Raw genomic sequence first — 903,620 nt, 5'->3', positions numbered from 1 at the left:
GAGGTCCATCCAGGCCATGACGCCGCCTGCCGTCACCAGGTCGGCTTCCGGCACCAGCAGCGCATCGGTATCCAGGGCGAGGTGAGGGTAGTGGGCCCGAAACTGTGCCTCGAGCTGCCAGTGGGTGGTGGCCCGGCGCCCTTCGAGCAGGCCGGCCTGGGCGAGAAGGAAGGCGCCCGCGCAGACGGAGCAGACCACCGTGCCGGCGGCGTGCCACTCACGCAGCGTCCGGCAGAGTTCGGGCTGGGCGCTCAGGTAGGCGTCACCCTCCAGGATCGGCGGCACGATGGCGATCTCGGGGCGCACGGTGGGCGTGCTGTCCGTCGGCAGCAGCTCCACGGCAAAGAGCGCCTCGGGTGCTGACTGCAGCTCCTGCAGGATGCGGTTGGCGGTACCAAACAGGTCCTGCAGCCCATAGAGGGCCGATTGGGCGCTGCCCGGCAGGGTCGGGATCGCGATCCGGATGCGGCGGGGCCGCGTGTCATTTATTGCCTGCATTGTGTCACTCCTGCCACCCGACCCCGTGGCCGGGGCCTGCCATGATGCAGTCTCCATTCCCTGAGGAGAACTCCCCATGAGCCAGACCGCCCTGATGATCGTGGACCTGCAGAACGACTACTTCCCCGCCGGCAAGTGGCCGCTGGTGGGCATCGAGCAGGCTGCCGACAATGCCGCCGGCGTGCTCGCCCACTTCCGCGAGCGGTCGCTGCCCATCGTGCATATCCGCCACGAGTTCCCCTCCGAGGAGGCGCCCTTCTTCGTGCCGGGGAGCGAGGGAGCGCGCATCCACGACGCCATGGCGCCGCAGGAGTCCGGAAGCGAAGCCGTGATCCTCAAGAACAACGTCAACGCCTTCCTGGGCACCTCGCTGCACGAACACCTGCAGGAGCGGGGCATCGAGCAGCTGGTGGTCGTCGGCGCCATGAGCCACATGTGCATCGATGCCGCCACCCGGGCCGCCTCGGATCTCGGCTATTCGGTCACGGTGCTGCAGGACGCCTGCGCGACCCAGGACCAGGAGTTCAACGGCCAGACGGTGCCGGCCGCCCAGGTGCACGCGGCCTTCATGGCCGGGCTCGCCTTTGCCTATGCCGAGGTCACCGACACCAGCGGCTGGCTGAAGCGGCAGGGGTAGGGAGCCCCCGGCTGCCTCACAGCAGCAGCGGCGTGGGCCAGCGCAGCTGCAGTGCCACGCCGAGCCCCCACAGCAGGGCGACCAGGCTGCCGGAGAGGGCGAGGCTCGGCAGCCAGGGGCTCCGGTACTGCCACTTCAGGAAGGCCAGCACATAGAGGCCGGCGGCGGGCAGGGCGCCGATCAGCAGAAAGAGCCCCATGAAGCCTGCCATCCAGGCGAAGAAGAGCAGGCCTCGAGCATAGAAGGCCGGTGTCTCTTCCTCTTCGGCCAGGTCGCTGAAGTCGCTCTCTTCCCGGGCGCCCCGGCGAACAGCCTGGCGGCCGAGCTCCAGCAGGGCGAGGAGAATACCGAGGCCGGCCACCACGCTGGGGAAGAGCCTGGCGCCCAGCGAGAAGCCCTGGCTGATCCAGAGGATCGCCACCAGGCAGGCGAGGATCAGCAGCACAAAGGGGGTCTGCAGGTGCTGGGTCAGGGTGGCGATCAGGCGTGCCTTCATGATTTATCCTCCGCGGCGCTCTGCCCCTCATCCTTGTCGTCGGCGTGCTGCAGGGCCTCGGCGCTGCGCTCGGTGGAACGCTTGAGCATCACGCTGCCCACTACCAGGAAGACCGCCAGGGTGCCGATGGTCAGCACCCCGGGGCGCAGCAGCCACTCCCAGTCGTAGAGGTTGTAGGACATCCACAGGTAGCGCTCGGCGAGCCCCGAGAGGATGAAGCCGATCAGCAGCGGGGGCCGCGGCATGCCGGCGCGCTTCATGATCCAGCCCAGCAAACCGAAGCCGAGCAGGAAGGTAAGGTCGGCCCAGTGACGGGTCTCCTGCCAGGCGCCCACGACCACGATGACGATGATCACCGGGGCGATGAACTGGAAGGGGATGAAGGTGAGCCGCGAGATCGGCTTGGAGAGCAGCAGGCAGATCAGGGTGCCGAAGACGTTGGCCAGCGCCAGCGACCAGATGATCACGAAGACCAGGTCCAGGTCCCGGGTGAGCATCTGGGGGCCGGGCTGCACGCCGAAGATCATCAGCGCGGCCAGCAGCATGGCCATGGCCGAGGAGCCGGGCACGCCGAACAGCAGGGTGGGCATCAATACGCCCCCCTCCTTGGCGTTGTTGGCGCTCTCGGGGGCGATCACCCCGCGCACGTCGCCCTTGCCGAACTGGCTGCGGTCCTTGCTGGTCTGGGCGGCGATGCCGTAGTTGACCCAGTCGATGATCGACGAGCCCATGCCGGGGATCGCACCGATCGCCACGCCGATGATGCTGTGACGCACCACCAGCCACTTGTGGTGGAGGGTGTCCTTCGCCCCCTGCACCCAGCCGTGGCCGAGGCCCCGGGAGCGTTCGGCGATGGCCCCGCCCCGGGCCAGCAGGTCGATGATCTCCGGCAGGGCGAAGAGCCCCAGCGCCACGATCACCAGCGAAAGCCCGTCATAGAAGTAGAGGAAGTCGCCGGCGAAGCGGTACTCGGCGGCCACCGGGGCGCCGCCGATGGTGCCCAGCGCCAGGCCCGCCACCGCGGCCAGCATCCCCTTGAGCGGACGGTTGCCGGAGAGCACCCCGATCATCGAGAGCCCGAGCAGGGTCAGCATGAAGAGCTCCGGTGAGCCGAAGGCCAGGATCAGCGGGCGGGCGAAGGGCACCACCGCAGAGAGGGCCAGCGCGCCGATCAGCCCGCCGATCAGCGAGGCGGTGAAGGCGGCACCCAGCGCCCGGGCCGCCTCCCCGCGCCGCGCCATGGGGTAGCCGTCCATGATGGTGGCCTGGGAACCCGAGGAGCCTGGAATGCCCATCAGCACCGAGGGGAAGGTATCGGCGCTGGGCACCGCCGCGGCGATGCCGATCAGCAGGGCCACGCCGGCGTAGGCATCCATGCCGAACAGGAAGGGCAGCACCAGGGCCATGCCCATCAGGCCGCCGAGGCCGGGCAGGATACCCACGGCGATGCCGATGGCCACGCCGGCAAAGAGCATCATCAGGCGGAAGGGGTCGAGCAGGATCCACAGGGCGTTGATCAGGGCGTCGAGCATGCGGGGGAGTTCTCCGGCTTACAGGTACGCAAACGGCCGCCCGAGGGTGTCGGGCGGCCGAAGGGCAGGGGTGGGGGTCAGTCGAACTCGGTGCCGAAGCGCTCGTTGAGCATGTCGCGCAGGAAGTCGAGGACCTCCGGGGAGGCGGCGTCCATGCTGGCCTTGATCTGGCCGAGGTCGTCGCCCCACATGATGTCGTAGCCCTCCAGGATGTTGCCGGCGGCCGCCTGGAAGTCGGGGTCGTTGACCATGCCCTCGACGCCGATGCGCAGCGCTTCCATGGCCTCCTCGGGAATGTCGCCGTGGGCCCAGACGGTGCCGCGGGTGTTCTGTACCAGCGGCACGGTGACCTTGAAGGCTTCCCAGATGGTGCCGGAGGGCAGCTCACCGTGGATCTGCTCGTAGAGCTCGGGCGCGGTGATCATGTCGGGCACCGCCGGGTCGCGCACCGGGTTGCCGTCGGCATCGATGAAGCCGATGGCGTAGAGCGGCATGGCGCGGCCCTCGTCCACCAGCGGCACCACGCTGTTGAGGTAGGCGGGGGTGGACTGGGTATTGATCATCAGCTCGCCGCGTTCGAAGGCGATGCGGGTGTCGCCGCGGCCGCCGTAGCCGGGCACCGCGCGATACTCGAGGTCGAACATCTCCAGCGCCACCAGGGACTCGAGCAGGCCCACCGGGTCGGTGATGCCCTTGGTCAGGCGGCCGCGGGCCTCCAGCAGCTCACTGGGGTCCTCGATGCCGGCCTGGGTCGAGATGGCGGTGACGTGGCCCATGGGGGCGGCGACCACCGGCTCGAGCTCGTCGAGGTCCAGGCGCAGGCCCTTGAGGCCCAGGAAGGCGCGCAGGTTGAGGTGGCCGGAGGCGGTCATCAGGGTGGTGCCGTCGCGGTCGACCCGCTCGGCGAACTCGTTGCTGCCGAGAAGGCCGCCGGCGCCGGTGACGTTCTCGGCCACGATGGTCGGCTCGCCCGGGATGTGCTTGCCCAGGTACTGGCTGATCAGCCGGCCGAAGGTGTCGGTGCCGCCACCCGGCGAGAAGGGGATGATCATGCGGATGTTCTTGCCGTCGTAGTAGTCGGCGGCCTGGGCGGTGCCGGCGAGGCCAACGGTGGCCAGGGCCAGGCCGGCGGCGAGGGCGGTCAGGGGACGGGTCTTCGGCATGGGCATGGAGTAGCTCCGGTCGATGTTCTTGTTGTGCAATCCTGCAGCGGGTCGGTGACAGCCTCGTGACATCGACCCGCTTCGACACGCCAAGCATAGGAGGGGGAAGCGTTGAGGGCTAGGTGGTTCAGGCCGCAGGGGTAGGAGTGGACGCCTCCACCTTCGCCTGGTCCCTGGCGAGCTCCTCGCGCAGGCTGCGGCGGCGGTAGTAGAAGGTGACGAAGGTGGAGGTGATGACGATGAACAGCGAGTACATCACCGGGATCAGCAGCATCTGCTGCTGGATCTCGCCGGCAAACGAGAGGGTGACGATCAGCACCGCCAGCGGCCCATTCTGGATGCCGGTCTCCAGCGACACGGTGCGCGCCTTCTGCGGGTTGAGCCGCGCCGCGCGGCTGAACCAGTAGCCGATCAGGAAGCCGCACAGGCCCAGCCCCACCGAGGCCAGGTAGACCTCGGCGCCGGTGGTCATCAGCAGCTGCCAGTTGCGCGGCACCCAGGTCGCGATCAGGAAGACGATCACCACCACCCCGAGGATGCCGCCCATCAGCTCGGTGCAGGCGCCCACGTTGGCGTTGCGCCGGCGCAGCCACATGCCGAGCAGGGTGGGCACCAGCAGCACGCCCAGCACCGCCACGATATTGCCCGAGGGGATCCGGAAGGCGGCGTCGATGCCGCTGGTGTAGAAGGTCAGCACCAGGGGCACCATCACCACCGCCAGCAGGGTCGAGCAGACCGTCATCAGGATGGAGAGCCCGAGCAGGCTCTTCGAGAAGTAGGCGAAGATGTTGGAGGTGGTGCCGCCGGGCACGCAGCCCATCAGGATCAGGCTGACCGCCTGGATGGGGGGCAGCTGCAGGGCGCGGCCGATCAGGAAGGCTAGCAGCGGCATGAAGAGGTACTGGGAGGCGAAGCCGATGCCGATCGCCTGGGGGTGGCGCAGGGCGATGCGGAAGTCCTTGAAGGTCAGCGACGACCCCATGCCCAGCATGATCACGGCCATCATGATGGCCAGCAGGGTCTCCTCGAGTGGGCTCAGCATGATGGGCTCCCCTCAGTGGCGGCGTGCGGATGATCCTTGAGGTACTGGGCGCGCAGGTCCTTGCGCAGCACCTTGCCGATGGGGCTCTTGGGCAGCTCGTCGACGAAGGCGATCTGCTTGGGCACCTTGTAGCGGGCCAGCTGCTGCCGGCAGTGGGCCTTCACCGCGTCGCGGTCGAGCTCGCCGCGGGTGACGATATAGGCGCGCACCGCCTCGCCGGTGTCCGGGTCGGGCACGCCGATCACCCCCACCTCGTGCACGGCGTCGAGCAGGGCGATGCAGTCCTCCACCTCGTTGGGGTAGACGTTGAAGCCGCTGACCAGGATCAGGTCCTTCTTGCGGTCGACGATGCGCAGGTAGCCGTCCGCGTCCATGGCGGCCACGTCGCCGGTATGCAGCCAGCCGTCGCGCAGGGCCTCGGCGGTGGCCTCGGGCTGCTGCCAGTAGCCCTGCATCACCTGGGGGCCCCGGGCGGTGAGCTCGCCAGGCTCCCCCTGGGCCACCGGCACACCGGCGTCATCCACCAGGCGGACCTCGGTGCCGGGTACCGGAATGCCGATGCTGCCCGGCTTGCGCGTCCCCACCAGGGGGTTGAAGCTGATCACCGGCGAGCTCTCGGTGAGGCCGTAACCCTCCACCAGCGGGGTGCCGGTGATGGCCTCCCAGCGCTCGGCCACGGCGGCGTGCAGTGCCGTGCCGCCGGCCGCCGCGGCGCGCAGCTTGCGTGGCGGGTAGAGGGTGAACCACTCCTCGTTGAGCAGGGCATTGAAGAGGGTATTCACCCCGCTGATCCAGCTCACGGGGTAGTTCTCGATGGCCCGCTGCAGGTTCTGGATCGGCCGCGGGTTGGGCACCAGGACGTTGTGGGCGCCGTGCTTGAAGAAGGCGAGCAGGTTCACCGAGAAGGCGAAGATATGGTAGAGCGGCAGGGCGGTGAGCACGCACTCCTCGCCGTCGCCGATATGCGAGCCGGCCATGGCCTCGATCTGTGCCACGTTGGCGAGCAGGTTGCCGTGGCTGAGCATGGCCCCCTTGGCGATGCCGGTGGTGCCGCCGGTGTACTGCAGCGCGGCGAGGCTCTCTGGCCCCAGGTCGCGCCAGTAGTCGGCGACGCTGACGCCCTGGGCCTGGCCCAGCCGTCGGCCCTCGGCCAGCGCCTCACCGAGCGGGGTCGCCTTGACAGGGCAGGGCGGAATCACCCGGTTCCAGTAGCGGAGCACCGCCTGCACCACCTGGCGCACCACGGGCGGGAAGAACTGGGCGAGGCTCGTCACCACCACGTGGCGGATGGCGGTGTGGGGCAGCACCTCGGGGAGCTTGTCGACGAACATGTCGACGATCACCAGCGCCTCGGCGCCGCTGTCGCGAAACTGGTGGATCATCTCGCCGGCCGCGTAGAGCGGGTTGGTGTTCACCAGTACGCAGCCGGCCTTGAGAATCCCGAACACCACCACCGGGTAGCTCAGGCAGTTGGGCAGCTGCACCGCGACCCGGCTGCCGGGGGCGAGACCCAGGCCCTCGCGCAGATAGACGGCGAAGGCGTCGGAGGCCGCGTCGACCTGGGCATAGCTGAGCGCGCCGTTCATGCCGTTGGGCATGCAGCTGGTGAAAGCGCGCCGGTCGGCGAAGCGCTCGGCGCTCTCGCTGATCAGCGCCGCCAGGTTGGAGTGTTCCGGGGGCGGCAGCTCGGCCGGTATCGCACCGCCCTGGTTGTCGACGCCGGGACGGCGGACCCTGGGGCGGGGGCCCTGGGCGTGAGAGGTGGCGTCCTGGGGTGGCTCCATGGGGGTCCTCGCTGCGGCTCGGGTATTGTTCTTGTGGTGCCTGGCCTGGGGGTCTTACTGTTTCTAATAGCGCCAATTGGCGGCCATTGCACCCCGTGGCACCGGCTGGCTTCAACGCTACCCGTCCCCGACACACCACCTTGGCGCCTTCAAGGGGAGCGGGCCCCAGGGGCTCATATCAGCTATCTTCGGCGCTTTCCGCTACCCTCGAGGAGGGGGTGGTCACGTCGGCCCCATGATGTCGGCGCCTGATGACCCCCAGGCTGTCGCCAATCGGCTGGCCGCCTATCAGCAGGCTGCGCTCGGCCAGGTCGATGAACTCCGCACAGGGGACCGGCCGCCCCAGCAGGTAGCCTTGACCGGCGTCGCAGCCCATGCGCTGCAGCAGCTCCAGCTCCCCGGCCATCTCGATACCCTCGGCCACGCAGGTCATCTCCAGGGTGTGTGACATCTCGACCAGGCAGGCCACCAGTCGCCGCGACTGCTGCTCGTGATCGATCCTGCAGACGAAGCTGCGGTCCAGCTTGACCTTGCTGAACGGCAGCTCCTGCAGGAAGCGCAGCGAGGTATAGCCGGTGCCGAAATCATCCAGCGCCAGCCCCATGCCGTGGGAGCGCACCAGGCGCATGCTGCCCTGGATAAGCTCAAGATCATCGCAGCTGGCATGCTCGGTCACCTCCAGCTCCAGACAGCTCATCGGCACGCCATGCTCGTGACACAGCGCCTGGAGATGGTGAACCAGCGCAACATTGTAGAAGTGCTGGATGGAGACATTGACGCTGATCCGCAGGGTGCCCAGTAGCGCCTTGGGCACCTCGGCCAGCCGCGCGATCACCTCCGCCAGCACGCGGCGGTCGAGCTGGATGATCTGCCCTGTCATCTCGGCCACCGGAATGAACTCGCCCGGCGAGATCTGGCCAAGCTCAGGGTGTCGCCAGCGAATCAGCGCCTCGCCGCCCAGCAGGCGGCCATCGCTCAGGCGGTAGATCGGCTGCACATGAAGGTCGAAGAAGGGGGGACGCGTCGTGTCGGCCAGCGCCGAGGTCAGCTCCTGCTTGAGCTGCAGTTCACGGGGAGTGAATAACGCCGAAGCCGCATCGGCCTGCTCCGTGTCCCTGGCGGGCTCCTCGTCGCCAGCGTTGACCAGCTGCACCCTGTTCAGCTGGCAGAGTTCGTGGATCAGCAGGCCAATCAGCAGCACTACCAGCGGCAGGGCCGCCAGCACCAGCCACATTGCCGTCGGCAGGTCTGCCAGCAGAGCTATCATGCTTTCCATCCGGACTCTCCCTTGTCTGTTGGTTGCCCCGTCGCCCTGCCGGTTCAAGGCGGAGCGCCGGGGCAGGGAGCAGCTGTGAAGCCGTCAGAAGCGGTAGATCACACCGACCTCGAAGGTCGACTCCTCCGGATCGTACTTCACGCCATCGAAGGTGCGACTGTTGTACCAGGTGCGGGCATACTGGGCGCGCAGATCCAGCTGCGGTGCCACCCGGAAGTCGACGCCGGCACCCAGGCGCAGGCCGTCGAAGTTGGCGTCATCGCTGAACACTCCGAGGCGCTGCTCGAAGCTGGTGCGCTGATAGCCCAGCAGGCCATAGGCAGCTACCTCTTCGCTTACATAGCCGCCGAAGCGCGCCGCGATGCCGTAACTCTCCTCGGCGGAAATCGTTGATTTCAGCGACCCGATCGAAGCGCTGGACTTGGCGCCTCCCTGGGCGATATTGGCCTCGATACCGATCAGGAAGGGGGCCGCCACGTTAAAGGAGTCGTAGCCTATTACCGCCCGAAAGCTGGTGCCGCTCCCGCCGACCCCTTCGGTGCTGAAGGGCCCGTAGCCAATGTCGACGTCGATATCCTGATAGCCCAGGCTGAACCCCGCGTAGGGCCCAGCCGCCTGGGCTGCCCCACCGGCCATGAGCAGTGCAAGCGTTGCCCCCAGCATGATTCCCTTGTTGCTTCTCACTACGGTTCTCCTTGATGGTGATATGGATTGGCGGCGTGATACCGCTGGTGGTCGTTAACCGCTGCTATCGTCTGGTACTGCCAGCTGGATGCTTGAGCGGCCCCGCAACGGGCTCTGGATATCGGGAACTCGGATGCCGAAAACGTTCAGGCTGGGGAGTAGTGCCTCAGTTTCCAGGCATACCCTGAGCAGTCCTTCATCGATTTCATACGCCTTGTCGCCGAAGCAGCCCGTCACGTTAAGCAGGCCACCATGGCGATCGATAACGCTTGCGATACGATGACTGATGGCGCTTTCGCTACCTTCATCGTCCATGACAACTGCGCGAGCTGACTGCGCTGCTTCCGACGCCATACCGTTCAGCACATTGAGCTGAGCAAAGCTGACGCCATAGCTGAGAATGGCGTAAAAAACCGCCAGAAACAGTGGAAACAGCAGTGCGAATTCGATGGTGATGGCACCCCGCTGGCGCTGGATTATCGCTGCCTCCTGCATGCTGAGCATCACCGAGGAATCCTTAGCGTTGCGGTCACGCTGGCGCTGGTTTCACGGGGTAGCTTGACGCCCAGCAGCGAAAGCTGGGGCAGCAACCCCTCCTCGACTTCCAGGCAAACCGATAGCCTGTCGATATCATCATCACTGATATCGGGAGAACCGCTGCACCAGTCTGCGGTTGCCGCTGGCCCGCTGGTCCTGCTGCGCAGTGCCGCCAGCGCCTTGTTTATCTCATCCATATCCAACTGATAACTGCCATCATTTTCCTCATACCACTGCTGGTGAATGATCTGGCCGGCCATCTCGGCGGTCATGCCGTTCAGCCCCTGGTAGGCCCAGAACAGGATGGCGTAGCTGACGGTGGCATAGAGCAGCAGGAGCAGGATCGGGAAGATCAGAATCATCTCGATGGCCGCCCCGCCGCGCTGGCGGGGCGCCATGCCATCCCTAAGCTGCCTGGCGAAAAAGGCCATGACTAGAGCAGCTCCGGGGGGCCAGTGTGGTGGTCGATATGGATGATGCGCACCTCGGCTTCACTGATATTGACGCCCAACTCATCGAGCAACGGATCGATAACTCCAGCTGCCAGTGAGCCGACGACGTTACCTACTACCGCATCTACGATGCCCAGCAAAGGTGCAAGCAGGTTGCTGACACCCAAGTCAACGCCGAAAAGCTCGGCTCTAATGTCAATCGCGCCGGCGAGATTCTCCAGTGCTGTCGCTGTGCCTTCCAGGGACCCATCGCCATCAAAGGTCACAGCTGTTTCGGTGGGCCAGTTCAGGGTATGGGAATGGTGAGAATCCGTGGTGCCATGCTGCTGAGCATCGCTTGAAGCAATCCACTCAGCTAAATCATCATGCCAGCCGGTAGTTTCACCACCGCCTGTTTCCAACTCCTCTTCCAGCGTCGGCGTAGGGTCACAGCCAACAGGGAGGATTAACAGCACCCTTCCACAAACCTGTGTTCCGTCACTTGTGATGTAGCTATGGTAGAGAAGGGAAAGGAGAGCAGAAACTAAGCCTGACACCACATTGATCAAGCCGTTAATAAGGTTTGCTACCAAGCTTGTGGCGAGCCCTAGAGTGTTTTGCAGGAACGATGTAATCTCTCCAATTTTAGAGTAATTTTTGTTTTCTTCATCAAACCATGGGATGTGTGAATCAAGAAGGCTAAGCTGTAGTTCAAGCTCTGCGGTTAACGGTGCCTGAGATGCTGAAATATCAATGTTCCATTCGTGATTAGCATCTTCGGTAGCAGGCCTGGCACTTTCGACCCCTGCTCTTGCCCCAGCAGCCGTCACGCCAAGCTTCAGTCCAAGCTTTGCCAGAAGGGGGATCTCGACGTTAGCACCCACACCAAGTACTAGCTGTGCCGTACGCGCTTCGGTCTTCCAGTTTCCTTCGCAAGGTGGCTTGGCATTATCGACACACCCCACAGGCCCAATGGCAATTTGCGGTGGCTCAATCACTGCCAGCATGGCTTCGATATCCGTTACGCCTGGCACGCTGAGATTCAAGCCAGGCAGGGCAACCGCGTTTTCTTGATTGGCAATCAGCAAGGCTGTACTTAGCAAGTCAAGAGCGCTGACTTCTACGTCAAGCGGGGCGCGTTCCGTGCCGATGTCAAGAAGGTCGCCAACAGTAATAATATTTTCAGTCGAGATAAAGGCCGTCAAGCGGTCATTGAGTGCTTGAAGCGCCAAAAGCTCGGGAGCATCTTCTTCGCTTCCGGAGTCATGGTGGGCTGCTTTTAACCTGGTAATTAAATCAAGCAGCTTCAGTTCGGCGTCAAGCAGCTCCTCAGTAGAGCCTACCGTCAACTCGTCTACGCTAACAAGATCCGCGAGGGAAACGGTTGCATCGGCAATGCCGCCAAAGCCGGCCACGCTAGCATCCGCACCAAGATCTAAAAGGCCCCGCAACACGGGAGCAAGTGCTGACTCGTCGGTATCCACGTTAAGCAGTCGCGAGCCCACCGAAAATACTGCATATGGCTCAGCCTGGGGGCGATAGGCAGCGGCCGTGGCGGAGATGGTGATCTCGTCTGCGCCCAGCAGGCTGCCGAAGAGGCTGCGCGGCACCTCATGGCTGGCGATAACCTGAAGGGCATTGAGCTCCCACTCCGGGCAGGGCAGGGGCGACTCGGGATCATCGAGGGGCCTGTGAAATACTCGGATACTGCCGCCTTCTTCCAGTGCCTCTACGCAGATACCGCCCAGGACCAGGCTCAGTTCGCGCTCCCCTTCGGAAGGATCGTGACCGTTGCGGCTGGCGGCCGCTTCAGCAGCCAGGTCGAGGGCGCTCTTACCGTCTGGGTCCTCCTCCACCTGGCTGATAAGCATCACGGCACCGGCGGCTTCCAGGGCGGCCAGGTCCGCCACGCGCTGCATATGCCGTTGTTCCAGATAGAGCCTGCCTGTATCTATCGCCAGGGCAACGCTGATCACCATCAGCAGCATCAGGCCGACCGCCATCAGGCCAAAGACGCCGCGCTGTCGCGGCGGTAGCGGATAGTCAAAGCGTGGCAGGCGCATGGCGGTCTCCTCACGAGTCCGAGTAGAGGACCGGCTGGATCAGTTGCTGAAGCCGTCGTCGATAAAGCGCTCGGGAATCGGCCGCGAGAAGCTGTTTACATAGCGGCGGTAGACCTCCCGCTGCACGTCGCCGGAGAGCCACTGGTCGTTGGACGAGGCGTAATGGCCGGCGCGCTGCTGCTCCAGCAGGCGACGGGTGGCGTCTCCGGGAGCCGGGGTGCTGCGTGCCGATCTCTCCATCGGCCCGTGCGTCTCGCCTCGGGGCTCGGCGGTGGGGCTCGCCGAGTCATTGGCCAGGGCGGGGGCGGCTCCCAGCAGCATGGCCAGCAGCAGGGCGGGGGGGAGTACATGGCACAGTTCAGGGCGTTTCATCTTGGCTCTCCTGGGCGTGTGAGGTATCACCGGGTGCGGCGGGCAGCGATGCGCTTCGTGCCACCGCTGCCTGCAGGGTGGCGAAGGCGTCTGAATCGAGCCGATAGCGTTGCGCGGCGGCCTCAGCGCGGCGCGGCTGGCCGCTCTGCAGCAGCGCCAACACCAGGTTGCTGGCCGCGTTGCCATGGCTTTCATCCAGCTCCAGGGCGGTCAGGAACTCCTCGATGGCGGCCGAATGATCGCCGCGCAGCATCAGCAGATAGCCCAGGTCGTTGCGGATACGCGCATCCGCCGGGCTTGCCTGGCGCGCCCGACGCATATATTCCAGTGCCACTTCCGGGCGCTGGCGCGAGAAGGCGTTGCGGGCCAGGCCGCGCTGGGCGTCGGCCTCCAGGCAGGTGGAGCGCAGCGCCGCATAGACCTCGCTGCTGCGCTCGAGCTCGCCCACCTGGCGCAGCGCTTCGGCCTCCATCAGGCGTGCCTCCGGGTAGGCGTAGCCCAGCGCCTCCAGGTAGGCCAGCGCCGAGCGGGGGCGCTCCTCGTCCAGCTGCTGTTGCACCATGGAGAGCTCCATGCCCTCTTCGGCGCTGTAGCGTTCGCCGCAGGGGCCAGTTCGGCTGCCCTGGGCAAAGGGCTGCAGGGCCCCGGTAACGTCGCTGCCCAGGTTCTCCCGAGTGGTGGTGCAGCCGCTCAGGCCCGCCAGCAGCAGCCCCACCAGCAGTGCACCTTGCCATCCCGCCATCTTGCGCATCGTGAAACTCCTATGGCGTACCGCCAGAAAGGGACTGAAGGAGTCCTCCCAGATTGATTACCGCCGGCCCCGCCACAATGATTAGCAGCACCGGAAACAGAAAGACCATCATCACCAGCGACATCTTGCCGGACATCTTGGTCACCCTTTCCTGCAGGGTGGTGCGACGCCGGTCGTTGAGCAGCTCGCTCAGCGCCTTCAGCGAGCTGCGCGCCCCGCCACCGGATACCGCCACCTGGGCCAGCAGGTTGAAATAGGCCTCGCTCGCCGGGCTGGGCTGCAGGTCGGCCAGGGCCTCCAGCACCTCGCCGCGCTCCTGGCCCGCCTCGATGCGGGCCAGGGCCACCTGGAGCTCCAGCCGGGAAGCGGTCAGCACCTCGCCCAGGTTGTGGATCAGGCTGCGCAGCACCCCCTCCAGGGTCATGCCGGTCTCCCACAGCATGCGGGTCGTCTGGATCAGCAGCTCGGCCTCCTCGTCGAGCTGCTCCCGGCGGGCGGCGACCTGGCGCCGCAGCCACAGCCACGTCAGCACCGCGCCCACCAGCAATCCCGCCACGCCGTTGCCCAGCGCTCCGGCCAGCCCGCCCGCATCGCGCAGGCCATGCAGTGCGCCTGCCGAGCCCACGCCCAGCACCACCAGCCCCAGGGAGAGCAGCACCGAGACCTGGGCGCGGTTGCCCACGTAGCCGGCCTGGCGCAGCAGCCGCGCGAAATCGGCGATGCGCCGACGCCGCTGGGTCTGGCGCCGCCATAGCTGGCTACCACCGCGGATCAGCCGTGCCTCCAGACGGCGTGAATTGGCGGCATCGGGTTCGGCGGGGCGGGGTGTCTCGAGGGCCAGTTCGGCCAGCGGCCGTTCGGCCATGACCGAGGCGATCAGCAGGGCCGCCGCCACTGCCATCATCACCGCCGAAAGGATCATTAGCGCCGCTGGCGACATTCGCTGTCTCCTAGACCGACTTGAGCATGCGCCACAGCGCTACCGCTCCTGCCACCTGCATGGCCGCCGCCACCGCCAGGGCTACCTGGCCGCCGCTGCTCTCGAGCATCGGTCGCATGAACTCATAGTTGAAGAAAAACATATAGGCTGCCATCAGCAGTGGCATCGCCCCCAGCACCACCGCCGTGACTCTTGTCTCGCCGGTCATGGCGCTCAGCTCGCGGCGCCCGCGCTCCTGCAGGTGAAGCATGGCCACGAAGCTGGCCAGCATGTCGCGCAGGCTGCCGCCGTGGACCTGGCTGATCTGCACGGTGGTGGCCAGCAGCTGCAGTTCGAACAGCTTGAGGAGCCGTGCCTCGCGTACCAGGCCATCGTGGAGCTCCAGGCCCAGGTCGCGGCGGATCAGGATACGCTGCAGCGCATCGCCCAGGGGGGCGGGCACTCGCCGTGCGGCCTGGCGAAACGCCACCTCCAGGTTCTTGCCGCTGCCCAGCTCGCGCATCACGCTCTCCATGAAGGGGGCCAGCTGGCTGCGCGACGTCTCGCGCAGGCGCGCGGCGCGCAGGCGCAGCAGGGCATTGGCGAGCAGCAGGCCGCCGGCGACCAGCAGGGGCCCGAAGCGCGAGCCGGCCAGCGCCAGCGCCAGCATCACCAGCAGCACCAGCACGCCGCCCCCGATGGCAACGGCCCGGGGAGTGATCGAGAGCCCCGCCGATACCAGGTAGTCGTAGAGCCACTCCACCAGGGTCTCCCGGGGGGTCAGGGCGCGGCGGCGCCGCTTGGGCACGTCACCGCCGACCGCCTGTTCGGTCTGGCGCCGGGCGCTGCGCATCAGCAGCCAGACGGCCAGCGCCAGCGCCAGCATGGTCAGCGACCAGAGCTGCCACTCGGTCATGTGCCCTCCTGCAGGTGCTTGTTCCAGTCGATCGCGTCGAGGTCCGGCAGCGCCTTGCCGCGGCGGTAGAGGGGCGCCAGGGTAATGGCGCCCTGGCGCACCCCGGTGACCTGCAGCACCTCGCCCACATGGCGGTGCCCCCGGGTGTCGCGATCCACCTGGATGAGCATGTCCAGGGCGGTGGCAATGATCTGGTTGACCAGGGCGTCGGTGCCCTGGAAGTTGGAGAGGCGCACCATCATCTGCAGGCGCACCAGTGAGTCGCGCGCCGAGTTGGCATGCACCGTGCTCATCGAGCCCAGGTGGCCGGTGTTCATGGCCTGGAGCATGTCCAGCACCTCGTCGCCACGGCTCTCGCCGAGAATGATGCGATCCGGGCGCATGCGCAGCGAGTTCTTCACCAGGTGGCGGGCGGTGATCTCGCCCTCTCCCTCGGTATTGGCGGCGCGGGTCTCCAGGCGCACCACGTGCTGGCTGCCCAGCTGCAGCTCGGCGGAGTCCTCGATGGTCACCACCCGCTCGCCCTGGGGAATCGTCGCGCTGAGCACGTTGAGCAGGGTGGTCTTGCCGGTGCCGGTGCCGCCGCTGATCAGGATATTGCGGCGCTCCACCACCGCCCGCTGCAGGAAGGTCATCAGCGGCTCGGGCACCGAGTCCAGCCGCACCAGCTCCTCGGCGGTGAGGGTGTCCTGGCGGAACTTGCGGATGGAGACGCAGGGGCCGTCCAGGGCCAGGGGAGGAATGATGGCGTTGACCCGGGAGCCGTCGGGCAGGCGTGCATCCACCATGGGGCTGGACTCGTCCAGGCGGCGCCCCAGCGGCGCCAGCATGCGGCGCACCACGCGCAGCAGGTGGCCATCGTTGAGAAAGCGCACCGGCGCCGTCTCCAGCAGGCCGCCGCGCTCGACAAATACATGCTGCGGGCCGTTGATCAGGATGTCGGAGATGGCCGGATCCGCCAGCAGCGACTCCAGCGGGCCATAGCCCACCAGCTCGTTGAGCACCTCGCCGGCCAGGGAGGCCACCTTCTCGGGTGGGGCGGCATGGCCGCTCAGGGTGAGGTACTCCTCTATCATCGCCTCGACCCGCTGGCGCATCCGCGTCGGTGCCTCACCCAGCAGCGCCTGGTCATCCTCCAGGCGGTCGATCAGCGCCCGATGCAGCTTGCCGATGAACTCAGGGTCATCGGTGGGCGCCGGCGACCGGGCAGGTTCGACCTCACGCCGCCGCGAGCGAAATACCATGGCCTCCCCCCTTCAGGTTCGCCATCAGCGCGAGAACCCCACGTTGGTGGTGCGCTCGATGCTCTCCACGTCGAGCGGGTCGAACAGCAGCTCGAGATAGCTGGGGCGATAGCCGCGCAGCGCCTCGCCGGGCAGCTCCGGTTCGCTGCCGGCGGCCATGGGCCATACCAGGTGGGGGGTGACGATCATCACCAGCTCCTTCTCGTCTCGCTCCAGACGCGTGGAGCGGAAGAAGGCGCCGAGCACCGGGATATCGCCCAGGCCGGGAATGCGGTCCACGCTCTGAATCACGTTGTGGCTGACCAGGCCGCTGATGATGAAGCTCTCGCCGTGGCCGAGCTGGATGGTGGTGTCGGTGCGGCGCACGTTGAGGGCCGGCACCGCGACGCCGCCGCTCTGCACGCCCTGGGAGAAGTCCAGCTCGCTCACCTCCGGGGCCACCTTCATCATGATGCGGTTCTCGTCGAGCACCGTGGGGGTGAGCTTCAGGCGCACGCCGAACTCGCGGTAGTCGATGCTGACCTCGCCGTCGCGGTTGCTGCTGGAGGGGAAGGGGAACTCGCCGCCGGCCAGGAAGGTAGCGGTCTGGCCGGAGAGGCTGACCAGGCTGGGCTCGGCCAGGGTATAGGCGAAGCCGTTGCTGTTGAGTGCCGTCAACGCCGACATCACGCCGCTGGTGTTGGCGCGAATGATGGAGAAGCCCTCGCTGCCCGGGGCCACGTTGCTGCCGCCCAGGAAGGCGAGGGCGTTGCTGCGGCTGCCCACCGCAAAGTCGGCGGAGCCGCTGCCGGTGCGGCCGATAAAGAAGCCCGAGGCCTGCAGCTTGCGGCGGTTGACTTCGACCACGCGGATATCGGCCTGCACCTGAACCGCGCCCACCTGGCGGGTGGCGTCGATCACGCCATCGCCGAAGCGCTGGCGCGCCTGGGCGTGACGCTCCAGGGATTCGCTGTCGCCGGAGAGCCGGGGCCGGGCGGAGTCCTGGCTGTAGAGGTACTCCTCCTCCAGCCCCACCGAGCCGTCGGGGAGCACCCGCAGGCGCAGCTCCTGGGGGCGGGAGCGCCCCTCCAGCCAGATGCGCAGGGTGGTCATGCCCGGGGCCTGGCCGGTAATCAGCAGGCTGCGCTCGTCTATGGCCACCACGCTGGCGACGTCGCTGCGGCCGATGGCGGTGCGCTCCATGGCGCCGGGCAGCCCCAGCAGCTCCTGATCGCCCACCACGATCTCGAGGATGCCCTCATCGGCCTCGGCTCGGGGAGCCAGCGCCCCCAGGGCCAGCAGCAGCGCCGCCAGCCAGATCATCCAGGCGCCCTGGAGCGCCCCCTCCCGTCTCTTGCCTGTCATCTTCGCTTCCCCACGCTCTCGGCGCGCCCTGGGTCGGTTGGTAAGTTGAGGATGCTGCCATCGGCAGCCCGCGGGTGCAGAGCCCCGCTCGCCGCTCAGCGAACCGGCAGCTCCACCACCCGGGTCTCGCCGCCCACGTGCTGGATCATGCGCCGCGGCTCGGCCTGCCGGGGTGCCCCGCTGGGCGGGGCGTCGCTCGCGGCGTCCTGCGGCGATAGGGTGGTCAGCTCCTCGACGACCACCGCCGGGCCAAAGGCGGGCAGGGGCGCCGCGGGCGGCGCCTCCTGGGCGTTGGCAGGCGCGAACTGCGGCAGCCCGGCCATGGCCGGGATCACGCCTTCCGGCGTCGCCTCCGGCGAGTCGGCCTCCCGGGCCAGCGCCTCGCGCTCGAGCAGCCCGCGGTGCTCCTCGGCGCCGATCAGCGCCAGGCGCAGCCGCCCGGTGGTCTCGGCCAGCAGCAGGGTCGCCGCCTGCTCGCCGTCCATGGCCAGCACGGCGGTGCGCCCGCTGCGGCGCACCGCGGCCTCGCTCTCCTCCATGCCCTGCAGCGCTTCGCCGTAGCTCACCACCTGGACATTGGCGAACAGTCGCCGCGCCATCTGGGGCTGGCTGCCGCCGGCGGTGCGCTGCTGGGACTGGGCCTGATAGAGCACGTCGACGCGGTCGCCGGGGGCCAGGAATCCGCCGCCGCCGATCACCTCGTCAACGCCCACGGCGATGGCGCGTTTGCCCGGCGGCACGGCCTGGGCCATGACGCCGCCGGCGGCGAAGTGGGCGGGGCGCAGGATATCCCCCTCGGGCACCGGCCGGGTCAGGCGGCGGTCGGCCAGCTCGCCCGGCTCGGCGAAGCTGCCCGGCACCGGCTCGGGATAGGTCACCACCCGCAGGGCCCCGGGCTCCGCCTCGGGGTCCAGGCGCTGGCCCAGAGAAAGATCGCGGGCGGCCACCACCACGGCATGGCCCGAGGCCTGTCTCTCCTCAGGCTCCCGGGGGGCGAGCGCCTCAGGGGCCTGAGGAGAGACAGGCGCCTGGACCACGGGTGCCGGCTCGGGGCGCTGGCTGATGCGCCAGCCGATCACCGCCAGCACGGCGGCCACGATCACCAGCAGCCCGGCCAGCAGGCGCAGCAGGGTAGGGGACATCGAGTGTCTCCATCGGATGGGTTAACCGGGTAATCCGGCCCGATATAGGAATATCGGGCCGGGACAACCATCAGATATGGTTATTACTCAGGGGTGGCGCCACCATCTTCTGCCGCAGTGTTTACGATACTCGTAAGCTGAGTGAAGAAGCTTTCGAAAGCTGATGTAAGAGCACTCTCCTCACCAGTGCCAAATGCTGCCGCAAAAATCGCAAAGGCAATCACCGCGGCGATAATCACATACTCGATGGCGCTGGCCCCGCGCTGGCGGCGGGAGGCGGCGGTATTGATGGTGGCGCTGGCCTCGGCGTGGCCGCGCTGGATCAGCTGGGTCATGCGCTGGATCATGGACATGGTGTAACTCCTTGCTCGGGTGGTGGGCGACCGCCATGGCGGCGGCTTCGCCCTGGTGGGTGCTGCGAGAGTGCGACGACCCCTGGGCCGGGCCGGCAGTGCGTGATTAATTCGTTGAACACATAATAAGGCGTCAGCGGATATTCAGGCATCCGTATTACCGCTTTACCCGATATAGCTCACCCGGGCCTTTCATCGCGGCGATCACAGCAGTACTCGTTACCCGCCATTGGTATTAGTTTTCTCAATTCTCCAAGAATGATACTGCGTCATGCCTCAATACTACAATATGTCACAGTGTCACATTGCTGACGCTGACGCCTGGGCTCTTCCTTGGGGCGCTTCAGGCGCGACGGGCAAACCCGAGAGTTCGCTCCGCTAGCTCACATCCCACCCCGCGGCCCATACAGAGGGCTCCAGGCTCAGCCGGCCCACCACCTTCTCCACCAGGGAGTCGTTGCGGCCGCTGGACATCAGCCGGGCGCTGACCACCACCGCCTGGCGCTCCTCCAGATTCTCGCTCTCCAGGCGCTGCAGCTGCATGGCGTCGCCGAGCAGGCCCTGCAGCATCAGGGCGCGGATATGCGCCTCCTCGCTCTCCCGGCAGGTCACGCTGATCTCGTAGGTCCAGTCCACCTCGTCCGGGCTTGCCTCCAGCGGCTGGCGGTTGATCATCACCGACAGCGGCCGCAGCAGGATATTCACGCCGAGAATGCACAGCGTGACCATGATGGCGGCGGCATAGAAGTCGGCGCCGGCCAGCACGCCGATGGCGGCGGAGCACCAGAGGGTGGCGGCGGTATTGAGGCCGCGAATGTTGGCGCCCTCCTTCATGATCACCCCGGCGCCCAGAAAGCCGATGCCGGAAACCACCTGAGCCGCCATGCGGGTGGGGCTGATCTCGTCGGCCACCATCATCGACATCAGGGTGAAGCTGGCTGCCCCCAGCGAGACCAGGGCGTTGGTGCGCAGGCCCGCCATGCGCTGGCGCCACTGGCGCTCTATGCCCACCAGGGCGCCCAGCACGGCGGCCAGGGCCAGCGGTAGCATCAGCTGAAGCTGCATCATCAGTGTCATCTCGAACTCTCCTGTTCGGCCGGCCCTCAGGCCGGCAGCCCCAGCATGGCCGTGGCCAGGGCAAAATAGAGCACCACGCCGACGATGTCGGCGAGGGAGGTCACCAGCGGGGCCGAGGCGGTGGCGGGGTCCAGGCCTAGTCGCTCGAGCCCGAGCGGCAGCAGCATGCCGATGAGGCTGCCCATCAGCACCACCAGCACCATGCTGATCGCCACCACGCTGGCGATCTCGGGCCCGGCGCGCAGGGTGCCGATCCCCAGGATGCAGAGCGCCATGGTGAGGCCCAGCGCCAGGGCCACGGCGACCTCGCGGCCCAGCAGTCGGGCCCAGTCGCTTCGGCGCACCTCGCCGGTGGCCATGCCGCGGACCATCAGGGTGGCGGCCTGGGCGCCGGCGTTGCCGCTGCTGTCCACCAGCAGGGGCAGGAAGAAGACCAGGGCGATATAGGCCTCGATGGTGGCCTCGAAGTGGGCGATACCGGCGCCGGCGAAGATGTTGGCGAACACCAGCAGCACCAGCCAGCCCACCCGCTTGCGGTAGAGCTCGAAGGGCCTGGCCGTGCGCACCGAGCCCTCCAGCCTGGCGATGGACATGCCCTTGTGCATGTCCTCGGTGGCCTCCTCCTCGGCCACGGTCATGGCGTCGTCGTAGGTGACGATACCCACCAGGCGCCCGTCCGCCTCCACCACCGGCAGGGCCAGCAGGTCGTAGCGCGAGATCATCTCCGCCACGCCTTCCTGGGGCGCGGCGACCTCCACCGTCAGGACGTCGCGGGTCAGGTAGCCGGCGAGGGGGGCGCTTGGCCTGGCGAGGATCAGCTTGCGCAGGGAGATGGTGCCGACCAGCTGCCCCGACTCGTCGAGGGCGTAGACCTGGTAGATGGTCTCGGCCTCATCGGAGTGCTGCTGCAGCACCTCCAGCACCTCCTGAACGGTGGCGGTCTCGGGCACCGCGACGAACTGAGGCGTCATCAGCGCGCCTGCGGTGCCCTCCGGGTAGCTCGCCAGGCGCTCGAGCTCGCGCTGCTCTTCCGCCGTCAGGTAGCGCAGCAGGCCCTGGCGACGCCCCGCCTCGACCTGCTTGAAGAGGTCGGCCCGGGCGCCCGGTGCGAGGCTCTCCAGCAGGTCGCCGAGCTCCTCCTCGGTCATCAGCTCGGCGAGGCGTCGCTGGCGCTCCGGTGGCAGCTCGGTAAAGGTGGCCGCCCGGGCCGTGGCGCCGAGAAAGCTCAGCAGCGCCAGGGCGGCATAGGGCATCTCGTCGCGGCAGACCTCGGCCAGGTCGACGGGATGCAGCTGGCTCACGCAGGCGCGAATGGCCTCGGCATCGCTGGCCCGCATGGCCTGCTGGAGCCGCTCCTGAGGGCTTGCCTTGTGCGTTGTCATGACGGCCTCAGCCCGGCAGGCCCAGCACCGCGGTAGCGATGGCGAAGTAGATCAGCACGCCCACGCCGTCGGCGATGGAGGTCACCAGCGGGGCGGAGGCGGTGGCCGGGTCGAAGCGCAGGCGCTGCAGCAGGAAGGGCAGCAGCATGCCGATCAGGCTGCCCATGATCACGATCAGCACCATGCTCATGGCCACCACCATGGCGATCTCGGTGCCGGCGCGGAAGATCCCCACCACGGAAACGGCCAGCGCCATGGTCAGGCCGAGGCCGATGGCGACCGCTACCTCGCGGCCCAGCAGCTTGGCCCAGTCTCGGGTTCGCACGTCGCCGGTGGCCATGCCGCGTACCATCAGGGTCGCTGCCTGGGAGCCGGCGTTGCCGCCGCTGTCCACCAGCAGGGGCAGGAAGAAGACCAGGGCGATATAGGCCTCGATGGTCTCCTCGAAGTAGGCGATGCCGGCGCCGGAGAAGATGTTGGCGAACACCAGCAGCACCAGCCAGACGATGCGCTTGCGGTAGAGATCGAACAGGCTGGCGTTGCGCAGGCTGCCCTCGATCTTGCCCACTGACACGCCCTTGTGCATGTCCTCGGTGGCCTCCTCCTCGGCCACGTCCATGGCGTCGTCGTAGGTCACGATGCCCACCAGACGGTCGCCGCCGTTGGTTACCGGCAGGGCCATCAGGTCATAGCGCGAGATCAGCTTGGCCACCTCTTCCTGAGGGGTCTCCACCTTGGCCACCACCAGCTCCTCGGTCATCAGGCTCGCCAGGGTGTCCTTGGGGTTGGCCAGGATCATCTCGCGCAGCGACAGGGTGCCCTGCAGGCGGCCCTCGTCGTCCACGCAGTAGATCTGATAGATGGTCTCGGCGTTGGGGCCGGTGCGGCGCACCTTCTCCAGCGCCGTCGCCACGTCCGCCTCGGCGGGCACGGCCACGTACTCGGAGGTCATCAGGGCCCCGGCGGTGCCTTCCTCGTAGCTGGCCAGCTTGCGGATGTCCTCGCGCTCGGCGTGGGCCAGGCGGCGCAGCAGGCCCTGCTGGCGGCCTTCATCGAGCATGTTGAAGAGGTCGGCACGCTCGTCGGCATTCATGAAGTGCATCAGCTCGGCGAGGGTGGCGTCCTCCATCTCGGCGGCAAGCGCACTCTGGGTCTCCTCCTCCAGGTAGCCGAAGGCGCTGGCCCGCTGCTCCATGGGCAGGTAGTCCAGCAGGGAGACGGTGGTGTCCTCCTGCTCGTGCTGGATGAACTCGGCCAGGTCGGCGAGCTGCATCTCGGCGACCAGGTGGCGGATGGCGTCGGTGTCCTGACGCTGAAGGGCGCTGCGCAGGGAGGCAGCGAGAACGGCATAGCTCATGGTATGGCTCCTTGGCGCGCGTCGCTGTGGGCGCGCAGGAGCCACGGCCTAGCGGATAGGCAGGGGCAGGCTCCGGCGCACCACGACGTTCGACGCGGCGCGTTCGATCAGATTATCGGTCGTGTAGTGGCGACTCGGAGGTTCCATTGATTCCTCAAAGGGGTTTCGCTGCCATGCAGCAGCAGGGCGCATATTAGCGGGCGACTTGACCCAGGTAAAGTTTCATGGAGAGCCCTGGCGCGACGGCATCGCCGGTGAGTGACAGCGCGCTTGTCGATCGACCCGCCCAGGGTTCACGGCGCCTCTGGGAAGAGATCCACCGCCACCGGGTCATGGTCCGAGGAGCGGAAGGCGTCGGGCCGGATGAGCCCTGCGGCGCTTTCCGGGCCGTCGTAGCCAAGGAAGGGGGGCTCGTCGGCGTTGATGGGCCAGGGGTGCACCGCCGCCACTGCCGCGGCCAGTTCGGGGCTCGCCAGGGCGTGGTCCAGGTAGCCCGACTCGCCGCGGAAGACGTAGGTGTAGCGCTGCTCCGGCGGCAGCTCCCGGGCGATCAGGTCGACCAGGCCGGTATCGGTCAGGGTGCGGATCGGGTCCTCGGCGCCATAGGCGTTGAGGTCGCCGACCAGCAGCAGCTTCTCGCTTCCCTTGGTGGCGAGCCGCTCGAGGAAGGTCGCCATGGCTTGCGCCTGGGCCACCCGGCGCTCGTTCCAGCAGCCCTGGCCGCGGTCGATATCGCCCCGGGCGGGGCAGCCGGTCTTGGACTTGAAGTGGGCGGTCACCACGCCGAAGGGCTCTCCGCCCTCCTGGCCGCGGAAGAAGGCCGCCAGCGGCGGGCGATGGTGCACCGGGTCATTGTCGGCATGGAGCTCGCTGATGGCCTCTACCCGGTCCGGCCGATAGATGAGGGCGAGCTTGATGGCATCGGAGCCGCGGTCGGCGCTGCCGCCCACCGCCCGGTAGCGCACGCCGGTGCGAAGGCTCAGCTGCTCGACCAGGTCGGCCAGCGCCCCCGGAGTGTTCTGGACCTCCACCAGTGCCAGGATATCGGCACTCAGCCCCGCCACTGCGGCGGCGAGCTTGGCCCGCTGGCGCTCCAGCTCCTCGGCGTTGGCCGCGCCGCGCTGGCCCAGGGTGGTGAAGTAGTTCTCGACGTTGAAGGCCGCCACCCGCAGCCGCTCTCCCGGCTCGTCCAGCGGCGCCGGGCGCGGGTTGGCATCCAAGAAGCGCGGTGTCTCGGTGGGGTGCAGGCGCCAGGCGTTGAAGGCGTGGGTCAGCACCCCGGTCAGCCCCGCGACCCGGCTGCCGACGCGTCGGGTGCCGTCGTCGTTCAGATAGGGAATGGGGCTCGGGAAGGCGCGGTAGCTGCCGTCGTCGAGCATCAGGACGGCGCGCTCCTGGTCATGGTCCGGCGCATTGTTAGGGCGGAAGAGCCGCTCATTGGCGAGCCTCAGGGAGCCATAGCGCCCCAGCTCGTAGTTGCCGGTGACGGTGAGGGGCTCAGAGAAGGCGACCAGCCGCCCCTCCAGCCGGGAGAGCGCCTCCTCGTCCAGGGGCCAGGCCAGCGCCTCGGGCTCCGGCAGTTGGTCGCGGGCGCAGATCTCGACGCGCTCGACCCGCTGCAGCTGAATCTGCCCGCGGTACTCGCCGGTGCGGGCGTGGAGCTGGACGTGCTTGCCCGGCACGAGGCGTTCGGCGTCACGCTCGGTGGCCCCGGGCATGTAGACGAATAGCCCTACCGGGCCCTGCTCGGTGGCCTGCTGCAGGTAGAAACCGTTGAGGCGGTCGCGGCCCAGGAAGGCGCCGGTCACCACGCCCTCGGCCACCACCGACTCGCCCTCGGGCAGGGCCTGGGTGTCGCCTATCCCCTTGATGGTGGCCAGGTCGGCGCTGGAGGGCTCGGGGCAGCTGGCCGCCGCCGGCGCGGCCGAAAGCATCAGGGCCAGCAGGCCGGAGAAGAGGGCTGTCAGGGCGGGGGACTTGGTCATGAGATAACGTCAGCAGGGTGTTGAGGGGGAGAATAGTATGCCTCGTCGCGGCGCCATGGGCACGCCGGTCCCGAATCTTGATATCCAAAGAAGTCGGTTCCTGTCGATTGTACCGAAACGCGTTGACACTCGTTTATTGCGCTGCATATACTGCGCCCGCTTTCCACAGGAAAGCAGACGGAAGCATTTAACAGGCTGGCTCTATTCGAGCTGACTTTTAACAGGCTAAGTTTTCACGAGACCTCAGGGGTACACCATGGAAGATCCCAGTAGTCGATTGTTCGAGCGTGGGGTGCCGAGATCGCTGAAAGCCCCCAAGCTGCCTGCCCGCCTGTGAGCCCCTGCCTGCCTCTTCGGTAGCCCGCTCCCAGGCCATCAGCAGCCTGGAGACGCCTTCATCCTCCTCTTCGCCTCGCGCTCGATAAGCCGCGAGCGTTGCCGTGTCTGACGTTTGCCGCCGGGTGGCACTCTACCGTGCTCCCAGGATGCAGCGTCATGCCGCCCGCAGTGCCGCCCGATACTGTTGCTTCATCCGGTGATTCATTTGAATCGCTGTGGAGTATTATTGTTCTTATATTTCTTTCATGTCAGGAAAGACAATATAAGAGCAAGGATCAAGCTGTGCCTCAAGAATGCTGTTAAAGGGCTTTTCAAGACGGGCTCTTTGATAGCGCTGCGTGAAGTTGGCTTGTAAAGGCTGCCGGTGCTTGCCGGCGCCTGTTAACGAAAGTTGCGCGTAGAAAAACTCTTGAGACAAGTCCCCGGTATGCCGCAGCGCTCCCGGGACCAAGCAAAAGGAATCGTGACATGACCACCCAAGCCATTCATCTGTCTGCCGCCGCTCAGGCGGAGAGGAAGGCCGCACACCCCGTCCGCGACGTCATCTGTCAGCAGTTTCTGCGCGCCAGCGCCGACACCCTGGTGGAGGATGCCCTGAGCATGATTCGCCACTCCTTGCTCTCCGACGAGGTCTCCTCGGCGATGTTCGTTCACGACGCCGAGGGCCGCCATCTGGGCTTTGTGCGCCTCAGCGCCCTGCTGCGTGCGCCAGGCCACCGCACCCTGCGCGATCTGGCCCAGGACCAGGCGCTGCACGCCAACGAGGCGCTGGACCAGGAGGCCGCCGCGCGCCTGCTGCAGAAGCATGACCTGCCGCTGCTGCCGGTGCTGACCGACAGCGGCGTGATGCGCGGCGTGCTGCGCTTCGACACCGCCATGGATATCCTCGACCAGGAGGTGTCCGAAGACATCTACTGGAAGGCGGGTGTGGGCGACGTGACTCACCACCTCGACGCCATTCGCAGCGAGAAACTCACCTCGGGCGGCATCGGCTACCCGGTCAAGGTGCGGGTCATGTTCCTGATGGTCACCCTGGCCGGCGGCATGATGGTGGGCGGCGTGATCGACCACTTCGAGGGGGTGCTGGAGTCGCTGGTGGCGCTGGCCATCTTCATTCCGCTGGTCATGGACATGGGCGGCAACGTCGGCACCCAGTCCACCACCATCTTTGCCCGCGGCCTGGCCCTGGGCCATATCGACCTGAACCGCTTCTTCCGCAACCACCTGCTGCGCGAGGTGCGCGTCGGTCTGGTCATGGGCGTACTGCTGGCAACCCTTGCCGGCATCATCGCCTGGGCCTGGCAGGGCGCGCCCAACGGCATTCCGATGCTCGGCGTGGTGGTCGGCGTGTCGCTGTTCGTTTCCGTGGTGACCGCCAGCGTGCTGGGCTTCCTGCTGCCCTATGTGATGCTGAAGATCGGCGTCGATCACGCCCCGGGCGCCGACCCCTTCATCACCACCATCAAGGACTTCACCGGCCTGGCCGTCTACTTCCTGATGGCTTCCTGGCTGCTCGGCCTCTCCGGCTGAGCACGCTATCCGCTGCCTGCAGCGCCCTGTCGACACCGGCAGGGCGATGCGCTGTCGGGTGACTGCTGGAGGAGGGCTAGGCAGCCCGCGTATCATGGGGCGGCATTCGTCGGCACCTGCCGGTCTGCCTCATGAATCCGATAATACGCCGGGAGCCAAGGTGCACGAGAGCCTGGGAGTCTTCAATCTGCTGCTGGTCGCCGTGGGCGGCGCCCTGGGGGGAATGGGCCGCCTGGCGGTTACCAATGTCTTCAGCCGCCGGCTGGGCGCGCGCTTTCCCTGGGGCACCCTGGCGGTCAATCTGAGCGGCGCGCTGGTGGCGGGCTGGTGGGCCGCACGGCTGGGGATTCCCACCACCCTGGATCTCTCCTCGGCCTGGCTGGCGCTGGTGGTGGGGCTGCTGGGCGGCTACACCACCGTCTCCTCCTTCAGCCTGCAGACCCTGACCCTCTGGCAGAGCGGCCATCCGCGCCGCGCCGTGGCCAACGTGCTGGCCACCTGCCTGGCGGGCCTGGCCATGGCGGCGCTCGGCTGGTGGCTGGCGGGAGGTGGCGCATGAGTCGGCGCTATGCTGCTCTGGTGCCCTACGCGGCGGTGGGGCTCGGCAGCGCGATCGGCAGCCTGCTGCGTTACCTGGTCTCGCTGAGCTCTCTGACGCTTTTCGGCTCGCTCTTCCCCTGGGGAACCCTGGCGGTCAATGTCGTCGGCTCCTGGCTGATCGCCTGGCTGGCCACCCTGGGCGGGCGCTACGCCCACGGTCGCGTGGCGCGCTGGCAGCCCTTCCTGGTGGCCGGCTTCTGCGGCGGTTTCACCACCTTCTCGCTGTTCAGCCTGGAGACCCTGCATCTGCTCACCCTTGGCCGCCCCTGGCTGGCCGCGGCCTACGTGGCCATCAGCCTGCCGCTCTGGTTCGCCGCCGCCTGGCACGGGCAGCGGATGGCTCATCGAATGGCGCGCTAGCGCGGCTTGTACTGGGTGGGGCAGTGGGCCCGCTCCACTCCGGCCGGGCGCAGCGCCCGGTGCTTGGTGGCACGTCCGGTAACGCGCTGACGCCAGCGCCGGAAGGCGGCCGGCTTCAGCGCGCGACGCATGATCGCCACGGTATCGGCCTCGCTCAGGCCGAACTGCGCCTCGATCGCCTCGAAGGGAGTGCGATCCTCCCAGGCCATCTCGATCAGGCGCGAGCGCTCGTCGGCAGGCAGCCGGCGGTAGCGCTCGAGAGCAGGATGGCGCATGGAGACTCCTTGTGCGGTCGGCGTATGGAAAGAAGAGCTGGCGGAGGCTGAGACAGCGCCGGGGAGCAAAGGCTCCCCGGCGGATGGCGTCTCGGAGGCGGCACCGGGCCGCCGGCACTCAAAAGAACTGGCGCACCCCGACAAAGGCGCGGCGCCCCGGCTCGCTGCCCAGCTGATCATCGATGCTGGCGTTGAAGAGGTTGTCGACCCCGCCGAACAGCTCGGTGTTGCCCAGGGTCGGTGGCAGGTAGGTGATGCGTAGATCGCTCAGGGTATAGCCGTCGGCGCGTTCGGCGCCGGCGCTGACGACCTGGCTGCCGACGCGGCGCACGCTGGCGTCGATCTGCCAGGCGTGATCGGGCGTCCAGTTCAGGCTCAGCTCGCCGGCGTGACGCGGTGCCAGGGTCAGGCGCTCCCCCGTCTCCCGGTTTTCGCTGTCGAGCAGGGTCCAGCTCAGGCCTGCCCGGAGCGGCTGCGCCAGCCGGTAGCCGACGGCGGCTTCAAGGCCGTTGATGCGCGCCCGACTGGTGTTGTCGAAGGTCGTGAAGTCGCCGCGGTTGACGCGCTCGATGCGGTCGCTGATGCGCGTCTGGAACAGCGCTAGGTCATAGTCCCAGCCATCGCCTCTGCCGCTCAGCCCCAGCTCGATATTGTCGCTGGTTTCAGGGTCGAGGCTGGCCGCCTGCTTGCCGAGGGCGGCGTCGGCCACATTGGCGCCCACCAGCCGCCCGGCGGGGGTCTCGCGGTTGAGAAACAGCTCCGGTGAGTCCGGCGAGCGGAACCCCTGGGCGAAGTTGAGGCGCAGGTTCAGGGCTTCGCTGGCCCGGTACTGCCCGCCCAGATTGACGCTGGTGGCGTTGCTGGCATTGGACGCCCGGTCGTGACGCACGCCGCCGAGCAGGTCGACGCGCTCGCTCAGCGCCCACTCGTGCTGCATGAAGCCTGCCAGGTAACGGTTGGTGGCGGTTTCAGGGATGTTTTCCGGATTGAAGAAGGGTGTGTCGCGCTCCTCCTCGCGGTATTCGCTGCCCACCAGGGTGCGATGGGCGCCTTCTCCCAGGGTGGCAATCAGTTCGTGGCTGTCGATGGTGACCTTGCCGGTGCCGGAAACGCTGGCGGAGTCCGCCTGGCTGGCATAGCCCATCTCTCGCCACAGCGGCGTGGTAATGGTTTCGTCCTTTTCGTAGTAGGTGCGATAGCTGCGCCAGTCGATCTGCAGGGCTTCCCGAGGCTGCCAGCGGGCATCGATGCCCAGGTTCCAGCGGTCGTTTTCCCAGTCGTTGTTAACCGGGGCGTTGCGCACCGGAAGCGAGCCCCTGGGGCCGCTCACATTGGAAGGGTGCATCATGGCGATGAAGTCGCCGCTGCGCCGTTCGTGGGTATAGTCGAGGTCGGCGCCCAGGCGAAAGGCGGGCGCCAGCTGCTGCTCCAGGCGGCCGCCCAGGTTGATCAGCTCCGTGGGCTCGCGCAGGCTGACTCCCACTGGCTGGCTGTCCGGAAGCTGCTGCAGCTGCGGCGAGGGGTGAGCGGAGGGCGGCACCGGCTGGCCCTGCAGCGGCACTTGGGGGCGAGCGGTGCGGGTTTCGCGCCAGGCTTCCTGCTTGAGCGCCGAGAACCAGCCGCTGAAGCCGGTATCGCCCTGGCGGCCGCGGAGATCGCCCTGGAGCCGATAGCGCGCCGCCTCGCTGCCGCCCACGCTGCCCTCCAGCTGGCCCTCGAGGCCATCCTGGGGCGACTTGGTAATGATGTTGATGATGCCGCCCAGGGCGTCAGAGCCATAGAGCACGCCCATGGGGCCCTTGACGATCTCGATGCGCTCGATGCGGGCCACGCTGATGCGGTCCAGCTCGAAGCCCTGGCCCACCTCGCCGGCCAGGCGGCGACCATCGACCAGCAGCAGGGTGCCGTTGGCGCCGGCGCCGCGAATCGATATATCGCCGCGGCCGGGCGTGGTCAGCACGCCCGGCGTCTGGCGCAGCGCATCGCGCAGGGTGGCGGCGCCCAGGGCCTGAAGGTCGCGCTCGGTGATCACCTCGGTGGCGATGGGAGAGCGCTCGGCGCTGCGCTCGGTGCGCGTGGCCGAGACCACGATATCGTCCAGGGCGCGGACGTCGGCCTGGGCCGTGCCGGCGCCCACGCTGAGGGCCAGCGCGGCGGTGGCGGCGGCCTTGAGCACGCCGGGTGTCGGAGAGATGGTTGTCGATTGCATAAGCCGGTGATCAAGGCCGCTTGAAGGGCGCCTCGGGTCCTCCTGAGGGTGAGTTAAGGTAGGGCATGCCTTGCACGTGCCGGGTGGGTGAGCGCCGAGTCGTGCAAAGCGCAGTGGAAGAGGGCGGGCGCTCAGGCGGACCGGCGCCTGCGCCGTTCCATCAGGTGCCGGATCAGCAGGCCCGCCAGGTAGAGCAGGGCGGCGCAGAGCACGATGGTGGCGCCGGCCGGCAGGTCGCCGGCATAGGCGGTTGCCAGCCCCACGCTCACCGCCAGCAGGGCCGCACCGCAGGCGGCAAGCATCATGGCGGGCAGGCGGGCCGTACCCAGCCGGGCGGTGGCGGCCGGCAGGGTGACCAGCGCCATGACCATCACCAGCCCCACGGTGTGGACCAGCACCACGACCGCCAGCGCCACCACGATCAGAAAGCAGGCGTAGAGCAGGCCGGTGGGCACGCCTCGCAGGGCGGCGAATTCCGGGTCGAACAGGGTGGCCGCCAGCGGTCGATAGCTCAGCCACAGCAGCCCCAGCATGAGCGCGTTGAGGCCCAGCATCAGCATGACCTGGTCGCGGGTGGCCATCAGCAGGCTGCCCAGCAGGTAGCTCATCAGATTGACGCTGTAGCCGGGGGCCTGGGCCAGGGCGATGATGCCGACGGCCATGCCCACCGCCCAGAGGGCGCCGATCAGCATGTCCTCGTTCTCCCGGATGCGCAGGCTGGCAAAGGCGATCAGCAGCGCCGAGGCCACGGCCGCCAGCAGGGCGCCGAGCAGCGGCGGGGCGCCCAGCCAGTGGGCGATGCCCAGGCCACCCAGCACGCTATGGGCAATGCCGCCGGCCATGAAAGCGAGGCGCCGTGAGACCACCAGCGGGCCGACCACGCCGCTGGCCACGGCGCTCGCCAGGCCGGCCAGCATCACGATCTGCAGGAAGGGGTAGTGCCAGAGGGCTTGCAGGAAGGTCATCGGTGGCCGGCCTCCCGGTGCGCGGTCGGATGAGCGGTCGGGTGAATGTCGGGTAGCGTCAAGGAGCGTCGCGACAGGCAGCGCTCCACGTGGAGCAGTTCGCCCAGATAGGGCCAGGCCTGCTCGAGGTCGTGGGTGACCATGAGAATCGGCAGCCGCTGCGCCAGCGCCGCCAGGGTGGCCATCAGGGCGTCGCCGCCGGCTCGGTCCAGGTGGGCGCAGGGCTCGTCGAGCAGCAGCATGTCGGGATTCGCCGCCAGGGCCCGGGCAATCAGCATGCGCTGACGCTGGCCGCCGGAGAGCGAGCGCGGCGTGCGCCCCTGCAGCTCGGTGATCTGCAGGGCGGCGAGCGCCTCATCGATGCGGGCGTGGTCGTTCCTTCCCAGGCGGCGCCACCAGCGCGCATCGAGGCGGCCCTGGGCGACGATGTCGCGCACGCTGAGCGGCGTGTCCGCCTGCAGGGTGGGGTGCTGGGCCACGTAGCCGAGCCGGTGGCGCTGCTGTGACACCGTGCCGCCCAGCAGCTCGATGTTGCCGCGGGAGGGTGTCAGCAGGCCGGCGATCAGGCGCAGCAGGGTGCTCTTGCCGCCGCCGTTGGGGCCGCTGATCGCCACCAGGCGCGGGGCGTCCAGGCAGTAGCTGACGTCGCTGAGTATCGGCGTGCCGTCGGCATAGCCGAAGGCGACCCGCTCCAGGCGCAGCAGCGGCGGGGTTAGAGCCACCTTGCCAGCTCCTCGGCAATATGGCGCATGTTGTCCAGCACGTCCTCGGCCAGGGGGGCGATGGCGACGACTTCCGCGCCCACCGCATCGGCGACCGCTCGCGCCACCTCCTGGTTGAACTGGCGCTGCACGAAGATGACGCGTACCTCCTCGGCGAGGGCCGTCTCGATGGTGGCCTGCAGCGCCCTGGGGCCGGGCTCGCGGCCGTCCACCTCGATGGGAATCTGACGCAGCCCGTAGTCCCGGGCCAGGTAGCCCCAGGCCGGATGAAAGACCATGAAGGCGCGACCTTCGACGCCGCTCAGCGTCTCGGCCATGTCGCGGTCCAGCGCCTCCAGCGCTGCGACATGGCGCGCCGCTCCGGCCCGAAACTGTTCGGCATGTTCCGGCAGCAGCCGAGTCAGGGCGTCACGCACGCTACGGGTCTGTTCGATCATGCGGCGTGGGCTGACCCAGATATGCCGATCCAGGCGCTCCGGGTTCAGCGTCATGCCGTCGGGTACGGCGTGTAGGTGCTGGGCGATCGGCAGCAGCTCGATCCCCTCACGGGTATCTACGAAGGTGACCTGCGGGTGCGCCTGCTTCAGGCGCGGCAGCCAGGTGTCCTCGAAGGGCACGCCGATGGAGAAGTAGGCCAGCGCGTCGTTCAGCCGAGTCATCTGGCGGGGGCCGGGTTCGAAGGTGGCCGGGCTCTGGCCCGGTGGTACCAGCACCTCGACACGGGCCAGGTCGCCGGCCACGGCCTCGACCATGGACTTTTGGGGCAGGATGCTGACGAACAGCGTATGGGGTGCGGCGGCGGCCGGCACGGCGAGTGCCAGCAGGCAAGCGGCCAGCAGCAGGCCGCCCAGGCTGCGCCGTCGAAGCATCGAGGCGCGTTGGAAATGGTGGCGCATGGCGGTGCCCGTCCCTGATGTCGTGGATAATTACATGAGTAATTACGTTATAATATAACGACATTGCGGCGGGAGAGCGGCAGGTTGCCGCAGCGCGCGACGGCGTGCGCTGCGGCTCGGCGAGTCAAGGCGGACGGCCGGGGTTTAGGCGACGTCGTTGCCCAGGGACTTGAGCCTTTCGGGGCTGAGGGCCAGGTCGTCGTTGCGATTGACGCCCACGCCCTGCTCGATGATGCCGCGGGCGATCGCCTGGGCCTCTTCCAGGGAGTGCATCTGATAGGTGCCGCACTGGTGCTCGTTGAGCTCCGGAATGTCCTCCATGCGCTTGACCTCCAGCACGTCGCGCATGGCGGCCAGCCAGGCGTCGGCGACGCTCTGCTCGCTCGGGCTGCCCAGCAGGCTCATGTAGAAGCCGGTGCGGCAGCCCATGGGCGAGATGTCGATGATCTCGACGCTGTCGCCGTTCAGATGCTGGCGCATGAAGCCGGCAAACAGATGCTCCAGGGTATGGATGCCCTTTTCGCCCATCATGTCCTCGTTGGGCTTGTTGAAGCGCAGGTCGAAGACGGTGATGACGTCGCCGGAGGGGGAGCGCATGGTCTTGGCAACGCGTACCGCCGGGGCATTCATGATGGTGTGGTCTACGGTAAAGCTGTCGAGAAGCGGCATGTCGACTCCTGCAGGTCAGGGGGAAGGGCGCGGCGGCACGGGCCGCGCCCGGTGCCTGCATGGTATCTCGCCGCGCCGCCTGTTCGCCAGCGCCGGACGTTTGACGAAGGGCCGGCGCTGGACTATCGTAACGTCATTACATGGAGTTTTGGAATGAAGGCAGCGCAAGGAATGGAGAAAACGCAGGGAATGGAGAGACAGCATGGACACCTGTGACGCCCGCGACCATCGCTCGGCCCCGCCCCGCTCGGTGCCCGACGAGCAGCGCCTGGCCCGCACGGCGGGGCTCTTCAAGGCGCTGGGCGACCCCGCCAGGCTGGCGCTGCTGTACCAGCTTCGAGAGGGCGAACGCTGCGTCGGCGACCTGGTGGCGGAGGGCCAGAAGCTCTCCACCGTGTCCGCCAGACTTCAAACCCTGTTGAATGCCAGGCTGGTGGTCAGGCGTCGCGATGCCAAGCACCTTTTCTATCGCCTGGCGGACCAGCATGTTGTCGAGCTTATCGAGAACGCCCTGGCGCATGCTGACGAGCTGACGTCCGCGGGTTCGGGTCAGGCCCACCAGAGCGACGTCTAGCCCCCGACAGGCGACTATCCCAGGAGGTCACCATGAGCTGCAAGATTCATCACGATCATCCCCATGAGCACGGCCCGGACTGCGGCCATACCCGCATCCTGCACAACGGCCACGTCGACTATCTCCACGATGGCCATCTGCATCACCCCCACGATGACCACGTGGATGAGCATGTCATCGAGGTGTCCGACAAGAACCCCGATGCCTGCACGCCGCACCATCAGTGCCAGGGCCACGACCCCGACCACGTGCACGGCCCGGGATGCGGCCACGAGCCGGTACCGCACGGCGATCACATCGACTATCTGGTTGATGGCCACCTGCACCATCCGCACGGCGACCACTGCGACGATCACGGGCCCATCGACGTCATGCGCTGATCGCCGCTGACGGCTCGCCCCGGTGAGCCGTCAGGCCAGTCACCTCCCGTCAACCCCCGGCGCTTGCGCCGGGGGTTGTCACGTCAAGGGATCTCCAGAAAGGCCATGGGCGCTCCCTGAGGGCGTCCGACCAGCCAGGCGCGCGCCGAGGTCGTCGGTCGAGCTCATGCGGATGCCTCCGCGGCGCTTGCCGAAGCGCGCAGGCGCGCCAGGCGGGCCGCCTGGTCGTGGTGCCGAGCCTCCCGGTCGGGGGCCTGGCACTCGGCCTGAAGCCGGGCGATGGCCTCCTCCACGTCCAGGGTGCCGAGATCGCTGCCGTCCCGGTGGCGCAGGGTCACGCGGCCCTCGGCCGCCTCCCGGCCGCCGACGATCAGCAGGAAGGGAATCCGCTGCAGGGTCTGCTCGCGGATCTTGTAGCCGATCTTCTCGTTGCGCACGTCGGCCTCGGCGCGCAGCCCGGCGCCGCACAGCGCCTCGCAAAGCGCCTCGGCGTAGCCCGCCTGGGCCTCGGTGATCGACATCACCACCGCCTGCTGCGGCGCCAGCCAGGCGGGCAGCTTGCCGGCGTGATGCTCGATCAGGATGCCGAGGAAGCGCTCCAGGGAGCCGAATAGCGCGCGGTGCAGCAGCACGGGGCGCTGGCGCAGGCCCTGTTCGTCCACGTAGTCGAGCCCGAAGCGCTCGGGCAGGTTCATGTCCACCTGCAGGGTGCCGCACTGCCAGTCGCGGCCGATGGCGTCGCGCAGCACGAACTCCAGCTTGGGCCCGTAGAAGGCGCCCTCGCCGGGGTTGAGCTCGTAGGCCAGCTCCATCGTCTCCAGGGCGTCGGTCAAGGCCCCCTCCAGGCGGTCCCAGACGGCCTCGCTGCCCATGCGGTTCTCCGGCCGGGTGGAGAGCTTGAGGCGCACCTCCTCGAAGCCGAACTCCCGGTAGATGTCGAGCACCAGCGCCACCACCCGGCGGCACTCCGCGTTCATCTGCTCCGGCGTGCAGTAGATATGGGCGTCGTCCTGGGTGAAGTGGCGCACCCGCAGCAGGCCGTGCAGGGCGCCGGAGGGCTCGTAGCGGTGGACCTTGCCGAACTCGCCCATGCGGATGGGCAGGTCGCGGTAGCTCTTCAGGCCGTGGCGGTAGAGAAGCACGCTGCCGGGGCAGTTCATCGGCTTGAGCGCCAGGGAGCGACCATCCTCCGTCTGGGTGGTGTACATGTGCTCCTGATAGTTCTGCCAGTGGCCCGAGGTCTCCCAGAGGCCGCGGTCCATGATGTCCGGCGTGTTCACCTCCACGTAGCCGCCGGCGGCCTGACGGCGGCGCATGTAGGCGATCAGGGTCTGCAGCACGGTCCAGCCGCCGGGGTGCCAGAACACCGCGCCGGGGGCCTCCTCCTGGAAGTGAAAGAGCCCCAGCTGGCGCCCCAGGCGGCGGTGGTCGCGCTTCTCCGCCTCCTCCAGGCGCTTGAGGTAGGCCTTGAGGGCCTTGCGGTCGGCCCAGGCGGTGCCGTAGAGGCGCTGCAGCTGGGCGTTGCGGGCATCGCCCCGCCAGTAGGCGCCGGAGAGCTTGGTCAGCCGGAAGTGCTTGAGAAAGCGGGTGTTGGGCACGTGGGGGCCGCGGCACATGTCCACGTACTCCTGGTGAAAGTAGAGCCCCAGGGTGGCTTCGTCGGGCATCTCCTCGATCAGTCGCCGCTTGTAGCTCTCGCCGCGCTCGTGGAAGATCCGCAGGGCCTCTTCCCGGGGCACCCGCCGCTTGATGACGTCGTACTCCTGGGCGATCAGCGCCTTCATGCGCGCCTCGATGGCCGCCTGATCCTCCGGCGTGAAGGGGCGCTCGAAGGCGATATCGTAGTAGAAGCCGTCGTCGATGACCGGGCCGATCACCATCTCGGCATCGGGGTAGAGCTGCTTGACGGCGTGGCCCACCAGGTGGGCGCAGGAGTGGCGGATGATCGCCAGCCCTTCGGGGTCGTCTGGCGTGATCACCTGCACCCGGGTGTCCCGGGTGATGGGGTCGCAGGCGTCCACCAGCTCGCCGTCCACGCGGCCGGCCAGCGCCTGGCGGGCCAGGCCGGGGCCGATGGCGGCGGCGATCTCCGCCACGCTGGTGGGGGACGCCAGCGTCAGCTCGCGCTCGTCCGGCAGGGTGATGGTGAGGGTGTCGCCGGCGGCGGGGGAGGGCGTCTCGGTCATGGCGTCGTTCTCATGGGGTTCTCGGGGAGATGGGGCGCAGGAGATAGGGATCAGGCGCTGCCGGTGGCGAGGGTCAGCGGCGCCCAGCGGGGACCTTCGGGCGTGTCGCGCACCTCGGCACCCAGCTCGGCCAGGGCGTCGCGCAGGGCATCGGCGCGGGCGAAGTCGCGCTGCCGTCGTGCGCTTTCGCGCTCGGCGACCAGCGCCTCGATGCGCGCCACCGGCAGGTCGGAGCGCCGGGGCGACAGCGCCGCCAGGGCCTCGGCGGGGGGCTGCTGCAGCAGGCCCAGCAGCCTGGCCGAGGCCAGCACGGCACCCTTGGCGCGGGCGCGCCCGGCGTCGTCGTCGGCGGCCTTCAGGTCATCCACCAGCCGCTGCAGGCGGGTCAGCGCCTCGGCAACGTTGAGGTCCCGGCGCAGCGCCGCCGTAAGCTCGGCATCCGGCGGCGTCGCGGGGTCCGCCTCGAGCCCCTCCACCTCGGAAAGCGCCCGGTAGTGTTCGATCAGGGTGCGGCGGGCGCGCATCAGGCGCTCGCTGTTCCAGTCCAGGGGGCGGCGGTAGTGGGTGGCGAGCAGGGCCAGGCGCACCGCCTCCCCAGGGGCCTGGTCGAGCAGGTCGCGCACCAGCAGCACGTTGCCCAGCGACTTCGACATCTTCTGGCCGTCCACGGTGACGAAGCTGTTGTGCACCCAGGTATGGCAGTAGCGGGCGCCGTGGGCGCAGGTGCCCTGGGCGATCTCGTTCTCGTGGTGGGGAAAGATCAGGTCCTGGCCGCCGCCGTGGATGTCGATGGTGTGGCCCAGGTGCTCGCCGATCATGGCGGTGCACTCCACGTGCCAGCCGGGCCGTCCGCGCCCCCAGGGGCTCTCCCAGCCCGGCTGCTCGGGCGCGGAGGGCTTCCACAGCACGAAGTCCAGCGGGTCGCGCTTGTAGGGCGCCACCTCCACCCGGGCTCCGGCCAGCATCTCCTCGGGGCGGCGCCCGGAGAGCTGGCCGTACTCGGCGAAGGAGCCGACCTGGAAGAGCACGTGCCCCTCGGCCTCGTAGGCGTGGCCGCGCTCGATCAGGGTCTCGATCAGCGCGATGATCTCGGGCATGTGCTCGGTGACCCTGGGTTCGAGGTCCGGCGGCAGCACGCCCAGCGCCCGCATGTCCTCGTGGTAGGCGTCGATATAGCGTTCGGTGATGGTGCGGATCGGCACCCCGGCGTCGGCCGCCGCGGCGTTGATCTTGTCGTCCACGTCGGTGAAGTTGCGCGCATAGACCACCTGGGCATAGTCCTGGCGCAGCACCCGCGCCAGCAGGTCGAAGACCACCGCCGGGCGGGCGTTGCCGATATGGGCGTAGTTGTAGACGGTGGGGCCGCAGACGTAGAGGGTCACGCGGTCCGGCCGTTCGGTGCGCAGCGTCTCGCGGCGGCGAGTCAGTGTATTGAAGAGTTGCATCGTGCTCCCATGGGCGGCGTTGGCGTTACCGATTCAGCGGCGCGGTGATGACCTCCACCGCGTCGTCGCGAATGGCGTTGTAGAAGCAGTTGGGGCGGCCGGTGTGGCAGGCGGGACCCTGCTGGTCGACCCTGAGCAGCACCGCATCGCCGTCGCAGTCCAGCCGCGCCTCGACCAGTCGCTGGCGGTGCCCGGAGCTCTCGCCCTTGCGCCACAGGGTCTGCCGCGAACGCGACCAGTAGCAGACGCGCCCGGTGGTCAGGGTCTCCAGCAGCGCCTCGCGGTTCATCCAGGCCAGCATCAGCACCTCGCCGCTGTCGTGCTGCTGGGCGATGGCGGTGATCAGGCCGTCGGCGTTCCAGGGAATGGCGGCCAGCACCTCGGCCAGCGCATGGCGCTCGCCGCGCTCGGCCTGCTCCAGCTGCAGCCAGATATCCATCACGCCTCCTGCCAGTTCCACTGGCTGCGCGCCACGGCGTCGTGGGCGTGCAGGCTCTCGGCGTGAACCACGCGCAGGGAGAAGCCCTCGAGGCCGGGCTGGTCGCGCAGGGCGTGGTGCAGGCGCCGGGCGGCATCCTCGCAGAACATCAGGTTCTGGCCGTTGGCCAGGGCGAAGGCCTGCTCGTCCACGCGCTTCACGGCGGTCTGCAGGGCGGTGCCCAGCGCCCGCTCCACGCGGTCGACCAGCGCCAGCAGCGGCAGGGCGTCCCGGCCGGCGTCGAGGCGCACGGCCAGGTGCGCCTGGCTGCGCTGGCTATGGGGCGTGGCCAGCACGCCCTGGTCGCTGCCCAGCCAGGCCCTGACCGACTCGCGGGTCACCGGTATCTCGGTGAAGTCCTCGTCGAAGGCCTGCTGGATCAGCTGGCGGGCCAGGGCCGCCGAGCAGGGGCAGGTGGAGGAGTAGCCCACGCTCAGCTCGAGGATGGCGTGCAGGCCCTGGGCATCACGGCGGCAGCGCAGGGTGAAGGGGTAGGTCTTCCAGCCCGACAGGGGGCTGATCAGCGCCGGGCGGCGCAGCAGCGCTTCCCCCTCCAGGTCGAGAAAGGCGCGCTTGGCGAGCCCCTCGTGGCTCCCCAGAAAGGCGTCGAGCACCGCGGCCACCCGGGGCAGCGAGAGCTCCTGATCTTCCAGCTCGGCCAGCGCCAGGTAGAGGCGCGACATGTGGATGCCGCGGGCGGTGGGATCATCGAGGCTGACGCCCGCCGAGGCGCGGCCGGCGATGGCCTGGCCGGCCACCTTGAGCGGCAGGGCGATGCCCTCCATGCCCACCCAGCTCAGGGTGCCGAGGCGGGTGGAGGGCGAGGCCGCGATATCTTCCAGAGGTTGCTTGTTCATAAAGGGCTCATTCGGTGATTGCAGCTGCAAATGTTATAACATAACATTTTGCGTCGACCGATCACCAGTCAAAGGCCTGCCCGAGGTACACCATGTCGCGTCACGCCAGCTCGCTTCCTTCGTCTGCCGACCCGGCCGGCGGTTTCCACCGGCTGAGAAGTTTCCTGACCCGCCACCGATGGCGGCTGGGCGGCCTGGCGCTGCTGGTCATCGTGGCCGCGCTGCTGATGCAGCTGGGCGTGATGCGCGGCCTGAGCCTGCAGATCCTGGCCTGGCAGCGCGAGCTTCACCGGGCGCTCACCCTGGCGGTGAGCGGCTGGTCCGAGACGCCCAGCTGGGCCACCGCCGGCTGGCTGCTGGCGCTGAGCTTCGGCTACGGGGTCTTCCATGCCGCCGGTCCCGGCCACGGCAAGGCGGTGCTCTCCACCTATCTGGTCTCCCAGGGTGGCGGCCTCAAGCGCGCCCTGGGGCTCTCGTTCAGCGCTGCCCTGCTGCAGGGCATGATGGCCATCGCCATGGTACTGGTGCTGGTGCAGGGCCTGGGCTGGCTGACGCGCCGGGCCGTGGGCAGCGTGGCGAGCCTGGAGCTGGCGAGCTTTCTGATGGTGGCGCTGCTGGGGGCCTGGCTCTGCCTGAGGGCCTGGCGGCTGCTGCGGCGCACGCGGGCCGGCGGCGATCACGGCCAGCATGATCACCGCCACGCCCACCACCACCACGACCACCAGGGGGCTCACGGCCATGCGCACGCTCACCGCCATGCCCATGCCCATGACCACAGCCACGAGCATGACCACAGCCATACGCATGACCATAGCCACGTTCATGGGCACGCTCACGGCCATCAGCACGATGGCTGCGGCTGCGGATCGCGCCACCATATCGCCCCGGAGGAGGTCGGCAACTGGCGCACGGCGCTGGCCACCGTGGTGGTAATCGGCCTGCGCCCCTGCACCGGCGCGGTGCTGATGATGGGGGCGGCCAGCCTGCTGGGCCATGCGGCCCTGGGGGCTGCGGCGGTCATGGTGATGGCGCTGGGCACGGCGATGACGGTCTCGGCCCTGGCGCTGGCCAGCGTGCTGGCCCGGGACTGGGTCATGCGCCACTACGGCCGGTTCGCCGGCGGTGGGGGCGCGGCGCGCCTGGGGCGGCTGAGTGGTTGGCTGGCCATGGGGGGCGGCCTGGCGATTCTGTGGCTCGGGGCCTCGCTGGCCTGGCAGGTCGGCAGCGCGCCGACGGGCGGACTGCCGCTGCTCTCCTGAGGGCGCCGCGTTGACGCCTTTATGACTAATATTGTTATGATATAACGTAATATATAACTAGAGGAAGCAAGCAAGTGATCAAGAAGAACGTCAAGGGAACCCTCGCCGGCCTGACCACGGCCGCTCTGATCATGCCGACGCTGGCAGTGGCAGAGAGCGGCGGAGACCGCGACTGGGACATCGATGTCTCGCTGATTCTGGAGGGCATCTACTTCAACGAGGTCTCCAGCGGCAATCAGACGCCGGCAGGCTTCTCGGACCACGACCATGGTCATGACCACGGTCACGATCACGACCACAGCCTGAGCGATGGTTTCAATCTCGGGCACTCCGAGCTGGTGATCGAGTCGCGCCTCGGTGACCTGCTGGACGGCACCCTGCTGATCGGCTTCGACGAGGACCATATCGAGGTCGAGGAGGCCTACCTGGTCACGCGGGCGCTGCCGGCCGGCTTCCAGCTCAAGGGCGGCAAATTTCTCTCCGACGTGGGGTACATGAACAGCCGGCATCCTCACGACTGGGACTTTGCCGACCGGCCGCTGGTCAATCGCTTCCTGTTCGGCGATCACGGCCTGCTGGAGACCGGGCTGCAGGCCAGCTGGGTGGCGCCGACGCGCACCTTCACGCGCTTCGGCGTAGAGGTGCTGCAGGGCGATAACGGCAGCTTCAACCGCTTTATGGCCGCGGGCGGCGGTCACGATCATGAAAGCGAGCACGGCCACGACCATGGGCATGACCATGACCACGGGCACGACCATGGACATGATCACGGCCATGGGCACGACCATGACCACGGCGGCGCCCCTTACTCTCAGACCAGCGCACCGCGTCTGTTTACGGCCTTCGTCAAGACGGGTCCCGACCTCGGCCCGGACCATGCCCTGCAGCTGGGGGCCTCCACCGGCTATAACCGTCAGGTTTCGCGGGTTGAGGACCACGGCCATCACGCCCATGCCCTGGAGGGTGACACCTGGTTTGCCGGCCTGGACCTGGCCTACCGCTACGACGCCGGCCGCGCCTATGGCCAGGGCGACTGGCGTGTAACCAGCGAATATTTCCACGTCTGGCGCAACCTCGATGAGTACGTCGAGCGCAGCACCGGCTGGGAACAGCGCGACGGGCATCGTGAGCGCCAGGACGGCATGTATCTCGAGGCGGTCTACGGGGTGGCGCCTCGCTGGCAGGCGGGGCTGCGCACCGAGGCGCTGGGCCTGACCAACAAGGTGGTCGACTTCCACCCCACCGAGGTCGAGTCCCTGAGCACTTCTTACCGGCACAGCGCCCAGGTGACCTTCCGCCCGGTGGAGCCGGTGTTCCTGCGCGCCCAGCTGAGCCAGAACGACTTCGCGGCCGCCGGCGGGGAGCGCGATCGCGGGCTGGAGCTGATGTTCCAGGTCAATGTGGCACTTGGCGCTCACGGCGCCCACCGCTTCTAAGGAGTATTAGATGCGATTCATGCGCAATCGCGGCGTCGGGGCCCTGGCCCTGGCGCTCCTGCTGAGCCTGCCGCTGCCGGCCCTGGCGGCGCTGAACATCGTGGCGACCACGGCAAGCCTCGGGATGCTGGCCAACGAGGTGGGGGGTGAGCAGGTGTCGGTCACGGTGCTGGCTGCGCCGGACCGCGATGCCCACTACCTGGACGCGCGCCCGAGCTTCATGGCGGCGCTGCGCCGTGCCGATATGCTGCTGGAGGTCGGCGCCGGGCTGGAGGAGGGGTGGCTGCCCGCCGCCCAGCGCGGCGCCGCCAATCCGGCGGTCAACAGCGGCCGGGAAACGCACTTCGTCGGTGCCAGCATCCTGCCGCTGCGGCGCTCCATCACCATGGATGGCCCGAACGTGGGGCACGTGCATGCCGAAGGCAATCCCCACTTCAACGTGGACCCCCTGCGCATGGCGTCGCTGGGCGAGGCGCTGGCGCGGCGGCTGGCGCGTCTCGACCCGGCCCATGCCGAGGCGTATCACGCGCGTGCCGGCGCCCTGGCGGAGACCCTGCGCGAGCAGGCTCGGCAGCTGGCCGAGGGCGTGGCCGAGCAGCGCATCGTGGTCTACCACGAGGACCTCGACTACCTGGAAGAGTGGCTTCCCGTGGAGGTCGTCGGCTATCTCGAGCCGGCGCCGGGCATTCCGCCCAGCGCCCGCCACCTGGGCGAGCTGGTCGGCAAGCTGCAGGGCACCGAGGGGCGCGTTCTCTATGCCAGCTTCCAGCCTGCCAAGGGGGCGGAGTTCCTGCAGCGTCAGCTGGGCTGGCCGGCGACCAGCGTGGCGCTGGAGCCGCAGACGCCGACGCTTGAGGGCTATCTGGCCCTGATGCGGGACTGGGTCGACGCGCTGGACGCGCGCTGAATGGCCAGCGGCAGCGAGGTCGTGGCGCTGGAGCGTGCCACGCTGGGCGTTGCCCGGGCCCTGGTCGGCCCTCTGAGCCTGAGGGTCTCGGCGGGAGCCCGGCTCGCCATCACCGGCCCCAACGGCAGCGGCAAGTCGCTGCTGCTCAAGGCGATTGCCGGCCAGGCGACGCTGTTTTCGGGTCGCCTGCGCTGCGCTCCGGGGCTGACGCTGATGTTGCTGGCCCAGGAAAGCGCCCGGCGCGAGCCCTGGCCGCTTTCCGGCTGCGATTGGTTCGCCGCCATGGAGGTGGTGCCGCCCGCGCTGCCGCGCCTGGCAGCGCTGCTGCCCAGGCGGCTGGATACCCTCAGCGGCGGGCAGTGGCAGCTGCTGCGGCTGGCGGCGGCGCTGTCGCCGCCGCCCGGCGCGGGAGGGCGGGCGCCCCACCTGGTCATGCTGGACGAGCCGGCCAACCATCTGGATCACGCCGTCAAGGAGGCCGCCGTGGAGCTGATGACGGCGCTGGACCCGGGCGTCACGCTGCTGATGACCGGCCACGACAGCGGCATGATCGAGGCCTGTGGTGCGACCGCCCTGCCTCTGGAGGCCTGCCTGGATGCCGCCTGATCTTCTCTGGCTGCCGCTGCTGGCCGGCACCGGCATGACCCTGCTGCTCGCCCTGGCCGGCGTCGGCCTCTTTCTGAAGGGCTCCGCCTGGCAGGCCCTTGCGCTCAGCCAGTGGGCCGCCGTGGGCGGCGTGGCGGCATCGGCGCTGACCTGGCCGGTGCTGCCTCTGGCGCTGGGAGTGAGCGGGGGTATGATGTGGCTGCTGCGCCTGCAGCGACAGGGCGAGCATGCGGCGCTGGCCAGCTTTCTGGCTGGCCTGGCCCTGGTGACGCTGCTGGCGGCCAACGCTCCCCAGGCGAGCCTGGCAGCGGCCCGCTGGGCCGAGGGTCAGCTCTACTTCGTGGCGCCGGCCGACGCCTGGGCGGTTGTCGGGCTGACGCTGCTCTCCCTGCCGCTGCTCCGGCCCCTCAAGCGCATCTGGCTGCGCTCACAGCTGCTGCCCAACCTGGCCTCCTGGGCGGTGCCAGGCCTGCCCATGCGCCTGGCGGAGGCGGCGTGGCTGGTCGCCGTGATCGTCATGGGCGCCATGGTGTTTGGCGTGCCGGCCGCGCTGTCGACGCTGCTGTTTCCCGCCTGGATCAGCGCGCTGCGGGCGCGCCACCTGCAGCACTGGCTGCTTCACGCCGTGCTGCTGGCGCTGGCCGCCTTTATGCTGGCCTGGTGGCTCAGCCTCTGGCTGGACCAGCCTTTTGCCCCCGTGCTGATCGTGACCCACGCGGCGGCGGGCATCACGCTATGGGCGCTGCGCTCCGTTCCCTCTTCAACTCGACGATCAACCCCATGACATCGACTGTGACAGGCTCCGCTTCCACTCCGTCTCGCGCCACCGCGCCTTCCGCCGATGCCGGCGCCTCGCGCACGGCGTCGCCGATCTTCCGCGCCATCGAAGCCCTTCAGGGCAGCCAGCCCTGGGGCAGCTTTCTCGATGCTGGCACCGGCTACAACTCGCTGCGCTGGGTCTCCTCGCTTGAGACCGAGCGCTGGGCCGCGGTCACCGCCTCGGCCGGCATGGCCCGAACGGCCAGAAAGGCGGCGGGGGAGCGCATGCGCGCTCAGGACCGCGTGCTGGTGGCCAACTGGATCGCCCCCGAGCTGTTCTACGGGGAGTGCTTCGACACGGTGCTGCTGGACTACTTCATCGGCGCCATCGAGGGCTTTGCGCCCTACTGGCAGGAGCAGGTGCTGACGCGCCTGAGGCCCCACGTAAAGGGCAGGCTCTATATCGTGGGCACCGAGCCCTATGTGCTCGACGCCCCCGATACCCGGGAGGGGCGCATCGTTCAGGCCATCGGCAGGCTGCGCGACGCCTGTCTGCTGATGGGCAACGGGCGCCCCTACCGGGAGTATCCGGCCTCCTGGGTGCTGCGCCAGCTCGGCACGGCCGGCTTTCGCGTGCTCGAGGTGCGCCAGTTTCCCATCCGCTACCGGGAGCGCTTCGTCAATTCGCAGCTCGACCTGTGCCTGAAGCAGCTGGATCAGCTGAAGGACCCGGCGCTGGCCGAGGCGCTCCGGGGGCGCATCGAAGCGCTGCGCGCCGAGGCGCTCCCCCTGGCGCGCAGCGAGACGGGGCTGCCCTGCGGCGCCGACTATGTGATCGCCTCCGAGCCGCTGGCCCCCGGGCATCATGCGCTATCCCTGCCGACATATCCCGGTGGCGACCCGGCGACGTCAGCCGACGAGAACGCCTGAAAAGCACCAAGGCAAATGAGAATGCTTCAGTTTTGCATTTTAAATGTTATTTGATAACATCCGCGCGTCAAGCCTGTAAGAACAACAACGCCTCTACCTATGCAGTGGAAGCGATCGTGCCAAGCCGAGGGGGGAGGACAGTCCAATACCGTCCTCCAGAAAGGGAACACACCATGCTGCTTTGCCAGAAAAAAGCGCTCCCCAAGGCGCTAGAGGCGCTCGCCCCGGCGCACTCCAGGTCTTCGTTGGGCCGCGGCGTTGTCGCCGCCGGTGCCTGCATGCTGGCCGCGATGAGCGTCAATGTTCACGCCCAGTCCCAGGACGCGCCGTCGGCGGACCTGGAGACCGTTACCGTCACCGGGTATCGCGGCACCTTCATGGACAGCGTGCGCTACCAGCGCAGCGTTCAGGAAACGCCGCGTATCGTGACGGTGTTGACCAGCGACCTGCTGGAAGATCAGAACGTGACCGAGCTGCGCGATGCGCTGCGCAACGTCTCCGGCATCAGCCTGCAGGCGGGGGAGGGCAATCCCCCCGGCGGCGACCAGCTCAAGATCCGCGGCTTCAACGCCCGCGACGATATCAACGTCAACGGCGCCAGGGATCTGGGCAACTACTTCCGCGATCCGTTCTACGTCGAGCAGATCGAGGTCATCAAGGGGCCCAACTCGGCGTTTTCCGGCCGGGGTTCCGCCGGCGGCACCATCAACTTCGTGACCAAGCAGCCCCTCATGGAGGATCGCAACCGGATCGATACGTCGGTCGGCACGGATAACCTCTTTCGCCTGACCGGGGACTTCAACCGCCGCATCGACGACAACAGCGCCGTGCGGCTGAACCTCATGCACCACACCCAGAACGGCCACGGCCGAGACGTGGTGGAGCAGGACCGCCACGGCGTCTATGCCGCCTACGTCTGGGGGCTGCAGGAAGACACACGGGTCGAGCTGGATTTCCTCCACACGCGCCAGAACAACATCCCCGATCAGGGGATACCCATCGACCGGGAAGGCTTCAGCGGCGACCCGGCGGTGCTCAACGATCGCGGGCGCACCTCGGGCGGTCAGCGTGCTGGCGATGGTTACTACACGGGCCGTCTACCGCCGGGCATCGACTACAGCAGCTATTACGGTCACGTGGATGACTACCAGAAGATCAACGTCGACCAGCTGGGCGTGGCGATCGAGCATTACGTCAATGACGGCCTGAGCGTGCGCAACCAGTTCCGCGTCAGCCGCGTGGAGAACGACTCCATCACCTCCTCGCCGCGTATCAAGGTGCCTGAAGCGGCCTGGGGAAGCGGCGACTTCGACCAGGCGCTGGTGCAGGGCGACCTGAAGCCCCGGGACCAGACCGACACCTCCTTCTTCAACCAGACCGACCTGCTGCTCAGCTTCGATACCGGCCAGGTGGCACACGACCTGATCCTCGGCGCGGAAGTGGGCTATATCGACATCAAGAATGACCGCCGCCCCGACCAGAGTGGCCCCCGGACGTCCCTCTATGACCCCGAGCGTCGCGTCCGGCCGGTGGCCTACTACGACGGCACCCGCCATCGCCTGGAATCCGAGCAGCTGGGGCTCTATGCGCTGAACGTGGCCGCTCTCTCGCCCCAGTGGGACCTGCATACCGGGGTGCGCTGGGACCATGTCAAGTCCACGGCAACCGACACCGGCTATGAGGGGCTTCCCGGCGGAAATCTCGGGCCGGCATCGCGAACGGACAGCGAATGGAGCGGCAACCTGGGGCTGGTCTTCAAGCCGACAGCGAACGGCACCCTCTATGCGTCGGTGGGGACCGCCTTCGACGTGACCGGCACCTTCGACCGGGGCCTGGTACAGCTGGCCGGCGGCGCCGATGCCACCGGCCAGAAGCATGGCGGCGATCGGCAGCGGGAAGACATCATCGATGAATCGGCCTTCGACACTGACCCCGAGCGCACCGTGGCCTATGAGCTCGGTACCAAGTGGAGCCTGGGTGAGAACCTGCTGCTGAGCGCGGCGCTGTTCCGTACCGACAAGACCAACGCCCGGACCCCCGCCCAGGGCGGTGGCGACCTGCTCGACGTGCTGGACGGCAAGCAGCGCGTGGAAGGGTTCGAAGTGGGGGCCATGGGCAGTCTGGCGCCCGGCTGGGACCTCTATGCCAGCTATACCTACATGGACTCCGAGGTGCGCAGCTCCAACAACGAGTGGGAGGTGGGCTCACGGCTTGGCGGCACGCCCCGGCATACCTTCAACCTCTGGTCGGACTATGAGGTGACCCCCCGCTGGAGCGTCGGCGGCGGCATGGAGTATGTGGCCAGCCAGGTCAACAGCGTGGCCTCCGAGCCCGGAGCGCGCCGTCGCCAGGTCGAGATCGACGGCTACTCCGTCTTCCATGCGTCCACGGCCTATCGCTTTACCGACGAGCTCCAGCTGCGTGTGAACGCCTTCAACCTTACCGACAAGGACTACATTTCCCAGCTGGCAGAGGGCGGCGCCCAGGGCATTCCCGGGCCGGGCCGGCACGCCATCGCCACGCTGCGCTATGACTTCTAGAGCCATTCCATGATTGTCAGTTTTGAGAACATTCTGACACCTGACGAGCTGGCGGCCATGCGCCGCCAGCTGCTGGCCGCCGAGTGGGCCCGCGGCATCAGCGCGGGGCCCCAGGCCAGGCAGGTAAAGAAGAATCTGCAGATACCCGAACAGTCGGCGGTGCTCAGGGAGCTGCGCACCCTGGTGATGCGGGCCCTCAACCGTTCGCCCGATGTCATGAGCGCGCTGCTGCCCTTCAAGATCATCCCGCCGAACTTCAACCGCTATACCGTGGAGGATAGCCACTACGGCAAGCATATCGACAGCACGCTGCGCCCCCTGCCGGACGGCAGCTACCTGCGCACCGACGTCTCCGCGACGCTGTTCCTGTCGGATCCGGAGGAGTACGACGGGGGCGAGCTGAAGATCATCGACACCTTCGGCGAGCAGACCGTCAAGCTCGCGGCGGGGAGCCTGGTGACCTATCCGTCGGGCTCGCTGCACGAGGTCACGCCGGTGACGCGCGGCGAGCGGCTGGGGTGCTACATGTTCATGCAGAGCCTGATTCGCGACACGGAGAAGCGCCGCCTGCTCTACGAGATGGACAATTCGCTGCGCCGCCTGAGGGCCGAGCAGGGCGAGGCCCAGGCGGACCTGGTGGCCCTGACGGGCACCTACAACAACCTGGTGAGAATGTGGTCGGAGTGCTGATATGAGCTGAAAACCATTCCTTGAGTCCTTTGTTTCGAACGTATTGGCGCATGAAGGCTGAAAAGCATCATGCGCCTTTTTTGTCGTCCTCCTGGGCGGTTTACGGCGGCGTTGGGCTCTGCTCGGCCTGGGGGGCCTGGAAGTAGTCGAACAGCCGGGTCACGGCCTCGGGCGCCACGCCATTGGTGATAAAGACGAAGCGCGAGACCCCGTCTGGGCAGGCCTCCGTCGGCAGCGTCACCGGTGGGTGGAAGATATTCTGCACGCCGTGCAGCGCCAGCGGCTGCTCGCGCCCGGCAATCTTCACGATGGCCTTTACCCGCAGGATCTTCCCCCCCAGCAGCGACATCAGCAGGTCCAGCCAGTCCTCCAGCACCTCAGGTTCAATGAGGTGCTCGACGGTGAAGCAGAAGGAGCGGATCTGCTCGCCGTGGCGGGTGAGCGTCGGGCTGGAGTCAGGCGTCATCATCGAGATCAGGGCGCCCTGTGTCGGCGGTGAGATGCCCGCGGGTGGTGAGACCTGAGCGTAGGACGCCGCGCGCAGCCAATGGTCGGCGCGCCGCCCCTGTGCAGGCAAGCCGCCGCCGATGACATGCTCGGCCGCCAGCTCGCCATGGCGTACCTGCAGCTGCTCGGCGGCCGGGTTGATCGTCGCCAGCTGGCAGGCCAGCCGTGACAGCTGCTCCTCATCCACCAGGTCCGTCTTGGTCAGCAGCAGCCGGTCGGCAATCGCCGCCTGGCGCTGGGATTCGCGATGGGCGTTCAGGGTCGAGACGCCGTTGGCCGCATCCACCAGGCAGACCACGCCGTCCAGGCGAAAGCGGTGGGCGAGCCAGTGGTCGGTCATCAGGGTGTGCAGGATGGGTGCCGGGTCGGCCAGGCCGGTGGTCTCGATGAGCATCCGCGAGATCGGCCGGCCCCCTTCGCGCTCGATCGCCTCCCAGGCCTGCTGGACGCTGCGGCTCAGGTCGCCGCGGATGGTGCAGCAGAGGCAGCCGCTGCTCATCTCCACCACGCTGTGCTCGTCGCCCTTGGCGACCAGCCGATGGTCTAGCCCGATATCGCCGAACTCGTTGATCACCACCAGCGAATCGCGCATGGCGGGCTGGCGCACCAGGTGGTTGAGCAGGGTGGTCTTGCCGCTGCCGAGAAAGCCGGTCAGCACCGTGACCGGCGTGAGGTCTGCGTCGTGCATGGGTTACTCCCAGGCGGGGAAGGGGTCGGGCAGCGCTTGCCATGCGTCCTTGCCGGCCAGCAGCTCCTCCTCGCTGAGCAGGCAGGCGTCCAGGGCCTGGCGGATGCGGGCCTCGTCGAGGTTCTGGCCGATGAAGACCAGCTCCTGGCGCATGTCGCCGAAGGGCTCCTGCCACTTGTCGAGGATGGCGGCGCGGTAGTCGGGGTCCTCCGGCCAGCGCGACTCGGGTACCGCCTTCCAGAACATGCCGGCAAAGCCGTAGTGGGCGATGCCGCCGGCCTGGCTCCACTGGCCGGCGAACTGCGGTCGGGTGGCCAGCCAGAAGAAGCCCTTGGAGCGCAGCAGCTTGCCGCCGAACCAGTCGCCATGCAGCAGCTCGAAGAACTTCTGCGGGTGGAAGGGGCGCCGGGCGTGGTAGGCGAAACTCGAGATGCCGTACTCCTCGGTCTCCGGCACGTGCTCGCCGCGCAGCTCCTTGAGCCAGCCCGGCGCCTGCTGGGCGCGCTCGAAGCTGAAGCGGCCGGTGTCGAGCACCTTCTCCAGCGGCACCTGGCCGTGGGTGATGGGGATCAGCTCGGCCTCGGGGTTGAGCGAGCGCAGCACGGCGGTGAGCTCGTCGAGCTGGGCCGGCGTGAGCAGGTCGCTCTTGCTGATCAGCAGCACGTCGCAGAACTCGATCTGGTCCACCAGCAGGTCGGCGACGTTGCGCTCGTCCTCTTCGCCCAGGCTCTCGCCCGCCTCGGCCAGGGAGTGCGCCTCGCGGTACTGGGTAAGAAAGTTGGCGCCGTCGACTACGGTGACCATGGTGTCGAGGCGAGCGACATCCGAGAGGCTCTGCCCCTGGTCATCGGCGAAGGTGAAGGTCTCGGCCACCGGCAGCGGTTCGGAGATCCCGGTGGATTCGATCACCAGGGTATCGAAGCGCCCCTCCTCGGCGAGCCGGCGCACCTCGATCAGCAGGTCCTCGCGGAGGGTGCAGCAGATGCAGCCGTTGCTCATCTCCACCAGCCGCTCCTCGGCGCGGTTGAGGGTCACCTCCTCGTCGCCGGGGGTGCCGCGCACCAGGGCGGCATCGATGTTGACCTCGCTCATGTCGTTGACGATGACCGCCACCCGGCGGCCTTCGCGGTTGGCGAGAATATGGTTGAGCAGGGTGGTCTTGCCGGCGCCCAGGAAACCGGAGAGCACGGTCACCGGCAGGGGCGTGTGCAGGGATGTCATCAGCCTTCACCTCGGGTCTTGCGGTAGTGGTTCTCGCACTGTTCCTGGCGCTCCTTGGCCTCCAGGCAGAGCTTGGCGGTGGGGCGCAGCAGCAGCCTGGGGAGACCGATCGGCTCGCCGGTCTCCTCGCAATAGCCGTAGTCGTCCGCGTCGATGCGGCGCAGGGCCGCCTCGATGTTGGCCAGCAGGCGGGTCTCGCGGTCGGCCTGGCGCAGCTGCAGGCGCAGCTCCTCCTCGAAGGCCGCCTGGTCCAGCTCGTCGCTGTCGCGCTCATGGGAGGCCATGGCGGCGCGCACCTCGCGCAGGTGTTCTTCCACCTGCGCCTTCTCCTCGAGCAGTCGCTCGCGAAAAAAGGCCAGCTGCTCGTCGTTCATGTAGTCGTCGTCGGGCATCGCCAGCAGGCGCGCCTCTTCGGGGGTATAGGGCATGGTGGTCTCTTGCTGGCGTCAGGCGGGGTCGATGGTCAGCAGCAGGCGCTTCTGCCCCTCGGTCAGCGCGGGGCTGCGGTGCACCAGGGCGCGCTGTTCGTTGCCCTCCCAGCCGCCCCCCTTGAGCAGGGCCAGGTCGCCCGCCACGAGCCGCTGGATGGCTCCGGGGTCGCGCACGATCTCGGGCTTCTCCGCCGAGGGGGCGCCCAGGCCTTCGCGGTTGACGGCCTCCTCGGGAAGCCATTCGCTGCCCGGGCCGTGATAGGTGGTCACCAGGCGCACCGGCAGGTTGTCGACGTGGAAGCGCGGGCACATGGCGGCGTCCAGCAGGCGCAGGCGGATGCCCACCGTGTCGGTATCGAACAGGTAGGCCATGGCCTCGGCCAGCAGCTGGACGTCCTCCACCAGCGCCTCGGCCGCCTCGGCGGCGGGCAGCCGCTTGAGCAGGTCGGCGCGCAGGTCGTCGCCGGGCTGGCCTAGCCAGGCCAGCTGCCAGGCACGCTCGGCCTGGCACTGGGCCAGAACGCTCTGCTGCAGCGCCGCCGAGAGGCGCCGGCGCATCACGGCGATGTTGATATCGTCCTCGAAGATGCGCGGCAGGACGTCGATCTCGTCACCCAGGGCCAGGTGGCGGGCCAGTTCCGTATCGGAAAGGGGAGCGGAGAGGGCGGGCAACGACATGCAGGATCTCCCGTGGGGTTCTGAGAATGTTATAACATATCTATTGGGGCGGCCGTTGTCATCCCTCTGCCCCCTTATGATGGCCATCAAGACGGGTTAGGCTGTAGGCCGCCGTTGAGTGCCTCGAGGGCCTCGTCGATGTCGGGTGACCGCTCGTCGCCGGAGTGCTCAGGCGAAGTCGGGGTCGCTGGTCCTGACGATCAGGTCGCTCTCCTCGCCGGGCAGGGTGACGGAGAACTCGCCGGCGCCCAGGTAGGTCACCGGGTGTCCCTCGCGGGTGCGCAGGGTGGGCTCGCCGCTGACCGGGCCGGCGCGAGTGAGTTCGCCGAGCTCCTTCACGCTGACCAGGATGTCGATCATCACCTCGCGACCTTGGTCATCGAAGGCCATGATGGTGCGTTCGTGTTCGCTCATGGAGTGGCTCCGGGGGCTGATGGGGCTTCCTCCAGTATCGGCGTTGGCGGCCAGAGTGGCGAGGGTGGCAACGTCGCAGGGTCTGCGGCAAGGCGAGCCCTGCGGGGCGATGCATGCGGGAGTCCGGGTGGCTCAGCGCTCCACCCAGCCGCGGCTGATCAGCGGGGCGAACAGCAGGTGATAGAGCCTTCTTGCCACATGGTGATAGAAGGGCAGGATCAGCCAGCCGCGGCTGATGCCGACCAGCGCGGCCACGCCGGTGGCCAGCAGCAGGGCGCCCAGCATGTCCTGGGGGAAGTGCACACCCAGATAGACCCTCGACCAGGCGACCGGCAGGGCCAGCAGTAGCAGGTAGCGGCCGATGCGCCGGGTGCCGCCGTGAAGCATCAGGCTGAAGGCCATGGTCAGCATGATGGTGGCATGGTTGCTGGGGAAGGCCGCCGTGGGCGCGTGCTCCAGAAAGGTCTGCCCCACCGGTACCATGAAGGGGCGCGGCGTGTGCCAGAGAGCGCCGATCAGCCAGCTGGCTGCCAGAGCCAGCAGGGTAGCGATGAAGGCTTCGAGCAGCGGGCGCTTCAGGCGGTCGCTGCCGCGCAGCCAGCCGATGACCAGCAGGGCGGGCACCAGCCAGATAAGGTAGACGGCGAAGACCTTCGCCATCAGCAGCAGGCGAGGGTCGCTGTCGGGAGCGGCGTTGAGGTAAGCGAACAGGGCGAGGTTCAACGAGTTATTGTCCATGAGGCAGGGGTCTTGTGACAGAAACATGACGGCGTGCCCGGACTCTATCGGGGTTTGCCCCCTGTGCCTACACCGTTGGCCCCGTTTTCTTCGGTGTAAATGCCTCTCCGGCCAGGGTGACCAGGTTGCCGAGGGCCGGGGAGTCGTTGCCTGTGCGCCAGGCCAGCCAGAGCGGCATGTCGCAGCGGGCCAGCTCCTCAATCTCCAGGAAGCGAATTCCCGGCATGGGCAGGCAGGCGCTGGCGGCGGGCACGATGGCGACCCCCAGGCCGGCGGCCACCATGCTGAGGATGGCGGTGTTGTCGGCGCCGAACTGGACGATCCGGGGGTGAAAGTCGAGGCGCTGGAAGTGGGCCATGACCCTGTCATAGTAGACCGGCGAGACGCTGCGAAAGCCCCAGATGAAGTCCGCCTGCTCGAGCTCGTGCAGGCGTTGCGGCGGCGAGCCGGCCCAGCGCGAGGAGGACGGCACTGCCAGGATCAGGTGGTCGTTCTGCAGCTGCCGGGTCTCGAGGCCGTGCTGCTCGGCGCTGTCGAGGTAGAGGATGCCGGCATCCAGGGTGCCTTCGCGCAGCCGCTCGAGCTGGGGGCCGGAGAGCAGCGGAAAGACCTCGAAGCCCACCTGGGGGTAGCGCTGCCGGTAGCGGTGCATAAGCCCGGCCACTTCCGGCATCCAGAGGTGGGTCACCGTGACCCCGAGGCTCAGCTTGCCGGTCATGCCGCTGCCCAGCGCCGAGAGTCGCGCCTTGATCTGGGTGCGGCGGTCCAGCAGCGCTACCGCCTCCTCGTAGAGCGCCTGACCCGCCACCGTCAGGCGCACTCCTCGGGCATGCCGCTCCAGCAGCCGGGTCTCCAGGTCCTCCTCCAATAGTCGTAGCTGGCGGGTCAGTGCGGGCTGGGCCACGTGCACGCGGCGGCTGGCGGCGGAGATCGAACCGGTCTCTGCAATCGCAATGAAATAGCTGAGTTGGCGGAATTCCATGGGGCTCACGGCATCGGGCGGAGAGGGCTGCCACTCTACCCATATCAATTCAGCATGTCAGCCATGCAAAAGCTATATTTTTTCTATCGAAAGGGGCGTTTCATAGTGGGAGAACAACCCATAACAAGCCTCGCCCCGTGCGAGCCGGACGACCCCTGGACCTTCGCGATGACCAAGACCTATCACCTTTTGACGGGACTGCACTTTGCCCTGTGCACCCTGGCCATGATCTGGCCCGGCGCCCTGATCGCCAACCGTATCGAGCCCACTGTGCTGGGGCTCCCCTTCCTGTTCTTCTGGTACATCCTCTGGATGCTGGTGCTCTTTGCCGGCATGTGGGTGGCCTTCGTGGTCCGTCACGGAGGTGGCCGCCATGACTGATTCGCTGATCGTCGTCGGTATCACTCTGACCTATCTCCTCGGTGTGCTCTGGGTCGGCCTGCGCGCCCGGGGCCAGGAGAACTCCAGCCTCGAGGGCTATGTGGCCGGGGGACGCCACGTCGGCGTGGTGATCCTCTTCTTTATCCTCGGCGCCGAGATCTTCTCCGCCTTCGCCTTCCTGGGCGCACCCGGCTGGGCCTATCAGCACGGCGCACCGGCCTTCTATATCCTTGCCTACCTGTCGCTGGTGCCCATCACCATCTGGGCCATGGGGCCGCGGGTGGCCTCCCTGGGGCGCCAGAAGGGCTATCTGACCCAGGGCGACATGATCGCCGACCACTACCAGAGCAAGCCGCTGGGCATCCTGGCCGGGGTCATCGGCGTGCTGGCGCTGGTGCCCTACCTGACCATCCAGATCGCCGGCGCGGGCCTGCTGTTCCAGGCGGCCACCGACGGCCTGATTCCCTTCTGGCTCGGCGCCCTGCTGGCCTTCGTGGTGGTGGCGGCCTATGTCTTCACCAGCGGCCTCAACGGCATCGGCTGGACCAACCTGATCCAGGGCATCATGATGATCGCCATCGCCTGGTTCCTGGGCCTGTCGATCTCCGAGCGCCTCTATGGCGGGGTGGGCGAGATGTTCAGCCAGATCCAGCTGACCATGCCCGAGTCCCTGACCATGCCCGGGGCCACCGGCATGAACTGGGGCTACTTCAGCACCGCCGTGCTGGTCAGCGCCTTCGGCGGCGCCATGTGGCCGCACCTCTTCATGAAGTTCTACTCCGCCGACAGCGGCAGGACCCTGCGCAAGGTCAGCGTCTTCTATCCTCTCTACGCCTACCTGCTGGTGCCGCTGCTGTTCATCGGTTTCGCCGGCATCCTGGTGTTCGCCGATGAGCCCCTGGTGCGCTCCGATACCGTGCTGCTGCGCATGGTCATGGACGTGGCCAACTTCTCGCCCTGGGTCATCGGGCTGATGCTCTCAGGTGCCCTGGCGGCGGCCATGTCCACCGGGGCCAACCTGGCGCATACCGCGGCGATCGTGCTGGTGCGCGATGTGATGAGCCCGACGGTCATGAAGGGGGCGAGCGAGCAGAGCGTCGTCAAGGCGACCCGCTGGAGCGTGCTCGGGCTGTCGCTGATCGCCTACCTCTTCGCCCTGGCCAATCCCGCTTCCCTGGTGCTGCTGCTGCTGGGGGCCTATGGGCTGATCGTCCAGCTCTTCCCCATGGTGCTCGGTGCGCTCTTCCTGCCGCAGCTGCGCCGCGCCAGCGTGATGGCCGGTGCCCTGGTGGGCAGCCTGGCCTACCTGCTGATGGATTTCGTCTGGAGCTCGCCGCTGGGCTGGCACGCCGGCGTCTGGGCCATGCTGCTCAACGTGGCGGTGGTGGGGGCCTGGCAGCTGCTGGGTCGCACGTCTCGGGACGGCCAGGCCCTGGCCGGCAAGAGCGTCTAGGGCAAAGGAGGCCAAGATGACAATGCAACTCGACACGCCCCGCCTTGCACATCCGGATCGCCGGGCCGCCATCGGCGGCCAGGTGGAGGCCGCCTTCGAGAGGGTGCAGGCGCTCTATCGTCAGCTTCACCAGTTTCCGGAGCTGCCCTTCCAGGAGCACGAGACCAGCGCTCGCCTGGCCGAGGCCCTGGAGGCCCTGGGCTATGCGGTGACTCGCGGCGTCGGCGGCACCGGGGTGGTGGCCCTGCTCAGGAACGGCGAGGGTCCCACCGTGATGCTGCGCGGCGACATGGACGCGCTGCCGATCGAGGAGAAGACCGGGCTCGACTATGCCAGCGTGCAGACCGCGGAGAGCAACAGCGGCCAGGTGCCCCTGATGCACGCCTGCGGCCACGACCTGCACAGCAGCTGCATCGTGGGAGCGGCGGCGGTGATGGCCGGGCTTCGGGAGCAGTGGTCCGGTACCCTGATGCTGATCTGCCAGCCCGCCGAGGAGATCTTCGGCGGCGCTCGGGCGATGCTCGACGACGGCCTCTACGAGCGCTTCGCACGGCCCGATGTGATCCTCGGCCAGCACAACATGCCGGCGCTTGCCGGCACCGTCGGGCACATCGCCGGCGGCGCCATGGCCGCCTGCACCAACCTGGCGGTGACCATTCACGGCGCCGGTGGCCACGGCTCCATGCCGGCCCAGGCAGTGGATCCGGTGGTGATCGCCGCCCACGTGGTGACCCGCCTGCAGAGCATCGTCTCCCGGGAGGTGCCGCCGGAGGAGACCGTGGTGGTGACCGTCGGCAAGCTGCATGCCGGCACCCAGGCCAACATCATCCCCCACGCGGCGGAGCTGGAGATCAACGTGCGCAGCTTCGACAACGCCCTGCACGCCCGGGTGGTGGAGAGCATCGAGCGCATCATCCGCGCCGAGTGCGAGGCGGGGCGCTCGCCCAGGCCGCCCGAGTTCCGGGTGCTCAACGAGACCATCGCCCTGCACAACGATGCCTTGGCGGTGGAGCAGGTGCGTCGCGCCCATGCCGAGCAGTTCGGCGAGGCGAACCTCTATGCCATGCCGCGCCTCAACGGCAGCGAAGACTTCCCCCTCTTCGGCAGCGCCGAGGCCGGCGGCTTCGGCGGTGACGATATTCCCTATGTCTACTGGTTTATCGGCGCCACGCCGGCCGAACGCTGGGCCGAGACGCCGGGAGCGAGCGTCACCGAGAAGATGCGCCACCTGGAGATGCCCCATTCGCCCTACTACTTCCCGGGCAACGCAGTGACCCTGCGCACCGGCATGGCGGCCATGGCCGCGGGGGCGCTGGCCTGGCTGGCGCCCTAAGGGACGCCAGGCAGCCACTCGGCTCCGACAACGCAGAAGGCCGCCCCTCGGGGCGGCCTTCCTGCGTCAGGGCTTCGGCACCCTCAGCACTCGATGGCGCTGACGGCCAGGCCCCCCGTGGAGGTCTCCTTGTACTTGGCCTGCATGTCGGCGCCGGTGTCGCGCATGGTGCGGATCACCTTGTCCAGGGAGATGAAGTGCTCACCATCGCCGCGCAGCGCCATCTGGGCGGCGTTGATCGCCTTCACCGAGGCGATGGCGTTGCGCTCGATGCAGGGCACCTGCACCAGGCCGCCCACCGGATCGCAGGTCAGCCCCAGGTTGTGCTCCAGCCCGATCTCGGCGGCGTTCTCCACCTGGTCGATGGTGCCGCCCATCACCTCGGTGAGGCCGGCGGCGGCCATGGCGCAGGCGGAGCCCACCTCGCCCTGACAGCCCACCTCGGCGCCGGAGATCGAAGCGTTCTTCTTGCACAGGATGCCCACGGCGCCGGCAGCGAGCAGGAAGTTCACCACGTCGCGCTCGCAGGCGCCTTTCCGGAACTGCATGTAGTACTGCAGCACCGCCGGGATGATCCCCGCCGCGCCGTTGGTGGGGGCGGTGACCATGCGCCCGCCGGCGGCATTCTCCTCGTTGACGGCGAGCGCATAGAGGTTGACCCAGTCCATGGCCGACATCGTCGAGGCGATCAGCGAGTGGTCGTCCTCGCTGGCCAGCATCCGCTGGTAGAGCGCCCTGGCGCGGCGCTTGACCTTGAGCCCGCCGGGCAGGGTGCCCTCGGCCTCCATGCCCTTGACGATGCACGCCTGCATCGCCGTCCAGATCGTCAGCAGGCCTTCGCGAATCTCGGCTTCGCTGCGCCACGCCTTCTCGTTCTCCAGCATCAGCTCGCTGATGCCGAGGCCGCTCCTGCGACACATGGCCAGCAGCTCGTCGGCGCTCTGGAAGTCGTGGGGCAGGGTGGTGGTGTCGGTATCGAGCTCCCCCGCGGCGGCCTGGGCCTCGTCGATGACGAAGCCGCCCCCCAGCGAGTAGTAGGTGTTGCGATGGAGCTCACCGCCATGGCCGTGGGCGATCAGGCGCATGGCGTTGGGGTGGTGGGGCAGGTTCTCCTCCTGCAGCTGAAGGTCGCGCCCCCAGACGAAGGGCACGCTGTGGCGGCCGTCCAGGCGCAGCGCCTCGGCCTCCTGCAGCTCCTCGATGCAGGGGGCGATGATCGCCGGGTCGATACGATCGGGGCGCTCGCCCATCAGCCCCATCAGCACGGCGCGGTCGGTGCCGTGGCCGATGCCGGTGGCGGAGAGCGAGCCGAACAGCTGCACCTCGACGCGGGCGACTCGCTCGAGCAGGTCACCCGCCTTGAGCTCGCCGATGAAGTCGTGGGCGGCCCGCATGGGGCCGACGGTGTGCGAGCTCGAGGGCCCGATACCGATCTTGAAGAGGTCGAAAACGCTGATAGCCATGGGGCGTCTCCTGCGTACGGCTTGTTGTTGCGGGGCCTGGGCAGGCGGTCGGTGCCGGCGGGCGCGGGAGCGCCCGCCGGGCCGTAGCGTTACTTGCCGCGAAAGTAGCCGGGCGCGACGAAGGGCATCTTGCTGACCGTCATGGGCAGGCGCTTGCCGCGCACCTCGGCATGGACGGAGGTGCCGAGCTCGGCATGGGCCACGTCGACGTAGCCCATGGCCACCGGCTTGCCGACGCTGGGGCCGAAGCCGCCGGAGGTCACCACGCCGATCTCGTTGCCGGCCGCGTCGAAGAGCCTGGCGCCTTCGCGCACCGGGGCGCGGCCTTCGCCGAGCAGGCCGACCCGCTTGCGGCGGTGATCCTTGGCCTCCACCTGGTGCAGGATCGCCTCGGCGCCCGGGAAGCCGCCGGGGCGTTCGCCGCCGCGACGGCGCGGCTTGCCGATGGCCCAGATCAGGCCGGCTTCCACGGGCAGGGTGGTGGTGTCGATATCGTGGCCATAAAGGCAGAGCCCCGCCTCGAGGCGCAGGGAGTCCCGGGCACCGAGGCCGATCGCTTCCACTTCCGGCTCGTCGAGCAGGCGCCTGGCCAGGGCTTCGGTCTGGTCGGCGGCCACCGAGATCTCGAAGCCATCCTCGCCGGTGTAGCCGCTGCGGCTGATCCAGACGGGAATGCCGTCGATCTCGAAGTGGCCGTGCTGCATGAAGACCATCTCGCAGGCGGCGGGGCAGAGGCGCTCCATCACCGCGGCGGTCTGCGGGCCCTGCAGGGCGAGCAGGCCGCGGTCCAGCACCTCGATCTCGTGGCCGGCGGGCAGATTGGCGCGCAGGTGAGCGACGTCCTGCTCCTTGCAGGCGGCGTTGACCACCAGGTAGAGGTGGTCGCCGGCGTTGACCACCATCAGGTCGTCGAGGATGCCGCCGGCCTCGCTGGTGAAGATGGCGTAGCGCTGCCAGCCTTCGGCGAGGCCCAGGATATCCGCCGGCACCAGGGTCTCGAGCGCCTTGGCGGGCTCCGGGCCGCGCAGCAGAAGCTGACCCATATGGGAGACGTCGAAGAGGCCGGAGGCGGTGCGGGTGTGCTCGTGCTCCTTCTTGACGCCTAGCGGATACTGCACCGGCATCTCGTAGCCGGCAAAGGGCACCAGCTTGGCGCCCAGGGCCAGGTGCAGGTCGTGGAGGGGAGTGCGGTTCAGTTCGCTCATGGGGAGTCTCCGGTCACGGCGGGAAGGGGCGGCCTGCCACAAGCATAGCGGTCGGGGCCTGGATGGTGACTAGAGTAGACGAAGTTTCCTATAAGAAACAATGGGGCCGTGAAAACTCGCCGAAAGAGGCGAGAAATGCCGGCTTGCTCGCCCTGTGGTGAGGTTGACGGCCATCGCTCCTGATCGAGCGCGGCGGCGGGTTTTCTCATAGGAAACAGGGCGGGGCGCGGTCGGCGTGCCCTGGGTGCGCCGCGGGAGGGCGCGTGACCGCGCTCAGGGGGCGGGCGCGTTCCGCGCCGGCATCGCCTCTACGCGATTGCGGCCGGCGTGCTTGGCCTGATAGAGGGCGTCGTCGGCGCGCTGGAGCAGGGCGCCGATCGTGTCCCGAGGGCCAAGGGCGGCGACGCCGAAGCTGGCGGTCACGGGCCCCCGATGATCAAAGCGATGCTTCTCGATGGCCTCGCGCAGGCGCTCGGCGCTGGCCAGTCCCTCCGCCAGGTCCGCCTCGGGGAGCAGGACCATGAACTCCTCTCCTCCCCAGCGGGCGTGGATGTCCACCTGGCGAATAGTGTCGTTGATCAGGCTGGCCGTCACCTTGAGCACCTCATCGCCTACCTGGTGGCCATAGGTGTCATTGACGCGCTTGAAGTGGTCCAGGTCGTACATCACCACTGCCATGGGGCGCCCGAAGCGCCTGGCGCGCTGCATCTCGGCGGCCAGGCGGCGGCTGAACTCGCCTCGATTGGCGATACCGGTGAGGGCGTCGGTGGTGGCCAGGCGCTTGATGCGCTCCTGATCCCGCTTGCGCTCGGTGATGTCGCGGCAGTTGCAGAAGATCAGCTTGGCACCGTGGTAGTAGGCCGCATTGGTGGTGACCTCTACCGTGAATTCGCTGCCATCCTTGCGGCGATGGCGAGTCTCGAAGAAGTCTCCGCAGGGCTTGACCGATTTCAGCATCTCCATGAGCACGGAGCGCTCGTATTGGCAATCCCACTCCCAGAGGTAGAGGCGCTCCACCTCCTCTGTCGTATAGCCGAGCATGGAGGCGAAGCGGTTGTTGGCGCAGTAGACGCTGCCATCCTCGCGCAGCATCACGATGCCGTCTCGATTCTGCTCGAAGAAGATGCGCCAGAGCGCGGCCTCGTCATCGGAGCGGTCTGCCGGCATGGAGCTTCCGGCGTCGAGGAGCGCGGTGTCGGGAGTGCCGTGCTTGTCATTCATGAGGGGGCTCCGCGCTGGGTCAGCCTGCCAGCGGCCCGCCGTTGATCGCCGAGAGGGCCTCGTTGGCCTCGAGGAGCTGCGCCTCGATGCCGGTGACTCCCATGCCCTCCAGGCGAGCGGTGTGCATCCGGCAGTAGGCCTCGGCGTCCGCCCGGGTGGCGAAGAGATAGACACCGCCGGCGCGTCCGGCCTGCTGGTCTTCCGTCCAGATCTTCCACAGCAGGCCCGGCTCGTCGTTGATGGAGCGGGCCAGCGGGGTCATGGCCTCGACCATGGCGTCGCCGAAGGGGCCGTCGAAGGGGAAGTGCACCTGAAGAATCGTGGCCATGGGGGCCTCCTTGTCGAGAGTGTCGGGGTCAGCCTGGGCCCAGTATCGGTCTTTCGGAGACGAGAGGCGAGTGCTCCAACGACGCGGGGCCTGCCCAAAGGCAGGCCCCGCTGGCTCGTGCAGCAGCGGACCGGCTAGAGCCGGTTGGCCACGGCGTCGAGGAAGCCGTGCATGTCGACCAGGGTCTCGCTGGCCGGATCCTGGGTCTTGCCCTTGAGGTCGCCGGTGATGATGCCGGCGTCCACGGTATCGATCAGCGCCGCCTTGAGGGCATGGGCGTAGTCGATCAGGGCGTCGTTCTCGTCGCGCTCGCCCAGGGCCTCCAGGGCGTTGGCCACGGCGAAGAGCAGGGCGGAGGAGTTGAAGTGCGCCTCCTGGCCGTCGGTCTCCAGGTACTTCAGGTAGAGGTCGTGGGCGGTGCCGTGGGGCGCCTCGAAGAGCATGGTGCCGTCCTTGCTCTCGATGATCGAGCTGGCGGTGGCCAGGCTGCCCCCCAGGGCGGCGGAGATATCGGAGAAGATGTCGCCGTCCAGGTTCTGGGCCGGGTAGAGGGCGTTGCGGGGCGGGTCGGTGATCATCTTGATGAGCTGGCTGGAGGGCCGCATGATCATGAACGACGGCGGCGGGGTGCCGGTCTCGGCGAGCTCGCGACGCACGTCGGTGATCGCCGTGCTGAAGACCTCGTCATACTCCATGTACTCGCGCTTGAGGCCGAAGTAGACCTCCTTCTCCTTGCGCGAGGCGTCGCGGAAGACCTGCAGCACCCAGTCCTTGATCGCCGCCTGGTCGTTGGACATCAGCAGGATGGGGTCGCCCTTCCTGACCCGGCGGGCGTACTTCTCCTCGCCGTCGACGATCACCTTGAGGATGCCGTCCTCCTCGGCGGGAGCATTGAAGCTGCCGTACTGGTCGCCGCCGCCGGCGCTCATGCGTGAGATGGAGACCTGGGCCTTGCGATCCGGGATGCCGTAGACCTTGAGCTGCTCCACCAGCTTGTAGAGCTTGCGGCCGGTGGTATTGTCCGGCACGCCCCAGATGGCCCGCTCCGGCGGGTTGGCCACCAGGCGCGCCGCCTGGGCGTCGATCAGCTCGTAGAAGTACTTCAGCCCCAGCGACTCGACCTGTTCGCGGTAGTGCCGATCGAAGATGCCCTCGATGGCGGCGCGCATCACGCCGTCATAGCCGGCGATCACGGTGTCCTTGAGGCCCAGATAGATATCGCGCTGCTCGTCGATGGCGCGCTGGAAGAAGCGGTGCGCCCAGGCCTTGACCGCTTCCAGGTCATTGGTGGCCAGCAGCCAGGGATCGCCCTTGTTGACCTCGCGGCGGTGCAGCTCCACCGGGTCGCCGCTTTCGCCCACGAACATCAGCTTGACCACGCCGGTGGCCCGGGAGAGCTCGTTGAAGCTGTCCTTGATGCCGCCGCTCTCCATGGTGTCCACCACGATGTCGCGGCCGATCCACTCCGGGCGCTTCACCTTGAGGTTGCGAAACTCGATGTCTTCCCGGGTGATATTGCCGCCGATGCCCTTGCGGATGGCACCGTTGGGCGACTTGGTGGCCAGCGGATGAAGGCGGCTGCTGTCGACCTCGGGGTGCTTGGCGAGCAGCTCGCCGAGCTGGGTGCGGTTGACCGTCATGCCGGCGTTCTTGATCCCCACGCCGTGCTGCTTGAGCGCCTCGATCGCATCGACGATCACCTGTCCGTTGGTGACCAGGCGGTTCTCTGCCGAAAGGTCGATCTCTACCAGCGGGATCTCCAGCCGGGATGTCACGAAGGTCTCGAGGATCTTCTCGAAGGCCACCTGGGCCATCTCGTCGCCGTGCAGGATGACGAGAGGGGCATCGACATGGATTTTGCGGCTCATCACTCTTCCTTGTTTTCCAGGGATCACTCTGTGGTAATCGGTGCGCTGATCGGCAGTCTCCAAGGGTACGCTCGAGGTGCGTCGGGCGCTACGCGCAGAAAGCAGTAGGGCGAAGGGCTCGAGGCTAGGCTATCTGCGGCGGGGCGAGCGGCGCTCGTCCGGGTGCACCTCGTTGGCGGGCAGCACCGGATCATAGCCCTCGGCGCGCAGCGCCTCGATCACCTCCCGGGTATGTTCGCTGCCCAGGGTCTCGAGCGTCGCCTCCACCTCGGTGGCGCGCAGGGAGATATCGGTGAAGGTGCGCTGATGGGCGATCTGGATCACGTTGGCGCACTGCTCGGCCAGCAGCCGGGTCAGCTCCGCGAGTGCTCCCGGCACGTCGGGTATCGCCACCCGCACGCGCACGATGCGCCCGCTGCGCACCAGGCCGCGCTGAATGACCGAAGAGAGCGCCAGCATGTCGATGTTGCCGCCGCAGAGGATCAGTCCCACCTTGCGCCCCCGGTAGCGCTCCGGGTCGGCGAGCACCGCGGCCAGGCCGGCGGCGCCGGCGCCCTCCACCACCGTCTTTTCGATCTCCAGCAGCAGCAGGATGGCGCGCTCGATCTCGGGCTCGTCCACCAGCACGATGTCGCTGACCCTGTCGCGCACGATGGGCAGGGTCAGCCGGCCGGGCTGCTTGACGGCGATCCCCTCGGCCAGGGTGGCGTGGCCGCAGTGGACCTGCTGGCCGGCCAGGGCCTGCTTCATGGCGGGGAAGCGCTGGGTCTGCACCCCCACCACCTCGATGCCAGGCCTGAGCTCGGTGGCGGCGATGGCGTTGCCCGCGATCAGCCCGCCGCCGCCGATGGGAATCACCAGGGTGTCGAGGTCCGGTGTGTCCTGCAGCATCTCGAGTGCGATGGTGCCCTGGCCCGCGATGATACGCTCGTCGTCGTAGGGGTGGACGAACACCAGGTCGCGCTCCTCGGCCAGGCGTCTGGCGTAGTCGCCGGCCTCGGCAACGCCCTCTCCCTCCAGGTGCACCTCGGCGCCGAGGGCGCGGGTGTTGCTCACCTTGAGGTTCGGGGTGTGACGGGGCATGACGATGGTGGCGCGAATACCCAGCCGGGCGGCGTGGTAGGCCACCGCCTGGGCGTGGTTGCCGGCGGACATGGCGATGACGCCCCGGGCCCGCTCCTCGTCACTGAGGCTCAGCAGGTGGTTCAGCGCGCCGCGCTCCTTGAAGGCGGCGGTGAACTGGTGATTCTCGAACTTGAGGTAGAGCTCGCAGCCGGCGATACGGGACAGCGTCCGGGAGTGCAGGCAGGGGGTGCGCTCCACGCTGCCATGCAGGCGAGTGGCGGCGGTGCGGATATCGTCGAGGGTTACGCTCATCGGTGGCCATCCTGGTGCTTGTTGTTGTAGGGAACCTGGGGATCAGGGGTGAGCGGCCTCGTCGATTGAGTCGACCACGCGCCGTGCCAGGTCGAAGACGTGGGGGTCCTCCACCTCCAGCTCGCGCAGGGCCTCGGCCAGGTTGAGCAGGTAGTCGCGGTTGGGGCCGCTGGGGCCGTGGGCCCGGGCGATCTGCTCGGCGATGGCATCCGGCGGAGCGTCGCCGAGGAAGGCGGGGTTCTCCTCGCCGGCCAGGTAGATCAGCCCCTCGGTGCGGCCACCGGCCGCGTCGTCGAAGCAGAGGCTCACCACCTCGCGCAGGTAGCCATTCTTCTCGCGCACATCCAGGGGTGCCAGCACCTCGGGGGTGATGCGATAGGCCATGCCATGGCAGAGGGCGGCCGGGTCGCGCACCAGGGTGGCCACGCGCCCGGGGGCCTCCGGGGTGCCTCGGTGGTCATGGGAGCCCTGCCAGAAACGGCGCGACCAGCCGTGGATATGGGCCGGGCGCCGCTCGAGATAGGGAAAGTCGGCCTTCCAGATCAGCGAGCCGTAGCCGAACAGCCAGATCTGGTCGTGGCCGTCGAAATGGGTCATCTGGCGATTGAGGGCGGTGGTGTCCAGGGCCATGGTCGTCGTGCAATCGGTGGTGGGCGGAAGGCCCCATGATGCGTCTCGGGGTGGCGAAAGTCTAAGGGGAGAAGGGGCGCGACGCGGCCGTGCGGGTGCGGTAGGCTGACGGCCTGTTCATTTTCTGCTGATGGAGCCCGTCCCATGACCGTGATGATACTCGGCCTGTTGATCTTCCTCGGAGTGCACTCGGTGCGCATCGTCGCCGACGACTGGCGCGCTGCGCAGATCGCGCGCCTGGGGGAGCTGCCCTGGAAAGCGGCCTATTCGGTGGTGTCGATCATCGGCCTGGCCCTGGCGATCTGGGGCTACGGCCAGATGCGCCTCGACCCGGCCTGGGTCTGGTTCCCGCCGGTGGGGCTGCGCCACGCCGTCTCGCTGCTGATGATTCCCGCCTTCATCCTGCTGGTGGCGGCCTATGTGCCGGGCAACCACCTCAAGGCGAAGCTGGGCCACCCCATGATCATCGCCGTGAAGCTGTGGGCCTTCTCCCACCTGCTGGCCAATGGGCGCCTGGGGGATATCGTCTTCTTCGGCGCCTTCCTGCTCTGGGCGGTGTTCGACTTCCGCTCAGCCAGGCGTCGCCCGGCCCCTGCAATGCAGGCGCCCAGCATGGCGCGCACCGCCATCGCCGTGGTGGTCGGCCTGGTGGCCTACTATCTGTTCGCCTTCCACCTGCACGTCTGGGTCACCGGTGTACCGGTGATGTAGGGCGATTCGGCTGGCGCTGCGCCTCAGGACGTGGCGCCACCGAGGGAGGCCAGCAGCGCCTCGTGGTCATTGGCGAAGGGGCCGGCGGTGTAGGACACCGCCGGCCCCTCGTCGTGACAGGGAAAGCCCAGTGCCCGGGCCTGCTCCTGGAGCAGGGCCAGGAAGCGCTCCCCGTCGACGCGGTCATTGGCGGCAGGCCAGCGGCAGCCCAGCAGGAAGTGGGCCAGGGCGAAGGCGAGGCTCTCGCGCACCTCGAGATCCTGGCTGGAGCGAAAGGCGGCCAGGCGGATGCGGGCGTGCGGGTAGAGCAGCAGCAGGTCACGAGCGTGCTGCGGGGTCAGCGCCAGGCCACTGATATCGCTCATGAAGGAAGCGGCCTCGGCGTACTGCCCGGCACTGGGCTCCAGCTCCTTGAGCTCCAGGTAGAAGCGGGCGGCCTCCTGGCGCAGGCGCAGCCGAAAGGCCGCATCGTTGCCGCCGGCGAAGCGCGCGGCCTCGGCGAGGTGCAGCGTGTTGCGCGGGGTGTCGATAAACAGCATGGCCGGCTCCCTGATAGCTGTGTCGCTGGCGAAAGCGCCTCCCGGCAATGATCGGGCGTCTCTGCAAACATGGTCACCAACTTGATTTCGGTCAAGTGAGGTTCTGCGTGGCCGTGCTCACCACACCTGCTCCAGCACCGCCAGGGCCTCGCCGATCACCGGCTCCTCGCCGCGGCGCCGCCGCCAGACGAAGCAGAGCGCGCAGGGCAGCCGCACCCCTTCGACTACCGTCAGGCCGCGCTCCTGACGCTCGGCCATGGCCAGCGCATCCCGGGCCAGGCTCAGCCCCACGCCGGCCCGCACCAGGTCGAGCATGCACGCTTCCTGATCCACCCGAGCCACGCCCCGGGGCGTTACGCCGAAGGGCGCCAGCGCCCCGTTGAGCAGTCGGTGGTGCACGGAGTCCGCCGGCGTGACGATCCAGGGCTGCCGGGCGAGCTGGCGCCAGCCGCTCCCCGACAGTCGGCTGCCCCAGCCGGCGGGGGCGATCACCTGATAGTCGAAATGGGTCAGCTCCCGACAGGCGATCTCGTCGTCGGCCTCGCCGGGGCCCTCCCCGGGCTGGGCCAGATAGAAGCCGACGTCGAGCTCGTCGCGGCGCAGGCGCGCCAGCACGCTGCCGCTCATGCCGTGGGAGAGCTCGGTCTCGAGCTGGGGTGCGCGCTCCACCAGGCGGCGCAGGAAGGCCCCCAGGCGGATGAACTCCGGGTCGACGATGGTGCCGATCCGTAGCCGCCCGCGCAGGGTGCTGTGCAGGGTGCCGGCCTGCTGCTCGAAGGCGGCCATGGCGGCCAGGGCCTTCTCGGCGGCGGGCAGCAGCGCCTGGCCGTCGTCGCTCAACGCGAGCCCCCGGGCATGGCGGTGGAAGAGCCGCAGGTCGAGGCGGGTCTGAAGCTGCTTGAGCTTGAGGCTAACCGCCGGCTGGGTCAGGTGCAGCCGTTCGGCGGCCCGGGAGACGCTGCCCTCTCGGGCCACGGTGACGAAGGTGCGCAGGGTGGGCAGGTCGGTCATGGGGAGATCCGGGTGAAGTGATATCAGGAAAATTTATATCTTGCTTTTGAAACTCTCAATTGATTCTCGCGCCTGCCGCGCTAGTCTCGGAGCTTACTGGCGCCTTCGGTGCGCCCCGATACCCCACTAACAAGATATCGCGAGGTCCCCTCCATGAGCACTGCCAGCATCGCACATTATATCAATGGGCAAATGACCGAAGGCTTCTCCGGCCAGACCTCACCGGTGACCAACCCGGCCACCGGTGAGGTCTCGGGCCGGGTGGCCCTGGCGGGCGGCGCCGACGTGGAGGCCGCCGTGGCCGCCGCCTCCGCGGCCTTTCCGGCCTGGGCCGATACCCCGCCGATCCGTCGCGCCCGGGTGATGTTCCGGTTCCTGGAGCTGCTCAACGCCCACAAGGATGAACTCGCGGAGGCGATCACCCGGGAGCACGGCAAGGTCTTCACCGACGCCCAGGGCGAGGTGGCCCGCGGCATCGATATCGTCGAGTTCGCCTGCGGCATTCCGCAGCTGCTCAAGGGGGACTACACCGAGCAGGTCAGCGGGGGCATCGACAACTGGACCCTACGCCAGCCGCTGGGCGTGGTGGCGGGCATCACACCCTTCAACTTCCCGGCCATGGTGCCCATGTGGATGTTCCCGGTGGCCATCGCCTGCGGCAACACCTTCATCCTCAAGCCGAGCCCGCTGGACCCCAGCGCCTCGCTGCTGATCGCCGATCTGCTCAAGCGGGCCGGGCTGCCCGACGGCGTCTTCAACGTGGTGCAGGGCGACAAGGAGAGCGTCGAGGCGCTGATCGACCACCCCGAGGTGCAGGCGCTCTCCTTCGTGGGCTCCACGCCCATCGCCAACCTGATCTACGAGCGCGGTGCCCGCCACGGCAAGCGCGTCCAGGCACTCGGCGGCGCCAAGAACCACATGGTGGTGATGCCCGACGCCGACCTCGACAAGGCCGTCGATGCCCTGATCGGCGCCGCCTACGGCAGTGCCGGGGAGCGCTGCATGGCGATCAGCGTGGCGGTGCTGGTGGGCGACGTGGCCGACGAGATCGTGCCGCGCCTGGCCGAGCGCGCCCGGGCCCTGAAGGTCAAGAACGGCATGGAGCTCGACGCCGAGATGGGCCCCATCGTCACCGCCCAGGCCCACCAGCGCATCACCGGCTATATCGAGAAGGGCGTTGCCGAGGGCGCCGAGCTCGTCGTGGACGGCCGCAACTTCGATGCGGCGAGCGCCGGGGACGGCTGCGAGGAGGGCTTCTGGATGGGCGGTTCGCTGTTCGACCGCGTCACCCCGGAGATGACCATCTATAAGGAAGAGATCTTCGGCCCGGTGCTGGCCTGCGTGCGGGTGCCCGATATCGCCACCGCCATCCGGCTGATCAACGAGCATGAGTTCGGCAACGGCGTGAGCTGCTTCACCGAGAGCGGCAGCGTGGCCCGGGAATTCGGCCGGCGCATCCAGGTGGGCATGGTGGGCATCAACGTGCCGATCCCGGTGCCCATGGCCTGGCACGGCTTCGGCGGCTGGAAGCGCTCGATGTTCGGCGACACCCACGCCTACGGCGAGGAGGGCGTACGCTTCTACACCAGGCAGAAGTCGATCATGCAGCGCTGGTCCGACTCCATCCGCGGCGGCGCCGAGTTCGCCATGCCGACCCACAAGTAGGAGAGGGAGCGCACGCCATGACACAACAACAATTCGACTATATCGTGGTGGGGGCCGGCACCGCCGGCTGCCTGCTGGCCAACCGCCTGAGCGCCGACCCGGCCAACCGGGTGCTGCTCATCGAGGCGGGCGGGCGCGACAACTACCACTGGATTCATATCCCGGTGGGCTACCTCTACTGCATCGACAACCCCCGCACCGACTGGCGCTTTCGCACCGAGCCCGATGCCGGACTCAACGGCCGCTCGCTGATCTACCCCCGGGGCAAGACCCTGGGCGGCTGCTCCAGCATCAACGGCATGCTCTATATCCGCGGCCAGGCCCGGGACTACGACCACTGGGCCGAGCTCACCGGCGAGGAGGCCTGGCGCTGGGAGAACTGCCTGGCGGACTTCATGAGGCACGAGGACCATCACCGCCTGGACGCCGGCGGCGACGCCGACGCTGGCCACCGCGACTTCCACGGCCACGGCGGCGAGTGGCGGGTGGAGAAGCAGCGCCTGAGCTGGCAGGTGCTCGACGACTTTGCCACCGCGGCGGTGGAGGCGGGCATCCCGCGTACCGAGGACTTCAATCGCGGCGACAACGAAGGGGTGGGCTACTTCGAGGTCAATCAGCGCAAGGGGTGGCGCTGGAACACCGCCAAGGCCTTTCTGCACGGCGTCGAGCCGCGGGATAACCTCACCCTCTGGCACTCCAGCCAGGTGCTGGGACTCGAGGTGGCGCCCGGCGGCGAGGCCGGCGAGCCCCGCTGCACGGGGGTGCGGGTCGAGCGCGACGGCAGCGAGGTCGTGGCCCGCGCGGCACGCGAGGTGATCCTCTCTGCCGGGGCCATCGGCTCGCCCCAGCTGCTGCAGCTCTCCGGCATCGGCCCGGCGGACCTGCTGGCCGAGCATGAGATTCCCGTGGTCGTCGACCTGCCTGGCGTGGGGGAGAACCTCCAGGATCACCTGCAGATCCGCTCGGTCTACAAGGTAAGCGGAGCCAAGACCCTCAACACCATGACCGGCAGCCTGGTGGGCAAGGCGAAGATCGGCCTGGAGTACGCGCTGAAGCGCACGGGGCCCATGAGCATGGCGCCCTCCCAGCTCTGCGCCTTCACTCGCAGCGCCGAGGCCTTCGAGCACCCCAATATCGAGTACCACGTCCAGCCGCTCAGTCTGCCCGCCTTCGGCCAGCCCCTGGACACCTTCCCGGCGATCACGGCCAGCGTCTGCAACCTCAACCCTACCAGCCGCGGCACGGTGCGCATCACCAGCCGCGACCCGCGCCGGGCGCCGGCCATCGCGCCCAACTACCTGAGCACCCCGGAGGATCGCCAGGTGGCGGCGGACTCCCTGCGGGTCACCCGGCGCATTGCCGAGCAGCCGGCCTTTGCCAGGTACCAGCCTGAAGAGGTCAAGCCCGGCGTCGAGTTCCAGAGCGACGAGGAGCTGGCGCGGCTCGCCGGGGATATCGGCACCACCATCTTCCATCCGGTGGGCACCACGAAGATGGGCCGGGCCGACGACCCCATGGCGGTGGTGGACCCGCACCTGCGGGTGCGCGGGGTGGCCGGGCTCAGGGTGGTGGATGCCGGGGTGATGCCCACCATCACCAGCGGCAACACCAACTCGCCGACGCTGATGATCGCCGAGAAGGCCGCGGCCTGGATCCTGGCCGGGGAGTAACTTTCTCGTCATCGACGCAAAATAGTATTTGACCTGCGACCGCGAAGGGCGCAAGCTGTGCGCAGTTGGTTAGCAAGTCGAACATCGCAAGTGGTCATCGAAACGCTCTAGTGTCGATTTCCCGGTGAAAGGTTTCTTGTTCTACCCACTGCAACTCGGGTATTTCCCGGAAAATCAAACGCTATTCGAGGAATTCGATAATGGCTACCGGTACTGTCAAGTGGTTCAACGACACCAAGGGCTTCGGCTTCATTTCTCCGGACGACAACGGTGACGACCTGTTCGCTCACTTCTCCGAGATCCAGGCTGACGGCTTCAAGACTCTGCAAGACGGTCAGAAGGTTTCCTTCGACGTCACCCAGGGCAAGAAAGGCCTCCAGGCTTCCAACATCAAGGTCATCGGCTAATCGCCAGCTGACACTGATGTGACTCCCTCGGGAGTATAAGAGGGCCCGCCATGTGCGGGCCCTCTTGCGTGTGCGCCATTTGGCCGGGGAGGGGGCACCGGGGAGCCGGCTCAGCAAAAATCCGCGTGAACCCTCGCCCACTCGCCCGCTAGGGCGGTGAGCAGTCACGCAGGAAGGTAGGATCGTTATGGCTATTTGTGGAATAAGAGAAGTTCTACAAAGAACTTTTTAGAATAATCGGTGGGCGGCAGAATAGGGGCACTCTCGTTGACCGGATACCTGCCATGCCCCTGGACGCCTGGATCTCCCTCGCCGTCGTGATCGCCGTATTTCCGCTGATGGCCTTCTCGCGGCTCGGGCCGGATATTGTCCTGCTGGGCGCGGTGATCCTGCTGTTGACGCTGGGCATCCTCGAGCCGTCCCAAGCGCTGGGCGGCTTCGCCAGCACCGGGCTCTTCACCGTGGCCTTCATGTATGTGCTGGTCACCGCCATTCGGCAGACCGGCGGCATCGACCTGATCATCCGTCACGTACTCGGCCTGCCGCGCCGCGAGAGCGGCGCGCTGCTGCGTCTGCTGCTGCCGGTGGCGGCCCTGAGCGGCTTTCTCAACAACACCCCGGTGGTGGCCACCTATATCCCCGCGGTGCTGAGCTGGAGTCGCCGCGTGCACGTGCCGGTCCACCGCCTGCTGATGCCGCTCAGCTTCGCCTCGATTCTGGGCGGCACCATCACCCTGTTCGGCACCAGCACCAACCTGGTCGTGCACGGCCTGCTGGTGGACCGTTCGCCCGAGCTTGCCATGGGACTCTTCGATCTCGCCTGGGTGGGCGTGCCGGTGGCGCTGATCGGCCTCGTTTATCTGATCCTGCTGGGGCCGCGGCTGCTGCCGGCGCGTCGCGGTGCCGCGGCGGCCTTCGAGAACCCCCGCGAATTCACCATCGAGATGGAGGTCGACCCGGCGGGCCCCCTGGTCAATCGCACGGTGGAAGAGGCGGGGCTGCGTCACCTCCAGGAGCTGTTCCTGGTGGAGATCGAGCGCGACGGCAACGTGGTCAGCGTGGTGGGGCCCGGCGAACGGCTCAAGGGCGGCGACCGGCTGGTGTTCGCCGGCACCAGCGAGGGGGCGGTGGAGCTGCAGCAGGTGCGCGGCCTGGTGCCCTCTCGTCAGGGTGAGTCGAGCCTGGCGAAGGACTTCAAGGAGCGGCGCCTGGTGGAGGCGGTGGTCTCCAGCCAGTGCCAGTTCGTCGGTCAGCGCATCCGCGATGGCCACTTCCGCACCCTCTACGGCGCCGCCGTGCTGGCGGTGTGTCGCGGCGGTGAGCGAGTGGCAGGCAACCTCGGCCAGGTGCGCCTGCAGCCCGCCGACGTGCTGCTGCTGGAGGCGCGGCCGCCCTTCATCGAGCGCCATCGCCAGTCGCGTGACTTCCTGCTGATCAGCCAGCTCAATGGCGCGGCGCGCCCGATCCACGAGAAGGCCTGGCTGGCCTGGGGCATCCTGGCAGGCGTGGTCGCCCTGGCGAGCCTCGGGGTGATGAGCATGATGAACGCCGCCATGCTGGGGGCGGCGCTGGTGCTGCTGACCGGCTGCTGCACCGTCGAGGCCGCCAAGCGCGGGCTGGATACCCAGGTGCTGCTCACCATCGCCGCCTCTTTCGGCCTGGGCGCGGCGCTGCAGAGCTCCGGGGCCGCCGCTTTCCTGGCGGACGCCGCCCTGGGGCTGGCCGACGGCAATCCCCTGCTGCTGCTGATCGGCACCTATCTGCTGGTGGCGCTGCTGACCGAGCTGGTCACCAACAACGCCGCCGCGGTGATTACCTTTCCGGTGGTGATGGCCAGTGCCGAAAGCCTGGGGGTGAACCCGATGCCCTTCGTGGTGGCGGTGATGTTCGCCGCCTCGGCGAGCTTCCTGACCCCGATCGGCTACCAGACCAACCTGATGGTGCACGGACCCGGCGGCTACCGTTTCGGCGACTTCCTGCGGGTGGGCGGGCTGCTTAACCTGATCACCGCCGCGGTGGCCCTGACGCTGATTCCCCTCATCTGGCCCTTCTGACGGGGCGGGCATCTCGCCGTCAGCATCTCGCCGTCAACCGGGCTTTGCGGTAGGGTGAGGCCTTTTCCCCGCGAGAGAGAGTCCCATGAGCCAACCCGGTGAGCTGATCATCGAGCCCCGAAGCGGCAAGCCCGCCGACGCCTGCGTCTTCATCCTGCACGGCCTGGGCGCCGATGGCAGCGACTTCGAGCCCCTGGTGCCGGCGCTTTCACTGCCCGCCGACGCCAGCGTGCGCTTCATCCTGCCCCATGCGCCGCGCCTGCCGGTGACCATCAACGGCGGCATGGTGATGCCGGCCTGGTACGACATCCTCGAGATGAACCTGGGGCGCCGGGTCGATGAGCCCCAGCTCAAGGCCTCCGCCGAGCGCATCCAGGGCCTGGTCCGCGAGCAGATCGGCCACGGCATCGACAGCCGCCGGATCATCCTGGCCGGCTTCTCCCAGGGCGGGGCGGTGGCCTACCAGGCGGCGCTCTCCTTCGAACAGCCTCTGGGCGGTCTGCTGGCCATGTCCACCTACTTCGCCACCGCCGAGTCCATCGAGCTGGCCGAGGCCAATCGCGGTTTGCCCGTCGAGGTGCACCACGGCAGCTTCGACCCCGTGGTGCCCGAGGCGCTGGGCCGCGCCGGCTTCGACAAGGTGAAGGCGCTGGGCTACCCGGCCAGCTATCGCCAGTACCCCATGGCCCATGCGGTCTGCCCCCAGCAGGTGGGCGATATCGGCAGCTGGCTCGGCGAGCGCCTGGCCCGCTGAGGGCTCTGTCAAGCTCGCTGAGGGCTCTCCCAATGTCGCCTCGACAGCCGCGGGGCGGCTCGGCAAACTGAATGACCGATATTTCCAGCACGCCTGCAGGACACGACACCATGAGCAGATCCCCCTTCGCCAACCTTCCCGACGCCCAGGGCTACTTCGGCCGCTTCGGCGGCCAGCTGATTCCGCCCGAGCTCAAGGTGGTCATGGACGAGATCGACGCCGCCTACGAGGAGATCCGCGTTCGCGATGACTTCCAGCAGGAGCTGGCCAGCCTGTTTGCCGACTATGTGGGGCGGCCCAGCCCGATCTTTCACGCCCGGCGCCTCTCCGAGAAGCTGGGCGGGGCCCAGATCCACCTCAAGCGCGAGGATCTCAACCATACCGGCGCCCACAAGATCAACCACTGCCTGGGCGAGGCGCTGCTGGCCAAGTTCATGGGCAAGACCAAGGTGATCGCCGAGACCGGTGCCGGTCAGCACGGCGTGGCCCTGGCCACCGCCTGTGCCCTGGTGGGCATCCCCTGCGAGATCCACATGGGCCAGGTGGATATCGAGAAGGAGCACCCCAACGTCACCAAGATGAAGATCCTGGGCTGCACCCTGGTTCCGGTCACCCGGGGCACCGCGACCCTCAAGGACGCCGTGGACAGCGCCTTCGAGGAGTACCTCAAGGACCCGCAGAACTTCATCTACGCCATCGGCTCGGTGGTGGGGCCGCACCCCTTCCCGAAGATGGTGCGCGACTTCCAGTCGGTCATCGGCCGCGAGTCCCGCGAGCAGTTCCTGGCGCGCCACGGTCGCCTGCCCGACCACGTCACCGCCTGCGTGGGCGGCGGCTCCAACGCCATGGGCATGTTCACCGCCTTCCTCGAGGATGAGTCCGTGCACCTGGTGGGCGTGGAGCCCGCCGGCGAGGGCCTCGATACCCAGCGCCACTCCGCCACCCTGACCCTGGGCAAGCCCGGTGAGATCCACGGCATGGCCTGCTATGTGCTGGAAGACGAGGCCGGCAACCCCATGCCGGTGCACTCCATCGCCTCGGGGCTCGACTATCCCGGCGTGGGCCCCCAGCACAGCTACCTGAAGGAGATCGGCCGGGTTGACTACCAGAGCGCCAGCGACGACGAGTGCCTCGAGGCCTTCCTGACGCTCTCTCGGGTGGAAGGCATCATCCCTGCCCTGGAGAGCGCCCACGCCGTGGCCTGGGCCATGCGCGAGGCGCCCAAGCTGCCGGCGGACCAGCACATCCTGGTCAACCTCTCCGGCCGCGGCGACAAGGACGCCGATTACGTAGCGAACAAGCTCGGCCTGTGAGGCCCGCAGGTGCCTGGTCGAACATTCTGAGGTAGGGTGGAAGCGGGCCCGCAGAGGCCTTTCCACAGGACGCAGGGAGTGTCGTGGCTTGGGCATGGAGAGAATCAGGCAGGCATGGTGGCGCTGGCGGACCGGGAAGCAGGGCGCTTCTCCCGGCCTGTCGGAACGGCTGCTGGCCTACTATCCGGGAGCGGTGATGCTCCTCGACGAGGAGGGCGTGGTGCTCGAGGTGAATCCCGAATTCGAGCGCCATGCGGGGTATCCCGCCGAACAGCTGCTGCGCCGCCGAGCGGTCATCCTCGATGCCGACCCCCTGCACGGCGGCTTCGCCAGGGCCCTGGAGCACTGCCTCACCTCCCGGCAGCCCTGGCAGGGCGTGCTGCTCTGTCGCCGTGCCGACGGCGCCCTGCGCCATCAGACCACCATGATCCAGCCTATTCAGGCGCCCCCTGACGCTTCCCTGCGGCTGCTGGTGATGCAGTATGACGTGACCGGCATGCGCGAGCGCGAACTCCGTGATCGCCAGCTGCTGGCACGGCTCGAGAGCACGGTCGCCCAGCTGCCCGCGGCCATCTTTCGCCTGCATCAGGCGGCGGAAAAGCTGGAGTTTCTCTATGCCAGCGATGGCATCAGGGCCCTGACCGGCCTGGCAGCGGAGCAGGTCATGGATGACGCCGATAGCCTCTTCGGCCTGCTCGTGGAAGGCGAGCGCCAGGCGCTGGAGGTGGGCCTGGCCCAGTCGGCGGTCGGCCTCTCTCCCTGCCAGCAGGCGCTGTGCCTCGACCTGCCGGCGGGGGAGCGCTGGCTGGAGCTGCGGGCCCGTCCCCAGCGTCGTCGCGACGGCAGCACCCTGTGGGATGGCGTGCTGGTCGATATCACCGAACATAAGCAGCGCGAGCGGCAGGTCGAGCGGCTGGTCGGTACCGACATGCTGACCGGCGCCCTCAATCGGCGGGCCTTCTTCGAGCAGGCGGCCGCGCTCCAGGCCCGTGCGCGCCGCCAGGGTCAGGCCATGCCCCTGGCGATGCTGGACCTGGACCGCTTCAAGGCCCTCAACGATACCTACGGCCATGCCGCCGGCGACCTGGCGCTGCAAGCCTTTGCCGCTACCTGCCGGGAGTGCCTGCGCCCCTACGACCTCTTCGCTCGCATCGGCGGTGAGGAGTTTGCGGCGCTGCTGGTGGACGCTTCCCTAGATGACGCCCGGGCCATCCTGGAGCGCCTTCGCGAGGCGGTGGCGGCCATGGTGCTGGAAGTGGAGGGGGCCGATATCCGCTTCACGGTCAGCCTCGGCCTGGCGGTCCTGGAGCCCGAGGCCAACCTCGAGAGCGTGCTGGGGGATGCCGACCGTGCCCTCTATCGCGCCAAGCGTGAGGGACGCAATCGGATTTGCGGGCCCAAGGGCGGGGAGGCGGGAGCCGGTGGGGGTGACCCTCGGTGAGCCTGTCCCTCGCCTGGAGCCTGACGGGGCTGCTGCTGCTGCTGGCGGCCGCCTGCCTGCTCGACCGCCGGCTGCGCCGCGCCTGCCTGGCCTTCGTGGCCTTCGCCCTGGTGATGTCCATCGCCTGGTGGCAGCTGGGGGCGCCCTGGCTGGCCGCCGCGGAGGCGCTGCTCGGGGCGCTGCTCACCGGCGCCGCCTTGCTCCATGCGCTGGGACGGGCCGGCGACGTGCCGCGCCTGCCACCCCGCGACGAGGCGCCGCCCGCGTCGGGGGGCGCTGCGCTGCGCCTGCTGGGGGTGCTGGCCTGGCTGGCACTGGCCGGCCTGGCGGCCAGCTGGCTGCTGGGCGGACGCGGGCTGGTGCCGCCCCGGGCGGCGCTGGCCTCCCTGGTGCCGGCGGGGCTCGCGGTGATGGCGCTGGGCCTCTGGGCCTTCGCCCGCCACCGCCATCTGCTGCGCCAGCTGCTCGCCTTCAATGTGCTCGGCTCCGGGGTCTTCCTGCTGCTGGCCGGACTCGCCGGCACCGCGCCCGAGGTCCAGGGGCTGATCCTGGTGGGCCTGGTGGTGGCGCTGGTCGGCTCGGTGCTGGGGGCGCTGCTGCTGCGTCGCCTCCACGCCCTGGCGGGGCAGGTGAGCCTCGAATCCGAAGGTGAGCCATGAGCGCCTGGCCCAGTGTGCTGCTCTGGGTGACGCTGCTGGCGCCCCTGCCGCTGGGGCTGCTGGCGCTGCGCCATCCGCCGCGGCAGATGCGCCGGGTGGTGCCGGCGGGGGCCCTGCTGCCGCTGATGACCCTGCTGCTGCTGCCGGGCCTGGGGGAGGGGGCCCAACAGGGTTCGCTGAGCCTGGGGGGGCTGGCGCTGCAGTGGCGCCTGGATCCCCTGGCGGCGCTGCTGCTGCTGCTCACTCAGCTGGTGCTGCTGGCCAGCGCTACCTATGCGGTGGGACACCGCCGCGCGGCGCTGCCGGGGGTCGACGCCCATGCCCGCTTCTGGCCGCTGCTGGGCGGCCTGGCGGTGGCCCTGGGGCTGATCTGGGTCGCCGCCGACCTGCTGCTGCTCTACGTGGGGCTCGAGCTGATGGGGCTCACCGCCGTGGGCATGATGCTGCTGCCCGGCAAGGCGGAGGCGATTCGCGCCGGCCTGCGCTATCTGCTCTTTGCCCTGGTGGGCTCCCTGGCCTGGCTGCTTGGCGTGGCCCTGCTGCTGGGCGCCTGGGGCACGCTCTCCCTGGCCGAGCTCGCCACCGTGGCCGAGCCCGATGCGGTCACCCGCATCGCCATGGCCCTGCTGGCCGCGGGGCTGCTGCTCAAGGCGGCGATCTTCCCCCTTCACGGCTGGCTGGCGCCGGTGCACGCCAGCGCCTGGACCCCGGTCAGCGCGGTGCACGGCGCCCTGGTGGTCAAGGGCTCCTTCTTTATCCTGATCCTGCTGTGGCGCCTGCTGCTGCCCGAGGCGGTGACCGCGGCCTGGGCGCTGGGCCTGCTGGGGGCGGCGGCGGTGCTCTGGGGCGGGCTCAAGGCGTGGCGCGCCGACACCCTCAAGCAGGTGGTGGCCTGGTCCACGGTGGGCCAGCTGGGCTATCTGATGCTGGCCTTTCCGCTGCTGGCCGGTGTGGCGGCGTCGGCGGCGGCCCTGGCCTGGCAGGCCACCTGGCTGCAGCTGGCCGGCCACGCTCTGGCCAAGGCGGCGATGTTCATGGCCGCCGGCAACCTGATGCTCTCCACCGGGGCCAGTCGTCTTGAGGAGCTGGCCGGGACCAGCCGTCGCCTGCCCCTGGCGCTGATGACCTTCGGCGTGGCCGCCGTCACCCTGATGGGGCTGCCGCCCAGCGCCGGCTTTACCGCCAAGTGGCTGCTGCTGCAGGCTTCCCTGGAGGCGGGGCAGTGGCTCTGGGCGGTGGTGCTGGTGCTCGGCACCCTGCTCACCGCCGCCTATGTGTTCCGGGTGCTGCGCTGCTCCTTCGTGGAGGAGGCACCGCGCCACGAGTTCCAGGTGCTGCCTCGGGGCACGGATCTCGTCCCGCTGCTGCTGGCCCTGGCCGCCGTGGGGCTGGGGCTGGTGGCCCAGTGGCCCCTGGCACTGCTGCGTGAGGGAGGGGTGCCATGAGCTCGGCCTTCTTCCCGGTGGCCACCCTGGCCACCTCGCTCGCGGCGGCGGCGATCATCTTCCTGCTGCCGGAGGGGGCCTTTCGCGCCCGCACCGGGCTCAACCTGACCGCCGCCCTGCTCAAGGTCGGCCTGGTGGCCTGGATGGTGCGCGGGCTCAGCCAGGGCCACGCCTACGCCGTGGAGTTCCCGGTGCTGGAGGGGCTGGCCTTCGTGCTGCGGGCCGATGCGCTGGGCATCATGTTCGCCGGGCTCTCCTCGCTGCTCTGGCTCTTCACCACCATCTACGCCATCGGCTACCTGGAGGACTCGCCCAATCGGCGGCGTTTCTTCGGCTTCTTCAGCCTCTGCGTGGCCAGCACCCTGGGGATCAGCCTGGCTGGGAACCTCTTCACCTTCCTGATCTTCTACGAGCTGCTGACACTCTCCACCTATCCGCTGGTGGCCCACCGGGGCAATCCGAAGGCGCTGGCGGCGGCTACCCTCTATCTGCGCTTCACCCTCACCGCGGGACTGGTGCTGATGATCGGCATGGTGGCGCTGCACGCCCTGGCCGGGGATATCCGCTTCGGCCAGCGGGAGATCCTCGCCGAGTTCGGCGCCGAGCAGCGCGGCACCCTGATCGCCATCTTCTGGGTGCTGATCGCCGGCCTCGGGGTCAAGGCGGCCCTGGTGCCGCTGCACGGCTGGCTGCCGCGTGCCATGGTGGCGCCGGCACCGGTCAGCGCCCTGCTGCACGCGGTGGCGGTGGTCAAGGCTGGCGCCTTCGGCATCGTGCGGCTGGTCTATGACGTCTACGGTGCCGAGCTCAGTCACTCCCTGGGTCTGCTCACCGGCCTCGCCGCCGTCGCCACCGTCACCATCCTCTACGGCTCCCTGCGCGCCCTGGCCCAGGTGGAGCTCAAGCCGCGGCTCGCCTTCTCCACGGTGAGCCAGGTGAGCTATGTCGTGCTGGGCATCGGGCTCTTCGGCCCCCTGGGCACCATCGCCGCGCTCTCCCACCTGCTGCATCAGGGGCTGATGAAGATCACCCTGTTCTTCTGCGCCGGCAACTACGCCGAGGAACTCGGTATCCACCGCATCGACGAGCTCGACGGGGCGGGGCGGCGCATGCCGCTGACCAGCGTCGCCTTTACCCTCGGCGCCCTGGGCATGATCGGCGTGCCACCCCTGGTAGGTTTCCTGAGCAAGTGGTACCTGGGCACCGGCGCCGTCCAGGCCAGCATGCCCTGGGTGATCGCGGTGCTGATGGTCAGCAGCCTGCTCAACGCCGCCTACTTCCTGCCGATCCTCTACCGGCTCTGGTTCCGGCCCGGCCCCGACCACGGCGTCGGCACCTGGCCCGCGGAGCGCCATCTGGGCCGCCTCGAGACCAGCACCTGGCTACTGCTGCCGGTGGTGGCCACGGCGCTGTTCAGCGTGCTGGCAGGACTCTTCGCCGGGCTGCCCTACACGCCGCTGGAGTGGGCGACCCGGGTGGCCAACCTGGAGTATCTGCCATGAGCCAGGAGATCTTCGCCGCCCTGATGATCGCTGTGCTGCTCTGGCCGCTGCTGCTGGTGCTGCGCGAACCGCTGATGGCGGCCCTGGTCGGGCGTGGCGAGGTGCGCTTTCCCCTTGACCCGCTATGGGCCACGGCACCGCTGCCGGCCCTGGCCCTGGCCGTGCTGGGCGGCGACGGGAGCCTCACGCTGTCGGCCTGGCTGCTGGGCGGCGTCTGGGTGCTGGACGAGCCGCGCCGGGTGCTGCTGGGCTTTACCGCGCTGCTCTGGCTGCTCGCCGGCTGGTATGCCCGGGGCTATCTGGCCGGCGACGGCGAGCGGGCCGTTGCCGGCAACGACAGGGCGGCGTCTCGCCTGGCCCGCTTTGCGCTGCTCTGGCCGCTGACCCTCACCGGCAACCTGCTGCTGCTGCTGGCGGAGGATATCGCCAGCTTCTACCTGGGCTTCGCGGTGATGACCTTCGCCGCCTATGGCCTGGTGATTCACTCCGGCACCCGAGATGCCCTGACCGGCGGTCGCGCCTACCTGATCATGGCGGTGCTCGGGGAGGGGCTGATCCTGGGAGGGCTGCTGTGGGGCGCCGGCAGCCTGGGCACCCTGACCCTTGGCGGCCTGCGCGAGGGGCTCGTCAACCTGGAGCACGGCGTCTGGATCGGTCTGCTGCTGTGGCTCGGTTTCGGCGTGAAGGCGGGGGTCGCGGGCCTGCACCTCTGGCTGCCCCTGGCCCATCCGGTAGCGCCCACCCCGGCCAGCGCCGTGCTGAGCGGCGCCATGGTCAAGGCCGGGGTGGTGGGCTGGATGGCGACCCTACCGCTGGGGGAGCCGGCGGCGACGCAAGGCTTCGTCGAGCTGGGGCGCGCCATGCTCGCGGTGGGGCTCGTCGGTGCCATGGGCGCGGCCCTGATGGGGGTTTGTCAGCGCCATCCCAAGGCGGTGCTGGCCTACTCCAGCGTCAGCCAGCTCGGCATGCTCGCCGCCCTGGTGGGGGCGGGGCTCACCGCGCCTGGTCTGTGGCCGGCGCTGGCGCCCGCGGTGGTGCTCTTCGCCGCCCACCATGGCCTCACCAAGGGGGCGCTCTTTCTCGGCGTAGGCATCGGCGAGCACCCTCCGCGGCTGCCGGCCTGGGCCCTGGCGCTGCTGCTGGCGCTGCCGGCCCTCTCCCTGGCCGGGGCGCTGGGCTCAGGGCTTGCCACCAAGTGGGCCTTCAAGGAGGCGCTCTACGATGGGGGGCATTCGGGGCTGGTGGCCTGGCTCTCCCTGGCCGCGGTGGGCACTACCCTGCTGATGGCGCGGACCCTCTGGTGCCAGTGGCAGGGGGAGCGTCAGGCACGACACAACGGCCTGATGCCGCTCTCCGCCCCCATGCCACTGGCCTGGCTGCTGCTCCTGGCAAGCGGGCTGCTCCTGCCGGCCTGGCTGCCGCTGCTCGGCGCGGAGGGGGGCTCGCCGCCGCGGGAAGAGCTGGCGGGCCTCTGGTGGCCCCTGCTGGCGGGCCTGGCCCTGGTGCTGCCGGCGATCTGGTTCACTCGGCGGGGCGTGTCGCTGGCCTGGCATCGACCGCCGCCGGGCGATCTCTGGTGGCCGCTCTCCCGGGCAGCGGGGCGCCTGGTGGAGGCGGCCCGGGCCGGGGGCGAGCGGCTGGCCGCGATCAAGGGAGGCTGGGTGGCCTGGTGGATGGGGCTTGAGCGTTCGGGGACCGCGGCGCTGGATGCGCTGGGGGAGGGTGAGAGCTGGCTGCGTCGCCACGCTGCCCTGCTGACCATGGCGGTGGCCATCGGCCTGGCCCTGGTGCTGCTGTTCGGCGCCGCCTGAGGTCCTTGCTCCTCAGATCCCTCGGGCCCCGGGCGAACGCGGGTAGCAGGGTGGCGTTCCGGTCACGTCACAGCAGCTCCTCGCCGGCCAGAGCCAGCCGTGAGCGCTCCACGCTCTTCAGGGTCACATGGCCGGCGTGGGGCCAGTCGCGGAAGCGCTGGACCACCGCCGCCATGCCGCAGGTGTTGGCGGTGAGGTAGGGGGTGTCGATCTGGCCGACGTTGCCCAGGCAGACGATCTTGGTGTTGCGCCCGGCCCGGGTGACCAGGGACTTGAGCTGCTTGGGGGTGAAGTTCTGGGCCTCATCGATGATCAGGAAGGTGTCGTTCAGGGTGCGACCGCGCATGAAGCCCGGGGCGCGGATCTGCACCCGGGAGCCGAGCAGCTGGCGGGTGGCGCCGTTGTCCCAGCTGGAGCCGCCATCCTCGTCGCGCAGCAGGTTGTCCATGTTGTCGTGGAAGGCGCCCATCCAGGGTGACATCTTCTCCTCCTCGGTGCCGGGCAGGAAGCCGATATCTTCGCTCATGGAGATGGGGGCTCGGGTGAAGACGATGCGCTCGAAGCGCTTGCTGTCCAGGGTCTGCTGGAAGGCCGCGGCCAGGGTCATGAAGGTCTTGCCGGTGCCGGCGCTGCCGGCGATGGTGACCAGGTCGATCTGGTCATCCATCAGCAGGTTGAGGGCGAAGTTCTGGCGGCAGTCGCTGGCATGCACCCCCCAGACGCTGGCGCCGTGGCGGTAGTTGGTGAGCAGCGCCAGCTGGGCGCGGCGGGGGCCCACCTCGCGCACCACGGCCTCGAAGCCGGCCTCGCAGTCACCGTCGGCCACCAGCATGCCGGGGTGCCAGTCGGTGGGAATCTCGCCGCCGAGATGGTAGGTCACGCGGCGCTCGTCGCGTTCCACGTTGACCTCCAGCGCCAGGCCGTTCCAGAGCTCGCTGCCGGCGTCCGGGTAGACGCGCACTCCCTCCAGCATGGCGTCGCTGTCATCGAAGACCCGGTCGGTCAGGTAGTCCTCCACCGGCACGCCCAGGGCGGCGGCCTTGACCCTCAGGTTGATGTCCTTGGTGATCAGGATCACCGAGGCATCCTGGCGCTCTCGGCAGAGCCGACAGGTCTCGGCGAGAATGCGGTTGTCGGGGCTGTCGTCGAGACCGGTACGGGGCTCCAGGTCCGTGTAGCAGAGCAGCCGCAGGCGTCCCTCGGGGCCGTTCAGGCGCACAATGGGAATGCCGTCGCGGATCTGTTCGAGTCCGACGTTGGCGGTGAGGTCCGAGAGGGTGCGGCTGACCTGGCGGGCGGTGCGGGCGATCTCGCGAGCGCCATTCTTGTGCTTGTCGAGCTCCTCGAGCACGGTCATGGGGATGACCACCTCGTGCTCATCGAACTGGTAGAGGGCGGCTGGGTCGTGGAGCAGGACGTTGGTGTCCAGCACGTAGAGACGGGTGGCCTTCTTGTCGATGCGTACCATCGCGCAGCTCTCCTTTGGTCGCGAGATGGACGTCATGTGACGTCCCTATGTCGACACTGTCAGCGCACGATGTCAGGAAAGTGACAGGGCCGACGGTGTCGTGCGGCGCTGATCCTCCCTCCTGTTGCCTTGGACAGACGGCGGGGCAGCGAGTGCCCCACCCGTTTCCCGAGCATGGTCCGCGCCCCCGGAGCTGGCAAGATGCGTCTCTCGCGAAGTCTCAACGCAGGCCGCCTATTCGGTATCCCGGTAGACGCTCTCCACCTCCAGGGTGGAGTGGCTGCCCAGCGCTTCGAAGTGCTCGGCGAGCCAGCCTTCGGCGGTGTGTCGCCCCGCGTCGCGCAGGTGGCAGAGGAAAGGCCACTCGGCGTTCATCTTGCTCGAGACCGAGAGCTTGCCCAGGGTCTCGTCGCCGGCGATGCGGTGGAAGAGGGTGCCGGCATAGCAGCCGATATCCACGCCCTGGTCGCCGAGCAGGCGCTGCAGCATGGCGATCATGCGCACCTCCTTGATCAGCGAGGCGTTGAAGGTGATCTCGTTCAGGCGGTTCATGATCGCCGCGGCGCTGGTGGGCAGCTCCTCCCGGTAGATGGGGTTGATCTGCACGATGACGATGTCCCGGGTGCCGCAGTGCTCCATCAACGGCATCAGCGAGGGGTTGCCCATGTAGCCGCCGTCCCAGTAGGCCTCGCCGTCGATCTCCACCGCCTGGAAGACCGTGGGCAGACAGGCCGAGGCCATCACCGCATCCACGCTCATCTCCTCCCGGGTAAAGATGCGCTGCTTGCCGCTGCGCACGTTGGTGGCGGTGACAAACAGCTTGAGGTCTGGGCAGCGGCGCACTCGCTCGAAGTCGACCCGCTCCTCCAGAATGTCGCGCAGCGGATTGAGATTGAAGGGGTTGAACTGATAGGGCGAGACCAGTCGGCTCATCAGGTCCATGGCGATGTAGCCGGGGGAGTGGTCGAGGCTCCAGTTGCCGGTGAGCATGTCCAACGGGGTGCGCCTGATCGGGCTGGTCATGCCGGCGCGGCTCACCGCCTGCCAGAAGTCGTGGAGGGCCTGACGGGCGGTGTCGCGGTCGCCCCGGGTGAGGGCGTCGGCCATCACCACGCCGTTCATGGCCCCGGCGCTGGTGCCGCTGATGCCCTCGATCTCGATGCGTGAGTCCTCCAGCAGGCGGTCCATCACGCCCCAGGTAAAGGCGCCGTGGGCGCCGCCGCCCTGCAGGGCCAGGTCGATCCGTTTGGTGTTGCTCATCTGAGTTCCTCTTCAATCAGTTAGTCCGCCAGGGTCAGAATGCGGCAGTGCAGCATCCCAGCATAACGTTGCGCGGGGCGGGCGGTCATGTCCAGCCGCTGAGCCACTTCACGATACGCACCGCACTCCATTGAATCGAAAGGGAGTCGTTGGCTTTCTGGGCCGCTTTCACCCGCCGAGTGCCTCATGTCCGTGACACTTCCGCTGCCGTTTCGGCATGGCGTCTCGCCTCATGCAGGCTGGAGCCCTCTTGGTGATGCAAGAATTTACTCAATACAACAATGGGTTGCAGAGAGTCTTCGTCTGGGTGGCACGCATTGTGCGTTGTTAAGTGCGCTGCGAGCGGGCATTGGCATTCAAGGGTACGGCTGGATGGCGCTGAATACCTGTTCGCAGTCTTGCCAAGCAAGAACAACACAGTCGGAACAGGATACGGAGAGAAGATCATGAAGAGATATCTGGTAGTGGCAGGCACGCCCCTGTTGGCCCTGGCCTTCGCCATCTCGACGGCGCATGCCAACCCGAGCGCCGGAGTGGCGGACACCGTGGATCAGGAGGTGACCTCCACGGCAACAGCGACAGGCGGCAGCAGCGGCGGTGCCGGCGGCGGAGATGGCTTCGGCCTTGGTGTTGGTGGTGGTGGCGCCGGCGGCAACGCCAACGGCGGCAGCAACGATGACACCTTCTTCGGCGGCGGCGGTGATGGCGGTACCGGCGGTGCGGGCACCGGCGGCTACGGGGCTGGCACCGGCACCGGCGGCGGCGGCGGCAGCGTCGGCCGCGGCGGCGATGCCTGGGCCATGAGCGAGTCCTATAACACCTCCACCAGCGTCATCTCCCTGCAGGAGATGAGCTCCACGGTCAATGGCTCTGGCATCACCATCAACGCCGGCGCGGGTGCTACGGGCGCGAGTGGCGGTGCCGGTGGTGATGCGGGCTCCATCAACCTTGGCGTCGGGACCGGCGGTGACGGCGGTGGTGGCACCGGCGGCGGCGGTGGCGCTGGCGGTGAGGCCGTGGCCAATGCGGGCAACGGCGATGACGGCGGTGATGCCACCGGGACCGGCCTGGGCCTGGGTCTTGGCCTGGCCAATGGCGAAGGGGGAGCGGCTGGCGCTACGGCTACCTCCACGGCCACCTCCACGGCAGGCAACGAGGATGCCGGCGATGGCGGCTTCCTGGCGGCTGGTGGCTCTCAGGATGCCGCCTCCGAGGCAGGCTCCGGTGCCACGGCATCAGGCGGCACCGGCGGTGATGGCACCGGTACCGGCAGCGGTGATGGAAGCGGCACCGGGACTGCCACGGCGGGTGCCGGCGGTAGTGGCGGAGATGCCAGCGCCGTGGCCGGCAACGGCGGCAATGGCGCCAGCGGCGCCGGCGGCGGCGGCGGTGCCGGCAGCGGCTCCACCGGCGATGCCATGGCCTCAGCCGGTAACGGCGGTGCCGGTGGCAACGGCGGAGCCGGTGGCAACGCCAACCTGATGACCGGGGCGGCCAACGTCAACGTGGCGTCCGGGGTGTTCGGTGGCATCAACAACATGAACGTCTCCACCGGGCTCTACAACTCCCAGGTCGCCGGTACCAACGTCGCGGCCCACAGCAGCGTGAGCATCGGCAACTAACCTGTCGGGGCAGATACCCGACCCTGAAAGCGGAAGCCGGCGGCACAGCGCTGCCGGTTTCCGCGGCTCTCGAAACACTCTATCCGAGCACTCTATCCGAGAGAGGCAGACCATGAAGAGACACGACGTCGTGGCAGTGACAGCGGAGCGTCCGGGAGCCAGTCGGCCGGCAGCCGGCATCCTGCTGGCCACCGTGGTACTGGTTGCATCCACGTCCCTGATGGCCGATGGCCGCGAGGCAGGGCCCGACAGGGGGTTTGCTGCGCTGGAGCAGCTGGATCTCGAGTCGATGGCATCGACCCGAGGTCGAGAGGGCACCGTGATGCATTTCAAGACCGCCCAGAGCATTCAGAACATGCAGGCCATCGTCAGCGATACCCAGGTCTCGGTGGTGAACGGCGACATGGTGTCGGGCAACATCCGCTTCGACAACAATGCCATGGGAAACTACAACGGCACGGGAATCTTCAGTGCCGTGACCGGCCACGGCAATGCCATCAATAATGCGGTAGGCATCAGCATCTTTATTTCGGCCGACTAGGCAAGGCCGACAAGGGCTCCTGGAGCAGGACGCCGGGAGCGGGTGACTCTCAGGGGAGATCATCATGTCATCTGGAGTTTTCTTGACCTGGCCCGGGTGTTACCGGGTGCGTCGTCTGTCGGCTGCGCTGCTGCTGCTCGGCAGTGCGCTGGCCGCGGCGCCTGCCGAGGCAGCGAGCCAGGTCACCATTGCCAGCCACTTCGGCACCTTTCAGGTGCCAGCCAGTAGCCTTCAGGAGATCGGCTGGAAGCGGGTGGTGCCGCAGCAGTATGACTTCAGCTGCGGCTCTGCGTCGGTGGCCACCCTCTTGACCTACCACTACGAGCGGCCGACCAGCGAGGCCGAGGTCTTCGAATGGATGATCCGGGCAGGCGACGTTGAGCAGATACAGCAGCATGGCTTCTCGATGCTGGACATGAAGCGCTACCTGGATCACCAGGGGCTCGATTCCGACGGCTTCCGTATCTCCCTGGACGACTTCCTGCGCATCGGGGTGCCCGCCATCACCATGGTCGATACGGCCGGCTATCGACACTTCGTCGTGGTGAAGGGAATCGACAGCCAGCATGTGCTGGTGGGTGACCCGGCCGCCGGGACCCTGGTCGTTCCCCGTGATCATTTCGAGACCCTCTGGAACGGTACCGTGCTGGGTGCCAGGGCCGACCTGGAGGTGGCCCAGCGCCACTTCAACCATGAGCGAGACTGGGCCGTACGCCCGAGCTCCCCCCTGGATCAGGGGGTTCGCCGAGTGGGCATAGGGGCCAGCCTCCTGACGCTACCTGCCAGCAACGAATTGGGGCGCTGAACCATGACCTCCTATCAGAGACAGAATTACCGCGGGAGTCAGCGGCTGGCGTCCTTGCCTGGAGGCGTAGCCAGCTGCCGCTGGAAGGCTGCCGTGCTGCTGTTCGGCTGCTGGACGCTGATGGCGCTGGAGGCGTCGGGCAGCGAGCGCTTCTGGGCCGAGGCGTGGGGCGAGCACGATGTCTACTACCGTGGCGAGGTGCTCGAGGAGGCGGCGCTGGACGAGCTTCGGGGCGGCTTTCGCCTTGGCGGCATGGAGCTCGCCTTCGGGGCTGAGCTGACGACCCTGATCGATAACCAGATCCAGCTGGTCTCGCTGGTCAATATCACCGCCTCCGGTGTCGATCTGGTGTCCCGCACCCTGAGCGACCCGACGGGCCAGGCCACCCTGGTGGGGCCGGGAACCGGCATCCGGATCAATGACCTGACGCCCAATGGCGTGGACCTGACGGGGCTGGCCGGCTTCTCCGGTGTGGCCCTGGAGGATAGTCGGGGCTTCACGGCGGCGCTTCACCAGGTCACCAACCAGGCGATCATGAGCGGTGTGGTGACCAACGCCTCAGGTGCGGCCATCGACCAGCGCGTCGAGATCCAGGTGCAGGTCGGCAATATCGGCAGGCTGCAGATGGCGCGCCAGCGTCAGGCGATCGTCGATGCCTTCCCGGGGCTGCTGCGCTGAAGGAGTGTGAGAGAGGGCCATGGGGTCGCCGGTAGCGTCAGCGCCGGCGAGGATAGAGCAAGGCCGCGGCCAGAGCGCCGCGGCCTCGTCGTTATGGCTCGTCGTTGTGGTGTGGGCTCCCGGCCGGCGAGGAGTCTTAGAACAGGTTCATGCCGAAGGGCACACGCAGGGTCAGGACCGTATCCGGTGCATCATCGGTGATGCCAAACTCCAGGTTCAGGTTGATGGCCGTATCGGGGTTGAGCTGGTAGGACCAGCCCAGCAGCAGGGCGCCCACGTTGAGGGTGTTGGAGCTCTGGGTGGTGGAGCGGCCGGTGGTGGGGTCGAAGTATTCGGTACGGGTCTTGCCGATGAAGTCGTTCTTGTAGCCCAGGGTGAAGGAGGTCCGCGGGTTGATGGCGTAGGCCATGCCGAAGCTGACGCGCACCGCATCGCCCGGGTCGACCTTGCCCACGAAGATCTCGTCGCCGACGGCGCGGTTGACGTTATCGCTGAGGTTGTAGGTGTAGCCGAGGTTGGCGAAGTAGACCGCCGGAGCCGAGGGGAAGAGCACGGTGAGGCTGGGTTCGATGGCCTGGAAGCCAGTACCGGTCGGCAGCTCTCGCGGCGAGCCGGCGCTGTTACGCTCGATATCGAAGGGGCCATCGCCGGTGGTGGACTTGTAGCGCAGGTTGCCGATATAGATGGGGCGCCCCTCTCGAGCCCGGTTGAGCTGGTAGTGGGCGGCGATCTCGATATCGCCCAGGCCATGGTTGGAGAGGGTGCGGTCGATATCGAAGGCGGGATCTACCTCTGCCACGCTGACACGAGAGGTCTCGTCGCGATAGACATAGGGCACCTTCATCTCCAGCTCGAGCCGGTCGGTGACCCCGAGGCGACCGGTCAGGGCGGTCATGTAGCTGTCGCGGTCGACGTCCTGGGCGGTGAAGACGCCGATCAGCAGGGTGCTGAGAATCTCGACGCCCTCGAAGGTCATGCGGTTGATGCTCTCGTGGGTGTACTGGAACTCCGGCTCCAGCATCAACCGCCCCCTGGGCGTCAGCACGCCGCCATACTCCGCCATGGACTGGACGTTGAACTGCACCTCCTCGGGAGGGGGCTCCTGGCCGACCGGCTGTATCTCCTGCTGAGCCAGAAGTGGCGCGGCACCGGCCAAAGAGGCGATGCCCGTCACGCTGATGATGAGACGCTGGTAGGGAGTCATGATGGCATTTCCTGTTCCTGTGTCGAGTTAGGCGCGCTCCTCGAGCGTACGGTGGATATGGTGCTTCTCGATCAGTCGGTAGAGGGTCGCCCGGGACACCCCGAGCTCGCGTGCCGCGTGCAGCACCTGGTGCCTGTTACGCGCCAGGGCGGCGATGACCGCCTCGCGCTCTGCGCTGTCCCGGATCATTTCCAGAGACACCCCCTCTCGTGAGAGGCCATTGCGCCTCTCCAGGCCAAGGGCCGCTGGTGTGATCAGGCGCTGCTCGCACATCACCATGGCCCGTCGGACCCGGTTGATCAGCTCCCGGACGTTGCCCGGCCAGGGGTGCTGGCGCATGGTGATCAGGCTGTCGTGACTGAAGCCACGCAGGCGGCAGGAGGCCTCACTCCGGAACTGCTGAAAGAAGTGGCTGGCCAGCTCCTCGATATCTTCCGGTCGCTCCCGAAGCGGTGGTGTTCTGGCCTGCAGGACGTTGAGTCGATGGTAGAGATCTTCCCGGAAGCGGCCCTCCCGGACGGCAAGCTCCAGGTCGATATGGGTCGCGGCAAGCACCCGGACATCCACCTCGCTCTCACGCTGGGCGCCAAGCCGAAGAAAGCGGTGATCCTCCAGAAAGCGCAGCAGGTTGACCTGAAGCTCGAGGGGGAGATCACCGATCTCGTCGAGGAAGAGGGTGCCCCCCGCGGTCGACTCGATGATCCCGACCTTGCGCCGGTCGGCGCCGGTGAAGGCCCCCTTCTCGTGGCCGAAGAGTTCCGACTGGATCAGCCCGGCGGGCAGTGCGCCGCAGTTGATCGCATTGAAGGGGCCCGCCCGCCGAGACGAGCGCTCGTGGATCATCCTTGCCGTCAGCTCCTTTCCCGTGCCGGACTCCCCCGTGATGAGTACCGGAGCATCCACCATGGCAATCTTCTCGATATCCCGGAGCAGCCTCTGGATAGCGGGAGAGTTGCCGACCAGAGTGACACCCGGTCGGGAGGGCGCTGGCTTGCCAAGTGCGGAAGAGGCACGCTTGAGCAGAGACGCCATGGCAAGCGTGCTCTCCAGCACATGGTTGGCCTGGTCGGGGCGAAGGGGAAGGGGTAAGCAGGCATGACAGTGGCGAGCAATGAACCTGGTGGCTCGCTCGTCCTGGAAACTTCCGGGAGGCAGCAGCGCAACCCAGAGAAGGTCTGGCACCAGGTTGAGCAGCCTCTCCAGCTGATCCAGCTGACGGGGAGGGCGGATATGGGGGCCTTCCAGCAGGATGATTCCCAGAGGCGGCGGGCAGGCGCCCAGGATCCTTTCGGCCTCTGTCAGGCAGCCGGTGCGAAGAAACTGCCATGAGTACTGTGGCATCGACAGCGCCGTAATCCCTGCCGGTCGATGGTCGCCCAGCAGCAGGACCCGGCGTGATATGTCCCTCATCGTCCCTGTTTCCGTCTGTTGTCTCTCGATATGTTGGCCAGGTCCTGTGCCCCGGTGCGGCCGGCAGGGATAATACGCCTGCCGCCGTCATTCAGGGGGAGGGCTTGGCGGCCAACCTCAGGAAGCAAGGGAAGTGTTGTCGGCGCCCCATGAATTGTAAAGCATGAGTTTTGTATGGTTATTTTCAGTAATCAATTCCGGGCCATATCGACGACTGAGCAGAAGAGTTGATAAGTGCACGGCGTGTTTATCATGCTGATAATGGGCAGTCGGAGGATGCTTTTCCTTCTTTATCTGGTGATGAAGATCATGATTTAGCTTGGCTGATTTTCATGCTTTTAAGTGAGGAGCCGGCTGCTGTCGGCCCCTTCTTCCGTTAGCGCCTGTTGTCAGGCCTGGATCCACACCTCGTCGCCCTTGAAGCTCACCTGCCAGGTGCGCAGGGTGACGGCTTCGTCCTCCAGGCACTGGCCGTCTTCCAGGCGGAAGTGCTGCTTGTAGAGCGGCGAGGCGACCACCGGCTGGCCCTTGAGGTCGCCGACGATGCCGCGGGCGATGACGTTGGCGCCGGAGAAGGGGTCGTGGTGGTCGATGGCGAAGAGCTCCTGGGCGTGGCCGGGCAGCTGCGACCTGTTCGGGTCGCTTGGCCGCGACGTGTTCGGGTCGCTTGGAAGGTAGAAGATCGCCACCTGGGCGGGGCCTTCCGGGGTTTCCACCCAGGCGGCGACGCCGGAGTAGGGCACCAGGTCGGCGCGGGGGCAGAGGGGTTGCCAGGTCTGGGTCATGGTGTGGGCGGCGGTAGCGGTGGTCATGAAAAAACTCCTGGTTCGGTCGACAAAGGGCGCCTGACGGCGCCAATCGCCCGGCGGAGCCGGCCTCCCACAGGATTCCCCCACCGCGGTGGGAGAAACGCCTTGTGGGAGGGCGCTTTAGCGCGCGAATGCTGGATTGATCGATCAGGCCGGGCGGAGCTGGCCGCGTTCGGTGGTAGTGATGATGTCCGGGTCCGGGCGGGCGTCGTTGACGAAGCTTCTGAAGCGCTTGAGTTTCTCCGGGTCGCTGATGGCATTGGCCCATTCGCACTCGTAGGCGTCGATGACGGTCTGCATCTGCCGGTCGAGCTCCTCATTGATGCCGAGGCTGTCCTCCAGGATCACCTCCTTGAGGTAGTCCAGGCCGCCTTCCAGGTTCTCGCGCCATACCGAGGTGCGCTGCAGGCGGTCGGCGGTGCGGATGTAGAACATCAGGAAGCGGTCGATGGTGCGGTAGAGCGCTGCGTCGTCGAGGTCGGTGGCGAACAGCTCGGCATGGCGCGGGCGCATGCCGCCGTTGCCGCAGACGTAAAGATTCCAGCCGTTCTCGGTGGCGATCACGCCTATGTCCTTGCTCTGGGCCTCGGCGCACTCGCGGGTGCAGCCGGACACCCCGAACTTGATCTTGTGCGGCGCGCGCAGGCCCTTGTAGCGGTGCTCGAGCCGGATCGCCATGCCCACGCTGTCCTGCACGCCGTAGCGGCACCAGGTGCTGCCCACGCAGGACTTCACCGTGCGCAGCGACTTGCCGTAGGCGTGGCCTGTCTCGAAACCGGCCTCGATCAGCTCGCCCCAGATCGCCGGCAGGTCCTCCAGGCGGGCGCCAAAGAGGTCGATGCGCTGGCCGCCGGTCACCTTGGTGTAGAGGCCATACCTCTGCGCCACCTGGCCCAGCACTACCAGCTTGTCGGGGGTGATCTCGCCGCCCGGCACGCGGGGAACGACGGAGTAGGTGCCGTTCTTCTGCATGTTGGCCATGAAGGTGTCGTTGGTGTCCTGCAGCGGGATATGGGCCGCGTCGGTGATCGGCTCGTTGAAACAGGAGGCGAGTATCGAGGCCACCGCCGGCTTGCAGATATCGCAGCCGAGGCCGTGGGTGTCGGCGTTGCCGTGCTTCTCCATCAGCTCGCTGAAGGTCTTGATGCCCTCCACCCGCACGATGTCGTAGAGCTCCTGGCGAGTATGGGAGAAGTGCTCGCAGATCGACTTGTCGACCTCCACGCCGCGGCTCTCCAGCTCGTGATCCACCAGGGTCTTGAGCAGGGCGGCGCAGCCGCCGCAGCCGGTGCTGGCGCGGGTGGAGCCCTTCACGGCGCCGAGGTCCACGGCGCCGCCGTCGATGGCGGCGCAGACGCCCCCCTTGGTGACGTTGTGGCAGGAGCAGATCATGGCGGTGTCGGGCAGGGCGTCCGGCCCCAGGGCGGGGGCGGCGTCGCCGCCGGCCGGCAGGATCAGCGAGGCCGGGTCCTTGGGCAGCTCGATGCGGTTGGCGTAGTACTGCAGGAGGGTGTCGTAGACGCTGTTGTCGCCCACCAGCATGGCGCCCACCAGGCGCCTGCCGTCGCTGGAGACCACTAGCTTGCGGTACTGCTGCTTGATGGGATCGAGGAAGCGGAACTGGCGCGCGCCGGGGGTGCGGTCGCCGTGGGCGTCGCCGATGGCGCCCACGTCCACGCCCATCAGCTTGAGCTTGGTGCTCATGTCGGCGCCCTTGAAGGGCTCATCGCCCTCCAGCAGGGTAGCGGCGGCGGCCTTGGCCATCTGGTAGCCGGGGGCCACCAGGCCGAAGATGCTGCCCTGCCACAGCGCCACCTCGCCCACGGCGAGAATCGCCGGGTCGCTGGTCAGGCAGCGGTCGTCGATCACCACGCCGCCGCGCTCGCCGAGCGCCAGACCGCTGTCCCGGGCCAGCTCGTCCCGGGGGCGAATGCCGGCGGAGAAGACGATCAGGTCGGTCTCCAGCACCTTGTCGTCCTGGAACACCATGCGGTGGCGGCTGGCCTCGCCGTCGACGATCGCCTGAGTGGCGCGGCCGGTGAGCACCTGTACGCCCATGGCTTCGATCTTCTCGCGCAAAAGCTCGCCGCCTTCGCTGTCCACCTGCATCGGCATCAGGCGCGGAGCGAACTCCACCACGGCGGTGTCGAGGTTGAGCCCGCGCAGGGCGCCCGCCGCCTCCAGGCCGAGCAGGCCGCCGCCCACCACCACGCCGGTGGTGGCGGTCTCGGCGGCCGCGCGGATGGCGTCGAGGTCCTCCAGGGTGCGGTAGACCAGGCAGCCCTCCCGCTCGTTGCCGGGAATCGGCGGCACGAAGGGGGTGGAGCCGGTAGCCAGCACCAGGCGGTCGTAGGGGGTGCGCCCCTGGCCGGTGACCACTTCGCCTTTGTTGCGGTCGATGGCGACCACTGCCTCGGCAAGGCGCAGCTCGATGCCGTGTTCGGCGTAGTAGTCGCGGGTGGAGAGGGCGAGGGAGTCGGCGTCGCGCCCGCTGAAGTACTCGGAGAGGTGCACCCGGTCGTAGGCCAGGTGGCGCTCCTCGCCGAATACGGTGATCCGATAGCGCTCGGTGGCGCCGCGCTTGACCAGCTGCTCGACCAGGTGGTGGCCGACCATGCCGTTGCCGATGATGATCAGTTGCGGTTTAGCGGGCGTGTTCATGCGGCCTCCTTCGCGGGGCTGTGCGGTGAGTCAGTGGCAGTGTCGGCGGCGGCGTCGAGCCGCACCCGGGCGTCGGTGGCGCCGAGCAGCAGCGCGGCGCGCCCGGCGCTGAGGTCGCGCCCGGCCAGGGCCTGCTCGAAGTACCAGGGGCCGGCGGCGGTGTCGCCGTAGAGCACGGCGCCCTCCAGGCGGCCGTCTTTCAGCAGCAGGCGGCGGTAGTCGCCCTGCTGGGGGTCGTGATAGGCGAGCACCTCGTGGCCCGCCTCGGGCTCGGTGGGCCCGAAGGCGTAGAGCGCAACGCCGCTGACCTTGAGCTTGGTGGCGCAGGGGGTGTCGACGTAGCCCGCCACCGTCTCGCCGGCCAGATGGGCGGCGAGCACCTCGACCTGGCGCCAGATGGGCTCCACCAGGCCGAAGGTCTGGCCCTCGAACTCGCAGCACTCGCCCAGGGCGTGAATGGCCGGATCGCTGGTGGTGAGCCAGGCGTCGACCACGATGCCGCGGCTGACTTCGAGCCCGGCCGCGCGGGCAAGCGCCACCTTGGGCAGGATGCCGATGGCCACCACCACGCAGTCGGCGGGCAGCCGGGTGCCGTCCTCCAGGTGCACGGCGCCTACGCGACCGTCGTCCCCGGCCTCCAGGCGCTCGAGCCGGGCGTCGGTGTGGATGTCGAGCCCGCGACCGCGCAGCGCGTTTTCGAGCAGCCGGGCGGCGGTGAGGTCGAGCTGGCGATTCATCAGGCGGCCGTCGCGCTGCAGCAGGCTCACCCGCAGGCCGCCCTGTCCTCGTTTACGTAGCCCCTCGGCGGCCTCCAGGCCCAGCAGGCCGCCGCCGATCACCACGGCGTTGCCGCCCTCGTCGGCCCGATGCTGGCCGAAGCGCAGCAGGGCCTCGGCGTCGCGGAGGTCGCGAAATACCTCCACGCCGGGCAGCTCGAGCCCCGGCACCGGGGGGCGGGCCGGACGGGAACCGGTGGCCAGCACCAGGCGGTCGTAGTCGAGGGTGCGGCCGGCATCGGTGGTCAGGCGCCGTGCGGCGCGGTCGATGTCGGCGACCCGCTCGCCGAGGATCAGCGCGATGCCCTGCTCGGCGTACCAGTCGCCGTCATGCAGGGTCAGGGCCTCGCGTGCCATCTCGCCGGCCAGCAGCGGGGAGAGCAGGATACGGTTGTAGGCCGGCTCCGGCTCGTCGCCGATCACGGTGATGTGCGCCGGGCGGCCCGGCTTGCCAGCCAGGGCCTCCACCAGGCGGTGGCCGGCCATGCCGTTGCCGATGATGACCAGATGGTCCGTCACGGCAGAGTGAGAGGTCGCGGGCATGGCGTTCTCCTCCAGGGACATGAAAACGCAAAGGGCGCCTCGACCGCGTCTGGTGAGAGACGGGTGCGAGGCGCCCTTGCCTGAATGATGGTTGGTCGGCGATCCACGTTGACCGCTGCCATACACCAACTAACAAGAAGCTCGCCAGCTTGCCTGTTATTGGAAAAATAAGACGTTAAATCAGCTGGCTACATACATGTGGGAGTCGGCTGGCTCGGCCGCTGCGCCGTCGGGGGTTCGCCGCGGTGGTGCAGGGCGAGGCCGTTATGCACCGGTTTGCAGCAGCCTCCCCGCCGGTGCGCCATAACCCCTCGCCAATGCGCCATAAAAGGTAGGAGCGTCACCCGGCGCCCGCCACCGCCCAGGGAGCCGCCCGGCTGCAGGGGGAGGCGCCGATCTGCTACAGGCTGCCGGCAGCGCTCTGGCATCCTGATTGCGTAGTTGGCATCTTGGTTGCATGGGCTGATGGCACAGAATGCGCTATCCGCTGCGTCAACAGGCGGATGCCCCGGGGCAACGACGCCCGCCACTTTCCGGTTCGCCGGGGAGTGGCGGGCGTTTGCGTTCAGGGCCAGTGGAAGCTCATGAACACCGGAGACTGTCATGCCTCATATCACCCGCCATATCACCACGACCTGCCCCTACTGCGGCGTTGGCTGCGGCATCAGGGCGACGCTGGAGGGCCAGCGCATCACCGCCGTCGAGGGGGATAGCGGCCACCCCGCCAACTACGGCCGGCTCTGCGTCAAGGGCTCGGCCCTGCACGAGACCCTGGGCGAGCAGGGCCGGCTCACCCGGCCGCGGGTCGACGGCGTGGAGGTGGAGTGGGAGACGGCCCTTGCCACCGTGGCCGAGCGGCTGGCGGCCACCCAAGCGCGCCATGGGCGGGAGAGCGTGGCGGCCTATCTCTCCGGTCAGCTGCTCACCGAGGATTACTACGTCGCCAACAAGCTCTTCAAGGGGTTTCTCGGCACCCCGCACCTGGACACCAACTCGCGGCTCTGCATGGCCTCGGCGGTGGCCGCCTACAAGCGCAGCTTCGGCGCCGACGCCGTGCCCTGCAGCTACGAGGACCTGGAAGAGGCCGAGCTGGTGGTGCTGGTGGGCTCCAACCTGGCCTGGAACCATCCGGTGCTCTACCAGCGCCTCAAGGTGGCCAAGGCCCGCAATCCGCTGATGCGGGTGGTGGTGATCGATCCCAGGGTCACCGACAGCTGCGAGATCGCCGACCTCTACCTGGGCCTTCGCCCCGGCAGCGACGCTCGGCTGTTCAACGGCCTGCTGGCCTGGATGGCCGACAAGGGTCGGCTGGACCGAGTCTATCTGGCGCGCCACACCCTGGGCCTCGAGGAGGCGCTGGCCGCGGCCCGGGAAGACGACGTCTCGGTGGCCGCGGTGGCGGCCGACTGTGACACCGACCCGGAGCGTCTGGAGACCTTCTACTACTGGTTCGCCAGCCAGCTGCACGTGGTGACCCTCTACTCCCAGGGGGTCAACCAGTCGAGCAGCGGCACCGACAAGGGCAATGCCATCATCAACTGCCACCTGGCCGGCGGCAAGCTCGGCCTGCCCGGCGCCGGGCCCTTCTCCATCACCGGCCAGCCCAACGCCATGGGCGGCCGCGAAGTGGGCGGGCTGGCTAACCAGCTGGCCGCTCACATGGACTACGACAGCCCCGGGGCTCGCGATCGAGTCACCCGCTTCTGGTCGACGCCCTCGCTCACGCCGACCCTCCCCGAGGCCCCCGGCCACAAGGCGGTGGCGCTGTTCGAGGCGATCGAGCGCGGCGAGGTGCAGGCGGTGTGGATCATGGCCACCAATCCGACGGTGAGCCTGCCCCGTGCCGACCGGGTGCGGGCGGCGCTCGAGCAGTGCCCGCTGGTGATCGTCTCCGAGTGCGTGACCGATACCGACCTGCTGGCCTATGCCGATATCGTGCTGCCGGCTTCGAGCTGGGCGGAGAAGGATGGCACCGTGACCAACTCCGAGCGGCGCCTCTCTCGCCAGCGGGGTATCCTGCCGCCGCCGGGAGAAGCGCAGCACGACTGGTGGATCATCACTCAGGTGGCCAGGCGCCTGGGCTTCGCCGAGGCCTTTCCCTACGCGCACCCGGCGGAGATCTTCGCCGAGCACGCCCGGCTTTCCGGCTTCGAGAACCTGCCCGGCACCCCGGGGGAGCGACTGTTCGATATCTCCGGGCTGGCCGGGCTCGACCGCGCCGCCTATGACGCCCTGTCGCCCATCCAGTGGCCGGTCAATGCCGCGGCGCCGCACGGCACGGCGCGGCTCTTCGAGGAGGGCCGCTTCGCCACCCCGGACGGCCTGGCCCGGCTGGTGGCGGTGCGCCCGCGAGCCCCCGAGCAGAGGCTCTCCGCGTCGCGGCCGCTGCGCCTCAATACCGGGCGTATCCGCGACCAGTGGCACACCATGACCCGGTCCGCCCGGGCACCGCGGCTGATGAACCACCGCGCCGAGCCCTTTATCGAGGTCCATCCCGACGATGCCGCGAGACTTGGGGTCAGCGACCAGCAGCTGGCGCGGCTGCGTGGCGCCGGGGGCGACTATGTGGGGCGGGTGCGGCTCGCCAAGGGGCAGCGCCGTGGCGAGGTGTTCGCGCCCATGCACTGGAGCGACAGCTTCAGCGCCAATGCCCGGGTGGGGCGCCTGCTGGAGGCCCATCTCGATCCCGTCTCCGGCCAGCCCGAGTCAAAGCATGGCGCCGTGGCCCTGGCGCCGCTGCCGGTGGCCTGGGAGGCGACGCTGCTGGTGGCGCCCGCGCTGGTCGGCGAGGTCGACTGGCGTGCCGATACCGCCTACTGGGCGCGCATCCCCCTGGCCCATGGCCAGCGCTGGCAGCTGGCCGGCGCACCCGAAAGCGCTGACCGCGACTGGCTGGCCTGGGCTCAGCGTGCGCTGCCGGTGGCAGCGGCGCTGTGGCTCGATGACCCCGACGGAGGGCGCCTGCGTGCCGCCGGCATCGAGGGCGGTCGGCTGCGCTGGTGGCTGATGGTGGGGCCGCCCGGCGAGCTGCCGGGGCTCGCCTGGCTCGACGAGCGCTTCGCCGAGGCGGCCCGGGGCGAGGCCCTGTCCGCCGCACGCCGTCGCCGCCTGCTGGCCGGCTGCGACGACGGTGCCGCCGACGCTGGCCCCGTGGTGTGCAGCTGCCACCAGGTGGGCCGCGCCACGATTCTGAGGGCGATCCGCGACGGCGACGACAGCGTCGAGGCCCTGGGGGCGAGGCTGGCCTGTGGCACCCAGTGCGGCAGCTGCGTCCCCGAACTCAAATCCCTGATCGAAGACACCCAGGAGGAGAAGGTCCATGAGCGCCTTGCCCCGCAACCCGACGTTATCGATGTCGCCTGACGCCTCCCGAGCCTCCGGCAGTCTCCTGGCGCGCCTGGCCGAAGGGGCCGGACGCTGGCTTATCGGCATGGCGCGCCGTGACGCTGCGCTACCGAGCGAGAGCGGCCGCCGGCCGGCCCCTGTCTATCTGGTGGGGGCCGGCAGCGGGGATGTGGAGCTGCTTACCCTGAAGGCCGCTCGCCTGCTGCAGGAGGCCGATGCGGTGGTTTACGATCGGCTGGTGGGCGAGGAGGTGCTGGCGCTGATTCCCGCCGGCCGGGAGCGTTACGACGTGGGCAAGGCGCGCGGCCACCACAGCGTGCCCCAGGCCGAGATCGGTGCGTTGCTGGTGCGCCTGGCGGGAGAGGGCAAGTCGGTGGTGCGCCTCAAGGGGGGCGACCCGGGCGTGTTCGGCCGCATGGGCGAGGAGCTCGTCGCCCTGGCCGAGGCCGGCGTGGCGGCCGAGATCGTGCCCGGCATCACCGCGGCCTCGGCGGCCTGTGCTGCCATGGGCATTCCGCTCACCGACAGAGCCCATGCCCAGCAGCTGCGCCTGGTGACTGCCCAGCTCTGTCGCGCCGATGGCGAACCCGACTGGTCCACCCTGGCGCGCCGGGACGAGACGCTGATCATCTATATGGGGCTGGCCAAGGTCGACGCCATCTGCCGCGGCCTGCGAAGGGCCGGCCTTCCCGATGACTGGCCGGTCATGCTGGTGGCCAACGCCAGCCTGCCCGAGCAGGCGTCGCTGGTGGGCACCCTGGCCGACATGCCGGCCAGGCTTGCCGCCGAGCCGCTGCCTTCGCCCTGCCTGGTGGTGGTGGGCAGCGTGGTCTCGATGGGGGAGGCATCGCCTGCCCGGCGCAACGGCTGCGGTAATCTCGCACCGCTATCCTGACACGGGCCCAGGGCCTTGGGTCATGACCCGGGGCCCGGCGCCTTGAGCAGCTCGGCCAGGTCGAGAATGGCCCGCGCCAGGTCGGCCATGCTGCGGCTCTGATCCATGGCCGTCTTGCGCATATAGCGGTAGGCCTGTTCCTCGGTAAGGCGCTGGCTCGCCATGATCACGCCCTTGGCGCGCTCGATCAGTTTGCGCTCGCGCAGCGCCTTGCGGGTGCTCTCGAGCTCATGGCCAAGGCTCTGCAGGCGGTCTGCCTGGGTGCGCACCAGGTCGAGCAGCGAACGGTTGAGGGGAGAGGCGAGAGCGGCGGTAGCGGCCTGGCCGTTAAGCACGTCGGAGGCGGCGAGGGGCGCGGTATCGAGCCTGGCGGCGTCGGAGGGGGCGGGAGGCGAGGGGGGCGGCTGCCGGAGAGTGCTCAGGCGCTCGGCACACAGGGCCATCAGCTCCTCCCCGAGCCGCTTCTCGACCTGGTACATGGCGTCGATGCGCCGGGTGGTCAGCTCGTACCAGACTTCGCCCAGACGTGCGGCGTCGCGGCTCTGGCCTGCCGCTGCCTCGGGGTGCATGGCCAGCCGGCGAAGCTGCGGCAGAGGTCCTTCGTCGTCGTTGGCCAGGAGGCTTGCCCAGTGCTCGCGGGCGTCGGGAGAGGCAAATTCCAGAAAGGTCGTGAAGCAGCCGGCCTGAGCGTCGGCCAGGCGGGTCAGCAGCGCGCGATGGGCGTCATCGAAGTGGCCCGCGGTAAAGCCCTGGGCGCCGCAGGCGCGCTCCTGACCCGCCAGCTCCTTGCCCTTGAGCAGATGGCAGAGCGCCACCATGGCCACCGTGATGCGGGTATCGCCGTGGGCATCGACGGTGTCGAACACCAGGCCCAGCAGGGCGCCGATCAGCCGGTTGTAGGCGGCGGTGGAGGCACCGGGGGCCAGCGCTCGGGCCGCCACGGCGCGCCGCAGCTTCGTGAGCTCCTCCAGCGCGCCCCCGACGTCCGCGGCGCGGTAGAGCAGAGAGGCCGCCGGGCTTGTGGCCCCCTCCGCCTCGGCGAGCAGGGCCAGATGACGCCCCATGCTCGCCTCGGCGGCCTGGCTATCGGCAATGCGCGCCGCGCGGTCCGCCGTGAAGCGACGGCCGTCCGAGGCGAGATAGATGGCGCTGGTGCCGCGCTCGCGCTGCAGGGTGTGGATCAGGCGGCCGGCAGCGACGATCAGCTCGGCGGTGGCGGCGAGCCGCTCCAGGGCGCCGCGCTCGCAGCGCCTTGCGGCCAGCAGAAGTGGATGTGACGGCGTCATGGCAGCCTCCTCCCGATATGCTGACCGCCGCCCGTCGGGGCGGCGGCCATGAGTATAGGACCCTGGTGCTGTGGTGATGCGCAGCCGTCGACCCGCATCAGCGCAGCGACAGAGCGCCGGCACCGGTCTCCTCGCCCACGGCGTCCCGGTAGGCCCTGGCTTCCTCGGCCTCGGTCGCGTCTGAGAAGCGCACCAGCAGGGCGCAGGAGGCCAGCACCAGCACGGTCAGCCCCAGGTAGAAGAGTCCCTGCTGGTAGGTGATCGAATCGCTGCGAAACAGAAAGGCGGCGGCTACCGCGCCGACGTTGCCGCCGGCGCCGACGATACCCGCCACGGCGCCCAGCGCCTTCTTGTTGATGAAGGGCACCACGCCGTAGGTGGCGCCCTCCGCCATCTGCACAAAGAGGCTGAAGACCAGCATGATGCCGATGGCATAGGAGAGCACATGCATCTGCGAGAAGGCCACCAGGGCGATGCCCTCGCAGATCAGGGCGATGAAGAGCCAGCGTACGCGGCCCTTGAGACCGCCGTTTCTGGCGAAGAGATCGGAGAAGACGCCGCCCAGGGTGCGGGCGAAGATGTTCATCAGCCCGAACAGGCCGGCGAGCATCCCGGCGGTGGCCAGGGTCAGGTCGAAATGGTCGAAGAAGTAGATGGCGGCGATGTTGTTGATGGTGAGCTCGACGCCGAAGCAGATGGCATAGACCACGAAAAGGGCCCAGACGCGGATATCCTTGGCGGCGGCCATGAAGCTCTGGCCCGCGCCGTTCTCGCCGCTGGCGGGCGGCAGCTCGCCCCGGGCCCGCAGCTCATCGAAGTTGCCGTCGGGAGCGTCCTGGGTGAACAGCCAGTAGCCGATGCCGGTGATGAACATCACCACGCCGGGCACCACCATGGCCAGCCGCCAGCCGAGGGTCTCGCTGACCCCGAGCATCAGGATCCCGGAGAAGATCAGCGGCATCAGGATCTGGGTGGTGCCGCCGCCCAGGTTGCCCCAGCCGGCGCTGGTGGCGTTGGCGGTGCCCACCACGTTGGGGGCGAACATCATGGTGGTGTGGTACTGGGTGATCACGAAGGCGGCGCCGATGGCACCGATGGCCAGGCGGGCCAGCAGGAAGGTCTCGAAGCTGTTGGCGAAACCGATGCCCATCACCGGGATCGAGCCGAGCAGCAGCAGGCCGGTATAGGTCTTGCGCGGCCCGATTCGGTCGCAGAGCACGCCGATGGCCAGGCGCACGATAACGGTGATCAGCACCGAGGCGATGATGGTGTTGCCGATCTGGGTCTGGGTCAGGCTGAGGTCCTCGCGAACCACCGCCATCAGCGGGGCGATGCCGAACCAGCCGAAGAAGCAGATATGGAAGGCGAACCAGGAGAAGTGGAACGCACGCATCTGGGGAGTACTGAGATCCAACAGGCGGATCCTGTTGGCCTTGCCGCGAATATCCATGGTGGGGGCCTCTCTGACGTCACACTGAAGTGTTCAGGACAAGCCCTTCGCCATTGAAGGAAAGGTTCGACGCACTCGTGCTCCCGGAGCCTGGTCCACGCCCACCTTGTTGCCATGAGCCCTGCAAGCAGGCTGCCAGAATGATGAAAGAGCTGACTGGGCAGGGGGTTGGAGAGGTATGCCGGATTGTACAGAGAGGGGGAGTGAGAAAGATGCCGGCAGAAAAAACGGGGCCGGGCCCCGTCATGGTGCGCGATATCCCCGGCATGCCCGGGGATGGTGCCGAATCAGCGCAGGGCCAGCTGGCGGTCGTCGCGCTCGCAGGCGAGGAAGGCGGAGCTCTCTAGCCACTCCTGGTCCGGGTAGTAGACGAAGAGGTACTGCTCCTCCTTGATGCTGTCGATCAGCGGGTAGGTGACGTCGCGGCTGACCGCGGGGCAGCCGTGGCTGCGGCCCAGGCGTCCGGTCTGCTCGATGAAGGATTCGCTGACGTAGTCGGCGCCGTGGATGACGATGGCGCGCTGGTAGGCCAGGTCGTTGATGCCGTTCTCGAGCCCCTCCAGGCGCAGCGAGTAGCCGTTGCGGCCGTAGTAGGTGTTCATGGTGCGAAAGAGCCCGAGACTCGACTGGTAGCTCTTCGGGATATTCGAGAAGGTGGTGGCCATGGCGTCGCCGGAGCCGCGACCGTGGGAGACCAGCTCCTCGAAGAGCAGCTCGTTACGGGGCAGGTCGAAGACCCAGAGGCGCGGTTCGCTGGAGGGCAGGGAGTAGTCGATCACCGCCAGGCGCTCGGCATCGGGGTCGGCGCAGGCCAGGGCGTTGGCGGCCAGCGAAAGCACCTGGGGGTCGGCGCCCGGAGCCAGGCGGGTCAGCCGCTGATCCAGCGTCTGCCCCTTGAGGACCTCGGGGTGCAGGGCCTGGGCCAGAAAGGTGCCCGCAGGGGCCTGAGTGCTTGCCAGCAGGGCGGCGCCGGCAAGCAGGGAGAGCGTCAATCTTGGCATGGGAAACGGAACCCTCATCGACATGGGAAGTGTTTGAGGGGCGCGCTTCCCTGTGGCCCCGCCTCGGCAGCTATTATGAAGAGTGAAGCAGGGAAAGCCAATTCAGCTTTAAACGATAAAAGGAGTCGAATATGCGGCGATTTGTCGCCATCCTCGCGTTCCTGGCAGTGATGCTCTCGCCGCTTGCCTTCGCCGAGCAGCGCGAGACGGTCCGGCAGGCCCCCCTGGAGGCCGAGATCGCCCGGCAGCTGGCCGATGCGCCGGAGGTGCTGCGCCGCTTCTATGCGACCCGGGCCTATCGCCCCGCATGGGCCGAGCGCCAGCGGGTGGCGGCCTTTGCCGAGGCGCTGCAGACCCTGGAGGGGGATGGTCTCGACCCTCGCGACTATCGCGCCGACGCGCTCGCGGCCGAGCAGCGCCGGCTCAAGGAGGGCGGCGCCGAGGCCGAGGCGCTGGCCCGCTTCGACCTGCAGGCCTCCGAGGCGCTGCTGACGGCGCTGCGCCACCTGCAGCGCGGGCGGCTCGACCCCCGGCAGGTCGATCCGCGCTGGGAGATTCCCCTGGAGGCACCGCCCCTGGACCTCGCCGCCATCTCCCGTGCCGTGGACGGTGAGCGTTTCGACCAGGCCTTCGGCGAGGCGCGGCCACCCTATGCGCCCTACGAACGGCTGCGCAGCGGGCTGGCCCGCTATCGCAATATCGAGCGGCTGGGCGGCTGGCCTGGGCTGCCCGACACGCCTCGGGTGCTGCGGGCAGGAGACGTGGACGACGCCGTAGCGCAGCTGCGCCGGCGGCTGGCCATGGAGGGGGAGCTCGAGGTGATGGCGGCCGACACCGACGCCTTCCCCGGGGCCGAGCTGCAGAGCCCGGACCCGCGGCGCTTCGATACCGCGCTGGAAGCGGCGGTGAAGCGCTTCCAGCGCCGCCACCTGCTGGAGGTAGACGGCGTGGTGGGCCCCCAGACCCGAGCGGCACTGAACGTGCCGGTGGCGGCGCGCATCGACCAGATCCGGGTCAACCTGGAGCGCGCCCGCTGGCTGCTGCACGGCCTGCCCGAGGCCTTCGTGCTGGTGGATATCGCCGGCTATCGGCTCAGCTACTTCCGCCCCAACGGCGAGATCTGGCAATCGCGCATCGTGGTGGGGCAGCCCTATCGGCGTACGCCATCGCTGCGCTCCGAGATCACCCATATGACCGTCAACCCGACCTGGACGGTGCCGCCTACCATCCTGCGCGAGGATGTACTGCCCAGGGTGAGGCGGGATCCAAGCTACCTGCAGAGCCAGAACATGCGCGTGCTGACCCCCTCGGGGCAGCGCCTCGACCCCTGGCAGGTGGACTGGTACAACCCCGGCAACGTGATGATCCGCCAGGATCCGGGGCCCCAGAATGCCCTGGGGCAGGTGGTGATCCGCTTCCCCAACGACCACCTGGTCTATCTGCACGATACGCCTGCCCAGGGGCTCTTTGCCCGGGAGCAGCGCGCCTTCAGCTCCGGCTGCATCCGCGTGGAGGGGGTGCTGGCGTTCGCCCAGCTGCTGTTCGACGATACCGGCAGCGGCCAGGACGTGCGCGCCCTGATCGCCAGCGGCCAGACCCGCAACGTCTCCCTGGGCCGGCCCATGCCGGTGATCCTGCACTACTGGACGGTGCACCCGGACGAGAATGGCCAGCTGGTGTTTCGCCCGGACATCTACGAGCGCGATGACGCCCTGCTGCGGGCGCTCGACCGCCCGCTGGCGCTATAGCGGCGGGTAGCAGGCGTCACTCGTAGCCCTTCGCCTGCAGCCGGAAGAGCCGGGCGTAGCGCCCGTTGGCGGCCATCAGGCTCGCGTGGTCGCCCTGCTCGAGGATCTCGCCGCCGTCGATGACCAGTATCTGGTCGGCGGCGCGCACCGTGGAGAAGCGGTGGGAGATCAGGATGGTCATCTTGTCGCGGCTGTGCTCGCGGAAGTCGGCAAACACCGCCGCCTCGGCGGCGGCGTCCATGGCCGCGGTGGGCTCATCCAGTACCAGGATGTCGGCGCTCTCCCGCATATAGGCCCGCGACAGGGCGATCTTCTGCCACTGGCCGCCGGAGAGCTCCTGGCCCCCCTTGAACCAGCGCCCCAGCTGGGTGTGGTAGCCCCCGGGCATGTCGGCGATGAAGTCGTCGGCCAGCCCTCGGCGCGCCGCCTCCTGCCAGCGCGCCTCGTCCTCGAAGGCCGCCACGTCGCCGGCGCCCAGGTTCTCGCCCACCTTGAGCTGGTAGCGTACGAAGTCCTGGAAGATCACCCCGATGCGCCGGCGCAGGGCGCCGACGTCCCACTCCCGCAGGTCGCTGCCGTCGAGCAGGATGCGGCCCTCGCCGGGCTCGTAGAGCCGGGTGAGCAGCTTGATCAGGGTGGTCTTGCCGGAGCCGTTGGCGCCCACCAGGGCGAGGCTCTGTCCCGGCCTCAGGTGGAGGCCGATGCCCGAAAGCGCGGGCCTGTCGGCGCCGGGGTAGGTGAAGCCGACGTTCTCGAAGCGAATGCCGTCGCTGGGGCGCGCGCCCTCGGTGAGGGTGCCGGCCTGGGGCGCCACCGGCTGCTCCAGATACTCATAGAGGTTGGAGAGGTAGAGGTTGTCCTCGTACATGCCGCTTACCGAGGTGAGGCTCGCCGAGAGCGCTGCCTGGCCCTGCTTGAAGACCATCAGGTACATGGTCATCTCGCCCAGGGTGAGCTGGCCGCCCACCGTCTCCACCACCACCCAGGCGTAGGCGCCGTAGAAGGCCAGGGTGCCCAGCAGGCCGAGGCCGAAGCCCCAGCTCTCGCGGCGAATCGTCAGGCGGCGATCCTCGCCGTAGAGGGTGTCGAAGATCTTCCGGTAGCGGTCGAGCAGCAGCGGTTCCAGGCCGAACAGCTTGACCTCCTTGATGCTGTCCTCCCGGGCCAGCACCGTCTCCAGGTACATCTGCATGCGGGTCTGGGGGGAGCGCCAGCGGAACAGCCGAAAGGCGTCGCCTGAGAACTTGGCCTCGGAGAGGAACACCGGCAGGGCGCCGATCACCAGGATCAGCAGCGCCCAGGGGGAGAACTGCACCAGCAGCACCCCGAAGCTCACCAGGGAGATGCCGTTCTGGGCCAGGCCGAAGGTCTTGTTGACCAGGCCCAGCGGGCGGATCGAGGCCTCGCGGCGGGCCCGGGTCAGCTTGTCATAGAACTCCGAGTCTTCGAACTGGGTCAGGCTCAGGGTGCCGGCCTTCTCGAGGATCATGACGTTGACCTTCTGGCCGAGCAGGGCGCGCAGCAGCGACTGCTGGGCCGAGAGGCCACGCTGGGCCATGGCGATGGCGGCGATCACTCCGGCCTCGGCCAGCACGTAGCGCAGCACCGGCCAGGCGCTCTCGAGGGTGAGGGCCTCGCCGGTCTCGCGGTGATAGGCCATGGCGTCCACCACGGAATCGACGATCAGCTGGCCGATCCAGGCCGCCACCGCAGGCAGCACGCCGGCGATCAGGGTGCAGACCGCCAGGCCGATGGTCAGCGGCCGCGAGGTCTGCCACACCAGTGCCAGGGCGCGGCGGCTGTAGCGGAAGACGCCGAAGAAGGCGGCCAGGCGGCTACTGGGGGGAGGGGCGGGCTGGGCGCGGCGCATATGGGGCGAGGACACCGGGGCTCTCCGTGTCGGACTCTGGGTTCAGGCGGAACAGAACCGCAGCGCCCCGCTCGGGGCGGGGCGCTGCACGGGTGGCGGGGGCGGCGGGATCAGCCTTCGTCGTCGTTGTCGTCGCGACGGCTGGCCACCACCGGGCCGGTCTGACCGCTCTCCAGGGCGGCCAGCAGAGGCTCCGCCTGGCGCTGGAAGGCCATCAGCCTCTCGCCGGTGAGGCTCTTGTTCTCCGGCAGATCCACGGTCATGGCATTGACCTGGGTGTTGTTCACCAGTACCTCGTAGTGCAGGTGGGGGCCGGTGCTGCGCCCGGTGTTGCCGGAAAGTGCGATGCGCTCGCCCATCTCGACCCGGTCGCCACGGCTGACCAGCGGACGCGACAGGTGCAGGTAGCGGGTCTGGTAGCCGTTGTCGTGGCGGATCACCACGTAGCGCCCCGCTACCGGGTGGTTGGCGACCTTCTCCACGCGGCCATCGGCCGGGGCGATGATCGGCGTGCCGATGGGCATGGCGAAGTCGGTGCCGCGATGGGGGCTCACGCGGCCGGTGACCGGATGCCGACGGTTCGGGTTGAAGCCCGAACTGATGCGGTAGTTGCCCTCGAAGGGGTAGCGGGCGAAGGCCGGGTCGAGGCTCTGACCGTCCGGCGTATAGAAGTTGTTGTCGGCGCCGTTGCGCACCAGGGTCAGGTCCAGTCGCTCGCCTTCATAGTGCACGGCGAGCACCCGGGGGTCGAAGCTGGAGCCGTCGATGATGTCGGACTCCACCAGCACCTGGAAACGATCACCGCGCCGAGTGTCGCGGCGAAAGTCGACCCTCTTGCCCAGTACCCGGGTCAGCTCGCTGATCTCGGCGCTGGAGAGGCCGGTGGCCTGGGCGGAGCGAGCGAAGCTGCCGCTGACGGTGCCGGCAAACAGCCGCTGGGTGGACTCCCCGGCGCGTTCGATGGTGGCGACCTCGAAACTCTCGTCGGCGCGCTCGACCAGGAAGCCGTCACGGGCATTGCGCATCATGCGCAGGGCCAGCAGCTTGCCCTCCTCGTCGAGCTGGTACTCGAAGGTGTTGCCGGCACGCCAGTGGGTCAGAGCACGGGGTGAGGGCATTTCGTCAAGCAGGCGCAGCACCTCGCTGTAACCGAGCCCCAGGTGGTTCTGGGCCATCACGGCGAAGGTATCGCCCTGCTGAACGGTGTAGGTCTCCCACTCTGGCACGAAGGGCTCGGTGGCGGCGATCTCCTTCTCGAGAATCACAGGCCCTTTTTCGAACAGTGACAGCTCTTCGTCGGGAATCTCTTCGTAGGAGGTGGCATCGGCTACCAGGGTGCCGTCGTGGTCGAGCATGCCGCTGCCGATGGTGCCCACCACCACCGCCATATGCACGGCGCCCTGGTCGAGCGGCGAGCGAGGGGCGTGCTGCGGGTTGGCCGCAGAGGCCGAGCCGGCGGGGCGGGTCAGCGCCAGGGGTAGGGTGGCATCAGCGGCGGCGCTGGCGCTGTCGATCAGGTCCAGGGCGTCGCCTTCGACGAGCCTGGCCAGAGGAACATGGCTACGGGTGGCATCGAGGGCCTGGCTGGCCATTTCGATGGCATCGCCCACGGGACCGCGTTGGAAACTGAGCGAGGGGAGGCCGGGGGTGGCATCGAGCTCGAGGGGGACAATCACGGTGTCCAGCGTGCGGTGCTCGCGCTGGACATCCTGGTAGGTCGTAACGATCTTCTGTGCGCCCAGCACGGTGACCATGGTGGCAACCGGCAACAGTAACAGCTTGTGCGTGCGGGGCAGCGAATGGAGGATTCGCAGCATGGGGTAAAGGCCAGTGAATAGATGAAAAAGCGAAAAAGGCACCAGAACCTTAACCTATGCCGTATGGTGTGCCTAGCCTGTACATACGCACAGCAGGACCCCACCCTGTCGGTGCAGGGTGGGGTGCAGGTACCAGAACGGCGTTTTCTAACTATCCATTGGGCCCGGGGCTGCAGGAAAAATCAACCCCTGCCAAAGGGCTAGCCGGCGAAGGTGCCGTCGCGGTAGTCCCGCAGCGCCTGCTCGAGCTCTGCCTGGCTGTTCATCACGAAGGGGCCGTAATGGGCAATGGGCTCACCGTGAGGCCTGCCCTGCAGCAGCAGCGCTTCGCCGCCTTCCGCGCTGGCCAGTGCCAGGCGGTCACCGGTGCCGAGCCGCGCCAGGTGGCCCGCCGGCACCAGGGCGTCACCGACCTGCAGTTCGCCGGCAAAGACGTAGGCGAGAAGGGTCGGCGCCTCGCTCTCGAGCTCGAGCCTGCCTCCCGCCGCCAGCCTGGCATGGGCGACGCCGGCGCTGCCGGCCAGGGCGTTGAGGGGACCGTCGACGCGCTCGCCATCGCTGCGGACCCAGGTGCCACCCAGGACGATCAGCTCGGCACCGTCGCCGGCCAGCTGCGGCATTTCACCGCTGCGCACATCCCGATAGTCCGGCTGGCTCATCTTCTCGCTGGCCGCCAGGTTGAGCCACAGCTGGAAGCCGTGGAGGCCCTGGCTGTCGGTGAGCGGCATCTCGGAGTGGATGATGCCGCGGCCGGTGTGCATCCACTGGGCATCGCCGGCACGGATGGTGCTGGAGTGGCCCAGATGGTCCTCGTGGGTCAGCCCGCCGTGTATCACATAGGTCAGGGTCTGGATACCGCGATGGGGGTGGGGCGGGAAGCCGCCCAGATAGTCATCCGGGTGGTCGGAGCCCAGCTCGTCGAGCATCAGGAAGGGGTCCAGGCCGCCGCCGAAGTCATGGATGCGCTGGATCTTGACGCCGTCGCCATCCTGGCTCGGCTGGCTGCGCTGAAGGCGGTCGACCTGGCGAAATGCTGGGCGGGACATGGGCGTCACCTTTTCGAGTCGTGAGGGAATACCTGGCATTCTAGGTCGGTTTTTTCGAAGATTAAGCGCATTCTTTCGCTTTGTTCATTCGAGGAGGTCGAAATGTCCCGCGTCACCCTGGCCCAGTGGCAGATGTTGGCGGCGGTGGTCGATCACGGCGGCTTTGCCCGCGCCGCCGAGGCGATTCACAAGAGCCCCTCCACCCTCAACCATGCGGTACACAAGCTCGAGGAGCTGCTGGGCGTCCAGGTGCTGGAGCCCGTGGGCCGACAGGTGCGCCTGACCGAGGCCGGCGAGCTGCTGCTGCGCCGCGCCCGTCAGCTGATCGAGAGCGCGGCGGCCCTGGAGGACGTGGCCGGGCGTCTGGCCGAGGGGCTCGAGGCCGAGGTGGTGCTGGCCGTGGATCAGGTCTTTCCCACCGATGCCCTCGCCCGCGCCCTGGATGACTTCTCTGAGGCTTACCCCTATGTGCGGGTGCAGCTGCACGAGACGGTGCTCAACGGCGGCATCGAGATGCTCTACGACGGCAGCGCGGATCTCGTGATCTCCGGCCTCTCGGCCCAGGGCTTCCTGGGCGAACCCCTGGTCAGCGTGCGCTTCCTGGCCGTGGCCCACCCCGACCACCCCCTGCATGGCCTGGAGCGCGAGCTGGATCTGCGCGACCTGATCCAGCACCGCCAGCTGGTGGTGCGCGACTCGGCCCTGCGCCAGTCCATGGATGCCGGCTGGCTCAAGGCGGAGCAGCGCTGGACGGTCAGCCACCTGGAAACCTCCGTCGACATGGTGAAGCGGGGCCTGGGCTTCGCCTGGCTGCCGGAGACGCGTATCCAGGCGGCGCTGGCGGCCGGGGAGCTCAGACGGCTGCCCCTGGCGGCCGGCGGTATTCGCGAGATCCCGGTGCAGCTGATCCACCGCGACCGCGACCGCGCCGGCCCCGCCACCCGGGCCCTGGCCGAGGCGCTGATCCGGGAGGCCGCCGGCTGCTCTCGAGATGATTCGGCTGCGTCGAATGGTTGAGCCCAGAATATGCGCTTAACAATCGACGGCTTCGTATTAGGCTAGGGGGAAAGCAAGCAACCGGCGGCAGCGCCGCCCCGCACCAGGAGATTCCCATGGGCCTGTTGATCGACGGCAAGTGGCACGACCAGTGGTATGACACCGACAAGCACGGCGGCGAGTTCGTGCGCGAATCCGCCCAGCTGCGCGACTGGGTGACCCGGGACGGCGGCGCGGGGCCGGCAGGCCAGCCGGGGCTGCCCGCCGAGGCGGGGCGCTACCACCTCTATGTCTCCCTGGCCTGCCCCTGGGCCCATCGCACCATGATCCTGCGCAAGCTCAAGGGGCTCGAGGGTCTGGTGGGCAGCTCCCACGTCAGCCCGCTGATGCTCGACCAGGGGTGGACCTATCACGTGGGCGAGGGCGCCAGCGGCGACCCGGTCAACGGCGTCGAATACCACCATCAGCTCTATACCCTGACCGACCCGCGCTACACCGGTCGTGTCACGGTGCCGGCGCTGTGGGACAAGGCCCAGGGGCGCATCGTCAACAACGAGTCCGCCGACCTGCTGCGGATGTTCAACGACGCCTTCGATGAGCTGACCGGCAACCGCCTGGACTTCTACCCCGAGCCCCTGCGCGAGACCATCGACGCGGTCAACGCCGACGTCTACGACCATATCAACAACGGGGTCTACAAGTCGGGCTTCGCCACCGACCAGAAGGTGTATGAAAAGCACGTGTTGGCGCTCTTCGAGGCGCTGGATCGCATGGAGGCGCGGCTGGCCGAGCACCGCTACCTGGCCGGCGAGTGGCTCACCGAGGCGGACATCCGCCTCTTCACCACCCTGGTGCGCTTCGACGCCGTCTACCATGGCCACTTCAAGTGCAACCTGCGCCGCATCGAGGACTACCCGAACCTCTCGCACTACCTGCGCGAGCTCTACCAGTGGCCGGGCATTGCCGAGACGGTCAACCTCGACCATATCAAGCGCCACTACTACTACAGCCACGACACCATCAACCCGACCCGCATCGTGCCCCACGGCCCGCTGCTGGAGCTCGAGCGCCCCCACGACCGCGAGCGCCTGCCCGGCTGGGGCATCCGCGAGAAGGGTTAAGGGTTCTTCGCCAGCCAGCGGTCCAGAGCGTTGGCGAACTCGCGGCGGTCGCCATCGGAGTAGCCCTTGGGTCCGCCGGTGTGTTCGCCGCTGGAGCGCATCGTCTCCATAAAGTCCCTCATCTGTACCCGCGCCTTGATATTGCCCTTGTCGAGCATCTCACCGCGGGTGGTCATGACCGCGGCGCCTTTTTCGATGGCCTCCAGGGCCAGCGGCAGGTCGGAGGTGATCAGCAGGTCCCCCGGCTGGAGGCGCTCGACGATCTCGTTATCGGCGGCATCGAAGCCATGGCTTACCGCAAGCCCCTTGACCCAGCGCGAAGGCGGCAGCGGCACCGCGTGGTTGGCCACGAACCAGGCGGCGGTCGAGGTACGTTCGGCGGCGCGCACGATGATGTCGCGGGCCACCCTGGGGCAGGCGTCGGCGTCGACCCAAAGCGTCGGCATGGGGAGTCTCCGGCAGGCGGTGGTGTAAGGGACGCGGCGAAACCGCTGGCCACGGCAGGGGGAGGATGGTAGCATGCGCTCTCCTCGCATGTGTTGACCCCACCATCATGTACGACGCCACCGCCGCCGGTCCTCGACCGAAATGAAGGCGGATGGGCGCCACAACGCCAGCCCCAGCGACACTGCTGCTGCGCTGACCGCGTTCGAAGTGTGTAGATGGCGCGCCACCGAGATCCCGCCAGCCTGGCGAGATCGGCGCAAACGGTCGCCACAGAGGTCCATGACGCCATCGGTGATGGCATGGGCCTGATGCCAGGTGCGACCGGCGTCCCCGACTCCGATGTCCCGTGCTGCTGCCCCTGAAGGGCGCTGCGCGCCTGACCGTTTTGCTGCGTCAGGGACGCCAATGAATTTTTGCCGGTGACCCCGGCCTACCAAGGTGTGATTGATGACCCCGACTTCTGTCGCCTCGCCGAGCTTCGGCGACCTCGCTCTGCTGCCCGCCGTTCTTTCTGCCGTCGAGACCCTGGGCTACGAGACGCCCTCTCCGATCCAGATCCAGACCATTCCGGCCCTGCTGGAAGGGCGTGACATGCTGGGCCAGGCCCAGACCGGCACCGGCAAGACCGCTGCCTTCGCCCTGCCGCTGCTCTCCCGGCTCGAGCTGAGCCGCCGCGAGGCCCAGGTGCTGGTGATGGCGCCGACCCGCGAGCTGGCCCAGCAGGTGGCCGTCTCCTTCAGCAAGTACGGCCAGAACCTCCAGGGCCTGGAAGTGGCGGTCCTGTGCGGCGGCCAGGAGTATCGCGAGCAGCTGGGTGCCCTGAAGCGCGGCGCCCAGGTGGTGGTGGGCACCCCGGGCCGGATCATCGATCACCTGGATCGCGGCAGCCTCAAGCTCGACGGGCTCTCCGCCCTGGTGCTGGACGAGGCCGACGAGATGCTGCGCATGGGCTTCATCGACGACGTCAAGCGCGTCGTTGCCGATACCCCCAAGGAAGCCCAGCGGGTCTTCTTCTCGGCGACCCTGCCGACCGAGATCGAGCGCATCGTCAACCGCTACCTGGTGGACCCGGTGAAGGTGGCCATCGAGTCGCGTACCACCACCGGCGAGAATATCGAGCAGCGCCTGGTGCGCGTCGATGGCGGTGCCAAGCTGGAGGCGCTGTCGCGCATCCTCGAGGTCGAGCCGGTAGATGCCGCCATCGTCTTCGTGCGCACCCGGGCCGCCTGTACCACCCTGATGGAGCAGCTCTCCGCCCGCGGCGTCAACGTGGCCAGCCTCTCCGGCGACCTGGACCAGAGCCTGCGTGAGCGCACCATCCAGCGCCTGAAGCGCGGCAAGGTCGACGTGCTGATCGCCACCGACGTGGCCGCCCGCGGCCTCGACGTGCCGCGCATCACCCACGTCTTCAACTACGACCTGCCCCAGGACTCCGAGGCCTATACCCACCGCATCGGCCGTACCGGCCGGGCCGGGCGTACCGGCATCTCGATCACCTTCGTGGGCTTCCGCGAAGGCCGCAAGGTGGGCTGGATCGAGCAGGCCACCGGCCAGAAGATGAGCGAGATGGAGGTGCCCGACGAGGCCGCCATCCGCGCCCATCGCGACGAGGTCTTCCACCAGAAGGTGATCGCCGCCCTGACCGCCGGTGCCGAGGAGCAGCGTGCCCTGGTCGGCCGCCTGGTCGAGGAGGGCTACGACCCCATCGAGCTGGCCTGCGCCTTCGCCCGCCTGGCTCGCGCCGACGAGGCCCCCATCGGCCGCATGCAGGCACCGCGCAAGGAGGCCCGCAACGACCGCGCCTCCCGCGACGGCAAGCCGCCGCGCCGCGAGCGGGGCCCGAGCGAGGGCATGACCCGCTACCGCGTCTCCGTGGGCCACAAGGATGGCGTCAAGCCCGGCCAGCTGGTCGGGGCGCTGGCCAACGAGGGTGGCATCGAGGGCTCGCGCATCGGCCGCATCGATATCCGCCCCTCCTTCTCCGTGGTGGAGCTGCCGAGCTCGCTGCCGGCCAGCATCCTGGCCAAGATGGCCCGCGCCCGCGTTGCCGGCCGTCCCCTGGAGATCAGTGAGGACCGCGGTGCCCCCGAGCGTGCGCCCCGTCGTCGTCGCGACGACGGCGACGCGCCGGTTCGCCGCCCCTCCCGCGCCTGAGGCGCCGGCTGCCGCCCGCCGGGCGGCGCCAACCCCCACCGACAGGTCGGAGCTCTGCTCCGGCCTGTTGTCGTTGGGGCCCCTGAAGCGGGCCCCTGAAGTGCTGTCGGCAAGGAGGAAGTGTGATGTGGAAGCGGCTGCCGTTTCGCCTGCGCGGCTACCTGATCACCGTGACCGGGGTGCTGCTGCTCTCACCGGATGCGCTGCTGGTCAAGGACACCACGGTGGACGTGGCCACCTTCATGTTCTGGCGTGGCCTGCTGCTGGGAGCGGTGCTGCTGCTGATCGCCGCGCTGCGCTATCGGGAGCGTCTGCCCCAGGCCATTCGTGCCTGCGGCCCGGCGGCGCTGTGGTGCCCGTTGGCCTTCGCCGCCAGCGCCTGGGCCTTCGTGGGCGCCACGCGGCTGACCACCGCCGGCAACGTGCTGGTGATGCTCAACCTGGCGCCCCTGGCGGCAGGGCTGATCGGCATGCTGCTGTTCGGCCAGCGGCTGCGCCGCCAGACCTGGGTAGTGATCGCGGTCTGCGTGGTCGGGGCGAGCCTGATGGCCGCCGGCGAGGTGGGGCAGGGCAGCCTGCTGGGCCTGGCCGTGGCGCTGATCATTCCGATCGCCATCGCCGTGAACACCACGGTGGCCAGCGCCCAGCGCGGCAGCGGTACCCGGGGGCTCGACACTACGGTGGTGCTGCCCCTGGGCTGCCTGGCCATGCTGGTGCCGGCGGCGCTGATGGGCGGCGCCCAGCTGCCCGATCCCGAGGACCTGCAGCGCCTGGCCCTGATGGGGATGATCCTGCCGCTGGCCTATTTCCTGATCCAGACCGGCGCGCGCTATCTGCCCGGTGCCGAGGTCAGTCTGGTGATGCTGGTCGAGACCCTGGCCGGCACCCTGCTGGTGTGGTGGTGGGTCGGCGAGGTGCCGGCGGCGCTCGCCTTCCTGGGGGGCGGCATGATCGTCGTCGCCATGCTGGCGAGCTCCCTGCGCGACCTCTATCGGCAGCGCCGCAAGGCCGCCGAGGGCGCCCCGGACGCCCGCCGCCTGCGCGACGAAGCGGCGGAAGCGAGCATCGAGCGCGGCGAACCCGCCCCGCCGGTGGGCGAACGCCACTGATCCTGGGGATAGCTCAGCTCGGCGAGTCGCTTGCCACCGCCGCGGCGAAGCGCACCAGCAGCGAGCTCGCCTCGGGGGTGGCGGTGACGCCGGCGAGCAGCGCCTCCGGGTCCTGGCCCTGGTCGCGCAGCTTGTCGACCTGGTGGGCCAGGTAGGCGCGCATCACCTCTGCGGTGAACTCCGGGTGGAACTGCACGCTCCACTGGCGCGGGCCGTAGCGCAGGGCCTGGTAGGCATCGTGGGCGTTGTGAGCCAGCACCACGGCGCCTGGCGGGGCCTCGAGCACCGATTGGGCGTGGGTCAGCTGGGCGGGGAAGCGCTCGGGCAGCTGGCCGAGCAGGACATCCTCGCGGCCGGCCCGGGTGAGCGTGACCTCATGGGTGCCGGACTCGCGCCCCGCAGGATGGTAATCGCTGACCCCGCCCAGGGCCGCCGCCATCAGCTGGTGGCCGTAGCAGACTCCTAGGATCGCCAGGTTGCGCTCCATCGCCTCCCGCAGCCAGGGCTTCAAGGCCTCGCTCCAGGGCTCGGCGTCGCTGACCATGGCGTGGGAGCCGGTGATATAGAGGCCGTCGATCTCCTCGAGGGAGGGCAGCGGCTCGATGCGGGCGTCGAACACCGCGGCCTCGAAGCCGGCGGCGGCCAGGGCCTTCTGGAACAGCGTCTCGAAGTCGCCGTGGGCTTCCACCACGTCGGGGAAGGCGTCGCCGGTCTTGACGATCAGCAGTCTGGGCATGGAGATATCCTCTTCCTGGATCAGGCGCGGCGCAGCCGCTCGCCGAGAGCGACCATGAAGCGGGCGCCGGCCTCGAGCTGCTCGATGTCGATGTATTCGTCGGGCTGGTGGGCCTGGGCGATGCTGCCGGGTCCGCAGATCACCGTGGGCAGCCCCCGGCGCTGGAACTGGCCCGCCTCGGTGGCGTAGGCCACGGCCCCGGCGGGGCGCTCGCCCAGCAGCGCATGGCAGAGCGCCAGCACCTCGGCGTTGTTGTCGTCGGCCAGCGCCGGCACCGTCTCGTTGAGCGCCTCGGTGACGATGGAGGCCTCCGGGGCGCGGTCGCGCATCTCGGCCTCGAGCTCGGCGGCCCGGGCGTTGACTCGGCCTACCAGCTCCTCGAAGCGGTCCGACGGCAGATGGCGGATCTCCCACTCGAAGGTGCACTCCCGGGCCATGATGTTGATCGCCGTGCCGCCCTGGATCTTCCCCACGTGCAGGCTGGAGTGCACCACGTTGAAGGCCTCGTCCACGCGCCCCTCGGCGCGCAGCTCGGCCATCACCTCCTCGATATAGGTGACCAGCTTGGCTGCCACATGGATCGCCGAGACTCCCTGATTGACCTGGCTGGAGTGGCTGGCACGGCCGGTGACGGTGGTGCGCAGGTTGGTGGCCCCCTTGTGGGCCACCACCGGGTGCATCAGGGTCGGCTCGCCGACGATCACCGCGGCGGGCAGCGGGTGGTCGGCCATGAGCCGCTCGATCATGCGCGGCGCGCCGATGCAGCCCACCTCCTCGTCGTAGGAGAGCGCTAGCCAGATCGGCTTCTCCAGGTCGAGCGCCACCCAGCGCGGCACCTCGGCAAGGGCGCAGGCGATGAAGCCCTTCATGTCGCAGGTGCCGCGGCCGTAGAGGCGGCCGTCGCCCTTGTCCACCAGGGTGAAGGGGTCGCTGGACCAGGGCTGGCCGTCCACCGGCACCACGTCGGTATGGCCGGAGAGCACCACGCCGCCGGCCAGGTCCGGGCCGATGCGCGCCAGCAGGTTGGCCTTCCTGCCATCGTCGCTCTCCACCCGCCAGTGGGGCACGCCGTGCTCATCGAGCAAGCCCTCCACGAAGGCGATCAGGTCGAGGTTGGAATCCCGGGAAACGGTAGGAAAGCCCACCAGGCGTTCAAGCATCTCGGCGGCGGTCATGGCGCGCTCCTTGGTATCTTTGGGGGAAATCCTATCACGCCTGCGCGTCAGGCCGATGGTGTCCGTGTCATAGCCCCAGGCTATCTGGCCGATGCGTCCGCTTTTCTGACAGCAGTCATTAACAGGCTTACGATGTCGGGTATCGGCGGCCATGTGCAGGTCGTCATATGGACATTCACTTCTCAGCAGGAGGCGTCTCGATGCCGGATACATCCTTCCCCAACCCCGGGCTCTTCACCCCGCTACAGCTGGGCAGCCTCAGCCTGCCGAACCGCGTGATCATGGCGCCGCTGACCCGCGCACGCACGCCGGACAGCGTGCCCGGCAAATTGCAGCAGGTGTACTACGGCCAGCGGGCCAGCGCCGGGCTGATCATCAGCGAGGCTACCAATATTTCGCCCACCGCCCGCGGCTATGTCTACACGCCGGGGATCTGGAGCGACGAGCAGGAGGCCGGCTGGAAGGGCGTCGTGGAGGCGGTGCACGCCAAGGGGGGGCGCATCGCCCTGCAGCTGTGGCACGTGGGGCGCGTCTCCCACGAGATGGTGCAGCCCGACGGCCAGCCGCCCGTGGCGCCCAGCGCCCTCAAGGGCGAGGGCGCCATGTGCTTCGTCGAGTTCGAGGACGGCACCGCTGGCCAGCACCCCACCAGCACCCCGCGGGCGCTCGAGACCGAGGAGCTCCCCGGCATCGTCGAGGACTATCGCCAGGCCGCCGTGCGCGCCAGGCGGGCGGGCTTCGACATGGTCGAGGTGCACGCGGCCAACGCCTACCTGCTCAACCAGTTCCTCGCCACCGGCAGCAACAAGCGCACCGACCAGTACGGTGGCTCCCTGGAGAACCGTGCCCGCCTGGTGCTGGAGGTGGTCGATGCGGTGGCCGAGGTGTTCGGCCCCGAGCGGGTCGGCATCCGCCTGACCCCCTTCATCGAGCTCTTCGGCCTCACCGATGACGAGCCCGAGGAGATGGCCTGCTACCTGGCCGATGAGCTCAGCCGCCGCGGCCTGGCCTATCTCCACTTCAACGAGCCCAACTGGGCCGGCGGCGATATCACCTTCCCCGAAGGTTTCCGCGACAAGATGCGACAGCGCTTCAAGGGCCGCCTGATCTACTGCGGCAACTACGACGCCGAGCGCGCCCAGGCCCGCCTGGATGACGACACCGCCGATGCCGTGGCCTTCGGGCGCCCCTTTATCGCCAACCCCGACCTGCCCGAGCGCTTCCGCGTGGGTGCGGCGCTCAACGAGCCCGACCCCGGCACCTTCTACGGCGGTGCCGAGCAGGGCTACACCGACTATCCCCTCCTCGACAACGGCCACGACCGGCTCGGCTGAGTCGGCGTCTGCCCTGGAAGCCACAAGCCCGGTCGGCGAGCCGGGCTTTTTGTCGGCAGGGAGGAGCATCGTCATGCTCACGGCATCGACATATCCCCGAGACATGTTCAAGAAACGCGATTTTTTCGACACGTCCGGCCGACATGTCGATGGCATCGACATGTCCCGAGGACATGTTTAAGAAAGACGATTTTTTCGACACGTTCTCTGGATATGTTGATGCCATCGACATAAGCTGACGACGTGTCGATTCTTCAGGAATAAGTGAACATGAGCTGGCGCCCCGACCACCCCTACAACGGCCTGCCGCCGCTGCCCCCTGCAGAAGAGCTCGAGACGCCGGCTGTGCTCAAGGCCTGCATTCCGGCTCGGGCGGCACTGGCGGAGCTGAAGCAGGCCGGTGAGCTGCTGCCCAACCAGGGACTGCTCATCAACCTGCTGCCTCTGCTGGAAGCCCGCGACAGTTCCGAGATCGAGAACATCGTCACCACCACCGACAGACTCTTTCAGTTTGCCCAGGAAGATACCCACGCCGACCCTGCCACCAAGGAGGCGCTGCGCTATCGCACGGCGCTGAGCCATGGCTACCGAGAGCTGGCCAGGCGACCTCTGTGTACCAACACGGCGGTGGAGATCTGCAGCACCATCAAGGGCGTTGATATGGAGATTCGTCGGGTGCCGGGCACCACCCTGGCCAACCAGGCGACCGGCGAGGTGATCTATACCCCGCCAATGGGGGAGGGGACGCTGCGTGAGCTGCTGGCGAACTGGGAGCGTTATCTCCATGAGGAGGATGGTGTCGACCCCCTGATCAAGATGGCTGTGTCTCACTACCAGTTCGAGGCGATCCACCCTTTCACCGACGGCAATGGGCGTACGGGTCGGGTGCTGAACATCCTTTACCTGATCGAGCAGCGGCTGCTGTCGCTGCCCATCCTCTACCTCAGTCGCTATATCGTGCTTCACAAGCCCGACTACTACCGTCTGCTACTGGCAGTGACCCGTGAAGGGGAGTGGCAGGAGTGGCTGCTTTATATGCTCAAGGCAGTCGAGTACACCGCCCGCTGGACTACCGACAAGATTGCGGCGACCCGCACCCTGATCGAGGATACGGCCCGCCATATCCAGCAGCAGCTGCCTAGGGTCTACAGCCACGAGCTGGTGCAGGTGATCTTCGAGCAGCCCTACTGTCGCATCAACAACCTGGTGGAACGGGACATAGCCAAGCGGCAGACCGCCTCCAGCTATCTGCAGCAGCTGTGCGAGGTCAATGTGCTTGAGGAGATCCGCGCCGGGCGCGAAAAGCTCTTCGTTCATCCCAAGCTGGTTCGCCTGATGACCGAAGACAGTAACGAGACGACCCCGTACGCACAGGATCCTCTATGACCCAGAACGACATCGTCCAGAAGCTGTGGAACCTCGGCGATGTGCTGCGCGAAGACGGCGGGGCGAGCCTTGGAGATAGAAAATCTGCGTGAATGGTGAGGAGACACCAATGCTGAATCGATCAGCGCTATTACTGCGCTACAAGGCTCCGGCTGTGCAGTGGATCAACGACGCCGACCCCTCTCCGGGTGGCACGTCGATCACCGAGGAGGAGGTCAATCGCGACCGCACCGTCTATCTGGTCAGCGATGCAGTCGCGGAGTCGCCTTCGGAGGTGAGGCGGTGGGTCAAGGCCAACTGGCGCAACCTCTTCGAGTCGGAGCTGGAAGGCTGGTACACCGAGCCATCGCTATGGCCGAAGCGCACCCTGAAGCGCTTCGATGAGTGGTTCGAGGTCGAATGCCACAGCGTGATGATCGATACGCTGGGCACGCCCATCGAGGATGATGAGGCGTCAGACTGATCGGGAGGCCCCATGAAGCCCTTCTCCATCCTGATGATCCGGCTGCTGGGTCTCTATCTCTTCCTGAAGACCTTGTTCTCGGTGCTGCCGGCGCTGCTGGGCCCGAATGTCGGGGAGTTCTGGTCAGCCGAGCTGCTGCCGATGCTGCTGGCCACCGTAGGCGTGCCCTTGGTGGGCGGCGTATTGCTGTGGTGCTTCGCCGGCCGCCTGGCGGAGCGGCTGCATGGCGCTGGAGGGGTAGATGAAAAGGCCGACGTTCGGGTCGGGGATGATGACCTGGTGCGTGCCGGCACCTTCCTGATCGGTACCTATCTGGTGGTGCGGCATATCGGCATGCTGGTGGGGGTGTACTCGTCCTCGGGTGCCGTGGCCTACGACGCACTGGTTGTCGTGGTGGCGGGCCTTTGCATGATGCTGGGTGGAGGCTCTCTTGCCGCGTTCTACCGCAGGGCCAAGCATCTGGGGGTGGGCCGGTAGGCCGGCCATGGTGAAGCCCGCTGGCCTGGTCAGATGCCCGTCACCAGGAAATCGACGGCGGCGATGATCTGGTCACGATAGAGGCCGAGATCATGTACCGCCTTACCGAGTCGCTTCCTTGGCGTGGAACTGCGCCATCAGAATGTCCGCTCGCCGTCACCGAAGGTGCCGTTTTCCTCCGCGAACTGGTTGTAGGCGCGGATGGCGTCGGTGTTCTCCCGCTGCCACCGTTCGCGCTGCTCCGCACGTACCTTGTCCGACAGCGCGCTCTCGAAAGTGGCAGAAAGGTTGATGCCCAGGCGCCGGGCCTGCTGGAGCAGGTCGCTGTTGATGCTGACGTTGGTGGCCTTCTTGGGGGCTTGAGTGTCGTAGGGCTGGGTCATGTCAATGGCCTCGCAGCAGGCATGCGCATAGTGTGTGCGCACCAGGCGTGTTCGGTAAGTGTGTCGGGGCCTCACGCCCCGCGCTGGTGCAGCCGTCGGCTCAGGCGCGCCAGAATGGAGACCTCGCCGCGCAGCCAGGGGCCGAGCAGGCGCATGGAGAGCGGGATGAACAGGAACACCATCACCGGGGTGAGCGCGAGGGTGCTGACCAGCACCTTGGGCAGCATCGGCAGCCCCGCCAGCAGGCCACCGAACAGCGCCTGAAACAGCAGCGATACCGGGAAGAAGGCGAGCCAGATGGCGATGGCCTGCTTCCAGCGCGGCGGCGTCTGGCCGGTGGCGTCCTGGAACCAGCCGTCCAGGCCGGTGGCGCGGTGCTCCTGGGGAGCGACGAAGAGCCCCTCGCCTCGGGCCAGCCAGGCGCGGCGCGAGGCGGAGTGTTCCCAGGCCGCCAGGGTGTCGGCATCGCGGAAGCGGAAGATGATCTGGTACTCGTCGTCACCAGGCGGCGGGGCCAGCACGCCGGAGCCCAGGTAGCCGCTGAAGTCGGCAGCCAGCGCGCGGCCCTCCTCCAGCCAGGCGGTGAAATCGGCGTAGCGGCCGCGGGAGACGCGTCGGGCCACCATCAGGGTCAGGGGGGCAGGGGACATCGTGTATCTCCTTGTTCAGGGCGCCAGGGTAGGGCGCCGGAGTCATGCGGGCCGGGTAGGCCCTCGCCATGAACTAAGCAACAAGTATACCAGCAGGCGGCGTGGCGTAGCGGCTCGTGCTGAGGCAGGCTGGGTTGGGTCCGTGCGGGTGCCAGGTCGAGTTGGAGCCGCGGTCAGCGGATGGCATGCTTAGGCCCCGCCGATCAAGGCCTGCTTCGGCAGCGGGCCCCGGCTATTCGGGGCGGTACAGATGGATCTCTGGACAGGTAACAATGCCCATGAAAGAAAAGGAAGTCGCTCAGCTCCCCGGTCTCCGGCAATGGCTGCGCTACTGGCGCAACTCGCTGGCCGATGCCGAGAGCGGGCGAGGCGCCCTGACGCGTCGAGAGCTGGAGCAGAGCCTCCCGGTCGGCAGGGAAGCCTACCGGCAGGGCCGGCTGGCGCCGGAGGTAGTGGGGCGGCTGTTTTCCGGTGAGGCGGAGTCGGTCGAACTGCTGCGGGTAGTGCTGCGCCCGGCCGTCTACATGGCGCTGCTGGAGCATGGCCAGGGGCGGCGGGCGCTGTTTCCGGAGGTCATGACGCCGCTGATCTGCGTGCTCTGGGTCACCCGTGAAGGCCGCCTCATTCCGGCGGAGCCTCCGGTGATTCCCCGTGACCTCCTGGGCCCCCAGGCGGATGATCGCTTCACGCTGAACGACGTCGTCGAGCAGGATCGCTTCCTGACCCTGGAAATGCCGCGGGTCTGGTCGGCACAGGAGGCGCAGGGGCTGCTGGAAGAGCCGGAGGAGACCTGGGCTCCGCTCTGGCAGGGCTACTACGAGGTATCGCGCCGCCTTTTCGAGCAGCTGGTGCCGCCGGAGCGGCTGAAGGCGCATTTCGTCAGCGCCGACCAGGCCCGGCTGCTCAAGGTCGAAGAGTCGGTGACCGGGGCGAGCCAGCATATCCTCAACCTCTACGATTGGCTCGATGGCGCGAACCCGGCGCTGCCGCTGCTGGAAACCTATGCGCTGTCATCTCGGCAGAACCACCGCCCCTGCGTCGATGCGCTGGCGACGCTGGACGCTCGCCTGGGCCACGCCAACTCCGCCTATCCTACCGCGGTGGCGCAGCGGGACGCCCTTGCCCAGGCGATGGCCATGGAGGAGGGCGAGATCCTGGCGGTCAATGGCCCGCCCGGCACCGGCAAGACCACTTTCGTGCTGGATGTGGTGGCCTCGCTATGGGTTCAGGCCGCGCTGGCGGAGGGGGAGCCGCCGCTGATCATCGCGGCTTCCACCAACAACCAGGCGGTGACCAATATCCTGACGGCCTTTGCCAAGGACTTCGAGGAGACCGACCATCCCTTGAGCGGTCGCTGGCTGCCCGACATCCATAGCTACGGCGGCTACTATTCCGCTCCCAGCCGTGAGGCCGAGGCAGCCAGGCACTATCAGACGCCGGCTTTCTATCGCGATAGCGAGCGCCCCGAGTCGACCGAGCATGCCGAAAGCGAATTTCTGCGGATGGCTCGCCGGGCTCTCGAGGAGGACAGCCTGGAGAGCGTCAGAGCGGTACGTCAGCGTCTGCATGCCGAGCTGTCTCGTGTGCACGCCCGGCTGGTCGACATCCACTCGCAGTGGCAGCGCCTGCAAGACCTGGAAGAGGCGCTGGGCCCCGATGCCGAGGCCGATCAGCGGCAGGATCAACAGTCGCTTGAAGCGCTGCAGGCCGCGCTGGCAGAGGTCCAGGAGGATGCGCGGCGCTGGAAGGATTTCCGTGCCGAGGAGCCGCTGTGGCTCTCGATGCTGAGCCTGCTGCCACCGATAGCGCGCAAGCGACGCCTGCGTCGCGAACTGTTCATCGAGGCGTCGCTGAGTGCCCGGAGCCATGACATCCTCGGGGCCGCCACGGGCGATGCCCCCGAGCGGGCGCTGGCGAGGTGGTTGGCTAGCCAGCAGCAGGAGGTGGCGCGCTGTCAGGCGCGGCTCGACGAGCGTCTGGCGCAGCTGGAGGCTCGGGACCTTGCAGCAGAGGCGCTGCGCGCCGAGCTTCCCGACCCGGCGGCGAGCGACAGCCTGGAGGCCATCGACCGCTCGCTGGACACCACGCTGCGTTTTCGGCTGTTTCAACTGGCGGTTCACTACTGGGAGGCGCGCTGGCTGGAGGCGTGTCGCGAGCAGGGCAAGGAGCTGGCCGAGCAGGCGGCCAGCGGCAGGGAACGAAGGGGGCTTGCCACGGTGCGGCCACGCTGGCGGCGGCGCATGATGCTGACGCCCTGCATCGTCTCTACCCTGCACTCGCTGCCGTCTCATATGACCCACAGCGTCTTCGAGGGAGAAGGGCAGTTTCGCACCGAGTATCTGGTCAACGAGATCGACCTGTTGATCATCGACGAGGCGGGGCAGGTGTCGCCGGAGGTGGCCGGTGCCTCCCTGGCGCTGGCCAGGCGCGCGCTGGTGATCGGTGATGTGCATCAGATTCCGCCGGTAGCGACCCAGCTCAAGTCGGTGGATGTCGGCAACCTGTCGCACCAGGGCCTGCTGACCTCGCTCTCCGACTATGATGCCCTGCGCGAGACCGGGCGTAGCGTGGTGGATGGCAGCGCCATGCGTATCGCACAGGTGGCCAGCCGCTACCGCTATCTGGAGGAGGCCGAGCCGGGCATGTTCCTGCGTGAACACCGGCGCTGTCTGAGCGAGATCATCGCCTACTGCAACGACCTCTGCTATGCAGGGCTGCTGCTGCCGAAGCGCACCACCCCGGCCACGGACCCCGAGCTGCCGCCCTTCGCCTACGTCCACGTGGATGGTCGCGTCGAGACGGCGCCATCGGGAAGCCGCTGCAACCGGCTGGAAGCCGAGACCCTGGCCGAGTGGCTGGCCGTTCAGCGCAGGACGCTAGAGGCTCGCCATGGCCTGCCGCTCGGCCAGGTCGTGGGCGTGATTACCCCCTTCAAGGCCCAGGTGGAGCAGATCCAGCAGGCGTGTCGCGAGCGGGGCATTCCGGTGGGCCAGGAAGAGAACGCCGTGACGGTGGGGACCGTCCATGCCCTGCAGGGAGCCGAGCGCCCAGTGGTGTTGTTCTCTGCCGTCTACTCGCGGCATGAGGATGGCGGATTCATCGATCGTGATCCTGCGATGCTCAACGTGGCAGTCTCGCGGGCCAAGGACAGCTTTCTGGTCTTTGCGGACATGGACGTCGTCGCCTCGGCCCCGCCGGGCTCGCCACGTCGCCTGCTGAGCCGCTATCTGCTGGCGCGCGAGGCGAATGCGCTGGCTTTCGCCATCGACAGGGCCAGGCCGGACCTGCTGGTCCAGTGTCGCGAGCCCCAGGTGCTTACCGACGCGGAACAGCACGATGCCTGCCTTCACCGTCTGCTGGAGGAGGCCCGAGCTCGGGTGGTGCTGGTCTCGCCCTGGGTATCGCTCAACCGGCTGGAGGAGAGCGGCCTCCTGCAACAGCTCGGTGCCGCTGCCGGCCGCGGCGTCGAGGTGGCTCTCTACACCGACCACCACTTCAATACCACCGTCAACAACCGCCCCTGCCCGGACAGAACCGCCCGTTTTGCGACCTGTCGCGAGGCGCTGGAGGCACATGGCGTGGCGGTCAAGGTCGTGCATCGCGTACACAGCAAGCTGGTCATGACCGATGATCGTTTCATCTGCGTCGGCTCCTACAACTGGGGCAGTGCCGTGCGCCAGGGGAAATATCGCAACATGGAAACGTCCATCCTCTACAGCGGTCAGCTCAGCGATGAGATTCGCCTGCAGCGCGAGGCCCTGGAGGGGCGCCTGCATCCCAAGTATCCCATCAAGGCGGATACGGCTACCTCTTGATGGTTTCAAGGCTCGGCTCGCCGTCGCGTCGAGCCGAGCCGCGGCAGACCATCTATATGCCGATGCGCATAAATGGCAGAATGATCATCCAGGTAAATGCCCGTTAGCCGACAAAACCCTTGAGACTAAAGGCTAATTCCCTGATATTAATTTCTGAAAATAGAAAAAATCCCCGATAATCAACTGTGTTTCCTATCGTATACTCCCTCGCATCCTGGCAGGTGGGTGGCCCTCTGCTGCTCATCCGCCGCTGTTCTGCACCGCGGCAGCTCACAACGCTGACCTGAAACAGTTCATGGCTTCCGATCGCCCCTGGGCGCCGGGGCCTGTTGCATTGCGAGGTATCGAGACCATGAGTAAACAGCCCTTCCTGATCGCCATGACCTTCATGTCGATCATCATCGGCGGCGGCTTCGCCTCCGGTCAGGAGGTCCTGCAGTTCTTCACCGGCTACGGCCTGATCGGCGTGGCCGGCACCCTGGTCAGCGGGCTGCTGTTCGCCTTCCTGGGCATGCAGATCGCGCGCATGAGCTCGAGCCTGCAGGCGCGCTCTCACAAGGAGGTGCTGGCGGCGCTCTTCGGTCGTCGGGCGGGGCTTGCCATCGACCTGGTGCTCTCCTTCTTCCTGTTCGGCGTGGGCGTGGTGATGCTGGCCGGCAGCGGCTCCATCTTCGCCCAGCAGTACGGCATGCCGCCGCTGTTCGGCGGCGTGCTGCTCAGCGTGCTGGTGGTCGCCACCCTCTGCCTGCGGGTGCGCGGCATCATCAACCTGATCAGCGCCATCATGCCGGTACTGCTGCTGCTGGTGATGACCATCACCGTCTACTCCTTCTTCGCCAGCGACGCCTCCCTGGAGTCGCTGAACACCGCCTCGGGCGAGTTCGCCACCATCAGCGACGGCTGGCCGGTGTCGCACTGGTTCATCGGCGCGCTGCTCTACGCCTCCTTCAATATCGCCGTGGGCTTCCCCATGCTGTCGGTGATCGGCGGGCTGACCTCGGACACCCGCCAGGCGGCGCTGGGCGGCATCCTCGGCGGCGTGGGCCTGGGCGTGCTGATCTTCCTGCTCAATATTGGCCTCTTTGCCAACCTCGACCGCCTGGTGGGCGTCGAGATGCCGTCGCTGATGCTGGCCAGTGCGCTCTCGCCGGCGGTGGCCCTGGCCATGTCCCTGGCGCTGATCTGCATGATCTACAGCACCGCCGTGGGCATGTTCTTCGCCTTTACCGCCCGCTTCGCCACCCCCGAGACCTCGCGCTTCAAGGTGCTGAGCGTGATCTTCACCGCGGTGGGCCTGCTGCTCAGCCAGTTCGGCTTCAGCGCGCTGATCGGTACCGTCTACCCGATGCTGGGCGTGGTGGGCCTGATCCTGATCCTTGCCCTGGGTTACCGCTGGCACACCGCCCGTCGCGAGGCCAGGATGCGTCTGGCGCGCTCCAGCTACTGAGCGCGTGGCGGCCGGGGGACTAAGCTGAAAGGGACCTCTCACGGCGGAGTCCCCCCATGCTGGAGCTCTATCTGCTGCGCCATGCCAAGGCGAAACGCGAAGGTGAGAAGCTGCCCGACGCCGAACGGCCCCTGAGCCAGCGAGGCCGGTGCCAGGCGGCGGCCATGGCGCCGGCGCTGATGCGCTGGTGGGCGTTGGAAGGCGAGGTGGTCTCGAGCCCCGCCCGGCGCACCCGGGAGACCCTCGAGGCGATGGCCGAGGCGCTGCCCGAGGGCACCCCGGCCCCGGTGGCCCACTTCGACGAGGCGCTCTACACCTTCGACGGCGAGGCGCTGCGCGCCTGGCTGCAGGGGCTACCCGAGGGCAGCCGGCGGCTGCTGGTGGTGGGGCACAACCCGGCGCTGCTGGAGCTGGCCCGCTGGCTCAGCCCCGTGGCGCCCGATTCCCTGCCCACCGGCGGACTGCTGCATCTCCGCCTGCCCGGCGAGTCCTGGCAGGCGCTGAAAAAGCACGCCGCCGAGGGTCTGGCGTGCCTGATTCCTGAGCAGGCCAGCCATGCGCTCTTCCTGCGCCGGGCGCCGGCGCCCCCGGAGCTGCGCAAGGCCGACCTGGCCGGCCGCCTCCACGGGCAGCTCGGCCATCTCTATCGGCTGGTTCGGGCCCTGGAGCCCGGCGTGATGGCCGGCATCGATCCCGAGTTCCTGCACCAGTACCGCGTCAACCTGCGCCGCAGCCGGGCGATCGGCGAGGCCGTGCTGGCCACCGTCCGGCAAGCCGGGAACGGGAAGGCGCCCGGGCTGAAGAAGCGGCTGAAGGCGCTCAAGCAGCGTGCCCAGGCCACCAGTGACCTGCGCGACCTCGATGTCTTCCTGGAAAGCCTGGCGCAGGCGCCACCGCCGCTTCAGGCGAGCACTCGGCGAGCGCTTCACGACTGGCTGAACGAGCGGGCCCGGGAGCAGCACGAGTGCCTCTGTCGGCAGCTGGGCCAGCCCGACTACGCCGAGCAGATGCAGGCCTGGCAGGCGTTCCTCGACGGCGACGGCTTTTGGCAGGCGCTTGCCCGGCTCTCTGCGCCGCGGGCCGAGGCGGTGCTGGACGAACGCATCGCAGGCCACGATAGCGACCTGGCCGCCCTCACGCCTGACGCCCCGGATGAGGCCTTCCACGACCTGCGCAAGGCGGTGAAGCGCATCCGTTACCTGGCCGAGCTGGATCCGAAGCGCCACCGCCGTTTCCTCAAGGGGCTCAAGCAGCGCCAGACCCTGCTCGGCGATTTCCAGGACCTCTGCACCCGTCAGGCCTGGATCGCGGCCTTCGCTGCCGGTTCGCCCAAGGCCCCGCGGCGCCGGCAGGAGTGTGACGCCTGGTGCGACGCGCTGGAGGCGCAGAAGCGAGCCCTGCGGGAGCAGATCATGGCGCTGGCACCGCTACGCGAGCCGGGCCCCGCCGCCCGCTGATTCACCCCCTGGCGTCACCTGTGCGGCGTGGCTTCTGGGCTATTCCCGCTCGTCCCGGGTCGAGCGCAGCAGCACCCGGTCCATGCCCCGGGTGCTCAGCACCCGCTTCAGGGCGGCGAAGAGATGAGTGGGCAGGGTGACCGCATAGCGGGGCCTGGGGCGCGGATGCTCCAGGGCGTGGATCAGCTTGGCCACCACCGCCTCCGGGCCCAGGGTGAAGGCGGCCTTGCCCTCGGTGCTGGCCAGCCGCGCCTCCACCTTGCGATAGGTCTCGGCATGGGCGCTGCGCTCGGTATCGATATGGGCCCGGAAGGCGCGGTGGGCGTTCGCGCGAAAGCGGCTGGTGATGGGGCCGGGCTGGATCAGGCTGACGTGGATGCCGCTTCCCGAAAGCTCCTGGCGCAGGGTATCGGTGAGCCCCTCCAAGGCGAACTTGGAGCAGATGTAGGCGCCGCGGTAGGGCAGGGCGGCGAACCCCAGCACCGAGCTGTTCTGCACGATGCGCCCGTGCCCCTGGGCGCGCATCATCGGCAGCACCCGAGCGGTGAGCTCGTGGGTGCCGAGCAGGTTGGTCTCGAGCTGCTGCCTCAGCGTCTCCCGGGAGAGATCCTCCACCGCCCCGGGCTGGCCGTAGGCGCCGTTGTTGAAGAGCGCGGTCAGCCGCCCATCGGTGCGTTCCGCGACCTCGGCCACCGCCGCCTCGATGGAGGCGCTGCTGTCCAGGTCCAGCGCCAGGGCCTCCAGGCCCTCTTCCTTCAGCCGGGCCACGTCTGCCTCCTTTCTGGCGGTGGCAAAGACCCGCCAGCCTCGCGCCGCCATGGCGTGGGCCGCGGCGTGGCCGATCCCGCTGGAGCAGCCGGTGATCAGCAGGCTACGCGTCGCACCTGGGCGTACATCCGTCATTCGTCTCTCCTGGTGATCTTGGCAACTCTGTGTCTTGGCGTTGGAGGGCGGGCGTTACGGGCCGCCCTGCAGCATCTCCCGCGTCGCCTCCATCACCCGGCCATCCACGGTGCGCTGGACCTTGTCCTCGATCTCGCCGAGCAGCGCCTCCACCTTGGGGCCCTCGTTGGCCACCGCCACGAAGGTCCATTCGCTCGCCTCCAGCCGGTCGTGTTCGCCGCTCTCGCAGACCGCCACCGCCGGGTTGCGCCCGAAGCGCTCGTGCAGGCCGCCCATGCGCTGGCGCTTCTCCTTCAGCGACCGGCAGCCGGGCAGCGAGATATGCAGCGTGAGAATCCCCATATGCATCCTGACCCCTCCTTCGCTCTTTTCCTGACCTGGATCATTTCCCCGTCTCGCCCGGGTGTCTACCCTTCTCTGGCACAACATATGGTGCCTGATAGAAGAAAAAGCACCATATATGGTTAATCGGCCAGTGAGGGAACACCCATGCAACGCCAGCCGACCGGCGCCGTCAACGTCGCCTCGACGGTCAACGAATACCTGCAGCGCGCCGACTGGCGCGTCAACGCCAACGCCAACCAGGGCTACTCCCTGGGCGGGCTGATCCTCAACGCCTCGGGCAAGCTGATCGCCAACTACTGGCTGGATGAAGTCTATCCCGCCGCGGTAGGCGAGGCCCACCGGGAGGGCGATCTGCATATCCACGACCTGGACATGCTGAGCGGCTACTGCGCTGGCTGGTCGCTGCGCCAGCTGCTGATCGAGGGCTTCAACGGCGTGCCGGGCCGGGCGGAGAGCGCGCCGCCCCGGCACCTCACCAGTGCCCTGGGGCAGATGGTCAACTTCCTCGGCACCCTGCAGAACGAGTGGGCCGGCGCCCAGGCGTTCAGCTCCTTCGATACCTACCTGGCCCCCTTCGTGCGCCGCGACGCCCTCGACTACCCGGCGGTGAAGCAGGCGGTGCAGGAGTTCATCTACAACCTCAACGTGCCGTCGCGCTGGGGCAGCCAGACCCCCTTCACCAACCTCACCTTCGACTGGACCTGCCCGGCGGACCTGCGCGACCAGGTGCCGATCATCGGCGGCGCGGAGCAGCCCTTCACCTACGGCGAGCTGCAGGCCGAGATGGACCTGCTCAACCGCGCCTACCTGGAGGTGATGGAGGAGGGCGACTGCCAGGGGCGGGTGTTCACCTTCCCTATCCCCACCTACAACATCACCCCGGACTTCCCCTGGGAGAGCGACAACGCCGAGCGGCTCTTCGCGCTCACCGCCAAGTACGGGCTGCCCTACTTCCAGAACTTCCTCAACTCGGACCTGGAGCCGCACATGGTGCGCTCCATGTGCTGCCGGCTGCAGCTCGATCTCAGCGAGCTGCTCAAGCGCGGCAACGGCCTGTTCGGCAGCGCCGAGCAGACCGGCTCGCTGGGCGTGGTGACCATCAACTGCGCGCGCCTGGGCTACCGCTTCGCCGGCGACCGCACGGGGCTCTTCCAGGAGCTGGACCGGCTGCTCGCGCTCGGCCGCGACAGCCTGGAGATCAAGCGCGGCTGCATCCAGCAATGGATGGATGACGGCCTCTACCCCTACAGCCGCCGCTACCTGGGCACCCTGCGCAACCACTTCTCCACCCTGGGGGTGAACGGCCTCAACGAGATGGTGCGCAACTTCTTCGAGGACCGCTTCGATATCGCCAACCCCGAGGGGCAGCAGCTGGCCATCGAGCTGCTGGAGCAGATGCGCGAGCGGATGCGCGAGTTCCAGGCGGCCACCGGTCACCTCTACAACCTGGAGGCGACCCCGGCGGAGGGCACCACCTACCGCTTCGCCAAGGAAGACCAGAAGCGTTACCCCGGCATCCTCCAGGCGGGCACTCCGGATTCTCCTTACTACACCAACTCCAGCCAGCTGCCGGTGGGCTATACCGACGACCCCTTCGAGGCGCTGCTGCACCAGGACCCGCTGCAGACCCGCTACACCGGCGGCACCGTGCTGCACCTCTACATGGGGGAGCGGCTCTCCTCACCGGCGGCCTGCCGCAAGCTGGTGCAGACCGCGCTCTCCCGCTTCCGCCTGCCCTATCTCACCGTGACGCCGACCTTCTCGATCTGCCCGGTGCACGGCTACCTGGCCGGCGAACACGAGTTCTGCCCGAAGTGCGATGACGCCCTTCTGGCAAAGCATGCTCGGGCCGATGCCACGGCCTGAGGCCTTTCCCCGCAATATCACCAACCCGAAAAGGAGCATCCCATGCGTCATAGCGTCGAGAGCCTGCCCACCGAAGTGCGCCAGCGCTGCGAGGTCTGGACCCGGGTGATGGGCTATCACCGCCCCGTCAGCCAGTTCAACCGCGGCAAGCAGTCCGAGCACCGCGAGCGGCGCCACTTCAGCGAGCAGGCCGCCACCCCCTGACCCACCGTCACACAGAGCGCCCTCCATGCCAGAGCGACAGGGGGCGCTCGGCCGGATGACCGCCATGCCCCATCCTGAAACTAACCGGCCACGACTGCCCGTGGCCGGCCTCACCCCCATGACCACCCTGGACTACCCGGACCACCTGGCCTGCGTGGTGTTTCTGCAGGGCTGCCCGCTGCGCTGCGGCTACTGCCACAACCCCGGGATGCTCGAACCACGCCGCGCCGAACCCGGCGAGTGGGCCGAGGTGGAAGCCTTCCTGACCAGGCGCCAGGGGCTGCTCGACGGCATCGTCTTCAGCGGCGGCGAGCCGACCCTGCATGCCGACCTGCCCGTCGCCGCCGCCCGGGCGCAAGCGCTCGGCTTCAAGGTGGGGCTGCATACCGCCGGGGTCTACCCGCGGCGCCTGGCCGAGACGCTGCCGCACCTGGCGTGGGTGGGGCTCGATGTGAAGGGTCCGGCGGCGCGCTTCGATGTCATCGTCGGCCGCCCCGGCCTTGCCGCCGCCCACGCCGAGAGCCTCGAGCTGCTCTTGAGAAGCGGCATCGCCTTCGAGTGCCGCACCACCGTTCACTGGCGGGATTTCGACCTCGAGAGCCTGCGTCGCCTGGCCCTCGACCTCGCCGAAAGGGGCGTGACCCGCTACGCCCTGCAGGTGGCCCGCCCCGGCCGCTGCCTCGACCCCGCCTATGGCCGGCCGGTGCCCGGCGCCCCGACGCTCGGCGAACTGGACGCGCTGGTCGAGACCCTGGCACCGGCCTTCGAGCGTCTTGAACTGAGGGCGTAAGCCAAAGACGACACTGCCTTGTAAGCCTTTGCCCACTGGTGCTCAGGGCACTTTGGTGCCAGGCTGCTAGGTTACAGATTGTTGCCGGCATGGCGCCGCCCAAAGAGCGGTAGGCCAGAGCAGCCAGGTTCAAGATACGCGGGTAACTACCGATGATACTCAAGGAAAAGGATGCCTACAGCGGCACCGATGAGCGCGGCTACTATGGCCACAAGCAGGAGCAGGACGTGGCCTTTCACCTGCGCCGAGAGTTCGGCGACAGCCAGCAGGTTCGCATCATCCACGATCTGGTGATCGAGCACGGCGGCGAGCGCGCCCAGATCGACCACCTGGTGATTCACCCCTACGGCTTCATCATCATTGAGTCCAAGAGCATCGTTGGCGAGGTGCAGGTCAACGCCGAAGGGGAGTGGTCTCGCAGCTACAAGAGCAACTGGACCGGCATGCCCTCGCCGATTCGCCAGGCAGAGCTGCAGCAGGACCTGCTCAAGGCCCTGCTGCGTGACCATGTGGGACAACTGCTGGGCAAGCTTCTGGGCATCCAGACGCAGATTGGCGGCCGTGAATGGCGCACGCTCTGTGCTGTTTCCAGCACCGCCATCCTGCATCGCAAGCAGATGCCGAAGGACGTGGCCGACAAGGTGGTCAAGACCGAGTTTGTGGCCAAGAAAGCGAAGGAACTCATTGGCAGTTTGAGAGGTGGCCTGCTCAAGGGGCGGCCCTGGTTCTCGATGCAAGAGCTCGAGAATATCGGCACCTTCCTCCTGACGCATACCGCAACGGTGCAGGCAGAATCCGAGAAGCCGGCGCAGGTGACAGCGCTTAACGAGCCGATTCCCAGTGCCGCCCCCGTCAGTGAGCCGGCTCCGAGGAGCTATGTGGTGACTGATGCCGAGCGTCTTGCCGCAGAGTCACCTGCAGACACTGCCGTTCCCACCGAAAAGCTGCTGACCTGCAAGCAATGCGGCGAAGCCGACAACCTGGTGGGCATGTATGGCCAGTACGGCTATTACGTGAAGTGCGGCAGCTGCAATACCAATACCTCGATGAAGCAGCCCTCATGCCCTGCCTGCGGCTGGAAGAACGTCAGAGTCTCGAAGGATGGCCCGAGCTACACGGCCGCCTGCCGGAAATGCGACCATCAATATTTGGTCTATCGCCAGGTAGAGGGGAGTACGTAATGGCAGATCACGACCAAGGCTTTTTGCTCATCTCCATGCTTACTGTAGGAGCCCGATTTATCGGGCGAATAGCCGCTATCGACCCAAAGCGGACATGCCGGCAAAGTCAGCGAGCACGTTCATTGGGGATATGCGGCATGTGCGATGATTGGTATTATGTGGCCGAGCTACACTTAGTTTCCAGTATCTTCAATAAGATAAGAGGCGGGCGAGCGCGCAGCATAACATTCTTGAACGCGCGTGCGCGTTCAAGTGGAATATCAAGCGTGCGGTCTAATACCTGTTACACCAAGGAGTAGTTTGTGACTGATGACGTAAGTTTAGAAGAGCGGGAAAAACCTAAATCTCTATCTCTAACCCCAGCAATATCCGCTCTTATTATGCCAACTGCTGAATGCCTTGGTACTGAGTTAAGAGATTTGGTCAAAGATTCCGTCGAAGGCTGGAAGCGTGAAAGAAGAGAGAAGAATCTCAACGCCCACATACACGCCGTTAGAGAACAGCTGAGTGATCAGCCACCGCCAGAGACTGCAAGTACCCCGTCCTTGAAGCAGTTGTCTTTTTTCGAGGAATGGATGTCCGGGGTACAAGATGTAGATCCGGAAGATGAGGAGCTCAGCTCGATTTGGCGAGATCTTCTCGCAAAAGCGGCTAGGGGACAGTCATGTTCTTCCGAAGTGATCGAGGCGCTAAAATCTTTGACGCCTTTGGAAGCCAAATTCTTAGTAGAAATGCGTTCCCGGACTCCTACACTTCCTCTCTTGGGGGGGGCAATCCACTCTGAAGACAGGTTCCTCGCAAAAAGTTTAGAAAGCAGGAATATTTTAGAGAAAGACTATGCTTTCGCTGGGGTTTTTGCATCCAGCCTCGGGCTGTCAGTTGTTTTCCTTTACTACTTTGCCGAAAAATTTGGGATGCCCACAGAGCTACCGATCGTTGGAGTCTTCTTTGCGACGCTTGTCGCAGCAAGCGCCATTTCCCTTCGCTCAGGTCTGGCCCGATGGAGATTAACCTGGCTAGGAAAGCAGTTGGTTTCCACTTCCAAGCCTGCGCGCAATGAGTCGTGAGCACCATGGGTGTAACAAAACGCGTAAGGCGGACGCCCCTGTCGGGCCGCCGCTTCGCGTTCAATGAGGAGGTAGCATGAAGGATTTGTTCCCAGGTCACTTTAAAGAGAGTGAAGGAAAGGTTCGGGAGGTTTGGGATACCTCACTATTTGTTTTTGATGCCAACATCCTTCTAAATCTGTATCGATACTCCGACACTACTCGCAAAGAATTTTTACGTATTCTTGATAAGATTAAAGATCGAGTTTGGATTCCCCATAGAGCTGCTGAAGAGTACTTAAACAATCGACTTTCCGTTATAGATCAGCAAGAAAGATCTTACGATGATACAAAGAAGTCGATCCAGTCTTTACGCAGCGATCTTGAGAATGCTCGCCAACACCCTTTTGTCAGCAGCAGAACTATGGCTAAAGTAAGTAAGGTATTTGATGACCTTTGCGAGGAACTAGACAAAAACCGGTCGGTTCATACCAACAGAATTTCAAATGATGAAATAAAATCGTCGGTTTCGGAAATATTCAAGAATAGAGTCGGACAGCCATATGACAAGGAAAAACTTGTCGAATTAATTGCTGAGGGAGAAGAAAGATATAAGCAAAAAGTACCACCTGGCTTCAAAGATGGAGCTAAGTCAGGTGACAGCGATATATTCACAGAGAAGTGCAGGAAGTACGGCGATTTAATTGTTTGGACGCAAGTCATTGATCAAGCGATAAATTCTGAAAAAGGCATAGTTTTAGTCACTGATGACAAGAAAGAAGACTGGTGGGAAAAGTTTAAAGGGAAGACCGTTGGGCCACGCCCTGAATTGGTAAAAGAGTTCAAAGATCGTACGAATAAGACTTTTCACATGTATCAAGCGGATCGCTTTCTAGAGTTGGCTAGAGAAAACCTAGATGAGCAAGTAAGTGACGAGATAGTTGAGGAGATTCGAGAAGTTAGGAGAAGGGATAAAATAGCTCAAAAACGGATGAGGGAAATGGAATACCTAAAACGGCGAAAAAGTGAGATGAGTCATTTATTCCAAGAACTAGAGCGAAGTAAGAATAAGATGATGGCATACGAAGAAGAACGTCATATGTTGCAGCAGCGTATGCAAGAGTTGGAGTCAGTAAGAAGCGATATGCGGCACCATCAAGAGCATCTACTGAGAGAGGGCATAGATAACCCTGAATTCGAACCGTTTATGGATCATTATGCAACTCTATCCGAGGAGTACTCGAGAGTTAGAAAGAACCTTGAAAACTCATCCATGAAGTATAAAGAAATGCAAATCCATATGATGGAGCTAGAAAAAGAAGTTGCCCATCGGATGAATGTCATTGAACAAGACAATTCAGCGGACTCGTGAACTCGCCGCTGATTTTTGCGTTAGCTTAAAACCAAGGAATCTGATGGAAAACTTCGGAGATACGGCAACAAAGCTATCAAAAAATCCGCTTGGCATAATCGCATTATTTATCGTGCTTGTTTATGGGATAGCTGGCCTAGTTCTTGGTGTTTCAGGTGAATCTTTACTTGAGAGCCACAAAACGGTTCTTGTCTGGTTCCTGGAAATTTTCCCTTTTTCTGTGCTGGGTGCTTTCACTTGGCTGGTAAGTAAGCACCATGCAAAGCTATATTCACCTTCAGATTTCAGGAATGATGAAGGCTTCATAAGGATTCTTTCGCCAGAGGAGCAAAAAAGAAGAATAGAGTCTGAGGTGCAACAAATTAGAGAAAATGAGAGTGATATAGCGAAAACAAATCCACCTAAGTCTGGCCCTAAAAACAATAATCAGTTAATGCAGTCTATTCTTTTGGCAGAAGAGCTTGCCTTTAGAGAGCTTGAAACACTCTACAATGTATCAATCAATCGTCATGTGAGTATTGGGCCAGGGTGCGATACAGGTATTGATGGAATGTTCGTGTCGGCGAATCAGGCTTACGTTGTTGAAATAAAATACGTAAGAAGTCGGATAAACATTTTGACTTTCGATAAGGGATTAAAGGCAATTGCCGAAAGGCTGAAGAGGTTCAACTGGAAGAATTTTCAGATTATTTTTGCCATTGTAATGGAAGATGAGAGCCTGTTAACAAAAGACCAAATGAGTGAAATTTCTAAAAAGTTTTCAGCTACTGGAAGCCAGCTAGGGGTCACGGTGACGCCTAAGGTCTTTCTCTTAGCGGAGCTCAAAGAAAAATTTGGCTATTCGAGCAGCTAACAAGGGCAGGCAGGGGACGCTCCTGACGTCGCGCCCCTGCTGCCAGTGTTGGGTAGAAACTGCAGATCGATTGAGTTTATTGCGCTGCATAGGACGGTTAAATGCTTGAAGCTTTCACAAAGATGAGATCGCACGAATACTTTCTCGAAAGCATCGTGCTGATCCTAATAATTTCTGGCCTGCTGTTTCTCTTTTTTAAGATAGTAATCCCAAATATGGGTGTTAAAGCTGTTCCTGCGAGCTGGCTCACGGCTTTTGGCGCAACTTTAATTCTCGCGTACACGATATTCTATGATCTCAAAGCCGAAATTGGTGAGAAGGATATTAGCACCAGGGTGATATATTCGTTGAACTGGGAGCCGATCAATTGCCTGGTTGATCATGAGCGCGCTTTCATGAGTCTATGCACTGGATTGATGGAGGCTAAAAGAGACGGGTTAATAAAGCTAAACGAAATTCGTACGGCTGACCGTCGAGAAAGACTCTCCATTGCGCCGAGTGAGTTAGTAATTTTGAATGTCGTGGATCATCTTACGTCGACTGTTAGAGATTGGCGAATTACGGGAGTGTCAATCCCACTGGGTTCGCAGGTGAACTTTCGTCAGCCAGCTGGTGCTCAGGGTGAAAGGGTATTTGTGCGCGATGAAATACTGAAAAATGAATGCCAATTCAAGACGATAGATGTTCGGGGTGTTTCTAAAAAGGATAACATGGAAGATTGGTTGGATGGTTATGCGATTTGGCCGAAATTCAGCAGTATTGATGTGAAAGAAAATAAGGTTGTCGTTAATAATCCCAACTTTATCTTCGAAGTGCATGTCTTTCCCGGGAATGGCGCTACTTGTGTTGACGATATTGGCCATTATACGACAGTAAGTGATTCAGAAAGTGGATGCTGGCTAACGAGTCAGCAAGTTACCATTCGATACGCTCTTAAAAAATCTAGAGCTGGACATTGGATGCGGGGCGAATACAAGAGCTTTTGTGAATGGCTCAGTGAAAGTCTTGCGAGTCGCTTGGAAGCACCTCCAGAGAAGTGGCCGAGAGTTATCGAACATGTCGACAATACCCAACAAAGCCATGCAGCAGACGGTCGTTCCTCCCGCAGCTGATGGTGAACGATACATAAGCCCGCCTTATTCATGAGGCCGGCCTGAAAACGAAGATAGCGGATGGCATTCTCTTGTAAAATCAGTGTGTTCCGCCAAGAACCTGATCCAAGAGAGCCATCCGCTATGGGTGAAAGCGTATCTCCCTGGATTCCGTCCTGCAACGGGTCCATCCGCGTTGAGCTCGACGGCCAACGCACCACCAGCGACAGCGGCGCGCTGCTGCTGCGGGAAGCCCTCGACAGCAGCGGCGTGATCGAGGCGCTCGACGACAACCTGGTCGATCCGCGCCATCCGCTGCGCATTCGCCACTCGCTGGCCAGCCAGATACGCACCTTGGTGCTACAGCGGGCGATGGGCTGGATCGATCTCAGCGATACCGACACGCTGCGACGTGATCCGCTCTGGCAGCTGGCCTGCAGTGATGCGCGTGGGCTGACGCCCCTGGCCCAAGACCGGCCCTCTCAAGCCACGCTGTCCAGGCTGCTCACCTGCCTGGGCCGCAACGACAACATCGATGCCGTGCACGAGGGCCTGCTGCGGCTGGTGGTCTGGCGCCTGACCGCGCTGAAGAACGGCGAGCGTCCCAAGCAGCTGACGCTGGACATCGACGGCCTGCCGATCGAGGTTCACGGCCACCAGGGCGGTTCGGCCTATCATGGCCTGTACGGCACCCGGATCTATTCGCCGCTGGTGGCCTCGCTGGCCGAGACCGGTGATATGGTGGGCGGCCTGCTGCGAGAGGGCAACGCCGGTCCGGCCGAGAACGCCGACACCTGGATCCCCCATCTGGTGAAGCGGCTCAACGAGAGCACCGGCGCCCAGGTTCGGGTGCGCACCGATGCCGGATTTACCGACAATGACACCTTGGAGGCCCTGGAAACGCGCGACATCGAGTATCTGGGCCGGTTGCGCAGCCACAAGGGCCTGCAGACACTGGCGGCGCCCTACCTGAAGCGGCCCCGCGGCCGACCGCCCGAACAGCCTCGCGAATGGTGCTATGACCTTGAATACCAAGCCGGTTCCTGGCCAGCGCCACGACGCGTGGTGTTGGTGGTGCAGGAGCGCCCCGATGACTTGCTGCTGCATGCCTTCTTCCTGGTCACCAACCTCGGCAAGTTCGACTGGCCGCCGGAAAAGGTCTTGGCGCTCTATCGCAAGCGCGGCAGCGCCGAGGCCCACATGGGCGAGGTGAAATCGGCGCTGGACGTGCACCTGTCGTCGACGGATCGCGGTGCCTCCACGGTCCAGGACGTCATGGCCCGCAACGAGGTGAGCCTGCTACTGAGCCTCTACGCCTATCAGGTCCTGCATGGCCTGCGCTGCTTGCTGGTGCGTCAGACCCGGCAGGGCTGGAGTCTGAGCCGGATGCGCGAGCAGGTGCTCAAGGTAGCGGCGACGCTCTCGCTTCACGCTCGGCGCATCACCATTCACCTCGGTGATGCGGCTGACAAATGGTGGCCTGCCTTGCTGAAGGGGCTGCCAAAGCTGACCGCGCTGGACTGACTCGTCGGCGATACCACCACCGATCCATGCGTACAGCAGCCCCACCTCGGCTGATGATGACGGCTGCATGAATGACGGCAGTCCATTCCTGTAGGCTATAAACATAACGGAAAGATGCGCTGTTTTTGCATATGGCAGCGGATTCTCATGCTGCCAACGCAGTGCCGATGGTTCGGTATTGGCAGCGAGGGCTGATAATCCACTCAGCCCGCGCTCTCATGAATAAGGCGGGATAAGAATATCTTCAATGGCCGCTCCTGGCCGTAAGCGGCTGTCTATTGCCCTGGCTTCGTCACCCTCCAGCACCCTTCCTGGCAATCATACTCCCCGTGACGCTCGTACTGCTCGATCTCTTACCGATGCTTCTAGCGATGCCCCGTGCGGCGGGGCTGTAGCCACGGGCCTTGAGGAAGGCCGGGAAGCCTGGTGGAGACCCTGGTGCCGGCCTTCGAGCGCATTGAACTTAGGGTGTGAGGTCCGCCACCCTTCACACAAGGCGAGCACCTTGATGTAGGGCGTGAAGGCGTACATTCTGGTTGATAACTGGACAGGCAAGGGGTGCCCCATGACCTGCATCACCGCAACCGAGGCCCGCAGCAACCTGTATCGGTTGATTGACGAGACCGCCGAGTCCCACCAGCCAATCGTCATCATGGGCAAGCGGAACCGGGCGGTCCTGGTCTCCGAGGAAGATTGGGCGGCCATCCAGGAAACGCTTTATCTGCTCTCTGTGCCCGGCATGCGCGAGTCGATTCGCGAAGGGATGGCCACCCCTGTGGAGGAATGTGATGAGGGCTGGACTGGTGACTCTGATTGCAAACACCCCACACCGCAGGCCGCCACCGTTTGAAAAGCTGGTCGGCGATCTTGCGGGGGCCTACTCGCGTCGCATCAATATCCAGCATCGTCTGGTGTATCACGAAAAGCGAGTCGTGAAAGTGCTCCGGCTCTGGAGCCACTACGAGTGATGCACAGGCCGAGGCTGTTATCGGTCAGTGTCCACGACGGCTTGTGGCGTCGAAAGGGTGCAAGGCCCGATGTTCTTTCCGTGCCCTCTGGAAGTCCTCTCCAGCTCGTCAGCGACTGACCTTCGTCATTCTCGATCGACCTTCCTGGCGATATAGAACCCATAGCCGAAATACTCGCCATACCGTTCGTACAGTTCGATCTCCTGCTGCTGCTCCTCGACGATGGTCCGGGCGGCGGAGCTGTTGCCATGGGCCTCGAGGAAGGCCGGGAAGCGCTCCTGCAGCGGGCGGTAGTAGTGCTCTCGCCAGCAGTGCGGCGGTAGCACGAAGTAGCCGAGTGGGGAGTAGCCGTGGCGCTCCAGCACGGCCAGCTTGGCCGAGGCGGTGTCCACTTCGGGGTACTGGGCGCGCCAGAAGGCGTCGAGCTCGGCCGGACGCTGCTCGGTCAGCCAGGTTAGCTCGGAGACCGCCAGGATGCCGCCGGGCTTGAGAAAGCGGCGCCACTCACGCACGCCGCGCTCAAAGCCGAGGCTGTAGATCGCCCCCTCGGACCAGATGGCATCCAGCGATTTCGGCGCGAAGTCGAGTGCCTCCATGGAGGCGTGGCGGGGGGTAATGCGCTCGGCCAGGCCGGCCTCTAGGGCGCGGGCCTTCAAGACGTCGAGAAACGGTTCGAGGAAATCCACCGCCAAGATCTCGGCATCGAGCGCCTCGGCGAGCACCAGGGTCGAGGCGCCGGTGCCGCAGCCCAGATCGGCGATGGCGAGGTCGCGCCGCCCGCAGAGCCCGGCGAGCTGGAGCGCGAGCCGGGTTTCGGCCTGGCCTCCGGGGCCTTGGCGTTCGTTGTGGCGGTGCAGGTCGGCCAACAGCTCCAGTTCGTTCATGGCGGGCTCGCTCCTCGGGTGGCGGCACTACAGAGTCTCTTCCAGCAGCATGGCCAGCCGCCGGTGGTACAGGGCGTCGGCGGCGGGAATGTCGAGGGCGCGAGACATGGGCGGGCTCCGAGTGGCAGTGGGGGAGGCGTCAGGGATGCGGGCGCGGCCGCCAGCCGCCCTGGCGAATGGGCTCGCAGCCGGTCACCTCGGGGTTGTAGAGATAGAGCCAGGCGGGCCCGAAGGCGGTGGGGTGGACGGCGCGGTCGTAGAGCCCCAGGTGGGGCTGGCGCGGCCGGTAGTCCTCCAGCCGGTCGAGGTCAGCCAGCAGCCGGGCGTCCACCTCGAAGACCTCGATCTCCACCCCGCGGGAGGGCTCGAGCTTGGCCCCGGGGAAGGGGCCCAGGTCGTAGAGGGTCACGTCGGCCAGGCGGTCGCTGCCCAGGAACTCGGCGCCGTCGAGCCAGTGGTGATTGCGCAGGCCGCGCTTGAGGGTGCCGTAGACGGCGACCAGCGGTGTGCGGGTGATGGCGAAGACAGGCGCGGTCATGGTGGCGGATCTCCACGGGGCAGAGCTGGGGTCCATGGTAGCCGTTCTCCGCTGGCGTATCACCGCCGGGGCGATGCCCGCCTCAAGGCCGGTTCCTGATCGCATGCCGTTCGTTGCGCGGCTGGCCCATCGCGCTGGCCAGCCGCCGCTGGGCGGCAGACCCTACGCATCCGGCTGCCGCCTAGCCCTGACCGGCCCCTGCTGGCAGGGGGACTCCGAGGCTCCTGCAGGAGGCGGCGACAGGCCGCAAGGTGCTCGCTGCCGGCGTCCGTCAGCGACAGGCGCCGGGTGGTGCGATGGAGCAGTTTGATGCCCAGGCGGGCCTCCATGGCGTCCATATGCTTGGTGGCCATGGCCGGCGACATCTCAAGCGCCCGGGCGGCCGCCGAGAGGCTGCCGCGGGTCGCGGCCTCGACGAAGACGCGCATGCCGGTGAAGCTATAGTGATTCTCACTCCCCGTCACTGGCCACAGGCCTTGGAGCAAGATCATGCAAGACGTTCACGCTTCCGCCGCCCAGCCGGTCCTGTTCATTCCCCACGGCGCCGGGCCCTGCTTCTTCATGGAGTGGAGCCCGCCCGGCACCTGGAGCGGCATGGCCGACTTCCTCGAGGGTGTGGCGGCCACCCTGCCGAGCCGTCCGAAGGCGATCCTGATGGTCTCGGCCCACTGGCTCGCCGAGGACTTCAGCATCACCTCCGGCGAGCGGCCGGAGCTCATCTACGACTACTACGGCTTTCCCGATCACACCTATCGGCTCGACTATCCCGCCCCCGGCTCGCCGGCACTCGCCGAGCGCGTCGAGTCGCTGCTCTCCGCCGCCGGCCTGGCGAGCCATCGGGAGCCACGGGGCTTCGACCACGGCATGTTCATTCCGCTGAAGCTGATGTTCCCCGAGGCGGACATTCCGGTGGTGCAGCTGTCGCTGCGCCAGGATCTCGACCCCGCGGCCCACCTCGCCGCCGGCGAGGCGCTCGCGGCGCTGCGCGATGAGGGCGTGCTGATCGTCGGCAGCGGCATGAGCTTTCACAACATGCGCGGCTATGGCGACCCCAACTTCACCGCTCCTTCGGAAGCCTTCGATGCCTGGCTGACCGAGGCGGTCGAGGCCGCGCCGGCCAAGCGTCAGGCGGCGCTGGGGGACTGGGCCCAGGGGCCCCATGCGCACCGCTGCCACCCGCCCGGCCACGAGGAGCACCTGATTCCGCTGATGGTCGCCGCGGGTGCGGCGGGGCAGGAGGCCGGGCAGAAGGTCTATTCGGAGCGGGTGCTCGAGACACAGCTGTCGGCCTTCCGCTTCGGCTGATTATGGCAACCCGAGCGCGGCACTGGCGGAGAGCTGCTGGCGTCGCCGGCACCAGGGTGGGCTATGGTGAGGCCTGAAGATCACGAACCCGAGGAGCGCTCCATGAGCAACCAGATCAAGGACGCCACGGCGTCATCGTCGCTGGACTGCCCGGTGGTGGAGGGCCGCCGCCAGGTGCAGCATGTGCCGGCCCGCGCGGCCGAGGTGGGCGGCATCCCCATCCATCGGGTGCTGCCGTCGCGGCAGCGCCGCCTGGTGGGGGCCTGGTGCTTCCTCGACCATGCGGGGCCTGCGGTGTTCAAGGGCGACAGCCGCGGCATGCAGGTGGGGCCGCACCCCCATATCGGCCTGCAGACCTTCACCTGGATGATCGCCGGCGAGGTGCTGCACCGCGACAGCCGGGGCAGCGAGCAGGTGATCCGCCCGGGCCAGGTCAACCTGATGACCGCCGGGCGCGGCATCAGCCACACCGAGCAGTCGTTGCCGGATGACCCGCAGCTCCATGCGGCCCAGCTGTGGATCGCCCTGCCGAACGTCCATCGCGATACCGCGCCGCGCTTCGACCACTACCCCGAGCTGCCGACCTGGCAGGAGGAGGGCGTCACCCTGACGCTGCTGGTGGGCGAACTTGCCGGCCGTGAGGCGCCCACGCTCACCTTCTCGCCCCTGGTAGGGCTGGACCTCGCCGCCGAGCTCGAGGCAACGCTGACCCTGCCGCTGCGGCCCGAGTTCGAGTACGCCCTGCTGCCCCTGGAGGGGGCGCCGAGCCTGGAAGGGGAGGCGCTCGCCGTGGACGAGCTGGCCTACCTGGGCCGCGGGCGCGACGCGATGACCCTGGCCCTGCCGGCAGGCGCCCGGGTGCTGCTGATCGGCGGCGAGCCGCTGGGCGAGGAGGTGCTGATCTGGTGGAACTTCGTCGGCCACAGCAAGGCGGAGATCGCCGAGGCCCAGCGCGAATGGGAGGCCGGCGGTGAGCGCTTTGGCCGGGTGGCCGGCTTCAACGACAACGAACGGTTGATGCCGCCGCCGCTGCCCTGGAAGGGGTAGTTCCCCAGGTTCTGCTTGGCCAGAGAGGTAGCAGGCATTGCGCTATATACGTGGCGAAGGTGGCCATCACCGCCAGCACGGCGGTGTCATCGCTAGCCTGACGGGCGGCCCCATGCCAGAATCGGGGGCTGATCTGGACACCGAGCCGCTCGGCACAGGGCGGCCGCAAAGAGAAGAGGACACCATGCCCGAGTACCGTTCCCGCACCACCACCGCCGGCCGCAACATGGCCGGCGCCCGCGCCCTGTGGCGCGCCACCGGCATGAAGGATGACGACTTCCACAAGCCGATCATCGCCGTGGCCAACTCCTTCACCCAGTTCGTGCCCGGCCACGTGCACCTGAAGGACATGGGGCAGCTGGTGGCCCGCGAGATCGAGAAGGCCGGCGGGGTGGCCAAGGAGTTCAACACCATCGCCGTGGATGACGGCATCGCCATGGGCCACGACGGCATGCTCTATTCGCTGCCGAGCCGCGACCTGATCGCCGACAGCGTCGAATACATGGTCAACGCCCACTGCGCCGACGCCCTGGTCTGCATCTCCAACTGCGACAAGATCACCCCCGGCATGCTCAACGCCGCCATGCGCCTGAACATTCCGGTGATCTTCGTCTCCGGCGGGCCCATGGAGGCGGGCAAGACCAAGCTGCTCGACCACGGCCTCGACCTGGTGGACGCCATGGTGATGGCCGCCGACGACAGCGTCGACGACGAGACCCTGGCCGAGGTGGAGCGCAGCGCCTGCCCCACCTGCGGCAGCTGCTCCGGCATGTTCACCGCCAACTCCATGAACTGCCTGATGGAAGCCCTGGGCCTGGCGCTGCCGGGCAACGGAACCGTGGTGGCCACCCATGCCGATCGCCGCCGTCTCTTCGAGAATGCCGGCCATCGCATCGTCGAGCTGGCCAAGCGCGTCTACGAGGGCGACGAGGCGCATCTGCTGCCCCGGGCCATCGGCTCCAAGGCGGCCTTCAAGAACGCCATGACCCTGGATATCGCCATGGGCGGTTCCACCAACACCATCCTGCACCTGCTGGCCGCCGCCCAGGAGGCCGAGGTCGACTTCACCATGGAGGATATCGACCGTCTGTCGCGGGAGGTGCCGCAGCTCTGCAAGGTGGCCCCGAATACCCAGAAGTACCACATCGAGGACGTGCATCGCGCCGGCGGCATCATGGCGATTCTCGGCGAGCTCGATCGCGCCGGGGTGCTGGATACCCGGGTGCCCACCGTCTACGGCGACTCCCTGAAGGCCGCTCTGGATGAGTGGGACATCATGCGCAACCCCAGCCCCGAGGTGATGGAGTTCTACAAGGCGGGCCCCGGCGGCGTGCCCACCCAGGTGGCCTTCTCCCAGGCGGCTCGCTGGCCGAGCCTCGACGGCGATCGCGCCACCGGCTGCATCCGCGACCTGGAGCATGCCTTCTCCCGGGAGGGAGGCCTGGCCGTGCTCAAGGGCAATATCGCCCTGGACGGCTGCGTGGTGAAGACCGCCGGCGTCGACGACTCCATCCTGGTCTTCGAGGGTACCGCCCACGTGGTGGAGTCCCAGGACCAGGCGGTGGCCGACATCCTCGAGGGCAAGGTGAAGGAGGGCGACGTCGTCGTCATCCGCTACGAAGGGCCCAAGGGCGGGCCGGGCATGCAGGAGATGCTCTACCCGACCTCCTACCTGAAGTCCAAGGGGCTCGGCAAGGCGTGTGCGCTGCTCACCGACGGGCGCTTCTCCGGTGGCACCTCCGGGCTCTCCATCGGCCACGTCTCCCCCGAGGCGGCCGCCGGCGGCGCCATCGGCCTGGTGGAGCAGGGGGACATCATCCAGATCGATATCCCCAACCGCACCATCAACGTCAAGCTCAGCGACGAGACGCTCGCCGAGCGCCGCGCGGCCATGGAGGCGAAAGGCGCAGACGCCTGGAAGCCCGCCGCGCCGCGGCCGCGCAAGGTGACGCCGGCGCTCAAGGCCTACGCCATGCTCGCCACCTCCGCCGACAAGGGCGCGGTGCGCGACCTCTCCAAGCTCGACTGAGTCCCCTGCGAACCCCGGCCCGGTGCCGGGGTTCGCCGCTTTTCCCCTTCCAGCACCGCGAGGCGCTTATGCGAATTCAGACCCTTGGCGTGGGCCTGATCGGCTACGGCACCGCTGGCCGTGGCCTGCACGCACCGCTGATTCAGGCGACGCCGGGCATGGAGCTGCTCGCCGTGGCCAGCGGCCAGCCCGAACGGGTGCAGGCCGATCTGCCCGACGTCGAAGCGCTGCCCAGGGCCACGCAGCTGCTTGCCCGGTCCGATATCGACCTGGTGGTGATCGCCACTCCCAACGACACTCACTATCCCCTGGCCAAGGCGGCGCTGGCCGCCGGCAAGCATGTGGTGGTGGAGAAGCCCTTCACGGTGTCGCTCTCGGAGGCGCGGATGCTCAGGGCCCAGGCCGAGGGCGCCGAGCGGCTGCTCAGCGTCTTCCATAACCGGCGCTGGGACAGCGATTTTCTCACCCTGCAGGCGCTGCTCGAAGGCGGCACACTGGGGCGCGTGGTGGCGCTGGAGTCGCGCCTGGACCGCTTCCGGCCCGGGGTGACCGACCGCTGGCGGGAGCAGCACAAGCCGGGCGGCGGTATCTGGTTCGACCTGGGTCCGCATCTGCTCGACCAGGTGCGCCTGCTGTTCGGTATGCCCAAGGCGATTCTGCTGGAGCTGGCCACGGTGCGGGACGGTGCCGAGGTGGACGACGACTTTCTCTGCCTGCTGGAGTATGACGGCCTGCGCGTTACCCTCCAGGCAAGCTCACTGGTAGCCGAGCCCACGCCCCGTTTCCGGGTGCACGGCAGCGGCGGCAGCTATCTGGCCTTCGGGATTGACCCCCAGGAGCAGCGGCTGCGGGCCGGAGAGGCCGTCGTGGGGGCGGATGCGGCGAGCCATCGAGCGCCCCCGGGGCAGCTGACCCGACTGGAGCAGGAGGGGGAGGCGCCGGTGGTGCGGGAGCACCCCAGCCTGCCGGGCGACTGGTCCCGCTACCATGCGGGCATCGTGGAGACCTTGCTGCACCGGTCGCCGCCGCCGGTCAGCCTCGACGAGGCGATGGAGGTGATGACGCTGCTGGAGGCCGGCCTCGACAGCTATCGCCAGGGGCGCTGGCTGCGCCTCCGGGAGGGCAACGGCCTGCGCCAGCGCCTGCATGCCCGGAGGCGTTGAGACCTACCAGAAGCCGGTGCCGCTGTCGCGCTGGGCGAGCAGCTTGTCCCGGGCGATAAAGAGCGCGGCGATGGCCCGGGCCTCGTGGAAGTCCTCCCGGGCGAGCAGGGCGGGCAGTTCGAAGAGCCCGTGGGTCTCGACGATCAGCGGTTCGGGCTCGTCGCCGGGCAGGCGCCTGGGGTAGAGGTCGGTGGCCAGCAGCACCTGCATGCGGTGGCGCATGTAGTTGGGGGCCAGCGACAGCTCCACCAGCGGTTCGATGCTGTGGGCGCCGAAGCCGCACTCCTCCATCAGCTCGCGGTTGGCGGCGGTGACGATATCCTCGCCGGGATCCACCAGCCCCTTGGGCAGGGTCAGCACATAGTCCTCGAAGCCCGCCGCATATTCTCGGATCAGCAGCACATGCTCAGGGTCGGGCATGGCGACGATCATCACCGCGCCGCTGTCGCTGCCGGTCAGCCGTTCGAAGGTGCGCTCTTCGCCGTTGGAGAAGCGCAGGTCCAGGGACTCGACGTGAAACAGGCGGCTTCTGGCCACCGACTGGCGGGCCAGGACCTCGGGCTTCTGCGGCCAGTGCGAATCGGGCCTCGGGGGGGTAGACATGGTCGCTCCGTTTCTGGGGGTGAGGGCGCCTGCTACAATACCACCCCCTGCAAGCCACCACCCGGGAATCCCGATGATCGACTGGCGCGCCATCGATACCGTCCTGCTCGACATGGACGGCACCCTGCTGGATCTGCACTTCGACAGCCACTTCTGGCTGGAGCACCTGCCCCGGCGCTATGTGGAGCTGCACCAGCTCGACGAGGCCACCCAGGAGGTGGTGCGTTCCAAGGTGCTCCACGAGCAGGGCACCCTCAACTGGTACAGCCTGGCCTACTGGAGCCGGGAGCTCGACCTGGATATCGTCGCCCTCAAGCGCGAGGTGCAGCACCTGATCGGCTTGCGCAGCGACGCCCTCGACTTCCTCAAGTGGCTCCGGCAGGCCCACCCGCGGGTGGTGCTGGCCACCAACGCCGACCGGGAGAGCCTCGAGCTCAAGCTGCCGCTGACCGGCCTCGAGGAGTACCTGGACGCCATCGTCTCCTCGGCGGATCTCGGCGTGCCCAAGGAGGTCCAGGCGTTCTGGCCCGCCCTCCAGGCGGTGGAGCCCTTCGACCCGGCCCGGACCCTCTTCATCGATGACAACCCTCGGGTGCTCGCCAGCGCTCGGGAGTTCGGCATCCGCCATCTGCTGGGGATCAAGCAGCCCGACAGCACCCGCCCCGAGCGGGAGCTCGAGGAGTTCGTGGCCCTGGATCGCTTCGCGGCCATCCTGCCCGGCAACCTGCCGCCGGGGCAGGGGCCCGGGGCGCCGAACAAGGGCACCCAGGGAAGTGGTCATGGCCAGGGAGGTGGTCATGGATAGCGTCAGGCTCGACAAGTGGCTCTGGGCGGCGCGCTTCTTCAAGACCCGGGGCCTGGCCAAGAAGGCCATCGAGGGCGGCAAGGTGCACTACAACGGCGCCCGGGCCAAGACCAGCAAGACCGTCGAGCTTGGGGCACTGATTCGCGTGCCCCAGGGGTGGGACATCCTCGAGGTGGAGGTGGTGGCGCTCTCCGATCAGCGCCGCGGCGCCCCCGAGGCCCGTGCCCTCTACCGGGAAACCGAGGAGAGCGCGGCGCGCCGCGAGCGCGAGGCCGAGGCGAGGCGCCTCACCAATCAGGCCATGCAGCACCCCCTCAAGCGCCCCGACAAGAAGCAGCGACGGGATATCCAGCGTTTCCAGCGTCGGCAGTCCGACGACTAGCCTGCCTGCCGACGACCAACAGAGAGTGATGATGAGCGATCAGATCCAGCGTTTTCTCTTCGACAACACCAACGTGCGCGGCGAGCTCGTGACCCTCGAGCGGGCCTATGCCGAGGTGCTCGACCGCCATGACTATCCGCCGGTGGTCAATCGCCTGCTGGGCGAGCTGCTCGCCGCGGTGGCGCTGCTCACCGATACGGTCAAGCTCGACGGCACCCTGAGCATCGAGGTGCGCGGCAGCGGCGCCCTGTCGCTGCTGATGGCCGAGTCCAATCCCGGCGGCGAGCTGCGCGCCATCGCCCGCCTGGCCGAGGACGCCCCCATGCCGGCCGACGATGCGGGTTTCCTCGAGCTGCTCGGCGAGGGGCGGATCATGATCACCCTGGACCCCCGGGAGGGGCACCGCTACCAGGGCATCGTGGCCCTAGACCACGACACCCTGGCCGGCTGCCTGGCCGCCTACTTCGTGCAGTCCGAGCAGCTGCCGACCCGGCTGTGGCTGGCCGCTGACGGGGTGCGTGCCGGCGGCCTGCTGCTGCAGCGCATGCCCGACGAGTCCCAGAACCAGGACCACGACGCCTGGGATCGCACCGTGGTCCTGGCCGAGACGGTCAAGGAGGAGGAGCTGCTGGCGCTCGGGCCCGAGGCGCTGCTGCACCGCCTCTACCACGAGGAGACGGTACGGATCTTCGACCCCAAGGCGCTGCGCTTCGGCTGCACCTGCTCCCGGGAGCGCATCGCCGGCTCCCTGGTCACCCTGGGGGAGGCCGAACTGCGCCAGGTGCTGGCCGAGCACGGCAGCATCGATACCCAGTGCCACTTCTGCCACACCTGCTACCACTTCACAGAGGCCGATGTGGAGGCGCTGCTGGCCGGTGACGATACCCCGCCCCCGGTCCTGCACTGAAACAGACGCTTGATTTGCTGCGCCGCACCATCAACGTGTAGTGAACGGTCTTCATGTTGTAGAAAAACTACATGATTTTCGCCTAAAAACGGCGTTCCCCGCGGCGGCGCTTTTTGACATAATGGCGCCGCTTTTTTCGGCTCGATCGCCTCGCCAGAAGACGGGATACCCGCAGCGGCGATCGATGGCAGGCATCCGCTGCGTCGCTAACGGCGCCCGGCACACGAGAGAGAATCGGCCGCAAGGCCCAGGAACCGACATGACCACAACCCAAGCTCCCAAAGCCCACGTCAACCTCAGCAGCGCCGAGCTCATCGAGCGTGCGGTGGCCACCGGCGAGGGCCGCCTGGCTGCCAACGGGGCCCTGGTGGTGAACACCGGTGAGCGTACCGGCCGTTCTCCCAAGGACCGCTTCATCGTCGATGAGCCGTCCACCAGCGGCCAGATCGACTGGGGCAGCGTGAACCGCCCCTTCGACGCCGAGAAGTTCAGCGCCCTCTGGGACCGCGTCGAGGATTACCTGCTGGGTCGTGAGCACTATGTGTCGGAGCTCCACGTGGGCAGCGACCCGACCTACTACCTGCCGGTGCGCGTGCAGACCGAGACCGCCTGGCAGAACCTGTTCGGCCGCACCATGTTCGTTCGCCCGGAGGCCTACAACCCCTCCGCCAAGGATGAGTGGACCATCATCAACGCCGCCGGCTTCCAGTGCGACCCGGCCCGCGATGGCACCAACTCCGACGGCACCGTGATCATCAACTTCGCCGAGCGCAAGGTGCTGATCGCCGGCATGCGTTACGCCGGCGAGATGAAGAAGGCGATGTTCTCCGTCCAGAACTTCCTGCTGCCCGCCGCCGACGTGCTGCCCATGCACTGCTCCGCCAACGTGGGCGAGGATGGCGAGACCTGCCTCTTCTTCGGCCTCTCCGGCACCGGCAAGACCACTCTCTCCGCCGACCAGGCCCGCTACCTCATCGGTGACGACGAGCACGCCTGGGGCCCGGGCACCGTCTTCAACATCGAGGGCGGCTGCTACGCCAAGTGCATCGACCTCTCCGAGAAGAACGAGCCGGTCATCTGGAACGCCATCAAGTTCGGCACCGTTCTCGAGAACGTGGTCCTCGACGACCGTCGCGAGCCGGATTACGCCGACGACAGCCTGACCCAGAACTCCCGTGCCGCCTACCCGCTGGAGCACGTCGAGAAGCGCGTCCCCGAGAACCGCGCCGGTGAGCCCAACGCCATCGTCTTCCTGACCTGCGACATGAGCGGCGTGCTGCCCCCGGTCTCCGTGCTCTCCAAGGAGGCCGCGGCCTACCACTTCCTCTCCGGCTATACCGCCAAGGTGGGCTCCACCGAGATGGGCTCCGCCGAGGGTCTCTCCTCCACCTTCTCCACCTGCTTCGGCGCTCCCTTCTTCCCGCGCCCGGCCCGCGAGTACGCGGACCTGCTGATCAAGCGCGTGGCCGAGAAGGACGCCCAGGTCTACCTGGTCAACACCGGCTGGACCGGCGGTTCCTACGGTGAAGGCGGCTCGCGCTTCTCCATCCCGACCACCCGCGCCATCATCAGCGCCATCCAGACCGGCGTGCTGCGCGAAGTCGAGACCAAGCGCATCGACGGCCTCAACCTGGAAGTGCCGGTGGCCGTGCCGGGCGTGGACTCCAGCCTGCTCGACCCGCGCGAGACCTGGGAAGACAAGGACGCCTACGACCGCAAGCGCCAGGACCTGGCCGAGCAGTTCGTCGACAACTTCAAGAAGTTCGACGGCGTCAATGAAGCGATCGTCAAGGCGGGCCCCAGCCTGACCTGATCGCGCCGCCCGGGCCCCTGCGGGGCCCTCGGCTCGCATGAAAGAACCCGGTACCCTCAAGGTGCCGGGTTCTTTCGTATGCCGGGTGGCCTGAAACCTCCATGTAGGAGCCGGATTCATCCGGCGATCGGGCTCACGACATCGCCGACGTGTCGGACCACCGATAAATCGGGCTCCTACGAGGTGGGTGGTCCGCAATCATTTCCGGCGATTGGGGGCTCACCCCTTCAGGTCGGGGAAGTCCTCCTCCCGAAACTCCAGCGCCCCGCGCTCGTCGCTGGCCTTCTGCGCCTCGGCCTGGCGCAGCTCCACCCGGCGGATCTTGCCCGAGATGGTCTTGGGCAGGTCGGCGAACTCCAGGCGGCGGATGCGCTTGTAAGGGGCCAGCCGCTCCCGGGCAAAGGCGAGGATGTCCCGGGCGAGCTCGGCGCTGGGCTCATGGCCGGCGGCGGGGATGACATAGGCCTTGGGCACCGAGGTGCGCACCGGATCGGGGCTCGGCACGATGGCCGCCTCGCCCACCGCAGGATGCTCGATCAGCACGCTCTCCAGCTCGAAGGGGCTGATGCGGTAGTCGGAGGCCTTGAAGACATCGTCGGCCCGGCCCACGTAGGTGATATAGCCCTGCTCATCCACGCTGGCCACGTCGCCGGTGCGGTAGTAGCCCCCCTGCATGGCCGCCGCGGTGCGCTCCGGGTCGTTGGCATAGCCCACCATCAGGCCGGCCGGTCGCGCCTCGCCCAGGGCCAGGGCCACTTCCCCTTCGCTTGCCGGCTGGTCCTCGGCGTTAAGCATCACCACCCGGTAGCCGGGCAGGGGACGTCCCATGGAGCCCGCTTTGAGGGGCTGGCCCGGGGAGTTGCCGATCTGGGCGGTGGTCTCGGTCTGGCCGAAGCCGTCCCGGATAGTGAGGCCCCAGGCCCGGCGCACCTGCTCGATCACCTCGGGGTTGAGGGGCTCGCCGGCGGCCACCGCCTCACGCAGGGCGACCCGGTGGGCGGCGAGATCCTGCTGGATCAGCAGTCGCCACACCGTGGGCGGCGCGCAGAGGGTGGTGATCGCGTAGTCCGTCAGCACCTTCAGCAGGGCGGCGGCGTCGAAGCGCGCATAGTTGTAGAGGAAGACGCAGGCGCCGGCGTTCCAGGGGGCGAAGAAGCAGCTCCAGGCGTGCTTGGCCCAGCCCGGCGAGCTGATATTGAGGTGGCGATCCCCCTTCTGCAGGCCGATCCAGTAGAGGGTGGAGAGGTGGCCCACCGGGTAGGACTGGTGGGTATGGGTGACCAGCTTGGGGCGGGAGGTGGTGCCCGAGGTGAAGTAGAGCAGCATGGGGTCGTCGGCGGGGGTCGGCCCGTCCGGAGTGAAGGCGTCGCTTTCGCCGTGGGAGTCGGCGAAGTCGTGCCACCCCTCGGCGGCGCCGCCCACGGCGATGCGCGTCAGGGCGTCTTCGCGGCCGGCAAACTTCTCCAGGTGCTCATGGCCGATCACCAGGTGCTTGACCTGGCCGCGGCTGATGCGGTCCTCGAGGTCTTCGGGGGTCAGCAGGGTGGTGGCGGGAATGATCACCGCGCCCAGCTTGATGGCGGCGAGCATCACCTCCCACAGGGGCACCTCGTTGCCCAGCATCAGCAGCACCCGGTCGCCGCGGGCCACGCCCAGGGAGCGCAGCCAGTTGGCGGCCTGGTTGGAGCGCCGGGACATCTCGGCGAAGCTGAGCTTCGCCTCCCGGCCATCCTCCTCGACGATCCACAGCGCCGGGGCGTCGTTGTCCTGGGCCATGACGTCGAAGTAGTCCAGCGCCCAGTTGAACTCGGTAAAGGTGGGCCAGCGGAAGTCGCGGTAGGCGGTGTCGTAGTCTTCGCGGTTGGCCTGCAGGAAGTCCCGGGCGGCGAGGAAGCGCTCCAGCGCCGGTGAGCTCGACGGTGTTGGCATGTTCCATCCCTTCTTGTTGTTGGTTGGCGGTGCGAAAGGTGATGAGGGTGAAACTCTAGCCAGATTCAGACTCGCCTGTCCAAGACCCGAGCAAGCGCTTGGACTAAAGTTGCCTGCCGCCTGAGGCCCCTCTGCGGGGGCCGCCGCGCGTGGCTCGCCCCGGCGTTTGTGATACCTTGTCGCGATCGTTTTTCGAGCATCAGTGAAGGGGTTACATGGACGCCACCAACCGCATCATCTCGCGCCTCGCCGAGGAGCTTTCCGTACGTCCGGAGCAGGTCACGGCCACGGTGGAGCTGCTCGACGGCGGGGCCACCGTGCCCTTCATCGCCCGCTACCGCAAGGAGGTGACCGGCGGCCTCGATGACACCCAGCTGCGAGCGCTCCACGAGCGCCTGGGCTACCTGCGCGAGCTGGAGGAGCGCCGCGCCGCGGTGCTCGCCGCCATCGAGGAGCAGGGCAAGCTCACCGCCGAGCTCGAGGGGCTGATCCGGGCTGCCGACACCAAGCAGCGCCTGGAAGACCTCTACCTGCCCTACAAGAAGAAGCGCCGCACCAAGGCCCAGATCGCCCGGGAGGCGGGCCTCGAGCCCCTGGCCGACGCCCTGCTGGCCGACCCGACCCTGGACCCGGAAACCGAGGCGGCCCGCTATCTTCGTCCCGCGGAAGGTGACATCCCCGCGGTGGAGGACGCCAAGGCGGCCCTGGACGGCGCCCGCCAGATCCTGATGGAGCGCTTCGCCGAGGACGCCGAGCTGGTGGGCAGCCTGCGCGAGCGGCTCTGGCAGGAGGGCGAGCTCAGCGCCCGGGTGATTCCCGGCAAGGAGGGGGAGGGCGCCAAGTTCTCCGACTACTTCGAGCACGACGAGAAGCTCGCCAGGACGCCGTCGCACCGGGCGCTCGCCATGTTCCGCGGCCGCAACGAAGGGGTGCTGACCCTGGCCATCAAGCTGCCCGGCGAGGACGAGGCACCGCTCCATCCGGCCCAGGTGGCCATCGCCCGCCACTTTTCGATCCGCGACGAGGGCCGCGCGGCGGACAAGTGGCTGCGCGACGTGGTGCGCTGGACCTGGCGGGTCAAGCTCTACACCCACCTGGAGACCGAGCTGCTGGGCCGCCTGCGCGAGTCCGCGGAGCTCGCCGCCATCGAGGTGTTCGCCGCCAACCTCAAGGACCTGCTGCTGGCCGCCCCGGCGGGGCAGAAGGCGACGCTCGCCATCGACCCGGGCCTGCGCACCGGCTGCAAGGTGGCGGTGGTAGATGCCACCGGCCAGTTCCTGGCCCACGCCACCATCTACCCCCATGCGCCCCGCAACGCCTGGGACGCCTCGCTGGCCGAGCTCGCCCGCCTCGTCGAGGCGCACGACGTGGCGCTGATCGCCGTGGGCAACGGCACCGCCAGCCGCGAGACCGACCGCCTGGCCGGCGACCTGGTCAAGGCCTTTGCGGGTAAACGTCAGCTCGCCAAGGTGATGGTCAGCGAGGCGGGGGCCTCGGTCTACTCCGCCTCCGAATACGCCTCCCGGGAGCTGCCGGACCTCGACGTCACCATCCGCGGCGCCGTCTCCATCGCCCGGCGCCTGCAGGACCCGCTGGCCGAGCTGGTCAAGATCGAGCCCAAGTCCATCGGCGTGGGCCAGTACCAGCACGACGTCTCCCAGGTGCAGCTCTCGAGAAGCCTGGAGGCGGTGATCGAGGACTGCGTGAACGCCGTGGGGGTGGATCTCAACACCGCCTCGAGCGCCCTGCTCTCTCGGGTGGCCGGGCTCTCCCCGGCGCTGGCCGAGGCGGTCGTCGCGCGGCGCAACGCCCAGGGGCCCTTCGCCAGCCGCAAGGAGCTGCTGGAGGTGAGCCGGCTAGGCCCCAAGACCTTCGAGCAGTGCGCCGGCTTCCTGCGCATCATGAACGGCGCCAACCCCCTGGACGCCAGCGCCGTCCACCCCGAGGCCTACCCCCTGGTGGAGCGTATCGCCGAGAGGAGCGGGCGTCCGCTGGCCAGCCTGATCGACGACAGCGCCACCCTGAAGGCGCTCAGGCCCGCCGATTTCGCCGACGAGCGCTTCGGGGTGCCCACCGTCACCGATATTCTCAAGGAGCTGGACAAGCCGGGCCGCGACCCGCGCCCGGAGTTCAAGGCCGCCGAGTTCCGCGAGGGGGTCGAGACCCTCAAGGATCTCGAGCCCGGCATGGTGCTGGAGGGCAGCGTCACCAACGTCACCCACTTCGGCGCCTTCGTGGATATCGGCGTCCACCAGGATGGCCTGGTGCATATCTCGGCGCTCTCCCACACCTTCGTCGAGGACCCGCGCAGCGTGGTCAAGGCCGGCGATATCGTCAAGGTCAAGGTGATGAGCGTCGATATTCCCCGGGCGCGCATCGGCCTCTCCATGCGTCTGGACGACCAGCCGGGGGAGGAGGGCGAGGCGCCCCGCCGCGGCGGCGAGCGCCAGGCCCGGGGTGGCAAGCCCCCCCGCAAGGGTGGCGGCCAGGGCAGTGGTCAGCGTGGCGCAGGCGGCCAGGAAGCGCCCATGGGCGCGCTGGGCGCGGCTCTGCTCAAGGCCAAGAAGGGGCGCTGATGCTCTTCGACCTTTGAATAAGTGCTCTCGGGCACCATAATCTGCTTCTTTTACGGGCGCCTCGGGCGCCCCTATCACCGAGCGAGGCGCCGGCGGCGTCTTCCACCACAAGGGGTGTTACCTTGTCCGACTCACTCGCCACCCTCATCACGCGCCTCGAAGGCGCCGCCCGTCAGGGGCAGTTCAGCCGCCTGCGCCGCGGCCTCGAGAAGGAGGGGCTGCGCGTCGACGGCGCGGGGCGCATCGCCCAGACCCCACACCCGGCGGCGCTGGGCTCCAAGCTGACCCACCCGCATATCACCACCGACTACTCCGAGGCGCTGCTGGAGTACATCACGCCGGTCTACTGCCGGCCCGCCGATGCCATGGCGTTTCTCGGCGACCTGCACCGCTTCACCTACCGCTATCTGGGCGACGAGCTGATCTGGCCGGCCAGCATGCCCTCAAGGCTTGCCGGTAACGACAGCATCCCCATCGCCGACTACGGCCCCTCCAACGTGGGCACCATGAAGCGGGTCTACCGCCAGGGCCTGGACGTGCGCTACGGGCGGATCATGCAGGCCATCGCCGGGGTGCACTACAACGTCTCGCTGCCCGACGATCTCTGGGCGCTGCTGCGCCAGATCGACGGCGCCGAAGCGACGCCGATGAACGACTACCGCTCGGCGCGCTACTTCGGCCTGATCCGCAACTTCCGCCGCCACAGCTGGCTGCTGCTCTATCTCTTCGGCGCCTCCCCAGCCCTGGATCGTAGCTTCCTGCCGGATGGCCGGGTGCCCGACAAGCTCGAGCCCCACGGCGAGGAGACCCTGGTCTCCCGCTACGCTACCAGCCTGCGCATGTCGGACCTGGGCTACCAGAACAAGGTGCAGGAGCAGCTCAAGATCTGCTTCAACTCCCTCTCCAACTATGTGAATACGCTGCGTCACGCCATCTCCACCCCCTGGCCCGCCTACCAGGCGAAGGGCGTGCAGGAAGGCGGCGAGTGGCGCCAGCTCAACGCCAATATCCTGCAGATCGAGAACGAGTACTACAGCGATATTCGCCCCAAGCGGGTCGCCCGCCACGACGAGACGCCGAGCCAGGCCCTGGAGGCCCGGGGAGTGGAGTACATCGAGGTGCGCTGCCTTGACCTCAACCCGCTGCTCCCCTTCGGCGTGGACGAGACCCAGATCCGCTTTGTGGACGCCTTCGTGATGTGGTGCCTGCTCAGCGAGAGCCCCTGGATCCCCGACGCTGAGTGCGAGAGCCTCGACGACAACCGTCGCCGGGTGGTGGAGCGCGGCCGGGACCCCGAGCTCAGGCTCTGCGACGGCAACCGCGGGCGCAGCGTAGCGGACTGGGGCGGCGAGATCCTGGCCGAGATGGGCCGGGTGGCCGAGCTCCTCGACCGCCTGGAGGAGGGCGCGCCCCACGCCGACGCCGTGGCCGCCATGGCCCCGCGCCTGGCGGATCCCGCCCTGACCCCCTCCGGTCAGCTGCTGGCCCGGCTCGAGGAGAGCGGCGAGGAGTTCAGCGACGTCATGCTGGCCATCGCTCGGGAGCAGGCGGAGCGGCTGCGCGCCGAGCCCATGGACCCGGCCCGGGAGGCGCTCTTCCACGAGCTGGTGGCGACCTCGCAGCGCCAGCAGGCGGAGATCGAGGCCGGCGACGGCTGCTCCTTCGACGACTTCCTGGCCGACTACTTCGAGCGCGCCCGGGAGTCGCGTCTCGCCGGCCTCGCCGCGGCGGAGCGGGCGCCATGAGGACGCATCTCTCTCGCCTCAGAGTGCGCCACTGGAGCCTTGCAGGCCTCGCCTTCTGCGTGCTGATGATGGCCGTGGCCCTGGGGCTCGAGCATATCGCCGGCCTCGAGCCCTGCCCGCTCTGCATCTTCCAGCGGGTGGCGGTGCTTTCGGCCGCCGCGGTCTTCGCGGTGGCGGCGATCCACAACCCCGAAGGGCGAGTCGGGGCGGGCCTCTACGGGGTTCTGGGCCTGGCCGCGGTGGCCGGCGGCATCGGGGTGGCAGGCCGACACCTCTGGCTGCAGTCGCTGCCCCCGGAGGAGGTGCCGAGCTGCGGCCCGGGGCTCGACTACATGATGGAGCTGCTGCCCTGGCGTGACGTGGTGGCCATGGTGCTCTCCGGCTCCGGCGAGTGCGCCGAGATCGATTTCCTGTTCCTAGGCATCTCCCTGCCGGGCTGGACCCTGATCGGCTTTGTGGTGCTGGCACTCGCGCCGCTGGGCATCCTGCTCTCGGCCTTTCGCGAGCGGGGCTGAAGGCTCCTCCCCCGGGGATTGACACCGTCGGCGCCAGGGGCGAGTCTGGTCTCCCGGCCGGGGCGTCCTGAGCGCCTGGCCCTGGATAACGAGCTCTGGATCGCGAGCTCTGAAAAGCAAGGGAGGCCCCCATGCTGGAAGATTGCAAGAGCGCCCTGGAGCGCTGGGGCGGCGTGCACAAGCTGATCGACCGCTGGCTCGACGAGCGCCGCGAGCTGCTGGTTCACTTCGTGGAGCTCAAGGAGGCCTGCGACGCCGAGCTCGAGGCGGTGAGCAAGGCGCAGATCGACCGCTTCAGCGAGCTTTTGATGGACTACATCAGCGCCGGCCACTTCGAGATCTACCCCCAGCTGCGCGAGGAGGCCAAGGCCTTCGAGGACGAGGCCGCCCTGGAGCTCGCCGACCGCCTGCTGGCGCGGCTGGAGATGTCCACGGAGCTGGTGCTCTCCTTCGATGCCGAATACGAGAGCCCCGGCCGGGTGCGCCAGAATCTCGGCCGCCTGCCCACCTGGCTCGAGCGCCTGGCCCACGGCCTCACCGAGCGCTTCTCCCTCGAGGACCAGCTGATCGGTCGCGTCCACGCCGCCCACGCCCCCGATGCCGCCCGGCAAGAGGCCGCCGCCCGCTCAGGTGTCTGAACCGCGGCGCTCGAAGAGTCCCCCCAGCACCAGCAGGCAGGGCGTAAGCAGCAGCGTCAGGCCGGTGGCGAAGGTCAATCCGCCGGCGATGGCGCTGGAGAGCTGGGTCCACCACTGGGCCGAGGGGGCGCCCAGCCCCAGGCTCGGCGCGAAGAGGTTGACGTTCACCCCGAGCACCATGGGCGCAAGGCCCAGCACCGTGGTGATGGCCGTCAGCAGCACCGGGCGCAGGCGCAGGCCGCCCGCCTCCAGGGCCGCCTCATCGGGGGAGAGCCCCTCCCGGCGCAGCTGGTTGTAGGTGTCGATCAGCACGATATTGTTGTTCACCACGATGCCCGCCAGGGCGATGACCCCCATCCCCACCATGACGATGCCGAAGGGCTGGCCGTTGACCAGCAGACCCAGCAGCACGCCGGCGGTGGAGAGCACGATGGCCGAGAGCACCAGCCCCGCCTGGTAGAGGCTGTTGAACTGGGTCACGAGTATCAGCGCCATCAGCGCCACGGCGACCAGGAAGGCGGTGGTCAGAAAGCGGCTCGCCTCCTGCTGGTCCTGCTGTTCGCCGGCTACCTTGACCATCACCCCCTCCGGCGGCGCCCCCGCCGTCTCCAGCAGGGCGTGCAGCCGCTCGTCGGCCCGGTAGCCCTCCGCCACGTCGGCCTCCAGGGTCACCGCGCGGCGCCCGTCGATGCGGTGCAGGGTGCCCACCTTGGGCGCCGGTAGCAGCTCCACGAAGTGGGCGATCGGCACCTGGCCCCGGGGCGTATTGAGGGTCAGCCGGCCCAGCTGCTCCAGGGAGCGGTACCCTTCGGGCAGGCGCACCCGGATATCCACCTCGTCGCTCACCTCGGCGGGGCGGTAGCTCGCCACCTGCAGGCCGGTGGTCAGCAGCTGCACGGCGCTGCCCACGGACGCCACGTCGGCGCCGAAGCGCGCCGCCGCCTCGCGGTCCACCATCACCCGCCACTCCACCCCGGGCAGGCTGCGGTCATCTTCGATATCGCGAAAGCCGCCCAGCTCTCCCATCCGTGCGCGCAGCGCCTCCACGACGTCATCGGCGGCGGCGGGGTCATGGGCGCTGATCTCCAGCACGATGGGCTTGCCTTCGCCGGGGCCCATCTCCTGCTCCCGGAACTCCAGGGCCAGGCCGGGCAGGTCGGCGGCTCGCTCGCGCATCTCGGTGAAGATCTCGGCCACCGGGCGGCGCCGGTGCCAGTCGATCAGCTGGAACTGCAGCACGCCGATCACGTCGCTGCCGAGCTGCTGGTTGGGCACCGCGAAGGAGCGCGCATAGAGCGCCTCCACCTCGCTCATGCCGGCCAGGCGCGCCTCCACCCGCCGCACCACGGCATCCTTCTCGGCGGCGGAGAAGTCCCCCCGGGCCCGCACCAGCACCTGGGCGCTGTCCGGCTCCACGGCGGGGAAGAACTCCACTCCGTGGTTGAAGCGGGCGTAGGCGGTGTAGATCAGCGCCAGCAGCAGCAGGGCGAAGAGCAGGGTCAGCCCGGGCCAGGCCAGCAGCCGGGCGAGCAGGGCGCGATAGAGCCGCCCGCCGGCGGTGATGTGGTTCTGGTCGACCTCGCGGCGCGAGGCGCGCACCCCGAAGACGCCGCCCAGGGTGGGCAGGAAGACCAGCGCCATGGCCAGCGACGCCAGCAGGCAGAGGATCACCGTGGCCGGCAGGTACTTCATGAATTCGCCTACCACCCCGGGCCAGAACAGCAGCGGCACGAACACCGCCAGGGTGGTGGCGGTGGAGGCGATCACCGGCCAGCTCATGCGCGCGGCGGCGTTGACCCAGGCCTCCCGCGGCTCCTGCCCTTCGCGGAGGTGGCGGTCGGCCAGCTCCGAGACCACGATGGCGCCGTCCACCAGCATGCCGGCGACGAGAATCAGCGCGAAGAGCACTACGATATTGAGGGTGTAGCCCAGGCTCCAGATCAGCAGGATGCCGGTGAGAAAGGCCCCGGGGATGGTCAGCCCCACCATCAGGGCGCTGCGCACCCCCATGGCGGCGAGTATCACCACCAGCACCATCACCACGGCGGTGAGCACGTTGTTGAGCAGCTCGTCGAGCATCTCCTCCACCATCTGGGACTGGTCGGTGATGGTGGTCACCTCCAGCCCCTCGGGGAACAGCCCTCGGGCCTCCTCGAGCAGCCCCTGGACCTGCTCGATGGTGGCGATGATATTGGCCCCGGCGCGCTTGGAGATCTCCAACACCAGGGCCGGCTGGCCGTCGATGCGGGCGAAGCCCTCCGGGTCCTTGAAGCCGGGACGAATCCAGGCCACGTCGCCGAAGGTGACGACGCGGTCGCCGTCCACCTTCACCGGCATGGCCATTACATCCTCCAGGCGCTCGATCACCCCGGGTACCTTGAGCGCCAGGCGCCCGGCGCCGGTGTCCAGGCTGCCCGCCGCCACCAGGCGGTTGTTGCGGGTGACCAGGTCGAAGAGTCGGTCGAAGTCGACCCCGTAGCTGTCCAGCACCAGGGGGTCGACGACGATCTCGAGGAGCTCCTCGCGGTCGCCGCCGATATCCACCTCCAGCACCTCGCCGATGCCCTCGATCTCCTCCTTGAGCCGGCGGGCCACGGCCAGCCGCTGGCGCTCCTCCAGGGGGCCGGAGAGGCCGACGGTCAGCACCGGGAAGAGCCCCACGTTGACCTCCATCACCCGCGGCTCGTCGGCCTCCTGGGGCAGCTCGGCCCGGGCGATATCGACCTTCTCGCGCACGTCGCTGAGGGCCTGGTCCGGATCGAAGCCGGCGTCGAACTCCAGGGTCACGGCGGCGTGGCCTTCGCTTGCCTGGGAGGTCAGCTTGCGCACCCCCTCGATGCTGCGCAGCTCCTGCTCCATGGGGCGCACCAGCAGCCGCTCGCCATCCTCGGGGCTGACTCCCTCCAGGGAGAGCGAGACATAGATGATGGGGATGGTAACGTCGGGGTTGGCCTCCTTGGGGATCGCCTGCCAGGCGGCGGCGCCGGCCAGCAGCAGGGCGGCCAGCAGCAGCAGGGTGGTGCGGGAGCGATCCAGGGCGGCCGCGATCAGGGTGCGCATCTCAGGGGGACCCCTCGGCGCTGGTCGCGGCGACGGGGGTGACCCGCTCCCCCGGGGCCACCAGGCCGCCGCCCAGGGTGATCAGGCGCACCCGCTCGGGCAGCCCCGCGACCCGCGCCTCCTGGGGGGTGCTGTCCACCAGGGTGACCGCCGTGAGCACCACCCGGTCCTCGTCGTCCAGGTGCTTTACCGCCAGGCGGCCGTCGTCGTCCAGCTCCAGCAGGGCGGGGGAGAGCCGCTGCACCTCCCGCTCCGGCAGGGTGATCACCAGGGTGGCGCTGGCGCCGGCGAGGCGCCGCCCCTCGGGGTTGGCGACCCTTGCCTCCACCGGGAAGCTGCGGGTCTGATCCTCGGCGCGGCGGCCCACCAGGCTGACCTCTCCCTCGAGCCGCGAGCCGTCCAGCAGGCGCAGCTCCGCGGGCAGGCCGGCCTCGAGCGCGTGGGCGTCGCGCTGGGGCGCCCAGGCCCTGGCCACCAGATGGCGGTCATCCACCAGCCGGCCGAAGGTCTCGCCGGCCTGGAGCAGCTCGCCGAGCTCCACGTCCAGGTGGTCGAGCACGCCTTCGAAGGGGGCGGTGGGGCGGGTGTCGTCGAGCTGGCGGCGCAGGCTCGCCACCTCGGCGGCCGCCCTGGCGGCGCCGCTCTGCAGGCGCAGGTAGTCGGTGTTGGAGAGCAGCTCCCGGCGGCGCAGGTCGTCGGCGCCGGCGAGCTCGGCTCGGGCCAGGGTCAGCTCCGCCTCGGCCTGCTCGAGCCTGGCCGGCAGCTCGTCCCGGGCCAGGGCCAGCAGCACCGTGCCCGCCTCGATGCGTTCCCCCTCCGCCACCGGCAGCGCCTCCACGCGGCCCGCCTGGCGGGCGCGCAGGGTCAGCTCCCGGTCGGCGGTGAGGTGGCCCTGGAGCACCAGTCGCGGGCGGTGGGGCTCGGCCTGGCGCTCGCTCACCTCCACCCTGGCGGGCTCAGGCTCGGCGGCGGGTTCGCTCTCGGGGGGCGCCTCCTGAAAACGCTGCAGATCGCCCAGGGCCAGCCAGGCGGCCAGGGTCAGGGTAATGGCGATGGCGAGCAGCGGGGGCAGGGGAGGGAGGCGTCGACGGGGCATGCGGTGTGATCCATCAGCGGGCATGAGACGCCAGCATAGCATCCGGCCCTCGTCCTACGTCGCATTGAGTTTTGCCCCGGTCAGGCATACCATCTTGCCGGTTTGATTTCAGGCCCGGCGGTTCGCCCGGCGGGTCCGTCCTCACGGCGACACCCCGTGCGTTGACAACCAAGGAGCATCCATGAAACAGCCCGTCCGTATTGCCATCACCGGCGCTGCCGGCCAGATCAGCTACTCCCTCGCCTTCCGCATCGCCTCCGGCGACATGCTGGGCAAGGACCAGCCGGTCATCCTGCAGCTGCTCGAGATCACCCCGGCCATGGAAGCCCTCAAGGGTGTGGTGATGGAGCTGAACGACTGTGCCTTCCCGCTGGTGCAGGACATCGTCGCCACCGACGATGCCAACGTCGCCTTCAAGGACGCCGACTTCGCCCTGCTGGTCGGCGCGCGTCCGCGCGGCCCGGGCATGGAGCGCAAGGACCTGCTGGAAGCCAACGCGGCCATCTTCTCCGTGCAGGGCAAGGCCCTGAACGACAACGCCAGCCGCGACGTCAAGGTGCTGGTGGTGGGCAACCCGGCCAACACCAACGCCCTGATCGCCTCCTGCAACGCGCCGGACCTGGATCCCAAGCAGTTCACCGCCATGACTCGCCTGGACCACAACCGCGCCCTGACCCAGCTGGCCCAGAAGACCGGCAAGCACGTCACCGACGTCGAGAGCATGATCATCTGGGGCAACCACAGCGCCACCCAGTACCCCGACATCGCCCACTGCAAGGTCGACGGCAAGCCCGCCGCCGAGCTGGTCGAGCGTGACTGGTACGAGAACACCTTCATTCCGGACTTGCAGCAGCGCGGTGCCGCCATCATCAAGGCCCGCGGCGCCTCCTCCGCGGCCTCTGCGGCCTCTTCCGCCATCGATCACATGCGCGACTGGGCGCTGGGCACCAACGGCCAGATCGTCAGCATGGCGATCCCCTCCGACGGCAGCTACGGCGTCGAGCCAGGCATCATCTACTCCTACCCGGTCACCTGCGAAGGCGGCAAGTACGAGATCGTGCAGGGTCTGGAAGTCGACGAGTTCAGCCGTGGCAAGATGAAGGCCACCGAAGACGAGCTGCGCGAAGAGCGCGCCGCCGTCGAGCATCTGCTGGGCTGATCGGGCCTTCGGCCTCCATCGCGCAGAATCTGCGCTCCTACAGGTGGCACCTTCACCTGTAGGAGCTCGATTTATCGAGCGAATCGCCGCGTAGCGGCGGCCAGATACGAAAAACCCCGCCAGGTCATGCCTGAGCGGGGTTTTTACATCATCCATCGCCGATAAATCGGGCTCCTACGGGGCGCGGCGGGCGGGGAGTGTCAATCTCGCAGGCTGATGATCCGCCAGCCACGGGCCTCGGCCACCTCGCGCAGGGTGGGGTCGGGGTCCACCGCCACCGGGTGGTCGACCTTCTCCAGCAGCGGCAGGTCGTTGTGGGAGTCGCTGTAGAACCAGGCGTCGTCCAGGGTCAGCTCCTTGTCGGCCAGCCACTCCTCCAGGCGCTGCACCTTGCCCTCCTGGAAGCTCGGGATGCCCTTCACCCGGCCGGTGTAGCGGCCGTCCACCACCTCGGGCTCCACGGCGATCAGGTCGTCGATGCCCAGCCGCTCGGCGATGGGGCCGGTGATGAAGCGGTTGGTGGCGGTGATGATCAGCAGGGTATCGCCGCGGCTGCGGTGGCGGGCCACCAGCTCCTCGCCCCTGGGCAGGATATGCGGCTCGATCTTGCTGGCCATGAACTGCTGGTGCCAGGCGGCCAGCTGCTCGGGGCTGTTCTCGGCCAGCGGCTTCAGGGCGATGGCGAGGTAGGCGAGGATATCCAGGGTGCCGGCCTCGTAGGCGGCCATATGCTGGTCATTGGCCTCGCGGTAGGCCACCGGGTCCACGGCGCCCTGCTCGAGCAGGAACTCCCCCCAGGCGTGATCGCTGTCGGTCGACAGCAGCGTGTTGTCCAGGTCGAAGATGGCCAGGCTCACGATGACTCCCATGGGTTAGAAAAATGAGATGTGCACGTCGGGTCGAAAGCCGGCGATTATCGCAGAAGCCGACGCCGGCTGCGACCCGGGCCGGCGGCTTGGCCGCAAGGCGTATTGATGCGCTTCATCGGCTTGTGGAAGAATGTCGCCAATACTGGTTTCTACAAGGTGAAGTCCGTGATCGACGCTGACGGCTTTCGCCCCAACGTTGGCATCATCATCGCCAACGAGCAGGGGCAGCTGCTCTGGGCGCGTCGTGTAGGGCAGAATGCGTGGCAGTTTCCCCAGGGAGGCATCAAGGCGAACGAGACACCGAAACAGGCACTTTTTCGCGAACTGTTCGAGGAGATCGGCCTGACCGCCGACGACGTCGAGATTCTTGCCTGCACCCGGGGTTGGCTACGCTACCGCCTGCCGCGACGCATGATTCGTACCAACTCGAGGCCGGTCTGTATCGGCCAGAAGCAGAAGTGGTTCCTGCTGCGCATACGCTGCCAGGAGAGCCAGATCTGCATGGATGGCACCCCCAAGCCGGAGTTCGACGGCTGGCGCTGGGTCAGCTACTGGTACCCCCTGGGTCAGGTGGTACCCTTCAAGCGTGAGGTCTACCGGCGTGCGCTCAGGGAGCTCTCGCCCCAGGCCCAGCGGCTGGCCCTGGGGCACGGCTGAACGACCGGGGCCGAGCACCAGGGCCGGCGGCGAGGAACCTCGCGCCGGCCAGGCAGTCACGATAATAATTCACCAGAATGGAAGACGGCACGCCCATGCTCGAGGTCCTGCGCCGCATCACACAGGAAGTTACCGGGGCCCGCAGCCTGGACGCGGCGCTTGCCACCATGGTGCGGCGCATCCGCAAGGCCATGGAGACCGACGTCTGCTCCTTCTACCTCTACGACGAGGAGATCGAGCGGCTGGTGCTGATGGAGACCATCGGCCTGCGCACCCAGGCGGTGGGCCGCGTGGCGCTGCCGGTGGGCGAGGGGCTGGTGGGCCTGGTGGCCAGCCGTGAGGAGCCCCTCAACCTCGAAGATGCCCAGGCGCATCCGCAGTTCCGCTACTTCGAAGCGACCGGCGAGGAGCGCTACTCCAGTTTCCTTGGCGTGCCCATCATCCATCAGCGCCGCATGCTCGGCGTGCTGGTGGTGCAGCAGGCCGAGAAGCGCCGCTACGGCGAGGAGGACGAGGCCTTCCTGGTTACCATGGCGGCTCAGCTTGCCGGCGTGCTGGCCCATGCGCTGGCCACCGGCAACCTGACCCGCCCGAGCCTGCAGGGGCAGGTGCAGTTCAAGGGGGTGGCCGCCTCCCCGGGCATGGCCATCGGCGAGGCGGTGGTGATCGCCCCGCCCGCCGACCTGGATAGCGTCCCCGACCTGATTCCCACCGACGTCGACTACGAGATCACCCGCCTCAAGGAGGCGATCGGCCGCGTGCGCGAGGAGCTGCGTGCCGCCGCCGAGCGCCTGGCCAACCGGGTCTCGGCCCAGGAGCTGGCGCTCTTCGAGGTCTACCAGCAGATGCTCAGCGAGGCGGCGCTCTCCCAGGAGGTGGAGAAGCGCATCCGCGAGGGGCAGTGGGCGCCCGGCGCCCTGGCCGACGTGGTCAAGCGCCACGTCCAGTACCTGGAGCGGGTCGACGACGACTACCTGCGCGAGCGCTCCGCCGACGTGCGTGACCTGGGGCGCCGCGTGCTGGCGCACCTGCAGGAGGAGACCCCCCAGACCCCGGAGGTCTTCCCCGAGAGCACCATCCTGGTCGGCGACGAGATCAGCGTGGCGCTGCTCGGCGAGGTGCCCCGGGAGAAGCTGGCCGGCCTGGTCTCGGTGCGCGGCTCCAGTACCTCCCACGTTGCGATTCTCGCCCGCGCCATGGGCATTCCCACGGTGCTCGGCATGGTCGACCTGCCGCTGCCGCGGCTCTCCGGCGCCCGGGTGATCCTGGATGGCCACCGCGGGCGGCTCTTCGTGCGCCCCGGCGAGGAGCGGCTCACCCACTACCAGGCCATGATCGACGAGGAGCGGGCCCTGGCCGAGGTGCTCGAGCACGAGCAGGACCTGCCCAGCCGCACCCCGGACGGCCACGACATGCCGCTGATGGTCAACACCGGCCTTGCCGTGGATGCCGTGGCTTCCCTCAAGAATCGTGTCAGCGGAGTGGGGCTCTACCGCACCGAGGTGCCCTTCATGGTCACCGAGCGCTTCCCCGGGGAGCAGGAGCAGACCCGGCTCTACCGGGACCAGCTCGAGAGCTTCGCGCCGCTGCCGGTGGTAATGCGCACCCTGGATATCGGCGGCGACAAGGACCTGCCCTACTTCCCCATCGAGGAGGCCAACCCCTTCCTCGGCTGGCGGGGTATCCGCGTGACCCTCGACCACCCCGAGGTGCTGATGGTGCAGCTGCGCGCCATGCTGCGCGCCTCCCAGGGCATGGGCAATCTCCAGGTGCTGCTGCCCATGATCACCAACGTCGACGAGGTCGACGACGCCCTCAAGCTGCTCGATCGCGCCATCGTCGAGCTCGACGAGGAGGGGGTGAGGGTCTCGCGTCCGCGGGTCGGGGTGATGATCGAGGTGCCGGCGACCCTCTACCAGCTGGATGCCCTAGCCCGGCGCGCCGACTTCTTCTCGGTGGGCAGCAACGACCTGACCCAGTACCTGCTGGCGGTGGATCGCAACAACCCCCGGGTCGCCGACCTCTACGACGCCTGCCATCCGGCGGTGCTCTCCGCCATGGCGACCCTGGCGCGAGAGTCGCGACGGCTCAAGATGCCGATCTCGGTGTGTGGCGAGCTGGCAGGCGACCCGGCCGGTGCCCTGCTGCTGATGGGCATGGGCTTCGACGCCCTCTCCATGAACGCCCCCAGCCTGCCCAAGGTGCGCGCCGCCATTCGCCGCGTGCCGCTGCAGAGCGCCCGGGAGCTGGTGGAGGAGACCCTGCGTCTCGATACCCCCGGCGAGGTTCGCCGTCATCTGGGCAACCGCCTGGACGGCTGGGACCTGGCCCACCTGCTGCCGCCGCGGGATTGACGGCGACAGTGTAGGAGCCCGATTTATCGGCGATTGGCCTATCGGGCGATCCTGACCCGATGGCTGCTCTCCCCCAGCGCCACTCCCCGCGGCCCGAAGCGTCGCTCGCCGATCTCGATATGCCCGCTGGCATGCCAGCTCACCCAGGTCATGGCCCGGGTGCCGTAGTGCTCTCCCAGGATAAAGGCGGAGGAGAGCATGCGCTCCATCTCCACTCCCACTCCGGTCTGTGGCAGCTGTTCGTCATCGGCCCGGCGCGGGTCGGCCATGGCCGCCAGGGCATCCTCGGGCCAGCGGCCGTGGCGCAGGCTGGCGGCGAGCCCCTGGCGCACCTCGATCAGCTTCGGCCAGGGGGTATTGAGGCTGGCATTGGAGAGGCCGTGTAGGCCCGGCGAGACCTCCCGCAGGGTGACGCCGTCGAGCCCACGGTGCAGATGCCAGAGCCGTTCGCCGTCGCCGGCCAGCAGGTTGAAGCCGGCGTAGCGCTCGGCCTCGCCCATGGCCAGGCGGTCGAGCCAGGCGGGCAGGTCGGGGCAGGTGAGGGCGTGGTGGACCAGCTCCCCGCGGCTGGGGGCGCCGTCGGGCACCCGGAGGCGCGGCTCGCGGACGTTGGTCACCGCGGCGAGGCGGCCCCGGCGATGCACGGCCAGCCAGCTGCCACCGGCCTCCAGGTCGCGGCCGCCCAGGATATCGGGGGAGGCGTCCCAGGGAGCCAGGGGGGCAGCAGGGCGGGCGTGGAACTCGTCGCGGTTGGCGACCAGTCGCAGCGGCCATTCGCTGCCGGGGCGATGGTCAAAGGTGATCAGGCACATGGCGGCAGCTTAGCGGCTTCCCCGAAGCCGGGGAAGCGTCCGGGGGCCGGGACGCCGCGCCACGGCCTTTGCGCCGCGCTGCGCCATGACAGGCGCGCGCGCCCGGCGTACACTCGTGCGTCAATCTCGTGACTTGGCCAGGGATGACGATGCGAGTCGATAACGGCCGCCAGCGGCGGCTTCCCGTTCCACTGCGCTGGGCGCTGCTGATCCAGCTAGCCTTGCTGCTGGCCGGCCTCGCCCTGCTGGCGCTGGGCGCCGGCCCCGGCTGGCTGCTGCTGCTGCTGGCGCTGTCGCTTGGCAGTGTCGCCGTGGCGGCCTGGGCTCTCCCGGCCGAGCCTCCGGTGCCCCTGACGCCCGCCATCGGCCCGCGGTTGCCGACGCCGGCCGCGGCGCCGCCCGCGCCTACCGGAAGCGGCGATGAGCAGCTGCGCCGCCGCCTGCAGAGCCTGGAAGAGGACCTGGTCCGCTGCGACCAGCGCGTCGGCCGCCTGGCCGCCGGGCGGGCCCGCGCCCGTGAGGAGTCGCGGCTCAAGTCCGACTACCTGACCCTGCTGGGCCGGGAGCTGAGCCCCCTACGGGAGCAGGTGGAGGCGCTGCTGCAGGAGCCCGCCGATGCCGCGCCCGGCAGCCGGCGCGCCACTCTCGAGGAGCTGCGCGACCGCCTGGGGGATCTCGAGGTGTTGCTCGAGGGGATCGCCGGTTCGGAGCCGCCCCCCGCCGCTGCTGCCCCCGCCGCTGCTCCGACGCCGCCCGTGCGGCGGGGCAGGCGCCTGCTGATCGTCGACGACGGCCCCGTCAACCTGATGCTGGCCCGGCAGGTGCTGGAGCGCGAGGGTTACGAGGTGCGAACCGCCACTTCCGGCGCCGAGGCGCTGGCCTGCCTGGAGCAGGTGCCCTTCGACCTGGTGCTGATGGATATCTTCATGCCCGGCATGGATGGCGTGGAGACCAGCCGCCGCTGGCGCGACGTGGAGATCGAACGCTACCCCGGCAAGCGCAGCGTCCTGGTGGCCCTGACCGCCAACGCCAGCGCTGAGGACCGCAAGCGCTTCGTCGCCGCGGGCCTCGACGACTACCTGGCCAAGCCCTACCGCCCCCAGCAGCTGATCGACCTGGTCAACCGCTGGCTGCCCCCGTCCCGTGAGGAAGTCCCCCACCCATGAGCATGCTGCCCATCCTTCTTGGCTACCTGGCGCTGGGCGCCGCCGCCGGCACCATGGCCGGCCTGTTCGGCGTCGGCGGTGGCCTGATCATCGTCCCCGCCCTGGTGTTTGCCTTCGGCCTGCAGGGCGTGGCCCCGGAGGTCACCATGCACCTGGCGGTGGGCACGTCCCTTGCCACCATCGTGGTGACCGGCGCCTCCTCCGCCTGGGCGCACTACCAGAAGGGCAGCATCCATCGCGAGTGGTTCCTGGCCCTGCTGCCCGGGCTGCTGCTGGGCGCCATCGGCGGTGTCTTCGTGGCGGGAGCGCTCTCCGGCGGCGTGCTGGGCACCCTGTTCGGCCTCTTCGTGCTGGCGGTGGCCGTGCGCATGGTGCTCGACCGCGGCCCGGTGCCCGGCAGCGTGGCGCCTGGCCGCGGCGGCATGGCGGTTGCCGGCGGCGTGATCGGCGGTGTCTCGGCGCTGTTCGGCATCGGCGGCGGCACCCTCTGCGTGCCCTGGCTGACCCGCTGCGGCGCCGAGATGACCCGGGCCGTGGGCACCTCTGCCGCCTGCGGCATTCCCATCGCCCTGTTCGGCGCCGCCACCTTCGCCGTGGTCGGCTGGGGCAATGCCCAGCTGCCCGCCGGCGCCACCGGCTTCGTGATGTGGCCCGCCTTCCTCGGCATCGTGCTGGCCAGCGTGCCCTTTGCCCGCCTGGGCGCGCGCCTGGCCCACCGTCTGCCTGCCCGGGTGCTCAAGCTCGCCTTCGCCGCGCTGCTGACCCTGGTCGGCCTGCGTTTTCTTCTGTAGGAGCCCCCATGCTGAACTACCCCGACATCGACCCGGTTGCCATTTCCCTGGGTCCCTTCCAGGTCCACTGGTATGGCCTGATGTACGTGATCGGCTTCGTGGCCGCCTGGTTCCTGGGGCGCCGCCGCGCCGCCCGCATCGGCCTCACCCATGACGACATCGGCGACCTGCTCTTCTACTGCGCCATTGGCGTCGTGGTGGGCGGCCGGCTCGGCTATGCGCTCTTCTACGGCCTGGGCCAGTGGGCCGGCGATCCGCTGTGGATCCTGCGGGTCTGGGACGGCGGCATGAGCTTCCACGGCGGCCTCGCCGGCGTGCTGCTCGCCTCCTGGTGGTTCGCCCGCAAGAAGGGGCTGGCCTACTTTACCCTGACCGACTTCGTCGCCCCCCTGGTGCCCATCGGCCTCGGCGCCGGGCGCATCGGCAACTTCATCAACCGCGAGCTGCCGGGCCGCGTCACCGAGCTGCCCTGGGGCATGCCGTTCCCGGGCCTCGGGCCCGAGCCGCGCCACCCCTCGGCGCTCTATGAGGCGGTGCTGGAAGGGGCGGTGCTCTTCGTGGTGCTCTGGTTCGTCTCCGCGAAACCCCGCGCCCGCGGCCTGGTCTCAGGGCTCTTCCTCACCCTCTATGGGGTCTTCCGCTTCGCGGTGGAGTTCGTACGCCTGCCCGACGCCCATATCGGCTTTATCGCCTTCGGCTGGGTGACCATGGGCATGCTCCTGACCCTGCCGATGATCATCGCCGGCCTGGCGCTTATCGCCTGGTCGCGCAGCCAGCCGGTGGATGCAAAAGGATCAAACACGTGACCGACCCGACCCTTCCCGCCCTCGAACAGCCCTATCTCGACCTGATGCGCCAGGTGCTCGACCACGGCGTGGAGCGCTCCGACCGCACCGGAGTGGGCACCCGCTCGATCTTCGGCCACCAGATGCGTTTCGACCTGGCCCGCGGCTTTCCGCTCGTGACCACCAAGAAGCTGCACACCCGCTCGATCTTCCACGAGCTGCTGTGGTTCCTGGCCGGCGATACCAACATCGCCTACCTCAAGGAGAACGGCGTCAGCATCTGGGACGAGTGGGCCGACGAGAAGGGCGATCTCGGCCCCGTCTACGGCTACCAGTGGCGCAGCTGGCCCGACCCCCGCGGCGGCCACGTCGACCAGATCGCCGGGCTGATGAAGCAGATCCGCGAGAACCCCCAGTCCCGGCGGCTGATCGTTTCCGCCTGGAACCCGGCGCTGGTGGATGAGATGGCCCTGCCGCCCTGCCACTGCCTGTTCCAGTTCTACGTGGCCGAGGGACGACTCTCCTGCCAGCTCTATCAGCGCAGCGCCGACATCTTCCTGGGCGTGCCTTTCAATATCGCCAGCTACGCCCTGCTGACCCGGATGATCGCCCAGGTGGCGGGCCTCGAGCCGGGGGAGTTCATCCACACCCTGGGGGATGCTCACCTCTACCTGAACCACCTGGAGCAGGCCGAGCTGCAGCTCTCCCGCACCCCGCGCCCCGCGCCGCGCCTGGTGCTCGACCCCGAGGTGAAGGATCTCTTCGACTTCCGCTTCGAGCATATCGCCATCGAGGGCTACGACCCCCACCCCCATATCAAGGCCGCCGTGGCGGTGTAAGCAGAGAGAGGCCCAATGAACGAGACTCTGATCCCCGTGGCGATGATCGCCGCCATGGACCGCAACCGGGTGATCGGCGTGGACAACCAGCTGCCCTGGTACCTGCCCGAGGACCTCAAGTTCTTCAAGCGCATGACCCAGGCCAAGCCCCTGGTGATGGGGCGCAAGACCTTCCAGTCCATCGGTCGCCCGCTGCCCGGGCGGCTCAATATCGTGGTGACCCGCGACTCTAATTTTAACCGTGGGGACTTTCACCACGACGGCATTCGCGTCTGCCACGACCTTCCCTCCGCCCTGGCCCTGGCCGACCAGCAGGCCACCATCGATGGCGTCGAGGAGATCATGGTGATGGGCGGCGCCGAGATCTATGCTCAGGCCCTGGAGCACGCCAGCCGTCTCTACCTCACCGAGGTGGATATCGAGGTGGAGGGTGACGCCCGCTTCCCCGAACTCGACATGGACGAGTGGGAAGAGGTGCAGCGCGTGCCGGGAACCCCGAGCGAAGGCCAGCCCGCCTACGACTTCGTGGAGTATCGTCGCCGCTAGACGACATTTGTCATGGGGCAGCATCTGGCACAGACTGGCCGGCACGGCCTCGCTGTCTGGCTCACGCGTGGAGGAGAACGGTTTGATCGAGGAACGCTCAATTCGCCTGCTGGATGCCCTGGAGGGGCGCACCGATACCCTGCTTGGCCTGCTGCAGCGGGAGCGCGACGCGCGCCTGAGCCTGGAGCAGCGCCTGGCCGAGCTGGAGGCCGCCCACCGCGAGCTCGGCGAGAAGCATCTCGAGCTGGTTGAGGAGCGCCGCGAGCTTGTAGAAGAAAACCGCGAACTCGACGCGCAGAATCGTGAGCTGGAAGAGCACAATCGCCGCCTTCACGAACGCCTGAACCATCAGGCAGAAGGGCAGGGCGCAGGCTTCCCGCGTCCCGCCCGCCGCTCCCAGGGTCTCTCCGCGCTGATCGGCCGGCCAGCCACCGCTGCTGCCACCGCCGACGCCGACGGCAATATCCAATCGCCGATGTGTCGGACCACAGATACATCCGCCTCACACCAGGCAGCTGGCACCGACACCGATGTAGGAGCCCGATTTATCGGCGATCATGAGAAAGCCCCGGATCGTGCAGAAGCCCCATCCCCTCATGCGCTCCTCGCCGAGTGGTACCAGCGCTATCCCGGCGCCTTCTTCAAGGGCCACACCCGCCCGCTCAAGGTGGGCATCCACGAGGCCCTGGCCGAGCAGGAGCCCTGGCCCGAGAAGCTGGTGCGCCGGGCGCTGGCCTGCTACGTGAACCTGCCGCGCTATCTCAAGGCGGTGCGCGAGGGGGCCGAGCGCATCGGTCTGGACGGCAAGCCCGCCGGCCAGGTGGATGCCAAGGCCGCCGAGCACGCCAGAAAGAAGCTGGAGCGCCTTCAGGCCGAAGGGCGCGGCAAGGGGAGGGCTGCGCCGGTCCAGCCAAGGCGGGCCGACGGCAAGGGCAAGCCCGGCCGTGGCAAGACATCAGGCCGGGGGGCGGTGGGCAAGGGGCCCTCAGGCAAGCGCCCGGCCAGAGAGGGTGCCGCGGGTACAGCACCTACCGCCACCCAGGCGGCACCCGGCGCCGAGGGCGGCCAGCCCGCTCGGTCGGCCTCCGCCACCATGGAAGAGAAGCTGGCGGCGCTGGTCGCCAAGCACCGCCAGCGCTGAGCCTCGGCCCGCTTGTGTTCCAGGCCCCCGGCCGGCATGATGTGCTCGGCCGCTGGGGAGCGCGGGAGACCCTCGGCGCAGGGTAAAGTTCCAGCGAAAGGGTGCACCTCGAAGGGAAACAGTGTTTTTTCTTGTTGCGTTCCCCTTTCTCCCGGTATAGAGTTTCTCCTGCGAGCATTGGACTATAACAAGGCTTCGCCTAGGCATGCCGCCGAGCAGCCGTCTCCCGGGAAGGGAGTCGGTCAGCCAGAGAAGAGTACGCCAGGCAAGCCGGCTGCAGCGACCGCCCCGCGGTCCGCAGGTAAACGATCGAAACAGACTGCTAGTCAAAGGAACCAATGATGAAAAAGACTCTGTTAGCGACTGCTATCGCCGGCGCCCTGGGCGTCTCCGCTGCCGCCCAGGCCGCTACCGTCTACGACCAGGACGGCACCCGTCTGGACCTCTACGGCCGCATCGCGCTGGGCGTTCAGGGCGGTGGCCAGGACGAAGCTATCGTAAATGACGCCGGTGAGCAGGTTGGTCAGCGTAAGACCAGCGGCTCCGAGTTTGTCGACGTCCTCTCCCGCTTCGGCCTGCGCGGCAGCCAGCAGCTCTCCTCCGACCTGACCGCCTTCGGTAACTTCGAGCTTCGCCCGCAGCTGGACGAGGTCAACACCGACGGTCAGCAGGTGCGTAACAGCTACCTGGGCCTGCGCAGCAACACCTTCGGTACCGTTCAGGCGGGTAACTTCGACAACTTCTACCTGGACACCGTTGCTGCCCCGTTTGATGTTTACATCAACCAGGGCCTCGAGCTGACCGGCGGTGGCTTCCAGGGTCGCGGCGACTCCCTGGGCTACATCTCCCCGAACCTGGAAGGCTTCCAGGTCTACCTGATGGGCAAGCACTACTCCGGTAACGGCGCTGTAGTTGGCTCCGAGGGCAGCAACTCCTCCACCATCAACACCGCCGGTGGCGCCGTCTACGAAGTCGACGCCCTGCGCCTGGCCCTGGGTTACACTCAGGACCGCGAGAGCGCCGGTGGCAGCGGTGAGAACGTCTACGGCGGCTCCGCCTCCTTCGAGTTCGTCCCGGGCTTCTCCGGTCGTCTGGCCTACGAGTACCAGTCCGAGCGTGAAGACAAGATCGGCGTTGGCATGACCTACGCCATCAACGAGTGGTCCTTCAACCTGGACTACTACCGCATCGAGTCCCAGGGCGACCTGAAGGCTGCTCAGCAGGATCGTGGCGACAGCACCAGCCGCAACGCCTGGGCCGCCGGTGCCTACTACGCGGTCTCCAGCAACTTCGACCTCTTCGCCGAAGTCTACGAGGCCGATCAGGACACCATCGTTGATCGCGACAGCTCCCTGAGCGATGTTGGTGATAACCTGCGCGACGTCCGCGACAACGTCTACTGGCTGGTCGGCGCTCGCTACCACTTCTAATTGGCGACAAGCCTTTAGAAGCAGCGAAACGATACCGCAGTACACAGAAGCCGGCCCCAAGGGGCCGGCTTTCTTGTGTGCGGGCATGCAGTAAAGCCAGCTGCCGGCTGCCGGCCCTCTTGTCCCCTTTTTCCTGAGTTCCCTTCTCCCGGGCGCTCCTCTCCGGCCGATATCCTGCCAGGCTTTCTCCTGCCGGGTTGACCATCATCAAAAGCCCCGGCGCTGGGCCGGGGCGAAGAAAGCGCAACGTGGCGGCGGGTGAACCGCTCAGAAGTCGTAACGCACCATGCCCTGCAGGCGCAGGGCGTCGCCGTCGCGGCCGTCGGCCACCTTGCGGGTGTGGTAGCCGGCCTCCACGCCGTAGCTGACCCGCTCCATGGGCGACCAGATATAGTTGAGGTGCACCGCCTCGAAGCGTTCGTTGGCGCCCGCCACGCCGTCAATGTTTGCCTCCAGGGCGTCGTCCAGGTCGGCCCTGGAGATGCCGTAGCCGAGGTTGATGGCGCCGGGGCCGGCGGTCAGGCTCATGCCGACGTTGGCGCCCCAGGCCTCGATGGTCTCGATGCGCTCACCGTCCCAGTAGCCGGGCGCTGAGGGGTTGTTCTGCAGGTATTCGCCGATGCCGTCGCCCCAGGTGAGGGCGCCGCGCAGGGTCAGGCGGTCGGTGGCCGGGTAGCGGGCGGCGACATTGAAGCCATAGCCGGTAGCCGTGTCGTTCATGCCCTCGCCGTCGTCCACCTCCAGCTGGCGCAGCATGGCGGCGGCGGAGTAGTGCAGGCCGGCGGCCTGGCTCTGGTAGCGCAGGGTCAGGTCGGGCAGGCCGGTCTTCGCATTCTCCTGGGCGACATAGCCGCCGCGCGCGGGGTTGAAGCGTCCGGCCACGGTGTCGGTGTAGTCCTCTGGATCCGGGTTCTCCAGGGCGAGGTGCCAGTTCTGCCAGGAGTAGCGCAGCTGCGCCTTGCGGCCGATCTTGCTCTGGCCGGGCTGGGGGGCGAGATCCACGGTGGGGGTCATGCCCAGCAGGCTGCCGAAGTTGGTCCAGGTCTTGCCCGCCAGGATGCCGTTCCAGCTGCCGAAGGCGTGGCGCAGGCGCAGGTCGCCGCCGTCAGGCGCGTTGTCGAACCAGTCCACCTCGATCTGGGTGCGCAGCTGGCTGCCACCGGCCGGCGTCACCGTCCTGAAGCCGATACGGCTCTCGTAGGCGTGCATGGTGGTGTGCCCGTCGCTGCCCTGCTGGCCGTCGATCAGGATGCGCGGCCGAGCGGCCAGCCCGCCCAGGTCATTGTCGACGTCATAGATCAGGTCGAGCTTGGCAAAGCCGTAGATCGTGGCCGTGGTGTCGCCCACCTCGAACTCGAAGGCGTGGGACGCCGAGGCTACGGCGAGCGCCAGGGCGCTGGTGGAGAGGAGCAGGGCGTGCTTGACGCTGGGTCGGGCTTTCATGGGGCATCTTCCTTCTGCGGGTTCGCCTCTGGATGGGCTGGTCTCAAGCCAGTGGAAATATGCTATCCAGTTGCCGCTGATGAACCCATGGCTCATAGCTGATAAATGCTTGATGCATATCAAGATGCGGAGGAATTTGTCATCAAGTCATTAATTCTCGGGTAACCATGCTGCCGTATGAATTATGGCTGGATTAATGCCCTGATGCGGGTCATTCGGGTGTCGTATTTACTCGCCCCCAACCAACAAAAAGCCCCGGCGCTGGGCCGGGGCGAAGAGATCGAATTTCTGCTTGTACTGGAACCGCTTGAAAGGGTGGCGGCGCTTCCCGCGCCGCCACGGGCCGGGCTCAGAAGTTGTACTGGACCATGCCCTGGAGGCGCACGGCGTCGCCCTTGTCCCCATCGACCTGCTTGCGGCTGTGGTAGCCGGCCTCCACGCCGTAGGTGACGTTGCGAATCGGCGACCAGATGTAGTTGAGGAAGACGCCTTCGAACTTCTCGTTGGCAGTGGCGGCCATGGCGCCATCGGCCACAGCGTCGTCCAGGTCCACGGTGGAGATGCCGTAGCCGAGGCTGACGTTGCCGGGGCCTGCAGCCACGCTCACGCCGGCGGTGCCGCCGGTGCCTTTGATGGTCTCCAGGTTACCGCTGCCGTCCACGTAGGCGGGGGTGCCGACCGGAGCGAGGTACTGGTAGGCGCCGATGCCGTCACCATGGACGATGGAGCCGCGCAGGGTGACATCCGGGGTGACCTTGGCGCTGGCTTCAAGCGCCAGGCCCCAGCCTGTAGTGCTGTCCTTCTGGGAGGCGACGACGTCGTCGAACTCCAGGTAGCGCAGCACGCCGGAGGCGGCGTAGCTAAAGTCGCCGGCGCCACCCTGGAAGCGCAGGGTCAGGTCGGGAAGGCGTGACTTGGAAGCGGCCGAGTCTACTGAGCCGCCAAGGTTTTCGGGATCCTCGAGGGCCACGGAGAAACCTTCAACGGTATAGCGCAGCTGGGCCTGGCGTGCCACGTTGGCCTGGCCCGGCTGGCCGTTGAAGTCGATGGTGGGATTCATGCCCAGGAAGCCACCGAAGTTGGTCCAGGTCTGGCCGGCCAGCAGGCCGTTCCACTCGCCGTAGGCGTGGCGCAGACGAAACTCGCCGCCACCGCTGCCGTAGAAGTCGCCCTCGATCATGGTCTTGATTTCGCTGCCGCCCGCCGGAGTGGCGGTGGTAAAGCCCAGGCGGCTCTGAAAGGCATGCAGGTCGGTGTGACCATCGGAGCCCGGCTCACCATCAAGGCGAATGGCGTTACGATTGATGGCATTGCCCAGCTTGTCATCGACGTCATAGATCAGGTCGAGCTTGGCGTAGCCGTAGATATTGGCGGTGGTGTCCCCTGCCTCGATGGTATAGGCCTGAGCGGCGCCGGAAACGGCCAGGGCCAGGGCGGAGGCGGTGAAGATCGATGCGTTCTTTTTGATTGACACGTGCTGTTCCTTGTTATGCGTATGGCGCCATTCAAGGGCGCTCTATTGTGGTTATTGGTGCTTTCTCGCAGATACGCTTACGTAAACGTCATCACCCGGTCGGCGTAGGAGATGGCTTACGCACCATAGGAAATTATCCAGCCCTACCGTTGATGACAATCACGCGACGGCCAAATTGGACGAAAGGAGTAGAGCTCAGGAGGAACTTTTCCCGGGCCTGCTCGGAGGCAGGGCGTCGATCTTGCCCCTGCCGAGGCAGGATGGGCTACGCTGACTCAGATCAACAAAGCCATCACAAGATGCCAAGGATGCGCGCATGACGACCATCCCCCAACCCTACCGCCGGCCGGGTGAGCTTTACTGCCAGGGCTGCTCGCTTCACTCGGCGTGCATGACCCGCGCGCTCTCCCAGGGGGCCCTGGAGGCCTTCGACGAGATCATCCAGCAGCCGCAGCCGCTCAAGCGCGGCCAGGCGCTGGTGCAGCAGGGGCAGCCCTTTCGCAGCCTCTACCTGGTGCGCACCGGCAGCTTCAAGCAGGTGGTGCGCCAGGCCGGGCGCCAGGACGAGCAGGTGGTGCACTTCTTCCTGCCCAGCGAGGCGGTGGGGCTCGAGGCGATCGGCGAGACGCACTGTCCCGCCTCGGTGGTGGCCCTCGAGACTTCCTTCGTCTGCGAGCTGCCCTTCGAGGCGTTCGAGGCCCTGGCCCAGCGCCACGAGTCGCTGCGCGGCGAGCTGATGCGCAGCATGAGCCGGGAGCTGCGCGGCGATCAGCGCCAGTTCTGCCTGCTCTCCGGGCGCACCGCCGAACAGCGCCTGGCGGGCTTCCTGCTGGGGCTCTCTCAGCGCTTCCACCTCCGGGGCTACTCCCGCTACCGCTTCCAGCTGGCCATGTCCCGGGCCGATATCGGCAGCCATCTGGGCCTGGCCCTGGAGACGGTGAGCCGGGTGATGGGGCGCTTCCAGCGTCAGGGGCTGATCAGGGTGGCCGGGCGTGAGCTGACCATCCGCTCCCTGGAGGGCCTTGAGGCCCTGGGGGAGGACCCTTAGCCACGCTGCGTGATGGCAGGGTTGAAGACGCCCTGGCAGAGGCTGCGGCATAATGCGCCCATGATCCCGCCCCCTCCTGGAGGCTTCTTGGCCGGCTGGTTGAACCTTTCTCTTCGCCTTCGACTGCTTATCGGTATCGGCCTTGGCTGGCTGGTGCTGGTGGTGGCGCTGCTTGGCTATAGCCACCTGAGCGGGAGCTCACTTACCCGCCAGGAAAACCTGGTGCATCTGGAGTACGAGGCGCAGCTGGTGGCGGATCAGCTCTCTCGGGAGCTCGTCGATCGTAAGCAGATACTCGAGAGCCTGGCCGAGGGGCTGGCCATCGACGACCCCGAACTCGAGTCGCGGCTGCGTGAGCAGCGGCCGCTGCTGGCGCTGTTCGACCGCCTGATGGTCTTCGATGCCGAGGGGCACTCCGTGGCTAACTGGCCTCCCTTTCCCGAGAGCGGGCCCGATATCGGGGGCCGAGCCTACTTCCAGCACGTAAAGGCGTTCCGCCGCCCCTGGGTCAGCGAGCCCTACCGTGGCCTAGCCACGGGCATCGACCAGGTCATGGTGATCCAGCCGCTGCTCGGCGAGCAGGGGGAGTTTCTTGGCATCCTCGGCGCCAATACCAGCCTGCGCGACGGCCAGGCCTACCTCAATCTGCGTGGCCGGCGCCTGGGCGAGGCGGGCCATGTGCTGCTGGCGACCGCCGAAGGCCAGGTCATCAGCCACCCCGATGAGAGCCGGCTGATGCAGGCGCTGCCCGGCTCCGAGCCCCATCCGCTGATCGACCAGGCGCTGCTGGGCTGGGAGGGCAGCGGGGAGGGAGCCACCCTCGATGGCCGACCGGCGCTGGCCGCCTTTCGGCAGGTGTGGCCGGCCAACTGGGTGGTCGGCGTCTTCCTGCCGATGGAGCAGGTTCAGGCGCCGATCCGCCGCTACGCCCGGGAGCTTCGCTGGGTCGGCATCGGCAGCGTGGCGCTGATGCTGCCGCTGCTCTGGTGGCTGCTGGGGCTGGGACTGCGTCCGCTGCATCGGCTCGAGCGGCAGATCGCCCAGGTAGGGCAGGGCAAGGCGCAGCGGCTGGAGCTGAGGACCGGCATGGTGGAGCTGCGTCAGGTTGCCGATGCCTTCAATCGGCTGGAGACGAGCCGGCGCGAGGCGATCGAGTCCCTGGAGTCCCGAGAGGCCTTCCTCAAGGCGGTGCTGGCCTCCTCTCCGGTTGGCATGTTCCTCACCGACCCCCAGGGGCAGGTTACCTACATCAACCCCGCTCTCACTCGACTCACCGGCATCGGCCTGGTGGAGTACAGCCCGCTGACCTGGCTGCGCCGGATGCATCCTGAAGACCGCAGCGCCTATCTCGCCGGCTGGCGGGAGGCCCTGCGTCAGGGGGGCAGCCTCTCCGAGAGCTATCGCCTGCGCGGTGCCGATGGCGGCTGGCACTGGCTGGAAGTGCACGCCAGCCCCGTGAGCGGCGGCGGCGGGGTGCTCGGCTACGTGGGCCTGACGCAGGACGTTACCGAGCGCCAGGAGCGCGAACGGCGCCAGCGCTGGGAGGCCGAGCACGATGCCCTGACGCGCTGCCTCAATCGGCGCGGCTTTGGGCGGCGGCTGGAGACGGCCTGTGAGTTCTCCCGGCGTCGGACGGACCATTCGCTGGCGCTGGTGCTGCTCGACCTCGACCACTTCAAGGAGGTCAACGACAGCGCCGGCCATGCGCTGGGTGATGAGCTGCTGCAGCGCGTTGCCGAGCTGCTGGAAGAAGCGGTGCGGGATGAAGATGCCGTGGCGCGCCTGGGCGGCGACGAGTTCGCGCTGCTGCTGGGCGATGCGTCTGACGCCGTGGCCCTGGAGGTGGCCGAGCGGGTGCGGGCGCGGCTGGCCGCCCTCGACTTCTCCCACGACGGCCGGCGCTTCCGGGTCAGCGCCAGTATCGGGGTAGCGATGTTCCAGAGTGATGATGATGACAGAACCCTGATGGCCCGGGCCGACAAGGCCAGCTATGCGGCGAAGCAGGGCGGGCGCAACCGAGTGGTGATGGCCCGCGGCGCACCGGCTGACCTGGCCGAGAGCTGAGGCCTCGAGTGAGCCTCAGCGTCCCGTGGGGAGTCGTCTAAGCGGTGATCAGCACGCCGCCACCGGCCAGCAGTGCCACCACCGCCCAGGCCGGCAGCTTCCAGACGCTGAGCAGCAGGAAGCCGGTCAGCGCCAGGGCAAACTCCCGGGGGCCGAGGATGGCACTGGTCCACACCGGGTGGTAGAGGGCCGCGCCCAGGATGCCCACCACGGCGGCGTTGGCGCCGCGCATCAGCGCCTGGGCGCTGTCCCAGCGGCGAAAGCGCGCCCAGTGGGGCAGCACCGCGACCAGCAGCAGTAGCCCCGGCAGGAAGATCATCGCCAGCGCCAGGGCGGCGCCGAAGATGCCGCCACCCAGCGGCCCCATCACTGCGCCCAGGTAGGCGGCAAAGGTGAAGAGCGGGCCGGGTACGGCCTGGGCGGCGCCGTAGCCCGCCAGGAAGTCGTCGGGGCTGACCCAGCCGGACTGCACCACCTCCGCCTCGAGAAGCGGCAGCACCACGTGGCCGCCGCCGAACACCAGGGCACCGGCGCGGTAGAAGGCGTCCATCACCGCCAGCGTCGTCGAGGGGGTGGCCCAGGCCAGCAGCGGCAGGCCGATCAGCAGGGCCGCGAAGGCCGCGCCCGCCAGGTACCCGGCTCGGGGGGAAACCGGCAGCGTCAGCGGCGCCGTCTCGGTCTCGGCGTGGGCGCGGCAGAGCGCCATGCCGGCCAGGGCGCCGATGACGATGGCCGCCACCTGGCCCAGGGGGCCGCTTACCAGCACCACGGTGAAGACCGCGGCCAGGGCGATGCCGGCGCGCTGCCGGTCGGGGCAGAGGCTTTTCGCCATGCCCCACACCGCGTGGGCGACGATGGCCACGGCGGTGACCTTGAGCCCGTGGATGATGCCCTGGCTGACCGGGCCCTCGAGCAGGGCGGCGCCCAGGGCGAAGAGCACCAGCACGATGGCCGAGGGGAGGGTGAAGGCCGCCCAGGCCGCCAGCGCCCCCCAGGGGCCGCCGCGCATCAGCCCCAGGGCGAAGCCCACCTGGCTGCTGGCGGGGCCGGGGAGAAACTGGCAGAGCGCCACCAGGTCGGCGTAGGCCTTCTCGGTGAGCCAGCGGCGGCGCTCCACGAACTCGGTGCGAAAGTAGCCGAGGTGGGCGATGGGGCCGCCGAAGGAGGTCAGGCCGAGCAGCAGGAAGGCGCGAAAGACCTCCCGGACGCGGCCCCGGGTGGCGGGGGTGTCGGACATGAGGTGGGCTCCTGAAACCGTCGTGCAGGGCTGCCACCCTGAGCAAGAGAGATGACAGCGTCATGACAGCGGAGCATAGCGGAACGGGAGGCCGTGCCGAAGGGGGCGCGATCACTGCGCAGGGTTGAGCCGCGGGTGGGTCTCCTCGCCCCAGACCATGACCAGGGCGCCCGAGAGGAACATGGCGACGGCCACGAACCAGAAGCCGGCGGTGACGGCGCCGGTAAGGTGGGCCACCAGGCCGAAGGCCAGGGCGCCGATGCCGTAGCCCAGGTCGCGCCAGAAGCGGTAGATGCCGATGGCGGAGCTGCGCCAGCTGGGGTGGGAGATATCCGCCACCGCCGCGCTCAGGTTGGGGTAGAGCAGCGCCATGCCAAAGCCGGTGACGGCGGCCGAGAAGGACCACCAGACCACGCCGCTGCCCAGCAGCGTCAGGGCCACGCCGCCGCCGCAGAGCCACATGCCCCAGACGATGGGCCGGAGGCGGCCGATATTGTCCGAGAGCCGCCCGGTCACGAACTGGGAACCGCCCCATGTGAAGCCGTAGATCCCCACGATCCAGCCTATGGCACCGAGCCCGAGCCCCTGCTGGTAGAGGAACACCGGATAGAAGACCCACACCAGGGCGTCGACGAACTTCTCTACCAGACCCGCCTGGCAGAAGGCCGCCATGCGCCGATCCCTCCAGCTCATCAGCGCGAACATCTCGCCGGTGGTGGGGGTGTCCGAGACCAGACGCGAGATCCTGGCCCTCGGCCCATTGTGGTGGCCGCTGGCGTGGCGTGCGCTCTCAGCCCTGGCCCAGGCGTGGGTCTCGCGGATCGAGGTCAGGGTCAGCGCGATGGCGAGTGCGATCACCGCGGCACCGAACACGAAGAGCCCTAGCCGCGGACCGAGCCCCATGGCCAGATAGCCGGTGACGATCCCTGCCACGGCCACCCCCACATAGCCCGAAAACTCGTTCATGCCCATGGTGAAGCCGCGCTCGTCGGCCCGGGTGATATCCATCTTGGCGGTCTGGGTCATCGACCAGCAGAGCCCCTGGTTGATGCCCAGCAGCACGGTGGCGGCGACGATCCAGCTCCAGGAGGGGGCGTACAGCACCATGAATGGGATCGGGATGGCCGATAGCCAGCCGAATAGTAGTACCTGCTTGCGCCCGATGCGTTCAGAGAGCCGCCCCGCTACGAAGTTCAGGGAGCCCTTCACGAAGCCGAAAGCCACCACGAAGGCGGTGAGCATCATGAAGGAGCCCTCGGCGACGCCGAACTCGGATTCCGCCAGTGCCGGCACCACGGTGCGCAGCATGCCGATGGTCAGGCCGACCAGAAAGACCTGGCCCAGCTGGTGGCTGAACTGATGCAGGTTCTCGCGGATACCGTGGCGGTAGTGCTCATGGGACGGAGCGGGGGATGTCATCGGGCCCTCGTATAATTATCATTCAATAGATTGATTGAATGATGGTAATGGAAGCCGCACCCTGTCAAGGGGCACAATGGGCGCCTGGCAGGCAGGAGAGCGTAGATGACCGATCAACAGCAGCTACTGGATATCCTGGCTCAGGTCGCCCGCGCCCTGGGCAACGGCCACCGCCTGGCACTGCTCGAGCGCCTGGCCCAGGGCGAGGCGCCGGTGGAGACCCTGGCCGCTACCGCCGGGCTCACGGTGGGCAACGCCTCCCAGCACCTGCAGCAGCTGCGCCGTGCGGGGCTTGTTACCGCGACCCGGGCCGGCAAGCAGATGATCTACCGGCTCACCGACGAGCGGATCGTCACCCTGATGGGGCTGCTTCGGGAGGTGGCCGAGACTAATCTGGCGGAGATGGAACGCCTGGTGGGCCGGCTCTTCGCCGATGACGATGCGGACGGGGCCCTGGAGGCGGTCTCCCGGGAGGCGCTGCTGGCAGGGCTTGCAGAGGGCCGGGTGGCGCTTCTGGACGTGCGGCCCGAGGACGAGTTCGCCGCCGGCCACCTGCCCGAGGCGATCAACATCCCCTTGGCGCAGCTGGATGCGATGCTGGAGCGGCTGCCACGGGACCGGGAGATCGTCGCCTACTGCCGCGGGCCCTACTGTGCGCTCTCCCACGAGGCGGTGCAGCGGCTGCGGCAGCTGGGCTACCCGGTGCGCCGCTTCGAAGAGGGCTTTCCGGAGTGGAAGGCGGCGGGGCTGCCGGTGGTATAGGGGGTGGCTTTGCCAACGAGAACGGCCACCGCGGCAACAAGTTGCCGGGTGGCCGTCATGGAGTCGGTGGCGCCCCCTTCAGGATTCGAACCTGAGACCTTCCCCTTAGGAGGGGGACGCTCTATCCAGCTGAGCTAAGGGGGCAGCGCGGGGCGCATTATAGGGAAAGTCGGCGCTGAGATAAACCGCAGGCGTCGAGGAGCGGGGCTGCGTAACCTTGCCGCACCGTTGGCCTCGGCCGTTCGTTGCCAGCCCCGGCAAGCGTATAGTAGGCCCCGCTTCATTTTCCTGTCCCGGACCTCCCCATGCTCAAGCGCCTGCTTCCCCTGTTGATTCTCGCCCTCGGCATCGCCGGTTTCATGGCCCTGCGCCTGACCCGCCCCGAGCCGCCCCCGGCCCAGCCCGAGGAGCGCAGTTGGCGTGTGGAGGCCATGGCGGTGGCCCCCGCCGAGCGGGTGCCGGTGCTGCCGCTCTTCGGCGAGCTGGTGGCACCGGAGCGGGTGCGCCTGGTGGCGCCTGTCGCCGCCCGGGTCGCCGAGCGCCCGGTGCGCGATGGCCAGCGGGTGGAGGCGGGCGAGCTGCTGGTGGCCCTGGATGACGCCGACCTGCTGCCGCCGCTCCATCAGGCCGAGGCGGAGGTGGCCGACCTGGAGGCCCAGGTGGAGAACGAGCGCATCCGCCACGCCAACGACCGCACCGCCCTGGCCCGGGAAAGGGAGATCCTGGCCAGTGCCAACCGCCAGCTGGAGCGCAACAGCTCCCTGGCCCAGCGCAACCTGGCCTCCCAGACCGACCTGGATAACGCCCGGGACGCGGTGGCCCGGGCCCAGCTCAGCGTGACCACCAGGGAGAGCGCGGTGGCCGAGCATCCGTCGCGGCTGGCCAGCCTGGAGGCGCGGCTGGCCCGCGCCCGTGCCGCCCTGGCCAGCGCCCGGCGTGACGCCGAGCGGGGCCGGGTGGTGGCGCCCTTCGACGGGGTGGTCAGCGAGGTGCAGGTGGCGCCGGGGGACCAGGTGGCGGCCCGGGCGGCGCTGCTTTCGCTCTACCCGGTGGAGGGGCTGGAGCTGCGCGCCCGGGTGCCGAGCCGCTTCCAGAACGAGCTCGCCGAGAGCCTGGCCCGGGGCGAGGCCCTGTCAGCCGTGGCCGAGGAGGGGGGGCAGCGCTTCTTGCTGTCGCGGCTGGCCGGCGACAGCGACCCTTCCGGCACCGAGGCGATCCTGACCCTTGAGGGGGAGGCCGGCGGGCTGCGCCCCGGGGCCCTGGTGGCGGTGCTGCTCAGGCGCCCCACGGTGGCCGATGCCCTGGCGGTGCCCTTCAGCGCCCTGCACGGCAGCGACCTGCTCTATCGCATCGATGAGGCGTCGCGGCTGGAGCGAGCGCGGGTGGAGCGGCTGGGCGAGACCCTGGGGCCCGACGGCGAGCGCTGGCTGCTGGTGCGTGCGCCGGGCCTCGCCGAGGGGGATAGGGTGATCGCCACTCACCTGCCCAACGCCATGCAGGGGCTCAGAGTCGAGGTCGCTGAAGAGATGGCCGAGGAGCCGACCCCATGAGGCGGCGCGGCGGGGTGATCGGCTTCTTCGTCCACCACAAGGTGGCCGCCAACCTGGTGATGCTGGTGATGCTGCTGGCGGGGGCGCTTGGCATCGCGCGCATGAACATCCAGTTCTTCCCCACCTTCGCCCTGGACGTGGTCAGCGTGCGGGTGGTGTGGTCCGGGGCCTCCGCGGAGGATATCGAGCAGGGCATCACCAACCCCCTGGAGCAGCGCCTGCGCAGCCTCGACGGCCTCAAGCGCATGACCTCCACCTCCGCCCAGGGCATCGCCAATATCACCCTGGAGTTCCAGGAGGGCTCGGACCCGGTGCTGGCCCTGGACGACGTGCGCCAGCAGGTGGACAGCTTTACCAACCTGCCGGCGGACGCCGAGGCCCCGGAGGTGTCGCGGCTGGCCCGCTACGAGCCGGTGGCCCGGCTGCTGGTCCACGGCGACCTGGCCCCGGCGGAGCTGCGCCAGCTGGCCCAGCGGTTCGAGGACGAGCTGCTGCTGGCCGGCATCGACCGGGTGGAGATCACCGGTCTGCCGGCCCAGCAGATCAGCATCGAGGTGCCGGCGGAGCGCCTCCAGGGCCTGGGGCTCTCCCTCGGCGATATCGCCGCCCGGGTGGAGGGGATGTCCCGTGACCTGCCGGCGGGGCTGCTGGGCCAGCGCGATAGCGCCCGGGAGCTGCGCTCCCTCGAGCAGCGTCGCGATGCGCTGGGCTTCGAGAGCCTGCCGATCCTCAGCGGCGACCGGGTGCAGCTGCGCCTGGGCGATATCGCGGTGATCCGCCAGGAGCCCCGGGAGGGGCAGGTGGAGCTCGCCTACCGCGGCCAGCCGGCGGCGGAGCTGATCCTGCAGCGCGCCGAGGCGGGTAACTCCCTGGCCGCGGCCCGGGTGCTGGCGGGCTGGGTGGAGGAGACCCGGCCGACCCTGCCGCCGGGGGTGGAGATGGAGGTCTACGACGAGTCCTGGCAGCTGATCGACGACCGCATCTCGCTGCTGCTGGTCAACGGCGCCAGCGGCCTGCTGCTGGTGGTGATCCTGCTCTACTTCTTCCTGCCGGCCCGGGTGGCGCTGTGGGTGGCCATCGGCATTCCCACCGCCTTCATGGCGGCCCTGGGCGTGTTCTGGGGCATCGGTGGCTCCATCAACATGATGTCGCTGTTCGCGCTGATCATGGCGCTGGGGGTGATCGTCGATGACGCCATCGTGGTGGGGGAGGACGCCGACGCCCACTACCGGGCCGGGGAAGCGCCGCGCCACGCCTCGGCGGGGGCGGCCCGACGCATGCTGTGGCCGGTGGTGGCCTCGTCGCTGACCACGGTGGCGGCCTTCATGCCGCTCCTGATGGTGGGTGGGGTGATCGGCAACATCCTCGGCGATATCCCGGTGATCATGATCTGCGTGCTGATCGCCTCGCTGCTGGAGTGCTTCGTGGTGCTGCCGGCCCACCTGCGCAACGCCTTCGTGCCGAGCGGGAAGGGGAAGTCCGGCCAGGAGCAGGCGCAGCGCCCGCGCGGCATCTCCCGGCTGCGTGAGGGCTTCGAGGCGCGCTTCGATGCCTTCCGTCAGGGCCCCTTCCGGCGCTTCTCGGCGCTGACCCTGCGCCATCGCGGCGCCACCGTGGCCGCGGCCCTGGCCGTGACCCTGGTCACTGCGGGGCTGCTGGCCGGCGGGCGCATGGGCTTCAACTTCTTCCCGGCGCCGGAGTCCAGCGTGGTCTACGCCAACGCCGGCTTCGTGGCCGGCACCGACCGCGCCCGGGTGGCCGACTTCATCGACCACCTGCAGGCGACCCTGGAGGAGACCGACGAGGCGCTGGGGGGCGGCCTGGTCCGGGTGGCGGTATCGCGCTACGGCACCACCCTGGAGGGGGGCTCCCCCGGGCGCACCGCCGATGACGTGGGCTCGCTGATGATCGAACTGATCTCGCCGGATCACCGGGAGGTGCGCAACGCCGCCTTTATCCGCGCCTGGCGGGAGCGAATCCGGGAGCCGGCGGGGCTGGAGTCGCTCAATATCAACGAGCGCGCCGCCGGCCCGCCCGGGCGCGACGTCAACGTGCGCCTGACCGGAGAGGATGCGCTGTCGCTGCGCCTGGCCGCCGATACCCTGGCCCAGGCCATGGCGGGGCTGCCCGGAGTGCTCGATACCGAGGATGACATGCCCTGGGGTCGCGAGCAGCTGGTCTATCGGGTCAACGCCTATGGCGAGGCCCTGGGCCTGACCACCGCCGAGCTGGGGCGCCAGCTGCGCACCGCCTTCGACGGCCAGATCGTGCAGATTCACCAGGCCGGGGCCGACGAGATCGAGGTGCGGGTGCAGCTGCCCCGGGCGCAGCGCGAGCGGCTGGCCACCCTGGAGTCTCTGGCGGTGAGCCTCCCCGATGGCCGCCAGGTGCCGCTGGCCCAGGTGATGGCCCTGGACCACCGCCAGGGCTTCGAGGCGCTGCGCCACGCCGATGGCCAGCTGGCGGTGGAGGTCACCGCCGAGCTCGACACCTCGGTGACCTCGGCGGAGCAGGTGCTGGAGAGCCTCTCTGCCGAGCTGCTGCCCTCCCTGGCCCGGGAGCACCACCTGCACTACAGCTTCGAGGGGCGCGCCGCCGACCAGCGCGAGACCCTGGCCGACATGCGCCTGGGCCTGATGGTGGGGGTGGCGCTGATGTACGGGGTGCTGACCTGGGTGTTCGCTTCCTGGAGCCTGCCGCTGATCGTCATGGCGATCATCCCCTTCTCCCTGGTGGGAGCGCTGCTGGGCCACTGGGCCCTGGGCATCGACCTGACGATTCTCTCGCTGTTCGGCCTCTTCGGGCTCTCCGGCATCGTGGTCAACAACGCTATCATCCTGGTGAGCTTCTATCGGGAGCAGCGTGAGCGAGGACTCGCCATCGACGAGGCGCTCAACGAGGCGGTGGTGCAGCGGGTGAGGGCGGTGCTGCTCACCTCCCTGACCACCATCGGCGGGCTTCTGCCGCTGCTCTTCGAGACCTCTCTGCAGGCGCAGTTCCTGATTCCCATGGCCACCTCCATCGCCTTTGGCCTCGGCGGCTCCACCTTCCTGGTGCTGCTGGTCACCCCGGCGCTGCTCTCCTGGCTGGAGCACGGCCGGGAGCGGCTGGCTCGGCGGCGGGCCGTGACAGCCTCGGGTGCGGAGGGCTAGGCTGGAGCCTCGGCCAGCCAAGCGCAGGAGAGGAGGCAGACCATGGACGTTGGCGACTATCGGGCCCATGACGCCCTGGGTCTGGCGGCGCTGATTCGCGCCGGCGAGGTGAGCCGGGAAGAGGTGTTTGCTGCCGCCTGCGCGGCGATCGAGGCGGATAACCCCGCCCTCGGGGCGGTGGTGCGCACCCGCTTCGAGCGCGCCGCCGAGGAGGCGCGCGCCCTGGACGCCGGCGCCCCCTTCGCCGGGGTGCCCACCCTGACCAAGGACCTGCTGATGGCCATCGGCGGCGAGCCGCTGGCCTTCGGCAGCGCGGCAATGGCCGAGTGGCGTGCCCCCGAGGACTCGAGCCTGGTCCGGCGCGTTCGCGAGGCCGGCTTCGCGATTCTCGGCCAGACCGCCACCCCGGAGCTGGGGCTGATGGGCATCACCGAGCCGAAGGCCTTTCCCCATCCGGTCAACCCCTGGGCGCCGACCCACTCCCCGGGGGGCTCCAGCGGCGGGTCGGCCGCGGCGGTGGCCGGAGGCCTGGTGCCCCTGGCCCTGGCCGGCGACGGCGGCGGCTCCATCCGCATCCCCGCGAGCCACTGCGGCCTCTTCGGCCTCAAGCCCTCCCGGGGCAGGGTGCCCCTGGGCCCCATGTTCGGCGAGGTATGGCAGGGGGCGGTGGTGGAGCACGCCCTGACCCGCAGCGTGCGCGACAGCGCCGCCCTGCTCGACGTCACCAACGGCATGGACGAGGGGAGCCCCTGGCCGCTGCCCCGGGAGGCGGGCTTCCTGGCGGCGCTGGAGCGCCCGCCCGAGGGGCTGCGGGTGGCGGTCTCCCTGGGCGAGCCCCTGGGGGCGCCCCTGGGCACCCGCCTGGACCCCGAGGTGCGCCGCGCCGTGGAGCAGGCCGCCGCGCGCCTGGAGGGGCTGGGCCATCATGTGGAGTGGGCCGACCCGCCGGTAGACGGCGAGGCCCTGGCCGACAGCTACCTCACCCTCTACCTCGGCCACCTGGCGGCGGATCTCGCCTGGATCAGCGAGCAGACCGGCGTGCCGGTCTCCCGGCTCGCCCTGGAGCCCTCTACGCGCGCCATCGGCCGCCTAGGGCGCTGCCTGCCGGCCCGGGACTACGAGAGCGCCAAGCGCTACTGGAACCGGGCGGCCCGGGAGATGGCGGCCTTCCATCGCCGCTTCGATATGCTCCTGATGCCGGTGGCCGCCACCCCGGCCCCCCGACGCGGTGAGCTCTACCCCTCGGCGGCTCGGGAGCGGCTGATGTCTCTGCTGGCCATTCCCGGCAGCGCCCACCTGGCGCTCAGGGCGGGGATGCTCAAGCGCCTGGCGGCGGACTCGCTGCGCCGCACTCCCTACACCCAGCTGGCAAACCTCACCGGCCAGCCGGCCATGTCGCTGCCGCTGCATATCACCCCCGAGGGGCTGCCGGTGGGCGTCCAGATGCTCGGCCCCATGGGCGACGAGAAGCGCCTGCTGGCCCTGGCCGCCCGGCTCGAGGCCGAGGTGGCCTGGGGCCGCCATCTGCCCCGGGTGTAAGACTCGCGCCCCGAGCCACGGCCCTGAATCTCAAGAAGCCTGCTGGAAGAAGGCCTGATTGGCGCGCAGCAGCCGGGCGGTGTGCCGGCTCTGGCGGGCCAGCGCCACCTGCTGGCGGTATGCCAGGGTGCGGGCCAGCCGCTCCAGGGCGGCGGCGGCCTCCTGCGGGCTCTGACGCAGCCGCCCCAGCCGCCGCAGGCTGGCCGCCAGGCGGCGGCGGGTAGCCGCGTCGGCCTGCTCGCCATGGTGCTGCAGTGCCTGCAGGGTCTCCCCCAGGGTCAGTGCGGCCAGGCTGCCGTCCACCACGCGCTGGGTGGCGTCCCCCCGGCGGTGGGACCAGTGCACCAGCTGCATCACCCGGTGGTAGAGGCGCGCCTCCCAGACGGCGGCCCGCTCGGGGGTTCCCTGGCGGGCCAGGGCCTCCAGCTCGTTGAGCATCATCGCCTCGAGGCGGCGCTGGCGGTGCCGGGCGCTGGTGGGAAAGATCAGCCGGAAGGCGATCAGGGCGAGCAGGGGGCCGGCCACCACGGCCAGGGCCACCGCGAGGGAGTGGGAGAAGGTGCCCACCAGGGGCAGGGTGGGCTGGGAGAGCAGCAGCAGGACCATCACATAGTCCACGGTGCCGTTCTGGGTTCGCCGGTGGGCGAAGGGGATCACCGTGACCAGGATGAAGGGCGCCAGCAGGGCGATCAGCTGCCACTCCGCGTCGGCCAGGGGCCACAAGAGCCAGCGTACCGTCAGGGCCAGCAGGGCGGCGATGGCCTGCCAGAGCAGCACATGGCGCATCATCCAGGCCGGGTTCTCCAGGGTGGAGAAGAGGGTCACCATCACCGCGGTGCCGAGCATGACGTAGGCGCCGGCGGGCCAGCCGGTGGCCGCCCAGGTGAGGCCCACCACCAGCAGCACGCCGGTGGTGCGCAGCATGGCATGGCGGGCGTGTACCCAGTCGCGATGGCGCAGCAGGCCCGGGCGGTTGCCCTGGCGCCGGGCGCGTCCGGTGTCGCGAAAGCGCTGGCGCGCCAGGAGGGCGTCGCCCAGGCGCTCGAGCACCTGGGCCAGCGCCGGGTCGTCGGGGCCGGCCAGGGCCTGGGCCCGCTGCAGGTGTCCGGCGACCTCGGGCAGGGGCGCGGCGCGATCCATGGCCAGGGCCGCGGCATGGACGGCCCGCTCCACGGCGGGGGAGATCGTGAGGCCCTTGCCGCGGCGCCGCATCCAGAGCAGAGCTGCGGTGAGGGCCGCGAGGATGGTGCGCTGAGTGCGCGCCGAGTGACGGGCCCGACGGGAGCCGGCGGCGCTGGGCTCCAGCTGCGCTTCCAGCAGGGCGATGTCCACCAGCAGATCGCTGGGCGCCTGGGCGCCCGGGTGGCGGCGGCTGCCCAGCTGTGCTGCCAGCTGGTGCAGCACTCGGGTGGTGCAGCGCCGCCCCTGCTCCTCGAGCTCGCTGCGTCTGGCCCCGGGGGTGAACAGCAGCCCCACCAGCAGCGCCATGACCACTCCCACCAGCACGGTGAGCAGGCGGTCGGCGCCCAGGGCCAGGGTGCCCAGGGAGTCGGCGCTGCCGAGCAGGGCCACCATGGCGGCAGAGTAGCCGGAGAGCAGGGCGCCGTAGGAGAGCAGGCTGTAGAGGGCGTTGCCGGCCCCGGCGCAGAGCCCCACCCAGAGGGCCAGGCCGATGACCAGCCACGGCAGGCTGTCGCTGGCGACCATCAGCAGCAGGAGTCCGACCGCCGTGCCCACCAGGGTGCCGGCCATGCGGTAGAGGCTCTTCTCGACCATCAGCTCCCGCACCGGCTGGGAGGCGGCCCAGACGGTCATGGCCGACCACTGGGGGTGCTCGAGCCCCAGCGACCAGGCGACGACCAGCGCCAGACAGGAGGCCAGGGCGGTGCGCAGCCCGAAGCGCAGCCGCTCGATATCGAAGCCCTTGCCGGCAAGCCAGGCGGTGGTCAGCATGCAGAAACCTCGGAAGGGAAGACAGTTAGCCGGCTAGTCTATGGGGCGCCGCCACTCCTGGCCATGAGCTGTATGCCGCTTCCGGGTAGAATGGTGCCACTTTTTCTTCAGGCAGCCCCCATGACCGCACCCGCTTCTTCGCTCTCCGCCCACGGCGATCGCCACTTCGACGGCCTGGCCGACAAGTTCGCCGCCAGCCTCTACGGCGGCGTGCGGGGTGAGCTGCGCCTGGCGCTGCTCGACCAGCTGCTGCCGGAGATGCTCGAGCTTCACGGCCAGCCGCTGCTCGACGTGGGCGGCGGCCTGGGGCAGCTGGCGGGCTGGTTCGCCGAGCGCGGCCACGTCGTGACCCTGGCCGAGCCCTCCGGCGAGATGCTGGCCCGGGCTGGAGAGTTCCTGGCGGGGCAAGAGGTCCGCCTGATCCAGGCCCCGCTTCAGGCGCTGCCCGAGCAGGCGCCGGGCCCCTGGTCGCTGATCGCCTGCCATGCGGTGCTGGAGTGGCTGGGCGATCCGCGCGCGGCCCTCGCTACCCTGGCGGGCCTGCTGGCCCCCGGCGGGCAGCTCTCGCTGATGGTCTTCAACCGCGACGCCCTGCGCTTCTCCAACGTGGTGAAGGGCAACCTGGAAAAGGCCCTGGCCGATCGTCTGGAGGGCAGGGGTGAGCGCCTGCGCCTGACGCCGATCTCGCCGCTGACCCATGCCCAGGTCGAGGCCTGGAGCGCCGAGTGCGGGCTTGCGATCCGCGGGGTGGCCGGCATCCGCATCTTCAACGACTACCTGCGCCAGCCGCCGCAGAGCGACGCCGACCGCGAGGCGCTGCTGGCCCTGGAGCGCCGCTACTGCCGGGTCGACCCCCACTGGCGCCTGGGGCGCTACCTGCTCTACACCCTGGTGCGCCCCGCCACCTCTCCCGAGACCCGGCCCCCTTTGCCAGACACAGACAAGGAGTCCCAAGCGTGACCCACGAGACTTCGGCGCCCGCTCCAGGCGCTGCCCAGACGCCCACCTGCCAGCTGCTGGCACGCCAGGCGGCCGACTACCGCGGCTGGTGGTGGGTGGCCCCGCCCCGGGACCCCTGGCTGGAGTCGGGGCAGGGCGTGGCCATCAGCGCCGATCTGGCGGTGCGCGCGGCCTGGCAGGCCGCCGGGCGTCCCGCGCACTCTCCCTTCGAACCTCTGCCCCTCGACCCCCAGCCGGCCGGCGATGAAGAGGCGCCGAAGGGGGCCGTGCTGTTCTGGCCCAAGAGCCATGCCCTGGGGGAGTGGTGGCTGCTGTGGCTCTGCGCGACCCTGCCCGAGGGCACGCCGCTGCAGCTGGTGGGGGAGAATCAGGGGGGCATCAAACGGGTGCTCAAGGTGCTGGCGGCGCTGGGGCTCGGCTGTCGCAAGCTCGACAGCGCCCGGCGCTGCTCGCTCTTCGAAACGCGGCTGGGCCCCGTGGGGATCGACCCGGACGCGGCCTGGACGGCCTTCGAAGTCGAGCCGGACGGCGTGCGCCTGCTTCTGGCCAGCCATCCCGGGGTCTTCGGCCACGGCAAGCTCGACGATGGCACCCGGCTGCTGCTGGAGACCCTGCGCGGGGCGCTGCCGCCGGGTGAGGGGAGGGCGTCGGGCGATGGTCCTGGTGAAGGTCTCGGCGCTGTTTTCGGCGATGTTTTAGATATGGGCTGCGGCGACGGCATCCTGGCCGCCTGGCTGGCGCGCCGCGGGGCGGCGGTCACGGCGGTGGACGTCAACGCCTTCGCGGTGGAGGCGACCCGGCGGACCCTGGCGGCCAACGGCTTGGCCGGCGAGGCTTTGTCTGGAGAAGTCCTGTCTGGAGAAACGCTGGAAAGCGACGTCTACTCGGCGCTGGCGGGGCGCACCTTTGATACCATCGTCAGCAACCCGCCCTTCCACCAGGAGCGGGCCATCGACTATGGCCCCGCGGCGCGGCTGATCCTCGAGGCGCCGGCGCACCTCAGGCCCGGCGGCCAGCTGCTCCTGGTGGCCAACGCCTTCCTGCCCTATCCGGATCTGCTGGAGCGCGCTTTCGGCGGCTTCGAGATCCTCGCCGACGACCGCCGCTTCCGGGTCTACCGGGCTATTTCCCCGGATTGCGATAGTCGATCTCGGTGATCACGTAGGTGGTCTCCCCGCCCGGTGCGGCCACCGTCACCTCCTCGTCCAGGGGCTTGCCGAGCAGCGCCTTGGCCAGGGGCGAGTCGACGCTGACCCAGTGCTTCGTCGGCTCGATCTCGTCGTGTCCGACGATGCGTATTCTCATCTCCTCGCCGTCCTCGTCCTCCAGGGTCACGAAGGCGCCGAAGTATACCTTTCCGGTGTCCGCCGGCAGGCGATCCACCACCGTCAGCTCGTCGAGCCTCTTGGTCAGGTATCGGATCCGGGCGATCACCCGGTTGAGCTCCTTCTTGTTGTAGGTGTAGTCGGCGTTCTCCGAACGGTCGCCCAGGGCGGCGGCCTCGCCCACCTTGGCGGAGAGCGCCGGGCGCTTGACCCGGGTGAGGTGGTCGAGGATGCCGCGCAGCCGCTCGGCGCCCTCGGCGGTGATCAGGTGGCTCTTGGGTTCCTGGCGCGGGTCCTTGGCCGGGTCGCGCCAGCGGGTCATGTTGCGGCCTTTCATGCTGTCTCCGGTGTAGAAGGCAAGAGTGAAAACTTGCTCGATACTGCCCTGACTTTCGAATGAGGAAATTTTATTTCTTCGTTTGATTATCGTTTAACCAGGTGTGGTTTGTCTTCCGGTTGGCTGTGCCCAAGCAAATTAAGCATCTTGTTTCCATCATTTTTTCTGGGTGTGGATTGAGCTAAGTCATATTGACTAGGAAAGGGTGACGAAATAGCCTACCCCATATAAAAACTTGAGTACTTCTATCAGCCTTTCTGCTGAGAGGCGCGTAGTGCGTAACCATTATGCGCACTACAGAGGTTGGTATGGGTAAGGTTGGTATGGGTAAGCCGGGAAACAAGGAGGGGGTATGCGTTCCAAAAGGTTTGGATCCCTGATCAGCTGGATGATCGGGGCCTATGCGGTTGTGGCACTGCCCGCGGTGGCGGGGGATGGTCGTGGGCTCAGCTTTCCGGATATTGTGGTACAGCCAGCCGAGCTGAGTACTACTTACCTGCGCACAGGGCAGGATCAGCCCCTGCAGAACCTGCGTAGTGTCACTCCCGGCTCGCCAATGGAAGAGGTGATCGGCCTTCTGGGGCAGCCCTACCAGCGCACCATCCAGGGTGAAACGCGCTACTGGGACTACAACGTCAACTTCCCGATTGCCAATGACGACAGCCTGCTGGTTTGCCAGTACAAGGTGGTGATCGGCGGGGATGGCAAGGTCGCTTCTACCCACTGGCGCCGCCATACCTGTGAAGGCATGTACCAGGCGGCCATCGCCGCACTACCCGAGCAGAAGGTCGAGGTACTGACCCTATCAGCCGACGTGCTGTTCGCCTTCGACGAGCATGAGCTTACGGCCGAGGGGCGACAGAGTCTGAATCGCGTGGCTCAGCAGCTCGGGGCCTCCTACCAGAATCCGGTGATCACCCTGGTAGGGCATACCGATCGTATTGGCCCTTCCGACTACAACATGACGCTCTCCCGGCAGCGAGCCGATGCTGTGCGCCATTATTTCACTGAGCTTGGCTTGCCAAGCGCCTCCATGGTGGCCGAGGGGCGCGGTGATACTGAGCCGGTTGTCTTCTGCCAGGAAGCCGGTAGCAGCGAGCTTGTGAAATGTCTGCAGCCCAACCGGCGGGTGGACATCGAGGTTTTCGAGCGACTGGAACAGCCCCATCGCATGTAAATGACAAGGACAGGCGCCGTGTCCCGCGAGGTCATGGCGCCTTGTGTTGCATGACCGATTCGCAACGGAAGAGTTTCCTGGAGGAAGGCAATGCGTAACCTGGCAACCGTGCTGGTAACAGACAAGGAAAGTGGGCAGAGCGCCGAGGTGCAGCTGGACGAGCTCACCAACCTGACCAACAGCGTCGTCATGCTGTCGGTCGGGCCCGATGAAATTGCCTCTATCGAGGCTCAGTCGGGAGACCTGCTGATCACCCTGAACAGCGGTGAGGCCATTATCATTGCCGGTTTCTTCGATACCCCGGAGGGGGAGCGCAATGAGCTTGTGCTCGAAGATGCCAACGGCATCCTGTGGTGGGGCCAATACGACTCACCCTGGAGCGAATTCTCCTTTGCCGAGATCAACCTGCTGGATGAGGCGGCAAAGGATCAGGAGATCGGCTGGTGGCTGATTGCCGCCGGCCTGGGCGGTGCTGCCGCCATCGCCGCCGCTGCCGGCGGTGGCGGCTCTTCCTCCAGTAGCCCCTCCCGGCCGGAAGAGGATACGACGCCTCCCGATGCCCCGAGCGCCTGGTTCAACGAGACCGGCGATGCCGTAAGTGGCGAGGCCGAGCCGGGCAGCACCGTGATCGTGCGCGACGAAGACGGCAACGAGCTGGGCCGCACTACCGCCGACGAGGACGGCAGCTACACCGTCGAGCTGGACGAGCCGCTGACCAACGGTGAGGAAGTCGAGGTCACTGCCACTGACGAGGCCGGCAACGAATCCGAGCCGACCACCGCTACCGCTCCGGACACCACCGCCCCGGACGCCCCGACGGCGGAGTTCAATGACACCGGCGATGCCGTAAGTGGCGAGGCCGAGCCGGGCAGCACCGTGATCGTGCGTGATGAAGACGGCAACGAGCTGGGCCGCACCACCGCCGACGAGGACGGCAGCTACACCGTCGAGCTGGACGAGCCGCTGACCAACGGTGAGGAAGTCGAGGTCACTGCCACCGACGAGGCCGGCAACGAATCCGAGCCGACCACCGCTACCGCTCCGGACACCACCGCCCCGGACGCCCCGGTCATAACGGGTGCCGTGGATGATGTGGAGCCGGCCGGCGATCTGGCCGACGGTGATGTCACCAACGACAGCACGCCGACCCTGGAAGGTACCGCCGAGGCGGACAGCACCGTGACCCTGTTCCAGGACGGTACCGAGATCGGCACCACCACGGCCGATGGCGATGGCAACTGGAGCTTCGAGGTGCCGGCGCTGACGGATGATACCTTTGTCTTTACCGCCACGGCCACCGATGCGGCCGGCAACATCTCCGCGGACAGCGCCGGCTTTACGCTGACCATCGACACTCTCGCCCCGGACGCCCCGACGCTGGAACTGGCCAACGACACCGGTGACGTCGACGGCGTGACCAGCGACGGCACCGTCAATGTGGGCGGCCTGGAAGAGAACGCCACCTGGGAATACTCCACCGACGGCGGTGCCAGCTGGACCGAGGGCACAGGCGACAGCTTCGTGCTGCCGGAAGGCGACTACGCCGCTGGTGACGTCCTGGCCCGCCAGACCGACGAAGCCGGTAACACCAGTGACAACGGTGAGCTGGGCGCGGTGAGCGTGGACACCACCAGCCCCGGCGGCGAAGACGGCACCGATGCCCCGGTGCTGGCCATCGCCGAAGCCGATAACGGCTTTATCAACGCCGAGGAGCTGGCAGACGGCATCCAGGCGGTGGTGACCCTGACCGAGGGCACCCAGGAGGGTGACACCGTCACCGTGACCCTGAGCGATGCCGAGGGCGTTGAGCACACCTTCGAACACAGCGTCACCGCGGGCGAGGTGACCGCGGGTGAGGTCGAGATGGACCTGACCGGTCCCTTCGCCGAGGGTGATGCCAGCGCCGTGGCGGTGATCACCGACGAGGCGGGTAACCGCTCCGCCGACTCCAACGAAGTGACCTTCGAGATCGACACCCTGGCCCCGGACGCCCCGACCCTGGAGCTGGCCAACGACACCGGTGACGTCGACGGCGTGACCAGCGACGGCACCGTCAATGTGGGCGGCCTGGAAGAGAACGCCACCTGGGAATACTCCACCGATGGCGGTGCCAGCTGGACCGAGGGCACAGGCGACAGCTTTGTGCTGCCGGAAGGTGACTACGCCGACGGCGACGTCCTGGCCCGCCAGACCGACGAAGCCGGTAACACCAGTGACAACGGCGAGCTGGGTGCGGTGAGCGTGGACACCACCAGCCCCGGCGGCGAAGACGGCACCGATGCCCCGGTGCTGGCCATCGCCGAAGCCGATAACGGCTTTATCAACGCCGAGGAGCTGGCAGACGGCATCCAGGCGGTGGTGACCCTGACCGAGGGCACCCAGGAGGGTGACACCGTCACCGTGACCCTGAGCGATGCCGAGGGCGTTGAGCACACCTTCGAACACAGCGTCACCGCGGGCGAGGTGACCGCGGGTGAGGTCGAGATGGACCTGACCGGTCCCTTCGCCGAGGGTGATGCCAGCGCCGTGGCGGTGATCACCGACGAGGCGGGTAACCGCTCCGCCGACTCCAACGAAGTGACCTTCGAGATCGACACCCTGGCCCCGGACGCCCCGACCCTGGAACTGGCCAACGACACCGGTGACGTCGACGGCGTGACCAGCGACGGCACCGTCAACGTGGGCGGCCTGGAAGAGAACGCCACCTGGGAATACTCCACCGATGGCGGTGCCAGCTGGACCGAGGGCACAGGCGACAGCTTCGTGCTGCCGGAAGGCGACTACGCCGAGGGTGACGTCCTGGCCCGCCAGACCGACGAAGCCGGCAACACCAGTGACAACGGTGAGCTGGGCGCCGTGAGCGTGGACACCACCGCGCCGGACTCCGAGGCCAACAGCATCGCCTTCGTTGATCCCAATGAGGACGGCTGGATCAATGCAGCCGAGGTAGAGAGCGTTGAGCTGGAGGGCCAGCTGGACGCTGACGATGACGTGACCATCACCAGCATCGTGATCACCGATGACGTCGGCGGCAGCGTTGTAGTGGACGCGGCGGATATCACCGTCACGGACGGTGTCATCAGCGTGGCCGGCCAGGACCTGAGCGGACTGGCCGACGGCGAGCTGACCGTGACCATGACGGTGACCGATGTCGCAGGCAACGCGATTGAGGTGACCGATACCATCGCTTTGGATGCCACCGCCCCGGACGCCCCGACCCTGGAGCTGGCCAACGACACCGGTGACGTCGACGGCGTGACCAGCGACGGCACCGTCAACGTGGGCGGCCTGGAAGAGAACGCCACCTGGGAATACTCCACCGATGGCGGTGGTACCTGGCTACCGGGCAGCGGTGACAGCTTCGTGCTGCTGGACGGTGACTACGGCGAGGGGGATGTGTTGGCTCGCCAGACCGATGAGGCTGGCAACATCAGTGACGAGGGCATCCTGGAAATGGATGTCACCGTAGATGGCAGCACGCCGACCATCACGATCGACACCATTGCCGGCGATGATGTCCTTAACCTGGCGGAATCCCAGGAGGAGCTGACCATTACCGGCACCACCACCGGGGTGGAGGACGGCCAGGTCGTCACCGTCACGCTGGATGGTGAAACCTACACCGGCGCGGTGACCGGCAATGCCTGGAGCGTTACGGTGCCGAGCGAGGATCTACAGGCGCTCGGTGATGGGCAGACCTACACGGTCACCGCCGATGTGGATAACGCCGCGGGTAACTCGGCGGAGCAAGCCACCCGCGAGATTGGCACCGACTTCACCAGCCCCGGCGGCGAAGACGGCACCGATGCCCCGGTGCTGGCCATCGCCGAAGCCGATAACGGCTTTATCAACGCCGAGGAGCTGGCAGACGGCATCCAGGCGGTGGTGACCCTGACCGAGGGCACCCAGGAGGGTGACACCGTCACCGTGACCCTGAGCGATGCCGAGGGCGTTGAGCACACCTTCGAACACAGCGTCACCGCGGGCGAGGTGACCGCGGGTGAGGTCGAGATGGACCTGACCGGTCCCTTCGCCGAGGGTGATGCCAGCGCCGTGGCGGTGATCACCGACGAGGCGGGTAACCGCTCCGCCGACTCCAACGAAGTGACCTTCGAGATCGACACCCTGGCCCCGGACGCCCCGACCCTGGCGCTGGCCAACGACACCGGTGACGTCGACGGCGTGACCAGCGATGGCACCGTCAACGTGGGCGGCCTGGAAGAGAACGCCACCTGGGAATACTCCACCGACGGCGGTGCCAGCTGGACCGAGGGCACAGGCGACAGCTTCGTGCTGCCGGAAGGCGACTACGCCGAGGGTGACGTCCTGGCCCGCCAGACCGACGAAGCCGGTAACACCAGTGACAACGGCGAGCTGGGTGCGGTGAGCGTGGACACCACCGCCCCGGACGCTCCGACGGCGGCGTTCAATGACGCCGGCGATGCCGTGAGTGGCGAGGCCGAGCCGGGCAGCACCGTGATCGTGCGTGATGACGACGGCAACGAGCTGGGCCGTACTACGGCCGATGAAGACGGTAGCTACACCATCGAGCTGGACGAGCCGCTGACCGATGGGGAAGAGGTGACCGTTACCGCCACCGACGAAGCGGGCAACGAGTCGGCGCCCACGGAGGCCACTGCGCCCCAGGCCCCCCCGGTACTCTCCCTGGCGCTGGCCAACGATACCGGTATCGATGGCGATGGCATCACCAGCGATGGCACCGTCAATGTGGGCGGCCTGGAAGAGAACGCCACCTGGGAATACTCCACCGACGGCGGTGCCAGCTGGACCGAGGGCACAGGCGACAGCTTCGAGCTTTCCGCTGACGAATATGCCGACGGCGCCGTGATCGCCCGTCAGACAGTGGGTGAGCTGACCAGCCCGCCGGGCTCGCTGGGCGCCGTCACGATCGTCGAGCTGAATGCCGTCGACGATGCCGCCGCGCTGGATCTGGGCGAGCAGTCCGTCACCGTCTACCCCTCTGAAACCGAGGAAAACGTTCAGGTGCTGGGTGTCGCCGAGGGCGAAGGTGGCGAACTCTCCGGCACCACCTTTACCGTGGCAGAAGGGCAGACCGGCGAGGTGGCACTGCAGGTCCAGCAGACGGCGCTGGTGGCAGTGGCCGATGCCTTCCGGGTGGAGGTCTATGACGAAGGTGGCAACCTGGTCTATGTGGGGGGCACCGAAGACTCGCTGGTGGGGGATGTCGGTGGTCTGGAAATCCTCGGCCTGACCGGTGATGACACCCTGACCGCGGTACTGACCGACCTGGCGCCGGGCGAGTACAGCGTGGTCGTGCGCAATGAGGAGAGTAAGCTTGCAGGGCTGCTCGGGGAGGGGCTAACGCTCGAAGAACTGGGTGAGGCTGGTGTCGTGCTGGGCCCTGATAATCAGGAGGCGGTGCTAGATGCTGTCGAAGATGCGCTCAATGCCGACCTGCTAATCCCTGGGCTTGATCTCGGACTGGGCACCTTTGTTAGAAACATACTGGAACCGCTGCTTGATGGCACCACGGAGCTTGGCGCCGGCGAGTTGGTCGGTATCTTGACCGGGCCACTGGATGGGCTGGGCATAACGGGTGTGCTCGATACGGTTGTCGATGCTATTGCCGAGGCACTGCTTAGCAATACGCTGACGGCCTTCCAGTTCACCGACATCACCACCACGCTGACCGAGTACAGTTTCGCTGCCAATCAGCCGGTCGAGGGCAATGTGATCACCGGAGAAGGTGAGGGCAATGCAGCCGACCAGCTGGTGCCGGGAAGCGAGATCTCCCAGGTTCAGCTCCTGGATGCCGAGGGCAACCCCTCCGGCGATCCGGTCATGATGCCAGAAGGCGGCTCGGTGGAGATCGCCGGCCTCTACGGTGTGCTGACCATTGCCGCCGACGGCAGCTACAGCTACGCCGCCAACGGCGATCGCGCCTCCCTGGGCGAGTCCGATACCTTTACCTATACGGTATCCGACGGCCTCAACGAGGCGACCGCCAACCTGACCATCGCGATCGACGGCGAGGCGCTGCCGGAGCTTGATGCTCAGCCGGATAGCGTCGCACTGGATATGGGCAATCAGTCCGCTGTGGTCAATGAGCCGCAGACAGAGAGCAACGTCCAGGTGCTGGGCCTGCTGGAGGGCGACTCCGGCGAGATCAGCGGCGTGCCCTTCACGGTCAGCGAGGATCAGCTGGGCGAGATGACCATCCAGGTCAGCCAGACGGCGCTGGTGGCGGTGGCCGATGCCTTCGTGATCGAGGTGGTCGACGCCGCGGGCAACGTGGTCTTTACCGCGGCCACGCCCGACAACCCGCTGGTAGGGGATGTAGCAGGAATCAACCTGCTGGGCCTGACCGGAGACAATACGCTGACCGCTACCGCCACAGGGCTGGAGCCGGGCGACTATACCGTGGTGGTGCGCAATGACCAGGGGGCGCTCGCCGACCTGCTCACCGGCCTCTCCGTACAGGAGCTGGGCGAGGCCGGCGTGATCCTGGGGCCGGAGAATCAGGAGCTGGTGCTCGACGCCGTCGATACTGCCCTGGGTGGCAATCTGCTCTCCGGCACGGTGCGCAGCATTCTCGAGCTGACGCTCAATACCCTGAACGGCCTGGGCGTGGACCGCCTGGTTGATGTGCTGACTGATACCCTGACGGTGCTGGGCCTTGGCGATCTCGTCGATGGTGTGCTCAATGCGGTCGCCGGAGCGTTGGTCAGCAACACCCTGACCCTGCTGCAGTCCACCGAGGTGACTACCACCCTGACCGAGTACGCCTTCGATGGCGATCTCGAGTTCAGCGGCAATGTGATCACCGGCGAAGGTGACGGAAACGTCGCGGACGGTATCGCTCAGGGTAGCGTGGTCACCCGGGTCGAGAACGCCAACGGCGAGGTGGTCGAGGTGTTGGGCAGCGGTAGCGAGGGGGTCACCATTGCCGGTCTCTACGGCGTGCTGACGATCTTCGAGGACGGCAGCTACACCTACGACGCCACCGGCGCCCGCGCCGGCCTGGGCCAGGAGGAGGTGTTTACCTATACGGTGACCGACGGCAGCTTCAACCCTGACGGCTCACGCGTGACCGGGCAGGCGACCCTGACCATCAATATCGATGGCCAGGGCACGGCGGGCGATATCGCCTTTGCTGGAGTGGAGTATGACTTCGCCACCGCAGACGGCGTCGACTGGGATAACGAAATTGGCTTCAGCTGGCTGCTGGGGGCGCTAGGGATTACTGTCTGGACGCGACAGGATCCCACAAGCCGCACCATCGAGGTGGAGGAGAACACCACTCAGGATCTGACCATCAGTGTGACGGGTGGTGACCTGCTCAGTGTGGGGGGGAATACCTCCATTGCACTGGAGAAGCGAGTCGATGGCTCCTGGGAGGTGGAGCGTAGCTTCAACAATGACCAGCTGATTGGCCTGCTGGGGCTTGGCAGCGGTGGGGAGTTTGTAGTCTCTGGCCTCACAGCCGGTGAGTATCGCGTCACCATGGAGGTGGGAACCGGTCTGCTTGGCTTGCCGGGCAGCATTCGTGCGGATATCAGCTCCACCGTGACCCTGCTGGATGAGTTCGAGGTCGATAATGTGGCCACCGCCGAGGGCAATCTGCTCGAGAACGACGTGCTGCGCGGCAGCGACTTCGAGCTGAGTGTCTCAATCGATGGCGAGACCTTCGAAAGCACTGTGGACGGCCCGGTCACCCTGGATGGCGAATACGGTACCTTGGTGGTCCAGGACGACGGCAGCTACACCTATACGCCACGGGAGGACCTGGAAAACTTCGTTGATACGCTTTCCGACTCCTTTACCTATCAGGTGGCCTACGAGGGTGGCCCGACCGAGACGGCCGAGCTGACGGTCTTTGTCAGGTCGACTAACCCTGCCAATGAGCTGTTTGTTATCGAAAGCAATGAGTTCGACCCGATCGATGGTGAGGGCGGCTTCGACGTGCTGCTGCTGGACGGCGAGTTCGACCTGGACTTCACCGATCCGGACACGGCGACCGTTGCCAATATCGAGCGCATCGATCTCGGAGAAGCCGACGGGGAGAACACCCTGACACTGGCGGGCGATGATCTGATCGCTCTCACCGATGACAATGATGTGCTGCAGATTGCCGGGGATGAAGAGGATGCCGTGGTCCTGAGTGGCGATGGCTGGACGAAAGGTGAAGACCAGGTGATCAACGGCGTGACCTATACCGAGTACACCTTCGGCGACGATGCCACCCTGCTGGTTCAGGATGGCGTTAACGTGGAGGGTGCATGATCGGAGCGCATCGCCCCGGCCCTGCACGGGCCGGGGGGCTGCTGCTGGCTCTGCTGTTGCTTTCGGTCTCCGCGCCGGTCCTGGCCATCGGCCTTACCGAGGCGGTGGAGCAGGGGCTTTCGATTCACCCAAGCGTCGCGGCCGCCCGTGAAGAGGCCGAGGCGGCGGGGGCCGATGTGGCTATCGCCCGGGATGGCTACTGGCCGACGCTGCAGGCCTCGGCGGGCCCGGAGAACTCGCTCTGGGGCGAGGTCGGCTACGACATCACCGCCAGTCAGATGCTCTACGACTGGGGACGAGTCAGCTCCCGGGTGGAGGGGGCGTCGGCAGTGGAGCGCCAGTACCTGGAGGCCTACAAGGCTACCAGCGACGAGGCGGCGCTGGATATCGTCGAGACCTACCTGGACGTGCTGCTCTTCGCGTCGCGCCTGGCGGCGGTGGAGCGCTATATAGAACGCCTGGAAGCACTGGCAGAACTCAGCCGGGACCGCAGCGGCCTTGGCTATGTGGATCGCGGGGAGGCGGAGCGCGCCGAGCTGGAGCTGGCCCGCGCCCGGGAGCAGCTCTCGGTGGAGCGCGGGTCGCTGATGGATGCCCGGCGGCAGTTCCGGGAGCTGCTCGACCGGGACCCCGATGGCCTGGAGCCGCCGGCACCGCCGCGCCTGACCGAGCGGCTGCGAGACCCCGCCGCCCTCGAGGCGGCGGTGGTCGAGGCGCCGCTGTTTCGTCAGGCCAGCCAGGAGGTGGAGGCCGCCCGCGCCGAGCGCGAGGAGTCCCGGGCCTCCCTGAAGCCCCAGCTCAATCTGGAGGGTTCGCTGCAGCGTCGCGAGATCGGGGGGCGCATGGAGGAGGATGCGGTGATTGCCCTTCGCCTGCGCATGGAGGCCTTCCAAGGCCTCTCCAACTTCCGCCGGGTGGAAGCCGCGGGACGGCGGATCGAGGCGGCTCGCTGGAGTCAGCGGGCCACGCGCCGAGATCTGCGCCGTGCACTCACCACGCTGATCGAGCAGGATGAAATGCTGGGCTGGCGTCTCGAGTCCCTGGAAGCGCAGCTTGCCAACGCCGCCGAGGTGGCGGATGCCTACCAGGAGCAGTTCGAGGTCGGACTGCGGGATATCGATGACCTGCTGCCGATTCAGCGCGATCTCTTCGAAGCCGAGCGCCAGCGTCTCGAGCTGGAGAGCCAACAGACCCGCCTTCAGTATCGTGCCGCCACCCACCTGGGTGAGCTCGGCACCTTGCTGAACATGAACCCCAGCTTGGAGGAGGGGCGCAACGCCTCGACATGATGGAGCAAGTATCCCTGCCTGATCACCACGACCCTCTGCGCGAGGGTCTGGTGCTTTTATGCCGTCGGCTTGGACGGACCACGTCGGTCGCCGAGCTGGGCGATGGCCTGGCCCTGGAGCAGGGGCGCCTGCCTCTGGACCTGGTGGGCCGTGCACTGCGCCGGGTCGAGGTCGAAGCCCGAGCGCTGGCGATGCCCCTTGAGAAGCTGGGGGAGCGCCTGCTGCCGGCGCTGCTGTTGCTCGACGATGGCAGCGTGCGGCTGCTGGTGGAGTGGCGCGACGGCGAGGCGGTGCTGCTGCTGCCGGAGAGCGGGGGAGGCCAGGAGTGCCTGTCCCGCGAGGCCCTGGCGGCGTGCTATACGGGCACTGCCGTGGTGGCGCGGCTGGCCTACCGGCCCGACGAGCGCGCCGGCGACTTCGCCCGGGAGCGCAAGGAGCACTGGCTGAAGGGGCCGCTCAAGCGGCGCTGGAAGACCTGGGGGGAGGTCGGCGTGGCGGCGCTGATGGCCAACGTGCTGGCCATCTCCACCGCCATCTTCGCCATGCAGGTCTATGACCGCGTGGTGCCGACCTCCGCCTACGACACCCTCTGGATTCTCGCCAGCGGCGTGGTGATCGCCGTGGTCATGGAGTTCCTGCTGCGTACGCTGCGGGCCCACCTGCTCGATGTGACCGGCAAGGGGCTGGATCTCCAGCTCTCTTCGCTGCTGTTCGAGCGGGTGATGCAGCTGCGTCTGGCGGCCAAGCCCGGTTCCACCGGGGCCTTCAGCTCGCAGATCCGCGAGTTCGAGTCGGTGCGCGAGTTCTTCACCTCCTCCACCATCGGTGCCATCAGCGATATGCCCTTCGTGGTGCTCTTTCTGGGGGTGATCGCCTATATCGGTGGGCCGGTGGCCCTGGTGCCGCTGACCGCCGTGGTGCTGATGGTGCTGCCGGGCATTCTGGCCCAGGGCTACCTGGCGCGGCTGTCGCGGCAGAACCTGCGCGAGGGCGCGGTACGCCAGGGCGTGCTGCTGGAGTCCATCGAGAACCTGGAGACGGTCAAGGCGACCCGGGCCGAAGGGCGCAACCTGCGGCTGTGGGAACACCTGTCGGCGGACCTGGCCGAGGTGGGGGTGCGGGTGCGTCGGCTCTCCTCGATGCTGGGCTATGGCGCCAGCATGGTGCAGCAGCTCTGCTATGTGGGGGTGGTGGTGGTCGGTGTCTATCGCATCGGCGCCGGCGAGATGACCATCGGTGCCCTGATCGCCTGTACCATCCTGGCGTCGCGCACCGTGTCGCCGATGACCCAGGTGGCGGGGCTGCTCGCGCGCTGGCAGCACGTCAAGGTCGCCATGGAGGGGCTCGATGAGCTGATGCAGGCGCCGGTGGAGCGCCCGGCAGGCCGCACCTTCGCCCGCAAGCCTTCGCTGCTGGGCCACTATCAGCTGGAGGAGGTCTCGCTGCGCTACCAGGACGACGGCCCGGCGGCCCTCGACCTCAAGGCACTGGAGGTGCGCGCCGGGGAGCGCGTGGCCCTGCTTGGCGGCAACGGTTCCGGCAAGTCCTCGCTGCTGCGGCTGATGGCCGGGCTGGGCGACGCTACCCGGGGGCGGGTGGTGTTGGATGACGTCAATCTCTCCCAGATCGAGCCGGCGGATCGCCGTCGCGCCATCGGCTATCTGCCCCAGGACATCGCCCTGTTCTACGGCACGCTGCGGGAAAACCTCCTGCTCGACGGCGCGGCCCATGACGATGCGGCGCTGATGGAGGCCCTGGAAGCGGTGGGCCTGGGGAACTTCGTGCGCCGCCATCCGCTGGGGCTCGACCTGCCCATTCAGGGCAGCGGCAGTGTCTCCGGCGGTCAGCGTCAGGCGATCGGCCTGGCCCGGCTGCTGCTGCAGGACCCTCGCATCGTGCTGATGGATGAACCGACGTCGGCCTTCGACCAGACCAACGAGAAGCGGGTGATCGATTTCATGAAGCACTGGATAGGCGGACGCACCCTGGTGGTATCGACCCACAAGACCAGCCTGCTGAGCCTGGTCGAGCGCGCCGTGGTGCTGCGTGACGGCCGGCTGGTCATGGACGGGCCGGTGGAGAGCGTGGTCAGTGGCAACCAGGTGAAGGCGCCGCGGCGGCGGCCGGCAACCGGCAAGGGAGAGCGCAGCGATGGCTGACCGGGGCATCGAGCAGACGCGCATCCTGCGCGAGCTGGGTGACCAGCGGCTCAGTCATCATCACCGCGCCAGCCACCCCATCCTCTGGGTCAGCCTGCTGGTGATCCTGGTCTTCATCGCCTGGGCGGCCTGGGCCGAGATCGACGAGGTGACCCGCGGGGAGGGGCGGGTCGTGCCGCTGACCCGGATGCAGACCATTCAGAGCCTCGAGGGAGGGATTCTCGCCGAGCTGCTGGTGCGTCGCGGCGATCGCGTGGAGGCCGGGCAACCGCTGCTGCGCCTGGACGATACCCGCTTTCGCAGCGCCTACCTGGAGACCGTCAGCCAGATCGCCGTGCTGCGGGCGTCCATCGCCCGCCTGGAGGCGGAGGTGCTGGAGCTTGAAGAGATCGACTTCCCGGCGGAGCTGGACCCCGAAGGGGAGCTGGTGCGTTCGGAGCGGGCGCTGTTTCATGCCCGGCGGGATCGCCTGCGGGAGGCGGAGCGCTCGATCAACGAGGAGATGCGCCTGGCGCGCCGCCAGCTCGAACTGGTAGAGCCGCTGGTTCAGCGCCGTTCCGTCAGCGAGATGGAGGCGCTCAAGCTGGGGCAGAGTATCGCCAGCCTGGCGGGCCGCCTGGCGGAGCTGCGCAACACCTATGTGCAGGATGCCTATGCGGAACTCTCCACCAAGCAGGCCGAGCTGAGCACCCTGGAGCAGACCGTGCTGCAGCGCAGCGACCAGCTGCAGCGCACCGAGATCCACTCGCCGGTGCGGGGGCGGGTCAACGATATTCTGGTCAATACCCAGGGCGGGGTGATCCAGTCCGGTGAGCCGATCATGGAGATCACTCCCATCGAGGACCAGCTGCTGATCGAGGCCCGGGTGCGGCCCCAGGACGTGGCCTTCGTGGCGCCGGGCATGCCGGCCAGCGTCAAGATCACCGCCTACGACTACACCATCTATGGCGACCTCAAGGGCGAGGTGGAGCAGATCAGCGAAGATACCATCGAGGAGGAGACCCCGCGGGGCAAGGAGGCCTTCTATGAGGTGCTGATCCGCACCGAGACCGCCTATCTCGAACGCAACGGTGAGGTGCTGCCGATCCGGCCCGGCATGGTGGCCCAGGTGGATATCCAGACCGGCAAGCGGACGTTGCTGAGCTACCTGCTGAAGCCGATCATCAAGGCGAGGCTCTACTGAGGCGGCGACTGGCGAATCATTCAAACGTTCGTTACATTGCGGAGTGGGCGTACCCAACAACCACACAAGATCCCGCAAGGAGTTTCGCCATGTTTCGACGTCGTCTGCTGAGCACTGCCAAGGGCTTGAGCCTGAGCCTGGGGCTGAGTCTTGGCCTCGCCGCCCTGCCGCTGGCCGCGGCTCACGCCTGGGAAAACCGGGTCGAGGGCATGAAGAACCAGTGGGAGCGCCTGATCACCGAGCAGGCGGAGGGCCAGCGCAGCGGCGGCCTGAGGTCGCTTGCCGGCCAGGCCGAACGGCTGGTGGCCGAGCACCCCGACCAGGCCATGCCGCTGGTGTGGCAGGGCATCATCGAGGCCTCCTATGCCCGGGAGCGCAGCGGCCTGGGGGCACTCTCCAGCGCGCGCAGCGCCCGTGATGCCCTGGAGCGCGCCATCGAGCTCGACCCCGACGGTGCCAACGGCTCCGCCTACGTGACCCTGGGTGCCCTCTACGACCGCGCGCCGGGCCGCCCGGTGGGCTTCGGCAACAGCGAAACCGCCGAGCGCATGTTCCAGCGCGCGCTCTCCATTCGTCCCGACGGTATCGACGTCAACTTCTACTACGCCGCCTTCCTGGAGGACGAGGGGCGCATCGACGAGGCCCGGGGGCACGCCCGCCGCGCCGTGGAAGGGGAAGCCCGCCCCGACCGCGAAGCCTCCGACGAGGCCCTGCGCGAGGAGGCCCGGGAGCTCTTCGAACGGCTCTAGTGCGCGCCCAGGTAGGCCTCACTCCTCTTTGGGGTCAGACACTTAAGCCAATTTAGGGGCTGACCCCAAAGCAGGGTAAGGGGGCGCAGCTTGGCATCCGCGCTTCCGGTCACGATAATGGGATCTTTTACGCGACCGGAGAGCGCCATGAGTGACTCCCCCGAGGCCCCGAGCCTCGCCGCGGCGCCCTTTACCCGCGCCGACGTGGAGCTGGTGGAGCGCCGCTGCCTGCATCAGGGCTTCTTCCGCCTGGAGGCGCTGCAGCTTCGCCACCGCCTCTTCGAGGGAGGCTGGAGCGGCACCATGACCCGCGAGGTGCATCGTCGTCACGACGCCGTGGGCGTGCTGCTCTACGACGTGGAGCGCGATGCCGTGGTGCTGGTGGAGCAGTTCCGCGCCGGCGCCCTGGAGGATCCCGCTTCCCCCTGGAAGCTCGAGGTGGTGGCGGGCCTGGTGGAGGAGGGCGAGTCCCCCGCCGAGGTGGCCCGTCGCGAGGCCATGGAGGAGGCGGGCGCCCGGGTGGAGACGCTGATTCCGCTGCATGCCTACTACCCGAGCCCCGGCGCCTGCGACGAGCGGGTCAGCCTCTTCTGCGGCCTGCTGGACAGCGAGGGACTCGGCGGCGTGCACGGCCTGGACGAGGAGCACGAAGATATCCGCGTGCATGTGCTACCGTTTGCCAGGGCCTGGGAACTCCTGCAGGCCGGAAGACTCGACAATGCCATGTGTCTGATCGCCCTCTACTGGCTGGCGGGTGAGCGGGCATCACTGAGAGCGAGGAGATAGTTTGGGGAGCGAGAGCGTGCGCAGAGACGGTGTGCAGCGAAATGCCTATGTGACCGACCTGAGAAGCCTGCAGAGCGAGTGCAGCATCAACTACCTGCGCCTGCTTCGCCTGCTGGGTGACATGGAGGCCGGCGAGAGCCGGGAGGTCGAGCTGATCAGCGACGGCCGCTGGCTGGGCGTGCTGCGCCTGGAGCTGCTGGAGCGGGCGCCCTATACCAGCATGGTGCGGGTCACCCAGAGCGGCGTGCTCGACTCGCTGATCGAGGCCCCGCGCATGCGGGTCCACCTCTATCACGATGTGCGCATGGCCGAGGTCACCGACTTCCAGCGCCAGCGCCACTTCGACGGCCGCTACCGCTACCCCAATGCGCGCATGCATCAGCCCGACGAGAAGCTGCAGCTCAACCGCTTCCTCGGCGAGTGGCTGGAGCACGGCCTGGCCCACGGCCACTCCCTCGACCACCCCCTCGACTCTCCCGTGATCCGCTGACCCCGAGGCCCCTTTGCGATGATGCGACTGATCCAGATCAGTGACTGCCACCTGCACGCCGACCCCGCCGCCCGGGCCCGGGCGGGTTTCCCGCTGCGCCAGCTGGAGGCGGTGGTGGCCGCGGTCAACGGCGAGCGCCCCGATATGGTGCTGGTGACCGGCGATATCAGCAACGACGAGACCCCGGCCTCCTACCAGCTGGCGGCCCGCACCCTGAACCGCCTCGCGGCCCCCTGGTTCTGGCTGCCGGGCAACCACGACGATCCGGCGCTGATGGCGGAGACCCGGGAGCTCCTCGAGGAGCTCGATATCGGCGCCTGGCGCATCCTGATGCTGGATACCACGGTGAGCGGTCAGCCCCACGGCGAGCTTGGGGCCGAGCGCCTGGCGGCGCTGGCGGCCTGCCTGGAGGAGGACGACCGGCCGACCTTGCTGGCCATGCACCATCCGCCGCTGCCGGTGGGCTCGGCCTGGATCGATGCGCTCGGGCTCAAGGATCGCGAGGCCTTCTGGCAGGCGCTCTCCGCCTACGGCCAGGTGCGAGGCATCCTCTGCGGCCATATCCATCAGGCCTTCGCCAGCCATCAGCGCCTCGAGCAGGGGGAAGTTGCGGTGTTCGGCTGCCCCTCCACCACCGACCAATTCCTGGCCGGCGCCGAGACCTTCGCCATCGACGAGGCCTCGCGTCCCGGCTACCGGGTGCTCGACCTGCGCGAAGGCGACTTCACGACCTGGGTCGAGCGCGTCGATCTGTGATGATTGAGAATAGACGGTCTTTGGGTATAAAAAGAGTCCCATTAATTCTTTTGGGTTATTAATAATCCGGCGTTAATCTGGTCCGCATGATTTCCATGCCACCGTCATGCGAGGTAGCCGGGCCATGACCACTCTTCATGCCGCCACCGCTGTGTCCTCCCCCGGGGCCGCCGAGCGCCCCGCGTTGTCGCCGCAGCGGCTGACCCATCTGCAGCAGCTCGAAGCCGAGTCGATTCATATCATCCGCGAGGTCGTCGCCGAGTTCGACAACCCGGTGATGCTCTACTCCATCGGCAAGGACTCCGCGGTCATGCTGCACCTGGCGCGCAAGGCCTTCTATCCCGGGCCGCCGCCCTTTCCGCTGCTCCACGTGGACACCACCTGGAAGTTTCGCGAGATGATCGCCTTTCGCGACCGCATGGCCGAAGAGGCGGGCATGGAGCTGCTCGTGCATACCAACGAGGAGGGGCGGGCCGCCGGCATCAACCCCTTCGACCACGGCTCCAGCGGCTACACCGACGTGATGAAGACCCAGGCCCTCAAGCAGGCCCTGGACAAGTACGGCTTCGATGCCGCCTTCGGCGGGGCGCGCCGCGACGAGGAGGCGAGCCGCGCCAAGGAGCGCGTCTTCTCCTTCCGCGACCGCTATCACCGCTGGGACCCCAAGAACCAGCGCCCGGAGCTCTGGAACCTCTACAACGCCCGGGTCAGCAAGGGCGAGTCGATCCGCGCCTTTCCGCTCTCCAACTGGACCGAGCTGGATATCTGGCAGTACATCTATCTGGAGTCCATTCCCATCGTGCCCCTCTACTTCAGCGCCCTGCGCCCGGTGGTGGAGCGCGACGGCATGCTGGTGATGGTCGACGACGAGCGCCTGCCCCTGGCCGAGGGGGAGGTCCCCGAGGAGCGCTCGGTGCGCTTCCGCACCCTGGGCTGCTACCCGCTCACCGGGGCGGTGGAGTCCACCGCCGCCACCCTGCCCGAGATCATCCAGGAGATGCTGCTGACCCGCACCAGCGAGCGCAGCGGCCGCGCCATCGACCACGACCAGGCCGGCTCCATGGAGAAGAAGAAGCGCGAGGGGTATTTCTGATGTCACACCAATCGACTCTGATCGCCGACAATATCGAGCAGTACCTGCACGAGCACGAGAACAAGGACCTGCTGCGTTTCATCACCTGCGGCAGCGTCGACGACGGCAAGTCGACCCTGATCGGGCGGCTGCTGCACGACTCCAAGATGATCTTCGACGACCAGCTCGCCGCCATCACTCGTGATTCGAAGAAGGTGGGCACCACCGGCGAGGAGGTGGATCTCGCCCTGCTGGTGGACGGCCTGCAGTCGGAGCGGGAGCAGGGGATCACCATCGACGTGGCCTACCGCTTCTTCTCCACCGACAGGCGCAAGTTCATCATCGCCGACACCCCCGGCCACGAGCAGTACACCCGCAACATGGCCACCGGGGCCTCCACGGCGAGCCTCGCCATCATCCTGGTCGATGCCCGCCACGGTGTGCAGACCCAGACCCGGCGCCACAGCTTCATCGCCGACCTGCTGGGCATCCAGCACCTGGTGGTGGCGGTCAACAAGATGGACCTCGTCGACTACTCCCAGGCGCGCTTCGACGAGATCGTCGAGGAGTACCAGGCCATCGCCGACAGGCTCCAGGCCCGGGACATCCGCTTCGTGCCGCTCTCGGCGCTCAAGGGCGATAACGTGGTCAATCGGAGCGAGGCCCTCGACTGGTATCGGGTGGAGGGACAGCCCGGCCCGACCCTGCTGGAGCTGCTCGAGAGCGTCGAGGTGAGCCGCGACCGCAACCTGACCGACCTGCGCCTGCCGGTGCAGATCGTCAACCGTCCCAACCTCGACTTCCGAGGCTATGCCGGGACTCTTGAGGCGGGCGTGCTGCGCCCGGGCCAGGCGGTCAAGGTGCTGCCCTCGGGCAGCCGCTCCAGCATTGAGCGCATCGTGACCTGGGACGGCAACCTGGAGGAGGCCTGGCCGGGCCAGGCGATCACCGTGACCCTGAGTGATGAGATCGATATCTCCCGGGGCGACTGGATCGTGGCGGCGGACGCCGAGGTGGCCATGAGCCACGCCTTCGAGGCGGATATCGTCTGGATGCATGAAAAGCCTCTCGAGCCGGGCCGTCAGGTCGATATCCGCCTGGCCGGGCGCTCGGTGGCGGGGCAGGTGGAGGAGATCCTGTACCAGGTGGACGTCAACACCCTGGAGCGCCACCCGGCCGAGCGCCTCGCGCTCAACGCCATCGCCCGCTGCCGGGTGGGGCTCACCGCCGAGGTCCCCCTGGACGAGTATGCGAAGAGCCCCGGTACCGGCAGCTTCATCGTCATCGATCGGCTGACCAACGTCACCCTGGGGGCGGGCATGATCCGCGCCGTGGTGGAAGGCGATTCGCCGAGCGCGACCGAGGTGGACTGGGCCGGCTTCGAGCTGGAGCTCAACGCCCTGGTGCGCAGGTACTTCCCCCACTGGGAAGCGAAGGATATTCGCAAGCTTCTCTGACGCCGCCGCGCTGCTCCCTGAGACGCCTCGACCCCGGACCATGCCCGGGGTCGAGGCGTTCTGGAGCGGCGCGGGGCGTCAGCGCGCCAGCACCAGGGCGGGGGGCTCGCCATCCGCCACCCTGGCCTCATGGAGCTCGGCGCCGAAGACCCGGGCCAGGCGGCCTGCGCCCAGCACCTCCCCCGGCGGGCCGGCGGCGATCCGTCGGCCCTGCTGCATCAGCCATACCCGGTGGGCGTAGCGCGCCGCCAGATTGAGGTCGTGAAGGACGCAGACCACGGCGAGGCCGCGCTGGTCGGCGAGGCGCCGGAGCAGGCGCATCAGACGCTGCTGCTGGCCGATATCCAGGGCGCTGGTGGGCTCGTCGAGCAGCAGCAGGCTGCCGGAGTCGCCGCCGTCGAGCTGGCAGAGTGCCCGGGCCACCATGCAGCGCTGGGCCTCGCCGCCCGACAGGCCGGTGAGGGTGCGCTCGGCAAGGGCGGTGAGGTCGAGCTCGGCCAGGCTCTCGGCTACCTGGGCAGGCCCCGCCTCGCTGCCCAGCGCCACCAGCTCCCGCACGGTCCAATCGAAGCTGGGCCGCACCTGCTGAGCCACCAGGGCGCGCCGCCGCGCCAGCGCCTCCGGCAGCCAGTCGGCGAGGGGGCGCGCGTCGAGGCAGACGCGTCCCTGCTCCGGCGGGCGAAAGCCGGAGAGCAGGCCGAGCAGGGTGCTCTTGCCCGCGCCGTTGGGTCCCACGATGGCCACCAGCTCGCCGGGCGCCAGGGCGTCGCTCAGGGGGGCGAGCGCCGGGACGGTGGTGAAGCCGGCACCTTCCAGGGTCAGCATGAGCGCCTCCGCTGCATCAGCAGCCACAGGAAATAGGGGCCGCCCAGCAGGCTGGTCAGCAGGCCCACCGGGATCTCGGCGGGGCTTGCCAGGGTGCGAGCCAGGGTGTCGGCCACCAGCAGCAGCAGGGCGCCGCCCAGCATGGAGGCGGGTAGCAGCAGGCGGTGGCCGGGGCCCAGCCAGAGCCGCAGGCAGTGCGGCACCAGCAGGCCGAGAAAGCCGATGATGCCGGCCAGCGCCACGCAGACGCCTACCCCCAGGGTGGTGGCCAGCACCACCCGGTGCTTGAGCGCCGGCGCGTCGAGGCCGGCGCCGTGGGCGGTCAGCTCGCCGAGCTGCAGCAGGTCGAGCCCCCGGGCGCAGCGGCAGAGCCACCAGAGCGCCGGTGGAATGCAGAGCAGCGCGCCGAGGGCCGCGGGCCACAGGGCATGGGCCAGGCTGCCCATGCCCCACAGGCTGAGCTGGCGCAGCTGTTCGTCGCTGGCCAAGAAGGCGAGCAGTCCACCGAAGGCGCCGGCCAGGGTGTTGATGGCGAGCCCCGCCAGTAGCAGGGTGAAGAGGGCCTCCTGGCCCGGGCCGCCGCGCCCCAGGCGAAACACCACCAGGCAGACCGCCAGGGCGCCGAGAAAGCCGGCGGCGAACTGGCCGTAGAGCCCCAGGGGCCCCGAGGCGTCGAAGAGCACGATCCACAGCGCCACGGCGAGGCCCGCACCGCTGGCCAGCCCCAGCAGGCTGGGGTCGGCCAGGGGGTTGCGAAAGAGTCCCTGCATGGCCGCGCCGCTGCCGGCCAGCATGGCGCCTACCAGGGTGGCCAGCAGCAGCCGCGGCAGGCGCAGCTGCCACCACACCTGCCAGTCCAGAGGCGTGGGCCAGTCGCCCAGCAGCAGGCGGGGCGAGAGGCCGAGGCTGCCGCTGAAGGCGGCCAGCAGCCAGGCGGCCAGCAGCGCGAGCACAAGCCCGTTCAGCGCCTGCCGGTCGGGGAAACCGGAGTGACGGCCGATCATCGGTCACTCCTCCCTGTCGCCAGGGCCAGCGGTTCAAGGGCGTCGTAGAGGGCCAGCAGGGTCGCCGGGGTGCGCGGGCCGAAGCCGAGCAGCGCCTGGTCATCGAAGACCACCAGGCGCCGCGCCTGGCCCGCCGGGGTCATGGCTAGCCCCGGCAGGCGCCACAGGGCCGGTTCGCCGCCGAGCCCCTCCAGGCCGCCGCGGGTGGCGATCACCACCTCCGGGGCCTGGCGAATCAGCGCCTCGGCGCCCACCGGCTTGTAGCCCGACATCTCGGCGAAGGCGTTGGTGACCCCCACGGCGTCCATCATCGCCTGGGCCGCGGTGTCGCGTCCGGCGACCCGGGGCGTCATGCCGCCGTGACCGAGCAGGAAGAGGGCGCGCAGGGGCGGCAGGGGCGGCAGCGCCGCCAGCTCGGCGACCTCTGCCTGAAGTGCCTCGGCCAGGGCGCTGCCCCGGTCGATGATGGCCGGGTCGTCGCCCAGCGCCGCGGCCACCTGGCGCACCTTGGCGGGAATGGCCTCCAGGCGCGGCGGCGCGTCGATGCGTGACACCGCAACGCCGCTGGCTTCGAGCTGCGCCAGCACTTCCCGGGGACCGGCGGCACGCGCCACCAGCAGATGCGCTGGGCGCAGGGAGAGCACCCCTTCGGCGGCCAGCTGGCGCAGATAGCCCACCGAGGGCAGCGCCTCCAGGCGCTCGGGGTAGGTGCTGGTGTCGTCGCGCCCCACCAGGCGCTCAGCGGCGCCGAGCGCAGCGGTGATCTCGGCCACGTCGCCGCCGATCACCACCGTGCGCGGCGGGTCGGCGATGCCGGTCAGCGGCCAGGCGGCCAGCAGCAGCCCCAGCAGCACGGCCTTCATGCGGCTACCTCCCGGCCGACGAGCTCCTCCAGCAGGCAGCGCCAGTCGGCGCGCTCCGGCTCCCCCTCCCGGCGCCGGGCGTAGAGCTGCAGCAGCAGCTCGCCATCGGCGTCGAAGGCCTCGAGGCTGGTGACGCCGCCGTCCCGGTTGGGCTTGCGTACCACCCAGGCGTCGGCGATGGCGTCATCCTTGAGGTGCAGGGTGAAGTCGCTGCCGAAGAGATTGAGCCAGCCGCCGCGGCGCTCGGGAGCGGGCAGGGTGCCGCTGCGGATCTGCACCCCGCCTGGGCTGGCCACGAACAGCATCAGCGGCAGCCGCCGCTCGGCGGCGCGCATCAGGGCCGCCTCGATCATGCCGGCGGGCAGGCGGTGGGTAAAGCGCCCCTCCATCAGGGCGTTGGCTTCGTGGCGCTCCAGGCCGTGCCGGCGCAGCAGGGTGAAGAACTGGTGAACGTCGCGCATCCTGCCCCAGTCGTGGGCCAGGCCCGGGGCCTCGGGCAGCGGACGCGAGGCGGCGGGGGAGAGACCGGTGAAGCAGGGCGCCCGGGTGTCGGCGCCGGCCGCCAGGGCGTGCCAGCCGTCGGGCAGTTCGGGCGTCAGGGAGAACGCCTTGTGGAGCGCTCGACCGTGGCGGTCGAAGACCTGCAGGCTGTGGCGCCGGGCCGGGGTGCCGTCGGCGCCCGGCAGCTCGTCCTGGATCAGGCAGGCCCAGTGCCAGCGCTGCAGGTGCAGGCGCAGATCCAGGCCGCCCGGGTCCAGCAGCAGCCCCGCGCTGGCCTCGCCGGCGACGGGATAGCGGCCGCTCTGTTCGAGCACGGCGGCGCTGGAGCGGGTCAGGGCCTTGACGCGCCCCAGGGTATGCAGGCGGCCGGCCAGTTCGGCGGGGGGCAGCGGCAGCGTGACGACGTCGCGGCCCAGCCGTGCGGCCTGCAGCTCCCCTTCGCTGATTCCCAGGCGCTGGGCGATCTCGATGGCCGGCAGCCGGGGCGAAGCGCGGCGGGCGGCGTCGAAGGCGTCGAGGATGGAGCGGACGGTGGCGGATAGCGGGGTAGCAGATACGGTCATGTGAGGCTCCTTTTCAGTGGGGCGGCCCGGGTCACCACTGCAGGCTGACGTTGGCCATTACGCTGCGGCCGTCGCCGAGGCTGCCGTCCGGCCGGTACCAGGTCTTGTCGGCGACGTTGCCAAGGCGCAGCGACGTGGAGAGAGACGGCGTGGCCTGCCAGGCCAGCTGCAGGTCATGCAGGCCATAGCCGGGCTGTTGGCCGTCGTCGCCCTTGGCGTAGGCGTCGGCAAAGCGGCCGCGCCAGCCGAGGGTCAGATCGCCCTGGGCGAGGTGCAGGTCGGCGCCGGCCAGGGCCTCGAGGGGCGTCAGGCGGCCCAGGGCGTCACCGCTCTCGCGGTCGCGGCCGCTCACCTCGGAGAGTCCCAGGAAGGCGTCGATGGGCAGGCTCCCGGGGCGCCACGCCAGACGGGCGTCATAGCCCCAGAGGTGGGCGCTGCTGACGTTGGCGGCGCGGGTGGTGCCGGCCATGAGGTCCACTTCGGTGTCGATGAAGTCGTCGGCACGGGTGTCGTAGTAGCTGGCGCGCAGCTCCCAGTCGCCCAGGCGCCAGGCCAGGCCGCTCTCCCAGGTGCGGCTGGTCTCGGGGGCCAGATCGGGGTTGGGCACCCAGAAATTGTCCGGGGCGCAGAAGAAGGGGCCGGCGCAGAAGCCGGCGAAGTGACGCTCGTCGGCGTAGAGCTCGGAGAGGGTGGGCGCCCGGAAGGCCTCGGCGTAGCCGCTGTAGAGCATCAGGTGGCGGCTCGGCAGCCAGCTCAGCCGCAGCCGCGGGGAGACGCGCCCCTTGTCACTGCGCCGCCCCTGGCTGTCTTCCGCGCGATAGTGGTCGTAGCGGGCGCCGAGGCCCAGTTCGAAGCGCCCGGGGCCTCCCGCGGCCAGGTGCTCACCGGCGCCCAGGGTGCTGTCCAGGTAGAGGGCGGCGGTATCGATATCGGCCCGGGGGAAGCCGGAGGCGCTGCCCGATGGGCGCTGCTGGGCGCGGTTGGCCTCGGCGCCCAGCGCCAGGGTGTGATCGAACCCGCCGTGATCGAACCGACGATAGCCGTCGCTCTGCACGCCCAGGCGCTGCAGGCGGCGCCCGGCGTCGCTGTCGGTACCCGTGTCGTCGATCTGCTGGCGGCTCAGCGTCAGGCGGCTGTCCAGCCGGGTGACGGGGTCGGGCGTCCAGGCATGGCCCAGCTGCAGGTTGTCGCTGCGGGTGGTGCGGTCGCGCAGCGCGTCGTCCGCGGCGCCGAGCTGCTGGGGGTTGGCGGGCTGAGTGCTTGCCTCCCGATAGTGCTGCCAGCTGGCGAAGAGGCGCTGGTCGGGAGCGAAGGCCCAGCTCCCCTTGGCCAGCAGGCTGTCGAGGCTGGCGTCGTCCGGGGCCGTCTCGCCGCCGGCGCGGCGGATATCGCCGGATTCGCTGCGGCCGATGGCGACCAGGCCGTCGACGTCGCCCCGCTCGGTGTCGCGCCTGCCGAACAGGCTGAGGGTGGCGCCGAGCTCGTCGCTGGCGCTGGCGCCGCGCAGGGAGAGGCGCCCTCCGGCGCTCTCGCCCGGCGCCAGCAGATCCGCGGCCTCCACCGTCTCGAAGCTGACGACCCCGCCCATGGCATTGCTGCCATAGAGGCTGGAGAGGGCGCCGCGGGCGATCTGGACCTCGTTGAGCAGCGCCGGGTCGAGAAAGACGTTGCCCAGGTGGCCGGTGTTAATGTCCTGGCGCACGCCGTCGAGACGCACCAGCACGCCCTGGCGGCCGAATCCCCGCAGGCTGAGGGTCTGGCCGTTGCGCCTGCCCTGGCCGGCGACGCCGAGCCCGGGCTGGCTGCCCAGCAGGTCCTCGAGCCGGGTAGCGGTCGCCAGGGTGGGGTCCCGACGGTCGAGCACGTCGATGATCATGGGCGCGCGGAAGGTGTCGGTGGGCAGGCGAGCGTCGGTGATCGCCATGGGCGTCAGCGCCTGGGCGCTGCGGTCGGCCGCTTCCTGCCCGAAGGCGGTCGCGACGGGGGAGGCGTCGAGGGGAGAGAAGGAGAGCAGCGCCAGGGCGCCGCTGCAGCACAGTGCTCGCTTCATGTCCTGAGAGTTCCTGTATCAGGCGATGGGCGGCTGGCTGGGTGGCGTGGGCTACCTGGCTGGCGCTATGTGATGATCGTGAGGGTGTTAACCGGTAAGAATCAGCTTGCCGTTGCGGGTCTCGCGCAGCTGATAGAGGCGGCCTCTGTGTTCGATCAGCAGCTGACCCTCCGAGCCGAGCAGCCTGCGGCTGTCGACGCTGGCGGGTGACGGGGGCTCGGGCGCCGGACGTACGCGGGTTCGGTGAGTGGCTTGGGACGTCATGCTGGGTACGCTCGGGTAATGTGATTGTTTATTAAACGCGAATAATTATTGTTTATATCCTGCGTCGGGTCAAGTCGGGGGAGCGCGGAGCGCCTTCGGATGTCAAAATGCCACCGAAACCGAGGAGGTGAACCGACGTGCTGATACTGCTGATCGCCCTGCTGCTGGCCATCTTCCTGCTGCCCAACGTCTGGGCCCAGTGGGTCATCAAGCGTCACGCCCGCGGGCGCGATGACTACCCGGGCACCGGGGCGGAGCTGGCCGACCACCTGCTGCGCCGGCTGGGCATCGAGGGGGTCAAGGTGGAGCCCACCGACCACGGCGACCACTACGACCCCGAGGCGCGTCGGGTGCGGCTCTCGCCGGAGGTCTACGGCGGGCGCTCGCTTACCGCGGTGACGGTGGCGGCCCACGAGGTGGGCCACGCCATCCAGCACCACCAGGGCTATGCGCCGCTGCTGGCCCGCTCGCGGCTGGTGGCGGTGGCTCAGAAGGCCGAGAAGCTCGGCGCCGTGCTGATGATGGCCGCTCCCTTCCTGTTCGTGCTCACTCGCCTGCCCGGGGGCCTCGCCATCGTGGTGGCCGCGGCGGTGATCAGCTTCGGCACCGCGGCGCTGGTGCACCTGGTGACCCTGCCGGTGGAGTTCGACGCCAGTTTCCAGCGGGCCCTGCCGCTGCTCAAGGAGTACATTCCCCCCTACGACATGCCCGGCGCCCGCCACGTGCTGACCGCCTGCGCCTTCACCTATGTGGCGGCCTCACTGGCCAGCATCCTCAACCTGGGGCGCTGGCTGGTGATCCTGCGGCGTTGACATCCGGATGCTCGGGTGTAATAACTATGTTATTACTTCATGATGTCTGTCAGGAGGCGCGTTGTCGGGGGTAGCTTTGCTGGGAGGCGCTTTGTCGGAAGGAGGCGTGACGTGAGGACACATCTTAGAAAGATCGGAAACTCGAAAGGAATACTGATTCCGGCTGCCATGCTGGCCGAGCTGGAGATCAGCGATGAAGTCGAGATTTATCTGGAGGGGCAGCGGCTGGTGGTGGAGCCGGTCAAGCAGCCGCGTCGTCACTGGTTCGACGGTTATGATGCCAGCCGCGACGATGCGGTCTGGGGCGAGCTGGTCGAAGCAGAAGCCGATGAGGATGAGTGGCAGTGGTAGGCCGCGATATCCACCGCGGGGAGGTCTACTGGGTCAACCTCGACCCTACGGTGGGCACCGAGATTCGCAAGACACGTCCCGCGCTGATCATCTCGCCAGATGATATGAATGCGGTGCTCCCCAGGGTGATCGTGGCGCCGGTGACCAGCAAGGGGCAGCCCCTGGGCTGCCGGCCGACCCTGATCTTTCAGGACAAACCGGCACGGATACTGCTCGATCAGCTGCGCTGCATCGACAAGCGGCGGATTCTCGGCAAGATGGGAGATATCCCGCCATCAATCTGGCATGCCACCCTGCTGGAGATGTTCCAGTAGTGAATCCTCATCTGGGCCGATTGGCAATGACCACCGCGCGGCGCGGGGCGGGGTAGCCCTCCCGGGTCTTCGTCGGGTCCTCGGGGGCGAGGAAGTCGGCGAGCGACTGGAAGGTCATCCACTCGGTGGCGCGCTGCTCGTCCGTGGTGGTCACCGCCTCGTCCACCACCCGCACGTCGCTAAAGCCGCAGCGCCGGAGCCACTGGCAGAGCGCGGCGGATGACGGCAGGAAGTAGACGTTGGGCATGGCGGCGTAGCGCTCCCCAGGCAGCAGCACGGTGGTCTCGTCGCCTTCCACCACCAGGGTCTCCAGCACCAGCTCGCCGCCGGGGCGCAGGGCCTCCTTGAGCTGGTTCAGGTGCTCCAGAGGGGAGGGGCGGTGGTAGAGCACCCCCATGGAGAAGACCGTATCGAAGAAGCCGAGGCCCTCGGGGACCTCCTCGATGCCCACCGGCAGGAAGTGGGTGCGGCCGCCGTCGGCGTCGCCCACGAAGTGGCGCACCGCCTGGAACTGCCAGAAGAAGCGCGGCGAGGGGTCGATCACCAGCACGAAGGCCGCGCCGGCCCCTGCCATGCGCCAGCCGTGGTAGCCGTTGCCGCCGCCCACGTCCAGTACCTTCCTGCCGGCCAGCGGCGCCAGGTGGGGCGCCACGCGCTGCCACTTCCAGTCGGAGCGCCACTCGGTATCGATGTGAATGCCGCCAAGCCGGTAGGGCCCCTTGCGCCAGGGGGCGAGCTTTCTCAGCAGATTCTCGGCCTGGCGGCGCTGGCTCGCGGTGAGGTCGAGCTCGACCTCGAGGGTGTCGGCGTCGAGCCTTACCTCGCGTTGATCCGGCAGGAGTGGCAGCTTGGCTACCGCCTTCTCCCAGGCGGGCAGGTCGCCGTAGCGGCGACGGTCGAGCCCTTTGGTGAGCTGCTCGGGCAGCCGGGCCAACCAGGTGTCGAGGCCCTGATCGAGGAAGGCCCGGTAGAGGGCGCGGTGTTCGGCGGGAATCGGCATGCCTACTCCTCCCGCGGCGCCGGGGCGTCGGCGTCCTTGAAGGCTGGGTCCTTGAACGCCACGAGGGACGCGAAGTTGAGAAACTGGAACCAGGTGTGGCTGCGGGAGAAGCCGGCCCGAGCCAGGCGGGCGTGGTGGGCCGCCAGGGTGTCCGGCACCAGGACGTTCTCAAGCGCCGTGCGCTTCTGGCTGATCTCCAGATCGCTGTAGCCGTTGGCGCGCTTGAAGTCGTGGTAGCGCTCCACCAGCCAGGCGTTCTCCTGCTCGTCCTCTGCGCGGATCTTCTCCGAGAGCACCAGCACGCCGCCGGGCTCCAGCGCCTCGAAGAGCCGGGCGATGACCGCCTCGCGATCCGCCGGGGGCAGGAACTGCAGGGTGAAGTTGAGCACGATCATGCCGGCGGGAGCGTAGTCGAGGGTGCGGATATCGCCCTCGATCACCTCCATGGCGTGGTCGGGGCACTCGGCGGCCAGGGTCTCCCGGGCCCGGGCCACCATCGCCGGGGAGAGATCCACGCCCGTGTAGCGAAAGGCGTCCGGGGAGAGCTGACCGGCCAGCGCCAGGCCGCCGGCGCCCAGCGAACACCCCAGGTCATAGACCCGGGCGCCGTGGCGCAGGTGGCGGCGGGCGATCAGCCCCAGCATGCCCAGTATCTGCCCGTAGCCGGGCACCGAGCGGCGGATCATGTCCGGGAAGCAGGCCACCACCCGCTCGTCGAAGGAGAAGCGTGCGACCCGGTCCAGGGGTGTGGAAAAGATCGCGTCACGGTAAGATGCGTCACTCATGATCGGGCCAGAAAAGCGGGAACGGGCGCCATTCTACGCCCGGCTCGGCGGGTCTGCATCCGCGGTTTTGAAGGACGAGTCAAGGACGGGGCAAGGAGAAGAGATGATCGACCAGACTGCCGCCTGGGGGGCGCTTGCCGCCCACGCCGAGCAAGCGCGCCGGGTCCACCTGCGCGAGCGCTTTGCCAGCGAGCCGGAGCGCCAGGCGCGCTTCACCCGCAGCGCCGCCGGCCTCACCCTGGACCTCTCCAAGCAGCGCTGGTCCGAGGAGACCCTGGCGCTGCTGCTGGCGCTGGCCGAGGAGGCGGGCCTGCCCGACGCGATTCGCCGCCTGCTGGCGGGGGAGCGGGTCAACGTCAGCGAGGATCGCCCCGCGCTGCACACCGCCCTGCGCCTGCCGGCGTCCGCGTCGCTGGTGGTAGAGGGCGAGGACCTGGTGCCCGGGGTGCATGACACCCTGGCGCGCATGGAGACCATGGTGGAGCGCTTTCATACCGGCCAGTGGCGCGGCGCCACCGGCAGGGCCATCCGTCACGTGGTCAACCTCGGCGTCGGTGGCTCGGACCTGGGCCCGCTGATGGTGACCCATGCGCTCTCCGACTACCGCCTGCGCGATGTCCATCGGGTGGAGGTGCACTTCGCCTCCACCATGGACGGCTCCCAGCTCGCCGACTGCCTGGCGCGCCTCGACCCCGAGACCACCCTCTTCGTGCTCTCCTCGAAGTCCTTCACCACCATCGATACCCTCTCCAATGCGCGAACCGCACGGGACTGGCTGATGTCGCGCCTGGAGGACGAGGAGGGGGTCGATGCCGAGCTGGTGATGCGTCAGCACTTCATCGGCGTTTCGGCCAGCCCCGAGAAGATGGCCGAGTGGGGCATCGCCCCCGACCATCAGCTGGCCTTCTGGGAGTGGGTCGGCGGTCGCTACTCCCTGTGGGGCGGCATCGGCCTGCCCATCGCCCTGGTGGTGGGCATGCAGGGCTTTCGGGAGCTGCTGGCCGGGGCCCACGCCCTGGACGAGCACTTTCGCACCGCGCCGCTGGCCGACAACCTGCCGGTGCTGCTGGCCCTGGCGGGGATCTGGAACGTCAACTTCCTGGATATCCGCGCCCACTCCATCCTGCCCTACGACGGTCGGCTCGAGTACTTCGCCGCCTACCTCGAGCAGCTCGAGATGGAGTCCAACGGCAAGTCGGTGACCGCCGACGGCCGCGAGGTGGGCTACGCCACCTGCCCGGTGCTCTGGGGGCAGCTGGGTCCCAACGCCCAGCACGCCTTTTATCAGCTGCTGCACCAGGGCACCCAGGCGGTGGAGTGCGACTTCATCGCGCCGCTGCGGCGCTATGACGAGGTGGCCGACGATGCCACCCGCCGGCATCTCAAGGGGCAGCACCGCCTGACCCTGGCCAACTGCTTCGCCCAGTCTCGGGTGCTGATGCTGGGCGACGACGCCATCGACGACGAGGGACCGCGCCCCGGCCACAAGCGCTATCGCGGCAACCAGCCCTCCACCACCCTGCTGCTCGACGAGCTGACCCCGGCCACCCTGGGGGCCCTGATCGCCCTCTACGAGCACAAGGTCTACGTCCAGGCCACGCTCTGGGGGATCAACCCCTTCGACCAGTGGGGGGTGGAGCTGGGCAAGCAGATCGCCGGCGAGACCCAGCGCATCCTCGAGGAGCGTCGGGGCCTCGAGAGCATGGACGCCTCCACCCGAGCGCTGATCGAGGCGGCCTGGGCCGCCGACGGTAACGGCGGTCGAGGCGTGTGATGCTGGCTGTTTGTACAGGTTTTGCGCTATGCTGAGCGCCCCCTGGCGGGTGGCGCCGGCCAGCGGGGTGCTCTACCTGCACGGCTTCAACAGCGGCACGGGCTCGCCCAAGGCGGTGTGGATGCGCGAGGCCTGCGCCCACCTGGGTCTGCCTTGCGTGACGCCCCAGCTGCCGCACCGGCCCGCCGAGGCCCTGGCCCTGGCCGAGTCGCGGCTCGCCGAGCTCGGCCCCGCGCCGCTCGTGGCCGGCAGCTCCCTGGGGGGCTTTCTGGCCACCTGCCTGGCGGAGCGCCACGGCCTGCCCGCGGCGCTGATCAACCCGGCGGTGGCACCGGCGCGTCTGGTGGCGGACTGGGTCGACGAGGTCTTCGTCAACGAGCACACCGGCGAGCGCTTCACGGTGGGCAGGGCGCACCTGGCCGAGCTCGAGGCCCTGACGCCCGAGCGGATCACCGCCCCGGCGCGCTACCTGCTGCTGCTGGGAAGCGCCGACGAGGTGCTCGCCCCGGCGGCCGCCTTTGCCCTCTACCGCGGTGCGCGCACCCTGCTGCACCCGGGGGCCGACCACGGCTTCGCGGTGCTGGCCCGGCACCTGCCGGCACTGCTGGCCCACGGCGGCCACGCCCTGCCGGCCGCCTGGCAGCCACGATCACACAAGGAACCGGACGACCCATGACGCAATACAGTGCCAGCTCGATCGAGGTGCTATCCGGCCTGGAGCCGGTGCGCAAGCGCCCGGGCATGTATACCGACACCAGCCGCCCCAACCACCTGGTTCAGGAGGTGGTGGACAACAGCGTCGACGAGGCGCTGGCGGGCCACGCTTCGTCGATCAGCGTGCGGCTCTTCGAGGATGGCGGCATCGAGGTGGCCGACGACGGCCGCGGCATGCCCATCGATATTCACCCGGAGCACGGCGTCTCCGGGGTGGAGCTGATCCTCACCCGGCTCCACGCCGGCGGCAAGTTCTCCAACGCCAGCTACAAGTTCTCCGGCGGCCTGCACGGCGTCGGCGTCTCGGTGGTCAACGCCCTCTCGCGGCGCCTGGAGGTGGAGGTGCTGCGCGACGGCAGCCGCCACGCCGTGGCCTTCGAGCACGGTGAGCCGGTGTCCCATCTCTCGGTGATCGGCAGCGTGGGCAAGCGCAATACCGGCACCGTGCTGCGCTTCTGGCCGGAGACGAGCTACTTCGACAGCCCGCGTCTGGCGGTGGGGCGGCTCAAGCACCTGCTGCGGGCCAAGGCGGTGCTCTGCCCGGGGCTGAAGGTCACCCTGATGGAGGCGGACGGCACCCAGAGCGAGTGGCAGTACGAGGATGGCCTGCGCGACTACCTGGCCCAGGCCACCGACGGCTATGAGGTGCTCCCCCAGTCGCCCTTCGTCGGCCACTTCGCCGACGATGAGCAGGGAGTGGACTGGGCGATCCAGTGGCTCCCCGAGGGGGGCGAGTCGCTGATGGAGAGCTACGTCAACCTGATCCCCACCCCCCAGGGCGGCACCCACGTCAACGGCCTGCGCGCCGGCCTGCTCGAGGCGCTGCGCGAGTTCTGCGAGTACCGAAGCCTGCTGCCCCGGGGCGTCAAGCTCACCGCCGAGGATCTCTGGGAGCGGGTCGCCTACGTGCTCTCGGTCAAGATGCTCGATCCCCAGTTCGCCGGCCAGACCAAGGAGCGGCTCTCCTCGCGCACCGTGGCGGGCTTCGTCTCCGGGGTGGTCAAGGACGCCTTCTCGCTGTGGCTCAACCACCACGTGGACCAGGCCGAGGCGCTTGCCGAGCTGGTGATCAGCGCCGCCCAGCGCCGCCAGAAGAGCGCCAAGAAGGTGGCGCGCAAGAAGGTCACCGCAGGCCCCGCGCTGCCCGGCAAGCTGGCCGACTGCTCCGGCCAGGACCCGGCCACCAGCGAGCTCTTCCTGGTGGAGGGCGACTCCGCCGGCGGCAGCGCCAAGCAGGCGCGCAACCGCGAGAGCCAGGCGATCCTGCCCCTGCGCGGCAAGATATTGAACACCTGGGAGGTGGAGTCCCACGACATCTACGGCTCCCAGGAGGTCCACGACATCGCCGTGGCCATCGGCATGGACCCGGCCAGCGACGACCTGACCAAGCTGCGCTACCACAAGATCTGCATCCTCGCCGACGCCGACTCCGACGGCCTGCATATCGCCACCCTGCTGTGTGCGCTCTTCGTGCGCCACTTCCCGGCGCTGGTGGATGCCGGCCACGTCTATGTGGCGATGCCGCCGCTCTACCGCATCGATCTCGGCAAGGAGGTCTTCTACGCCCTGGACGAGAGCGAGAAGGCGGCGATCCTGCGCCGGCTCGAGGGCAAGCGCGGCACCGTGAACGTCCAGCGCTTCAAGGGCCTGGGCGAGATGAGCCCGCTGCAGCTGCGCGAGACCACCATGGCGGTGGAGACCCGCCGCCTGGTGCAGCTCACCCGCGAAGATGGCGACGGCACCATGGAGATGATGGACATGCTGCTGGCCAAGAAGCGCGCCTCCGACCGCAAGAGCTGGCTCGAGGACTACGGCAACCTCGCTGACATAGAGGTCTGAACCCCTTATGACCATGGATATCCAGGTAGCGGAGGGCGACGTCGAGCGCCTCTCGCTGCGCGAATACACCGAGAAGGCGTACCTCGACTACTCGATGTACGTCATCCTCGACCGGGCGCTGCCCCATATCGGCGACGGCATGAAGCCGGTACAGCGGCGCATCGTCTACGCCATGCGCGAACTGGCGCTCAATGCCAACGCCAAGTACAAGAAGTCGGCGCGCACCGTCGGCGACGTGCTGGGCAAGTTTCACCCCCACGGCGACAGCGCCTGCTACGAGGCCATGGTGCTGATGGCCCAGCCCTTCAGCTACCGCTACCCGCTGGTGGACGGCCAGGGCAACTGGGGCAGCCCCGACGATCCCAAGTCTTTCGCCGCCATGCGCTACACCGAGGCGCGGCTCTCCAGGTTCAGTGAAGTGCTGCTGGCCGAGCTGGGCCAGGGCACCGTGGACTGGACCCCCAACTTCGACGGCACCATGAACGAACCCGTGGTGCTGCCGGCGCGCCTGCCCCATGTGCTGCTCAACGGCGGCACCGGCATCGCCGTGGGCATGGCGACGGACATCCCGCCCCACAATGTCCACGAGGTGGTGGAGGCGACCTGCCACCTGCTGCGCCACCCCGAGGCCACTACCGCGGACCTGGTTGCGCACCTGCCGGCGCCGGACTTCCCCACCGCGGCGGAGATCATCACGCCGCCTAGTGATCTGCGCAAGCTCTACGAGAGCGGGCGGGGCTCGGTGAAGCTGCGCGCCCGCTACGTCATGGAGGAGGGCAGCATCGTGGTCACCGCGCTGCCTTACCAGGTGAGCGGGGCCAAGATCCTCGAGCAGATCGCCGCCCAGATGCAGGCCAAGAAGCTGCCCATGGTGGCCGACCTGCGCGACGAGTCGACCCACGAGGAGCCCACCCGCCTGGTGATCGAGCCGCGCTCCAACCGCGTCGACATCGAGGCGCTGATGGCGCACCTTTTCGCCACCACCGACCTCGAGAAGAACATCCGCGTCAACATGAACGTGATCGGCCTGGACGGCCGGCCGCGGGTGATGCCGCTGCCCGACCTGCTCGGCGAGTGGCTGCGCTTTCGCCGCGCCACGGTGCGCCGGCGCCTGGAGCACCGCCTGGGCAAGGTGGAGGATCGCCTGCACCTGCTCGAGGGCCTGCTGATCGCCTACCTCAATATCGACGAGGTGATCCGCATCATCCGCGAGGAGGATGCGCCCAAGCCGGCGCTGATGGAGGCCTTCGGGCTCTCCGAGCGCCAGGCCGAGGCGATCCTCGAGCTTCGCCTACGCCACCTCGCCAAGCTCGAGGAGATGAAGATCCGCGGCGAGCAGGAGGAGCTCGAGGCGGAGCGCCAGCGGCTCCAGGAGCTGCTCGGCAACGAGGCGGCGCTCACCGACCTGATCGAGGAGGAGCTGCGTGCCGCCGGCGAGGCCCACGGCGACGAGCGCCGCTCGCCCATCGTCGAGCGCGAGGAGGCCCGGGCGCTTTCCGAGGTGGAGCTGGTGGGCGCCGACCCCATCACCGTGGTGCTCTCCGAGAAGGGCTGGATCCGCAGTGCCAAGGGGCACGAGATCGACCCGGCGGGGCTCTCCTACAAGGCCGGCGACCGCTTCGCCCTGGCCGCTCGGGGGAAGACCAACCAGCCCCTGGTGCTGCTCGACGACACCGGCCGCGCCTACACCCTGCAGGCCCACAACCTGCCCAGCGCCCGGGGCCAGGGCGAGCCCGTCACCAGCCGCGTCAACGTGGTGGCCGGCGCCCATATGGCCGGGGTGATGCTGGCGCCGCCCACGGCGCGCTTCCTGCTCGCCTCCGACGGCGGCTACGGCTTCGTGGCGCCGCTCGAGGCCCTGGTGGGCAAGAACAGGTCCGGCAAGGCGGCGCTCACGGTGCCCAAGGGGTGCAACGTGCTGCCGCCGGTGGCGGTGCCGGAGGGGGAGGGGACCCTGGTGGCGGCGGTCTCCAACGAGGGGCGCCTGCTGGTCTTCGAGCTGTCACAGCTGCCCGAGATGGCCAAGGGCAAGGGCAACAAGATGATCGACATCCCCGGGCCCAGGGCCGCTCGCCGCGAGGAGCTGGTGCGCGACCTGGTCGTGCTGCCGGCCGGCGCCAGCCTGGTGGTGCATGCCGGCAAGCGCCATCTCACCCTCAAGCCCGACGATCTCGCGTATTATCGCGGCGAGCGCGGCCGCCGCGGCAGCAAGCTGCCCCGGGGCCTGCAGAAGGTTGACCGCCTGGAGGTTTCTGAATGACACGACGAGTACTGATCCGCGCCACCGGCGCGGCGCGCCCGGGCCAGCTGGCCGGGCTGGGCAGGGCGCTGGCCGCAAGCGGCGCGCGACTTTTGGATATCAACCAGAGCGTGACCTTCGGCATGCTCTCCCTGGAGGCGCTGGTGGGGCTCGAGCAGGAGGCCGATCTCGAAGGGGCCCTGGCCGCCGCCGGCGACGCCCTCGCCCTGGACGTGCAGGCGATTCAGGTGGGGGCAGAGGAGTACCAGCGCTGGAGTAGCCAGGCGAGCCAGCCGCGGCTGATCCTGACCCTGCTGGCGCCCCACCTGCCCGCCGGCATCCTGGCCGAGGTGGGCTCACTCACCGCCGAGCACGGCCTCACCGTGGAGCTGATCCACCGCCTCTCCGGCCGCGAGCCCCTGGACGGCGGGGTCCCCGGCGAGCGCGATGCCATCCGGGGGGCCTGCGTGGAGTGCTGGCTGCGCGGCGAGGAGGTCGATCTCGACGCCCTGCGCGAGAAGGCGCTGGCGCTGGGCGCCATGCACGGTGTGGACATCGCCATCCAGGAGGACTCCATCTGGCGCCGGCACCGCCGCCTGGTCTGCTTCGACATGGACTCCACCCTGATCCAGGCCGAGGTGATCGACGAGCTGGCCCGCCGCCACGGCGTCTATGATGAGGTGGCCGAGGTCACCGAGCGCGCCATGCGCGGCGAGCTCGACTTCCAGCAGAGCTTTCGCGAGCGCATGGCCAAGCTCAAGGGCCTCGACGAGTCGGTGCTGGCCGAAATCGCCGAGTCGCTGCCGCTGATGGATGGCGTGGAGCGGCTGATGGCCCAGCTCAAGCGGCTGGGCTACCGCACGGCGATCCTCTCCGGGGGCTTCACCTACTTCGCCCGCCACCTGCAGCGGAAGCTCGGCTTCGACGAGATCCACGCCAACGAGCTTTTGATCGAGAACGGCAAGGTCACCGGCGAAGTGCGCGAGCCGATCCTCGACGCCGAGCGCAAGGCGCAGCTGCTGCGCGAGATCGCCGAGCGCGAGGGGCTCGCCCTGGAGCAGACCATCGCCGTGGGCGACGGGGCCAACGACCTCAAGATGCTGGCCGCCGCGGGGCTCGGCATCGCCTTTCGCGCCAAGCCGCTGGTGCGCGCCCAGGCCAGCCACTCCATCTCGACGCTCGGCCTCGATGCGGTGCTCTACCTGATCGGCTATCGCCAGGTGGACCTGGAGGAGCAGGGGGAGTGAGCGCGTCCTTCGATCTCTGGCGCGACCGCTTCGAGCGGCTGCGCACCAACAAGGCCTTCGAGCTGACGGTGATCACCATCATCGTGGTCTCGGCGCTCTTGATCGGCGCCAAGACCTACGAGGAGGAGGTGAGCCGCTTCCAGGAGGTGATGCTGTGGCTAGACGTGGCGGTCACGGTCTTCTTCCTGGTGGAGATCCTGATTCGCATGGCGGCGGAGAAGCGCCTGCGGGACTTCTTCCGCAAGGGCTGGAACATCTTCGACTTCATCATCGTCACCGCCAGCCTGATCCCCATGGACGACTCGGAGATGGTGCTGCTGGCGCGCCTGCTGCGCATCTTCCGGGTGCTGCGTCTGGTGTCGATGATCCCCGAGCTGCGCCTGCTGATCGCCGCCCTGTTCAAGTCGATCCCGCGCATGGGCTATGTGGCGCTCTTGATGTTCATCATCTTCTACATCTACGGCGCCATCGGCAGCTTCCTGTTCGCCAGCGTCGACGAGCAGCTGTGGGGCAATATCTCGCTGGCCATGCTGACGCTCTTCCAGGTGGCCACCTTCGAGAGCTGGGCCACGGCGGTGCTCTACCCGACCATGGAGCACTACCCCTACGCCTGGATCTACTTTTTGACCTTCATCTTCCTCAACGCCTTCATCTTCCTCAACATGATGATCGGCATCGTGCTCGACGTGATGCAGAAGGAGAGCCTGGCCATCGAGCTGGAGACCGGAGAGGGGGAGGCCGCGGAGCTTCACGGACTGCGCGACGACGTGCGCGAACTGCGCGCTCAGCTGTCGCGGATGGAGTCGCTGCTGGAGCGCAGGAGTTGACAAAGGGGCTCGAGACTGATTCTCTAGAGGGCATGAACATGACTGCTTACGACCTCGCCCTCGACCTACGACTACTAGCCCGCGTCTGAATAGCGTGCGGCGATGCCCCCTGTGCATCGCAACAGTCAGGTCGAAAACGAGGTTGTAGCATGTCCACCACCCCCTGCAGTTTCAGCATGAATGCCCCCTTTGTCGCCCGTGCCGGCCGCAGCGCTGGCACCCGTGCGACCTCTGCCTTCTGCCTCGACGCCCCGACAGGCCCATGCCCGTCGGGGCGCCGTCGTTTGCATACCGCCCACTGATTCGATTGCCCAACCGCCGCCCAGGGAGAACGCCGCCATGATGCTCGACAACCCCGCTTCCAAGTATCGCCCCTTCGTTGCCGTGGACCTGCCCGACCGCCAGTGGCCTAACCGCCGCATCGAGCAGCCGCCGATCTGGACCAGCGTCGACCTGCGCGACGGCAACCAGTCGCTGATCGATCCCATGGATCAGGAGCGCAAGCAGCGCTTCTTCGACCTGCTGGTCAAGATCGGCTTCAAGGAGATCGAGGTGGGCTTCCCCTCGGCCTCCCAGACCGACTTCGACTTCGTGCGCTCCCTGATCGAGGGCGACCGCATTCCCGATGACGTCACCATCCAGGTGCTGACCCAGGCCCGCGACCACCTGATCGACCGCACCTTCGAGTCCCTCAAGGGGGCGAAGAACGCCATCGTCCACGTCTACAACGCCACCGACCCGGTCTTCCGCCGCGTGGTGTTCAACGTGACGAAAGAGGAGTGCATCGGCATCGCCGTGGACGCCACCACCCGCATCCGGCAGCGCATGGCGGAGGCCCCGGAGACGAACTGGACCTTCCAGTACTCCCCGGAGCTCTTCACCACCAGCGAGATGGACTTCGCCAAGGAGGTGGTCGAGGCGGTGATGGCGGCCTACGGTGCCACCGCCGAGAAGCCGATGATCGTCAACCTGCCGGCCACGGTGGAGGCGGCGTCGCCCAACAACTACGCCGACCAGGTGGAGTGGTTCTGCCGCCACGTGAAGAACCGCGATGCCCTGATCGTCAGCGTGCACCCCCACAACGACCGCGGCACTGGGGTGGCCGCCGCCGAGCTGACCCTGATGGCGGGCGCCGACCGCGTCGAGGGCACCCTTTTCGGCAACGGCGAGCGCACCGGCAACGTCGATATCGTGACGCTTGCCATGAACATGTACACCCAGGGCGTGCACCCGGGCCTGGACTTCTCCAACATCACGCCGATCATGCGCGAAGTGGAGTACTGCAACCAGCTGCCGGTGCATCCGCGCCACCCCTACGTGGGCGACCTGGTCTTCACCGCCTTCTCCGGCTCCCACCAGGATGCCATCAAGAAGGGCATGGCGGAGCGCCGCGCCAACCCGGACGCCGTCTGGGAGGTGCCCTATCTGCCCATCGACCCCCTGGACGTGGGCCGCAGCTACGAGGCGGTGATCCGCGTCAACAGCCAGTCCGGCAAGGGCGGCGTCTCCTACCTGCTGGAGCAGGAGCACGGCATCGAGCTGCCGCGCCGCCTCTCCATCGAGTTCAGCCAGGTGGTGCAGGAGGTGGCCGACCGCACCGGCAAGGAGATCACCTCCCAGATGATCTACCAGGCCTTCGCCGACGAGTATCTGGAGCAGACCTCGCCCTATGCGCTGGTCAGCCACCGCCTCTCCTCGGAGCCGGAGAGCCCAGTGGTGACCCTGGAGGCGACCATCGAGGAGCGCGGCGAGCGCCGCACCATCCAGGGCCAGGGCAACGGCCCGCTGGCGGCCTACATCAAGGCGCTGGCCGCCGCCGGCCACGACGTGGAGATCATCGACTACCACGAGCACTCCCGCGGCCAGGGCTCCGACGCCGAGGCGATCGCCTACGTGGAGGTGCGCATCGCCGGCGAGGCGGTGTTCGGCGTCGGCACCGACGAGAGCATCACCAGCGCCTCCATGAAGGCGGTGATGAGCGCCATCAACCGCAAGGTCTCGACCCAGGCCCCAGCGGCCAATGTGACCGCGGAGTCACTGGCGTGATACGCCTCCTGCTGTAGGAGCCCAATTCATTGGGCGATGGAGGCCGGAGGCCTCCCCGGCGCCAGCGGCACCGCCGGGCGCCTGCGGCGCCAATCGCCCGACAAGTCGGGCTCCTACAAGGGCGTCTTGCTTCCTTCGCCGGGGATCTCCCTGACCAGCTTCGGCATCAGGAACCCCGGCAGCACCTCCCTCAGGCCCGCGACCAGTTCGCGGGCCTGGTCGTCTGGCACGTCGAAGTGAGCCGCGCCGGCCACCGGGTCGAGCACGTGGAGGTAGTAGGGCAGCACGCCGGCCTCGAAGAGCCGCTCGGAGAGCTCTGCCAGGGCATCCACCGAGTCGTTGATCCCGCGCAGCAGCACGCTCTGGTTGAGCAGGGTGACCCCGGCCGCCTTGAGCCGGGCGCTGGCGTCGATCACGGCGTCGTCGATCTCCTGGGCGTGGTTGATATGCACCACCACCACCTTCTGCAGCCGGGTACTGCCGAGCCAGTCGAGCAGGGCGGCGTCGATGCGGTCGGGGATCACCACCGGCAGGCGGGTATGGATCCGCAGCCGCCTGAGGTGGGGGATGGCCGCCAGGCGCTCGACCAGCCAGGCGAGCTGGCGGTCGCTGGCGGCCAGGGGGTCGCCGCCGGAGAGGATCGCCTCAACGATCGTGGGGTCGCGTCTCAGATGGTCGAGGCTTGACTCCCACTGGGCCCGGGAGGGGGCGTTCTCGGCGTAGGGAAAGTGGCGGCGGAAGCAGTAGCGGCAGTTGACCGCGCAGGCGGGACTGGTGATCAAGAGTACGCGTCCACGGTACTTGTGGATCAACCCCCGAGCCGGCGTATGGGCGGCCTCCTCGAGGGGGTCGGCCACATAGCCTGGGGTCGGCAGGAGCTCCTCGCCCAGGGGCAGTACCTGGCGCAGCAGGGGGTCGGTCGGGTCACCCGGGCGCATGCGGGCCAGGAAGGCCTCGGGAACCCGCACCTCGAAGAGCCCATGGCCCGCCTCGGCGCCGGGCCGCCAGGCGGGATCCAGGCCCAGGCGACGGCACAGCTCGGCGGGGTCGCGAATGGCGCCGGCCAGCTGGGCCTGCCAGGCGGGCGGTAGCGCCAGCGGTTCGGCCTCGTCGTGACGCTGCAAAAGGGCGGGGCTTCGGGTTATCATGCGGAACACCAGTCAATGCGGACGACGCCCGGCGACATGCCTGGCCTCGTCGAACTATCGTTTCCCAGCGCGCCCCGGGGTCCGGCGGCGCGCTTGAACATGGGTGAGAGAAGATGGCGAACTATTCTACCAACGAATTCAAGGGCGGTCTGAAGGTGATGCTGGACGGCGATCCCTGCTCGATCGTCGAGAACGAGTTCGTGAAGCCCGGCAAGGGCCAGGCGTTCAACCGCGTCAAGCTGCGCAACCTGATCACCGGCCGCGTCTGGGAGCGCACCTTCAAGTCAGGGGAGTCCCTCGAGGGCGCCGACGTGATGGACCTGGACATGGAGTACCTCTACACCGACGGTGAGATGTGGCACTTCATGAAGACCGACGGCTCCTTCGAGCAGTACGCGGTGGAGAAGAAGGCCCTGGGCGACACCATCAAGTGGCTCAAGGAACAGGTGGTCTACACCGTGACCCTGTGGAACGACAACGCCATCAGCGTGACCCCGCCCAACTTCATCGAGCTCGAGGTGGTCGAGACCGACCCGGGCCTCAAGGGCGACACCGCCCAGGGCGGCTCCAAGCCGGCGACCCTCTCCTCCGGCGCCGTGGTTCGCGTGCCGCTCTTTATCAACCAGGGCGAAGTCTTGAAGGTTGACACGCGCTCCGGCGAGTACGTCTCTCGCGCCTGAGTAAAGGCTCTTTAGCCAGCGGCGCCGGGGACAGGTCGTAGAGAGGGTCTTTTGCCAGGGATGGCAAAAGTAGCGTACAGGGAAGTATTCACAGCGCCCTCTCGTCGGTCCGGCGTTCCGGGGCCTGTCGCCGGAAAAGCCGCGGTGATGCTCGATTCCGACGAGCGCATTCTCGTCAAGGCCACGCTTCGGCGTGGCCTTGACGATTCCGGAGGAGAGGAAATGACCGACGACTGGCGCCCCACGGCGACGATCGCGACCCTGCGCGACCGGGCGCGGCTGCTGGCCGAGGTGCGGGCCTTCTTCGCCGAGCGCGGCGTGCTGGAGGTGGAGACGCCCGTGCTGGGCCACGGCGGCAGCACCGACCTGCATCTGGCCTCGCTCTCGGCCCGGGCGACCACGCCGGCGGGACGCGAGCGGCTCTGGCTGCAGACCTCGCCGGAGTTCGCCATGAAGCGGCTGCTGGCGGCGGGGGCCGGGCCCATCTTCCAGCTGGCGCGCTGCTTCCGCGACGGCGAGGTGGGGCGGCGCCACAACCTCGAGTTCACCATGCTGGAGTGGTACCGCCCCGGCTTCACCCTCGACGCGCTGGTCGAGGAGACGGCCGCCCTGGTGCACCGGGTGCTGGGTCGAGAGCCGGGGGATAAGGCGGTACCGCTGCGCCGTCGCCGCTACCGGGCGCTGTTTCGCGAGGCGTTGGCCATCGATCCCTTCACCGCGCCCCTGGCCGAGCTGCGCCGGCTGGCCGAAGAGAAGGGCAGGCTCGCCATGCATGACGCCCCCCGCGACGACTGCCTCGACCTGCTGATGAGTCTCGTGATCGAGCCGGGGCTTGGCCGCGAGGGGGTCGAGGTGGTGGTGGACTACCCGGCCAGCCAGGCGGCCCTGGCCCGGCGTCACCGCGACCCGGAGGACGGCGAGTGGGTGGCCTCGCGCTTCGAGCTCTACCTCGAGGGGCTGGAGCTCGCCAATGGCTACGACGAGCTGACCGATGCCGCCGAGCAGGCGGCGCGCTTCGAGGAGGACAACACCGCCCGGCGGGCGGCGGGGCTGCCGGAGGTGAATATCGACCGGCGCCTGGTGGCGGCGCTTGAGCACGGCATGCCCGAGGGGAGCGGGGTGGCGCTGGGCATCGACCGGCTGATCCAGCTGGCTCTGGGCAAGGCGAGCGTGGCGGAGGTGATGGCCTTCGCCACGCCGCGCTGCTAGAACGCTCCCAGCGACTGCCCCATCTGCACCTTGGCGCCGGGCTCGAGGCCGTCGGCGAAGGCCACCGGCTCCGCGAAGGCCATCACCACCGTGGAGCCGAGCTTGAAGCGCCCCATCTCTGCGCCGCGTTCCAGATGCACCGGGGTATCGAAGCGGATGCGCTGCACGCCGCCCCGGGGCAGCGGGGTGATCTGGCCTGCCCACACCGTCTCGATGGCGGCGACGATCATCGCCCCCACCAGCACCATCACCATGGGGCCCTGCTCGGTGTCGAAGTGGCACACCAGGCGCTCGTTGCGGGCGAAGAGGTTGGGCACGTGCTCGGTGGTGGCGGCGTTCACCGAGAAGAGCCGCCCCGGCACGTAGACCATCTCGGTCAGGGTGCCGGCCAGGGGCATGTGCACCCGGTGGTAGTCGCTCGGGGAGAGGTAGATGGTGGCGAAGCTACCGCCCAGGTAGCGGCGCGCGGCCTCGCCGTCGCCGCCCAGCAGGTCCATGGCCGAGAAGCGGTGGCCCTTGGCCTGGACCAGCTGCCCCGCCTCGAGGGGGCCGAACTGGGAGAGCCTGCCGTCGGCGGGGCTCAAGATCCCCTCGCCGAGGGGGCGGGCATCCGCCTTCAGCTCCCGGGTGAAGAAGTCGTTGAAGGTGGCGTAGGCCGTCGGGTCGGGGTTGGCCGCCTCGTTCATGTCGACCCTGAACTGACGAATGAAGCGCCGTATCAGGGCATTCTTCAGCCAGGGGGTGCGGCATTCGGCGAGCCGCCCCACCAGCCGCGAGAGCAGGTGGTGGGGCAGGGGGTACTGGATCAGGGCAAAGAGCTTGGCGAGTGACAAGGGCGTTCCTGTTGCTGTGCGTTGAAGGCTATTTCTCGATGGGGGTGTCGTCGCGGTTGCCCCACTCCTTCCAGGAGCCGGCGTAGCCGCGGATCTTCTCGAAGCCCAGGGCGCGGCCGACGAGCCAGGTGAAGCCGCTTCTGTGGTGGCTCTGGCAGTGGGTGGCCACCTCCATGTCGGGCGTCAGGCCCAGCGCCTCGAGCTCGGTGATCAGCTCGGCGTAGTCGCGGATGCGCAGCTGGCGCTCCGGGTCCATGGCGCGGGTCCACTCCATGTTCACGGCGCCGGGGATATGGCCCAGCTGGCGGTTGTCACCCTTCTCGCCGCGGTACTCCTCGGGGGAGCGGGCGTCCCAGATGGCGAAGCCCTTCTCGCCCAGGCGCTCCTGGAGCTCGATGCGGTCGATCAGTACCTCGGGCCTGAGCACTTCCGCCTCATAGTCGCTGGGCGTGGGGGCGGTGGACTCGGTGGCGACCGGCTGGCCGGCGGCGCGCCAGGCGTGGATGCCGCCGTTGAGGTAGGAGTAGCGGGTGTGGCCGATCAGCTCCAGGGTCCAGAGCAGGCGCCCGGCCCAGCCGCCGCCCTCGTCGTCGTAGGCCACCACGTGGGTGTCGCGGGTGAGGCCGAGCTCGCTGAAGAGCGCGGAGAGCTGCTCCACCGTGGGCTCCCGGCAGGGCACCTCGCCCTCGCCGCGCATCAGGCGCCCCTTGTCGAGGAAGATGGCACCGGGCACGTGGCCCTCGGTGTAGCTCTCGCCCTTGAGCGGCACATCGATGATCAGCAGCGACGGATCATCCAGGTGCTCGGCGAGCCGTTCCGGCTCGACGATCAGCGGCAGCAGGTTGGCTTCGGAACTCATGGGGCTCTCCTTTCCTTGTTCTGAGAATCAGGCCTTGTTCTGGCAATCAGGCAGTCGGGTGATCAGGACTCGAGCGATTCGACGATGCGCCGATAGCTGGCGAAGCGCTCCGGATGGATCTCGCCGCGCTCCACCGCCTCGAGCAGCGCGCAGCCCGGCTCATGGCGGTGGCGGCAGTCGCGGAAGCGGCAGCGGCCGAGAAAGTCGCGGAACTCGATGAAGCCTTCCGCCACCTGCTGCTCGTCCAGATGGCCGAGGCCGAACTCGCGGATCCCGGGGGAGTCGATCAGCTCGGCGGACTCGGCGTCGGGCAGCGGATAGAGCCGCGCCGTGGTCGTGGTATGGGTGCCCTTGCGCGAGTCCTTCGACAGCGCGCCGATGCGAAGTTCCTCGTCGGGCAGCAGGCGGTCGATCAAGGACGACTTGCCCACGCCGCTCTGGCCCACGAACACCGAGGTGCGCCCGGCCAGGCGAGCGTGCAGGGCGTCGAGGCCGTCCTCGCGCTCGGTGGTGGTGGTCACCACCGGGTAGCCCAGCCCCTCGTAGCGGCGCAGCAGCGCCAGCAGCTCGCCGCCACCCTCGGGCAGCAGGTCGATCTTGTTGAGCACCAGCACCGGCGCGATGCCCGTGGCCTCGGCGGCAATCAGGTAGCGGTCGATCAGGTTGGGGTGGGGCTCGGGCTCCACGGCGAAGACGATCAGGATCTGGTCGATGTTGGCCGCCACCGGCTTGAGCTGGCCGCGGGCGTCGGGGCGCTCCAGCACGCTGTCGCGCTCGCCACGGGCCACCACCACGCCTTCCACCACCCGGCCATCGGGGTCCTCCCGGCCACGCCAGATCACCCGGTCGCCGGTGACCAGCCCTTCGAGGTTGGCGCGCAGGTGGCAGCGCACCGCCTCGTCGCTATCCTCGGGGCGCACGTCCAGGGTGCGGCCGAAGTGGGCGGTCACTCGCCCGGGGCGCTCCTGGCCGTACTCACCGGCGGCCAGTTTCTCGCTCTCACGGGCATCGCGCTTGGCGGCGCGTTCGGCGCGCTCGGCCTGGATCTTCTCGATGCGCCAGCGCTGCTGGCGGCTAAGCTTGCGTTTGCTCATGGGGGCCTGATGCTCGGTACAATACCCGTATTGTACTCATCCACCGCGCCGGCTGTCGCGAAAACCGCGCCGGCGCCCGCAGCCAAGGCAGACTCATGGCCCAGAATGACGACAGGCAGGACCCCCGCCAGCAGCGGCTGGTATGGATCGATCTGGAAATGACCGGACTCGACCCGGAGAAGGAGCGCATCATCGAGGTGGCGACCCTGGTCACCGACGCCGAGCTCAACGTCGTGGCCGAGGGGCCGGTGATCGCGGTGAGCCAGCCGGAGAGCCTGCTCGACGCCATGGACGCCTGGTGCACGAAGACCCACGGCGAGTCGGGGCTGACCGCCCGGGTCAAGGCGAGCGGCGTCGAGACCGCCGAAGCGGAGCGGCTGACCCTCGAGTTCCTGCGCGAGCACGTGACGCCCGGCAGCTCGCCCATGTGCGGCAACAGCGTGCACCAGGATCGCCGTTTCCTGGAGCGCGAGATGCCCGAACTGCTGGCCTTCTTCCACTACCGCAACCTGGATGTCTCGACCCTCAAGGAGCTGGCCAAGCGCTGGAACCCCGGTGCCATGGCGGGCTTCCAGAAGCGCAACGTCCACCTGGCCATGGATGACATCAAGGAGTCCATCGCCGAGCTTGCCCACTACCGCGAGACCTTCCTGCGCCTGCCGGGACGCGATAGCGACGAGGAGGAGTAGGTCAGCCGCTGGCGATCAGCGCCTGGCGCTTCTCTCGCTGGCGGGCCAGCGCCCAGCGCACGTGTTCGCGGACCAGATCGGAGGGGTAGGGCAGCCGTGCCCTGAGGGCGGCCTCCACGGCCTCGCTCCAGGGGGCGTTGCCGAGCCCCACGGCGAGGTTGCGCAGCCAGCGGGCGTAGCCGATGCGGCGTATGGGGCTGCCGGCGGTCTTCTCCAGGAACTCCTCCTCGCCCCAGGCGAACAGCGCCAGCAGGCTGGCGCGGTCCAGGTCGTGGCGCGGCGCGAAGTCGGGTTCCTGGCTCACCCGAGCAAAGCGGGTGAAGGGGCAGACCAGCTGGCAGTCGTCGCAGCCGAACACTCGGTTGCCCATGGCCTCCCGGTAGCGCTCGGGGATGGCGCCATGCAGCTCGATGGTGAGGTAGGAGATGCAGGCTCGGGCGTCCACCACCCGGTCCTCGACGATGGCGTCGGTGGGACAGGCGGTGCGGCAGGCGCTGCAGCTGCCGCAGTGCTCGCTCTCGAAGGGTGGGTCCACCGGCAGCGGCAGATCGGTGTAGAGCTCACCCAGGAAGAAGAGCGAGCCCGCCTTCGGGTTGAGCAGCATGGCGTTCTTGCCGAACCAGCCGAGTCCCGCCTTGCGGGCCAGCGCCCGCTCCATCACCGGCGCGGAGTCCACGAAGGCGCGATAGCCGAAGGGGCCCGCCTCGGCTTCGATCCATTTCGCCAGTGTCGCCAGGCGCTTGCGCATCAGCTTGTGGTAGTCGCGGCCGGTGGCGTAGCGCGACACATAGGCGCGCTCGGGCTGGCCCAGCACCTTGGCGGTCTCCACCTCCGCGGGCAGGTAGTCCAGGCGCACGCTGATCACCCGGATCGTACCCGGCTCCAGCTCGGCGGGGCGGGTGCGCTTGGTGCCATGCTTGGCCATGAAGCCCATCTCGCCGTGGTAGCCGGCGGCCAGCCAGCGCTCGAGGCGCGCCTCGTCCTCGGCCAGGTCCACGTCGGTGATGCCCAGCTGCTGAAAGCCGAGCTCGCGGCCCCAGGCCTTGATGCGCTCGGCCAGGGGATAAAGGTGGGCGTCGGCGGGGGCAGACGGGTCGGACATGATCGCGGAAACACCATGCAGGGAGGCCTCGCCACTTGGCGCAGGCCGGGAAGGCTTTACACTGTTCGTCAGTCGATACCGCCATGGTAAAGCATTGCCCCTCGGGAGACACCGCATGACCGCCACCAGCGTCCATCCCGCGCCGCCGCTGCGCCCCCTCTATCGCGCCGAGCAGGTGCGCGAGCTCGACCGACGCACCATCGCCGGCGGCATCCAGGGCTTCGCCCTGATGCAGCGGGCCAGCGCCGCCGCCTGGCAGCGGCTGCGAGAGCGCTGGCCCGAGACGCGCGCGCTCACGGTGCTCTGCGGCGCCGGCAACAACGGCGGCGACGGTCATGTGCTGGCGGCCCTGGCCGCCGCGGAAGGGCTCGCCGTGCAGCGTATCCTGCTCAAGGGCGTCGACGAGCTCGCAGGCGACGCCCGCCTGGCCGCCGAGATGGCCACGGCGGCGGGCGTGGGCGCCGAGCCCTGGGCGCCCGGCATGGCCTTCACCGGCGAGCTGGTGGTGGATGCGCTGCTCGGCACCGGGCTTGCCGGCGAGGTGCGCGGCGCCTTCCGGGAGGCGATCGCGGCGGTCAACGCCTGCGGCCTGCCCGTATACGCCATCGATATCCCCTCCGGGCTGCATGCCGATACCGGCGTCGTGCTGGGCGAGGCGGTGCGGGCCAGCGCCACGGTCACCTTTATCGGTGACAAGCTGGGGCTGCATACCGGGGCGGCGGCGGAGCACGTCGGCGAGCTGGCCTTTCGGTCGCTCGGGGTGGACGCCCTGGCCGAGACGGACCTGGTGCCCGCCGCGCGGCTGCTCGACGAGTCCCTGCTCGAGGCCTGGCTGCCCCCCCGCCCCCGCAGCGCCCACAAGGGAGACTGCGGCCATGCGCTGATCCTGGGCGGGGCGCCGGGCTTTGGCGGGGCGGCGCTGCTGGCCGCCGAGGCCTGCGCCCGGCTGGGCGCAGGCAAGGTGAGCCTGGCCACCGCCCCCGAGCACGTCACGGCGAGCCTGGTGCGACGCCCGGAGGTGATGGCCCACGGGGTGCGCGGCGCGTCGGATCTCGGCACGCTGCCGGCCCTGGCCGACGTGCTGGTGGTGGGCCCGGGCCTGGGGCAGGGAAGCTGGGGGCAGGCCATGCTGCAGGCGGCCCTCGAGGCCGGGCGGCCGCTGGTGGTGGACGCCGATGGCCTCAACCTGCTGGCCGAGCGCTTCTCGGGAAGGCGCCGCGACGGCTGGATCCTGACGCCCCACCCCGGGGAGGCGGCCCGGCTGCTGGGCGGCTCCGCCGCCGAGGTCGAGGCGGACCGCCCCGCTGCGGCCCTGGCCCTGCGCGAGCGCTTCGGTGGCGTGGTGGTGCTCAAGGGGGCCGGGACCCTGGTGGCCGGGCCCGAGGGCCTCGTGGTCTGCCCCTTCGGCAACCCGGGAATGGCCAGCGGCGGCATGGGCGATTCGCTCTCCGGCATGCTTGGGGCCCTGCTGGCCCAGGGCCTGCCCCTGGAGGCCGCCGCCCGGCTCGGTGTGCTGGTGCACGCCCTGGCCGCGGATCTCGCCGCCGCGAACGCCGGGGAGCGTGGTCTGCTGGCCGGTGATCTGGCATCCTATGCGCGAATTCTGGTCAATCCGACTATCAGCGGGACAATGGGGCGGTGACGATGCGGCTGCGACTCGATGATGAAGCGCGTCAGGTGACCCTGGGCGAGTGCCTGGGGCGGGCCCTGGAGGGGCGTGGGCGAGTCTACCTCGAGGGGGAGCTGGGGGCCGGCAAGACCACCCTGACCCGCGGGGTGCTGCGCGCCTATGGCCACGCCGGAGCGGTCAAGAGCCCCACCTATACCCTGGTGGAGCCCTATGAGCTCGAGAACGCCCGGATTCACCATTTCGACCTCTATCGGCTGGGTGACCCCGAGGAGCTGGAGTTTATCGGCGGCCGCGACCTCTTCGACGATGACGCCCTCTGCCTGGTGGAGTGGCCCAGCCGCGGCGAGGGCTGGCTGCCCGAGCCCGACCTGCGGATCACCCTGACCCTGGCCGGCCCTGGCCGCCTGGCTCGCCTCGAGGCCGTAAGCGAGCTCGGCGAGCGGGTCATGGCGAGGCTCGCGGCGATGCCCGCCCTGGCCGGCTGCGCCGACACCGCGGAGGAGGGCGAGACGCCACGATGATCAAGCGGATGCTGCGCGGCCTTCTGGTCGCAACCCTGCTGTGGCTGCCTCTGACCGGGCTGCAGGCCGCCGAGGTGGAGAACATGCGCCTCTGGGCGGCCCCGGACCATGCCCGCCTGGTCTTCGACCTCTCCGGGCCGGCCAGCGCCAGCGTCTTCGGGCTGGACAGCCCCAGGCGCCTGGTGGTCGACCTCGATGACAGCCGCATGGCCGCGGACGTCGCCGGCATCGACCTCTCCGGCAGCGCCATCAGCCGCATTCGCACCGGAGTGCGGGACGGTGGCGGCCTGCGCGTGGTGCTCGAGCTCGAGCGCGAGGTGGAGCCGCGCCATTTCAGCCTGGCGCCCAACGACCAGTACGGCCATCGTCTGGTGGTGGACCTCGAGTACCCCGGCGAGAGCGCCGTCCAGGATCCCATCGACCCCATCGAGGCGATGCTCCGCGAGCAGGAGATCGCCGCCAATCGGGCCCGGGCCGAGTCCGGGAGTGAGCCGGAGCGGGTAGTGCCGGAGGCGGCGGTGGCGCTGCAGCAGGCTCAGCCCCACCCCAGGCGCGATATCATCATCGCCATCGACCCCGGCCACGGCGGCGAGGACCCGGGGGCCATCGGACCCGGCGGCACCCGCGAGAAGGACGTGGTGATGGAGATCTCCCGGCGCCTGCAGCGGCTGGTGGATGAGGCCGAAGGCTTCCGGGCCGTCATGATCCGCGACGGCGACTACTATGTGGGACTGCGCCAGCGCACCCAGATCGCCCGGGAGCAGAAGGCCGACTTCTTCGTCTCCATCCATGCCGACGCCTTTACCAGCCCGCGCCCCCAGGGCAGTTCGGTTTATGCCCTCTCCCAGCGCGGTGCCACCTCGGAGACCGCCCAGTGGCTGGCGGAGAGCGAGAACCGCGCCGACCTGATCGGCGGCGTGGATGGCAACCTCTCCCTGCGCGACAAGGACGAGGTGCTGCGCGGCGTGCTGCTCGACCTCACCATGACCGCCACCCTCAACGACTCCCTCTCCATCGGCGGCCAGGTGCTCGACCAGCTGGGGCGGGTCAATCGCCTGCATCGCAACCGGGTGGAGCAGGCCGGCTTCATGGTCCTCAAGTCGCCGGATATCCCCTCGCTGCTGATCGAGGCGGGGTTCATCTCCAACCCCGACGAGGAGCGTCGCCTGCGCGATCCGAGCCACCAGCAGAACCTGGCCCGGGCGATCTTCGCCGGCCTTCAGGACCACTTCCGCCGCAACCCGCCGCCGGCCAGCCTGCTGGCCTGGCAGCGCGACAACAACCGCAGCACCGGCGGCAACGAGTATCGGATCCAGCCCGGCGATACGCTCTCGCAGATCGCCGCTCGCCACAACGTTTCGACGAGCCGCCTCAAGCAGGCCAACGAGCTCAACGGCGACGTGATCCGCGTGGGCCAGGTGCTGCGCATTCCCCGTTCCTGAGCGTCCAGCGTGCATGGAGAGATATGTCTGAACAGCGCCGTATCCGGGTCCTTGACCCGCGTCTTGCCAACCAGATCGCCGCCGGCGAGGTGGTGGAGCGCCCGGCCTCGGTGGTCAAGGAGCTGGTGGAAAACGCCATCGACGCCGGCAGCACGCGTATCGAGGTGGAGCTGGAGGCGGGCGGTGCCCGGCTGATCCGGGTGCGTGACGACGGCAGCGGCATCGCCGAGGAGGACCTCCCCCTCGCCCTGTCGCGCCACGCCACCAGCAAGATCCTCTCCCTGGAGGAGCTCGAGGGGGTGGCGAGCCTCGGCTTTCGCGGCGAGGCGCTCGCCTCGATCAGCTCGGTCTCGCGTCTGGAGCTGACCTCCAATGCCGCCGATGACCCCACCGCCGGCTGGCGGGTGGTGGCCGAGGGGCGCAATATGGAGCCCAGGGTCAGCCCGGCACCGCACCCCAGGGGCACCTCGGTGACGGTGCGCGACCTCTTCTTCAACACGCCGGCCCGGCGCAAGTTCCTGCGCACCGAGAAGACCGAGTTCAGCCACGTGGAGGAGGCCTTCCGCCGCCAGGCGCTCTCCCGCTACGACATCGGCTGGATACTGCGCCACAACCAGAAGACCCTCCACCAGCTGCGTCCCGGGGACGACCAGGCCAGCCGTGAGCGACGCATCGCCTCGCTGCTCGGCAAGGCGTTCCTGGAGAACGCCCTGCACCTGGACCTTGCTGCCTCCGGCCTGCGTCTCTGGGGCTGGGTGGGGCTGCCCACCCACTCCCGGGCCCAGGCCGACCAGCAGTACTTCTTCGTCAACGGGCGCGTGGTGCGCGACCGCCTGGTGGCCCATGCGGTGCGCCAGGCCTACCGCGACGTGCTCTTCGCTGGCCGCCATCCGGTCTTCGTGCTCTACCTGGAGGTGGATCCCACGGTGGTGGACGTCAACGTCCATCCCACCAAGCATGAGGTGCGCTTCCGGGATGGCCGCCTGGTCCACGACTTCCTCTTCTCCAGCCTGCATCGGGCCCTGGGGGAGGCGAGGGCCGGCCAGCCGGGGACGGGCCAGTCGGATGAGCTGCCGGCTGGCGATGGCGCCGAGGCCGATGGCGGTGAGCCCCAAGAGGCAGGGCAGGTGCGGGAACGCGACGCCCGCTGGGAGCAGCAGCCCATGGCGCTGCCGGGACGGGAGGAGGGCGAGCGGGTGACGCCGGATCGCGTCCGCGCCTTCATGGAGGGCTACCGCAGCCTGCATCCGAGCCACGAGGAGGCGCTGCTGACGCCCCAGCCTGCGGCGCCCCGGGCCGAGGGGGGCGGTGTCGGCGGCAGCGCCGCCGGGGTGGCCCTGGCCGAGCGCCAGGCGGTGCAGGCCGCCCGTCGTCCGTCGCTGCCCGAGGCCGACGACACACGGGCGCCGCCGCTGGGCTACGCCATCGCCCAGCTCCACGGCGTCTATATCCTCGCCCAGAGCGAGCGTGGCCTGATCCTGGTGGACATGCACGCCGCCCACGAGCGCATCGTCTACGAGCGCATGAAGACCCAGGTACACGGCGGGCGGCTGGATGCCCAGCCGCTGCTGGTGCCGGTGTCGCTTTCGGCCAGCGCCGCCGAGGTGGCCACCGCCGAGGCGGAGCGCGACGCCTTCGCCCGCTTCGGCGTGGAGCTCGACGTGGCCGGCCCCGAGACCCTGCTGGTGCGCCAGCTGCCGGCGCTGCTCGCCGATGCCGACGTGGAGCCGCTGGTGCGCGACATGCTCGCCGACCTGGAGCGCTACGGCCGCTCCGACCGCCTCGAGGCCCATGTCAACGAGCTGCTTTCCACCATGGCCTGCCACGGCAGCGTGCGCGCCAATCGTCAGCTGACGACGGCCGAGATGAACGCCCTGCTGCGCGACATGGAGCGCACCGAGCGCAGCGGCCAGTGCAACCACGGCCGCCCCACCTGGACCGAGATGAGCATGAAGGACCTGGACCGGCTCTTCATGAGGGGGCAGTAGTTCGATGCCGGATACCCGCCCTCCCGCCATCCTGCTGGTGGGGCCCACCGCCGCCGGCAAGACCGATCTGGCCATCGCCCTCCACGAGCGGCTCGGTTGCGAGCTGATCAGCGTCGACTCCGCCATGGTCTACCGCGGCATGGATATCGGCAGCGCCAAGCCCTCCCCCGAGGAGCTGGCCCGGGCCCCCCACCGGCTGATCGACATCCGCGACCCCGCCGAGCCCTACTCGGCGGCGGAGTTCCGCGCGGACGCCCTGCGCGAGATGCGACAGATCAGCGCAGCCGGCGGGGTGCCGCTGCTGGTGGGCGGCACCATGATGTATCTCCGGCAGCTGCTGCACGGGGTGGCCAACCTGCCCTCCTCGGACCCGGCGGTGCGCGCCGAGCTGACCGCCGAGGCGCGCGCCCGGGGGCTTGCCGCCCTGCACGCCGAGCTCGCCCGGGTCGATCCGGCCTCGGCGGCGCGCATCCATCCCAACGACCCTCAGCGGCTGATGCGGGCGCTGGAGGTCTATCGCCTCAGCGGTCGGCCGCTCAGCGAGCTGTGGGCCGAGCAGCGAGCGGAAACCTTTCCCTGGCGTACGCTGTCGATAGGGCTCGCACCCTCGGATCGCAGCGTACTCCACCAGCGTATCGCCCGGCGTTTCGATGCCATGCTGGAGGCGGGCTTTCTCGATGAGGTGGCGGCGCTGCGCGCCCGCGGCGACCTCTCCCTCGACCTGCCGTCGATGAAGAGCGTCGGCTACCGCCAGGCCTGGGAGTACCTCGACGGCGAGCATGACCTCGAGACCCTGCGCCATCGCGGCATCGTCGCCACCCGCCAGCTGGCCAAGCGTCAGCTGACCTGGATGCGCAGCTGGGAGGGCCTCCAGTGGGTCGATACCCTCGGGGACGACCCGCTGGAAGCGGTGCTGAAACTCGTGCGCCCATGCGGCACTTGGCGTAAGATAACTCCTTCGTGAAACAGGCGGGTGGTCCGTGCCAGGCCGCTGAGATGCCGATAAGGCTTGATTAGCCATAAACGATAAAACCTCAACCCCAAGAGACAATTTCAGGGAGAGCAACATGTCCAAAGGGCAGTCCCTTCAAGATCCGTACCTGAACATTCTGCGCAAGGAGCGCATCCCGGTATCGATCTTTCTGGTTAACGGCATCAAGCTGCAGGGCCAGATCGAATCCTTCGACCAGTTTGTCATTCTGCTGCGCAACACCGTGAGCCAGATGGTCTACAAGCACGCCATCTCCACCGTGGTGCCGTCGCGCAACGTGCGCCTTCCGGCCCAGGATCCTGCCGCGCAGCAGGAAACCCAGTGAGGTAGTGATTGTTTTTCGAACGTCCCGACGCCGGTGAAACGGCCGTACTCGTCCATGTGGATTTCCAGGACGAAAAGGAGCGCGAGGATGCGGGTGAGTTCCTCGAACTCGTTCGCTCCTCCGGTGCCGACCCTGCCACGCTGCTGACCGGCAGCCGCAGTCGTCCCGATCCGCGCACCTTCGTGGGCTCCGGCAAGGTGGAAGAGCTGCGCGACGCGCTCAAGGTCCACGGCGCCGAGCTTGTCCTCTTCAACCACGCCCTGAGCCCGTCCCAGGAGCGCAACCTCGAGCGCGAGCTCAAGTGCCGCGTGCTCGACCGCACCGGCCTGATCCTCGATATCTTCGCCCAGCGGGCGCGCACCCACGAGGGCAAGCTGCAGGTGGAGCTGGCCCAGCTCGAGTACATGTCCACTCGGCTGGTGCGCGGCTGGACTCACCTGGAGCGACAGAAGGGCGGTATCGGCCTGCGCGGCCCGGGTGAGACTCAGCTCGAGACCGACCGGCGCCTGCTGCGGGCGCGCATCAAGGCGATCCACAAGCGCCTCGACAAGGTGCGCGTCCAGCGCGAGCAGAATCGGCGCTCCCGGGCCCGGGCCGAGATTCCCAGCGTCTCGCTGGTGGGCTACACCAACGCCGGCAAGTCAACGCTGTTCAACGCCCTGACCGCTTCCGAGGTCTATGCGGCCGACCAGCTCTTCGCTACCCTCGACCCCACGCTGCGGCGCCTGGAGATCGAGGACGTGGGGCCGGTGGTGCTGGCCGACACGGTCGGCTTCATCCGCCACCTGCCCCACAAGCTGGTGGAGGCGTTTCGCGCGACCCTGCAGGAGGCCGCCGAGGCCACCCTGCTGGTGCACGTGATCGACGCCGCCGACCCGGACCGTGAGCTCAACGTCGAGCAGGTCGAGTCGGTGCTCCATGAGATCGGCGCCCTGGAGGTGCCGATGCTCAAGGTAATGAACAAGATCGACCTGCTCGACAGCGCCCCGCGCATCGAGCGCGACGGCGAGGGCCGCCCCGAAGTGGTGTGGCTCTCGGCCAAGGAAGGGAAGGGGCTCGAGCTGCTGGCCGAGGCCCTGGCCGAGCGGCTGGCGGAAGACGTGCTCGAATTTTCCCTCAGCCTGGCCCCGGCGCAGGGCAAGCTGCGCGCGGCGCTCCACGAGCTCGGCGCGGTGCGCGACGAGACCTTCGACGAGGAGGGGCTCACCCGGCTGCAGGTCAGGCTGCCGCGCCGCGACTTCCTGCAGCTGATGGCGCGGCTCGGCGAGCGCGCCGGCGACTACCTCCCGGCCGCGCTGCAGGAGCGCGAGGCCTGGGAGGAGACGCTTCAGGAAGGCAGGTAGGCGCCGGCAGGCGGACGACGATAACGACAAGGTCGACGGGCGCCCCGCTCCCGGCAGGGGTGCCGACAGGATCGCAACCGAGGCCCCGACCGGCTTGCCGGCCGGGGCAGCAACGCACTATGGAGAAGACCTATGGCCTGGAATGAGCCTGGTGGTGGCGGTAACCAGCACGACCCCTGGAGTGGTGGTGGCCGACGCGGCGGTGGCAGTGGCGGCGGCAACGGCGGCGGTGGCAACCGCGGCGGCAACCAGGGCCCCCCCGATCTCGATGAGGCCCTGAAGAAGTTTCAGGACAAGCTCAACGGCATGCTCGGCGGCCGCGGCGGCAAGGGCGGCGGCAAGGGCGGCAAGGGCGGTGGCGGCAAGCCCCGCAACGTCTTTGCGCTCCCGGGCCTGCTGATCATCGTGGCGCTGGCCATCTGGGCGGCGTCCGGTTTCTACCTGGTGGACCAGTCCGAGCGGGGCGTGGTGCTGCGCTTCGGCAAGTTCCAGGAGGTGGTGAGCCCGGGCCTGCACTGGAACCCGCCGCTGATCGACGACGTGCGCATGGTCAATGTGACCCGGGTGCGCTCCCTGACCCAGACCCAGTCGATGCTGACCCGCGACGAGAATATCGTCGAGGTCGAGATCTCGGCTCAGTATCAGGTCTCCAACCCCCGCGACTTCGTGCTTAACGTGCGCAACCCCCAGCTCTCCATCGAGAACGCGCTGGATTCGGCGCTGCGTCACGTGGTCGGCGGCACCGACATGATCGAGATCCTGACCTCGGGTCGTGAGATCCTCGGCAGCTCGGTGTCCAGCCGTCTGCAGTCCTACCTGGACAGCTACGGTACCGGCATTCGCCTGCAGACCATCAACATCGAGTCCACCTCGGCCCCCGCGCCGGTCATCGACGCCTTCGACGACGTGATCCGGGCCCGTGAGGATCGTCAGCGGACCATCAACCAGGGCATGGCCTACGCCAATGCCATCATCCCCGAGGCCCAGGGTCAGGCACAGCGCCTGGTCGAGCAGGGCCAGGGTTACCGCGAGTCGGTGGTGGCGGAAGCGCGCGGTCAGGCCAACCGCTTCAACGCGCTGCTCTCCCAGTACCAGCAGTCGCCGGCGGTCATGCGCGAGCGCCTCTATCTGGATGCCATCGCCGAGGTCTTCGGCAGCACGCCCAAGGTGCTGGTGGACGTGGCCTCCGACAGCCCGCTGATGTACCTGCCCCTCGACCAGATGGGCAACGGCGGCAGCGGTACCTCGTCCTCCGGCGAGCGCCTGGGCGAGCAGGGCGAGCTCGACCCGCGGGTGCTGGAGCGCCTGCGCTCCGGTCAGACCGGCACGAGCTCCAGCAGCAACAGTGGAATCCGCAGGGAGGGCCGCTAAATGATCAATAATCGTTCCCTGCTCATCGTCGGCGGCCTGGCCGCCGTGGCCTGGCTGGCCAGCAACAGCCTCTACGTGGTCGACGAGACCGAGCGCGCCGTCAAGCTGCGCTTCGGTGAGGTCATCGAGGAGAACATCCAGCCGGGCCTGCACTTCAAAGTGCCGATCACCCAGACGGTGCGCAAGTTCGACACCCGGGTGCTGACCCTGGATACCGACACCAGCCGCTACCTGACCCTGGAGCAGAAGGCGGTGATCGTGGACTCCTACGTCAAGTGGCAGGTGGTCAACCCCACCCGCTACTACGAGGCCACCGCCGGCGACGAGATGATGGCGATCCGCCTGATCCAGCCGCGGGTCGACGAGAGCCTGCGTAACGAGTTCGGCCGCTTGGACCTTCAGCAGATCATCGCCGAGCGCCGTGACGACCTGATGATCGGGCCGACCCAGGACCTCGATGCCCTGCTGCGCGAGGAGCTCGGCGTCGCCATCGTCGACGTGCGCGTCAAGCGGATCGACCTGCCCGACGACGTCTCCGCGGCGGTCTTTGACCGCATGCGCTCCGAGCGTGAGCGGGAGGCCCGCGAGTGGCGCGCCCAGGGCCAGGAGGAGGCCGAGCGGATTCGCGCCAATGCCGACCGCCGCCGCCAGGTGCTGCTGGCCCAGGCCACCGAGCGGGCCGAGACCCTGCGCGGTGAGGGCGATGCCGAGGCCGCGGCGATCTTCTCGGAGTCCTACTCCCAGGACCAGGAGTTCTTCGCCTTCTGGCGCAGCCTGAACGCCTACCGCGAGAGCTTCCAGGGCGACGGCAACATGCTGGTGCTGGACCCCTCCAGCGACTTCTTCCGCTACCTGAAGAGCGCCATGCCCGACAACGGGCAGTAACGGCGAAAGCGCCGGGGTTCATCCCCGGCGCAAACGTGGTAGACTCCTGCAACCGGGCGTGGCCCGGTTTTTTTGTGGCCGTCTATCGCCAGATCTCGCGCGCAAGACCTCGCGAGTCCTGTCGCGCCTGGATGCTCGCCGACGCTTCGGTTCGAGCGTCTTTTCCACGGCCTTTTCACTGCCTTGCAGGATGATTCACATGACCATCGCTGACCGCTGGCTGCTGCCCGACGGCATGGACGAGGTGCTGCCGCCTCAGGCAAGCCGCATGGAGGAGCTGCGCCGCGCGCTGCTCGACCTCTACCACCGCTGGGGCTACGACCAGGTGATGCCGCCGACGGCGGAGTTTCTCGACTCCCTGCTCACCGGCACCGGCTCCGACCTGGCGCTGCAGACCTTCAAGCTCACCGACCAGCTGACCGGCCGCATGATGGGCGTTAGCGCCGACGTCACCCCTCAGGTGGCGCGCATGGACGCCCATTCGCTCAAGCGCCAGGGGCCGGTGCGGCTCTGCTACTGCACCAATGTGCTGCGGGCCACCGCCGACCAGCATCAGGGGGGGCGCAGCCCGGTACAGGTCGGGGTCGAGCTGTTCGGCCATGCCGGCATCGAGGCGGACCTCGAGATCCTGCATCTGGCGCTGGCCAGCCTGACCGCCGCCGGCGCCGGCGAGATTCACCTGGCGCTGGGCCATATCGGCATCTACCGCAGCCTGGTGGAGGCCGCGGGCCTCGCGGGCGACGCCGAGCGGGCCCTCTTCGAGGCCCTGGAGCTCAAGAGCCCGGGCGCCATTGCCGAGCGGGTCGCCGAGAGCGTCGCGGACCCGACCCTGGCGGAGATGTTCCTGGCCCTGGGGCGGCTGCACGGCGGCGCCGAGGTGCTCGAGGAGGCCCGGGAGGCCTTCGCCGAGGCACCCGCCGCGGTGGGCGCGGCCCTCGAGCAGCTGCGCGCCCTGCATCAGGGCGTGGCGGCCAGCCACCCCGAGGTGGAGGCCTATTTCGATCTGGGCGAGCTGCGCGGTTACGCCTACCATACCGGCATGATGTTCGCCGCCTATGTGCCCGGCTACGGCCAGGCGCTGGCCAAGGGCGGCCGCTATGACGACACCGGGCGCGCCTTCGGCCGCGCCCGCCCGGCCACCGGCTTCTCCATGGACCTCAAGCAGCTGGCGGGGCTCTCTCCCGCGCTGCCGCCCCGTGAGGGCATCTGGGCCCCGGCGGAGGGCGAGGGGCTGGCAGAAGCGGTGATGACGCTGCGCGGACAGGGCGAGCGGGTGGTCCAGGCGCTGCCGGGGCAGCGCACCGGGCCCGCCGAGCACCGCTGCGATCGCGAACTGGTGTTCACCGATGGCCACTGGCAGGCCGTGGCACTGTAGACTGGGTTAAACCTTGGGCGCGACGGCCAGCCGGCGCGCGGCAACGAGAGACGAGAGAGCAATGGGCAAGAACGTAGTGGTACTGGGCACCCAGTGGGGTGACGAGGGCAAGGGCAAGGTCGTCGACCTGCTGACCGAATCCGCCGCCGCCGTGGTGCGCTTCCAGGGCGGTCACAACGCCGGCCATACCCTGGTGATCGACGGTGAGAAGACCGTCCTGCACCTGATTCCCTCCGGCATCCTGCGCAAGGACAAGACCTGCGTCATCGGCAACGGCGTGGTGCTCTCGCCCGAGGCGCTGATCAAGGAGATCCGCGAGCTTGAGGAGAAGGGCGTGCCGGTGCGCGAGCGCCTGCGGCTCTCCCCGGCCTGCCCGCTGATCCTGCCCTACCACGTGCGCCTGGACCAGGCCCGCGAGAAGGCGCGCGGCGTGGCCAAGATCGGCACCACCGGCCGCGGCATCGGCCCGGCCTACGAGGACAAGGTCGCCCGCCGCGGCCTGCGCCTGGGCGACATGCTGCACCGCGAGCGCTTCGCCTCCAAGCTCGGCGAGGTGCTGGACTACCACAACTTCGTGCTGGTCAACTACCACGGCGAAAAGCCGGTGGACTTCCAGGAGGTGCTCGACGAGGCCATGCAGATGGCCGATGAGCTGCGCCCCATGGTCTGCGACACCGTGGGCCTGGTCCACGACTACCGCAAGGCGGGCGAGAACATCCTCTTCGAGGGCGCCCAGGGCTCGCTGCTGGACATCGACCACGGCACCTACCCCTTCGTGACCAGCTCCAACACCACCGCCGGCGGTACCGCCACCGGTTCCGGCGTCGGCCCGCTCTACCTGGACTACGTGCTGGGCATCACCAAGGCCTATACCACCCGGGTCGGCTCCGGCCCCTTCCCCACCGAGCTCTTCGATGACCACGGCCGTCACCTGGCCGAGAAGGGGCACGAGTTCGGTGCCACCACCGGCCGCCCGCGGCGCTGCGGCTGGTTCGACGCCGTGGCCCTGCGCCATGCGGTGCAGATCAACTCGGTCTCGGGCATCTGCCTGACCAAGCTCGACGTCCTCGACGGTCTGGAGAACATCCGCGTCTGCGTGGGGTACCGCAGCAAGGATGGCGAGGTGCTCGACACCCCGGTGGACTCCGAGGGCTACGAGGCCATCGAGCCGCTCTACGAGGACCTGCCGGGCTGGAGCGAGTCGACCCTGGGCGCCCAGCGCGTCGAGGACCTGCCGGCCAACGCCCGCGCCTATATCCGCTACTTGGAGGAGAAGGTGGGCGTCAGCATTGACATCATCTCCACCGGCCCGGATCGCAACGAGACCATCGTGCTGCGCAACCCCTTCGAGGGCTGAGCGCCGTCGCTCTCCGGCCGCCTGTGGCTGGTCCGCAGGCAGGAAGCAGAAGGCCCCGCACAGGCGGGGCCTTCTGCTTTCCGTTAGCTGCCGCTTTCCGTCAGTAGTCGATGCCGCGGCGGGCCTGCACCCCCGAGTTGAAGGCGTGGCGCACCTCCTGCATCTCGGTGACGGTATCGGCCAGGGCAAGGAGCTCACGGTGGGCGTTGCGCCCGGTGACGATCACGCTCTGCTCCGGCGGGCGGTTCTCGAGGGCGCGCTTCACCGTCTCGATATCCAGGTAGCCGAACTTGAGCATATAGGTGATCTCGTCGAGCACCACCAGGAAGACCTCGGGGTCGGCCAGCATGCGCTCCGCCTCGGCCCACACCTCGCGGCAGGCGGCGGTATCGGTCTCGCGGTTCTGGGTCTCCCAGGTGAAGCCGGTGCCCATGATGGCGACCTCGAGGTTGGGGTCTTCCACCAGCTGCTCCCGCTCGCCGCACTCCCACTGCCCCTTGATGAACTGCACCACTCCTACCTTGTAGCCGTAGCCCAGGGCGCGGGTCACCGTGCCCCAGGCCGCGGTGGTCTTGCCCTTGCCGTTGCCGGTAAAGACCAGCAGCAGGCCGCGCTGCTCGGTGGCGGCGGCGACCTTCTCGTCCACGTGGGCCTTGAGTTTCTGCATCGCCTGCTGGTGGCGGGTATCGCGATCGCTCATCTTGGGTCCATTTCTGTACAGGGTTTGTCGAAGACCTGAGTCTACGCGAGAGCGCTCGCGGCGTCAGCTCCGGTTCATCTGTCCTGGCGCACCTGGGCCTCCATACGCGAGAGGAAGACCCCCATGATGCGCTCGTAGAGGGCGCGGCCCAGCACCGCATCCTCGATGCCGGCGTCGACGTTGGGGTTGTCGTTGACCTCGATCACCACCACCCGCTCGCCGGACTGCTTGAGGTCCACGCCATAGAAGCCGTCGCCGATCAGCCGGCAGGCCCTGAGCGCGGCCTTGATCACCGCCGGCGGCACCTCGGCCGGGTCGTGGGTGGAGAAGCCGCCGCTCTTCACCCGAGCACCGGAGTGGTCATAGATCTGCCAGTGGCCCCGGGCCATGAAGTAGCGGCTGGCGAACAGCACCTGGCCGTCCAGCACGCCGATGCGCCAGTCATATTCGGTGGGCAGCCACTCCTGGAGCAGCAGCAGGGCGGAGTCGCGAAAGAGGCGGGCGGACTCCCGCTCCAGCTGAGCGAGATCCGCGACCTTGACCACCCCTCGGGAGAAGGCGCCGTCCGGGACCTTGAGCACCAGCGGGAAGTCGAGCCGCCCGAGCCGCTCGGCCAGGGGGCGGCGATCGCCGCGCTGCAGCAGCACCCCCTCCGGTGCCGGTACACCCCGGGCGCGCAGCAGGGCGTGCAGGTAGACCTTGTTGGTGCAGCGCAGGATATCCCGGGGCGAGTCGATCACCACCAGCCCTTCGTGCTCGGCGCGCCGGGCCAGGCGGTAGGTGTGGTGGTCCAGCGCCGTGGTCTCGCGGATGAAGAGAGCGTCGAACTCGGCCAGCCGCCCGGCGTCGCGGCGGGTGATCAGCGAGACGTCGATGCCCTGCCGGCGCCCGGCGCGGATAAAGGCCTTGAGCGCCCCGCGGTTGCTGGGGGGCATGGCTTCCCCGGGATCCACCAGGATCGCCAGGTCGAAGCGGTAGCGGCGCCTCGCCTTGGGGGTGCGCCACACCTGGCGGGAGTGGCGGTTGAGCGCGCTGGCAAAGAGGTCCTGCTCGTCGGCGGCCAGGTCGCGCAGGCGCAGCGGCTTCAGGCGCGCCAGCCGCCATAGGTCGTGGCGGCGCACCAGCCTGGCTTCCAGCAGCGGGCAGGGGAGGCGCTCGAAGAGCCGGCGGGCCAGCCGCTCCAGGCCGGGCTCCCGGCACTCGCCGAACATCACCCTCAGGGTCAGGGTGTCGCCGGTCAACGCCCCCTCCCGGGCCAGCTCGCCGAGCAGCGGGGCCAGGGTGTCGAGCTGCAGGTCGATCAGCGCCTTGCGGGAGAGCTCGTTGAGGGTCTCCACCGTGGGCAGCACCCGCTGGCCCCGGGCCTGGGCCAGCAGCGAGACATAGTAGCCGCTGCCCAGGTAGTCGAGCTCGCCGCAGAGGTTGAGCACGTGGGTGGCGCGGTCCTGATGCGCCTCGGTGACCCGGTGACGGCGGTCCTGGGCCAGGAAGTCGGCGGCGCTGATCAGGTCCTCGGAGGGGTAGTAGGGCTGCCAGTCATCGAGGCGGTCGACGACGATTCGCAAGGGGCACATGGTGGCTGTCCGGAACGGAGGGAAAGAAGCGCTGCTGAGGAGGCTCAGCATGGGCCAGACGAGGGCGGCAGACAATTGCCCAGGACGGTGAAAAGATTTCATGATCCTGGAAGGTGACTTTAGCCGGGAGCCTGAGCAGAATCGGCGCGATTGCCATCAGGAGCCCCCCATGACTATCCGCCTGCGTCCGGCCACCTCCCGGGATCTGGACGCCCTCTACCGGCTCGAGCAGAGCGCCTTCGAGGGCGACCGCTTCTCTCGCCGTCAGCTGTGGCACCTGCTCAATCGCGCCCATGCGGTGACCTGGGTGATCGAGCAGCCCGAGCGCCCCGAAGTGCACAGGCCGGCAGCGCTGCTGGGCTACGGCACCCTGCTGTTTCGGCAGGGCAGCCGACGGGCGCGCCTCTACTCCTTCTGCGTGCATCCCGACGCCCGCGGCGGTGGCCTGGGGCGCCGGCTGCTCGAGGCGCTGGCCGAGGCCGCCGGGGAGCGGGGCGCCGAGCGGCTGGGCCTGGAGGTGCGCGCCGACAACCGCGTGGCCCTGGGCCTCTATCGACGCATGGGCTTTCGCCTCGAGCGCTGGCTGCCGGAGTACTACGAGGACGGCTGTGCCGCCTGGCAGATGGTCAAGGCGCTGGAAGCGGGCGCGGTGGCCTGCGCGGGCTGATAGAATGGCCGGCGTCTTCCATCACTACTGCCAGGAGCCGTCATGCCCTCCTTCGATATCGTCTCGGAGTTCGACAAGCACGAAGCCAGCAACGCCGTGGATCAGGCCAATCGCGAGGTTCAGTCCCGCTTCGACTTCAAGGGCGTCGACGCCAGCTTTGCCCTGGAGGGCGACAGCGTGAAGCTCGAGGCCGAGGTGGACTTCCAGCTCAAGCAGATGCTCGACGTGCTGCGTAACAAGCTGATCGCTCGCGGCATCGACCCGCGCTGTCTCGATGTGCAGGAGCCGGTGCTCTCCGGGGTCAAGGCCCGCCAGGAGGCCCAGCTCAAGCAGGGGCTGGAGCAGAAGGAGGCCAAGGATATCGTCAAACGCATCAAGGAGAGCAAGCTCAAGGTGCAGGCCCAGATCCAGGGCGAGAAGGTGCGCGTCACCGGCAAGAAGCGCGACGACCTCCAGGCGGTGATGGCGCTGCTGCGCGGCGAGGAGGGGCCCGACCTGCCGCTGCAGTTCGACAACTTCCGCGACTAGTCGTCCCGGCCGGTGTCGGCGAACCGCCGTCCCGCTTTTCGAGGCCCGCCCAGGCGGGCCTCGCTGCGTCTGGCGCCGGGCCGCCCATGACCCCCATAGGCGATGGCGATTGGCGCGCCGGGCGCGACTGGGCTTCAATGAAGGCTGAGACGCTACCGGAGGCTGTGCCATGTCATCCATCCGCCGCCTGGCCTTCCTGCTGATTGCCTGGCTGAGCTTCGGCCTCGGCGTGATCGGCGTCTTCGTGCCGCTGATGCCGACCACCTGCTTCATGCTGCTGGCGGTATGGGCCGCCTCCAGAGGTTCGCCGCGCTTCGCCCTCTGGATTCGCGAGCATCCGCGCTTCGGCCCCACCGTGGTGGCCTGGGAGGGGGAGCGCGCCATTCCCCGTCATGCCAAGTACCTGGCCGCCGGCATGCTGGTCTTCTCCATGCTGGTGCTGGCGCTTACCGTCAGCCTGCTGTGGCTCAAGCTCTCCCTGATCGGCGGGCTGACCCTGCTGGGGCTGTGGATCATCACCCGCCCGGAACCCGCGCTGGCCCGGCAGTAAGCGCGCTTCGGGCAGTGCTTGGGGCGGGACTTTTGAGCAGGGCGTGGGGCAGGGCTTTGAGATAGGGGTGGCGGGCGCCGTACAATGGTGGCCATTTCCGACAGGAGCATCCCGAATGTCCGATCCCCAGGCGATCCATCTCAGCGACTACCGTCCTCCCGCCTATCGCGTGACCCGCACCGAGCTGACCTTCGACCTGGACCCCGCTGCCACCCGGGTCAAGGCGCGCCTGCATCTGGAACGCCATCCCGAACGGGAGTCCGGCCTGCCGCTTCGCCTCGACGGCGAGCAGCTCGGCCTCAAGGCCATTGCCATCGACGGTGAGCCCCTGGAGGCGGACGAGTATGAGGTCGACGCCGCCGGCCTGACCGTGCATCGGGTGCCCGAGCGTTTTCACCTCGACACCGAGGTGGAGATCGCCCCCGAGGCCAATACCGCCCTGGAGGGGCTCTACCAGTCCAGCGGCATGTACTGCACCCAGTGCGAGGCCGAGGGCTTCCGGCGCATCACCTTCTACCCGGATCGCCCCGACGTCATGGCCACCTTCAGCACCACGGTGATCGGCGACGCCGGCCGCGAGCCGGTGCTGCTCTCCAACGGCAACCCGGTGGAGCGCGGCCAGCTGCCGGGAGGTCGCCACTTCGTCACCTGGGAAGACCCGCACCCCAAGCCCAGCTACCTCTTCGCCCTGGTGGCCGGCGACCTGAAGAAGGTCGAGGACACCTTCACTACCATGAGCGGGCGGGAGGTGACCCTGCAGATCTGGGTGGAGGAGGAGAACCTCGGCAAGACCGACCACGCCATGGCCTCGCTGAAGCGCGCCATGAAGTGGGACGAGGAGGCCTACGGCCGCGAGTATGACCTCGACCTCTTCATGATCGTGGCGGTCAACGACTTCAACATGGGCGCCATGGAGAACAAGGGGCTCAATATCTTCAACTCGGCGGCGGTGCTGACCCACCCCCATACCGCCACCGACGCCGCCTTCCAGCGGGTCGAGAGCATCGTGGCCCACGAATACTTCCACAACTGGTCCGGCAACCGGGTCACCTGCCGCGACTGGTTCCAGCTCTCCCTCAAGGAGGGCTTCACCGTCTTCCGCGACCAGTGCTTCTCCGCCGACACCAACTCGGCGCCGGTCAAGCGCATCGAGGACGTCTCCTTCTTCCGCACCGCCCAGTTCGCCGAGGATGCTGGCCCCACCGCCCACCCGGTGCGCCCGGACCGCTATATAGAGATCGGCAACTTCTACACCCTGACCATCTACGAGAAGGGGGCCGAGGTGGTGCGCATGCTGGCCAACCTGGTGGGCGAGGAGACCTTCCGGCGCGGCAGCGATCTCTACTTCGAACGCTTCGACGGCCAGGCGGTGACCATCGAGGACTTCGTGGGCTGCATGGCCGAGGCCTCGGGCCTCGACCTGGAGCAGTTCATGCGCTGGTATGACCAGGCCGGCACCCCGGAGATCGACGCCTTCGGCGAGTACGACTACGCCCGGGGCGAGTATCGCCTGCGGCTGGCCCAGCGCACCCCGGCCACCCCGGGGCAGCCCGACAAGCTGCCGCTGCATATCCCGGTCCGCCTGGGCCTCGTCGGCACCAAGAGCGGTCGCGACCTGCCGCTGACCCTGGACGGCGAGTCGCTGGGCAGCGATGCGGTGATTCACCTGCGCGAGGCGGAGCAGGAGTTTCTCTTCACCGACGTGGCCGAGGCCCCGGTGCCGTCGCTATTGCGCGGCTTCTCGGCCCCGGTGAAGCTGCGCTTCCCTTACGGCCGCGAGGATCTCGCCTTCCTGCTGGCCAACGACTCCGACGGCTTCAACCGCTGGGATGCCGGTCAGCGCCTGGCCATGCTGGCCCTGGACGACCTGATCGCCGCCCATCGCAACGGCGTCGAGAAGGTGATGGACAGCCGGGTGGTCGAGGCCTTCCGCGGCCTGCTTGCCGCCGAGAGCGACGACAGGGCGGTGCTGGCCGAGATGCTGACGCTGCCCAGCGAGGCCTACATCGCCGAGCAGCAGCCCCTGGTGGACGTGGACGCCATCCATGCGGCGCGCACCTTCGTCAAGCAGGGGCTGGCCACGGCGCTGCGCGACGACTTCCTGCGGGTCTATCGCGACAACCAGCAGGGTGAGGCCTATGCGCCGACCCCGGAGCAGATCGCCCGGCGCAGCCTGAAGAACGTGGCGCTCTCCTATCTGATGGCCATCGAGGACGAGGAGGGCATCGAGCTTGCCCGGGAGCAGTTCGCGGCGGACCACAGCATGACCGACGTGCGCCACGCCCTGACCCTGCTTACCCACAGCAGCCGCGACGAGCTCAGCGAGCCAGCGCTCAGGGCCTTCGGCGAGAAGTGGGCCCACGACCCCCTGGTGATGGATCAGTGGTTCGCCATCCAGGTGACCCGCCCGCAGCCCGATGCGCTGGACCGGGTCAAGTTCCTGATGGAGCACCCGGCCTTCTCCCTGAAGAACCCCAACCGGGTGCGGGCGCTGATCGGCACCTTCGCCGGCCAGAACCGGGTCAACTTCCACCGCCTCGACGGTGCGGGCTACCGCCTGCTGGCCGACGTGGTGATCGAGCTCAACCGCCTCAACCCGGAGATCGCCGCGCGGCTGATCACGCCGCTGACCCGCTGGGCGCGCTTCGACGAGCAGCGCCAGGCGCTGATGAAGGCCGAGCTCGAGCGCATCCGCGCCGAGAAGCTCTCGCCGAATGTCTATGAGGTCGTCGAGAAGGCCCTCGCGTGATCCGAAAGTAACTTGCAGGTATCAACCAAAGCGCCGCCCCAAGGGGCGGCGCTTTGCGTCAGGCGGCAATCAATAAATCAGCCAGCTCAGCACGACGAAGCCCAGCAATAGCCAGATCAGGGTGGCGAGGATCGCCCGGCGCATCAGCGCCCGAAAGCCCTTCCAGAGCAGCCAGAGCCCGATCACCAGCACCACCAGGCTGATCAGCGACGGCGAGATGCCCAGCGCCCCGGAGAGGCCGTCCAGGAAGCCCCGGGCGGCACTGCCGATATTGGCAAAGAAGCCGGTCAGCAGGTCGACCACGAAGCGGATGACCTGCCCCAGCGTCTGGCCGATCCAGGTGAAGAACTCTTCCATCTCCTCGAGGGCTCCGCTACTCGATCAGGTCCATGACGGTGCCCACGATATCGTCCATGGTCACCAGGCCCAGCAGGCGGTTGTCCTCGAGTACCAGCACGCGCTTGACGATGCTGTCGGTCATCAGCCGCGCCACGTGGCGCACGTCCAGGGACTCGCCGACGCCGATGGCCGGCTTGGCGCAGACGTCGTAGACGTTGATCAGATCGATATCGCCGTTCTCGGCGACGATGGTCTTGAGGATATTGGTGTAGGTGATCAGGCCCCAGGCGTCATGGGGGTCCTGCTGCTCCACCACCAGGCACTTGAGGTTGTGCTTCTTCATCAGCGCCAGGGCGTCGCGCAGGGTGGCGAAGGGTGACACCGTCACCACGTCGCGCATCATGATGTCCTTGACCAGCATTGTCTCTCTCCATTGGGTGAGGGATGTGAGGCGCGCTCAGATCTCGTGGCGGATGCGCTCTTCGAAGCGCTTGACCTGCGCCATGTCGATACCGCCCAGGTGTTCGATGGGCAGGGTCATCACCAGCCCCTTGGAGTCCTCTCCCGTGGGGTTGACGACCCGGCGGATCGCCTTGAGCACCTTGAGCGACAGCCCCTTCTCCAGGGTCAGCAGCATGACGCTCTGGCTGCCCTCGAAGGTCAGGCCGAAGAAGGTCTTCTTGCGCTCGCCGCCGATGCCGCGGCCGGACATCAGGGTCATGCCCACGGCGCCGGCCTCGGTGGCGGCATCGATGCACTCCTGCTCAAGCTCTTCTGGCACGATGGCCACCAGCAGGGAAAACTTCATGGTCGCTTCTCTCTCCAGTGGGCCACCCGTTCCATCAGGATGGCATAGCTCATCACGGTCACGATAGGGAAGATCGAGGCGAAGGCGATGAGGCCAAAGCCGTCGATCAGCACGCTACGCCCCTCGATCTGGCCGGCCAGGCCGATACCCAGCGCCGTGACCAGGGGGACGGTGACTTCCGAGGTAGTTACCCCGCCCAGGTCGAAGGCCAGGGCCACGATATAGCGGGGGGCCAGGGCGGTCAGCACAATCACCAGCAGGTAGCCGCCGATGATGTAGTGGTGGATGGAGTCGCCGCTGATGATGCGGTGGACGCCGATGGTGATGCCGATGGCGACGCCCACGGCGACCAGCAGGCGGATGGCGCTGCCCTGGATCTTGCCGGCGGCGGCCTCCTCGGCCTGCTGACCCACGGCGATCAGCGCCGGCTCCGCCATGGTGGTGGCGAAGCCGATGGCGAAGGCGAAGAGATAGACCCACAGCCAGGTGTCGAAGGTGATCAGCTGTTCGGCCATGCGCTGGCCGATGGGGAAGAGCCCGAGCTTCAGGCCCACCACGAAGGCGTAGAGGCCGATGATCACCAGGGCGAAGCCCACGCCGACCTTGACGGGGCTGGCCAGGGGGCGGCGCAGCACCGCGTACTGGAAGAAGAGAATCACCAGGATGATGGGCAGCACGTCGCGCAGCATGCCGAACAGATCGAGGATCATCACCAGGGGGCCGGAGGGCTTCTCCACGTCGCTGCCGGCGGCCACCAGGGCGGCGCCGTTGGCGATATCGCCCGGGTCGGCGTAGACCAGGATCCCGTAGAGCTGCACGCTGATCATCGGCACCATCACGGCCAGTGCCACCAGGCCGAAGCCGTCGATCAGGGGGTTGCGTCCGCGAATGGAGGAGGCCAGGCCGATGCCCAGGGCGGCGATCAGCGGCACCGTGACGATATTGGTGGTGACCCCGCCGGAGTCGTAGGCGAGCCCGACGATCTCCTCCGGGGCGAAGAAGGTCACCAGCACCACGGTGACGTAGCCGGTGATCATGTACCAGTGGAGGGGGTGGCCGAGGATCACCCGCAGCACCCCCAGGGCCATCACCAGGCCCACCGAGGTGGCGACGATCAGGCGCAGGGTGAGGGCGTCGATGCGCCCCTCGCTGATCTCGTAGGCCTGCTCGGCCACGGCGATCAGGGCGGGCTCGGCCACCACCGCCGAGAAGCCGATGGCGAAGCCGAAGGCCATCAGCAGCGGCATGGAGCCGCGTCTCGCGAACTGGTTGGCGAGGCGCTTGCCCACCGGGAAGATGCTGAGTTCGAGGCCTTGCAGGAAGAGTGCCACCCCGACGGCCACGATCAGCAGGCCGATGGCGATGCTCAGGCCGCCGTCGGGCCACTCCCGGAACAGCAGAGCCTGAAAGGCCACCACGACCACGATGATCGGCGTCAGGTTGCGCAGGGCATGAAGAAAGGCGTGGGCGAAGTCCCTGAGTTGCTCGGCCAAGTTCGGCTCCCTGAATCGTCTCGTCGATCATCCCGATGGCGACCCCGGCGCGGTGGCCTGCTAGCCTTCTAGCTGTCGCTGCCGGGCCGGGGAGCCACGATCATAGCATCAACCCCTTGCCTCGACATGACGTTCCCGGTGCCCGGTCGCTTGATATGGGTCAAGCCTGCCGGATTCACAGCCCTATTTCGACAAGGAGTCGACCATGTCTCTCTCGATGATCCTGCCGCTGGTGGTGATCGGCCTGCTGGTGGTCTACGCGGTCTCGGTCTACAACCGCCTGGTGGCGCTGAAGAACCGCTTCGAGAACGCCTTCGCCCAGATCGAGGTGCAGCTCAAGCGGCGCTACGACCTGATTCCCAACCTGGTGGAGACCGCCCGAGCCTATATGAGCCACGAGCGCGAGACCCTGCAGGCGGTGACCGAGGCGCGCAACGGCGCCCTGGCAGGGCTGCAGAACGCCGCGGCCCACCCCGGCGATCCCGGGGCCATGGCGCAGCTGGCCGGGGCCGAGGGAGCCCTGGGCTCGGCCCTGGGGCGGCTCAACGTGGTGATGGAGGCCTACCCGGACCTCAAGGCCTCGGAGAACATGCGCCAGCTCAGCGAGACCCTCACCAGCACCGAGAACCGCGTCGCCTTCGCTCGCCAGGCCTTCAACGATGCGGTGATGCAGTACAACACCTACAAGCAGAGCTTTCCGCCGGTGGTGATGGCCGCCTCCTTCGGCCACAAGCAGGATGCGGCGCTGCTGGAGTTCGAGGATAGCGCCGAGATCCAGGCGGCACCGAAGGTAAGTTTCTGATGGTCGGCTTCTGAGCGGGAGGCGCGAATGGACTTCTTTACCGCCCAGGATCGCGCCCGGCGCCTGACAGGCCGCCTGGTGCTTCTGCTGCTGCTGGCCGTGGCCGGCCTGATCGTGGCGGCCAGCGTGCTGGTGGCCCTGGCCGTGGTGCTGTTCGATGGCCAGCTTGGCGGCCCGGACCCCCTGGCTCGGGCTCTCGAGCCCGAACTCTTTGGCCTGGTGGCGCTGGGGGTGGTGGCCGTGGTGCTGGGTGGCGCCGTGCTGCGCCATCTGCAGCTGCGTGCCGGCGGCAGCGCGGTGGCCGAGGCCCTGGGAGGGCGCGCGCTCAACGCCGATACCCGCAACGAGCGCGAGCGGGTGCTGCTCAACGTGGTGGAGGAGATGGCCATCGCCTCGGGCATGCCGGTGCCGGCGGTCTACCTGCTCGACGACGACGCCATCAATGCCTTCGCCGCCGGCTACGATCCCCAGGATGCCGCCATCGGCGTGACCCGGGGGGCCATCGAGCACCTCGACCGCGATCAGCTCCAGGGGGTCATCGCCCACGAGTTCAGCCATATCCTCCACGGCGACATGCGTCTCAACCTGCGCCTGGTGGCGCTGCTTCACGGCATCCTGGTGATCGGCCTGATCGGCCGGCTGCTGCTGCGCGGGGCCGCCGCCGGCGGCCGCGGCCGGGCCTCGCGCCGCGGTGGCGGCGCCCAGGTGGCGCTGGTGGCCGGGGGCGCGGGGTTGATGCTGGTGGGCTATGCGGGGACCCTCTGCGGCAACCTGATCAAGGCGGCGGTGAGCCGGCAGCGTGAGTTCCTGGCCGACGCCAGTGCCGTCCAGTACACCCGCAATCCCGAAGGCATCGGAGGGGCGCTCCAGACCCTGGCCGCCTACCGGCTGGGCTCACGGCTGATGTCGCCCCAGGCCGCGGAGTTCAGCCACCTCTATTTCGGCAGCGGCGTGCGCGCGCTGAGCGGCTGGACCGCCACCCACCCGCCGCTGGAGGCGCGTATCCGGCGGGTGCTGCCGCACTGGGACGGCACCCTGCCCGAGCCCTTTGCGCCGACGCCGAGGGCGCCGCAGGGGGACGCCGCCTCGGCGTCGTCCCAGCCCCGGGGCGGCGTGCTCGGAGGAGGCGTGCTCGGGGGAAGCGGGGGAGGAGGGGCCGGCGGTGCCCTGGCCGGGGCCGCCATCGCGGGGGCGGTGGTGGCCAGCGTCGGTCAGCCCGACCCGGAGGCGCTGGCCCGGGCCCGGCGTCGGCTGGCGGGGCTCGACGACCGCCTGGTGGTGGCGGCCCACGACCCCTTCGCGGCCCGGGCGCTGGTCTACGGCATCCTGATGGGCGTCGACCCGGCCAGCCGCGAGGCCCAGCGCCGGGTGCTGGCCAACCAGGCGCTGCCGGAGGTGCTGCGCGAACTCGACGCCCTCGACGCGCCCCTGGCGGCCCTCGCTGCCGGAGACCGGCTGCCCCTGATCGAGCTGGCGCTGCCGGTGCTGCGTCAGCTATCGGCGGCGCAGTTCGCCCGCTTTCGCCAGTGCCTGGCCGGCCTGATGGCGGCGGAGACGACCCCGGGCGCCCTGCAGTGGGCGCTGCATCGGCTGGTGTTGGCCGGCGTGGAGGGGGAGCGCCGGGCGCGGCGAGACCGGCCTCTGCGGGACCTGGCGGGTCCGCTGTCGCTGCTGCTCTCCACCCTGGCGCGGGCCGGCCGGGGCGATGCGGACTACCTGATCGAGTCCCTGGCCCAGGCCGGACGCGCCCTGGGCGTGGCGCTGGACCCGGTGCGCGAGCCCTCCAGCGCGGCGGAGCTGGACTGGGCCATGGAGCGGCTGGCCCGTCTGGCGGAGGCCGAGCGCCCGGCGCTCCTGGCCGCCATGGTCTGCTGCGTGGAGCAGGATGGCCATATTGCTCCGGAGGAGGCCGAGCTGCTGCGGGCGGTGGCCTGGAGCCTGGGCTGCCCGCTGCCGCTGCGGGAGGAGTAGCGCCCGGGGCCACGGCGACCTTGCGAGTGGCGGATGGCTCTGGTGGAATGTTTCACCCTGAATTCAGACGTGCGGGAGCATGCACATGCATAACAGACACTGGAAGCCCGCCCTGCTGGCGACGCTGATGGCCCTGGGCCTGACCGCCTGCGGCAACGGCGATGAGCCGGCGCCGCCGGCTACCGAGGCCCCTGCGGCCGAGCCCGCCGCCCAGGAGGAGAGTGCAGCGCCTGTCGAGGAGCCGGAGGCGCTGGAGGACGAGCTGCCCGCCGAGGAGCAGGCGGGCCTGGTGGATGAGGCGGCCGAGGAGGAGGCGCCCGTGGTGCCCGACCCCGAGGCGGTGCCGGAGGAGATACCCGAGGCCGACACCCTGGGAGAGTCCCCCGCCAGCACCCTGGACGAGGGCGCCGCCCTGCCCGGCGAGACCACCCGGGACGAGATCGACGCCATGCTCGAGGAGACCGAGCGACGCTTCGAGGAGGCCCAGCGGCGCATCGAGGAGCAGTTCGAGGAGGCCGAGGAGGAGGCCGCCGTGCCCGAGCCCCTGGAGGGCGATGAGGGCTTCGATGCCGGCATGGAGTTCGACTCGGGCCTCGATGACGAGGCGCTGGGCACCGGTGGGCCCACCAGCACCGATATCGACGCCATCATCGAGGAGCAGGAGCGCCGCTTCGAGGAGGCCCAGCGCCGCCTGCAGGAGCAGTTCGACGAGGTGGAGCAGGAGCTGCCCGAGTTCGAACCCATGGAGTTCGACGATATCGAGCTCGAGCCCATGGAGCTTGATGATCCCTGAGCGCCCTCTGCCGCAGGACCCGCGTGCAGAGCAGGCACAAAAAAGGCCCACCGCGAGGTGGGCCTTCCTGTTGCGCTGGCGACGCGGAAGCCGCGTGGCCGGCCGCGGGCCGAATCAGTCGGCGACGCGGATGTTGGAGGCCTGAAGGCCCTTCTTGCCCTGGGTGACCTCGAAGGTGACCTTCTGGCCGTCCTGCAGGGTCTTGAAGCCTTCAGCCTGAATCTCGGAGAAGTGAGCGAACAGGTCATCGCCGCCGTCGTCCGGAGAGATGAAGCCGTAGCCCTTGGTGTCGTTGAACCACTTGACAGTGCCAGTTGCCATTGTCGATTTCCTTAACATACTTTAATGGTCGTGCCGGGCTCGCCGAGGCGAAGGCCCGAGGTGCGTGGGCAGTACAAGGAAGAAGTGCGCGCCCTGTGTTTCGAGAAATCGAAGTACAACCGACGACTTGTTTCTTGCTGACCTACGCTGCGGTGGGTGATCGAACGTTGCGGTTCGAGCCCCGCGATAGAGCCGCCCTGAAGGCGTTTCCATCGACCGCAGGGTCACTGTAGATCGAATCCCGCCGGGCAGCAAGCCCGCCTCCCCACCCAAAGGTAGCGTCCGCGCCATGTTCATCGATGCCCAGTTCTGGTCCTTTCTGGTGGCCATCACCCTGCTCTCCGTCACGCCCGGGGTGGATACCCTGCTGGTGATCCGCAACACCGCTCGGGGCGGGGTGCGTGACGGCGTGCTGACCAGCCTGGCGATCTGCTGCGGGCTCTTCGTCCACGCCGCGGTGTCGGCGCTGGGGATCTCGCTGATCCTGCTGCAGTCGGCCTGGGCCTTCCAGCTGCTCAAGCTGGCCGGGGCGGCCTACCTGATCTGGCTCGGCCTGCAGGGCCTGCTGGCGGCGCGACGGGGCCAGGGGCTGCCGGTGGCCGGCGTGGCCGGCGAGCGCCGCCCCGTGCCGATGTGGCGGCCGCTGCGCGAGGGGCTGCTCTCCAACGTGCTCAACCCCAAGACGGTGGTCTTCTACATGGCCTTCCTGCCGCAGTTCATTGCCCCCGGCGACCCGGCGCTGGCCAAGTCGCTGTTCCTGGCCGGGGTGCACTTCCTGATCGCCAACCTCTGGCAGATCGGCGTGGCGCTGATGGTGGGCAGCGCCGGGCGCCTGCTGGCCAGCCGCCTCTTCTCCCGGGCGCTGAACGGGGTGACCGGGGCGGTGCTGGTCGCCTTCGGCATCAAGCTGGCCCTTGAGCGGCCCCCGGCCTGAGCCATCGGGCACGGCCACAGCGAGACCGCCCCGGCCGTGGCCGGGGCGGTCTGTTCGGGCGTTGCGGCGTCAGTTCCTGGCCAGCAGCGAGCGGTCGTAGCGCACCGTCTTCTCGGTGGGGCTGAGCATGGAGACCCCCTGGCTCGAGCCGCCGTTGGCCAGGCTCTCGAAGATCGCCCGGTAGCTGAGCACCGCCTGCACGTAGAGGCGGGTCTCGCGGAAGGGGATGCTCTCCACGAAGAGGTCGAACTCCTCCGGGGCATCGGCGAGCCAGCGGTCGACCCGGCCGGGGCCGGCGTTGTAGGCCGCGGCGGCGGCGATCCGGTTGCCCCGGTAGCGGTCCAGCATGTCGCGGATATAGGTGCTGCCCAGGCGGATGTTGAGCTCGGGGTCGAGCACCCCGTAGGGGCCCGGGTCGCTGATGCCGAGCTGGCGAGCGAGCTGGGTGGCGGTGCCCGGCATCACCTGCATCAGGCCCCGGGCGCCGGCGGGGGAGACCGCCTCGGGGTTGTAGGCGCTCTCGCGGCGGGCGATGCCCATCAGCAGGTAGGGGTCGACCCCCGTCATGCGCCCCCAGTGCAGGAAGTGCTCGCGGTAGGCCTCCGGGAAGCGCCACTCCAGGGCATCCCACATGCGGCCGGTGATGGTGGTCTGGACCAGCTTGGCGTGCCAGCCGCGGCGCTGGGCGTAGTCGGCGAGGGCTCGGGCCTCGCGCGCCGTGGCTCGTTCCACCGCGCCATACCACTCGCTGGCGGCGAGTCCCGGCTCGTTGATGCGCAGCAGCGCTTCGGTGCGCTGCACGGCGGGCCAGCGCGCCACCTGGTCGCGGAAGCTCTCGTCGAAGCCGTTGCGCTCCAGGTTGAGGGCGTAGGGCTGTCCCAGGCGGTCGGCGGCGGCGAAGCCGAAGAAGCTGCGCCCCTCGGCGGCGCGGGCATAGGCCTCCCGGGCCCGGGCGTCATCGCCCAGCTGCTCCTGGGCGCGCCCGGCCCAGTAGTGCCAGCGCGTGTCGTCACGGGTATCGGGCTCCATCCGCGACAGCCACTCCAGCACGCCGCGCCAGTCGCGCTCGCCGAGGGCCGCGCGCACGCGCAGCTCCAGCAGGTCGGCGTCGCTGCGCTCGGCCAGGGACTGGTCCACCCAGCCCCGGTTGTGGCGGATATCGCGCACCAGGGAGTAGAAGATCAGGTCGCGCTCGATACCGGCCCGGTGCTCGCGCTCGATGGGCAGGTGGGGGCCAATCTTGCGCCACGCCTCCAGGGCCGCCTCGGTGTCGGCCCGGGTGAAGCCGTGCATGGCGGCGGCGAAGAGCGGCCCGCTGGCCCGACACTCCGGGCCGAGACAGGCGGGCACTCGCGTGACCGCGGCGAAATCACCGCCGAGCTGCTCCATGGCGGCGCGGGCTCCCTCCCAGCGGCTGCCGAGCTGGCGCCCCAGGAAGCTTGCCAGGCCGCTTTCGCCCGCCTGCCAGGCCAGCATCTTGCGCTCCCAGATCTGCTGTTCGCCGATCACCCCCTGGCTGCGCAGGGTGCCGAAGAGGGTGTCGCAGGCGTCGGGCTGGGAGCGGCCCACCATCCACAGGCCCAGCCCCCCTTCGGCCGCGGCGGCGGGGTCGCTGCCCAGCTTGGCCGTGTAGTAGTAGCACTGGCGGGCGGTACCGGCGGGCTCGCCGTCGGCCACGGCGAGCAGGCTGTCGTAGCGGCCGGCATGGCCGTACTGGGCGATGGCCTGGCCGCGCAGCCATTCGCCCAGGGGAGAGTCGGCGTGGCGGTCGATGAAGCCGAGCACCTGGCGGGGCTCCAGCTGCGGCAGGCGGCTGCGCAGGCGGTGGTACTCCACGTAGCCGGCCAGGGGGTGTGCCTCGATGGCGCCGAAGTCGACGCCTTCCCACTGCTGGTTGCGGGCCGCCTCCAGGGCGTCGCGCATGGCGCGGTCGTCGGCCTGGGCCTGGACGAGGGGCAGCGACAGCGCCAGAGCGGTCAGCAGGGTCGCGATGCGACGGGCCCCGCTGCGCCGGGCGCTGAACGGCAGGGCGGAGTGGCGTAGGCGCATGGCAGCGTCTCCGAAGGTGGGGGCGATAGCCCATATCGTGGCCCATTGCGAAGCGCCTGGGTAGAGGGGAAAACGTAACGGAAGGTGGTCCAGCGTTGAGGGGGCGCCTTGTGCGGCGGCGGGAGCGCGACTAGTCTGGGATGGCTTTCAAACGCTTGTTGGAATTCCAGGAGGCCATCGGCGTGACGCCCACTTTCGATCGATCCCCCGCGACCTGGCGGCGCGCCCTGTCGCGCTTCGTTCAGGTCATTCCCCACACCCGCGAGCTGGGCCTCGAGGTGGTCGAGGTGGGGCCCGAGGCGGTCCGCATGCGCCTGCCCTGGAGCGACGACCTGCTGGGAGATGCCTCCCGGGGCCTGGTCCACGGCGGCGTGCTCACCATGCTGCTGGATACCGTCTGCGGCAGCGCCGTGCTGCGTGGGCTGCCGGCCCCCGAGGTGTGCCCGACCCTGGACCTGCGCCTGGACCACTACCGTCCGGCGGTGGCGGGGCAGGCGCTCTTCGCCGAGGCCCGGGTGGTCAGGGTCACCGAGTCGGTGGTCTTTACCGAGGGCTGGGCCTGGCAGGAGGAGGGACGTCCGGTGGCTCGGGGCATCGGCAACTTCGTGCGGCTGGGGCCGCGCAATACCCCGCCCGGCTTCGCCGAGGCGCTGTTTGCCGACGAGGAGGTGGACGGTGATGCCTGAAGGATTCGACAGCGTGGCGTGGCTTTCGCGCACCCGGGCCGAGGGGGACCTCGCTGCCTGGCTGGCGCTGGTGCCCTATGCCCGGCGCATCGGGGTTGACGTGGAGCCGGACTCGGAGGGAGACGGCCTGCGCTTTCGCCTGGCCCCGCAGCAGGACAATATCGGCAACGTCCTGCTGCCGGCGCTGCACGGCGGCGTGGTGGCGGCCTTCATGGAAACCGCCGCCACCCTGGAGCTGATGCTGGCGGCCCGGGAGCCGCGCCTGCCGCGCATCGTGGACCTCTCCATCGACTACCTGCGCACCGCCCGGGTGGCGCCCACCTTCGCCCGCTGTTCGCTGCTGCGTGAGGGACGGCGTCTGGCCAACGTAAGGGTCTGCGCCTGGCAGGAGTCGGAGACGATGCCGGTGGCCACCGCCAGGCTGCATTTCGTGCTGGGGGAGCCGGGGGCCAGGGGGGAGTAGGGCAGGAAAGTGAGCGGGTGGCCGGCGAGGGTTGAAAAGCGCTCCGGGGGCCCCATATCGACGCCAGTGATCAACCGGGCGGCATCCGCCGCCGCTGAACATGTCGATGAGGGTCCGACCACCATGACCACCGCCACGCATGAAGAAACCCTTGGCTTCCAGACCGAGGTCAAGCAGCTGCTGCACCTGATGATCCACTCCCTGTACTCCAACAGGGAGATCTTCCTGCGCGAGCTGATCTCCAACGCCGCCGATGCCTGCGACAAGCTGCGCTATGCGGCGCTGGACAACGACGCCCTCTATGAAGGCGACAGCGAGCTGCGCATCGAGATCGAACACGACGCCGAGGCGGGCACCGTCACCGTGCGCGACAACGGCATCGGCATGAGCCGCGACGAGGTGATCGCGAACCTCGGCACCATCGCCCGCTCCGGCACCGCCGAGTTCCTCAAGCAGCTCTCCGGCGAGCAGCAGAAGGACGCTCGACTGATCGGCCAGTTCGGCGTCGGCTTCTACTCCGGCTTTATCGTGGCCGACGAGGTGAGCGTGCGCACCCGCAAGGCGGGCAGCTCGGCCGGTGACGGCGTGGAGTGGCGCTCGAAGGGCGAGGGCGAGTTCACCGTGGCCGATATCGAGCGCGAGGTCCACGGCACCGAGATCGTCCTGCACCTGAAGGAGGACGCCCGGGAGTTTGCCGACGACTTCCGCCTCAAGAGCCTGGTGCGCAAGTACTCCGACCATATCGAGGTGCCGGTACGCATGCCCCGGGTCGAGAAGGCCCGGGACGAGGAGGGCAAGGAGATCGAGGGCAGCGAGACCCTCTCCTGGGAGACCGTCAACGAGGCCACCGCCCTCTGGACCCGTCCCAAGGGCGAGATCTCCGACGAGGAGTATCAGGCCTTCTACAAGCACGTGGCCCACGACTTCTCCGACCCCCTGACCTGGAGCCACAACAAGGTCGAGGGCAAGCTCGACTACACCAGCCTGCTCTACGTGCCGGGCCGTGCGCCCTTCGACCTCTACGAGCGCGACGGCGCCCGGGGCGTGAAACTCTACGTGCAGCGCGTCTTCATCATGGACGATGCCGAGCAGTTCCTGCCCCTCTACCTGCGCTTCATCAAGGGGGTGCTGGACACCCGAGACCTGTCGCTCAACGTCTCCCGGGAGCTGCTCCAGCAGGATCCCAAGGTCGAGAAGATCAAGTCTGCCCTCACCAAGCGCGCCCTGGACATGCTCAAGAAGCTGGCCAAGGACAAGGAGGCCTACCAGACGTTCTGGAACACCTTCGGCGCGGTGCTCAAGGAGGGACCGGCGGAGGACTTCGCCAACCGCGAGAAGATCGCCGGCCTGCTGCGCTTCTCCACCACCCATACCGACAGCGCCACCCAGGACCAGTCCCTGGCCGACTACGTCGAGCGCATGAAGGAAGGGCAGCAGAAGATCTACTACATCGTGGCCGACGGCTTCAATGCGGCCAAGTCCAGCCCTCACCTGGAGATCTTCCGCAAGAAGGGCATCGAGGTGCTGCTGCTCCACGACCGCGTCGACGAGTGGCTGATGAGCCACCTTCACGAGTTCGAGGGCAAGTCCTTCGTGGACGTGGCCAAGGGCGAGCTCGACCTCGGTGACATCGAAGGCGAGGAGGAGAAGAAGGCCCAGGAGGAGACCGCCAAGGCCAAGGAGGCGCTGGTCAAGCGGGTCAGGGAGGCCCTGGGGGACGAGGTCCAGGAGGTCAAGGTGACCCACCGGCTGACCGATTCCCCGGCCTGCGTGGTGCTGCCCGAGCATGAGATGGGCTTCCAGATGCGCCGCATCATGGAGGCCGCCGGCCAGACGCTCCCCGAGGTCAAGCCGATTCTGGAGCTCAACCCCGAGCACCCCCTGGTGGCGCGTCTTGAGGAGGCCGAGGGCGATGGCTTTGGCGATCTGGCGCGGGTGCTGCTGGACCAGGCGATCATCGCCGAGGGCGGCCATCTGGATGACCCCGCCGCCTACGTCAAGCGGCTCAACGCCCTGCTGACCGCCTGAGCCTGCGCGGCTGAGGAGCAACCATGGCGCCACCCTTCGGGGTGGCGCCGTCGTTTGGGGGTGCGGCGGGGCGCCGCAGGACCGAAAGTCCAACCGGACGGGCGCTCGTTCGTGGCCTAGTCTGAAGGCAGGCGGCGGCTGCCGCCGCCGGCAGGCCATTGAACGGGAGAGTGACGTGAAGATTGGAGCCCCGAGGGAGCGAGCGAAGGGGGAGGCGCGGGTGGCACTGACCCCCGAAAGCGCCATCCAGATCCAGAAGCTGGGCCACGAGTGCCTGGTCGAGGCCGGTGCCGGTGCGGCCGCCGGCTTCGACGACCAGGCCTACCGGGACGCCGGCGTCAGCGTGGTCGACGGCGCCGAGGCGCTGTGGGCCGCGGCCGAGGTGGTCATCAAGGTGCGCGAGCCGGACGAGGAGGAGGTCGGCCTGCTGCGGGAGGGGCAGACCCTGGTCAGCTTCTTCTGGCCGGCCCAGAACGAGGCGCTGCTGGAGGCGTGCCGGGCCAGGGGCGCCAGCGTGGTGGCCATGGACATGGTGCCGCGCATCTCCCGGGCCCAGAAGATGGATGCGCTGTCGTCCATGGCCAATATCGCCGGCTATCGCGCGGTGATCGAGGCCGGCAACCACTTCGGGCGCTTCTTCACCGGCCAGGTGACCGCGGCGGGCAAGGTGCCGCCGGCGAAGGTGCTGGTGATCGGTGCCGGGGTGGCGGGGCTCGCCGCCATCGGCACCGCTGTCAGCCTGGGCGCCATGGTGCGAGCCTTCGACGTGCGTCCCGAGGTGGCCGAGCAGATCGAGTCCATGGGCGCCGAGTTCCTCTTCCTCGACTTCGAGGAGAGCCAGGATGGGGCCGAGACCGGCGGCTATGCGGCGCCCTCCAGCCCCGAGTTTCGCGAAAAGCAGCTGGCCTGTTTCCGGGAGCAGGCCCCCGACATCGATATCGTTATCACCACGGCGCTGATTCCCGGCCGGCCGGCGCCCAAGCTGTGGCTCGAGGAGATGGTCGCGGCCATGAAGCCCGGCTCGGTGATCGTCGACCTCGCCGCCGAGAAGGGCGGCAACTGCGACCTGACCCGCCCCGACGAGCGGGTGATGAGCGACAACGGCGTGGTGGTGATCGGCTACACCGACTTCCCCTCGCGCATGGCCACCCAGGCCTCGCTGCTCTATGCCACCAACGTGCGTCACCTGCTGACCGACCTGACGCCGGGCAAGGATGGCGCCATCGTCCACGACATGGAGGATGACGTCATCCGCGGCGCCACCGTGACCCACGGCGGCGAGATCACCTTCCCGCCGCCGCCCCCCAGGGTAAAGGCCATCGCCGCGGCGAAGCCCAAGCCCAGGGAGAAGGCGCCGACCCGCGAGGAGAAGCGGGCGGCGGAGCTCGCCGAGTTCAAGGCGGGGACGCGGCGCCAGGTGACGATGCTCGGGGTGGGCGGCGCGCTGATGCTGCTGCTCGGCCAGATCGCCCCGGCCTCCTTCATGCAGCACTTCATCGTCTTCGTGCTGGCCTGCTTCGTGGGCTTCCAGGTGATCTGGAACGTCAGCCATTCGCTGCACACCCCGCTGATGGCGCTGACCAACGCCATCTCGGGGATCATCATCCTCGGCGCCATCCTGCAGATCGGCTCCGGCAGCGGCCTCGTGGTGCTTATGGCGGCCGTCTCGGTGCTGATCGCCACCATCAATATCGTGGGCGGCTTCGTGGTGACGCGTCGCATGCTGGCCATGTTCCAGAAGTCCTGAGCCCGGAGAGACAAGATGCTGAGTCAAGGATTCGTGTCCGCCGCGGCGATCGCGGCAAGCGTGCTCTTCATCCTCTCCCTGGGGGGGCTGAGCAACCAGGAGAAGGCCAAGCGGGCGGTGTGGTATGGCATCGTCGGCATGGCGGTGGCGGTGCTCTTCACCGCCTTCGGGCCGGGCATCGGCGGCTACGGCTGGATGCTGCCCATGGTGCTGATCGGCGCCGTGGTCGGCTGGGTCGTCGCCAAGCGGGTGGCCATGACCGAGATGCCCCAGCTGGTGGCGGCGCTGCACTCCTTCGTCGGCCTGGCGGCGGTGTTCGTGGCCTGGAGCGCCGACCTGGAGCGGCGCCGGGTGCTGGCGGCCCGGGCCGCCGAGGCCTCCACCGAGGGCTTCTCGGCCTTTGCCGCCCTGGTGGCCACCAAGGCCCCGGATGAGCTCACCTTCCTGCAGCTGGAGGTGGTGTTCGCCATCTTCATCGGCGCGGTGACCTTCACCGGTTCGGTGATCGCCTACGGCAAGCTGGCCGGCAAGGTGGAGGGCAAGCCCCGCCAGCTGCCGGGGGGGCACAGGCTCAATGCCGGCGCCGCGGCACTCTCCCTGCTGCTGGCCGTGCTCTATCTCAACGGTGCCGGCTTCTGGACCCTGCTGGTGCTGGCGGCGCTGTCGTTCTTTATCGGCTACCACCTGATCATGGGCATCGGCGGTGCCGATATGCCGGTGGTGGTGTCGATGCTCAACAGCTACTCCGGCTGGGCGGCGGCGGCCATCGGCTTCACCCTCTCCAACGACCTGCTGATCGTCACCGGGGCCCTGGTGGGCTCCAGCGGTGCCATCCTCTCCTACATCATGTGCAAGGCGATGAACCGCAACTTCGTCAGCGTGATCCTGGGCGGCTTCGGCGGCGTCAGCGGCCCTGCCGCCGAGATCGAGGGGGAGCAGGTGGCCATCGATGCCGCCGGGGTGGCGGCGACGCTCAACAACGCCGACAGCGTCATCATCGTGCCGGGCTACGGCATGGCGGTGGCCCAGGCCCAGAACGCGGTGAGCGAACTGGTGCGCAAGCTGCGTGCGGCGGGCAAGGAGGTACGCTTCGCCATTCACCCGGTGGCCGGTCGCCTGCCGGGCCACATGAACGTGCTGCTGGCCGAGGCCCGGGTGCCCTACGACATCGTCATGGAGATGGAGGAGATCAACGACGATTTTCCGCGTACCGACGTGGCGATCGTCATCGGCTCCAACGATATCGTCAACCCGGCCGCTCAGGAGGACCCCGCCAGCCCCATCGCCGGCATGCCGGTGCTGGAGGTGTGGAAGTCCCGGGTGGTGTTCGTCTGCAAGCGCGGCCAGGGGACCGGCTACTCCGGCATCGAGAACCCGCTCTTCTACAAGGAGAATACCCGGATGCTCTACGGGGATGCCCGGGAGAGCATCGACTCGCTGCTCTCCCATATCGACTAGGGGGTCGCCAGCGGCGCGGGGCCCGAATCGGCTGCCGATTCGGGCCCCTTTTTCGCTACAATCGTGGCTCCATTCACCCAAGCAGGGCCGACCATGGCAGAGCAACAGATCAAGGTGGCAGTGCTGGGCGGCGGCAGCTTCGGCACCGCCCTGGCCAGCATTGCCGCCGACAACGGCGCCCGGGTGCGCCAGTGGCTGCGCGACCCGGCCCTGGTCGAGCAGATCAACCGCGAGCATCGCAACGGCCGCTACCTGCCCGACTACTCGATCAATCCGGCGGTGGTGGCCTCGAGTGACATGGCCGAGGTGCTGCCCGGCGCCGAGCTGGTGCTGGTGGCCATTCCCTCCAAGGCCTTTCGGGAGGTAGTACGCCAGGCTCGCCCGCACCTGAATCCGGCGCAGATCCTGGTCAGCACCACCAAGGGCATCCAGGAGGAGGGCTTCAAGCTGATGAGCCAGATCCTCGAGGAGGAGACCGGCTTTCCCCATATCGGCGTCATCTCCGGGCCCAACCTGGCCTCCGAGATCGCCCAGAAGCAGCTCACCGCCACGGTGATCGCCAGCGCCGACCCGGAGACCCGCACCCGGGTACAGACGGCGCTGGGCTGCGACTACTTCCGGGTCTATGCCAGCAACGACCGCCATGGGGTGGAGCTGGGCGGGGCGCTGAAGAACATCTACGCCATCGCCGCCGGCATGGCCGCCGCGCTGGGCATGGGCGAGAACACCCGCAGCATGCTGATGACCCGGGCGCTGGCCGAGATGAGCCGCTTTGCGGTGGACCAGGGGGCCAACCCCATGACCTTCCTGGGGCTCGCCGGGGTGGGTGACCTGATCGTGACCTGCTCCTCGGCCCTCTCGCGCAACTACCGGGTCGGCTACGCCCTGGGCGAGGGCAAGACCCTCGACGAGGCGGTGGAGGCCCTGGGTCAGGTGGCCGAGGGGGTCAATACCGTGCGCCTGGTGCGCGACAAGGCCCGGGAAGATGGCGTCTACATGCCGTTGGCCGAGGGGCTCTACCAGGTGCTCTTCAAGGGGGTGCCGGCCAAGGAGATGGCGCGCATGCTGATGCTCGGCGAGCAGAGCAGCGACGTGGAGTTCATCCTCCCCCGGGAGGCGGTGCAGCAGGCCCATCGGGAGACCGGGGGGCGGCATGGCTGAGCCGCTTTTGGTCATGCGCCACGGCGAGGCGGGCCACGGGGTGCCGGACGCCGAGCGCGAACTCACCGCCCGGGGGCGCCGGGAGGCCGAGCGGATGGCCGCCTGGCTGGCCGATCGGGAGGACCTTGCCGGGCTGCGCCTGCTGGCGAGCCCCTATCGGCGCGCCCGGCAGACCGCCGCCATCGTCGGCCAGGCGCTGGGGCTCGAGGCGGAGGCGCTCTCCCTCATCACGCCGGATGATCCGCCCCGGGCGGTGGCCGACTGGCTGCTCGAGCAGCCCCAGGGGCGGCCGCTGCTGCTGGTCAGCCATATGCCGCTGGTGGGCGCGCTGACCGGCCTGCTGGTGGAGGGGCGGGCCGATCGCGGGCTCGGCTTTCCCACCGCGGCCGTCGCCGAGCTCGAGGCCGACGTCTGGGCCGCCGGCTGCGCTCGGCTGGCGCGGTTCATCACTCCCTCCGATCTGAACTAGATCAGCCCCGCCACCTTGAGGGCGAAGGCCCCGAGGGTGACGGTCAGGCTGGCCATCAGGGTGGTCAGGGCAATGATATTGGCAGTGAGCACCGCGTTGCCCCCCATCGCCTTGGCCATCACGAAGGCCGCCGCCGCCGTGGGGCTGGCGAAGAAGAGGAACATCACCCCCAGCTCGCGCCCTTCGAAGCCGGCCAGCCAGGCCGCGCCGGTGGCCAGTATCGGCACCGTGACCATCTTCAGCAGGCTGGCGCCGGTGGCCAGGCGTCCCGAGTCGCGGATCGCCTCCAGGGAGAGGGTGGCGCCGATGCAGATCAGCGCCAGCGGCAGGGTCAGGGAGGCGAAGTAGTCGCCGGAGGTCATCAGCCAGCCCGGCAGGCGCAGCTCCAGGGCGGCGATCGGCACGGCGGCCACCACCGCCAGGATCAGCGGGTTGCGGGCGATATGGGCGAGGATGCTGCGCCAGTCGGCGCGCTGGCCCGCCTGGTAGGTGGCCAGTGCCACCACCGAGAGGGCGTTGTAGGTGAGGATCACCACTCCCAGCAGCAGCCCGCCGGCGGAGAGCCCGTAGTCGCCATACATGCCGGCAGCCAGCGCCAGCCCGACGATGCCGCAGTTGCCGCGGAAGGCGCCCTGGATATAGACCCCGCGCTCCGCGTAGGGCACCCGGAGCCGTGCCCAGCCCCAGCAGAACAGGAAGCTGCCCAGGGTGGCCAGCGCGAAGAAGCCCAGCAGCCGTGGGTTGAGGGTGGCGTCCAGGTCGGCGCGAATGATGCTTAAAAATATCAGCGCCGGCATGGTGCCGCGAAAGACCAGCTGGGAGGCGGTGGTGACGAAGGCGCCGTCGATCCAGCCGGCGCGCCTGAGCCCCAGGCCGATGAACACCATGGCGAATACCGGCAGGGTCACTTCCAGGGTCTGGAAGAAGAGGGCGGATAGCTCCAAGGGGTGCTGCTCCTAGCGGGCCAGCCAGAGGCCGACGACGATGGCGGCAGCGACCGCGGTAAAGAAGAGTTGGTTGCGCAGGCGGGTATCACGGGGTGGCTTGGGCGGCGGGTTCACGGAGGCTCCGGCGTTGGCTGGGGTGTAGAATGGGTTGGTATTCCATGGTAATCCCGTTAGCCTGCTACTGCCACACGGGCCCTCGGCGGCCCGACCATCACGGATGATCCCATGCGCCCATCGTCACGCCTGCCCCGCCTGCTCTTCGCCCACGCCAACGGCTTTCCCGGCTCCAGCTATCGCAGCTTCCTCGGCCCCCTGGCCGAGCGCTTCGACCTCCATCCGCTGGATCGCATCGGCCACCACCCGGACTTCCCGGTGGGCCACAACTGGCTGGCGCTCCGCGATGAGCTGCTGCAGACCCTGGAGCATCTCGATGAGCCGGTGATCGGCGTGGGGCACTCCATGGGAGGGGTTCTGATGGCCATGGCCGCCGAGGCGGCCCCCGAGCGCTTTCGCTGCGTGGTGATGCTCGACCCGCCGCTGATGCTGGGGCTGGACGCCTGGGCCATGAAGGTCGCCAAGCGCTTCGGCTTTATCGACCGGGTGACGCCGGCCGGCCAGAGCCAGGGACGCCGCGCCATCTGGCCCGACCGCGACACCATGCGCCACTCGCTGCGTCGGCGCCGGCTGTTTCGACGCTTTACCCCCGAGGCGCTGGAGGACTACGTGGCGGGGGGCACCCGGCTGCTCGACGACGGCCAGGCGGTACTGCTCTACGACCCCCAGGTCGAGGTGGAGATCTTCCGCCACCTGCCGGACCACCTGGGCGACCTGCCCAGGCGCCTGCGGGTACCCTTCGCTCTGCTCGCGGGGGAGGCGTCCGACCTGCTGACCCCGCGTCGTCGGCGGCGCCTGGAGCGCCATGGCGTGCCGGTGACCCTGGTGCCGGGGACCCACATGTTTCCCATGGAGTATCCCGACGAGGCCCGTCGGGTCCTGCTCGAGACCCTCGATCGGCTGCTGGAGGCCCGATGACTGCTCCCGTTGAGATGACTGCTCCCGCTGAGATGAATGAGCCCGCTGCCCTGCAGCTGGCCGGGGGGCGCCTGGCGGCGCTGGCCTGGGGCGAGGAGCAGGCGCCGACCTGGCTCGCCCTGCACGGCTGGCTCGACAACGCTGCCAGCTTCAGCCGCCTGGCCCCGCGGCTGGCGGAGCGGCTGGGGATCCGGGTGGTCGCCCTGGACTTTACCGGTCACGGCCACTCGGCCCACTCTCCCGGCGACTACGCCCTCTGGGACTACTGCCATGACGTGCTGGACGCCGCCGATGCCCTCGGCCTCGAGCGGCTGACGCTGCTGGCCCACTCCATGGGGGCCGGCGTTGCCTGCCTGACCGCCGCGGCGCTGCCGGAGCGGCTGGCGCAGCTGGTGCTGATCGACGGCCTGGGCGCGGTGACCACCGAGGCCGAGCGCGCTCCGGAGCAGCTGCGCCGAGGGCTGCTGGCCCATCGTCGCGCCGTATCTCCCGCTCCCCACTATCCTGATAGAGAGACCGCCGTAGCGGCGCGGGTGGCGGGAGGCGCGACCCCCATCGATGCCGACACCGCCGCTCCCCTGGTGGCGCGCAACCTGGTCGAGCGTGCCGACGGGAGGGTGGCCCTGCGCACCGATGCGCGCCTGCTGCGCGCCTCGCCGGTGCGCCTCTGCCCGGAGCAGGCGCTGGCCTTCCTCGGGGCGATTCGCGCGCCGACCCTGCTGGTGGAGGGGGAGACGGGTATCCTCGGCGAGAGTGAGCGGGCGCGGCTGGCGCGAGGCGCTCTGCCCGGGCTTGAGCGTCGGGTGCTGGCCGGGGGCCACCACCTGCATCTGGAGCAGGCGGCGGTCGAGACGGTGGCGGAGGCGATCACCAACTGGCGAGACGCAATGGCCGAGGAGGCAGGCTCATGAGTGATTCCACACGAACCGGCAAGCGGGTGGCCCTGGTGCTGGGCAGCGGCGGTGCCCGGGGCTATGCCCATATCGGCGTGATCGAGGAGCTGGAGGCCCGGGGCTACCGGGTGGTGACCATCGCCGGCTGCTCCATGGGGGCGCTGGTCGGTGGCATCTACGCGGCCGGCCAGCTCAGTGCCTATCGCGACTGGGTCTGCCGCCTCGACTACTTCGATGTGCTCAAGCTGGTGGATGTCACCTGGAGCCCCATGGGCGCCATGCGCGCCAGCAAGGTCATGGACAAGCTGGAGTCCCTAGTGGGCGACGTGCGCATCGAGGAGCTGCCGATCCCGGTGACCACGGTGGCCACGGACCTGACCCGTCAGCGGGAAGTGTGGTTCCAGAGCGGGCCGCTGCTGGAGGCGATCCGCGCCTCCATCGCGGTGCCCGGGGTGATTACGCCGGTGCATCGGGGCGAGCAGGTGCTGGTGGATGGCGGCCTGCTCAACCCGCTGCCGATCATCCCCACCGTGTCGGCCCATGCCGACTTCGTGATGGCGGTCAACGTCACCGCCCACAGCCCGCGGCCGGTGACCCTGGAGGAGCTGCTGCCCCCGGAGCAGGCGGCCCAGGAGCTGGCCCGGGAGCAGGAGCGCGACGCCGGTGCCATGGACTTCGGCGGCTGGATGGACGAGGTGCGCCAGGCGGCGGGCCGCTGGCTCAACGGCCTGGGCGGCGGCGAGGCGGGCGGCGAGACGACCGCTGACAACGGCACCGAGCAGAGCGAGGAGGGCACCCGCCGCCGCCAGTGGGGGCGGCTGGACATGGTGCTGGAGTCCTTCGATATCACCCAGGCGGCGCTGGCCAAGTACAAGGTGGCCGGCTATCCGCCGGACGTGCTGATCGAGGTGCCCAAGTCGGTGTGTGGCGCCTATGAGTTCCACCGTGCCGAGGCCTTGATCACCCTGGGGCGCCACCTGGCCGTGGAGGCCCTGGATCGCTTCGAGGGGCGCGGCCACCCCGGCTGGGGGAGCCGGGGGATCGTGGTGGAGCCGCTTCAGGCCGAGGGCCTGATGCCGGGCGAGCCCGAGCCGGGCAGCTGAGGGCTCAGACCTCGCCGCGGCGGCGCAGCAGCACGTAGAGGGCGCCGGTGCCGCCGTCGCCGTCGGTGGCCGAGCAGAAGGCCAGCACGCCGGGCCACTCGCGCAGCCAGGCGTTGACGTGGCTCTTGATCACCGGATAGTCGCTGATGGTCCCCCAGGCCTTGCCGTGAACCACCAGTACGCAGCGCTGGCGGGCCGCTGCGGCCTCGCGCAGAAAGGCCTCCAGCTCGGCTCTGGCCTCCTCCAGCGTGTAGCCGTGCAGGTCGAGCCCCGCCTCCCAGGCAAATTCACCGCGCTTGAGCCGGCTGCGCTCCCGCCAGGGCAGGTCGGGGAGGGCGAACTCCAGGTACTCCGAGGGGCGCACCGCCTCGACCCGGCCGTCGGAGGTGCGGCCGGTGCCGCCGGTCTCGTTGGCCGACTGGGCGGCGGCGCGGCGGGCCTCGGCGGCCGGGTCATCGCGACGCGGGCGGCCGGGGTCGGCGCGGTTGGTGCGCAGGGGGCGCACGCCGGCCTCGCGCAGCGCCTGGCGGAAGGCGCTGATATCGTCATCGTCCGGGCGGTGTCGGCTCATGGCGGTAGCGGCCTGTTGCGTCGGGGGCTGCCCAGTATAGCGAGTGCAGCGTGGCTGTGAACCGCTGCGGCGGTTACAATCTGGCCTTCATGCCGACGACCACAGGACGCCACGTGTCCCTTCGCAACGACTCCTCGACCCTCACGCTCTCCGATGACGAACTGCGCGATGGCCTCGTGACCCTGCGCGACTGCCTGCGCTGGGCGGCCAGCGAGTTCCACCTGGCCGGACTCTTTCACGGCCACGGCACCGACTCGCCCTGGGACGAGGCGGTGGCGCTGACCCTGGGGGCCCTGCACCTGCCCTGGAACGTCGACCCGGCGGTGCTGGATGCGCGCCTGCTGCCCATGGAGCGGAGCCGCATCGTGGCCCTGGTGCGCGAGCGGGTGACCACCCGTCGCCCGCTCCCCTACCTGCTGGGGGAGGCCTTCTTCGCCGGCTTTCCCTTCGACGTGGACGAGCGGGTGCTGATTCCCCGCTCGCCCATCGCCGAGCTGGTCGAGCATGGCTTTGCCGCCTGGTTCCCCGAGGAGCCGCCGGCCCGGGTGCTCGACCTCTGCACCGGCTCCGGCTGCATCGGCATCGCCGCGGCGCTGCATCTGCCCACCTGCGAGGTGGATCTCGGCGATATCAGCGAGGAGGCCCTGGCCGTGGCGCGCCAGAACATCAGCCGCCACGACCTGGGGGAGCGGGTGCGCGCCGTGCACTCCGACCTCTTCGCCGCGCTGCCCGGCCGCTATGACCTGATCGTCTCCAACCCCCCCTACGTGGACGCCCGGGACCTGGCCACCATGCCCGCCGAGTTCCGCCACGAGCCGGCCCTCGCCCTGGGCGCCGGCGCCGACGGTCTGGATATCGTGCGGCGCATCCTGCGCGAGGCCCGCGATCATCTCACCGACCGGGGCGTGCTGATCGTCGAGGTCGGCAACTCCGACCGCCATCTGGAGGCCGCCTTCCCCGAGGTGCCCTTCCTGTGGCTCGAGTTCGAGCGCGGCGGCCAGGGCGTCTTCGCCCTCACCGCCGATGAACTCGATGCCCATGCGGCGTCCTTCGCCTGATCCACCTCGCCTTCGTTTCGCCACCCCGTCTAGGAGAAGCGCCCATGTCCGGCAACACCTTCGGCAAGCTGTTTACCGTCACCACCTTCGGCGAGAGCCATGGCCCCGCCCTTGGCGCCATCGTCGACGGCTGTCCCCCGGGGCTGCCGCTCACCGAGGCCGACCTGCAGCGCGACCTGGACCGCCGCCGCCCCGGCACCTCCCGCCACACCACCCAGCGCCGGGAGCCCGACCGGGTCAAGATCCTCTCCGGGGTCTTCGAGGGGGTGACCACCGGCACCGCCATCGGCCTTTTGATCGAGAACACCGACCAGCGCTCCAAGGATTACGGCAACATCAAGGACCAGTTCCGCCCGGCCCACGCCGACTACAGCTACCACCACAAGTACGGGGTGCGTGACTACCGGGGCGGCGGTCGCTCCAGCGCCCGGGAGACCGCCATGCGCGTGGCCGCCGGGGCCATCGCCAAGCAGTACCTGGCCAGCCAGGGCATTGCCGTGCGCGGCTACATGAGCCAGCTGGGGCCCATCGAGATCGACTTCCAGAGCTGGGAGGCGGTGGGAGAGAACGCCTTCTTCTGCCCCGACCCGGAGCGCGTCGCCGAGCTCGAGGCCTACATGGATCAGCTGCGCCGAGACCAGGACTCGGTGGGGGCGAAGATCACCGTGGTGGCCGAGGGGGTTCCCCCCGGCCTCGGCGAGCCGGTCTTCGACCGCCTGGATGCCGAGCTGGCCCACGGCCTGATGAGCATCAACGCGGTGAAGGGGGTGGAGATCGGCGACGGCTTCGCCAGCGTGGCCCAGCGGGGCAGCGAACACCGCGACGAGATGACCCCCGAGGGCTTTCTCTCCAACCACGCCGGCGGCGTGCTGGGCGGCATCTCCAGCGGCCAGGCCATCGTCGCCCACCTGGCCCTCAAGCCCACCTCCAGCATCACCACCCCCGGGCGCTCCATCGACGTTCATGGCAACCCTGTGGAGGTAGTCACCAAGGGGCGTCACGACCCCTGCGTGGGCATCCGCGCCACCCCCATCGCCGAGGCGATGATGGCGCTGACCCTGATGGACCATCTGCTGCGCCACCGCGCCCAGAACGCGGACGTCAGCGTGGCGACGCCCGTCCTGCGCTGAAAGGGAAAGCGTTGAGGCTGCGGCTGACGGGGCTGCTACACTGGCTGCAAGTTCCCGTGGACAGGACAACGTCATGAAGATCAACGTCGAGTTCGACCTTACTCCCGAAGAGTTTCGCCAGGCCCTGGGCCTGCCCGATGTGGCGGTATTCCAGCAGCAGCTTCTGGAGCAGATCCAGAAGCAGATGGAGTCCGGCGTGGAGGGCTATGACCCCATGAGCCTGATGCAGCCCTTCCTGCAGCAGTCGGGCATGGGGCAAGGGCTGACCCAGGGGCTCTCCCAGGGCCTGTCCCAGGGGCTCTCCAGCTTCGGTACCTATCAGCAGATGATGCTCGACATGCTCAAGCAGGCCGGCCAGAGCGCCGCCCAGGGCAAGTCCGAGGCCGGGCAGGCGAAAGCCGAGGCAAGCCCTGACGACGCCGGCGCCAGCAGCAAGACCTCCGGCCGCAGCACGGCGAAGAAGGGGGCGGCCAGCGCCAGCTCCCGGGCCAAGCGCAACGGCTAGGCCGATATTCGCCTTTTTATCGTCTTGCAACCTTTGGCATGGCAGACTAGGCTTTGTGCAGTGCAACATGGCGGCGGGCGCTTCCCGCACGCCCTGAGTTACAACACGAGGATGCCCCCATGCAGGACAAGATGATCGAAGCCTTCAACGAGCAGACCCGTCAGTTCTTCGAGCCGATGCGCAAGCTCAACTCCCTGATGCTGGACAACATGGAAAAGCTGACCCAGTACCAGATGGAGTCCATGAAGCGCTACAGCCAGCTCGGCACCGAGCGCCTGCGCGATGCCAGCGAAGTGGCCGATGCCGACTCCCTCCAGGAGTTCAGCGCCCGCCAGGCCGAGGTGATGAACCAGCTCTCCCAGCAGATGCTGGAAGACGCCAAGGCGCTCTCCGAGATGAGCCTGGAGTTCAAGGCCGAGCTCGAGAAGCTCTTCGCCGAGCAGGCCAAGGTGGTCGAGCAGGCCCAGAAGAGTGCGGCGCCCGCCAAGGATGAGCCGGCCAAGGCGCAGTCCACCCGGGGCGGCAGCAAGAGCTGATTGCCAGACCGGTCTCAAGCCGGCGGCTCCGCCGGGGCCGCTGACCGAGCCGCCACGCCTCTCAGGGAGGCGCGGCGGCCCGTCTCATTCGTAGCAGGCGTGGCAGGCGCCGCGCGCGTCAGGAGGGGTCAATGCAGCCAGGGGTTGAAGCACCGACACAGGCCGAGCTCGAGGCGTGGAACGCCCAGCTCAAGGAGATTGGCGAGGAGTACCGCGCCCTGATGGGCGACCTGCTGGAGCGCATCGTGCCCAGCGACGCCGCGGGCTCCGTCTATGGCGACATGCGCGAGAGCTTCCAGGCCGCCGCCGAGGCGCTGATGGGGAACCCGCCCCAGCTGTGGCAGGCCCAGGCACAGCTGATGCAGGACCAGTTCCAGCTCTGGCAGCACGGCCTGCGGGCGCTGTCCGGCGAGCCGGTGGAGCCGCTGGTGACGCCCGGACGCGGCGATCGCCGCTTCCAGGACGAGGCCTGGAGCCAGGATCCCTACTACCAGGCGATCATGCAGCAGTACCTGCTCTTCTCGCGCATGGTGGAGCAGCTGATCGAGGGGCTCGAGCTGCCCGACGATCAGAAGCAGCGCCTCGGCTTCTATGCCCGCCAGCTGGTCAACGCCATGGCGCCGACCAACTTCGTCACCACCAACCCCGAGGTGATGCGCAAGACCCTCGAGACCCGCGGGCAGAACCTGGTCGATGGTCTTAACCGGCTGCGCCAGGACCTGGCCAACTCCGCCGAGGGCCTCAACGTCACCATGACCGACCGCAGCGCCTTCGAGGTGGGTCGCAATATCGCCGTGACCCCTGGCTCGGTGGTCTACGAGAATGAGCTGATCCAGCTGATCCAGTACGCGCCGACCACCGAAAAGGTCTTCAAGACGCCGCTGCTGGTCATTCCGCCCTGGATCAACAAGTACTACATCCTCGACCTGCGCGAGGACAACTCCTTCGTCAAGTGGCTGGTGGCCCAGGGACACACCGTCTTCCTGACCTCCTGGCGCAACCCCGGCCCCGAGCAGCGCGACCTGACCTGGGCCGACTACATGCAGCTGGGCCCCATCGCCGCCATGGAGGCGATCGAGCAGGCCACGGGCGAGAAGTCGGTGAACCTGCTGAGCTACTGCGTCGGCGGCACCCTGGCGGCCTCCACCGTGGCCTACCTGACCAGCACCCGTCGCGGGCGCAAGGTGAAGTCGGTCACCTACATGACCACCCTGCAGGACTTCCGCGACCCGGGCGAGATCGGCGTCTTCCTCAACGAGCCGGTGCTCCAGGGCATCGAGGCCAAGATGGAGCGCGACGGCTACCTGGACGGCCGGGTCATGGCCTTCAGCTTCAACCTGCTGCGTGAGAACGACCTCTTCTGGTCCTTCTATATCAGCAACTACCTGAAGGGTGACGTGCCGGCCCCCTTCGACCTGCTCTACTGGAACACCGACGGCACCAACCTGCCGGCGGGCACCCACGGCTGGTACCTGCGTCACATGTACCTGGAGAACCGCCTGGTGGAGCCCGGCGGGATCGAGCTCGACGGCGTCAAGATCGACCTGCGCAAGGTCTCCACGCCGAGCTACTTCCTCTCCACCCGGGAGGACCATATCGCCAAGTGGAACAGCACCTACTACGGCGCCCTGCTGCCCAAGGGGCCGGTCAAGTTCGTGCTGGGGGGCTCCGGCCATATCGCCGGGGTGGTCAACCCGCCCCACAAGAACAAGTACGGCTACTGGACCAACGATGCCCTGCCGGAGACCCATGAGGAGTGGCTGGCCGGTGCCGAGCAGCAGGAAGGCTCCTGGTGGCCCCACTGGCAGGCGTGGATGACCGAGAACGGCTACGCCGACCCGGCAGCCGAGAAGATGGTCCCCGCCCGCCAGCCCGGCGACGGCGAACTCGAGATCATCGAGCCGGCTCCCGGTCGCTACGTCAGGATGACCATTCCCGAGGTGCTGGGCGAGATCCCGACTTCGTCGAAAGCCTGAAGCTGTAAGCTATAAGCTGTAAGAAGAAGCGCCCAGCCGAGTCATCGGCTGGGCGCTTCTTGTTGGGTTCAGCGCAGAGTGGCGTGCCTCCATCGCCCAATGAATTGGGCTCCTACGCGGCGGGGCGGCGGTGCAGCCGCAGCCCGGGCAGCACCAGCAGGGCGGCGAGCAGCCAGGCGGGCCAGCTGCCGGTGCGGGTGAAGGGGGTGAGGCCCGCCATGGGGCGCACCTCGCCGGTGATGCTGGTCATCTCGAACTGGGGCGCCCGGGCGGTGACGTGCCCCTGGGGGTCGACGATCACGGTCACCCCGTTGCTGGTGGCGCGCACCAGGTAGCGGCCGTTCTCGAGCGCCCGCAGCCGGGCCATCTGCAGGTGCTGCAATGGGCCGATGGACTCGCCGAACCAGGTGTCATTGGAGACCGTCATCAGCAAGGCGCTGTTTCGGGCGCGCTCGGCCACCAGGTCGGCGTAGATGATCTCGTAGCAGATGGCGTTGCCGATGGTGGTGCCGGCGGCGACCATCGGCGCCTGGCCCGAGGGTCCCGGGGTCATGGCGGGCATCGGCAGGTCGAAGAAGGCGATGGTGCCCCGCAGCAGGCCTTCCAGGGGCAGGTACTCGCCGAAGGGCACCAGGTGCTCCTTGCGGTACTCCCCCTCGGCGTTGCCGAGGCCGATCACGCTGTTGAAGTAGCGCCCCTGGGCCTCGCGCTGGAGAATGCCGGTGATTAGGGCGGCATCGGGGGAGAGGTTGGACTGCACGCGCTCGAGGATCGGCCGCGCCTGATCCTCGAACATCGGCAGCGCCGCCTCGGGCCAGACGATCAGGTCGAGATCGTCGGGCTGGTTGCGAGTCAGCTCGGCGTAGCGGTTGGCCGCCTCGCGCTGCCCCTCCGGGGTCCATTTGATCAGCTGGTCCAGATTGCCCTGCAGCAGGGCGACCCGCAGCGGCTCGCCGGCGGGCTGGGTCCACTGGGTCGGCAGCGCCAGGGGGGCGAGCCAGAGAGCGGCTACCGGGGCCGCGGCCCACCAGCGCCGGGCCAGGAACTCCACCAGCAGGGTGCCGGTGAGGGCGGTGATCAGCGACAGCAGGTAGACGCCGCCGATGGGCGCCCAGGGGGCCAGGGGGGAGTCCACGTGGGCGGAGCCCAGCAGCAGCCAGGGAAAGCCGGTGAAGAGCCAGGTGCGCAGCCACTCGCCGAGCACCCAGGCGCCAGCAAAGGTGAGGAAGGCCAGCCGCGCCCCGGTGAGCCGGCGATAGAGCCACAGGGTGACGGCCAGGAAGAGCGCCATGCTGGCCACGAATAGCGCGGTGAGAAACACTGCCAGGGGCACGCCGGTATAGCCGTAGTCGTGGATCGAGACGTAGACCCAGGAGGCGCCGGAGCCGAACAGCCCGAGGCCGTAGCACCAGCCGCGCAGGGCGGCCTGTCCGGGTGTCAGGGTGTGGATGCCGAGGTAGACCAGCCCCACGGCCACGGGGCCTAGCCACCACAGCTCGAAGGGCGAGGCGGTGAGGGTCGTCAGTACCCCGGCGGCCAGCGCCAGCAGGCAGCCCAGGAGCGGAGAGAGTCGCAGCTCGGACATGATGACTTTCCGTGTCGGGTTCGGTTGACAGAAATGCCGTGTCAGGCGCGGAGGGCTCAGCCCTCATCCTGCCTGCCGGCGGGCTCGGCTTCCAGCAGGCGGATGCGGCGGTTGTCGGCGTTGAGCACGGTGAAGCGCCAGCCGCCGATCTCGGTGTGCTCGCCGCGCCCGGGGAGGTGGCCGAAGCGCTGCATCACCAGTCCCCCCAGGGTATCGAACTCCTCGTCGGAGAAGCGGGTCGCGAAGCGCTCGTTGAAGTCCTCGATGGGGGTCAGGGCGCGGATGGCGTAGCGGCCATCGCCCAGCTCGCGGATATCCTCCTCCTCGTCGGCGTCGTGCTCGTCCTCGATCTCGCCGACGATCTCCTCGAGGATGTCCTCGATGGTGACGATGCCGGCGGTGCCCCCATATTCGTCCACCACGACCGCCATATGGTTGTGGGTGTCCTGGAACTCCTTGAGCAGGCTGTTGAGCCGCTTGGACTCCGGCACGAAGAGCGCCGGGCGCACCACCTCCTCGAGGCGGAAGGGGCGGGTGCCCTCCTGGCCCCGCTGCAGCAGGGGCAGGAGGTCCTTGGCCAGCAGAATCCCCTTGACCTCGTCGAGGTTCTCGCCGATCACCGGGTAGCGGGAGTGGCCGGTCTCCAGGATCAGCGACAGATACTCCTCCAGGGGCTGGTCGAGGCCGATGGCGGTGACCTGGGAGCGGGGAATCAGCACCTCGCGCACCTGCTGGTCGCTGATCTGCAGGGCGCCCTCGATGATCATCATGGCGTCCTGCTCGAGCTTCAGGCGGCTGGCCGCCTGGCGCAGGAAGGCGAGCAGTTCGTCGCGGGAGCTGGGTTCATCGCTGTCGCTGGACAGCGCGCCCAGCAGCTTGTCCAGCCAGGATCGGCCGCCCTGGCCGCTCGATCGGTCGTCGCTCATGGGTCGGGTCTCTTGTCCTCGGGGTCGCGATGGGGGGCGGGCTGGGTGTCGAGCTGGGTGACGAGATAGGGGTCGGCGATGTCGAACTCGGCGAGGATCTCGCGTTCGAGCCGCTCCATCGCCTCGGCCTCCTCATCCTCGATATGGTCATGGCCGAGCAGGTGCAGGGTGCCGTGGACCACCATGTGAGCGTAGTGATCGGCGAGCGCCTTGTCCTGCTCGGCGGCCTCGGCTACCACCACCGGATGGCAGATCACCAGGTCGCCCAGCAGCGGCAGCGCCACCCCGGGCGGGCTCTCGAAGGGGAAGGAGAGCACATTGGTAGGGCGGTCGCGGCCGCGGTAGTCGCGGTTGAGGGCCTGGCTCTCCTCACTGTCCACCAGGCGCACGGTCAGCTCGCTGTCGGCGGCGACGTCGTGGCGGGCGAGCACCGCGGCCACCCAGGCCTCCAGCTCCGCCTGGCCGGGCAGCCCCTCGGCCTCGATGGCCTGCTGGCGATCGACCACCGGGCTCATGAGTCGCCACGCTCGCGATCGAGACGGTCCTGTCGCTCGAGACGCAGGGCCTCGCGCTCCTGGTCCCTGGCGGCCTTGCGGGCGCGCTCGGCGGCTTCCTGCTCGGCCTCGAAGTGGTCGTAGGCCTCGATGATGCGTTGCACCAGGGGGTGGCGCACCACGTCCTTGGCGGCGAAGTGGGTGGTGCCGATGCCGGGGGTGCCCTTGAGCACCTCCATGACCTGGATCAGGCCGGAGCTCTGGCCCCGGGGCAGGTCGACCTGGGTGACGTCCCCGGTGATCACCGCGGTGGAGCCGAAGCCGATGCGGGTGAGGAACATCTTCATCTGCTCGCGAGTGGTGTTCTGGCTCTCGTCGAGGATGATGAAGGCGTTGTTGAGGGTGCGACCGCGCATATAGGCCAGCGGAGCGATCTCGATCACCTGGCGCTCGATCAGCTTGGCCACCTGCTCGAAGCCGATCATCTCGTAGAGGGCGTCGTAGAGCGGCCGCAGGTAGGGGTCGATCTTCTGGGCCAGGTCGCCGGGGAGGAAGCCGAGCTTCTCGCCGGCCTCCACCGCCGGGCGCACCAGCAGGATGCGGCGCACCTCCTGCTGGTTGAGCGCCTCCACCGCGGCGGCCACGGCCAGGTAGGTCTTGCCGGTGCCCGCCGGGCCGATGCCGAAGTTGATGTCGTGAGCGCGGATGCTCTGCACATAGGCCTGCTGGTTGAGGCCCCGCGGCTTGATCAGGGTGCGCGGGGTGCGCAGCAGCACCTCGTCGCCGCCTTCGCCGCCCTCTTCCTCTTCCAGCGCCTCGAGGCCGGACTCCTGAAGGAAGAGATGCACGGTGTCCGGTTCCAGGTCGCTGGCTTCGGTTTCCCGATAGAGGTGCTCGAGCACGTTGGCGGCGGCCTTGACTCGGGCCATGGGGCCGGCCAGCTGGAAGATGTTGCCGCGGTTGCGCAGGGTGATGCCGAGGCGCGTTTCCACCAGCTTGAGGTGCTCGTCGCGCTGACCGCACAGGTAGGCGAGGCGGCGAGGATCGTTGGGCTCGAGGTTCAGGGTGATGATGCGATTGGCCTGAGAGGATGGCTGGCTCAAGGCTGGCGGGTCCCGTGGAAGATGAATTTAAGGCAGCTTACTGCCCCGACGCGCGCCGGGGCAATACGACGCTGGGAGCGGCCTCAGTAGACCGCCGGGGAGGCGAGCTCGCCGCGCAGGGAGTTGGGCAGCGCCTCGCTGATCTCCACATCGACGAAGAGACCGATCAGCTCGGTGGGGTTGGGGGCGCGGAAGTTGACCACCCGGTTGTTCTCGGTGCGGCCGGAGAGCTGGCCCGGGTCCTTGGGCGAGAAGCCGGTGACCAGGATCCGCTGGGTGGTGCCCACCATGCGCCGGCTGATCTGCATCGCCTGCTGGTTGATACGCTCCTGAAGGATCGCCAGGCGCTGCTTCTTGACCGCTTCCGGGGTGTCATCCTCGAGGGAGGCCGCCGGGGTGCCCGGGCGTGCCGAGTAGACGAAGCTGAAGGAGTGGTCGAAGCCGATACGATGGATCAGGTCCATGGTGGCGGCGAAATCCTCGTCGCTCTCGCCGGGGAAGCCGACGATAAAGTCCGAGGAGAAGCTGATATCCGGGCGCAGGGCGCGGATGCGCTCCATCTTCTCGATGTACTCGTCGGCGGTATGGCCGCGCTTCATGGCAGAGAGGATCTGGTCGGAGCCGGACTGCACCGGCAGGTGCAGGTGGCTGACCAGCTCCGGAATCTCGCCGAAGGCCTCGATCAGGCTGTCGGAGAACTCCACCGGGTGGGAGGTGGTGAAGCGGATGCGGTCGATGCCCTCCACCGCCGCCACGCAGCCGATCAGCTCGGCCAGGTCGATCTCGTCGCCCAGCTGGTTGAGCCCGCGGTAGGCGTTGACGTTCTGGCCCAGCAGGTTGATCTCGCGCACGCCCTGGTCGGCCAGGTGGATCACCTCGTCCATCACCGCCTCGAAGGGGCGCGAGACCTCCTCGCCGCGGGTGTAGGGCACCACGCAGAAGGTGCAGTACTTGGAGCACCCCTCCATCACCGAGACGAAGGCGGTGGCGCCGTCGGAGCTCGGCTTGGGCAGGTGGTCGAACTTCTCGACCTCCGGGAAGGTGACGTCCACCACCGAGATCTGGTTCTGCTGGCGGGCGTCGAGCATGGAGGGGACCCGGTGCAGGGTCTGGGGGCCGAAGACCATGTCCACATGGGGGGCCCGCTTGCGCAGCGCCTCGCCCTCCTGGCTGGCCACGCAGCCGCCCACCCCGATCACCAGGTCGGGGTTGGCCTCCTTGAGCTTCTTCCAGCGTCCCAGCTGGTGGAACACCTTCTCCTGGGCCTTTTCGCGGATGGAGCAGGTGTTGAGCAGGATGACGTCGGCCTCGCGCTCGTCGTCGGTGAGCTCGAGCCGGTGAGATTCGCCGAGCAGATCCGCCATGCGAGCGGAATCGTACTCGTTCATCTGGCAGCCGTGCGTCTTGATGAAGAGTTTCTTCGCCATAGGAGAGAGTGGGCCGTGCCTTGGAAAAGTAGCCGCATATTGTACGCTCCGGCGCGCGGTGGAGCCAGCATGGGCCGTCGGCCCCGGGAGTGTGCTACCCTTGCGCTCTTGTCGGAATACCGTGTCGAGGAACACTCAGCACCATGGCGGCAAAGCCGATCTATCGGGTGGTTTTCCACCAGCAGGGCGAGGTGTGGGAGCTCTACGCTCGCGAAATCTTCCAGAGCGACCTGTGGGGCTTCATCGAGGTGGAGGAGTTCGTCTTCGAGGACGCCTCCAAGCTGGTGGTGGACCCCACGGCGGACAAGCTCAGGCGCACCTTCGAGGGGGTGAGCCGCAGCTACCTGCCGCTCAATGCTATCGTGCGCATCGACGAGGTGGAGCGCGAGGGGCCGCCGCGGGCGGTCAAGAGCGAGGGGCGGGTCACCGAGTTCCCGCGCCCCTTCGCGCCGCCGTCGCCGCCGGAGCGCTGAGGATGTGCTGGTCACGAAATGATCAGTTGGCGCCGAGGGCAGGCCCCATGCCGCCGAGCGGCGCCTTTCCAGCGGTTTTCCCGGCACTTGTCCACAGCAGCTGTGGAAAAGCCTCTGTGGATCACGACCCCCTGGGGGTCGGCTGTCTCATCGCGGTGGCGCCGGCAGGAGGCCGGTGCCCGCTTCCGGTCACGCCAGAGTGGAACCCCGCCAGCTTCAGCAGGATGACGGCATGACACGATACGATCTCAAACGACTCTCCCTGGGCCTGGCCCTGGGGCTCCTGACGCTGCCCGTGCAGGCTCAGGAGAGCGACGCGACCCACTGGGTCAGCGACTCCATCACCACCTATGTGCGCAGCGGTCCCACCGACGGCTACCGCATCGTCGGCACCCTCACCGCCGGTGAGCCGGTCACCCTGCTGGAAACCAGCGGGAACTACAGCCGCGTGCAGAACGGCGGCGGCAACACCGTCTGGGTGCTCTCCAGCGAGCTCCAGGAGACCCCCAGCGCCCAGGTGCGCCTGCCCGCGCTCGAACGCCAGGTGGCCGAACTGACCGCCGAACTCGACGGCATCAACGAGCAGTGGGAGAGCCGCACCGAGGCGCAGCGCGCGACCCTCGAGACCCGCGAGTCGCGTATCGCCGACCTCGAGACGCGCAACCGCGAGCTCGATGCCGAGGCGGAGCAGGCGCGCCAGACCATTCGCCAGCTGCAGGCTCGCCTGGATACCCAGGAGGAGGACCTGCTGATGCGCTACTTCATGTACGGCGGTGGGGTAGCCGGTGCCGGCCTGCTGGTGGGGCTGATCGTGCCACACCTGCCGCGCCGCAAGCGCAAGCGCGACCGCTGGTTCTGAGGAGATGCCCATGGCCAATGAGTGGCTCGAACGCTGGCGCGAGGGGCGCATCGGCTTTCACCGCGACCGCCCCCATCCCATGCTGGTCAACCACTGGCCGGCCCTTGGGGTCAGGCCCGGCACCAAGGTGCTGGTGCCGCTCTGCGGCAAGAGCCTGGACATGCGCTGGCTGGCCGGCCAGGCCCACCCGGTGCTGGGCATCGAGCTGGCGCCGGAGGCGATCGAGCAGTTCATGGCCGAGGGGGAGGGGGTGACGACCCGCTATCCCCAGGCCGGCTTCCAGGTCTGCCGACAGGGCAGCGTGGAGCTCTGGTGCGGGGACTTCTTCCATTTCCATATCGAGCAGGCGGCGGAGATCGGCGCCTTCTACGATCGCGCCTCCCTGATTGCCCTGCCGCCGGCCACGCGCCAGCGCTACGCCTTTCACCTGGCCCAGCTGGTGCCGCCGGGCAGCCGCGGCCTGCTGATCAGCCTGGAGCGGGAGCCGGGCGATGAGGGCGGGCCGCCCTTCAGCGTGCTGCCTGACGAGGTGCGCGATCTCTTCACCCCCAACTTCCAGGTCACCCTGCTGGAGCAGGGGGAGCCGGAGCCCGGCCGCGGCTTTCGGGAGAGCGCCTGGGCGCTGGTGCGCCGCGGGCCGCTGGAGTAGCCGTGACCACGACATGCAGCGAGGGCGCCCGGCGGGCGCCCTCGCTGCGTTAGGCGTGCCGCGCCGAGATGGCCGGGCGACCGTGGGCGCTCAACGCGCCAGCAGCTGGCCCAGCTCCGGGTCCCGGAAGGCACGGTTCAGGCCGTCGGAGAGCAGGTCGTTGACCATACGGGTATTGGTGTCGCGATCCGGACGCACCGCATAGCTCTGGGTGCGTCGAGAGGTGTAGGTGCCGGTATAGGTATTGCCGCCGTTGCGCGCCTCGGCCACGAAGACCGCCTCCAGGCGTGCCTCATCGATCACCGGGCGGCTCTGGCCGCGCTCGTAGCCCAGGTGGTCCAGGGTCAGGGTCAAGCTGGGGCGATTCGGGGCGCTCTCGGTGGTGGGGGAGAAGCCCATGTCGCGCACTGCGCGCTCGGCCTCCCGCTGTAGGTGGGGGATCAGCTCGTGGGCGTTGACGGTGATGGTGGCGGTGGACATGGCGCTGCCGGTGCGGGTGCCGATCACCTCGCTGTCGCGCCCGTCCACGGCGATCACCGTCACCGCCTGGCCGCTGCCGCTCACCGGCACCTCGGCGCTGCGCTGGGGGCTGAGCTGCAGGTAGTGGGGGCTGGCGCAGGCGGCGAGCAGGCCGGCGGCGAGCAGGCCGGCAGAGAGACGAAGGAGGGCGGTACGAAGGCGATGGGGGCGCGGCATGGTGGGCTCCGGTGCGGCGAATCAGGACAGGCCGACAGTATAGCGGCGTGCGCCCCGCGGCTGGAATTCCTGCCCCCGGAGCGGCGGGTCAACGGTACACTGTGAGGAAATGCTTTGGGAGACACGTCATGCTGCGTTCTGCCCGTCCGGACGAGATTCCGCTGCTGGCCGATCTCTGGCTCAGGGCGTCGCTGCGCGCCCACGACTTCATCCCCGCCGAGTTCTGGGTGTCCCACCGGGATGCCATGGCCGCCGAGCACCTGCCCGAGGCCGACGAGCTGCTGGTGCTGGAAGCAGAGGGGCGGCTGATCGGCTTCGCCGCCCTCAACGGAGAGCGGCTGGAGGCGCTCTTCATCGACCCCGAGGTCCAGAGCTATGGCTACGGCTCCCGGCTGATGGCGGAGGCCATGGCCCGCCATCGGCGCCTGACGCTCTGCGTCTTCTCCCGCAACGTGCGGGCGGTCTCCTTCTATCGCCGCCTGGGGTTCCGGGAGCTCGAGGAGCGCCTCGAGCCTCTTACCGGCGAGGCCGAGACCCTGATGCTCTGGGAGCGGTGAGCCTCAGGCCGCCCTGGCCAGGGGGCTCAGGGCCGGGGCCGGAGAGGCATCGGGAAATCGGTGCCAGCGCCTGGGGATAGCGAAGAGCCGCTGGCCCCGAGTGAGCCCCAGGCGCTCATAGTCGGCGTGGCGCACGGTGGCAAGCCAGGGCTCGCCCAGCCAGTCCGCGGCCAGCTCCACGCGCACCTCGGCGCCCACCGGGGAGGTGGCGGTGACCGTCACCGGCAGGTGGGCCTCCGGGGTGGGGGCGGAAGCGAGCCGCAGCTCGTGGGGGCGCAGCAGCAGCTCCTCCGAGCCGTCGGGCAGCTCCACCGAGAGGCGCGCCTCGCCGCAGGTGAGGGTGCCGTCGCGTACCTCCCCCTCCAGATGGTTCACGTCGCCCAGGAACTCGAAGACGAAACGGTTGGCCGGTGACCGGTAGACCGCGTCCGGGGTGTCGATCTGCTCGATGCGCCCGTTGCTCATCACCGCCACGCGATCGGAGAGCTCCAGGGCCTCCTCCTGGTCGTGGGTCACGAAGAGACTGGTGAAGCCCAGCTCGTCGTGGAGGTGGCGCAGCCAGCGGCGCAGGTCCTGGCGCACCTTGGCGTCGAGTGCCCCGAAGGGTTCGTCGAGCAGCAGCACATCGGGGCGCAGGGCCAGCGCCCGGGCCAGGGAGACCCGCTGCTGCTGGCCGCCGGAGAGCTGGGCCGGATAGCGGTGGGCCAGCTGCTCGAGCTGCACCATCTCCAGCAGGCGGTGGACCCGGGCGCGGATCTCGCCGCTGGTGGGCCGGTTCCTGCGCGGCATCACGGTAAGGCCGAAGGCGACGTTGTCGAACACCGTCATGTGGCGAAACAGCGCATAGTGCTGGAAGACGAAGCCGATGCGCCGGTCGCGGACGTGCACGTTGGTGACGTCGCGCTCGCCGAAGAGGATGCGCGCGCCGCCGTCCGGGTCGGCATGCTCGAGGCCGGCGATGATGCGCAGCAGGGTGGTCTTGCCCGAGCCCGAGGGGCCGAGCAGGCCGACCAGCTCGCCGTCGTGGATGTCGAGGTTCACCGGCTCCAGCGCCTGGGTGCGCTGGCGACCGCTGCCGAAGTGCTTGCCGATGTTGTGCAGACGAATGCTCATGGGTGGGCCTCCTGGCGCGCGGCGCGCCATTCCAGCGTGGCCTTGGCGGCCAGGGTGAGCAGGGCAATCAGCGCCAGCAGCGATGCGCTGGCGAAGGCCCCCACGGTGTTGTAGTCCTGATAGAGCTGCTCCAGGTGCAGCGGCAGGGTATTGGTCTGGCCGCGGATGGCCCCGGAGACCACCGAGACGGCGCCGAATTCGCCCACCGCCCGGGCGTTGGTCAGGATCACCCCGTAGAGCAGCGCCCAGCGGATATTGGGCAGGGTGACCCGGCGGAAGATGGTCCAGCCCGGCGCGCCCAGGGTCACGGCGGCCTCCTCCTCCCGGGAGCCCTGGGCCTGCATCAGCGGGATCAGCTCCCGGGCCACGAAGGGGCAGGTGACGAAGATGGTGACCAGCAGGATGCCCGGCCAGGCGAACATCAGCTGGATGTCGTGGCCGTCGAGCCAGCCGCCCAGCCAGCCGTTGCGCCCGTAGAGCAGCAGGTAGACCAGGCCCGCCACCACCGGCGAGACCGCGAAGGGGATGTCGATCAGGGTCTGCAGCAGGCGGCGGCCGGGAAAGGCGAAGCGGGTCACCAGCCAGGCCAGGGCCACGCCGAACACCAGGCAGACCGGAATGGTCAGCACCGTGATGAAGAGCGTCAGGCCGATGGCCGCTACCGTGTAGCGGTCGCTGACGTTGCTCCAGAAGACGCCTGCGCCCTGGGCGAAGGCCTGGGCGAAGATCGCCACCAGGGGCAGCAGCAGGAAGAGCGCCGCCATGGCGACCGCGGCCAGGATCAGGGTGCGGCGCACCCCGGGAGCATCACCGATACGTTGCATCAGCCGCGCCCTCCGTGCAGTCGCTTGATGAAGCGCCCCTGCCAGACGTTGATGGCCAGCAGCAGCGCCAGCGAGACGAAGAGCACCACCGAGGCGATGGCCGAGGCGCCGGCGTAGTCGTACTCCTGCAGGCGCACGAAGATCATCAGCGCGGTGATCTCGGTCTCATAGGGCATGTTGCCGGCGATGAAGATGATGGCGCCGAACTCGCCCAGAGAGCGCACGAAGGCGAGCCCGGTACCGGTTACCAGCGCCGGCCAGAGGTGGGGCAGGATCACCCGGCGAAAGGCCGTGGCATCGCTGGCGCCCAGGGTCAGCGCCGCCTCGTCCACCTCGGCGGGCAGGTCCTCGAGCACCGGCTGCACGGTGCGCACCACGAAGGGAATGCTGGTGAAGGCCATGGCGAGCGCGATGCCCACCCAGGTATAGGCCACCTCCAGGCCCAGCGGCTCGAGCAGCCGACCCATCCAGCCGTTGCTGGCGTAGAGGGTGGCAAGGGTGATGCCCGCCACCGCCGTGGGCAGGGCGAAGGGCAGGTCCATCAGCGCATCGAGCAGGCGCTTGCCGGGAAAGTCGTAGCGCACCAGCACCCAGGCCAGCAGCAGCCCGAAGGCCGCGTTGACCAGCGCCGCCACCGCGGCGGCGCCGATGGTCACCGTGTAGCTGGCCACCACCCGGCCGTCGCTGATGATCGCCCAGTACTCGGCGAGGCTCAGCCCGGCCAGCTGGCCGAAGAGCCCGGTCATCGGCAGCAGCAGCACCAGCGAGACGAAGGTCAGGCTGATGCCCAGCGACAGGCCGAAGCCGGGCAGCACCCGCTTGGGGGTGCGGCCGATGGCGAAGGGGAGGGCGCGGGTGCTCATGGGTGCGAGGCGTCTCCGTCAGGGCGTGAAATCAGCGGCGCTGCAGCTGGTCGAGCAGGCCGCCGCTGGCGAAGTGGGCCTCCATGGCCTCGTCCCAGCCGCCGAAGACTTCCTCGACGCGCAGGAGCTCGGTCTCCGGGAACCGTTCGGCGAACTCTTCCACCACGGCCTCGTGGTGCACCCGGTAGTTGAAGCCGGCCAGGGTGCGCTGAGCCTCCTCGCTGTAGAGGTACTCCACGTAGGCCTGGGCCAGGTCGGTGGTGCCGTTGCGCTCGGCGTTGGGGCCCACCACGGCCACCGGGAACTCGGCCAGAATGCTGACCGGGGGCACGATCACTTCGTAGTCGTCGCTGCCGTACTCGCTGCGGATGTTGTTGACCTCGGACTCGAAGCTGATCAGCACGTCGCCGCGGCCGCGCTCGATGAAGCTGGTGGTGGCGCCGCGGCCGCCGGTGTCGAACACCGCCACGTTGCGCAGGAAGGTGCGCATGAAGTCGTGGATCTGCTCCTCGTCGCCGTCGAAGTGCTGGTCGGCAAAGCCCCAGGCGGCGAGATAGGTGTAGCGGCCGTTGCCGGAGGTCTTGGGGTTGGGAAAGACCATGCTCACGTCGTCGCGCACCAGGTCATCCCAGCTCTCGATGCCCTTGGGGTTGTCCTTGCGCACCAGGAAGGCGGTGGTGGAGTAGTAGGGCGAGGCGGCGTTGGGCAGCGCCTCCTGCCACGCCTCGTCCACCAGGCCGCCATCGGCCAGGGCCTGAACGTCGGTGACCTGGTTGTAGGTCACCACGTCGGCGCGCAGGCCCTGGAGAATGGCCCGGGCCTGGGCGGAGGAGCCGCCGTGGGACTGGCTGACCGCCACCGTCTCGCCCTGGGTCTCCTGCCAGTGGGCGACGAAGTCGGGGTTGATGGCGGAGAAGAGCTCGCGGGCGATATCGTAGGAGGAGTTGAGCAGCTCCCGCTCGGCGGCGCTGGCCGGGCCGATGAGTCCCGCGCCCAGGGCGATGGCGAGCAGGGAGCGCTGGAAGAGGGGGCGCTGGAATAGAGGGCGCAGGGTCATGGGGTCACTCCGATAGGCGTTGAGATTGCCAACAAGGTTAAGTCTGCGCATTGGTAATTACAAAGATATTTTTTATTCTATTTATGAATATGCCTCTGCGGCTCCGCTATGCCCGGCGCTGCCGGATTCGGCGGGCTCTGCTAGAATGCGCGCTTTCGCCAGCGACCCCGGATATCCGCCATGACCGATGCGAACCGCGACTTCCTGATCGCCCCCTCGATTCTCTCCGCCAACTTTGCCCGCCTGGGCGAGGAGGTGGACGACGTGCTGGCCTCGGGGGCCGATATCGTTCACTTCGACGTGATGGACAACCACTATGTGCCCAACCTGACCATCGGCCCCATGGTCTGCGAGGCGCTGCGCAAGCACGGCGTCACCGCGCCCATCGACGTACACCTGATGGTGCGCCCGGTGGACCGCCTGATCGGCGACTTCATCGACGCCGGCGCCAGCATCATCACCTTCCACCCCGAGGCCTCGGACCATATCGACCGCTCCCTGCAGCTGATCCGTGACGGCGGCTGCCAGGCCGGCCTGGTGTTCAATCCGGCCACGCCGCTCTCCTACCTTGACTACGTGATGGACAAGATCGACATGGTGCTGCTGATGAGCGTCAACCCCGGCTTCGGCGGCCAGTCCTTCCTGCCCGCCACTCTGGACAAGCTGCGCGAAGCGCGCCGCCGCATCGACGCCTCCGGCCGCGATATCCGCCTGGAGGTGGATGGCGGGGTGAAGGTGGACAACATCGCCGAGATCGCCCGGGCCGGCGCCGACACCTTCGTGGCCGGCTCCGCGGTGTTCAAGGCCAGAAACGACGCCGATCCGCACCGCTACGACAGCGTGCTGCGCGACTTCCGCGAGCAGCTGGCCGGGGCCCGCTGAGGCCGTGAGCGAGCAGGAGCCCGCCGGGGAGGCGCCGGTCTGGCACCTCTACCTGCTGGAGACCGCCGCCGGCGCCCTCTATACCGGCATCACCACCGACGTGGAGCGGCGCCTGGCCGAGCACGCCGCCGGCCGCGGCGCCAAGGCCCTGCGTGGCCGCGGCCCCCTGGCCCTGCGCCATCATGAGCCGGTGGGTAGCCGCGGCGAGGCGCTGCGCCTGGAGGCCGAGATCAAGCGCCTCTCGGCCGCCCGCAAGCGTTCCTGGCTGGCAGCGCGCCAGGCCTCGTTACCCCAGCCCCCGGCCGGCGTTCCCGCGCCGCCCCAAGGAGAGAGCATGCACCCCATTCTCGACGGCATCGACCTGGTGGCCTTCGACCTGGATGGCACCCTGATCGACTCGGTGCCCGACCTGGCCGCCGCCGTGGACGCGACCCTCAGCGAGCTGGGCCTCCCCGAGGCGGGGGAGAAGAAGGTCAGCCTCTGGGTCGGCAACGGTGCGCTCAAGCTCGTCGAGCGGGCGCTGGCCGATGCCCTGGGCGAGACGCCGTCGTCCGAGCGGTTGGCGCTTGGACACCAGCGCTTCCTTTACCACTACGGCCGGGATGTGGGCTCGCGCACGCGCCTCTATCCCGGCGTTGTCGAAGCCCTCGATGCCCTGCGCGAGCGCGGCCTGCCGCTGGCCCTGGTCACCAACAAGCCCTTCGCCTTTATCGCCCCGCTGCTGGAAGGGCTGGGCCTGGCCGAGCACTTTGCCCTCTGCCTGGGCGGCGACAGCCTGCCCGAGAAGAAGCCGCACCCGGCGCCGCTCTTGCACCTGGCCAGCCACTTCGACCTGGCGCCGTCGCGCTGCCTGATGGTGGGGGACTCCCGCCATGATATCGCCGCCGGGCGCGCCGCCGGCTTTCGTACCCTGGCGGTGCCCTACGGTTACAACCACGGTGAGCCGGTGCAGGCGAGTGGGCCGGATGGCATGGTTGAATCGCTGGCGGAACTCGTTTAACGTGATTTTGGCTAATGCTATAAGCGCGGCCCAATCAATATGTTATTGCTATAAGAAGCGGAAACGACTCGATGACCAGCCGCACCCTGCCGGACACCCTTGCACCCCGCGGTGACGCCTGCGCCGCACCCTGCCTGCTGCCCCTCCTGCGCGGCGGCTGGCGATGGTGACGCTCCCCTTACAACGCTGACTCGCCCATCGAGCAGCGCCGAGCCGCGGCGCCCCTGCGCCTTCCATCGTCACCCCCATACCCCGAGGACTGCGGGCATGATGACCCCCGAACGCTTCCGTGAGCTGGCCGACGCCGGCTACAACCGTATTCCGGTCACCCGCGAGGTGCTGGCCGATCTCGATACGCCGCTCTCCACCTACCTCAAGCTGGCCAACGCCCCCTGGAGCTTCCTGCTCGAGTCGGTGCAGGGCGGCGAGAAGTGGGGCCGCTACTCCATCATCGGCCTGCCCAGCCGGGAGCGCATCGAGGTGCGCGGCTTCACGGTGAGCCACTTCATCGACGATGAGCTGCAGGGCGCCGGCGAGGTGGAGGATCCGCTGGCCTGGATCGAGCAGTTCCAGGCCCGCTTCAAGGTGCCGCGCCTGGACGACCAGCCCCGCTTCGACGGCGGCCTGGTGGGCTACTTCGGCTACGACACCATCCGCTATATCGAGCCGCGGCTGCGCAGCCAGGCCGCCGCCGACAAGCCCGACCCCCTGGGCGTGCCGGATATCCTGCTGATGGTGTGCGACGAGCTGGTGGTATTCGACAACCTCTCCGGGCGGCTGGCGCTCTGGACCCACGCCGACCCCGCCGAGCCGGACGCCTACGGCTGTGCCGTGCAGCGTCTGGAGGAGCTGGAGATTCGCCTGCGCAGCGCCACCCTCAACACCATCAGCCCCGGCACCGGCGGCGCCGCGGTGGAGGAGGGGGACTTCACCTCCGGCTTTACCGAGGCGGGCTTCAAGGCGGCGGTGGAGACCATCAAGGAGTACGTGCTGGCCGGCGACGTCATGCAGTGCGTGCCCTCCCAGCGCATGTCGATTCCCTACCGCGCCGCGCCGCTCGACCTCTATCGGGCCCTGCGCAGCTTGAACCCCTCCCCCTACATGTTCTTCCTGGACCTCGGCGATCATCAGGTGGCCGGCTCCTCGCCGGAGATCCTCACCCGACTGGAGGAGGGCGAAGTGACGGTGCGCCCCATCGCCGGCACCCGCAAGCGCGGGCGCAGCGAGGAGGAGGACCTGGCGCTCGAGGCGGAGCTTTTGGCCGACCCCAAGGAGCGCGCCGAGCACCTGATGCTGATCGATCTGGGCCGCAACGACGTGGGGCGCATCAGCGAGACCGGTTCGGTGAAGGTCACCGAGGAGATGGTGGTGGAGCGCTACTCCCACGTCATGCATATCGTCTCCAACGTCACCGGCCGGCTCTCGCCGGGGCTCACCGCCATGGACGCCCTACGCGCCACCTTCCCGGCGGGCACCGTCTCCGGGGCGCCCAAGATCCGCGCGCTTGAGATCATCGACGAGCTCGAACCGGTCAAGCGCGGCATCTACTCCGGCGCCGTGGGCTACCTCTCCTGGCACGGCAACATGGACACCGCCATCGCCATCCGCACCGCGGTGATCAAGGATGGCCAGCTGCACGTCCAGGCCGGGGCCGGCATCGTCGCCGACTCCGTGCCCGAGATGGAGTGGCAGGAGACCCTCAACAAGGGGCGCGCCCTGTTCCGCGCCGTGGCCATGGCCGAGCGCGGCCTGGACAACCTCGAATAAGGCGCCGGAGAGATCCCATGAAAGTCTGCATGATCGACAACTTCGACAGCTTCACCTACAACGTGGTGCAGTACCTGGCCGAGCTGGGGGCCGAGGTGATCACCCACCGCAACGACGCCATCACCCTCGAGCAGATCGAGGCCATGGCGCCGAGCCATCTGGTCATCTCGCCGGGGCCCTGCACCCCCAACGAGGCGGGCATCTCCATGGCGGCCATTCGCCACTTCGCCGGCCGGCTGCCGATACTTGGCATCTGCCTGGGCCACCAGGCCATCGGTCAGGTCTACGGCGGCGAGGTGGTACGCGCCCCCCAGGTGATGCACGGCAAGACCTCGGCCATTCGCCACGCGGGGCTTGGGGTGTTCGAGGGCCTGGACGACCCCCTGGAGGTGACTCGCTACCACTCGCTGGTGGTGGAGCGTGCCACGCTGCCCGACTGCCTGGAGGTGACCGCCTGGACCGCCGAGGACGACATCACCCCGGGGCTGATCATGGGCCTGCGCCACCGGGAGCTCGACGTGGAGGGGGTGCAGTTCCACCCGGAGTCGATCCTCACCCGCCAGGGCCATGAGCTCCTGGCCAACTTTCTACAGCGTCGTGCTCAAGCGCCGCTGGGCCGTGCCTGAGTCGAGGAGAGCCATGATGCAGATGCGAGATGCCCTGGGCGCCCTGATGCGCCGTGAGAACCTCAGCTTCGCCGAGACGCACGAGGTGATGCGCCAGATCATGACCGGAGAGGCCAGCGACGCCCAGATCGCCGCCTTCCTGATGGGCATGGCCATGAAGGGCGAGACCCCCGAGGAGATCAGCGCTGCCGCCCAGGTGATGCGCGAGCTGATGAAGCCGGTACACCTCGACGCCGAGAACGTGGTGGATATCGTCGGCACCGGCGGCGATGGCGCCAACCTCTTCAACGTCTCCACCGCGGCCAGCTTCGTGGTGGCGGCGGCCGGCGGCCACGTGGCCAAGCACGGCAACCGCGGCGTGTCGTCGTCGTCGGGCAGTGCCGACCTCTTCGCCGTGGCGGGCATCCACCTGGACCTCGATGCCGGCCAGGTGGCCCGCTGCATCGAGGAGGTGGGCGTGGGCTTCATGTTCGCCCCCAACCACCACCCGGCCATGCGCTACGCCGTGGCGCCGCGCCGCGAGATGGGCGTGCGCACCCTGTTCAATATCCTGGGCCCCCTGACCAACCCCGCCGGCGCCCCCAACCAGGTGCTGGGCGTCTACTCCCCGGCGCTGGTGCCTCTGATGGCCGAGGTGCTGCATCGCCTGGGCAGCCGCCACGTGCTGGTGGTGCACGCCGAGGATGGCCTCGACGAGATCTCGCCGGCCGCGCCGACCCGGGTGGCGGAGCTTAAAGAGGGCGAGATCACCGAGTATGTGATCACCCCCGAGGAGCTCGGCATCGAACGCCAGCCCCTGGATGCCCTGAAGGTCGGCTCCGCCGAGGAGAGCCTGCGCCTGGTGGAGCAGGCCCTGGTGGGGGAGGGGCCCGGCGCCGACATCGTCGCGCTCAATGCCGGCGCGGCGCTCTACGCCTCGGGCATCGCCGACAGCCTCAAGGAGGGGGTGGCCCTGGCCCAGGACGCCCAGGCCTCCAAGCTGCCCCTGGAGAAGCTCCGGGAGCTGGCCAACTTTACCCGCGTTTTCCTGCAGTGAGCGAGGCCCTCGTTCAGCGCACCCTCTATCAAGGAGTCACACCATGAGCGCATCCCCGGGGGCGACCCCCACCATCCTGACCCGGATTCTCCAGCGCAAGGACGAGGAGGTGGCCGAGCGCTCCCGCGCCGTGCCCGAGGCCGAGCTGCTGCGCCTGGCCGCCGAGCAGGGGGCGCCGCGGGGGTTCGTGGCGGCCATGCAGCGCCTGATCGCCGCCGGTGACCCGGCGGTGATCGCCGAGATCAAGAAGGCCTCTCCCTCCAAGGGGGTGATACGCGAGGATTTTCGCCCCGCCGAGATCGCCGCGAGCTACGCCAAGGGCGGCGCCGCCTGCCTCTCGGTGCTCACCGATGCCGACTTCTTCCAGGGCCACGAGGACTACCTGATCGAGGCCCGGGACGCCTGCGACCTGCCGGTGATCCGCAAGGACTTTATCACCCACGGCTACCAGGTGAGCGAGGCCCGGGCCATCGGCGCCGACTGCATCCTCCTGATCGTTGCCGCCCTGGACGACGCCAAGATGGCGGACCTCAACCGCCAGGCCATCGAGCTCGGCATGGACGTGCTGGTGGAGGTCCACGACGCTCGGGAGCTCGAGCGGGCGCTCGCCCTCGACCTCTCCCTGGTGGGCATCAACAACCGCGACCTGCACACCTTCGACACCACCCTGGATACCACCCTGAACCTGCTGTCGCGGATTCCCCGGGAGGTGACCGTGGTGACCGAGTCCGGCATCCATACCCGCGACGACGTGCTGCGCATGCGCGAGCACGACGTCAACGCCTTCCTGGTGGGCGAGGCCTTTATGCGCGAGGCCGACCCCGGCGAGGCGCTGCGCCGGCTGTTTTTCTGATGCCGACTGGCTGGCTCCGCCCGGGGCCGGCCGCATCGAGAAGGGCTCGAGTACCGGACGTAAAAAGGCCGGCGGGAAAACCGCCGGCCTTTTGACATCCTGGCTTTAGACGTTCTTGTAGCTTACTCGTCCCCGGTGAAGGGAAGCGACGAGTGATGCAGCACGATGCGCAGGTCGCCCTCGTCGTCCAGGTGGTAGCCCCAGCTCTTGTCCACGGTGGTGGTGTTGCCGTCGGCATCCAGAATCGAGACGTTGCCCATGGTCAGCGCCATGTCGCCGCTGATGAAGATGGCGGCGTTGTCGATGGTGACCTCCTGCCAGCCCTTCAGGGCGAAGCCGCTGTCTGCGCTGTACTCGTCGCTATGGCCGACGAAGTAGGCCAGGGCCCCCTCGGGGGTGGTGCGGAAGGTCTGGGGCGCTTCGGCCAGGGTCGGCTTGAAGAGCACCGGGCCCATGTCGTGGCCGTAGGCGCCGGCGATGATCTCCTCGGCCAGGGCGCGGGCGGCGTCGATGCCTTCTTCCTCGTAGGTGTTGGAGATGGCGACCAGGGCATCGCCCCACGCCTGCTGGGCCTCCAGCACCTGCGCTTCGGTGATGTCGCCGCCCATGTGGGTCACTTCGGTGGCACTGGCCAGGCCGGCGGTGCCGAGACCCAGACCCAGAGCGGTGGCGGTAATCAGTGTCTTCAGCTTCATGATCTCTCCTTGAAAAAAACGGCCAACATCAGAACACGCTACCTTGCTGAAGGTTCAGAATTTTATGGCTCTTCGCAGATCAGCGTGAAGTTGGCCGGTGGGAGGGCGGCTCTGCCGCGCGAATGGCGCCGAAGGCGCCCTTGCAGTGTCCGCTGAGCTTGGCCTTTACCGCCGGGAGACCTGCGGTCTCCAGCAGCGCCGGCGCGCCCCACGCCGCCACCGCCATGGGCAGGCAGCCCAGCAGCCGTCTTCTTGTCCTATGCCCCATGCGCAGTTCCTTGCCGTCTCTATTCCTGCACTGGGGTAGCGTGCTCTCAAGCGCCCACCGGCTGCCACCCCGCTATTCATATTTCCCCGTGCCGGCTGCCCCATGCTGGCATTGAGCCGGGTCAAGGCCTGCGCTTTGCAGTTATTTCATGATTTGCTTAATCTGGTCGACCTAAGAAGATTGAGAAAGCGACGACATAGCACCATCCGGCTATCGCATGGAAGCGGCACCCACCGACCATGCCCGATAGGGGCGGTAGCGTGCCCAGATTCCGCCGAGGGAGCGAAAGGATGATTGAGGCCGGCAAAGGCAGCAGGCGCGTTGATTGGGGGATATGCAGCATGCGTGACGATCGGCTATGCTTAATTTCTAATTATTTCAATCAGATAAGAGGTTGGCGAGCGCGCAGCATAACATTATTGAACGCGCGTGCGCGTTCAAGTGGGATATGACGCGTGCGGTCTAATACCTGTTAGCTGCTCAAGTCATAAAAATTTCCTCTGGATCAAAAATAAAAGATGGATACACAATCAATTCTCACGTTGCCCCAAAAGCACCGGCGAACCTTCGTTGTGCTGTTGATCGCTTTGTTTACGATTGCGTTACTGCTCGATTGGAAGCTCGGCACATTACCCTTCATCGAAACGCTACTTGGATATATTCGAGCTATAGCGGCAGCAATTCTCACGTCACTATTCTTGTTGTGGGTAGTGAGCTCTTTCATTCCTCGGCAAAAAACTGCCGAAGGTATAGTTGAGCTTGAAGCCGGAAAAATAACCAAGGAATTCGACAAGCTATTGAGCACGGCCACGAGGTGGCGTTATAAGGGGAACTTTGGCCGGTATATGAGGGGTAAGGTTCTCCCGACTTTGGCAGATCGACAAAATTGCCATATAAGTGCTTGCGTGATCGATCCTAACAATAAGGCATTGTGCGAAAAACACGCGTCGTACCGAAGCCAAATAAACTCGATCGATAAGGGAAAACAGTATGATGCAGACACCGTCGCCCTTCAGATTCTAGTAACAGTTGTTATTTGTTCTTGGTATTCAAACAATCGACGGGTAAACATAGATTTATATCTAAGTGCTTCATTTGATCCTGTTAGGATAGATTCAAATGACGAGGCAATGATCATAACAGTGGAAGATCGACGACAACCTGCGCTCAAAATCAACCGAGATCATTTCATCTATGAACACTTTGAGACATCAATGGAGTTTGCGCGAGATCAGGGGGCAAAAGTAAACCTTGATGGTATGCGGCGTGGAATTGAATTGGCTCAGATTGAGGAAAGTGATGTATCTGATGCTCTTGACAGGGCCGGAATGACGGAGCTATGTAAAAAAATTACACCGGCGGTTGTCCTGCAGGCGTGTCGGGAGTCGAAGAATCCATATGAAAATTGAAATTTCAGAAATGCTCAGTTTTCTCCGAGAAAACTTTAGTTCTCTCTCGGCCAATTTGGTTCCGCTTTGGCATCCGCTAGGGTTCGTCTCCTGTGTTATCGACGAGGTTTCTTCAAGCCATATTGCACGCGTGCATTATTGGCCTGAAGGTGAGCGAAGAGTTAAAAACCCCGATTGGCCCATTCATACCCATACTTACAGATTGGAGAGCCTCGTGCTGGCGGGAGCGGTGAGGGACTTACAGTATCGTGTTCAGCCGGGGACGGAGTGGTGTGAATACTCCGTCAGTTATTATAGTGGTGGTTCAGAGATAGTTAGAACACCTAATGAGGTCGATACCTTTGCAGAAGTGGATGAATTACGTCGGTCCGGGAGTCGTTATGAGGTTCCTCGTGGTGTATATCACCAAACATTGGTGCCACACGAGCAGTCTGCGGTTACCCTCGTACTATTGACTGATCATAGCTCCGACGCACCAAAAGTATTGGGCTCGAAGCTTGCTGAACGATATCCATACGATCGAGTATCGTTTGATCGCGAACGATTTTGGGGCGCTATCAAGGAGGCTTTGGGAAATCAGCTAACAAATGCAGGCAAGGGACGCTCCTGACGTCGCGCCCCTGCTGCAAGCGTTAGGAGGCAGAAATGTCAGACAGCATCGATGACCTCTTAGGCGGAAGAATGAGGGAGCTCAAGGGCGATGATCAGCTTTTTATTGAGGCTGAAGACTGGTGGATGAATGCTTGTCTTGATTGGTATCACGATCCAACAGAGCTTTACATCGTCGGCTACAAAGAGGCAGGAGATTCTCTTGTAAACTCTGTGGCTGATCGTAGCGGCACTGCCGACTCGCTGATTTTTCCCATTGTATTCCTGTATCGGCATTACATTGAGCTTAGGCTAAAGTCCTTGTTGCATGATGGCAGGCGCCTGCTTGATATAGAGCATAAGCATAAGTCCGAACATCAACTATCTAAGCTGTGGCCAAAGGTGCGCGATATTTTAGTTGAGCTATGGCCAGACGGTAGTAAAAGTGACTTGGCGGCATTTGACAGCTTGATTAATCAGTTTGAGCAAGTCGATCCACGTTCGACGACTTTTAGATATCCAAAGGATTTTAACGGAAATAACTCTCTTCAAATGGACTCCCCGAGAGTTAACCTGAGGAATTTGAAGGAGGTGGTGGGAGCAATGGCAATCATCTTGGAAGGTTCGGCAGCAGCCATTTCAGAATATCAGGGCTACAAAAATGACATGCAGCGCGACTGCTGGTAAGGCTCCTAACAATCAACTGCAGCGGATCAATTTTCGCTGCGCAAAAATTGCCCGCTGAGTTGGGCGTTATTGCCGGGGCTTGGTAGTGTCGGTTGAGGTTGGTGACTTCGGCAAAATGTTCAGGTCGCCGCCACCGTATCGGGCTTTGTTTTAGGTCGTTGCCAGCATCAAGCGGTTGAGCTGTTGCGGGTAATGCAGTCAGAAAATCAGGTGCTGTTGTCTAGGCTGGTGCATCTATCATTCAGTGGTTCAGCCAGTAGGGTGGCAGTGGTTATATTTGGTGGTGTTGGCAATAACAAAGTGCAGCAGTTCGCCGCCTTTGGCGGCCGGATGTCCTTTCCGCTTGCGCTCCAAGGCCACCGCTGTCCACGGCGTTAGCTGTGAATCGAGTACGAGCATGGAAATAGATGTAGCTAAAGAGATGTTCGCGGGAAGAGTTAGTAACCCCCTTGAATGGTTTAAGCATTCGAGGTCTCTCCTTGCGGCAGCAAGGTCAACGAGAGAGCGAGCAGAAGTACTAATCGACATTTCTGAGAAGTCGGACTTGGAGAATGTCGCGACCATGCTCTATGGGTTTTCACTAGAGAATCTATTTAAAGCCATTTGGACTTTAAATAGATTCGGGTCTCCTCACAAAGAAGGCTGGGAGCCTGTAGCAGGCTTTCCTTCTGAGCTCAAGACGCATGACTTAGTAAAGCTCGCGGGTATGATTGATGCGGACTTGGTTAAGGATTATGAACTTTCGCTATCGTTGCTTTCCGACGCATCTACCTGGAGTGGTAGATACCCCTGTTCGTTGAGAGGCGATGAAGGAACTATGGTAAGGTGGCCAAAAATAAATGATGACGCCGAAACTATATTCAAGGCATATAGCAAGCCTTTTACCACAATCAGCTAACAATCGCAGGCACGGCGACGGCTTTTTCATTCCGGCTGCGCCTTCATTACAAAGCCACGCGTGCTGCGGGCGTTATGCGATTCAAAAATCGGAGGATACTTGAAGCATTCCTACGACGTAATTATGGGCATTTTTATCGGGCTAGCAGCACTTCTAGTCTATTATTTTTCGGCTCTAGCAATTGCAGAAGACGTGATGCCCCAGACGTACCAATATGCTTTTAACCTAGCAGTATCCATTATAGGCGCGTTTTCCGGTGCTTGGTTTGCATTCAGGCTTCAAAACGAAAGGGCAAGGAAGGATGCTGAGGCACGTGACGTAACTGCTGCAAACAACGCCATATTTGAACTTTCTAGGTGGTATAACAAGCTTCATGCTTTAAGAACACAGTTCATCGATGAACACCGGACTAACTCTTTACGGCATTTGTATATAATGCCGGTTGCGGGAATGGCTTTGGAAAAACCGAAAATTGACTATGAATCGCTCTCTTTTATCTTCAAATCGTCCGATCCAAATATTCTCGGCACTATAGCCTTAGCAGAACAGGAAATTGCATCAACACTTGACGTAATACTTCAGCGCTCGAAACTTCATGTAGAAGTTCTTCAGCCCGCAGTAGAGCGGGTAGAAAAGCGTCTTGGGCCGTCGTTTCCACCATTGGAACTAGAAAAGGAGCTTGGTACAAAAGATGCTCAGGTGCTTAAAATGCTCACTGACTATATGGTACAAGGAATAGATGCTTCTATGGCAGCTCTACGTACAAATATGAATGAATTGAAGACTGAGAGTCAGTCTATGTATCCTGGTCATGCAATTATTGGGATGATTGATCCGCCATCCGGATCTGCAACTGATCATGGATAGTTGTTTCGCATAACAAACCAAGGCAGCGGGACATATTTTGCTTCGCTGCGCTCAAAGCGCAAAATATGCCCCTGCTTGGGGCGTTAAATTCGGAATCGCTATGACGTCATATGATGAGTTCAGAGGTAGGAGCATCGAAGACCTTAAGAAAAGCTACGACCGGATAGCAAAGACAACTTCGCCAGGTCTTAGTTTCTACAGGGAAGAGATTGCGCGCAGGGAGTCGGAGCTACTCAATCACCAAATGCTGTCAATGACCAAGCATATGAGAAATATGACCATAGCTATCTCGATTCTAACTCTTGTTAACGTGGTTGCGGTATTGGTGCCATTGCTACAAAAAATTTAACAAACCAAGGCAGCGGAAATATTTTGCTTCGCTGCGCTCAAAACGCAAAATACTCCCCTGCTTGGGGCGTTATGTGCCTAGCTAGGAGCACTCTGTGAACGAAATAGCAGAAGAAGAACGCATTGATGCAGAGTGGATTACGCTGAACGCTATGCGCGGTTTAACTAAAATCGCTTCGCACGGCGATATGGCAAAATCGACGTATGACAACGCACTTGAATTGGGCGGCGAACTCTACCCTGAACTCTTAGGGCCAGAAGTAAGTATTCTTAAGCGAGAGCGCGAAAGTGATATTACTAAGGAATATCGCCAAAAAGCCTCTCTCAGGTCAGTTAGAGATGGGACACCAAATGATCCGCTTTCGCTGATCATTACGGATATTGAAGACTTAGAAGGCTTGATCTCGGTCGCTCAGGGTCAGAAAAATAAACAAAAAGTCGATCAACTCCGTCGTCGGGTAGCAATACTGCAAAAGGGTAGAAAAGAACTAGAGCCGCAATCCCACTCGGAAAATCAGCTCATATTTCGGGATGCAACTGTTTCTGATCGTGAACTTAAATCGCTTGCAACCGGGCGTGGTTATCGTGACTTTGAACTGCCAAATGACAACATATTAAGAGTTCGTGTTCTTCATCCAGATCACCCCGAACACATTACGGGGGCTGACATCATATATGAGCGTCACGCGCCGAAATCTGACAAAGTCAGCATCGTAGCGATTCAATACAAAATTTGGCAGGATCGAAAACTGTATTTGTCAGACCCAAGGATGCAATCTCAGCTTGAAAAGTTGAAGTCATTTTTGTGCGACAAAAAACATTGTGAATGTAAAGAGTCCGAGAATAGTTATCGCTTTCCATTCTGTGCTGCCTTTCTAAGGCCTACTGACAAGTTGCAGAATCCGAGTCAGAAGTACATCTCCAGAGGTGAGCACATTCCAGTATGTAGAATCGAAGATTGTGCCTCTACTGGACCGCAAGGTGGCAAGCTCCTTGAATACGAGAAAATGAGGAATGTCTCGCTTTCAACTGAAGCATTTGAGTTCCTATTCAATAGTGGAAAAATCGGCTCGGATTGGATGTCGCAAGATGATTTATATGAAATTTATGCTGATTCACTAGTAGATGCATCCCAAGATAGGGTAGTAATTTACGCACAGGAATTCGGCACATAACAATGCCTTGCAGCCGACCCACTTTCCGCTACTTCCCTTCGGTTATCCGCTCCAAGCGGTCGGCTGAAGGCTGGCGTTAGGCCATGTACCATATTGCTGAAATAACACGTGGAGGAGGCTGTATGCGGTATTCGCTATACTTAGTTAAGGAAGGCACAAGAGGGTATGATTGGGAAGTTAACCTCAAATTAGAAATTGATTGCGACGTTCCGCCAATAGAACTTGCAGAGTTTGAAAGGGGGAGAGCGACATTATTTGATGGATATACAACAAAAACGTCTACTTATTTGCTAGCTTCATCGCAACCAGATGCTCGCAGGATTGATTTCCTTAAAGATGAAGCAGTTGTCGCAACATTGAATCCGGTATTGGAGAGGCTTGTTAATCCTATAGATCCACTTAACACCCTTAAAGCACTCCCCTTGCGCAATGAGCAGATTTTGACCTTGCACTGGAAACAAGAATCAGAAAAGTACTTAATCACCGGTGCGAGCTGGGATTTGCGGTGAAAATGCTTTCTGTGGTGCCTAACAAGTTGCAGCAGTTCGCGCCTTTGGCGCCGGACGCTCGTAACCTCGCGCCGCTGTGCAAAGCGTTAGAGATCAAAGGAGCAATTATGGCAACTGTTCATCTCGTGAAGGATGGCGTTACTAAGCAAGGCACGAGCCTCACGAAAAGCTTTGAGATTCAGATTGAAGACGCCAGGTCATACTTTGGGAACCATAGCCACCATTACTCTAAGGGTGTGCCTCGAATAAACCCGGAAAGGGAAGCCAATCATTTTGCCGAATACCGGCACGTCGTATTGGAAATCTTTGATGGGGAAGAAGGCGGTCCATTCGAATCTCCCGGCTATTACCTACTAAGTAATCTTAGTCCAAGAGACTTCCTGGCTTTAATCAATCAATCGGGGCCACTAGTATGATCTCTAACAAGTCGCTCAAGTTCGTTCCGCGCTTCGCGCTCCACCGGACGCGGCTAACGCCGCGCCGCTTAGCTTAGACGTTAGGTGCCAAACTAGCACTGGCGAAACAACAAACAAAGGGATGTAATGCTTAATGTCAGATAGAATTGCAGATAGCACAATTAAAGGATTTTTATATCAATTTAATAAAACTATTTTTGAGATAGCTAATGCGGACGATGAGGACGTAATTACTGTCGAAGGTGTTGTAGAAGACGTAGATGTTCTGTCCGCCAGTGGCGAGCTGGAAGCCATACAATGCAAATATCATGAGTCCAAAGAAAAATTCATACCAAGCCTAATATTTAAGCCTTTGCTCCAAATGGCCGAAGCGTACGACAAGAATCCAACAGCAAAGATTAAATACACAATTTTTATTTATGTCCCGAATGAAACTCATGGCGAGAGAAGTATTGAGCTTTCAACCTTAGACTCTGCGTTAGCGACCACTGATAAATCACTATTAAAGATCGCATCTAGGATCTCTGGAACATTCGATAAGGATGAATTCTTAAAGAATACAAGGATTGTTTTTGGCCCTTCTTTGGATGAAATCGAAGATAGCACGAAGGATGCACTAGAGTTGCTCGGAATTCAAGGGAGTGATGTTGGTACTTTACTTTACCCAAATTCGATATCAATAATTGCGAAATTGTCGAGCACTAAAAATGAAGCTGATAGACAGATAACTAAGGCAAAATTATATAGCTACCTTTTAAACGCCACACACACAGCAATATCTAAATGGACGCTAGCACTAAAAAATCGGAGCGAAATACTTAAACGTATCAAACAGCAGCTCTCTAGTTCTTTCTCTCAAAACAGCCGAGACAGATATTTTTATATTAACAAAAATGACATTGATGATTATGAAGAGAAGGTTGTTGTATTTTTCGGGAATTACATAAAGAAATACTATTCGAAACCGAGCCATCTCAAGGCACCAACATTTATTATTAATGATAATTTTGACGCAATCAGGGATCTTGAGTCTCGATTGTACAAGAAGGGAATAAAAGCAAATACAGGGCTTGTTGGAAACGATTTTGAATTCGATCATTTTTTCAGAGATCCTATGAAAAAAATAATCAGAAATAATATTGAAGAGCGTGAATTCGATCTTAGGTTATTAGCAATGGACTCTGAAAAAGAAGCAATAAATCATAGAAAAGGTGATGACTTGTATTTGGTTAGCAGCGAGACGCCTAATAATATTGAGCTAACTGATGTAAACTTTTATCAAGTTGGAACAAGCAACTTTAGCGAACTTGAATATGTAATAGGGATGAGGAATAGCTATGAGTAAAGTTGGGCACGTATTATCAAGCTCGCCAGATAAGGTAGCAATTGGAATTGGTAATCTTAAGACACTTGAAGAAAACAAGGCTGATTTACAAGTTGGTAAATTCCTAAAGATTGAAGATGGTAATCAGAACTATGCAGTTGCCATTATAAACAATTTGACGGCTCAAAAATTAGAAAAAGATGGTGCTGTCGAATGGAGCTTTGTGATAGAGGCTTCACCAATCGGAGCTCTAATAAATAATGACGATAAACTTGAATTTAAAAGAGGAACTCAAGTTTTGCCTGTCCCTACGGAGATTGTACATACCTTTGGTACAGAAGATCTTTCCCTAATATTTTCAGATGATAGCAGCTTTGGATTTGAGATTGGTCGCCTGTCAGGCAACCCTACCGTACCGTTTTGTATAGATGGTGATAGGTTTTTTGGCAAACATATCGGGGTAGTGGGGTCTACCGGATCTGGCAAGTCGTGTGCTGTGTCTAGTCTCATTCAAAATGCAGTTGGTATCGCCAATGCAAAAAATTCGAATAGAGAAAGTCAAAAAAACTCACACGTTATAATTTTTGATATTCACTCAGAGTATTCGTCAGCCTTCACTGTTGATGAAAGTGAAAAATTCAGCCTAAACAAACTAGATGTTGATAATCTGAAACTCCCATATTGGCTAATGAATGCTGAAGAATTAGAGTCTATTTTCATAGAAAGCAATGAGCAAAATTCACACAATCAGCTATCCCAGTTTAAGCAAGCCGTTATTTTAAATAAAGAGAAACATAATCCAGGGTTGGGTAAAGTTACATATGACTCTCCTGTGTTTTTCAGTATTGATGAAGTTTATAACTATATTTACAACAAGAATAATTTAACTGTTTATGAAAAGAACTCACTAAAATACTTTGCAACACTTGATGAAGAAATTGAATATGACGAAGAGCGTCTATGGCATAAGATTAACTTTTTATCATCAACTGGAAATGCGAAGCATGAAACTCTTGGTGCAAAGGTTTCAAAGGAGGGAGGTTTTAATGGTGAGTTTGATCGGTTTATTTCACGACTAGAGACTAAGTTAAACGATAAGAGGTTGGCCTTTTTACTCAAGCCTGTTAAAGACGATGGTGCAGCGTTTAAAACGAATGACTTCAGTGAGGTAATTAAACAGTTTTTAGGGTATATCGATAAATCCAATGTTACTGTTGTTGACTTGAGTGGAATACCATTCGAAGTTTTGAGCATAACCGTAAGTCTTATATCTCGATTGATGTTTGACTTTGCATTCCATTATTCGAAGATAAGGCATTCTACAAATCAAACCAACGATATTCCTTTTTTGATTGTGTGCGAGGAAGCACATAACTACATTCCAAAGACTGGCGGCGCCGAATTTAAGGCTTCTAAGAAGTCTATTGAAAGAATTGCAAAAGAAGGACGTAAATACGGTCTGAGCCTCATGGTTGTGAGCCAACGCCCGTCAGAAGTGTCAGATACGATTTTCTCACAGTGCAATAATTTCATCGCGATGCGACTTACAAATAGAGTCGATCAGAACTACATTAAAGCTTTGTTGCCTGATAGCTCAAGTAGCCTTATAGATTTGCTACCATCGCTCAACCAAGGCGAAGCCTTTGTTGTTGGTGATTCTGTAATTATTCCAAGCCTAGTTCAGTTGCCAAAGCCAAATCCTGAGCCTAAGTCTGCAAGCATCGATACTTACAAGGAATGGGCTGAAAGTTGGAAAGATATTACGTTTGATAAAATAGTTGAGCGATGGAGAAAGGAGGGCTAGGTGTGAAGCACCTAACAAGCGGCTGCTGTCGGACTGTTAAAAATTCCGGCTTCGCCTCCTCTTTTAACAGCCGCAGAGCCGAGCGTTAAATACCAAGGAGAGTGTAGGTGTACAAGTCAAATTTTTTAGATGCGCTGGAACGAACAACACGCTTTGGCCTGAGCGCTCCGAGCGTTGAATTAAGTGATACTCGTTTTCTGACCCAAGAGGCCTTGAGCCGCCTTCCAATCGCGATACGAGACATTATGGGCGAGTTGAGTGAAGAGGATGTCGTGGCTCAATGTCTCTCGCTTCATATGAGGCTAAAACCGGTTATCGAAAAAATTCTGGGTTGTGACGCCTACTACACCATCGGCTGGGTGAGCCTTGAAAAAAGCGAAATGTTCAAGCAGACAGAGGAAAACTTGTCTGAGATGCTCAACCGCGGTATCACCGGCCCTAATATAAATATCCATGCGTGGCTGACCCTTCCATCACTGGAGATATTGGACTTCTCTCTTCCAACAACTTACGCAAAGGTTCATGGTCTTGAGGAGGGCAAAGGTGCGGTAGTCTCAAAACATCCATCAGAGCTCACCGGTGGCATGATGTATCAGCCGATGTTAGTTGGTGAGGAATTCCTATCGAAATCGGGCGCCATGAGGTTCTTCGCCACGTACAGTATTTAACAAGCGCATGTTGTCGGACTGGTTTTTCGCTGCGCTCCAAACCAGCCGCAAATGCGAGCGTTAAGCAGGAGAATTCATGCTAAGTCACGGAGTTCCATGGCAGGCGGCGTTAGGACACGCATTCATGAGTGTCATAATATTTTCTGTCATGATGGTTATGAGCCTTGCTAGCGGTTTTTTTGGTTGGTATTCGATATTTACCGCTGTGTTTTTAGTCGCTGGTTTTTTTATAATCGCTTCGCTGCTTCCATTGCTGCTGAATCTCAGCAGATCATTCTTTTGGCTGGTGTTTGCTCTGTTTTTCTTGCATATAGTAGTGACTATTATTTCTTTTGCTATGCACTATAAATATACGGGTCTTCTTGGCGATAACGGAGAATTTTCACCTGACTTCTGGGATGCTCTTTACTTTAGCATTACGACTTTTACGACCCTCGGGTATGGTGATTTTCAACCATTGCCCGAGTATAGGTTAACGACATCAGTTGAAGCGCTTTTTGGCATGATCTCTATGGCTGTTGGGGCCTCATTGATTTGGTTGTGGTGCCAAGAGAATATGGTCCCTAAAGAAATGGCGTTCTTTGATGGTAACCGTCGCCACAAAGGAGACCTAACTGTTACTCGAATCCGAGTTAGGACCATCACCGGTAAAGAGAGGAAATTGAAGGACTGGGCTCTGGCTCCAGAGGAGGGTGAGTCCTACTACTATGATCAAAAAAGACAAGAATGGCTGCTAGTTACCAAGGATACAGAGCTACCTGACAACACCCTTGTAATGGGGCGAAAGTCTGCGGATGAAGATGCTTAACAAGGCCAGGCACGGCGACGGCTTTTCCGTTGCGGCTTCGCCTTCACTACAAAGCCGCGCGTGCTGGCGGCGTTGGGCGCAAAACAGGGGGCGCCGCGGCGTGGCTTCGGTTTTCTTATATTCGGAGGTTAGGATGGGAAGTTCGAGAGGTGCAGTGGTCGCGGATCAGCAGGTTTCCGAGCGCTACGGCGGCCTTTCGCAAGTATGGAGGCATGTCCTAGGTGGTTTCGTTTTCTTTCTTGTCTTCGCTAGCCTGTCATACCTGATCAACATGGTAGCCTTCGCCGAGGCTCACGCCGTAGTGACGTTCTTTCGCGCCGAGGACCATGCGCTTGTGTCTCCGGTCGCGCTGTCGCTCACCACCCTCATCTGGAGTTTCCTTATCTCGCTGAGCTACACCATCTTTGGGAGAGCTTTGCCTGTTAAGGCCGCATGGTTGCGTGGGCTCGTGTACGGTGCGCTGGTCTTCTTCCTGTTCGTATGGCAGCAGGAGATGTTTTACTTCCAGTTTATAGACTTCCCGGTTGGGATTCTGTGGGGCGCGCTGCTCCATATGGCGCTCGCGTTCCCGCTGGGATGCATGTTCATCTCCGTGATACAGACTGGAAGGTGGAGCTAGTTTGGTCGTTTGCCCAACAAGGCCATCGAGCGGACGGGCAAAAAGCTGGCGCTTTTCGCCCGCCGCTCATGTCCGGCGTTAGGAAGTTTCCATCACGAGGGAAAGGGAATGGAAATCAAATGCATCTCCGGCTTTGCTTCCATCACCAAAGACCCGGCGGCGAGTGCGTCGCTGTATCAGGATGCGCTGGGTCTGCCGCTGGAGGCGATGGACGATTATCGCTATATGGATCACTTCCCCGGCGCGAACCATTTCGGTGTCTGGCCGCTGGCCATGGCCGCCCAGTCCTGCTTCGGCCAGGATGAATGGCCCGAGAGTGTGCCCGAGCCTACGGCGACGATCGAGTTCGAGCTGACGGATGCCGCCGCGGTGGAGGCGGCGGTGCAGGAGATGAAAGCGAAGGGGCAGGCGTTTCTCCACGAGGCCAGGACGGAACCCTGGGGCCAGACGGTCGCGAGATTCATAAGCCCCGAGGGCGTCTTGATCGGCCTGAGCTACGCGCCATGGCTTCACCAATGACCACGCTCGAAAGCGCCTTTGCTACCGGAGGCCGGCGGGTATTTCTGGAAGAATATTCAGGAGCCCTGAGCACTGCAGGTGCTGCGTTTATTGCTTGAATTCAGGTTCTGCCACGTGGCGAGCATATCGCCCATAACACACCAGGGGAGCCCTCATTTGGCCAAAGGAAAAAATCAGTTTGTCGGCACCGCAGGACAGTATTACGTGTGCTATGAGCTGGCACGGCGCGGCATCCATGCCAGCTTGACGATAGGCAATGCGCCGGCAGTGGATATTGTGGCCGCCAGGGCCGACGGTTCTCGCAGCCTCTCGATACAGGTCAAGACATCGAACAGCGCCTATCGCCGGCGGCGCTACGGGCGCGAAGGCTGCGAGTGGGACGTGGGAGCCGGTGCCATCGGCAAACACAGTGCGACGCTCTGGTACGCGTTGGTGGATCTGCAGGCTTCCAGCGGTAAACCGCCGCGCGTCTTCATCGTACCCTCGTTCTGGGTATCGGAATTCGTCCTGCCCACCTTCAGCCGCAAGGTGTTCTTCCTGCCCGCGACGGCCTGGGAGCTGACCGAGGCGCGCTGGGACCGCCTTGTGGCCTGCCTTGATGATGCTGCAGAGGTCGCAGATTTTACCAATCACTGGCCCGAAGAGCGGCTGGTGCGCTGGGGTGTACCCCGAGGCCGATACCCGCCCCTAGCGATTGAAGAGCCACATCAGCGCCGATAGGACCACGCTCACCAGAATCATGGTGGTGATCGGGAAGAAGAACGAGAACCCCTCCCGACGCACGGCGACATCCCCCGGCAGCGGGCCGAAGGGGAGCCGGGAGAGCCAGGGCCAGAGCAGGCCCACGGCGATGATGATCAGGCCGATGATGATCAGGGTGCGGTTCATGGCGTCGCCTCCTGTCGCTTGGACCCTTATCAGGTCGGACGGTGCGCCCACCGAAGATCTTCCCCGGTGGGCGCTTGCGGGTGCGGCGGCGCTGGCTCAGCCCGCGCGGCGCAGCAGCGCCAGCAGCCCCTGCAGCGGGTGGGGCAGGGCGGTGTCGGAGAAGCGCTTCACCTGGCTGCGGCAGGAGTAGCCGGTGGCCAGCAGGGTCCCCGCGTTGGCCTCGTCCTCCACCACCGGCTGCCAGGACTGGGCGTAGATGGTCTTCGAGGTCTCCAGATTGCGCGCCTCGTGGCCGTAGGTGCCGGACATGCCGCAGCAGCCGGTGGCCACCAGCTCGAGCTCGAGGCCGAAGGCCGCGAACAGCTGCTGCCACGCCTTGGGGCTGCCCGGAGCGTTGGTCTTCTCGGTGCAGTGGGAGAGCAGCCGATAGCCCGGATCCTCGATGCCGGCGCCCTCCAGGGTCAGGCCGCCGGGCACCAGACTGGCCGCGCGGGTCACCAGCCACTCCTGCAGCATCAGCACCTCGGGCACGGCCTCCGGCCCCAGCGCCTTCACGTACTCCTGGCGGTAGGTGAGGGTCATGGCCGGGTCGATGCCCACCAGGGGCACGTCGAACTCCGCCAGGGCGCGCAGCCGCCGGGCCTGCTTGTCGGCGGTGCGCGCAAAGGCGCCCAGAAAGCCCTGTACGTGCAGCGGCTTGCCGTTGGGGGAGAAGGGCGCCACGAAGACCCGGATATCCAGCCGGCCGAGCAGCTCGACGATATCCAGCACCAGATTGGCTTCGAAGTGGCTGGTGAAGGCGTCCTGCACGATCACCACGCTCCTGGCCTTCTGGGCCTCGGTGAGCCGGCCGAGCGAGGTGGGGGTGGCCTCTGCCACGCCCCAGGCGGCCAGGGTCTTTCTCAGGCTGGCCCGTGAGAGCCGCGGGCTGTCCACCAGCCCCACGGGGCCCGATAGCAGGCGGTCCACCAGGCGATTGCCGATCAGCGCATTGTAGGCGGGCGCCACCCGGGAGAGGACGGGCAGCACGGACTCGGTGGTGCCGATCAGGTAGTCGCGCAGCGGGCGCAGATAGCGGCCGTGGTAGACCTCCAGGAACTGCGCCCGGGAGTCGGGCACGTTGACCTTGATCGGGCACTGGCCGGCGCAGGACTTGCAGGCCAGACACCCGGCCATGGCGTCGTAGACCTCGTGGGAGAAGTCCGCCTCGCGCTTGCGGCGCAGGGTGTTGAGGGTGCGTTTCGGGAAGCTTCTGACAAAGCCCCAGGCGCCCTCGGCCTTCTTCTTGCGCGACTCCTCGACCAGATCGATGCCAGCGTCGCCCTGCAGGCGCAGCCACTCGCGCACCAGGCTGGCGCGCCCCTTGGGGGAGTGCACCCGGTCCCGGGTCGCCTTCCAGGAGGGGCACATGGCGTCGTTGGGGTCGTAGTTGTAGCAGGCGCCGTTGCCGTTGCAGTAGACGGTGGCGGCGTGGGCCTGCCAGGCTCGCTCGTCGATGGTGCGGTCGAGCTGGCCCCGGGTGGGCACGCCGTCGATGGTCAGCAGGCCCGGGTCGACCAGCGTCACGGCCTCCTCTCCCGCGGCGTCGGGGGGGCTCCCCACGGGGGCGGGTGGGGGAAAAGAGGAAAGAGGCGTGGCGATCTTGCCGGGGTTGAGCTGGTTATGCGGGTCGAAGGCCGCCTTGACCCGCTGCAGGCTGGGGTAGAGCTCGCCGAAGAAGCTCGGCGCATACTCCGAGCGCACTCCCTTGCCGTGTTCGCCCCACAGCAGGCCGCCGTACTTCTGCGTCAGCTCGGCCACCTCGTCGGAGACCTCGCGGATCAGCCGCTCCTGCTCAGGGTCTTTCATGTCGATGGCCGGGCGCACGTGCAGCACCCCGGCGTCCACGTGGCCGAACATGCCGTAGTCCAGGCCCCGGGCGTCCAGGGCGGCGCGGAACTCGGCAATGAAGTCGGCCAGGTGCTCCGGCGGCACCGCGGTATCCTCCACGAAGGGGATAGGGCGCTTCTCGCCCTTGGCATTGCCCAGCAGGCCTACGGCGCGCTTGCGCATGGCGTAGACCTGCTGGATCTGCGGCCGGCCTTCGGCCAGGGTAAAGCCCAGGCGCTGAACGCTCTCGTCGCTCTCCAGGTGGCGGCAGAAGGCGGCGACCCGCTCGGCCAGGCGCTCGGGGTCGTCGTCGTTGAACTCCACCAGGTTGATGCCGCGCACCGGGGTGTCGCCGGCGGGGAAGAACGCCGCCACGCTGTCCCAGACGAAGTCCTCCATGGCCAGCATCAGCACCTTGTCGTCCACCGTCTCGATGGAGGTGGGGGACGCCTGTGGCCGACCTTGTGAAGAGCTGCCGCTTGACATTAGGGCCCGAGCGTCGCGCAGGGCGTCCATGAAGCCTGCGTAGCGCACGTTGACCAGGGTGGAGTGCTTGGGGATCGGCAGCACGTTGAGCACCGCCTCGTCGAGCAGGCCCAGGGAGCCCTCCGAGCCGCAGAGCAGGCTGTTCATGTCGAGCCGCCCCTGGTCGTCTCTCAGGTGCGCCAGGTCGTAGCCGGTCAGGCAGCGGTTGAGCGGTGGGAACTTCTCGGCGATCAGCTCGCCCTGGGTGTCGATGATCTCCCGGGCGGTGCGAAAGGCGCGGCCGGTGGCGTCCTGGCGCTCGCAGAGAGTCTCGAGCTCGGCGTCATCCATCGGGCGGCTCACCAGGCGCTCGCCGCCCAGCAGCAGCACCTCGAGCTCCAGCACGTGGTTGCGGGTCTTGCCGTACTCGCAGCTGCCCTGGCCGCTGGCGTCGGTGGAGATCATGCCGCCGATGGTGGCGCGGTTGGAGGTGGAGAGCTCCGGGGCGAAGAAGAGCCCGTGGGGCTTGAGGGCGGCGTTGAGCTGGTCCTTGACCACCCCGGCCTGGACCCGCACCCGGCGGGCCTCGACGTCGATATCGAGGATCCGGTTCATGTGGCGCGAGACGTCCACCACCAGGCCGTCGGTGAGTGACTGGCCGTTGGTGCCGGTGCCGCCGCCCCGGGGGGTGAGCGCCACCTGGCGGTGCTCCACCTGGCCGGCCAGGTGGGCGATGCGCGCCAGGTCCTGGCCGTGGCGGGGGTAGAGCGCGGCCTGGGGCAGGCGCTGGTAGATGGAGTTGTCGGTGGCGAGCACCGTGCGGTCGGCGTAGTCCGGGGCGATCTCGCCCTCGAAGCCGGCGGCCTTCAGGGCCTCGAGAAAGCGCAGATAGGGTGCGGCAAGCCCGTGGGCGGTGCCGGCGTCGGTGGTGTCCAGTCGAGCGATCATGGGCATCTTCAAGGGGAAGCGTAAGTGCCTCTACTTTACCGCGAGAGGGCGGTAGGGCGCATCCCGGAGGGGGCGTCCATGGCGCCCCTGCGGCCTTTTGCCTACAATGGGCGGCCTGTTTGACCCCCTATCGTTTTTATCTTCTATCGTCTTCACGACGCCACTACTGCAACGGACCGGATTCCATGCTCGATCCCAAACTGCTGCGCAGCGACCTCGATGCGGTCGCCCAACGACTGGCCAAGCGGGGCTATGCCCTCGATACCGAGCGCCTCGAGGCGCTGGAGTCCCGGCGTCGCGAGCTGCAGGCCGAGACCGAGTCCCTGCAGAACGAGCGCAACACCCGTTCCAAGGCGATCGGCAAGGCCAAGGCCGCCGGCGAGGATATCCAGCCGCTGCTCGACGAGGTCTCCGACCTGGGCGACCGGCTCGATGCCGCCAAGGCGCGCCTGGCCGAGGTGCAGGCCGAGTGGGATGACCTGGTCAGCGGCATTCCCAACCTGCCCCACGAGAGCGTGCCGGAGGGCAAGGACGAGAGCGACAACGTCGAGCTGCACCGCTGGGGCACGCCCCGGGCGTTCGATTTCGAGGTGCGCGACCACGTCGACCTCGGCGCCCTGCAGGGCAAGCTGGACTTCGACCTGGCGGCCAAGCTGACCGGCGCGCGCTTCGCGGTGATGCGTGGCCCCATTGCGCGGCTGCACCGGGCCCTGGCCCAGTTCATGCTGGACAAGCAGACCCTGGAGCACGGCTACGAGGAGTGCTACGTGCCCTATATGGTCAACGAGGCCTCCCTGCGCGGCACCGGGCAGCTGCCCAAGTTCGGCGAGGATCTGTTCCGCCTCGACGACGAGCGCGGCTACCACCTGATCCCCACCTCCGAGGTGCCGCTGACCAACTTTGCCCGGGACGAGATCCTCGAGCACAAGGCGCTGCCCCTGAAGCTCACCGCCCATACGCCCTGTTTCCGCAGCGAGGCGGGCTCCCACGGTCGCGATACCCGCGGCATGATCCGCCAGCACCAGTTCGACAAGGTGGAGATGGTGCAGCTGGTGGACCCGGCCACCAGCTATGCGGCTCTGGAGGAGATGCGCGGCCACGCCGAGGCGATCCTGCAGGCCCTCGAGCTGCCCTACCGGGTGGTGACCCTGTGCACCGGCGACATGGGCTTCGGCGCCGCCAAGACCTATGACCTGGAGGTGTGGATCCCCAGCCAGGACGCCTACCGCGAGATCTCCTCGATCTCCAACTGCGAGGAGTTCCAGGCGCGGCGCATGCAGGCGCGCTTCCGTCATCCCGACCAGAAGAAGCCCCAGCTGCTGCATACCCTCAACGGCTCCGGCCTGGCGGTGGGGCGCGCCCTGGTGGCGGTGCTGGAGAACTACCAGAACGCCGACGGCTCCATCACCGTGCCCGAGGCGCTGCGCGGCTATATGGGCGGCGTCGAGGCGATCAACCTGCCGGGCTGACGCGCCCGAGCCTGGGCCACCGGCCCTGACGCGAACCCCGCCGGCGGGGGTTCGCTGCGTTCAGGGGAGGCGACGGGAAGGCGACCGACTCACTCGATCTCCCAGTTCACGCTGACCCCGGCCTCGATGTCGATCGTGCCGGGGCGGTACTCGGCCCGGGTGCTCTCGCGGGCGTCGGCGCTCATGGCCATCATGCGCGGCTGGAAAGCCGGCGAGCGGGTCTCGCTGACGCTGGCGACAGGCCCCAGGGCGATGCCCAGGGTCTCGGCCATCAGCTCGGCCTTGTGGCGAGCCCTCTCCAGCGCCTTGACCATGGCCTCGTCGGTGGCGGCGTCGCGGTCGGCGAGGTCGTAGCTGACGCCGTCCAGGGCGTTGACCCCGGCCTCGGTGAGGGCATCGAGCAGCAGCGGCAGTCGCTCCAGGTCGTCGAGCTTCACCTGGAAGGGGCGCTCCAGGCGAGTGCGCACCAGCGGCTCGCGCTCGCCGTCCTCGCCGCGGCTGCCGGCGAGGTGCTCCGGCTGCACCGCCAGCGAGCCGGCGCTGATGGCGTCGCCCTCGAAGCCGGCGCTCTCCAGCGTGTCGATCAGTTCGGCGGCGCGGGCTTCCAGACGCTCCCGCGCTTCGCGCAGCGCCTCCGGGTCGCCGCCGCTCTCCTCCTCTCTGGAAACCGCCGGGGTGCGCTCCCAGAGCCGCGCGCTCAGGGTGGCGCGATCCGGCACCACGGCAAGCGTGGCCTCGGCCTGGACGCTGAGCTGGCGCGGCGTGTCGGCCGCGATTGCCGGTGCGCCCAGCAGCGGGGTGGCGATCAGCAGGCTGCCCAGCAGCAGCCGGGCGGGGCGAAGGGATAACATCGGGGCCTCCTTGCGGGCATGGCGTAGCGGTGTGCCACCCCGCTTCGAGGTGGGCCGACTATAAAGGTTCCCGCGGCGGCCATCATTGTTGCTGGCCCGGCGCGGAGGCATGATGGGGGCTGGCCAGGGAGGACAGGAACTCACGATGTCGGCTAATGAACCGGATGCCCCGAGCATCATTCCGCTCAACCTCATGCTCGGCCTGGCCGCGCTGGTCGTGATCGTGGCCGGCATGAAGGCCGGTGCGAGCCTGCTGGTACCGATGCTGCTGGCCATTTTCATCGCGGTGGTCTGTACCGCGCCGATCCAGTGGCTCAACCGGCTGGGGCTTGGCCTGCGGGCGGCCGTGTGGCTGACCCTGGTGGTGATCGGGGTGCTCTTCTCGCTGGTGGGCCTGCTGCTGGTCAACAGCTTCGGCACCTTCACGGAGGCGCTGCCGGGCATCGAGGAGAAGCTGCAGGCCTACTATGTCGGGCTGCTGGATGGCCTGGCGAACCTGGGGCTAGCCATCGACCCGGACCGGCTGGCCGGTCTGCTGGACGTCGAGGAGCTGGGCGGCTGGATCCCCACCCTGCTCGGCGAGATCGGCAACCTGCTGGTGCAGAGCACCATCGTGGGCCTGCTGGTGCTGTTCATGCTGTTCGAGATGCTGCACTTTCGCGACAAGGTCTCCCGCGCCCTGGCCAACCCGGCGCCTAGCCTTCAGCGCTTCAGCGAGTTCAGCCAGACCCTCAAGCGCTACCTGGCCGTCAAGACTCTGATCAGCCTGGTCACAGGCGCTCTGGTGTGGGTGGCCTGCCTGCTGGTCGGGGTCGATTTTCCTTTCCTGTGGGCGGTGCTGGCCTTCGCGCTCAACTTCATTCCCAATATCGGCTCGGCCATCGCGGCGATTCCCCCGGTGCTGCTGCTGCTGGTCTCGCCGGAGGGCGGGCTGGTCGATGCCCTGCTGCTCTCCGCGGCCTACCTGGGGATCAACTTCCTGCTGGGCAATATCGTCGAACCAAGAGTGATGGGGCGCGCGCTGGGACTGTCGACCCTGGTAGCCTTCCTGTCGCTGGTGGTGTGGGGCTGGATCTTCGGCACGGTGGGCATGCTGCTCTCGGTGGTGCTGACCATGACCCTGAAGATTGCCCTGGACAGCCATCCCCAGACCCGCTGGATCGCCCACCTGCTGGGCCCGGGCGATGCTGGGCATGGGGGCTCGCCCCAGCGTCCCCTGGCGGAGCGAGTGGCCGAGGAGAAGGAACGGCGCTCGGAGCCGCCCCCGGAGTGAGCGGTGTCGAATCGATGTTCTGTAAACGACAACGCCCCGGCCATTGGCCGGGGCGTTTCGCAGGAGTGAGCGCCGCGATCAGGCGTTCTGGTCGATGAACTGCGTCAGCTGGGACTTGGACTGGGCGCCCACCAGGGAGGCGACCTTGGTGCCGGACTTGAACAGCATGACGGTGGGAACACCGCGCACGCCCTGTTCGGCGGCGATCTCCGGGGCATCGTCCACGTTGATGCTGACGACCTTGAGGTTGCCGTTGCGCTCTTCGGCGACCTCGTCGACCACCGGCGCCATCACCTTGCAGGGACCGCACCAGGGCGCCCAGAACTTGAGCAGAACCGGGGTGTCGGCCTTGAGGACTTCCTGCTCGAAGTTGGCATTGGTGACATCGACGTTGTTGGCCATGGGGTTCTCCAGTTTCGTTGCGCTGCATCGAGCGTATTCATGGCGTGCCTCGGGCACGCCTGGCCGGACGATGTTAGCGGTCGGCCGCGGCGCTGGCAAATGGCGCCTTGGGGGCACTGGCCGATCCGCCCCTCTCTTGTATATACTCTAAAGAGCTTAGTAACATGTTTCTTATTTCTGTTTGGCATTGCCGGCGCCCGTCACGGGGCGGCTGCCAGGGAGTTTGCCGCCATGAAGCTGCAGCAGCTGCGCTATATCTGGGAAGTGACCCGCCACAACCTCAACGTCTCGGCCACCGCCCAGAGCCTCTACACCTCCCAGCCGGGAATCTCCAAGCAGATCCGCCTGCTGGAGGATGAGCTCGGCGTGGAGATCTTTGCCCGCAGCGGCAAACACCTGACCCGGGTCACGCCGGCAGGTCAGGCCATCGTCGAGCTGGCCGGCGAGGTGCTGCGCCTGACCGAGAACATCAAGGAGGTGGCCCAGGAGTTCAGCGACGAGCGCCGCGGCAGCCTCGCCATCGCCACCACCCACACCCAGGCGCGCTACGCGCTGCCGCCGGTGATTCGCGACTTTACCCGCCGCTACCCGGATGTGGCCCTGCATATGCAGCAGGGCACCCCCAAGCAGATCGCTCAGATGGTCAGCGACGGCCAGGCGGACTTTGCCATCGCCACCGAGTCCCTGGAGCTCTTCAACGACCTGGTGCTGCTGCCCTGCTACCGCTGGAACCGCTGCATCCTGGTGCCTCAGGGGCACCCCCTGGCCGATGAGCCGACGTTGACCCTCGAGGCCCTGGCGCGCCATCCGCTGGTCACCTATGTGTTCGGCTTCACCGGCCGCTCCCAGCTCGACGAGGCCTTCCGCGCCCGTGGGCTCGAGCCCAACGTGGTGCTGACCGCCTCAGATGCCGACGTGATCAAGACCTATGTGCGCTTGGGCATGGGGGTAGGCATCGTCGCCCATATGGCGGTGGACCCGGAGCAGGATAGCGACCTGGTGGCGCTGGACGCCGGGCATCTCTTCGAGAGCTCCACGACCAAGATCGGCATCCGCCGCGGCACCTTCATGCGCGGCTACATGTACGACTTCCTCAGGGGCTTTGCGCCGCACCTGGAGCGGGAGCTGGTAGACGCCGCCCTGGCGGCGGGGCCCCGCCACGAGGCGCCGCTCTTCGAGAAGATCGAGCTGCCGGTGCGCTAGCCGCGTTCGATACCGGCCTCCCGCCGCGGGGGCCGAAACGCCGAAGGGCGCCCTCAGGGGCGCCCTTCTACGTTAAGGGAGCGTCGTCCCGATCACGCCGGGCGGGTAGCCTGCGGCGAGGCGCCAGTCAGGTTGGTGGCGTGCAGGCCGCACTCCTTGCCGGCCTGCTCCTCCCACCACCAGCGTCCCTCGCGCTCGTGCTGGCCGGGCAGGGTGGGACGGGTGCAGGGCTCGCAGCCGATGCTGACGAAGCCGCGCTCATGCAGCGGGTTGTAGGGGACGTCGAACATGCGGATGTAGCTCCACACCTCCTCGCTCGACCAGTGGGTCAGGGGGTTGAGCTTGTAGAGGGGGCTCTCCTCGCTGCCGAAGGCGAGATCACGCTCGGCGATCTGCAGGCTGGAGCGGGTGCCGGGGCTCTGGTCCCGGCGCTGACCGGTGACCCACATCGGCAGGCCCGCCAGGCGCGCACGCAGCGGCGCTACCTTGCGGATGCCGCAGCACTCCTGGTGGCCATCCCGGAAGAAGCTGAACAGGCCCTTGGCCTGGACCAGGGCCTGCACCGCCTCGGGGTCGGGAAAGCGCACGTCGATGGCGATGCCGTAGTGCTCGCGCACCCGCTCGATAAAGGCGTAGGTCTCCGGATGCAGGCGGCCGGTATCCAGGGCGAAGACGTGCACGGACTCCTTTGGCGCCACCTTGAGCGCCAGGTCGATCAGCACCACGTCTTCGGCGCCGGAGAAGGAGAGCGTCAGCTCGCCGAAGGCCTGATAGGCGGCGCGCAGGATCTCCTTGGGGGTGTCCCGGTCGTGCTCCAGCACGAAACGGTTGGGGTCGAAGCTCGGCATGGGGCCTCCATCATGAAGTCGCTGCCCGCTACCCTACCAAGGGCAGGCGGCGGCGCCCCAATACCGATTTCTTGGGTTTATATGCCTCACTCCTCGCACGAGCAGTCGGCCAGCGCCGCCATCAGGTGGCCGATCTTGTCCAGGGTCTCCTGATACTCTGCCTCGCCCTCGGAGTCGGCCACCAGGCCGCCGCCGCCCCAGAGGTGAAGCCGGCCGGCATCGGCCACTGCGGTGCGGATGGCGATGGAGGTATCCATGCGGCCGCGCACATCCACATAGCCGAGGCTGCCGCAGTAGGCGCTGCGCCGGCTAGGCTCCAGCTCCTCGATGATCTGCATGGCGCGCACCTTGGGGGCGCCGGTGATGGAGCCGCCGGGAAAGGCGGCGGCGAGCAGCTCAAGGGGCGTGCGCCCCGGAGCCAGCTCACCGGTGACCACGCTGACCAGGTGGTGGACGTTGGCATAGTGCTCCAGGCCGCAGAGCTTGGGAACCCGGACGCTGCCCGGACGGCAGACGCGCCCCAGATCGTTGCGCAGCAGGTCGACGATCATCACGTTCTCGGCGCGGTCCTTGAGGCTGGCGGCGAGCTCGTCGGCCAGGGCCTGGTCCTCGACGGGGGAGGCCCCTCGGGGGCGAGTGCCCTTGATGGGGCGTGTCTCCACCTGGCCGTCGCGGCACTCGAGGAAGCGCTCCGGCGAGAGCGAGAGGAGCGCCTGCTCCCCCTGGGGGCCTGGCCAGCTCATGTAGCCGGCATAGGGGGTGGGCGTGGCGCTTCGCAGGTGCCGGTAGGCGTCCCAGAGATCGCCGGCATAGGGGGCGCTGAAGCGCTGGGCGAGGTTGATCTGGTAGCAGTCGCCGGCGCGGATATAGCGCTGTACCGCCGCGAACCGCTCCAGGTAGGCCTCCCGGGAGAGCTCGCCGGCGAAGGGGGCGCTGAGCCGAAACTCGCGGCTGGCGGGGATAGAGGCCGCCAGCCAGTCGAGTACCTGGCGCCGCCGCTCGGCGGTCGCGACCAGCCAGGCCTCGCGGCGGTCATGATCCTGGATCAGCGCCCAGTCGTAGAGGCCGACGCGGCTCGCCGGCAGCGACACCGCCGGCCGGGCGCGCTTGCCCACCGGCTCCAGCAGCCGGCCCAGATCATAGCTCCAGTAGCCGATCAGCCCCCCGAGGAAGGGCAGCTCGCTTTCCTGGCTGGCCAGGGGCAGGCGGTCGAGCAGCGCCTGCTGGGCGGCGAAGGGGGAGAGCCCGGCCAGCTCGGGGGCGCCGGTGACGGCGCCCCGCTCATCGATCTCCAGGGTCACCAGGGGGTCGCTGGAGAGAATGTCGAAGCGGCCGCCGGGCGCCTCCGGGCGGCCGCTGTCCAGCAGCACTGCGCCGGGCCGCTGGCGCAGGCGGGAGAAGCGCGGCAGGGGCGTCTCATGGTAGGGCAGGGGAGTGATCTGAAGGGGTGCGTTCATGACCGGGCCTTGCGAAAACAGGCGGACCATTCTAGGCCCCGCCGGGGCGATTGTCCTCAGGAGAGCCGAGGCGCCGGCCATGATATTGTCGACATCTGCAGAAGCGTTCGCCGGGTTGTCTACAACCAAAGGGGGATAGGCTGGGCGTTTCTGCGTATTGACCCCATTATGGGGAGTGGCTACTCTCTCTTCACCAAATGATTGTCGACAATTGCCATGAACTCAGCCGAAACCGAAACGTCGATCCCGGAAGTGCGTACCCTGGCGGAGCGCGTCTTCCAGCAGCTCCAGGATGCGATCGTACGCGGCGAGCTGGCTCCGGGCAGCAAGATCACCGAGCCGGGCCTCTCCCGGACCTACGGGATCTCCCGCGGGCCGCTGCGCGAAGCGATGCGTCGCCTGGAGGCGCACCGCCTGATCGAACGGGTTCCCCATGTGGGCGCCCGGGTGGTCAAGCTCTCCATGCAGGAGCTGCTGGAGCTGTTCGACGTGCGCGAGGCCCTGGAGAGCATGGCGGCGCGACTGGCGGCGAAGCACATGACCGCCGAGGAGATTGCCGGGCTGCGCAAGCTGCTGGCCATGCATGAAGGCCAGGCCGACCTCAGGAAGGGCGAGGCCTACTTCCAGCGCGAGGGCGACCTGGACTTCCACTACCGTATCGTCCAGGGCAGCCATAACCGCATGCTGGTGAACATGCTCTGCGATGACCTTTATTACCTGGTGCGGCTCTACCGCACCCAGTTCAGCGCCAGCGGCTCGCGTCCCCAGCGCGCCTTCGTCGAGCATCACCGGATCGTTGACGCCATCGAGGCCGGCGATGCTGAGCTGGCCGAGCTGCTGATGCGCCGCCACGTCAGCGCCTCGCGGGCCAATGTCGTCGACCGCTATGCGGCCACGCTGCGCCAGCAGGCCGAGACGACATCCTGACCCGAACCGACCCTTTCAGGCCCGAACACCACAGGAGAGACCCCATGACCCAGCAGACTCCCGGCGCCCGCTTCCGTGCCGCCCTCGAGGCCAACCGCCCGCTGTCCATCGTCGGCACCATCAATGCCTACACCGCCATGATGGCCCAGCGCGTCGGCCACCAGGCGATCTATCTCTCCGGCGGCGGCGTGGCCAACGCCTCCTTCGGCCTGCCGGACCTCGGCATGACTACCATGAACGACGTGGTCGAGGACGCCCACCGCATCTGCGGCGCTACCGACCTGCCGCTGCTGGTGGATATCGACACCGGCTGGGGCGGCGCCTTCAATATCGCCCGCACCGTCAAGGAGATGCAGCGCGCGGGCGTGGCCGCCGTGCACATCGAAGACCAGGTCGCCCAGAAGCGCTGCGGCCACCGCCCCAACAAGGCCATCGTCTCCCAGCAGGAGATGGTCGACCGTGTCAAGGCCGCCGCCGATGCCCGCATCGATCCTGACTTCTACCTGATCGCCCGCACCGACGCCTTCCAGAAGGACGGGCTGGATGCCGCCATCGAGCGTGCCCAGGCCTGCATCGCGGCCGGCGCCGACGCCATCTTCGCCGAGGCGGTGCACACCCTGGACGACTACAAGGCGTTCTGCGAGCGCGTTGACGCGCCGATCCTGGCCAATATCACCGAGTTCGGCGCCACGCCGCTGTTCTCACAGCAGGAGCTGGGCGAGGTGGGCTGCCGCATGGTGCTCTACCCGCTCTCCGCCTTCCGGGCCATGAACGCCGCGGCGCTCAAGGTCTACCAGAGCATCCACGCCAACGGCCACCAGCGCGACGTGGTGGAGCTGATGCAGACCCGCGACGAGCTCTACGACTTCCTGAACTACCACAGCTTCGAGCAGAAGCTCGATGCGCTCTTCGCCGAGAAGGGCGGCGACGCCTGAGGCGCGCCCCCCTACGCTATTACGGATACCTTCAAGAGGAGAGAGATCATGGCAGATAAACCCATCGGCGGCGCCGGCCTGCGTGGCCAGAGTGCAGGTACTACCGCCCTGTGCACCGTGGGCAAGACCGGCTCCGGCCTGACCTACCGTGGCTTCGACATCAAGGAGCTGGCGGAGAAGGCGAAGTTCGAGGAGGTGGCCTACCTGCTGCTCAAGGGCAAGCTGCCCAACCAGGCCGAGCTCGACGCCTACATCGCCAAGCTCAAGGGCCTGCGCGGCCTGCCCGCGGCGCTCAAGACCGTGCTCGAGCAGATCCCCAAGGATGCCCACCCCATGGACGTGATGCGCACCGGCGCCTCCATGCTGGGCAACCTGGAGACCGAGCAGAGCTTCGACGAGCAGCAGGACGTCTCCGACCGCCTGCTGGCCGTGCTGCCCTCCATCATCTGCTACTGGTACCGCTTCAGCCATGACGGCGTGCGTATCGAGACCGAGACCGATGACGAGTCCATCGGCGGCCACTTCCTGCACATGCTGCGCGGCGAGCCGGCCTCCGAGCTCCACGCCCGTGTCATGAACGTCTCGCTGATCCTCTACGCCGAGCACGAGTTCAACGCCTCGACCTTCACCGCGCGGGTCTGCGCCTCGACCCTCTCCGACATGCACTCCTGCGTGACCGGCGCCATCGGCTCCCTGCGCGGGCCGCTGCACGGCGGCGCCAACGAGGCGGCCATGGAGATGATCGAGAACTGGACCTCCGCCGACGAGGCCGAGCGCGAGATCATGGGCATGCTCGAGCGCAAGGAGAAGATCATGGGCTTCGGCCACGCGATCTATCGCGAGTCCGACCCGCGCAACGCCATCATCAAGGAGTGGTCGAAGAAGCTGGCCGAGGACGTGGGCGACACCGTCCTCTACCCGGTCTCCGAGCGCGTCGAGGCGGTGATGTGGCGCGAGAAGAAGCTGTTCTGCAACGCCGACTTCTTCCACGCCAGCGCCTATCACTTCATGGACATTCCCACCAAGCTGTTCACGCCCATCTTCGTGATGTCGCGGGTGACCGGCTGGGCGGCCCATGTCTTCGAGCAGCGCGCCAACAACCGCATCATCCGCCCGAGCGCCGACTACGTGGGCCCGGAGAAGAGCGAGTGGGTGCCCATCGAGCAGCGCGACTGATCGATCGGTCTCCCGGGACGACCCTCAGGGGTCGTCCCTTCCCGCGCTTCCTCGCCTCGCCCCCACCGTCAGCAAGAGACTCCCGACGCCATGAATACCGAATATCGTAAACCGCTTCCCGGCACCGAGCTGGACTACTTCGACGTGCGTGCGGCCGTCGAGGAGATCCAGCCCGGTGCCTACGACACCCTTCCCTACACCTCCCGGGTGCTCGCCGAGCAGCTGGTGCGTCGCTGTGAGCCGGAGCAGCTCACCGATGCCCTCAAGCAGCTGATCGAGCGCCGCCGCGACCTGGACTTCCCCTGGTACCCGGCCCGGGTGGTGTGTCACGACATCCTCGGCCAGACGGCGCTTGTCGACCTGGCCGGCCTGCGCGACGCCATCGCCGAGCAGGGCGGCGACCCCGCCAAGGTCAACCCGGTGGTGCCGACCCAGCTGATCGTCGACCACTCCCTGGCCGTGGAGCACGCCGGCTTCGAGCCGGACGCCTTCGAGAAGAACCGCGCCATCGAGGATCGTCGCAACGAGGATCGCTTTCACTTCATCGAGTGGACCAAGACCGCCTTCGAGAACGTTGACGTCATCCCCGCCGGCAACGGCATCATGCACCAGATCAACCTGGAGAAGATGTCGCCGGTGGTCCAGGCACGCGACGGCGTGGCCTTCCCCGACACCTGCGTGGGCACCGACAGCCACACCCCGCACATCGACTGCCTGGGGGTCATCGCCATCGGCGTCGGTGGCCTCGAAGCCGAGACCGTGATGCTGGGCCGCCCCTCCATGATGCGCCTGCCCGACATCGTCGGCGTGGAGCTGACCGGCAAGCCCAAGCCCGGTATCACCGCCACCGATATCGTGCTGGCGATCACCGAGTTCCTGCGCAAGGAGCGCGTGGTCGGCGCCTACCTGGAGTTCTACGGCGAGGGCGCCAAGAGCCTGACCATCGGCGACCGTGCCACCATCTCCAACATGACCCCGGAGTATGGCGCCACCGCGGCGATGTTCTACATCGACGAGCAGACCATCGACTACCTGACGCTCACCGGCCGCGAGCCGGAGCAGGTCGAGCTGGTGGAGAAGTACGCCAAGCAGACCGGCCTGTGGGCCGACAGCCTGACCAATGCCCAGTACGAGCGGGTGCTGACCTTCGACCTCTCCAGCGTCGAGCGCAACCTGGCTGGCCCCTCCAACCCGCACCGTCGCCTGCCCACCAGTGCCCTGCATGAGCGCGGCATCGCCGTGAACTACGAGAAGGCGCAGGCGGAGGAGAAGGAGGGCAGGATGCCCGATGGCGCGGTGATCATCGCCGCCATCACCAGCTGCACCAACACCTCCAACCCGCGCAACGTGGTGGGGGCGGGCCTCTTGGCCAAGAAAGCCAACGAGCTCGGTCTGGTCCGCAAGCCCTGGGTGAAGTCCTCCTTTGCCCCGGGGTCCAAGGTCGCGCGGCTCTACCTGGAAGAGGCCGGCCTGCTGCCGGAGCTGGAGAAGCTCGGCTTCGGCATCGTCGCCTACGCCTGCACCACCTGTAACGGCATGTCCGGGGCGCTGGACCCGAAGATCCAGCAGGAGATCATCGACCGCGACCTCTACGCCACCGCCGTGCTCTCCGGCAACCGCAACTTCGACGGCCGCATCCACCCCTACGCCAAGCAGGCCTTCCTGGCCTCGCCGGCGCTGGTGGTAGCCTACGCCATCGCCGGTACCGTGCGCTTCGACATCGAGAAGGATGTGCTCGGCACCGACAAGGACGGCAACCCGATCACGCTCAAGGACCTCTGGCCCTCCGACGAAGAGATCGATGCCATCGTCGGCGAGTATGTGAAGCCGGAGCAGTTTAAGCAGGTCTACATTCCGATGTTCGACCTGGACGCCTTCGAGAAGGCCGAGAGCCCGCTCTATGACTGGCGCCCCCAGAGCACCTACATTCGCCGTCCGCCCTACTGGGAGGGCACCATGGCGGCTGCGCGGGAGCTCAAGGGCATGCGCCCCCTGGCGATCCTGCCGGACAATATCACCACCGACCACCTGTCGCCTTCCAATGCCATCATGATGGACAGCGCGGCGGGCGAATACCTGCACAAGATGGGCCTGCCGGAGGAGGACTTCAACTCCTACGCCACCCACCGCGGCGACCATCTCACCGCCCAGCGGGCAACCCTTGCCAACCCCAAGCTCTTCAACGAGATGGTGCGTGACGAGAAGGGCGAGGTGGTGCAGGGCTCGCTGGCGCGGGTCGAGCCGGAAGGCGAGGTGATGCGCATGTGGGAAGCCATCGAGACCTACATGAACCGCAAGCAGCCGCTGATCATCATCGCCGGTGCCGACTACGGCCAGGGCTCGTCCCGTGACTGGGCGGCCAAGGGCGTGGCGCTCGCCGGGGTCGAGGCGATCGTGGCCGAGGGCTTCGAGCGTATCCACCGCACCAATCTGATCGGCATGGGCGTGATGCCGCTGCAGTTCCAGGAGGGCACTACCCGCCACACCCTGCAGCTCGACGGCACCGAGACCTATGACGTCGAGGGCGAGGCGGCGCCGGGCGCGACCCTGGAGCTTGTCATCCACCGCAAGACCGGCGAGGTCGACCGGGTGCCGGTGACCTGCCGCCTGGATACCGCGGAAGAGGTCACCGTCTACTCCGCCGGTGGCGTGCTGCAGCGCTTTGCCAAGGACTTCCTGGAGTCCTCGGCCGAAGCGGTCAGCTGACGCCGGGCAAACGCCTGACGATGTAGAGCCCCATCGACCCGGCGCCGCAAGGCCCGGGTCGATCTTTACTCCCCTTACCTATCAAGGAAGCGACCTTCATGGCTCACGTTCCCCAGATTCGTATTCCCGCCACCTATATGCGCGGTGGCACCAGCAAGGGCGTCTTCTTTCGGCTCGACGACCTCCCCGAGGCGGCGCAGGTGCCCGGCGAGGCCCGGGACCGCCTTCTGATGCGGGTGATCGGCAGCCCCGACCCTTACCAGAAGCAGATCGACGGCATGGGCGGCGCTACCTCCAGCACCAGCAAGACGGTGATTCTCTCCAGGAGCGAGAGCCCCGACCACGACGTGGACTACCTGTTCGGCCAGGTGGCCATCGACAAGGCCTTCGTCGACTGGAGCGGCAACTGCGGCAACCTCTCCGCCGCCGTGGGCCCCTTTGCGGTGGCCAACGGCCTGGTGGACCCGGCGCGCATCCCGGAGAACGGCGTGGTCGAGGTGCGTATCTGGCAGGTCAATATCGGCAAGACCATCGTCTGTCAGGTGCCCATCACCGACGGCGAGGTGCAGGAGACCGGCGACTTCGAGCTCGACGGCGTGACCTTCCCGGCGGCCGAGGTGCCGGTGGCCTTCAAGGACCCCGCCGACGGCGAGGGGGCGATCTTCCCCACCGGAAACCTGGTGGATGACCTGGAAGTGCCGGGCGTGGGCACCCTCAAGGCCACCCTGATCAACGCCGGCATTCCCACCGTCTTCGTCAACGCGGATGAGATCGGCTACACCGGCGCCGAGCTGCAGGAGGCGATCAACGGCGACGCCGAGGCGCTGGCGCGCTTCGAGACGATTCGCGCCCACGGTGCGGTGAAGATGGGGCTGATCCAGGACGTGGCCGAGGCGGCCAGCCGCCAGCACACCCCCAAGGTGGCCTTCGTGGCGCCTCCGGCGAGCTATACCTCTTCTAGCGGCAAGGAGGTGAAGGCCGAGTCCATCGACCTGCTGGTGCGGGCGCTCTCCATGGGCAAGCTGCACCACGCCATGATGGGCACCGCCGCGGTGGCGATCGCCTCGGCGGCCGCCATCGAGGGCACCCTGGTCAACCTGGCCGCCGGCGGCGGCAAGCGCAATGCCGTCACCTTCGGCCACCCCTCCGGCTCGCTGCGCGTCGGCGCCGAGGCGAGCCTGGTGGACGAGCGCTGGGTGATCGACGAGGCGGTGATGAGCCGCAGCGCTCGGGTGCTGATGGAGGGCTTCGTGCGCATTCCCGGCGACAGCTTCTGAAGCTGTCCCCACCTTGGGGAGCGCCGAGTGAACAGAGGCGCCCCTGGCCAGACGGCCGGGGGCGCCTTGCTTCATGGCGCGGACACTCTTCTACACTGGGGGTAGCCAATGCCGATGCCGAAGGAGAGCGAGATGAGTACCGTGGAAGCCAATGTGCGTCCGGACTACGACGCCGAGCTGCAGAAGATCGCCGACTATGTGCTCGGCTACCGCATCGACAGCCCGGAGGCGTGGAACACCGCACGGCTCTGCCTGATGGATACCCTGGGCTGCGGTCTGCTGGCGCTGCGCTTTCCGGAGTGCACCAAGCACCTGGGTCCCTTGGTGGAGGGTACCCTGGTGCCCCACGGCGCCAGGGTGCCCGGCACCGCCTATCGCCTGGACCCGGTCAAGGCCGCCTGGGATATCGGCTGCATCGTGCGCTGGCTCGACTACAACGACACCTGGCTTGCCGCCGAGTGGGGCCACCCGTCGGATAACCTGGGGGCCATACTGGCGGTGGCCGACCACCTCTCCCAGAGGCGGGTCGCCGAAGGGGAGGCGCCGCTTGCGATGCGCGACGTGCTCGAGGCGATGATCATGGCCCACGAGATCCAGGGGGTGTTGGCCCTGGAGAACAGCTTCAACCGGGTGGGGCTCGACCATGTGGTGCTGGTCAAGGTGGCCTCCACGGCGGTGGCGGCCAGGCTGCTGGGCGCCGATCGCGAGCAGCTGCTCTCCGCGCTCTCCCATGCCTGGGTCGACGGCCAGAGCCTGCGCACCTATCGCCATGCGCCCAACGCCGGCTCGCGCAAGAGCTGGGCCGCCGGGGATGCTGCCTCCCGGGCGGTACGCCTGGCCGATATCGCCCTGCGCGGCGAAATGGGCGTGCCCGGGGCGCTCACCGCGCCCCAGTGGGGCTTCTACGATGTGCTGTTCAGCCATACCAATCGCGACCTCGCCACCAAGCCCGAGGCGGAGCGGCGTTTCCGCTTCCAGCGCGACTTCGGCAGCTATGTGATGGAGAACATCCTCTTCAAGCTCTCCTTCCCGGCGGAGTTCCACGCCCAGACCGCCTGCGAGGCCGCCGTGACCCTGCACCCGGCAGTGAAGGGGCGCCTGGACGAGGTCGAACGCATCGTTATCACCACCCACGAGTCGGCGATTCGCATCATCTCCAAGGAAGGGGCGCTGGCCAATCCGGCGGATCGCGACCACTGCCTGCAGTACATGGTGGCCGTGCCGCTGCTCTTCGGTGAGCTGGCCGCCGAGCACTACGAGGACGACTTCCATGCGGCCCACCCCGAGATCGACGCCCTGCGGGCGAAGATGGAGGTGGTGGAGGAGCCCCGCTACAGCCGCGACTACCTGGACCCCGAGAAGCGCTCCATCGCCAATGCCATCCAGGTCTTTTTCACCGATGGCACCTCGACCGACCAGGTCGCCGTGGAGTACCCCATCGGTCATCGGCGCCGGCGCGAGGAGGGCGTGCCGGCACTGGAGGAGAAGTTTCGTCGTAACCTGGAGACCTGCTTCCCGCGGCCGCGCAGCGCCGGGATCCTGGCGCTATGCCGCGACCAGCAGGCCCTCGAGGCGATGCCGGTTCATCGTTTCATGGGGCTGCTGACGCTCTGATCGCACCGGGCTGGCCATGATCTTGACGCCGGTCATGGCCGGGTCCGGCATCCTCCGCTATATTTTCTCTCGAGGGGCTCCCTATGCGTCAACGTAGTTGTCACCCAAACGGATTGAGAGGTGATCAACGTGCGTTACCCCGCAGAACGTAAGGAAGCCATCCTCAAGAAGATGGCACCGCCCATGAGCATGACCATCCCGGAACTGGCCGAGCAGGAAGGCATCACCGCGACAACCCTCTACAATTGGCGGAAACAGGCCAGAGCACGAGGACAGGTTTTGCCATCACGTTCTACCCAGCCAGATCAGTGGACTAGCCAGGAGAAGTTCCAGATCGTCCTGGAGACAGCTCCGATGAACGAGGCTGAAGTCAGCGCCTACTGCCGCGAGCGCGGGCTCTATCCCGAGCAGGTGGAGGCCTGGCGGGATGCCTGCATGAACGCCAACGACGATGCGGCAGCGCAGGCCAAGCAGCTTCGCCAGGCGCGTAAGGCGGAGCAGAAGCGGCTCCGTAAGCTGGAGCGCGAGCTACACCGCAAGGACAAGGCCCTGGCCGAGACGGCGGCGCTGTTGGCCCTGTCAAAAAAGGCCGAGGCGATCTGGGGCACGACCAACGACGAGGACGACTGACCAGCCTCCCGGATCGCCAGCGTATCGTGACTCTGGTGCAAGACGCCCAGCGTGACGGTGCTCGGCTGGCCAAGGCCTGTCAGGTGATGGGCATCAATGTGCGAACCTATTACCGCTGGGTCGCGGAAGGCGAAGTGACGGCGGATCGCCGCCCCGACGCCGACCGCCCAGAACCGGCCAACAAGCTGTCGCCCGAGGAACGAGAGGCGATTGTGGTGCTGTGCAACGCCCCGGAGTATCGGAGCCGCCCGCCGGCCTTCATCGTGGCCGACCAGGCGGACAAGGGCCGCTACCTGGCTTCTGAGTCGACGATGTACCGAGTGCTTCATGAATATGACCAGCAACACCACCGGGGCCGACAGCAGGCCCCACAGCGCAAGCGACCGCCGACCACGCACCAGGCCACGGCACCAAACCGGCTTTGGTGCTGGGATATCAGCTGGTTACCGGGCCCTGCACGCGGTACCTGGTGGTACCTGTACCTGATCATGGACGTCTTCAGCCGCAAGATCGTTGGGCACGAGGTCTATGAAGCCGAGACCGGCGAGCTGGCCGCCGAGCTGATCCAGAAGGCCTGCTGGCGCGAGCACCTCACCGATCGTCACAAGCCTTTGATTCTGCACTCAGATAACGGCAGCCCGATGAAGGCGGCGACCTTCCTGGAGAAGCTCTACGACCTGGGCATCACCCCGTCGTACAGCCGACCAAAGGTCAGCAACGACAACGCCTTCGCCGAGTCGGCCTTCAAGACGCTGAAGTACCGGCCGGGCTTCCCCATCGACGGGTTCGCCACCCTGACTGAGGCTCAGGAGTGGGTCCAGCAATTCACCGAGTGGTATAACCACGAGCATCGGCACAGCGCCCTTCGCTACATCACGCCGAGCCAGCGTCATAACGGCGAGGCCAAAGGCATCCTGGCGCAGCGCCGGGAGGTCTTCGAGGCGGCGAAGCAACGTCACCCGGAGCGCTGGTCGGGTGACATCCGGAAACTCAGCCTGCCAGAGATAGTGCACCTGAATCCCGAGCGGGATCCGGTGCCACAGGCAGCAGGGCTTTAAAGAGCCAGAACCATTTTATATGCCAACTATGTTGACAGACTCCGGGCTTGCAAGGCCCCGGGGAAAACCGTAAAGTACGCATCCGCTGCCGGTGACCAGCAAGGTTGCAGGCGGTAATAAGTGGAAAAAGTGATTGATCTGTCTGAGTTTTTTGAAACGCTTCGAAAAACTTTCAGTTGACAATCACCGCAGATTCGCTAGAATGTGCGCCACTGGATTCGCAGTCGCCTCGGCAGGATGAGGCGGGCAGTCAACGGAAATCGGTCGGGATGCAGCGCATCGCCAACCACCGCTTGACACGCTGAAGCGAATCGGTAGAATACACCTTCCTCGCAGGGCGCTGACGACAGGCGGAGAGCTCAAGAGAGCCTGCTCCGGTCGACAGCACAGCGAGACGCTTCACTCCACAAGGTTCGCCCAAGAGTTCGAAGCCGCTCTTTAACAATCGATCAGGTAATTCATGTGGGCGCTTGTCGATGAGTTCGGTGACCAGTCACAGAACCATCAAGGCAAGCGACTCGTCAAGACCTTCGGGTCTTTTGAGAAACGTTTGAACCTTGAGCCAAGTTTGGTGCACTTAATGCACTATATGATCTTAAACTGAAGAGTTTGATCATGGCTCAGATTGAACGCTGGCGGCAGGCCTAACACATGCAAGTCGAGCGGAAACGATGGAAGCTTGCTTCCAGGCGTCGAGCGGCGGACGGGTGAGTAATGCATGGGAATCTGCCCGATAGTGGGGGATAACCTGGGGAAACCCAGGCTAATACCGCATACGTCCTACGGGAGAAAGCAGGGGATCTTCGGACCTTGCGCTATCGGATGAGCCCATGTCGGATTAGCTTGTTGGTGAGGTAATGGCTCACCAAGGCGACGATCCGTAGCTGGTCTGAGAGGATGATCAGCCACATCGGGACTGAGACACGGCCCGAACTCCTACGGGAGGCAGCAGTGGGGAATATTGGACAATGGGCGAAAGCCTGATCCAGCCATGCCGCGTGTGTGAAGAAGGCCCTCGGGTTGTAAAGCACTTTCAGTGGGGAAGAAAGCCTTGGGATTAATACTCCCGAGGAAGGACATCACCCACAGAAGAAGCACCGGCTAACTCCGTGCCAGCAGCCGCGGTAATACGGAGGGTGCGAGCGTTAATCGGAATTACTGGGCGTAAAGCGCGCGTAGGCGGTCTGATAAGCCGGTTGTGAAAGCCCCGGGCTCAACCTGGGAACGGCATCCGGAACTGTCAGGCTAGAGTGCAGGAGAGGAAGGTAGAATTCCCGGTGTAGCGGTGAAATGCGTAGAGATCGGGAGGAATACCAGTGGCGAAGGCGGCCTTCTGGACTGACACTGACGCTGAGGTGCGAAAGCGTGGGTAGCAAACAGGATTAGATACCCTGGTAGTCCACGCCGTAAACGATGTCGACTAGCCGTTGGGGTCCTTGAGACCTTTGTGGCGCAGTTAACGCGATAAGTCGACCGCCTGGGGAGTACGGCCGCAAGGTTAAAACTCAAATGAATTGACGGGGGCCCGCACAAGCGGTGGAGCATGTGGTTTAATTCGATGCAACGCGAAGAACCTTACCTACCCTTGACATCGAGAGAACTTGGCAGAGATGCCTTGGTGCCTTCGGGAACTCTCAGACAGGTGCTGCATGGCTGTCGTCAGCTCGTGTTGTGAAATGTTGGGTTAAGTCCCGTAACGAGCGCAACCCTTGTCCTTATTTGCCAGCGCGTAATGGCGGGAACTCTAAGGAGACTGCCGGTGACAAACCGGAGGAAGGTGGGGACGACGTCAAGTCATCATGGCCCTTACGGGTAGGGCTACACACGTGCTACAATGGACGGTACAAAGGGTTGCAAAGCCGCGAGGTGGAGCTAATCCCATAAAGCTGTTCTCAGTCCGGATCGGAGTCTGCAACTCGACTCCGTGAAGTCGGAATCGCTAGTAATCGTGAATCAGAATGTCACGGTGAATACGTTCCCGGGCCTTGTACACACCGCCCGTCACACCATGGGAGTGGACTGCACCAGAAGTGGTTAGCCTAACTTCGGAGGGCGATCACCACGGTGTGGTTCATGACTGGGGTGAAGTCGTAACAAGGTAGCCGTAGGGGAACCTGCGGCTGGATCACCTCCTTATCGACGACGTCACCGGCTCGCGACAAGTGCTCACAATGAATTACCTGATCGACCAGAGCAAAGACTGTTTGGGTCGCGGACCCAGTGGTTGGAAGCCGGGTCTGTAGCTCAGTTGGTTAGAGCGCACCCCTGATAAGGGTGAGGTCGGCAGTTCAAATCTGCCCAGACCCACCAAATTTTATCCAGTCCTGCGTTATTTTGTGACTCGCATAGCAGGCTATGCATCGCCACAAAATGCCTTGGCCTGAATAAAATTACCCAGAAGTATCGGGTATCAGTGGGGCCATAGCTCAGCTGGGAGAGCGCCTGCCTTGCACGCAGGAGGTCAGCGGTTCGATCCCGCTTGGCTCCACCATCGTCTCCCCTGCAACAGTCTTACCTGATCGGATCCGCAGTCCTAAGCCAGCATCTCAGCAAAAGATGTCAGGTTTATGACTGTCGATTGACAGTCGCTCTTTAACAATGTGAATCATGCTGACAAACGTTCCTTCTGGAGTGATCCAGAAGAAACAAGTGATACGTCTCAAGCGTATCCGGCAATGTCGTACGTTATCGCAGACCAGACCCTTTGGGGTTATATGGTCAAGCGATTAAGCGCACACGGTGGATGCCTAGGCAGCCAGAGGCGATGAAAGACGTGGAAGCCTGCGATAAGGCTCGGCGAGGTGGCAAACAACCTGTGACCCGGGCATCTCTGAATGGGGAAACCCACCCAGCACAAGCTGGGTATTCCGCACTGAATACATAGGTGTCGGGAGGCGAACCAGGGGAACTGAAACATCTAAGTACCCTGAGGAAAAGAAATCAACCGAGATTCCCCCAGTAGCGGCGAGCGAACGGGGACCAGCCCTTAAGCATGTGACTGATTAGGCGAACGCGCTGGGAAGCGCGGCCATAGTGGGTGATAGCCCCGTAGTCGAAAATCTGATCATGTGAAATCGAGTAGGTCGGGGCACGTGAAACCTTGACTGAACATGGGGGGACCATCCTCCAAGGCTAAATACTCCTGGCTGACCGATAGTGAACCAGTACCGTGAGGGAAAGGCGAAAAGAACCCCGGAGAGGGGAGTGAAATAGATCCTGAAACCGTGTGCGTACAAGCAGTGGGAGCAGACTCGTTCTGTGACCGCGTACCTTTTGTATAATGGGTCAGCGACTTATTTTCAGTGGCGAGCTTAACCGTATAGGGGAGGCGTAGGGAAACCGAGTCTTAACTGGGCGACCAGTCGCTGGGAATAGACCCGAAACCGGGCGATCTATCCATGAGCAGGTTGAAGGTTGAGTAACATCAACTGGAGGACCGAACCAGGATCTGTTGAAAAAGATTTGGATGACTTGTGGATCGGAGTGAAAGGCTAATCAAGCCCGGAGATAGCTGGTTCTCCTCGAAAGCTATTTAGGTAGCGCCTCACGTATCACCGCCGGGGGTAGAGCACTGTTTCGGCTAGGGGGTCATCCCGACTTACCAACCCGAGGCAAACTCCGAATACCGGTGAGTGCAAGCGTGGGAGACACACAGCGGGTGCTAACGTCCGTTGTGAAAAGGGAAACAACCCAGACCGTCAGCTAAGGTCCCCAAATCCTGGTTAAGTGGGAAACGATGTGGGAAGGCTCAGACAGCTAGGAGGTTGGCTTAGAAGCAGCCATCCTTTAAAGAAAGCGTAATAGCTCACTAGTCGAGTCGGCCTGCGCGGAAGATGTAACGGGGCTCAAACCAGGTACCGAAGCTACGGGTTCGTCGAATGACGAGCGGTAGAGGAGCGTCGTGTAAGCCGATGAAGGTGAGTCGAGAGGCTTGCTGGAGGTATCACGAGTGCGAATGCTGACATGAGTAACGACAAGGGGAGTGAAAAACTCCCCCGCCGGAAGACCAAGGGTTTCTGTTCGACGCTAATCGGAGCAGAGTGAGTCGGCCCCTAAGGCGAGGCCGAAAGGCGTAGTCGATGGGAAACGGGTCAATATTCCCGTACCTCACTGTATTGCGATGGGGGGACGAAGAAGGCTAGGTGAGCCAGGCGTTGGTTGTCCTGGTGAAAGCCCGTAGGCTGGGGATTCAGGCAAATCCGGATCCCTAAGGCCGAGAGGCGAGACGAACTGACTACGGTCAAGAAGTCATCGATGCCACGCTTCCAGGAAAAGCCTCTAAGCTTCAGATACAGTGAGACCGTACCCCAAACCGACACAGGTGGTCAGGTCGAGAATACCAAGGCGCTTGAGAGAACTCGGGTGAAGGAACTAGGCAAAATGGTGCCGTAACTTCGGGAGAAGGCACGCCGCACTAGTGTGAAGGCCCTTGCGGTCGGAGCACGAAGCGGTCGAAGATACCAGGTGGCTGCAACTGTTTATTAAAAACACAGCACTCTGCAAACGCGTAAGCGGACGTATAGGGTGTGACGCCTGCCCGGTGCCGGAAGGTTAATTGATGGTGTTAGCGCAAGCGAAGCTCCTGATCGAAGCCCCGGTAAACGGCGGCCGTAACTATAACGGTCCTAAGGTAGCGAAATTCCTTGTCGGGTAAGTTCCGACCTGCACGAATGGCGTAATGATGGCCACGCTGTCTCCACCCGAGACTCAGTGAAATTGAAATCGCAGTGAAGATGCTGTGTACCCGCGGCTAGACGGAAAGACCCCGTGAACCTTTACTATAGCTTCACACTGGACGCTGATGTTGCTTGTGTAGGATAGCTGGGAGGCTTTGAAACCCGGACGCCAGTTCGGGTGGAGCCAACCTTGAAATACCAGCCTGGCATCATTGGCGTTCTAACTCAGGTCCGTTATCCGGATCGAGGACCGTGTGTGGTGGGTAGTTTGACTGGGGCGGTCTCCTCCCAAAGCGTAACGGAGGAGCACGAAGGTACCCTCAGCACGGTTGGAAATCGTGCATTGAGTGCAAGAGCATAAGGGTGCTTGACTGCGAGACAGACACGTCGAGCAGGTACGAAAGTAGGTTCTAGTGATCCGGTGGTTCTGTATGGAAGGGCCATCGCTCAACGGATAAAAGGTACTCCGGGGATAACAGGCTGATACCGCCCAAGAGTTCACATCGACGGCGGTGTTTGGCACCTCGATGTCGGCTCATCACATCCTGGGGCTGAAGTCGGTCCCAAGGGTATGGCTGTTCGCCATTTAAAGTGGTACGCGAGCTGGGTTTAGAACGTCGTGAGACAGTTCGGTCCCTATCTGCCGTGGGCGTTGGAAGTTTGAGAAGAGCTGCTCCTAGTACGAGAGGACCGGAGTGGACGCACCTCTGGTGTTCCGGTTGTCACGCCAGTGGCATTGCCGGGTAGCTATGTGCGGACAGGATAACCGCTGAAAGCATCTAAGCGGGAAGCCCCCTTCAAGATGAGACTTCCCTGAGGCCTCGAGCCTCCTGAAGGGCCCAGCGAGACCAGCTGGTTGATAGGTCGGATGTGGAAGCGCTGCAAGGCGTTGAGCTAACCGATACTAATGGCCCGTGAGGCTTGACCATATAACACCCAAGGGGTCTGTCGATAACAGACGACGCCGGGTACGCGAGACGTATCGCAGCATGATTCACACCCTTTTCGCCTGACGACCATAGCGTGCGTGAACCACCTGATCCCATGCCGAACTCAGCAGTGAAACCGCTCAGCGCCGATGGTAGTGTGGGGTCTCCCCATGTGAGAGTAGGTCATCGTCAGGCACTTATATAGAAAAGCCCCGATCATCGTGAGATGGTCGGGGTTTTTCGCATGGGGGCAGCGTATCGAGCCAGGGCTCTCCCCATGGATCCCGCCTGTCGGGAACAGGCGGAAACCGCGTCAGCGGGCCGGTAGGGCGAGACTCAGGATGAGGCGAGTCGAGTATCAGGACGCCGACCGCCGGGTGGCCGGCCCGGTCATCGTCAGGCACTTTTTCAGAAACCCCAGCCCGATGGCTGGGGTTTCGTCGTTCTGGGAGCTGCCCATGAAGAGATAATGGCAGGGGATTAGACCTTGGTATAAAGACTAAGGTATAATATATGGCAATGTGAACATACCCTGAGGCCCTTTTCCATGAGTAATTCCAAGGCGATCTATCCGACCATCTGGGATCAGGCTGGCGGCCAGCGTTCCGTCATCATGCCCCTGCTCCGCGGCCTGTGGCGTGGGATGATGAAGATGGCCGAGGCTCAGTGCCGGGCCCAGGCTGGCCGTGGATATCTACCTTACGTCTGATCGGCGCCTACCTCTTCCTGTTGATCTCTCATAGGGGAGAAAGGGGAGCCACGAAAAAGCCCAGGCTTCACAGCCTGGGCTTTTGCTTGCTGTCGACTGGTGGGGGAGTGGTTACACCACGCCCTGGTCGATCATGGCGTCAGCCACCTTGCGGAAGCCGGCGATATTGGCGCCGAGCACCAGGTTGGTGGGCTCGCCGAACTCCTCGGCGGTATCGGCACACTGCTTGTGAATGTTGGCCATGATCTCCTTGAGCTTGGCATCCACCTTCTCCAGGGGCCACTGCTCCATGCTGCTGTTCTGGGCCATCTCCAGCTGGCTGGTGGCCACGCCGCCGGCGTTGGCCGCCTTGCCGGGGCCGTAGGCGATCTTGGCCTGGAGGAAGAGGTCCACGGCGTCGGCGGTGGAGGGCATGTTGGCGCCTTCGCTGATGCAGGTGACGCCGTTGTCCAGCAGCGCCTGGGCGTCCGCGACGGTCAGCTCGTTCTGGGTGGCGCTGGGGAAGGCGGCATCGGCCTTGATGCGCCAGACGGCGTGGCCATCTTCCGGATAGTCGCCGGCCGGGATGTAGCGAGCCTCGGGGTGGGTCGCCAGGTACTCTTCCAGGGAGGCGCGCTTGACCTCCTTGAGTTCCTTGAGCAGGTCCAGATCGATGCCGCGGGCGTCGTGGACGGTGCCGCGGGAGTCGGAGCAGGTCACCGGCTTGGCACCCAGCTCATAGAGCTTCTCGATGGTGTAGATCGCCACGTTGCCGGCGCCAGAGACCAGGCAGGTCTTGCCTTCGAGCTCCTCGCCGCGGGCTTCCAGCATGTTCTGGGCAAAGTAGACCGCGCCGTAGCCGGTGGCCTCCTTGCGGCCGATGGAGCCGCCCCAGTTGAGGCCCTTGCCGGTCAGCACGCCTTCATAGCGGCTGGTCAGGCGCTTGTACTGGCCATACATGTAGCCGATCTCGCGGGCACCCACGCCGATATCGCCGGCCGGCACGTCGGTGGTCGGTCCGATATGGCGGTAGAGCTCGTTCATGAAGGACTGGCAGAAACGCATGATCTCGCCGTCCGACTTGCCCTTGGGGTTGAAGTCGGAGCCGCCCTTGCCGCCGCCGATGGGCAGGCCGGTCAGGGCGTTCTTGAAGATCTGCTCGAAGCCCAGGAACTTGATGGTGCCCGAGGTCACGCTGGGGTGGAAGCGCAGGCCGCCCTTGTAGGGGCCGAGGGCGGAGTTGAACTGGACCCGGTAGCCCTTGTTGACCTGGACCTTGCCGGCATCGTCGGTCCAGCAGACGCGGAACATGATCTGACGCTCCGGCTCCACGATGCGCTCGATGATGCTGTGATCCAGGTAGTGGGGGCTCTGCAGGAACAGCGGGCGCAGACACTCGAGGACTTCCTCGGCGGCCTGATAGAACTCGGTCTGGGCCGGGCTGCTCTTGCGGAGGCGCTCCAGGGTGTCGTGAACGTAGGGCATCGAGAGATTCCTGTGTAGAAGGGTGTGTTCGTATCCGTCGTTCAGGCGGATAGCCTGGAAGTGATTTCCAATGGATGCCCAATATAAAGCAATGCACCATTATGCATCAACTGTATGGGTTATGCGCTGGTTAGACATTGATATGAAGCGATAACGCTTGAAATTGGCGAAAAAAGGCGCACCAAATCGGAGCAAAAGAAATTCTTCATAAATGGTAAATAAACGGTGGTAGGTTCTCGTCTGCCGATCTGCCCGGCTGGTATGATGGCGCCCACTGTCATCGATTGCGGAGAGCCCCACTTGACCCTGACCACGCCGGCCCTGCTGTTTCCGGCCATTTCCCTGCTGCTGCTTGCCTATACCAACCGCTTTCTGGTGCTCGCCCAGCTGATTCGCAAGCTGGCAGACGAGGAGCGCAACCAGCATCAGGAGGCCAATGCCCGCCAGATTCTGCTGCTGCGCCAGCGCATCTCCCTGACCAAGCGCATGCAGCTTGCCGGCGTGTTCAGCTTTCTGCTCTGCACCCTGTCGATGTTCGCGCTCTTCCTGTCACTGGAGCTGACCGGCATGGTGCTGTTCGGCATCAGCCTGGTCGCGCTCTCGGTCTCGCTCATCTACTCCCTGTGGGAGATCCAGATCTCCACCAATGCGCTCAACGTCCAGCTGCAGGATGTCGAGGCGCAGCTTCGCGCGAGCGGCAAGCACCTTGGGGGTGACGCATGAGCCTGATACCCAGCGAGCTGCTCTGCTACTGCCGCCCCGGCTTTGAGCGTGACCTGGCCGAGGAGCTTGCCGACAAGGCGCAGCATGCAGGCTGGTCGGGGACCCCGCTGCATGCGGCGGGAGACGGCTTCGTTCGCTTCGCACTGCCGGAGGGGGAGAGCGCCAATGCTCTCCATCGAGCGCTGCCGCTGCATGGCCTGGTCTTCGCTCGGCAGAGCCTGGTGGCGCTTCCTGCGCTGACTCTGGACCGGGAGGACCGTCTGGGGCCGATCGTCGAGCAGGTGGTGGCCAGCGGCTGGAGCTTCGAAAGCCTGTGGCAGGAGACCCCGGATACCAATGACGGCAAGGCGCTCTCGGGCCTGGCCAAGGCGCTGGCACGCCCCCTGGAGTCGCTGCTCAAGAAGCGCGGCGCCCTGCGTCGCAAGGCGGGTGGGCGCCGCCTGCATCTGCTGTGGAGCGCTGGGGATGTCGTCCAGCTGGGGATGAGCTTTCCGGGCAACCGCAGCGAGCAGCCCGGCGGGATACGGCGGCTGCGCTTTCCAAAGGCGGCGCCCAGTCGCTCCACGCTGAAGCTCGAGGAGGCGTGGCATGAGTTTGTGCCGCGCTCGGAGTGGGACACGCGCCTGGCAGAGGGGATGCAGGCCGCCGATCTGGGGGCGGCCCCGGGAGGCTGGACCTGGCAGCTGGTGCATCGTGGCATGCACGTCTACGCCATCGATAACGGGCCCATGGACAGGGCGCTGATGGCCACGGGCCAGGTAGAACATCTGCGCGAGGATGGCTTCGTCTGGGAGCCGCCCTACCGGCTCGACTGGCTGGTGTGCGATATCGTCGACAAGCCCGCCCGGGTCCAGGCGATGATGGAGCGCTGGCTGGTGCGGCGCTGGTGCCGCGAGGCGGTGTTCAACCTGAAGCTGCCGATGAAGCGACGCTGGCCCGAGGTGGAAGTCTGCCTGGGGCGCCTGGAGGCGGCGCTTGCCGCGGCAGGCGTGGCGGCCGATATCGCCTGCCGTCACCTCTACCACGATAGGGAAGAGGTGACGGTTCACGTGCGGCTGCGGGACTGAGGTGCGGTTCCCCGCCGCTTCAGTGGGTGGTGGGTTCGTAGATGCGAATGCGCTCTTCTTCGGTTAGCAGCGGCAGTACGCGCTGCATGACTCGAGACCGCTCCTCGCTGGTGTACCATTCCTTCCAGGCGCGCAGGTCGCGCCATTTGGTGATCATCAGACGCCGATCGCTGTGGCCCAGCTCAACGAGGCTCTCGCCGCCCACAAAGCCCCTGGCGCCAAGGGACTGGCGCATGGCTTCGCGAGCGGCCTCCTCGTACTCCTGCTCAAGGCCCGGCATGATACGGCGTTCGATAATGATCTTGATCATCTAGCATGCTCCGACTGATGAAACCCGACGACGAGGCCATCGATGGTTGATATCCGTGACGCAATGCCCGAGGCGGCACCCGACTTCCAGGTCGAGCTCGACACCACGGGACTCTACTGCCCCGAGCCCATCATGCTGATGCACAACAAGGTGCGCGACATGCACCCAGGCGAGGTGCTCAAGGTCATCGCCAGCGACCCGGCCACCACGCGGGACGTGCCGAAGTTCTGCCAGTTCCTGGGCCATGAGCTGATTCGCCAGGAGGAGCTCGAGGACAGCTACCTCTACTTTATCCGTTTAGGCTAATCCTGTCCCGGGCCAGCCGGGCTGATTCAGCCCGGCGTCGGCGTCTCCGGCATCACCATCAGCGCCAGGGCCTCGAGGGTCGCGGGGTCCTCGCGACGGATACGGTTGGCGATCTGGCGCTGGAAGAAGTAGACGGCGCGGTGGCGGCTATGGCCGGGGTAGAGGCAGGGGTCGCCGGGAAGGATCGGCGTGTTCTCCACCAGGCGCTCGTCGGCGAGAAGGGCCTCCACGGCGCCGTCGCTGTAGAGCCGCCACCCGAATACCTGCTTGAGCTGCCAGGGGGTGTCGTCGCCGTCCATGCAGAGGGCGTGGGTGCCCTGGCTCTCGGGGATCTGCTGGATCAGGGTGACCTGGTCGGTCTCCTCGTAGTCGAAGTAGGCAGCGGCGTGCTCGAGTTCGAACACCTTGTGCTCGGGGGCCACCTCGAAGAGCTCCTCGGTCTCGGGGTCGCGGTAGCCCACGAAGCTGCCGTGCTCCGGGTCGTCCAGGCGGTGACAAGGGGTCAGCGCCTCCATCCAGGGCACCAGGCCGACCACCTCGCCATCCTCGCGCATGCCCCAGGCGAGCAGGGGCATGCCATAGAGGGTGTCGGGGCTCGAGGCCAGGCGATAGACCATCTCCAGGCCGTCCAGCTCAGGAGCCAGGCGGATCAGGCGTCGGCGGGCAAGCTGACGCTGGCGCATCGTCTCCAGGTCGATGACCCGGGCGGAGCGGGGTGACAGCGGGATTCCCATGACGTTCCTCCACATGCTGCGTGATCACGGCATCGGCGCGGGAGCCTGGCTCCACGGGCCGCTCGGAAGCGCTCTGCGTCACTCTCGTTCACACCAATAGCACAGACGCTCCCGGAGGTTAAGCCCCAGGCACCCTCGGCATGCGTTATCGGCAGCGCTCGGCGTGGGCCTCGCGCAGGGCTCTGTGCTCCTCCAGGGCGCTGCGGAAGGCGGGCAGCGGCGCCCCTGGCTCGGTGGTGGAGAGCCAGCTTTCCCGATAGTGCGCCACCGCCGCGGGGGGCGAGTCGAGGAGGGTGAAGAGGGGCGTCAGCGCTTCGAGCCAGCTGTCGGCCGCCTGCTCCAGGGCCGCCAGCCAGTCGCCAGCCGGGCGCGTCTCGGGGGCGTCGAACCCGGTGGGGAGCGCCGGCGTGCGACAGGCGTCGTGGCGGGCCAGCGCCTGCTGAATCAGCGCCGAGGCCTCCTCCAGGCGCTGGGTGGCCAGCATCAGGGTGCGCAGCAGCTCGGCGCTGTAGGGGCGCGCTCTCAGGGCGCTCAGGTGGGACTCCAGGGCGTCCGGATCGGGCTGCCGGGCGCCTGAGAGGGGGGCGGTGCTCAGTGCGTGCAGGTAGTCGAGGGCATCTTGCTGGGCCGCGGGTGGCGCCAGGGCATCCGGGGGCAGGGCGGCGCTGACCCGGGTAAAGTTTCCCGCCCACTCCTCGGAGCCGAACAGGCCGTTCCAGGCGGCGGCGGGGAGCTGCTCGCTCTTGGTGGCGGCGAGGGATTCGAGTCGCGCCAGGTCTGCCTCCCCCAGCCGCTCCGGGACGTCGCTTTCCAGGCAGGCATTGAGTCGTTCCCAGAGGGTCAGCTCGTAGCGCCACTGCTGGCTGGCCGGCGCCACCCGGCCGAGGGCGCTGTTGCGTTCCGCCACCAGGGTGGTGATGTGGCACTCGCGCAGCGCATAGACGTTGAGCAGGCCGGCTCGGGTTTCCGGAATATCCACCAGGCGATCGCGCCGCTCGGGGAAGGCGCCGATATTGTCCGGGGTGGCCGGGGGCGGTGGCGCCAGGTCGAGCTGCGAGGCCAGATGTTGCTGGTAGTCGCGCAGCAGGGCGTCACTCTCGGCGCCACCCTGGCCGCAGCCGGCCAGCAGTGCCCCGGTGCCGGCGAGCAGCAGAGGGGCGAGCCCGCACCTAGTTCGTCTCCAGTCCATGTTGTTCTCCTTCCGCAACCCGTCGGCTGATCCTCTGCAGCCGCATGCCGAGCAGCAGGGCGGCGGCGGTGAGGCCGGCGATCAGTCCCACCCAGTAGCCATGTACCCCCATCGGCTCAATCAGGCCGGTCATCCCGCGGGTACCCAGCCAGTGGCCGCCGGCCAGCCCCACCAGCCAGTAGGAGGCGAGGGTGATCACCATGATGATGCGGGTGTCCTTGTAGCCGCGCAGGGCGCCGGCCAGGTTCACCTGCAGGGAGTCCGATACCTGGTAGATCATGGCCAGTAAGACCAGCGACAGCGCCAGGCGTTGCACCTCGAGATCATGGGTGTAGAGGCCAATGACCGGTTTGGCGGTCAGCCACAGCAGGGCGCTGTTGAACAGGGCCACCGCGACGCTGACGACGATGCCGAACCAGGCGACCTGCCGGGCATAGACGGGGCGCTGCTGCCCCAGGGTGTTGCCGACCCTCACCGTCAACGCCATGCTCAGGGCCAGCGGCAGCATGAACAGGATGGAGGTGTAGTTGAGGGCGACCTGGTGAGCGGCGACCGTCACCTCGCCCAGGCTGGCGATGAACAGGGCAATCAGCGTGAAGAGCGTCACCTCCACGAAGATCGCCACGCCGATGGGCAGCCCCACGTGCAGCAGCTCGCCGATCAGGCGCCAGCGCGGCGGGGAGGGGGAGTGCCAGAGGGAGACTTCCCGATAGGCCGGAGCCCGGCGGGTATAGAGCGCCATGGCCAGGCTCATGGTCCACAGCGACAGCGCCGTGGCGATGCCGCAGCCCAGGGCGCCCAGCGCCGGCATTGCCTGAATCCAGGCGGGCAGCCACTCCCCCAGCAGGGCGGTGAGCCCGTCGCCGCCGTAGATCAACACGTAGTTGCTGGGGATGTTCACCCCGAGCCCGATCAGGCTGATCCACAGCGAGGGGCGGGTATGATTCATGCCGTCGGAGAAGGCGCGTAGCGCCTGGAAAAGCGCCGCGCCGGGCATGCCGAAGGCCACCGCTGACAGGTAGGCGGCGGAGCGACTGGCGACCTCCTCGGGAACGTCCATCAGCCTGAAAATCGGCTGAACGGCGAACCAGAGCAGGAGTGCCGCCATGGCGCCCAGCACCAGCGCGACCCATAGCGCCTGGTGGACGTTGGGGCGAATCTCCGCGGTGCGCTGCCCCCCCAGCAGCTGGGCGACGATGGGCGTCAGCCCCATCAGGGTGCCGGTCATGAACAGCATCAGCGGCATCCAGAGGCTGGAGCCCACCGAGACCGCGGCAAGGTCGGTGGCGCTGAGGCGGCCGGTCATCATGACGTCGGCCACGCTCATGCCGGCCTGGGCCAGCTGGGCACCGCAGATGGGCAGGGCCAGCACCAGCAGGGGGCGAGTCTCGCGGCGGCTGGTGGCGAGCAGGCGAGAGAAGAGGGTGAACAAGGTCGGGCTCCGTACAAGCAGCTGCCGGAAAGGGTGGCAGGCCGGCTATGGTAGCAAGACGGGCCCCCTTTGGCCTGCTGGGTTGGCCCCCTATAATGGTGGCCCCATCGCCTGCGAGGAGTCTGCGTGAATCACCGTCTCGAGGATGTCATCGCCCTGTTCGATGGCCTGTTTCAGTCCAGCTACCGCACTCGGCTGGTCCGCGGTGGCGACGAGCCGCTCTATCTACCCGCCGATGACGGCTCGCCCTTCCATCGGGTGATCTTCGCCCGGGGCTTCTATGCCAGTGCCCTGCACGAGATCAGCCACTGGTGCATCGCCGGGGAGCGTCGCCGGCAGCTGGAGGACTACGGCTACTGGTACCTGCCCGACGGGCGCGATACCGCCGAGCAGCGCGACTTCGAGGCGGTGGAGGTGGCGCCCCAGGCGCTGGAGCTGCTCTTCTGCCGTGCCAGCCAGCGTCGCTTCCATGTCAGCGTCGATAATCTGGGCGGGGAGGCGGAGGTGGACCGGGAGGCCTTCCAGGCCCGGGTCACGGCACGGGCCGAGCGCTTTGAGCGGGAGGGGCTGCCACGGCGGGCCGAGGCCTTCCGGTACGCTCTGCGCTGTTTCTATCGGGAGGGTGCCAGCCTGGAGGCGGCCGTCGAGGCAGGGCGTGGGCGGCTGGTAACGCCGGCAGTGCCGGCCTGAGCGCAGCGGTGACGCCGCGCGGACTGCTCCGATGACGATCACCCCGTCATCGGAGCAGGCGTGCAGAGCAGAGATCGACGCGGGGTGAGAGGCCTCAGGGCGCGTGGCGCCTCAGCGGAAAGCCTTGTCCGCGTCGAGGGTGCGAGTCCAGGGGAGGCCGCTGTTCTGCCAGCCGTTGACCAGTCGCATGCCTTCGCGCTCTCCGCTCTCGGCAGGGTCACCCTGGAAGCCATGGGTCACATAGCGGACCGACTCGAAGCCCTGCTCCAGCAGGTAGGCGGCGCTCGGCTCGCCGCGATCGCTGCCGGAGCGGCACATGGTGATGACCATCGCGGAGCGGTCGAGCCCCTTTTCTTCCAGCGCGGCGGCAACCTGCTCCGCGAAGTCCTCGTTCGGCACCATGGCAAAGTGGCCACGCTCCTCGTTCCAGCTCTCGCGATCCGCGATGCGGAAGGGGATATTCCTGTCCACTTCGTTGGTGGCGCCGATGAACATGACTTCCACCGGATCACGCACGTCGATGAAGAGCACGTTATCGCGCTCTTCCTGCAGGAGCTCGTAGGTCTCCTGCGCGGAAATCCGGTTTTCCGCGCTGGCGGCGGCCGAGACCAGCAGCGCCGCGGCGCCGCCAAGGATGGCGAGTGTCCGTATCATAGTTACCTCTATCGTCTGTCATAGCTGTCAAAGTTCTAACAATATAACAGTATAGCAAGGGCAGGCTCCCTGCCAGGAGATCCACCGCTTCGCTGTGCGCGGCCGCCAGCAGCGCGGGGCGAATCGGCTAGGCTAGAAGCGATATTCCCTGCCGGAGCTCGCCGTGGTGTCACGTCCTTTTGCCGCTTCCGGGCCGCTGCCCCAGGAGGCCCGCTTTTTCGATGCCCTCGCCCGGGATGAGTGGCCCCTGACCGAAACCGATCTGACTCTCGAGGAGGCGGGGCTCTCCCCCGAGGCGCTGCTGGCGCTCTTCGAGTCCCAGCTGATGAGCCGCCACCTCGACCTCGAGGCCAGGCGCCTCCAGGCTCGCGGCGAGGGCTTCTACACCATCGGCAGCGCCGGCCACGAGGGCAGCGCCGCCGTGGCCCGGGCGCTGCGGGCCAGCGATCCCGCCTTCCTTCACTATCGCGATGCCGCCTTCCTGATCGAGCGTTCCCGCCAGCTGCCGGGCCAGCGCCCCCTGTGGGACCTGCTGCTGAGCTTTGCCGCTTCCGCCGAGGACCCCATCTCCGGCGGGCGCCACAAGGTGCTGGGCTCCAGGGCCCTCAACGTGCCGCCCCAGACCAGCACCATCGCCTCCCACCTGCCCAAGGCGGTGGGGGCGGCCCATGGGCTTGGTCTTGCCGGGCGTCTGGGCGTCGAGGGGACCTGGCCCGCCGATGGCGTGGTGCTGTGCAGCTTCGGCGACGCCTCCTTCAACCACTCCACCGCCCAGGGGGCGATCAACGCCGCCGGCTGGGCCGCCTATCAGGGGCTGCCCCTGCCGCTGGTGCTGCTCTGCGAGGACAACGGCCTGGGCATCTCGGTGCCGACGCCGCCGGGCTGGATCGCCGCGGCCATGGCGGCCCGCCCAGGCATTCACTACCTGGCCTGCGACGGCCTGGACCTGCTGGACACCTGGCGTGCGGCCGGCGAGGCGGTGCGCATCGCGCGCACCCGGCGCCGGCCGGTCTTCCTCCACATGCGCTGCGTACGCCTCTTCGGCCACGCCGGCTCCGACGCCCAGCAGGCCTACCTCAGCCCGGCGCGCATCGAGGCAGACGAGGCCCGGGACCCGCTGCTGTTCGGCGCCGGGCTGCTGCGCCGCCACGGGGTGCTGGATGCCGAGACGCTGGGCGAGCGCTATCGGGCGATCGGCGACGAGGTGGCGCGCCTTGCCGAGGCGGCGATCCGCCGGCCCAGGCTCGCGAGCGCCGAGGCGGTGATGGCCAGCATCCTGCCGCCGCGGCGGCCGGGGCGGATGACGCCCGGCCCGGCGGAGATGGCCGAGGCGCCCCTGACCCTGGCCCAGGGGCTCAACCTGGCCCTGGCGCGGACGCTGGCCCGCCACCCGGGCGCGGTGCTGGCCGGGGAGGATATCGGCCGCAAGGGCGGCGTCTATGGCGTGACGCGGGGGCTGCAGAAACGCTTCGGTGCCCATCGGGTGATCGACACCCTGCTCGACGAGCAGAGCATCCTGGGGCTCGGCATCGGTCTCGGGCAGAATGGCCTGCTGCCCATCGTCGAGATCCAGTTCCTGGCCTACCTGCACAACGCCGAGGATCAGCTGCGCGGGGAGGCGGCCACCCTGAGCTTCTTCTCCAACGGCCAGTACACCAATCCCATGGTGGTGCGCATCGCCGGGCTCGGCTACCAGAAGGGGTTCGGCGGGCACTTTCACAACGACAACGCCATTGCCGTGCTGCGCGATATTCCGGGGCTTCCGGTGGCCTGTCCGGCCGGCCCCCGGGAGGCGGTGGGGCTGCTGCAGGAGGCGGTGCGCCTGGCCGACGAAGAGCAGCGGGTGGTGGTGCTGCTGGAGCCTATCGCCCGCTATCACAGCCGCGACCTGCTCGAGGAGGGGGACGGGCGCTGGTGCGAGGAGGACCCGGGGCCCGATTTCCGCCTGCCGGTGGGGGAGCTCGGCCGTTGGGGAGAGGGGAGCGAACTGGCCATCCTGACCTACGGCAACGGGGTGCACCTGGCCCGCCAGGCCCTGGCGGAGATCGACCCGGCCGGGGCGCGAGTGCGGATCGTCGCCCTGCGCTGGCTGACCGGCATCGACCACGACGCCGTGCATGACGCCGTGGCCGACTGCGGCCGCGTGCTGATCGTCGACGAGTGTCGCCGCTCGGGGTCGCTGAGCGAGGCGCTGGTCACCGGCCTGGTGGAGCGCGGCGTGGCCGGCGAGCGACTGTCGCGGCTGACCGCCGAGGACAGCTTCATTCCCCTAGGGCCGGCGGCCACCCTGACGCTGCCCTCCCGGGAGCAGGTCGCCGCCCGGGTGCGGGCGCTGCTGGCGCCCTGAGCCTCAGTCGTCGCCGTGGCCGCCCAGGCGCTGGTGAAGGTGCAGCATCACCTCCACCTCGTGCTCCGGACGCATCGGCTCGAGCCCCAGCTCGCCGAACAGCTCGCCGCGGGCCCGGGCCCAGTCCCCGGGGGAGAGGGCGCCGTAGAGGCTCTCGGCCGGGGCCAGTTCCACGAAGGGGTCGAGGCCGTAGGTGTCGAAGAGCCGCGACAGGGCGGCCTCGTCGTCGCCGACCCCGGCGGTATAGAGGGTGTCGCTGAAGTGGTCGTTCTCCAGCTCCCGGATCACGTCCAGGGGGCTGACCCCCATGCTGTTGAGCTCCTCCAGGCTGTATTCGCCCAGGGAGACCGTCTCGGCATCCAGCCAGTCATCCTCTGGCTGGATCAGGGTGTGCTTGACGCGACCATCGGGCAGGGTCCAGGCGATGGCCAGCGGCAGGCCGCCGTCGTCGCCGGTCTCCACGGCGATAAAGCCGGGCATATCGGCCATGATCAGTTCTCCTCGTGATTGGGGGGCAGCCGAAAGAAGCGGCGCGCCGTCGCGGTGGTGCCGGCGGCCAGGGCGGCCTCGCTCTCGCCGCGCCAGTGGGCGATCTCGCGGACGATCCACGGCAGCAGCGCCGGCTCGTGGCGCCTGCCCTTGAGTTTGGCAGGTAAGTTGCGCGGCAGCAGGTAGGGACAGTCGGTTTCCACCATCAGCCGTGCCAGCGGAATGTCGCCCACCAGCTCGCGCAGGTGATGGCCCCGGCGCTCGTCGCAGAGCCAGCCGGTCAGGCCGATATGCAGGTCCAGGTCCAGGTAGCCATGCAGGGTATCGCGCTCGGCGGTGAAGCAGTGGACCACGGCGTCGCCGATATCGTCGCGCCAGGCGCGCAGCATCTCGCGCATGCGCCGACCCGCGTCCCGCTCGTGGATAAAGAGCGGCTTGCCGCAGGCGGCGGCGATCTCCAGCTGGGCCTCGAAGGCGCGCTCCTGCTCCGCGGGCGTGGAGAAGTTGCGGTTGAAGTCGAGCCCGCACTCGCCCACGGCGACCACCTCGGGCAGGCGCTGCAGGGCCGCCATGGCCGCCGCGAGCTCGCCGTCCCAGCGGCTGGCGTCGTGGGGGTGCACGCCGGCGGTGGCGTGGAGCGAGAGCCCGTCTCCGCCGTGCTCACGACACATCGCCACCGCCTGTTCGGCGTGCTCGCGGTCGGTGCCGGTGAGGATCAGGGTGGTGACGTTGGCCGCCCTGGCGCGGCCGAGCACGGCCGGCAGGTCCCGGGCAAAGCTCTCGTGGGTCAGGTTGGCGCCGATGTCCACCAGGGGCGCCGGCGCGGTGAAGCGCAGCGCCTCGGGGAGGACATCATCGAACTGGGCGGGGTGCTCTGCCAAGGCGGAACTCCTCTGGGGAAGGGGGCGACGGGGCGTCCGAAGGAGGCGCATTGTACCCGCGGCGGCGGCCTCCTGCATGGGGTACACTGGCGCCCCCGGTGAAACGAAGAGGTATTCGCGTGACCCTGCTACGTCTGGAACAGCTGCAACTGGCCTATGGGACCCATGTGCTGCTCGATGGCGCCGACCTGGTGCTGGAGAGGGGCGAGCGCCTGGCCCTGGTGGGGCGCAACGGCACCGGCAAGTCGACCCTGCTGCGCCTGGTGTCCGGCGAGACCCTGCCCGATGGCGGCACCCTATGGCGGGCGCCGGGGCTCAAGATCGGGGTGCTCGCTCAGGAGCTGCCCGAGGCCGACGGCCAGACCATCTTCGATGTGGTGGCCGGGGGACTGCCCGAGGCCGGTGCGCTGCTCTCCGAGTATCACCACCTCGTCGGCGAGGAAGCACCGGACATGCGCCGCATGGCCGAGCTCCAGACGCGCCTGGAGGCCATCGACGGCTGGTCCTTCCACCAGCGCATCGACGTGGTGTTGACCCGCCTGGGGCTGCCCGCCGATGCCGAGATGTCGGCGCTCTCCGGCGGCTGGCGTCGGCGCGTGGCCCTGGCCCGGGCCCTGGTGGCCGAGCCCGACCTGCTGCTGCTGGACGAGCCCACCAACCACCTGGACCTCGACACCATCGCCTGGCTCGAGGAGCAGCTGCTGGCCTTCAACGGCGCGGTCCTCTTCATCACCCACGACCGCGCCTTCCTGTCGCGGCTGGCCACGGCGATTCTCGAGCTGGATCGCGGGCGGCTCGGCCGCTACCCCGGCGACTACGCCAGGTACCAGGCCCAGAAGGCCCACGAGCTGGAGGTGGAGGCTCGGGAGCACGCCGAGTTCGACAAGAAGCTCGCCCAGGAGGAGGCCTGGATCCGCCAGGGCATCAAGGCGCGGCGTACCCGCAACGAGGGGCGCGTGCGGGCCCTGGAGCAGCTGCGCCGGGAGCGCAGCGAACGTCGCGAGCGCCAGGGTACCGCCAACCTGGCCGTGGACGGCGGTGAGCGCAGCGGCAAGCGGGTGGTGGAGCTCTCCCACGTCACCCAGCGCTTCGGCGACGAGGCGGTGATCCGTGACCTCTCCCTGGAGATCCAGCGCGGCGACCGCATCGGCTTCATCGGCCGCAACGGCGCCGGCAAGACCACCCTGCTCAAGATCCTGCTGGGCGAGCTTGCGCCCACCGAGGGGGAGGTCCGGCTCGGCACCAAGCTGCAGGTGGCCTACTTCGACCAGCTGCGCGCCGGACTCGAGCCCGAGAAGACGGTCTACGACAACGTGGCCCAGGGCAGCGACCGGGTCAGCGTGGGCGGCCGCGACCGCCACGTGATGAGCTACCTGCAGGACTTCCTCTTCAGCCCGGAGCGGGTCCGCCAGCCGGTCAAGGCGCTCTCCGGGGGCGAGTCCAACCGGCTGCTGCTGGCCAAGCTCTTCACCCAGCCGGCCAACGTACTGGTGCTCGACGAGCCCACCAACGACCTCGACATGGAGACCCTGGAGCTGCTCGAGGAGCTGCTGCTCGACTTCGAGGGCACCCTGCTGCTGGTCTCCCACGACCGCGCCTTCATGGACAACGTGGTGACCAGCGTGCTGGCCTTCGAAGGCGAGGGGCGGGTGCGCGAGTACGTGGGCGGCTACAGCGACTGGGTGCGCCAGGGGGGCAAGCTGCCGCCGGCGCCCTGGGAGGGGGCGGCCCGCCAGCGGGCAGAGCCCGTCGCCGAGGTGGCAGGTGTCGAAGCGACGCCGGAGACAAAAGCCGAGCCTGCCCCGGCGCTGAAGAAGCCCGCCAAGCTCTCCTACAAGCTGCAGCGCGAACTCGACGGCCTGCCGGCGGAGATCGAGCGGCTCGAGGAGGCAGTGGCCGAGTTCGAGGCCAGGGTGGCGGATCCCGGTTTCTACCAGCAGGAGAGTGCGACGGTCACCGCCGTGCTGGAGGAGATGGCGGCCAAACAGGCGGCGCTGGACGCCGCCATGGAGCGGTGGATGGAATTGGAGGCCATGGCCTCCGGGGAGTAAGTAGGGCAGAACCCGACTAAAGAAAAGGAAGCGCTGATTGGCGTCGCGAGCGCAGCAGACAATCAGTGTTTCCGTTACTCGGCGCTCTTCTCGCCCTTCTTACCCACGCGCACGGCGAGGACATCGCACTGGGCGCCGTGGAGCACGCCTGTGGAGGTGGAGCCGAGCAGCAGGGCGAAGCCGTGGCGGCCGTGGGAGCCCACCACGATCAGGTCCACGTCGTTCTCCTCGGCGAAGCGGTGGATCTCGGTGTCGGGCATGCCCACCAGCACATGCTGGTTCTCCCGGGGGACGCGGTCGTCGGCGATCTCTGCCAGACGCTGCTTGGCGTGCTCGTCGAGCTGGTCCTGGATGCTGGTGAGGTCCATGGGGATATCGCCGCCGTAGGCGAAACCCAGGGGTTCCAGGGTGTGCATGATGGAGAGCTTGGCGTTCTGGTTACGCTCGGCGATCTGGGCGGCACGCTCCAGCACCTTGTGGGAATCCTTGGTCAGGTCCACGGCGACCAGGATATGACGGTACTCGTTGCTCATGGGGAGGCTCCTTGCGAGTTGGCAGAGTCGGCAGATGCCTTCACTCTAGGCCGCCTGACCCGGCAAGACAACGACGTGTATCAAGAATCACGCATCAAACCGATCTGGAGACAACGATGACCTGGCTGTTCATCCTCTTTGCCGTGCTGCTGGTGGCCTCGCCGGTGATGTGGCTCAAGCCCAGCCCCAGGCAGCGCCGCATCTCGGCGCTGCGCAACGCCGCCCTCAAGACCGGCCTTGTGGTCAAGCTGGAGAAGCCCCCGCTGCACGGTATCCAGACGGCCATGCCGGCCTACCGCTGGCGCTATCCTCAGGAGCGGCCCGGGCCCGACTTCGTGCTGGTGCGCGACGACCACGCCAGCTCGGCGCTCAAGCCCTTCGTGCACGGCTGGCGCTGGCGGAGGGAGCCGCTGCGGCCACTGCCCGAGGCGCTGGAGGACCGGCTCAAGGGGCTGCTGGAGCGCCTCCCCCAGGATGCCCTGGTGGTGGAGTCCCATCGCCACGCCCTGAGCCTCTGGTGGTGGGAGTCCCAGGACTTTCCGCGCTTCTCTACCTACCTCGAGGACTTCGTGGCGCTGCGCGACGGCCTGGCCGGGCGACCGGACGACGGCGCCGTGACGGTGCCCTTCGGGCAGCCCCCTGGGGGCTAGTCCTGCGCCTCGGCGTCCCTGGCCTGGATGGCCAGGCCGTTATTCTCGATGCGGGAGAGCAGCTCGGAGAGAGTGGTCAGATCCTGCTCGCTCAGCCCCTCGAACATCTCCCGGCGAGCGTCACGCACCACGGCGTCGATGCGTTCCAGCAGGGGGGTGGCCTCGGCGGTGAGAAAGACCCGTTTGGTGCGCCGGTCCTGGTCACAGGGGCGGCGCTCCACCAGGCCCTGGCGGGAGAGCTGGTCCAGGGTGCGCACCAGGGAGGGGGCCTCCACGCCGATCGCTCGGGCCAGGTCGCACTGGGGCTGGCCGTCGCCGAGCCGCCACAGGTGGTAGAGCGTCACCCAGCGGGTCTGGGTCAGACCCAGGGGGGCGAGGCGCTCGTCGATGATGGCGCGCCAGAGTCTCGGCAGGCGGCTAAGTTGAAAACCGATATTCTCGTACATGGGCACAGGGTTCCAGAAGTTTGGCTCGATTCTGTGAACCCCCAGCGTGGAATGCAAGCCGGCTTATAGTTTCACTCTCCCTCCCGTGAGCCGGGCACCAGTCGGCGCAGCCCCTGGATCCCCCTCAGCAGCTCGCTACCGTCCGCCAGGGTGGCGTGCTCGTCCTCGGCGACGCGGAAGCGCAGTACCCCGATCCGCTGGCCGCCATCGGTCATCACATCGATTCGCCAGCGTCCCTCGGGCCGGCTCGGAAAGTTCTGCTTGTGGCTCCAGGCCCGATAGCCCGCCTCCCGGCCGCCCTCGATGGTCAGCGGGATGCGGTCGACCTCCTCCCCCTCATGGCGCCAGACATGAAAGACCTCCTCCCGGAGCCCCCGCGGGGCGCGGATCGCCGTGTAGGCGTAGAGCCCGCTTGCGGCCAGCGCCTCCGGGGTCAGCGGAAGCTCGCCCCGGGGGGCGCGCGCCTCCACGTCGAAGGCGGGGGAGAGGGCGGCGCTGCCGAGCCAGAGGTTGGCCGGCGGTACCCAGATGCGCCCCGTCCAGGCCAGGCCGGCCAGCAGCGGTAGCAGGGTCAGCATCATCACCCAGCGTCGGCCGCGCTGCCCGGCCGTCAGGTGCAGCAGGCTCGGCAGACTGAACAGCAGCATGGCGGCCAGCGCCAGCTTCAGGCTCTCCGCCGTGGTGAGCTGCAGCATGATCGGCAGGGTGACCAGCACCACCAGGAAAACGCACTGAGCGTGGAAGGCGAGGTAGAGCCAGCGGAGGCGGTCCGCCACCCGGTAGTAGAGGGGGTCGACGATGGAGAAGATCGCCATGCCGATCAGCAGCAGGGTAAAGAGTGCCTGGCCGCTGCTCCAGACGGTGGTGGCCAGCAGGAAGGGCAGCGTGAAGAACAGGGTCTCCTGGTGGATCATCTGGGCGATGAAGAGGGTGACCCCGTGGGGCAGGGTGGGGTAGCCGCGTCGGGCCAGCAGCCGGCCGAGCAGGCTCTCGGAGAGCAGCAGCAGCCAGGTTGCCAGCATGCCCAGGGCTAGCAGGGCGCCCAGCCACTGCTGGCGCTCCACCAGGAAGAAGCTGCCCAGGCCAGCGGCGAAGGCGATGGGAGGCCAGAGCCAGCTCCAGGGACGCAGGCGCGCCACCAGGCGCTCGACCCGCGCCTGCAGTGCGCTGAGTCGCGCGCTGCCCGGCCGGCTGCCGGGAGCCGGAGAGGAAGAGGACATGGGAGATGGCTACCCTGTGGAGTGGCATCGGAAAAGTTTATCAGTCTCCGGCGGCAAGAGGGAGGAGACGAGGTAGACGTCAGTGGGGCTTGACGACGCGGCGTTGGTGAACCAAGCTGTGCGCATTCAAACGGCCGTATGAAATCGGGAGATTCGCGGATGATCTATCAGGGCAATGCCATCACGGTGCAGCGCGGCGACGGCGATATCGCCACGCTCACCTTCGACCTGCAGGACGAGTCGGTCAACAAGCTCTCCAGTGCGGTAGTCACCGAGCTGGAGGAGGCGATCAAGGCGCTGCAGGCGGAAAGCGGCCTCAAGGGGCTGGTACTGGCCAGCGCCAAGGAAGCCTTCATCGTCGGTGCCGACATCACCGAGTTCCAGGGCATGTTCGGCAAGGGAGGCGACTTCCTGGAGTCGATGCTGATGCGGGTCCATGAGATCTTCAACGCCATCGAGGACCTTCCCTTTCCCACCGTCACCGCCATCAACGGCCTGGCCCTGGGCGGCGGCTGCGAGGTGCTGCTGACCACCGACTTCCGGGTCATGAGCGAGACGGCCCAGATCGGCCTGCCCGAGACCAAGCTTGGCATCCTGCCCGGCTGGGGCGGCTGTGTGCGCCTGCCGCGTATGATCGGCGCCGACAATGCCATCGAGTGGATCGCCGGTGGCACCCAGAACAAGGCCGATGCTGCCCTCAAGGTCGGCGCGGTCGATGCCGTGGTGCCGGCCGAGCAGCTCGAGGCCGCCGCTCGGGATATCCTGGCCCGGGCCAACGCCGGCGAGCTGGACTACCTGGCTCGCCGCGAGGAGAAGAAGCAGCCGCTCAAGCTGAACCCCATCGAGCAGATGATGGCCTTCGAGACCGCCAAGGGCTACGTAGCCGGCAAGGCGGGGCCGCACTATCCCGCGCCCGTCGAGGCGATCAAGGTGATCCAGAAGGGGGCCGGCGAAGAGCGCGCCCGGGCCCAGGCCATCGAGGCCAAGGCCTTCGCCAAGCTGGCCATGACCGACGTGGCCTTCAACCTGGTGGGCCTGTTCATGAACGACCAGGTGGTCAAGAAGAAGGGCGGCCAGTACGAGAAGCAGGCGCGTCCGGTCAAGCAGACCGCCGTGCTCGGCGCCGGCATCATGGGCGGCGGGATCGCCTACCAGAGCGCCTCCAAGGGCACGCCGATCCTGATGAAGGACATCAAGGAGGAGGCGATCCAGCTGGGGCTCAAGGAGGCGCGCAAGCTGTTCGCCAAGCAGGTGGAGCGCAAGAAGCTGACCACCGAGAAGATGGCGGAGAAGCTGGTCAACATCCGCCCGACCCTCTCCTACGGCGACTTCGGCAGCGTGGACCTGGTGGTCGAGGCGGTGGTCGAGAACCCCAAGGTCAAGGAGGCGGTGCTCACCGAGGTGGAAGGCCTGGTCGGTGAGGAGACCATCCTCACCTCCAACACCTCCACCATCTCCATCAACCGCCTGGCCGAGAACCTCAAGCGTCCCGAGAACTTCTGCGGCATGCACTTCTTCAACCCGGTGCACCGCATGCCCCTGGTGGAGGTGATCCGCGGCGAGAAGACCTCTGATGCCGCCGTGGCGGCCACCGTGGCCTACGCTCGGGCCATGGGCAAGACTCCCATCGTGGTCAACGACTGCCCGGGCTTTCTGGTCAACCGCGTGCTCTTCCCCTACTTCGGCGGCTTCAGCCAGCTGATGGCGCAGGGCGCCGACTTCCAGCGGGTCGACAAGGTCATGGAGAAGTTCGGCTGGCCCATGGGGCCCGCCTACCTCCTCGACGTGGTAGGCATGGACACCGCCGTGCACGCCGGCGAGGTGATGGCCGAGGGCTTCCCGGAGCGGATGGGCAGCCTGGGTGGCAATGGCGAGAAGAGCGCCATCCAGGCGATGTTCGAGAACGACCGCCTGGGCCAGAAGAACGCCAGGGGGTTCTACGCCTACGAGGAGGATCGCAAGGGCAAGCCGAAGAAGGTGCGCGACGAGGCGGCCATCGAGCTGGTACGCGGCGTGGCGAGGGAGAACCGCGAGTTCTCCGACGAGGAGATCATCAGTCGCATGATGGTGCCGCTCTGCCTGGAGACCGTACGCTGCCTGGAGGACGGCATCGTGGCAAGCCCCGCCGAGGCGGACATGGCGCTGATCTACGGCATCGGCTTCCCCCCCTTCCGCGGCGGCGCCCTGCGCTATATCGATGCCATGGGCGTGGCGGCCTTCGTCAAGCTGGCGGACGGCCTGGCCGAGGAGCTGGGGCCGCTCTACGCCCCCACCGAGAAGCTGCGCGAGATGGCCGCTGCCGGCGAGACCTTCTACGCTGCCCCGGCCCAGAGCTGATACCACCGCGACGAACAGGAGAAGCAAGAGATGAGTTTGAACCCGAGAGATATCGTGGTGGTCGACGGCGTGCGTACTGCCATGGCCAAGGCCAAGAACGGCGCCTTCCGCCACGTGCGTGCCGAAAACCTCTCCGCGGCGGTGATGCAGGCGCTGTTTACCCGCAACGCCGGCCTCGACCCCAGCGAAGTCGACGACGTGATCTGGGGCTGCGTCAACCAGACCCTCGAGCAGTCCATGAATATCGCTCGCAACGCGGCGATCATGACCGGGATTCCGCGTAGCGTGCCGGCCCAGACCGTCAACCGCCTGTGCGGCTCCTCCATGACCGCGCTGCATATCGCCGCCGCCAACATCAAGGCGGGCATGGGTGACTTCTACGTCATCGGCGGCGTGGAGCATATGGAGCACGTGCCGATGGCTCATGGCGTCGACGTCAACCCCGCGGCCAGCAAGCATGCCGCCAAGGCGGCGATGATGATGGGCCTGACCGCAGAGCTCCTGGGCAAGATGCACGGCATCTCCCGGGAGGAGCAGGACAAGTTCGGCGTGCGCTCCCACCAGCGCGCCCAGGCCGCCATGGAGAAGGGCTACTTCGACAACGAGATCGTCGGCGTGGAGGGGCACGACGCCAACGGTTTCCGTCAGCTGGTCCAGCGCGACGAGGTGATCCGCGCCGATGCCAGCCTCGAGAAGATGGCCGAGCTCAAGCCGGTCTTCGACCCGAGAGGCGGTACCGTCACCGCCGGCACCTCCTCGGCGCTCTCCGTAGGCGCCTCCGCCATGGCGGTGATGAGCTATGAGCGGGCCCAGGCCCTGGGCCTCGAGCCCATCGCCCGGGTGCTCTCCACCGGCGTGGCGGGCTGTGACGCCTCCATCATGGGCTACGGCCCGGTGCCGGCCTCGAAGAAGGCGCTCAAGGCCGCCGGCCTCACCACCGATGACATCCAGACCGTGGAACTCAACGAGGCCTTCGCTGCCCAGGGCCTGCCGGTGCTCAAGGACCTTGGCCTGCTCGACGCCATGGAGGACAAGGTCAATCTCAACGGCGGGGCCATCGCACTCGGCCACCCGCTGGGCTGCTCGGGCTCACGGATCTGCACCACCCTGCTCAACGTGATGCAGCAGCGCGACACCACCCTGGGGCTTGCCACCATGTGCATCGGCATGGGCCAGGGCGTGGCCACGGTGTTCGAACGCCTGAAGTAAGCGGCTGTCAGGACCAACGGCCCTCTCCCTCGGGAGAGGGCCGTTTTCATTGGGCCGTTGACGATTCATTCGGCGCCCAATAAGATGCATTTTTTTTACTTCTTAAAGTGGCCACTGCGAGGTAACGCCCATGGGACTGCTCAATAGCCTGCTCAAGAAAGACAAGACAGAAGACAGCACAGCGGAGGAAGGCCAGGTCGTGCAGACCTTCGAGCCTGCGCCGGCAACGGCCTCAGAGACCAGTGTCGAAGCGGCGGCCGGCACCGAGGGGGAGAAGAGCGGCAAGCACGGCGAACCCGGCGTCTGCTGCGGCTCATGCCACTAAGGCGAACCGACCGTCCCTGGCTCTGCCTGGCTGCCACCGGCTACAGAATACCCGCTTCGAGCCCGGCCGCCAGGTAAAGCCCCAGCTCCTCCACCTGCTCGACGAAGGCCTCCTGCCAATCGCCGCGCAGGGTGAGGGGCTCCTGCACCCACCTCCAGCGAAGCCCTGTCACGATGCTCTTCACGGCGCGGCGAGTGCCGGTGCCATCCTGTCCGGCGCGGATATAGAGCGCGCAGGGAAGGCCCTGTTTCTCCTCCAGCAGCGGATAGTAGCAGCGGTCGAAGAAGTCCTTGAGCGCTCCGCTCATGTAGCCCAGGTTCTCGGTGGTCCCCAGCAGGATGGCATCGCAGTCGCGGACATCCTCGGGGTCGGCATCGAGCGGCGCCTTGACGATGACCTCCACGCCGGCGACCTCCGGGTGCCGCGCGCCGCGTTCGGCGGCCTCGCGCAGCGCCAGGGTATTGGGGGAGGGGGCATGGGCGACGATCAGCAAGCGCTTGTTCATGTTGACAGCTCCTCGGCTTTTTCCCACGCTGAATCGGCATTTTCTTGCATTAATCAGGAGGATCAACGATGGCATTCGCCCTGTCGAGCATGCGTGTGACCAGCCCTGCCTTCGATGACGGCAGCGGTATCCCCACCCGTCATACCGGTGAAGGCGAGGATATCTCGCCGGCGCTGGTGTGGCAGGAGGCCCCGGAGGGCACCAAGGGGTTTGCCCTGATCTGCCACGACCCGGACGCCCCTCTGGTACAGAACGGCACCTATGGCTTCGTGCACTGGGTGCTCTACAACATCCCGGCCTCCGTCTCTAGCCTCGAGGAGGCGACCCGGGTCGGTACTCGAGGCAAGAACGACTTCGGCAAGCTGGGCTATGGCGGCCCCATGCCGCCGGAGGGACACGGCGTGCATCGCTACTATTTCTGGATACTGGCCCTGGACAAGCCCACCGACGACCTGCCCGAGGGGCTCAAGATCCACGATCTGCTGGTGAAGGTCGAACCTCATCTGCTCGGCATGAACCGCCTGGTGGGTACCTATCAGCGTGGGTGACGCCGGCGTGCCCCGGTCGCCGCTTCTCAGGGTCTACTACGACGCTGTCTGCCCCGGCTGTCGGCGGGATCGTGCCCGCTACGAGCGCTGGGCCGGCGAGCTGGGGGAGGGGGTGCAATGGTGCGACGTGACCGCACATCAGGAGATGTTGCGTGAGAAGGGCGTCGACCCCAGGGCGGCGCTGCTCTCGCTGCATGTGGAGGAGGAGGGCGGGCGCATCAGGGAGGGCATCGATGCCTATATCCTCCTGATGCGCCGCGTTCCCCGCCTGAGGCCCCTGGCCTGGCTGATCGGCCTCCCGGGACTCAAGCCGGCCCTTCGCAGGCTCTACGATGGCTGGGTCAGGCGCCGCCTGGCCCGGGAGGGACGGCTGCCCTGAGGCCAGCTCCCGGCTATGAGCCGGGTTGGCGCGCTGCCTGCTCCTGGGGCAGCAGGGTGGCGTGGATCATGGCGTTGACCGGCGTGGCCACGGCGGCCTCGCGGCCCAGTCGCACCACGGCGCCGTTCTGGGACTCCAGCTCCGAGGGCAGGCCGGCCATGATGTCGCGCTGCATGGAAGCGGTGCTCGCCTCGGGCAGGGCATCGATGAAGCGCATGGCGCGCTCCACGGCGTCCGCCGGCAGCGCCACGCTACGGGCCCGGGCCACCGCCTCGATCTCGGCCAGGATCTGCTCGATCATGGCCCGGGTCTCGGGGAGGGAGCGGGTCACGCCGATGGGGGCGCGGGTCACGCTGCCGATGCCGCTCATGGCGCAGATGAACAGGAACTTGCTCCACACCGCCACCTGGATATCGTCGGGAATCTCTGCCGTGACGCCCCTGGCCTGGTCGAAGGCCGCTTTGAGGCGCTCCGCCCGCTTGCTGCGGCGATTGTCGCGCTCGCCGAAGCGCACGAAGGGCGACACGCCGGCGTGGCGGATATGGCCGGGCGCCTGCCGCCAGGCGAGGATGCCGCAGAGACCATCCAGCACGTGGGCCTGGCCCAGCCGGTCGGCCAGGGTATCGGCGGCCTCCACGCCGTTCTCCAGGGGCACCACGAAGGTATCCGGGCCGATCATCGGACGGATGGCCCGCGCCGCCTCGGCCACCTGCCAGGACTTGACCGCCACCAGCACGGCATCCACCGCGCCCACCTCCGCGGGCTCATCGGTGGCCTTGACCTCGGGCAGGTGGAGGTCGCCCTCGATGCTCGAGACCTTGAGGCCATGGCGGCGCATCTGTGCCAGGTGCTCGCCGCGGGCGATAAAGGTCACATCCTGTCCGGCCTCGGCCAGGCGGGCGCCAAAGTAGCCGCCAACGCCGCCGCTGCCCATGATTGCCAATCGCATTGTCACTCCCTCGTTTTCGGCTTGAGCCTGACCCAGCCTACACCGGAACGGCTCGGTCTGGCATCGCCACTTGGTCGGCAGGCAGGGGCCCTGGGTCGGCAGGGGACGTCATGACGCCTGTGTGACCGGCTGATACCATGGGCGCTATCCCTCTTGTGCGCGGCTCCGGGCACTCCCGCCGCCGCCTCGCTTCACGGAAGAGCCCCATGACTCGATCCCGCCCCCAGGCCACCATGGACGACGCCCTCTCGCCGCTCTCGCTCAAGCGCGTGGGCATCGATACCTACCGCGAGAACGTGGCCTACCTGCATCGCGACTGCGACCTCTATCGCGCCGAGGGCTTTCAGGCCCTCTCCAAGGTGGAGGTGCGCGCCAACGGTCAGCGCATTTTGGCCAGTCTCAACGTGGTGGATGACCCCGCCATCGTCGACTGCCAGCAGCTTGGCCTCTCCGAGGACGCCTTCGAGTCCCTGGGCGTCGAGGAGGGGCAGCCGGTCAGCGTCTTCCAGGCCGAGCCGCCGGCCTCGATTCCGGCGCTGCACCGCAAGATCAACGGCGAGCGGCTGACTCGGGATGATTTCCGGGCGATCGTTCAGGACATCGCCGAGCTGCGCTACTCCAAGATCGAACTGACCGCCTTCGTGGTGGCCTGCGACCTGGGCGAGATGGACCGCGAGGAGATCTATTACCTCAGCGATGCCATGTGCCGCGTCGGGCGCCGCCTCGATTGGCACGAGCATCCGGTAGTGGACAAGCACTGCATCGGCGGCATCCCCGGAAACCGCACCTCCATGCTGGTGGTACCCATCGTGGCCGCCCACGGCCTGCTCTGTCCCAAGACCTCTTCCCGGGCGATCACTTCGCCGGCGGGTACCTCCGACACCATGGAGATGCTGGCCAATGTCGACCTGCCCTTCGATGAGCTCGAGAAGATCGTGCGGACCCATCGCGGCTGCCTGGCCTGGGGCGGTACCAGCCAGCTCTCCCCGGCCGACGACGTGCTGATTTCGGTGGAGCGGCCGCTCTCCATCGACTCCCCGGGCCAGATGGTGGCCTCGATCCTCTCCAAGAAGGTGGCCGCCGGCTCGACCCACCTGCTGCTGGATATCCCGGTGGGGCCCCATGCCAAGGTGCGCTCCATGCCCGAGGCGCGCCGCCTGCGCAAGCTGTTCGAGTTCGTCGCCGCGCGCATGGGATTGACCCTGGACGTGGTGATCACCGACGGTAGCCAGCCCATCGGTCGCGGCATCGGCCCGGTACTGGAGGCCCGGGATGTGATGCGGGTGCTCACCAACCACCCGGACGCCCCCATGGACCTGCGTCAGAAGTCCCTGCGCCTGGCCGGGCGTATGCTGGAGTTCGACCCGGACGTGCGCGGCGGCGACGGCTTCGGCATCGCTCGAGACATCCTCGACTCCGGGCGCGCCCTGGAGCGCATGCAGGCGATCATCGAGGCCCAGGGGGCCAGGCCCTTCGACCCGGACAAACCGCCCCTGGCGCCTCACGCCTTCGAGGTGGTGGCGCCGGAAGATGGCGTGGTGATCGGTATCGACAACCTCAAGCTGGCGCGGATCGCCAGGCTGGCCGGTGCGCCCAAGGCCGCCGGTGCGGGTGTCGACCTGGCTGCCCGCATCGGGGACGAGGTGAAGGCCGGGCAGCCGCTCTATACGGTCTATGCTGCCTTCCGCAACGAGCTGGCGCTGGCCCACCAGTCCAGCGAGCGCGACAGCGGCTTTACCCTGGGTCATCGCGACGAGCTGACCCGACTCAACGTGGAGATGTGACATGGATGCCGCCCTGCTCCATTTTTCCGACGAGGCCGGGCCGGCGCGGCGCCTGGCCGACGCCTGCCGGCTGCCGGCCCTGGCGGTGGAACGCCACCGCTTCCCCGACGCCGAGCTCAAGCTGACCCTGCCACTTGGCGACGAGCGGCAGGTGCCCGCCACCCTGGTGCTCTACCGCAGCCTGGACCGCCCCAACGACAAGCTGGTCGAGCTGCTGCTGCTGGCGCGGCACGCCCGTCGCCTGGGCGTGGCGCGCCTGGTGCTGGTGGCGCCCTACCTGGCCTATATGCGCCAGGATATCGCCTTCCATCCCGGCGAGATCGTCAGCCAGACCATCATCGGCGGCTTCCTGGCCGAGCTCTTCGATGCGGTGATCACCGTGGACCCCCACCTGCACCGCATCGAACGCCTGGAGCAGGCGATTCCCCTCGATCACGCCATCGCCCTCTCCGGTGCGCCGCGGCTGGCCGAGCTGATCGCCGGAAAGCGCCCCGAGGCGCTGCTGCTGGGCCCCGACGAGGAGGCGCTGCAGTGGGTCGCCCAGGCCGCCGAGCTGACCGGGCTCGACCATGCGACCTGTCGCAAGGTGCGCCATGGCGATCGCGACGTGGAGATAGCGCTGCCCGATGTCGAGGTGGCTGGACGGCGAGTGGTCCTGATGGATGACGTGGCGAGCTCCGGCCATACCGTGGCCCGTGCCGCCGAGGCCCTGCTGGCTGCGGGGGCGCTTTCGGTGGACCTGGCGCTGACCCACGCCCTCTTTGCCGGAGATGCCCTGGCGGTGATTCATGCTGCCGGGGTGGGGGAGGTGTGGAGCACCGACTGCATCGCCCACGACAGCAACGCCATCGCCATGGCGCCGGTGTTGGCCCAAGCGCTTGATGAGGTGCTGGCCGGCTGAGTCGCCCCGGCGTCCTGTCGATCCTGAAACGCCAGCGGGGCACGAGAGCGTCTCTCGTGCCCCGCTGGCGTTGTCGTTGGCCACCCGCCCGGCGAGTGGCGCTGCCGCCGTCAGGCGTAGAGGGCGGTCCCGCTGGCGGCCCGCAGGCGCTCCAGGGACATCACCTGTTGGCCTCGCTCCGGGGTATCGGTGCGAAAGCCGATCTCGAAGCCGCGGTCGGTCAGCTCTTCGATCCAGAACTCTTCACTGGCCATGCCCTCGGCTTCACTGGCGCTGGAAGCATGGAAGAGGCCGCCGCCGAGGTGCATCTCCTGACCGCGGGAGTGGAGGGCGAAGACGTCGACGAGGAAGGATTTCATGGCGCTCACATTGGCTTGGTGTGTGTGGCGCCCATCATAGCCAGGCAGTCGGCGAAGCGAGAGCAGATTCGGATTCTGTTGTAGCAAGTCCCATGCGTCGGCGACATCATTCCGCGACGGCATGAGTGATGCCCGAAACGAGGGGCCCCGTAGACGCAGCACGTCGCACCCGCGGGGCCCCGTGGCGCGGCGCTTAGTCGACGTCGGTGTCCGGCTTGTCACCGCCCCGGTGGGCAAGGGGGGCGGCCTCGTCCAGGCGGGGGTGGTGGTCCAGGAACTCCCGGTGGGGGTCGGGCAGGGTGTCCAGAGCCTGGAGGCTGCGGGTGATGGCGTGGATCGCCGCCGTCACGTCCCGGGTGTTGCCCGTTTCCGAGATGGTGTGCATGTTGCGGATCGGGAAGCCGATGGAGGTGGCCACGCAGTCCACGGCGGCCAGCACGCCGGCCATGCCGTCGGTGCCGGTATCGGCGCCGACGATATCCCGCTGCATGGGAATGCTGTGCTCCCGGGCGGTGGTCTCGATGATCCGGTTGAGCTGCTCGCTGGCGATGGCGCCCACCGAGAGGGTGAAGCCCTTGCCCATCTCCAGCGGCTGCATGCGACGGTCGCCGATGCCCGGGGCCGCCACATAGTCATGGTTCACGTCCACGGCGATGATGGCGTCGGGCCGGAGCTCGCCGGCCAGCACCCGGCTGCCGAAGCGGCCGATCTCCTCGTAGCTGGCGATGGCGAACATCACCCTGACCTGCTCGGTGCCGCCCGCCTCGGCGATCAGCCGCGCCACCTCGGCGGTAACGAAGCAGCCCAGGCCGTTGTCCAGGTAGGCGCCATAGAAGGTGTCCGGGCTGAAGCCGTGGCGAATGGGACGGTTGAAGAGGATGGAATCGCCCGGACGCACGCCCAGGTTCTCCACCTGCTGCTTCTTGTTCTCGCCGTGGATCTGCAGGTCCAGGTAGATCTGCTCCTTCTTGATGCCCTTGCTGCCGTCGCGCTGGGCCGGGTCGGAGAAGTGGATGGCGCCCAGGGCCTCCACGGTGCCGCCCTCGATGCGCCGGTAGCTGCCGGGCGCCTCGGGGTCCTCGCTGAACAGCGTGACCTCATGGCCGATCAGCACGTTGGGCAGGAAAGCGTCGGTGTTGATCCAGACCTTGCCGTCCTCGCCGATGGAGCGCACCTGCATGCGGATCTTGTCGGCGTGGCCGATCACCATCACCTTGAAGAGGTCGTCGCGGCCCGGGTGGGTATCCAGCACCACGCCCGCATGGCCCTTGAACTGGTGCAGCTGCCAGTCCGCGGGGGCGAAGCTCTCGAAGTGGGGTTTGAGCACGCCATAGGTCATGGCCGCCTCCAGGCCCACGGGGCTCGGAGCGGCGAGGATGCGCCGCATCAGCGCGAACTGCGGCTCGGGCATGGGCTCGGTCCAGGGGGTATCGCTCATCGCGTTCTCTCTCGTTTCAGGGTGAGATCATCGTTCCGGAGCTTACCATTCCGGGCGGCTGCGGTCTGTCCGAGGCGTCCTCGATTGCCACTCCCGCGACCGGCCAGGCCAGGCTATGCTGAGCCTCCTGGCCCATCGGTGGGCCTCGAGCGAGAAGGAGAGTCAGGCATGTGGTCAAGGGTGTCGGTGATATTGCCCCTCGGGCTGAGTGTGCTGTTGCTGGGAGGCTGTGCCGGCTCCCCGCCGGCGCCACCCGCCCCGAAACCTGAGGTCACGCCGCCCCCGGAGGTGGTGGTGCCCGGGGTCGGAAGGGAGGAGCAGTACTGGCTGCCGCCGCTGTTTCATGGCGTGGAGGACGAGGTCCACTACTACATCAGCCGCCTGCCGGACCGCCGCTTCGTTACCCGCTATGGCGGGCAGGAGCACCCGCGCCCCTGGTATATCGCCGCGGAGCGGCTCGGGCAGATCGGCGAGCCCGCCATCCCTGCCCTGGCCTCGCGGCTCGACACCCCGGACGAGTATGAGCTGATGCTGGTGCTCTATGCCATGATGCTTGCCTCCCAGGACCCGGCGCTGATGACCGCCACCGGCGGCGATACCCTTGAGCTTGGCAGCGTGCTGGACCCGCGCTACAACGCCGAGAACCTCGCCCTGGCCCGAGCCTGGTGGCAACGACAGGGCTGGCGCTGGGAGTAGCGGGGGAGGGCCCTGGCCCGTCCTCGACAGTGGCTTGAAGCCTGCGGGTGAGCCCCATTGGCGGTTGACATCTATCAAGGCAAAGGAGTCGACCTGGACTAGTCTACCTGTTGCGGCTAGGTGCCTGCGTTCGCAGTGACTGCCGTTCGTCAGAGGTTGTCGTTCCGCTACAGGAGAGTGCCACCATGGCCAAGAAGTCCAAGGATACTTCCCCCTCCACCCAGTCCGAGTCCCGGGAGGTGAGTCCCTTCCAGGAGTTCGAGCGTTTCTTCGACAGCTTCCTCGGGCGGGGCGGCATGCCGTCGCTGCGCTGGGACCACCCGCTGTGGGAGCGCTTCGCCGCCTTCGAGAAGGGGGTGCCTAAGGTCGATGTCATCGAGCGCGACGCCGAGGTGGTGGTGCGCGCGGAGGTCCCCGGCTTCGAGCGCGAGGATCTCGAGGTCTCGGTCACCGACCGCAGCGTCACCGTCAAGGGCGAGCATCGTCAGGAGAAGAAGGAGGAGCAGGGCGAGTTCTTCCGCTCGGAGATCTCCAGCGGCTCCTTCAGCCGCACCGTAGCGCTGCCCAGCGACATCGACGCCGACAGGGCAGAGGCAAGCTTCAAGAACGGCATCCTCGAGCTGACCCTGCCCAAGCTGAAGCAGGCCAGCCGGCGCAAGGTCGAGGTGAAGTGACGGCCTGGCGGGTCGGTTACCGCTTCTCCCGACCCGTCTGCGCGGCGGCCTCGACCGGCGCCGGCTGACTGACGAAGGCGTCGCGATGAAAGGCCGCAGCGGCCTCCACCTCCGCCAGGCCGCGCTGGCCGGGTTCCGGTGGTGCCTCGCCGGCCAGCACGCGCAGCACCGTCCTCACGCCCCGTGACAGGGAGATGAGGTTGTAGCCGCCCTCCAGTACGAACACCAGCCGGCCGCTGCAGTGCCGCCGGGCCAGCGCCTGGAGGATGCCCGTCATGGCGGCAAAGCCGTCATAGGAGACGTTTAGCGCCAGATCATGGCTGTGGGGGTCGAATCCTGCCGAGACCAGGATCAGGTCGGGCTGGAACCACTCCGCCGCCGGCACCAGGATCTCGCGGAACGCCTTGAGGTAGGCGGCGTCACCGGCGTCGGCCGGCAGCGGGACATTGACGTTGGTGCCGTCTCCCAGTCCTGCGCCGACCTCCTCGAGGCTGCCCGTCCCCGGGTAGAAGGGCGAGGCGCGATGGATGTCGAAGAAGAGCACATCCGGGTCCGCCCAGAAGATGTCCTGGGTGCCGTTGCCATGGTGGGCATCCCAGTCCACGATCATCACCCGCTCGCAGCCCAGCGCCAGGCGCGCATGGGCGGCGGCCACCGCTACGTTGTTGAACAGGCAGAAACCTCGGGCGCGCACCGGCTCGGCGTGGTGGCCCGGCGGCCTCACCAGCGCAAAGCCGCTCTCCGTGCGCCCCTGGAGTACCGCCTCCACCGCGGCGATCGCCGTGCCGGCGGCCACCTCGGCCGCCTCGACGCTGCCGGGAGACACCGCCGTGGTATCCACGTCCAGCCAGGCGCTCTTGCCCCGCAGCCGAGACAGGGAGTCCACGTAGGAGAGGGTGTGGACCCGCGCCAGCTGTTCCCGCGTCGCGGCCATGCCGGTCTGGAAGGTGACCCCGGGTACCGGTTCGAGCTCGAGGAGGTGGCGGATGGCGGTCAGTCTGGCGGGGTGTTCCGGGTACTTCCAGGGTACGCCCAGCCCCGACAGCAGCGAGCGGATGCGGGTGTCCATGCGGCCCGGCAGGAACGGCGCCTCGATGTCCGGTTCATGGGCCAGCATGCGTTCGTCGTAGAAGGTGATGACCCGACTCTGGTGGCTCAAGACTCAGGCTCCCTGGTGGGTGGAACCCCTCGCGGGGCCGCTACCACAGCATAGCCATGAAGCACGCCCGGCGTGCCTTTACGTCGTCGACAGTTGGATGTCAGGCTCTGCGTACGGCTGGCTCGGCCCGGATATGCAGGTGCACGGCGCAGGCAACGCGCAGCATCGAGGCCAGGTTGGGTACGGTGCCTTTGGTGGCCATCACTTCGCCATACAGTTCGCTGATGAACTGACCGGTAGAAAGCTGCTGGTCACGGGCTAGCAGGTCGAGGATCTCCCAGAACTCGTTCTCAAGCCGAACGCTGGTGACGCTACCCTGCAGGCGCACCGAGCGGGTGGTGCACTCGTAGCGTTCGGGGGCGGTGGATGCATAGACGTGACACATGGCTTCTCTACTCCGCTGGCGAAAGCATATTTTCGGCGACATGCCGGTTTCGCCATGCCTCGACATTGCCCCCTGTGGCTGCCCTTGAGCATTAGACCATCGTCGATGTAGTACTCCACTGTTACCCCAACTGCGCATCGCAGGCTTACTCTCAGCTGAGGTGTCTGATGTCTTCGGCACCCCGACAACAACAAGAGACCAGGCGCAGGCGCTCACTGGCGACTGGGCCTTCACTCTGGAGAATCCAGCGATGAATTCCCCCAACCTCTCCCGCCGCGTCTTCCTCAAGGCCAGCGGCGGTGTCCTGGCCGGTACCCTGGCCTTTGCCAGTGGTCCGATTGCACTGCTCGCACCGTCCCGCAGCTGGGCGCTCTCCCTGGATACGCTCAGCTCGCGTCAGGGCGAGATGCTCCTCGCCATCACCCGGCAGATGTTCCCGCATCCGGGCCTGGAGGACGCCGCCTACGCCATGGTCGTTAAGAGCCTGGATCGCAAGGCGGCCGATGCTTCGATGCATGCCCTGTTGAAGGAGGGTATCGATGCACTCGACGCGTCCGCCGCCGGCGACTGGTTAGCACTTGACGATGCTGGACGTCTCCAGCACCTGGCCCCCATGGCCGGCCAGCCCTTCTTCGAGACCGTTCGCGGTGATGCGGTGGTTTCGCTCTATGACAATTCCCTGGCCTTCGCCCACTTTGGATACGAGGGCGCCCAGGGCGACGGTGGTTACCTGACCAAGGGCTTCAATGACCTTGACTGGCTGCCCGAGCCGCCCAAGCCCCAGGCCGGGTACCTGCCCTTCGAGAGCGTGGGCTGACGCTGCCAGATCGCTTGCCACGATAACGACAACAACGACGTATCCGGAGACGCCAAGATGGCAATGACCGACAATCAGCAGACCTTTTCCCACGACGATGACAGTGTCGTTGTGGTGATCGGGTCCGGCGCGGGGGGCGGCACCCTGGCCAACGAACTTGCCCAGCAGGGCATCGATGTAGTGGTTCTGGAGGCCGGAGCTCTGCACACTACTGCGGACTTCCTGGCAGACGAGTGGGCTTCCTTCGCCCAGCTTGCCTGGCTGGATACGCGCACCACTTCAGGAAGTTGGCGGCTTGCCAGAGATTTCCCCAACCTGCCCGCCTGGATCGTCAAGGCAGTGGGCGGCACCACCGTCCACTGGGCCGGAGCCAGCCTGCGTTTCCAGCCCCACGAGTTCGCGGCGCTCACCACCTACGGTGAGGTCGAGGGGGCCAACCTGCTCGACTGGCCACTCAGCTATGATGACCTCGCCCCCTACTACGACCGCGCCGAGAAGCGAATGGGCGTAACCCGTACCAATGGCAACAAGGGGTTACCCGGTAACAACAACTTCAAGGTGATGCATGCTGGTGCCGAGAAGATGGGATACTCCTGCGATACCGGTCATATGGCCATCAACAGCGAGCCGCGCGACGGGCGTGCAGCCTGTCAGCAACGTGGCTTCTGCTTCCAGGGCTGCAAGACCGGTGCCAAGTGGTCGACGCTCTATACCGAACTTCCCGAGGGTATCGCCACGGGCCACCTGGAGCTGCGCCCGGAATCCCACGTGGCACGCATCGAGCATAACGACAGCGGCAGGGTCACGGCCGTGGTCTACTTTGATGCCGAGGGCAACGAGAAACGCCAGAAGGCTCGCCTGGTTGCAGTGGCCGGCAACTCCATTGAGACGCCGAGGCTGTTGCTCAATTCCGCCAGCAGCCTGTTCCCGGCGGGGTTGGCCAATGGCTCGGGGCAGGTAGGTCGTAATTACATGCGGCACATGACTGGCTCGGTCTATGCCACCTTCGACGAGCCTGTGCGCATGTATCGCGGTACTACTATGGCCGGCATCATCTCGGACGAGTCCCACCATGACGCCGAGAGAGGCTTCGTAGGCGGCTACGAGATGGAGACCTTGGCGCTGGGCCTGCCGTTCATGGCGGCCTTCTTCGATCCCGGTGCCTGGGGGCCGCGTTTTACCGGGGCGCTCGATCAGTATGAGAACATGGCCGGCATGTGGTTGGTGGGTGAGGATCTCCCCCAGGAGGGCAACCGGATCACCCTGAACCCCGAGGTCACCGATCGGTTCGGCCTGCCGGTGGCCAATGTTCACTACGACGATCACCCCAACGACGTCGCCATGCGCGAGCACGGCTACCGGCAGGGTGCCGAGCTCTACCGCTCGGTGGGGGCGAAGGATGTCTACGAAGTGCCGCCCTATCCCTCAACCCACAATCTTGGGACCTGCCGCATGAGCGAACGCCCTGAGGATGGCGTCTGTAATGCCTATGGCCGCACCCACGAGGTCCCCAACCTGTTCATCTCGGATGGCAGCCAGTTCACCACCTCGGCGGCAGAGAATCCTACCCTGACTATCGTCTCGCTGGCGATCCGCCAGGCCGAACATATTGGCCAGCTTATGCAGCGCGGCGAAGTCTAATTCCTCCAGCCCCCGGCGGTCGCCGGGGGCTGGCCATCCTGGATGGCCCCAGCTTCAGCAATGCAAGGAGACCTCATGAGTTTCAATGGCGAGAAACACCCCGGCGTGCAGACCCCCACCGCCGATTCCGACGGCTTCCGTCTCAACCACACCATGCTGCGTGTGAAAAATCCCGAGAAGGCACTTGCCTTTTATTCTCACGTGTTCGGCATGTGTGTCCTGCGCCGGCTGGACTTTGAGGAGATGCAGTTCTCGCTCTATTTTCTGGCGAAGCTGGAGGCGGACGAAACGGTACCTGAGAACGTGGGCGACCGCACGGTCTGGACCTTCAGCCAGCGCGGCCTGCTTGAGCTGACCCATAACTGGGGAACCGAGACACAGGATGACTTCGCCTACCATGACGGCAACGCCCAGCCGCAGGGCTTCGGCCATATCTGTTTCTCGGTGCCGGACCTCAAGGCCGCCGAAGCCTGGTTCGGCAGCAACGGCGTCGAGTTCATCAAGCGCAGCGACCAGGGCAAGATGAAGGATGTGGTCTTCGTGAAGGACGTCGACGGCTACTGGATCGAGGTGGTTCAGGCCGACCGGCTCGCCGCTCTGGGCGACTGACCCTCAAGCGGGGTGGAAAGGGCCTGTCATCTCAGGGCGCCGCCGGCCCCGGTTGGTGGGCCGCCTGGGCCTCGGCCCAGGCGGCGGCCTCGTGGGCCAGCCGTGACCGCGGCTGGATCATCGAAGCTCCCCGTTCAGGTTGGCAGGACAAGGCCGGCGGCCAGCCGACGACGCAGTGGCCTGATGGCGAGCGCCACCAGCACGATCAGGGCAGCGGCCTCGAGCCACTCCGGCAGCAGCTCCTGCACCCGGTCGACCTGATGCAGCACATCCAGCTGCCATCCGCCCAGCAGTGCATCCACCCCCATCCCCAGGAGCAGGGCGCTGATCACGATCCCTGAGAGATAGGCGGCCAGCGCACGGCTGCCCAGCTCGCGGCGGAACACCCCCAGGGTCGCCAGGCTGGTGACGGGGGCGGCGATCAGGAAGACCAGCACCGTGCCCGGAGAGACGCCGGCCAGCAGCAGACCGGCGGCGATCGGAGTGGCGGCGGTGGCGCAGAGGTACATGGGAATGCCGATCAGCGCCATCAGCAGCATGGCTAGCGGGCCGCTGCCCAGGGCGGACAGGGTGGCGGGAGGCACCAGGGCGATCAGGGCGCCGGCCACCAGCAGCCCGATCAGCAGCCAGCGGCTGATGTCATCGAGAATGTCGCTGAAGGCGTAGCGCAGGCCTGCGGCGAGGCGCCGGGGCAGCGCGGCGGGTGCTGCCCTGGCCTCCCCGCTACAGCCACTGCTGCATCCGCAGCTCGAAGCCGCCGGAGCGGGAGGTGCCGTGGTGTACCGGGTGCGCTCCACCAGCAGTCCGGTGGCGATGGCCGTGAGCACCGCACCCAGGCCGCGGGCCAGGGCCATGAAGGGGCCGAGCAGGGCATAGGTGATCGCCATGGAGTCGATGCCGATGCCCGGCGTGCCGATCAGAAAGGCGGTGGTCGGGCCCCGCGAGGCGCCGGCGCGGTGCAGGGCCAGGGCGGTGGGAATGGCGCCACAGGAGCAGAGCGGCAGCGGGGCGCCGATGACGGCGGCCCGGGCCACGCTGCCGAGGCCGCGACCGCCGACCCAGCGCGTCAGCCGGGCCTCGTCGAGCAGCGCCTTGATCAGCCCGGCAATGGTCAGGCCCAGCAGCAGCCAGGGGGCGGCCGAGAGGGCCACGGAGAGGGTGGCAGCGACAAGTGTCATGCGGGACATCTCCGGCAATGGCGTTGCCCCATTCTGTCACGGGAGAGGGGCAGCGGCGTATTCGGCGTCCGGGCCAGTCGCTGCGTCAGCGGTGTGCCACGCTGCCGAGGCAGGCCGGCAGGCTGTCATGGAGGGTGCGCGGCACGATACCGAGCTCCGCGAAGGTGCCGACGTCCTCGCCGACCAGGGTGTCCTGCTGCATCAGGATCACCTGGTCCCGGGTCAGCGGCGGCGAGGGGAGGGGGCTGAGCAGCAGGGCCGCCAGGCGCCACAGGAAGAAGGGGACCGGCAGAAGGGTGCGCCGGCACTCCAGGTGGGCCAGCACCTGCTCGAGGATCCGGCGGTAGCTCAGCCGTTCCGGACCGCCGAGCTCGAACAGCCGGCGCTCCAGGGGGCGTGACCCGCTCAGGCGTACCGCGGCTCTTGCCACGTCATCCACGTGGACCGGCTGGAGGCGCGTCTCGCCGCGACCGAACAGCGGCACCGCGGGCAGGCGGGCCAGGCGTACCAGGGCGGAGAGGAAGGCATCGTCGGGCCCGAACAGCACGCTCGGGCGCAGCAGGATCGCCTTGGGCAAGGCATCCACCACGCCGTGCTCGCCGGCCCCCCGGGCCCGCACATAGGCCGAGGGCGAGGCGGTGCTGGCGCCGATGCCGGAGACGTGAACGAAGCGCGCCACGCCGGCTTCCCGGGCGAGTCGCGCCAGGCGGGTGGCCCCCTCCACGTGGATCGCCTGGAAGGTCAGGCCCGCCCGGGGCCGCTCCACATAGAGGCTGACCGCATTGATGGCGGCGCTGCTGCCCGCCAGGGCGGCGGCCACCTGGTGCTCGTCGCGCAGATCGCAGGCCAGGGCCTCGACGCTGTCGCCTGGCTCCAGCCAGTCGGGCAGCAGCGGGCGGCGGGCGGCGATGCGCACCGGCCGGCCGGCCTCCACCAGCTCGCGCACGATGGCGCTGCCCAGAAAGCCGGTGCCGCCGAATACCGTGGTGAGGCCCTCGCCCATGACGCTTTCCTGTCGTGTCGGAATCCGTCTCTATCCTGCCAGCCTCGGCCTCGGGCGTCATGCCCTCGGCTGGAGGCCCGGGGCGCGGCGGTGTAGGCTTGGCGGCTTTCGTTGACCTGCCGGAGCCTGACGTGAGCGATCTTCCCCACTGTCCCGCCTGTGACTCTTCCTTTACCTACGACGACGGCCTGCAGTACGTCTGCCCCGAGTGCGGCCACGAGTGGTCCCGGGAGGCGAACGAGGCGGCCGTCGACGACACGCCCCAGGTGCGCGACGCCAACGGCAACCCCCTGGCCGACGGCGACACCGTCACCGTGATCAAGGACCTCAAGGTCAAGGGCTCCTCCCTGGTGGTCAAGGTGGGCACCAAGGTCAAGAATATCCGCCTGGTCGAGGGCGACCACGATATCGACTGCAAGGTCGATGGCATCGGCCCCATGAAGCTGAAGTCCGCTTTTGTCAAGAAGGCGTGAGCGTCAAGAAGGCGTGAGCGATAGCTCTCTTCAATGAGAACGATTGTTGTTATTGATGAGATCGGCGGCGAACGTGCCGCCATCCTGCTCGCCTGACGCCGGAAATTGCCCGCTGGGCTTCACATCGAATCCATACAGGACTAAAATGGTCCGCAATCGAGGCGCGGACATCCTGCGTCCGGGTACTACCGAGGAGGGCAGCATGCTCAAGCTTTCGCGGCTGACTGACTATGCCGCCGTGGTGATGGCGCAGATCGCCCGTCACCCGGAGCAGCCCCACGCGGCCGCCGAGCTGGCCGAATCGGTACAGCTGCCTCACCCCACGGTCGCCAAGACCCTGAAGATGCTGGTCAAGGCGGGGCTCCTGGAGTCGCGCCGCGGCGCCCAGGGCGGCTACTCCCTGGCGCGACCGGCGTCGAAGATCACCGCCATCGACATCATCACCGCCATCGAGGGTCCGGTGGCCATGACCGAGTGCAGTCACGCCGAGGGCGACTGCGACCTCGCCGCGACCTGCGGGGTGGCCGACAACTGGCAGCGCGTGTCCCTGGCCGTGCGCGCCCTGCTCGATAGCGTGACCCTGGCCCACCTGGCCGATACCGCGCCGATCAAGCTGCCCGTGCAGCTGCCCATCCAGAGTGTGACCCTGGCCGCCGATCCGGTCTGAGTCGCCTGAAGAATCATCACTGGCGAGCCCGGCTCGCCGGCCCAACCGCCCGGGAGGGGAGACATCATGGCAAGTCAGGAAATGGAACAGCTTGTCCGTCGCGAGTACAAGGAAGGCTTCGTGACCGACATCGAGAGCGATACGCTGCCGCCCGGCCTCGACGAGGGGACCATCGCCTTCATCTCGAAGAAGAAGGGCGAGCCCGAGTGGATGCTGGAGTGGCGCCTGGAGGCCTATCGCAAGTGGCTGAAGATGACGCCCCCCTCCTGGGCCCATCTCGACTATCCGCCCATCGACTACCAGGCGATCTCCTACTTCAGCGCGCCCAAGCGTGACGAGGACAAGCCCCAGAGCCTCGATGAGGTCGACCCCAAGCTGCTCGAGACCTACGAGAAGCTGGGCATTCCCCTTCACGAGCGGGCGGCGCTCGCCGGCGTGGCGGTGGACGCGGTGTTCGACTCCGTCTCCGTGACCACCACCTTCAAGGAGAAGCTCTACGAGGCCGGGGTGATCTTCTGCTCCATCTCCGAGGCGGTGAAGGACTATCCCGAGCTGGTCAGGCAGTACCTGGGCAGCGTGGTGCCGGTGACCGACAACTACTTCGCCGCGCTCAACTCCGCGGTCTTCACCGACGGCTCCTTCGTCTTCGTGCCCAAGGGCGTCACCTGCCCCATGGAGCTCTCCACCTACTTCCGCATCAACGCCGCCAACACCGGCCAGTTCGAGCGCACCCTGATCATCTGCGAGGAGGGGGCCCAGGTCTCCTACCTGGAGGGCTGCACCGCGCCGATGCGCGACGAGAACCAGCTGCACGCGGCGGTGGTGGAGCTGGTCGCCCTGGACGACGCCTACATCAAGTACTCCACGGTGCAGAACTGGTACCCGGGGGATGAGGACGGCAAGGGCGGCATCTACAACTTCGTCACCAAGCGCGGCGACTGCCGCGGCGACCGCTCGCGGATCAGCTGGACCCAGGTCGAGACCGGCTCCGCCATCACCTGGAAGTACCCCTCCTGCGTGCTGCGCGGCAAGGAGAGCATCGGCGAGTTCTACTCCGTGGCGGTGACCAACGGCCGCCAGCAGGCCGATACCGGCACCAAGATGATCCATATCGGCGAGGGCACCCGCTCCAGCATCATCTCCAAGGGGATCTCCGCCGGCCGCAGCAACCAGTCCTACCGGGGCCTGGTGAAGATCGGCCCGCGGGCCAAGGGGGCGCGCAACTTCACCCAGTGTGACTCCCTGCTGATCGGCGACCAGTGCGGCGCCCACACCTTCCCCTATCAGGAGATCGGCAACAGCACCGCCACCGTGGAACACGAGGCGACCACCTCCAAGATCGGTGAGGACCAGCTCTTCTACTGCCAGAGCCGCGGGATCTCCGAGGAGGACGCGGTGAGCATGATCGTCAACGGCTTCTGCAAGGACGTCTTCCAGGAGCTGCCGATGGAGTTCGCGGTGGAGGCCGAGGCGCTGCTCAGCGTGACCCTCGAAGGCTCGGTCGGCTAACCCCGTCTATTTCCGAGTTCACATTTTTCAGAATTCAAAGGTATTGAAGATGCTCGAAGTCAAGGATCTGCACGTTACGGTCGAGGGCAAGGAAATCCTCAAGGGCCTCACCCTGACCATCAATGCCGGGGAAGTGCATGCCATCATGGGCCCCAACGGCGCCGGCAAGTCCACCCTCTCGGCGGTGATCGCCGGCAAGGAGGGCTACGAGGTCACCTCTGGTTCCATTACCTTCGAAGGCAAGGACGTGCTGGAGATGGAGGTCGAGGAGCGGGCACTTGCCGGCCTGCTGCTGGGCTTCCAGTACCCGGTGGAGATCCCCGGGGTGAAGAACATCTACCTGCTCAAGGCGGCACTCAACGCCAAGCGTGCCGCCGACGGCCAGCCGGAGATCCCGGCCCCCGAGTTCCTCAAGCTGGTCAAGGAGAAGACCGCCGAGATGAAGATGGACGCCAGCTTCCTGCAGCGCTCCGTCAACGAGGGCTTCTCCGGCGGCGAGAAGAAGCGCAACGAGATCCTGCAGATGCTGGTGCTGCAGCCCAAGCTGGCCATGCTCGACGAGATCGACTCGGGCCTCGACATCGACGCCATGAAGATCGTGGCCGATGGCGTCAACAGCCTGCGGGCCGCGGATCGCGGCATCCTGCTGGTGACCCACTACCAGCGCCTGCTCGACTACATCGTGCCGGACCATGTGCACGTGCTGGTCGACGGCCGCATCGCCAAGAGCGGCGGCGCCGAGCTGGCGCTGGAGCTCGAGTCCCGTGGCTATGACTGGGTGCTGGAGGAGTCCGCCGCATGAGTGATGTGACAAGTGAAGTACAGACCTTCCTCGACCGGCTGGCCGAGCGCACCGCCCGGCGCCGCGAGGCCCAGGGGCAGGAGCCGACCTGGATCGCCGCTCGGCGCCAGGCCGGCGCGGCCCGCTTCGAGGCCCTGGGCTTCCCGACCCGTCGCGACGAGGCGTGGAAGTACACCGACGTGCGCGCCATCGCCCGGGGCGATTTTGCCCTGGCCGAGGACGCCGAGTTTTCCCCGGCCTCCGCCGCGGCCCTGACGCTGCCCCTCGACGCCTACCGGCTGACCTTCGTCGACGGCCTCTTCTCGGCGGCGCTCTCCCAGCTCGACGGCCTGCCGGACGGCGTGACGGTGACGCCGCTCTCCCGGGCCCTGGAGGAGAACCACGAGGCGGTGGGTGGCCCCCTGGGCCGGCTGACCGGCGTGGAGTTCTCGCCCTTCTCGGCGCTCAACACCGCCTTCGTCGAAGAGGGGGCCGTGGTGCGCCTGGCGCCGGGCACCGTGGTGGAGAAGCCGATCATCCTGCAGTTCCTCTCCCGGGCCGGCGAGCGGCCGGTGATGAGCCATCCGCGCATCCTGGTGGAGGCCGGCGGGCGCAGCCAGGCGACTCTGGTCGAGCACCACGTGGGGGAAGAGGCCGCGGCCAACTTCACCAACCTGGTGGCGGAGGTCATCGTCGACCGCGGGGCGCATCTGACCCACTACAAGCTCCAGGAGGCACCGCTTTCCGACCTGCACGTGGCCAGCATCCATGTGGAGCAGGGGCGCGACAGCACCTACACCTCGTTCAACCTGAACCTGGGGGGAGGCCTGGTGCGCACCGATCTGATCAGCGACCTCAACGGCCAGAATGCCACCTCCAACTTCTATGGCCTCTTCTACGGCCAGGGTCGCCAGCACGTGGACAGCCACACCGTGGCCAACCACAACGCGCCCCACACCTTCTCCAACGAGAACTACAAGGGCATTCTCGATGACCGCGCCCATGGCGTGTTCAACGGCAGGGTGGTGGTGAAGCGCGACAGCCAGAAGATCGAGGGTTTCCAGAGCAACGCCAACCTGCTGCTCTCCGACCGCGCCGAGATCGACGCCAAGCCGGAGCTCGAGATCTACGCCGACGACGTCAAGTGCTCCCACGGCACCACCACCGGTCAGCTCGACCCCGAGGCCATCTACGCCCTGCGCGCCCGCGGCATCGACGAGCAGACGGCTCGCGGCCTGCTCACCCTGGCCTTCGCCGGCGAGGTGCTCGAGGCGGTTGGCCTGGACGCCATTGCCGAGCGCGTGGAACTCGCCGTGGCCGGCAAGCTGCCCGAGCGTTTCAACCTGGCCGGGCTGGTGGAAGCCGCCGTCGCCCTGGGCGATGAGTGAACCCGACCCCGTTATCCTGAGGAGGAGCCTGCCATGACCGATCTGGCTGCCCGAGTCCCCGAGTCTCCCGTCCTCGACGTGGCGGCGATTCGCGCGGACTTCCCGATCCTGTCCCGCCAGGTGCATGGCAGGCCGCTGGTCTATCTGGACAACGCCGCCACCAGCCAGACCCCGCGGCAGGTGATCGAGGCCTTCGACGCCTACTACAGTGGCTACAACGCCAATATCCACCGCGGTCTGCACACCCTGGCCGACGAGGCCACGGCCGCCTTCGAGGGCACCCGGGAGACGGTGCGCGGCTTCCTGAACGCCGCCGAGCACCGCGAGATCATCTTCACCCGCGGCACCACCGAGGCGATCAACCTGGTGGTCAACAGCTGGGGGCGCGCCAACCTGGGGCCCGGCGACGAGGTGCTGATCTCGCGTCTGGAGCACCACTCCAATATCGTGCCCTGGCAGCTCCTGGCCGCCGAGCTGGGCTTCACCATCAAGGTGATCCCGGTGGATGAGCGCGGCGTGCTGGACCTCGACGCCTATCGGGCGCTGCTCGGCGAGCGCACCCGGCTGGTGGCGGTCAACCACGTCTCCAACGCCTTCGGCACCGTCAACCCGGTCAAGGAGATGGCGGCCCTGGCCCACGCCCACGGAGCGCTGATCCTGGTGGACGGCGCCCAGGCCACGCCCCACCAGGAAGTGGATGTGCGCGACATCGACGCCGACTTCTACGCCTTCTCCGGCCACAAGGTCTATGGCCCCACCGGGGTGGGCGTGCTCTACGGCAAGGCGGCGCTGCTCGAGGCGATGCCCCCCTGGCAGGGCGGCGGTGAAATGATCAGGACGGTCTCTTTCGAGGCCGGCACCACCTTCGCCGAGATTCCCCACAAGTTCGAGGCCGGCACCCCGGCCATCGCCGAGGTGATCGCCCTGGGCGAGGCGCTGCGCTGGGTCGCCGGCGTCGGCCTCTCGGCTATCGGCGCCTGGGAGGAGCGCCTGCTTCAGCGCGCCACCGCCGCGGTGTCGCGTATCGACGGCCTGCGCATCCTGGGCACGGCACCGGGCAAGGCGGGGGTGCTCTCCTTCGTGGTCGACGGGGCTCACTCCCAGGATATCGGCCTGCTGATCGATCAGCTGGGGGTGGCGATTCGTACCGGCCACCACTGCGCCCAGCCGCTGCTGGCCCAGTTCGGCGTGGATGCCACCTGTCGGGCCTCCTTTGCCGCCTACAACACCCTGGAAGAGATCGATACCTTCGCCGAGGCGCTTACGCGCGTCATCGGCATGGTGAGATAGGGCCACGGATACAGAGAGAGCCATGAGCGATATCGAGCAGATAGCCAGCCTCGAGAAGGGACAGACCCTGCCCCTGCAGCGCGACGTCGAGGCGATCTCCATCCCCTTCGGCAAGACGGTGACCCTGGCCGAGGACAGCATCGTCAGCGTGATGCAGGCCAAGGGGAGCACGGTGAGCGTCGGCTTCGAGGGACGCCTCTACCTGATCGAGGGCGCCAACCTAGACGCCCTGGGGCTCGAGGCGCTGCCGCGGCCGACCCTTTCCGAGGACGCCTCCGAGGAGCAGATCGAGCAGTTCGTCTGGGACCAGCTGCGCACCTGCTTCGACCCGGAGATTCCGGTCAATATCGTCGATCTGGGCCTGGTCTACGGCTGCCGCATCGAGCGCCTGATCACCGGTGAGCGCATCGTTACCATTCGCATGACGCTGACCGCCCCCGGCTGCGGCATGGGCGACGTCATCGCCGCCGACGCCCGCAACAAGATCCTCGGCGCTCCCCAGATCAGCAAGGTACATACCGAGATCGTCTTCGACCCGCCCTGGAGTCGTGAGATGATGAGCGAAGAGGCCAGGCTGGAACTGGGCATGTTCTGACGCCCAGAGCTCGTCAGCCTGGAGACCATGAAGCCATGCGAGGCGCTTGCGAGGTGAAACGGGCAGTGTGGAAGGCCTGTCGCGGCCTGCTGATGACCCTGGGGGCCGCCGCCTTGCTGGCGGCCCTGCTGTTCGTGGCGGCGAACCTCTGGGTGCTGGGCCGAACCCATTCGCGCATCGAGCAGACGCTGCCGATGTGCGGGGGCGAGCGGGTGGGTATCGTCTTCGGGACCTCCCACTGGACCCGCAGCGGGGTCCGTAACCCCTACTTCGACGCCCGCATGAGCGCCTCGGCGCGGCTGCTGCGCCTCGGGCGGGTCGATCACCTGCTGCTCTCCGGCGACAACCGCACTCGCTTCTACAACGAGCCCGTCACCATGTGGCGGGATCTGCGCGGGCGCCAGGTGGCCGATGCCGACATGACCCTGGACTACGCCGGCTTCAGCACCTTCGATACTCTGGTGCGAGCGCGGGATGTCTTCGGCGTGGAGGAGGCGGTGCTGATCACCCAGGCCTGGCATCTCCCCAGGGCACTCTATATCGCCGATGCCGTGGGGCTGGAGGTCACTGGCTGTGCGGTGCCATCGCCCTCGCGCCGGGTCAGCGGCGAGTGGCGGCTGCAGGCCCGGGAGTGGGTGGCGCGGGTGGCCATCCTGGGAGACCTCTACCTCTGGGGGCGGGAGCCGCACTTCCTGGGTCCGTTGGAGCCCCTGGAGGTGGCGCCTCCCTTCTGGGAAGCCTGGCTGTTTCCGGAAATGCCCGAGACGCCGGCTCGCTGACGCGCCGTGCGGCGCTATCTCTCAGCGGCGGACTCTCAGCGGCGGCGGGACTTCTGCTGGGCGTAGAGCTCGCGGATCAGCGCCCGGCAGCCCTTCCAGCAGGACTCGATGACCGGCTCGATGGGATCGGGAAGGGGATGGGTGTAGAGGGTAGAGAGGGCCTGCATCAGCACCCGCTCCTGTTCGAGCAGCTCGTTGACCACCACCTGGCTCTCATTGCCGACGAAGCTCTTCAATCGACTCCACAGCCACATGTAGTCATCCCGCTCCACGTCGGCGTCCCGGGGCAGCATTCGCAGATGCTCCCTGGCCAGCTCCTGTAGCTCGCGCATCGACCGGCTCCTGGCCTCGTAGTGAGGTTTTAGAGTGTCACGCAGGCTGGGACGCAGGCGCTCCAGATTGTCCTGAAAATAGTCGATGCTGTCAGCCAGCGCCTCAAGGACGCTGTCCATCGCCACTTGGCGATTGTCGAGAAACATGAGCGGTCACCTCCTCCGGTGACGCAGATTGTGGCGGGGGAAACACTGTTTTGCTACCCCCGGCGATCAATAAATATGCCCTATTGAGAACTTTTCACCCTGGCTGCGCAATTACCCCTTGGGTTTAGGCGGTGCCTTGCGGCTGGGCGCGGCATTCTTCTCGATATGTTCGATGATCAGCCCGGCGATATCCTTGCCGGTGGCGCTCTCGATGCCCTGCAGGCCGGGAGAGGAGTTGACCTCCATGATCACCGGGCCGTGGTTGGAGCGCAGCAGGTCGACGCCGGCCACCCTCAGGCCCATGGCCTTGGCGGCGCGGATCGCCGTGGAGCGCTCCTCCGGGGTGATGCGGATCACGCTGGCGGTGCCGCCGCGGTGCAGGTTGGAACGGAACTCGCCCTCGGCGGCCTGGCGCTTCATGGAGGCCACCACCTTGTCGCCGATCACGAAGCAGCGGATATCGGCGCCGCGGGCCTCCTTGATGTACTCCTGCACCATGATGTTGGCCTTCATGCCCATGAAGGCCTGGATCACGCTCTCGGCGGCCTGGTTGGTCTCGGCCAGCACCACGCCGATGCCCTGGGTCCCCTCCAGCAGCTTGATCACCAGCGGCGCTCCCTTGACCATGGTGATGAGGTCGGGGATGTCGTCCGGGGAGTGGGCGAAGCCGGTGATCGGCAGGCCCAGCCCCTTGCGGGAGAGCAGCTGCAGCGAGCGCAGCTTGTCCCGGGAGCGGGTGATGGCGACGGAGTCGTTGAGCACATAGGTGCCCATCATCTCGAACTGGCGCAGCACGGCACAGCCGTAGAAGGTCACCGAGGCGCCGATGCGCGGGATCACCGCGTCGAAGGGCTCGAGCTCCTCCCCCTTGAGGTGGATCGAGGGGTGGTGGGCGGCGATGCTCATGTAGCAGCGCAGGGTATCGACCACCCTTACGCTGTGGCCGCGCTGTTCGGCGGCCTCCACCAGCCGACGAGTGGAGTAGAGGTTGCGGTTGCGTGACAGCAGCGCGATATGCATCGAAGGGCTCCAGTGGCCGTGAGTCTCGGTGTCGTTCGCTTCAGGGTTCACCGTGCAGGAAGGCGGCGCCGGGCGCCACCAGCAGGCGACGCAGGGCGCGTCGGCCCAGCAGCATGGGGTGGCGCATGTTGCGGCGGTCGGTCAGGGTCAGCTCCACGGGGAACTCCAGCTCGCCCAGGCGCAGGGAGGTCCGGATCACGTAGCGCCACTCCTCCTGGCCGTTGGAGCTGCGCACCTTGCGGCGGTCGTGCAGGTGCATGCGAAACACATGGGGGGGCGTGTCCGGGCCGCCGCTGCGGGTGGTGAAGCTGACCCAGAGGTGGCCATCCTCCTCGAAGGACTCGATATCCTCGGCGTGAAGCGCCGAGGTGCGCGCCCCGGTGTCCGCCTTGGCACACAGGCTCAGGTGCATCTCGGGCAGCTCTACCATCTCTCGACGGCCGATCACCGCCTTGGGGGTATAGGGCAGTTCTTTCATGCTCATGGAAATCCTTGCAGGCGTCTCAACGGGTCAGGGCGGCCAGCCGGCGACCGATGGGGGAGTCCGTCGGCGCCTCGCGCAGGGTCATCAGCACCGGCAGCCGCAGCCTGGGGATCAGCGCCAGGTCCCGCGCCACCGTCATGAAGTCGGCGGACTGGCACTCGGCCAGCCGGCCCAGGAAGCGGGGCAGCCGCTCGCCGTGCTCCAGATGGTGCCAGCCGCGTCCGGCCATGGCGGCCAGCAGGTCGGGGCCGCAGGCGTCGGCGTCAGCCAGCAGGGCGTCGAACCAGGCGCCGGCCAGGCGGCCATCGGCGCCGGCCATGGCGCGTACGCAGGCGCAGAAGCCCTCGATGTCGCCGGCCCTGGCAGCGGCTTCCCCGCGCTCGCGCAGCGCCCCGGCCAGCGCGTCGCTGATATCCACATGTTCCAGACAGTAGCACAGGGAGGCGAGCACCTCGCCCGGCAGCTCGGGCAGCCGGGCCGCCAGGCGCGTCTGGTCATCGGCCTCCATGCGCACCGCGAAGTCGGCCAGCCCCTGCAGCCCTAGGGCCTGCCAGTCGAAGCCCTGCTGGCCGCTCAAGTAGGCCTCCGCCGGCTCCAGGTGCTCGCTGGCGGGACGCCCCAGCGCCAGGGTGGCCCGGGCGTGCAGCATGGCCTGGAAGGGCAGAGAGGGGGTGAAGGCGAGCGGGTTGTCCTTCATCAGGTTGTCCACCGCCTCGCCGTCCTCCCGGCCGACGCTTTCCACGCTGCGGCCCAGGGTCTCGAGCAGGCGCTGCAGAAAGGCATCCCGGGGCGCGGGGCTCAGGTGGCCCTGCTCATCCAGCGGCAGCGCCAGGAACCAGATGACCGGGTTGGGCATGTCGCCCAGCCGGAACACCAGCCCCAGGCGCGCCTGCCCCTGCCAGGGGGACGGCCAGGGTTGATCGCCGGCCTCGAAGGCCGCCAGGGTCGCGAGCTCGCAGGGCGTGACGCGGCGCCCCAGATGGTAGAGGTTCACCTCGGCGCCGCTGCGCACGAAGAAGTCATGAAGAGTATGGATGGGTTGCATGCTCTCTCCCGTCATCGAACCGTGCACTCTACCTTGGCGGCCTGCCGCTGTCAGCTGCCGAGCACAGTGGAGTCGCAGGGGCGTGATCAATTCTTGAGCGATCGCCGCGACCCCCCATGAGCCGTGGCTCTGCGTCGCCTTTCCAGAGATTATCCACAGGCCCGTTCAGGGAAACTGTGAACTGTGTGCCTGGTGTCCCGGGAAGGGGGGCGGGTGTGGACAACCCCTTGGGGTAGCCAGGGGAGGGGGATCATCAGGATAATGGACGGTACACATCACCGAGGTATTTCTCATGAGCGTTCACCAGGAGCTGGCAGTCGCCCTGCGCGAGCTGGAGGCTACCATGCGCGCTACCGGCCAGTGGCGCATGGAGCCCCCCGAGGCGGCTGCCTTTGCCAGCGTTGAGCCCTTCTGTGCCGACACCATGTCACTGTCCCAGTGGCTGCGCTTCGTCTTTATCGTGCGCCTGGAGGCGCTGGTGGAGGCCCGTGCGCCGATGCCGGCGAAGTGCGAGGTGGCCCCGGCGGTGGAGGCCTGGCTGGCCGAGTCCGGGGCGCGCGCCAGCGAGCGGCAGATGATCGCCGAGGCCGTGGCGCGCATCGACCGGCTGGTCACCGAGGGCTGAACAGGGCCCGACATGCTTCCCCACCAGCGCAGGAGGCCCGCCATTGGCGGGCCTCCTGCGTTTCGCGCGGGTGGCGCGAGGATCAGAAGCGGTAGCTGATACCGCCCATGATGACCCAGGGATCGATCTTTACGGTGCCTACCTCAGTGCCGTTGAGGCTGGCGTCGGTTTCGATATCGATATACCAGGCGGCGGCGTTGAGCGCCCAGTTGTCGTCAATCAGGACGTCCACGCCCACCTGGCCGGCGGCGCCCCAGGAGCTGGAGAGGTCGAGGTCGATGCCATCAATATCAAGCTTCTCGCTGGAGAAGCGGGTGTAGTTGATGCCTACGCCGACATAGGGCTGCACCAGGGCCGCGGTGCCGCCCAGGGGGTAGTACTGCACGGTCAGGGTCGGGGGCAGGTGCTTGGTAGAAGCCAGGTTCTGGCCGTCCAGGTTGATGTCATGCTCGAAGGGCAGGGCGGCCAGCAGCTCGACGCCGACGTTATCGTGGAAGCGATAGCCCAGGGTAAAGGCGAAGTTGGTGTCATCCTGGACATCTACCGCCAGGTTGCCAAGAGCCGTATCGAGGTTACCGTTATCACTCTTGGGCGCTACCTTGGCGACGCCCAGGCGGGTAAAGAAGTCGCCCGCGCCGTAGGCCAGGGCCTGGGTGCTGGTGGTAAAGGCGGCGGCGGCCAGGCCGGCGGCGAGCAGGGTGGGGAAGTGCTTGCGCATGGGGCGACTCCTTGACGTTCCGGTTTCAGCAATGCCGTACAGGCCCTTGCTGGCCTGTCGGGGTTAAGGCAATTTTAATCAAGCCGCCTCGGAGCTTTCTTGACGCCGGTCAAGTGGTGCTGCGATGCACAAGGGTGAGAGACACAAAAAGACGCCGCCGGGCTGGGCCCGGCGGCGTCCTTGGTTACCGCAATCATCATGCCATGTGCGGCATCAGAAGCGCAGGGTCACGCCGCCGCCGATGGTCATGGGATCCACCTTGGCGGTGCCGAGGCGCTCGCCGTCTACGGAGATACGCGAGTCCACGTCGGCGTAGTTGGCGAAGCCGTTGAGCATCAGGTTCTCGGTGATGGCGAGATCCACCCCTACCTGGCCTACGGCGCCATAGCTGCGACGGGCATCCACGCCCTCCGGCTCGCCGGAGAAGCGGGTGTAGTTGAGGCCGGCGCCCACATAGGGCTGGACGCGGGAGTCCATGCCGCCCAGGGGGTAGTAGTTGACCAGCAGGTTGACCGGCATCCGGTCGATGGTGTCATCGCCGTTGACGGTGTGTTCGATCTTCTCGGAGCTGTTGAGCTCCACGCCGATGTTGTCGTGGAAGAGGTAGCCGGCGCCGAAGGTGAAGCCGGTCTCGCCGCTGCTGATGCCGTCGGCGACGCCGTTGTCGGAGCGGGTGTCGGACTTGGCGAAGCCGCCGCGCACGAAGGTGTCGCCGGCGCTGTAGGCCAGGGCGGCCTGGCTGGCGAAGGCGCAGCTGGCGGCGATGGCGGCGGCGGTGATCAGTCGAGAGGTACGCATGGTCAGGGATCCTCCTGTTGCTTCACGCGAGAGCCAAGCCGGAGTGCCCGGTGGCCAATGACAGAGTCATTATAGAAAACACTGTTTTCAAATGTCCCGTAGCGAGTCGTCAAGAATTGTGAAAGCCGTTATCACCGGGCGGGTCGCGACGGCACAGACGGCTGCGCCGGGCAGGGCCCGGCGCAGCAGGAACAAAAGAAGCAGAGGGGGGAATCAGAAGCGATAGGTGATGCCGCCGCCGATGGTCATGGGGTCGATCTTGGCCTCGCCGATCTTGTCGCCGCCCAGTCGCACATCCGCCGAGACGTCGGCATAGCTGACGAAGCCGTTGAGCATGACGCCCTGGGCCACGGCCAGGTCCACCCCTACCTGGCCGATAACGCCATAGCTGCGGCGCACGTCGAGCCCGGGCAACTCCTCGCCGGAGAAGCGGGTGTAGTTGAGGCCGGCGCCCACATAGGGCTGGACGCGGGAGTCCATGCCGCCCAGGGGGTAGTAGTTGACCAGCAAATTGACCGGCATGCGGTCGACGCTGCCGATAGGGCCTCCGCCCAGTGTCAGGTCATGCTCGACCTTCTCCTGGCCGCTGAGCTCGATGCCGAACTGGTCGGTAAAGAGGTAGCCCAGGCCGTAGTAGAGCCCGCGCTCGTCGGAGACATCCAGGCGCGCGACGCCTACTCCCGGGACATCCAGGTCACCATTGTTGGACTTGACGTCGGTCTGGGCGATACCGCCGCGCACAAAGACTTCACCGGCCTGGTAGGCCAGCGCGGCCTGGCTGGCGATCAGGGCTCCGGCGGAGAGCAGGGCGGCGGTGAGGAAGCGATGCTGATTCATCAGTGAGACCTCGCGTCGGTCATGGGCGTCAGGGGCCCGGGGAGAAATCTTTTGTTGTACAAGGGTGACTATAGATTATGAGATGGTAGAAGTCTTGAAAAATGTTGCGGCAAGTGAAATGGCCACTGAGTGCGGCCTGTCAGGCAAGAATTGAAGGCCGGCCAGGGGAGGGCTAGGGGGTGCCTGTACAAGAATTGCCGCGTCGCAACGTCGGCGGGTCGCGCATCGGTCGGAAATCGTCTTGACTTGGGGAAGCAGGCCCCTTGGGAGGAACGACCATGCGTATCGCCTCTGATGTCGTACAGGCCCGGCGGGAGCCGGCGCTCTCTCTGCTGGTAGCGGCGGGGCTGGCGGTCTGGCTGCTGCTCCAGCCGGCGCTGATCCAGGGGTTGCCCCTGGGGATGCGCCTGCCGGCGGTGCTGCTGGGCATCTGGGCCCTGGGCGCGGCCTTTGTGCGCCCGCTGGGCCTCTCCCCTGAGCGCCGCTGGCAGCGCCGGCTGGCGACGCCGCCCTGGAGCCTGGTGGCACTGGGGCTGTTTGCCGGCCTGCTGCTGGGTCGCGCACTGCTGGGAGGCTGATGCGAAGAGAGCCTGCTACCGGGTGCCCTCACCAATAAAAAGAGCTCCCGAAGGAGCTCTTTCTCTACCCTGCTCGGGTCACGATGCCCGGCTGTCACGATCGATATGCCGATACTCACCGGCGTCGGCCGTCATGCTGCTCACCGCGATGATGGCGACGAGGGAGGCAATGAAGCCGGGAATGATCTCGTACACGCCGGGGCCACCCATGAATTCGGCGTTCCAGCCAAGCGTGATCCAGAGCATCACGGTGACGGCGCCCACGACCATGCCAGCGATGGCGCCAGCGCCGTTGGTGCGCGGCCACATCAGCGACATGATGATCAGCGGTCCGAACGCCGCCCCGAAGCCAGCCCAGGCGTTGCTGACCAGCCCCAGAACCTGAGAGTCCTCGTCGGAGGCAATGATGGCGGCCACCACGCCGACGATCACCACGCAGAGGCGACCTATGGCGACACTCTCCTTCTCGCTGGCTTCCTTACGCAGGAAGAGGCGGTAGAAGTCTTCGGTCAGCGACGAGGAGGAGACCAGCAGCTGGCTGGAGATGGTGCTCATGATGGCCGCGAGAAGGGCCGCATAGAGGAAGCCGGTGATCAGCGGGTGGAACAGCAGGTTGGCCAGGATGATGAAGATGGTTTCAGGGTCCTGAACGTCCATCCCGTTGCGGATCGCGTAGGCCCGGCCGAATACGCCGAGGGAGACGGCGCCGATCAGGGAGATTGCCATCCAGCTCATGCCGATGTTGCGGGCAATGGGCACATCCTTCAGGGAGCGGATCGCCATGAAGCGCACGATGATATGGGGCTGGCCGAAGTAGCCGAGGCCCCAGGCCACCGCGGAGAGCCAGCCGACGAAGGTCAGCCCCGCCGTCCAGGAGAGCAGCGTCGGGTCGACCGAGTTGAGGGTCTCGGAGGCCTGGGCGAAGCCGCCGCCGCCTTCCCCGAAGAGCACCACCGCCGGCATGAGCACCAGGGCCAGCATCATGATGCAGCCCTGAACGAAGTCGGTCAGGCTCACGGCCAGGAAGCCGCCGACGACCGTATAGGCCAGCACCACGCCCAGGGTGATCACGACGCCCATGGCGTAATCGCTCATCCCGCCGAAGTTGTAGATGCCGGAGAAGGCGCTCTCGAACAGCTTGCCGCCCGCCACCAGGCCAGACGCCGTATAGACCGCGAAGAAGACGACGATGACGACGGCAGAGACCGTGCGCAGGGCGAGTGCCCGGGTCGGGAAGCGGTTGGCCAGAAAGGCCGGAATGGTAATGGCATTACCATAGTGGACCGTCTGTTCCCGCAGGCGAGGTGCGACCAGCGTCCAGTTGAGGAAGGCGCCCACCAGCAGGCCGATACCGATCCAGGCAGAGCCCAGGCCAGAGATGAAGAGCGCGCCGGGCAAGCCCAGCAGCAGCCAGCCGCTCATGTCCGAGGCGCCGGCCGACAGTGCCGCCACCTTGGGACTGAGGGCGCGCCCCCCCAGCATGTAGTCTTCCGAGGAAGAGGTGGCTCTCTGCATGGCATAGACGCCGATGGCGATCATGAGCACGAAGTAACCAATCAGGCTGATCCAGACACCAATGGCCATAGAAGTTCTCCAGTTCGTTGGGACGGAGCGGACTCCGTCCGGTGAGCGCCCTCGCGTGAGTCGTCACTCGGGCGCCGTCTTGTTGTTGATGACGGCAGGCTGCTGCCGATCATTCGTCTCCCAGTGCAAGCAGTGAGGCGTTGCCGCCCAGGGCGGCGGTGTTGACGGTCACCGTCTTCTCGGTGGCGAAGCGCAGCAGGTAGTGCGGCCCGCCCGCCTTGGGTCCGGTACCGGAGAGCCCCAGGCCACCGAAGGGCTGCACGCCCACAACGGCACCGATGATATTGCGGTTTACGTAGACGTTACCAACACGAATTTTCTGCGCTATTTCATCGGCAAAGGATTCATTGCGGCTGTGCACGCCGAAGGTCAGGCCGTAACCGCGGTCGTTGATCGAGTCGATCACCCGGTCGATCTCGCTGCTCTTGTAGCGGACGATATGCAGGATCGGGCCGAACTGCTCCCGCTCCAGGGCCTCGATGCCGTCGATCTCGAAGGCCACCGGCGCCACGAAGGTGCCGTGGGCGGTCTCGTGGGTCTCCAGGCGCGTCTCGGCCACCAGCCGGCCCTCGGCCTTGAGCGTCTCGATATGGGCGGTGAGGCCCGCCCGGGCATCCTCGTCAATCACCGGCCCCACATCGGTGCCCAGGTCGCGGGGGTCGCCCACGCGCAGCTCATCCATGGCCCCCTTGAGGATCTCGATGACCCGGTCGGCCACGTCCTCCTGAAGATAGAGCACCCGCAGCGCCGAGCAGCGCTGGCCGGCGCTCTGGAAGGCGGACTGGATGACATCGGCCACCACCTGCTCGGGAAGGGCGGTGGAGTCGACGATCATGGCGTTCATGCCGCCGGTCTCGGCGACCAGCGTCGGCAGGGCGGCGCCCTCGCGGCCGGCCAGGGCGCGGTTGATCACCTGGGCGGTATCGGTGCCGCCGGTAAAGACCACCCCGGTGATGCGGGGGTCGCCGGTGAGCACGCTGCCCACGGTCGGGCCGTCGCCGGGCAGCAGCTGTACCACCTCCCGGGGCATGCCGGCCTCATGCAGCAGCTCGATCACCCGGTGGGCGACGATGGAGGTCTGCTCCGCGGGCTTGGCCAGCACGGTGTTGCCGGCCACCGCGGCGGCCACCACCTGGCCGCAGAAGATGGCCACCGGGAAGTTCCAGGGGCTGATCGCCGCGAAGACCCCCTTGCCGGCGAGCATCAGCCGGTTGGATTCGCCGGTGGGGCCGGGCAGGGCGGTCGCCTCGCCGAAGAGCTCCTCGGCCTTCATGGCGTAGTAGCGGCAGAAGTCCACCGCCTCGCGGATCTCGTCGACGCCGTCGGTGAGCAGCTTGCCGCCCTCCCGGGAGCAGAGCGTCATCAGCTCCGCCATATGGGTCTCCATCAGGTCGCCCAGGCGGCGAATGATGGCGGCCCGCTCGGCCACCGGGGTGGCCTGCCAGCGGGGGAAGGCAGCCCAGGCGGCGTCCACGGCGCGGGCAGCCTCGTCGGCGCTGGTCCACTGTACCCGGCCTACCCGCTGGCGCCGGTCGAAGGGGCAGAGCACCTCCTGGCAGCGGGCGGGATCAGCGGGCACTTCGAAGGCGAGCAGCGGCTTGACGCTATGCTCGCGCTCCATGTGTTCGGCCATGGCCTCCATCAGCGGCTGATAGTGGCTGCGAACGTTGAGGTTCACCCCCCGGGAGTTGCGCCGCTGCTCGCCGTAGATCTCCGCGGGCAGCGGGATGCGGGAGTTGGCGTAGCGGGGCTGCTGGCGCAGAGTCTCGACGGGATGCACGCAGAGCGACTCCACCGGCACCCTGGGGTCCACCAGCTGGTGGACGAAGGAGGAGTTGGCGCCGTTCTCCAGCAGGCGGCGAACCAGGTAGGGAAGCAGGTCCTTGTGGGCGCCCACCGGCGCATAGATGCGGCAGTAGGTGCCCTTGGGTGCCCGGGGCAGGGCGGCGTCGTAGAGGGCCTCGCCCATGCCGTGCAGGCGCTGGAACTCGAAGGGGCGCGAGGCCTCGTTTGCCTGTTCGAGAATGGCGCTGATGGTGTGGGCGTTATGGGTGGCGAACTGCGGGAAGATCCGCCCGCGGGTGGCGTCGGAGAGCAGGAAGCGCGCGCAGACCAGGTAGGCAACGTCGGTGCAGGCCTTGCGCGTGTAGACCGGGTAGCCCTCCACCCCGAGCTGCTGGGACTCCTTGATCTCGCTGTCCCAGTAGGCGCCCTTGACCAGGCGCAGGGGGATCTCGTCGCCCTGCTGGTCGGCCAGGCGGTTGAGGTAGTGCAGCACCGGCAGGGCGCGCTTGGCGTAGGCCTGCACCACCAGCCCGAAGTGGCCCCAGCCCCGAGCCTCCTGGCTCTCGTAGACGGCCCGGAATACCTCCAGGGAGATCTCCAGGCGGTCGACCTCCTCGGCGTCGATGGTCAGGGCGACGTCCCGCTCCCGGGCCATGGCCACCAGCCGCTTGACGCTGTCGACCAGCTCATGGAGTACCTGATCGCGGCGGCCGAACTCGTAGCGCGGGTGCAGCGCGGAGAGCTTGATGGAGACGGAAGGGGCGGGGGTCCTGTCGGTCAGCGCCTGGCTGGCCTTGCCGACTCGTTCGATGGCGCGGGCGTAGTCGTCGAAGTACTTGCGCGCGTCGCTGCGGGTGCGAGCGGCTTCCCCCAGCATGTCGTAGGAGTAGGTGTAGCCCTTGTCGAAGAGAGGTTGCGAACGCTTGAGCGCCTCGTCGATGTCGCGGCCCAGCACAAACTGCTTGCCCATCACCTTCATGGCCTCGCGCATGGCCCGGCGAATCACGGGCTCACCCATGCGGTTGACCAGCTTGTTGATGAAGCCGGCGGGGCGACCCTCCTTGGGGTGATCCAGGTTGAGCACCCGACCGGTCATCAGCAGGCCCCAGGTGGAGGCGTTGACGAACCAGGAGTCGCTCTGGCCGAGGTGGGACTTCCAGTCGGCGGGGCCCAGCTTGTCCTCGATCAGGGCATCGGCAGTGGCGCGGTCGGGGATGCGCAGCATTGCCTCGGCCAGGCACATCAGCATCAGCCCCTCGTGGGTGTCGAGGCTGTACTCCTGCAGCAGCTGGTCGATGGAGTCCACGGCGGTGTCCATCTCGCGGATCTCGCGGACCAGTTCGGCGGTCTTGCCGGCGATGCGCTGGAAGTCGCGGGTGTCGGCGCTGAGCACCTTGACCAGTTCGGCGACGAAGTCATCTTCATCGATGGCATAGTGCTCGCTGACGCGAGCGAAGAGGGTGTCCAGATCCTGCTGCCAGGTGGCGGTATCCAGCATGGTGGTGGCGTCGAGCATCGGTTTCCCCCGGGAGTCTCGTCAGGCGGAAGGGTGCCGTTTTCCAGGCAGGCGTGATCACTGCGTGAAACGGCCGTACCCCTGACTTTAGGAGCCTAGGGGATGGCGTGCTTGCGGATTTCGCGGGAGTGGCGGCGGATTTCGCGGATTCTGCGGCGTCTCTGTCCGCAAGGGTTAGACTTTAGTCGCGACCTATGCTCGACCCTGGCGGGAAACGCGGTTCAGCGGCCGCGGACGCTCGGCGGGCTGTCGCAGCTGGCTTGGGGGGGCGCCAAAGGCGTTGCGGCAGGCGCTGGCAAAGGCGCTCTGACTGCCGAAGCCGGTACGGGCGGCGACCTCCGCCACGGGCAGGCCGGTGGCGGAGAGCAGATGGCGGGCCGCCTCCAGGCGCCGGCGGCGCACGTATTGCCAGGGCGAGAGGCCGGTCTGCTGTCGAAAGCGCTCCCGGAAGTGGGCCTCGCTCATGCAGGCCTCCCGGGCCAGGTCGCCCACCTGCAGGGGGCTCGCCAGGTGGCGTTCGATAAAGCGGTCGAGGCGTGTCAGGTCCAGGGGGCGGCCCCGGGGCGCCGGTGGGCTACCGCCCAGCCGCTCGTTGAGGCAACCCAGCAGGGTGCCGGCCAAACGCTCCTGCTGGCCGGCGCCAAGGGTGCGGGGGGCGTGCTCGAGCTCGAGCAGCAGGAAGTCCAGGTAGCGGCGTAGGGGGTCGTCCAGGGCGAAGAAGCGCGGGGCATCGAAGAGGCGCGCCAGTTCATGATGGAGACCGGTGAGGCAGGCCGCCTCACAGGGAAGATCGAGGATCAGCTGGCGATTCTCGCCGCTCCCGGCATAGTAGTGCACGTGGTTGGCCGGCACGATGCAGCCCGACAGCGCCGAGATGGCGCCGCCCAGTCCCTCGATCTCGAACTCCGCGCGCCCCTCTAGGCCGATCACGATCTGATGGTAGTCGTGTGCATGGTGGAGGGTGGCGGTATCGAGGGGGATCTGGCGGATGGCGCTCGACATCAGGTCATGCCCGTTTCGGCTGGCGAAGTCCTCAGTCTAGCCTATCGACGCCCCGGGCTCACTCGCCGCGGCGCTGCTGTTCGCGCAGGGCCAGATGGCGGGCGAGGTGGTCGCGCAGGGCCTGTAGCTCTTCCTGCCCGGCGGCATCCAGCAGGGGCTTGCCGCGGCTGACGCGGCCGTGGTTGCCATGCTCGTCCACCAGTCTCTGGGCGCGACGGCGGATGCTGTCCAGGGTCTCGTCGTGGCGGATGGGGTAGCCGATGATGGCATTCCACTCGGTCTCAGTGACCTCGCTGGCCAGGGCGCGATCGATCAGCGCGAGCAACTGGGCGGGCTCGGTGCGATAGCGGGGGGTGCCGGAGAGCAGCAGCAGGGCGGTCATGCCGCCGAAGATCAGCAGGCAGACGGCAAAGACAAGCAGGAAGAGAGTCATGGGCGCTACCAGAGGATGGCCCATACCAGGAGTATTCTGGATCCACGTGAGAAATGAACAAAATTACTGATAAAACGTGGAGCGGGTGAAGGGAATCGAACCCTCGTCTTAAGCTTGGGAAGCTTCTGCTCTACCATTGAGCTACACCCGCTAGGCGGTTTCGATAGTAAAACCAATCGCTTAGCCATGCAAGCCGCGGCGCGGCCTTTTTCGCGTTTGTGCTGCAAGTTGCTGTTTTTAAGGGGTGCTGCCGCATGAGGTTCGAAATGGCAGGAGCGTACATGGGCCCCGGCCAAGAAATTTTCCGCCGCTTTCGAACTTTTCCTCGCAGCACTGTCTGAGTAAGCACAGGCAACAGCGCGATAGCAGTCGCTAACACTGTTGTTCTGGCTCGCAGTTTTTCGATCGATGCTTGGCCGTTTCCCTAGGGAAGCGGCCTTCTTTTTGGCGGGGTGGCGGGCGGCAGCCGCCCGGCCGGGGCGTCACACGAAAGCGCCCCGCCGTGGCGGGGCGCTGCATCGGTGGTGAAGAGCTCAGTGATTCTGCTTGTGGCGCATGCTGAGGATGGCGTTGAGGACATCGCGGCGGGTGACGATCCCCACCAGGCGCTGCTGCTCCACCACCGGATAGACCTTGGGCTTGCTCTTCAGCATCTCCTGGGCCAGGTCGGTGATGCTCTTGTTGGGCGTGACGGTGAGCACCTCGTGGCGCATCAGCTCCTTGACCAGCGGCGGCTCCTCGTTGAGATAGGTGCTCTCCAGCACCTTGCCGAGCACATCCTGCTCCGAGATGAAGCCGATCAGGTGGTCGTGCTCATCGACCACCGGAACGCCGGGCAGCCGGTGGAGCGAGAGTCCCTCGGCCAGGGTAGATACCGCCGTCTTGGCGGTCACCCGGTAGCAGTCACGGGACATGATCTCGCGAACGGTGGTGGGGGCCTTGTTGGGCATGGCAATTCTCCTTGTGCCGGTTGATCATCAGCCCGTAGCGGTTTCAGCATAGTCCACTCCCGGGCCCCGTTGAGTCTTTCGCTATCAACGCTTGGACGTGGCGCTGCATATGGTCGTTCTGGAACCCCCTGGCGCCTTCCTGCCTCAAAATCAAGGCCCGGTATCGATAACCCAGGAGTCAGCCTATGGATGCTCGCGAGTATCTTGCCCGCAAGGGGCTTGACGGCGATCGTGAACGTGAACGCCCCACCACCCTGGAAGAGAAGGCCTGGGCGCGCGCCCGGGAGTCGGGGGATCATCGCCCCCGGGCCGGGACGCCCCACGACTGGGAGGAGTGGGAGCGCTACCACGATGAGCTGGCCGAGGATGCCGGCTCCCTGGAGCAGAAAATCAATCATGAGGCTCACCAGCGCCTGATCGAGCGGCAGGCCCGCGAGGCGCAGGGGGGAGTGGAGCAGTACGATCCGGGCGCTGCCGAGACCGCCTCTCCGCCCCCGGCCGAGGCGGTGAGTGCCGGTGCGCCCCGTACTGCCCTGCTGGCGCTGGCCGTGCTGATGCCGCCGCTGGCCGTGGGGCTGTCTCGGGCGCCGGCGCGCCGCATCCGGCTGAGCCTGCTGTTGACGCTGCTGGGGTGGGTGCCGGGCGTGATCCACGCCCTGCGCCTGTTGGCTCGGCGCTGAGACAGCGGTTCGCCGGGGTTGGCAGAGGCGCCGGCTGGCGTATAATCGCCGTCAACTCAAAATATCAATGAGGTTGACCGTGGGCTATCTCGTCGGCGTCACCGTACTCTGGGCCTTCTCCTTCTCGCTGATCGGCGTCTACCTGGCCGGCCAGGTGGACAGCTACTTCGCCGTCGCCCTGCGCGTGGCCCTGGCGGCGCTGGTCTTCCTGCCCTTCCTGCGCCCTGGCCTGCTGCGCGGGCGCCAGCGCCTGGTGCTGATGGGGCTGGGCGCCGTGCAGCTGGGGCTGATGTATATCTTCTTCTATCAGTCCTTCCTGCTGCTCTCGGTGCCGGAAGTGCTGCTCTTTACCATCTTCACGCCGCTCTATATCACCCTGCTCGACGATGCCCTGTTCGGGCGCTTTACCCCCTTCTACCTGCTGACAGCGGCGCTGGCCGTGGTGGGGGCCGGGGTGATCCGCTACGACGGTCTCGACGGCGGCTTCCTGCTCGGCTTCCTGGTGGTGCAGGGAGCCAACCTCTGCTTCGCCCTGGGCCAGGTGGGCTACCGGAGGCTCTCGGATGAGCTCCCCGCCTCGCTGCCCCGCCACAGCGTCTTCGCCTGGTTCTACCTGGGCGCCTTGGCCGTGGCCCTGCCCGCCTTTGCCCTGCTGGGCAATGCCAGCGCGCTGCCGACTACCGGGGTGCAGTGGGGCGTGCTGCTCTGGCTGGGGCTGGTGGCCTCGGGGGGTGGCTACTTCCTCTGGAACCTGGGGGCGACCCGGGTGGACGCCGGGGCGCTGGCGATCATGAACAACGCCCTGATCCCCGCCGGCCTGCTGGTCAACCTGGTGATCTGGAACCGTGACGCCGACCTCGGGCGCCTGGCGCTGGGCGGGGCGATCATCGCCGGTTCGCTCTGGCTCAACGAGTGGTGGGTGAAGCGCCGCGCGGCCTTGGCCGCCTGAGGCGCGACGCGCCCCGTTTGCCGGGGGGCTGGGCAGTGGCCATAATGGGCCGCTGCAATGCGAGAGGCCCCTGCATGCCATCCGAACAGAGCTCTTCCCCGGAACGCGACGCCAAGACGTCCTTCCGTACCATCGGCCTGATTGGCCGCCTTGGCAGCACCAAGGTGGTCGACACCCTCAAGCGCCTGATCCGCTTCCTGGACGGGCGCGGCCACCATGTCATCATCGAGGATCGCACCGCCACGGTGCTCCTCGACCACGGCCACGTGGAGTCGAGCCGGCGCATGCTCGGCCAGCTCTGCGACCTGGTGATCGTGGTGGGTGGCGACGGCAGCCTGCTGGGGGCGGCCCGCACCCTGTGCCATAGCGGCACCCTGGTACTGGGCGTCAACCGCGGTCGACTGGGCTTTCTCACCGATATCTCTCCGGATGAGCTGGAGGCTCGGGTAGGCGAGGTGCTCGACGGCCACTACGAGGTGGAGGAGCGTTTCCTGCTCGACGCCGAGCTCTATCGCGACGGCACCCTGATGGGCAGTGGTGATGCCCTGAACGAGGTGGTGCTGCACCCCGGCAAGGCGGTGCGGATGATCGAGTTCGAGCTCTTCATCGACGGCCAGTTCGTCTACAGCCAGCGCAGCGACGGCCTGATCATCGCCACGCCCACCGGCTCCACCGCCTATTCGCTCTCCGGCGGCGGCCCCATCATGCACCCCAAGCTCGACGTGGTGACCCTGGTGCCGATGTTCCCCCACACCCTCTCCAGCCGGCCCATCGTCATCGACGCCGCAAGCGAGATCCGTATCCACATCGGCGAGACCAACCAGACCTACCCGCATATCAGCTGCGATGGCCAGACCCGCGCCGTGGCCAAGCCCGACGATGTCCTGGTGATCCGCCGCAAGCCCCAGTGCGTCCAGCTGGTGCATCCGCTGGGTCACAACTTCTTCGAGGTCCTGCGCAGCAAGCTGGGCTGGAGCAATCGCCTGGGAGACTGATGTGAGAACGCAGGCGAGATTCGAAGGCTACGACCTGATCGGCGATGTCCACGGCTGCGGCGCCACCCTGGCCGCGCTGCTGGAGAAACTGGGCTACCACCAGCGGGGCGGCGTCTACCGCCACCCCAGGCGCAGGGTCATCTTTCTCGGCGACCTGATCGACCGGGGCCCGCGCATCCGGCTGGCGGTGCAGATCGCCCGGCGCATGGTGGAGGAGGGCGAGGCGCATATCGTCATGGGCAACCATGAGTACAACGCCCTGGCCTACTGTCATCGCGCCCCGGCGGGAATTGGCCGGGAGTGGCTGCGCGAGCACACGCCGCGCAACAACCGCATCATCAACGAGACCCTGGAGCAGTATCGCGACCACCCCCAGGAGTGGGAGGAGGCGCTGGCCTGGTTCCTGGAGATCCCGCTCTTCCTGGAGCGCGAGGGCCTGCGGGTGGTGCACGCCTGCTGGGACCAGTCGCTGATCGACGACCTGCGCAGCCGCCATCCGGATGCCTGCATGGACGAGGCCTTCCTGGTGGAGTCCACGGCGCCGGGCACCCGCGCCTTCGAGATCCTCGACCGTCTCACCCGGGGCACCCAGATGCCCCTGCCGCTGGGCACCGAGATCCACTCCGGCGACGGCTTCACCCGGCGCAGTTTCCGCACCCACTTCTGGGCGCAGTCACCGCAGACCTGGGGCGATGTGGTGTTCCAGCCCGATAACCTGCCCGGGGACCTGGAGCTGCGCCCGCTCTCTGCCGAGGATCGCCAGCGGCTGGCCTTCTACGGGCCGGACGAGCCGCCGCTCTTCATCGGGCACTACTGGTGCGAGGGGATTCCGGCCCTGCCGGCGCCCAACGTTGCCTGCCTGGACTACAGCGCGGTGAAGTTCGGCCGCCTGGTGGCCTACCGCTGGAGCGGCGAGCGCCAGCTCAACGCGGACCACTTCGTCTGGCTGCGGGTCCCCCGGGAGGAGCAGGTGCGCCCGCGCCCCTGGGAGATCAGCTTCGAATGACGTTTTTACATGACACAAAACTTTACAATATTTTTTGCTCGGTGCCGTGAACTCCTGGTGCCGACCGCCATCAGAGTAGGTGTTCCCTTGAATGATCCCTTGCTCTTATCCGGCGGCCCCCTCCGCCGGATTTTTTATGCGCGCTCCCCGGTCCCGCCCACCCACGCGCACAAGGAGGCGCCATGTACCGCGTGATCCAGCTGCCCCCCGATGCCGATACCCGCGAGCTGCGCCGTGCCCTCTGGGCCCACCGTATCGGCCACCGCATCACCGAGGATGACGAGGGCCAGACCCTCTGGCTGGCGGATCCCCGCCAGCAGGCAGAGATGATGCGGCTGCTGGCCCAGTGGCAGAGCGGCGAGCCGCTGATGCCTGCCCGGGGCCGCGCACGACGCAAAGCCGGGCCGGCGTCCGGCTCGCTGGCCGGGGTGCTGCGCCAGGCGCCGGTCACCGCGGCCACCCTGGGGCTCTGCCTGCTGGTGTTCGCCGCCATGGCGGTGTTTGGCGATCTGGTCATTGCCTTGCTGGCCATCGTGCCCCTGGGCGTCGCCCCCGGCGGCACCCTGGCCGTGGGCAGCCTGGTCGAGGCGCTGCTGGCCGGCCAGATCTGGCGCCCGCTCTCGCCGGCCTTTCTGCACTTCGGCTGGATGCACCTGATCTTCAACATGCTGTGGCTCTGGTACTTCGGACGCCAGGTGGAGGCGCTGCAGGGCAGCGGGCGCATGCTGCTGATCCTGCTCGCCGCCGGCGTGGGTGCCAACCTGGCCCAGTACGCCGCCGGTACCGTGCTCTTCGGCGGCATGTCCGGCGTCGACTTCGCCCTGCTCGGCTACGTCTGGCTGATGTCGCGGCGGGCCCCCGGCAGCGGCTTCTTCGTGCCCCAGATGCTGGTGGTCTTCATGCTCGGCTGGATGGTCTTCACCATGACCGACATGGCCGGCGCCGTGGGCTTCGGCAACGTGGCCAACGAGGCGCACCTGGGGGGGCTGGTCGTGGGCCTGGCCCTGGGCTGGTACTATTCCGGGCGAGCACGCCGTCACCATTGAGAGAGTTTCCGATGAGCGATATGACCTTCGAGCGCATGATCCAGCAGATGACCCCGGCCATCTACCAGAGCCTCAAGCAGGCGGTGGAGCTGCGCAAGTGGCCGGACGGCCGCCTGCTGACCCGGGAGCAGACCGAGCTCTGCATGGAGGCGGTGATGCGCTACGAGTTCGAGAATAACGTCCCCGAGGAGCAGCGGGTGGGCTACCTGCAGCAGCGCACCTGCGGCGGGGCCAGCAGCGGCGCCGGCGTGGACCCGGCACTGGCGGGGCTTGCCAAGGACGCCGGCCGTGACTGACGCCATAGCCGCGGCCGCCGAGGTCACCGGCTGCCTGACCAAGATGGCCATCGCGCCGGGGCAGGGCGGTGAGCCCGCCCGCTATACCCTGCGCGCCGGCGAGGCGCGCCTCGATCTCAACGAGCGCCTGGGGCGGCCGCTGTCGCTCGCCTGGAGCGGCGCCATCGCCTGCACCCACTGCGGCCGGGCCACCAAGAAGAGCTTCGCCCAGGGCCACTGCTACCCCTGCTTCAAGAAGCTCGCCCAGTGCGACACCTGCATCATGAAGCCGGAGACCTGCCACTTCTTCGCCGGCACCTGCCGCGAGCCGGAGTGGGGCGAGCGCCACTGCTTCCAGCCGCATATCGTCTATCTGGCCAACGCCTCCGGGCTCAAGGTCGGCATCACCCGGGGCACCCAGGTACCAACCCGCTGGCTCGACCAGGGCGCGGTGCAGGCGCTGCCGATCTTCGAGGTAGAGACCCGCCAGCAGTCGGGCTTTGTGGAGACGCTCTTCAAGGAGGAGGTCTCCGACCGCACCAACTGGCGGGCCATGCTCAAGGGCGACACCGCCGAGCTGGACCTGCCCGCCGAGCGCGATCGCCTGCTGGCGCGCCTGGAGGGCGGGCTTGCCAGCCTGCGCGAGCGCTTCGGAGCAGACGCCATCCGCCTGCTCGACGCGCCGCCGGTGGCCCTGGACTACCCGGTGCTCGAATATCCCACCAAGGTGGTCTCCCACAACCTCGACAAGACCCCCGAGATCGGCGGTACCCTGCTCGGCCTCAAGGGGCAGTACCTGATCCTCGATACCGGCGTGATCAACCTGCGCAAGTACACCGGCTACGAGGTCCGGGTCGCCGCCTGAGCCCTCGGCTATCCTGTCGGCAGGGCCGGTCTGGACGGCCGAGAGGAGAATGACCATGACCGAGACCATGCGCGCCATGCGCCTGCACGCCCCGGGTCAGCCTCTGGTGCTGGAGGAGGTGCCGCGGCCCGCGCCCGGCCCGGGGGAGCTTCAGCTGCGGGTGCTGGCCTGCGGGGTCTGCCGCACCGACCTCCACGTGGTGGATGGCGAACTGCCCGACCCGCGTCTGCCCCTGGTGCCCGGCCACGAGATCATCGGCGAGGTCACCGCCCTGGGGGAGGGAGTGACCGGGGTGGCGCTGGGTGAGCGCCTCGGCGTGCCCTGGCTGGGCTGGACCTGCGGCGAGTGTGCCCCCTGCCTTCGCGGCGAGGAGAACCTCTGCGAGCGGGCCGAGTTCACCGGCTACACCCGGGGCGGCGGCTACGCGGAATACTGCGTGGCCGACGCCCGCTACGCTTTTCCCATCCAGGGCGACGATGCCCAGGCGAGTGCACCCCTGCTCTGCGCCGGGCTGATCGGCTACCGCACCTGGCGCCTGGCCGGCGGCGAGGCCCCACGGCGGCTCGGCATCTACGGCTTCGGTGCCGCCGCCCATATCCTGATCCAGCTGGCGCTGGCTCGGGGGCAGCGGGTCTTCGCCTTCACCCGTCCCGGCGACGCCGAGGCCCAGGCCTTCGCCCGGCGGCTCGGCGCCGAGTGGGCCGGCGGCAGCGATGAGGCGCCGCCGGAGGCGCTGGATGCGGCCCTCCTCTTCGCCCCGGTGGGGGAGCTGATCCCCGCGGCGCTCTCCCATGTGCGCCCCGGCGGCACCGTGGTCTCCGGCGGCATCCACATGTCCGACATTCCGAGCTTCCCCTACCGGCTGCTCTGGGAGGAGCGCTCGGTGAAGTCGGTGGCCAACCTCACCCGCCAGGACGGCGAGGCGTTCCTGGCCCTGGCGCCGCAGGTGCCGATCCGCACCGAGACCCGCGCCTACCCCCTGGATCAGGCCAACCGGGCCCTCGATGACCTCCGCGAGGGGAGGCTCTCCGGTGCCGCGGTGCTGATCCCCTGACCTTTCCGCCAACTCTGCTAAGATGGCCGGCCCCTTCGCCTGCCGATCCAAGGAGTGGCCTGCGTGAGCGTCATCCCCGATTTCCTGCCTTCTCTCGATAGCCTGGCGGCCCAGCAGGCCGCGCAGCGCCTGGACCGCCTGACCAAGCCGCCGGGCAGCCTGGGCCGCCTGGAGAGACTCGCCGTGGAGCTGGCCGCCATTCAGGGCCAGGCGCTGCCGCAGGTTTCGCCACCGGCCATGCTGGTGTTCGCCGCGGACCACGGCGTGGCCGCCGAGGGCGTCTCCGCCTTTCCTGCCGAGGTGACCGCCCAGATGGTGGCCAATTTCGCCGCCGGCGGGGCCGCCATCAACGTCTTTGCCCGCCAGCATGGGGCCCATCTCGAGGTGATCGACGTGGGCGTGGCCACACCCCTGCCCGAGGGCACGGCCGACTCCCCGCGGCTGGTCGACGAGCGGGTTCGCCTCGGCACGGCCAATATGCTGCACGAGGACGCCATGAGCCGCGACGAGGCGCTGGCGGCGATGGCCGCGGGTCGGCGCGCCGCCGAGCGGGCCGCGGCGGCGGGGTGTCGCAGCCTGATCGTCGGCGAGATGGGCATCGCCAACACCACCGCCAGCAGCGCCCTGCTGGCCGCCCTGACCGGTGCGTCGGTCGAGGGGCTGGTGGGCCCCGGTACCGGCCTGGACGCGGCGGGTCTGGCCCACAAGCGCGACGTGATCGAGCGTACCCTGGCCGCGCGGCGCCCCGACCCGGCGGACCCGCTGGAGGCCCTGGCCAGGGTGGGCGGCCTGGAGATTGCCGCCATGGCGGGGGCCTTCCTGGGCGGTGCGACCCACCGCCTGCCGCTGATCGTCGATGGCTTTATCGCCACGGTGGCGGCGCTGGTGGCCTGTCGGCTGCGGCCGAGCCTGCGCGACTACCTGCTCTTCGGCCACCGCTCCCGGGAGCCCGGCCATGAGGGGGCCCTGGCCGCCCTGGAGGCCCGCCCGCTGGTCGATTTCGAGCTGCGCCTGGGCGAGGGCACCGGGGCGGCGCTGGCCTTTCCGCTGCTCGACTCGGCCTGCCGACTGCTGGCGGAGATGGCCACCTTCGACGATATCGGCATCGACGCCGCCCCATGAGGCCCGGTCCCACCCAGCTCGCCTTCGGCCCAGGGCTCACCCTCGATGCCGCCGCCGACTGCGTATACCTGGCCGCCCCGCGCCCGCTCTGGACCCTGAGCAGCGCCCTGGTGGGCGGCGGCTTCGGCTGGCGACGCCACTTCTGCAACTTCCATGTGGACAAGGACTATGCCGGCAGCGCGCCGGCGGCGGATCTCGCCGCCTGGCTGGCGGCGCGCGGGCTGCCGGAGGGCGACAGCCTGGCCATGATGACCGCGGTGCGCCTCGAGCACCTGCGGGTGGAGGTAGGGCAGGGCGTGCTGGTGGCGGTGACCGCCGGGGCCGGCAACGCCGTGGATATCGTCGCCCCCCTGGCCGGCGATCCGCGCCCGGTAGGCACCATCAATACGCTGGTCGTGATCGATGGCCACCTGACCGATGGCGGCCTGGTCAACGCCTGCCTGTCGGCCAGCGAGGCCAAGGTGCGCGCCCTGCACTCCCTCGGCGTGCAGGACCCCCATAGCGGCACGCCGGCCAGCGGCACCTCCACCGACTGCCTGGCGGTTGCCGCGACCCAGGCGGGCCCCGTGACCCCCTATGCCGGCTCGGGGACGCGCCTGGGTCGCGAGCTGGGCCAGGCGGTCTACCGGGCCACTCGCGCCTCGCTGCTGGCCTCCCGGGAGTGGCGCCGGCGCCAGGAGGAGGCCGCCCATGGCTGAACCGCTGTCGCTTGCGCTGCTGGGCCTGGTGCTTGCCGCCGTGGCCCTGGACCTGGCCATCGGCGACCCCCGCCGCCTGCCCCACCCGGTGGTGGGCATGGGGGCGGTGATCGCCCGGCTGGAGCGGGCCTGGAACCGGGGCTCTCGCCGGGCGCGCCGTGTCCGCGGTGCGCTGATGACCGCCCTGGTGGTGGTGGGAAGCGGCCTGCTGGCCTGGGCCGCCATCGCCCTGCTGGCGCGGCTTCACCCCTGGCTGGGCTGGCTGGCGGAGGGGTGGCTGCTGGCCAGCTGCCTGGCCATTCGCGGCCTGCGCGATGCCGCCCTGGCGGTGGCCGCTCCGTTGGCCCGAGGCGACCTACCCGCGGCGCGTCGCGCGCTTGCCATGATCGTCGGCCGCGACACCGAGGCGCTGGACGAGGGGGAGGTGACCCGGGGGGCGGTGGAGACGGTGGCCGAGAACACGGTGGACGGCATCACCGCACCGCTGCTCTTCGCCCTGCTGGGGGGCGCCCCCCTGGCGGTGGCCTACAAGGCGGTCAACACCCTGGACTCCATGGTGGGCTACCGCAGCGAGCGCTACCTCGACTTCGGCCGCGCCGCGGCGCGCCTGGATGACGCCGCCAACTGGCTGCCGGCCCGGCTCACCGCCCTGACCCTCTGGCTGGGTGCGTGCTGCCTGGCGCGGCGGGAGCGCGGGCTGCGCCTCCGAGGCGCGCTGGCCGCCACCCGCCGCGAGGCCCCCCGCCACCCCAGCCCCAACAGCGGCTGGCCCGAGGCCATGGTGGCCAACCTGCTGGGGGTCCAGCTCGGCGGCACCAACCGCTACCGCGGCGAGATCTCCGAGCGCGCCCGCCTGGGCACGCCCAGGGAGCCGCTGCGCTGCGCCCATATCGGCGCGGCCATTCGCCTGATGCACGGCGGCTGGCTGGGTTTTCTGGCGCTGCTGGCACTGGCGGTGCTGCTCGTGGAGGCCCTGCCATGAGCGCCCCGGGCCGCGGCCTGTCCGCCGGCGGCTGGCCCCTGCACGGGGGCCAGCCCGGCCCCCTGCTGGCGCGCTTCGGCCTGGATGAGACGACCCCGGTGCTGGACGTCAGCGCCAACCTCAACCCCCTGGGGCCGCCGGCCTGGCTGCATGAGTGGCTGAACTCGCGGCTCGCCGAGCCCGGGGCGCTCGCCCGCTACCCCGATCCCGACTACCGCGAGGCGCGCGAGGCCATCGCCGCCCATGAGGGCGTGGCCCCGGAGCAGGTGCTGCTGACCAACGGCGGCGCCGAGGCGGTCTTCCTGGCCGCGGCCCTGCAGGCCCGGGAGCGGCCCGGGGCGCCGGCGGCCATCGTCGAGCCCACCTTCGCCGAGTATGCCCGGGCCTGTGCGGCCCAGGGGCTGCCGGCGGTGACGCTGCCGCTGACGCCGCCGGACTTTCGCCTCGACGTCGAGGCCATCGCCGCGGGGCTGGGTGAGGCGCGGCTGCTCTGGCTCTGCCGTCCCAATAACCCCACCGCCACCCTGGTGCCTCGGGCCGAGGTGGAACGCCTGCTGGCGCTGACCGCCGCCCGGGGCTGCCGGCTGGTGGTGGACGAGGCCTTCGTGGATTTCATCGGCGACGAGGGCGGGCAGGGGGAAAACAAGGAGGCGCTGACGCCGCTGCTAGCCGACCATCCGCACCTGCTGCTGCTGCGCTCGCTGACCAAGCAGTTCACCCTGCCGGGGCTGCGCCTGGGCTATCTGCTGGGCGCGCCCGAGGCGGTGACGGCGGCCCGGGCCTGCCAGCCCGCCTGGAGCGTCAATGCCCTGGCGGCGGCCCTGGTGGCGCCCCTGCTGGCGGACCGCGACTTCCAGGCGGCGACCCGGGCCTGGCTCGCCGCCGAGCGGCCCCGGCTGCGGGCGGGCCTCGAGGCCCTGGGGCTCGCGGTGGTGCCGAGCCATGCCAACTTCTTTCTGGTGCGCCACCCGGCGGGCCGCGAGGCCACGCGGAACCTGCTGCCTGCGCTGCTGCGCCGCGGCGTGCTGGCCCGTCACACCGAGGGCTTTGCGGGCCTCGACGGGGGCTGGCTGCGCCTGGCCCTGGGCAGCGCCTCGTCCAACGCCCGTCTGCTGGCGGCGCTTGGCGATGCCCTGGGCGATATGGCCGATATAGTTCGGTCGGAGGTGCGCCGATGATCACCTTCGTCAGCGGCGGTGCCCGCTCCGGCAAGAGCCGCTACGCCGAGGCGCTGCTCTGCCGCTGGCACGCCCGGCGCGGCGGCCGACGCTGGTACCTGGCCACGGCTCGGGCCTCGGACGCCGAGATGGTCGCGCGCATCGCCCGCCACCGCCGGGAGCGCGGGGCGGGGTGGCACACCCTGGAGGTGCCGCTGGCCCTCGACGCGGCCCTGGCCGAAGTGAGCGATGGCGACAGCGTGCTGCTGGACTGCCTGACCCTCTGGGCCAGCCAGTGGCGCTACGGCGGCGGCGGCAGCGACGCCGAGGGCGAAGCGCTGCTGGCCGATTGCCTGGCGGCGGCCCGGGCGCGGGGGATCGCCCTGGTGGTGGTCTCCAACGACCTCAACGAGGACCTTCCCCCGGAGGACGCCGAGACCCGGCGCTATATCGCCTTCCTGCAGCGGCTGCATCGGCGCCTGGCCCGGGAGGCCGACCGGGTGGTGGAGGTAGTGGCCGGCCTGCCCATCGACTGGAAGCCTATCGACGACCACGACCCGGAGACGCTCCCATGAGAGAGGCCCTTTACGGGCTCGCGCTGGCCCTGCAGTTCCTGACCCGGATTCCTCTGCCCGTCGCCTGCCCCTGGAACGCCGCCACCTGCCGCTGGGCGCTGCGCTGCTTTCCGCTGGCGGGTCTGGTGATCGGTGCGGCCCTGGCGGCCCTGGCCATCCTGGGCCAGGGGCTGCCCACCCCCTTGCTTGCCCTTGCGCTGCTCAGCCTCTGGGTGGCGCTCTCCGGGGGGCTGCATCTGGATGGCGTGATGGATATCGCCGACGCCCTGGGCAGCAATGCGCCCCTGGAGAAGCGCTGGGCGATCATGAAGGACAGCCAGGTGGGCAGCTTCGCCATCCTCGCCCTGGTCTTTCTGCTGGCCTGGAAAGCGGCGCTGATCTGGGCCCTGCTGGAGGCCGGAGCGAGCCCCTGGCTGTGGCTGGCGCTGCCGGCGCTGGCGCGCTTCGGGGCGCTCTTGCTGCTGCGCCTGGCCCCCCTGGCGCGGCGCGAGGGGCTCGCCTGGACCTGGCGCCAGCACCTGGCAAGACGTGACCTGGGCCTGGCGCTGCTGGTGCTGCTGCCGCTCTTCGGCTTCGTGCCCGGCGGCGCCTGGCTGCTCGGCGCCCTCTGCGTCTTTCTGTTTCTGTACGGCCTCGCCATGGTGCGGGCCTTTACCGGCATCAACGGGGATATCGTGGGTGCCGCCATCGAAGGAGGAGAACTATGGCTGCTGCTTATCGCCTGGAGCTGGTGGTGGTTCGCCATGGCGTGACCGCCTGGAACCTTGAGCGCCGCTACCAGGGCCAGCGGGATATTCCGCTGCTGCTGCCCGACGCCGTGCCAGGGCTCGATCGCCTGCGCGACCACCTGGCGAACGAGGCCTTCGACGCCCTCTACTGCAGCGACCTGACCCGCTGCCGCCAGACCCTTGACCATATCGGGGCAGGGCGGGCCTGGGAGGCGAGCTTCGATGCCCGGCTGCGGGAGCTGGACTTCGGCGAGTACGAGGGGCGCACCTGGGAGGAACTCAAGGATGACCCGCACTATCGCGCCTGGGTCGATAGCGCCGGCCGCCGGGCGCCCCCCGGCGGTGAATCCGCCGATGCCCTCTGGGCGCGTCTGGAGGCCTGGCTCGGGGAGGTGCTCCAGCGGGCCGCCGAGCGGGGGCAGCGCCGGGTGCTGGCGGTGAGCCACGGCGGTGCCATCCGCGAGCTGCGTCGTCGCCTCGAGGGCACCGACTTCTGGGAGGGCGTGGTGGGGCAGGCCGAGGGCCGGCGCTTCGAGATCGAGAGCCAGGGAGGAGAGTGGCAATGCAGAGCCTCATCGGCGGTGCCGGCTCGGGCCGACGCCGGCTAGCGCTGGAGCGCTTTCCCAACGCCCGCTGGCATCGGCTGGCGGCGGGGGAGGACGCCGCCGCTTGCCTGGAAGCCCAGGGAGGGGGAGAGGTTCTGGTGGTCGACGGCATCGCCGACTGGCTCGCCGCCGCCCTGGCCGAAACCCCGGACGACGATACCCTGCGCGATACCTGGCTGGGCCTGCTCGACGGCCTCGCCGCTGCCCCCGGCGAGGCGGTGCTGATCCTCGATGAGATGGGGCGTGGGATCGTGCCCATGGACCCGGCGGCACGGCGGCTGCGGGACCACAACGGCTGGCTGGTCCAGGCCGCGGCGGCGCGCAGCCACACCGTCTGCTACCTGCGTCATGGCCTCTGCAAGCAGCTGAAATAAAGGTGTTTTAAATGGGTGTTTCAGCGTCTTGCGTTGACCCCGGCGCGGTGCCTTGCTAGCTTGTGCGCACTCTAAGGTGCCCCAGGCGCGTCGCAGCGCCGGGGTGAAACGGGAAGTCGGTGCCCGGTGCTCTGCCAGAGCGCTCGCCATTCCGACGCTGCCCCCGCAACGGTGATCGAGACAAGAGCGGCCGTGACGCCACTGTGCCAAGGCACGGGAAGGCGGTCGCTTTGAAGGTCCGGCAGAGGTACTGCCCCTTCGCTCGTCAGCCCGGAGACCGGCCTTTGAGCGCATGCCGAACCGCGGAGGGCGGTCTCGGGCAGGGCAGCTGCCACTCGCCTGGCCGCACTCCCGCCTGACATCTCCCTCGCCTCGGCCAAGAACAGACCCGCATCGTACGGGTTGGTACGACAAGCAAGGGACATCCATGACCATCGTTCACACTTCCCGTGGCCTGGCGGCCTTCGCCCTGGCCGCGCTGCCGCTGGCGGTTGCCGCCGCCGAACCCAAGCCCGACACCGCCGCCGAGGCGACCCGCCTCAACCCCATGGTAGTGACCGCCGCCCTGGCGCCGCGCACCGCCGACGAGACGCTCGCCTCGGTGACCCTGCTCGACGAGGCCACCCTGCGCCGCCAGGACCCGACGAGCCTCACCGACCTCTTTCGCGGCCAGCCCGGGGTGGACGTGGTCACCAACGGCAGCTTCGGCAAGTCCAGCAGCGTCTATCTCCGCGGTACCGGTAATGAATCGGCAGCGCTGATGATCGATGGCATTCGCCTGCGCTCTGCCACCGCCGGTGGCGCAGCCTGGCACTACCTTGATCCGCGCATGTTCGAGCGCGCCGAGATCGTGCGCGGCCCGCGCGGCAGCCTCTATGGCGCCGACGCCGTCGGCGGGGTGGTGCAGCTCTTTACCCCGGAAGGCGAGGAGGGGGCTCCCCAGCCGCGCGTTTCGGTAGGCGGCGGCTCCTTCAACACCCAGCGCTACAGCGCCAGCCTCTCCGGCGGCAGCGGTGGAACCCGCTACTACGTCGCCGGCAGTCGTTTAGACACCGACGGTACCCCGGTGCGCGAGGGGGGGGACGACAAGGGCTACGACAATACCTCGGGGGTGATGCGGCTCGCCCACACCTTCGAGAACGACGCCGAGCTCGGTGTGCTGGCGCTGCGCGCCCGGGGCAGCAACGAATACGATGGCGGCGAGATGGACTTCGTGCAGCAGGTGGCCGGGGTCTATGGAGAGATTCCCGTCAGCGAAACGTGGCGCAGCCGCCTGACGCTGAGTGAATCCCGGGATGAGTTGGACAATCATCAGGAAGCCTCCCAGTGGGAGCCGGCGGGCACGTCGGTACTCGATACCCGCACCCGCACGGCCCGCTGGCAGAACACCCTGGCGTTCGGCTTGCACGAGCTGGTGGCCGGCGCCGAGTACAGCGAAGACCGGGTCTCGGGCACCACGGATTTCGATGAGAGCAGCCGTGACAATATGGCCGTTTTCGCTCAGGGGCTGCTCGACTTTGCCCCCTTCGCGCTGCAGGCCGCCCTGCGCTATGACGACAACGAGGCCTACGGCGAGGAGGTCACCGGCAGCCTGGCGCTGGGCTATGACCTGGATGATTCCCATACGCTGCGTGCCAGCGTCGGCACCGCCTTCCGCGCGCCGACCTTCAACGACCTTTTCTGGCCGAACTCGGGCAATCCCGATCTCAATGCGGAGACGTCCGAGACGGTCGAAGTCGGTCTGCGTGGCAGCTATCAGTCCTGGTACTGGGACCTGGCGGCCTACCAGACCGATCTCGATGACATGATCGCCTGGGCGCCCACCGATAGCGGCCTCTGGGCGCCGCAGAACATCGCCGAGGCCCGTATCCGCGGTATCGAGCTCTCGGCAGGGGCACAGATCGATGACTGGACGCTCGCGGCAGCGCTGACCTGGCTCGACCCGGAAAATCGCAGCGGCGCCAATGCGGGCAACCGCATCCAGCGCCGTGCCGGTCAGAGTGCGCGCTTCGACGTCGACCGCGAACTGGGCGACTGGTCGCTGGGCGGCTCCTGGATCCTGCAGGGCGACCGCTACGACGATGCGGCCAACGAGGATCGCATCAGCGGCTTCGGGCTGGTCAACCTGCGCGCCGGCTGGGCGTTCGCGCCCATGTGGTCGGCCCGCCTGACGGTCGAGAATGCCTTCGACAAGGAGTACGAGACCGCTCGTGACTACATCAACGCCGGCCGCGCGGCCTTCGTCAGTGTTCACTTCGGCCAGTAGCGGCCGCCTCGGCGGGGCCCTTGGCCCCGCTGTCGCTGCCAGTTCGCTGCTGGCGCTGTCCGGGCCGGTGGTCGCCGAGGCGCGCGCCGGTTCGCTCTGCGCCATCGACGACCGCGACCGGGAGGTGTGCCTCGAGCAGCCCACCGAGCGCATCGCCGCGCTTTCGCCCGGTGCCACGGAGCTGGTCTACGCCGCCGGGGCGGGGGAGAAGGTGGTGGCGGTGGTGGCCTACAGCGACTACCCGCCCGAGGCGCGCCAGGTCCAGTCGGTGGGCAGCCATACCCGCATGGACCTGGAAACCCTGGTGACCCTTTCCCCCGACCTGGTGATCGGCTGGAAGACCGGCAACCCGCCCGAGCAGCTGGAGACCCTCGAGGGGCTGGGCATGCCGGTGTTCTACATCGAACCGCGCGACTTCGAGGGCGTGTCCAGCGCCATCGAGCGCCTGGCGCGGCTGGCCGATACCCGCGAGGAGGGGGACCGTGTCGCCGCCGAGTTCCGCGACGGCATGGCGGCGTTGGCCGAGCGCTACGCCGACGCCGAGCCGGTCTCGGTCTTCTACCAGGTATGGGACGAGCCGCTGATGACCATCAACGACGAGCACCTGATCGGCCAGGTGGTGGCGATGTGCGGCGGGGTCAACGTCTTCGGCGAGCTGTCGCGGCTGGTGCCGCGCATCGATGACGAGTCGGTGCTGGCCGCCGACCCCGAGGCGATACTCGCCGGCGGCATGGGCGAGGAGAATCGCGACTGGCTGACCCACTGGGAGCAGTACCCGAGCCTGACCGCCATCCAACGCGACAACCTCTACTTCGTGCCGCCGTCGCTGATCCAGCGTCCCACGCCGCGACTGCTGGAAGGCAGCCGCCTGTTCTGCGAGCGTCTCGACCATGCCCGCGACAAGCGCTGAGGCCGGCATGGCCACCCCCCGACGCTCGCTATGGTCGCCGCTGGTCGCGCTGGCCCTGCTGGGTCTGGCGGCGCTGCTGCTCTCGGTCACGGTGGGCAGCGCCGCCCTGTCGCTCTCCGACGTCTGGGCGGTCGCCCGCGGCGAGGGGAGCCCCCTGGCCCGCACCCTGATCCTCGACCTGCGCGTGCCGCGCTCGCTCTCGGCCTTCGCCGTGGGCGGCCTGCTCGCCGTGGCCGGGGCGCTGATGCAGGTGCTGCTGCGCAATCCCCTGGCGGACCCCTACGTGCTGGGGCTCTCCGGCGGCGCCTCGGTGGGGGCGCTGGCGGCGATGCTGGCGGGGCTGGGCGGGGCGGTGATCACCGGCTCCGCCTTCGCCGGGGCCTTTCTCTCCACGCTGCTGGTCTTCGGCCTGGCCCACGGCACCGGCAGCTGGACACCCTCGCGGCTGCTGCTCACCGGGGTGGTGGTGGCCGCCGGCTGGGGGGCGGTGATCACCCTGATGCTGGCGATAAGCCCCGCCGAGCGGCTGCCCGGCATGCTCTACTGGCTGATGGGGGATCTCTCCTACTCCCGCACGCCCTGGCCGCCGCTGGCGCTGCTGCTGCTCATCTGCCTGCTGCTGCTGCCGCTGGGGCGCAGCCTCAACGTCATGGCGCGCGGCCCGCTGCAGGCGGCGGCCCTGGGGGTCAGGGTCCGTCCGCTGGAGTGGACCATCTACCTCGTCGCCAGCGTGCTCACCGCCACCGCGGTGACCACCGCCGGCAGCATCGGCTTCGTAGGCCTGGTGGTGCCGCACATGCTGCGCCTGGTGCTGGGCAACGACCAGCGCCTGATCCTGCCGGCCTGCGCCCTGGCCGGGGGCACCCTGCTGGTGCTGGCCGACGCCCTGGCGCGCACCCTGATCGCCCCGGAGCAGCTGCCGGTGGGGGTGATCACCGCGCTGCTCGGCGTACCCACCTTCCTCTACCTGCTCTACCGGAGCCGCTGATGAGCCGCCTCGAGACCCGCGAGCTGGTAATCGACGTGCCGGAGCGGCGCGACGGCCGGGCGCTGACGCTAAGCGTCGAGCCGGGGCAGGTGTGGGGCGTGCTGGGCCCCAACGGCGCCGGCAAGACCACGCTGCTGCACACCCTGGCCGGGCTGCGTGCCCCTCGCCGTGGCCAGGTACTGATCGACGGCAGCCCGCTGGCGGCGCTGGGCCGGCGCCAGGTGGCGCGCACCCTGGGCCTGGTGTTCCAGGAGCGCCACGACGGCTTTCCCGCCACGGTGCGCGAGACCGCGCTGATCGGCCGGCATCCGTGGCTCTCGGCCTGGCAGATGGAGGGCGGCGAGGACCTGCGCCTGGCCGAGGCGGCCCTCGAGCGGCTCGACGTGGCGCATCTGGCCGAGCGGCTGGTCAGCACGCTCTCGGGCGGTGAGCGCCAGCGCCTGGCCGTCGCCACGGTGCTGACCCAGGCGCCGCAGATCTGGCTCGCCGACGAGCCCACCAACCATCTCGACCTGCACCACCAGAGCGCGGTGATGGCCCTGCTCGCCGGCGAGGCCGCCGAGGGCCGCGCGGTGATGATGTGCCTGCACGATCTCAACCTGGCGGCGCGCTGGTGCGACCACCTGCTGCTGCTCTATCCCGACGGCGAGGCGTGCTGGGGGCCGGCTGACAGCATGTTGGTGACCAGTGCCCTGGAGCGGCTCTATGGCCAGCGCCTGGCCACCGCCGAGATCGACGGCGCCCCCGTTTTCGTACCCGTGAGGTGATATGACGACTTCGACGATTCGCGGCGAGGCCCATGCCGCCCTGATCACCGCCCCCGGCTCCGGCCAGGGCAAATCCATGGTCACCGCGGCGCTGGCGCGGCTGCACCGCAATGCCGGCCGCAGGGTGAGGGTGTTCAAGCATGGCCCCGACTACCTCGACCCCATGGTGCAGGAGGTGGCCTCGGGCCAGCCGGTCTACCAGCTGCACCCCTGGATGACCGGCGAGGCCGAGTGCCGCTGGCGCCTGGCCGAGGCGGCCCGTGACGCCGACCTGATCCTGGTGGAGGGCTCCATGGGGCTCTTCGACGGCGACCCCTCCAGCGCCGATCTGGCGATCCTGGCCGGTCTGCCGGCGCTGCCGGTGATCGACGCCTGGGGCATGGCCCAGACCTTCGGCGCCGTGGCCCAGGGGCTGGCCAACTACCATCCCAAGCTCGCCATCCACGAGGTGATCGCCAACCGCGTGGGCAGCCCCGGCCACGGCCGGCTGCTGGCCGAGAGCATGCCGGCGGGGCTCTCGCTGCTCGGCGCCATTCCCCGCCACGCGGCGATGAAGATTCCCGACCGCCACCTGGGGCTGATACAGGCCGGCGAGCTGGCGGGGCTCGACGCCCAGCTCGATGCCGCCGCCGAGGTGCTCAAGGAGGCGGGCCTCGACCGCCTGCCGGCCAGGGTGACGCTCGAGGCCGTGGCCCCCGAGCCGCCGCCGCGGTTGCTCGAAGACATGCGCATCGGCATTGCCCGCGACGACGCCTTCGCCTTTCTCTACCGCGCCAATCTCGACCTGCTCACCCGGATGGGCGCCGAGCTCGCCTTCTTCTCGCCCCTGGCCGACAGCGAGCTGCCCGGCTGCGACGCCCTGTGGCTGCCTGGCGGCTACCCGGAGCTGCACGGTGGAAAGCTCGCCGCCAACGCGCCGATGCTCGCCGCGATTCGCGACCATCACGGCGCCGGCCGGCCGATCCTGGCCGAATGCGGCGGGCTGATGGCGTGCATGGAGACCCTGGTGAACGGTGAAGGGCAAGAGCACGCCCTGCTGGGGCTGCTGCCCGGCACCGCCCGCATGGCCGGCAAGCTCAGCGCCCTGGGCCTGCAGAGTCTGACGACGGAGGCCGGCGAGCTGCGCGGCCACACCTACCACCACTCGCTGCTGGAGACGCCGCTGGTACCGGCCGCCCATGCCCGCCGCCTGGCCGGCAGCCCCGCCGAGCCGGTCTTCGTGGAGGGCAGGCTGGTGGCCAGCTACTTCCACGGCTACTTCCCCTCGGCGCCGGCCCTTGCCGCCGCCATCTTCCGCGGCGAACCGCTGCGCTTCACCCAGGATCAGGACTGAGGAGACCCCCATGCGCGACAACGCCAAGGATCCCCAGCGCCATGCCCGGCGCATGGCGGCCAAGCAGAAGATCATGCAGGCGCGCATCGCCGGCGCCCAGAAGGAGCAGGGCCTGCTGCTGGTGCTCACCGGCCCCGGCAAGGGCAAGAGCAGCTCCGGATTCGGCATGCTGGCCCGGGCGCTCGGCCACGGCATGAAGGTGGGGGTGGTGCAGTTCATCAAGGGCACGCGGGAGACAGGCGAGGAGGCCTTCTTCCGCCAGGTGCCGGGCGTCGAGTACCACGTGATGGGCGAGGGCTTCACCTGGGACACTCAGGACCGCGAGCGTGACATTCGCGCCGCCGAGGCGGCCTGGGAGGTGGCCCGGCGGATGCTCGCTGACTCGAGCTTTGACCTGGTGCTGCTCGACGAGCTCAATATCGCCCTGCGCTACGACTACCTGGACCTCGACCGGGTGCTCGACGACCTGCAGGCGCGGCCGGCCATGCAGCACGCGGTGGTCACCGGCCGCTACGCCCCCGAGCAGCTGATCGAGCTGGCCGACACCGTCACCGAGATGAAGGTGGTCAAGCACGCTTTCAAGGAGCAGGGCGTCAAGGCGCAGAAGGGGATCGAGCTGTGAGCCTCGACCACGCGTTTCCCCAGGCGCAGCGTGACGCTGTCTACCGCGCCATCCATGAGCGTCGGGATGTGCGCGCCCAGTTCCTGCCGGACCCAATTCCCCCGGAGGTACTGGTACGCCTGCTGGAGGCTGCCCACCATGCGCCTTCGGTGGGCTTCATGCAGCCCTGGGACTTCCTGCTGATCGACAGCCTCGAAGTGCGGCGCCGGGTGCATGCCATCTTCGAGCGGGAGAACGCCAGAGCGGCCGAAAACCATGAGGGTGAGCGCGGGCAGCTGTATCGACGCCTCAAGCTTGAGGGGATTCTGGAGAGCCCGCTCAACCTGTGCATCACCTGCGACAGGGCCCGTGGCGGCGAACACGTGCTGGGGCGCAGCAGCATCGTCGACATGGACCTGTTCAGCACTTGCCTGGCGGTACAGAACCTGTGGCTGGCGGCCCGCGCCGAGGGCATCGGCGTGGGCTGGGTCAGCATCCTCGATCAGGATGAACTGGCGCAGGTGCTGGGCCTGCCGGAACGGGTCTATCCCCTGGCCTACCTCTGCCTGGGCTATGTCAGCGAGTTTCTGGAGCAGCCCGAGCTGGCTCGTCAAGGTTGGCGTCAACGTCTTCCCCTGGCGGAGCTGGTGCATGGCAATGGTTGGGGGCACGCATTGACGGATTCAGCGTTGCAGGAAGCGCTGGGCGAGATGACGCTGCCATGACCACCCTGATGATCCAGGGCACCACCTCGGATGCCGGCAAGAGCACGGTGGTGGCCGGGCTGTGCCGGGTGCTGGCGGGTTGGAGCCGATCGCCGTCGTAAATCCTCGGCATGAGGAGATCATGCGCCTGCAGCTCATCGAGTCTATTCCAGCGACCTACCATCCCCAAGTGTTCAAGCAGCCATAGCAAGCCGCAGAAAAATCAAGATTTGGGCAGGCAAGCCGAAGTCATCTTTAGTAGGCTGAGCGTGACTGGGTGTATCCGGGCAGGGTGTTGCTGTCTCTATCTGGCAATTCTGGCTGCCCGTAGCGAGATGGCGGTGCCAAACGGTACTGCCTGGCGGTAGCGTGCCCACAGATCGGAAAATCCATACCGAGTAGGGCAGGGAGCTTGCGATTGGCCGATATGGACTCTGAGCGGTCATGGTGGTAATGGGAGCATGCTCGTTGATCCTTGTAGGGTTGAGGGAGTCAAACTTGGTAGAAAAAATTGGACATATAAAGAACCCGCTCACCGTAATAGCCATCTTTGCAGCCATCGTTGAGGTTAGCGGCACTACTGTTTTGCCATTCATTGAGCCGGACAACCAGGGTCTCTACATCTGGTTTTTGATGCTTTTTCCTGTTTTCTTGGTCGGCTTATTCTTCCTGACTCTGAATTTCAACCATAAGGTTTTATATGCGCCTTCAGATTATAAAAACGAAAACAATTTTCTGAAGTCGTTTGGCAGAGCGACTGCGGAAGAAAGAGAAGAAAAATACAGGGAGGAGTTTGAAGAGACTGCTGAGGATGTGCAATCGGAGAACACTCAAGATGGCGAAAATCAGGCTGGCCAATGCCAGATAAATTACTCTAAGAAAGATCGACACTCTATGTTGATGGCGAATGTTTTTTTGGCTGAAAGGTTGGCCATCAACAAGCTTTCAAAGGATCTTAACCTAGATTTTAAGACCGACGTTCGGTTTGAGACGCCCAGCGGAAGGAAGATCATCTTTGATGGTTTGGCTCTTGACGGCGACAAGGTACACGCTGCCGAGATAAAGCTATTTCGGAATGAACATGTAAGCCCCTCAAGAATCGATAAGGTCCTACTTGAGTCAGAGGTTATGAAAGGGCACCTCAAGGGGATAGATTCGAAGGAATTTGTTCTCCACTTTGTAGCAGTGATCGATAATCCCGAAGTTGATTTGATGCAAGTAGAAAAAAGGCTCAAGAAGTACATTTCTAGATACGATGCCAACGTGAGGCTGCATGTCGTTAGCCTCGCGGATTTGCGTAACGAGTATCAATACAGCCCTTAACAAGTGGCTGTTGTCGGACGCGCCTTCGCTGGCGCTCCGGCACGCCGCAAAGCCAAGCATTAGATCTTATAAATTTAAATTTGGATCCATAAGATGGAAAGCATACAAACAAGTTCTGCCTCTGTTCGTAATGAGTTTCAAAGGTTTAATCAAAGTAGAGTTGTGTCAGAATATATTTGGAACGCTTTCGATGCTAATGCAAATGAAGTTCACCTAAGATATACTACTGACGACTTGGATACAGTCCAGTCAATAACTATAATAGATGATGGTGACGGCATTGACCTAAATAGTCATGAGTTAACTTTTGGGAAGTTTAAAGATTCCCCCAAAAGGGCATTTCTTTCACCAACGATTAAGGGTCACAAAGGACTCGGGCGGTTTTCATTTCACAAGTTAGCAAGGGCAGTCATTTGGGATAGCGTAACTTCATCAAATTCATGCTCAATTAAAATAGAATCAGATAGCTTGAACAATTATTATGTTGATCATAAGCGTGAGATTTTCTCTCCATCCAGAACTGGAACAAGAGTTGAGTTCTTAGATGTTTCTGATAATAATATCAGTGGTCGCTTTCTGAAATCACAAGTTTTTCCAATTCTCATGCAGGAGTTCTCCTGGCTTCTTGCTTCAAGCAGTAGGAAAAAAATATTCATCAACGGAGAGCCACTAAATCTATTATCACATGAAAAGAAACTTGCAAACTTTTCTCTTTCTGGTGAATATTTCGATGTGGTTTTAGTGAATTGGAGTGAAAAACCAAGAGAGAGCTCTTACGTATATTTCGTTGATTCTGGAGATAAAATAGCGCATAAAATCCATTCTGGCCTTAATAAGAAGAACGGATTTTATTCAAGCGCCTATATCCAGTCAGCATTCTTTGACAATTTTGACTTTTCAGAAACTGACTTGGTTAATGATAAATCGGAAGAGCAGAATGGGATTTGTGAAGAGGTAAAGCACAAGGTGCTATGTCTATTAAAAGATCTGCATGATGAGTTTCGTGAAAAGGCGGCGGATAAACTAATAGATTTGTATGAGAAAGAAGGGGTTTTTCCTGATCATTCTAAAGATTCAATTCCAATGCAGAAATGGAAGTATGAATCTCTGAAGAACACCATTCGAGTCTTGTATAGCGCAGAGCCAAGCATATTCTCTTCCCACCTCAATAAAACACAAAAGAAAATAATTGTTAAGCTATTGGATAAAGTCACCGTTAGTCCAAGTGATGATTTGTTTGATGTTTTGAATGGTGTTGTGTCATTAAGTGGCGAAGAGCAAAGCAAACTTGCCAATATCCTAAAAGATACAAGTTTAGGAAATATTGCAAATGCAATATCTGAAGTTAGAGCAAGGCAAGAAGTAATTGATATTGTGCATGACCTTAATGAGCAGCATACAAAATCAACGAAAGAAGTAGGCGAGGTTCAAAGTGTAGTAGAAAACAATCTTTGGTTATTCGGTGAGCAATATCATTTGCTAACAGCAGAAGAGCCAGATTTTGAACAGGCTCTAAGGGAGCTTCTGTCTATTCATGGAAATGAAGAGTATTATCAAAAAGGTTCCGTTAAGCATCCTGATAAAAACAAAGAGATGGATATTTTTGCTATACGAAGAAATTTCGATGTTGATGAAAAAGGCAACGAATTCTATAGATGCCTTGTAGTAGAGTTGAAGAGACCATCGGACACGTTAAAAGATAAGCATTTAGATCAAGTGCAGAGGTATTTTAAAGTTATCTCCTCTAATCACATTTTCAACGATGGGCTTCATAAGTGGGATTTCGTCCTTGCAGGGCGAAAAATAACGAAAGACCCATTAGCTAGAACAATGATAGATGCTCAATTGGAGAGTTCTAAAAGTCATGGTGAGCCTGGGCTAATAATGAAAACGGATAGATTTAAAATATCTATTAAGCCATGGGGTCAGATATTCTCTGAACATAGTATTCGTCACAAACACCTTTTAAAGCATTTGGAGAGCAATAGAGATAAAGTTGTAAGTGGAAAAGATGTTCTAGTTGATAAGGCTGTTTTAATAGGTAAAGCCATCGGAACTTGTAGTGCAGAGTAGAAGAGATCTAACAAGCGCGTTCACATGACCTTCAGTTACTGCGACCTTTTGTGCTTACGTGTAGGGTCCCGGGTGATTGACCACCCGTTTGGTAAATAACTCAGGTCGCTTGGCCTGCCATTCCTTCATCGCCGTGATCGGCGATTGATGATGTAGCGCTTTCTGCGGGATATGGTGATTGTACAGCCAGCAGTATCGCTTGAGCGTCTGCTCCAGGTCTTCGCCTGAGGTATAGCGCCGGGTCGCCAGCACGTCGCTGATACGGCCGTTGAACCGCTCCACCATCCCATTCGTTTGCGGCCTTCCCGGCTTGATCAGGCGGTGCTCGATGCCGTGGGCTAGGCACTCCTGATCGAAGGGATGGCGCCCGCTGGGCTTGCGCTCACCTGCCCGCGTGAAGCGATCCGTGAACGACTTGCCGTTATCGGTCAGCACCGTCTGAATCTTGAAGGGCGCCTTGTTCTCCACCTGCTTCATAAACGCCCGAGCATCCTTCGCGGACTGGCTGCGTCGAACCTCCAGGTAGACCCAGCGTGTCGCACGGTCGATGGCAACGTACAAATAGCGCTTCTGTTTCTCGTCAGGCATCTGGGGCAGGTGCTTGATGTCGATATGCACGTAGCCCGGTTCATAGTCCTTGAAGGGCTTGTGCCGGGGCTTCTCGTCGTCACCGGCATCCTGCCGCGCCAGTTCCGCCAGCGTCGGCACCTCACGCCGCTTGAGCATGCGATGCAGGGCGGAGCGTGACAAGCCAGGATTCAGGAACTCACGCGCCACGACGAGGAGATCATCCAAGCCGAGGCGCAGGAACTCACGAGCTGTGATCAGCACCTCCTCCTGCTCAGGTGTGAGCGTGGCCAGGAGGTTGTGACGGGTGTGCGGTCGGTCATAGACATCGTCGCGGTAACGCCATCGCCGGATGGTCGCAGTAGCGACGCCATACTGCCGGGCCAGCTCGCTATCCGTGATGCTGGAGGGGGCTGCCTGGATCTCGGCACGGATCTTCGGTGTCGTCGTCGCTTGTTTATGCAGCTTGATGTCCATGAACCTGTTCCCGGATGAATTGCTGAAGAAGCTCCCTGGCGGCTAGCAAAGGATAACTCCTATAGGCGATTTGATCATCCGGGACCCTACACTTACGCACGAAGACTGCCAGTTGCCTCGGCCTGTGACACGGGCATTATTCCTGCAAGCACTGGATAAATAGTGTGTTCTTCCACTCATGTGCTTAAATGCAATGCACGGTGATGTATGGAATCTCGTGAGCATAATACTATTCATGGTGTTGTCTCTTAAAACTGACAAATCAAACCTTTAGGTAATGGTGAGTTTGAGAATTCCTTTACGACAGCTACAACGAATACAGTGTATAAGTTTGTAGCCAATGGTGCAGAAGAAGTCGAAGAAGGTGAGCGTTACAATATTGGATATTATGTTGATAATCGCCGTGGTTTTTTGAAGTGGCTGTAGAAAAAGCTCACGCCCTCAATGGTAAGGCGCTGTGACTTATAACAAGCGTAAGCATTCCCGATTTCGACAAAAAGACATTTAAGTGACTGTTTTTTCTATGATTGAGGTTTCAAGATTGGCACTGCGGAACAGCTGTTTTAATCAGTAGTCTATTGACTTATCTGCCTATAGGAGCTCCTTTGAAGCGTCGCTTTACAGCATCACGATACTATGATGTTAGCTAATATGGCAACTCTGAAGGCTATAATGTGTCACTTCGAGAAAGCTGAAGGCAAGAGGAACTGCTTATTTATATGAGAAACTGTCGAGCCCGGGAATACTCGGATCAAATTTCAGCTGCGCTCCAATTTGCCCGGTGTTACGGGCGTTAAGCGAAAATACGAGTAGAAAGATATGAATTTACTGTTGGGCGTAGCATTGGGCGGGGTGGTGTCATGGTTCATTTCTCGAGCCTATTATAAGGCGTCGGGAGAAGATCTAAAGCGAGAGCTTGCAAGGCAAACACGAGAGATAAACTCTGCGGCGACATTGGCAACATTTGAGCGGAAGTTAACTTTTGATAAATGGGAAAAAGAATATATTGGATATGATGAATATTGGGTCTGCAATTCAGATCGAACATATCAACTAAAGATTGGAGATGATGACAGGAAATTCAAAGAACCTTGGACATCATTTTTTCCTGATCCATACGCCACAATGTTTCATATACATCTTCAAGTAAGCGGTGTCATCATAAAGTCGTTGCCATTTATATCAGCTGATGGGGGTAGGTATATTTTGCCGCTTCCAAAGCAACAGGTGGTTGGAAGTGATCGTTTCTTTTCGTGGTCACCAAACAGCGTTGATTACAAAATTGCTGAGGTGATAGGGCTGCTCTATCGAGAAAGCTGCTTGACAGACGTTGCCAAACTTCTGAAGATTGACATAGCAAGTGAACGGCATGGCGAATAATAAGCACATGTTTCGGATAAATTCGAGCGCAGCGCAAATTTTCCGCAAATGCGAGCGTTAGTGGGTGAGCGACGATGAGTGGTGAGAGTATGGTTCTTGAATATCTCAAAGTTTTTTATCCGGGTCGTTGTTATTCTCATTGGTTGCCATTGTAGTTATCGTTGTTTTCAGAGAAGATATAAAGGCGTTGATGCTGCGCGTAGCGAAAATAAAGCTTCCAGGTGGGGCAGAGTTCAGCACATCCCAATCAAAACAGTTAGATGCTGAAGAAGAAAAGCCAGCTCCCGAGCCTCCTGTGAATGAGGAAGTGCCAATTCCAGAGCTCCCAGGGGGGGCTTACGAAAGAACAAAGGGAGCGTGTGGAGCAGATTGTACGCTCGTATATCGCAACTGCATATACATGGGGGTATCGGTACCTCAACTACTTCTTGGTCAGAGGTGCTCAGATGGTCCTGGATATGGCTGATATATCTTCCGCAGCCAACAACTTACGCCCATTTTGACTCAACTTGGCTTCCCTCAATTCCTTCGACAGAGGAACGGGTAGCCATCATTGGGGCGTTGCGAAACCACCACTTGATTCAACAAGATGAAGGGGGAATGATTGCTGTCACTCCAAAGGGAAGAGAGTATCAACAGTGGCGTGGGATTTTGCCCCACTCACAAGCGGGTCAGACGTCGCGCTTGTTACCCTTGGCATTAATCATATCATCCTAAATATCCGTTACTAGTCGATGTCTGGCTCCCGGGCAACGAATGAAAAGCAAACGCGGTGCCCCTCTTATGCTCCCGCCTTATTCATGAGAGCGCGGGCTGAGTGGATTATCAGCCCTCGCTGCCAATACCGAACCATCGGCACTGCGTTGGCAGCATGAGAATCCGCTGCCATATGCAAAAACAGCGCATCTTTCCGTTATGTTTATAGCCTACAGGAATGGACTGCCGTCATTCATGCAGCCGTCATCATCAGCCGAGGTGGGGCTGCTGTACGCATGGATCGGTGGTGGTATCGCCGACGAGTCAGTCCAGCGCGGTCAGCTTTGGCAGCCCCTTCAGCAAGGCAGGCCACCATTTGTCAGCCGCATCACCGAGGTGAATGGTGATGCGCCGAGCGTGAAGCGAGAGCGTCGCCGCTACCTTGAGCACCTGCTCGCGCATCCGGCTCAGACTCCAGCCCTGCCGGGTCTGACGCACCAGCAAGCAGCGCAGGCCATGCAGGACCTGATAGGCGTAGAGGCTCAGTAGCAGGCTCACCTCGTTGCGGGCCATGACGTCCTGGACCGTGGAGGCACCGCGATCCGTCGACGACAGGTGCACGTCCAGCGCCGATTTCACCTCGCCCATGTGGGCCTCGGCGCTGCCGCGCTTGCGATAGAGCGCCAAGACCTTTTCCGGCGGCCAGTCGAACTTGCCGAGGTTGGTGACCAGGAAGAAGGCATGCAGCAGCAAGTCATCGGGGCGCTCCTGCACCACCAACACCACGCGTCGTGGCGCTGGCCAGGAACCGGCTTGGTATTCAAGGTCATAGCACCATTCGCGAGGCTGTTCGGGCGGTCGGCCGCGGGGCCGCTTCAGGTAGGGCGCCGCCAGTGTCTGCAGGCCCTTGTGGCTGCGCAACCGGCCCAGATACTCGATGTCGCGCGTTTCCAGGGCCTCCAAGGTGTCATTGTCGGTAAATCCGGCATCGGTGCGCACCCGAACCTGGGCGCCGGTGCTCTCGTTGAGCCGCTTCACCAGATGGGGGATCCAGGTGTCGGCGTTCTCGGCCGGACCGGCGTTGCCCTCTCGCAGCAGGCCGCCCACCATATCACCGGTCTCGGCCAGCGAGGCCACCAGCGGCGAATAGATCCGGGTGCCGTACAGGCCATGATAGGCCGAACCGCCCTGGTGGCCGTGAACCTCGATCGGCAGGCCGTCGATGTCCAGCGTCAGCTGCTTGGGACGCTCGCCGTTCTTCAGCGCGGTCAGGCGCCAGACCACCAGCCGCAGCAGGCCCTCGTGCACGGCATCGATGTTGTCGTTGCGGCCCAGGCAGGTGAGCAGCCTGGACAGCGTGGCTTGAGAGGGCCGGTCTTGGGCCAGGGGCGTCAGCCCACGCGCATCACTGCAGGCCAGCTGCCAGAGCGGATCACGTCGCAGCGTGTCGGTATCGCTGAGATCGATCCAGCCCATCGCCCGCTGTAGCACCAAGGTGCGTATCTGGCTGGCCAGCGAGTGGCGAATGCGCAGCGGATGGCGCGGATCGACCAGGTTGTCGTCGAGCGCCTCGATCACGCCGCTGCTGTCGAGGGCTTCCCGCAGCAGCAGCGCGCCGCTGTCGCTGGTGGTGCGTTGGCCGTCGAGCTCAACGCGGATGGACCCGTTGCAGGACGGAATCCAGGGAGATACGCTTTCACCCATAGCGGATGGCTCTCTTGGATCAGGTTCTTGGCGGAACACACTGATTTTACAAGAGAATGCCATCCGCTATCTTCGTTTTCAGGCCGGCCTCATGAATAAGGCGGGATGCTACGTTTCTGTGTGCTCGCGACAGCGGAGGAGACGATGGCCTTCCACAATCCGAATCCTAAAATTCGGGCACTGGAGCAGCGCAATGCCCGATTGCGGGCCGATCTGTTTGCCAGGCTGTTGGGTGGTGCGTGGCGTAGACTTCGCAAGGGCGCCCTGAGACTGTCGCAAAGGCGATACCGCCGACGCTGATACCATCGGCCTTGGCCCTGACCAACGCTTTCGGGGCACAGGCAATCCACCAACAGCAAGGGACGGCGACTAGCATGGCGACACTGATGATCCAGGGCACCACCTCGGATGCCGGCAAGAGCACGGTGGTGGCCGGGCTGTGCCGGGTGCTGGCGCGGCGCGGGGTCTCGGTGGCGCCCTTCAAACCGCAGAACATGGCGCTCAACAGCGCGGTGACCGCGGACGGCGGCGAGATCGGCCGCTCCACGGCGCTGCAGGCGCTGGCGGCGGGGGTGGAGGCGCATAGCGACATGAACCCGGTGCTGCTCAAGCCCGAGAGCGACCGCGGCGCCCAGGTGATCCTGCGCGGCCGGGTACACGGCCACATGGACGCCCTGGACTATCACGCCTTCAAGCGCACCGCGCGGGAGAGCGTGCTGGCGGCCTGGCAGGCGCTGTCGGCGCGCCATGATGTGATCGTCGCCGAGGGAGCGGGGAGCCCCGCGGAGATCAACCTGCGCGAGAACGATATCGCCAACATGGGCTTCGCCGAAATGGTCGACTGCCCGGTGCTGCTGGTGGGCGATATCGACCGGGGCGGGGTCTTCGCTCAGCTGGTGGGCACCCTCGCGCTGCTCAGCGAGAGCGAGCGCTCACGCACCCGGGGCTTTATCGTCAATCGTTTTCGCGGCGATATCGCCCTGCTCGAACCAGGGCTCGACTGGCTGGAGTCCCATACCGGCAAGCCGGTGCTAGGCACGCTGCCCTACCTGCAAGGGCTGCTGCTGGACGCCGAGGACAGCCTGGGCCTCTCCGGCCGCCAGTCGGGCGAACCGGCGCTCCGGGTGGCGGTGCCGGCGCTGCCGCGGATCAGCAACCATAACGACTTCGATCCGCTGAGGCTGCATCCCCGGGTCGAGCTCACCTTCGTGGGCCCGAACCGCCCCATCCCGCCCGCCGATCTGATCATCCTGCCCGGCAGCAAGAGTACGCGTAGCGATCTCGCCTGGCTGCGCGCCCAGGGCTGGGAGGAAGCGATCATGCGCCACCTGCGCTACGGCGGCCGGGTGCTCGGCATCTGCGGCGGCTTCCAGATGCTCGGTCATGCGATTCACGACCCCGAGGGCCTGGAGGGGCCGGCGGGCTCCAGCGAGGGGCTGGGGCTGCTCGAGTTCGAGACGCGGATGGTGGCGGGCAAGCAGCTGCGTAACGTGAGCGGACGCTTGCTAGCCGAGGGCGTGCCGATCGACGGCTACGAGATCCATCACGGGGTGAGCGAGGGGGCTGCCCTGGCGCGGCCGCTTTGCGAGCTGGCGGGGGAGCCCGAAGGTGCCGTCAGCGCCGATGGCCGGGTCTTGGGCACCTACCTGCACGGCCTGTTCGACCGACCCGAGGCCTGCACGGCGCTGCTCGTCCGCTGCGGCCTGGCGGAGGCGGGCGCCGTCGGCCTGGCCGCCCATCGAGAGGCGGAGCTGGAGCGTCTGGCCGACGCCCTGGAGCGGCACCTCGATATCGCCGCCATCGAGGGGCTGCTGGGCCGCTAAGGCGGGGGGGGGGGGCTCGCGGGGGCCTGTTCCGCTACCCCTGCTCCACGTAGGCGCCCATGGCGCGCATCCGCGACTCGAAGCTTGCCACGTTGTCCACCAGATCGTCGGGGCCGAAGGCCACGCACTCCGCCAGCAGCACCTCGATCAGGGTGATGGCGGAGAGTATCGACGGGAAGAAGTGCGGGGTGGCGTTGGCCACCGGGAAGGTGATGGTGGCCCCCGGTACCAGCGGCGAGCGCATGGTGTCGGTGACCACGATGGCGTCGACCCCCGCCGCCCGGGTGATCTCCAGCGCCCGCATGGTCTCGGCGCAGTAGGGCTCGAAGCCGAAGGCCACCACCACGTCCCCCTCGCCGAAGGGGGCAAGCTCGGTCAAGAGCCCCCCCTCCTGGCCGCGAATCAGCTGGATATTGGGCATGGCGATGCGCCCCACGTAGGCGAAGTGGTAGGCGCAGGCGAAGGTGTCCCGAAATCCCACCACGGCGATCTTCTCCGCGGCCAGCAGCCGCCGGGCCGCGTCGCGCACCCGCTGCTGGTTGTCGGCGGTGAAGAGCCGGCCGATGTTATCGAAGGCCGCATCGCCCACGTCGAGAAACACCTGGTCGTCGGTCTGGCTGGCCAGGCTGCGCAGCTGGCTGGCACGCCCGGAGAGCTCGACGGGGCCTGCCTGTACCGCCGACTGGAACACCTCCCGGAACTGATCGAAGCTCTCGAAGCCCAGCCGCTTGGCCAGGCGCACCAGGGTCGAGGCGGTCACTTCGGCGGCGCTGGCCGACTTGCGGATCGACTGGAAGGCGATCTCCACCGGATGTTCGAGCACGTAGCCGGCGGCCAGCTTCAGCTGGGGGCTGAGCTCCGGGTAGGCCTCGGCGAGCTGCCGGTTTACCGCGTCCAGGCGGGCAGGGCCGCTGTCGCTCTCCGGTGCCGCTGGTTCGCGTGGATCCTGTTCCAGCACGGTCGTCTCCTGGGTTGGGTGTCGCAGGGGGCGCCATTGTACCCGATGATCGCCTCGCTAGAGTGAAACAAACGTTTCTCTTCAGAAATTTCCTCGGCACGCACGTATTGACCCGACTGCGACCTTTGGCTAGGATGCCCGCAGAACAAGCGTGCTGAAGTGGTGTTGATAATGACACGTTTGTTTCTCTGGCGAGAAACCATCGTCGCCGCTTATCGAACCCCTCGGACACCATCCGTTCGCCACATCCATGAGAGTGCCGTCACCCATGAGCCAAGCCGAGTACGAGACCCTGATCCTCCGCCGCCACGGCCAGGTCCAGGAGATCCGCTTCAACCGCCCCCATCGCCTCAACGCCGTCACCGAGGCGCTCTATGCAGAGCTCAATGACGCCCTGACCCGCGCCGAGGCGGATGGGGAAGTGCGCGTGGTGGTGCTGACCGGCGAAGGGCGCGCCTTCTGCGTGGGGGCCGACCTCAAGGAGCACAAGCAGGGGCGCACCGCCTTCGATCGCCGCCAGTACCTGCAGGGGGAGCAGATCGTCTGCAAGCGCCTGATGCAGATGCAGACGCCGGTGATCGCCGCGGTGAACGGCTACGCCCTGGGCGCCGGTGCGGAGCTTGCCCTGGCCGCGGACTTCATGCTGATGGCCGACAGCGCCCAGATCGGCCTGCCCGAGGTCTCCATCGGCAACTTCCTGGGCGGCGGCGTCACCTGGCTGCTGCCGCGCCTGGTGGGGCTGGCCAAGGCCCGAGAGCTGGTGTTTCTAGGCGAGCGTATCGACGGCGCCGAAGCCGTCCGCATCGGCCTGGCCAACCGCCACTACCCCGACGAAGGATTTTTTGACGCCGCTCTCGCCTTCGCCGAGAAGGTGGCCAGCAAGGCGCCCCTCTCCATGGCGCTGGCCAAGGAGCAGCTCACCTTCTCCGGCGAGCGCACCCTGGATGCCTGCCTGACCGCCGAGCTCGAGGGGATGACCTTCGTCGGCACGACCCGGGACTGGCAGGAAGGCGTCGACGCCTTCGCCGAGAAGCGCACGCCGCGCTTCCAGGGCAAGTAGGCCCGTCTCTTCCGAATCTCCGTGAATTGCCCGGCCGCGGCCGGGTCTCGACCACTTTCATCGCCCCCAGAGGGCAAGGTCAGCCAGTACATGAATCCCATCGAAGGACATCTCCCCACCCGCAGCCCGCTCCACGACATCCTGGCCCCCGGCGGCATCGCCGTGGTGGGCGCCTCCGCCGACCCCACCAAGCGGGGCTACAAGGCGATGGTCGGCCTGATCAAGGATGGCTACCGGGGCGAGATCTACCCGGTCAACCCCAAGGCGGACATGATCCTCGGGGTCAAGGCCTGGCCCTCGGTCACCGCCATCCCCGGCAATCCGGCGCTGGCGCTGATCTGTACCCCGGCGGCCACGGTGCCGGGGCTGATCGCCGAGTGCGGGCGCCGCGGCATCAAGGGGGCGGTGATACTCGCCAGCGGCTTCGCCGAGATCGGTGAGGAGGGGGCGGCACTCGAGCGCGAGATGATGGAGAAGGCCCGCGCCCACGGCGTGCGCATCATCGGCCCCAACACCTCGGGCCTCTTCAACCTGCACCACAGGATCAACCTGCTCTCGCTGGACAACGTCAAGCCCGGCGGCGTGGGCATCATCTCCCAGTCCGGCAACATGCTGCTGTCGCTGGCGCTCGAGGCCCAGCACAACGGCAACGTGGGCTTCTCCACCTATGTGGGGCCCGGCAACCAGAGCGACATCGGCTTCAACGACTATCTGCGCTACCTGGGCGAGGACGAGAATACCCGCGTCGCCACCCTCTACGTGGAGGGCTTCCGCGACGGGCGCAAGTTCCTCGACGTTGCCCGCGAGGTGACCGCCATGAAGCCGGTGGTGGTCTACAAGTCCGGCTCCACCGAGGCGGGCCAGAAGGCGGCGAGCTCCCATACCGGAGCGCTCGCCGGTAGCTATGCCATGACCGTGGACCTGCTCAAGCAGTCCGGGGTCAGCGTGGTGCAGCACTCCGACGAGATCCTGCCGGTGGCCGAGGGGCTAGGCCTCTTGCAGAAGGCCCGCGGCAAGCGGGTGGCGGTGATCTCCGACGGCGGCGGCCAGGCGACCATCGCCTCCGACCGCCTGGCCGAGGCGGGCCTCGAGCTCGCCGAGCTCTCCGAGGCGACCCGTCAGAAGCTGCGCGACGTGCTCTTTCCCCAGGCCTCCACCGTCAACCCGGTGGACGTAGCCGGCTCCACCGACGCCAATCCGTCGCTCTTGGCCACCTGCATGGAGATCGTCGCCGCCGACGACAACGTCGACAGCGTCTTCCTGGTGGGCATGTTCGGCGGCTACAGCATCCGCTTCGCGGAGTCCCTGCTGGGTGACGAGATGCGCGGCGCCGAGGCCATGGTGGACCTCTCCCGCGCCACCACAAAGCCGCTGGTGATCTACAGCCTCTATACCCCCATCAAGCCGCCGGCGCTGCGCCGCCTGCACGAGGCGGGCCTGCCCATCTATGCCTCCATCGAGCACTCCGTGCGGGTGCTGGCGGCCCTGGGCGAGCGCGGCCAGTACCTGGCCCAGGTGGAGCGCCAGAGCCGCGAGCGCAGCGTCGAACCGCTCCCCGAGCTCACCGCCATGTTCGAGCGTGCCCGGGGCGAGGGCCGCGACCTCTTCGAGTACGAGGCCAAGCGGGTCCTGCGCGACCACGGCATCGAGGTGCCCCTGGAGCTGGTGGTGCGCGACGAGGCGGAGCTGGCCGAGGCCGCAGGGCAGTTCGGTGAGACGCCGCTGGCCATGAAGGTGGTCTCCAAGGATATCCTGCACAAGTCCGACGCCGGCGGCGTGAAGCTCAACGTGGTGGGCGAGGCCGCCATGCGCGAGGCCCGGGAAGCGATCCTGGCGTCCTGCCGGGAGTATGACGCCGATGCCGAGATCGAGGGCATCCTGGTCACCCCCATGGCGAAGAAGGGCGTCGAGGTGATCCTCGGGGTGATCCGCGACCCCATCTTCGGTCCGGTGCTGATGTTCGGTCTCGGCGGCATCTTCGTGGAGATCCTCGAGGACGTGGCCTTCCGGGCCATTCCGCTCTCGCGTCGCGACGCCGAGGAGATGGTGGAGCAGATCAAGGCGAAGAAGATTCTCGGCGGCGTGCGTGGCGAGAAGGCGGTAGACAAGGCCGCCCTGGTGGACCTGCTGCTCAAGGTGTCGCGCATCGTCGAGGCCTATCCCGGGCTCTCCGAGCTCGACCTCAACCCGGTGATCGTCAACGCCGACGGCTATGCCGTGGTGGACGCGCGGGTTATCGTGGAACGCGACGATTCAGCCGACAAGGAAGCCCATTGATGAGCCAGACAGCGACCCAGCCCAGCCTTCCCCAGCTCACCGACGCCCGACTCACCCTGGCGGGGCGGGTGGCCACCCTGACCCTGGAGCGCCACGACGTGCGCAACGCCCTGACCGGCACCGCCCTCACCGACGACATCGTCGCCGTGGCGGAGTGGGTCAACGCCTGCGATGCCGTCTCGGTGCTGGTGATCACCGGCGCGGGCAGCGCCTTCTCCGCCGGCGGCAACGTCAAGGACATGGCGGAGCGCGGCGGCGACTTCGCCGGCGACGTGGCCGAGGTCTCGGCCCGCTACCGCCGCGGCATCCAGCGCATCCCGCTGGCCCTGCAGGCGGTGGAGGTGCCGATCATCGCCGCGGTCAACGGCCCGGCCATCGGCGCCGGCTTCGACCTGGCCAACATGGCCGATATCCGTATCGCCTCGAAGAAGGCAAAGTTCGGCGAGACCTTCCTCAATCTGGGGATCATCCCCGGTGACGGCGGCGCCTGGTTCATGCAGCGCCTGATCGGCTACCAGCGCGCCTTCGAGCTGACCCTCTCCGGGCGGGTGATCGACGCCGAGGAGGCGAAGGAGTACGGCATCGTGCTGGAGGTGACCGAGCCCGAGGCGCTGATGGAGACGGCAGGCGAGCTCGCCGCCCGCATCGCCGCCCAGCCGCCGAAGGCCACGCGTCTTACCAAGCGCCTGATGAAGATGGCCCAGCGCACCGAGCTCAAGGACTTCCTCGACCTCTGCGCGGTCTTCCAGGGCATGTGCCACAACGAGCCCGAGCACCTCGACGCCGTCAACGCCATGCTGGAGAAGATGGCGAAATAGCGATCCTGGCGGCACCTGGCGCCTTTTTCCCGTGTCGCTCGCGACGCCCGGCTTCGGCCGGGCGTCGTCGTGTCGGAAGGGGAAAGATCGCTGCCCGCGCAGAAAACACTTGTCGGCGGGCGGCCCGGCTGGCGATGCTGAAGCCTCTGATACGCACAGGGAGGTGACGGGCCATGGCAGAGAGCACCCTGGTCTTTATCGTGCTCGGGCTGACGCTGGCGGCGTTCGTCTGGGGACGCTTTCGCTACGACCTGGTGGCGCTCGCCGCGCTGCTCGGTTCGGTGATGCTGGGGCTGGTGCCGGGCGAGGAGGCCTTCCTGGGCTTCGGCCACCCCGCGGTGATCACGGTGGCGGCGGTGCTGGTGCTCAGCCGAGCTTTCGAACGCTCAGGCGTGGTGGACGTCATCGCCGACCAGGTGTTCAAGGTGGGGGAGCGACTCTTCCTGCAGCTGGCGGCCCTGACCGGCACCGTGGTGGTGCTCTCCGGCTTCATGAACAACGTGGGCGCCCTGGCGCTGCTGCTGCCGGTGGCCATGCGCCTGGCAAGGGAGCACGACACCTCGCCGTCGCTGCTGCTGATGCCGCTGGCCTTCGGTTCGCTGCTGGGGGGGCTCACCACCCTGATCGGCACCCCCCCAAATATCATCATTGCCAGCTATCGCGGCTCGGTCACCGGCGAGAACTTTGGCCTCTTCTCCTTTACGCCGGTGGGCGCCGCGGTGGCCCTGGCGGGGTTCGCCTTTATCCTGCTGATCGGCTGGCGGCTGGTGCCCCTGCGCGCGGGCAAGGCCTCCACCGAGGCGATGTTCGATACCGCCAACTACCTGGTGGAGCTGCGCGTCGGGGAGGAGGCGAAGGCCAACGGCCTGACCCTGCGCGAGCTGCAGCAGGAGCTCGAGGAGACCATTCCGGTGCTCGCCGTGGTGCGTGACGACAAGCGCCGCGCCGGCCACGCCTTCTTCGGCACCCTCCGGGAGGGGGATATCCTGCTGCTGGAGGCGGGCCCCGATGAGATGAAGCTGCTGGAGGACAAGGCGGGCCTCAGCCTGGGCAAGGACGCCGAGGATGAGGAAAAGGAGGCCGAGGAGAATGCGGCCAAGGAGAAGGACACCGAGGAGCAGCGCAAGGCAGAGAAGGACAGGGCCGACGAGAGTGACCGCGAGCGCTCGACGCAGGAAAAGTTCGAGGAACAGGAGCGCGACAGGGAGGAGGCGAAAAAGGAGAAGCAGGAGAAAAAAGAGAAGCAAGAGAAAAAAGAGAAGCAGGAAGAGAAGAGCGGCGTGGATACCGAGGGCCTGCAGCTGGTGGAGGCGGTGGTGCGCAACGACTCCATGATGGTCAACCACACCGTGACCCAGCTGCGCCTGCACAACCAGTTCGGCCTGCATCTGGTGGCGGTGGCCCGGGATGGCGGGCGCCTCAAGCAGCGCCTGCGCGAGATCCGCTTTCGCCCCGGCGACGTGCTGCTGCTGCAGGGGGGCGAGAGCGAACTCGCCGAAAGCCTGGCCACCCTGGGCTGCCTGCCGCTCGCCAGCCGCAACCTGACCCTCGGCCAGCCGCGTATGCTGCTGGCCTCCATCGGCATCTTCGCAGCGGCGATCGTGGCCATCCTGCTGGGGCTGCTGCCGGCGGCGGTGGCGCTCTCGAGCGCGGCGCTGGTCTCGCTGCTGGTGGGGGTGCTGCCCCTGCGCGAAGGCTACCAGGCCATCGACGGGCCGGTGATCGTGCTGCTCGGCGCCATGATCCCGGTGGGCCAGGCGCTGGAGAGCAGCGGCGGGGCGGCGCTGATCGCCGAGGCCATGCTGGTGTGGGGCGTCCAGTGGCCGGCGGTGGTGACCCTGGTCGGGCTCTTCGTGCTGACCATGATGCTCTCCGACGTGATCAACAACGCGGCGGCGGCGGTGCTGATGGCGCCCATTGCGGTGAGCCTGGCCAACGGTTTTGACGCCTCCGTGGACCCCTTCCTGATGGCGGTGGCGGTGAGTGCCTCCTGCGCCTTCCTGACGCCCATCGGCCACCAGTCCAATACCCTGGTGATGGGCCCCGGCGGCTATCGCTTCGGCGACTACTGGCGCATGGGGCTGCCGCTGGAGGTCGTGGTGGTGGCGGTGGCCATTCCCATGATCCTGCTGGTCTGGCCGCTGTAAACGAAACGCCCCGGCGCTGGGCCGGGGCGTGGGGAGTGGCAGCGTCAGGCCGCCTGGTGGCGCAGCACCTTGGACTTGTCGGTGACGAAGGCGTCGTACTCGAAGTCGTCCACGGTGAGCAGCTCCAGCACCCGAGCCTCGCGCTCGCGCATGAAGGCGGCGTCGTCGGCCGAGATCAGCCCGGCCTCCAGCGCGGCTTCCACCCGCTGCTCGGGATGCAGCGCATCGGCGGGCAGCTCGCCCTTGGCGAAGGCCTTGTTGACCGTGCGGTAGAGGCCCTCGGCGCGCTCCTGGGTCGCCAGCAGGGCGTTGTACTGGGCCAGCGGGTTCTCCTGCACGCCGTCGTCGGCCTGCCAGGTCTCGGCAAGGAGCTTCTGGCGCAGGGCGCTGTCACGGGAGACCGCCTGGGCGATGCTGCGGGCCAGGTCGTCGTGGGGCCGCTTGAAGCGCTTGCCCCGGGGCATGACCGCCAGGCGCAGCACGCCGGCCAGGGCCCGGTTGGGCAGGTTGTCGAGCAGTTCGTCCAGGGCCTGCTCGGCGCGACCCAGCAGCCACTGGCAGGCGTAGTGGAAGAGGGCAGCCTCACCCTCGACCTTGTCGCCCTCGTGCCACTGCTTGATCACCATGGAGGCGAGGTAGAGGTTGGAGAGCACGTCGCCCAGTCGTGCCGAGAGCATCTCGCGCTGCTTGAGGGTAGAGCCGAGACTCGCCATGGCGGCATCGGCGCAGAGCCCGAAGCCGGCGGAGAGCCGCGCGATCTCCTGGGCGTAGCGACTGGCCTCGCCATCGAAGGGGACAGACGGCTTGCCAATGCCCAGCCCCTGGGTGAAGGCCCGGGCGGCATTGCCGAAGATCAGGCCGGCATGGCCGAAGAAGGCCTTGTCGAAGGCCTGGATATCATCGGCGTCCTTGGCGGCCAGCTCCTCGAGCACGTAGGGATGGCAGCGGATGGCGCCCTGGCCGAAGATCATCAGGTTGCGGGTCATGATGTTGGCGCCTTCCACGGTGATCGCCACCGGGTTGGCGCTGTAGCCGATCGCCAGGTAGTTGCGCGGCCCCAGAGTCACCGCCTTGCCGCCGTGGATGTCCATGGCGTCGCCGAGGATGACCCGCTGGAACTCGGTGAGCTGGCTCTTGAGGATCGCCGAGGGCACCGCCGGCTTCTCGCCGCGGTCGATGGTGTTGGCGGTCTGGTAGACCGCCGCCTGGGCGATATAGCCCAGCGCCGTCATGCGTGCCAGGGGCTCCTGGATGCCCTCCATCTCGGCCACGGGCACGTTGAACTGGCGGCGGATGCGGGCGAAGCCGCCGCTCCAGCCGATGGCGTAGCGGGCGGTGCCGGTGGCGCCGGAGGGGAGGGTGATGCAGCGGCCCACCGAGAGGCACTCCACCAGCATCCGCCAGCCCTGGCCGATCATCGCCTCGCCGCCGATGATGGTATCCAGCGGTACGAAGACATCCTTGCCCTTGATCGGGCCGTTCAGGAAGGGGCTGCCGATGGGGTGGTGGCGGCGGCCGATCTCCATCCCTGCGGTGTCGCGGGGAATCAGCGCCAGGGTGATGCCGCGATCCTCCTCGTCGCCCAGCAGCTTCTCGGGGTCGAAGAGGCGGAAGGCCAGGCCCACCACGGTGGCGATGGGGGCCAGGGTGATCCAGCGCTTCTCGAAGTTGAGGCGCACGCCGAGCACCTCCTTGCCGTCGATGGTCTGCTTGCAGACCACGCCGGTGTCGGGCAGCGAGGTGGCGTCACTGCCGGCACGCGGGCCGGTGAGGCCGAAGCAGGGGATCTCACGACCGTCGGCGAGCCGCGGCAGGTAGTGGTTCTTCTGCTCGTCGGTGCCGTATTTGAGCAGCAGCTCACCCGGCCCGAGGGAGTTGGGCACGCCCACGGTGACCATCAGAGTCTCGTTGACCGAGAGCTTCTGCAGCACCAGGGACTGCGCCTTGGCGGAGAAGCCCAGGCCCCCATACGCCTTCGGGATGATCATGCCGAAGTAGCGCTCCTGCTTGAGGTGGTCCCAGAGCTCCTGGGGCAGGTCGGCGCGCTCCTTGGCGATCTCCCAGGCGTTGCACATGCCGGCGGCCACGGAGCACTGGTTGTCGATAAAGGCGCGCTCCTCGTCGCTGAGGCCGTCATCCTTGGCATCCAGCAGTGTCTGCCAGTTGGGCTTGCCGGTGAAGAGTTCGCCGTCCCAGGCCACGCTGCCGGCCTCGAGCGCCACGCGCTCGGTGTCGGAGACCTTGGGCGAGACCTTCTTGAACAGGGCGAAGAGACGCGGGGTCAGCCACTTGCCGCGCAGGGCCGGCAGGCCGGCCACCGCTACGGCGATGGCGCCGGCCAGCAGCAGCAGGCCCAGCAGTGTGGAGGCGAGGAGCAGGCTTGCCAGGCCGGTAACGGCGAGCACCGCCAGGGCGGGCAGGGCGCCCGCCTCGCGGCGCATCACCGCCAGCAGGCCGACGACGGCCACGAGCAGCAGGATCAGGGTGAGCATGAAAAGACTCCGGTTGTTGTGGAAGGTTCTTGGATGAGACAGCGCATTCGAACGAATGTTTGAATTCTTGCAGACTAGCCGAGTTCCCTGCAAGCGGCCAGTGCGCAGGATCTGCCAGCCAGGGGTTGCCAACTGGGCTCGGCATGGGCATAATGCGCCCCGTTGATTGGCGCAAGCCGCGCCCCTCAGCCTTGGCTACGTAGCTCAGCTGGTTAGAGCACATCACTCATAATGATGGGGTCCCCTGTTCAAATCAGGGCGTAGCCACCAGATATCGAACGCCCGCCCGGCCTCCATGGCCCGGCGGGCGTTCTGCATTTCGGTGCTGGACCATCTACCTTTCGGCACTGGGCCATCCGGGCCTTGACCTTCACAAGCGAATCCGTATACTACGCCCCGTGTTCGACGCCGTTCCCGGATAGCTCAGTTGGTAGAGCAAGTGACTGTTAATCACTGGGTCGCAGGTTCGAGTCCTGCTCCGGGAGCCAAGATCGCATCGAGCACGCTGCTGAAGGCCGAGATTCCTCGATAGCTCAGTTGGTAGAGCAAGTGACTGTTAATCACTGGGTCGCAGGTTCGAGCCCTGCTCGAGGAGCCATCGGCTCATATGTTTCGTTCCCGGATAGCTCAGTTGGTAGAGCAAGTGACTGTTAATCACTGGGTCGCAGGTTCGAGTCCTGCTCCGGGAGCCATCTCCTAGTCATCTCACTCTCTCTTTTCTGTTATCGTCCCTGCCGGGCGAATTTTTGCGTGTCTGTCAATCCTGTGTTGCCCGCCTGTCGGGGATTCGGCGTGTCCTACTGCCCGTTTGTCGGACATGAAAACGCCGCCCCGAAGGGCGGCGCGTTGGGCTTTCGGTGCCGGCGATATCAGTTGCGCTGGGCGTAGCGGTAGCCGGGGTCCAGCAGGGCGTAGTCGAGCAGGATATGGGCGGCCTCCTGCACCTGGACCTGCTCCACCGGCTCTTCGTCGCTCTCCTCATCGCGGGCGTCAATCCACTCCTCGAGCAGGTCCAGGCCAAGCGCCTGGCGGCGCGTGTTCTCCAGGGCGAGTTGCTCGGCCTCCTGCTCCTCGACCTCCCGCTGGCGCTGCTCGCGGTTCAGGCTGACGCTGACGGTCTGCTCGCGCAGGCGACGGTTGAGCTCTGCCTGCTCGGTCAGGTAGCGAAAGTTCGGGTGCTCGGCGGCGCGAGTACGGTGGCGGTCCTTGATCGCCTCCAGGTGGCGCCACGGCTCGCCGTAGTGGCGATACTGCACCGAGCGCACGGTATCCCAGTCCAGGGCGTTGTCCAGGCTGCTTTCGCCGATCAGCTCCGGGTCGATCAGGCTCGGGAAAATGATGTCCGGCTCCACGCCGCGGTGCTGGGTGCTGTCGCCGGAGATGCGGTAGAACTTGGCGCGGGTCAGCTTGATCTGGCCGTGGCTCAGGTCGTTGAGGGTCTGCACCGTGCCCTTGCCGAACGTCGGCGTGCCCAGCACCAGGCCGCGGCCGTAATCCTGGATGGCGCCGGCGAAGATCTCCGAGGCGGAGGCGGACAGGCGATTGACCAGCACGCCCAGGGGGCCGTCATAGAGGGTGCCGGCCTCGGTGTCGCCGTAGAGGCTGATACGGCCCCGGGCGTCACGCACCTGCACGGTGGGGCCGCGGTCGATAAAGAGGCCGATCAGCGAGTTGGCCTCCTGCAGGGCGCCACCGCCGTTATTGCGCAGGTCGAGCACAATGCCCTCCACGCCCTCTTCCTTGAGGCGCTCGACCTCCCGGGCCACGTCTCGGGTGGTGCTGCGGAAGTCTTCCTCACCCGCCTGCCAGGCATCGAAGTCCACGTAGAAGGTGGGGATCTTGATGACGCCGATGCGGTGCATGCCGTCATCCCGCTCGATCTCTATCACCTTGCCCTGAGCTGCCTGATCCTCCAGGTTCACGGTGTCCCGGGTGATCTCGACGACCCGCGACCGGGTCATGTCCACCGCCTGGGCGGGCACCACGTCAAGGCGCACCACCGAGCCCTTGGGGCCGCGAATCAGGTCAACCACGTTGTCCAGGCGCATGCCCACCACGTTGACCATCTCGCCCTCTTCCTGGCCGACGGCGATGATGCGGTCGGCGGGTTCCAGCACGCCGGCGCGGTCGGCGGGGCCGCCGGGCACCAGGCTTGCGACCTTCACGTACTCGCCGTCGGACTGCAGCATGGCGCCGATGCCCTCCAGTGAGAGGCGCATCTGGATATCGAAGGACTCGCCCTGGCGGGGGGAGAGGTAGCCGCTATGGGGGTCGATGCTGCTGGTGACCGCCGCCATGAAGAGGCCGAAGATGTCCTCCTCGTTGGTCTGGCGAACCCGGCTGAGCTGCCCCTCGTAGCGCTGACGCAGGTTGGTCTCAACCTGGTCATCGTCCTGGCCGCTGATGGCAAGCGTGAGGGCGGCGTTCTTGAGGCGCTTGAACCAGAGCTCATCGAGCTCCTCGATGCTCTCGGCCCAAGGGGCCTCGTCACGGTCGAGCTCGAGGCGCATGTCGCTGTCGTAGGTGAAGTTCAGCCCCTCGTCGAGCCGTTCCAGCAGCCATTCGAAGCGTGACTCGGCGCGCTCGTGATAGCGGTGGTAAAGCGCGTAGATATCGTTAAGGTCGCCATCGAAGAGGGCGTCGTCGATGCGCGCTTCCAGGTGGCGGAAGTCGTCGACATCCTCGGCCAGCAGGAAGGCGCGTTGGCCGTCCAGGACCGACAGATAGCGCTCGAAGGCCTGGTGCGACCAGGCGTCATCCAGGCTGATGTCGGCGTAGTGGCCATAGCGCAGCGATTCGGCGACCTCGACGGCCGCCTGACGCTGGGCGTCGGTGGGTTGCGGCTGCGCCAGGGCAACCCCGGCAACCAGCAGCAGGCCGACCAGAGCGGCGGCTGGACGTGCCAGGTGGGCAAGCAGGCTCATCGATGAAGCACTCCCGGTTTCATGTACACTCTAGTTCCCTTGACCCTTTTCGGGCCCGCGAGTTGCGCGGACCGAAGGAGTATTGTAGCAGCTTCCCCCGTCATCCCATGACACCTGTTAGTCAGTAGAGGATCTCATGTCCCAGGACGACCTCATCGAGCGCCTGCTCGAATTTCTGCGCCGTTCGCCCACCCCCTGGCATGCCGTCGGCAGCATGGCCGCCCGCCTCGAGGCGGCGGGCTTCCGTCGCCTGGACGAGCGTGACGGCTGGCGGCTCTCGCCCGGCGAGCGCGTCTATGTGACCCGCAACGACTCCTCCATCGTTGCCCTGCAGCTGCCCGAAGGGGAGCTCGCTGCGCTGCGCATGATCGGCGCCCACACCGATAGCCCTGGCCTGCGCCTCAAGCCCAGCGCTGCCCAGACCAGTGCCGGCTGGCTGCAGCTCGGCGTCGAGACCTATGGCGGCATGCTGCTGGCCCCCTGGTTTGACCGAGACCTGGGGTTGGCGGGGCGCCTCCATGTGCGACATCCCGACGGTCGCCTCCAGGGGCTCCTGCTCAGCGTCGACCGTCCGGTGGCGATCATTCCGAGCCTGGCCATTCACCTGGATCGCGACGTCAATCAGGGGCGGCCGATCAACGCCCAGACCGAGATGGCGCCGGTCTTCCTGCAAGGGGGGGAGAAGGCCGACCTGGAGCGCCTGCTCAAGGGCTGGGTCGCCGAGCAGCACGGTCTTGACGGGGTGGAGATTCTCGACTTCGAGCTGGGCTTCCATGACATGCAGCCCCCGGCTCGCGTTGGCGTTGAGGGCGAGCTGATCGCCAGTGCGCGGCTCGATAACCTGCTCTCCTGCTTTATCGGCCTGGAGGCCCTGCTCGCCTCGGATGGTAAGCAGGGTGCCCTGCTGGTCGCCAACGACCACGAAGAGGTGGGCAGTGCCAGCGCCTGCGGGGCTCAGGGGCCCTTCCTCGGCGACGTGTTGCGTCGGGTCAATGAGCAGCTCGGCGGGGGAGGGGAGGAGTCCTTCATTCGCCTGGTTCAGGCGTCGCGGATGATCTCCTGCGATAACGCCCATGCGCTGCACCCCAACTTCACCGACAAGCACGACGCCGCCCACGGGCCGGCGCTCAACGGCGGGCCGGTGATCAAGGTCAACGCCAACCAGCGCTACGCCACCAACAGTGCTACTGCGGCCATGTTCCGGGATCTGTGTCGCGAGGCGGGGGTGCCGGTGCAGACTTTCGTGACTCGTGCCGACATGGGCTGCGGCAGCACCATCGGGCCGATCACCGCCACCAAGCTTGGGGTGCCGACACTGGACGTGGGGGCGCCCCAGTGGGCCATGCACTCCATTCGTGAGACGGCGGGTGTGCGGGACGTGGAATATCTGACCCGTGCGCTCGTCGCCTTCTGCAATCGCGCTGACCTGGCGTGAGCCTGTCCGGCCAGGCAGGATGCGCCGCTGGTCGAGCGCATACAAAAAACCCGGCGCCTGAGGCGCCGGGTTTTGCGGTTCTGGTGGCTACGCCCTGATTTGAACAGGGGACCCCATCATTATGAGTGATGTGCTCTAACCAGCTGAGCTACGTAGCCAGCGGCGCGTACTTTATCCCCCGCCGCAGGTCGTGTCAACTCCCTGATGGCAAAGGGTTCACGTTCGAAAAACCGCCTTCGCGAGGTGCTTGACACCCGTCGGGTGGCTCAGTAACATACGCGCCACCTCGACGAGCCGAGACATTGCGTCCCATTCGTCTAGTGGTCCAGGACACCGCCCTTTCACGGCGGGAACAGGGGTTCGAACCCCCTATGGGACGCCACTCGACTCATCAAGGTGCCGGAGTGCAAGAAAACGCGGGAATAGCTCAGTGGTAGAGCACAACCTTGCCAAGGTTGGGGTCGCGAGTTCGAATCTCGTTTCCCGCTCCATGCGTCCCATTCGTCTAGTGGTCTAGGACACCGCCCTTTCACGGCGGGAACAGGGGTTCGAACCCCCTATGGGACGCCACTTCTCCGGTAGCAACAGGCAGTGCGATCAAGCGGGAATAGCTCAGTGGTAGAGCACAACCTTGCCAAGGTTGGGGTCGCGAGTTCGAATCTCGTTTCCCGCTCCATGCGTCCCATTCGTCTAGTGGTCTAGGACACCGCCCTTTCACGGCGGGAACAGGGGTTCGAACCCCCTATGGGACGCCACTTCGCAACTGCAGGCGGTACTCGACAAGCGGGAATAGCTCAGTGGTAGAGCACAACCTTGCCAAGGTTGGGGTCGCGAGTTCGAATCTCGTTTCCCGCTCCATGTCGTAAAGCCCAGTTAGCCGACTCCCCCAGATATTTCGATGCTTGCCCCCGTGCAGGTGTTTTTGCGTGTCCGGCTCCCGTGGCCGTCCTCGCCCAGCGCCTTGAATCCGCAGGCGCCTGCCCCCATATCCTCATGCCTTTGCGGCATGACCGCCGCTTCCCCTGACCAGCATCAAGGATTGCGCATGGCCGAACCGGCTCTGTCCATCCGTGGCCTCACCAAGGTCTACGGTAATGGCTTCCAGGCCCTCAAGGGCATCGACCTCGACGTCGCCGAAGGAGATTTCTTCGCGCTGCTGGGCCCCAACGGCGCCGGCAAGTCCACCACCCTCGGCGTGGTCTGCTCCCTGGTGCAGAAGAGCGCCGGAGAGGTCTCGATCTTCGGCATCGACATCGATCGTGACTTTGCCCGGGCCAAGTACCACCTGGGCGTGGTGCCCCAGGAGTTCAACTTCAACCAGTTCGAGAAAGTGATCGATATCGTGCTGGCCCAGGCGGGCTACTACGGCATGACCCGCCGGGAGGCGCTGCCCCGGGCCGAGGAGCTGCTGCGCGACCTCGGCCTCTGGGACAAGCGCAATGGCAGCGCGCGCATGCTCTCCGGCGGCATGAAGCGCCGCCTGATGATCGCCCGAGCTCTGATGCACCGGCCGAAGCTGCTGATCCTGGACGAGCCCACCGCCGGCGTCGACATCGAGCTGCGCCGCAGCATGTGGGAGTACATGCGCCGCATCAACCGCGAGGAGGGCACCACCATCATCCTCACCACCCACTACCTGGAGGAGGCCGAGAGCCTCTGTCGCAACGTGGCGATCATCAACCACGGCGAGATCGTGCGCAACACCGGCGTGCGGGAACTGCTCGCCGAGCTCGACACCGAGACCTTCCTGCTCGACCTGGCCGCCCCCCTGGCGGCGCCGCCGGAGGTCCCCGGCTTCGAGGTGAGCCAGGTGGAGCCGGCCCAGCTGGCACTGGTGGTCCATCGGGGGCAGCGCATCAACGACGCCTTCAGCGCCCTCTCCGCGCAGGGGCTCGAGGTGGTCTCCATGCGCAACCGCGCCAACCGCCTCGAGGAGATGTTCGTCACCATGGTGGAGCAGGGCAATGACGCCCGCGACAAGGCCGCCGCCGGCGCGGAGGCCCGTTCATGAACGCCATGCAGACCGCTATCGCCCTCTGGACCCTGGTGGTGAAGGAGATCAAGCGCTTCACGCGCATCTGGCCGCAGACCCTGCTGCCGCCCTCCATCACCATGACCATGTACTTCATCATCTTCGGCAGCCTGATCGGCTCGCGCATCGGCGAGATGGACGGCTTCAGCTACATGGACTTCATCGTGCCGGGGCTGATCATGATGTCGGTGATCACCAACAGCTACTCCAACGTGGCCTCGAGCTTCTTCTCCAACAAGTTCCAGCGCTCCATCGAGGAGATGATGGTCTCGCCGATGCCCAACTGGGTGATTCTCTCCGGCTTCGTGCTGGGGGGCATGGCCCGGGGGCTCGGCGTGGGGCTGATCGTCACCATCGTGTCGCTCTTCTTCACCCGCATCAGCATCGCCCATCCGCTGCTGACCATCGGCGTGGTGGTGCTGACCTCGGCGCTCTTCTCCATCGGTGGCTTCATCAATGCGCTGCTGGCCAACAAGTTCGATGATGTCTCCATCGTGCCGACCTTCATTCTCACGCCGCTGACCTATCTGGGCGGGGTCTTCTACTCCATCTCGCTGCTGCCGGCCTTCTGGCAGGGCGCCTCGATGCTCAACCCCATCCTCTACATGGTCAACGTCTTCCGCTACGGCTTCCTCGGCGTCTCCGATATCCCGGTGGGCTGGGCGCTGGCCGCCGTCGTCGCCTTCATCGCCGTGTTGTTCAGCATCGCCCTGTGGATGCTGGAGCGTGGCAAGGGAATTCGCTCATGAGCCAACATCGCCCCGAGACCCTCGAACACGCGCCCCTGGGGCGCGATTCCGCCTATCCGGAGCGCTACGACGCCGCGCTGCTCTACCCGATTCCCCGGGCCGCCAATCGGGCGCCCCTGGGCATCGGCGAGGGCGCGCTGCCCTTCGTCGGCGAGGACGAGTGGCACGCCTTCGAGACCAGCTGGCTCAATGCCCGGGGCAAGCCGGTGGTGGCCGTGGCGCGTTTCCGGCTGCCCGCGGACTCGACGAACCTGATCGAGTCCAAGTCCTGGAAGCTCTACCTCAACGGCTTCAACCAGACCCGCTTCGAGAGCCGCGAGGCGGTGGCCGAGATCCTCAAGCGCGACCTCGCCGCGGCGGCCGGCGCGCCGGTGGCGGTCGAGCTGTTCGCCGTCGATGACGAGGCGCTCACCCCCCGCTCCCTGCCCGGAGAGTGCCTGGATGATCTCGATATCGAGGTCGACCGCTACACCCCCAGCGCCGAGCTGCTGACGGTGGGCGATGAGATCGTCGAGGAGACCCTCTATTCGCACCTGCTCAAGTCCAACTGCCCGGTCACCGGCCAGCCCGACTGGGGCAGCGTGCTGATCCGCTACCGCGGGCCCAGGCTCGACCGCGAGGGACTGCTGCGCTACCTGATCGGCTATCGCCAGCACCAGGACTTCCACGAGCACTGCGTGGAGCACATCTTCATGGACCTGCTCGAGCGCGCCCGCCCCGAGCGGCTGCTGGTGCTGGCCCGCTATGTGCGCCGGGGCGGGCTTGATATCAGCCCCTGGCGGGGCACCCCCGGCGAGCGCCCGCCGGAGCCCCTGCGCCTGGCCCGCCAGTAGCGCCGGCCAGGCGCCTTGGGTAGAGTGCCGTTAACTCACGCTAACAGGAGCACGACATGGATGCGATGACGCTGCTGCACGAACGCAGCTCCATGGGCAAGCTGATGGGCCCGCCGCCGACGCCCGAGCAGCTCGAGGCGATCTACCGCGCGGCCCTGCGCGCCCCGGACCACAAGGAGCTGCGCCCCTGGCGCTTCGTCGAGTTCAGCGGGGAGGGCCGTGAGCGCCTGGGCGAGCTGTTCGCCGAGGCGGAGTATCGCGAGGATCCCCATGTGGGGGATACCGCCCTGGACGCCGCTCGCAAGAAGCCGCTGCGGGCCCCCATGGTGATCGCGGTGATCGCCAGGGTGACCCCGGATGTGCCCAAGGTGCCGCGGATCGAGCAGGTGATCTCAGCCGGTTGCGCCGCCCACGCCATCCTGCTGGCCGCCCATGCCCAGGGGCTCGGGGCCATGTGGCGCAGCGGCAAGTACGCCTTCGACCCCACGGTCCGCAAGGGCCTGGGGCTCGACGAGGAGGATGAGGTGGTAGCCTTCATCTATCTCGGCCAGCTGGGCGGGCGACACAAGCCCATTCCCGAGCATGATATCGACGCCTTCGTTGAACGCTGGCGCTGAGGGGGGATAGATGCGCGAGATCGGCAAGCCCCACCCGCGGCTCCCGCTGCCCGCCGAGGGCCAGGAGGATGATCCGCAGCGCTTCCTGGCCTGGCTCGGCGAGGCGATTCCCATGGTCGAGCACCTGGGCATCCGCGAGATGCGCCGGGACGGCCAGCGTCTCGTCTGGCAGCTGGCGCTGACGCCCAGCCTCAACGACAAGGGCACCGGCTTCGGCGGAGCCCTCACCGCCCAGGCCACCCTGCTGGGCTGGTGCTGGACGACCCTCTGGCTGCGTCGCCGGGGGCTTGCTCGGGACGTGGTGGTGGCCGAGGCCAGCCAGCGCTTCCTGGCGCCGGTCACCGGCGACTATCGCTTCGAGTGCGAGCCGGAAGCGGAGGTGGGGCCCGAGAACCTCGCCCTGCAGCTGGCCCAGAAGGGGCGGGGGCGTATCACCCTGGTCCAGCGGCTCTGGTGCGGCGAGGTGCTCTGCCTGGAGGCTCGCAGCAATTACGCGGTGTTAGCGGCTTCTTCTTGACCCCAGGTCGGGTAGTGCTGGAATCCGCCTGGCCCAGGCGAGCTGGCTGCGCGAACACGGCTGCCGTCACTTCCAGGGCTTCCTCTATGCGCGGCCCGTCCCGGTCGGCGAGCTCCTCCCTTCGGGAAAAAGCGGCTTGCAATCGAACACTTAAGGCGATAACATATGCGCCGTTCTTGAGCGAAAGGCATCGCGCCTCCAGCCCATGAACTACAACGTGGAGGGGTGTCCGAGTGGTCGAAGGAGCACGCCTGGAAAGTGTGTAAGTCGAAAGGCTTCGAGGGTTCGAATCCCTCCCCCTCCGCCACGAATATCGAAAAAGCCGCTGAGAAATCAGCGGCTTTTTCTTTATCTGGATGCTGGCAGTCCTCCTGCTGGTCTGCTGCCTCCCGTTCACTCGCTGGCCGGCTGTCGTTGCACTACCAACACGCCCCCCGGGGGAAGCGGGTCATCCTGCGTGCCACTGTGTCCGGTTGCGCCCTGCCGCTTTTGCCGCGTAGAGCCCCCGGTCGGCGCGCTTGATTGCTGGCTTCAGTGAGCTCTCGCCAGCGCTGACGAGGGTCACCCCCAGCGAGGCGGAGTAGGCCAGGCGCCCTCCAGCGATCACCTCCTCTCCGACCTGCACCGGCGTCCCTGCGATCGTTTGACGCAGGCGCTCGGCCACCGTCATGGCCTGCTCACGGGTCGTGTCGGGCAGCAGGATGGCAAACTCCTCGCCGCCCATGCGGCATAGCACGTCGCCGTTGCGAAGCTGTTGGCGTGCCGTGCCAGCGAAGGCCTGAAGTACCAGGTCCCCTACGTCATGGCCGTGGGTATCGTTGATGTACTTGAAGTGATCGAGATCGATGGCGATCAGGCTCAGGGGAGCGCCGCTGCGCTGCGCGCGAGCGATCTCCATGGCCGCCTGATCCTCCAGGTAGCGCCGATTCCCCAGCCCCGTCAGCGGGTCGGTCATGGCCTGCCTTTCCAGGCTGGCCTCCAGGCGTTTACGCTCCCTCAGGTCGAAGACGGTAGCTCGGCTGTATTGGAAGCCGGCGGCGGTTACCTGAGCCGTTGCCTGGATGGCCACCGGCAGGGTGGTGCCATCGCGACACAGCAGCTCGCACTCTGCCGCTCCTTCCCGTGCATCGCTCAGCACCTGCTGGAAGGCGGCATCAAAGGCATCCCGGCTGCCGGGCGTGATGAAGTCCCGGTAGAGGCGCCTGCCGATAATCTCATCGGCGCGATACCCCAGCCAGTCGAGTTCGGTGCGGTTCATCTTGACGACCCGCCCCGCGCTGTCCAGCGAGTGGTAGCCACAGGGGGCGTTCTCGTAGAGGTCCTGGACCTCGCCGGCGTACTGACGAGCCTGACGGGAGAGCAGTAGGGCACTCTGTCGCAGGGAGCGTTGGCGGTAATGGCCGAATGTCCACAGGGCGGCAACGGTGATCGACAGCAGATACACCAGGACAATGGCCATGAGCTGGCCGCGGCTCTCCATCAGTACCTTCATCAGGGTTGGCCGGGGCGCCGCAATCCCCAGCCGCCAAGGCTGAGTGTCCGGGTCGCTGACGATCATGCCAGCCTGGCTCTGATAGTGGTGGATGCGGACATCGTGGGTGTGGAAACCCAGCAGGTGCTTATCCAGTTTCGCTTCGCCTCGGGGGCTGGCGGCCATGGCCTGCCATGCAGCGGGCCATTCGGTCGCCAGGGCGCTGCCAAAGGGGATCGCTCGCTCGCCGCCGCCGGCCAGCAGCCAGCTGCCTCGGGCATCTGTCAGTAGGAACTGGGTGTCGCTGTGCTCATGGGGATCCGCGAGGTGAGCGGTGAGGCGTGACCAGTCCAGGGTAAACAGCAACACCCCCAGGCGCCGGCCGCTGGGAGTGAACACCGGTGTGGCGATGTCGATGGCCGCGGTTACTGTCTCATCCCCATCGGCTGCCCCGAGGCGCGGCGGTGATATGTAGAGGTCGCCTGGCTGAAGGGCCGTCGCTTCCTCGAAGAGCGCCGTGTCAGCGTGGTCCACCTTCGGAGGGGGGGGCAGCATGGGAATCGTGGTCGCGGAAAGGCGCTCTCGACCTGCCTGATCGATCAGGGCCAGGCGCGTATAGCGGCCGAAGTGTGTCAGCAGGCTCCGGAACAGGGCATCCATCTGCTCCAGATCACGCTGCAGCGCCACTTCATGCGCCGGAGACTGCGTCTGCTGCACAGTGTCCAGGTATCGCTGCAGCAGAGGGAACTCGACCGTTACCAGCACCTGATTGAGGCTTTCGTTCATAGCCTGTCTAAGCCGCTCATACTCGGCCTCCAGTGTGGTGGCAGCCGTCCCCCGGGCCCTTGCGGTGCGATCATCCAGCTGTGCGTTGAAGATCGGGTAGAGCAGGGCGGTCACGAGGACCACGGGAAACAGGCCGGCCCACGTCAGGCGGGCCCAGAGGGATGTCAGCATGGATGGCAGAGTTTCTCGGGAAGACAGGGGATGACAACCTTGTAGCGCTGTTGCCGGCCGGGCAACAACAGACGAACAGTGCCTCGCGGGAATGCCGGCGCGACACGCAGTATCCGACAGTTTTCTCGGTGATGCACCCCTTTCAAGATGGGGAAGGTCAATGAGTACCAGAGGGCTTGCTGGCGCTTCTGATGCGCTGGGTGCTTTCATCAGGTGTCAGCTGGGGCCGGCATGGCTACCCGGCAGTTGAAAGACCACTGCTGCATGATGCCGTGTCTCGATAATGACTCGCCCCGATAGAAAAATACGGAAGGGTAGTCGCATCGGTAGTTTGGTTGGTTGGTGGTAAGAGTCCACTGATGGTTGGTCTTGCAGGGTGTGTAGAAGCAGTAATTTGATGTAGAAGCCTGGCTTTCCCCATGCCCTTTGCCATGAATTTTTATACGCATGGCGTTAAGGTTTTCATCTGCCTTTTTGCAAGGTTTGCTTGGCGTAGATAAGTAATGATTCGCTGCCAAGGTATAACTATCACACTCTGCTTCTTTGTGGCGTAGAAAAACTTCTCCTCTCCCGTTCTGGTTTTTAGACTCCCTGGGGTGCGGCTTTTTGTCAGGTCGCCCATGCCATGACTGGTGCAGTGGCAGGCTAGCAGGGAAGGTGCCCTCCTGACGTACTGACGATGGTGGTTGAGGGTTTCAATTTCTCTGGAGGGTTTGTTTCAAGATATTGATTTTATTTTTCTTTCTCTCTTGAGGCTCATGGATAGATACTTTCTTTCCAATGAAGTGAGTCACCGGCCTGCGTCGCGTTTTATCCTCAGTAGTCGCAGTGGATAACTGTTCGAACAATGAAGAGTGGGGGGTGGGGCAAAACGCCACGCTGTTTTTAGAATTTTGGTGCTGCTGAGGCAAAACGCCGCGCCTTTTTACATGGTGTATGTGAAGGCCGAGGCAAAACGCCACACCGTATGTCGAGAAAATAAAAATAGAGGAGTCGAAATGTCGCAGCTGAGTTTGGTGCGCAATATTTTTTGACCAGGGTCATGTTTTTCTCGTCACTCTTGCCCTAATGTCTCCTCCCACAAGAACTCCAATGTCTGTCCCCTCGTAAATGCGACCTGAAGCACTTGGGTGCTTCTCCGTTAGTGCCTGTTATTCGATTCTGGAGCAGGTCGCGCTAATGCTGAGTCGCGTGTAGATCATGGTTGATTGTAATGCGCGTGTCTGACATGGAGATCTATCCAATGCGGTTCATTCGAACCTGGCTCCTCATGCTTCTCATCGGGTTGTTCTTGTTGCCTGCTGCCGCCCAGGCGACCGACTGGCTGCCCACGGTCTTTCCCGAAGCGGATGCCGTCGGCGAGCCCATCGAGGAGCCGCCGGTGCTGCCGGTGCTGCGCGACGGCGAGGTGGTGGGCTATGTCTTCGAGACCAACGATATCGCCCCCATCCCGGCCTACTCGGGGCACCCGGTCAATATGCGCGTCGGCATGTCCCTGGAGGGGCGCATCACCGGGGTCGAGGTGCTCGACCACTCCGAGCCGATCATGCTGGTGGGCATTCCCGAGACCGTGCTCGACGACTTCGTCGAGCAGTACGCCGGTAAGTCGGTGCGCCAGAAGGTCCGCGTGGGCCTGTCGCGCCAGCGACGCGAGGGCTACGAGCACGTCGACGCCATCTCCGGCGCCACCGTCACCGTGGTGGTGATGGGCGAGGGGATCATGCGCTCGGCGCGTCAGGTGGCCAGGGCGCTGGAGATTCTCGAGGGGGGCGTGGCCGAGCCCGCCACCGTGCGCGAGGATCTCTTCGAAGAGGCCAGCTGGGCCGAGCTCAAGGCGCAGGGCGCCATCGGCCACCTGCACCTGACCCGGGGCCAGGTGGACGAGGCCTTCGTCGGCACCGACGCCGAGGGCGTCGAGGCGGCCCCCGAGGGGCGCGAGGAGGAGACCTTCATCGACCTCTACTTCGCCTACCTGAACGTGCCCACCGTGGGCCGCAATCTGCTCGGCGAGCGCCAGTTCGAGCAGCTGATGGAGGGGCTTGCCGAGGGCGAGCACGCCCTGGCGATCATGGCCGACGGCCGCTACTCCTTCAAGGGCTCCGGCTTCGTGCGCGGGGGCATCTACGACCGCATCCTGATCCACCACGGCGCGCGCTCCGACCAGTTCACCGATGCGGATATGCGCCGCCTGTGGGGCGTCGAGGCCGAGGGCGCGCCGCGTCTGCCCGAGCGCGATATCTTCATCATGCGCGAGGAGGCACGCTTCGACCCCGCCCAGCCCTGGGAGCTGGAGCTGCTGGTGCGCCGCCAGGTGGGCGCCCTGGACACCGAGTTCGTCGGCTTCGCCGCCGAGCTCAAGGTGCCCGAGCGCTTCCTGGAGATCCCCGAGCCGGTGGCCGACGCCATGCTCGAGGATGACGAGGCGCGGCCGCTGTGGGTCTCGGTGTGGGAAGACCGCGTCATGCATATCGTGGTGCTGGGCGCCGGCCTCGGCGTGCTCACCTTCATCCTGCTGTTCCAGGACTGGCTGGCCAAGCGGCCGCGGCTGCTGCACACGATTCGCTACGCCTTCCTGGTCTACACCGTGGTGTTCATCGGCTGGTACGCCCTGGCCCAACTCTCGGTGGTGAATATCTTCACCTTCGCCAACGCCCTGTTCACCGACTTCCAGTGGTCCACCTTCCTGATGGACCCGATGATGTTCATCCTCTGGAGCTTCGTGGCGGTCTCCCTGCTGCTCTGGGGCCGCGGCGTCTACTGCGGCTGGCTCTGCCCCTTTGGCGCCATGCAGGAGCTGATCAGCGCGGTGGCCCTCAAGCTCAAGGTGCCGCAGTTCGAGCTGCCCTTCGCGCTGCATGAGCGGCTCTGGGCGCTCAAGTACATCATCCTGCTGGCGCTGTTCGCCGTCTCCCTGCAGTCCCTGGGCCAGGCGGAGATCTACGCCGAGGTGGAGCCCTTCAAGACCGCCGTGCTGCTCAAGTTCCAGCGCGAGTGGGGCTTCGTGCTCTACGCGGTGCTGCTGCTGGCGATCAGCGCCTTCAACCACAAGTTCTACTGCCGCTACGTCTGCCCGCTGGGGGCCGGCCTGGCGATTCCCGCCCGTATCCGCCTGTTCGACTGGCTGCGTCGCCACAAGGAGTGCGGCAAGCCCTGCCAGATCTGCGCCCACGAGTGCCATATCCAGGCGATCCATCCCGATGGCCGGATCAACCCCAACGAGTGCCACTACTGCCTGGACTGCCAGATCACCTATCACGACGACCGCAAGTGTCCGCCCATGGTGGTGCAGCGCAAGAAGCGTGAGAAGGCGACTCGCCTGAGCAGCAAGGTGGCCGATAGCCGGCGGATTCCGGCAACCGAGGTGTCCGGCGAAGGCGCCTGAGCCAGCGGAGCAGTGAAGCGTGCAGTGCCGGCAACAGCCGTTGCCGGTACGCCGAGAGAAGAAGGCCGGCAGTCAAGCCGGTACAGCAAGAAGTCAAACGAAACGGAGAAGCGTCATGAGCAAGAACCAGAGCGACGATATGCCCACCGGGGCCTTCAATGAGGGGCGCCGCCGCTTCCTGGCGGGCAGTGCTGCGGTAGGTGCTGTCGGCATGGCGGGTGCCGCCGGCGTGGCGGGCGTGGGCGCGCTGACCCGCAGCCAGCCGGCCCAGGCAGCGAGCAATGGCAATGGGCTGAGCGTCCATGTGGACCCGGGCGAGCTGGATACCTATTACGGCTTCTGGAGCAGCGGCCAGTCGGGTGAGGTTCGTGTGATGGGGGTGCCCTCCATGCGCGAACTGGCACGTATCCCTGTCTTCAATCGCTGTAGCGCCACCGGCTGGGGACAGACCAACGAGAGTCTTGCCGTGCTCGGCGATAGTGCCCAGTTCCAGAACGGTGACCTGCACCACGTGCACATGAGCTACACCGACGGCAAGTACGATGGTCGCTACCTGTACGTGCACGACAAGCTGAACACTCGGGTAGCGCGGATCCGCCTCGACATCATGCGCTGCGACAAGATGGTCACGGTGCCCAATGCCCATGCCATCCACGGTCTGCGCGTACAGAAGGCCCCCAAGACCGGCTACGTCTTCGCCAACGGCGAGAATATCGTCCCGCTGCCCAATGATGGGCGCCATCTGGATGAGCCCGAGCACTACTGGTCCGTGTTTACCGGCATCGACGGCGAGAGCATGGAGATCAAGTGGCAGGTGTGGGTCGATGGCAACCTCGACAACTGTAACGCCGACTACTCGGGCCGCTTTGCCGCCTCTACCTGCTACAACGCCGAGCGTGGTGTCACCCTGGCGGACAAGATGCGTTTTGAGCGTGACTGGGTGGTGGTCTTCGATATCCACGCCATCGAGCGCGCGGTGGAGAGCGGCGACTACATCACCATCGAAGGTTCCGATGTTCCGGTGGTGGATGGACGTGGACCCGACACCCCCTTCACCCGCTATATTCCGGTGCCCAAGAACCCCCACGGCATCAATGCCACGCCGGATGGAAAGTATCTGATTGCCAACGGGAAGCTCTCACCGACCTGTACCGTGATCGATACTCACAAGCTGCCGGATCTTTTCGATAACAAGATCGAGCTGCGTGACACCGTTGTGGCTGAGCCTGAACTGGGCCTCGGGCCGCTTCACACCACCTATGACGGTCGCGGCAACGCCTACACCACCCTGTTTATCGACAGCCAGGTGGTCAAGTGGAACGTCGAGGACGCGATTCGCCACTACAACGGCGAGAGCGTCAACTACATCCGCCAGAAGCTTGACGTTCACTATCAGCCGGGCCACCTGAACGCCACCCTGGCAGAAACCGCCGAAGCCGATGGACAGTGGCTGGTTGTGCTCAGCAAGTTCTCCAAGGACCGCTTCCTGCCGGTGGGCCCGCTCCATCCCGAGAATGATCAGCTGATCGATATCTCCGGCGATGAAATGAAGCTGGTTCACGATGGTCCCGCCTTTGCAGAGCCCCACGACTGCATCATGTGCCGCCCCGACCAGCTCAACCCGTCGCCCATCTACAGCCGCGATGACCCTTACTGGGAGCAGGCCAGAAAGTGGGCCGAGGAGGATGGTGTAGACCTGGATACGGCCAGTGCGGTGATTCGCAACGGCAACAAGGTGCGGGTCTATCTGACGGCTGTGGCGCCGCAATACAGCATGAACAAGTTTACCGTCAAGCAGGGTGATGAAGTCACGGTCATTGTCACCAACCTTGATCGTATCGAGGACCTTTCACACGGTTTTGCCATCATCAACTACGGCGTATCGATGGAGGTGAACCCGCAGCAGACTTCCTCGATCACCTTCACGGCCGACAAGCCCGGTGTCTACTGGTACTTCTGCACCTGGTTCTGCCACGCACTGCACATGGAGATGGCCGGCCGGATGCTGGTTGAACCGGCCTGATCCGGGCCCTGTAAAGGAGGTGGCCATCCGGCCACCTCCCCAATGCGAGAGTTGTCCAAGATGAGACTAAAGCACTTGGCCTGGGTTCTGATGCTTGGTCTGCTGCTGGCCGGAAAAGCCGTGGCAGCGGAGCTTCTTGTGACACCTGGGCAGAGCCCCCTGCAGGAGGTACTGGATGCTGCATCTCCCGGCGACAGGGTGCGAGTCGCCGAGGGAGTTTATGTTGGAAACTTCACGGTTCGTACGCCTATTGAGCTGGTAGGAGAGCCTGGGGCGATACTGGACGGTGCCGGACAGGGGCGTGTCCTCACCATAGAGGCTCCTGGTACCCAGGTTCGCAACCTGCATCTGCGTCATGACGGTGCAGATATGACGGCCATGGATGCGGTGATCTTCATTGATCGCAAGGCAACCGGTAGCCTGATCGAGAATAACCGTCTAGAAGCACGTGGCTTTGGCATCTGGATGGACAGCGTTTCCGATATCAAGGTGATCGGCAACAGGGTCAGCGGTGACACCTCGCTGCGCTCCCAGGACCGCGGTAACGGGCTCCACCTCTACGACGTCACCGGGGCCGAGATTCGCGACAACGAGGTCTGGGATACCCGCGACGGGATCTATATTGACCTCAGCAACCATAACCGACTGATCGGCAACTTTCTGCGTGATCAGCGCTATGGAATTCATTACATGTTTTCCCAGCACAATGAAGTCCGCGACAACCTGACCCGCAACAACCGGCTGGGCTATGCGCTGATGCAGTCCCGTCACCTTGAAGTGGTGGGCAATCGCTCCGAGCGCGACCAGAACTACGGCTTCCTGCTGAACTTTATTGTTGATTCGGTCATTTACGAGAATGTTTCTCTGGATGCCCAGCGTGGTGTGCCCCCCGGTACCGTTGTCGAGTCCGACGGTCATGCCATCAGCGGCAGCGAGGGCAAGGCGCTGTTCGTCTACAACTCGCTATTCAACGAGATCCGCGACAACCTCTTCGCCCGCACCGAGATCGGCATCCATATGACCGCCGGCTCCGAGGACAACGAATTCCACGGCAACGCCTTCGTGGGCAACGAGACCCAGGTCAAGTACGTGGCTGTTCGCGAGCAGGAGTGGTCCTTCGAGGGCCGCGGCAACTACTGGAGCGACTACCTGGGCTGGGACCTAAGCGGTGATGGCTTCGGCGATATCCCCTACGAGCCCAACGACTCGGTGGACCGCCTGATCTGGACCTACCCCATGGCCAAGATCCTGATGAACAGCCCGGCGGTCCAGGTGCTGCGCTGGGTGCAGCGCGAGTTCCCGATCCTGCGCCCGCCGGGCGTACGCGACAGCCATCCGCTGATGGCCCTTCCCGACTGGATGGCGGAGATACTGCAATGACCCAACCCGTGATCGAGATGCGCGCGGTCGGCAAGCGTTTCGGCAAGCTGACCGCCCTCGACGAGGTAAGCCTGACCCTCAAGGAGGGCGAGGTGCTGGGCCTGATGGGCCACAACGGCGCCGGCAAGTCCACCTCCATGAAGCTGATCCTGGGCCTGATTCGCCCGACCAGCGGCGAGCTCAGGGTGTTCGGCCACGACCCCGGCGGTGCCGCGGCCAACGACCTGCGCCTGCGCCTGGGCTACCTGCCCGAGAACGTGCAGTTCTACGAGCAGCTCTCGGGTTACGAGGTGCTCGACTACTTCGCCCGCCTCAAGCGCATCGGTACCGGGGTGGTGACGCCCCTGCTGGAGCGGGTGGGGCTGGGCCACGCCATGCACCGCCGGGTGAAGACCTACTCCAAGGGCATGCGCCAGCGCCTCGGGCTGGCCCAGGCGCTGATCGGCGAGCCGCGGCTGATGCTGCTCGACGAGCCCACCGTGGGCCTGGACCCCATGGCCACCCGTGACTTCTACGGCATGGTCGATGAGCTGCGCAGCCGCGGGGTGAGCGTGATCCTCTGCTCCCACGTGCTGCCCGGGGTGGAGCGCCATATCGACCGGGCGGCGATCCTCGGCCAGGGGCGCATGCTCGCCTCCGGCAGCATCGACGAGCTGCGCGAGGTCGCCGACCTGCCGCTGGTGATGCGCCTGCGCACGACCCGGACCCCCGAGAGCCTGGCCGACTCGTTGCGACCCCACGGGGTAGTGGCCCGCCCCGCCGGGGAGGGCCGCCTCGAGCTGGCGGTGCCGGTGCGCGCCAAGATGGCGGTGCTGCGCCGTCTGATGGCCGACCCGGAGGTCGCCGACCTGGATCTGGAGCCGCCCACCCTGGAGTCGCTCTACGCCCATTTCGACGCCACCATTCGCGACCGTGCGGAGCCCGCGTCGGCCCCGGCGGCCACCCTCGACGCCCAGCAGGGAGTGAGCGCATGAGAAACCTGATGATCGTGGCCGGCAAGGAGTTCCGCGACGGCCTGCGCAACCGCTGGGTGCTGGCCATCACCCTGGTGTTCGGCCTGCTGGCCATCGGCCTGGCCTATTTCGGCGCCGCGGCCTCGGGTCAGGTGGGTTTCACCCGGGTCTCGACCACCATCGTCAGCCTGTCGAGCCTGGCGGTGTTCCTGATACCGCTGATCGCCCTGATGCTGGCCTACGACAGCATCGTCGGCGAGGACGAGCAGGGGACCCTGCTGCTGCTGCTCACCTACCCGATGAGTCGAGTCGAGATCCTCGCCGGCAAGTTCCTGGGCCATGCGGCCATCCTCGGCGTCTCCACCCTGGTGGGCTTCGGCGTGGCCGGTGCCGTCATCGCCGCCCTGGGCAGCGTGGAGCAGCTGGGCGAGCTGGTGGCGGCCCTGGCGCTCTTCATCCTCTCGGCGATGCTGCTGGGCTGGGCTTTTATCGGCTTCGCCTACCTGATCAGCGTCAACGTGGCGGAGAAGTCCAAGGCGGCGGGCATCGCCCTGGTGGTGTGGTTCCTCTTCGTCATCGTCTTCGACCTGGTGCTGCTGGGCGTGCTGGTGGGCACCGGCGGCCAGGTCAGCGAGGGGCTCTTCCACTATCTGCTGCTGCTCAATCCCACCGATATCTTCCGCATCGTCAACCTCACCTTCTTCGAGGCGGCGCGGACCCAGGCGGGCCTGGCCTCCATCGGTGCCGATGCGGCCTTCCACCCGGCGCTCTTGATCGGTGCCCTGCTGGCCTGGGTGGCGGTGCCCCTGGGGCTGGCGCTGTGGATCTTCCGTCGTCGCGAAATCTGAACAGGACACAGGCATATGCTGACACGCAGGAAGTTCATCATCGTGGTGGGGGGCGTCACCCTGGCGGGGCTGGCGGGGTGTGGCGGCGAAGAGGAGGTGGCGGTGGTATGCGAACCACAGCCGATTGTGCCGGGAGATGAGTGTGTGGTGTGCGGCATGTTCATCACGGAATATCCCGGACCCAAGGCGCAGGTCTGCACACGTAATGGCCAGGTGCTGAAGTTCTGCTCAACCTCGGACCTCTTCGTCTGGCTGCTGCAGCCTGACTCGGTGCCCCAGCTGCGCAAGGCCTATGTCCACGACATGGGCATCACCGACTGGGATCACCCCTCGGACGACGCCTTTATCGACGCCGAGGTGGCGGTCTATGTGACGGAGCACCCGGTGATGGGAGCCATGGGACCGACCCTGGCAACCTTCGGCAGCGAGGAAGATGCCAGGGCCTTCATGGCCGAGCACGAGGGGCGGCTGCTGCGCTTTGATGAGATCGACGTCCAGGTGATCAACGATCTGGCCCGGGCGCATATCCGACGCACCATGTAGCGCCGGCTATCTGTTGGTACTGCAGCGGTGTCAGCTGCAGCAGTTCCGTTAAACCTCAATGCCGATGGAGGCAGGATGAGTAGGTATTTCAATGAAGATGTGCTCAGCGTCCACCACTGGAACGAGACCCTCTTCAGTTTTCGCACCACACGCGATCGCGGCCTGCGCTTCAAGAATGGCCAGTTCGTGATGATCGGACTGGAGGTCGACGGCAAGCCGCTGATGCGGGCCTACTCCATCGCCAGCCCCAACTACGAGGATCACCTCGAGTTCTTCAGCATCAAGGTGCCGGACGGCCCGCTCACTTCGCGTCTTCAGCACCTCAAGGTGGGCGATCAGATCATGGTGAGCCGCAAGCCCACCGGCACCCTGGTGACCGACGACCTGCTGCCGGGGCGTAACCTGTACTTCCTGTCGACAGGCACGGGGCTCGCTCCCTTCATGAGCCTGATCCAGGACCCGGAGGTGTACGAGCGCTTCGAGAAGGTGGTGCTGGTGCACGGCGTGCGCAGCGTCAGCGAGCTGGCCTATGCCGACTTCATCCAGCAGGAGCTGCCTGCCCACGAGTACCTGGGCGAAGAGATCGCCGAGAAGCTGGTCTACTACCCCACGGTAACCCGGGAGGCGTTCCACACCATGGGGCGTCTCACCGACCATATCCGCACCGGCAAGCTCTTCGAGGATACCGGCCTTGCGCCCATGGACCCCAAGCAGGACCGCGCCATGATCTGCGGCAGCCCGGCGATGCTCGACGAGACCAGCGCCCTGCTCGACGACCTGGGCTTCAAGATCTCCCCGCGCATGGGCGACCCCGGTGACTATGTGATCGAGCGAGCCTTTGTTGAAAAATAGCCGCGTCAAATGGCGGGGATAGCCGCCCGCCTGCCCGCGGGTTCTGGAGGTCATTGTTGGTGACTCTCGCACATGAGGGGAGCGAAGGTTGGCAGCAACTCTACTTGGTTATAAAAGGGGGTAAGGTGAAAAAAATCATTCTTCTTGCGGCGCTTCTGATAGCGCCTTCAGCCATGGTACACGCCTCCGGGAGTGGGCCTGAGGACCATCAAGGCCAGACTCAGGAGGTGGTGGAGCAGGTGCAGCAAGGCGTGCGCGGTATCTACCTCGGCCATGATGAAAGTCGTATCAGTGTCGCCCACGAAATGATTCCGGACGTCATGTGTGCCATGCGCATGAACCTGCACCTGCAGGAAGGCGAGGAGGTGCCCTTGCTGGCTGAGGGAGACCCGATACAGTTCACCATGATAGGGAGGATGGAGATTGGCATGACCTGGTACGCGGAGTCCATTGAGGCACTGCCAGCCGACACTGAGCTGGAACTACCGGAAAGCCTGCGCGAAGCAATCGGCCATTGAGCTGGCCGGTCCCGTAAGTCACGGGGAGTGGCCAGCTGAGAGGCGCGCAGGGAGTGTCGCCTGCTTGCATGCTGTCCTGGTCGTCGTGTCGTATCGCTTCTTGCCCCCTCTCCCAGGGGGCTTTTTCATGCCAGCATGCCCGACTCCCGCAGCCCGTGGCGGTGTCGCTCGAAGGCCTGGGCCATCTTGAGATCGTAGCGGTTCTTCTCGTAGCTGGGGCCGTTGTAGCGTCGGGCGAACCTTGCCCACTCCTGGTTGCGCAGGGAGGAGAGCAGCATCGCATCCCTGCGGATGAAGCGCACGAAGGCCTCCAGGTGGTCCCGTTCACTCCGGTGCATCAGCTCCACATAGTGCTGCACGCTCGTGTACCCCAGATGCTGCCAGTGGAAGCCCATGATCTGGAAAAGCCCCCAGGAGGCGGACTCCAGGGCGCTGGCCTCATGGATCCGCTGAGCCCGCGCCAGTCGTTCGTACTCCCTGGTGCCACCGATATAGCCACCCCAGCGGGTGTTCACCAGGTCGGGGTGGCTGGTGCAGTAGGGGGTCGGGTCGATGCCGTGGTGTCTGAGGCGTCTGGCCATGATATGGCGCTCGAAGAGGATGGCCGGCCTGCGGTTGGAGAAGAAGCCGCTCCCCCGGGACTCCACCTCGTTGACCGCCATCACTGCGGCTACCGGCACCTTCAGTTCATCGGCGGCCCACTCCAGGTCCCGCTGGCCCAGCAGGCGATCATCGGCAGGGCGCGGGTTCGGCCGGTGCCCGTGCTGGTCGCTGTCCTCCTGACGGGCCTCGTCCAGCACTGCCTCTGTCTTGGGGCCCGCCAGGCCGTCCACCACCAGCCCGCTGCGCTTCTGGATGGCGCGCACCGCCTGCTCGGTCAGGGGGCCGAACTGACCATCCACCGTCAGTGAAAAGCCTGCGGCGTTGAGACGCTGCTGCAGGGCGCGCACCTCATCCCCCGAATCGCCTCGGCGCAATACAAGGTCTCGCCGAGGAACGAAATCCACTTCGGAGTACCAGTCGGACATGATGAGTCCTCCTGCCGTTTCCTGAACGATAGTGAGCGGAGTGGCAGGGCGCCAGTGAGGAGATCGAGGGGCAGTTCACCGGCAGGCTTGCGTTGCTTACGCCGCGGCATGGCGCCTGGCCGAATCGCTAAGCGGGTCTCTGGCGTCGCTTTAGCTGCCCGGCCAACGTTGGGTGCATTTGGGCCCCGGGAAGATTGGGGGTAAGCTGACCGGGATGCCGAAGGAGAGGTATCCCATTCACCGTTCGGAGACGCCCCATGCTGTTACGCCCCCTCTTTGCCGCTGCCCTGCTGGCCCTGCCGCTCACCGCCATGGCGGAGACCCCCAATATCACCCCCGGGCTTTGGGAGTTCACCAGCACCACCTCGGTGACCGGCGAGATCCCGATTCCCGACCAGACCGACACCCACCAGGAGTGCATCGCCCAAGGCGACCTCGAGGATCCGGACTTCCAGTTCCTCGAGGTGGAGGAGGGCTGTGAGCTGCTCGAGCACAACGTCTCTGCCGATGGCATCGACTACCGGATGATCTGTCGAGAAGAGGGCGGCGAGGCCAACATCAACGGCCGCATGGACTTCCTGGGCGAGCGCGTCGAGGGCAGCGTCGATGTCACTGTCCAGTCGCCCATGGGCGAGATGCAGATGAATACCGTGGTGGAAGGCGCCCATATCGGCGACTGCTGATTTGCCCTCATCCGGTCGGCCTGAGTGCCGGCCGGCCCATCTCGTCAAGGGTCAGCTGACGCTGTCGCACTGCCGGAGCCTCCAGGGCGACATGGCTGGCGATCACCAGCAGCCCCTGCCCCTGGCGGCGTAGCAGGCACTCGACCACCCGCGCCCGGGTGGCGGCGTCCAGCCCCGCCAGGGGCTCATCCAGCAGCAGCACGGGCCGGCGCGCCAGCAGCAGCCGGGCCAGGGCGATGCGCCGGGCCTGGCCCCCGGAGACCGCGGCGCCGTACTCCCCCAGGGGGGTGTCCAGCCCTCGAGGCAGCGCCCGAGCCCAGTCGCCCAGGGCCAGCTCGTCGAGCAGCGCCCAGAGCGCCTCGTCGCTGGCATCAACGTCGCCCAGCCGCAGGTTGGCGGCCAGGCTCATGTCGAAGAGGTCCCACTGCTGGGGCAGGTAGCCGATGGTCTCGTCGAGGCGCCACGCCTCGAGGGGTCGGCCGTTGAGGCGGCACGCCCCCGCCGAAGGGGCAAGCTCTCCGGCCAGCACCTGCAGCAGCGTCGATTTGCCGCAGCCTGAGGGGCCCCTCAGGCAGAGCACCTCCCCGCCTTCCAGCGTCAGGTCGACCTCCTCGGGGCCGTTGAGGGCCCCCGGCAGCCGGGCGCCGACGCCAGAGAGCTCCAGGGACCAGGGCGCCGCGGGAACCTCGGCCTTTACCTCTCCCCCGACCTCGGTCGACGCCCGTGCCGACGCCGGCTCGCCGGAGGGGCCCGCCACCAGGGCGTTGAGACGATCCCGGGCGGCCAGGCTGGCGCCCAGCGACACAAAGCTGCCCGCCAGGGGGGCGAGGATCTCGCCGAGCCCCAGCAGCGCCAGCACCGCGGCCAGCAGCAGCGCCGCCGTCAGCCGGGAGTCCACCGCCTCGGGCGCCAGCAGCAGCGGCGCCCCCCACCAGAGCACCGCCACGATGGCGAGCCCCAGGGCCCCTTGCTGGAGCGCTCCCACCAGGCTCGCCAGGCGCTGCTGGTGCTCCTGGTTGGCCAGGCAGCGCTCGTCGCGGCCGACCACCTCGCGCTGCATCTGCCCCCAGCGCCCCCAGAGCAGCAGCGGGGTGATGGCCGCCAGGGGCTCCACCAGGGCCTCCCGGCGGGCCTCGGCCAGCGCGGCGTCGCGCCGCGCCAGGCGGCTGCCCTGCCAGAGGGTGAGCAGCGGCAGCCCCAGCCAGGCCAGCAGCAGGCCGGGCAGCGCCGCCAGCAGCAGGGTGAGATCGAGCCAGGCCAACAGCCCCATGACCGCCAGCGAGAGCAGCCCCGCCCGGGCCCAGGGCAGCAGGGCGCTGAGGGCGAAGCGGTCGAGCTGGTCGATATCGGTGACCAGGCGATGCATGGCGGCGGCGCTGCCCGGGCCCGGGCGGGCGGCGTCCGGGGTGCGGCGCCCCAGGGCGTCGAAGAGCCGGCAGCGCAGGTCCTTGAGCAGCCCCAGGGCGGCATGGTGGGAGGCCAGGCGCTCGCCGTAGCGCCCGGCGGTACGCACGATGGCGCAGAGCCGGATCAGCGCCGCGGGGCGGAAGTAGTCGAAGCCCAGCAGCGCCACGGTCGCCACCCCGGCGGCGGCCGCCGCGGTGATGAACCAGCCGGAGATCGCCAGCAGGGCCACCACCGCCAGCAGGGTGGCGGCGCCGAGGGTAAAGGCGAGCGCCCAGCCGCCGCGGCGCAGGCGCAGCAGGTCGACCAGGCGGATGGCGGGCTTCAGCTCTGACATGCCGGCGTCTCCTGACGATGGGTGGCGACCGCCGGGGCGGCGGCAGCGGTATCGGGCGCCGCGGCGGACGGATCACAGGCGGCGGCGGGAGCGGCCAGCGCCAGGCGGCGATCCACCCAGTCGAGGCCGTCGGCCTCGTGGCTAACCAGCAGCACGCTGCGTCCGCGGCTGAGCCGTTCGATCAGGCCGTGGAGGCGCCGGGCGGCGTCCGGGTCGAGGTGGGCGGTGGGCTCGTCGAAGAGCCACAGCGGCGCCTCGCTCAGCAGCAGCTGGGCCAGGGCCAGGCGCTGCAGCTGGCCGCCGGAGAGGCCGCGGCCGCGCTCGCCCAGGACCGTGGCCAGGCCCTGGCGCTTTGCCAGCAGCGGCCAGAGTTCGACCCGCTCGAGCACGGCCACCAGCTCGGCATCGCCGGCGGCGGGGGCGGCCAGGCGCAGGTTGTCGGCCACGCTGCCGCGCAGCACCGGCGGCTGCTGGCCCAGGTAGCCCAGGCGGCGGTGCCAGGCCTGCCGGTCGAGCTCGGCCAGCTCAACGCCGTCGACGCGCAGCGAGCCCGCGTAGGGAGAGAAGCCGAGCAGCGCCTCCAGCAGGCTCGACTTGCCGCTGCCGCTCTCTCCCTGCACCAGCAGCCGCTCGCCGGGGGCCAGGCTGAGGGTGAGCGGCGCGAGGCGGCAGCGGCCGCCGTCGCCGTCGCCGAACAGGGCCAGCTCGCGGCAGTCGAGCCGGGGCGGGCTGACGCCCAGGGCGGGCGTCCGGCGCGCCTCGGGGCGCCAGGGGGTCGCGTCGAGCAGCGGCGCCAGCTCGTCCATGGCGCCCTCGGCCTCGGCACGGGCGTGGTAGTCGGCACCCAGCTGGCGCAGCGGCGCGTAGAACTCCGGGGCCAGCAGCAGGATAAAGAGCGCCGACTGATAGATCACCGGCACCTCGCCCTTGGCCCAGGGCAGGATGCCCAGCAGGCCAAGCCCCAGGTAGAGCGCCACCAGGGCGATGGCCAGGGCGGAGAAGAACTCCAGCACGGCGCTGGAGAGAAAGGCCAGGCGCAGCACCCCCATGGTGCGGCCGCGGTAGGCCTCGCTGGCGGCGGCGATGCGCCGCCCCGCCTGGGCGGTGGCGCCCAGGCGCTGCAGGGTGCCCATGCCCCGGGCCAGGTCGAGGAAGTGGCCGCCCAGCCGCGCCAGGGTCTCGAGCTGACGGCGGCTGGCGCCGGCGGCGGCGCGCCCCACCAGGACCATGAAGAGCGGCACCAGGGGGGCCGTGAGCAGCATCAGGCCGGCGGCCAGGGGGCTGTGCAGGGCGACCATGCCGCCCAGCAGCAGCGGCACCAGCACCGCCAGGCGGCTCTGCACCCGGTAGCGGGCGATATAGCCGTCCAGGGCGTCCACCTGCTCCAGCACCTTGGCACCCAGGGCGCCGTCGCTGCCGTAGCGCCGCCGCGCCGGGCCCAGCTCGCCCAGCCGCTCGAGCAGCGTGCGGCGCAGCGCGGCCCGGGCGTCGCGGCTGGCCCGGCGCGAGAGCGCCTCGCGGCCGGCGTGCAGCAGCGGGCGCAGGGCCAGGCAGGCGGCCAGGGCGGGGAGCCACCAGGCCGCCGGCGCCTCGGCGGGGGCCAGCCCCTGCCAGGCCAGCAGCCAGTAGGAAAAGAGGGCCGCCAGCAGCCAGCTCTGGGCCACCAGCAGCACGGCGCCCGACAGTGCCAGCAGCAGCGCACCGCGCAGCCAGTGGCGCTGAGGGGCGAGGCAGCGGACGAGCCGCTGCCGCGGGGTGGGCGACTCAGTCGCCGCGCTCATGGTCCTCTCCGGCGCTTTCGCCTTCATAGCCGTTGAGCTCCAGCCACATGGCGTTGAGGATGCCGAGGGCGGCGGCCAGGGTGACGCCGAGAATCCAGGCGAAGTACCACATCGTCATAATCTCCTTTCAGGCCGGGCTCAGTAGAGCGCCTTGTCGTTGTCGCGGATGTACTGCTCGTTGAGCCGGCCGCGCATCACCCAGTAGCTCCAGGCGGTGTAGGCGAGCACCAGCGGCACGAAGATGCAGACCACCACGAACATGATCATCAGCGTCATGTAGCTGGCGGTGGCGTCCCACATGGTCAGGCTGTGGGCCGGGTTGAGCGACGAGGGCATCACGAAGGGGAACATGGTGACGCCGGTGGTGACGATCACCATGGCCATGGCCAGCGAAGAGCTGACAAAGGCCAGCACGTGGCGTCCCGCCTTCATGGTCAGCGAGCAGAGCAAGAAGCCCGCAAGGCCCAGCAGCGGCAGCAGCCAGAGCGCCGGGAAGCGCGCATAGTTGGCCATCCAGCCGCCGGCGCTCGCCTCTACCAGCTTGGCGGTGGTGGCGTTGTGGCCCTGGGTGTCGATGACGCTGGTCACCTGGTAGCCGTCCACGCCGAACATCAGCCAGACGCCCGCCACCAGGAAGAGCACCGCGCAGACCAGGGCGGTCAGGGTGCCGATGGCGGCGCTGCGGGCGCGCAGCTCGCCTTCGGTCTTCATCTGCAGCCAGGCGGCGCCGTGGGTGACAAACATCAGCAGGCTGAGCAGCCCGGCCAGCAGCGCTAAGGGGTTGAGCAGGCCGAGCAGGCCGCCCTGGTAGTCCAGGCGCAGAATGTCGTCGAACTGGAAGGGCACGCCCTGCAGCAGGTTGCCGAAGGCGACGCCGAAGAGCAGCGCCGGCACCGCCGAGCCGATGGTCAGCATCCAGTCCCAGCGGCTGCGCCAAACGGGGCTGTCGAGCTTGGAGCGGTAGTCGAAGGCCAGCGGGCGCAGGAAGAGCGCGAACAGGGTCAGCATCAGCGCCAGGTAGAAGCCGTTGAAGGCGGCGGCGTAGACCGGCGGCCAGGCGGCGAAGAGGGCGCCGGCAGCGGTGATCAGCCACACCTGGTTGCCGTCCCAGTGGGGCGCCACGGAGTTGATCATCACCCGGCGCTCCTCGTCGTTATGGCCCACCACCTTGAGCAGGCTGGCCATGCCCATGTCGAAGCCGTCGGTGACCGCGAACCCGATCAGCAGCACGCCGATCAGCACCCACCAGATGAATCTGAGCGTTTCGTAGTCCATGTCATGCCTCCTGTGGCTTGCCGGTCAGCGCGGTGGCGGGAGCGTCGAGGTCGTCCGGGCCGGCGTGATAGCCGCTGCCGGAGGGCCCCTTGCGAGCGAAGTGCTGCATCAGCCAGATCTCGATGATCACGAAGATGGTGTAGAGCACGGCGATGGCGATCAGGGTGAAGAGCACCTGGTTGACCGTCAGGTGGGAGACGGCGATATGGATCGGCAGGATCTCGCCGATGGCCCAGGGCTGGCGGCCATACTCGGCCACGAACCAGCCGGCCTCGGAGGCGATCCAGGGCAGCGGCAGGCTGAACAGGGCGAAGCGCAGCAGCCAGGGTGACGCCTCGGGCTGGCGACGCACGCTGTGCCAGAAGGCCAGCACGAAGAGCACCAGCATGATGAAGCCGGCGGCCACCATGATGCGGAAGGTCCAGAACAGCGGCCACACCTTGGGCACCGAGGCCTCCACGGCGCGCTCGATCTCGGCGGCGGTGGCATTGGGTACGTCGTCGGTATAGGCGCTGAGCAGCAGGCCGTAGCCCAGGTCGCCGCGTACCTCCTCGAAGCGGGCGGCGTCGGCCTCGCTGCCCTCGCCGCGACGCAGGCGGTACATTAGCTCGTAGGCCTCCTGGCCGGTGATGATGCGCTCGCGGTGCTGCTCCTTGAGCTCGCGAATGCCGGTCACCTCCTGGTCCAGGGAGCGGGTGGCGATCAGCCCCAGGGCGGCGGGAATATGGATGGCGAAGTCGGTGCGCTGCTCCGCCTCGTTGGGCAGCCCCACCAGGGTGAAGGCGGCGGGCGCCGGCTGGGTCTCCCACTCTGCCTCGATGGCGGCCAGCTTGACCTGCTGCACGTCGCCCAGCTCGTAGCCGGACTCGTCGCCCAGCACGATCACCGACAGCACGGCGGCCAGGCCAAAGGCGGAGGCGATGGCGAAGCTGCGCCGGGCGAAGGCGACCTCGCGGCCCTTGAGCAGATACCAGCTGGAGATGGCCAGCACGAAGACGGCACCGGTGACGTAGCCGGCGGAGACGGTGTGCACGAACTTGACCTGGGCCACCGGGCTGAGCAGCACCTCGCTGAAGCTGGTCAGCTCCATGCGCATGGTCTCGAGGTTGAACTCCGAGCCGATGGGGTACTGCATCCAGCCGTTGGCGACCAGGATCCAGAGCGCGGAGAGGTTGGTGGCCAGGGCCATCAGCCAGGTGACGGCGAGGTGCTTCTGCTTCGACATGCGGTCCCAGCCGAAGAAGAAGAGCCCCACCAGGGTCGACTCCAGGAAGAAGGCCATCAGCGCCTCGATGGCCAGCGGCGCCCCGAAGATGTCGCCGACATAGTGGGAGTAGTAGGACCAGTTGGTCCCGAACTGGAACTCCATGGCGATGCCGGTGGTGACCCCCAGGGCGAAGTTGATGCCGAACAACTTGCCCCAGAACTTGGTCATTTCGCGATAGATGGTCTTGCCGGTCATCACGTAGACCGTCTCCATTATCGCCAGCAGGATCGAGAGACCCAGCGTGAGTGGTACGAACAGGAAATGCACCATCGCCGTGAAGGCGAACTGCAACCTGGATAGTTCAACGATGTCCATGTGCGACTCCGTGAAATGGGCGGATATCACGGCAGGCTTGCCTGCGGGTAGGGGTGCTGCCACGGCCAATATAGGCAAGCCCTGCCCGCAGAAAATTGATATGAATCAATTTTATGAAGTCGCATAACTTGCTGATGTGGAAGAAAAAATACAGGTTAGGGCTCGGGGGGAGGGTGAAAAGTTAATATTCATATAATGTTTTGTGAGCGCAAGGTGCTTGAAAAGATTGGCAAATTTTAGCCCGTGTTTTGATGTATGTTTTATGCCTTTTTGGGTGGTCTATGCCGCGTTGAAGAGGAGGAATTCGAGGCATTTCGAGCCTGCGGTCTGGTGTCGCAGCGACGGGTTTGGAGGCAAAAAAAGGCCACCCCGCGGGGTGGCCTTGTGCCTGATGGCAGAGCGAACATCGACTAGCGTCCGGCTTGGCTCGCTTCCATCTCCTCCTCCAGGCGGCGCTTGACGTCGCCGGGGGATCCGGTGTGGCGGGCGAGCAGGTCGTAGGCCACCGGCACGATAAAGAGCGTGAAGAGGGTGGCGGCGGCGACCCCGGAGAGGATCACGGTGCCGATCACCATGCGCGACTCCGAGCCCGCGCCGCTGCCGACGATCAGCGGGATGGCGCCTGCCATGGTGGTCACGGCGGTCATCAGGATGGGACGCAGGCGGGTCACCGCGGCGTCCACCAGGGCGTCACGGAAGGCCAGCCCCTGGTCGCGCAGCTGGTTGGCGAACTCCACGATCAGGATGCCGTTCTTGGCGGCAAGCCCGATCAGCATGACGAGTCCCACCTGGCTGTAGATGTTCAGCGACTGGCCGGTAACGAAGAGCCCGAGCATGGCGCCGCTCATGGCCAGGGGCACGGTGAGCATGATCACGAAGGGGTGCACGAAGCTCTCGAACTGGGCGGCCAGCACCAGGAAGACCACCAGGGCGCCGAGGATCAGCAGGAAGGTGGTGGCGCCGCTGGCCTGCTGGAAGTCCCGGGAGGCACCGCTCACATCGGTCTGGACCTGGGGCGGTAACACCTCGGCGGCGGCGCTCTCCAGATACTCCAGCGCTTCCCCCAGGGAGTAGCCGTCGGCCAGGTTGGCCTCGATGGTGATGGAGCGCAGGCGGTTGAAGCGGTTGAGGGTGCTGGCGCCGGCGAAGTCGGTGAGAGTCACCAGACTCGCCAGGGGGATCAGCTCGCCCGAGCGCGCCGAGCGCACCTGGATATTGTCCAGCGCCCTGGGGCTCGCCTGGCTGGCGCGGTCGCCTTCGACGATGACGTCATACTCCTGGCCGTTATCCAGGTAGCGAGTCACGTTGCGCCCGCCCAGCAGCACCTCCAGGGTGCGGCCTATCTCGGTGACGGTGACGCCGAGGTCCGCGGCGCGCTCGTAATCGATGTCGACCCGCAGCTGGGGCTGGGTCTCCCGGTAGTTGCTGTCCAGCCCGATCAGCCGCGGGTTGTCCTCGCGGATATGCGCCATCAGGGTGTCGCGCCACTCGGCCAGCTCCTCGTAGGTGCCGCCGCCCAGCACGAACTCCACTGGCTTGGCGATGCGCTGGCCGAAGCCCTGGCGCATCACCGGAAAGGCCTGGACGCCCGGCAGCCCGGCGAGTTCTCGACGCACGTCGTCCATGATTGCCCAGGCGTCGCGGCGGCTACCCCAGTCGGCCAGGCCGATGATGCCGAAGCCGTTGTTGAAGTTCTCGATATTACCGAAGCCGCGTGGCGCACGGATCACCACCCGCTCCATGTCGCCGCTCTCCACCATGGGCTCCAGGCGCGCCTCGATCTCGTTCATGTAGTCCATGATGTAGTCGAAGGTGGCGCCCTCGGGGCCGTTGACCAGGATGATGAAGCTGCCGCGATCCTCCTGAGGGGTGTACTCGCTGGGCAGCAGGTCGGCCAGCCAGACGGTGGCGGCGATCAGCCCCACGAAGACCGCCAGCACCGCCAGGCGCGCCTTGAGCACCCACTCCAGTAGAGTGCGGTAGAGGCGCTGGGTCAGCTCCAGCAGCCACTGCACGGCCCGGGCGACACGGCTGTCATCCTGGGCCGGTTTGAGGATCTTGGAGGCCATCATCGGGGTCAGCGATAGCGCCAGTACGCTGGAGATGGCCACGGCGGCGGCCATGGTCAGGGCGAACTCCGAGAAGAGCCGGCCCACGTTGCCCTGCAGGAAGGCCAGCGGCACGAAGACCGCCACCAGCACCAGGGTGGTGGCGATCACCGCGAAGGCGATCTGCCGTGTCCCCTTGAAGGCGGCCACCAGGGGCGTTTCGCCGTAGTCGTGCATGCGGCGGTGAATGTTCTCCAGCACCACGATGGCGTCGTCGACGATCAGGCCGATGGCCAGCACCAGGGCCAGCAGGGTCAGCAGGTTGATGGAGAAGCCCATGAGCGCCAGGGCCATGAAGGCGCCGATGATCGCCACCGGCACCGTCACCGCGGGAATCAGGGTGGTGCGCACGTTGCCGAGGAACAGGAAGATCACCACCACCACCAGCCCCATGGCGATGAACAGCGTCATCATCACCTGCTCGATGGCCCCGGCCACGAACACCGAGGCGTCGTAGTTGAGGGAGAGTTCCATGCCCTCCGGCAGTCCCCCCTGGACCCGCTCGAGCTCCGCCTGGACGCCTCGGGAGACCTCCAGCACGTTGGCGGTGGACTGCTTGAGGATCCCCAGGCCCACCATGGGCACGCCGTTGGCGCGGAACACCGAGCGGTCCTCCACCGAGCCGATCTCCACCCGAGCGACGTCGCCCAGCCGCACCAGGTAGCCGTCAGCGCCCTGGGTCAGCGCCAGGCGCTCGAAGTCATCCGGCTGGTTGAAGCTGCGCGGCAAACGCACGATGAACTGACGCTCTCGGGACTCGATGGAGCCGGCCGGGAGCTCGACGTTCTCGGCGCGCAGGGCGCTCTCCACATCGCTCACCGTGAGGTTGCGAGCGGCCAGGGCGTTGCGGTCGATCCACACCCGCATGGCGTACTCGCGACCGCCGCCGATGCGCACCCGGGCCACCCCGGGCTGCACCGAGAAGCCGTCTACCAGGTAGCGGTCGGCATAGTCGGTCAGCTCCGGAATGGTGTAGCCGTCGCCGGTCAAGGAGAGCCACAGGATCACCTCCTCGCTGGAGTCGGCCTTCTGCACCTCGGGCGGGTCGGCCTCGTCGGGCAGGTTGCGCAGGGCCCCGGAGATGCGGTCGCGGATGTCGTTGGCGGCGGCATCGATGTCCATGTCGAGGCGAAACTCGATATTGATGCGCGAGCGGCCATCTTCGCTTGAGGAGGTGATCAGTTCGATGCCCTCGACCCCGGCGATGCGGTCCTCCAGCACCTGGGTGATGCGGGTCTCCACCACGCTGGCGGAGGCGCCGGGATAGCGGGTGTCGATGCTGACCACCGGCGGGTCGATGGAGGGGTACTCCTGCAGCGGCAGGCGCTGCAGGGCCAGCAGCCCGAAGGCGACGATCAGCAGTGCCAGCACGGTGGCCAGCACCGGGCGCTGTACGGAGAGGTCGGAGAGGCGCATCAGTCACGCTCCCCGCGGCTCGCCTCGAGGATCTCGGGCACCGAGGTGTCGGCATCCGCCACCCCGAGCAGGGTCACCTGGTCCCGTGGTTGGACGCGCTGGACACCATGGGCCACCAGCAGCTCTTCCGCCTCGATGCCCTCGAGGATCTCCACTTGACCGGTGCGCCGCTCGCCCACCTTCACCTCCCGGCGCTCGACGCGATTCTGGTCATCCTCGTCGATCACCAGGACGTACTGGCGATCGCCACTGGGGACCAGCACGCTCTCCGGCACCACCACGGCCTCCCGCGGGCTGCGCTGGACGATGACCTCCATCAGCATGCCGGGGCGCAGGCGCCGTTCGGGGTTCTCTAGCCTGGCGCGCACGCTGACGCTGCGGCTCACCGGGTCGACCCGGGAGCCGACGCTCTCCACATGGCCCTCGAAGCGCTCGTCGGGGAAGGCCACGCTGCGCGCCGTCAGGGGCAGGCCGGGCTCGAGCAGGGCCAGGAACACCTCGGGCACGCTGAAGTCGAGCTTCATCACGTCGACCTTGTCGAGGGTCACAAGCTCGGTGCCCGGGGTGACCAGGCTGCCGAGGCTGATATTGCGAAAGCCCACCACGCCGTCGAAGGGAGCGCGCAGCCGGTAGTTGCGCAGCCGCGCCTCCAGCCCCTGGATTTCCGCCTCCACCTGACGCAGCCTGGCCCGGGCGTCCTCAACGTCGGCCCGCGGGGCCAGATTGCGGCTCTGCAGCTGGGCCAGGCGATCCACCGTGGCACGGCGCTCGTCGCGCAGGGCCTGGGCGGCGCGCAGCTGCGCCTGCTGCTCGGCATCCTCCAGGCGAATCAGCAGCTGGCCGGCCTCCACCACCTGGCCGTCGCGGAAGTTCACCTCGGCGACGATGTCGGTGACCGTGGCCGAGAGCGTCACGCTCTCGTCGGCGCGCAGGGTCCCCAGCGCCTCCAGGGGGTCGGACCAGGGCGCCAGAGTGGCCCGGGCGCCGATCACCGGCGTACGCTCCTGGGCAGCGGCGGGCGGGCTGGAGAGCAGGGTGGCCAGCAGCAGCACCAGCAGGGCGGCCAGCAGGCGTGGGGTCAGGCGAGACGAAGAGGGGGTCATGGGAGCTCGGGTCTGGGTCCGGGGTGGCGAAGGCGCGAAGCTGCGAGACTGCCGGGCATCCTGCCCGGCACGGGTGCCTGTTCAGGCTACCCATGATACTCGGCGCAATTGTGACAACAATTCACAATCGTATTGATGCGCCTATTTAGTGTACAGGTATTGTACGTTGGTTCAATTTTTGTACAGCTGTGGCGGCATCAACAGCCGGGCGCGGGCCTGCTAGAATGCGCCTCCCTTTCACAAGCGGCCCGACCTGACCATGACCTATGACACGGTGATTCTCGGCGCCGGCGCCGCCGGCCTGATGTGTGCCCTGACCGCGGGCTATGCAGGGCGGCGGGTGCTGGTGATCGACCACGCCAAGCGGCCCGGGCGCAAGATCCTGATGTCCGGGGGCGGGCGCTGCAACTTCACCAACCTCAACTCCACGCCGGCCAACTTCTTCTCCGCCAATCCGCACTTCTGCATCTCGGCGCTGAAGCGCTATCGCCCCGAGCACTTCGTGGAGCTGGTGGAGCGCCACGGGGTGGAGTACGTGGAGAAGGCCCCGGGCCAGCTGTTCTGCGCCGACTCCGCCAAGGAGATCGTGCGGGTGCTGCTCACCGAGTGCGAGTGGGCCGGAGTGGAGCTGCGCCTCAACACCTCGGTGGAGCGCCTCGAGCGCCATGGCGAGGGCATGCGAGTGGTGACCTCCCGGGGCGCCATCGACTGCGGGGCGGCGGTGGTGGCCACCGGAGGGCTCTCCATTCCCACCATGGGAGCCACCGGCTTCGGCTTCGAGCTGGCCCGCCAGTTCGGGCTCGAGGTTACCGAGACGCGCCCGGCGCTGGTGCCCTTCACCCTGACCTCCCAGTGGAAGGCTCGGGCCGGGGCGCTCTCCGGGGTCGCCTGCGAGGTGGCGGTGCGCGTCATCCAGGACGGCCGGCCTCGTGGGCACTACCGCGAGCCCATGCTCTTCACCCACCGTGGCCTCTCGGGGCCCGCCATGCTGCAGATCTCCAGCCACTGGCGGCCCGGCGACGAGCTGGCCATCGACCTGCTGCCGGACATCGAGGCCTTCGAGGCGCTCTGTATCGCCCGGCGGGAGACGCCGAGGCGGCGCCTCTCTTCCTGGCTGGGGGAGCAGCTGCCCCGGCGCCTGGCCCAGGCGCTGATCGAATGGCACGGCGGCGATGGCGTGCTGGCCGAGCGCAGCAACGCCGAGCTCGAGGCCTGGGCCCAGCGCCTCGGCGACTGGCGGCTCAAGCCCGCCGGCACCGAGGGGTGGCGCACCGCCGAGGTGACCCTCGGGGGCGTGGATACCCGACGGATCTCGTCGCAGAGCTTCGCGGTGGAAGGGCTTCCCCAGCTGCGCTTTATCGGCGAGGTGCTCGACGTCACCGGTGAGCTTGGCGGCCACAACTTCCAGTGGGCCTGGGCCAGCGGCGTAGCCTGCGGCAGCGCCCTCTAGCCTGGCTCCGGCCCCTCTGGCCGACCGCCGGCCCTCTGCCTACTGCAGGCGCTGGGCGATCTCCTGCCACAGCGCCCGGTAGGCGCCGGCGGCAGGGGAGGTGCGGGCAAACTGGCCTAGGGGAGCGCGCTCGACCCCCATGCGCTCCACCACGCTGGCGCTGGGAATGGTGGTGGAGAGGCGCAGCGGCCACTGCCTGGGGAGTTCGGCGATGGTGTCCCGGTGCAGGTGGCGGCGACGGTCCGCCAGGGTCACGAAGGGCCATACCTGGCAGGGGATGTCGTGCCGGTCGAGGAAGTCGCGCAGCTGCTCCAGAGTGCGCAGGGAGAGCACCGTGGGTACGATGGGTACCAGCAGGGCGTCGACGCTGGCAAAGACGCTCTCGGAGAGGGTCGAGAGCGTCGGCGGGCAGTCAAGGATCACCAGGTCATAGTCGTGACGAACCGGTTTCAGGATGCGCCGGAGCTGGTTCTCCTGCTGTTCGGCCAGCAGCTGGTCCATCTCCCGGGAGGCCAGCGCGGCGGGCAGCAGATCGAGGTTCTCTACCTCGGTGGCCCGAATCACCTTGTCGAAGGCGGCCTTGCCCTTCACCAGCCTGGCCACGCCGCCGCGTATCTTGGGCTTGATGCGCAGGTAGAAGGTGGTGGCCGCCTGGGGGTCGAGATCCCAGAGCAGCACCCGCCTGCCCTGGGCGGCGGCCTCTGCCGCCAGGTTGACCGCCGAGGCGGTCTTGCCCACCCCGCCCTTGATGCTGTAGAGCGCCAGCATGCGCATGGCGTGCCTCCCTTCTTCCCTGGTGACGACCTCTTGCCGCACCTCATGGCGCCGTCAAGGCGTCGCCCGGCGGCGACGCCGTACCTTACCAGCTTAGGCCGTCTCTTCAGGTGACGGTTTCGTGACAGTCGCGGCGTCGCGCGTCCAGGGTCTATCCTGCTGGCAGAGTGCTTGCGCACGAATCCTCAGCCTGCCCCGGAGGTGCCCCATGACCCTGATTGCCGTTCATCACGAGCCCGGCGCCGATGAGACGTCGCTGCGCGACCGCGTCGTCGATGCGTCCCTGGGTGAGGCCGAGCGGCACGGCTGGGAGGCGGTCAGGCTCACCGAGGTCGCCGCGCGCCTGGAGGTGCCCATGGCGGCGGCGCTGGCGGAGTTTCGCGATCTGGACGCGGTGGCCAATGCCTGGTTCCAGCGCGGCCTGGAGGCGATGCTGGCCGAGAAGCCCGAGGGCTTCGAGCACTGGCCGGAGGTCCAGCGACTGGCGCACTGCCTGCTCGCCTGGTTGGATGCGCTGGCGCCCCATCGCCGGGTCACCGTGGAGATGCTGCGCACCAAGGCGCATCTGCCCCACCTGCATACCTGGGTGCCCATGCTCTTCGATCTGTCGCGCACCGTGCAGTGGTGGCGGGAGGCGGCGCGGCTGCCGGCACCCTACGGCACCCGGCGCGCTCAGCTGGAGGAGGTGGCCCTGACCGGGCTCTTCCTGGCCGCCCTGGGGGTCTGGGCTCGGGACGACAGCCACCGGCAGGAGCGGACCCGGCGCTTTATCGAGAGGCGCCTGGCCCGGGGCGAGCGCTGCCTGCGCTGGGTGCCCGACGGCAGGGCCGAGCCCCGGGAGGCACCCGCTCAGAGATAGCGGCCGCCGGAGGCGATGGCGGTGGTGAGCAGGCCGAGGATCAGGTTGATGCCGACCAGGCGGCGAATCTGCGCCAGCTGCCGGCCGCCTTCGGGCCAGTCGCTGGCCTCCACGGCGCGGCAGAGCCGGCGGTAGGGAGCGAACCAGAGGTGCAGGTAGATGGCCATCATGGCAAGGCCCGAAAGCAGCATCAGGTGAATGTGCCAGCGCGCGCCGGCCATGCCGCCGAAGACCGCGAACAGCATCCACAGCCCGGTGACCAGCAGCACCGCCACCGCGGCCCACACCCAGGGGAAGAAGCGGTCGAAGACGCCGCGCCACAGGGTGAGGCGGGCCGGTGGCTCCAACTGGCCGGCGGCCACCGGGCGCAGGATCATCCAGGCGAAGAACATGCCGCCCACCCAGAGGACGGCGGCGATCACGTGCAGGGTAATGGCGATGGCCATGGGGGCTCCTCGCGTCGGGGAAGGGTCAGCGCAGCAGGCGGCGGGCCCGGCGCAGCAGCAGGGCGCCGGCAGCCAGGCGCTTGCTGACGCGCAATAGCGAGCTGGGGTGGCGGGCGCTCTTCATCAGCAGCACGCCGCCCAGGGCGTAGAGCGGCGCCTTGAAGCGCATCAGCGCCCGCCAGCCGTCATCGATGGGGCGGCTCGCCTCCCGGTAGCGGCTCGCCTCCACCAGGATATCGATGCGCTGCTGCTCGATGCGGGCGTTCAGCTGCGCCTTGCGCTCGGCATGGGACGGCGGTGGGCGCCGTGCGGGAAGATCAGCGCTCATGGTGCTCCTCCCGGCGCTCGCGCTCCATCAGGTCGCGGTCGGTGGCCAGATGCTTGAGGGTGCTGACCAGCAGGGTGCGGCGTTTGGCCAGCTGCAGGGCCCGCAGCGCCAGCAGGGCGCCGCCGCCCAGTAGCACCCCGGCGCTGACGGCAATGGCGGTGAGCCGGTAGCTGTCCCAGAAGGCGACGATCACCAGGGTGGTCAGCACCCCGATGCCGAGCATCAGCAGGATCAGGCTCAGCCCCACGATCAGCAGCAGGCCCACCAGCCGAACGCGCTCCTCCTCCAGCTCCAGAATGGCGAGACGCAGGCGCGTCTCGCCGGTGGCCAGCAGGCTGCCGAGCAGGCGCTTGGCGGCGGAAAACAGGCGCTGCGCCGGTCCCTGGCTCTCCTGCATCAGCGACGCCCGATCAGCATGCCGACGACTACGCCCACGGCGGCGCCGATGCCGATGCTGGTCCAGGGGTTCTCGTGGACGTAGCGGTCGCAGGCGTCGACCTGGTGCTCCATGCTGTCGCGGGCCTCGCCATAGAAGCGTTCGCCGCGGCTCTCGAGGCGGTCGCGGGTCTCCTTGAGGCGCTTCTCGGCCCGGTCACGCAGCTCCTTGATATTGCTGCGGGAGTCGTCGGCGGTAGCGCTGACCAGCTCCTCGATGGTCTGGGTGAGGTGGTGCAGGTCTTCCTTGAGCTGCTGGGTGGTCTCGTGGGTATGGGGGGCACGGTTTGCCATCGGGTCTTCCTCTGACGGTGAATGACAGCCACAGCATAGCAGCCAGGGCAGCGCTTGCCACGGCGGTGGCCGTCACGCTGCCATGCTGCATGGAAGGTGCGTCAGGGTCAGCGGGTCATGCTGCCACCGCTGAACAGCGGATTGAGGCTGAAGCCCAGGCTGAGACGGTGATTGCGGTGGTCGTAGTCGATCATGCTCTCGCCGTAGCCGTAGTAGTACTGCACATGGCCGCGCACGTTGCCGTTGAACAGCGGCCAGGAGTAGTCGACCTGGGTGCCCATGTTGCCGGCGCTGGGATTGCCCCGCCACAGCAGGCTGAGCTCGTTGTCGCCCAGGCGGCGAGCCAGGGTGACGTCGCCGTAGCCCATGTAGCGGTCGATATCGGGGTTGTCGTCCTCGCTCTTGGACTCCGGGATGCGCCAGTGGGGGGCCAGGCTGAAGGCCCAGTCGCCGCGCTGGAAGATGCTCTCCACATAGACCCGGTTCCAGCTGCGCGACAGCGGGTCGGAGCGGCCGTTGGAGAGATGGTTCAGCGCCAGGCGGTTGCGCACGTTGGTCCAGCCGAGCGCCCGCCAGGCGTTGTCGAAGGTCATGAAGACCTCGGGCTCGTAGTTGGTCTCCCGGAAGGGCGAGGAGGAGTCGGTGTTGTAGGCCTGCCACCAGCTGCGCTGGGTGTAGGCAAAATAGAGGTCGCCGGTATCGCCGAACACTCCCTCGAGCAGATTGACCTTGGCGCTGAACTGGAACTTGACCTCGGCATCTCGAGGGCCGTTATCCGGAGTGATCTCGCGAAAGGCGTCGCGATTGGGGTTGGTGGTATAGCTGACCGGAAACAGATAGTTGCGCCGGTAGGTGGTGATGGCAAAGGGGTTGCGGCGAGACTCCAGCTCCAGCTGGCGGCGCTCGGTGGCCTCGAGTGCCGCCTGAAGGTCCGGGGCGATGGGCGCTTGCTCCTCGTCGGCGGGCAGCTCGGCAAGCTCGCTCTGCAGCGACTCGAGCTCCGCATTGAGGGCCTGGATGCGGGCTTCGAGGGCGCGGCGTTGTGCGGCCGAGGCATCGGCGACTTCCCCATGGCGAGCCCCGCTGCTCGGCTCGGAGGGTGGCGTATCCGCCTGGAGGGCAGCGCCATGCAGCAGCAGGGCCAGGGCGGCGCCGGTGAGGGCGGCAGGGCGGGAGAGGCACGTCATGGCGAGATCCGGGGGTGAGGAGGTACAGACCGCCGTTCTACCATGCCGGGGGCCCAAGTCAACCGCCAGCGGCGTTGTTCCTTGGTGATTGCCTTGGCGGCGCGAGGGGCCGAGAATCGAGCCCTGGGCATTTCCCTGCGAAGCGAGGTAGTCGGTGAAGAGAGAGGCGGGTGCCAGGGCGCGGGACGGGGCCGCGACGAAGTGTCAGGGCGGGGGCCAGGCCTGGTGCCGGCTGCCCCTGCTGCTGCTCCTGCTGCTGGTGCTGCTGCCGGCCCAGGCGGAGGAGAACCTCCCCGATCGCGACGCTGTCGAGGCGCGCCTGGAGGCTCTGACCCCGGCGGAGGGGGAGAGTCTGAGTGCGGCTCAGCGTCGAGAGGCGGAAGCCCTGGAAGCGACGCTGGCGGGCCTGGAGAGCCTCTCGGAAGTGAGGGAGCGCCTGGATGCCCTGGAGGCCCGGGTCGAGCAGGCCCCTGCCGAGCTGCTGCGCCTGGAGCGGGAGCTGGTGGCCGAGGAGGAGGCGGCGCTGTCGCTGTCGGCCACCGACCTCGACGGCCTGGAGGTGGATGAGCTAGAGCAGCGCCAGCAGGAGGCGGTCCTGGAGCTGCAGCGCCTCCAGGACCGCCTCGCCGAGGTCAACGCCCAGCTGCTGGCCGCCCAGACCCTGCCCGAGCGCGCCCAGCAGGCGATCTCCGAGGCGATGCAGGCGGTGGAGCGCGCCCGGCGCAGTCAGGATGAGCTCGAGGCCCGGGGCCTGCCCGGGGATGATGCGCGCCGCCTGCAGAGCCAGGTGGAGCGGCGCCTGGCCGAAGTGACCCTGCTTTTCCATCAGCGCGAGCTGGGCACCAACACTCGGCTGCGCGAGCTCGACCAGCAGCGCCGCGACCTGCTCAACCAGCAGCAGGTGCGTCAGGAGGCGGAGCTCTCGCTGCTGCAGGACGTCATCGACCGCAAGCGGCGCCTGGCCTCGGAGCAGGCCATCGCCGACGCCGCCCGGGACGACCCCCTGCTGGAGGCGGGGCATCCGGTGCTGGAACGCGCCCAGCAGGTCAACCGAGACCTCAGCCTGGAGCTGCTGCGCGCCAACGACCGCAACAACGCCCTGGTGCGCGAGAGCCTGGCGGTGCGTAGCCAACTCGACCATGTCCGCCAGCTGCAGCGCAGCCTCAACGAGCAGATCGAGGCGATCCGCGGCTCCATGCTGCTGTCGCGCATCCTGCGTGAGCAGCGCCGCTCGCTGCCCCAGGTGGCCCCACGCCGGGATCTTCAGGACGAGATCGCCGATCTGCGCCTGCGCCAGTTCGACCTGGTGCGCCAGCGCGACGCCCTGCGCCAGAGCGAGCGGCTGGCCAACCAGCGTCTGGAGGAGGCCGGTGTGGAGGTTAGCGATGCCCTGGTGGAGTCGCTGCAGCGGCTCTACCAGTCCCGCCGCGAACTGGTCGATCGCCTGGAGCAGACCTATGGCAGCCTGCTCAGCACTGCCGTGGAGCTGCAGCTCAACCAGCAGCAGCTGCTGGAGACCTCCCGGGAGCTGCGTGGGACCATCGACGAACAGCTCTTCTGGGTGGCCAATACTCGGCCGCTGGATCTCGGCTGGGCACGCCAGCTGCCGGCCAACCTGGTGCTGGAGTGGCAGGAGGGGGAGTGGCGGCAGGTTCTCCCCGGGCAGTGGCGCCTGCCCTCCACGGCAGCGCTGGCGGGCCTGCCCCTGCTGCTGCTGGCCGCCGGCCTGGTGTGGGGGCGGCGGCGGATCAAGGCGCGCCTGGCGGTGATTCATGAGCAGATCGGTCGCCTGCGCAGCGATACCCAGCTGCATACCCCAAGGGCGGTGCTGCTCAATGCGCTGCTCGCCTCGCCTGGGCCGCTGAGCCTGGCGGCCCTCGGCGCCGCCCTGCTGGCCGAAAGCGACGGCATCGCCCATGGCCTGGGGCTGGCGGCCCTGCAGCTCGCCCTGGCCTGGGGCGTGATCGCCTGGGGGCGGCGCCTGCTGGTGCGCGACGGCGTGGCCACCAAGCACTTCTACTGGCCGGCTGACTATGTGGCGCGCCTGCGCTGGCTGCTGGGCTGGCTGGCCCTGGCCCTGGTGCCGGTAGTGTTCATCGCGACCCTGGCTCGGGACGCCGAGCTCGGGCTGACTCATCGGCCGGTGGCCCTGGGACTGCTGGTGGCCGGGCTCCTGGGCATGAGCCTGGGGCTGGCGCGCCTGATCCTGGCCCATACCCCCTTCTTTGGCGTCAAGCTCTTCCGGTTGGCGCTGGGACTGGCCATGGCGGCGGTGCCCCTGGTGCTGCTGGGGCTGATCGCGGCGGGCTACGAGTACACGGCGCTGAGCCTGGTGGGGCGCTTCGCCGCCACCCTTTACTTGCTCGGCCTCTGGATCCTGGTGGAGGCCAGCGTGGTGCGCGGGCTGGCCGTGGCCGCCCGGCGACTGGCCTTCAAGCGGGCCCTGGCCCGGCGACGCGCCGAGGTCAAGGAGGGCGCCGAGGGTGGCATCGAGGTGGTCGAGGAGCCCCCCCTGGACATGGAGCAGATCAACCAGCAGTCGCTGCGGTTCTCCAAGCTGATCCTGATGGTGGGCTTCGTACTGCTGCTCTATCTGGTGTGGGCCGACCTGCTCACCGTGCTGGGCTACCTGGAGCGGGTGGCGATCTGGGAAGCCGAGGGCGATGTGGGCAGCGAGCTTGTGACTGGCGCGCTCTCGGTGGCCGATATCATCACGGCGCTGTTGATCTTCGGCTTCACCCTGATGATGGCCCGCAACCTGCCTGGCCTGCTGGAGGTGATGGTGCTGTCGCGGCTCGAGCTCAAGCAGGGCAGCGCCTACGCCATCACCTCGCTGCTCTCCTATGCCATCGTGGGCAGCGGCCTGGTGGCCTCCCTGGCCACCCTGGGCGTGGCCTGGAGTCAGCTGCAGTGGCTGGTGGCGGCGCTGGGCGTGGGCCTGGGCTTCGGCCTCCAGGCGATCTTCGCCAACTTCGTCTCGGGGCTGATCATCCTCTTCGAGCGGCCGGTGCGCATCGGCGACACCATCACCCTGGGCGCCCTGACCGGCACGGTCAGTCGCATCCGCATTCGCGCCACCACGGTGACCGACTTCGATCGCAAGGAGATCATCATTCCCAACCAGACCTTCATCACCGACCAGCTGATCAACTGGTCGCTCTCCGATACGGTCACTCGGGTGGTGCTCAACTACCGGGTCGCCTACGGCTCCGACCAGGCGCTGGTGCACCGGCTGCTCTACCGGGCCGCCCATGAGAACGAGCGGGTGCTGGCCGATCCCGAGCCCCAGGTCTTCTTTATGGCCTACGGGGAGAGCACCCTGGACTTCGAGCTGCGGGTCTTCGTCAACGCCCTGGGGGATCGCCTCTTCGCCACCGACGAGCTCAACTGCCGAGTGGGGGAGCTATTTGCCGAGCATGGGGTCGATATCGCCTTCAACCAGCTGGAGGTGTGGCTCAAGCGACCGGGTGAGACGCGCAAGGTAGTGGAGACCGGCGGCGAGGGCAGGCTGCGCCAGCATCCTCCGCCGGGCAGCCACGGCGACCCGGGGGAGATCGACGTCGGAGATGGGGGCGACAGCGGGCGCTGAACGGCCGGCGCAGGGGGGCTGGCTAGGCCTGGCGCAGGGCGTGGAGCAGGAATTCGCGGTTGCCGTCGCCGCCCAGCAGCGGGCTCTCCCGCCAGTGGCGCACCGCGAGCCCGTGCTCGGCGCAGCAGGCGCGGATCTTCGCCTCCACCTCGCGGTAGCGGGCGGGATCGGTGACCAGCCCCCGGGCGTTGACGCCGCCGGGGCCCACCTCGAACTGCGGCTTGACCAGGCTGGCGAGCTCGGCCCCCGGCGCCAGCAGGGCGGCGATCTCGGGCAGGATCAGGCGCTGGGAAATAAAGGAGACGTCCATCACCGCGAAATCCGGCCCCGCGGCGCCCTGGGCGGCCAGGGCCTCCCGCAGGCGGGGCTCGCGGGCCATGGCCCGGGCATTGAGTCCCTCCAGGCAGGTGACCCGCGGATCCTCGCGCAGGCTTGGGTCGAGCTGGTCGTGGCCCACCTCCACGCCGATCACGTGGCGTGCGCCGCAGCGCAGGGCACAGTCGGTGAAGCCGCCGGTGGACTGCCCCACGTCGAGCACCAGCCGGCCCTCGAGGTCCAGCCCCAGCGTTTCGATCAACGCCTCGAGCTTGAGCCCCGCCCGGGAGACATAGCGCTCCTCGGGGTCCTCCGCCACCGTCAGCCGGGTATCGTCCGGCAGCTTCTCGCCGGGCTTGGTGAGCACCCGGCCGCTATCGGCCAGGGCGACCCGCCCATGACGGATCAGCCGCTGGGCGCGGGTGCGGGAGCGGGCCAGGCCCTGGGTGACAAGAAGCTGGTCGAGACGCGTCATGGCGGCTCCCGGGGCAAGAGAAGGGGGCTAAGGGGCTGGCAGTATAGCGTCGCGAGGCGCGTCGTGCAGCGCTCATCCTGATATGCTATCGGGCGAGATAACGCCATGGCAGACATGGCCTTGATGGACAGAGTGCGCCCGCCGGGCGACCAGGGAAAACGGTAATGCTGGAACAGGCGCTGGTACAGATGCTGCTGCTCTTGGGGGCCACGGTGGCCGTGGTGCTGGTCTTCCAGCGCTTCAGGATTCCCCCGAGCCTGGGCTATCTGCTGGTGGGGGTGCTGCTGGGCGCCCATACCGCCGGGCCCGTGGTGGCCGATGAGTATATTCGGGTGATCGCCGAGTTCGGCATCGTCTTTCTGCTCTTCACCATCGGGCTCAGCTTCTCGATGCCCCAGATCTATGCGCTGCGCCACACCATTCTCGGCCTGGGCACCGCCCAGGTGGCCCTGACCACGGCGGTGGTGGGCGGCCTGGCCTGGGCCATGGGGCTGCCCGGCCCGGCGGCCTTCGTGGTGGGGGCGGTGTTTGCCCAGTCCTCTACCACCGTCATCACCAAGCAGCTGATGGAGCAGGGCGAGAGCCAGACTCGCCACGGGCGGCTCGGCACCACCATGTCGGTGTTCCAGGACATCACCGCGGTGCCCTTCGTGGTGGTGATTCCGGTGCTGGGCGTGGTGGCGGCCCAGGAGGTGGCCGGGGCGCTGGGGCTGGCGCTGGCCAAGGCGCTGCTCGCCTTCGTGATCGTGCTGATCTCCGGGCGCCTGCTGCTGCGCCCGCTCTTTCAGCTGGTGGCGGAGCGGCGCTCCGCGGAGCTCTTCACCCTGACGGTGCTCTTCGTCTCCCTGGTGGCGGCCTGGACCACCAAGACCCTGGGGCTCTCCATGGCCTTCGGGGCCTTCCTGGCCGGCATGGTGCTGGCCGACACCGAATTCCGCCACCAGGTGGAGTCGACCATTCGCCCCTTCCGGGACGTGCTGCTGGGGCTCTTCTTCGTCAGCATCGGCATGCTGGTGGAGCCGGCGCTGCTGCCCGAGATCTGGTGGGAGGCGCTGCTCGGCGCCGTGGCGCTGCTGGGTATCAAGCTGCTCCTGGTCACCCTGATTGTGCGCCTCTCCGGCGTGGAGCTGCAGACGGCCTTCCGTACCGGCCTGCTGCTGGCGGTGGGTGGCGAGTTCGGCTTCGCCCTGCTGGCCATCGGCCTGGAGGGCGGGGTAATCGCCAGCCAGCCGGCCCAGGTAGTGCTCACCTCGGTGCTCTTCTCGATCATCCTGGCCCCCTTCCTGATCCGCTTCAACCAGCCCCTGGCAAGCTGGCTGTTCGGGCGTCCGGCGCGGCGACCGGATGAGTCGCTGCCGGCGCCTCGCGAGCTCGACGAGCAGGGGCACGTGGTGATCTGCGGGTTCGGCCGCACCGGCCAGACGGTGGCGCGCTTCCTGGAGAGCGAGGGCGTCGAGTACATCGCCCTGGACCTGGATCCCGCCATCGTGCGCGAGGCGCGCCTGGCGGGCCAGCCGGTCTACTTCGGTGACTCCTCGGATGCCGCCGTGCTGGAGAACGTGGGGCTGGCTCGGGCCAGGCTGTTGATCATCAGCCATGAGGATCGCCCTGCCGCGCTCAAGACCCTGCGCCATGCCGCCCAGCTGAAGGCCGGTATTCCCGCCGTGGTCCGCACCCGGGACGACTCCACGGTGGTAGAGCTCTGTGAGGCGGGGGCGACAGAGGTCATTCCCGAGACCCTGGAGGCGAGCATGATCCTGACCTCCCATGCGCTGCAGGCCCTGGGAGTGCCTCTCCATCGGGTGACCCGCCACCTCCAGGAGCAGCGCGCCGGCCACTACCAGATGCTGCGCGAGCTCTTCCGGGGCTCCCTGGACAACATCCAGGATCCGCGCCCGGCGGGGGAGCAGGAGCGACTGCACTCGGTGGTGCTGCATGAGGGGAGTCCGGCCATCGGCCAGCGCCTGGCGGAGTTGAATACGGAGCGAGATCAGGTGTCGGTGACGGCGCTGGTGCGCAACGAACAGCGTCGGCGCTACCCCGAGGCGGATACCGAGGTTCGGGCCGACGATGTGCTGGTGCTGCTCGGCACCCAGGATAGCCTCGAGAAGGTGGAGCGCCGGCTGACAGGGGCCGGGCGCCCCACCACCGAGGACTAGCCGCCTGTCAGCGGGTGTTCGCGGCTGAGCGTCCTGATGTGCTCGCTGAGGCCCACCGCCTGACTGACGTCGAGCTCCAGGGCGATGCCGGTGTTCAGGCTCTCGTCCAGCTCTCCGGCCAGGCTCACCGCATTCAGCACCTCGCTGGAGCGGCGCGCCTCCACCAGAATCAGGATCACGCTGCGGGAGGCCATGAACTCCAGGCCGAAGAAGGTCAGATGGGGCTTGAGCCCCTGGCCCTGGGCGTTGTTGATGATGGTGGCGCCGGTGGCGCCGGCATTGCGGGCGGCGTCCAGCACCTTGTCGGTCCTGTCCTGGTCCACGAAGACCATCAGCAGCTTGAAGTCCATGCGTATCTCCCTGTATCGCCTGGGTGGCGAGCCGGTGGCTCTCAGCTCTCCATTCTGGCAGAGCCGGGCAGGGAAGTCCTGACCGGCATCAAGGCGCGCCGGTGGGGCCCGCGTCGGCCTGGAGGTCGGTGGGCGGAATGCGGTCGGCGCCCCAGCTGCGGTGAATATAGCCGATCACCCGATCCAGCTCCGCCTGGGTGATCTGGGCCAGCTCGCCGCGCTCCAGCGGGTCGTAGTGGAAGATATAGAGCCTCGAGGCGAACTGCTCGAAGGGCAGGGAGGCCTCGCCGGCGCGCTCGCCGCAGCCGGCGGTGCTGACTCTCACCCCGTCGCCCCAGTCCTGGCCGCTGTCGTTGTTGGGGTTGTAGAAGTAGACCCGCATCACGTCCGAAGGGTCCAGGGAGACGCGCAGCACGGTGATGGCGTGCCAGCCGATGAAGCGCGCCGCGCTGTCGGTGACGGCGATGCCCGCCGGCTGGGGGTGGATCAGCGGCTGGTTGCCGTTGTAGTAGGGGTGGTAGCTGGCGTAGAAGTGGCGCAGGAAGGTGTCCAGCTCGTGGAGCTGGCCGCTGGCCACGTCGACGTTGATGCGAAAGCCGCGCCCGGACCACCAGCCGTGGAACTCCGGATTGACCCAGCGGTGGGGGTCGCCCTCGCGGCCGATGCAGCGCCGCCCCATCTCCGCATAGATACGGTCCAGATGAGGCACCACGATCAGCGAGACGGGGTCGAGGTCCATGGGCAGGGCCTGGGCCACGCCGCCGCTGCTTGCCATGGAGGAGATCGGCTGCCCCTCGAAGTGCATGATGATCTCGTCGTCCCGGGCCGCCCAGGCGACCATCTGCAGCAGGTAGTCCGGGTCGTTGTAGGCCCACATGGAGAGCGCCCGGGCCGACTGGCAGGTGGGGTTATTGCCCTGGCCCACGCCCAGCGGCTGGCCGAGCATGCAGAGCACCCCCTCCAGCAGCCGCGCCCGGGGCGAGATCGCCTCGCCGAAGGCCAGGTTGAGCCGCGCCTGGGACCACTCGGAGAGCGTCAGGCCCAGCTGGCGCCACATGGCCGGGGCCACCGGCGGCTGGTAGAGGATGCCGCGCTCCAGCAGCAGCGCCAGGCCATAGACCGCCTGAGGGGTGGCGGGGTGGACGCCGCCGCGGATCAGGGCCGAGACCAGCTCGCGGTAGCAGAGCAGGCAGTCGCGGCCGGTGGCGGAGAGCCCCAGCGCCTCGGCCAGCAGGTGATCGCCATAATCCAGCAGGTGGCGCAGCAGCACCGGGTGGTAGGGAGAGACCAGGCCGGTATCGTGCATGGCCCGGGCGAAACCGGTGGCCTCGCCCTGCAGGGCGGCGCTGTCCATGCTGGCCAGCCGCTCCCGGTAGGCCTCGACGCCCGGGTCCTCCCGGCAGGCCCGGGTGGGGCCGTAGAGGGAGCTGACCAGGCGATCCGCCCCCTGGCCGCTGGCGCCCAGGTCGATCTCCGGGTTGGCCTGGCAGATGGCGATCTGGGTGATCATCGCCTTGACCGGCTCCACCTGGATGGGACGCTGCTGCAGGATCCGCCAGATCTCATCGATCAGCCGGTCGATGATGTGCTCGTAGCCGATGCGCTCGGCCAGGTGGCGAAACAGGTGGCGAGGAATCTGTGCCAGGCGCCCCTGGGTCTCGCGCTCGGCTTCGCTTGGGGCGCCGAAGAGCAGCCAGAGGTTGATGGCCATCACCTGAGTCAGGTAGTGGTGGGCCTGCTCCGCGGAGACGTGGGGGTGCAGGTACTCGCCCTTGGCCACGGCCAGCAGGCGCAGCTCGCTGAGCGCTTCGATCACCACCATGCTGGGGTCGGGGCTCTTGAGGGCGTGGGTGGTCAGCGACGGCACCAGATACTGGGGGGTCTCCCAGTCGGAGCCGAGAAAGACCCCGGCCTCCTCGAAGGCCTGAGCGCGACGCTCCACCTCCGCCGCGCCGCCCTCCTGGAGCAGCACCCGGCGGGCAGTATCGAGTACCCGGGGCAGCTTGCCGGGCTTGGCAAACTCCCTGGCATCGGCCAGCAGGGTGATGGCGTCGTCCAGTTTGCTGCACAGGCCAGCGAGCTTTTCGCTGGCCGCGGGCAGGGCGCTTGTGTCTTGCGTCTGTCGGTGCGTGGTCACGCCGACTCCTTGTCGTCAGGCTGTCACCTTTCCATGACGCCTGTCTCAGACATAGAAATCAAGCTCTTCCATATGCTTGAGCAGTTCTTTCATGCGCGCCGCCTCATCGCCCTTGAAGTAGACCAGGCCCCAGTGGGTGCCGAAGGCGGTGCGCTTGGTGACGGTCTCCTCGACCGGCGGGGTGAGCTCGTGGGACTCGAAGTAGGGGTCGTCTTCGACCTCCTCGGGGATCTCCAGCTTGCTCACCACGCGGCGGCGCGGATAGACGCCGAAGCAGCCGGCGAAGCCGTCGGCATCGACTATCTCCTGCGGGAAGAAGGCGGCGACCTCCTCCGGGGTGCTCTTGGGGTCGAAGACCAGCATGGAGGCCTGGTAGGCGTTGAAGCCGTAGACCCGCTCGAGCAGCTCGAACACCTTGAAGCCCGGCGGACGGTAGGCTACCTCGCCGAAGTACATCTCGCCGTCGCTGGTGACGAAGTACTCGGGGTGGATCAGGCCGAACTCGATATCGAAGGCCTTGATCAGCTTCTCGATCTGGGCGGTGATCTGGGGGCGATACTGCTCGAGCTCCGGGGAGGCGGGCACGAACACCGAATAGCCCAGGGTCACGTACTCGGAGATATTGAGGAAGGCGATCTTGCCGTCGTGGATCCACGCCTCCACGGCGAACTCCCAGCCGTCCAGGTGCGACTCCATCAGCACCGGGAACTCCTCGTCGGGGATGGTATCGACCTCGTCCGGGGTGCGAATCACCCGGTGACCCAGGCAGCCGGCCTTGTCGAAGGCCTTGAGATGGATGGGATCGTTGGGGTCGCCGTCGAGCTTGAGCAGGGTCTGGTTGACCCGCTTGAGGAAGCGCACGACGTCCTCCTTGTCGTGGGCCTCCTCGAAGATGCCGACGCGAATGCCGCCCAGCTGGGCGCGGCGCTTCATCAGCGCCTTGTCGCGCAGCAGCAGCGACTGGCCGTAGAGGCGGGGGTTGTCGAGCAGCACCGAATTGATGGCGCCGGCCCACTCCACGGTCTCCTCGAACAGCGGGATGGCGACGTCGACCTTCATCTCCTGGAGGGTATGGGCGATCTCCAGGGAGCGGTCGTTGAGGCGTTCGAAGTTCCAGGGCACATAGGGGATGTCGTGCTTCTGGCAGTACTCCTCGGCCCACTCCGGGGCAACCACCACGTAGCGTCGGTCGAAGTTCTCGGCGGCCTCGATGGCATTCAGGCTCCAGCCCAGCAGGGCGATGTAGCCCTTGTTCGGATCCTTCTTCATGGTGCGCCTCCCGATGTGGCGTGATGGATGAGTCTGCATTGACGTTCAATCCACGATACAGCAACGCCGGGCCCGTAGCATCCTGCCGCCGTCGGGCGATGCCCCTTGCCGGCCGGCTCCGGCGTTGATATAGTGCTCACGCACTCGGCAAGTCATTGATCGCTCGCCGGGTTTGACGCCCAAGGCGTCATGCCGTGGTGGCCCCGTCGGTCCTCCCGCAACGCTAAACCGCAAACCCCGCCAGGCCCGGAAGGGAGCAACGGTAGTGGTGGACGCGTGTGCCGGGATGTGGCTGTCGGGGCCGCCTCCATTTGCGGCAAACGCATTGTTGCTGAAGGGTTTTTGCCATTCGATCACTGAAAGTGATCCAAAAAATGGTGATCCAAACGCCCTCGAATCCCGCCTGCTTGTTTCATTTCTGTCACGGCCTGTGGTGCTGCCGCTTGGTGTGCCCTCTTCCAAGAGACTAGCAGCATGCAAAAATTGTGCCCGTGTTGGCCTTCCTTTTTTATTATGAATTCAGGCCATGTCATTTAGGGGGAGAGGGCGCCTTCAACAGCATTAATTCGCCAGCTCTTCCAGCGAATGCTCGATGATGCCAAGCCCTTCCTCAAGCACCGCGGAGGGCGCAGTGATCGGCACCAGCACGCGGATGGTGTTGCCGTAGAAGCCGCAGGAAAGCAGGATCAGCCCCTGCTCGCGGGCCTTGGCGCACAGCGCCTGGGCCTGGGCCGGGTCCGGCCTGCCATCGGCATCGAGCAGCTCGAAGGCCGCCATGGCGCCCAGGTTGCGCGCATGGCCCACCGGGGCGAAGCGCTCCTGCCAGACCGCGAAGCGCTCGGCCAGCAGGCGGCCCATCTGCTCGCTGCGCTCTAGGATGTTCTCCTCTTCGATGGCGTCGAACACCGCCAGCGCGGCCGCGCAGGAGAGCGGGTTGCCGCTGTAGGTGCCGCCCAGGGAACCGGGCCCGGAGGAATCCATCACCTCGGCGGTGCCCACCACTGCCGACAGCGGCATGCCGTTGGCCAGGGACTTGGCGGTGGTCAGCATGTCGGCCTCGATGCCGCTGTGCTCCAGCGCGAAGAGCTTGCCGGTACGCGCGAAGCCCGACTGCACCTCGTCGACGATCAGCAGGATGCCGTGGCGGTCGCAGAGCGCGCGCAGCGCCTTGAGGTACTCCGGCGAGGCGATATAGAAGCCGCCCTCCCCCTGCACCGGCTCGATGACGATGGCCGCCACCCGATGGGCCGGGATGTCGGTCTTGAAGAGTTTCTCGATGCCCGCCAGGGCCATCTCGTCGCTGATGCCGTGCAGCGGGTTGGGGTAGGGCGCGCGATAGACGTCGCCCGGCATCGGGCCGAAGTCGTTCTTGTAGGGCAGCACCTTGCCGGTCATGGCCAGGGTCATCATGGTGCGGCCGTGGAAGGCGCCGTCGAAGGTGATGATGCCGGAGCGGCCGGTGGCGGCGCGGGCGATCTTGACGGCGTTCTCCAGCGCCTCGGCGCCGGTGTTGACCAGCATCGCCTTGCGCTCCGGGCCCTTGACCGGGGCCTTCTCGCAGAGCCGCTGGCAGAGCTGGATATAGGGGGCGTAGGAGATCACCGCCGAGCAGGTGTGCATGACGCGCTCGAGCTGGTCCTGCACGGCCTTGACGATGCGCGGGTGGCGGTGGCCCAGGTTGAGCACGCCGATGCCGCCGGCGAAGTCGATCCAGCGCTGACCGTCCTCGTCCCACAGCTCGGCGTTCTCGGCGCGGGCCACGAACTGGGCGGTGGGGGTCGCGGCGCCGTTGGCCACGAAGCGCTGCTTGAGCTCGTTGAGCTCGGCGTTGGTGAAGGTCTGGGTCATGGTGAGATCCTGGCAGAGGGTGGATGACGCGGCGGGCTCAGAGCCCGCCCACGCAGACGTACTTGAGCTCGGTGAACTCCTCGAGGCCGTGGCGCGAGCCCTCGCGGCCGAGGCCCGACTCCTTGACGCCGCCGAAGGGGGCAAGCTCGGTGGAGATGATCCCCTCGTTGACGCCGACCATGCCGTACTCGAGCCCCTCCATGACGTGCCAGATGCGGCGGTAGTCGCGGGCATAGAAGTAGGCGGCCAGGCCAAAGGGGGTGTCGTTGGCCATGGCGATCGCCTCCTCCTCGTCGCGGAAGCGGAACACCGGCGCCAGCGGGCCGAAGGTCTCCTCGCTGGCCACGTTCATCTCAGGGGTGGCATCGGCGATCACGGTGGGGGCGTAGAAGCTCTGGCCCAGCGCATGGGGCGTGCCGCCGCACAGCAGCCGGCCGCCCTTGGCCACGGCGTCGTCCACGTGGCGCTGTACCTTGTCGACGGCGGCCTGGTTGATCAGCGGGCCGATCATCACGCCCGGCTCGCGGCCATCACCCACCGGCATCGCCGCGACCTTCGCGGCCAGGGCCTCGACGAAGGCGTCGTAGATCCCCTCCTGGACCAGGAAGCGGTTGGTGCAGACGCAGGTCTGGCCGGCGTTGCGATACTTGGAGGCGATGGCCCCGGCCACGGCGGCGTCGAGGTCCGCGTCGTCGAAGACGATGAAGGGGGCATTGCCGCCCAGCTCCATGGAGGCCTTCTTGACGGTGCCGGCGCACTGGGCCAGCAGCTTCTTGCCCACCGGGGTGGAGCCGGTGAAGGAGACCTTGCGCACGCGGGGGTCGGTGGTCAGCACCTCGCCCACCGCCGCGGGGCTCGCCGCGGTGACCACGTTGATCACCCCGGCCGGGATGCCGGCCTCGCGGGCCAGGCGCGCCAGGGCCAGGGCGGTGAGCGGGGTCGCCTCGGCGGGCTTGATCACCACGGTGCAACCGGCGGCGATGGCCGGGGCGCACTTGCGGGTGATCATCGCCATGGGGAAGTTCCAGGGCGTGATGGCGGCCACCACGCCGATCGGCTCGCGCAGCACCAGCAGGCGCTTGTCGGCGGCATGGGTCGGCAGGGTCTCGCCGGCCATGCGCTTGGCCTCCTCGGCGAAGTACTCGATGAAGCTGGCGCCGTAGGTCACCTCGCCACGGGACTCGGCCAGCGGCTTGCCCTGCTCCAGGGTCATTAGCTCGGCCAGCCCCTCGGTCTCCTCCTGGATGCGCAGGAACCAGGCGCGCAGCAGGGCGGCGCGCTCCTTGGCCGTGGTCTTCTTCCAGGCGGCGCCGGCCGCCTCGGCGGCGGCCACCGCCTGGCGGGTCTCGTCGGCACCCAGGTCGGCCACCTGGGCCAGCCGCTCACCGGTGGCGGGGTTGGTCACGGGGAATCTTACGCTGCCGGTCAGCCAGGCCTCGCCCACCAGGGCGGCGGCCGTGCCGTCGATCAACAGCGAGTCGATCAGCGTCATGGGGGTCTCCTCTTGTCGGTATGGGGAAGCACGCTAGCAGCAAGGCGCCCCGCCACCTATGGACCACTTCCCCGGCCAGGTGGACCAATCCTCACCCGCAGGGGATAATCGCCACACCCCGCGCCACCGTTGCCACCGCCATGCCGCCCCAGGTCTCCCTCGCCCCGCTTCTCGCCCGCGTCAGCCAGCAGCCCGAACGCCTGGGCAAGGGCGTACGCATCGAGCAGGCCCTGCGCCTGACGATCCTGCACGACTGGCCCGACGGCAGCCGGATGCCTTCCCACCGGCGGCTATGCCGGGAGCTCAAGGTCGCCCGGGACACCCTGGCCCAGGCAATGCGGCGACTGGGGGAGGAGGGGCTCATCTTCACCGGGCAGGGCCAAGGCACCTGGACCCGTCGCCCAGTCACGCCCAACCCGACGCCGGTGGATGCCGCTCTGCGCCTCTCGGCCCGGGCCGCCGCCATCCTGGACGCCCCCAGCGCCGGCGCCATCCAGAGCGGCGCCTTCATGCCCGGCATCCCGGACATTACCCAGTTCCCCATGGCCAAGTGGCGCGAGCTCTATGCCAGCGTCACCGTGCCCCGCAACGCCCTGCTGCTCTCCTACTCCAGCGGCGGCTATGGCCCGCTCAAACGCGCCATTCGCGACTTCCTGTGGCGCTGGCGACGCCTGGAGTGCGAAACCGACCAGATCATCATCACCGAGGGCACCCACAACGGCATCGAGCTGTGCGCCCTGGCGCTGACCGACGTGGGCGACCGGGTGCTGATGGAGTCCCCCTGCTACTGGGGGGCGCGCAACGTCTTCACCGCCGTGGGTGCCAGGGTCGACCAGCTGGCCTGGTCCCCGGAGGCGGGCCACGTCCCGGGAGAGGCAAACGCCCCGGTGCGGCTGGCCTACTTCACCGGCTCGCACCACTATCCGCTCAGCGTGCCTACCTCCCGGGCGCACCGGCAGGCGCTCTGCGCGCGCCTTGCGCCCGACTTCGTGCTGGAGGACGACTACGAGTTCACCGGCGAGGATGGCACCAACCTGATGTTCGATGGCCGCTCGGCCCGGCACCTGCTGGTGGGTTCCTTCTCCAAGCTGATGTTCCCCGGCCTGCGCTTGGGCTACCTAGTGGCCCCCCGGGCGCTGGTGGCACCGCTCAACCAGCTGCGCAGCGAGGTGTTCCGCGAGGGACGCCTGCTGGACCAGGCCGCCCTGGCCCAGTTCATCGCCGAGGGGGAACTGGACGCCTGGTACCGCCGGATCCAACGTGACTACCTGGCCCGCCAGCAGGTGATGCACGATCAGCTGGTGCAGGTGCCGGGCGTGGTCCATGTTTCGCCGCCGAGCCACTCCATCAGTCTCTGTGTGCAGTTCGAACCCGGCGTGGATGACCAGCGCATCGCCAGCCGCCTGCTGCAGTCCCATCTCATCACCCGCCCGCTGAGCCTGGTCTGTGCAGAAGACGATGTTCGTAGAGGTCTGATTTTGGGAATAGGTATGCTGTCTGGCCGAACTCTTGCCGCTGAAGCAATGCGGTTGAAAAAAGTTCTGACACACCTTCTTTTTCAATAAATAACTTGCTCGTCATATTGAGGCTGCATCAGCTGTGTTTGTTTTTCGAGCGCCTCGTTTGCGAGCGCATGTCATTATTTCAGGAAGTAGATCCGCAGCATGCGAGCTAGACAGATGGGTGGGTGCTCGTTGAGCTTAGCAAGCACTATGGCGACAGCACATCTATGAGCTATTGCTAGGAACTGGCGCCTCTATCTGGGCCAAGGCCCACTAGGCTGTCACCTTCTTTTTCTACTGGTGCTCTGACTAGGTGAAAGTGGTCTTCTTCATGGTGGCGAGATTAGTTGGAGTCTGGACTTCCAGCCTTTTCCCCGCCGGTGGCTCCCGAGTTCGACACTTCCAGCTCGATTTTGGCCTGAAATCGGCACTCATGGCATGGGAATTCAGAGACTTAGCCATTTCTGGCCGAATTCTTTGTAGTGACACGTTTTTCTCTTGGCACCTTGCCAGGCATGGATTGACCGGTCTATCGTGGTGACATGTTCGTCAAAGTCACCAAATCCGGCCCTCGCCGCTATGTGAAGCTCGTCGAGTCCTATCGCGACGAGGCCGGCAAGCCGCGCCAACGCGTGATCGCGACGCTGGGACGTCTTGAGGCCGTCACGGCCGGGGAATCCAGCGCGCTGATCAACGGCCTGCTGCGCGTCACCGGCCAGCCAACACTCGAGGAAGGCACCGGCGAGACCGACTTCGCGCCGGCGCGCTCCGTGGGTGATACTTGGCTGCTGACGTCACTCTGGAAAGAGCTCGGCCTGGATGACGCCTTCCGGCGTGTCTTGCGTAGCAAGCGCCAGTTCGATGCCGAGCGGCTGCTGCGGGTCATGGTGTTCAATCGGCTATGTGATCCGGAATCCAAGCTCGGGGTGCTGCGCTGGCTGGAAGATGTACTGGTGCCCGACGTCGACACGGCCTCGATCAGTCACCAGCATCTGCTGCGCACCATGGATACCCTGTCGGACTGTAGCGAAGCCCTCAATGACGTTCTGGCACAGCAGCTCAAGCCACTGATCGACCAGGAACTCTCGATCGTCTTCTACGACCTCACCACAATTCGGGCAGAAGGCAGTACCTCACTCGACGGTGATGTCCGTCAATACGGTCCCTCGAAGGAGGGCGGCATCGCCCGCCAGTTCATGCTCGGTGTCGTGCAGACGGCGGAAGGCTTACCCATTCACCACGAAGTCTTCGATGGCAATGTCGCGGAAACCCGCACGTTGCTGCCGACCATCGAGACGGTGGTCAAGCGCTTCAATGTGCGGCGAGTCGTACTGGTCGCCGACCGTGGCCTGCTCTCGCTGGACAATCTGGCTGCTCTGTCCGCCGTGCGTATCGAGGATCGCCCTCTGGAATTCATTCTGGCGGTGCCGGGCCGCCGTTATGGCGAATTCGATGCGCTGCTGAAGGCGTTTCATCAAGCGCACTGCCAGGATGTCGACGCCGAACACGAAGCCTACGGCGAGATGACATGGCAGGATCATCGGCTGATCGTGGCGCACCGGCCGGAGGTCGCCAAGGCGCAGACGGCGGCACGTGATCAGAAGATCGAGGCGCTGCAGGCCGATGCACGCCAGTGGTTCGAGAAGCTGGACAACCAAGATGCTGGGCGTCGCTACCGCGGCAGAAAGCTCTCCGATGCCGGCGTCACCGCCAGGTTCTACAAGGCCGTCACCGACGCTCACCTCGGGCATATCCTAAAGGTCGATCTGACCGCCGAGACGTTCAACTATGTCCTGGATCAGCGCGCGCTCGATCGCGCCAGGGTGATGGACGGCAAGCTGCTGTTGGTCACCAACATGGCCGACCACGACCCGAAGGAGATCGTGGAGCGCTACCGGGCGCTGGCAGACATCGAGCGCGGCTTCCGGGTGCTGAAGAGCGACATCGAGATCGCGCCGGTCTATCACCGGCTGCCGGATCGCATCCGTGCCCATGCGCTGATCTGCTTCCTCGCCCTGGTGCTTTACCGGGTGCTCCGGATACGGTTGAAGGCCAGCGATCACTCACTGTCGCCGACGCGGGCACTGGAGATTGCCCGCAAGATCCAATTCCACCAGGTCCTGCTTCACCGTCGCGAGACGGCGAGCGGCCTGACCAAACTGAAGCCTGAACAACGCGATCTCTTCGAGGCCATTGGACTACCGGCGCCGACTGCATCTCGCTTGTAGTGCCAATTTTGAAAACGCGTTTCCAGGCTAATCAGTGGCTTACGCTTCTATCTGTCGAACTCGGGGTGGCTGCCAGGCAGTTGCGGCGGGATTTATGCAGCGTATTTATTATTTCTCAGCTTGAGAGGCTTGCTCTGATATTGCGTTGAGTAGTCTTTATTCTCAGTAAAGAAGATATATTAAGACCGAGGTCAGGGTGCCTACCCAAACGGAAAGCAGTATGCAGTAACCCATGATGTGCCTAATGTGAAGCCCGACAACGCTAAGTATAGGTAGTGCCCAGAACGGCTGAATTAAGTTTGTCCATGCATCCCCCCAGCCGACTGCCATGGCCGTCTTTGCAGGATCTACGCCTAGCTCGAGTGCCGCAGGTAATTGTAATGGACCCTGCAGCGCCCATTGTCCTCCTCCAGAAGGAGCTAGGATGTTGACGAGTCCAGCAGACCAGTATGTCAGGGTGTTGAAAGTGGAAGCGTCGGCGATGCTTGTAATTCCGCCTATGATCATTTCTCCAAGCTCGGAATTCCCTAAAATCGCTATGATTCCAGCATAAAACGGGAACTGTAGGATGATTGGGGATATGGATGTGGCCGCTGATGAAAATGCGTCTGAATACGCTTTAAGCGAGCTGTGTAAGATTAAGCCAAGTGATAAGAAGAGGAGGTTTATTATGTTAAGGTTGAAGTCGCCACTGTTGAGGAAGTGGTTCACTATGTAAGCAATCCCCACCGTGCCGGCAATTCGGCCGATAACTCTGTTCTTTTCAACTTTTTTGGCTGGCGTCGAATAGCTCTCCCTATTCTTTTCTTTGGGCATTGCTGAGACTTCATCGTCAATGCTAGTGCTGCCTTTCCATGTGATGACGTCAGCTTTGTTCTTGGGAGCCATAAGGATTATTACGATGGGCATCGTTACAGCTAAGGAAAGGAAGATGGCAATTGTTGCTGGAGAGAATATTGTGGACGAGGTGGGTGCTACCCCCATAATTTCAGAAAGGAAATGACCTTCTGTAGCAATTGTAAGGCCTATTGAGCTTGATAGACCAGCTGTGTACAGGGTGGTTGGAGCATATGCTGCTGCGACAAGGAGAGGGAAGTGAATGTTCGGGTTTTTTTTTCCAACCTCTCTTGCTAATATCGCGCCTACGATTACAGCTAAGCCCCAGTTTATGTAGTAGGCAACTGCGCATGCTAAAAATACAATGATGTATGGCTTGTATGTTCCTGATGCGGTGCCTGCAAGTTTTTTAAGAGCCTGGCTAACATGAGGGCTGGAAGCTAGAGCCATGCCTGTCATCAGCAGTAACACCATTTGCATTGTAAAGGAAAGGTAAACCCAGAACCCGCTTCCCCAAGATGAAATGATATCTATGCTGGTCCCTGGGGTGGTTGCCCATGCAGCAAAAAGGACCCCGAGAGTCATGATTACTGCTATTGAAAATGCATCGGGTAGATATCTGCTTATTATATTTGAGAATCCTTCCGAAACTCTGGATAGCATGATTTTATCCTGTGGGTTTTGTTGGGTTTGCGTGATTTTATGTATTTTCATGGGGCGCAGATTTTGGTTTTGGTTGCCTGGTAAACTTTAGCTGCACCCCTTTTTGTGATGACTTATACGGGCGGGTGGTGAAGGTTTTTAGGTGCTTAAGGTTTAGCCTGCTGCGAGATATCCCGGCCGAAGTACTTCTCACTAATCTCGGCGTAGGTACCATTCTCCTGAATGGCGGCCAGTGCCTCGTTGAGGCGTTCCAGCATCTCCTCGTTGCCCTTGTTCACGGCAATGCCGATGTTGTCGACATAGATCGGCTCGCCCAGGGTCTGGACGCTGAGGTTGGCGTTGTGGATGGCGTTCTCGCCGATGAGCTGGTCGGTGATCACCGCATCCACCCGGCCGCGGACGGTGAGGTCGCGCAGCGCCGTGACGTCGTCGGTGTAGGTGGTCAGGTCGTCGGAGTACTCCCGGGCGGCATCGGCAAAGCTGCTGGCCACCAGCACGCCGAGGGTCTTGCCGCGGATATCCTCGACTTCGGTGAGTTCCTCGTTATCCACGGCGATGAATACCTGGGCGCCGGAGCGGTAGTAGGGGTCGGTGAAGTCCACCTGCTCGAGGCGCTGTTCGGTGATCGCCATGCTGCCGATGATGGCGTCGAAGCGGTCGGAGCGCAGGGCGGCGATCAGGGTCTGCCAGGGGTTGCCTACCGGTTTGGGCTCCATGCCCATCTCGGCGGCCAGGGCTCGGCCGATCTCCACGTCGAAGCCGGCCAGCTCGCCGTTCTCGCGATAGCTGAAGGGCGGATAGAGGCCGGTCATGGCATAGGTGAAGGTCTCCTGCTCCGCTCGAGCCTCGCCAGCGGGCATCAGGGTGATTGTTGCTGCTACTGCTAGGGTGCCGGTGGTGGCCAGAAGCGTACGGGTCATCTTGTTCATTGTGGTTTGCCTCTTGGTTGTCGTGTGGTACTTGCTTAGTGGCGTCCCGGCCATCGACTGATGCCGTTATCCAGGTCGCCGGGTCACAGCACTCGGCTGAGGAACTGCCTGGCCTTTGGGTGCTGGGGGGTCTTGAAGAAGGTCTCGGGGTCGCCCTGTTCGGCGATGGTGCCGCTGTCCAGAAATACCACCCGATCGGCCACCTCCCGGGCGAAGCCCATTTCGTGAGTGACCACCACCATGGTCATGCCGTCGGTGGCAAGGCCCTTCATCACCTCCAGCACTTCGCCAACCAGCTCGGGATCCAGCGCCGAGGTGGGTTCGTCGAAGAGCATCACGGTGGGTTCCATGGCCAGCGCCCGGGCGATGGCCACGCGCTGTTTCTGGCCGCCGGAGAGCTTCTCGGGATAGACGTCTCCCTTGTCGGCTAGGCCCACCTTCTCGAGCAGCGCTTGCCCCTGCTCGATGGCCTGGGCTCTGGGGGTGCGTTTGACGTGAATCGGGGCCTCGATGACGTTCTCCAGCACCGTCATATGGGGGAAGAGGTTGAAGTGCTGGAAGACCATGCCCACGTGTTCGCGATAGGCGTTGAGCGGCGTGGTCGCCGGGTCGATCTCGCGGCCGTCGAAGCGAATGCTGCCCTCGTCCTTGATCTCGAGGAAATTCAGGCAGCGCAGCAGGGTGCTCTTGCCGGAGCCGCTGGCACCGACCATCACCACCACCTCCTGGGGTTTGATCTCGAGGTCCACGCCCTTGAGCACGTGGAGCTCGCCGAAGTACTTATGCAGGTTCGTCACGCTGATCATTTGGCGGTATCCAGTCGATTCTCGAGGCGGCTGAGCAGGTAGGTGAAGAGCGCCACCATGACGAGGTAGTAGAGGCCGGCGATGGTGTAGAACTCGAGCTGCTTGAAGGTCACGGCCGCGTTGTCCATGGAGAGGCTAAAGATCTCGGTGATACCGATGAAGGCCACCAGCGAGGAGTCCTTGAGCCCGATGATGAACTGGTTGCCCATGGGCGGGATCGCCCGCTTGAAGGCTTGGGGCAGGATGATGCGGCGCATGGCCAGGCCGCGCTTCATGCCCAGCGACTGAGCGGCCTCCATCTGACCGCGATCCACTGACTGGATGCAGCCGCGGAAGATCTCGGCGATATAGGCGCCGCTGTGGATGGCCAGGGCGATAGTGCCGGCCCAGAAGGCCGAGAGCACTACGAAATGGGTGATACCGAAGTAGAGCCACATGATCTGCACGATCAGCGGGGTACCACGGATGATGCCCACGTAGCCGCTGTAGATGACGCTGAGCGTCCTGATGCCGGAGACCCTCATCAGGGCGAAGATCAGCCCGATCACCAGCGCCAGAGCCAGAGAGATGCCGGTGATCTTCAGGGTCATCCAGGCCGCCTGGGCGAAGCCCGGGAAGGTGGAGATCAGATCATTGAGAAACGACGTCATTGTTGGAGTCCTTGTGGGTGTCGTTGGAGGCGAAGGTCAGCAGCGTTCGAGGATCACCGCGATGCCCTGGCCGCCGCCGATGCAGGCGGCTGCGCAGCCGTAGCGTCCTCCTCGGGACTGGAGAATGCGGCCCAGGGTGCCGGCCAGACGTATGCCGGTGGCGCCCAGGGGGTGGCCCAGCGCCAGAGCACCGCCCCAGACGTTGACCCGCTTGGGGTCGAGTGCCAGCTCTTCCACGGTGTGCAGGGGCACCGCGGCGAAGGCTTCGTTGATCTCCCAGGCGTCGATATCGGCAACGGCGAGGCCGCTTCGGGCCAGCACGCGCCGGATGGCGGCCGCCGCCCCGGCGCCCATCTGCTCCGGGGCGACCCCGCAGTCAGCCAAATCCATCACCCGGGCCAGGGGCGTGGCGCCGTGGCGAGTGAGGGCCTGTTCCGACATCAGCAGGGCGGCGGCGGCCCCGGAGGTGAGCGGAGAGCTGTTGCCGGCCGTCACCCGGCCGCCTTCCAGAAAGACTGGGTCGAGGCCGGCGAGGCGCTCGGGGGTCGTGTCGGCGCGGATATTGGCGTCCCGAGCGACGGTGTCTCCGGTGGCGTTGGCCAGGGTCAGGCGTTCGCCGACGAAGCGGCCCTCGGCCTCGGCGGCGGTGGCCCTCTGGTGGGAAGCCAGGGCCAGGGCGTCCATGGCCTTGCGCTCTATGCCGGCTTCTTCTGCCAGGCGCTCGGCGGTGAGGCCCATGTTCAGGGCTATCTCGAGCTCGAGCCAGGGTGCCTGGCGCAGTGCGTCAGGGCTGGTCAGCACTCCTTCCTTGAAGAGTGCCGGGCCCATGGGCACCCGGGTCATGTTTTCGAAGCCGCCGGCGATGCCCACCTCGATGGCGCCGGCCTGGATCTCCCGGGCGGTGCTGCGCAGGGCGGCGAGCCCCGAGCCGCACTGCTGGTCGATCTGGCGGCTGGCACAGCCGCGCCCCCGTTCGCCCAGGCGCTCGGTGAGCCACAGCGGGTAGCGCCCGCCGAAGCTCCACTGCTCCTTGACCGGCAGGGCGCAGCCGACGCTCAGCTCCTCCACGGCGGCGCCGTCGAGGTCGCCCCGTTCGAGCATGGCGTCGATAACCGCGGCTAGCAGGGCGTCGCCCCGGGTGTCGGCCCAGGCGTCCACCTCCGGCTTGCGGGGATGGGCGCGGGTAAAGGCGCTGCGGGCGTAGTCGGCGAGATAGACCTCTTTCACGGGGTCGGCTCCTCTTGTCTGGCCTGCTGCCCCCAGCGGTGGAGGAACAGCGCGTAGGTGGTCAGCACCTGGCGGATGGAGTCGATCTCCACGCACTCGTCCACCCCGTGGATGCGCTCGGCCACCGGGCCGTAGCAGGTGCCGTTGATGCCGCCGGCGACGTGGAAGGCGCGCAGGTCGGTGGTGCAGGTGGCCAGGTAGTGGGCCGGCGGCTCGCCGAGCAGCGCTTCGTGGCAGGCCGAAAGCAGCCGAATGCCCGGTGCGTCCAGGTCGACCAGGTGCCCCTCGGAGCGGAAGCCGTGGAAGCTGACCCGGGGCGGCGGCGTATCATCGTCGAGCTCGGCGTGGCGGGCGGCGATGGCGTCGCGAACCCGCTGCATGACCGCGTCGGGCGTCATGCCCGGCGGGAAGCCGACGCGCCCCTCGAGCGTGGCGTGGGCCGGCACGCTCGAGGCCCAGTTGCCGCCCTCCACTCGGCCGATGCTGAGGTTGAAGGGGTGGGGGTGATCCGCATAGAGGGCCGGGCGGGGCAGAGCGTTGATCTCCGCCTCCAGCGCCTTGAGCGCCGGCAGGTACTGCTGCAGGTTCTCGATGGCGTTGCGGCCGGCGGCGGTGTCGAGCACGTGGGCCGGGACGCCGTCCAGGCGCATCCGAAACCACAGGACCCCCACCTGACCGCTGAGGATTCGGGCACCGAAAGGCTCGGGGATCAGCACGAAGTCGCCCCCGTAGCCCTGGTGCAGGCAGGCCAGGGCGCCGTTGCCGGTGCACTCCTCCTCGATCACCGTCTGCAGGGTCAGCGGGAAGTCGATGGCCACCCCGGCGCGGCGCACCGCCGCCACCGCCATGATCATGGCGGCAATGCCCGCCTTCATGTCGCCGGCGCCGCGGCCGTAGAGCCAGCCGTCCTGCTCCCAGGGCTCCCAGGGCGGGCGGGTCCACATATCAGTGGGTTCGGCGGGCACCACGTCCAGGTGGCCGTTGAACACCAGGTGCGGGCCACGGGCCTCGGGGTTGAGCCGCGCGACCAGGTTGTAGCGCCCGGCGCTCTGCCATTCGGTCGGCACCCGGTGGGGGTGATCGGCCAGGCCCGGGGCGTCCAGAGGCACCCGGGTCGCCGGCAGGTCGAGCCGCTCGAACCAGGCCTCCATGGTATCCAGGGCCCCGTGCTCCTGACCCAGCACGCTGTAGCCGCGTACCAGGTCGCGGGTCAGTTCCAGGGTGTCATCCATCAGCGCCTCGCAGGCGGCGACGATGCGCTTTTCGGTGGCGTCCAGCATCAGAACCTCCCCAGCCGTGATTCGTCGATGAGCAGCGGCGCCTCGGTAGCCGCGCGCAGGTCGTCGGTGGCGAGGCCCTCGGCGATCTCCACCACGGCCAGGCCATCAGGGGTCACGTCCATCACCGCCTTGTCGGTGATGATGCGCGACACGCAGCCGCTGGCGGTGAGCGGCAGGCGGCAGCGCTCGAGTACCTTGGGGTGGCCGTGCTTGTCGTTATGGGAGCAGAGGATCACCAACCGCCTGACCTTCTGGGCCAGCTCCATGGCGCCGCCGATCCCCGGCGAAAACTTGCCGGGGATCTTCCAGTTGGCGAGATTGCCGGCAGCGTCGACCTCGAAGGCGCCCATAAAGGTGACGTCCACCCGGCTGCGCCGGATCATGGCGAAGGAGGTGGCGCTGTCGAAGACGCTGGCCCCGGGTCGGGTGGCGATATAAGCGCCGCCGGAGTCGATCATGTCGTGGTCCGGCGCCTCGCCGTCGCGGCGGGGGCGGCAGCCCAGCACACCGTTCTCCGAGTGCACCAGCACTTCCATCTCGTCGGGCAGGTAGTGGAAGAGGCGGGTCGGCAGGCCGATACCCAGGTTGACGATCTGGCCGGGGATCACCTCGCGGGCGGCCCGGGTCAGGATGCGCTGAGAGTCAGAGGCCATGGGGACGCACTCCCTGTTCGCTGGTGGCTCGGTCCACCTGCACCACCTGACTGACGAAAGCGCAGGGGGTATGGATGGCGTCGATGGGCAACTCGCCGGGTGCATCGAGGCAGTAGACCTGGGCGATGACGGTGTCGGCGGCCATGGCCATCAGCGGGTTGAAGTTGCTGGCGGTGGCGCGATAGATCAGGTTGCCGTAGCGGTCGGCCCGTTCGGCGTGGATCAGGGCGACATCGGCGTGCAGGGCCGGCTCTATGCCCCATGTGCGGCCATCGATCGCGATCTCGCGCCGCTTCTCGGCGATCTCGGTGCCCTGGCCGATGTCGGTGAGAAAGCCGCCGTGGCCGGCGCCGGCGCAGCGTATCCTCTCGGCGAGCAGGCCCTGAGGGTGGAAGCTCACCTCGAGCCGGCCCGCATTCATCGCCTCGATGGCGGTGCGGTTGAGCCCCAGGTGGGAGGTGATCAGCCGCCGGACGCGGCCCGCTTCAATCAGCCGGCCAATGCCGATACCGGGTTCGTTGGCGTCGTTCTTGATCAGGGTGAGCCCGCCCTGGCCCGACTCGAGCAGGGCGTCGAGCAGGGCGAAGGGGGTACCCGGCGAGCCGAAGCCGCCGATCATAATAGTGGCCGCCTCCGGGATGGCGGCTACCGCCGCTTGGAGGTCGCGCACCTTCTGGGTGAGCAGCGTCATGACTGGCGCACCTCCATCGGCTGGGCAGTGGCCTCATCGGCCAGCGCTCGGTCGAAGCGCGCCATGGCGCGTCCCAGCCGCTCGAGCAGTGTCTCCACCTCGTCGGCGCAGATGGTCAGCGGTGGGGTGACCAGGAAGTGGTCGCCGGCCATGCCGTCCAGGGTGCGGCGGGGATAGATCAGCAGGCCCTCCTCCCTTGCCAGGGCGGTGATCTGGGCGTAGCGATTCTGTTCGGCAGGGAAGGCCTCGCGGGTGTCGGGGTCTGCCACCAGCTCCACGCCCCACAGCAGGCCGAGACCGCGCACCTGGCCGACCCAGTGGTAGCGCGCGGCCAGCGCTCGGAGGCCGGTGCCGAGCTGTTTGCCGCGTGCCCGGGTATTCTCCAGTAGCTGCTCTCGGTGGATGGCGTCGATCACGGCGAGGCCGGTGGCGCAGGCCAGCGGATTGCCGGCGTAGGTATGGCCGTGCTGGAAGCCGCCGCTTGCCATCACCGCCTCGACGAGGTCGTCCCGGGCTAGTAGCGCCCCCACGGGGTAGTAGCCGGCGCCCAGCCCCTTGGCGGTGACCAGCAGGTCGGGGGTCACGCCGTAGTGCTGATAGGCGAACCAGGCGCCGGTGCGGCCCACGCCGGTGAGCACCTCGTCGAGGATCAGCAGGCAACCGAATTCGTCGCAAAGCGCGCGGATGCCCTTCAGGTAGCGCTCGCCGAGCAGCCGGCCGCCGGTGCTGGCGCCGCCGACGGGCTCCAGCACGAAGGCGACGATCGTTTCGGGCCCGGCGGTCTCCAGGGTTGCTCGGGTCTCGGCCAGCACCCGGTCCACATGGGCGTCGTCGTCGGCATCGGCGTGGCGGTAGAAGTCCGGCCCCGGCACCTTGAGCGAGGCCTGAGTGAGAGTGGCGAATGGCGCCTCCAGCGGCTGATAGCCGGTGACCCCCAGGGCGCCGAGGGTGCTGCCGTGATAGGAGGGGCGCAGCGAGACGAAGCGGCGCCGCTGAGGTTCGCCGGCGGCCACGAAGTACTGCCGGGCTAGCTTCAGGGCCGACTCTACGGCCTCCGAGCCGCTGGAGACGAAGAACACCTTCTGAAGGGCACCGACGGTGAGTTCAACCAGGGCGTGGCCCAGGGCCAGGGCTGGGGCGCTCTCGAACTGGGTGCGGTAGGTGAAGGCGACCCGGTCGAGCTGGTCGAGCATGGCACTGCGGATATCCAACCGGCCGTGGCCGAGGTTGCAGGTGATGGCGCCGGAGCAGCCATCCAGGTAGGCCCTGCCGGCGGTATCCCAGAGCATAATGCCGTCAGCGTGGCTGACCTCCGGCAGTGCCGGGCCGGCCTGGTAGAACAGCGGGGAGTCGGTCATCGAGGCTTCCGTTTGTCGTTGTGGTGATGAAGGGAGACTCGATGCAGTCTAGGTAGCGACGTCAGGATATTTCAATATATGATGTTTTTATCGAATTCGATGAGTTTTAGTCATGGCTAACGTGACCATCCACTCCCTCAAGGCGCTGGCGGTCTTCAAGACGCTATTCGAGGTGGGCAGTGCCTCCGGCGCGGCGCGACACCTGGGCATCACTCAGTCCGGGGTCAGCCGCTCACTGGCTCAGCTGGAGGAGAACCTGGGTATCCAGCTGTTTCTGCGCGAGAAGAACCGCCTGGTGGCTACGCCGGAGGCGCGTGAACTCTATGACGAGATTCTGCGGCTGATGGGTAATATCGAGGAGCTGCGCCACAGCGTCCTGGCGCTCAAGGAGTTCGGCACCTCGCGGCTACGGATCGCGGCGATCCCCGGCCTCTCCTTCGGTTTCGTGCCGCGCCTTGTGGCGGCGTTGCTGGAGGAGAACCGCCGTTTCAGCGTCAGCCTCGACATGATGGCCAGCCACGAGGTGCAGAGCGCAGTGGAGTCCAGCCACGCCGATATTGGTTTCATCACCCTGCCGGCCACCTCGCCCCAGCTGCACGCGGAGACGCTGCTGACCACCCAGGCGATCTGCCTGCTGCCGGAGAGACATCCCCTGGCGGCCCAGGCCAGTGTGGACGTCTGTGACCTGGCGGATCAGCACCTGGTGATCAGCAACCAACCCAGCCTGGCCACCAACCCCCTGCTGGAGCTGGTGGCCCATCACGGTGTGCGAATCGCCGGCAAGACCGAGGCCAATATCGGCACCATTACCGCTCTGGTGGCCAACGAGGTGGGGATCACGGCGATGAACCCCATCACCGCCCACGACCAGCTGGGGCGCCACGAGCGTGTAGTGGTGCGCCCCTTCACGCCTGCTATGACCTTCGGCTTCGGACTGGTCTATCGTGGCGAGTGGAAGCACTCCCGGGTGCTGGCCTTTCTTCGCGACCGAGGTAGGGAGCTGCTGGCGGATTATCGACGCTGAGGGGGAGGCTAAGCGGACTAGTCCTGCTCGCCCCGAGGGCGCATGCTGCGCTGGCGCTGCTGTACCTGCAGGGCATCCATCCGTGACTTGAGCGCCGCCTGGGTGGCCTGCAGCGCCTCGGCGCGGATCTCCGCCTTGGAGGCGCGCTGGGAGGCCTCCTGGGCCTGCTTCTGGGCTTCCTGGCGGGCGCGCTCGGCGGCATCCAGCCGCTCCTTGTGTTCGGCTCGCAGCTCCGCGACCTCCTGCCGCTGGCGGGCGCGTTCGGCCTGCAGTTCCTTCTGCAGCGCGGCCTGCTGCTCGGCCTTCTCGCGCACCTGCGCCAGGGCGCTGTCGCGCTGGGTCTCGGCCACCGCCTGGCTGCGCTCCGCCTTGACGCGTTCGGCCTCGGCTCCCCGGGCCTGGCGCTCGGCGGCCGCCCTGGCCTGGGCCGCCTCCTCGAGCTGTTCGCGCAGCATCTCCACCTGCTGGCGGGCCTGCAGCAGGGCCTCCCGGTGTTCCCGGGACTCCCGCTGCTCGCTCTCCAGGCGCTCGCGCAGCTGGTTCAGCTCGCCCTGCAGCTGGTCCCGGTGGCTGCGGGCCTCCTCGGTGGCCTGCTCGGCGGCCTCCAGTCGAGCCGCCTGCTCGAGCACCCGCTGCTCCAGGGCCTCGCCCAGCTCCGCCAGGGAGGCGGCATCGGCGCGGGCCTCCTCGGCCAGCTGCTGTCCCCGGGCCAGGGCGCTGTCGGCATGCTGGGCAAGCTCGCGCTCCAGGGCCTCGATCAGCGCCCCGGGCAGACGTGGGGCAGGCAGCGGCGCCGGCTCTCGGGCGGCACGCCAGGCGCTGAGATGGCGCTGGATGCGGTTGGGGGAGCCGGCCCCCAGGTGCTCGCAGACCCGCGGGAGGGTGGGCTCGGCTCCGCGCCCCTCGAGGTTCTCGGCGGCGGCGGCGACCTGTTCGAAGGTGATCTCCGCCGGAGGCGGCGCAGTGGGGTGTCGGCTCATTCGGATATCGTCCCTGGCTGGCATGGCACTTGGATGGGTGCGAGCCTAACATAGCCGTCGGACGGGAGTGAGCCACCCGGCGCTTTTCCGGGCCGTCACCGCCTTGCTTTCCGCCGCGGGCCCCAATCGCTAGAATGAGGGGTTCTGTCGGCCGTGCGCCGATTCAATTCCGGGCGCCGGCACCGCGCCGACATCCGACCAACGCAAGGACTCCGCGCTGCATGAGCTATCAGGTTCTGGCCCGCAAGTGGCGGCCGCGTACCTTCCATGAGCTGGTGGGCCAGGAGCACGTTCAGCGTGCCCTGGTCAACGCCCTGGACCAGGGGCGCCTGCACCACGCCTACCTGTTTACCGGCACCCGCGGGGTCGGCAAGACCACCTTGGCGCGAATTCTCGCCAAGTGCCTCAACTGCACCGCCGGGGGGCAGGGCGACGAAGGGGTGACCTCCACGCCCTGCGGCCAGTGCCCCAGCTGCGTGGCCATCGACGAGGGGCGCTTCGTCGACCTGATCGAGGTGGACGCCGCCTCGCGCACCAAGGTGGAGGACACCCGCGAGCTGCTCGACAACGTGCAGTACGCGCCGACCCAGGGGCGCTACAAGGTCTACCTCATCGACGAGGTGCACATGCTCTCCACCAGCAGCTTCAATGCGCTGCTCAAGACCCTGGAAGAGCCGCCGCCCCACGTGAAGTTTCTGCTCGCCACCACCGATCCGCAGAAGCTGCCGGCCACGGTGCTGTCGCGCTGCCTGCAGTTCACCCTCAAGCACATGCCCCCGGAGCGTATCGTCGAGCACCTCGCCAAGGTGCTGGGCGCCGAGGGGGTGCCCTTCGAGGAGAGTGCACTCTGGCTGCTGGGGCGTGCCGCCGAGGGCTCCATGCGCGACGCCATGAGCCTCACCGACCAGGCCATCGCCTTCGGCCAGGGGCGGGTCGAGCATGGCGACGTCGCCGCCATGCTCGGTACCCTGGACCAGCGCCAGGTGCTCTCCCTGGTGGAGGCCCTGGCCGAGGTGGACGCCGCCCGGGTGCTGGCCGAGGTGGCCGCCCTGGCCGAGCGAGGCCCCGACTTCGGCGGCGTGCTCGACGAGCTCACCGGGGTGCTGCACCGCCTGGCCATCGCCCAGATGGTGCCGGATGCCCTGGATAACGGCCACGGCGACCGCGACGCTCTGCTGGCGCTCGCCGGCCGCCTCACCGCCGAGGACGTCCAGCTCTACTACCAGATCGGCATCCAGGGGCGCAGCGACATGGAGCACGCCCCGGACCTGCGCACCGCCCTGGAGATGACCCTGCTGCGCATGCTGGCCTTCCGCCCCCAGGGGGTGCCGGCACCGGCGAAGACGCCGTTGCCGCTGCGCGGGGCGGGGGAGGGTGGTGCCGGGCCAGGGGCCGGCACGGTCGCTCCGCCTGCGGCGCCGTCCGCTCCCGCCCAGGCGAGCGGACGACGGCCCGAGGTCGAGAGGCAAGCGCCCGCCGTCGAGCCCCCCGGCGCTGCCCGATCGCCTGAGCCGCCGCCCCCGGCGGCGCCGGTTTCCCCTGCCGCTGCCGAGGCACCGCCGCTGCCCCAGGAGCCGCCGCCACCCTGGGAGGAGGCCGCCCCGGCGCCCTCTGTCCATGCCCCCAAGGGCGCACCTGCGCCCGAGCCGTTTCAAGAAGCAGGGCCGGCAGCGGAGTCTTCGGCGGAGCCGCCGCCTGAGCCTGCCCAGGCCGAGCCGTCGCCTGCAACGCCTTCCGAGCCCGGCATGGCCGGCCTCTTCGGCCACGCCGACTGGCTGGCCTGCTTCGAGTCCCTGGGGCTCGGCGGCCTGACCCGCAACCTGGCGGCCAACTGCGTGGTGGAGCACGATGATGGTCAGGTGCTCCGGCTGCGCCTGGACCCGGCGCTCTCCGCCATGCGGGCCGAGATCCATATCGAACGCACTCGGCAGGCCCTGGCCGAGCACGGCGTGGTGCGGCGCCTGGTGGTCGAGGAGGGGCCGCTGCCCGAGCGGGTCGAGACGCCCCGCCAGCAGGCCGAACGCCTGGCCGCCGAGCGCCACGCCGAGGCGGTGGCGGCGCTCAGGCGCGACCCCAACGTGCAGAAGCTCGAACAGGCCTTCGGGGCACGGCTGATCGAATCCACGGTGAAGCCCGCCGAGACCGGGGCCGGCTCCTGACCGGCCCTGCGTTCGGTCTACCGAACCGGGAGCTCACCGCGACGTCATACTCAGGAATTATCACATCACCATAGAGAGGACTCACCATGTTCAAGGGTGGAATGGGCAACATCATGAAGCAGGCCCAGGAGATGCAGGAGAAGATGCAGCGCGTCCAGGAGGAGATCGCCCGCGCCGAGGTGCAGGGCGAGGCGGGCGCGGGCATGGTCAAGGTGACCATGAACGGCCGTCATGACGTCAGCAAGGTCGATATCGACCCGAGCGTCATGGAGGAGGACAAGGAGCTGCTCGAGGATCTGCTGGCCGCGGCGGTTAATGACGCCGTGCGCAAGGTGGAGGCCAACTCCAAGGCGAGGATGGAAGAGGTGACCTCGGGCATGAACTTGCCGCCGGGCTTCAAGATGCCGTTCTGACGATGAGTTTTTCCCCCCTCGTCGAAAGACTGATGGAGTCGCTGCGGGTGCTGCCCGGCGTCGGGCCCAAGACCGCCCAGCGCATGGCCATGCACCTGCTCGAGCGCGACCGCGACGGCGGCCGGCGCCTGGCCGCGGTGCTCGATGAGGCGCTGGAGCGGGTCGGCTACTGCCGGCGCTGCCGCACCCTCACCGAGGAGGAGGTCTGTGCGCTGTGCGAGAGCGCGCGGCGCGACGACACCCTGCTCTGCGTGGTGGAGTCCCCCGCCGACCAGCTCGCCATCGAGGAGGCCGGCGGCTACCGCGGGCGCTACTTCGTGCTCCACGGCCACCTCTCGCCGCTGGATGGTATCGGCCCGGAGGACATCGGCCTCGACCAGCTGGAGGCGCGAGTGGCCGAGGGAGGCATCGAGGAGGTGATCCTCGCCACCAATCCCACGGTGGAGGGGGAGGCCACCGCCCACTATATCGCCGCCCAGCTCTCGCCCCACGGCGTGGGGCTGTCCCGGCTCGCCTACGGCGTGCCCATGGGCGGCGAACTCGAATACGTGGACGGCGGCACCCTGAGCCGCGCCTTCAACGGCCGCCTGCCCTTCCGGGGCGACTGAGCCTCGGCCACTTCCCCTTTCCCGACGACCCTTCATTTGCCGGAACCCCAATGCCCCTGAATCCCGAGATACGCTGGATCGATACCCCCGAGGCCCTGGATGCCGCCTGCGCCGAGGTGGCCCAGGCGGAGGTCATTGCGCTGGACACCGAGTTCTTCCGTGAGAACACCTTCCTTCCGGTCCCGGCCCTGATCCAGTTCTCCGCCGGCGGCCCGGCCTGGCTGGTCGACCCCCAGGCGGTGGCCTGCACCGACGCCTTCCGGCGGCTGCTCGCCGAGGGGCCGCTGAAGCTTTTGCACGCCGCCAGTGAGGACCTGGAGGTGTTTGCCGCCTGGGCCGGCGTGGTGCCCAGCCCCCTGGTCGATACCCAGCTGGCCCAGGGCCTGCTCGGCGAGACCCCCTCCATGGGCTACCAGAAGCTCGTCGAGCACTGGACCGGCCACACCCTGCCCAAGGACGAGACCCGCTCCGACTGGCTGGTGCGCCCGCTCAGCGAGGCCCAGCAGACCTATGCGGCCCTGGACGTCATCTACCTGGTGGAGGTGTGGCAGCAGCAGCGTGAGGCCCTGGCGCGCCTGGATCGCCTGGCCTGGCTCCAGGCGGACTGTGCCGAGGTGGTGGCCCAGGCCGGCCGCAACGGTGAGGACGACGCCCAGTGGTACCTGCGTCAGCGCCAGCTGTGGCGGCTTACCCCGCGGCAGATCGAGGCCTACCGCCGTCTTACCACCTGGCGGGAGGGCGAGACCCGGGCGCGCAACCTGCCCCGGGGCTGGCTGGTCCACGACCGGGTGCTCTACGCCATCTCCGAGGCGATGCCGGAGAACCGCTTCGAGCTCTCCCGGGTGGAGGAGGTCAAGCCGAGCCTGATCAAGCGCGACGGCGACACCCTGCTGGCCCTGGTGGCCGAGGCGCGCCACCTGGACGAGGATGCGCTGCCCCCGGCGCTGCCGTCTCCCATGGCGCCGGAGTTCAAGCGCGTGCTCAAGGCCCTCAAGAAGGTGGTCAACGCCGAGGCCGAGACCCTGGGGCTGGCCCCGGAGGTGCTGCTGCGCCGCCGCGACCTGGAGGCGCTGGTGACCGCCCACCTGGATGATGAACCGCTGCCCTTGCCCACCGGCTGGCGCGGCGAGCGACTGAATGCGGGCCTGGTCAAGGCCCTGGAGGAGTGCCCCCGATGAGCGATGACCGGATGCGCGGTAACAAGCTGCTGTGCGAAGTGTTCAAGAGCCCCCGCAAGGAGGAGATGTACCTCTACGTGGACAAGCGCGAGGGACTCGCCCGGGTGCCGGAGGTGCTGCTCGAGCGCTTCGGCAAGCCGGTCTCGACCATGACCCTGATCCTCTCCGCCGAGAAGCGCCTGGGTCGCGCCGAGGCCGGCGACGTCATGGCCGCGATCCGCGAGAAGGGGTTCTACCTGCAGATGCCCCCGGCCAAGGAGGAGTACCTCCTCGACCTCTACCGCACCCCCACCGAGGCGCGCTATTGATGCGTGAACGCTTCTGGGAGCAGTACCCCCTGGAGGAGCTGACCGCCGAGGAGTGGGAGGCGCTCTGCGACGGCTGCGGCCAGTGCTGCCTGCTCAAGTTCCAGGACGAGGAGAGTGGCGAGCTGGCGGTGCTCAACCTGGCCTGCGAGCTGCTCGACGTTCACAGCTGCCGCTGCAGCGACTACGAGCACCGCCTCGAGCGGGTGCCGGAGTGCACCCGGCTGACGCCCGAGCGTGTGGGGGAGTTCCGCTGGCTGCCTCACTCCTGCGCCTACCGCCGGGTGGCCGAAGGGCGCAAGCTGGCCCGCTGGCACCCGCTGCTCTCCGGGGACCCGGAGAGGGTCCACCGCAAGGGGATCAGCGTGCGCAGCTTTGCGGTCACCAGCCGCGGGGTCCCCGAGGAGCAGTACGAGGACCATATCATCGCGGTGATTCCCATCGATTGACGGCCCTTGCGGGTGGTAAGGGCTACGCCTCGCGGTTTTCCACCCCCAGCGCCCAGAGGATAAAGGCGTCCTGGCGGGCGCCGTCGTGCCAGGCCTTGAAGCGTCCCGAGGCGCCGCCGTGGCCGGCGGCCATGTCGGTGCGCAGCAGCAGCGGTCCCCGGGCCGTGCCGAGCTCGCTCAGCCGGGCATAGAGCTTGGCCGGCTCCCAGTAGGGCACTCGGGTGTCGTGCCAGCTGCCCTGCAGGAAGAGGGTCGGGTAGGGGGCCTTCGCCAGGTTGTCCAGCGGCGAGTAGGCGCGGATGCGCTTGCGGGCGTCGGGCTCGTCGGGATTGCCCCACTCGGTGTATTCGGCGGTGGTCAGCGGCAGGTCGGGGTTCTCCATGGTGCGCAGCACGTCCACGAAGGGGACGTCGAGCACCGCGGCGCAGAAGGCCTCCGGGTCCAGATTGAGGCTGGCGCCCACCAGCAGCCCGCCGGCGCTGGCGCCGTAGGCGGCGATGCGCTCGCCGTCGCTGATGCCGTGCTCCACCAGACACTCCCGGGCGGCCAGGAAGTCGCGGAAGCTGTTGGCCTTGTGCTCGAGCTTGCCGGCCAGGTACCAGGGCTCGCCGCGGTCGCCGCCGCCGCGCACGTGGGCCACGGCGAAGGCCGCGCCCCGGGCCAGCAGCTCCAGGCGCGCCACCGAGAACCAGGGGTCGAGCACCTCGCCATAGGCCCCATAGCCGTAGAGCAGGGTGGGCAGGGGATGGCCGACGAGATCGGCTCGCATCACGACCGAGACCGGGATGCGCTCGCCGTCGTGGGCGGTGGCCCAGAGCCGCTCGCAGGCGAGCTGTTCGGGCCTGAGGTCGCCATGGATCGGCTGCTGCTTGATCAGGGTGCGCTCGCCGCTGTCCAGGTCGTGTTCGATCCAGCTCACCGGCAGCACGAAGGACTCCTCCCGCAGCCGCAGGCACCGGGCATCGAAGTGGGGAGCGTCGCCCAGGGCGAGGCTGCAGGGGGTCTCCGGCAGCGGCAGGCGCTCGTCCCGGGTGACGCTATGCTCGGCATCGAACTCCAGCACCCGCAGCCGCACCTGGGCCTCGTCATGGTCGCGCTCGGTGAGCACGAGCCCCCAGGCGAAGGCGTCGACCCCCTCCAGGGTATCGTTGTCCCGGTGGGGCACCAGTGGCTGCCAGGCGTCGGCATCCGCGGCCCGATCAAGTCGTGCCTCCTCGATCACGTCGAGGCAAAAGTGGGTCGCGCCGCGGTTGTGGAGCAGGTAGAAGTGGCCGGGGCGATGGTCCAGGGAGAGCTCCACGCCGCTCTCCCGGGGACGGAAGCAGCGGGGCGGCGTGGCCGGAGCCCGAGCCGGGATCAGGTGGCACTCGCTGGTGTCCTTGGAGGCGCTCTCCAGCACCAGCCACTCCCGGGAGCGGGTCTTGCCCAGCCCCAGCCAGAACTCCGGGTCCTCCTCCCGCAGCACCAGGTCGGGCTCCCCGGCCACGCCCTCGGCCAGGGGCAGGCGCCAGACGCTCTCGGGGCGCTGGGTGGCGTCGTAGCGGGTGAAGAGCAGGGTGGCGTTGTCCTCGGCCCAGGTCAGTTCCGGGCCGATGCCCTCGAGCAGCCGCACCGCCTTGCCGTCGGGCAGCGCCTTGAGGAAGAGGTCGAACTGCTCGTCGCCGCTGGTGTCCTCGGTCCAGGCCAGCCAGCGCTCGTCAGGCGAGAGCGCCATGTCGCCGAGCTCCAGGAAGTCGTGGTCGGCGGCGCGGGCCTCCAGGTCGAGGAAGGGAGCGGCACGGTCCGGCTTGCCGTTGGGGTGGCGCCACCAGACCGGATAGTCCGCCTCGGCGGCGGTCTCGCTCCAGTAGGTGTAGTGGTCCAGGGGCGTGCGCAGGCCGTGCACGGCCAGCTCGCGGCGTGCCAGGTGGCCGTGGTAGAGCCGCTCGACCAGCCCCTCCAGGGGGGTGAACCACCGGTCGAACTCGGCGTTGGCGGCCTCCAGAAAGGCGGTGACCTCGGGGTCGTCGCGGTTCTCGAGCCAGTGCCACTCGGGATCATCGGCGCGGCGGAAGCGGTTGACCGGTGGGGCGTCGGGCTGCTCGGGAGTGCGGGGCGGCTGTGCTTTCATGGCGCGGGATGTACCATACTCCAGATTGTGAAATGAGAGGTGGCAATGCCAATTACCGAATCGATGACCCTACTATGGCTGGTCTACGGCTTCCTGTCGCTGGTGGTGCTGCTTACCGGCTACCTGGGGCTGGCCTTCCTGCCGCGACTGCTGCGGCTCACCCTGACCTGGCTGGTGGCCGGCGTGATGTGGACGCCGACCCGCTTCCAGATGCCGCTGCTGGAGGAGGGGGAGTTCTACACCGGCCTGGCGCCGGCGGTGGTGGTAGCGCTGGTGGGCTTTCTCGAGCGCAGCAGCGAGGTGATGATGCCGGCCCTGCTGCTGACCCTGGTCGGGGCCGTGGCGGGGGTGGCCTTCGGGCTGCTGCTCTGGTGGCGCGGCCGCCACGATGACGACTATGTCGACATGGATGACCCTGAGGATGACGTGGCGCCGCGGCGTGGCGCCGAGCGTCGGGAGCCGGTAATCGGCTGATTCAGAAGCCGGCAATCGGCTAAGGAGCCGCAATGGCCTGGTGGCGAAGCAAGGGGCAGGAAGGCGGCCCGCCGGGCCGTCCTGGAGCGTGGCTGGGACTGCTGCTGCTGCCGGCTCTCGCCCTGGCCCAGCCCCACCCCCCTGCGGCCTCGCCCGAGGTGCGGGTGATCGTCGATGTCTCCGGCAGCATGCGCAGCAACGACCCGGAGCAGCTCGCCGCCAGCGCCGTGGAGCTGCTTGCCGCGCTGCTGCCCGACGGGGTGACGGCGGGGGTCTGGACCTTCGGTGAAACGGTGGCGGCGCCCCTGCCCCTGGCCGAGGTCGACGACGCCTGGCGCGAACAGGCCATGGCGCTGCGCCCGGCCCTGGTGGAGTACCAGCCCTTCACCGACATCGAGGCGGCGGTGGTGGCCGCCGCCGAGCCGTCGGCCGTCGGCGAGCCTCACCTGCTGCTGCTCACCGACGGCGTCGTCGACCTTCCTCCCGCTCGAGGCCCCAAGCCTGCCATCGATGACGCCTCCCGCCGCCGCCTGCTCGAGGCGCTGGCCCCCGACCTCGCCCGCCAGGGGGTGGTGGCCCACGCCATCGCCTTCTCCGAGGAGGCTGACCTGGCGCTGGTGGCCCAGCTTTCCCGGCTGACCGGTGGCCTGCCGCTCCAGGTGGCATCGCCGGAGCAACTGCCGGGCGCCTTTCTGGATATCGTCGAACGGATCTTTCCCACCGACCAGATCCCGCTGGTCGACGGCCGCTTCCTGATCGAGGCCGGCGTCGAGTCCTTCTCGGCCCTGCTGTTTCCGGGGGAGGGCGGCGAGCCGCTGGCCCTGGTGGCCCCTGATGGCACCCGCTACGCGCCGGACAGTCCGCCTGCCGGCGCTCGCTGGCAGGTGGAGTCCCTGTTCAGCCTGCTGCGGGTGGCCGAACCCGCCCGGGGCGAATGGCGCCTGGAGGGAGCGCTGGGGGCGCAGAGCCGTATCGGCGTGCAGGGCGCCGTCGGCCTGCATGTCGGCCCCCTGCCCGCGACCCTCTACCCCGAGGTGGGGGTGCCCCTGGAGGCCTGGCTGGTGCGGGGCGGGGAGCCCTGGGAGGGGGCACCGGAGGATCTTGCCATCGATGCGACCCTGCTGGACGACGCGGGGCGTGTGCTGGCCGAAGCTCCCCTGCAGAGGGACGGCGAGCGCTTTGTCGGGGAGCTGGTGCCTCCGGCATGGCTCGGGCCGGCCCGCCTGCGCCTGCGCGCCGAGGGTGAGGGCATCCTTCGCCAGCGGCTCCAGGCCGTCAGCGTACAGCCGCTGCTGGGGCTGCTGCCGGAGGCCGAGGAGGGCGCCGGGGCGGTGGCGCCCGGTCGGCCGAAGGGGGAGCGCTTTCACGAGGACCTGGCCACCGGCCGCGACGGCGGGGAGCTTGTCGACAGCCCCGCCGACCGCTTTATCGATTTCATTCACGACCTGCCGTCCCGCGCCGCGGCCCTGGGGCGGGAGGCGCTGCCCTGGCTGGAGCAGCGCCGCCGGGCGCTGGTCGCCTCGCCCGGCCAGCAGGCGGTGGCCGGCGGGCTGGCCATACTGCTGCTGGTAGCGCTGATGCTGCTGCGCCGGACGCTACGACGGCAGCGGCGGCGGGTCGTTCACCGGGAGGATCCCCATGTGTGAACTGCTGGGCATGAGCGCCAACGTGCCGACGGATATCTGCTTCAGCTTTACCGGCTTTCTCCACCGCGGCGGTGGCACCGGCCCCCACCGCGACGGCTGGGGCATCGCCTTCTACGAGGAGGGGGGCTATCGCGACTTCCGTGACCCCCACCCCTCGGTGCACTCGCCCATCGCCCGGCTGATCACCGACTACCCCATCAAGTCGAATATCGTCATCAGCCATATTCGCCAGGCCAACGTGGGCCAGGTGCGCCTGGCCAACACCCACCCCTTCGTGCGCGAGATGTGGGGGCGGCCCTGGTGCTATGCCCACAACGGCCAGCTCGCGGGGTGGCAGACGCTGCCGCTCAGCTTCTATCGCCCGGTGGGGGATACCGACAGCGAGCACGCCTTCTGCTGGCTGCTTGGCGAGCTGCGCGGCCGCTTTCCCGAGCGCCCGGCCAGCGACGCCGAGCGCCAGGGGATGTGGCGGCTGCTGCACCAGCTCTGCGAGCGGCTGCGCGGCCTCGGGGTCTTCAACCTGCTGCTGGCCGATGGCGACTACCTCTACACCTTCTGCTCCACCAAGCTGGCCCATATCACGCGCCGGGCCCCCTTCGGCCGGGCGAGCCTGTCGGACGCCGAGCTCACGGTGAACTTCGCCGAGCACACCACCCCCGACGATATCGTCTCGGTCATCGCCACCGAGCCCCTCACCGACAACGAGGCCTGGGAGCGCATGGTACCCGGGGAGCTGCTGGTGTGGCGCGACGGCAGGATCCTGGCGCGCTACGGCCGCTGCCCTGCGTGAAAGGAGCCGGCTCGCAGGGGGAGGCCGAATAGGGCAGGCTGGCGAGCAGAGGCTGGGGCGCGTTCAGGCGCAAACGATAGTTTCAATCGATCGTTTTACAGCCTGGGCCGGTCGGTTTAAGGTAGGACCCCGGGAAAACAACAAGCGCCGATGGCAGATCGGCAACGTCGTGGAGATACGTCATGAGTGAGCACGCCAACGCCCCGGTTCTTTCAGGTCCCGAGCTCACGGGGCTGGACGAGTACCAGTCGGTTACCGATGTCTTTCACAAGGCGGTCAAGCGCTACGCCGACCGGCCGGCCTTCAGCTGCATGGGGCAGACGCTGAGCTTTGCCGACCTGGACCGCCTCTCCGGTGATTTCGCGGCCTGGCTGCAGCACGAGACGACCCTGCAGCCGGGCGACCGCATCGCCATCCAGCTGCCCAACGTGCTGCAGTTTCCGGTGGCGGTATTTGGCGCCATGCGCGCTGGCCTGGTGGTGGTCAACACCAACCCGCTCTACACCGAGCGGGAGATGGCCCACCAGTTCAAGGACTCCGGCGCCAAGGCGATCGTGATCCTGGCCAACATGGCCGACAAGCTGGAGAAGATCCTCGATCGCACCGATATCCAGCACCTGGTGGTGACGGAGCTTGCCGACCTGCACGGCTTCCCCAAGCGCCAGCTGATCAACCTGGTGGTCAAGCACGTCAAGAAGATGGTGCCCGCCTACCGGCTGCCCGGTCATACGCCGTTCCGCCAGGCGCTCAAGGAGGGGGCCGCCCGCCAGCACAGCGACGTGCGGCGCGGGCTGGACGACATCGCCGCCCTGCAGTACACCGGCGGCACCACGGGCCTGGCCAAGGGGACCATGCTCACCCATCGCAACCTGGTCGCCAACATGCTCCAGGCCGGTGAGGCAATCGGCAAGGGGCTCAACAACGGCGAGGAGGTGGTGATCGCGCCGCTGCCGGTCTACCACATCTACACCTTCACGGTGAACTGCCTCTTCCTGATGGAGACCGGCAACCACTCCATCCTGATCACCAACCCCCGGGACCTGCCCAACTTCGTCAAAGAGCTCAAGGGGCTCCAGTTCACCGCCTTTATCGGGCTCAATACCCTGTTCAACGCCCTCTGCAACCGCGAGGACTTTCGCGCCCTGGACTTCTCGAAGCTGCACCTGACCATCTCCGGGGGCATGGCGCTCACCAAGGCGGCGGCAGAGCGCTGGAAGGAGGTCACCGGCTGCGACATCGCCGAGGGCTACGGTCTTACCGAGACCTCGCCGGTGGTCAGCTTCAACCCGGTGGACGCCATCCAGCTCGGCACCATCGGCATGCCCGTGGCCGGCACCCGGGTCAAGGTGGTGGACGGCGACGGCAACGACCTGCCCTACGGCGAGCCGGGTGAGCTCTGCGTCCAGGGCCCCCAGGTGATGAAGGGCTACTGGAACCGCGATGACGAGACCATCAAGGTGATCGACGACGACGGCTGGTTCCATACCGGCGATATCGCCGTGCTCCAGGAGGATGGCTATATCCGCATCGTCGACCGCAAGAAGGACATGATTCTGGTCTCCGGCTTCAACGTCTATCCCAATGAGGTGGAGGATGTCGTCGCCACCCACCCAGGCGTGCTGGAGTCCGCCGCGGTCGGCGTGGAGGACGAGAACAGCGGCGAGGCGATCAAGCTCTTTGTGGTGCCCCGTGGCGACGACCTGGATCCCGAGGAGCTGCGCGCCTGGTGCAAGAAGGAGCTGACCGGCTACAAGGTGCCCAAGTACGTGGAGCTGCGCGACGAGCTCCCGAAAACCAACGTGGGCAAGGTGCTGCGTCGCCAGCTGCGCGACGAGGAGCGCGAGAAGGCCAAGGCCGACGCCTGACCCGGCGATAGCCGCACTCTCTTCGGGTCATAGCCAGCCTCAATGGCCCGGATTAGGCGCCGCCCCCGGGGCGGCGGTACAATGAGCTGCCCGCACCGATTCCGGTGCGGGCAGTTTTCCGTCTCTTGCCCCTTCCCTCTCTACCGGAGCCGCCGTGTCCCACGCGATCCCCGACGCTGTCCCCGCCCATGCTCGAACCGACTCCCAGCGCCTGAGCGCCCTGCGCCAGGGGCTGGACGGCGTGCTGCTGCGCGACCGGCCGGCCCTGGAGAAGCGCCTCGGGGGCCTCGCCCGGCGGCTGAAGGAGGGCAAGCCGGTGGATCGCGGCCTGGGTGAGGTGGAGCAGGCCGTCGCGCGCTCCCGGGAGGCGGTGGCGCGCCGCGCGGCCCGCCCGGTGACCCTCAACTATCCCCCCGAGCTGCCCGTGGTGGAGCGCCGGGAGGATATCCTCGCGGCCCTGCGCGACCACCAGGTGGTGGTGGTGGCCGGCGAGACCGGCTCCGGCAAGACTACCCAGCTGCCCAAGCTCTGCCTGGAGCTGGGGCTGGGGCGCCGCGGGCTGATCGGCCATACCCAGCCGCGGCGGCTGGCGGCGCGCTCCGTGGCCGCGCGGCTGGCCGAGGAGCTCCAGACGCCGCTTGGGGAGCAGGTGGGCTATCAGGTGCGCTTCACCGACCAGAGCAGCGACGAGACCCTGGTCAAGCTGATGACCGACGGCATCCTGCTGGCCGAGACCCGCCACGACCCCGAGCTGCGGCGCTACGAGGCGATCATCATCGACGAGGCCCACGAGCGCAGCCTCAACATCGACTTCCTGCTCGGCTACCTGAAGCGGCTGCTGCCGCGGCGCCCCGACCTCAAGGTGATCATCACCTCGGCCACCATCGATGTGGAGCGCTTCGCCGCCCATTTCGCCCGGCCCGCCGCCGGCGGCGAGGAGCGCCCGGCGCCGGTGGTGGAGGTCTCCGGGCGCACCTATCCGGTGGAGGTGCACTACCGCCCCCTGGTGCGCGACGCCGAGGACGAGGAGGATCGCACCCTCCAGGAGGGGATTCTCCACGCCGTGGAGGAGATCGAGCAGATCGAGCGCGCCAAGGGCTGGCGCCACGGCCCCCGGGATATCCTGGTCTTCCTGCCCGGGGAGCGGGAGATTCGCGAGACCGCCGACACCCTGCGTCGGGCCGACCTGCGCGGCACCGAGATCCTGCCCCTCTACGCCCGGCTCTCCAACGCCGAGCAGAACCGGGTCTTCGCCCCCCACCGGGGGCGGCGCATCGTGCTGGCCACTAACGTGGCCGAAACCTCGCTCACCGTGCCCGGCATCCGCTACGTGATCGACCCGGGCCTGGTGCGCATCAGCCGCTACAGCTATCGGACCAAGATCCAGCGTCTGCCGGTGGAGGCGGTGAGCCAGGCCAGCGCCAACCAGCGCATGGGGCGCTGCGGCCGGGTGGCCGAGGGGGTCTGCATCCGCCTCTACGACGAGGAGGACTTCCTCGCCCGGCCGGCCTTCACCGACCCCGAGATCCGCCGCACCAACCTCGCCTCGGTGATCCTCTCCATGCTGTCGCTCAGGCTCGGCGACATCGAGGCCTTCCCCTTCGTGGATCCGCCGGACTCGCGCTTTATCACCGACGGCTTCAAGCTGCTCTTCGAGCTGGGGGCGGTGGACGAGGCCCAGCGGCTCACTCCCGTGGGACGCAAGCTGGCCCGGCTGCCCATCGACCCGCGCCTGGCGCGCATGGTGCTGGCCGGCGCCGAGCAGGGCGGGCTTCGCGAGGTGCTGATCGTGGTGGCGGGCCTCGCCGTCCAGGACCCCCGGGAGCGCCCGGCGGAGAAGCGCCAGGCCGCCGACCAGGCCCACCGCCGCTGGCAGGACCCCGACTCCGATTTCCTGGCGCTGCTCAACCTCTGGGACGGTGTCGAGGCGGCCCGGGAGGCGCTCTCCGGCAACCAGCTTCGCCGCTGGTGCAAGGAGCACTACATCAACTACCTGCGCATGCGGGAGTGGCACGATACCTTCCGCCAGCTGCGCCAGCTGCTGCGCGACATGCAGATCGAGGTGCCGCCGCCGGCGCCCTGGCCGTCTCCCGAGGCGGGTAGCGCCGAGGAGGGCGATGCCGAGACGGCGCGCAAGGAGGCCCGTCGCCGCCAGGCGGCCACCCTGCACCGGGCGCTCTTGCCCGGGCTGCTCTCCCACCTGGGGCTTCTCACCGAGAATCGCGAGTACCTGGGGGCGCGCAACCGCAAGTTCGTGATCCACCCGGGTTCGGGACTCGCCAAGAAGTCGCCCAAGTGGCTGATGGCCTTCGAGCTGGTGGAGACGACGAAGCTCTTCGCCCGCACCGTGGCGAAGATCGATCCCCAGTGGATCGAGCCCATGGCGGAACACCTGGTCAAGCGCAGCTATGCCGAGCCCCACTGGGAGATGAAGCGCGCCCAGGTGGTCGCCAAGGAGCAGGTGACCCTCTTCGGCCTGCCCATCGTGACGGGGCGGCGAGTGCACTATGGCCCCATCGCGCCCGCCGAGGCCCGCGAGCTCTTTATCCGCCGCGCCCTGGTGGAGGGGGAGTTCCGTACCCGGGGCGACTTCTTCGCCCATAACCGGGCGCTGGTCGAGGAGGTCGAGGACCTGGAGGACCGCGCCCGGCGCCGGGATATCCTGGTGGACGAGGAGACCCTCTTCGCCTTCTACGACGAGCGCCTCCCCGAGGGCATCCACAACGGCAAGGGGTTCGAGGCGTGGCGCAAGAGCGCCGAGGCCGAGAATCCCGCTATTCTCAAGTTCGACCGCGCCGCCCTGCTGGCCCGGGAGGCCAGTGAGGTCACCGAGGCGGACTACCCGGACGAGCTGGTGCTCGGCGGCGTGCGCTATCCGCTCGCCTACCACTTCGAGCCCGGCGCCGAGGATGACGGGGTCACCCTCACCGTGCCCGCCGCCATGCTGCCCCAGCTGCCGGCGGCGCGCCTGGAGTGGCTGGTGCCGGGGCTCCTGCGCGAGAAGTGCATCGCCCTGATGAAGTCGCTGCCCAAGGCGATCCGTCGTCAAGTCGTGCCGATCCCCGACTGGGTGGGTGCGGCCCTGGAGACGATCGTCCCCGACGATATCCCCCTCACCGAGGCCCTGGGCGAGTTCCTGCGCCGCCGCACCGGGGTGCGCGTGCACCCCGACGACTGGCAGCGGGACCAGCTCGAGCCCCACCTGGTGATGAACCTCAGGGTGGTGGACCACGAGGGGAGGATGATCGGCCAGGGGCGTGATGTCCGCGAACTGGAGCGGCGCTTCGAGAAGGCGGCGGGGCAGGGGGCCCGAGCCCTGGCCGCCGAGGCGCGGCTGGAGGCGCCGGTGGCGGGGCTACCCGAGGAGGGGCTGCCCGAGTCCCGGGTGACCAGCCAGGCGGGCATCCGCGTCGAGGCCTTCCCGGCCCTGGTGCCCGAGGGTGATGCCTTCCGGGTGGAGCTCTTCGACCATCCGGACAAGGCCCGGGAGGCCCACCGGGATGGCGTGGTCAGCCTGGCCATGCGCCGGTTGCCGGACCAGGTGCGCGCCATCGAGCGCCTGGGGGGGCTCAACACCTGTGCGCTGCTCTTCGCCAAGGTGGGCAGCAAGCGCCAGCTGATCGACGACGTGGTGCGGGCGGTCTTCCTCCAGGTGGCGGCGGTGGACCCGCTGCCCCGCTCCGCCGCCGAGCTGGAGGCGCGCCTGGCAGAGACCGGCGCCGCCCTGGTGCCCCGGGCCGAAGCCCTGGTCGTGACTCTGGAGGCCGCGCTCAAGGGCCACCTGGCGATCACCAAGGCGTTGAAGGGCAACCTGAACCTGGCCCTGGCCCTGGTATACAGTGACCTCAAGGCCCAGATGGCACGTCTGGTGCATCCCGGCTTCGTCAGCGAGGCGGGGGAGTGGCTGGAGGAGTATCCTCGCTACATGGAGGCGGCCCTGATCCGCCTGGAGAAGGCCCCCCGGGAGCGCCTGCGCGACCAGATGCATATGCAGGAGGTCCAGGCCCTGGAGGCCAGGCTGGCGGCCCGCCTCGAGAGCGAGCGCCGCGGCGGCATGGCCCCGCCGGCGCTGGAAGCCTTCCGCTGGTGGATCGAGGAGCTGCGCGTCTCGCTCTTCGCCCAGCAGCTGGGCACCAAATTTGCGGTCTCCGCCAAGCGCCTCGAGAGGCGCTGGGCGGAGATCACCGGGCGCCCCTGAGCGCCCCGAACAGCAAGCGGTCGCCGCGGCGGCCAGGGCGGCCCGGACGCCGCGAAAGGGAGATACCGATGACCAACGTCGTGATTACCGGCACAGGACTCTTCACGCCGGAGTACACCATCGACAACGATGCCCTGGTGGCCTCGTTCAATGCCTGGGTGGATACCGAGAACGCGCGCCGCGCCGAGGCCGGCATCGAGGCGCGCCTGGCGCACTCCAGCAGCGAGTTCATCGTCAAGGCCTCGGGCATCCACAGCCGCCACGTGCTCGATGCCGAGGGCATCCTCGACCCTGAGCGCATGCGGCCCCGGCTGCGCGAGCGGAGCAACGACGAGCCCTCCATCCAGTGCGAGATGGGCGCCGTGGCCGCCCGCCAGGCCCTGGAGGCCGCCGGGGTGGCGGCCGCCGATATCGACCTGGTGATCGTCGGCTGCTCCAACCTGGAGCGCCCCTACCCGGCGGTGGCGGTGGAGCTGCAGGCGGAGCTGGGCGCCGGCGGCTACGCCTTCGACATGAACGTGGCCTGCAGCTCGGCCACCTTCGCCATCGAGACCGCCGCCAACGCCATCCGCGCCGGCAGCGCGCGGCGAGCGCTGGTGGTCAACCCCGAGATCTGCTCGGCCCACCTCAACTTCCGCGACCGGGACAGCCACTTCATCTTCGGCGACGCCTGCACCGCCGTGGTGCTGGAGCGCGACGACCTGGCCACCAGCGAGGCGCGCTTCGAGATCCTCGGCACCCGCCTGGTGACCCGCTTCTCCAATGCCATCCGCAACAACGCGGGTTTCCTCAATCGGGTCACCGACGCCGATCCCCAGGCCCTGGACAAGCTCTTCGTCCAGGAGGGGCGCCGGGTCTTCAAGGAGGTGTGCCCCCTGGTGGCGGCGCTGATCGGGGAGCATCTGCAGGCGCTGGGCTTCGCCGGCGACGACCTGGCGCGGATGTGGCTGCATCAGGCCAACCGCCACATGAACGACCTGATCGCGCGGCGGGTGCTGGGCCGCGACCCCAGCGAGCAGGAGGCGCCGATCATCCTCGACCGCTATGCCAACACCAGCTCGGCGGGCTCCATCATCGCCTTCCACCTGCACCGCGACGACCTGGCCGTCGGGGCCCTGGGGGTGATCTGCTCCTTCGGGGCGGGCTACAGCGCCGGCAGCGTGGTGGTGAAGCGTGTCTGAGCACCAGCCCACCGAGTGCACGGAGGAAGGGACCATGCAGCAAGCGAAGGGAACTCGTGCCGGCGTCCGGGGGGCCGGGCTCGCGGCCCTGATGGCGGCAGCGCTGCTGGCGGGCTGCGCCAGCACCTCCGCCATCGAGGAGCGCCACCCCGATGACCCCTGGGAGGGCTTCAACCGCCAGGTGTTCGCCTTCAACGACGCCGTGGATCGCGCCGTGCTCAAGCCGGTGGCCCGGGGCTATCGGACGGTGACGCCCCAGCCGGTGCAGACCGGGGTCGGCAACTTCTTCTCCAACCTGGGGGAGCCGCGCACGGCGCTCAATAGCCTGCTGCAGGGCAAGCCGGGCAATGCCGGCATCGCCCTGTCACGCTTCGCGATCAACACCACCATCGGCATCGGCGGGCTCTGGGATTTCGCCACCCATATGGAGATCACCGGCCGGGACGAGGACTTCGGCCAGACCCTGGCGGTCTGGGGCTGGGAGGAGTCGCGCTACCTGGTGCTGCCCTTCCTGGGACCGAGCACACTGCGCGATACCAGCGGCCTGCCGGTCGATGCCGAGACCTACCCGCTCTACTACTTTGGCGACGTCGAGCTGGAGGTGGCGCTGACGGCCCTGAGGATCGTGGATATGCGTGCCGGCCTGCTCGATCAGGAGGCGCTGATCACCGGCGATCGCTACAGCTTCATCCGCGATGCCTGGCTGCAGCGTCGCCGCTTCGAGATCAGCGACGGCGAGATGGGCGACGACCCCTTCGCCATGGATGATTTCGACTTCGATGATGCCGACTTCGACGACGCCTTCTCTGACTGAGGCCAGTGCCATGGACAGTCCCAAGCAGCTGATCGGTGTGATTGACGAGCCGGGCCCGGCCCGCAATGCCCTGGCCGAGACCATCGCCAGGGACGGCCTGGCGGTGATCGCCGTCGACACCCCCGAGGCCCTGCCGGCGGAGGTCTCGCTGGTGGTGGCCCATGTCCGGGCGGTGCCCGGCGCGCAGTGGGCGGCGCTCTGCGAGCGCCTGCCGACCCTGGTGGTCAGCGACAGCCGCGCCGAGTCGGGGCTGCTGGAGGCGGTGGACGCCGGCCTGGTCGACTACATCGTCGAGCCGCTGCGCCACGGCCAGCTGCTGCGGCGCATGATCCGCAAGGTGATCAAGCTGCGTCAGCTGGAGGAGGCGCGCCGTCAGGATCAGGAGCGCCTGGAGGAGCTCAACGAGAGCCTGGAGACGCACCTGGCCATGCTGCGCCTCGATCAGCAGGCCGGCGGGCAGATCCAGCGCAAGCTGCTGCCCGCCAAGCCGCAGACGGTGGCCGGCGTCACCTGCGACTACTGGTTCGCCCCCTGGCTCTATCTCTCCGGCGACTTTCTGGACTTTCAGCGCCTGGACGAGCGCCACCTGCTGTTCTACTTTGCCGATGTCTCCGGCCATGGCGCCTCCTCCGCCTTCGTCACCGTGCTGCTCAAGTACCTCACCAACCGCTGGCAGTCGGAGTGGGATGGCACGGCGCCGGAGGCCCTGCCGCCGCGCTGGCTGGCGGACCTCAACCGCGAGCTGCTCGATACCGGGATCGGCAAGCACGCGACCCTCTTCGTCGGGGTCATTGACCTGGAGCGTCGCTATCTGCACTATTCGCTGGGCGCACAGCTGCCCATGCCGCTGCTGGTGGCCGACGGGGAGGTCACGCCTCTCGCCGGCCAGGGCATGCCGGTGGGGCTGTTTCCCGGGGCGGAGTACCCCTCCCTGGGCTGCTTCCTGCCCGAGAACTTCCGCCTCTGGCTGTGTTCGGATGGAGTATTGGAGTGCCTGCCGGGTGATACGCTCGACATGCGGCTCAGGGAACTCGAGCGGCGGGTCCTGGCCAGCGAGACGCTGGAGGACCTGCGGGCCAGCCTGGCCCTTGGCCAGCTGGCCAGTGGGGACGAGGCTGGCTCCGACGCGGGCATCGAGGCGCTGCCCGACGACCTGACCATCATGCTGTTGAGTGGATTTGGCAATGTTGATTCATGAAGGACGCATCAAGGCGGCATTCGAGGCGGGCGTCTTCGTCCTCAAGCTCTGTGGCGATGTGCGTCTCACCCTCTGTGCGACCCTGGATCGTCAGGCCCAGCAGCTGGCCGAGACCCCCGGGCTTGCCAGCCTGATCATCGATCTTCGCGACGCCACCAACGTCGACTCCACGGCGCTTGGCTTTCTGGCCAAGGTCGCCATGGCGGTAGAGGGGCGCCTGCCCGAACGTCCTACCATCGTGGCCGACAGCCCCGACATTCGCCAGATGCTCGACGTCATGGGATTCGCCCGCTTCTTTACCTTGGTGGAGGCGCCCATTACCGAGGTCTGCGAGCTCTGCGACCTGCCCGAGATTCCCTGTGACGTGGAGGAGACGCGCCAGCGCATCCTCGAGGCCCACCGTATCCTGATGCGGATGAACGAGCACAACCGGGAGGAGTTCCAGCCCCTGGTGGAGATGCTCGAGGGCCAGGAGGCCGTTCCCCACCAGCAGTGATTCGAGTTCCCCTGGGGGCCGGGCAGCGCCCGGCCCGCCCCTTGCCTTACCTCTGGCGCAGCTCGCCCAGCAGCGCCTCCAGCCTGCGCTGATCCTCCATGAACTTGCGGATGCCCTCGGCCAGCTTCTCGGTGGCCATGGCGTCCTCGTTCATGTGCCAGCGGTATTCTGCCTCGTCGAGGGGCTCGAGGGCGCCGGTCTCCGCATCCTCGGGGCTGAGGCGGCGTTCGAGGGCGCCACGGCTCTCGGCCAGCTCGCCGAGCAGGGCAGGGGAGATGGTCAGGCGGTCGCAGCCGGCCAGCGCCAGGATCTCGCCGGCGTTGCGGAAGCTCGCCCCCATCACGACGGTGTCATAGCCGTGCCCCTTGTAGTGCTCGTAGATGCGCCTGACCGACTGCACGCCGGGGTCGCGCTCGCCGCTGAAGTCGGCCTCCGGCGCCTGGGCCCTGTGCCAGTCGAGGATCCGCCCCACGAAGGGGGAGATCAGGGTGACGCCGGCATCGGCGCAGGCCCGGGCCTGGGCGAAGCTGAAGAGCAGGGTCAGGTTGGTGCGGATGCCCTCGCGCTCGAGCTGCTGGGCGGCGCGAATGCCCTCCCAGGTGGCGGCGACCTTGATCAGGATGCGCTCGGGGCCCACCCCGTGGCGGCCGTAGCGCTCGATCAGCGAGCGAGCCCGGGCCAGGGTGGCGTCGGTGTCGAAGGAGAGCCGGGCGCTCACCTCGGTGGAGACGTAGCCCGGCACCAGCTCGCTGATCTCGCTGCCGATCTCCACGGCCACGGCGTCCAGGGCGTCGTCCAGGTCCCCGGCGCGGCGGGCGATCTCGGCCAGACGCTCCCGGCGCGCCGGCTGCTGGGCCGCCTGCAGGATCAGCGAGGGGTTGGTGGTGGCGTCGGTGGGCTGGAAGCGGCGAATCGCCTCCAGGTCGCCGGTGTCGGCCACGACGGTGGTCATGTCGCGCAGCTGCGTCAGCAGGTCCTTGGCCATGATGAGGGCTCCCTGTCTAGGTGGTAGATGGTGTTGCCCCTCAGTATGACAGGGAATCATGGCCGGCAGGGACCGCGACGATCGGCTATGATTAGCCGCCTATCGAAGATCCCCGCAAGGAGTCGCCTTGACCCTGAGTACCCGACGCCTGGCGCTGCTGGTGGCCGCCAATACCGCCCTGGCCCCCTTCGCCATCGACGCCTACCTCCCCGCCATGGCGGCCCTGGCCGCTGCCGTGGGGGCCAGCATCCACCATGCCGAGCTGTCGCTCTCCGCCTTCCTGGCCGGCTTCGCCCTGGGCCAGCTGCTGTTCGGGCCGCTCTCCGACCGCATTGGTCGCAAGCCGGTGCTGCTCGGCGGCCTGGTGGTCTTCCTGTTGGCGAGCCTTGCCATCACCACGGTGGGCTCCCTGCCGGAGCTGCTGGCCTGGCGCTTCGTCCAGGCCCTGGGCGGCGGGGCTACGGTGGTCAACTCGGCGGCCATCGTGCGCGACTGCTTCAGCGGCCGGGAGGCGGCCAAGGTGATGTCGACCATGGCGATCATCATGCTGCTGGCCCCGCTGGTGGCGCCCGTGGTGGGCAGCGGCCTGCTCTATCTGGGCGACTGGTGGCTGATCTTCGTCTTTCTGGCCGGCTATGCGGCCTTCCTGCTCTGGCTGCTGGGCACCCGGCTGCCGGAAACCCGGGCACCGGGCTCGCCGACGGCCTCGCTGCGCCAGGTGCTGGCCAACTACGCAAGCGTGCTGCGCCACCGCGAGGCGATGGGCTATATCTGCGCCGCCTCCATGTCATTCGCGGGGCTCTTCGCCTTCATTACCGCCTCGCCCTTCCTCTATCTGGAGCACTACGGGCTGGGTCCCAAGCTCTATCCGCTGGTGTTCGGTCTCAACGTGATCACCATGGCGGCCTCCAACCGGCTCAATATTCGCCTGCTGGGGTGGCGCTCGCCCCAGCAGAACCTGCGCCTGGGGCTCGCCATCCAGCTGGGGGTGGCACTTGGCCTGGTACTGGTGCTGGTCAGCGGCATGGAGTCGCTGTGGACGATGGTGCCGCTGATCATGGTGTTTGCCGGCACCATCGGCCTGGTGGCCCCCAACGCCATCTCCGCACTGCTCGACCACTTTCACCATATGAGCGCCACGGCGGCGGCCCTGCAGGGCAGCATCCAGTTCTCCTGCGGCGCCCTGGCCGGCGTGCTGGTGGGCGCCTTCGAGGTGGATAGCGCCTGGCCCATGGTGGGCACCATGCTCGGGGCGGCCCTGCTGGGCAACCTGGGGCTGCGCCTGCTGGCGGGGCGGGCCGGCCATGCCTGAGGCGCTGCTGGTCTGGTTCGACATGAGCCTTGCCGTCTGGCTGGGCTGCGCGGCAACGCTGGCCCTGGGGGCCTTTGTGCAGCGGGCCACCGGCTTCGGGCTGGCCGTGGTGGGAGCGCCGCTCTTGCTGATGCTGGAGCCGCGCCTGGTGCCGGTGGTGCTGGTGCTGTTCGGCTTCACCGTGGCGCTTACCACCCTGCGCCACTACTGGCGCGAGGTACAGCCGGGCGAGATCGCCACGGCCCTGGTGGGGCGGATTCCCGGCAACGCCCTGGGGCTCTGGCTGCTGCTGGCCGCGCCCATGGCGGTGCTGGAAAAGCTCATCGCCGGCAGCGTGCTCTTCGCGGTGGCGGTGACCCTGTTCCGCTTCCGGCTGCCGGTCAATCGCGCCACCCTGTTCGGCGCCGGGGTCTTCTCGGGCATCTTCGGCACCATCGCCGCGCTGAGCGGCCCGCCCCTGGTGCTGCTGCTCCACGGCTTCTCCCCGGACCGCCTGCGGGGCACCCTCTCGGCCTTCTTCGTGGTCACCGCCCTGATGACGCTCGTCACCCTGGGCCTTGGCGGGCTGCTTCGCGCCTGGCACTTCGGCCTGGCGCTGACCTTCGCGCCGGGGGTGCTGGCCGGCAGCTGGCTGGCCGGGCGCGTCGCCCACCGCCTCGACCGCCGCCTGCTCCAGGGGGCGTCGCTTGCCCTCTGCACCCTGGCGGCGCTGGGGCTGCTGGTCTGAGCCCCGGATGACACGCAACCGACATCTTGCCGTCACAGAACTGCAATCCATGACGCGCAAACTCCTCCCTGCAAACGGCCGTTAGTGCCGAACCAGAGCCCCTGGACCTACCGTCCCGGGGCCCCATGCAGAGAGGATCCTCAAGATGAACGTCAGCAAGCGTACCCTGGGCGTCGCCCTGGCCACCGGTCTGGCCGTCGGCTTCTCCACCGCCGCCATGGCGCGTGACACCATCCAGATCGCCGGCTCATCCACCGTCCTGCCCTTCGCCAGCATCGTGGCCGAGGAGTTCGGCAACAACTTCCCGCAGTTCAATACCCCGGTGGTGGGTTCCGGCGGCTCCGGCGGCGGCCTGCGTCAGTTCTGCCAGGGCGTAGGCGAGAACACCATCGACATTGCCAACTCCTCACGGGCCATTCGCAGCGGCGAGCTCGAGAACTGCCAGTCCAACGGCGTCAACGAGGTGCTCGAGGTGATGTTCGGCTACGACGGCATCGTCTTCGCCTCTCGCGCCGATCGGGGCGCCTTCGCCCTGACCCCGGCCCATGTCTTTGCCGCCGCGGCCCAGCAGGTGCGCGTCGACGGCGAGCTGGTCGACAACCCCTACACCCGCTGGTCCGAGATCGATGGCGACCTGCCGGATCAGGAGATCGTGCTGGTGATCCCGGCCTCCAACCACGGTACACGCGAAGTGTTCGAGGAGAAGGTGCTGCACATCGGCTGCGACAGCTACGAGATGGAAGGCGACGCCTGTGACGCCCTGCGCGGCGATGGCCGGATCATCGAGATCGCCGGCGACTACACCGAGACCCTGGCCCGCCTGGATGCCCAGGCCGACGCCGTGGGTGTCTTCGGTCTGAGCTTCTACGACCAGAACCGCGACCGGCTCCAGGTGGCCACCGTGGATGGCGTGACTCCCTCCCTCGAGACCATCGGCTCCGGCGAGTACCCGGTCTCCCGTCCGCTGTTCTTCTACGTCAAGGGCGAGCACCTGGACGTGATTCCCGGCCTTGCCGAATACACCGAGTTCTTCCTCAACGAGATGGTCTCCGGCTTCGGTAGCCCCCTGGAGGACGCCGGCCTGATCCCGCTGGACGACGAAGAGCGTGCCGAGGCCCTGGAGCAGTTCCAGGCCCGCACCCTGGTCAGCGCCGAATAAGGGTCGTGATCGCCGGGGCAGGGATCACCTGCCCCGGTTTGTCCATGCGGGGAATCCATGAATAACCTTGCCTTGATCGCCATCCTGCTGATCGTCATGGCCCTGGCCTATCAGGTCGGCCTGACGCGCAGTCGCACGGTGGCAACCGACGGAGTGCGGCTGCACTCGCGTCCCGGATACTACGGCATGCTGGTGGCCCTCTGGTGCGGCCTGCCGGCCTTTGCCCTCTTCCTGCTCTGGAGTCTGGCGGGCACCTCGCTGGTGGAGCTGCTGGTGGTGCGCCAGCTGCCCCCCGAGATCGCCACGCTAGGCGAGCGGGAGCTCTCCACCTTTCTGCGCCGCGTCTCGGCGCTGGCCGCCGACCGCGCCGTCTCCGGCACGCCCAGCGAGACGGAACTGGCCGCTGCCGCCCATATGGCGAGTCTGCAGACGCTGGGGCGCATGATCACCATCGCCGCCATGGCCGTGGCCGCCGTTGCCGGCCTGGTGCTGGCCCGGGGCCGCATCTCGCCACAGCTGCGCGCCCGCAACCAGGTGGAGCGGGTGATCACCATCGCACTGGCGCTCTGTTCCGGGGTGGCCATCCTCACCACGGTGGGCATCGTGCTCTCCATGGTGGGCGAGGCGATGAACTTCTTTCGCTTTATCAGCCCGGCGGAGTTCTTCTTCGGCACCACCTGGAATCCGCGCTTCAGCACCTCCGGAGATACGGGCCAGGGGGAGTTCGGCCTGCTGCCGCTGCTGTGGGGTACCCTGATGGTCAGTGCCATCGCCCTGCTGGTGGCGGTGCCGCTGGGGCTGATGACCGCCATCTACATGGCCGAGTACGCCCCGGCCTGGCTGCGCAACGTCGCCAAGCCGGTGATCGAGGTACTGGCCGGTATCCCGACCATCGTCTACGGCTTCTTCGCCCTGATCGTGATCGGTCCCTTCCTGTCCGACCTGGGCGACCTGGTGGGCATCAGCATTCGCACCACCAGCGCGCTCACCGCGGGCCTGGTCATGGGGATCATGATCATTCCCTTCGTCTCCTCGCTCTCCGACGACATCATCACCCAGGTGCCCAAGGCCCTGCGCGACGGGGCCCTTGGCCTGGGTGCCACCAAGTCGGAGACCATTCGTCAGGTGGTGCTGCCGGCGGCCCTGCCGGGGATCGTCGGGGCCTTCCTGCTGGCCGCCAGCCGGGCCATCGGCGAGACCATGATCGTGGTACTGGCAGCCGGCAACAATCCGGTACTGCACGCCAACCCCTTCGAGGCGGTCTCCACCATCACGGTGACCATCGTCAACCAGCTGACCGGTGATATGGACTTCGCCAGCCCCCAGTCGCTGGTGGCCTTCGCCCTGGGCCTGACGCTGTTCGTCATCACCCTGGGGCTCAACGTCATCGCCCTGGTGGTGGTGCGCCGCTATCGCCAGCAATATGAGTAATCGCCTGTGACCACTGACACGCTTACCATCGAAGAACGCAGCCGCCAGCGGCTGGCGACCATCGAGGCCTCCCTGGCGGGGCGCCACGCCCGGGAGCGGCGTTTCCGTCGCATGGGCCTGGGGGCCGTGGTCACCGGCATGGGCCTGGTGCTGATTCTGTTTATCAGCATCCTGATGCGTGGGGTGCCCGCCTTCTGGCAGGCTACCTTCTATTTGGACGTTCACTTCGACCCCGAGGTGATCCAGGTGGATGAAAAGCCGGTGCGCGAGTCCGGCGAGAGCGCCAGCGCCTTCCGCGAGCGCGAGCTGGCCTGGATGAGCCGGGTCGGCCTGGTCAACTGGCAGCAGATCATCGACGAGGCGCTCAAGGCCGAACTCGGCGAGATCGAGGCGCGCCAGACCCGTGACCTGCGGGCCCTGATCACCTCCGGCGAGCGTCACGCCCTGCGCGACCGCTTCATCGAGGACCCCTCGCTGCTCGGCGAGACGGTGCGGCTCAAGATGCTCGCCTCGGCCAACGTCGACGTCTGGCTCAAGGGCAATATCGACCGCAGCCTGCCGGACCACCAGCAGCAGCTCAGCGCCCAGACCCGTGAGTGGGCCGATGAGCTCTATGCTCGCGGCGTGATCACCAACGCCTTCAGCACGGCGCTCTTCCTCAACACCGACTCGCGCAGCTCGCTCGCCTCGGCGGGCCTGGCCGGCGCCTTCATGGGCTCGCTGTTCATGATGCTGGTGGTGATCGTGCTCTCGGTGCCGATCGGGGTGGCCAGCGCCATCTACCTGGAGGAGTTCGCGCCCAAGAATCGCATCACCGATCTGATCGAGATCAATATCAACAACCTGGCGGCGGTACCCTCCATCGTCTTCGGCCTGCTGGGGGCGGCGATCTTTATCGGCTATCTGGGGCTGCCGCTGTCGGCCCCGCTGGTGGGCGGTCTGGTGCTGACCCTGATGACGCTGCCGACCATCATCATCGCCACCCGGGCCTCGCTGCGCTCCATTCCCGGCTCCATTCGCCAGGCGGCGCTGGGTATCGGCGCGTCACGGGTGCAGACGGTCTTCCATCACGTGCTGCCGCTGGCCCTACCGGGGATCCTGACCGGCTCCATCCTGGGGGTCGCCCAGGCCCTGGGGGAGACCGCGCCGCTGCTGCTGATTGGCATGAATGCCTTCGTCGCCAACGTGCCGGGTACCCCCCTGGAGCAGTCCACGGCGCTGCCGGTGCAGATCTATCTCTGGCAGGGCAACGAACTGCGCAACTTCTTCGAGGCGCGTACCTCGGCAGCCATCATCGTGCTGCTGGGCCTGATGCTGAGCCTCAACGCGCTGGCCATCTGGCTGCGCAAACGATTCGAGACGAGGTGGTAAATGAACATGGCAACCAGCACGCCGGTGCCCACCGGCCTCGGCGAGAGCCGCACCAGCAAGGCAAGCGACCGCATCAAGATGCAGGCGCGTGACGTCAAGGTCTACTACGGCGATAACGAGGCCCTCCACGGCGTCGACGTGGATATCTTCGAGAACGAGGTGGTGGCCTTCATCGGCCCCTCGGGCTGCGGCAAGTCCACCTTCCTGCGCTGCCTCAACCGCATGAACGACACCATTCCCGGCTGCCGGGTGGAGGGGGACGTGACCCTGGAGGGGCAGGACATCTATGCGCCCAGCCTGGACGTGGTGCTGCTGCGGGCCCAGGTGGGCATCGTCTTCCAGAAGCCCAACCCCTTCCCCAAGACCATCTACGAGAACATCGCCTACGGGCCGCGGCTCCACGGCCTCGCGAGGCGCCGCGCCGAACTGGACGATATCGTCGAAGGCAGCCTGCGCAAGGCGGGCCTCTGGGACGAGGTCAAGGATCGCCTCGACCAGCCGGGCACCGGTCTCTCCGGCGGTCAGCAGCAGCGCCTCTGCATTGCCCGGACCATCGCCGTCCAGCCAGAGGTGATCCTGATGGATGAGCCCTGTTCGGCCCTCGACCCCATCGCCACGGCGAAGATCGAGCAGCTGATCGACGAGCTCTCCGAGAGCTATACCATCATCATGGTGACCCACAACATGCAGCAGGCCGCCCGCGTGGCAGATCGTACCGCCTTCTTCCACATGGGCGACCTGGTGGAGGTGGACAGCACCGACAAGATCTTTACCAACCCCGGCGACCAGCGTACCCATGACTACATCACCGGACGCTTCGGTTGAGGAGAACGTGATGGGCAGGAAGCTTCAGGTGCTGTTTCTGTGCAACGCCAACTCGGCGCGCTCGCTGATGGGGGAGGCGCTGCTCAACCACATGGCCGGGGATCTCTGCGAGGCCTTCAGCGCCGGGGTGGAGCCCGATACGCCCCACGAGCACACCCTGGCGGCGCTGCGTGAGTTCGGTATCCCGACGGAGGGCCTGGCCAGCGAGCCCATCGAGCGCTATGCCGACCGCCACTTCGATGCCGTGATGATCCTCTGCGAAAAGGCTCAGCAGCGCTGTCGCGACTGGCAGGGCAGGACGGACGAGCTGATCTACTGGGATATCCCCGATCCGCGCCTGCACGAGGGACCAACGGCCTATACCCGGGCGCTGCGCGACATTCGCGGCCGCCTGGAGCTCTGGGTGGCGGTCAAGCGCCGCCAGCAGCGGCGCGCCGAGGGCAGCGGGGTGAGCGACGGCTGAATGCCTGGGGTACCATAGCGGGCATCCCCTGCCCGATATGGTGAGCCCTCGATGATTGCACCTTCTCGCCTGTTCAAGTGCCTCGGTGACGACACCCGCCTGCTGGTGACCCTGCTGATCCGCCGGGAGGGTGAGCTCTGCGTCTGCGAGATGACCCACGCCCTGGAGGAGTCGCAGCCCAAGGTATCGCGCCACCTGGCCCAGCTGCGCGCCTGCGGCCTGCTCAACGATCGCCGCGAGGGGCAGTGGGTCTACTATCGCCTGGGCGAGGGGCTGCCGGCCTGGGTCGAGGCGGTGCTCGCCGCCGCGGAGCAGGGCGAGGCCGGGCGGCTCGCCCTGCTGCAGCAGCGCCTGGCGGGCATGGGCAACCGTCCGGAGCGGTGTGCCGCGCTCTGCTGATCACCCCTTGAGGAGCGTCTCCAGCTCCTCGGCGCTGGCCACCTTGCCCTCGGTGACCAGCTCGCCGTCGATGGCGAGGGCCGGCGTATTCATCACGCCGGCATCGATGATGGCGTTCATGTCGGTGACCTTCTCGATCTCCACCGTCATGCCCAGGGCCTCGGCGGCTTCCCGGGCGTTGGCGGTGAGCTGGTCGCACTTCTTGCAGCCCTTGCCGTAGATGCTCAGTTTCATGGGAGTCTCCTTGTGAAGTGTGTCGGTATCACGGCCACAGCTGGCCGTAGAGATAGCCGGTGAAGGTCGCCATGACCACCACCAGGGCACAGTAGACCAGGGTCTTCTGTGTGCCCATGATGGTGCGGATCACCAGCATGTTGGGCAGCGACAGGGCGGGGCCCGCCAGCAGCAGCGCCAGCGCCGGGCCCTTGCCCATGCCGTTGCCGATCAGGCCCTGGACGATGGGCACCTCGGTCAGCGTCGAGAAGTACATGAAGCCGCCCAGCAGCGAGGCGAGGAAGGTGGAGCGAAAGCTGTTGTCGCCCACCGCCAGCACCACCCACTCGGAGGGGATCAGCCCCTCCTCCCCGGGTCGGCCCAGCAGCAGCCCGGCCACGAAGACCCCGACCAGCAGCAGCGGCATGATCTGCTTGGTGAAGTCCCAGCTCTGCTCGGCCCACTCGCGGTCCTCGTCGCGCAGGGTGGCGATCAGCATCAGGCCGATGATGCCCACCGCGAAGGCCAGCTCCGGCACGCCGGGCACCAGCAGGGCGGCCAGCGCCACGGCGCCGGTGAGGATCGCGACCTGACGCAGGGGCCAGCCCCAGCGGCGCATCAGCAGCAGGGCGAAGAGGCCGGCGAGCACGGCGGTGATCTGCCACTTCCAGCCGTGGATGGCCATCCAGGTGGGGCTGTCGGCGACGGCCCAGTTGGCGAACACTAGGATGCCCACCATCAGCCCGAAGAAGGCGGCCACCTGGCCCAGGGGGCGGGAGAGCTCGCCCTCGAAGCCCCGGCCGTTGGCCGCCGCCCGGGCCTGCTCCTCCCGGCGATAGATCAGGTGCATGATCACACCGATCACCACGGCGAAGATGATGGCGCCGACGGCCCGCGCCAGCCCCAGCTCGAACCCCAGCACCTTGGCGGTGACCACGATGGCCATGATGTTGATGGCCGGCCCCGAGTAGAGGAAGGCCACCGCCGGCCCCAGTCCCGCGCCGCGCCGGTAGATGCCGCCGAACAGCGGCAGCACGGTGCAGGAGCAGACCGCCAGCAGGGTGCCCGAGACCGACGCCACGCCGAAGGCCACCGGCTTGGGGGCCGTGGGCCCCAGGTAGCGCATCACCGCGCCCTGGCTCAGGTAGGTGGCCATGGCGCCGGCGATCACGAAGGCAGGTAGCAGGCAGAGGATCACGTGCTCCTGGGCGTACCAGTGGGTCAGGCGGATGCCTTCCAGCACGGCGTTGTCGAAGCGCTCGCTGCCGGCGGGCAGGAAGTAGATCAGCAGGAAGATTCCCACCACGGCGGCGAGCCACCGCAGTTGCTCGGGATTCTCCCTGGCCATGGCCAGCAGGCGGCGGGGCGCGGAGGGTGAGCTGGGCTCTGACATGGCGGTGTCCTTGCCAGGAGGGGAAGCGTCACGCCCAGTGTATGCGGAAAACCATATGTCCTGCAGGGGCCTTTTGCTCCCGGGCTGACACCGGTCAAGTCCGCCGCGACGCCGTTTCCTGATCGCCTGTCGGCTGGCCCGGAAGCTCGCGTAGGCCGCGCATGGCCCACAGGCCGAGCAGCGGACCCGGCAGCAGCCACCACAGCACCCAGCTCCCCTGCAGCCCCCACAGCGCAGTGGTGAGGGAGATGGCAGGGATGGTCAGGGCGAAGCCCACGGTGTTCATGACGGCCAGGGTGGAACCCACCCGCTCGCGTGGGGCGCTGGCCGCCGCCAGGGCCGAGAACTGCGGCGAGTCGGCGATCACCGCAAGCCCCCACAGGGCCAGCAGCCCCAGCAGCAGCCCGGGCGGCGCCCAGGGCAGCAGCGGGTAAGCCAGGCAGACCAGCCCGGAGGCCGCCAGGGCCCGGCGTGCCACCCACAGGCTGCCGAGCCGGCGGCTCAGCGCGCCGCCGCCCACACAGCCCAGGAATCCCAGGGCGATCACCGAGAACGAGAGCCAGGGAATCCAGGCCTCCGGGGCGCCGAGCCTCGCCACCTCCCGCGCCACCAGGAAGGGCGTCAGCGTCCAGAGCGCATAGAGTTCCCAGCAGTGGCCGAAGTAGCCACCCGCCACGGCACGGAAGCGACGCTCTCGCAGGGCCGCCAGACCGTCCAGCAGGCGCGCCTTGCCACTGGATGGAGGCAGATGGGGTCCGTCCCCCAGGGCGAGGATCAGGGCGCCGCCCGCCAGCGCCAGGGCCGAGGCGCCCAGCAGCGGCCACTCCCAGGGCAGGCCCAGGGTGGAGCCACGCAGCAGGTGGGGCAGGGCGGTGCCCAGGGTCAGCATCCCGACGAGCCACGCCAGCGCCGCCCCGGTGTGCCTGGGCGTCCAGCCGATCACCAGCTTCATGCCCAGCGGATAGATGCCGGCCAGGCAGAGCCCGGTGGCGAAGCGCAGCAGCAGGTCCAGGGGCGGATGGGGGGCGGCGATCACGAAGCCCGCATTGGTCAGCGCGCCGAGCAGGCAGGAGATGGCGAAGATCCGGCTGGCCCGGAAGCGATCGGCCAGGCCGGTGGCGGCCAGGGTCAGGGTGCCGACGATAAAGCCCGCCTGGACGGTCAGGGTCAGGCGGCCCAGGTCCGCCTCGGAGAGGCCCAGGTCCCGGGAGAGCGAGAGGCCCACGCCGTTGACCGAGAACCACAGCGAGGTGCCGCAGAGCTGAGCCAGCACGATCAGCGCCAGGGGATGGCGCTGCCATAAGGAGGAGGTCATGTCGTGATAGTCGCCGGCGGCCCCCGGCGGGGCAAGCGCCGATCAGTTCAACCCTTCAACGGCGCGCCGTCCACGTAGAGATGGCGGAAGATCCCCCAGCCCTCCAGGTCGATGATCAGCCCCTCGTCGACCAGCTCCGGGGCGATATGGAGCCTCATGCCGTCCTGCTCGACGCGCCGGTAGCGGCTCGCATCGTCGGGCGCGACGGCATCCGCCACGGCGAGGCTCGCCATGCCGCCGCAGCAGCCGTGGCGGGGGGCGAGGCGCACCGTCACCACGCCCCCCTTGCGCTGGATGAATTCCCTTGCCCTGCGGCTGATGGCGATGGCCATGGTCTCCTCCTTGCCGGTGTTCAGCGCGCCGACTCGACGGCAGGCGAGGCGGCGGCCGGGAACTGGTGCCGGGTCTTGTTGGCGATGCGCACCAGCGCCAGCATCAGCGGCACCTCGACGAGTACCCCCACCACTGTGGCCAGCGCTGCGCCGGACTGCAGGCCGAACAGGGCGATGGCGGCGGCGACGGCCAGCTCGAAGAAGTTGCTGGCGCCGATCATCGCGCCGGGGGCGGCCACGTTGTGGGGCACCTTCCAGGCCTTGGCCCAGCCGTAGGCGATGAAGAAGATCAGCACCGTCTGGATGATCAGGGGGATGGCGATCAGCAGGATATGCAACGGGTTGGCCAGTATCACGTCGCCCTGGAAGGCGAACAGCAGCACCAGGGTCACGATCAGCCCGATGGGCGTCACCGGGCCGATACGCTTCATGAAGACGTTGTCGTACCATTCGGCGCCGCGGCGGGCGATCAGGGGGCGCCGGGTCAGGACGCCGGCGGCGAGCGGAATCACGATATAGAGGAAGACCGACAGCGCCACCGTGTCCCAGGGCACCTGGATATTGGAGATGCCGAGCAGGAGGACCACGATGGGCGCGAAGGCGAAGAGCATGATCAGGTCGTTGAGCGACACCTGCACCAGGGTATAGGCGGCGTCGCCCCGGGTCAGGTAGCTCCACACGAAGACCATGGCGGTGCAGGGCGCCGCCCCCAGCAGGATGGCCCCGGCCAGGTACTGGCTGGCGAGCTCCTCTGGAATGAACGGCCGAAACACCACCATCAGGAAGAACCAGGCGATGGCGAACATGGTGAAGGGCTTGATCAGCCAGTTCACCGTGGTGGTGATGACCAGTCCCTTCGGCTGGCGACGCACGCCGAGCACCGCGGAGAAGTCGATCTGCGCCATCATCGGAAAGATCATCGCCCAGATCAGGATTGCCACCGGGATCGACACCTGGGCCACCTCGAAGCGCGAGAGCGTCTCGGGCACCGCCGGGGCGAACTGGCCGAGCATTACCCCGGCGACGATGGCCAGGGCGACCCATACCGAGAGATAGCGCTCGAAGCGCCCCATGCCCTCGGCGACGCTGGGTGCCTGGGATTGCTGGGGAGTGCTCATGGACAAATCCTTTGGTCGTAAGATATATGGTTTTCCATATATTCTACGGCCCGCGACGGTACTTGGCCAATCGAAGCACGCCTCTCGCCGCGTTCACGGCGCGTTGCGCTGGTCCGGGGCGCGCTGAAAGGCCGGCGAGGCCTCGGTCGGGTCCTGCTTCCCACGCTGCTCGGCGGCGGCCTCGGCCCACCAGATGAGCTGCCCCAGGGTGCGCCCGAAGTAGCCGGTCCAGCGGTCCGGGTCCTCGCGGAAGCGGCCGTCCTCGTCGAGTGCCTCCTGGGCCTTCGGCACGTGGATCATCGCCGAGACCGGCAGGCAGCCGAGCTCGGCGAGGAAGGTGCGCATTGCCACTGCGGCCCGGGCGCCGCCCCACTGGCCGGCGGAGTAGGTGACGATGGCGCTGGGCTTGAAGGCGAACAGCGAGCTGCCGAAGTGGTTGAGCAGGTGCGTGAGCGCCGGGCTCATGGAGTGGTTGTACTCGGGGCTGACCATGACGTAGCCGTCCGCGGCCGCGATCTTGCCGGCCAGGGTCTCCAGCGTTTCGGGCACCTTCGATTTCGCATAGGCGAAGTGCGGCTTGAAGATGGCGCCGATCTCCACGTCCAGCGGGTCGATCAGCTCCACCCTGGCCCCGTAGTTCTCGAGCAGCGCTACGCAGGCGCGGGCCACCCGCAGGCCCAGGCGGGCAGGGGCGGGCGGGGTGCTGTCGCGGGCCGAGCCCAGGAAGACCAGGTAGTAAGGCATGGCGGAGGCTCCTCATGACACATGGTGTCTCCCACCCTAGCAGGCTTTGCCCTGCCCACCGATAACCATCACGGGCTGCTATGATGCGGCCTCCAGACGTTGAGGATGCCCCGTGACCACCAGCTCGATCCTGCGACTCGACGGCGTCGGTATCGGCACGCTAGCGGACGTGTCGCTGGCCGTCCCGCCCGGTGATATCCACTGCCTCTCCGGCCCCAGCGGCTCCGGCAAGAGCCGGCTGCTGCGTGCCGTGGCCGACCTCGAGCCCCATGCCGGCCAGGTGTGGCTGGGAGAGCTCGCCCAGTCGTCGCTGCCCGCCCATGCCTGGCGTGCCCGGGTGATGCTGGTGCCGGCGGAGAGCCAGTGGTGGGCGGACAGCGTCGGCGAGCATCTCTCGGCGCCTCCTGCCGCCGAGGACCTGGCAGCGCTCGGCTTCGAGGCCGCCGTGCTGGACTGGCAGGTGTCCCGTCTCTCCTCGGGCGAGAAGCAGCGCCTGGCGCTCCTGCGGGCCCTCGGCCAGGCGCCCTCGGCGCTGCTGCTCGATGAACCCACGGCCAACCTCGACGAGGCCACTACCCGCCGCGTCGAGGCGTGGCTGGTCGAGCGTATTCGCCGGTGCGGCTGGCCGGTGATCTGGGTGGCCCACGACCGTGACCAGATCGCCCGGGTGGCGAACCGCCACTGGCGGATCGACGGCAGCGAGCTTCGGGCCGAGGAGGTGGCGCCATGGAGGTGATCCCGCTGGCCTGGTGGCAGCTGGCGCTGGCCGCGCTGATGGTGGTGGGGCTGGCCGGCTGCACCGCGGCCCTGCGCCTGGGGATGAGCCGCAGCCTGCTGATTGCCGCGCTGCGCACGGTGATCCAGCTGGGGCTGATCGGCCTGGTGCTGGAGGCGCTGTTCGCCGCCGAACGGCTGCTGTGGGTGGTACTGATGGCGCTGGCCATGCTGCTGATCGCCGGCCGGGAGGTGATGGCGCGGCAGAAGCGGCGCCTGGGCGGCGGCTGGGCCTTCGGTATCGGCACCCTGGCGATGTTCCTCTCCTCGTTCACGGTGACCGTGCTGGTCCTGACCGTGATCCTCGGCCCCGACCCCTGGTACCGGCCCCAGTACGCCATCCCGCTGCTGGGGATGTTGCTCGGCAACACCATGACCGGCGTGGCCCTGGCGATGGATCGCCTCACCGACAGCGCCTGGCGCCAGCGGGCGGTGATCGAGAACCGTCTGATGCTCGGCCAGCCCTGGCAGGTGGCGATCGGGGACATTCGCCGCGAGGCGATGCGCAGCGGCCTGATGCCGATGATCAACGCCATGGCCGCCGCCGGGGTGGTCAGCCTGCCGGGGATGATGACCGGCCAGATCCTGGCCGGCACCGCCCCGGGGCTGGCGGTGAAATATCAGATCCTGATCATGTTCGCGATCACCTTGGGCACCGGCTTCGGCACCCTGGCGGCGGTGGCCGCGGGCAGCCGGCGGCTCTTCGACGGCCGAGAGCGGCTGCGCCTCGACCGCCTGGTGGCACCGCGGCGATGAGTCCCGTCCTGTCGCTCCTGCGGCGCCTGGCCGCCGACCGCCTGCTGCTGGTGCTGCTGGTGGCCTTTCCGCTGCTGTGGCTGGCGAACCCCGAGGGGCCATCGGCGCTGGTAGCCCGGGTGCATTGGCCGACCATCGCCGCCCTCGCTGGGCTGATGCTGCTCAGCCGGCTGCTGGAGGAGAGCGGCTACCTGGCCCGCTGGGGCCGGGCGCTGCTGGAGCGAGTGCACGGCGAGCGGCGCCTGGCGGCGGCCCTGATCCTCTTCTCGGCGCTGCTCTCGGCGGTGGTCACCAACGACGTGGCCCTCTTCGTCGTGGTGCCGCTGATCCTGGGGCTCGATGCGGTGGCGCGCCTGCCCATCGGCCGGCTGATCGCCTTCCAGGCCCTGGCGGTAAACGCCGGCTCGACCCTGAGCCCGGTGGGCAATCCCCAGAACCTCTATCTCTGGCAGGCCTATGAGGTGGGCTTCGGGGAGTTCCTGCTCGCCATGCTGCCGCTGGGGGCCGGGCTGACCCTGCTGCTGCTGGCGCTGGTGCCGCTGGCCTTTCCGGCGCGGCGCATCGAGGTGCACGAGGCGATCGCCATGCCGCCGGCGCGGCCGCGGCTGATGTGGCTGGCGCTGGCCGGCTATCCGCTGTTCCTGTGGCTGGCCGATGGCGGCCAGGCGCTGCCGGCGGCGCTGGCGGTGGGCGGGCTCTGCCTGCTGCTGGCGCGGCGCGTGCTGCTCGGGGTGGACTGGCCGCTGCTGCTGGTCTTCGTGCTGATGTTCATCGACCTGGGCCTGCTGGGCGAGTGGGCGTGGATGCAGCGGCTGCTCGCCACGGTGCCGGCGTGGCCGGGCGGCCTGCTGACCGGCGGTGCCGCGATATCCCAGCTGGTCTCCAACGTGCCGGCCACCCTGCTGCTGGCCGAGGTGGCCGGCGAGTGGCGCCCGCTCGCCTGGGGGGTGAGCGTGGGGGGCTTTGGCCTGGCCATCGGGTCGCTGGCCAACCTGATCGCCCTGCGCCTGGGCAAGCGACCGGGGCTATGGGGGGAGTTTCACCGCTGGTCGCTGCCGATGCTGGCGCTGAGCCTTCTGCTGGCCTTCGCGCTGGAGCGCCTGATGGGGGCTTGATGGGGGGCTGAGGCGGCCCCGAAGATCAGGGCCGGCCGGCGAGGAACGCCGCCACGATGGCGGCGAGCCGCTCCGGGCACTCCCGGTGGGGCACGTGACTGCAGGGCAGGATGACGGGGTCGGCGGGGCCCGGGGTGAGCGCCGCAATGCGCCGGGGCTGGGCCAGGGAACCGTACTCGTCGTGCTCGCCGTGGATGGCCAGGGCAGGGCAGGAGACCCGCGCCAGGGCGGCGTCCAGCTGCCAGCCTTCGAAGGCCTCTGAGTGCCAGTTCTCCACCCAGCTTCGCAGCACCCACTCGGCCTTGTCGCCGTGATGGCGCTCAAGCCGCCCCAGGGCACCGGGCTCGGCGAAGGCGGCCTCGGCCTCGCGGATGCCGGCCAGGGTGCGCGGCTCGATGAAGGCCTGAGCCGCCACGGTGATCAGCGCCTGGCAGCCGTCGGCGTGCTGGCCGGCCACTTCCACCGCCATTCCGCCGCCCACGCTGTGGCCTAGGGCCACGAAGCGCTCCAGGGCGAAGTGCTCGCGCACCCGGGCGAAGGCGCCGCGGGGCTCGTCGGCGATGAAGCTGGCCGGCTGGGGCCCCGGGTACGGCGACGAGCGCCCGTAGCCTTGGCGGTCGTAGGCGATCACCTCGCGGTCGGTAGTGCGGGCGAGCAGGGCAGGAAAGTCCCGCCACAGCCCCACGCAGCCCAGGGAGTCGTGCAGCAGCACGATGGGGCTCTGCGCCGCCGACGTCGTCTCTGGCCGCCAGCGGACGGCGTGGATGCCGCCCGCCGGGGTCTCGAGGGTCACAGCCTGCATCAGTCGATGAGCTCGACCGCCACCGCGGTGGCCTCGCCGCCGCCGATGCACAGGCTCGCGATGCCGCGCTTGCCGCCGCGGGTGCGCAGGGCGTGGATCAGGGTGGCGATGATGCGCGAGCCGGTGGACCCGATGGGGTGGCCCTGGGCGCAGGCGCCGCCGTAGACATTGACCTTGTCGTGGGGGATGTCGAGCCCGTCCATGGCCAGCAGGGTGACCACCGCGAAGGCCTCGTTGATCTCGAACAGATCGACGTCAGCCACGCCCCAGCCGAGCGTCTTCATCAGCTTGTCGATGGCGCCCACCGGGGCGATGGTGAACTCGCTGGGGTGCTGGGAGTGGGTGCTGTGGCCCAGCATGCGCGCCAGGGGCTTGGCGCCGAGGCGTTCGGCGGCGGCGGCACTGGCCAGGATCAGCGACGAGGCGCCGTCGGAGATGGAGCTTGAGTTCGCCGCGGTGATGGTGCCCTCCTTGGCGAAGGCGGGGCGCAGCGCGCGAATCTTGTCCAGCTTGGCCTGGAAGGGCTGCTCGTCGTGGCTCACCACGTTCTCGCCCTGGCGGGTGGTGACGGTGACCGGGGCCATCTCGGCGTCCAGGTGGCCGGCGTTGGTGGCCGCCATGGCACGCTCCAGCGAGGCGATGGCGAAGTCGTCCAGGCGCTCGCGGCTGTAGTCGCGGGCGGTGGCGACGTCCTGGGCGAACACCCCCATCAGCTTGCCGGTCTCGGCATCTTCCAGGCCGTCCAGGAACATGTGGTCCTTGAGCTCGCCGTGGCCCAGGCGATAGCCGGTGCGCGCCTTGGTGAGCACGTGGGGGGCGTTGGACATGGACTCCATGCCGCCGGCCAGCATCACCTCGGCGCTGCCGGCGCGGATCAGGTCGTGGGCCAGCATGGTGGCCTTCATGCCCGAACCGCACAGCTTGTTGATGGTGGTGGCGCCGATGGCATCGGGGATGCCGGCCTGGCGCATGGCCTGGCGGGCCGGGCCCTGCTTGACGCCGCCGGGCAGCACGCAGCCCAGGATGCCCTCGTCGATGCTTGATGCCTCGATGCCGGCACGCTCGATGGCGGCGCGGATGGCGACGGCGGCCAGCTCCGGCGCGGTCATGCTCGAGAGGCTGCCGAGCATGCCGCCCATGGGGGTGCGAGTGGCGGAGAGGAAGACGATATCGTTGGCGTGGCTCATGGTAATTCTCCCGGTGTGGCGTCGTGCGGCGTGCGCCGCCCTGTGATTATGATTGTAGGTTGGCCCGCGCCGCGTTGACCCGCCGGCGGGGCTGTGCTTTTCTCAGGGTCAACCAAGCAAGCGCTAGTGTAAACGTCGATGAATGTAATCAATGAGTCCCCGCGTCGCAAGGAGCTTACCCGACTGGCCGCCCAGCTGTTCGTCCAGGAGGGCTTCGACCGCACCACGGTGCGCATGCTGGCCCAGGAGATGGGCATCAAGTCGGGCAGCCTCTTCCACCACTTCCGCGACAAGCAGGAGATCCTCGCGGCGGTGATCGAGGAGGGGACCCACAACGCCCTGGCCATGGCGCGCCAGGCGCTGGTGGAGTGCGGCCCGGATGCGGAGTCGCGGCTGCGCGCCATGGCCAGGGCCCATCTGGAGACCCTGCTCACGGACCGCAACGCCCACGTGGTGGCCCTCTATGAGTGGCGGCGCCTCGACCCCGAGGCCCGTGCCCATCTGAGCCACCTGCGCGATGCCTACGAGGCGCTCTGGGAGGAGGTGATCGACGCTGCCCTGGCCCAGGGGCTGATCCACGGCGACCGCTTCCTGGTCTCGCGCTTCGTGATGGGGGCGCTCAACTGGACCGTGCGCTGGTACGACCCCAGGGGGCCGCGAACGCCGGACGACCTGGCCGACGAACTGGTCGCCATGATCACCCGGCACCCCGCCTGAGGCCTGCGCCTCCGCACCTGGCATTTCCCCCGACCTTGCCGCTTCCCGCGGGCGCTGCCCGCCGGGTTGCCCCTCGCCCTGCGTCCTCGCTGCTACCCCCCAGGCCGGCTCCATCGGCTCGCTCGACCATGGTCTAGTCGCCAGGGGGCTTCCCGAGCTTGCCCTGCGGCCCTCGACTCGCTAGCTTGAACCTAGCGCTTGTTAGGTTGACGCTTACGTTAACTGAATATCCCGAGCCCACAATAACCACAATAGTGTCAAAGAGGATTGTCATGAGCCCGCAAGCCGGTCTGCCAGAGTATCCTACCTACCTCGAAAACTTCTCCATCGATGACGTCATTGCCCGCCTGGACGACCACCGGGACGGCAAGGCCAACGCCTTCGAGTCCTGTTGCGGCCGCCATCTGCGCGCCGGCCGCGGTGACGTGCTGGCCCTGGTCCAGGAGGACACCCAGGGCAACGTCAACACCCTGACCTACGCCGAGCTGGAGGCCGAGAGCGCCAGGCTGGCAGGCTGGTTCGCCGAGCGTGGCCTGGGCGTGGGCGACCGCATCGCCTGCATGCTGCCGCGCTCGCCGGCGCTGCTGGTCGCCATCCTGGCCACCTGGCGCATCGGCGCCGTCTACCAGCCGCTGTTCACCGCCTTCGGGCCCGATGCCGTGGACTACCGTCTGGGCCGCGCCGACACCAGGCTGGTGATCACCGATCACGCCAACCGCTTCAAGTTCGACGGCCTGACCCAGTGCCCGCCGGTGCTCGCCGTGGGCGGCCCGGATGCCGAGCACGCCGAGGATCTGGATTGGGCCGAGGCGCTGTCCCACTCGCCGATCGAGGCCAACCCGCCGCGCCTCTCCCGCGATGCCCCCTTCCTGCAGATGTTCACCTCCGGCACCGTGGGCAAGCCCAAGGGGGTGGCGGTACCGCTCTCCGCCATGCCGGCCTTCGCCCTCTATATGGAGCTGGCCGTCGACCTGCGCGAGAGCGACCGCTTCTGGAACATGGCCGACCCGGGCTGGGCCTACGGCCTCTACTACGCCATCGCCGGCCCCCTGCTGCTGGGCGTGACCACCCACTTCTGCGAGGCGGGCTTCACCGCGGAGGGGGCGCTCGCCTTCATGCAGCGCCACCGCATCACCAACTTCGCCGCCGCCCCCACCGCCTACCGGCTGATGAAGGCCTCGGGCCTCTTCGATGATGCCCACCAGACGCTGGCGCTGCGCGCGGCGAGCTCCGCCGGCGAGCCCCTCAATACCGAGGTGGTCGGCTGGGTGGAGAAATCTCTGGGCTGCCCGGTCATGGACCACTACGGCCAGACCGAGACCGGCATGACCTGCAACAACCACCATGCTTTGGGCCACCCCAAGCATGTCGGTGCCATGGGCGTGCCGATGCCGGGCTACCGGCTGGCGATCCTCGATGCCGAGTACAAGGAGCTCCCCCCGGGCGAGCCGGGCGTGCTGGCGGTAGACATCGAGAACTCGCCGGCCTTCTTCTTCCCCGGCTATACCTGGCAGGAGAAACACCCCTTCGCCGAGGGCTACTATCTGACCGGCGACGTGGTGATCAGAAACGAGGACGGCACCTTTCAGTTTGCCGGCCGCGACGACGATATCATCACCACCGCCGGCTACCGGGTGGGGCCCACCGACGTGGAGAACAGCGTGATGACCCATCCGGCGGTGGCCGAGTCCGCCGCCGTGGGGCAGCCCGACGAGATCCGCGGCGAGATCATCAAGTCCTACGTGGTGCTGCGCGAGGGCTTCGAGGCAAGCGAGCAGCTGGCCGAGGAGATCCGCCAGCAGGTGCGTGAGCGGCTCTCCACCCACGCCTTCCCGCGGGTGATCGAGTTCGTCGAGGAGCTGCCCAAGACCCCGAGCGGCAAGATCCAGCGCTTCAAGCTGCGCGCCGACGCCGTCGACAAGGCCGAATCGACCGCCTGACTCCCCGACTTCAACAAGGAATACGCGATGCACGTCAAGGACAATACCTTTCTGATCACCGGTGCCGCCTCCGGGCTGGGGGCGGCCACCGCCGAGCGCCTGGTCGCCGCCGGCGGCCGTGTGGTGCTCTGCGACCTCTCCGACGCCGTGGAGGCCCACGCCGAGCGCCTGGGCGATGCCGCCCGGGCGGTGCGCGGTGACGTCACCTCGGGTGATGACATCCAGGCCGCCGTGGACGCCGCCGTCGAACTCGGTGGCGACCGCGGCCTGGCCGGTGTGGTCCACTGCGCCGGGGTGGTCAGCGTGGCCAAGCTGGTCGACCGCGAGGGCAATCCCGCCGATCTGGAGGCCTACGCCCGCACCATCAACATCAACCTGGTGGGCACCTTCAACGTGATGCGCCTGGCCGCCGCCGCCATGGCGAAGAATGCCCCGGGCGAGGACGGCGAGCGCGGGGTGATCATCAACGTCGCCTCCATCGCCGCCATGGATGGCCAGGTGGGGCAGTGCGCCTACAGCGCCTCCAAGGCCGGCGTGGTGGGCATGAGCCTGCCCGCGGCCCGGGAGCTCTCCCGTCACGGCGTGCGGGTGATGGCCATCGCCCCCGGGGTCTTCGAGACGCCCATGATGAGCGAGATCCCCGACGAGGCCGCCCAGGCCCTGGCCGCCGCCGTGCCCTTTCCCAAGCGGCTCGGCAAGCCCGACGAGTTCGCCCGCCTGGCCGAGCAGATCATCACCAACCCCATGCTCAACGGCGAGGTAATCCGCCTCGATGGCGGTATCCGGATGCAGTAGAAGAGAAATCAAACGAACGCTTGACTCTCGAGGCGGTGGCGGCTAATTTCAAACGAATGTTTGAAAGCGGCCGCCGCCGCCTTCGCGTCCCTATGACTCGGTGCCACTCGTGGCCCGGCTGTGGAACTGGAGAGATCGAGATGCCCGACTATCAGGCCCCCCTGCGCGATATCCGTTTCGTCATGGACGAGATGCTGGACTATCCGGCCCACTATGCGCGCCTGCCCGGCGGCGAGGAGGCCAGCCCCGACGTGGTGGCCGCCATCCTGGAGGAGGGCGCGCGCTTCGCCCGCGAGGTGCTGCTGCCCCTGAACCAGAGCGGTGACCAGGAGGGCTGTCTGCTGGAGGGCGGCGAGGTGAAGGCGCCGAAGGGCTTCAAGGCCGCCTACGCCCAGTACGTTGAGGGCGGCTGGCCGAGCCTGGCCGCCGACCCCGAGCACGGCGGCCAGGGCCTGCCGCACTCTCTGGCCATGGTGCTCAACGAGATGGTCTGCGCCACCAACCTGGCCTGGGGCATGTACCCGGGGCTCTCCCACGGCGCCGCCGACGCCCTGCGCCACCACGGCACCGACGAGCAGAAGGCCACCTACCTGACCAAGCTGGTCGAGGGGACCTGGACCGGCACCATGTGCCTGACCGAGCCCCACTGCGGCACCGATCTCGGCCTGATCAAGACCCGTGCCGTGCCCACTGATGACGGCGCCTACGAGATCACCGGCACCAAGATCTTCATCTCCGCCGGCGAGCACGACCTGGCCGATAACATCGTCCACCTGGTACTGGCCAAGCTGCCGGACGCCCCCGAGGGCTCCAAGGGCATCTCGCTGTTCGTGGTACCCAAGTTCCTGCCGGATGCCGATGGCAATCCGGGCGAGCGCAATGGGGTGGTGTGCGGGTCGCTCGAGCACAAGATGGGCATCCACGGCAACGCTACCTGCGTGATGAACTTCGATGCGGCAAAAGGCTACCTGGTGGGCGCGCCCAACAAGGGCCTGGCCTGCATGTTCACCATGATGAACGCCGCCCGCATCGGCGTCGGCATCCAGGGCCTCGGCCTCACCGAGGCGAGCTTCCAGAACGCCCTGGCCTACGCCCGCGACCGCCTGCAGATGCGCGCGCTCTCCGGCCCCAAGGCACCGGAGAAGGCCGCCGACCCCATCATCGTCCACCCGGACGTGCGCCGCATGCTGCTGACCCAGAAGGCCTTCGCCGAGGGCGGCCGGATGCTGGTCCTCTACACCGCTCAGATGATCGACATCGTCGAGCACGGCAGTGACGCCGCCGAGAAGGAGCGCGCCGAGACCCTGCTGGGCCTCCTGACCCCCATCGTCAAGGCGTTTTTGACCGAGACCGGCTTCGAGGCGACCAACGAGGGCGTGCAGGTCTTCGGAGGCCACGGCTTCATCCAGGAGTGGGGCATGGAGCAGCTGGTGCGCGATGCGCGCATCACTCGCCTCTATGAGGGCACCACCGGCATCCAGGCCCTCGACCTGCTGGGTCGCAAGGTGCTGATGAGCCAGGGCGAGAGCCTCAAGGTCTTCACCAAGGAGATCCACAAGTTCTGCCAGGCCGAGGAGGGCAACGGCGAGCTGGCCGAGTTCGTGCGTCCGCTGGCCAAGCTCAACGCCGAGTGGGGCGAGCTGACCATGAGCATCGGCATGAAGGCGATGAACGACCGTGAGGAAGTGGGCGCGGCCAGCGTCGACTACCTGATGTACGCCGGCTACGTGACCCTGGCCTACCTCTTCGCCCGGGCGGCGAAGCAGGCCCGCGCGGTGCTGGCCGAAGGCACCGAGGAGGCACCCTTCTACCGGGCCAAGCTCGATACCGCCCGCTTCTTCTACCAGCGCCTGGTGCCGCGCACCCGCGCCCACAAGGCCGCCATCGAGGCCGGCGCCGAGCCGCTGATGGCGATCAGCGCCGAGGACTTCGGCCTCGGTTTCGAGATCTGATGGCGTGACCATCTGACACTGCGAGCACTCTCTCGGTCGGGCAAGGAAGCGCTGGGCAAATCGTCGAGCGGAGTAAAGCGCAAGGCGCACGCAGCGCAGAAACCGGAGCCTATATACCCATAGGTGAGGATTTCGGCCGGGCTGGCGTACCAGCAGCGCGCAACGAAGCGATTTGCCCGCGCAGACATTTGGCAGCGTTTCCGTAACGATCGTGGCTTGGCGGCGGGGGCCCCCCCGCCGCTTTTTTGTGGGCGGGCGCTGGTTCAGGGCGTGGGGGCCAGGCATCATATCTGCCCGCTCCTGACCTGCAAGGATATCTCCCACGCATGACGGTGACTGACCCGCTTGATGAGGCCCTGGCCTCCCTGTCTGAGGATAACCGGCTGGAGAGCTGCCTGGATGCGCTGTTCGGCTGGTTGCGCGCCGGCAGCCCGGATGGGGCTGCTCAGCGCCTCGACCGCCTGTCGGCATATCTCGAGGCGGACTCGGACCAGGCTCGCCGCCTGGCCCAGGGAATTCTGGGAGGGCTGGCACGCCTGGAGGTCTACCCCGCGCTGGTGCGGCTGGGGATCCTCTCTCGAGAGGGACTCTTGCGGGACGTCACCACAAGGCTCTACGACCGCCTCAACCCGCCGCCCCTGGACCGGGATGACTCTCGCGACCTGTTGGCGCGACTGATCACTCGCCATGACAAGGCCTGGATCGAGACGCTGCCTGCCAGCGGCTGGCTGCGCCTGCTGCGGGTGCTGCTGGCTGCACAGGATGAGGAGCTGAGCCAGGCGCTGCGGACACACCTGGAGGAGGAGTGCCTCTATGCCCTGGAAATGCTGGCCATCTGGGTCGCCGCCGAGGAGCTCGACCCGGAGCTGATGCGCATCGATGAGCGGCTGACCCGCATCGACTCTCCGTTCATCGCCCTGCAGCGCGAGGCTCACGCCTTCGTGGAGCTGAGAAACATGCCGGGGGAGGTGGACCCGGAGCAGGAGCGTGCGGCCATCGATCACCTTCGCGTGATGCTGGATCAGTGTCAGGAACAGGTAGCACGCTTCCGGCGCCGCGGTGCCGGAAGCCTGGGCTCTTCGGCCCATACCTCCCATCTGATCGAGCGCCTGGAGGATACGCTCGGGCGGATCGCTACGCTCGTCGTGTTGACGCAACCAGGCCACGGCGTGACCGTGACACGCACGGCGCTGCGTCTCTGGCAGGAGCTGCTGCTGGCCACGGCGGAGAAGGACAGCATCCGTGCAGTGTGGAAGAAGAGCACGCGGATGGTCTCGCGCAGCATCACCCAGAACAAGAGCGACCACGGCGAGCGCTATATCTCCCGGGATCTGTCGAGCCATCTGCGCCTGGTGGCCACGGCCGCCGGCGCCGGGGTGATCATCGCCATGATGGCGCTGATCAAGATCACCATCGAGTCCTGGGGGCTCTCGCCGCTGCTCCAGGCTCTGCTGGTGAGCCTGAACTACGGGCTGGGCTTCGTGCTGGTCCACCTGCTGCACTTCACCATCGCCACCAAGCAGCCCGCCATGACGGCAGCGAGCTTTGCCGCCGAGGTGGAGCGCAACCGCAGGGGGCGCTCCGTCAGCCGCAAGCTGGCCAGGCTGCTGCTGGAGGTGAATCGCTCCCAGTGGGCGGCCGTGTGGGGCAACGTCTGTGCGGCGCTGCTGACCGCCCTTGCCATCACCTGGCTGGCACTGGCGGTACTGGGAACACCGCCCCTCGACGCCGAGCAGATCGCCTATCAGCTCAGGGCCATCTCTCCCGTCCAGAGCCTCGCACTGCTTTACGCCGCCATTGCCGGCGTCTGGCTCTTCTGCTCCGGGATCATCGCCGGCTTCTTCGACAACCGGGCGGATCATGTGCAGCTGGAGCGGCGGCTGGTGGGCCATCCGGCGCTCCAGCGCATACCGCGCCACCGGCGAGAGCGGCTGGCCCACTACCTTCATGAGAACTACGGCGCTTTGGCCGGCAACTTCCTGTTTGGCGTGCTGCTGGGCATGACCGGCTATGTGGGCTACCTGCTGGGGCTGCCCCTGGATATCCGCCACGTGGCCTTCTCCTCGGCCAACCTGGGGTTTGCCAGCTTCAGCGACTTCCAGGGCTGGCCCACCTTCCTCCTGGGCCTGCTGTTCGTGATGCTGATCGGTTTCGTCAACCTCTGGGTCAGCTTCGCCCTGGCCCTGATGGTGGCCCTGAGATCGCGGGGCTGCCGGATCGAGCCCGGCATCCTGCTGGCCGGGGTAAAGGATGAGTTCTTCAGAAATCCGCTGAGGTTCTTCATCCCGACGGTGCTCTCCAGCAGGAAGAGTGGCGCCGGCGATGGGCGGTAACTACCGCATTAACCGGGGAGACCCCCGATGGAGGGTGTGGCATCTTGTCGGTCATGGCCTCGACGCTATCGTCGGCGAGTGACAGGGCTCTAATGCAGCGATGGCAATCACCCGGCAAGATGGGGCACCCACCGGCACGCGAGCTGCCACACTGAGGCAGACCACTTCTCGACAGGGAGCGCTCCATGAGCAACGGACCCTATGGCCGGATCGCCTGCCGCTGCGGCGCGGTATCGCTGCTGATATGCGGCTCTCCTCTTGGCATCGGCCGGGATGCCGGCGGCGAGACGGTGGCTTTCTGGCCGCTGGCGGCCATCCAGCTTGGCCAGGGGGCCGATGAGGTCGATGTGGCTACGGCGGGGCAGGGCGGCGGCGAGATCTGGTGGTACCGACGCTGCAGTGAAGGTCTTCTGCATGCCCACGATAAGGCCGGGGTGGCGGTGCTGGAGGGCGAAGACGCAGAGGTCGACGGTATGGCGCCGTCGCTGAGTAAAGGGCAGCGGCGCTGCCTGGAGGCGCTGGGCTATCGCGTGCCGCCGTTGGCTTGAAGCCGGAAGGCGGCGGTCCGGCTCCATGCCCCGGTCAGGCGTTCGACGGTGCCACCGGGGGATACAGGGCGTCCCTCAGCCGCTCGGCGTGGGCGGCGACCCAGTCGGGGGCGATGGGGCCCCAGTCCCGGAGCACGTCGGCGCCGATGTCAAAGGCGCACGCGGTCGATCTCGCGGCGGAAGTACATCTCCAAGCGCAGGTCCAGGGCCCAGCGGGGCTCTCGGTCGGCCTCCCGGGGGAAGTGCAGGGCCGGGGCCACGTCCAGGAAGAGGATGCCGCGGTGCAGGTCGCGCCGATAGCGGGTCTGCAGGTAGGTGTCCTCGATGGCGGGGCTGGAGGCGCTCTCGCCGAGCACCACCGCACTGTAGCGAATTGCCCGGCGGCGATCGATGCGTCGGTTGAGCTCCACCGCCTGGCTGGCCTCCAGGGTGTCGACCTGCTCGCGCCACTGGAGGTTGCTGATGAAGCGCAGGTGGCGGTTCTCGTCAATGGGACGGCCGACGTCCCAGCGGGTGCGCGTCGAGTAGCCGTCCTTGTTGAACCAAGAGAGGCGGTTGTCGCTCTCCAGCTGCCAGGGGCCGTCTCCCAGCGTCCAGAGGCGCTGGGTGATCACCCGGGCATAGGGATCCAGCGGCAGACGCACCCGGATGCCGGCGCCCACCTGGGTATTCCACTGCTCGGTCTTGTCGCGGCGGCTCAGGCGGTTCAGGCCGATGCGCAGGCTCTCCACGCCGCTGGGCCGCTCGTCTACCAGCTGACGGTCCTGCTCGGCGAGGGTGCCCTGGGTCTCTTCGGCATCGCTCTCGATGACCAGGCGCAGGCGCTCTTCGGTGGTGGGCAAGTCGAGGCGAAAGCGGGCGCCGAGGTCCTGCTTGAAGGCCTGACCCTCCTTCCAGCGCCAGCCCTGGCTGATGCGCAGGTAGGAGTCGTTCTCGATGCTCAGGGCATCGGTGGTGCCGAAGAAGCCATCGATGCGCCGGGAGGTGGTCTCCACCCAGCGCGAGACGCTGTCGTGGAGCGGCTCGATCTGCTCGTCGGCCCAGGGGGGCAGGTCGCTGTCATTCTCGGGCTCGGTAGCCGGCGACGGTCCCGTATCGGCCTGGGCGGTTAGTGCCACGCAGGCCGCCAGGGCCATGAGCAGCTTCTTCATCCGTGGCGCTCCCCCTCGTTTTTCTCGGGAACAGTGTAACCACGAACGGGGCGGGAGTCGCCAGGAGCCCGCTCAGTGGCAGAGTCGGCGGCGAAGCCCGCCTCGGGTCCGCTCGTGACCGGAAGGCAGGGCCGCGGCGGGATCGACCAGCCAGGCGGCCAGATCGGCCTCGGTCAGCGCGCGCCCCGTGTAGCGGGTCAGCATATGGTACCCCTCGGGATAGAGCGCCAGGCGCAGGCCGGGCGTCTCGCCCTGCTCGGGCAGCCGTTCCAGCAGGGCGCAGATCGCCTCCGGGGGAATGACCTGGTCCTCCTCGCCGTAGAGGATCAGCGCCGGCTCGGGCAGTCGCCCGGCCGCCGCCAGGGCCAGGCTCATGGTCTCGGTCACGCCGTGAAGGGTATCGACCCGGGCTCGGCGCAGGATCAGCGGGTCTTCCGCCAGGCGTGCCATGATCTCCGGGTCGTCGGTGGGTTCGATGCCCAGGCGGCGCACGCTGCTCGCCGAGAAGCTCAGCGAGGGGGCGAGTCGCACGCCGAGCCAGAGGGCCGCGCGCTGATACCAGGGCATGGCATCGAAGCCCCAGACCGCGGGGGCGATCAGGACGCTGCCGGCCACCGGCAGGTCGGGGTACTCCGCCAGGGTCAGCAGCACCACGGCAGCCCCCATGCTCTTGCCCACCAGGTAGACTGGGGTGTCGGGGTAGCGCCCGGCGAGCAGCCTGGTCAGCAGCGCCGCGTCCTCCACCAGGCGGCCATGGCCAGGCCAGATCCGGCGCTGATCGGTAAGCCCGAAGCCGCGCTGATCGAAGGCGTAGGTGGTGATGCCCCGGGGCGCCAGGGCCTCGGCCATGACCTCGAAGCTGCCAGCGTGGTCGTTGAAGCCGTGCACGGCCACCACGACGGCGCGGGGCGCCTCGCCCGCGGCGGGCCAGTGGCGCAGCGGCAGGCGGTAGCCATCCTCGGCGACCACCCGGTCAGGCTCCAGCCGAGCGGTTTCGACGCCGGTCCCCGGCAGCTGACGGGCGGCCTGGGCGCAGCCACCCACCAGCCCCATCAGTAGTATCACCATGAGCCCGGCGGCGACCGGGCCTCTCCCTGCAAGCACCATGAGCGTCCCCGCTTCTGGATAGAGACTTCGACGCCAGGATACTACCCTGTGGGGCGTGGGTGGGTCGCGATGACGGCGACCCGGTGTTGGCCAGGGAGGGGTGGATGAGTCAGGTAACGCGACGGGCGCTGGGCTGGGGCGCCCTCTATCTGAGCATGGCGCTGCTGCCCATGGGCATCGCCCTGCTGCGGGCGCCGGGCGAGGGCCGCGGCCTCTGGGTGGAGTTCGGTGCCATGCTGGGCCTGCTGGCCCTGGGCGTGATGGCCCTGCAGGCGGTGGTCTCGGGGCGCCACCGCTGGTTTGCCGAGTCGCTGGGGTTCGACAACCTGCTGCAGTTCCATCGCCGCATGGGCAATGCCGCCCTGGTGCTGGTGCTGCTGCACCCCCTGGTGCTCCTGACCGCGCGGCCGGAGTGGCTCGGCTACCTCGATCCCCGGGAGGAGGCCGCCCGGGCCCTCACCCTGTGGGGCCTGCTGGCCGGCACCCTGCTGCTGGTGGTCAGCTCGCTGTGGCGCGGCCGGCTGGGGCTCTCCTACGAACGCTGGCGTCTGCTTCACGGCCTGCTCGCCTTCGGCGTGGTGGCCGGGGGGCTCGGCCATGCGCTGATGGTTGGGCACTACACCGCGGGGGCGCTGACCGGCCTGGCCCTGATGGCGGCCATCGGCCTGGCCCTCGTGGCCCTGCTGGAGTCGCGGCTGCTGCGGCCCTGGCGGCTGCGCCGGCGCCCCTGGCGCGTGGTGGAGGTGGCGCCGGTGCGCGGCGACGCCACCACCCTGGCGCTCGAGCCGGTGGGCGAGCATCGCCTCGACTTCGTGCCGGGGCAGTTCATCTGGATCACCCTGGGGGAGACCCCCTTCCGGCTGCAGCAGCACCCCTTCTCCCTGGTGTCATCGGCGGAGCGCCCCCGGCTCGCCTTGACCGCCAAGCGGCTGGGCGACTTCACCGAGACCCTGCCCGAGGTGCCGGTGGGCACCCGCGCCTTTGTCGAGGGGCCCTATGGGGCCTTCCTGCCGGATGTGGACAATCCCTCCGGGGCCGTGCTGATCGCCGGCGGCATCGGCATCACGCCGATGATGAGCATGCTGCGCACCTTCGCCGATCGGGGGGAGCGGCTGCCGCTCTGGCTGGTCTACGCCAACCCCCGCTGGGAGGAAGCGACCTTTCGCGAGGAGCTGGAGGCCCTGGCCGGGCGGCTGTCCCTGACGGTGATCCACGTGGTCGACGAGCCGCCGGCGGGGTGGCAAGGGGAGAGCGGCAAGCTGGACCGCGACCTGCTGGCCCTGCGCCTGCCCCCTGACGATGGCCGGCGGGACTACTTCATCTGCGGCCCCGGCCCGCTGATGGACGCCGCCGAGGGGGCGCTCATCGAGCTCGGCGTGGCGCCCACCCGTATCTATTCGGACCGTTTCGACATGGTATAGGAGGCATCATGCTGCACCGCTATGCGCGCCACGCCGCCACCCTCTGCGCCGTGCTGCTGGTGGCCATCGCCCTGCTGGTGGCCCTGTGGCGGGGGTAACGCCCCGCTAGCGCAGAAACCACCCTTTCATCACCGCGGTGATGCGGCGCAGCTCCGCCTCCGTGGTGACGTAGGCGGGCATGGTGTAGAGCCAGCGGCCGATGGGGCGCAGCCAGACCCCCTGCTCCCGGGCCCAGTCGGCGACCCCGGCGAGGTCCGCGGCGTCGCGGGTCTCGATCACCGCGGTGGCGCCCAGGGCGCGCACCTCGTCCACCGCCGGGTGGGCCGCCAGGGCGTCGTCCCGGACCAGCTCCTGCTCCAGCACCCGGTTGAGCCCGGCGATCCGCTCCAGGTACGCCTCCTCCTCGAACACGGCGAGGCTCTCCAGGGCCACGGCGCAGGCCAGCGGGTTGCCCATGAAGGTGGGCCCGTGCATGAAGGCGTGCCCGGGCGAGTCCCCGATAAAGCCGTCGTGCACCCGGCCAGTGGCCAGCGTCGCCGCATGGCCCAGGTAGCCCCCGGTCAGCCCCTTGGAGAGCACCATGATGTCCGGTGTCACCTCGGCGTGGTCGGCAGCGAACATCCGGCCGGTGCGGCCGAAGCCGGTGGCCACCTCGTCGAACACCAGCAGCACGTCGAACTCGTCGCACAGTTCGCGCGCGCCCTGAAGGTAGCGGGGCGAGGTCATGTTGAGCCCGCCGGCGGCCTGCAGCAGTGGCTCCATCAGCAGGGCGGCGATCTCGTCGTGGTGGCGCTCCAGCACCGCGCGCAGGGCGGCCAGGTCCTGCGCCACCGCCTCGTCGTCGGCGTGAAAGGGGGCGGCGGGGGCCGGGGCGAAGTGGTGGCGGGGCAGGTACCCGGCGAAGAGCGAGTGCATCCCCTCCTCGGGGTCGCACACCGCCATGCAGCCGGCGGTGTCGCCGTGGTAGGCCTTCATCAGCGAGAGCATGCGGTGCTTCTCCGGCCGGCCCCGCAGCCGGTGGTACTGTACCGCCATCTTCATGGCGACTTCCATGCCCACCGAGCCGCTGTCGGAGAAAAAGACGTGGTCGAGGCCGGCGGGGGTGATGCGCACGAGCTCCCTGGCCAGGCGGTCGGCGGGCTCGTGGGTCAGGCCGCCCAGCATCACGTGGCAGAGTTCGTCCGCCTGCTGCTGGATGGCCCGCACCAGGCGCGGGTGGCGGTAGCCGTGGATCATGCACCACCAGGAGCAGGTGGCGTCGAGCAGGGTCTCGCCGCCCTCCAGGGTGAAGTAGGGGCCCTCGCCGCCGACCACCTTGGGGGCCGGACGCTGGGTCTTGAGGTGGGCATAGGGGTGCCAGACAGGAGAGGGGGGCCAGACGGGAGAGCGGTCGCTCGGGGTCATCACGGGCTCCAGCAGGAAACGGGAAAAACGGACGGGCACGCGAAGACGCCGTTCATCTCGGCGAGACGACGGTCGCGGGCGCGTTGGGGCAGCGTTTTGCAACGCAGGGACTCAGGGTGACGCAGAGTCTTGCGATGGGGGATCTTGCGACGGGGTATCTTGCGATGGTGCGGATGGGGAGACTTGAACTCCCACGCCCGAAGGCACCAGAACCTAAATCTGGCGTGTCTACCAATTCCACCACATCCGCACGAGTAGGCAGGCGCGATCATTTTACGGACGGCGCCTCCCAAGTCAATGAACATCGGGAAGTTCCAGGCAGCCGGCGGCGGAGTCGGCCATGGCCCGGGGCGTGCCGGCGGGCAGCCGGGGGATGACCCCGAGGCAGGGGGCGGGCAGGGCGCTCGCCAGGGTGGCCAGGTTGTCGCGGTAGAGGGCGTCGTCTTCGGCAAAAGCCGGCTCCACCAGGCTGCCGATCCAGCCGGCCAGGCGCAGCCCGTCGTGGGCGATCGCCTCGGCGGTCAGCCGCGCCTGGCTGATGCAGCCGAGCCGCAGCCCCACCACCAGGATCACCGGCAGCGCGTGGGCGGCGGCAAGGCCCGCGAGGTCCTCCCGGGCGCTGAGCGGCACCCGCCAGCCGCCGGCGCCCTCCACCAGGGTCAGGTCGCACTCCAGGGCCAGCAGGGGGCGCAGCCAGCCGCTGAGATCGGCCAGGCGCACCTCGACCCCGGCGCGCCGGGCGGCCAGGTGGGGGGCGATGGCAGGGGCGAAGGCGTAGGGGTTGATCGTTGCGTAGTCCACGGCCTGGCCCCCGGCAGAGCCCGCCTGGGGCCGGCTCTGGGCCTGCAGGGCCAGGGCATCGGCGTTGCGCAGGCCCCCGGGGGTGGCGTCGCTGCCGGAGGCGACGGGCTTCAGGCCCAGGGTGGTGAGCCCGGCGCGGCGGGCCCGGGCCAGCAGGCCGCAGGCGGCGAGGGTCTTGCCGGCGTCGGTATCGGTGCCGGTCACGAAGTAGGCGGGCATCTCAGCGGATCAGCTCCAGGGTCAGCAGTTGGTAGGTGACGGGCAGCCCTCGGGGCTCGCGCAGCGCCTCATACTGGCGCCGGGCCCGGGCCACCTCGGCGCGGCTCAGGCGCGCGCCGGGGCGGGCGGTCTGGGCGCCCACGCCCTTGATGGAGGCCATCACCGCCGGCAGGTCGGGGTAGTGGAAACGCCTTGCCCGGGCGTCGACGGTGACCTCGCGGAAGCCGGCTAGGCGCGCCGCGGCCAGGTGCCGCTCGCGGCTTTGAAAGGGGAGCAGGGCGTCGGGGCGCGACCAGGCGTGGCCCACCTCGGCCAGGGTGCCGGGCCCCAGGGTGTTGATCAGGGCGCGGCCACCCGGGCGCAGCACCCGGGCCAGCTCGGCCAGCGTGTCCTCCAGGCTGGGGCACCACTGAATCGCCAGGTTGGAGAAGACGAGGTCCAGGCCGGCGTCGGGCAGCGGCAGGGCGGCGGCGTCGGCGCAGAGCCAGCGCGCCGCATCGCCATGCAGGCGGTGCGCTTCGCTCAGCATGCCGGGGGCCAGGTCCAGGCCCAGCACCCGGGCGTTGCGGCCGTAGCGCTCGGCCAGCCGGACGCTCCAGTGGCCGGGGCCGCAGCCCAGGTCGAGCACGGCGTCGGCCCGGGGCGGCAGGCGCGCCCAGAGGGTGTCGCCCATGCGCTGCTGGGCGGTCGCCAGGCGCACATAGTCGCCGGCGGCCCGGGAGAAGGCGTGGGCCACCCGGCGTCGCCAGTCGGCGCGCTCATCTGCTTCGGGGGCGCGGTGGTGCTCCAGCAGGGCGCTCATATGGGGCTCTCCTGCCGGGTGGGATCGGCTTCCGGCGCCCGGCCCGCCCCGGCCGCGCAGCGCCGGGCGAGCGTCGTCAGGGCCGCGGCCAGGTCGTCGGGCCGCGACAGCATCGGGCAGTGGCCGGCGTGCTCAAGAATCCGGTCGGCGTCGGTGACGGCGGCCGGGGCCAGCAGGGGGTCGCGCTCGCCGGCCAGGCGGTACACCGGGCAGGGCGGGGCGGCCAGCGTCGCCGTGGCGTCAAGCTCGGCCAGCCAGCCGAGGCCGGCCGCCAGGGTGGCGCGGTCCGGGGCGGGCCCGTCACCCAGCAGCGCCTGCAGCCTGCGGTGGGCCTCCCGGGGGGCGGGTTCGCCGTCGAGCTGCCAGCGCCGGAAGTGGGCCAGGGCGGCGCTCGGCGCCCGGGCGAAGGCGCGGCGAAAGTCGGCCAGCGCCTCGCGGCTGATCCCCTCGGGGTGGCAGAAGCGCGGCCCGGCGCCGAGCAGCAGCAGGCCGCGCGGCGCGGTGGGCGCTTTCTCGAGCAGGCTGGCGGCCAGCAGGCCCCCGAGGGACCAGCCGACCCAGACCGCATCGGCCGGCAGCGCGGGGGCCATGGCCTCGGCCAGGGCCTCCAGGCAGGCGGGCTTCGCCAGCGCCGGGCGGGTGCCGTAGCCGGGCCAGTCCGGGGCGCTGACCTCGATACCATCGGGCCAGCGGTCGGTCAGCGGCTGCCAGATACGCGCGTCGCAGCCCCAGCCGGAGAGCAGCACCAGGCGGGTCACGGGGTCGCCTCCGCCGCGGCACTGGCCTCGGCGGCCTGGCAGTCGGCCAGCCCCGCCAGCAGCCTTTCCAGGTCGTCATCGGCGTGAGCCGCAGAGAGGGTGATACGCAGCCGCGCCTGGCCCCGGGGCACGGTGGGCTCGCGGATGGCGCCCACGTCGATGCCGCGGGCGTCGAGCCGTGCCGCCCAGGCCATCACCCGGGGGCTCTCGCCCAGCACCAGGGGCTGGATGGGCGTGTGGCTCTCCGTCAGCGGCAGCCCCAGGCCCGCGGCCTCGGTGCGGAAGCGCGCGATCAGGCTGGCCAGGCGCGCGCGCCGCTCCGGCTCCGCGGCGAGAATATCGAGCGCCGCGAGGGTGGCCGCGGCGACGCCGGGCGGCTGGGCGGTGGTGTAGACATAGGGGCGGGCGAACTGGATGAGGTGGTCGACCAGCTTATGGTTTCCGGCCACGAAGGCGCCGGCGGTGCCGAGCGCCTTGCCGAGGGTGCCCACCAGGACGGGCACCTCCTCCACGCCGTGGGCGCGGCCCACGCAGCCGTCTCCGCGCTCGCCGAGCACCCCGAGGCCGTGGGCGTCGTCGATCATCAGCCAGGCGTCGTGGCGGCGCGCCGCCGCGGCGAGGCCGGAAATATCGGCCACGTCGCCATCCATGCTGAAGACGCCGTCGCTGACCACCAGCTTCGGCGCTGCGGCGGGGGCGCGGGCCAGCAGCCGCTCGAGGTCACCCAGGTCGCCATGGTGAAAGCGCCGGGAGGGGGCGCCCGAGAGCGTGGCGCCGTCGAGCAGGGAGGCGTGGTTCAAGCGGTCCTGGAAGAGCCGGGTGTCGGGTTCGCAGAGCGCCTGCAGGGTGCCCAGGTTGGCCATGTAGCCGGTGGAGAAGAGCAGGGCCCGGGGGCGGCCAGTGAGCTCGGCCAGTCGGCCCTCGAGCGCCTCGTGCACGTCGCGATGCCCGCAGACCAGGTGCGAGGCGCGGCCCCCGGCGCCGAAGCGGCGGGCGCCTCGGGCCATGGCCTCGGCCAGGCGCGGGTCGCCGGCCAGTCCCAGGTAGTCGTTGCCGGCGAAGTCGAGGCGCGGAGCCCGAGAGGCCAGGGTGCGGCGCTGTCGCCACAGGCCCTGCGCGCGGCGCTCGGCGGCGCGGGCCGCCAGGCGCTGTGTCCAGCGGTCGGTCGTCATGGCTCAGGCGCCGGCGTCGTAGGCGAGTTCGCCAGCCCTGGCGGCGGCCTGGCGGGCGAGATCTGCCTCGACGTTCGCCTGCACCCTTGTCGTCACCCTGGCCTGCATCTGGGCGTCGTCGGCGCAGGTCTCCCGGCGCTCCGGGTGCAGGCCCAGCCTTGCGAACAGCGCCCGGTCGCGCTCCGCCTGGGGATTGGCGGTGGTCAGCAGCCGCTCGCCGTAGAAGATGGAGTTGGCCCCGGCCAGGAAGGCCAGCGCCTGGGTGGCATCGCTCATCTGCTCGCGGCCGGCGGAGAGGCGCACGTGGCTCTTCGGCATCAGGATGCGCGCCACGGCGATGGCGCGGATGAAGTCGATGGGGTCCAGGTCTTCCACGTCCTCGAGGGGCGTGCCCGGCACCTTGACCAGCATGTTGATGGGCACCGACTCCGGGTGCGGCTCGAGCCTCACCAGCTGCTGGAGCAGGGCGGCGCGGTCCCGGGGGGCCTCGCCCATGCCCAGGATCCCCCCGGAGCACACCTTCATGCCGGCGTCGCGCACATTGCCCAGGGTTTCCAGGCGGTCGGCATAGCTGCGGGTGGTGATGATCTCGCCGTAATACTCGGGCGAGGTGTCGAGGTTGTGGTTGTAGTAGTCGAGTCCCGCCTCGGCCAGGCGCCCGGCCTGGTCGCCGTCCACCATCCCCAGGGTCATGCAGGTCTCGAGCCCCAGCGCCTTGACCCGGCGCACCATCTCTAGCACCAGCTCGAGATCCCGCTCGCGGGGGCTCTTCCAGGCCGCCCCCATGCAGAAGCGGCTGGCGCCGGCGGCCTTCGCCGCCGCGGCCTGCTCCACCACCTTCTCGATCTCCAGCAGCTTCTCCCTGGGGAGGCCGGTGTTGTAGTGGCCCGACTGGGGGCAGTACTTGCAGTCCTCCGGGCAGGCGCCGGTCTTGATGGAAAGCAGGGTAGAGACCTGCACGGCGTTGGGGTCGAAATGGGCCCTGTGCACCCGCTGGGCCCGGAACAGCAGGTCGTTGAAGGGCAGGGCGAAGAGCGCCTCGATCTCCTCGAGGGTCCAGTCGTGGCGAACCGGCGCCTCGGCGTCTAGGGTCTGGGTATCGGCGGGGTGAGCCGTTGGGGGCGTCGCTTGGGTCATCGGGGGAGGGCTCGCTTATGGTCAACCTGGGGTCGTTGGAGAAGTTGACGGAAAGCCTACCGCAGTGGCGCTCTCTGTCAACCCGTGTGATTTCCGTGGTTGACGGCGCCCTGCGTCGGGCGCTCCCCGGCCGCTGTGCCTTCTGCCTGGAGGCGGCAGCGCCTGCTGCACCCTGGTGCTCGTCCTGCTTCTCGGCGCTGCCCTGGAACCTTGCGGCCTGCCCGCACTGCGCCGAGCCCCTGCCCGAGGCGCTGGCGGGGGAGCCCTGCGGCCACTGCCTGGTGGCGCCGCCGGCCTTCGGGCGCAGCCGGGTGCCGCTGCGCTACGAGGCGGAGGTGGCGGGCCTGATGCGCCGCTTCAAGTTCCACGCTTCGCCCCGGGCGGGGGCGGTGCTGCTGGCGCTGCTGGAGGCGGGGCTTCCGGCCGAGGCCCGGGGCTGGCCCGAGGCCATCGTGGCGGTGCCGCTGCACCCGCAGCGGGCCCGGGAGCGCGGCTTCGACCAGGCCGGCTGGCTGGCAAGGCGCCTGGCGCGGCGGCTGGGAGTGCCTCTGGTGCGAGCCGAGCGGCACCGGGATACCCCGAGCCAGCGCGGGCTGGACCGCGACGAGCGGCAGCGCAACGTGCGCGGGGTCTTCCGGGTGGGCGTGCCGCTGCCGGCCCGGGTGGCGCTGCTCGATGACGTCATGACCACCGGGGCGACCCTGAACGCCCTGGCGCTGGCCTGCCGCCGGGCGGGGGCTCGGGAGGTGGAGGCCTGGGCGGTGGCGCGCACGCCGCTGCTGCCCTGAAGGGGGCTGGGCCTGTTAGCATGGAGGCCCCTGAACACCGAGAGGCGCCGCGCTGCCATGGACCCCCAACTGCATCCCTATGCCACCCTCTCGCCGGCCAAGGTGGTGGCGGCGGTAGAGTCGCTGGGCTTCTGGCTGCCAGGCGAGCCCTTCGCCCTCAACAGCTACGAGAACCGCGTCTATCTGGTGCACGACGACGACCGGCGCCGCTGGGTGGTGAAGTTCTACCGTCCCGAACGCTGGAGCGATGCGGCCATCCAGGAGGAGCACGACTTCCTGGACGAGCTGGCCGCGGACGGGGTGGCGGTCTCCGCCCCCTGGCGCGACGCCGAGGGCGTGAGCCTGCACCGTGCCGAGGGCTTTCGCTTCGGGCTCTTTCCCCACCTGCCGGGGCAGGCGCCGGAGCTGGAGAATCCGGCGCACCTCTTCGCCCTGGGCGAGCTGATCGGCGCTACCCATGCGGTCGGGGAGCGAGGGCGTTTTCGCCACCGTCCGGTCATGGACCTCGACGCCATGGTCCTCGAGGCCCGGGATCGGGTACTGGCCAGCGACTGGCTCGACGGACGCCGCCGCGTCGCCTACGAGCGCCTGGTCGCGGCCCTGCACGAGCGCCTGGCGGACCACGCCTGGCCCGCCGAGCGGGCGATTCGGGTGCAGGGAGACTGCCATATCGGCAACATGCTGGGGCGCGACGAGCACTTTGCCCTGGTGGATTTCGACGACTGCCTGATGGCGCCGGCGGTGCAGGACCTCTGGATGCTGATCACCGCCCAGCACGACGAGGAGCGCCATATGCAGCTCTCCGAGGTGGTCGAGGGGTATGAGAAGCATCGCGACTTCGACCGCCGGGAGCTGGCGCTGATGGAGCCCCTGCGCACCCTGCGGCTGCTGCGGCACAGCGCCTGGCTGGTGGCGCGCTGGGACGACCCCGCCTTTCCGCCGGCCTTCCCGTGGCTTGCCGAGGCGGGCTACTGGGATGGCCAGCTGCGCCTGCTGGAGCAGCAGCGCCTGGTGCTGGAGCGGGAGTCCCGCTGGCTCGCCTGACGGGTGACCCCGCAAACGCGAAACGCACCCTCGAGAGGGTGCGTTTCGCGTTGGGACCTTGGCGTCGGGCCTACTGCTGGTCCGGGTTCGGGCGCTCGGCGGGGATCGGGTTGGCGACGCCGGCACCGTTGGCCTGGCGGCGCTGGATATTGATCTGCTCGGAGGGGTTCTCCTGCTCCTCGATGCTCAGGCCGCTGGCCAGGCGCAGCTCGAAGGTCTGCTCCGGGGTCAGCTCGCAGCGGCCGTCCTGGCAGGCAGGGATGCCGAAGCTGCCGTCGGCGCCATAGCCGGCGGCAGACATCTCGCCGCTGTAGATCTCGCTGTCGCCGCCGTCGGTGGCGATGCAGGTGACCGAGCTGGTGGTGATGCGCACCCGGTCGCCTTCCAGGCGGGCGTCGCCCACCATGACGCAGTGGTCGGGGAGCTGGTGCGTGCCCTGGCCGTTGGCCGCCGGGCGCAGCAGGATATCGTCGCGGCGCGGCGTCTCCTGGTCCAGCACCAGGGTGTCGATCACCTGCACCTCGAGGTTGGCATCGGCGGGAAGTTCCAGGGTGGCGGCCAGCACCAGAGAAGGCGCCAGCAGGGTGGCCAGCAGCAGAGTCACGGGGGTCTTTAACATGTCGGGCTCTCGAAAAGGGTCGTGCACAGCATGAGAGCCATGATTCTAGCACAGCGCGGAAGGTGGCTCCCATGCGCGCTTGGTCCCGGGTGCGGCAGGATGTCACGCACGGCGCCTGCCTGGCGGAGCCGGGTAGGCTAGAATACGGGATTCACGATGAATTGACTTGTACAATATTTTTTTCGTGTATATCTTCTGTACATGAGTGTGGGATATACACGACGAGACGATGAACAGGACGGGCCCGACGATGACCGAAGAAATCGCCAACCACTACCGGCAGATCCTCCAGGCGCTGGGGGAGGACCCCGAGCGCGAGGGCCTGCGCGATACGCCCAAGCGGGCGGCCAAGGCGATGCAGTTTCTCAACCGCGGCTATCTGCAGTCGCTGGAGGAGATCGTCAACGGCGCTGTCTTCGAGTCCGAGACCGACGAGATGGTACTGGTCAAGGATATCGAGCTCTACTCCATGTGCGAGCACCACCTGCTGCCCTTTATCGGCAAGTGCCATATCGCCTACCTGCCCAGCGGCAAGGTGCTGGGACTCTCCAAGTTTGCGCGCATCGTGGACATGTACGCCCGGCGCATGCAGATCCAGGAGAACCTGACCCGTCAGATCGCCGAAGCGGTGCTGCAGGTCACCAATGCCCGCGGCGTGGCGGTGGTGGTAGAGGCCAAGCACCTCTGCATGATGATGCGCGGCGTGGAGAAGCAGAACTCCAGCATGACCTCCTCGGTGATGCTGGGCGCCTTCCGCGACAATATCTCGACCCGCCAGGAGTTCCTGACCCTGGTCAACGGACGCTGAGGCTCAACCGCCAAGGAGAACGGCCATGCCGATGCATGCCATCGACGACCAGCACTTCGACCACGACCTGGCCACCATTCGGATCAAGAACCTCCGGCTGCGTACCTATATCGGCATCAAGGAGGAGGAGATCCAGAACCGCCAAGACGTGGTGATCAACGCGGTGATTCGCTACCGGGCCGACAAGGCGGTGGCCTTCAACCATATCGAGCAGGCGCTCAACTACCGCACCATCACCAAGGAGGTGATCGCCCACGTGGAGGAGAACCGCTTCCTGCTGCTGGAGCGCATGACCCGGGAAGTGCTCGACCTGATCATGTCTCACGAGCAGGTGCTTACCGCCCAGGTGGAGATCGACAAGCCCCACGCCCTGCGCTTCGCCGATTCGGTATCCATCACGCTCTCCGCCACCCGGGAGCCCCGTCGCGGCTAGCGCCCCGTCCGTTTGCCGAAAGCCCTCCTGAAGGCCCTGTCGCTTTGAGCGCCGGGGCCTTTGCCCTTAGGATGGGACCTCCCCGAGGCGGTCGATCGAACAGGAGTGACCTTGAACACCGACAGCGATTCCCCGCGCCCCGCCCGCAGGCGCTACTCCCCCCTGGCCATGAGCGCCATCGTCACGGCGCTGCTGGCCCTGCTGCTGCAGGGCGGTTTCGTGCCGCTGAACCTGGCCGCCGCCGTGCTGGCGCTGCTGGGCCTGCGCCAGATCCGCCGCGAGCCGGAGCGCTATATCGGCCGCACCTTCTGCTGGCTGGCCATCGCCCTGGTGCTGGTGCTGGCGGTCCTGACCGCTCTGGTCGAGCCGACGCCATCGGCGCCGCCCGCCGAGTTCATGGTCCCGGAGCAGAACGCCACCGAGCGTTGAGCGAGCTCGTCATCAAGCCTTTCACGGGCGTGGCGCCGGAGAGCCCGGCTCCCTTATCCTAGATGGCAAATCCGGCCGCCATGCCCCGTCCACTACAACACTGCCCCGTGCCCAGGAGATCTCCATGGAAGCCCTCAAGGAAACGCAGCTCTACTGCCCCTTTGCCTATATCGACGGCAGCTGGGTCGCCGCCGACAGCGGTGAACAGATCCAGGTGGTCAATCCGGCCACCGGCCAGCCCATGGGGGATGTGCCGCGCCTGGGGCGTGCCGAGACCGAGCGCGCCATCGACGCCGCCCATGCCGCCCTGCCGGCCTGGAAGGGGCTGACCGCCCAGGAGCGTGCCGACATCCTGATGAAGTGGCACGACCTGATGCTCGAGCACCAGGACGACCTGGCCATGATCATGACCTTCGAGCAGGGCAAGCCGCTCAAGGAGGCCGCCGGCGAGATCGCCTATGCGGCGAGCTTCCTGCGCTGGTTCGCCGAGGAGGCGCGGCGCGTCTACGGCGAGACCATTCCCGCCGCCAAGGCCAACCAGCGCATCCTGGTCACCAAGCAGCCGGTGGGCGTGGTGGGCGCCATCACGCCCTGGAACTTCCCCTCGGCGATGATCACCCGCAAGGCGGGGGCGGCGCTCGCCGCTGGCTGCACCATCGTCATCAAGCCGGCCAGCCAGACCCCCTTCTCGGCCACCGCTCTGGCCCTTCTGGCCGAGCGCGCCGGCGTTCCCCGCGGCGTCTTCAACGTGGTACCGGGGCGCGCCGGCGAGATCGCCGCGGCCATGACCGAGTCGCCCCTGGTGCGCAAGATCACCTTCACCGGCTCCACCGAGGTGGGCCGCGAGCTGATGGCCAAGGCGGCTCGGCATGTCCAGAAGATCTCCCTGGAGCTGGGCGGCAATGCGCCCTTCATCGTCTTCGAGGATGCCGACCTGGATGCCGCCGTGGAGGGGGCCATGGCCGCCAAGTTCCGCAACGCCGGCCAGACCTGCGTCTGCACCAACCGCTTCCTGGTGCAGTCCAGCGTGGTCAACGCCTTCTGCGAGAAGCTGGCCGTGGCCATGCACAGCGAGCTCAGGGTGGGGGACGGCACCGAGGCGGGGATCAATATCGGCCCGCTGATCGATGACAAGGCGGTGGCCAAGGTGAGCGAGCACATCCAGGACGCCGTGGACAAGGGCGCCGAGCTGCTGATGGGCGGCCATCCCCACCCCCTGGGGGGCAACTTCTTCACCCCGACCCTGATCAGCTTCGCCAACGAGCGCATGAAGGTGGCCAAGGAGGAGACCTTCGGGCCCCTGGCCGCGGTCTTCCCCTTCGACGACGAGGAGACCGCCGTGGAGATGGCCAACGACACCGAGTATGGCCTCGCCGCCTACTTCTACTCCCGGGACCTGGGCCGCGTCTGGCGCGTCGCCGACGCCCTGGAGTACGGCATGGTGGGCATCAATACCGGGCTGATCTCCAACGCCGCCGCCCCCTTCGGCGGGGTCAAGGCCTCGGGCCTCGGCCGCGAGGGCGGCCACCAGGGGCTGGAGGAGTTCCTGGAGACCAAGTACCTCTGCATGGATCTTGGGTAACAAACGGGCTGCGCTCGGTCATACGGCGTTGAAAACTGGCTCAGAATGCTCACTTACGGACGTAAGCTCCGCTTCTTCGCCAGTTTTCGCCTTGTCTGACCTTCGCTCGCACCGTTTCGCGAGGTAGACAAGCATAAAGCGAAAACCCCATCGGTCATGACCGATGGGGTTTTCTTATCTGAGCTGCTTGAGAAAACGGCTGGGCGATGGCCAGGCTAGGCGAAAGTCGGCGAAAGAGCGGAGTTTGCTGTTGCAAATGAGCATCTTGATCGGACTCGCGCACGAGCCGACTTTCAACGACGCATGGTCGAGATCCAGCGTTTTCCCCACCTTAATGGCGGAAGTGGCGCATGCCGGTGAAGACCATGGCGATACCCGCCTCGTTGGCGGCGTCGATCACCTCCTGGTCGCGCATGGAGCCGCCGGGCTGGATCACCGCGGCGATGCCGGCGGCGGCGGCGGCGTCGATGCCGTCCCGGAAGGGGAAGAAGGCATCACTGGCCATCACCGAGCCGGGCACCGAGAGCCCCTCGTCGGCGGCCTTGATGCCGGCGATCTTCGCCGAGTAGACGCGGCTCATCTGGCCGGCGCCCACGCCGATGGTCTGGCCGTCCTTGGCGTAGACGATGGCGTTGGACTTGACGTACTTGGCCACCTTCCAGGCGAAGGCCAGGTCGCGCAGCTCCTGCTCGGTGGGCACCCGCTCGGTGACCACGGTGAGCTCGTCGCGGCCGACCATGCCGAGGTCGCGATCCTGGACCAGCAGGCCGCCGGTGACGCGCTTGACGTCATGGGCGTGCTCGCGCTGGCCGGGCCAGCTGGCCCCCACGTCGAGCAGGCGCACGTTCTGCTTCGCGGCGACGATCTCGACGGCCTCGGGGGCGACCCCGGGGGCGATGATCACCTCCACGAACTGGCGGTCGATGATGGCCCGGGCGGTGTCGGCGTCCAGCGGCACGTTGAAGGCGATGATGCCGCCGAAGGCGCTGGTGGGGTCGGTGGCGAAGGCCTTGTCGTAGGCCTCGAGCGCCGTGGCGCCCACCGCCACGCCGCAGGGGTTGGCGTGCTTGACGATCACGCAGGCGGTCTCGGTGAAGGCCTTGACGCACTCGAAGGCGGCGTCGGTATCGGCCACGTTGTTGAAGGAGAGCGCCTTGCCCTGCAGCTGGGTGGCGGTGGCCACGCTCGGCTCGCGGGCATCGGCCTCGACGTAGAAGGCCGCATTCTGGTGCGGGTTCTCGCCGTAGCGCATCGCCTGCTTCTTGACGAACTGCAGGTTGTAGGTGCGCGGGAAGCCCGCCTCGCCGCCGGGGGCGAGCTGGCCCAGGTAGTCGGCGATGGCGGCGTCGTAGCCGGCGGTGTGCTCGAAGGCCTTCACGGCCAGGTCGAAACGGGTGGCGTCACTCACGGCGCCGTCCTGGGAGGCGATCTCGGCCAGTACCCGGGCATAGTCGCCGGCGTCCACCACGATGGTGGTGTGGGCGTGGTTCTTGGCGCAGGCGCGCACCATGGTGGGACCGCCGATATCGATGTTCTCGATGGCGTCTTCCAGGGTGCAGTCCGGCTTCGCCACGGTCTGGGCGAAGGGGTAGAGGTTGACCACCACCATGTCGATGGGAGCGATGTCGTGCTCGGCCATCACGCCGTCGTCCTGGCCGCGGCGGCCGAGGATGCCGCCGTGGATCTTCGGATGCAGGGTCTTGACGCGGCCGTCCATGATCTCCGGGAAGCCGGTGTGCTCGGAGACCTCGGTGACGGCGATGCCGCTCTCCTGAAGCAGGCGGAAGGTGCCGCCGGTGGAGAGCAGCTCGACGCCGCGCTCGCTGAGTCCACGGGCGAAATCCACGATGCCGGTCTTGTCGGAAACGCTGATCAGGGCCCGGCGAACCGGGGTGGGAGAGGCTTGGGCCATGGGGGTCACTCTCTGCTGACGGGTGGGACGGAAGAAGCCGGGTCGGCATGGGCAGGACATGCCGAAGGGAGCCCTGGGGCTCCCTTCTCGAATCGGATCAGATCAGGTCGTACTGCTTGAGTTTCTTGCGCAGGGTGCCGCGGTTCAGGCCGAGCATCTCGGCGGCGCGGGTCTGGTTGCCCTGGGTGTGGTCGAGCACGGCGGCCAGCAGCGGCGCCTCCACCTCGGCCATCACCATGGCGTAGAGGCCGGTCACCTCGCCACCGTCCAGGTGGGCGAAGTAACGGCGCATGGCGAGGTCCACGGCCTCGCGCAGGGGGCGCTGGCCGGCGGATTCGTCGAGGGCCGGTTGGTGCTCACCGTCCAGCCCGGCGAGCTCCTGGCGATGGCCGGCGAGCTCGGGGTTGGGGGGAAAGGCTTGGCTGGTCATGCGGCACGTGTTCCTTTCGACGCCACGCCCGTGCCTCGCGGCTCGCTGGCCGCGCCACGGAGGTGGCGAAAGTATTCGTCAATGAAGCGATGCTGGGCATCAACGCATTCGAGGCCGTTGAAGGTGCCCTTGAGCCGGCGCTGCGCCTCGGGGGCCAGGCGGCGGTCGGCGGCCAGATACCAGCCGACATGCTTGCGCGCGATGCGCACCCCCATGTAGTGGCCGTAAAAATCATGCAGCGCCGTCAGATGGCCCTGCAGCACGGCCGTGCGCTCCTCGTCGTCCGGGGGCGCCAGGCGCTCCCCGTGGCGCAGGTAGTGATCGATCTCGCGAAAGATCCAGGGGTTGCCCTGGGCGCCGCGGCCCACCATGACGGCATCCGCACCAGTATAGTCCAGGACGGCGGCGGCCTTCTCGGCCGAGTCGATATCGCCGTTGGCAAAGACGGGAATGCCCACCGCCGCCTTGATCTCGGCGATGGTGTCGTACTCGGCCTGGCCGGTGTAGCGTTGCTGGCGATGGCGTCCGTGCACGGCGAGTGCCTGGATGCCGGCGGCCTCGGCCAGGCGGGCCACGCGCACGCCGTTGTTGCTCTCGGCGCACCAGCCGGTGCGGATCTTGAGCGTCACCGGCACCTCCACCGCGGCGACCACCGCCTCGAGGATCTCGGCCACCAGGGCCTCGTCGCGCAGTAGCGCCGAGCCGGCCGCCTTGTTGCACACCTTCTTGGCGGGGCAGCCCATGTTGATGTCGATGATCTCGGCACCCATCTCGGCGTTGCGGCGTGCCGCCTCGGCGAGCATCTCGGCGTCGCCGCCGGCGATCTGCACGGCACGGGGGCCGGGCTCGCCCCGGTGGTCCATGCGCAGCCGCGACTTGCGGGTATGCCAGAGGCTGGGGTCCGAGGTCACCATCTCGCCCACCACCAGCCCGGCGCCCAGCCGCCGGCAGAGCTGCCGGAAGGGGCGATCGGTCACGCCGGCCATGGGCGCCAGGATCACCCGGCTGGTGAGGGCGTGGGTACCGATGCGGGGAAGGGATGAGGTGGTATCGGACATGGGCAGCAGGCTAGGAGCAAGGGGGGCATATCATACGCCCCCAGCCGGATGGGGTGAAGTGCTGGAGGGTCGCGTCTAGCGCTGACGCCGCCCCGTCAGCCGCACCCATCCTTCGCTGACCACCGGCTCCTCCATGATGAGCCCCTGGGCGCGATAGGCGTCGAGCACCTCCTCGGCCTGGTTGGCGAGGATGCCGGAGAGCGCCAGGCGACCGCCAGGGGCGACATGGCCGGCGATCATCGGCGCCAGCTCCACCAGGGGGCCGGCGAGGATATTGGCCACCACGATGGGGAAGGACTCGTCGTCGTCGAGCTGCTCGGGGTAGCAGAGGCGGAGGCGGGCCTCCTCGATGGCGTTGCGCTCGGCGTTGTCGCGGCTCGCGGTGAGCGCCTGGGGGTCGATATCGGTGCCGATGGCGCTGGCCGCGCCGAGCCTGAGCGCGGCGATGGCCAGTATCCCGGAGCCGGTGCCCACGTCGAGCACCCGCTGGCCGTCGAGGGCCTCGGTCACCGCCAGGCCGTCGAGCCAGGCCAGGCAGAGAGCGGTGGTGGGGTGGGTGCCGGTGCCGAAGGCGAGCCCCGGGTCCAGGTGCAGGTTGACCGCACCGGGCTCCGGCGGCTCGTGCCAGCTCGGCACGATCCACAGCCGCTGGCCCATCTGCATGGGCTTGAAGTCCTCCATCCACTCTCGCTCCCAATCGCGGTCGGCGAGCAGCTCCGTCTCGATCTCGGGGCAGGGCTCTTCCGGCACCACGCTGGCCCAGGCCTGGCGAACCCGCTCAAGCATGGCATCGACCCCCTCCAGGTCGTCGTAGAGGCCGGTGAGTACCGTCTCGTTCCAGAGTGGCGTGCTGCCGCGCTCGGGCTCGAACACCGGGTCGTCGTGGGCATCCTGCAGGGTGATGGCGGTGGCACCCTCGTCGAGCAGCAGCTCCTCGAGAGTCTCGGCCTGTTCCGGGGCGATATGGGCCTTGAGTTGCAGCCAGGGCATGGCGGTGTTCCGTGATGTGGGAGGGAGAGGGCAACGCAAGCGGGGCAGCCGAAGCCGCCCCGCGGAAGTCACCGGGGCGCGTCACAGCCCCAGCTTCTTCTCCAGGTAGTGGATATTGACACCACCCTGCTGGAAGTAGCCGTCGCGCACCAGGTCCTTGTGCAGGTCGGTATTGGTCTTGATGCCTTCCACCAGCAGCTCGTCCAGGGCGACTCGCATGCGGGTCAGCGCGACCTCGCGATCGGCGCCCCAGGTGATCAGCTTGCCGATCAGCGAATCGTAGTGGGGCGGCACCGTGTAGCCGGTATAGACATGGGAATCCATGCGCACGCCCAGGCCGCCCGGCGGGTGGTAGAGGGTGACCTTGCCGGGGGAGGGCAGGAAGGTGCGGGCGTCCTCGGCGTTGATCCGGCACTCGAAGGCGTGACCGGAGAGCACCACGTCCTCCTGGCGCAGGGAGAGCGGCAGGCCTGAGGCGATGCGCAGCTGCTCCTTGACGATGTCCACGCCGGTGACCATCTCGGTGACCGGATGCTCCACCTGCACGCGGGTGTTCATCTCGATGAAGAAGAACTGGCCGTCCTCGTAGAGGAACTCGAAGGTGCCGGCGCCGCGGTAGCCGATGGTGAGGCAGGCCTGGCGACACGCCTCGAGCACCTCGGCGCGGGCGGTCTCGTCGATGCCCGGGGCCGGGGCCTCCTCGATCACCTTCTGATGGCGGCGCTGCAGGGAGCAGTCGCGGTCATAGAGGTGGATGGCGTTGCCCTGGCCGTCGGCCAGCACCTGAACCTCGACGTGGCGGGGGTTCTCGAGGAACTTCTCCATATAGACGGTGCCGTCGCCGAAGGCCGAGTGGGCCTCGGTGCGGGTGACGTTGACCGCGGAGAGCAGGTGCGCCTCGGTGTGTACCACACGCATGCCGCGCCCGCCGCCGCCGGCGGCGGCCTTGATGATCACCGGGTAGCCGATGCGCTTGGCGATGGCGACGATCTCGCCCTCGTCATCCTCGGGCAGCGGGCCGTCGGAGCCGGGTACCGTGGGCACGCCGGCCTTCTTCATCGACTCGATAGCGCTGACCTTGTCGCCCATCAGGCGAATGGTCTCGGCTCGCGGGCCGATAAAGGCGAAGCCCGAGCGCTCGACCTGCTCGGCGAAGTTGGCGTTCTCGGAGAGAAAGCCGTAGCCGGGGTGGATGGCGCTGGAATCGGTGACTTCCGCGGCGCTGATCAGCGCCGGGATATTCAGGTAGGACTGGGCCGAGGGAGCCGGGCCGATGCAGACGGCCTCGTCGGCCAGGCGCACGTGCATCAGCTCGCGGTCGGCCTTGGAGTGAACCGCCACCGTCTTGATGCCCAGCTCCTTGCAGGCGCGCAGGATGCGCAGGGCGATCTCGCCGCGGTTGGCGATAAGTACCTTGTCCAGCATGATGAATCCGCCAGTGTCAGGTGAATGAAGAGACGCGGGGCGCTCAGCCGATCACGAGCATCGGCTGGTCGAATTCCACCGGCTCGCCGTCCTCGACCAGGATCGCCTCGACCACGCCGTCGCGGTCGGCTTCGATCTGGTTCATCATCTTCATCGCCTCGACGATGCAGATGGTGTCACCCTTCTTGACGCTGGAGCCCACTTCCACGAAGGGCTTGGAGCCCGGGGCCGGGCTGCGGTAGAAGGTGCCTACCATGGGGGAGGTCACGGCATGGCCCTGGAAGCCCGGCTCTTCGGCGGCGGGCTCGGCCGGGGCAGGGGCCGCCGGCGCCTGGGGGGCCGGCTGCTGCGGAGCGGCATAGCCCTGGGGCATGGGGGCCTGCCAGCTGACGCCGTTGGGGTGACGGCTGATGCGGACCGACTCCTCACCCTCCTGGATCTCGATTTCGCTGATGTTGGACTCTTCGAGCAGCTCGATCAGCTTCTTGACCTTGCGGATATCCATGACGTTGTCCCGATCGCTTGGGTGCAGTGAATGTGGGTCGGCTCGGCGGCGCTGTCAACCCGAGCCAACTTGCCAGAGATCGCGGCAAGATGACGACTCTTACCGCGCTATTGGCCTTGAAAAAGGGGGTGACGCCGGAGTTTGCCGAAAATCAGTAGGGATGTCCAGTGGTGCGGAGAATGCCGTGAGAAGCGGGGGTTTAAACGGCCGTTTGACGACGTTCGCGACGACTCGCCGCCCGGCAGGCGGCGGCGATATCAGCCCTGCTGGCTCTCCAGCCAGCCCAGCACCCCCTCCAGGTGCGAGGCGAGCCCGGGGGCGCGCATCTCGCCCTGGATACGCGCCTCGCGGATCTCCTCCTCGCCCTGGAAGAAGAGCAGGCTGGGGGGGCCGAACAGGCCGTAGTGGTCGAGGAGCTCCCGGGTAGCGCTGCCGGAGTTCGTTACGTCGACGTCGATGCGGGCGAAGGCGGAGAGCGATTCGGCGACCCTGGGGTCGGGGTAGACCTGTCGCTCCATCTGCTTGCAGGAGATGCACCAGTCGGCGGTGAAGTGCACGAAGGTCGGGCGGCCGTCGTTCACCGAGGCGAGCGCCCGCTGCAGGTCGTCGAGGCCCGTCACGGTGGTGACCTCGGCGGGCTCCACCGCCGCCGCGCCGCCGCCACCGCCCAGGGTGGCCAGGGGGCGCAGCGGGTCATGGGCGCCGCTGGCGGCGCCCAGCACCAGGGCCAGGCCCCAGGCCATCAGCAGCAGGCCGGCGGCCTGGCGCACCCGGGGCCAGCCCTGGGGCAGGTTGACCGACATGGCACCCAGCGCCAGGGCGCTGCCGATGGCCAGGCCTGCCCACAGCAGCAGTGCCACCGCCGAGGGCAGCAGGCGCTCCACCAGCCAGATGGCCACGCCCAGCAGCAGGATGCCGAAGGCGATCTTGACGCCGTTCATCCAGGCGCCGCTGCGCGGCAGCAGGGTGGTGCCGAAGGTGCCCACCAGCAGCAGCGGTACCCCCATGCCGAGCCCCAGGGCGAGCAGCGCTGCGCCGCCCATCATGGCGTCGCCGGTGGTGGAGATGAACACCAGGGCACCGGCCAGGGGGGCGGAGACGCAGGGGGAGACCACCAGTACCGACAGCGCGCCGGCGAGGGCCAGCCCGGCGGGGCCGCTCTGCTGGGCGCGGGCCTGCCAGGCGTCGATGCGTCCGGAGAGCCGGGGGGAGGTGCGCAGCTCGAAGGCGCCGAACATGGCCAGGGCGAAGAGGGCGAAGAGCAGCGCGAAGGTGATCAGTACCGGGGCGGACTGCAGCCGCGCCTGGAGGTTGAGGCCGGCGCCGAAGAGCCCCATCAGCACCCCCACGGCGGCATAGGTGAGCGCCATGCCGGCCACGTAGCTGGCGGAGAGCACGAAGGCCCGGGGGCGTCCGGGGTTCTGGCCGACGATGATCGAGGAGAGGATCGGCACCATGGGCAGCACGCAGGGGGTGAAGGTCAGCCCCAGGCCGGCCAGGAAGAAGAGCCCCAGGGCCAGCGGCAGGCTGGCATCGGCCATCAGCCGCTGGAAGCGCCCGTCATCGCTCTGGGGCGCGGCAGGGGCGGCGCCGGCGGCACCCTCGCCTGGGCTGGCGCTGTCTCCGCCGCCCGGTGCACTGCCGTTGCCGCCCGCCAGGGCGGCGAAGGCCGCCGGGGCGGCGCGCTCCGGCGCCTCCAGAGCGACCCGCTCCGGCGGATAGCAGAGGCCGGCGTCGGCGCAGCCCTGGAAGGTGAAGGTCAGCGGGAAGACGCCGCTGGCCCCCTCCTCAAGGGGCACCTCGATGACCACGGTGTCGCGGAAGACGTAGACGTCGCCCATGAACTCGTCGCTGGTGAACTCGCCCTGGGGGATCTGCGGCTCGCCCAGGGCCACCGCCTCGGACGCCACCGCGAACTGATGGCGGTAGAGGTAGTGCTCGGGCGTGACCTTCACGCCCACGTAGAGCGTCTCGCCGTCGTGCCAGGCGTCGGGCTGGAAGGCCTCCAGCACGGGCAGGAACTGCTGGGAGCTGGAGGAGGAGAACCACTGCGCCTGAGCGGCCAGGGGCAGCAGCATCAGGAGGAGCGTCAGGGCGAGGCGTCGTGCAGCGATCAAGAGGGCGTTCCTTTTCCTGGCGGATGGTGTCGGGGCGGGGCTCGGCCATCAGACCGGCGGGCGGCGGGGCGGTTCCCCCCGCGGTGGCGGCGTGCGCCCGAGCCCCGCTGTGAGTGCTAGGATAACGCAGTAGCCACGGTGCGTTGACCGTGTCGCGTCCGTTGTCGTTGCGCCTGATTGTCGCATTGTCGCGGGCTCTCGTTCATTAGCCAGGAATTACCAAGATGGGCTTGAAAAGCTGGCGCGCCGCACGGCGCCGCAGGAAGGAGGAGGCGCTGGAGCGCCCTCGCTACGGATGGATCTGGAAGCCGCTGCTGGCCCTGGTGGGGCTCTACCTGCTGGTCAGCGTGGCGCTGGGCATCTGGTGGAGCCAGCCGCCAGCCGCCTTCGACGTGGAGCAGGCGACCCTGGAGCGCCGCGGCGAGGCGGCCTATGCGCCCGGCGCCAGAGGGACGGTGAGCGTGGCGACCCTGGCCCAGAGCGTGGCCACCCTGCTGGAGAAGCCCGGCGGCTACCTGCGCAACGATATCGCCCCGCCGGGGGTCTGGCTCGACAATATGCCCAGCTGGGAGCTCGGCGTGCTGGAGGAGTCGCGGCGCCTTGCCCTGGCCCTGCCGCAGATGGCCGGCGGCGACTCGGCGGCGCTCGTCGAGGCGCGGGAGGCGCTGCTGGGCGATGATCGCGACTGGCTCTACCCCTCCACCGAGCAGCGCCTGGAGGAGGCGGTGGCCGCCCTGGATCGCAAGCTGGCCGCCCTGGATGGCCCGGAGGCGGGCTTCCCGCCCGGCGCCGGCCTCGGCAGCTGGCTGGCGTCGGTGGCCGAGGGGCTCGATGACCTGGCCCTGCGCCTGGCGGCCAGCGTCGGGGGGCATGAGGCGCTGACCGAACTGGCCGTGGATACCGAGTCGCTGCCGCCGCCCACGCCCTGGTACCGGGTCGACAATATCTTCTTCGAGGCCCGGGGCAGCGGCTGGGCCCTGGCGCAGCTGCTGGAGGGCGTGCAGCGTGACCAGGCCGACGTGCTGGACGAGGCGGGCGTGCGCGGCGAGTGGGAGCGCCTGCTGGCCGAGCTGGAGATGACCCAGCGGCGCCTGTGGAGCCCGGTGGTGCTCAACGGCTCCGGCTTCGGCGTCTTCGCCAACCACTCCCTGGTCATGGCGCTGCATATGACCCGCGCCCGGGATCTGGCGGCGTCGCTGGCCGAGCGGCTGGCCGAGCCGCCGGCGGCCCTGGCGGCGCCGGCAGAGATCACCGAGACGCAGCCCGGCGAGGCGCAGCTCGAGGACTCGGTGGAGCCGTCCGAGCCCGTCGAGCCGCCGGTGGAGGCGGTGGAGCGCCTCGAGGAGGAGGTCGTCGAGCCGCCCCCCGAGGCGCTGGCTGCCCCGGAGGCCTAGGCCGGCCCGCCTGGGCCCACGCCTGAATGCAGCAGGGCCGCCCGGATGGGCGGCCCTGCTGGGTCTGGCGGCTGGCGCCGACAGCGAAGTGAGAGGGGCACTCTCAGGCCTTGGCGTAGGCGGCGGCGGCCTTCTCGATGGCCTTGCGGGCGGCCTCGGCGCCTTCCCAGGACTCCACCTTCACCCACTTGCCCTTCTCGAGATCCTTGTAGTTCTCGAAGAAGTGGGCGATCTGCTGGCGCAGCAGCTCGGGCAGGTCGGTCACCTCCTGGACGTCGTCATAGAGGCTGGAGAGCTTGGGATGGGGTACGCAGACCAGCTTGGCGTCCTCGCCGGCCTCATCGGTCATGTTGAGCACGCCCACCGGGCGCGCGCGGATGACGCTGCCGGCCTGCACGGGGACGGGGGTCACCACCAGGGCGTCCAGGGCATCGCCGTCGTCGGCCAGGGTGTGGGGGATGAAGCCGTAGTTGGCCGGGTAGAACATCGGCGTTGCCATGAAGCGGTCGACCAGCAGCGCGCCCATGTCCTTGTCGATCTCGTACTTGATCGGTGCGCTATGCGCGGGGATCTCGATCGCCACGTAGACGTCGTTGGGGAGGTCCTTGCCGGCGGGGATGTTATCGAAGTTCATCGTCGCTTCCTTGGGTTGGAAATCAGCCTGGTGTATCGCTGAGCGAAAATCCGCGAAATTATACGGAGCGGGGGCAGCGATTACCAATGCGACATAGGTGACGGGCCGCTGCGGCTTTGGTTGACACCACGCGGGCGGCACAGACGTGTATCATGGGCGCCGGCGGGGTCCGCCGGCTGGCGAGAGGTCGGCGTGAGGCCCCAGGGAAGATCCACCTTGCGGGTAAGGAGATGCCTCTTGGGATCTGCGCAGCTGTCCTTGAGTTACGGTCAGGCCTATGTGGCCCCGGAGCGCCGCCACCATCGCAGCTCCATGTCGGTGCGCTACCCGGACCTGGGGCAGCTCAATGCCAAGGGCGCCTGTGCGGTGATCAGCGACTCGATCCGCCGCAACTCCATGGCCAAGCAGGCCGGCGATCTCAGCGTACGCGGCTTCCTGGCCGACTACTACTCCACCCCGGACCACTGGGACGTCAAGACCTCGGCGACCCGGGTGCTGCGCGCCCTCAACGGCTGGTGCTACAGCCAGAGCCAGTGCGTCGCCGAGGGCGGCTACGTCTCCTCGCTCTCCGCCATGGTCTACCGCGGGCGCACGGCGCATCTCTTCCACCTCGGCGATACCCTGGTATTTCGCCTGCGCGGGGCGGAGTTCGAGCAGCTCAGCCGCGACCATGTCACCGACCTGGGCGGTTACCGCTACCCCTCCCGGGCCCTGGGCATGGATAACAGCATCGATATCGACTACGCCCAGTTCCCGATCAAGCAGGGCGATATCTTCCTCTTTACCACCCAGGCGGTGCTCGGCACCCTGATGCCCTCGGAGTACGTGCAGCTGATCCGCCAGGATGCCAGCGACCTCAACGCCGCCTGCGACCGGCTGGCCGGGGCCGCGGTGCAGCGGGCCCAGTCCCGGGGCTATGGCGCCGAGCAGTTCTGCTTCCAGCTGGTACGCATCGACGAGCTTCCCGACGAGCAGCCCGACCACCCCGGTCGCGCCTACGGCGACCTGCCGATTCCCCCCGAGCTCTCGCCGGGGGATCGCCTCGACGGCCTGGAGGTGCAGGCGGTGCTGTCGCGCACGGCCCAGTCCCGGGTCTACCGGGTCCGCGATATCCAGACCGAGCGCGAGATGGTAATGAAGGCGCCGAGCCCGGAGCTCTCCAACCGCAACGTCTACCTGGAGCACTTTCTGCTGCAGCAGTGGGTGGTGGAGCGGGTCAAGTCCCCCTTCGTGGTGCGGATCATGGAGTCCTCCCGGCCGCGTCGCTACCTCTACTACCTGATGGCCTACGTGGAGGGGGAGACCCTGACCGAGTGGGCAAGGCGCCATCCCCAGGCGACCCTGGTGCAGCGGCTGGACATCGTCAACCAGCTGGGCAAGGCCATCCAGGCCCTGCACCATCGCGACATCCTTCACCAGAAGATCTACCCGGGCAACGTGCTGATCGACACCCACGGACAGGTGCTGCTGACCGACTTCAGCGCCTGCCGCACCCGCGACGGCGGGAGCCATGGCGACGCCAGGGACCTGCTGCGCCAGGTGGGACTGACCGAGCACAGCGCGCCGGAGTACGCCCTGGACGATTCGGTAGGGCGGCGCAGCGACCAGTACTCCTTTGCCTCCACGGCCTACTGGCTGTTGACCGGCGAGCTGCCCTACGAGCTGACGCCCAACCGGCTGCGCAGCCATACGGATCTCGAGCAGCTGGTCTATCGCAGCGCGCGCACCCGCAACCCGGAGGTGACGCCGGCCCTGGACGAGGCCCTGCGCCGCGCCCTGGATCCCCAGCGCTCGCTGCGCTTTCGGCGCATGTCGGAGTTCCTGCGCGAGCTGCGTCAGCCCCTCGCCGCCGTGCGCCAGGAGGAGCGCCCGGGGCCGCGGGTGTTCCGCGACTCCGGCCAGTTCTGGCAGGGCATCGCCGCCATCCTGCTGCTGCTGCTGGTGCTCTCCTGGCTGCTGCGTTGACGCCCTTCGGGCAGGTGCGAGGTTCGAGGCGCGGGAACCTGGATCCTCGCACCTCGCACCTCGTCCCTGTCAGAGCGTAAACGCCGGCAGCTTGCGCTCGACCCGGTGAAGCGCCAGCTTGGCGACCCTCGGCAGGCCGTTCTCGAAGGGAGGGAAGTCCTCGCCCTGGATCAGCGGCGAGAGGTACTGGCGGCACGCCTCGGTGATGCCGAAGCCATCCTCGCTGATGTACTCGGCGGGCATGAACTTCTCGCGGTTGGCGATCTCGGCCAGGGGCGCGGGCTCGATGGTCCAGGCGTAGGGGGCGTCGGAGGTGCGCTTGATGGCGGGCATCATGGAGTTCCTGCCGGCCACCGCCAGCTCCACCGCCTTCTGGCCCACGGCGTAGGCCTGCTCCACGTCGGTCCGGGAGGCCAGGTGGCGGGCGGCGCGCTGCAGGTAGTCGGCCACGGCCCAGTGGTACTTGTAGCCGAGGTCCTGCTTGACCATGCCGGCCAGGGTTGGGGCCACGCCGCCCAGCTGGCGGTGGCCGAAGGCGTCGGTGTTGCCGGAGTCGGCGAGGAAGGTGCCGTCTTCGTAGCGGGCGCCCTCGGAGACCACGATCACGCAGTAGCCGTACTTCTTGACCGCCTCGTCGACCCGGGCCATCACCGCCTCGCGGTTGAAGGCCACCTCGGGGAAGATGATCAGGTGGGGCGGCTCGCCCTCGCCCTGGCCGGCGAGTCCGCCGGCAGCGGCGATCCAGCCGGCGTGGCGACCCATCACCTCGAGCACGAACACCTTGGTGGAGGTGGCGCACATGGAGGCGATGTCCAGGGAAGCCTCCAGGGTGGAGGTGGCGATGTACTTGGCCACGCTGCCGAAGCCCGGGGAGTTGTCGGTGATCGGCAGGTCGTTGTCCACGGTCTTGGGCACGTGGATGGCGGTGAGCGGGTAGCCGAGCTTCTCGGAGAGCTGGGAGACCTTGAGGCAGGTGTCGGCGCTGTCGCCGCCGCCGTTGTAGAAGAAGTAGCGGATATCATGGGCGCGGAACACCTCGATCAGCCGCTCGTACTGGGCGCGGTGGGTCTCGATGTCCTTGAGCTTGTAGCGGCAGGAGCCGAAGGCGCCGCCCGGGGTGTGACGCAGGGCCGCGATGGCCTCGTCGGACTCCCGACTCACGTCGATCAGGTCCTCGGTGAGGGCGCCGATGATGCCGTTGTGGCCGGCGTAGACCTTGCCGATCTGGTCCGGATGACGGCGGCAGGCCTCGATCACGCCGCAGGCGCTGGCATTGATCACGGCGGTGACGCCGCCGGACTGGGCGTAAAAGGCATTATGGGCCATGGGGCTGTTCCTGCTCCTGGTCGCTGCTGGTCGGTATAGGGGTTCAAGGCCGGAGGATTCTAGCCGAAAGCGGCCGAGGCTGCACCCGGCGCCGGTCGGGCGCTGGAGGGGCTCGGGGCGCCATGCTAGTCTCGCCACTTTCTGTCGCGGTCCAGCGCGACGGGAGACCGCGGTACCCCTTGGCAGTCAGGAGAGCGCATGCACGTCCATATTCTCGGTATCTGTGGCACCTTCATGGGTAGCCTGGCGCTGCTGGCCCGGGAGCTGGGCCATACCGTCAGCGGCTCGGATGCGGGAGTCTACCCGCCCATGAGCACCCAGCTGGAGGAGGCGGGCATCGCGCTGTGCGAGGGCTATGCGCCGGCCAATCTCGAGCCCCGTCCCGACCTGGTGGTGATCGGTAACGCGCTCTCCCGGGGCAACCCGGAGGTGGAGGCGGTGCTCGACCTGGGCCTGCCCTACGTCTCCGGCCCCCAGTGGCTGGCCGAGCAGGTGCTCCCCGGGCGGCGGGTGATCGCCGTGGCCGGCACCCACGGCAAGACCACCACGGCGAGTCTCGTCGCCTGGCTGCTGGAGTCCGCGGGGCTCGCGCCGGGCTTTCTGATCGGCGGCGTGCCGCGCAATTTCGGCGTCTCCGCCCGGCTCGGGGCGCCGGACGCCCCCTTCGTGGTGGAGGCCGACGAGTACGACACCGCCTTCTTCGACAAGCGCTCCAAGTTCGTTCACTACCGCCCCGAGATCGCCATCCTCGGCAACCTCGAGTTCGATCACGCGGACATCTTCGAAGATCTGGCCGCCATCGAGCGGCAGTTCCACCACCTGGTGCGCACCGTACCGGGGCGCGGACGCCTGCTGGTGGCCGACGGCGAGCCGGCCCTCGAGCGGGTGCTGGCCCTGGGGGCCTGGACGCCGACGGTGCGCTTCGGCGAGGCGGCAGAGAGCCCCTGGCGCCTCGAGCTCGAGCGCGAGGACGCCTCCCGCTTCCGGGTGATCCACCAGGAGGGGAACGTCGACGAGGACGCCGTGGTGGACTGGCCCCTGACCGGGGCCTACAACGCCCGCAACGCCCTGGCGGCCCTGGCCGCCGCCCACGCCTGCGGGGTGGATCTCGCCCGGGGGGCGGCGGCGCTGTCGCGCTTCGAGACCCCCCGGCGGCGCCAGGAGCTGCGCGGCGAGGTGGCCGGCATCCAGGTGATCGACGACTTTGCCCACCACCCCACCGCCATCGCCGCGACCCTGGCCGGGCTGCGCGCCGCCACCGCCCGGGGCCGCCTGCTGGCGGTGATCGAGCCGCGCTCCAACACCATGCGCCTGGGCACCCTGCGCGAGAGCCTGGCCGAGAGCGTCGCCTGTGCCGATCTGGCCTTCTGGTACCAGCCCCCGGGCCTCGACTGGTCCCTCGAGCCGGTCATGGCCGCCAGTCCGGTGCCGGCTCGCCTGGAGCAGGCGCTGGAGGCCCTGGTGGCGGCCCTGGTGGCCGAGGCGCGCCCCTATGATCGTATCGTGGTGATGTCCAACGGCGGCTTTGGTGGCATTCACGACAAGCTCTTGGCTGCTCTGAAGGAGGCGCATGGTGAGTGATCTAGCAGCACAGGCGTTCGGTCCCCCGGTCACGGTGGCGCTCACCGGCGCCTCCGGGGCCCAGTACGGTCTGCGCCTGATCGAGGCCCTGGTGGCCGCCGAGCGCGAGGTGTGGGTGATGATCTCCAAGGCGGCTCATCTGGTGATCGCCACCGAGACCGACGTCGACCTGCCGGCGCGCCCCGAGCGGCTCGCCGAGGCGCTGGCCCAGCGCAGCGGCGCGCGCCCCGGGCAGATTCGCTGCTTCGGTCGCGAGGAGTGGATGGCGCCGGTGGCCTCGGGCTCGGGGGCGCCCTCGTCCATGGTGATCTGTCCCTGCTCCACCGGCACCCTCTCGGCGGTGGCCACCGGGGCCAGCAACAACCTCATCGAGCGCGCCGCCGACGTGGCCCTCAAGGAGCGCCGCCAGCTGGTGATGGTGCTGCGCGAGACGCCGCTCTCGGCCATCCATCTGGAGCACATGCTGAACTTGACCCGGCTGGGCGCGGTAATGCTGCCCGCGGCCCCGGGCTTCTATCACCAGCCCGCCACCATCAACGACCTGGTCGACTTCATCGTCGCCCGCATCCTCAACCAGCTTGGTATCGAGCATCGCCTGATGCCCCGCTGGGGAGAGCCCTAGACCGGCGGCAGCCAGGCGATGCGGGCGGCGACCAGCACGAGGGAGGCGCCGCCGAGCCACCAGGCCGGGCAGGGGGCCAGCGGTGCCCGCGGCCTGGCCTGCCAGGCCAGCTGCACCAGGGCGCAGACCACCAGCCCCAGCAGGGCGCCTCCCACCAGGTCGCTGAACCAGTGCACGCCGATCACCAGGCGTGACAGCGCCATGGGCACGGCGAAGAGAATGGCGCCCCAGTAGACCCAGTGGCGCTGGTGATGGGGCAGCTCCCGGGCGATGAAGGCCGCGGCGAGCCCGGCCAGCACCACGGCGGTGGAGCTGTGGGCGCTGGGGTAGGCCATGGAGCCGGTCAGGTAGTCAGGCGTGCCGGGCCGGGGGCGGTCGAAGAAGGCCTTGCCCCAGGTGTTGAGCAGGGCAATCAGGCCAAGCCCGCCGCCGATATGCAGGAAGGCGTCCAGGCGCCGCCGCCACAGCAGCCAGACCCCCCAGGGGAGCACCAGGGCCACCACGCCATAGGTGTCTCCCACCCGGGCCAGCGTCTGCCCCAGGGCCTGCAGCCAGGGGGCGGTCAGGGAGGCGAAGAGGTCGTGCAGGGTGGCGTCCATGGGCAGCGGGCCGCTGGCCCCCTGCTGCATGATCAGCAGGGTCCATCCCGAGACGCCGCCCAGGGCCAGCACCAGCAGCAGCCAGCAGGCCAGGGGCAGCTCGCCGCGCCCGGTGGCGCTACCGGCCAGCCACAGGCGCCGCATCACCGGGTGGCGGCGGGCACCCAGGGCCAGCAGCCGATAGAGTCGCCCGCTGCGGCTGACCTGCTGGCGCAGCCAGGAGAACACCACCGCCAGGGCCACCAGCAGGATGGCCAGGGCGACCAGGGCCGCCTGCATTTCTGGCGGCACGTCGAAGAGCTGCTGCCAGGTGCGTCCCAGCAGGTAGCCGGGGAGCACATAGGCGGGCGCCCAGAGCAGCGCCGAGGCGAGGTTGGCCCAGGAGAAGGCCCGGGGCGACATCCGCAGCATGCCGGCGATCAGCGGCACCACCGGGCGTACAGGGCCGACGAAGCGGCCGAAGAACACCGACAGGGTGCCGTAGCGCTGGAAGAAGCGTGCCCCCCGAGCGATCCATTCGGGGTGGCGCGACAGCGGCCAGAGCCGGGTCACTCGGGCGTGCTGGGTATACCCGAGCCAGAAGCTGATCCAGTCGCCGACCACGGCGCCAACGAAGGCCGCCAGCATGATGGCCGGCAGCGCCAGCTCCTGGTGGCCGGCCAGGGAGGCGGCCGCGGTGATCAGCACCACGCCGGGCACCAGCAGGCCGATCAGCGCCAGCGACTCCACCAGGGCGATGGCGGCGATGATCAGCAGCAGGAGCGTAGGCGAGGGCGTCAGCTGATAGAGGGCATCGGCAAGGTTCAAGGGGGACTCCGTGTCGGGGGCGGTCAGGATGTGGCGTTGCGCTGGGTCGTGGCCTGGAGGCGCTGGAGAAAGGCATCGGCCTCCTCCCCCTGGCGCAGGCAGCAGACGGTCAGGCGCGTCTCCAGCTGGCCGGTATCCAGCAGGATTCGACGCGCCAGCGCCTCCTCCAGGCGCTGGCGCACGAGCAGGGCGCCGCTCTCGCTGGTGTCGGGGAGCAGCAGCCAGAAATCGGCGGGGCCCTCGCGACCGAGCAGGTCATGGTCGCGGCTGCAGCGCGCCGCGGTGTCGCAGAGCGCCTTGAGCAGGGCCCGGTGCGCGCCGCTGCCGAACTGCTCCCTGGCCATCTCCAGCTGGGGCAGGTGAATCAGCAGCACCGCCAGGCGCTGGTCCAGCAGGGCGGCGCGCTCGCACTCGCTGTGCAGGCGGTCATGCATGGCGCTGGGGCGCATGGCGTCGCACTCCTCATCCATGGGGTCGGTGGCCTGGAGCAGGGCGCGCTGGTGCAGGATCTCCCAGGGCGCCAGGCCGGCGACCACCACCAGGGCCAGGTAGCCCAGCGCCAGGTCGGGGGTCAGCCAGGCATCGGCCAGCAGCAGCCAGACCGGGGCCAGGGTGAGGTTGAGCAGCATGGCCGACCCCAGCGGCAGCAGCAGCAGGGTCAGCACAGGGGGCAGGCCCAGCCAGAAGGGAGTCAGCGAGGAGGGGCCCGGCAGCTCCATGGCCACCAGCAGATAGCCGGCCACCAGGACCAGGTAGGCCGAGAGCCGCGCGGTCTCGGGCTGGCCCAGTCGCATCAGGGCGGCGGTGAGCACCACCGGCGTCAGCATGGCCGGCAGCAGGATGCGGCCATACTCGCCGGTCAGGTAGTGCCAGCCCGCCTGGCCGAGCAGCAGCAGGGCGGCGAGCGCATAGAGCAGGGCATGGGTGCGGGTGAGGGAGCTCTCAGCCATGGCCGGCCTCCCGCTCCAGGGCGCGGCACTCATCGCTCACCGACACGACCAGGGAGAGCGGCGTGGTCCGCAGGCGCTTGACGGGCCCCAGTCGGGCGAGCAGCTCGGCCCGGCGCCGTTCGGCCTGCTCGGCATCGGGCGAGAGCAGAAGGGCTGCCAGGGTGCGGCTGTCCAGCCGGTAGCAGGGCTCGAAGCGCCGGGTCAGTTCGCAGAGCCGCTGAGCCTGGGGCCAGAAGCGGCGCCGCCCGGTGCGCAGCAGCAGCAGCTCGCCGTGAACGCCGTCCCGCTGCGCTCGGGCCCGCTCCCGGGCCAGGTCGCGGCCGAGCTGGGCCCGGGGCCAGAGGCGCATGCCTGGCACCAGGTGAACTCGCCGCCTGGCCGCGCCCCGCAGCGGCGCCAGGTCCCGGGAGCGCAGCAGGCCGAGCAGGAGCAGGGCGCCGAGCAGGATGCCGGAAAGCAGCGCCAGCGGCGGCGGCATGTCCTGGGCCAGCCAGCCCCAGCTCAGGGCAGCCAGCAGCAGGTTGAGCCCCGACATCCAGGCCGGCTGGGGGAGCATCACCAGCGCTGCCCAGGCCCACAGCCAGAGGGGGAAGCGTTCCGGAGCGGTAAACAGCAGGGCGGTGAGCAGCAGGCTGGGCAGCAGCTGCCAGGGCACCAGGCCCGGACGCCGGTGGCTGAACTCTACCAGGAGGGCGGAGACGGCGAGCCAGCCGGCGGCCAACCACAGCAGCAGGGCCTCGGTGAGGCTGGTCGAGGCCGGGGCCATCAGCGCCGACAGCAGGGCCGCGAGCAGCAGGTTCAGGCGCAGCAGGCCGACTTTGTACTTGCTCTGCATGGTGGCTTACTATGACTCCCTTTGCGGATAGCGTGGCCGGGTGCCGCGTCAGTATAACGCCGTGGCCGGGCCATCTGGCCACGCCCACAGGAGACCCCTTTCGGCATGTCAGCACAAGTCACTTCCTCCGACGAGGCGATCCGCGACGTCGAAGCCTACATGGAGCGCCTGGGCGAAGCGGCTCGCGCCGCCGCCACCGTGATGCGTCGCACCCCCACCGGCCCCAAGAATGCCGCGCTGCTGGCCATGGCGAAGCGCCTCGAGGCGGCCCGGGACGAGGTGCTGGCGGCCAATGCCCGCGACCTGGCCCGGGGCCGCGACGGCGGCCTCGATGCGGCGCTGCTCGACCGCCTCGAGCTGACGCCCGGTCGCTTCGACGCCATGCTCGAGGGGCTCGAGCAGGTCGCCGCACTGCCGGACCCGGTCGGTGAGATCGACAGCTTGCGCTATCGGCCGAGCGGTATCCAGGTGGGCCAGATGCGCGTGCCGCTGGGCGTGATCGGCATCATCTACGAGTCGCGCCCCAACGTCACCCTGGAGGCGGCCAGCCTCTGCCTCAAGTCCGGCAATGCCGCCATCCTGCGCGGCGGCAGCGAGGCGCGGGACTCCAACGCCGCCATCGCCGCCTGCATTCGTGCCGGCCTGCTCGATGCCGGCCTGCCCGAGGCGGCGGTCCAGGTGGTCGCCACTACCGACCGCGCCGCCGTGGGGCGGCTGATCGCCATGCCCGAGTACGTGGATGTGATCATTCCCCGCGGCGGCAAGTCGCTGATCGAGCGCATCTCCCGGGAGGCCCGGGTGCCGGTGATCAAGCATCTGGACGGCGTCTGCCACGTCTACGTGGACGCCACCGCCGACCTCGACAAGGCTTTCGCCATCGCCGTCAATGCCAAGACCCACCGCTACGGCACCTGCAACACCATGGAGACCCTGCTGCTGGACGCCCCGGTGGCCGAGGCGCTGCTGCCGCGCCTGGCGGCGGCCTATGCCGAGCACGGCGTGGAGCTGCGCGGCTGCGAGCGCACCCGGGCGCTGCTGCCCGGCATCGCCGCGGCCAGCGAGGAGGACTGGGGCGCCGAATACCTGGCCCCGGTGCTGGCGCTGCGGGTGGTGGAGGGCATCGACGCCGCCGTCACCCATATCGAGCGCTACGGCTCCCACCATACCGATGCCATCATCACCGAGGATTACGCCCTGGCGCGGCGCTTCATGGCCGAGGTGGACTCCAGCTCGGTGATGGTCAACGCCTCCACGCGCTTCGCGGACGGCTTCGAGTATGGCCTGGGCGCCGAGATCGGCATCTCCACCGACAAGCTCCACGCCCGCGGCCCGGTGGGCCTCGAGGGGCTGACCACCCGCAAGTACGTGGTCCTCGGCGATGGTCAGATCCGCCAGTGAGTGAGGAGGCGCTCCTGCCGCTGCCGGCGGGTGTGGCGGATCCGCCCCGGCCGGCGCGGATCGCCATGCTCGGCGGCACCTTCGACCCGGTGCACCTGGGCCACCTGCGCAGCGCCGTCGAGCTGCGCGAGGCCCTGGCGCTGGACCGGGTGCACATGGTGCCGGCCAGCGTGCCGCCCCTGCGCGGCGAGCCCAGGGTGGCACCCGAGCAGCGCCTGGCCCTGCTGCGCCTGGGTATCGGCGACACCCCGGGGCTGGTCGCCGATCCCCGGGAGCTCCAGCGGGAGGGCCCTTCCTGGAGCGCCGATACTCTGGCCTCCCTGCGCCGGGAGTATGGCGGCGAGGCGCGCCTGGTGATGGCCCTGGGGCATGACGCCTTCCTGCGCCTGGCCGAGTGGCGCGACCCCGAGCGGCTCTTCGCCCTGGCCCACCTGGTGGTGGTGGACCGTCCCGACTTCGAGGCGGCGCTGCCCGCCGAGCTCCGGGCGCTGATCGACGGGCGGGAGGTCGGCGACGGCGAGGCGCTGATGGCGCGCCCCGCCGGCGGCCTGCTGCGCCTCTCGCTGCCGTCGCGCATGGCGATCTCCGCCACCGAGGTGCGCCGTCGCCTGGCCGAGGGCAGGAGCGTGCGCTACCTGCTGCCTGAAGCGGTGGAGCATTACCTGCTGGAGCACGCCCTCTATCGCGCCTGAGCCGCTCCCTTGGCAAGCCCGCTGGAAAAGCCCGGGAACGAGCGCTGCCAGCGGGCGGTCAACCCGGTACAATGGTCGTTCAACGACAGCCTGACAGAAGACCCTATGCATATCGACGCACTCAAGACGCTGGTGGTGGACGCCCTGGAGGACCTCAAGGCCAAGGACATCGCCCAGCTGGATGTCTCCAAGCTGACCAGCGTGACCGACCAGATGATCATCGCCAGCGGCACCTCTTCCCGGCACGTGGCCGCCCTGGCCTCAAGCGTGGTGCAGAAGGCCAAGGAGGCCGGCATCCAGCCACTGGGCGTGGAGGGCGAGAACGGTGCCGACTGGGTGCTGGTGGACCTCGGCGACGTGGTGGTTCACGTCATGCTGCCGGAGACCCGTCAGCTCTATGACCTCGAGCGCCTCTGGGCCGACTTGCCCAGCGACCTCGAGCGCAGCGAGGGTGAGGCCCACGGCGCATGAGGGTACGCCTGCTCGCCGTGGGCACCCGCATGCCCGCCTGGGTAACCCAGGGCGTCGAGGAGTACCGCAAGCGGCTGCCGCGGGACTTTGCCCTGGAGGTGGAGGAGATCGCCCCCGGCCAGCGCGGCAAGAATGCCGACATTCCCCGGGCCATGGCCCAGGAGGCCGAGCGCATTCGCGCTCGCCTGCGCGGTGACGAGCACGTCGTGGCCCTGGAGGTGGGGGGCAAGCCCTGGAGCACCGAGCAGCTGGCCGAGCAGGCCGAAGGCTGGCGCCTGGAGGGGCGTGACGTGGTGCTGCTGGTGGGCGGCCCCGACGGCCTGGAAGCGGGCCTCTCGGCCTCGGCCGACCAGCGCTGGTCCCTCTCGCCCCTGACCCTGCCCCATCCGCTGGTGCGGATCCTGCTTGCCGAGCAGCTCTACCGCGCCTGGACACTGATGGTGGGCCACCCCTACCACCGCTGACCGGGCCGCCCTGCGGCCGGGAGTGCCATGCGCAAGAATCGCGACAACCTCAAGAGCCCCGAGCAGGAGCTGCGCATCTTCCGCGTGCGAGCGCTGCTCGCCGTGGTGCTCGTCTTCGCCCTCACCGGCGTGCTGATGGGGCGGCTGGCCTGGCTACAGGTGGTGCAGCATGAGGTCTACAGCACCCGCTCCGAGAAGAATCGGGTGCGGGTGGAGCCGCTGCCGCCGACCCGGGGCCTCATCTATGACCGCAACGGCGTGCTGCTGGCGGAGAATCGTCCCACCTACAACCTGACCCTGGTACGCGAGCGGGTCGATGACCTGGATGCCACCCTGGGGCTGCTGGTGGAGCTCCTCGAGCTGCCGGAGGAGGAGGCCGAGGCCTTTCGGGTTCGCTCTCGCCAGCGTCAGCGCCCCTTCCAGCCGGCGCTGCTGATGAGCGACCTCGATGAGGAGCAGATCGCTCGGCTGTCGGTCAACCGCCACCTGCTGCCGGGGGTCGAGGTGGAGGCCCAGCTGCTGCGCTACTATCCGGACGCCGAGGTGATGGCCCACGCCCTGGGCTATGTGGGCCGCATCAACGCCGAGGAGCTGGCCAACCTGGACACGGGCCGCTATGCCGGCACCCACTTCATCGGCAAGACCGGCGTGGAGCGCTTCTACGAGGACCAGCTGCACGGTCAGGCGGGGCTGCGCAAGGTGGAGACCAACGCCCGGGGCCGGGTGCTGCGCGAGCTGGGGCGTACCGACCCGGTGCCCGGCCAGAACATCACCCTGACCCTCGACAAGCAGTTGCAGAAGCTGGCCTATGAGCTGCTCGACGGGCGACGCGGCTCCATCGTGGCCATCGCGCCCCGCACCGGCGAGATCCTGGCCATGGTCTCCACGCCCGGCTTCGACAGCAACCAGTTCGTGACCGGCATCGACGTGGCCTCCTACCGGGCGCTGCAGGAGAACCTGGACCTGCCGCTCTACAACCGTGCCATCCGCGGCCACTATCCTCCCGGCTCCACCATCAAGCCCTTCCTGGCCCTGGCGGGACTCGCCGAGGGGGTGATCACGCCGGATCGGACCATCAACGACCCCGGCTTCTACCAGCTGCCCAACGATACCCGCCGCTACCGCAACTGGCTGCGCTGGGGCCACGGTCGCGTCGACATGGAGCGCTCCATTGCCGTTTCCAACAACACCTACTACTACGCCCTGGCCCACGACCTGGGGATCGACCGCATTCACGAGACGATGAGCGCCTTCGGCTTCGGGAAGCGCGTGGGGCACGACATCTTCGGTGAAAGCACCGCCCTGATGCCCTCCCGGGAGTGGAAGCGGGGGCGCTTCAATCAGCCCTGGTACCCGGGAGAGACCCTCTCGGTGGGAATCGGCCAGGGCTACTGGCAGGTCACCCCGCTGCAGCTGGCCACCGCCACCGCGGTGCTGGCCAATCGCGGCGAGTGGGTCAAGCCGCGCCTGGCCAGCCGTATCGGTGATGAGGAGCTGCCGGCACGGCTCGCCGACACCCCGTCGGACATCGAGATTCCCCATGATGCCTGGTGGGATCGCATCTTCTCCGGCATGGAGAAGGTGCTCACCGGCCACGAGGGCACGGCGCGACGCACCGGGGTCGGACTCGAGTACCGCATGGCCGGCAAGTCCGGCACCGCCCAGGTCTTCTCCCTGGGCCAGGACCAGCGCTATAACGCCGAGGAGCTGGCCGAGCGGCTGCGCGACCATGCGCTCTTCATGGCCTTTGCCCCCACCGAGGACCCGCAGATCGCGGTATCGGTGATCGTCGAGAACGCCGGCGGCGGCAGCACCCACGCGGCGCATCTGGCTCGGGCCATGAGCGATGCCTGGCTGCTCAAGGACAGGGAGCCCGACGTGGAGGAGCTGCGCGAGGCGATGGCGGATGATGACAGCCAGGTAGCGGGGAACTGACCATGGGCATGATCGACCTCTCGCGTATCCTGCGCCCCTACCCGGTGCGCCCTCCGGCCAGCGGCATCTCCCGGCGGCGCAGCCTCTGGGAGCGGCTGCACCTGGACCCCTGGCTGCTGGGCATGCTGCTGGCGCTGATGGCGGCGGGGCTTATGGTGCTCTACAGCGCCAGCGGCCAGCGCATCGAGCCGGTGATCGCCCAGGCCATCCGCTTCGGCGTGGCCCTGGTGGTGATGTTCCTGCTCGCCCAGCTCTCGCCCTCGACCCTGCTGCGCTGGGCGCTGCCGGTCTATGCCCTGGGGGTGCTGCTGCTGGTGGCGGTGGAGCTGGTGGGAGATGTGGGCATGGGGGCCAAGCGCTGGCTGGTGATTCCCGGGGTGATTCGCTTCCAGCCCTCGGAGATGATGAAGCTGGCCATGCCGCTGATGGTGGCGGCCTATCTCAGTCGGCGGGCGCTGCCGCCAACGCTGCGCGATATCGCGGTGTGCGGTCTGCTGGTCGGCCTGCCGGTGGCGCTGATCGCCAAGCAGCCCGACCTGGGCACTTCCCTGCTGGTGGCCTCCGCGGCGATCTTCGTGGTGCTGCTGGCGGGGCTCTCCTGGCGCTTCATCGCGGCCCTGGCGGCGCTCGCCGCGGCGGCACTGCCGCTGCTGTGGATGAACCTGCACAACTATCAGCGCCAGCGGGTGCTGACCTTCCTGGACCCTAACAGCGACCCCCTGGGCTCGGGCTGGAACATCATCCAGTCCACCACCGCCATCGGCAGCGGCGGGGTATTCGGCAAGGGGTGGCTGCAGGGGACCCAGTCGCAGCTGGAGTTCCTGCCCGAGCGCCACACCGACTTCATCGTCGCCGTGCTCGGCGAGGAGTTCGGCCTGGTGGGCATGCTGGCCATCCTGGCGCTCTACCTGGCCATCATCAGTCGCGGCCTCTGGTTGGCTGCCGGCGCCCAGGAGACCTTCGGGCGCCTGGTGGCGGGCAGCATCATCCTGACCTTCTTCATCTATGTCTTCGTCAACGTGGGCATGGTCAGCGGCATCCTGCCGGTGGTGGGGGTGCCCCTGCCGCTGGTCAGCTATGGCGGTACCTCCAGCGTGACCTTGATGGCGGGTTTCGGTATTCTCATGGCCATTCATGCACACCGCCGTCTGCTGCCGCGCTAGCGCCAGCGGGCCGCGCCGAATGCCGGATCAGGGAGAGCGCAAGATGCGGATTGGCAACCATGGAAAGCGAGTGCTGGTGGGGCTGGTCGCGTTCGGGGCGTCGCTGGGCGCCCTGGCGGCGGACTTCGACCCGCGCACCCATGACGAGACCCGCCAGCTGGTAGCAGAGCTTGCCGAGCGGGGCATCGAGCGGGAGTGGCTCGAAGCGGCCATGCGCAGTGCCGACTTCCAGCAGGGCGTGCTCGACGCCATGGCCGGCGCGGCGGAGCGCCGGCTGCGCTGGGACGAGTACCGCGAGATCTTCCTGCAGCCCGAGCGTATCCACCGCGGGGTGACCTTCCTCGAGGTGCATCGCGATGCCTTCGAGCGCGCCGAGGCCGAGTTCGGCGTGCCGGCCGAGGTGATCGCCGCCATCATCGGGGTCGAGACCAGCTATGGCCGCTTTACCGGGCGCCACCGGGTGATCGACTCCCTGGCGACCCTGGCCTTTCACCACCCCAGCCGCGGCAGCTTCTTTCGCGGCGAGCTGGCCGCCTTCCTCGAGATCACCCACGAGCAGGGCGTCGAGCCCGGGGCCCTCAAGGGCTCCTATGCCGGCGCGATGGGCTATCCGCAGTTCATTCCTACCAGCTATCGGGCCTATGCCGTGGATTTCGACGGTGACGGCATTCGTGACCTCTGGACCAATCCGGTGGATGCCATCGGCAGCGTGGGCAACTACTTTGCCGAGCACGGCTGGCGGGGCGGCGAACCCATCTATCACGACGCCACGGGGCCGGAGATCCCCCCGGAGGCTATCGACTTCAACCGGGCGGCGCGCCCGCCGGGGGTGTCGGCGAGTGCCGTGGCCGAGGCCGGGCTCAGGGTGCCCGATGACATAGAAGCGGACCGGCCGCTGCTGCCGGTCTCCCTGGAAGATGGCGAGGGCAACTGGCGCTACGTGCTCGGCGACCACAACTTCTACGTGATCACCCGCTACAACCACAGCCACCTCTACGCCATGGCGGTCACCGAGCTGGCCGAGGCCATCGCCGAGGCCCGCGCCCTGGATGCCCACTGGCTCGAGGCGGTAAGCGTCGATTCGGAGGAGCGCTCATGACAACCCGGCTGTGGTCCCTGGGGCTGGTGCTGCTGCTGGCGGGCTGTGCCGGCGGCGGCGGTCAGGCGCCCTCCACCCCCGCCGAGGGCGGCAGCCAGGCGGCCGCCGCGCCATCGTCCAGCGGTGGACGCTATGCCATGTCCGGCGATGCCTACCCGGTGGCGCCGCCGGATGTCAGCCGGGTGCCGGATGCGGTGCCGCGGCTGGAGCCGCTCTCCCGGGGGGGCAACCGCTCGACCTACGAGGTGTGGGGCAAGACCTACAGCGTGCTGCCCGATGCCCGGGGCTACGCCCGCCAGGGCACGGCGTCCTGGTACGGCGAGAAGTTCCACGGCTACGCGACCTCCAATGGCGAGATCTACGACATGTACAAGATGACCGCCGCCCACCGCTCGCTGCCGCTGCCCAGCTTCGTGCGCGTCACCAGCCTGGAGAATGGCCGCTCGGTGATCGTGCGGGTCAATGACCGCGGCCCCTTCCACAACGACCGCGAGATCGACCTCTCCTATGCCGCCGCGGCGCGTCTGGATATCCTCGATCGCGGCACCGGCCGGGTGAAGGTAGAGGCGATCGACGTCGAGCAGTGGCTGGCGGAGAATGGTGGCGCCGAAGGCCGCGCCCGCAACGGCGCCGCCCCGGTGGCGCCGCCGGCCCGCCAGGCGGCTGGCCAGGTCGCCGCGGTGCCGGCCAGCCCTGCCGCCGCCAGCCCCGCGGATGGCCGCCCGGCTGACGGCAGCCCCGCGGATGGCCGCCCGGCTGACGGCAGCCCCATCTACCTGCAGATCGCCGCCCTGGGCTCCGCCGAGAGCGCCCGGGCGCTGCAGTCGCGCCTGGAGGCGGAGCTCTCCCGGCCGGTACGGGTGGCCGCATCGGCCGGCACCCACCGCGTCCAGGTGGGGCCCCTGGCCAGCGCCGATCAGGTGGAGCCGCTGCGAGGCGAGCTGCGCCGGGCCGGCTTCGAGCAGAGCTTTATCGTCAACGGCGCCGACTGAGCGCCGTCCCCTTCCCCGATGATCGTTTGGTGAGATTCGTCCCCATGAGAGAGCTGTTTTCATTTCAACGCCTGCGGCTGGTGCCGCTGCTGCTGGCCTGCCTGCTGATGGTCTCGAGCCTGGCTTCGGCCCAGAGCGTGCCGGTGCCTCAGCCTCAGCCCCAGACCATGATCCCGTCACCGCCCCGGCTGGCGGCCAACTCCTGGATCCTGATGGACGCCGACAGCGGCCGGGTGCTGGTGGAGCACAACGCCGACGAGCGGCTGCCGCCGGCCAGCCTGACCAAGCTGATGACCGCCTATCTGGTCGAGCGCGAGCTGGACCGCGGCAACATCAGCATGAGTGACATGGTGCGGGTCAGCGAGAACGCCTGGCGCACCGGCGGCTCCAAGATGTTCATCGAGGTGGATACCCAGGTCTCCATCCGCGATCTGCTCTACGGGATCATCATCTCCTCGGGCAACGACGCCAGCGTGGCGGTGGCCGAGCACCTGGCCGGCGGCGAGGCCCCCTTCGCCGACCTGATGAACCAGCACGCGACCCGCCTGGGCCTGCACAATACCAACTTCAAGAACGCCACCGGCCTGCCGCACCCCGAGCAGTACTCATCGGCCCGCGACATGGCGCTGCTCTCTCAGTACATCATCAACGACTATCCCGAGCACTATGCGGTCTATGCCGAGAAGTACTTCACCTACAACGACATTCGCCAGCCCAACCGCAACCGCCTGCTGTGGCGCGACCCCAGCGTCGACGGCCTGAAGACCGGCTGGACCACCGAGGCCGGTTACGGCCTGGTGGCCTCTGCCAAGCGCGACGGCATGCGGCTGATCTCGGTGGTGATGGGCACCAGCTCCGAGGAGGCGCGGGCCCAGGAGACTCAGAAGCTGCTCAGCTACGGTTTCCGCTACTTCGAGACCCTCAAGCTCTATGACGCCGGCAGCGTGCTCAATACGCCGCGGGTCTGGGGCGGAGAGGAGAACACGCTGCAGGCGGGGGTCGATCGCGACGTGGTGATGACCGTGCCCCGGGCCCGCAACGAGGAGCTGAGCGCTCGGCTCGATATCCAGGCCGACCTGGCCGCCCCCATCGCGGCGGGCCAGCGGATCGGTACCCTCGAGGTGCGCCTCGGCGATGAGGTGGTGGGCGAGCAGCCGCTGGTGGCGCTGGAGTCGGTGGAGGAGGGCGGCTTCGTCAAGAAGCTGTTCGACCAGGTGCGCCGCTTCTTTGCCAATCTCGTCGGCGGCTGGTTCGGCTGAGCCGCTGGCAAGCGCCGGGCGCAGGGTGCTCGGCGCTTGCCGTTGGTGTCGCCGCCCCAGGTTGCGTAAAATGGCGGCAAACCCCATGAATCATGAGCCCCGAGATGAGCGACAAGTCTCTTCGCGACCTGCGTCAGCCGAGCCGTCCGGCCTCCGGCAGGCCGCCCAGAATCACCTTTCCCTGCGACTACCCCATCAAGGTGGTAGGCGACGCGGCGGAGGACTTTCCGGCGGTGGTCTGCCAGGTGGTCACCCGGCATGCGCCCGACTTCGACGCCGCCCAGATGCAGGTGGTCGACAGCCGCAACGGTCGTTTCCAGTCGGTGCGCCTGACCATCCGCGCCACCGGTGAGGCCCAGCTCCAGGCGCTCTTCGTCGAGCTCAAGGCCACCGGCCGCGTGCATATGGTGGTGTGATGACCCAGGTCTCGGCGCTGCCGCCCATCGAGCTCCATCGCCTGGGCCGGCGGCCCTACGCGCCCGTCTGGCAGGCCATGCGCGACCTCACCGACGAGCGCGACGACACCACGGCGGATCAGTTCTGGCTGGTGGAGCACGACCCCGTCTTTACTCAGGGGAAGGCCGGCAAGCCCGAGCATCTGCTGATGCCGGGTGATATTCCGGTGGTGCAGACCGACCGCGGCGGCCAGGTCACCTACCATGGCCCTGGCCAGCTGGTGCTCTATCCGCTGATCGACGTGCGGCGGTCGCGGCTGGGCGTGCGGGAGCTGGTCAGCGCCCTGGAGAATGCGGTGATCGCCCTGCTCGCCGAGCGGGGCGTCGATGCTCGGGCGCGCCCGGATGCGCCGGGGGTCTATGTCCAGACCGAGGCCGGGGAGGCCAAGATCGCCTCCCTGGGGCTGCGGATTCGCCGCGGCGGCAGCTTCCACGGCGTGGCGCTCAACGTCGACGGCGACCTTTCCCCCTTTGCGCGCATCAACCCCTGCGGCTATGCGGGCATGGCGATGACGCGCCTGGCGGATCTGGTGGAGGACTGCCCGGATGTGGCGGAGGTGGGGGAGCGCCTGGCGGAGTGCCTGGCACGGGAGTTGGGGCGCGAAATAGTCAAGAAGGAGGCGCGAGGAACGAGGGGCTAGGGTGTCCTCGCTTCCTCGCCCCTTGTGCCTGTTATCCCACGTTGACCGCGTCGATGCGGTTGGGGTCGGGCGCCTGCCCGGGTACCTCCGCCGGGGCGGCCAGGCCCAGGTTGTTCTTCTCGAAGACCCGGTCGGCCCGGTAGCTGGAGCGCACCAGGGGGCCGGCGGCCACCTCCATGAAGCCCTTCTCCAGGCCGATCTGGCGCAGGCGCTCGAACTCCGCCGGCGAGACCCAGCGCTCCACCGGCAGGTGATTGCGGGTGGGGCGCAGGTACTGGCCCAGGGTGACGATATCCACGCCGATCTCGCGCAGGTCGTCGAAGGTGGCCAGTATCTCCTCGTCGGTCTCGCCCAGGCCCAGCATCAGGCTGGTCTTGGTGAGCACCTCGGGGTTGTGGCGCTTGGCGTGGGCCAGCACGTCCAGGGTCTTGCGGTAGCCGGCACGGGGGTCGCGCACCCGCCGGGTCAGACGCTCCACGGTCTCGACGTTCTGGGCGAACACCTCGAGGCCGGAGTCCACCACCGCCTCGATGGCGCTTTGCTCGCCGTCGAAGTCGGGGGTCAGCGCTTCGACCACTACCTCGGGGGTGTTCTCCTTGATGGCGCGAATGCAGGCCGCATAGTGGGCGGCGCCGCCGTCCTCCAGGTCGTCGCGGTCCACCGAGGTCAGCACCACGTAGCGCAGCCCCATCAGTTCCACCGACTGGGCGGTATTGGCGGGCTCCTCGGCGTCCAGCCAGCCGCCCGGGTTGCCGGTGTCCACGGCGCAGAAGCGGCAGGCGCGGGTGCAGACCGAGCCCATCAGCATGATGGTGGCGGTGCCGTTGCTCCAGCACTCCCCCATGTTGGGGCAGTGGGACTCGGCGCAGACGGTGCTCAGGCGGTGCTCGCTGACGTTGCGCTTGACCGCCTCGAAGCGCTCGCCGCCGGGGATCTGGGCGCGCAGCCACTTGGGCTTGCGACCGCTGACGCCGCCGCCCTCGTCCTGCTGGGGGCGCTGCTTGATGCCGTCCTTGATGGCGGCGAAGCCGTGCTCGGTGCGGAACTTCTCGCCGCTGGGAACGTGACTGGAGGTCTTGTCGCTCATGAAGGTGAGCCCCTTCGCTCGGCCCGGCCGGGTGGTGCAGGTGCGCTCCGCGGGAGGGCGCCGGCCGCCTCGGCTGGGCTGATGGTTACTGGGTAGAGGGCCATCAATCTACCATAGTCGCAGGGCATCGGCATCGTTAGCGGGCGCGGAGTGGTGCCGCCATGACCTGGCTCAGGTGGTCAGGGGCAGGCACTCGACGCCGTGGTTGGGCAGCGGGCGGGGCGGGGCCTGGAAGTGAGCGTGAAATTCCGCCAGGTGCTCGCGCACGAAGCGCAGGAAGAGCTCGGTGACCGGCGTCGGGAAGCGCTCCCGAGGATAGACGGTGCACCAGGAGTGGCGCAGCGGGAAGCCGGGGAGGGCGAGCTCCTCGAGCAGCCCCGCCTCGAGCTCCAGGCGCACGGCAAGACGCGGCAGCACGGCGACGCCGAGCTGGGCCATCACCCCCTGCTTGACCGCTTCGTTGGTGCCGAGTTCGATGCGGTGGGGGAGGCCGACGTCCTGTTCGGCGGCCAGCTCCTCGAAGGCGCTGCGCACCCCGGAGCCCGGCTCGCGCATCAGCACGTAGTGGCGGGCGAAGTCCTCGAGGGTGGGGGCCGCAGCCTGGAGCAGGGGGTGGCCGGGCCACACCAGGGGCACCATCTCGTTGTCCAAGATCGGCATGAAGACCAGCTCCCGGTCCTCGGGCACCCGTGCCATGATGACCAGGTCGTCGCGCCGCTCGGCGAGGCGCTCCAGGGCCTGGCTGCGGTTGCATACCTTGAGGCGCACCTGGACGTTGGGGTAGTGGGCGCGGAAGCGGGCGAGCAGGAAGGGCACCACGTACTGGGCGGTGGAGACCGCTGCCAGGTTGAGCTCGCCGCGAATGGTACCCGACATGTCGGAGAGCGCCATCTGCAGCCGCGACACCTGGCCGAAGATGGCGCGCACCGAGGCCGCCAGGGCGTCGGCCGCCGGCAGCACGTGCAGGGTCTTGCCGGCATACTTGAAGAGCGGCTGCCCCAGCGCCTGTTCCAGCTGGCGGATCTGGGCGCTGACCGCGGGCTGGGTCAGCCCCAGCTGCTCGGCCGCGCGCGAGTAGGAGTGCTGGTCGTGAACCGCCTGGAAGACCTGCAGCTGACGAAAGGTCAGCTTGTTGAGCAGCTTGGGAGTGGTCATGGGCGCTTGCCGGAGGGTACCGCCGGCCTCCTGTCAATTCGATAGTCATGCTAGCACTGCCGGGCTCGGGGAGGCCATCCCGGCTGACGCTATCCACCCCAGGCCCCGAGGAGATCTGATTCACCATGACACCGCCGATGCCTACCCTCTCTCCCGGCTCTGCCATGCGTATCGCCCTGGCCGCCACCGGGCCGGGCGGGCTCCGGGTTCGCCAGGCGGCGGCCGAGCTGGGGCTGGCCTGCCTGAGCGCCCCTGTCGACGAGGAGCCCCCCGAGGCGCTGGTCGCTCGCGCGCTGGAGGCGGGCTGTACGCTGCTGCACCCCGGCGAGGCTTCCCCCGAGCGCCAGCTGGCCCTGGCGCAGGCCTGCCGCCGGGCCGGCCTCGCCTTCCTGGGGCCGCGGGTGGCGCTGGTCGAGGCGATGCAGGATGGCGGCGCCATCCGTACGCTGCTGCGCGAGGCCGGGGTGCCCCTGGCCGACCCGGAGGCGCCTGGACGGCGCGTGGAGCTGGCGGTGCTCTGCGACCGCCTGGGGCGGGTGCGCTGGCTCGCCGTTCGCGAGCCCATTTCGCCGGCGCTGATGCGGGCGCCCGCCCTCTGGCTGACGCCGGAGCAGCGCGCCTATCTGGGGCAGCTGGCGCGCCAGGGGCTCGCCGGGCTCGAGCTGGTCGGACTGGTGACCCTCGGCTTCAGCCTGCAGGGCAATCGCCTGGGATTCAGCGACATGCGTCCCGGGCTGACCGGCTGGGAGGGGCTGGACGAGGCCCTCACCGGCCTGGACCTGGCGGTGACCCAGCTGCGCCTGGCGTCGGGGGATCGTCTGCGCGACCGCCAGGCCAGCCTGGTGCCCCGCGGCCACGCCCTGCTGTGGCGCTGTTTTCCGCCGCCGGAAGCGGGGCTCGCGGGCGGCCCCGGCCTGCGCCTGGATCGGACCGGCGTGGATCACGGCGAGGCGCGCCTGCTGGCCTGGGGGCGCAATGCAGAGGAGGCGCAACGGCGCGCCCGCCGGGGCCTGACGGAGCTGTTCGGGGCCGAGCGTGCCAGCGCCATGCTGGTGCCGCTGGCGCCCTTATGAGTGAGGGTGTCACGTATTTTTCACTCGCTGCATCGTCTAATCTGCGTTATATTGCAATGCAGCAAATGTCGCCGTGACGATGCGGCAATGCCCCCTCTTTCCCTGACCGCAATGCCAGGAGCTCGCAATGAACCTTCCTATGCCGACTCCCCCGGCCGCTGCGCTGTCCCTGCTGGACCCCTTCGGGTTCGGCCGCGCCGCCGGCCGCTACTGGCTGGATGCCTTCGAGCGCAGCGTGCTCTATCTGGACGTGATGCGCGTTCGCGGCAACCAGTACCTGGAACATATCGAGAAGACCAAGCCCAGCGTGCTGGGCTTCGAGGCCGAAGTGCTGATGGACGGCCGTGAGCTGTCTCGCCCGGTCAACTATGAGCTGCTGCGGATCCTCCCCCCCCAGGGCTATCCCACCGATCTCCAGATGCGCCCCTTCGTGGTGGTCGACCCCCGCGCCGGCCACGGCCCGGGGATCGGTGGCTTCAAGCCCGATAGCGAGATCGGCGTGGCGCTGCGCGCCGGCCATCCCTGCTATTTCATCGGCTTCCTGCCCTATCCCGAGCCCGGCCAGACCGTCGAGGACGTGGTGGAGGCGGAGATCGCCTTCCTGCGCCACGTCAACGAGCGCCATGCCCAGAGCGATGCCGAGAAGCCCATGGTGGTGGGCAACTGCCAGGCCGGCTGGCAGATCATGATGGCGGCGTCCCTGGAGCCCGACCTCTTCGGCCCGATCCTGATCGCCGGCTCACCGCTCTCCTACTGGGCCGGCGTGCGCGGCCAGGCGCCGATGCGCTATACCGGCGGCATGACCGGCGGCAGCTGGATGACCTCCCTGTTCAGCGACCTGGGGGCGGGGCAGTTCGACGGTGCCTGGCTGGTGCAGAACTTCGAGAACCTCAACCCGGCCAATACCTACTGGACGAAGCAGTATCGCCTCTATGCCAACGTCGATACCGAGGCGGAGCGCTACCTGGAGTTCGAACGCTGGTGGGGCGGCCACGTGGTGCTGGGCGGCGAGGAGATCCAGTACATCGTCGACAACCTCTTCGTGGGCAACCGCCTCTCCACCGCCCAGATGGTGACCTCCGACGGTCGCCGCATCGACCTGCGCAATGTGCGCTCGCCGGTGGTGGTGTTCTGCTCCTGGGGTGACGACATCACGCCGCCGCCCCAGGCGTTGGGCTGGGTGCGCGACCTCTACGAGGGCACCCAGGACGTGATCGCCAACGAGCAGACCATCGTCTACTGCGTCCATGACAGCACCGGCCATCTGGGGATCTTCGTCTCGGGTGACGTCTCGCGCAAGGAGCACACCGAGTTCACCGCCAACATGGACTATATCGACGTGCTGCCCCCGGGCCTCTACGAGACCACCGTCTCCGAGGCGGCCCAGCGCGACGATGCGGAGCTGATCGAGCGTGACTACCTGCTGGAGTTCCAGCCGCGCAGCATCGAGGAGCTCGACCGGGTGGTGCAGCACAGCCCCGAGGACGACGCCCGTTTCGCCACGGTGGCGCGGATCTCGGAGATCAACCTGGGCCTCTACCGGCTCTTCATGCAGCCCTGGCTGAGGGCCATGGCGACCCCGGAGTCGGCTCGCTGGATGCGCCGAATGCACCCCAATCGCCTGGGCTACCGGCTCTTCTCCGACCGTAACCCGCTGATGGCGCCCATTTCGGTGCTGGCCGACGGGATTCGCCGGGACCGCCATGCGCTGGACGAGGACAACCTCTTCCGGGTGCTGGAGTCGGTGGCCTCGAGCCAGATCACCGGGTCGCTGAACGCCTGGCGCGACCTTCGCGACGGCGCCACCGAACGGCTATTCCTGGATCTCTACGGCCAGCCGCTGCTGCAGTCCCTGGTGGGCCTGGGCGGTGATGCCCATGTGCATCGTCGCCGCCCCGGGGCCGAGCCGGAGCATCGCCGCTTCATCGCCCGTCGCCAGGCGGAGCTCGCCGAGCGTATCGCCGAGGGTGGCAGCCACGAGGCGGTGATCCGCGCCCTGATCTATGTGCTGGGTGGGGCACCCTCCACCGACGAGCGCAACTTCAAGCGCCTGCGTGCCACCCACGCGGAGCTGGAGTCCGAGCTGTCCGTGGCCGACTTCAAGTGCTTGATGCGCGAGCAGTTCTTTATCCTCAAGCTGGATCGTGAGGGGGCCGTCGAGGCGCTGCCCCAGCTGCTCGAGGGGCAGACGGCGGAGCAGATCGCCACCCACCTCGAGCATATCGAGCACGTGCTGGCGGCCAGCGGCGAGCTCTCCGAGCACTCCCGGGAGCGCCTGGTGCGGGTTCGCGACCTCTTCGAACGGGCCATCGACCAGGCGCCGATCATCGAGGCCCAGGCCCGCGCCGAGGCCGAGGAGTGGATCGGCAGCCAGGCCGAGGCCCAGCGGCTGGCGTTCAGCAGCCTGGAAGGGCTGATGGAGTCCCAGCCTGCCGCGGATGCCAAGGTAGAAGCCGAGCCCGCTGCCAAGGCCGAACCCGACGCCAAGGCAGAGGCCGAGCCCGCCGCCAAGGCCGAACCTGACGCCAAGGTCGAGCCCGCTGCCAAGGCCGAGCCCGACGCCAAGGCAGAGCCCGCTGCCAAGGCCGAGCCCGACGCCAAGGCAGACGCGCCCGCTGAACCCGCGGAGAAGGGAAGTACCTCGTCGGCAGCCCCGCGCCGGCGCGCCACGGCCCCGCGGCGCAAGCCGGCGGGAGGCGGGCGCAAGCGCTAGCCTCGCGGTTCCACCAAAGGCGCCCCCGCTGCCCAAGGCAGCGGGGGCGCTGCCGTTTAAGGGCCTTGCACTGGCGCCTCGGGGCGGTCTAGGGTCAAGAAGCACTCCGCCGCGGCTGCGACTGGCGCGATGTTCTGCGCTGGGTTAGGGTAGGCGCATTTTTCGCCGCCGTGTCAGGGCGGTATGGCATCGTCAGGCGTGGGCTTGTGGCCCGCGCCGTGCACTTTCAGTGGAGCACTATGGGCAAGTCACTGGTCATCGTCGAGTCGCCGGCCAAGGCCAAGACGATCAACAAGTATCTCGGCAGCGACTTCATCGTGAAGTCCAGCGTGGGGCATATTCGTGACCTGCCGACCAGCGGCTCGGGCAAGGCGGCCTCGGACCCCAAGGAGCGTGCGCGCCAGGCGGCGGCCACCCGCAAGATGTCGCCGGAGGAGAAGGCCGAGTACCGCAAGCGCAAGTCCCAGGAGCAGCTGATCCGCCGCATGGGGATCGACCCCGAGCACGGCTGGCAGGCCAACTACGAGATCCTGCCCGGCAAGGAGAAGGTGGTGGCCGAGCTCAAGAAGCTCGCCGAGAAGGCCGACGCCGTCTATCTCGCCACCGACCTTGACCGCGAGGGGGAGGCAATCGCCTGGCACCTGCGCGAGACCATCGGCGGTGACGAAACCCGCTACAAGCGGGTGGTGTTCAACGAGATCACCAAGAATGCCATCCGGGAGGCCTTCAAGGAGCCCGGCACCCTCAACATTCCCCGGGTCGAAGCCCAGCAGGCGAGGCGTTTCCTCGACCGGGTGGTGGGCTTCATGCTCTCGCCGCTGCTCTGGGCCAAAATTGCCCGGGGGCTCTCCGCGGGCCGCGTGCAGTCGGTGGCCATGCGCCTGATCGTCGAGCGGGAGCGAGAGATCCGCGCCTTCGTGCCCGAGGAGTTCTGGGACGTCCACGCCGACCTGGTTCCCAGCGGCGAGGCGGCGGACGGCGAGCCGGTGCGCTTCGAGCTGGCACGTCAGGACGGCAAGGCCTTCCGGCCCACCTCCGAGGCCGAGACCCTGGAGCGCATCGCCGCCCTGCGCCGGGCGAGCCTTGCCATCACCTCCCGGGAAGACAAGCCCACCCGTTCCAAGCCAAACGCGCCCTTTATCACCTCGACCCTGCAGCAGGCCGCCAGCGGCCGGCTCGGCTTCTCGGTGAAGAAGACCATGATGCTGGCCCAGCGCCTCTACGAGGCGGGCTACATCACCTATATGCGTACCGACTCCACCAACCTCTCGAAGGACGCGGTGGAGAGCGTGCGCGACTTCATCGGCGAGGAGTTCGGGCCGCGCTATCTGCCCGAGGCCCCCAACGGCTACTCCAGCAAGGAGGGCGCTCAGGAGGCCCACGAGGCCATTCGCCCCTCCGAGGTGGGACGGCGTGCCACGGACCTGGCCGGCATGGAGCGCGACGCCGAACGCCTCTACGAGCTGATCTGGCGCCAGTTCGTGGCCTGCCAGATGACCCCGGCGGAGTACCTCTCCAGCACCCTGACCGTCCAGGCCGAGGGCTATGAGCTCAGGGCCAAGGGGCGGGTGCTGAAGTTCGACGGCTATACCCGGGTGATGAAGCCGGCCGGCAAGAACGAGGATCAGACCCTGCCGGATCTGGCCGAGGGCACGCCCATGACCCTGGCCGCCCTGGACCCCCAGCAGCACTTCACCAAGCCGCCGGCCCGCTACACCGAGGCGAGCCTGGTCAAGGAGCTGGAGAAGCGCGGCATCGGCCGCCCCTCCACCTACGCCTCGATCATCTCCACCATCCAGGATCGCGGCTACGTCAAGCTGGAGAACCGTCGCTTCTACGCCGAGAAGCTCGGCGATATCGTCACCGAGCGGCTCAAGGAGTCCTTCCCGGACCTGATGGACTACTCCTTCACGGCGCGCATGGAGGATAGCCTCGACGAGGTGGCCGAGGGCGAGCGGAACTGGCGTGCGCTGCTCGACGCCTTCTACGCCGAGTTCAAGAAGGAGCTGGCCGAGGCCGAGAGCGAGGAGGGGATGCGCCCCAACCAGCCGGTGCCCACCGATATCGACTGCCCCAGCTGCGGGCGCAAGATGCAGATCCGCACCGCCTCCACCGGGGTCTTCCTGGGCTGCTCGGGCTACAACCTGCCGCCCAAGGAGCGCTGCAAGACGACCATGGACCTGCTGCCGGGGGAGGAGGCGGTGGCCGCCGACGCCGGGGAGGAGGCCGAGACCGACGCCCTGCGCGCCAAGCAGCGCTGCCCCAAGTGCGGCACCGCCATGGACAGCTACCTGATCGACGAGACCCGCAAGCTGCACATCTGCGGCAACAGCCCGGACTGCGACGGCTACGAGATCGAGGAGGGCCGCTTCCGCATCAAGGGCTATGATGGCCCGACCATCGAGTGCGACAAGTGCGGCAGCGAGATGCAGCTCAAGTCCGGCCGCTTCGGCAAGTACTTCGGCTGCACCAACAGCGAGTGCAAGAACACCCGCAAGCTGCTCAAGAGCGGAGAGGTGGCGCCGCCCAAGATGGATCCCATCGACATGCCGGAGCTGGCCTGTCAGAAGGTGGAGGACCACTATGTGCTGCGCGACGGCGCCAGCGGCCTCTTCCTGGCGGCCAGCAAGTTCCCGAGAAACCGCGAGACCCGCCCGCCCCTGGTGCGCGAGCTCAAGGCCCACGCCGAGGAGCTGCCCGACAAGTATCGCTACCTGCTCGATGCCCCCAGCGAGGACCCAGACGGCCGCCCGACCCAGATCCGCTACTCGCGCAAGGCCAAGGAGCAGTTCGTGATGACCGAGGAGGAGGGCAAGGCCACCGGCTGGAAGGCCACCTTCGACGGCAGCCGCTGGCAGGTGGAGGACAAGCGCAAGTGACCCCGAGAGCCCGTACCAATCAGCTGCTCTATCAGGCCGAGCTGCTGCTCGGCACTCCCTGCGGCGAGGACGAGCACGCCGAGGCCCGCCGCATGGCCGCCGAGGAGGGCGCCCTGGCCCTCACCGAGCTGGCCCTGGAGTCCCTGCTGCGCGAGGTGACCGAGCATGCGCGCCTGCCGGCCCACCCCTGGCGGGAGCTTCTCGGCCCCGAGGGGGCCGAGATCGCCGAGCTGCATCGCCTGCGCGAGCTGGCCGCCCAGCCCGGCAGCTGGCTCGGCTGGCTGATTTCCCGGCTCGAGCTGCTGCACGCAAGCGAGGGCGCCGCCCGGCGCCGCTCCGGGGCCGGTGCCGGCCTGATCGCCGTAGGCAGCGCCGCCGCCCTGGGCGAGGAGCTCCACGGCTGCCTGCAGGCGGCCAAGGCCGAGGTCGCCGCCCTGCGCGAAACCAGCCAGGAGTGGTAGAGGGCGAGAGACGCCTGGCAACTTTCAAACAGTTGTTTATACTCGGTGCCATCGCCCACTAAACGGCCGCCTATATGAACGCCACCGCATGGAAGCGCCTGTTCATCCCTCCGCTGCTGGCCCTGCTGCTGGCGCCGCCCTCTCTTGTCGCGGCGGAGCATGCCCTTGACGTGACGCTGCTGCCCGGCGGCGAAGCCGATCTGCCCGCCCTGCACCGGGAGCTGGAGCGCCTCTCGGCCGGTCGCCGTTCCCCGGCGGTCGCCCCCTCCGCCCCCGGCGGTGGCGTCTCCCTGCCCGGCCTGAGCCGCCTGGAGACGCCGGAGTTCCTGGCCGCCACCGCCCCCTTTGTCCTCGAGCCCCTGACCGGCGCCGAGCGTGTCCTGCTGCTGGGCCCGGCCGAGGCGCTGGATGCCGCCGTCGAGGCCCTGGCCGGCCGCGCCGGCGAGGCCGGCGCCAGCCTGGTGCCGCTGGCCGTGGAGGGTGCCGGAAGGCTCGACCCCGAGGCGCTGCAGGGGGGAGATGCGGCCCTGGTGCTGGCGCTGCCCCGGCTCGACGCCGCCGCTCAGGAGGCGCTGTTTGCCGTGCTCAACGGCGCCGGCTTGCCGAGCGTGGCGCTCACCGATGCCCGTCAGGTCGAGCGCGGCGCGCTGCTCTCCTCGCCGGGCGCCCTGGAGCCGGAGGCCTGGCTGCGCCGCCTGGCGCTGCGCCTGGACGACCTCGCCGCCGGCCGCACGCCGGAGCCGCTCACCTCGCGCCCCACCCTGGATCGCTCCTGGCTCAACCTCGAGACCGCCGCCCGCCTGGACTGGTCGCCGAGCTTCGCGCTGCTCGGCGAATCGCGCCTGGTGGGCGAGGCCCCGTCCGGGGACGCTTCGCTCTCCCTGGAGCGGGCCGTCGCCCTGGCGCTTTCCGGGAGTCCCGGCCTGGCCGCCGCCCGTCAGGCGGTAGCGGTGGAGGCCTTCGACCGTGATCTGGCGGTATCGCGCTACCGCCCCAATCTCTATCTGGAGGCCACCGGCCGCGTCATCGACGAGCACCGAGCCCGCTCGGCCCTGGGTCAGGAGCCCGAGCGCCGCACCGGCGGGGGGGTGGTGCTGGAGCAGCTGCTCTTCTCCGAACCGGCCCTGGCCGCCATCGGCATCAGCGAACGCCTCGACCGGGCTCGCCGGGCCGAGCTGGAGGTGGAGAGCCTCGACCTGGCCCTGGAGGTAGCCCGGGAGTTCCTCGACCTGCTGCGCCTCGAGGCCAGCCGCGAGGTGCTCGAGGCCGACCTGGATCTGGCCCGGGCCCAGCGCGATCGGGCGCGGCGCGATGAGGCCGCCGGGGCCCTGGGCCGGGGCGAGGTGGCCCGCTTCGAGACGGAGCTCGTCCAGGCCCGGGAGCGACTGGAGCAGACGATGGCCGACCGCGAGCGGCTGGCGATCGCCCTCAATCGACGGCTGGGTCGTGACCCGGCCGCCCCCCTGGCACCGGCCGAGCCGGACCTGGAGAACCCCGAGTGGCTGGGCGGTGACGACCGCTTCCGTGCGGTCCTCGCCGCCCCGGCAAGCCTCGCCGCCTGGCAGGCGCAGCTGGTGGAGCGACTCCTCGGCGACTCCGCCGAGCTCGAGGCAGTGGGTGAGCTGCGCCGGGCCGCCGAGCGCGAGCTGACCTCACGCCGTCGCGCCTTCTGGCTGCCGGAGGTGGGCTTCGAGGCGCGCTACACCAGCGAATTTTCCCGGGGTGGGGAGGGTGAGCGCGCTCCCTGGGAGTCCGGGAACCCCCTGGTTCAGACCGGCGTGGGGGTCCTGGAGGGAGCCGGCGTGGCGCTGCCCGAGACCGGCCGCGACCAGTGGAGCCTCGGTGTCTCGGCGCGGCTGCCGCTCTATGCCGGCGGCCGGCGCAGCATCGAGCGGGACCGGGCCGCGGCGCGCCTGGAGCGGGTGGCACTCGAGGACGCCGAGGCGCGCCTCGGGCTCGAGGCCCGGCTGCGCGGGGCCAGCGTCGAGCTCGCTGCCGCCTGGCGGCGCGTCGCGCTGCGCGATGAGGCCCGCGACCATGCCGAGGAGGCCCTGGCGCTGGCCGAATCGGCCTGGCGGGAGGGGGCGCTGCCTCAGGTGGCGCTGCTGGATGCCCGGACCAGCGCCCGCCAGGCGGGGCTCGCCGCCGCCGAGGGGCGCTGGCAGGCGCTGCAGGCGCTGGTGCATCTGCAGCGGGCCCTGGGGATGACCCCGGGGCCCATGGATGAGCGGGCCCGGGAGCGGCTGCTGACCGGCAAGGACAGGCCCGACCAAGGGAGAGAGAGACGATGATCCTACGCGGAGTGATGCTGGTCGGGCTGGTGCTGCTTTCCGGCTGTGCGGAGGAGGCAGTGGACGAGGCGCCGCTGCGCCCGGTGCGCACCCTGACGGTGGAGGCCAGCGGGGCGGCAGATGCGCGGGAGCTGCCGGGCCGCCTGGAGGCGGCCGCCAACCGCCGGCTGAGCTTTCGGGTGGCCGGCCGCATCGAAGCCCTGGAGGTGGCGACGGGGGAGCCAGTGGTAGCCGGCCAGCCCCTGGCCCGCCTCGAGGCCACCGACCTGCGCCTGCAGCGGGATCGCGCGCGCTCGGCCCTGGCCGGCAGCGAGGCGGCCGCGGCCAACGCCGAGGCCGAGTGGCAGCGCGCCCGGCGCCTCTATGAGGCGGGCAGCGTGCCGGCCCGGGGCCTCGACGCCGCCCGGGCTCAGGTGGAGGCGGCCAGGGCGCAGCGTGACGGCGCCCGGGACGCCCTGGCCCTGGCCGAGCGGCAGCTGGCATTCACCAAGCTCGAGGCCCCCGGCGACTGCCGAGTGGCCAGCCGCCTGGCGGAGGCCGGCGAGAACGTCGCCGCCGGCCAGCCGGTGCTGGTGCTCGCCTGCGGCGATGACCTGGAGGTGCGAGCGGCGCTCTCCGAGGACCTGCTCGGTGAGCTTGCCACCGGCGCCCCGGTGCGGGTGCGCCTGCCCCTGGCCGACCTCAACCTGGTCGGCGAAGTGACCGAGATCGGCCTGCCGGTGGATCCGCGCCAGGCCACCTGGCCGCTCAGGGTGCGCCTGGTCGATCTCGCCGACGCCGAGCGCGAGCGGCTGCGGCCCGGCATGGCGGCGGAGCTGACGCTACCCCTGGGCGGTCCCGGCAGCGGCATCTGGGTGCCCATGGCGGCGGTGCAGCAGGATATCGATGGCCACTTCGTCTACGTCGCCGAGCCCGATGAACCCGATGCCGCGGAGGGCAACGACGCGGCCAACGGCCGCGAGGCGCAGGTGGTGCGCCGCACCGTGACCCTGGGCGGGCGCCACGGCGAGCGCCTGGAGGTGGCGGCGGGTCTCGCGCCCGGCGAAGCGCTGATCGTGGCGGGCATGAGCCGGCTCCACGACGGCATGCGGGTGCGGCTGATCGATGACCAAGGCGTCGATGCGGAGGCCTCGCCGTGACCCTGACCGAGGCCGCACTGCGCTACAACCGGGTGACCATAGCGGGACTGCTGGTGGTGCTGCTGGGGGCGGTGATCAGCTATCTCTCCATCTCCCGGGCCGAGGATCCGGCGGTCACCGTGCGGGTGGCTCAGGTGGTCACCTATCTGCCTGGCGCCACCCCGGAGCGGGTCGAACAGCTGGTCACCGACCCGCTGGAGACCGCCATCATGGAGATGCCGGAGCTCGACCACGTGGAGAGCACCTCCCGGGCCGGTGTCTCCATCATCCGCGTGGAGCTGCGCCCGGACGTCAAGGATGTCCGGGCCGGCTGGGACAAGCTGCGCCGCAAGGTGGGCGATGCCCGGGGGAAGCTCCCCGACGAGGCGCTTGCGCCCATCGTCAACGACGAGTTCGGCGATGTCTTCGGCATCATGCTCTCGCTGACCGGCGAGGGCTATGAGCAGTCCGAGCTCAAGGAGGTCGCCGACGACGTCCGCGACCGGCTCCTGATGCTCGACGACGTGGCCAAGGTGAACCTGCACGGCTATGCCGAGGAGCGCATCTTCCTCGACTACAGCGAGGCGCGCCTGGCCGACCTCGGCGTCTCGCCTCAGGGGCTGGCCCAGCTGCTCGCCGCGCGCAACATCGTGCTGCCCGGTGGGGCGATCCGCACCGACGACGAGCGCCTGGTGCTGGAGCCTACCGGCAACTTCACCCATATCGACGATATCCGCCGGGCGCTGCTGCCGCTGCCCGACGGCACCCTGGTGCCCCTGGGCTCCCTGATGGAGGTGCGCCACGGCTACGCCGACCCGCCCATGACCCGCTACCACGCCAATGGCGTCCAGGGGCTGGCCATCGCCATCGCCATGCGCGAGGGGGGCAATATCCTCGACCTGGGCGAACAGGTCCAGGGCGCCATCGAGCGCCTCGAACGGGAGCTTCCCGTAGGGCTCGAGTTCGAGGTGCTGGCCAACCAGCCCGACCGGGTCGAGGAGCGCATCAACGAGTTCCTGGTCAATCTGCTGCAGGCGGTGGCCCTGGTCTGCCTGGTGATGCTGCTCTTCCTGGGGCTGCGCACCGGGCTGATCGTGGCGAGCCTGGTGCCCTCGGCGATACTCGCCTGCCTCGCCTTCATGGGGCTTTTCGACATCGGCCTCGACCAGGTGTCGCTCGGGGCGCTGATCATCGCCCTCGGCATGCTGGTGGACAACGCCATCGTCATGGTGGAGTCGATCCAGGTCTCTGCCCGGGAGGGCAAGTCGGTGCGCCAGGCGGCGCTCGATTCCGCCCGGCAGCTGCGCTTCCCGCTGCTCACCGCTTCGCTGACCACGGCGGCGGCCTTCCTGCCCCAGTTCCTGGCGGTCTCCGACGTGGGGGAGTACACCCGCTCGCTCTTCCAGGTGGTGACCATCACGCTGCTCTCCTCCTGGCTGCTCTCGCTCACCATGATCCCGCTGCTCTGCGTGGCCTTTATCAAGGTCAGGCCGAAGGGCGCTGACGCCTCGCCCGAGAGTCAGGAGGGCGACGAGGGGCGACCGCCACTCTCGGCGCGCATCGCCGAGCGGGTCTATGCCGGCTACCGCCGCCTGCTGCTGGCCCTGCTGCGCCATCGCACCCTGACCCTGGCCGCGGTGGCCGGCCTGCTGGGGCTGGCCTGGCTCGGTTTCGGACCGCTGCCCAAGATCTTCTTTCCCCAGGCGGAGCGCACCATCGTCACCGCCGAGCTGCGCCTGCCCTTCTCGGCGCCCATCGAGCGTACCCTGGCGGTGGTGGAGGAGGTCGAAGCCTTTCTGGCCGAGGAGCTTGCCGCCGAGCGCGACGAGGCGGGCGACTGGGTCCGCGACGGGGTCGATCGCTGGGGGAGCTTCATCGGCTTCGGTGGCGAGCGCTATATCATCAACCACGCCCCCGAGCCGCCCAGTCCCGAGTACGCTTTCCTGCTGATGCAGACCAACCGCTGGCAGGCGGTGGACGGGGTGATCGAGCGCCTCGACGGCTGGCTCAGCGAGCGTTTCCCGGACCTGCAGGCCACCGTCGCCGCCACCAGCTTCGGCCCGCCGGTGACGGTGCCGCTTTCGGTGAGGATCTCCGGCGACGACGAGACGACCCTGCGGCGCATCGCCGAAGAGGTGCGCCAGCGCGTCGCCGAGGTGCCCGGCACCCGCAACGTGCGCGACGACTGGGGTGAGTGGATCAAGCGCCTGCGCGTGGAGGTGGACCCGGCCCGGGCGCTGCGCGCCGGGGTCACCGAGCGGGACGTGGCGCTGAGCCTGCAGACGGCGCTCTCCGGGATGACGGTGGGCACCTTCCGCGACGGCGACACCCTGGTACCGATCCAGCTGCGCAACGAGCGCGGCGAGGCGCGCACCCCGGACGACCTGGAGGGCGTTACCGTGCTGCCCGCCGGCGGCGGGGTGGGGGTGCCCCTGGCTCAGGTGGCCCAGGTCGAGCTCGACTGGGGGCCGGCGCGCATCCTGCGCCGGGATCGCTTCCGCACCATCGCCGTGGAAGCGGAGCTGGCGCCCGGGGTCACCGCCGCCGGGGTGGCGGCCGAGCTGCGCCCCTGGCTCGAGGAGCGGCAGGCCGAGTGGCCGAACGGCACCTTCTACGAGTTCGGCGGCGAGGTGGAGTCGTCCCGGACGGCCACCGACTCCATCGCCGAGAAGCTGCCCATCGGCGCCATGGCGATCCTGCTGCTGCTGGTGGTGCAGTTCAACTCCCTGCGCCGGCCGCTGATCATCCTGATGACCATTCCGATGTCGCTGATCGGGGTGATCTTCGGCCTGACCATCACCGGCTCCCACTTCGGCATCATGACCTTTCTCGGCGTGGTGTCCCTGGCGGGCATCGTCATCAACAACGCCATCGTGCTGATCGATCGTATCGATCTCGAGCGCGAGGAGCACTCCCCCCAGGAGGCGATCCTCGAGGCGGGCCGGCGGCGCCTGCGCCCGGTGCTGATGTCGACCCTGACCACCAGCGGTGGCCTGCTGCCGCTCTGGCTGGGCGGCGGGCTGCTCTGGGCCCCCATGGCGATCACCATCATCTTCGGCCTGCTGGCCGCGGCGCTGATCACCCTCTGCGTGGTACCGGTGCTCTACTCGCTGCTGATGCGGGTGCCCTTCGAGCGACAGGCGCAGCATGCCTGAATCGCCTATCGTTGATATACGTCAAGCAGCCGTCGCTGCCCTTGGCTACGCTGAAGACAAGAGCAGCGCGGCGGACGGCACGCGATGACGACAACGATAGGGAGGAGGTGCCATGCGATTCCATCAGGTCAAGGAGCTGGTCGACTGGGCGGCCGGCTACCATCGCCGGCTGGCCGAGCAGTACACGGCCCTGGCAGGGGGAGGGGATGTCGATGAGCGCGTGCGCATGGCGCTGGAGTACCTGGCCGAGCGCGAGCGCAAGCAGGAGAGCGACCTCACCGGCTATCTGGATGACGGCAGCGATCACAGCCAGGTGCTCGATACCTGGTTCGACGACCCGGCCGACTTTCCCCACCCGCCGGTGCTCGAGCGCCTGCCGGAGGGTCTCGGGAGCGACAGCGTCCAGGATGTCCTCGCCACCGCCCTGACCGCTCATCGCACCCTGCAGGATCTCTACGCCCACCGGGCAGAGCTGGCCGGCGGCCGCGACGAGACGGCCTTCTTCGAGGCCCTGGCGGCCGGCCACGACGCCGAGGTGCGGCGTATCGCCCGGGATATTCAGCGGCTTGAAGACTACTGAGGAGGTGATAATGAGCGAACAGATTCTATCCCCCAAGATGCTTGGCTACTGGACCGAGGGCAATCTCAGGGAGGCGCCGGATGACTCCGGCATCTACTGCGTTTTCCGGGCGGCGAAGGACCCCGAGACCGAGGAGATGGACGTTCAGGAGCTGCTCTATGTGGGTGAGCACAGAAGCGCCCGCCACGGCCTGCAGCATGACGGCCATCGCGAGAAATGGCTCGCCTTCCCGCAGGCCGACGAGGAGATCTGGTACGCGGTGGGGCTCAGCGGCCATGCCAACCGGGAGCGCCTGGCCGCGGCGATGATCAACGCCCACAAGCCGCGCTTCAACTCGGACAGCCCCTACCTGGAGCGCTTCCCCTTCGACGACACCACGGTGCATATCTACGGCAAGAAGCATAAGCTGCAGAGCATCTTCAACGTGGAGCGTCACGACTGAGGAGTTCCCAGGCGAGGTGACGCGCGGCCCCGGCGGAGTACCCGCCGGGGCCGTGACGTTGTTGACTCAGGGGCGGTGTGAAGGGCGGCCATAACCGGTACAATCGCGCCCCTTCCATGCACCGACCGGACCCTCTCCTTGATCTCCACCGCCAACATCACCATGCAGTTCGGGGCCAAGCCCCTGTTCGAGAACGTCTCCATCAAGTTCGGCAACGGCCACCGCTACGGCCTGATCGGCGCCAACGGCTGCGGCAAGTCCACCTTCATGAAGATCCTCGGCGGCGACCTCGAGCCCTCCTCGGGCCAGGTCATGGTCGAGTCCGGCGCCCGGCTCGGCAAGCTGCGCCAGGACCAGTTCGCCTACGAGGACGAGCGGGTCATCGACACCGTGATCATGGGCAACGCCGAGCTCTCCCAGGTGGCGGCGGAGCGCGAGCGCATCTACTCCCTGCCCGAGATGAGCGAGGAGGATGGCATGGCGGTGGCCGACCTGGAGGTGCGCTTCGCCGAGCTCGACGGCTACACCGCCGAGGCCCGCGCCGGCGAGCTGCTGCTGGGGCTCGGCATTCCCATCGAACAGCATATGGGCCCCATGAGCGAGGTGGCCCCCGGCTGGAAGCTGCGCGTGCTGCTGGCCCAGGCGCTCTTCTCCGACCCCGACGTGCTGCTGCTCGACGAGCCCACCAACCACCTGGACATCAACACCATTCGCTGGCTGGAGGGGGTGCTCACGGCGCGCAACAGCACCATGATCATCATTTCCCATGACCGCCACTTCCTCAACAGCGTCTGCACCCACATGGCGGACCTCGACTACGGCGAGATCCGCCTCTTCCCGGGCAACTACGACGACTACATGACCGCGGCCACTGCCGCCCGGGAGCGCCAGCACGCCGACAACGCCAAGAAGAAGGCGCAGATCGCCGACCTCCAGGCCTTCGTCAGCCGCTTCTCGGCCAACGCCTCCAAGGCCAAGCAGGCCACCTCCCGGGCGCGCCAGATCGACAAGATCAAGCTCGAGGAGATCAAGCCCTCGAGCCGGGTCAGCCCCTTCATCCGCTTCGAGCAGGCGCGCAAGATCCACCGCAACGCGGTCAACGTGGAGGGGCTCGCCCAGGGCTACCCCGGCGAGGCGCCGCTGGTCGAGGGCTTCGGCATGACCGTGGAGGCCGGCGAGCGCATCGCCATCATCGGCCCCAACGGCATCGGCAAGACCACCCTGCTGCGCACCCTTGCCGGCGAGCTGGCACCGCAGGCCGGCAGCGTGAAGTGGACCGACAGCGCGGATCTCGGCCACTTCGCCCAGGACCACGCCGACGACTTCGCCAACGACGCCACCCTGTTCGAGTGGATGGCGCAGTGGACCGACGGCGGCGAGCAGGTGATTCGCGGGGCGCTGGGGCGCATGCTCTTCTCAAGCGACGACATCGGCAAGTCGGTCAAGGTGATCTCCGGCGGCGAGCAGGGGCGCATGCTGTTCGGCAAGCTGACCCTGACCCGGCCCAACGTGCTCTTGATGGACGAGCCCACCAACCACCTGGACATGGAGTCCATCGAGGCGCTCAACCTGGCACTTGCGCACTATCCCGGCACCCTGATCTTCGTCAGCCACGACCGCGAGTTCGTCTCCTCCCTGGCCACCCGCATTCTCGACATGAGCGAGACGGGCATCACCGACTTCAGCGGCAGCTACGACGACTACCTGAGAAGCCAGGGCCTCTACGGCTGATGGCCCGAGGCGTTGAGGGCCGCCTTGGCCCCCTCGCCGACGCTGGACTAGGGTGAGGGTGTTGCCGGCCGCGGGCCGGCGCCGCCGCAAGGATGCCCATGCCCTGGCTCAAGTTCCTGCATATCGTCGCCCTGCTGAGCTGGTGCGGCGCACTGCTCTACCTGCCGGCGCTGCTCTGCCAGCTGGCGCGCCCCGAGCGCGTCGCTCAGGGCGTCTCTCCCGGCGCGCCACCGCTGCCGCGGCTGCTCTACAACGGCCTGGCGAGTCCCGCGGCGCTGGTCGCCATCGCCTCCGGCACCCTGCTGTTCCTGCTCCACGGCCTTGCCGGCCCCTGGCTGGTGCTCAAGCTGCTGGCGGTTTCGGTGATGGTGCTGGCCCACGGCCTGTGCGGCTGGCTGCTGCTGCGCCTGGAGCAGGAGCGCTCCCGCGGGGTCGCTGCCGGCGCCGTCCTGGCCGGCAGCGTGGCGGGGCTCGCCATGCTGGCGGTGGTCGGCCTGGTGCTGGCCAAGCCGGCGCTGTAAGGGGGAAAGAGGATGCCGTCAGTCGTCCAGGTCCACGCCCACCGCATGCTCGTAGACCAGCTGCCCGCCGAGAAAGCCCGCCAGGGCGATCAGCGCCGCGGTGGCCAGACTCAGCGCCAGGCCCCAGGGCAGCAGGGCCTCGCCGAGAAAGCGCCACAGCCAGTTGAGCGAGGCGAGCGAGAGCATCACCACCGCCACCATGGCGTGGCTCCAGGCGGTGACCAGGCGACGAATGCCGCGCACCGTCACCAGGTCGATGACGCCGGCGAGGCTCGCCACCCAGCCGCCGAAGGCCCCCACGCCGGCCAGCCACAGCGAGGCGCGGGCCCAGAAAGGGTCGCCGCTATAGAGGTAGCCCAGGTCGCTGGCCACCAGGGCGAGCAGGGCGGCCACCGGGAAGTGGATCATCACCGGGTGCAGGGGGTGGCCGGCGACGGCGGCGCGGCTGCGGATGGAGCGCTTTGGGGGCGTTGGCATGGCGGCGTCCCTGTCGATGGCGTCATGGAAAGCGTCCCCCTCAGTGAAGGCCGCGGTGGCCGACGGGTCAACCCGGGCCCGCCGCGCCGGGCGCGGCTCAGGGGAGCGGGCGAAGTGCTCGCCGTGGCGCTCGCCATGGGAGCGGCCGGCTGCAGCGGCAGCCACTCGATCCTCGACCCGGCGGGGCCGGCGGCCCGGGACGTGGCCTGGCTCTGGTGGGGCATGCTGGCAGGCTTCGGGCTGGTGTTCGTGGCGGTGGTGGCGCTCTGGCTGGCCGCCTTCCGGCCTCGGGAGCGGCCCTCGCGCAGCCCCGAGGCGGAGCGCCGGCTGGGGCTGCGCTGGATCCTGGGCGGCGGCATCCTGCTGCCCGGGGTGAGTATCCTGCTGCTGCTGGCCTTCGGGGTGCCTGCGGGACAGCGGCTGCTGCCCCTGCCGCTGCCCGGCGGGGAGTCTCCTCGGGTGATCGAGGTCACCGGCCACCAGTGGTGGTGGGAGGTTCGCTACCCGGACGAGGCGGGGGAGGTGGTCACCGCCAACCACCTGGTGATGCCCGCCGGGGAGCCGGTGGACTTCCACGTCACCGGCGCCGACGTCATCCATGCCTTCTGGGTGCCGCGCCTGGGCGGCAAGATCGACATGATCCCCGGGCGCATCAACCGCATCCGTCTCGAGGCCGACGTCCCGGGGGTGTTCGGCGCCCAGTGCGCCGAGTACTGCGGGGTGCAGCACGCCCATATGCAGCTCCACGTGGAGGCGGTGCCGCCGGAGGCCTTCGAGGCCTGGCTGGCGGCGCGCCGGGGCGCCGAGCCCGAGTCGCCCGACCTGGACGACGAGCACGCCTCGGCCCGGGACACCTTCGCCGAGCAGTGCGCCAGCTGCCACCGGGTGGCGGGGCTCGCCGAGGGCGACATTGGCCCCGACCTGACCGACCTCGGCGCCCGGGCCACCCTCGGCGCCGGGACCCTGGCCATGGAGGAGGGGGCCGTGGCCCGCTGGCTCGCCGAGCACCAGCGCCTCAAGCCCGGCAACCGCATGCCCGCCCACGATCACCTCGCGCCCGAGGACCTCGCGGCCCTGGGCGCCTGGCTGGAGACCCTGGCGCCATGAGCGAGACGATGCGACCCACCCCGGAGGCCGAACGGCTGCACCGCGAGATGGAGGCGGTGTGGGGCACTCCCCGCGGCTGGCGCGGGCTCTTCAGCGTGGTCAACCACAGCACCCTGGGGCTGCGCTTCATGGCCACGGGCCTGGTCTTCTTCCTGCTGGGCGGGGTGCTGGCGATGCTGATTCGCACCCAGCTGGCGCTGCCCGACCAGGCCTTCATGTCGCCGGAGATCTACGCCCAGGTCACCACCATGCACGGTACGGTGATGATGTTCCTGTTCGCCATCCCCATGCTGGAGGGGCTGGCGATCTACCTGATTCCGAAGATGATCGGCACCCGCGACCTGGTCTGCCCGCGGCTCACCGCCTTCGGCTACTGGTGCTACCTGTTCGGCGGCATCATCCTCTTCTCGAGCCTGCTGCTGGAGATGGCCCCGGACAGCGGCTGGTTCATGTACACCCCGCTGAGCAGCAGCGAGTTCGCCCCCGGGCCGGGCTCCGACTTCTGGCTTTTGGGCATCACCTTCGTGGAGATCTCGGCGCTGGCCGCCGGGGTGGAGCTCGCGGTGTCGATCCTGCGCACCCGGGCGCCGGGCATGGCGCTGCACCGCATGCCGCTCTTCGCCTGGTATATCCTGGCCATGGCGCTGATGATCGTGGTGGGCTTCCCGCCGCTGATTCTCGGCAGCGTGCTGCTGGAGCTGGAGCGCGCCGCGGGGATGCCCTTCTTCACGGTGGCCGGCGGCGGCGATCCGATCCTCTGGCAGCACCTCTTCTGGCTCTTCGGCCACCCCGAGGTCTACATCATCTTCCTGCCGGCGGCGGGCATCGTCTCGACCCTGATTCCGGTCTTCGCCGGGCGCCCCATCGTCGGCTACGGCTGGGTGGTGGCGGCCATCGTCATCACCGGCTTCATCAGCTTCGGACTCTGGGTGCACCACATGTTCACCGTGGGCATCCCCCAGCTCGCCCAGGCCTTCTTCTCGGCGGCCAGCATGCTGGTGGCGGTGCCCACCGCCATCCAGGTGTTTGCCTGGCTGGCGACGCTCTGGCTAGGCAAGCCGCGCATGACGCTGCCGATGCTCTGGATCACGGGTTTCCTGGTGATCTTCGTCTGCGGCGGGCTCACCGGGGTGATGCTGGCGCTGGTGCCCTTCAACTGGCAGGTCCACGACACCCACTTCGTGGTGGCTCACCTGCACTACGTGCTGGTGGGCGGCATGTTCTTCCCGCTGCTGGCCGGGGCCTACTACTGGCTGCCGCTGGTCACCGGGCGCCTACCCTCGGAGCGCCTCGGGCGGCTGGGCTTCTGGCTCACCTTCCTGGGCTTCAACCTCACCTTCCTGATCATGCACTGGACCGGCCTTCTCGGCATGCCGCGGCGCGTCTACACCTACGACAGCGCCATGGGTTGGGACCTCGTCAACCTGATCTCCTCCATCGGCGGCTTCATGATGGCGGCGGGGGTCGCCGCCGTGCTCCTCGACCTGGTGCTCCACGGCCGCTTCGGGCGCACCGCGCCGCGCAACCCCTGGGGCGCCGACACCCTGGAGTGGAGCCTTGCGATGCCGCCGGCCAGCTACAACTTCGCCAGTCTGCCCCGGGTAGAGAGTCGCCACCCGCTGTGGGAGACGCCGACCCTGGGCGATGCCATCGCCCGCGGCGAGGGGGCGCGCCCCGGTGCCGCCCACGGCCGCCGCGAGCTGCTCGGCGGCGAGGCGCTCACCGGCCGCGTGCGCGAGTTGATCCACCTGCCCGGCAACAGCCTGCTGCCGCTCTATGCCGCCCTCTGCCTGGCGGTGGTCTGTGTCAGCCTGCTGACGCGCCTCTACCTGCTGTCGCTGCTGGGCCTGGCCGGCGCCGGGGTGCTGCTGCTGCGCTGGTCCTGGGAGAACGGCGGCCATCGCCGGGCCGCGCCTCTTGGCCACGATGAGCCCGAGGACCCGCCGCTGCATTCGCGCACCGCCGACGGCCCCGGGCGCTGGACCATGGGGGTGGCGCTGCTCGCCGACGGCGCCTTCTTCCTGGCGCTGCTGTTCGGCTGGTTCTACCTCTGGACGGTCTCGCCCGAGTGGCAGATGCCGGCGCGCTCGCCGCTCTCGCTGCCGCTGCTGCTCGCCTCCGGGGCGGCGCTCACCCTCGGTACCCTCTGGCTGGAGCGCCGGGTGGCGGCGCTGACGCGCGGCCGCGAGGCGGGCCTGGTGCTGGCGCTTGGGGGCATCGCGGCGCTGGGTGGGCTGCATGTGGCCCTGCTGGTCGTCGCGCTGCTCAATGCGGGCCTCGCGCCTACCGCCACGGCCCACGATGCCACCCTGCTGGTGGGGCTCGCTTATCTCGCCGCCCACGGCGGGCTCGCCGCCCTGCTGGCCGCGCTGCAGGCCTGGCGGGCAGGACTCGGCCTGGTGGGGGCCCGGCTGCCCTTCGAACCCGGGGTGGTGGCGCTGCTGTGGCGCTACCAGCTCGGCGCCTACTGGATCCTGGCGGCGGCCATGGGGCTGCTGCCGCGGCTGATGGGAGCCGGCTCATGATGTTGCTGCGTCGCTGGTGGGCGCCGAGCCACCCCGCCCAGCTGCTGCTGGGGCTGACCCTCTGGAGCCTCTGGTTCGTGATTCTCTACGGCGGCCTCTCGGTGGCCTGCGAGCTGGCGCCGCCGGCGCCGGGGCAGGGGGCCCTTACCGCCATCAACGCTGGGCTCGCCCTGCTTACCCTGACCACCCTGGGGCTGCTCGCCTGGCTGGCCTGGCGGGGGCTCAGGGCCGGCCGGGCCAGCGTGGGCGGGTCGCGCTTTATCGCCCTGACGGGAGCTGGGCTGCATCTCTTCTCGGCGGCCGGGGTGGCCTTCGTCGGCCTGCCCATCGTGGCCCTGCCGCCGTGCCTCTAGGGGAGGCGTCATGGCCGCACCTTCTCCTTTTTCTTCTCCCTCCCCGGGTGCCTCGCGAGACGCCGAGGACGAGCGCGTCGCGGACGGCAGCGCGCGCCTGCTCTGCTCCGTTGCGGGCATGTGGTGCACCAGCTGCGCCCTGGCCATCGAGCACCGCCTGGGGCGCCTGCCCGGGGTGAGCCGGGTGGGGGTCGACTACCTCTCCGCCACCCTGCTGGTGGAGGGCACGCCGGCGGCGGTGGCGCCCGAGCGGGTCGCGGCGGCGCTGGGCCGGCTCGGCTACCGGCTGCGTGATCTGGAGGCGGCGCCGGATGCCCGCCAGCGGCTGGACAGCGAGAGTCGGGCCCTGGCGGGTCGGCTGCTGGCGGCCGCGGTGTTCGGCATGTGGACCATGCTGGCGTCGCTCCTGATCTACGCCGGCGCCCTGCCGGAGCCCCGCCTGGAGCGGGTGCTGGCCTGGGTCTCCGGCGCCTTCGCGCTGCCGGTGGTGACGCTCGCCGCCTGGCCCTTCTACCGCGCCGCCTGGCGCACCCTGCGCGCGGGGCGCCCCGGCATGGATGCCCTGGTCTCGCTGGGCGTGATGGGGGCGCTGGCGGTCTCCCTCTGGCTGCTCTGGCGGGGCTCTGCGGAGGTCTACTTCGATACCGCCGTGATGCTGGTGGTGCTGCTGCTGGCGGGCCGCTGGGTGGAGACCCTGGCCCGCTATCGCGGTCTGCGCGCCCTGGAGGGGCTGGCCCCGCTGCCGGCGCAAGTCTGCCGGCTGGACACGAGAGGCGAAGAAGCCCGGGTGCCCGTCGCGGACGTGGCGGTCGGCGAGCGCCTTCGCGTGGCCAGCGGCGAGACCCTGGCGCTGGATGGCGAGCTGCTCGATGCCTCGGCGCGGCTGGATCTCGCCCTGCTCACCGGCGAGAGCCGCCCGCGCACCCTGACCCGGGGGGCGCGGCTCTCGGCGGGCTGTCGCAACCTGGGCGTCCCCTTCACCCTGAGGGTGACCGCCGAGGTGGGCGAGAGGCGCCTGGATGGCCTCTATCGCCAGGTGCAGGCCCTGCAGGCGGGCAAGGGCGAGCTGCGCCGCCTGGCGGAGCGCTTCGCGGCCTGGCTCAGCCCCGCCGCTGTGGCGCTGGCGCTGGTGACCCTGGCCGCCCTGCTGCTGGCCGGGGTGGCCCCGGAGGAGGCGGCGGTGCGCGCCCTCTCGGTGCTGGTGGTGGCCTGCCCCTGTGCGGTGGGCCTGGCGGTGCCGATCGCCAGCCTGGCGGGCACGGCCCGGGCGCTGGAGGCCGGCGTGGTGTTTCGCAACCCGGCGGCCCTGGAGCTTGCCGGCCAGGTTCGCGCCGTGGCCTTCGACAAGACAGGCACCCTGACCCGCGGGACGCTTCGGCTGGCTGCCCTGGGTCCCGCCCCCGGCGTGGCGGAGCATGACCTGCTGGCCCTGGCGGCCCGCGCCGAGTGGGGCAGCGAGCACCCCCTGGGCCTGGCGATCCGCGCCGCCGCCGCCGAGGCGGGGATCGATCCGGGCCAGGCGCCAGCGGGGCTTGTCGAGCACCCCGGGCAGGGGCGCGAGGCCCGGGACGCCGATGGCACGCGGCTTTGCATCGGCGCCCCGGACTGGCTGGCCGAGCGGGGTGCGGCGCCGGCGCAGGGCGAGGCCGTGCCCCCCTGGGCCAGCGAGGTGGCGCTGGCCCGCAACGGCCAGTGGCTGGGCACGCTATGGCTCGAGGACGCGCCCCACCCCTCGGCGCCGGCGACACTCGCGGCCCTTGGCCGGCGGGGCCTGGCCCTGGCGCTGCTCAGCGGTGATCGCCCGGCGCTGGTGCGCCGCCTCGGCCGGCGGCTGGGGTTGGCGCCCGGGGCCTGCTACGGCGGCCGCTCGCCGGAGGCCAAGCGCTACCTGGTGGCGGCGCTGCCGTCCCCGACGCTCTACGTGGGGGACGGCATCAACGATGCCCCGGCCCTGGCTGCGGCGACGGTGGGGGTGGCCACCGCGCAGGCCAGCGCCGCGGCCCGGGATGCCGCCGCCATCCAGCTGCTGGGCCAGGGCGTGCAGGGGGTGGCCTCTGCCATCACCATCGCCCGGGCCACCCGGCGGGTAATGCGCCAGAACCTCACGCTCTCCGCGCTCTACAACGCCCTGGCCCTGGGGCTCGCCGCCTGGATGGTGATCCCGCCCCAGGTGGCGGTGCTGGCCATGCTCGCCAGTTCGCTCTCGGTGGTCGCCAATGCCGCCCGGCTGGGGGTGGGCGGGACAGGTCTGGGCAGGGAGGGGCATCACGCCTAGGCTGAGAGGGTCCGCCCGCAGAGGGCCCAGCGACGAGGATGCCGATGCCATGAGCGACCTGACGACGCGACACGCCACCCCGCACCTGCTGCCGACCCTGCTGCCGCTGCTCGAGTCGGCCGCCCAGGAGGAGGGGCTGGAGGCCCATGCCCTGCTCGAGGATGCCCTGCGTGCCCGGGCCAGCGATATCCACCTGGATCCCCACCAGGAGAGCCTGCGGGTCCGGCTGCGCATCGATGGGCGGGTGATCGAGGCGCTGCGCCTGGATGTCGCCACCGGGGCGCGGTTGACCAATCAGTTCAAGGTGCTGGCCCGGCTCAATCCGGTGCCGTCGCTGGCGGCCGCCGAGGGCAGCTTCAGCTGGCCACCGGGGGAGGAGGGGAGCGAGGAGACCTTCCTGCGGGTGACGGCGGTAAGCTGCGTGGCGGGGGAGAAGATGGCGATTCGCTTCCTGGCGCCGCCGGATACCTTCCGGGACATCCTCTCCCTGGGGGTCGGAGAGCAGGGCGCTCGGGGCCTGCGGCGCTGGATGGATGCCACCGGCGGCATGCTGCTGGTGGCCGGCCCCACCGGCTCGGGCAAGACCACCACCCTCTATACCCTGCTCAATCAGCTGCGCCTGGGGGAGAGTCACGTGGTGACCCTGGAGGATCCGGTGGAGTACGAGATCCCCGGTATCAACCAGATCCAGGTCGACGAGGCGAGCGGGCTGGATTTTGCCACCGGGACCCGCTCGCTGCTGCGCCTCGACCCCGACTATGTGCTGATCGGCGAGATCCGCGATCCCGACTCCGCCCGGGCCGCCCTCAACGTGGCCGGCAGCGGCCGCTCGCTGATGGGTACCCTGCACAGCCGGGATGCGGTGGGGGTGGTCTCGAGCCTGCGCCACCTGGGCCTGGGCGATGCCGAGATCAGCGCCAACCTGGGGCTGGTGGTGGCCCAGCGCCTGGTGCGGCGGCTCTGTGAGCACTGCCGGGAGCGCGGCGCCCTGCCGGAGCGCGAGCGGGAGTGGCTGGGGGCCATGGGCGTGGCGCCCCCCGAGCAGGCCTGGCATGCGGTCGGCTGCCGGCGCTGTGATGGGCTGGGGTTTCGCGGCCGTACCGGGGTCTTCGAGGTGTGGCAGCCCACCGATGAGGATCACGGGCTGATCCTGCGTCACGCCGACGAGGCGAGCCTGCGCCGCGCCTTGAAGGCGCGCGGCGTGACGCTGATGCTCCAGGATGGCCTGACCAAGGCGGACCAGGGGGTGACCACCCTGCGCGAGGTGCTGCGCATGGGGGCCATCCTGCCCGGCTGAGGCGCCATCGCCGATAAATCGGGCTCCCACCTCGCCGGCTGGCTCAGGGCTAGCGCAGCACCTCCGGGTCGCCTTCACCGGCCAGGGCCGCCTGCTCGTCTGCGCTGAGCAGGGCGTCCAGGTCGAGCCTGGCCACCTCGCTGGCCGCCTCCAGGACATGGGCCCAGGTGGCGCGATTGGCAAACAGCATGCCGAAGGTGTCCAGGGTGCCGCCGCGGTTGCGGTAGCCCAGGAAGCGCGAGCGCGCCCCGGTATCCAGGGGGCGCAGGACCCCGGCCAGGGGCTCGGGGCGGCAGTGGGCGAGGAAGACACGAGCGGCGACCTCCGGCACCAGGGTGCTGAGGCGACACTGGCTGAGCACGGCGCTGGCCTCGTCCTCGTCACGGGCCTCGCGCAGCTTGCCGGGCTCCTGGATCACATAGAGGCTCGTGGCGATGCCGGCGTCCTCCAGGCGCGCCAGGGCCCGCTCCATCTCGGCCAGCTGGTAGGCCCCCACGGCGAAGAGCTGCAGGCGGGCCGACTCGGCCGGCCGCAGGCAGAGCAGGCCGTCCCGGGAGAGCGCCCGGGCCTGGTCGTCGGTCAGGCGCACCGGAACCGGGTTCTTGGGCACCACCATCACCGCGATGCGGCCGCGGCTGGCGTAGAGGTCGAGCAGCGCCACGGTGGCGCTGGGGGCGTCCACCGGGAAGAGAGTGGGGGCCACGTCATCCATCTCGCCAAGCCACGCCTCGCAGAGGGTGGGGTCCTGGTGGGACTGCTCGTTCTTGCCGTTCTCCCAGGTGTGAGAGCTGGCCAGCACCGGCAGCGACAGCCAGCCGGCTGGGCGACCCGCCTCGCGGGCATGGCGGGCGAAGATGATCTCCTGGCGCATGGCACCCAGCATCTTGACCGCGAAGGCCTCGTAGCTGGCCACCAGGTTGAGCCCCTGCTTGTTGGCCAGGGCGGCGCTCACCACCGCCTCCTCGTTGAGTGCCGTGATCACGGCGCCATCCAGCGCCTCGGCGACGCCCGGCTCCGGTTCGGTGACGCGGTGCCTGAGCCGGTCGAGGGTCAGGTTGAGACGGTTGGAGCGCATCTCGTCGGGGTTGCCCACCCGCACTCGCAGCCCCGGGTTGGCGGCGACCAGCGCCACGAAGGCCTCGTCGATGGCGGCCATGGGCGAGACCGCCTCGTCCAGGGGCCAGCTGGGCGGCTCGGGGAGGGTGGGCGGTTCGGGGTGCGGATTGGCCAGCGCATGGTCCCGCTCCCGCACGCGGCCGCTCTCGGCGTGGTTGTTGAGGGTGGCGATGGCGCTGCGCAGCTCGGCCTCCGGCACGTGCAGGGCGGCGGTGCCCTCATGGAAGAGGCGCCGGGCCGCGGCGTCCGTGGCGGGGTTGCCGCCCAGCGGCAGGTTGTGGGCGGCGTTGGTGCCGGCGCCGGGGAAGCCGAAGCCCTTGACCGTCTCGGCGATCACGTAGGGGAGTCGCAGCGGGTAGCGGGTGCGGCCATCGCGGGCCTGGGCGCCCTGGTCGACGAGCTCCGCCTCGGCGGTAAGGATGGCCCAGGCGAAGGCGGCCGGGTCGCGGCCGTCGATGGTGAGCGGGGCGAAGCCGTTGAGGACCAGGTGGTCCTCGAACCAGTCGGTGCCGCCCGACTGGCTCATGGTGGTGCGCTGGTCGATGCGCCGGCCGTTGGCGATCATCACCGGCACCACCGGGCCCGAGTCGTCGGGGCGCCACCAGCGTGAGGCCCAGTCGCTGCCGCGCTGCTCCTCGAAGGCGCCGTCGCTGAGGAAGGCGACCAGGCGCTGCTCCGGCAGCGGCATATGCACATACTGCAGGCCGGCGAATCCCAGGTAGCCCCCTTCGCTGATGCCCCCGGCGGTGTGGGCGTTGACGTGGCTGCCCAGCGGCGAGGCGGGGCGGCCATCCGCGTCCACCGTGCAGCGGTAGAAGTCGTTGACCAGGCGGGTCAGGCCCTCGTCGCTGAGCCCGTAGCGGGACCCATGGGCAGGGCCCATGTTGTCCACCAGCAGGTTCACGGCGTCGATGGCCGCCACGCAGTGGCCCTGGCCCATCAGCCAGCTGCGGGTCACGCCCTCCATGGCGTTGGCGGTGAGATAGCCCACGTAGGCGGGCACCATGTTCAGCGCCCCGCCGGTGTGCCCCTCGGGGTTCGGCTTGAACGCCTCGGCCTCGAGTGGGGTGCCATCCAGGTGTACGCGACGGGCGTAGGTCATATGGGCCACCAGCCACATGCCCATGCAGGCCAGGCGGTCGGCGGCGGCCAGGCGCTTGAGCCAGGTGCGGCGGCGTTCGGGCTCGGGGACGCGCTCGGCCAGCAGCTCGGCGATGCGCTGCACGGTAAGCGGATCGTGCTGGATGACGCCGTAGCCGGCGCTCCAGGTGATGAAGTCCGGGTCATCGGCCAGGGCGGCAGGCAGCTCGCGGCGGTGGGAGGTGGTCATGGGGACTCCTTGTCCTGAAGTGAAAGTCGATGTGACCAGACTAGATGGCGGAGAGGTCGCTGGCCATGCCCCGGGCCAGCATTGGCTTCCACGTTGATTCGGAGGCGCTGACAGGGAGCGCCGGAGTGCGCTATAAACGGGGAAATTCACCCCGTCCACGTCGAGTGTCAGCCCGATGAATCCGCTTTCCCGCCGCCGCTTCACCCAGCTGGCCCTGGGAGCGCCCCTGGCGCTCCTCGGCACCTCCCAGGCCTCAGCGAACCTGATCGAGACCATCATCTCCCGGGCCCATGTGCCACGCCATGACAGTGAGGTGTGGGTGCTGGTGGATGATCGCGAGGCGACCCTGACCGTCTATCGCGGCAACCAGCTGCTGGAGCGCTTCGCGCCCATCTCCCTGGGGCGCAGCGGCGCCAGGTCGACCCGCCGGCGGGGCAGCAATATGACGCCCCTGGGGGAGTTTCGGGTCAATCGCTTCAACCGTGAGAGCGACTGGCATATCTTCATCGGGCTCGACTACCCGACGCCGACTCACGCCCGCCAGGCGCTGGAGGAGGGAGTCTTTAGCCAGCAGGACTACGACGACTACTTCGACTACTACCGTCGGCGGGGCTATCCCCCCCAGCAGACGGCCCTGGGGGGCTTCATCGGGATTCACGGCATCGGCAAGGGGGATCCCGAGATTCACCAGCAGTTCCACTGGACCCAGGGGTGCGTGGCGGTGACCGACGAGCAGATTGAGCGCCTGTCGTCGCTTATCGACATTGGCACCCGCGTCGTGATCCGCTAGGCTGTTACTTGCGCAAGGGACGCTGAAAGCTATGGACAAGCGCCGTTGTCTATAATAAAACAGCGTTTGACTCCTGTGCTAAGCAGCACAAGTCGCTGCAAGATGGCCTGCTCGTGCAGGAAGCCTGACTGTCAGGCAATCACCAACGCAGTACCCAAGGAAGACTCAAGGAGAACACCATGACTCTGAAGACCACCCTGAAGCTGACCGCCGCCGCTGCCTCCCTGGCCATTCTGGCCGGCTGTGCCTCTACCGCCGCTCTGGAAGAAGTCCGCCAGACCGCCGAGTCCGCACAGGCCGACGCTGCCGAAGCTCGCAGCATCGCCACCCAGGCCCAGAACACCGCCAACCAGGCGCAGCGCGACGCCCAGGCGGCTCTGCAGATGTCCGAGCAGAACCGCGACGAAATGAACCGCATGTTCCAGCGCTCCATGCAGAAGTAATTCTGCCGGAGTGCCGGCGCTGCCCCGGGCAGCAATGGTTCTGCAGTACGAGAAGACCCCGCCACGGCGGGGTCTTCTCGTTATGGGATGAAGCGATCTCGCCAGGCGATCACCGCCTGCCGAGCTCCAGCTCCCCGCCGAAGAGGCCATCCACTTCCGGTGCCGGTTCGGCGGGCGTGGGGGCCTCGTCTGCCGTGTGCAGCAGCGAGACGATCAGGCCGTCGGGCTGTTCGACCAGGGTGCGCAGGCGGGCATAGTCCACCGGCGGCTGCTCGTCGCCGAAGGCACGGGCCACCACCTCCACGGCGTTGATCAGCGGCTCGAAGCTCGCCTCGTTCTCCTCCAGGGGTGGGAAGGACTGGGCGTAGAGCACGCCGTCGTCGGACCAGCCGGCCTTGAAGGGCTGGTCGATGATATTGACCCGGGTGCCGCTGGGCACGCGCTCGTAGAGGGACTCGATATCCTCCGGGAACATGCGGATGCAGCCGCGGCTGACGCGCATGCCGACGCCGTCCGGACGGTTGGTGCCGTGGATCAGGTAGCTGGGAATGCCGAGCAGGATGGCGTGGCGACCCAGGGGGTTGTCCGGGCCGGGGGGCACCACGGCGGGGGGCGGCTCGCCCCGGGCGGCGGCTTCGGCACGCATGGAGCGGGGCGGCGACCAGTGGGGGTCCTTCACCTTGACGGTGGTGCGGGTCACCCCCACCGGGGTGGAGAAGCCGTCGCGGCCCACGCTGATCGGGTAGCTCTCCACCATGCCGGGAGCAGAGTAGTAGTAGAGCCGCATCTCGGAGAGGTTGATCACGATCCCCTCGCGTTCGGCGTCGGGCAGGATGTGCCGGTTGGGGATCGTCACCTCGGTGCCCACGAAGGGGGCCCAGATGCTGACCTCCGGGTTGGCCATGCGGATCTCTTCATAGCCCACGTTATGGGTGCGGGCGAGGTCGACCAGGGTATCCCCCTCCTGGACGGTGACCCGGTAGTTCTCGCCGATCACGCTGCCCGTCTCGGGAAGCGGGAAGTGGCCGCGGGGCCACTCCCGCTCCTCGGCCAGGGCGCCGGAGGCGAGCAGGGCCGAGAGACCCAGGGTGAGGGCGCAGCGGATGGTCCGGCTGGCCAGTGTCGTGGTATTCATCAACGTCGTTCTTCTCTGCAGGCCGTCGACGGGGTCGACGTCAACCATCACGAAGGGGGCCCGGCGCTCCCTGCCTGGCTCCGCTGAATATCGGGTGCGACGAAACGTCTTGCCGACAGTATAGATTGCCCTGAGACGCGGCGGTTCGCCACTCTTTTGGAGGCGGCGCTCAGGCCGCCTGGGCCTTGCGGTTGAGGGTCTCCAGCAGCTGCTCCACGGCCTGGAAGCGTGCCTCCTCCGGCTCCATGGCCGCCTGGAAGCGCAGGGTATCGGCGCCATCCAGGCGGTAGCGCTCCGGGGACGTCTGGATCAGCGTCACCAGGGTCAGCGGGTCGACTCGGGTCTCGCCGCCGAAGATCACCCGCCCCCGCTCGGGGCCCGCCTCCAGCCTGACGATCCCCAGCCGCTCGGCGCGCTGGCGCAGCTTCGTCTGGCGCAGCAGGGTCTTCACCGGTGCCGGCAGCAGCCCGAAGCGGTCGATCATCTCCACCTGCAGCTCCTTGAGCTCCCCCTCGTCGGCGGCGCTGGCGATGCGCTTGTACATCACCAGGCGCTGCTGTACGTCGGGGAGGTAGTCGCTGGGGATCAGCGCCGGCAGGTTGAGGCTGACCTCCACGCCCTCGTCCAGGGGCGCCTCGATATTGGGCGTCCTGCCCGCGCGAATCGCCGCCACGGCGCGGTCGAGCATCTCCATGTAGAGGCCGTAGCCGATCGCCTCCATCTGGCCGCTCTGCTCCTCGCCGAGCAGCTCACCGGCGCCGCGGATCTCCATGTCGTGGCTGGCCAGGGTGAAGCCGGCGCCGAGATCCTCCGCCTCGCCGATCGCTTCCAGACGCTTGATGGCGTCCCGGGTCATCGCCTTGGGCGGCGGGGTGAGCAGGTAGGCGTAGGCCTGGTGGTGGCTGCGGCCGACCCGGCCGCGCAGCTGGTGCAGCTGAGCCAGGCCGAACTTGTCGGCGCGCTCGATGATGATGGTGTTGGCGCTGGGCACGTCGATGCCGGTCTCGATGATGGTGGAGCAGACCAGCACGTTGAAGCGCTTGTGGTAGAAGTCAGACATCACCCGCTCCAGCGCCCGCTCCGGCAGCTGGCCGTGGGCCACGCCGACCCGGGCCTCCGGCACCAGCTCGCGGATCGTCTCGGCGGCGGTCTCGATGGTCTTGACCTCGTTGTGCAGAAAGTAGACCTGGCCGCCGCGGAGTATCTCGCGCAGCAGCGCCTCCTTGATCACCGCCTCCTCCCGGCGCTGCACGAAGGTCTTCACCGAGAGGCGGCGCGCCGGCGGGGTGGCGATGATGGAGAGGTCGCGGATGCCGCTCATGGCCATGTTCAGGGTTCGAGGGATCGGCGTGGCGGTCATGGTGAGGATGTCGACCTCGGCGCGCAGGCTCTTGAGGCGCTCCTTCTGGGCCACCCCGAAGCGGTGCTCCTCGTCGATGATCAAAAGGCCCATCTTCGGCAGCTTCATGGACTTCGAGAGCAGCTTGTGGGTGCCGATGACGATGTCCGCCTGGCCCTCCTCGATGCGCTTCATGGCCGCCGACTGCCCCTTGCCGGCGGTGAAGCGCGAGACCAGCTCGATGTTGACCGCGGTATCGGCGAAGCGGTCGCGGAAGTTCTCGTAGTGCTGGCGGGCGAGCAGGGTGGTGGGCACCAGCACCACCACCTGGCGGTCGGAGTGCACGGCGAGGAAGGCGGCGCGCATGGCCACCTCGGTCTTGCCGAAGCCGACGTCGCCGCACACCACCCGGTCCATGGGGCGCGGGGCGCTCATGTCGGCGATCACCGCCTCGATGGCGGCGCGCTGGTCCGGGGTCTCCTCGAAGGGGAAGGCGGCGGCGAAGCGGGCGTACTCGGCGTCGGGCACGGCGCAGGCGAAGCCCTCCCGGGCCTCTCGCCGGGCGTAGATGTCGAGCAGCTCGGCGGCGGTGTCGCGGATCTTCTCGGCGGCCTTCCGGCGCGCCTTCTCCCACTGGTCGGAGCCGAGGCGATGCAGGGGGGCGAGCTCGTCGTCGGCCCCGGCGTAGCGGGATATGAGGTGCAGGCTCTCCACCGGCACGTAGAGCTTCGCCCCTTCGGCGTACTCCAGGGTCACGAACTCCGCGGCCTGGCCGCCGGCGTCGAGGGTCTCCAGGCCCCGGTAGCGGCCGACGCCGTGGGTCTGGTGGACCACCGGGGCGCCGGGGCGCAGCTCCGAGAGGTGGCGGATCGCCAGGGCGTCGGCATCGGTGGCCTTCTCCCGGCGCCGGCTCTGGCGAACCACCTCGCCGTAGAGCTCTGACTCGGTGATCACGGCGAGGTCCGGCTCGCTGAGCCAGAGACCGGCGGCGAGCTCCCCCTCGGTGATGGCATGGCGGGCGTCGCCGGCCAGGAAGTCGGCGAAATCCTCCACGTGGGGCAAGGCGAGGTGCAGCGGGGCCAGGGCCTCCTCCAGCGCCTCCCGGCGCCCCCGGGACTCCGCAGCGAAGAGCACCCGAGTCTCACCGTGCGCTGCCAGAAAGGCCGAGAGAGCCGCCAGGGGCTCCTTGGCCCGGGCGTTGATACCCACCTCCGGCAGCGCCTGGGTCAGCGGCGCCAGGGCGTGGCGATGGCCGCTCTCCTCGGTCAGCTCGACCCGGGGGTGGCGCTTGATGGCGCCGAACAGCTCGGCCACCGGCAGGAAGGCGCGGTGGGGGGGCAGCAGCGGCCGGGTGGGGTCGACGCCGAGGTTCTCGTAGCGGCTCTCGATGGCGCGCCAGTGGTGCTCCGCCGCGGCGTAGGCGTCGGGCAGCAGGGCCACCCGGGTCCCCTCGGCCAGGTGGTCGAACAGGGTGGCGGTCTCGTCGAAGAAGAGCGGCAGATACTGCTCGAGGCCGGGGGAGGGGATCCCCTTGAGCGCATCCACGTAGAGGGGACACTGGCGCGGGTCCACGTCGAAGAGGGTCTCGAATCCCTCCCGGAAGCAGGCGATGGCGGAGCGCGACAGCGAGTACTCGTGGGCGGGCAGCAGCTCGATGCGTTCGACCTTGTCGGCGCTGCGCTGGGTGTCCGGGTCGAAGGTGCGCAGGGTGTCGATCTCGTCATCGAACAGATCGATGCGCAGCGGCGCCTCCACCCCCATGGGAAAGAGGTCGATGATGGCGCCGCGCAGGGCGTACTCGCCGGGCTCGAAGACGGTCTCCACCGCCCGGTAGCCGGCCCGGGAGAGCGCCTCCCGAAAGCGCTCCCGGTCGAGGGTCTGGCCCACCTCCAGGGTCAGCACCCGCCCGGCGATGTACTCCACCGGAGGCAGGCGCTGCATCAGGGTGTTGATGGGTACCAGCACGATGCCGTGCTCGCCGTCCTGCAGCCGGCGCAGGGTGCGCAGCCGCGCCGAGACGATGTCCTGATGGGGCGAGAAGCTGTCGTAGGGCAGCGTTTCCCAGTCGGGGAAGGGGAGCACCGGCCGGCGGCCGTAGAAGGCCAGCTCGCTCTCCAGGCGCAGGGCCTGGGCGGTGTCGGCGGTGATCACCAGCAGGGGGGCGTCCTGGGCCAGGCGCGTCAGGGCCAGGGCGCTGGCGCTGCCCTGGGGAGCCTGCCAGTAGAGGGTGTCGCGCATACCTTCAGGGCGCGGCGGGTCCAGCGGCGAGAAGTTCGGCATGGTCACGTCGGTCGGCTTATGGACGGGCTTGGAAAGGACGCATGATAGCAGATCGCGCCGGGGCTCCGGCCTGTAGTCAAAAGCAGGTTTCTGTAATGCCGCTACAGCGGCTGCGACCATCCTTCGATTGACCCCGGGGGCTGGCTCCGGATAATGGCCGCGAACTTCCAACCCCCACCAGTGAGGCCGCACGTGAGTCAGCAACCCTCCGATACCGTCTTCCAGGAATGGCACGACAACCAGGCGCTTGCCGAGCAGATGATCCCGATGATCGGTAGGCTCTACCGTCATAACAACGTGGTCACCACCCTCTACGGGCGCTCGCTCTTCAATCGCAGCGTGATCCGCATCCTGAAGGACCACCGCTACGTGCGGAAGGTCGAGGGGACCGAGCTCTCCGTCCAGGATACCTACCCGCTGGTCGAGGCCATGGGCGAGCTCAACCTGGGGCCGGCTCACGTCGACGTGGGCAAGCTGGGGGTGGCCTTCAAGAAGCAGGGCGGCGGCGACGCCGTGGCCTTCCTGCGCAAGGAGCTGGCCGAGATCGTCGACCAGAACGGTGCCGCCGGCGGCAACGGCGAGCCCAAGGACGTGGTGCTCTACGGCTTCGGCCGCATCGGCCGCCTGCTGGCCCGGGTGCTGGTGGAGAAGGCCGGCGGCGGCAACCTGCTGCGCCTGCGCGCCATCGTCGTGCGCGGCCGCGGCGATATCGCCAAGGACCTGGAGAAGCGCGCCAGCCTGCTGCGTCGCGACTCCGTCCACGGCCCCTTCAACGGCACCATCAGCGTCGACGCCGAGGCGCGCACCATCACCGCCAACGGCAACGTCATCCAGGTGATCTATGCCGACTCGCCGGCCGAGATCGACTACACCGCCTACGGCATCGACAACGCCGTGGTGGTGGACAACACCGGCATCTGGCGTGACGAGGCCGGTCTCGGCCAGCACCTGCAGTGCAAGGGCGCGGCCAAGGCGCTGCTCACCGCCCCGGGCAAGGGCGACATCAAGAACATCGTCTACGGCATCAACCACGGCGATATCAGCGCCGACGACAGCATCCTCTCCGCGGCCTCCTGTACCACCAATGCCATCGTGCCGGTGCTCAAGGTGCTCAACGACGAGTTCGGCGTCGAGCACGGCCACGTGGAGACGGTGCATGCCTACACGAATGACCAGAACCTGATCGATAACTACCACAAGGGTGACCGCCGCGGCCGCAGCGCACCGCTCAACATGGTGCTGACCGAAACCGGCGCCGCCAAGGCCGTCTCCAAGGCGCTGCCGGAGCTGACCGGCAAGCTGACCGGCAACGCCATCCGCGTGCCGACCCCCAACGTCTCCATGGCGATCCTCAACCTGCGCCTGGAGAAGGAGACCGACGCCGAGTCCCTCAACGACTTCCTGCGTCGCATGTCCCTGGACTCCCCCTTCCAGAAGCAGATCGACTTCGTCGACTCCCCGGAGGTGGTCTCCACCGACTTCGTCGGCAACCGCCACGCCGGCATCGTCGACGCCAAGGCGACCATCGCCAACGGCAAGAACGCCGTCCTCTACGTCTGGTACGACAACGAGTTCGGCTACAGCTGCCAGGTGGTGCGCATCCTGCAGCACATCTCCAACGTGCACTTCCTCAAGCTGCCCCGCGTCAGCGCCTGAGCCCTGAACGGCCGCTCGACGATGAGCGGCTGAAGACGAAGCGAGATCCACCCCCGTCGGACCCGTCCGGCGGGGGTTTTTGCATTGGGGCGGGGGAGGCGAGCCGCTGCGAAACTGCGTCGCTTGCCATGGATCATCCCTTGCGACCTTCGCTCAGGTAGTCAGGGCTCGGCCTTGTCTTTATAATACGGGGGATTTTTCGGGGTGGTTCGGGCAGTGCCCGGGCCTGACTGGTAACGTACTGAAAGCACAATAATTCGAATCCATTCGAACCCCTTTCCTTCGTATATCCGATCCATCAACTGGGCGAGACTATGATCGAAGTCAAGAAAGGCCTGGATCTCCCCATCACGGGAGCGCCCGAGCAGCGCATCGAGGATGCGCGCCCGGTGCGTCACGTGGCGATCCTGGGCACCGACTACGTCGGCATGAAGCCGACCATGGAGGTCCGGGAGGGAGACAAGGTAAAGCTGGGCCAGCTGCTCTTTACCGACAAGAAGATCGATGGCGTGCGCTTCACCGCCCCCGCGGCGGGCGAGGTGGTCGCCATCAACCGTGGCGAGAAGCGTCGCCTGCTCTCGGTGGTGATCAAGGTCGACGAGACCGAGGAAGCCGTCGAGTTCAAGGCCCACGGCCGTGAGGCGCTCGAGAGCCTCGAGCGCCAGGCGGTGGTCGACCAGCTGGTCGAGTCTGGCCTCTGGACCGCGCTGCGTACCCGCCCCTACTCGCGCACCCCGGCCGTCGATGGCGTCCCCTCCGACATCTTCGTCACCGCCATCGACACTCACCCGCTGGCCGCCGACCCGGCCAAGGTCATCAACGAGCAGCCCCAGGCCTTCGAGGATGGCCTCAAGGTGCTGGCTCGCCTGACCGAAGGCAAGGTGTTCCTCTGCACCGGCCCCGACAGCAGCGTGCCCGGCGGCAACATCAGCGGCGTCCAGGCCCAGACCTTTGCGGGTCCGCATCCGGCCGGCCTGGTGGGTACCCACATCCACTACCTGTCGCCCGTGGGCCTGCACAAGCAGGTCTGGCACATCGGCTACCAGGACGTCATCGCCTTCGGCAAGCTCTTCACCGAGGGCAAGCTGGACGTCAGCCGCATCGTCGCCGTGGGTGGCCCCCGCGCCGAGACGCCCCGCCTGCTGCGTACCCGCATCGGCGCCAGCACCGAGGAGCTTCTGGCCGGTGAGGTTGTCGAACCCGAAGAGACCCGCGTGATCTCCGGGTCCGTCTTCTCCGGCTTCGCCTGCGAAGGCAGCCTGCGCTACCTGGGGCGTTTCCACAGCCAGTTCAGCCTCCTCGAGGAGGGCAACAAGCGCCTCTTCATGGGCTGGCTCTCCCCGGGCAAGAACCGCCACTCGGTGCTGGGCATCTACCTGTCCAAGCTCACCGGCCTCAAGGACTACGCGCCGACCACCTCCACCAACGGCTCCGAGCGTGCCATGGTGCCGGTGGGGGCCTACGAGACCGTGATGCCGCTGGATGTCCTGCCCACCCAGCTGCTGCGCTCGCTGATCGTCGGTGACATCGAGACGGCCATGCAGCTCGGCTGTCTGGAGCTGGATGAAGAGGACCTGGCCCTGTGCACCTACGTCTGCCCCGGCAAGTACGAGTACGGTCCCATCCTGCGTGACAACCTCACCACGATCGAGAAAGAGGCCTGATGATGGGTATTCGACAGACACTCGATAATCTCGAGCCGCACTTCCACAAGGGCGGCAAGTACGAGAAGTTCTATCCCCTCTACGAGGCGGTCGACACGGTCTTCTACTCCCCGCCCAGCGTGGCCAAGACCACCGCCCACGTGCGTGACGGCGTGGACCTCAAGCGGATCATGATCACCGTCTGGATGTGCACCTTCCCGGCGATGTTCTTCGGCATGTGGGCCGCCGGCTGGCAGGCCAACTCCGCCATCGCCGACGGCTACGCCTCCATGGCGGGCTGGCGCGAGGCGATCATGATGACCCTGGCCTCCGGTCACGATCCGGGCAGCCTCTGGGCCAACTTCGTGCTCGGCGCCACCTACTTCCTGCCGATCTACCTGGTGACCTTCGCGGTCGGCGGCTTCTGGGAAGTGCTGTTTGCCGTCAAGCGCGGCCATGAGGTCAACGAGGGCTTCTTCGTCACCTCCGTGCTCTACGCCCTGATTCTGCCGGCCACCATCCCGCTGTGGCAGGTGGCGCTCGGCATCACCTTCGGCGTGGTCATCGGCAAGGAGATCTTCGGCGGTACCGGCAAGAACTTCCTCAACCCGGCGCTCACCGGCCGCGCCTTCCTCTACTTTGCCTACCCGGCGCAGATCTCCGGCGACGCGGTCTGGGTGGCGGCCGACGGCTACACCGGCGCGACCGCGCTCTCCATCGCCTTCCAGGACGGCATGGCCGCCCTGACCAGCACCTACAGCTGGTGGGACGCCTTCCTGGGCTTCATCCCGGGCTCCGTGGGTGAGGTCTCGACCCTGGCGATCCTGATCGGGGCGGCGGTACTGCTCTGGACCCGCATCGCCTCCTGGCGAATCATGCTCGGGGTCTTCCTCGGCATGGTGGCGACCAGTGCGCTCTTCAACCTGATCGGCTCCGACACCAACCCGATGTTCGCGATGCCCTGGTACTGGCACCTGGTGATCGGCGGCTTCGCCTTCGGCATGGTGTTCATGGCCACCGATCCGGTGTCTGCCGCCATGACCAACCAGGGCCGCCTGCTGTTCGGTGCGCTGATCGGCGTGATGACCGTGCTGATCCGCGTCGTGAACCCGGCCTTCCCGGAGGGCATCATGCTGGCGATCCTGTTCGCCAACCTGTTCGCGCCGCTCATCGATCACTTCTTTGTTCAGGCCAACATCAAGCGCCGCAAGCTGCGCACCGGTGCACCGGCCGAGGAGACTGCCTGATGGCACAGAGCAACAACTCCATCAAGAAGATCCTGACGGTGGCGTTCGCACTTTGTATCGTGTGTTCGGTCATCGTCTCCACCGCCGCGGTGGCGCTGCGTCCCATGCAGCAGCTCAACCAGGAGCTGGACCGCAAGACAAACGTCCTGCGCGTGGCCAACCTCTATGAGCGCGGCATGGACGTGGAGGCGGCGTTCGCGGAGATCACCCCCCGCGTCGTCAACCTCGCGACCGGCGAGTACTCCGACCGTCACGATCCGGAGACCTGGGACGGCTTCGAGGCGCGCCGCGATCCGGCCGCTTCCCGCACCCTCTCCGGGGCCCGTGATCCGGCCGGCCTCTCTCGCGTCGAGAACTACGCCACCGTCTATCTCGTCGGCGACCCCGACAACCCCGACCAGATCATCCTGCCCATTCGCGGCCAGGGTCTGTGGGGCCTGATGCGCGGCTTCCTCGCCGTGGAAGGCGACGGCAACACCATCGTCGGCATCACCTACTTCGAGCACAGCGAGACCCCCGGGCTCGGCGCCGAGGTCAACAACCCGCGCTGGCAGGCCCAGTGGGAAGGCAAGCAGGTGTTCGACGGTGAAGGCGAGCTGACCCCGGCCATTCGCGTGGCCAAGGGCAGCGGCAGCGGTGACCACGAGGTCGATGGCCTCGCCGGCGCCACCCTGACCGCCAATGGCGTGACCAACATGCTGCAGTTCTGGCTGAGTCCGGAAGGCTTTGGCGAGTATCTCGCCAAGTTCCGCAGCGGCGTCGATCAGGAAGACGCCCAGGACGCCGACGTCGAACTCGAATCGGAAGGAGCCTGATCATGGCGGATGCATCAACCAAGAGCGTCCTTACGGCGCCAGTCTTCAAGAACAACCCCATCGCGCTGCAGGTGCTCGGCATCTGCTCCGCCTTGGCGGTAACCACCAGCATGAGCGTCTCGCTGGTCATGACCCTGGCGGTCATCTTCGTCTGTGCCTTCTCCAACCTGTTCGTGTCGCTGATCCGGCACCACATCCCCTCGTCCATCCGCATCATCGTGCAGATGACCATCATCGCCTCCCTGGTGATCGTGGTGGACCAGGTGCTGAAGGCGTTCGCCTATGAGATGTCCAAGCAGCTCTCGGTGTTCGTCGGGCTGATCATCACCAACTGCATCATCATGGGGCGCGCCGAAGGCTTCGCCATGCAGAACGGTCCCAAGATGTCCTTCATCGACGGTATCGGCAACGGCCTGGGCTACGGCTTCATCCTGATGGCCGTGGGCTTCTTCCGCGAGCTGTTCGGCTCCGGCAGCGTCTTCGGCTTCACCGTGCTCCAGCCGGTGCAGGACGGCGGCTGGTACGTGCCCAATGGCCTGCTGCTGCTGCCGCCGTCGGCGTTCTTCATCATCGGCCTGATCATCTGGGTGCTGCGCAGCTTCAACCCGGAGCAGATCGAGGAGAACGAGTTCAAGATGAAGCACAACACCGAACCGAAGGAGGCGGTGTAACATGGAACACTATCTGAGCCTGTTCGTTGCCTCGGTCTTCGTCGAGAACCTGGCCCTGGCATTCTTCCTCGGCATGTGTACCTTCCTTGCCGTTTCCAAGAAGGTCTCCGCGGCCTTCGGTCTCGGCGTGGCGGTGATCGTGGTACTGACCATCTCCGTGCCGGTCAACAATGTCATCTATAACGTCCTGCTGGCCGAAGGGGCGCTCGCCTGGACCGGCATCAGCGGTGCCGAGAACATCGATCTCTCCTTCCTGGGCCTGCTCAGCTACATCGGCGTTATCGCCGCCCTGGTGCAGATCCTGGAGATGTTCCTCGACAAGTACGTGCCCGCGCTCTACAACGCCCTGGGCGTGTTCCTGCCGCTGATCACCGTGAACTGTGCCATCCTCGGTGGCGTGCTCTTCATGGTCGAGCGTAACTACAACTTCGGCGAATCCGTGGTCTATGGCCTCGGCTCCGGCGTCGGCTGGGCGCTGGCCATCACCGCCCTGGCCGGTATCCGCGAGAAGCTGAAGTACAGCGACGTTCCCGGCTCCCTCCAGGGCCTGGGCATCACCTTCATCACCGTGGGTCTGATGTCGCTGGGCTTCATGTCCTTCTCCGGCATCCAGCTCTGAGGCCGCTCGAGTTCACCCGGCGGCGCAGCGCGCCGTCGGGCACCAGGCAACGTCTAGCAATAGGAAACCGACATGGTTGATACAACAGTCATCTTGCTCGGTGTGGTCATGTTCACCCTGGTCGTCATCGGTCTGACCCTGGTGATCCTGGCCGCGCGCAGCAAGCTCGTCAGCACCGGGGACGTGACCATCGAGGTCAACGGCGACCCCGAACACACCCTGACCACCCAGGCCGGCGGCAAGCTGCTCAACACCCTGGCCGCCAACGGCATCTTCCTCTCCTCCGCCTGCGGCGGCGGCGGCTCCTGTGCCCAGTGCAAGTGCCGCGTGGAAGAGGGTGGCGGTGCCATCCTGCCCACCGAAGAGTCCCACTTCACCATGCGTGAGAAGAAGGAGGGCTGGCGCCTCTCCTGTCAGGTGCCGGTGAAGCAGGACATGAAGGTCGAGGTGCCCGAGGAGGTCTTCGGCGTCAAGAAGTGGGAGTGCGAGGTCATCGCCAACCCCAACGTCGCCACCTTCATCAAGGAGCTCAACCTCAAGCTGCCCGAGGGCGAGAACGTCGACTTCCGCGCCGGCGGCTACGTGCAGCTGGTGGCTCCGCCCTACGATATCTCCTTCAAGGATTTCGATATCGAGGAGGAGTACCGGGGCGACTGGGAGAAGTTCGATCTCTACAAGATCTCCCACAAGAACAACGAGGAAGTCATCCGCGCCTACTCCATGGCGAACTATCCGGAAGAGAAGGGCATCCTCAAGTTCAACATCCGGATCGCCACGCCGCCGCCCAACACCAACCATCCGCCGGGCCTGATGTCCACCTACGTCTTCAGCCTGAAGCCGGGTGACAAGGTCACCGTGATGGGGCCCTTCGGCGAGTTCTTCGCCAAGGACACCGATGCCGAGATGGTCTTCGTCGGCGGCGGTGCGGGCATGGCGCCGATGCGCAGCCACATCTTCGATCAGCTCAAGCGCCTCAAGTCCAAGCGCAAGATCTCGTTCTGGTATGGCGCGCGCTCCTGGCGCGAGACCTTCTACAACGACGAGTACGACCAGCTGGCCGAGGAGTTCCCGAACTTCACCTGGCACCTGGCGCTCTCCGACCCGATGCCCGAGGACAACTGGGATGGCCCCACCGGCTTCATCCACAACGTTCTCTACGAGAACTACCTCAAGGACCATCCGGCGCCCGAAGACTGCGAGTACTACATGTGCGGGCCGCCCATGATGAACGCTTCCGTCATCAAGATGCTGCTGGATCTGGGCGTCGAGCCCGAGAACATCCTGCTGGACGACTTTGGCGGATGATCTCCCTCGCCGCGAGGCGACACCCGGGGCTGGCCATGCGGCCAGCCCTCTTTCTATTCGCCCTGCTGATGCCGCTGCTTCTGCTGGCGGGCTGTCGTCAGCAGGGCGAGTGGTATATTTTCGAGGGCGTGGCCCTCGGCAGCGGCTACCACATCACGCTGAATGGCGACCTGGGCCCGGGCGAGTCCGCCCTGGTCGAGGCCGCCATCCAGGGTGAACTGGCAAGCCTCGACAATGACATCCAGCTGCTCCAGCACCTGCTGGCTGCCGGATGGCCTATCGTCCTGGGCCCGCCCGGGGCGCAGGTGCCCGATGACCTGCTGCAGCTCTATCGGGCCCGGGCGGTGGATCACCTGGCCCGTGTGCTCGGCGAGTTTGGCGTGGAGCACGCCCTGGTCGAGCTGGGCGGCGTCCAGCGCACCCTGGGCAGGGCGGGGCGGCACCCCTGGCGGGTGCGACTGCCGCGCACCGGCCTGGCGTCGGCTCCCGACGCGGCGCTGCGGCTGGAGGGGGCCGCCCTGGTTACCCGCAGTGCGGCGCGCCCAGCCGACGCCGACGGCCAGGAGTGGGAGCGGATTCTTGCCGTCAGCGCGGTGGCCCAGAGCGCCGAGGCGGCGGACCATCTGGCCCGGGAGCTGCTGGCCTCTCCCCTGGAGACGGCCATGGAACAGCCGGCCCGGGTTGTTGTCCTCACACCACGGGGCATCACACTACATATTGGCGCCGGCCTCGAGCCCCTGCTCGAGCGCTGAGCGAGGAGAACGACATGACCATCTGGATTATCGCTTTTGTCTTCATGCTGCTGATCATGGCCGCCATGGCCGTGGGGGTGATCCTCGGGCGCAAGCCCATCGCCGGCTCCTGCGGCGGCCTCAACCAGCTCGGCCTCAAGGAGGGCTGTGAGGTGTGCGGCGGCAAGGACGAGGTGTGCGAGGAGGAGAATCGCAAGCGCGGCAGCGCCCGTCGCCGCAGCGACGAGAGCCGCGGCGCCGACCTGGGGTACGATGCCACCCGGCGCTGAGGCGCAGGAAAAAGGAGCAAGGGGCAAGGGGCAAGGCTGCCAGCATAGTAGTAGGAGCGCAGATCCCGCGCGATGGCTCATGATCCGGGGTAGGGCAGCTGGGGCCCTCGCCCCTCGCCCCTCGTAACCGATATCGAACAAGGAGATGCGAGGATCAATGGCAGTCCATAACTATGACGTGGTGGTGATCGGTACCGGGCCGGCGGGGGAGAGCGCCGCCATCAACGCCGCCAAGAACGGCAAGCGGGTGGCGGTGGTCGAGAAGCAGCCTCTGGTGGGTGGCAACTGCACCCACTGGGGGACGATCCCCTCCAAGGCGCTGCGCCACCAGGTCAAGCAGATCATGCAGTTCAACACCAACCGCATGTTCCGTGATATCGGCGAGCCGCGCTGGTTCTCCTTTCCCAAGGTGATGGAGCGCTCCCGGGCCACCATCGATCAGCAGGTGGCGATGCGCACCAACTTCTACTCCCGCAACCGCATCGACCTGTTCAGCGGCGTGGCCCGGTTCAAGGACGAGCACACCCTGCTGGTCCGCGACAACCATGAGGGCATGGATGAGCTGGTGGCCGAGAAGATCATCATCGCGACAGGCTCACGCCCCTATCGGCCGGCGGATATCAACTTCCGCCATCCGCGCATCTACTGCTCGGATACCATCCTCAGCCTCAGTCATACGCCGCGCACCCTGATCATCTTCGGCGCCGGGGTCATCGGCTGCGAATATGCGTCGATCTTCTCGGGGCTGGGCGTCAAGGTCGACCTGATCAACAACCGCGACAGCCTGCTCTCCTTCCTGGACGACGAGATCTCCGATGCGCTCTCCTACCACCTGCGCAAGCATGGGGTGCTGATTCGCCACAACGAGGAGTACGACCGCGTCGAGGGAGACGAGTCAGGGGTCACCGTACACCTCAAGTCCGGCAAGCGGCTGCGCGCCGACGCCTTCCTGTGGGCCAACGGCCGCACCGGCAATACCGATCAGCTCGGGCTCGAGAATATCGGCCTGGAGGCCAACGGTCGCGGCCAGCTCACCGTGGACGAGCACTATCGCACCGAGATCCCACACATCTACGCCGCCGGCGACGTGATCGGCTGGCCGAGCCTGGCCAGCGCCGCCTACGATCAGGGGCTCAACGCCTCCAGCGAGATGCTCTCCGAGGAGTTTCGCTACGTCACCGAGGTGCCAACCGGCATCTACACCATCCCGGAGATCAGCTCCTTCGGGCGCAACGAGCGCGAGCTGACCGAGCAGAAGGTGCCCTACGAGGTGGCGCAGGCCTTCTTCAAGGACACCGCCCGGGCCCAGATCACCGGCGATACCGTGGGCATGCTCAAGATCCTCTTCGACCAGGATACCCTGGAGATCTACGGCATCCACTGCTTCGGCGACCAGGCCTCGGAGATCGTGCACATCGGCCAGGCGATCATGCAGCAGAAGGGGGAGGCCAACAGCCTCAAGTATTTCGTCAGCACCACCTTCAACTACCCCACCATGGCCGAGGCCTACCGCGTCGCGGCCATGAACGGCATGAACCGGGTGTTCTGACGGCCTGCGGAACATAAAAGGGCTGTCATTGCTAACGAGTTGATACTGCTCGATATTAGAACCATGGCACCAGCTTTTGAGAGCTGGTGCCTTTCTTTATATGGACTGAGGCTCGTCGTTGTTGTAGCGATAGGCTTACTCGAAGAGTATGAAAATACTGGCCTGATAAGAATCAGTTGCTCCCTGTCCAAGGTTGATATAACCCTATTCTTCTAGCAGATAGACGACGAGGAAAATGGTGTGGGCGGCGCCGGTGCATGCTGTGTAACATTGGGTGTGGGATAGGGTCGTAATGTAGCCGAAGCCGCAGAACGACCTATTTCTGCGCTCCGCTGCTGAAGAAAGCCGGGGAATATCGGGCGTTGGCGCTGGAGGCAGGCCAAAAGTATCTCATGCGTCAGGGAACATGGTGTTCAGGTCGATACGTCCTTGATGGACGGGGTAATCATACGCTCCTATCTCATGGTGTGACCGTATGAAATATCAGTTGCATGAGCGTCTTGGGGTGCCCGGGGAGCAAGGCAATGACATTGAAGGTGGCTATTCTAGCAAGGCGTGCCGAACTTTCCCAATGGCAGGTGGAGTCGTTGAACATCGCGTCTCGATATCTCGATGTGGCGCTGTATCTTGTGGCACCTGATAAAGCGAGCCAAACGCCAGAGTTCCAGCATATGGCGTATCGCTTGTTGACTGCATTCTCGCTCAACAATCGTTTGACCCGTCGAGCTACCTTTGCAATGCCGATGGAGGCCCTCCAGGAGCTATCCCTTGAGTCGGGAAAGGATGGGCTTCGTTTGCCGTTTCTTGTTGTCGATGCACTTATCGCGAGGGGCATTACTGCTATCATCAACTTCGGTCCTTCGATCGAACCACCGGCAGGCCTGGATGTGATCGCCTATGCCAGCCCGGGCTCCAGCTACTATGGTGGTGGGGCGGCTGGATTCGAGGAGATGCGTGCCGGTGCCCAATGTGCAGAGATCCGGGTCGAGAAGCACTCCGCCAACACCCCAGTGGCGGCCGTTCTGGCCCACTGCTATTCCAGGGTCTACCACCACTCCTACATGCGTACCGCCAGCGATTATCAGCATAATGCGATGCTACTGCTCAAGCCAGCCATGGAGCGCCTGGTCGTTGGGGACTGTCTCACGACCGTCGAGTCATGCCCTCGTACTGAAATCCCGGGGAATCTGGCCGTGATGGCGTTCGTTTTCAGGATGGGGCACCGCTACCTGAGGAGACTCCTCTATGGGGCGCTGGTGGAGAAGCGCTGGAATGTGATCATTGCAGAATTCAGCGGTTTCGTTGGCCTTGACAATCTTAGTATCACTCGCGGACGGGTTCCTGTTCTCGGCAAGTCCCATAGCTTCTATGCCGACCCCTTCTTCAGCCACGATGGCCAAAAGATTCGCCTGGAGGCACTCAACAAATATAATGGAGTGGGGGAGATCCTGGAGCTCGATGTTGATTCTCTGGAGCCATCCGAGGCCTATCTCACGGGTTGGCACTACTCTTACCCCTTTTCATTCTGCGAAAACGGTCGTGAGTACCTGCTTCCCGAAGTATCGTCGCACTCAGAACCCTATGTCATCGCCGCTCCCTTCACCGAGGGCGCTGAGGTCATTCCGCTCGAAGGGTTCGACGGCCGCCGTGTTCTGGATGGAACCCTGTTCATCCATGATGGCTACCACTACATTTTCGGCGGCTTAGATGGATCGGCCGAGAGCTGCCTCTACCTGTATTACAGTCAGGCACTGACGGGGCCCTACAGGGCACACCCCAAGAACCCTATCGTCATCGACCCCCGCCTGGCGCGGATGGGCGGCAGGATTCAGGTCGTTGACGGCCAGATCTACCGTTTCGGGCAGAACAACAGCCGTGGCTATGGTGATGGACTGACGGTGTGTGAGATCGTCAGCCTGTCTCCCGACGACTACAGGGAGCGTATCGTAGGCAGTGTTGGTTTCGTAGATGCCTGCGGGCCCCACACCGTCGATATCAGTAACGGCAGGATGGTGATGGACTTTTATACTGATACATTTTCGCTGTTCGCGGGTTATAGACGGCTGTCCGCGCGCATTCTGCGCCAGCTGAGGGGGCGGAAGCCCAACGTTGGTGGAGGTTGCCGAATCTTATGAGATAGGGCGTACGAGTCGCTACACTCTAGACCCTCTGAATGCCGGGCAGGTTGTCAAATTCGACTTCCTGTCCGGTTTTTATTTTCTACTGCGATAAAATGTCAAGTTTATAGTTCCATGGTAGTTACTTTTCTCCTGATTTTTAATTGGCAAGTATGCCATTTTTGTTCGGTCAAAGTATGGCCATCGTGAAAAAGCATGATGGGTAAAAACAGCATATGCATCCTCGCGTTATTGTAATACTTTGTTAGCGAGCGTTTCGTATTGCAGCCTGATCTCTGCTTGGTGAGGTTAAGTAGAGTTAAAGCAGGAGCTGCGGATTGCTAATGCCAACGGGTAGCTACGTAGAGTCGCCTGAAGGTTTGTAATAATGGCAGCCAGGGAGGTGGGAAGTGAAAAAGATCTTGTTCCTAGGTGCTGCGGCTGCACAACTCCCACCCATCTACTATGCACTAGAGCAGTGCTACTATGTCATAACGTGCGATTATTTGCCCGACAATCCCGGCCACAGGATTGCCCACGAGTCTTATCCCATCTCCACGACTGATCGGGATGGTGTCCTGGCATTGGCACGCTCCCTGAGTATCGACGGTATCGTGGCCTATGCCGCAGACTCGGGGGCGCCTACAGCCGCCTATGTGGCTGAAAAGCTTGGCCTGCCGGGGAATCCTTATGACGCTGTCTGCACCCTTACCAGGAAAGACAGGTTCAGGACGCTTCTCCAGCGACTTGGCTTCAAGGTGCCGCGCTCGGCAGCTTTTGATTCGCTTGCAGCAGCTCGTGTATGGTCCAAGCGCTTGCGCCTGCCGATTTACGTCAAGCCGGTCGATGCTGCAGGTAGTCGAGGTATCACGATTCTCGATAGCCTCGCGGGGCTGGATGCAGCTTTCATGAATGCCCAATGTTATTCTCGAGCCAAGATGGTGGTGGTAGAGGAGTCTATTGAAAAGGTAGGTTGTCAGGTCGACAGTGATGCCTTTATTGTCGACGGAAAACTCAAGTTCTGGCTCTGGGCTGATGCTCATTTCGACCCCTCGGTGGCCCCGCCCAACCCTATCGCCAACAGCTACCCTTCGACCATCGATCCGCGCTGCGGAGAGCGTGCAGCAGCTCAACTCCAGGAAATTATTAGCCATCTTGGTATGCGAAATGGGGCGCTGAACGTTGAATTTCTGGTCGATGCCGATGGTGAGGTATGGTTTCTTGAAGTTGCACCTCGAAATGGAGGCGACTGTATTCCTGATGTAATCAAGCATGCGACCGGAGTAGACCTGGTAAAGTATACGGTGGACGCGGCTCTAGGAATGAGGTGTCAGACGCTCGGCAATGTGACGCCCTCTGGCTACTGGTCGAATTATATTATTCATCCGCCAGAGCAAGGGCTCCTTACAGGTATCTGGATATCCGAGGCTCTGAAAAAGCGGGTGGTCAATGAGCGTCTCTGGGTTAAGCCGGGGATGCCAATGAAGAGCCCCATTGGCGTGCTGATCCTTCGCTTCAGGGGTGCGCGCGAGATGCAAGGCATGCTCGAAGATATGCACTCGCATATCCGGGTCGAGTACAGCAAGAGTGAGGTTTCTGTCGAGTGAGGTCACCCGCTACACCTGGCAGGCACGGGTGGGGGAGCGTACTCACCGGGTGCCAGGAGGCAGGGCGATGAAAGAGGTCGGTGGATACTTCGAGTTGATGGTTCCGAAGGTTGGTGGTCACTATCATCCAGGTGCCTTGAGGTTAAATACTGCCGGAAGTGCCTTCAGGCTACTGTTGTCGGCGTATGAAGACAAGCATGTTTATATGCCGAACTATGTTTGTGACAGCATGGTCGCACCTCTGGCAGAGCTTGGCGTTGACTACACTTTCTACCCCGTGAATAAGTGCCTGGAAGCCGAGATGCTTCCGGAGTTGGGGCCGGGAGAGAGGTTTCTTTATGTCAACTATTTTGGTGTCAAGGGTGAATATGTCAAGGCCTTGAGTCGGCGTTATCGGGATAAACTTATCGTGGATAATGCCCAGTCCTTCTTCAGTGCGCATGACAAGGTGGTGGATTCAATTTACTCGGCGAGAAAGTTCTTTGGCGTGCCCGACGGTGCCTACTGGTACCCCTCCCGTGAAGTCAGTCAATCGCTACTTTCCAGTTTTCGTCACCCTATCGTGACGATGGTATGTCACACACTAGCGAGATGATGCTCCAAGCGGTCGATTATTCGCGATGCAGGAACCGTCTGATCTCCAACTTCAGGATACTGCACGCGAGACTTGGGCGGTTCAATGAGCTCCCACTGTCAGTATCGCCTGATGGTGTTCCCATGGCCTACCCATTGCTGACGAAGGTGCGGGGCGTGCGTGAGTCGTTGGTGAGAAAGCGGGTTTATGTAACCAGGCTTTGGAGAGAAGTTTACGAAAGGCCGGCAGTGAGTGCTGAAGAACGTTATCTGGTGGACGGAGTCTGTCAACATAGTTGGCATATAAAATGGTTCTGGCTCTTTAAAGCCCTGCTGCCTGTGGCACCGGATCCCGCTCGGGATTCAGGTGCACTATCTCTGGCAGGCTGAGTTTCCGGATGTCACCCGACCAGCGCTCCGGGTGACGTTGCTTCGCCGCCTCGAAGACCTCCCGGCGCTGCGCCAGGATGCCTTTGGCCTCGCCGTTATGACGCTGGCTCGGCGTGATGTAGCGAAGGGCGCTGTGCCGATGCTCGTGGTTATACCACTCGGTGAATTGCTGGACCCACTCCTGAGCCTCAGTCAGGGTGGCGAACCCGTCGATGGGGAAGCCCGGCCGGTACTTCAGCGTCTTGAAGGCCGACTCGGCGAAGGCGTTGTCGTTGCTGACCCTTGGTCGGCTGTACGACGGGGTGATGCCCAGGTCGTAGAGCTTCTCCAGGAAGGTCGCCGCCTTCATCGGGCTGCCGTTATCTGAGTGCAGAATCAAAGGCTTGTGACGATCGGTGAGGTGCTCGCGCCAGCAGGCCTTCTGGATCAGCTCGGCGGCCAGCTCGCCGGTCTCGGCTTCATAGACCTCGTGCCCAACGATCTTGCGGCTGAAGACGTCCATGATCAGGTACAGGTACCACCAGGTACCGCGTGCAGGGCCCGGTAACCAGCTGATATCCCAGCACCAAAGCCGGTTTGGTGCCGTGGCCTGGTGCGTGGTCGGCGGTCGCTTGCGCTGTGGGGCCTGCTGTCGGCCCCGGTGGTGTTGCTGGTCATATTCATGAAGCACTCGGTACATCGTCGACTCAGAAGCCAGGTAGCGGCCCTTGTCCGCCTGGTCGGCCACGATGAAGGCCGGCGGGCGGCTCCGATACTCCGGGGCGTTGCACAGCACCACAATCGCCTCTCGTTCCTCGGGCGACAGCTTGTTGGCCGGTTCTGGGCGGTCGGCGTCGGGGCGGCGATCCGCCGTCACTTCGCCTTCCGCGACCCAGCGGTAATAGGTTCGCACATTGATGCCCATCACCTGACAGGCCTTGGCCAGCCGAGCACCGTCACGCTGGGCGTCTTGCACCAGAGTCACGATACGCTGGCGATCCGGGAGGCTGGTCAGTCGTCCTCGTCGTTGGTCGTGCCCCAGATCGCCTCGGCCTTTTTTGACAGGGCCAACAGCGCCGCCGTCTCGGCCAGGGCCTTGTCCTTGCGGTGTAGCTCGCGCTCCAGCTTACGGAGCCGCTTCTGCTCCGCCTTACGCGCCTGGCGAAGCTGCTTGGCCTGCGCTGCCGCATCGTCGTTGGCGTTCATGCAGGCATCCCGCCAGGCCTCCACCTGCTCGGGATAGAGCCCGCGCTCGCGGCAGTAGGCGCTGACTTCAGCCTCGTTCATCGGAGCTGTCTCCAGGACGATCTGGAACTTCTCCTGGCTAGTCCACTGATCTGGCTGGGTAGAACGTGATGGCAAAACCTGTCCTCGTGCTCTGGCCTGTTTCCGCCAATTGTAGAGGGTTGTCGCGGTGATGCCTTCCTGCTCGGCCAGTTCCGGGATGGTCATGCTCATGGGCGGTGCCATCTTCTTGAGGATGGCTTCCTTACGTTCTGCGGGGTAACGCACGTTGATCACCTCTCAATCCGTTTGGGTGACAACTACGTTGACGCATAGGGTGGACCACCTGCTCCCGCTTCCGATCGACCAGCGCTACGGCCGGCATGACATGAATTTCATCGCGGGCATCATATAAAAAATCTTTCAAAAACAAGCTATTGAGTGAGTGTTGTTGATCTTGTCGGGTGTCCTGGGATTGCCGCTAGGTGGGTTTTGCTAATACGCGAGTATCAGGTAATTCATCATGCCTTTGCTGGAAAAATAGGGGGCTGGATGTGATGCAGGATTGTTATTTAGTGTAATAATGTGTTCCAGGGATCGCACGGTAACCTCCTGCTACCCCCGATTGGATGTCATGAAGGATGTCGGCTCCCTGTCCAGCATCGATACGTAGCCTGATTGGAACGTCGACACCAGGCAGCCATGAGATCGCTGGGAGTGGTGAGCGGGGTTCAGGTGAATAACACACGTCGGATGATGCAGGGTGGACATGTCATGCTTCCTCAACGTCGCGTTTCAACATTGACCATGGTTTTCGGGGCTGCCCTGTTGGCGGGCTGCTCCCTCGCTCCTGGCGCTCACATGGATTATCAGGCAGAGGCGGAGCCGATTGATCATCTGGTGGACATTCAGGCGATCACCCCGGCACTGGTAGCCTCCTATCGACAGGACGTCAGCTTGGCACGCTCCATGCCGGTCGAGCTGCGCGCCAGCATAGAAGATTATGAGTACCTGGTTGGCGTTGGCGATGTGCTTAGCATCATCGTCTACGATCACCCCGAACTGACGATTCCCGCAGGTGGTGAGCGCAGTGCTGCCGAGGCGGGTCACGAGGTCCGCAAGGATGGCTCCATTTTCTATCCCTATATCGGCCGGGTCGAGGTGGCAGGTCGAACCATACCCACCATCAGGAATGAGCTAGCACGTCGCCTGGCTACCTATATCACCAACCCCCAGGTCGATGTCCGCGTGGCGGCATTCAACTCCCAGAGAGTCTATGTCAGTGGCTCGGTTGGCTCACCTGGAGCGCTCCCGGTAACGGCCGTGCCCATGACCCTGGTGGACGCGGTGAGCCAAGCTGGGGGAGCGCTTAGCGATGCCAACTGGCATGAAGTTATTCTCAACCGCGATGGCCGGGAAGAGAGGTTATCCCTTTTTGCGATGCTTCGTCAGGGTGACATGACACAGAATCGATTGTTGCGCGATGGCGACGTCGTGCATGTTCCCAGCGCCGAGAATCAAGCGGTGGCTGTCATGGGACAGGTGCGCAGCCCTGGGAATCTTACCCTAGGAAATGAGCGAATCTCACTGACAGATGCCATCGCAAGGGCAGGTGGCATTAACGAGGATACCGCTGAGCCGTCGGGAATTTTCGTCATTCGCGGTAACCAGGCTGATAGCGACAAGCTGGCAACGGTCTTTCAGCTTGATGTCAGCAATGCCACTGCCTTCACCATGGGCAGCAGTTTTCCCCTGCAGCCTCAGGACGTCGTCTATGTCACGACAGCCCCCCTCGCTCGCTGGAACCGCGTGATCAGTCTGCTGCTGCCATCACTGGTGTTACCCGGCAACGTGGCTGATAGCGCCTCCGACGTGAGAGACCTGTAACCCTCCGACTTGATGGCTAGTGGCCGACGATGGTGAAGACTCATGAATATGGGAACAACGACCAGACAGTCCGTGGAAGCCCTCGATCTCGCCAGGCTCTTTGGCCTGATGCTGGACCACAAGTGGCTGATATTCACTATCACCCTGGTGTTCGCCATCGCCGGAACGGGATACGCCGTCCTCGCGACCCCCATCTACCAGGGCGATGCACTGGTGCAGGTGGAGCGCCGCTCCTCGGTGAGCCCCCTGGGCGACTTGGCCAACGTGATGGGTGAGGCTGTGTCGACGCCGGAAAGCAGTACGGCGGCGGAGGTGCAGATCCTGCAGTCGCGCATGGTGCTGGGGCAGGTCGTGGAGCGCACCGGAATCGACACTGCAGTGGTTCCCAAGCGTCTGCCTCTGGTTGGCAACTATGTTCAGCGCAACAATATCCAGCGCCCACACTTTGCCACCACCGATGTGAATCTTGCCGGATGGATGCCGGATCGAATCGAGTTGCCGGAGTTCATCCAGTCCAGCCCGTCCGTACCTGAAGCCTTGAAGGGGGGGGTGTCGGTGCCCGAGTGGTTGAGGAACTGGTTCAGTCTGCCGGACTTCCTGAGTGCCCGCTCGGCGGTATGGGGGGGGGAGTCGCTCCGGCTTGGTCGGTTTGAAGTGGCAGACCATTACCGCGGCATCCCGCTGGTAGTGAGAGTCCTCCAGGGTGGCTACTACTCCCTGACCCTAATGGACGACGCTCCACGGCTGTTGGGTGAAGGCATTGTGGGAGAGTTGAGCGGCTTCGAGGGAGACGACATACAGCTGCGCATTGCCGAGCTGAACGCAGCTCCTGGCGCAGAGTTCAGCCTGATCAAGCACAAGGTACCTTCCGCAATCCGCCAGCTCGGTAGCCGCCTGATGGTCAGCGAGGTCAGTAGCGGGCGCACGGCCAGCACTGGCATCCTGCGCCTGAGCCTGACCGGTACCGACCCCGCCGAGATCCGGCGCTCGCTCGATGCCGTGGCCGAGACTTTCCTGACCCAGAACGTTCAGCGTCAGTCTGCCGAGGCAGAGCAGAGCCTCCTCTTCCTGGAGGAGCAGGCGCCGGAGCTTCGTACCCAACTGGCCGCCGCCGAGGAGCGACTCAACCAGTATCGCGTCGAGCGTGACAGCGTCGACCTGACCTCCGAAGCGCAGGCAGCGGTCCAGCAGTTCATTGACCTCGAAAGCCGGCTCAGCGAGCTGGAATTCGAGGAAGCGGCACTGGCCCAGCGTTATACCGCCAGCCATCCTTCCTATCAGTCGCTGCTGCGTCAGAAGCGCCAGCTGCAGGAGGAGCGGGACAGGCTCAATGCCAAGGTCAATGAGCTTCCGGCGGCCCAGCAGGAGGTGGTGCGTCGCACCCGCGATGTGGAAGTGACGCAGGCCATCTATGTCAACGTGCTCAACAAGATGCAGGAGCTTGAAGTTGCCCGCGCCGGCACCGTGGGTAACGTTCGCATCATCGATAGCGCGCTGGTGGGAGAGTTCCCCATCGAGCCCAGGAAGCGGCTCATCGTGGTGATGGCCACGCTGCTAGGGGGCATCCTGGCGGTGGGCATCGTGCTGATCCGTGGATTGCTTAACCGTGGGGTGGAGGCCCCCGAGCAGCTTGAGGACGCCGGACTGCCGGTCTATGCAGCCATTCCCCTCTCCGAGGAGCAGAAGAAGCTGGTCAAGCGGATCAAGCATCGTCGCGACCGCGAGGGCAGCGATGTCGTCAGCGGTATCCTCGCCGAGCAAGCCCCGGCCGACACCTCCAGCGAAGCCCTGCGCGGCCTGCGCACCAGCCTGCACTTCGCGATGCTAGAGGCCCGCAACAATCGCCTGATGATAACTGGGCCCAGCCCCGGTATCGGCAAGAGCTTCGTATCTATCAATCTCGCGGCTATCTGCGCCCAGGCCGGGCAGCGGGTGCTGGTGGTGGATGCCGATATGCGCAAGGGACACCTTCATCATGCCTTCGCGGATCACAGTGCAGGGGGACTTTCCGAGTTCCTAGGCGACCAACTGAGCCTGGATGAAGTCATCCGCAGCAGTGGCATCGAGGGACTGGACTATGTCGCTCGTGGCACCGCCCCGCCCAACCCCTCTGAACTCTTGATGACGGCTGCCTTCAGCCGCTTCCTGGAGAGCGTCGGCGAGCGTTATGACCTGGTGATCCTCGACACCCCGCCGGTGCTGGCGGTCACGGATGCCACCGTGGTTGGCGCCCAGTGCGGCACGGCCTTGCTGGTGGCGCGCTTCCAGGTCAACCCTCTGCGTGAAATGCAGATCGCCAGACGCCGTCTGGAAAGTGGAGGCGTGACGGTGAAAGGCGCCATCCTCAATGCAATGGAGCGAAAGGCAGCCGCCAGCTATGGGTACGGCTATTATCAGTACGCCTATAGATAACAATCAGGCTTTATCTGGAAAGTCGACGAGAGAAGCCAGTTTTCGGATAGAGCCTCATTCCATTTTCTTGTCCTGACTTATGCAGGCGGGGGTAGTGATGAAAGGCATTATACTTGCGGGTGGGAGTGGTACAAGGCTCTATCCCAGTACACTTGGCGTATCGAAGCAGCTGCTTCCTGTATACGACAAGCCGATGATCTATTACCCTCTTTCGGTGCTCATGCTCGCCGGAATTCGGGATGTTTTAGTCATCACTACCCCCGATGACAACCTCGCATTTCGACGACTTCTAGGCGATGGTAGTCAGTTCGGAATACGGCTCAAATACAGCGTGCAACCTAGTCCAGATGGGCTGGCCCAGGCCTTTATCATCGGCGAAAGTTTCGTGGAAGATGACAACGTCTGCCTCGTTCTAGGGGATAACATCTTCTACGGGCACGCCTTTAGCCCCAAGCTCAAGCAGGCCGCCAGGCGTCGCCAGGGTGCTACGGTATTTGGCTACCAGGTCAAGGACCCCGAGCGATTCGGTGTGGTCGAATTCGATGACAATCGCCGTGCGATATCCATCGAGGAAAAGCCCGCCATACCGAAGTCTGACTATGCGGTAACCGGGCTCTATTTCTATGATAACGACGTCATAGAAATCGCCAAGTCTGTAAAGCCATCGTCACGGGGAGAGCTGGAAATTACCAGCATCAATCAGGTCTATCTGGAGCGAGGTGATCTGCATGTCGAACTGCTCGGCCGCGGTTATGCCTGGCTGGATACCGGCACGCATGAGAGCCTTCTGGAAGCCGCACAGTTCGTCGAGATCATTGAGAGGCGTCAGGGTTACAAGATTGCCTGTCTTGAGGAGATTGCCTGGCGAAATGGATGGCTGGAGCGTGAGGCGGTGATGGAACGTGCCGAGTCTTTGGCCAAGAACTGCTATGGCAAGTACCTGATGAGCGTGATGACGCCATGATCCCTGTTACTCGACCATATTTTCCCAATATCCGTAAGGTCGAGGCCTACCTGGAAGGCATCTACTCCCGGCAAAGGCTGACCAACGGAGGGCCGCTCGTGGAGGAGCTTGCCACGCGTCTTGAGGCCTATCTCGGAGTGCGCAACCTGGTTCTGGTGGCCAATGGCACCCTGGCGCTTCAGATCGCCTATCGCGTGCTAGGCATCAGCGGTCGACTGGAAGGTCAAGCGGATGCCGTGACGACACCCTTTAGCTTCATCGCCACGGCAAGCTCGCTAAAGTGGGAGGGTGTCCAGCCACGCTTCGCCGATATTCAACGCGGCGGTTGGTGCCTGGACCCGGCGGCCATCGCGACCACGATCAGCGACAGCACCCGAGCCATTGTCCCCGTCCATGTTTTTGGCAACGCATGCGCTGTCGACGAGATCGACGATATCGCCTCGCAATACGGCCTGAAGGTGGTCTACGACGGTGCCCATGCCTTCGGTGTGCGTTATGCCGGCAAGAGCCTGCTCGCCCATGGGGATGCAACAACGTTGAGCTTTCACGCTACCAAGGTATTCCACAGCGTGGAGGGTGGGGCAATCGTCTTCCGTGATGCGGAGCTGGCCCGGAGGGCTCGCCGGATGATCAACTTCGGGATTGATGAGCAGGGGAAGCTCAGCGATCTGGGCATCAATGCCAAGATGAACGAAGTCCAGGCCGCCATGGGGCTGGCGGTGCTAGATGAATTGGAGCGGAACCTCCAGGGGAGGGCGGAGGCATGGGCTGTCTATCATGAACGGCTCAAGGATGCCGTAACCCTTCAGTACCGTCATCCCGAGTGCAGCAATAACTTTGGCTACTTCCCCGTCGTGCTCGAGAGCGAAGCGAAGCTGCTGGCAGTGCTGGAACATCTGACTGAACAGGGAGTTGGCGCCAGGCGCTATTTTCACCCGGCGCTCAGCAGGGTGTCCTGCCTCCGCGAGGCGACCGCCCACGTGCACGGGTCCGAGACGCCCAATGCCGATTCGTTGGCCGAGAGGGTGCTCTGTCTGCCGCTTTACCTCGGTGTGCCTGCTCAACAGGTGGCCAATGAGTTCCTGGCGGCACTGAGAACCCCTGTGAGGCAGCGGGCCTGGCCGACGCCAACACCGATGACGGAGAACCTCTGGCCAGGGAGTATGCAGCCGTGAGAAGCCTCGATGAAATCAAGCGACACTGGTCCCCCGAGTTGACCGAACCCCTGGTCAGCGTGGAGTGCATCGTGTACCACAACGAGGGTAATCTCGCCCAGACCCTTGACAGCATTCTCGACCAGGAGACGGGCTTTCCCTTCGAGATTATCGTGCATGATGATGCTTCAAGCGATGCCACGCCCGAGATTGTCCGCCGCTATGAGAAGGCCTATCCCGGTATCGTCAAGGCCATCTGTCAGCAGGAGAACCAGCTCTCCCAGGGCATCAGGCCTGACACCTTCACCAGCAGGCTCTATCGCGGGAAGTACATCGCCAGCTGCGAGGGGGACGACTATTGGGTCGACCGTTACAAGTTGGCCAAGCAGGTCGCCATGCTCGAGAAGCATCCCGAGTGTGATCTTTGCTTTCATTCCTCCTACAAGATCGAGGTGGGAAGCACCGGCAAGGAGCGAGTCGCCGACTATGGGATGTCTCCCCGGCTGGTACCGGCAGGGGAGATAATCGAAAGGCGTCATGGTTCCATCGCCACGGCGTCGGTGATGGTGCGTAGCAGCATCACCGACGCCTACCTCGAGTTCATGGCCGGTCAGGAAGATAAGGTCGTGGGCGATGTCTACTTCCAGATCATGGCGGCCATTCGGGGGGGCGGTTGTTATCTGCCCGACGCCATGTCGGTCTATCGCTACAAGGTGCCTGGCTCCTGGTCCGACAGCCAGGCAAGGAACCCGGGTATCAAGCTGCAGCGACTGCGGCAGCGCATCTGTTCACATGAACGGCTCGATGCCTTGACCGACTACCGATTTACTAAAAACTTCAAGGCTTCGAGCCGTCATCTCATTCTCAAGGGGGTCAAGGAGGCGGGGGCCACGCTCCATGATAAGCACGAGTTTTACACTAGATTTTCACACTACCTTAGCGTCAGTGAGCGAGCCTTTGCCAGTCTGGTGATCATGTGCCCTTGGCTGGTGCATTTCATTCGAAGGATGAGGGCGCGCGCTTCTCGCCACCTGGCCAACAGGGCGATCGGAACTTGAGTCACTTAGGTCGCGATCAATAGCTAAAGGGATTGGAGGGCTTATGGTCATCTTGTTCATTCTGATCTGCTGCTTGGCAGGTGCTTATTTCATGGTCAAGAAGCGGCCCTTCGATTTCTTCACGATCGCCTTCTTTTCCTCGGTGCTCTACTTTACTCCTGCATTCTTTGGCTTTGTCACCGTTCCAGGTTTCATCGGCATGGTCAGACCAATAGAGCCCTTGGCATATCTTGCCTATTTCCTGGTGATCGCGCTCATCCTGCTGGTGACCCTCTTGCACGACCTGAAGCCTGCGAGCGTCGGCGGCATCCGGGATAGCAACGTCCTAGTTGAACGACACAGTACCATGCTGGGTGGTGAGGTAACGCTCTATGCACTGGCCACTATTGCCTTCGTTGGCTTCGTGGTGCTGGGCTGGTCGGAAATCGTGGCCCCGGGGAAGCCGAGCTATGGCCGCGAGCATGCCATCTTTGCCACCTTGGTCCCCATCGCGTTTGCCTGTGCCGTCATGATGCGACGCTACCGGCTCGCCTGCATGTTTCTCATGTTTCTGGCCGTTGATGTGCTGGCGGGAAACCGGGAGGCGATGGTCTTTGCCGTGGGGGCAGGCGTGATCATCCGCTATTTCACTGAAAGGCCCGTTCGCGCATTGCACAACCATAAGGTGATTCTTTCTGGCCTTGCCCTGCTGTTTGTCCTGATTGTCTACAAGGAAATCTATTATGCGTTCAAGTCGGGAAATTACGAGCTCGTGGCCGAGCGTCTGAGTAGTCTCGACTGGTACAGGATGATCGTGATGCGAATCGAGCCCTTCACGACACAGGCGATCCTGACGGATTCCATTCGCACAGACCTGAGCTATTCGGGACCCTATTTCGAGAACCTGCTGTATGGTCTCGTTCCCATGGCGCAGGTCTTCGGGTTCGACACCAGGAACAACATCGGCTTTTTCTTTGACCAGGTGCTTTATCCCCATGTCGATTTTGGTGTGGCCCGCAATATCTGGGCAGAAGGCTATGTAATCGGTGGCTGGCCGCTGATGAGCTTCTATGCCCTGCTCTATGCCCTGTCGCCCTGGGCGATCAATTCACTTTATCGCAACGCCGGTTTCCTGCTGCGTCCCATCATCGCGGTCTCCGCCGTGGCTTTCCTATTCTTCATTCACCGCACTGGCCTCGAGTATAACTTTACCCTGCAGATGCGCTTCTGGGGCATGGGCCTGTTTGCGTTGGTGCTCTTGCCGTTCCTGCTTCCTAGCAGGACCATCATGCTACCCGAGCCGCACAGGGCAGCGCGATCGCGCCATGAACCAATGTCTGGGAGTCATCTGCATGGCACTTGAATCGTCTTCACGTCCCATCGCCCTGTTCCTTCCCTCCCTGAACGGGGGAGGTGCTGAGCGCGTCTTCGTCACCCTGGCTAACGAATTCTCGCGCCAGGTCAGTCGGCCGGTACACCTGGTGATGGCACGTAGTGGCGGCATCCTGGCGGATGACGTCGATCCGGCCGTGAGGGTCGTGGACCTGGGGCGGTCCAGGGTCATGACGTCGCTGCTGCCGCTGGTCGCCTACCTACATGCCGAACGGCCTCAGGTGCTCCTCTCCACCATGTGGGAAGCCAATATTGTCGCCCTGCTGGCAAGAAAGCTCGCCCGGGTCGAACTGCGCGCCGTCATCCGGGAGGCGAACATCCTCCGGCAGGCTCCCGAGGAGGGAATCGGCCCCCTGAAACAGGCCCTCGCGCGGCTGCTCATGAAGCAGTTGTATCCGGGCGCGGACGCCATGGTGGTGATTGCTGACGACGTCCTGTCGACGCTGCAGGCTGCCGGCATTGAGCCCTGCCCAAACCGTATCCACATTGGCAACCCCGTCGGGATCAGGGAACCTTCCGCGATGCAGGCCCCGGTATGTCGCCTGACCCAGGGGCGTCCCTACATCTGCTCGGTGGGGCGCCTGGTGGAGCAGAAGGGCTTCGACACTCTCATCGCCGCATTCTCGCGACTGTCCGACCGGGAACTGGACCTGGTCGTGCTGGGCGAAGGGCCGCTGCGCGAACGGCTGACCGAGCAGGCGCGGCGGCTTGGCATCGCGCATCGCGTGCATCTTCCCGGGTTCATTAAGCATCCGGGCAGCATAGTGAGCCAGACCCGTCTGTTTGTCTCATCGTCGCGTTGGGAGGGGTTTCCCAACGCCATCATGGAGGCGCTCTCCGTGGGGGCGCCCGTCGTCGCGACATCCTGCCCCGGGGCGTCATGCGACATCCTGGCGTCGGGGCGCTATGGCCACCTCGTGCCCCAGGACGACCCCGACGCCCTGGCCGCGGCAATGGAGCTCGCTCTGGTGCAGCCGGCCTCCACGCCAGTGGCGCGGATTGCTCGAAGCCGGCAGTACGCGCCGGACAGGATAGCCCGGCGGTATCTCAGCGAGGCGCTGCAGCTACCACAGGACAAGACACCGGTTTCCACCCCAATGGCGAGCGAGGCCTCCGCATGAAGGTTGTCCATATCATTTCCGGCCTGGGGGAGGGGGGAGCCGAAGCCACCCTGTACCGTCTCTGCCTGCAGGACCGCGCCAACTCGCACACCGTCATCAGCATGATGGACGAGGGGCTCTACGGCGAGCGCATCCGCCAGACCGGGGCCCGGCTGGTGTGCCTGCATATGCGGCCGGGCAGGCTAAGTGTCAGCGGGCTGTACCGTCTCTGGCGCCTGCTGCGGCGCGAACGCCATGACGTCGTTCAGACCTGGATGTATCACGCCGATCTGGTCGGCGGCGTCCTGGCGCGCCTGGCCGGCGTCAAGCGGATCTTCTGGGGCATACGCCACTCGACCCTGGAGCCAGGTAAGAACTCGCGAAGCACCATCCTGGTGGCCAGGCTCTGTGCTTGGCTGTCATCGCTGGTGCCGACCTCGATTATCTGTTGTGCCCAGAATGCCGCCGAGACCCATCGCCAGCTGGGGTACTGCCCTGACAAGCTACGAGTGATTCCCAACGGCTACGACATGGAGCTCTTCCCCCTGAGCCCCGCTCGTGGGCAGGCCTGGCGGCAGTCGCTTGGGATTCCTTCCGAGGTCAGCCTGATCGGCATGATCGGTCGCTTCAATCCCCAGAAGGATCATTACAACTTCCTTTGCGGGCTCGCCGGCGTAACCCGTGCCAGGGGCAATGTGGCGGGGGTTCTGGTCGGAGATGGGTTGAAGGAGAGCAATGCCAAACTCATGGCCTGGGTCGGGGAGCTCGGGCTGGAGAAGCACCTTTTCCTGCTCGGCCAGCGCAATGACATCCCGGATATCCTGAATGCCCTGGACCTGCATGTGCTCTCAAGCAGCTTCGGAGAAGGCTTTCCCAATGTCGTAGCCGAAGCCATGGCCTGTGGAACGCCCTGTGTCGCAACCGATGTCGGCGATGCCCGGCTGATCATCGGAGAGGTGGGCTGGGTGGTACCTCCACGCTGTAGTGCAGCCCTTGCCGACGCTATGGCGCAGGCGTTGGAAGAGGCGAGACATACGCCGCACATCTGGCATCGTCGGCGGCTGGACTGTCGGCAGCGTATCGCCTCCCACTACAGCCTGGGGCGCATGGCGGAGGCGTATAACCGGGCCTGGAAATCCGGCTGCGACAGCCAGGCACTGGCCGTGGCAGACAGGGGTTAGCGGTTAACACGCTGTCACGCTTATGTCGCTGGAACCTGCTCCCACCAGTCGCCGGCATCGGTTCGGATGGATCAACCGGTTGGGAGTTGGGAATGACCGGTACTCCTTGAAGCAGGTCGGTCATGCCTGTTTCGCTTCAAGTGATGGCAACCCTATGGTTCGGATAACGGTTTCACTAAGCCGGAGACACCGAAGAAAATCAGCATAACAGCCAGTTATGTAGCTGTCAGAATGTGACGTGACGATAATAAACATTTGGTGACGTTGAGTCACATATTCAGTGCCCCGGCGGCACCCAGGGAGCGAGCATGTCTAAGGTCCTGACGGATAGCGAGCTTAAGTGGGGGAAGTCATCCAGGTCCGTCGCCGACCGAGTCGTGAGCCTGGCCGGTCAGCCGGAGCCCAGTGCCGGCACGGAAGCGACCAGCGCAGAGTCAGAGCGCGCCGCACCGGCTCAGGTGCCGCGCTTCCGTGAGGTGATGCCCAGCAACGAGACCAGGGAACTGGAGCGGCATCGTCGCCATGCCCGCTTCCATCAGCGCTTGCTGCACAGCAGCCGGATCCAGCAGCTGCTGGGCCTGCTGGTCACCGTGGGCGTGCCGGCCGTATTCAGCATGCGCTGGGGTTTCTGGCATCAGGCGTCCCAGGCGCAGTGGTTAACTCTGGTAGCGGCGGCCATGGCCTACCTGGTGGCGGCCGTTGCGGTGCAGAATCTGGCTCGTTTGCCGCGCACCCAGGCGAGTCTGCTGGTGATGCCGCTGCTCACCGTATCTTACGGAACGTCCTGGCTCCTGCTCCGCCTGCTGGGCATCGAGTTTTTCGGCACGCTGCTGCTGGGCAGCTATCTCACCGCCATGGTGCTGTTTACCATCGGCTATCTGGTTTCTTCGCCCTATCGCCGGCTCCGGTTTGCCGTGGTCCCCCATGGCAAGGCAGCGGAGCTATGCCAGGATCCGCGTGTCGACTGGCACTTTCTGGAGACCCCTGGGCTCGAAGGCATCCAGGTCGATGGCGTGGTCGCCGACCTGCGTGCGGGACTCTCCGAGCCCTGGCAGCGCTTCCTGGCGGATTGCACTCTGCACCGCATCCCAGTGCACCATGCCACCAGCGTGTTCGAACAGATCACCGGCCGGGTCTACCTGCATGACAATCGCCTGGGCAGCATGCAGCCTGACGAGCACTATGAGGTGATCAAGCGCTGTCTGGATGTGCTGGGCACCCTGCTGATCATGCCCGTGGCACTGCCGTTGATGGTCGCCACTGCCCTGGCCATACGCCTGGAAAGCCCCGGGGCCGTGCTGTTCACCCAGCCCCGAATGGGTTTGCACTGCCGTCCCTTCACCGTCTACAAGTTTCGCAGCATGTATGTTGACCAGCAGGGAGGTGGCTTCACTCGCGACGGCCACGACCCGCGAATAACTCGGGTCGGGCGCGTCATTCGCAAATACCGCATCGACGAGCTGCCGCAGCTGCTCAACGTGCTCAAGGGCGACATGAGCCTGATCGGGCCGCGCCCGGAGTCGATGGACCTCTCTCTCTGGTACCGCGACGACGTGCCCTTCTTCCACTACCGCCATGTGGTGCGCCCCGGGATCTCTGGCTGGGCTCAGGTGGAGCAGGGCTATGCCGCCGAAGTTGACGAGATGTGCCGCAAGCTCGAATACGACTTTTACTACATCAAGCACTTCTCGTTCTGGCTCGATGTCCTGATCGTGATACGCACCATTCGCACCGTCCTCACTGGTTTCGGTTCACGCTGAAGAAGGTGACAGGTTCGGAGCCACGCGGGCATCCCGCGATGGACCAACAGAATGCATCCGGAGCGGGCATGAATGAAGATTCTTGTCACAGGCAATGCCAGCTTCATCGGCTTGCTCGTGGCCTCGTATCGGGAGTATTACGATTTATAGGCGGAACTGGCTATGAAACTTCTCGTCACCGGTGGTGCAGGCTTCATCGGCTCGGCCGTGATCCGACATATCATCTCCGACACCGTCGATAGCGTGGTCAACGTCGATGCGCTCACCTATGCCGGCAACCTGGAGTCGCTGGCCGGGGTGGCGGGCGATGCGCGCTACGCCTTCGAGCGGGTGGACATCTGCGACCGGGCGGCGCTGGACCGCGTGTTCCGCGTCCACCAGCCCGATGCGGTGATGCACCTGGCCGCGGAGAGTCACGTGGATCGCTCCATCGACGGTCCCGCGGCCTTCATCCAGACCAACATCGTCGGCACCTATACGCTGCTGGAAGCCGCCCGCGCCTACTGGCAGGGCCTGGTGCCCAGCCGCCAGGCCGCCTTCCGCTTTCACCATATCTCTACCGATGAGGTGTATGGCGACCTGGAAGGGCCGCAGGGGCTGTTCACCGAAGCGACTCCCTACGCCCCCAGCTCGCCCTATTCGGCCAGCAAGGCCGGCTCGGACCACCTGGTGCGCGCCTGGCAGCGCACCTATGGGCTCCCCACGCTGATCACCAACTGCTCCAACAACTACGGGCCCTATCACTTCCCCGAGAAGCTGATCCCGCTGATGATCCTCAACGCCCTGGACGGCAGGCCGCTGCCCGTCTACGGCCGCGGCGCGCAGGTGCGCGACTGGCTCTACGTGGAGGACCACGCGCGGGCGCTCTATACCGTGGTGACCCGGGGCCGGGTCGGGGAGACCTACACCATCGGCGGCCACAACGAGCAGCGCAATATCGACGTCGTGCACAGGCTCTGTGCGCTGCTCGACGAGCTGGCGCCGATGCGCGCACCAGGGCCGGCGCGGCGCTATGCCGACCTGATCACCTTCGTGACCGACCGCCCCGGCCATGACCTGCGCTACGCCATCGACGCCGGCAAGATCGAGCGCGAGCTGGGCTGGCGCCCGCGGGAAAGCTTCGACAGCGGCATTCGCAAGACGGTGGCCTGGTACCTGAGCAACCTCGAGTGGTGCCGCCGCGTGCAGGATGGTCGCTATCAGCGCCAACGGCTGGGGGTCGCCGCCGTCAGCTGAGCGTCGCTCTCCAGTTGTAATGCCAACGTCCATCGAGGTGAATAGCGAGGCCCGCCATGCTTGGTAATCTTAAGGAGTTGTACTGCCTGCTCACTGGCCAGCAGCGCCGCCAGCTGCTGAGCCTGCAGGTGCTGGTGGTGCTCATGGCCTTCGCCGAGGTGGCCGGGGTGGTGGCCATCGGCCCCTTCATGGCTATGGTTGGGGATATCAGCCGGCTGCAGGGTGACGGACTGCTGGCCCAGGCCTACCTCCTGAGCGGTGCCTCGAGCCCCAACCAGTTCCTTTTCTGGTGTGGTATCGCGGTGCTGGGGATCCTGGCCCTGGCCGCGGCCGTCTCGATGTACACCGTGTGGCGGCTCTCCCTGTATGGCCACCAATTGGGTGCCGAGCTCAGCATCCGGCTCTACAATCACTACATGCGTCAGCCTTGGCTGTTCCACTCCGCCGGCAGCAGCGCCGACCTGACCAACAAGATCGTCCAGGAGTGCAATCGCATCACCGATGCGCTGATCTCGCCGCTGATGCAGATGAACGCCAAGATCGGCGTGGCACTGTGCATGATTTTGGTCATCGTGCTCCTCAACCCTCTGGTGGCCCTGGTCGGCGTCTGCCTCTTCCTGGGGGCCTACCTGCTGCTCTATCGTACGGTGCGCCAGCGACTGGACGACCATGGCGATACCATCTCGGCCACCCAGCAGCTGCGCTTCAAGCTGATGGCTGAGGGCTTCGGCGGCATCAAGGATGTGCTGCTAACCGATCGTCAGCCAGTGTTCATCAACCGCTTCGAGTCCGCCAGCCGCCGCTATGGCCGCGCCAAGGGGCTGACCAAAGCACTCTCCCAGGCGCCGCGATACGCTATGGAGCTGGTGGCCTACGGTGCGGTCATCCTGTTGGTGCTCTACCTGTTGGCGAGCCACCACGGGCAGCTGGGTGCCATCCTGCCGTTGCTCTCTGTCTATGCGCTCGCCGGCTTCAAGCTGCTGCCGGCGCTGCAGCAGATCTACGCCAGCGTCTCGATCATGCGCGGAAACCTGGCGGCCTTCGACGCCCTGCGCATGGACCTCTACGCCAGCCGCGAGGAAGAGACGGCACCGCCCACACTCGACACCGGCCCCAGGCCCACTCTTGTGCCCCGGCAGGCCGTGGAGCTCTGCCACGTCACCTTCCGCTATCGGCCGGAAAGTGCGCCGGCGCTGCACGACGTCTCGTTGCGCATCCCGGCCCATAAGGTCATCGGCCTGGTGGGGGCCTCGGGTTCCGGCAAGTCCACCGCCATCGACCTGCTGCTGGGGCTGATCACGCCCGAACAGGGCGAGCTGCGGGTGGATGGCGAGCCGCTGGCGGGACCGCGGCGGCGCGCCTGGCAGAACAGCCTGGGCTTCGTGCCCCAGGCGATCTTCCTGGCCGATGCCAGCATTCGCGAGAACATCGCCTTCGGCCTCCCGCCGGAGCAGATCGACGAGGCACGGGTCCGCCGCGCCGCGCGCATGGCGCACCTGGACGAGCTGCTCGTCCACCTGCCCGCCGGCCTGGAGACCCGCGTCGGCGAACGGGGGATCCAGCTCTCCGGCGGCCAGCGCCAGCGCATCGGCATCGCTCGGGCCCTCTACGACGATGCCGAGGTGCTGATTCTGGATGAAGCCACCAGCGCCCTGGATGGCATCACCGAGAAGCTGGTGATGGACGCCATTCACGACTTCTCGGGCAAGAAGACCATCATCATGATCGCCCACCGTCTGGCCACGGTACGTCAGTGTGACGCCATCTACATGATGGAGGCTGGGCGTATCGTCGACCATGGGACCTATGACGAGCTGGTCGAGCGCAATAGTACCTTCCAGCGCATGGCGCGACACTCTTGAGCGGCTGCGAGAGAGTCTTGGTGCAGCGCCTAAAGTGGTGACAGGCAGTACAGCTGCTGCTGGCCAGGACCGGGTATGAGCCCAGGCGTTTCTACCTTGGGCGGTGCGGGATGGAACCGTCAAAGAATGGCGTCGGGTATGAGGAAAATGAGGCAACGGAGTGCGGGGTTTTTTGTAATATCTTGTAAGCAGCGAGTCCGCCCGTTCAGGTTACTGACTTGGGCGAAGTCAATGTGACCTGACCGGAGGGCACAGGATGTGCGGTATCGTTGGCTACCTTTCGCATGGCAGAGCGCCTGATGAGAGGGTGATGAAGGGCATGTGCGCCAGGCTGGCTCACCGTGGACCCGACGGGGGTGGGGTATGGAGAGACCCGGCCGAAGGGATCGCGCTGGGACATCGCCGGCTGTCGATCCTCGATCTTTCCGCGGCTGGCCAACAACCAATGCTATCGGCCGATGGCCGCTTGGTTTTGGTCTTCAATGGCGAGATCTACAATCATCGCTGGCTGCGCAACGAGGTCGAAACGGCAGGCTGGAGCGCCGGTTGGCGGGGGCACTCCGATACCGAAACGCTGCTGGCGGCACTGCAGCTGTGGGGCGTGGCCGACACCCTCGGTCGGGTGAACGGGATGTTTGCCTTCGCCGTGTGGGATCGCCGGCGCCGCATCCTGACGTTGGCCCGCGATCGCCTGGGGGAAAAACCGCTCTATTACGGCATGGCGGGGCGAAGTGTGCTGTTCGGTTCCGAGCTCAAGGCGCTGGCGGTCTACCCCGATTGGCAGGGGCAGGTCGACCGCGATGTGCTGGCCTTGTACCTGCGACTCGGCTATGTGCCCGACCCCTATTGCATCTATCAGGGGATGGTCAAGCTGCTACCGGCACACTGGGTCGAGATTGGTGAAGGCAGGGTGGGGGAAGCGATGCCCTATTGGCACTTCGGCGCGGTCGCTGCGCAGCCGAAGCTCGAGGCCAGTGCTGCCGAGCTGGTCGACGAGTTGGAGGGCCGCCTGGGCGCATGCGTGGGGCTGCGCATGGAGGCGGACGTGCCGCTGGGGGCTTTTCTGTCCGGGGGGGTCGATTCCTCTCTCGTGGTGGCGATGATGCAGGCACAGTCCACTCGCCCCATCCAGACTTACACGATCGGTTTCGAAGTGGCTGGCTACGATGAGGCAGAGAGCGCCCGCGCCGTGGCCAGGCACCTGGGCACGGCGCATACCGAGCTCTATGTACGACCCCAGGAGGCGCTGTCGGTGATCGGCGACCTGCCGCGAATCTGGGATGAGCCCTTCGCCGACTCCTCCCAGATTCCGACCCTACTGCTGAGCCAGATGACCCGCCGGCACGTCACCGTGGCGCTGTCCGGTGACGGTGGGGACGAGCTCTTCTACGGTTACAGGCGCTACGCCCGTGGCCAGGCATTGCAGCGTCAGCTGGCGCGGCTGCCCGACAGCGCCGGTCACTGGCTGGCCACGCTGCTCGCGGCGGTGCCGGCCGTGGCGGTCGATCGCACCATGCAGAAGTTGCCGGCACGGCTGCGCTATCCGGCACTGGGTGATCGGCTCAACAAGCTGGGGGCGCTGCTGGCCTGCTCGCCCGGGCCGGGCCTCTACCGGGGGCTGGTCTCAGTGTGTCAGGAGCCCGAGGCACTGGTGCGCCGGGCCAGGGAGCCGGCGTCGCTGTTGTCGCGGCCAGAAAGCTGGGGCGAACGGCATGATTTCCGCGAGACCATGATGTATCTCGACACCCTGACCTACCTGCCCGGCGACATTCTGACCAAGGTGGACCGGGCCTCGATGGCGGTGGGCCTGGAGGCCCGGGTGCCGCTGCTCGATCATACCCTGGTCGAGTTCGCCTGGCGCCTGCCCATGGCGATGAAACTCAACGAAGGCCGGACGAAATGGGCGTTGCGCCAGGTGCTGGAGCGCCATGTGCCGCGCGACTTGATCGACAGGCCCAAGAAGGGCTTCAGCATGCCCATTGAGCAGTGGCTGGGGGGGGCGCTGCATGACTGGGCCGAGGCCCTGCTGGATGAGGCACGGCTGCGCGAGGAGGGGTTCCTGGAGGTTGGCCGGGTCCGCCGGCTGTGGGATGAGCATCGCTCTGGGCGACGGCGCTGGCATCACACCCTGTGGGCGATTCTGATGTTCCAGGCATGGCTGGGGGAGTCTCGCGCCTGGGGGAAATGACCTCCCGACTCGCGATGAGCCGAAGCCTGCAGCAGTGGGTGGTGAAGCCCGTCGCATCTCGCCAAGACGATACGACCGCACGCTCGGAGGGCGATATGCAGCCTGATCGGCGAGACGGTGGCCCGCCGCGAGGCCGCCGCCAGTTCCTGTGCATCCTCGGCCGTGGCCTCCTGGGGGGCGCCTGTCTGAATGCGCAGTCGCTCGCGTTGCCGCTGCTGGCCGGCGAACGCACTGCCCGCGTGGTACGGGCCGTGGATTACGGGCTGGGCACCAGCGACGGCCGCGAGGATGATACCGCGGGCCTGCAGCGGCTCATCGATGAGCAGCTGCGCGATGGCGATACCCTGGTGCTGGGGCCCTGCCACCGGCTGAAGGCGCGGCGCGGCCAGCGGCGAGGCTTCCAGGCCCGCAGTACGCTCTATGTCGCGCAGCGGACGGGCATCACCCTGGATGCGCGCCACAGCGAGTTGTTCGAGGATGCCGTCGATGGCACCGCCCAGGGGGTCTTCACCTTCCGCGACTGTCGGGATGTCACTGTCCTGGTGGATCGCTTCCGCGGCCGGGTCGACATGCCCGGCGAGTCCTTCTATTCGGGCTTTCTGGTCGCCTGCGACCGGGGGGTGTCGAACCTGCGCCTGCGGGCTCGCGAGGTGCGCGACTGCCACGGTGGCCTGGTCACCCTGCACCAGGCGCAGGTGGAGGATATCCGCGTCGAGATCGAGCAGCTGACGCACTGCAACTATGGCGTGACCCTGCGCGGTGGCCATCGGCGAGTGACGGCGCGTTTTGCCATCGACGGCTGCCGACGCGCCTTCTTCATCCATGGGGATTCCCGGGAGGTGGATGCCGACTATCGGGTGGCCAACGCCTACCTGACCGCACTCAGGCTGGGGGTCGGGGGCGGCGCCGGGCCGATTCGCGATGCCCGGGTGCGCTGCCGGGTGGTGGAGGGGGCGGCCGAGTATCGCCCCCAGGCCCGCAACCGCATCGAGGCGAAGGGGGTGGGCAACCAGCTGCTCGACAGCCACATCGAGGTGGTGGCAGACCTACCGGTCTCGGTGGTCAGCCTGGGTGACGACGCGGGCTTCGTCATGCGTCGCGTCGGCATCAAGGTGGCGATCCCGGAGGCCAGCAGTGCCTCGACGGTGGCACCCTTCACCATCGGGGGCGTCCAGGCGGAGCCGTTCGAGGCGGTCAGCGCCGACCTGCACGCGGGAGTGAGCGCGGTGGCGGGCCAGCCGGCGCGGCGTACCGTGCAGGTGCGCAATGGCCGCGGCCTGCGGCTGCGGGGGAGGCTGCACTGCGCCGAGGCGGTCGGGGAACCGCTGCTGATCGATGACGTCGCGGAGGTGGGCCTGGACCTCGAGACCTATCATGCGGGGGGCGGACGCGGGGCCGTGCTGCGATACTGTCGCAATGTGACCGGGCGACTGGTGACCAATGGCCGGTTGGCGGTGAGTGACAGCCGGGGCGTGAGCCTCGAGGTGGTGGCGGCTGCCCGGCGCGACGAATACCCCGAGAAAGGGTCGGTGACATCGACATCAAGGATGAACGAATGAGTGTGATGAAAGCAGCGACGGGGGCCGCAGTTGTGGCCACCCTGATGTTTCCGGTGCTGGTGCCGGGAGGCTACTGGTGGGGGCTGGGGGGCCTGGCCCTGCTGGGAGGGCTGGCGGCCCTGGGACGGCTCTGGCCGGGCTGGTTGAACCCGCGCCCCCTGGGCAGGCGCGGGTGGCGGCTGGTGTGGGTGCTGCTCGGTGTCGTGTCGACCATGGCGGCGATGGCCTGGCTGCACGAGGAGTTGCTCGGCGCGCTGCCGCGCCTGGGGGCGATGCTGCTGGCCCTGCTGGGGCTGGTGGCGCTGCATACCTGGCGGCCACGATTGAGTGCCCTTTGGGCGGGGTTGGCCATGGGGGGCATGCTCGCCGGTGGCTGGGCCCTGTGGCAGCGCCTGCAGGAGGGGGCGGGACGTGCCAGCGGCCACGACCCGCTGCATGCGATCCTGTTCGGCAACGTCAGCCTGCTGACCGGCGGGCTGTGCCTGGCTGGGGTGGTCTGGGCGCTGGCGCGTCCGCGGCATCCTGGCTGGTTGCTGGTGCTGGCGGCGGGGGCGATTGGCGGCCTGCTGGCGTCGGTGCTCTCCGGGACACGCGGCGGCTGGGTCGCGCTGCCGCTCATCCTGCTGCTGTTTCATCGCGGGTTTCTGGCCTGGCTGCCGGGCTGGCAGCAGGCACTGGCCTGGTTGTCCGTCGTCACGCTGGCGATAGGGCTCTATGCCGTGCCCCAGACCGGCGTGCAGCACCGAGTGGGGCTGGCGATGGATGAGCTGTCGCACTATCTCGAGGGGGAGTCTGCGCCTACCGCCTCGGTGACCGCGCGCCTGGAGATGTGGCGCGGCGCCTGGCAACTGATCCAGCAGCGTCCCCTGCTGGGCCACGGCAGCGAGGGGTATCGCCAGGGGATGGCCGAGCTGGTAGAGGGCGCCGTAGTGGCGCCCTCCGTGCTGCCTCACGGACACGCCCACAATGACCTGCTGGATGCCTGGGCCAAGTTCGGCCTGCCTGGGCTGATGGCCCTGTTGGCGCTCTACCTGCTGCCGGTGTTGCTGTTTCGCTCGGGGCTGCGCCATGCCGACACCACCCACCGCACCCTGGCCGTGGCGGGGCTGCTGCTGCCGGTCGCCTTTATCGACTTCGGCCTGACCTACAGCTTCTTCGCCTATCCGGTGGGGGGAGCCGTCTACAGCGCATGGCTGGTGGTGCTCTGGACCCTCTATCGCCATGCGCCGCTGGTGCCTGAGGTCGATCAGGCCGCGAAGTGCCAGGGGAGTGTCATGCCCAGCGGATGAGAAAAATGGGTCCATGGCTGCGGGTTTAGACATGTAAGGTTGTGTGTATGGAATGTAAATGATGACTCACGCCCGGCTGGGAGTCCCGCATGAAAGTGGCCGTGATGCAGCCCTATCTGTTTCCCGCGCTCAGCTATTTCCAGCTGGTGGGCGGCGTGGAGTGCTTCGTGCTCTACGACGATGTCAACTACATCAGCCGCGGGTTCATCAACCGCAACAGCGTGCTGGACCAGGGCAAGGTGCGACGCTTCTCCGTGCCGGTGCCCGGGGCCTCCATCAACCGCCGGATCTGCGAGCTGGCGTTCTCCCCCGAGGTGTCGGGCATCGTCGAGGGGCTCCGCCATGCCTATGCCCGGGCCCCCCGGTTTGCTGCCGTCTACCCCTGGGTAAGCGAGGTGCTGACCGGCGAGGATCGCGATATCACCACGCTGTGCCGGCATGCCATCGAGGCCACCTTCGACTATCTGGATTGGCCGGTCTCCATCACCCGGGCCAGCCGCCTGGACTATGACCGCGACCAGTCGGCCGCGGATCGCCTGATCGCCATCACCCGCCTGCAGGGGGGCGACCACTATGTCAACAGCCTCGGCGGGCAGCGGCTCTACGACCGGGAGACCTTCGCCTCGCAAGGCGTCAGGCTGTCGTTCCTGAAACCCCGTGAGGTCGGCTACTCCCAGGGACAGGCGACCTTCGTGCCCCAGCTGTCGATGATCGATGTGCTGATGTGGTGCTCCCGTGACCGGGTGCGTGAACTTCTCGAAGCCTATGACCTGGTCTGAGGAGCTCCCATGGTAGAGCCGATGCGGCAGGAGCGGGGCACGATCGTACTGGTCTCCAACACCTCCTGGTACCTCTACAACTTTCGCCGCGGCACCCTGCGCGCCCTGGTAGAGGCCGGGTTTCGGGTGATCGGCCTGGCGCCGCCGGACGCCTACGCGTCGCGCCTCGTGGACGAGCTGGGCATCGAGCATGTAGCGCTTGGCCTGGAAGGCAAGGGCACGCGGCTGCTGGGAGAGGGCCGGAGCCTGCTGGCGCTGGCCGCGACGCTGCGGCGGCTGCGGCCGAATTTCGTGTTCAACTTTACGGTGAAGGCCAATATCTATTCGGGCCTGGCCTGCCGGGCGCTTGGCATACCCTACGCCAACAATGTCTCCGGGCTGGGTACCGCCTTCCTCCATGACAGCTGGCTGTTTCGCCGCGTTCGCTGGCTCTACGGGGTCGCCAACCACGGGGCGCATCGAGTCTTCTTCCAGAATGCCGAAGACCTCGAGCTCTTCCAGCGCCATGGGCTGCTGCGAGACATACCCACGACTTTGCTGCCGGGCTCAGGGGTTGATACCCGGCGTTTCGCCTTCTCGCCCTTGCCCGAAGCAACTTCATTCACTTTCGTGATGATTGCTCGGCTACTGGGCGACAAGGGAGTCCGTGAGTATGTGCAGGCTGCCGAACAGGTACGAGCGGGTCATCCGCGCACGCGCTTTCTGCTGATCGGCCCGCTTGGGGCCAGCAACCTTTCCGCGATCGGCGAGGCCGAGGTGCGCGAGTGGCAGCGCACCGGAGTGGTCGAGTACCGGGGCGAGTGCGACGATGTGCGGCCATGGATTGCCCAGGCCCATGTGCTGGTGCTGCCCTCCTACCGAGAGGGGATGCCGCGCACCGTGCTCGAAGCTGCAGCGATAGGGCGTCCGGCCATCGTGTCGGATGTACCCGGCTGCAGGCAGGCAGTAGTGGCAGAGGTGACCGGTTGGCTATGCGAGGTGAAGAGCGCCGGCTCGCTGGCCAAGAGGATGCACGAGTGTGTCGAGATGCCGCCCGAGCGCTTGCAGGAGGTGGGCTGGGCGGCCCGGCGCCGTATCGAAGCGGAGTTCGATGAGCAGATCGTCATCCAGGCCTCCCTGCAGCTGCTGCAGCCCGCCGGAAACGACTGTATGGCGGGATCGGAAACGCCCTGAAGGGAGGACGCGACGATGAGAGACCTGGAGACGGTTCGCCTGGGGGTGATCGGCCTGGGCTATGTAGGGTTGCCCCTGGCGGTGGAGTTCGGCAAGGTGCTGCCCACGGTGGGGTTCGATATCGATGCGCGACGCATCGGCGAGCTGCGGGATGGTCTCGATCATACCCTTGAGGTAGCGCCGGAACTGCTCACCCAGGCGACCCAGCTGAGCTTCGAGTGCGACGCAGAGGCGCTGCGGGCGTGCAATGTGTACATCGTTACCGTGCCCACCCCCATCGATGCCAGCCGCCGGCCGGATCTCATGCCGCTGCTGCGTGCCAGCGAGCTGCTGGGCCGAGTGGTGGCCCAGGGCGATGTGGTGATCTACGAAAGCACCGTCTACCCCGGCGCCACCGAGGAGGACTGCATTCCGGTGATCGAGAGAGTCTCGGGCCTTGCCTACAACCGCGACTTCTTTGCCGGCTACAGCCCCGAGCGGATCAACCCGGGCGACAAGGCGCATCGCGTGACCACGATTCGAAAGGTGACCTCGGGCTCGACGCCCGAGGTGGCCGAGTTCGTCGATGCGCTCTATCGCCGGGTGATCACTGCCGGCACGCACAAGGCCAGCTCCATCGCCGTGGCTGAAGCCGCCAAGGTGATCGAGAACACCCAGCGCGACATCAACATCGCCCTGATCAATGAGCTGTCGGTGATTTTCAATCGCCTGGCGATCGACACCGAGGAGGTGCTGGAGGCCGCCGGCACAAAGTGGAACTTCCTGCCATTCCGCCCCGGGCTGGTGGGCGGACACTGCATAGGCGTGGATCCCTATTACCTCACGCACAAGGCTCAGCAGGTGGGGTATCACCCCGAGATGATCCTGGCCGGGCGGCGCATCAACGATGGCATGGGGGCCTACGTGGCCAGCCAACTGGTCAAGGAGATGATCAAGCGGCGGCTGCATGTGCAGGGTGCCCGAGTGTTGCTGATGGGGCTGACCTTCAAGGAGAACTGTCCAGACCTGCGCAATACCCGAGTGGTGGACATCCTGGCTGAACTCGAGGATTACGGCGTGGAGGTGGACGTGTTCGACCCCCAGGTGAACAAGGCCGCGGCCGAGGCTGCCTATGCCATTTGCCCCGTCGAGCAGCCGGCGGAGGGCACCTACGACGCCATTATCCTGGCTGTGGCGCACCGTGAATTCCACGAGCTGGGAGGCTGCGCGATTCGAGCATGGGGCAAGGCCGACCATGTGCTCTATGATCTCAAGTATGTATTGCCCAAGGAGGAAGTGGATCTGAGGTTATAATGGTAAGCGATAATAAGCACCCGGACGCCGAAAGACGTGCCGGGTGTTCTTGTATCTGGAGGCAGCATATGGAGAGAAATTTTCATTTCGTAACATGGCGCTCCCGGAATAAAGAAAAATATGCATGTTGCGGCCATCAAGTTGAGGTGATTTCATCGGTCGGCGTAACGTATTGATTATAAATGATTTAATAAAGGGTTAGATTTCTCATCTCTTAAGAGGGATGAAATTAGTCCAGTAACATTCCTTTACGAATCTGAGGGTCGGGTTCATACTTCCTTCCAGTCGATCTGCACAAGAATAGCAACAATGGCTCGAAACCAACCGGTCAGGAGGAGATTATGGACCTAAGGACAGGTAGGGTGGTTTGTGTGACGGAGCATAATCCACAATCGACACTTTTCATTGACTATATCAATAATAAAGCAAGCTGCATTGCCACACTGGCTTCGCCTAGAGACCCGATCAACAGCCTGGATGATGGTACCGCCCTGGTGCTGCTGGATGCGGATCATGTGGAAGAAAGCAATATGCTTAAATGGCATGAAGAGCTTTCAGAAAGAGAGAATGGTGAAGTGGCTGTCGCGGCACTGAATATGCGGGATGAGCAGCATGCTGCTGAGCTCCTTTCTTATATGCACCTCTCAGGAGTGTTTTACAAGGATGATTCGCTTGACATGCTCTGTAAGGGGATAGTGAGGCTTCTGGAAGGGCACTTGTGGATGTCCCGATCACTGATGGGGCATCTGATAGAGTTTTTCAGGAAACAGTCATTGAACTCATACCGTCCTGCCTGTGGCTTGACTCAGAGAGAGCTGGAGATTATCGGTCTTTTAGGAACGGGGGCATCTAACGTCCAAATCGCCGATAGGCTGTTTGTGAGCGAGCATACCGTAAAATCCCACCTCTATAATATATTCAAGAAAATTGATGTTCATAATCGTACGCAGGCCGTTAACTGGGCGAGGAAAAACCTCGGAGCGCCACCACCTAACTTGATGAATAAGATTCGTAGGGGAGTGAAGCAATGCAGCGATACAGCCTCGCGATAATTCTTTTCATTCTGATAATCCTGGGGCTTCCTTCTATGGCAGTTGCCAACCCTCAGCCAGTTGAGGAAGAGCCACAGGGAGAAGTTTCGGTTGAAGATTCCGAAGAAATAATTGAAGAAGCAGGAGTGGCTGAAGAGGAACTGAGTCGGCAGTTCAGGCTTGGGGAGCCAGGTATACAGGGCGTTATCGTTGATCGCACTATCACCATGACGGGAAAGACATTCTATCGACAGTTCAGTCAGCTGAGTCTGGAGCGGGCGATTATAGGCAATGCCAATCTGGCGATACATGAAAGGCCGTCGGCCCGCTGGGGTAGTCAGATCTGGATTACACAAGGCAATAGGATTCTCTTCGAAGCCACCATGCCACCCAGGCTAAGTGACATTGACGACTATGTTGAGGTTGCTATCGATCAGGTTGAGGAGCTCATTATAAGGCAGACCCTGATCGAAGCGCTTGATAGTGATCCTGACCTGGCTGAAGAAGAAATATAGCAACAGGAAGAGATCTTGAACCTAGGAGAATGACAATGAAGGCTAAACAACTCGCCTCCGCTGCACTGGTAGCCGGTATGATGTTGAGTGCCGCCATGACCCACGCAGGAGAGCTTATCTATCGTCCCATTAACCCATCGTTCGGTGGTGACCCGCTGGTCGGTAACTATTTATTGAACAAGGCCCAGGCGCAAGACGATAACACTGATCCCAACGCGCCGGACTTTGGGAGATTTTCAGAGACGGACCTGTTTCTTCAGGACCTAAGGGCCAATCTGGTGAATGATGCAATTCAGGATGCCGTGGACGGAGAAGCGGGACGTACCAGCGTGATCGAGAGTTCGAACCTGAGAGTTCGCATCCAGAGCGCGGGCGGGGGTGGTTTCGTGATGAATATCCTGGATAGGCGTACGGGCGAGCAGACGACAGTGAACTTTGGCCAGTCCTCGGGGCAATTCTGAGCGCCTTCTTGACGGCAAGAGTAAAGGGACAGGGAGATAAATCATGAAACTGATCACGAGCCTAGTGGCAGCCGGAGCTATCACCTTGAGTGGATGTGCCAGCGTGGTGACATCATATGATCACCTGGAGGGGGCACCAGCTACCTTGACGCCACGAACCGGTACCTACAAGGAGCTTACCAGTCTGCCGTCTCCAAGTTCTCCAATATTGGCGGCTGTATACGACTTTCGTGACCAGACGGGCCAGTATCGGCCCTCTCCCGCCAGTACCTTTTCTACTGCGGTGACTCAAGGCGGAGCCGCGATGCTGAGTTCGGCACTGGCAGAGTCTGGCTGGTTCGTACCCCTTGAGCGGGTCGGCTTGCAGAATCTGCTGACCGAGCGGCGCATCATCAGGGCCAACCTGGAGAGAGTCGGCAGAGAAAATGAACTGCCTTCCCTGAATGCGGCTCGGCTCCTGCTGGAAGGCGGTATCATTGCCTACGACTCCAACATGAAGACGGGAGGGGCTGGAGCCGAATACTTTGGTATCGGTGCCTCGGGGCAGTATCAGGTTGACCAGGTGACTGTGAACCTGCGGGCCGTTGATATTTCTACAGGTGAAGTGCTTGGCAATGTAACGACCAGCAAGACGATCTACTCGCACGAACTGCGGGCGGGTGTCTATCGCTTTATCAGCTTCCAGCGGTTACTGGAAGCGGAAGCGGGCTATACCCATAATGAGCCGGTACAGATGGCAGTCATGTCGGCGATCGAGTCGGCCGTCGTCCACTTGATTACCCAAGGCGTCGACCGTGGTCTTTGGTCACTGGAAAACCCCGATGATATCGACCATGAAGTCTTTGTGGCGTATCGAGATGCTACTATACCGATGCTATAAGCAGGGGGGATGTCATAAGTAAGACTCATGACATAAGGAATATTGATGCTTGTGTGCAACGCGCCGGCCCTTGAGGCCGGTTTTTTTGGATCCTGCCTCGCTGGCTTGGCATGAGAGTGAGAGCAAAGAAGGCTGGTTTTTCTGGTCAAGCAAAATGGTCCATTTCTATGATTGCTGACTGTATGTTTTGTGTAAATACTTGTAATCAATCTTGGGCGGGCAGGCAGGTTTTCCGATGAAATCCATGAAATCAACGCTGTGGTTTGCATGTGCGCTAGCAAGTATTCCTGTGATCGCCTCGGCGCAGGATCTCCACCAGGCTTCCGAGCTTTCTGTGGGAAGCAGTTTGAATCGTGTGGAAACCCAGCAACATGGTTATGGCAATGAGAGCACCGTTTATCAGCAGAGTCGCAACAGCGATTCGCTGATTGTCCAGAAGGGGGCCCATAACCGCGCGTTGAGCCTTCAAGTCGGTAACGGTCATGACGCTAGGGTGCTCCAGTTCGGTGGTTATCTCGACGCCAGCATTGTCCAGTTTGGCTATGGGCATGAGGCCAGCATTCAACAGAGTGGCTTCAGGAAGGAAGCCAGCGTGATTCAGGATGGCGTCTATGGAAGCGTGGATGTCAGGCAGCTGGGCAGCTCTCGAGGAACTCCAGTCGAGGTCGTTCAGTTCTCCCGGGGCCAGGCAGCAATTCAGGTAATCCAGCATTAGAGCTCCAAGGTGGATTGCCTGTACATGAAGTCAACCTGACAACAGGTGGCTTCACCTACCAACCTGGCGAATTCCGACCACTATTGCGGCGCCAGGGCAACACAAGAAGGGGATCGATCATGAAGTTCAAGATGACTCTGCTGGCTGCTGCTGTTGCCATGACCAGTGGCTATGCCGTCGCCAACAACAATAGCTCAGCCACGGTCGACCAGGCCGGCTGGGGCAACGACGCCCAGGTCAATCAGCAGTTTGGTGGTGGAAACCAAGACGCCACCGTGACTCAGTCTGGGCTGTTCAACCAATCCGATATTCTGCAGACCGGGACCGGGCAGACTGCCAACCATCTTCAGAATGGCTGGGGTAATGACTCCTACAGCTACCAGACCGGACATGGCAACAACGTCGACGTCACCCAGTTTGGCATGGGTAACACCTCCGAGACCCGCCAGTGGGATGGACGCAACCGCGCGAACGTCGAACAATATGGAAAAGGGAACGACTCCGAGGTCGAGCAGCGCGGCCGTGGGCAGCGCGCCACCGTACTGCAGACCAACTACTACAATGAATCCTACGTTCGCCAGACGGGTAACAACCAACTGGCTGATGTCAGTCAGACCGGCTCCTTCAACAGCTCCTCGGTGAACCACAGCAGCGGTTCAGGTTGGCTGAGCGGCTACAACACGGCGGTGGTATCGCAGAGCGGAAACTTCGGCACTTCCGATGTCGAGCAGTCTGGTTTTGCCAACAATGCCCAGGTTTCCCAGGGTGGCATGAAGAACAATGCCAAGATCAATCAGCTTGGCTCGCTCAACTACTCAGACATCAGCCAGACCGGCACTGGCGACATGGCCAAGACCGAGCAGGTGGGTAGCTGGAACAAGTCGTACGTGGAGCAGGGTGGCTTCTACAACGATGCCGATGTCCGCCAGGATGGCCACTGGAACTATTCTTCCGTTAGCCAGACTGGGGCCTTTGGCGCGGTAACGGTGAAGCAGGATGGTGGTTTCAACTACTCGGCTGTTTCTCAGTCCGGCGGGAGCTTCAACAAGGCTTCTCACACCCAGATCGGCAGTGGCAATACGGCTGTGACCACGCAGGTCGGTAGCTTCAACAATGCCGTGGTGGTCCAGTAACCACTTGTTCGGTGAGTACTCACCACGCGCATGATCTAACCGGCCTCTGAGGAGGCCGGTTTCTTATTAGCGATGGGCCTGTGACTCGCCTCAGTGAGCCGACAGGCGGACTCTGCTGCCGGGGCCGGAGATACGGGAGGTGCTGCGATTGCCCCCTTTACGGAGCTCGATATCGAGACTCCCCTCGCTATCCTGGGTGAGCTCCAGCACGATACGTTCGCCGGTTAGGGTCAGCTGGACAGGCACGGTGTCTTCCAGATGCTGCTGGTGCGTCTCGCCTTGGTCATGAATGGTGAGGATGCCGCTGAACCGCGTTCCCTGCTCGCCGGTGATGTCGAGTTGAATCATGTCATTTTCCCGTTCGCTATGCAGTCCGATGCCCGCCTCGCTGGCAGAGAGGCCGTGATGAGCCGCCGCGATTGCCAGTGCGGCCAGGAGGAACCATCGTCTGGGTATCATGTTGAACTCTCTCGAATGGTTGCGAAGCCTTGGAGATGTTATAGCCGAAATGAGAGATTCGGCCTAGATGAGGTTGCTGCTACCCGGCCAAGGATGGCCTCCCTGCTCGGGGTGAAACTTACCCAACCAGGCACTGCCTGGTGGGTACCGCTCATGATGTCCTGTGCATGGACATCGATACCTCGATGATTGCATTGACTGCAGGGTCAGTAAGGGGACTGAATCAGCTGGCATCAGCAGTATCCTGATACCGTAAAGATGAAGAAAATAGGCGTAGGGTTTCGCTTCCACAGCACCTAGACTGTATATGCACAACTTACAATTGGAAACTATGTTTCTCATGAAACTCCAATGTCCTCGCTGCCAGGGATATGGCGTCTACAAGCTCAAGCAGCAGTGGTGGGAAAGACTACTGCAGAGACTGCTGAGGAGACAGCGCCGGTATCAGTGCGTTGACTGTCAAACTCAGTCAGAGCGGTCACACCTCAACGAGGTGGACTGAACCGAGTGATCGAATGTATAGCGTCGAAGATGGGTAGAACAATGACAAGAGCCATGCTGCTGGAGATGTTGGAAGCCGAGCGTTCTCGAGTCGAGTCAGGCTTTCTCGATGGAGTGGTACTTGATGCCTATGTCGACAAACTTTTGCAACATTCAGAGCTCTTGATTCGATCTCAAGGGGGGCGGTGTCTTGGTGTTCTGGCATTGTATTGTAATAATTGGCGAAGCCGAAAGGCCTTCATTTCTCTTCTTGTCGTATCCCCTGAAGCCCGTGGGCGAGGTATCGCTGTCGATTTGCTGAACCAGGCCTGTCGAACTGTCAGAGCACGAGACTTTCTTTGCCTAGGAATCGAAGTGTCACCAGAAAATCGCGCTGCGCTTGCCTGCTACTCACGTTTCGGTTTTTCGTCATGTGGAATCCGTAATGGCCTTATTTCAATGGAGATGCTCATGCTTCATGATCAGTCAGTCCTTGGTTCCCGATCAGGGCCGGATCTCGGTGCCCAAGGTTTGGGCTCGAGCGGGGAACTCCTGCAGACTGTTGCCCAGGGGGTGTCAGAATGAATCTGTGTAAGCTGGACCTGGAGGCGTGTAAGGCAGCGTTAGCTACCACTGGGCTGATACGCTTTGACGAGGTGCTAGGGCGCGACCAGGTCCTTGAACTGAGAAGGGACTGCTTGAAATGGATTGATATCTGTACCCACTATCAGATCCGCTACGGGATCAATGACGGCGGTGACGGGACTGCCCATCAGGCAGTGGGGCGCGGCGACAGTATCGACCGCTTCTTGGACAGTCATCTGTTTCATGAGCCGCTATCGCTGTTCTTCGATGGGGGGCCCTATGCGCTCAATGCCTGTACCCCGGTAGGTGGATTTCCAGATGCGGCCATCTATGTGCATCGGGTCCATCGCGATGTCGGGACCTTCATTCCAGGGTACCCGCTGCGAATTAACATGCTCGTCATGCTGGACGATTTTACAGAAGATAATGGGGCTACCCATGTGCTGCTCGGGTCCCATCGATATGAGGAGAAGCCCGACGATGAGACCTTCGACAGGGAATCCGAGCAACTCCTGGGAAGGGCGGGAACGGTAGTCCTGTTTAACTCCTATGTCTGGCACCGTGCTGGGCGCAATATCACCGGGGAGAATCGTGTGGCCCTTACTCTAAGCTTTGGCCGTCCCTTCCTGAAGCCCCAGCTGGACTATGCACGAATGCTCGGCGAAGAGTATGGTCAAGGCCTGTCGCCCCTGACACGCCAGGTCCTGGGCTACAACTGCCGCGTGCCGACCAGCCATGCGGAGTGGTACCGCCTGCCTCCCGAGCGCCTCTATCAGTCGGGGCAGGGGTAGGGCGGAGGAAGGTCACTCGCGGGGCGTGAGGCGGTGGGCCAGACAGGGCGGCGAGGCGGGTTCCAGGTCTGCCGCGTCCTCCTCGCGCAGCGCCCGAAGCAGTGCCTCCCGAAGTATCGGCAGGTGGGAGGCCTCGAGGTCTCGCGAGGCGGTGAGAAGCGTGAGCCGGCCGCGGCGGGCGTGGCGCATCAGCGGCACCAGCCGCTCCGGTGCATCGCGCAGCTCGCCGCGATAGCGCACGGCAAAGACGAAGGCGCTGATCTCGCCCTGGTGGTACTGGCGGCGCAGGGTGGGGCTCGGGGAGGCATCCCGGTACCACTCGGTCAGCGCCAGGTTCTCCCGAGGCTTGCCCCTCGGCCAGAGGCGGTCGACGAGCACCCTGGCACCGTCCTCCTCCTCGGCCGCCTGATAGATGCGCTTGATCACGATAGCGTAGCTCATGGGGACGCCTCCTCGATGTCCTCCAGGGCCCGACGGGCATGGGGTTGCCAGTGGCCGGGCAGGGCGGCGGCGCGCTCCAGGGCCTCCCGGGCGCCGGCGGTATCGTCCTGGCCGCGCCTGGCCAGGCCCAGGTTGAGCCAGGCCACGGCGAGCCGGGGGTCGGCGTCCAGGGCCCGCTCGAAGGCCGCGATGGCGCCCCGGGCATCACCGCCGGCATGGCGGGCGTTGCCCAGACCGAACTGAACCATGCCCTGGGCGGGGAAACGCTCGGCCAGCGCCTCCCAGGCGGGCAGGGCGGCCACCACTCCCTGGGCGCGTTCGAAGTCGCTGATCGCTTCCATGGCGCGGTGGGGGCGCGCGCCGACCGGCAGCTCGCCGGGGGGCAGGGCCACGAAGGCCCAGCGCTCGCTGCGCGCCCAGGTGGCGTCGAAGCGGCGGAAGGACTCGATGCGGCGCGGCTCCTCCCCGCTGTGGAGAATGAGCTCGTCACGGTCGAGATCGAAGCCGATGGCCACCGCATAGTGCCACATGGGCCAGGCGGGCAGCGCCAGGTTCTGCATCACCACTGTCGGATGCCCGGCGGCGAGCTCCAGCAGCAGGGCATCCAGGTGGCCGTCGATCAGGAAGGGAATTCGTCCGTGGCGGCGCACCGCGGCCAGCATCTCCGGCTGCACGCTGCCGTCCCGGCCGGGCAGGAAGACCTGGGGTATCAGGGTGTCGACATCCACATCGATGCCGCCGTCATTGAGCACCATGGCAAGCGATGCCGGGCCGCACTGGTAGTCGCGCTGGGCGTGGAAGGGGACCTCATCGAGCAGCAGCTGGCGGGGCAGGGACTGCTCGGTGGACTCGGAGAGGCGCGGCGTGGTAGCACAGCCGGCGACCAGCAGGAGCATCAGCATCAACGCAAGAACGCCCGCGGGGCGGGCGTTCCTGGCTGGTGCTGCCGCCGGCTGCCGGACAGGGCAGTCGATCATGGCACTCCCCTCAGCGGGTGAAGGGGAAGACGTTGGTCAGGCCGAGGATATCGGTGACCAGCAGGATCACGAAGACTGCAAAGAGGGCGCCCACGGCGCTGGCGCCGGCGGGCAGCTGCTCCAGCTGCTCGGCCATCTGGGCGGCCTCGGCGTCGGAGAGCGCCGCGACCCGGGCCTCGACCTCGGCGGGGTCAACGCCCTGGGCGACCAGCTGCTCCTGGACGTCGGTGCGGGTCAGGATCTCCTGGATCCGCTCGCGATCGGCCTGGCCGCGCTCGGCGTTCAGGGCCGCCTGGGTGGTGATCAGGTCGCTGCCGGCGGGGGCCGGGGCGGCGACCACGGGGAGGCTGCCCAGCATCAGGGCGGCGATCAGCAGCGGGCTCAGGTAGCGGCAGAATTTCTTCATCATGTCGGTGTTCCTTCTTCTTCGAATGGGCTTCCGGCTCCTTGATGATCCACGCGTCGCTTCCTGGCGAACGGGTGTGCGTCACGATGATACCGGCACAGTATAGGACGAAATGGTGTGAATTTTCATACCCTTGGTTGCGATGGGACGTGATTCGGCAGAGACCTCAGCCTATTTCGGTGCGGTTGCGCCCTTTGGCCTTGGCCGCGTAAAGCGCCCTGTCGGCCCTGGAGTAGAGGCGATCGAAGGCCGCCTCATGTGCGGCTCCCGTGGCGAGCCCCAGGCTGACAGTAACCGGCTCGGTGACCCTTGGCTGCTCCAGCGGCAGCGTCTGGACCCGCGCTCTTACCCGTTCGGCAGCTTCCATGGCCCCAGGAGCGGGGGTGTCTGGCATCAGGATGCAGAACTCTTCGCCACCCAGTCGGGCGACCACATCTACCTCGCGGGTTTCCTCGCGCAGGGCCTGAGAGAGTGCCTGCAGGAGGCGGTCGCCGACGGGGTGACCATAGCTGTCGTTGATACGCTTGAAGTGGTCCAGGTCGATCAGTACCAGGCTCAAGGGGCGTGTATCCCGCAAGCTGATGCGATATAGCTTGTCCGCTTCCTCGAGCAGGTGGCGGCGGTTATGCAGTCCGGTCAGAGTATCGACACGGCTGAGCTCGGCGAGCCGCGAGCGTTGGCGGTTGAGGCGCAGCAGTGCCAGCATCAGCCCGCCCACTACCAGCAGTACCAGCAGTACCAGGATGCCGATGGCCAGGGTCAGGCGCTCCATGAGAATGCGCTGCTCGGCCGCCGCCTGGTGAATATATTCGTTGAGTTCGCTGTAGGCCCAGGCCAGGTCATTCTCAAGCGCGAGTCCCAGCTCCAGCATCGCTTCGTGGCTGCGGTTCACCATGGCTTCGTCGATGCGGGCCTCGAGCTCGGGCAGGCTGTTATGGACCTCCTGCAGCCGTGCGAGCGGGGTGCGGTAGTACTGTGGGTCGAGCTGACTGTGGGTGAGGCCATGGGTGACCCCTTGGAGGTGCTGCCGGGTGCGCCATAGCATGTTCTCGAAGCGCTCCGCGTCAGGGTTCCATGTGGGCGCGCTCACCGCCAGCAGTTCGCTGCGCAGCAGGCTCGAATGTTGCTGGGCACGGACGACGTCGGCCACCAGTGCGGTGTAATTGGCGCCTACGTGCTGGCGTGCATTGGCCACATAGAGGCCGATGGCCAGTGCACAGAGGCCGACGAGAAGGGTAAAGCAAAGGGCCAGCTGCCAGCCCAGGACGACATGCTGCCGCGGCTTCATGGTGCAATGATGTCGCGGATCGACCAGACCCAGTGGGTCATGCTGGCGGTGCCGGCCTCAACCGCAGCGGCGTCCTCCGGCACGATCAGCAGAGTGGGGCCGAACTCGCTCAGGGTGAGTGGTTCGCCATCGAGTCGCGTTGCCAACAGGAAGCGCTTCTCGCGGCGGTCCTCCCGGGAAAGGAAGGTGGTGTAGTCGTCATGGGCGATGAAGCGAAGCGGCGTCGGTTCATCGAGCCCGTACTCGGCGAGAAAATCATCGAGCCAGACGCCGGTAAAGCGTCCCTTGATGCCCTCGAAGTGGTTCAGGGTGACCTCATAGAGCGGCAGCGTCTCGATATCGGCGCGGCTGACATTCTGCCGCTGTGCGCCATCATGCAGGGTGAGCACCGTCGTGGTGTCCTGAGATGGGGCGAGTTCGCTGGGGCTTGGGGTGCTGGCCTGGGCCATTGGCCCTGTGGTCAGGAGCAGTAATCCGAAGAGCATGGCTGCCAGCAGGGGGGTGGGAGCATGGGGGCGGCACATCGACATAGGCGTGTCATCCGGGCGGTGTTGTGCCTGGCATGTTGGCAGGTGTCGTCAGACGATGAAACACGCAAGATAAACGCTAGGTCGGATGCGGCGGGCTAGCGGTAGGAGGCGGGCATCTCGGCGAGCAGGCCGCGGCCGCCGGCGAGTGTCAGCGCCAGGTCGTGCAGGCCGTCCCAGGGGGGCAGGGCGCCGGCTCCCTTGATGGCGAGGTCGAGGCGCTGGGCGAAGAGCAGCAGCTTGTGCAGGCGCTTCACCGGCAGACGAGAGATGGCCTGCTGGTAGGCGGGGCGGCGCTTCTCGAAGATAGCGGGCTTCTGGGCCTTGCAGGCGTGCTCGAAGCTCTGGCCCTGGTCCAGGTGCTGGTGCAGGGAGAGCAGGGTGCGCAGCTCCCGGGTCAGCGCCCAGAGCACGATGGGGGGCTCCACCCCCTCGCCCCGCAGCCCTGCCATGATGCGGGTCACGCGGATGCGCTCTCCCTTGAGGCAGGCGTCCACCAGGGTAAAGACGTCGAAACGGGCGCTCTCGGCCACGCCGCCGGCCACGTCACGTGGGGCGACCCTGGCCCCCGGGGGCAGCAGCAGGGCGAGCTTCTGCAGCTCCTGGTCGGCGGCCAGCAGATTGCCTTCGGTGCGCTCGCCGAGCAGGCGGGCGGCGTCCAGGTCGAGGTTGAGGCCGTACCTTCCCGCACGGTCCCGCAGCCAGAAGCCCAGCCGCGAGAGGTCCACCGGCCATACCGGGACGAAGAGGCCGGCCTTGTCCAGCGCCTGGAACCAGGCGCTCTTCTGCTGGCGGAAGTCGAGCTTGCCCATGGCGAGCAGCAGCACGTTGTCGCTGCCCTTCAGCTCCTCGGCATAGGCCTTCAGCGCCTTGGCGCCCTCCTGACCGAGGCTGCTGCCGGCCAGGCGCAGCTCGATCAGTTTGGCGCTGGCGAACAGCGAGAGGCTGGCGGAGGCCTCGTGGAGGCGCCCCCAGGCGAAGTTGCCCTCCACGTGGAGAATCTCCCGCTCCTCGATGCCCCGAGCGCGGGCCGCGGCGCGCACGGCGTCGCAGGCCTCCATGTGCTGCAGCGGCTCCTCGCCGGCGACGATCACCACCGGTGGCAGCTTCTTGGCCAGCGCATCGGCCAGCTTGTCGGGGAAGACTTTCAAGAGAGCACCTTCACAGGGCGCGCAGGCGGTCGAGGAGCTGGCGGACGGCGGCGTCGAGAAGCTCCCGGCGGGCCTCTTCGCGCAGCTCCTCCTGGTTCAGCAGGTCGGCGTCGCTCACCGTATAGCGGGTGGAGACCTCCAGGCGCTGCTGGTCGAGCAGGTAGGCGCCATCCCTGGCGCGCTGGACCGAGAAGGGGGCGACGAGGGTCATCTCCTCGTCCCGGGGACCCGAGTCGAGCACGCTGAGGCCGCGGCGGCGGATCTCCGCCTCGCCCAGGTTAAGGCGCAGGGCGGCCCCATCCCGCACCCGGGTGCCGGCGGCCTCCAGGCGCTCCCGGGAGAGGCGGGAGAGTTCGCCGTCCGGGCCGGCCAGGGACAGCTCGTCGAGCACCGGGGACGGGTCGTCGAAGCCGCGCAGGCGAAAGCCGCAGCCGGCGAGTGCCAGGCCGGCGGTGCCGGCCAGGCCCAGGGTGAGAAAGGTGCGTCGCTGCATGCCCTTGGCCCTCCTCAGGAGACCACGATATTGACAAGCTTGCCGGGCACCACGATCACCTTGCGGATCGTCTTGCCTTCGGTGTGGCGCTGGACGTTCTCCGCCGCGAGGGCCTGGGCCTCGATGGTCCCCTTGTCGGCGTCGGCGGCCACCTCGAGGCGGGCGCGCAGCTTGCCGTTGACCTGGACCACCAGCTCGATGGTGTCCCGGGTCAGCGCCGCCTCGTCGACGGCGGGCCAGCGGGCATCGATCACCGGCTCGGCGTGGCCCAGTGCCGCCCAGAGGGCGTGGCAGGCGTGGGGCGTGATGGGAGCGAGCAGCAGCACGCAGGCCTCCACCGCCTCCCGGGCCACCGCCAGCCCCTGGGGCGAGGCGTCGTCGAAGCGGCCCAGGGCGTTGGTCAGCTCCATCACCGCGGCGATGGCGGTGTTGAAGGTGGTGCGCCGGCCGATGTCGTCGCCCGCCTTCTTGATGGTCTCGTGGGTCTTGCGGCGCAGCTCGCGCTGGGCCTCGGTGAGGGCGTCGCGGTCCAGCTCGCCGGGGGTGCCGGAGGCCAGGTGCTCGCTGACCAGGCGCCAGAGGCGCTTGAGGAAGCGGCTGGCCCCCTCCACGCCGGCGTCGGACCACTCCAGGGACTGCTCCGGCGGGGCGGCAAACATCATGAAGAGGCGCACGGTGTCGGCGCCGAAGCGGTCGATCATCGACTGGGGGTCGACGCCGTTGTTCTTGGACTTGGACATCTTCTCGATGCCGCCCATCACCACCGGCTCGCCGTCCTCGATCAGCACGGCGCTGATCGGGCGCCCCTTCTCATCGCGCTGGACCTCCACGTCGGCGGGGTTGAACCACTCCTTGCCGCCGCTGGGCAGCTCCCGGTAGAAGGTCTCGGCGATCACCATGCCCTGGGTGAGCAGGCGCTGGAAGGGCTCGTCGACGTTGACCAGGCCCAGGTCGCGCATCAGCTTGGTGAAGAAGCGCGCATAGAGCAGGTGCAGGATGGCGTGCTCGATGCCGCCGATGTAGAGATCCACCGGCAGCCAGTAGTCGGCGCGCGCGTCGAGCATCGCCTCCATGTTGTCGGCAGAGCAGAAGCGCGCGAAGTACCAGGAGGACTCCATGAAGGTGTCGAAGGTGTCGGTCTCGCGCACCCAGCCGTCGCCCAGGTCCGAGAACTCCGGCATGCGCTTGAGCGGCGAGCCGGTGGCGTCCACGGTGACCTCCATGGGCAGGGCGACCGGGAGCTCCTCGTCGGTGAGCGGCACGGTCTGGCCCTCGGGGCCGTATTTGACCGGGATCGGCGCGCCCCAGTAGCGCTGGCGGGCCACGCCCCAGTCGCGCAGGCGGAAGTTGGTCTTGACCTCGCCGCGGCCGAGCTCGGCGAGCTTGGCGGCGATGGCATCGAAGGCCGCCTCGAAGTCCAGGCCGTCGAACTCCCCGGAGTGAATCAGGGTGCCGTAGTCGTCATGGGCCCCTTGGGAGAGGTCCGGGGCCTTGCCGTCGGCGTCGGCGATCACCGCCTCGATGGGCAGGCCGTACTTGGTGGCGAACTCCCAGTCGCGCTGGTCGTGGGCCGGTACCGCCATCACTGCGCCGGTGCCGAACTCCATCAGCACGAAGTTGGCCACATAGACCGGCACCTCGCGACCGGTCAGCGGATGCACCGCCACATGGCCGGTAGGCATGCCCTTCTTCTCGCGGGTGGCGAGCTCCGCTTCGGAGGTGCCCCCCTTGGCACACTCCTCGCAGAAGGCGGCCAGGTCGGCGTTACTCTCGGCGGCGGCCTTGGCCAGGGGGTGGCCCGCGGCCACCGCCACATAGGTCACGCCGAACAGGGTGTCGGGGCGGGTGGTGTAGACCGCGAGCGGCTCGGCCTGGATGCCGTCGGCGTCCTGGATGTCAAACGAAAGCTCGATGCCGCGGGACTTGCCGATCCAGTTGCGCTGCATGGTCTTGACCTGCTCCGGCCACTCGATGGTGTCCAGGTCGGCCAGCAGCTCCTCGGCGTAGTCGGTGATCTTGAGGAACCAGAGCGGAATCTCCTTGCGCTCCACCAGGGCCCCGGAGCGCCAGCCGCGGCCGTCGATCACCTGCTCGTTGGCGAGCACCGTCTGATCCACCGGGTCCCAGTTCACCGTGGACATCTTCTTGTAGACCAGCCCCTTCTCCACCAGCCTGGTGAAGAACCACTGCTCCCAGCGGTAGTAGTCCACGTCGCAGGTGGCGAACTCGCGGCTCCAGTCGTAGGCGAAGCCCAGCGCCTGGAGCTGGTTGCGCATGTAGTCGATGTTGGCGTAGGTCCACTCGCCCGGCGGTACCCGGTTCTGGATGGCGGCATTCTCCGCCGGCATGCCGAAGGCGTCCCAGCCCATGGGCTGCAGCACGTTCCGGCCCTGCATGCGCTGGTAGCGGGAGACCACGTCGCCGATGGTGTAGTTGCGCACGTGCCCCATGTGCAGCTTGCCGCTGGGATAGGGGAACATCGACAGGCAGTAGAACTTCTCGCGAGTGGCGTCCTCCACTGCCTTGAAGCACTGGTTCTTCTCCCAGAACTGCTGGGCGTCGCGTTCGATCTCTTGGGGCTTGTACTGTGCGTCCATCGCTGTCTACGGGTACCTTGCGGGTCAACGGGGCTTGTCCGGCGTCGGGGTCTGGGGCGCTTTGTGCGTCAAGACGTTGAACTACCGGCAGGAAGTCGTCTAAATGGTAGGCAAGGATACCCCAGCACGGCCCGGCCCGGCTATGCCCGGTCCTGCCGGCACCCCTCAGGAACAGGAGCAGATCATGAGCGATTCCCACCAGCCCCATCAGGAGCACCGCCTGCGCGAAGGCTACGAGCGGATGCTCGAGCGCCTGCGGGAGGGGGCCCACGAGCTCACCTGGGAGAACCTGCAGAAGGAGCTCGACGAGGCCGTGGAGTTCGAGGCGGAGCTCGAGGAGTTCACCAAGGATGAGCTCTCGCTGCTGCGCGCCTGGGTCGAGCGCGACCTCAAGAACATGCGCCGCTACCTCAGCGCCGGCGGCGAGAGCGTGGCGACCTGGCTCGGCATCGACCTCTCGGCGCTGTCGCGCAAGGTGAGCGAGTCGCTGCTCTCCATCGCCGACCGCAGCGTGGTAGAGCGCGAACGCTTCGAGGAGGACCTGGAGGCGGCCCAGGCGGACTACTGCGAGGGCGAGATGGCGGTGCCCGGCCGCATGGCCTGCGTGCACTGCGATGCCGAGGTGGACCTCCCCGAACTCACCCGCATCGAGCCCTGCCACCAGTGCGGCCACCGCTACTTCCGGCGGGTATCGCAGTAGGGCGCCTCTGGCCGTCAAAGCCAGGCGTCGAGCAGGATGATGGCCCCTACCACCAGGGCCGAGAGGGCGGCGGCGTAGCCCAGGTTGTGGCGCATCATCACGCCGCCGCTGATGCCGTAGCGCCCCTGCAGCGAGAGGTTGATGCCGGAGAGCGGCCCGACGCTGGTGCCCACCGCCCAGGCGGCCAGTGCCACGAAGGCGAACAGCGTCTGGCGGCTGCCGGGCAGCTCCAGCATGGAGGCGAGCACCGAAACGCCGATGATGGGGTGCAGCCCCGCCACGGCGCTGGCCACGATGGCCAGGAAGCTCAGCGCCGCCTGGGGAGCGCCGAAGTGCTCGAAGAGGGTCCACTGGCTGCCGGTGACCGCGGCGATAAAGGCCGAGAGCCCCTGGGTAAGCAGCCCCGCACAAAGGAATAGCGAGATCTCGCCGCGCATGGCCGGCAGCCGCTCCAGGGCGTGGCCGCGCACCCGACGCAGGGTCCAGCGCGGCCCCCGGGGCAGGTTGCTGGCCAGGGCCACCGCCGGCAGCAGGAAGGTGATGATGCTCACGATGGAGAGCGAGGGCGTCAGTCGATAGTGAAAGAGCAGCACCAGGACGGCCATGGCCACCGGCATCATGAGGCTCCCCGGCGAGAGCGAGTAGCCGGGCACCTCGGCGAGTGCAAAACGCCGCGACAGGTCGGCCAGCGACAGCGCCCCCGCCGCTAGCCCCAGGGGCAGCCCCACGGCGAGCACGCTGGCGAAGCGCATCTCCGGGGCCAGGGTCATCACCACGCCCATGGAGGCGAAGAAGGGCGACCAGAGGGCGGCGCTGGAGAGGCCGCGATTCAAGGCCAGCAGCTGGGGTAGCGAGAGCTCGCCGTGGCGGCGCAGCCGGTCGCCCACCATGAACACCGTGGAGAGGTTGAGCACGGCGCCGAGCAGGTGCACCCCGAGCCAGGTGCCGGCGGTGCCGCGCCGCCCGGTGACGGCGCTGCCCGGCAGCGGCGCGTGGCCTCGCCGGCTGCCGATCAGGCCGATGAAGCTCACTCCCACCAGCATGGCCACCACATAGCTGTTGCCGTCCAGGATGCCGAGCCAGGCGATCTCGGCGTCGAACACCAGGGCGGCGGCCAGCAGCAGAACCAGGCCGGTGCCGGCCAGGGCGCCGGCCTGGAGGCGGTTGCGCCGCCCCAGGTCTCGCCACAGCAGCACCACCCCCAGCCAGAGGGAGAGGCTGACCGCCCCCAGCGCCACCGGCAGCCCGGCCAGGCGCATCACCTGCAGGGCGAGTCCGGTCAGGATCAGGCCGCCGGCCAGGGCGTGGCGAAGGGAGGGCGATGGGGCAGGGGGCAAGGTGCAGGCTCCAGGCTCAAATGTGAGCAGTCTAACGACTCACCCGGCGGCTGTCTTCGCCGCCGGCTCCCGGGCCGCCTCCAGGGCCGCGAGCATGGCCCGGGCGGCGTTGGAGAGGGTGCGGCTGCGGTGCACGAGATAGCCCAGGGGGCGGTGGATGGGCGGATGGTCGATGGTCAGCTCGTGGAGCTCGCCGGCCACCAGGCGCTCGGGCAGCAGGCTCCAGCCCAGGCCGATGGCGGTCATCATCTTGAGGGTCTCCAGGTAGTTGGTGGAGAGCGCCACCGGCAGGCGCAGGCCGGCCGCGGCAAAGCGCGCCTCGATCAGCCCCCGGGTGAAGGTGTGGGGGCCGGGCAGCACGGCGTCGTGGGCGCACAGCGCCTGCAGGGAGGGGCGCGGCAGCGCGGCCAGGGGATGGTCGGGGGCGCAGACGAAGCAGAGCCGGTCGACCCAGATCGGCACCACCTCGAGCTGCGGATCCGGATGGGGCGCCAGGGTCACCACGGCGATCTCCAGCTCCCCGTCCAGCACCCCCTGATAGGCCTCCTCGGAGTCGAGGAAGTGCAGATCCAGGCGCACCCCGGGGTGGGCCCGGGTATAGGCCTTGAGCAGGGGCGGCAGGCGGTGCAGGCCGATATGGTGGCTGGTGGCCAGCGTCAGGCTGCCGGCCACGTCATGGCTCAGGTTGCCCAGGGCGCGGCGGCTGTCGTCCACCATCACCAGTATCTGCCGGGCCCGGGGCAGCAGCACCCGGCCCGCCTCGGTCAGGCCAATGGCGCGGCCGATGCGGTCGAAGAGCCGCGCGCCGATCTGGGCTTCGAGGGCGGCGATGCGCTTGCTGACCGCGGGCTGGGTCAGGTGCAGCTGCTCCGCCGCCCGGGAGAAGCTGCCGCTCTCGGCCACCGCCAGGAAGGCCTGCAGGCTCTGGGTATCCATGGTGCCTCCATTGTCCTATTCCCATAAGGAATGCAATCCATAAATAACATGAATTGATTTTATGGGCGAGGGGCGGGAAACTGACGTCAAGCATCGAGCAGCCAAGGCTGATCTTCATTACAGGTGAGCGCGGCGCCGGGAAAAGCCGCCTCTGGAGGTGCCTCACGGGACCTCCACGACCGATCAGATAGAGCACAGGGCGCAATCGCCCGGGAGAAACGATATGGCAGGCCAGACACTCTACGACAAGCTGTGGTCGCAGCACCTCGTCAAGGAGCGCGACGACGGCACCGCGCTGATCTACATCGACCGCCACATGCTCCACGAGGTCACCTCGCCCCAGGCCTTCGAGGGCCTGCGCCTGGCGGGCCGCAAGCCGTGGCGCCTGGACGCCAACCTGGCGACCACCGACCACAACGTGCCCACCACCCTGGAGGAGCGCGCCCAGGGCAACAAGGGCATCAAGGATCCGGTCTCCCTGATCCAGGTCCAGACCCTGGATGACAACTGCGACGAGTTCGGCATCACCGAATTCGGCATCAACGACCCGCGCCAGGGCATCGTCCACGTGGTGGGCCCCGAGCAGGGCGCCACCCTGCCGGGCATGACCGTGGTCTGCGGCGACTCCCACACCGCCACCCACGGCGCCTTCGGGGCGCTGGCCCACGGCATCGGCACCTCCGAGGTGGAGCACGTGCTGGCCACCCAGTGCCTGCTGACCCAGAAGATGAAGAACATGCAGGTGCGCGTCGAGGGTGATCTCGGCGTGGGCGTCACCGCCAAGGACGTGGTGCTGGCCATCATCGGCAGGATCGGCACCGCCGGCGGCACCGGCTACGCCATCGAGTTCGCCGGCAGCGCCATCCAGAGCCTCTCCATGGAGGGCCGCATGACGGTCTGCAACATGGCCATCGAGGCCGGTGCGCGCGTCGGCCTGATCGCCGTGGATGACACCACCATCGACTACGTCGCCAACCGCCCCTACGCCCCCACCGGTGAGCAGTGGCAGGCGGCCGTGGCCGACTGGCGCGGCCTGGTCTCCGATGCCGACGCCGAGTTCGACCAGGTGGTGGTGCTCGACGCCGCCGAGATCGAGCCCCAGGTCAGCTGGGGCACCAGCCCCGAGATGGTCACCGGCATCGGCGGCGAGGTCCCCGACCCCGCCGAGCAGGCCGATGAGACCCTGCGCAACGGCTACACCCGGGCGCTTGAGTACATGGGCCTGTCCCCCAAGCAGAAGATCACCGATATCCGCCTCGACAAGGTCTTTATCGGCTCCTGTACCAACTCGCGCATCGAGGATCTTCGCGAAGCGGCCAAGGTGGCCCGCGGCAAGAAGGTCGCCGACACCATCAAGCTCGCCATGGTGGTCCCGGGCTCCGGCCTCGTGAAGCGCCAGGCGGAAGAGGAGGGGCTCGACCGCATCTTCATCGAGGCGGGCTTCGAGTGGCGCGAGCCCGGCTGCTCCATGTGCCTGGCCATGAATGCCGACAAGCTCGGCGCCGGCGAGCACTGCGCCTCCACCTCCAACCGCAACTTCGAGGGGCGTCAGGGCTACGGCGGGCGTACCCACCTGGTCAGCCCGGCCATGGCCGCCGCCGCCGCCATCGCCGGCCATTTCGTTGACGTCCGCACCCTTGAGGAGGCCTGAGCCATGAAGAAGTTCGAACGCACCGAAGGTCTCGTCGCGCCCCTCGACCGGGCCAATGTCGACACCGACCTGATCATTCCCAAGCAGTTCCTGAAGTCGATCAAGCGCACCGGCTTCGGCGTCAACCTCTTCGACGAGCTGCGCTACCTCGACGAGGGCTATCCTGGCCAGGACTGCTCCAACCGGCCGCTCAACCCCGATTTCGTGCTCAACCAGCCTCGCTACCAGGGCGCCAGCGTGCTGCTCGCCCGCCGCAACTTCGGCTGCGGCAGCTCCCGTGAGCACGCCCCCTGGGCGCTGGAGGACTTCGGCTTCCGGGCGGTGATCGCCCCGAGCTTCGCCGATATCTTCTACAACAACGCCTTCAAGAACGGCATCCTGCTGATCACCCTCCCCGAGGAGACCGTGGACCGCCTGTTCAAGGAGGTGGAGGCCAGCGAAGGCTACGCCCTGGACCTTGACCTGGAGAACCAGCGCCTCACCACGCCCGCCGGCGAAGTCATCGAGTTCGAGGTGGACCCCTTCCGCAAGCACTGCCTGCTCGAGGGCCTCGACGATATCGGCATCACCCTTAAGGACGAGGAGGCGATCCGCGCCTTCGAGGCCAAGCACCGGGCCGCGCGCCCCTGGCTGTTCCGCGACTCTGCCTGAATAAGGGCCTTAACAAGGAAGACGCAATGACTCAGAAGATTCTGGTACTGCCGGGTGACGGCATCGGCCCCGAGATCACCGCCCAGGCGAGCCGCATCCTGGCCGCCTGCCAGGCCCGCGGCCTGGATGTGGAAGTGGAAGAGGGGCTGGTCGGCGGCTCCGCCTACGATGTGCACGGCGAGCCGCTGCCCGCCGAGACGCTCGAGAAGGCCAAGGCCGCCCGCGCCATCCTGCTCGGCGCCGTGGGCGGCCCCAAGTGGGACACGCTCGAGGATCTCGGCAAGCGCCCGGAGAAGGGGCTGCTCGGCCTGCGCAAGAACCTGGGGCTCTTCGGCAACCTGCGCCCGGCTATCACCTACCCGCAGCTCGCCGATGCCTCCAGCCTCAAGCCCGAGCTGGTGGCCGGCCTCGACATCATGATCGTGCGCGAGCTCACCGGCGGCATCTACTTCGGCCAGCCCCGGGGCATCGAGGAGCGCGACGGCCAGCGCGTCGGCTTCAACACCTATGTCTACTCCGAGAGCGAGATCGAGCGCATCGGCCGGGTCGCCTTCGAGATGGCAAGCAAGCGTGGCAAGAAGCTCTGCTCCGTGGACAAGGCCAACGTGCTCGAGGTCACCATCCTGTGGCGCGAGGTGATGGAGCGGCTGGCGCCGGAGTACCCGGACGTCGAGCTCTCCCACATGTACGTCGACAACGCCGCCATGCAGCTGGTGCGCGCGCCCAAGCAGTTCGACGTCATGGTCACCGGCAACATGTTCGGCGACATTCTGTCGGATGCCGCCGCCATGCTCACCGGCTCCATCGGCATGCTGCCGTCGGCGTCGCTCAACGAGAGCGGCCAGGGCATGTACGAGCCCTGCCACGGCAGCGCCCCGGACATCGCCGGCCAGGGCATCGCCAACCCGCTCGCCACCATCCTCTCGGTGGCCATGATGCTGCGCTACTCCCTGGACGAGCCCGCACTCGCCAAGCGCATCGAGGACGCCGTTGGCAAGGTGCTGGACGACGGCCTGAGAACCGCCGATATTGCCTCCGAGGGTACCCGCACCGTCTCCACCGCAGAGATGGGCGACGCCGTGCTGGCGGCCTTCGAGTCGCTCTAGCCAGAGGTGCCGGCGTGGGCCATGCTGTGGTCTGAGGATCCCTCGGAGACAGCGGGTGCACCATGCAGACCCTCCGGCGCTTCACTTCGTTACCCTGGGCCAGGAAGCGGCTGTATCTGGAAGCCGCTTCCTGGCTGCTCCTCTCCTGGGGGCTGGTCAGGGCGGTCCCTTTCCGCGTCTGGTCACCCTGGCTGGGCGAGCAGCGACCGGCCGCCCCGGAGCCTGTGGCGGAGGGCGGTGATGACCCTCGCGTCGTGCCCATCTGTCAATGCCTCCGGTCCATCAACGCTCGCGTGGGGGGGCGCCTCACCTGCCTGATGCTCGCCATGGCCGCCCACTGGATGCTGCGTCGTCGGCATATTGGCAGCTGCCTGATGCTGGGCACGCTGGCCGAGAGGGCGCCCGACCAGAGCCTGAAGCTCAAGGCACACGCCTGGGTTTGCCACGGGCCGGATGTGGTGCTGGGCGGCGAGACGGGTGAGGCGTATTCACCGATTTCATGTTTTGTCCACTTGCCGTCCCGGGCGAGAGGTGAGTCACGGTGAGTGCGATTCTAGGCTGTGTGCACTTCGACGGTGCTCCTGTCGACCCGCAGGCATTCCAGTCAGCGCTCTCGGCGCTGGATCACTATGGCCGCCATGGGCGCTCCTCGAGGCTGTTCGAGGGCGGTGCCTTTGGTCACCAGCGGCTGGACGTCACGGCTGCCGCGGCTTTTGAGAGCCAGCCGATCGACGCGGATGGGCTCGTTCTTGTCGCCGATGCGATCCTCGACAATCGCGAGACACTATGCGACCAGCTGGGGGTCGAGCGCCCCTGTCGAACCACCCTTCCGGATAGCCAGCTGATTCTGCTTGCCTACCGTCGCTGGGGCCGCGACTGTGTCCGGCGGCTGGTCGGTGACTTCGCCTTTGCGCTCTGGGATGCCCGCGATCGCTCCCTGCTGTGTGCTCGGGACCACGTCGGCGCGCGCCCGCTCTACGTGCTGAGACAGGGGCAGCGATTCTTCTTCGCCTCCGATCAGCGGGCCTTTCGGGCCTGGCCAGGACTCTCGCTCGGGATCGACGAGTCAAGCGTGGCTGCCTTCCTGCTCTCGCCGGGGGACTGTCATGATATCAGTTTCTTTCGTGACGCCTGTCCGCTGACGCCGGGCCGTGTCCTGCGCGTCGACCGGCAGGGGGAGACCCTGGACACCCACTGGTCGCCCGAGGAGGCCGCCAGCGTTCGCTATCCTCGGCGCGCCGACTACGTCGACCACTTTCGTGAGCTGCTGATACGTGCGGTTGGCGATCGACTGGGTGTGGCAGGCGAGGTGGGGGCGCACCTCAGCGGTGGGCTCGACTCGAGCGGCGTGACGGTCCTGGCCAGCCAGCTCCTCCGGGGGCAGGGCCGCCGTCTCGACAGTGGTTACAGCTGGTCGCCGCCGGTCTCTTCCCGCTACCCCCTGCCTGGCGCTGGACGACGCGACGAGCGCGAGGTCATCGAGCGTATATGCCGGCAGGAGGGGCTGGAGTGCCACTACGGTGCTACCAAGGGGGCAGACTTTCTGGCATATCTTGAGCGAGATATTGCCCTGGACGGTACCGTCGATGTCTTCGAGGAACTGGGGGCGATGCGCGTGGCCGAGGAGCGCGGCGTGCGGGTGATGCTGTCGGGCTGGGGGGGCGATGAGTCGGCCACCTTCGGTATTCGGGGCTATCCGGGCTACCTGCTGACCCGGGGCCGCTGGATAAGACTGCTGTCCCTTGCCCGAGAGGCTGCGGGGGGGCTCAGGCGCCCACGCAACATGGCACGCTTCGTCTGGGAGCAGAGTGTCCTGCCCTGCCTTCCCGACACTCTCTTTGCACGCTTTTCACCCTACCGCCATGCGGGGCAGGTGGCCGCGCTGCTGCGGCCGGAGTGGCGCAAGCACTTTCCTGAGGCCGAATCCCGGCGCGGGCCCGCCTGGCGGCTCTATCCCGACAGCAGGCGCATGCAGTGTCTGCTCTTTCATCATGGTCATCTGGGCAGCCGCATGTCGACCTGGGCCCACTGGTCAGCCACTCATGGCCTGATCTATCGCTATCCTCTCACTGACCGCCGCTTGCTGGACTTCACCCTGGGCCTCCCCCCTGACCTGCTCTGGGAGCAGGGGCGGGCGCGGCAGCTTTATCGCGATGCCATCGGTCAGCGGCTGCCACCGGGCCTGGGCAAGAACGATAATGCCAATGAGAGGAAGCGTATGGCCATCCGGGAGGAGTGCTGGCGACTGCTGGCATCGGCATCCAGGCGTCAGGCGTTTCAGTTGCCCTGCGAGTGGCTGGATATGGCGGCGTTTCAGGCGCGCCTGAGGCAGCCGCCCGCTGCGGCCATGACGATCCGTGACCTGCCCGATTTCATGTCGCTGTGTTCGGCGGTTCAGGCATGGCATCTCTGGCGGCGCTATATGTCAGCTGGCTGATGACCATATTTCGCATGCTTTCTTACTATGACTTAAGCGCTAGTCGAAAGGCGTTGACCGGCAGATGTGGCGACACGATAGTTAACATGGCCTTGCGCTATGTTTCAATTACGTCGCGTTTGGCTGTCCGTGTGCTCGCTTGACCAGCGGTTTGGCCATCCGGGCGCGTCTTCAGGGTGAGGATGGAGTGATGGACATGAAACAGTCGACGGAAGTGACACAGGAAGGTGCTGGAAAGGGCGAGTGGGTGACGCCGGAGCTGTCACGGATGAGCGTCGAACAGACGCTTTCGGGTGGTCAGAATGTTCCGGCAGAGAGCATGTCGGGACGTTCGAATGTTCCCGGTGGCGGCGGCTCCTGATACCTGCTGGCTGGAATTCCTGACAGGGATGTCATCTTCTCATCGGCCCATGAGGCCGTGGGGTTTCGTGGCGCCTAGAGTCATCTTGGCATGAAGCATCGGCCGAATATCATATCGGTCGGGTACCATATGAGTGGGATATCATATGAAGAGTCAGCTGGATATCAATAGTTGCGTGAAGCGTTCTCCGTTACCCCTTTCCTCCCGGGTTGGAGATGACCTCGTTCTCTTCAGCCTCAGTCGGGGCATGTACTACGGCATGCCTGCGGTGGCAAAACGCATCTGGGATCTGATGGATGAAAAGGTCACTATCTCGGCGATCTGCGACCAACTGATGGAGAAGTTCTCGGTCGATCGTGATACCTGCGAGGCGGAAGTGCTAGGCTTTATCGGCCAGCTGGAGGCCGAAGAGCTGGTAGTCAGCCTCTGAAGTTCAAGCCGAAGGCGCTCACTGCCAGGCTTCGGCATCCTTGTAATGAAAGGCCTGCTTGCTGAATAGCGTGTAGTAGATCCCTTCCTTCTGGATCAGCTCCTGGTGCGTTCCGCTTTCCACAATTCGCCCTTGATCCATGACATAGATATAGTCGGCCATCCTGACGGTCGACAGCCGATGGCTGATCATCAGGGCGCCGCGATGGCTGATTCGTTCCCGGAAGTTCTCGAACATCTCGAACTCGGCCTCGGGGTCCAGGGAGCTGGTAGGCTCGTCGAGGATGATAAAGGATGACTTTCTCAGGAAGGCGCGCGCCAGCGCCAGCTTCTGCCACTGTCCGATGCTGATCTCATGCCCTTCATCAAACATTCGGGTGAGGGGGGTGTCGTATCCCTGCGCTAGCCTGCTGATGAAGCCGTCAGCACCGGCGTTGATGGCGGCGCCCATGATCGATAGCCGCTCACCGGGAGAGGCTATGTCCCCGAAGTGGATATTCTCCTTCACGCTGGCCGCGTACTGGGAATAGTCCTGGAAGATGACGCTGAACAGGCTGCGGTATTGCTCCGGGCTGTATTGCCGGATATCGATGCCATCCAGGGTGATGCGACCCTGGACGGGATCATAGAGCCTGCACAGCAGCTTGATCAGGGTCGTCTTCCCCGCTCCGTTGATGCCCACCAGTGCGACCACCTGGCCGGGGCGTATGCTCAGGTCGATATCGCTCAGGGTCTGCTCGGGTGATCCGGGGTACTGGAAGCCGACCTTTTCGAAGCGTATTCCGTCGCGGATAGCCTCAGGTAGCGCTACCGGATGGGCTGGCTCAGCTATCTCGGGGGCGATATCCAGGAACTCGAACAGCAGGCCCATATAGAGATGGTCCTCGTAGAGCTTGGAAAGCTGCTGGACCAGCTCCTGCCCCATGGTCTGGGCGCGCTGGAAGATCAGCATGAACAGCACCAGGTCACCGACGCTGCTGCGCCCTTCCGTCGTCTGCCAGGCGAGATAGGCCAGGCTGGAAAAAAAAGCGATGGCCGCAGCGCTGCCAACGGCCACCTCGAGGCGGGTACGGCGCTGGGTGATGCTTAGGCGCTCCCGGCGAATTTGGCCGCGCAGCCCGGCATACTGCGCTCGCAGGTGATCGCCTAGCTGGTAGATGCGCAGCTCCTTGGCGTGCAGGTTGGAGGTCATCAGCCAGTCGAGGTAGCTGGCCTTGCGCTCCATCTGGGTCCTGCGGCGCTGCCAGTCGTACAGGTGCCGCGTGAAGTGGAGGCGGACCAGCAGTCCCGGCAGGATGGCCACCAGCAGAACGGGCAGCAGCAGCCAGTCGATCGAGGCGAGCAGGGCAACCACCGCTGCAAGCATGAGGCTGTTCCTCGACAGCATCATCAGATTGCCGACCACCTGGGCGGGGCGCTGGTTGCCGGACTCTCGGGCCCTCTCCAGGGTGTCGAAATAGCGTGGGCTCTCGTAGAAGGCCAGGTCGGCACTGACGGCGCGTTCATGGATCTTGCCGTCGATATGGTCGGCTACCAGCAGGGCCTGGGCCTCCTTGGCCAGGCTCGACAGGGCGCGCGTGACCATGAAGGCCAGGGCTGCCGCCCCGGTGAGGAGCACGTAACGCAGGACCTCTGTCATGCCCCCGGCCGCGGTGGCCTCATCCCCCAGCAGGGTCGTGACCAGATCGACCAGCTGCTTGAGCAGATAGAGAGCCGCCAGCCCGAAGCCGACTTCCAGCACCATCAGGAAGGTGGTGAGCAGGGCCCATTTGCGGCTGCTTGCCCAGAGCAGCGGCAGGATACGGCGAAGGGTGCCGATCGGTTCCAGCAGGCCCCTTGGGGAGAGAGTCATTGACCTGGCCACAGGGTTCGGCCGCGTCTGGTCAGGGCGCGGCAGGGGCGAATGGCGTAGTAGAGCCATTGCCACCCGGATGGCAGGGGCAGGAGCGCGTAATCGATATACTCCGGCTGGAAGCGGCCGACCCATCTCCGGACTCGACTTGCTCGCCGATAGGCCGCCGTTGTCTGCCAGGGAAACCCGAACTCCGGGGTTGGGCGCCGGCGGCGCAGTGCCAGCTCTGCCTCCTGTCCTCCCTGCAGCGTCGCCAAGCAGGCCTCGAGCATGTCGCGGCTGCGCCGGCTAAGGTGTGGCGAATGTTCGGGCTCGGGCGCCGCGAGTGCCTGGTAGAACGCCATGCAGGCGTTGACCGTTGATGCCAGGCCACGGCGCTCCGCACATGCATGGGCCGCGGCCGCGTCGAAGTCAGGATGGCGCTGTATGGCATCCAGGTCGACCAGCCAGTGGAGGTGTGACCAGAAATGGCGGGTGTGGTGCAGGCAGATGTAGACAAACAGCTCGCAGGTCGGCATGGCATACAGGAGGGCATTACCGGCTCGGTAGGCGACCCGCTTCTCCAGCAGTTCGTCAGTTTGGTAAATCCCGGCGCCCCGGTCGATATCATGATGAAACTCAATGCAGACCCCGCCGGGGGAGACCAGGGACACCACGCGTTGAGTGCGGACGGCAAAGGCGAGACTCTGCCTGTCGGGCGTTAGGGTCTCCGGGTCGAGGGCTCGATAGCCTCGCTGGAAGGCGAGTTCCAGCAGTTCGACACAGCGCTGAGGCGGCACCAGCAGGTCGATATCCCGAGAGGAGCGCATGGCCGGTTCATCATAGTAGCGAGCCGCCAGCGCCGGCCCCTTGAAGAAGAGGTAGGGGATGTCCAGCGGCTCGAGCAGCTCTGCCACCAGGCGCTGTTGTTCAGCGGTGATAAGAAGATTGCGCTGAATGAGGCCCAGGGCTCGCTGGCGAAGCTGTTCTGCATCGTCCGGTGAAAGCGTCGGGGGGGCCAGTTCGTGCAAGTGACGGTATACCAGCGGCAGCAGGAACTGACGCTCCGCCAGGTTTGCCAAGTCATTCCAGGCGGGTATGTCCCGGCAGAGGTCCAGGGCGGCCCTGCGCTGAGCCTCGGACAGCGTCAGTCTGGCAAGCAGTATCAGCAGTCGCAGCCCGGCATCAGGTCGGTCGAAATGAGCTGGCATGCCCTGTTTCCTCACGGATCTGTTGAATCAGCGGGGTCAGGCTATCCTCGGCCTTTTCCAGAGACCAGGGTCGCCGGTAGCGGTAGATCTGGATCTGGCGTGTCAGCTCGGCGCAATAGTGCATCAGCCTGGCAGGACCATTGAAGCGCCGTCCCCACTCGGGCAGGTAGAGCGCCGACATCACTACCCTGAAGGCCTCGATCCCCTCGACCCGCTCGAGGGTGGCCTTTTCATCTCGAGGGGCGCGCTCCAGCAGCACCAGAGCGCCAAGCGGCTCGGTGAGATCGGTGAAACCGTGGTGCCGGTTAAGGTGGAACTTGTCCCGGCGTGTCAGGTCCCGGACCAGCCCCTGGCGGTCGATGCTCAGACGCTCCAGGGCGTCTTTCCACAGCTTGAGTCTGGGAGGCCCGGGGTAGAGAGTCGGCAGGGCCTCTTCGGGCTTGATCACCCCGACATCATCGCTGACCAGCTTCCAGCCGCAGCGATAATGCAGCCAGGCGGCAAGGGTGGATTTGCCGGCCCCGGAGTCGCCCGTGAAGCCCCAGATGCCCGCAGGGGTCTGGACCGCGCTGATGTGGAGAGGCAGCCAGTGTCGCTGGTGGAGCAGTGCCCCCAGGGCGCTGCCCAGCAGGTAGACGCGCAGATCTCCCTCGGCAACCGTTGCGCCTCGATCGGGAGTCAGCCGGCGCTCGATGCGGATTCGCCGACCCTGTTCGACGCGAAATCGGGCGATGCTGTCAAGCAGGAACTGGCAGCCGCTGTGACTGCACTGAAGCCAAGGCGTGCCGGCCTCGGCCTCTTCAAGCCGGTCTGGCAGTTCGCCCAGCTCGATCCGAACGTCGGGGTGTCCGCTGGAGGCGAGGGAGGCGAGGGGGGCGAGCTCAGGCAGCTCGAGCTGAGAGGCGATCGTCAGTCCATAGGTGGAGTAGAGTCGGTCGGGGGCAGCGGCAGGGGAGCGGCGGCGCCTTTCCGTCGGCTGGAAGTGTGCTGGGCTAGGCCCTGCGGGTAGGGGTCTGATGCCTGGCATGATCGTTCATGGCCTCAGCTGTGCCGTTATGTAAGTACAATGTAAACGGTATCCCTGCGGTGCGAAGCATGAAAACAGTCAGCCCTGGCATGGCGAGATGGCTAGTCCCGGGGCCGGCTGCCCGAGCGATGAGGCTCGTGTATAATGCCCCCCACATTCGATTTCTGGAGGACTTCACATGTTGAAAGTCGGTTTCGTCGGTTGGCGCGGCATGGTCGGTTCCGTGCTCATGCAGCGCATGGTGGAAGATGGAGACTTCAAGGGCATCGAGCCGGTCTTCTTCACCACCTCCCAGGTCGGTCAGGCCGGCCCCGATGTCGGCGTGGACGTGCCTCCGCTGAAGGATGCCACCGCCATCGATGAGCTCAAGGTGCTGGACGTCATCATCACCTGCCAGGGCGGCGACTACACCAAGCAGGTCTATGGCGACCTGCGCGCCAGCGGCTGGAAGGGCTACTGGATCGACGCCGCCAGCACCCTGCGCATGGAGGATGAGGCCACCATCATCCTCGATCCCGTCAACCGTCATGTCATCGACGCCCAGCTGGCCCGCGGCGCCAAGACCTTCGTCGGCGGCAACTGCACCGTCAGCCTGATGCTGATGGGCCTCGGTGGCCTCTTCGAGGCCGACCTGGTGGAGTGGATGACCTCCATGACCTACCAGGCCGCCTCCGGCTCCGGTGCCAAGCATATGCGCGAGCTGCTGAGCCAGATGGGCGCCCTGCGCGACAGCGTGGCCGACGAGCTCGCCGACCCGGCCAGCGCCATCCTCGACATCGACCGCAAGGTCACCGCCGCGATGCGCTCGGGCGACTTCCCCACCGAGAACTTCACCGCGCCCCTGGCCGGCAGCCTGCTGCCCTGGATCGACACCAAGCTCGACAACGGCCAGAGCCGCGAGGAGTGGAAGGGCAGCGTCGAGACCAACAAGATCCTCGGCCTCGACAACAACCCCATTCCCATCGACGGCCTCTGCGTGCGCATCGGCGCCATGCGCTCCCACAGCCAGGCCTTCACCATCAAGCTCAAGAAGGACGTGCCCCTGGACGAGATCGAGGATCGTCTGGCCAAGCACAATGAGTGGGTCAAGGTGGTGCCCAACGACAAGGAAGCGACCATTCGCGACCTGACCCCGGCCGCCGCCACCGGCACCCTCACCGTGCCGGTGGGCCGCCTGCGCAAGCTGGCCATGGGCGGCGAGTACCTCTCCGCCTTCAGCGTCGGCGACCAGCTGCTGTGGGGGGCCGCCGAGCCGCTCAAGCGCATGCTCAAGATCCTGCGCGAGCAGTAAGGTCCGGGCCGCCAGGCTCGCGGCATGACGACGGGGCGACTCTCTTCGGAGGTCGCCCCGTCGTTTTTTCGTGAGCCAGGAAGTGGCTAGGGCAGTATCAATGGCTTACCGTTGATGTATCAGTCCTGATGCCAGCCAAACCGAGCGCAGCCGGCGCGGGTTGTGGTACATAGGTATCAGAAGAATGATACCCGTCCTGACTGGGCGGCGCGGCGCCAGCGCACGGCTCCGCCGACGGATGCAAGGGAACCCCATGAAACGCAAGCTGACACTCGCCATGCTGCTTTCGCTCTCCGCCGCCAGCCCGCTGGCCCTGGCCCTGGGCCTCGGAGAGGCGGACGTGCGCTCGACCCTCAATGCGCCCCTGCGCGCCACCATCCCGCTCACCGACTCCGCCGGGATCCAGGCCGGCCTGCTCAACGTCTCGGTGGCGGACGAGCGCGCCTTCGCGGCGGCGGGCCTGCCCCGAACGCCGCTGGCGGCAAGCGTCAGGCTGGCGGTGGATCAGCGGCAGGGACGCCTGGTGGTGGACCTCACCACCGAGCGCCCGGTGCGGGAGCCCTGGCTCGACCTGCTGCTGCGCTTCGACTGGCCGGGCGGCCAGCAGCTCCGGGAGGTCACCCTGCTGCTCGATCCCCCTGACTATGACCAGATGCCCGCGCTGGTCAGCGGCGGGCGCCGCGCGGCCCCCGCCTCGGCCCCGGCCCTGGCCGCGGCAGCAGAACCGAGCCGTGCCACGCCCTCCGCCGCTGCAGCGCCGCGGCCGTCTGCCTCTCCGGCCTCGTCCGGCGACCCGGCCTGGGTGCGCTCCGGGGATACCCTCTGGGCGGTAGCCGGGCGGCTGCGGCCGGACAGCGGCATCAGCATGAACCAGATGATGGTGGCTCTGGTGGAGGCCAACCCCGAGGCCTTCCCGTCGGGCAACATCAACGCCATGCGCGCCGGCTTTACCCTGGTGGTGCCGAGCCGGGAGGCCATTGCCGCGCGCGCCGGCGCCGACGCCGATCGCGTCGTTGCCGAGATGAACCGGGCCTGGGCCAACCGCGGGAGCGGTGCACCGGCCCGGGTGGCGCTGGGGAGCGCGCCGGCTCCGGCGGCCCCGCCGCCGGAGCCCGTGGTGGCCGCCCCGGTGGCCGAGGCGCTGCCCGAGGCACCGGCTGGCGAGACCGGTGAGGCGGCGCCCGCCGCCGCAGTGCCGGCCGTCGATGAGCCCGTCGCCGCTGCCCAGGGGCCGCGGCTGACGCTGCTGACCGATGCCCAGGTGGCCGCCGAGGGGGGGGCGGCGGCGAGGCGGGCGGCGAGGCGGGAGAGGGCGGCGTCGAGGGCGGCGCCGCGCTGGAGATCGATCCCGACCTGCTCGATGCCCTCCTGGGGGGCGCGCCCTCCGGTGACGGGGAGCTGAGCAGCGACGCGCGCCTGGTGCGCCTCGAGGCCCGCTGGCTGGAGAGTCAGCAGACCCTGGAGGCGGTGCAGGAGGAGCGCGACGAGCTTCAGGGCGAGCTGGGCGAGATGCGCCAGCAGCTGGAGGCGCTGCAGGAGCAGCTGGCGGCCCTGGCCGCCGGCGGGGCGGGCGCGGACGGTCCCGGTGCCGGTGGCATCGCCACGCCCGGCAGCGAGGCCGAGGAAACTCCCTGGTGGGGGGCCGTCTACCAGGGCGAGGTGGATCGCAACCTGATGCTGGGCGGCGCCGGTCTGGCCGCGCTGCTGGCGCTCTGGCTGGTGGTCCGCCGACGCCGTCGCGAGGAGGAGGGCGGCGGCGCCACGGCGGGCGCCGTGCAGGTCGGGGTGCCCGGTGCCCAGCCGCCGGTGCCGCCACAGGCATCGCCCGCCCCCGGTGCCGCGCCGGCGCACTCCATTCAGGGATCGCTGCCCCAGGCCGAAGCGATCAGCGAGGCCGATATCTTTATCGCCTACGGCCGCTACGACCAGGCCCGGGAGCTGCTCGATACCAGCCTCACCCGGGAGCCCGAGCGCGACGACCTGCGGCTCAAGCTGCTGACCGTTCATCTCGAGCAGGGCAACCGGGAAGAGGCCGAGCAGGAGGCGCGGCGCCTCCACGAAGGGGGGAGCCCGGCGGTTCGCGAGGAGGTCGAGCGCCTGCTCGAGCGCCACGGGGTGCCCCTGCCCACGCCTGCAGCGGACTCCTCGGCAGAGCAGGGTGCTACGCCCCTCTCCCAGGGGGAGAAGGCGCGCTTCGGGCATCCCGCCGAGCGCCCGCCGCGGGTGTTCGGCGAAGGGGCGGATGATGCTCCCGGGCAGGAGGGTGCGCCCTCCGCCGCCGATGAACCCTCTGCCGCCGATGCGCCGCCCGCCGACGGGGGCGAGCGCTTCGCGGCCGCGCCCGGCGCCGGCCAGCCGACGGCCCCCGAGCCTGGCGCTAGCGAGCCGGACGCGCCCGAGCCGCACTCGACCGAGCCTGAGGCCTCGCCGCTGCCCGAGATCGCCACTCGCCGGCTCGACGATGGCCGCGAGATCATCGACTACCGCCCCCCCAGCCTGGATGATGACCCGGCCCCGCGGGAGGAGACGCCGATGCAGCCCAGCGTCGAGTTCACGCCCTCCCGCCTCGACGAGGCGCCCGAGGAAGAGCCCGAGGCGCTGCCCCAGGAGTGGGAGGTCGAGGAGGTTTCCTTCCCGCCGCTGGAAGCGGATAATGTCGGGTCTTCTTCGAGTGCCGCCACCGAGCGGCTGGCCGAGGCGCGGCGTCTGGTCGATGCCGGCGAGGCCGGGCGGGCGCGCAGCCTGCTCGGCGAGCTGGTGCTCAGCGACGACCCGGCCATTCACGACGCGGCCGCGGCGCTGCTGAACCGACTGGATACCTGACGATCGCATGACCCTCTTCCAACCCCTCGACGACCGTACCCCCATGACCGGACGCCTGGCCATGGGGGTCGAGTATGACGGCAGCGGCTACTGCGGCTGGCAGTACCTCAAGCATGCCCCCTCGGTGCAGGCCGCCCTGGAGGCGGCGCTGGCCAGGGTGGCCAGCGTCCCGATACGCATTCACGCCAGCGGTCGCACCGACTCCGGGGTGCACGCCACCCGCCAGGTGATCCACTTCGACGCCCCGGTCCCGCGCTCCCAGAAGGCCTGGGTGTTCGGCGTCAACGCCAACCTGCCCCGGGATATCGCCGTGCGCTGGGTGCGCGAGGTGCCCGACGAGTTCCACTCCCGCTTCAAGGCCCTGGCCCGGCGCTACCGCTACGTGCTGCTCAACCAGCCTAGCCGCCCGGTGCTGGAGCGGGCCAACGTCACCTGGTGCCGTGACCCCCTGGACGCGGATGCCATGCACCGCGCCGCCCAGGCGCTGGTGGGGGAGCACGACTTCTCCAGCTTCCGCGCCGCCGGCTGCCAGTCGAAGACCCCCTGGCGCCACCTGCACTTCATCGAGGTGCATCGCCACGGGCCCCTGGTAGTGGTGGATGTCCAGGGCAACGCCTTCCTGCACCACATGATCCGCAATATCGTCGGCGCCCTGGTCACCGTGGGGCGCGGCGAGGCCGGCGACGACTACCTGGCCGAGCTGATGGCGCTGAAGGACCGCACCCGGGCCGACGTCACCGCGCCGGCCTGCGGCCTGCACTTCGTGGACTCCCTCTACGACGAGCGCTGGGGCCTGCCCGCCGAGCCCCTGGGGCCCAACCTGCTCGCCTTCCTCGGCGAGTGGACCGGTGAGCGGGCGCTGCCCGACTGCCCCATGGTCGAGTTTCGCCGCGGCCGGCCGGTGGCGGCGCAGGGGGAGGCGTCGTGATGCAGCGTACTCGCGTGAAACTCTGCGGCCTCACCCGCCCCGAAGACGTCGATGCCGCCGTCGCCGCCGGGGCCGATGCGCTGGGCTTCGTGCTCTGGCCCGGCAGCAGGCGCGCCGTGGACGAGGCGCTTCTCGCCGAGCTTGCCGAGCGGGTGCCCGCCTTCGTCACTCGGGTGGGGCTCTTCGTGGACCAGGACCCGGCGCTGATCGAGCGCTGCGCCACGCATCTGGACCTCCTGCAGTTCCACGGTGAGGAGCCGCCGGCCCTCTGCGACGGCTTCCGGCGCCCCTGGATCAAGGCGCTGCGCATGCGCGACGACCTCGACCTGTCCGCCGCCGCCGAGGCCTATCGCGGTGCCCGGGCGCTGCTGCTCGACGCCTACCGCCCCGGGGTGCCGGGCGGTACCGGCGAGACCTTCGACTGGTCGCGAATCCCCGCAGGGCTGGCAAAACCTGTTATCCTCGCCGGAGGCCTTAACGCCGATAACGTGGCCGAGGCCATCGCCACCGTGGCGCCCTTCGCGGTGGACGTATCCGGCGGCGTGGAAGCCGCCCCCGGCATCAAGGATGCCGAGCGCATGGCGGCCTTCATGGCCGCGGCGGGCGAGGGCGATGCCCGGCGCCGTGCCGGCTGAGCGCCCCCTCGCTTCGGCCACCGATTTCAATCCCCAAGCCCTTCTGGCGACCTGTGAGGTGTCTTTCGTGAGCAAGTTCAGTGACCTGACCCGACTGCCGGATGCCCGCGGCCACTTTGGCCCCTACGGCGGACGGTTCGTCTCGGAGACCCTGAGCTTCGCCCTGGATGAGCTGGAGAAGACCTATCTGAGTCTTCGCGATGATCCGGATTTCCAGGCGGAATTCGACTATGACCTGGCCCACTACGTGGGTCGTCCTTCACCGCTCTACCATGCGGAGCGTTGGTCGAAGCAGCTTGGCGGTGCCCAGATCTGGCTCAAGCGCGAGGATCTCAACCACACCGGCGCCCACAAGGTGAACAACACCATCGGCCAGGCGCTGCTGGCCAAGAAGAGCGGCAAGCCCCGGGTGATCGCCGAGACCGGCGCCGGCCAGCACGGCGTGGCCAGCGCCACCGTGGCGGCCCGCCTGGGGCTCAAGTGCGACGTCTACATGGGCGCCGAGGACATCCAGCGCCAGAAGCTCAACGTCTACCGCATGCGCCTGCTGGGGGCCAACGTCATCTCGGTGGAGTCCGGCACCCGCACCCTCAAGGACGCCATGAACGAGGCGTTGCGCGACTGGGTCACCAATGTCGACGACACCTTCTATATCATCGGCACCGTGGCGGGCCCGCACCCCTATCCGATGCTGGTGCGCGACTTCAACGCCGTGGTGGGCCGCGAGGCGCGCCGCCAGTCCTTCGAGGAGTTCGGCCGGCTGCCCGACGCCCTGATCGCCTGCGTGGGCGGCGGCTCCAACGCCATGGGGCTCTTCTACCCCTTCGTGGAGGATGACGAGGTGGTGATGTACGGCGTCGAGGCCGGTGGCGACGGCGTCGAGACCGGCCGCCACGCCGCGCCGCTCTCCTCCGGGGCGCCGCGCGGCGTGCTCCACGGCAACCGCACCTACCTGATGTCCGACGAGGGTGGCCAGGTCGCCAACACCCACTCGGTCTCCGCGGGCCTGGACTACCCGGGGGTGGGCCCCGAACACGCCCTCTGGAAGGACGTGGGGCGGGTCAACTACGTGGCCGCCAACGACAAGGACGTGCTCGAGGCCTTCCGGGAGCTGACCCACGTGGAGGGCATCATGCCGGCCCTGGAGTCCGCCCACGCCCTGGCCTACGCCAAGGTGCTGGCGCCCACCATGCGCCCCGACCAGAACATCGTCGTCAACCTCTCGGGCCGCGGCGACAAGGACATCCTGACCGTCGCCAAGCTCGACGGCATCGAGATCTGAGGGAATGATGAACCGTATCGACCAACGCTTCGCCGAGCTCAAGGCCCAGGGTCGCCGCGCGCTGATCCCCTTTATCACCGCCGGTGACCCCGGCCCCGAGCACACCGTGGGCTTCATGCACGCCCTGGTGGAGGCCGGCGCCGACGTCATCGAGCTGGGCGTGCCCTTCTCCGACCCCATGGCCGACGGCCCGGTGATCCAGAAGGCCTGCGAGCGGGCGCTCAAGCGCGGCGTGCGCCTCTCCCACCTGTTCGAGATGGTGCGCGAGTTCCGCCAGACCGACAGCACCACCCCGGTGGTGCTGATGGGCTACCTCAACCCCATGGAGCGCATCGGCCTCGCGGCCTTCGCCGACCAGGCCGCCGAGGCCGGCGTCGATGGCGTGCTGACCGTGGATATGCCGCCGGAGGAGGCCGAGGAGCTCGGCCCGCTGCTCAAGTCGCGGGACCTGGCCTCGATCTTCCTGGTTGCCCCTACCACTTCCCACGCCCGGGCCGCTACAATATGCGCCCACGGCGAGGGGTATCTCTACTACGTTTCCCTCAAGGGCGTGACCGGCTCGGCGATCCTCAATGCCCAGGACGTCGCCGACCACCTGGCGCCGCTGCGCGAACTGACCGACCTGCCGCTCTGCGTCGGCTTCGGCATCCGCGACGGCGCCTCCGCCGCCGAGGTGGGCAAGGTGGCCGACGGCGTGATCGTCGGCTCGGCGCTGGTCAGCCGCATCGCCGAGAATGCCGAGCGCCCCGAGGCGATCGCCGGCGAACTCAAGGCGGTGCTGGGCGAGATGCGCCAGGCCCTGGACGCCCTGAGTCCCCGCTGATCGCGGCCCTCGCCACACGACTCGATTCATGCGCCCGGGCTCTCCCGGGCGCCGACCAGATGACGGAACCCTTTCTGACATGAGCTGGCTAGACAAGATCGTGCCCTCCATGGGGCGTATCCAGCGCAAGGACCGCCGGGCGAGCGTGCCCGACGGCCTGTGGCGCAAGTGCCCCAAGTGCGAGGCGGTGCTCTACCTTCCCGAACTCGAGAAGCACCACAACGTCTGCCCCAAGTGCGACCATCACCTGCGGCTGACCGCCCGCAAGCGCCTCGACTGGTTCCTCGACAAGGAGGGCCGCGAGGAGCTGGCCGCCGAGGTGGAGCCCGTCGACCGCCTCAAGTTCCGCGACTCCAAGAAGTACAAGGATCGCCTGGCCGCGGCCCAGAAGGAGACCGGCGAGAAGGACGCCCTGGTCGCCATGCGTGGCCGCCTCGATGGCCTGCCGGTGGTGGTGGTGGCCTTTGAATTCACCTTCATGGGCGGCTCCATGGGCGCCGTGGTGGGCGAGAAGTTCGTGCGCGCGGCGACCCTGGCCCTGGAGGAGGGCATTCCGCTGATCTGCTTCTCCGCCTCCGGCGGGGCGCGCATGCAGGAGGCGCTCTTCTCTCTGATGCAGATGGCCAAGACCTCCGCCGCCCTGGAGAAGCTCAAGCAGGCCGGCATTCCCTATATCTCGGTGCTCACCGACCCGGTCTTCGGCGGTGTCTCCGCGTCGCTGGCCATGCTGGGCGACCTCAACGTGGCCGAGCCCAACGCCCTGATCGGCTTCGCCGGCCCCCGGGTCATCGAGCAGACCGTGCGCGAGAAGCTGCCCGAAGGCTTCCAGCGCAGCGAGTTCCTGCTCGAGCATGGCGCTGTGGACATGATCGTGCACCGCAGCGAGATGCGCGACCGCCTGGGCGGCGTGCTGCGCAAGCTGACCCACCAGCCCGCCGCGGGCATCGCCGAACCCGAGCCCGACCTGGTCGATGCCGCCCAGCAGGCGGTGGCCGACGAGGCCCCCGCGGAGCCCGTCGAGCCGGTGGAAGCCGCCGGCAGCGAGGCGCCGGAGACCCCGGCCGACGACGCCCGGGAAGAGGGCCGACGCTGATCCGATGAGCGACGCGCCCCTGCCCACTACCCTGGACGCCTGGCTGGCGCGGCTCGAGGCCGCCCATCCCGTGGGCATCGACCTCGGCCTCGAGCGCGTGGCCGAGGTCGCCCGGCGGATGGGGCTGCTGGAAGGCCCCATCGCCGAGCGAGTGATCACCGTGGCCGGCACCAACGGCAAGGGGTCCACCGTGGCCCTGCTGGAGGCGCTGGCCCGGGCCCACGGGCTCTCCACGGCGGCCTACACCTCGCCGCACCTGATCCGCTACAACGAACGCCTGCGCCTGGACGGTGAGGAGGCCAGTGACGCCACCCTGATGGCGGGCTTTGCCGCCGTGGAGCGCGCGCGCCTGGATGGCGAACCCGTCAGTCTCACCTATTTCGAGGTAGGCACCCTGGGCGCGCTCTGGGCCATCGCCCGACGCGCGCCGGACCTGGCCATCCTCGAGGTGGGGCTGGGCGGGCGGCTCGATGCGGTCAACGTCATCGACCCGGACGTGGGGATCGTCACCACCGTGGCCCAGGACCATGCCGCCTTCCTCGGCACCGACCTTCAGCAGATCGGTCGCGAGAAGGCGGGCATCCTGCGTCCCGGCCGCCCGGCGGTGCTGGGCAGCCGCGAGCTGCCCGCCAGCGTACGCCAGGTGGCCGCCGAACTCGGCGCCCCGGTCCATGCCATCGGCGAAGACTTCGACTGGGACCCGGCTCACCCCGATCCCGGCCTGCCTCTGGACAACGCCGCCACGGCGCTGAAGGCGTTCGAGCTTGCCGGCGTCGAGCGCGATGCCGATGCCTGCCGCCGGGCCCTTGCCGAGGTGCGGCTGCCCGGTCGCATGCAGTGGCTGGGCCAGTGGTGCCTGGACGTGGGCCACAACCCCCATGCGGCGAGCTACCTGGCCGGCCGCCTGGCGGCACGCCCCTGTGCCGGGCGTACCTGGGCGCTGCTGGCCATGCTCGGCGACAAGGACGCCGACGGCGTGATCGAAGCGCTGGCGCCGGCGGTCGATGCCTGGGTCACGGCGACCCTGGCCGGGGAGCGGGCGCGCAGCGCCGCCGACCTGGCCGGCCGCCTGGTCGGGCAGGGCGCCAGCGTGGCGCATCAGGCGGCGTCGCCGACGGCCGCGGCGGCCTGGCTGGCCGAGCGGCTCGCCCCCGAGGATCGCGTGCTGGTGTGCGGCTCCTTCTTTACCGTCGGCGAGGTGCTCGAGTGGCTGGCGCTGTCCGCTCCGGCGCGTCAGACTGAGGCAGACCCCAGCGGCAGTGAGGAAGCCCGATGAAGTACGGATGGCGTGAGCGTATCAGCGGTGCGGTGATCCTGATCGCCCTGGCGGTGATCTTCGTTCCTCTGCTGTTCAGCGAGCCGGCCCCGCGCAGCGAGCGCCCCCAGCCGGTGCTGACCATCCAGCAGCCCATCGAGGTGCCGCGCCAGGAGGTGCCGGAGCCCCGGCCCCCGGCCAGCCTCGCCGAGTTCGGCGAGCCCGTGGCGGCACCCGGTGAGGAGGAGCTGCTCCTCGAGGAGTCGCCGGTCGAGGAGGTCACCGTCGAGGAAGTGGCCGAAGTGGCCGAACAGGCCGCCGAGCAGCTGGCCCGTGCCGAGGCTCCCGCGGAGCCTTCGCCCAGCCCGGCGCCCGCGCCGGCCTCCGAGCCCGCGGTGGACCCCATCGCCGAACTGGCCAGGGCCGCCGACCAGCGCCTGGCCGAGAGCGCCAGCCGCAGTCAGCCGGCGCCGGCCGCCTCCGGCGGCGAGTGGGCGGTCCAGGTGGGCAGCTTCGGGGAGCCGGCCAACGCCGAGCGCCTGCTCCAGCAGCTGCGCGAGCAGGGCTTCCCGGCCTACAGCCAGCCCCGGGACAACAACCTGACCACCGTCTACGCCGGCCCCTATGACTCCTCGGAGGCGGGCGAGCGGGCCATGAACGAGCTCAAGTCCCGGGCCAACCTCCAGGGCCTGCTGGTGCGGGCGAGGAACTGAGATGGCGCTGACCTGGCTCGACTGGATCTTCATCGGCCTGCTCACCGTCACGGCGGTAGCCGGCTTCATGCGCGGGCTGATCCGCGAGGCCCTGGGCCTGGCCGCCTGGGTCATCGCCCTGCTGGCCGCCCGGGTGCTCGCCCAGCCGGTGGCCGACCTGCTCGCCGGGGTGATCGACAATGCCGACGGCCGCCTGGTGCTCGCCTTCGTGCTGGTCATCTTCGGCGTGGTGCTGCTGTGCGGCCTGGTGATTCGGCTGGTTCATGCCGCCGTGGAGTGGGTGGGCATGGGCCTCTTCAACCGGGTGATGGGGGCCGCCTTCGGCGCCGCCAAGGGCGCGGCCATCCTGGTGCTGGCCACCATCGTGATCGGCCTCACCCCCCTGGCCCAGCTCGAGGCCTGGCAGGAGGCCGAACTGCGCCCCCACTTCGAGCAGCTCCGCGACTGGGCGGTCTCCCAGTTCGAGGCCTGGGAAGGGCGCCTTCCCGAGGCCGACTCCCTGCGCGAGCTCTCCCTTCCCGGGCGCGATGCGGCGCCCGCCGATGAGACTCCCTGATCGACGACTTCCGGGCGGCCCTGGCGGCCGGCCCGACCCTTCACAGCAAGTTCCAGGCAAGCGAGGTAAGGTGGAATGTGCGGTATCGTGGGCCTTCTGGCCAAGCAGGCGGTAAACCAGGGCATCTATGACGCCCTGACGGTGCTTCAGCATCGCGGACAGGATGCCGCCGGCATGATGACCTGGCATGAGGGCCGCTTCCTGCTGCGCAAGAGTAACGGCCTGGTGCGGGATGTCTTCCATACCCGTCATATGGCGCGCCTCAAGGGCAGCATCGGCATCGGCCACGTGCGCTACCCCACCGCCGGCTCCTCCAGCGAGGCGGAGTCCCAGCCCTTCTACGTCAACTCCCCCTACGGCATCGCCCTGGCCCACAACGGCAACCTGACCAACTCCGAGCAGCTCAAGCAGGAGCTCTTCTCCTCGGACCTGCGCCATATCAACACCAGCTCCGACTCCGAGGTGCTGCTCAACGTCTTCGCCCATGAGCTGGGCAAGCAGGGGCTGCACCTCTCCCCGGGGGACATCTTCGACGCCGTGCGCCGGGTGCACCGGCGCTGCAAGGGCGGCTACGCCGCGGTGGCGATCATCAACGGCGTGGGCCTGGTGGCCTTCCGCGACCCCCACGGCATTCGCCCGGTGGTCTTCGGCACCCGGGACGAGGGCGAAGGCCAGGAGGTGATGATCGCCTCGGAGTCCGTGGCACTCGACGTCGGCGGCTTCGAGCTGCATCGCGACCTGGACCCGGGCGAGGCGATCTTCGTCGACATGGCGGGCGAGATCCACACCCAGCAGTGCGCCGACGCGCCGCGTCTGGCCCCCTGCATCTTCGAGCACGTCTACCTGGCGCGGCCCGACTCCATCCTCGACGGCGCCTACGTCTACGGCACCCGCATGGAGATGGGGCGCAAGCTCGGCGACCGCATCCGCGGCGAGTGGCCCGAGCACGACATCGACGTGGTGATCCCGATCCCCGACACCTCGCGCACCTCCGCCCTGGAGCTCGCCCAGCACCTGGGGGTGACCTACCGCGAAGGCTTCATGAAGAACCGCTATATCGGGCGCACCTTCATCATGCCCGGCCAGACCCAGCGCAAGAAGTCGGTGCGCCAGAAGCTCAACGCCATCGGCGTGGAGTTCAAGGGCAAGAACGTGCTGCTGGTGGACGACTCCATCGTGCGCGGCACCACCTGCAAGCAGATCATCCAGATGGCCCGGGACGCCGGCGCCCGCAAGGTCTACTTCGCCTCCGCCGCGCCGCCGGTGCGCTACCCCAACGTCTACGGCATCGACATGCCGGCGGCCAGCGAGCTGATCGCCCACGGTCGCAGCGAGGCCGAGGTCGGCGAGCTGATCGGCGCCGACCGCATCTTCTATCAGGACCTCGAGGATCTGAAGACCGCCTGCCGCGAGGTGAACCCGAACCTCGACGCCTTCGACTGCTCGGTGTTCGACGGCCACTACGTGACCGGCGACATCGACGACGCCTACCTGAGCGCCCTGGAGGCCTCGCGCAGCGACGACGCCAAGCAGCAGAGCGCCGGCGACCACGCCCTGGTCGGCGTGCATAACCAGGACGATATCGACGACTGAGGCCGCCATGGATTCCCACACCCCTTCCGAGCTCGACTGGGCGCTCTCGACCCTGGCGATCCGCGCCGGCCACGAGCGCACCCATGAGCAGGAGCACGCCGAGCCGATCTTCCCCACCTCGAGCTTCGTCTACGGCAGCGCCGCCGAGGCGGCGGCCAAGTTCTCCGGGGAGGAGCCGGGGAACATCTACTCGCGCTTCACCAACCCCACGGTGCGCACCTTCGAGCGCCGCCTGGCGGCGCTGGAGGGCGGCGAGCGCTGCGTGGCCACCAGCTCCGGCATGGCGGCCATCCTCTCCACCGCCCTGGCGCTGCTCGAGGCCGGCGACGAGATCGTGGCGTCGCGCTCGCTGTTCGGCTCCACGGTGAGCCTGTTCGACAAGTACCTGGGCAAGTTCGGCATCACCACCCGCTACGTGGAGCTCGCCGATCTCGCCGCCTGGGAGGCGGCCATGACCCCGGCCACCCGGCTGCTGTTCGCCGAGACGCCCTCGAACCCGCTCTCCGAGGTGGTGGATATCGCGGCCCTGGCCGAGATCGCCCACCGCCACGGCGCGCTGCTCGCCATCGACAACTGCTTCCTGACCCCGGCGCTGCAGCGCCCCCTGGATCTCGGTGCGGACCTGGTGATCCACTCCGCCACCAAGTACCTGGACGGCCAGGGCAGGGCGATCGGCGGCGCCGTGGTGGGCCGCGACAAGGAGCTCGAGGAGGTCTTCGGGGTGGTGCGCACCTGCGGCCCCTGCCTGAGCCCCTTCAACGCCTGGATCTTCACCAAGGGGCTCGAGACCCTGGCCCTGCGCATGCGCGCCCACTGCGAGAACGCCCAGGCCCTGGCCGAGTGGCTCGAGGCGCATCCGGCGGTGGCTCGGGTCCACTACAGCGGCCTCGAGAGCCACCCGCAGCATGGGCTGGCCGCCCGCCAGCAGAGGGGCTTCGGCGCTGTGCTGGGCTTCGAGGTCAAAGGCTCCGAGGTGAAGGGCGACCGCGAGGCGGCCTGGTCGGTGATCGACGCCACCCGGCTGCTCTCCATCACCGGCAACCTGGGGGATGTGAAGACCACCATCACCCACCCGGCTACCACCACCCATGGCCGCCTCAGCGATGCCCAGAAGGCCGCCGCCGGCATCTCGGAGGGGCTGATCCGGGTCGCCGTGGGCCTGGAGGCGATCGACGACATCCGCGCCGATCTGGCCCGGGGCCTCGACGCCTTGGTCTAGCCCGCGCGCTTCCCGGCAACGCGTTCCGGGACCTCCCGACGCCCGTCCCGCCCCCGGCGGGGCGGGCGTTGTCGTCTTCGCCCTTGAACTCTCGGCGCGCGAGGCCATCTCATCAGGGCACGCATTCACACTGGCGCCCAAGGAGGGCAAGCATGAAGATCCTGATGGTACTCACCTCCCACGACCGCCTGGGCGATAGCGGCCACGCCACCGGCTTCTGGCTCGAGGAGTTCGCCGCCCCCTACTACGTCTTCAAGGACGCCGGCGCCGAGATCACCCTGGCCTCGCCCAGGGGCGGACAGCCGCCGGTGGACCCCAATTCCCTGGCCGAGGAGGCGCTCACCGAGGAGACGCGCCGCTTCGAGGCGGATGACGCGGCCAGGGCGCAGCTGGCCGCCACGCGGCCCCTCGCCGAGGTGCAGGTCGGCGATCATGACGCGCTCTTCTTCCCCGGCGGCCACGGCCCGCTCTGGGACCTCACCGACAATGGCGACGTCAAGCGGCTGATCGAGGCGTTCCTGGCCGCCCATCGCCCGGTGGGCGCAGTCTGCCATGCCCCCACGGTGCTGCTGCAGGCGCGCACGCCGGACGGTGAGCCGCTGGTCAAGGGGCGGCGCGTGACCGGCTTCGCCAACAGCGAGGAGGAGGCCGTGGGGCTCACCGCCGTGGTGCCCCACCTGCTCGAGGATGCCCTGAAGGCCCAGGGCGGCGACTACCAGCGCAGCGCCGACGACTTCGCCCCTTTCCAGCTGCGCGATGGTCTCCTGATCACCGGCCAGAACCCGGCCTCCAGCGCGCCCACGGCGGAACTGCTGCTCGAAGCCCTCGCCAGATAACGGTTCTTTCGAACGGTTGGTTCGGCTTTTTTCAGCAGAGTCGAATGGTTAGCTGGGGTAAGCTCTAGCCACATCGAGATCACGAGGAGTTCACCGCCATGTGGCGCAATACCCGTTCCGGCTGGGGCATCGTCAGCATTACCCTGCACTGGCTCAGCGCCGTGGTCATCGTGAGCCTCTTCGCGCTGGGCTGGTGGATGACCGGGCTCGGGTACTTTGACTCCTGGTATAACCTGGCGCCCTGGTGGCACCGCTCCATCGGCATGCTGCTGCTCTTCGCCACCCTGCTCAGGCTTGGCTGGCGCCTCGTGAACCCCACGCCGGCGGGGCAGGGCAGCCGTCTGGAGAAGCTGGCCGCGCACCTGGGCCACGTGCTGCTCTACGTGCTGCTGCTGGTGGTGCTGGTCAGCGGCTACCTGATCTCCACCGCCCGGGGGCGCGGCATCAGCGTCTTCGACTGGTTCGAGGTCCCGGCGCTGATCAGCCGCCTGCCCAACCAGGAGAGCATCGCCGGCGAGATCCACTGGTATGCCGCCGTGGCGCTGATGGTGCTGGCCGCCGGCCACCTGCTCGCCGCCCTCAAGCATCATTTCATCGACCGACACGACACCCTGACCCGCATGCTCAATCCGGCACGCTCGCGCCGCCGCTGAGCCGCGTTCCCCCGCAAGAAGACACCCTGTCACACCCGCAAGGAGAATGACCATGTTCAAGAAGACCGCTCTCGCCGCCGCCTTCGGTGCCGCTGCCCTGGTGGGCGTCGGCCAGGCCCAGGCCGCCGACTACGTGGTGGACATCGAGGGCCAGCACGCCTTCGTCCAGTTCAAGATCAACCACCTGGGCTTCTCCTATATCCTCGGCAACTTCGAGTCCTTCGAGGGACAGTTCCACTACGATCCCGAGAACCTGGAGGCCGCAAGCGTTCAGATGGAAGTGGACGTGACGAGCCTCAACTCCAACCACGCCGAGCGTGACCGCCACTTCCTCTCCGACGACTTCCTGAGCGCCGGCGACTACCCGACCGCCACCTTCGTCTCCACCGGTTTCGAGCCCACCGGCGAGGGGGAAGGCACCCTGACCGGCGACCTGACCCTCAAGGGCGAGACCCGTGAGATCGAGATGCCGGTCACCCTGATGGGCGAGGGCGAAGACCCCTGGGGCGCCTACCGCGCTGGCTTCGAGGGCAGCACCATGCTGACCCTGGGCGACTTCGGCATCGACATGAGCGCCTTCCCCGAGGTGATGCACGAGCTCGAGCTCTACGTCACCTTCGAAGGCATCCGCCAGTAAGGTCGTGATACGGGTCGGCACCTTCGCTGCCGGCCCAGGCCCCGTGAACACCCCCGAGCCCTCGGGGGTGTTCGCGTCTGCGGGGGCTCGCTAGAATGCGCGCTCCGCGAACCACCCTGGAGCGAGCGTGACGCAACGGTCCGATACCTCTCCCGCCCTCGGCGTGACCCTCTGGCGCCAGACCTGGCCCATGGCCATCGGCGTGCTGGCGCTGCTCGGTTTCCAGCTGGTGGACAGCGCCTTCATCGCGCGCCTGGGTACCGCGCCCCTGGCCGCCCAGTCCTTCACCTTCCCGCTCAGCTTCCTGATCATCGGCATCCAGGTGGGCTTGGGGATCGCCATCGCCGCGCTGATCTCCCGGGCCCTGGGGGCCGGGGAGGGGGCGCGCGCCCGGCGCCTGGGCAGCCTGGTGCTGGCCGCCGGCGCCCTGGTGATCGCCCTCCTGGCGGTGGTGCTCTGGGCGGTCCAGGCGCCGGTGTTCCGCCTGCTGGGGGCCGACGGGGCCACCCTGGCGCTGATTCGCGGCTACTGGGCGCCCCAGCTGCTGGCCGCCTGGCTGGGGGCGGCGCTCTACTTCGGCTACAGCCTGTTCCGGGCCCACGGCGATACCCGCCTGCCGGGCAAGATGATGGTGGTCACCAGCCTGGTCAACCTGGTGCTCGACCCGCTGCTGATCTTCGGGGTCGGCCCCTGGGAGGGGCTGGGGCTGCCGGGCGCGGCCTGGGCCACGGTGGTGGCCTTCGCCGTGGGGCTGGCGGTGCTGGGGCGCCGCCTCCTGGCCACCGACTGGCTGGCCCGGGAGGGGCTGGGTGCCGAGCTGCGCGCCTCGGCGCGCCCCTTCGCCGGCATCGCCGGCCCCGCCATGATCAGCCAGCTGATGCCGCCCCTGGCGGCCATGCTGGCGATTTCCGTGGTGGCAGGCCTTGGCGAGGCCTCGGTGGCCGCCTGGGGGCTGGCCAGCCGCCTGGAGACCCTCTCGCTGATGGTGGTACTGGCCATGACCATGTCGCTGCCGCCCTGGCTGGGGCGCTGCTACGGCGCCGGCGACTGGGACCAGGTGCACCGGCTGATGCGCCTGGCGCTCAGGGTGGTCCTGGTGTGGCAGCTGGCGCTGGGCCTGCTGATGGCCCTGGCCGCCCCCTGGGTGGCCCTGGCGCTCTCCGGCAACCCCGAGGTGCGCGACGACCTGGCCACGTTGATCCGCTTTCTGCTGCCGAGCTACGCGGCCCTCGGCATCTGCATGATCGTGGTCTCGGCGGGCAACGCCCTGGGCTGGCCCCTGCGCGCCATGCTGATGTCCGGCGCCCGGCTCTTCCTCTTCTACCTGCCCTGCCTCTGGATCGGCGCCCGGCTGGGCGGCCTGGTCGGCCTCGCCGCCGGCGCCGCCGTGGGCAACCTGCTGGCGGGCCTCGCCGCCTGGCAGGTGCTGCGGCGTATCCTCGCCAGCCCCCGGCGCCGCGCCGCCACCGCCACCCCTTGATCGCTACCCCTGGAGCCCTTGGCCGCTCGCCATGACCCGCGTCATGGCGGCCTGCGCTTCGCCTGCGCGGCGTGGCACCCGGCGGTGGGCTCAGGCATCATGGTAGCCATGCTGAAGGAGGGCCATGATGGCGCGAGACGAGATGGCGCAAGATGAACTGACCGGCCTGATCCTGGCCGGCGGCCAGGGGCGGCGAATGGGTGGCGTCGACAAGGGGCTGGTGGCCTTCCGCGGCCGCCCCTTGGTGGCCCACGTCCGGGACCGGCTGGTCGGCCGGGTGGCGGAGCTGCTGATCAACGCCAACCGCAGCGAAGGCGACTACGCCCCCCTGGCCGACCGGGTGATCGGTGACGCCGAGGGCGGCTTCCAGGGCCCGCTGATGGGGATCTACAGCGGCCTGTGCGCCGCCCGCACCCCCTGGCTGGTGGTAGCGCCCTGCGACACCCCCTCGCTGCCCCGGGAGCTGGTCCCGCGGCTGCTGGCCGGGCGCGGCGACGCCGATATCGCCGTGGCCTGGGACGGCGAGCGCCTGCACCCGGTGGTGGCGCTGATCCGCACGGCCCTGGCCGACGACCTGGCCGCGGCCCTCGCCGCCGGCGAGCGCAAGATCGACCGCTGGTATGCCCGCCACCCCTGGTCCCGGGTCGACTTCTCCGACTGCCCGGAGGCCTTCGCCAACCTCAACACCGACGACGACAGGCGCCGCCTCGAGACGGCGCGGCACGAGGAGCCCTGAGCCATGAGCGCAAGCGTTCCGACCCGGCTGCCGCTGGACGAGGGGCTGCCGCTGCTGGGCATCGCCGCCTGGAGCGGCACCGGCAAGACCACCCTGCTCGAGGCCCTGCTGCCGCTGCTCCATGACCGCGGCCTCAGGGTGGCGGTGATCAAGCACGCCCACCACACCTTCGACGTCGACCAGCCCGGCAAGGACAGCCATCGCCTGCGCCGGGCCGGCGCCGCCCCCATGCTGGTGGCCTCCCGGGAGCGCCTGGCGCTGATGATGGAGACCCCCGGCCAGGAGGAGCCGGACCTGGCGAAGCTGGTGGCGCTGGTCGCTACCCAGGACCCCGACCTGGTGCTGGTGGAGGGGTTCAAGGCCTGGCCGCTGCCCAAGCTCGAGCTGCATCGCCCGGCCCTGGGCAAGCCCCTGCGCGTGGCCGAGGACCCCTGGGTGCGCGCCGTGGCCTCGGATGCCCCCCTGACGCTGCCTCACGGGGTCGAGGCGCTGGACCTCAACGATCGCGAGGCCCTGGCGGACTGGATCGCCGCCTGGCCCGCCCGCTGGCTCGACGAGCGTGCCCCCCGGGCCGAGGAGGCCACCCCATGACCCTCTCCTGCTTCGAGCTCGGCGAACGCATGCTGACGGTGGAGGAGGCCCGGGAGGCGGTGCTCGCCCTGGCCGAGGGCCCGCTGCCCGCCGAGGCGGTCGCGCTCGCCGCCGCCCATGGTCGCGTGCTGGCCGAGGCGCTGGTCTCGCCCATCGACGTGCCCCAGTGCACCAACGCCGCCATGGACGGCATCGCCCTGGCCTGGCCGGCGGCGGGTCCTCCGGCGGTGGGGTTCCTGCGGGTCGCCGAGATCCATGCCGGCCACGCCGCCGCGCTCACCCTGGGGCCCGGCGAGTGTGCCGGCATCACCACCGGCGCGCCGCTGCCGGCGGGGGCCGACAGCGTGATCATGCGCGAGCAGCTGGCGGAGGAGGAGGGCGCCGACGGCCGCCTGCGGGTGAGGGTCGATCGCCCCGAGCGAGTGAGGCGCGGCCAGAACGTGCGCCGGGCCGGGGAGGATATCCCCCGAGGCAGCCTGGCCCTGGCCGCCGGGACCCGGCTCGGTGCCGCCGAGCTCGGCCTGCTCGCCTCCCTGGGGTGCGCCGAGGCGGCGGTGCGCCGCCGGCCCCGGGTGGTGCTCTTCTCCACCGGTGACGAGGTGACCGCCCCGGGCGCGCCGCTGCCCGCCGCCGGCATCTTCGATGCCAACCGTTTCAGCCTGATGGCGCTGGCCGCCGAGCGCGGCGCCGAGGTGATCGACCTGGGCATCCTGCCCGACAGCCGCGTCGCCATCGGCGAGGCCCTGGCCCGGGCCGCCGAGGAGGCGGACCTGGTGATCACCAGCGGCGGGGTCTCGGTCGGCGACGCCGACCATACCCGGGCGGCCCTGGCCGAGCAGGGAGAGCTCGGCTTCTGGAAGATCGCCATCCGCCCCGGCCGCCCCCTGGCCTGCGGGCGTCTCGGGCCCCGGGGCACGCCCTTCCTGGGGCTGCCGGGCAACCCGGTGGCGGCTATGGTCACCTTCCTGCAGTTTGCCGCGCCCCTGCTGGCCCGCCTCCAGGGGCGAGAGCCGACGGCCGCGCCGCGCCTGGTGGCGGTGGCCGACCACGAGCTCGGAAGCCGCACCGGCCGGGTCGACTATCTGCGCGGGGTCTACCGCAGCGACGCCGAGGGGCGGCTGCGGGTCGCCGGCATCGGCGCCCAGGGCTCCGGCATCCTCTCCTCCATGGCGCAGGCCAACTGCCTGATCGAGATCACCGCCGAGCGCGCCGCCGTAGCCGCCGGCGAGGCGGTGACCATCCACCCCCTGTTCCGTTTTCCGTGAGGCACCCTTCATGTCACTGACCCATCTCAACGCCCGCGGCGAGGCCCATATGGTCGACGTTGCCGACAAGCCGGAGAGTCGCCGCGAGGCCAGCGCCTCCGGGCGCATCCAGATGCATCCCGACACCCTGGCGCTGCTCGCCGAGGGCGGCCTGCCCAAGGGTGACGTCCTGGCCACGGCGCGCATCGCTGGCATCCAGGCCGCCAAGCGCACCCACGAACTGATTCCCCTCTGCCATGCCCTGGCGCTCTCCAAGGTGGCCATCGACTTTACCCTGGACGAGGCGGCGAGCTGCGTCGAGGTGAGGGCCACCTGCCGGCTCAACGGCCGCACCGGGGTCGAGATGGAGGCGCTGACCGCGGTCTCCGTGGCCTGCCTGACCCTCTACGACATGTGCAAGGCGGTGGACAAGGAGATGGAGATCGGCGCCATCCACCTCGACACCAAGACCGGCGGCAAGTCCGGCGACTATCGCCGGGAGGGCGCGGCCGCCGCCGCCGAACCGGTGGTGCGTGCCGTCGACGGCCCCATCGTCACCGGTGAGGGCCAGGCCGGCCAGGTCGCGCTGGGCAGCCGCTGCGACATCGCCGCCCCCTGCGTCCGCGTGAAGTGCCTGGCCGAGCTGCGCGAGCGCCTGGGCGTCGGCGACGTTTCCATGCCCCTGGGCGACCTCGAACGCACCGACGTGGCCGGCCTGAAGGCGGCCCTCAAGACGCTCGACCCGCGCTTCTCGCGCCTCGACGAGGGCCGGGTGCTCTGCGCCGTCAACCAGGTGATGGCCAGCGACAGCACGCCGCTCACCGACGACGATGAAGTGGCCTTCTTTCCCCCCGTGACCGGAGGCTGAGGCGATGATTCGAGTACAGCAGGCGCCCTTCGATGCCGGCGCCGAACAGCAGGCCCTGCTCGCCGGGCGCACCGATATCGGCGCCGTGGTCTGCTTTACCGGCCTGGTCCGCGACTTCAACGAGACGCCGGAGGTCACCGCCCTGACCCTGGAGCACTACCCCGGCATGACCGAGTCGGCCCTGGAGGCGATCGTGGTCGAGGCCGAGGCGCGCTGGCCCCTGGACGGCGTGCGGGTGATTCATCGGGTTGGACGACTGGCCCCCGGAGACCCTATCGTGTTGGTAGCGGTGGCCAGCGCCCATCGGCGGGCGGCCTTCGAGGCCTGTGATTTCATCATGGACTACCTCAAGACCCGCGCCCCCTTCTGGAAGAAGGAGCATGCTACCGGCGGTGACTACTGGGTCGCCGAGCGCGACTCCGACCACGCCGACGCCAGCCGCTGGGAGGCCTGATCACGCTGCCGCCATTCTCGCCCACCTGCCCGGAGAGAGACCATGACAACGCTGCCCCCTGAGCTGATCGACGACTTCGGCAGGCGCGTGCGCTATGTGCGAATCTCGGTGACCGATCGCTGCGACTTTCGCTGCGTCTACTGCATGAGCGAGGAGATGACCTTCCTGCCCCGGGCCCAGGTGCTGACCCTGGAGGAGCTGGCCCTGGTGGCCCGGGCCTTCGTCGAGCTGGGGGTGGAGAAGGTGCGGCTGACCGGCGGCGAACCCCTGGTGCGCCGCGATATCGACCGGCTGGTCGGCGAGATCGGCGCGCTGCCCGGGCTCAGGGACTTCGCCATGACCACCAACGGTGCCGGGCTCGGCCGCTTTGCGGCGAAGCTGCGCGCCGGGGGCCTCGGGCGGCTCAATATCAGCCTGGACTCCCTGGACCCGGCGCGCTTTCGCCGGCTCACCCGCACCGGGGAGCTTGCCCGGGTCATCGACGGCATTCGCGCCGCCCGGGAGGCGGGCTTCCAGCGCATCAAGCTCAATGCGGTCATCCTCAAGGGGCGCAACGACGACGAGGTGCTCGACCTGGTCGACTTCGCCCGGCGTGAGCGCCTCGATATCAGCTTTATCGAGGAGATGCCCCTGGGGGATGTCTCCGACCATCGCCGGGACGAGACCTTCTGCTCCAGCGACGAGGTCCAGGCGCGGATCGAGGCGCGCTATCCGCTGCTGCCGACCACCGAGTCCACCCTGGGCCCCTCGCGCTACTTCCGCATGGCCGACAGCGAGAGCCGCGTCGGTTTTATCTCCCCTCACAGCCACAACTTCTGTGCCAGCTGTAACCGGGTTCGGGTGACGGTGGAGGGGCGCCTGCTGCTCTGTCTGGGCAATGAGCACTCCGTTGACCTGCGTCGGGTGCTGCGCGCCCACCCCGGGGATATCGACGCGCTCAAGCGCGCCATCGTGGCCGCCATGCCCCTCAAGCCCGAGCGCCACCACTTCACCACCGACGGCGATGTTCAGGTGGTCCGCTTCATGAACATGACCGGCGGTTAAGGGCGACCGCCGGGGCGCTTTCGACGCTTATCCAGCCGCGCTTCGCCTCGCCATCGCGACGAAATTCCCGCCCCTCACGGCGGGAATTTCTTGCTAATACGTGCATGATGCATATACTTTTGTCAGACACCTAGCAGCAACAACCCGTCTCATTTTCTGGTTCAGGAGGGGACCCATGTCCAGCGAATCCCTGGAGCGCATCGCTCGCAACAAGAACGTCGCCCGCGCTGCCGCCCGCCAGCTCAGCATGGAGCAGCTGCACAAGCTCTCCGAGGTCATCGAGGAGGTGATCGAGCTGAAGAAGAATGAGGAGCGCCAGCGTCAGGAAGAGGAGCAGCAGAAGGAGCGCAAGCGCAACGAGATTCTCGAGGCGATCAGCGAGGCGGGCCTTTCGGTGGACGACCTGGTCACCGAACCGCCTCGTCGCAAGCGCGGCCGTCCGCCCAAGAACGCCACCAAGGCGTAGGCTAGGGCCCCGCGCTCCTTCAGGCCGGCACCGGCCGCACTGCAGCAAAAAAGCCGCTCCGGGAGAGCGGCTTTTTTTGCATGCTTTTCCGGGAAAGCCTAGCCGACTTCCCTGGCATGGGGGGCCTCCACCGCCATGATCTGCAGGTGGATATCCGGCAGGCGGCGCAGGTGGTCGGCGAACCAGCCGATCAGGCGAGGCTGCAGGGCCAGGCGCAGCTCCGCCAGGGTCTCGGCGGTGATCGAGGCCAGGGCGTCATCCAGCCAGTCGCTGAAGGCGTCTTCGTCGATGGGGCTCGCCTGGCTGGCGTCCAGCATCAGCCGGCCGATCCGGGTCCAGCCCCCCTCGCCGGTGGAGGCCACCGAGAGCGCCAGGTAGAGGCTGCCGTGGCGGGGGCCGTGGCGCTCCGCGGCCAGGCCCGGCAGCGGCGCCACGGCGTTCTGGCTGACGATGCAGGGCGGCTGGGGGTGGCGGGACTCCAGGGTGAGGCCCTCGCCGTCCAGGCGGATCAGGTCGCCGTTGACCGGCACCAGGGGCGCCTCGATGCCGAGCGCCTCGGCCAGCTCGCAGTGGGCCTGCTGGTGGCGGGCCTCGCCGTGCACCGGCAGCAGCCGGCGGGGGCGGACCCAGCCGTAGAAGGTGCGCAGCTCCTCCTGGGCGGGGTGTCCCGAGGCGTGCAGCTCCGGATGGTTGAACTCGTCGAGCAGCGTCACCCCCAGGCGCCTGAGCCCGTTCTTGAGACGCTCGATCAGCAGCTCGTTGCCGGGAATCGCCTTGGCCGAGAAGATCACGCTGTCGCCGGGGCCCAGCTCCATGGCGTGGTGGCGCCCCCGGGCCAGGCGGCTGAGCGCCGCCCGGGGCTCCCCCTGGCTGCCGGTGGCGATCACCAGCACCTCCTCCGGCGGCAGGTAGCCGAGGTCGGCGGTGGGCACCAGGGGCGGGAAGTCGTCCAGGTAGCCCAGGCCCCGGGCCACCGCCACCATGCGCTCCATGGAGCGCCCCATCAGGCTCACCCGGCGGCCCGCCCGGTGGGCGGCGCGGCCGATGGCCAGCACCCGGGCCAGGTTGCTGGCGAAGCAGGACACCACCACCCGCCCCTGGCAGGCGGCAATGGTGTGCTCGAGGGCCCGGGCCACCTCGCCCTCGCTGCGGGAGTGGCCGGGCAGGGGAGCATTGGTGGAGTCGCCCACCACCAGGTCCACCGGGCCGATGGCGCGGAAGGTCGAGGCGGCGATGGGGTGGCCGATCAGCGGCTCGGGGTCGAGCTTCCAGTCGCCGGTATGCAGCACCCGATGCTCGCCGGCGGCCAGCAGCAGGGCGCAGCTCTCGGGGATGGAGTGGGACACCGGCAGGTAGCGCAGGGTGAAGGGGCCGCTCTCCAGGGCCTCGCCGGGTTCGATGACCTGAATGGCGTCGGTGGCGAGCCCCCGCTCCACGAACTTGGCGCGCAGCAGGCCCGCGGCCAGGGGCGTGGCGTGGATCGGACAGCCCCACCTGGGCCACAGCCAGGCGGCGGCGCCGATATGGTCCTCATGGCCGTGGGTGATGATCAGCGCCCGGGGTCGGATGCCGAGGGTGGCCAGCAGCTCGAGATTGGGCACCTGAAGCGGGCTGTCGGGGAGGTCCTGGCGGATCATCATCCCGCAGTCCACGGCCACCCACTCCTCGGCGAAGCCGTAGAGGCTCAGGTTCATGCCGATCTCGCCGCAGCCGCCCAGGGGGAGGAAGTGCAGGGGAGGGCGGCGGCGGGGGCGAATCTGGACTCTGGGCTGGGGCATGGGGCGCGGCGGGCTCGAAAAGTGTTCCTTCACTATACGGGAAGGCGCCCGGGCGCCACAACGCGGGGCGTGGCGAGGGTGTCGGAAACCGCTGTTTTCGCTACACTAGCGACCCTTCGAATGTCAGCCGCAAACCAGAGTGCCGTCATGTCACACTACTACCGCCTGGTGGTCTCCTGCCCCGATCGGGTAGGCATCGTCTCCCGCGTCTCCGGCTTTATCGCCGGTCACGGCGGCTCCATCACCGAGGCGAGCCAGCACTCCGACCTGGAGACCGGCCGCTTCTTCATGCGCTACGAGATCCTCGCCGACTCCATCAACATGCCCCCCGAGGCGCTGCGCGAGGCCTTCGCGCCCATCGCCGAGGAGTTCGACATGACCTGGGCGCTGACCGACACCCGCCAGCGCCCGCGGGTGGTGCTGATGGTCTCCCGGGAGTCCCACTGCCTGGTGGACCTGCTCTACCGCTGGACCGCCGGCGAGCTCGACTGCGACATCGCCGCGGTGATCTCCAACCATGAGACCATGCGCGGCCTGGCCGAGTGGCACGGCATTCCCTACCACCATGTCCCGGTGGACCCCGCCGACAAGCAGCCCGCCTTCGACGAGGTGGCCCGCCTGGTGGAGGAGCTGCGCGCCGACTGCGTGGTGCTGGCCCGCTACATGCAGATCCTGCCGCCGGCCCTGTGCGAACGCTACGCCGGCCGGGTGATCAATATCCATCACAGCTTCCTGCCCTCCTTCGCCGGGGCCAAGCCCTATCACCAGGCCTACGAGCGCGGCGTCAAGCTGATCGGCGCCACCTGCCACTACGTCACCGAGGAGCTCGACGCCGGCCCCATCATCGAGCAGGACATCCACCGGGTCAGCCACTGCCACACCCCGGATGACCTGGTGCGCTTCGGGCGGGACGTGGAGAAGGCGGTGCTGGCCCGGGGGCTGCGCTGGCACCTGCAGGATCGCGTGCTGATCCACGGCAACAAGACGGTGGTCTTCGCCTGACCCGTCCGGCCGAACGGCCACGTCCAAGGAGGAACGCCCATGTCCTTCAGTGAAGCGGTGCTCTCGCCCTGGCTGATGGCGCTCTGCGCCCTGGTCTCGCTGCTGCTCTACGGGCTGGCCCTGGCCCAGCGCCCCTGGCGGGCGCTGCTGGCCGACAGCGCCCTGCAGCACCGCTGGCTGGCGGCCACGGTGGCGGTGCTGCTGATGTGGCAGCTGCGGGCCCAGGCGGTGGATTGGCTCTCCCTGCACCTGATGTTCACCGCCCTGCTGACGCTTGTCTTCAAGGCGCCCCTGGCGCTCACCTCGATCCTGATCGTCAACCTGGCGGCGGTGGTCACCGGGCGGGTGGCCTGGCCGCTGCTGGGGGTCAACCTGCTGGTCACCGGCGTGGTGCCGGCGCTGGTGATGGTGCTGATCTGGCGCCTGGTGGACCGCCGCCTGCCCGACAACCTGATGGTCTTCCTCTTCATCTGCGGCTTCTTCGGCGCGGCGCTCTCGAGCCTGGCCGCGGGGCTTGCCGCCGTGGGGCTGATGGCGCTGGGCGCCAGCGACGCCCACGCCCTCTATCAGGCCATGGAGTACGCCCGCTTCCTGCCGCTGCTGATGCCCTCCGAGGCCTTTATCACCGGCATGCTGATGGCGATCCTGCTGGTCTACCATCCGAGCTGGGTCGCCACCTTCAACGACCATCGCTATATCGACACCAAATAGAAACGACAATCGCGCAGAATCTGCGCTCCTACAGGTGGCACCTTCCCCTGTGGGAGCCCGATTTATCGGCGATAGGCGCCCCCATCCGTTGGCAACACTGCCATCGCGCAGAATCTGCGCTCCTACAGGTACAGGTGGCACATTTTCCTGTAGGAGCCCGATTTATCGGCGATAGGCGGCAGGCATGGGGCCCTCATCGCGTAGGAGCCCGATTTATCGGCGATAGGCGGCAGGCACGGGTCCCTCATCGCGTAGGGGCCCGATGTATCGGCGATCGACCTTGTTCCTACAGCTCCAGCGCCAGCTGCCGCCGCTCGGCCTCGGGGCGCAGGCGGGCGCCGACGCCGAGCAGGCGCACCGGGCGCCGGCCGCGCTCCCAGGCCTGCTCCAGCAGGCGAGCATAGGCGTCGAGCCCCGGGGCGAGGCCGCGGCTCTCCAGGGTGGTCAGGCTGAAATCATCGAAGCGCACCTTGACCACCAGGCCCGCCAGGGGCGGGCGGCCGTAGCGGGCCAGGCGCTCCTCCAGGCGCTCGCAGAGGGGCGCCAGCGCCTCCCGGCAGCTGGCCAGGTCGGGGAGGTCCCGGGCGAAGGTGGTCTCCACGCTGATCGACTTGCGCTCCCGCTCCACCTTCACCGGGCGCTCGTCGATGCCTCGGGCCAGCTCGAAGAGGCGCCGGCCGAACTTGCCGAACTCCTCCAGCAGCCGCGCCAGGGGAAGCGCGCGCAGCTCCTCGCAGGTGGTGATGCCCAGCGCCTCCAGGCGCGCCCCCGTGGCCGGGCCGACCCCGTGCAGCTTCTTCACCGGCAGGTCGCACAGGAAGGCCTCCACCCGCTCCGGGGCGATGACGGTCAGGCCGTCGGGCTTCTCCCAGTCGCTGGCGATCTTGGCCAGGAACTTGCTCGGCGCCGCGCCCACCGAGAGGGTGATGCCGGTGCGCGCCAGGCACTCCGCCTTGAGCCAGCGCGCCATCCAGGTGGCGCTGCCCGAGAAGCGCTCCACGCCGGTCACGTCGAGATAGGCCTCGTCCAGGGAGAGGGGCTCCACCAGCGGGGTCAGTTCATGGAAGATCGCCTGGATCCGTTGGGAGACCTCGCGGTACTTGGCGAAGTCGCCGGGGAGCAGGACCAGCTGGGGGCAGAGGCGCAGCGCCCGGGCCGTGGGCATCGCCGAGTGGATGCCGTAGGCCCGGGCGGGGTAGTTGCAGGTGGCGATCACCCCGCGCCGCTCGGGGCTGCCGCCGATGGCCAGGGGCCGCTCGGCCAGCGCCGGGTTGTCGCGCATCTCCACCGCCGCATAGAAGCAGTCGCAGTCGGCGTGGAGAATCTTCCGCTCAGGCGAGGGCCTGACCATTGCCGCCGCGGATGACGCCCACGCCGATGCCCTCGATCTCCAGCGCCTGGTGGCGCAGGTCCACCTCGATGGGCGGAAAATCGGCGTTCTCGGCGATCAGGGTCACATGGTGGCCGCTGCGCTGGAAGCGCTTCACGGTGACCTCCTCCTCCAGGCGCGCCACCACGATCTGGCCGTCCCTGACCCGCTCGGTGCGGTGCACGGCGAGCAGGTCCCCCTCGAGGATGCCGATATCCTTCATGGAGAGGCCGCGCACCTTGAGCAGGTAGTCCGCCCTGGGGGTGAAGTACTCCGGGGGCAGGGGGCAGTAGCGGTCGATATGCTCGGCGGCCAGTATCGGGCTGCCCGCGGCCACCTCGCCGATGATCGGCAGGCCCTGGCTCGGGGGCGTGCCCTCGCTCTCCTCCTGCTCCTGGGCGGGCAGGCGGATGCCCCGGGAGGTGCCGGCGATCATGCGGATCACTCCCTTGCGCTCCAGGGCGCGCAGGTGCTCCTCGGCGGCGTTGGGGGAGCGGAAGCCCAGGGCGCGGGCGATCTCGGCCCGGGTGGGCGGATAGCCCATCTCGTGGATGGTCTTGACGATGAAGTCATAGACGTTCTGCTGGCGCTGAGTGAGGGGGCGTGCCATGCGACCTCCGGCTGTCGGTTGTGGCGAACGGGGTTCGCGTGCTGTGTCCAAGTATACAGCATGTTGTTCTGTACAGTAATCCTGGGGAAAAGGGGGCGCTCCGTGACCAGGCGTCGCGGCTGCCTCCGCGGGCGTTAAAAGAGGTGTTTGAAACGTGAGGCCGGGGCCGCGCATTGAGCCGAGGGGCACGGCTGGCGTACAATCGGGCCACGTTTGAAACAGATGTTTATAATCAGGAAGGCTCCCCCATGGCCCAGCCGGACACCGTTACCCGCATTCTCGATACCGCCGAGGTGCTGTTTGCCGAGCGCGGCTTCGCCGAAACCTCGCTGCGCACCATCACCAGCAAGGCCAAGGTCAACCTGGCCGCGGTGAACTACCACTTCGGCTCCAAGAAGTCGCTGATCCAGGCGGTCTTTGCCCGCTATCTGGACCCCTTTACCGAGCGCTTCCACCGCGCCCTGGACGAGCTGGAGCACGCCTACGGGGGCAAGGTCATTCCCCTGGAGGTGCTCCTGGAGACCATGGCGCGCACCGTGCTGGAGGTGCCGGCCGAGCGCAACAGCCTCAAGGTGTTCATGAAGCTTTTGGGGCTCGCCTACAGCCAGGCCCAGGGCCACCTGCGGCGCTATATTCAGGAGGAGTATGGCAGCGTCTTCACCCGCTTCACCGAGCTGGTGCGCCAGGCCACCCCGGAGCTGCCCGACCACGAGCGCTTCTGGCGCCTGCACTTCATGCTCGGTACCGTAATCTTCACCCTCTCCGGCCTTGACGCCCTGCGTGACATCGCCGAAAAGGACTATGGGGAGCATGTCACGGTGCGCGACCTGATCCGCCGGCTGCGCCCGGTGGTGGTGTCCGCCATGCAGGCGCCGCTGCCGGAGCCCGCTCCCCGGGCTGAGCAGCCTTGACAGTGCCATAGCGAGAGGCGACGGGGGCAGGTCGGAGAGGGGGGGCGAGGGCCTGTCGCCGGAAAAGCCTTGAGCGGGGCGACAGCACTGCAGGCGTCTTGAGCATCTGTCACTCCTGCACGCTTTGCCCTAGAATCTGGCCCCTTTCACGGTGAGGAAGCGACATGACCCAGAGCCTCGGCCCGGTGATGCTTGACCTGGAAGGCACGGCGCTGACCGCGGAGGAGCGCCGGCTGCTCAAGCGGCCCGAAGTGGGTGGCGTGATCCTGTTCGCCCGCAATACCGAGTCCGCCGAGCAGGTGCGCGCCCTCGCCGGCGAGATCCGCCGCCTGCGCCCCGAGCTGCTGCTGGCCATCGATCAGGAGGGCGGCCGGGTGCAGCGGCTGCGCGAGGGGGTGACCCGGCTGCCCCCCATGGGGCGCCTGGGCGCCGGCTTCGCCGATAGGCCCGAGGTGGTCCAGCGGCTCTGCCAGGACGCCGGCTGGCTGCTGGGCATGGAGATGGCCGCCTGCGGCCTGGACCTGAGCTTCGCCCCGGTGCTCGACGTCGACGACGGCACCTCCAGCGTGATCGGCGACCGCAGCTTCTCCGCCGACCCCGAGGCCGTGGCGACCCTGGCCGGCGCCTTCGTCAACGGCCTCCACGAGGCGGGCATGGTGGCGGTGGGCAAGCACTTCCCCGGCCACGGCGGGGTGGCGGCGGACTCCCACCATGAGCTCCCGGTGGACCCGCGGCCCCTGGAGGCCCTGCGCGAGCGCGACCTTTTGCCCTTCACCCGCCTGGCCGCCCGGCTCGACGGTGTGATGCCGGCCCACGTGGTCTATGCCGACTTCGACCCGCGCCCCGCCGGCTTCTCCCCGGCCTGGCTCGGCATGCTGCGCCAGAGCCTCGGCTTCAAGGGCGTGATCTTCTCCGACGACCTGAGCATGGCCGGTGCCGCCAGCGCCGGCACCCCCGCCGAGCGGGCCCTGGCCGCCCTCAACGCCGGCTGCGACATGCTGCTGGTCTGCAACGACCGCGCCGCCGCCCTGGAAGTGCTGGACGCCTGCCGCGACCGCCCCGGCGCCAGCCGCCTCGCCAAGCTGCGCTATGGCCGCGCCCGCCCGGAGCTCGGCTGCCTCGCCGCGCTCTCCCGCTGGCGGCGCGTCCACGCCCACCTCGAATCCCTGGGATAACCCCCAGGGTCCGACCCCAAAGTTCCCTGAGGGGTCTGACCCCGAAAGCCACTTAACCTGCGAGACACCACCATGTCCCGACTCGACCACGATGCCCACCCCCTTGCCGAGATGCGCGAGGTGATGGAGAACGCCGACTGCCTGATCTCCCAGGGGGCGGTGGAGCGCGCCCTGGATCGCATGGCCGACGAGATCAGCCGCGACCTGGGCGACAAGCTGCCGGTCTTCTACTGCGTGATGAACGGCGGCCTGATCACCACCGGCCACCTGCTGCCGCGCCTCGGCTTCCCCCTGGAGGTGGACTACCTCCACGCCACCCGCTACCGCGGCAAGACCCGCGGCGGCGAGCTCTTCTGGCGGGTCTCGCCGGAGGTGCCCATGGCCGGGCGCCACGTGGTGATCGTCGACGATATCCTCGACGAGGGCGCCACCCTGGCCGCCATCCTCGACTACTGCCGGGAGGCCGGCGCGGCCAGCGTCTCCACCGCGGTGCTGGTGGACAAGCAGCACGACCGCAAGGCGGTGCCCGGCCTTCGGGCCGACTACTGCAGCCTGGAGGTGGCCGACCGCTACGTCTTCGGCTTCGGCATGGACTACAAGGGGTACTGGCGCAACGCCCCGGGGATCTTCGCCCCGAAGGGGATGTGATCGCGCGGATTTCTTGTGGGAGGGGCCAAATCGCCGATAAATCGGGCTCCTACGGGGTGAGGGGCTGTGCCTGCCGCTGATCGCCGATAAATCGGGCTCCTACAGGGGAAGATGCCACCTGTACCCGTAGGAGCGCAGATTCTGCGCGATGGCAATGGCAGTGTTGCCAATGGATGGGGTCGTCAATCGCCGGATACACCGGGCTCCTACAGGGGAAGATGCCACCTGTACCCGTAGGAGCGCAGATTCTGCGCGATGGCAATGGCAGTGTTGCCAACAGATGGGGTCGTCAATCGCCGGATACATAGGGCTCCTACAGGTGGATGTGCCGCCTGTAGGAGCGCAGAATCTGCGCGATGGCCGGAGGATCGCCGATAGCTGGGTTCCTGAAGGCCTTACGCCAGCCCCAGCTCGTGGGTCGCCTCCTCGCGCATCTTGAACTTCTGGATCTTGCCGGTGACGGTCATCGGGAACTCGTCGACGAACTTCACGTAGCGCGGCACCTTGTAGTGGGCGATCTTGCCCTTGCAGAACGCCTTGAGCCCGTCGGCGTCGAGCTGCTGGCCGTCGGCGAGCTTCACCCAGGCCATCACCTCCTCGCCGTACTTCTCGTCGGGCACGCCGATCACCTGGACGTCGGAGATGGCGGGGTGGGTGTAGAGGAAGTCCTCGATCTCGCGGGGATAGATGTTCTCGCCGCCGCGGATGATCATGTCCTTGATGCGCCCCACGATCGCCACATAGCCCTCGTCATCCATGGTGGCCAGGTCGCCGGTGTGCATCCAGCCGGCGCTGTCGATCGCCTTGTCGGTGGCCTCCTCGTTGTTCCAGTAGCCGAGCATCACGCTGTAGCCCCGGGTGCAGAGCTCGCCGGTCTCGCCGCGGGCGACCACGGCGCCGGTCTCCGGGCTCACCAGCTTCACCTCCAGGTGGGGGTGAACGGTGCCCACGGTGGTGACCCGCTTCTCCAGGGGGGCATCGGTCTGGGTCTGGAAGCTCACCGGGCTGGTCTCGGTCATGCCGTAGCAGATGGTGACGTCCTTCATGTTCATGCGCTCGATCACCTTGCGCATCACCTCGATGGGGCAGATGGAGCCCGCCATGATGCCGGTGCGCAGGTGGGAGAGGTCGAAGCTCTCGAAGTCAGGCAGCTCCAGCTCGGCGATGAACATGGTGGGCACGCCGTAGAGGGCGGTGGCCTTCTCCTCGGAGACCGCGCGCAGGGTCGCCTCGGGGTCGAAGCCGTCCCCCGGGTAGATCATGGTGGCGCCGTGGGTCACGCAGCCCAGGTTGCCCATCACCATGCCGAAGCAGTGGTAGAGCGGCACCGGGATCACCATGCGGTCCTCTTCGGTGAGCGCCATGGTGCGCGCCACGAAGAAGCCGTTGTTGAGGATGTTGTGGTGGGAGAGGGTGGCGCCCTTGGGCGCGCCGGTGGTGCCCGAGGTGTACTGGATATTGATCGGGTCGTCGAACTGCAGGGTCGCCTGCACCTCGGCCAGGTGCTCGGCGGAGACCTCATCGGCGTGGGCCAGCATCGACTGCCAGCTGAACATGCCGGTCAGGGCGCGGTCGGCGTCCAGGCAGACCACCCGCTTGAGCTCGGGGAGCTTGGCGCTCTTGAAGGTGCCGGGGCCGCCTTCGCGCAGCTCGGGGGCCAGCTCCGCCAGGGTGGCCACATAGTCGGAGCTCTTGAACTTGCCCTGCAGGATCAGCGTGGAGGCGCCGGACTGCTTGAGGGCGTACTCCAGCTCGTGGGTGCGGTAGCTGGGGTTGATGTTGACCAGCACGGCGCCGATCTTCGCCGTGGCGAACTGGGTGATGGTCCACTCGGCGCAGTTGGGCGACCAGATGCCGACCCGGTCGCTCTTCTTCACGCCGAGGGCCAGCAGGGCGCGGGCGGCCTGGTCCACGGCGGCCTGCAGCTCGGCCCAGGTGTAGCGCAGCCCCTGGTGGAGGCTCAGCAGGGCCTCGCGGTCGGGGAAGCGGGCCACCGTCTCATCGAAGCAGTCGCCGATGGTCTGCCCCTTGAGGGGGGTGTCGCTGATACCGCTGACGTAGCTGATCGGGGTGTGTTGGCGTGTCATGTGTGCGTCTCGCGTTTGTTGCAGAAATTGTTGGGCGGTGTGACAACACGATCATGATCCTGGCGGCGCGGGGTCAGTGCCTGGGCGGCTCGGCGCCGAGCCCGGAGAGCACCTCCCGGGCGCGGCTCTCCACGTCGTCGAGCTCCTTGTGCATCAGCCGGATATCCTCCAGCTGGCGCTCCAGGTTGGCCCGCTTGTCGGCCAGGATCTCGAGAAGACGCTGCAGCTGGCGGGCGTTACCGTCGGGCATGGCGTCATACATCATCACCACCTCGCGGATCTCCGCCAGCGAGAAGCCCAGGCGCTTGCCGCGCAGGGTCAGCTTCAGACGCACCCGATCCTTCTCATGGTAGATGCGGGTCTGGCCGCGGCGCTCCGGGGCCAGCAGCCCTTCCTGCTCGTAGAAGCGGATGGTGCGCGGCGTCACCTCGAACATCTTGGCCAGCTCGCCGATGCCGTAGGTGCGGCGCTGGCGGGGCAGGCCGCCGGTCGGAGCGGCGGCGTTCGCAGTGCGCTGAGTCATGAGCGTCTTCCTTTGTTGTGTGGGCGGGTCGGGGCGCAGACCGCCCGCCTGACGGCAACACTAGCCGAGGTTTACGTTAACGTAAAGTGCTTGTTCGACCATGGGCTGATGTGGGATAAACCAAGCAAGTGCTAGGTTGGGGCTGATCCCGGCTGCAGCCGTTCGCCTCAACCGGCAGAATCAACACGCGCACATCAGCATCAACAACAACATCAACAGCCCCGCTGCGGCGGGCAAGCGATACGCAAGACGAGGATACCGCCATGGATTTCGCCCTGACCGATGACCAGAAGGCGCTGGTGCAGGCCGCCGCCGACTTCTCCAAGGCCGAGCTGGCCGACCACGCCGCCGAGTGGGACGCCGAGTCCCACTTCCCGCTGGACGTGATCCGCCGCGCCGGCGAGACCGGCTTTCTGGGCATCTACACCCCCGAGGAGCAGGGCGGGCTGGGCCTCTCGCGTCTCGACGCCTCCCTGATCTTCGAGCAGCTCGCCCAGGGCTGCGTGGCGACCACCGCCTATCTTACCATCCACAACATGGTGACCTGGATGATCGCCTCCTGGGGCGATGACGCCCTGCGCGAGGCCTGGGTGCCCCAGATGATCAGCGGCGAGGTGCTGGGCTCCTACTGCCTCACCGAGCCCGGCGCCGGCTCCGACGCCGCCAACCTGCGCACCAAGGCCGTTCGCGACGGCGACGACTATGTGATCAGCGGCTCCAAGATGTTTATCTCCGGCGCCGGTGCCACCGAGGTGCTGGTAGTGATGGCGCGTACCGGCGAGCCCGACAGCGGCGCCGGCGGCGTCTCCGCCATCGTGGTGCCCGCCGATGCCGCCGGCATCGAGTATGGCAAGAACGAGGAGAAGATGGGCTGGAAGAGCCAGCCCACCCGGCTGGTCAGCTTCGATTCCGTGCGGGTGCCGGTCGCCAACCGCCTGGGCGCCGAGGGGGAGGGCTTCAAGCTCGCCATGAAGGGGCTCGACGGCGGGCGCCTCAATATCGCCAGCTGCTCCCTGGGGGCCGCCCAGCACGCCCTGACCCTGGCCCGGGACTACATGGCCGAGCGCAAGCAGTTCGGCCGCGCGCTCAGCCAGTTCCAGGCCCTGCAGTTCAAGCTCGCCGACATGGCTACCGAGCTCATGGCCGCCCGGCTGATGGTTCGCCAGGCCGCCTGGCGCCTCGACCAGAACGACCCCGAGGCCCCGGCCCACTGCGCCATGGCCAAGCGCTTCGCCACCGATGTAGGCTTTCAGGTCTGCAACGAGGCCCTGCAGCTCCACGGCGGCTATGGTTATATCCGCGAGTACCCCCTGGAGCGGCTGGTGCGCGATACCCGCGTCCACCAGATCCTCGAAGGCACCAACGAGATCATGCGCCTGATCGCCGGTCGCCGCCTGCTGGCCGACGGCGTGATCGAGTCGCTGCAATAAGGAGCACAACCGATGACGGATCTTCCCGTACGCTTCGACGAGCTGCCTACCGCCTGCGGCGGGCGCGTCGGCGTGGCCACCCTCAACGCCCCCAAGTCCCTCAACGCGCTCTCGCTTGAGATGGTGCACCAGCTCGAGGCCAAGCTGGACGCCTGGGCGGTGGATCGCAGCATCGTGGCGGTGTGGCTCGAGGGCAGCGGCGACAAGGCCTTCTGCGCCGGCGGCGACGTGGTGGCCCTCTACCGCTCGCTCACCGAGGAGGGCGAGAATCGCGGCGCCGGCCGCGACAGCCTGCTGGCCGAGACCTACTTCACCGCGGAATACCATCTCGACCACCGCATCCACACCTACCCCAAGCCGCTGCTGGTGTGGGGCGACGGCATCGTCATGGGCGGCGGCCTCGGCCTGATGGCCGGCGGCTTCCAGCGCATCGTCACCGAGACCACCCGCATCGCCATGCCCGAGATCACCATCGGGCTCTACCCGGACATCGGCGCCAGCTGGTTCCTCAACCGCATGCCGCCGGGGGTGGGCGCCTACCTGGGGCTCACCGGCGCCCAGCTCAACGCCCGGGACGCCCTGGACCTCGGCCTCGCCGACCGCTTCATCCCCCGGGAGCGCCGCGGCCTGGTGCTCGCCGCTCTCACCGAGGCGGACTACGGCGACCGCAGCGGCGGCGCTCTGCGCGCCGGCGTCCAGGCCGCCCTGGACCGCCACGAAGACCGCACCACCGCCCCGGCGGGGCAGGTGTGGCCGCATATCGACCATCTCCAGGCCCTGGTCGGCGCCGTGGACGCCCCCACCGCGGTGGCGCGCATCCTCGCCGACGAAGCCGACGACAAGTGGCTCGCCGCCAACCGGGCGCGCCTGGCCGACGGCTGCCCGATGAGCGCCCACCTGGTGTGGCGCATGCTGCAGCGCCACGCCCACACCAGCCTCGCCGACGCCTTCCGCGACGAGCTGGTGCTCTCGGTGCAGTGCTGCCGCCACGGCGACTTCGTCGAGGGCGTCCGCGCCCTGCTGATCGACAAGGACAAGAGCCCCCAGTGGAGCCATCCCGACGCCGCAAGCGTCCCGGAAGAGGCCGTCCAGGCGCTCTTCGTCTCCCCCTGGTCCTCGGAGGAGCACCCCCTGCGCGACCTCGGCCTCGGCCACCGCGTCGGCTAACCCCGCTTCGGGGTCAGACCCTTAATTCCCCTTAGGGGTCTGACCCTAAAAACAACTTAACAATCACAAGGAGCACCACCATGAATATCGCCTTTATCGGCCTCGGCAATATGGGCGCGCCCATGGCCAGCAACCTGGTCAAGGCCGGGCATAGCGTCACCGTCTTCGACCTGGTGGAGAGCGCCATGCAGGCGCTGGAGAGCGAGGGGGCCAGCCGCGCCGCCAGCGCCGAGGCCGCCGCCCGGGAGGCCGAGGTGATCATCTCCATGCTGCCCGCCGGCGCCCACGTCAAGGGCCTCTACCTGGGGCGCAACGGCGAACCCGGGCTGTTCGACGCCGTGGCGGGCAAGCCCCTGGTGATCGATGCCTCCACCATCTCTCCGGAAGATGCCCGGGCCGTCGCCGCCGCCGCCGCCGAGCGCGGCATCTGCTATCTGGACGCCCCGGTCTCCGGCGGCGTGGGCGGTGCCAAGGCCGGCATCCTGACCTTTATCGTCGGCGGCGAGGCGGCCGGCTTCGAGAAGGCCAGGCCGGTGCTCGAGGCCATGGGCAAGAATATCTTCCACGCCGGCGACAACGGCGCGGGCCAGGTGGCCAAGATCTGCAACAACATGCTGCTCGGCATCCTGATGAGCGGCACCGCCGAGGCGCTCGCCCTGGGTGTCAAGAACGGCATGGACCCGGCGGTGCTCTCCGAGATCATGAAGCAGAGCAGCGGCGGCAACTGGGCGCTCAACGTCTACAACCCCTGGCCCGGGGTGATGGAGGGCTCCGCCGCCTCGCGGGACTACCAGGGCGGCTTCCTCACCGACCTGATGGCCAAGGACCTCGGCCTCGCCTGGGAGCTCGCCCTGGGCTCGAAATCCACCGTGCCCATGGGCTCCCAGGCCCGCAACCTCTTCGCCCTGCACAGCGCCCAGGGCAACGGTGGCCTCGACTTCTCCAGCATCCAGAACCTCTACTGCGCCGGAGAGTAACCCTCTCCCGGGGTCAGACCCTTAAATCCCCTTTGGGGTCTGGGTCTGACCCCAAAATTCCCTTAAGGGTCTGACCCCGAAGGGGGGCGGTGCTACCATGCCCGCTTTGTTCGTGTGAGAGCGTGCATGTCCTCTTCTTCACCTGCGGCGGCGCCGGGGCGTCCCATGCGGCGGGAGCTGCTGGAGGGGCCCATCGCGGCGACCCTGCTGCGCAAGACCCTCCCCGTCATCGGCGGCATGATCGCCATGATGAGCTTCAATCTTGTGGATACCTGGTTCATCGCCCGCCTCGGCACCGAGCCGCTGGCGGCGGTGTCCTTTACCTTCCCGGTGGTGTTCACCGTGATCAGCCTGGCCATCGGCCTGGGAATCGGCACCTCGGCGGTGGTGGCCCGGCGGCTGGGGCGGGGGGAGTTCGAGACGGTGCGCCGCCGCGCCACCGACGCGGCCCTGCTCGCCCTGGCGGTGGGCCTCTTGATGACGCTGCTGGGCCTGGCCACCCTGGAGCCGCTCTTCCGCCTGCTCGGCGCCGACGATGCCCTGATGCCGCACATCCGCGACTACATGGGCATCTGGTACCTGGGCGCGGCGGCGGTGATCGTGCCCCGGGTGCTCAACAGCGTGCTGCGCGCCCACGGCAACACCGTCACCCAGGGGCTGATGATGGCCCTGGCCGCCGGCGTCAACGTGCTGCTCGACTGGCTGCTGATCTTCGGCGTGGGGCCCTTTCCGGCCATGGGGGTCTCCGGGGCGGCGCTGGCCACGGTGCTGAGCTGGGGCCTGATGGCGGTGGCGCTCGGCTTCCAGAAGGAGCTGCGCGGCCTGATCGACCTCGCCGGCCTGACCCGGGCGGGGCTGCTCGACTCCTGGAGGGAACTCGGCCGCATCGCCGGCCCGGCGGCGCTCACCAGCGTCTTCACGCCCATCGCCATGGGCCTGCTGACCCGCATCATCGCCGGCTACGGCCACGACGCCGTGGCCGGCTTCGGCGTCGGCACCCGCATCGAGGCGGTGGCCCAGATCGCCGTGCTCGGCCTCTCCATGACCCTCTCGCCGCTGGTCAGCCAGAACGCCGGGGCCGGCCAGTTCGACCGGGTGCGCCGGGCGATCCTCGGCTGCTTCGCCTTCGTGCTGGCCTGGCAGCTGCTGGTGTGGCTGCTGCTCCAGGGGCTGGCCCCGGGGATCGTCTCCGGCTACGCCGAGCGCGAGGCGGTGGGGGAGGTGCTGCGCACCTTCCTGTGGCTGGTGCCCCTCGGCCTCGGCGCCCAGGGGGTGGTGATCCTGGCGGTGTCGTCGTGCAATGCCCTGCACCGTCCCGCCCGGGCCATGCGCCTCTCGGTAACGCGCCTCTTCCTGCTGCTGGTGCCCCTGGCCTGGCTGGGCGGCCGGCTGGCCGGCCCCGCCGGCGTCTTCGCCGGTATGCTGGCCGCCAACGGCCTGATGGCCATCGTCGCCTGGTGGCAGATCCGCCGGCTGCTGCGCCAGGTCTCGACGCCCGGTGAGGCAGCGGAGTCAAGCGCCACCAAGGGCTAGTCGGGCGCGACTGTTTCAAACGTTCATTTCGCGTTAACATCAACGTTGAATTCAACGAGGGGGACGCCATGGGCGCCATCGCTTCGCCCTGCGTGGGGCTCTGCTCCACCACCCTGGGCGACCGCACCTGCCGCGGCTGCCAGCGGGCCGATACCGAGATCCGCGACTGGTTCGGCCTCGGCGACGACCAGCGCCGCGTCCGCATGGCCGAGCTCGACGCCCTGCGCGAGGCCGTGGCCGGCCGCTACCTGCGCCTGGTCGATGCCGCCGCTCTGGAGGCCCAGCTCGAGCGCCACCGCATCCGCTTTCGGCCCGACCAGCCCGGGCTGTCCCGGGCGGTGGAGCTCTTGCGGGTCGGCCGCGAGCAGATCCGCGAGCTCGCCCGCTATGGTCTCGCGCCGACGGGGGAGGGCGAGGGGCTCGCCCTGCCCGAGCTCCATGCGCGCCTGGCCGCCGAACTGCGCGCCGCCGCCGACGCCCGCGGCCTGGCCCTGGCCGCCCATGACGCCTCCCCGAGTCCATCCGCTTCCTCAGCCGAGACCCCTTCATGTCCGTGACGCTTCCCGAGCCCGTCAACGACAGCGCCGACGACCTGCTGTCCGCCGAGCTGCTCGCCTTCCTGCGCTGCCGCACCCCCGACGCCTGGGTCGCCTGGGCGCTCGACAACCCCGAGCTCCTGCTGATCGACCACGCCCAGTGCGAGAAGAAGGCCGCCTCCACGGCGATGAGCCTGCTCTATCGCTACGTGGACCAGCCGCTGCTGCTCACCAAGATGAGCCAGCTGGCCCGGGAGGAGCTCCTGCACTTCGAGCAGGTGGTCAAGCTGATGGAGAGCCGCGGCATTCCCTACCGCCATATCAGCGCCTCCCGCTACGCCGAGGGGCTGCGGCGGCACGTGCGCCCGGAGGAGCCCGAGCGGCTGGTGGACATCCTGATCATCGGCGCGCTGATCGAGGCGCGCAGCTGCGAGCGCTTCGCCCGGCTGATTCCCCACCTGGACCCCGAACTTGCCAAGTTCTATCGCACTCTGGTTAAGTCGGAAGGGCGCCACTACGAGGACTACCTGATGCTGGCCCAGCACCTGGCCGCTTCACCCATCGAGTCCCGAGTCGAGTTCTTCGCCGATCGCGAAGCCGACCTGGTGCTGACGCCCGACACGGCGTTCCGTTTTCACAGCGGCGTACCGGCCTGAGGCCGCCGCCAGAAACAGGCAGGACGACATGATGCGGGATGCTTCCGACGCCACCGATACCCCACAAACGGATCGGCTGGCTCTCTTCGGCCACTTCTCGCTGACGCTGGGTGAGGACGCGCTGACCCAGTTCAGCTACGACAAGGTCAAGGCGCTGCTGGTCTATCTGCTGCTGCATCACCAGCCGGTGAGCCGCGCCAGCCTGGCCGAGCTGCTGTGGCCCGACCAGGGCCTCTCCTCCGGGCGCACCAACCTGCGCCACGCCCTGCACTGCCTGCGCCAGTCCCTGGGCGAGCACGCCGACGAGGTGCTGGTCGTCTCCCGTCAGACCATCGCCTTCCGCCTGCCGGCCGGCTGGCAGTTTGACCTCCACGAGGTGCAGCGCCTGCTCGACGGCGAGCGCGACCTGCCCACCCTGGCCCGCCTGCTCGAGCACTACCGGGGCGACCTGGTCGAGGAGCTCCAGCTCAACAGCTGCGGCGACTTCCAACGCTGGCTGGTGCAGGTGCGCAACGACTGGCGCCAGCGGGTGATCCGCTTCGCCGAGGCGGTGCTCGAGCAGCACGACAGCGCCCCCGACCGCCTGCTGGTGGACCTGGTCAACCGCTTCTCCGGCTACGGCCCCTTCCACGAGCGGCTGGTGCGCCAGCTCGCCGAGCAGGGCCAGCTGGCCGCCGCCCACGAGCAGTACAACGCCTACCTGCAGCTGCTGGCGCTCTCCGGCCAGCAGCCCGAGCCCGCCTTCCTGCAGCTGGCCCGCCACTGGTCCGACACCCACGCCGATGCCGCCGCCGCCGGGGGCGTGGGCTTCGCCCGCACCCTGGCGCCGGACAGCGCCCCCCTGCGGGAGGAGGAGATCGAGCAGCGCCAGCTCTCGGTGATGGCCATTCGCCTGCGCCTGAAGGGGGATCTCTCCAGCCGCCCGGCCAGCCGCGACTGCCTGATGCTGCAGTGCGAGCTGCTGCGCTGGCTGGAGGAGCAGTGCCACCATCTGGGCGGCTTCTGGCTGCCCGGCGCCACCGGCGGCCTGGGCCTGGCCTGCTTCGGCACCCACGGCCCCGCCCACCAGCTGGCCGAGCTGGTGGCGCTCTTCGAGCACTGCCGGCGCATGCTCCCCGAGGAGTGCGAGCGCCACTGGGGCGGGGAGGGCGAGCCGCCCCGGGTGGAGCTCTCCGCCGGCCTCAACAGCGGCCGAGTGGTCTACCTGCCGGAGCGCGGCCTGGTGGACCCCCTGGGCCAGGTGACCCAGGGGTCGCTGGAGCTGATGGCCGCCGCCGAGGGCAGCGAGCTGGTCATCTCCCAGGAGGCGAGCCAGCATATGCCGCCGGCCCTGGACCTGCAGCCCCGGCTCAGCTCGCGGCTGGTGGCCAGCGACGGCCGGGTGCGCCTGCGCGCGCTGGTCCTGGGGGCGAATGAAGGCGGCCGCGAGGCGCTGCCGCCCAGCCTGGTGGGGCGCGAGACGGCGCTGCGCACCCTGCGCGACGCCCTGGCCCGGGCCGGCATCGGCCTGCGCCAGAGCGTGCAGGTGCGCGGCCCCTCCGGCATGGGCAAGTCGGCGCTGATGGTCGGCTTTCGCCAGCTGGAGCAGAGCCGCGACGCCGCCATCTGCTGGCAGCCCAATACGCGGCTCTCGGTGCAGGAGCCCCACGGCGTGGCCCGTCAGCTGGTGCGCTGGCGCCTGAACGAGCGCATCACCCCCGAGGCCCTGGCGCGCCTGGCCGAGGCCCTGGGGCTGCCGGCGCTCGACGAGCCCCGCCGGGAGCTTCTCGAGGAGGCCCTGGGCGCCCGGGAGCCCCGCGAAGTCGCCCTGCTCACCCAGAGCGGCGAGGCGGTGGAGCTGGTGGTGGGGCTGCTGCAGCGGCTGATCACCGCCTTTGCCGCCGAGCGCACCCTGGTGCTGATGATCGACGACCTACAGTGGCTCGACGAGCCCAGCTTCAAGGTGCTGGCCGGCCTCCAGGCCCGCCTGCCGATCAACTGCGCCTTCATGCTGGTGGCCAGCCACCACGGCCGCGAGGCGCTGCCGGCGCGGCTCCACTGGGACCAGCAGATCACCCTGGGCAAGCTCGACCCCATGCAGTCCTCCCGGCTGCTCTCCCAGCTCGCCCGCCGCTACCGCATCCACCTGAGCCCGCGGCTGCGCGGCCAGATCATCGAGCGCTGCGACGGCGTGCCCCTCTACCTGCAGGAGATCTGCCGCCGGGTCGACATGGACCGCCGCGAGGGGCGCAGCGTCCACCTGGACGAGCTGCCCCACGGCCTGCTCGGCCTGCTCGGCAGCCGCATCGACCAGCTCGACGCCGACCGCGAGGTGGCCCACGCCGCCGCCGTGCTGGGCCGGCGCTTTCGCTTCGACTTCCTGGCCGAGTGCAGCGGCTGGGAGAAGCTGCGCCTCGGCCAGGCCCTCGAGCAGATGCGCCGCCTGGAAATCATCGAGCCCGTGGAGGGCGACGAGGACGGCCGTGAATACCAGTTCACCCACCAGCTGCTCCAGGAGGCCGCCTACCTCTCCTGCCCCCGCGACGTGCGCACCGCCATCCATCGCCAGGTGGTTGAGCTGATCGAGGAGCGCTTCCCCATGTGGATCAGCCGCCACCCGGGGGACTTCGCCACCCACCTGCGGCGCAGCGGCCACTACGCCCGGGGCGCGCGCTACTACGAGCTGGCCGCCCGGGAGGCGCTCAAGGTCAGCGCCAACCGCACCGCCCTGAAGATGGCCGACCTCGGCCTCGCCAGCCTGCGCCAGGTGGAGGATCAGGCCGAGCGCGAGATCAGCCTGCTCACCGTGCGCGGCCAGGCCGCCTTCGCCCTGGAGGGCCACGGCTCGCCCACCGCCCACGAGAGCTTCGTGCGCGCCCGGGAGCTGCTCCAGGGCCTGGGGGAGGGCGCGGGCGAGGAGGGCGGCGACGCCGAGGACCTCGAGCAGGCCTTCCTGGTCAAGTGGGGCCTCTGGGTCGGCTGCAGCCAGCGCCACGCCCATGCCGACGCCTTCCACCTCGCCTCCCGGCTCGCCGGCCTCGCCGAGCGCATGGAGGATCCCCGCTACCGCCGCCTGGCCGAGTACGCCCGGGCCAGCTGTGAGTACTGGGCCGGGCGCATCCAGCGCGCCTACGACCACCTGGAGGAGATCAACCCCCTCGAATCGCCGATGATGATCGAGTGGCTCCCCTTCTCCGACCACCCCCAGGTGGCCGCCGCCTGCTTCCAGGGCTGGGCGCTCTGCCTGCGCGGCGACTACCGCCGCGCCGAGACCCAGGTGGAGTCCGCCATCCGCCTCGCCGAGAAGATCGGCCACCCCGGCAGCCTGGCCATGGCGCTGATGTACGCCGCCGCCCTCTACCGCCAGCTGGGCCATGTGCATCTGGCCGCCGCCCGGGCCGAGCGCGCCTTCGAGCTCACCGGCACCCAGGACCTGCACCTCTGGCAGATGTCTGCCCGAGGCGTGCTGGGCTGGCAGCGCGCCATCGCCGGCGACCGCGAGGGGCTCGCCCAGGTGGAGCAGGCCCAGGAGGAGCTGATCGAGCTCACCGGCCGCGACCCCCACAGTCGCCCCTCGCTCTGGTACGTGGACGCCTGCGTCGCCCTGGGCGAGCACGGCCGCGCCGAGGAGTACCTGGACCAGGCGCTGATCCTCGCCCGGGAGAAGACCACGCTCTTCGTGCCCGAGCTCGCCGTGCAGCTCGCGCGGGTTCGCCAGCGTCTCGGTCACCCGCGCGAAGAGCTTATCGCCCTGGCCGAGCTCGCCCTGGCCCAGGCCCGTGAAGACGGCAACCTGCATCTGCAGATCGGCGCCCTGGAGCTCTGGCTCACCGTCATCGACCCCGCCGACGAGAGCGTCCGCCAGGAGTTCCGCCGCCTCCTCGCCGAGGTCAGCCACTCCGACGCCCCGGTCATCGCCCGCTGGCGCAGCCTCCTCGACCGCGCCCTCCCGCACCCCGCCAACGCCGACGCCCTCTAGGGCGGCGGGGCAGCTGCTGCGGAGCTGTGGGGTTGTGGGAGGCCGGCTCCGCCGGGCGAATGGAGGCCGCAGGCCTCCCCAGCGGCGGGGCAGGGGGTTGGGGTGCTGTGGGAGGCCGGCTCCGCCGGGCGAAAGGAGGCCGAAGGCCTCCCCAGCGGCGCCACCAGCACAGGCCCCACCCCCTATCACCCCCATAGCCAAAATTCCCTTGTCTGTAGAGCCCCGCCAGCGCCTCGCGTAGAATAGATGGCCTAACGATACCTACAACACACCGCAGGGATGCTGGCTCACGCCCAGCAGGAGAGCAGGCAAGGGACCAATGCCACCCACCGCTATCATCAGAGAACCCTGATGGTCTCCTGACGCACGCCAGCGTTTCGCATCGAATCGATCAAGGGCATGGGAATGCGTCCGGTGAAATCCCCGGGCGGTAGCGTGCCTGCCTTCCTGTTATATCAATAAGTCATGGATTGCTATGTGTGGAATTGTCGGCGCAGCGAGCCTGCGCAACGTTACTCCCATCCTGCTGGAAGGCCTTAAGCGACTTGAGTACCGCGGCTATGACTCCTCCGGCCTGGCCCTGCTGAGCGACGGTCAGCTGCAGCGCGAACGGGAAATCGGTAGGGTCGCTGCCCTCGAAAGTCTGCTGGACAAGCGAGCCCTCAAGGGCAATCTGGGCATCGCACATACCCGCTGGGCCACCCATGGCAAGCCCAGCAAGTTGAATGCCCACCCCCATCTCTCCAGTGCCTCGGTGGCCGTGGTGCACAACGGGATCATCGAGAACCATGAGCCCTTGCGCCGCGAACTGAAGGAGATGGGCTACCGATTCCATTCCGAGACGGACACAGAAGTGATCGCCCACCTCTTCGATCACAGCTATCGACAGGCATCAGGGGAGGCGTCTTCTGCTCGGCTGCTGAAGGCATTTCGTCACACCCTGATGCGACTGAACGGCGCCTACGCGCTGGGTATCATCCATATCGAACACCCTGACAGGTTACTCTGTGCCCGCATGGGCAGTCCGCTGGTGATCGGGGAGGGCAGTGAAGAGCACTTCATCGCCTCCGACCCGCTGGCGCTGCTGCAGGTGACCGATAGCTTTATCTATCTGGAAGAGGGCGATTACGGCATCCTGACTCGAGATGCCGTCGACCTCTACGAGATGGAGGGGCCTGATCCCACTGAGTCAGAGCCGGTCACCCGTCCCATTGTCCGCTACGAGCATGGCGACCAGGTGGCCGAGAAGGGCGACTACCGCCACTTCATGCTCAAGGAGATCCACGAGCAGCCCCAGGCGTTGAAGGCTACCCTGGAAGGTAAGGTCTCAGATGAGGGCCACCTTCTGACCTCGATTCTGGGCCCCGAGGCGGAAACGCTGCTGGCGAACACTCGACAGATCCAGATCGTTTCCTGCGGTACCAGCTACCACGCTGGCTTGGTGGCCCGTTACTGGATCGAGAGCATCGCGGGGCTTCCTTGCTCGGTGGAAGTGGCCAGCGAGTTCCGTTACCGCGAGGTGGTGGTACCCGACGATACCCTGTTCGTGGCCATCTCCCAGTCCGGGGAAACTGCCGATACCCTCGCGGCGTTGCGCTTTGCCAAGAACGCCGGCTACCTGGCAACCCTAGCGATTTGTAACGTCCCCGGCAGCTCCTTGGTGCGCGAATCCTCGCTTCGCCTGATGACCAATGCCGGGCCGGAAATCGGCGTGGCCTCCACCAAGGCCTTTACTACCCAGTTGTTGGCACTGCTGTGGTTGACGGCCGCCTTGGCTTCATCGCGCCGGTCTGGGCCTAACACGTTGTCGACATCAGGTCTGGTAGAGGAAATGCGCGCGATGCCGCGGCTGGTCGAGCAGGTGCTGGAGCTGGAGCCTGCCATAGCCCAACTCGCCACACGTTTTGCCGACAAGCACCATACCCTTTTCCTCGGGCGAGGTCCGCACTACCCGGTGGCAATGGAAGGGGCACTCAAGCTCAAGGAGATCTCCTACATTCACGCCGAGGCCTATGCCGCTGGGGAACTCAAACACGGTCCCCTGGCGCTGGTGGATGATGATATGCCGGTGGTGACGGTAGCGCCGAGCGATGACCTGCTGGAAAAGCTCAAGAGCAACCTGCAGGAAGTTCGCGCCCGCGGTGGTCAACTGATCAATTTTGTCTGCGAGCAAGCGGGCCTGGAAAGCGGTGAGGGCATCACCAACTTGGTACTGCCCAAGGTGAGCGACATCTTAGCGCCGATCCTCTTCAGCGTGCCGCTGCAGCTGCTCTCCTACCACGTGGCTCTGGTCAAGGGCACGGACGTGGACAAACCGCGTAATCTCGCCAAGTCGGTGACGGTGGAATAATCCGCCGCCAGAGAATATAGTAATACTTAGGTGTGAAAAAATGCTGAAACTTGAAGATGTGAAGCTTGGAGTGATCGGGCTCGGCTATGTAGGTTTGCCCTTGGCCGTTGAGTTTGGCAAGGTATTTCCGACAGTAGGCTATGATATCAATAAAAAACGAATTTACGAACTAAGCAATGGCGTTGATCATACATTGGAAGTTGAGCCAGAGCTGCTGAAATCATCTAATCATCTAAGCTTCTCATGTGATCTTGCGGAGCTGCAGCACTGTAATACTTATATCGTGACGGTCCCTACACCAATCGATAGTAGTGCAAGGCCCGACCTGACGCCCCTTATCAGGGCAAGTGAGGCTCTTGGCAAGGTCATCACCAAGGGTGATGTTGTTATTTATGAGTCTACTGTCTACCCTGGCGCTACTGAAGAAGATTGCATTCCGATAATCGAGAAGGTTTCTGGGTTGACTTTCAATCAGGACTTCTTTGCAGGATATAGCCCCGAGCGTATCAACCCTGGTGATAAGGAACATCGTGTCACGACAATCATGAAAGTCACTTCTGGATCGACCCCAGAAGCTGCAGACTTCGTGGATGCGTTGTACCAGAAGGTGATTTTCGCGGGAACCCACAAGGCAAGCTCAATCAAGGTTGCCGAGGCCGCTAAGGTGATCGAGAACACTCAGCGTGACCTGAATATCGCTCTTGTCAATGAGCTATCTATTATATTCAACCGCCTGGGAATCGATACTGAAGAGGTGCTTGAAGCGGCTGGTACAAAGTGGAATTTTTTGCCATTTCGCCCTGGCCTTGTAGGTGGCCACTGCATTGGTGTAGACCCCTATTACTTGACCCATAAAGCTGAGCAGGTTGGCTACCACCCTCAGGTAATCCTGGCGGGACGTAGAGTCAACGACGGCATGGGGGCGTACGTTGCCGGGCAACTTGTCAAGAAGATGATCAAGGAGCGAATCCACGTAGAGGGTGCGCGGGTTCTGATCATGGGGCTGGCTTTCAAGGAGAACTGCCCAGACCTGCGCAATACCAAGGTGGTAGATATTATCCATGAACTCTCTGACTTTAACGTAGAGGTGGATGTATATGACCCTCACGTGAGTAAGGATGAAGCAGGGCTTGAATATGGTGTTAGCCTCATTGATATGCCCGCTCAGGAAGCATACGACGCGATCGTGCTGGCGGTGGCACATGACGAATTTCGTGAAATGGGGGGCAAGATGATTCGCCGCTGGGGCAAGCCCGTGCACATCCTTTATGACTTGAAGTGTATTTTCTCAAAGTTTGAGGTTGAGCTACGTCTATAAAATTTCAAATTGTTAGACGTGCGATTTGATATAGGGTGTATGCATCCCCTCGCTGGTTTTTAGGGCGCCTCAGGGGCAGCTGGAATATAAAAGTATCATTCTATAAGCACACAAAGGAAGAGCTTGCGTGCAGTGATTGTGGGTCTTACTTAAATTATACCGTATAAGCATAGGATGCCGGGTGGTCAATCACACGAGACCCGGCACTTACAGACGACTTGATCATCCGAGCACCTGTGCGGTACCCGATGTCTGACAGTATGCCTTCCTTAAGGGGCTGATATGCGTATTTTTGTTAATTTTTTTTTGCAGGCATATAAGAAAGCCATGTTTCTTTTTGGTAGGACATGCTGGAGCAAAGAAAATAAATTAAAAAAGGCTGTCGATAGCAGAGATGCGGCTTTAATTCTGTGTTGCTATAGTAAAAGTAAAGGTAGTATAAATTTTAATAATCTGAGAGAGGTTGATTTCCAATATTTATGCGAAGCACTTCTAAAGAAAAATAAACTCAAATGTTTTTATGATGTTATCCGTGACGGCTTTCAGTTTTTTCCAAACTCTCTCCCGTTGTTAAACTTACAGTCTTTGGCCTTGAGGAGAGAGGGGAGGTATAATGAGTCAATAAAAACTATCGAAAAGATAATCCATATCAAAAAAACTAAAGGAGAGGATGCAAGTAAATATGTTTGCCGTCTTGACGGCATAAAGTCAAAGATTAAGACAGAATGCTGCTGCGAAGTCGTGTATTCCAACAAAAACTATTTAATTAAGCATGTGAGTCATGTTAATAGCAGTCCTGATATTTTGTTTGTGACATTTTGGGGCGGGGGGCATGATCCTGATCCCAGCTTACCATTAAAGTCATATATGCTTAATAGGAAAGGATATGCTGAAAAGTTTGTCATTGGTAGCGGATATGATCTGTTGGCAGTGAATGTGGGTAATTATAATTTCTATCAAGACTTTGGGAAAAGTGAATTCGATTCTGCTACGCAGCACATACTCGGTAAATATAAGCATGTTTATATGTATGGTGGGAGTGGCGGTGGTTATGCAGCATTGTATTATTCAATAGGGAATAACGCCGTCCCGATTGTTTTCTCACCTAGAGTTCGCATTGATCCTAGCACAGGTCTTTTAACAAAAAATAATAATGTAGGTTTTCAACACAAGTTTCTTGATGAGTTTATTTCTGAAAATAAAGCTTTTGTTTTCTATGATCCGCACACCATTCCAGACCGTAAGTTTGTTGAGCATCGCGTTGTGCCAGCCTTTCCGAATGCAGAGTTCATTGCCCTCCCTTTTTCTGGTCACGGTGCTTTTTTTCTTTCTGAAATAAAGGCTCTTAAAGAAATTGTTATGAGAATAATAAGTGCGGGTGGCTTCAATCAGAGTGACTACTATAATATTTTTTCACATAGACGGCGCGAATCTTTGATCTATCACTACCACATGGTCAGTAAGTTGATATCTTCAAATAAAACGAATTCGGCTTTAGTTGTGGCTTGTCGAGCGCTAGCTATGAAAAAAGATAGAGAAATAAGATACGGCAAGAAAGATATTTATAAAATCATGTTAAAGAAGCTTGAAAGGGAGGGGGATTGCCTTGGAGTTAAAAGGTTGAACAATTCATTTAAAGCTAGCCAGTCGGTTAGTTAGCCTACATAACCACGGATAATTCATGAGGGTGCGGCTCGAGTGTAAATGAGGCCATTTTGTCTCTGCCGAGCGATTCAAGCTGCTGCTCTTGTTATATGCGGCCAGGCTGCCAGTCATTACTTTCAGTGCTCAGGGAATGGCGGTTCAAGCGCAGCGAGTCAGTACCCAAGTGCGTTGTAGGTCACACGGGGCTCACAGTTTAGGAAGTAGCTACATGGATCATGATTCAGAAAAATATATCATAAAAAAAATCGCTTCAATACTGGAGCAGAGGCTGAAGAGGCTGGAAGCCGATCTGGCGCAGGATTGGACCTATCGCCAGCTCCTCGCCGACAAGGTATTCGGCGATCTTGAACCGCTTCAGGCGCTGGCTGGCTGGGCGGTGGCCCCTGAGATGGCGTGGTGGCTCTATCGCCAGGTCATTGAGAATCGATACCGGACCCTGGTCGAGCTGGGGTCCGGCTTCTCGACGCTGGTGTTGGGCGAGGCCCTCAAGAAGACCGGGTCGGGAAGGCTTTTCTCCTTTGAGCATGATCATGACTACTACCTGAAGATGCGCTCCATGCTGGAGGAGAGGGGGCTAGAGGAGGTCGTGTGTCTCGTCCACGCGCCGCTGGGCGTCAGGAAAATGGGCGATGAGCAGTATCTCTGGTACGACCTCGACGAGGCTGAACTCGAAAAGGCTTTTGCCGGGGCAAGAATTGACTTCCTGCTGGTGGATGGCCCGCCCGCCGCTACACAGTCACAGGCCCGCTATCCTGCTTATCCCGTCTTTACGCCCTATCTGCATGACCACGCGGTCGTCCTCCTGGACGATGGGGCGCGAGCCGATGAGATGGCTATCATCGAGCGCTGGCTCGGCGACGACGCGAAGCGCCATGGCCTGGTGGTGATGAGCGATATGCGTCATACGCCAGTGCGCTTCGTGCATGGCGTCGCTGCTGCCAAGGTATATGAGGCGAAAGCTCCGCTGGAGCGGACGGTCAGCCGTGATGTGTCGAGTCGTAGCCTGAGCAAGGCGGTCGACGAGACGGCCCTGCACCGGGCGCTCGAGGAGAACGCGAAGCTCGAATCCCGGATCGACCGGCTCAAGCTGGAGGTGGCTGAGCTACGCAGGCGAGAGGCGGCAGTGTCCAAGAGCCTGAGATTCCAGCTGGTCGATATGCTGGCCAAGGATATTCGACAGCCTCGGCGCTGGCCCGGCATGCCTGCCCGGCTCTACCGAGTGATCAGGGAAAAAAAGGACCAGGGAAAGGAGGGGGCTTTTTCCAAGAAGCCGCGTAACACTCTGTGGAGCGCCTGGGAGGTGGAGACGCGCGAAGGTATCGAGGCGGCGATCGCCTTCGCGGAAAGAAACGCCGATGCCCGGGAAAAGCCGGGCATTCATCTGCTCAGGGCTAACCGAGATGTGGCCGACGATCAGGCGTGGCTAGCTAACGTGAATGCCTATATCGGCCAGTTCGACGTGGCGCCGATAGAGTTCAAGGATATCGGAAAGTCCCGTTTCTTTCGATTAAGCACGGCACCACTAGCCTCAATCGAGAGCGAGACTAGGGTGAGTGTGATCATGCCCGCCTACAATGCGCAGGAGACGCTGGAGTTCGCGGCCTTGTCGATCTTAGCGCAAACTTGGCGAAACATCGAGTTGATCATTGTCAATGATGCCAGCACCGATGGCACGCTAGAGATCTGCCGCAAGCTCGAGCGGCGTGACGACCGGGTCAGAGTAATTAATAATGTTAACAACGTGGGGCCCTACGTCTCAAAGAATCTCGCCCTGCGCCTAGCAAGCGGGGATTACATTACCGGTCACGATGCCGACGACTGGGCGCATCCACAGCGCATCGAGGTTCAGGTTGCCAGGATCATGGATCGCAAGGTCTCCATCGCCGGCATGTTGCGGTTGGATGCGGAGGGGCGGATCACCCGCTTCAGCAAGCGGGTCGCCAACAGCTACGATGGTGTACTGGCCGGGGCCTTTATTTCCGCAATCTTCGAGAGAACGTTTCTGCTCGAGGTCTTGGGGGGATGGACCGCTGTGCGCTTCGCCGGGGATAGCGAACTGATACACCGTGCGGAAAGGTACCTTGGGGGTAGCATCCCGAGAGACTTCATTCCTGCTATGTTCTGCCTGGATGCCCCGGAAGGCTTGACGAATCACACCGAGCATGGATATTCGCCCGAGAGGGGGCTCTCGGAGGTTAGGAAAGCATTCCGTGACGCCTTCAAGGCGTGGCATGTGTCGCTGCCTGCCGACGACCTCTACTTGGATCCATGGCAAGCGGTCTATCCGTTCTCAGTGCCGGAGGCGATGCGAGTGCCTTATGAAGTCAGGCAACAGAACCTGTCGCACTCGGGCCTCGAGACATGCGTGATGGGGCATGCCTGCATCATCACGGACCTGAGGTTCCCTGGCGGGAATGCCTCCTCCACGCTCGCCGAGTACCATCAGCTCAAGAACCAGGGCTTTGATGTCAAGCTGCTGCATCTACCGTCGAATATCAGCGCGGGGAAGGCGATAGCGAACCGCTACCGAGAGGTGCTTGACGACGTGATTTTCTTCCACTCTGTTGATCGGGTGGACGCCGAATTCGTTATTATTCGTCATCCCCAGGTGGTATGCAGCCGGCGATTTCACTGTTTTGCCGAAAAGGTCGAGAGCGATAACGTGATCATTGTCGTCAACAATTCGATCCGGCGATCATCGGGTGAAAGCGTCTATGAGGCTGAGCAGTTCCGTGAAGCTGTGACGGTCCTGCCTGGCTGCAACGTGGGGGTGTATGCCATCGGGCCGCGGATTATGCACGAGCTTCCGCAGATCGGCCTTCCTGAATCCATGATGGGCCAGTTGCTATGGACGCCTACTTTCGATGTAAAGGAGTACCCCTTCTCGCCCAGGTCAAAGATGACACCTCCCATCGTCATCGGCCGACACGGCAGGGACAGCCAGGAGAAGTGGCCCGATTCAAGAGCCGAGCTTCTTGATGTCTACCCCGAAGATGATGCGTATCGGGTCGAGATTCTGGGCGGTGCCAAGCGGGCGGTCCAGATGTTGGGCCGATGCCCCGACAACTGGGTCGTCCACGATTTTGGCGCCCTGCATCCCGCTGACTATCTCGCCTCTTTGAATGCCTTCATCTACTTCCCCAGCGAGAACCTGGTCGAGGCCTTCGGCAGGACAGTGGTAGAGGCCATGCTGTCCGGCGTTCCTGTTATTCTGCCGCGTACTTTTGAAGAGACCTTCGGTGACCTCGCCTTCTACACGGCACCGTCCGGCGTCAAGGCGGTGATCGCGAGGCTGGCTGAGGACGATGAGGCGCGGATTAGCTTCCTGACGGCGGTTAGGTCGGTGGTCGAGCGCCGCTACTCCCATGAGGCCACCCAGAGCCGCCTGGCCTATCACCGTGACGGTGCTCGCGCTGAAAGTGGCGCACTGCATTTGGGCGATCTCGAAGAGCCTCAGCACCGCTTCAAGCGATGGGTAGAAACGGGAGAGGCGAGTTGATGCGCCATGGCATGGATGACTCTGTATGATCGACAGCGTGAAACACAGGGCTAGGGAGCTTTTAAAGGAGCTGTGGATTTTGGTGCCCAGTCTTCGTGCCCTGCGCTACTGGAATCGGGAAAAGGTTTATCTGTTCCTGCCTATCAATGGTGTCGGCCTTGGGCATCTTACCCGCTGCCTGGCTATCGCGCGGCGTATCAGGCAGCGTGACCCCGATGCCACCATTGTGTTCGTGACCACCAGTATCGCACTGCCCCTCGTGCATCGCGCCGGTTTTATCTGTCATCACATTCCGCCTGCGGCCTTGGCGGGCCGCAGTGTGAGTCAGGCGGACTGGAACCGGCTGTTCAGCAAAAGCCTGGAAGAGGTGATCCAGCTGTATCGGCCATCCTGCTTCGTCTTCGATGGCAGCTTTCCCTATGTGGGACTGAGGAGAGTGCTCAGGCGCTATCGGGGAAGGATCGAGCGGGTATGGGTGAAACGAGGGCTAAACAAGGCCGCGGCCAAGGGGGAAGAGGCTGGCATCTACACGTCGCGGTTCGACAGGGTGATCTCCCCTCAGGAGATTTCGGCGCAGGTTGACATCGCCGTTGGGGATGACGCGGTTCAGTTTGCTGTCAACCCCGTCTATCTGCTGGACCGGGAGGAGCTGCTGGAGCGAGGGCAGGCCCGGCACTTGCTTTCTCTCGACGCCGAGCGGCCCTGTGCCTATGTGCAGCTGGGGGCCGGCAACATCAACGAGGTTGAAGATCTCCAGGGCCAGGTGATCCGGGCGCTTAAGCGCTGGGGCTTTCTGGTCGTGGTGGCTCGCTCTCCGATCGCACTTCAGGATAGCGGGCCTACGGGCGCCGACCGGGTCATCATGGACTATCCCAACAGCCGCTACTACGAAGCCTTCGACCTGGCCGTCATGGCAGGGGGCTACAACTCGGTGTGCGAAGCGGTGGTCTATGGCGTACCCACGATCTTCATACCCAACGTGTCGACAGGTTCCGACGACCAGCTGAAACGCGTCAATCAGGTGAGGAGGAAAGGCTACTATGAGGTGATGACGGCCTACGATGATAAGCGCTTCTTGTCACTGGTTGATGGGCTGATGGCGTCGGAGCGCCTGCCCCGAGGTGCCACCCTGACAGGCGAGAATGGTGCCGTTCAGGCGGCCGCCCTTATCGCTCCCCTTGCTAGGGGCGAGGCGCACATGATTGAAACAGGACGGGTGGAGTAGGATGTCGGTACTGCAGCTGTTTTATGACTATGCGCGATGGAGCGGATCCGTCTATCGTAAGCTGTTCACCATTGTTCCCTGGCGCACTTCAGGCGTGGCCATCTTCTCTCTGTTCAGCCAGTTCGCCCTGCTCTTGGCTTTTTTCCTGCCACTCAAGGTCATCATCCTTATCGGCTCCACGGGAATCCCCAGGTACTTCCCCCAGTCGTGGGCGAGCCTTGACAGGGACTTACTGGTGATCATGCTGAGCGCCTCGGCGGTGGCCTTTTACCTGCTCCACCTGGTGGCCGAGCGGTGCGTCGATATCTTTGCGGACAGCGGGGCCCGAACGCTGGTGGCCAGAAGCCGGAAGATGACACTCTTCGCTGGCCAGGAGGAGTTTGCCAAGCGCGTCTATCAGCGCATGTCGCGCATCCTGGCGGCCGGTTGCTTTCTGGTACTGGTTGCGGTGTTCTTCGTGCTGTTCTACCCCTATCTCTTCTTCGTACTGGCGGGCTACCTGTCGCTGTCGCTGCTGCTGATCTCCCTGGCAGCAGCGCTGAGTGACGGGGTCAATCGCCTCCTTGTCGAGCAGACCAAGCTCTTCATCCAGACGGCGTCAGGCATCGGCTTCCTGTGCCTCTTCGTTTTCATGGTGGCCGACTTCGTGCTGTGGCAGGGCGTGGGGTTCATGGTGGCCATCATCAGCCTGCTGCTCTCTCGCCAGCTGTTGCAGAAGCTGGTAGGGGCCTTGGTCGATGGTATCTCGCTGTACCAGAAACGCTTGAAGATCAATGCCCTGTTCTTTCATGGCCATGCGCTCTCCCACACCGCAACGGTGGACTCCGGCAGCTCGATATGGCGACTCCTCGATCGGGATATCCAGCAGCAGGAGGTGACCCGCTTCCTTGTAGAAGACGGTCGGGACACCTCCAACCCCGTCATCGCGGCCATGGCCTGGCAGGAGCAGGACCAGCAGGGCGTGCTCTGTTTCAATGTCGAGGTCCAGTATGAGGCGACTAATGGGAAGGAAAGTCGAGAGCACTATCTGCTGAAGATCTATGACTCCGGCAAGCATAGTCTGGCCCGCCGGGAAAAGGAGTTGCTGCAAAGCCAGCTTGCGCCGCCGCCGCCCAGCCTGGAGGTCGTCGCCCTAGGCGATATACTCGGATATGCGGCGATTGCCTACCGTCTGGATGGGGCCAGGAAGGTACCATCGAAGGAGTCGAGCGAGGCGAGGCTGGAGTTCACAGCGAGCTGCTGGTCCTCGAGGCCGTCTGCCTCGACCCTGGACCGCTACGCCAGGTCGCATCCGCTGCTGGCCGCACGACTCTACGAGCAGACCCTGGAGCGACTCGAGGCCATCGCCCTGAACGGCAGAGGCCTCGACGACGTTTACCGCCTGCGCCAGGAGTTCGATAGGATCAAGGGGATACTAGATGGTTTGCCGTGCTGTCTCGTGAGCAAGTCGGTATCGCGCCATGCGCTGCTCAGGACACGTGAGGGCGACGTGGTGGGGATCGACTGGGCCAACTGGGCTCTGGAGCCGGTGGGCTTCGGCCTTCCCGTTGCCGACAGAGTCCTCGAGCGTCTCCCGGCCCTATTGGAACGGGCGGCCATCGCCAATCCTGAGCTGGTGGATATCGACCCGCAGCGGGTCATGCTGGCGGCGTACATGGCGCACTGGGAGCGGCTGTGCCTACGCCAGCAGTATGCGCAGGCCATTCGCCTGATCCCGGCGATGCTCTCCTGCCTAGGGGCGGAAGAAACATCGCGTGATGATGCCTCCGGGCAGCCTTCAGCCAGTCTTCTGGACGGGGGATAGCCGCTGTGATTCACACCCCCTTGGCCACCGTCATCCTGCCTGCTTACCACGATTGGGCGGGGCTGAAAGCCTGCCTCGACGGTCTGGCCCGACAGCACCTCCCAGCTGAGTGCCTAGAGTTACTGGTGGTGAATAACGCCCCAGACGATACCCCACCCTCCGACTGGCGCCTACCTGGCAATGCTCGGATGTTGATGGAAGCAAACCCTGGCTCCTATGCCGCCCGCAATTGCGGCATCGACGAGTCTCAGCGTGAGATTCTGGCCTTTCTCGATGCCGACTGCCTGCCCGAACCCGAATGGCTCGAGGCAGCGCTGATCTGTATGGAAAATCAGGGTGCTGACCTGGTGGCCGGGCAAATTGCTCTGACCTACCAATGCGAGCGCCTGACGCCTGCCGAGTGCTACGAGAAGGCCTTTGCGTTTCGCCAAGCCCAAAACGTGGAGCGAGGAGTGGCCGTCACCGCCAACCTGATCGTCAGGCGTGAGGTTTTCGAAGCCGTTGGGAAGTTCAATGAGCAGATGATGTCCGGTGGGGATTTCGAGTTCACGCGGCGGGCGACAGCGGCGGGGTTCAAGCTTGTCTATTGCCCGGATGCGGTGGTTCGTCATCCAGCACGCAATACCCTTGCCTCTCTGGCGCAGAAGGCGCGTCGCGTCTCGGCCGGCAGCATGGCGCTGCATGGCGAGACTGGCGCGCTCCAGGGTAGTGGCCGTGTATTGGGGAATCTCGGCAATGATCTTCGCGAGCTGCTGCAACGCTCTGATATGAGCTGGCGTGAGCGGAGCCTGACCCTCGGGGTGCTGATCTATCTAAAGGGAGTCAAGCTGCGTCAGCGCCTGGCAATGCGCTTCAACTCCCGTAAGGCGAGGGAGCTTCCCCGATGAGGGTCCTTCTGGTGGCCTCGTTCGGTGGGCACTGGGTTCAGCTGCAGCGGCTGGCCGAACTGCTGGAGGTCGATGAGCAGGTCTTTGTCTCCACCGCCGACAAGCAGAACGGTGGGGCGGCCTATTACCTTGATGATTTCAGCGTGCGCGAACTGTGGCGAGGTGTTCGTCAGCTGCCCAGCGCAGTACGTATCGTCCGCCGCAGCCAGCCCGACCTGATCATCAGCACCGGCGCGGCGCCTGGCCTGCTGGTCCTTTTCGCTGGTTTTCTGCTCGGCAAGAAGACCCTCTGGGTGGATAGCATCGCCAACTGCCGGCGGCTCTCTCTTTCCGGTCGCGCGGCCAAGCTGTTTGCCACTCAGGTGCTCACCCAGTGGCCCGAGCTGGCCGGAGGGCGTGTACGCTATCTGGGGAGACTGCTGTGAGAATCCTCTTTGCTGCCGGTACCCAGTTTCCCTTTCCCCGCATGGACCGGGTTGTGCAGGGGGTGGCGGAGCAGCGCCTAACCTGGACGCTGGTCTACCAGGCCGGGCCCGATGCGGACCTGTCCACTCTCGGCTCCTTACCGAACCTACGCGTTCAACCGCTCTTCAAGGCAGAAGAGTATCAGCAGCTTTTCGTCGAGGCAGAGCTGGTGGTGACCCATGCCGGCATGGGGAACATCCTGGCCTGCCTGGAGCAGGGTAAGCCGTTCCTGATGATGCCTCGCCTGGCTAGGCTGGGGGAGCATCGCAACGATCACCAGGTGGATACCGCAGAGGCGATCGCCAGCATCTATCATCTGCCTTTCTACGAGGAGGTGGACTCCCTGATCGAGGCCGTTCTGGAGTATGATGGCGCCGCTCCGCAGACCGTGACTCCAGGTGAGTCAATACGCAGTCAGCGCCGAGACTTCGGGAAGAAGCTCAATGCGCTGATTCGCACCCTATAACCAGAAGCGTACGCATGGATAGAAGTTCTATTGGGATCTCAGAGCGCTACCCGGCACAGCTGATCGTGCCGGTTGTGGATATTCTCGCCATGGCGGCGGGGGCGCTGCTGGCCTACTGGTTTCGTTTCGAGACCTTCGAGTTGCACGAACGCTACTGGCTGGCAACGGCTATCATGGCGCTTCTCGTTGTGCTCCTCAATGTGATGCAGCGGGGCTATACTCGGTGGCGTATTACGCGTATTTCCACCTTGCTTGCCAAGCTGTGCCTGGTCTGGGCCGTGGTGGCCATCATCGCGGCGTCGCTGATCTATTTCGCCCATGCCGCCGAGCGGTTCTCTCGCCTCTGGGTTGGCGGGGCCCTTGTAATCTCCTTCGGGATCTCGGCCAGCGCCCGCGTGGCCGCCCAGATCGTGCTCAGGCGTGCCCGCCGCTTCGGTCGCGCACGCCGGTCGGTCTTTCTGGTGGGCCCTTCCGCGCAGCTGCTTCAGGTAGGGAAGGGGATGCGCAATGCGCCCGCCGAGGGCTATTCGATTGCGGGGGTCAGCCGCATGACGGGAGAACCCGATCCCACTGAGCTTGATCAGCTGGCGAGGCGGGTGGTGGCGTCTGGGGCACGCGAGGTGTGGATCTGTGTTCCCCTCGAGATGGGAGGCTTGGTGCGCTCCATCTTCTATGCCCTGCGCCACCACACCGTGGAGGTGCGCTTCATCCCGGACTTCCGCGGCATGCAGCTACTCAATCACCGCATGAGCGAGGTGGCGGGGCACCTGGCCGTGGACCTCAGCGTCACGCCGCTGGATGGCCTGGCTCGCATCATCAAGCGCCTGGAGGATCTAGTCCTCGGCTCCTTGATTACCCTCTTGATCATCCCTGTCTGCATCGGCATTGCCATTGCCATCAAGGTGACCTCTCCCGGGCCCGTGCTCTTCAAGCAGTACCGCACCGGGGCCAACGGCAGGCGCTTCAAGGTCTACAAGTTCCGCTCCATGGTGGTGCACCAGGAGCGCAACGGGCAGGTGACCCAGGCGAGGAAGGGCGACCCCCGCATCACCCGTGTGGGGGCCTTCCTCAGACGCACCTCCCTCGATGAGCTCCCTCAGTTCTACAACGTGCTGCAGGGGCGCATGTCGATCGTGGGCCCCAGGCCCCATGCCTTGGCGCACAACGAGTACTACAAGGATATCGTCGAGTCCTACATGAAGCGCCACAAGGTCAAGCCCGGGATTACCGGCTGGGCTCAGGTGAAGGGCTACCGTGGCGAGACGGATACCGTCGAGAAGATGGAGAAGCGCGTCGCCTGCGACCTCTGGTATATCGACAATTGGTCGCTGTGGCTCGATCTGCGCATCATTCTGATGACGATCTACAAGGGGTTCTGCAGCCCTCGCGCCTACTGATTTACCGCAAAACACAAGCTCCAGGCCGATGTGAACATTCCGTCCCTGTCGATTGAGAGACCCCACCGCCTTGATTTTCAATTACTTTCAGCATCCAGCACCATCGCTTCTGCAGCACTACACGAGCCTTGCCATCATCCTCTTCGGGGCGATCGCGCTTCTCTTCCCCAGCGGCTACTCCCTCGGCCCGGCGCTACTTCTGCTGGCGAGCCCGGTCCTTCTCGTCACTCGCCCACGCCTCGGGCTCGAGAGGCGGGACTGGGCGATCATGGGCGTCCTTATGCTCTACGGTGGCCTCTGGATACTGGAAGTCTGGTGGGATGGGCAGGGCAGTCGTGGCCTGGACAAGCCCATCCGCTTCTTCCTCGCCGCTCCCGTACTCCTGCTGCTTTTGGCCTATCCGCCTCGGATGGCGGCTGTCTGGCTGAGTGCTGCCCTGGCGGCGATCGGTACCGGCAGCTTTGCCGCCTGGCAGAAGCTGGTGCTCGGCATGGCCCGTGCCGATGGTCACACCCAGGTGATCCAGTTCGGCAACTCCAGCATGCTGTTCGGTATTCTCTGCCTGGGTGGCCTGGGCTGGGCCGTATGTCAGCGCCAGCCGCGGCGCTGGCTTGCGCTCTTGATAGTCGGGGCGCTCTTCGGTTTCATGGGCTCGCTGTTCTCCGGCAGCCGGGGAGGGTGGATCGGCCTGCCCTTTATCGCACTGGCCCTCTACAAGGGCTATGGGCGCTACCTGGCCCTGCGTTACCAGGCCACATTGGCAGGGCTGCTGCTTGTGGTAGCGGGACTGGCGTATGCCATTCCCCATACCGGGGTGGCAGACCGTATCGATCACGGAATCAGTGATGTTCAGCGCTATATCTCTGGGGAGTCCCGAACCTCCTCTCTGGGTGCCAGGTTCGAGATGTGGCGCGCCGCCGCCATCGTGATTCCGGAGCGGCCGCTCACCGGCTGGGGTGAGAACGGGTATATTGCGCGGGCCGCCGAGCTTGTTGACGAAGAGCGGGTCGGTGTAGCTGTTGCACGTTATAGCCATGTGCACAATGAGGTCCTCGATATTACCGTCAAGCGAGGTCTGCTGGGACTTGCGACGCTGCTCCTGTTGTACTTCGTGCCTATGCGGTTGTTTGGGCGCCAAATCTCGTCGAAAAATCTCGAGCTGCGTGCCTTTTCGGTCTCCGGGGTATTGCTCTGCGTGGCGTATATTGACTTTGGCCTGTCGCAGGTCTTTTTTGCCCACAATAGTGGGGTAATGCTTTTTTCGTTCTGGCTGGTGATTCTCTGGGCCAGCATGCGGAGGCTGGAGTCTCAGCGAATAAAGGACAACAGGTAGCGTTTCGCCAGGCGCGTGTTCATTTTAATGAGCCCTTTCCTGTATGATTCTATTAATAGCTGGCGGTAGTCCTTGGCTCGCTTCCCTTTGTACAAGGCGTTGAGTGTGATCTTTAGGTCATGTTCGAGCAGCGACCCAAGAAGCTGGGAACTCGCTTTTCTAGCGAGTTCCTTGTTTCCTGTTACCGCTGTAGCGAAGCGGCTGCCTTGCTCAATAATTCTTTTGAGGTCATGGCGAGCTCGTTGGTTGTCTACCTCCTCAATTCTGCAGCACGGATAACCGCTGTAGCGCGCTGAATGTCTTGTCAAGAGCCTCAAGAAAAGCTCGATGTCCTCTTGGTTCCTGAGTGCTTCATCAAAGCCGCCACTTTCTCGGAAATCCGCCGTATACATCATGAAGGTATTCGTATGCAGAAGATCTCTGTTGCGTAAGTAGTCGTTCAGGCCCAGTTGATCACCAGCTTTCCATTCTATATCTGGAGAAAAACCTTCGTGGCCTGCTATCTCCTTCTGCCCGAATGAGATGCCTCGGAACTTTGGGTCGTCAAGATAGAGGCATACTCGGCCGTAGACGGCATTTTCATGAAGCTGGTCGTCTGAGTCCAGGAAGCATATCAGCTGCGTTTTTACCTGTTCAGCACCATGGTTTCGTGCGGCAGACTGACCCTTGTTTTGTGGTAGGCGAAACAGAGTGACGCGTGGATTGTCCCCATAGGCTTGCGTGAGCGCATCAAAGGAGTCATCTGTCGATGCATCGTCAACCACCAGGCAGTAGGTTTCCTCATATGTCTGGTTGAGAACTGAATCAATGGCTTTTTGTATATGCGGCCACCGGTTGTAGCAGGGGATAACTACGGTTACATCGAGGGGTTGGCAAGTCATCTCACAATGCCTCAAACTGCGGAATCACGTTCTCGGTGAGAAACTGCTGATAGTAGCGCTCATCGACCTCTACCGGGGCCTGGTCCATGCGAGCAATCGCATCGGCCAGGCCTTTTTCGTCATCCTGAGCCACCAGGAAATCGGCGAGCTCGCCGGTCAGGATCTCCCGTGGGCCGCTGGGGCAGTCGGTGCTGATAACCGGCACGTGCAGCATCAGGGCCTCGATCAGCACGCGGGGGAGGCCCTCGGCGTCTGAGGTCAGGATGACCGCCTTGGCGTTGGCAATCCAGGGGTAAGGGTTGTGGTGGTAGCCTGCCATGATGACCCTGTCTTGAAGGCCCAGCTCCTCGATCTGCTGACGAATCCTCTCTTCATGCTCGGGCTTGCCCTTGCCCATGATCACCAGGGGCGTGGATACACCGCTGGCGGCATAGGCCCGCAGCAGGCGATCATGGCGCTTGCGCGGCTCGAGTGCGGCAAGGCAGACGAAGTAATCACCTTCAGGCAGGTCGGCGGGCTCCTTCGCCAGCTCGACGAAAGGCTCGCGCTCGTAGGGGTTATAGATCGGGATGATGGTCTCGGCCTTGAGTCCCACCACCTTCTCCAGGTTCTCCTTGACCCCATGGGAGACGGCAATCACCTTGCGGCCCCCATAGAAGCGATGGGCCTTGTCGTAGGTGCGCTTGAGCTTCTTGGCGTCGGTGAACTTGTAGGCGATATCTGCCTTGATCCAGAAATAGAGGTTGGGGTGCTTGAGATGGCGCGTGATCTTGTCACAGGAGCAGGAGATCACCACGTCCGGCTTCCACGCCTCCAGGGCCTGGGCGATCTTACGGGCCTGCCACTTCTCCGTCAGCACCGTGGTCGTGGCCTTGCTGAACTGGGTCACTACCGCCAGATTGACGATCTCGAGACCCTCGGGAATACGATGCTCGATCAGTTCGCGCAGAGTGAAGACGATGACGGCGTGGCCGCGCTGGCGGAGCTGATCGGCAGTATAGATCAGCGACTTCTGTGCGCCGCCTCCGTAGAGGTCTTCGATGACGAATGCAAAGCGCTTCATGATTGAGCGGTATCCTCGTGTGCCGGGCGAATGACGGGGGTCGTTCGCTGTTCCTTGTTCCACTTGCCCTGGGGCTTGTCGATGTACTGGAAGTGTTCGTTGGTAAAGCTGCCCTGATGCACCGCATGGCGATAGGAAACGGTGGACACTCTGCCAGGGTCGAGCAGTTCGATCAGGACTCCGGGGCCGGTAATGTCGAAGGTGTTGCGCAGCTGGTCCTGCTTGATGTTCTCCACCACCCGCTCGATCAGGCGTGCCAGATTGGGGTTCCCCGGCTTGCTCGCGATGAAGTAGTTGCTCAGTTCGCCGCGGCGGGTCGTCACATAGAGCTCTTCCCGTTCGGTGCCGAGTACTCGGGCGAGAGGCCAGATCTGGTGGGCATCGATATCCAGGTAGACGCCGCCAAACTTATGCAGCACCAGCAGCCGCCAGAGGTCGGCCTGGGCGGCGCCGATCTGAAGGCGATCATAGTGGGGCAGCACCTCGGGGTAGTGCTCCGCGATGAACTCACGACGCGCCTCGGTGATCATGAAGCGATATTCGAAGCGCGGTGCCATCAGCCGGTTGAACAGGTAGTTGAGGTAGACCGGAAGCGTCACCCGATCGGTAAAGTTGGTCTGCCAGATGATGGCCGGGATGGGGCCGGCCTCACCGCACTTGAGCAGCGGCGTGGCGCGCTCGGGGAGCGTGAAGCGCTTGTTGGGCAGCAACCAGTGGAAGGGGTAGCTGACCATCTTGGTGATGTTGGCGGCCAGCTTGATCAGTCGGCTGATGGCGACAATCGGTACCTTTTTCAAGGTGGCTCCTTCTCTCCCGGGTCAGACCCTTAAATTCCCTTAAGGGTCTGACCCCCAAGGTGGGTTAGACCACCTCCGCCCAGAGGTCGTATTCATCGGCGTTGGTGACCCGCGCCCTCACGATCTGGCCTGGGCTGAGTTGATGCTCGGTTTCAAGGAAGACCATGCCGTCGATCTCCGGGGCGTCGGCGGCGCTGCGGCCGATGGGGCCCTCGTCGGTGATCTCGTCGACCAGCACCTCGATCTCGCGGCCGATCTTGGCTTGCAGGCGGGCGGCGGAGATCTGCTGCTGGTGGGCCATGAAGCGCTCCCAGCGCTCCTGCTTGACCTCGTCCGGCACCGGCTCGAGATCCATGTCGTTGGCCGGGGCGCCGTCCACCGGGGAGTACTGGAAGCAGCCGACGCGGTCGAGCTGGGCCTCGGTCAGCCAGTCGAGCAGGTACTGGAAGTCCTCCTCGGTCTCGCCGGGGAAGCCGACGATAAAGGTGGAGCGGAGGGTGAGCTCGGGACAGATCTCCCGCCAGCGCTTGATACGCGCAAGGGTCTTGTCCTCGAAGGCGGGGCGCTTCATGGCCTTGAGCACCTTGGGGCTCGCGTGCTGGAAGGGGATATCCAGGTAGGGCAGCAGCTTGCCCTCGGCCATCAGCGGGATCAGCTCGTCCACGTGGGGGTAGGGGTAGACGTAGTGCAGGCGCACCCAGATGCCGAGCTCGGAAAGCGCCTCGCACAGCTCGGTCATGCGGGTCTTCACCGGGCGGCCGTTCCAGAAGCCGGTGCGGTACTTGAGGTCGACCCCGTAGGCGCTGGTGTCCTGGGAGATCACCAGCAGCTCCTTGACCCCGGCGCGCTTGAGCCCCTCGGCCTCGCTCAGCACCTCGCCCACCGGGCGGCTGACCAGCTTGCCGCGCATGGAGGGGATGATGCAGAAGCTGCAGCTGTGGTTGCAGCCTTCGGAGATCTTCAGGTAGGCGTAGTGGCGCGGGGTGAGCTTGACGCCCTGGGCCGGCACCAGGTCGATGCGCGGGTCGTGGTCCTGGCGGGGCGGCACCACCTCGTGAACGGCGCCCACCACCTGCTCGTACTGCTGGGGGCCGGTCACCGCCAGCACGCTGGGGTGGACGTCGCGGATGGCGCCTTCCTCCACGCCCATGCAGCCGGTGACGATCACCCGGCCGTTCTCGGCGATCGCCTCGCCGATGGCGTCCAGTGACTCCGCCTTGGCGCTGTCGATGAAACCGCAGGTGTTGACCACCACCACGTCGGCGTCGTCATAGCTCGGGGTGATCTCGTAGCCCTCGGTGCGCAGCTGGGTGAGGATACGTTCGGAATCCACCAGCGCCTTGGGGCAGCCGAGCGAGACGAAACCGACCTTGGGTGTGGACATGCAGAAGACCTTCGCGTGGAGAAACGGAAACGACGGATTTTACCGTGTTGGTGGGCTGGGAGCCATAAGGGGCGAGCTGCGAGCTACAAGGAGCGAGGGACAAGGGGCGAGGCACAAGGGGCAAGGCAACCCCGGCCTTCGGCCAGTTGCGTCGCCAAGGGGCAAGCCGTCACTGTGCCAGAGGCGTAGGCCGGGCCGATTTGCTATGCTGGGCGCAACGTTCTTGGGGGTGGCAAACACTGGGAGGTAAGTGACTATGCAGCTTGAAGAACTCATTGCCAAAGTGAGCCGCCTGCCGGAATTTCGCCAGCAGGAGGTGATGGACTTCGTCACCTTCCTGGAGCAGCGCTATGGCCAGGCCCAGCCCCCCGAGGAGCAACAGCTCGACTGGTCTGAGCAGCAGTTCCGTGCCATGAGCATCGAGCAGGCCATGCGTGATACCGAGGCCGAGCCCGACCTTTACTCGGAAGATGATCTCAGGGAAAAGTGGCAATGAAGCGTGCCGGCCAGATTGCGCTCATGCCATTTCCGTATACGAACCTCCAGAACGCCAAGAAGCGCCCAGTGTTATTGCTTCGACGCCTCGACAACGATCGGGATGACTGGCTCGTCTGCATGGTTGCTGAGCGAGTCCCAATGATCTTCTCAATTGGTAACTGACCCATGGCCACCATCGAACATAGCGCGATCCTCAAGGCGCCGCCGGAGCGGGTCTTCGCCCTGCTGGAGCGGGTGGAGGACTTTGCCGACTACTCCGACCTGATCCACGCCATCGAGCCGCTGGGGGAGGATCGCTACCGCTGGCACGTGCGGGCGGTGGGCCGCGACTGGCACTTCGACGTGGCGGTGACCGAGTCCCGCTCCCCGGAGGTGCTGGCCTGGGAGTCCCTGGACGGCGTGAAGAATCAGGGCTGCTATCGGCTCACGCCGGTGGAGGAGGGCACCGAGGTGGCGCTGACCCTCACCTATGTGCTGCACAGCAAGCTGGTGGAGAAGGCCGTGAACAAGGCGGCGAGGCCCCTGGTGGGCCGCGTGAGCCGGCAGATCCTGGAGCGGGTGGAGGAGAGGCTATAGCTTCCGCCGCCCTGATGCAGAAATTCTATTAGGTTGCTATCTACTTTTTCCGCTGCGGTAGTCCTATCATGACCTTGACGAGGCCGCCGGCCTCTTCCGAGGAATTTGCCATGATCAAGGGGCTTATGTGGTGCTTCGCCATCCTGGGCGTTCAGCTTGGCCTTTTGCGTTACATCGATATTCGCGTCGCCGCCATGCCGCGGCTGCAGGATCGTCCCGAGGAGCCCGAGCAGGAGCAGCTGCCAGGGTGAGGGCGCCGCAGGCGCCCCGGTGGTGTTGGTGAGGCCGGAGAGGTCCGCCGGGAGCCTTCGGCTCCTTCGCCCGGGGGACCCGGCCTCCTACAGGTGGTTTGACCCGCTGGAGGCGGAGCGCCGGCACGTAGGAGCCCGATTTATCGGCGATCTATCGCGCAGAATCTGCGCTCCTACAGGTGGCTCGGCGGAGCGCCGACGCGTAGGCGCCCGATTTATCGGCGATAGGCGGCAGGCACAGGGGCCCGATGTATCGGCGATAACACCGCTCATCGCGCAGAATCTGCGCTCCTACATCTCCTCATCCACCCGTAGGAGCCCGATTTATCGGCGATTTTCCGGTGCCTACCGGTACCGATAGACCCTCAGGCTGGGCAGGAAGGGTTCGTCCTCGAGCTTCTCGTCGCGGCGGCGGGCGCGGGTGCGCTGTTCCGGCGGGGCGAGCGGGGGGAGGTTGTGGTCCGGCAGGCGGCCGTCGTCGCTGGGCACGAAGAGCGGCAGGGCGACGTTCATGGCGCGGCGGGTGCGGCCGTCATCGAGGGGCTCCCGATAGAAGAGGTTGGCGCGCATCAGCGGGGCCTGGCGCTGTACCTGGGCCAGGGGCTCGCCGCTCGGGATGCCGGCCAGCTTGCGCAGCTGGATGCGCACGTGGGCGGCGTCCACATCGAGCTTCATCAGCTTCTGCTCGGCCTCCTGCACCGTCAGGCGCTTGATGGAGCGCCCGCTCGCGTACCAGGCGAGGCGCACCCGGGCCACCGGGGCCTCGGCCACCGGGATCGCCCGCCAGCACTGCTTGAGGTGCACCCGGGCCAGGCCCTGGCCGCGCAGGTGGTCGTGGAGTGCCGGGTGGCGGAAGGGCAGGATCGCCTTGGCCTCGGCAATCAGCCCGGGCTCCTGCTCCTTGATGCGGGCGAGCAGAGCGGCGAATTCGGCCTTGGCGAGGTTGGCCCGGGCTACCGCCTCCATCACCCTCTCTCCGGCGGCCACCAGCCCGATATGGGCGCGGGTGGCGCGGCCGTCCTGGCCATCCTGATACCAGACGTCCAGCAGTGCGTGGCGCAGCCAGTCGGCGGCACGCTCGGGCGCCACCGGTTCCGGCTCGCCGAAGATCCAGCAGGCGCCGGGGCGCGCGTTATGGGCCGCGGCCACTGCCTCCCCCGCCTCGATCAGCGCATCGAAGGCGGCTTCCAGCTCGGCCAGCAGGCGGTACTCGGGGCGGCTCACCGGTGGGTCACTCCGGGGCCTGCAATCCGCGCTCGGCGCGCAGGATCATCTCGTCGATCTCGGTCTCGTCCATGGCGGGCTCGCCGGCGATGCGGTGGGAGCCGTCCGCCCAGGCGCCGAGGTCCAGCAGGCGGCAGCGGTCGCTGCAGAAGGGGCGGTAGGGGTTCTTCTCGCTCCACACGACTTTCTTGCTGCACTGGGGGCAGGCGACTTCCAGGGGGCGTTGGGTGTGGCTCATGACTCTCCTCGGGGGTTCGCGGACGACGGAGCGGCCAGCTCTCGATAGCGTCGATCCAGCTCGCTGACCTGCCGGCGCATCTCGGCTTCGCTGCCGCCATTGTCCAGCACATCGTCGGCCCGGGCCAGCCGTTCGGCTCTCGGCATCTGGGCGGCGACGATGGCCCGGGCCTGGGCCTCGTCCACGTCGTCCCGGGCGGCGGTGCGCTGGATCTGCAGCGCCTCGGGCACGTCGATCACCAGGCAGCGGTCGGCCATCTCGCTCTGGCCCGTCTCGAAGAGCAGCGGCGAGACCAGCAGCACATAGGGGGCGCCGCTGGCGGCGAGGCGCGCCAGGTGCTCCACCAGCCGGGCGCGGATGCGCGGGTGGGTGACCGACTCCAGCCAGCGGCGCTCCGCCGGGTCGGCGAAGACGATCTCGCGCAGCGCCCGGCGGTTGAGGGTGCCGTCGTCGTTGAGCACCGCCGGCCCTGGGTGATTGGCATAGCGCTCGGCGATCTCGGCAAGGGCGGGCTCGCCGGGCTCCACCACCTCCCGGGCGACGTCGTCGGCGTCCACCCAGGGCACGCCCAGGGCCGCGAAGGCCCGGGCCACGGTAGATTTCCCCGAGGCGATGCCGCCGGTCACTCCGATGATCATGGCAACCTCCGGGTTAGAGCAGGAAGAAACGGCCGTAGGCCGCCATCAGCGGCTCGCCGGCCAAGAGCGCCACCCAGCCGGCCAGCGCCAGGTAGGGGCCGAAGGGCATCGGCGCGCCGCGCAGGCGGGGCAGGGCCAGCTGCACCAGGATGCCGATGACCGCGCCGATCCCCGCGGAGAGGATCAAGAGCAGCGGCAGGTATTGCCAGCCCATCCAGGCGCCGAGGGCCGCCAGCAGCTTGAAGTCGCCGTAGCCCATGCCCTCCTTGCCGGTGATCAGCTTGAAGGCCCAGTAGAAGCTCCACAGCACCAGGTAGCCCGCCATGGCGCCGATCACCGCGCTGGGCAGCAGCAGGGGCTGGAAGAGCAGCTGATAGGCGAGGCCCGCCCAGAGCAGCGGCAGGGTAAGGAGATCCGGCAAGAGCTGGGTGCGTAGGTCGATCACCGCCATGGCCAAAAGCGAAAGGCAGGCCCCCAGCACGAAGAGCCCCTGCCAGCTCGCCCCGAAGAGCGCTACCACGGCAAGGGTCAGCGCCGCGCCGGCCAGCTCCACCAGGGGGTACTGGGGGCTGATGCGCGCCTGGCAGCTGGCGCAGCGCCCGCGGCGCTTGAGCCACCCCACCACCGGGATATTGTCGTGCCAGGCGATGGGGGCCTCGCAGCTGGGGCACATCGAGCGCGGCGTGGCCAGGTTGAAGCGCGGCTGCTCCTCGGCGGGCAGCTCCAGGGCCTCCCGGGCTTCCGCCCGCCAGCCCAGCATCAGCATCACCGGAAGGCGGACGATCACCACGTTGAGAAAGCTGCCCAGGCAAAGGCCGATAAAGGCGGCCAGTGGCCAGAGCAGGGAGGGGGGAAGGTCAAGCAAAACGAAATCCTTAGGGGTCAAGGGGTCAAGGGGTCAAGGGGGTGCCTTGCTTCTAACTGGGCCGGGGCGGTGGCAAGGGCTTACTGTGGGAGGCCGGCTCTGCCGGGCGAATGGCGCCGCAGGCGCCTCGGCGGTGTTGCTGAGGATAGCGATTCCCGCCGGGAGCCTTCGGCTCCTTCGCCCGGGGAACCCGGCCTCCTACATTCCTCTTTCCAGCGGTAGAGGCATTCCCCCCACACTAGCTTCTTTCTGGTGGAAGCGGCACCCTCCTGCCTTAGCTTGTAGCTTGCAGCTTTGCCCTATATCACCGAGCCCAGCTCGAAGATCGGCAGGTACATGGAGATGACCAGGCCGCCCACCAGCACGCCGAGCACCACGATGATAAAGGGCTCGAGCAGGGAGGTGAGGGTGTCGACCATATTGTCGACCTCCTCCTCGTAGTAGTCCGCCACCCGGTTGAGCATGGCGTCGAGGGCACCTGACTCCTCGCCGATCCCCACCATCTGCACGGCGAGCGCCGGGAACTGTTCGGTCATGCGCATGGCGAAGTTGAGCTGCTGGCCGGTGGCCACGTCCTCGCGGATCTGCGCCACCGCCTTCTCGTACACCTTGTTGCCGGTGGCGCCTGCCGCGGTGTCCAGGGCCTCCACCAGGGGCACGCCGGCGCCGAAGGTGGTGGCCAGGGTGCGCGAATAGCGCGCCACCGCGGACTTGTCGAGGATCTGCCCCAGCACCGGTACCCGCAGGGCGAACTGGTGCATGCGGTAGGCGAAGGCCTCCGAGCGCTTCATGCCGGTGCGGATAAAGAAGATAAAGCCCGCCACCCCCAGCACCCCCCACCACCAGTAGGCCTGGGCGAACTCGGAGAGGGCGATGGTCATGCGGGTCATGGCGGGCAGCTCGGCGCCGAAGCCGGTAAAGAGCGACTCGAACTGGGGAATCACCTTGATCAGCAGCAGGGCGGTGACCCCGAGGCCCACGGCGATCACCGCCGCCGGGTACCAGAGCGCCTTCTTGACCCGCCCCTTGAGGAGCTCGATCTTCTCCTTGTAGGTGGCGACCCGCTCCAGCATCTTGTCCAGGGAGCCCGACTGCTCGCCGGCCTCCACCAGGTTGGCGAAGAGGCGGTCGAAGTGCTCGGGGTGGCGCTTGAGCGCATCGGAGAAGCTGGCGCCGGCGGCCACGTCGTTCATCAGCTCCTGCACCAGGGCGCTCATGGCGGGCTTCTTGATGCTCTCCGCCACCACCTGGAAGGCCTGCAGCACCGGCACCCCGGCGCGGATCATGGTCGCCATCTGGCGGGCGAAGAGCATGATATCCCGGGGCTTGATGCGGCCCATGCCGCCGCCGAGGCCCCCCTTGCGGCGGATATTCCTGACGATGACGTTCTGGCCGCCGAGGATCCTCTCCACCTCGCCCTTCTGGGCGGCGATAATCTCCCCGCCCACCTTGCGCCCGCCAGGCCCCTTGCCGGTCCAGCGCCAGCGGTAGAGCTTGGTCTTCTGGTGCTCTCTGAGTTTGTGCGTGGCCATATGGTGCGTTCCCTTCCCTGTGTTTATTGAGCCTCAAGCTACAAGGGGCAAGCTTCAAGGAAAACCTTGTGGGGGCTGTGGGGGCTGTGGGGGTTTTGTGGGAGGCCGGCTCTGCCGGGCGAATGGCGCCGTAGGCGCCTCGGCGGTGTTGCTGACATTGGCAGCTTCTTCCGGGAGCCTTCGGCTCCTTCGCCCGGGGAACCCGGCCTCCTACACCCCTCTTTCCAGCGGCAGAGGCTTTTCCCCACACTAGCCTGGGCCGCTTGGCCCTAGTCCTTCGTCACCCGGTTGATCTCCGCCAGGCTGGTCACCCCCTGCATCGCCTTGAGCAGGCCGCTTCTGCGCAGGTCCGGGTGCCCCTCCTGGCGGGCCAGCGTGTGGAACTCCATGGAGTTGCCGTTGCGCATGATCAGCTGGCTCATCTCGTGGCTGATCGGCACCACCTCGTAGATGCCGACCCGGCCCTTGAAGCCCTTGGTGCAGTTCTTGCAGCCCACCGGCTCGAAGATGGTGGCGGTGGCGATCTCCTCTTCGCTAAAGCCCTGGGCGGCCAGCGCCTCCTCGGGAATATCCGCCGGCTGCTTGCAGTGCTTGCAGAGCTTGCGGGCCAGGCGCTGGGCGATGATCAGGCTCACCGAGCTTGCGATATTGAAGGGCGCCAGGCCCATATTGGCCAGGCGGGTGAGGGTCTCCGCCGCCGAGTTGGTGTGCACCGTGGAGAGCACCAGGTGGCCGGTCTGGGAGGCCTTGACCGCGATCTCGGCGGTTTCCAGGTCGCGGATCTCGCCCACCATCACCACGTCCGGGTCCTGGCGCAGGAAGGCGCGCAGGGCGCTGGCGAAGTCCAGGCCGATCTTGGGCAGCACGTTGACCTGGTTGACCCCGGGCACCTTGATCTCCACCGGGTCCTCGGCGGTGCAGATATTGCGCTCCACCTCGTTGAGGATATTGATGCCGGTATAGAGGGTCACCGTCTTGCCGCTGCCGGTGGGGCCGGTCACCAGGATCATGCCCTGGGGCTGGTCGAGCACCGCCTCGTACATCTCCCGCTGGGCCGGCGTAAAGCCGAGCTGCTCGATGCCGAGCTGGGCCGAGGTGGGGTCCAGGATCCGCAGCACGATCTTCTCGCCGAACACCGTGGGCAGCGAGTTGACGCGAAAGTCGATGGAGCGGGTGCGGGAGAGCCTGAGCTTGATGGCGCCATCCTGGGGCAGGCGGCGCTCGGAGATATCCAGCCGCGACATCACCTTGAGGCGCGCGGCGATGCGGGCGCGCATGGCGAAGGGGGGGTGGGCCACGTCGTGGAGCATGCCGTCGATGCGAAAGCGCACCCGGTAGCTGGTCTCGTAGGGCTCGAAGTGGATATCAGAGGCGCCGCGGTGGATGGCGTCGAGCAGGATCTTGTTGACGAACTTGATGATCGGCGCGTCTTCGCTGGCGGCGCTGGCCGACGCCTGGACGTCCACCTCGTCGCTCGCCTCCTCGCCCTCGAAGCCGAGCTCCCCCACGGCGTCGTCCACCCCCTTGAGCTCGTCGAGCATGCTCTTCTCGGAGGAGGCGAGGTAGCTCTCCAGCACCGGGCCGAGCTGGTCCACCGGGGCCAGCACCCCCTCGGGGGTGAGGCCGGTGGCGAACTGCAGCTCGTCGAGCAGGGCAAGGGTGGAGGGGTAGGGCACCGCCACGCTCAGGCGGTGGCCGCGCTTGACCAGCGGCAGCACCTTGAGCTTGCGCAGGATCTTGTCGGGGAAGGCGTCCGCCTTGGGCAGGGTCTCCGGGCGCAGGCCGTCGAGATCCATGATCGGCAGGCCGTACTCCCAGGCGGCGGAGAGCGTCGCCTGGCGGGCCGAGACCAGGCCGGTCTCGATCACGTGCTCCAACAGCGACACCTCCGCCTCCTTGGCCTCCTGCTCGGCGCGCACCGCGGCGGCGTGGGAGATGCGCCCATCCACCACCAGCCGCCGCGCCAGGCCGCGCAGGCCCGGCGCGCCGTCGTGGCGGGCCTCCTCCAGGGCGCTGTGGGACGCTCCCTGGTGGGCTTCCAGGGGCTGGGCCGGCGAACCCGGCGGGGTGCGGTAGTCGTTCATGGGCGCTCGCAGTTCGCAGAATCTAAGGGCCATTCTAGCCGCAGCCACCCCCGCCCGCCCAGCGCTGTCGTGCTGCTGTCATCACGCCGAGTCAACCTTTTGCCGGAAGGCAGCTGGTACCTCTGGCACCCGGGAGGCTGAGGGCCAAAAATTCCCCTTGCGGTGGCGCGGTGCGTAACGTAATGTAAGTATCAAGGGGCGGTTGGATAGGCGCTATATGATGCGGCCCCTCAAACGCGAAGGGCAAGGCAAGGGGCGCAGGCGCCAGCCGAGCCAAGGGCAAACCCGCACGGGCAGAGAACAGGCGCAAGCCAGACGGCCACGGCGGACAGGATGCAAGGGGCATGAGATGAACGAGATGATGAAGAAGACGCAGCTCAACAAGGCGCAGGGCGGTTTTACCCTGATCGAGCTGCTGATTGTGGTGGCGATTATTGGTATTCTGGCAGCGATTGCGATTCCGCAGTATCAGGATTATACGGAGCGAAGTGCAAATCGGGCTTGTGTTGCCGAAGCTAGAGGATATACAAACATCGTCCTCGTTGAATTGGCTGAGCGCAACCCGAGTGTGCCTGAGTTTGTAGCAAGTGCTTGTGAGGGTGTAGATGTAGATGCAGAGGATATTGATACGGATACAGTGGAACTTGTTTTCGGCGTGGCAGATCCTGGGACTGGTGATGTTACCTGTACTCTTGCTACTGGTGTTTGTGTGCACGATGATGATGATGTCTAAACGAGCTAATCGGGGACAGGCCCCCATTGCCCACCTAGCCTGAAGTAGCAGTATCACCAGCGGCCCGCAGAGATGCGGGCCGCTGGCGTTTTGGTAGTCTACTGCTTGCCCCTTGCCCCTTGCCCCTTGCCCCTTGCCCCTTGCCCCTTGCCCCTTGCCCCTTGCCCCTTGCCCCTTGCCCCTTGCCCCTTGCCCCTTGCCCCTTGCCCCTTGCCCCTTGCCCCTTGCCCCTTGCCCCTTGCCCCTTGCCCCTTGCCCCTTGCTGAAAAACTCCCCCTCCCGACCATGGCGCAACTGGTTATCTCCCCCTTGCGCGCTGCGCTAGCCTTGATGACAAGGCCCACGCCGCCTGGCGCGGGCGAGGCAGGGGATGAGGAAGACGGAGGAGAGTCCATGAAACGCGCAGCGGTGGTGGCAGGAGCGGTATGGCTGGGGCTTGCCGCCCCGGCCGGGGCGGTGCAGTCACCGGAGTGGCTGGTGGGCGAGATCTATGCCTCTATTGGCAAGCCCGCCGCCGAGGCGCACTACTGGCTCAGCCGGATGATGGCGCCAGGGCGTCGCCAGGAGTACTTCACCGCGGCGCTGGTCGAGGTGCTGGAGGGCACCGACCATGACGAGTGGTGCCTGGAGGGCATCGATGCGATGGATGGCAACAGCTTCGACCCCGAGGAGATTCATCACACCCTGGTGATCGAGGGGGAGCCCCTGGGCGAGCGCTATCGGGTGGATGCCCGCTTCATGAACCACGGGATGCCCAACCATCGCCGCTTCGAGTTCGTCTCGACTCCCGCGGGGTGGCGCATCGCCGACCTGCTGGTGCCCGCCGAGGGTGGCGGCGCCCACTGGCGGCTCTCGGAGGTGCGCTGCTGAGAGGGCTGCCGCTGGCGTTAACGGTTCGGCTGCGATACATTTATTACATGTATCGCAGAGGTGACAAACATGCCCATCAGTCTCCGCCTTGACCCCGAGATCGAGGCACGCCTGGCCCACCTGTCACAGGCCACAGGGCGCTCCAAGACCTTCTACCTTCGCAAGCTGATCGAGGAGCACCTCGATGAGCTGGAAGATGCCTATCTGGCCGAGCATGCCCTCGAGCAGCTCCGCCAGGGCCGGGATCGCGTCATGACCTCCGAGGAGTTCTGGCGTGACCTGGAAGGTTGAATACCTGGCTTCGGCGGCAAAGAGCTTCAAGAAGATTGACCCTCAACAGCGCCGGCGCATTCGCGCCTATCTGGAAGAGCGGGTTGTGTCCCTCGATCACCCGCGTCAGCTGGGTAAGCCCCTGCGCGGTGAATTAGCGGTGTTCTGGCGCTATCGCGTGGGAGACTACCGTGTCATCTGCCAGATCCAGGATGACAGGCTGGTGGTGCTGGTAGTCCGTGCAGCTCACCGCAAGGATGTCTACGAGGAGTAAGAAACGACAGCGCCGCGGCAGATGCCGCGGCGCTGTTCTTCGTCTTGACCTGATCCGGCCGTCGATCAGGCGCCGGCCTTGGGCAGGCGGGCGATCGGTCGGCTCCAGATGGTCAGGAAGCGCTCGGTGTTGGTGCGCCGCTTCTTCGTGGTGCGCTTGGTGCGGGGCAGGGGCTGGTCCCAGATGGTGGGGATGCGCTCGGTGGTCATGGGGCTCTCCTGGCGGCTGGGGTGATTTTTCGGAAAGTATTTCCATATCTCTTGCTGGCTACTCTAGCTTCGACCAAGGTCGTAGGCAAGTTCTTGTGAAAAATATTTCTGAAAACGCCTCCCTCGCCACAGCAGCTATAGTGGAACCAGTTACCTTCGGCAGGGAGGCCGTGCGCCATGTCCACCTACCCCGTGATCCTGCACCACGGCGGCGCCAGCGGCGTCACCGGGAGCTGCCACCGCCTGCAGATCAGCGAGGCGCGTGCGCTGCTCATCGACTGCGGGCTCTTCCAGGGCCAGGACGCCGATTCCGTAAACAGCTTCGAGCAGCTCCAGGTGCGCTTTCCGGTGGAGGACGTGCTGGCGCTGGTGGTGACCCATGTGCATATCGACCATATCGGCCGCCTACCCTACCTGCTGGCGGCGGGGTGGCGGGGGCCGATTTTCTGCTCGGTGCCCTCGGACCGGCTGCTGCCCCTGGTGATCGAGGATGCCCTCCGGGTGGGCTTCACCCGGGACCGGGCGCTGATCGAGCGCTTCCTCGCCGAGGTGGAGGGGCGCCTGACGCCGTTGCCCTACCGGGAGTGGCACACCTTGGTGGACGACGCCCGCCACCGGGTGCGCCTGCGCCTGAAGCGCGCCGGGCATATCCTCGGCTCGGCCTATGTGGAGGTGGACCTGCTCGAGCGCGAGAGCGGACACCGCGAGCGGGTGCTCTTCTCCGGCGACCTGGGGGCACCCTATTCACCGCTGCTGCCGGCGCCCAGGCCCCCCTGGGGCTGCGACACCCTGGTGCTGGAGAGCACCTACGGCGACCGCGAGCACGAGGATCGCCGCCACCGGCGGGAGCGGCTCAAGGCGGCCATCGACCGGGCCCTTACCAACGGCGGCAGCGTGGTGATCCCCGCCTTCAGCATCGGCCGCACCCAGGAGCTGCTCTACGAGCTGGAGACCCTGATCCACCGGGCGAAAAGCGCGCGCTGGCGGGCGCTGGAGATCATCGTCGATTCGCCCCTGGCGGCGCGCTTTACCGAGGTCTACCGGGAGCTCAAGGTGTGGTGGGACGCCGAGGCCCACCGCCGGCTGCGGGCGGGGCGCCATCCGCTCAGCTTCGAGAACCTTTATACCGTTAGCTCCCATGAGGAGCATGAGCGCACCCTGGACTACCTGGCCGAGAGCGGCCGCCCGGCGGTGGTGATCGCCGCCAGCGGCATGGTGAGCGGGGGGAGGGTGGTCAACTACCTCAAGCGCATGCTGGGGGACGAGCGCCACTGCGTGCTCTTCACCGGCTACCAGGGGGCGGGCACCCCGGGCCGCGATATCCAGCGCTACGGCCCCCGGGGCGGCTGGGTGGAGCTCGACGGCGAGCGTATCGAGATCCGCGCCCGGGTGGAGACGGTCTCCGGCTACTCGGCCCACGCCGACCGCCGCGACCTGCTCAACTTCGTGCGCCGCATGCGCGAACCGCCGCGCCACATCCGCCTGGTCCACGGCGAACGCCGGGCCCAGGAGGCCCTGCGCGAGAGCCTGCTGGCCTGGGCCGCAGCGGCGGGGCACCCGCTGGAGGTAAGCCTGGGGGCGAGCTCTTGATTTCCCTTAAGGTGCTGACTCGGAGGGGGCGGCCGGTAGCCGCTCGGGCAGGGCGGCGAGGTCCGCCAGGGGCAGGGGGCGGGAGAAGAGGTAGCCCTGCAGCAGGTCGGCGCCGCGGCGGGACAGCTCTCGCTGCTGCTCGACGGTCTCGATCCCCTCGGCCACCACCTCGAGCTCCATATGGTGGGCCATGGTGATGATCCCCTGGACGATGGCGGCGCTGCGCGGGCTGTGCAGGGTGTCGCAGATAAAGCTGCGGTCGAGCTTGACCTTGTCGATGGGCAGGTCGCGCAGGTAGCTGAGGCTGGAGAAGCCGGTGCCGAAGTCGTCCAGGGCGACCCTGACCCCGTGGCCGCGCAGGGTGTCGATCAGCGCGATGGCGAGCTCGGCGCCGTCCAGCAGCACGCTCTCGGTCACCTCCAGCTCCAGCAGGCTCGGCGGCAGGCCGGTCTCGGCGAGGGTGCCGAGCACCTCGTCGAGAAAGCCGTCGCGGCGGAACTGCAACGAGGAGATGTTGACCGCCACCGGCAGCGCTCGCCCGCCCCGGGCGTGGAGCTCGGCCATCTCCCGGCACGCCTGGCGCAGCACCCAGCGCCCCAGGGGGATGATCTGGCCGGAGTGCTCGGCCAGGGGGATGAACTCCGCCGGGGAGACCAGGCCGCGCTGGGGGTGGCGCCAGCGCACCAGGGCCTCGACCCCGCTGACCCTGCCGCTCAGGGCCTCGACCACCGGCTGGTAGAGGAGCTCGAACTGGCCATCGCGCAGCGCGGTGTGCAGGTCGTTGCGCAGCAGCACATTGCCGAGGGTCTGTTCGACCTGGCGGCCCCGGTACCACTGCCAGGTGTTGCGCCCCTGGCGCTTGGCCTCCTCCAGGGCCAGGTCGGCGCGCTGGAGCACCTCGTGGGGGTGGTCGGTATCGTCGCCGCTGCAGGCGATGCCGATGCTGGTGCTGATATGCAGGGGCTGCCCCTCCACCTCCAGGGGCGTGGCGAGGCCCTTCAGCAGGCGCTCGGCCAGGGCGGTGGCGTCCGCGCAGCCGTCGATGCTGGGCAGCAGCACGGCGAACTCGTCGCTGACCAGCCGGGCCAGGGTGTGGTCGGGGTCGAGCAGCGTCTCGAGGCGCCGGGCCACGGCGACCAGCAGGCGGTTGCCGATATGCGGGCCCAGGCCATCGTTGATGGACTTGAAGCCGTCCAGGTCCAAATGCAGCACGGCCAGGCGGCGCCCCTGGGCCTTGGCGGTGGCAAAGGCTTCGGCCAGGCGGTCGTCGAAGGCGCCGCGGTTGGGCAGGCCGGTCAGCAGGTCGTGGCTGGCCTGGTAGCGCAGCCGCTCTGCCTGCTGGCGCTGTTCGGTGATGTCCTGCTGGATGCCGATAAAGTGGCTGCAGTGCCCGGCGGCATCGAACACCGGGCTGATGCTGAGGCGGTTCCAGAAGGGGGTGCCATCCTTGCGGTAGTTGATCAGGGTGGCCTCGACCTCCCGATGGCAGGCGACGGCGGCGCGAATCCTGGCGACCTCGACCGGGTCGGTGTCGGGCCCCTGGAGGAAGCGGCAGTTGCGGCCGAGCACCTCCTCGAGGGGGTAGCCGCTCAGGGTGCAGAAGGCCCTGTTGGCGTAGACGATGGAGTAGTCCGGACCCACCGCCTCGGCCATGACGACCCCGTTGGGGCTCGCCTCCACGCCGCGCTCCAGCAGGTGGAGCCGGTGCTCCTGGCGGTCGCGGACCAGGGCCAGGGCGATCAGCGCCGCGGCCTGGCGCAGCAGCCGCTCGCTGGCGGGGGTCGGCTTGCGCGGGGTGCGGTAGTAGGTGCCGAAGGTGCCCAGCAGCTGGCCGTCGGCGGTGATCACCGGGCTCGACCAGCAGGCGCGAAAGCCCTCGGCCAGGGCGGCGTCTCGGAACCTCTCCCAGCGCGGGTCTCGCTCGATATCCTCGCTGACCACCAGGCGCTTCTCGAAGGCGGCGCTGCCGAAGGAGGCCACCCCCGGGCCCACCGTCACCTCCTGGAGCCGTGCGATATAGGCGGGAGAAAAGTGCCGGTTGGGCAGCAGGCTCAGGGTGCAGCGCCTGGAGTCGTAGCGCATGAAGGCGACGGTGGCGTCGGGGAGCAGAATGCCGAGCCAGTCGGCGATGGCGTCCAGGGTGGTCTCCAGCGGGGCGAGCTGGGCAATCAGCTCGTGAATGCGCTGCTGGGCCGCCATCTGCGAGAGTTCCGTGTTCATGCGGTCATCCTTGAGGGTGCTGCCTGGCCGCCACCTGCGCTGTACCGGGCCGGTTCCATCTCCCGATAGTGACGCCTGATGCCCGAGCGTGCAACGCGCTACGCCTAAAGAGTGCCTTCCCTCGCGCAGGGCCCATCCTCCGGCGAGCGTAGGGGCCTGAATCACATGACCCTCGACCTCGTCGGCGTTCGTACCCTCAGGGTCGGCAGGGCGGGGTGGGATAAATGGCGTATGCGTACAGAAATAAGTACAATGATGGCTCTCTGAAGGAGGCCTGCATGGATACCGTCACCTATACCCATTTCCGCAGCCACCTGGCCAAGGTGCTCGATCGTGTGAACGATGATCACGTGCCGGTGCTGATCACGCGCCAGAACGGCAAGCCGGCCATCGTCATGTCGGTGGAAGATTTCCGATCCTACGAGGAAACGGCCTACCTGATGGCCAGCCCGAAAAACGCCCAGCGGTTGAACGAGGCCATCGCCGAGGTCGAGCAGGGCGATGGATCGTCGCACGACCTGATCGAGCCGTGATGCTGACCTGGGCGACGCGCGCCTGGGAGGATTACCTCTACTGGCAGGGGCGCGACAAGAAGACCTTGAGGCGTATCAACACCCTGATCAGGGATATCCAGCGCCAGCCCTTCCAGGGGCTGGGCGATCCTGAACCTCTCAGGCACCAGTGGTCGGGCTACTGGTCGCGACGCATCGATCGTGAGCATCGCCTCGTCTACAAGGTCACGGACAGCGCCATCGTGATCGTGCAGTGCCGTTACCATTATTGAGCTGCCTGTCCCTCTCGACCTCGGCTCGTATATGAGCCATTCTCGAACCAACAGGAATCCACCTTCTGCTGCAAGAGGACGTCACTGCCATGGTCGAGGCACTAGCGGTTTCCGAGGTCTACCGGGGCTGCCCGGAGGCGGCCTTCTCCTTCGAGGTGACCAGCGAGCTGGAGTCGCTGGACCTGCTCAGCGGGCATGAGCGGGCGCGGGAGGCGCTGGCCTTCGGCACCGCCATCAGAAGCGACGGCTTCAACCTCTTCGTGCTCGGCCAGCCGGGCCACGGCATGCACAGCCTGGTGGGGCGCTTCCTGGAGGAGCGCTCCCGGGGCGAGGCGCCGCCGCCGGACTGGGGCTACCTCTACAACTTCGATGACCCCTCGGTGCCGCATTTCCTGCAGCTGCCGCCGGGCATGGGACGCCAGCTGCGCCGGGACATCGAGGCCCTGGTGGACGAGCTGCGCGGGGCGATTCCGGCGGTCTTCGAGAGCGAGGAGTACCAGAACCGCCTGCAGGAGCTGAAGCAGGCCATGGGGGAGCGCCAGCGCGACGCCATCGAGGCGGTGCGCCGGGAGGCCCGGGAGCAGGGCGTGCTGCTGCTCTCCACCCCCAACGGCTTCACCTTCGCCCCGGCCGGCGAGGACGACAAGATGATGTCGCCGGAGGATTACGAGCAGCTGCCCAAGGAGGAGCGTGACCGCATCGAGCACACGGTGGAGATCCTGCAGCGCAAGCTGACCCAGGCGATTCGCCGCATGCCCAAGCTCGCCAAGGAGCTGCGCGAGCAGATCGTCGCCCTCAACGAGGAGGTGATGCAGTCGGCCATCGGTGCGCCCCTGGCGGAGCTCGAGGAGCGCTACGCCGAGGAGGAGGGCATCGTCGCCCACCTCACCGCGATCCGCGAGGCGATCCTGGCCCACGTGGATGCCTTCCTCTCCGACGAGCCCGAGATTCCCCCTGAGGCGGTCTTCAGCCGCTTTCACCTCAACCTGATCGTCGACAACGCCGACACCCAGGGGGCGCCGGTGATCTATCAGGACCTGCCCGGCCACCAGCACCTGGTGGGGCGCATCGAGCACCATGTGCACAACGGGACCCTGCTCACCGACTACTCGCTGATCCGCGCCGGCGCCCTGCACCGCGCCAACGGCGGCTACCTGGTGCTGGACGTGCGGGCGGTGCTGACCCAGCCCGGCGCCTGGGAGACTCTCAAGCGCATCCTGCGCGCCGGCGAGATCCGCACCGAGTCCCTGGAGCAGGCCTACGGGCTGATCAGCACCGTGACCCTGGAGCCCCAGCCGATCCCCCTGGACGTCAAGATCGTGCTGCTCGGCGAGCGGCTGCTCTACTACCTCCTCTGCGAGCACGACCCCGAGTTCCTGGAGCTCTTCAAGGTGCAGGTGGACCTGGAGGATGAGCTGCCGCGCAGCGAGGCCAACCTGGCCCTCTATGCGCGCATGGTGGCGACCCTGGCTCGGGAGTCGGCGCTGCGCCCCCTGAACCGCAGCGGCGTGGCGGCGACCATCGAGCGCGCCTCCCGCCTCGCCGACGACCAGCAGCGCCTCACCGCCCGCCACCGGGACCTCAACGACCTGCTCCAGGAGGCGGACCACTGGGCCTCCCTGGAGGAGGCCACGGTGATCACCCGGGCCCACGTGGAGAAGGCGGTGGAGCAGCAGCTCCATCGGGCCGGGCGCATTCGCGAGCGCAGCCACGAGCAGATCACCCGGGGCACGGTGATGATCGCCACCGAGGGCAGCACCGTGGGCCAGGTGAACGGGCTCTCGGTGCTGGCGCTGGGCGACTTCGCCTTCGGCCAGCCGACCCGGATCACCGCCACCGCCCGGCCCGGCAGCGGCCAGGTGGTGGATATCGAGCGCGAGGCGCGCCTGGGCGGGCGCCTGCATACCAAGGCGGTGATGATCCTGTCGCGCTTCCTGGCCAGCCGCTACTCGCCGGATGCGCCGCTGTCGCTCTCGGCGAGCCTCGCCTTCGAGCAGTCCTACGGCGGCATCGAGGGGGACAGCGCCTCGGTGGCCGAGGTGTGCGCCCTGGTCTCGGCCATCGCCCGGGTGCCCCTGGCCCAGGGCTTCGCGGTGACCGGCTCCATCAACCAGCACGGCGAGGTGCAGGCGGTGGGCGGGGTCAACGAGAAGATCGAGGGCTTCTTCGACGTCTGCCGGGCCCGGGGCGAGCTCTCCGGCCAGGCGGCGATCCTGCCGGCGGCCAACGTGGAGCATCTGATGCTCAAGGCGGAGGTGCGCGAGGCCATGGCGGCGGGGCGCTTCCGGGTCTTCGCGGTGCGCCATGTAGATGAGGCCCTGGCCCTGCTTACCGGCGAGGCTCCGGGCGAGCCCGACGCCGACGGCCAGTTCCCCGCGGATAGCCTCAATGGTCGGGTCCAGGCGCGCCTGGCGGCGTTCCGGGAGGCGGTCAAGGCGGCCCGGGGCGGTGACGAGAAGGAGGAGGCCGGGCAGGGCGGCGGCGACCATAAGGAGGGCGGCGGCGACCATAAAAAGGAGGGCGGCGGCGATGAGTGAGCCTAGCGATACCCTGCGGGTGCTGGCGCTGCTGGATGACTCCCGCCAGAGCCAGGCGGCCCTGGCCGCGGCGGTGGCCCTGGCCGACGAGGTGAGCGCCGAGCTGGTGGCGCTCTTTATCGAGGATCTCGACCTGCTGCGCTGCGCGGCCTTCCCCTTCTCCTGCGAGGTGGGGGCGAGCACCGGGCTGACCCGGCCGCTGCAGAGCGACGAGCTGGAGGCGAGCCTGACGCGCCAGCTGCAGCGCATCACCCGGGCCCTGGAGCAGGCGGTGGCCGGCCGCGAGCTGCGCCACCGGCTGCAGGTGAGTCGCGGCCAGGTGGTGAGCGAGGCGCTGGCCGCGGCGGGGCCCGAGGACGTGCTGGTGCTGGGCAAGGCGGGGCTCTCGGCGCGCTGGGGCTGGAGCTCCCGGCTGGGCTCCACCAGCCGCCGGCTGGTGCTGGAGGCGCCCTGCACGGTGATCATCTGGGACGAGCGCCATCCGCCAGCGCCGGGACCGCTGCGCTACTTCCGGGGCGAGCCGCCGCGCCTGCCCTGGGGGGAGTCCCTGGCCGACGCCGTGGACCGCCATCCGCTCTTCGAGGGGCGCGAGGAGCTCGCCCTGATGGACGCCCCCAGCCTGGAGCGCTTCCTGGCTCGGGCCCGCCGCGGCGCCTTGGTGATCAACCGCACCACCCTGCGGCGGCTCTTCGCGGAGGACCCCGAGGTGCTGGCACGCATCCCGATCCCGGTTATCGTGGTGCCCTGAGCCAGGCAGCGGACACCACCGCCGGTATGGCACAATAGGCGGTTCGCAAGGCAAGGAAGGATCCGCCGGATGGCGTATGTTCTGGTAATGAGCAGCCTGGCGCTGTCGGTCAGCTTTACCCTGGGCTGGGTGCTGTGGCGCACGGCGCGGGGGCTCTGGAGGCTCGTGGCCGGGCCGCCGGCTCGAGGGCGGGCCAAGCCGCAAGCGAAATCCCGGGCCAGGAAGGCCCCGGCGCCGCGCCGGGCGGCCGCCGCGCAGAAGCCCGCCGCCCGCAAGGCCGCCAGCAAGCCGGCACAGAAGGTCCCCAGCCAGCCCTGGGGGCTGACCCGCTGGCTCTCCCGGCGCCGCTCGGCGCTGCCGCTCTCGTCGCTGGCGCTGCTGCTCTACGCCCTGACCCGGCTGGTGGAGTTCGGCATGACCCGCCGCCCCCAGTCTCCCCCCGCGGGCTACCATGACCTGGTCAACGCCCTCGGCTGGCTCGCCGCCGGGCTCCTCGCCCTGGCCCTGCTCAACCTCCTCGCCCGCTGGCGCTGCTCTCAGGCAACTTCGGGGGCAGACCCTTAAGTCCGCTTAAGGGTCTGACCCGGGCGAACCCGAGCCTGGGGCGCTGGTCAAAAGTGCCTCCAACGGCAGGAGATCGATCGTGCTTGCAGGTATCCAACGCTTCTTCCAACAGGTGCTGGCCGAACCGGAGCACCAGGCGCCCGAGGCGCCGACCCTGGAGCTCGCCGTGGCGGCGCTGCTCTGCGAGGTGATGCGCGCCGACTATCAGGAGGATCCGGCCCAGCTGACGGCGCTGCGCGAGATGCTGAGCCGGCAGCTGGCGGTGCAGGAGGAGGCGGTGGATGAGCTGGTGGCCCTGGCCCGGGAGGAGGCGGAGAACGCCGTCGACCACTATCAGTTCGTGAGCCTGTTGACAATCCTCCTCTCCCTGAAGGAAGAGGATTCCCGGGTTGTTGCCTTCCCGGTTCCTGCTTCACGGCCCGTTGCCTTCGGTGATGGCACCGTCGGTCTTATACAAGCTCCACAGGCTTAACCTCCCGTGTGCCCCACGGTAGTTTGATCGTGTTGGCGGAGCTTGTCGGCTCCCGCCAGAATCGCTTTACCCGCCTGCAAGATGTTGCGGGCAGCATTGATGTCACGGTCGATGCCCTGGGTGCCGCAGGCCGGACACGTCCAGGTGCGGACATTCAGCGGCATCGCGTCAGCGATGTGGCCGCAGTGGAAGCAGCGCTTCGAGCTGGGATACCACTTGTCGATCTGGACGAAATCGCGCCCGTACCACTCGGCCTTGTAGGCAAGTTGGAGGGTGATCTGGTGCCACCCCACGTCGCTGATGGCCTTGGCCAGTGACCGGTTCTGGAGCAGGTTCTTGACCTGCAAGCTCTCCGCCGCAACGACTTGGTTCTCGTGAATGAGCTGCGTGGTGAGCTTGTGGGTGGCATCGCGGCGCTGATCGGCCCGCTTGGCGTGCAATCGTGCTACCTTCAACCGGGCTTTGGCCCGGTTGTTCGAGCCGCGCTGCTTGCGCGACAGCGCCCGTTGAGCACGGGCCAGCTTGCGCTCGGTCTGCCGGATAAAGCGCGGATTGGGGATCTTGGCGCCATCGCTGGTGATGACGCGGTGCGTCAGCCCCAGGTCGATGCCGACCATCTTCGGCGTCACCGGCAGCGCTGTTTGTTCCTCTTCCACCAGGAAGCTGACATGGTAGCGCCCTGCGGTATCTCGGCTGACGGTGATGCTGCTGGGCTCGCCGGTAAAGCGGCGGCTCCATCGGATGGCCAGCGGGGCTTTCTGCTTGGCCAACCACAGATGACCGTCGCGCCAGCGGAAGCCGTTGGCCATGTAGGTGGCCGACTGCTTTCGCTGCTTCTTCTTGAAGGTGGGATACCGCGCCTGGCCTTTGAAGAAGTTGGCAAAGGCCCGATCCAGGTGGCGCAGCGACTGCTGGAGGCAGACGTTGGACACCTCGGCCAGAAACGCAGTGTCCGGCTGCTTCTTGAGGGTGGTCAGGGCCTTGGCGGTGGCGTTGTAGCCCATCCGCTCCTGGCGCTCGTACCAGGCATCCGTGCGTTCGCGTAGGAAGTGATTGTAGACGTACCGCACACAGCCGAACGTTCGGGCTAGCTGCTCGGCCTGCTCGGGCGTGGGATAGAAGCGGTAGCGGTATGCGCGAAGTACGGTAGCCATGACTTGAGTCTAGTGTGCTAGATTTAGCCTGTCAAAAAGAGGCGCTAACGCGCCTCGCGCTTTCCTTCCTCGCACTAGAAGTACGAGGTTTGACGCGCATTCTGATCAAGGCGCACTACGACTACCCCAGGCGCTGTGAGCTGGTGCGCCTGATGTGGGAGCTCGCCCTGGCCGACGGGGAGCACCACCACCTGGAGGAGCACCGCATTCGCCAGCTGGCGGAGCTGCTCCACGTGAGCCACGGCGACTTTATTCGCGCCAAGCTTCAGGCACAGGAAGCGGCGACGTAAATCTCTTCTGTTTTTCGGGAGAGATTTGGATGATGGTGCTGCACAGGCGCTGTGTTATAGAAATACCGTCTTAATTATCAGGCCGTTGCCGATTTTCTGGAAAGTGCTGCTAGACTCCCAGCATGACAGCCCTGCCCGGCGGCGGGGCTTTCTCTATGCATCGTCAGGGAGACCCTCATGTCCCGCAATATCATCGTTCTTGGTGCCGGCATGGTCGGCGTGTCGGTAGCCTGGCATCTGGCGCGTCGCGGCCATGACGTCACCCTGGTGGACCGCCGCGAGCCGGGCCTCGAGACCTCCTTCGGCAACGCCGGCATCATCCAGCGCGAGGCGGTGCGCCCCTACGCCTTCCCCCGGGATATCGGCACCCTGCTGCGGGTGCTGCCCAACCGCGAGGTGGATATCCGCTACCGCCCCACCGGGATGGTGAGCGCCGCGGGCCCGCTGCTCAACTACTGGCTCAACTCCGGCGGCGAGCGCTATGCGCGCATCGTCGAGGAGTGGGCCTCGCTGATCATGCGCTGCCAGGATGCCCATGCGCCCATGATCGAGGCCGCCGGCGCCGAGGCGCTGGTGCGCAAGGGGGGCTGGCTCGAGCTCTACCGCACCCGCAAGGAGTTCGACGAGCGCCTGGCGGAGGCGCAGGAGAATCACGAGCGCTTCGGGGTGGAGTATGAGGTGCTGGACGCCGAGGCGCTCTACGCCAAGGAGCCGCACCTGGCCAAGGGGCTGATCGGTGCGATCCACTGGACCCAGCCCTGGATGGTCTCGGACCCGGGTGGCCTGGTACAGGCCTATGCCAGGAGCTTCGCGGAGCAGGGCGGCCATGTGATGCAGGCCAGCGTCGAGGAGGTGCATCAGGTGGGCACCGGCTGGCGGGTCAAGACCAGCGAGGGGGCCCTGGAAGCCGACCAGGTGGTGGTGGCCATGGGCCCCTGGTCCGGCGAACTGCTCGGCAAGCTTGGCATGAACGTGCCGCTGTTCGTGAAGCGCGGCTACCATATGCACTACTCCGCGGAGGAGGGGGCGACGCTCAACCACTGGGTGATGGACGCGGAGAAGGGCTTCCTGCTCGAGCCGATGCGCGCCGGCATCCGCCTGACCACCGGCGCCGAGCTGGCCGACCTGGACTCGCCGCCCCAGTACAAGCAGCTGGCCGCCGCCGAGAAGGTGGCCCGCAAGCTGTTCCCGCTGGGCAAGCGCCGCGACGCCCAGCCCTGGAAGGGCGCGCGCCCCTGCATGCCGGACATGAAGCCGGTGATCGGCCCGGCCCCCGGCAAGGAGGGGTTGTGGCTCGCCTTCGGCCACGGCCACCAGGGGTTTACCCTGGGCCCGGCTACCGGGGAGCTGCTTGCCCAGATGATGGACGGCGAGGAGCCGGCGGTAGAGATGGCGCCCTTCCGGGTTGATCGCTTCTGAAACGCGCTTCCCCAAACGACAACGGGCGCCCCGCAGGGGCGCCCGTTTCTCTTGGTGCGTGGCCGCTCGAGGCTAGGCCCGGTTGCCCCCCCGGGGGCGGCGCGTCGCATGCATGGCGAGCTTGATCAGCACGGTGACCACGAAGACCAGCCAGCCGGCGGTGGCAAAGACGTTGAACAGCAGCATCTTCTGCAGGCCGTCCAGGGGCAGCAGCAGCTCCTCGATCACCACCCCGAACAGGAAGGCCAGGGTCAGCGGCAGGGCCAGGAGATGCATCCACATCTCGGTGCGCCGCTTCCTGACGTGGTAGCGGCGCATCAGCACGCGGGTGGGGCGATGAACGAAGCTGACCAGCACCAGCGTCGCCAGCAGCAGCAGCGCGGCCATGATGGGCTCGACGCTGCCGATCTGCCCCGAGAGGCTGATCGACCAGAACACCACCAGCCACATCAGACCGGTCAGCACGGCGACCAGATCGGCATAGTGGCGCGCCTTCGGCATAGGAAATCTCCCTGTGAACTCTCGGCGCATGATACGGCATTTCAGCGCCGGGTGACGAGGTGGCGGATCCAGTACCAGCGATTGATCAGCAGCGCGGCGAAGATCAGCCCGCAGCCGGCAAACTGCAGCAGGGTCATGCTCTCCTGGTACCAGGCGGCGGCCAGCAGTGCCGTCCATACCGCCTCCAGCATCAGGATCACCGCGGCGTGGCTCGGGGTGGTGAGCCCCTGGGCGTAGACCTGCAGCAGAAAGCGCAGGATGCTGGCCAGCACCACGCTGGCGCCGAGCCAGCCCAGGGTGACGCCGTCGATGCGCGCGGGCCAGGGCTCCACCAGGGCCGAGACCAGGCCCAGCAGGATGCCCACGGTGGTGAGCTGGATGGCGGTCAGCGGCAGGGTCGGCAGCCGGTGGACCACCCGGGAGTTGACGTTGATCAAAATCGAGAAGAGCACCGCCGAGACGGTGATCAGCGCCTGGCTCGCCTCGATGCGCAGCCCGGCGTTGAGCGACAGCAGGGCGAAGCCGACCCCGGCGACGGGCAGGGCGATCCAGGTGGTGCGCGGGGGGCGGTCGCCGAAGAGGAGCCTGGCCATGATCGGCACCAGCAGGATGCCGAGGCTGTTGATAAAGGCGCTCTCGCCGAGGTGCTCCGAGTGGTGCAGCCCCAGGATCCAGAAGGCGAGGGCGCCGCTGAACAGCACGCCGACGCCGGCGCCGGTGAGCAGGTCGCGGCGGCCGAGGCGGCACAGCACCGGGGCGGCAAAGGCGCACAGCAAAAGCCCCGCGATCAGGAAGCGGCTGGCGATGAACAGCAGCGGCGGCATGCCGTTCAGCGCCTCCTTGGAGAAGATCCAGCCCGCGGCGGCCAGCAGCGTGACCAGGAGCAGCAGCAGGTCGGCGCGCAGGGGCGCGCGGGCGTTGGGGTCGAGCATCGGGAGCCTGCCGGGTGGTAGTGGAAGGGATCAAGGGCAGGGATCACGTTAGCAGACTAACGGGCTCCTGTCCGCTCCGGCAGCCGCGGCGGGCCGCTTTGGGTATACTGGGGTCACCCTTGAATGAACCCGCCAAGACAGGACACGCCGTGACCTCACTGACCCTGACCCGCCCCGACGACTGGCACCTGCACCTGCGTGACGACGAGGCCCTGGCCGCCGTGGTGGGCGCCTCCGCCCGCCAGATGGGCCGCGCCATCATCATGCCCAACCTCAAGCCGCCGGTCACCACCACCGAGCAGGCCCTGGCCTACCGCGAGCGCATTCTGGCCGCCCTGCCGGCGGGCAGCGCCTTCGAGCCGCTGATGACCCTCTATCTCACCGACCGCACCCCGGCCGAGGAGATCGAGCGCGCTCACGCCAGCGGCCTGGTGCAGGCGGTGAAGCTCTACCCGGCGGGGGCCACCACCAACTCCGACTCCGGCGTTACCGACCTCAGGCACTGCGACGAGGCCATTGCCGCCATGGCGCGGCTCGGCATGCCGCTGCTGGTCCACGGCGAGGTGACCGATGCCGAGATCGATATCTTCGACCGCGAGGCGGTCTTTATCGAACGCGTCATGAAGCCGCTGCTCGAGCGCCACCCCACCCTCAGGGTGGTCTTCGAACATATCACCACCGCCGATGCCGCCGAGTTCGTCACGGCGGCGCCGGCCAACGTGGCGGCCACCATCACCGCCCACCACCTGCTCTACAACCGCAACCACATGCTGGTGGGCGGGATTCGTCCCCACTACTACTGCCTGCCGATCCTCAAGCGCGAGCGCCATCGCCAGGCGCTGCTGGCCGCGGCCACCTCGGGCAGCCCCAAGTTCTTCCTGGGCACCGACAGCGCGCCTCACGCCCAGGGCGACAAGGAGAGCGCCTGCGGCTGCGCGGGGGCCTACACCGCACCGGCGGCCATCGAGCTCTACGCCGAGGCCTTCGAGGAGGCGGGCGCCCTGGATCGCCTTGAGGGCTTCGCCAGCCACTTCGGCCCGGACTTCTACGGCCTGCCCCGCAACCCCGACAGCGTGACCCTGGTACGCGAGCCCTGGCAGCTGCCCGAGTCCCTGGCCTATGTGGGTGACTCGCGCATCGTGCCCCTGCGCGCCGGCGAGACCCTGGCCTGGAAGCTGGTCTGATACTTACTTAACGGTTTGCCTCTGCGTGAGCTGATTGTCGTGAAATGCACCGTAGGTGTTGCTTTTCAGCTTGAAAAGCAACGCTGATGGTGCATTTTATTGGCGCTTGAGGCAGTCGATGTCGGCTCGCAGCCTCCCACCCTCGATGGATATCGCCTACCCCCCGTCGTCCTGACGATGAATTTCCGGTACTTGATAGCGCGTGCTGCGGCCCCCTCCAGGCAGCTTCACCAGGCACCCCTTCTCGACCAGCCCGGCGAGGTGGCGGGTGGCGGTTGCCTTACTGACCTTGGCGACTTTCTGGTATTGCGAGGCGCTGATGCCGTGCGCAAACCCTCGTTCTCCTCCATCCAGCAGGCGGTTCAGCACCTTCACCTGCTCGGGAAGCAGGCCCGCCGACCCGAAGCGCTGCCAGAAGCGGGCCTTGGCCAGCGTCCGCTCGACCAGCGCCAGGACATCCAGCAAGGTGGCATCCAGCGTCTCCAGGAACCAGACCAGCCAGGCCGTCAGGTCTGGCGTGCCACGCTGGCTTGCTTCCAGGCGGCGATAGTAGTCGGCGCGGCGCTCCAGGATGGCGGCCGACATGGCATACAGCCGGATGCTCTGCTGGTCTGCCTGCGCCAAGGCACGATCGGCGATGGCCCGGGCAATCCGGCCATTGCCGTCTTCAAACGGATGCAGCGTCACGAACCAGAAGTGTGCCAGGCCCGCCCGGACCAGGGGATCCAGTGCCGGATCATGACGGCTGGCCTCAAACCATACGAGAAACTCCTCAACCTCGTGTTCCAGCCCCTCTCGCGGCGGCGCCTCGAAATGTACCCTGGGACGATCCAGGCGACCCGACACCACCTGCATGGGCTCCACCCCGCGCCATTGCCTTGGCCGCAGCGTCGTCAGCGCGGCATCAGCCTCGGGGAACAGCCAGCGATGCCACTGAAACAGCCGCTCGGCGTCCAGCGGCGTGTCAGGCTTGAGGGTGGCATCCAGCATCAGCTCCGCCAGGCCTTCAGAACGGGGTGAGGTGGCGCCCTCCGGCGCCTCCACGCCAAGGCGCCGGGCCAGGGAGGAGCGAACTGACGCCACATTCAGACGCTCTCCCTCGATGGCCGAGGAGGTCACGATGTTCTGCAATAGCGTATCCAGGGCGGCTCTCGCCTCTGCGTTCTGGTCATCCGCGACGGCCAGGGCCCCCGCTCGTCCCAGCAAGATGCCGAGATTCCTCCAGCATGCCCGGGCCCGTGGCTGAATCTCGGCCGCGTGCCAGGTGAAGTTCGGCCAGCCGGGGTGCTGCCAGATCCATGTCGGGGTGTGATTGGCCATGCAAGACCTCTAGAAGGGCGGAGGAGCCGAATAGCAATGAATTTCGGCTCACTGCATGAGCCGAATAGTGATCGCTTTCGGCTCACCTGGCAAGCCTTGCCGGCCGAGAGGCGGAGTCTCTAGCGTTCGGTGCCCTTGACCTGACGCTCGAGGAAGTCGATGCCGGCGTCGATGGCGCCGCCGCGGGTGAGAAAGCTCAGGAAGTGCCCGCGGCCGCGCTGTAGATAGAGCTCGGCCTCGCCGCCGCTTTCCACCAAGGCCGCCTGGAAGTCGGTGCTGTGGTCCAGCGGCACCAGGCGGTCCCAGGTGCCGTGGAAGAGGAAGAAGGGCGGCGGCGTGCCGTTGATCTGGCGGGCCGGGGAGGCCAGGTCGTACTGCTCCGGCACCTCGGCCCGGGTGCCGCCCAGGAACTCAACGACGAGCCGCCCGTCGGGGAACTTGAAGAGATCGCTGGGGATGCCGCCGGCCACCACGGCGGCCAGGCGGGCGTGGTCGCCGCCATGGGGCTCGGCCAGGGGCCCCTCGGCGCCGGCCAGGGCCAGCAGGCTGACCAGGTGGGCGCCCGACGAGAAACCCACGCCGACGACGCGCTCGGTATCCACCCGCCACGCCTCGGCGTTGGCGTGCAGCCACGCCATGGCCTGCTGGAGGTCGTGGAGCTGGGTGGGGAACTGGTGCGCCGGCGCGAAGCGGTGCTCGATATTGACGGTCACGAAGCCGCGGCTGGCCAGCTGCTCGGCGATGGGTTCCATGTCCCGGGGGGAGCGGTTCTGCCAGCCGCCGCCGTGCACCAGCAGGGCGGCAGGGCGCAGGGCAGCGTCTGGCTCTGCCCCGCTGGCCGCTGAGTCGGGGAGCAGCACTCGAGCGTTCAGCGTCTGCGGCCAGCCGTCCGGGGTATAGGGCATGGCCGGCAGGGCCTGGAAGGAGAGGGCCGCCGGCGCGGCGTCCGCGGCCGGCGGGTCGGCGGCAATCGGCGCCAGGCGGCTGTCGAGGTGAGCGGCGCCGCAGCCGCCCAGCAGCAGGGCGGCAAGGGCCAGGGCCGGAAGCCACAGGCCCCGGCGCAGGCGGGGGCTACGCCCTTTCGGCCAGCGCATCGGCGCGGGCCTCGCCGGGGAGTTTGGCCAGCCGGGCCACCATGGCCTCGACCATGCGCGCCGAGTGGGTCGCGGCGACCTCCAGGAACTCCTCGAAGGAGAGGTGGTTGTCGCCACCGCCGGCGATATCCGAGAGGGCGCGAATCACCACGAAGGGGCAGCCGTAGAGGTGGCAGGTCTGGGCGATGGCCGCGGCCTCCATCTCGGCGGCGAGCATGGTGGGGAAGCGCTTGCGGGTCTGGGCCACCAGGTCGGGGCAGGCCATGAAGACGTCGCCGGTGGCGATCAGCCCCTCCACCACCTTGACCTCGCCCAGGGACTCCACGCACTCCCGAGCGATGGCCACCAGGCGCGGGTCGGGCAGGTAGGCGGCTGGCATCTGCGGCACCTGGCCGTGCTCGTAGCCGAAGACCACGGCGTCCACGTCGTGGTGGCGCACCTCGCTCGAGACCACCACGTCGCCGATCGCAAGCCCCTCGCCGAAGCCGCCGGCGGAGCCGGTATTGATCACGGCGTCGGGCTGGTAGAGATCCAGCAGCAGGGTGGTGCCCACCGCGGCGTTCACCTTGCCGATGCCGGACTGCAGAATCACCACCTCGACCCCGTGGAGCAGGCCGCTATGGAAGGTGGAGCCCACGTGGCTGCGGGTCTGGCGCTCCTCGAGCAGGGAGGCGAGATGCTCCACCTCCTGGGCCATGGCGCCGATGATACCGATGCGCTGCATTGTTGCGTCTCACTCTTCTGAGGGGTCAGACCCTTAAGGGCACTTTGGGGTCTGACCCCCAGGGGGATTTAGCGGGCGTCGTGGAGGTCGGCGGCCTGCAGGGTGTTCTCGAGCAGGGTGGCGACGGTCATGGGACCGACGCCGCCGGGCACCGGGGTGATCCAGCTGGCGCGCCGGGCCGCGGCGTCGAAGTCGACGTCGCCCACCAGGCGGCCATCCTCCAGGCGGTTGATGCCCACGTCGATGACGATGGCGCCCTCCTTGACCCACTCGCCCTTGACCAGCCCCGGCTTGCCCACGGCGACCACCAGCAGATCGGCGCGGCGCACCTGCTCCTCGAGGTTGCGGGTGAAGCGGTGGCAGACGGTGGTGGTGCAGCCCGCCAGCATCAGCTCGAGTGCCATGGGCCGGCCAACGATATTGGAGGCGCCCACTACGGTGGCGTCGAGGCCGCGCACCTTGAGGTCGCTCTGCTCGAGCAGGGTCATCACCCCCTTGGGCGTGCAGGGGCGCAGCAGCGGCAGCCGCTGGGCCAGGCGGCCCAGGTTGTAGGGGTGGAAGCCGTCCACGTCCTTGTCGGGGCGGATGCGCTCGAGGATGGGGCGGGCGTCCAGGTGGGCCGGCAGCGGCAGCTGCACCAGGATGCCGTCCACCGCCGGGTCGGAGTTGAGCGAGTCCACCAGGGCCTCGAGCTCAGCCTGGCTGGTCTCGGCGGGCAGCCGGTGCTGGAAGGATTCGATGCCGGCCTCCACGCAGGCGTTGTGCTTGTTGCGCACATAGACCGCCGACGCGGCGTCCTCGCCCACCAGCACCACGGCGAGCCCCGGCGCGCGGCCCCCGGCATCGCGCCGGGCCTGGACCTGGCGGGCGACCTGCTGGCGGACTCGGGCGGCTATGGACTTGCCATCGATCAGTTGGGCGGACATCGCGCTTCCTCTGGCGGTTGGGTGGAGGCGGGCGACAGGCCCGCCCGCGGTAACGAGAAGGCGTGATTTTCGCATGCCGGGGCGGGGAAACAAAGCGCGAGACCGGTAATGGTGTGCCAAGCACTTGACCGCAGGGGAAAGTCACGTAGAATACGCAGCGCTCGACGAGGCCCCTGCGGCGGCGTCAGGCCAGCGATATCGCCGGCGGAGTGTAGCGCAGTCTGGTAGCGCGCCTGCTTTGGGAGCAGGATGTCGGGGGTTCGAATCCCTCCACTCCGACCACAACCTGTTGAATGATCTGAGAAATTCTGGATCCTGGGGTTGCGGCGAGGCAGCCTGGAGAGTAGAATGCGCCCATAGCTCAACCGGATAGAGCAACGGCCTTCTAAGCCGTAGGTTGCAGGTTCGAGTCCTGCTGGGCGTGCCATCTCCTCTGGTGCGTGCGGGACGACGGTCGAGTGGTACGAGCAGTAAATGTCGTAGTGGTGGATGTAGCTCAGTGGTAGAGCCCCGGATTGTGGCTCCGGTGGTCGTGGGTTCGATCCCCATCATCCACCCCATTACGACACATGTTTCAAGGCAGTGGTGGATGTAGCTCAGTGGTAGAGCCCCGGATTGTGGCTCCGGTGGTCGTGGGTTCGATCCCCATCATCCACCCCACTCCTTGAACCCTCTGTTGGTTTTCCTGTCTATTCCCCAGCGTCGCGGGCTCAAACGAGTCGGCGGTTTTTGCGTTTCCGGCCGTCTGCCGCCGGCAGCCCCCTTTTTTCGCGGCGGGCGCCTTGCATTCCTTACGGGTGCCCCCATGTCCTGCGGCATGGCGCTTGCCAGTGCCGGGCGGGATTCATAAAATCAGCCCCTTGATTCTTCATTACCTTCAACCCAACGCCCCAGTCGGTAGAGGACATTTCATGCAAGTTTCCGTCGATACGACCTCCCAGATCGAACGCCGCATCACCGTCCAGGTGCCGGCAGCCGAGATCGACGAGGCCGTCAATGCCCGTCTCAAGGATGCCGCCAAGAACGTTCGCATGGACGGCTTCCGCAAGGGCAAGGTGCCGATGTCGGTGATCCGTCAGCGCTACGGCCACGACGTGCGTAACGAAGTGGTGGGTGAGGTGATGCGTGAGCGCTACGTGCGCGCCATTTCCGAGAACGAGCTCAACCCGGCGGGCTTCCCGCAGATCGAGGCCACCGTCAACGAATCCGGCAAGGATCTCGAGTTCGTGGCGACCCTCGAGGTCTACCCGGAGTTCGAGCTGGCTTCCATCGAGGGCACCGAGGTCGAGCGCCCGGTGGTCGAGGTGGTGGAGTCCGACGTCGACGAGATGATCGAGACCCTGCGCAAGCAGAACGCCGGCTGGGAAGAGGTCGAGCGCGCTGCCGCCGACGGCGACCAGGTCAACATCGACTTCCAGGGCTTCCTGGGCGACGAGCCCTTCGAGGGCGGCAGCGCCGAGGGCCACGATCTGGTGCTGGGTTCCGGCAACTTCATTCCCGGCTTCGAGGAGCAGCTGGTGGGTGCCGCCGCCGGCGACGAGAAGGAGATCAAGGTCACCTTCCCCGAGGACTACCAGGCCGAGCACCTGGCCGGCCAGGAAGCGACCTTCAAGGTCAAGGTCCATGCGGTCAAGGGCCAGGCCCTGCCCGAGGTGGACGCCGAGTTCGTCAAGAAATTCGGCGTCGATGACGGCGATCTCGACAAGTTCCGCGCCGAGGTCAAGAAGAACATGACCCGCGAGGCCGAGCAGGCCGTCGACAACCGCATCAAGGGCCAGGTCCTCGAGGCACTCAAGAAGGCCAACGAGATCCCGGTGCCCCAGGCGCTGGTGCAGCAGGAGACCGACGGCCTCAAGCGCCAGGCGGCCCAGCAGTTCGGCCTGGGCGAGGACTTCGACGTCTCCCAGCTGCCCAACGAGCTGTTCTGGGAGCAGGCCCAGAGCCGCGTCCAGGTCGGCCTGCTGCTGGCCGAGGTGATCAAGTCCAAGGAGCTCGACGCCAGCGACGACGAGATCAAGGCCAAGGTCGAGGAGCTCGCCGAGCAGTATCAGGAGCCCGCCCAGGTGGTCGAGTACTACATGGGCAACGAGCAGATGAAGACCCAGGTCAAGTCTGCCATCCTTGAGGAGAAGGCCGTCGACGCCCTGCTCGAGCAGGCCAGCGTCAAGGACGTCGAGATGAGCTACCAGCAGGTCCTGGCCGCCGCCCAGCAGCAGGAAGAGGCCGCCGAGGAGAGCGAGGAAGAGCGTCAGGAAGAGAGCAAGGCCTGACCCTTCTCCCGCACCGGGGGCGCCGGCCGCGGCCGGCGCTCCACCCCACGCTTCCATTCATCGGATGCAAGGACATCACACTGATGAGCAACGAGTTCGATATTCAGAACGCCGGCGGCCTGGTGCCGATGGTGGTCGAGCAGAGCGCGCGCGGCGAGCGGGCCTATGACATCTATTCCCGCCTGCTCAAGGAGCGTGTGATCTTCCTGGTGGGTCCGGTGGAAGACTACATGGCCAACCTGGTGGTGGCCCAGCTGCTGTTCCTCGAGTCCGAGAACCCGGACAAGGACATCCATCTCTACATCAACTCGCCGGGCGGCTCGGTGACCGCGGGGATGTCGATCTACGACACCATGCAGTTCATCAAGCCCGACGTCTCCACCGTCTGCATCGGTCAGGCGGCGAGCATGGGCGCGCTGCTGCTGGCCGGCGGTGCGACGGGCAAGCGCTTCTGTCTGCCCAACTCGCGGATGATGATCCATCAGCCGCTGGGCGGCTATCAGGGGCAGGCCTCGGATATCGAGATCCACACCCGTGAGATCCTCGGCATCCGCGACAAGCTCAACCATATCCTGGCCCACCACACCGGCCAGGACATCGATACCATCGCGCGGGACACCGACCGCGACAACTTCATGAACGGTGCGCAGGCGGCCGAGTATGGCCTCATCGATGCGGTGCTGGATAAGCGGCCCACATCCTGATAGCGTGATTTTCACGCCCTGACCCCGTTCTCCGGCAGCTCCGGCTGCCGATGTGAGCCCGGCCGGGCGCCCGGTGCGCCCAGCCAATTGAAATGAGGTATGCGAATGGCCGACGGCAAAGGCAAGGACGAAGGCGGCAAGCTGCTCTACTGCTCGTTCTGCGGCAAGAACCAGAACGAAGTGCGCAAGCTGATTGCCGGACCGTCCGTCTATATCTGCGATGAGTGTGTCGACCTCTGCAACGACATCATTCGCGAGGAGGTGCTCGATGCCGATGCCGAGACCGACGAGGAGCGCCTGCCGACTCCCCGCGAGATTCGTCACACCCTCGACGACTATGTGATCGGCCAGGACCGCGCCAAGATGGTGCTCTCCGTGGCGGTCTACAACCACTACAAGCGGCTGCGCTCCGAGGTGCAGAAGGATGATGTGGAGCTCGGCAAGTCCAACATCCTGCTGATCGGCCCCACCGGCAGCGGCAAGACCCTGCTGGCCGAGACCCTGGCGCGCCTGCTCAACGTCCCCTTCACCATCGCCGATGCCACCACGCTAACCGAGGCGGGCTACGTGGGTGAGGACGTCGAGAACATCATTCAGAAGCTGCTGCAGAAGTGCGACTACGACGTCGAGAAGGCCGAGCGGGGCATCGTCTATATCGACGAGATCGACAAGATCTCCCGCAAGTCGGACAACCCCTCCATCACCCGTGACGTCTCGGGTGAGGGCGTCCAGCAGGCGCTGCTCAAGCTGATCGAGGGCACTACCGCCTCGGTGCCGCCCCAGGGTGGGCGCAAGCACCCCCAGCAGGAGTTCCTGCAGGTCAATACCGGCAACATCCTGTTCATCGTCGGCGGCGCCTTCGCCGGCCTCGATCGCGTGATTCGCGACCGCGCCGAGAAGGGCGGCATCGGCTTCAGCGCCGAGGTGAAGAGCAAGGATGAGTCCCGCGGCGTGGGCGAGCTGCTGGCCGATGTGGAGCCCGAGGATCTGGTCAAGTTCGGCCTGATCCCCGAGTTCGTGGGGCGCCTGCCGGTCATCGCGACCCTCACCGAGCTCACCGAGGACGCCCTGATCCAGATCCTCACCGAGCCGAAGAACTCGCTGATCAAGCAGTACGCCAAGCTCTTCGAGATGGAGGGCGTGGAGCTGGAGTTCCGCGAGGACGCCCTGCGCGCGGTGGCCGTCAAGGCGATGACCCGCAAGACCGGCGCCCGCGGCCTGCGCTCCATCCTGGAGTCGGTGCTGCTCGATACCATGTACGAGATTCCCTCCCTGGAGGGGGTGTCCAAGGTGGTGATCGACGCCTCGGTGATCGGCGGCGAGAGCGAACCGCTGCTGATCTACTCCCAGCAGCAGGAAGCGGCCGGCGACGGCACCGGCGGCTGAGCCGTTCGGGCCCGTGATGCCTCCGGGCCGCCACGCGGGAGCGAGCCTCGCCATCCCCCGGTGATTGCCGGCCTGGCGGCGCCGCTCCCGCGTTTTCGTGTGGGCCATCGGCCGTTTTCCGCCTTCATTGTCGCCCTGTCCCTTGCAAAGGTGCCGGTGCGCCCCCACTCCTGTGACATTCACCCGTTTTGTTTGAGGAACGTCTGCGATGCAGCAGAACGCTGATCAGACCCTGAGTCTGCCCCTTTTGCCGCTGCGGGATGTGGTTGTCTACCCGCAGATGGTCATTCCGCTCTTCGTGGGCCGCGAGAAGTCGATCGAGGCCCTCGAGGCGGCCATGAGCGCTGACAAGCGGGTGCTGCTGGTGGCCCAGCGCGAGGCCAGCAAGGACGATCCGGACCGCGATGACCTCTTCGCCATCGGCACCGTGGCCGAGATCATGCAGCTGCTCAAGCTGCCCGACGGCACCGTCAAGGTGCTGATCGAGGGGGTCTCCCGGGCCGACGTGGGTGAGATCCACACCGAGGGGGCCTACAGCACGGCGCAGGCGGTGCTGCGCGAGAGCGAACCGCTCACCGAGCGCGAGCAGGAGGCCCTGGTGCGGGTGCTGCTCAACCAGTTCGAGCAGTACGTCAAGATGTCGAAGAAGGTGCCCAACGAGGTGCTCAACTCCCTCTCCGGCATCGAGGACCCCAGCCGCCTGGTGGACACCATCTGCGCCCACCTGTCGCTGAAGATCGACGACAAGCAGCAGCTGCTGGAGATGGATCGCGTGCGCGACCGCATCGAGCACCTGATGGCGCTGATCGAGGCGGAGATCGACCTCTTGCAGGTCGAGAAGCGCATCCGCTCCCGGGTCAAGGACCAGATGGAGAAGTCCCAGCGCGAGTACTATCTCAACGAGCAGATGAAGGCCATCCAGAAGGAGATGGGCGAGCTCGAGAACGTGCCCAACGAGGCCGAGAAGTACGAGCAGGCCATCGAGGCCTCCGGCATGCCCAAAGAGGCCAGGGAGAAGGCCACCCAGGAGCTCGGCAAGCTGAAGATGATGTCGCCCAACTCCGCCGAGGCGACGGTGGTGCGCTCCTACCTGGACTGGCTGGTCTCGGTGCCCTGGAAGAAGCGCACCCGGGTCAAGCACGACCTGGTCCACGCCCAGCAGGTGCTGGACGAGGACCACTACGGCCTCGAGGAGGTCAAGGCGCGCATCCTCGAGTACCTGGCCGTGCACAAGCGGGTCAAGAAGCTCAAGGGGCCGGTGCTCTGCCTGGTGGGGCCGCCCGGGGTGGGCAAGACCTCGCTGGGCAAGTCCATCGCCCGCGCCACCAACCGCAAGTACGTGCGCCTGGCGCTCGGCGGGGTGCGCGACGAGTCCGAGATTCGCGGCCACCGCCGCACCTATATCGGCTCGCTGCCGGGCAAGATCGTCCAGCGCATGTCCCGGGCCGGGGTCAGGAACCCGCTCTTCCTGCTCGACGAGATCGACAAGATCGGCATGGACCACCGCGGCGATCCCGCCTCGGCGCTCCTCGAGGTGCTCGACCCTGAGCAGAACGACACCTTCAGCGACCACTACCTGGAGCTGGACTACGACCTCTCCGAGACGCTCTTCATCTGCACCGCCAACTCCATGAATATCCCGGGGCCGCTGCTCGACCGCATGGAGGTGATCCGGCTGCCGGGCTACACCGAGGACGAGAAGCTGGCCATCGCCAGGCGCTACCTGGTGCCCAAGCAGCTCAAGGCCAACGGCTTCAAGGAGGGCGAGCTCGAGCTCTCCGACGAGGCGCTGCTGGAGCTGATCCGCTACTACAGCCGCGAGGCGGGGGTGCGGGAGCTGGAGCGCCAGATCGCCAAGGTGTGCCGCAAGGTGCTGCGCGAGCGCCTGGAGAAGGAGGGCGGGGAGGGCGCCCTGGCGCCGCTGACCCTGGCCGCCGATGCCGTCGAGGCCTACGCCGGGGTGCGTCGCTACAGCTACGGGCTGGCCGACCAGGAGGATCAGGTGGGGCGCGTGACCGGCCTGGCCTGGACCTCGGTGGGCGGCGAGCTGCTCAATATCGAGTCGGTGGTCACCCCGGGCAAGGGGCGCCTCAACAAGACCGGCTCGCTCGGCGACGTCATGAAGGAGTCGGTGAGCGCCGCCCAGACCGTGGTGCGGGCCCGGGCGCTGAAGTTCGGCATCGACCCGGAGCGCTTCGAGAAGGAGGACCTCCATATCCACGTGCCCGAGGGCGCCACGCCCAAGGACGGCCCCAGCGCCGGCATCGCCATGGTCACCGCCATGGTGTCGGCCTTTACCGAGCGGCCGGTGCGCTGCGACGTGGCCATGACCGGCGAGGTCAACCTGCGCGGCGAGGTGCTGCCCATCGGCGGCCTGAAGGAGAAATTGCTGGCCGCCCGGCGCGGTGGTATAAAGACCGTGCTGGTGCCGGAGGAGAACCGTCGTGATCTCAAGGAGGTTCCGGATAACATCAAGGAAGCTCTCGATATCAGGCCGGTACGCTGGATCGATGAGGTGCTCGAGGTGGCGCTGGCCAAAAGGCCCGAGGCGTCAGGCGAAGAAACCCGATCCGAAGACAGCGCATCTTCACCGTCGATGATCAGCACGCATTGACAATAATTTCCCCATCATGATGTACCCTAAAGCCTGATATGGTGGGGCTTGGCGTGGTAGTTTGCTTGACAGTCCTTTCATCGCATTGCTATAAATTGCGCCATGCTGTGATCGCGACTTCCGGCTAAAAGCCACGCCGATTAGAGCCAAATTCCGAAAAAGTCAAGGGGTGAAGTGTGAACAAGTCCGAGCTGATCGAAGCCATTGCCGCGTCTGCCGACATTCCCAAGGCAGCTGCTGCCCGGGCCCTGGACGCCATGGTCGACACCGTGACCGACAGTCTGAAGAAGGGTGAGAGCGTTTCCCTGGTGGGCTTTGGTACCTTCCAGGTCAAGGAGCGCGCCGCGCGCACCGGCCGCAACCCCCAGACCGGCGAGCCGATCGAGATCAGCGCTGCCAAGGTGCCGAGCTTCAAGGCCGGCAAGGCGCTCAAGGATTCCGTCAACTGAGCGAACCGCACCGCTGCGTCGCTGATGGTTGAGTCACCTACAGGCGCATCGCCCCCGGCGGTGCGCCTGTCTTGGTTTTAGCCGTGACGCAGTCATCCGCCACTTTCCACACAATACGTTGCCGAGGCCTGCATGCTGCAAAGTATTCGTGACCGCTCCCGAAGCTGGGGCGCCAAGATCATCGTCGGGGCCGTGGTCGTGACCATGGCCCTGTTCGGCGTCGAGTCCCTGGTGGGGCTCTTCGGCGGCGGTGGGGACGAGATCGCCAAGGTCAACGGCGAACCCATCACGCGTCAGCAGCTGGAGCTCGAGGTCCAGCGGGCCATTCGCTCCGGGCAGGTGCCCCCCGAGCAGGAGCGCGCCCTGCGGGCCCAGATGCTCGACCAGCTGATCACCGACCGCCTGCTGACCCAGTACGCCGAGGAGGGTGGCCTGCACCTCTCCGAGGAGCAGCTGGACCAGGTTATCGTCTCCCTGCCGGAGTTCCAGGACGGCCAGGGCCGCTTCGACGGCGAGCTCTTCCGCAACCGCCTGGCCAGCGCCGGCTATACGCCGATGGCCTTCCGCGAGGAGCTGCGGGTGGACATGAAGCGCCAGCAGCTGCAGCAGGGCCTGGCCTTCAGCGACTTCACCCTGCCCAGCGAGCAGGAGACCCTGGCGGCCCTGCAGCGCCAGACCCGCACCTTCCGCCACGCGGCGCTCTCCGCGGACGCGCTCGAGGATGCCATCGAGGTCAGCGAGGCGGACGTCCAGGCCTACTACGAGGCCAACGCCGAGAACTACCGGCGGGCCGAGCAGGTGCGCCTAGAGTACGTGATCATCGACCGTCAGGAGATGGCCGCCGACGTCGAGATCGACGAGGCCGAGCTGCGCGACGCCTGGCGCGAGCGCACCGCCGATGCCGACCGCCGCATCGCCCATATCATGCTGACCTTCAATGGCGAGCGCAGCCGCGATCAGGCCGTGGAGGAGCTGGAGGCGGTGCGTCAGCGCCTGGCCGACGGTGAATCCTTCGCCGACCTGGCCCTCGAGGTCTCCGACGATACCGTCTCCGCGGAGCAGGGCGGCGATCTCGGCGTGATCAGCCAGGGCTTCTTCGGCGACAGCTTCGACGAGGCCGCCTTCGGCATGGAGGAGGGCGAGGTCTCCGGCATCGTCGAGACCGACAACGGCCTGCACCTGCTCACCGTGACCGGCCTGGAGCGCCAGCCCTTCGAGTCGATGCGCGACGAGCTCCAGCGCGAGCTGGCGCTCTCCCGGGTCTCCGGCGAGTTCAACGAGCGGGTCCAGCGCCTGATCGACGAGAGCTTCGCCGCCGACGACCTGCAGAGCGTGGCCGATGATATCGGCCTTGCGCTGCAGGAGAGCGACTGGGTCTCCCGGGAGGGCGCCGAGGGCGTGCTCTCCGAGCCCGGCGTGATGAGCGAGGCCTTCAGCGATGACGTGCTCCAGGAGCGCTTCAACAGCGAGGTGATCGAACTCGATACCGATCGCCGCATGGTGCTGCGCGTTGTCGAGCACCGCGACGCCACCACCCTGCCGCTGGAGGAGGTGCGTGACGAGGTGGAGGCCAGCGTGGCCGCCAACCTGCGTCGTCAGGCCCTCTCCGAGGTGGCCGAGGAGCGCCTGGCCGCCCTGCGCGCCGGCGAGAGCCTGGAGCTCGACTGGCAGCGCGCCGAAGGCGTCGGCCGCCAGGAGGACCAGGGGCTCTCCCGGGCGCTGGTGGATGCGGTGTTCCGCCTGCCGGCTCCCGAAGGGGATGACGTCGTCTACGGGCGCGCCGTGGACGGCGACCGGGTAGTGCTGATCGCGCTGGAAGCGGTCGAGGAGGGCGAGGTCAACGCCGAGATCGAGCGGTTCGTGGCCAGCATGGCCGAGCGGCTGCGCGCCCAGGCTGCCATCCAGGGCCTGCTGGACGACCTGCGCGACAAGGCGGATATCCGCCGCTAAGGCCTGAGGCCAGCCGCAAGGTACGTCGCAGGCTAAAAGGAGCAAGTTTCAAGGAGTCCCCTTGGCTTGCTCCTTTTTTGTTGATCATCGTCGATTAGCGTTAATGGGCCCGGTGGGAGGACGGCTCTGCCGCGCGAATGGCGCCGTAGGCGCCCCGGTGGTGTTGCCATCATGGGTGACTACCGCCAGGGAGGCCTTCGGCCTCCATTCGCACTATCGCGCAGGATCTGCGCTCCTACTCCCCCACGCACTATCGCGCAGGATCTGCGCTCCTACTCCCACACGCACTATCGCGCAGGATCTGCGCTCCTACGGTTTGGTGCCCTTGTCCCTCGCCCCTCGCCCTCGTGTTACGATATAACACTCGCTTGTCGCCCACCCCAGAGGACTCCCCATGCCCGCCCCCCTGGCCAACGTGCCCGTCCACCTGATCACCGGCTTTCTCGGCAGCGGCAAGAGCACCCTGATCCACGAGCTGATCGCCCAGAAGCCCGCCGGGGAGCGCTGGGCCGTGCTGATCAACGAGTTCGGTCAGGTGGGTATCGACCAGGCGATGTTCGAGGAGCGCGACGATCTGGTGGTCAAGGGGCTGCCCGGCGGCTGTCTCTGCTGCCAGCTGGCCTTCGTGATGCAGGCGACCCTGGTCAACTTGCTGCACCGCCATCGGCCCGATCGGGTGATCATCGAGCCCTCGGGGCTGGGCCATCCGGCGGGCCTGCTGGAGGTGCTGCGCGGGGAGGCCTTCGCCGGGGTGCTCGAGGTGCGCGGCATCGTGACGCTGCTCGACCCCCGCCGCCTGGACGACCCGCGCGCCCGGGAGCACGAGACCTTTCTGGATCAGCTCACCATGGCCGAGGGCGTCGCCCTGACCATGACCGACCTGGCCACGCCGGCTCAGCTGGCCGCGGCCCGGGAGTGGCTGGGAGAGCTCTGGCCGCGCAAGGGATGGGTCGTCGAAGCGCCCCGGGGCGCGCTGCCCCTGGAGCGGCTCACTGGCGGCGAGCCGGCGGTGTCTCGAACGGTGGATAGCGATGCCCATCGGCGCCTGCGCGAGGCGGCGGCCGCAAACCCGGTGCTGGAGGCGTTTGCCGAGGCGCTGCCCGAGCCGGGCCGCCCCCAGCGGGAGTGCGGCAGCGCCCTGGGCCACGAGACCCTGGGGTGGCGCTGGCATCCGCAGGATATCTTCGACCTGGACCGCCTGGGCGAGGCGCTGGGCAAGCTGCCCGGGGCGCTGAGGATCAAGGGGGTCTTTCACACCGACGCCGGCTGGAAGCTCTACAACCGCGCCGACGGCGCGGTCAGCCTCGCCGACAGCGCCTGGCGGCGCGATTCACGCCTCGAGATCATCGGCGAAGCGGGGAGCCTGCCCGACCCCGAGGCGCTGGAGGCCGCCCTTAAGGGGATTTAGGGGTCTGACCCCTAAATCTTCTTAAGCTCAGGGGTGCCGCTGTCGGTGACCTCGATCTCCCAGCCCTGGCCGGGCTGCCAGTCGCCGAGCACGTAGCGCCTGGCGGGGGCGTCCCCGACCACCACCTCATGCACCGCCGGGCGGTGGGTGTGGCCGTGGATCAGGGTGGTCACCTCGTGCTCGGCCATCACGCGGCGGACCTCGTCCTGGGTCACATCCATGATGTCCTCGGCCTTGTTGGAGTTGGCCTCGCCGGACTGCTCGCGGAGCTGCTTCGCCAGGGCGAGGCGCTGCTCCAGGGGCATGGAGAGCACCTGGGCCTGCCACAGGGGGTTGCGGGCCTGGTGGCGGAAGGCCTGGTACTCGGCGTCCAGGGTGCAGAGGCTGTCGCCGTGCATCAGCAGCACCCGCGCACCGCCCAGCGTCACCACGCTGGGGTCGGGGAGCAGGGTGGCCCCGGCCTCGGCGGCGAAGCGCTCGCCGAGCAGGAAGTCGCGGTTGCCGTGCATCAGATAGAGCGCACTGCCGTCGTCGGCCAGGCGCCTGAGCGCCCGGGCGACGCGGACGGCCAGGTCGGCGTTGCCGGTCGGGTCCTGGCCGGCCAGGTCGAGCAGGTCGTCGCCGATCCAGGCCTCGAAGAGATCGCCGAGGATATAGAGGGCCTCACAGCCGCAGGCGCGCTCCTCCAGCCAGCGCAGGAACGCCTCGGTGACCTCGGGAGCGCTCGGCTGCAGGTGCAGGTCGGAGATCAGCAGGCTGGCCATCAGGCCTCCTTGACGTAGGCCTTCTTGATCATGACGTCCTCGGCGGGCACGTCGGCGTGCATGCCGCGGCGAGTGGTCTCGACCTTGCGGATCCTGTCGACCACGTCCATGCCGTCGACCACGCGGCCGAAGACGCAGTAGCCCCAGCCCTGGATGGACTTGCCGCTGTGGTTCAGGAAGGCGTTGTCGGCGACGTTGATGAAGAACTGGGCGGTGGCGGAGTGCGGGTCCTGGGTGCGCGCCATGGCCAGGGTGCCGGCTTCGTTCTGCAGGCCGTTGTCCGCCTCGTTCTCGATGGGGTCGCGGGTGGTCTTCTGGTCGAAGCTCTCGTCGAAGCCGCCGCCCTGGATCATGAAGCCGTCGATGACGCGGTGGAAGAGGGTGCCGTCGTAGAAGCCGTCGCGCACGTACTGCTCGAAGTTGGCCGCGGTCTTGGGGGCCTTCTCATGGTCGAGTTCGACGGAGATGTCACCGAAGGTGGTTTCGAGAACGATCATCGCTAAGTTCCTGTGCAATAAAGGGGCGCTGCCTTGGCGTTGCCCATGGACGTGGCGCTATAATACCGGTTTTGCCTCGAGGCGCGAAGTGAGCGCCCGCACCTTCAACCAGAGGTTGTTTGCCCAACCATGACCACCGACACCACCAGCGCGCCGAATTTCATTCGCAACCAGATTCGCGACGAGATCGAGGCCGGTCGCACCGGCAAGATCGTGACCCGCTTCCCGCCGGAGCCTAACGGCTTCCTGCATATCGGCCACGCCAAGTCGATCTGTCTCAACTTCGGGCTGGCCGAGCAGTTCGGTGGTGACTGTCACCTGCGCTTCGATGACACCAACCCGGCCAAGGAGGAGCAGGCCTACATCGACGCCATCAAGGAGGACGTCAGCTGGCTGGGCTTCGAGTGGGCGGGCCCCGTGCGCTTCGCCTCCGACTACTTCGACCAGCTCTACGCTTGGGCTCAGCACCTGATCCGCGAGGGCAAGGCCTACGTCGACGACCTCTCGCCGGACGAGATCCGCGAGTACCGCGGCACCCTGACCGAGCCGGGCCGCCCCAGCCCCTACCGGGAGCGCAGCGTGGAGGAGAACCTCGAGCTGCTCGAGCGCATGCGCACAGGGGAGGTCGCCGAGGGCGAGAAGGTGCTGCGGGCCAAGATCGACATGGCGTCGCCCAATATCAACCTGCGCGACCCCATCCTCTACCGCGTGCGCCACGCCCATCACCACCAGACCGGCGACAAGTGGAAGATCTACCCCTCCTACGACTTCACCCACGGCCAGTCGGACGCCCTCGAGGGGATCACCCACTCCATCTGCACCCTGGAGTTCGAGGATCACCGCCCGCTCTACGAGTGGTTCCTGGAGAACCTGCCGGTGCCGGCGACGCCCCGCCAGATCGAGTTCGCCCGGCTCAACCTCAACTACACCCTGACCTCCAAGCGCAAGCTCAAGCTGCTGGTGGACGAGGGCATCGTCGACGGCTGGGATGACCCGCGCCTGCCCACCATCTCCGGCATGCGCCGCCGCGGCTATACGCCGGCCTCCATCCGCAAGTTCTGCGAGATGATCGGCGTGACCCGCGCCGACGGCGGCCTGGTGGATATCGCCATGCTCTACCACGCCATCCGCGCCGACCTCGAGGACAACGCGCCCCGGGCCATGGCGGTGCTCAAGCCGCTGAAGGTGGTGCTGACCAACGTCCCCGAGGGCCATGAGGAGGTCTATGAGGTGCCCGGCCACCCGGCCCGGGACGACCTAGGCGTGCGTAGCATTCCCTTTACCCGGGAGCTCTATATCGACCAGGACGACTTCATGGAGGAGCCGCCCAAGAAGTTCTTCCGCCTGGCGCCGGGCAAGGAAGTGCGCCTGCGCAACAGCTACGTGATCCGCTGCGACGAGGTGGTCAAGAACGCGGCCGGCGAGATCAGCGAGCTGCGCTGCTCCGTGGACTTCGACACCCTGGGCAAGAACCCCGAAGGGCGCAAGGTGAAGGGGGTGATCCACTGGGTCAGCGCCGCGCACGGCGTGCCCATGGAGGTGCGCCTCTACGACAACCTCTTCACCGTGGAGCAGCCGGACCGCGACCGCGACGCCGACTTCCTCGATCACCTCAACCCCGAGTCCCTGGTGGTCTGCCAGGCCATCGGCGAGCCGAGCCTCGCCGAGGTCGACCCCGAGAGCCGCTTCCAGTTCGAGCGGGTGGGCTACTTCTGCGCCGACCGCCACGCCTGCCGCGACGGCAAGCTGGTGTTCAACCGCACCGTGGGCCTCAAGGACAGCTGGGCAAAGATTCAAAAGAAGGGGTGACCGTGAGCAACGCGCTGCAGATCTACAATACCCTGACCCGCCGCAAGGAGGTCTTCACGCCCATCGAGCCGGGCAAGGTACGCATGTACGTGTGCGGCATGACCGTCTACGACTACTGCCACCTGGGTCATGCCCGGGTGATGGTGGCCTTCGACGTCATCACCCGCTATCTGCGCCATCGCGGCTATGACGTCACCTATGTGCGCAACGTCACCGATATCGACGACAAGATCCTGCGCCGGGCCGACGAGAACGGCGAGACCATCTCGTCGCTCACCGAGCGCATGATCGAGGCGATGCACGAGGACGAGGCGCGCCTCTCGGTGCTGCCGCCGGACCAGGAGCCCAGGGCCACCCGCCATATCGATGACATCATCAGTATGGTCGAGACCCTGATCGGCAAGGGCTACGCCTATGCGGCGGACAACGGCGACGTCTACTATCGAGTGCGCAAGTTCGAAGGCTACGGCAAGCTCAACAACCGCGATCTCGACGAGATGCGCTCCGGCGCCCGGGTCGAGGTGGACGAGCACAAGGAGGACCCGCTGGACTTCGTGCTCTGGAAGGCGGCCAAGCCCGGCGAGGCGAGCTGGCCCTCGCCCTGGGGCGAGGGGCGTCCCGGCTGGCACATCGAGTGCTCGGCCATGTCCAAATGCTGCCTGGGCGACACCTTCGATATCCACGGCGGCGGGCCGGATCTGACCTTCCCCCACCACGAGAACGAGATCGCCCAGTCCGAGGCGGCCAACGGCACCACCTTCGTCAACACCTGGATGCACGCCGGGGCGGTGCGGGTGAACCAGGAGAAGATGTCCAAGTCCCTGGGCAACTTCTTCACCATCCGCGAGGTTCTCGAGCATCACGACCCGGAGGTGGTGCGCTACCTGCTGGTGGCGAGCCACTACCGCAGCGCCATCAACTACTCGCCGGACTCCCTGGCCGAGGCCCGCAAGTCCCTGGAGCGCTTCTACAATTCTCTTGAAGGGCTCGCTCTTGAGGGGCTGGCGCTTGAAGAGCAGGCTCAGGAAGCGGGCGAGCCGGCAACAGGGGCGGTGGCGCCCGAGTTCGAGGCGCGCTTTACCGCCGCCATGGACGACGACTTCAACACCCCCGAGGCGCTTTCGGTGCTCTTTGACCTGGCCCGGGAGCTCAACCGGGCGAAGAAGGAGGCGCCCGGCGAGGCCCCGGCGCTGGCCGCCGAGCTCCGGCGTCTGGGCGGCATCCTGGGCCTGCTGCAGCAGGACCCGGCCACCTTCCTCAAGGCGGGCGCCTCCGGTCTGCCGCTTACCGAGGAGGAGATCCAGGTGAAGATCGCCGAGCGCGCCGCGGCCAAGCAGGCCAAGGACTTCGCCGCCGCCGACGCCATCCGCGACGAGCTGGCTGGGCTCGGCATCATCCTCAAGGACTCCCGGGAAGGCACCACCTGGGTCTTCGAGAAGCCGCAAGGCTGAGACACCTTTGCGATCTACAGCGCCCGGACGCCCGGCCCGCCGCAAGGAGGGGCGGGCGTCTTGGTATGGGGGAAGTAAGGCGTGAGCAGTACAATGCTCAAGAAATCTAAATTCCTTAAACAGTGTGCGCTATACTGCTCATAGTGCGTGCCAAGCTGACATTTATGAGCATTATAATGCGCAAGGGGGTGTCATGAACCTGATGCTGCAGATCCACTTTGACCGGGTCTGGCATGATGCCGCCGAGATCTCGATACCGGATCCGGAGCGCGGGAGCTTTGGCGTTTCCCGGCTTCGATATGAAACCGACTATGCCGTCGAATGGATGTTTCGCGACGATCGGCATGCCGCCAGTCTGGCGCTGCCTGTGGAGCTGATGCTGACGCATGAGTCTCCGCGCTGGTTCGGCTTCCTGGAGGACATCATGCCGGCAGGGGCGAGTCGTCGCTTCTGGGTAGACTATCTCGGCATTCATGGTCTTTCGGCGGGCCGCCAGGACGCGGAGCTGCTGGCTCGAGGCACCATAGCACCGGTGGGCAACCTGCGTATCAAGGAGGCAGTCCCCGGCGATCGCCTGAGAGATGCTCTCGGCGAACGACGCTTTCCGGTGCAGAGTGTGGTGGAGCGGGATGTCGACTTTCTGGAGTATGCCCAGCAGATGGGGGCGGCCAGCGGCGGGGCGACCGGTGCCGGTGGCGAGGCCCCCAAGCTGCTGCTCAGGCTTACGGAGAACGATCAGGTCTGGATCGATACCTGGCAGGAAGATGTTAACTGTCCGGACCTGCCGATGCTGGTGAAGTTTCCCCGCGGCAGCCGCAGTGCCGATGACTGCGATATCCTGCGTGCTGAGTACCACTACTATCAGGAGCTCGCAGCTCTTGGCATCGACAGTATCGAGACAGGCGCCATGCGCCTGATCGAGGGCGAACGATATCCCTCGCTGTGGCTTCCACGCTTCGATATGCACTACCGCGACGGAGCCTGGATGCGCTACGGCCTGGAATCCGTCTACTCCCTGATGGGGGCGGCGCCCGGCACCTTCCTTCGCCACGGTGAGACCCTGCGTCGCTTGGTGGCGCTGCTCCAGGCGCAGTACCGGGTCCGCGAAGGGGGCGAGGCCTTCGATACCCAGGCCTTCGTCATCGAGTGGGTGCGGCGCGATCTGCTCAACATCGCGTTTGGCAACTCCGATAACCACGGCCGCAATGCGGCGCTGCTGAAGCGCCCCGAGGGAATCTGGCTCTCACCGGTCTACGATTTCGCCCCGATGCGTGCTGATCCCGAGGGTGTCACGCGAACGACCCAGTGGGGCCCGCCGCTTGAAGCCGGGGGCGAATATGACTGGTTCTCTATCGCAGAATCCCTGTCGGACCTCGTGGAACCCGAACAGCTGATGTCGGCGCTCAAGCAGCTGGCAGGCGATCTCGAGGGGCTCGATGAGCGTCTGGCCTTGCGCGGCGTTCCCTCTCGAATCCTGGAGATGCCGTCGGTAGGATTAAGGTCGCTTGGCACGCGCCTCAAGCGCTGGGAGTTGTTGTGAAACCACGCAGTATCGATGATCGTGAAGCGGCGCTGGTGCTGCTGCTCCAGCGCTACTATGCCGGCGAGCTGACCGACGGCCGGCTGTTACGCTCCCTCCGCCGGGACGTGCTGGGCCTCTCCCAGACTCGTTATTCCGAGTTGGTCGGTATCAGCCGTCGCACCCTGTCCGACCTGGAGGGCGACAAGGGCAATGTCACCCTGGAGCTGAAGAGCCGTGTCTTCCGGCCCCTGGGGCTGGAGGTGAGCCTGCTGCCGCGCAAGCGCTCCCTGCTGGCGCAGGCCCTGGAACCCATCGATGAATAGGGAGCCCGCTTGGACTACGCCCCCTTCAGCTATGTCACTGCCGAGAAGGCTGAGCTCTATCGCCGGGTGATGCGCGCCTTCGTGGAGGCGAAGTCGCACTTCCTGGTGCATCTGCGCCCGGAGGATGTCCAGCACCAGATCGGCGAGCCGGAACTGGCCACCGTGCAGTCCGCCCTGACCCAGCTGGTGGCTTGGGGCAACCTGGATGCCGAGCGCGACAATGCTCGGGTGACCAGCGTCGAGGACTACTATCGCGCCCTCTACGTCTATCAGATTACCCGCCAGGGCGAGGCCGTGGAGGCGGCCCTGGCCACCTTCGAGCAGGAGCTGGGGCGGCGCGGTGCCCTGCAGAGCGTGGCGCTGGAGGATATCCGCACCCGTCTGTGCGCCCTGCTGGCCCTGGCACAGAGCGAGTCGCCCTCGGCCACCGAGAGCCAGCTGCTGCTGCGCGACCTGGCCGGTGTCTTCGCCGACCTGGCCGAGAATGCCCGTGCCTTCATGACCGGTCTGAATCGCACCCTGGAGGGGCAGGGCAGCGATGCCGATGCCTTCCTGCTCTAAAAGGAGCGGGTGATCGGCTATATCGAGCGTTTCCTGGGGGACCTGACTACCTCTTCCGGTGAGATCGCCGAGTTGATCCGCGCCTTGGATGGCGACGGCGATGCACAAGCGCCTGTGGCGCGACTGCTGCGCCAGGCTGCCGAGCGGGAGCTCCTCGACCTGGCTCCCGGAGAATCTCCCGATGATGATGAGCGTGCCCGAGCCTTCGCCGAGGCGTGGCGGTGTTGGTAGGCCGTGCCTAGTTTCCCGCCGCCGAGATGGTGCAGTTGCGCCCGCTGCGCTTGGCGCGATAGAGAGCGCCATCGGCACGGCCCAGCAGCTGCTCGATAGATTCCCCCGATAGAATCTCGGCGACCCCCAGCGAGAGCGTCACCTGCCCAACCTCGGGGTCATGGAAGTGCTCCACAGCACTCCGGAGACGCTCAGCCAGACCCATGGCCACGCCGCTGCTCGCTTGCACCACGACCAGGAACTCCTCGCCTCCCCAGCGTATGGCCGGGTCGCCGGCGCGGAGCTGCCTTGCGATCAGGCCGGCGACCTCCTGGATGACGCGATCTCCACTCAGATGGCCATGGCGGTCATTGACCTGCTTGAAGTGGTCGATATCGCAGATGATGACGCTCAGCGGGGTGCCCTTGCCGAGATGCTCCTGATGGGCGCGGCGGCAGTGCGGCGTTCGCCGCATAGCGTTGAGCGACCGGCGCTCCTTGGACGCTATATGAGCAGAAAGTAGTCAAGATTATCCTGTTCAGGGCGATATATACTTAAGGAAATCCTCAGTGCACTTCACTCCTCGCCCGAGGCGAACATGAGAGCGCGCCATGGCCATCGACCAACTCGGCCCTCCTTCGGGAAGCCGGCCTTCAATGTCCGGAGTGGGACACCACCCTGCGGCACTTGCCTCCCTTGCCTTTGAAGGCGCTCGGTTCGGGCTTGCCACCCTTGACGCCGATGACAGGCTGCTGACGGCCAATGCCAGCTTCCGCGACCTCATGGGGCTGTCCTCCGAGCAGCCGCTGCATGATATCGAGATCGCGAGGCTGTTGCCGATCGGCTCCGCGCTTTCGTGTAGCGCCTCGCAGTTGGTTCGGGAAGGGTGGTATGAGGTTTACTCGCGGGACCCCCAGGCAGAGAGCGGTGAGCTGCTGCTCTCTGTGACGGCTTTGGAGGAGGATGGCATCCGTCTATTGACGCTGATGCCGCGGAGGATGGTCTCAGGAGGGGGTGTCAGCCGGGATGCCCTGACCGGGCTGGGTTCGCCGGCCCTGTTCAGGGATCGGCTGGAGCACGCCCTGGTCCGTGCCGAACGCCACGAGCACTCGTTTGCCATCATGCTGGTGGAACTGAATCTGCCTCCGCGGCCTGCCGGGCTGGTGCGCTGGCAGCGTTGGCAGTTGCTGGAGCAGGTGAGCCGGCGGCTCAGGCGGGTGCTGCGCGAAGAGGATAGCCTGGCACGGCTGGATGAGGGGAGCTGGGGCGTGCTTATCGAGCAGCCGTTAACCGCCCAGGCGCTGCATGGTGTGGCCCTGCGCCTGGAGGAAGCGATGGACGCGCCCTTCCAGCAGGGGGGAGGCAGCGCCCTGGTGACGCTCACCATCGGGATTGCCCGCTATCCGGAAGACGCTGAGGATGTCGATGAGCTGATGGAGTCGGCAGGGGTGGCGTTGAAGACGTCCAGGTGCCTCGGGCCGGGCTCTCATGCCTTCCGTGATCTGCAGGTTCGCAGGGAGGTCGAAGCACAGGCAGCGGTTCTGGAGCAGCTTCAGGAAGCGCTGCTGTTTCCTGACGCTCATTTCCATCTGGTGTTTCAGCCGCAGTGCGATGTCGAGACGGGGCGCTGGATCGGAATAGAGGCGCTGGTTCGCTGGCCGCGACCGGGGCATGGTGTGACGGAGCACGGTGAGCTGCTGTCCGCTATCCAGGAGCTGGGGGCGCAGGTGACATTGGATCGCTGGGTGTTGTCACAGGCCCTGGAGATCAAGGCTGCCTGGCAGAGGACTGGCCTGGCGCTGGGAGGGCTTCCGCTGAGCGTGAAGCTGACGCTGGAAACCCTCGATCAGAATGTGTTCGATGGCTTCCCGCTGGATCAGTTTCTCAAGCGATACTCCCCGGCCTTGGCGGGGCTCTGCCTGGAGGTTCCGGCGGCCGCGTTCAGCGCGCTCGCCGAACAGCCTCGACACCTGCTGAAGCGGCTGCAGCGGCAGGGTATTACCCTGGTGGCAGATGGGCTGGAGAGTGGCCCTGTCTCGCTGGTTGCCCTGGCGGCTCTGGGCGTGCGTGGTGCCAAGCTGGCGCCGGCGTTCGTGGCTGAAATGGAGCGGAGTCGGCTGGTGCAGCAGGGCGCTCGTGGCCTGATTGCAGGGCTTCACGAGCTGGGATTAACCATCGTTGCCGCGGGGGTCGAGTCCGGGAGCCAGTACGCTCTGGTCAGTCGGCTTGGCGTCGCAGGGCTGCAGGGGCACTATCTGTGCCCGCCTCTGGGTGTCGAGGAGCTGCTGGGGCGCTGGGAGGAGGGGCAGCCACAGGTATAACGATGAGTTATGCCGAGGTGCTGATTCTTCCGGATTGCCGGCTGGCGCGGCCAGAGGGGTCGTAGAGCGTCTTCTCGGCGATCTGGCGAATGAATGCCAGCATCTTCTGATTGTGCAAGGTGCGCATCTCGAGCACTTCGCCTACCAGGTCGTTCAGGCGCGCGGTGCGCTCTGTGGCGCTCAGGCAGGCCTCCCACGATGCCAGGCAGCCGGCTTCTTCGGCAGCGGCCCTAGCGCCCTCCAGTCCGGCGGCGTAACCCAGGCGCGTCTGCACCTGTCGGCGGAGCACCTCCATGCGTTCGACTTCGTCGAGCAGCGACCGTTTCTGCTGAGCGACCCTGGTGAGGGCGTCGCCGTCGATCTGGCTTGGGGTAAGCAGCTGAAGCTCCTCCTCGAGAAGACGCTTCAGCTTCCCGAGCCGTGAGTTCTGGTCGGAGAGCAGGCGCGCCAGGCTCATGCCTTCGAATTCCCCAGCAGCTCTTTCACGCTCTCGATCAGCCCATCGGCGATGCGATCGGCGTGAATGTCGAGCCGCCCCTCGCGAATGGCTTCGCGAATCGCCTCGACGCGAACCGTGTCGATGTCCTGGCTGGTATTGGCGGCGTCATGGCTGAGATGCGTCCTGGCCGAGGGGCCGGCATCGCTGGCAGCGGGCTGCTGGCCTGTGCCCTTGGCCTTGGGGATATCGTCCCGGTGGCTCGCCTGGCCGGTGCGGATCAGCGGATTGTGATTGTCGATTTTCAAGATGGTTGCCTCTTGACCGGATGCGGTTCAGGTGTGCTTGCACCTGATATCGGCAGGGTGTCGACAGACTTTAGGGCAGTGGACACGCTGCTGCCTCAAGGCGCTCCCCTTGATGGCGGCCCGGATCCCCGAGAGGCTAGCGAAGCCCTGGCTAGATGTCTATGGCCAGGCGTCCATTACCAATCACGCGGGCTCGGATGATCTCCCGCTGGCCGAAGCGCACTCTAATGCTCTCCCCGAGGGCGCCGGGCTCCAGGGCCTCGCCTTCTCGGGTTACCCGAAAGCTCGAGCCTCCCGCTTCGACAACCACCGCTTGGCCGCGTTCCACTACGGCCCTGGCCTGAAAGAACTGGGCTTGCAGCGGTGAGCCCGCGCGTATGCTGCGGCGGGCCTGTTGGCCTATGAGCTCAGTAGCATCGCGCACCGCCTGCCGGGGCAGCTCTGCCAGGTTGCCATGCCTAAGCTCAAGGTGGGCTTCGGTCAGCACGCTGCCGGGAGCGAGGTCGACCGCTGCCACCGGGTAGCTCGCGATCACGCCGATCTGCGCCTGAAGGTAGCGTACCTGGTGGCCTCCCGCGCCGCAGCGAACCCCTACCGACACCCTTCCCACTGCGGGGGCGCCCGAGCGCGGCAGGAACGGCTCGGGGTGTTCGCAGCGCGGTAGGTGTGCCGAGGGAGGGCTCACCTCTATCACCACCTCGTCCGCCTCCGCCTGTTCATAGAGGAAGGCCTGGACCCGGTGGAGGAGCTCTTCGTGAAGGTCGCTGGCGGCCATGGCGGGTGCCGCCAGCAGCCAGGTGCTGAGCAGCAGGAGTCGGGATGGCAGGGTGCGCGGGGAGAGCATGGCAGCACTCATGGGGTGGGAGGGGCTCTGGCCATTCTAGGGCGGCCAGGTGGCGGGCATTGGCGGAAATGGCTCTGTAAGCATCGGCTGTTTGGGGCTTTGGGGTGCGTGCGGTGTCGCTATTCTCCACCCTGAACCAATTTCCTTTGCCGAGGATGCGCCGGGATGATCGACCAGCTCGAGGCCGCCTTCCATTATCACCAGCAGGCGCTTGGCCTGCGCCAGCAGCGCCACAAGGTGCTGGCGAGCAATATCGCCAACGCCGATACGCCAGGCTACAAGGCCCGGGACATGGACTTTGCCGCGGAGCTGAAGAAGGCCGTGGGCAAGGGCGGGGCCAACGGCCAGGGCCTTGCGCTTGCGCGTACTTCCGAGCGGCACATGGCCGGCCAGGGAGCGCCCGGCGCCCAGCATGGGCTGCTCTACCGAGTCCCCGAACAGCCCAGCCTGGATGGCAACACCGTGGACATGGATCGCGAGCGGACTGCCTTTGCCGACAACTCGGTGCGTTATCAGGCGGCGCTGACCATCCTGAACAGTCGTATCCAGGGCCTCAAGAGCGCCATGCAGCCCGAATAATCATTGAGCGCGTAAGGAGCTTTCCCCATGTCGATGTTTTCCGTGTTCGATATTGCCGGCTCGGCCATGAGTGCCCAGTCAAAGCGCATGAACGTCACCGCCAGCAACCTGGCCAATGCCGACAGCGTCGCGGGGCCAAACGGTGAAGCCTATCGCGCCAAGCAGGTGCTCTTCGAGAGCCGGGCCAGCCAGGCCCACGGCATCGGCGGCGTGGGGGTGGGGCAGGTGGTGGAGGACCCGACGCCCATGCGGCTGGAGTACCGTCCCGAGCATCCCCTGGCCAATGACGAGGGCTACGTGACCATGCCCAACGTCGACCCGGTGCATGAAATGGTCAACATGATCTCCGCCTCGCGCTCCTACCAGGCCAACGTCGAAGTGATGAACACCAGCAAGCAGATGATGCTCAAGACCCTGACCCTGGGGGAGGGCTGATCCCATGACCACGCCCATCGGCAATAACGTGCTCAATGCGATCAACGGTGGCGGTGCCACCATGACCAAGCGGCAGTCCGACGAGCTGCGCGAGAACTTCCTGACCCTGTTGACCACTCAGCTGCAGAATCAGGACCCGCTCAACCCCATGGAAAACCATGAGATGACCAGTCAGCTGGCGCAGATCAGCACCGTCAGCGGGGTGGAGCAGTTGAATGAGACCCTGCAGGGCATCACCGCTCAGATGGAGGCAGGCAAGGCGCTGCAGGCGAGCGGCCTGATCGGTCAGGGGGTCATGGTGCCGGGTGATCGAGTCCTGCTCGAGCAGGACGAGCAGGGCAAGGCGCACACCACCCCCTTCGGCATCGAGCTGGCGCGACCGGCCGACAATGTCACGGCGACGATCACCAGCGCCAGCGGCCAGGTGGTTCGCCGCGTCGAGCTCGGGGCGCTGCGGGCCGGCGTGGAGTCCTTCGCCTGGGACGGCGTCACCGACAGCGGAGAAACCGCCATGCCGGGCAGCTATCGTGTCGCCTTCCAGGCAAGCGATGACGCCGGCAACAGCGTCAACGTGAAGTCGCTCCACTACGCCATGGTCAATGCGGTGACGCCCAGCGACCGCAATGGCGAGATTCGGCTGGATCTGGGCGCCATCCACGGGCAGGTCGCGCTCAACGACATTCGACAGATTCTGTAACTTCTCAGGGGAACAACGAAGATGGGCTTTTCACAGGCGTTGAGCGGTCTGTCCGCTCAGGACGAAAACCTCAAGATCATCAGCAACAACATCGCCAACTCCCAGACCGTCGGCTTCAAGAGCAGCAAGGCGAGCTTTGCCGACGTCTTTGCCGGCGCCAGCAGTCGGGTGGGTCTGGGTACCAGCATCGCCGCGGTACGTCAGGACTTTACCGCGGGGGACCTGGAAAATACCGGGCGCAACCTGGACCTGGCGGTGGCCGGCGACGGTTTCTATCGCCTGCAGAAGCCTACCGGCGAGATCGTCTTCTCCCGCAACGGCCAGTTCAGCCAGGACGCCAATGGCTTTCTGGTCAACGCCAACGGCATGCGCCTGACCGGCTACGGCCTCTCCGATGCCAATGATCCCTTCTCCGAGGTGATTGCCGGCGGTGCGCCCCAGGCGATTCGCATTCCGGGGAACGATATTCCCGCCAATGCCACCACCGAAGCCAGTGCCACCTTCAACTTCGATGCCAGCATCGATCCCACCGACGCCTCACTGCTGCAGCGGGCCACGGTGACCAACGGTGAGCTGAATGATGGCGGCGAGCCCGTCACCCAGGAGGTCCCCTATCACTTCGCCAGCAGCTTTACAACCTACGACTCCCTGGGCAATGAGCGGGTCATCACCACCTACTTCCGCAAGGTAGATGACAATACCTGGCAGGCTCACGTCGCACTCGATGGGCAAATTGAAGACTTTGCACTCGTGGATCAGAATCCCCAGCTTGGCGAAAATGAGGAGTACGACTTCAACCGGGTGGCGAACTGGGGTGCCAACGCCTTTGAACTCCGCTTCGATGCCAATGGGCAGCTGACCCAGAATAACCAGGGAGAAGTCGATGCGGTCGTGATGCTCGACCAGGAGGGGACGGAGATCTTCACCGCGCCAACGTCAGCAGCGGCTCTCGCCTTTGTGGAAATCCCTGGTGGTGCCGATGACCTCGAATTTAACTTCGATCTGCTGGGTTCCACCCAGTTCAATAACAATTCGGTGCAGAACTCGCTGACACAGAACGGCTATACCTCCGGGACCCTGGTGGGTATCGAGGTGCAGGACGATGGTACTGTGGTGCGCAACTATACCAACGAACAGAGCCGTGAGGCGGGGCAGATCGTGCTGGCCACCTTCGCCAACATGGAGGGGCTGCAGCCCGACGGTGATAACGGCTGGCGCGCCACCAACGAGTCCGGCGAGCCGGTGCTGGGCATCGCCGGTACCGGCATGTTCGGCACCATAGCGTCCGGCGTGCTGGAGAACTCCAACGTCGACCTGGCCCGGGAGCTGGTCAATATGATCGTTGCCCAGCGTGCCTATCAGGCCAACTCCAGCTCCATCGGCACCCGTGACGAGCTGCTGCAGACCGTGATCAACCTGTAAGGTTTTGCCCATAGCCCCGTTGCCGCCATTCCTTCGAGGAGAGGGCGGCAGCACCGCCACGGATAGTCCATGGACCGTATCCTCTATACCGCCATGAGCGGTGCCAGCCAGAGCCTCAAGCAGCAGGAGGTGGTCAGCCATAACCTGGCCAATGTCGATACCCCAGGGTTTCGCGCCCAGCTGCACGCCATGCGCGCCGTGCCGGTGCAGGGCGAGGCGGCCCACGCCACCCGCGCCTCGGTCGTGGCTTCGACGCCGGGGGCTGACTTCACGCCCGGGCCGCTGATGAGCACCGAGCGTCCCCTCGATATCGCCGTGGATGAGCGCGGCTGGATCGCCGTGCAGGCCCCGGATGGTACCGAGGCCTATACCCGCCGCGGAGACCTGCAGATCGATGCCGCCGGCATGCTGACCGTGATCGGCAGGCCGGTCATGGGGGAGGGGGGGCCCATCATCCTGCCGCTGGAGGCGCAGGTGTCGATAGGCGCCGACGGCACTCTCAGCGCCATCGCCCCGGGGCAGGGCCCCGAGGCCCTGGTAGAGGCCGGCCGCATCAAGCTGGTCGAGGCCGGTAATGGCGCTCTCCAGCGCGGCGACGATGGCCTGTTCCGTGCGCCAGCCAACGAAGAGGGCGTGGTTCCCGTGCTGCCCCAGGCGGAGGGGGTTCGCCTGGTCAGCGGCGTTCTGGAGGGCAGCAACGTCAGTCCGGTGGAGGCCATGGTGTCGATGATCGACGTGGCGCGCCGCTACGACATGCAGATGAAGGTGATCAGCACCGCCGATGAGAACGCTAAGCGTGCCAACAGCCTGCTGTCCATTCAGGGGTAATTCCATATTTTGCCAGGGCGTAGCCCCTGCAGGAGAGGGTCAATGATTAAGTCACTCTGGACCGCCAAGACCGGTCTCGAGTCCCAGCAGGTCAAGCTGGACGTGATCTCCAACAACCTGGCCAACGTCAGCACCAACGGCTTCAAGCGCAGCCGGGCGGTGTTCGAGGACCTGCTCTATCAGAACCTGCGCCAGCCAGGGGCTCAGAACAACATCCAGGACCGTCTGCCCTCCGGGATGCAGGTGGGTACCGGGGTGCGTCCGGTGGCCACCGAGCGGCTGCACACCCAGGGCAACCTGGAGCGCACCGAGAACTCGCGGGATCTGGCCATCAGCGGGCTGGGCTTCTTCCAGGTGCTGATGCCCGACGGCACGACCGCCTATACGCGGGATGGCAGCTTTCAGCTCAACGAGAATGGTCAGATGGTCACCGCCAACGGCTACCCCCTGGAGCCCGGTATCATCATTCCCGTCAACGCCCTGTCGGTCACCATCGGCGAGGACGGCGTGGTGTCGGTGACTCAGCCGGGCATGACCCAGTCCCTGGAGGTGGGGCAGGTCAATCTTGCGACCTTCATCAACCCCACCGGACTCGAGAGCGTGGGCGGCAATCTCTATCTGGAGACCACCTCTTCCGGGCCGGCTAATGAAACCATGCCGGGGATGAACGGTGCGGGGCGGCTCTACCAGGGCTATGTGGAGGCCTCCAACGTCAACGTGGTGGAGGAGATGGTCAGCATGATCCAGACCCAGCGTGCCTATGAGGTCAACAGCCGAGCGATTCAGACCAGCGACGAGATGCTGGCCCGCCTGGCCCAGCTGTAAAGCCGCGGGCCAGGAGGAGAAAAGATGGTTTTCCGCATGCTGCGTCAAACGGGATGGGTGGGGCTGGCGCTGTTGCTGCTGGCCATGGGGGGCTGTGCCCAGGTGCCGAGGGCCTCGGTGGTGGGCGAGCAGGAGAAGATCAATATCACCGAACCCCCGTCTCCCATGGCCAACGGCTCCATCTACCAGGCCCATCGTGGTTCCCGGCCGCTGTTCGAGGATCGCCGCCCCCGCATGGTGGGCGACATCCTCACCATCGTGCTGGACGAACAGGTCAGCGCCAGCAAGAACTCCCAGTCCAATATGAACCGCAGCGGTTCGGCGGGACTCGACCTCTCGGCGCTGCCTGATGTGCTGGAGCGACTGGCCGAGCAGGGCGTCGACCTGTCTGGCAGCCTGTCCGGCAACAGCGACTTCGCCGGTGGCGGTGGTTCCCAGGCCAGCAACAGCATGACCGGCACCATCACGGTGTCGGTGCTCGAGGTGATGCACAATGGCAATCTGCGGGTGCGCGGCGAGAAGCAGATCGGCATCAATCAGGGGGTCGAATTCATTCGTTTCTCCGGCGTGATCAATCCCCGAACCATTACCGGCCAGAACACCGTGCCCTCCACGGCGGTGGCCGATGCACGCATCGAGTACGTGGGCAACGGCTATATCAGCGAGGCGCAGCATATGGGCTGGCTGCAGCGCTTCTTCCTCAATATCTCGCCGTTCTGAGAGGGTTTCGATGACTGCCAAGCCGAGCCGTGCCTTTCACCCCCTTGCCAGCCTGCTGCTGCTGGCGGCCCTGCTGGTGCTTGCCATGCCCGCCCAGGCGGAGCGCATCCGCGAGCTGGCCAGCTTTGCCGGCGTGCGCGATAACGTTCTGGTGGGCTACGGCCTGGTAGTGGGCCTCGATGGTACCGGCGACCAGACCATGCAGGCGCCCTTTACCGGCCAGAGCCTGACCAACATGCTCTCGGAGCTTGGCATCAGCGTGCCGCCCGGCACCAACATGCAGCTGCGCAACGTGGCGGCGGTCATGATCACTGCCGACCTGCCGCCCTTTTCCCGCCCGGGCCAGCGCATCGATATCAACGTCTCCTCGGTGGGCAACGCCCGTAGCCTGCGCGGCGGCACGCTGCTGATGACGCCGCTGAAAGGTGCCGATGGCGAGACCTACGCCATCGCCCAGGGCAATGTCCTGGTGGTAGGCGCTGGCGCCGAGGGGGGTGGCAGCGCCGTGCAGATCAACCAGCAGGCCGGCGGGCGCATCGCCGGCGGTGCCATGGTGGAGCGTGAGGTGCCGCTGGACCTCGGGGCTAACGGCGGCCTGCTGGAGTTGGAGCTCAAGCAGGCGGATTTCGGGACCGCTCAGCGTGTGGTCACTGCCATCAACCAGGAGTTCGGTCGCCCGGTGGCCTCCGCGCGCAATGGCCGGGTGATTGCACTCGACGGGCCGATGAACGACAACTCAAGGGTCAACTTCATGGCTCAGGTGGAGAACATTCGCGTAACGCCTACCGAAGCACCGGCCAAGGTGGTGCTCAACTCCCGTACGGGCTCGGTGGTGATGAACAGTGCGGTGACCCTGCGTCATGCCGCGGTGGCCCACGGTAACCTCTCCATCGTGATCGATACCCGCTTCGCGGTTAGCCAGCCGCCTCCCTTCAGCCCGGGTGAGACCGTGGTGATTCCCGAAACCGATATCGAGATCGAGCAGCAGGATGCCTATCTGCAGGTGGTGGAAGGCGCCGACCTGGTCGATGTGGTCAACGCCCTCAATGCGCTGGGGGCCACGCCCCAGGACCTGATGGCGATCCTGGAAGCGCTCAAGGCGGCAGGCTCGCTGCGCGCCGACCTGGAGATACTCTGATGAGCTTGCCAGACGCGAGCGGGCAGTTTGCCCTTGACGTGCAGGGCCTCAACCGTCTCAGGTACAGCGCCCGGCACAATCCTGAAGAGGGGGTGCGCGGTGCCGCCGAACAGTTCGAGGCGCTGTTCATTCAAATGATGCTCAAGAGCATGCGCGACACCATCCCGCAGAGCGACCTGATGGAGAGCCAGGCCACCGAGATGTACCAGTCGATGCTGGACCAGCAGTGGTCTCAGGTGATGGCGACGCGGGGCATTGGCCTTGCCGACAAGCTGGTGGCCCAGCTGGAGCGCAGCGGTGTGGTCTCCTCCGAATCGCAGCGCGGTAGCGCGGTGGACGAGCTGATCGCCGGCATTCCCCGGGGCACGCCGCGGCCGCTACGAGATGCGCTGATCGAGGGCGACCCCGAGCGAGAGCCTGCCCCTGCGCCTCGCCGCCCCCCGGAGGAGTCCGTGACGGCGGCGCCCAGCCACTTCCTGGAGGCCCTGCAGACAGAGTCGGTGGACTTCATGGCGCGTATCGAGGCCGCACGCTCTGCCGCCGAGACGACCGTGCCGGCAGCTCCCCCCGTCGGGGAGGCCGCCGCGGTAGCGCCCGCGCCCGCCAGGGAGCGCGCCGGCAGCGCGCCGGATCACGTCCAGGCCTTCCTGAACAAGCTGGCGTCTCCGGCCGCGGCGGCCAGCCAGCGCACCGGGGTCCCCGCCGAGCTGATCCTGGCCCAGGCCGCCCTGGAGACCGGCTGGGGGCGCCATGAAATCGCCACCGCCGACGGACGCAACAGCCATAACCTCTTCGGCATCAAGGCGGGCAGCCGCTGGCAGGGCCCTACCACCGAGGTGGTCACCCATGAGTACCTCGACGGCCGGCGCACCCGGGTGACCGACAGCTTTCGGGTCTATGACTCCTTCGAGGAGGCGTTCACCGACTATGCCCGCCTGATCGGCGAGAACCCGCGCTACGCCGGCGTGGCGTCGGCCGCTACGCCGGAGCAGGCGGCGCGGGCCCTGCAGTCGGGGGGCTATGCCACTGACCCTGCCTATGCCGACAAGCTGATCGCTGTGATGGGCACCCTGGAGGGCGCCGAAAGGACGCTCGCCAGCGCTGCCGGCCAACGGCCAGATGACCTGGTGTTCCTGCGCTATTGATCGAGATTGTCGGGCGGCCGGCTCGCCGCTGCCCAAAACGCCATGACAAGTTTGACTCAAGATGTTGGCGCCGCTGCCGATAGACGAACGAGTAGGTTCAAGGACACGACACCATGAGCATCTTCAACATCGGCATCAGCGGCCTCAACGTGGCCCAGAGCGCCCTGACGACGACCAGCAAGAACATCAGCAACGTCTACACGCCCGGCTACAATCGGGAGGTTACCCTCCTCGGCGAAGCGAAGGGAAATGGCGGCGTTCAGGTCAACGAGACACAGCGGCAGTTCGACCAGTTCGTGTCCGGCCAGCTCAACGCGGCCACCAGCCAGTCCAGGGCGCTGGCCGCCTACGAGGGCCAGCTCAGCCAGATCGACAACCTGCTGGCCGACGGTGATGCCGGACTGGCGCCGCTGATGCAGAACTTCTTTGCTGCGGTGCAGGATCTCACCGGTGCGCCTTCCGATCCGGCAACCCGCCAGGGGCTGCTGGGGGCGGCGGATATGCTGACCTCTCAGTTCCGCTCCTTCGATGGCTACCTCTCCGATATGCAGCAGGGCGTCAACGGCCAGCTGCGTGATGAGGTCTCCCAGATCAACACCCTGACCGGGCAGGTTGCCGACCTCAACCGCGAGATTGCCCTGGTGCGGGGGCGTACCGGCGAGATACCCAACGGGCTGCTCAACCAGCGCGACCACCTGGTGGCCAAGCTGAGCGAGCACATGGACGTGCGGCTGAGCGTGCAGGATGGTCGCAGCTACAGCGTGACATTGCCGGACGGCCAGCCGCTGGTGAACGGTCAGAAGGCCTATGCCCTCGAGGTCGTCAGGTCGCCCAACGACCCTCAGCGCGAAGTGATCGGCTATGGCGGGCCTGGCGGGAAGACGCAGCCGCTGCCGGAAACGGCCATTCGTGGCGGCACCGTGGGTGGCCTGATGGCCTTTCGCAGCGAGGCCCTGGACAGGGTGCAGAACCAGCTGGGGCAGCTGACCGTCTCCCTGGGTGTCGCCGTCAACCGGCTGCAGGGCGAAGGGGAGGACCTCAACGGTGATCCCGGCGAGCCCCTCTTCTCGGTGCCTTCACCCAGGGTCAATGCCTATACCGGCAATCGCTCGGGTGCCACGGCGACGGCCGAGATCGACGTGGATAATATCGACCAGCTGCGCGCCGCCGACTATACCCTGCGCTTCGGTGCCAACGGTGCGGTGGAGATCATCAACAAGGCGAACGGGCAGCGCAGCTCGGGTCAGCTGAGTGATGGCAATACCCTCAGCTTCGGTGGCGTCACCCTAGGTTTCAGCCAGGTGCCGGGCAGCGGTGACCGCTTCGAGGTGCGGCCGGTGCGCCATGCGGCCGGTGAGTTCAACAACCTGATCAGTGACCTCGACAGGATCGTCGCCGGTGAGCCCGACGGAGGCAGCGGCGACAATCGCATCGCCCTGCAGATGCAGCGCCTCCAGGACGAACCCATCGTGGGCGGCAACGCCAGCCTGACCCAGGCCTATTCGGGCATTGTCAACGAGGTCGGCAATCGCACGTCGGTCGTGCAGGCCAACCTCGAGGCGCGCCAGGGCATTACCGACCAGCTGCGGGCGGTCCAGCAGTCGGAGTCCGGGGTCAACCTGGACGAGGAAGCGGCCAACCTGCTGCGCTTCCAGCAGTTCTATGCGGCCAATGCCCGGGTGATCGACACCGCCTCGACCCTCTTCGACACCCTGCTCGGGTTGCGTAACTGAGTCTGGAGAGAATAAGCCATGCGTATCAGCACCGTGACCATGTTCGAGCAGAGCCTCAACTCCCTCAATCGCCAGCAGGGCGAGTTTCTGAAGGTGGGGCAGCAGATCGCCTCGGGGCGCCGGGTGGTCAACCCCTCCGATGACCCCCTGGCGGCCTCCCGCGCCGTTTCGGTTGGTCAGTCCATCTCCTCCGTGGAGCAGTTCAGCACCGCCCGGGTCAGCGTGCGCAACAGCCTGAGTCAGGGGGAGAGCGTCCTCAACAGCGTCAGCGACAGCCTGATTCGCGCCAAGACGCTGCTGGTCCAGGCCTCGAGTGACACCCTGAGCCCCGCGGATCGCCAGTCGGTGGCCGCCGAGCTGCGCGGCCTGCGCGAAGGACTGCTGGGCCAGGCCAATACCACCGATGGCAACGGGCGCTATCTGTTTGGCGGCTTCCAGGATAACGCGCCGCCGTTCGAGCGCGACGGCGACGCTATCACCTATGAGGGCGACAGCAATGTCCGGGTGCAGCGCGTCGACGGCTTTCGTGAGATGCCGGTATCGGACCCGGGTGACGCCATTTTCGGTGATATCTTCGACACCCTGCAGACAGCCATCGGGGTCCTGGAGGCCGAAGGCCAGCAGGTCGACCATGAGAGCCTCAGGCAAGCCATGCGGGATGTCGATGCCAGCTTCGACAATGTGCTGACCGTGCGCGCCTCCATGGGAGCGCGGCTCAACGAGCTCGACGCCATCGATACCGTGGCCGGCAACCGCATGCTCAGCTATCAGCAGACGCTCTCCCAGCTGGTCGACCTCGACTATGCGGAGGCGATCACGGAATACAGCCTGCGCCAGGTAGGGCTCCAGGCCGCCCAGCGTGCTTATGTCGATGTCCAGGGGCTGTCACTGTTCGACTATCTGCGCTGAACCTGAGATTTCCCTGATCCGGGCGACGCCACTCTCGTTGCCCGGTGATCCCCTTGCCCGGACGCACCACCGTCCGGGCCTTTTTATGGCCTGAGTTAGGCCAGCGGGGCAAGGGTATCCAGCAGCTCCTGCATAAAGCCCAGGGCATTGGCAAAGAGCCCCTGCAGGAAGCGCCCGATATCGGTCATCAGCACGGTCATCAGCGCCAGGCCCACGGTCAGCGAGGTGGGAAAGCCGATATTGAACACCGTCAGCTGGGGCGCCGAGCGGTTGAGGATGCCCATCGAGAGGTTGATGATCAAGAGTGAGCCCACCAGCGGCAGGGCCAGCAGCATGCCGGACATGAAGATGGTGCCCCCATAGCGGGCCAGCATCTCGAAACCGCCGGCGTTGAAGCCGCCGAGGCCCAGGGGCAGGGTATCGAAGCTGGTGGCGAGAATCTCCAGCACGATGAGATGCCCATTGAAGGCCAGGAACATCAGCAGCGTGATCATGTAGAGGTAGCGTGAGAGGACCACCATGTTGGTGCCGCTGCTCGGATCGAAGAAGGTGGCAAACGCCAGGCCCATCTGCAGGCCGATAAATTCGCCGGTGGCCTGCACCACCGCGAAGGTGACGTGCATGACCAGGCCGATGGCGATGCCGATCAGCATCTGCTCGACCATGATGCCGAAGCCCGCCCAGGAGACCAGCGGCACGTCGGGCAGCGCAATCGTTGGCGCGATGACCATGGCGACCAGCGCCGCCAGCCCCACCTTGGCCTGGTTGGGTACGCTGGAGTGTCCCCAGAGGGGGGAGGCGGCCAGGAAGGCGGTAATTCGCGCAAAGGGCCACAGGAAGGCCAGGATCCACGCCTGCAGCTGGGCGAAGGTCACCTCTACCATGCCGGCCTTAGGACACCATCATGGGGATATTGAGAAACAGCTCCCGGGTGAAGTCGGTGATCAGCTTGAGCAGCCAGGGACCGGCCAGAATCAGCACCAGAAAGACCCCGAGAATCTTGGGGATGAACGACAGGGTCATCTCGTTGATCTGGGTGGCGGCCTGAAAGAGGCTGACCGTGAGGCCCGTCAGCAGGGCGGTGATCAGCAGGGGGCCGGCCAGGAAGAGGGTGACCTTCATGCCCTGGTAGGCCAGGCCCATCACCATTTCCGGTGTCATCGTTCTCTCCTCGCGCCCCGGTGGACGCTAGATATGAGGGCGCTAGATATAGAAGCTCTGGGCCAGTGAGCCCACGATCAGCTGCCAGCCATCCACCAGCACGAAGAGCATCAGCTTGAAGGGCAGCGAGATGGTGATCGGCGGCACCATCATCATGCCCAGTGACATCAGGGTGCTGGCCACCACCAGGTCGATGATCAGGAAGGGAATAAAGACCATGAAGCCGATCTGGAAGGCGGTCTTGAGCTCGCTGGTCACGAAAGCGGGTACCAGGATTCTGAGCGGCACGTCCTCGGGGCCCTGCATGGGTCCCACATCGGCGAGCCGAGCGAACAGGGCCAGGTCGGGCTCCCGGGTCTGGGCCAGCATGAACTCGCGAAAGGGCTCCTGGGCGAGGACCAGGAACTCCTCGAAGTTGATCTCTTCGGCGGAGAGCGGCACCCAGGCGGTGTCGTAGACCAGCTGAAAGACCGGGGCCATCACGAAGAAGGTCAGGAACAGCGCCAGCCCCAGCAGCACCTGGTTGGGGGGAGTGGCCTGGGTGCCCATGGCGGTGCGCAGCAGGCCAAGCACGATGATGATGCGGGTGAAACCGGTCATCATCAGCAGCATGGCCGGCAGGAAGGCCATGGCGCTGAGCAGCAGCAGCGTCTGCAGCTGGATCGACCACTGCTGGCCGCCATCCTCCAGGGGCTGGCTGATGATCCCCGGCAGCTGCTGGGCCGCGGCCGCTACCGGCAGGAGCAGCAGCAGGGCGGCGCCGATCAGCAGGAAGAGCGCGCGCTTCACGATTTGCCTCGCCCCACGCCGGCTCGCTCCTTGAGACCGGCATTGTGCCTGAGCGCCTTGGCGAAGCGGGTCGCGAAGCTGTCGCCTGGCTCGAAGCCTGCGCCCGACGGGGGCGCGCCTGACTCCTGCGGCGGTGCCGCCATCTCGTGGAGCTTGTTGACCTGGCCGCCACCCACACCGAGCACCAGCCAGCGCTCCTCTACTTGAACGATCACCACCCGCTCACGGGGGCCCACGGCCGCGGCGCTTATCACGCGCAGGCGGCCGCCGGTGGGCTGGCGGTGCAGCTGCAGCCGCTTGAGCAGGGCGCTGGCCACGAAGATGATCGCCAGTACCAGCGCCAGGGCGGCGGCGGTCTTGCCAAGGGTGGCCATGCCGACCAGGGCATCGCCACCCAGGCTGACCGCCTCCAGGCTACTGGCGGTAGTCTCGCTGACGGGAGTATCGCTCATTTGTTCAGCTTCTGGACCCGCTCGGAGGGGGTGATGATCTCGGTGATGCGAATGCCGTACCTGTCCTCCACCACCACGACTTCGCCCTGGGCGATGAGATAGCCGTTGATCAGGATGTCCATGGGCTCGCCGGCCAGGCCGTCGAGCTCGATGACCGAGCCCTGGGCAAGTTCCAGGAGCTGCTTGATGGTGATCCGGGTCCGGCCCAGCTCCACGGCGAGCTTGACCGGAATGTCCATGATCATTTCCAGGTCACGGGCGCCGCGAGAGCCGCCGCCCTGTTCCAGCGGGCGAAAGACGCTGTCGCCGGCGGCCCTGGCCGGGGCCGGGGTGGGAGGGGGTTCGGCAGCCGCGCTATCCGCCTCGGCGGCGGCCTGCTCGGCCATCGCCTCGGCCCAGGGGTCGTCATCGGCAGCAGAGGGGGCGTTGCCTCCCTCCTGCTCGGCCATGGCGCTGGCCCAGTCGTCGTCGCCGATGGGCTGATCGGGTTTCTTGGGATCAGTCATTCTTCGATTCCTTGGATGGCGGCGCCGACCCCTTGACGAAGGTGTCGGGCGAGGCGCTGCTCGGGGCGTGGTCGATCATCCTCAGCACCCGCAGCGCGCGTTGTGCATGCTGGCTTCCATACTCGCACTCCATGACGGGGACGCCGTCCACGCGAGCGGTCACCGTTTCGGGAAGCTCGAGGGGCAGAATATCGCCCTCCTTGAGGGCCATGACGTGGGCGATACGGGTAGGGATGGTGGCGAAATCGGCGACCAGCTCTACCTCGGAGTGCCGGATTTCACCCGCCATGCGCCGCTTCCAGGTGCCATCGTCATGAGTGCTGTCGTTGAGCGGATTGGAGAGCAGGTCCCGGAGGGGTTCGATCATGGCGTAGGGCATGCAGATCTGGAACTTGCTCGACAGGCTGCCTACCTCGATGTTGAACGAGGTGTTGACCACGATCTCGTTGGGAGAGTTGGTGATATTGGCGAACTTTGACTGCATTTCCGAGCGCAGGTAGCTGATCTCCAGCGGGTAGACCGACTTCCAGGATTCGGCGTAGGCGTCGATGGCCAGATGCAGCAGGCGCATGATGATGCGCTGTTCGGTATTGGTGAACTCGCGGCCCTCGGAGCGGGTCAGGAAGCGCCCGTCGCCGCCGAAGAGGTTGTCTACCACCATGAAGACCAGTGCCGGTGGAAAGACGATCAGCGCCGAGCCGCGCAGGGGTTTCATGGCGATCATATTGATATTGGTCGGCACCGGCACGTTGCGAGAGAACTCGCTATAGCTCAGGTAGCGCACAGAGTCCACGGTGATGTCGGCGCTGCGACGAAGCAGGTTGAAGAGCCCCATGCGGAAATGCCTGGCAAAGCGCTCGTTGATGATGTCGAGGGCATGCAGGCGTTCGCGAATGACCCTGTGCTGGGTGGCTGGGTCGTAGGGGCGGATCCGGGCATCATGGGCACCGCTGGCAGGGCCGGCATCCTCCTCGCCGCTGACCCCCTTGAGCAGGGCGTCGATCTCTTCCTGCGAGAGCAGATCGTCTTGTGACATGGGGCTCGATCCGCTTATTGAACGATGAATTCGGTAAAGAGTACGGCTTCTATGTCGAGGTCTGGCTGGTGCTCCGTCATTGGCTCGTGAAGCGTGGCCATGACCTTTGCCGCCAGCTGAACCTTGCCATCGGGCTGGGACAGCTCACTCGCCTGCTGTCCCGAGAAGAGCAGCAGCAGCCGGCTTCTGACCTGCGGCATGTGCTCCTTCAGGATGTCTCTGGTCTCATGGTCGCCGACCTTGAGAGAGATTCCGGTGTAAAGCAGGCGGCTGCCGTAGACGTCGTCGGCCAGGTTCACGGTGAAGGGGTCGATCTTCACGAAGATAGGCGCGCGACGCTCGGGTGCGGCCTGGGCCTGTGAGGCGTGGTGCTCGCCCTTACCCATCATCATGTAGAGCGTCGCCCCCGCTGCCGAGAGCGAGACGACAACCAGAATTGCCATCAGCCACAGCAGCTTGCTTGAGCCACCACCGGTTTTTGCCATTGCCTTGCTACCTCTGGGCGCCGAGCGCTAAAGAGTCGAGTGCCATGCTATCCAGTATGCCCGTGATGCGGCCGGGCCCATGGTGAAAACAGGCCCGGGTTAAGGGCCTTTCTCGGCTATTTGGCCCGGCAGCAGGGTGATGCTCGGGCCATGGCTGGGGGGCGAACCCGATCAGGCGTAGAGGTCGACCCGGCCAGCCTCGATCAGCTGTCCATCTGGAGCAGGAACGGGGATGAGGCTCTCTATCTCCGCACTGTCCGAGGCGGAGCTGCTGGGGGGGGCGCCACCTGCGAACGCCTGGCGCTGCTCCTGGCCCTGCTGACGCTGCTCGCCGACGGAGGCCTCCCCCAGGCTGATCCCCTGCTCGGCCAGGGCCTCGCGAAGCTGCGGGATCGCCTGTTCCACGGCCTGGCGGACCGAGGCGTGGGCCGAGAGGAACTGGGCCTGAGCGCCCTGCTCGCTGACCTTGAGGGAGATGGTCAGCGGGCCCAGCTCTGCCGGGTTGAGGTGCAGCTCGGCACGCTGCTCGCCGCCCCGCTGGCCGAGCAGCACCATCTGCTGGCCCAGCTGGGCCGGCCAGGCCGGGCTGGTCAGCGGAGCGGCCAGGCTGGCCTGGGAGGCGCTGGCCGCCGAGGCCGTGCCGGCTGTCGCAGCGGTACTGCCGGCTGCGCCCTGGGCGGTCAGGTGCGCGACCCCCTCCGGGCGCGGTTCGCCCCGTGGCTCGCCGGTAGGCAGGGGCGTGTCGGCTTGGGGGCCGGAGGCCGCGGTCACGGCCTGGCGCGCGGCATGATCGAGGGGCGCGCGCTCCAGGCTCGCGGCGGCCTGAGGCGCGGCGCGGCGCTCCTGGAGGGCCTGCCTGGCTTCGCTCTCCCGGAGCGTCTCCTGGCCGAAGGGAGCCGCCGGCTCGGCGCGCTGGCCCTGGTGGCCAATGGCGTCGGCGGCCATGGCCAGGGGCGTCGCCATGGCGGCGGTGTCCTGGGCAGGGGCTCCCGGCACGGCGTCGGCAGTGACCGTCCGGAGCAGGCGGGGTGGGAACGGAAGCTCGCCCGTCTGCATGCCGGGCCGGCGATCAGGGCGCCCATCGAGGCGCGGGGCCTGAAGCGAGCGTTCGTCCGGCCGCGGGCCAAGCTCAAGACCGGGGCGGACATCGGGATGCGCATCGAGCGTCAGCGGCGCCTGGTGCGGCTGAAGATCAAGACGCCCCTCGGCCAGGGCCGCGGCGTCCGCCAGGTCGGCCACCCCTTCGCCCGCGGAGGCGATCAGCTGCAGCCGCCGGGTGATGTCGGCCAGGGCTCCCTCGTCGGCGGTGGGGGAGGGGGCATCACCTCCGGCGGCAATGACCAGGTTCTGCCGCAGCGCCGTCGGGAGGGGCGGGCCACCGGCAGTGCCGCTGAGCTGGGCCGGGGAGGGAGCCTCCTCGCCGTCGAGGGGTTCTTGCAGGCCCGCCAGGGTATCGGCAAACCCCTGGGAAGGGAGGCCGTCTCTGCCGCCGGGGGCGCCGACGGGGCGTGACTGATCACCGATAGTGGAGAGCAGCAGGGCAATATCCATGGTCACTCCGACGTCATATATCCGAGGCATAGCGGGCGCGGGCCAGGCGGCCGTTGACCAGGTCATCGTTGAGGCGCAGCTCCTGGCGCGCCTCATGGCGCCGCTGTTCCTGCTGACGGCGAGCGGCCAGGGTATCGTAGGAAGACAGCCTGCGCTGCTCCTGCTGCCACTGGGTCTGGCGCTGGCTAACGCGCTGCTGCTGGGCCTTCAGGGCCTGCTGGGCGCGTGCCAGGGCGGCATCCAGGGAGTCGAGAAACTGCTGGTAGTTGCGCATGCTGGCCGGGTCGATGCCCTCGCTCATGGCCTGCTGCAGCTTCTGGGCATACTCGAGGCGATACTGGTGCAGAGCCTCGAGCTGTCCGGCCACCTGCTGCTCGTTGTGACGCTCGCTGGCGAGCGCCTGGCCGGCCTGGTCGCGGGAGCCCTGGGCCAGTTCGATCAAGGTATCAAGCGGTGAAGCGTTGGCGCTCATCGGTTCACTCCGAGGGTCTTGGCCAGTGCCTCCAGGGAGGCATCGACCGGGGCCTGTTCATCGATCTGCTGCTGGAGGAAGGCTTCCAGGGCGGGGTAGCGCTGGATCGCCTCGTCCAGTTGGGGGTCGTTCCCCCGGGCATAGGCGCCGACGCTGATCAGGTCGCGGTTGCGCTGATAGCGTGAAAACAATCGTTTGAATGACTGTGCCAGGCGAGCCTGGTCGGGGCTGATGATCTGCGTCATGGCGCGGCTGATCGAGGCCTCGATATCGATGGCCGGGTAGTGGCCGGCTTCCGCCATGGTTCTCGACAGCACCACATGGCCGTCGAGAATGGCACGGGCGGAGTCGGCGATGGGATCCTGCTGGTCATCACCCTCGGTCAGCACCGTATAGAAGGCGGTGATGGAACCGCCACCGCGCTGGGCATTGCCGGCGCGCTCTACCAGGCCTGGCAGCTTGGCGAATACCGAAGGGGGATAGCCCTTGGTCGCCGGAGGCTCGCCGATGGCCAGGGCGATCTCCCGCTGGGCCATGGCGTAGCGGGTCAGGGAGTCCATGATCAGCAGGACGTCGCGCCCCTCGTCGCGAAAGCCCTCCGCCAGGCGAGTCGCATAGGCGGCCCCCTGCAGTCGCTGCAGGGGAGAGGTGTCGGCGGGAGCCGCCACCACCACGGCCCGGCGCCGGCCCTCCGGGCCGAGGATATTGTCGATGAAGTCCTGTACCTCTCGGCCCCGCTCGCCGATCAGGCCGACCACGATGACGTCGGCCTGAGTGAAACGGGCCATCATGCCAAGCAGGACCGACTTGCCCACGCCCGAGCCGGCAAACAGCCCCATGCGCTGGCCGCGCCCCACGCTGAGCAGGGCGTTGATGGCGCGGATGCCGACGTCGATTTGGGTCTCGATGGGTGCCCGGGAGAGCGGGTTGAGCGGAGGCGTCTGCAGGGTCGCCTGATGGGCATCATCCAGGGGGCCCAGGCCGTCCAGCGGCTCGCCGTTGCCATCCACGACTCGCCCGAGCAGCGCTTCGCCCAGCGGAAAGCGCCGTGCGCCGTTGCCGCCGCTGCCCAGTGGAAAGACGCGTGCGCCGGGCAGCAGTCCGGCGATCTCGCTCAGCGGCATCAGGAACAGCTTCTCTCCGGCGAACCCCACCACCTGGGCCTCGGCGAAGCGCGGCGGCTCGTGGCTGTAGGGCGCCGGCAGCTCGATGAGGCAGGCGCTGCCCAGGGGGGCCTGCATGCCAACCGCCTCGATGACCATCCCGGTAGCGCGCACCACCCGGCCGCTGGCGCGAAAAGGAGGCACCTTCTCGATGCGCGCCCGCACCTTGCGCAGCGACCTCTGCCAGTGCCGGTGGTAGGGGTTCGGCAGCTCGACGGCGTTCATCTGTCGCCATCCTCGGGGGGCTTGGGGGTGGCGCGCCGACGAACCTGACGCTTCACCGCTGCCCAGCGGCTCTCCCAGGTAGCATCGAGCTCGCCGCTGGCGCTGGTGACCCGGCAGCCGCCGCGGGTCACCTGATCATCGGGCTGCAGCATCCAGCCGGCGGCTGCCAGCTCATGACCCAGATGCTCCTCGACCAGGGCGTGATCCCTAGGGTGCAGCCAGAGCCGTGGCTGGCCGCTCATGCCCGGCTCGGTGTGCAGCAGGCCGCGGACGATCTCCAGCACCTGCTTGGGCCGCGCCTTGAGCGCCTCGCCGGCCAGCTGGCGGCCGGTGGCCAGGGCCAGCTCTACCAGCTCCTCGGCCAGGACCTCGTCCAGCTCATGAAGGGCGCGGCCGAATGACTGCGCCAGGGGAAGCAGCGGGGAGAGGGTATCGCGAAGCTGCTGCTCGAGCTCCGCCCGAGCCTGGGCCCGGCCCTGCTCCAGGCCTTCGGCGAGTCCCGCTTCCAGCCCCTCGGCGTGGCCGGACGCATAGCCCGCCTGGTAGCCCTCCTCGCGGGCCTCTTGCATGGCCTTCTCACGCAGGGCGTGGAGCTCCGCCTGGCGCTGGAAGGCCGCCTTGCGCCGTGCGGTCTCCTCGGGGGCCGGGGCGGCGTTTCCGGCGTCGCGCCGGGTCTGGGGCAGCTCGCCCATCTCCCAGCGCTGCCAGGACACCTCGCCGTCGTGCCGCGGTAGCGGCTGGCCCGGACGCTGCTCAGACATAGGTGTCGTCTCCGCCGGCTAGCACGATCTCGCCGCTGTCGGCCAGGCGGCGGACGACCTGCAGGATCGCCTTCTGTTCGGCTTCCACCTGGGAGATGCGAATCGGACCGCGGGCCTCCATGTCCTCGCGGATGAGGTCGGCGGCACGCTGGGACATGTTGCGCAGGAACTTGTCCATGAGCGCCTCTGGTGCGCCCTTGAGGGCCACCACCAGGGAGTTGGTATCGATCTCCTTGAGCACCAGCTGGATGCTGCGGTCGTCGAGATCCATGAGGTTCTCGAACAGGAACATCTCGTCGATGATCTTCTGGGCCAGATCCTCGCTGTGAGCGCGTACCGTCTCGATGACGGCCTCCTCCTGGCTGGAGTTCATCAGGTTGAGGATCTCGGCGGCGGTTCTTACGCCGCCCATCTTGCTGCGCTTGAGGTTCTGGCCATCGAGCATGCCGGAGAGCACCTCGGTGAGCTCCTGCAGGGCGGCCGGCTGGACGCCGCTGAAGGTGGCGATGCGCAGCACCACGTCGTTGCGCAGTTTGTCGTCGAAGAGCTCCAGCACGTTAGCCGCCTGGTGGCGCTCCAGGTGGACCATGACGGTGGCGATGATCTGGGGGTGCTCGTCGCGGATCAGCTCCGCCACCATGGAGGCTTCCATCAGGTTCAGTGCATCGATACCCGAAGTGGCGCTGGAGCTCTCCAGCACGTCCTCGATCAGGCTGGAGGCGCGCTCGCTGCCCAGCGCCTTGGTGAGCACCGAGCGGATATGGTCGCTGGAGTTCAGGTTCAGCGCGATGAACTCCTCGGTCTCGGCCTGGAAGTCGGCGAGCACCTTGCGCATCTCGTCGTGGGAGACCTGATCGAGCCTGGCCATCTCGGTACTGATGGCCTGGATCTCCCTGGAGGAGAGATACTTGAACACCTCGGCGGCGCTGTCCTCGTCGAGGGCCAGCAGCAGGATGGCGCTGCGGCGGGCGCCGCTGATGCTCTCCGCTTTCTTACTCATACTTGTTCATCCAGCTGCGTACGATCATGGCGACCATGCGGGGGTCCTCCTGGGCCATCTCGCGCAGGTCGCCGAGGTTCTGCTCGTATTCGGATGCCTTGCGGCGGCGCTTGCGCGGAACCTCGTAGGTGTCTTCGGCCGCCCTGTTGGTCTCCGTGGCCGCTGTGCCTTGGGCATCGTCGTCGCCTACCTGCACCTGCAGGGTGCTGCCGGGCGCCGCGGTGGCGACCGGTGCCTGGGTATGCCGCTTGATCAGCGGGCGGAGAATCAGCAGATAGAGCAGCAGGGCGGCCAGGGCCACCAGCAGGTAGCGGCCAATATTCAGTGCCAGCGCATGAATCTCGGGGGACTGCCACCACTCCGGCTGGTGGGTCTCGTCGCTTACCACGGAGAAGCGACTGTTGACGACCTCGATCTCATCGCCGCGAGCGGTGGAGAACCCCATGGCCTGCCTGACCAGGCGCTCGATCTGCGCCAGCTCGAGCTCCGTGAGCGGTACCCGGACCGCGGCCCCCTCTTCGTCGATCTCATCGCGGTAGTTGACCACCACGGCCGCCGTGAGGCGTTGCACCTGTCCCAGGCGGTGCTGGACGTGGGAAACGCTGCGGTCCACCTCGTAGTTGATGACTTCGTCCTGACGCAGGGTGTTGGTGGCCTGAAGCGCGACCTGCTGAGCTTCGGGGTCCCCGCCTCCTTCACCCTCGGGGAGTTCGATGGGGGAGGGGGCGGCGCCCGGCGGGGTATTGCTCAGCGCCCCGGGAATCCCCTGGGCCAGCCCCTGGTCGCCGTTATAGGCGACGCTGCCCTGGCGGCTGCGCACCGCGGCCTCGTTGGGTGTCTGGTTGGGGCCATAGCGCTCGGCGGTCTCTTCGCGGCGGGAGAAGTCGATCTGCGCCGCCACCTGGGCGCGGACGTTGTCGCGGCCCAGAATCGGCACCAGGATATTCTCGATGCGACGCTGGAAGGAGCGCTCCACCTCCTCGATGTACTCCAGCTGAGAGCCATCCAGGTCGTGGCGGCCCGCGGCCTGCGTCGAGAGCAGCCGACCGTTCTGGTCCACCACGGTGACCTCTTCGGCGTTGAGCTCCGGCACGCTGCTGGCGACCATGTGCACGATGGCGCTGACCTGCCCATCGCTGAGCAGGCGGCCCGGATGCAGGGTGAGGATGACGGAGGCCTTGGCCGGTTCGCGGTCGCGAACGAAGACCGACTGGCGGGCGAGGGCCAGGTGGACCCGGGCGCGCTCCACCGGGCCCAGCGACTCCATGGAGCGGGAGAGCTCCCCCTCCAGGCCGCGCTGGTAGTTGACCTGCTCGGCGAACTGGCTGATGCCGAAGGCCTGGTCGTCCATCAGCTCGAAGCCGACGTTGCCGCCCCGGGGCAGTCCCTGCTCGGCGAGCTGAAGGCGCAGGCCGTGTACCTGGTCGCCGGGAACCAGCAGCGCCTGGCCTCCCTGGCTGAAACGATAGGGCACGCCGCGAGCGTCCAGCTCGCTCATGATGCGACCGCCGTCGGCATCGGAGAGATTGCTGTAGAGCACGCGGTAGTCGGGGGAGCGCGCCCACATCAGCAGGGCCACGATGATCGCCACGCAGGCGGCGCCGGCGACCAAGAGAACGATCAGCGGGTTACCGCGCAGCTGCTGCAGCACGCGCTCGACTCCGTTCGAAGACCTGCCTTCCTGGCGCGACGAGCGTTCCTGTGTGCCGGTAGCTTGAGCACCATTACTCATTCACGCCACCCCCAGGGCCGGCACGAGCAATGGCGCTTGCCACTGTCATGGAAGAAAAAAGGCATTTGCAGCGTCCGTGGATCGCGATTGGCTGCCCTTGCGGCAGTCGGAACTGTGATGGCCGCTATTATCCTTCCCTCCGTCGAGCCCTAACCCGGGAAAAGCCTCTCTTTTCATTGGCAATTGCCGGGATGGCAGGGGGGGGGCGCGGTGCTAGCCTTGGCAGTCATTGACGATCATGACGTTCACCGACAGCTTGACGAGGCGCTTGCATGAGTTCACCGGCCATACAGTCCGCCCTGGCGCAGATGCAGAGCCTGGCCAGTCAGGCCGCGGGCCAGGCGGTCAAGGGGCAGCAGGTTTCCACCGCGGTGGGGGCGGGCGGGTTTGCCGGCGAGCTGCAGGCGTCGATCCAGCGTATCAATCGCCTGCAGCAGGCCTCGGCCGTCAAGGCGCAGGCCTTTCAGGCGGGGGACCCAGGCGTTGAGCTCAACGACCTGATGGTGGACATGCAGAAGGCCAGCGTGGCTTTCCAGATGGGGACCCAGGTGCGTAACCGGCTGGTCACCGCCTACAAGGATGTCATGAACATGCAGGTGTAGTGCCAAGCCTAGTGTTCCGCCACTCTCAGCACCGAACTCTCGCCGACCTTGAACTGGCCGATCAGCCCGGCCATCTCGCTGGCCTGGTCGTCCAGTGAGCGGCTGGCGGCGGAGACCTGCTCCACCAGGGCAGCATTCTGCTGGGTCACCTCCTCGAGCTGGGAGACCGCCTGGTTGATCTGCTCAATGCCAGCCGACTGCTCGCCGGTGGCCGCCGCCATCTCCGCTACCAGTTCGGCCACCTTCTCGACCTGGCGAGTGATGTCGACCAGGGCCTCCCCGGTGGTGCGCACCAGCCTTTCGCCCTCGTCGATCCGGGCCACGTTGTTGTCCACCAGGCGGCGAATCTGTTCGGCCTCCTCGGCGCTGCGGCTGGCCAGCTTTCGAACCTCCTGGGCTACCACCGCGAAACCCCGGCCGTGATCGCCGGCACGGGCCGCTTCCACGGAGGCGTTGAGGGCCAGCAGGTTGGTCTGGAAGGCGATGTTGTCGATGGCGGTGACGATGGTGGTCACCTCCTGGTTGGCGGTATGAATCTGCTCCATGGCGGCGCTGGCCTGCAGCGCCACTTCGTTGGCGGTTTTGGCGTGCTCGGCGGCTTCGCCGGTCATGGCCCTGGCTTCCTGGGCGTTGTCCGCGGTCTGGCGAACCGTGACGGTGATCTGCTCCATGCTGGAAGCCGTCTCTACCAGGGAGGCGGACTGCTCCTCGGTGCGCTGGGCCAGGTCCTGATTGCCCTGGGCGATCTCGCTGCTGGCCACCTCCACGGAGAGTGCGCCGCGGCGAATATTGGCCACCAGCTGCTCGGTAGACGCAGTGGAGTCATTGAAGGCCCGGTAGAGGCGGCTGAGCTCATCGGTGCCAAGCACCGACAGGCGGCGGGTAAGATCCCCGCCGCGGCTCTCGATGTCCTGCAGGGCGGCGCGCAGGGAGCTGACCAGGTCGCGCACCACGAAAAAGGCGAACAGGATCGCCAGGCCAGCGGCCAGGGCGGTCACCACGGCATAGGTGATCAGCCCCTGCCGAGCGCCGCTGCGCAGGGCGGCGGCGGCGCTGGCGATCTCGTCGCCGGCGAAGTTTTCCACCTCGCGGAGGCGCTCGATCTTCACCGTCTGCCAGTCGAACCACTGCTGAGGGGCGACGTTGAAGCCACCCATCACTCCCCGCTCCACGGCAAGCTGGCGCAGCGGGGCCAGGCGCTCGATCTCGGGGCCGCTGATGGCCGTGGCCAGACGCTCGCGCAGCTCGGGTCTCGCCAGGCTGTCGAAGGCCTCGAGGAAGGCCTGCTCCTGGCCGATCAGCTCCAGCAGGCTGTGGTAGGCCGGGGTGCGCATCACGTTGGCGGCGAAGGCGTTGGTCAGCAGGGCGCGCTCGATGCCGGCCAGATCCTTGGCCTCCAGCAGGCTGTAGTAGGAGGAGAGCGCCCTGGAAATGGTGGCCGCCTCGGTGCGTTGAGTCATCCGCCCGATCAGCGTCATCAGCTCGCCATTGAGCTCGGTGTAGTGGCCAATGGCCTCGGCGGCCTGGATATCCAGGGCATCGACCCGCTGGCGGATGCGGTCGTTTTCGCCCAGCAGCTGCTGTACCCGATCGATCCGGCCCTGAAGTCGCTCATCCAGGTGCAACTCCATGGCGGCAAGGTAGGCGCGCAGCGATGCGATCTCGCCATCGGTCCGAGAGCGCTGAGTGGCGAGCCGGCTGCCGAATTCGCTGCCCTGGCTACCCAGGTAGCCGGAGGTCATGCCACGCTCGCGCTGCATCTCATGCACCAGGTCGCCGGCATGGCGCGCCAGCAGGGCCAGGCTCTCCATCTCGGCCATGTTGGTGGCCTGGCGTTGGCGATCGACGATGCCGTTGCCCGCAAACCACGCCAGCGCCAATAGCGGCAGCAGCAGGGTGAGCAGGAACTTGCCCCCCATGGGGATACGGTGCAGGGCGTGGGTCATAGGGTCTCCATAGCGGGCAGCTTGCCGCGGCTCAAGGCGTCAGAGTTCAGGGGCGCGGCCGGTTGGCATCGCCCGTCTGAAAGCGGTATCGGCAGTGTGCCTTTGTGCTTTAGTCGGCCTTGGCGTATGCGTTTGCGAGGGTGACCCAGGTCAACCTTTCCCGCTATTTACCGCGCTTGAGTCGCCGTGTTGCGGCCTGTCGGAAAGCCTGATTGACCACCCGCCGTCACGACTCGGTAGCGGTCACGCCCGGCGGACTTGGCCCGGTAAGCCGCCTGGTCCGCCAGCCGCAGCAGCTGGTCGCCATCGCAGGGAGCCTCGTGGTTCAGCATGGCCACGCCGAGGCTGGCGGAAACCCGTACCTCGCTACCCTCCAGGTCGATGGGGGCGCGCAGGTCATCGAGCACCCGCTGGAAGACGCTCTCTCCCTCCGGGTTGCGCAGCAGCAGCACAAACTCGTCTCCGCCCAGGCGTGCCACGCTGTCCTCGGCGCGCAGCAGGCCGCTCAGCCGGCGGGCGATTTCGATCAGCACGCGATCACCGGCCTCGTGGCCGAGGGTGTCGTTGATCGGCTTGAAGTTGTCCAGGTCCAGCAGGCAGATGGCCAGCGCTTCACCGCTGCGCAGGGCATGGGCAATGGCCTGGCTCATGCGGTCGCCCAGCAGGCGGCGGTTGGGGATGCCGGTCAGGGGGTCGTAGAAGGCGGTGAACTCCAGCTCCTGCTCGTACTTCTTGAGCTCGGTGACATCGCGGATATAGCCGTGCCAGACGGTGCTGCCATCGTCCTGGCGGGAGGGGGTGGCGCTGCCCTCGAGCCACAGCTGCTCCTGCTGCGGGTGCTGGATCCGGTAGGTGGCGCGCCAGGGGCCCAGCGTGGCCGCAGACTCCCGGATGGACTGCTGAACCGCCTCGATATCGTCGGGGTGTATCACGCTGAAGACGGCCGTGGCGTCTTCTGCCACCTCCTCGGGCCAGCAGCCGTACACTTCGTAGAGACGGGGCGAGGCGAAGGGGAAGTGGGCGCTGCCATCCGGCCGCAGGCGGAACTGGTAGAGCACCCCGGGAACGTTATCGGAAAACTCCCGGAAGCGCTGAATCCAGGATTGCTGATTTTCAATCAGCCGATGCCGGTCGGTGATGTCGATATGGGTGCCGAACATCCATTCGGGCTTGCCGTCCGGGGTGCGGGTCTTGACGTGGCCGCGGTCATAGACCCAGAGCCAGTGTCCGTCGCGGTGGCGAATGCGCAGCTCGCAGCCGTAGTGGCTGTCTTCCCCGGCGAAGTGGCGCGCCAGGGCCTGTTCGGCCTGCCGCAGATCCTCGGGGTGGGTCATGGCGCGCAGGGTGTCGAAGGTGACGGGCTCGAGCTCCTCGCGGCGGTAGCCGGCCATCTCTGCCCAGCGCTGGTTGATGCGGAGCTCGCCGGTCTGAACGTTGCGCTCCCAGGTGCCCGCCCGGGTACCCTCCAGTGTCCAGGCGAGCCGCTTGGCCAGCTCCTCGGCGTGGCGGTGCAGTTTTCGCTGGCGCCGGTAGCCGGCGGCCAGGGTGAAGAGCAGGGCCAGGATGATGCTGGCCAGGACCAGCCCGGTCATCAGCGCCGGCCAGTAGCGCTCCCAGATGTCCTTCCAGCCGAACTCCGGCGCCGTATCGAAGGGCGGGATCCTGAGGCTCATCATCAGCTCCTCCACCCTGGCGTAGTCCGAGGGGATGGTGAAGCCGTGGATGCCGGCTGCCCGTGCCGCCGGGTCGTGGGGGGAGAGTTCGAAGAGCAGTGCGGCAATGCGCTTGCTGATATCGCGGGGCAGCGCCCAGTGGGCGACAAAGGCCCACTCGGGGTAGAGCCGCGTGGAGGAGGCGAAGGGGAAGCCCGCATGGCGCTGGGGTTCTACCACCTCGACCTCTCCCGGCAGCAGGGTGCCGTCGCGCAGCTTGCTCTCCAGCACCCCGGTACGGATGAAGCCGGCATCGGCGCGCCCTTCAAGCACCGCGTGCACGACGTCATCGTGGCTGCCGCCGGTCACCAGGTAGTCCAGCCGCTCCGGGTCGATGCCGCGGCGCTTGAGATCACCCGCCGGGGCGGCATAGCCCCCCAGGTACTGCTTGCCGACGATGGCGATTCGACTGTGCTTCAGCTCCTCCAGGGTGCCTGGGCCCCCGGGGCCGCTACGCCGAATCACCGCGCCACCCAGGTGTGACACGGGTTGCCCGTACTGCATGGTGGCCAGGGTGGCAAGCGCCCCCGAGAGCTGGTTGAGGGTGCGCAGCTCGATGAAGTGTGAGGGGTTGGTCAAGATCAGGTCCAGCCGGTCGTGGCGCAGCGCCTCTTCCATCTCGGGCTGGGTCAGTACCTGCAGCGATACGTGGAGCCCCTCTGGCAGGCTCGCATTGAGATAGTCCACCAGGGGCTGCCACTGCCTCACCATCACCACCTTGGGGCGGTAGGCGAAGATGCCGAGGGTCAGCGTCTGCGCCTGGCCGGCCGATGTTTCGCTTCCTTCAGGCGCAGGCATCGCCATGGCCAGGGGGGCCACAAGCGCCAGCCAGAGGCTGAGACCCAGCCAAGTAACCAAGTGCCAGATCCTGGGGCGAGTCGGGTGAGCGCCGCCTTGTGCCTGAGGGTGTGTCATGGCGTCCTTTCCGTTCCCCGGGGCGTTGGCGAGGCAATATAGCACGCCAAAGGCGCGGCTTGCCCCGAGCATCTGCCGGTTGGCACCGGCGGTCGGCAACGGCGAAGGCCCGGCGGTGACGGGCCTTTTGCTGCCGCTTCATCAAATCATATCCCTTGCGTAGCATTTTCATCTTCTTTGGCCCGCAGCACATCCAGCGGGCGTCCTTGCTATCGGCCGAATGCCTCGCTCCCGCGGAGTCGTGCCGCTTCCGACCTCCTGGCAGCTGAGCGCACCGGCCTGATGCGGCTAAAGATTCTCGGCGTTCGGCCGAACTGCACCGTGATGTCTGTTTGACGATCACCGTCCACTTGACCCCCGGTAGCCCATGACCCAGGAACTCCCCATCGAGCGCATCATGCAGAATGCGCTGCTGACATGTGACCTCGCCACGCCGCTCAGTGAGGTCGCCGCTCGCATGGCCGAGCGGCGCTGCAGCTCCATTGTGGTGATGGAGCGGGGCGTTCCGGTAGGAATCTGGACCGAGTGCGACGCCCTGGCCATCGATTTCTCCGACCTGGCGGCCATGCGCCGCCCCATCGCCGAGGTGATGCGCTCACCGGTCAGCGGCGTGCACCGCAAGACCCCGGTGGGCGAGGCGCCGATGTCGATGGAGGGGGGGAGCCGCCGCCACCTGCTGGCCGGTGCCGAGCGGCTCTACGTGGAGGATCTGCGCCGCGCCCTGGAGCAGCGCGACCAGGCGCTGGCGCTCTCCCGGCAGAACCTGCAGATGGCCGAGCGGGTGATCGATGCCTCGCAGGAAGGGATCATCATCACCAACCCGAACGGCGTCATCGAGTACGTCAACCCGGCCTTCTGCCAGGTCACCGGCTACAGCGAGGAGGAGGCGGTCGGGCGCACGCCGGCGCTGCTCTCCTCGGGGCGGCATGACGCCAGTTTCTACCGGCAGATGTGGCGGGAGCTGGACGCCCACGGCTACTGGCGAGGCGAGATCTGGAACCGCCGCAAGGGCGGGGCGCTCTATCTGGAGCGGCTGACCATCACCGCCGTCACCGATGATGACGGCAAGGTGACCCACTATGCGGCGCTCTTCACCGATATCACCCTGATCCGCGAAAACGAGGAGCGCGTGCGGCGGCTGGCCTACTACGACCCCCTGACCCGCCTGCCCAACCGCCGCCTGCTGGAGGACCGCCTGGGGCTGGCCATTCGCCACGCCCATCGTCAGCAGCAGGGCCTGGCGGTGATCTTCATCGATCTTGACCACTTCAAGCAGGTCAACGACACCCTGGGCCACGCCGTGGGTGATGAGCTGCTGGTGCAGGTCTCTGTGCGACTGCAGGAGAGGCTGCGCGAGGATGACACCCTGGCGCGCCTCGGCGGCGATGAGTTCCTGGCGCTGCTGCCGGAGCTCGGCGGTCTGGAAGACGTGAGGATGGTGGCACGCAGGCTGATCGATGCCATTGCCCAGCCCTTCGAGGTGCTCGGCAACACCTTTCGGATGGGCTGCAGCCTCGGCATCAGCCTCTACCCGGAGGATGGCACCACCGCCGATGCCCTGGTGCGCAACGCCGATACGGCCATGGATCGCGCCAAGCACGAGGGGCGTAACACCTACCGCCTGTTTCGCACCGAGATGAACGCCCATGACAGCCGCCAGCTGGCGCTGGAGAGCGCCCTGCGCGACACCGTGGAGAGCGGCGAGGGGCTGGCCGTGCACTACCAGCCGCTGGTCAATCGCGATTCCGGCGAGGTGGAAGGGGCCGAGGCGCTGCTGCGCTGGCACCATCCGGAATTCGGCGACGTTTCCCCTGGCGTGTTCATTCCCATGGCCGAGCGCTCCGGGCTGATCATTCCGCTGGGGCGCCGGGTGATGGAGAAGGTGGCCGAACAGCTCGGCGAGTGGCGCCTGGCCGGGCTCAGCCCACCCCGGGTCGCCGTCAACCTCTCCGCGGGCCAGTTCTGGCAGGGCGGCCTGGTCGAGCAGGTGCGGGAGCTGTTCCAGCAGCATGACCTGCCGCCGGGGCAGATCGGCTTCGAGCTGACCGAGAGCGTGCTGCTCGACCGCCAGCAGGAGGCCGTGGGCCTGCTGACAGACCTGCGCGAGCTGGGCTGCCGCATCGCCATCGACGACTTCGGGACCGGCTACTCCTCGCTGAGCTACCTGCAGGACCTGCCGTTGACCACCCTCAAGGTGGATCGCAGCTTCATCCAGCGGCTCACCGGCGATGAGGGCGAGCGCCGCGGCAGTGCCGCCATCGTCGCCGCCGTCACCGGCCTGGCTCAGGAGCTGGGGCTGCGGGTGGTGGCGGAGGGGGTGGAGACCGAAGAGCAGCTCCAGGCGCTCGCCCGCTACCCGGTCACCCTGATCCAGGGCTACCTGACCGGCAGGCCGGTAGACGCCGCCACCTTCGAGAGCCGCTATCTGGGCTGCCGGGTAGGCGCCTGAAGTCGCGGCTCCTCCTGTCGGTAGTATCCCTTCAATTCCCAACGGCGGCATTGCACGGCAAGGGCTTTGCGGTGGTGAAGAGGCGGCTCACCGCGTCCTGAGCGGCAGGTCGCAGCGCAGGGTGCCGCGTACGAAGCGTTCGGTCTCCACGCGCCCGGCAAGGCCCCGAGCGAAGTCCCGCTGGGTGCCGACCAGGCGGGCGCAGTCGGCGCCGGGGCGCGCGAGCTCTCTTTCATGGCGGCAGAGCGTCACGGCCTGGCCATCGAAGCTGGCGTAGGCGTCCTGGCGCCTCCGACCATCCCGGCTGGTGAGCGCCACCGGGACCGTCATGCCGCTCACCACATCGATGCCCGCCGGGGTCATGGCGTGCCAGCTACTGCCCCTGCGCAGCTCGCCCTCCAGCACGCACTGCACCCGCTCGCCCGGTCGTGCCTCCTGGCGACGAACTTCCAGCGCCAGCCGCGCCTCGCGGGCCTTCTCTTCTCGGGCGCGGGCCTCGGCGGCGCGCTGCTCGGCCCGGGCGCGATCCAGCGCCACCTGCTGTTCCCGAGCCTGGCGCTGCTCGGTGGGTGTCATCGCCTCCCACTGCGCCTCGGGGATATCCAGCGGGTAGCGGGCCGCACAGCCCGCCAGCAGCAGTATCAAGCCTGCGGCCAGGGCAGCGTGGTTGAGGGGGCGCTGTGTCTTTGGGGGCGTGTGCTGTGCATGGCGCATGGGGCATCCTTGTCATCGGGTAGGTGGCAGATCTGTTGTGCCCCTATCATGCTCACCTAAACGCGCAGAAAATTTGAAGGGCCATCTCCCCTAAAGTTCTCGGCGCGCCCGCCGACCCCTGTAGCAGGGCGGCAGTGTTCTGGCCGCACATTCATCGGCACAAGGCAGTTCATCATGGCCAGCATCTCAGCACTCGGCATCGGCTCCGGCCTCGACCTCAACGGGCTTCTGGATCAGCTCAACGAGGCGGAGCGCGGCAAGCTCGAGCCCATCGAGCGCCAGATCGAATCCCAGCAGGTGCGTATCTCCGCCTACGGCGAGCTGCAGGGGGCGCTCTCGGCCTTCGAGGGCGCGGCAAACCGGCTCGCCAATCCCGAGTTCTTCCAGAGCCTCTCCGCCAGCGTCGGCGGCGAGGCGCTGCAGGCCGCCGCCGATGCCGATGCCGCCCCGGGCCAGTACCAGGTGGAGGTAGCGCACCTCGCCGGCGCCGGCAGCCTGGCCAGCCAGCGCATCGACGTCGACCCCGGCGAGACCCTGACCGACGGCGGCGGGATCCTGACCCTGGCCTTCGGCAAGGCCCCCGAGGGCGAGCCCGATGCCATCGAGATCAGCGTGGCGGCCGGCAGCACCCTCGAGGAGGTGCGCGACGCCATCAACGCCCACGAGGGCGCCAAGGTCTCGGCCAGCCTGGTCAACGACGGCGAGGGCTACCGCCTGGCGCTGATGTCCCACCAGACCGGTGAGGCGGCCTCCGTCACCGGCATGACCTTCGAGGATGGCTTCTTTGCCGATGGAGTGGCCGTCAGCGATGCCGAGGACCTCGAGGAGGGTGCGGTGGTCCAGCAGGGCCGCGACGCCGCCTTCAGCGTCAACGGCATCAATATCGTGAGCCCCACCAACCAGGTGGAAGGGGCGATACAGGGCGTGACCCTGGACCTGCAGCAGCCGGGCAGCGCCACCCTGCAGGTGGAGCAGGATACCCGGGCGGTTCGCGAGGCGGTCGGCGGCTTCGTGGAGGCCTACAACGCCCTGAAGGGCACCATCGGCGAGCAGACCGCCTTCGATGCCGACTCCGGCCGGGCCGGCGAGCTCAACGGCGACAGCGCCGTGCGCACCGTCGAAGCGCGCCTGCGCAACGACCTGAGCGCCATGGTGGGCGACAGCGCCCAGGGCGAGTTTGCCCTGCTCGGCGAGCTGGGCATCTCGCTGAACCTGGACGGCACCCTGAGCCTGGACGACGCCGAGCTCGACATGGCCATCGCCAACGACATGGGCGCCGTGGAGCGCTTCTTCGCCGGCAGCGGCGAGACGCCGGGCATGGCCGGGCGCCTGGCGGAGACCAGCGGCCAGCTGCTCGGCAGCAATGGCGCCCTGACCAACGCCATCGGCGGCGCCGAGAACCGCATCGAGAGCCTCAGCCAGCGCTACGTGCGCATGGAGCAGGGCATCGAGCAGACGCTTGAGCGCTACCGCACCCAGTTCGGCCAGCTCGACGGCATGATCGCCCAGATGAACCAGACCAGCGACTACCTGGCCCAGCAGTTTGCCGCCATGGATGCCCAGCTCGGCCGCGACTGATCGTGCCCGGCGCGACATGCTAAAGTTCCGGGGGCTCCTGCCGATAGTCGGCTAAAGCCCTCTGCGGGCACCCGCGCCCCGTGCGCCTACTGAGGAACTTCCATGTCAACCATCACGGCCCTTGGCGTTGGCTCTGGCCTGGACCTTTCCGGTCTGCTCGATCAGCTGCGCGACGCCGAGCGCGGCAAGCTGGAGCCCATCAAGCGCCAGCAGGCGCAGCAGCAGGCGAAGATCTCCGCCTTCGGCCAGCTGCAGAGCTCGCTCACCAAGTTTCAGGACAGCGTCGCCAAGCTCAACGACGCCTCGCTCTACCAGAGCCTCTCGGCCAACGTGCGCGGCGACGCCTTCACCGCCACCACCAGCAAGACCGCCCAGCCCGGCAGCTACAGCGTCGAGGTGAGCCAGCTGGCCACTGCCGGCACGCTCGCCACCACGGCAGCCGACACCCGCGACGAGCCGCTCTTCACCCAGGCGGATACCCTGACCCTGAACTTCGGCGCCATCTATGACAGCGAGACCGGCGAGCTGGATACCGGGGCCGAGGCGCTGCGCAGCGTAACTATCGCCATCGAGGAGAACTGGACGCTCGAGGATCTGCGCGATGCCATCAACGCCGACGAGGAGGCCGGGGTCACCGCCTCCATCGTCAACGACGGCAACGGCTACCGGCTGGCGCTGGCCAGCCAGGAGACCGGCGCCGAGGCCTCGCTGACAGGCCTGACATTCGAGCATGCCGATCTCGGGGAGGACGCCGACACCCTGCGCGCCGGCCGCGATGCCAGCATCAACGTCAACGGCATCGCGATTACCAGCGCCACCAACCGGGTGGAGGGCGCCATTCAGGGCGTGACCCTGAACCTGGAGGAGACCACCGCAGAGGGCCAGCCGATCACCCTGCGGGTGGAGCAGGACACCCTCAAGGCCCGCGAGGCGGTGCAGGGCTTCGTCAAGGCCTTCAACGACATGAAGGAGACCATCGGCAAACTCACCTCCTTCAATGCCGATACCGGCCAGGCCGGCGAACTCAACGGCGACAGCGCCGTGCGCACCGTCGAGTCGCGCCTGCGCGGCGTGCTGGCCGGTGGAGTCGGGGAGGGCGAGCTGCGCACCCTGAACCAGGTGGGCATCACCCTGCAGCGCGACGGCACCCTGAAGCTCGATGACGGCAAGCTTAACGAGCTGACCAGCGGCAACATGAGTGGGCTGGGCGAATTCTTCGCCGGCGCCGACAGCAAGGGCGGCCTGGCCGGCAGCCTCAATACCACCCTGGGTCAGCTGCTGGACGGCAACGGTATCGTCAAGCGCTCCATCAGCGGCGCCGAGACCCGGGTGAAGAGCCTGGGCGAGCGCTTCGAGCGCATGGAGGTCTCCATCGAGCGCACCATCGACCGCTACCGGGTGCAGTTCGGCCAGCTCGATTCCATGATCGCCCAGATGAACCAGACCAGCGCCTACCTGACCCAGCAGTTCGATATGCTGGCGGACCTGGGCAACCCCAGAAAGCGGTAGCGCACAGGGGCTGGCACCCGCCTTGCGCCCCCCCTTCAACCATCATTTTCCGCCATCATTTCACACTGCGCCCGGCCCCGCCGGGCGCTTTGGTCCGGCCTCCCGGCCCGCCGGCACTGGCTTTCCCTTCTGCCTTCTCCCTTTCCCCGTTTCCCTGTGGGCCGCAGCCCGGCTGCGCGAATAGTGCCGCCAGACGCCTGCAGTAAAAATTTGCCTTCAGCCCTAAAGTCTCCCGGCCAACGGCCGTTATAGAAAGTAACGGCCAACGGCGCCGTTGTGGCAGGCCCGCTGGGCCTAGAAGCACCAATCGCAGCGGGCCCGCCAATGGAGCCCCCAACGTAGAAGGAATCACATCATGTCCGTGATCAATACCAACATCACCTCCATGATTGGCCAGTCCAATCTGAGCAAGTCCCAGAATGCGCTTCAGACCTCCATGGAGCGTCTCTCCTCCGGTCTGCGCATCAACAGCGCAAAGGATGATGCGGCCGGTCAGGCCATCGCCAACCGCATGACCTCCCAGATCACCGGTCTGGCCCAGGCGCAGCGTAACGCCAACGACGGTATCTCCATCGCCCAGACTGCCGAAGGCTCGCTGAACCAGATCAACGATAACCTGCAGCGCGTTCGTGAGCTGACCGTTCAGGCGCAGAATGGCACCAACTCTGCCTCTGATATCGACTCCATTCAGCAGGAAGTCAACCAGCGCCTGGAGGAGATCGATCGTATCGCTCGTGAGACAGATTTCAATGGCACCAACGTGCTGGATGTCGGTGAAGAAACCACTATCAACATCCAGGTGGGCGCTAAAGATGGCGAGCAAATCGGCATCGTCATCAACGACCAGAATGGCTGGAACCTGTTCAAGCAGGATGAGATTGGAACCGACGACATGGCCACTGTGGGTGGTGAAACCCGCAACGTAGCAGCGAAAGGTTTCGACGTTCGTTCGATCGTAGAAGGCTCTGCCACCACAGAGAATGTTGATTTTGAGATCAACCTTGATGGAATTGATCTGGAGCAAGGCGACATCGCGAGTGGCGGAAAAGTTGTTTCCTTCGATGATGACGGAACGACCCGCTACGCTCTCGTCGGTAAGGATTCAGGGGATGCGGATGTCGGCTTCGAATTGACTGCAAACTTCGACCAAGAAAGCGGGGAAGTCACCTTTACCTTGGGTGATGCGCTGAGTACAGCAGATGCCGGAACTGCTGATGGAGGCACTGTCCTTACTGCGGGTGAAGATCTGACTGTTGAAGTTACCACTGGTGGTGACTCTAATGCCCTGTCCACGCTTGATGCTGCGCTCGCCGCTGTTGATATTCAACGCTCCGAGCTGGGTGCTATCCAGAACCGCTTCGAAGATGCCATCACCAACCTGAGCACCAACGAGACTAACCTCGCTGCCGCACGTTCGCGCATTGAAGATGCCGACTACGCTGTCGAAGTCGCCAACATGACCCGTGCGCAGATTCTGCAGCAGGCTGGTACTTCTGTCCTTGCTCAGGCTAACCAGATCCCGCAGAACGTGCTGTCTCTGCTGGGCTAAGGTTGAGCTACTAGGGAAGTGGTTTCGTCCCTTTGGCACTGCCATCGAACCGGCTCCTTTCGAGGGGCCGGTTTCTTGCTTTATGGGGGGTATGAGATGACTATTCTGGACGATGCCGTGAGGCAGCAGGGTGAGCATGTGATGGCGATGCTGGGCTGACTGTGCCGTAACGCTCAAACCTTACGACTTCACCATTCTTTGCTAAAGCTTCCCTGCCACCTGCCGAAGTAGCATTCAGAGTATCTTTTTGCAGGGAAGCACCATGAGCGTGATCAATACCAACCTCACCGCCCTCAAGGGGCAGTCTGGCCTGTCTCGGGCCCAGGGCCAGCTCTCCACGGCCATGGAGCGGCTCTCCTCGGGCATGCGAGTGAACGGTGCCAAGGACGATGCCGCCGGCCAGGCCATCGGCAATCGCATGACCAGCCAGATCAACGGCCGCGGCATGGCCCAGCGCAACGCCAACGACGGCGTCTCCATGAGCCAGACCGCCCAGGGCGCGCTGGACCAGGTCAACGACAAGCTGCAGCGAATCCGCGAGCTGACGGTGCAGGGGCTCAATGGCACCCTCAGCACCCGTGACAGCGATGTGATCCAGGCCGAGATCAACATGAACCTGCGTGAGATTGACCGACTTGCATCATCGGTCGACTACAACGGTATTCCGTTACTGAGCGGTCAGGCGGGTGAGGTGTCGCTTCAGGTAGGGGCCAACGATGGGGAGACGCTAAGCCTTGACCTTCGCCCGCCGGGCTTCGGGGTGGATGCGCTGGGGTTGACCGAGTTCAATGTGGCGGGCATTGAGGGCGAAGTGGCGCCACGCAATATGCTGCAAGGTAAAGCGGTGGATATCCACCTCTACGCTCAACGCACGGCCATTCAGTTCGTAGATACTGGCGGTGTGTCGTTGCCCGGTAGTCAGCACGCGCTGATGGAAGGAGGCGCGTATGGAAGCTATGTCAGCGCCGTGAGCGGGGGGCAGCCGGTTTTCTACGACGTGACCACATCGCCGGTCGCCACCCATGAAACAGCGACAGACAGCAGCAGCGTCACCGTGACTACGCAGTCGCGAATTTACGACTCCGTGACCAGCATTCCATCAAGATCAGCTCAGCGCGTGTATCTCGATGAGAATGGCAGCGAGATTGCGCCCAGCGGTCGGGTCCTGGTACGCCATGGCGACGATTACCTGGTAAGAGAAAGCCAGGGAGGGGTGGGTGGAGTCGTCAGCTATTATCCGGCAGAGCTTGACTTTCAAGCCGGTGGCGGTGCGCTCAGGGTGACGCGCGGCAGTGAGGCGCTGCCTTCACCCGGCTATGCTGAAATCGGCGAGAGTGAGACGTTCAGTTTCAACAGCCAAGATTATGCGTTGGAGGACTTCAATGATGGCGAGGTGGTGTTCCGTGCATTCAATGGTGACCTGCTTGAGGACCCTGTTCTCGTCAAGAGCGACAGCAGCGATAGTCTCTACTTGCAGGCGACGGTAAGCGGGCAGACTGCTTATTACCGTCTTGGTTCAGCGACGGAGACTACCTACCTGGACAGTGACGATCCAGTGCAAGCGGTCGACGCAGAGGGCAACCTCCTGTTCGAAGATGATGAACCAGTCTGGGTGCCCAGTGAAAAGAAGCGCCTGACGCTCCAGGCGGCTTCGGATACTGCATATGCGGGCCTGGATCTGGATGGCCAGACCTCGATTGTCTTCTCGACACCGTCGATTTCGCTTGATGATGTGACACCTGAGCTACGGCAGGGGAATGGCGAGTCTTTCTCCGGTTCTTCCCGGCTTATGCAGCGAGGCCAGGATGATCAGTTTATGATCGAGGAGCGGGTGGCTGATGGAGTATACCGCTATTACGAGGCGGATGTCAGAGTGGAGGTGGGTAGCGATGGCGAGCCTGTGGCCATGACGGTCACGGCCCAAGGCGATAGCTACATCGAGTTCAATGCCGAGCATCATCGCGTATTGACGGTGTCTGGCAGCTCCAGTGTGACGATCGACCCCCGTAATGTCACAGTCAACTATACCGATGCCAACGGCGATTATTTCGAGAGTGTCTTGAGAGAAGGAAGGGATGGTAACTATTATTTCGACCTTCCCGGCAGCCGTTCAAGCTTCGGGAGTTACAAGATTGCCACTCTTGTGGACACCGAAGACAACGAGATTCTCATCAAGACGGTCAACGGTGCCGGCGAGGTCATTATTTATCATCCGCTGGATCTCGATCAGCCGGTTTCCACGCCCTATGCGCTTTCTGTCAGCATCAAGACGGATGCCAACGGTTTCGAGAACGATGAGCGCGTGCCCGACGGTGTGCCGCACACCTATATCAACCTGGTAGAAGTGGATCAGGAAATCCGACTGAAGAAACCAGCCAACCCCTTGGCGGCGCTGGACCGAGCGATCAGTTTCGTCGACAGCAAGCGGAGCCATCTGGGGGCGATGGAGAATCGCCTGGCATCGGTGATCGAGAGTCATGAGTCGGCAAATATCAGCCTCTCCGCGGCGCGCTCGCGCATCCTGGACACCGACTACGCCACGGAAGCCGCCAACATGGTAAGGGCGGAGATCCTGCAGCAGGCCGGCAACAGCATGCTGGCCCAGGCCAATGTGATGCCGGAGAACGTGCTGGCGCTGCTGGGGTAGGGCAGCGCTCGATTGAGCCGGTGTTCAAGTTGTCGGGACGCCGGCCGATAGCCTCCTGGCCGATACGCTGCGCCACGAGTCGCAGCCTCGGCATCGACTAGACCAAGCGAGAGGGCAGGGATGTCAGGAGCAGAGGACGGCTACGTTCGGGTGACAGCGCCCGCCGAGATGGAAGGGATGCTGGAGCGGCTAAGCCAGCCAGGCGGGGCGTCGCTTCAGCTCGATGCCGAGCAGAGCCGGCCGCTGCCGGTGCTGGTCGTTGAGCAGCTGCCGGGGGAGCATCTCCTCCTGGATCTCACCTCCATTCGCGAAGTGGCCGCGGATCTCAAGCGCGGTGGCGCCTTTCGCCTGCTCGGGCAGACCCGCGATCAGGTGCTGCGTACGCCCCCTCTGGTGATCGAGGCGCTCAAGGAGCAGAAGGGCAAGCTGTTCGGGGTGTGCCCCTATCCGACCAGCCTGGAGGTGCTGCAGCGCCGCGCCTCTTTTCGGGCGCGCCTGCGCCTCGGCATGGAAGTGGGCGCCATTCTGCGGAACAGCAGCGGTCTGGCCCCCCTGCAGGGAGATCTCAAGGACCTCTCGCTCGAAGGGTGCCTGCTGGAGCTGCCGCTGTCGGCGGCGCCGCTGCTGGCGGGGGCAGACCTGCTGGAGCTGGAGCTCTGCTTTCTGAATGGCGCGCGCTTCTCCATCAGGGCGCAGCCGCGCCACAGTCAGGCGGATGCCGAGCGCCAGGCGGTCCGGGCGGGTTTTCGGTTTGTGGCGACCAGCGGCGAACAGGAGCGCCAGCTCTGGCACTACGTGCGTGAGATCGAGCGCGAGTCCGTGCGTCAGGGGGAGGGGAGTGACAGCAGCCTGCTCCCCTCCCTGCTGTTCCAGACCGCCCTTCGGCGCCGCCCCCGGTGAGCCGACGTAATGTGGTGCACTACGCGACCCCGATGGCCAAGCGGCTGGCGCGCATTGCCGGCTACCTGGACGCCCAGCTGCTGGAGCTCGAGGAGGGCGGATGCCTCGATTCCGTGCAGCTCTCTCGCTTCGCCGACCGGCTGCTGGGCCTTCACTCGGAGGACCGCGAGGCCCTGCTCTTTGCCACCTGCTGCCTGCGTGATGAGCCCTTGCTGATTCGCCACGCCCTCGGAGTGGCCGTGCACCTGCTGGATCTGGCGTCGACAGGCCCGCTGCCCCGTGACGCCCTCAAGGCGCTGGCCGCTTCGGCCATGGTCCATGATCTCGGTAAGGCGCTGCTGCCGGACGAGCTGGCGCGGGCGACGGGCCTGGATGATGCCCAGAAGGTGCGGCTGCACGCTCATGTGGCCCTGCTGCGTGAGCGGCTCTCGGGCTGCCACTGGCTGGCGCCCGGCGTGGTGGAGGCGGTGGTCGTGCGGATCAACGAGCGCCTGGACGGCAGCGGCTATCCTCAGGGGCTGAGCGGTGGAGAGCTGGGCGAGCTCAACCGACTGGCGAGCGTGGTGGATGTGATCGAAGCCATGAAGCGGGATCGTCCCGACCGCCCGGCCTGGAAGATCAGCGATATCTATCGTCACCTGCTGAGCCACCCGCGGCAGTTCGACACCCGCTGGGTGAAGCGCTATCTCAAGCGCTTTGGTGTCACCCCTGTGGGCTCCCTGGTGCGCTTTTCCGGTGGCGAACTGGGCTGGGTGCAGCGCCTGGATGGCATGGGGCGTCTTGCCCAGGTGCAGCTGACCGAGCAGGCGCAGGCGCCTGGGGAGTCGCTGGGGGAGATCCTGAGCGGTGAGCGCCTGAGTCGCCTGGGCGAGGTGGCCGAAGGAGTGGCGGTATCCTGCTAGTGTTCGATTAAAGTCGCCGACGCGAGCGCCGATATCCTGAAATAACCCTGTCGGCAAGGGGTGTTCACTCTCACGGGTTGTGCCACTCCTGCCATACTCGCTGGCGCTGACTCGGCGCTTCGTGGTCCAGTCACGACAGTTCATTTGGATCAGGCGAGCTGATCCCGATCAGTAGATCAAGGAGTGAAGGATGAATGCCATGCGTGGAGCCGCCGCTTACGGACGTGGAGCCAGTGCCTATGCGCGAGTCGGCGTAGAGAGCGGGGTGATGTCGGCAAGCCCGCATCAGCTCATTGTGATGCTCTTCGATGGGGCCCTGGCCGCCATGCGTGCCGCTCGCCTGCATATGGAGGCGGGCAACGTGGCCGAGAAGGGGCGCGCCATTTCCAAGGCCCTGGATATCGTCAACAACGGCCTGGCGGCTGCCCTGGATGCCGAGAAGGGCGGGGAAGTAGCCGAGCGGCTTGGCGCACTCTATGACTATATCGCTCGGCTGTTGCTCTCGGCCAATCTGCATAATGACGTCCAGAGCCTCTCCCAGGCCGAGTCCCTGCTCGAGAGTGTCGCCTCTGCCTGGCGTGAGGTCGGGGCCCAGGCAGGTAGCGAATGACTCCCCGCTCGGCCGCCGCTGGCCCTGGCGACCGTGAGGAGATGCTTCTCGCGGCCTACGCCACCCTGAGGGAGACTTCCGCCAGGATGCTCACCCTGGCGCGCTCCGGAGAGTGGGAGGCGCTGGTTGAGCAGGAGAGCCGCTACCTGGTGCAGGTCGAGCGCATCAGGCGCATGGATGCCCAGCAGTCGCTGCGCGGCGAGCGCGCCGCGCGCAAGGCGGCGCTGCTGGAGCAGATCCTCGAACAGGACATGGAAATTCGTCAATGCCTGGTGGCCCGTCGAGACGAACTGGGTCGCCTGATCGGCAACTCCCGTCGTCAGCAGTCCCTCGACCGTGCCTATGGCGCTCAGCAGGGGACCCTGCCGATTGATGCCAGCCGCCGGTTCGGCAAGAGGGGGACGTGAGCGGTATCAACTCGCTGATCGATACCGTCCTGCACCAGGTGCTGGGCAAGCGGGTGGATACCGCCCCGCCCCGTGAGCTCAACGAACCCGTTCGCCCCGTTTCTCCCTCCGATGCGCCGCGCGCCCTGCACAGTGACTCGCGTCTGGATGCGCGGGCCTCTGCGCCCCAGGTGGCAGAGTCGCTGCGCTCAGGCCGAGAGGCATCCGGATCGGCTTTCTCGCCTCGCTCGGGAGGTGAGGCGCCTCCGCCCTCCACCCAGACGCACTTTACGCCAGCCGCCCGTACCATCGCCGACGTGCTGCTGCGCTTCCCGGCCCCGGCCCCGGCCTCGGCGCTGAGGCCGCCGGCCCCTCTGCTGGCAGCGGGTGAATCACCGACGCCTGGGCTGGTTGCCGAACGCCTTCAGGGGAGCCTGCGCGACAGCGGCCTCTTCTATGAGTCCCACCTGGCGCGCTGGTACCGTGGCGAGATGCCCCGCGAGCAGCTGCTGAGAGAGCCTCAGGGGCTGCGCTTGCAACCGCCACTGCCGCCTTCCTCGCCATCCGGTCCCCAGGCCTCGGGGCCAGGTTCACCCCACCCGGCGGGCCAGGAGGCACCCCGCCTGTCCCAGCCAGCCTATACCCCGGCGTCGCCGGCGCTCGAACGGGAGCTGATGTCGCCCCTGAGGCGGGCGCCGACGTCGGCAGTCGAGCCGCCGGAGCGAAACGTCTCTCTGCCCGCTCGTGAAGCCCCCCCACCCGCGGTTCGGGAGCCGATACCGGAGAGCCTCCAGGGCATCGTGCGCCAGCAGCTGGAGATGCTGGTAACGCCGGTGCTGCGCTGGGAGGGGGATGTCTGGACGGGGCTCTTCATGGCGCTGATGCTCCAGGTGCCGCTGGCGCAGCGAGAGGAGTCCTCCGCCGGTGAGGAGCGGCAGGGTGGAGATGAGCAGGAGTCGTGGCGCAGCGCCATGACCCTGGAGGTGGCCGACTTCGGCGAGGTGCGGGTCTCGCTCTGGATGCAGGGGAGACGGTTGGAGCTTGGGCTATCGGCGCCCGAGCCAAGGGTGCGGGAGGCTCTGGAGGGGGGGCTGGATCGGCTGGAGAGCCGGCTGGCGGCCCTGAGACTGGAGGCGGTGAGCGTGCAGCTGCACCAGGAGCCTCGGCATGAGTGATCGCGGGCGACAGCCGCGGCGGCGAGCCGTCGCCCTGGCCTACCGGGAGACGGACGATGCGCCGCGGGTGGTGGCCAAGGGCTATGGCGAGATCGCCGAGCGGATCATGGCCGAGGCCCGCCGCCAGGGTGTTCATGTCCACGATGCGCCCGAACTGGTGGGTCTGCTGATGGGGTTGGATCTGGACGAGCGAATTCCTCCCCCGCTCTATGAGGCGATCGCGGAGCTGCTGGTCTGGGTCAGGGAGCTGGCGGACGAAGCCAAGTCTTGAGTAATATTTTGTATCTTTGTGTATTGATTTGAGTTCCGCTCAACTTATAGTTAGGAGTTTTGGCGTCAGAGTATGAGGAGACTCATCATACAGGTATGATTTTATTGCATTTTTTGTTTTCAATGACCTAGATCAACTATTGATGGTTATCTCAGTGTTATCTCATGTATTGCATCCCCGCGCCTTTCCCGCAAAATCCTTCCCCGCTACGCGAGCCTCTTGAAGGGGCCGCCATACCCGCCGCCCAAGAGCGGGTGACAAAAGAACGCCGAGGCCGAGTCCCGGCAAACAGACGTGGGGAATCATGGAACACAATGAGCTGATGGATGAGCTTGAAGAGCTCAATCTTTCCTACCTGCTGCTGGCCAGACGCCTGCTTCATGACGATCGCGTGTCGGCCATGTTTCGCCTCAAGATCGATGACGAGATGGCCGACCTGCTGCAGTCGCTGAGCTCGCGGCAGCTGGCGCGGCTGGCTCGCACCAACCAGCTGCTGTGTCACTTCGGGCATGAAGGGGTGGAGTGCCTGCGCCAGGTCGTCGATAACCCTCGCGACCAGGGCCTGAGCAGCCTGCACGCCTCGCTGCTGATGGCCTCACGGCCGGCGGCGCCCTCCCTCACCAGCCAGCGTGAGAGGGCATAGTCGATGTCCCAGAAAAGCCTCGTCGATGAGATGCAGCAGGTGCAGCTCGCCATCGAGCTGATCGAGCTCGGGGCGCGCCTGCAGGTGCTCGAGACCGAGACCGAGATCAGCCGAGCCAAGCTGATTCGCCTCTACAAGGAGGTGCGTGGCATGTCACCCCCCAAGGGGATGCTGCCCTTTTCTGCCGATTGGTTTATCACCTGGCTGCCCAATATCCACTCCTCGCTCTTCTACAACACCTACCTGCGCCTGCGCGAGGATCAGGGCTGTGAGCGCATGGAGGCCTTTGTCACCGCCTTTCGCCTCTATCAGGAGCAGCTGCGCCTCGACGGCGCCGAGCCGGTGCTCGGTCTCACCCGCGCCTGGACCCTGGTGAGGTTTTTCGAGAGCGACCTGCTTCAGCTCTCGGAGTGCTCGCGCTGTGCCGGTCACTTCGTGGCCCATGCCCATAGCCCTGCTCACGACTATGTGTGCGGGATCTGTCAGCCCCCTTCCCGCGCTGGCAAGACCCGCAAGCGCCAGAAGCTGGAGGCCCAAGCGCTCAATAAGGTTCGCCGAGTCTCCTGACCTCCCGCCGCCCGCCCAGGGCTGCTGCAGACGCATGACCGCGCGCTCAAGCCGAGACGCGCGGTTTTTTCTTTGTATGCCTCAAGTCTGCCCTCGGCTTGCCGATATGACCTATACGATCGCGGATCACCCGAAGCGACTGGCAGGCGTGGTCGCCGTGGCCGACTGGCTTGAGTGAAGGAAACGGGTAGTGCTGATACCACTTGGTTATATCGTTGTCATTTTATGTGTCTTCGGCGGCTTTGTGCTGGCCGGTGGGAGTCTCGGCCCCATCTTCCAGCCCCTCGAGCTTCTGATGATCGGTGGCGCCGGCGTGGGTGCCTTTATTGCCGCCAACAACGGCAAGGCGATCAGGGCGACCTTCAAGGTCTTCTCCAAGCTCAAGCGCGCCAACCGCTATGACAAGACCTTCTACATGGAGCTGATGGGGCTTCAGTACAAGATCCTCGCCAAGATTCGCCGCGAAGGCATGCTGGGTATCGAGCGTGATATCGACTCGCCCCAGGAGAGTGCGCTCTTCAACGAGTACCCCAGGCTGCTGGCCGACCCCATGGTGATGAACTTTCTTACCGACTACCTGCGGATCATGGTCAGCGGCAGCATGGAGCCCATGGAGCTCGACGAGCTGATGCTCCATGAGATCGAGGCCTTCGAGGCCGAGGTGCATATTCCGGCGGATGCGATCGCCAAGGTGGGGGATGCCATGCCGGCCTTCGGCATCGTGGCGGCGGTGCTCGGGGTGGTAAAGGCGCTGACCTATGCCGACGCGGGGCCCGACGAGATGGGCGAGATGATCGCCCATGCCCTGGTCGGCACCTTTCTCGGCATTCTGCTGGGCTATGGCTTTATCAATCCGGTGGCGAGCCGCATCGAGCGCCAGGCCAAGGAGGCCGAGAAGGTTCTCCAGTGCATGCGGGTGACCCTGCTGGCCAGCCTGCACGGCTATGCCCCCCAGATGGCCGTGGAGTTCGGGCGCAAGGCGCTGCACACCGCCGAGCGGCCGAGCTTCCGCGAGCTTGAGGAGCACGTGCGCACTTCCAGGGCGGAGTCCGCCGGCGCATGAGTACGGGGGAGCGCCGTCGGCCCATCGTCATCCGCCGCAAGAAGGTGGTGCATCGCCGCCATGGCGGCAGCTGGAAGATCGCCCTGGCCGACTTCATGACGGCGCTGATGGCGCTCTTTCTGGTGATGTGGATCCTGTCGGGGGCAAGTCCGGAGCAGCGCGAAGGGGTCGCCGAGTATTTCCGTACGCCGCTGGTGACGGCCATCACCGGGGGCAGCGGCTCGGCGCAGACCAGCAACGTGATTCCCGGCGGAGGCCCGGACCCGGTGCACTCGGAGGGGGAGCGGGCGCGGATCGATATGCGCGCCCAGACCCGGCCCAGCGAGGTCCAGCGCAACTTCTTCACCGATCTGCAGCGGCGCATCGAGTCGGCGCTCCAGGAGGATCCCGAACTGCGCCACCTGCGCAGCCAGCTGCGCTTCGACATGACCCGTGAGGGGCTGCGGATCCAGCTGCTGGATACCGACCAGCGGCCGATGTTCGACGTGGGCAGCGACCGAGTCGCCCCCTATATGCGCAACCTGCTGCGCACTATCGCGCCGCTGCTCAACGAGCTGGAGAACGATCTGAGCATCGGCGGCCATACCGACAGCATGCCGTTTGCCGGGGGGTATCGCGGCTACAGCAACTGGGAGCTCTCCAGCGATCGTGCCAACGCCTCACGCCGTGAGCTGGTGGCGGGTGGCTTCGATTCCGCCAAGCTGCTGCGGGTGTCCGGCTTCGCCGATCGGGTGCCGCTGCCGCACCTCGACCCTCAGGATCCGGCCAATCGGCGCATCGAGCTGCTGCTGCTGTTGCCGGATGTGAGCGAGCAGATTCGCTCGCCGTCCCTGATCAACGGGCCCGACATGCCTCCCCCGGTTGGACGGCTGGGAGCGAGCGTCGACCCGGCGCCGGTGGAGGCTATCCGGCAGAGCCTGCGCGAGGCCCTGGGCAGTGACGCCGGCGGCAGCGAGAACTGATAACGAGGAGAGGGACGCGCGATGGATATCACCGATTTCTATGACACCTTCTTCGAGGAGGCCGCCGAGCTGCTGGCGGACATGGAACGCCACCTGCTCGAGCTCGACGTGGAGGCGCCGGATCCCGAACAGCTCAATGCCATCTTTCGCGCGGCCCACTCCATCAAGGGCGGCGCCGGGACCTTCGGCTTCGACGTCTTGCAGAAGACGACCCACCTGTTCGAGAACCTCCTCGACCACACCCGCAAGGGCGAGCTGACCCTGAGACGGGATATCGTCGATACCTTCCTGGAAACCAAGGACATGCTCAACGACCAGCTCGACGCCTATCGCACCGGTGAGGATCCCGATCAGGAGGCCTTCGAGCGCATCTGCGCCATCCTTCAGCAGCTGGCGCGGGAAGAGATCGGCCAGGGCCTTGAAGGCGGGGCGCCTGCCGCGCCGGACTCTGCCGTCAAGCCGGCGCCTGAGCCGCCGTCACCGGCGGCGGGCCCCGCCGAGGGTGGCGACCTTTCCGGCTGCCTGCGGGTGGCGCTGCTCGGGGTCAGCGACGAGAACCGTGGGCTTCTGGTCGAGGAGCTGGCGCAGCTGGGCGAGGTGAAGTCCCAGGGAGGCGATCAGGCACGCTACGAGGTGGTCCTGTCGACCACGGTGAGCCCCGAGGATATCGAGGCGGTGATGTGCTTCATCATCGAGCCCGATGAGATCGAGGTCACGCCTGCCGCCCAGCCGGCTGCCGTTCAGAAGGAGGTCGCCGTCGAGGCGCCCGCCAAGGCCAAGCCGGCCTCCAAGCCAAACGTGAAGGCGAAGGGAGGCGAGTCCTCCTCCATTCGCGTTTCGGTGGAGAAGGTCGACCAGATCATCAACCTGGTAGGGGAGCTGATCATCACCCAGTCGATGCTGGATCAGACCGTGAGCCAGCTCGATGGGGTCGGCAACGGGGCCCTGGTCAACGGCATGAACCTGCTGCAGCGCAATGCCCGGGACCTACAGGAAGCGGTGATGTCGATCCGCATGATTCCCATGGACTTCGTCTTCAGCCGCTTTCCGCGTGTCGTGCGCGAGACCTCCGCCAAGCTCGGCAAGGAGATCGAGCTGATTACCGAAGGGGAGTCCACGGAGCTCGACAAGAGCCTGACGGAGCGGATCATCGACCCTCTGACCCACCTGGTGCGTAACAGCCTCGACCACGGCATCGAGCCCCCCGAGGTGCGCGAGGCGGCGGGCAAGCCGCGCACCGGCCGGCTGACCCTCTCGGCTCGCCATCAGGGCGGCAACATCCTCATCGAGGTGATCGACGACGGCGCCGGCCTCGACCGTGGAAAGCTGCTCGCCAAGGCGCGCGAGAGCGGGCTCAACGTCTCCGACGCCATGAGCGACGACGAGGTGTGGCAGCTGATCTTCGCCCCGGGTTTCTCCACCGCCAAGGAGGTCACCGACGTCTCCGGCCGCGGCGTGGGCATGGACGTGGTCAAGCGCAATATCCAGGGCATGGGCGGGCAGGTGCAGATCATGTCCCGGGCGGGCCAGGGTACCACCATCCGCATCGTGCTGCCGCTGACCCTGGCGATCCTCGACGGCATGTCGATCCGGGTCGGCGAGGAGGTCTTCATCCTGCCGCTGACGGCGGTGCTGGAGTCGCTGCAGCCGGCGCGCGAGGACCTCTATGCCATGGCCGGAGACGACGTGGTGCTCAAGGTGCGCGACGAGTACCTGCCGGTGGTGGCCGTGCACGAGGCCCTCGAGGTGGCCGGGGCGCGCACCGAGCTCACCGAAACCATCGCCGTGATCGTGCAGGGGGAGGGGCGCCGCTATGCGCTGCTGGTGGACGACCTGATCGGCCAGCAGCAGGTGGTGGTGAAGAACCTCGAAACCAACTACCGCAAGGTGCCGGGCGTCTCGGCCGCCACCATCCTGGGTGACGGCAGCGTGGCACTGATTCTCGATATTGCCGGCCTGCATCGGCTCAGCCGGTCCCGGAAGCAGGCGCGTCAGGCCAGCCGTCGTCCGGTTTCCGATTCCACCCTTTCTCTCAAGGAGGTTGATGTCCAATGAACAGCTCGACCAACCCGGCGGCGTTCTCGGCCGAGGCCAGCAATCAGGAGTTTCTGGTGTTCTCCCTGGGCGACGAGGAGTACGCCATCGATATCCTCAAGGTGCAGGAGATCCGCGGCTACGAGAACGTGACCCGCATCGCCAATGCGCCGGAGTTCATCAAGGGGGTGACCAACCTGCGCGGCGTCATCGTGCCGATCGTCGACCTGCGTATCAAGTTCCACCTCGAGCGAGTGGAGTACGGCGGCCAGACCGTGGTGATCGTGGTCAATGTCGCCGACCGCGTGGTGGGCATCGTGGTGGATGGCGTCTCCGACGTCATGACCCTCACCCCGGAGCAGATCAAGCCGGCGCCCGAGTTCGGGGTGACGCTCTCCTCCGATTTTCTGAGCGGCCTGGGCAGCCTGGAGGATCGCATGCTGGTGCTGGTCGACATCGACAAGCTGCTGACCAGTGAGGAGATGGCGCTGGTAGAGAAGGCCGCTGACTGAGCGGTGCGCCCGTTCGGGGCAGCCAGTCGCAGGGTATAACCAGGCGCCAGGCTTGAACAAGACCACAACATCATAACGAGGTAGTCATGCGGGGACTGTCGACGAGTCGGAAACTATGGGGTCTGCTCGGCATTATTTGGCTGGCCATGCTGGTGCTGGCCGGCTGGGGGGCCTGGGAGAGCCGTCAGATCATGCTGGGGGAGCGCAAGGGGGCACTGCGCGACTATGTGGACATGACGCTCAACGCCATCGATGCCCAGGCCCAGCGCGCGGCGGCGGGCGAGATCGGCGAGCAGGCGGCGCGCGATGCGGCGGCGGCCATCGCGCGGAGCATGGTCTACGACGACGGTCGTGGCTATTTCTTCGTCTTCAACGCTGACTTCGAGCTGCTTGCCCACCCCAGGCTGCCCGAGGGCACCTTCGTGGGTGACTTCCAGAACGGCGAGGGGCGCTACCTGTTTCGTGAGTTTGTCGAGGAGATTCGCCAGGGTGATGGCTTCGTCGACTACCTCTGGGCCCACGAGTCCGACGGCGAGCTGACGCCCAAGTCATCCCTGAACGTCGAGTACGCGCCCTGGGGCTGGTATATCGGCACCGGCGTCTATATCAACGACGTGAATGCCGCCTTTCGCGCCTCGTTGGTCGGCAGCCTGCTGGCACTGCTGGTCATCGGCGTGCCCGTCACCGCGCTGATGGGGCTCGTGATTCACGGCATCGGCCGCCGCCTCGGCGGTGATCCGCGCTATACCGCCGAGGAGGTGCGCCATATCGCCAACGGCGACCTGACCCGTCAGCTGGCGCTGAACGACAGGGACAGCGCCAGCCTGCTCTTCGATATCGGGCGCATGCGCGATTCGCTCTCTGCCACCATCGGCGATATTCATCGCAGTGCGGCGGAGGTGGAGCGCGAGGTCGAGGCGATCGTCGAGGTGAATGACGAGCTCTCCACCCGTACCGAACAGCAGGCCGCCTCGCTGCAGGAGACGGCGGCCAGCATGGAGCAGCTGACCCAGACCGTGCGCCAGAACGCTGACAATGCCGACCAGGCCCGGCAGCTGGCGGGCAACGCCGAACAGAGCGCCAAGGGCGGCGGTGACGCCATGGCGCAGGTGGTCGACGCCATGGGCGGCATCAACGACAGTGCCACCCAGATGGCCGGCATCATCGATACCATCGAGTCGATTGCCTTCCAGACCAATATCCTGGCGCTCAATGCCTCGGTGGAGGCCGCCCGTGCGGGCGAACACGGGCGCGGCTTCGCCGTGGTGGCCGAGGAGGTTCGCAAGCTGGCCAGCCGCTCGGCCGAGGCGGCGAAGGAGATCAAGGGGCTGATCGAGCAGTCCGACGGCCAGGTGGCGGAGGGGACCCGCCTGGTGCGTCAGACGGGGGAGGTGATCCGCAGCATGGTGGCGGATATCTCGTCGCTGAGCAGTCTGGTCGCCGAGATCTCGGCGGCGTCGGCAGAGCAGAGCAGCGGCATCGAACAGGTCAATCAGGCCGTCTCTCAGATGGACCAGATGACCCAGCAGAATGCCGGACTGGTGCAGCGCAGCGGCCTGGGTACTCAGCATCTGCGCGAGCAGAGTCATCGGCTGCGAGCACACGTATCGCGCTTCCGCGTGCGGGAGGAGGCGCCCCAGCCCTCTGCCGCTCACGCCTTGCCCCATGACCGGGGAGGCGCCTCACCCGGACCCCTGCGGCAGCGCGAGGAGACGCCGGCATGAGGCAGCCCATTCAGCGAATACTCGACAACATGACCGTGCGGCTCAGCTGGCTGCTGGTCCTGGCGGCCTTCATGCTGCTGATCCTGGCGCTCAGCGGGCTGGGCCTCTATGCCGCCGAACATGCGGGCGACCCCGCCGTCGGCCGGCTGGTGCGATGGGGCGTCGGTGTCGTGCTGCTGGCGGCGGTGGTGACCGGCGGGGTGGTGCTGTGGGGCGTTACCGCCAACGTCATTCGTCCGCTGGAACACGCCGTGCGGCACTGCGAGCGTATCGCCGGGGGGGATCTGGCCGGGGCGATCGAGGCCCGAGGAGAAAACGAGATCGGGCGTCTCTACGCGTCGCTGGCACAGATGCAGGAGGGGCTCTGTGCCACCGTCAGCCAGGTGCGCGGCAGCAGCGAGGGGATCTATGCGGGCGCCCAGAAGATTGCGGGGGGCAACCAGGACCTGTCGGCGCGAACCGAGGAGCAGGCATCGGCGCTGCAGGAAACCGCGGCCAGCATGGAGCAGCTGGCCTCGACGGTGAAGCAGAATGCCGACAATGCCCGCCATGCCAGTCAGCTGGCCGGCGAGGCGTCGCATACCGCGGCGGCGGGAGGCGGCGTGGTCAACGACGTGGTCGCCACCATGCACGAGATCCACAAGAGCTCCCGTGAGGTCGGCGACATCATCAAGGTAATCGATTCCATCGCCTTCCAGACCAATATCCTGGCCCTCAACGCCTCGGTGGAGGCGGCCCGGGCCGGTGAGCAGGGGCGGGGCTTTGCCGTGGTGGCCGGCGAGGTGCGCAATCTGGCACAGCGCTCCGCCGATGCCGCCAAGCAGATCCGTCAGCTGATCGAGGTCTCGCTGTCTCGGGTTGACGAGGGCACGGAGCGTGCCGACCGCGCCGGCAGCACCATGGGGGATATCGTCGCCGCGGTCCAGAAGGTCAGCGACATCATGGATGAGATCGCGGCCGCCTCGGCGGAGCAGAGCAGCGGCATCGACCAGGTCAACCAGGCGGTGGTGCAGATGGATCAGGTGACCCAGCAGAACGCCGAGCTGGTGCAGCAGGCGGCAGGCGTGGCCAGCGAGGTCGAATCCCAGGCAGAGGCGCTGCAGCATGCCGTGGCGAGGTTCCGGTTCGACGGGGAGCGAATGGCGGCTATTCGGGATGAGGGCAAGCGCCTCGAGGCGGGCGATACCGTCGACAGTGCCGAGCTGGCCCGCTGGATGCCGGCCCTGGTGGGCGCCTCGCCGGACACCGGGAAGGCCGTGACACCCCAGGGGCGCCGCCGTGCCGATAGTGACTCGGAGTGGGAGTCGTTCTGAGTCCCTCCGCAAGACACCTGACACCCAAGACCGATAATCAGAAGAGTGGCGGCAATCGACCGCTAACCGCCCTGGAGAAGAGAGCATGCGCGACAATCAGCCGGTGACGGGAAGGGAGTACGAGCTTCAGGAGGAGCACTTTCTGATCTCGAGGACCGACCTCAAGGGACGGATCACCTATGCCAACCCGGCCTTTATCGAGGTCAGCGGCTTCAGTCACGAGGAGCTGATCGGCTCACCTCACAACCTGGTGCGCCACCCGGACATGCCCTCGGAGGCCTTCGCCAACCTGTGGCAGACGCTGGCGGCCGGTCAGAGCTGGCGAGGCCTGGTCAAGAATCGGCGCAAGAACGGCGACCACTACTGGGTGGATGCCAGCGTGACGCCGATCATCGAGGGCGGCGAGGTGATGGGCTATGCCTCGCTTCGGGTAAAGGCCGACAGGGCCCAGGTCGCCAAGGTGGAGGCGGCCTATGCCACCCTGCGTGCCGGCAAGGGGCGACACCTCTACCTGTACAGGGGGCGGCTGCGGCGGCGAGGCGTGGTGGGGCTTCTCGGACGGCTCAACCTGGCGAGCGTCCGAGCGCGCCTCAGCCTCATGGTCATGGTGGCCGCCCTGATGCTGCTGGCCAGCGGCGGACTGGGGCTCTACGGGCTGCAGGCGTCCGGGGAGCGGCTGGCGGAGCTCAACCGCGATGGCCTCGAGGATGTCGTGCGTCTTCAGCAGCTGGGCCAGCTGGTCAATGAGTCTCCTCTGCGCCTGGCCGGCCAGGAGCGCATGGCGCTGCTCGGGCAGCGCCATGAGGTGGCCGCGGAGATAGAGGCTTCGGTGGCGCGGGCAGAGTCGGTCTGGGCGGGCTTCATCGAGCGCGAGGTCAATCAGGCAGCGGAGACGCGCCGGTTCGAGCAGCGGCTCGAGGCCTTCCTGCAGGAGGGCCTGCAGCCGATGGTGGGAGCGCTCACCGGTGAGGCCTTCGATGCCATGATGGCGCTGAACAACCAGGTGGCACCGCTTCAGGAGCAGGCCCGGGCGCTGACCGCCTCGATCAATGAGCTGATCGAGCGGGAGCGGCGCGGCGCCGCGGCGATGGCCGATGCCGCCGCCGGCGGCCAGCGCAGCATGCTCCTCGCCCAGAGCGGGGTCCTGGCGGCGGCGCTGTTGCTGCTGATCGCGCTGGGGATGACGACGCTGCGCGCCATCACGCGCCCCCTGGATCGGGCGATCGGTTTCACGCTGCAGATCGCCGCCGGCAACCTGGCGGCAAGGGTTCCCCCGCGGGGGCGCGACGAGGTGGGGCGCCTGCTGGGGGCCCTGGACGTCATGCGCAAGAGCCTCGGCAGCATCGTGGGCGACGTTCATGCGGGCATTCAGGTGGTAACCCCGGCTGCCCGGGATATCGCCGTGGGCAATGACGACCTCTCCACCCGCACCGAGCAGCAGGCCGCCTCGCTGCAGCAGACCGCCTGCAGCATGGAGGAGATGACCGCCACGGTGCAGCAGAACACCGATAACGCCAGGCAGGCCAGCGGCCTTGCCACCGAGAACGCCGAGCGGGTGCGCGAGACCGGCGAGCTGATGCACCAGGTGGTGGAGACCATGGGGCGCATCACCGATAGCTCTCGCAAGATGGGTGAGATCATCGATGTGATCGACTCCATCGCCTTCCAGACCAATATCCTGGCGCTCAACGCCTCGGTGGAAGCGGCCCGAGCCGGCGAGCAGGGGCGGGGCTTCGCCGTGGTGGCCAATGAGGTTCGCAACCTGGCGGGGCGGTCCGCTTCGGCCGCCAAGGAGATTCGTACCCTGATCGATGGCTCCAGCAGGGAGATCCAGGCCGGGGCGGCGGTGGTGGAGCGGGCCGAGGACGCCATCGAGGGGGTGGTGGCGACGACGACCCGGGTCAACGACATCATGGGGGAGATCTCCGCGGCCTCTCAGGAGCAGAGCGGTGGCATCGGCCAGATCAATCAGGCGGTGGCCGAAATGGACCATGTGACCCAGCAGAACGCCGAGCGGGTCCAGACCATTGCCCGTGCGGCCCGTGATCTGGAGCACCAGGCCGAGCGGCTGGTCATCGCCGTGACCGCCTTTCGGGCCCAGGGTGCCGGTATGGAGCGCGCTCCCGGCCTTGCCGAGCGTCGTCGCCCGGCGGCGCCGGGGGCAGGGACAGCGGCCCCGGTGAAGGCGCTGCCGGGGGCCTCGGGCGCGAAGCCCCAGGCGGATATCGAGGAGTGGGAAGCATTTTGAAAGCGTCAAGGGAGGCGTCGTCCTTCTCTGCCGACAGCTGGGGGAGTGGAAGCTCCCTCGAGCGCGACCTGGTGCTGACCCAGGAGGACTTTGCCCGTATCCGCCAGCTGATCTACCAGCGTGCGGGCATCGTGCTGGCCGAGCACAAGCGGGAAATGGTCTACAGCCGGCTCGCCAAGCGCCTGCGCCACCACGGCCTGACGCGCTTCAGCGACTACCTGTCGCGCCTGGAGCGCCAGCCGGAAGCCCGGGAGTGGGAGGCCTTTACCAACGCGCTTACCACCAACCTCACCGCCTTCTTCCGTGAGGCGCACCATTTTCCGCTGCTGGCGGACCACGTGCGCAGCCGGCCCGGGCCGGTGCGAGTGTGGAGCGCTGCGGCCTCCACCGGTGAGGAGCCCTACTCCATTGCGATGACCCTGAGCGAGGTGCTGGGTAGTCGTGCCGCCGACGCCGAGGTGGTCGCCACGGATATCGATACCGAGGCGCTTGCCAGGGCCGAGGCGGGCATCTATCCCCTCGAGCAGGTGCACAAGCTGGAGGCCGAGCGTATGCGCCGCTTCTTCCAGCGGGGCACGGGCCGTCAGGCTGGCCTGGCGCGGGTGAGACCGGAGCTGAGGGCCATGGTAGCGTTCTCGCCGCTTAACCTGCTGGCGCCAAGCTGGCCGGTGAACGGCCCCTTCGATGCCATCTTCTGCCGCAACGTGATGATCTACTTCGATAAAGCGACCCAGGCGAAGATACTGGAGCGCTTCGCCCCCCTGCTCAAGCCGGATGGCCTGCTGTTTGCCGGCCATTCCGAGAACTTCTCCTATATCACTCGCACTTTCCGGCTTCGCGGCCAGACGGTCTACACCCTGGCGTCTTCCTCCACGCCGGCCAGCGGTCGCTAGGCTTTGTCTGAAAAGGCGGCGAGCGAAGGACAGACAAGGCAAAAATCAGCGAGAAGACGGAGTTTACGGGGTGTAAATGAGTACTTTGAGCTGATTTTTAACGCCGTATGGTCGAGCGCAGCCAGTTTTCGGACAGAGCCTAAAGTTCGTCGGCTATCGGTCGATAGCACTATCACCAACAAGCCCGGGCCGGAACCGGGCAGCCGCCATCTGCCCCAGGAGACCCCCTTTGAGTGCCGCCAAGATCAAGGTGCTTTGCGTTGACGACTCAGCGCTGATTCGCGATCTGCTCAGCGAAATCATCAACGGCCAGCCCGACATGGAGGTGGTGGCGGTAGCGCCCGATCCCCTGGTGGCCAGGGATCTCATCAAGCGGCACAACCCGGATGTGTTGACGCTCGATGTCGAGATGCCGCGTATGGACGGCATCGATTTTCTGGAACGCCTGATGCGGCTGCGGCCCATGCCGGTGCTGATGGTCTCTTCGCTGACCCAGTCGGGCTCCGAGGTGACGCTGAGGGCGCTGGAGCTCGGGGCCCTGGATTTCGTTGCCAAGCCGTCGCTTGGCATCCGCAGCGGCATGCTCGAGTACGCGGAGGAGATCGCCGAGAAGATCCGTGCCGCCGCGCGCTCCCGCCCGCGTCGCGCCGCCGCTCGCAGCGAGGCGCCGCCCCAGCGCCTGACGGCGCCGCTGATGTCGAGCGAGAAGCTGCTGATCATCGGCGCCTCCACCGGGGGAACCGAGGCGATCCGGCGCGTCCTGGAGCCGCTGCCCGCCAACAGCCCGGCCATCATGATCGCTCAGCATATGCCAGGCGGCTTCACCCGGTCCTTCGCCGAGCGCCTGGACCGACTTTGCCAGATCCGCGTCAAGGAGGCCGAGGAGGGGGAGCGGGTGCTGCCCGGGCATGCCTATATCGCCCCGGGGGATGCTCACCTGACGCTGGCGCGCAGCGGCGCCAACTATGTGGCGCGGCTGGATCAGGGGCCCCCGGTGAACCGCCATCGCCCCTCCGTGGACGTGCTGTTTCGCTCGGCGGCGGCGCAGGCGGGACGCAACGCGGTCGGGGTGCTGCTCACCGGGATGGGCAAGGACGGTGCGGCGGGCCTGCTCGAGATGCGTCAGGCGGGTGCCCCGACCATCGCCCAGGACGAGGCGAGCTGCGTGGTCTTTGGTATGCCGCGGGAGGCGATCGCCCTGGGGGCGGCCTCCGAGGTGCTCTCCCTCGAGCAGATTGCCCCGCGGTTGCTGGCGCTGGTTGCCTCCTCGGGGCGCGCCCAGCGGGTCTAGGAAGCCCCGGACAGTATCGCAGATGAAACCTTCAACATGCCGACCGGCGCCGCCGGTCGGCCCCTGGCAAGAGCAAGAGGAGTCGGAATGGCAGACAAGAACATGAGCATCCTGGTGGTCGATGACTTTCCCACCATGCGCCGTATCGTCAGGAGCCTGCTCAAAGAGCTGGGATTCACCAACGTCGAGGAGGCCGAGGATGGCCAGGATGCGCTCAACAAGCTGCGCGCGGGCGGCTTCCAGTTTGTGGTCTCTGACTGGAACATGCCGAACCTGGACGGCCTGGAGATGCTCAAGCAGATTCGCGCCGACGATGCCCTGAAGCACCTGCCGGTGCTGATGGTGACCGCCGAGGCGAAGAAGGAGAACATCATCGCGGCGGCCCAGGCCGGCGCCAGCGGCTATGTGGTTAAGCCGTTCACCGCGGCGACCCTCGAGGAGAAGCTCAACAAGATCTTCGAGAAGCTGGGCATGTAATCACCAGGCCCTGCGGCCGACGCGAGGAGAGTAGACCATGAGCACCCAAGACCCGGGCCCTTTAGCCGCCTCTGCCGGCAGTGATGATCTGGTTCAGCGCATCGGGCAGCTGACCCGCATGCTGCGAGAAAGCATGCGTGAGCTCGGTCTGGACAAGGAGATCGAGAAGGCCGCCGAGGCCATCCCCGACGCCCGTGATCGCTTGAGCTATGTGGCCAGCATGACCGAGCAGGCGGCGGAGCGGGCACTCAACGCCATCGATCGCGCCCAGCCGCTGCAGGACGCCCTGGGAGAGAGGGCCGAGACGCTGGACAGGCGCTGGGCCGAATGGTTTGCCGAGCCCAAGGGGCTCGACGAAGCCCGCGAGCTGGTCATCGACACTCGCGCCTACCTGGCGGAGGTGCCCGAGCAGACCAGTGCCACCAGCAAGGAGCTGCTCGATATCATGATGGCCCAGGACTTCCAGGACCTGACCGGCCAGGTGATCAAGAAGATGATGGATGTCATCCGCGAGATCGAGAGCCAGCTGGTGCAGGTGCTGATCGATAGCGTGCCCGAGGGCGAGCGCCGCGACGACATGCAGCGTCGCGCCGACGAGTCCCGTCGCGAGACGGGGCTGCTCAACGGCCCTCAGGTCAATACCGAGAGTGACGAGGTGGTGAGCGGTCAGGACCAGGTGGACGACCTGCTGGAGCAGCTCGGCTTCTGAAGCCTTGGCGGCGATCCACAAGGGGCCGATAGTCGCGAATAGCTCGCGATTATCGGCCCTTTTTCGCGCATCACCCCTTCCCGGGACTCTCCACAATGGCCAGGGTCCACAAGACTGTCCCCGATGAGTGGCCATGGCCGACCAGAGTAGCGATCAGGAAAAGACCGAACCGGCGACGCCACGACGCCTGGAAAAGGCCCGGGAAGAGGGCCAGGTGGCGCGCTCCCGAGAGCTGACGACCTTCATGCTGCTGCTGGGTGGCGTCGCCGGCCTCTGGGGGATGGGAACGTTGCTCTATGACCAGCTGGGCATGGTGATGGAGCAGGCGTTTCTCTTCGAGCGCCGGCATGCCTTCGAGACCACCCCGATGCTGACCCAGGCCCTGGAGCTGGGGCGACGAACCCTGTTGGCGATGCTGCCGCTCTTTCTGCTGCTGGCCGTGGTGGCGCTGGTGGCGCCGGCGCTGCTGGGGGGGTGGCTGATATCGGCCAAGTCGCTCAAGCCTCAGCTCTCCAAGCTCAATCCCTTGAAGGGGCTCAAGCGCATGTTCGGGGTCCAGGCCCTGGTGGAGCTGTCCAAGGCGATTGCCAAGTCGCTGCTGGTCGGCAGCGTGGCGGTGGCCTTCCTCTGGACCAACCGGGGCACCTACATGAGCCTGATGGATCAGCCGGTGCAGCTGGCCCTGGCCCATGCGCTGCAGCTGGCGGCCATCGCCTGCGGCCTGATCGTGCTGGCGCTGCTGGTGGTGATCCTGATCGACGTGCCCTACCAGCTGTGGAGCCACGCCAAGAAGATGCGCATGAGCAAGGAGGAGGTCAAGCGTGAACACAAGGAGTCCGAGGGTGACCCCCATATCAAGGCGCGCATCCGACAGCAGCAGCAGGCCATGGCGCGTGGTCGCATGATGAGCAAGGTGCCAGAGGCCGACGTTATCATTACCAACCCGACCCATTACGCCGTGGCGCTGGCCTACGACGAGGCCGGCATGGCGGCGCCCAGGGTGCTGGCCAAGGGCACCGATCTCGTCGCCGGCCGCATCCGCGAGCTGGGGGATGAGCACGGCGTACCGCGCCTGGAGGCGGCGCCTCTGGCCCGAGCCCTCTATCACCATGTGGATCTCGACGCCGAGATTCCCGAGGCGCTCTACACGGCGGTGGCGGAGGTGATGGCCTGGGCGTTTCAGCTGCGCCGGGCCGGCGGCGAGGGGGGCGAGGCGCCTCCCCGGCCCCAGGAGATCGCCATCCCCGAGGCGCTGGACGTGCCGCCGGGCGGTGCAGGAGCTGATCGATGAAGGCGGTAAGCCACTACCTGGGCAGAGAGTGGGCGAGCGGCTCCCAGATGAAGCTGCTGGCGGGGCCGCTGCTGATCCTCTTCGTGATGGCGATGCTGATCCTGCCGCTGCCGCCCATCGCCCTGGACCTTTTCTTCACGTTCAATATCGCGCTGGCGGTGATGGTGCTGCTGGTCAGCATGTTCACCCAGAAGCCGCTGGACTTTGCCGCCTTCCCGGCGGTCCTGCTCTTCACCACCCTGCTGCGCCTCTCCCTGAACGTGGCCTCCACCCGGGTGATCCTGATGGAGGGGCACCAGGGGGGCGACTCCGCAGGCAAGGTGATCGAGGCCTTCGGCCAGTTCCTGGTCGGCGGCAACTTCGCCGTGGGCCTGGTGGTCTTCCTGATCCTGATCGTCATCAACTTCATGGTCATCACCAAGGGGGCGGGGCGGATCGCCGAGGTGGGCGCGCGTTTCATGCTCGACGCCATGCCCGGCAAGCAGATGGCCATCGACGCCGACCTCAACGCCGGCCTGATCGGCGAGGAGGATGCCCGCAAGCGGCGCGCCGAAGTGGCCCAGGAGGCGGACTTCTACGGCTCCATGGACGGTGCCAGCAAGTTCGTGCGTGGCGACGCCATGGCGGGCCTGGTGATCATGGTGGTCAACATCATCGGCGGCCTGCTGATCGGCATGCTGCAGCACGGCATGGGCTTCGGCGATGCCGCCCGCACCTACACCCTGATGACCATTGGCGACGGCCTGGTGGCGCAGATCCCGGCCCTGGTGATCTCCACCGCGGCCGGCGTCACGGTGTCTCGGGTCAGCACCGACAAGGGCGAAGACGTCGGTCAGCAGATGCTCAGTCAGCTCTTCACCAACCCCCAGGTGATGATCCTGGCGGCGGTGGTGATGGGCCTGCTGGGCATGGTGCCCGGCATGCCCAACTTCGTTTTCCTCTTCTTCACGGCCCTGCTGGGGGGGCTGGCCTGGGCCCTGATCCGCCGCACGAAGCACCAGGAGGAGGAAGAAGCGATGGCCGCCAGCGAGTCGCCTCCCCCTGCCGAGGCGCCGGAGGCGAGCTGGGACGATGTGCAGCTGGTCGACACCCTGGGGCTCGAGGTGGGGCATCGGCTGATTCCGCTGGTGGACCAGCGCCAGGAGGGGGAGCTCCTGAGTCGCATCAAGGGGGTGCGCAAGAAGTTTGCCCAGGAGGTGGGCTTTCTGCCGCCGGTGGTGCATATCCGGGACAACCTGGAGCTGGGGCCCTCCACCTATGTGATCACCCTCAAGGGCGCCGAGATCGGCCGGGCGGAGGCCTTCCCCGGCAAGTGGCTGGCCATCGACCCGGGGCAGGTCACCGGGGAGCTTGCCGGCACGGCCACCACCGACCCGGCCTTCGGCCTGCCGGCGGTCTGGATCGAGGCCAGTCAGCGCGAGCACGCTCAGGTCTACGGCTACACCGTGGTGGATGCCAGCACCGTGGTGGCCACCCACCTCAACCATCTGATGCACCGCCATGCGGGGGAGATCCTGGGCCGCAGCGAGGTGCAGAAGCTGCTCGACCGGCTGGGCGAGGAGCAGAAGTCCCTGGTGGAGGAGGTGGTGCCCAAGCAGGTCTCCCTCACCGCCTTCCAGCGCCTGCTGCAGAACCTGCTCGAGGAGGAGGTCTCGATACGCGACCTGCGCACCATTCTCGATACCCTGGCGGAGCATGCGGGCCAGCAGTCCGACGTCGGCGAGCTGACCGCCCAGGTGCGTATCGGGCTGGGGAGGAGCATCGTGCAGCAGTGGTTCGGTGCAGAGCCCGAGATTCGGGTGATCGGGCTGGAGGCCCAGCTCGAACAGGTGCTGATGCAGGCCATGAGCGGCAATGGGGCGCTGGAGCCGGGGCTGGCCGACACCCTGATGACGCAGGCGGAACAGGCGCTGGCGCGCCAGGAGACCAGCGGAGAGGCGCCGGTGCTCGTGGTGCAGCATAGCCTGCGGCCCGTGCTGGCCCGTTTCCTGCGCCGCCGCCTGCGCCATCTGGCGGTGCTGTCCCAGGCGGAAATTCCCGACGACCGCACCCTGCGCGTGACGCAGCTGGTGGGAGGTCGCTGAGATGAGAGGGGGTTGACGGCATGAGCGTGATGCGATTCACCGGGGCCAACAGCCGGGAGGCGATGCGTCAGGTGCGAGCCGCCCTGGGGGATGAGGCCCTGATCCTGGCCAATCGGCACACCGAAGAGGGTGTCGAGGTGCTCGCCATGGCCGACCCGGGGGAGAGCGCGGCGCCGGGGACTCCCGCTTCGGCGCCTTCGAGCAGGGCGCCACGGGAGGCGCCGCTGCCCTCGGTGTCCCTGGCAGAGCCAGCCGAGCCGGTCCTGCCCGATGAGCGCGAGGCCTTTCGGGCCATGAGTGCCCGTCTGCTCTCGGAAATGCAGGAGATGCGCAGCCTGCTGGCGGTCCAGCGGGGCGAGGCGAGCCCGCCGCCACGTGAGCAGCGCCTGGCTGAGTGGCTTCGCGAGTCGGGTTTCTCGCGCAGCGTCAGCGAGGAGGTGCTGGCGGGACTGCCGGACAGCCTTTCTCCCGACGGCGAGGAGGCCTGGCTCGCGAGTCGGCTGGCCGCGCGCCTGCCGGTGGAGGAGGATGAGCTGGCGCTGCTGGACAGCAGCGGGATCGTCGCCCTGGTGGGGCCTACCGGGGTGGGCAAGACCACCACGGCCGCCAAGCTGGCCGCACGCTTCGTCATGCGTCATGGCCCGGATGCCGTGGCGCTGGTCTCCACCGACGGCTTTCGTATCGGCGCCCACGAGCAGCTGCGGATCTATGCCGAGCTGCTGGGGATTCCCATGCATGGCCTGGATCTCGACCAGCCCCTGGAGGCCCTGCAGACGGCGCTGGCCGACAGGCGCTTCGTGATCGTCGATACCGTGGGCATGAGCCAGCGGGACCGGCGGGTCATCGACCAGCTGGCGAGGCTGAAGGGAGCGGCGCCGGTGCGCCCGCTGCTGGTGCTCAATGCGGCCAGTCAGCCGGAGGCGCTGGAGGAGGTCATCACCAACTATCGCCAGGCGGCGCGTGCCGCCGGTATGCGCCTGGATGACTGCCTGATCAGCAAGCACGATGAGGCCGGGCGCCTAGGGCCCCTGCTCGACGCCCTGATGCGCCACGGGCTGCGTGTGCTGCTGGTCGCCCACGGCCAGCGGGTCCCCGAGGACCTTGTGGTCATGGACGCCCCCATGCTGGTGAGCCAGGCGCTCGCGGTGCGCAACCCCTCGGTTCGCCCGGAGCCTCCGGCTGCCGCGGCGCTGCTGCTGGGCCAGGGGCGCCGTCTCGCTACCCTTCTCGCCACGCTTCGTGAACGGGTTCCGGGCTTCAGCGCCCTGGACCAGGCCTGGCAGCTGGCCGCCGTGCCGCCGCCCCTGCAGGCCCAGCGTCTGGCAGCGCTGCTCGAGAGGGCCCAGGCAGGCGGCGGCAGCCGGGTCTGGATGTCCCGGGCTCGGGTACGCGGCGAGGCCTGGTCTCAGCCGGACCTTCGGCTCGATACGGCGGGTCAGTGGTCGGCCCTGCCGGTGCCTCAGCACCTGGTGCCGGCCGGCGAGCTCGAGCGGCTGGCGGCGGCGGAAAGCGAGGGGGCCCTGCAGGCGCACCTGATGGCGGGGCTGCCCGGTCGAGAGGCGCGCGCCTGGCTGGCGGAGCGGGGGAGAGACTGGGTCGCGCAGGTGCGCAGCAGCCAGCGGGTCGAGTTCGAGGGTGAGCGCCAGACCCTGGCTGACCTGGCGGCCGCCATGACACCGCGTCAGCCGCGTGCGCTGCGCTGGCGAGGCCGCGAGGCTAGGTTGAGGCTTGCCGCCTGTCCGGTAAGCCTGGGATGCGGCGAGCCGAATGGTCTTCGCGCCTGGGCGGGTGAGCTCGTCGATGCCTATAGCGGTCGCTTGCTCAAGCGAAGCTTCTGGCTGGCGCCGGAGGCGCTGCGTGGTCGCACGGTTCCCCTGCTGGTGACTCAGCTGGCCGCCGATGGGCTGCCGGCGCTGACGCGGCGCGCCAACCGTCGGCTGGCAGAGGCGGATCCGGACATGGCGCCTTCGCTGCGGCTCACCCTGGCGGCGGGGCTTGCCGCGGTCGCCACCCGGCTCGAGGCCAGCGAGGAGGCCTGGGCGCTCTCGCTGCGCGGGGATCTGCTGGCCCTGCTGGCCGGGAAGAAGCGAGGCAGCGCCGAGGCGCTGCTGGAAGCGCTCTTGCAGCTGGGCCTCGCCCGGGAGGCCCTACGCGAACTCGGCTCCGTTGGGCGTGAGGGGCTCTACTGAGATGACCATGGATCAGGCGTCAGGACTTCGAGAGTGGGCCTCGCAGCAGCAGGAAGGGGCGGCCCTTGGCTGTCCGACCCATGTGGCCGAGGCGCTGCTGGCCCTGGCGAAACAGGCCTCGGGCCAGCCAGTACCTGGGCGGCAGGCATCGACGCCCGCAGCGGCGTCACCCGTGATCACCGAGGGCACGGCGACCACCCTGATGGTGGTGGGCCTTCCCGCCTCTCAGCTGGAGCGTGTGCGAGAGCTGCTGGCCTACTGGCAGGCGCAGGGGCGGCGCTGGGTGGGTGATCCGCGGCGCTGGCGGCTGGTGCCGGTGAGCGCCGACAGCGCTCATCTGCCGCTGCTGGCGTCTCAACAGCCTCGCTGGGTGCTCTGGGTAGAGGCCGATGCGGAGGGCTTCCGCCGTGCCTGGCGGCTGCTGCTGGCAATGTCGGAGGTAGACGGCCCCAGCCAGCTGCTGCTGATGCACCCGCCAGGCCTCGGCCGCCGCGGCCTGCTGGAGAACCTCCAACAGGCTGCCGCCCGCTACCTGGGCGTCGAGCTCGTGGTGCTGGCATGAGTACCGGGTTAGCGAGGCTTTCTCTGCTCGTGATCATGCTGCTGGTGCCCCCGGGGCTGTTACCTGGGCGTCGAGCTCGTGGTGCTGGCATGAGGGCCGGGTTGGCGAGGCTTGTTCTGCTCGCGATCATGCTGCTGGTGCCCCCGGGGCTATCGGCGGCGGGCAGCTGGACAGGCCAGGCGGGCCCGGTGAGGGCGGTCATGGTTGACCGGGGCATGGAGTCGACGCCCATGCGGCCGCCGCCTGGCGTCACCGCGGGGGTCATGCATGAGGTGCGCTGGCGCTTCGGCGTGCCGGCCGGACAGGCGGTGGTCGCCTGGCTCTGTCATCAGGATGGCTGCGTACCGCTTGATTCCCGCTCCGGCATCACTCAGGCGCTGAGCGGGGTGCCTGCGGCAACGCCGCTGCATTTTCGCTTTGCGCTGGCTCCGGGGCAGCGCAGGGCGGTGCAGGTCAGTGACCTGCAGGTCATCGTCAACTACCGGTAAGGCAGGCGAACAGGATGTACACGGCCAAGGGAAAGATCGATCAGAACGAGCTGCTGACCCAGTACCTCTCCCTGGTGAGGCGCCAGGCGCTGGCCCTTCAGGTGCGGTTGCCGGCGAGCATCGAGCTCGACGACCTGGTTCAGGCGGGCACCGTCGGGCTGCTGGAGGCGCTTGGCCGCTTCGATGCGGGGCAGGGGGCCAGCTTCGCGACCTTTGCCAGCCAGCGTATTCGCGGCGCCATGCTGGATGAGCTGCGCAGCCGGGACTGGCTGCCGCGCAGCGTCAGGCGAAATGCCCGGGCGGTGGACGAAGCGGTGAGGCGCCTGGAGCAGGGCCTGGGAAGGGCGCCCGAGGAGCACGAGATCGCCGCCGAGCTGTCGATGGATCTCGCCGACTATCGTCAGCTGCTGAGCGATACCAACAGCGGTCAGCTGCTGCCCTTCGAGGAGCTGGTGGCAGAAGGGCACGAGCGGGAGTTCGATAATCCCCAGCGCAGCACCCCCTTTGCCGAGCTGGTGGATCACCAGCAGCGTGAGCGGCTGGTGTCGGCCATTGCCGCCCTTCCCGAGCGGGAGAAGCTGCTGATGGCGCTCTATTATCAGGAGGAATTGAACCTCAAGGAGATCGGGGCGGTGCTGGGGGTGAGCGAGTCCAGGGTGTGCCAGCTGCACAGCCAGGCGGTGAGTCGCCTGCGCGCCCAGCTCCGTGACAGGGGCTGATGGCCACGCCGAAGGCAAGGCCTGCTAAAGAAGCGGGCACCCCTGCCGATATCAACTTCATCGCTCTACTGTACTCCCGTTCGCTTCCCATCGACTGGCAAGGAGCCGTGCATGAATCCATCGACGCTTATCGGTATCTTTGCCAGCTGTGTGCTGCTGGCCAGCGTCCTGTTCTTCACGGCAGAGTCTCCGCAGAGCTTTCTCAACCTCCCGGGGTTGGCGATCGTGCTGGCCGGGACCATGGCGGCGACCTTCATCAGCTATCCCCTCAAGGAGGTGGTGCGGGTGGTGCGGTTGGTGGGCATCGTGTTTCGGCGCGAGAACGCCTATACCCGCGATGACATCAAGGAGCTGGTGGACATGTCGCGCCTCTGGTTCAAGGGCGATGTGCGTGCGGTAGAGGAGGCGCTGGAGCATACCCGCAATCCCTTCCTGCGCACGGGCATCCAGCTGGTCATCGCCAACACCAAGCAGGACGAGATCTACGATCTGCTCAGCTGGCGCATTGCCAGGCTCAAGGCCCGCGAGCAGGCAGAGGCCCAGATCTTCCGCACCATGGCCACCTATGCACCCGCCTTCGGGATGATTGGCACCCTGGTCGGACTGGTCAATATGCTCGAGGTCATGGAGGCCGGCGATCTCTACGTGATTGGGCCGCGAATGGCGGTGGCGCTGTTGACCACCTTCTACGGCATTCTTCTGGCCAACCTGGTGTTCAAGCCGATTGCCGTGAAGCTCGAGCGGCGAACCGAAGAGCGTCTGATCGCCATGAACATGGTGCTCGAGGGCATCTCCTTGATCACCAAGCGTCGCCTTCCCTCTTTCATCGAGGAGACCCTCAACTCCTTCGTGGCCAACTACCACGATGAGATTCGTGAGCCCAGCAAGCCCCGCCCTCGCGGCGCCGAGGCGTCCCAGAATGCTTGACCGCAACGTCAGGGAGGTGCTGGCTCCCGGCAGCGCGGGGGAGGGTGACGGCGAGTCCTGGCTGGTCAGCTACCTGGATGTCCTGACGCTGCTGATTACCCTGTTCGTGCTGCTGCTCTCCATGGCGGGCAACGGCCTGGCGGTGACCGGCAGTCAGCACGGCGGTGAGGCCGCTCGGCAGATCTCGCCGCTGGCGCAGTCGTCGGCGATTGCCGTGGCGGGGGGGCTTGGCCCCACGGCGACCGGCATCCAGCCGCGGCATGATGGGCTGCAGCCGCGCTTTCAGGGGCTCGAGATAGAGGGCGTCAGCGTGGATGAGGGCGCCCAGGGCATTACGCTGCGCATCGATGATAACCTGCTCTTCGCCAGCGGCCAGGCCGATCTGATCTCAGGGGCAGATCGCGTGCTGAGCCGCCTGGTGGAGCTGATCGAGGAGTTTGATGGAGAGGTGTCGGTCGAGGGGCATACCGACAGCCTTCCGATCGCCACGGTACGCTTTCCGTCAAACTGGGAGCTGGCCACCGCGCGGGCCATTTCGGTGCTGCGCTATCTGGCCAATGCCGGAGTGGAGGAGGCTCGCCTGAGAGCCATCGGCTATGCCGATACCCGCCCCCTGGAGAGCAATGCAACAGCGGAGGGCCGCGCCGCCAACCGGCGCGTGGAGCTGCTGCTTCACCAGCAGCCCCGGTAACTAGATCTGCTCGCCCAGCTGGAGCGCGACAAGCGTTCATGGGCTGTGATCAGGATCGGCGGCGCCAGGCGCCGCCCTGGGCGGCAGCGGAACCTGGCGCGGCCAGTCGTCGGCCACCACGAAGAGGCGTCGCCAGCCCATCTCGGCGTGCCAGAGGGCGAGCTGCACCGGCGAGGCGGGCTCCCGAAAGTGCTCGGCGAGCTGCGCCTCGAGCTCGCCGAGGGGCAGCAGCCGTTCGGGGCGGGGCAGGGCCAGCCAGTGGGGCTTGGCGAGCCGGGCGCCGCGGGTATTCGTGCCCAGGCCGTGGCGGTAGCGCCGCCACGCTTGCCAGTGGAGCCAGTGCCCGCGCAGGTGGGCCGGGTGGGCCTCCCGGGGCGGCGGCAGGCGAGCGTGCCAGGGGTAGAAGAGCACCCCGGGCATGGCCAGGCGCCGCGTCACAAGGAGTGCCCCGTCGGCGCCGGCGGCGCAGCGCCCCAGCAGCGCCTGCAGGGCGTCTCGGGTCTCCGGCAGTTCGGTGAGGCGCAGCTGGTGGCGGTGCAGGTGCTCCCGCTTGCCGGCCAGGCTGTCGGCGCCGCCGGGGCCTATCCAGCGGGCCTGGTCGTCGGGCTCGCCCGGCCCCTCGGTCAGCCCCAGGTAGTACTTGATCGCCACCTCCAGGTGGGTCACGTCAGACTGCCCTGGATGGCGGTAGAGCAGGTCGAGCTCGCCCAGGGTCTGCTTGCCGCGCAGGATGCGCAGGTTGTGGGCGAGCAGCTCGGTGCCGGGGGCCGCCGCGAGCAGAAACTGCCAGAGCCGCTCGTGGTAGAGCCCCATGCGCCCCTGGAGGGTGTCGCCGACCCGCTCCTCCAGGGCCTCGGGCCACGCCTCCAGGTCGTCGAGCCAGGCGGCGAGGAGATCGTCGTCCCCCAGGCCCAGCGCTTCTCGCGAGGGGCGACCGGGCCAGGGCATCGCCACCAGGTCCGGGGCCAGCAGCAGCCAGGCCAGGTCCCGCACCAGGGGGTGGTGGCAGCGGTCGAGCAGGGGGAGGGGGGCGGTGGGCATGGCGGCGTCCTTGGCGTTGGCCGTCGAGTCTGCAGATGTTTTATACAATCCTTATACTGCAGGGTACATCCATCGGCTTCAGGCGGTAACCACCATGCGACGCGTGCTTCTCACTCTCTCCACCCTGGCCGCGGCCACCCCTATCCTGAAACTGGCAACATTGCCAGCGATTTGTAGCTTGAGCTCAGGGTCACAAGAGAGCCCTGCGTTTTTATCGCATGGTATGCCATGTGTCGTCATATTCTCCGATATGGCTTGAGAAACTCGTTTTTATAAAAGGTTGAGTATGCGACCTATCTATCTTTGTGCGCCTTTCAGGACTTTTTTCTCCCTAAACAAGGGGCGTGTTTTCTTATGTAGGGACAGGTTTCATGACGTTCTGAGTAAGGTTGTGGATGAGCTGGAAGTATATGATCCTGCAATGAGATATGAGGTTTTCTCTTCGGGGGGGAAGGCTTCGGAACCGCTTTATGTCACCTTGGAGGACGACAGCTCACAAAGCAGCTTCAATCCAGTGGTGTCCATCACTTTAGACTTTCTTGAGGTGCTTGGTCGCTTGCCTGAGGAGCTGGCTGACGAAGTTTCCTCATGGCTTGATGTTAGCTCCATCGATTGCAGGATTGGTCTCTACGATAACACTATAGGTATTCTAGAGTTTTTTGCGTTGCCGTGCAAGGAATGGAGAGAATTTGACTCGGGTGACGCTCGGCTTTTGGATAGCTTTACAACGAGGCTTTGTGGTTGTTTGGTGTCCATGTTCAATGGTGTTTTCGACAGGTTTGTTGATCGAGTCCTGGCCCGTCAAGGTAAGGATGGGTTTATTTACTCTCGGAGTCAGTTTGTTGCTTTTTCAGACGTCCTGAAATTTCGGGATATTCGTTGTGGTCGTTTGATGTGGGTCGGCCGAACAATATGTTTGCAGGACCAAGGTGAGAGTTGTGATTTTTATAATGCCTGGGTTGATGGCAGCTATTCGGGTGGTTTGTCTATCAATTCTGGAAACAACTTGATAGGGGGGCGCTTCTCTGTAGATGATGTTTCTCGCTCCATGGTAATCTGTCAGTACTTCAATTCTGCACTGACGGTGCTGAACATGAACCTTGATGAGGTGAATGCTTTAGAAGAGTATTTTGACAGAAATTACAAGAAGATTTCAGTCATGAAGAGGCAGGCAGAGCTTTTTGATATCGAAGAAATCAGTGTAAAGAATGGTTTGCAGGGGAAGCGTCGCGAACTGTGTGGAAAAGTTTTTCTGGCATGGCATCATGACGAGCTCAGGGGGCTGGTGCGAAAGCGTTTAGACTTGATAGGCGCCAGGCTTCAGGAGCTACACACAAGAAAGGTTCGTCGCTACAGCTCTGTCATGGAGGCGTTGCTGGCTTTTATCGGTGCTGTCACCCTCGTCGATGTAAGCTTGAGTTTATATACTTTCACCAATGTTGAATATCTTCAGGGGCGGCCTTGGAGCGTTCTTGAGCTGATGCGGAGCATAGAGCCAGATATATTTGTTTCGGTGCTGGTGTTGATTTCCATTGTTTTTGGGGTGTTTTATGTTAGAAAACAGAAGAGTTGATCTAGATAGTTTGGTTTCGTGCTGTGAAGAAAGGTCGCTTCCAGAGTTTGTTGTCAGGCACGGAAGGAACGTCGTCGCGGCAGAGCGTAAGGCCATACTGTCTAATCTTTCCAGTTTTGGTTGTGTGTATGGGTTTAATACGCTCACAGGTCATCGGGATGATGTGTCTTTTTCTGGTCCGGAGCTTCAGGGTTTTAATGATTCCGTTCTAGATAGCCATTGCATTGGGCGTGGTCCATGGTTTTCGGAAAGGGAGGTTGGATATCTGGTTTTTTCCAAGTTGCACAGTTTTTCTCTAGGGGGGTCCGGTGTCTCGCTAAGTGTTTTTGACGGTCTGTGTGCCGCTTGGGATCGTCGGAGTGTTTTCTCTGCGAGAATACCACGCCTGGATTCATACTCGAGCGGTGATGTAATACCGGGTGCGCATCTTGCTCACTTCCTTCGCCACTCCGAAGGCTGTGAGTTTGAGGTGGGTGACATGATTGCCGTTATTAACGGAAGTTATGTCCATGCTGGCTATGCCTTGTCAGTCAGGCAGGAGCTGGCTACTTCCCTGGGCGAATTGTTGCATACTATCGCCAGAAGTCTTTCGGTTGTTGAGGTTGGTGCGGAGTGGGTGAGCAGGCTTAAGCTGTTTCTGGATGTTTGTTGTCCTGAAAATAGCAGGTTTTTTGATGATGTTTCATTATCGAAAAAGTCTACTGGCAAGCAGCTCTCTGTATCTTTTCGTGGTATACCGGAGATGATACAGGCTCTATGGCTGGCAAGGAGGGGGTTTGATGAGGCTCTCATTGACTGTTTTTCTTGCCCTTCTGCCAACCCCTTGTTTGTCAATGGTGGGCAGGGTGTTGTCAGTCAGGCGTCATTCCTAAGACCAGAGCTTTCTTTGGCGTCGTCGAAGTTGATTGATGCACTGCATTTTTCTGCGTGGCAGGCTTTGCGTCGAATATGCTTCATGTTAAATCCTGCGTCAGGCAATCTTCTGGACGCTTCCAGCGGGGGGCTTGATCTTGGTCTTATACAAGTACCAAAAAGGCTTCAGGCTCGTTTGGACCAGCAGCGCTTGCTGTCTGGGGTGAGGCCATTTTGTATGGGGAGCAGTGCGTCTAACGGCATCGAGGATTGCTGGACCTATGGAGTATTTCTGGTTTATCAATTGAAAGAGATGATAGCGCTTGTCAGGGAGATGCTGTTGGAGGAAGCCGCGGTGGCTGAGTATATCAAGAGGGTCGAGCGAGGTGAAAAAGTTAAGTATAGAGGCTTGGTGGAAGAAGCTGGGCTTTTAAGGGGGCTGCGCTATGACTAGCTGCTCGTCGCCCCCGGCGCTCAGTGATCGGCGAGCAGCGCCTCGATGGCGCGGCGCATCTGGCGTGAGTCGGGGCGCACGCTGGAGCCGAAATGGGCCACCACCTCGCCGTCGGCATTCACCAGGTACTTGGTGAAGTTCCAGCGCGGCGCCTCGCTCTGCCGCGCCAGCTCGGCGAACAGCGGATGGGCCTCGGGCCCGCGCACCGCAATGGGCGCGAACATGTCGAAGGTCACCCCGAAGTTGACGAAGCAGACCTCGGCGGCGCCCTCCTCGTCGATCTCCTGGTTGAAGTCGTTGGACGAGAAGCCGGCGACCCTGAGGCCGCGTGTGTGATAGCGCTGGTGCAGCGCCTCGAGCCCCTCGAACTGGCCGGTAAAGCCGCAGCGGCTGGCGGTGTTGACCAGCAGCAGGGGAGCGCCGCCCAGCCGCTCCTGCAGATCGACCACCTCGCTCGAGTGCAGGCGCCTGAGCTCGTGATCCAGCAGCCCCGCCTCGCCATTGGCAGAAGCGGTGCCCGACGAGGCCGCCGTGGATACGGCCGCCGTGGACACGGCTGTGGCCGGTGAGGCGAGCAGGACGAGGCCGGCGGTCAGCAGGCCGGTTAGCAGATGACGCATCATGGAGGCTCCCTTGGACGACCCGACGCCGGGCCCGTAGACATTGACCCCGAGGGGCGCCGACGGTTCTCGCTAGTGAAATCGACTGCCCTGAAGCGCCAGCGTGGCGTGATGGGTGCACAGATCTGCATTTTACGTTAACGTCATCCTGGGTTGCGTTGACCCGCCGGCGGCAATCCCGCTGGCAAAGGGCGAGACAAGCGACAACACTGCCCCCAAAAGGGGTAGAGGAAACCGAGATGACAACAACACAAGACATTTATGCGCCGCGGTTTCTCAGCGGCGACGAGTTCTCCATTCCCACCTTCCGGCTGCTCCGCCAGGACGGCACCCTCCATGAGGGCGCCGAGGCGCCGGCCCTGACGCGCGACCAGGCGCTCAGGATCTACCGCGCCATGGTGGCGACCCGAGTGATGGACGAGCGCATGATGGCGGCCCAGCGTCAGGGACGGCTCTCCTTCTATATGCAGTGCACCGGCGAGGAGGCCGCGGTGATCGGCGCCGCGGCGGCCCTGGACGATGCCGACATGATCATGGCCCAGTACCGCGAGCAGGGGGCCCTGGTCTACCGCGGCTTCAGCTACGACGAGTTCATGAACCAGCTGTTCGGCAACGAGCTCGACTACGGCAAGGGGCGCCAGATGCCGATCCACTACGGGTCGCGCAAGCTCCACTACATGACCATCTCCTCCCCCCTGGCCACCCAGATCCCCCAAGCCACCGGCTACGCCTACGGCCAGAAGCTGGCCGGTGACGGCCACTGCACCATCGTCTTCTTCGGCGAGGGGGCCGCCTCCGAGGGGGACTTCCACGCTGCGCTCAACATGGCCGCCGTGCACGAGGTGCCGGTGATCTTCTTCTGCCGCAACAACGGCTACGCCATCTCCACCCCCTCCATCGAGCAGTTCGCCGCCGACGGCGTGGCGCCTCGGGCCTTCGGCTACCGCATGCATGTGCTCCGGGTCGACGGCAACGACGTGCTGGCGGTGCTCGCCGCGACCCGGGAGGCGCGGCGCATCGCCGTGGAGCAGAACAAGCCGGTGCTGATCGAGGCGATGACCTACCGCCTGGCCGCTCACTCCTCCTCCGATGACCCCTCCGGCTACCGCTCCAAGAAGGAGGAGGAGGCGTGGCGCGACAAGGACCCCCTCCAGCGCCTGAAGCACTGGCTGGTCGCCCGCGACTGGTGGGATGACGACGAGGAGAAGGCGCTCCAGGAGACCCTGCGCCGGGAGGTGCTGGAGACCATGAAGCGCGCCGAGAAGCGCCCGCCGCCGCCCCTCGATAGCCTGGTCACCGACGTCTACGCCGATGTGACCCCGGCCCTGCAGCGCCAGCTCGACCGCCTCAAGACCCATATCCGCCTCTATCCGGAGGCCTATCCCAGGGGCGCACGCTCCCTGGACCCGGACGTCAAGGCCCGCGAGGCCGACGGCGATGCGGGCGACGATTCAGTCAGCGACCCGGTCAACCAGGGAGGGGAGTGAGATGGCCAACATGAACATGCTGCAGGCGATCAACAACGCCCTGGATATCGCCATGGCCGAGGACGAGAAGGTCATCTGCTTCGGCGAGGACGTGGGCTTCTTCGGCGGCGTCTTTCGCGCCACCAGCCACCTCCAGGAGAAGTACGGCCGTGCGCGCTGCTTCAATACGCCGCTGGTGGAGCAGGGCATCATCGGCTTCGCCAACGGCCTGGCCGCCCAGGGCTCGGTGCCGGTGGCGGAGATCCAGTTCGCCGACTACATCTTTCCGGCCTTCGACCAGATCGTCAACGAGACCGCCAAGTTCCGCTACCGCTCCGGGGATCTGTTCAACGTCGGCGGTCTGACCATCCGCGCCCCCTACGGCGGCGGCATCTCCGGGGGGCACTATCACTCCCAGTCGCCGGAGGCCTACTTCGCCCATACCCCCGGCCTCAAGGTGGTGGTACCGCGCAACCCCTACCAGGCCAAGGGGCTGCTGCTCTCGGCCATCCGCGACCCCGACCCGGTGCTCTTCTTCGAGC

At 67.1% G+C, this 903,620-nt stretch carries 796 protein-coding genes, 21 tRNA genes, 3 rRNA genes, 1 other RNA gene, 3 pseudogenes and 1 riboswitch (2 of these 825 cut by a window edge); of the genes and pseudogenes, 528 read left to right on the top strand and 296 right to left on the bottom strand.

What is annotated here, in order from left to right; all coding sequences use genetic code 11:
• On the bottom strand, positions 1–498 hold the 5' portion of the coding sequence (locus ACRYRV_RS04390) for a GlxA family transcriptional regulator (RefSeq protein ID WP_309636139.1). It extends 465 nt beyond the left edge of the window; the window shows 498 of its 963 coding nt (coding positions 1–498); the start codon lies at positions 496–498; the stop codon falls past the left edge of the window.
• 76 nt (positions 499–574) lie between these two features.
• Between ACRYRV_RS04390 and ACRYRV_RS04385 the strand changes: the two genes are divergently transcribed.
• Positions 575–1,135, top strand: a complete 561-nt coding sequence (locus tag ACRYRV_RS04385) for a cysteine hydrolase family protein (RefSeq protein ID WP_444985822.1) — start codon at positions 575–577, stop codon at positions 1,133–1,135.
• Positions 1,136–1,151: 16 nt separating this feature from the next.
• Here ACRYRV_RS04385 and ACRYRV_RS04380 read toward each other — a convergent pair whose 3' ends face one another.
• The 22 genes from ACRYRV_RS04380 to ACRYRV_RS04275 form a co-directional block, all read right to left on the bottom strand.
• Positions 1,152–1,631 (bottom strand): tripartite tricarboxylate transporter TctB family protein, encoded by a 480-nt coding sequence (locus tag ACRYRV_RS04380; RefSeq protein ID WP_444985823.1) that lies wholly within the window; start codon positions 1,629–1,631, stop codon positions 1,152–1,154.
• Positions 1,628–3,163, bottom strand: coding sequence for a tripartite tricarboxylate transporter permease (locus ACRYRV_RS04375; RefSeq protein ID WP_444985824.1), 1,536 nt, complete (start codon positions 3,161–3,163; stop codon positions 1,628–1,630). The genes ACRYRV_RS04380 and ACRYRV_RS04375 overlap by 4 nt, the downstream gene beginning before the upstream one ends.
• A 77-nt stretch (positions 3,164–3,240) precedes the next feature.
• Positions 3,241–4,332, bottom strand: coding sequence for a Bug family tripartite tricarboxylate transporter substrate binding protein (locus ACRYRV_RS04370; protein WP_309636143.1), 1,092 nt, complete (start codon positions 4,330–4,332; stop codon positions 3,241–3,243).
• A gap of 121 nt (positions 4,333–4,453) precedes the next feature.
• Positions 4,454–5,368, bottom strand: a complete 915-nt coding sequence (locus ACRYRV_RS04365; protein WP_444985825.1) for a transporter — start codon at positions 5,366–5,368, stop codon at positions 4,454–4,456.
• Entirely contained in the window at positions 5,362–7,152 is a 1,791-nt protein-coding gene (locus ACRYRV_RS04360; RefSeq protein WP_444985826.1) for an AMP-binding protein, read from the bottom strand. The genes ACRYRV_RS04365 and ACRYRV_RS04360 overlap by 7 nt, the downstream gene beginning before the upstream one ends.
• A 178-nt stretch (positions 7,153–7,330) precedes the next feature.
• Positions 7,331–8,428, bottom strand: a complete 1,098-nt coding sequence (locus tag ACRYRV_RS04355; protein WP_444985827.1) for an EAL domain-containing protein — start codon at positions 8,426–8,428, stop codon at positions 7,331–7,333.
• 84 nt (positions 8,429–8,512) lie between these two features.
• Entirely contained in the window at positions 8,513–9,112 is a 600-nt protein-coding gene (locus ACRYRV_RS04350) for an outer membrane protein (protein WP_444985828.1), read from the bottom strand.
• Between the two features lie 54 nt (positions 9,113–9,166).
• On the bottom strand, positions 9,167–9,616 hold the full coding sequence (locus tag ACRYRV_RS04345) for a TadE/TadG family type IV pilus assembly protein (RefSeq protein WP_309636148.1): 450 nt from the start codon (positions 9,614–9,616) through the stop codon (positions 9,167–9,169).
• Positions 9,616–10,080, bottom strand: a complete 465-nt coding sequence (locus tag ACRYRV_RS04340; protein ID WP_444985829.1) for a TadE/TadG family type IV pilus assembly protein — start codon at positions 10,078–10,080, stop codon at positions 9,616–9,618. Before ACRYRV_RS04340 ends, ACRYRV_RS04345 begins: the two co-directional genes overlap by 1 nt.
• A 2-nt stretch (positions 10,081–10,082) precedes the next feature.
• Positions 10,083–12,143, bottom strand: a complete 2,061-nt coding sequence (locus tag ACRYRV_RS04335) for a pilus assembly protein TadG-related protein (protein WP_444985830.1) — start codon at positions 12,141–12,143, stop codon at positions 10,083–10,085.
• A gap of 39 nt (positions 12,144–12,182) precedes the next feature.
• On the bottom strand, positions 12,183–12,515 hold the full coding sequence (locus ACRYRV_RS04330; protein WP_444985831.1) for a DUF3613 domain-containing protein: 333 nt from the start codon (positions 12,513–12,515) through the stop codon (positions 12,183–12,185).
• Positions 12,502–13,266, bottom strand: coding sequence for a tetratricopeptide repeat protein (locus ACRYRV_RS04325; RefSeq protein ID WP_444985832.1), 765 nt, complete (start codon positions 13,264–13,266; stop codon positions 12,502–12,504). Before ACRYRV_RS04325 ends, ACRYRV_RS04330 begins: the two co-directional genes overlap by 14 nt.
• Before the next feature lie 10 nt (positions 13,267–13,276).
• Positions 13,277–14,206, bottom strand: a complete 930-nt coding sequence (locus ACRYRV_RS04320) for a type II secretion system F family protein (protein WP_444985833.1) — start codon at positions 14,204–14,206, stop codon at positions 13,277–13,279.
• A 10-nt stretch (positions 14,207–14,216) separates the two neighbouring features.
• Positions 14,217–15,101, bottom strand: coding sequence for a type II secretion system F family protein (locus ACRYRV_RS04315; RefSeq protein WP_444985834.1), 885 nt, complete (start codon positions 15,099–15,101; stop codon positions 14,217–14,219).
• On the bottom strand, positions 15,098–16,345 hold the full coding sequence (locus ACRYRV_RS04310; RefSeq protein WP_444985835.1) for a CpaF family protein: 1,248 nt from the start codon (positions 16,343–16,345) through the stop codon (positions 15,098–15,100). The genes ACRYRV_RS04315 and ACRYRV_RS04310 overlap by 4 nt, the downstream gene beginning before the upstream one ends.
• Positions 16,346–16,369: 24 nt before the next feature.
• Positions 16,370–17,689, bottom strand: a complete 1,320-nt coding sequence (locus ACRYRV_RS04305) for a type II and III secretion system protein family protein (RefSeq protein WP_444985836.1) — start codon at positions 17,687–17,689, stop codon at positions 16,370–16,372.
• Positions 17,690–17,784: 95 nt separating this feature from the next.
• Positions 17,785–18,831, bottom strand: a complete 1,047-nt coding sequence (gene cpaB / locus ACRYRV_RS04300; protein WP_444985837.1) for a Flp pilus assembly protein CpaB — start codon at positions 18,829–18,831, stop codon at positions 17,785–17,787.
• 83 nt (positions 18,832–18,914) lie between these two features.
• A complete protein-coding gene (locus tag ACRYRV_RS04295; protein ID WP_444985838.1) occupies positions 18,915–19,184 on the bottom strand; it encodes a hypothetical protein in 270 nt (89 codons plus the stop codon).
• Between the two features lie 378 nt (positions 19,185–19,562).
• Positions 19,563–20,261, bottom strand: a complete 699-nt coding sequence (locus ACRYRV_RS04290) for an MgtC/SapB family protein (RefSeq protein WP_444985839.1) — start codon at positions 20,259–20,261, stop codon at positions 19,563–19,565.
• 26 nt (positions 20,262–20,287) lie between these two features.
• Positions 20,288–21,643: a magnesium transporter gene (mgtE, locus tag ACRYRV_RS04285; RefSeq protein ID WP_444985840.1), complete on the bottom strand. Its 1,356-nt coding sequence runs from the start codon at positions 21,641–21,643 to the stop codon at positions 20,288–20,290.
• Positions 21,644–21,650: 7 nt separating this feature from the next.
• On the bottom strand, positions 21,651–23,000 hold the full coding sequence (gene mgtE, locus ACRYRV_RS04280) for a magnesium transporter (RefSeq protein WP_253449830.1): 1,350 nt from the start codon (positions 22,998–23,000) through the stop codon (positions 21,651–21,653).
• A 293-nt stretch (positions 23,001–23,293) separates the two neighbouring features.
• Positions 23,294–24,985 (bottom strand): ExeM/NucH family extracellular endonuclease, encoded by a 1,692-nt coding sequence (locus tag ACRYRV_RS04275; protein ID WP_444985841.1) that lies wholly within the window; start codon positions 24,983–24,985, stop codon positions 23,294–23,296.
• 807 nt (positions 24,986–25,792) lie between these two features.
• Here ACRYRV_RS04275 and ACRYRV_RS04270 point away from each other — a divergent pair.
• The 3 genes from ACRYRV_RS04270 to ACRYRV_RS04260 all read left to right on the top strand — a co-directional run bounded on the left by ACRYRV_RS04270 (position 25,793) and on the right by ACRYRV_RS04260 (position 27,814).
• On the top strand, positions 25,793–26,854 hold the full coding sequence (locus ACRYRV_RS04270) for a magnesium transporter (protein WP_444985842.1): 1,062 nt from the start codon (positions 25,793–25,795) through the stop codon (positions 26,852–26,854).
• 160 nt (positions 26,855–27,014) lie between these two features.
• Positions 27,015–27,413: a fluoride efflux transporter CrcB gene (gene crcB / locus ACRYRV_RS04265; RefSeq protein ID WP_444985843.1), complete on the top strand. Its 399-nt coding sequence runs from the start codon at positions 27,015–27,017 to the stop codon at positions 27,411–27,413.
• Positions 27,410–27,814 carry a fluoride efflux transporter FluC gene (locus tag ACRYRV_RS04260; protein WP_444985844.1) on the top strand — a complete coding sequence of 135 codons (405 nt, stop codon included), beginning with the start codon at positions 27,410–27,412 and terminating at the stop codon, positions 27,812–27,814. The genes crcB and ACRYRV_RS04260 overlap by 4 nt, the downstream gene beginning before the upstream one ends.
• On the opposite strand, the gene ACRYRV_RS04255 is transcribed toward ACRYRV_RS04260, so the two are convergent.
• The 6 genes from ACRYRV_RS04255 to luxS form a co-directional block, all read right to left on the bottom strand.
• The gene (locus tag ACRYRV_RS04255) at positions 27,811–28,089 is read right to left on the bottom strand and encodes a TIGR03643 family protein (RefSeq protein ID WP_444985845.1); all 279 of its coding nucleotides are present in this window, start codon (positions 28,087–28,089) and stop codon (positions 27,811–27,813) included. The two genes, ACRYRV_RS04260 and ACRYRV_RS04255, sit on opposite strands and share 4 nt — an antisense overlap.
• A gap of 118 nt (positions 28,090–28,207) precedes the next feature.
• A complete protein-coding gene (locus tag ACRYRV_RS04250; protein WP_444985846.1) occupies positions 28,208–30,298 on the bottom strand; it encodes a TonB-dependent receptor plug domain-containing protein in 2,091 nt (696 codons plus the stop codon).
• A 131-nt stretch (positions 30,299–30,429) separates the two neighbouring features.
• Positions 30,430–31,263, bottom strand: a complete 834-nt coding sequence (locus ACRYRV_RS04245) for a metal ABC transporter permease (RefSeq protein WP_309636168.1) — start codon at positions 31,261–31,263, stop codon at positions 30,430–30,432.
• Positions 31,260–31,985: a metal ABC transporter ATP-binding protein gene (locus ACRYRV_RS04240; protein WP_444985847.1), complete on the bottom strand. Its 726-nt coding sequence runs from the start codon at positions 31,983–31,985 to the stop codon at positions 31,260–31,262. The genes ACRYRV_RS04245 and ACRYRV_RS04240 overlap by 4 nt, the downstream gene beginning before the upstream one ends.
• Positions 31,976–32,881 carry a metal ABC transporter solute-binding protein, Zn/Mn family gene (locus ACRYRV_RS04235; RefSeq protein ID WP_444985848.1) on the bottom strand — a complete coding sequence of 302 codons (906 nt, stop codon included), beginning with the start codon at positions 32,879–32,881 and terminating at the stop codon, positions 31,976–31,978. The genes ACRYRV_RS04240 and ACRYRV_RS04235 overlap by 10 nt, the downstream gene beginning before the upstream one ends.
• Positions 32,882–33,025: 144 nt before the next feature.
• Positions 33,026–33,550 carry an S-ribosylhomocysteine lyase gene (luxS, locus tag ACRYRV_RS04230; protein WP_444985849.1) on the bottom strand — a complete coding sequence of 175 codons (525 nt, stop codon included), beginning with the start codon at positions 33,548–33,550 and terminating at the stop codon, positions 33,026–33,028.
• A 202-nt stretch (positions 33,551–33,752) separates the two neighbouring features.
• Here luxS and ACRYRV_RS04225 point away from each other — a divergent pair, with 202 nt between their 5' ends.
• Together ACRYRV_RS04225 and ACRYRV_RS04220 are read left to right on the top strand one after the other, a co-directional pair.
• Entirely contained in the window at positions 33,753–34,124 is a 372-nt protein-coding gene (locus tag ACRYRV_RS04225; RefSeq protein WP_444985850.1) for an ArsR/SmtB family transcription factor, read from the top strand.
• A gap of 32 nt (positions 34,125–34,156) precedes the next feature.
• Positions 34,157–34,504, top strand: coding sequence for a hypothetical protein (locus tag ACRYRV_RS04220; protein ID WP_444985851.1), 348 nt, complete (start codon positions 34,157–34,159; stop codon positions 34,502–34,504).
• A gap of 164 nt (positions 34,505–34,668) precedes the next feature.
• Here the strand turns inward: ACRYRV_RS04220 and thrS are convergent, their stop codons facing one another.
• Genes thrS through folE2 form a run of 4 tightly spaced genes read right to left on the bottom strand, consistent with a single transcriptional unit; the run spans position 34,669 to position 39,470 of the window.
• Positions 34,669–36,690, bottom strand: a complete 2,022-nt coding sequence (thrS, locus tag ACRYRV_RS04215) for a threonine--tRNA ligase (RefSeq protein ID WP_444985852.1) — start codon at positions 36,688–36,690, stop codon at positions 34,669–34,671.
• Between the two features lie 50 nt (positions 36,691–36,740).
• Positions 36,741–38,135 (bottom strand): cysteine--tRNA ligase, encoded by a 1,395-nt coding sequence (cysS, locus tag ACRYRV_RS04210; protein ID WP_444985853.1) that lies wholly within the window; start codon positions 38,133–38,135, stop codon positions 36,741–36,743.
• A 25-nt stretch (positions 38,136–38,160) separates the two neighbouring features.
• Positions 38,161–38,574 carry a phosphoribosyl-AMP cyclohydrolase gene (gene hisI, locus ACRYRV_RS04205; protein WP_444985854.1) on the bottom strand — a complete coding sequence of 138 codons (414 nt, stop codon included), beginning with the start codon at positions 38,572–38,574 and terminating at the stop codon, positions 38,161–38,163.
• Positions 38,574–39,470 carry a GTP cyclohydrolase FolE2 gene (gene folE2, locus ACRYRV_RS04200; protein ID WP_444985855.1) on the bottom strand — a complete coding sequence of 299 codons (897 nt, stop codon included), beginning with the start codon at positions 39,468–39,470 and terminating at the stop codon, positions 38,574–38,576. The genes hisI and folE2 overlap by 1 nt, the downstream gene beginning before the upstream one ends.
• Before the next feature lie 92 nt (positions 39,471–39,562).
• Here folE2 and ACRYRV_RS04195 point away from each other — a divergent pair, with 92 nt between their 5' ends.
• The 8 genes from ACRYRV_RS04195 to ACRYRV_RS04160 all read left to right on the top strand — a co-directional run bounded on the left by ACRYRV_RS04195 (position 39,563) and on the right by ACRYRV_RS04160 (position 48,597).
• Positions 39,563–40,729 carry a nickel/cobalt transporter gene (locus tag ACRYRV_RS04195; RefSeq protein ID WP_444985856.1) on the top strand — a complete coding sequence of 389 codons (1,167 nt, stop codon included), beginning with the start codon at positions 39,563–39,565 and terminating at the stop codon, positions 40,727–40,729.
• Between the two features lie 74 nt (positions 40,730–40,803).
• Entirely contained in the window at positions 40,804–42,165 is a 1,362-nt protein-coding gene (locus ACRYRV_RS04190; protein WP_444985857.1) for a TonB-dependent receptor, read from the top strand.
• A gap of 10 nt (positions 42,166–42,175) precedes the next feature.
• Positions 42,176–43,072, top strand: a complete 897-nt coding sequence (locus tag ACRYRV_RS04185; protein WP_444985858.1) for a metal ABC transporter substrate-binding protein — start codon at positions 42,176–42,178, stop codon at positions 43,070–43,072.
• Entirely contained in the window at positions 43,073–43,678 is a 606-nt protein-coding gene (locus tag ACRYRV_RS04180) for an ATP-binding cassette domain-containing protein (RefSeq protein ID WP_444985859.1), read from the top strand. It abuts the gene before it with no gap.
• Positions 43,668–44,462, top strand: coding sequence for a metal ABC transporter permease (locus ACRYRV_RS04175; protein WP_444985860.1), 795 nt, complete (start codon positions 43,668–43,670; stop codon positions 44,460–44,462). The genes ACRYRV_RS04180 and ACRYRV_RS04175 overlap by 11 nt, the downstream gene beginning before the upstream one ends.
• Entirely contained in the window at positions 44,459–45,367 is a 909-nt protein-coding gene (locus tag ACRYRV_RS04170; protein ID WP_444985861.1) for a class I SAM-dependent methyltransferase, read from the top strand. The genes ACRYRV_RS04175 and ACRYRV_RS04170 overlap by 4 nt, the downstream gene beginning before the upstream one ends.
• 278 nt (positions 45,368–45,645) lie before the next feature.
• On the top strand, positions 45,646–47,907 hold the full coding sequence (locus tag ACRYRV_RS04165) for a TonB-dependent receptor (protein ID WP_379686868.1): 2,262 nt from the start codon (positions 45,646–45,648) through the stop codon (positions 47,905–47,907).
• Between the two features lie 9 nt (positions 47,908–47,916).
• Complete coding sequence (locus ACRYRV_RS04160) at positions 47,917–48,597, top strand: Fe2+-dependent dioxygenase (protein WP_379686870.1); 681 nt, start codon at positions 47,917–47,919, stop codon at positions 48,595–48,597.
• Positions 48,598–48,697: 100 nt separating this feature from the next.
• On the opposite strand, the gene ACRYRV_RS04155 is transcribed toward ACRYRV_RS04160, so the two are convergent.
• The 7 genes from ACRYRV_RS04155 to ACRYRV_RS04125 all read right to left on the bottom strand — a co-directional run bounded on the left by ACRYRV_RS04155 (position 48,698) and on the right by ACRYRV_RS04125 (position 54,256).
• The gene (locus ACRYRV_RS04155; RefSeq protein WP_444985862.1) at positions 48,698–49,792 is read right to left on the bottom strand and encodes a CobW family GTP-binding protein; all 1,095 of its coding nucleotides are present in this window, start codon (positions 49,790–49,792) and stop codon (positions 48,698–48,700) included.
• Positions 49,793–49,795: 3 nt separating this feature from the next.
• Positions 49,796–51,013 carry a zinc metallochaperone GTPase ZigA gene (gene zigA, locus ACRYRV_RS04150; RefSeq protein WP_309636178.1) on the bottom strand — a complete coding sequence of 406 codons (1,218 nt, stop codon included), beginning with the start codon at positions 51,011–51,013 and terminating at the stop codon, positions 49,796–49,798.
• Entirely contained in the window at positions 51,013–51,441 is a 429-nt protein-coding gene (locus tag ACRYRV_RS04145) for a TraR/DksA family transcriptional regulator (protein ID WP_444985863.1), read from the bottom strand. The genes zigA and ACRYRV_RS04145 overlap by 1 nt, the downstream gene beginning before the upstream one ends.
• A gap of 18 nt (positions 51,442–51,459) precedes the next feature.
• Positions 51,460–52,122 (bottom strand): DUF1826 domain-containing protein, encoded by a 663-nt coding sequence (locus ACRYRV_RS04140; protein WP_253449900.1) that lies wholly within the window; start codon positions 52,120–52,122, stop codon positions 51,460–51,462.
• Positions 52,123–52,290: 168 nt separating this feature from the next.
• Positions 52,291–52,536, bottom strand: coding sequence for a hypothetical protein (locus ACRYRV_RS04135; protein WP_444985864.1), 246 nt, complete (start codon positions 52,534–52,536; stop codon positions 52,291–52,293).
• A 132-nt stretch (positions 52,537–52,668) separates the two neighbouring features.
• A complete protein-coding gene (locus ACRYRV_RS04130; RefSeq protein ID WP_444985865.1) occupies positions 52,669–53,259 on the bottom strand; it encodes a phosphatase PAP2 family protein in 591 nt (196 codons plus the stop codon).
• Between the two features lie 82 nt (positions 53,260–53,341).
• A complete protein-coding gene (locus ACRYRV_RS04125; protein ID WP_444985866.1) occupies positions 53,342–54,256 on the bottom strand; it encodes a LysR family transcriptional regulator in 915 nt (304 codons plus the stop codon).
• Between the two features lie 168 nt (positions 54,257–54,424).
• Between ACRYRV_RS04125 and ACRYRV_RS04120 the strand changes: the two genes are divergently transcribed.
• Genes ACRYRV_RS04120 through ACRYRV_RS04110 form a run of 3 tightly spaced genes read left to right on the top strand, consistent with a single transcriptional unit; the run spans position 54,425 to position 57,423 of the window.
• Positions 54,425–54,637, top strand: coding sequence for a DUF3311 domain-containing protein (locus ACRYRV_RS04120; protein WP_253449909.1), 213 nt, complete (start codon positions 54,425–54,427; stop codon positions 54,635–54,637).
• Positions 54,630–56,090, top strand: a complete 1,461-nt coding sequence (locus tag ACRYRV_RS04115) for a sodium:solute symporter family protein (RefSeq protein WP_444985867.1) — start codon at positions 54,630–54,632, stop codon at positions 56,088–56,090. The genes ACRYRV_RS04120 and ACRYRV_RS04115 overlap by 8 nt, the downstream gene beginning before the upstream one ends.
• 16 nt (positions 56,091–56,106) lie before the next feature.
• Positions 56,107–57,423, top strand: a complete 1,317-nt coding sequence (locus ACRYRV_RS04110; protein WP_444985868.1) for an amidohydrolase — start codon at positions 56,107–56,109, stop codon at positions 57,421–57,423.
• An 83-nt stretch (positions 57,424–57,506) separates the two neighbouring features.
• On the opposite strand, the gene ACRYRV_RS04105 is transcribed toward ACRYRV_RS04110, so the two are convergent.
• From ACRYRV_RS04105 to ACRYRV_RS04075, 7 genes are all read right to left on the bottom strand, one after another.
• Positions 57,507–58,886 (bottom strand): L-serine ammonia-lyase, encoded by a 1,380-nt coding sequence (locus tag ACRYRV_RS04105; RefSeq protein ID WP_444985869.1) that lies wholly within the window; start codon positions 58,884–58,886, stop codon positions 57,507–57,509.
• Positions 58,887–58,975: 89 nt separating this feature from the next.
• A complete protein-coding gene (gene gcvT, locus ACRYRV_RS04100; protein ID WP_444985870.1) occupies positions 58,976–60,091 on the bottom strand; it encodes a glycine cleavage system aminomethyltransferase GcvT in 1,116 nt (371 codons plus the stop codon).
• A gap of 273 nt (positions 60,092–60,364) precedes the next feature.
• Entirely contained in the window at positions 60,365–61,312 is a 948-nt protein-coding gene (locus ACRYRV_RS04095) for a sensor domain-containing diguanylate cyclase (protein ID WP_444985871.1), read from the bottom strand.
• Between the two features lie 19 nt (positions 61,313–61,331).
• The gene (locus tag ACRYRV_RS04090) at positions 61,332–61,640 is read right to left on the bottom strand and encodes a monooxygenase (protein ID WP_444985872.1); all 309 of its coding nucleotides are present in this window, start codon (positions 61,638–61,640) and stop codon (positions 61,332–61,334) included.
• Between the two features lie 134 nt (positions 61,641–61,774).
• Positions 61,775–63,508 (bottom strand): isocitrate/isopropylmalate family dehydrogenase, encoded by a 1,734-nt coding sequence (locus ACRYRV_RS04085; RefSeq protein ID WP_444985873.1) that lies wholly within the window; start codon positions 63,506–63,508, stop codon positions 61,775–61,777.
• 129 nt (positions 63,509–63,637) lie between these two features.
• Positions 63,638–64,885 (bottom strand): threonine ammonia-lyase, encoded by a 1,248-nt coding sequence (locus ACRYRV_RS04080; protein ID WP_253449931.1) that lies wholly within the window; start codon positions 64,883–64,885, stop codon positions 63,638–63,640.
• Positions 64,886–64,927: 42 nt separating this feature from the next.
• Positions 64,928–65,515 carry a gamma-glutamylcyclotransferase gene (locus tag ACRYRV_RS04075; protein ID WP_444985874.1) on the bottom strand — a complete coding sequence of 196 codons (588 nt, stop codon included), beginning with the start codon at positions 65,513–65,515 and terminating at the stop codon, positions 64,928–64,930.
• A gap of 144 nt (positions 65,516–65,659) precedes the next feature.
• Between ACRYRV_RS04075 and ACRYRV_RS04070 the strand changes: the two genes are divergently transcribed.
• A complete protein-coding gene (locus tag ACRYRV_RS04070) occupies positions 65,660–66,226 on the top strand; it encodes an NnrU family protein (RefSeq protein ID WP_444985875.1) in 567 nt (188 codons plus the stop codon).
• Positions 66,227–66,249: 23 nt separating this feature from the next.
• Here ACRYRV_RS04070 and ACRYRV_RS04065 read toward each other — a convergent pair whose 3' ends face one another.
• Together ACRYRV_RS04065 and ACRYRV_RS04060 are read right to left on the bottom strand one after the other, a co-directional pair.
• Positions 66,250–66,765 (bottom strand): hypothetical protein, encoded by a 516-nt coding sequence (locus ACRYRV_RS04065; RefSeq protein WP_309636189.1) that lies wholly within the window; start codon positions 66,763–66,765, stop codon positions 66,250–66,252.
• A 117-nt stretch (positions 66,766–66,882) separates the two neighbouring features.
• Entirely contained in the window at positions 66,883–67,776 is an 894-nt protein-coding gene (locus ACRYRV_RS04060; RefSeq protein ID WP_444985876.1) for a LysR family transcriptional regulator, read from the bottom strand.
• A gap of 153 nt (positions 67,777–67,929) precedes the next feature.
• Between ACRYRV_RS04060 and ACRYRV_RS04055 the strand changes: the two genes are divergently transcribed.
• The 11 genes from ACRYRV_RS04055 (at position 67,930) to ACRYRV_RS04005 (ending at position 82,497) form a co-directional block, all read left to right on the top strand.
• Positions 67,930–69,441, top strand: a complete 1,512-nt coding sequence (locus tag ACRYRV_RS04055) for a CoA-acylating methylmalonate-semialdehyde dehydrogenase (protein WP_444985877.1) — start codon at positions 67,930–67,932, stop codon at positions 69,439–69,441.
• Between the two features lie 17 nt (positions 69,442–69,458).
• Positions 69,459–71,111: a GMC family oxidoreductase gene (locus ACRYRV_RS04050; RefSeq protein WP_444985878.1), complete on the top strand. Its 1,653-nt coding sequence runs from the start codon at positions 69,459–69,461 to the stop codon at positions 71,109–71,111.
• Positions 71,112–71,311: 200 nt separating this feature from the next.
• On the top strand, positions 71,312–71,518 hold the full coding sequence (locus ACRYRV_RS04045) for a cold-shock protein (protein WP_010629501.1): 207 nt from the start codon (positions 71,312–71,314) through the stop codon (positions 71,516–71,518).
• A 284-nt stretch (positions 71,519–71,802) separates the two neighbouring features.
• Complete coding sequence (locus tag ACRYRV_RS04040; protein WP_444985879.1) at positions 71,803–73,572, top strand: SLC13 family permease; 1,770 nt, start codon at positions 71,803–71,805, stop codon at positions 73,570–73,572.
• An 85-nt stretch (positions 73,573–73,657) separates the two neighbouring features.
• Complete coding sequence (locus ACRYRV_RS04035; protein WP_309636194.1) at positions 73,658–74,326, top strand: alpha/beta hydrolase; 669 nt, start codon at positions 73,658–73,660, stop codon at positions 74,324–74,326.
• Positions 74,327–74,436: 110 nt separating this feature from the next.
• The gene (trpB, locus tag ACRYRV_RS04030; RefSeq protein WP_253449956.1) at positions 74,437–75,639 is read left to right on the top strand and encodes a tryptophan synthase subunit beta; all 1,203 of its coding nucleotides are present in this window, start codon (positions 74,437–74,439) and stop codon (positions 75,637–75,639) included.
• A 94-nt stretch (positions 75,640–75,733) separates the two neighbouring features.
• Positions 75,734–77,080: a sensor domain-containing diguanylate cyclase gene (locus ACRYRV_RS04025; protein ID WP_309636195.1), complete on the top strand. Its 1,347-nt coding sequence runs from the start codon at positions 75,734–75,736 to the stop codon at positions 77,078–77,080.
• On the top strand, positions 77,077–77,739 hold the full coding sequence (locus ACRYRV_RS04020) for a hydrogenase subunit MbhD domain-containing protein (protein ID WP_309636196.1): 663 nt from the start codon (positions 77,077–77,079) through the stop codon (positions 77,737–77,739). Before ACRYRV_RS04025 ends, ACRYRV_RS04020 begins: the two co-directional genes overlap by 4 nt.
• Positions 77,736–79,184, top strand: a complete 1,449-nt coding sequence (locus ACRYRV_RS04015; protein ID WP_444985880.1) for a complex I subunit 5 family protein — start codon at positions 77,736–77,738, stop codon at positions 79,182–79,184. Before ACRYRV_RS04020 ends, ACRYRV_RS04015 begins: the two co-directional genes overlap by 4 nt.
• Positions 79,181–80,686: a complex I subunit 5 family protein gene (locus ACRYRV_RS04010; protein ID WP_444985881.1), complete on the top strand. Its 1,506-nt coding sequence runs from the start codon at positions 79,181–79,183 to the stop codon at positions 80,684–80,686. Before ACRYRV_RS04015 ends, ACRYRV_RS04010 begins: the two co-directional genes overlap by 4 nt.
• Positions 80,683–82,497, top strand: a complete 1,815-nt coding sequence (locus ACRYRV_RS04005) for a proton-conducting transporter transmembrane domain-containing protein (RefSeq protein ID WP_444985882.1) — start codon at positions 80,683–80,685, stop codon at positions 82,495–82,497. Before ACRYRV_RS04010 ends, ACRYRV_RS04005 begins: the two co-directional genes overlap by 4 nt.
• A 67-nt stretch (positions 82,498–82,564) precedes the next feature.
• Here the strand turns inward: ACRYRV_RS04005 and ACRYRV_RS04000 are convergent, their stop codons facing one another.
• Positions 82,565–83,965 carry a PhoH family protein gene (locus ACRYRV_RS04000; protein WP_444985883.1) on the bottom strand — a complete coding sequence of 467 codons (1,401 nt, stop codon included), beginning with the start codon at positions 83,963–83,965 and terminating at the stop codon, positions 82,565–82,567.
• Between the two features lie 234 nt (positions 83,966–84,199).
• A complete protein-coding gene (locus ACRYRV_RS03995; RefSeq protein ID WP_444985884.1) occupies positions 84,200–85,225 on the bottom strand; it encodes a patatin-like phospholipase family protein in 1,026 nt (341 codons plus the stop codon).
• A gap of 446 nt (positions 85,226–85,671) precedes the next feature.
• On the opposite strand from ACRYRV_RS03995, the gene ACRYRV_RS03990 reads away from it, so the two are divergent.
• The 4 genes from ACRYRV_RS03990 to ACRYRV_RS03975 all read left to right on the top strand — a co-directional run bounded on the left by ACRYRV_RS03990 (position 85,672) and on the right by ACRYRV_RS03975 (position 88,871).
• On the top strand, positions 85,672–86,847 hold the full coding sequence (locus ACRYRV_RS03990; RefSeq protein WP_309636202.1) for a hypothetical protein: 1,176 nt from the start codon (positions 85,672–85,674) through the stop codon (positions 86,845–86,847).
• Positions 86,848–86,959: 112 nt separating this feature from the next.
• Positions 86,960–87,388 (top strand): hypothetical protein, encoded by a 429-nt coding sequence (locus ACRYRV_RS03985; RefSeq protein WP_309636203.1) that lies wholly within the window; start codon positions 86,960–86,962, stop codon positions 87,386–87,388.
• 106 nt (positions 87,389–87,494) lie between these two features.
• Positions 87,495–88,193 (top strand): C39 family peptidase, encoded by a 699-nt coding sequence (locus ACRYRV_RS03980; protein ID WP_444989167.1) that lies wholly within the window; start codon positions 87,495–87,497, stop codon positions 88,191–88,193.
• Positions 88,194–88,286: 93 nt separating this feature from the next.
• Positions 88,287–88,871 (top strand): hypothetical protein, encoded by a 585-nt coding sequence (locus ACRYRV_RS03975; protein ID WP_309636205.1) that lies wholly within the window; start codon positions 88,287–88,289, stop codon positions 88,869–88,871.
• 136 nt (positions 88,872–89,007) lie between these two features.
• On the opposite strand, the gene ACRYRV_RS03970 is transcribed toward ACRYRV_RS03975, so the two are convergent.
• From ACRYRV_RS03970 to ACRYRV_RS03950, 5 genes are all read right to left on the bottom strand, one after another.
• Entirely contained in the window at positions 89,008–90,075 is a 1,068-nt protein-coding gene (locus ACRYRV_RS03970) for a transporter (RefSeq protein WP_309636206.1), read from the bottom strand.
• 27 nt (positions 90,076–90,102) lie between these two features.
• Complete coding sequence (locus ACRYRV_RS03965; protein ID WP_444985886.1) at positions 90,103–91,485, bottom strand: sigma 54-interacting transcriptional regulator; 1,383 nt, start codon at positions 91,483–91,485, stop codon at positions 90,103–90,105.
• Between the two features lie 389 nt (positions 91,486–91,874).
• The gene (gene nirD, locus ACRYRV_RS03960; protein WP_444985887.1) at positions 91,875–92,297 is read right to left on the bottom strand and encodes a nitrite reductase small subunit NirD; all 423 of its coding nucleotides are present in this window, start codon (positions 92,295–92,297) and stop codon (positions 91,875–91,877) included.
• A 144-nt stretch (positions 92,298–92,441) separates the two neighbouring features.
• Positions 92,442–94,955, bottom strand: coding sequence for a nitrite reductase large subunit NirB (gene nirB, locus ACRYRV_RS03955; RefSeq protein WP_444985888.1), 2,514 nt, complete (start codon positions 94,953–94,955; stop codon positions 92,442–92,444).
• Positions 94,952–96,274, bottom strand: coding sequence for an NAD(P)/FAD-dependent oxidoreductase (locus ACRYRV_RS03950; protein WP_444985889.1), 1,323 nt, complete (start codon positions 96,272–96,274; stop codon positions 94,952–94,954). Before ACRYRV_RS03950 ends, nirB begins: the two co-directional genes overlap by 4 nt.
• Before the next feature lie 603 nt (positions 96,275–96,877).
• Between ACRYRV_RS03950 and ACRYRV_RS03945 the strand changes: the two genes are divergently transcribed.
• Positions 96,878–99,637 (top strand): nitrate reductase, encoded by a 2,760-nt coding sequence (locus ACRYRV_RS03945; RefSeq protein WP_444985890.1) that lies wholly within the window; start codon positions 96,878–96,880, stop codon positions 99,635–99,637.
• 67 nt (positions 99,638–99,704) lie between these two features.
• Complete coding sequence (cobA, locus tag ACRYRV_RS03940; RefSeq protein ID WP_444986217.1) at positions 99,705–100,514, top strand: uroporphyrinogen-III C-methyltransferase; 810 nt, start codon at positions 99,705–99,707, stop codon at positions 100,512–100,514.
• A 20-nt stretch (positions 100,515–100,534) separates the two neighbouring features.
• On the opposite strand, the gene ACRYRV_RS03935 is transcribed toward cobA, so the two are convergent.
• The 3 genes from ACRYRV_RS03935 to ACRYRV_RS03925 form a co-directional block, all read right to left on the bottom strand.
• Positions 100,535–101,800, bottom strand: a complete 1,266-nt coding sequence (locus tag ACRYRV_RS03935; RefSeq protein ID WP_444985891.1) for a nitrate- and nitrite sensing domain-containing protein — start codon at positions 101,798–101,800, stop codon at positions 100,535–100,537.
• Positions 101,801–101,897: 97 nt separating this feature from the next.
• Positions 101,898–103,250 (bottom strand): NarK family nitrate/nitrite MFS transporter, encoded by a 1,353-nt coding sequence (locus ACRYRV_RS03930; protein WP_444985892.1) that lies wholly within the window; start codon positions 103,248–103,250, stop codon positions 101,898–101,900.
• 287 nt (positions 103,251–103,537) lie between these two features.
• Positions 103,538–104,251: a murein L,D-transpeptidase catalytic domain family protein gene (locus ACRYRV_RS03925; RefSeq protein WP_444985893.1), complete on the bottom strand. Its 714-nt coding sequence runs from the start codon at positions 104,249–104,251 to the stop codon at positions 103,538–103,540.
• Between the two features lie 131 nt (positions 104,252–104,382).
• Between ACRYRV_RS03925 and ACRYRV_RS03920 the strand changes: the two genes are divergently transcribed.
• Positions 104,383–105,999, top strand: a complete 1,617-nt coding sequence (locus ACRYRV_RS03920) for a L,D-transpeptidase family protein (protein WP_253450036.1) — start codon at positions 104,383–104,385, stop codon at positions 105,997–105,999.
• Positions 106,000–106,015: 16 nt separating this feature from the next.
• Here the strand turns inward: ACRYRV_RS03920 and ACRYRV_RS03915 are convergent, their stop codons facing one another.
• From ACRYRV_RS03915 to ACRYRV_RS03905, 3 genes are all read right to left on the bottom strand, one after another.
• Entirely contained in the window at positions 106,016–107,869 is a 1,854-nt protein-coding gene (locus ACRYRV_RS03915; protein ID WP_444986219.1) for an ABC transporter ATP-binding protein, read from the bottom strand.
• Between the two features lie 110 nt (positions 107,870–107,979).
• Positions 107,980–109,686, bottom strand: coding sequence for a peptidoglycan DD-metalloendopeptidase family protein (locus ACRYRV_RS03910; RefSeq protein ID WP_444985894.1), 1,707 nt, complete (start codon positions 109,684–109,686; stop codon positions 107,980–107,982).
• A 200-nt stretch (positions 109,687–109,886) separates the two neighbouring features.
• Complete coding sequence (locus ACRYRV_RS03905; protein ID WP_444985895.1) at positions 109,887–110,732, bottom strand: pirin family protein; 846 nt, start codon at positions 110,730–110,732, stop codon at positions 109,887–109,889.
• 102 nt (positions 110,733–110,834) lie between these two features.
• Here ACRYRV_RS03905 and ACRYRV_RS03900 point away from each other — a divergent pair, with 102 nt between their 5' ends.
• Together ACRYRV_RS03900 and ACRYRV_RS03895 are read left to right on the top strand one after the other, a co-directional pair.
• Positions 110,835–111,749, top strand: coding sequence for a LysR family transcriptional regulator (locus ACRYRV_RS03900; protein ID WP_444985896.1), 915 nt, complete (start codon positions 110,835–110,837; stop codon positions 111,747–111,749).
• 95 nt (positions 111,750–111,844) lie between these two features.
• Positions 111,845–112,849 (top strand): glutathione S-transferase family protein, encoded by a 1,005-nt coding sequence (locus ACRYRV_RS03895; protein WP_444985897.1) that lies wholly within the window; start codon positions 111,845–111,847, stop codon positions 112,847–112,849.
• Here the strand turns inward: ACRYRV_RS03895 and ACRYRV_RS03890 are convergent.
• Positions 112,846–113,295, bottom strand: a complete 450-nt coding sequence (locus tag ACRYRV_RS03890) for a YaiI/YqxD family protein (RefSeq protein ID WP_253450052.1) — start codon at positions 113,293–113,295, stop codon at positions 112,846–112,848. The genes ACRYRV_RS03895 and ACRYRV_RS03890 overlap by 4 nt on opposite strands.
• A gap of 448 nt (positions 113,296–113,743) precedes the next feature.
• On the opposite strand from ACRYRV_RS03890, the gene ACRYRV_RS03885 reads away from it, so the two are divergent.
• Both ACRYRV_RS03885 and ACRYRV_RS03880 read left to right on the top strand, forming a co-directional pair.
• A complete protein-coding gene (locus tag ACRYRV_RS03885) occupies positions 113,744–115,450 on the top strand; it encodes a DEAD/DEAH box helicase (RefSeq protein ID WP_253450056.1) in 1,707 nt (568 codons plus the stop codon).
• Between the two features lie 125 nt (positions 115,451–115,575).
• The gene (locus ACRYRV_RS03880) at positions 115,576–116,559 is read left to right on the top strand and encodes a DMT family transporter (RefSeq protein ID WP_444985898.1); all 984 of its coding nucleotides are present in this window, start codon (positions 115,576–115,578) and stop codon (positions 116,557–116,559) included.
• Positions 116,560–116,572: 13 nt separating this feature from the next.
• Here the strand turns inward: ACRYRV_RS03880 and ACRYRV_RS03875 are convergent, their stop codons facing one another.
• Positions 116,573–117,295 carry a glutamine amidotransferase gene (locus ACRYRV_RS03875; RefSeq protein WP_444985899.1) on the bottom strand — a complete coding sequence of 241 codons (723 nt, stop codon included), beginning with the start codon at positions 117,293–117,295 and terminating at the stop codon, positions 116,573–116,575.
• A gap of 20 nt (positions 117,296–117,315) precedes the next feature.
• Positions 117,316–118,470: an acetylornithine deacetylase gene (gene argE, locus ACRYRV_RS03870; protein WP_309636216.1), complete on the bottom strand. Its 1,155-nt coding sequence runs from the start codon at positions 118,468–118,470 to the stop codon at positions 117,316–117,318.
• Between the two features lie 200 nt (positions 118,471–118,670).
• On the opposite strand from argE, the gene ACRYRV_RS03865 reads away from it, so the two are divergent.
• From ACRYRV_RS03865 to ACRYRV_RS03850, 4 genes are all read left to right on the top strand, one after another.
• On the top strand, positions 118,671–119,804 hold the full coding sequence (locus ACRYRV_RS03865) for an alkene reductase (protein ID WP_444985900.1): 1,134 nt from the start codon (positions 118,671–118,673) through the stop codon (positions 119,802–119,804).
• A gap of 270 nt (positions 119,805–120,074) precedes the next feature.
• Positions 120,075–121,190: a protein adenylyltransferase Fic gene (gene fic, locus ACRYRV_RS03860; protein WP_444985901.1), complete on the top strand. Its 1,116-nt coding sequence runs from the start codon at positions 120,075–120,077 to the stop codon at positions 121,188–121,190.
• Between the two features lie 109 nt (positions 121,191–121,299).
• Positions 121,300–121,653, top strand: coding sequence for a hypothetical protein (locus tag ACRYRV_RS03855; RefSeq protein ID WP_253450071.1), 354 nt, complete (start codon positions 121,300–121,302; stop codon positions 121,651–121,653).
• A gap of 12 nt (positions 121,654–121,665) precedes the next feature.
• Positions 121,666–122,130 carry a hypothetical protein gene (locus tag ACRYRV_RS03850; protein ID WP_444985902.1) on the top strand — a complete coding sequence of 155 codons (465 nt, stop codon included), beginning with the start codon at positions 121,666–121,668 and terminating at the stop codon, positions 122,128–122,130.
• A gap of 137 nt (positions 122,131–122,267) precedes the next feature.
• Here ACRYRV_RS03850 and ACRYRV_RS03845 read toward each other — a convergent pair whose 3' ends face one another.
• Together ACRYRV_RS03845 and ACRYRV_RS03840 are read right to left on the bottom strand one after the other, a co-directional pair.
• Positions 122,268–122,513 carry a type II toxin-antitoxin system CcdA family antitoxin gene (locus tag ACRYRV_RS03845; RefSeq protein ID WP_169957701.1) on the bottom strand — a complete coding sequence of 82 codons (246 nt, stop codon included), beginning with the start codon at positions 122,511–122,513 and terminating at the stop codon, positions 122,268–122,270.
• Between the two features lie 71 nt (positions 122,514–122,584).
• Positions 122,585–123,163, bottom strand: a complete 579-nt coding sequence (locus ACRYRV_RS03840) for an antibiotic biosynthesis monooxygenase (RefSeq protein WP_444985903.1) — start codon at positions 123,161–123,163, stop codon at positions 122,585–122,587.
• A gap of 278 nt (positions 123,164–123,441) precedes the next feature.
• On the opposite strand from ACRYRV_RS03840, the gene ACRYRV_RS03835 reads away from it, so the two are divergent.
• The 3 genes from ACRYRV_RS03835 (at position 123,442) to ACRYRV_RS03825 (ending at position 129,882) form a co-directional block, all read left to right on the top strand.
• Positions 123,442–126,978 (top strand): AAA domain-containing protein, encoded by a 3,537-nt coding sequence (locus tag ACRYRV_RS03835; protein WP_444985904.1) that lies wholly within the window; start codon positions 123,442–123,444, stop codon positions 126,976–126,978.
• Positions 126,979–127,330: 352 nt separating this feature from the next.
• On the top strand, positions 127,331–128,425 hold the full coding sequence (locus ACRYRV_RS03830; protein WP_253450088.1) for a YkvI family membrane protein: 1,095 nt from the start codon (positions 127,331–127,333) through the stop codon (positions 128,423–128,425).
• Positions 128,426–128,481: 56 nt separating this feature from the next.
• A complete protein-coding gene (locus ACRYRV_RS03825; protein ID WP_444985905.1) occupies positions 128,482–129,882 on the top strand; it encodes a CHAD domain-containing protein in 1,401 nt (466 codons plus the stop codon).
• A 39-nt stretch (positions 129,883–129,921) separates the two neighbouring features.
• Here the strand turns inward: ACRYRV_RS03825 and ACRYRV_RS03820 are convergent, their stop codons facing one another.
• Both ACRYRV_RS03820 and ACRYRV_RS03815 read right to left on the bottom strand, forming a co-directional pair.
• A complete protein-coding gene (locus ACRYRV_RS03820; RefSeq protein WP_444985906.1) occupies positions 129,922–130,785 on the bottom strand; it encodes an SDR family oxidoreductase in 864 nt (287 codons plus the stop codon).
• A gap of 54 nt (positions 130,786–130,839) precedes the next feature.
• A complete protein-coding gene (locus tag ACRYRV_RS03815; RefSeq protein WP_119023280.1) occupies positions 130,840–131,133 on the bottom strand; it encodes a DUF503 domain-containing protein in 294 nt (97 codons plus the stop codon).
• Between the two features lie 141 nt (positions 131,134–131,274).
• On the opposite strand from ACRYRV_RS03815, the gene ACRYRV_RS03810 reads away from it, so the two are divergent.
• The 11 genes from ACRYRV_RS03810 to ACRYRV_RS03760 all read left to right on the top strand — a co-directional run bounded on the left by ACRYRV_RS03810 (position 131,275) and on the right by ACRYRV_RS03760 (position 142,025).
• Positions 131,275–132,996 (top strand): ribonucleoside triphosphate reductase, encoded by a 1,722-nt coding sequence (locus ACRYRV_RS03810; RefSeq protein ID WP_444985907.1) that lies wholly within the window; start codon positions 131,275–131,277, stop codon positions 132,994–132,996.
• Between the two features lie 42 nt (positions 132,997–133,038).
• Complete coding sequence (nrdD, locus tag ACRYRV_RS03805; protein ID WP_444985908.1) at positions 133,039–133,200, top strand: anaerobic ribonucleoside-triphosphate reductase; 162 nt, start codon at positions 133,039–133,041, stop codon at positions 133,198–133,200.
• 25 nt (positions 133,201–133,225) lie between these two features.
• A complete protein-coding gene (locus ACRYRV_RS03800) occupies positions 133,226–133,990 on the top strand; it encodes an anaerobic ribonucleoside-triphosphate reductase activating protein (RefSeq protein ID WP_444985909.1) in 765 nt (254 codons plus the stop codon).
• A 152-nt stretch (positions 133,991–134,142) separates the two neighbouring features.
• Positions 134,143–135,171 (top strand): nuclease-related domain-containing protein, encoded by a 1,029-nt coding sequence (locus ACRYRV_RS03795; RefSeq protein ID WP_444985910.1) that lies wholly within the window; start codon positions 134,143–134,145, stop codon positions 135,169–135,171.
• Between the two features lie 302 nt (positions 135,172–135,473).
• Positions 135,474–136,238: a hypothetical protein gene (locus ACRYRV_RS03790; protein ID WP_444985911.1), complete on the top strand. Its 765-nt coding sequence runs from the start codon at positions 135,474–135,476 to the stop codon at positions 136,236–136,238.
• A gap of 76 nt (positions 136,239–136,314) precedes the next feature.
• Positions 136,315–137,589 carry a PIN-like domain-containing protein gene (locus tag ACRYRV_RS03785; RefSeq protein ID WP_444985912.1) on the top strand — a complete coding sequence of 425 codons (1,275 nt, stop codon included), beginning with the start codon at positions 136,315–136,317 and terminating at the stop codon, positions 137,587–137,589.
• Between the two features lie 43 nt (positions 137,590–137,632).
• The gene (locus ACRYRV_RS03780) at positions 137,633–138,442 is read left to right on the top strand and encodes a hypothetical protein (protein ID WP_444985913.1); all 810 of its coding nucleotides are present in this window, start codon (positions 137,633–137,635) and stop codon (positions 138,440–138,442) included.
• A 101-nt stretch (positions 138,443–138,543) separates the two neighbouring features.
• Positions 138,544–139,554, top strand: coding sequence for a hypothetical protein (locus tag ACRYRV_RS03775; protein WP_444985914.1), 1,011 nt, complete (start codon positions 138,544–138,546; stop codon positions 139,552–139,554).
• 84 nt (positions 139,555–139,638) lie between these two features.
• Positions 139,639–141,057: an IS1380 family transposase gene (locus ACRYRV_RS03770; protein ID WP_444986195.1), complete on the top strand. Its 1,419-nt coding sequence runs from the start codon at positions 139,639–139,641 to the stop codon at positions 141,055–141,057.
• 565 nt (positions 141,058–141,622) lie between these two features.
• Positions 141,623–141,907, top strand: coding sequence for a type II toxin-antitoxin system Phd/YefM family antitoxin (locus ACRYRV_RS03765; RefSeq protein WP_444985915.1), 285 nt, complete (start codon positions 141,623–141,625; stop codon positions 141,905–141,907).
• On the top strand, positions 141,846–142,025 hold the full coding sequence (locus ACRYRV_RS03760; RefSeq protein ID WP_444985916.1) for a Txe/YoeB family addiction module toxin: 180 nt from the start codon (positions 141,846–141,848) through the stop codon (positions 142,023–142,025). Before ACRYRV_RS03765 ends, ACRYRV_RS03760 begins: the two co-directional genes overlap by 62 nt.
• Before the next feature lie 125 nt (positions 142,026–142,150).
• Here the strand turns inward: ACRYRV_RS03760 and ACRYRV_RS03755 are convergent, their stop codons facing one another.
• From ACRYRV_RS03755 to ACRYRV_RS03745, 3 genes are all read right to left on the bottom strand, one after another.
• A complete protein-coding gene (locus tag ACRYRV_RS03755; protein ID WP_444985917.1) occupies positions 142,151–142,909 on the bottom strand; it encodes a methyltransferase domain-containing protein in 759 nt (252 codons plus the stop codon).
• Between the two features lie 139 nt (positions 142,910–143,048).
• Positions 143,049–143,447, bottom strand: a complete 399-nt coding sequence (locus ACRYRV_RS03750) for a gamma-glutamylcyclotransferase family protein (protein WP_444985918.1) — start codon at positions 143,445–143,447, stop codon at positions 143,049–143,051.
• A gap of 59 nt (positions 143,448–143,506) precedes the next feature.
• The gene (locus ACRYRV_RS03745; protein ID WP_444989514.1) at positions 143,507–143,875 is read right to left on the bottom strand and encodes a LysR family transcriptional regulator; all 369 of its coding nucleotides are present in this window, start codon (positions 143,873–143,875) and stop codon (positions 143,507–143,509) included.
• A 61-nt stretch (positions 143,876–143,936) separates the two neighbouring features.
• Here ACRYRV_RS03745 and ACRYRV_RS03740 point away from each other — a divergent pair, with 61 nt between their 5' ends.
• The 4 genes from ACRYRV_RS03740 to ACRYRV_RS03725 all read left to right on the top strand — a co-directional run bounded on the left by ACRYRV_RS03740 (position 143,937) and on the right by ACRYRV_RS03725 (position 148,991).
• Entirely contained in the window at positions 143,937–144,752 is an 816-nt protein-coding gene (locus tag ACRYRV_RS03740; RefSeq protein ID WP_444985920.1) for a DODA-type extradiol aromatic ring-opening family dioxygenase, read from the top strand.
• Between the two features lie 102 nt (positions 144,753–144,854).
• The gene (locus ACRYRV_RS03735; protein WP_444985921.1) at positions 144,855–145,799 is read left to right on the top strand and encodes a pirin family protein; all 945 of its coding nucleotides are present in this window, start codon (positions 144,855–144,857) and stop codon (positions 145,797–145,799) included.
• A gap of 184 nt (positions 145,800–145,983) precedes the next feature.
• Complete coding sequence (gene ilvD / locus ACRYRV_RS03730) at positions 145,984–147,828, top strand: dihydroxy-acid dehydratase (RefSeq protein ID WP_444985922.1); 1,845 nt, start codon at positions 145,984–145,986, stop codon at positions 147,826–147,828.
• Between the two features lie 68 nt (positions 147,829–147,896).
• The gene (locus ACRYRV_RS03725) at positions 147,897–148,991 is read left to right on the top strand and encodes an oxidoreductase (protein WP_444985923.1); all 1,095 of its coding nucleotides are present in this window, start codon (positions 147,897–147,899) and stop codon (positions 148,989–148,991) included.
• Between the two features lie 3 nt (positions 148,992–148,994).
• Here ACRYRV_RS03725 and nudE read toward each other — a convergent pair whose 3' ends face one another.
• Entirely contained in the window at positions 148,995–149,594 is a 600-nt protein-coding gene (gene nudE, locus ACRYRV_RS03720; protein ID WP_253450111.1) for an ADP compounds hydrolase NudE, read from the bottom strand.
• A 73-nt stretch (positions 149,595–149,667) separates the two neighbouring features.
• Between nudE and yrfG the strand changes: the two genes are divergently transcribed.
• From yrfG to ACRYRV_RS03700, 4 genes are all read left to right on the top strand, one after another.
• The gene (gene yrfG / locus ACRYRV_RS03715; RefSeq protein ID WP_444985924.1) at positions 149,668–150,399 is read left to right on the top strand and encodes a GMP/IMP nucleotidase; all 732 of its coding nucleotides are present in this window, start codon (positions 149,668–149,670) and stop codon (positions 150,397–150,399) included.
• Entirely contained in the window at positions 150,392–150,781 is a 390-nt protein-coding gene (gene hslR, locus ACRYRV_RS03710; RefSeq protein ID WP_299311178.1) for a ribosome-associated heat shock protein Hsp15, read from the top strand. Before yrfG ends, hslR begins: the two co-directional genes overlap by 8 nt.
• A 31-nt stretch (positions 150,782–150,812) precedes the next feature.
• The gene (hslO, locus tag ACRYRV_RS03705) at positions 150,813–151,688 is read left to right on the top strand and encodes an Hsp33 family molecular chaperone HslO (protein ID WP_253450117.1); all 876 of its coding nucleotides are present in this window, start codon (positions 150,813–150,815) and stop codon (positions 151,686–151,688) included.
• A gap of 259 nt (positions 151,689–151,947) precedes the next feature.
• On the top strand, positions 151,948–153,501 hold the full coding sequence (locus tag ACRYRV_RS03700; protein WP_444985925.1) for a phosphoenolpyruvate carboxykinase: 1,554 nt from the start codon (positions 151,948–151,950) through the stop codon (positions 153,499–153,501).
• A gap of 219 nt (positions 153,502–153,720) precedes the next feature.
• Here ACRYRV_RS03700 and ACRYRV_RS03695 read toward each other — a convergent pair whose 3' ends face one another.
• Complete coding sequence (locus ACRYRV_RS03695) at positions 153,721–155,430, bottom strand: AMP-binding protein (RefSeq protein ID WP_444985926.1); 1,710 nt, start codon at positions 155,428–155,430, stop codon at positions 153,721–153,723.
• Between the two features lie 215 nt (positions 155,431–155,645).
• Between ACRYRV_RS03695 and ACRYRV_RS03690 the strand changes: the two genes are divergently transcribed.
• The 4 genes from ACRYRV_RS03690 (at position 155,646) to rsd (ending at position 160,904) form a co-directional block, all read left to right on the top strand.
• Complete coding sequence (locus ACRYRV_RS03690; protein WP_444985927.1) at positions 155,646–158,006, top strand: Tex family protein; 2,361 nt, start codon at positions 155,646–155,648, stop codon at positions 158,004–158,006.
• A 122-nt stretch (positions 158,007–158,128) separates the two neighbouring features.
• The gene (gene gshA, locus ACRYRV_RS03685; protein WP_444985928.1) at positions 158,129–159,751 is read left to right on the top strand and encodes a glutamate--cysteine ligase; all 1,623 of its coding nucleotides are present in this window, start codon (positions 158,129–158,131) and stop codon (positions 159,749–159,751) included.
• The gene (locus ACRYRV_RS03680; protein ID WP_444985929.1) at positions 159,748–160,266 is read left to right on the top strand and encodes a disulfide bond formation protein B; all 519 of its coding nucleotides are present in this window, start codon (positions 159,748–159,750) and stop codon (positions 160,264–160,266) included. Before gshA ends, ACRYRV_RS03680 begins: the two co-directional genes overlap by 4 nt.
• A gap of 131 nt (positions 160,267–160,397) precedes the next feature.
• Complete coding sequence (rsd, locus tag ACRYRV_RS03675) at positions 160,398–160,904, top strand: sigma D regulator (protein WP_444985930.1); 507 nt, start codon at positions 160,398–160,400, stop codon at positions 160,902–160,904.
• Here rsd and ACRYRV_RS03670 read toward each other — a convergent pair.
• Entirely contained in the window at positions 160,893–163,964 is a 3,072-nt protein-coding gene (locus tag ACRYRV_RS03670; RefSeq protein ID WP_444985931.1) for an efflux RND transporter permease subunit, read from the bottom strand. The two genes, rsd and ACRYRV_RS03670, sit on opposite strands and share 12 nt — an antisense overlap.
• A gap of 1 nt (position 163,965) precedes the next feature.
• The gene (locus ACRYRV_RS03665) at positions 163,966–165,060 is read right to left on the bottom strand and encodes an efflux RND transporter periplasmic adaptor subunit (RefSeq protein WP_444985932.1); all 1,095 of its coding nucleotides are present in this window, start codon (positions 165,058–165,060) and stop codon (positions 163,966–163,968) included.
• 181 nt (positions 165,061–165,241) lie between these two features.
• On the opposite strand from ACRYRV_RS03665, the gene ACRYRV_RS03660 reads away from it, so the two are divergent.
• A complete protein-coding gene (locus tag ACRYRV_RS03660) occupies positions 165,242–166,219 on the top strand; it encodes a malate dehydrogenase (protein WP_444985933.1) in 978 nt (325 codons plus the stop codon).
• Between the two features lie 200 nt (positions 166,220–166,419).
• Here ACRYRV_RS03660 and ACRYRV_RS03655 read toward each other — a convergent pair whose 3' ends face one another.
• Complete coding sequence (locus tag ACRYRV_RS03655) at positions 166,420–167,076, bottom strand: HAD family hydrolase (RefSeq protein WP_444985934.1); 657 nt, start codon at positions 167,074–167,076, stop codon at positions 166,420–166,422.
• Between the two features lie 177 nt (positions 167,077–167,253).
• On the opposite strand from ACRYRV_RS03655, the gene ACRYRV_RS03650 reads away from it, so the two are divergent.
• Both ACRYRV_RS03650 and ptsP read left to right on the top strand, forming a co-directional pair.
• Positions 167,254–167,745, top strand: a complete 492-nt coding sequence (locus ACRYRV_RS03650) for an RNA pyrophosphohydrolase (protein ID WP_444985935.1) — start codon at positions 167,254–167,256, stop codon at positions 167,743–167,745.
• Between the two features lie 95 nt (positions 167,746–167,840).
• Positions 167,841–170,099 (top strand): phosphoenolpyruvate--protein phosphotransferase, encoded by a 2,259-nt coding sequence (gene ptsP / locus ACRYRV_RS03645; protein WP_444985936.1) that lies wholly within the window; start codon positions 167,841–167,843, stop codon positions 170,097–170,099.
• Between the two features lie 38 nt (positions 170,100–170,137).
• Here ptsP and ACRYRV_RS03640 read toward each other — a convergent pair whose 3' ends face one another.
• Positions 170,138–170,911, bottom strand: coding sequence for an NRDE family protein (locus ACRYRV_RS03640; RefSeq protein WP_253450153.1), 774 nt, complete (start codon positions 170,909–170,911; stop codon positions 170,138–170,140).
• A gap of 149 nt (positions 170,912–171,060) precedes the next feature.
• Between ACRYRV_RS03640 and ACRYRV_RS03635 the strand changes: the two genes are divergently transcribed.
• From ACRYRV_RS03635 to ACRYRV_RS03605, 7 genes are all read left to right on the top strand, one after another.
• Positions 171,061–172,077: a response regulator gene (locus tag ACRYRV_RS03635; RefSeq protein ID WP_444985937.1), complete on the top strand. Its 1,017-nt coding sequence runs from the start codon at positions 171,061–171,063 to the stop codon at positions 172,075–172,077.
• A complete protein-coding gene (locus tag ACRYRV_RS03630) occupies positions 172,074–172,868 on the top strand; it encodes a sulfite exporter TauE/SafE family protein (protein WP_253450160.1) in 795 nt (264 codons plus the stop codon). The genes ACRYRV_RS03635 and ACRYRV_RS03630 overlap by 4 nt, the downstream gene beginning before the upstream one ends.
• A gap of 8 nt (positions 172,869–172,876) precedes the next feature.
• Complete coding sequence (lgt, locus tag ACRYRV_RS03625; RefSeq protein WP_309636242.1) at positions 172,877–173,674, top strand: prolipoprotein diacylglyceryl transferase; 798 nt, start codon at positions 172,877–172,879, stop codon at positions 173,672–173,674.
• Positions 173,671–174,492, top strand: a complete 822-nt coding sequence (locus ACRYRV_RS03620) for a thymidylate synthase (RefSeq protein WP_444985938.1) — start codon at positions 173,671–173,673, stop codon at positions 174,490–174,492. Before lgt ends, ACRYRV_RS03620 begins: the two co-directional genes overlap by 4 nt.
• A gap of 15 nt (positions 174,493–174,507) precedes the next feature.
• Positions 174,508–175,038: a dihydrofolate reductase gene (locus tag ACRYRV_RS03615; RefSeq protein ID WP_444985939.1), complete on the top strand. Its 531-nt coding sequence runs from the start codon at positions 174,508–174,510 to the stop codon at positions 175,036–175,038.
• An 82-nt stretch (positions 175,039–175,120) separates the two neighbouring features.
• Complete coding sequence (locus tag ACRYRV_RS03610) at positions 175,121–176,179, top strand: ProQ/FINO family protein (RefSeq protein ID WP_444985940.1); 1,059 nt, start codon at positions 175,121–175,123, stop codon at positions 176,177–176,179.
• 341 nt (positions 176,180–176,520) lie between these two features.
• Complete coding sequence (locus ACRYRV_RS03605; protein ID WP_444985941.1) at positions 176,521–177,609, top strand: porin; 1,089 nt, start codon at positions 176,521–176,523, stop codon at positions 177,607–177,609.
• Positions 177,610–177,876: 267 nt separating this feature from the next.
• Here ACRYRV_RS03605 and ACRYRV_RS03600 read toward each other — a convergent pair whose 3' ends face one another.
• The gene (locus tag ACRYRV_RS03600; RefSeq protein WP_444985942.1) at positions 177,877–179,052 is read right to left on the bottom strand and encodes a DcaP family trimeric outer membrane transporter; all 1,176 of its coding nucleotides are present in this window, start codon (positions 179,050–179,052) and stop codon (positions 177,877–177,879) included.
• A gap of 349 nt (positions 179,053–179,401) precedes the next feature.
• A complete protein-coding gene (locus ACRYRV_RS03595; RefSeq protein WP_444985943.1) occupies positions 179,402–180,526 on the bottom strand; it encodes a DcaP family trimeric outer membrane transporter in 1,125 nt (374 codons plus the stop codon).
• A 316-nt stretch (positions 180,527–180,842) separates the two neighbouring features.
• On the opposite strand from ACRYRV_RS03595, the gene ACRYRV_RS03590 reads away from it, so the two are divergent.
• Both ACRYRV_RS03590 and ACRYRV_RS03585 read left to right on the top strand, forming a co-directional pair.
• Positions 180,843–181,574: a helix-turn-helix domain-containing protein gene (locus ACRYRV_RS03590; RefSeq protein ID WP_309636249.1), complete on the top strand. Its 732-nt coding sequence runs from the start codon at positions 180,843–180,845 to the stop codon at positions 181,572–181,574.
• An 87-nt stretch (positions 181,575–181,661) separates the two neighbouring features.
• Complete coding sequence (locus ACRYRV_RS03585) at positions 181,662–183,638, top strand: diguanylate cyclase domain-containing protein (protein WP_444985944.1); 1,977 nt, start codon at positions 181,662–181,664, stop codon at positions 183,636–183,638.
• A gap of 37 nt (positions 183,639–183,675) precedes the next feature.
• Here the strand turns inward: ACRYRV_RS03585 and chrA are convergent, their stop codons facing one another.
• Entirely contained in the window at positions 183,676–184,875 is a 1,200-nt protein-coding gene (gene chrA, locus ACRYRV_RS03580; RefSeq protein ID WP_444985945.1) for a chromate efflux transporter, read from the bottom strand.
• 111 nt (positions 184,876–184,986) lie between these two features.
• The gene (locus ACRYRV_RS03575) at positions 184,987–186,294 is read right to left on the bottom strand and encodes an MFS transporter (protein WP_444985946.1); all 1,308 of its coding nucleotides are present in this window, start codon (positions 186,292–186,294) and stop codon (positions 184,987–184,989) included.
• Positions 186,295–186,399: 105 nt separating this feature from the next.
• Between ACRYRV_RS03575 and ACRYRV_RS03570 the strand changes: the two genes are divergently transcribed.
• Complete coding sequence (locus tag ACRYRV_RS03570) at positions 186,400–187,056, top strand: ArsR/SmtB family transcription factor (RefSeq protein WP_253450196.1); 657 nt, start codon at positions 186,400–186,402, stop codon at positions 187,054–187,056.
• A gap of 67 nt (positions 187,057–187,123) precedes the next feature.
• Here the strand turns inward: ACRYRV_RS03570 and ACRYRV_RS03565 are convergent.
• Positions 187,124–187,200 (bottom strand) — tRNA-Arg (locus tag ACRYRV_RS03565).
• Between the two features lie 161 nt (positions 187,201–187,361).
• On the opposite strand from ACRYRV_RS03565, the gene ACRYRV_RS03560 reads away from it, so the two are divergent.
• The 3 genes from ACRYRV_RS03560 to ACRYRV_RS03550 are packed head-to-tail and all read left to right on the top strand — an operon-like array spanning position 187,362 to position 193,297.
• Entirely contained in the window at positions 187,362–188,606 is a 1,245-nt protein-coding gene (locus tag ACRYRV_RS03560) for an efflux RND transporter periplasmic adaptor subunit (RefSeq protein WP_444985947.1), read from the top strand.
• The gene (locus tag ACRYRV_RS03555) at positions 188,603–191,758 is read left to right on the top strand and encodes an efflux RND transporter permease subunit (RefSeq protein WP_444985948.1); all 3,156 of its coding nucleotides are present in this window, start codon (positions 188,603–188,605) and stop codon (positions 191,756–191,758) included. The genes ACRYRV_RS03560 and ACRYRV_RS03555 overlap by 4 nt, the downstream gene beginning before the upstream one ends.
• 42 nt (positions 191,759–191,800) lie before the next feature.
• Positions 191,801–193,297: an amidase gene (locus ACRYRV_RS03550; RefSeq protein WP_444985949.1), complete on the top strand. Its 1,497-nt coding sequence runs from the start codon at positions 191,801–191,803 to the stop codon at positions 193,295–193,297.
• 30 nt (positions 193,298–193,327) lie between these two features.
• Here the strand turns inward: ACRYRV_RS03550 and ACRYRV_RS03545 are convergent, their stop codons facing one another.
• Entirely contained in the window at positions 193,328–195,250 is a 1,923-nt protein-coding gene (locus tag ACRYRV_RS03545) for an FUSC family protein (RefSeq protein WP_444985950.1), read from the bottom strand.
• Between the two features lie 120 nt (positions 195,251–195,370).
• Between ACRYRV_RS03545 and ACRYRV_RS03540 the strand changes: the two genes are divergently transcribed.
• Positions 195,371–196,210: a methyltransferase domain-containing protein gene (locus ACRYRV_RS03540; protein WP_444985951.1), complete on the top strand. Its 840-nt coding sequence runs from the start codon at positions 195,371–195,373 to the stop codon at positions 196,208–196,210.
• Positions 196,207–197,367, top strand: a complete 1,161-nt coding sequence (locus ACRYRV_RS03535) for a methyltransferase (protein ID WP_444985952.1) — start codon at positions 196,207–196,209, stop codon at positions 197,365–197,367. The genes ACRYRV_RS03540 and ACRYRV_RS03535 overlap by 4 nt, the downstream gene beginning before the upstream one ends.
• Here the strand turns inward: ACRYRV_RS03535 and greB are convergent.
• The gene (gene greB / locus ACRYRV_RS03530; RefSeq protein ID WP_444985953.1) at positions 197,333–197,872 is read right to left on the bottom strand and encodes a transcription elongation factor GreB; all 540 of its coding nucleotides are present in this window, start codon (positions 197,870–197,872) and stop codon (positions 197,333–197,335) included. The genes ACRYRV_RS03535 and greB overlap by 35 nt on opposite strands.
• Before the next feature lie 352 nt (positions 197,873–198,224).
• On the opposite strand from greB, the gene ACRYRV_RS03525 reads away from it, so the two are divergent.
• The 11 genes from ACRYRV_RS03525 (at position 198,225) to cysN (ending at position 217,255) form a co-directional block, all read left to right on the top strand.
• The gene (locus ACRYRV_RS03525; protein WP_309636260.1) at positions 198,225–199,049 is read left to right on the top strand and encodes an OmpA family protein; all 825 of its coding nucleotides are present in this window, start codon (positions 198,225–198,227) and stop codon (positions 199,047–199,049) included.
• Between the two features lie 90 nt (positions 199,050–199,139).
• Positions 199,140–207,314, top strand: a complete 8,175-nt coding sequence (locus ACRYRV_RS03520; RefSeq protein ID WP_444985954.1) for a BapA/Bap/LapF family large adhesin — start codon at positions 199,140–199,142, stop codon at positions 207,312–207,314.
• The gene (locus ACRYRV_RS03515; protein ID WP_444985955.1) at positions 207,311–208,603 is read left to right on the top strand and encodes a TolC family protein; all 1,293 of its coding nucleotides are present in this window, start codon (positions 207,311–207,313) and stop codon (positions 208,601–208,603) included. Before ACRYRV_RS03520 ends, ACRYRV_RS03515 begins: the two co-directional genes overlap by 4 nt.
• The gene (locus ACRYRV_RS03510) at positions 208,600–210,762 is read left to right on the top strand and encodes a type I secretion system permease/ATPase (RefSeq protein WP_309637273.1); all 2,163 of its coding nucleotides are present in this window, start codon (positions 208,600–208,602) and stop codon (positions 210,760–210,762) included. The genes ACRYRV_RS03515 and ACRYRV_RS03510 overlap by 4 nt, the downstream gene beginning before the upstream one ends.
• Entirely contained in the window at positions 210,755–211,945 is a 1,191-nt protein-coding gene (locus ACRYRV_RS03505; RefSeq protein ID WP_444985956.1) for an HlyD family type I secretion periplasmic adaptor subunit, read from the top strand. The genes ACRYRV_RS03510 and ACRYRV_RS03505 overlap by 8 nt, the downstream gene beginning before the upstream one ends.
• Before the next feature lie 89 nt (positions 211,946–212,034).
• A complete protein-coding gene (locus ACRYRV_RS03500) occupies positions 212,035–212,694 on the top strand; it encodes a hypothetical protein (RefSeq protein ID WP_309637275.1) in 660 nt (219 codons plus the stop codon).
• A gap of 147 nt (positions 212,695–212,841) precedes the next feature.
• Entirely contained in the window at positions 212,842–213,480 is a 639-nt protein-coding gene (locus ACRYRV_RS03495) for an NUDIX domain-containing protein (protein ID WP_253450215.1), read from the top strand.
• Positions 213,481–213,511: 31 nt separating this feature from the next.
• A complete protein-coding gene (locus ACRYRV_RS03490) occupies positions 213,512–213,970 on the top strand; it encodes a DUF1249 domain-containing protein (RefSeq protein WP_253452041.1) in 459 nt (152 codons plus the stop codon).
• A 21-nt stretch (positions 213,971–213,991) separates the two neighbouring features.
• Entirely contained in the window at positions 213,992–214,726 is a 735-nt protein-coding gene (locus tag ACRYRV_RS03485) for a phosphodiesterase (protein WP_253452043.1), read from the top strand.
• A 124-nt stretch (positions 214,727–214,850) separates the two neighbouring features.
• Positions 214,851–215,819, top strand: coding sequence for a sulfate adenylyltransferase subunit CysD (gene cysD, locus ACRYRV_RS03480; RefSeq protein WP_444985957.1), 969 nt, complete (start codon positions 214,851–214,853; stop codon positions 215,817–215,819).
• Positions 215,819–217,255 carry a sulfate adenylyltransferase subunit CysN gene (cysN, locus tag ACRYRV_RS03475; RefSeq protein WP_444985958.1) on the top strand — a complete coding sequence of 479 codons (1,437 nt, stop codon included), beginning with the start codon at positions 215,819–215,821 and terminating at the stop codon, positions 217,253–217,255. The genes cysD and cysN overlap by 1 nt, the downstream gene beginning before the upstream one ends.
• Before the next feature lie 78 nt (positions 217,256–217,333).
• On the opposite strand, the gene ACRYRV_RS03470 is transcribed toward cysN, so the two are convergent.
• From ACRYRV_RS03470 to hemP, 6 genes are all read right to left on the bottom strand, one after another.
• On the bottom strand, positions 217,334–218,080 hold the full coding sequence (locus ACRYRV_RS03470) for an ATP-binding cassette domain-containing protein (protein ID WP_444985959.1): 747 nt from the start codon (positions 218,078–218,080) through the stop codon (positions 217,334–217,336).
• Positions 218,074–219,084, bottom strand: coding sequence for a FecCD family ABC transporter permease (locus tag ACRYRV_RS03465; protein ID WP_444985960.1), 1,011 nt, complete (start codon positions 219,082–219,084; stop codon positions 218,074–218,076). Before ACRYRV_RS03465 ends, ACRYRV_RS03470 begins: the two co-directional genes overlap by 7 nt.
• Entirely contained in the window at positions 219,081–219,947 is an 867-nt protein-coding gene (locus ACRYRV_RS03460; protein ID WP_444985961.1) for a heme/hemin ABC transporter substrate-binding protein, read from the bottom strand. Before ACRYRV_RS03460 ends, ACRYRV_RS03465 begins: the two co-directional genes overlap by 4 nt.
• Positions 219,944–221,011, bottom strand: coding sequence for a ChuX/HutX family heme-like substrate-binding protein (locus ACRYRV_RS03455; RefSeq protein WP_444985962.1), 1,068 nt, complete (start codon positions 221,009–221,011; stop codon positions 219,944–219,946). Before ACRYRV_RS03455 ends, ACRYRV_RS03460 begins: the two co-directional genes overlap by 4 nt.
• 31 nt (positions 221,012–221,042) lie before the next feature.
• On the bottom strand, positions 221,043–223,061 hold the full coding sequence (locus tag ACRYRV_RS03450) for a TonB-dependent receptor domain-containing protein (protein ID WP_444985963.1): 2,019 nt from the start codon (positions 223,059–223,061) through the stop codon (positions 221,043–221,045).
• A gap of 87 nt (positions 223,062–223,148) precedes the next feature.
• Positions 223,149–223,325 carry a hemin uptake protein HemP gene (hemP, locus tag ACRYRV_RS03445; RefSeq protein WP_253450241.1) on the bottom strand — a complete coding sequence of 59 codons (177 nt, stop codon included), beginning with the start codon at positions 223,323–223,325 and terminating at the stop codon, positions 223,149–223,151.
• A gap of 137 nt (positions 223,326–223,462) precedes the next feature.
• Here hemP and ACRYRV_RS03440 point away from each other — a divergent pair, with 137 nt between their 5' ends.
• The 3 genes from ACRYRV_RS03440 (at position 223,463) to ACRYRV_RS03430 (ending at position 224,802) form a co-directional block, all read left to right on the top strand.
• Positions 223,463–224,137, top strand: a complete 675-nt coding sequence (locus ACRYRV_RS03440) for a zinc metallopeptidase (protein WP_253450244.1) — start codon at positions 223,463–223,465, stop codon at positions 224,135–224,137.
• A gap of 111 nt (positions 224,138–224,248) precedes the next feature.
• A complete protein-coding gene (locus tag ACRYRV_RS03435; protein ID WP_444985964.1) occupies positions 224,249–224,488 on the top strand; it encodes an AbrB/MazE/SpoVT family DNA-binding domain-containing protein in 240 nt (79 codons plus the stop codon).
• Entirely contained in the window at positions 224,476–224,802 is a 327-nt protein-coding gene (locus tag ACRYRV_RS03430; RefSeq protein WP_253450250.1) for a type II toxin-antitoxin system PemK/MazF family toxin, read from the top strand. Before ACRYRV_RS03435 ends, ACRYRV_RS03430 begins: the two co-directional genes overlap by 13 nt.
• Positions 224,803–224,809: 7 nt before the next feature.
• On the opposite strand, the gene cmoB is transcribed toward ACRYRV_RS03430, so the two are convergent.
• Together cmoB and cmoA are read right to left on the bottom strand one after the other, a co-directional pair.
• The gene (cmoB, locus tag ACRYRV_RS03425) at positions 224,810–225,802 is read right to left on the bottom strand and encodes a tRNA 5-methoxyuridine(34)/uridine 5-oxyacetic acid(34) synthase CmoB (RefSeq protein ID WP_444985965.1); all 993 of its coding nucleotides are present in this window, start codon (positions 225,800–225,802) and stop codon (positions 224,810–224,812) included.
• Between the two features lie 2 nt (positions 225,803–225,804).
• On the bottom strand, positions 225,805–226,587 hold the full coding sequence (cmoA, locus tag ACRYRV_RS03420) for a carboxy-S-adenosyl-L-methionine synthase CmoA (RefSeq protein WP_444985966.1): 783 nt from the start codon (positions 226,585–226,587) through the stop codon (positions 225,805–225,807).
• 103 nt (positions 226,588–226,690) lie between these two features.
• On the opposite strand from cmoA, the gene pgi reads away from it, so the two are divergent.
• The 7 genes from pgi to leuA all read left to right on the top strand — a co-directional run bounded on the left by pgi (position 226,691) and on the right by leuA (position 237,273).
• Positions 226,691–228,361: a glucose-6-phosphate isomerase gene (gene pgi, locus ACRYRV_RS03415; RefSeq protein ID WP_444985967.1), complete on the top strand. Its 1,671-nt coding sequence runs from the start codon at positions 226,691–226,693 to the stop codon at positions 228,359–228,361.
• A gap of 28 nt (positions 228,362–228,389) precedes the next feature.
• Entirely contained in the window at positions 228,390–229,037 is a 648-nt protein-coding gene (locus ACRYRV_RS03410) for a YqiA/YcfP family alpha/beta fold hydrolase (protein ID WP_444985968.1), read from the top strand.
• A complete protein-coding gene (gene parE / locus ACRYRV_RS03405; protein ID WP_444985969.1) occupies positions 229,034–230,914 on the top strand; it encodes a DNA topoisomerase IV subunit B in 1,881 nt (626 codons plus the stop codon). The genes ACRYRV_RS03410 and parE overlap by 4 nt, the downstream gene beginning before the upstream one ends.
• A 7-nt stretch (positions 230,915–230,921) precedes the next feature.
• Positions 230,922–233,174 carry a DNA topoisomerase IV subunit A gene (gene parC / locus ACRYRV_RS03400; RefSeq protein WP_444985970.1) on the top strand — a complete coding sequence of 751 codons (2,253 nt, stop codon included), beginning with the start codon at positions 230,922–230,924 and terminating at the stop codon, positions 233,172–233,174.
• Complete coding sequence (serB, locus tag ACRYRV_RS03395) at positions 233,171–234,400, top strand: phosphoserine phosphatase SerB (protein WP_253450271.1); 1,230 nt, start codon at positions 233,171–233,173, stop codon at positions 234,398–234,400. Before parC ends, serB begins: the two co-directional genes overlap by 4 nt.
• A complete protein-coding gene (locus ACRYRV_RS03390) occupies positions 234,397–235,227 on the top strand; it encodes an ion transporter (RefSeq protein WP_253450273.1) in 831 nt (276 codons plus the stop codon). The genes serB and ACRYRV_RS03390 overlap by 4 nt, the downstream gene beginning before the upstream one ends.
• Before the next feature lie 339 nt (positions 235,228–235,566).
• Complete coding sequence (gene leuA / locus ACRYRV_RS03385; protein WP_444985971.1) at positions 235,567–237,273, top strand: 2-isopropylmalate synthase; 1,707 nt, start codon at positions 235,567–235,569, stop codon at positions 237,271–237,273.
• A gap of 113 nt (positions 237,274–237,386) precedes the next feature.
• On the opposite strand, the gene epmB is transcribed toward leuA, so the two are convergent.
• Positions 237,387–238,421 carry an EF-P beta-lysylation protein EpmB gene (gene epmB / locus ACRYRV_RS03380; RefSeq protein ID WP_444985972.1) on the bottom strand — a complete coding sequence of 345 codons (1,035 nt, stop codon included), beginning with the start codon at positions 238,419–238,421 and terminating at the stop codon, positions 237,387–237,389.
• Positions 238,422–238,534: 113 nt separating this feature from the next.
• Here epmB and efp point away from each other — a divergent pair, with 113 nt between their 5' ends.
• Complete coding sequence (gene efp / locus ACRYRV_RS03375; protein WP_253450282.1) at positions 238,535–239,101, top strand: elongation factor P; 567 nt, start codon at positions 238,535–238,537, stop codon at positions 239,099–239,101.
• A gap of 222 nt (positions 239,102–239,323) precedes the next feature.
• A complete protein-coding gene (epmA, locus tag ACRYRV_RS03370; RefSeq protein ID WP_444985973.1) occupies positions 239,324–240,310 on the top strand; it encodes an EF-P lysine aminoacylase EpmA in 987 nt (328 codons plus the stop codon).
• Here epmA and asd (ACRYRV_RS03365) read toward each other — a convergent pair.
• The 3 genes from asd (ACRYRV_RS03365) to rsgA all read right to left on the bottom strand — a co-directional run bounded on the left by asd (ACRYRV_RS03365) (position 240,307) and on the right by rsgA (position 243,096).
• Positions 240,307–241,143: an archaetidylserine decarboxylase gene (gene asd, locus ACRYRV_RS03365; RefSeq protein ID WP_444985974.1), complete on the bottom strand. Its 837-nt coding sequence runs from the start codon at positions 241,141–241,143 to the stop codon at positions 240,307–240,309. The genes epmA and asd (ACRYRV_RS03365) overlap by 4 nt on opposite strands.
• A gap of 28 nt (positions 241,144–241,171) precedes the next feature.
• Positions 241,172–242,002, bottom strand: coding sequence for a sulfurtransferase (locus tag ACRYRV_RS03360; RefSeq protein WP_253450290.1), 831 nt, complete (start codon positions 242,000–242,002; stop codon positions 241,172–241,174).
• A gap of 62 nt (positions 242,003–242,064) precedes the next feature.
• On the bottom strand, positions 242,065–243,096 hold the full coding sequence (rsgA, locus tag ACRYRV_RS03355) for a small ribosomal subunit biogenesis GTPase RsgA (RefSeq protein WP_253450294.1): 1,032 nt from the start codon (positions 243,094–243,096) through the stop codon (positions 242,065–242,067).
• A 95-nt stretch (positions 243,097–243,191) separates the two neighbouring features.
• Between rsgA and orn the strand changes: the two genes are divergently transcribed.
• Entirely contained in the window at positions 243,192–243,785 is a 594-nt protein-coding gene (gene orn, locus ACRYRV_RS03350; RefSeq protein WP_444985975.1) for an oligoribonuclease, read from the top strand.
• Position 243,786: 1 nt separating this feature from the next.
• On the opposite strand, the gene queG is transcribed toward orn, so the two are convergent.
• Positions 243,787–244,887, bottom strand: coding sequence for a tRNA epoxyqueuosine(34) reductase QueG (gene queG, locus ACRYRV_RS03345; protein WP_444985976.1), 1,101 nt, complete (start codon positions 244,885–244,887; stop codon positions 243,787–243,789).
• Between the two features lie 115 nt (positions 244,888–245,002).
• Between queG and ACRYRV_RS03340 the strand changes: the two genes are divergently transcribed.
• The 11 genes from ACRYRV_RS03340 (at position 245,003) to ACRYRV_RS03290 (ending at position 258,115) form a co-directional block, all read left to right on the top strand.
• A complete protein-coding gene (locus ACRYRV_RS03340) occupies positions 245,003–246,529 on the top strand; it encodes an NAD(P)H-hydrate dehydratase (RefSeq protein ID WP_444985977.1) in 1,527 nt (508 codons plus the stop codon).
• Between the two features lie 2 nt (positions 246,530–246,531).
• Positions 246,532–247,038: a tRNA (adenosine(37)-N6)-threonylcarbamoyltransferase complex ATPase subunit type 1 TsaE gene (gene tsaE, locus ACRYRV_RS03335; protein ID WP_253450303.1), complete on the top strand. Its 507-nt coding sequence runs from the start codon at positions 246,532–246,534 to the stop codon at positions 247,036–247,038.
• Between the two features lie 8 nt (positions 247,039–247,046).
• Positions 247,047–248,480: an N-acetylmuramoyl-L-alanine amidase gene (locus ACRYRV_RS03330; protein ID WP_444986221.1), complete on the top strand. Its 1,434-nt coding sequence runs from the start codon at positions 247,047–247,049 to the stop codon at positions 248,478–248,480.
• A gap of 23 nt (positions 248,481–248,503) precedes the next feature.
• On the top strand, positions 248,504–250,468 hold the full coding sequence (gene mutL, locus ACRYRV_RS03325) for a DNA mismatch repair endonuclease MutL (protein ID WP_444985978.1): 1,965 nt from the start codon (positions 248,504–248,506) through the stop codon (positions 250,466–250,468).
• Positions 250,469–250,472: 4 nt separating this feature from the next.
• Positions 250,473–251,432: a tRNA (adenosine(37)-N6)-dimethylallyltransferase MiaA gene (gene miaA, locus ACRYRV_RS03320; protein WP_444985979.1), complete on the top strand. Its 960-nt coding sequence runs from the start codon at positions 250,473–250,475 to the stop codon at positions 251,430–251,432.
• A 103-nt stretch (positions 251,433–251,535) separates the two neighbouring features.
• Positions 251,536–251,784, top strand: coding sequence for an RNA chaperone Hfq (gene hfq, locus ACRYRV_RS03315; protein WP_253450309.1), 249 nt, complete (start codon positions 251,536–251,538; stop codon positions 251,782–251,784).
• 8 nt (positions 251,785–251,792) lie between these two features.
• Positions 251,793–253,127 (top strand): ribosome rescue GTPase HflX, encoded by a 1,335-nt coding sequence (hflX, locus tag ACRYRV_RS03310; RefSeq protein WP_444985980.1) that lies wholly within the window; start codon positions 251,793–251,795, stop codon positions 253,125–253,127.
• Between the two features lie 132 nt (positions 253,128–253,259).
• The gene (gene hflK / locus ACRYRV_RS03305) at positions 253,260–254,498 is read left to right on the top strand and encodes an FtsH protease activity modulator HflK (protein WP_253450316.1); all 1,239 of its coding nucleotides are present in this window, start codon (positions 253,260–253,262) and stop codon (positions 254,496–254,498) included.
• Positions 254,499–255,383, top strand: a complete 885-nt coding sequence (hflC, locus tag ACRYRV_RS03300) for a protease modulator HflC (RefSeq protein WP_253450320.1) — start codon at positions 254,499–254,501, stop codon at positions 255,381–255,383.
• A gap of 199 nt (positions 255,384–255,582) precedes the next feature.
• On the top strand, positions 255,583–256,758 hold the full coding sequence (locus ACRYRV_RS03295; protein ID WP_253450325.1) for an ATP phosphoribosyltransferase regulatory subunit: 1,176 nt from the start codon (positions 255,583–255,585) through the stop codon (positions 256,756–256,758).
• Between the two features lie 61 nt (positions 256,759–256,819).
• A complete protein-coding gene (locus ACRYRV_RS03290) occupies positions 256,820–258,115 on the top strand; it encodes an adenylosuccinate synthase (protein ID WP_253450328.1) in 1,296 nt (431 codons plus the stop codon).
• Between the two features lie 100 nt (positions 258,116–258,215).
• Here the strand turns inward: ACRYRV_RS03290 and cobO (ACRYRV_RS03285) are convergent, their stop codons facing one another.
• Together cobO (ACRYRV_RS03285) and ACRYRV_RS03280 are read right to left on the bottom strand one after the other, a co-directional pair.
• The gene (gene cobO, locus ACRYRV_RS03285; RefSeq protein ID WP_444985981.1) at positions 258,216–258,815 is read right to left on the bottom strand and encodes a cob(I)yrinic acid a,c-diamide adenosyltransferase; all 600 of its coding nucleotides are present in this window, start codon (positions 258,813–258,815) and stop codon (positions 258,216–258,218) included.
• Between the two features lie 74 nt (positions 258,816–258,889).
• Entirely contained in the window at positions 258,890–260,389 is a 1,500-nt protein-coding gene (locus ACRYRV_RS03280) for a RimK family protein (protein WP_444985982.1), read from the bottom strand.
• 169 nt (positions 260,390–260,558) lie between these two features.
• Here ACRYRV_RS03280 and ACRYRV_RS03275 point away from each other — a divergent pair, with 169 nt between their 5' ends.
• The 4 genes from ACRYRV_RS03275 (at position 260,559) to pepN (ending at position 264,883) form a co-directional block, all read left to right on the top strand.
• Positions 260,559–261,056, top strand: a complete 498-nt coding sequence (locus ACRYRV_RS03275) for a GNAT family N-acetyltransferase (RefSeq protein WP_444985983.1) — start codon at positions 260,559–260,561, stop codon at positions 261,054–261,056.
• A gap of 42 nt (positions 261,057–261,098) precedes the next feature.
• Positions 261,099–261,584 carry a YajQ family cyclic di-GMP-binding protein gene (locus ACRYRV_RS03270; RefSeq protein ID WP_253450339.1) on the top strand — a complete coding sequence of 162 codons (486 nt, stop codon included), beginning with the start codon at positions 261,099–261,101 and terminating at the stop codon, positions 261,582–261,584.
• Between the two features lie 169 nt (positions 261,585–261,753).
• On the top strand, positions 261,754–262,134 hold the full coding sequence (locus ACRYRV_RS03265) for a YbaN family protein (protein WP_444985984.1): 381 nt from the start codon (positions 261,754–261,756) through the stop codon (positions 262,132–262,134).
• Positions 262,135–262,249: 115 nt separating this feature from the next.
• The gene (gene pepN / locus ACRYRV_RS03260) at positions 262,250–264,883 is read left to right on the top strand and encodes an aminopeptidase N (protein WP_444985985.1); all 2,634 of its coding nucleotides are present in this window, start codon (positions 262,250–262,252) and stop codon (positions 264,881–264,883) included.
• Positions 264,884–264,952: 69 nt separating this feature from the next.
• Here the strand turns inward: pepN and ACRYRV_RS03255 are convergent, their stop codons facing one another.
• The 4 genes from ACRYRV_RS03255 to ACRYRV_RS03240 are packed head-to-tail and all read right to left on the bottom strand — an operon-like array spanning position 264,953 to position 267,523.
• Positions 264,953–265,240: a hypothetical protein gene (locus ACRYRV_RS03255; RefSeq protein WP_253450349.1), complete on the bottom strand. Its 288-nt coding sequence runs from the start codon at positions 265,238–265,240 to the stop codon at positions 264,953–264,955.
• 16 nt (positions 265,241–265,256) lie between these two features.
• Entirely contained in the window at positions 265,257–265,643 is a 387-nt protein-coding gene (locus ACRYRV_RS03250; RefSeq protein WP_110069344.1) for a CBS domain-containing protein, read from the bottom strand.
• 36 nt (positions 265,644–265,679) lie between these two features.
• Complete coding sequence (locus ACRYRV_RS03245; RefSeq protein ID WP_110069345.1) at positions 265,680–266,030, bottom strand: P-II family nitrogen regulator; 351 nt, start codon at positions 266,028–266,030, stop codon at positions 265,680–265,682.
• Positions 266,027–267,523, bottom strand: coding sequence for a DUF1538 domain-containing protein (locus ACRYRV_RS03240; RefSeq protein ID WP_444985986.1), 1,497 nt, complete (start codon positions 267,521–267,523; stop codon positions 266,027–266,029). Before ACRYRV_RS03240 ends, ACRYRV_RS03245 begins: the two co-directional genes overlap by 4 nt.
• A 205-nt stretch (positions 267,524–267,728) precedes the next feature.
• Between ACRYRV_RS03240 and ACRYRV_RS03235 the strand changes: the two genes are divergently transcribed.
• The 3 genes from ACRYRV_RS03235 to ACRYRV_RS03225 all read left to right on the top strand — a co-directional run bounded on the left by ACRYRV_RS03235 (position 267,729) and on the right by ACRYRV_RS03225 (position 271,089).
• The gene (locus ACRYRV_RS03235; RefSeq protein WP_309637305.1) at positions 267,729–268,325 is read left to right on the top strand and encodes a LemA family protein; all 597 of its coding nucleotides are present in this window, start codon (positions 267,729–267,731) and stop codon (positions 268,323–268,325) included.
• Between the two features lie 27 nt (positions 268,326–268,352).
• The gene (locus ACRYRV_RS03230) at positions 268,353–270,296 is read left to right on the top strand and encodes a M48 family metallopeptidase (RefSeq protein ID WP_444985987.1); all 1,944 of its coding nucleotides are present in this window, start codon (positions 268,353–268,355) and stop codon (positions 270,294–270,296) included.
• 85 nt (positions 270,297–270,381) lie between these two features.
• Complete coding sequence (locus ACRYRV_RS03225; protein WP_309637307.1) at positions 270,382–271,089, top strand: hypothetical protein; 708 nt, start codon at positions 270,382–270,384, stop codon at positions 271,087–271,089.
• Between the two features lie 114 nt (positions 271,090–271,203).
• On the opposite strand, the gene ACRYRV_RS03220 is transcribed toward ACRYRV_RS03225, so the two are convergent.
• Positions 271,204–271,410, bottom strand: a complete 207-nt coding sequence (locus tag ACRYRV_RS03220; RefSeq protein WP_253450361.1) for a cold-shock protein — start codon at positions 271,408–271,410, stop codon at positions 271,204–271,206.
• A 289-nt stretch (positions 271,411–271,699) separates the two neighbouring features.
• Here ACRYRV_RS03220 and ACRYRV_RS03215 point away from each other — a divergent pair, with 289 nt between their 5' ends.
• On the top strand, positions 271,700–272,344 hold the full coding sequence (locus ACRYRV_RS03215) for a LysE family translocator (protein ID WP_444985988.1): 645 nt from the start codon (positions 271,700–271,702) through the stop codon (positions 272,342–272,344).
• Between the two features lie 69 nt (positions 272,345–272,413).
• On the opposite strand, the gene ACRYRV_RS03210 is transcribed toward ACRYRV_RS03215, so the two are convergent.
• Positions 272,414–274,393 carry a transglycosylase SLT domain-containing protein gene (locus ACRYRV_RS03210; RefSeq protein WP_444985989.1) on the bottom strand — a complete coding sequence of 660 codons (1,980 nt, stop codon included), beginning with the start codon at positions 274,391–274,393 and terminating at the stop codon, positions 272,414–272,416.
• A gap of 182 nt (positions 274,394–274,575) precedes the next feature.
• Between ACRYRV_RS03210 and ACRYRV_RS03205 the strand changes: the two genes are divergently transcribed.
• The 7 genes from ACRYRV_RS03205 (at position 274,576) to sixA (ending at position 282,405) form a co-directional block, all read left to right on the top strand.
• Positions 274,576–275,079, top strand: coding sequence for a PaaI family thioesterase (locus tag ACRYRV_RS03205; RefSeq protein ID WP_309637309.1), 504 nt, complete (start codon positions 274,576–274,578; stop codon positions 275,077–275,079).
• Positions 275,072–275,542 (top strand): PaaI family thioesterase, encoded by a 471-nt coding sequence (locus tag ACRYRV_RS03200; RefSeq protein WP_309637310.1) that lies wholly within the window; start codon positions 275,072–275,074, stop codon positions 275,540–275,542. Before ACRYRV_RS03205 ends, ACRYRV_RS03200 begins: the two co-directional genes overlap by 8 nt.
• 123 nt (positions 275,543–275,665) lie before the next feature.
• Positions 275,666–277,570 (top strand): molecular chaperone HtpG, encoded by a 1,905-nt coding sequence (gene htpG, locus ACRYRV_RS03195; protein ID WP_444985990.1) that lies wholly within the window; start codon positions 275,666–275,668, stop codon positions 277,568–277,570.
• A gap of 175 nt (positions 277,571–277,745) precedes the next feature.
• On the top strand, positions 277,746–279,317 hold the full coding sequence (locus ACRYRV_RS03190) for a Re/Si-specific NAD(P)(+) transhydrogenase subunit alpha (protein WP_444985991.1): 1,572 nt from the start codon (positions 277,746–277,748) through the stop codon (positions 279,315–279,317).
• A 15-nt stretch (positions 279,318–279,332) separates the two neighbouring features.
• The gene (locus ACRYRV_RS03185) at positions 279,333–280,775 is read left to right on the top strand and encodes an NAD(P)(+) transhydrogenase (Re/Si-specific) subunit beta (RefSeq protein ID WP_309637313.1); all 1,443 of its coding nucleotides are present in this window, start codon (positions 279,333–279,335) and stop codon (positions 280,773–280,775) included.
• 93 nt (positions 280,776–280,868) lie between these two features.
• Positions 280,869–281,936 carry an NAD(P)H-dependent glycerol-3-phosphate dehydrogenase gene (locus ACRYRV_RS03180; RefSeq protein WP_253450384.1) on the top strand — a complete coding sequence of 356 codons (1,068 nt, stop codon included), beginning with the start codon at positions 280,869–280,871 and terminating at the stop codon, positions 281,934–281,936.
• A complete protein-coding gene (gene sixA / locus ACRYRV_RS03175; RefSeq protein WP_309637314.1) occupies positions 281,929–282,405 on the top strand; it encodes a phosphohistidine phosphatase SixA in 477 nt (158 codons plus the stop codon). Before ACRYRV_RS03180 ends, sixA begins: the two co-directional genes overlap by 8 nt.
• Here sixA and ACRYRV_RS03170 read toward each other — a convergent pair.
• Positions 282,402–283,349, bottom strand: a complete 948-nt coding sequence (locus ACRYRV_RS03170; RefSeq protein ID WP_444985994.1) for an AEC family transporter — start codon at positions 283,347–283,349, stop codon at positions 282,402–282,404. The two genes, sixA and ACRYRV_RS03170, sit on opposite strands and share 4 nt — an antisense overlap.
• A 228-nt stretch (positions 283,350–283,577) precedes the next feature.
• Between ACRYRV_RS03170 and ACRYRV_RS03165 the strand changes: the two genes are divergently transcribed.
• From ACRYRV_RS03165 to ACRYRV_RS03155, 3 genes are read left to right on the top strand one after another with little or no spacing between them, the layout of a single operon-like run.
• Positions 283,578–284,384: an alpha/beta fold hydrolase gene (locus ACRYRV_RS03165; RefSeq protein ID WP_444985996.1), complete on the top strand. Its 807-nt coding sequence runs from the start codon at positions 283,578–283,580 to the stop codon at positions 284,382–284,384.
• Positions 284,381–285,295, top strand: a complete 915-nt coding sequence (locus ACRYRV_RS03160) for an alpha/beta fold hydrolase (protein ID WP_444985998.1) — start codon at positions 284,381–284,383, stop codon at positions 285,293–285,295. Before ACRYRV_RS03165 ends, ACRYRV_RS03160 begins: the two co-directional genes overlap by 4 nt.
• On the top strand, positions 285,292–286,380 hold the full coding sequence (locus tag ACRYRV_RS03155) for a patatin-like phospholipase family protein (protein WP_444986000.1): 1,089 nt from the start codon (positions 285,292–285,294) through the stop codon (positions 286,378–286,380). Before ACRYRV_RS03160 ends, ACRYRV_RS03155 begins: the two co-directional genes overlap by 4 nt.
• Before the next feature lie 4 nt (positions 286,381–286,384).
• Here the strand turns inward: ACRYRV_RS03155 and ACRYRV_RS03150 are convergent, their stop codons facing one another.
• On the bottom strand, positions 286,385–286,951 hold the full coding sequence (locus ACRYRV_RS03150; RefSeq protein WP_309637319.1) for a Smr/MutS family protein: 567 nt from the start codon (positions 286,949–286,951) through the stop codon (positions 286,385–286,387).
• A gap of 89 nt (positions 286,952–287,040) precedes the next feature.
• On the opposite strand from ACRYRV_RS03150, the gene prmB reads away from it, so the two are divergent.
• The 5 genes from prmB to phaC all read left to right on the top strand — a co-directional run bounded on the left by prmB (position 287,041) and on the right by phaC (position 292,156).
• Entirely contained in the window at positions 287,041–288,009 is a 969-nt protein-coding gene (prmB, locus tag ACRYRV_RS03145; RefSeq protein WP_309637320.1) for a 50S ribosomal protein L3 N(5)-glutamine methyltransferase, read from the top strand.
• Between the two features lie 44 nt (positions 288,010–288,053).
• On the top strand, positions 288,054–289,139 hold the full coding sequence (aroC, locus tag ACRYRV_RS03140) for a chorismate synthase (protein ID WP_444986003.1): 1,086 nt from the start codon (positions 288,054–288,056) through the stop codon (positions 289,137–289,139).
• Between the two features lie 73 nt (positions 289,140–289,212).
• Positions 289,213–289,644, top strand: coding sequence for a DUF6489 family protein (locus ACRYRV_RS03135; RefSeq protein WP_309637322.1), 432 nt, complete (start codon positions 289,213–289,215; stop codon positions 289,642–289,644).
• Positions 289,645–289,763: 119 nt separating this feature from the next.
• Entirely contained in the window at positions 289,764–290,180 is a 417-nt protein-coding gene (locus ACRYRV_RS03130; protein ID WP_309637323.1) for a phasin family protein, read from the top strand.
• A gap of 131 nt (positions 290,181–290,311) precedes the next feature.
• The gene (gene phaC, locus ACRYRV_RS03125; protein WP_444986006.1) at positions 290,312–292,156 is read left to right on the top strand and encodes a class I poly(R)-hydroxyalkanoic acid synthase; all 1,845 of its coding nucleotides are present in this window, start codon (positions 290,312–290,314) and stop codon (positions 292,154–292,156) included.
• A gap of 112 nt (positions 292,157–292,268) precedes the next feature.
• On the opposite strand, the gene lnt is transcribed toward phaC, so the two are convergent.
• The 5 genes from lnt to miaB all read right to left on the bottom strand — a co-directional run bounded on the left by lnt (position 292,269) and on the right by miaB (position 297,691).
• Complete coding sequence (gene lnt / locus ACRYRV_RS03120; RefSeq protein ID WP_444986008.1) at positions 292,269–293,741, bottom strand: apolipoprotein N-acyltransferase; 1,473 nt, start codon at positions 293,739–293,741, stop codon at positions 292,269–292,271.
• A gap of 56 nt (positions 293,742–293,797) precedes the next feature.
• The gene (locus ACRYRV_RS03115; RefSeq protein ID WP_309637326.1) at positions 293,798–294,667 is read right to left on the bottom strand and encodes an HlyC/CorC family transporter; all 870 of its coding nucleotides are present in this window, start codon (positions 294,665–294,667) and stop codon (positions 293,798–293,800) included.
• The gene (gene ybeY / locus ACRYRV_RS03110) at positions 294,664–295,182 is read right to left on the bottom strand and encodes an rRNA maturation RNase YbeY (protein WP_309637327.1); all 519 of its coding nucleotides are present in this window, start codon (positions 295,180–295,182) and stop codon (positions 294,664–294,666) included. Before ybeY ends, ACRYRV_RS03115 begins: the two co-directional genes overlap by 4 nt.
• Positions 295,179–296,264, bottom strand: a complete 1,086-nt coding sequence (locus ACRYRV_RS03105; RefSeq protein ID WP_444986011.1) for a PhoH family protein — start codon at positions 296,262–296,264, stop codon at positions 295,179–295,181. Before ACRYRV_RS03105 ends, ybeY begins: the two co-directional genes overlap by 4 nt.
• A gap of 83 nt (positions 296,265–296,347) precedes the next feature.
• A complete protein-coding gene (gene miaB / locus ACRYRV_RS03100) occupies positions 296,348–297,691 on the bottom strand; it encodes a tRNA (N6-isopentenyl adenosine(37)-C2)-methylthiotransferase MiaB (RefSeq protein WP_444986013.1) in 1,344 nt (447 codons plus the stop codon).
• 143 nt (positions 297,692–297,834) lie between these two features.
• Here miaB and ACRYRV_RS03095 point away from each other — a divergent pair, with 143 nt between their 5' ends.
• The 3 genes from ACRYRV_RS03095 to ACRYRV_RS03085 all read left to right on the top strand — a co-directional run bounded on the left by ACRYRV_RS03095 (position 297,835) and on the right by ACRYRV_RS03085 (position 299,672).
• Positions 297,835–298,164, top strand: a complete 330-nt coding sequence (locus ACRYRV_RS03095; protein WP_299316201.1) for a DUF1820 family protein — start codon at positions 297,835–297,837, stop codon at positions 298,162–298,164.
• Positions 298,165–298,396: 232 nt separating this feature from the next.
• The gene (locus ACRYRV_RS03090) at positions 298,397–299,023 is read left to right on the top strand and encodes a TIGR04211 family SH3 domain-containing protein (RefSeq protein ID WP_253450434.1); all 627 of its coding nucleotides are present in this window, start codon (positions 298,397–298,399) and stop codon (positions 299,021–299,023) included.
• Between the two features lie 10 nt (positions 299,024–299,033).
• Positions 299,034–299,672 carry a thiopurine S-methyltransferase gene (locus ACRYRV_RS03085; protein WP_309637329.1) on the top strand — a complete coding sequence of 213 codons (639 nt, stop codon included), beginning with the start codon at positions 299,034–299,036 and terminating at the stop codon, positions 299,670–299,672.
• Positions 299,673–299,762: 90 nt separating this feature from the next.
• On the opposite strand, the gene ACRYRV_RS03080 is transcribed toward ACRYRV_RS03085, so the two are convergent.
• Positions 299,763–300,368 (bottom strand): YajG family lipoprotein, encoded by a 606-nt coding sequence (locus ACRYRV_RS03080; RefSeq protein ID WP_444986016.1) that lies wholly within the window; start codon positions 300,366–300,368, stop codon positions 299,763–299,765.
• A gap of 128 nt (positions 300,369–300,496) precedes the next feature.
• Here ACRYRV_RS03080 and ACRYRV_RS03075 point away from each other — a divergent pair, with 128 nt between their 5' ends.
• A complete protein-coding gene (locus tag ACRYRV_RS03075; protein ID WP_309637331.1) occupies positions 300,497–300,925 on the top strand; it encodes a GNAT family N-acetyltransferase in 429 nt (142 codons plus the stop codon).
• 3 nt (positions 300,926–300,928) lie between these two features.
• Here the strand turns inward: ACRYRV_RS03075 and ACRYRV_RS03070 are convergent, their stop codons facing one another.
• The 4 genes from ACRYRV_RS03070 to cysP are packed head-to-tail and all read right to left on the bottom strand — an operon-like array spanning position 300,929 to position 304,782.
• Complete coding sequence (locus ACRYRV_RS03070) at positions 300,929–302,038, bottom strand: sulfate/molybdate ABC transporter ATP-binding protein (protein ID WP_253450443.1); 1,110 nt, start codon at positions 302,036–302,038, stop codon at positions 300,929–300,931.
• Positions 302,035–302,862 (bottom strand): sulfate ABC transporter permease subunit CysW, encoded by an 828-nt coding sequence (gene cysW / locus ACRYRV_RS03065; protein ID WP_444986019.1) that lies wholly within the window; start codon positions 302,860–302,862, stop codon positions 302,035–302,037. The genes ACRYRV_RS03070 and cysW overlap by 4 nt, the downstream gene beginning before the upstream one ends.
• Positions 302,862–303,725 carry a sulfate ABC transporter permease subunit CysT gene (cysT, locus tag ACRYRV_RS03060; protein WP_444986021.1) on the bottom strand — a complete coding sequence of 288 codons (864 nt, stop codon included), beginning with the start codon at positions 303,723–303,725 and terminating at the stop codon, positions 302,862–302,864. The genes cysW and cysT overlap by 1 nt, the downstream gene beginning before the upstream one ends.
• Positions 303,726–303,756: 31 nt before the next feature.
• Positions 303,757–304,782, bottom strand: coding sequence for a thiosulfate ABC transporter substrate-binding protein CysP (gene cysP / locus ACRYRV_RS03055; RefSeq protein ID WP_444986023.1), 1,026 nt, complete (start codon positions 304,780–304,782; stop codon positions 303,757–303,759).
• Between the two features lie 180 nt (positions 304,783–304,962).
• On the opposite strand from cysP, the gene rpe reads away from it, so the two are divergent.
• The 6 genes from rpe (at position 304,963) to trpC (ending at position 310,946) form a co-directional block, all read left to right on the top strand.
• Complete coding sequence (gene rpe / locus ACRYRV_RS03050; protein WP_253450455.1) at positions 304,963–305,664, top strand: ribulose-phosphate 3-epimerase; 702 nt, start codon at positions 304,963–304,965, stop codon at positions 305,662–305,664.
• Between the two features lie 4 nt (positions 305,665–305,668).
• Complete coding sequence (locus tag ACRYRV_RS03045; RefSeq protein WP_444986025.1) at positions 305,669–306,664, top strand: phosphoglycolate phosphatase; 996 nt, start codon at positions 305,669–305,671, stop codon at positions 306,662–306,664.
• Positions 306,665–306,934: 270 nt separating this feature from the next.
• Positions 306,935–308,431 (top strand): anthranilate synthase component I, encoded by a 1,497-nt coding sequence (trpE, locus tag ACRYRV_RS03040; protein ID WP_444986223.1) that lies wholly within the window; start codon positions 306,935–306,937, stop codon positions 308,429–308,431.
• Between the two features lie 17 nt (positions 308,432–308,448).
• Positions 308,449–309,057 carry an anthranilate synthase component II gene (locus ACRYRV_RS03035; protein WP_444986027.1) on the top strand — a complete coding sequence of 203 codons (609 nt, stop codon included), beginning with the start codon at positions 308,449–308,451 and terminating at the stop codon, positions 309,055–309,057.
• Between the two features lie 16 nt (positions 309,058–309,073).
• The gene (gene trpD, locus ACRYRV_RS03030) at positions 309,074–310,093 is read left to right on the top strand and encodes an anthranilate phosphoribosyltransferase (RefSeq protein ID WP_444986225.1); all 1,020 of its coding nucleotides are present in this window, start codon (positions 309,074–309,076) and stop codon (positions 310,091–310,093) included.
• 43 nt (positions 310,094–310,136) lie between these two features.
• Positions 310,137–310,946, top strand: a complete 810-nt coding sequence (gene trpC / locus ACRYRV_RS03025; RefSeq protein ID WP_444986029.1) for an indole-3-glycerol phosphate synthase TrpC — start codon at positions 310,137–310,139, stop codon at positions 310,944–310,946.
• 122 nt (positions 310,947–311,068) lie between these two features.
• Here the strand turns inward: trpC and ACRYRV_RS03020 are convergent, their stop codons facing one another.
• On the bottom strand, positions 311,069–311,641 hold the full coding sequence (locus tag ACRYRV_RS03020) for a phosphoribosyl-AMP cyclohydrolase (RefSeq protein WP_444986031.1): 573 nt from the start codon (positions 311,639–311,641) through the stop codon (positions 311,069–311,071).
• Positions 311,642–311,720: 79 nt separating this feature from the next.
• Positions 311,721–311,909, bottom strand: a complete 189-nt coding sequence (locus ACRYRV_RS03015; RefSeq protein ID WP_444986033.1) for a hypothetical protein — start codon at positions 311,907–311,909, stop codon at positions 311,721–311,723.
• Positions 311,910–312,427: 518 nt separating this feature from the next.
• Here ACRYRV_RS03015 and ACRYRV_RS03010 point away from each other — a divergent pair.
• The 15 genes from ACRYRV_RS03010 (at position 312,428) to ACRYRV_RS02940 (ending at position 325,268) form a co-directional block, all read left to right on the top strand.
• On the top strand, positions 312,428–313,318 hold the full coding sequence (locus tag ACRYRV_RS03010) for a hypothetical protein (RefSeq protein WP_444986035.1): 891 nt from the start codon (positions 312,428–312,430) through the stop codon (positions 313,316–313,318).
• Positions 313,308–313,928 carry a hypothetical protein gene (locus tag ACRYRV_RS03005; RefSeq protein ID WP_444986037.1) on the top strand — a complete coding sequence of 207 codons (621 nt, stop codon included), beginning with the start codon at positions 313,308–313,310 and terminating at the stop codon, positions 313,926–313,928. Before ACRYRV_RS03010 ends, ACRYRV_RS03005 begins: the two co-directional genes overlap by 11 nt.
• A gap of 35 nt (positions 313,929–313,963) precedes the next feature.
• Positions 313,964–314,593 (top strand): hypothetical protein, encoded by a 630-nt coding sequence (locus tag ACRYRV_RS03000; RefSeq protein WP_444986039.1) that lies wholly within the window; start codon positions 313,964–313,966, stop codon positions 314,591–314,593.
• 397 nt (positions 314,594–314,990) lie between these two features.
• Positions 314,991–315,491 (top strand): hypothetical protein, encoded by a 501-nt coding sequence (locus tag ACRYRV_RS02995; RefSeq protein ID WP_444986041.1) that lies wholly within the window; start codon positions 314,991–314,993, stop codon positions 315,489–315,491.
• A gap of 99 nt (positions 315,492–315,590) precedes the next feature.
• The gene (locus ACRYRV_RS02990) at positions 315,591–316,358 is read left to right on the top strand and encodes a YrzE family protein (RefSeq protein WP_444986043.1); all 768 of its coding nucleotides are present in this window, start codon (positions 315,591–315,593) and stop codon (positions 316,356–316,358) included.
• 443 nt (positions 316,359–316,801) lie between these two features.
• Positions 316,802–317,881: a hypothetical protein gene (locus ACRYRV_RS02985; RefSeq protein WP_444986045.1), complete on the top strand. Its 1,080-nt coding sequence runs from the start codon at positions 316,802–316,804 to the stop codon at positions 317,879–317,881.
• An 83-nt stretch (positions 317,882–317,964) separates the two neighbouring features.
• On the top strand, positions 317,965–318,390 hold the full coding sequence (locus ACRYRV_RS02980; protein WP_444986047.1) for a hypothetical protein: 426 nt from the start codon (positions 317,965–317,967) through the stop codon (positions 318,388–318,390).
• Positions 318,387–318,806, top strand: a complete 420-nt coding sequence (locus ACRYRV_RS02975) for a hypothetical protein (protein WP_444986049.1) — start codon at positions 318,387–318,389, stop codon at positions 318,804–318,806. Before ACRYRV_RS02980 ends, ACRYRV_RS02975 begins: the two co-directional genes overlap by 4 nt.
• Positions 318,807–318,939: 133 nt before the next feature.
• Positions 318,940–320,151 (top strand): hypothetical protein, encoded by a 1,212-nt coding sequence (locus tag ACRYRV_RS02970; protein WP_444986051.1) that lies wholly within the window; start codon positions 318,940–318,942, stop codon positions 320,149–320,151.
• Complete coding sequence (locus ACRYRV_RS02965) at positions 320,144–321,934, top strand: ATP-binding protein (protein ID WP_444986053.1); 1,791 nt, start codon at positions 320,144–320,146, stop codon at positions 321,932–321,934. Before ACRYRV_RS02970 ends, ACRYRV_RS02965 begins: the two co-directional genes overlap by 8 nt.
• Positions 321,935–322,041: 107 nt before the next feature.
• On the top strand, positions 322,042–322,602 hold the full coding sequence (locus ACRYRV_RS02960; RefSeq protein ID WP_444986055.1) for a hypothetical protein: 561 nt from the start codon (positions 322,042–322,044) through the stop codon (positions 322,600–322,602).
• 76 nt (positions 322,603–322,678) lie between these two features.
• Complete coding sequence (locus ACRYRV_RS02955) at positions 322,679–323,410, top strand: ion channel (protein ID WP_444986057.1); 732 nt, start codon at positions 322,679–322,681, stop codon at positions 323,408–323,410.
• A 154-nt stretch (positions 323,411–323,564) separates the two neighbouring features.
• Entirely contained in the window at positions 323,565–324,029 is a 465-nt protein-coding gene (locus ACRYRV_RS02950; RefSeq protein WP_445005982.1) for a hypothetical protein, read from the top strand.
• Positions 324,030–324,038: 9 nt separating this feature from the next.
• Positions 324,039–324,548, top strand: a complete 510-nt coding sequence (locus tag ACRYRV_RS02945) for a VOC family protein (RefSeq protein ID WP_444986061.1) — start codon at positions 324,039–324,041, stop codon at positions 324,546–324,548.
• A 156-nt stretch (positions 324,549–324,704) separates the two neighbouring features.
• Entirely contained in the window at positions 324,705–325,268 is a 564-nt protein-coding gene (locus ACRYRV_RS02940) for a hypothetical protein (protein WP_444986063.1), read from the top strand.
• On the opposite strand, the gene ACRYRV_RS02935 is transcribed toward ACRYRV_RS02940, so the two are convergent.
• A complete protein-coding gene (locus ACRYRV_RS02935; protein WP_444986065.1) occupies positions 325,236–325,436 on the bottom strand; it encodes a DUF2905 domain-containing protein in 201 nt (66 codons plus the stop codon). The genes ACRYRV_RS02940 and ACRYRV_RS02935 overlap by 33 nt on opposite strands.
• 96 nt (positions 325,437–325,532) lie before the next feature.
• Complete coding sequence (gene ydiJ, locus ACRYRV_RS02930) at positions 325,533–328,718, bottom strand: D-2-hydroxyglutarate dehydrogenase YdiJ (RefSeq protein ID WP_444986067.1); 3,186 nt, start codon at positions 328,716–328,718, stop codon at positions 325,533–325,535.
• Between the two features lie 185 nt (positions 328,719–328,903).
• On the opposite strand from ydiJ, the gene serS reads away from it, so the two are divergent.
• Complete coding sequence (gene serS, locus ACRYRV_RS02925) at positions 328,904–330,187, top strand: serine--tRNA ligase (RefSeq protein WP_444986069.1); 1,284 nt, start codon at positions 328,904–328,906, stop codon at positions 330,185–330,187.
• 89 nt (positions 330,188–330,276) lie between these two features.
• Here the strand turns inward: serS and ACRYRV_RS02920 are convergent, their stop codons facing one another.
• Positions 330,277–331,038: an SIMPL domain-containing protein gene (locus ACRYRV_RS02920; RefSeq protein WP_444986071.1), complete on the bottom strand. Its 762-nt coding sequence runs from the start codon at positions 331,036–331,038 to the stop codon at positions 330,277–330,279.
• Positions 331,039–331,183: 145 nt separating this feature from the next.
• Here ACRYRV_RS02920 and ACRYRV_RS02915 point away from each other — a divergent pair, with 145 nt between their 5' ends.
• Positions 331,184–332,311, top strand: a complete 1,128-nt coding sequence (locus ACRYRV_RS02915) for an AI-2E family transporter (protein WP_309637344.1) — start codon at positions 331,184–331,186, stop codon at positions 332,309–332,311.
• A gap of 78 nt (positions 332,312–332,389) precedes the next feature.
• On the opposite strand, the gene trxA is transcribed toward ACRYRV_RS02915, so the two are convergent.
• Positions 332,390–332,713: a thioredoxin gene (gene trxA, locus ACRYRV_RS02910; protein WP_253450509.1), complete on the bottom strand. Its 324-nt coding sequence runs from the start codon at positions 332,711–332,713 to the stop codon at positions 332,390–332,392.
• 231 nt (positions 332,714–332,944) lie between these two features.
• On the opposite strand from trxA, the gene cysB reads away from it, so the two are divergent.
• Positions 332,945–333,916 (top strand): HTH-type transcriptional regulator CysB, encoded by a 972-nt coding sequence (cysB, locus tag ACRYRV_RS02905; protein WP_309637345.1) that lies wholly within the window; start codon positions 332,945–332,947, stop codon positions 333,914–333,916.
• A gap of 92 nt (positions 333,917–334,008) precedes the next feature.
• On the opposite strand, the gene ACRYRV_RS02900 is transcribed toward cysB, so the two are convergent.
• Positions 334,009–334,764 carry a phosphoadenylyl-sulfate reductase gene (locus ACRYRV_RS02900; RefSeq protein ID WP_444986074.1) on the bottom strand — a complete coding sequence of 252 codons (756 nt, stop codon included), beginning with the start codon at positions 334,762–334,764 and terminating at the stop codon, positions 334,009–334,011.
• An 86-nt stretch (positions 334,765–334,850) separates the two neighbouring features.
• Positions 334,851–336,221 (bottom strand): aminodeoxychorismate synthase component I, encoded by a 1,371-nt coding sequence (pabB, locus tag ACRYRV_RS02895; RefSeq protein WP_444986076.1) that lies wholly within the window; start codon positions 336,219–336,221, stop codon positions 334,851–334,853.
• Between the two features lie 216 nt (positions 336,222–336,437).
• Here pabB and ACRYRV_RS02890 point away from each other — a divergent pair, with 216 nt between their 5' ends.
• The 12 genes from ACRYRV_RS02890 (at position 336,438) to rrf (ending at position 352,344) form a co-directional block, all read left to right on the top strand.
• Positions 336,438–337,148, top strand: a complete 711-nt coding sequence (locus ACRYRV_RS02890) for a GntR family transcriptional regulator (protein WP_253450521.1) — start codon at positions 336,438–336,440, stop codon at positions 337,146–337,148.
• A 44-nt stretch (positions 337,149–337,192) separates the two neighbouring features.
• Positions 337,193–338,083, top strand: coding sequence for a methylisocitrate lyase (gene prpB / locus ACRYRV_RS02885; RefSeq protein WP_253450524.1), 891 nt, complete (start codon positions 337,193–337,195; stop codon positions 338,081–338,083).
• Between the two features lie 48 nt (positions 338,084–338,131).
• Positions 338,132–339,259 (top strand): bifunctional 2-methylcitrate synthase/citrate synthase, encoded by a 1,128-nt coding sequence (prpC, locus tag ACRYRV_RS02880; RefSeq protein WP_444986079.1) that lies wholly within the window; start codon positions 338,132–338,134, stop codon positions 339,257–339,259.
• Between the two features lie 90 nt (positions 339,260–339,349).
• Complete coding sequence (gene acnD / locus ACRYRV_RS02875) at positions 339,350–341,965, top strand: Fe/S-dependent 2-methylisocitrate dehydratase AcnD (RefSeq protein WP_444986081.1); 2,616 nt, start codon at positions 339,350–339,352, stop codon at positions 341,963–341,965.
• A gap of 98 nt (positions 341,966–342,063) precedes the next feature.
• Positions 342,064–343,242 carry a 2-methylaconitate cis-trans isomerase PrpF gene (prpF, locus tag ACRYRV_RS02870; protein WP_444986083.1) on the top strand — a complete coding sequence of 393 codons (1,179 nt, stop codon included), beginning with the start codon at positions 342,064–342,066 and terminating at the stop codon, positions 343,240–343,242.
• Between the two features lie 132 nt (positions 343,243–343,374).
• On the top strand, positions 343,375–344,856 hold the full coding sequence (locus ACRYRV_RS02865; RefSeq protein ID WP_444986085.1) for a bifunctional 2-methylcitrate dehydratase/aconitate hydratase: 1,482 nt from the start codon (positions 343,375–343,377) through the stop codon (positions 344,854–344,856).
• A gap of 171 nt (positions 344,857–345,027) precedes the next feature.
• Positions 345,028–346,544 (top strand): IS3 family transposase gene (locus ACRYRV_RS02860; RefSeq protein ID WP_444986201.1). Its coding sequence is split into 2 segments (ribosomal slippage): positions 345,028–345,462 and positions 345,465–346,544, totalling 1,515 coding nucleotides; the frame shifts between segments, so codons are not numbered across the junction.
• A 597-nt stretch (positions 346,545–347,141) separates the two neighbouring features.
• Positions 347,142–348,680 (top strand): 16S ribosomal RNA (locus tag ACRYRV_RS02855).
• A gap of 97 nt (positions 348,681–348,777) precedes the next feature.
• Positions 348,778–348,854: transfer RNA gene (locus ACRYRV_RS02850), tRNA-Ile, on the top strand.
• 105 nt (positions 348,855–348,959) lie between these two features.
• Positions 348,960–349,035, top strand: a tRNA-Ala gene (locus ACRYRV_RS02845).
• A 225-nt stretch (positions 349,036–349,260) separates the two neighbouring features.
• Positions 349,261–352,149 (top strand): 23S ribosomal RNA (locus ACRYRV_RS02840).
• Between the two features lie 79 nt (positions 352,150–352,228).
• Positions 352,229–352,344, top strand: a 5S ribosomal RNA gene (rrf, locus tag ACRYRV_RS02835).
• Together the 16S, 23S and 5S rRNA genes with 2 tRNA genes alongside form the textbook arrangement of a ribosomal RNA operon.
• 625 nt (positions 352,345–352,969) lie before the next feature.
• Here rrf and gdhA read toward each other — a convergent pair.
• A complete protein-coding gene (gene gdhA, locus ACRYRV_RS02830) occupies positions 352,970–354,322 on the bottom strand; it encodes an NADP-specific glutamate dehydrogenase (RefSeq protein ID WP_299314627.1) in 1,353 nt (450 codons plus the stop codon).
• Between the two features lie 300 nt (positions 354,323–354,622).
• On the opposite strand from gdhA, the gene ACRYRV_RS02825 reads away from it, so the two are divergent.
• Positions 354,623–355,045: a DUF2721 domain-containing protein gene (locus tag ACRYRV_RS02825; RefSeq protein WP_253450545.1), complete on the top strand. Its 423-nt coding sequence runs from the start codon at positions 354,623–354,625 to the stop codon at positions 355,043–355,045.
• Positions 355,042–356,112 carry a 23S rRNA (cytidine(2498)-2'-O)-methyltransferase RlmM gene (gene rlmM / locus ACRYRV_RS02820; protein WP_444986088.1) on the top strand — a complete coding sequence of 357 codons (1,071 nt, stop codon included), beginning with the start codon at positions 355,042–355,044 and terminating at the stop codon, positions 356,110–356,112. The genes ACRYRV_RS02825 and rlmM overlap by 4 nt, the downstream gene beginning before the upstream one ends.
• Positions 356,113–356,131: 19 nt before the next feature.
• Here rlmM and ACRYRV_RS02815 read toward each other — a convergent pair whose 3' ends face one another.
• On the bottom strand, positions 356,132–356,422 hold the full coding sequence (locus ACRYRV_RS02815) for an antibiotic biosynthesis monooxygenase family protein (RefSeq protein WP_253450551.1): 291 nt from the start codon (positions 356,420–356,422) through the stop codon (positions 356,132–356,134).
• Between the two features lie 42 nt (positions 356,423–356,464).
• On the opposite strand from ACRYRV_RS02815, the gene tusA reads away from it, so the two are divergent.
• The gene (gene tusA / locus ACRYRV_RS02810) at positions 356,465–356,728 is read left to right on the top strand and encodes a sulfurtransferase TusA (protein WP_253450554.1); all 264 of its coding nucleotides are present in this window, start codon (positions 356,465–356,467) and stop codon (positions 356,726–356,728) included.
• A 26-nt stretch (positions 356,729–356,754) separates the two neighbouring features.
• On the opposite strand, the gene ACRYRV_RS02805 is transcribed toward tusA, so the two are convergent.
• The 3 genes from ACRYRV_RS02805 to ACRYRV_RS02795 all read right to left on the bottom strand — a co-directional run bounded on the left by ACRYRV_RS02805 (position 356,755) and on the right by ACRYRV_RS02795 (position 360,083).
• On the bottom strand, positions 356,755–357,462 hold the full coding sequence (locus tag ACRYRV_RS02805; RefSeq protein ID WP_299314620.1) for a hypothetical protein: 708 nt from the start codon (positions 357,460–357,462) through the stop codon (positions 356,755–356,757).
• A gap of 145 nt (positions 357,463–357,607) precedes the next feature.
• Entirely contained in the window at positions 357,608–358,651 is a 1,044-nt protein-coding gene (locus ACRYRV_RS02800; RefSeq protein ID WP_444986091.1) for a DUF3080 family protein, read from the bottom strand.
• Positions 358,632–360,083 carry an MATE family efflux transporter gene (locus tag ACRYRV_RS02795; RefSeq protein ID WP_444986093.1) on the bottom strand — a complete coding sequence of 484 codons (1,452 nt, stop codon included), beginning with the start codon at positions 360,081–360,083 and terminating at the stop codon, positions 358,632–358,634. Before ACRYRV_RS02795 ends, ACRYRV_RS02800 begins: the two co-directional genes overlap by 20 nt.
• 126 nt (positions 360,084–360,209) lie before the next feature.
• Here ACRYRV_RS02795 and ACRYRV_RS02790 point away from each other — a divergent pair, with 126 nt between their 5' ends.
• The gene (locus ACRYRV_RS02790; protein ID WP_309637421.1) at positions 360,210–360,773 is read left to right on the top strand and encodes an elongation factor P hydroxylase; all 564 of its coding nucleotides are present in this window, start codon (positions 360,210–360,212) and stop codon (positions 360,771–360,773) included.
• Between the two features lie 111 nt (positions 360,774–360,884).
• Here the strand turns inward: ACRYRV_RS02790 and ACRYRV_RS02785 are convergent, their stop codons facing one another.
• On the bottom strand, positions 360,885–361,427 hold the full coding sequence (locus ACRYRV_RS02785; RefSeq protein ID WP_309637422.1) for a rhodanese-like domain-containing protein: 543 nt from the start codon (positions 361,425–361,427) through the stop codon (positions 360,885–360,887).
• 166 nt (positions 361,428–361,593) lie between these two features.
• Here ACRYRV_RS02785 and ACRYRV_RS02780 point away from each other — a divergent pair, with 166 nt between their 5' ends.
• The gene (locus ACRYRV_RS02780) at positions 361,594–363,774 is read left to right on the top strand and encodes a dehydrogenase E1 component subunit alpha/beta (protein WP_444986095.1); all 2,181 of its coding nucleotides are present in this window, start codon (positions 361,594–361,596) and stop codon (positions 363,772–363,774) included.
• Between the two features lie 3 nt (positions 363,775–363,777).
• Here ACRYRV_RS02780 and ACRYRV_RS02775 read toward each other — a convergent pair whose 3' ends face one another.
• Complete coding sequence (locus ACRYRV_RS02775) at positions 363,778–364,263, bottom strand: hypothetical protein (RefSeq protein WP_253450575.1); 486 nt, start codon at positions 364,261–364,263, stop codon at positions 363,778–363,780.
• Between the two features lie 2 nt (positions 364,264–364,265).
• Positions 364,266–365,144: a TatD family hydrolase gene (locus ACRYRV_RS02770; protein ID WP_309637425.1), complete on the bottom strand. Its 879-nt coding sequence runs from the start codon at positions 365,142–365,144 to the stop codon at positions 364,266–364,268.
• Between the two features lie 119 nt (positions 365,145–365,263).
• Between ACRYRV_RS02770 and ACRYRV_RS02765 the strand changes: the two genes are divergently transcribed.
• Positions 365,264–367,195, top strand: coding sequence for an ATP-binding cassette domain-containing protein (locus ACRYRV_RS02765; RefSeq protein WP_444986098.1), 1,932 nt, complete (start codon positions 365,264–365,266; stop codon positions 367,193–367,195).
• A 74-nt stretch (positions 367,196–367,269) separates the two neighbouring features.
• Here the strand turns inward: ACRYRV_RS02765 and ACRYRV_RS02760 are convergent, their stop codons facing one another.
• On the bottom strand, positions 367,270–367,728 hold the full coding sequence (locus ACRYRV_RS02760; RefSeq protein WP_253450584.1) for a universal stress protein: 459 nt from the start codon (positions 367,726–367,728) through the stop codon (positions 367,270–367,272).
• Between the two features lie 116 nt (positions 367,729–367,844).
• On the opposite strand from ACRYRV_RS02760, the gene ACRYRV_RS02755 reads away from it, so the two are divergent.
• Positions 367,845–368,378, top strand: a complete 534-nt coding sequence (locus tag ACRYRV_RS02755; protein WP_253450587.1) for a preprotein translocase subunit YajC — start codon at positions 367,845–367,847, stop codon at positions 368,376–368,378.
• On the opposite strand, the gene slyA is transcribed toward ACRYRV_RS02755, so the two are convergent.
• Positions 368,375–368,824, bottom strand: coding sequence for a transcriptional regulator SlyA (slyA, locus tag ACRYRV_RS02750; RefSeq protein WP_444986101.1), 450 nt, complete (start codon positions 368,822–368,824; stop codon positions 368,375–368,377). The genes ACRYRV_RS02755 and slyA overlap by 4 nt on opposite strands.
• Before the next feature lie 71 nt (positions 368,825–368,895).
• Positions 368,896–370,044 carry a DUF5924 family protein gene (locus tag ACRYRV_RS02745; protein ID WP_444986103.1) on the bottom strand — a complete coding sequence of 383 codons (1,149 nt, stop codon included), beginning with the start codon at positions 370,042–370,044 and terminating at the stop codon, positions 368,896–368,898.
• A 159-nt stretch (positions 370,045–370,203) separates the two neighbouring features.
• On the opposite strand from ACRYRV_RS02745, the gene fadB reads away from it, so the two are divergent.
• The 3 genes from fadB (at position 370,204) to ACRYRV_RS02730 (ending at position 373,915) form a co-directional block, all read left to right on the top strand.
• Entirely contained in the window at positions 370,204–372,381 is a 2,178-nt protein-coding gene (gene fadB, locus ACRYRV_RS02740) for a fatty acid oxidation complex subunit alpha FadB (RefSeq protein ID WP_444986105.1), read from the top strand.
• 30 nt (positions 372,382–372,411) lie between these two features.
• The gene (fadA, locus tag ACRYRV_RS02735; RefSeq protein ID WP_309637430.1) at positions 372,412–373,590 is read left to right on the top strand and encodes an acetyl-CoA C-acyltransferase FadA; all 1,179 of its coding nucleotides are present in this window, start codon (positions 372,412–372,414) and stop codon (positions 373,588–373,590) included.
• A 130-nt stretch (positions 373,591–373,720) separates the two neighbouring features.
• Positions 373,721–373,915, top strand: a complete 195-nt coding sequence (locus tag ACRYRV_RS02730; protein ID WP_444986107.1) for a CCGSCS motif protein — start codon at positions 373,721–373,723, stop codon at positions 373,913–373,915.
• Positions 373,916–373,955: 40 nt separating this feature from the next.
• Here ACRYRV_RS02730 and ACRYRV_RS02725 read toward each other — a convergent pair whose 3' ends face one another.
• The gene (locus ACRYRV_RS02725) at positions 373,956–374,420 is read right to left on the bottom strand and encodes a flavodoxin family protein (protein ID WP_444986109.1); all 465 of its coding nucleotides are present in this window, start codon (positions 374,418–374,420) and stop codon (positions 373,956–373,958) included.
• Between the two features lie 68 nt (positions 374,421–374,488).
• On the opposite strand from ACRYRV_RS02725, the gene ACRYRV_RS02720 reads away from it, so the two are divergent.
• Positions 374,489–374,968, top strand: coding sequence for a YbhB/YbcL family Raf kinase inhibitor-like protein (locus ACRYRV_RS02720; protein ID WP_444986111.1), 480 nt, complete (start codon positions 374,489–374,491; stop codon positions 374,966–374,968).
• Positions 374,961–375,347, top strand: a complete 387-nt coding sequence (locus tag ACRYRV_RS02715; RefSeq protein WP_444986113.1) for a thiol-disulfide oxidoreductase DCC family protein — start codon at positions 374,961–374,963, stop codon at positions 375,345–375,347. Before ACRYRV_RS02720 ends, ACRYRV_RS02715 begins: the two co-directional genes overlap by 8 nt.
• A gap of 13 nt (positions 375,348–375,360) precedes the next feature.
• Here ACRYRV_RS02715 and ACRYRV_RS02710 read toward each other — a convergent pair whose 3' ends face one another.
• The gene (locus tag ACRYRV_RS02710) at positions 375,361–376,296 is read right to left on the bottom strand and encodes a 2-dehydropantoate 2-reductase (RefSeq protein WP_444986115.1); all 936 of its coding nucleotides are present in this window, start codon (positions 376,294–376,296) and stop codon (positions 375,361–375,363) included.
• Between the two features lie 206 nt (positions 376,297–376,502).
• Here ACRYRV_RS02710 and ACRYRV_RS02705 point away from each other — a divergent pair, with 206 nt between their 5' ends.
• Both ACRYRV_RS02705 and ACRYRV_RS02700 read left to right on the top strand, forming a co-directional pair.
• Positions 376,503–378,080, top strand: a complete 1,578-nt coding sequence (locus tag ACRYRV_RS02705; protein WP_444986117.1) for a thymidine phosphorylase family protein — start codon at positions 376,503–376,505, stop codon at positions 378,078–378,080.
• A 1-nt stretch (position 378,081) separates the two neighbouring features.
• Positions 378,082–378,981 (top strand): ribose-phosphate diphosphokinase, encoded by a 900-nt coding sequence (locus tag ACRYRV_RS02700; protein ID WP_444986119.1) that lies wholly within the window; start codon positions 378,082–378,084, stop codon positions 378,979–378,981.
• Positions 378,982–379,091: 110 nt separating this feature from the next.
• Here the strand turns inward: ACRYRV_RS02700 and ACRYRV_RS02695 are convergent, their stop codons facing one another.
• Together ACRYRV_RS02695 and ACRYRV_RS02690 are read right to left on the bottom strand one after the other, a co-directional pair.
• A complete protein-coding gene (locus ACRYRV_RS02695) occupies positions 379,092–379,340 on the bottom strand; it encodes a hypothetical protein (protein WP_444986121.1) in 249 nt (82 codons plus the stop codon).
• Between the two features lie 193 nt (positions 379,341–379,533).
• Complete coding sequence (locus tag ACRYRV_RS02690; RefSeq protein ID WP_444986123.1) at positions 379,534–380,778, bottom strand: M20/M25/M40 family metallo-hydrolase; 1,245 nt, start codon at positions 380,776–380,778, stop codon at positions 379,534–379,536.
• Between the two features lie 168 nt (positions 380,779–380,946).
• On the opposite strand from ACRYRV_RS02690, the gene ACRYRV_RS02685 reads away from it, so the two are divergent.
• Both ACRYRV_RS02685 and ACRYRV_RS02680 read left to right on the top strand, forming a co-directional pair.
• Positions 380,947–381,474 carry a hypothetical protein gene (locus ACRYRV_RS02685; RefSeq protein ID WP_444986125.1) on the top strand — a complete coding sequence of 176 codons (528 nt, stop codon included), beginning with the start codon at positions 380,947–380,949 and terminating at the stop codon, positions 381,472–381,474.
• Positions 381,475–381,659: 185 nt separating this feature from the next.
• A complete protein-coding gene (locus ACRYRV_RS02680) occupies positions 381,660–382,148 on the top strand; it encodes an Hsp20/alpha crystallin family protein (RefSeq protein WP_444986127.1) in 489 nt (162 codons plus the stop codon).
• Between the two features lie 16 nt (positions 382,149–382,164).
• Here ACRYRV_RS02680 and ACRYRV_RS02675 read toward each other — a convergent pair whose 3' ends face one another.
• Positions 382,165–383,307, bottom strand: coding sequence for a histone deacetylase family protein (locus tag ACRYRV_RS02675; RefSeq protein WP_444986129.1), 1,143 nt, complete (start codon positions 383,305–383,307; stop codon positions 382,165–382,167).
• Positions 383,308–383,407: 100 nt separating this feature from the next.
• On the bottom strand, positions 383,408–383,692 hold the full coding sequence (locus tag ACRYRV_RS02670; RefSeq protein ID WP_444986131.1) for a ribbon-helix-helix domain-containing protein: 285 nt from the start codon (positions 383,690–383,692) through the stop codon (positions 383,408–383,410).
• A gap of 250 nt (positions 383,693–383,942) precedes the next feature.
• Between ACRYRV_RS02670 and ACRYRV_RS02665 the strand changes: the two genes are divergently transcribed.
• The 3 genes from ACRYRV_RS02665 (at position 383,943) to gloA (ending at position 386,759) form a co-directional block, all read left to right on the top strand.
• A complete protein-coding gene (locus ACRYRV_RS02665) occupies positions 383,943–384,509 on the top strand; it encodes a twin-arginine translocation signal domain-containing protein (RefSeq protein WP_444986133.1) in 567 nt (188 codons plus the stop codon).
• Between the two features lie 57 nt (positions 384,510–384,566).
• Positions 384,567–386,150 carry a GMC family oxidoreductase gene (locus ACRYRV_RS02660; protein ID WP_444986135.1) on the top strand — a complete coding sequence of 528 codons (1,584 nt, stop codon included), beginning with the start codon at positions 384,567–384,569 and terminating at the stop codon, positions 386,148–386,150.
• Between the two features lie 75 nt (positions 386,151–386,225).
• On the top strand, positions 386,226–386,759 hold the full coding sequence (gene gloA / locus ACRYRV_RS02655; RefSeq protein ID WP_444986137.1) for a lactoylglutathione lyase: 534 nt from the start codon (positions 386,226–386,228) through the stop codon (positions 386,757–386,759).
• Between the two features lie 134 nt (positions 386,760–386,893).
• Here the strand turns inward: gloA and ACRYRV_RS02650 are convergent, their stop codons facing one another.
• Positions 386,894–387,937 carry an SO_0444 family Cu/Zn efflux transporter gene (locus ACRYRV_RS02650; protein WP_444986139.1) on the bottom strand — a complete coding sequence of 348 codons (1,044 nt, stop codon included), beginning with the start codon at positions 387,935–387,937 and terminating at the stop codon, positions 386,894–386,896.
• Positions 387,938–388,022: 85 nt separating this feature from the next.
• Positions 388,023–388,940 carry a complex I NDUFA9 subunit family protein gene (locus ACRYRV_RS02645; protein ID WP_444986141.1) on the bottom strand — a complete coding sequence of 306 codons (918 nt, stop codon included), beginning with the start codon at positions 388,938–388,940 and terminating at the stop codon, positions 388,023–388,025.
• A 131-nt stretch (positions 388,941–389,071) separates the two neighbouring features.
• Between ACRYRV_RS02645 and ACRYRV_RS02640 the strand changes: the two genes are divergently transcribed.
• The 8 genes from ACRYRV_RS02640 to ACRYRV_RS02605 all read left to right on the top strand — a co-directional run bounded on the left by ACRYRV_RS02640 (position 389,072) and on the right by ACRYRV_RS02605 (position 396,422).
• Positions 389,072–389,413: a zinc ribbon domain-containing protein YjdM gene (locus ACRYRV_RS02640; RefSeq protein ID WP_444986143.1), complete on the top strand. Its 342-nt coding sequence runs from the start codon at positions 389,072–389,074 to the stop codon at positions 389,411–389,413.
• A 202-nt stretch (positions 389,414–389,615) separates the two neighbouring features.
• The gene (locus ACRYRV_RS02635; RefSeq protein ID WP_309637450.1) at positions 389,616–390,080 is read left to right on the top strand and encodes an SUF system Fe-S cluster assembly regulator; all 465 of its coding nucleotides are present in this window, start codon (positions 389,616–389,618) and stop codon (positions 390,078–390,080) included.
• Between the two features lie 66 nt (positions 390,081–390,146).
• On the top strand, positions 390,147–391,589 hold the full coding sequence (sufB, locus tag ACRYRV_RS02630) for a Fe-S cluster assembly protein SufB (protein WP_444986145.1): 1,443 nt from the start codon (positions 390,147–390,149) through the stop codon (positions 391,587–391,589).
• A 49-nt stretch (positions 391,590–391,638) separates the two neighbouring features.
• Positions 391,639–392,391 (top strand): Fe-S cluster assembly ATPase SufC, encoded by a 753-nt coding sequence (gene sufC / locus ACRYRV_RS02625; protein ID WP_444986147.1) that lies wholly within the window; start codon positions 391,639–391,641, stop codon positions 392,389–392,391.
• Entirely contained in the window at positions 392,388–393,758 is a 1,371-nt protein-coding gene (sufD, locus tag ACRYRV_RS02620) for a Fe-S cluster assembly protein SufD (RefSeq protein ID WP_444986149.1), read from the top strand. The genes sufC and sufD overlap by 4 nt, the downstream gene beginning before the upstream one ends.
• Before the next feature lie 33 nt (positions 393,759–393,791).
• The gene (locus tag ACRYRV_RS02615) at positions 393,792–395,048 is read left to right on the top strand and encodes a SufS family cysteine desulfurase (RefSeq protein WP_444986151.1); all 1,257 of its coding nucleotides are present in this window, start codon (positions 393,792–393,794) and stop codon (positions 395,046–395,048) included.
• Positions 395,049–395,070: 22 nt separating this feature from the next.
• Positions 395,071–395,643 (top strand): putative Fe-S cluster assembly protein SufT, encoded by a 573-nt coding sequence (gene sufT / locus ACRYRV_RS02610; RefSeq protein WP_444986153.1) that lies wholly within the window; start codon positions 395,071–395,073, stop codon positions 395,641–395,643.
• 92 nt (positions 395,644–395,735) lie between these two features.
• Positions 395,736–396,422 carry a SanA/YdcF family protein gene (locus tag ACRYRV_RS02605; RefSeq protein WP_309637498.1) on the top strand — a complete coding sequence of 229 codons (687 nt, stop codon included), beginning with the start codon at positions 395,736–395,738 and terminating at the stop codon, positions 396,420–396,422.
• Positions 396,423–396,457: 35 nt separating this feature from the next.
• Here the strand turns inward: ACRYRV_RS02605 and ACRYRV_RS02600 are convergent, their stop codons facing one another.
• The 4 genes from ACRYRV_RS02600 to ACRYRV_RS02585 all read right to left on the bottom strand — a co-directional run bounded on the left by ACRYRV_RS02600 (position 396,458) and on the right by ACRYRV_RS02585 (position 399,450).
• Positions 396,458–396,901 carry a hypothetical protein gene (locus ACRYRV_RS02600; RefSeq protein WP_253450648.1) on the bottom strand — a complete coding sequence of 148 codons (444 nt, stop codon included), beginning with the start codon at positions 396,899–396,901 and terminating at the stop codon, positions 396,458–396,460.
• Between the two features lie 111 nt (positions 396,902–397,012).
• A complete protein-coding gene (gene rimK / locus ACRYRV_RS02595; RefSeq protein ID WP_253450651.1) occupies positions 397,013–397,921 on the bottom strand; it encodes a 30S ribosomal protein S6--L-glutamate ligase in 909 nt (302 codons plus the stop codon).
• 40 nt (positions 397,922–397,961) lie between these two features.
• Positions 397,962–398,399, bottom strand: coding sequence for an ATP-dependent zinc protease family protein (locus ACRYRV_RS02590; RefSeq protein WP_253450654.1), 438 nt, complete (start codon positions 398,397–398,399; stop codon positions 397,962–397,964).
• Between the two features lie 25 nt (positions 398,400–398,424).
• On the bottom strand, positions 398,425–399,450 hold the full coding sequence (locus ACRYRV_RS02585) for a DUF3549 family protein (RefSeq protein WP_444986155.1): 1,026 nt from the start codon (positions 399,448–399,450) through the stop codon (positions 398,425–398,427).
• Between the two features lie 292 nt (positions 399,451–399,742).
• Between ACRYRV_RS02585 and ACRYRV_RS02580 the strand changes: the two genes are divergently transcribed.
• The gene (locus tag ACRYRV_RS02580) at positions 399,743–400,075 is read left to right on the top strand and encodes a YqcC family protein (protein ID WP_444986157.1); all 333 of its coding nucleotides are present in this window, start codon (positions 399,743–399,745) and stop codon (positions 400,073–400,075) included.
• Positions 400,076–400,157: 82 nt separating this feature from the next.
• Here ACRYRV_RS02580 and ACRYRV_RS02575 read toward each other — a convergent pair whose 3' ends face one another.
• The 3 genes from ACRYRV_RS02575 to ACRYRV_RS02565 all read right to left on the bottom strand — a co-directional run bounded on the left by ACRYRV_RS02575 (position 400,158) and on the right by ACRYRV_RS02565 (position 402,428).
• The gene (locus tag ACRYRV_RS02575) at positions 400,158–400,793 is read right to left on the bottom strand and encodes an OmpW/AlkL family protein (protein ID WP_110070478.1); all 636 of its coding nucleotides are present in this window, start codon (positions 400,791–400,793) and stop codon (positions 400,158–400,160) included.
• A 213-nt stretch (positions 400,794–401,006) separates the two neighbouring features.
• Entirely contained in the window at positions 401,007–401,591 is a 585-nt protein-coding gene (locus ACRYRV_RS02570) for an OmpW/AlkL family protein (RefSeq protein ID WP_309637458.1), read from the bottom strand.
• Between the two features lie 213 nt (positions 401,592–401,804).
• Positions 401,805–402,428: an OmpW/AlkL family protein gene (locus tag ACRYRV_RS02565; protein WP_444986160.1), complete on the bottom strand. Its 624-nt coding sequence runs from the start codon at positions 402,426–402,428 to the stop codon at positions 401,805–401,807.
• A gap of 278 nt (positions 402,429–402,706) precedes the next feature.
• Between ACRYRV_RS02565 and ACRYRV_RS02560 the strand changes: the two genes are divergently transcribed.
• A complete protein-coding gene (locus ACRYRV_RS02560; protein WP_309637460.1) occupies positions 402,707–403,006 on the top strand; it encodes a cyd operon YbgE family protein in 300 nt (99 codons plus the stop codon).
• Positions 403,007–403,084: 78 nt separating this feature from the next.
• On the opposite strand, the gene putP is transcribed toward ACRYRV_RS02560, so the two are convergent.
• The 6 genes from putP to ACRYRV_RS02530 all read right to left on the bottom strand — a co-directional run bounded on the left by putP (position 403,085) and on the right by ACRYRV_RS02530 (position 410,276).
• The gene (gene putP / locus ACRYRV_RS02555; protein ID WP_309637461.1) at positions 403,085–404,590 is read right to left on the bottom strand and encodes a sodium/proline symporter PutP; all 1,506 of its coding nucleotides are present in this window, start codon (positions 404,588–404,590) and stop codon (positions 403,085–403,087) included.
• Positions 404,591–404,699: 109 nt separating this feature from the next.
• Positions 404,700–407,891, bottom strand: coding sequence for a bifunctional proline dehydrogenase/L-glutamate gamma-semialdehyde dehydrogenase PutA (gene putA, locus ACRYRV_RS02550; RefSeq protein WP_444986163.1), 3,192 nt, complete (start codon positions 407,889–407,891; stop codon positions 404,700–404,702).
• A gap of 192 nt (positions 407,892–408,083) precedes the next feature.
• Complete coding sequence (locus tag ACRYRV_RS02545; RefSeq protein ID WP_444986165.1) at positions 408,084–408,893, bottom strand: helix-turn-helix domain-containing protein; 810 nt, start codon at positions 408,891–408,893, stop codon at positions 408,084–408,086.
• Positions 408,894–408,951: 58 nt separating this feature from the next.
• A complete protein-coding gene (locus ACRYRV_RS02540) occupies positions 408,952–409,326 on the bottom strand; it encodes a hypothetical protein (protein ID WP_309637464.1) in 375 nt (124 codons plus the stop codon).
• Between the two features lie 77 nt (positions 409,327–409,403).
• Positions 409,404–409,477, bottom strand: a tRNA-Gly gene (locus ACRYRV_RS02535).
• A 382-nt stretch (positions 409,478–409,859) separates the two neighbouring features.
• The gene (locus ACRYRV_RS02530; RefSeq protein WP_309637465.1) at positions 409,860–410,276 is read right to left on the bottom strand and encodes a CBS domain-containing protein; all 417 of its coding nucleotides are present in this window, start codon (positions 410,274–410,276) and stop codon (positions 409,860–409,862) included.
• Positions 410,277–410,461: 185 nt separating this feature from the next.
• Here ACRYRV_RS02530 and ACRYRV_RS02525 point away from each other — a divergent pair, with 185 nt between their 5' ends.
• The 25 genes from ACRYRV_RS02525 (at position 410,462) to ACRYRV_RS02405 (ending at position 434,352) form a co-directional block, all read left to right on the top strand.
• Positions 410,462–410,956, top strand: coding sequence for a YqaE/Pmp3 family membrane protein (locus tag ACRYRV_RS02525; protein ID WP_444986168.1), 495 nt, complete (start codon positions 410,462–410,464; stop codon positions 410,954–410,956).
• A 79-nt stretch (positions 410,957–411,035) separates the two neighbouring features.
• Positions 411,036–411,905, top strand: coding sequence for an EamA family transporter (locus tag ACRYRV_RS02520; protein ID WP_309637467.1), 870 nt, complete (start codon positions 411,036–411,038; stop codon positions 411,903–411,905).
• A gap of 74 nt (positions 411,906–411,979) precedes the next feature.
• Positions 411,980–412,900, top strand: a complete 921-nt coding sequence (locus tag ACRYRV_RS02515) for an NAD(+) kinase (protein WP_253450694.1) — start codon at positions 411,980–411,982, stop codon at positions 412,898–412,900.
• A gap of 1 nt (position 412,901) precedes the next feature.
• The gene (locus ACRYRV_RS02510) at positions 412,902–413,906 is read left to right on the top strand and encodes a metallophosphoesterase (protein ID WP_444986171.1); all 1,005 of its coding nucleotides are present in this window, start codon (positions 412,902–412,904) and stop codon (positions 413,904–413,906) included.
• Positions 413,907–414,088: 182 nt separating this feature from the next.
• A complete protein-coding gene (locus tag ACRYRV_RS02505; RefSeq protein WP_309637469.1) occupies positions 414,089–414,952 on the top strand; it encodes a rhomboid family intramembrane serine protease in 864 nt (287 codons plus the stop codon).
• Positions 414,953–414,963: 11 nt separating this feature from the next.
• Positions 414,964–415,248 (top strand): YeaC family protein, encoded by a 285-nt coding sequence (locus ACRYRV_RS02500; RefSeq protein ID WP_253450702.1) that lies wholly within the window; start codon positions 414,964–414,966, stop codon positions 415,246–415,248.
• Positions 415,249–415,291: 43 nt separating this feature from the next.
• A complete protein-coding gene (locus tag ACRYRV_RS02495; RefSeq protein ID WP_444986228.1) occupies positions 415,292–416,092 on the top strand; it encodes a DUF2797 domain-containing protein in 801 nt (266 codons plus the stop codon).
• A gap of 55 nt (positions 416,093–416,147) precedes the next feature.
• Positions 416,148–417,146 (top strand): zinc-dependent alcohol dehydrogenase family protein, encoded by a 999-nt coding sequence (locus tag ACRYRV_RS02490; protein ID WP_444986173.1) that lies wholly within the window; start codon positions 416,148–416,150, stop codon positions 417,144–417,146.
• A gap of 63 nt (positions 417,147–417,209) precedes the next feature.
• A complete protein-coding gene (cobT, locus tag ACRYRV_RS02485) occupies positions 417,210–418,268 on the top strand; it encodes a nicotinate-nucleotide--dimethylbenzimidazole phosphoribosyltransferase (RefSeq protein ID WP_444986175.1) in 1,059 nt (352 codons plus the stop codon).
• Positions 418,265–418,966, top strand: a complete 702-nt coding sequence (locus ACRYRV_RS02480) for an adenosylcobinamide amidohydrolase (RefSeq protein ID WP_444984065.1) — start codon at positions 418,265–418,267, stop codon at positions 418,964–418,966. Before cobT ends, ACRYRV_RS02480 begins: the two co-directional genes overlap by 4 nt.
• On the top strand, positions 418,959–419,948 hold the full coding sequence (gene cbiB, locus ACRYRV_RS02475) for an adenosylcobinamide-phosphate synthase CbiB (RefSeq protein ID WP_444984066.1): 990 nt from the start codon (positions 418,959–418,961) through the stop codon (positions 419,946–419,948). The genes ACRYRV_RS02480 and cbiB overlap by 8 nt, the downstream gene beginning before the upstream one ends.
• A complete protein-coding gene (cobD, locus tag ACRYRV_RS02470; protein ID WP_444984067.1) occupies positions 419,945–421,126 on the top strand; it encodes a threonine-phosphate decarboxylase CobD in 1,182 nt (393 codons plus the stop codon). Before cbiB ends, cobD begins: the two co-directional genes overlap by 4 nt.
• Positions 421,123–421,680, top strand: coding sequence for a bifunctional adenosylcobinamide kinase/adenosylcobinamide-phosphate guanylyltransferase (locus ACRYRV_RS02465; RefSeq protein WP_444984068.1), 558 nt, complete (start codon positions 421,123–421,125; stop codon positions 421,678–421,680). Before cobD ends, ACRYRV_RS02465 begins: the two co-directional genes overlap by 4 nt.
• The gene (gene cobS / locus ACRYRV_RS02460) at positions 421,677–422,432 is read left to right on the top strand and encodes an adenosylcobinamide-GDP ribazoletransferase (RefSeq protein WP_444984069.1); all 756 of its coding nucleotides are present in this window, start codon (positions 421,677–421,679) and stop codon (positions 422,430–422,432) included. Before ACRYRV_RS02465 ends, cobS begins: the two co-directional genes overlap by 4 nt.
• On the top strand, positions 422,384–423,016 hold the full coding sequence (locus tag ACRYRV_RS02455; RefSeq protein ID WP_444984070.1) for a histidine phosphatase family protein: 633 nt from the start codon (positions 422,384–422,386) through the stop codon (positions 423,014–423,016). The genes cobS and ACRYRV_RS02455 overlap by 49 nt, the downstream gene beginning before the upstream one ends.
• Positions 422,971–423,387: a bifunctional adenosylcobinamide kinase/adenosylcobinamide-phosphate guanylyltransferase gene (locus ACRYRV_RS02450; RefSeq protein WP_444984071.1), complete on the top strand. Its 417-nt coding sequence runs from the start codon at positions 422,971–422,973 to the stop codon at positions 423,385–423,387. Before ACRYRV_RS02455 ends, ACRYRV_RS02450 begins: the two co-directional genes overlap by 46 nt.
• 57 nt (positions 423,388–423,444) lie before the next feature.
• A riboswitch (cobalamin riboswitch) is annotated at positions 423,445–423,687 on the top strand.
• Between the two features lie 127 nt (positions 423,688–423,814).
• Positions 423,815–425,653, top strand: a complete 1,839-nt coding sequence (locus tag ACRYRV_RS02445) for a TonB-dependent receptor domain-containing protein (RefSeq protein ID WP_444984072.1) — start codon at positions 423,815–423,817, stop codon at positions 425,651–425,653.
• Positions 425,634–426,563, top strand: a complete 930-nt coding sequence (locus ACRYRV_RS02440) for a cobalamin-binding protein (protein ID WP_444984073.1) — start codon at positions 425,634–425,636, stop codon at positions 426,561–426,563. Before ACRYRV_RS02445 ends, ACRYRV_RS02440 begins: the two co-directional genes overlap by 20 nt.
• A 7-nt stretch (positions 426,564–426,570) precedes the next feature.
• Positions 426,571–427,551, top strand: a complete 981-nt coding sequence (locus ACRYRV_RS02435) for a FecCD family ABC transporter permease (protein ID WP_253450739.1) — start codon at positions 426,571–426,573, stop codon at positions 427,549–427,551.
• Positions 427,551–428,318 (top strand): ABC transporter ATP-binding protein, encoded by a 768-nt coding sequence (locus ACRYRV_RS02430; RefSeq protein ID WP_444984074.1) that lies wholly within the window; start codon positions 427,551–427,553, stop codon positions 428,316–428,318. Before ACRYRV_RS02435 ends, ACRYRV_RS02430 begins: the two co-directional genes overlap by 1 nt.
• A 1-nt stretch (position 428,319) precedes the next feature.
• Positions 428,320–429,651 carry a cobyrinate a,c-diamide synthase gene (locus ACRYRV_RS02425; protein ID WP_444984075.1) on the top strand — a complete coding sequence of 444 codons (1,332 nt, stop codon included), beginning with the start codon at positions 428,320–428,322 and terminating at the stop codon, positions 429,649–429,651.
• Positions 429,652–429,661: 10 nt separating this feature from the next.
• Positions 429,662–430,273, top strand: coding sequence for a cob(I)yrinic acid a,c-diamide adenosyltransferase (cobO, locus tag ACRYRV_RS02420; protein WP_253450749.1), 612 nt, complete (start codon positions 429,662–429,664; stop codon positions 430,271–430,273).
• Positions 430,270–430,977: a 5,6-dimethylbenzimidazole synthase gene (gene bluB, locus ACRYRV_RS02415; protein ID WP_444984076.1), complete on the top strand. Its 708-nt coding sequence runs from the start codon at positions 430,270–430,272 to the stop codon at positions 430,975–430,977. The genes cobO (ACRYRV_RS02420) and bluB overlap by 4 nt, the downstream gene beginning before the upstream one ends.
• 423 nt (positions 430,978–431,400) lie before the next feature.
• The gene (locus ACRYRV_RS02410) at positions 431,401–432,279 is read left to right on the top strand and encodes a hypothetical protein (RefSeq protein WP_445005981.1); all 879 of its coding nucleotides are present in this window, start codon (positions 431,401–431,403) and stop codon (positions 432,277–432,279) included.
• Between the two features lie 93 nt (positions 432,280–432,372).
• Positions 432,373–434,352, top strand: coding sequence for an ATP-binding protein (locus ACRYRV_RS02405; RefSeq protein WP_444984078.1), 1,980 nt, complete (start codon positions 432,373–432,375; stop codon positions 434,350–434,352).
• Between the two features lie 54 nt (positions 434,353–434,406).
• Here the strand turns inward: ACRYRV_RS02405 and ACRYRV_RS02400 are convergent, their stop codons facing one another.
• Positions 434,407–435,396, bottom strand: a complete 990-nt coding sequence (locus ACRYRV_RS02400) for an IS481 family transposase (protein ID WP_444984079.1) — start codon at positions 435,394–435,396, stop codon at positions 434,407–434,409.
• 819 nt (positions 435,397–436,215) lie between these two features.
• Here ACRYRV_RS02400 and ACRYRV_RS02395 point away from each other — a divergent pair.
• Entirely contained in the window at positions 436,216–436,776 is a 561-nt protein-coding gene (locus tag ACRYRV_RS02395) for a hypothetical protein (protein ID WP_444984080.1), read from the top strand.
• Between the two features lie 1,020 nt (positions 436,777–437,796).
• Here ACRYRV_RS02395 and ACRYRV_RS02390 read toward each other — a convergent pair.
• On the bottom strand, positions 437,797–439,215 hold the full coding sequence (locus ACRYRV_RS02390) for an IS1380 family transposase (RefSeq protein WP_444986195.1): 1,419 nt from the start codon (positions 439,213–439,215) through the stop codon (positions 437,797–437,799).
• Between the two features lie 335 nt (positions 439,216–439,550).
• Between ACRYRV_RS02390 and ACRYRV_RS02385 the strand changes: the two genes are divergently transcribed.
• The gene (locus ACRYRV_RS02385; RefSeq protein WP_444984081.1) at positions 439,551–440,999 is read left to right on the top strand and encodes a cobyric acid synthase; all 1,449 of its coding nucleotides are present in this window, start codon (positions 439,551–439,553) and stop codon (positions 440,997–440,999) included.
• Positions 441,000–441,033: 34 nt separating this feature from the next.
• Here the strand turns inward: ACRYRV_RS02385 and ACRYRV_RS02380 are convergent, their stop codons facing one another.
• Positions 441,034–441,957: a MurR/RpiR family transcriptional regulator gene (locus tag ACRYRV_RS02380; protein WP_444984082.1), complete on the bottom strand. Its 924-nt coding sequence runs from the start codon at positions 441,955–441,957 to the stop codon at positions 441,034–441,036.
• A 268-nt stretch (positions 441,958–442,225) separates the two neighbouring features.
• Here ACRYRV_RS02380 and ACRYRV_RS02375 point away from each other — a divergent pair, with 268 nt between their 5' ends.
• The 4 genes from ACRYRV_RS02375 (at position 442,226) to ACRYRV_RS02360 (ending at position 448,259) form a co-directional block, all read left to right on the top strand.
• Complete coding sequence (locus ACRYRV_RS02375; protein WP_444984083.1) at positions 442,226–443,017, top strand: enoyl-CoA hydratase/isomerase family protein; 792 nt, start codon at positions 442,226–442,228, stop codon at positions 443,015–443,017.
• Between the two features lie 90 nt (positions 443,018–443,107).
• Positions 443,108–445,294, top strand: a complete 2,187-nt coding sequence (locus ACRYRV_RS02370) for an acetate--CoA ligase family protein (RefSeq protein WP_444984084.1) — start codon at positions 443,108–443,110, stop codon at positions 445,292–445,294.
• A complete protein-coding gene (locus tag ACRYRV_RS02365; RefSeq protein ID WP_309637489.1) occupies positions 445,294–446,112 on the top strand; it encodes an enoyl-CoA hydratase-related protein in 819 nt (272 codons plus the stop codon). The genes ACRYRV_RS02370 and ACRYRV_RS02365 overlap by 1 nt, the downstream gene beginning before the upstream one ends.
• Before the next feature lie 173 nt (positions 446,113–446,285).
• Positions 446,286–448,259, top strand: a complete 1,974-nt coding sequence (locus tag ACRYRV_RS02360) for an SLC13 family permease (protein WP_444984085.1) — start codon at positions 446,286–446,288, stop codon at positions 448,257–448,259.
• A gap of 44 nt (positions 448,260–448,303) precedes the next feature.
• Here ACRYRV_RS02360 and ACRYRV_RS02355 read toward each other — a convergent pair whose 3' ends face one another.
• Entirely contained in the window at positions 448,304–450,751 is a 2,448-nt protein-coding gene (locus ACRYRV_RS02355; RefSeq protein WP_444984086.1) for an acyl-CoA dehydrogenase, read from the bottom strand.
• Positions 450,752–450,944: 193 nt separating this feature from the next.
• Here ACRYRV_RS02355 and ACRYRV_RS02350 point away from each other — a divergent pair.
• From ACRYRV_RS02350 to ACRYRV_RS02335, 4 genes are all read left to right on the top strand, one after another.
• Positions 450,945–451,021, top strand: a tRNA-Met gene (locus ACRYRV_RS02350).
• A gap of 142 nt (positions 451,022–451,163) precedes the next feature.
• Positions 451,164–451,239: transfer RNA gene (locus tag ACRYRV_RS02345), tRNA-Asn, on the top strand.
• Positions 451,240–451,273: 34 nt separating this feature from the next.
• Positions 451,274–451,349 (top strand) — tRNA-Asn (locus ACRYRV_RS02340).
• An 18-nt stretch (positions 451,350–451,367) separates the two neighbouring features.
• A tRNA-Asn gene (locus ACRYRV_RS02335) sits at positions 451,368–451,443 on the top strand.
• 177 nt (positions 451,444–451,620) lie between these two features.
• On the opposite strand, the gene ACRYRV_RS02330 is transcribed toward ACRYRV_RS02335, so the two are convergent.
• Complete coding sequence (locus tag ACRYRV_RS02330) at positions 451,621–453,675, bottom strand: carboxy terminal-processing peptidase (RefSeq protein WP_253450770.1); 2,055 nt, start codon at positions 453,673–453,675, stop codon at positions 451,621–451,623.
• A gap of 136 nt (positions 453,676–453,811) precedes the next feature.
• Here ACRYRV_RS02330 and ACRYRV_RS02325 point away from each other — a divergent pair, with 136 nt between their 5' ends.
• Entirely contained in the window at positions 453,812–455,110 is a 1,299-nt protein-coding gene (locus tag ACRYRV_RS02325) for a M18 family aminopeptidase (protein WP_444984087.1), read from the top strand.
• A gap of 81 nt (positions 455,111–455,191) precedes the next feature.
• Here ACRYRV_RS02325 and ACRYRV_RS02320 read toward each other — a convergent pair.
• Positions 455,192–455,268 (bottom strand) — tRNA-Met (locus ACRYRV_RS02320).
• A gap of 148 nt (positions 455,269–455,416) precedes the next feature.
• On the opposite strand from ACRYRV_RS02320, the gene ACRYRV_RS02315 reads away from it, so the two are divergent.
• From ACRYRV_RS02315 to ACRYRV_RS02260, 12 genes are all read left to right on the top strand, one after another.
• Positions 455,417–455,492: transfer RNA gene (locus ACRYRV_RS02315), tRNA-Glu, on the top strand.
• A 34-nt stretch (positions 455,493–455,526) separates the two neighbouring features.
• Positions 455,527–455,601: transfer RNA gene (locus ACRYRV_RS02310), tRNA-Gly, on the top strand.
• Positions 455,602–455,604: 3 nt separating this feature from the next.
• Positions 455,605–455,680: transfer RNA gene (locus tag ACRYRV_RS02305), tRNA-Glu, on the top strand.
• Positions 455,681–455,711: 31 nt separating this feature from the next.
• Positions 455,712–455,786, top strand: a tRNA-Gly gene (locus tag ACRYRV_RS02300).
• 3 nt (positions 455,787–455,789) lie between these two features.
• A tRNA-Glu gene (locus ACRYRV_RS02295) sits at positions 455,790–455,865 on the top strand.
• Between the two features lie 28 nt (positions 455,866–455,893).
• Positions 455,894–455,968, top strand: a tRNA-Gly gene (locus ACRYRV_RS02290).
• 187 nt (positions 455,969–456,155) lie between these two features.
• A complete protein-coding gene (locus ACRYRV_RS02285) occupies positions 456,156–457,121 on the top strand; it encodes an ABC transporter ATP-binding protein (protein ID WP_309637493.1) in 966 nt (321 codons plus the stop codon).
• A complete protein-coding gene (locus tag ACRYRV_RS02280) occupies positions 457,118–457,891 on the top strand; it encodes an ABC transporter permease (protein ID WP_253450779.1) in 774 nt (257 codons plus the stop codon). The genes ACRYRV_RS02285 and ACRYRV_RS02280 overlap by 4 nt, the downstream gene beginning before the upstream one ends.
• Positions 457,888–458,724, top strand: coding sequence for an NADPH-dependent 7-cyano-7-deazaguanine reductase QueF (gene queF, locus ACRYRV_RS02275; protein WP_444984088.1), 837 nt, complete (start codon positions 457,888–457,890; stop codon positions 458,722–458,724). The genes ACRYRV_RS02280 and queF overlap by 4 nt, the downstream gene beginning before the upstream one ends.
• Positions 458,725–458,780: 56 nt before the next feature.
• On the top strand, positions 458,781–459,341 hold the full coding sequence (locus tag ACRYRV_RS02270) for a nitroreductase family protein (protein ID WP_253450784.1): 561 nt from the start codon (positions 458,781–458,783) through the stop codon (positions 459,339–459,341).
• 10 nt (positions 459,342–459,351) lie between these two features.
• Positions 459,352–459,858, top strand: coding sequence for a YiiD C-terminal domain-containing protein (locus tag ACRYRV_RS02265; protein ID WP_309637496.1), 507 nt, complete (start codon positions 459,352–459,354; stop codon positions 459,856–459,858).
• Positions 459,859–460,077: 219 nt separating this feature from the next.
• A tRNA-Ser gene (locus ACRYRV_RS02260) sits at positions 460,078–460,165 on the top strand.
• 141 nt (positions 460,166–460,306) lie between these two features.
• Here the strand turns inward: ACRYRV_RS02260 and ACRYRV_RS02255 are convergent.
• Complete coding sequence (locus ACRYRV_RS02255) at positions 460,307–462,496, bottom strand: diguanylate cyclase (RefSeq protein ID WP_444984089.1); 2,190 nt, start codon at positions 462,494–462,496, stop codon at positions 460,307–460,309.
• Between the two features lie 1,084 nt (positions 462,497–463,580).
• Between ACRYRV_RS02255 and nosR the strand changes: the two genes are divergently transcribed.
• From nosR to ACRYRV_RS02215, 8 genes are all read left to right on the top strand, one after another.
• Entirely contained in the window at positions 463,581–465,668 is a 2,088-nt protein-coding gene (gene nosR, locus ACRYRV_RS02250) for a transcriptional regulator NosR (RefSeq protein WP_444984090.1), read from the top strand.
• 115 nt (positions 465,669–465,783) lie between these two features.
• Positions 465,784–467,691, top strand: coding sequence for a TAT-dependent nitrous-oxide reductase (gene nosZ, locus ACRYRV_RS02245; protein WP_444984091.1), 1,908 nt, complete (start codon positions 465,784–465,786; stop codon positions 467,689–467,691).
• 42 nt (positions 467,692–467,733) lie between these two features.
• Complete coding sequence (locus ACRYRV_RS02240) at positions 467,734–469,071, top strand: nitrous oxide reductase family maturation protein NosD (protein WP_445005980.1); 1,338 nt, start codon at positions 467,734–467,736, stop codon at positions 469,069–469,071.
• Positions 469,068–470,045, top strand: a complete 978-nt coding sequence (locus ACRYRV_RS02235; protein ID WP_444984092.1) for an ABC transporter ATP-binding protein — start codon at positions 469,068–469,070, stop codon at positions 470,043–470,045. The genes ACRYRV_RS02240 and ACRYRV_RS02235 overlap by 4 nt, the downstream gene beginning before the upstream one ends.
• Positions 470,042–470,872, top strand: a complete 831-nt coding sequence (locus ACRYRV_RS02230; protein ID WP_309636594.1) for an ABC transporter permease subunit — start codon at positions 470,042–470,044, stop codon at positions 470,870–470,872. Before ACRYRV_RS02235 ends, ACRYRV_RS02230 begins: the two co-directional genes overlap by 4 nt.
• Before the next feature lie 15 nt (positions 470,873–470,887).
• Positions 470,888–471,415: a nitrous oxide reductase accessory protein NosL gene (locus ACRYRV_RS02225; protein WP_444984093.1), complete on the top strand. Its 528-nt coding sequence runs from the start codon at positions 470,888–470,890 to the stop codon at positions 471,413–471,415.
• 75 nt (positions 471,416–471,490) lie between these two features.
• Entirely contained in the window at positions 471,491–472,267 is a 777-nt protein-coding gene (locus ACRYRV_RS02220) for a ferredoxin--NADP reductase (RefSeq protein WP_444984094.1), read from the top strand.
• A gap of 125 nt (positions 472,268–472,392) precedes the next feature.
• Positions 472,393–472,785: a hypothetical protein gene (locus ACRYRV_RS02215; protein ID WP_309635712.1), complete on the top strand. Its 393-nt coding sequence runs from the start codon at positions 472,393–472,395 to the stop codon at positions 472,783–472,785.
• 125 nt (positions 472,786–472,910) lie between these two features.
• Here the strand turns inward: ACRYRV_RS02215 and ACRYRV_RS02210 are convergent, their stop codons facing one another.
• A complete protein-coding gene (locus ACRYRV_RS02210; protein WP_444984095.1) occupies positions 472,911–473,813 on the bottom strand; it encodes an N-acetylmuramidase domain-containing protein in 903 nt (300 codons plus the stop codon).
• 257 nt (positions 473,814–474,070) lie between these two features.
• Here ACRYRV_RS02210 and ACRYRV_RS02205 point away from each other — a divergent pair, with 257 nt between their 5' ends.
• Entirely contained in the window at positions 474,071–474,496 is a 426-nt protein-coding gene (locus tag ACRYRV_RS02205) for a DUF3617 domain-containing protein (RefSeq protein WP_309635714.1), read from the top strand.
• A 7-nt stretch (positions 474,497–474,503) separates the two neighbouring features.
• Here ACRYRV_RS02205 and cydC read toward each other — a convergent pair whose 3' ends face one another.
• From cydC to ACRYRV_RS02170, 7 genes are all read right to left on the bottom strand, one after another.
• Positions 474,504–476,237, bottom strand: coding sequence for a thiol reductant ABC exporter subunit CydC (cydC, locus tag ACRYRV_RS02200; protein ID WP_444984096.1), 1,734 nt, complete (start codon positions 476,235–476,237; stop codon positions 474,504–474,506).
• On the bottom strand, positions 476,225–478,018 hold the full coding sequence (cydD, locus tag ACRYRV_RS02195) for a thiol reductant ABC exporter subunit CydD (RefSeq protein ID WP_444984097.1): 1,794 nt from the start codon (positions 478,016–478,018) through the stop codon (positions 476,225–476,227). Before cydD ends, cydC begins: the two co-directional genes overlap by 13 nt.
• Positions 478,002–478,130 (bottom strand): cytochrome bd-I oxidase subunit CydX, encoded by a 129-nt coding sequence (gene cydX / locus ACRYRV_RS02190; protein WP_253450800.1) that lies wholly within the window; start codon positions 478,128–478,130, stop codon positions 478,002–478,004. The genes cydD and cydX overlap by 17 nt, the downstream gene beginning before the upstream one ends.
• 26 nt (positions 478,131–478,156) lie before the next feature.
• On the bottom strand, positions 478,157–479,293 hold the full coding sequence (cydB, locus tag ACRYRV_RS02185; RefSeq protein ID WP_444984098.1) for a cytochrome d ubiquinol oxidase subunit II: 1,137 nt from the start codon (positions 479,291–479,293) through the stop codon (positions 478,157–478,159).
• Position 479,294: 1 nt separating this feature from the next.
• A complete protein-coding gene (locus tag ACRYRV_RS02180) occupies positions 479,295–480,875 on the bottom strand; it encodes a cytochrome ubiquinol oxidase subunit I (protein WP_444984099.1) in 1,581 nt (526 codons plus the stop codon).
• A gap of 410 nt (positions 480,876–481,285) precedes the next feature.
• Positions 481,286–484,399 (bottom strand): efflux RND transporter permease subunit, encoded by a 3,114-nt coding sequence (locus ACRYRV_RS02175; RefSeq protein WP_444984100.1) that lies wholly within the window; start codon positions 484,397–484,399, stop codon positions 481,286–481,288.
• Positions 484,399–485,502 (bottom strand): efflux RND transporter periplasmic adaptor subunit, encoded by a 1,104-nt coding sequence (locus ACRYRV_RS02170; protein ID WP_444984101.1) that lies wholly within the window; start codon positions 485,500–485,502, stop codon positions 484,399–484,401. Before ACRYRV_RS02170 ends, ACRYRV_RS02175 begins: the two co-directional genes overlap by 1 nt.
• A gap of 259 nt (positions 485,503–485,761) precedes the next feature.
• On the opposite strand from ACRYRV_RS02170, the gene ACRYRV_RS02165 reads away from it, so the two are divergent.
• Positions 485,762–486,952 (top strand): NAD(P)/FAD-dependent oxidoreductase, encoded by a 1,191-nt coding sequence (locus tag ACRYRV_RS02165; RefSeq protein WP_444984102.1) that lies wholly within the window; start codon positions 485,762–485,764, stop codon positions 486,950–486,952.
• A gap of 39 nt (positions 486,953–486,991) precedes the next feature.
• Here ACRYRV_RS02165 and ACRYRV_RS02160 read toward each other — a convergent pair whose 3' ends face one another.
• Positions 486,992–487,726 carry a ParA family protein gene (locus tag ACRYRV_RS02160; RefSeq protein WP_253450818.1) on the bottom strand — a complete coding sequence of 245 codons (735 nt, stop codon included), beginning with the start codon at positions 487,724–487,726 and terminating at the stop codon, positions 486,992–486,994.
• A gap of 208 nt (positions 487,727–487,934) precedes the next feature.
• Between ACRYRV_RS02160 and ACRYRV_RS02155 the strand changes: the two genes are divergently transcribed.
• Positions 487,935–488,585, top strand: a complete 651-nt coding sequence (locus tag ACRYRV_RS02155; protein WP_444984103.1) for a hypothetical protein — start codon at positions 487,935–487,937, stop codon at positions 488,583–488,585.
• On the opposite strand, the gene ACRYRV_RS02150 is transcribed toward ACRYRV_RS02155, so the two are convergent.
• The 5 genes from ACRYRV_RS02150 to ACRYRV_RS02130 all read right to left on the bottom strand — a co-directional run bounded on the left by ACRYRV_RS02150 (position 488,576) and on the right by ACRYRV_RS02130 (position 491,275).
• A complete protein-coding gene (locus tag ACRYRV_RS02150; RefSeq protein WP_253450824.1) occupies positions 488,576–489,031 on the bottom strand; it encodes a DUF4149 domain-containing protein in 456 nt (151 codons plus the stop codon). The genes ACRYRV_RS02155 and ACRYRV_RS02150 overlap by 10 nt on opposite strands.
• A gap of 25 nt (positions 489,032–489,056) precedes the next feature.
• Complete coding sequence (locus ACRYRV_RS02145) at positions 489,057–489,359, bottom strand: YqjK-like family protein (protein WP_253450827.1); 303 nt, start codon at positions 489,357–489,359, stop codon at positions 489,057–489,059.
• On the bottom strand, positions 489,349–489,756 hold the full coding sequence (locus tag ACRYRV_RS02140; RefSeq protein WP_253450829.1) for a phage holin family protein: 408 nt from the start codon (positions 489,754–489,756) through the stop codon (positions 489,349–489,351). Before ACRYRV_RS02140 ends, ACRYRV_RS02145 begins: the two co-directional genes overlap by 11 nt.
• On the bottom strand, positions 489,756–490,088 hold the full coding sequence (locus ACRYRV_RS02135) for a DUF883 family protein (RefSeq protein ID WP_309635724.1): 333 nt from the start codon (positions 490,086–490,088) through the stop codon (positions 489,756–489,758). Before ACRYRV_RS02135 ends, ACRYRV_RS02140 begins: the two co-directional genes overlap by 1 nt.
• Positions 490,089–490,195: 107 nt before the next feature.
• The gene (locus tag ACRYRV_RS02130; RefSeq protein WP_309635725.1) at positions 490,196–491,275 is read right to left on the bottom strand and encodes a phospholipase A; all 1,080 of its coding nucleotides are present in this window, start codon (positions 491,273–491,275) and stop codon (positions 490,196–490,198) included.
• A gap of 244 nt (positions 491,276–491,519) precedes the next feature.
• On the opposite strand from ACRYRV_RS02130, the gene mscK reads away from it, so the two are divergent.
• Entirely contained in the window at positions 491,520–494,864 is a 3,345-nt protein-coding gene (gene mscK, locus ACRYRV_RS02125; RefSeq protein WP_444986232.1) for a mechanosensitive channel MscK, read from the top strand.
• A gap of 22 nt (positions 494,865–494,886) precedes the next feature.
• Here the strand turns inward: mscK and ACRYRV_RS02120 are convergent, their stop codons facing one another.
• Positions 494,887–495,654, bottom strand: a complete 768-nt coding sequence (locus tag ACRYRV_RS02120) for a TlyA family RNA methyltransferase (protein ID WP_444984104.1) — start codon at positions 495,652–495,654, stop codon at positions 494,887–494,889.
• A gap of 164 nt (positions 495,655–495,818) precedes the next feature.
• Here ACRYRV_RS02120 and ACRYRV_RS02115 point away from each other — a divergent pair, with 164 nt between their 5' ends.
• Positions 495,819–497,813 carry a cation:proton antiporter domain-containing protein gene (locus ACRYRV_RS02115; RefSeq protein WP_444984105.1) on the top strand — a complete coding sequence of 665 codons (1,995 nt, stop codon included), beginning with the start codon at positions 495,819–495,821 and terminating at the stop codon, positions 497,811–497,813.
• On the opposite strand, the gene ACRYRV_RS02110 is transcribed toward ACRYRV_RS02115, so the two are convergent.
• From ACRYRV_RS02110 to ACRYRV_RS02100, 3 genes are all read right to left on the bottom strand, one after another.
• Positions 497,810–498,163: a P-II family nitrogen regulator gene (locus ACRYRV_RS02110; RefSeq protein ID WP_253450844.1), complete on the bottom strand. Its 354-nt coding sequence runs from the start codon at positions 498,161–498,163 to the stop codon at positions 497,810–497,812. The two genes, ACRYRV_RS02115 and ACRYRV_RS02110, sit on opposite strands and share 4 nt — an antisense overlap.
• Positions 498,164–498,251: 88 nt before the next feature.
• A complete protein-coding gene (locus ACRYRV_RS02105) occupies positions 498,252–500,300 on the bottom strand; it encodes a hypothetical protein (protein WP_444984106.1) in 2,049 nt (682 codons plus the stop codon).
• A gap of 45 nt (positions 500,301–500,345) precedes the next feature.
• Positions 500,346–501,569, bottom strand: coding sequence for an ATP-grasp domain-containing protein (locus tag ACRYRV_RS02100; protein WP_253450850.1), 1,224 nt, complete (start codon positions 501,567–501,569; stop codon positions 500,346–500,348).
• A 204-nt stretch (positions 501,570–501,773) separates the two neighbouring features.
• On the opposite strand from ACRYRV_RS02100, the gene ffs reads away from it, so the two are divergent.
• Positions 501,774–501,870: signal recognition particle sRNA small type (gene ffs / locus ACRYRV_RS02095), an RNA gene on the top strand.
• A gap of 260 nt (positions 501,871–502,130) precedes the next feature.
• Here the strand turns inward: ffs and gabT are convergent.
• On the bottom strand, positions 502,131–503,417 hold the full coding sequence (gene gabT / locus ACRYRV_RS02090) for a 4-aminobutyrate--2-oxoglutarate transaminase (RefSeq protein WP_444984107.1): 1,287 nt from the start codon (positions 503,415–503,417) through the stop codon (positions 502,131–502,133).
• Between the two features lie 37 nt (positions 503,418–503,454).
• The gene (locus ACRYRV_RS02085) at positions 503,455–504,909 is read right to left on the bottom strand and encodes an NAD-dependent succinate-semialdehyde dehydrogenase (RefSeq protein WP_444984108.1); all 1,455 of its coding nucleotides are present in this window, start codon (positions 504,907–504,909) and stop codon (positions 503,455–503,457) included.
• A gap of 140 nt (positions 504,910–505,049) precedes the next feature.
• On the opposite strand from ACRYRV_RS02085, the gene ACRYRV_RS02080 reads away from it, so the two are divergent.
• Together ACRYRV_RS02080 and ACRYRV_RS02075 are read left to right on the top strand one after the other, a co-directional pair.
• Positions 505,050–506,474 carry an aminotransferase-like domain-containing protein gene (locus ACRYRV_RS02080; RefSeq protein ID WP_444984109.1) on the top strand — a complete coding sequence of 475 codons (1,425 nt, stop codon included), beginning with the start codon at positions 505,050–505,052 and terminating at the stop codon, positions 506,472–506,474.
• Positions 506,475–506,953: 479 nt separating this feature from the next.
• The gene (locus tag ACRYRV_RS02075; protein WP_444984110.1) at positions 506,954–508,639 is read left to right on the top strand and encodes an IS1634 family transposase; all 1,686 of its coding nucleotides are present in this window, start codon (positions 506,954–506,956) and stop codon (positions 508,637–508,639) included.
• A gap of 162 nt (positions 508,640–508,801) precedes the next feature.
• Here ACRYRV_RS02075 and ACRYRV_RS02070 read toward each other — a convergent pair whose 3' ends face one another.
• The 9 genes from ACRYRV_RS02070 to ACRYRV_RS02030 form a co-directional block, all read right to left on the bottom strand.
• Entirely contained in the window at positions 508,802–510,139 is a 1,338-nt protein-coding gene (locus tag ACRYRV_RS02070) for a short-chain fatty acid transporter (protein ID WP_444984111.1), read from the bottom strand.
• A gap of 146 nt (positions 510,140–510,285) precedes the next feature.
• Complete coding sequence (locus ACRYRV_RS02065; RefSeq protein WP_445005979.1) at positions 510,286–511,059, bottom strand: transporter substrate-binding domain-containing protein; 774 nt, start codon at positions 511,057–511,059, stop codon at positions 510,286–510,288.
• Between the two features lie 92 nt (positions 511,060–511,151).
• Positions 511,152–511,874 carry an amino acid ABC transporter ATP-binding protein gene (locus ACRYRV_RS02060; RefSeq protein WP_444984113.1) on the bottom strand — a complete coding sequence of 241 codons (723 nt, stop codon included), beginning with the start codon at positions 511,872–511,874 and terminating at the stop codon, positions 511,152–511,154.
• The gene (locus tag ACRYRV_RS02055; RefSeq protein WP_444984114.1) at positions 511,871–512,524 is read right to left on the bottom strand and encodes an amino acid ABC transporter permease; all 654 of its coding nucleotides are present in this window, start codon (positions 512,522–512,524) and stop codon (positions 511,871–511,873) included. The genes ACRYRV_RS02060 and ACRYRV_RS02055 overlap by 4 nt, the downstream gene beginning before the upstream one ends.
• A gap of 36 nt (positions 512,525–512,560) precedes the next feature.
• A complete protein-coding gene (locus tag ACRYRV_RS02050; RefSeq protein ID WP_444984115.1) occupies positions 512,561–513,751 on the bottom strand; it encodes an acetyl-CoA C-acyltransferase in 1,191 nt (396 codons plus the stop codon).
• Entirely contained in the window at positions 513,748–515,031 is a 1,284-nt protein-coding gene (locus ACRYRV_RS02045; protein ID WP_444984116.1) for an ArgE/DapE family deacylase, read from the bottom strand. Before ACRYRV_RS02045 ends, ACRYRV_RS02050 begins: the two co-directional genes overlap by 4 nt.
• Positions 515,031–515,684: a 3-oxoacid CoA-transferase subunit B gene (locus tag ACRYRV_RS02040; protein WP_444984117.1), complete on the bottom strand. Its 654-nt coding sequence runs from the start codon at positions 515,682–515,684 to the stop codon at positions 515,031–515,033. Before ACRYRV_RS02040 ends, ACRYRV_RS02045 begins: the two co-directional genes overlap by 1 nt.
• The gene (locus tag ACRYRV_RS02035; protein WP_444984118.1) at positions 515,674–516,375 is read right to left on the bottom strand and encodes a CoA transferase subunit A; all 702 of its coding nucleotides are present in this window, start codon (positions 516,373–516,375) and stop codon (positions 515,674–515,676) included. Before ACRYRV_RS02035 ends, ACRYRV_RS02040 begins: the two co-directional genes overlap by 11 nt.
• Positions 516,372–517,733 carry an aminotransferase family protein gene (locus ACRYRV_RS02030; protein ID WP_444984119.1) on the bottom strand — a complete coding sequence of 454 codons (1,362 nt, stop codon included), beginning with the start codon at positions 517,731–517,733 and terminating at the stop codon, positions 516,372–516,374. Before ACRYRV_RS02030 ends, ACRYRV_RS02035 begins: the two co-directional genes overlap by 4 nt.
• A gap of 112 nt (positions 517,734–517,845) precedes the next feature.
• Here ACRYRV_RS02030 and ACRYRV_RS02025 point away from each other — a divergent pair, with 112 nt between their 5' ends.
• On the top strand, positions 517,846–518,757 hold the full coding sequence (locus tag ACRYRV_RS02025; protein ID WP_444984120.1) for a LysR family transcriptional regulator: 912 nt from the start codon (positions 517,846–517,848) through the stop codon (positions 518,755–518,757).
• Positions 518,758–518,774: 17 nt separating this feature from the next.
• Here ACRYRV_RS02025 and ACRYRV_RS02020 read toward each other — a convergent pair whose 3' ends face one another.
• Complete coding sequence (locus ACRYRV_RS02020) at positions 518,775–519,737, bottom strand: DNA-binding protein (protein WP_444984121.1); 963 nt, start codon at positions 519,735–519,737, stop codon at positions 518,775–518,777.
• Positions 519,738–519,958: 221 nt separating this feature from the next.
• Between ACRYRV_RS02020 and dnaX the strand changes: the two genes are divergently transcribed.
• The 6 genes from dnaX (at position 519,959) to ACRYRV_RS01990 (ending at position 524,849) form a co-directional block, all read left to right on the top strand.
• Positions 519,959–521,896, top strand: a complete 1,938-nt coding sequence (gene dnaX / locus ACRYRV_RS02015) for a DNA polymerase III subunit gamma/tau (RefSeq protein ID WP_444984122.1) — start codon at positions 519,959–519,961, stop codon at positions 521,894–521,896.
• An 86-nt stretch (positions 521,897–521,982) separates the two neighbouring features.
• Positions 521,983–522,309, top strand: a complete 327-nt coding sequence (locus ACRYRV_RS02010) for a YbaB/EbfC family nucleoid-associated protein (RefSeq protein ID WP_253450859.1) — start codon at positions 521,983–521,985, stop codon at positions 522,307–522,309.
• A gap of 2 nt (positions 522,310–522,311) precedes the next feature.
• Positions 522,312–522,917: a recombination mediator RecR gene (gene recR, locus ACRYRV_RS02005; protein ID WP_309635732.1), complete on the top strand. Its 606-nt coding sequence runs from the start codon at positions 522,312–522,314 to the stop codon at positions 522,915–522,917.
• A gap of 50 nt (positions 522,918–522,967) precedes the next feature.
• On the top strand, positions 522,968–524,095 hold the full coding sequence (gene rnd, locus ACRYRV_RS02000; protein ID WP_444984123.1) for a ribonuclease D: 1,128 nt from the start codon (positions 522,968–522,970) through the stop codon (positions 524,093–524,095).
• A complete protein-coding gene (locus ACRYRV_RS01995) occupies positions 524,092–524,403 on the top strand; it encodes a YcgL domain-containing protein (RefSeq protein WP_253450865.1) in 312 nt (103 codons plus the stop codon). The genes rnd and ACRYRV_RS01995 overlap by 4 nt, the downstream gene beginning before the upstream one ends.
• Positions 524,403–524,849 (top strand): YcgN family cysteine cluster protein, encoded by a 447-nt coding sequence (locus ACRYRV_RS01990; RefSeq protein ID WP_253450867.1) that lies wholly within the window; start codon positions 524,403–524,405, stop codon positions 524,847–524,849. Before ACRYRV_RS01995 ends, ACRYRV_RS01990 begins: the two co-directional genes overlap by 1 nt.
• Before the next feature lie 22 nt (positions 524,850–524,871).
• Here ACRYRV_RS01990 and ACRYRV_RS01985 read toward each other — a convergent pair whose 3' ends face one another.
• Positions 524,872–526,959, bottom strand: a complete 2,088-nt coding sequence (locus ACRYRV_RS01985; protein WP_253450869.1) for a S9 family peptidase — start codon at positions 526,957–526,959, stop codon at positions 524,872–524,874.
• Between the two features lie 45 nt (positions 526,960–527,004).
• On the opposite strand from ACRYRV_RS01985, the gene ACRYRV_RS01980 reads away from it, so the two are divergent.
• The 9 genes from ACRYRV_RS01980 (at position 527,005) to ACRYRV_RS01940 (ending at position 539,621) form a co-directional block, all read left to right on the top strand.
• A complete protein-coding gene (locus ACRYRV_RS01980; protein WP_253450871.1) occupies positions 527,005–527,433 on the top strand; it encodes a hypothetical protein in 429 nt (142 codons plus the stop codon).
• Positions 527,434–527,465: 32 nt separating this feature from the next.
• The gene (locus ACRYRV_RS01975; RefSeq protein ID WP_444984124.1) at positions 527,466–529,079 is read left to right on the top strand and encodes a vWA domain-containing protein; all 1,614 of its coding nucleotides are present in this window, start codon (positions 527,466–527,468) and stop codon (positions 529,077–529,079) included.
• On the top strand, positions 529,072–529,869 hold the full coding sequence (locus ACRYRV_RS01970) for a class II glutamine amidotransferase (RefSeq protein WP_444984125.1): 798 nt from the start codon (positions 529,072–529,074) through the stop codon (positions 529,867–529,869). The genes ACRYRV_RS01975 and ACRYRV_RS01970 overlap by 8 nt, the downstream gene beginning before the upstream one ends.
• A gap of 182 nt (positions 529,870–530,051) precedes the next feature.
• Entirely contained in the window at positions 530,052–531,734 is a 1,683-nt protein-coding gene (locus ACRYRV_RS01965) for an AMP-binding protein (RefSeq protein WP_444984126.1), read from the top strand.
• A 154-nt stretch (positions 531,735–531,888) separates the two neighbouring features.
• On the top strand, positions 531,889–535,932 hold the full coding sequence (gene hrpA, locus ACRYRV_RS01960; RefSeq protein WP_444984127.1) for an ATP-dependent RNA helicase HrpA: 4,044 nt from the start codon (positions 531,889–531,891) through the stop codon (positions 535,930–535,932).
• Between the two features lie 68 nt (positions 535,933–536,000).
• Positions 536,001–537,113: a beta-ketoacyl-ACP synthase III gene (locus ACRYRV_RS01955; protein ID WP_444984128.1), complete on the top strand. Its 1,113-nt coding sequence runs from the start codon at positions 536,001–536,003 to the stop codon at positions 537,111–537,113.
• Positions 537,114–537,147: 34 nt separating this feature from the next.
• The gene (locus ACRYRV_RS01950; protein WP_253450887.1) at positions 537,148–537,927 is read left to right on the top strand and encodes an MlaA family lipoprotein; all 780 of its coding nucleotides are present in this window, start codon (positions 537,148–537,150) and stop codon (positions 537,925–537,927) included.
• Positions 537,928–537,937: 10 nt separating this feature from the next.
• A complete protein-coding gene (locus tag ACRYRV_RS01945) occupies positions 537,938–539,125 on the top strand; it encodes a PP2C family protein-serine/threonine phosphatase (protein ID WP_309635740.1) in 1,188 nt (395 codons plus the stop codon).
• The gene (locus ACRYRV_RS01940; protein WP_253450893.1) at positions 539,112–539,621 is read left to right on the top strand and encodes an STAS domain-containing protein; all 510 of its coding nucleotides are present in this window, start codon (positions 539,112–539,114) and stop codon (positions 539,619–539,621) included. Before ACRYRV_RS01945 ends, ACRYRV_RS01940 begins: the two co-directional genes overlap by 14 nt.
• A 46-nt stretch (positions 539,622–539,667) precedes the next feature.
• Here ACRYRV_RS01940 and tal read toward each other — a convergent pair whose 3' ends face one another.
• The gene (gene tal / locus ACRYRV_RS01935) at positions 539,668–540,606 is read right to left on the bottom strand and encodes a transaldolase (protein ID WP_253450895.1); all 939 of its coding nucleotides are present in this window, start codon (positions 540,604–540,606) and stop codon (positions 539,668–539,670) included.
• Between the two features lie 127 nt (positions 540,607–540,733).
• Between tal and ACRYRV_RS01930 the strand changes: the two genes are divergently transcribed.
• The 8 genes from ACRYRV_RS01930 to ACRYRV_RS01895 all read left to right on the top strand — a co-directional run bounded on the left by ACRYRV_RS01930 (position 540,734) and on the right by ACRYRV_RS01895 (position 548,293).
• Entirely contained in the window at positions 540,734–541,918 is a 1,185-nt protein-coding gene (locus tag ACRYRV_RS01930) for a Bcr/CflA family multidrug efflux MFS transporter (protein ID WP_444984129.1), read from the top strand.
• Entirely contained in the window at positions 541,911–542,645 is a 735-nt protein-coding gene (locus tag ACRYRV_RS01925) for a sulfite exporter TauE/SafE family protein (RefSeq protein WP_444984130.1), read from the top strand. Before ACRYRV_RS01930 ends, ACRYRV_RS01925 begins: the two co-directional genes overlap by 8 nt.
• A 145-nt stretch (positions 542,646–542,790) precedes the next feature.
• Positions 542,791–543,804 (top strand): PstS family phosphate ABC transporter substrate-binding protein, encoded by a 1,014-nt coding sequence (locus ACRYRV_RS01920; RefSeq protein ID WP_309635743.1) that lies wholly within the window; start codon positions 542,791–542,793, stop codon positions 543,802–543,804.
• Positions 543,805–543,861: 57 nt separating this feature from the next.
• Positions 543,862–545,235 (top strand): phosphate ABC transporter permease subunit PstC, encoded by a 1,374-nt coding sequence (gene pstC / locus ACRYRV_RS01915; RefSeq protein WP_444984131.1) that lies wholly within the window; start codon positions 543,862–543,864, stop codon positions 545,233–545,235.
• Between the two features lie 6 nt (positions 545,236–545,241).
• Positions 545,242–546,606 carry a phosphate ABC transporter permease PstA gene (gene pstA / locus ACRYRV_RS01910; RefSeq protein WP_444984132.1) on the top strand — a complete coding sequence of 455 codons (1,365 nt, stop codon included), beginning with the start codon at positions 545,242–545,244 and terminating at the stop codon, positions 546,604–546,606.
• Positions 546,607–547,431, top strand: coding sequence for a phosphate ABC transporter ATP-binding protein PstB (pstB, locus tag ACRYRV_RS01905; protein WP_374710989.1), 825 nt, complete (start codon positions 546,607–546,609; stop codon positions 547,429–547,431).
• 10 nt (positions 547,432–547,441) lie between these two features.
• Positions 547,442–547,894: an arsenate reductase ArsC gene (locus ACRYRV_RS01900; protein WP_309635746.1), complete on the top strand. Its 453-nt coding sequence runs from the start codon at positions 547,442–547,444 to the stop codon at positions 547,892–547,894.
• Between the two features lie 51 nt (positions 547,895–547,945).
• Positions 547,946–548,293: a metalloregulator ArsR/SmtB family transcription factor gene (locus ACRYRV_RS01895; protein WP_110069789.1), complete on the top strand. Its 348-nt coding sequence runs from the start codon at positions 547,946–547,948 to the stop codon at positions 548,291–548,293.
• On the opposite strand, the gene ACRYRV_RS01890 is transcribed toward ACRYRV_RS01895, so the two are convergent.
• The 6 genes from ACRYRV_RS01890 to ACRYRV_RS01865 all read right to left on the bottom strand — a co-directional run bounded on the left by ACRYRV_RS01890 (position 548,294) and on the right by ACRYRV_RS01865 (position 553,408).
• Positions 548,294–548,527 carry a thioredoxin family protein gene (locus tag ACRYRV_RS01890; protein ID WP_444984133.1) on the bottom strand — a complete coding sequence of 78 codons (234 nt, stop codon included), beginning with the start codon at positions 548,525–548,527 and terminating at the stop codon, positions 548,294–548,296.
• A 28-nt stretch (positions 548,528–548,555) separates the two neighbouring features.
• Positions 548,556–549,899 (bottom strand): permease, encoded by a 1,344-nt coding sequence (locus tag ACRYRV_RS01885; protein WP_444984134.1) that lies wholly within the window; start codon positions 549,897–549,899, stop codon positions 548,556–548,558.
• A gap of 94 nt (positions 549,900–549,993) precedes the next feature.
• Positions 549,994–551,214: an MFS transporter gene (locus tag ACRYRV_RS01880; RefSeq protein WP_444984135.1), complete on the bottom strand. Its 1,221-nt coding sequence runs from the start codon at positions 551,212–551,214 to the stop codon at positions 549,994–549,996.
• Between the two features lie 47 nt (positions 551,215–551,261).
• Positions 551,262–551,546, bottom strand: a complete 285-nt coding sequence (locus ACRYRV_RS01875; protein ID WP_444984136.1) for a CC/Se motif family (seleno)protein — start codon at positions 551,544–551,546, stop codon at positions 551,262–551,264.
• A gap of 20 nt (positions 551,547–551,566) precedes the next feature.
• Complete coding sequence (gene arsB, locus ACRYRV_RS01870) at positions 551,567–552,664, bottom strand: ACR3 family arsenite efflux transporter (RefSeq protein ID WP_444984137.1); 1,098 nt, start codon at positions 552,662–552,664, stop codon at positions 551,567–551,569.
• A 93-nt stretch (positions 552,665–552,757) separates the two neighbouring features.
• Complete coding sequence (locus tag ACRYRV_RS01865; protein WP_444984138.1) at positions 552,758–553,408, bottom strand: NADPH-dependent FMN reductase; 651 nt, start codon at positions 553,406–553,408, stop codon at positions 552,758–552,760.
• A gap of 112 nt (positions 553,409–553,520) precedes the next feature.
• Here ACRYRV_RS01865 and ACRYRV_RS01860 point away from each other — a divergent pair, with 112 nt between their 5' ends.
• From ACRYRV_RS01860 to ACRYRV_RS01850, 3 genes are read left to right on the top strand one after another with little or no spacing between them, the layout of a single operon-like run.
• Complete coding sequence (locus ACRYRV_RS01860; protein WP_444984139.1) at positions 553,521–554,144, top strand: ABC transporter ATP-binding protein; 624 nt, start codon at positions 553,521–553,523, stop codon at positions 554,142–554,144.
• Positions 554,135–554,938 (top strand): ABC transporter permease, encoded by an 804-nt coding sequence (locus tag ACRYRV_RS01855; protein WP_444984140.1) that lies wholly within the window; start codon positions 554,135–554,137, stop codon positions 554,936–554,938. Before ACRYRV_RS01860 ends, ACRYRV_RS01855 begins: the two co-directional genes overlap by 10 nt.
• Entirely contained in the window at positions 554,935–556,053 is a 1,119-nt protein-coding gene (locus ACRYRV_RS01850; protein ID WP_444984141.1) for an SLC13 family permease, read from the top strand. The genes ACRYRV_RS01855 and ACRYRV_RS01850 overlap by 4 nt, the downstream gene beginning before the upstream one ends.
• A 25-nt stretch (positions 556,054–556,078) precedes the next feature.
• Here the strand turns inward: ACRYRV_RS01850 and ACRYRV_RS01845 are convergent, their stop codons facing one another.
• Positions 556,079–556,855, bottom strand: a complete 777-nt coding sequence (locus ACRYRV_RS01845) for an alpha/beta fold hydrolase (RefSeq protein WP_444984142.1) — start codon at positions 556,853–556,855, stop codon at positions 556,079–556,081.
• Positions 556,855–558,042 carry an acetyl-CoA C-acyltransferase gene (locus ACRYRV_RS01840; protein ID WP_444984143.1) on the bottom strand — a complete coding sequence of 396 codons (1,188 nt, stop codon included), beginning with the start codon at positions 558,040–558,042 and terminating at the stop codon, positions 556,855–556,857. Before ACRYRV_RS01840 ends, ACRYRV_RS01845 begins: the two co-directional genes overlap by 1 nt.
• A gap of 138 nt (positions 558,043–558,180) precedes the next feature.
• Between ACRYRV_RS01840 and ACRYRV_RS01835 the strand changes: the two genes are divergently transcribed.
• From ACRYRV_RS01835 to ACRYRV_RS01810, 6 genes are all read left to right on the top strand, one after another.
• Positions 558,181–558,759 (top strand): TetR/AcrR family transcriptional regulator, encoded by a 579-nt coding sequence (locus ACRYRV_RS01835; protein WP_309635753.1) that lies wholly within the window; start codon positions 558,181–558,183, stop codon positions 558,757–558,759.
• 272 nt (positions 558,760–559,031) lie between these two features.
• On the top strand, positions 559,032–560,699 hold the full coding sequence (locus ACRYRV_RS01830) for an AMP-binding protein (RefSeq protein ID WP_444984144.1): 1,668 nt from the start codon (positions 559,032–559,034) through the stop codon (positions 560,697–560,699).
• Between the two features lie 27 nt (positions 560,700–560,726).
• Entirely contained in the window at positions 560,727–561,494 is a 768-nt protein-coding gene (locus tag ACRYRV_RS01825; protein ID WP_444984145.1) for an SDR family NAD(P)-dependent oxidoreductase, read from the top strand.
• Positions 561,495–561,634: 140 nt separating this feature from the next.
• The gene (locus ACRYRV_RS01820) at positions 561,635–563,446 is read left to right on the top strand and encodes an acyl-CoA dehydrogenase C-terminal domain-containing protein (protein WP_444984146.1); all 1,812 of its coding nucleotides are present in this window, start codon (positions 561,635–561,637) and stop codon (positions 563,444–563,446) included.
• A 326-nt stretch (positions 563,447–563,772) separates the two neighbouring features.
• The gene (locus tag ACRYRV_RS01815; protein ID WP_444984147.1) at positions 563,773–565,779 is read left to right on the top strand and encodes a recombinase; all 2,007 of its coding nucleotides are present in this window, start codon (positions 563,773–563,775) and stop codon (positions 565,777–565,779) included.
• Positions 565,780–565,964: 185 nt separating this feature from the next.
• Positions 565,965–566,327: a hypothetical protein gene (locus ACRYRV_RS01810; RefSeq protein ID WP_444984148.1), complete on the top strand. Its 363-nt coding sequence runs from the start codon at positions 565,965–565,967 to the stop codon at positions 566,325–566,327.
• Positions 566,328–566,476: 149 nt separating this feature from the next.
• Here the strand turns inward: ACRYRV_RS01810 and ACRYRV_RS01805 are convergent, their stop codons facing one another.
• Both ACRYRV_RS01805 and ACRYRV_RS01800 read right to left on the bottom strand, forming a co-directional pair.
• Positions 566,477–567,478, bottom strand: a complete 1,002-nt coding sequence (locus ACRYRV_RS01805; protein ID WP_444984149.1) for a hypothetical protein — start codon at positions 567,476–567,478, stop codon at positions 566,477–566,479.
• 72 nt (positions 567,479–567,550) lie between these two features.
• Positions 567,551–568,546 carry a lysophospholipase gene (locus tag ACRYRV_RS01800; RefSeq protein WP_444984150.1) on the bottom strand — a complete coding sequence of 332 codons (996 nt, stop codon included), beginning with the start codon at positions 568,544–568,546 and terminating at the stop codon, positions 567,551–567,553.
• 143 nt (positions 568,547–568,689) lie between these two features.
• Between ACRYRV_RS01800 and ACRYRV_RS01795 the strand changes: the two genes are divergently transcribed.
• Positions 568,690–570,006, top strand: coding sequence for a ferredoxin reductase family protein (locus tag ACRYRV_RS01795; RefSeq protein ID WP_444984151.1), 1,317 nt, complete (start codon positions 568,690–568,692; stop codon positions 570,004–570,006).
• A gap of 105 nt (positions 570,007–570,111) precedes the next feature.
• Here the strand turns inward: ACRYRV_RS01795 and bioA are convergent, their stop codons facing one another.
• The 7 genes from bioA to bioB all read right to left on the bottom strand — a co-directional run bounded on the left by bioA (position 570,112) and on the right by bioB (position 576,299).
• Positions 570,112–571,410, bottom strand: coding sequence for an adenosylmethionine--8-amino-7-oxononanoate transaminase (gene bioA / locus ACRYRV_RS01790; protein ID WP_444984152.1), 1,299 nt, complete (start codon positions 571,408–571,410; stop codon positions 570,112–570,114).
• Between the two features lie 165 nt (positions 571,411–571,575).
• A tRNA-Leu gene (locus tag ACRYRV_RS01785) sits at positions 571,576–571,660 on the bottom strand.
• A gap of 44 nt (positions 571,661–571,704) precedes the next feature.
• Positions 571,705–572,430, bottom strand: a complete 726-nt coding sequence (bioD, locus tag ACRYRV_RS01780) for a dethiobiotin synthase (RefSeq protein WP_444984153.1) — start codon at positions 572,428–572,430, stop codon at positions 571,705–571,707.
• Position 572,431: 1 nt separating this feature from the next.
• Positions 572,432–573,232: a methyltransferase domain-containing protein gene (locus ACRYRV_RS01775; RefSeq protein ID WP_444984154.1), complete on the bottom strand. Its 801-nt coding sequence runs from the start codon at positions 573,230–573,232 to the stop codon at positions 572,432–572,434.
• Positions 573,229–573,990, bottom strand: a complete 762-nt coding sequence (locus ACRYRV_RS01770) for an alpha/beta fold hydrolase (RefSeq protein WP_444984155.1) — start codon at positions 573,988–573,990, stop codon at positions 573,229–573,231. The genes ACRYRV_RS01775 and ACRYRV_RS01770 overlap by 4 nt, the downstream gene beginning before the upstream one ends.
• The gene (bioF, locus tag ACRYRV_RS01765) at positions 573,987–575,162 is read right to left on the bottom strand and encodes an 8-amino-7-oxononanoate synthase (protein WP_444984156.1); all 1,176 of its coding nucleotides are present in this window, start codon (positions 575,160–575,162) and stop codon (positions 573,987–573,989) included. Before bioF ends, ACRYRV_RS01770 begins: the two co-directional genes overlap by 4 nt.
• Before the next feature lie 3 nt (positions 575,163–575,165).
• Entirely contained in the window at positions 575,166–576,299 is a 1,134-nt protein-coding gene (bioB, locus tag ACRYRV_RS01760) for a biotin synthase BioB (protein ID WP_444984157.1), read from the bottom strand.
• A 95-nt stretch (positions 576,300–576,394) separates the two neighbouring features.
• On the opposite strand from bioB, the gene ACRYRV_RS01755 reads away from it, so the two are divergent.
• Both ACRYRV_RS01755 and ACRYRV_RS01750 read left to right on the top strand, forming a co-directional pair.
• Positions 576,395–577,087: a ComF family protein gene (locus ACRYRV_RS01755; RefSeq protein WP_444984158.1), complete on the top strand. Its 693-nt coding sequence runs from the start codon at positions 576,395–576,397 to the stop codon at positions 577,085–577,087.
• 57 nt (positions 577,088–577,144) lie between these two features.
• Entirely contained in the window at positions 577,145–578,131 is a 987-nt protein-coding gene (locus ACRYRV_RS01750) for a serine/threonine protein kinase (RefSeq protein WP_444984159.1), read from the top strand.
• A gap of 70 nt (positions 578,132–578,201) precedes the next feature.
• Here ACRYRV_RS01750 and ACRYRV_RS01745 read toward each other — a convergent pair whose 3' ends face one another.
• Positions 578,202–578,750 (bottom strand): hypothetical protein, encoded by a 549-nt coding sequence (locus tag ACRYRV_RS01745; RefSeq protein WP_253451034.1) that lies wholly within the window; start codon positions 578,748–578,750, stop codon positions 578,202–578,204.
• A gap of 250 nt (positions 578,751–579,000) precedes the next feature.
• Here ACRYRV_RS01745 and folE point away from each other — a divergent pair, with 250 nt between their 5' ends.
• The 4 genes from folE (at position 579,001) to ACRYRV_RS01725 (ending at position 582,002) form a co-directional block, all read left to right on the top strand.
• Entirely contained in the window at positions 579,001–579,558 is a 558-nt protein-coding gene (gene folE / locus ACRYRV_RS01740; protein ID WP_253451037.1) for a GTP cyclohydrolase I FolE, read from the top strand.
• A 25-nt stretch (positions 579,559–579,583) separates the two neighbouring features.
• Complete coding sequence (folX, locus tag ACRYRV_RS01735; RefSeq protein WP_253451040.1) at positions 579,584–579,991, top strand: dihydroneopterin triphosphate 2'-epimerase; 408 nt, start codon at positions 579,584–579,586, stop codon at positions 579,989–579,991.
• A gap of 111 nt (positions 579,992–580,102) precedes the next feature.
• Positions 580,103–580,420 carry a hypothetical protein gene (locus tag ACRYRV_RS01730; RefSeq protein ID WP_444984160.1) on the top strand — a complete coding sequence of 106 codons (318 nt, stop codon included), beginning with the start codon at positions 580,103–580,105 and terminating at the stop codon, positions 580,418–580,420.
• A 124-nt stretch (positions 580,421–580,544) separates the two neighbouring features.
• Positions 580,545–582,002 carry an NAD-dependent succinate-semialdehyde dehydrogenase gene (locus tag ACRYRV_RS01725; RefSeq protein ID WP_110069704.1) on the top strand — a complete coding sequence of 486 codons (1,458 nt, stop codon included), beginning with the start codon at positions 580,545–580,547 and terminating at the stop codon, positions 582,000–582,002.
• A gap of 331 nt (positions 582,003–582,333) precedes the next feature.
• Here the strand turns inward: ACRYRV_RS01725 and purH are convergent, their stop codons facing one another.
• The 7 genes from purH to dsbD all read right to left on the bottom strand — a co-directional run bounded on the left by purH (position 582,334) and on the right by dsbD (position 590,439).
• Entirely contained in the window at positions 582,334–583,914 is a 1,581-nt protein-coding gene (gene purH / locus ACRYRV_RS01720) for a bifunctional phosphoribosylaminoimidazolecarboxamide formyltransferase/IMP cyclohydrolase (protein WP_309635774.1), read from the bottom strand.
• A 97-nt stretch (positions 583,915–584,011) separates the two neighbouring features.
• The gene (fis, locus tag ACRYRV_RS01715) at positions 584,012–584,344 is read right to left on the bottom strand and encodes a DNA-binding transcriptional regulator Fis (protein WP_253451046.1); all 333 of its coding nucleotides are present in this window, start codon (positions 584,342–584,344) and stop codon (positions 584,012–584,014) included.
• The gene (gene dusB / locus ACRYRV_RS01710; protein ID WP_309635775.1) at positions 584,341–585,402 is read right to left on the bottom strand and encodes a tRNA dihydrouridine synthase DusB; all 1,062 of its coding nucleotides are present in this window, start codon (positions 585,400–585,402) and stop codon (positions 584,341–584,343) included. The genes fis and dusB overlap by 4 nt, the downstream gene beginning before the upstream one ends.
• A gap of 75 nt (positions 585,403–585,477) precedes the next feature.
• Positions 585,478–586,392: a 50S ribosomal protein L11 methyltransferase gene (gene prmA / locus ACRYRV_RS01705; RefSeq protein ID WP_444984161.1), complete on the bottom strand. Its 915-nt coding sequence runs from the start codon at positions 586,390–586,392 to the stop codon at positions 585,478–585,480.
• A gap of 81 nt (positions 586,393–586,473) precedes the next feature.
• A complete protein-coding gene (gene accC, locus ACRYRV_RS01700) occupies positions 586,474–587,817 on the bottom strand; it encodes an acetyl-CoA carboxylase biotin carboxylase subunit (protein ID WP_253451055.1) in 1,344 nt (447 codons plus the stop codon).
• A 43-nt stretch (positions 587,818–587,860) separates the two neighbouring features.
• A complete protein-coding gene (gene accB, locus ACRYRV_RS01695) occupies positions 587,861–588,322 on the bottom strand; it encodes an acetyl-CoA carboxylase biotin carboxyl carrier protein (protein WP_253451058.1) in 462 nt (153 codons plus the stop codon).
• Between the two features lie 257 nt (positions 588,323–588,579).
• Complete coding sequence (gene dsbD, locus ACRYRV_RS01690; protein ID WP_444984162.1) at positions 588,580–590,439, bottom strand: protein-disulfide reductase DsbD; 1,860 nt, start codon at positions 590,437–590,439, stop codon at positions 588,580–588,582.
• A 224-nt stretch (positions 590,440–590,663) separates the two neighbouring features.
• On the opposite strand from dsbD, the gene ACRYRV_RS01685 reads away from it, so the two are divergent.
• Entirely contained in the window at positions 590,664–591,833 is a 1,170-nt protein-coding gene (locus ACRYRV_RS01685) for a DUF2333 family protein (protein WP_444984163.1), read from the top strand.
• Between the two features lie 103 nt (positions 591,834–591,936).
• Here the strand turns inward: ACRYRV_RS01685 and ppa are convergent, their stop codons facing one another.
• On the bottom strand, positions 591,937–592,467 hold the full coding sequence (gene ppa, locus ACRYRV_RS01680; protein WP_253451068.1) for an inorganic diphosphatase: 531 nt from the start codon (positions 592,465–592,467) through the stop codon (positions 591,937–591,939).
• A 237-nt stretch (positions 592,468–592,704) separates the two neighbouring features.
• On the opposite strand from ppa, the gene ACRYRV_RS01675 reads away from it, so the two are divergent.
• Complete coding sequence (locus tag ACRYRV_RS01675) at positions 592,705–594,432, top strand: protein kinase domain-containing protein (protein ID WP_309635780.1); 1,728 nt, start codon at positions 592,705–592,707, stop codon at positions 594,430–594,432.
• 69 nt (positions 594,433–594,501) lie between these two features.
• Here ACRYRV_RS01675 and ACRYRV_RS01670 read toward each other — a convergent pair whose 3' ends face one another.
• A complete protein-coding gene (locus ACRYRV_RS01670) occupies positions 594,502–595,758 on the bottom strand; it encodes a 6-phosphofructokinase (protein WP_444984164.1) in 1,257 nt (418 codons plus the stop codon).
• A gap of 198 nt (positions 595,759–595,956) precedes the next feature.
• On the opposite strand from ACRYRV_RS01670, the gene mpl reads away from it, so the two are divergent.
• Entirely contained in the window at positions 595,957–597,339 is a 1,383-nt protein-coding gene (gene mpl / locus ACRYRV_RS01665; RefSeq protein WP_444984165.1) for a UDP-N-acetylmuramate:L-alanyl-gamma-D-glutamyl-meso-diaminopimelate ligase, read from the top strand.
• Complete coding sequence (locus tag ACRYRV_RS01660) at positions 597,332–597,961, top strand: flavin prenyltransferase UbiX (RefSeq protein WP_444989157.1); 630 nt, start codon at positions 597,332–597,334, stop codon at positions 597,959–597,961. Before mpl ends, ACRYRV_RS01660 begins: the two co-directional genes overlap by 8 nt.
• Here the strand turns inward: ACRYRV_RS01660 and ACRYRV_RS01655 are convergent.
• The 3 genes from ACRYRV_RS01655 to ACRYRV_RS01645 are packed head-to-tail and all read right to left on the bottom strand — an operon-like array spanning position 597,958 to position 601,152.
• Positions 597,958–599,367, bottom strand: coding sequence for a bifunctional DedA family/phosphatase PAP2 family protein (locus ACRYRV_RS01655; protein WP_444984167.1), 1,410 nt, complete (start codon positions 599,365–599,367; stop codon positions 597,958–597,960). The two genes, ACRYRV_RS01660 and ACRYRV_RS01655, sit on opposite strands and share 4 nt — an antisense overlap.
• A 23-nt stretch (positions 599,368–599,390) precedes the next feature.
• Complete coding sequence (locus ACRYRV_RS01650) at positions 599,391–600,317, bottom strand: diguanylate cyclase domain-containing protein (RefSeq protein WP_309635784.1); 927 nt, start codon at positions 600,315–600,317, stop codon at positions 599,391–599,393.
• On the bottom strand, positions 600,310–601,152 hold the full coding sequence (locus ACRYRV_RS01645) for a hypothetical protein (RefSeq protein ID WP_309635785.1): 843 nt from the start codon (positions 601,150–601,152) through the stop codon (positions 600,310–600,312). Before ACRYRV_RS01645 ends, ACRYRV_RS01650 begins: the two co-directional genes overlap by 8 nt.
• 105 nt (positions 601,153–601,257) lie before the next feature.
• Here ACRYRV_RS01645 and ACRYRV_RS01640 point away from each other — a divergent pair, with 105 nt between their 5' ends.
• The 11 genes from ACRYRV_RS01640 (at position 601,258) to lipB (ending at position 611,721) form a co-directional block, all read left to right on the top strand.
• Entirely contained in the window at positions 601,258–602,550 is a 1,293-nt protein-coding gene (locus ACRYRV_RS01640; protein WP_253451095.1) for a glutamate-5-semialdehyde dehydrogenase, read from the top strand.
• Between the two features lie 65 nt (positions 602,551–602,615).
• Positions 602,616–603,242 carry a nicotinate-nucleotide adenylyltransferase gene (gene nadD / locus ACRYRV_RS01635; RefSeq protein WP_253452070.1) on the top strand — a complete coding sequence of 209 codons (627 nt, stop codon included), beginning with the start codon at positions 602,616–602,618 and terminating at the stop codon, positions 603,240–603,242.
• Between the two features lie 105 nt (positions 603,243–603,347).
• Complete coding sequence (rsfS, locus tag ACRYRV_RS01630) at positions 603,348–603,713, top strand: ribosome silencing factor (protein WP_253451098.1); 366 nt, start codon at positions 603,348–603,350, stop codon at positions 603,711–603,713.
• Positions 603,710–604,177, top strand: coding sequence for a 23S rRNA (pseudouridine(1915)-N(3))-methyltransferase RlmH (gene rlmH, locus ACRYRV_RS01625; RefSeq protein WP_309635786.1), 468 nt, complete (start codon positions 603,710–603,712; stop codon positions 604,175–604,177). Before rsfS ends, rlmH begins: the two co-directional genes overlap by 4 nt.
• 27 nt (positions 604,178–604,204) lie before the next feature.
• Positions 604,205–606,112, top strand: a complete 1,908-nt coding sequence (mrdA, locus tag ACRYRV_RS01620) for a penicillin-binding protein 2 (RefSeq protein WP_444984168.1) — start codon at positions 604,205–604,207, stop codon at positions 606,110–606,112.
• Between the two features lie 2 nt (positions 606,113–606,114).
• Positions 606,115–607,275: a rod shape-determining protein RodA gene (gene rodA / locus ACRYRV_RS01615; RefSeq protein WP_253451107.1), complete on the top strand. Its 1,161-nt coding sequence runs from the start codon at positions 606,115–606,117 to the stop codon at positions 607,273–607,275.
• Between the two features lie 43 nt (positions 607,276–607,318).
• Positions 607,319–608,374 (top strand): lytic murein transglycosylase B, encoded by a 1,056-nt coding sequence (gene mltB / locus ACRYRV_RS01610; protein ID WP_253451110.1) that lies wholly within the window; start codon positions 607,319–607,321, stop codon positions 608,372–608,374.
• On the top strand, positions 608,371–609,366 hold the full coding sequence (locus ACRYRV_RS01605) for a septal ring lytic transglycosylase RlpA family protein (protein ID WP_444984169.1): 996 nt from the start codon (positions 608,371–608,373) through the stop codon (positions 609,364–609,366). Before mltB ends, ACRYRV_RS01605 begins: the two co-directional genes overlap by 4 nt.
• 44 nt (positions 609,367–609,410) lie before the next feature.
• A complete protein-coding gene (locus ACRYRV_RS01600) occupies positions 609,411–610,625 on the top strand; it encodes a D-alanyl-D-alanine carboxypeptidase family protein (RefSeq protein ID WP_444984170.1) in 1,215 nt (404 codons plus the stop codon).
• Positions 610,626–610,729: 104 nt separating this feature from the next.
• Positions 610,730–611,041 carry an HP0495 family protein gene (locus tag ACRYRV_RS01595; RefSeq protein ID WP_253451119.1) on the top strand — a complete coding sequence of 104 codons (312 nt, stop codon included), beginning with the start codon at positions 610,730–610,732 and terminating at the stop codon, positions 611,039–611,041.
• On the top strand, positions 611,041–611,721 hold the full coding sequence (lipB, locus tag ACRYRV_RS01590; RefSeq protein WP_444984171.1) for a lipoyl(octanoyl) transferase LipB: 681 nt from the start codon (positions 611,041–611,043) through the stop codon (positions 611,719–611,721). The genes ACRYRV_RS01595 and lipB overlap by 1 nt, the downstream gene beginning before the upstream one ends.
• 31 nt (positions 611,722–611,752) lie before the next feature.
• Here lipB and lipA read toward each other — a convergent pair whose 3' ends face one another.
• Positions 611,753–612,808 (bottom strand): lipoyl synthase, encoded by a 1,056-nt coding sequence (gene lipA / locus ACRYRV_RS01585; protein WP_444984172.1) that lies wholly within the window; start codon positions 612,806–612,808, stop codon positions 611,753–611,755.
• A gap of 171 nt (positions 612,809–612,979) precedes the next feature.
• Positions 612,980–613,963: a LysR family transcriptional regulator gene (locus ACRYRV_RS01580; RefSeq protein ID WP_299315900.1), complete on the bottom strand. Its 984-nt coding sequence runs from the start codon at positions 613,961–613,963 to the stop codon at positions 612,980–612,982.
• 125 nt (positions 613,964–614,088) lie between these two features.
• Between ACRYRV_RS01580 and ACRYRV_RS01575 the strand changes: the two genes are divergently transcribed.
• From ACRYRV_RS01575 to ACRYRV_RS01525, 11 genes are all read left to right on the top strand, one after another.
• Positions 614,089–615,036: an ATP-binding protein gene (locus ACRYRV_RS01575; protein WP_444984173.1), complete on the top strand. Its 948-nt coding sequence runs from the start codon at positions 614,089–614,091 to the stop codon at positions 615,034–615,036.
• Between the two features lie 127 nt (positions 615,037–615,163).
• A complete protein-coding gene (locus tag ACRYRV_RS01570; protein ID WP_309635793.1) occupies positions 615,164–617,749 on the top strand; it encodes a DUF3141 domain-containing protein in 2,586 nt (861 codons plus the stop codon).
• Positions 617,750–617,988: 239 nt separating this feature from the next.
• Positions 617,989–620,628 (top strand): type I DNA topoisomerase, encoded by a 2,640-nt coding sequence (gene topA, locus ACRYRV_RS01565; RefSeq protein WP_309635794.1) that lies wholly within the window; start codon positions 617,989–617,991, stop codon positions 620,626–620,628.
• Positions 620,625–621,089 carry a DUF6586 family protein gene (locus ACRYRV_RS01560; protein WP_309635795.1) on the top strand — a complete coding sequence of 155 codons (465 nt, stop codon included), beginning with the start codon at positions 620,625–620,627 and terminating at the stop codon, positions 621,087–621,089. Before topA ends, ACRYRV_RS01560 begins: the two co-directional genes overlap by 4 nt.
• A 74-nt stretch (positions 621,090–621,163) precedes the next feature.
• A complete protein-coding gene (locus ACRYRV_RS01555; RefSeq protein WP_444984174.1) occupies positions 621,164–623,380 on the top strand; it encodes a TolC family protein in 2,217 nt (738 codons plus the stop codon).
• A complete protein-coding gene (locus ACRYRV_RS01550; protein WP_444984175.1) occupies positions 623,377–624,519 on the top strand; it encodes an efflux RND transporter periplasmic adaptor subunit in 1,143 nt (380 codons plus the stop codon). The genes ACRYRV_RS01555 and ACRYRV_RS01550 overlap by 4 nt, the downstream gene beginning before the upstream one ends.
• On the top strand, positions 624,516–627,653 hold the full coding sequence (locus tag ACRYRV_RS01545; protein ID WP_444984176.1) for an efflux RND transporter permease subunit: 3,138 nt from the start codon (positions 624,516–624,518) through the stop codon (positions 627,651–627,653). The genes ACRYRV_RS01550 and ACRYRV_RS01545 overlap by 4 nt, the downstream gene beginning before the upstream one ends.
• A 112-nt stretch (positions 627,654–627,765) precedes the next feature.
• Positions 627,766–628,233, top strand: a complete 468-nt coding sequence (locus tag ACRYRV_RS01540) for a 2-hydroxyacyl-CoA dehydratase (RefSeq protein ID WP_253451151.1) — start codon at positions 627,766–627,768, stop codon at positions 628,231–628,233.
• Positions 628,234–628,243: 10 nt separating this feature from the next.
• Positions 628,244–628,675, top strand: a complete 432-nt coding sequence (locus ACRYRV_RS01535; RefSeq protein ID WP_253451155.1) for a hypothetical protein — start codon at positions 628,244–628,246, stop codon at positions 628,673–628,675.
• 138 nt (positions 628,676–628,813) lie between these two features.
• Positions 628,814–630,406: an ABC-F family ATPase gene (locus ACRYRV_RS01530; RefSeq protein ID WP_444984177.1), complete on the top strand. Its 1,593-nt coding sequence runs from the start codon at positions 628,814–628,816 to the stop codon at positions 630,404–630,406.
• A 98-nt stretch (positions 630,407–630,504) separates the two neighbouring features.
• A complete protein-coding gene (locus ACRYRV_RS01525; protein WP_444984178.1) occupies positions 630,505–630,927 on the top strand; it encodes a CopD family protein in 423 nt (140 codons plus the stop codon).
• Positions 630,928–630,945: 18 nt separating this feature from the next.
• Here the strand turns inward: ACRYRV_RS01525 and ACRYRV_RS01520 are convergent, their stop codons facing one another.
• Positions 630,946–631,404 (bottom strand): DUF2231 domain-containing protein, encoded by a 459-nt coding sequence (locus tag ACRYRV_RS01520; RefSeq protein ID WP_309635802.1) that lies wholly within the window; start codon positions 631,402–631,404, stop codon positions 630,946–630,948.
• A 24-nt stretch (positions 631,405–631,428) separates the two neighbouring features.
• Between ACRYRV_RS01520 and coxB the strand changes: the two genes are divergently transcribed.
• From coxB to ACRYRV_RS01495, 5 genes are read left to right on the top strand one after another with little or no spacing between them, the layout of a single operon-like run.
• Complete coding sequence (gene coxB / locus ACRYRV_RS01515; RefSeq protein WP_444984179.1) at positions 631,429–632,511, top strand: cytochrome c oxidase subunit II; 1,083 nt, start codon at positions 631,429–631,431, stop codon at positions 632,509–632,511.
• Positions 632,508–635,036 (top strand): cytochrome c oxidase subunit I, encoded by a 2,529-nt coding sequence (gene ctaD / locus ACRYRV_RS01510; RefSeq protein WP_444984180.1) that lies wholly within the window; start codon positions 632,508–632,510, stop codon positions 635,034–635,036. Before coxB ends, ctaD begins: the two co-directional genes overlap by 4 nt.
• Entirely contained in the window at positions 635,033–635,389 is a 357-nt protein-coding gene (locus ACRYRV_RS01505; protein ID WP_444984181.1) for a hypothetical protein, read from the top strand. Before ctaD ends, ACRYRV_RS01505 begins: the two co-directional genes overlap by 4 nt.
• A gap of 10 nt (positions 635,390–635,399) precedes the next feature.
• Entirely contained in the window at positions 635,400–637,664 is a 2,265-nt protein-coding gene (locus ACRYRV_RS01500; RefSeq protein ID WP_444984182.1) for a heavy metal translocating P-type ATPase, read from the top strand.
• A gap of 49 nt (positions 637,665–637,713) precedes the next feature.
• A complete protein-coding gene (locus ACRYRV_RS01495) occupies positions 637,714–638,961 on the top strand; it encodes a GspE/PulE family protein (RefSeq protein WP_444984183.1) in 1,248 nt (415 codons plus the stop codon).
• A gap of 49 nt (positions 638,962–639,010) precedes the next feature.
• Here ACRYRV_RS01495 and ACRYRV_RS01490 read toward each other — a convergent pair whose 3' ends face one another.
• Entirely contained in the window at positions 639,011–641,407 is a 2,397-nt protein-coding gene (locus tag ACRYRV_RS01490; RefSeq protein WP_444984184.1) for a xylulose 5-phosphate 3-epimerase, read from the bottom strand.
• Positions 641,408–641,582: 175 nt separating this feature from the next.
• Here ACRYRV_RS01490 and ACRYRV_RS01485 point away from each other — a divergent pair, with 175 nt between their 5' ends.
• Positions 641,583–642,197: a L,D-transpeptidase family protein gene (locus ACRYRV_RS01485; protein WP_309635809.1), complete on the top strand. Its 615-nt coding sequence runs from the start codon at positions 641,583–641,585 to the stop codon at positions 642,195–642,197.
• A gap of 179 nt (positions 642,198–642,376) precedes the next feature.
• The gene (locus tag ACRYRV_RS01480; protein ID WP_309635810.1) at positions 642,377–642,640 is read left to right on the top strand and encodes an Lpp/OprI family alanine-zipper lipoprotein; all 264 of its coding nucleotides are present in this window, start codon (positions 642,377–642,379) and stop codon (positions 642,638–642,640) included.
• 109 nt (positions 642,641–642,749) lie between these two features.
• Here ACRYRV_RS01480 and ACRYRV_RS01475 read toward each other — a convergent pair whose 3' ends face one another.
• Both ACRYRV_RS01475 and mfd read right to left on the bottom strand, forming a co-directional pair.
• The gene (locus tag ACRYRV_RS01475) at positions 642,750–643,775 is read right to left on the bottom strand and encodes a L,D-transpeptidase family protein (RefSeq protein ID WP_309635811.1); all 1,026 of its coding nucleotides are present in this window, start codon (positions 643,773–643,775) and stop codon (positions 642,750–642,752) included.
• 169 nt (positions 643,776–643,944) lie between these two features.
• Complete coding sequence (gene mfd / locus ACRYRV_RS01470; RefSeq protein WP_444984185.1) at positions 643,945–647,394, bottom strand: transcription-repair coupling factor; 3,450 nt, start codon at positions 647,392–647,394, stop codon at positions 643,945–643,947.
• Positions 647,395–647,586: 192 nt separating this feature from the next.
• Between mfd and ACRYRV_RS01465 the strand changes: the two genes are divergently transcribed.
• The 13 genes from ACRYRV_RS01465 to ACRYRV_RS01405 all read left to right on the top strand — a co-directional run bounded on the left by ACRYRV_RS01465 (position 647,587) and on the right by ACRYRV_RS01405 (position 662,239).
• The gene (locus ACRYRV_RS01465) at positions 647,587–649,050 is read left to right on the top strand and encodes a glyceraldehyde-3-phosphate dehydrogenase (RefSeq protein WP_309635813.1); all 1,464 of its coding nucleotides are present in this window, start codon (positions 647,587–647,589) and stop codon (positions 649,048–649,050) included.
• 314 nt (positions 649,051–649,364) lie between these two features.
• Complete coding sequence (locus ACRYRV_RS01460; protein WP_309635814.1) at positions 649,365–650,714, top strand: Na(+)-translocating NADH-quinone reductase subunit A; 1,350 nt, start codon at positions 649,365–649,367, stop codon at positions 650,712–650,714.
• A complete protein-coding gene (locus ACRYRV_RS01455; protein ID WP_444984186.1) occupies positions 650,714–651,940 on the top strand; it encodes an NADH:ubiquinone reductase (Na(+)-transporting) subunit B in 1,227 nt (408 codons plus the stop codon). Before ACRYRV_RS01460 ends, ACRYRV_RS01455 begins: the two co-directional genes overlap by 1 nt.
• Complete coding sequence (locus ACRYRV_RS01450; protein ID WP_309635816.1) at positions 651,940–652,755, top strand: Na(+)-translocating NADH-quinone reductase subunit C; 816 nt, start codon at positions 651,940–651,942, stop codon at positions 652,753–652,755. The genes ACRYRV_RS01455 and ACRYRV_RS01450 overlap by 1 nt, the downstream gene beginning before the upstream one ends.
• A 2-nt stretch (positions 652,756–652,757) precedes the next feature.
• Entirely contained in the window at positions 652,758–653,426 is a 669-nt protein-coding gene (locus tag ACRYRV_RS01445; protein ID WP_309635817.1) for an NADH:ubiquinone reductase (Na(+)-transporting) subunit D, read from the top strand.
• Position 653,427: 1 nt separating this feature from the next.
• Positions 653,428–654,045 carry an NADH:ubiquinone reductase (Na(+)-transporting) subunit E gene (gene nqrE, locus ACRYRV_RS01440; RefSeq protein WP_444984187.1) on the top strand — a complete coding sequence of 206 codons (618 nt, stop codon included), beginning with the start codon at positions 653,428–653,430 and terminating at the stop codon, positions 654,043–654,045.
• A gap of 72 nt (positions 654,046–654,117) precedes the next feature.
• Positions 654,118–655,350: an NADH:ubiquinone reductase (Na(+)-transporting) subunit F gene (nqrF, locus tag ACRYRV_RS01435; protein ID WP_444984188.1), complete on the top strand. Its 1,233-nt coding sequence runs from the start codon at positions 654,118–654,120 to the stop codon at positions 655,348–655,350.
• A 35-nt stretch (positions 655,351–655,385) separates the two neighbouring features.
• Complete coding sequence (locus ACRYRV_RS01430) at positions 655,386–656,102, top strand: FAD:protein FMN transferase (RefSeq protein WP_444984189.1); 717 nt, start codon at positions 655,386–655,388, stop codon at positions 656,100–656,102.
• A gap of 14 nt (positions 656,103–656,116) precedes the next feature.
• Positions 656,117–656,371 (top strand): (Na+)-NQR maturation NqrM, encoded by a 255-nt coding sequence (gene nqrM / locus ACRYRV_RS01425; RefSeq protein ID WP_253451212.1) that lies wholly within the window; start codon positions 656,117–656,119, stop codon positions 656,369–656,371.
• 157 nt (positions 656,372–656,528) lie between these two features.
• Positions 656,529–657,920 carry a Si-specific NAD(P)(+) transhydrogenase gene (gene sthA / locus ACRYRV_RS01420; protein WP_444984190.1) on the top strand — a complete coding sequence of 464 codons (1,392 nt, stop codon included), beginning with the start codon at positions 656,529–656,531 and terminating at the stop codon, positions 657,918–657,920.
• Positions 657,921–658,444: 524 nt separating this feature from the next.
• Positions 658,445–660,055: a glucosamine inositolphosphorylceramide transferase family protein gene (locus ACRYRV_RS01415; protein ID WP_444984191.1), complete on the top strand. Its 1,611-nt coding sequence runs from the start codon at positions 658,445–658,447 to the stop codon at positions 660,053–660,055.
• Between the two features lie 392 nt (positions 660,056–660,447).
• Positions 660,448–661,644: an ATP-grasp domain-containing protein gene (locus ACRYRV_RS01410; RefSeq protein WP_444984192.1), complete on the top strand. Its 1,197-nt coding sequence runs from the start codon at positions 660,448–660,450 to the stop codon at positions 661,642–661,644.
• 67 nt (positions 661,645–661,711) lie between these two features.
• Positions 661,712–662,239 (top strand): hypothetical protein, encoded by a 528-nt coding sequence (locus ACRYRV_RS01405; RefSeq protein ID WP_444984193.1) that lies wholly within the window; start codon positions 661,712–661,714, stop codon positions 662,237–662,239.
• 300 nt (positions 662,240–662,539) lie between these two features.
• Here ACRYRV_RS01405 and ACRYRV_RS01400 read toward each other — a convergent pair.
• A protein-coding gene (locus ACRYRV_RS01400) for an IS3 family transposase (protein ID WP_444986193.1) occupies positions 662,540–664,056 on the bottom strand; the annotation gives its coding sequence in 2 pieces (ribosomal slippage) (positions 662,540–663,619 and positions 663,622–664,056; 1,515 coding nt in all).
• A 507-nt stretch (positions 664,057–664,563) separates the two neighbouring features.
• On the opposite strand from ACRYRV_RS01400, the gene ACRYRV_RS01395 reads away from it, so the two are divergent.
• The 23 genes from ACRYRV_RS01395 (at position 664,564) to ACRYRV_RS01285 (ending at position 692,811) form a co-directional block, all read left to right on the top strand.
• The gene (locus ACRYRV_RS01395; protein ID WP_444989548.1) at positions 664,564–665,697 is read left to right on the top strand and encodes a polysaccharide export protein; all 1,134 of its coding nucleotides are present in this window, start codon (positions 664,564–664,566) and stop codon (positions 665,695–665,697) included.
• A gap of 72 nt (positions 665,698–665,769) precedes the next feature.
• Positions 665,770–668,109, top strand: coding sequence for a polysaccharide biosynthesis tyrosine autokinase (locus ACRYRV_RS01390; protein WP_309635826.1), 2,340 nt, complete (start codon positions 665,770–665,772; stop codon positions 668,107–668,109).
• A gap of 97 nt (positions 668,110–668,206) precedes the next feature.
• Entirely contained in the window at positions 668,207–669,073 is an 867-nt protein-coding gene (rfbA, locus tag ACRYRV_RS01385) for a glucose-1-phosphate thymidylyltransferase RfbA (protein ID WP_444984195.1), read from the top strand.
• Positions 669,070–670,248, top strand: coding sequence for a DegT/DnrJ/EryC1/StrS family aminotransferase (locus ACRYRV_RS01380; RefSeq protein ID WP_444984196.1), 1,179 nt, complete (start codon positions 669,070–669,072; stop codon positions 670,246–670,248). The genes rfbA and ACRYRV_RS01380 overlap by 4 nt, the downstream gene beginning before the upstream one ends.
• Positions 670,245–671,285, top strand: coding sequence for a glycosyltransferase family 2 protein (locus ACRYRV_RS01375; RefSeq protein ID WP_309635829.1), 1,041 nt, complete (start codon positions 670,245–670,247; stop codon positions 671,283–671,285). Before ACRYRV_RS01380 ends, ACRYRV_RS01375 begins: the two co-directional genes overlap by 4 nt.
• A gap of 91 nt (positions 671,286–671,376) precedes the next feature.
• Positions 671,377–672,627, top strand: a complete 1,251-nt coding sequence (locus ACRYRV_RS01370; RefSeq protein WP_444984197.1) for a hypothetical protein — start codon at positions 671,377–671,379, stop codon at positions 672,625–672,627.
• Positions 672,617–673,777, top strand: coding sequence for a glycosyltransferase (locus ACRYRV_RS01365; RefSeq protein ID WP_309635831.1), 1,161 nt, complete (start codon positions 672,617–672,619; stop codon positions 673,775–673,777). The genes ACRYRV_RS01370 and ACRYRV_RS01365 overlap by 11 nt, the downstream gene beginning before the upstream one ends.
• Entirely contained in the window at positions 673,774–674,937 is a 1,164-nt protein-coding gene (locus ACRYRV_RS01360; RefSeq protein ID WP_309635832.1) for a glycosyltransferase, read from the top strand. The genes ACRYRV_RS01365 and ACRYRV_RS01360 overlap by 4 nt, the downstream gene beginning before the upstream one ends.
• 308 nt (positions 674,938–675,245) lie before the next feature.
• Positions 675,246–676,697: an exopolysaccharide biosynthesis polyprenyl glycosylphosphotransferase gene (locus ACRYRV_RS01355; protein WP_309635833.1), complete on the top strand. Its 1,452-nt coding sequence runs from the start codon at positions 675,246–675,248 to the stop codon at positions 676,695–676,697.
• 162 nt (positions 676,698–676,859) lie between these two features.
• The gene (gene rfbB / locus ACRYRV_RS01350; RefSeq protein ID WP_444984198.1) at positions 676,860–677,933 is read left to right on the top strand and encodes a dTDP-glucose 4,6-dehydratase; all 1,074 of its coding nucleotides are present in this window, start codon (positions 676,860–676,862) and stop codon (positions 677,931–677,933) included.
• A 56-nt stretch (positions 677,934–677,989) separates the two neighbouring features.
• Positions 677,990–679,795 carry an ABC transporter ATP-binding protein gene (locus tag ACRYRV_RS01345; protein WP_444984199.1) on the top strand — a complete coding sequence of 602 codons (1,806 nt, stop codon included), beginning with the start codon at positions 677,990–677,992 and terminating at the stop codon, positions 679,793–679,795.
• A gap of 256 nt (positions 679,796–680,051) precedes the next feature.
• Positions 680,052–681,983: an asparagine synthase (glutamine-hydrolyzing) gene (gene asnB, locus ACRYRV_RS01340; RefSeq protein WP_444984200.1), complete on the top strand. Its 1,932-nt coding sequence runs from the start codon at positions 680,052–680,054 to the stop codon at positions 681,981–681,983.
• Positions 681,984–682,078: 95 nt separating this feature from the next.
• On the top strand, positions 682,079–683,542 hold the full coding sequence (locus ACRYRV_RS01335; RefSeq protein WP_444984201.1) for a hypothetical protein: 1,464 nt from the start codon (positions 682,079–682,081) through the stop codon (positions 683,540–683,542).
• Positions 683,543–683,547: 5 nt separating this feature from the next.
• Positions 683,548–684,831: an O-antigen ligase family protein gene (locus tag ACRYRV_RS01330; RefSeq protein WP_444989155.1), complete on the top strand. Its 1,284-nt coding sequence runs from the start codon at positions 683,548–683,550 to the stop codon at positions 684,829–684,831.
• A gap of 89 nt (positions 684,832–684,920) precedes the next feature.
• Entirely contained in the window at positions 684,921–685,610 is a 690-nt protein-coding gene (locus ACRYRV_RS01325; protein WP_444984203.1) for a WbqC family protein, read from the top strand.
• Between the two features lie 9 nt (positions 685,611–685,619).
• Complete coding sequence (locus tag ACRYRV_RS01320; RefSeq protein WP_309635840.1) at positions 685,620–686,783, top strand: glycosyltransferase family 4 protein; 1,164 nt, start codon at positions 685,620–685,622, stop codon at positions 686,781–686,783.
• Positions 686,784–686,798: 15 nt separating this feature from the next.
• Complete coding sequence (gene tviB, locus ACRYRV_RS01315; protein WP_444984204.1) at positions 686,799–688,076, top strand: Vi polysaccharide biosynthesis UDP-N-acetylglucosamine C-6 dehydrogenase TviB; 1,278 nt, start codon at positions 686,799–686,801, stop codon at positions 688,074–688,076.
• A 341-nt stretch (positions 688,077–688,417) separates the two neighbouring features.
• Complete coding sequence (locus ACRYRV_RS01310; protein ID WP_309635842.1) at positions 688,418–689,128, top strand: LuxR C-terminal-related transcriptional regulator; 711 nt, start codon at positions 688,418–688,420, stop codon at positions 689,126–689,128.
• Positions 689,104–689,622: a CsgE family curli-type amyloid fiber assembly protein gene (locus tag ACRYRV_RS01305; RefSeq protein ID WP_309635843.1), complete on the top strand. Its 519-nt coding sequence runs from the start codon at positions 689,104–689,106 to the stop codon at positions 689,620–689,622. The genes ACRYRV_RS01310 and ACRYRV_RS01305 overlap by 25 nt, the downstream gene beginning before the upstream one ends.
• A gap of 35 nt (positions 689,623–689,657) precedes the next feature.
• Positions 689,658–690,083 carry a curli assembly protein CsgF gene (locus tag ACRYRV_RS01300; protein WP_309635844.1) on the top strand — a complete coding sequence of 142 codons (426 nt, stop codon included), beginning with the start codon at positions 689,658–689,660 and terminating at the stop codon, positions 690,081–690,083.
• A 43-nt stretch (positions 690,084–690,126) separates the two neighbouring features.
• A complete protein-coding gene (locus ACRYRV_RS01295; protein ID WP_309635845.1) occupies positions 690,127–690,963 on the top strand; it encodes a CsgG/HfaB family protein in 837 nt (278 codons plus the stop codon).
• A gap of 235 nt (positions 690,964–691,198) precedes the next feature.
• On the top strand, positions 691,199–691,678 hold the full coding sequence (locus tag ACRYRV_RS01290) for a hypothetical protein (RefSeq protein ID WP_444984206.1): 480 nt from the start codon (positions 691,199–691,201) through the stop codon (positions 691,676–691,678).
• Positions 691,679–691,797: 119 nt separating this feature from the next.
• Positions 691,798–692,811, top strand: a complete 1,014-nt coding sequence (locus tag ACRYRV_RS01285) for a hypothetical protein (protein ID WP_309635847.1) — start codon at positions 691,798–691,800, stop codon at positions 692,809–692,811.
• Positions 692,812–692,901: 90 nt separating this feature from the next.
• On the opposite strand, the gene ACRYRV_RS01280 is transcribed toward ACRYRV_RS01285, so the two are convergent.
• Positions 692,902–693,270, bottom strand: coding sequence for a hypothetical protein (locus tag ACRYRV_RS01280; RefSeq protein WP_444984207.1), 369 nt, complete (start codon positions 693,268–693,270; stop codon positions 692,902–692,904).
• Positions 693,271–693,801: 531 nt separating this feature from the next.
• Between ACRYRV_RS01280 and ACRYRV_RS01275 the strand changes: the two genes are divergently transcribed.
• Both ACRYRV_RS01275 and ACRYRV_RS01270 read left to right on the top strand, forming a co-directional pair.
• Positions 693,802–694,335 carry a GNAT family N-acetyltransferase gene (locus tag ACRYRV_RS01275; RefSeq protein ID WP_444989152.1) on the top strand — a complete coding sequence of 178 codons (534 nt, stop codon included), beginning with the start codon at positions 693,802–693,804 and terminating at the stop codon, positions 694,333–694,335.
• Positions 694,332–695,126 carry a phytanoyl-CoA dioxygenase family protein gene (locus ACRYRV_RS01270; protein WP_444984208.1) on the top strand — a complete coding sequence of 265 codons (795 nt, stop codon included), beginning with the start codon at positions 694,332–694,334 and terminating at the stop codon, positions 695,124–695,126. Before ACRYRV_RS01275 ends, ACRYRV_RS01270 begins: the two co-directional genes overlap by 4 nt.
• A gap of 12 nt (positions 695,127–695,138) precedes the next feature.
• Here ACRYRV_RS01270 and ACRYRV_RS01265 read toward each other — a convergent pair whose 3' ends face one another.
• From ACRYRV_RS01265 to leuS, 8 genes are all read right to left on the bottom strand, one after another.
• On the bottom strand, positions 695,139–695,567 hold the full coding sequence (locus tag ACRYRV_RS01265) for a DUF488 domain-containing protein (protein ID WP_309635850.1): 429 nt from the start codon (positions 695,565–695,567) through the stop codon (positions 695,139–695,141).
• Positions 695,564–696,469 (bottom strand): PA2778 family cysteine peptidase, encoded by a 906-nt coding sequence (locus ACRYRV_RS01260; protein ID WP_444984209.1) that lies wholly within the window; start codon positions 696,467–696,469, stop codon positions 695,564–695,566. Before ACRYRV_RS01260 ends, ACRYRV_RS01265 begins: the two co-directional genes overlap by 4 nt.
• An 85-nt stretch (positions 696,470–696,554) precedes the next feature.
• Complete coding sequence (locus ACRYRV_RS01255; protein WP_309635890.1) at positions 696,555–696,950, bottom strand: PA2779 family protein; 396 nt, start codon at positions 696,948–696,950, stop codon at positions 696,555–696,557.
• Between the two features lie 166 nt (positions 696,951–697,116).
• Positions 697,117–698,238 (bottom strand): diguanylate cyclase, encoded by a 1,122-nt coding sequence (locus ACRYRV_RS01250; protein ID WP_444984210.1) that lies wholly within the window; start codon positions 698,236–698,238, stop codon positions 697,117–697,119.
• Complete coding sequence (locus ACRYRV_RS01245; protein WP_444989150.1) at positions 698,235–698,687, bottom strand: molybdopterin-dependent oxidoreductase; 453 nt, start codon at positions 698,685–698,687, stop codon at positions 698,235–698,237. Before ACRYRV_RS01245 ends, ACRYRV_RS01250 begins: the two co-directional genes overlap by 4 nt.
• A 176-nt stretch (positions 698,688–698,863) precedes the next feature.
• On the bottom strand, positions 698,864–699,916 hold the full coding sequence (holA, locus tag ACRYRV_RS01240; protein WP_444984211.1) for a DNA polymerase III subunit delta: 1,053 nt from the start codon (positions 699,914–699,916) through the stop codon (positions 698,864–698,866).
• A gap of 10 nt (positions 699,917–699,926) precedes the next feature.
• A complete protein-coding gene (locus ACRYRV_RS01235; protein WP_444984212.1) occupies positions 699,927–700,409 on the bottom strand; it encodes an LPS-assembly lipoprotein LptE in 483 nt (160 codons plus the stop codon).
• A gap of 14 nt (positions 700,410–700,423) precedes the next feature.
• Positions 700,424–703,006, bottom strand: coding sequence for a leucine--tRNA ligase (leuS, locus tag ACRYRV_RS01230; RefSeq protein ID WP_444984213.1), 2,583 nt, complete (start codon positions 703,004–703,006; stop codon positions 700,424–700,426).
• Between the two features lie 184 nt (positions 703,007–703,190).
• On the opposite strand from leuS, the gene ACRYRV_RS01225 reads away from it, so the two are divergent.
• A complete protein-coding gene (locus ACRYRV_RS01225) occupies positions 703,191–703,706 on the top strand; it encodes a zinc ribbon-containing protein (protein ID WP_253451233.1) in 516 nt (171 codons plus the stop codon).
• Between the two features lie 14 nt (positions 703,707–703,720).
• On the opposite strand, the gene ACRYRV_RS01220 is transcribed toward ACRYRV_RS01225, so the two are convergent.
• Both ACRYRV_RS01220 and ACRYRV_RS01215 read right to left on the bottom strand, forming a co-directional pair.
• Positions 703,721–704,965, bottom strand: a complete 1,245-nt coding sequence (locus ACRYRV_RS01220) for a hypothetical protein (RefSeq protein ID WP_444986237.1) — start codon at positions 704,963–704,965, stop codon at positions 703,721–703,723.
• 117 nt (positions 704,966–705,082) lie between these two features.
• On the bottom strand, positions 705,083–705,979 hold the full coding sequence (locus ACRYRV_RS01215) for a LysR family transcriptional regulator (protein ID WP_253451236.1): 897 nt from the start codon (positions 705,977–705,979) through the stop codon (positions 705,083–705,085).
• A 223-nt stretch (positions 705,980–706,202) separates the two neighbouring features.
• Here ACRYRV_RS01215 and leuC point away from each other — a divergent pair, with 223 nt between their 5' ends.
• The 7 genes from leuC to ACRYRV_RS01180 all read left to right on the top strand — a co-directional run bounded on the left by leuC (position 706,203) and on the right by ACRYRV_RS01180 (position 712,615).
• Positions 706,203–707,630, top strand: coding sequence for a 3-isopropylmalate dehydratase large subunit (gene leuC, locus ACRYRV_RS01210; protein WP_444984214.1), 1,428 nt, complete (start codon positions 706,203–706,205; stop codon positions 707,628–707,630).
• A gap of 3 nt (positions 707,631–707,633) precedes the next feature.
• On the top strand, positions 707,634–708,281 hold the full coding sequence (gene leuD, locus ACRYRV_RS01205; protein WP_253451241.1) for a 3-isopropylmalate dehydratase small subunit: 648 nt from the start codon (positions 707,634–707,636) through the stop codon (positions 708,279–708,281).
• A gap of 26 nt (positions 708,282–708,307) precedes the next feature.
• Positions 708,308–709,387 carry a 3-isopropylmalate dehydrogenase gene (gene leuB, locus ACRYRV_RS01200; protein WP_444984215.1) on the top strand — a complete coding sequence of 360 codons (1,080 nt, stop codon included), beginning with the start codon at positions 708,308–708,310 and terminating at the stop codon, positions 709,385–709,387.
• 62 nt (positions 709,388–709,449) lie between these two features.
• A complete protein-coding gene (locus ACRYRV_RS01195; RefSeq protein ID WP_444984216.1) occupies positions 709,450–709,932 on the top strand; it encodes a lasso peptide biosynthesis B2 protein in 483 nt (160 codons plus the stop codon).
• Entirely contained in the window at positions 709,929–711,824 is a 1,896-nt protein-coding gene (locus tag ACRYRV_RS01190; protein WP_444984217.1) for an asparagine synthetase B family protein, read from the top strand. The genes ACRYRV_RS01195 and ACRYRV_RS01190 overlap by 4 nt, the downstream gene beginning before the upstream one ends.
• Positions 711,825–712,020: 196 nt before the next feature.
• Positions 712,021–712,185 carry a hypothetical protein gene (locus ACRYRV_RS01185; RefSeq protein WP_444984218.1) on the top strand — a complete coding sequence of 55 codons (165 nt, stop codon included), beginning with the start codon at positions 712,021–712,023 and terminating at the stop codon, positions 712,183–712,185.
• 145 nt (positions 712,186–712,330) lie between these two features.
• A complete protein-coding gene (locus tag ACRYRV_RS01180) occupies positions 712,331–712,615 on the top strand; it encodes a PqqD family peptide modification chaperone (protein WP_444984219.1) in 285 nt (94 codons plus the stop codon).
• An 18-nt stretch (positions 712,616–712,633) separates the two neighbouring features.
• On the opposite strand, the gene ACRYRV_RS01175 is transcribed toward ACRYRV_RS01180, so the two are convergent.
• Genes ACRYRV_RS01175 through ACRYRV_RS01165 form a run of 3 tightly spaced genes read right to left on the bottom strand, consistent with a single transcriptional unit; the run spans position 712,634 to position 716,683 of the window.
• Complete coding sequence (locus ACRYRV_RS01175; protein WP_444984220.1) at positions 712,634–714,466, bottom strand: ABC transporter ATP-binding protein; 1,833 nt, start codon at positions 714,464–714,466, stop codon at positions 712,634–712,636.
• Positions 714,463–715,656, bottom strand: a complete 1,194-nt coding sequence (locus tag ACRYRV_RS01170; RefSeq protein WP_309635864.1) for a nucleotidyltransferase domain-containing protein — start codon at positions 715,654–715,656, stop codon at positions 714,463–714,465. Before ACRYRV_RS01170 ends, ACRYRV_RS01175 begins: the two co-directional genes overlap by 4 nt.
• Positions 715,631–716,683 carry a hypothetical protein gene (locus tag ACRYRV_RS01165; protein ID WP_444984221.1) on the bottom strand — a complete coding sequence of 351 codons (1,053 nt, stop codon included), beginning with the start codon at positions 716,681–716,683 and terminating at the stop codon, positions 715,631–715,633. Before ACRYRV_RS01165 ends, ACRYRV_RS01170 begins: the two co-directional genes overlap by 26 nt.
• Positions 716,684–716,861: 178 nt before the next feature.
• On the opposite strand from ACRYRV_RS01165, the gene asd (ACRYRV_RS01160) reads away from it, so the two are divergent.
• From asd (ACRYRV_RS01160) to ACRYRV_RS01045, 24 genes are all read left to right on the top strand, one after another.
• Complete coding sequence (gene asd, locus ACRYRV_RS01160; protein WP_309635866.1) at positions 716,862–717,974, top strand: aspartate-semialdehyde dehydrogenase; 1,113 nt, start codon at positions 716,862–716,864, stop codon at positions 717,972–717,974.
• Between the two features lie 253 nt (positions 717,975–718,227).
• Positions 718,228–719,376 (top strand): type IV pilus assembly protein FimV, encoded by a 1,149-nt coding sequence (locus tag ACRYRV_RS01155; RefSeq protein ID WP_444984222.1) that lies wholly within the window; start codon positions 718,228–718,230, stop codon positions 719,374–719,376.
• Between the two features lie 17 nt (positions 719,377–719,393).
• Positions 719,394–720,797 (top strand): tetratricopeptide repeat protein, encoded by a 1,404-nt coding sequence (locus ACRYRV_RS01150; protein WP_444984223.1) that lies wholly within the window; start codon positions 719,394–719,396, stop codon positions 720,795–720,797.
• A 7-nt stretch (positions 720,798–720,804) separates the two neighbouring features.
• Positions 720,805–721,725, top strand: coding sequence for a tRNA pseudouridine(38-40) synthase TruA (gene truA / locus ACRYRV_RS01145; protein ID WP_444984224.1), 921 nt, complete (start codon positions 720,805–720,807; stop codon positions 721,723–721,725).
• Positions 721,725–722,360, top strand: a complete 636-nt coding sequence (locus ACRYRV_RS01140; RefSeq protein WP_444984225.1) for a phosphoribosylanthranilate isomerase — start codon at positions 721,725–721,727, stop codon at positions 722,358–722,360. Before truA ends, ACRYRV_RS01140 begins: the two co-directional genes overlap by 1 nt.
• Positions 722,361–722,427: 67 nt before the next feature.
• Entirely contained in the window at positions 722,428–723,642 is a 1,215-nt protein-coding gene (gene trpB / locus ACRYRV_RS01135; RefSeq protein ID WP_253451258.1) for a tryptophan synthase subunit beta, read from the top strand.
• A 7-nt stretch (positions 723,643–723,649) separates the two neighbouring features.
• Positions 723,650–724,465 (top strand): tryptophan synthase subunit alpha, encoded by an 816-nt coding sequence (trpA, locus tag ACRYRV_RS01130; RefSeq protein WP_309635893.1) that lies wholly within the window; start codon positions 723,650–723,652, stop codon positions 724,463–724,465.
• A 79-nt stretch (positions 724,466–724,544) separates the two neighbouring features.
• Positions 724,545–725,558: an acetyl-CoA carboxylase, carboxyltransferase subunit beta gene (accD, locus tag ACRYRV_RS01125; RefSeq protein WP_309635870.1), complete on the top strand. Its 1,014-nt coding sequence runs from the start codon at positions 724,545–724,547 to the stop codon at positions 725,556–725,558.
• 4 nt (positions 725,559–725,562) lie between these two features.
• Complete coding sequence (locus ACRYRV_RS01120) at positions 725,563–726,834, top strand: bifunctional folylpolyglutamate synthase/dihydrofolate synthase (RefSeq protein WP_444984226.1); 1,272 nt, start codon at positions 725,563–725,565, stop codon at positions 726,832–726,834.
• Positions 726,831–727,526, top strand: coding sequence for an SPOR domain-containing protein (locus ACRYRV_RS01115; RefSeq protein WP_444984227.1), 696 nt, complete (start codon positions 726,831–726,833; stop codon positions 727,524–727,526). Before ACRYRV_RS01120 ends, ACRYRV_RS01115 begins: the two co-directional genes overlap by 4 nt.
• 1 nt (position 727,527) lies before the next feature.
• Positions 727,528–728,082 carry a CvpA family protein gene (locus tag ACRYRV_RS01110; protein ID WP_309635873.1) on the top strand — a complete coding sequence of 185 codons (555 nt, stop codon included), beginning with the start codon at positions 727,528–727,530 and terminating at the stop codon, positions 728,080–728,082.
• A 75-nt stretch (positions 728,083–728,157) separates the two neighbouring features.
• Complete coding sequence (gene purF / locus ACRYRV_RS01105) at positions 728,158–729,675, top strand: amidophosphoribosyltransferase (protein ID WP_253451275.1); 1,518 nt, start codon at positions 728,158–728,160, stop codon at positions 729,673–729,675.
• Positions 729,676–729,682: 7 nt separating this feature from the next.
• A complete protein-coding gene (locus tag ACRYRV_RS01100; protein ID WP_444984228.1) occupies positions 729,683–730,894 on the top strand; it encodes an O-succinylhomoserine sulfhydrylase in 1,212 nt (403 codons plus the stop codon).
• Between the two features lie 152 nt (positions 730,895–731,046).
• Positions 731,047–731,730, top strand: a complete 684-nt coding sequence (locus ACRYRV_RS01095; protein WP_444984229.1) for a type 1 glutamine amidotransferase domain-containing protein — start codon at positions 731,047–731,049, stop codon at positions 731,728–731,730.
• Positions 731,731–731,828: 98 nt separating this feature from the next.
• Positions 731,829–732,383, top strand: a complete 555-nt coding sequence (locus ACRYRV_RS01090) for a cytochrome b (protein WP_444984230.1) — start codon at positions 731,829–731,831, stop codon at positions 732,381–732,383.
• Positions 732,384–732,435: 52 nt separating this feature from the next.
• A complete protein-coding gene (locus ACRYRV_RS01085) occupies positions 732,436–733,020 on the top strand; it encodes a YceI family protein (RefSeq protein WP_309635876.1) in 585 nt (194 codons plus the stop codon).
• 190 nt (positions 733,021–733,210) lie between these two features.
• Complete coding sequence (locus ACRYRV_RS01080; RefSeq protein ID WP_444986240.1) at positions 733,211–734,500, top strand: MATE family efflux transporter; 1,290 nt, start codon at positions 733,211–733,213, stop codon at positions 734,498–734,500.
• 127 nt (positions 734,501–734,627) lie between these two features.
• On the top strand, positions 734,628–735,236 hold the full coding sequence (gene mobA, locus ACRYRV_RS01075; RefSeq protein WP_253451287.1) for a molybdenum cofactor guanylyltransferase MobA: 609 nt from the start codon (positions 734,628–734,630) through the stop codon (positions 735,234–735,236).
• Positions 735,237–735,239: 3 nt separating this feature from the next.
• On the top strand, positions 735,240–735,827 hold the full coding sequence (mobB, locus tag ACRYRV_RS01070; protein ID WP_253451289.1) for a molybdopterin-guanine dinucleotide biosynthesis protein B: 588 nt from the start codon (positions 735,240–735,242) through the stop codon (positions 735,825–735,827).
• Entirely contained in the window at positions 735,824–737,092 is a 1,269-nt protein-coding gene (moeA, locus tag ACRYRV_RS01065) for a molybdopterin molybdotransferase MoeA (protein WP_444984232.1), read from the top strand. The genes mobB and moeA overlap by 4 nt, the downstream gene beginning before the upstream one ends.
• A 10-nt stretch (positions 737,093–737,102) precedes the next feature.
• Positions 737,103–737,939: a cyclic pyranopterin monophosphate synthase MoaC gene (gene moaC / locus ACRYRV_RS01060; protein ID WP_444984233.1), complete on the top strand. Its 837-nt coding sequence runs from the start codon at positions 737,103–737,105 to the stop codon at positions 737,937–737,939.
• 4 nt (positions 737,940–737,943) lie between these two features.
• Positions 737,944–738,393, top strand: a complete 450-nt coding sequence (gene moaE / locus ACRYRV_RS01055) for a molybdopterin synthase catalytic subunit MoaE (protein WP_253451298.1) — start codon at positions 737,944–737,946, stop codon at positions 738,391–738,393.
• A gap of 51 nt (positions 738,394–738,444) precedes the next feature.
• The gene (moaA, locus tag ACRYRV_RS01050) at positions 738,445–739,437 is read left to right on the top strand and encodes a GTP 3',8-cyclase MoaA (protein WP_253452088.1); all 993 of its coding nucleotides are present in this window, start codon (positions 738,445–738,447) and stop codon (positions 739,435–739,437) included.
• 175 nt (positions 739,438–739,612) lie between these two features.
• The gene (locus ACRYRV_RS01045; RefSeq protein WP_444984234.1) at positions 739,613–739,903 is read left to right on the top strand and encodes an H-NS family histone-like protein; all 291 of its coding nucleotides are present in this window, start codon (positions 739,613–739,615) and stop codon (positions 739,901–739,903) included.
• Between the two features lie 98 nt (positions 739,904–740,001).
• Here ACRYRV_RS01045 and ACRYRV_RS01040 read toward each other — a convergent pair whose 3' ends face one another.
• Positions 740,002–741,597, bottom strand: coding sequence for a ribonuclease J (locus ACRYRV_RS01040; RefSeq protein ID WP_444986242.1), 1,596 nt, complete (start codon positions 741,595–741,597; stop codon positions 740,002–740,004).
• Positions 741,598–741,828: 231 nt separating this feature from the next.
• On the opposite strand from ACRYRV_RS01040, the gene purU reads away from it, so the two are divergent.
• Both purU and ACRYRV_RS01030 read left to right on the top strand, forming a co-directional pair.
• Positions 741,829–742,683, top strand: a complete 855-nt coding sequence (purU, locus tag ACRYRV_RS01035) for a formyltetrahydrofolate deformylase (RefSeq protein WP_253451305.1) — start codon at positions 741,829–741,831, stop codon at positions 742,681–742,683.
• A 39-nt stretch (positions 742,684–742,722) separates the two neighbouring features.
• Entirely contained in the window at positions 742,723–743,394 is a 672-nt protein-coding gene (locus ACRYRV_RS01030; protein ID WP_253451308.1) for an energy-coupling factor ABC transporter permease, read from the top strand.
• Between the two features lie 286 nt (positions 743,395–743,680).
• Here ACRYRV_RS01030 and dinB read toward each other — a convergent pair whose 3' ends face one another.
• Entirely contained in the window at positions 743,681–744,745 is a 1,065-nt protein-coding gene (gene dinB, locus ACRYRV_RS01025; RefSeq protein WP_253451310.1) for a DNA polymerase IV, read from the bottom strand.
• The gene (gene lexA, locus ACRYRV_RS01020) at positions 744,726–745,373 is read right to left on the bottom strand and encodes a transcriptional repressor LexA (RefSeq protein ID WP_253451313.1); all 648 of its coding nucleotides are present in this window, start codon (positions 745,371–745,373) and stop codon (positions 744,726–744,728) included. Before lexA ends, dinB begins: the two co-directional genes overlap by 20 nt.
• 248 nt (positions 745,374–745,621) lie before the next feature.
• Between lexA and ACRYRV_RS01015 the strand changes: the two genes are divergently transcribed.
• From ACRYRV_RS01015 to ACRYRV_RS01005, 3 genes are all read left to right on the top strand, one after another.
• A complete protein-coding gene (locus ACRYRV_RS01015; RefSeq protein ID WP_444984235.1) occupies positions 745,622–746,284 on the top strand; it encodes a TetR/AcrR family transcriptional regulator in 663 nt (220 codons plus the stop codon).
• 164 nt (positions 746,285–746,448) lie between these two features.
• On the top strand, positions 746,449–747,459 hold the full coding sequence (gene nagZ / locus ACRYRV_RS01010) for a beta-N-acetylhexosaminidase (RefSeq protein WP_309635883.1): 1,011 nt from the start codon (positions 746,449–746,451) through the stop codon (positions 747,457–747,459).
• Positions 747,460–747,531: 72 nt separating this feature from the next.
• Positions 747,532–748,107: a hypoxanthine-guanine phosphoribosyltransferase gene (locus ACRYRV_RS01005; RefSeq protein ID WP_253451321.1), complete on the top strand. Its 576-nt coding sequence runs from the start codon at positions 747,532–747,534 to the stop codon at positions 748,105–748,107.
• Positions 748,108–748,502: 395 nt separating this feature from the next.
• On the opposite strand, the gene ACRYRV_RS01000 is transcribed toward ACRYRV_RS01005, so the two are convergent.
• Together ACRYRV_RS01000 and ACRYRV_RS00995 are read right to left on the bottom strand one after the other, a co-directional pair.
• Positions 748,503–750,194, bottom strand: coding sequence for an AMP-binding protein (locus ACRYRV_RS01000; RefSeq protein ID WP_444984236.1), 1,692 nt, complete (start codon positions 750,192–750,194; stop codon positions 748,503–748,505).
• 73 nt (positions 750,195–750,267) lie between these two features.
• The gene (locus ACRYRV_RS00995; RefSeq protein ID WP_253451327.1) at positions 750,268–750,717 is read right to left on the bottom strand and encodes a MerR family transcriptional regulator; all 450 of its coding nucleotides are present in this window, start codon (positions 750,715–750,717) and stop codon (positions 750,268–750,270) included.
• A 263-nt stretch (positions 750,718–750,980) separates the two neighbouring features.
• Here ACRYRV_RS00995 and ACRYRV_RS00990 point away from each other — a divergent pair, with 263 nt between their 5' ends.
• The 18 genes from ACRYRV_RS00990 to ACRYRV_RS00905 all read left to right on the top strand — a co-directional run bounded on the left by ACRYRV_RS00990 (position 750,981) and on the right by ACRYRV_RS00905 (position 777,383).
• Positions 750,981–752,147 (top strand): acyl-CoA dehydrogenase family protein, encoded by a 1,167-nt coding sequence (locus ACRYRV_RS00990; RefSeq protein WP_444984237.1) that lies wholly within the window; start codon positions 750,981–750,983, stop codon positions 752,145–752,147.
• Between the two features lie 12 nt (positions 752,148–752,159).
• Positions 752,160–753,314 carry an enoyl-CoA hydratase/isomerase family protein gene (locus ACRYRV_RS00985; RefSeq protein ID WP_444984238.1) on the top strand — a complete coding sequence of 385 codons (1,155 nt, stop codon included), beginning with the start codon at positions 752,160–752,162 and terminating at the stop codon, positions 753,312–753,314.
• Positions 753,315–753,394: 80 nt separating this feature from the next.
• Positions 753,395–754,291 (top strand): 3-hydroxyisobutyrate dehydrogenase, encoded by an 897-nt coding sequence (gene mmsB / locus ACRYRV_RS00980; RefSeq protein ID WP_444984239.1) that lies wholly within the window; start codon positions 753,395–753,397, stop codon positions 754,289–754,291.
• 126 nt (positions 754,292–754,417) lie between these two features.
• Entirely contained in the window at positions 754,418–755,824 is a 1,407-nt protein-coding gene (locus tag ACRYRV_RS00975; RefSeq protein ID WP_445005978.1) for an MATE family efflux transporter, read from the top strand.
• Positions 755,825–755,892: 68 nt separating this feature from the next.
• On the top strand, positions 755,893–756,381 hold the full coding sequence (locus tag ACRYRV_RS00970) for a DUF1289 domain-containing protein (RefSeq protein ID WP_445005977.1): 489 nt from the start codon (positions 755,893–755,895) through the stop codon (positions 756,379–756,381).
• The gene (locus tag ACRYRV_RS00965; RefSeq protein ID WP_445005976.1) at positions 756,372–757,016 is read left to right on the top strand and encodes a tRNA-(ms[2]io[6]A)-hydroxylase; all 645 of its coding nucleotides are present in this window, start codon (positions 756,372–756,374) and stop codon (positions 757,014–757,016) included. The genes ACRYRV_RS00970 and ACRYRV_RS00965 overlap by 10 nt, the downstream gene beginning before the upstream one ends.
• Before the next feature lie 31 nt (positions 757,017–757,047).
• The gene (locus tag ACRYRV_RS00960) at positions 757,048–760,974 is read left to right on the top strand and encodes an AAA family ATPase (protein WP_445005975.1); all 3,927 of its coding nucleotides are present in this window, start codon (positions 757,048–757,050) and stop codon (positions 760,972–760,974) included.
• Positions 760,975–761,449: 475 nt separating this feature from the next.
• Entirely contained in the window at positions 761,450–763,324 is a 1,875-nt protein-coding gene (glmS, locus tag ACRYRV_RS00955; RefSeq protein WP_445005974.1) for a glutamine--fructose-6-phosphate transaminase (isomerizing), read from the top strand.
• A 40-nt stretch (positions 763,325–763,364) separates the two neighbouring features.
• Complete coding sequence (tviB, locus tag ACRYRV_RS00950; RefSeq protein ID WP_445005973.1) at positions 763,365–764,642, top strand: Vi polysaccharide biosynthesis UDP-N-acetylglucosamine C-6 dehydrogenase TviB; 1,278 nt, start codon at positions 763,365–763,367, stop codon at positions 764,640–764,642.
• 282 nt (positions 764,643–764,924) lie between these two features.
• Complete coding sequence (locus ACRYRV_RS00945; protein WP_445005972.1) at positions 764,925–766,301, top strand: hypothetical protein; 1,377 nt, start codon at positions 764,925–764,927, stop codon at positions 766,299–766,301.
• A gap of 214 nt (positions 766,302–766,515) precedes the next feature.
• Complete coding sequence (locus ACRYRV_RS00940; RefSeq protein WP_445005971.1) at positions 766,516–769,806, top strand: glycosyltransferase; 3,291 nt, start codon at positions 766,516–766,518, stop codon at positions 769,804–769,806.
• 25 nt (positions 769,807–769,831) lie between these two features.
• Positions 769,832–771,031 (top strand): glycosyltransferase, encoded by a 1,200-nt coding sequence (locus tag ACRYRV_RS00935; RefSeq protein ID WP_445005970.1) that lies wholly within the window; start codon positions 769,832–769,834, stop codon positions 771,029–771,031.
• Position 771,032: 1 nt separating this feature from the next.
• The gene (locus tag ACRYRV_RS00930) at positions 771,033–772,835 is read left to right on the top strand and encodes a hypothetical protein (RefSeq protein WP_445005969.1); all 1,803 of its coding nucleotides are present in this window, start codon (positions 771,033–771,035) and stop codon (positions 772,833–772,835) included.
• A gap of 5 nt (positions 772,836–772,840) precedes the next feature.
• Entirely contained in the window at positions 772,841–773,722 is an 882-nt protein-coding gene (locus ACRYRV_RS00925) for a glycosyltransferase (protein ID WP_445005968.1), read from the top strand.
• On the top strand, positions 773,719–774,147 hold the full coding sequence (locus tag ACRYRV_RS00920) for an oligosaccharide biosynthesis protein Alg14 (protein WP_444989116.1): 429 nt from the start codon (positions 773,719–773,721) through the stop codon (positions 774,145–774,147). Before ACRYRV_RS00925 ends, ACRYRV_RS00920 begins: the two co-directional genes overlap by 4 nt.
• On the top strand, positions 774,144–774,653 hold the full coding sequence (locus ACRYRV_RS00915; protein WP_445005967.1) for a glycosyltransferase: 510 nt from the start codon (positions 774,144–774,146) through the stop codon (positions 774,651–774,653). The genes ACRYRV_RS00920 and ACRYRV_RS00915 overlap by 4 nt, the downstream gene beginning before the upstream one ends.
• 14 nt (positions 774,654–774,667) lie before the next feature.
• Positions 774,668–776,050: an undecaprenyl-phosphate glucose phosphotransferase gene (locus ACRYRV_RS00910; RefSeq protein ID WP_445005966.1), complete on the top strand. Its 1,383-nt coding sequence runs from the start codon at positions 774,668–774,670 to the stop codon at positions 776,048–776,050.
• Positions 776,051–776,120: 70 nt separating this feature from the next.
• A complete protein-coding gene (locus tag ACRYRV_RS00905; RefSeq protein WP_445005965.1) occupies positions 776,121–777,383 on the top strand; it encodes an O-antigen ligase family protein in 1,263 nt (420 codons plus the stop codon).
• Here the strand turns inward: ACRYRV_RS00905 and ACRYRV_RS00900 are convergent.
• From ACRYRV_RS00900 to rimO, 4 genes are all read right to left on the bottom strand, one after another.
• Positions 777,359–778,264 (bottom strand): glycosyltransferase family 2 protein, encoded by a 906-nt coding sequence (locus ACRYRV_RS00900; protein ID WP_445005964.1) that lies wholly within the window; start codon positions 778,262–778,264, stop codon positions 777,359–777,361. The genes ACRYRV_RS00905 and ACRYRV_RS00900 overlap by 25 nt on opposite strands.
• A gap of 1 nt (position 778,265) precedes the next feature.
• Complete coding sequence (locus ACRYRV_RS00895; protein ID WP_445005963.1) at positions 778,266–779,327, bottom strand: glycosyltransferase; 1,062 nt, start codon at positions 779,325–779,327, stop codon at positions 778,266–778,268.
• Complete coding sequence (locus tag ACRYRV_RS00890) at positions 779,324–780,124, bottom strand: glycosyltransferase family 32 protein (protein ID WP_445005962.1); 801 nt, start codon at positions 780,122–780,124, stop codon at positions 779,324–779,326. The genes ACRYRV_RS00895 and ACRYRV_RS00890 overlap by 4 nt, the downstream gene beginning before the upstream one ends.
• A 64-nt stretch (positions 780,125–780,188) precedes the next feature.
• Positions 780,189–781,508, bottom strand: a complete 1,320-nt coding sequence (rimO, locus tag ACRYRV_RS00885) for a 30S ribosomal protein S12 methylthiotransferase RimO (protein WP_445005961.1) — start codon at positions 781,506–781,508, stop codon at positions 780,189–780,191.
• Positions 781,509–781,764: 256 nt separating this feature from the next.
• Between rimO and ACRYRV_RS00880 the strand changes: the two genes are divergently transcribed.
• From ACRYRV_RS00880 to ACRYRV_RS00870, 3 genes are all read left to right on the top strand, one after another.
• A complete protein-coding gene (locus ACRYRV_RS00880; RefSeq protein ID WP_444984256.1) occupies positions 781,765–782,004 on the top strand; it encodes a DUF2281 domain-containing protein in 240 nt (79 codons plus the stop codon).
• A 167-nt stretch (positions 782,005–782,171) separates the two neighbouring features.
• On the top strand, positions 782,172–782,582 hold the full coding sequence (locus ACRYRV_RS00875) for an SRPBCC family protein (RefSeq protein WP_444984257.1): 411 nt from the start codon (positions 782,172–782,174) through the stop codon (positions 782,580–782,582).
• Positions 782,583–782,692: 110 nt separating this feature from the next.
• Entirely contained in the window at positions 782,693–782,833 is a 141-nt protein-coding gene (locus tag ACRYRV_RS00870; RefSeq protein ID WP_299316665.1) for a hypothetical protein, read from the top strand.
• 345 nt (positions 782,834–783,178) lie between these two features.
• Here ACRYRV_RS00870 and ACRYRV_RS00865 read toward each other — a convergent pair whose 3' ends face one another.
• The 6 genes from ACRYRV_RS00865 to pilB all read right to left on the bottom strand — a co-directional run bounded on the left by ACRYRV_RS00865 (position 783,179) and on the right by pilB (position 789,414).
• Positions 783,179–784,057 (bottom strand): DNA replication terminus site-binding protein, encoded by an 879-nt coding sequence (locus tag ACRYRV_RS00865; protein WP_445005960.1) that lies wholly within the window; start codon positions 784,055–784,057, stop codon positions 783,179–783,181.
• 7 nt (positions 784,058–784,064) lie between these two features.
• Positions 784,065–784,295 (bottom strand): DNA gyrase inhibitor YacG, encoded by a 231-nt coding sequence (gene yacG / locus ACRYRV_RS00860; protein WP_444989092.1) that lies wholly within the window; start codon positions 784,293–784,295, stop codon positions 784,065–784,067.
• Entirely contained in the window at positions 784,292–784,933 is a 642-nt protein-coding gene (gene coaE / locus ACRYRV_RS00855; RefSeq protein WP_444989090.1) for a dephospho-CoA kinase, read from the bottom strand. The genes yacG and coaE overlap by 4 nt, the downstream gene beginning before the upstream one ends.
• Positions 784,934–784,946: 13 nt before the next feature.
• The gene (locus ACRYRV_RS00850) at positions 784,947–785,798 is read right to left on the bottom strand and encodes a prepilin peptidase (protein WP_445005959.1); all 852 of its coding nucleotides are present in this window, start codon (positions 785,796–785,798) and stop codon (positions 784,947–784,949) included.
• A 299-nt stretch (positions 785,799–786,097) separates the two neighbouring features.
• Positions 786,098–787,330, bottom strand: a complete 1,233-nt coding sequence (locus tag ACRYRV_RS00845; RefSeq protein ID WP_445005958.1) for a type II secretion system F family protein — start codon at positions 787,328–787,330, stop codon at positions 786,098–786,100.
• 269 nt (positions 787,331–787,599) lie between these two features.
• A complete protein-coding gene (gene pilB / locus ACRYRV_RS00840) occupies positions 787,600–789,414 on the bottom strand; it encodes a type IV-A pilus assembly ATPase PilB (protein WP_445001108.1) in 1,815 nt (604 codons plus the stop codon).
• 361 nt (positions 789,415–789,775) lie between these two features.
• Between pilB and ACRYRV_RS00835 the strand changes: the two are divergent.
• The 4 genes and pseudogenes from ACRYRV_RS00835 to ACRYRV_RS00820 form a co-directional block, all read left to right on the top strand.
• Positions 789,776–789,905, top strand: a pseudogene (locus ACRYRV_RS00835) (prepilin-type N-terminal cleavage/methylation domain-containing protein); the annotation flags it as partial.
• 635 nt (positions 789,906–790,540) lie between these two features.
• A complete protein-coding gene (locus ACRYRV_RS00830) occupies positions 790,541–791,017 on the top strand; it encodes a hypothetical protein (RefSeq protein WP_445005957.1) in 477 nt (158 codons plus the stop codon).
• Positions 791,018–791,086: 69 nt separating this feature from the next.
• Positions 791,087–791,308, top strand: coding sequence for a type II toxin-antitoxin system RelB family antitoxin (gene relB / locus ACRYRV_RS00825; protein ID WP_444984266.1), 222 nt, complete (start codon positions 791,087–791,089; stop codon positions 791,306–791,308).
• Positions 791,292–791,561, top strand: coding sequence for a type II toxin-antitoxin system RelE family toxin (locus tag ACRYRV_RS00820; protein WP_444989078.1), 270 nt, complete (start codon positions 791,292–791,294; stop codon positions 791,559–791,561). The genes relB and ACRYRV_RS00820 overlap by 17 nt, the downstream gene beginning before the upstream one ends.
• A gap of 65 nt (positions 791,562–791,626) precedes the next feature.
• Here the strand turns inward: ACRYRV_RS00820 and ACRYRV_RS00815 are convergent, their stop codons facing one another.
• Positions 791,627–791,770, bottom strand: a complete 144-nt coding sequence (locus ACRYRV_RS00815; protein WP_444984267.1) for a hypothetical protein — start codon at positions 791,768–791,770, stop codon at positions 791,627–791,629.
• 177 nt (positions 791,771–791,947) lie between these two features.
• Between ACRYRV_RS00815 and ACRYRV_RS00810 the strand changes: the two genes are divergently transcribed.
• The gene (locus ACRYRV_RS00810) at positions 791,948–793,360 is read left to right on the top strand and encodes an MBL fold metallo-hydrolase RNA specificity domain-containing protein (protein WP_445005956.1); all 1,413 of its coding nucleotides are present in this window, start codon (positions 791,948–791,950) and stop codon (positions 793,358–793,360) included.
• A gap of 6 nt (positions 793,361–793,366) precedes the next feature.
• On the opposite strand, the gene ACRYRV_RS00805 is transcribed toward ACRYRV_RS00810, so the two are convergent.
• Positions 793,367–795,580, bottom strand: coding sequence for an EAL domain-containing protein (locus ACRYRV_RS00805; RefSeq protein WP_445005955.1), 2,214 nt, complete (start codon positions 795,578–795,580; stop codon positions 793,367–793,369).
• A gap of 278 nt (positions 795,581–795,858) precedes the next feature.
• Between ACRYRV_RS00805 and ACRYRV_RS00800 the strand changes: the two genes are divergently transcribed.
• From ACRYRV_RS00800 to ACRYRV_RS00775, 6 genes are all read left to right on the top strand, one after another.
• The gene (locus ACRYRV_RS00800; protein WP_445001116.1) at positions 795,859–796,113 is read left to right on the top strand and encodes a type II toxin-antitoxin system Phd/YefM family antitoxin; all 255 of its coding nucleotides are present in this window, start codon (positions 795,859–795,861) and stop codon (positions 796,111–796,113) included.
• The gene (locus ACRYRV_RS00795) at positions 796,113–796,364 is read left to right on the top strand and encodes a Txe/YoeB family addiction module toxin (protein WP_445005954.1); all 252 of its coding nucleotides are present in this window, start codon (positions 796,113–796,115) and stop codon (positions 796,362–796,364) included. Before ACRYRV_RS00800 ends, ACRYRV_RS00795 begins: the two co-directional genes overlap by 1 nt.
• 89 nt (positions 796,365–796,453) lie before the next feature.
• Positions 796,454–798,901, top strand: coding sequence for a Lon protease family protein (locus ACRYRV_RS00790; protein WP_445005953.1), 2,448 nt, complete (start codon positions 796,454–796,456; stop codon positions 798,899–798,901).
• On the top strand, positions 798,894–799,649 hold the full coding sequence (locus ACRYRV_RS00785; protein WP_445005952.1) for a universal stress protein: 756 nt from the start codon (positions 798,894–798,896) through the stop codon (positions 799,647–799,649). The genes ACRYRV_RS00790 and ACRYRV_RS00785 overlap by 8 nt, the downstream gene beginning before the upstream one ends.
• Before the next feature lie 69 nt (positions 799,650–799,718).
• Positions 799,719–800,213: a hypothetical protein gene (locus ACRYRV_RS00780; protein ID WP_445005951.1), complete on the top strand. Its 495-nt coding sequence runs from the start codon at positions 799,719–799,721 to the stop codon at positions 800,211–800,213.
• A 79-nt stretch (positions 800,214–800,292) separates the two neighbouring features.
• On the top strand, positions 800,293–800,685 hold the full coding sequence (locus ACRYRV_RS00775; protein WP_445005950.1) for a tellurite resistance TerB family protein: 393 nt from the start codon (positions 800,293–800,295) through the stop codon (positions 800,683–800,685).
• Here ACRYRV_RS00775 and ACRYRV_RS00770 read toward each other — a convergent pair.
• On the bottom strand, positions 800,682–801,839 hold the full coding sequence (locus ACRYRV_RS00770) for an RNA-guided endonuclease TnpB family protein (protein ID WP_445004319.1): 1,158 nt from the start codon (positions 801,837–801,839) through the stop codon (positions 800,682–800,684). The genes ACRYRV_RS00775 and ACRYRV_RS00770 overlap by 4 nt on opposite strands.
• A gap of 89 nt (positions 801,840–801,928) precedes the next feature.
• Between ACRYRV_RS00770 and ACRYRV_RS00765 the strand changes: the two genes are divergently transcribed.
• Positions 801,929–802,129, top strand: a complete 201-nt coding sequence (locus ACRYRV_RS00765; protein ID WP_445005949.1) for a tellurite resistance TerB family protein — start codon at positions 801,929–801,931, stop codon at positions 802,127–802,129.
• A gap of 177 nt (positions 802,130–802,306) precedes the next feature.
• Positions 802,307–803,548: an NAD(P)/FAD-dependent oxidoreductase gene (locus tag ACRYRV_RS00760; RefSeq protein WP_445005948.1), complete on the top strand. Its 1,242-nt coding sequence runs from the start codon at positions 802,307–802,309 to the stop codon at positions 803,546–803,548.
• A gap of 72 nt (positions 803,549–803,620) precedes the next feature.
• Here ACRYRV_RS00760 and ACRYRV_RS00755 read toward each other — a convergent pair whose 3' ends face one another.
• Complete coding sequence (locus ACRYRV_RS00755) at positions 803,621–804,049, bottom strand: hypothetical protein (RefSeq protein WP_444989063.1); 429 nt, start codon at positions 804,047–804,049, stop codon at positions 803,621–803,623.
• A gap of 41 nt (positions 804,050–804,090) precedes the next feature.
• Positions 804,091–804,981, bottom strand: coding sequence for a DMT family transporter (locus ACRYRV_RS00750; protein WP_253451406.1), 891 nt, complete (start codon positions 804,979–804,981; stop codon positions 804,091–804,093).
• A 149-nt stretch (positions 804,982–805,130) separates the two neighbouring features.
• Between ACRYRV_RS00750 and pyrC the strand changes: the two genes are divergently transcribed.
• Positions 805,131–806,165, top strand: a complete 1,035-nt coding sequence (pyrC, locus tag ACRYRV_RS00745; protein WP_445005947.1) for a dihydroorotase — start codon at positions 805,131–805,133, stop codon at positions 806,163–806,165.
• A 156-nt stretch (positions 806,166–806,321) separates the two neighbouring features.
• On the opposite strand, the gene ACRYRV_RS00740 is transcribed toward pyrC, so the two are convergent.
• From ACRYRV_RS00740 to folD, 4 genes are all read right to left on the bottom strand, one after another.
• Complete coding sequence (locus ACRYRV_RS00740) at positions 806,322–807,485, bottom strand: Fic family protein (protein ID WP_445005946.1); 1,164 nt, start codon at positions 807,483–807,485, stop codon at positions 806,322–806,324.
• 119 nt (positions 807,486–807,604) lie between these two features.
• Positions 807,605–808,579 carry an alpha/beta hydrolase fold domain-containing protein gene (locus tag ACRYRV_RS00735; RefSeq protein ID WP_445005945.1) on the bottom strand — a complete coding sequence of 325 codons (975 nt, stop codon included), beginning with the start codon at positions 808,577–808,579 and terminating at the stop codon, positions 807,605–807,607.
• Positions 808,557–809,303 (bottom strand): 5'-methylthioadenosine/S-adenosylhomocysteine nucleosidase, encoded by a 747-nt coding sequence (mtnN, locus tag ACRYRV_RS00730; RefSeq protein WP_444989057.1) that lies wholly within the window; start codon positions 809,301–809,303, stop codon positions 808,557–808,559. Before mtnN ends, ACRYRV_RS00735 begins: the two co-directional genes overlap by 23 nt.
• A 68-nt stretch (positions 809,304–809,371) precedes the next feature.
• A complete protein-coding gene (gene folD, locus ACRYRV_RS00725) occupies positions 809,372–810,229 on the bottom strand; it encodes a bifunctional methylenetetrahydrofolate dehydrogenase/methenyltetrahydrofolate cyclohydrolase FolD (protein WP_444989055.1) in 858 nt (285 codons plus the stop codon).
• A gap of 205 nt (positions 810,230–810,434) precedes the next feature.
• Between folD and ACRYRV_RS00720 the strand changes: the two genes are divergently transcribed.
• From ACRYRV_RS00720 to ACRYRV_RS00670, 11 genes are all read left to right on the top strand, one after another.
• Positions 810,435–810,511: transfer RNA gene (locus ACRYRV_RS00720), tRNA-Pro, on the top strand.
• 68 nt (positions 810,512–810,579) lie between these two features.
• A tRNA-Arg gene (locus tag ACRYRV_RS00715) sits at positions 810,580–810,656 on the top strand.
• Between the two features lie 58 nt (positions 810,657–810,714).
• Positions 810,715–810,789, top strand: a tRNA-His gene (locus ACRYRV_RS00710).
• A gap of 25 nt (positions 810,790–810,814) precedes the next feature.
• Positions 810,815–810,889: transfer RNA gene (locus tag ACRYRV_RS00705), tRNA-His, on the top strand.
• 251 nt (positions 810,890–811,140) lie between these two features.
• Positions 811,141–812,499 carry a trigger factor gene (gene tig, locus ACRYRV_RS00700; RefSeq protein WP_253451417.1) on the top strand — a complete coding sequence of 453 codons (1,359 nt, stop codon included), beginning with the start codon at positions 811,141–811,143 and terminating at the stop codon, positions 812,497–812,499.
• Between the two features lie 83 nt (positions 812,500–812,582).
• Positions 812,583–813,203 carry an ATP-dependent Clp endopeptidase proteolytic subunit ClpP gene (clpP, locus tag ACRYRV_RS00695; RefSeq protein WP_299313191.1) on the top strand — a complete coding sequence of 207 codons (621 nt, stop codon included), beginning with the start codon at positions 812,583–812,585 and terminating at the stop codon, positions 813,201–813,203.
• Between the two features lie 105 nt (positions 813,204–813,308).
• Positions 813,309–814,589 carry an ATP-dependent Clp protease ATP-binding subunit ClpX gene (gene clpX, locus ACRYRV_RS00690; protein WP_444989053.1) on the top strand — a complete coding sequence of 427 codons (1,281 nt, stop codon included), beginning with the start codon at positions 813,309–813,311 and terminating at the stop codon, positions 814,587–814,589.
• A gap of 208 nt (positions 814,590–814,797) precedes the next feature.
• A complete protein-coding gene (gene lon / locus ACRYRV_RS00685; RefSeq protein ID WP_309637001.1) occupies positions 814,798–817,203 on the top strand; it encodes an endopeptidase La in 2,406 nt (801 codons plus the stop codon).
• 176 nt (positions 817,204–817,379) lie between these two features.
• Complete coding sequence (locus tag ACRYRV_RS00680) at positions 817,380–817,652, top strand: HU family DNA-binding protein (RefSeq protein ID WP_253451424.1); 273 nt, start codon at positions 817,380–817,382, stop codon at positions 817,650–817,652.
• Between the two features lie 132 nt (positions 817,653–817,784).
• Positions 817,785–819,602, top strand: coding sequence for a SurA N-terminal domain-containing protein (locus ACRYRV_RS00675; RefSeq protein ID WP_444984282.1), 1,818 nt, complete (start codon positions 817,785–817,787; stop codon positions 819,600–819,602).
• A 394-nt stretch (positions 819,603–819,996) separates the two neighbouring features.
• The gene (locus ACRYRV_RS00670) at positions 819,997–821,010 is read left to right on the top strand and encodes a CobW family GTP-binding protein (protein WP_444984283.1); all 1,014 of its coding nucleotides are present in this window, start codon (positions 819,997–819,999) and stop codon (positions 821,008–821,010) included.
• Positions 821,011–821,021: 11 nt separating this feature from the next.
• On the opposite strand, the gene ACRYRV_RS00665 is transcribed toward ACRYRV_RS00670, so the two are convergent.
• Positions 821,022–821,774, bottom strand: a complete 753-nt coding sequence (locus ACRYRV_RS00665; RefSeq protein ID WP_444984284.1) for a UDP-2,3-diacylglucosamine diphosphatase — start codon at positions 821,772–821,774, stop codon at positions 821,022–821,024.
• Positions 821,774–822,271, bottom strand: coding sequence for a peptidylprolyl isomerase (locus tag ACRYRV_RS00660; RefSeq protein WP_444984285.1), 498 nt, complete (start codon positions 822,269–822,271; stop codon positions 821,774–821,776). The genes ACRYRV_RS00665 and ACRYRV_RS00660 overlap by 1 nt, the downstream gene beginning before the upstream one ends.
• A gap of 129 nt (positions 822,272–822,400) precedes the next feature.
• On the opposite strand from ACRYRV_RS00660, the gene ACRYRV_RS00655 reads away from it, so the two are divergent.
• The 5 genes and pseudogenes from ACRYRV_RS00655 (at position 822,401) to ACRYRV_RS00635 (ending at position 828,168) form a co-directional block, all read left to right on the top strand.
• Complete coding sequence (locus ACRYRV_RS00655; protein WP_444984286.1) at positions 822,401–824,080, top strand: glutamine--tRNA ligase/YqeY domain fusion protein; 1,680 nt, start codon at positions 822,401–822,403, stop codon at positions 824,078–824,080.
• 14 nt (positions 824,081–824,094) lie between these two features.
• Positions 824,095–825,531, top strand: coding sequence for a cysteine--tRNA ligase (cysS, locus tag ACRYRV_RS00650; RefSeq protein ID WP_444986246.1), 1,437 nt, complete (start codon positions 824,095–824,097; stop codon positions 825,529–825,531).
• Positions 825,532–825,724: 193 nt separating this feature from the next.
• Positions 825,725–827,071 (top strand): type II toxin-antitoxin system HipA family toxin, encoded by a 1,347-nt coding sequence (locus tag ACRYRV_RS00645; RefSeq protein ID WP_444984287.1) that lies wholly within the window; start codon positions 825,725–825,727, stop codon positions 827,069–827,071.
• Entirely contained in the window at positions 827,068–827,376 is a 309-nt protein-coding gene (locus ACRYRV_RS00640; protein ID WP_445005944.1) for a helix-turn-helix domain-containing protein, read from the top strand. The genes ACRYRV_RS00645 and ACRYRV_RS00640 overlap by 4 nt, the downstream gene beginning before the upstream one ends.
• Before the next feature lie 9 nt (positions 827,377–827,385).
• A pseudogene (locus ACRYRV_RS00635) lies at positions 827,386–828,168 on the top strand (TIGR02677 family protein).
• A 7-nt stretch (positions 828,169–828,175) separates the two neighbouring features.
• Here ACRYRV_RS00635 and ACRYRV_RS00630 read toward each other — a convergent pair.
• Entirely contained in the window at positions 828,176–828,622 is a 447-nt protein-coding gene (locus ACRYRV_RS00630; protein WP_309636993.1) for a GGDEF domain-containing protein, read from the bottom strand.
• A 136-nt stretch (positions 828,623–828,758) separates the two neighbouring features.
• Between ACRYRV_RS00630 and ACRYRV_RS00625 the strand changes: the two genes are divergently transcribed.
• Entirely contained in the window at positions 828,759–830,468 is a 1,710-nt protein-coding gene (locus tag ACRYRV_RS00625) for an EAL domain-containing protein (RefSeq protein WP_444984288.1), read from the top strand.
• Positions 830,469–830,475: 7 nt separating this feature from the next.
• On the opposite strand, the gene flgN is transcribed toward ACRYRV_RS00625, so the two are convergent.
• From flgN to flgA, 3 genes are all read right to left on the bottom strand, one after another.
• Positions 830,476–830,925, bottom strand: coding sequence for a flagellar export chaperone FlgN (gene flgN / locus ACRYRV_RS00620; protein ID WP_444984289.1), 450 nt, complete (start codon positions 830,923–830,925; stop codon positions 830,476–830,478).
• Positions 830,922–831,212, bottom strand: coding sequence for a flagellar biosynthesis anti-sigma factor FlgM (flgM, locus tag ACRYRV_RS00615; protein WP_309636990.1), 291 nt, complete (start codon positions 831,210–831,212; stop codon positions 830,922–830,924). Before flgM ends, flgN begins: the two co-directional genes overlap by 4 nt.
• Before the next feature lie 151 nt (positions 831,213–831,363).
• On the bottom strand, positions 831,364–832,056 hold the full coding sequence (flgA, locus tag ACRYRV_RS00610) for a flagellar basal body P-ring formation chaperone FlgA (RefSeq protein ID WP_444984290.1): 693 nt from the start codon (positions 832,054–832,056) through the stop codon (positions 831,364–831,366).
• 165 nt (positions 832,057–832,221) lie between these two features.
• Between flgA and flgB the strand changes: the two genes are divergently transcribed.
• From flgB to flgL, 11 genes are all read left to right on the top strand, one after another.
• Complete coding sequence (flgB, locus tag ACRYRV_RS00605) at positions 832,222–832,635, top strand: flagellar basal body rod protein FlgB (protein ID WP_309636988.1); 414 nt, start codon at positions 832,222–832,224, stop codon at positions 832,633–832,635.
• Positions 832,636–832,662: 27 nt separating this feature from the next.
• The gene (gene flgC, locus ACRYRV_RS00600; protein ID WP_309636987.1) at positions 832,663–833,070 is read left to right on the top strand and encodes a flagellar basal body rod protein FlgC; all 408 of its coding nucleotides are present in this window, start codon (positions 832,663–832,665) and stop codon (positions 833,068–833,070) included.
• A 4-nt stretch (positions 833,071–833,074) separates the two neighbouring features.
• Positions 833,075–833,767 carry a flagellar hook assembly protein FlgD gene (gene flgD / locus ACRYRV_RS00595; protein ID WP_309636986.1) on the top strand — a complete coding sequence of 231 codons (693 nt, stop codon included), beginning with the start codon at positions 833,075–833,077 and terminating at the stop codon, positions 833,765–833,767.
• Between the two features lie 21 nt (positions 833,768–833,788).
• Positions 833,789–835,189: a flagellar hook protein FlgE gene (flgE, locus tag ACRYRV_RS00590; RefSeq protein WP_309636985.1), complete on the top strand. Its 1,401-nt coding sequence runs from the start codon at positions 833,789–833,791 to the stop codon at positions 835,187–835,189.
• A 69-nt stretch (positions 835,190–835,258) separates the two neighbouring features.
• Complete coding sequence (locus ACRYRV_RS00585; protein ID WP_444984291.1) at positions 835,259–836,017, top strand: flagellar basal body rod protein FlgF; 759 nt, start codon at positions 835,259–835,261, stop codon at positions 836,015–836,017.
• Positions 836,018–836,059: 42 nt separating this feature from the next.
• The gene (gene flgG / locus ACRYRV_RS00580) at positions 836,060–836,842 is read left to right on the top strand and encodes a flagellar basal-body rod protein FlgG (RefSeq protein WP_309636983.1); all 783 of its coding nucleotides are present in this window, start codon (positions 836,060–836,062) and stop codon (positions 836,840–836,842) included.
• A gap of 24 nt (positions 836,843–836,866) precedes the next feature.
• Complete coding sequence (locus ACRYRV_RS00575; protein WP_444984292.1) at positions 836,867–837,562, top strand: flagellar basal body L-ring protein FlgH; 696 nt, start codon at positions 836,867–836,869, stop codon at positions 837,560–837,562.
• A gap of 85 nt (positions 837,563–837,647) precedes the next feature.
• Positions 837,648–838,700 (top strand): flagellar basal body P-ring protein FlgI, encoded by a 1,053-nt coding sequence (locus tag ACRYRV_RS00570; RefSeq protein WP_444986248.1) that lies wholly within the window; start codon positions 837,648–837,650, stop codon positions 838,698–838,700.
• A complete protein-coding gene (gene flgJ, locus ACRYRV_RS00565; protein WP_444984293.1) occupies positions 838,700–839,845 on the top strand; it encodes a flagellar assembly peptidoglycan hydrolase FlgJ in 1,146 nt (381 codons plus the stop codon). Before ACRYRV_RS00570 ends, flgJ begins: the two co-directional genes overlap by 1 nt.
• 113 nt (positions 839,846–839,958) lie before the next feature.
• Positions 839,959–841,578 carry a flagellar hook-associated protein FlgK gene (flgK, locus tag ACRYRV_RS00560; RefSeq protein ID WP_444984294.1) on the top strand — a complete coding sequence of 540 codons (1,620 nt, stop codon included), beginning with the start codon at positions 839,959–839,961 and terminating at the stop codon, positions 841,576–841,578.
• Positions 841,579–841,596: 18 nt separating this feature from the next.
• A complete protein-coding gene (flgL, locus tag ACRYRV_RS00555; protein WP_444984295.1) occupies positions 841,597–842,487 on the top strand; it encodes a flagellar hook-associated protein FlgL in 891 nt (296 codons plus the stop codon).
• 95 nt (positions 842,488–842,582) lie between these two features.
• Here flgL and fliR read toward each other — a convergent pair whose 3' ends face one another.
• From fliR to fliF, 13 genes are all read right to left on the bottom strand, one after another.
• Positions 842,583–843,371 (bottom strand): flagellar biosynthetic protein FliR, encoded by a 789-nt coding sequence (gene fliR, locus ACRYRV_RS00550; RefSeq protein WP_444984296.1) that lies wholly within the window; start codon positions 843,369–843,371, stop codon positions 842,583–842,585.
• Between the two features lie 7 nt (positions 843,372–843,378).
• Positions 843,379–843,648 carry a flagellar biosynthesis protein FliQ gene (gene fliQ, locus ACRYRV_RS00545; RefSeq protein WP_110069257.1) on the bottom strand — a complete coding sequence of 90 codons (270 nt, stop codon included), beginning with the start codon at positions 843,646–843,648 and terminating at the stop codon, positions 843,379–843,381.
• Between the two features lie 42 nt (positions 843,649–843,690).
• Positions 843,691–844,419 carry a flagellar type III secretion system pore protein FliP gene (gene fliP, locus ACRYRV_RS00540; RefSeq protein WP_444986250.1) on the bottom strand — a complete coding sequence of 243 codons (729 nt, stop codon included), beginning with the start codon at positions 844,417–844,419 and terminating at the stop codon, positions 843,691–843,693.
• Positions 844,420–844,433: 14 nt separating this feature from the next.
• Positions 844,434–844,889, bottom strand: coding sequence for a flagellar biosynthetic protein FliO (gene fliO / locus ACRYRV_RS00535; protein WP_444984297.1), 456 nt, complete (start codon positions 844,887–844,889; stop codon positions 844,434–844,436).
• Positions 844,886–845,395 carry a flagellar motor switch protein FliN gene (gene fliN, locus ACRYRV_RS00530; RefSeq protein ID WP_444984298.1) on the bottom strand — a complete coding sequence of 170 codons (510 nt, stop codon included), beginning with the start codon at positions 845,393–845,395 and terminating at the stop codon, positions 844,886–844,888. Before fliN ends, fliO begins: the two co-directional genes overlap by 4 nt.
• The gene (fliM, locus tag ACRYRV_RS00525; protein ID WP_444984299.1) at positions 845,388–846,431 is read right to left on the bottom strand and encodes a flagellar motor switch protein FliM; all 1,044 of its coding nucleotides are present in this window, start codon (positions 846,429–846,431) and stop codon (positions 845,388–845,390) included. The genes fliN and fliM overlap by 8 nt, the downstream gene beginning before the upstream one ends.
• A gap of 14 nt (positions 846,432–846,445) precedes the next feature.
• On the bottom strand, positions 846,446–846,916 hold the full coding sequence (gene fliL / locus ACRYRV_RS00520) for a flagellar basal body-associated protein FliL (protein WP_309636972.1): 471 nt from the start codon (positions 846,914–846,916) through the stop codon (positions 846,446–846,448).
• Between the two features lie 171 nt (positions 846,917–847,087).
• Positions 847,088–848,467 carry a flagellar hook-length control protein FliK gene (locus ACRYRV_RS00515; protein ID WP_444984300.1) on the bottom strand — a complete coding sequence of 460 codons (1,380 nt, stop codon included), beginning with the start codon at positions 848,465–848,467 and terminating at the stop codon, positions 847,088–847,090.
• Between the two features lie 13 nt (positions 848,468–848,480).
• A complete protein-coding gene (gene fliJ, locus ACRYRV_RS00510; RefSeq protein ID WP_309636970.1) occupies positions 848,481–848,939 on the bottom strand; it encodes a flagellar export protein FliJ in 459 nt (152 codons plus the stop codon).
• A complete protein-coding gene (gene fliI / locus ACRYRV_RS00505; RefSeq protein ID WP_444984301.1) occupies positions 848,936–850,327 on the bottom strand; it encodes a flagellar protein export ATPase FliI in 1,392 nt (463 codons plus the stop codon). The genes fliJ and fliI overlap by 4 nt, the downstream gene beginning before the upstream one ends.
• Positions 850,324–851,088: a flagellar assembly protein FliH gene (locus ACRYRV_RS00500; protein WP_444984302.1), complete on the bottom strand. Its 765-nt coding sequence runs from the start codon at positions 851,086–851,088 to the stop codon at positions 850,324–850,326. Before ACRYRV_RS00500 ends, fliI begins: the two co-directional genes overlap by 4 nt.
• A complete protein-coding gene (gene fliG / locus ACRYRV_RS00495) occupies positions 851,081–852,088 on the bottom strand; it encodes a flagellar motor switch protein FliG (protein ID WP_309636967.1) in 1,008 nt (335 codons plus the stop codon). The genes ACRYRV_RS00500 and fliG overlap by 8 nt, the downstream gene beginning before the upstream one ends.
• Positions 852,081–853,820: a flagellar basal-body MS-ring/collar protein FliF gene (fliF, locus tag ACRYRV_RS00490; protein WP_444984303.1), complete on the bottom strand. Its 1,740-nt coding sequence runs from the start codon at positions 853,818–853,820 to the stop codon at positions 852,081–852,083. Before fliF ends, fliG begins: the two co-directional genes overlap by 8 nt.
• Positions 853,821–854,092: 272 nt before the next feature.
• On the opposite strand from fliF, the gene fliE reads away from it, so the two are divergent.
• A complete protein-coding gene (fliE, locus tag ACRYRV_RS00485; RefSeq protein WP_444984304.1) occupies positions 854,093–854,422 on the top strand; it encodes a flagellar hook-basal body complex protein FliE in 330 nt (109 codons plus the stop codon).
• 8 nt (positions 854,423–854,430) lie between these two features.
• Here the strand turns inward: fliE and ACRYRV_RS00480 are convergent, their stop codons facing one another.
• Together ACRYRV_RS00480 and ACRYRV_RS00475 are read right to left on the bottom strand one after the other, a co-directional pair.
• A complete protein-coding gene (locus tag ACRYRV_RS00480; RefSeq protein ID WP_444984305.1) occupies positions 854,431–856,368 on the bottom strand; it encodes a methyl-accepting chemotaxis protein in 1,938 nt (645 codons plus the stop codon).
• Positions 856,369–856,535: 167 nt separating this feature from the next.
• Entirely contained in the window at positions 856,536–858,938 is a 2,403-nt protein-coding gene (locus ACRYRV_RS00475) for a diguanylate cyclase domain-containing protein (RefSeq protein WP_444984306.1), read from the bottom strand.
• 424 nt (positions 858,939–859,362) lie between these two features.
• Between ACRYRV_RS00475 and ACRYRV_RS00470 the strand changes: the two genes are divergently transcribed.
• Positions 859,363–861,444, top strand: coding sequence for a putative bifunctional diguanylate cyclase/phosphodiesterase (locus tag ACRYRV_RS00470; protein ID WP_444984307.1), 2,082 nt, complete (start codon positions 859,363–859,365; stop codon positions 861,442–861,444).
• 87 nt (positions 861,445–861,531) lie between these two features.
• On the opposite strand, the gene ACRYRV_RS00465 is transcribed toward ACRYRV_RS00470, so the two are convergent.
• Positions 861,532–862,158, bottom strand: coding sequence for a hypothetical protein (locus tag ACRYRV_RS00465; protein WP_444984308.1), 627 nt, complete (start codon positions 862,156–862,158; stop codon positions 861,532–861,534).
• 174 nt (positions 862,159–862,332) lie between these two features.
• On the opposite strand from ACRYRV_RS00465, the gene fliD (ACRYRV_RS00460) reads away from it, so the two are divergent.
• From fliD (ACRYRV_RS00460) to ACRYRV_RS00310, 31 genes are all read left to right on the top strand, one after another.
• Entirely contained in the window at positions 862,333–863,736 is a 1,404-nt protein-coding gene (gene fliD, locus ACRYRV_RS00460; protein ID WP_444984309.1) for a flagellar filament capping protein FliD, read from the top strand.
• Between the two features lie 102 nt (positions 863,737–863,838).
• On the top strand, positions 863,839–865,245 hold the full coding sequence (gene fliD, locus ACRYRV_RS00455; protein ID WP_444984310.1) for a flagellar filament capping protein FliD: 1,407 nt from the start codon (positions 863,839–863,841) through the stop codon (positions 865,243–865,245).
• Positions 865,246–865,600: 355 nt separating this feature from the next.
• A complete protein-coding gene (locus tag ACRYRV_RS00450; RefSeq protein ID WP_444984311.1) occupies positions 865,601–866,794 on the top strand; it encodes a FliC/FljB family flagellin in 1,194 nt (397 codons plus the stop codon).
• A gap of 262 nt (positions 866,795–867,056) precedes the next feature.
• Positions 867,057–869,441, top strand: coding sequence for a flagellin N-terminal helical domain-containing protein (locus tag ACRYRV_RS00445; protein ID WP_444984312.1), 2,385 nt, complete (start codon positions 867,057–867,059; stop codon positions 869,439–869,441).
• Between the two features lie 120 nt (positions 869,442–869,561).
• Positions 869,562–870,341, top strand: a complete 780-nt coding sequence (locus ACRYRV_RS00440; protein ID WP_444984313.1) for a flagellar brake protein — start codon at positions 869,562–869,564, stop codon at positions 870,339–870,341.
• The gene (locus ACRYRV_RS00435; RefSeq protein WP_444984314.1) at positions 870,338–871,243 is read left to right on the top strand and encodes an HD-GYP domain-containing protein; all 906 of its coding nucleotides are present in this window, start codon (positions 870,338–870,340) and stop codon (positions 871,241–871,243) included. Before ACRYRV_RS00440 ends, ACRYRV_RS00435 begins: the two co-directional genes overlap by 4 nt.
• Positions 871,244–871,433: 190 nt before the next feature.
• Positions 871,434–871,853: a flagellar export chaperone FliS gene (gene fliS / locus ACRYRV_RS00430; protein WP_309636949.1), complete on the top strand. Its 420-nt coding sequence runs from the start codon at positions 871,434–871,436 to the stop codon at positions 871,851–871,853.
• Positions 871,850–872,260, top strand: a complete 411-nt coding sequence (fliT, locus tag ACRYRV_RS00425) for a flagellar protein FliT (protein WP_444984315.1) — start codon at positions 871,850–871,852, stop codon at positions 872,258–872,260. The genes fliS and fliT overlap by 4 nt, the downstream gene beginning before the upstream one ends.
• Positions 872,257–873,414, top strand: a complete 1,158-nt coding sequence (gene fliK, locus ACRYRV_RS00420) for a flagellar hook-length control protein FliK (RefSeq protein WP_444984316.1) — start codon at positions 872,257–872,259, stop codon at positions 873,412–873,414. Before fliT ends, fliK begins: the two co-directional genes overlap by 4 nt.
• Positions 873,407–873,685: an EscU/YscU/HrcU family type III secretion system export apparatus switch protein gene (locus ACRYRV_RS00415; protein WP_444984317.1), complete on the top strand. Its 279-nt coding sequence runs from the start codon at positions 873,407–873,409 to the stop codon at positions 873,683–873,685. Before fliK ends, ACRYRV_RS00415 begins: the two co-directional genes overlap by 8 nt.
• Positions 873,686–873,989: 304 nt before the next feature.
• Complete coding sequence (flhD, locus tag ACRYRV_RS00410; RefSeq protein WP_444984318.1) at positions 873,990–874,328, top strand: flagellar transcriptional regulator FlhD; 339 nt, start codon at positions 873,990–873,992, stop codon at positions 874,326–874,328.
• Between the two features lie 3 nt (positions 874,329–874,331).
• Positions 874,332–874,895, top strand: a complete 564-nt coding sequence (gene flhC, locus ACRYRV_RS00405; RefSeq protein WP_444984319.1) for a flagellar transcriptional regulator FlhC — start codon at positions 874,332–874,334, stop codon at positions 874,893–874,895.
• Between the two features lie 190 nt (positions 874,896–875,085).
• Positions 875,086–875,958, top strand: coding sequence for a flagellar motor stator protein MotA (gene motA / locus ACRYRV_RS00400; RefSeq protein ID WP_309636943.1), 873 nt, complete (start codon positions 875,086–875,088; stop codon positions 875,956–875,958).
• Positions 875,955–876,920 (top strand): flagellar motor protein MotB, encoded by a 966-nt coding sequence (gene motB / locus ACRYRV_RS00395; protein ID WP_309636942.1) that lies wholly within the window; start codon positions 875,955–875,957, stop codon positions 876,918–876,920. Before motA ends, motB begins: the two co-directional genes overlap by 4 nt.
• A 21-nt stretch (positions 876,921–876,941) precedes the next feature.
• Positions 876,942–878,975 carry a chemotaxis protein CheA gene (cheA, locus tag ACRYRV_RS00390; protein ID WP_444984320.1) on the top strand — a complete coding sequence of 678 codons (2,034 nt, stop codon included), beginning with the start codon at positions 876,942–876,944 and terminating at the stop codon, positions 878,973–878,975.
• Positions 878,972–879,466 carry a chemotaxis protein CheW gene (gene cheW / locus ACRYRV_RS00385; RefSeq protein ID WP_444984321.1) on the top strand — a complete coding sequence of 165 codons (495 nt, stop codon included), beginning with the start codon at positions 878,972–878,974 and terminating at the stop codon, positions 879,464–879,466. The genes cheA and cheW overlap by 4 nt, the downstream gene beginning before the upstream one ends.
• A gap of 146 nt (positions 879,467–879,612) precedes the next feature.
• Positions 879,613–881,190 (top strand): methyl-accepting chemotaxis protein, encoded by a 1,578-nt coding sequence (locus tag ACRYRV_RS00380; RefSeq protein ID WP_444989049.1) that lies wholly within the window; start codon positions 879,613–879,615, stop codon positions 881,188–881,190.
• Entirely contained in the window at positions 881,187–882,503 is a 1,317-nt protein-coding gene (locus ACRYRV_RS00375) for a methyl-accepting chemotaxis protein (RefSeq protein WP_309636938.1), read from the top strand. The genes ACRYRV_RS00380 and ACRYRV_RS00375 overlap by 4 nt, the downstream gene beginning before the upstream one ends.
• An 85-nt stretch (positions 882,504–882,588) precedes the next feature.
• Positions 882,589–884,751: a methyl-accepting chemotaxis protein gene (locus tag ACRYRV_RS00370; protein ID WP_444989046.1), complete on the top strand. Its 2,163-nt coding sequence runs from the start codon at positions 882,589–882,591 to the stop codon at positions 884,749–884,751.
• Positions 884,748–885,644 (top strand): CheR family methyltransferase, encoded by an 897-nt coding sequence (locus tag ACRYRV_RS00365; RefSeq protein WP_444989044.1) that lies wholly within the window; start codon positions 884,748–884,750, stop codon positions 885,642–885,644. The genes ACRYRV_RS00370 and ACRYRV_RS00365 overlap by 4 nt, the downstream gene beginning before the upstream one ends.
• Positions 885,645–885,873: 229 nt before the next feature.
• Complete coding sequence (locus ACRYRV_RS00360) at positions 885,874–886,935, top strand: protein-glutamate methylesterase/protein-glutamine glutaminase (RefSeq protein ID WP_444989042.1); 1,062 nt, start codon at positions 885,874–885,876, stop codon at positions 886,933–886,935.
• A gap of 87 nt (positions 886,936–887,022) precedes the next feature.
• On the top strand, positions 887,023–887,412 hold the full coding sequence (gene cheY / locus ACRYRV_RS00355; protein ID WP_309636934.1) for a chemotaxis response regulator CheY: 390 nt from the start codon (positions 887,023–887,025) through the stop codon (positions 887,410–887,412).
• A gap of 37 nt (positions 887,413–887,449) precedes the next feature.
• Complete coding sequence (gene cheZ, locus ACRYRV_RS00350) at positions 887,450–888,121, top strand: protein phosphatase CheZ (protein ID WP_309636933.1); 672 nt, start codon at positions 887,450–887,452, stop codon at positions 888,119–888,121.
• Positions 888,122–888,254: 133 nt separating this feature from the next.
• Positions 888,255–889,412, top strand: a complete 1,158-nt coding sequence (gene flhB / locus ACRYRV_RS00345; protein ID WP_444989040.1) for a flagellar biosynthesis protein FlhB — start codon at positions 888,255–888,257, stop codon at positions 889,410–889,412.
• Complete coding sequence (flhA, locus tag ACRYRV_RS00340) at positions 889,409–891,496, top strand: flagellar biosynthesis protein FlhA (RefSeq protein WP_444989038.1); 2,088 nt, start codon at positions 889,409–889,411, stop codon at positions 891,494–891,496. The genes flhB and flhA overlap by 4 nt, the downstream gene beginning before the upstream one ends.
• Before the next feature lie 20 nt (positions 891,497–891,516).
• Positions 891,517–893,685, top strand: a complete 2,169-nt coding sequence (gene flhF / locus ACRYRV_RS00335) for a flagellar biosynthesis protein FlhF (protein ID WP_444989036.1) — start codon at positions 891,517–891,519, stop codon at positions 893,683–893,685.
• A gap of 7 nt (positions 893,686–893,692) precedes the next feature.
• A complete protein-coding gene (locus tag ACRYRV_RS00330; protein ID WP_309636929.1) occupies positions 893,693–894,247 on the top strand; it encodes a hypothetical protein in 555 nt (184 codons plus the stop codon).
• 101 nt (positions 894,248–894,348) lie between these two features.
• A complete protein-coding gene (locus ACRYRV_RS00325; RefSeq protein ID WP_309636928.1) occupies positions 894,349–894,735 on the top strand; it encodes a flagellar protein FlhE in 387 nt (128 codons plus the stop codon).
• Positions 894,736–894,749: 14 nt separating this feature from the next.
• Positions 894,750–895,454: an RNA polymerase sigma factor FliA gene (locus tag ACRYRV_RS00320; RefSeq protein ID WP_444989033.1), complete on the top strand. Its 705-nt coding sequence runs from the start codon at positions 894,750–894,752 to the stop codon at positions 895,452–895,454.
• 111 nt (positions 895,455–895,565) lie between these two features.
• Positions 895,566–896,381, top strand: a complete 816-nt coding sequence (locus tag ACRYRV_RS00315) for a motility protein A (protein WP_309636926.1) — start codon at positions 895,566–895,568, stop codon at positions 896,379–896,381.
• Positions 896,374–897,072, top strand: a complete 699-nt coding sequence (locus tag ACRYRV_RS00310) for an OmpA/MotB family protein (RefSeq protein ID WP_309636925.1) — start codon at positions 896,374–896,376, stop codon at positions 897,070–897,072. The genes ACRYRV_RS00315 and ACRYRV_RS00310 overlap by 8 nt, the downstream gene beginning before the upstream one ends.
• Positions 897,073–897,108: 36 nt before the next feature.
• On the opposite strand, the gene ACRYRV_RS00305 is transcribed toward ACRYRV_RS00310, so the two are convergent.
• The gene (locus ACRYRV_RS00305; RefSeq protein WP_444989031.1) at positions 897,109–898,113 is read right to left on the bottom strand and encodes a DUF1853 family protein; all 1,005 of its coding nucleotides are present in this window, start codon (positions 898,111–898,113) and stop codon (positions 897,109–897,111) included.
• Between the two features lie 391 nt (positions 898,114–898,504).
• Between ACRYRV_RS00305 and ACRYRV_RS00300 the strand changes: the two genes are divergently transcribed.
• The 3 genes and pseudogenes from ACRYRV_RS00300 to ACRYRV_RS00290 all read left to right on the top strand — a co-directional run bounded on the left by ACRYRV_RS00300 (position 898,505) and on the right by ACRYRV_RS00290 (position 900,992).
• Positions 898,505–899,686: a hypothetical protein gene (locus ACRYRV_RS00300; protein ID WP_444989029.1), complete on the top strand. Its 1,182-nt coding sequence runs from the start codon at positions 898,505–898,507 to the stop codon at positions 899,684–899,686.
• Positions 899,664–900,119 (top strand): annotated as a pseudogene (locus tag ACRYRV_RS00295) (aromatic amino acid lyase); the annotation flags it as partial. The gene ACRYRV_RS00300 and the pseudogene ACRYRV_RS00295, both read left to right, overlap by 23 nt.
• 45 nt (positions 900,120–900,164) lie before the next feature.
• On the top strand, positions 900,165–900,992 hold the full coding sequence (locus ACRYRV_RS00290; RefSeq protein WP_444989550.1) for a hypothetical protein: 828 nt from the start codon (positions 900,165–900,167) through the stop codon (positions 900,990–900,992).
• Between the two features lie 20 nt (positions 900,993–901,012).
• Here the strand turns inward: ACRYRV_RS00290 and ACRYRV_RS00285 are convergent, their stop codons facing one another.
• On the bottom strand, positions 901,013–901,615 hold the full coding sequence (locus ACRYRV_RS00285; RefSeq protein ID WP_445005943.1) for a glutathione peroxidase: 603 nt from the start codon (positions 901,613–901,615) through the stop codon (positions 901,013–901,015).
• 236 nt (positions 901,616–901,851) lie between these two features.
• Here ACRYRV_RS00285 and ACRYRV_RS00280 point away from each other — a divergent pair, with 236 nt between their 5' ends.
• Together ACRYRV_RS00280 and ACRYRV_RS00275 are read left to right on the top strand one after the other, a co-directional pair.
• Entirely contained in the window at positions 901,852–903,099 is a 1,248-nt protein-coding gene (locus ACRYRV_RS00280; RefSeq protein ID WP_444989023.1) for a thiamine pyrophosphate-dependent dehydrogenase E1 component subunit alpha, read from the top strand.
• Position 903,100: 1 nt separating this feature from the next.
• Positions 903,101–903,620: the 5' portion of an alpha-ketoacid dehydrogenase subunit beta gene (locus ACRYRV_RS00275; RefSeq protein ID WP_444989021.1), read on the top strand. 458 nt of this gene lie beyond the right edge of the window; the window shows 520 of its 978 coding nt (coding positions 1–520); it begins with the start codon at positions 903,101–903,103; its stop codon lies beyond the right edge, outside the window.

The sequence above is a fragment of the Halomonas mongoliensis genome (assembly GCF_052496345.1).
This window is presented reverse-complemented; position numbering and strand designations above follow the sequence as displayed.

What these genes read in the sequence shown, in the direction of transcription:
- ACRYRV_RS01095 (WP_444984229.1), top strand. Translation starts at nt 731,047, where the DNA reads ATGAAGATCCTGATGGTACTCACCTCCCACGACCGCCTGGGCGATAGC.
- ACRYRV_RS01475 (WP_309635811.1), bottom strand. Translation starts at nt 643,775, where the DNA reads ATGAATACCACGACACTGGCCAGCCGGACCATCCGCTGCGCCCTCACC.
- ACRYRV_RS00910 (WP_445005966.1), top strand. Translation starts at nt 774,668, where the DNA reads ATGGATAGAAGTTCTATTGGGATCTCAGAGCGCTACCCGGCACAGCTG.
- ACRYRV_RS01890 (WP_444984133.1), bottom strand. Translation starts at nt 548,527, where the DNA reads ATGAAACTGAGCATCTACGGCAAGGGCTGCAAGAAGTGCGACCAGCTC.
- cobS (WP_444984069.1), top strand. Translation starts at nt 421,677, where the DNA reads ATGAGAGAGGCCCTTTACGGGCTCGCGCTGGCCCTGCAGTTCCTGACC.
- ACRYRV_RS01345 (WP_444984199.1), top strand. Translation starts at nt 677,990, where the DNA reads ATGCTTGGTAATCTTAAGGAGTTGTACTGCCTGCTCACTGGCCAGCAG.
- ACRYRV_RS03230 (WP_444985987.1), top strand. Translation starts at nt 268,353, where the DNA reads ATGGACTTCTTTACCGCCCAGGATCGCGCCCGGCGCCTGACAGGCCGC.
- nirB (WP_444985888.1), bottom strand. Translation starts at nt 94,955, where the DNA reads ATGAACACGCCCGCTAAACCGCAACTGATCATCATCGGCAACGGCATG.
- nudE (WP_253450111.1), bottom strand. Translation starts at nt 149,594, where the DNA reads ATGTCTACCCCCCCGAGGCCCGATTCGCACTGGCCGCAGAAGCCCGAG.
- flgL (WP_444984295.1), top strand. Translation starts at nt 841,597, where the DNA reads ATGCGTATCAGCACCGTGACCATGTTCGAGCAGAGCCTCAACTCCCTC.
- ACRYRV_RS03965 (WP_444985886.1), bottom strand. Translation starts at nt 91,485, where the DNA reads ATGAGGGACATATCACGCCGGGTCCTGCTGCTGGGCGACCATCGACCG.
- ACRYRV_RS03995 (WP_444985884.1), bottom strand. Translation starts at nt 85,225, where the DNA reads ATGAGCAACACCAAACGGATCGACCTGGCCCTGCAGGGCGGCGGCGCC.
- arsB (WP_444984137.1), bottom strand. Translation starts at nt 552,664, where the DNA reads ATGAGCACTCCCCAGCAATCCCAGGCACCCAGCGTCGCCGAGGGCATG.
- ACRYRV_RS01925 (WP_444984130.1), top strand. Translation starts at nt 541,911, where the DNA reads ATGCCTGAGGCGCTGCTGGTCTGGTTCGACATGAGCCTTGCCGTCTGG.
- nqrM (WP_253451212.1), top strand. Translation starts at nt 656,117, where the DNA reads ATGACCATCTGGATTATCGCTTTTGTCTTCATGCTGCTGATCATGGCC.
- ACRYRV_RS03810 (WP_444985907.1), top strand. Translation starts at nt 131,275, where the DNA reads ATGCAACGCCAGCCGACCGGCGCCGTCAACGTCGCCTCGACGGTCAAC.
- folX (WP_253451040.1), top strand. Translation starts at nt 579,584, where the DNA reads ATGCCGATGCATGCCATCGACGACCAGCACTTCGACCACGACCTGGCC.
- ACRYRV_RS00770 (WP_445004319.1), bottom strand. Translation starts at nt 801,839, where the DNA reads ATGGCTACCGTACTTCGCGCATACCGCTACCGCTTCTATCCCACGCCC.
- ACRYRV_RS02685 (WP_444986125.1), top strand. Translation starts at nt 380,947, where the DNA reads ATGTGGTCAAGGGTGTCGGTGATATTGCCCCTCGGGCTGAGTGTGCTG.
- ACRYRV_RS01355 (WP_309635833.1), top strand. Translation starts at nt 675,246, where the DNA reads ATGTCTAAGGTCCTGACGGATAGCGAGCTTAAGTGGGGGAAGTCATCC.
- ACRYRV_RS02375 (WP_444984083.1), top strand. Translation starts at nt 442,226, where the DNA reads ATGAGCCAAGCCGAGTACGAGACCCTGATCCTCCGCCGCCACGGCCAG.
- ACRYRV_RS01850 (WP_444984141.1), top strand. Translation starts at nt 554,935, where the DNA reads ATGAGTCCCGTCCTGTCGCTCCTGCGGCGCCTGGCCGCCGACCGCCTG.
- ACRYRV_RS01885 (WP_444984134.1), bottom strand. Translation starts at nt 549,899, where the DNA reads ATGTCAGAGCCCAGCTCACCCTCCGCGCCCCGCCGCCTGCTGGCCATG.
- flgC (WP_309636987.1), top strand. Translation starts at nt 832,663, where the DNA reads ATGTCGATGTTTTCCGTGTTCGATATTGCCGGCTCGGCCATGAGTGCC.
- ACRYRV_RS04290 (WP_444985839.1), bottom strand. Translation starts at nt 20,261, where the DNA reads ATGACACTGATGATGCAGCTTCAGCTGATGCTACCGCTGGCCCTGGCC.
- ACRYRV_RS03525 (WP_309636260.1), top strand. Translation starts at nt 198,225, where the DNA reads ATGCGTTCCAAAAGGTTTGGATCCCTGATCAGCTGGATGATCGGGGCC.
- ACRYRV_RS01270 (WP_444984208.1), top strand. Translation starts at nt 694,332, where the DNA reads ATGAATCTGTGTAAGCTGGACCTGGAGGCGTGTAAGGCAGCGTTAGCT.
- ACRYRV_RS01985 (WP_253450869.1), bottom strand. Translation starts at nt 526,959, where the DNA reads ATGAAAGCACAGCCGCCCCGCACTCCCGAGCAGCCCGACGCCCCACCG.
- ACRYRV_RS03765 (WP_444985915.1), top strand. Translation starts at nt 141,623, where the DNA reads ATGACCTGCATCACCGCAACCGAGGCCCGCAGCAACCTGTATCGGTTG.
- ACRYRV_RS03725 (WP_444985923.1), top strand. Translation starts at nt 147,897, where the DNA reads ATGCGAATTCAGACCCTTGGCGTGGGCCTGATCGGCTACGGCACCGCT.
- ACRYRV_RS03010 (WP_444986035.1), top strand. Translation starts at nt 312,428, where the DNA reads ATGGATACACAATCAATTCTCACGTTGCCCCAAAAGCACCGGCGAACC.
- ACRYRV_RS04270 (WP_444985842.1), top strand. Translation starts at nt 25,793, where the DNA reads ATGACCACCCAAGCCATTCATCTGTCTGCCGCCGCTCAGGCGGAGAGG.
- acnD (WP_444986081.1), top strand. Translation starts at nt 339,350, where the DNA reads ATGAATACCGAATATCGTAAACCGCTTCCCGGCACCGAGCTGGACTAC.
- ACRYRV_RS02230 (WP_309636594.1), top strand. Translation starts at nt 470,042, where the DNA reads ATGAGAAACCTGATGATCGTGGCCGGCAAGGAGTTCCGCGACGGCCTG.
- ACRYRV_RS01235 (WP_444984212.1), bottom strand. Translation starts at nt 700,409, where the DNA reads ATGCAGCGACGCACCTTTCTCACCCTGGGCCTGGCCGGCACCGCCGGC.
- ACRYRV_RS01140 (WP_444984225.1), top strand. Translation starts at nt 721,725, where the DNA reads ATGCAGCGTACTCGCGTGAAACTCTGCGGCCTCACCCGCCCCGAAGAC.
- ACRYRV_RS03510 (WP_309637273.1), top strand. Translation starts at nt 208,600, where the DNA reads ATGATGGAGCAAGTATCCCTGCCTGATCACCACGACCCTCTGCGCGAG.
- ACRYRV_RS03020 (WP_444986031.1), bottom strand. Translation starts at nt 311,641, where the DNA reads ATGAAGCTGAAGACACTGATTACCGCCACCGCTCTGGGTCTGGGTCTC.
- rpe (WP_253450455.1), top strand. Translation starts at nt 304,963, where the DNA reads ATGACCGATGCGAACCGCGACTTCCTGATCGCCCCCTCGATTCTCTCC.
- ACRYRV_RS01170 (WP_309635864.1), bottom strand. Translation starts at nt 715,656, where the DNA reads ATGCCAGCTCATTTCGACCGACCTGATGCCGGGCTGCGACTGCTGATA.
- ACRYRV_RS02410 (WP_445005981.1), top strand. Translation starts at nt 431,401, where the DNA reads ATGGTGGTAATGGGAGCATGCTCGTTGATCCTTGTAGGGTTGAGGGAG.
- ACRYRV_RS04365 (WP_444985825.1), bottom strand. Translation starts at nt 5,368, where the DNA reads ATGCTGAGCCCACTCGAGGAGACCCTGCTGGCCATCATGATGGCCGTG.
- ACRYRV_RS03795 (WP_444985910.1), top strand. Translation starts at nt 134,143, where the DNA reads ATGATACTCAAGGAAAAGGATGCCTACAGCGGCACCGATGAGCGCGGC.
- ACRYRV_RS04185 (WP_444985858.1), top strand. Translation starts at nt 42,176, where the DNA reads ATGCGATTCATGCGCAATCGCGGCGTCGGGGCCCTGGCCCTGGCGCTC.
- ACRYRV_RS01525 (WP_444984178.1), top strand. Translation starts at nt 630,505, where the DNA reads ATGCCCTGGCTCAAGTTCCTGCATATCGTCGCCCTGCTGAGCTGGTGC.
- efp (WP_253450282.1), top strand. Translation starts at nt 238,535, where the DNA reads ATGGCGAACTATTCTACCAACGAATTCAAGGGCGGTCTGAAGGTGATG.
- ACRYRV_RS04040 (WP_444985879.1), top strand. Translation starts at nt 71,803, where the DNA reads ATGCCCCTGGACGCCTGGATCTCCCTCGCCGTCGTGATCGCCGTATTT.
- ACRYRV_RS04380 (WP_444985823.1), bottom strand. Translation starts at nt 1,631, where the DNA reads ATGAAGGCACGCCTGATCGCCACCCTGACCCAGCACCTGCAGACCCCC.
- ACRYRV_RS02205 (WP_309635714.1), top strand. Translation starts at nt 474,071, where the DNA reads ATGCTGTTACGCCCCCTCTTTGCCGCTGCCCTGCTGGCCCTGCCGCTC.
- ACRYRV_RS02045 (WP_444984116.1), bottom strand. Translation starts at nt 515,031, where the DNA reads ATGCTGGACGCCACCGAAAAGCGCATCGTCGCCGCCTGCGAGGCGCTG.
- ACRYRV_RS00470 (WP_444984307.1), top strand. Translation starts at nt 859,363, where the DNA reads ATGACCCAGGAACTCCCCATCGAGCGCATCATGCAGAATGCGCTGCTG.
- ACRYRV_RS03820 (WP_444985906.1), bottom strand. Translation starts at nt 130,785, where the DNA reads ATGACGGATGTACGCCCAGGTGCGACGCGTAGCCTGCTGATCACCGGC.
- ACRYRV_RS03155 (WP_444986000.1), top strand. Translation starts at nt 285,292, where the DNA reads ATGAGTGATTCCACACGAACCGGCAAGCGGGTGGCCCTGGTGCTGGGC.
- ACRYRV_RS03785 (WP_444985912.1), top strand. Translation starts at nt 136,315, where the DNA reads ATGAAGGATTTGTTCCCAGGTCACTTTAAAGAGAGTGAAGGAAAGGTT.
- ACRYRV_RS01605 (WP_444984169.1), top strand. Translation starts at nt 608,371, where the DNA reads ATGACAACCCGGCTGTGGTCCCTGGGGCTGGTGCTGCTGCTGGCGGGC.
- ACRYRV_RS01185 (WP_444984218.1), top strand. Translation starts at nt 712,021, where the DNA reads ATGAAACAGTCGACGGAAGTGACACAGGAAGGTGCTGGAAAGGGCGAG.
- ACRYRV_RS04070 (WP_444985875.1), top strand. Translation starts at nt 65,660, where the DNA reads ATGACCGTGATGATACTCGGCCTGTTGATCTTCCTCGGAGTGCACTCG.
- ACRYRV_RS04340 (WP_444985829.1), bottom strand. Translation starts at nt 10,080, where the DNA reads ATGGCCTTTTTCGCCAGGCAGCTTAGGGATGGCATGGCGCCCCGCCAG.
- ACRYRV_RS03410 (WP_444985968.1), top strand. Translation starts at nt 228,390, where the DNA reads ATGCTGAGCGCCCCCTGGCGGGTGGCGCCGGCCAGCGGGGTGCTCTAC.
- ACRYRV_RS02010 (WP_253450859.1), top strand. Translation starts at nt 521,983, where the DNA reads ATGTTCAAGGGTGGAATGGGCAACATCATGAAGCAGGCCCAGGAGATG.
- ACRYRV_RS03830 (WP_253450088.1), top strand. Translation starts at nt 127,331, where the DNA reads ATGAGTAAACAGCCCTTCCTGATCGCCATGACCTTCATGTCGATCATC.
- ACRYRV_RS03215 (WP_444985988.1), top strand. Translation starts at nt 271,700, where the DNA reads ATGTTCATCGATGCCCAGTTCTGGTCCTTTCTGGTGGCCATCACCCTG.
- ACRYRV_RS04335 (WP_444985830.1), bottom strand. Translation starts at nt 12,143, where the DNA reads ATGCGCCTGCCACGCTTTGACTATCCGCTACCGCCGCGACAGCGCGGC.
- ACRYRV_RS03695 (WP_444985926.1), bottom strand. Translation starts at nt 155,430, where the DNA reads ATGCCAACACCGTCGAGCTCACCGGCGCTGGAGCGCTTCCTCGCCGCC.
- ACRYRV_RS03495 (WP_253450215.1), top strand. Translation starts at nt 212,842, where the DNA reads ATGAGTGACTCCCCCGAGGCCCCGAGCCTCGCCGCGGCGCCCTTTACC.
- dinB (WP_253451310.1), bottom strand. Translation starts at nt 744,745, where the DNA reads ATGGTCAGGCCCTCGCCTGAGCGGAAGATTCTCCACGCCGACTGCGAC.
- ACRYRV_RS03015 (WP_444986033.1), bottom strand. Translation starts at nt 311,909, where the DNA reads ATGGGGCATAGGACAAGAAGACGGCTGCTGGGCTGCCTGCCCATGGCG.
- flgK (WP_444984294.1), top strand. Translation starts at nt 839,959, where the DNA reads ATGAGCATCTTCAACATCGGCATCAGCGGCCTCAACGTGGCCCAGAGC.
- topA (WP_309635794.1), top strand. Translation starts at nt 617,989, where the DNA reads ATGGGCAAGTCACTGGTCATCGTCGAGTCGCCGGCCAAGGCCAAGACG.
- ACRYRV_RS03600 (WP_444985942.1), bottom strand. Translation starts at nt 179,052, where the DNA reads ATGAAAGCCCGACCCAGCGTCAAGCACGCCCTGCTCCTCTCCACCAGC.
- ACRYRV_RS00800 (WP_445001116.1), top strand. Translation starts at nt 795,859, where the DNA reads ATGGATACCGTCACCTATACCCATTTCCGCAGCCACCTGGCCAAGGTG.
- trpA (WP_309635893.1), top strand. Translation starts at nt 723,650, where the DNA reads ATGAACCGTATCGACCAACGCTTCGCCGAGCTCAAGGCCCAGGGTCGC.
- ACRYRV_RS03360 (WP_253450290.1), bottom strand. Translation starts at nt 242,002, where the DNA reads ATGAGTTCCGAAGCCAACCTGCTGCCGCTGATCGTCGAGCCGGAACGG.
- ACRYRV_RS02665 (WP_444986133.1), top strand. Translation starts at nt 383,943, where the DNA reads ATGAATTCCCCCAACCTCTCCCGCCGCGTCTTCCTCAAGGCCAGCGGC.
- flgA (WP_444984290.1), bottom strand. Translation starts at nt 832,056, where the DNA reads ATGCTCTCCCCGCGCACCCTGCCATCCCGACTCCTGCTGCTCAGCACC.
- lexA (WP_253451313.1), bottom strand. Translation starts at nt 745,373, where the DNA reads ATGGCACGCCCCCTCACTCAGCGCCAGCAGAACGTCTATGACTTCATC.
- hflC (WP_253450320.1), top strand. Translation starts at nt 254,499, where the DNA reads ATGATCAATAATCGTTCCCTGCTCATCGTCGGCGGCCTGGCCGCCGTG.
- fadB (WP_444986105.1), top strand. Translation starts at nt 370,204, where the DNA reads ATGATCTATCAGGGCAATGCCATCACGGTGCAGCGCGGCGACGGCGAT.
- ACRYRV_RS00760 (WP_445005948.1), top strand. Translation starts at nt 802,307, where the DNA reads ATGTCCCGCAATATCATCGTTCTTGGTGCCGGCATGGTCGGCGTGTCG.
- lnt (WP_444986008.1), bottom strand. Translation starts at nt 293,741, where the DNA reads ATGTCCGAGCTGCGACTCTCTCCGCTCCTGGGCTGCCTGCTGGCGCTG.
- leuB (WP_444984215.1), top strand. Translation starts at nt 708,308, where the DNA reads ATGACTCAGAAGATTCTGGTACTGCCGGGTGACGGCATCGGCCCCGAG.
- ctaD (WP_444984180.1), top strand. Translation starts at nt 632,508, where the DNA reads ATGAGCGAGACGATGCGACCCACCCCGGAGGCCGAACGGCTGCACCGC.
- ACRYRV_RS01000 (WP_444984236.1), bottom strand. Translation starts at nt 750,194, where the DNA reads ATGACACGCCAACACACCCCGATCAGCTACGTCAGCGGTATCAGCGAC.
- ACRYRV_RS04115 (WP_444985867.1), top strand. Translation starts at nt 54,630, where the DNA reads ATGACTGATTCGCTGATCGTCGTCGGTATCACTCTGACCTATCTCCTC.
- tviB (WP_444984204.1), top strand. Translation starts at nt 686,799, where the DNA reads ATGAGAGACCTGGAGACGGTTCGCCTGGGGGTGATCGGCCTGGGCTAT.
- ACRYRV_RS03835 (WP_444985904.1), top strand. Translation starts at nt 123,442, where the DNA reads ATGAAAGAAAAGGAAGTCGCTCAGCTCCCCGGTCTCCGGCAATGGCTG.
- ACRYRV_RS01480 (WP_309635810.1), top strand. Translation starts at nt 642,377, where the DNA reads ATGACTCTGAAGACCACCCTGAAGCTGACCGCCGCCGCTGCCTCCCTG.
- dusB (WP_309635775.1), bottom strand. Translation starts at nt 585,402, where the DNA reads ATGTCCGATACCACCTCATCCCTTCCCCGCATCGGTACCCACGCCCTC.
- ACRYRV_RS03660 (WP_444985933.1), top strand. Translation starts at nt 165,242, where the DNA reads ATGAAACAGCCCGTCCGTATTGCCATCACCGGCGCTGCCGGCCAGATC.
- rsfS (WP_253451098.1), top strand. Translation starts at nt 603,348, where the DNA reads ATGCATATCGACGCACTCAAGACGCTGGTGGTGGACGCCCTGGAGGAC.
- ACRYRV_RS01365 (WP_309635831.1), top strand. Translation starts at nt 672,617, where the DNA reads ATGGCACTTGAATCGTCTTCACGTCCCATCGCCCTGTTCCTTCCCTCC.
- ACRYRV_RS01855 (WP_444984140.1), top strand. Translation starts at nt 554,135, where the DNA reads ATGGAGGTGATCCCGCTGGCCTGGTGGCAGCTGGCGCTGGCCGCGCTG.
- fliF (WP_444984303.1), bottom strand. Translation starts at nt 853,820, where the DNA reads ATGAGTAATGGTGCTCAAGCTACCGGCACACAGGAACGCTCGTCGCGC.
- bioB (WP_444984157.1), bottom strand. Translation starts at nt 576,299, where the DNA reads ATGACCCAAGCGACGCCCCCAACGGCTCACCCCGCCGATACCCAGACC.
- ACRYRV_RS00330 (WP_309636929.1), top strand. Translation starts at nt 893,693, where the DNA reads ATGGATCAGGCGTCAGGACTTCGAGAGTGGGCCTCGCAGCAGCAGGAA.
- ACRYRV_RS03570 (WP_253450196.1), top strand. Translation starts at nt 186,400, where the DNA reads ATGACCGATCAACAGCAGCTACTGGATATCCTGGCTCAGGTCGCCCGC.
- ACRYRV_RS02580 (WP_444986157.1), top strand. Translation starts at nt 399,743, where the DNA reads ATGAGCGTTCACCAGGAGCTGGCAGTCGCCCTGCGCGAGCTGGAGGCT.
- cysP (WP_444986023.1), bottom strand. Translation starts at nt 304,782, where the DNA reads ATGACCCTGCGCCCTCTATTCCAGCGCCCCCTCTTCCAGCGCTCCCTG.
- flgB (WP_309636988.1), top strand. Translation starts at nt 832,222, where the DNA reads ATGATCGACCAGCTCGAGGCCGCCTTCCATTATCACCAGCAGGCGCTT.
- flgE (WP_309636985.1), top strand. Translation starts at nt 833,789, where the DNA reads ATGGGCTTTTCACAGGCGTTGAGCGGTCTGTCCGCTCAGGACGAAAAC.
- ACRYRV_RS01810 (WP_444984148.1), top strand. Translation starts at nt 565,965, where the DNA reads ATGAGCAACGGACCCTATGGCCGGATCGCCTGCCGCTGCGGCGCGGTA.
- tsaE (WP_253450303.1), top strand. Translation starts at nt 246,532, where the DNA reads ATGCGGCTGCGACTCGATGATGAAGCGCGTCAGGTGACCCTGGGCGAG.
- ACRYRV_RS00945 (WP_445005972.1), top strand. Translation starts at nt 764,925, where the DNA reads ATGCGTATTTTTGTTAATTTTTTTTTGCAGGCATATAAGAAAGCCATG.
- ACRYRV_RS01540 (WP_253451151.1), top strand. Translation starts at nt 627,766, where the DNA reads ATGCGATTCCATCAGGTCAAGGAGCTGGTCGACTGGGCGGCCGGCTAC.
- ACRYRV_RS01595 (WP_253451119.1), top strand. Translation starts at nt 610,730, where the DNA reads ATGAGCGACAAGTCTCTTCGCGACCTGCGTCAGCCGAGCCGTCCGGCC.
- hslR (WP_299311178.1), top strand. Translation starts at nt 150,392, where the DNA reads ATGGATAGCGTCAGGCTCGACAAGTGGCTCTGGGCGGCGCGCTTCTTC.
- ACRYRV_RS03275 (WP_444985983.1), top strand. Translation starts at nt 260,559, where the DNA reads ATGACTATCCGCCTGCGTCCGGCCACCTCCCGGGATCTGGACGCCCTC.
- ACRYRV_RS03330 (WP_444986221.1), top strand. Translation starts at nt 247,047, where the DNA reads ATGCTGCGCGGCCTTCTGGTCGCAACCCTGCTGTGGCTGCCTCTGACC.
- ACRYRV_RS04330 (WP_444985831.1), bottom strand. Translation starts at nt 12,515, where the DNA reads ATGAAACGCCCTGAACTGTGCCATGTACTCCCCCCCGCCCTGCTGCTG.
- ACRYRV_RS00585 (WP_444984291.1), top strand. Translation starts at nt 835,259, where the DNA reads ATGGACCGTATCCTCTATACCGCCATGAGCGGTGCCAGCCAGAGCCTC.
- purH (WP_309635774.1), bottom strand. Translation starts at nt 583,914, where the DNA reads ATGGCCCAAGCCTCTCCCACCCCGGTTCGCCGGGCCCTGATCAGCGTT.
- ACRYRV_RS02575 (WP_110070478.1), bottom strand. Translation starts at nt 400,793, where the DNA reads ATGCGCAAGCACTTCCCCACCCTGCTCGCCGCCGGCCTGGCCGCCGCC.
- coaE (WP_444989090.1), bottom strand. Translation starts at nt 784,933, where the DNA reads ATGATCATCGGAGTGACCGGCGGCATCGCCTCGGGGAAATCTACCGTG.
- ACRYRV_RS03465 (WP_444985960.1), bottom strand. Translation starts at nt 219,084, where the DNA reads ATGATCGGCCGTCACTCCGGTTTCCCCGACCGGCAGGCGCTGAACGGG.
- ACRYRV_RS00935 (WP_445005970.1), top strand. Translation starts at nt 769,832, where the DNA reads ATGATCGACAGCGTGAAACACAGGGCTAGGGAGCTTTTAAAGGAGCTG.
- ACRYRV_RS00805 (WP_445005955.1), bottom strand. Translation starts at nt 795,580, where the DNA reads ATGAACACGGAACTCTCGCAGATGGCGGCCCAGCAGCGCATTCACGAG.
- ACRYRV_RS02815 (WP_253450551.1), bottom strand. Translation starts at nt 356,422, where the DNA reads ATGATCAAGATCATTATCGAACGCCGTATCATGCCGGGCCTTGAGCAG.
- folD (WP_444989055.1), bottom strand. Translation starts at nt 810,229, where the DNA reads ATGTCCGCCCAACTGATCGATGGCAAGTCCATAGCCGCCCGAGTCCGC.
- ACRYRV_RS00370 (WP_444989046.1), top strand. Translation starts at nt 882,589, where the DNA reads ATGCGCGACAATCAGCCGGTGACGGGAAGGGAGTACGAGCTTCAGGAG.
- ACRYRV_RS00985 (WP_444984238.1), top strand. Translation starts at nt 752,160, where the DNA reads ATGACGGATCTTCCCGTACGCTTCGACGAGCTGCCTACCGCCTGCGGC.
- ACRYRV_RS00940 (WP_445005971.1), top strand. Translation starts at nt 766,516, where the DNA reads ATGGATCATGATTCAGAAAAATATATCATAAAAAAAATCGCTTCAATA.
- ACRYRV_RS01600 (WP_444984170.1), top strand. Translation starts at nt 609,411, where the DNA reads ATGAGAGAGCTGTTTTCATTTCAACGCCTGCGGCTGGTGCCGCTGCTG.
- ACRYRV_RS03740 (WP_444985920.1), top strand. Translation starts at nt 143,937, where the DNA reads ATGCAAGACGTTCACGCTTCCGCCGCCCAGCCGGTCCTGTTCATTCCC.
- ACRYRV_RS03745 (WP_444989514.1), bottom strand. Translation starts at nt 143,875, where the DNA reads ATGCGCGTCTTCGTCGAGGCCGCGACCCGCGGCAGCCTCTCGGCGGCC.
- ACRYRV_RS03855 (WP_253450071.1), top strand. Translation starts at nt 121,300, where the DNA reads ATGCTGAATCGATCAGCGCTATTACTGCGCTACAAGGCTCCGGCTGTG.
- rlmH (WP_309635786.1), top strand. Translation starts at nt 603,710, where the DNA reads ATGAGGGTACGCCTGCTCGCCGTGGGCACCCGCATGCCCGCCTGGGTA.
- fliT (WP_444984315.1), top strand. Translation starts at nt 871,850, where the DNA reads ATGACTCCCCGCTCGGCCGCCGCTGGCCCTGGCGACCGTGAGGAGATG.
- ACRYRV_RS00515 (WP_444984300.1), bottom strand. Translation starts at nt 848,467, where the DNA reads ATGGATATTGCCCTGCTGCTCTCCACTATCGGTGATCAGTCACGCCCC.
- ACRYRV_RS02915 (WP_309637344.1), top strand. Translation starts at nt 331,184, where the DNA reads ATGTCGGCTAATGAACCGGATGCCCCGAGCATCATTCCGCTCAACCTC.
- greB (WP_444985953.1), bottom strand. Translation starts at nt 197,872, where the DNA reads ATGAAAGGCCGCAACATGACCCGCTGGCGCGACCCGGCCAAGGACCCG.
- gloA (WP_444986137.1), top strand. Translation starts at nt 386,226, where the DNA reads ATGAGTTTCAATGGCGAGAAACACCCCGGCGTGCAGACCCCCACCGCC.
- cobD (WP_444984067.1), top strand. Translation starts at nt 419,945, where the DNA reads ATGAGCGCCCCGGGCCGCGGCCTGTCCGCCGGCGGCTGGCCCCTGCAC.
- ACRYRV_RS01045 (WP_444984234.1), top strand. Translation starts at nt 739,613, where the DNA reads ATGTCCAGCGAATCCCTGGAGCGCATCGCTCGCAACAAGAACGTCGCC.
- ACRYRV_RS03900 (WP_444985896.1), top strand. Translation starts at nt 110,835, where the DNA reads ATGTCCCGCGTCACCCTGGCCCAGTGGCAGATGTTGGCGGCGGTGGTC.
- ACRYRV_RS02700 (WP_444986119.1), top strand. Translation starts at nt 378,082, where the DNA reads ATGGATGCCGCCCTGCTCCATTTTTCCGACGAGGCCGGGCCGGCGCGG.
- ACRYRV_RS00795 (WP_445005954.1), top strand. Translation starts at nt 796,113, where the DNA reads ATGCTGACCTGGGCGACGCGCGCCTGGGAGGATTACCTCTACTGGCAG.
- ACRYRV_RS02755 (WP_253450587.1), top strand. Translation starts at nt 367,845, where the DNA reads ATGACCTGGCTGTTCATCCTCTTTGCCGTGCTGCTGGTGGCCTCGCCG.
- mfd (WP_444984185.1), bottom strand. Translation starts at nt 647,394, where the DNA reads ATGCCGAACTTCTCGCCGCTGGACCCGCCGCGCCCTGAAGGTATGCGC.
- mpl (WP_444984165.1), top strand. Translation starts at nt 595,957, where the DNA reads ATGCACGTCCATATTCTCGGTATCTGTGGCACCTTCATGGGTAGCCTG.
- ACRYRV_RS04245 (WP_309636168.1), bottom strand. Translation starts at nt 31,263, where the DNA reads ATGACCTTCCTGCAAGCCCTCTGGCACTACCCCTTCCTGCAGATCGTG.
- cysN (WP_444985958.1), top strand. Translation starts at nt 215,819, where the DNA reads ATGTCACACCAATCGACTCTGATCGCCGACAATATCGAGCAGTACCTG.
- ACRYRV_RS04175 (WP_444985860.1), top strand. Translation starts at nt 43,668, where the DNA reads ATGCCGCCTGATCTTCTCTGGCTGCCGCTGCTGGCCGGCACCGGCATG.
- ACRYRV_RS01995 (WP_253450865.1), top strand. Translation starts at nt 524,092, where the DNA reads ATGAGCGATGACCGGATGCGCGGTAACAAGCTGCTGTGCGAAGTGTTC.
- ACRYRV_RS00870 (WP_299316665.1), top strand. Translation starts at nt 782,693, where the DNA reads ATGATCAAGGGGCTTATGTGGTGCTTCGCCATCCTGGGCGTTCAGCTT.
- cmoB (WP_444985965.1), bottom strand. Translation starts at nt 225,802, where the DNA reads ATGCCGATTCCCGCCGAACACCGCGCCCTCTACCGGGCCTTCCTCGAT.
- ACRYRV_RS04135 (WP_444985864.1), bottom strand. Translation starts at nt 52,536, where the DNA reads ATGAGCGAACACGAACGCACCATCATGGCCTTCGATGACCAAGGTCGC.
- ACRYRV_RS02785 (WP_309637422.1), bottom strand. Translation starts at nt 361,427, where the DNA reads ATGATACGGACACTCGCCATCCTTGGCGGCGCCGCGGCGCTGCTGGTC.
- coxB (WP_444984179.1), top strand. Translation starts at nt 631,429, where the DNA reads ATGGAAAGCGTCCCCCTCAGTGAAGGCCGCGGTGGCCGACGGGTCAAC.
- pstC (WP_444984131.1), top strand. Translation starts at nt 543,862, where the DNA reads ATGAATAACCTTGCCTTGATCGCCATCCTGCTGATCGTCATGGCCCTG.
- cysS (WP_444985853.1), bottom strand. Translation starts at nt 38,135, where the DNA reads ATGCAACTCTTCAATACACTGACTCGCCGCCGCGAGACGCTGCGCACC.
- ACRYRV_RS03540 (WP_444985951.1), top strand. Translation starts at nt 195,371, where the DNA reads ATGACCGCACCCGCTTCTTCGCTCTCCGCCCACGGCGATCGCCACTTC.
- ACRYRV_RS03910 (WP_444985894.1), bottom strand. Translation starts at nt 109,686, where the DNA reads ATGCTGCGAATCCTCCATTCGCTGCCCCGCACGCACAAGCTGTTACTG.
- ACRYRV_RS01015 (WP_444984235.1), top strand. Translation starts at nt 745,622, where the DNA reads ATGGCCCAGCCGGACACCGTTACCCGCATTCTCGATACCGCCGAGGTG.
- ACRYRV_RS03035 (WP_444986027.1), top strand. Translation starts at nt 308,449, where the DNA reads ATGAAAGTCTGCATGATCGACAACTTCGACAGCTTCACCTACAACGTG.
- ACRYRV_RS03925 (WP_444985893.1), bottom strand. Translation starts at nt 104,251, where the DNA reads ATGCCAAGATTGACGCTCTCCCTGCTTGCCGGCGCCGCCCTGCTGGCA.
- ACRYRV_RS01945 (WP_309635740.1), top strand. Translation starts at nt 537,938, where the DNA reads ATGGACAGTCCCAAGCAGCTGATCGGTGTGATTGACGAGCCGGGCCCG.
- ACRYRV_RS01120 (WP_444984226.1), top strand. Translation starts at nt 725,563, where the DNA reads ATGAGCGACGCGCCCCTGCCCACTACCCTGGACGCCTGGCTGGCGCGG.
- ACRYRV_RS00445 (WP_444984312.1), top strand. Translation starts at nt 867,057, where the DNA reads ATGAGCGTGATCAATACCAACCTCACCGCCCTCAAGGGGCAGTCTGGC.
- ACRYRV_RS02180 (WP_444984099.1), bottom strand. Translation starts at nt 480,875, where the DNA reads ATGGACATCGTTGAACTATCCAGGTTGCAGTTCGCCTTCACGGCGATG.
- ACRYRV_RS02430 (WP_444984074.1), top strand. Translation starts at nt 427,551, where the DNA reads ATGAGCCGCCTCGAGACCCGCGAGCTGGTAATCGACGTGCCGGAGCGG.
- ACRYRV_RS02920 (WP_444986071.1), bottom strand. Translation starts at nt 331,038, where the DNA reads ATGTTATCCCTTCGCCCCGCCCGGCTGCTGCTGGGCAGCCTGCTGATC.
- ACRYRV_RS02365 (WP_309637489.1), top strand. Translation starts at nt 445,294, where the DNA reads ATGAGCCAGACAGCGACCCAGCCCAGCCTTCCCCAGCTCACCGACGCC.
- accC (WP_253451055.1), bottom strand. Translation starts at nt 587,817, where the DNA reads ATGCTGGACAAGGTACTTATCGCCAACCGCGGCGAGATCGCCCTGCGC.
- ACRYRV_RS04385 (WP_444985822.1), top strand. Translation starts at nt 575, where the DNA reads ATGAGCCAGACCGCCCTGATGATCGTGGACCTGCAGAACGACTACTTC.
- ACRYRV_RS02110 (WP_253450844.1), bottom strand. Translation starts at nt 498,163, where the DNA reads ATGGACTTCAAGCTGCTGATGGTCTTCGTGGACCAGGACAGGACCGAC.
- ACRYRV_RS02720 (WP_444986111.1), top strand. Translation starts at nt 374,489, where the DNA reads ATGGCATTCGCCCTGTCGAGCATGCGTGTGACCAGCCCTGCCTTCGAT.
- ACRYRV_RS01415 (WP_444984191.1), top strand. Translation starts at nt 658,445, where the DNA reads ATGACATTGAAGGTGGCTATTCTAGCAAGGCGTGCCGAACTTTCCCAA.
- ACRYRV_RS02145 (WP_253450827.1), bottom strand. Translation starts at nt 489,359, where the DNA reads ATGAGCGCTGATCTTCCCGCACGGCGCCCACCGCCGTCCCATGCCGAG.
- cysT (WP_444986021.1), bottom strand. Translation starts at nt 303,725, where the DNA reads ATGAGCACCCGCGCCCTCCCCTTCGCCATCGGCCGCACCCCCAAGCGG.
- ACRYRV_RS03945 (WP_444985890.1), top strand. Translation starts at nt 96,878, where the DNA reads ATGCCTCATATCACCCGCCATATCACCACGACCTGCCCCTACTGCGGC.
- queG (WP_444985976.1), bottom strand. Translation starts at nt 244,887, where the DNA reads ATGTCCGACCCGTCTGCCCCCGCCGACGCCCACCTTTATCCCCTGGCC.
- ACRYRV_RS00280 (WP_444989023.1), top strand. Translation starts at nt 901,852, where the DNA reads ATGACAACAACACAAGACATTTATGCGCCGCGGTTTCTCAGCGGCGAC.
- ACRYRV_RS03735 (WP_444985921.1), top strand. Translation starts at nt 144,855, where the DNA reads ATGAGCAACCAGATCAAGGACGCCACGGCGTCATCGTCGCTGGACTGC.
- ACRYRV_RS03250 (WP_110069344.1), bottom strand. Translation starts at nt 265,643, where the DNA reads ATGCTGGTCAAGGACATCATGATGCGCGACGTGGTGACGGTGTCACCC.
- ACRYRV_RS02085 (WP_444984108.1), bottom strand. Translation starts at nt 504,909, where the DNA reads ATGACGCTGATCGACTCGCTGTTGATCGACGGCACGGCCGCCGCCCTG.
- flhC (WP_444984319.1), top strand. Translation starts at nt 874,332, where the DNA reads ATGTCCCAGAAAAGCCTCGTCGATGAGATGCAGCAGGTGCAGCTCGCC.
- ACRYRV_RS03470 (WP_444985959.1), bottom strand. Translation starts at nt 218,080, where the DNA reads ATGCTGACCCTGGAAGGTGCCGGCTTCACCACCGTCCCGGCGCTCGCC.
- nqrF (WP_444984188.1), top strand. Translation starts at nt 654,118, where the DNA reads ATGGTTGATACAACAGTCATCTTGCTCGGTGTGGTCATGTTCACCCTG.
- trpE (WP_444986223.1), top strand. Translation starts at nt 306,935, where the DNA reads ATGACCCCCGAACGCTTCCGTGAGCTGGCCGACGCCGGCTACAACCGT.
- ACRYRV_RS01445 (WP_309635817.1), top strand. Translation starts at nt 652,758, where the DNA reads ATGGCGGATGCATCAACCAAGAGCGTCCTTACGGCGCCAGTCTTCAAG.
- ACRYRV_RS02040 (WP_444984117.1), bottom strand. Translation starts at nt 515,684, where the DNA reads ATGGCCTCTGACTCTCAGCGCATCCTGACCCGGGCCGCCCGCGAGGTG.
- ACRYRV_RS04165 (WP_379686868.1), top strand. Translation starts at nt 45,646, where the DNA reads ATGCTGGCCGCGATGAGCGTCAATGTTCACGCCCAGTCCCAGGACGCG.
- ACRYRV_RS00480 (WP_444984305.1), bottom strand. Translation starts at nt 856,368, where the DNA reads ATGACCCACGCCCTGCACCGTATCCCCATGGGGGGCAAGTTCCTGCTC.
- ACRYRV_RS01320 (WP_309635840.1), top strand. Translation starts at nt 685,620, where the DNA reads ATGGTAGAGCCGATGCGGCAGGAGCGGGGCACGATCGTACTGGTCTCC.
- putA (WP_444986163.1), bottom strand. Translation starts at nt 407,891, where the DNA reads ATGCTCGACGCCACCACCATGCTGGATACCGCCACCTGGCAGCAGGAT.
- ACRYRV_RS01575 (WP_444984173.1), top strand. Translation starts at nt 614,089, where the DNA reads ATGACACCGCCGATGCCTACCCTCTCTCCCGGCTCTGCCATGCGTATC.
- ACRYRV_RS02730 (WP_444986107.1), top strand. Translation starts at nt 373,721, where the DNA reads ATGGGACTGCTCAATAGCCTGCTCAAGAAAGACAAGACAGAAGACAGC.
- ACRYRV_RS00465 (WP_444984308.1), bottom strand. Translation starts at nt 862,158, where the DNA reads ATGCGCCATGCACAGCACACGCCCCCAAAGACACAGCGCCCCCTCAAC.
- ACRYRV_RS03920 (WP_253450036.1), top strand. Translation starts at nt 104,383, where the DNA reads ATGCGGCGATTTGTCGCCATCCTCGCGTTCCTGGCAGTGATGCTCTCG.
- sixA (WP_309637314.1), top strand. Translation starts at nt 281,929, where the DNA reads ATGGCTGAGCCGCTTTTGGTCATGCGCCACGGCGAGGCGGGCCACGGG.
- ACRYRV_RS03845 (WP_169957701.1), bottom strand. Translation starts at nt 122,513, where the DNA reads ATGACCCAGCCCTACGACACTCAAGCCCCCAAGAAGGCCACCAACGTC.
- ACRYRV_RS02530 (WP_309637465.1), bottom strand. Translation starts at nt 410,276, where the DNA reads ATGCCCAACAAGGCCCCCACCACCGTTCGCGAGATCATGTCCCGTGAC.
- ACRYRV_RS01155 (WP_444984222.1), top strand. Translation starts at nt 718,228, where the DNA reads ATGAAACGCAAGCTGACACTCGCCATGCTGCTTTCGCTCTCCGCCGCC.
- nagZ (WP_309635883.1), top strand. Translation starts at nt 746,449, where the DNA reads ATGACCCAGAGCCTCGGCCCGGTGATGCTTGACCTGGAAGGCACGGCG.
- ACRYRV_RS02680 (WP_444986127.1), top strand. Translation starts at nt 381,660, where the DNA reads ATGGCCAAGAAGTCCAAGGATACTTCCCCCTCCACCCAGTCCGAGTCC.
- ACRYRV_RS03340 (WP_444985977.1), top strand. Translation starts at nt 245,003, where the DNA reads ATGACCGCCACCAGCGTCCATCCCGCGCCGCCGCTGCGCCCCCTCTAT.
- ACRYRV_RS04275 (WP_444985841.1), bottom strand. Translation starts at nt 24,985, where the DNA reads ATGACCAAGTCCCCCGCCCTGACAGCCCTCTTCTCCGGCCTGCTGGCC.
- ACRYRV_RS00625 (WP_444984288.1), top strand. Translation starts at nt 828,759, where the DNA reads ATGGCCATCGACCAACTCGGCCCTCCTTCGGGAAGCCGGCCTTCAATG.
- pilB (WP_445001108.1), bottom strand. Translation starts at nt 789,414, where the DNA reads ATGAACGACTACCGCACCCCGCCGGGTTCGCCGGCCCAGCCCCTGGAA.
- ACRYRV_RS01520 (WP_309635802.1), bottom strand. Translation starts at nt 631,404, where the DNA reads ATGCCAACGCCCCCAAAGCGCTCCATCCGCAGCCGCGCCGCCGTCGCC.
- ACRYRV_RS01825 (WP_444984145.1), top strand. Translation starts at nt 560,727, where the DNA reads ATGCACGTCAAGGACAATACCTTTCTGATCACCGGTGCCGCCTCCGGG.
- ACRYRV_RS02370 (WP_444984084.1), top strand. Translation starts at nt 443,108, where the DNA reads ATGAATCCCATCGAAGGACATCTCCCCACCCGCAGCCCGCTCCACGAC.
- ACRYRV_RS03760 (WP_444985916.1), top strand. Translation starts at nt 141,846, where the DNA reads ATGAGGGCTGGACTGGTGACTCTGATTGCAAACACCCCACACCGCAGG.
- ACRYRV_RS01110 (WP_309635873.1), top strand. Translation starts at nt 727,528, where the DNA reads ATGGCGCTGACCTGGCTCGACTGGATCTTCATCGGCCTGCTCACCGTC.
- ACRYRV_RS00630 (WP_309636993.1), bottom strand. Translation starts at nt 828,622, where the DNA reads ATGCGGCGAACGCCGCACTGCCGCCGCGCCCATCAGGAGCATCTCGGC.
- ACRYRV_RS00670 (WP_444984283.1), top strand. Translation starts at nt 819,997, where the DNA reads ATGCCCGCCCCCCTGGCCAACGTGCCCGTCCACCTGATCACCGGCTTT.
- ACRYRV_RS01175 (WP_444984220.1), bottom strand. Translation starts at nt 714,466, where the DNA reads ATGACTCTCTCCCCAAGGGGCCTGCTGGAACCGATCGGCACCCTTCGC.
- ACRYRV_RS01450 (WP_309635816.1), top strand. Translation starts at nt 651,940, where the DNA reads ATGGCACAGAGCAACAACTCCATCAAGAAGATCCTGACGGTGGCGTTC.
- ACRYRV_RS01280 (WP_444984207.1), bottom strand. Translation starts at nt 693,270, where the DNA reads ATGATACCCAGACGATGGTTCCTCCTGGCCGCACTGGCAATCGCGGCG.
- ACRYRV_RS02265 (WP_309637496.1), top strand. Translation starts at nt 459,352, where the DNA reads ATGCGCGAGATCGGCAAGCCCCACCCGCGGCTCCCGCTGCCCGCCGAG.
- argE (WP_309636216.1), bottom strand. Translation starts at nt 118,470, where the DNA reads ATGACCGCCGCCGAGATGCTTGAACGCCTGGTGGGCTTTCCTACCGTT.
- dnaX (WP_444984122.1), top strand. Translation starts at nt 519,959, where the DNA reads ATGAGCTATCAGGTTCTGGCCCGCAAGTGGCGGCCGCGTACCTTCCAT.
- ACRYRV_RS03160 (WP_444985998.1), top strand. Translation starts at nt 284,381, where the DNA reads ATGACTGCTCCCGTTGAGATGACTGCTCCCGCTGAGATGAATGAGCCC.
- ACRYRV_RS03515 (WP_444985955.1), top strand. Translation starts at nt 207,311, where the DNA reads ATGATCGGAGCGCATCGCCCCGGCCCTGCACGGGCCGGGGGGCTGCTG.
- ACRYRV_RS03255 (WP_253450349.1), bottom strand. Translation starts at nt 265,240, where the DNA reads ATGGAAGAGTTCTTCACCTGGATCGGCCAGACGCTGGGGCAGGTCATC.
- ACRYRV_RS03670 (WP_444985931.1), bottom strand. Translation starts at nt 163,964, where the DNA reads ATGCGCACCCTGATCGCGGCCGCCCTGGATCGCTCCCGCACCACCCTG.
- parE (WP_444985969.1), top strand. Translation starts at nt 229,034, where the DNA reads ATGACGCAATACAGTGCCAGCTCGATCGAGGTGCTATCCGGCCTGGAG.
- ACRYRV_RS00960 (WP_445005975.1), top strand. Translation starts at nt 757,048, where the DNA reads ATGCGGGATGCTTCCGACGCCACCGATACCCCACAAACGGATCGGCTG.
- ACRYRV_RS01080 (WP_444986240.1), top strand. Translation starts at nt 733,211, where the DNA reads ATGGCCATCGGCGTGCTGGCGCTGCTCGGTTTCCAGCTGGTGGACAGC.
- ACRYRV_RS00900 (WP_445005964.1), bottom strand. Translation starts at nt 778,264, where the DNA reads ATGACTTGCCAACCCCTCGATGTAACCGTAGTTATCCCCTGCTACAAC.
- ACRYRV_RS02160 (WP_253450818.1), bottom strand. Translation starts at nt 487,726, where the DNA reads ATGCGCATGCTGGCGCTCTACAGCATCAAGGGCGGGGTGGGCAAGACC.
- ACRYRV_RS01290 (WP_444984206.1), top strand. Translation starts at nt 691,199, where the DNA reads ATGAAATCCATGAAATCAACGCTGTGGTTTGCATGTGCGCTAGCAAGT.
- fliG (WP_309636967.1), bottom strand. Translation starts at nt 852,088, where the DNA reads ATGAGTAAGAAAGCGGAGAGCATCAGCGGCGCCCGCCGCAGCGCCATC.
- ACRYRV_RS02075 (WP_444984110.1), top strand. Translation starts at nt 506,954, where the DNA reads ATGTTCGTCAAAGTCACCAAATCCGGCCCTCGCCGCTATGTGAAGCTC.
- ACRYRV_RS02690 (WP_444986123.1), bottom strand. Translation starts at nt 380,778, where the DNA reads ATGAGCGATACCCCCTGGACCGAGCCCATGCCCGAGCCGCAGTTCGCG.
- ACRYRV_RS01405 (WP_444984193.1), top strand. Translation starts at nt 661,712, where the DNA reads ATGAAAGAGGTCGGTGGATACTTCGAGTTGATGGTTCCGAAGGTTGGT.
- ACRYRV_RS00375 (WP_309636938.1), top strand. Translation starts at nt 881,187, where the DNA reads ATGAGGCAGCCCATTCAGCGAATACTCGACAACATGACCGTGCGGCTC.
- sufT (WP_444986153.1), top strand. Translation starts at nt 395,071, where the DNA reads ATGAGCGATATCGAGCAGATAGCCAGCCTCGAGAAGGGACAGACCCTG.
- orn (WP_444985975.1), top strand. Translation starts at nt 243,192, where the DNA reads ATGGCCCAGAATGACGACAGGCAGGACCCCCGCCAGCAGCGGCTGGTA.
- ACRYRV_RS00450 (WP_444984311.1), top strand. Translation starts at nt 865,601, where the DNA reads ATGTCCGTGATCAATACCAACATCACCTCCATGATTGGCCAGTCCAAT.
- ACRYRV_RS04065 (WP_309636189.1), bottom strand. Translation starts at nt 66,765, where the DNA reads ATGCTGTTTATCGACACCCCGCGCAACACGCTGCACCTCGCCGAGGCC.
- ACRYRV_RS04160 (WP_379686870.1), top strand. Translation starts at nt 47,917, where the DNA reads ATGATTGTCAGTTTTGAGAACATTCTGACACCTGACGAGCTGGCGGCC.
- ACRYRV_RS03080 (WP_444986016.1), bottom strand. Translation starts at nt 300,368, where the DNA reads ATGCCGCGCCCCCATCGCCTTCGTACCGCCCTCCTTCGTCTCTCTGCC.
- slyA (WP_444986101.1), bottom strand. Translation starts at nt 368,824, where the DNA reads ATGTACGAGAATATCGGTTTTCAACTTAGCCGCCTGCCGAGACTCTGG.
- ACRYRV_RS00895 (WP_445005963.1), bottom strand. Translation starts at nt 779,327, where the DNA reads ATGAAGCGCTTTGCATTCGTCATCGAAGACCTCTACGGAGGCGGCGCA.
- ACRYRV_RS01275 (WP_444989152.1), top strand. Translation starts at nt 693,802, where the DNA reads ATGGGTAGAACAATGACAAGAGCCATGCTGCTGGAGATGTTGGAAGCC.
- prpF (WP_444986083.1), top strand. Translation starts at nt 342,064, where the DNA reads ATGGCTCACGTTCCCCAGATTCGTATTCCCGCCACCTATATGCGCGGT.
- ACRYRV_RS00920 (WP_444989116.1), top strand. Translation starts at nt 773,719, where the DNA reads ATGAGGGTCCTTCTGGTGGCCTCGTTCGGTGGGCACTGGGTTCAGCTG.
- cmoA (WP_444985966.1), bottom strand. Translation starts at nt 226,587, where the DNA reads ATGAGTGACGCATCTTACCGTGACGCGATCTTTTCCACACCCCTGGAC.
- ACRYRV_RS02935 (WP_444986065.1), bottom strand. Translation starts at nt 325,436, where the DNA reads ATGAACCGCACCCTGATCATCATCGGCCTGATCATCATCGCCGTGGGC.
- leuA (WP_444985971.1), top strand. Translation starts at nt 235,567, where the DNA reads ATGATGCTCGACAACCCCGCTTCCAAGTATCGCCCCTTCGTTGCCGTG.
- tusA (WP_253450554.1), top strand. Translation starts at nt 356,465, where the DNA reads ATGGTTGATATCCGTGACGCAATGCCCGAGGCGGCACCCGACTTCCAG.
- rfbB (WP_444984198.1), top strand. Translation starts at nt 676,860, where the DNA reads ATGAAACTTCTCGTCACCGGTGGTGCAGGCTTCATCGGCTCGGCCGTG.
- ACRYRV_RS01395 (WP_444989548.1), top strand. Translation starts at nt 664,564, where the DNA reads ATGATGCAGGGTGGACATGTCATGCTTCCTCAACGTCGCGTTTCAACA.
- ACRYRV_RS02695 (WP_444986121.1), bottom strand. Translation starts at nt 379,340, where the DNA reads ATGAAATCCTTCCTCGTCGACGTCTTCGCCCTCCACTCCCGCGGTCAG.
- cydD (WP_444984097.1), bottom strand. Translation starts at nt 478,018, where the DNA reads ATGAGCGCGGCGACTGAGTCGCCCACCCCGCGGCAGCGGCTCGTCCGC.
- rimK (WP_253450651.1), bottom strand. Translation starts at nt 397,921, where the DNA reads ATGCATATCGCGCTGCTGTCACGCAACCGCAACCTCTACTCCACTCGT.
- ACRYRV_RS03210 (WP_444985989.1), bottom strand. Translation starts at nt 274,393, where the DNA reads ATGCGCCTACGCCACTCCGCCCTGCCGTTCAGCGCCCGGCGCAGCGGG.
- fliJ (WP_309636970.1), bottom strand. Translation starts at nt 848,939, where the DNA reads ATGAGCGCCAACGCTTCACCGCTTGATACCTTGATCGAACTGGCCCAG.
- ACRYRV_RS03840 (WP_444985903.1), bottom strand. Translation starts at nt 123,163, where the DNA reads ATGTCCCCTGCCCCCCTGACCCTGATGGTGGCCCGACGCGTCTCCCGC.
- ACRYRV_RS02225 (WP_444984093.1), top strand. Translation starts at nt 470,888, where the DNA reads ATGCTGACACGCAGGAAGTTCATCATCGTGGTGGGGGGCGTCACCCTG.
- ACRYRV_RS00665 (WP_444984284.1), bottom strand. Translation starts at nt 821,774, where the DNA reads ATGGCCAGCCTGCTGATCTCCGACCTGCACCTGCAGCCGAGCGCTCCC.
- ACRYRV_RS01250 (WP_444984210.1), bottom strand. Translation starts at nt 698,238, where the DNA reads ATGAAGCCGCGGCAGCATGTCGTCCTGGGCTGGCAGCTGGCCCTTTGC.
- ACRYRV_RS04355 (WP_444985827.1), bottom strand. Translation starts at nt 8,428, where the DNA reads ATGGAAAGCATGATAGCTCTGCTGGCAGACCTGCCGACGGCAATGTGG.
- ACRYRV_RS02220 (WP_444984094.1), top strand. Translation starts at nt 471,491, where the DNA reads ATGAGTAGGTATTTCAATGAAGATGTGCTCAGCGTCCACCACTGGAAC.
- ACRYRV_RS01750 (WP_444984159.1), top strand. Translation starts at nt 577,145, where the DNA reads ATGGACCCCCAACTGCATCCCTATGCCACCCTCTCGCCGGCCAAGGTG.
- ACRYRV_RS01865 (WP_444984138.1), bottom strand. Translation starts at nt 553,408, where the DNA reads ATGCCTTACTACCTGGTCTTCCTGGGCTCGGCCCGCGACAGCACCCCG.
- sufB (WP_444986145.1), top strand. Translation starts at nt 390,147, where the DNA reads ATGGCAAGTCAGGAAATGGAACAGCTTGTCCGTCGCGAGTACAAGGAA.
- asnB (WP_444984200.1), top strand. Translation starts at nt 680,052, where the DNA reads ATGTGCGGTATCGTTGGCTACCTTTCGCATGGCAGAGCGCCTGATGAG.
- cydB (WP_444984098.1), bottom strand. Translation starts at nt 479,293, where the DNA reads ATGGACTACGAAACGCTCAGATTCATCTGGTGGGTGCTGATCGGCGTG.
- phaC (WP_444986006.1), top strand. Translation starts at nt 290,312, where the DNA reads ATGCAGCCAGGGGTTGAAGCACCGACACAGGCCGAGCTCGAGGCGTGG.
- lipB (WP_444984171.1), top strand. Translation starts at nt 611,041, where the DNA reads ATGACCCAGGTCTCGGCGCTGCCGCCCATCGAGCTCCATCGCCTGGGC.
- ACRYRV_RS04055 (WP_444985877.1), top strand. Translation starts at nt 67,930, where the DNA reads ATGAGCACTGCCAGCATCGCACATTATATCAATGGGCAAATGACCGAA.
- flgJ (WP_444984293.1), top strand. Translation starts at nt 838,700, where the DNA reads ATGAGCTTGCCAGACGCGAGCGGGCAGTTTGCCCTTGACGTGCAGGGC.
- ACRYRV_RS01310 (WP_309635842.1), top strand. Translation starts at nt 688,418, where the DNA reads ATGGACCTAAGGACAGGTAGGGTGGTTTGTGTGACGGAGCATAATCCA.
- ACRYRV_RS04220 (WP_444985851.1), top strand. Translation starts at nt 34,157, where the DNA reads ATGAGCTGCAAGATTCATCACGATCATCCCCATGAGCACGGCCCGGAC.
- gdhA (WP_299314627.1), bottom strand. Translation starts at nt 354,322, where the DNA reads ATGCCCTACGTTCACGACACCCTGGAGCGCCTCCGCAAGAGCAGCCCG.
- ACRYRV_RS01745 (WP_253451034.1), bottom strand. Translation starts at nt 578,750, where the DNA reads ATGTTAAAGACCCCCGTGACTCTGCTGCTGGCCACCCTGCTGGCGCCT.
- ACRYRV_RS04015 (WP_444985880.1), top strand. Translation starts at nt 77,736, where the DNA reads ATGAGCGCCTGGCCCAGTGTGCTGCTCTGGGTGACGCTGCTGGCGCCC.
- ACRYRV_RS00790 (WP_445005953.1), top strand. Translation starts at nt 796,454, where the DNA reads ATGGTCGAGGCACTAGCGGTTTCCGAGGTCTACCGGGGCTGCCCGGAG.
- trpD (WP_444986225.1), top strand. Translation starts at nt 309,074, where the DNA reads ATGCAGATGCGAGATGCCCTGGGCGCCCTGATGCGCCGTGAGAACCTC.
- ACRYRV_RS04095 (WP_444985871.1), bottom strand. Translation starts at nt 61,312, where the DNA reads ATGAATGACAAGCACGGCACTCCCGACACCGCGCTCCTCGACGCCGGA.
- ACRYRV_RS02480 (WP_444984065.1), top strand. Translation starts at nt 418,265, where the DNA reads ATGAGGCCCGGTCCCACCCAGCTCGCCTTCGGCCCAGGGCTCACCCTC.
- ACRYRV_RS03560 (WP_444985947.1), top strand. Translation starts at nt 187,362, where the DNA reads ATGCTCAAGCGCCTGCTTCCCCTGTTGATTCTCGCCCTCGGCATCGCC.
- ACRYRV_RS01180 (WP_444984219.1), top strand. Translation starts at nt 712,331, where the DNA reads ATGAAGAGTCAGCTGGATATCAATAGTTGCGTGAAGCGTTCTCCGTTA.
- tal (WP_253450895.1), bottom strand. Translation starts at nt 540,606, where the DNA reads ATGGCCAAGGACCTGCTGACGCAGCTGCGCGACATGACCACCGTCGTG.
- ACRYRV_RS00575 (WP_444984292.1), top strand. Translation starts at nt 836,867, where the DNA reads ATGGTTTTCCGCATGCTGCGTCAAACGGGATGGGTGGGGCTGGCGCTG.
- ACRYRV_RS02140 (WP_253450829.1), bottom strand. Translation starts at nt 489,756, where the DNA reads ATGCAGGAGAGCCAGGGACCGGCGCAGCGCCTGTTTTCCGCCGCCAAG.
- fliI (WP_444984301.1), bottom strand. Translation starts at nt 850,327, where the DNA reads ATGAACGCCGTCGAGCTGCCGAACCCCTACCACCGGCACTGGCAGAGG.
- ACRYRV_RS02635 (WP_309637450.1), top strand. Translation starts at nt 389,616, where the DNA reads ATGCTCAAGCTTTCGCGGCTGACTGACTATGCCGCCGTGGTGATGGCG.
- ACRYRV_RS03550 (WP_444985949.1), top strand. Translation starts at nt 191,801, where the DNA reads ATGGACGTTGGCGACTATCGGGCCCATGACGCCCTGGGTCTGGCGGCG.
- ACRYRV_RS02255 (WP_444984089.1), bottom strand. Translation starts at nt 462,496, where the DNA reads ATGAAAGCACCCAGCGCATCAGAAGCGCCAGCAAGCCCTCTGGTACTC.
- ACRYRV_RS01800 (WP_444984150.1), bottom strand. Translation starts at nt 568,546, where the DNA reads ATGGTGATACTACTGATGGGGCTGGTGGGTGGCTGCGCCCAGGCCGCC.
- ACRYRV_RS03005 (WP_444986037.1), top strand. Translation starts at nt 313,308, where the DNA reads ATGAAAATTGAAATTTCAGAAATGCTCAGTTTTCTCCGAGAAAACTTT.
- serS (WP_444986069.1), top strand. Translation starts at nt 328,904, where the DNA reads ATGCTCGATCCCAAACTGCTGCGCAGCGACCTCGATGCGGTCGCCCAA.
- miaA (WP_444985979.1), top strand. Translation starts at nt 250,473, where the DNA reads ATGCCGGATACCCGCCCTCCCGCCATCCTGCTGGTGGGGCCCACCGCC.
- ACRYRV_RS03825 (WP_444985905.1), top strand. Translation starts at nt 128,482, where the DNA reads ATGCTGGAGCTCTATCTGCTGCGCCATGCCAAGGCGAAACGCGAAGGT.
- ACRYRV_RS02285 (WP_309637493.1), top strand. Translation starts at nt 456,156, where the DNA reads ATGGCCGAACCGGCTCTGTCCATCCGTGGCCTCACCAAGGTCTACGGT.
- ACRYRV_RS03200 (WP_309637310.1), top strand. Translation starts at nt 275,072, where the DNA reads ATGCCTGAAGGATTCGACAGCGTGGCGTGGCTTTCGCGCACCCGGGCC.
- ACRYRV_RS02745 (WP_444986103.1), bottom strand. Translation starts at nt 370,044, where the DNA reads ATGTCCTCTTCCTCTCCGGCTCCCGGCAGCCGGCCGGGCAGCGCGCGA.
- ACRYRV_RS01220 (WP_444986237.1), bottom strand. Translation starts at nt 704,965, where the DNA reads ATGCGCCTGGCCGGGCTGCCGGTGGCGCTGGGGGCGGTCAGCCTCTCC.
- ACRYRV_RS02490 (WP_444986173.1), top strand. Translation starts at nt 416,148, where the DNA reads ATGACCGAGACCATGCGCGCCATGCGCCTGCACGCCCCGGGTCAGCCT.
- ACRYRV_RS04060 (WP_444985876.1), bottom strand. Translation starts at nt 67,776, where the DNA reads ATGACCGACCTGCCCACCCTGCGCACCTTCGTCACCGTGGCCCGAGAG.
- ACRYRV_RS02020 (WP_444984121.1), bottom strand. Translation starts at nt 519,737, where the DNA reads ATGAGCCGACACCCCACTGCGCCGCCTCCGGCGGAGATCACCTTCGAA.
- ACRYRV_RS01795 (WP_444984151.1), top strand. Translation starts at nt 568,690, where the DNA reads ATGAGTCAGGTAACGCGACGGGCGCTGGGCTGGGGCGCCCTCTATCTG.
- ACRYRV_RS04025 (WP_309636195.1), top strand. Translation starts at nt 75,734, where the DNA reads ATGGAGAGAATCAGGCAGGCATGGTGGCGCTGGCGGACCGGGAAGCAG.
- ACRYRV_RS01990 (WP_253450867.1), top strand. Translation starts at nt 524,403, where the DNA reads ATGCGTGAACGCTTCTGGGAGCAGTACCCCCTGGAGGAGCTGACCGCC.
- rnd (WP_444984123.1), top strand. Translation starts at nt 522,968, where the DNA reads ATGCCCCTGAATCCCGAGATACGCTGGATCGATACCCCCGAGGCCCTG.
- rodA (WP_253451107.1), top strand. Translation starts at nt 606,115, where the DNA reads ATGGGCATGATCGACCTCTCGCGTATCCTGCGCCCCTACCCGGTGCGC.
- ACRYRV_RS01455 (WP_444984186.1), top strand. Translation starts at nt 650,714, where the DNA reads ATGATGGGTATTCGACAGACACTCGATAATCTCGAGCCGCACTTCCAC.
- ACRYRV_RS00845 (WP_445005958.1), bottom strand. Translation starts at nt 787,330, where the DNA reads ATGGCCACGCACAAACTCAGAGAGCACCAGAAGACCAAGCTCTACCGC.
- trxA (WP_253450509.1), bottom strand. Translation starts at nt 332,713, where the DNA reads ATGGCCAACAACGTCGATGTCACCAATGCCAACTTCGAGCAGGAAGTC.
- flhA (WP_444989038.1), top strand. Translation starts at nt 889,409, where the DNA reads ATGAAGGCGGTAAGCCACTACCTGGGCAGAGAGTGGGCGAGCGGCTCC.
- hisI (WP_444985854.1), bottom strand. Translation starts at nt 38,574, where the DNA reads ATGGATATCTGGCTGCAGCTGGAGCAGGCCGAGCGCGGCGAGCGCCAT.
- tviB (WP_445005973.1), top strand. Translation starts at nt 763,365, where the DNA reads ATGCTGAAACTTGAAGATGTGAAGCTTGGAGTGATCGGGCTCGGCTAT.
- chrA (WP_444985945.1), bottom strand. Translation starts at nt 184,875, where the DNA reads ATGTCCGACACCCCCGCCACCCGGGGCCGCGTCCGGGAGGTCTTTCGC.
- cheY (WP_309636934.1), top strand. Translation starts at nt 887,023, where the DNA reads ATGGCAGACAAGAACATGAGCATCCTGGTGGTCGATGACTTTCCCACC.
- ACRYRV_RS02955 (WP_444986057.1), top strand. Translation starts at nt 322,679, where the DNA reads ATGCTAAGTCACGGAGTTCCATGGCAGGCGGCGTTAGGACACGCATTC.
- ACRYRV_RS04325 (WP_444985832.1), bottom strand. Translation starts at nt 13,266, where the DNA reads ATGCGCAAGATGGCGGGATGGCAAGGTGCACTGCTGGTGGGGCTGCTG.
- ACRYRV_RS00755 (WP_444989063.1), bottom strand. Translation starts at nt 804,049, where the DNA reads ATGCCGAAGGCGCGCCACTATGCCGATCTGGTCGCCGTGCTGACCGGT.
- ACRYRV_RS02980 (WP_444986047.1), top strand. Translation starts at nt 317,965, where the DNA reads ATGTACCATATTGCTGAAATAACACGTGGAGGAGGCTGTATGCGGTAT.
- mobB (WP_253451289.1), top strand. Translation starts at nt 735,240, where the DNA reads ATGAGCGCAAGCGTTCCGACCCGGCTGCCGCTGGACGAGGGGCTGCCG.
- accD (WP_309635870.1), top strand. Translation starts at nt 724,545, where the DNA reads ATGAGCTGGCTAGACAAGATCGTGCCCTCCATGGGGCGTATCCAGCGC.
- ACRYRV_RS03935 (WP_444985891.1), bottom strand. Translation starts at nt 101,800, where the DNA reads ATGACGCCGTCACATCCACTTCTGCTGGCCGCAAGGCGCTGCGAGCGC.
- moaE (WP_253451298.1), top strand. Translation starts at nt 737,944, where the DNA reads ATGATTCGAGTACAGCAGGCGCCCTTCGATGCCGGCGCCGAACAGCAG.
- ACRYRV_RS03500 (WP_309637275.1), top strand. Translation starts at nt 212,035, where the DNA reads ATGTTTCGACGTCGTCTGCTGAGCACTGCCAAGGGCTTGAGCCTGAGC.
- ACRYRV_RS03590 (WP_309636249.1), top strand. Translation starts at nt 180,843, where the DNA reads ATGACGACCATCCCCCAACCCTACCGCCGGCCGGGTGAGCTTTACTGC.
- ACRYRV_RS00965 (WP_445005976.1), top strand. Translation starts at nt 756,372, where the DNA reads ATGTCCGTGACGCTTCCCGAGCCCGTCAACGACAGCGCCGACGACCTG.
- ACRYRV_RS01265 (WP_309635850.1), bottom strand. Translation starts at nt 695,567, where the DNA reads ATGAGCTACGCTATCGTGATCAAGCGCATCTATCAGGCGGCCGAGGAG.
- ACRYRV_RS01495 (WP_444984183.1), top strand. Translation starts at nt 637,714, where the DNA reads ATGAGCGACCTGACGACGCGACACGCCACCCCGCACCTGCTGCCGACC.
- cheZ (WP_309636933.1), top strand. Translation starts at nt 887,450, where the DNA reads ATGAGCACCCAAGACCCGGGCCCTTTAGCCGCCTCTGCCGGCAGTGAT.
- serB (WP_253450271.1), top strand. Translation starts at nt 233,171, where the DNA reads ATGACACGACGAGTACTGATCCGCGCCACCGGCGCGGCGCGCCCGGGC.
- ACRYRV_RS04005 (WP_444985882.1), top strand. Translation starts at nt 80,683, where the DNA reads ATGAGCCAGGAGATCTTCGCCGCCCTGATGATCGCTGTGCTGCTCTGG.
- ACRYRV_RS02590 (WP_253450654.1), bottom strand. Translation starts at nt 398,399, where the DNA reads ATGAAAGAACTGCCCTATACCCCCAAGGCGGTGATCGGCCGTCGAGAG.
- ACRYRV_RS04000 (WP_444985883.1), bottom strand. Translation starts at nt 83,965, where the DNA reads ATGGTACGCATCGACAAGAAGGCCACCCGTCTCTACGTGCTGGACACC.
- flhF (WP_444989036.1), top strand. Translation starts at nt 891,517, where the DNA reads ATGAGCGTGATGCGATTCACCGGGGCCAACAGCCGGGAGGCGATGCGT.
- ACRYRV_RS02270 (WP_253450784.1), top strand. Translation starts at nt 458,781, where the DNA reads ATGGATGCGATGACGCTGCTGCACGAACGCAGCTCCATGGGCAAGCTG.
- ACRYRV_RS03185 (WP_309637313.1), top strand. Translation starts at nt 279,333, where the DNA reads ATGCTGAGTCAAGGATTCGTGTCCGCCGCGGCGATCGCGGCAAGCGTG.
- cbiB (WP_444984066.1), top strand. Translation starts at nt 418,959, where the DNA reads ATGGCTGAACCGCTGTCGCTTGCGCTGCTGGGCCTGGTGCTTGCCGCC.
- ACRYRV_RS01685 (WP_444984163.1), top strand. Translation starts at nt 590,664, where the DNA reads ATGGGCTTGAAAAGCTGGCGCGCCGCACGGCGCCGCAGGAAGGAGGAG.
- ACRYRV_RS00290 (WP_444989550.1), top strand. Translation starts at nt 900,165, where the DNA reads ATGATTGCCGTTATTAACGGAAGTTATGTCCATGCTGGCTATGCCTTG.
- ACRYRV_RS03815 (WP_119023280.1), bottom strand. Translation starts at nt 131,133, where the DNA reads ATGCATATGGGGATTCTCACGCTGCATATCTCGCTGCCCGGCTGCCGG.
- leuD (WP_253451241.1), top strand. Translation starts at nt 707,634, where the DNA reads ATGAAGAAGTTCGAACGCACCGAAGGTCTCGTCGCGCCCCTCGACCGG.
- ACRYRV_RS00810 (WP_445005956.1), top strand. Translation starts at nt 791,948, where the DNA reads ATGTCCACCTACCCCGTGATCCTGCACCACGGCGGCGCCAGCGGCGTC.
- ilvD (WP_444985922.1), top strand. Translation starts at nt 145,984, where the DNA reads ATGCCCGAGTACCGTTCCCGCACCACCACCGCCGGCCGCAACATGGCC.
- ACRYRV_RS01115 (WP_444984227.1), top strand. Translation starts at nt 726,831, where the DNA reads ATGAAGTACGGATGGCGTGAGCGTATCAGCGGTGCGGTGATCCTGATC.
- ACRYRV_RS03665 (WP_444985932.1), bottom strand. Translation starts at nt 165,060, where the DNA reads ATGCCCCGTCGACGCCTCCCTCCCCTGCCCCCGCTGCTCGCCATCGCC.
- ACRYRV_RS00415 (WP_444984317.1), top strand. Translation starts at nt 873,407, where the DNA reads ATGAGTGATCGCGGGCGACAGCCGCGGCGGCGAGCCGTCGCCCTGGCC.
- ACRYRV_RS02405 (WP_444984078.1), top strand. Translation starts at nt 432,373, where the DNA reads ATGGAAAGCATACAAACAAGTTCTGCCTCTGTTCGTAATGAGTTTCAA.
- pstB (WP_374710989.1), top strand. Translation starts at nt 546,607, where the DNA reads ATGAACATGGCAACCAGCACGCCGGTGCCCACCGGCCTCGGCGAGAGC.
- luxS (WP_444985849.1), bottom strand. Translation starts at nt 33,550, where the DNA reads ATGCCGCTTCTCGACAGCTTTACCGTAGACCACACCATCATGAATGCC.
- mltB (WP_253451110.1), top strand. Translation starts at nt 607,319, where the DNA reads ATGCGGATTGGCAACCATGGAAAGCGAGTGCTGGTGGGGCTGGTCGCG.
- bioD (WP_444984153.1), bottom strand. Translation starts at nt 572,430, where the DNA reads ATGCCCGCCTACTTCGTGACCGGCACCGATACCGACGCCGGCAAGACC.
- ACRYRV_RS01645 (WP_309635785.1), bottom strand. Translation starts at nt 601,152, where the DNA reads ATGCAGAGCAAGTACAAAGTCGGCCTGCTGCGCCTGAACCTGCTGCTC.
- ACRYRV_RS04035 (WP_309636194.1), top strand. Translation starts at nt 73,658, where the DNA reads ATGAGCCAACCCGGTGAGCTGATCATCGAGCCCCGAAGCGGCAAGCCC.
- ACRYRV_RS01725 (WP_110069704.1), top strand. Translation starts at nt 580,545, where the DNA reads ATGGAAGCCCTCAAGGAAACGCAGCTCTACTGCCCCTTTGCCTATATC.
- hfq (WP_253450309.1), top strand. Translation starts at nt 251,536, where the DNA reads ATGTCCAAAGGGCAGTCCCTTCAAGATCCGTACCTGAACATTCTGCGC.
- ACRYRV_RS03885 (WP_253450056.1), top strand. Translation starts at nt 113,744, where the DNA reads ATGACCCCGACTTCTGTCGCCTCGCCGAGCTTCGGCGACCTCGCTCTG.
- ACRYRV_RS03235 (WP_309637305.1), top strand. Translation starts at nt 267,729, where the DNA reads ATGTCTCTCTCGATGATCCTGCCGCTGGTGGTGATCGGCCTGCTGGTG.
- ACRYRV_RS01085 (WP_309635876.1), top strand. Translation starts at nt 732,436, where the DNA reads ATGTTCAAGAAGACCGCTCTCGCCGCCGCCTTCGGTGCCGCTGCCCTG.
- ACRYRV_RS03085 (WP_309637329.1), top strand. Translation starts at nt 299,034, where the DNA reads ATGGCCAATGAGTGGCTCGAACGCTGGCGCGAGGGGCGCATCGGCTTT.
- yacG (WP_444989092.1), bottom strand. Translation starts at nt 784,295, where the DNA reads ATGAGCCACACCCAACGCCCCCTGGAAGTCGCCTGCCCCCAGTGCAGC.
- ACRYRV_RS00780 (WP_445005951.1), top strand. Translation starts at nt 799,719, where the DNA reads ATGGCGTATGTTCTGGTAATGAGCAGCCTGGCGCTGTCGGTCAGCTTT.
- ACRYRV_RS01830 (WP_444984144.1), top strand. Translation starts at nt 559,032, where the DNA reads ATGAGCCCGCAAGCCGGTCTGCCAGAGTATCCTACCTACCTCGAAAAC.
- leuC (WP_444984214.1), top strand. Translation starts at nt 706,203, where the DNA reads ATGGCAGGCCAGACACTCTACGACAAGCTGTGGTCGCAGCACCTCGTC.
- ACRYRV_RS00995 (WP_253451327.1), bottom strand. Translation starts at nt 750,717, where the DNA reads ATGACTCAGCGCACTGCGAACGCCGCCGCTCCGACCGGCGGCCTGCCC.
- parC (WP_444985970.1), top strand. Translation starts at nt 230,922, where the DNA reads ATGACCATGGATATCCAGGTAGCGGAGGGCGACGTCGAGCGCCTCTCG.
- ACRYRV_RS03270 (WP_253450339.1), top strand. Translation starts at nt 261,099, where the DNA reads ATGCCCTCCTTCGATATCGTCTCGGAGTTCGACAAGCACGAAGCCAGC.
- ACRYRV_RS04080 (WP_253449931.1), bottom strand. Translation starts at nt 64,885, where the DNA reads ATGAGCGTAACCCTCGACGATATCCGCACCGCCGCCACTCGCCTGCAT.
- fliS (WP_309636949.1), top strand. Translation starts at nt 871,434, where the DNA reads ATGAATGCCATGCGTGGAGCCGCCGCTTACGGACGTGGAGCCAGTGCC.
- lgt (WP_309636242.1), top strand. Translation starts at nt 172,877, where the DNA reads ATGCTGAACTACCCCGACATCGACCCGGTTGCCATTTCCCTGGGTCCC.
- relB (WP_444984266.1), top strand. Translation starts at nt 791,087, where the DNA reads ATGCCCATCAGTCTCCGCCTTGACCCCGAGATCGAGGCACGCCTGGCC.
- mrdA (WP_444984168.1), top strand. Translation starts at nt 604,205, where the DNA reads ATGCGCAAGAATCGCGACAACCTCAAGAGCCCCGAGCAGGAGCTGCGC.
- ACRYRV_RS02995 (WP_444986041.1), top strand. Translation starts at nt 314,991, where the DNA reads ATGGAAATAGATGTAGCTAAAGAGATGTTCGCGGGAAGAGTTAGTAAC.
- ACRYRV_RS01325 (WP_444984203.1), top strand. Translation starts at nt 684,921, where the DNA reads ATGAAAGTGGCCGTGATGCAGCCCTATCTGTTTCCCGCGCTCAGCTAT.
- ACRYRV_RS03750 (WP_444985918.1), bottom strand. Translation starts at nt 143,447, where the DNA reads ATGACCGCGCCTGTCTTCGCCATCACCCGCACACCGCTGGTCGCCGTC.
- fliO (WP_444984297.1), bottom strand. Translation starts at nt 844,889, where the DNA reads ATGAGCGATACTCCCGTCAGCGAGACTACCGCCAGTAGCCTGGAGGCG.
- rfbA (WP_444984195.1), top strand. Translation starts at nt 668,207, where the DNA reads ATGAAAGGCATTATACTTGCGGGTGGGAGTGGTACAAGGCTCTATCCC.
- fliD (WP_444984309.1), top strand. Translation starts at nt 862,333, where the DNA reads ATGGCCAGCATCTCAGCACTCGGCATCGGCTCCGGCCTCGACCTCAAC.
- ACRYRV_RS02150 (WP_253450824.1), bottom strand. Translation starts at nt 489,031, where the DNA reads ATGGCCATCGCCATTACCCTGCACGTGATCGCCGCCGTCCTCTGGGTG.
- ACRYRV_RS02330 (WP_253450770.1), bottom strand. Translation starts at nt 453,675, where the DNA reads ATGAGCCTGCTTGCCCACCTGGCACGTCCAGCCGCCGCTCTGGTCGGC.
- ACRYRV_RS01360 (WP_309635832.1), top strand. Translation starts at nt 673,774, where the DNA reads ATGAAGGTTGTCCATATCATTTCCGGCCTGGGGGAGGGGGGAGCCGAA.
- ACRYRV_RS02775 (WP_253450575.1), bottom strand. Translation starts at nt 364,263, where the DNA reads ATGGCCGATATGCCCGGCTTTATCGCCGTGGAGACCGGCGACGACGGC.
- ybeY (WP_309637327.1), bottom strand. Translation starts at nt 295,182, where the DNA reads ATGAGCCCGGTGGTCGATCGCCAGCAGGCCATCGAGGCCGAGGGGCTG.
- cydX (WP_253450800.1), bottom strand. Translation starts at nt 478,130, where the DNA reads ATGTGGTACTTCGCCTGGATTCTCGGCGTCACCCTGGCCGCCGCCCTC.
- motB (WP_309636942.1), top strand. Translation starts at nt 875,955, where the DNA reads ATGAGTACGGGGGAGCGCCGTCGGCCCATCGTCATCCGCCGCAAGAAG.
- mgtE (WP_253449830.1), bottom strand. Translation starts at nt 23,000, where the DNA reads ATGAGCTATGCCGTTCTCGCTGCCTCCCTGCGCAGCGCCCTTCAGCGT.
- ppa (WP_253451068.1), bottom strand. Translation starts at nt 592,467, where the DNA reads ATGAACTTCGATAACATCCCCGCCGGCAAGGACCTCCCCAACGACGTC.
- trpC (WP_444986029.1), top strand. Translation starts at nt 310,137, where the DNA reads ATGAGCGCATCCCCGGGGGCGACCCCCACCATCCTGACCCGGATTCTC.
- fliN (WP_444984298.1), bottom strand. Translation starts at nt 845,395, where the DNA reads ATGACTGATCCCAAGAAACCCGATCAGCCCATCGGCGACGACGACTGG.
- ACRYRV_RS02165 (WP_444984102.1), top strand. Translation starts at nt 485,762, where the DNA reads ATGACCTATGACACGGTGATTCTCGGCGCCGGCGCCGCCGGCCTGATG.
- ACRYRV_RS02235 (WP_444984092.1), top strand. Translation starts at nt 469,068, where the DNA reads ATGACCCAACCCGTGATCGAGATGCGCGCGGTCGGCAAGCGTTTCGGC.
- ACRYRV_RS01975 (WP_444984124.1), top strand. Translation starts at nt 527,466, where the DNA reads ATGGCCTGGTGGCGAAGCAAGGGGCAGGAAGGCGGCCCGCCGGGCCGT.
- ACRYRV_RS03690 (WP_444985927.1), top strand. Translation starts at nt 155,646, where the DNA reads ATGGACGCCACCAACCGCATCATCTCGCGCCTCGCCGAGGAGCTTTCC.
- ACRYRV_RS02155 (WP_444984103.1), top strand. Translation starts at nt 487,935, where the DNA reads ATGACCCTGATTGCCGTTCATCACGAGCCCGGCGCCGATGAGACGTCG.
- ACRYRV_RS02615 (WP_444986151.1), top strand. Translation starts at nt 393,792, where the DNA reads ATGACCGATCTGGCTGCCCGAGTCCCCGAGTCTCCCGTCCTCGACGTG.
- ACRYRV_RS01260 (WP_444984209.1), bottom strand. Translation starts at nt 696,469, where the DNA reads ATGCTGATGCTCCTGCTGGTCGCCGGCTGTGCTACCACGCCGCGCCTC.
- ACRYRV_RS03970 (WP_309636206.1), bottom strand. Translation starts at nt 90,075, where the DNA reads ATGACTCCCTACCAGCGTCTCATCATCAGCGTGACGGGCATCGCCTCT.
- ACRYRV_RS00740 (WP_445005946.1), bottom strand. Translation starts at nt 807,485, where the DNA reads ATGGCCAATCACACCCCGACATGGATCTGGCAGCACCCCGGCTGGCCG.
- ACRYRV_RS02515 (WP_253450694.1), top strand. Translation starts at nt 411,980, where the DNA reads ATGCCATCCGAACAGAGCTCTTCCCCGGAACGCGACGCCAAGACGTCC.
- ACRYRV_RS02500 (WP_253450702.1), top strand. Translation starts at nt 414,964, where the DNA reads ATGAGCGATATGACCTTCGAGCGCATGATCCAGCAGATGACCCCGGCC.
- fadA (WP_309637430.1), top strand. Translation starts at nt 372,412, where the DNA reads ATGAGTTTGAACCCGAGAGATATCGTGGTGGTCGACGGCGTGCGTACT.
- moaC (WP_444984233.1), top strand. Translation starts at nt 737,103, where the DNA reads ATGTCACTGACCCATCTCAACGCCCGCGGCGAGGCCCATATGGTCGAC.
- ACRYRV_RS03990 (WP_309636202.1), top strand. Translation starts at nt 85,672, where the DNA reads ATGAAGAGATATCTGGTAGTGGCAGGCACGCCCCTGTTGGCCCTGGCC.
- ACRYRV_RS01950 (WP_253450887.1), top strand. Translation starts at nt 537,148, where the DNA reads ATGCAGCAAGCGAAGGGAACTCGTGCCGGCGTCCGGGGGGCCGGGCTC.
- ACRYRV_RS02495 (WP_444986228.1), top strand. Translation starts at nt 415,292, where the DNA reads ATGGCCATCGCGCCGGGGCAGGGCGGTGAGCCCGCCCGCTATACCCTG.
- sufD (WP_444986149.1), top strand. Translation starts at nt 392,388, where the DNA reads ATGAGTGATGTGACAAGTGAAGTACAGACCTTCCTCGACCGGCTGGCC.
- ACRYRV_RS04180 (WP_444985859.1), top strand. Translation starts at nt 43,073, where the DNA reads ATGGCCAGCGGCAGCGAGGTCGTGGCGCTGGAGCGTGCCACGCTGGGC.
- ACRYRV_RS01225 (WP_253451233.1), top strand. Translation starts at nt 703,191, where the DNA reads ATGAGCGATTCCCACCAGCCCCATCAGGAGCACCGCCTGCGCGAAGGC.
- ACRYRV_RS03630 (WP_253450160.1), top strand. Translation starts at nt 172,074, where the DNA reads ATGAGCATGCTGCCCATCCTTCTTGGCTACCTGGCGCTGGGCGCCGCC.
- ACRYRV_RS02800 (WP_444986091.1), bottom strand. Translation starts at nt 358,651, where the DNA reads ATGGACTGGAGACGAACTAGGTGCGGGCTCGCCCCTCTGCTGCTCGCC.
- ACRYRV_RS00305 (WP_444989031.1), bottom strand. Translation starts at nt 898,113, where the DNA reads ATGCCCACCGCCCCCCTCCCCCTGCTCGACCGCTGCCACCACCCCCTG.
- ACRYRV_RS03890 (WP_253450052.1), bottom strand. Translation starts at nt 113,295, where the DNA reads ATGCCGACGCTTTGGGTCGACGCCGACGCCTGCCCCAGGGTGGCCCGC.
- ACRYRV_RS03930 (WP_444985892.1), bottom strand. Translation starts at nt 103,250, where the DNA reads ATGGATATTCGCGGCAAGGCCAACAGGATCCGCCTGTTGGATCTCAGT.
- ACRYRV_RS04125 (WP_444985866.1), bottom strand. Translation starts at nt 54,256, where the DNA reads ATGGAATTCCGCCAACTCAGCTATTTCATTGCGATTGCAGAGACCGGT.
- ACRYRV_RS04295 (WP_444985838.1), bottom strand. Translation starts at nt 19,184, where the DNA reads ATGTCCATGATCCAGCGCATGACCCAGCTGATCCAGCGCGGCCACGCC.
- ACRYRV_RS04050 (WP_444985878.1), top strand. Translation starts at nt 69,459, where the DNA reads ATGACACAACAACAATTCGACTATATCGTGGTGGGGGCCGGCACCGCC.
- epmB (WP_444985972.1), bottom strand. Translation starts at nt 238,421, where the DNA reads ATGATAACCCGAAGCCCCGCCCTTTTGCAGCGTCACGACGAGGCCGAA.
- ACRYRV_RS03225 (WP_309637307.1), top strand. Translation starts at nt 270,382, where the DNA reads ATGCATAACAGACACTGGAAGCCCGCCCTGCTGGCGACGCTGATGGCC.
- clpX (WP_444989053.1), top strand. Translation starts at nt 813,309, where the DNA reads ATGGCCGACGGCAAAGGCAAGGACGAAGGCGGCAAGCTGCTCTACTGC.
- ACRYRV_RS02565 (WP_444986160.1), bottom strand. Translation starts at nt 402,428, where the DNA reads ATGAATCAGCATCGCTTCCTCACCGCCGCCCTGCTCTCCGCCGGAGCC.
- ACRYRV_RS01900 (WP_309635746.1), top strand. Translation starts at nt 547,442, where the DNA reads ATGGGCAGGAAGCTTCAGGTGCTGTTTCTGTGCAACGCCAACTCGGCG.
- ACRYRV_RS04375 (WP_444985824.1), bottom strand. Translation starts at nt 3,163, where the DNA reads ATGCTCGACGCCCTGATCAACGCCCTGTGGATCCTGCTCGACCCCTTC.
- ACRYRV_RS03245 (WP_110069345.1), bottom strand. Translation starts at nt 266,030, where the DNA reads ATGAAGTTTTCCCTGCTGGTGGCCATCGTGCCAGAAGAGCTTGAGCAG.
- purU (WP_253451305.1), top strand. Translation starts at nt 741,829, where the DNA reads ATGTCACACTACTACCGCCTGGTGGTCTCCTGCCCCGATCGGGTAGGC.
- ACRYRV_RS04360 (WP_444985826.1), bottom strand. Translation starts at nt 7,152, where the DNA reads ATGGAGCCACCCCAGGACGCCACCTCTCACGCCCAGGGCCCCCGCCCC.
- ACRYRV_RS02070 (WP_444984111.1), bottom strand. Translation starts at nt 510,139, where the DNA reads ATGCTATCCAGAGTTTCGGAAGGATTCTCAAATATAATAAGCAGATAT.
- ACRYRV_RS03575 (WP_444985946.1), bottom strand. Translation starts at nt 186,294, where the DNA reads ATGACATCCCCCGCTCCGTCCCATGAGCACTACCGCCACGGTATCCGC.
- ACRYRV_RS02115 (WP_444984105.1), top strand. Translation starts at nt 495,819, where the DNA reads ATGCTGGAACAGGCGCTGGTACAGATGCTGCTGCTCTTGGGGGCCACG.
- ACRYRV_RS03615 (WP_444985939.1), top strand. Translation starts at nt 174,508, where the DNA reads ATGAACGAGACTCTGATCCCCGTGGCGATGATCGCCGCCATGGACCGC.
- ACRYRV_RS02545 (WP_444986165.1), bottom strand. Translation starts at nt 408,893, where the DNA reads ATGTCGAGCGCCATCCGCCAGATCCCCCTCGATACCGCCACCCTCCAC.
- cheW (WP_444984321.1), top strand. Translation starts at nt 878,972, where the DNA reads ATGAACAGCTCGACCAACCCGGCGGCGTTCTCGGCCGAGGCCAGCAAT.
- fliE (WP_444984304.1), top strand. Translation starts at nt 854,093, where the DNA reads ATGAGTTCACCGGCCATACAGTCCGCCCTGGCGCAGATGCAGAGCCTG.
- ACRYRV_RS00675 (WP_444984282.1), top strand. Translation starts at nt 817,785, where the DNA reads ATGCTGCAAAGTATTCGTGACCGCTCCCGAAGCTGGGGCGCCAAGATC.
- ACRYRV_RS02455 (WP_444984070.1), top strand. Translation starts at nt 422,384, where the DNA reads ATGGCTGCTGCTTATCGCCTGGAGCTGGTGGTGGTTCGCCATGGCGTG.
- ACRYRV_RS04120 (WP_253449909.1), top strand. Translation starts at nt 54,425, where the DNA reads ATGACCAAGACCTATCACCTTTTGACGGGACTGCACTTTGCCCTGTGC.
- ACRYRV_RS03865 (WP_444985900.1), top strand. Translation starts at nt 118,671, where the DNA reads ATGCCGGATACATCCTTCCCCAACCCCGGGCTCTTCACCCCGCTACAG.
- ACRYRV_RS04310 (WP_444985835.1), bottom strand. Translation starts at nt 16,345, where the DNA reads ATGGTATTTCGCTCGCGGCGGCGTGAGGTCGAACCTGCCCGGTCGCCG.
- ACRYRV_RS02705 (WP_444986117.1), top strand. Translation starts at nt 376,503, where the DNA reads ATGACTCGATCCCGCCCCCAGGCCACCATGGACGACGCCCTCTCGCCG.
- ACRYRV_RS01195 (WP_444984216.1), top strand. Translation starts at nt 709,450, where the DNA reads ATGCAGACCCTCCGGCGCTTCACTTCGTTACCCTGGGCCAGGAAGCGG.
- ACRYRV_RS01460 (WP_309635814.1), top strand. Translation starts at nt 649,365, where the DNA reads ATGATCGAAGTCAAGAAAGGCCTGGATCTCCCCATCACGGGAGCGCCC.
- ACRYRV_RS02360 (WP_444984085.1), top strand. Translation starts at nt 446,286, where the DNA reads ATGGCAGAGAGCACCCTGGTCTTTATCGTGCTCGGGCTGACGCTGGCG.
- ACRYRV_RS00970 (WP_445005977.1), top strand. Translation starts at nt 755,893, where the DNA reads ATGGGCGCCATCGCTTCGCCCTGCGTGGGGCTCTGCTCCACCACCCTG.
- ACRYRV_RS00785 (WP_445005952.1), top strand. Translation starts at nt 798,894, where the DNA reads ATGAGTGAGCCTAGCGATACCCTGCGGGTGCTGGCGCTGCTGGATGAC.
- ACRYRV_RS04235 (WP_444985848.1), bottom strand. Translation starts at nt 32,881, where the DNA reads ATGCGCCACCATTTCCAACGCGCCTCGATGCTTCGACGGCGCAGCCTG.
- ACRYRV_RS03280 (WP_444985982.1), bottom strand. Translation starts at nt 260,389, where the DNA reads ATGTGCCCCTTGCGAATCGTCGTCGACCGCCTCGATGACTGGCAGCCC.
- ACRYRV_RS03075 (WP_309637331.1), top strand. Translation starts at nt 300,497, where the DNA reads ATGCTGCGTTCTGCCCGTCCGGACGAGATTCCGCTGCTGGCCGATCTC.
- ydiJ (WP_444986067.1), bottom strand. Translation starts at nt 328,718, where the DNA reads ATGATCGCTCGACTGGACACCACCGACGCCGGCACCGCCCACGGGCTT.
- cysD (WP_444985957.1), top strand. Translation starts at nt 214,851, where the DNA reads ATGACCACTCTTCATGCCGCCACCGCTGTGTCCTCCCCCGGGGCCGCC.
- mobA (WP_253451287.1), top strand. Translation starts at nt 734,628, where the DNA reads ATGGCGCGAGACGAGATGGCGCAAGATGAACTGACCGGCCTGATCCTG.
- glmS (WP_445005974.1), top strand. Translation starts at nt 761,450, where the DNA reads ATGTGTGGAATTGTCGGCGCAGCGAGCCTGCGCAACGTTACTCCCATC.
- flhD (WP_444984318.1), top strand. Translation starts at nt 873,990, where the DNA reads ATGGAACACAATGAGCTGATGGATGAGCTTGAAGAGCTCAATCTTTCC.
- ACRYRV_RS01485 (WP_309635809.1), top strand. Translation starts at nt 641,583, where the DNA reads ATGAATCCGCTTTCCCGCCGCCGCTTCACCCAGCTGGCCCTGGGAGCG.
- ACRYRV_RS00735 (WP_445005945.1), bottom strand. Translation starts at nt 808,579, where the DNA reads ATGCGCTGGCCGAAAGGGCGTAGCCCCCGCCTGCGCCGGGGCCTGTGG.
- ACRYRV_RS03450 (WP_444985963.1), bottom strand. Translation starts at nt 223,061, where the DNA reads ATGAAGCGAGCACTGTGCTGCAGCGGCGCCCTGGCGCTGCTCTCCTTC.
- ACRYRV_RS00990 (WP_444984237.1), top strand. Translation starts at nt 750,981, where the DNA reads ATGGATTTCGCCCTGACCGATGACCAGAAGGCGCTGGTGCAGGCCGCC.
- ACRYRV_RS01285 (WP_309635847.1), top strand. Translation starts at nt 691,798, where the DNA reads ATGAAGTTCAAGATGACTCTGCTGGCTGCTGCTGTTGCCATGACCAGT.
- lon (WP_309637001.1), top strand. Translation starts at nt 814,798, where the DNA reads ATGCAGCAGAACGCTGATCAGACCCTGAGTCTGCCCCTTTTGCCGCTG.
- ACRYRV_RS03460 (WP_444985961.1), bottom strand. Translation starts at nt 219,947, where the DNA reads ATGAAGGCCGTGCTGCTGGGGCTGCTGCTGGCCGCCTGGCCGCTGACC.
- ACRYRV_RS02710 (WP_444986115.1), bottom strand. Translation starts at nt 376,296, where the DNA reads ATGCGATTGGCAATCATGGGCAGCGGCGGCGTTGGCGGCTACTTTGGC.
- ACRYRV_RS00570 (WP_444986248.1), top strand. Translation starts at nt 837,648, where the DNA reads ATGCCCGCCCAGGCGGAGCGCATCCGCGAGCTGGCCAGCTTTGCCGGC.
- ACRYRV_RS00815 (WP_444984267.1), bottom strand. Translation starts at nt 791,770, where the DNA reads ATGACCACCGAGCGCATCCCCACCATCTGGGACCAGCCCCTGCCCCGC.
- ACRYRV_RS03290 (WP_253450328.1), top strand. Translation starts at nt 256,820, where the DNA reads ATGGGCAAGAACGTAGTGGTACTGGGCACCCAGTGGGGTGACGAGGGC.
- cydC (WP_444984096.1), bottom strand. Translation starts at nt 476,237, where the DNA reads ATGTCAGAGCTGAAGCCCGCCATCCGCCTGGTCGACCTGCTGCGCCTG.
- ACRYRV_RS01370 (WP_444984197.1), top strand. Translation starts at nt 671,377, where the DNA reads ATGGTCAAGAAGCGGCCCTTCGATTTCTTCACGATCGCCTTCTTTTCC.
- ACRYRV_RS04085 (WP_444985873.1), bottom strand. Translation starts at nt 63,508, where the DNA reads ATGAGCCGCAAAATCCATGTCGATGCCCCTCTCGTCATCCTGCACGGC.
- ACRYRV_RS04315 (WP_444985834.1), bottom strand. Translation starts at nt 15,101, where the DNA reads ATGACCGAGTGGCAGCTCTGGTCGCTGACCATGCTGGCGCTGGCGCTG.
- hslO (WP_253450117.1), top strand. Translation starts at nt 150,813, where the DNA reads ATGAGCGATCAGATCCAGCGTTTTCTCTTCGACAACACCAACGTGCGC.
- ACRYRV_RS00655 (WP_444984286.1), top strand. Translation starts at nt 822,401, where the DNA reads ATGACCACCGACACCACCAGCGCGCCGAATTTCATTCGCAACCAGATT.
- ACRYRV_RS02890 (WP_253450521.1), top strand. Translation starts at nt 336,438, where the DNA reads ATGAACTCAGCCGAAACCGAAACGTCGATCCCGGAAGTGCGTACCCTG.
- ACRYRV_RS00500 (WP_444984302.1), bottom strand. Translation starts at nt 851,088, where the DNA reads ATGTCTGAGCAGCGTCCGGGCCAGCCGCTACCGCGGCACGACGGCGAG.
- cobO (WP_444985981.1), bottom strand. Translation starts at nt 258,815, where the DNA reads ATGAGCGATCGCGATACCCGCCACCAGCAGGCGATGCAGAAACTCAAG.
- truA (WP_444984224.1), top strand. Translation starts at nt 720,805, where the DNA reads ATGACCCTCTTCCAACCCCTCGACGACCGTACCCCCATGACCGGACGC.
- prpC (WP_444986079.1), top strand. Translation starts at nt 338,132, where the DNA reads ATGGCAGATAAACCCATCGGCGGCGCCGGCCTGCGTGGCCAGAGTGCA.
- ACRYRV_RS04255 (WP_444985845.1), bottom strand. Translation starts at nt 28,089, where the DNA reads ATGCGCCATCCTGCTCTCGAGCGCTACCGCCGGCTGCCTGCCGACGAG.
- ACRYRV_RS02900 (WP_444986074.1), bottom strand. Translation starts at nt 334,764, where the DNA reads ATGCCGAGCTTCGACCCCAACCGTTTCGTGCTGGAGCACGACCGGGAC.
- ACRYRV_RS02650 (WP_444986139.1), bottom strand. Translation starts at nt 387,937, where the DNA reads ATGACACTTGTCGCTGCCACCCTCTCCGTGGCCCTCTCGGCCGCCCCC.
- ACRYRV_RS03115 (WP_309637326.1), bottom strand. Translation starts at nt 294,667, where the DNA reads ATGAGCGACGACCGATCGAGCGGCCAGGGCGGCCGATCCTGGCTGGAC.
- ACRYRV_RS02355 (WP_444984086.1), bottom strand. Translation starts at nt 450,751, where the DNA reads ATGCTCACCCTGATCCTGCTGCTCGTGGCCGTCGTCGGCCTGCTGGCG.
- ACRYRV_RS02425 (WP_444984075.1), top strand. Translation starts at nt 428,320, where the DNA reads ATGACGACTTCGACGATTCGCGGCGAGGCCCATGCCGCCCTGATCACC.
- ACRYRV_RS02445 (WP_444984072.1), top strand. Translation starts at nt 423,815, where the DNA reads ATGACCATCGTTCACACTTCCCGTGGCCTGGCGGCCTTCGCCCTGGCC.
- ACRYRV_RS04045 (WP_010629501.1), top strand. Translation starts at nt 71,312, where the DNA reads ATGGCTACCGGTACTGTCAAGTGGTTCAACGACACCAAGGGCTTCGGC.
- ACRYRV_RS03485 (WP_253452043.1), top strand. Translation starts at nt 213,992, where the DNA reads ATGCGACTGATCCAGATCAGTGACTGCCACCTGCACGCCGACCCCGCC.
- ACRYRV_RS02865 (WP_444986085.1), top strand. Translation starts at nt 343,375, where the DNA reads ATGAGTACCGTGGAAGCCAATGTGCGTCCGGACTACGACGCCGAGCTG.
- accB (WP_253451058.1), bottom strand. Translation starts at nt 588,322, where the DNA reads ATGGATATCCGCAAGGTCAAGAAGCTGATCGAGCTGCTCGAAGAGTCC.
- ACRYRV_RS00975 (WP_445005978.1), top strand. Translation starts at nt 754,418, where the DNA reads ATGTCCTCTTCTTCACCTGCGGCGGCGCCGGGGCGTCCCATGCGGCGG.
- ACRYRV_RS02280 (WP_253450779.1), top strand. Translation starts at nt 457,118, where the DNA reads ATGAACGCCATGCAGACCGCTATCGCCCTCTGGACCCTGGTGGTGAAG.
- sufC (WP_444986147.1), top strand. Translation starts at nt 391,639, where the DNA reads ATGCTCGAAGTCAAGGATCTGCACGTTACGGTCGAGGGCAAGGAAATC.
- nosZ (WP_444984091.1), top strand. Translation starts at nt 465,784, where the DNA reads ATGAGCAAGAACCAGAGCGACGATATGCCCACCGGGGCCTTCAATGAG.
- ACRYRV_RS03755 (WP_444985917.1), bottom strand. Translation starts at nt 142,909, where the DNA reads ATGAACGAACTGGAGCTGTTGGCCGACCTGCACCGCCACAACGAACGC.
- ACRYRV_RS01570 (WP_309635793.1), top strand. Translation starts at nt 615,164, where the DNA reads ATGAACCTTCCTATGCCGACTCCCCCGGCCGCTGCGCTGTCCCTGCTG.
- ACRYRV_RS04345 (WP_309636148.1), bottom strand. Translation starts at nt 9,616, where the DNA reads ATGCTCAGCATGCAGGAGGCAGCGATAATCCAGCGCCAGCGGGGTGCC.
- ACRYRV_RS01670 (WP_444984164.1), bottom strand. Translation starts at nt 595,758, where the DNA reads ATGGCCCATAATGCCTTTTACGCCCAGTCCGGCGGCGTCACCGCCGTG.
- ACRYRV_RS02570 (WP_309637458.1), bottom strand. Translation starts at nt 401,591, where the DNA reads ATGCGTACCTCTCGACTGATCACCGCCGCCGCCATCGCCGCCAGCTGC.
- fic (WP_444985901.1), top strand. Translation starts at nt 120,075, where the DNA reads ATGAGCTGGCGCCCCGACCACCCCTACAACGGCCTGCCGCCGCTGCCC.
- cheA (WP_444984320.1), top strand. Translation starts at nt 876,942, where the DNA reads ATGGATATCACCGATTTCTATGACACCTTCTTCGAGGAGGCCGCCGAG.
- fliR (WP_444984296.1), bottom strand. Translation starts at nt 843,371, where the DNA reads ATGGTAGAGGTGACCTTCGCCCAGCTGCAGGCGTGGATCCTGGCCTTC.
- ACRYRV_RS00310 (WP_309636925.1), top strand. Translation starts at nt 896,374, where the DNA reads ATGCTTGACCGCAACGTCAGGGAGGTGCTGGCTCCCGGCAGCGCGGGG.
- clpP (WP_299313191.1), top strand. Translation starts at nt 812,583, where the DNA reads ATGAGCAACGAGTTCGATATTCAGAACGCCGGCGGCCTGGTGCCGATG.
- ACRYRV_RS00440 (WP_444984313.1), top strand. Translation starts at nt 869,562, where the DNA reads ATGTCAGGAGCAGAGGACGGCTACGTTCGGGTGACAGCGCCCGCCGAG.
- ACRYRV_RS02540 (WP_309637464.1), bottom strand. Translation starts at nt 409,326, where the DNA reads ATGACTCTCTTCCTGCTTGTCTTTGCCGTCTGCCTGCTGATCTTCGGC.
- ACRYRV_RS03165 (WP_444985996.1), top strand. Translation starts at nt 283,578, where the DNA reads ATGCGCCCATCGTCACGCCTGCCCCGCCTGCTCTTCGCCCACGCCAAC.
- ACRYRV_RS02400 (WP_444984079.1), bottom strand. Translation starts at nt 435,396, where the DNA reads ATGGACATCAAGCTGCATAAACAAGCGACGACGACACCGAAGATCCGT.
- ACRYRV_RS04110 (WP_444985868.1), top strand. Translation starts at nt 56,107, where the DNA reads ATGACAATGCAACTCGACACGCCCCGCCTTGCACATCCGGATCGCCGG.
- ACRYRV_RS00315 (WP_309636926.1), top strand. Translation starts at nt 895,566, where the DNA reads ATGAATCCATCGACGCTTATCGGTATCTTTGCCAGCTGTGTGCTGCTG.
- ACRYRV_RS03775 (WP_444985914.1), top strand. Translation starts at nt 138,544, where the DNA reads ATGCTTGAAGCTTTCACAAAGATGAGATCGCACGAATACTTTCTCGAA.
- ACRYRV_RS02210 (WP_444984095.1), bottom strand. Translation starts at nt 473,813, where the DNA reads ATGTCCGACTGGTACTCCGAAGTGGATTTCGTTCCTCGGCGAGACCTT.
- hemP (WP_253450241.1), bottom strand. Translation starts at nt 223,325, where the DNA reads ATGACGTCCCAAGCCACTCACCGAACCCGCGTACGTCCGGCGCCCGAG.
- ACRYRV_RS01005 (WP_253451321.1), top strand. Translation starts at nt 747,532, where the DNA reads ATGTCCCGACTCGACCACGATGCCCACCCCCTTGCCGAGATGCGCGAG.
- mgtE (WP_444985840.1), bottom strand. Translation starts at nt 21,643, where the DNA reads ATGACAACGCACAAGGCAAGCCCTCAGGAGCGGCTCCAGCAGGCCATG.
- trpB (WP_253449956.1), top strand. Translation starts at nt 74,437, where the DNA reads ATGAGCAGATCCCCCTTCGCCAACCTTCCCGACGCCCAGGGCTACTTC.
- ACRYRV_RS01805 (WP_444984149.1), bottom strand. Translation starts at nt 567,478, where the DNA reads ATGAAGAAGCTGCTCATGGCCCTGGCGGCCTGCGTGGCACTAACCGCC.
- ACRYRV_RS01090 (WP_444984230.1), top strand. Translation starts at nt 731,829, where the DNA reads ATGTGGCGCAATACCCGTTCCGGCTGGGGCATCGTCAGCATTACCCTG.
- ACRYRV_RS03605 (WP_444985941.1), top strand. Translation starts at nt 176,521, where the DNA reads ATGAAAAAGACTCTGTTAGCGACTGCTATCGCCGGCGCCCTGGGCGTC.
- ACRYRV_RS02465 (WP_444984068.1), top strand. Translation starts at nt 421,123, where the DNA reads ATGATCACCTTCGTCAGCGGCGGTGCCCGCTCCGGCAAGAGCCGCTAC.
- ACRYRV_RS01245 (WP_444989150.1), bottom strand. Translation starts at nt 698,687, where the DNA reads ATGGCCCAGGCCAGCACCCCAAGCCCCAGCGAACTCGCCCCATCTCAG.
- ACRYRV_RS04145 (WP_444985863.1), bottom strand. Translation starts at nt 51,441, where the DNA reads ATGCCCTATACCCCCGAAGAGGCGCGCCTGCTGGCGATGCCCGACGAC.
- ACRYRV_RS01430 (WP_444984189.1), top strand. Translation starts at nt 655,386, where the DNA reads ATGCGGCCAGCCCTCTTTCTATTCGCCCTGCTGATGCCGCTGCTTCTG.
- ACRYRV_RS04140 (WP_253449900.1), bottom strand. Translation starts at nt 52,122, where the DNA reads ATGTCGTTGCCCGCCCTCTCCGCTCCCCTTTCCGATACGGAACTGGCC.
- ACRYRV_RS01820 (WP_444984146.1), top strand. Translation starts at nt 561,635, where the DNA reads ATGCCCGACTATCAGGCCCCCCTGCGCGATATCCGTTTCGTCATGGAC.
- purF (WP_253451275.1), top strand. Translation starts at nt 728,158, where the DNA reads ATGTGCGGTATCGTGGGCCTTCTGGCCAAGCAGGCGGTAAACCAGGGC.
- ACRYRV_RS00320 (WP_444989033.1), top strand. Translation starts at nt 894,750, where the DNA reads ATGTACACGGCCAAGGGAAAGATCGATCAGAACGAGCTGCTGACCCAG.
- ACRYRV_RS02605 (WP_309637498.1), top strand. Translation starts at nt 395,736, where the DNA reads ATGACCCTGGGGGCCGCCGCCTTGCTGGCGGCCCTGCTGTTCGTGGCG.
- ACRYRV_RS03635 (WP_444985937.1), top strand. Translation starts at nt 171,061, where the DNA reads ATGCGAGTCGATAACGGCCGCCAGCGGCGGCTTCCCGTTCCACTGCGC.
- ACRYRV_RS02385 (WP_444984081.1), top strand. Translation starts at nt 439,551, where the DNA reads ATGGCGACACTGATGATCCAGGGCACCACCTCGGATGCCGGCAAGAGC.
- flgG (WP_309636983.1), top strand. Translation starts at nt 836,060, where the DNA reads ATGATTAAGTCACTCTGGACCGCCAAGACCGGTCTCGAGTCCCAGCAG.
- ACRYRV_RS03150 (WP_309637319.1), bottom strand. Translation starts at nt 286,951, where the DNA reads ATGAGCCGACACCGCCCGGACGATGACGATATCAGCGCCTTCCGCCAG.
- htpG (WP_444985990.1), top strand. Translation starts at nt 275,666, where the DNA reads ATGACCACCGCCACGCATGAAGAAACCCTTGGCTTCCAGACCGAGGTC.
- sthA (WP_444984190.1), top strand. Translation starts at nt 656,529, where the DNA reads ATGGCAGTCCATAACTATGACGTGGTGGTGATCGGTACCGGGCCGGCG.
- ACRYRV_RS00660 (WP_444984285.1), bottom strand. Translation starts at nt 822,271, where the DNA reads ATGATCGTTCTCGAAACCACCTTCGGTGACATCTCCGTCGAACTCGAC.
- ACRYRV_RS02100 (WP_253450850.1), bottom strand. Translation starts at nt 501,569, where the DNA reads ATGAAGAAGGATCCGAACAAGGGCTACATCGCCCTGCTGGGCTGGAGC.
- ACRYRV_RS02560 (WP_309637460.1), top strand. Translation starts at nt 402,707, where the DNA reads ATGCGTATCGCCTCTGATGTCGTACAGGCCCGGCGGGAGCCGGCGCTC.
- ACRYRV_RS02645 (WP_444986141.1), bottom strand. Translation starts at nt 388,940, where the DNA reads ATGGGCGAGGGCCTCACCACGGTATTCGGCGGCACCGGCTTTCTGGGC.
- ACRYRV_RS00930 (WP_445005969.1), top strand. Translation starts at nt 771,033, where the DNA reads ATGTCGGTACTGCAGCTGTTTTATGACTATGCGCGATGGAGCGGATCC.
- ACRYRV_RS03295 (WP_253450325.1), top strand. Translation starts at nt 255,583, where the DNA reads ATGACCATCGCTGACCGCTGGCTGCTGCCCGACGGCATGGACGAGGTG.
- cobO (WP_253450749.1), top strand. Translation starts at nt 429,662, where the DNA reads ATGCGCGACAACGCCAAGGATCCCCAGCGCCATGCCCGGCGCATGGCG.
- ACRYRV_RS00875 (WP_444984257.1), top strand. Translation starts at nt 782,172, where the DNA reads ATGGCCACCATCGAACATAGCGCGATCCTCAAGGCGCCGCCGGAGCGG.
- ACRYRV_RS00750 (WP_253451406.1), bottom strand. Translation starts at nt 804,981, where the DNA reads ATGCTCGACCCCAACGCCCGCGCGCCCCTGCGCGCCGACCTGCTGCTG.
- ACRYRV_RS01300 (WP_309635844.1), top strand. Translation starts at nt 689,658, where the DNA reads ATGAAGGCTAAACAACTCGCCTCCGCTGCACTGGTAGCCGGTATGATG.
- ACRYRV_RS01970 (WP_444984125.1), top strand. Translation starts at nt 529,072, where the DNA reads ATGTGTGAACTGCTGGGCATGAGCGCCAACGTGCCGACGGATATCTGC.
- ACRYRV_RS03950 (WP_444985889.1), bottom strand. Translation starts at nt 96,274, where the DNA reads ATGCCCGCGACCTCTCACTCTGCCGTGACGGACCATCTGGTCATCATC.
- ACRYRV_RS03680 (WP_444985929.1), top strand. Translation starts at nt 159,748, where the DNA reads ATGAGGACGCATCTCTCTCGCCTCAGAGTGCGCCACTGGAGCCTTGCA.
- ACRYRV_RS00830 (WP_445005957.1), top strand. Translation starts at nt 790,541, where the DNA reads ATGAAACGCGCAGCGGTGGTGGCAGGAGCGGTATGGCTGGGGCTTGCC.
- fis (WP_253451046.1), bottom strand. Translation starts at nt 584,344, where the DNA reads ATGACCAGCCAAGCCTTTCCCCCCAACCCCGAGCTCGCCGGCCATCGC.
- ACRYRV_RS04170 (WP_444985861.1), top strand. Translation starts at nt 44,459, where the DNA reads ATGACATCGACTGTGACAGGCTCCGCTTCCACTCCGTCTCGCGCCACC.
- nqrE (WP_444984187.1), top strand. Translation starts at nt 653,428, where the DNA reads ATGGAACACTATCTGAGCCTGTTCGTTGCCTCGGTCTTCGTCGAGAAC.
- rlmM (WP_444986088.1), top strand. Translation starts at nt 355,042, where the DNA reads ATGAGCCTGATACCCAGCGAGCTGCTCTGCTACTGCCGCCCCGGCTTT.
- ACRYRV_RS01815 (WP_444984147.1), top strand. Translation starts at nt 563,773, where the DNA reads ATGACGGTGACTGACCCGCTTGATGAGGCCCTGGCCTCCCTGTCTGAG.
- ACRYRV_RS02130 (WP_309635725.1), bottom strand. Translation starts at nt 491,275, where the DNA reads ATGACGTGCCTCTCCCGCCCTGCCGCCCTCACCGGCGCCGCCCTGGCC.
- pgi (WP_444985967.1), top strand. Translation starts at nt 226,691, where the DNA reads ATGATCGACCAGACTGCCGCCTGGGGGGCGCTTGCCGCCCACGCCGAG.
- leuS (WP_444984213.1), bottom strand. Translation starts at nt 703,006, where the DNA reads ATGGACGCACAGTACAAGCCCCAAGAGATCGAACGCGACGCCCAGCAG.
- nadD (WP_253452070.1), top strand. Translation starts at nt 602,616, where the DNA reads ATGCTCGGCGGCACCTTCGACCCGGTGCACCTGGGCCACCTGCGCAGC.
- ACRYRV_RS00645 (WP_444984287.1), top strand. Translation starts at nt 825,725, where the DNA reads ATGAACCTGATGCTGCAGATCCACTTTGACCGGGTCTGGCATGATGCC.
- ACRYRV_RS01215 (WP_253451236.1), bottom strand. Translation starts at nt 705,979, where the DNA reads ATGGATACCCAGAGCCTGCAGGCCTTCCTGGCGGTGGCCGAGAGCGGC.
- ACRYRV_RS03130 (WP_309637323.1), top strand. Translation starts at nt 289,764, where the DNA reads ATGCAGGACAAGATGATCGAAGCCTTCAACGAGCAGACCCGTCAGTTC.
- ACRYRV_RS02060 (WP_444984113.1), bottom strand. Translation starts at nt 511,874, where the DNA reads ATGATCAGCGTGACGAACCTGCATAAGTACTTCGGCGAGCTCCACGTG.
- ACRYRV_RS01955 (WP_444984128.1), top strand. Translation starts at nt 536,001, where the DNA reads ATGACCAACGTCGTGATTACCGGCACAGGACTCTTCACGCCGGAGTAC.
- ACRYRV_RS02525 (WP_444986168.1), top strand. Translation starts at nt 410,462, where the DNA reads ATGGATGCTCGCGAGTATCTTGCCCGCAAGGGGCTTGACGGCGATCGT.
- ACRYRV_RS02450 (WP_444984071.1), top strand. Translation starts at nt 422,971, where the DNA reads ATGCAGAGCCTCATCGGCGGTGCCGGCTCGGGCCGACGCCGGCTAGCG.
- ACRYRV_RS04195 (WP_444985856.1), top strand. Translation starts at nt 39,563, where the DNA reads ATGTCGCGTCACGCCAGCTCGCTTCCTTCGTCTGCCGACCCGGCCGGC.
- ACRYRV_RS02660 (WP_444986135.1), top strand. Translation starts at nt 384,567, where the DNA reads ATGGCAATGACCGACAATCAGCAGACCTTTTCCCACGACGATGACAGT.
- ACRYRV_RS03880 (WP_444985898.1), top strand. Translation starts at nt 115,576, where the DNA reads ATGTGGAAGCGGCTGCCGTTTCGCCTGCGCGGCTACCTGATCACCGTG.
- ACRYRV_RS01305 (WP_309635843.1), top strand. Translation starts at nt 689,104, where the DNA reads ATGCAGCGATACAGCCTCGCGATAATTCTTTTCATTCTGATAATCCTG.
- ACRYRV_RS01965 (WP_444984126.1), top strand. Translation starts at nt 530,052, where the DNA reads ATGAGTGAGCACGCCAACGCCCCGGTTCTTTCAGGTCCCGAGCTCACG.
- ACRYRV_RS03915 (WP_444986219.1), bottom strand. Translation starts at nt 107,869, where the DNA reads ATGCGCCGCGCCCAGCCCGCCCCTCCCCCCAGTAGCCGCCTGGCCGCC.
- ACRYRV_RS02055 (WP_444984114.1), bottom strand. Translation starts at nt 512,524, where the DNA reads ATGACGTCGTTTCTCAATGATCTGATCTCCACCTTCCCGGGCTTCGCC.
- ACRYRV_RS02435 (WP_253450739.1), top strand. Translation starts at nt 426,571, where the DNA reads ATGGCCACCCCCCGACGCTCGCTATGGTCGCCGCTGGTCGCGCTGGCC.
- ACRYRV_RS03180 (WP_253450384.1), top strand. Translation starts at nt 280,869, where the DNA reads ATGGCAGAGCAACAGATCAAGGTGGCAGTGCTGGGCGGCGGCAGCTTC.
- aroC (WP_444986003.1), top strand. Translation starts at nt 288,054, where the DNA reads ATGTCCGGCAACACCTTCGGCAAGCTGTTTACCGTCACCACCTTCGGC.
- bioA (WP_444984152.1), bottom strand. Translation starts at nt 571,410, where the DNA reads ATGACCCCGAGCGACCGCTCTCCCGTCTGGCCCCCCTCTCCTGTCTGG.
- ACRYRV_RS03905 (WP_444985895.1), bottom strand. Translation starts at nt 110,732, where the DNA reads ATGTCCCGCCCAGCATTTCGCCAGGTCGACCGCCTTCAGCGCAGCCAG.
- ACRYRV_RS01490 (WP_444984184.1), bottom strand. Translation starts at nt 641,407, where the DNA reads ATGACCACCTCCCACCGCCGCGAGCTGCCTGCCGCCCTGGCCGATGAC.
- ACRYRV_RS03545 (WP_444985950.1), bottom strand. Translation starts at nt 195,250, where the DNA reads ATGCTGACCACCGCCTGGCTTGCCGGCAAGGGCTTCGATATCGAGCGG.
- ACRYRV_RS01775 (WP_444984154.1), bottom strand. Translation starts at nt 573,232, where the DNA reads ATGAGCGCCCTGCTGGAGCACCACCGCGCCCCCGAAGCAGATGAGCGC.
- ACRYRV_RS04320 (WP_444985833.1), bottom strand. Translation starts at nt 14,206, where the DNA reads ATGTCGCCAGCGGCGCTAATGATCCTTTCGGCGGTGATGATGGCAGTG.
- lipA (WP_444984172.1), bottom strand. Translation starts at nt 612,808, where the DNA reads ATGAGCGACAAGACCTCCAGTCACGTTCCCAGCGGCGAGAAGTTCCGC.
- putP (WP_309637461.1), bottom strand. Translation starts at nt 404,590, where the DNA reads ATGGCCATTGGTGTCTGGATCAGCCTGATTGGTTACTTCGTGCTCATG.
- ACRYRV_RS02035 (WP_444984118.1), bottom strand. Translation starts at nt 516,375, where the DNA reads ATGACGCTGCTCACCCAGAAGGTGCGCGACCTCCAAGCGGCGGTAGCC.
- ACRYRV_RS02065 (WP_445005979.1), bottom strand. Translation starts at nt 511,059, where the DNA reads ATGACCCGTACGCTTCTGGCCACCACCGGCACCCTAGCAGTAGCAGCA.
- ACRYRV_RS02135 (WP_309635724.1), bottom strand. Translation starts at nt 490,088, where the DNA reads ATGGCAAACCGTGCCCCCCATACCCACGAGACCACCCAGCAGCTCAAG.
- ACRYRV_RS01165 (WP_444984221.1), bottom strand. Translation starts at nt 716,683, where the DNA reads ATGCCAGGCATCAGACCCCTACCCGCAGGGCCTAGCCCAGCACACTTC.
- recR (WP_309635732.1), top strand. Translation starts at nt 522,312, where the DNA reads ATGAGTTTTTCCCCCCTCGTCGAAAGACTGATGGAGTCGCTGCGGGTG.
- ACRYRV_RS01550 (WP_444984175.1), top strand. Translation starts at nt 623,377, where the DNA reads ATGATCCTACGCGGAGTGATGCTGGTCGGGCTGGTGCTGCTTTCCGGC.
- ACRYRV_RS04250 (WP_444985846.1), bottom strand. Translation starts at nt 30,298, where the DNA reads ATGCAATCGACAACCATCTCTCCGACACCCGGCGTGCTCAAGGCCGCC.
- ACRYRV_RS03875 (WP_444985899.1), bottom strand. Translation starts at nt 117,295, where the DNA reads ATGCCCAGACTGCTGATCGTCAAGACCGGCGACGCCTTCCCCGACGTG.
- pepN (WP_444985985.1), top strand. Translation starts at nt 262,250, where the DNA reads ATGTCCGATCCCCAGGCGATCCATCTCAGCGACTACCGTCCTCCCGCC.
- thrS (WP_444985852.1), bottom strand. Translation starts at nt 36,690, where the DNA reads ATGACCGAGACGCCCTCCCCCGCCGCCGGCGACACCCTCACCATCACC.
- ACRYRV_RS02030 (WP_444984119.1), bottom strand. Translation starts at nt 517,733, where the DNA reads ATGACCGACTCCCCGCTGTTCTACCAGGCCGGCCCGGCACTGCCGGAG.
- ACRYRV_RS01980 (WP_253450871.1), top strand. Translation starts at nt 527,005, where the DNA reads ATGCCAATTACCGAATCGATGACCCTACTATGGCTGGTCTACGGCTTC.
- cysB (WP_309637345.1), top strand. Translation starts at nt 332,945, where the DNA reads ATGAAGCTGCAGCAGCTGCGCTATATCTGGGAAGTGACCCGCCACAAC.
- ACRYRV_RS03135 (WP_309637322.1), top strand. Translation starts at nt 289,213, where the DNA reads ATGAAGATCAACGTCGAGTTCGACCTTACTCCCGAAGAGTTTCGCCAG.
- ACRYRV_RS01335 (WP_444984201.1), top strand. Translation starts at nt 682,079, where the DNA reads ATGCAGCCTGATCGGCGAGACGGTGGCCCGCCGCGAGGCCGCCGCCAG.
- ACRYRV_RS02080 (WP_444984109.1), top strand. Translation starts at nt 505,050, where the DNA reads ATGCCGCCCCAGGTCTCCCTCGCCCCGCTTCTCGCCCGCGTCAGCCAG.
- nirD (WP_444985887.1), bottom strand. Translation starts at nt 92,297, where the DNA reads ATGACCACCGCTACCGCCGCCCACACCATGACCCAGACCTGGCAACCC.
- prmA (WP_444984161.1), bottom strand. Translation starts at nt 586,392, where the DNA reads ATGCCCTGGCTGCAACTCAAGGCCCATATCGCCCCGGAACAGGCCGAG.
- ACRYRV_RS01500 (WP_444984182.1), top strand. Translation starts at nt 635,400, where the DNA reads ATGGCCGCACCTTCTCCTTTTTCTTCTCCCTCCCCGGGTGCCTCGCGA.
- ACRYRV_RS03640 (WP_253450153.1), bottom strand. Translation starts at nt 170,911, where the DNA reads ATGTGCCTGATCACCTTTGACCATCGCCCCGGCAGCGAATGGCCGCTG.
- ACRYRV_RS03265 (WP_444985984.1), top strand. Translation starts at nt 261,754, where the DNA reads ATGTCATCCATCCGCCGCCTGGCCTTCCTGCTGATTGCCTGGCTGAGC.
- gcvT (WP_444985870.1), bottom strand. Translation starts at nt 60,091, where the DNA reads ATGAGCGAACTGAACCGCACTCCCCTCCACGACCTGCACCTGGCCCTG.
- moeA (WP_444984232.1), top strand. Translation starts at nt 735,824, where the DNA reads ATGACCCTCTCCTGCTTCGAGCTCGGCGAACGCATGCTGACGGTGGAG.
- mtnN (WP_444989057.1), bottom strand. Translation starts at nt 809,303, where the DNA reads ATGCAGCGCATCGGTATCATCGGCGCCATGGCCCAGGAGGTGGAGCAT.
- ACRYRV_RS01040 (WP_444986242.1), bottom strand. Translation starts at nt 741,597, where the DNA reads ATGAACCTGAGCCTCTACGGCTTCGCCGAGGAGTGGGTGGCCGTGGAC.
- ACRYRV_RS03455 (WP_444985962.1), bottom strand. Translation starts at nt 221,011, where the DNA reads ATGACCGTATCTGCTACCCCGCTATCCGCCACCGTCCGCTCCATCCTC.
- ptsP (WP_444985936.1), top strand. Translation starts at nt 167,841, where the DNA reads ATGCTCGAGGTCCTGCGCCGCATCACACAGGAAGTTACCGGGGCCCGC.
- rsgA (WP_253450294.1), bottom strand. Translation starts at nt 243,096, where the DNA reads ATGAGCAAACGCAAGCTTAGCCGCCAGCAGCGCTGGCGCATCGAGAAG.
- ACRYRV_RS02175 (WP_444984100.1), bottom strand. Translation starts at nt 484,399, where the DNA reads ATGCGCCTCTCCGACCTCTCCGTACAGCGCCCGGTGCTGGCCACCGTG.
- flgD (WP_309636986.1), top strand. Translation starts at nt 833,075, where the DNA reads ATGACCACGCCCATCGGCAATAACGTGCTCAATGCGATCAACGGTGGC.
- ACRYRV_RS01845 (WP_444984142.1), bottom strand. Translation starts at nt 556,855, where the DNA reads ATGCAGGCTGTGACCCTCGAGACCCCGGCGGGCGGCATCCACGCCGTC.
- ACRYRV_RS01895 (WP_110069789.1), top strand. Translation starts at nt 547,946, where the DNA reads ATGATTGCACCTTCTCGCCTGTTCAAGTGCCTCGGTGACGACACCCGC.
- ACRYRV_RS04155 (WP_444985862.1), bottom strand. Translation starts at nt 49,792, where the DNA reads ATGCACGACGCAGACCTCACGCCGGTCACGGTGCTGACCGGCTTTCTC.
- folE (WP_253451037.1), top strand. Translation starts at nt 579,001, where the DNA reads ATGACCGAAGAAATCGCCAACCACTACCGGCAGATCCTCCAGGCGCTG.
- ACRYRV_RS03800 (WP_444985909.1), top strand. Translation starts at nt 133,226, where the DNA reads ATGCCAGAGCGACAGGGGGCGCTCGGCCGGATGACCGCCATGCCCCAT.
- nrdD (WP_444985908.1), top strand. Translation starts at nt 133,039, where the DNA reads ATGCGTCATAGCGTCGAGAGCCTGCCCACCGAAGTGCGCCAGCGCTGC.
- folE2 (WP_444985855.1), bottom strand. Translation starts at nt 39,470, where the DNA reads ATGAACAAGCAACCTCTGGAAGATATCGCGGCCTCGCCCTCCACCCGC.
- cysW (WP_444986019.1), bottom strand. Translation starts at nt 302,862, where the DNA reads ATGCAACGTATCGGTGATGCTCCCGGGGTGCGCCGCACCCTGATCCTG.
- ACRYRV_RS04090 (WP_444985872.1), bottom strand. Translation starts at nt 61,640, where the DNA reads ATGGCCACGATTCTTCAGGTGCACTTCCCCTTCGACGGCCCCTTCGGC.
- bioF (WP_444984156.1), bottom strand. Translation starts at nt 575,162, where the DNA reads ATGACGACCGACCGCTGGACACAGCGCCTGGCGGCCCGCGCCGCCGAG.
- ACRYRV_RS02025 (WP_444984120.1), top strand. Translation starts at nt 517,846, where the DNA reads ATGGCTAACGTGACCATCCACTCCCTCAAGGCGCTGGCGGTCTTCAAG.
- ACRYRV_RS03700 (WP_444985925.1), top strand. Translation starts at nt 151,948, where the DNA reads ATGACCACAACCCAAGCTCCCAAAGCCCACGTCAACCTCAGCAGCGCC.
- epmA (WP_444985973.1), top strand. Translation starts at nt 239,324, where the DNA reads ATGACCGACGACTGGCGCCCCACGGCGACGATCGCGACCCTGCGCGAC.
- ACRYRV_RS03095 (WP_299316201.1), top strand. Translation starts at nt 297,835, where the DNA reads ATGGCGGCAAAGCCGATCTATCGGGTGGTTTTCCACCAGCAGGGCGAG.
- rimO (WP_445005961.1), bottom strand. Translation starts at nt 781,508, where the DNA reads ATGTCCACACCCAAGGTCGGTTTCGTCTCGCTCGGCTGCCCCAAGGCG.
- ACRYRV_RS03070 (WP_253450443.1), bottom strand. Translation starts at nt 302,038, where the DNA reads ATGAGCATTCGTCTGCACAACATCGGCAAGCACTTCGGCAGCGGTCGC.
- ACRYRV_RS03555 (WP_444985948.1), top strand. Translation starts at nt 188,603, where the DNA reads ATGAGGCGGCGCGGCGGGGTGATCGGCTTCTTCGTCCACCACAAGGTG.
- ACRYRV_RS03505 (WP_444985956.1), top strand. Translation starts at nt 210,755, where the DNA reads ATGGCTGACCGGGGCATCGAGCAGACGCGCATCCTGCGCGAGCTGGGT.
- ACRYRV_RS03850 (WP_444985902.1), top strand. Translation starts at nt 121,666, where the DNA reads ATGAAGCCCTTCTCCATCCTGATGATCCGGCTGCTGGGTCTCTATCTC.
- ACRYRV_RS01650 (WP_309635784.1), bottom strand. Translation starts at nt 600,317, where the DNA reads ATGGCTGAGAGCTCCCTCACCCGCACCCATGCCCTGCTCTATGCGCTC.
- ACRYRV_RS00880 (WP_444984256.1), top strand. Translation starts at nt 781,765, where the DNA reads ATGCAGCTTGAAGAACTCATTGCCAAAGTGAGCCGCCTGCCGGAATTT.
- ACRYRV_RS01330 (WP_444989155.1), top strand. Translation starts at nt 683,548, where the DNA reads ATGAAAGCAGCGACGGGGGCCGCAGTTGTGGCCACCCTGATGTTTCCG.
- ACRYRV_RS03520 (WP_444985954.1), top strand. Translation starts at nt 199,140, where the DNA reads ATGCGTAACCTGGCAACCGTGCTGGTAACAGACAAGGAAAGTGGGCAG.
- ACRYRV_RS02505 (WP_309637469.1), top strand. Translation starts at nt 414,089, where the DNA reads ATGTACCGCGTGATCCAGCTGCCCCCCGATGCCGATACCCGCGAGCTG.
- zigA (WP_309636178.1), bottom strand. Translation starts at nt 51,013, where the DNA reads ATGACATCCCTGCACACGCCCCTGCCGGTGACCGTGCTCTCCGGTTTC.
- ACRYRV_RS03090 (WP_253450434.1), top strand. Translation starts at nt 298,397, where the DNA reads ATGACACGATACGATCTCAAACGACTCTCCCTGGGCCTGGCCCTGGGG.
- ACRYRV_RS01875 (WP_444984136.1), bottom strand. Translation starts at nt 551,546, where the DNA reads ATGGCCATCGCCATCAGCCGCAGGGCAAGGGAATTCATCCAGCGCAAG.
- fliM (WP_444984299.1), bottom strand. Translation starts at nt 846,431, where the DNA reads ATGTCACAAGACGATCTGCTCTCGCAGGAAGAGATCGACGCCCTGCTC.
- prpB (WP_253450524.1), top strand. Translation starts at nt 337,193, where the DNA reads ATGACCCAGCAGACTCCCGGCGCCCGCTTCCGTGCCGCCCTCGAGGCC.
- ACRYRV_RS04010 (WP_444985881.1), top strand. Translation starts at nt 79,181, where the DNA reads ATGAGCTCGGCCTTCTTCCCGGTGGCCACCCTGGCCACCTCGCTCGCG.
- gabT (WP_444984107.1), bottom strand. Translation starts at nt 503,417, where the DNA reads ATGACCCAGACCTTCACCAACGCCGAGCTCAACGAGCTCAAGCAGCGC.
- ACRYRV_RS04105 (WP_444985869.1), bottom strand. Translation starts at nt 58,886, where the DNA reads ATGGCTATCAGCGTTTTCGACCTCTTCAAGATCGGTATCGGGCCCTCG.
- asd (WP_309635866.1), top strand. Translation starts at nt 716,862, where the DNA reads ATGTTGAAAGTCGGTTTCGTCGGTTGGCGCGGCATGGTCGGTTCCGTG.
- ACRYRV_RS01640 (WP_253451095.1), top strand. Translation starts at nt 601,258, where the DNA reads ATGTCAGCACAAGTCACTTCCTCCGACGAGGCGATCCGCGACGTCGAA.
- prmB (WP_309637320.1), top strand. Translation starts at nt 287,041, where the DNA reads ATGCCGACGACCACAGGACGCCACGTGTCCCTTCGCAACGACTCCTCG.
- fliQ (WP_110069257.1), bottom strand. Translation starts at nt 843,648, where the DNA reads ATGACACCGGAAATGGTGATGGGCCTGGCCTACCAGGGCATGAAGGTC.
- ACRYRV_RS01840 (WP_444984143.1), bottom strand. Translation starts at nt 558,042, where the DNA reads ATGAGCCACGCCAACGATATCGTCTTCCTCTCCGCCACTCGCACCCCC.
- ACRYRV_RS01295 (WP_309635845.1), top strand. Translation starts at nt 690,127, where the DNA reads ATGAAACTGATCACGAGCCTAGTGGCAGCCGGAGCTATCACCTTGAGT.
- ACRYRV_RS02395 (WP_444984080.1), top strand. Translation starts at nt 436,216, where the DNA reads ATGAATTTACTGTTGGGCGTAGCATTGGGCGGGGTGGTGTCATGGTTC.
- ACRYRV_RS01100 (WP_444984228.1), top strand. Translation starts at nt 729,683, where the DNA reads ATGGATTCCCACACCCCTTCCGAGCTCGACTGGGCGCTCTCGACCCTG.
- ACRYRV_RS04225 (WP_444985850.1), top strand. Translation starts at nt 33,753, where the DNA reads ATGGACACCTGTGACGCCCGCGACCATCGCTCGGCCCCGCCCCGCTCG.
- ACRYRV_RS01835 (WP_309635753.1), top strand. Translation starts at nt 558,181, where the DNA reads ATGAATGTAATCAATGAGTCCCCGCGTCGCAAGGAGCTTACCCGACTG.
- hflK (WP_253450316.1), top strand. Translation starts at nt 253,260, where the DNA reads ATGGCCTGGAATGAGCCTGGTGGTGGCGGTAACCAGCACGACCCCTGG.
- ACRYRV_RS02240 (WP_445005980.1), top strand. Translation starts at nt 467,734, where the DNA reads ATGCGAGAGTTGTCCAAGATGAGACTAAAGCACTTGGCCTGGGTTCTG.
- flgN (WP_444984289.1), bottom strand. Translation starts at nt 830,925, where the DNA reads ATGAGCCTGGCGCGCCTGCTCTCCGACCAGAACTCACGGCTCGGGAAG.
- ACRYRV_RS03780 (WP_444985913.1), top strand. Translation starts at nt 137,633, where the DNA reads ATGGAAAACTTCGGAGATACGGCAACAAAGCTATCAAAAAATCCGCTT.
- ACRYRV_RS03220 (WP_253450361.1), bottom strand. Translation starts at nt 271,410, where the DNA reads ATGGCAACTGGCACTGTCAAGTGGTTCAACGACACCAAGGGCTACGGC.
- rsd (WP_444985930.1), top strand. Translation starts at nt 160,398, where the DNA reads ATGCTGGAAGATTGCAAGAGCGCCCTGGAGCGCTGGGGCGGCGTGCAC.
- ACRYRV_RS01380 (WP_444984196.1), top strand. Translation starts at nt 669,070, where the DNA reads ATGATCCCTGTTACTCGACCATATTTTCCCAATATCCGTAAGGTCGAG.
- ACRYRV_RS02120 (WP_444984104.1), bottom strand. Translation starts at nt 495,654, where the DNA reads ATGACGCGTCTCGACCAGCTTCTTGTCACCCAGGGCCTGGCCCGCTCC.
- ACRYRV_RS04260 (WP_444985844.1), top strand. Translation starts at nt 27,410, where the DNA reads ATGAGTCGGCGCTATGCTGCTCTGGTGCCCTACGCGGCGGTGGGGCTC.
- ACRYRV_RS02585 (WP_444986155.1), bottom strand. Translation starts at nt 399,450, where the DNA reads ATGCAACCCATCCATACTCTTCATGACTTCTTCGTGCGCAGCGGCGCC.
- flhB (WP_444989040.1), top strand. Translation starts at nt 888,255, where the DNA reads ATGGCCGACCAGAGTAGCGATCAGGAAAAGACCGAACCGGCGACGCCA.
- ACRYRV_RS01940 (WP_253450893.1), top strand. Translation starts at nt 539,112, where the DNA reads ATGTTGATTCATGAAGGACGCATCAAGGCGGCATTCGAGGCGGGCGTC.
- fliD (WP_444984310.1), top strand. Translation starts at nt 863,839, where the DNA reads ATGTCAACCATCACGGCCCTTGGCGTTGGCTCTGGCCTGGACCTTTCC.
- yrfG (WP_444985924.1), top strand. Translation starts at nt 149,668, where the DNA reads ATGATCGACTGGCGCGCCATCGATACCGTCCTGCTCGACATGGACGGC.
- miaB (WP_444986013.1), bottom strand. Translation starts at nt 297,691, where the DNA reads ATGGCGAAGAAACTCTTCATCAAGACGCACGGCTGCCAGATGAACGAG.
- ACRYRV_RS01030 (WP_253451308.1), top strand. Translation starts at nt 742,723, where the DNA reads ATGTCCTTCAGTGAAGCGGTGCTCTCGCCCTGGCTGATGGCGCTCTGC.
- ACRYRV_RS03000 (WP_444986039.1), top strand. Translation starts at nt 313,964, where the DNA reads ATGTCAGACAGCATCGATGACCTCTTAGGCGGAAGAATGAGGGAGCTC.
- ACRYRV_RS02170 (WP_444984101.1), bottom strand. Translation starts at nt 485,502, where the DNA reads ATGACCCCCTCTTCGTCTCGCCTGACCCCACGCCTGCTGGCCGCCCTG.
- cpaB (WP_444985837.1), bottom strand. Translation starts at nt 18,831, where the DNA reads ATGTCCCCTACCCTGCTGCGCCTGCTGGCCGGGCTGCTGGTGATCGTG.
- ACRYRV_RS02965 (WP_444986053.1), top strand. Translation starts at nt 320,144, where the DNA reads ATGAGTAAAGTTGGGCACGTATTATCAAGCTCGCCAGATAAGGTAGCA.
- ACRYRV_RS01255 (WP_309635890.1), bottom strand. Translation starts at nt 696,950, where the DNA reads ATGAAGAAATTCTGCCGCTACCTGAGCCCGCTGCTGATCGCCGCCCTG.
- cobA (WP_444986217.1), top strand. Translation starts at nt 99,705, where the DNA reads ATGGCGCGCCGTGACGCTGCGCTACCGAGCGAGAGCGGCCGCCGGCCG.
- ACRYRV_RS00380 (WP_444989049.1), top strand. Translation starts at nt 879,613, where the DNA reads ATGCTGGTGCTGGCCGGCTGGGGGGCCTGGGAGAGCCGTCAGATCATG.
- ACRYRV_RS04305 (WP_444985836.1), bottom strand. Translation starts at nt 17,689, where the DNA reads ATGACAGGCAAGAGACGGGAGGGGGCGCTCCAGGGCGCCTGGATGATC.
- ACRYRV_RS03895 (WP_444985897.1), top strand. Translation starts at nt 111,845, where the DNA reads ATGGGCCTGTTGATCGACGGCAAGTGGCACGACCAGTGGTATGACACC.
- ACRYRV_RS01580 (WP_299315900.1), bottom strand. Translation starts at nt 613,963, where the DNA reads ATGACCACTCCCAAGCTGCTCAACAAGCTGACCTTTCGTCAGCTGCAG.
- ACRYRV_RS02805 (WP_299314620.1), bottom strand. Translation starts at nt 357,462, where the DNA reads ATGGGAATCCCGCTGTCACCCCGCTCCGCCCGGGTCATCGACCTGGAG.
- ACRYRV_RS02670 (WP_444986131.1), bottom strand. Translation starts at nt 383,692, where the DNA reads ATGTGTCACGTCTATGCATCCACCGCCCCCGAACGCTACGAGTGCACC.
- ACRYRV_RS01535 (WP_253451155.1), top strand. Translation starts at nt 628,244, where the DNA reads ATGAGCGAACAGATTCTATCCCCCAAGATGCTTGGCTACTGGACCGAG.
- ACRYRV_RS02325 (WP_444984087.1), top strand. Translation starts at nt 453,812, where the DNA reads ATGTCCCAGGACGACCTCATCGAGCGCCTGCTCGAATTTCTGCGCCGT.
- queF (WP_444984088.1), top strand. Translation starts at nt 457,888, where the DNA reads ATGAGCCAACATCGCCCCGAGACCCTCGAACACGCGCCCCTGGGGCGC.
- ACRYRV_RS02760 (WP_253450584.1), bottom strand. Translation starts at nt 367,728, where the DNA reads ATGAGCAACGAGTACCGTCATATCCTGGTCGCCGTGGACCTGACCAAG.
- ACRYRV_RS04075 (WP_444985874.1), bottom strand. Translation starts at nt 65,515, where the DNA reads ATGGCCCTGGACACCACCGCCCTCAATCGCCAGATGACCCATTTCGAC.
- ACRYRV_RS00285 (WP_445005943.1), bottom strand. Translation starts at nt 901,615, where the DNA reads ATGATGCGTCATCTGCTAACCGGCCTGCTGACCGCCGGCCTCGTCCTG.
- ACRYRV_RS01880 (WP_444984135.1), bottom strand. Translation starts at nt 551,214, where the DNA reads ATGACCTCCTCCTTATGGCAGCGCCATCCCCTGGCGCTGATCGTGCTG.
- ACRYRV_RS02970 (WP_444986051.1), top strand. Translation starts at nt 318,940, where the DNA reads ATGTCAGATAGAATTGCAGATAGCACAATTAAAGGATTTTTATATCAA.
- ACRYRV_RS01505 (WP_444984181.1), top strand. Translation starts at nt 635,033, where the DNA reads ATGATGTTGCTGCGTCGCTGGTGGGCGCCGAGCCACCCCGCCCAGCTG.
- fliL (WP_309636972.1), bottom strand. Translation starts at nt 846,916, where the DNA reads ATGGCAAAAACCGGTGGTGGCTCAAGCAAGCTGCTGTGGCTGATGGCA.
- pabB (WP_444986076.1), bottom strand. Translation starts at nt 336,221, where the DNA reads ATGAACGCACCCCTTCAGATCACTCCCCTGCCCTACCATGAGACGCCC.
- ACRYRV_RS04370 (WP_309636143.1), bottom strand. Translation starts at nt 4,332, where the DNA reads ATGCCCATGCCGAAGACCCGTCCCCTGACCGCCCTCGCCGCCGGCCTG.
- mmsB (WP_444984239.1), top strand. Translation starts at nt 753,395, where the DNA reads ATGAATATCGCCTTTATCGGCCTCGGCAATATGGGCGCGCCCATGGCC.
- ACRYRV_RS01920 (WP_309635743.1), top strand. Translation starts at nt 542,791, where the DNA reads ATGAACGTCAGCAAGCGTACCCTGGGCGTCGCCCTGGCCACCGGTCTG.
- ACRYRV_RS03985 (WP_309636203.1), top strand. Translation starts at nt 86,960, where the DNA reads ATGAAGAGACACGACGTCGTGGCAGTGACAGCGGAGCGTCCGGGAGCC.
- mutL (WP_444985978.1), top strand. Translation starts at nt 248,504, where the DNA reads ATGTCTGAACAGCGCCGTATCCGGGTCCTTGACCCGCGTCTTGCCAAC.
- ACRYRV_RS01555 (WP_444984174.1), top strand. Translation starts at nt 621,164, where the DNA reads ATGAACGCCACCGCATGGAAGCGCCTGTTCATCCCTCCGCTGCTGGCC.
- ACRYRV_RS02600 (WP_253450648.1), bottom strand. Translation starts at nt 396,901, where the DNA reads ATGTTTCTCGACAATCGCCAAGTGGCGATGGACAGCGTCCTTGAGGCG.
- tig (WP_253451417.1), top strand. Translation starts at nt 811,141, where the DNA reads ATGCAAGTTTCCGTCGATACGACCTCCCAGATCGAACGCCGCATCACC.
- ACRYRV_RS02725 (WP_444986109.1), bottom strand. Translation starts at nt 374,420, where the DNA reads ATGAACAAGCGCTTGCTGATCGTCGCCCATGCCCCCTCCCCCAATACC.